Raw genomic sequence first — 922746 nt, forward strand, 5'->3', positions numbered from 1 at the left:
AAAGAAATTCGAGAAGACAACTAGTTTATATACAAAACAGCCGCCCAGCGACCTTACGGTCTCGCTGGGCGGCTTATTTTTTGCGTTTCCACAACAGATATTCTTCGTAGCGGTGCATCTCGTTCTGTTCTTCTTCGGTCAGGCGCTGGCGCTGTTTGCGGGCTTCGTCCGAGGGGTCAATGTCGGTCAGCCCCAGCAGGTAGTCGGCGGAGGTGCCGTAGAGCTTGCAGATGGCAATCAACATTTCATGGCTGGGAGAGCTTTTCTCTTGTTCCCAACAACGAACAGCAGACAACGTTGCATGTAGCTTGTTTGCCATGCCCTGTTGTGTGTCGCCGTTTATTTTTCGCAGTTCGGCCAGTCGCTCTCCAATCATGCTTTTACATCCTACCTTTCTATCACAGTATAGAAAATTTTCCTACTTTTTCCTAAATGCAATAATATTATTAGCACTTTTTAGGGAGAAAAGGGGAAAAGCGGTAGGATTGTTACTAGTAAGAGGCAAAAGTAGTATGAATACTACTACTTCCGCCGCAACGCTAAGGCAAAGCGAGGGAATCCCCGTTGGAACAACTGATCGACTTTCACGCACCGGAAGTGCAGGCGGTGCTGGATACACTTCTAAAAGACCGCTCCACCGGTAAAAACATCATCTGGGCAACCGACCCGCCGAAGGAACTGCAAACGGTAATGTACGAGCCGGTGACGGATAGATCCCAGATCACCACCCAGCAGCTCGGGCTGACCCACTACGAGGTGGTGCTGCCCCGGATGATGAAGCAGACCGACACCCAGCAGCAGCGCACCCGCAAAAAGGGCGAAGTATTCTCGCCCGCATGGGTCTGCAACAAGATGAACAACGCACTGGACGCCGACTGGTTCCGTGGGCTGGGGGCAGAGGAGAACGCCGGGCAGTTCACGGTGGAGCTGCCCCAAGGCTGGCAGACGATGGAAACGCCGGTGCAGTTCCCGGCTTGCGGGGGCAAGACCCCGGCATGGGTGCAGTATGTGCAGAGCCGCCGTTTGGAGGTGACCTGCGGCGAAGCCCCCTTTCTGGCGTCCCGATATGATGCCGCCACCGGCGAGATGATCCCGGTAGCTCGGCGCATTGGCATTCTGGACCGCAAGCTGCGGGTGGTAAGCGAGAACGCCGCCACAGAGGACGAGTGGCGCAAATATGCCACCCATGCGGTGCAGTCCACCTACGGCTATGAGTATCAGGGAGATAATCTTTTGTTGGCACGGGTCAACCTGCTGCTGACTTATGCAGAGCATCTGCAAGCCCGCTGGCAGCGCAAACCCACAAAAGAAGAGTTACAGCCTATCGCTACCATCATCAGCTGGAACCTGTGGCAAATGGACGGCCTGCACCTGTCTGTGCCCGGCGGCAAGCCCCAGCCGGAGGCAGAACAGCTTGACCTCTTTTCCATGTTCGGGGCGGCAGAGCCGCAGCCGCCCACGGTATCCTGTAAAGTGAAAAACTGGCGCAAGGGCAGCCATGGAACCGCCCAGAACTTTGAAACCATTCAGGAAGGGAGTACCAGCATGAAGTTTGATTATGTCATCGGAAACCCGCCGTATCAGATAAGTGATGGCGGTGCCGGCGTAAGTGCAACGCCTATCTATAATCGTTTTATCGAAGCAATCAAAACTACACATCCAGGCGCAATTTGCTTGATTATTCCTGCAAAATGGTACTCCGGCGGTAAAGGACTAGATAAGTTCAGAGAGGAAATGCTAGGAGATAGACATATTTCAACATTGGTTGATTATTCTAATTCGCTAGATGTTTTTCCGAATGTAGATGTTGCAGGTGGCGTTTGCTATTTTGTCTGGAAAGAAGCATATAACGGTAAGTGTAAGTATACAAACTATCGTAATGGAAAAGCTACAACAGCATACAGAGATTTGAATGAGTTTCAAACATTTATTCGCTATCCAGTTGCATCCGAAATAGTCAAAAAAGTAAAAGAAGATGGAGAATTAACACTGGATAAAGTGGTTTCCAGCAGAAAACCATTTGGACTTGCAACAACAGCAAAGCCAATGAAAACCGGTGACATTACACTACGATACAATGGAGGACGTGGCCCATATAAAAGTACCGAGATAAGGGTAGGAACAGAAATGATTGACCAATGGAAAATTATCATTTCTCGTCTTACGGCAGAACACGCAGGACAACCAGCCAAGGATGGAAAGTACCGTGTTCTTTCGACGATGGAGCTTTTGAAGCCGGGTGAAATATGTTCCGAAACGTATCTTGTGGCGGGAGCATTTGATTCAAAAGAAGAAGCAACCAACTATATGGATTACTTAAAGACGCAATTTGTTCGATTTCTTATCCTACAAATTGCAATGACGCAGCAGTTAAGCAAAGCGTCATTCGCATTTGTTCCTTGTCAGGATTTTACAAGAAAATGGACAGACAAACAACTGTTTGAAAGATATGATTTGTCTAGTAAAGAAGTAAACTATATTCAAGGAATGATAAAGGAGATGGCATAATGGCTGGCATAACCCTGCGCACTGCCCGGCAGGTGGTGCCCATGATCTACGCCTATACCACCCCGGAAATTGCCCGGCACAACGGCTGGACGAAGATCGGCTATACCGAGCAGTCGGTAGACAAACGCCTGAAACAGCAGACCCACACCGCCGATGTGCTGTACCATGAGGAGTGGCGGGGCAATGCCGTCTACGATGACGGCAGCGGCGAGGTGTTCACCGACCACGATTTCCACGCTTACCTCCGCAAGCTGAACGTGGAGAACGACCGCAAAAACGAGTGGTTCCATCTGGATGGGCAGCAGTCCCGGCGGTATTTTCAGGATTTCCGCATGAACCGGGGCCGGGTGCAGCTGGATGCCGCCATCGCCTACACCCTGCGGGAAGAACAGGCAAGGGCTGTCCACGACACCAAAATCTATTACCAGAGCCACCCCGGCGGAGAATACCTCTGGAACGCCAAGCCCCGCTTTGGCAAGACCCTTTCCGTCTACGATTTCTGCAAGCAGGTCGATGCACAGACGGTGCTTATCGTCACCAACCGCCCTGCCATCGCCAATAGCTGGTACAGCGACTATGTGCGCTTTCTGGGCAGGGAGTCCGGCTATCTGTTTGTCAGCCATGTGGATGCCCTTGCCGGGCAGCCCCATGTGCTGGACGAGCAGGGCTATCTGGATGCCGCCGCACAGGGCGAGGAGCTGTATAAACGCATTGAGTTCGTCAGCTTGCAGGACATGAAAGGCTCCAAGTATTTCGGCGGCGAGTACGACAAGCTGCAACACCTGACCGAGCTGAACTGGGATGTGCTGGTCATCGACGAAGCCCACGAGGGCGTGGACACCTACAAGACCGACCTTGCCTTTGACCGTATTCGCCGCAAGTTCACGCTGCACCTGTCCGGCACGCCCTTCAAGGCGCTGGCGAACGATAAGTTTGCCGGGGATGCCATCTTCAACTGGACCTACGCCGACGAGCAAGCCGCCAAGCGGAACTGGCAGGGCGCACCGGGGCAGCAGAACCCCTACGCAAACCTCCCCATGCTCAACCTCTACACCTACCAGATGTCCGAGATCATCCGGGACGAAATTCAGCAGGGGGTGGAGATCGACGGCGAAACGCAGGAATTTGCCTTTGATCTGAACGAGTTCTTCAAGGTAAAGCCCAGCGGCAGCTTTGAGCACGACGCCGAGGTGGACCGCTTTCTGGATGCCATGACCACCCAGAACAAATTTCCGTTTTCCACCCCGGAACTGCGTGCCGAACTGAAGCACACCTTCTGGCTGCTGAACCGGGTGGACAGTGCCAGAGCGCTGGCGAAAAAGCTGCAGGCGCACCCGGTATTCCGGGACTATGAGGTGATCCTTGCCGCCGGTGACGGCAAGCTGGACGACACGGACGAGAACCAGAAGAGTTTTGATCGGGTGAAAGCCGCCATCGCCCACCACGAAAAGACCATTACCCTGTCGGTGGGGCAGCTGACTACCGGTGTCACCATCCCGGAGTGGTCAGCGGTGCTGATGCTCTCCAACCTGAAAAGCCCGGCGCTGTATATGCAGGCAGCGTTCCGTGCCCAGAACCCCTGCCTTTTCCACGAAAACGGCACTTTCCGCCGCAAAGAGAACGCCTATGTGTTCGATTTTGACCCTGCCCGCACTCTGCTGATCTACGAGCAGTTCGCCAACGACCTTTCACAGGACACCGCCAGCGGCAAGGGCGACACCGAGGAGCGCAAGGCGCACATTCAGAATCTGCTCAACTTCTTCCCGGTCATTGGTGAGGACGAGGAAGGGGAGATGATCCCGCTGGATGCAGAAAAAGTCCTCAGCATCCCCCGAAAGATCAAGTCCAAGGAAGTGGTGCGGATGGGCTTCCAGAGCAATTTTTTGTTCCAGAACATTTCCAACGTGTTCAGTGCGCCGCAGGAGGTGCTGGACATTCTGCAAAACTTCCAGCCCATCAGCGAGGCAAAGGCAAAGCCCATCCAAATCACCCCGGACACCGGCGCAGACCTCTCCCTGAACGACAAGGGCGAGGTGGATTTGGACGAGGGCTACGTCATCGGCAAGGCGGCAGATGTATTCGGGGCGAAAATTTACGAGAGCACCCCCGCACTGGACACCGCCCTGCAAGACCTGACAGATGCTCCGGCTCCTGCCAAAGAAGAGCATCTGGAACCCCTGAAAAAGAGCATCACCAAAGAGATCATCGCTCCTATGGTGGAGCAGGCAAAGCAGGAGTATGGCCGGGACCTGAAGCTGTCCGACCAGAAGCGGTTTGAGAGCACCGCCAAAGCCAAAATGGACGTGGCGGTGAACAAGGTGGTGGACAACTACCGCATCGACCAGAGCCAGCTAGAGACCCAGCGCACCCAGCAGCTGCAAAGCTGCACCACCGCCCAGCAGCGCCAGCAGGTGAACCGGGAGTTTGATGCAAAGCAGCAGCAGAGCACCGCCGCCCTCATGGAGACGTTGCAATCCACCATCCAGCAGACGGCGCAGGAAATGCAGCAGACCATCGTGCGCACCGTGGAGACCAACCAGAAGGAGCAGGAGAAAAAGGGCTACGAGGACACCGTCTGTGACCATCTCCGGGGCTTTTCCCGCACCATTCCGTCCTTCCTCATGGCCTACGGCGACGAGACCGTGACACTGGCAAACTTTGACCGGATCATCCCGGACAAGGTCTTTCAGGAGGTCACCAGCATCACGCTGGAGCAGTTCCGCTTTTTGCGGGACGGCGGACCGTACATCAACCAGACTACCGGACAGGAGGAGCACTTTGCAGGCCACCTGTTCGATCCGGTGGTGTTTGACGATTCGGTGAAGGAGTTTTTGAACCTGAAGGTCAAGCTGGCAGATTATTTTGACGAGAGCCGCACCGAGGATATCTTCGATTACATCCCGCCCCAGAAAACCAACCAGATCTTCACCCCCAAGTGGGTGGTGAAAAAGATGGTGGACCTGCTGGAACAGGAAAACCCCGGCTGCTTCGATGACCCCGGCAAAACCTTCCTGGACCCCTACATGAAGTCCGGCCTGTACATTACGGAAATCGTTAAGCGCCTTTACCGCAGCGAGAAGATGCGGCAAGCCTTCCCGGACGATAACGCCCGGCTGGAACATATCTTTGCCAAGCAGGTCTATGGGCTTGCGCCCACTGAGATCATCTACCGCATTGCCATCAGCTACATTCTGGGCTTTGCAAAGGGTCACGGCATCACCGCCCACCATATCCGTCAGGTGGATACGCTGGAATTTGCCAAGGCGGGCACCATGGAAAGGGAACTGGATAAGATTTTCAGAGATTGACCAATAGAATACAGCATAAAACCAAAGGCGGCTGTCTGCATGGGTGCAGATGGCCGCCTTTTTGTGCTATGCCTGTTACAAAAATGAAAGCTGTTGAACGTCCGGCAAATCGTTTTCAGGTGTGGAATGATTGGCTTTTTTCATCATGTTTCCAATGGTTTTTTTGATGGTGGACTTGGTTTCGATCCCTTGCTTGCGCATCTTTGTATCATTGGTGTTTTTTTGAACCGAGCAGATACTGGATTTCAAGATACGATTGTAGAAGTCCATTGCCATGATATTCGTCCGCTCATTTATATCAATCGTGGACTTTCCAGCATATCGCTGAGCGATATTCCGTGCGGTATAAAACATTGATGTTTCATAAATTTTAAGTTTGCTGGCGAAATCTTTTCCATTGCACCGTGAATTTAGGCTGTCTTCAAGAGGAATCAAATTCCCAATAATGCCATTTTCAGGGGAATTTGTATCATCCAAGATATGTTCGATCGTGAAGGCAGCACACTGCTTACTGGCACATTTGTATCGTTCAAGGACTTCCAAAACAACTTGCACACGTTCCTTGTTTCGGTCATCGTCGTAATACCCAGCGTGATGTGACCACCCTAAATTGGAGAATGCTTTGAGAAAGACTTCTTTGCTGGGAAGTTTATTCTTTAACTCTGAGATAAAGCATTCCAATGCGGAGTCGGAGTAGTGGTTTTCGAGAATACTGGAATTTTTGTAAATCGCATTTGTTATTTTGTTCGAATTTTCTTGTCCAATAATGGTATAGCAGATGAAAAAATCATAGAGAAACAGAAGGGTCTCCTCGTACTTCTCTTGGCTGAGGTGACCGAGTTCATATTGATGAATTAGACTTAAAAGGATAGGACGAATTTGTTCTTGCCGATGCTTTTTGAAAAAAGCATACACTTTAAATTCAACATTCGAACAGTTTGCAGATTCCTCAGATTGAGAAGGAGAAAGAAGGCGGTTGTAGTAGATGGACTTCTGATAAATATCGTCAAGAAGCGGAACAGTTGGAATGCCTTTGTTGGAATCACGAATGAGTTTATAATCGCTGATACCTTCCTGAACAGAGGTTCTATATTTGTGGGTTGCATAATGTTTTACAAAGCGTTCGATGTTGTTACCTAAAAGCGATTCGATCTCCGACCAAGTGGTTTTCGCAGTGTCGACATCTCCATCGGGTCTAATGCCTCTTAGAATAAAGTTCTTTAATAGTTCATGCCCTTCCAATGCTGAGCCGCGAGCGTTTAAAATCTCAAAAATCGTGTACGCATCTTCCTCGGAAGATGCGGTAATATCAACATATAGCAGATTGTCCGTTATGGCGGTTCGTAAATTGAGTAGGACTTGAATTGGGGAAAGAGTAGATTCTTCAATATGTTTATAGATGCTGTTTATGAAAAACACAAAGGCAGCTGCGAGATTCTTGTTGTTTTGAGAAAACTGCTTTACAAGTGCTGCGGTTTCAAAACGCTTTGCCATATTTGGAGAAATTGAAAAGAGTCCAGTAATAATTCGCTCTAGTGCAATATATTGCTCAGACTTGATGACCATGGCTTCCTGATTTAAATCGTCACGAGTGAACAAATACTGCTTTGTTCCTCGAAATTCGTCGTCAAATTCATAGCAATGAAGGCAAAAGGCTACACTTGCAAGAAAAATTGTTAGGGAAATAATTCGTTGTTGACCATCTACAATTGTAAAATATGAGATGCCGTTTTTGCGGTCGTTCTCTTTGTAAAGAACGATACTTCCGATGAAGTGGGTTGCTTCTTTTCCGGTAGCAACGAGCAAGACATCATCAAATAACTCTTGCCAGTTTCTTTTGTTCCATACATACTGTCGCTGGTTTCGGGGCGTTCCATAACAACGCTTGGTGAAAAGGTCGTAGACGTGTTTGTCATCTGCTTCAAAACTCAATGAAAGTCACCTCTTTTTCAGTGGATGGATTTGACCATTTGCTAATTAAGTTCATTTTAACCCATAAGAGCCAGAAAATCAACATTAACGCTATGATTTGGAAGTTGCGGTTTACCGATGAAAAAACGGAATGGACTGAAAAGCTAATAATATAGAAAAACCAATACTGACTTCTACATAATCGCAAGCGACAGTTATGCGACAGTATGCTAGTGCAGGCTTCATCTAACGGATGCGGTTTACGGGTTTAGGTGTTCCCAATAAACATTCCGCAAAACGAAATGCCGTTTATATGCTGACGAATTGTTGGCTTACGCTACGGAGACTCCTAGGGGGCTTTCCAAATTTCAAAGCCATTTTGTAAACCAGACCGTCAGCTTTCAACTTTGACTTGAAACTGGCGGTTATTTCATAACCTAGATGATTTTCGAGTTCACAACACCATATCAAACAGGATAGGCTACCTTGTTCTCTATCTTTTTGCCAAAGTTCCCCTTACATTTTCTTGCAAGCTGCCGAAAGTATCGTATTTTCAAAACTTTTTGTTGACATGGCTCGATTTTTGTGGTAGTCTATCTCAACAATTTAATATAACATATTTACTTAGAGTTCCAGCTCGGCTCCCGAAGGAGCCGGAGCAAGTTTTTGACTTTCTTATCGCTACATAACGAACCCGAATCAAGGCCATCCCTGAAGGGATGGTCAGGTTCAGGTTGTTGTGTGGCGATTTTTTATTGCCAAATCCAGCACCGCACCTTGAAAACCGCATGACCGTCTGCATGGGATACCCGGCGATGACCCCGCAAGGGAGAGCCGGAAAACGCCGCCGGAAGGGGGCAGGAAATCCATGCAGGGAGAACGGCACACCCAATATCAATTGGTCAAAATGGCCAGTTGATCTGGTGAATGACGCTTTGTGTCATTCACCAGAAAAACCTTATGTGTTACGGCTTACCTCATGTGGACAAATTGTCTACATGAGGTAAATTGGCCGCAGCTTGAATCAATGTAGACAATTTGTCCACATTGACTCCGTTCGTGTTACGTTTGACCTCGACTCGACATTTTGTCAAGCCACGGTGAAATCTGGTAAGTGCTGATTTCCGGTACTTACCAGATTACTGTAACACGATCGTTCTGTGGCGGGTTACGAAAACCGCAACTCACCACTTGGAAGTGGTAAATGGACAAAATGTCCACTTACCACCCAGCCATAACGCACAGATTTTAGTTGGTGATCATTTTGATCACCAACCAGACAATCGTAACGCTTTATTATGTAAAAGTGGTGGTTACCATTTTGGTAATCACCATATACCCGTAACATTTGGGGCAAATAATGCTTTTCATTATCCACCACACACCCGTAACAGCCAAAGGAGGATGCCTATGACAACAGAACAATGGGAACGTGAAAATCAGGACACCCTGATGGAATATTTCATTGATGGCGACCCCAGTGTGCGCAGAATCCAATGTGAATACTGCCGCAAGGTCATCTACACCCAGACCCGGAACCGCAAGTATTGCAGCTTCCAAACCTGCGGTCACAAGATGCTGAATCTGCGGAAAAGCCTTAAAAAGCGCGTTGAGCGAGGAAAGTATACCTGCGCTTGCTGCGGGGAGCAGTTCTTACCGATTCGGGCAGATGCCAGATATTGCAGCAATGCCTGTCGGCAGAAAGACTACCGCCAGCGCAAAGCGAATGCTGCTTCTATCCTGTAAAGTGGTGCTTCCCATTTTGGGAAGTACCACTTTACCGTAACGCCTAATCGCTCACTCCCAAATCCCCAAAGTGGGAATTGGGGCTGTCATCTGAAATCAAATTATCAAAATGGTAACTTGATTTCATCCGTGGCAGAGCCACCGGAGTTCTCATTTTGATAACTTCGGTTTTACCTGTAACACGTCACTCCCACTCGTAAAAATCAGGTGGTCAAGATGACCACCTGATTCCACCTGTAACGCTGCAAGGCCTATTGAAAATCAGGTGCCGCCACCCGGCACTTGATTCTACCCGTAACAGAATCAGTTGGTCATTTTGGCCAACTGAAAAAGCCGGACAAGTTGGTGGACAGGGATTCGCAAATCTTTGACCGCCAGCTTGCCAAAATCAACGGGCCAAAATGGCCCGTTGAAGGGAGTCAAGGGGGAACGCCTTGCCCAGTGATATGATGCTGTGCGTCATATCCTACTGGGTATTATCTGGCGCAAAATGGCGGCAGATCCAGCAGCTTCGCTGCTGCGCTTTCCCCGCCAAGCTGTTGAAACGGAGGGATGTCTATCTGAAATTAACGCGACACAACGGACGAGCCGGAACCCACGGCACCTATAACCCAAAACACAATGACCGCAGTTTCAACCTTGCCAACAGTGAGCACATCGACCCGGAACGAGCCAAGGGCAACATCTACTGGGACTGCTTCCACGGTTTCCGTTCGGCTCTCGACCCACAAGACCCGGATGATCTGGCAGCGACCTTCTCAGATGTAGAACGGCAGTTCTACGAGACCCACTACACGGCCTTTATCGAAAGCCAGAACGAGCGCAATGCCAAGATCCGGCACACGGAGCGCAACCGCTCCATTCCCGACCTGTTGTCCAGCCGCAAGACCTGCCCGGAAGAAACCATCTATCAGCTGGGAACGCTGGATGAACACGCCTCGGCAGAGGACTTGCTGAACATCGTCACCGAGTTCATTGAGGAGTTCAAGGCAAAGTTTGGCGACCACGTTCATGTGCTGGACTGGGCGCTGCATTTGGACGAAAGCACACCCCACATCCACGAGCGTCATGTGTTCGACTGTGAGAACAAATACGGTGAGGTGGCACCCCAGCAGGAAAAGACGTTGGAAGCGTTGGGCTTTGAGTTGCCCGACCCGGATAAGCCCCTCAGCCGCCGAAACAACCGCAAGATCACTTTCGATGCCGCCTGTCGAAAGATGCTATTCGAGATCGCCAAGCGGCATGGGCTGGAATTGGAGGAAGAAGCGGAGTACGGCAACCGCAAGTATTTGGAAAAGCAGGACTTCATCCTTGCAAAGCAGAAGGAGCAGCTTGCCGCCCAGCAGAACAAGCTGGACAAGCTGACCCTGAAAGTTTCGGACATGGAAACACTGATCGACGAGGTATCGGCTGCGGCTTACGACAAGGCGGTGGAGGTCGTGACGGACGTGGTGCGCACCGAGACCCGGAAAGAGGATATGCGGATGATCGAGGACACGAAGAAGTGGTTGCTGTCCCCTGAACGCAATGCTCCGCAGGCCACGAGAGAGTACGCCGCTCACCGTTTGGACACCGTGCTGGACAAGTTCCTCAAGACCATGCAGACCACTGCTACTCGCTTGCAGGAAAAGCTCCCGAGACCGGATGTCCGGCAGAAAGGCAGGGATCAGGTCAAGGAGAAAGCACGGGATTCCGTTCTGCAACTGTTGAGCCGTTTGCAGGCAGAACAGGCGCAGCGGAATCCATCTGCACCGCCTACCGCCGAGAAGTCAAAAAGTCGTTTTCAATAATAGTACGAGGTGATGTTTATTGAGCAAAGAAGTCAATCAAGAAGAACGTGCTCCCCGAACCGTTGCCGATGTGAAAGAAATGCTGACCAAGCACTCCAACGGCGAGATCCAGCGGACGATCCAGAACTGCATCACGATTTTGCAGAACGACCATGTGCTGGCCGATGCCATCCGGCTGAACCTTTTGAGTGAACGCATTGACATTGTAAAGCCTGTGGGCTGGCCCCGCTCCGGCAAGACGCTGAACGACACTGACATGAAGTATATCCTGCGGAGAATGGAGAAGTACGGCATTTCCAGCGAAAAGAAAATCGAATCTGCTATCCGCATCGTTGCCAACGAGAACCGTTATCATCCCATCCGGGACTATCTGAACGGCCTGTAATGGGATGGAATAGAGCGGATAGCCCACGTCCTGCACCACTTCCTCGGTGCTGCGGAGGACGAATACACTTGCGAAGCCATGAAGATTTTCTTGCTGGGAGCCATCAAACGGGTGTTCCAGCCGGGATGCAAATTTGAAACCATGCTCTGTCTGGTGGGCGGGCAAGGGTGCGGGTCGCCAGTGGCGACCTCAAAATGCTGCAGGCATTTTGAAGCACCGACCGAGCCGACAGGCGAGACCCAGGAAAGTCCACTTTCTTCCGGTTGCTGGCAGTCAAGGATGAATGGTTCTCGGATGACCTGCGGCGGCTGGACGACGACAACGTGTACCGCAAGCTGCAAGGTCACTGGATCATTGAAATGTCGGAGATGATTGCCACCGCCAATGCCAAGAGTATCGAGGAGATCAAGAGTTTTCTCAGCAAACAGAAGGAGACCTATAAAGTCCCCTACGAGACTCATCCTGCCGACCGTCTGCGCCAGTGCGTCTTTGCTGGTACGACCAATCGGCAGGATTTTTTGCCCCGTGACCGCACGGGCAACCGCCGCTTCATCCCCATCCCGGTGGATGCGGAACTGGCCGAAGTTTACATTCTGGACAATGAGGAGGAATCTCGCACCTATATCGACCAGCTCTGGGCAGAAGCCATGACGATTTACAACAGCGGTAATTACAAGCTGGCATTCAGCCCCGCCATGCAGGAAACGCTGCAAGTCCATCAGCAGGACTTCATGCAGGAGGACGCGCAGGCTGGCATGATCTATGCCTTTCTGGAGGACTACACGGGTGACCGGGTGTGTTCCAAGCAGCTTTATGCGGAAGCGCTGGGCAACACGAACATCCCGGCAGAGTGGGAGACCCGTGCTATCTGCGAGATCATGAACACCGGAATTTCGCGCGGCGATATTCAAGGCTGGCAGGCTCATAAAACCGCCAAGCGTTACCCGAAGTACGGCGTTCAGAAAGGCTGGGAGCGCGTAACCAGCCCCGAAACCGGGGCTGAAGATTTCTCCGAAATAACGGATGCGGAAGCCAAGCAGCTGGGCTTTCCCTTCTGACGAGCAGCGGTTACACGTCTGGTTACAGGTTCGGTTACACCTCAGTTACGGCGGAAAAACCGCATGACTGCTGTGTTTTTCTCTTTCTGTAACCATGTAACCTTAAAAAGAGAAGAAAAAGTATAAAGCCCACCGGATGCCCTGTGTGCAGAAAAAGAGAGTTTTCCTGCACGGTTACAGGCGTTCGGTTACAAGGAAGTGGAGGTCTGCCTATGAAGGAAGTTCGCGTTTGCGAAGCAATGAAGTCCCCAGTGGGGACTTTAAGCGACGGAACGGTCTTGCATCAGCAAGATGGAGGGACCAAGTCCCGACAAGTTCCGATTTGGGAAAAGAGCAATTTAACGCTGGAGGAAGCTGCGGCTTACTCTGGCATTGGCATCAACAAACTGCGTGAAATTACGAATGAAGATAAATGCAAATTCGTCCTTTGGGTGGGAAACAAGCGTCTGATCAAACGTCGCCTGTTCGATTGCTTTGTCGAGCAAGCATATTCTATTTGAGAGGCTGCCAAAGGCTGCAAATGTGAAACCGTCCTTTTCTCATTCGCTGCGGGTGGAAATCGCATGGTTGATGTGTTATACTGACACTGACCTTATAGATGCGCTTTTCACAGAAAGGAGCTTCTGAATGCCTGAAAAGCGCAAAGATAGCAAGGGCCGTGTTTTGAAGGATGGCGAAAGCCAAAGAGCAAACGGCACCTACGACTATCGTTATACCGATATCCACAAGAAACGGCGTTGTATTTACGCTAAATCCCTGACAGAGCTGCGGAAAAAAGAGGAAGAACTGTGGCGCGATCTGGCAGACGGCATCGACTACGCCGCCGGAGAGATGACGGTGGCTGATCTGGTTGACCGCTATATGAACCTGAAGCGTGGGTTGAAACCCAATTCACTTCGGTCGTACAACACAGCGGTCAAGCGGATTCATGCTGACCCTTTCGGGCAAAAAGCCATCAAAACGGTAAAATTGTCCGATGCGAAAGGCTGGTTCGTGTTTCTGCATGACAGCGGTTTCAAGCAAAACACCATTGGAATTCTGCAAAGTGTTATCAGACCGGCGTTTGAGATGGCGGTAGAGGATGACATTATCCGCAAAAATCCATTTAAGTTCAAGCTGTCGGACGTTGTGCCGAAGGACGCTTATGTGCGCAATGCCCTGACCAGAGAACAGCAGGAGAAATATCTGCAATTCGTTCAAGACTATGGCGGCAACTATTATGATGATATCGTCATTCTTATGGGAACCGGCTTGCGTGTGAGTGAGTTGTATGGCCTGACACGAGCAGATATCGACTTTGAACGGCACTGTATCCATGTCCGGCGGCAGCTTTGCCGGACGGCTGAAAAGCCCTACTTTGTCACACCGCCGAAAACAAAAAGCGGTATCCGCAATGTTCCCATGACAGATACTGTTTGTGCAGCGTTGCGGCGTGTAGTAAAAGCCAGAGCATCCACAAAGGTAGAAGCACTGGTGGATGGCTGCAGCGGATTTCTCTTTCTGGACAAGTCCGGAATGCCGAAGGTGGCAATGCACTTGGAAAACTATATGCGTGGCGTGCAGGGAAAGTTTGAGAAGGCGTACGGCAAACCTGTTCCGCGCGTTACACCTCATGTGCTGCGACACACCTTCTGCACCAATGTTCAGCAAGCCGGGCTGGATGTAAAAAGCCTGCAATACCTGATGGGACACTCCAATGCCAGTGTGACGTTGGATGTCTACACGCACAGCAGCTTTGAATCGGTTGAAAGAGCCTTTGAACAGATCGCCGGCAACCTGTGATTTTCGACGCATGAAGCGGAATTGCTTACGCCGAAACTTACGCCAAAACTTACGCCAATCACCCGGTAAGTGGCGTAGATTTGCGTAGAAAAGCGTGGATCGTGCAAAAACGGAGAATCTGGAAAAATCGGCTTGTGGCCTTGATAATTCTACAAAAGTCTACGTTTCTCGATATTCGTGATACGGCTCCAAAAGTGTGGTTTGGAAGGGCGGCATGTACTAAGCCGCACCGGCTCCCCGTACCAATTCAATACGCCGCAGAAGGCAGAACTTCCCACCCGGGAGGCTCTGCCTTCTTTTTTGTTTATAGGCCCCCTTTCCTGCCCATCCTAAACGGGAGAGGGGGCGTTTTCATGTCCGGCAAACGGGTGCTGGCCCTGTATGGGGCCTTGCTGTTCTGCTTTGCGGCGGTGGTCTGCCGCCTGTACTGGCTCTGCTCCGACACGGCCTACGGGGCCCGTGCGGCGGCGCAGAGCGTGGTCACCCTCCACCTGCCCGCCCGGCGGGGCAATTTTTATGATCACAGGGGTCAGCTCCTCACGGGGCAGACCACCCGCTGGATGGCCCTCTGCGTGCCCGGGGAGGGCAGCTATGCCCGCCTGTTCGCCTACACCGATGCAGCTGGGCAGGCGGCGCTCTACCAGAAGCGGAACGCCGCGTCCCCGTTCTTGCTGGAGGTGGACCGGGATGTTTCCGCGCTGGGCGTTTCCTGCTGGCCAGCGGCACGACGAAGCTCTGCCGCCCCGCTGGCAGTGCAGCTGCTGGGGTATCTCGATGGCGAGGGCCACGGTGCCGCCGGGCTGGAAGCCGCCTTTGATGATCTGCTCACCGGCAGCGGGGCGGGGGATACCCTGCTCTGCACCGTCAACGCCCAGGGAAAGCTGCGGGCCGAGCCCGTCCTCACTCCCGCCGACAGCGGTGCTGTGGGGGTGCAGCTGACCCTTTCCCGGGAGATCCAGCAGACCGCCGAAGCCGTGGCCAACGAGACGATGCAGAGCGGCTGCATCCTGGTGCTGGACACCGCCAACGCCAAGGTGCGGGCCTGCGTCAGCCGCCCCGGCTATGATCCGGAAAACATTTCGGCCAGCCTGAACGCCCCGGACAGCCCCCTGCTGGAACGGGCGTTCCAGTGCTATGCCGTTGGCTCGGTGTTCAAGCCGGTGGTGGCGGCAGCGGCGCTGGAGGCAGGGGAGAGCGGCTTTGTCTACACCTGCCCCGGCTGGTGCGCGGTGGATGGCCGGATCTTCCGCTGTGCGGGCGGCATCCCCCATGGTGAGGTGGATCTGGCCGGCGCGCTGGAAAAGAGCTGCAACGGCTACTTCATCCGGCTGGGGCAGGCGCTGGGGGCCGATGCTGTCCGCGCCATGGCAGAGCAGCTGGGCTTCGGGCAGGCGATCCCGCTCACCGATGCCCTGCACACGGCGGCTGGGGTCCTGCCGGAGCGGGAGGCTCTTGCGTCCAGCGGGGCCTACGCCAATTTTTGCTTTGGACAGGGGGAGCTGCTGGCATCCCCCCTCCAGGTCGCCGCCATGATGAACACCATTGCCTGCGGGGGGATCTGCCGCACCCCGCTGCTGCTGGAGACCACTCTGGACGAGACCACCGGCGCGCCCCTCACGGCGCTTTCCCATGTCCGGAGCAGGCGGGTGCTCACAAAGCGCACCGCCGCCGCCCTGCAGGCCCTGTTGGCGGGTGTAGTGGCCGGGGGCACCGGCCATGAGGCCGCCCTGCCCGGCCAGACCGCGGCGGGCAAGACCGGCACGGCCCAGACCGGCCAGTTTTCCGGCGGTACAGAGCTGAAAAATTACTGGTTTGCGGGCTTTGTCCCGGCAAAGCAGCCCCGCTATACCATCGTGGTGCTGCAGGACACGCAGGCCGAGCCTGCCTTTTCCAGCGCGGCCATCTTTGCCCGGGTGGCGGCAGGGCTGGAAATTCTGGCCCCGTAGCCCACGGTTTTTCTTGCATTTCCCGGGCTTTTGTGCTATCATACACTTGTATTTGTATGCAGTCTCTATGAAACTAAAGATAAAAGGAGCGTTCCATCCATGTCTGTCATTGAAATCGTCGGCGGTGCCATCCTGCTGGTCGTCTCGGCCGTCATCATCCTCCTCACCCTGATGCAGCACACCCACGGTCAGGGTCTGGCCGGTGCCATCAACGGTGGTGTGGGCGGTGCCAACAATGCACGCCTGACCCCTGCGGATCAGATGCTGGCCAAGGTGACCCGCATTGCAGGCATCGTGTTCTTTGTGGTGGCTATCCTGGCCTGTGTGTTCGCCAGCCGTCTGGCCTGAGCACCCGTGTACAGCCCCGTGTAAGGCGGGGCTGTTTTTCTGTCTGCAACCTCTCGCGGGAAAGAAGTTGTCCGGGTTCCGTTGGAGAATGCCGGAAAAGTGTTAAGGAGAAAAATATGTCATTACGCGATAAAATTGAACATGCCATCCAGAATCAGCCCTGCATGGTCAAGGACCTCAAGGCAAAGTTCGGCGGCGACCGTTCCGCTGACCGCAAGGTGATGGAGGCTCTGGACGAGCTGGTGCACGACGCTGTGGTCTGCCAGAAGTCCGGCGTGTTCTTCACTGCCCGCTCCGGCCGTGCCGAAAAGGCCCTGCCCTGCAAGGTGGTCAAGCTGGGCAAGAACTTTGCCTTTGTGATGCTGGAGGATGAATCCGGCGATATCTTCATCCCGGGCCGCTTCACCCGCGGTGCCATGCCCGGCGATTCCGTTCTGGTGGAAAAGTTTGCCCACCCCCGGGTGGAGGGCAGCGATGAGGGCGAGATCCTTGCCGTGCTCGAGCAGAAGAACGACATGGTGGGCACTGCCCGCCGCATCGAGGGCCGCCTGAAGTTCGTGCCCGATGACTGCCCGGCCATCTCCATGACCATCCAGCGCGACTGCGAGGGCGGCGCGAAGGACGGCGACAAGGTGGCTGTGGAGATCCTGCAGCGCGGGACCCGGCAGGAGGACCACCGCGTGGGCGTTTCCATGCGCTTTGGCAGCTGCGAGGAGGCCAAGCGCTGCGCCAAGGCCCTGCTCTATGCCAAGGACATCCACACCCGTTTCCCTGAGAAGGTGCGGGACGAGGCCAAGAAGTTCGAGGACATGACCGTGTCTGAGGAGGACTGCAAGGGCCGCATGGATCTGCGCGCTCTGCCCATCTTCACCATCGACAGCGCCGAGACCAAGGATATCGACGATGCCGTCAGCCTGACCCGGCTCCCTGGGGGCGGCTATGAGCTGGGCGTTCACATTGCCGATGTCTCCCACTACGTCAAGCCCGGCAGTGAGCTGAACGAGGAGGCCTTCAACCGCGCCACCTCGGTCTACTATGCGGATCAGGTCGTGCCCATGCTGCCCAAGAGCCTTTCCAACGGCATCTGCTCCCTGAACGAGAAGGAGCTGCGCCTGGCGTTCTCCTGCCTGATGCGTCTGGATCAGGACGGCAATCTGACCGACTACAAGTTCGTCAAATCCATCATCTGCAGCCGGGTCAAGGGCGTGTATTCTGAGATCAACGCCCTGCTGGCCGGCACTGCCGATGCCGAGACCCAGGCCAAGTATGCCGAGGTGCTGGATCAGCTGCCCGCCATGAAGGAGCTGTACGCCCACCGCGCCCGCCTGCGCAAGGAGCGCGGCTGCATCGATTTCGAGAGCGGGGAAGTCAAGCTCATTCTGGATGAGAACGGCCACTGTATCGATGTGAAAAAGCGTACCTCCGGCGAGAGCGAGGCCATGATCGAGGAGTTCATGCTGCTGGCCAACCAGTGCGCCGCCCACTTTGCCCGGGTCAAGCAGATCCCCTTTGTCTACCGTGTCCACGAGGAGCCCAACGGCGAGAAGCTGGAGCGCCTGCACAGCCTGCTGCAGGCCTGCGGCATCAACGACCACTTTGCCAAGGAAGTGCCCACCCCCAAGGAGCTGAGCGCCATTCTGGAGGGCGTGCGCGGCACCCCGTTTGAGCAGATCGTCAACACCGGAATGCTCCGCTGCATGTCCAAGGCCTGCTATGAGGAAAAGCCCAAGGGCCACTATGGTCTGGTGCTCAAGGATTACGCCCACTTCACCAGCCCCATCCGCCGCTACCCGGATCTGGCCATCCACCGCATGATGACCGACCTGCTCAGCGGCACCGACAAGGAGACCATGATCGTCCGCTACACCGATTTCGCGGAGAAGGCCTCCAAGCAGTCCAGCGAGCGGGAAGTGCTGGCCGTTCAGATCGAGCGCAAGGCCGAGGATTACTACAAGGCCGAGTACGCCCGCCGCCATCTGGGTGAGTGCTACGAGGGCATCATCTCCGGCGTGACCCAGCGCGGCATCTTTGTGGAGCTGGAGAACGGCGTGGAGGGCTTTGTGCCTGCTTCCAGCCTGACCGCCACCGGCACCACCCTCACCGAGGGCATCCGCCTTTCTGACCCCGCCTCCGGCAAGACCTGGAGCCTGGGCGACAGCATGATGATCACCATCGTCCGCGCCGATATCAACCTTGGCAAGGTCGATTTTGAGGTGGCACCTGAAACAAAATAATCCGTGAACGTTCAAAAGCGCCTGTTTCTTCGGAAGCGGGCGCTTTTTCGTGCGGGGTTAAACCCTTCAGGCGCTTCGCGCCAGCTCCCCTGGTAGGGGAGCCCTTGGCATAACAGTACAGTCTGCGCAGAAAGGGGAACTTGCAGAGCCTCATGCAATGCCAAAGGCCCCCCTATTAGCGGGGGCTGTCACCGCAGGTGACTGGGGGGTTATACACAGTTTCGTCATATTTCCGACAATGGTTGTGTTTTGTATAAATTTTATACACTGTTCAGGATTTGTTTGTTGTTTTGAAAAAACCACTGGGGTATACTAGGCACAACGAAAGGGAAGACGACACAGAACCATGAACGCAGTCTTCCCAATACGATTTACAGGAGGTTCCCAGTATGTATTATTCCAGTGGCAACTACGAAGCATTTGCACACCCCAAAAAGCCTGAGGGCGTTGACAATAAATCTGCTTACCTCATCGGCTCCGGTCTGGCGGCCCTGACTGCCGCCTGCTACCTGGTCCGTGACGGCCAGATGCAGGGCGACCACATCCATGTGTTTGAGAAGGACCCGCTGCCCGGCGGTGCCTGCGACGGCTACAAGTACGATATCGGCTATGTCATGCGCGGCGGCCGTGAGATGGACAACCATTTCGAGGTCATGTGGGATCTGCTCCGCTCCATCCCCTCGCTGGAGACCGAGGGTGCCAGCGTGCTGGACGAGTATTACTGGCTGAACAAGGAGGACCCCAACAAGTCCCTCTGCCGTGCCACTGTCAACCGCGGCCAGGATGCCCACACCGATGGCAAGTTCGCCATCTCCGATCAGGGTGCCATGGAGATCATGAAGCTCTTCTTCACCCCGGACGAGCAGCTGCAGGATAAAAAAATCACCGATATCTTTGATGATGAGGTGTTCTCCTCCAACTTCTGGATGTACTGGCGCACCATGTTCGCTTTTGAGAACTGGCACAGCGCGCTGGAGATGAAGCTCTACCTCAAGCGCTATATCCACCACATCGGCGGTCTGCCCGATTTCACCGCCCTGCGCTTTACCCGCTACAACCAGTATGAATCCATCATCCTGCCCATGGTCACCTACCTGAAGGATCATGGCGTTGACTTCCAGTACGAGACCAAGGTCACCGATGTCCAGTTCCGGATCGAGGGCGGCAAAAAGCAGGCCAGCAGCGTGACCGTGGATCACAAGGGTGAGAGCAGGATCATCGACCTCACCGAGAACGATCTGCTCTTCATCACCAACGGCGGCTGCGTGGAGAGCTGCACCATCGGCGCTCAGGACAAGGCCGCAGGCTTTGATCCCACCATCAGGCCGGGCAACGGCTGGGATCTGTGGAAGAAGATCGCCGCGCAGGATCCCTCCTTCGGCCATCCCGAAAAGTTCTGCTCTCAGCCGGAGCTGTCCAACTGGGAAAGCGCCACCATCACCACCCTGGACGACAAGATCCCCCAGTATATCAAGAAGATCTGCAAGCGTGACCCCTTCAGCGGCCACACCGTCACCGGCGGCATCGTCACAGTCAAGGATTCCAGCTGGCTGCTCAGCTGGACCCTGAACCGTCAGCAGCAGTTCCGTGACCAGCCCAAGAACCAGCTCTGCGTCTGGGTCTACGGCCTGTTCAGCGACAAGCCCGGCGATTACGTCAAGAAGCCCATGCGCGACTGCACCGGCCGCGAGATCTGCATGGAGTGGCTGTACCACATCGGTGTGCCCGAGGAGGACATTGCCGGGCTGGCAGAGCACAGCGCCAACACTGTCCCTGTGATGATGCCCTATATCGATGCCTTCTTCATGCCCCGTGCCTTCGGCGACCGCCCCGACATCGTGCCCCAGGGCGCTGTCAACTTCGCCTTCCTGGGCCAGTTTGCCGAGACCGGCCGTGACACCATCTTCACCACCGAGTACTCCATGCGCACCGGCATGGAAGCGGTTTACACCCTGCTCAACATCGACCGCGGCGTGCCCGAGGTCTGGGGCAGCACCTACGATGTCCGCAGCCTGATCGATGCAACGGTCAAACTGCGTGACGGCAAGAAGATCACTGATATGGATCTGCCCTTCATCCAGCGGGTGGCCCTCAAGGAAGTGCTCAAGAAGATCGAGGGCACCGACCTTGAGAAGTTCCTCAAGGAATACCATGCCATCTGACACAGCAAGCGCTGTTTCCTCCGGCCCATTTTGGACCTCCCCCTGAATGCGGCAAAGGGCTGTTGCAAGCCCTCTCCGTCATTGCTGCGCAATGCCACCTCTCCCGAGGGGAGAGGCAATTGCTCTCCCAGATCCAGCTTCTGCTGGCCTTGGAGATGCGTTGGCTCCCCCTTTGGGGGAGCTGGCGAGCGATAGCGAGACTGAGAGGGTGAGTGACAGCCCTTTGCCCTTTTTCTGCCATTTTGCAGGAAATCGCCCAAAACCACACCTCTTTTGTGAAAGAACCTGACGCAGAATTTACAGTTTTCTCTTGCGATAAATGGGGAACTGTGTTAAGCTGTAAATAAGAATGTGCTCACCCCGAGAGCACCCAAGATAAAAAGGAGGTCTTTCCCTGTGAAACAGTTCATTACCCGCCGCAGTTTTATCAAGGCTGCCGGTGCTGCCACGGCACTGACCGCAGTTTCTGTCGGTGCACCCGCCGCCTTTGCGGAGGAGACCAATTGCTTCTTTGGTGACAAAGCGGATGTGACCATCCTCTACACCAACGATGTCCACACCTATATCGACAACAAATCCCCCAAGCCCACCTATGCTGCCATTGCTGCCCTGAAAAAGAGCATTGAGGACACCGGCCGGGATGTGCTGCTGGTGGATGCAGGCGACCATATCCAGGGCACCGCTTACGGCTCCATGGATGACGGCGCTACCATCATCGAGCTGATGAACGAGGCCGGTTACGATCTGGCTACCCCCGGCAACCATGAGTTCGACTACGGCATGGCCCGTGCCAAGGCTGTGATCCAGGAAGCCGACTTCCCCTATGTCTCCTGCAACTGGGTCGATCTGCGCACCGGCTTCAACGTTCTGCCCAGCGTCAAGTTCTTCTTTGTGGGCGGCCGCAAGATCGCCTTTGTGGGCGTGACCACCCCCGAGACCTTCACCAAGTCTACCCCGGCCTACTTTATGAACGATGCCCAGACCAAGTACATCTACGACATTCTGGGCGGCGAGGACGGCCAGAAGCTCTACGATGCCGTTCAGAAGGCCATCGACAAGGCTGAGTTCTGGGGCGCTGACACCATCATCGGTCTGGGCCATCTGGGCGTTGACCCCTCCTCCTCTCCCTGGACCAGTGAGGAAGTCATTGCACACACCCACGGCTTCACCGCCTTCATCGACGGCCACTCCCACACCGTGATGGCCAACAAGCAGGTCACCGATGCTTCCGGCAAGGCAGTCACCCTGACCCAGACCGGTTCTTACTTCAAGAACATCGGCAAGATGACTGTGGGCGCAGACGGCACCATCACCACTGAGCTCATCAACACCTACGAGGGTCTGGATGCTGCCGTGGCCGCCACTGCCTCCAACTGGATCAGCGCAGTGGACGATATGCTGGGCGAGGAGATCGCAGTGGGCGATACCAAATTCTACATCAACGATCCCGCCACCGGCAAGCGCCGCATCCGCTCCGGCGAGACCAACCTCGGCGACTTCGTGGCCGATGGCATCTACACCTACTTCAACGAGATCGAGGAACTCCACTGTGATGTCGCCATTATGAACGGCGGCGGCATCCGCACCGATGTGGAGGCTGGCCCCTGGAGCTTCAAGACCTGCAAGACCGTCAGCCCCTTTGGCAACGTGGCCTGCCTGATGTCCGTGACTGGCCAGCAGATCCAGGACGCTCTGGAGTTTGGTGCCCGCTTTGCCGGTGCTGAGGGCAAGGAGAACGGCGGCTTCCTGCAGGTGGCAGGTGCCAGGTACACGATCCACCCCATGATCCCCAACACCGTTCAGACCGACGACAAGAATGTCTGGACCGGCAGTGCTGCCACCCCGCGTGTCAGCAATGTGGAGATCTACGACAAGACCACCGGTACTTATAAGCCCCTTGACCCGAACGCCACCTACGCTCTGGCCGGCATGAACTACACCCTGCGCAATCTGGGCGATGGCTTTGCCATGTTCGATGGCGCGACCCTCATCAAGGACTATGTCTCTGAGGACTACCTTGTCATGTCCAGCTATGCAGCCATGTTCGGCGGCGTGGATGCCAACGGTCTGCCGCATCTGGCAAGCGCCAACAGCCCGCTGGCCGATTACCCCGGCTACCTGCTCAACTACGAGGATCCGTACGGCGCAGGCCGCATCCAAATGATCTGATCAATTAAGGATACAACCCTCTCCGTCAACGTCGCAGGCTTTGACGGAGGGGGTTATTTTTAAGTAGCATTGTCAGCAGGAAACGAACCCGGTTTGTGGATCAGGATAGGGGAAAGTTGCACAAATCCGGCAGAGCATCCTTGTATACTACGCCAAAGTTTGTAACTTTTTTTATTTGTTTGCTTGCGAACGATCTGCGCTGGAAGTATAATAAACAGGCAAGTAATATATCAGCTGTGCTGTGGCAGGCACAGAAACAAAGGAGAAACATTATGCTGACACGATATACCAGCGCCGACCAGTGGGCAGATGCCAAAGACGGCGTGATCCCTGCACCCTACGCTCTGGAAGAGGGCGAGCAGATCATTGACCAGTATCTTGAGCCGGTCATCTTCCACAACGTCAACGGCCCCGACATCGGTGTGACCACCTGCGGCGTGATCGTCAAGGACGGCCTGTACTTTAAGGATCTGGACAACAGCGGCGAGCTGGCCCCCTACAAGGATTGGCGGCTGAGCCCTGAGCAGCGCGCTGAGGATATGGTCAAGCATCTGCGGCTGGATCAGCAGGCAGGCCTTGTGCTGAACACCCTGTTCAACAGCCCTGTGGTGCCCACCCGTGCCGAGGCCACCAACGCCGAAGGCAAGCTGGAGCTGGGCAAGATCTACAAGCACCACAACCCCGGTGAAAAGCCCATGCCCGGCCCTCTGCCCGGCATGACCGTCAGCATTGATGACAGCCATGTTCTGGAAAAACACATCGCCGCCGGTGTTTACCGCGGTGACATGCGCTGCGAGGCCGGCATGGTGGCCCTGTACCACAACGCCGGCACCCAGATGCTGGAATACGAGGCCTGCAAGGGCGGCGTGGCCATTCCGTACTCTCTCCACACCAACCCCATCAACATCGGTTACCCGGACTCTCTGGGCATCGGCGCGGCTGTCATTGGCGACGGCAACACCGACATGGTCTATGAGATGGCCCAGACCGACCGCAAGATGATGAAGGCCGAGGGCCTGAACATCATGTACGGCCCTCAGGTCGATGTGACCTCTGACCCCCGCTGGCCCCGTACCTCCGGTACTTACGGCGAGCGTCCCGATGTCACCAGCGATATTGCCGAGGCTCTGGTCAAGGGCTATCAGGATGGCGACAACGGCCTGAACGAGGGTTCCGTTGTTCTGACCATCAAGCACTTCCCCGGCGATGCCCCCTCTGAGAATGGCTTTGAGCCCCATGTGCCCATCGGCCAGTGGCGCATCTACCGCACCCCCGGCTCTATGGAAAAGTATCATCTGCCCCCGTTCCAGCGCGCCTTTGACCACAAGGTCTCTTCCATCATGCCGGACTACTCCCGTATTGCCACCGATGGCCGTGCTGTGCCCCAGACCTACCGGGGCGAGGTGACCAGCACCGAGGAAGTGCCCAGCGCTTACAGCAAGGAGCTGATCACCGATCTGGCCCGGAACAAGATGGGCTTTGACGGCTATGTCAACTCCGACTCCGGCATCACCACCGTTCAGATCTACGGCGTGGAGAACCTCACCGAGCCTGAGCGCTACGCCAAGGCCATCTCTGCCGGTACCGATGTCATCGGTGGCAACACCGACCCCGAGAACATCGTCAAGGCTGTGGAGGACGGTCTGCTGCCCAAGGCGGATCTGGACCGTGCCAGCTACAACCGTCTGCTGAGCCTGTTCCGCACCAAGCGGGTGGATAACCCCTACCTCGACCCCGACAAGGCCGATCAGGCCCGCGTGGACAACTTCGATGGTGCCAAGAAGAAGGCTTACGAGGCCAACCAGAAGGCCGTTGTTCTGGTCAAGAACCACGAGAAGCTCCTGCCGCTGGCCAAGAGCCAGAAGGTCTGCATCGTCACCTTCAAGGGTGTGGACTCCGGCTTTGCACAGATGGCACAGGCCATGGGTGCCGGTCTGGGCAACACGGACGAGGATGCCGCTCTGCGCAAGACCCTGACGGAAGCCTTTGAAAAGAAGGGCTACACCGTGGTGGCCACCCCGGAGGAGGCCGATGTGCTCTACCTGCACGTCTGGCCCATCAGCAACGGTCTGGTGTTCAACCAGTACGCAATGCCCGTCATCGAGATGGGTGAGATCGTCACTGACGAGCGCGAGCGCAACAAGAGCCAGAAAAAGACCGGCAACAAGGTCACCGTTGTCACCCTGAAGGACGTGGAAAAGATCAAGGAACTGGCCGATGCCATCCATGCCCGCGGCGGCAAGGTGGTTGGCACCTGCGTGGTCTGCAACCCCTGGCTGCTGGACAAGCTGGAGCCCTACTGCGACGCACTGACCATCCAGTACACCGTCAGCGCCGTTGCCCTGAACAACGCCCTGAACGCTCAGGTCGATGTCATCAGCGGCGACTTTGCCCCCACCGGCAAGCTGAGCCTGACCATGGTCTCTGACCCCGCCGTCATTGCCATCACCGAGCAGGAGATCGACGGTGTGGTGCGCGAGATCTGCGCCTCTCCCAACGACGTGCCCGGCTACGATAAGGATCAGTACATTGATCCCACCATCCTCGCCAACGTCAAGGGCGGCAGCTACGCCTACTGCGATGCCGACGGAAACTACTACCGCAGCGGCTTCGGTCTGAATTACTGATTGCCGTTAACCAAAAAGAGCGATGCAGCGTTTGCTGCATCGCTCTTTTGCTATCTCTATAAACAAAACAGAACAAAAAAAGACATCCGAAATGTTCGGATGTCTTTTGGTTGGGGATGAGAGAATCGAACTCCCACAAGTAGAGTCAGAGTCTACCGCACTACCACTATGCAAATCCCCATCAGTTTGGGTCTGTCTTGCGGGGTGAGCCGCTCAACGTGTGCTATTATACGGAAAAAGCGCCGCTTTGTCAAGCGCTTTTTTGAAATTTTTTGCAGAAATCGAAAAAAAGACGCACTTTCGCAGGAGTTCTTGCGGGCTGCTTGATTCCGTCATCCTTCTCATGCTCTTTGCATATACTGGAAATCAGAAGAAGCAAAGACGCACAAAGAGGAGGAACTGCTATGACCCAGACCACGCAAAAGGAAAAGACCCTGCTTTCGCCCCGCATCCCGCGGGACACCGAACACGAGCGCTACCACCCGGAGCTGGAGGAGGAGCTGAAAGAGTGCCTGTTCTGCCTGCACCGGAACGAGATGATGTTCGACCTTGAGGTGGACACCGACCTCATCGAACAGCACATCTATGAGCGGCAGGCCCTTCTGGCCCGCTACCGGTACTTATTGGGCAAGGCCCGGGAGCTGGGGCTGCATACAATATTGGAAAAGTATCAGCCGGTGGGGTAAGGCTTCGTCTTTGTACAGCTTACAAAATACTGCCCGCAGAAGATGCGACAAAAATCTTGACAGAATCCCTGAACCGTGCTATCCTATATCAAGATAACAATGCGCAGGTGGTTCTGCGTATCAACTATTTGGAGCTAGAGAGGTTTTTCATTATGGAACGTATTAAGACGATCGCTACTCGTGACCTGACCAAGAGCGTTGTGACCGGTGGCTGCGGCGAGTGCCAGACTTCCTGCCAGTCTGCCTGCAAGACTTCCTGCGGCGTGGCTAACCAGAAGTGCGAGAACAGCAACAAGTAATTTCTGCAAATCGGATGCCGCCTTTGCCGGGCGGCATTTTTTTATGTAACAATGGAATGGAGAATAAAATGGTACATCAGTATCAATTGAACGGCTATAACATCGTGCTGGATACCTGCAGCGGCTCGGTGCATGTGGTGGATGAGGTGGCGTATGATGTCATTGCCATGTACCCCGACCACACCGCCGACGAGATCGTTGCCGCCATGATGGCAAAGTACGGCGACCGTGAGGACGTGACCGAGGCCGACCTGCGCCAGTGCATCGATGATGTGGCAAGCCTGAAGGAATCCGGCAAGCTGTGGAGCCCCGATACCTATGAGAACCTTGCGTTCGATTTCAAGAACCGCAACACCGTGGTCAAGGCCCTCTGCCTGCATGTGGCTCACACCTGCAACCTGAACTGCTCCTACTGCTTCGCCTCGCAGGGCCGCTATCAGGGCGAGCGTGCCCTGATGAGCTTTGAGGTGGGCAAGCGGGCAATGGATTTCCTCATCGAGAATTCCGGCAGCCGCCGCAACCTCGAGGTGGACTTCTTCGGCGGCGAGCCTCTGATGAACTTTGATATGGTCAAGAAGCTGGTGGCCTACTGCCGTGAGCAGGAGAAGATCCACAATAAGAACTTCCGCTTCACCATGACCACCAACGGCATGCTCATTGACGATGATGTCATCGACTTCTGCAACAAGGAGTGCCACAACGTGGTCCTGAGCCTGGACGGCCGCAAGGAAGTCCACGACCGCTTCCGCAAGGACTACGCCGGCCATGGCAGCTATGATACCATCGTGCCCAAGTTCCAGGAGTTCGTGAAGAAGCGCGGCGATAAGGGCTACTACATGCGCGGCACCTTTACCCACTACAACACCGACTTCACCAACGATATCTTCCACATGGCAGATCTGGGCTTTACCGAGCTGAGCATGGAGCCCGTGGTCTGCGACCCCAGTGACCCCAGCGCTCTGACCGAGGCAGATCTGCCCATCCTGAAGGAGCAGTATGAGATCCTGGCCAAGGAGATGATCAAGCGGAACCGTGAGGGCCGCGGCTTCACCTTCTACCACTACATGATCGACCTGACCGGCGGCCCCTGCATCTATAAGCGCATTTCGGGCTGCGGCTCCGGCACCGAGTACATGGCTGTGACCCCCTGGGGCGATCTGTATCCCTGCCATCAGTTCGTGGGCGATCCCAAGTACCTGATGGGCGATATCTGGAAGGGTGTCACCAACACGGCAGTCCGGGACGAGTTCAAGCACTGCAACGCCTACGCCCGCAAGGAGTGCCAGGACTGCTGGGCAAAGCTCTACTGCTCCGGCGGCTGTGCAGCCAACTCCTACCACGCAACCGGCAGCATCACCGGCGTGTACGAGTACGGCTGTGAGCTGTTCCGCAAGCGGATGGAGTGCGCCATTATGATCCAGGTGGCACAGAATCAGGAGCTGGCCGCGCAGGGCATCGAAGTGCCCATCCAGCTGGGCTCCACCTGCAATGCCTGCGCCGACGGCGAGGCCTGCGAATAAATGACCACCCCCATCGTCGATTTTGTGCGGCAGTACGCCCAGTCCGGCACCGCCCGGCTCCACATGCCGGGGCATAAGGGGCAAAGCCTGCTGGGCTGTGAGCCGTGGGATATCACCGAGATCCGGGGGGCCGATGAGCTCTACGAGGCCGAGGGCATCATCGCCCGGAGCGAGGCCAACGCCACCCGGCTGTTCGGCACGGCCCACACCTATTACAGCACCGAGGGTTCTTCCCAGTGCATCCGGGCCATGCTCTGCCTTGCTATGCAGGGTGCGCCCCGCACCGGCAAGCGCCCGGTGCTGCTGGCGGCCCGCAATGCCCACAAAGCCCTGCTCTATGCAGCGGCTCTGCTGGACTTCGACATCCGGTGGCTCTGGCCCGCGCCGGAGGATACCGGCGCACTGTGCAGCTGCCCGGTAACGGTGCAGGCCCTTTCTGCCGCCCTTGAGGAGCTGGCAGGGCAGGGGAGAGCACCCTTTGGCGTTTACCTGACCAGCCCGGATTACCTGGGAGGAATGCAGGACATCGCGGCCCTCTCTGCCGTCTGCGATGCTCATGGCGTGCCCCTGCTGGTGGATAACGCCCACGGGGCCTACCTGCGCTTTCTGCCCGGCGGGGGCCGCCACCCCATCGACCTGGGCGCGGCGGCCTGCTGTGACTCCGGCCACAAGACCCTGCCGGTGCTCACCGGGGGAGCCTACCTGCATCTGGGCCCCAAGGCCCCCGTACAGGAGGAAAGTACCGTGCGCAACGCACTGGCGCTGTTCGGCTCCACCAGCCCGTCTTATCTGATCCTGCAGTCTCTCGATGCCTGCAACCGGCTGCTTTCCGCCGATTACCCGGCACGCCTGCAGGAGTGCTGTGACCGGCTGGCTGCTCTGCGTGCCCGCCTGAACGCGCTGACTGCCGGGCAGGGCGCGGCTCTGCCGCTGGCACTGGACGGTTCCGCCCGGGAACCCATGAAGCTGACGCTGGACGCGGCGGCGCTGGGCCTGACCGGGCAGGCACTGGCCGACCATCTGCGGCAAAACAGGATGGAGTGTGAATATGCCGACCCCCGCTACCTTGTGCTGATGTTCACCCCGGAAAACCCGGCGGAGGACATGGCCCGGCTAGAGGCGGCTCTGGCAGAACTCTGTGCGCGGGGCATCCCCCCGGCAGAACCCCCTGCCGAGCACCGGGAGGCGTTTTGTGCGCTGGCCCGGCAGGCGGAGCCCCGCCTGACCGTGCGGCAGGCCGGGTTTGCCCCGCAGGAGACCATCCCGGCAGGGTCTGCGCTGGGCAGGGTCTGCGCTCTGCCCACTGTGTCCTGCCCACCTGCCATTCCCATCGTGGTCAGCGGCGAGGTGATCGGCCCGGCGGCGCTGGAGCTTTTCACAGCCTACGGCGTGGAGACGGTCTCGGTGGTGAAACCGGAAAAATTTTGAATAATCAGGGCGGATCTGCAAGATTCTGCGGCTCTGAAACGTATTAAGGATAGAACAGAGAACATAACCCCTATTCTATGCGGTAATCTGAGGTGTTCCAATGAAAATTCTTCTTGCATCAGATACATGGTCCCCAATGGTCAACGGTGTGGTGCGCTCGGTGGAGCTGCTGTACCACCAGCTGCTGGCACTGGGCCATGACGTGCGGGTGGTGACCCTTGCCCAGAATGGCCATTCCCATGAGGAAAACGGCATCCTGTATGTGGGCAGCATCAGCGCGGAGCGGGTCTACCCGGGCGTGCGGATCAGTGCGGCGGGCGCTCTGCCCATCTCCCACTGGCTGGACGAGCTGGAAGCCTGGGGCCCGGAGGTCATCCATACGCAAAGCGAGTTTTCTACCTTTATGCTGGCACAGCGGGTGGCCCGCCGGTGCCACTGCCCGGTGGTACATACCTACCATACTGTCTACGAGGATTATACCCAGTACCTTTTCTTCAGTGAGCGTCTGGGCCGGATGACCGCCGAAAAGGCCACCCGCATCCTCTCGGGCTATTGCTCCCTCATGCTGGCCCCCACCGAAAAGGTGCGCGCCATGCTCAACCGCTACGGGGTCAGCTGCCCGGTGGTCACAGTGCCCACCGGCATTGACCTGACCGCCTTTGGCCCGGCGCAGGACAACGGCGAGGAAAAGGCCCGGATGCGGGCAGAGCTGGGCATCCCGGAAGGGGATACCGTCCTGCTCTCACTGGGCCGTCTGGCTGCCGAGAAGAACCACGCCCAACTGGTGCGTCTGCTGGCCGCACAGCCGGAGCAGAGCCGCCCGTGGCTGGTGTTCGTGGGCGACGGCCCCGCCCGGCCTGACCTGGAAGCACTGACAAAGGAGCTGAAGTTGACCGACCGTGTCCGCTTTGTGGGCATGGTCAAGCCCGATGAGGTACCCCGGTGGTACCGCGTGGGCGATATCTTCGTCAGCGCCTCCCAGAGCGAGACCCAGGGCCTGACCTACTTCGAGGGCATGGCCTGCGGTCTGCCGGTGCTCTGCCGTGCGGACCCCTGCCTGGATGGCGTGGTGGAAAACGGCTTCAACGGCTGGCAGTGGAAGGACGAAGCTGAGTTTGCATCGGCACTGAACACCATCATCTCAGACCCCGCTCTGCGCGGGCAGCTGCACCAGAACGCTCTGGCCACCGCCGCCCGCTACTCGGCAGAGCATTTCGCCCAGCAGGTGCTGGATGCTTACCAGCAGGCCATTGCGCTGAAGCAGTACGAGTCTGAACACAAAAGCATCCTCAGCTGGGTGTGAGCCCAATCTCCAAAGAATCCAGAAAAAGCAGCAGCGCCCTGTCTCCCGCAATGGGAAACAGGGCGCTGCTTTTTGCGCATCCGTTATTCGATGCCGGTCACCTTGTAATCCTGATCCTCAACAGCCTTCTTCAGGTCTGCGTCGGAAACTTCGGCGTTCAGGGTGACGATGGCGGTACCGGCCTCGTGGCTGACCACGGCCTCGTCCACGGCGGGCAGGGCTTCCAGCGCCTTTTTCACGCGGGCTTCGCAGTGGCCGCACATCATACCTTCAACATGCAGGGTCTTTTTCATGGCATTGTCCTCCTTGACAACGGGAGCCGAAACGGGTTCGGCAGTATTTTCAGCCGCTGCAGGCTGCACGGGGGCAGCGGGCAGGGCGGCAGACTTGGGTTTGCGGTCGTGTTTGGTGCTGTGCAGGTCGAACAGGTTCAGCCGCAGGGCATTGCTCACGACACAGAAGCTGGAAAGGCTCATGGCCGCAGCCCCGAACATGGGGTTCAGGGTCAGGCCGAAGGGGATGAACACACCGGCGGCCAGCGGGATGCCGATGATGTTGTAGATGAACGCCCAGAACAGGTTTTCGTGGATGTTGCGCAGGGTGGCGCGGCTCAGCCGGATGGCGGCGGGTACATCGGAGAGCTGGGAGTTCATCAGGACCACATCGGCTGCGTCAATGGCAACATCAGTGCCGGCACCGATGGCGATGCCGGTGTCCGCGCGGGTCAGGGCGGGGGCATCGTTGATGCCGTCGCCCACCATGGCCACCTTGCCGCTCTTCTGCAGCCTGCGGATCACGGCCTCCTTGCCGTCGGGCAGAACGCCTGCAATGACCTCGTCCACGCCCGCCTGTCGGCCAATGGCATCGGCGGTGCGCTGGTTGTCGCCGGTCAGCATAACCACCCGGATGCCCATGTTCTGCAGCTCCCGGATGGCACGGGGGCTGTCCTCCTTGAGGGTGTCCGCCACAGCGATCACGCCCATCAGGCGGCCTGCACCGCCAAAGAAGAGGGGCGTTTTGCCCTCAGCGGCCAGCCGGGCGGCTTCGGCCTGGAGTTCGGCGGGTACGGATGCCTTGGTGGCGATGAACTCCGCATTGCCGCCGTAGATCTCCATGCCGTCCAGCCGTGCGGAAAGGCCATTGCCGGGCAGGGCGGCAAAATCGGTCACATCGGGGCAGGCGATGGTCTCGGTCTCGGCATAGGCCAGCACTGCCTTGGCCAGCGGGTGCTCACTCTTCTGCTCCAGCGAGGCCGCCAGCGTCAGCAGCTCACTCTCGGAAACGCCCTCCGCGGGCAGGATGTCAGTGACCCGGGGCTCGCCGCTGGTGATGGTGCCGGTCTTGTCCAGCGCCACGATCTGGGTGCGGCCTGCGGCTTCCAGCGAGGCGGCAGTTTTGAACAGGATGCCGTTTCTGGCCCCCAGACCGTTGCCCACCATGATGGCCACAGGCGTTGCCAGACCCAGCGCACAGGGGCAGCTGATGACCAGCACCGAGATGCCCCGGGCCAGCGCATAGCCGAATTCCCGGCCCAGCAGCAGCCAGACAAGGGTGGTCAGCACCGAAATAGAGATGACCGCAGGCACAAAAAAGCCGGAAACGGTATCGGCGATCTTGGCAATGGGGGCCTTGGTGGCGGCGGCATCGCTGACCATCCGGATGATCTGGGCCAGCGTGGTATCCTCGCCCACACGGGTGGCTTCGCACTTCAGGAAACCGGACTGGTTGGTGGTGGCGGCGCTGACCTTGTCTCCCGCAGCCTTGTCCACCGGGATGCTCTCGCCGGTCAGGGCGCTCTCATTCACGGCGCTGGAACCTTCCAGCACAAGGCCATCCACCGGGATGTTCTCACCGGGGCGCACCACAAAGAGGTCGCCTTTTTTCACCTGTGCAATGGGCACAGTCACTTCGGCCCCCTCCCGCAGCAGGGTGGCGGTCTGGGGGGCCAGCTTCATCAGGCTCTTGAGCGCGTCGGTGGTCTTGCCCTTGGAGCGGGCCTCCAGCATCTTGCCCACGGTGATCAGGGTCAGGATCATGGCGGCAGATTCAAAGTAGAGCTCCATCATGTAGTGCATGACGAGCGCGTCGTTGCCGTCTACCTGAGCGCGGGTCATGGCGAACAGGGCGTAGGTGCTCCAGAGAAAGCTGGCCGAGGAACCCAGCGCCACCAGTGTGTCCATGTTGGGGGCACGGTGGAGCAGGCCCTTGAAGCCGCTGATGAAGAACTTCTGGTTGATGACCATCACGATGCCCGCCAGCAGCAGCTGGACCAGACCCATGGCAACGTGGTTGCCGTCGAACCAGTGGGGGAGCGGCCAGCCCCACATCATGTGGCCCATCGAGAAATACATCAGCACCGCCAGAAAGACCAGTGATGCGATGAGCCGTTTCTTCAGTCTGGGTGTTTCGTGGTCGGCCAGGGCATCCAGCTCGGCGCTGGGGGTCTCGGCGGCAGCAGCCTTGGGGCTTGCGCCGTAGCCCGCCTCCTGCACTGCCTTGACGATGGCCGAGGCGCTGGCGGTGCCCTCCACTCCCATGGAGTTGGTCAGCAGGCTCACCGAGCAGCTGGTCACGCCGGGCACAGCTTTTACGGCCTTTTCCACCCGGGCAGAGCAGGCCGCGCAGCTCATGCCCGTAACAGTATACTGTTCCATTGTTTCCCTCCGATAAAAAACGCTGCGTGAATGGGATCAAACGAGCTTGTTCAGGATCCACAAAAACTCCTGCAGCTTCTCCTCACCGCCGTTTTTCAGGTCCTCAGCTACGCAGGTGCTCAGGTGCTGGTCGATCAGCTCCCGGGTAAAGCCGTTCAGGGCGCTTCTGGCGGCGGCGGCCTGCACCAGAATATCCGTGCAGTACACGTCCTTTTCCACCATGCTCCGGATGCCCCGGATCTGGCCCTCGATGCGGTTCAGCCGGGTGATGAGGTGCTTGTACTCCTCCTCGGTGCGCTGCTTGTGGCGGCAGCCGCAGCCGGTGCTTCCCTCAGCCGGGGCACAGCAGGGTGCTTCTGCCGGGGCGGGGGAGCAGTGGGGGCAGCTGCCCTCCGGGATCTTGTTCACATCGCTCATGTCTATTCTCCTTTCATTACCCCTTGGGGGTATCTTGCTCCATAGCTGCATTATAGCACGGCGGTCCTGTTTCTGCAAGTAGGGCTGGGGGGTATTGTTGTGAATTTTTTATGAACAAAGAAGATAAAACAAAAGGCTCTGCGCCCCAAACGGGGAACAGAGCCTTTGAAGCATCCAAAACGATCAGTAGGCGAATCTGCGCATAAAGGCAAGGTCGCTTGCGGCGCGGGCGGGCACAGCTTCCTCCCGCAGCACGGGCAGGGAAGCCTGCGGCATCTGCCGCAGCATCTCAAAGCCGCCGGCGTAGTCCACGCAGGAATCCTCCAGACTGGTGGAATAGAGCGTTCCATCCGGCTGGAAGTTCTGGCCCTTGAAATGGACCGCCGTGATCTTGTCGCCGTACCAGCTGCCCACCTTATCCCAGATGCGGCGCTGTGCATCCACAGACGCGGCCTCCGGGCCCACATAGTTGGCAAAATCGCAGATGACGCGCAGGTTGGGGCTTGCCATGGTGTCCAGCACCATCCGTACCGCCTCGGGGGTATTCATGGCGTGGTAGTAGACGCACTCCACGGCAAAGAGCACTCCCTGCTCCTCGCAGGCGGGCAGGATCTCGCCCAGACTGCGCAGGAGCGCTTCCTGCGCCTCTCTCCGGGTCACACCGGGCTGCTTGGCCATGTTGGTGGTCTCGCTGCCCATGCAGCCTGCCCCCAGCGCCCTGGCAACAGGGATCTGGCTCAGTACCTTTGCCACCTCGGCACGGCGCTTGTTCTCATCGGCATAACTCAGCTCCACATAGGTGCCGTCCACGGCAATGCCCACGCCGGATGCTGCCGCAGCCGCTCTTGCCCGCTCCACCAGCGCAGGGGTCACATCGGCATAGCTCTTTACGCCCTCCACCGCCTTGGTAAAGGCCAGCTGGGTGCAGGCAAAGCCTGCCTGCCCGATGGAGGAAAAGAGGGTCTCTGGGTCATGGCGGCCAAAATCGTGGCCGCGCGCACCAAGAATGAATTCAGGCATCCTGCACCTCCATCAGCCGAACACACGGGCGGCAAAGAGATTCAGCTCTTTGCCCCACCAGTACCAGTCGTGGGAGACATCGCTGCCCCACACTTCCAGATGCACGGGCAGGCCGCAGTCGGTCAGTGCATCGGCCATGGCCTGGGTGTCCACCAGCGCGTCGCCCTCGTAGCTGCCCTGACCGGCACAGAGGAGAAGGGCATTCTCCTCAGCCTTTGCCAGCAGCTTCTTGTCCACAAGGCCGTCCTCTGCCAGACAGGTCAGGGGAGCATTGCGCAGGACCAGGTCATCTGATGCATTGCCCAGGAAACGGCGCACATCGTACAGGCCAGAAAGGCCGATGGCACCCGCGAACACCTCGGGGCGGCGCAGGCGGCAGTTTGCTGCCTGATACGCACCGGTGTCCACGCCCACCGCCCAGAGCAGAGTGTCCTTTTTGGCACCGTTCAGGGCCAGGATGCGGGGAGCCAGCTCGCTTGTCAGGTAATTGAAATACTTTTCCTGCATCTCTGCCCGGCGGCGGGGAGCCGTGTCCCCGGCCAGCAGGCTCTCGGCATCGATGCTGTCGGCGCAGAACAGCTGCACCTTGCCCTCATTCAGCAGCGGGGCAATGGCATCGGGCATCCCGTTGTTTTCCCAGTCGTAAAAGCGGCCGCCCCGCGCGGGCAGAGCCAGCACCGGCGTACCGGCATGGCCGTAGACCTTGAACTCCATGTCGCGGCCCAGCATCCGGCTCCATTCCTTATAATACGTCCCTTGGATCATGGCAGCATCCTCCTGTTGTCACACAAATTGATTGCGCTGGGGGTCATAGGCGTACCCCACAGCGGAAAGCCTGGCACACAGCGCGGCCTTGTCCTCATCCAGATCCTCGCACAGCGCGTCCAGAGTGGGGTAGAAGTCCCGCAGCTTCAGGTTGATCATGCTCAGCAGCATGATCGGGTCATTTGGCAGAGCCATCGTCGATCCCTCCAGAAGATAACAAAAAAGCCGGCCACTCGACAAAGTGACCGGCAGATGCAGCTACTTAGACAGCGCGGGTAACCTTGCCAGCGCGCAGGCAGCGAGAGCATGCGTAGATATACTTGGGAGAGCCTTCCACGACCGCCTTGACACGACGGACATTCGGCTTCCAGGTACGGTTGGAACGGCGATGAGAGTGGGAAACCTTGATACCAAAGGTAACACCCTTGCCGCAGCATTCACACTTAGCCATGGTACTTGCACCTCCTACAGTGAAGTATGGAATTCAAAATAATCAGCTTGACTATTTTACCAGAGATGCGGAGAAAAAGCAAGAGCAAATTTGATTTTTCCGCAACTTTTTTCTTGCAGGGCCAAACCCTTGCCCCAAAAGCGAAAAAATAGTACAATAGGATAAAAACCAACTGAGGGAGAAACGAATGACCGCACAAGGAATGTATTATCTCATCCGGGCACTGGTGACCCTGATCGCCATCCCGTTCCATGAGGCGGGCCACGCGCTGGCCGCCTGGCTGCTGGGCGACCCCACCGCAAAGCGGGAGGGCCGCATCAGCCTGAACCCGTTCCGCCACTTTGACCTCGTGGGCACCCTCTGCATGATCTTTGCCGGGGTGGGCTGGGCAAAGCCTGTTTCCACCGACCCCCGCAATTTCAAAAACCCCAAGTGGGGCATGGCCCTCACCGCGTTGGCAGGTCCGGCGGCCAACCTGCTGCTGGCCTACCTCGGCATGGTGGCGTGGAAGATCCTGTATTATTGGGCCCCTACCACCATGATCACGATTTTCGCAGCCCGCTTCCTCCAATACTTCGTGATGATGGATGTGGGCCTTGCGGTGTTCAACCTCATTCCAATCCCGCCGTTGGACGGCAGCCGCATCCTGCTGGTGGCGCTGCCCCAGCGCATCTACTTCCAGATCATGCGGTACGAGCGCGTCATCTTCGTCATCCTGCTGGCGGCTGTCTGGGCCGGTGTGCTGGATGGCGTGCTGGGCACCTTCAATGATGTGGTCTGGGATCTGCTGGATCTTGGCACCGGCTACATCGACCAGATCGCCTATTCTGCGTACTATGCAGCCATCGGGACGGTGATTTGAGTGGCAGAAGAACTGACCTTCCGTCTGGAGGATTTTGAGGGCCCGCTGGAGCTGCTGCTCACGCTGGTGCAGAAGCACAAGATGGACCTGCACAACATCCCCATTCTGGAGCTCATCGACCAGTACACCCGCGCGGTGGAATCGGCCGAGAGCACCGACCCTGAAATTTCCAGCGCCTTTATCGAGATGGCCGCCCATCTGGTGGAGATGAAGAGCTATTTGCTGCTGCCCCGCAGTGAAGAGGGCGAGCGGATGAAGCAGGAGCTCACCGGCCAGCTCATTGAATATGACCAGTGCCGCCGGATGGCCGCCCGTCTGCGGGAGCGGGGAGAGGAATATACCGTGTTCGTGCGCACCCCGGCCCGGCTGGAATGGGACAACACCTATGATCTCTTCCATTCGCCGCAGGTGCTGGCAGACTGCTGGCAGGCCCTGATGGGGCGCGCCACCGTCCGCAAAGTGCCCACCCAGCAGCAGTTCGAGCCGCTGGTGTCGGCCCCGCAGGTCTCGGTGAGCAGCCGGGTGGTCTACATCCTGCGCCAGCTCATTGCAGGCGGTGCAAAAAAGATGGACCAGCTGTTTTCCCGCCGCCAGACCCGGGGGGCCAACGTGGCCACCTTTCTGGCACTGCTGGAGCTGGTGCGCGGCGGCCGTGTGACGCTTGGCCCGGAGGGCGAGCTGAAGATGCGCCGGGGCCGCATCGACCGCACAAAGGAGGAGCAATGAATCAGAAACAAATTCGTGCCGCAGTGGAGGCAATGCTCTTTGCCTACGCGGAGCCCATCGGGGCCGACAAGCTGGCTCAGGCGCTGCAGCTGCCCGCCGCCAGCGTGGAATCTGCGCTGGAAGCGCTGCACGAGCGCTGCCAGAAAGAGGACAGCGGCCTGTGCCTGCTCCACCTGAACACCCACTGGCAGCTGGCCACCAAAACGGAATTTGCGGAGTGCGTCCGCCGTGTGCTGGACACCCGCCGCTCCATCCCGCTGGGCCCGGCGGCCATGGAGACCCTGACTGTCATTGCCTACAACCAGCCCGTCTCCCGCGCCTTCATTGAGCAGGTGCGCGGCGTGGATTCCTCCTCCAGTGTGTCGGGCCTGCTAGAAAAGGGGCTCATTGAAGAGGCGGGCCGTCTCGATCTGCCCGGCAGACCGGTGGCTTTCCGCACCACGGACGTGTTCCTGCGGTGCTTCGGCCTGTCCAGTCTGGAAGATCTGCCCCCGGTGCGGGGCGCGGAAAGTGAGGCGGCCCAATGAACGTTCTGTGGAGTGTTCTCTCCGTCGTCGGCACGGCGCTGCTGTTCCTCTTAAAAGGAGTGGGCATCCTGCTGCTGGTGGCGCTGGTGTTGGGTCTGCTGCTCATGTTCTGCCCCTTCTGCGCCGATGTGCAGTGGGCGGAGGGCATCTTTCAGGTAAAGGCAGGTGCACTGGGCGTCACCTTCCCGGTGTTCCGGTATCCCGCGCCGGAAAAGCCGGAGAAAAAGAAAAAAGAAAAAAAGAAGAAAGCGTCCGGCGCACAGAAGCCCAAAAAGGAAGCCCCGCCCCGCCAGAAGGCGAAGCTGACCCTGCAGATCGTCTGCACCATCTTAAAAGGGGCGGGAAAGCTCACCCGGGCCATCATCGGCTCCCTGCGCTTCACCCGGATCGATGTTGTCCTCGGTGTCCGGGGCGAAGACCCTGCCGAGGCTGCCCGCAGCTATGGCAGGCTGAACGCCTGGCTCTACCCGACGCTGGGTTTCCTGGACCGGTTCCTCTATCTGGACTTTGAGCAGCTCCGGCTCCTGCCGGATTTCGGCAATGTCGAGCCCACCGTAAAGGATCACGTCTCCTTCCGGGTCACGGCCCGGGCCTATGCCATCGTTTTCACGCTTCTGCGCGTTCTGTATGCGTTCTGGCGCGAAAAGGTACTGGACGTTTTTATCTAGCTCGGGTATAATATTTTTGTATGGTGCGTCCGCGTCCCGGCCCGTTCAGGGCAGGGAAGTGGTTCCGTGGGAGCGGCGTTCCGCTCCCCGATATAGAAGTAAGGAGGCCGAATTTTATGGCTGAGCATCCCATTCAGAACCTGATGAACGTTACGATGGACAAGATCCGTCAGATGGTGGATTCCAACACCATCGTCGGCAAGCCCATCACCACCGATGACGGCACCACCATCCTGCCGGTGTCCAAGGTGAGCTTCGGCTTTGCCTCTGCCGGTACCGATTTCGACGGCAGGAACGCCGCCAACAAGGATCTGTTCGGCGGCGGCTCCGGCGCGGGTGTCAATATCCAGCCCGTGGCATTCCTGGTGGTCAAGGATGGCTGCGTCCGCACCATCCAGCTCTCTGACGGCAACAACACCGTGGACCGCGCCCTGACCATGATCCCCGAACTGGTGGAAAAAGTCAGCGCACTCATTAAAAAGGACGAGCCTGCTGCGCCTAAAAGCGAGCAGTGACGGCCAGCGGGCAGCTTTCCCTCGCAAGTGAATACGGGTTGCGGCTCCCAGCATTTGTTTCGTGCGCCTGCACTCACAAATCGCTGGCCGCGGCCCCAACAACAGCTCCCTGCATCCGCCACTGGCGGCGGTCGCTGTCGTTGCAGGCCATTCCATCGCCCGCCCTACTGCCTGCGGCAGCAGGGTCCCACCCCAGCGGACACTTGCTCAGGAAACTGCCAGCCGTCCTCCAATACACCGCCGTAACTGCAAGAATCCAACTTGCAGTTTTTTCAGCGCATGCTCCGGCGTGCGCTTTTGAGCGCCGGGAGGCGCACAAGGAGTTTTATTATGGCAGAAGAACGTATTCAGAAGATCATGGCCGAGCAGGGCCTGTGCTCCCGCCGCGCGGCCGAGCAGATCATTGCCGAGGGCCGTGTCAAGGTCAACGGCCACCCCGTCAAGGTGGGCGACAAGATGGACCCCAACCGGGATGTGCTGCATGTGGATGACGAGCGCATCTACATCCAGAAGAACCAGCAGCTCTACTATCTGGCCCTGTACAAGCCCCGCGGCTATGTGACCACCGCCAGCGATGAGCTGGGCCGCAAGACCGTTATGGAACTGGTCAGCGATATCCCCGCCCGCCTGTACCCGGTGGGCCGCCTGGACAAGGACAGCGAGGGCCTGCTGCTGATGACCAACGACGGTGCCTTTGCGCAGGCTGTCACCCATCCGTCGGGCGGCATCTCCAAGCTGTACCGTGTCACCGTGCAGCCCCGGGCCGATGAGAGCCAGATCCTGAAGATGAGCTCCGGCGTTGTTCTGGACGATGGCACCAAGACCATGCCCTGCGCCATCAACGTCGTCACCGATGAGCCCGGCCGCACCGTGATGGAGATGACCCTGAAAGAGGGCAAGAACCGCGAGATCCGCCGCATGTGCGAGGCCGTTGGTCTGGAGGTCGTCCGCCTGAAGCGCAACGCCGAGGGCGTGGTCAAGCTGGGAATGCTCAAGCCCGGCACCTATCGTGAACTGACCAAGGCAGAGGTCAACGGTCTGCGTGCCGCCGCCGCCAAGGGCCGCGCCCAGACCCGCAGCGCATCGCTGCAGTCCAAGGCTGCCGCCCGCCGTCCCAAGGGCCCTGTGGGCAGCGGCAATGCCCCCGCAAAACGGAGAAAGTGATCGTTTTTTCGGCTTTCACGGCGCAAAAGTCGTCTGATCCTGGAAAAGATTGTGAAATTTTTCCGCAAAATGGGCCTTTCAGCCCTTGTGAACGCTCTCAAAATAAGGTATAATGATACTAATTTTGAAAGCTCAAAATAAAAAGCTCAAAATAGAAAAGCAGGAGGTCTTACCATGGCTTCAAAGAGTAACAAAGGAGAAATCCTCGCCAAGTTTTTCGATGACGGGGAGTATACCGCACTGTTTGCGGACGGCGCAGTGAGTGCTGCCTGCGGCTATGCGGCTGGTCAGCAGGCTTATGCTGTTTACCAGAACGGCGAGGCTGTCTCTGTCAAGGACGTTGAGAAGAACATCAAGGTCCTGGAGATGGCTGCTCAGACCGGCTGCCCGGTGGTCACGTTCTACAACTCTGTCGGCGCTAAGCTGGCTGAGGGTCTGGACGTTCTGACCGCCAGCGCCAAGCTGAACGCCACCATCGCCAAGGTTTCCGGTGTCATTCCCCAGATCGCAGTCGTCACCGGCGTGTGCGGCGGCACCAGCGCACTGAGCGCTGCCAATGCTGACGTGTGCGTCATGGCTGAGGATGCAGAGCTGTTCTTCACCGCTCCGTTCACCTCCGCCGCCAAGGGCGACAAGGTCCCCGGCGCAGGCACTGCCGAGGCTGCTGCCAAGGCTGGTGTGGCTGCCATCGTGGCTGCCAACGCTGAGGAAGCTGCCGAGAAGGCTGCCCACATCGTGGGTCTGCTGCCTGCCAACAACCTGACCGGCCCCGCCATCTTCGAGTTCGAGCAGCCCACCAGCGTTCTGACCGCCGGTGCTGCTCCCGAGAAGGCTGCCGCTGCCCTGATCGACAAAGACAGCGCTGTGGAGCTGTACGCAGGCTTCGGCAAGCACGTCTACACCGCATTCGCAACCATCGGCGGCAACGCTGTGGGTATTGTGGCCACCGGCGAGACCCTGTGCCACAACTGCGTGGCCAAGGCTTCCCGCTTTGTCCGCCTGTGCGATGCTTTCAGCGTGCCCGTGCTGACCATCGTCAACACCAACGGCTTTGTACCCAGCGCCACCGATGACATCGCAGGCGGCATCCGTGAGGCTGCCCGTCTGGCTGCCACCTATGCCGATGCTACCACCGCCAAGGTGGCTCTGCTGTCCGGCAAGGCTGTGGGCCCTGTCTACACCGCTCTGGCCAACGCTGACCTGAAGATCGCCGTCAACGGCTGCACCGTCAGCGCTCTGGAGCCCAACGCTGCCGTCTCTGTCCTGTACAAGGCCGAGATCGACGCTTCCGACAACATCATTGCCGCCACCAACGCCAAGGCTGCCCAGTACACCGCTGAGGTGTGCAGCGCTGCCAACGCCGTTGCCGCCGGTGCCGCTGATATGACCTGCGACGCTGCCAACGCCCGTGCAAGCGTGGTTGCCGCCTTTGAGCTGCTGAGCACCAAGCGTGCCGCCCGCCTGCCCAAGAAGCACGGCAACATGGCTCTGTAAGCGGTTCCGGAACGTAAACCGTACATCGAATCCATACATTGATTTTGTTCAGGAGGATCCTTCCATGAAGTACTACAATATTACCGTCAATGGCGTTGCTTACAGCGTTTCCGTTGAGGAGACCGCCGCAGGCGCTGCTCCCGTTGCAGCTCCCGCTGCTCCCGCCGCACCCAAGGCTCCGGCTGCTCCCGCTGCCGCTCCCAAGGCTGCTGCTCCCGCCGGTGCTGCCGGTGCCGTCACCGTCAAGGCTCCCATGCCCGGCAACATCCTGGATGTCAAGGTCGCAGCCGGTGCTTCCGTCAAGGCCGGTGACGTGCTGGTCATCCTCGAGGCCATGAAGATGGAGAACGAGATCGTTGCTCCTCAGGATGGCACTGTGGCCTCCGTCAACGTCAACAAGGGCGACACCGTCAACTCCGGTGACGTTCTGGTTTCCATGAACTGAGAACTGAGGAAGAGGTGACAACCATGGCCAAAAAGCCGATCAAGATTACGGAAGTCGTCCTGCGTGATGCTCACCAGTCTCTGCTGGCCACCCGTATGACGATGGATGAGATGCGTCCCATCCTGCCCGAAATGGATAAGATCCCTTACTTCTCTGTCGAGTGCTGGGGCGGCGCTACCTTTGATAGCTGCATCCGCTTCCTCGATGAGGACCCCTGGGAGCGTCTGCGCATCCTGCGCAAGGAGCTGCCCCACCAGAAGCTGCAGATGCTGTTCCGCGGCCAGAACATGCTGGGCTACCGCCCCTACGCCGATGATGCTGTCGAGTACTTTGTGCAGAAGTCTGTTGCAAACGGCATCGATGTCATCCGCATCTTCGACGCACTGAACGATCCCCGCAACCTGCAGACCGCCATCAAGTCTGCCAACAAGGAAGGCGCACATGTTCAGGGCTGCATCAGCTACACCCTGAGCCCCGTGCACAACAACGAGTACTTTGCAGCCTACGCCAAGACCCTGGAGGAGATGGGTGCAAACTCCATCTGCATCAAGGACATGGCTGGCCTGCTGACTCCCTATACCTGCTATGATCTGGTCAAGAAGCTGAAGGAGACCGTCAGCATCCCCGTGGATATCCACAGCCACTACACCGCAGGTCTGGCTTCCATGTCCATCCTCAAGGGCATCGAGGCAGGTGCTGATATCATCGATACTGCCATGAGCCCCCTGAGCCTTGGCACCAGCCACATGCCCACCGAGAGCCTGGTCGCTGCCCTGCAGGGTACCGATTACGACACCGGTCTGGATCTGAAGCAGCTGAACGTTGTCCGCGCTTACTTTGCAAAGCTGCGCGAGAAGTACATCGCCAACGGCCAGATCAGCCCCAAGAGCCTGGGCGTGGATGCAAACACCCTGCTGTATCAGGTGCCCGGCGGCATGTTCTCCAACATGCTCAAGCAGCTGAAGGATGCAGGCAAGGAAGATAAGCTGGACGAAGTGCTGGCCGAGATCCCCCGCGTTCGTGAGGACGCAGGCTATCCTCCGCTGGTCACCCCCACCAGCCAGATCGTTGGCACGCAGGCTGTGTTCAACGTCATCCTGGGCGAGCGCTACAAGATGGTCACCAAGGAGTTCAAGGGCCTGGTCCACGGCGATTACGGCAAGACTCCCGCTCCCATCAGCCCCGAGTTCACCAAGAAGATCCTGGGCGACGAGCAGCCCATCACCTGCCGCTTTGCCGACACCCTGGCTCCCGAGATGGACAAGCTGAAGGCTGAGGCCGCCAAGTGGGCAACGCAGGAAGAGGATGTTCTGACCTACGCAATGTTCCCGCAGGTCGCACCCAAGTTCTTCGAGAAGCGCAATGCCAAGAAGCAGGGCGTGGACGCTGACCACGCTGATTACACCAATCAGTCTCACCCTGTCTAAATCATAATACCAGAAGGGGCTGCTGCACCGTTTGATGCAGCAGCCCCTTCTTTTTGTTATTGTTTTTTGTGTTCCCGCAGGTCTCAGTTGTTCTTGCCATTCTCAGCCTTCATGGCGTTGTAGCCGATCAGCACGGTCCAGACATAGGCGCAGGTCTTGGGGATCATCAGCATACCGATCAGGGGGTTGACATCTGCCCACAGCACCACCGGGATATAGAAGCCGAAGCTCAGCACGATGGTCAGCCACATCCAGCGGAAAGCCTGATCCTTGTGTTCCTTGGCACTGTGGTAGAACAGCACGATGATCAGCAGGCCCAGCAGTGCAAAGGGAATGTTGCGCAAGATGCCCCAGGTCAGCGGGGTGTGGTTGGTCAGCCACTGGTTCTGCGGCATCATGCACAGCACGATGCGCACGGCAGAAAGGGCGTACACGGCAATGGTCAGATCCTTCTGGCCCTCGATCTGGTAGCGCTTGCGCCAGACGTAATACAGCAGTACATAGAACACGGTCATGGTCACGGAGGTGATCCACTTGCCCAGACCCAGAGGCACAGCGTAGTTCTCCAGGCCGGTGGTGCACAGTGCCAGGGCACGGGGCACCAGATGGAAGGAGTCGCCTGCACCCAGCACCACGGCCATCAGGCCGAACAGGCGGAACTGGGTGCCAGCCTTGCTGCCGCGGATCATGCGGATGCCCAAGGTCAGCACGGTGACCAGATAGAAAATGTCGAAAACGGTCTCAATGATTGCTCTCATAAGAATGTTGCTCCTTTACGGTTGGTTTGTTTTGCTGCTCTATCGCGATCCGGTCAGCGATTGCCGGCCGGACTGTATTGTTGTGATGTGCAGGCTGCCGTGGGTGGAATGCTGGGGGAGATGTCCCGCATCACTCAATATGAACGCTGTTCACTTTTGGCCGTAAAAAACTCCCACAAGACTGTGGGATGTTTTTTACACTTCATAAATGGTCCTGCGGATGATCTCCAATACCGCTGTGGGGTCAAAATCCTGCTGCACCACGGCAGAAAGCATGAGGGAGAACAGGATGCCCGCAAATTTCTGGCGGGTGAACTCCTCAGTAAATGCGTCTGGCCGGATCTTTTTGTCCCTGGTCAGCACCATGGTCAGCGCATCCAGGATGTGCTGCCAGGTCTGCCGCATCTGCTGCTTGCCATCGGCGGTATCCTGCCGCACAAAGCCAAGCGCGTGGTGGGTGAAGAAGCCGGGGTATTGCTCAGAGCCGTACTCCATCTGCCGGTACATCCAGCGGATGCAGGACAGGGTATCCTCAAACACCGCCGGGTCGTCCGGGTGGCGAAAGATATCGCTCCAGATACTTTCCACCGCCGCGCTCACCAGTTCGGTCTTGGAACCGAAGTAGTTGTAGATGCACCCCACGGATACCCCGCAGGCTGCTGCCACTGCACGGATGTTGACCGCTTCCCATCCATTCTGCTGGATGAGGACCCGGCTCGTTTTCAGGATCTCCTCCTTGGACGTTGCCATCGGATTCGTGTGACCACCTCCTCAACATGAACGCTGTTCACAATGCGTAGTATAGCGCTGTTCCTGCCCTTTGTCAAGGGGGCAAAAATAGATTTTTTTCGCCGCATTGCTTGCAAAAAAAGGGGCGGCAGAGTAAAATATATAGTATATGTATCGTAACATGGGTCTGTGTGCCCCAAAGCGGATACATATACGAAGAATGTCCGCAGAAAACCCTTTGGAATACGAGGAAAAAAGCATGATTTTGAGCATGACCGGTTTTGGCCGGGGAACTGCTGTGCGCAATGGCCGCGAGATCACGGTGGAGCTGCGCAGCGTCAATTCCCGGTACTTTGAGTATTCTTCCCGGATGCCCCGCACCTGCAGCTATCTGGACAGCCGCCTGAAAAAGCAGCTGAACGAGCGGGTGACCCGCGGCAAGGTAGAACTGAGCCTGACGGTGCAGACCGTGGATGCCGCCGATACCGTGGTGGCTGTGAATCAGGAGCTGGCCAAGAGCTACCAGCAGGCCCTGCGGGACCTGTCTGAGACGCTGGAGGTCAAGAACGATGTGACCGCCGGGATGATCGCCCGCTTTCCCGATGTGCTGACCACCCGCCACGCCGATGTGGATGAGGAACAGCTGTGGGAGGATGTTTCCGCTGTCACCGCCCAGGCACTGGATCGTTTTGTGGAGATGCGCGCCGCTGAGGGTGCCAAGATGAAAGCTGACGTGGAGAACCGACTGCGCTTTCTGGAGGAATGCGTGGGCCGGGTGGAGACCCTGAGCGCCGGCCGGGTGGAGAACTACACCAACCGCCTGTATGAAAAGCTCAAGGTCATTCTGGAGGACCGGAACATCGATGATGCCCGTGTCCTGACCGAGGCCGCCATCTTTGGCGACAAGACCGCCGTGGATGAGGAGACCGTCCGCCTGCGCAGCCACATCGCCCAGTACCGCTCCATTCTGGAGCTGGACGAGCCCGTGGGCCGCAAGCTGGATTTCCTGACCCAGGAGCTGAACCGTGAGACCAATACCATTGGTTCCAAGTGTCAGGATCTGGATATCACCCGCATCGTGGTGGATATGAAGGCGGAGATCGAGAAGATCCGCGAGCAGATCCAGAATCTGGAGTAAACCCTGAGATTCAGATGGTTCGGAGGAAAAGATGAAACTGATCAACATCGGCTTTGGCAATCTGGTCAGCGCGGGCCGGGTGGTGGCTGTGGTCAGCCCCGATTCTGCCCCGGTCAAGCGTTTGGTCAAGGAAGCGCGGGAGCGGGGGATGCTCATTGATGCGTCCTATGGCCGCAGCACCCGCGCCGTCCTCATCATGGACTCCGACCACGTTGTCCTTTCAGCCCTTCAGCCCGAAACGGTGGCCAGCCGTGCCGCCGGTCAGGCCGAGGGCAAAGCAGTGACAGAAGAGGAGCAGTAAGACCATGGAAAATGAAAAATATCTGTTTGTCGTTTCCGGTGCCGCCGGTACCGGAAAGGACAGTGTGGTGAGCGCTTTGCGCAAGGCCCACCCCGAGATCGAAAAAACGGTTTCTGCTACCACCCGTTCCCCCCGCCCCGGGGAGCAGGAAGGGGTAGACTACTACTACCGCACCAAGGAGCAGTTCCAGCAGCTCATCGATCAGGATGAGGTCGTGGAACACAACTTCTTCAACGGCAACTACTACGGCACCCTGAAGGAAGAGGTCAACAAGCGGCTGAACGCGGGCAAGCTGGTGGTCATGGTCATCGATGTGCATGGCGCGGCCAATATCCGCCGCATGTATCCCGGTGCCACCACCATCTTCCTGCTGCCCCCCTCCACCCAGGAGCTGGAGCGCCGCCTGCGCGGCCGCGGCACCGAGACCGAGGAGAGCATCCGGGAGCGCCTGGAGATCGCCCGCAATGAGCTGGCCCAGCAGGACAAATTCACCCTCAAGCTGGTCAACGACGAGGTGGATGCCTGCGCTGCAAGGCTCTATAATGTTATCTGCCAGCGTGCGGGCCTGACCCGCTAAATCGCTTTGAAGGAGCTGCCTGAATGCCAAAAACGGTAGGCGTTGCAGTGAGCAACGCGACCTTTCATTTCGACAAACTCTATACCTATGCCGTCATGCCCGACCAGCAGGATACCGTCCGGCTGGGCAGCATGGTGCTGGTGCCCTTCGGGCGGGGGAGCCGTGCCCGGATGGGCGTGGTTCTGGCCTGCGATGCCGAACCGGAGAGCGCAAAGCTCAAGTTCCTGTTCGATGTTGCCCCGGCCTCTGCCTGCCTCACCCCGGAGCTGCTGCGGCTGGTGCACTTTTTGAAGGAGCGCACCTTCTGCACCTACTACGAGGCCGTCAAGGCGGTCATCCCCTACGGCGCGCAGTACAAGCCCACCGTGGCGGAGGACGGCGTGACCCCGGTGCTTCAAAAGCAGCTCGTCCGCCACACGGAAAATGTCTACAAGCTGGTGGGCACGCTGCCTCCAAAGCCCAGGCCGACCGCCAAGCAGCTGGCCGCAGTGGCCCTGCTGGCCGGGGGTGAGCGCACCCTGTCTGCACTGGAGGAAAAGGGTATCAGCCGGGCAGTGCTGGATAATCTCTGCGCCAAGGGCGTGCTGGAATGCAGCAAGGTGAACAAATCCATCGACCTGTATTCTTCCATCCCGCTGAAGAACGAGCCCATCCTTCTCACGGAGGAGCAGCAGGCCGCCTATGACGCGCTGCTGCCCGGGCTGGAGGATGCAGCCCCGCACTCGGCCTTGCTCTATGGCGTGACCGGCAGCGGCAAAACGCTGGTGTTCCTGAAGCTCATCGAGCACTGCCTGCAGATGGGCCGCCGGGCGCTGGTGCTGGTGCCTGAGATCAGCCTGACCCCTCAGATGATCCTGCGGCTGAAAAGCCAATTTGGCAAGCGGGTGGCCGTGCAGCATTCCGCCCTCAACCACACCGAGCGCCTGCTCCAATGGCAGATGATCCAGGACGGCGGCGCGGATATCGTGGTGGGCACCCGCAGCGCGATCTTTTCCCCGCTGGAAAACATCGGCCTTGTCATCATTGATGAGGAGCAGGAGCACACCTACCGCTCCGAATCTGCGCCCCGCTACTCGGCCCACGAGGTGGCCCGGCAGCGCGCGGCGGAGAACGGGGCCCTGCTCCTGCTGGCCAGCGCCACCCCCAGCACCGAGAGCTATTATGCCGCCCAGCATGGCCGCACCCAGCTGGTGCGCCTGACCAAACGCTATGGCGGCAACCCGCTGCCCAAAGTCCGGATCGTGGATATGCGGGCCGAGCTTGCCTCTGGCAACCCCCGGGAAATCAGCCTTGCCATGGAGGATGCCATCCGGCACAACCTTGAGGCAGGCAAGCAGACCATTCTGCTGCTCAACCGCCGGGGTTACCAGACCGTGGCCCAGTGCGAGGATTGCCGCGAGGTGCTCAAATGCCAGAAATGCAGCGTGCCCATGGTCTACCACAAATCGGCCCACAAGCTGCTCTGCCATTACTGCGGCAGCCAGCTGGACCCGCCCCCTGCCAGATGCCCCGCCTGCGGCGGCAAACTGCAGTACCGGGGTTTTGGCACCCAGAAGGCCGAGGAGGAGCTGGCAAAGCTCTTTCCGGAGGCCCGCATCCTGCGGATGGATCAGGATACCACCGCCGCCAAGGATGCCCATGAAAAGCTGCTGGCAAAGTTTGCCCGGCATGAATATGACATCATGGTGGGCACCCAGATGGTGGCCAAGGGGCTGGATTTCGAGGATGTGACGCTGGTGGGTGTGCTGGGCATCGATTCGCTCCTGTTCGCCCAGGGCTTCCGGGCTTATGAGACCGTGTTCAGCCTCGTCACGCAGGTGGTGGGCCGGAGCGGCCGGGCAAAAGACCCCGGCTTTGCCATCATCCAGACCACCGACCCGGACAACCCGGTGCTCAACCTTGCCGCCGCGCAGGACTACGACGCGTTCTTCGAGCAGGAGATCGCCTACCGGAAGCTGGGGCTTTATCCGCCCTTCTGCGGGCTCTGCGTTGTGGGCTTTGCCGGGCCAAAGGAGAGCGAGGTGGCCCGGGCTTCCGCCCGCTTTGCGGCCCTGCTGGGCCGGCAGGCGGCCAAACAGCCCGACCTGCCCCTGCGGGTGCTTGGCCCCACCCCCGGCAGCATTGAAAAGATCAACGATTCCTACCGCTATAAACTCACCGTCAAGTGCCGCAACGACCGCCGTTTCCGGGACCTCATCCGGGAAACGCTGACCCTCTACGAGCAGGAAAAACTGCCCGGCAAGGCCACCGTTGTGGTCGATCTGCACTCGGACGGGGATATCTGATACAACACAACAAATTTTGGAGGTACCACTATGGCTATCCGTAATATCGTAAAAGAGGGCGACCCCATCCTGAACAAGGTCTGCCGCCCCGTGACCAACTTTGACGACCGCCTTGCCACCCTGCTGGATGACATGCGGGAGACGATGATCGCCGCCGACGGCGTGGGTCTGGCAGGCCCTCAGGTGGGCATGCTGCGCCGCCTGTTCGTGGTGTGGGACACCACCGATGCCCCCGAGGAGATCCCCGAGGATTATGAGTACAAGTTCATCGATTTCGTCAACCCCGAGATCCTGGCTGTTTCTGAGGATGAGGAGACCGCCTACGAGGGCTGCCTGTCCTTCCCCGGCCACAACGGTGCCGTGACCCGTCCCGCTGCCGTCAAGGTGCGTGCACAGGACCGCAACGGCAACTGGTTCGAGCTGGAGGCCGAGGACCTGCTGGCCCGCTGCATTCAGCACGAGAACGACCATCTGGACGGCATTACCATCATGGAGTCCAGCGAATATTTCTACGAGGACACCGAAGAGGGCAAAAAGGCTGCCCGTGAAGCGAAAGGAAACAACTGATGCGCATTCTGTTCATGGGAACCCCGGATATTGCCGCAGAGTGCCTGAAGGCCCTGTATGCCGCCGGTCACGAGATCTGCGGCGTGTATACCCGGCGGGATAAGCCGGTGGGCCGCAAGCAGGTGCTCACCGCGCCCCCGGTCAAGGAAGTTGCTCTGGAGCATGGGACTCCCGTGTTCCAGCCCCGCACCCTGCGGGACGGCAGCGAGGATGCCAACATCCGGGCGCTGGCCCCTGACCTCATCGTGGTGGTGGCCTACGGCTGCATCCTGCCCAAGTCCGTGCTGGAAGCTCCGAAGTATGGCTGCATCAACCTGCATGTGTCCCTGCTGCCCAAGTACCGCGGCAGCGCCCCCGTGCAGTGGGCTGTTCTGAACGGCGACACCGAGACCGGCGTTTCCATCATGCAGATGGACGAGGGGCTGGACACCGGCGATGTGCTGGTCTGCGAGAAGATCGCCATCGGCCCGGAGGAGACCAGCGGCGAGCTGTTCGACCGGGTCACCGCCGTAGGTGCCCGCGTCCTCTGTGAGGCGGTGCCCGCCCTGGAAGCTGGCACCCTCAGGCCCCAGCCCCAGCAGCATGAGAACGCCACCCTGGCCCCCATGCTGGACAAGGAGCTGGCAGAGTTCAGGCTGACCGATACTGCCGCACACATCCACAACTGGGTGCGCGGCATGAACCCCTGGCCCATGGCCTGGTTCGTGACTGCAGGCGGCAAAAAGGTCAAGGTGACCGAGTGCCGCGTGGCTGCCTCCAACGGTGAGGCTCCCGGCACGGTGCTTTCCACAAAGCCCCTGACGGTGGCCTGTGCCGATGGCGCGGTCCAGCTGCTCCATGTGGTGCCTGAGGGGAAAAAGCCGATGGATGGCACCTCCTTTGCAGCCGGTCTGCGCCTCAAAGCGGGGGATACCCTCTGATGGCGGCCAATCCGCGGGCAGCGGCAGTGGCTGCACTGGTCCGGCAGGAGCAGGACGGCTTCTCAAACCTTGTGCTGGATGCCGAACTCCGCCGCCAGAAACTGGAGGGCCGGGATAAGGCCTTTGCCGGTGCCATCTTCTACACCGTGCTGGAACATCAGGGCACGCTGGATTTCATTCTGGAGCAGTTCCTGCCCAAGGGCCTTGCCAGGCTGGACCCGCAGGTGCGCGAGATCCTGCGGGCCGCGCTGGCACAGGCCCGCTATATGCAGGTGCCAGTGTCGGCGGCGGTGAACGAGGCCGTCAAGCTGACCCGCACCTTCAAAAAGGCGAGTGCGTCCGGGCTGGTCAATGCCGTCCTGCGCAAGGCCTGCAATTATGATCTGGAAACTGCCCGTTTCCGGAACGAGACCCAGCGCCTCATGGTGCTGGGCTCTGCGGGGCAGGATGTGGCAGAGTTCCTGCGCACCCATTACCCCGAGGAAGCGCTGGGCATCCTGACCCACACCGCCGACGGCGGCTGCACCAGCCTGCGGGCCAACTGCCTGAAAACGGATGCCGAGTCCCTCTGCAAAAAGCTGCTGGAAAGCGGCGTGAAGAGCGCACAGCCCGGCCTTGTGCCCGGCAGTGTGCTGGCAAAGTTCGAGGGCAGCCCGGCAGAGCACCCGCTCTTCAAGGAGGGCTGTTTCCATGTGGAGGGGCAGGCCAGCCAGCTGGCTGCCCTCTGTGTGGAGGCAAAGCCCGGCGATACCGTGATCGACCTCTGCGCGGCACCCGGCGGCAAAACGCTGCTGCTGGCCGAGGAGATGCAGGGACAGGGCGCACTGTACAGCTGCGATGTGGCAGAGCACCGGGTCGGGCTCATCCGGAGCGCTGTGGAACGGATGGGCTTTGCCCATGTCACCGCTCTCTGCAATGATGCCACCCGCCCCAACCCAAAGCTGCCCGCCGCAGACCGCATTCTGGTGGATGCCCCCTGCAGCGGCCTGGGTATTCTGGCAAAAAAGCCGGATATCCGCTATAAGACGCTGGAAAAAGCACGCCACGATGAATTATTGGCCACCCAGTCGTCCATTCTGGACACAGCAGCTGCTCTGCTGAAAGCGGGCGGGCGGCTGGTCTACTCCACCTGTACCATCGACCCCGCTGAGAACGAGGAGCAGGTGGCGGCGTTCCTTGCCCGCCACCCGGAGTTCCGGGTGGTCCGGCCCGCTGTGGCGTTCCCTGACGGAATGACAGTGGGGGAGCACGGGGCGCTCTCGGTGCCCACCCGCACCGGGATGGACGGCTTTTTCCTCTGCGCCATGCAGAAAACGCAATGAACCCGCCGTCCGGTTCGTATTGATTCATAGGAGAATACCATGGAACAAAAACGCTGTATCTCTTCCCTGACGCTGGCCGAGCTGACCGCTGCACTGAAAGCCATGGGTCAGCCGGGCTTCCGGGCAAAGCAGATCTTCCACTGGGTGCACCAGAAGCTGGTCACCGAGTTTTCTGCCATGACCGACCAGCCCAAGACCCTGCTGGCAAAGCTGGAAGAGCAGTTTTACATTGCTGCCCCCAAGATCGAGCGCCGGCAGGAAGCCAAGGACGGCACCGTGAAATATCTGCTGCGGATGGCCGATGGCAACTGCATCGAGACCGTTGTCATGCGCTACCACTACGGCAACACGGTCTGCGTCTCCACGCAGGTGGGCTGCCGGATGGGCTGCCGCTTCTGCGCCTCCACCCAGGCAGGCCGGGTGCGCAACCTGGAAGCCGGTGAGATCTGCTCTGAGATCTATACCGCCCAGAAGGACATCGGGGAGCGCATCTCCCACATCGTCCTCATGGGCATCGGGGAACCGCTGGATAATTTTGACGAGGTCATGCGCTTCCTTGAGAACATCTCCTCCCCGGAGGGCGTGAACATCGGAATGCGCAACATCAGCCTTTCCACCTGCGGTCTGGTGCCCAAGATCGACCAGCTGGCTGAGAAAAAGCTGCAGCTGACCCTTTCGGTCTCCCTGCACGCCCCCAACAACGAGATCCGCAGCGGCATGATGCCGGTCAATGATGCCTACCCCGTGGAGGTGCTGATGCCCGCCGTCCGCCGCTATCAGGAGACCACGGGCCGCCGGGTCAGCTTTGAGTATTCGATGGTGCGCGGTGTCAATGATTCCGATGCCTGTGCCAGACAGCTGGCCGACCTCATCCGGGGCATGGGTGCTCATGTGAACCTCATTCCCATCAACCCGGTGGACGGAAGTCCCTACTCAGCTACCGATGCCGCCAATGTCCAGCGCTTCCAGAAAAAACTGGAGAGCCTGGGGGTCAACGCCACGGTACGCCGCCGTCTTGGCAGCGAGATCAGCGCCGCCTGCGGCCAGCTGCGCCGGGACGAAATGAATGGTAAGGCGTAAATCGCAAGAGGAGAAGCCTATGAAACTAGCAGGAAAAACGGATGTGGGCCGCGTCCGGCAGGAAAATCAGGATGATTACCGTGCCGGGGAGCTGCCTGGCGGTGCTGTCTGGGCGCTGGTGTGTGATGGCATGGGCGGTGCCAAAGGCGGCCGCGAGGCCTCACAGGGGGCCTGCAATGTCATCGAACAGGTGTTTCAGGAGCAGTACGCCCAGTGCGGAGCAGGGCAGGAGGGAGCTTTTTTGAAAAAGGCCCTCATCAGCGCCAACCGCTATGTGTTCAACAAAGCCGCCCACGAGGAATCGCTGGCCGGTATGGGAACCACGGCGGTCTGCGCACTGGTGCGGGGCGGGGAAGCCACCCTCTGCCACGCGGGCGATTCCCGCGCCTACCTCTGCCGGGGCGGTAAACTGACCCAGCTCACCCACGACCACTCCTATGTGCAGGAGCTGGTGGACTGCGGCACCATCACGGAGGAGGAGGCCGAGCACCATCCCCAGAAGAACATCATCACCAGGGCGCTGGGCGTGGATTACCGGCTGGAGCCGGAGGTCACTTCGGTGCAGCTGCAGGCAAAGGATCTGCTGCTGCTCTGCTCGGACGGCCTGACCAACATGGTACCGGTGGAGCAGATGGAGCAGCTGCTGGCGCAGGGCCCGTTCTACGACCTGCCCGACAGGCTGGTGGATGCCGCCAACGAGAACGGCGGCTCCGACAACATCACCGCCCTGCTGCTGGCTGTGGAACCTACGGAGGTGCACCATGGATAACCTGATCGGCAAAACGCTGGACGGCCTGTACACGGTGCGGGAGCTCATCGGCACCGGCGGCATGGCCAATGTCTACAAGGCCGTTGTAGGGCCGGGCGGCCCGGTGCCGGAGGGCACGGTCGTGGCCGTTAAGGTGCTGCGGCAGGAGCTCATGCACGACCCCGACCTTGTGCGCCGTTTCAAGAACGAGTCCAAGGCCATCTCGCTGCTCAACCACCCCAACATCGTCAAGGTGTATGATGTCTCGGTGAGCGACCATCTGCAGTATATCGTCATGGAATATGTGGACGGCATGACCCTGCGTGAGTATCTGAACGAGCGGGGCGGCAAGCTGACCAGCCGGGAGACCGTCCACTTTATCTCTCAGATCCTGAAAGCACTGGACCATGCCCACCGCAACGGCGTGGTGCACCGGGACATCAAGCCCCAGAACATTATGCTGCTGGACAACGGCCAGCTGCGGATGATGGATTTTGGCATTGCCCGCATCTCCCGGGCCGAGAACCAGCTCTCGGGCGGCAAGGCCATGGGCAGCGTCCACTATATCAGCCCGGAGCAGGCCAAGGGCGATGAGACCGATTTCACCAGCGACCTCTATTCGGTGGGCGTGATGATGTACGAGATGCTCTCGGGGCATCTGCCCTTCGATGCCGATGACGTGGTGGAGGTGGCCATCAAGCAGATCTCGGATCAGCCCAGGAACCTGCGGGAACTGGCTCCCTGGGTGCCGGTGGGGCTGGTGGAGATCACCGAGCGTGCCATGGCAAAGCGGCCCGAAAACCGCTACAAGAGCGCCGCTGAGATGCTGGAAGCCCTCAACGCCTATGTGGAGAACCCGGCCATCGTGTTCAACTACACCTATCTCCCCGATGAAATTCCTGAAAAGGTGGTGGAACCCCCTATGCCCAGAAAAGAATCCCGTCCGGAGCGCGGCAGTGCTCCGGCAAAAGGCAGAAAAAAGAAAAAGCGCACCGTGTTCCTGCCGGTGCTGTTCGGCATCACCGTGGCCTTTGCACTGGCCTGCGCGGCCTTGTGCTGGATGATCCTGAATGATTCCAGCTCCCTGATGGGAGAAAAGGCCGATGTGGTGCTGGCAGATTACAGCGGCATGACCCAGGACGAGGTCAACGCTTCCCAGCAGGTGGCATCCGGCCAGATCGTCATCAACTGGGAGCAGGCCTACAGCAACGATTACGCCGCCGGTTACGTCTACCGGCAGTCCCCGGTGGCGGGCCGTACCGTCCGCGAGGGCCAGAGCGTGACCCTGACCGTCAGCCTGGGCATCCAGTATGTCACCGTGCCGGATGTCTCCAACTATGTGCAGGCAGATGGTGAGCAGCAGCTCAAGGATCTGGGGGTCTCTGTTCTGATCACCCAGGCGGTGGAACCCAGCGTGGCCGCAGGCTCCATCATCCGCACCGAACCTGCTGCGGGCAGTCAGGTGGCCGCAGGTTCCACGGTGGTGGTCTATGTCAGCCGCCCGCAGGTCAACACCACGGCCAAGGTACCTGCCCTGACCGGCCTCAAGAGTGTGGACGATGCCCGCTCCGTGCTGGTGCAGAACAAGCTGGGCCTTGGCAGCACCACCGAGCAGTACAGCGACCAGCCCGCAGGTACCATCATCGGCCAGAGCCCGGCAGCAGGATCTACCGTCAAGGTGAACAGCCGTGTCAGCATTACCGTGAGCGCAGGCCCCGAGCCGGTGCCTGAGACCCCGGCTGAACAGCCGGGCAGCTCCTCCAGCGATTGGTGGAGCGGCCTGATCGGGGGCAGCTCTTCCAGCAGCGGCGATTCTTCCAGCAGTGAGGGCACCGGCCTGGGCGACTGGTGGAGCGCGCTGCTGTCCTGAGGGAGGAACGGATGAAGGGATATATCGTAAAAGGAATTGGCGGATTTTACTACGTCAAGACCGAAGAGGGTGTGATCGAGTGCAAGCCCCGGGGCATCTTCCGCAAACAGAAGATCACCCCCGTGGCGGGCGATGAGGTGACGCTGGAGACCGAGAACGGCGCGGCAGTCATTGCCGAGATCGCACCCCGCAAAAACGTGTTTGTCCGGCCGCCTGTGGCCAATCTGGATGTGCTGTTCCTTGTGGCCAGCACCACCCAGCCTACCCCCAGCACGCTGGTGCTGGACAAGCTCTCGGCCATTGCCGTGGACAAGGGGGTGCAGCCCGTCATCGTCTGCACCAAGGCTGACCTTGGTGAGGTGGAGTTCCTGCGCAGTGCCTATGAAAGATCCACTCTGCCCTTCATTGCCATCCGCTACGACAGCGGGGAAGGGCTGGACGAGGTCAGGCAGTGGATCAGCGGGCGGCTCTGCGCCTTCTGCGGCAACTCCGGTGTAGGCAAATCGACCCTGCTCAACACCCTGCTGCCTCAGGCCGAGCGGGAGACCAGCGCCATCAGCCAGAAGCTGGGGCGCGGCCGCCACACCACCCGCGAGGTGACCATCTTTGAGGCCTTTGGGGGCCGCATTGCGGATACCCCCGGTTTTGCCAGCCTGGAAGCCAACCGCGCCGGGTTCATCCCCAAGGAGAATCTGGAGCACGCCTTCCCGGAGTTTGGGCCATACCTTGGGCAGTGCCAGTTCACGGGCTGCTCCCACCGCACGGAAAAGGGCTGTGCCATCCGTGCCGCTCTGGCCGAGGGAAAACTCTCCCAGACCCGGTACGACAGCTACTGTGCCATGTATGAGGAAGTCAAGGATGTCAAGGACTGGCAGAGGAGGGGAATGTGATGCGCTGCGTGATCCTCTCGGCCTGCCCGGTCTCGCCGGAGCTGAAGCGTCTGCTCCGCCCCGATGACTTCATCATCGCCTGTGATGCTGGCTACCGCAACTGCGCGCCGCTGGGCTGCAAGCCCAATATCATCCTGGGAGACTTCGATACCGCTCCCTGTCCGGTGCAGCAGAACGACGATATCATCGTCCTGCCTCACGTCAAGGACGACACCGACACCGAATATGCCGCCAGGCTTGCCAGTGAGAAGGGCTTTACTGAGGTGCTTCTTCTGGGCGCGCTGGGCGGCAGGCGGATCGAGCATACCCTCTCGAATCTTGCCACCGGCCTTGGGCTGGAAGAACGGGGGGTGCGGGCAACGCTTCAGGATGAGCGCAGCCGCATTACCTTTGTCCGCTCCGGCGAGACCCGTGCCTACCCGAAGGAGGAATTTTTCTATTTCTCCGCTTTCCCCATGGAGGGCAGGGCGGAGGGCGTGTGCGAACGCGGTTCCTACTATGAGCTCACCGATGATGTGCTGGTGGCCGGTTATCCGCTGGGGGTCAGCAATGAGTATGCCGAAGGTTCAGACTGCATCACCATCTCCACCCGCAAGGGGGCGCTGGTGGTCGTGGAAACGGTGCCGGATACACCGATCCTGACCGGGAACAAGGCCTGAGCCGCACACTTTGCCGTCCTGCCGCTTATATTGTGGTATCACACCACGAAAGGCGGGAGAGCGATGCAGGTGGTCGTTATCAAAAGCCCAAAGTGTCTGCGCGGCGTTCTGCGCAGGCTGTTCGGCATCAAAAAGGGATAAGAAAAATACCGGGGCAGGCAGCTGCTCCGGTATTTTTTGTGGCACATCATTCTTTTGTGGTATAGGTCAGATCCAGCACCGGGCCAAAGGGGTCAAAGATGAGGTTCCGGATGCCAGGTGCGATCAGCAGGCGCTTCTGCTGGGCAAACAGAGGGACCGCCACGGCATCGCTGAGCAGCTGGCGCTCACAATCGCCCAGCAGGCGGCAACGGGAGCTTCCGGTGGCCTGGGTGCTGGCCTGCAGCTGGGTGGCATACAGGGAATCTGCATAGCCGGTCAGGCCGCCGCCCGCTGCGGTGAACTGGTTCAGCATGTTGTACACACTGCCGCCCTCGGCGCTGATGGGGGCCAAGGCGATGGTGTAGTCCCCTTCGGCCAGCCGTTTCGCAAAGGTCTCCTCGTCCACTTCCTCTACGGAGAAGAAGAGGGAGAATTCCTTTTGCCACACGCCGTTGATCTCCTCGGCGGCGCTGGTCACGCCGGAACCGGCGGGCACCATCAGGCTGACCTTGTTGAAGTCGGAGGTGGTCAGCGTCTGCCGCGCCGTGAGGTAGAGCGCCCGGGCATCCACCGCGGCGGGAGTCACATCCCCGGCGGTATCCCGGTAGTTCATGCCGTCCACAGTCAGGCCGTCCGGTACCAGACCGTTGGCGGCGGCATAGAGCCCGCCGTCCGGCACCTCGGCTGCACCCCGCGCGGCGGAGGCCAGTGCCTGCCGCAGCTCGGTGGAAGCAAACACGCTGTTGCAGTTGAACAGCAGGCTCCATGTGGTATCGGAGTAGGAGAGGGAAGTCAGGGTGGTGGGCGCGGCGGTGTCGTCCGGGGCGGCAGAGCACTTCTCGTTGGCAATCAGCTCTGCGGCGGACTGCCCGGCGCTGTTGGTGTTCTGCACCAGCCGCAGGCTGTCGATGAGGCTGCCCGAGGGGGCACGCCGCAGGAACAGGCCGCTGGCTGTCCAGTTGTAGATGTAAAAGCTGCCGCTGGAAAGGGTGGACGAAGCATTCAGACCGTAGGTGCCCCGGGTGGAATTGAAAAATTCCTCATCGCAGGGCATGGCACCGGGCAGGGTGAGCTTCTCGAGGAAGTTGTCGTCAGCACTGCTCAGGTGGAACACCAGCGTCAGCGGCCCGGAAGCCGTGACTCCCAGCGCGCTCTCGGGCATCTGCCCGGCCAGCACGGCGGCGCTGTTTTCAAGGGCCGCAAACTCCACCGCGTAGGGGGAGTTGGTCTCCGCCCGGAACAAGCGCCGGAAAGCGAACACAAAATCCTCAGCGGTGATGGCGTAGTCAGTGGCGTTGCCCTTGGCGGCGGTGTAAGTCAGGCCGTCCTTGAGGTAGAAGGTGTAGGTGAGGCCGTCGGAGGACTTCTCCCACCGTTCGCAGAGGGCAGGCTCATATTTGCCGCTGGGATCTTTGCGGACAAGGCCGCTGTACAGGTTCTCGCAGGCGATGACATCCGCAGAAGCCGAGGCTACCTGCGGGTCAAGGTTGGCCGGGATGCTGTCCACGAACCAGGTGAAGCTGTTGGAGCCCGAACCACAGCCGGTCAGGGCAAAAACAAACGCAATGGTCAGTACCACTGCGGAAAAGCGGATCAGGGAATGTTTCAAGAAAATGCGCTCCTTGTAAGATGATACAACTAAAGTATAGCGGAAACGGTCGGAAAAGACAATCGACATTTTGTGAATTCAGATAGGATTTCGGTGCATCCGGGGCCAGAACAAGGTTTGGCGTTGCCAATTGGCTGGAAAAGGTGTAAAATGGAGCAGTGAATCAATTTCAGCCTGAATTTTCATAGAGGAGGTTCTTTCCTTATGCAGAAAGATCAGCAGAAGCTTGCAGAACTCATCCAGGGCAAAAAGGTGGCGTTCATCGGTGCCGGTGTCAGCCACAAGACCCTTATCAAGGAGTTTGTGGAGCTGGGGGCCCATGTGACCCTGTGCGACCAGAAAAAGAGCGTGGAAGAGTTTGGCGATTATGCCGCTACCATCCGGGAACTGGGCATTGACCTGAGCCTGGGCGAACACTATCTGGACGGCTTCAAGGGCCAGGATATCATCATGCGCACCCCCGGTTTTGTGGGTTACTTTGAAAAGCCCCTGCAGGATGCCATGGCGGCGGGCACCATGGTCACCAGCGAGGTCGAGCTTTTCTTCGATTTCTGCCCCTGCGAGATCGTGGCCGTGACCGGCTCTGACGGCAAGACCACCACCACCACCCTCATCTCCAAGTTCTACGAGGCCGCAGGCCGCAAGGTGCATCTGGGCGGCAACATCGGCGCTGCCCTGCTGCCCATGCTGCCCGAGGTCCGGCCGGAGGATGTGGCTGTGGTGGAGCTGTCCAGCTTCCAGCTCATCAGCATGCACCAGAGCCCGAAGATCGCGGTGGTGACCAACGTCACCCCCAACCACCTCGATCACCATAAGGATATGCAGGAGTACATCGACGCAAAACGCAACATCCTGCTCTACCAGAACCCGCCCTGCCGTGCCGTGCTGGGCTACGAGAACGAGATCAGCCGCTCCATGCAGAAGGACTGCAAGGGCAGGCAGGTCTGGTTCACCCGCCTGCACGATACCGACAACGGGGCCTTCCTGCGCAAAGAGGACAACATGCTCTGCATGGCCGAGGACGGCGTGGTAACGCCCTTCCTGGCCCAGAAGGACATCAAGCTGCGGGGCCTGCACAATATCGAGAATCTGCTGGCCGCTGCCGCCGCAGTCTGGGGTGAGGTTCCCGTAGAGGCCATCCAGAAGGTGGGCAGCACCTTTACCGGCGTGGAGCACCGCATTGAGCCGGTGCGCACGCTGGACGGCGTGCTCTACTACAACGATTCCATCGGCACCAGCCCCACCCGCACCATTGCGGGCCTGCGCAGCTTTGACCAGAAGGTCATCCTTATTGCGGGCGGCTACGATAAGCACATCCCCTATGAGCCGCTGGCCCCCGAGATCGTGGCCCATGTCAAGGATCTGGTGCTGATGGGTGCCACCGGCCCCCGCATTGAAAAGGCCCTGCGGGAAGACCCCGGCTTCAACGAGGCCGCACTGCCCATCCAGCATGCGGACAATATGCAGCACGCCGTGGAGCTGGCCCGTGCCGCCGCAAAGCCCGGCGATATCATCATCCTGTCTCCCGCCAGCGCCTCCTTCGACCTCTACCCCAACTTTGAGGTGCGCGGCCGCGAGTTCAAGAACATCGTCAACGCACTGAAATGATCACGCAGGTCAGAACGCCCCGCCAGAGGCAGCGGTTCCGCAGCGCCTGCCGCGGAAAGCTCTGCCTTGGGGTCACGATGCCGCAGGCGCTGGAGCTCTTCGGCAAAAGCCAGCCGGGCCGGTTCTTCGCCGGGCCAACGCTGGCGCTGGATGTGGGCGGCAGCACCGCCTGGCTGGCGGGCCACGCCAACCCGGACGAACTGGCCAGCTTCCTGCATTTCTGCGGCTGTAAGGCGGTCATCCTGGACGAAGCCGAGTGCCCGCCGCCCACCGGCTGGGCCCGTGCAAAGTCCCATTTTGTCTTTGGCCTAACGCCGGGAAAGCAGCTGCCGGAACCCGCTGTGGAAGAAACGCTCTGGGCCTCCCTGCATTTTGACCCGGAGCCCCCGGCGGGCCCCGTTGCACAGATGCTGTTTCCGGACCGCCCCACGCGGCGGGATGACTTTTACTCTGAGCTCTGCTCAAAGCGCGCCCGCGGCAGGGCTGTGGTCTGGGCTCTGGAACAGGGCGGGGAGCTTGCCTGCACCGTGGGCGCTTATGCCATTGGAACAGAGCAGGCTTACATGGCCTGCGGCGAGACTGCGGAGCCATTGCGGGGACGCGGCATCGGCGGGCGGCTCATCGTCTGGCTGGCCAACACCCTCTCGGCGCAGGGCCTGCAGCCCCTTTTCCTCTGCTCCCCGGAACGGGTGCACTTTTACACCCGCCTCGGCTTTGAAAAGCTGGGAGAGTATGCCCGGTACGAAGCCACAGTCTGGCACGTCGGGAGTTTCTCTGAGGACCGTCCGCTGGGGTGGGACCCTGTTGCAGCAGGCAATAGGGCGGGCGATGGAATGGCCCGTTTCGTGTCCGAGGAGAAAGCTGCCGACGGGTCATTATAGCATAAACTTACAAAAATATTAAGGAACCAAAAATGTCAATGTTGAACCACTTTTTTGATTACAAAGCAGAAGTTCTGGCGCTGGACGAAAAAGCCATGGAGCTCTGCCAACCCTATTTCCACCACATGGAGGAGATCCGGGATTACAACCAGCTGAAAATGCTCAAGGCCTTTGCCGATACCCAGATGTCCTCCACCGATATGCTGGGCACCACCGGCTATGGCCTATGGGATACCGGCCGCGCCAAGCTCGAGCAGATCTTTGCCCAGGTGATGGGCGCGGAGGATGCCCTTGTGCGCAGTCAGTTCCAGAGCGGCACCCATACGCTGGCGGTGGCCCTGTTCGGCCTGCTGCGGGCAGGGGATACCCTGCTGGCTGCTACCGGCCGCCCCTACGATACGCTGGAGGGCGTGATCGGTCTGGACGGCAAGGGCAAGGGCACCGGCACCCTGATGGACTACGGCATCCGGTACGACGAAGCCCCCCTCAAGGCCGACTTCACCCCGGATTACGCGCTGATCGCTCAAAAGGCCCCGGGGGCAAAGGTCTGCCATATCCAGCGCAGCCGCGGCTACCTGCAGCGCAATGCCTTTGATCTGGATACCATTCAGAAGATCGCCGACACGGCCCGTGCCGCCAACCCCGAGATCATCATCTTTGTGGACAACTGCTATGGTGAGTTCACCCAGATGAAGGAGCCCTGCCAGGCCGGTGCTGACCTTGTGGTGGGCAGCCTCATCAAGAACCCGGGCGGCGGCATCGCCCCCACCGGCGGCTATATCGCGGGCCGGAAGGATCTGGTGGAGCTGTGTGCCTACCGCCTGAACGCCCCCGGACTGGGCAAGGAGCTGGGCTGCACACTGGAAACGCCTCGTGATATGTACCTTGGCTTCTACTATGCCCCCGGCGTGGTGTGTGAGGCCATCAAGACCGCCATCTATGCCCAGTGCCTGCTGGAGCTGGTGGGCAAAAAGCCCATCCCGCGCTACTGCGAGGACCACAACGATATCGTGACCTGCTTCGATGCCGATACCGCCGATGCCCTCATCGGCTTCTGCCGCGGCATTCAGGCCGCCAGCCCCGTGGACAGCTATGCTGCACCGGAACCCTCTCCGGAGCCGGGCTATACCGATGAGGTCATCATGGCAAGCGGCAGCTTTACTCAGGGCAGTACCATCGAGCTCTCCTGCGACGGCCCCCTGCGTGAGCCTTACACCTGCTACCTGCAGGGCGGCCTGAACTTTGCCGCAAGCCGTGCCGGTGTCCTGCTGGCCGTGCAGAATGCTTATTTCAAGGATTGATCTTTTCAGAAAGAAAGCGTGAATCAAATGAATCGTGTTACTCCCATTGATGCCCGGATGCTGGAACGCTTTGAGCAGGGCTATGCTGCCCGCCCGGAGCTGAATGTGATGTCCAATGCAGTTTCCCGCACGGCTCTGCCGGACGCAGCCTTTGTGCCCGCCGCCGCTGCCATGCTGCGGATGGACTTCTCTGTGCTGGTCAAGACCAATAACATCACCAACCAGAAGCAGAGCGGCCGCTGCTGGATGTTCTCCACCCTGAACGTCCTGCGCCAGCGGGTGATCGCCAAGTGCGATCTGGAGGATTTCTCCTTCTCTCCCACCTATCTGGCGTTCTACGATAAGCTGGAAAAGGCAAATCTCTTCCTTGAGAACATCCTCCACTTTGCGGATCAGGACCTGACCGACCGTGAGACCTACACCCTGCTGGGCAACCCGCTGCCCGACGGCGGCCAGTGGGATATGGCCATCAGCCTGATCAAAAAGTATGGCGTGGTGCCCTCCTGGGTCATGCCGGAGACAGTCCACTCCACCGGCACGGCCAAGTATCTGCCCATCCTGAACCGCAAGCTGCGGGAGGATGCGCTGGAACTGCGGGCCATGGCAAAAGAGGGAAAGGACACGGCCGCCCGCCGCGAGGAGATGCTGGCGGAGATCTACAACGCCCTGTGCATCCTCTACGGCCAGCCCCCCAGGAGCTTTGACTTTGAGTATACCGACAAGGATGAGCACTACCACTGCGAACGGAACCTGACCCCGCACACCTTCCTGGAGAAGTATGTGGGCAATGATCTGGATGATTACGTCGTCATCATCTCCTCGCCCATCCATGCGCTGAACCGCACCTACTGCCAGCCCTTTATGGGTGACGTGGTGGAGGAGAATATGTTCTGGCTCAACCTCTCGCAGGAGGAGCTGGAGGATCTGACCATCCGTCAGCTGCAGGCAGGGGAGGGGGTCATGTTCAGCTGCGACTGCCACCCCGACGGCGACCGCGCCAACGGCTATTGGGACCCCGACTGCTTCCAGTACGGCGAGGTACTGGGCGGCCTGACCTTTGGCATGACCAAGGCCGAGCGGCTGCTCACCCGTGAAAGCACCATGAACCATTGCATGATGTTCTGCGGTGTCAATCTGGACGAGAACGGCAAGGCTGACCGCTGGAAGATCGAGAACAGCTGGGGCGATGCCTCCGGCCAGAAGGGCTATTACATCGGCAGCGAAAAGTGGTTCAAGGCCAATGTCTACCAGATCACTGTCCGCAAGAGCCTGCTGAGCGATGCCCAGCGCGCCCTGCTGGATCAGGAGCCCCTGCCCATGAAGCTGTGGGACCCGCTGGCTTAAACTCAAATAAGATGCTATAAAGAAAATCCCCCGCCTATGGCGGGGGATTTCTCTGTTAAGCGGATAATAGGGGGAGCTTTAACGTGAAGCAGCTACCTTTGCCTACTTCACTTTCCAATAGGATTTCTCCGTGGTGCAGGTGGGCAAGCTCCTGCGCAATGGTCAGTCCCAGACCGGTGGAGTCGTGCTTGGAAGAGGTGGTGGTGTGGAAATACCGGTCAAATACGGCGGTCTGATCCTCCGGCGCAATGCCGCAGCCCGTGTCCCGGACGCTCACCAGAGCAGCACCGGCCTCCACCCGGCTGTTGACGGTGATGTTCCCTCCTGCAGGGGTGTAGTGAATGGCATTTGTCAACAGGTTCTGCAGGATCTGCTGCAGCCGGATCTGGTCGCCCCACACCGGCAGCTCCGGAGCCGGGGGAGCCTGAAGCACCACGCCCTTCTTCTCAGCCTCCTCCCGGCAGCTGTCACAGACCGCAGCCATGACCTCCCCCAGAGATACCCGGTCCTCGTTGAGCATCACCTGTTTCTGCTCCAGCTTTGCAGCCAGAAACAGATCCTCCGTCAGGCGGCGGAGAAAGGCCGTCCGCTGCTGTAAGGCGGGCAGCAGGGCCGGCAGGGCCTCCGGTGCAGCCTCCAGTGTGTCCAGTCCACTGCTGACCGCAAACAGGGGACTGCGCAGGTCGTGGAAAATGTTCAGCATCATGCTTTTCCGGGCCTCGGTCTCCTCCGTCAGGGCCTTTGTCCGCTGAATGACCCGGGCATCCAGCTCCCGGGCCAGCTGCTCCGCCCGATCAAATTGCAGGGCATACCGGCGGCAGACGTAGGCCATGCAGCCCAGAGTAAAAGGAGCATCGTAGATCCGGGCACACCGGAACAGGTAGAAAAACACGCTCTCCTGAAAAAACGGCACGTGCATGCCCGGCAGGACCACCCATACCCGGAAGCCAATGGTGATGGCACAGGGAAACAGCATCAGCAGGGCAGCGTCGGAGCCCCGGGCATACATTGCCATCAGGATGCCCAAACAGTAGCCCATGCCCAAAAGCAGCCCCACCGCTCGTACACGGCTGAGGGGAACCAGCGTCAGAACAAGATACCCCAGCGTCAGAAGCAGGGAATGGAGCCGCTGCCCGTGGGACACCGGCACAGCCCCTGTCAGGGCGGCGCACAGCAGAATACCTGCCAGAACCGTGACGGTAAAGAATCCCCGGCGGAAAAAGACGCTCCAGCCGGAACTTCCCACCGGAGCCAGAATGATCACCAGAGCCCAGAGGGTCAGCACCGTCAGATACAGCAGAAAATACCCCAGTTCCTTCTGCGGCTTGTATCGGTACAGGGCCAGCACCACCGCCCCCAGAGTGCAGAATACTGCAATGGCCATCCACTGCAGCACCGTGCGGAAGGTCAGGGCAGCCACTCCTTTTTCCGGGAACAGGGCAGCCCATGCCATCAATTGGGCTTCGGAGTCCATGCCGGGGACCCCAAAATCCGCCAGCGCCGGCAGCCGCTGGTTGAACCAGATCCCTGCCAACCCAATGGTCAGTGCCAGTGCCCCGGCGGCAGCCGGAAGCAGAAATCGCTTTTTTATCATAAAAAGACCCCCTGCAAAAACTTTGGAGAACCGGTTGAGAACAGCCCGGAAATACGGTATACTAGATAAAGATATTATAGCAAATTCACGCCGAAAAGGGGAGGGCAAACCGCATGATCCGCATTCTTCTGGTGGAAGATGATCCGGTGATCCGGGACACTACCAGCTATTTCTTGAAATGTCAGCAGAATTTTGAGGTGGTCTGCGCTGACACCGGCGGCGAAGCGCTGAGCCACGCCCGGGAAAAGTTCGATGTGATCCTGATGGATATCCTTCTGCCGGATACCAACGGCATGGAACTGTGCCAGCGCCTGCGCAGCTGGTACCACTGCCCCATCATTTTTACTTCCTGTCTGGACGATACAGACACAGTGGTACGGGCACTGGAATTGGGCGGCGATGATTTCCTGACCAAGCCCTACAACCACAAAGTTCTGCTGGCCCGCATCATGGCAAACATCCGCCGTGTCCAGATGGATGCCGCAGAGCCCAGCGTCAGCGGCTACCACTGTGCGGCCTTTACGCTGGATCCCAACAGCCATTGCGTGGAAAAGGATGGCCGGAGCATCCATCTGGCCGACATGGAGTACCGCATCCTGACCCTCTTCATCCGGCATCCCAACACCTTCTTTACCGCAAACGAGCTTTACCGGAAGATCTGGGGGAAGGAGAGCCTGGGGGATGTCCGCACTGTGCAGGTGCACATCCATAACCTCCGCAGTAAGATCGAGCCCGACCCTGCAAAGCCCATCTACCTCAAAAATGTCTGGGGCAAAGGTTATATTTTCCGCCCGGAAGGGGAGACGGAGGCCTGAAATGGTTTTGCTGTCTTAAATATCGTTAACCCTCAAAGCACCCGCTTCTTAAGGAAACTTAAGCCGTGGGTGCTTTTTTCTGCTCTGATTTGACCGTTATTTATCAAACAAAGTGGGAAACGGGAATTTTCCAGTGAAGAAACGGTAAAGATGTTTAAGAATTCTTAAAAGACAACAGGCAGACTTTGTGTTAATTTATTATCGAACGAAGTCTGCGCCGTATTGTGGCGGTGCGTTTCGGATAAGAGGAAAATCGAAGAATAAGAACAGAAAAAGAGAAGAAAGGATCATCCAAGCATGAACAAGATCTCGCGTAAAGGCTTTCTGAAGATCGCCGCTGCCGCTGCCATGTCCGGTGTCACCGCCGGTGCACTGGCTGCCTGCAACGCTGCAAGCTCCTCCACCGCCGCTTCCTCCGGTGCAGCAGGCAGCTACACCCCCGGTACCTATACCGGCACTGCCGAGGGCATTTCCTCTACCGTCAAGGTCACCATGACCTTCTCTGACAGCGCTGTGACCGACGTTGTGGTCGATACCTCCGGCGAGACCGCTTCCTACGGCGCTGCTGCTGCCGAGGAGCTGAAGAACCAGCTGCTGAACGCCGGCTCTGACGAGATCGACGGCGTGTCCGGCTCCACCATCACCTCCGATGCCGTGAAGAAGGCCGCCAAGAGCTGCTTTGCACAGGCAAAGGGAGAGGCAACTGTAACTTCCGTTCAGCTGCCCACCGGTGACGAGACCGATTGGCTGGGCAAGGAGCCTGACATCGACGAGGCTGCCATCACCGAGACCGTGGACACCGACATCCTCATCGTGGGTGCCGGCAACGGCGGTATGTTCGCTGCTGCTTATGCCGCTGCCAAGGGCCTGAACTTCCGTGTCATCGAGCAGAACGGCAATGTGCAGGATACCCGTCACTGGGTGGGTGCCGTGGACGGCTTTGGCGCTCAGGAACAGGGCATCAAGATGGATCGTGCCAAGCTGCTGAGCGAGGTCTCCCGTTACGCCTCCGGCAAGTGCGACCAGCGCGTGGTCAAGACCTGGATCAACGAGTCTGCCGAGATGATCGAATTTGTCCGCTCCATCATGGAGGACAAGTACGGCGTGAAGATGATCTACACCTACGGCGACGAGGCCAAATGGCCTGCAGAAAACGCCGAGCACAACACCGATTATATGTACCCCGAGATCGAGTATACCTATGATCGCTCCAGTGGTGCCGCCCGCAATGAGCTGCTGCTGCAGTACATTCAGGAGCTGGGCTACGATGTGGACTTCAAGACCAGTCTGGCCAAGCTGGAAAAGAACAGCGATGGCCGCATTACCGGCATCATCGCCCAGAGCACCGAGGATGACCACTTCATCCGCTACAACGCCAACAAGGGTGTGCTGCTGGCCTGCGGCGGCTTCCCCGGCAACCCCTACATGATGGAGCAGCTGGACCCGCTGGGCACTTCCGTCACCACCGCATGCTCCTACTCTCCCTCCGATAAGGGCTACGGCATCCGGGCTGCAATGTGGGCAGGTGCCAATCTGGACAAGGAGGCCGCTCCCATGCTGTTTGACCGCGGCATCGTGGCCCCCGGCGTGGATGGCGGCTATGTGGACAGCGACACTGCCTTTGGCGGCAAGGCTTTCCCTGGTACCATCCGTCAGTACAACCCCGGCACCCAGCCCTTCCTGAAGGTGAACCGCAACGGCGAGCGCTTTGCCAACGAGAGCAGCCCCTACAATGACATCGTCTACGCCGCTGCTCACCAGCCGGGCCGTGTTTACGCTCAGATCTGCGATGCCAACATTCTGGAGGACGCAAAGCGCTTCCACACCATCGGCTGCTCTGCCCAGACCCGTAACGGCGGTGAGAAGTACATTCAGGGCAAGATGGACGAGGCGATCGAGGCCGGTGCATTGTTCAAGTGCGATACGCTGGACGAGCTGGCTGACAAGATGGGCTTTACCGGTGCTGCCAAGGACACCTTCCTTGCCACCGTGGAGCGCTACAACGAGCTCTACGACAAGCAGAACGACGAGGACTTCGGCAAGCCCGCTTACCGCCTCAGCGCCATCCGCACCGCTCCCTTCTACGGCTGCTGGCTGGGTGCCTCTCTGCTGACCACTGAGCAGGGCATTGCCATCAACGAAAAGGGTCAGGCTCTGGACAACGATAACAAGCCCATGCCCGGCCTGTATATCACCGGCGATATGTCCGGCAGCTTCTTTGCCAACAACTATCCCTGCCTGATGGCCGGTGTGGCTATGGGCCGCACCTTGACCTTCGCCATGAAGGCCGTCAAGCAGATGGCCGGTCTGGAATGATGTCACTCCCCGGAAAATGAACTGAAAACTGTATAAAAATGCAGCGCCGCTGAAGCCCTGAAAAGCTTCGGCGGCGCTGTTTTACGTTTCCCTCTATACACAAAAATGTCAGGCAGACCTCAGCACACGGCGCGGCGGGGCGCGGCCAGAGGCTCGATCACCGGCGGGTGCATCCCTTCCCGGTAGTCCAGATCCCCCTGATCCATGCCGCGGAGCAGTACCTCGGCGGTGGCAATGTTGGTGGCAATGGGTACGCTGTGCATATCGCACAGGCGGAGCAGGTTCTGCTCATTGGAGCTGCCGCTGTCGGCCCGGAGCGGGTCGCGGAAGAACAGCACCAGATCCACTTCATCGCAGGCAACACGGGCGGTGATCTGCTGAATGCCGCCCAGCTTTCCGGAGAGGTAACAGTGAACTGGCAAGCCGGTGGCCTGGTTCAACATCCGGCCGGTGGTACCGGTGGCGATGACAGTGTTCCGGGACAGGATACCACTGTAGGCGGTGCAGAACTGAAGTGCAAGTTCTTTGCGGGAATCATGTGCAAGAATGGCAATTGTCATAATTCGCTCTCTCCTTTGTACTAGTGTCGTCATGCGGACAGCTGTCTGAAATGGATTGCAGTTGTGAGAAGAACAGTTCCGGGCACATTTCAAAACGCCCCGCTGAATTTGTTCCCACACTTTCCAATATAATTTTACCGCGGCGAAATATGGGTTGTCAAGGGGAAAATGAGAATTTTTGCCCTAATTTCGGCTAAAAGTATGACTTTATTTTTGTACAGAATGGAGAAATGAAAAATACATCGTGATACGAACAGAAAAATAATTTTCAAAATTTTGGGATGAAAGTGTTTCCGTAACAAAAACAGTCCATCCCTGCAAAACAAAAATACAGGCCGCTGTCCTTCCACAGCGGCCTGTAAGAGAAAAACGGAAAATAGCTTTCACATTTGAACGGTTCAACGGATCTGGCCGCTGCCGTGAATGATGTACTTGTAGCTGCACAGCTCTTCCAGCCCCATAGGGCCCCGGGCGTGGAGCTTCTGGGTGGAAATGCCCATCTCGCATCCCAGTCCGAACTCCCCGCCATCGGTAAAGCGGGTGGAGCAGTTGACGTAGACCGCCGCACTGTCCACCGCCGCCGTAAAGAGGGCAGCATGGGCCTCGTCCCGGGTCAGGATGGCTTCGCTGTGGCCGGTGGAGTGCGCGGCGATGTGGCTGACGGCCTCCTCCACGCTGTCCACGATCTTGATGGCCAGAATGTAGTCCAGAAACTCGGTGTCAAAATCCGCAGGGCCTGCAGGGGTGCCGGGGATGATGGCGGCGGCACGCGGGTCCAGCCGCAGCTCCACCGGGTGCAGTCCCTTTGCAGCGCGGTCAGGGCCCAGCCGCCGGGCCAGCTTGGGCAGGAACTCTGCCGCAATGTCACGGTGCACCAGGCACACCTCCTCCGCGTTGCAGACGCTGGGGCGGCTGGCCTTGGCATTCTCAATGATGTCCAGTGCCTGATCCTGCTCGGCAGAAGCATCCACGAAGATGTGGCAGATGCCGGTGCCGGTCTGGATGCAGGGGACCTTTGCGTTTTCCACACAGGCGCGGATGAGCCCGGCCCCGCCGCGCGGGATGAGCAGATCCACATAGCCCACCGCCGTCATCAGGGCGTTGGCCGAGGCGTGGGTGGTGTCCTCGATCAGGCAGACCGCTGTTTCGGGCAGGCCGTTTGCCCGCAGGCCCTCCCGAAGAGCCGTTACAATGGCGTTGGCACTGTGCCATGCCTCCCTGCCGCACCGCAGGATGCAGGCATTGCCGCTCTTGATGGCAAGGGCGGCGGCATCGCTGGTCACGTTGGGGCGGCTCTCGTAGATGATGGCGATCACGCCCATGGGCACGGCGGTCTTTTCGATGACCAGCCCGTTGGGGCGCTCCACCCGGCGCAGGACTTTGCCCACCGGGTCGGGCAGGTCAGCCACTTCCCGGATGCCCTTTGCCATGGCGCTGATGCGCTCCGGTGTCAGGGCCAGCCGGTCCAGCATGACCTCCGAGATGTGTCCTCTGGCTGCTTCCAGATCGGTGGCATTGGCCTCCAGAATGGCCTGCTGGCGGGCAGGGGAGCAGAGCGCCTCTGCCATGCCCAGCAGGGCGGCGCGGCGCACTTCGCCCGAGGAAAGGCCCAGCGCGCTTCTTGCCGCGCGGGCGGCTTCCAGGATCTCCTGTGTCGTCATGGATCAGCCCTCCTTTCTGCCCGCAAAGCGGGTGCCTGCGGGTCTGCCGTCTGCAATGTCGTAGAGCAGCTCCGGGTGGGAACCGTTGGCGATCACCATGTCCGCGCCCTCTGTCGTTACCATCTGGGCGGCACGGAGCTTGGTGGACATGCCGCCAGTGCCCAATGCGGAGCCTGCCCCGTCTGCCAGCGCCAGCACCTCCGGAGTGATGCGCTCTACCAGCGGGATGAGCCTTGCGTCCGGGTGGGTGTGGGGGTTGGCGGTGTACAGGCCGTCGATGTCGCTCAGCAGCACCAGCAGATCCGCATGGATGCAGCAGGTGACGATGGCGGCCAGCGTGTCATTGTCGCCGATAGAGGTGATCTCGTCGGTGGCAACGGTGTCGTTCTCGTTGATGATGGGCAGCGCACCCAGCTCCAGCAGCCGGGTCAGGGTGTTCTGGAAATTCAGCCGCCGTCCCTCGTGTTCCACATCCACACCGGTGAGCAGGATCTGCGCCACGTTGTGGTTGTAGGCGGTGAACAGGCGGTCGTAGGTGTACATCAGCTCACACTGGCCCACAGCGGCGCAGGCCTGCTTGGTGGCCATATCACCGGGGCGGGAGGGTAGGGACAGCTTGCCCACTCCCATGCCGATGGCACCGGACGAGACGAGGATGACCTCGTGCCCTGCGTTTTTCAGGTCGCTCAGTACCTTGACCAGATCCTCTGTGTGGCGGATGTTCAGCCGCCCGGTGGAGTGTGCCAGCGTGGAGGTGCCCACTTTGACGACGATGCGCATAAAATTAACCCTTTCCCATTTCCTTTGTCTTGTCGTAGGCGGCGATCACCGCATCGGTCACCGCGCCGCGGAAGCCGTGCTCTTCCAGCACGCGCACGCCCTGAATGGTGCTGCCGCCAGGGCTGCACACCGCATCCTTGAGCTCGCCGGGGTGTTTTCCGCTCTCCAGCACCAGCTTGGCGCTGCCCAATACCATCTGGGCTGCGTATTCCTGTGCCTTGGCCCGGGGCAGGCCGCAGGCCACGCCGCCATCGGCCAGCGCTTCAATGAACTGATACACCCAGGCCGGGCCGCAGCCGGAAACGCTGCTTGCCGCGTCGATCAGGGCCTCGGGCACAGCGTCCAGCCGCCCGGCAGGTGCCATCAGCTTCAGAAACTCCTGCTCCTCCTCCGCTGTCACATTGGCGGAGCAATACTGGATCATACCTGCCCCCACCGAAGCCGGGGTGTTGGGCATGATGCGGATTACGGGGTAATCTTCCCCCGCCATCTCCTGGATGCGCGCGATGGAAAGCCCTGCCGCCATGCTGCAAAGGATGAAGCGGCTCGGCCGCTCGTTCAGGGTGAACTTAAGCGGAGCCAGCAGAGCCTCCATCATCTGGGGCTTGACCGCCAGAAAGATCAGGTCGGAGCGGCCCGCCACTTCGGCGTTCGTGGTGGTGTTGCAGCCCAGCTCTGCGGCCAGAGCCTCTGCCTTGGCGGCAGTGCGGTTGGCAAGATAAACGTTCTGTGGGTCGGCAGCCTTGCAGACGGCCCGCGCAATGGCACCGCCCATGTTCCCACAGCCTAAAAATCCGATGGTCTTGATCATACTTGCTTTCCCTTCCTTTCTCACTCAGAAAGAAATAAATGGAACGCACATTCGTTCCACTCCATCCATTGTAAGCGCCCGGAGCCAGAAAATCAAGAGGAACCTCCCGGAAACCCGGCAAAAAGGCGGCGGGACAGCTGCAAAATGGAGAAGAACGTGAAAAAAATATCAAAATGAGAGATTTTGAACTTGCAAAACGGGGGGCATTTGCGTTATAGTATAAAGGAAGTATTCTTACTTCTCTGGCCCCATAGGGCGGCCACCACGGTCAGCGGCACAGTGTGTGCCGCTGGGAAAGGATGGATCTCGTGTCGCAAACTACAAAAAGGGCGCTGGAAGCATCGCTGAAAAAGCTGCTGCTTCAAAAACCGCTGAATAAGATCACCATCAATGATATCACCGAGGACTGCGGCGTGAACCGTATGACCTTCTACTACCACTTCAAGGACATCTACGACCTCGTGGATTGGATCATGGTCGAAGATGCCGCCAAGGCGCTGGAGGGCAGACAGAGCTTTGAGAACTGGACAGATGCCTTTCTGGACATCCTGCATCAGGTGCAGGACAACAAGGTTCTGGTGATGAATGTTTACCGCTCCGTGAGCCGTGAGCAGTTGGAACAGTACTTATATAAACTGCTGGACTCCATGCTGCGGGACTTTGTGGACCGCAGTGCGCAGGGCTTTACCGTGCAGGATTCCGACAAGCAGTTCATCATCGACTTTTACAAATACGCGCTGGTGGGCATGGCACTGGAATGGATCCGCAGGGATATGAAGGAGGACCCCGTCCGGATGACCGAGCGGCTGAATGTTCTGCTTCATGGCGAGCTTGAGCGGGCGCTCCGCCGCTTCCGCACCGACCGCAGCCCCGCAGATCTTGACGACTGACAATATTTTATCAATCCGGGCACCGTGATGGGTTTTCCATCACGGTGCTTTTTCTGTTTATGGCTTTCCGTTTGACAAAATGTTACAGTATGATCAGCGCAAAATGAAAGGTGAAAACCTGGAAACCACAGCAAACGGAGGGAATAAAATGTATTATTCCAGCGGGAACTATGAGGCCTTTGCGCGCCCGAAAAAGCCTGCGGGAGTGGATCGGAAATCGGCCTATCTCGTGGGCACCGGTCTGGCGGCGCTGACAGCTGCCTGCTACCTGGTCCGTGACGGTCAGATGAAAGGGGAGCATATCCATCTCTTTGAAAAGGGGTCCATCCCCGGCGGTGCCTGTGATGGCTGCCAGTACCCCGGCATTGGTTATGTGATGCGGGGCGGCCGGGAGATGGATGACCATTTTGAAGTCATGTGGGATCTGTTCCGCTCCATCCCGTCGCTTGAGACCGAGGGCGCAAGCGTGCTGGATGAGTACTACTGGCTGAACAAGGCAGATCCCAACTACTCGCTCTGCCGCGCCACGGAAAACCGGGGGCAGAACGCCCACACCGATGGGAAGTTCGGCCTTTCGGATCAGGGCTGCATGGAACTCATCAAGCTCTTTTTTACCCCGGATGAGCAGCTCTATGATAAGCGCATCACCGATGTCTTTGACGCGGAGGTGTTCTCTTCCAACTTCTGGCTTTACTGGCGCACCATGTTCGCCTTTGAGAACTGGCACAGCGCACTGGAAATGAAGCTCTATCTGAAGCGCTACATCCACCATGTGGGTGGTCTGCCTGATCTGCGGGCGCTGCGCTTTACCCGGTACAACCAGTACGAGAGCATGATCCTGCCCATGATCCGCTATCTGGAGGGGCACGGCGTGCGCTTCCACTACAACACCAAGGTCACCAACATTGAGTTCGAGCTGACCGAGGGCAAAAAGCAGGCCAGGACCATCTGCCTGCTGGTGGACGATGAAGCGGAACGGGTGGACCTGACCGAGAATGATCTGGTGTTCATCACCAACGGCGGCTGCGTGGAAAGCACCTCCATCGGCTCTCAGGATCAGCCTGCAGTGTTCAACCCCACCCTCCGGCCCGGCAACGGCTGGGATCTGTGGAAGAAGATCGCCGCGCAGGATGAGGCCTTTGGCCGCCCGGAAAAGTTCTGCTCCGATCCGGAACAGACCAACTGGATGAGCGCCACGGTCACCACGCTGGACGAACGCATCGTGCCCTACATCCAGAACATCTGCCAGCGTGACCCGTTCAGCGGCAGGACTGTCACAGGCGGCATCGTCACGGCGCGGGATTCCGGCTGGCTGCTCAGCTGGACATTCAACCGTCAGCCCCAGTTCCGGGATCAGCCCAAGGGCCAGCTCGTGGGCTGGATCTACGGCCTGTTCAGCAACACGTCCGGCGACTACATCAAAAAGCCCATGCGGGATTGCACCGGCAAGGAGATCTGCATGGAGTGGCTGTATCATCTGGGAGTCCCCGAAAACCAGATCGAGGATCTGGCGGAGCACAGTGCCAACACCGTGCCTGTGATGATGCCCTATATCACAGCTTTCTTCATGCCCCGCACAGCAGGCGACCGTCCGGCGGTGGTGCCGGAGGGCGCAGTGAACTTTGCCTTCATCGGCCAGTTTGCCGAGACGAAGCGGGATACCATCTTCACCACCGAGTATTCCATGCGCACCGGCATGGAAGCCGTGTACACCCTGCTGGATATCGACCGGGGCGTGCCGGAGGTCTGGGGCAGCACCTACGATGTCCGCGACCTGCTGAACGCCGCTGTTCAGCTGCGGGATGGCAAACCCCTGAGTGATCTGAAAATGAACTGGATCAAAAAATTCGCACTGGGAAAAGCGGTAGAAAAGGTACAGGACACCGACCTGGGCCGTCTGCTGCTGGAGTATAAGATCATCTGAGCGCCGGGAATTCAGCCCGGCAGGCAGGGGAGAGAGCCCTGTAAAATTCTATTGAATCTGGAGGAAATAAAAATGAATACCGCATTTGATTCTCTGACGCACAAAATGCAGCGTGCTGCACTGGGCAAGACTGTGGATCTCGTGCTTTCTCACGCTGAGAAGGACCCCGCCAAGACGGTTGGACAGATCGTAGATCTTTCAAAGCAGTTCTACGGCGATTCCTTCAGCGAGGAGACCTACGCACACGCCAAGCAGACCCTGACCGACCCCAACAGCAAGTGGTCGAAGCTCATCAACTGTATGCTGAACCAGCTGGACCCCAACGTGGCCCGCACCACGGCCCTGAACCTGGGCTATGAGGCCTTCTTCCGCGGTACCAAGACCATCCGCGAGAATCGTGTCAAATATCAGTGCAACATTCCCTGGCTGATCCTGTTTGACCCCACCTCTGCCTGCAATATGCACTGCGTGGGCTGCTGGGCCGGTGAGTACGGCCACAAGAACAACCTGAGCTTCGATGATATGGATAAGATCGTCACCGAGGGCAAGGAGCTGGGCGTTTATCTGTACATGCTCACCGGCGGTGAGCCGCTGGTGCGCAAGGCCGATATCCTCAAGCTGGCCGAGAAGCACAACGATGTGCAGTTTGCCATCTATACCAACTCCACCCTGATCGATGAGCCGTTCTGCAAAGAGGTCGTCCGCCTGGGCAATATTGCGTTTATGCTGTCCATCGAGGGCACCCCGGAAACCAACGATGCCCGCCGCGGCGAGGGCCACTATGCTGCCGTTATGCGCGCGATGGATCTGCTCAAGGAGCACGGCATCCTGTTCGGCACCTCCATCTGCTACACCCGCGACAACATCGAAGCCGTTACCAGCGATGAGTTCATGCGTTTCCTCTGCGATAAGGGTGCACACTTCGGCTTCTACTTCCACTACATGCCCGTGGGCAACGAGGCAGCGCCTGAACTGATGCCCTCTCCCGAGCAGCGCAAGTACATGATCCAGCGCATCCGTTACCTGCGCAGTGAAGCCTGCGATATCCCGTTCTACCCCATGGACTTCCAAAACGATGGCGAGTTCGTGGGCGGCTGCATTGCCGGCGGCCGCAACTACTTCCACATCAACTCGGCCGGTGACGCAGAGCCCTGCGTGTTCATCCACTATTCCAACGCCAACATCCACGACAGCAGTATCCTGGAGATCCTGCAGAGTCCGCTGTTCATGGCCTACCACAACGGCCAGCCCTTCAACAAGAACCATCTGCGCCCCTGCCCCATGCTGGAAAACCCCGAGCTGCTGCGCAAGATGGTTCACGAGACCGGCGCCCACAGCACCGACCTCCAGAGCCCGGAAAGCGTCGATCATCTGTGCGACAAGTGCAAGTCCTATGCCGCCAACTGGCAGCCGACCGCCGACGAGATCTGGTCCCATACCAAGATCCGCGAGAGCCGCTATGAGAACTATAAGGACTGGAAGCCCAATCAGCAGTAATTGCAGGTATTCCCCCTGAAATCTCCCTTTTTGGTTTATCTGCCCTGAAAGGCGAAGCTCCCCCTTCCCCAAGCGCCGAGACAGCGCCGGGAAGGGGGAGCTTTGCGTTTCTCGGCTGCTCTGAGAAAATCATGCGGTAGGAATACAAAAACCGGCCCCGCCTCCCATGCAGGAGACAGAGCCGGTTTTGCGATTCTATTGTGTTTGGGATCACTCGTCGTCGGGGTCACCGAAGGCATCGTGATAGAGGTTTACCATGCCGGATTCGTCGTTGCGATTCAGGCCGTGGAACACCAGCTTTTTGATGACATCATAGATGACAGCAAAAAGCGGAACGCCGATGATCATGCCCACAAAGCCCCACAGGCCGCCGAACAGCAGGATGGCGAACAGCACCCAGAAGCTGGAGAGGCCGGTGGTGTTGCCCAGGATCTTGGGTCCGATGATGTTGCCGTCCACCTGCTGCAGCACCAGCACGAACAGCACGAACCAGAGTGCCTTGATGGGGTTCTGGATCAGGATGAGCAGGGTGGCGGGAATGGCACCGATGAAGGGGCCGAAGAAGGGGATAACATTGGTCACGCCGATGATGACCGACACCAGCAGGGCACTGGGGAACTTGAAGATCAGGCAGGCGATATAGCACAGCACGCCGATGATGGCAGAATCCAGGATCTTGCCGTTGATGAAGCCGCCGAACATCCGGTCAGCGTAACGGACTTCCTCCATGATGAGGTCGGCCCAGCGGGGCTTGACCAAACTATAAAGGATGAGCTTGCCCTGCTGCCCGAACTTCTTCCGGCTGGCCAGCAGATACACCGAAACGATGAGGCCGATGACGAAATTCTTGATCCAGGTCACCACGTTCACCACGCCCACGGCGGCACCGCTGAGGATGTTCTGCATGGAGGGGAGCAGGGTGTTTTTGATCCAGGCATCCAGGTTGGCATCCAGGCTGTCGTAAGAGTTCTCGATGAAGTCCAGCAGCTTTTTGTTGTTGGCAATGAACTCCTGCTTGGAGATCCACTCCACAAAGTCGCCGATGTTGTCCCGCGCCGTGAAGTACAGGGCGGTCACACTGTTGATGAGCTGCGGCACGATCATCATGATCAGAGCGTAGATCAGCAGCAGGCCGAACAGGATGGTCAGAGCAACGGCCAGCATGTTGGCAAAGCGGTGCATCCTTTCCGGGAACAGCTTGTGGAGAAATGCTTCAATCCAGTTGCACACCGGCTTGAGCAGATAGGCAATGACACTGCCGTAGATAAAGGGCATCAGGATGCCGGTCAGGGTTGAAACGGCGTTGCCGAAGCCCTGAAAGCGGTAGATCAGGAAAAAGAAGAGGATGCTCAGGCTGATCGCGCCAAAGCCTGCGAACATTCCGTAGAGATAGGGTTTGATATGCGGTTTTTTGTCCATCATGTCATAGAAACTCCATTCCTGCCGCAGACAGCAGGATTCCCTGCGGCAATGTCAGCGCTTGTTGCTCCTGCGCCAGATGTGCAGCTTTTCGGCTTCGGCGATCAGCTCGTCCCGGAAATCGGGGTGTGCCACACTGATCAGTGCTTCTGCCTTTTCCCAGCTGGTCAGTCCCTTCAGGTTGACACAGCCGTACTCGGTGCACAGGTAGTGCACGTTTGCGCGGGTGTCGGTGACGATGCTGCCGTTTTCCAGGGTAGGACGGATGCGGCTCTCCAGCTTGCCGGTCTTTTTATTCATAAAGGTAGAGGACAGGCAGATGAAGCTCTTGCCGCCATTGGAAAGGTATGCGCCCAGAACAAAGTCCAGCTGACCGCCTGCACCGGAAATGTGCTTGATGCCTGCACTCTCCGCGTTCACCTGACCGAACAGATCAATATCCACCGCATTGTTGATGGAGATGAAGTTGTCGATGGCGGAGATGCTGCGGATGTCATTGGTGTACTCCACGGGAGCGGCCATGCACTCCGGGTTGTTGTTCAGGTAATCGTACATCTTCTGGGTACCTGCACCAAAGGCGTAGACCTGACGGCCCTTGTCCAGATTCTTGTGGCGGCCGGTGATCTTGCCTGCCTTTGCAATATCTACAAAGGCATCCACATACATCTCAGTGTGCACGCCCAGATCCTTCAGGTCGCTCTGCGCGATCAGGTTGCCGATGGCGTTGGGCATACCGCCGATGCCCAGCTGCAGGCAGGCACCGTCGGGGATCTGCGGGACGATGAGATTTGCCACCTTCAGATCGACCTCGGTGGCGGCACCGGCAGCGGCCATCTGGCCGATGGGCGGGTTGCTGCCCTCCACAACACCGGCAACCTGGGAGATGTGCACCCAGTTCTCGGTGCCGCCCAGGCATTTGGGCATGTTCCGGTTGACCTCAACGATGATCTTTTTGGCCTTATCGCAGACGGCACCCAGGTGGGAAGCACAGGGACCAAAGTTGAAATAGCCATGCTCGTCCATGGGAGTCACCTGGAACACCGCCACATCCACGGGGTCAGAGCTGTCGCGGTAGTAGCGGGGCAGTTCAGAGTAGCGGATGGGGGAGTAGAAGGAAAAGCCCTGGGCAATGGCCTTGCGCTCAATGCCGCCCATGTGCCAGCTGTTCCAGGTCATGTGGGCAGCAGGATCTTCGATCTGGAAGATGGCGGGCACCCACATCAGGATGCCGCCGCGGAAGTTGACATCCTCCAGCTCAGGCAGACGCTTTGCAATGGCAGCGTCCACTGCAACGGGGGTGTTCACGGCCCAGCCGTAATCCACCCAGTCGCCGCTTTTGACCAACGCGGCAGCCTGGTCAGCTGTCATTTTCTTCTGCGCATACAATTCCGTAAAATCCATTATAAACCATCCTCTCTTACAATAACATAAAGGAATTGTAAATTCCAACTTAGTTATATCATTAACAAACGGGAGAATCAATACTTTCCTGGCAAAAAACAGGGCTGAATGCAATATAACTAAAAATCTTAGCTTTTTGTAGAGATTCTTTGGTGCACAAAAAATAAATTTTACGCAAAAAATACTTGATAAAATTTTGACGATGTGCTTTACTTATAGCGTAGCAGGATGCATCGTGGCACTGCGGGTGGGATTGTTTAAAAATTAACGATACACCGTAGCAGAAGAAAAGAACATCTTGCACAGCAAACTGGAAAGTGCTATCATGTCAGAACCAATGCGCTTTTCAAAGGCGCGCAAGGAGGACAAAACCGATGGCAACTGCAGTTTACCCCGGGTCGTTCGATCCGGTCACACGAGGTCATCTCGATATCATCAAGCGCGCGGCAAAGATCAACGATCACCTGATCGTGGCCGTGCTCATCAACAGTGCAAAGCACCCATTGTTCACCGTGGAGGAGCGGGTGGCCCTGCTGCAGGAATGCTGCAAGGGTATCCCCAATGTCACGGTGGAGAGCTTCGACGGCCTGACCGTGGAGTTCGCCAAGAAGCGCCACGCTTCGGTCATGGTGCGGGGCCTGCGGGCGGTAACGGATTTTGAAAACGAGATCCAGCTGGCGCAGACCAATCATGCGCTGATGCCCGGCATCGAGACCATGTTCCTTGCAACCAGCATCAAGTGGAGCTATCTTTCCTCTACCATTGTAAAGGAAGCCGCTCGCTACGGCAGCAGCATCTCCAAGTTCGTTACCCCGAATGTGGAAGCCGCCGTGGAGCAGAAGATGGCCGAGCTGCGCAGCAGGGGAGAGAACGTCTGACCCCCATTCCTTATGCAAGAAACGCTTCGGCGTTTTGATAAAACAGTCTTTCTTAAATCACAACATACACAATCAGGAGGCTATTCACATGAAAAAGATCGTTATCGCATCTGCATGCCGTACCGCCATTGGTAAGTTCGGTGGCACCCTTGCCAACGTCCCCGCTGCTGAGCTGGGCTCCATCGTCATCAAGGAGGCTCTGAACCGCGCAAACGTCAAGCCTGAGCAGGTCGATCATGTTTACATGGGCTGCGTGATCCAGGCTGGTCTGGGCCAGAACGTTGCCCGTCAGGCTTCCCTGAAGGCTGGCCTGCCCATCGAGACCCCCGCTGTCACCGTCAACGTGGTCTGCGGTTCCGGTCTGAACTGCGTGAACATGGCTGCTCAGATGATCGAGGCAGGCGATGCTGATATCGTGGTCGCAGGCGGCATGGAGAACATGGACATGGCTCCCTTTGCAATGATGAAGGGCCGTTACGGCTACCGCATGGGCGCTCCCATGGGCAAGAGCGAGCTGGTCGATACCATGGTCAACGATGCTCTGTGGGATGCCACCGGCTTCAACAAGCACATGGGCATGACCGCTGAGAATGTCTGCACCAACGAGACCTTCCAGAAGAAGTACGGCTACAGCCCCATCACCCGCGAGATGCTGGATGAGTTCTCCTACAACAGCCAGGTCAAGGCTGACAAGGCCATCAAGGACGGCGCTTTCAAGGACGAGATCGTTCCTGTTGTCATCAAGGGCAAGAAGGGCGACACCGTGTTCGATACCGATGAAGGCCCCCGTCTGACCCCGGTCGAGAAGCTGGGAACCCTGAAGCCCGCTTTCACCAAGGACGGCATCGTGACCGCAGGCAACTCTTCCGCCATCAACGACGGCGCTGCTGCTCTGGTCATTATGAGTGAGGAGAAGGCCAAGGAGCTGGGCGTTAAGCCTCTGGCAACCTGGGTCGCCGGTGCTCTGGCAGGTGTTGAGCCTGAGGTCATGGGTCTGGGCCCCATCGCAGCAACCAAGAAGGTCATGGCTAAGACCGGCCTGACTGTTGCTGACATGGACCTGATCGAGGCCAACGAGGCATTTGCTGCACAGTCTGTGGCTGTCAGCCAGGCTCTGAACTTCGATATGAGCAAGGTGAACGTCAACGGCGGCGCCATCGCTCTGGGCCACCCGGTCGGCGCTTCCGGCGCTCGTATCCTGGTTACCCTGCTGTACGCTATGAAGCACCGTGGTGCTCACAAGGGTCTGGCTACCCTGTGCATCGGCGGCGGCATGGGCTGCGCTACCATCGTTGAGATGTAAGCTCCCCCTTTGGAATTGAATTGAATGACAGCCCGCGCCCCGGCTCAGACCGGAGACTCTGCCGGGGCGCGGGAGCTGTTTTGAAACACTGAGAATCTGAATTGGAGGTTTTCACAATGGCTTTTGTAAAAACCGAGGTGCAGGGCGCTGTCGAGATCATCACCATCGACCGTCCCAAGGCACTGAATGCCCTGAACCCTGAGGTTCTGGCAGACCTGAAGGCAGCTTTTGAGGCTGTCGATCAGGAGACCATCCGCTGCATCGTCCTGACCGGCGAAGGCGACAAGAGCTTCGTTGCAGGCGCTGATATCGGCTCCATGAGCACCATGACCAAGGCAGAGGGCGAGGCCTTCGGCAAGCTGGGCAATGACGTGTTCCTGATGATCGAGAGCTTCCCCATCCCCGTCATTGCAGCCGTCAACGGCTTTGCACTGGGCGGCGGCAATGAGCTGGCCATGAGCTGCGACATCCGCATCTGCTCTGACAACGCCGTGTTTGGTCAGCCCGAAGTTGGTCTGGGCATCACCCCGGGCTTCGGCGGCACCCAGCGTCTGGCACGTCTGGTCGGCATGGGCATGGCAAAGCAGCTGGTCTACTCTGCCCTGAACATCAAGGCAGACGAGGCATACCGCATTGGTCTGGTCAACGCCGTGTATCCGCAGGCTGAACTGATGGAGAACGTGCTGAAGCTGGCCGGCAAGATCGCCAAGAACGCTCCCATTGCAGTGCGCAACTGCAAGAAGGCCATCAACGGTGGCATCAGCCTGCCCATTGAGAAGGCTGTGGAAGTTGAGGAGAAGCTGTTCGGCGATTGCTTCGAGACCCACGACCAGAAGGAAGGCATGGCCTGCTTCCTGAGCCGTGAGAAACCGAAGCCCAAGGCAGTGTTCACCAACAACTAATCAACTATACAATTTTTGATATTAAAGGAGAGATTTCCTATGAAGATCGGTGTTATCGGCGCTGGCACTATGGGTCAGGGCATCGCTAAGGCATTTGCACAGGTTGAGGGCAACACCGTTGCTCTGTGCGACATCAAGCAGGAGTGGGCTGAGAACGGCCTGGCAAAGATCAAGAAGGGCTACGAGAAGCTGGTTGCTAAGGGCAAGATCCCCCAGGAAAAGGCTGACGCGATCGTTGCAGCCATCACCCCGGGCCTGAAGGAAGATCTGTGCGCAGACTGCGACCTGATCGTTGAGGCTGCTTTTGAGGATATGAAGGTCAAGCAGACCACTTTCGGCGAGCTGGATAAGATCTGCAAGCCCGAGTGCATCTTCGCTTCCAACACTTCTTCTCTGTCCATCACCGAGATCGGCAAGGGCCTGAGCCGTCCTCTGGTCGGTATGCACTTCTTCAACCCTGCTGACCGCATGAAGCTGATCGAGGTCATCGCCGGCTGCAACACCCCCGCTGAGACCGTTGAGAAGATCAAGGAGATCTCCGTTGCCATCGGCAAGAGCCCTGTTCAGGTCAACGAGGCTGCTGGCTTTGTGGTCAACCGCATCCTGATCCCCATGATCAACGAGGCTGCCTTCATCAAGATGGAGGGCGTTTCCGATATCGCAGGCATCGATACCGCTATGAAGCTGGGTGCCAACCACCCCATGGGACCCCTGGAGCTGGGCGACTTCATCGGCCTGGATATCTGCCTGGCTATCATGGATGTCCTGTACCATGAGACCGGCGACAGCAAGTATCGCGCCTGCCCGCTGATCCGCAAGATGGTTCGCGGCGGCAACCTGGGCTGCAAGACCGGCAAGGGCTTCTACGTTTACAACGCAGACCGCACCAAGACCCCTGTTGACCAGCTGTAATTTCTGATAAACATTTCTCCCGGCCGTGGGGAAAGCGGTCGGGAGGAATTTGTTTGCAACCGGGTAGGGGAGAACCCCGACCCCGGGAGATAAAAAACACCCGTTAGGAGGATATAGCGATGGATTTTACTCTGTCCAAGCAGCAGCAGATGGTACAGAAGATGTACCGCGAGTTTGCTGAAAACGAAGTCAAGCCCCTGGCTAAGAAGGTTGATGCAGAAGAGTACTTCCCCAAAGAGACCGTCGAGAAGATGGGCAAGCTGGGCATGATGGGCATTTACTTCCCCACCTCTGTCGGCGGTGCAGGCGGCGATGTGCTGTCCTACGTCATGGCAGTGGAGGAGCTGAGCAAGGTCTGTGGCACCACCGGTGTCATCGTCTCCGCTCACACCAGCCTGTGCGCTGCTCCTATTTATGAGAACGGCACCCCCGAGCAGAAGGCAAAGTACCTGCCCAAGCTGTGCAGCGGCGAGTGGCTGGGCGCTTTCGGCCTGACCGAGCCGGGCGCTGGTACCGATGCACAGGGTCAGCAGACCATTGCCAAGGAAGAGGATGACTGCTGGGTCCTGAATGGCTCCAAGATCTTCATCACCAACGCCGGTTTCGCTGATGTCTTTATCGTCATCGCTGTCACCGACCGCGTTCTGGATAAGAAGGGCCGTCCCACCAAGCTGTGCTCTGCCTTCATCGTTGAGCGCACCGATCCGGGCTTCTCCGTCGGTAAGGCTGAGGATAAGATGGGCATCCGTGGTTCTTCCACCTGCGAGCTGATCTTCGAGGATTGCCGTATCCCGAAGGATCGTATGCTGGGCGTGCGCGGCAAGGGCTTCCAGCTGGCCATGGCTACCCTGGATGGCGGCCGTATCGGCATCGCTTCTCAGGCTCTGGGCATTGCCGAGGGCGCTCTGGAGGAGACCGTTGCCTACGTCAAGGAGCGCAAGCAGTTTGGCCGCAGCATCTCCGCATTCCAGAACACCCAGTTCGAGCTGGCTGAGATGAAGGCTCGCGTTGAGGCTGCCAAGTATCTGGTCTACGCTGCCGCTCTGAAGAAGCAGCAGGCCATGGATGGCGCAAAGGTCCGTTACAGCGTGGAGGCTGCTCAGGCTAAGCTGATCGCAGCCCGCACCGCAAGCGATGTGACCCGCCGCTGCCTGCAGCTGTTCGGCGGTTACGGCTACACCCGTGACTACCCCATCGAGCGCATGATGCGTGATGCCAAGATCACTGAGATCTACGAGGGCACCAGCGAAGTGCAGATGATGGTCATTTCCGGCGCTCTGCTGAAGTAAGGGAGGTAAGATTTACAATGAAAGCAATTGTTTGTGTAAAGCAGGTTCCTGATACCTCCGGCAAAGTCGCCGTCAAGGCAGACGGTACTCTGGATCGTGCCTCTATGGCCACCATCACCAACCCCGATGACCTGAACGCTCTGGAGGCTGCTCTGAAGCTCAAGGACGCTACCGGCTGCGAAGTCGTTGTCATCACCATGGGTCCTCCTCCGGCCGAGGGAATGCTGCGTGAGCTGCTGGCCCGCGGCGCGGACAAGGCTGTTCTGGTCTCCGGCCGTGAGTTCGGCGGTTCCGATACCTTTGCAACCAGCCAGATCCTGGCTGCTGCTGTCAATAAGATCGGCGTTGGCCCCGAAGACGTTGTGTTCTGCGGCCGTCAGGCAATCGATGGCGATACCGCACAGGTCGGCCCCCAGATCGCTGAAAAGCTGCATCTGCCCCAGGTCACCTATGTGGCCGACATCCAGAAGGATGGCAACACTCTGACCGTGAAGCGTATGCTGGAAGACGGCTACATGATGGTCAAGGTGCAGACTCCCTGCCTGCTGACCTGCATCAAGGAGCTGAACCAGCCCCGTTACATGAGCGTCAATGGCATCTTCACCTGCTACGACAAGCCCATGGAAGTGTTCGATTACAACGCTCTGAAGGACGATCCGCTGATCGAGGTCGATACCATCGGTCTGAAGGGTTCTCCGACGAACGTCTTTAAGTCCTTCACTCCTCCGCAGAAGGGCGCAGGCACCATGCTGACTGGCGACGACACCGCCGCACAGCTGGCAGGTATCCTGGCCAAGAAGCACCTGATCTGATGAAAGGAGCATAGGATTACAATGGCTGATTTTAACGAGTACAAGGGCGTTTGGGTCTTTTGTGAGCAGCGCCAGGGCAAACTGATGCCCACCGATTTCGAGCTGGTCAGCGAGGCCCGCAAGCTGGCTGATGAGCTGAACTGCGAAGTCACCGGCCTGCTGCTGGGCGATAACGTGGACGGCATTGCCAAGGAGCTGGGCGGCTATGGCGCTGATAAGGTCATGGTTTGCGACAGCCCCCTGCTGAAGGATTACACCACGGACGCATACGCCAAGGTCGTCTGCGACATGGTCAACGAGTACAAGCCCGAGGTCCTGCTGATCGGAGCCACCAACATTGGCCGCGATCTGGGCCCCCGCTGCGCAGCCCGCCTGCACACCGGCCTGACCGCTGATGCTACCCACCTGGACATCGACACTGCAAAGTACATCGACTTCCTGAAGGAGAGCTCCACCATCGACCTGTCCAAGCAGAAGTTCGATATGGAAGACCGCAACCTGAAGATGACCCGTCCCGCATTCGGCGGCCATCTGATGGCTACCATCATCTGCCCCCGCTTCCGTCCCCAGATGTCCACCGTGCGCCCCGGCGTTATGAAGAAGGCTCCCTTCGATCAGGCCAAGGCTGATGCCTGCCAGATCGTCAAGCCCGCTTTCGAGCTGTCCGCTGCCGACATCAAGACCGAGGTCCTGAGCGTCGAGAAGGCTGCTGAGAAGCTGGTCGATCTGATCGGTGCCGATGTCATCGTCTCCGTTGGCCGCGGCATCAGCAAGGATGTCAACAAGGGCATCGAGCTGGCTGAGCAGCTGGCTGCTGCACTGGGCGGCGGCGTTGTGGGTGCTTCCCGTGCCGTTACCGATGCAGGCTGGATGACCGCTGACCATCAGGTCGGTCAGACCGGTAAGACGGTCCACCCCAAGATCTATGTTGCTCTGGGCATTTCCGGTGCCATCCAGCACACCGCTGGTATGCAGGATTCCGAGTGCATCATCGCTGTCAACAAGAACGAGAGCGCACCCATCTTCGGTGTTGCTGACTACGGCATCGTGGGCGATCTGTTCAAGGTCGTTCCCGAGCTGATCAAGCAGATCGAGGCTGCCAAGGCTGCTGAATAAGCACCTGATTTTCCCCGAACCCTGATTGTGATAAGGCCGCCGCGCAGTGGAAACGCTGTGCGGCGGCTTTTTGCGTCTCCGGAAAGTAGCTTCGTTCTATCCCACCTGTTCCCGGAATAAAATGACACCAAGAGCGGACAGGAAAGGAGCGCGTACCATGGAGTTGAAGATCTTTCGGGATGCCCTGCCGGCGGCGGGGACAAACTGTACCCTTAAGGCAGAGCTGCCGCTGGAAACAGAGATCCTGATCTCTGATTATCTGCCACCGGTGTTCAAGCTGGTCAAGTGCTTTGTCAGGCCGGTGGTGCTGCAAAAGCGGCTGCAGCCCGGCAAGCTGCAATTGGAGGGATATCTGCGCTGTGTGGTCTATTATCAGGGGGAAGATGGGGCGGGCTTGTGCCAGACCGAGCAGAAGCTCCCTTTTACCAAGCTGCTGGATCTGCCGGAGTTCGTCTTCACGGCATGGGCCGTGCAGGTGGAAGGCCAGACCGAATATCTGAACTGCCGCACTGTCAACCCGCGCCGCATCGAGGTGCGGGGGGCGTATGGGCTGGTGGTATCGGTGCATACGCAGGTCAAAACAGATGTCATCACGGCTCTGTCGGATGGCGGGGTGGAGCAGAAACTGGTCACCCTTTCCGGGGTGCGGCGTGCCGCTGTGCTGGAAAAGCTGGTCACGGTCGAGGGCGAGATCCGCTTTCCCACGCCGCCCGCCGCCGTTTTGGACCTCAGCGGCAATGCCTCTGTCGGAGACCTCAAGCTCCTGAACGGAAAAGCCGTTGCCAAGGGCGGGCTGGTCGTTTCCTGCGCTTGGCGTGCCGAGGACGACCCGGCACTGCAAAGCCAGAGCGTGAACCTGAACTTCAATCAGGTGCTGGATGTGGACGGCCTGAGCGAGGACTGCCGCTGCCTCTGTGTGGCCGAGCCGGTGGGCTTTACGCTCACGGAGGGAGAAGGGGAGGAACCCGGCCGCCTGACCGCCAACCTGATGCTGCGCCTGCGGGCGTGGAGGCCCTACCAGCTGCAGTGCGTGGCGGATGCCTTCTCCACGAAATTTGAGACAGAACAGACCCCGCAGACGGTACAGACGGAATCGCTGGCCTGCACCCTGGATGAGACCGTAACCCTGACCGGCTCCGGCCCTCTGCCGGACGCTGGGGCTAAAATTCTGGCCTGCTTTGCCTCCTTTGGCCCGGCCTTGCTGGCATACAGGGAAAACAACTGGGATCTGACCAGCCGGGTGACCGTGACTGCCTTTGGGGAGAACAGCCTTTCGGAGCTGGAAAGCTATGAAAAGGTGTTGGAGCTTGCCCTGCCGCTGGGGCGGGAGCTGCCCTCGGACGCGGAGCTGATCCCGGAGTGCTGGCTCCGTGCCGAGGACCTGCGCTGTGTCTGCGCAAACGGCACACTGGAGGTCAACCTTTCCGTCAAGGCAGAAGGGGCCATCCTACAGCGGAGCGGGAACACCTGCGTTGGCTCCATCGCGCTGGGAGAGCCGTTGACCCCGGCAGACCCGGAGATCAGCCTGCGCATCTATTATGCACAGGCGGGGGAGGAGCTGTTTGCCATCGCCAAGCGGTTCCATGTCTCCCCGGCCCAGATGCTGGCCGCCAACGACCTTGCAGAGGGCACCACGGCCATTGATGCGCCTCAAAGGCTTCTGGTGCCGGGAGCAGGGGGCTGATCCATCCGATTTTGTACTTTGTAGAAGAACAATTTAAAGTTAAAGTATGACTTATGAACTAAAAATGAACAAAAAATATCCCGGACCTCTCCCAATTTGAGAAAGGCTCTGCTATAATAATTTTTGTCGTGTAAAAAAGCCTTTTAGATAAAGGAGAAGTTATGATCAAAAATATCGAGTTGGAGAAGGGTGCATACCAGTTTGATGCCAAGATGCCCCTTCGCCAGGCCATCCCGCTGGGCCTGCAGCATGTATTTGCCATGTTCGTGGGCAACCTGACCCCGCTTCTTATCATCACCAGTGCCTGCGGCCTTGCAGGCGGTGAGTTTGCTGACCTGCAGGTCAGCCTGCTGCAGAACGCCATGTTCGTGGCTGGTGTGGTCACGCTGGTGCAGCTGTTCTCCATCGGCCCTGTGGGCGGTCAGGTTCCCATCATCATGGGCACCAGCTCCGGCTTCCTGGGCGTGTTCAACAGTGTGGCTGCTTCCATGGGCGGCGGTGTGCTGGCCTACGGTGCCATCATGGGCGCTTCCATTCTGGGCGGCCTGTTTGAGACTGTGCTGGGCTTCTTCCTCAAGCCCCTGCGCAAGTTCTTCCCCTCGGTGGTCACCGGTACGGTGGTGCTGTCCATCGGTCTGTCCCTGATCTCCGTGGGTGTCAACTCCTTTGGCGGCGGCAACGCAGCCAAGGACTTCGGTTCCGCGGAAAACCTGCTGCTGGCTGTATTCGTGCTGGTGGTGATCCTGTTCTTCAAGCATTGGACCACGGGCTTCCTGAGTTCTTCCTCCATCCTCATCGGCATTGTGGCGGGCTATCTGGCAGCCTTTATCATGGGCTTTGTCCTGCCCACCACCGGTGTCACTGCCGAGGGTGTGGAGTTCACCAAGGCATGGGTGCTGAACTGGAGCAAGGTGGCACAGGCCGACTGGTTTGCCATCCCCAAGCTGGTCCCTGTCAAGATCATTTTTGATATGCGCGCCATCCTGCCCGTGCTGATCATGTTCATCGTCACCGCTGTGGAGACCGTGGGCGATATCTCCGGCGTGATGGAGGGCGGCATGAGCCGTGAGGCCACCGATAAGGAGCTGTCCGGCGGTGTCATCTGCGACGGCCTGGGCTCTTCCTTTGCCGCCTGCTTCGGCGTTCTGCCCAACACCTCCTTCAGCCAGAACGTGGGCCTGGTTTCCATGACCAAGGTCGTCAACCGCGGTGCACTGGCCACCGGTGCCATCTTCCTGATCCTCTGCGGCCTGATCCCCAAGCTGGGCGCACTGGTCTCCATCATGCCGCAGGCCGTTCTGGGCGGTGCTGCCGTGATGATGTTCTCTTCCATCGTGGTATCCGGCATTCAGCTCATTACCAAGGAAAAGATGACCCCGCGCACCCTGACCATCGTTTCCGTTGCACTGGGCGTGGGCTACGGCATGGGTGCCAATGCCAGCATCCTGGCACACACCCCCCAGTTCTTCCAGTTGATCTGCGGCGAGAGCGGCATCGTGCCCGCAGCCTTTGTGGCCATTGTGCTGAACGTGCTGCTGCCCAAGGACGATAAGGCCGAATAACCCTCTCAGTCACCTTCGGTGACAGCTCCCCTGACAAGGGAGCCAAGAAGTGTCCTTGCCTCTCCTGTCAGGTGACGCACCATTGCGCTGCAATGGCGGAGAGCTCCTCCAGAGCTTCCGGCGTATCTGCATCCAGCAGTTCTTCCCGCCGCTGGGCGTAAACGATCTGTACCTGCTCAGGGTGAGCCTTGAGCACAACACTGCCGCCCTTGCCCTCGGGCAGGGTGCGCAGAGTGGGAAAATATCCGCATCCAAACAGAACGGGACTTCCGACAACGGTGTCCGGGCCATCTGCGGCCCGGGCTCCCAGCCGGAAGATCGCCCGCTCTGTTTCTTTTTGTGTCTGGGCAAAAGCAGTGATCAGCGCTTCCAGCGTCTCCCGCTGCAGCAGGGGCTGATCTCCGGGCAGAAAGATGCAGCCTGCAAGACCGGGGCATTGCTCCAGCAGCGCCTCCAGCCCCAGCCGAACAGTGTCGTTCCGGCCCGGCAGGCTGTGGAGCAGGCAGGGAACGGCTTGTGCGTCACACAGGGCCTTGACCTCGGCAGAGCGGGTCACGACCACCCGGGCAGCAAGGGCGGGGGTGGCGGTGACCTCCAGCGCCCGGCAGAGCAGGGGGCGGCCCCTGAAATCGGCCAGCAGCTTGTTGGAGCCGAACCGCCGGGCCAGCCCCGATGCCATGATGACGCATCCCACCGGAGGGCGGGCGTTCTTTCTGCACAACTCTGCCATAAAATCATTCCTCCTGAATCTGCCGGATCTGCGGCAGTCTTTCCAGTGGCATTATAAGGGATTTTGTGATAAAATAAAAGTAGCAATCGAAAAAAGAGAGGTACTGCGTATGATGACGATCCGGGAATACAAACGGGCCGAAAGCCTCGAGGAAGCCTGGCAGCTCAACCAGAAGCGAAACAATCGGGTCATCGGCGGCATGATCTGGCTCAAGATGGAGAACATCAATGTCGGCACCGCCATCGACCTGTCAGGCCTTGGGCTGGACAAAATTGAGGAAACGGCCGAGGGCTTTTCCATCGGGGCCATGGTGCCCCTGCGGCAGATCGAGCTCCACGAGGGGCTCAATGCCTACACGGACGGCGCTGTGCGGGAATCTGTGCGCCACATTGTGGGTGTGCAGCTGCGCAACCTTGCCACCGTGGGCGGCAGCATTTACAGCCGTTTTGGCTTTTCCGATGTTCTGACCATGTTCCTGGCCCTGAACGCTTCGGTGGAGCTCTACAAGGGCGGTATCGTGCCGCTTTTGGAGTATGCCCAGCGCCCGTACGACAGGGATATCCTGGTGCGGGTCATCGTGCCGAAAGAGCAGGCAGCATTCTGCTACCAGTCGGTGCGCAACAGCCAGACGGATTTCCCGGTGCTGACCTGTGCCGCCGCGAAAACGGCCGGGGGTTTCCGGGTCGCCATTGGTGCCCGGCCCGGCAAGGCAGTGCTGTATACCCTGCAGCCCAATGCCGCCGAAACGCCGGAGCTGACCGCCGCCCGCTTTGCCGCTGAGGTGCGGGCAAACATCCGGACGGAGAGCAACATGCGCGGCAGTGCGGAATACCGCAATCATCTGGCCGGGGTGCTGGTCAAGCGCGCTGTGCTGAAATTGGAAGGGAACAGGTGAGACAAGATGCAGGTGAATATTATTCTGAACGGAACCAAGATCACGGCAGAGGCCGCACCGGACACCCTGCTCATCGATTTTGTCCGCGCACACGGCTGTTACAGTGTCAAGCGCGGCTGTGAGACCTCCAACTGCGGCCTGTGCACCGTCTTTCTGGACGATGTGCCGGTGCTGTCCTGCTCTGTGCTGGCAGCCCGTGCCGACGGCCACAGGGTGACCACGCTGGAGGGCCTGCAGGAGGAGGCTGCTGAGTTCGGTGCTTTTATCGCCGATCAGGGTGCGGAGCAGTGCGGCTTCTGCAACCCGGGCTTTATTATGAACGCTCTCGCCCTCTTCCGGGAAAAGGAATACCCCACTGAGGAGGAGATCAAGGAATATCTCGCGGGCAACCTCTGCCGCTGCTCCGGCTACGAGGGCCAGCTGCGGGGCATCCAGAATTTCCTCGCCTGGAAGAAAGCAAAACAGGAGGGTGCCGAATGAAAAACGTCAACAAAGCATTCCGCAAAAAGGATGCCATGCAGCTTGTGACCGGCAAGCCCGTTTACATGGATGATCTGGCCCCGGCAGACTGCCTGATCGTCAAGCTGTACCGCTCACCCCATGCCAACGCCATGGTGGAGCGCATCGACACGTCCGTGGCCAAAAAGGTGCCCGGCATCGAGGCTATCTTCACCTGGGAGGATGTGGACCAGAACGCCCGCCGCTACACGCAGGCCGGCCAGACCTACCCCGAAGCCAGCCCCTACGACCGCCTGGTCATTGACCGCCACGTCCGCTTTGTGGGGGACGTGGTGGCCATTGTGGTGGGCAAGGATGAGAAGTGTGTCGAGAAAGCCATGAAGCTCATCAAGGTGGAGTATCAGGTGCTGGAGCCGGTGCTGGATTTCCACACTGCGAAGGATAACCCCATCCTTGTCCACCCGGAGGACAACTGGGAGAGCCTGAGCCCCGTGGGTGCCGACAACAAGCGCAATCTCTGTGCCCACGATGCGTGCGGCGACGGCGACATCGATGCCGTGCTGGCAAAGTGCGATGTTGTCATCGACCGTGTCTACCACACCAAGGCCTGCCAGCAGGCCATGATGGAGACCTTCCGCACCTGCTGCTGGATGGACCTGTACGGACGGCTGAACATCCTCAGCTCGACCCAGATCGTGTTCCATACCCGCCGCAATGTGGCAAACGCCCTGCACATCCCCAAATCCATGATCCGCGTCATCAAACCCCGCATCGGCGGCGGCTTTGGTGCCAAGCAGACGGCGGTCTCGGCCATCTATCCGGCCTTTGTTACCTGGAAGACCAAGAAGCCCTGTAAGCTGATCTTCACCCGCGAAGAGAGCCAGACCGCATCTTCGCCCCGCCACGAGATGGAGATGCACGTCCGTCTGGGTGCCACCAAGGACGGCATCGTGAAGGGCATCGACCTCTATACCCTGTCCAACACCGGTGCCTACGGCGAGCACGGCCCCACAACGGTGGGCCTTTCCGGCCACAAGTCCATCCCGCTGTACGGCAAGGCCCAAGCCTTCCGTTTTGTCAGCGACGTGGTCTACACCAACCACATGTCTGCCGGTGCGTACCGCGGCTATGGTGCGACCCAGGGCCTGTTTGCGGTGGAATCTGCTGTCAACGAGCTGGCCGCCAGACTCCACATGGACCCCTTCAAGATCCGTGAAATGAACATCGTCAAAGAGGGCGATGTGATGCCCGCCTATTACGGCGCTGTGAACACCAGCTGCGCGCTGGATCGCTGTCTGAAAAAAGTCCACGAGATGATCGACTGGGACAACAAGTACCCTGTGCGCGACCTTGGCAATGGCAAGGTGCGTGCCGTGGGTATGGGCATGGCCATGCAGGGCTCCGGCATTTCCGGCATGGATGTGGGCAGTGCCACCCTCAAGGTAAACGATGACGGGTTCTACTCCCTCATCATCGGCGCTGCCGATATGGGCACCGGCTGTGACACCACGCTGGCTCAGATCGCCGCCGAGGTGCTGGACTGTGACCTGGACAATATCACCGTCTTTGGCGCGGATACCGATACCTCGCCCTATGACTCCGGCTCCTACGCTTCCTCTACCACCTATGTCACCGGCAAGGCAGTGGAAAAGTGCGCCCTGCGGCTGCGCGGCCAGATCTGCAAGCTGGGCGCGGAGCTGCTCCAGACGACCGAAGATGCTGTGGATTTTGACGGCAAGTTCGTCTCCCTGAACGCAGACCCTGAGAAGAGGGTCTCTCTCTCTGAGGTGGCCTTCGCCTCCCAGTTCGGCCACATGGTGCCGCTGGAGATCACCGAGACCCACACCTCGCCCCTTTCGCCCCCGCCCTACATGGTCGGTGCAGCTGAAATTGAGCTGGATAAGGAGACCGGCGAGGTCAAGGTGGTGGATTATGCCGCCTGCGTGGACTGCGGCACCCCCATCAACCCCAACCTGACCCGTGTGCAGGCCGAGGGCGGCATTCTGCAGGGCATTGGCATGGCCCTGACCGAGAACATCACCTACGATGCCAAGGGTTGGCCGATGGAAAATTCCTTTATGCAGTATAAGATCCCCGCCCGTGTGGACATCGGCCACATCCGGGTGGAGTTTGAGAGCAGCTACGAGCCCAACGGCCCGTTTGGTGCAAAATCCATCGGTGAGGTGGTCATCAATACCCCGCTGCCCGCCATCGCGGATGCCATCTACAATGCCATCGGCACCCGCTTCTACGAGCTGCCCATCACCCCGGAGCAGGTCGCCATGGCGGTGGAAGAAAACCGCTGATGCTTTCGGAAAAACAATTTCCGTTTCTGGCAGAAAAGGGCCATGTGGTCTCGCTGGTGGGCGGCGGCGGAAAAACCACCCTGCTCTATGCCTTTGCCCGGCATTGTGCCGCCAAAGGCTGGCGGGTGCTGGTGAGCACCACCACCCACATCCGGCAGCCGGGGGAGAATTATGCCGCAGATGAAGCCGCTCTTGCGTCCCTCTGGGCGGCAGGGCAATATGCCGTGGCCGGTGTCCCGGCAGAGCAGGGCAAGCTGACCGCCCTGCCGCCGGAGCAGTTGACCTGCTGGATGGCACAGGCGGATATGGTTCTTCTGGAAGCGGACGGTGCAAAACGGATGCCCTGCAAAGTTCCGGCGGCCCATGAACCGGTGCTGCTGCCGGAAAGCGATATCGTGCTGGCCGTGGCAGGATTGTCTGCGCTGGGCAGACCTCTGCGGGAGGTCTGCTTCCGGCTGAAGCAGGCCTGCGCCCTGCTGGGCGCAGCCCCCGAAACGCTTCTGACCCCGGAGCTGCTGGCAAGGCTGCTGGCCAGTGAGCAGGGGGGACGAAAACTGGTAGGGAACCGCCGTTTTTCTGTGGTGCTCAATCAGGCGGATGCCCCCGCCCGCATTGCCGCGGGCGAACAGACCCTCGCGCTCCTGCGCGAAAAATATGAGGTGCAGGGCGTGTTGACTTATTTTGATGAAAGGGAGCGTGCATGAAATGGCAGAACAAGGCCCCATTGTCTTCTGCACCGGCGGCGGATGCACCGCCAAGCTGGGGGCCGGGGTACTGAGCCGCATTCTGGAAAAGCTGCCCCGGGGCGAAAAAGACCCCGACCTTCTGGTTGGCTACGACAGCCGGGACGATGCTGCCGTCTACCGCATCACCGAGGACATTGCTCTGGTGCAGACGGTGGATTTCTTCCCGCCGATGGTCGATGACCCCTATACCTTCGGGCAGATCGCCGCAGCCAATGCCCTGAGCGATGTCTACGCCATGGGCGGTGAGGTCAAAACGGCACTGAATCTTGTCTGCTTCCCCGAGAGCATGGATCTGAATGTGCTGGGAGAGATCCTGCGCGGCGGTGCCGAAAAGGTGGCCGAAGCCGGGGGCACGCTGGCGGGTGGGCACTCCATTGCCGATACCGGCGTGAAGTACGGCCTGTCGGTGACCGGTCTGGTAGACCCGCACCGCCTGACGGCCAACGATACCGGCCGCCCGGGCGACAAACTTCTTCTTACCAAGGCGCTTGGCGTGGGGCTGATCTGCACCGCCAACCGGGTGGGCGAAGCCGCTCCGGAACAGATGGAAGCAGCAGTCCGTTCCATGGCCACCCTGAACAAAACGGCGGCAGAGATCGCACGCAGGTACGAGGTGCACGCCGCCACGGATGTGACCGGGTTCAGCTTCCTGGGCCATCTGCACGAGATGATGGGGGAGAAGCTCTCCTGCGTCATCGATGCCCATGCGGTGCCGGTGCTGCCCGGTGCGTGGGAGGCCGCAGATGCCTGCCTGTACACCGCCGCCGGTCAGCGCAACCGTAATCATACCGGGCCCTTTGTCCGGTTTGAAAAAGTGCCCTTCCCGATGGAAGAGATCCTGTTTGATCCCCAGACCTCCGGCGGCCTGCTGTTTGCCGTGGCCCCGCAGGATGCCGCTGCCCTGGAAGCAGAGCTGCAGGCGGCGGGTCTGCCCGCAAAAATCGTGGGCACCATTGGGGAAAAGCAGACACCGGAGATCACAGTAACATACGAATGATGGAGGAACAACCGATGATCAAGATCGATGCCCGTGGAGATGCCTGTCCGCTGCCCGTGGTCAAGGCCAAAAAGGCCATTGCAGAGCTGCACGGCCCCGGCGAGGTGGAAGTGCTGGTGGACAATGAAATTGCTGTCCAGAACCTGACCAAGATGGCCCAGCAGAAGGGCTATCTGTCCAGCTCCGAAAAACTGGCCGAACAGGAATACCGTGTTCGCTTTACCATCAAGGACACGCCCGCTGCGGAAACCGCTGTGCCGGGCAAGGTGAAACAGCAGGCAGAAGCGGAAACCTGCATCCCGGATGCCCGCACCGATACAGTGGTGGTCATCGCGTCCGACAAGATGGGGGAGGGGGCCGAGGAGCTGGGCAAGACCCTGCTCAAGGCCTTCGTGTTCTCCCTGACCCAGCAGGACAAGCTGCCCAAGACGATCCTTTTCTATAACGGCGGCGCATCCCTGACCTGTGAGGGTTCGCCCATGCTGGAAGACCTGAAGGCACTGGAAGCTGAGGGTGTGGAGATCCTGACCTGCGGCACCTGCCTGAACTACTACGGCATAACGGAGAAGCTGGCCGTGGGCGGCGTGACCAATATGTATGTCATCGCTGAAAAGATGCTGAACGCCGGGAACGTGGTCAAGCCGTGATCTACCTTGATAACGCCGCAACCACTCTGCACAAGCCTCCGGAGGTGGGGCAGGCGATGCTGGATGCTCTGCAGACAGCGGGCAACCCGGGCCGTGGGGCCCATGCGCCCACCCTGCACGCCTCCCGTGTCGTCTACGAGACCCGGGAAGCGCTGGCCCAGCTCTTCCACGCCGAAGGCCCGGCCTGCATCGCCTTTGCATCCAATGCGACCCAGGCGCTGAACACGGCCATCAACGGGCTCTTTGGCCCGGGGGATCATGTCATCACCACGGTCTGCGAGCACAATTCCGTCCTGCGGCCCCTCTACCGCCTCCAAAGGCAGGGGGTTGAGGTGAGCTTTGTGGATGTGGACGCAAACGGTGTGCTCTGCTATGCGCAGTTTGAGCAGCTGCTCCGTCCAAACACCAAGGGAGTGGTTGTGACCGGTGCTTCCAATGTCACCGGAAACCGCACGGACCTGGCGTTCGTGTCCGCTTTTGCAAAAAAGCACGGCCTGTTGTTTCTCGTGGATGCCGCCCAGACAGCGGGTGCCATGTTGGTGGATGTGCAGGCACTGGGGATCGATGTGCTCTGCTTTACCGGGCACAAGGCGCTGCTGGGCCCGCAGGGCACCGGCGGGCTGTATGTCCGGCCCGGGCTGCAGGTTGCCCCCCTTGTGGTGGGCGGCAGCGGAGTCCACAGCTTTGATGAACGCCACCCCGTCGAAATGCCCACTGCTCTGGAAGCCGGAACGTTGAATGTGCCGGGAATCGCCGGGCTGGGGGCCGGGGTGCGCTGGCTCCTGACGCAGGGCGTGGAAGCGTTGGAAACAAAAGAAAATGCGCTTGCACGCCTGTTTTACGAAACTGTCCGGGAAATTCCCGGTGTGCGGCTTTATGGTGACTTCACTGCGCCGCGTGCGCCCATCGTCTCACTGAACCTGGCGGGCGAGGATTCCGCCCGGGTGGCGGATGTGCTCTGGGAAGAGTACGGCATCTGTGTGCGGGCCGGTGCGCACTGTGCCCCGCTGATGCACAGGGCGCTGGGCACCGTGGAGCAGGGCGTGGTGCGGTTCAGCTTCTCCCACACCAACACCCGGGAGGAGACGCTTGCCGCTGCCTGTGCGGTGCGCAGTCTGGCGGAGGAATAAACGATGCGAGCAAAGAGACCCTATATCGTGTTATCCTTCCGCACCACAGTGGAAGCGATGGCATGGGAAAAACACTGCGAAGCGGAACACATCCCCGGGCGGCTCATTCCGCTGCCCCGGGAACTCTCTGCCGGGTGCGGCCTTGCGTGGCGGATGCCGCCCGAGGACTGGCTGCTGTGGCAGAGCCGCATCGACCCCGCTGCCTATGATGCCGCAGCGGTGGTAGAACAATAACAAATAAAGGAGAATTGGATGGGAAACCGTTCTTTTTTCAACGCACTCCATGACCGGGAGGGAAATTTTCTGCTGGCCACGGTGCTGGAAGGCCCGGCGCAGGGGGAACGTGTCCTGCTGCGGAACACAGCACCGGTCTGGCCGGAGGAACTGCCTGCGTTCTGGGGGGAGCATCTGCCTGCCCTGGCCGCTGTGACCTCCAGTGGAATTCTGAAATCAGCCGGACAGCGCTTTTTTGTGGAGCGCTTTGGCGCGGCCCCGCAGCTTGTGGTCTGCGGCGGCGGCCATGTGGGCGCGTCGGTGGTGCGGCTGGCAAAGCTGCTGGGCCTGCCGGTCACAGCGCTGGAGGACCGCCCCGAGTTTGCGGAGGAGCTGCGTCAGGCCGGGGCCGATGCTGTGCTCTGCCTGCCCTTTGCAGAGGGTCTTGCGCAGATCCCCGGCGGGCAGGAGACATACTTTGTGGTCGTGACCCGTGCCCACAGCTGTGATATTGCTTGCCTGCGTTCTATTCTGCAAAAGCCCGCCGCCTATGTGGGCATGATGGGCAGCCGGAAGCGTGCGGCTCTGGTGCACACACAGCTGGCTGAGCTGGGGCTGCCGCAAGAGCGCATTGATGCCCTGCACGCGCCCATTGGGCTTTCCATTGGCGCAAAAACCGCACAGGAGATCGCACTTTCCATTCTTGCGGAGATCGTCTCCGTGAAAAACAGCCGCCAGCAGACCGAGGGCTTTTCCCCGGCGCTGCTGGCCGCGCTGGAACAACAGACCGTCCCGGCGGTGCTGGCGACCATCGTAGGCCGCCATGGCTCTACGCCACGGGAGGAAGGCTCCAAGATGTTGGTCCTGCCCGATGGCTCTGCTGTGGGCAGCGTGGGCGGCGGCATCATGGAGTACCGCACCCAGCAGCTGGCGCGGGAATTGCTGGAGCCAGGGGCTGCCCCATGCAGGCTGGCCGCCTTTACCACAGAGGGGGCCAGCGATGCCGCGGCCATTGCGGCCTGCGGCGGCTCCATGGAAGTCTTTTTGCAGCGTGTGGAACCGGAGGGATGAGCCATGAAGCGTGATGACCTGATCGTTGTTCGGGGCGGGGGAGACCTTGCCACCGGTGTTGTGCATCGGCTTTGGTCGGCAGGGCTGCGGGTGCTGGTGCTGGAAACATCCCATCCTGCCGCCATCCGTCGGCAGGTGTCTCTCTGTGAGGCTGTTTACGAAGGCGAGACCGCTGTGGAAGGAATGCGGGGCATCCGGGTGGAGACGCTGGCGGATGCCGATGCCGTCTGGGCACAGAACGCCGTGCCGATTTTGATAGACCCCACGGGTGCTTGCCTGCCGCAGGCAAGGCCTGCTGTTCTGGTGGATGCCATCATCGCAAAGAAAAATCTGGGCACCACCCGGGAAATGGCTCCGCTGACCATTGCCCTTGGCCCCGGTTTTACGGCGGGGCAGGATGTGGACGTGGTGGTGGAGACCAAGCGCGGCCACAAGCTGGGCCGCATCATCCGGGAAGGATCTGCCGCGCCAAACTCCGGCGTGCCGGGCATCATCGGCGGCTATGGTGCTGAGCGTGTGCTCCATGCGCAGGCCGCGGGCATCTTCCGCAACCTGCATTCTATCGCTGATTTTGTGGAGGCGGGCGAGGCTGTGGCCGAGATCGAAACGCCGGACAGCCAGCGTTTACCGGTGATCACACAGATCTCCGGCATCCTGCGGGGTCTGCTGCGGGATGGCTACCCGGTGACCAAAGGGTTCAAGGTGGCTGATGTGGACCCCCGCCGTGCGGAGCTGGAAAACTGCTTCCTCATCTCGGATAAGGCCCGCTGCATTGCGGGCAGTGTGCTGGAACTGATCACAGCAGCGTGCTGGAACTAAAAGAAACGGGACTGTTTTTGCAACAGCCCCGTTTCTTTGTTACTCTGTCAGTTTGGTGATGAGCATCTGATAGATCTCGTTGCCCTTGAGGATGAACTGCTTCTTGACCAGATCGGCACTCAGCCGGTCAGGCGTGCCGATGTCCAGACAAAACAGCTCCTGATCCAGTGCCTTGATGGTGCAGCGGATGGAGCAGTGGCCGTCCGGCTTTTCGGTGATGCGGGCGCTGTACTCGGCCTCTTTGCGGGCCCAGGTCTGGCTGCGCAGAACCGCCGCCACCGCGCGCTCCCGCACACTGCGGGGCAGGTCATAGGCGAGCTCCTGCGCGACCTTGCGTCCTTTTTCGGTGATGGAATAACGATCTTCCTTCAGCGTGACCAGCTGCTGGCGGGTGATATCATCCAGACAGGAGCCGATCTCAAAATAGTTGACCAGCTGCTCTTCCATCAGCGCGTTCTCGATCTCCGTCCGGGTGATCGGCCCGGCATTTTTCACCAGATAACACAACAGCAACCGGATCTCCGTGCTGTCGGTCAGCCCGCCGGGACGAACACCGGCGGTAAAAGCATCGTTGGCGGCCATCGTTCTGCACATCCCCCTGTCATTTCAAATTGCTGCCCGGCGCTGCCTCGGGGCAGGCCGTAAAGAATCACTTTCTTATAGTATAAAGGGTTTCAGACAGGATTGCAAGCCGCAACCGCAAAATCTGTTTCAATGCGCTTGCGGCTTTCGGGGGTGGAATACAGCCAGTGGTCGATATGCCCCTCGGTGATGAAATAGCGCAGGTCGAACCGGTGGCTCTGGCCCAGGCTGTGGTTGACGATGACCAGCTTGATCTTCATTTTATCGGGCAGGATGTTTTTGATGTAGACGCTCACCGCCTGCCCGGGGTGCAGGTCGGGGCAGGTCTCGGCAAGGCCGGCCAGATTGGGGGCGATCTCCACAAAGGTGCCGTATTCCTCCACGCTCCGCACAATGCCCACCACGGTCTCGCCCACGGTGAACCCGGCGGCGTTCTCCTCCCAGGTGCCCAGCAGCTCCCGGATGCTCAGCACGAACCGCCCCTGCACGTCCCGGTTTTTGATGGCGCACAGGATCTGCTGGCCCACACTCACCCGGTCGGCAGGGGAGGAGATACGGCTGACCGACATGCAGTCGATGGGCAGCAGGGCGCTGATGCCGCACCCAACGTCACAAAAGGCACCAAACGGCTCGATGTGGGTCACAGTGCAGGGCAGGATGTCCCCGGGCTGTAAGGTGTCCAGATACTCTGCCTTGCACATCCGCTGTGCCTCAGCCCGGGAAAGCAGGTAGCAGGGCTGGCCGTTTTCCCCGGTCTCCATCCCTTCGATCACAAAGCAGGTGGGGCGGCCCACCCGCGTCAGCACCGCGATGTCCCGCACGGTGCCGCTCTCAGCCCCATCGGCACACTGGCCAAAGGGCATCACGGCCTTTACCCCGCCCAGGTCGAACCGGAGCTGGCGCTGGGTGTCAAAGGCAAGGGCAGTGCTCTGTAAAATTTCGCGGCTGGCGATGGCGGCGCGCAGTTCTGCGGGGCTGAGCCGGTCTGCGGAACGGTAATTGCCTTCAGTACGAAATGTCTGCATCATGGTTTGTTCCTCTTTCTGTGTTATTTTAGCGTTTTCCGCTGCACGTCGGCACACAAAGCAGGTGTCGGCATTAAATCTCTATGCGCGGACAATTGCATTTTATACGAGTTTGGTTTATACTATATCTGTATGTGCGGCATGGAAACCTGCTGCACAGGGTACTGCCCCACAAAGGGGCGGCAGGAGGAAAAGAAATATGGATATCGCAGTGGGAGATACCATCCAGACCCGCAAAAAACACCCGTGCGGAGCTTCCAGCTTCGAGGTGCTCCGGGTCGGTATGGATTTCAAGATCCGCTGCACGGGCTGCGGCCGTGAGGTCATGCTGCCCCGCGCGAAAATTGAAAAAAACATCAAGAAAGTGCTCAAGCCCGGCGCTGCCGAGTAACCATTGGGTCATGTAAGGAGAACTGCACAGTATGTCAAGACTGCTTTCCCAAATGGAGGCTGTCAGCCACCGGTTTGAAGAACTTTCCATCCGCCTGAACCAGCCGGAAACAGCGGCAGATCCCGCACTGTTCCGCCGCCTGATGCAGGAGTATCACGAGGCGGAACCCGTGGTGCAGGCCTATCAGGCCCTGATCACGGCGCAGGATCATCTTGCTCAGGCCAAAGCCCTGCTCGAGGGCGAGACCCTTGATCCGGACTTCAAGGAAATGGTACAGCAGGAGATCGGCGAAAAAAGTCAGGAAGTGGCGCAGCTGGAAAATAATCTCAAAATTTTGCTGCTGCCCAAGGATGTCAACGATGATAAAAGCGTCATCATGGAGCTGCGCGGCGGTGCGGGCGGCGAAGAGGCCGCGCTGTTTGCCCACAGCCTGATGCGGATGTACACCATGTACGTTCAGAGCAGGGGCTGGGAGCTGGAGGTGCTGAACCTCAACGAGACGGAGCTGGGCGGTATCAAGGAAGCTATCCTTGCTGTGAACGGCGCAGGGGCCTATAACCGGCTCAAGTATGAGAGCGGGGTGCACCGTGTCCAGCGTGTGCCCGAGACCGAAACGCAGGGCCGCATCCACACCTCCACGGCAACCGTGGCGGTGATGCCGCAGGCCGAAGAGGTGGATCTTGTCATCGACCCCAAGGATCTGCGCATTGATACCTTCCGTTCCTCGGGTGCGGGCGGCCAGCACATCAACAAAACGTCCAGCGCCATCCGGGTCACGCACATCCCCACCGGAATGGTGGTGGAGTGCCAGAACGAGCGCAGCCAGTTCCAGAATAAGGATAAGGCGCTGGAGATCCTGCGCAGCCGCCTGCTGGCCCAGAAGCAGAAGGAACAGCAGGATGCCATCAATGCCAACCGCGCGGGGCAGGTGGGAACCGGTGATCGCAGCGAGAAGATCCGGACTTACAACTTCCCGCAGGATCGCTGCACCGACCACCGCATCGGCCTGACGGTCCACAATCTGGATAAGATCATGGACGGAAATCTGGACGAGATCATTGATGCACTGGCAACCCATGAACAGGCCGAAAAACTGCGTCAGCTCAACGCACAGGCCGAATGATACTGCGATGAAAAGAATAACGCACTTGCGTTGATTTAACGGTTGAAAAGTATTTATACTTTACAGATAGAAAGAACGATGAATCGTATGAAAATGAAAACTGAAATTTTACCTGCTGAGGGCGAAGCAATCGCCAAAGCAGCTGATCTGCTGCGCAGAGGGGAGCTGGTGGCCCTGCCCACCGAGACGGTCTACGGCATTGCCGCCGATGCGCGCAACGGCGCGGCAGTCGCAAAGATCTTTGTGGCCAAGGGCCGCCCGCAGGACAACCCCCTGATCGTCCATGTCACCGGCCCAGAGATGCTGCCTGGCCTTGTCAGCGAGGTGCCCGAGCGTGCCCAGTTGCTGATGGCCGCGTTCTGCCCCGGCCCTCTGACCATCATCATGCCCCGCGGCCCGGAGGTGGCCGCGGAGTGCTGTGCCGGTCTGGACACGGTGGGCATCCGGATGCCCAGCCACCCGGTGGCACGGGCTGTCATTGCACAGAGCGGCTGCGCCTTTGCGGCCCCCAGCGCGAACCTTTCCGGCAAGCCCAGCCCCACCAACGCACAGGATGTGTTCACCGATATGGATGGCCGTCTGCCCCTGATCCTGGATGGCGGCGAGTGCGATGTGGGTGTGGAGAGTACCGTGATCTCTGTGGTAGGCGAAAAGCCCACCCTGTTCCGCCCCGGCCATATCACGCTGGAAGATCTGGAGCGCGCTCTGGGTGAGGAGGTCGAGGTCTCCAAGGCCATCCTCGAAAAGCTGCCCGAGGGTGCTGTTGTCCGCAGCCCTGGCATGAAGTATAAGCATTACGCCCCTAAGGCAGATGTCACCCTGCTGGACGGCACCTTTGAGCAGTTCAAAGCCTATGTGGATGCCCATGCCAACCAGAACCCCAGCTGCCTTTGCTTTACCGGTGAGGCCGAAAAGCTTGGCTGGCCCTGCGTGGAGTATGGCAGAGAGGGCGATGGTGCCGATCAGGCAAAGCATATCTTCCGCAGCCTGCGTGCATTGGATGAGCAGGGGGACGGGGTGGTCTATGCCCGCTGCCCGAAAAAGGACGGCCTGTCCATGGCAGTGTACAACCGCCTGATCCGAGCGGCAGCGTTCCGGGTGATCCAGCTATGATCACGCTTGGGATCACCGGCCGCAGCGGCTGCGGCAAATCGACTGTGACGGCGGTGTTTGCCGCCCATGGTGTCCCGCTGGTGGATGCCGACCAGATCTCCCGCGAGATCCTGCTGCCCGGTTCTCCGCTGCTGCCAGTGTTGGCCCAGCAGTTCGGGGCAGATATTCTGTATGCCGACGGCAGCCTGAATCGCCGCCTGCTGGCAGACCGCGCCTTTGCTGCGCCGGAAGGAAAGGCTGCTCTGGATTCCCTCGTGCTTCCAGAGATCATCCGGCGGGTCTGCAGACTGAAGCAGGCCGCCCGGGAAGCCGGAGCACCGCTTTTTGTGATAGACGGAGCCGTGATCGTGGGCACCGATGCGGAAAAAGAGTGCGACCATCTCTGCGTGGTCACTGCGCCCTTTGCCACCAGTGTGGCCCGCATTGCGGCCCGGGACGGCATCGCCCCGGAGATGGCGGCACGGCGGCTCAACGCCCAGACCCCGGAAGAAGTCCTGCTTGCCAGGGCCGATCTTGTCCTGCGCAACGATGCTGACCTTGCTTCTCTGGAAGCGGCGGCAGCGGCGCTCTGTGAGCAGCTGCAGGCTGAGGGTGCACGGAAAGGGGGCGCGGACACTTCGCTTTGAAAAAGTTTTTGAAAACGCTGGTCCTGCTCTTTCTGTTCTGTGTGGTCCTGCTGGCGCTGCCGCCGGTGCGCCGTCAGGTGGAACAGCGGCTCTACCCGCGGAAATACAACGACCTTGTGGAGCAGTACGCCGCCGAGTATGACCTTGACCCGCTGCTGGTCTATTCCTTCATCCGCACCGAGAGCGGCTTTGACCCGGGCGCAACTTCCAGTGTCGATGCGCGCGGCCTGATGCAGATGACGGAGGAGACCTTCCTCTGGCTCCGCAGTAAGCTGGGCCTGGGGGAGGAGGTTTCCTTTGGCGACCTGTACGACCCTGATGTGAGCATCCGCTTTGGATGCTATTACATCCACCTCTGCCTGGTGCGTTACAACGGCGATATCTCCACGGCCGCCGCAGCCTACCACAGCGGGTGGGGCACCGTGGATGCCCTGCTCCAGAAGGAAGAACACTCGGAGGACGGGTTGACCCTGTCGGGCTTCCCCTATAACCAGATGCACCACTATGTGGAAAAGATCACCGCCTGCTATGCCAAGTACACCGAGCTGTACGGAGCCTGAGCAGGCTGTAAACCCGCTTGAACCGGCTTGCGCCGGTTTGAAATATTTAGGAATACCGAAAGAGAAAGGCAGGAGAAATTCTATGGCAGAAAAAACTCCGAACCAGCAGCTGGCTGAAAAGCTGCTCTATAAGCCTGCTTACGTCGCCGATAAGGACGCTGACGTGAAGCAGAAGGCCCACGACTTTGCCGAGGGCTACAAGAAGTTCCTGGATGCAGGCAAGACCGAGCGCGAGGTCGCCGCCGAGAGCGAGCAGATGCTCAAGGATGCAGGCTACCAGCAGTTCGACCCGAAAAAAACCTACAAGCCCGGCGACAAGATCTACTTTGTCCAGTGCAACAAGGCTGTGGTGGCTTCCACCATCGGTACCAAGAGCTTTGAGGATGGCTTCCATCTGGTCATTGCCCACACCGACAGCCCTCGTCTGGACCTGCGTCCCACCCCGCTGTATGAGTCCGACCACCTGAGCTACTTCAAGACCCATTACTACGGTGGTATCCGCAAGTATCAGTGGGGCACTATCCCTCTGTCCATCCACGGCGTGTTCACCCGTGAGGATGGCTCCACCGTCACCGTCCGTGTGGGCGAGGATGAGAACGATCCCGTCTTCTGCATCACCGACCTGCTGCCCCATCTGGGTGCCGAGCAGAACGCCCGTCCCCTGAAGGACGGCATCAAGGCTGAGGAGCTGAACATCCTCATCGGCTCCGACGCTGTTGATGACGAGAACGTCAAGGAAGCTGTCAAGCTGAACACCATGATCCTGCTCAACGAGAAGTACGGCATCACCGAGAAGGAGTTCATGCGTGCTGAGATCGAGATCACCCCGGCTTACAAGAGCCGCGACGTTGGCTTCGACCGCTCCATGGTGGGCGGCTATGGCCACGATGACCGTGTGGACGCTTATCCTGCACTGATGGCCGAGATCGAGACCAAGAACCCCACTTACACCACTGTCTGCGTTCTGACCGATAAGGAAGAGATCGGCTCCGACGGCGTGACCGGTATGCAGAGCATGTACGCCTTCCACTTCATGCAGGAGCTCTGCCGTGCCGCCGGTCAGGATGATATCCTGGCCTTCCGTCACAGTGTCTGCCTGTCCGCTGACGTGACCGCTGCCTACGATCCCACCTGGGCAAGTGCATTCGAGCCTATGAACGGCACTTATGCAGGCCGCGGCATTGCCATCTTCAAGTACACCGGCGGCGGCAGCAAGGGCTCCGCAAGCGATGCCTGCGCTGAGCTGGTCAGTGATATCACCCGGATGCTGGACAACGGCAACGTTGCATGGCAGATCGGTGAGCTGGGCCGTCTGGATCTGGGCGGCGGCGGCACCATCGCCAAGTATGTCGCAAACCGCGGCATTCCCGTGCTGGATATCGGTGTGCCTGTGCTGTCCATGCACTCTCCGTTTGAGGTCATCCATAAGAACGACCTGTACATGGCTTACCGCGCCTTCTCCCTGTTCAACAACGCACAGTAAGCGCAATCCAGAATAAATGCCCCGGCAGGTTTTGCGCCCGCCGGGGCATTTTTGCGCTATTTTCTGAAAAATGCTTGACCTTCAACCGACTTTATGGTGTAGTGTAAGGGCGGAGGTGAAGCAAATGAACATCAAACAGGCTGCGGAACAGAGTGGAGTTTCCAGCCCCAACATCCGCTTCTACGAAAAAGAAGGGCTGATGACCCCTGCCCGTAACCGGGGCAATGCCTACCGGGATTACACCGCCGGGGATATCCGGACTCTGAAACTGATCCGGATGCTTCGGATGCTGGATATGCCGCTGCCCGTAATACAGAGGGTCCTCAACGGGGAACAGCCGCTGAGCGAAGCACTTCAGGCACAGCAGGCGGTACTGGAGCAGCAGGCGGCACAGCTGGCGGGTGCGATCCGCTTTTGCGCAGAGCTGACCCAACAGACTCCTCAGGTGGATCAGCTGGATGTGGACGACTGCCTGAAACGGATGCAGGACCCGCAGGAGCCGGGCAGATTTTTCTCCGGCTGGCTCAGGGATTACCGTACCGTGGCAGAAAACGAACAGAAAAAACGCTTTTTCATCGTATCGGAACAGTCCATCAATACCCCGGAGGATTTTGCAGCCGTGCTGCTGCGCTATGGGGAAGCTCAAGGGAGCCCCGTCTGCATCACAAAAGGGGGAATGTACCCGGAGTTTGAGTGGCACGGTATCCGGTATAAGGCATGGCGCGGGCAGGGACGCTATTGCGATTCTATCTGCTGCGAAGCACTCTTCCCGGAATCTCTCAAAACGGGACTGCCGCTCAGGCGGGAACGCCTGCTGCGCTGGCTACGGCGGCTGCTCCCTGTGGCAGTGGCCGCTATGGTGCTGGGAGCACTTGCTCTACGCGGCAGAATGTGAACCCCTGATCCCGATACCACTGGATGATGTCCGGCAGCGCCTCGGCGGTGGTGCGGGTGGTAGCAGAATCATGCATCAGAACGATGCACTGGGTCTGCTCGCCGGTCTCACGCACCACATTCCGGTAGATGGTCCCGGCACTGGGCTTGCCGCCCACGGCATCCTCAGCGCAGACATTCCAGTCTACATAGGCATATCCCTTCTCGGCACACTGCTGTTTCAGCTCGGCCATCACACCGCGCCCGCCATAGCGGCGGCTGACCGTGTTGGTGCTGCCGCCCGGAAAGCGCAGGTAATGCAAAGCAGTTGTGTTGACATAGGGCGAGATGCGCTCTTTCAACAGCTCAATATCCTGCCAGTAGGCAGCTGCACTCTGGTAGATGCCACTGTATTCATGGGAAGCGGAATGCAGCGCGATCTGGTGGCCTGCCGCCGCTGCATCCGCAATGAGCGGCAGGTACTTTTCATTGTAGCCCGTGGCCACCACAAAAAAGGTAGCCTTGACCCCGGCGGCGTTCAGCGCATCCAGAACCGCCGGGGTCGTTTTGCTGGGGCCGTCATCAAAGGTCAGGCAAACCCATTTCTCCGGCACCGGCTCCTCCTGCGGCAATGAGCTTGCAGGGGCTGCCTCCGGAGCAGGGGAGACAAAGCCGGTATCCGGTACCGGGGTCAGGTCGCTTTCCTGGCAGCCGGGCCCCGCCGGCACAGCAAAGAACAGCCCCAGCCCAAAGCCTGCCGCCGCGCCCGCCAGAAGCAGAGCTGCCCCGCGAAATAAAAACTTCCCGTTTGCTCTCAGCCATGAAACCATCTCCCAAACCTCCTTGACAGATCGCATTGGATCTGCAGTATCTCTTATAGGATATGACCCGCTGAAAATTTGTAGAATACAAAAGCAGGCAGAGGAATTGACATTTCCCGCAAAAATTGATAAACTAAATAAGTTCTCCGTGCAGGAGTGGCGGAATGGCAGACGCGCTGGTTTTAGGCACCAGTTCCCAGTGAGTGAGGGTTCAAGTCCCTTCTCCTGCATACACAAAACGGCAGGCCCTTGGATAGAATCCGGGCCTGCCGTTTTGTTTGCGGCTTTGGTTGGAAAGCATAAGAAAAGCCCACGATCTATCGCTAGACCGTGGGCTTTCTTTTATGCGAGGGAGGGGACTCGAACCCCCAAGGATAAACCACACGCACCTCAAACGTGCGCGTCTGCCAGTTCCGCCACCCTCGCACAACTATAAAATTGTTGCAATCCTGGATTTCTGAGGCTTGAAATCGTTGTTGCGGACTGCTTGAATATACTACCACATTACCCCGGGAAAGTCAAGCGATTTTGATAGAAATTTCCTCGTTTCATATTCGATCGTGTCCCGGTGCATACTAGAACAAATTATCACCGGGGAGGCAGGACCGTGAAACGACGCAACAGAGCATACCGATTGCTGAGACTGACAGCAGTATATCTGCTTCTGCTGCCGTTTCTGCTGCTGGGTTGGCTGTACAGCCGCCTGCCGGATCGTGTTTATCTGGAACCCGGGCAGGCCTTGCTTTTGCCTCGCTTTGGCTGGGTGGAACCTATGGGGCTTCACGGCAGCCAGAATGCGGCCAGTACCCAGGTCGTGGGCAGTTATCAGACCACTCTGTCACTGGGCGGCTGGCTTCCCATCAAGAATATCCGCACGGTGGTCACGGAGCGCACGCAGGTCACGGTCTGCGGTACGCCGTTCGGGGTCAAAATGTTCTCCGAGGGAGCACTGATTGTTGGCTTTTCCGATATCGACAGCCCCGGCGGGAGCACAGTGAACCCGGCAAAGGCAGCGGGACTGCGTCTGGGAGACCGCGTGATCCGCATTGGACAGATCAGGACGGAAAACAATGACGCTGTGAAGGAAGCGCTGGAGGCCGCCCAGGGAAGCGCCGCAGAGGTCATCTATGTCCGCAGCGGGGAACAGCGCAGCACCATCCTGACCCCTGTCTGGGATGCCGCTGCCGCCCAGTGGCGGGCAGGCATGTGGGTGCGGGATTCCTCCGCCGGTGTGGGCACTCTGACCTTTGTGGACCCGGAAAAGGGTGTCTTTGCGGGGCTGGGGCATCCCATCAGCGACGGCGACACCGGCGAAAGCATCGCTCTGCGCAGCGGGGAGATTGTGCCGTGTGAGATCACCGGGTGCAGCATGGGCACTGTAGGCAGCCCAGGGGAGCTGAAGGGGAAGTTCCTGAGCGCCCACGCCATTGGCAGCATCCGGATCAATGGAGAAAACGGTGTTTATGGCACAACACGGACAGGCTTTTCCGGGCAAACCATGCCGGTGGCGTTTGCGCAGGAGGTCGAGACGGGGGATGCACAGATCCTGGCTACCGTCGCCGGGGAAACACCCCGTACCTACCATGTCCGCATCGAGAAGATCAGCGATGCCGATCCGCGCCGCAATATGGTCGTCCGGGTGGTGGACAAAGCCCTGCTTACCCGGACCGGCGGCATTGTGCAGGGGATGAGCGGCAGTCCCATTTTGCAGAATGGGCGGCTGGTCGGCGCAGTGACCCATGTTCTCGTCAACGACCCGACACGAGGCTACGGGATTTTTGCGCAGACCATGTTGGAGCAGGCTGAACAGGTTGCATCGGCGGAAAAATGAGCAGATTTGGTAAATCGAAACAGGAAGATTCGACTGAAGATTCCATAATATGGCAAAAATAACAGTTGAAATCCATGGGAATTTATGGTAAAATCAGAAACGTAAGGAAAACCGCACACATTGGAGGAATGAACGATGGACAAGATCAAATTTTTGATGTCGGATACTGGCGCAGAGATCACGGCAGCCTGTCGTGAAGCTTTGGAGCAGAAGGGTGTAGAGGTGACCGTGGTGGAAAAAGACGGCCTGAAGGTCCTGCAGAAAATGCTTGCAGTGCGGCCCCAGGTGGTGTTGCTGGATGCTTTTATGCCTGGGCTGGATGCGCTTGCCGTGAAACAGAAGTACAATGCAGCCGGTGAGCGCCACACCTCTTTCTTTGTGACGGGGGCGTTCCAGAGCGAGGAAATGGTGCAGGAGCTGTTGGATGAGGGCTTTGCTTACTATTTCGTCAAACCCTTTGACGAAACGGTTCTGGCAAGCCGCGTGCTGAAGGTGGCTGCCGGGCAGGAAAAGCGCATCCTGCACACCAGCGTGGACAGCGATGAACTGACAGTCACTGAGATCCTGCACCAGATCGGCGTTCCCGCCCACATCAAGGGCTATCAGTTCCTGCGGGATGCCATCCTGCTTACCATGAACGAGCCGGAGTACATCAACGCTGTGACCAAGCGTCTCTACCCGGAAATCGCCAAGAAAAACGGTACCACTGCCAGTCGGGTGGAGCGCGCCATCCGCCACGCCATCGAGGTGGCATGGGACCGGGGCGATGTGGATACCCTCAACAGCTACTTCGGCTATACCATCCATAACCTGCGCGGCAAGCCCACCAACAGCGAGTTCATCGCGATGATTGCCGATAAGATGCGGCTGGATAAGCGGCAGAGAGCAGTGTGATGAATGCACATGCCGACGTGATATTTTGTGCGAAAAGCTGGTGATTTTGGAATGGTGAAAAATGTTTATCGCTATGGAATTATAGAATTATGGATTCCATAGCGATAAACAGATTGTTGATAGGGCAATAAATCTCCGGAATTTATTGGGTGTGGAGCCGAATGGATTCCGGAGGTTTTTTGTGGTGGAAAAAGATGTAGAAATGTTTCTGGAGGCGTGCGAGTTAAAGGGACTGAGCATGAAGACGATTGGCAGTTATGAGCAGACGTTGAGGTTGTTCATGCAACATTTGTACAAAATTGGAATTGAGCGCACGGAAAATATTACGCATCTGACGATTCAGGGATACATTCAGGAGATTCGGAGGCGGGGAAAGTATACCGCTGTGACGAATCAGGATGCCAGAAATTATCCGGAAAACCGTCCGGACTACGGAAAACAAGTCTCAGATGTGACGATCAACAACTATCTGCGGAATCTCAGAGTGTTTTTTAACTGGTGCGTCGATGAGGATATTCTTCGGAAATCGCCGATCAAGCGTGGCGACTTTACGAAGACAGATCACAAGCCGCTGGAATTTATCTCAGATGACGACTTCAAACGGCTGTTGAGAGCGCTGGATATTTCCAAATTTAGTGAGTACAGGGACTTTGTGATTGTTCAGCTGCTTCTGGACACCGGTATGAGAATCAGCGAATGTCTGATGATCAAAGTCAATGACCTGAATTTGGTAAAACGGTTCATCTGGCTACCTGCAAAAAACACGAAAGGAAAACGAGGCAGGTCGGTATTCTTTTCAGAGAAGATGGCAGGGCAGATTCGGAAGTGGATCAAGTACAAAGACCGCTACCGTGACAGCGACTTTTTATTTTGTACAAACAAGGGGAAGCCACTACAGGCAAATAATTTTGAAGCCAACGTCCGAAAGTACGCTAAGAGAGTTGGTTTGAAGAACGTTCATCCTCATGTGTTCCGGAACAACTTTGCAAAACGGTTCCTGATGAATGGCGGAGATATTTACACCCTGAGCCGGATTCTGGGGCACAGCAGCGTGACCGTGACAGAACAGGCTTATCTTGACCTGACACAGGAGGATCTGGCAGAGCTGTACCGCAGGCACAGTCCTCTGAAAAACATGAGATAACGCTGAAAAGCTCGGATTTTCCGGGCTTTTTCTTTTATGAATTCTATTCTAGATTAAACGATAGATTTCAAAATGGGCAACGTTTCACCCAGAATAAAATAAAACAGGACGCAGACGACAGTTTTTTCCAGTAGTATTCCTTTGAACTCAGCGTGGGCTGAGAAATAGTGCAAAGGAGTCTACTTTATGAAAAACTGTAACGAAATCATGCGGGGCGAACGGGCGGAGCTATCGAAAAAGAATCCTTATTATATTTCAAAGCATCGGTATTACGAACTGAAACATTTTTGCCGACAATACGACGAATGGAAGCGCGCATTGGTACGTATCGACGGATGGAAAGCGTTTCCGGAAAGCACGGGAGCAATCGTCAATGCAACACTCTCGAACCCGACAGAGCAAATGGCGATGGCACGAGCATTCTATTCGAGTAGGGTCGATCTGCTGGAGCACTGCCTGGGCGAACTGGAACCAGCAATCGCACCTTATATTCTGCGCGGCGTGACAGAAGGACATTCTTATGAAGCCCTCCGGATCAAGGGGTGTCCATGCTGCAAGGATACTTACTACAACAACTATCGCAAATTCTTCTGGATCCTCAGCCGGGAGCGGGCATGACGCGAAAAATTCAGGCTCCTTTATGGACGAAAGTTCACGAAAATTTGATTATGTAAAGGAGATTTTACTATGTTTAAGGCAAAAAAGACTATTATGTACATTGACGTGAAGGGTGTTGACGATATGACTGATCGTCGCGATCTTATGAGAGAAGTCATCCGCAGAAACTGCGATGTTGACAGTCGAATCATTGATTCACTGGTAGACAAGCTGGGAAGCTGTGGTGATAAGGATCATAAGAAATGCGAGTATCAGCTCAGGCTCGAAAACTATGACCTGGGCGGCATTGCACGAGACTTTGAGCTGCTGAAGAAAGCAGGAATCATCGAGCATGTAACCAAACCGACGAACTACATCGTTTTATAAAGGCGAGAGCCGTGGAGAAATCTGCGGCTCTTTCTTTTTATCTGGACGCGAAAAATACAGCTGCCTTTATGAAAGGTGGTATGTTGATATGTTTAACTTGATTATCTGGATCTTGATCGTTGTGATTCTGGTCAGACTGGCAAAGCTGATCGGAGCAAAGACAAACGAGGTGAAAAGCAGAACAAAGAAGAAACACTGATCAAAATGGAGCTTGTGGAAACACAGGCTCTTATTTTTACGCAGACGCGAAAAATGCAACCTCTATTATGGAAGAAAACAATATTTCAAAATGGAGGATTTATTATGTTTGATATTATGATGAATTGCATCGAAATGGCAAAGGAAGAAGTTGTATGGATTCTGGTGTTTATGCAGACCGGAATGGGTCACAACTATGTTTTCGAGAATACAAGCGAAATGGCTGCGTTTGGCAGAGCATGGCTTGATACTCAGAGCATGGTGGACGCATTCTGCAATGCTGCACCGGCATTCATCGGCTGCATGATCCTGATTGCTATGACTGCAATGGCAACAATCAAGCTGACCAGGAAATACGTTTTCAAGGAGGATTGAGCGCAAGCTCTTTCTTTTTTTGCTTTTATTACGCACAGACGCGAAAATTTCACCTTCTATTATGGAAAGAAATAAACAATTTTAGGAGGTATTTACTATGCTGAAGAATATTGTGAAGGGCTTTGAGGAAATGATGAACTCTATTATGGCCGCATTTAACGAGTCGTATAACGACAAGTATGCAGGCTGGAATGAGGGCGAAGAACTCCTCATGCTGAACGATGTTCGGTGTGGTATCCGCTGATGGATTCTGACCGGAAAACGGGCGTATGGAAACATGCGCTCTTTTCTTTTTTCTATTTTAGAATAGGCCGTAACGAAGCAGCGCGAAATTTTCCATGTGCTTTATGGAAGGATGTCTTCCGAAATTTGAAAGGAGATTATTATTTATGAACTATCGAGTAAAGACGAACTTTGACCGGGGCTATGTGAATGCAATGGATAAGGTGCGGGTGTTTATCGAAAGCAACCAGAAAGTGATGTTTGTGAATACAGACGAATACAAGGATGCAAAAAATGCACGCGCGGCTTATGTACATGCAATTACATTGATCCGGGCAGGAGGAATTGTGAGAGCAACTCGAAGCAGAAATGACCTGTTTCTGATTCGCAACGACATCTAAGGCGTAGAGAGCTTACGAGAAATCGTAGGCTCTTTTATTTTTGCATCACGCAGAAGACCGTTTTATCCACTACATTATTAAAAGGAGATTTTCAAAATGCTGTACATCTACTATGCTGTGTTATTCGTTGCCATCGTTCTGGGGCTGCTCTTCGGGATGGCGCTCTACCGCTGGTTCCATTACCGTGATATTTACGAAGTGGGCGAGCTGCTGATCGGCGAGGAAGATTCCCCCGACTGGCCCTACCTGAGCCTGAGCCTGGATGAGGAGGTGAAGAATTTTGAAGGCGACAAGTACATCATGCTGCGGGTGCACAAACTGGACCTGACGCGAGAAAAACATGGTGCTTAATGGAGGAAACTCTAATTACTTTGTAAAGGAGAAAATCAAAATGGAAAACTACGAAAACAAAGAATTGCTGAAGGAAGCGGCAAAGCAATCGCTGGAGAGTCTCAAGGACTTGAAACCGGGTACGGACGAGTACACGAACACGGCGAAGATGGCATTGCAGCTGTACGACATGCAGCTCAAGAGCGACGAGCAGGAGAGCAACCAGAACCTGAAAGAGGATGAGGAACGGCGGAAGGGCCAGGAGGTCATCAACGATCAGGAGAAGGCTGCGAAGGCACGGCGCATTGAGTGGGCGAAGTTTGGCATCAGCTGCCTGACGTTTCTCGGAACGATTGGTACGACGGTATACTGGTCGATCTGCGAGGCTGGCGGTGTAGCGCCGCTTTCCAGAGCAATGAACGATGGTCTCCATGAGATCAAGAGAGGCTTTACGGACAGAAAGTAAAGGAGGAACCGAGAGGGTTCGTGGCGAAAGCTGCGGACTCTCTTTATTTTTTATGAGATATCACGACATACCGCCAAAAGAGTGGACGAGCTACTACGGGAGCGTTTACCGATGCAATCACCCGGTGTACCGTGTCTGCACGCTCTACCGGGAACAGGGGAAAGGCCTGTGTGTGATCCAGCAGCGGTACAACGAGAAAACCAAGGCTACTTACTGGAGCGCCATCGACCCCTGGCTGACCGACAAGATTTATCTGCATGAAGGGTTTCGGCAGTATTTTGACAGCCACGCCAAGAAGAAAAACGCAAAGGGCGAGTATCCGACTGTGACCGTACGGCAGATCATGTGGGCACTGCGCATGAAGCCCCTCAAGAAAGAACGCTGGGAGACCGTGTTTGACCGGAGTTTGATCTGAGCACGTGTAAAGAATCGTAGGCTCTTTTCTTTTGCCCAAACGCGAAAAATTCTCCGTGCTTTATGGGATGAAGGCCCAAGAAAAGGAGAATGTAATATGAACGAATCTATTTTTAAGAAAATTTGGAATTATTCGATTACGGTTGGGCAGATGATCATGACAGCAATTGCAATGGCGATTGTAACCGTTATTGTATGGCTGTTATGTCGGGCATTCCGGCCGTCGAAAGACTGATATTTGACGATAGACCGGCTGAACACAACTTGAGTTGGGCCGTCCCGGAGAAGGGCTGATGCGAAAGCATGGGCTCTTTCTTTTCGGCGCGAAAAATACAGCTTCTATTATGGAGGTAAGAGGGCTTACATTGAAAGGAGAAATTACTATGATGAAAGCTATTAAGAACTTTATGAACAAACCTATTACTTATGGGGCTTATTTCAAATACTGCACCGTATGTGCAAGCATTAGCTTGGCATTGTGCGGATGGGCGTATTATCAGATGAGCAAACTGAACAATTGGGTTGAAACAAAAGACGAAGAGAGCAATCTGGAAGAGGACGAAATCTGAAAGATCACGCCCTCTTATCTTTTTCAGACGCGAAAAATTCATGTTCCCTTATGGAAGAGATAGCTCAAATGGTAGAGCGCCACTTCATTGTGGAGGTGTGGACTCGATCTCCACTCTCTTTTTTCATTTTTATTTTTGGAGGTTGAACGATTATGGAGGACATTATGCTGATCCGGTCGAGTTTTCTGCGCCGCATCATCTCGCAGGTCATCAACAAGATACTGAAAAAGCAGTTACCCGGCACAGAGGTGCAGTTGGGCGAGGTTCAGGCGAACTGGAGCGAAAAAGAGCAGAAGTTGAAGATCCATCTTGTAGTGGATGCAGAGATGACCAAGGCGCAGCTGATGGATATTCTCAAGAAGGCTGATGTGATCTGACGCGAAATTTTCAGTGCGCTTTATGAGATGGTTAGTCTCAGAATTATATTTTGGAGGTACGAAATTATGAAGACATTGGTGAAAGTTGCTTTGGGCGCAGTGGCGTTTTATGGCATTACCGAATTGTTCTGCGTTGACTCCGTTGCTATCATGTGGAGACAACTTATGATGCGCAATGAAGATTTGGCGGCAGATGCGCTCGATAACGCTATGAAGGACCAGAGTCCGGATTGGGAACGGAAGCTGTATGAATTCCTGAGAACGAATCAGGCTGAAAAGTATTTGAAGCGCTAACCAAATCGAGAGCTTACGAGAAATCGTGGGCTCTTTATTTTTTTCAAAATGGAGGTTGAACAATGAAACTGACGAAAACATGCGCGAAATTCCTGCGCAAGCACGGCGGAACTATTCTGGCGGTGGCGGCATCTGTAGGCGTGGTGGCAACGGCCATTGAAACCGGGCGGGCAACCACGAAGGCACAGCACATACTTGAAGTTGACAAGGAGCTGACAAAGTTCAACGAAGACGAGTTCGGCGTGACAGAAGAGCCTCCGACAAAGAAACAAATTGTTCTGATGTGCTGGAAAGCATACGTTCCGGCTGTGATTCTTGGCGGGGGCACCATCGCCTGCATCCTGGGCTCCAACGCGCTGAACAAGAAGCAGATCGCGAGCTTGACCGCAGCGTACATGGCACTGGGAAAGACCTATCAGACCTACCGACAGAAGGTGATTGAGAACATCGGGCTGGAAAAAGAAGCAGAAATTCAGGAGCAGATCAGCGAAGAAAAGCTGCCTGAAGTTCGTGACAAGATGGCAGAGGAAAAACTGCTCTGCTACGAGCCTATCTCAAAAAGATATTTCCATGCAACGGAAACGGAGCTGATGGATGCCTTCTACAACGTGAACCGGAACTTTGCGTTGAATGGAGAAGTCTCGCTGAATGACTTCTTCTCCTTCCTGCCCGGACTGGACTTTACACCGGAAGGAGATATGCTGGGCTGGTGTGCGGAGTATCTGAGCAACGAATGGGAATATTACTGGATCGACTTCAACTATACCCGGCAGACAACGGATGATGGACTGGAAGTGTACTATGTGACGGCATTCCAGGAGCCGATCAAAGAGTATCTGGATTACGACCCGACCAGACGGGAACCATTTTGAATTTTGAAAAGGAGAATGATATTTTATGAAGAAGATCAATTGGTGGAAAGTTGCATCCGTGGCCATGATGGCTGCAAGCGCGATCCTGAGCTTTGGACATGACCTGATCGAGGAGCAGCGCAGCGAAGAGGAAATGCAGGACATGGTGCGGGAGGAAGTTCAGCGCCAACTTGCAGAAAAGAACCTGTAAACGCGAAAAATACAGTCTCCCTTATGGAAGAGATATCCAAACTGACAAACAAAGGAGATTGATATTTATGTACGATCACGACTATTATGCAAAGATGGACAAGGCAATGGTACGCGTACTGAAGGCAGTTGCACGTTCAGTAGGATACGGCTTTACAGGGCTGTATCACTATCTGAAGAAGCAGCCGACCAGACTATACGAGTATATCCGTTACCAGATCCAACTGGAACGCGATGATCAGCGTGAAACAGAAATTCGCTTCGAGAATTTGAAGCAGCACGGACATATCTGAAAGGCGAGAGCTTACGAGAAATCGTAGGCTCTTTCTTTTTATAAATTTTTGGAGGTACGAAGATGAACCTGAAAACATTTGCAAAGGCAGTGCGCAGGAGCGCAGGCAAGAACGCATCCAAGATCCTGGGAGGTCTGGCGATCACGGGAAGCATTACGGCGGTCTATTTCGCTGTGACCGCGACACCCAAGGCTATGATCCTGCTGGACGAGAAAAAGCAGGAGCTGGGCGTGGAAAAGCTGGACGTGAAGACCATTGTCAAGACGGCAGGCCCGGTGTACGTGCCAACTGCGCTGAGCATGGTGCTGTCTGCGGGCTGTGTCATTGGTGCAGTCCATGTGGACGAGCGGCGGAATGCTGCACTGGCCGCGGCGTGCACCCTTTCTGAGAGCGCGCTCAAGACCTATCAGGACAAGGTGCTGGAGGCCATCGGCCCCGAGAAGGAACAGGAGATCCGGGAGACCATTGCACTGGAAAAGATGGCCAAGTGCCCCGAACCGGCAACCATCCAGCCCGCCAAGGGCCTTGCCACGACCGATGTTTCCTACGACCAGCGGGTGAAGTGCTGGGAAAGCCTGACCAACACCTACTTCTGGACGACCAAGGCCATGATCGAAAAGGCCGTCAATGGGGTCAACAAACAGCTGCTCAGTGACTTCCGGGTGAGCGAGAATGATCTGTTCGACTATCTGGGCATCGACCACTGTGTCAACGGTGACCTGCTGGGCTGGGACACGGATTCGGGGCTTAACGTTGATATTTTCTATGCGTCCCGGCTGGACGAGGACGGGATGCCCTGCCTGACGCTGGAGTATCACACGCCTCCGAAGTGGCTGGGCGGCTATTGATATTTGACCAGGCGCGAAAAATTCAGCTTCCTTTATGGAGGTAATACTCCGACATTATAAACTTATATTTAAGAAAGAGGTAACAAAAATGGGCGAAATGATGAACATGAACGAAACTACTATGGAGAACGAGACTTCTGTTGAGGTCGTTCCGGAGGAGAATGTTCAGATGATCGATAACGAGGAAACTTCGAGCAATGGCTCGGGCATTGGTCTCGCTGTTGGTGCTGTGGGTCTGGTTGCAGCCGTGGGATACGGACTGTACCGGAAGCACAAGGCCAAGAAGCAGAACAAGGACGAGGAGAAGCCGAAGACCAAGAAGAAGATCGTCTGGCAGAAGCCCTGGAAGATCGAGAATGTCGATTCTGCACAGGTGGACGTTCCTGATGAGGACGTTGAGGAAACTTCTGAAGAGAAGTAATGTTAGGTAAGGCGAGAGCCGTGGAGAAATCTGCGGCTCTTACTTTTTTGTTTTTTGAAAGGATGACAACATGGCACAAGTAAACATGCCGAAGAGCAGCATCGGACAGCAGCCTGCCGCAGAGCCCCAGAAGAAGTTCCAGAAGGTCGTCAAGGGAAAAGTGACCCTCAAGGAGCAGAACGATATCCAGAAGATCGCCAACGAGTTCCTGGCGGAAGACCTCAAGACTGTGAAGAACCGCATCGTGGTGGACTATCTGCTGCCCATGCTGAAGAACGGTCTGTGGAGCATTTTCAACTCAGCCGTCAGCATTGCACTGTTCGGCGAGGACCGTTCCCGCGGTTCTTCGAGCAACTACTCCGGCTCCCGCACCCAGCGGAACAGCTACGACACCTACTATCAGGGCGGCTCCGGCAACCGGCAGGGAAATCCGAACCGGGCCGTAGGACGCAGCTTGCAGAACCTGGACTTTGAGTTCCGCGGGGATGCAGACGACACGCTTTCCCAGATGTATGATGCGATTCGCCAGTATGGTCAGGTTTCTGTGGGCGACCTGTGGGATCTGATGGGCGTTTCCAACGAGAGCACCGATTACAATTACGGCTGGTACAACCTTGATGGGGCGTTCATCAAGGGTATCCCGGGCGGATATCGCCTGATGCTGCCTCGCCCTGTACCGCTGCGCTGAACAATAAGAAAGGATTGATATTTATGAAGTTCCTGAAAAAGATCGACAAAACCGAAATCGTGGAAACGATGACCCGTACTGCATCCAAGTGCGGCTACAAGCTGAAGAAGGCAAGCCCCACCATTATGATCGTTGGTGCTGCCATCGGTGGTGTGACTGCTACTGTGCTGGCCTGCAAGGCGACCATCAAGGCGCAGGATATTATGACCGAGCACTATGCTCAGGTTGAGAGCATCCACACGGCCAAGAAGCAGATCGAGGATGGCACGGTCCAGCTGAGCGAGGGCGAGACCTACACCGAGAAGGATTACAAGAGCGATATTACGACCACCTACGTCCAGACCGGCCTGAAGCTGGCAAAAGTGTATGCGCCTGCGGTCACTCTGGGTGCGGTATCTCTGGGCTGCATGTTCGGTTCCCACCACATCATGTCCAAGCGCAACGCGAGCCTGACTGCGGCTTATATTGCGCTGGACAAGGCCTTTGAGGAGTACAAGAGCCGTGTATCCGACCGCTTTGGCAGCCGTGTACAGGAGGAGCTGGAGCACAACATCAAGGCTGTGGAGCTCGAGAGCAAGAGCACCAACGAGCAGGGCGTGGAGGAGACCATCAAGGAGTACAAAGACATCGCCATGCAGCACACCAGCCCCTATACCTGCATTTTTGACGAGACTGTCGACACCTGGCAGCCCGACAACATGCTGAACCGCAACTACCTGTTCCTGATGGAGCAGGCGGCAAACAAGCGTCTGCGTATCCAGGGGCACCTGTTCCTGAATGACGTTCTGGCATCTCTGGGCACCCACGGAGGTGTGACCATGAAGACCCCGGAAGGCCAGATCGTGGGCTGGATCTATGACCCGAACGACCCGACCCGACAGAACCACGTGGATTTTGGTGTGACCAACTACGTCGAGGGCGACGAGGCACTGAACAGCTTTATCAACGGCGGGGAGCGCTCGGTGATGCTGCGGTTCAACTGCGACGGGCCCATCATCGACAAGATCTGAGACTGATATTTTGGAGGAATACGCTATGACCAGATTCGCTAAGAGACTGTCTTACCTGTTTGCTGCCATGGCCGGAGTCTGTTTCGTCTCTGGTCTGGCGGTTCTTTCTGAGTGAGGTGGAACGATGGAAACTTTGGAAAGCACTTTCCTGTTTCTGGACTATCTGACCGATACCAAACGCAAGCGCCACATGGTGGGAGGCATTCTGATGAGTGTCTCCCTTTTCTTTGGCGGATTGGCGTTTACCATGATGACGATCAAAGGAGACATCGACAATGAACAAGACCGTGCGTGATATTCTGCTCTTTGCAGCAGGCTTTGGGGCAGGTGCCCTTGTGATGCACACCGTTTTCGAGAAGAAATACGAGACCTATTACGGCAAACGGTACGAGGCCGAGCGTGAGAATCTGCGGCAGAAGGAAGCCGATATGGACAAGACCATCGAAGAAAGGGCGACCCAGAAGAGCTTTGAACAGCTGGCCGGGAAGTACCGTACCGAATCTGACCCGGAAGATGTAGTGGCACATGAAGCCATCGAAGTCATTGAACCGGATCAGTTTGGTGAGCTGGACGACTATGAGACTTCCTTTCTGACTTACTATGCGGACGGAAAGCTGGTGTTCGATACGGAGGATCAGCCCGTGGACGACGATGATATTCCGAAGATCATCGGCAACGAGGCGCTGGACCGCATTGGCGAGTTCGCACCGAGCGCTGTTCATGTCCGCAACCACAACTACCACAAGGATTACGAGATTCTCCGGGTTCGGGAGAACTGGCCCGGCAACCACGACGATGAGGAGGATGAATGAACTTTATGAGGGAGACGGAGCAGTATTATGACTGGCTCTACAAGATCGTCTGCGGCGAATGGGAACCCCGGAACCTCAGCTTTCACCGCTTACTGATGTATCTTTTTAACCGGGATTATATTCCGGCGTGCGAAATGGATGTCTGCCGGGCAACGGACGGCATCAACCTGCGGTACCGCTTTGCATCGGAGAATAATATTCCGTACGGGAAGATCGATGCGGTATTTCAGGGCGTACCCTGCTCTATGCTGGAAATGATGGTGGCGCTGGCAATTCGCATCGAGGAGCACATCATGGAAGACCGCAGCATGGGCAACCGTGTGGGGCAGTGGTTCTGGAGCATGGTCGTCAGTCTGGGCCTGGCTGCCATGGATGACACCCGTTTCAGCGAAAAGCGCGCGGAACCGATCCTGGCCCAGTTTATGGATCGGGACTACCAGCCGAACGGGGCTGGCGGTCTCTTTACGATTACCCGTACGTCCATTGACATGCGTACCATTGATATTTGGTACCAGTTGATGAGCTGGTTGAATGAGAATGAGTTTTGATGACGTATGAATCAAAAATCTGCATCCCTATGGAAGGATTCGTTGAGAAGATACTCGACGAATCCCATGTGATGCTGCGAATTACGGCGTGTCGAGACGAGAACAACATTGGTCGGCTGATTCTGGCTGACCCGAATTACTGGAGGAAAATTGACAATGGAACTGACTGATATTTTGATCGACCTGAGCAACAGCAAGGCTGCACTGGAGGTGGCCAATCACACCATCCGCCGCATGAAGGGCAAGTGCATCCGGAAGAACATTCTCATCGCTGGCCTGCTGTGGTTCGGCTTTGTCTCCTGCAAGATGGTGAACGAGGCGGAAAAGCAGCGCAAGGAAGCCGATGAGCGTGCCCGTGAGGCAGAGGCAGCGCTGGCCCAGATGACCCTCCAGAAAGAGAAAGACGTATAAAAACCTCGGAGAAAGGAGGAAATCAGTTACAAATGATTGATTTCCTGATGATTGCAACGCGGACGGGAAAACGCGGGACAATCGAAATTTATCCCAAATTCATCATCAAGAAGTCGAAAGACCTGATGATCCGGGGTTCTGATTTTTACGCGGTCTGGATGGAAGAGCGGGGGCTTTGGAGCACGGACGAACAGGATGCGCTCCAGATGATCGACCGCGCGCTGGATATTTACGCGGAGGAACACAAGCAGGTCTTCAATGACAGCTACCGTGTTCTGCACATGTGGGACGCGGAGAGCGGGATGATCGACAACTGGCACAAATACTGTCAGCGTCAGATGCGGGACAACTACCACGCCCTTGACGATACATTGATATTTGCGAACACCCCGGTCAAGAAGGAAAGCTATGCGTCGAAGCGGCTGCCGTATCTTCTGGAGGAGGGGAGCATCAGCGCCTACGACGAGCTGATGACTACCTTATATTCTCCCGAGGAGCGAAAGAAGATCGAATGGGCGGTTGGCGCGATCGTGAACGGCGATTCCCGCAAGATCCAGAAGTTCCTCGTGCTCTATGGCCCACCCGGCAGCGGTAAATCGACCGTGCTGAACATCGTCCAGAAACTTTTCGACGGGTACTGGTCGGTGTTTGACTCCAAGGTGCTGGGATCATCATCCAATGCGTTTGCGCTGGAGGCGTTCAAATCGAACCCGCTGATCGCGATCCAGCACGACGGTGACCTTTCCCGCATCGAGGACAACACCCGGCTGAACTCGCTGGTATCCCACGAGACCATGCTGGTGAACGAGAAGTTCCGCAGCCAGTATTCCAGCCAGTTCAAGTGTTTCATGTTTCTGGGCACCAACAAGCCCGTTAAGATTACGGACGCAAAATCGGGCCTGATTCGACGACTGATCGATGTGGAACCTACCGGCGAAAAAATCCCTGCAAAAAAGTACCGTGACCTTGTAGCGAAGGTGGACTTTGAACTGGGTGGCATCGCATGGCACTGCAAGGAGGTATACGAGCAGAACAAACATCTCTACGATGATTATATTCCGACCCGTATGCTGGGTGCATCGAACGACTTTTACAACTTTATGCTGGATTCCTTTTATATTTTTAAGAAGGAGGACGGTGTATCCCTGAAGCGGGCCTGGGCGATGTACAACACCTACAATGACGAGGCAAAGGTAGCGTACCCATACTCGCGCCGTGCATTCCGGGAAGAGCTGATGAACTACTTCGAGGAGTACAAGGAACGCGCGGAGACCGTGAATGGCGAGCGGGTGCGGAGCTACTACAGCGGCTTCAAAGCGGAGAAATTCAAAGAGTTCCTTGACGAACCTGTGAAGGCAGAAGAACCCACTGCCGAGCCGGAAACGTCATGGATCGAGTTCAAGGAGCAGCATTCTCTCTTCAATGATATTTGCAAGGACTGCCCTGCACAGTATGCGACAGACGATGGCATTCCGATGCGAAAATGGGAGAATGTCAAGTCAAAATTGGCCGAACTGGATGCTTCGAGACTGCACTACGTGAAAGTTCCGGAGAATCACATTGTCATCGACTTTGATATTCCCGGGCCAGATGGAAAAAAGAGCTTCGAGCGCAACCTGGAAGCTGCCTCCAAATGGCCCCAGACCTATGCAGAGCTGAGCAAATCTGGTGCGGGCATCCACCTGCATTATATTTACACCGGCGATGCAACGAAGCTGAGCAGGATCTACGACGAGAACATCGAGGTCAAGGTGTTCACGGGGAAGTCCTCTCTGCGGAGAAAACTGTCGAAATGCAATGATATTCCGGTTGCGACCATCAGCAGCGGCCTGCCACTGAAGGGAGAAACGAAAATGGTTGATACAAAGCAGATCCAGGATGAGCGGCACCTGCGTATCCTCATCAAGAAAGCCCTTGCCAAAGAGATCAGCCCCTATACGAAGCCCAGCATTGACTTTATTGCACACATCATGGACGAAGCCTACGAGGGCAATGTCGTTTACAACGTGGACGACATGCGGAATGCAATCCTGGGCTTTGCCGCCAGCAGCACGAACCAGGCGGACACCTGCCTGAAGATCGTGGCGAAGATGCACTTCAAATCGAAGGATGACATCCAGCGGGAGGCCCCTGTGGGGGAGGAAACGCCATTGATATTTTTCGACGTGGAGGTATTCCCGAATCTGCTGCTCGTGAACTGGAAGTTCGCCAAGCAGGAGCCTGTACACCGCATGGTAAATCCTACGCCGGAGGAGATCGAGAGCCTGACAAAGTATCGGCTGGTCGGCTTCAACAACCGCAAGTACGACAACCATATCCTCTGGGCCCGCATGATCGGGATGTCGGTGGAGCAGATCTATGCGTTGTCCAACCGGATCATTAACGAACACACGGGCTTCTTTGGTGAGGCGTACAACCTGTCCTACACTGATATTTACGACTTCTCGTCGAAAAAACAGAGCCTTAAGAAGTTTGAAATCGAGTTAGGGATTCACCATCAGGAGCTGGGACTTCCGTGGGATCAGCCGGTGCCGAAGAGCCTGTGGGACAAGGTGGCCGAGTATTGCGACAACGATGTGATCGCGACCGAGACCTTGTTCTACTCGAAAAAGCGTCAGGCAGACTTTGTGGCACGTGAGATTCTGGCAGACCTTGCCGGGATGACGGTGAACGACACGACAAACTCGCTGACAACACGCATTATTTTCGGCAAGGAAAAGCACCCCCGGCTGGTCTACACCGACCTTGCTACGGGAAAATCCGATGCGATCGTGGAAGTCGAGCCTGATATTTTGACCGACTGCAACATCATCAATGCCTTTCCCGGTTACGAGTGGGTCAAGGGCGAGGACGGCAAGTACCACAACATGTTCCGGGGTACAGACCTGGGCATGGGGGGTTATGTCTACGCTGAGCCCGGGATGTACACGAACGTAGCTTTGCTGGACGTTGCGTCGCTGCATCCGCATTCGGCTGTTGCCATGAACTACTTTGGCGAGTACACCAAGCATTTCAACGACCTGATGGATGTACGAATCTACGTCAAGCACGGCGAGTACGAGAAGGCAAAGGGGCTCTTTGGCGGCAAACTGGCAAAGTACCTCGATGATCCGCAACAGGCAAAGGCTCTGGCACAGGCGCTGAAGATCGCCATCAACTCGGTTTACGGGCTGACCAGTGCAAGCTTCGACAACCCGTTCCGCAACCCCAAGAACGCCAACAACATTGTGGCGCTTCGAGGGGCTTTATTTATGCGCACTTTGCAGGATGAAGTGCAGCAGCGCGGCTTTAAGGTCGCGCATATCAAGACGGATTCGATCAAGATCCCCGATGCGACCCCGGAAATCATTGCGTACTGCATGGATTTTGCAAAAAAGTACGGCTACACGTTCGAGCATGAGGCAACCTACGAGCGGATGTGCCTGGTGAACAATGCCGTTTATATTGCGAAATACATGACCGCAGACCGCTGTGAGGCGCTTTACGGTTATATCCCGGGCGACTGCAAGGACGAAGGCGGCGAATGGACGGCGACGGGCACCCAGTTCCAGGTACCGTATGTGTTCAAGACCCTGTTCTCTAAGGAGAAGATTGAGTTCGCTGACCTCTGCGAGACAAAAACCGTTTCCAAGGGCGCTATCTATCTCGACAAGAACGAGGACCTGCCTGAAGGCGAACACAATTATATTTTTGTGGGACGCGTGGGACAGTTCTGCCCGATCATACCGGGAAAGGGCGGTGCTCTGCTGCTGCGGGAAGCAGGCCTGACGGATACCGGCGAACGGAAATATGCTTCTGTGACCGGAGCAAAGGATTACCGCTGGCTGGAAAGCGAGGCGGTCTATCAGCTCCAGATGCAGGAGGATATCGACAAAAGATATTTCAACCGGGAAGTCGATGAGGCAGTTGAGGAGATCTCCAAGTACGGCGACTTCAACTGGTTCGTTGGTGACGATGGTGTTGCTCCCTGGACAGCGCCGGATCTTCCCTGGAGCGATGCACAGGAAGAAGCAGCAAGAAATTTTGACGTGAGGTGATATTTTATGACGAACAAACTGTACGATTCCAAAGGACAGCTGATTGGCTATATCAGAACCGTTGAGAAGAATCAGCACGACGACCTGGTGAAGGTGATTCTTTCCACTGGTCACGAACTCGTATTTAGCCCGTGTGATCTGACCTCTGATCAAGACGGCAATTGGCGTATCCGTTCTGGTGCGCTCTATCCTCGGTGTGAGGGTAAGAAGACAGCTTCTGCTATGAGCACAGCAGCCATCAAAGATGTTATCTTTGCTCCTCCGGCCACGATCGTTTACTGGTCGGATGGCTCCAAGACCGTTGTGAAGTGCAGCGAGAATGATGCTTTCGACCCGGAGAAGGGGCTGGCCATGGCGATTGCAAAGCGTTGCGGCGGCAACAAGGGCAGCTATTACAAGGAGATCCAGAATTGGGTCGAGAAGAGCGGGAAGAAGTATCCCGGGAAGCCTGCTGCCGGAAAAGCTGTCGATCTGGATGTGCTGAAAAAGTACAGTTCTGAGGCAAATAAGGATTTTGAGAAGTTCCTCAGCGCGGCCATGAGCAACAATCAGTCTGATACACTTCTCCACCTGACAGCACTCGTGGCGGATCTCAAAATTCTGGAAAATGAATTCAACAAGTAAAAAGGAGACTGATATTTATGTACACCAAGCGCCAGAAAGTCAATATCGACGACACCCGTTTCATCTTTACCACCAACTTCAGCGGTGATCCCAGCCGTGACCGCTTTGGCTCGGACAAGCGCCGCGTCAATGTGGTGATCCCGACCATGGATCTGGTGAATCACCTCATGGATCTCGGCGTGAAGGTTCGTCAGACCAATCCGAATCCTGAGCGCACCTACGACGAGCCGTTCGTTCCGACCTACTTCGTGCCGGTGACGATCAACATGGATTCCAAGTGGCCCCCGCATATCTACTGGGTCACCACTTCCGGCAAGCGCCTGCTCTGCAACATGGACACGATCAGTCAGCTGGACTTTATCCGGGTCAAAAACGTCTGTCTCCAGGCAAACCTTGTCGAGAAGCGGAACGCACCCGGCGAATACAGCCTGTATGCGGATGTGATGTATGTTGAGCAGGATGCGGATGCTGATCCGTACGCAGAGCGCTATGCCCGGTTTGCAGCTCCTGAAGCAGACATGGCAGAGCCGAGCGACCACACCGAAATTCCGTTCTGAGGTGAAGCATATGAAGAAACTGTTTATCAGCGTACCGATGAAAGGCCGCACTGAAGCACAGATCCGAGCAACCATGGAGCAGATGCACCATATTGCTGAGGCTGTGTTTGGCGAGGAGCTGGAGGTGATCCAGACTTATATTTCTGATGATCCTCCGGCTGATGCGAATCAGGCAGTCTGGTACCTCGGTGAGAGCATCAAGAAGATGGCGGATGCAGACTACTTTATCGGGATCTACGATGAGGAGAAGGCGTTCCGTGGCTGTGCGATCGAAAACCTGGTTGCACGTTCGTACAATATCCCGAGCTACGTGATCAACTTTGGTTTCGTAGCCCCTGATGTTACGGAAGCTCGTGCAAAAGCCAACCGGAAGTACAACAGCTATTATTGATCATTGATATTTTTCGAGTGCCGGGGTCAGTCCCTGGTCGAATGCCCAGTCGGTGAGTGCCCACGTCGCAAATGGCGGCTCAAAGGAAACAACTCGATTTATATTTTTGATGTGCAATTTGGGAGGTTGACAGTATGAAAGTTCTGAGGGTTCGCCCAAAGCATTACCCTGAAGTGATTGACATTGACTGTTCTCTGGAATCGCTCCAGAAAGAGGTGGAAGGCCCGATTCAGGCTGTTTACCCGTGGGACGATGAGGTGGCATTGATTTGCAACGAAGAAGGAAAGCTGCATGGAGAAACTCAACCGGACGCTCGACGGCCCTTATGGCATCCCCATTGATATTATCGTTGGAACATTCCTGATTGTAGGCCTCACGGAGGATGATTTCGGTGAGCTTTTGCCGGAGTTCGTCGAGAAGTACGAGAAGATGTTCCATCAGCCGAGAAAGTTCGTCACCTACACGGATAGCGAAGGCAAAGCACATCTCGGCGTTGATTATTGTACACCTGAAGAATAAGCACATGAGAGCCCTGGAGAAATCTGGGGCTCTTTTATTTGAGTCATTAGCATGGGCTGTACGGTGGGTTCGATTCCCGCATGACTCGCAACCGGGCCAGAGAGCCTGATAATTGAACAACAGAAGGAGTAAGGATTATGAGCAGAGAAAAAGTAAAAGAGATCGTCGATTACATGGTTTCGGAGGGTACACAGAACACCAACTACGGCTGCTGGGCCTTTGATATTCCGGAACTGTGCGACAAGTTCGGCCTTCCGCTGGAATGGTTCTATGAGCACAACGATGATATTTGCCGCGAACTCGACGAGCATGATGAGGTTGCTGATTACGAGCAGAACTACGACTGGAACAACCATCCGCTGAATTACGACCTGGTTTATTACACGGACTTCTGCCATTTTGAGGAGGTGTGATATTTATGGGCGGACTTCGCAGAGTAGATAAGGCTTGCAAAAAATGCGGCGCTATGATGTATCAGGTTCCGTCAAAAAGATTGTACTGCGATAAATGTCGAGACACCGTACCGCGTAACATGTCAAAGACGGAAGAAAAGCCTAAAAAGCTCACACTATCAGAAATCATGCGCGAAGCAGACAAGGAGGGCTTGCAATATGCGTCCTACTGCAAAAAGCACGGACTTTACTAAGAAAAAAGAGCTCTGGAAGGTGTTCAGAAAGCACCGGAAAGAGCTCTTTGCTTATACCGTCAGAGGGGAGGGCGAAGATGAGGAAGAGGCGACGATCTCGCTTCTGGCCTACGAGAATCACTGCAAGAAAAGTGACATTTATATGACGTTGGAAATGAGGTGAGTGACCTGATGGCAGGTGTAACGCTCTACGACTACCAATTGGATGCGATCAACCGTATGAAAATCGGCTGCATCTTATGCGGAGGCGTAGGAAGCGGAAAATCGAGAACGAGTTTGGCGTTCTATTACAAACTTTACGATGGGGAGGTGAACACAGAAAATTATGTTCGTATGACAGAGCCTCCGGATCTTTACATCATCACGACTGCCCGGAAACGGGACACCGGAGAGTGGGACGAAGAACTGGCCCATTTCTACATGTCTACAGATCCAGAGCATGATATTTACGAGCACAAGGTCGTGGTGGATTCCTGGAACAATATCGGAAAGTACGTTGGCGTAAAGAATGCGTTCTTTATATTTGACGAACAGCGAGTCGTTGGAAAAGGCGCATGGGTGAAATCTTTCTACAAAATTACGCAAAATAACGAGTGGATTCTGCTCAGCGCCACCCCCGGGGACTGCTGGACGGATTATATCCCGGTGTTCATCGCCAATGGGTTCTACCGAAACAGAACGGACTTCAACAACCAGCACGTGGTATACAGCCAATTCTGCACGAAGTACCCGAAGATCGATCGGTATCTGAATACCCAGCGCTTGGTACGGCTGAGGGAACGGATTCTGGTTGACATGGACTTCGAGCGGCCAACGGTATCGCACCATGAGAATGTATTTGTGGAGTACGACAAGGTGAAGTATCTGTCGATCTGCAAGAACCGGTGGAACCTCTGGGAGAACAAGCCAATCGAGACCGCCAGCGAGTTCTGCTATCTGCTGCGGAAGTTGGTGAATGCTGATGCAAGCCGACAAGAAAAAGTGCTGGATATTTGTAAAGGCAGACCTAGGGTCATTATCTTCTATAATTTCGATTATGAGCTCGATATTCTGATGGGTCTGGAATATGGCAAGGATACCGAAGTTGCACAATGGAACGGGCACAAGCATCAGCCACTTCCTGAAGGCGACAGGTGGGTGTATCTGGTGCAGTACAATGCCGGCGCTGAAGGCTGGAACTGCATCAAGACTGACACCATTATATTTTACAGCCAGAACTACTCATATAAGATCATGGAGCAGGCCTCGGGGCGTATCGACCGGCTGAACACACCGTACAAGGATCTGTACTACTACCATCTGAAGAGTAGGAGCGGTATTGATCTGGCGATTTCGAGAGCCCTGAACTCGAAGAAAGCGTTTAATGAGAGGAAATTTTATGGAGCAGATTAACTTTGAAGATGTATTTGCTGACCTGATTCATTCTTTTGAATCTGCGGCAGATAAAATAAAGAAAATCACAGATGAACTGGAGGACGAGGTTTATATGAGAATTGCAAATGACCGGAAAGCTGCCAATGGATTCCGTCCGAGCTATCCGAAATGCAAGATTCCTAAGACCGATATGGCTAACAAAGTTATGCAGGGGCGGATTCATAAACACTACTAAATAGAAAGGATTGATATTTGTGATCAAAGATTCTGGAGATCGCACCGAATTTGAAACTGGTGCAAAGCGTGATATGCACGCCGGGAAGGGGCGGATGGACCTTCTGCCTTGGTATGGCATCATGGAAGTCAGCAAGCACTGCGAAGAGGGCGCACTGAAGTATGGCGAACACAATGTGGACAAGGGTATTCCGCTGCATTCGCTGCTGGACAGCGCTTCTCGGCATCTGGCAAAGTACATGGTCGGAATGGACGACGAGGACCACCTGCGAGCTGCCTGTTGGAACCTGCTCTGGGCACTGAACCAGCGGGAGACGCACCCGGAGCTGGATGATAGGTTCTCCGTTAAGCAGGAGAAGGCTGAGAAAAAACGTCCCTGGATATCTGTCGAGTGCACCAATTGCATGAAGCGCTATCCGATTGCTCCTGAGGTATGGTCATATAATGCAGACGGAGTTTCTATCGATAACAAAATTTTGAGATGCCCATTTTGTAAAGCAAACGAGGTGCACAGATATATCGGCGACCTTGACGGATATGCAGATCCTGACGAAAAGCTCGTTGCTGTTAAATGCGGTGGCTGTAATGCTCATTTTGGGATTCCTGCATCTAACTGGAACAGTATGAAGGCGTGCACAATCCATAACGGTGAGGTTCTGGCACGTTGCCCTCGCTGCGGGAAGGACACTTTTATTTCGGAGGTGAAACCTGATGAGTGACTGGATGCGCGAAGTGGACTATGCGACCTACTGCCCGAAGTGCAAGAGCTTCAAGGTGCTGGAGACGGATGAACCCTGCAACGAGTGCCTGACGGAGTGTGCGCGGGAGGGTACGGTGAAGCCTCTGAAGTTTGAGGAGAAGACGCGAAAATAACAGACTCCTTTATGGAGAAATCCAAATACTGACTATAAAGGAGAAATATTTATGGCAAAGGTTTACACTATGGAAGAACTCGAAAGAGCACGAAAGAAAGCTCAAATTCGGGAGTGGTTCCAGGACAAAAAGGTAAAAGCACAGACTTGGTGTTATGAGCACAAAGAGCAGATTATTACTTATGGTCCGGTTGTTGTGGGCGGAATTGCAGCAGGAGCAAAAATGCTGTCGAAGCACGCGGCACTGACCAAGGAGCAGAATCTGAAGGATTTGTACTGCTACGACAGAAGTTTGGGACATTACTGGAAATTGCGTCGGGAACTGACGAACGAAGAATGGCTGGAAATCGATAAGAGAAAGAAAAACGGTGAAAGACTAAGTGATATTCTCGATGATATGAGGGTGTTGGACTGACTTCATTATGGAGCCGTGGAGAAATCTGCGGCTCTTTATTTTCTGAACTGTAACAAAAAGGAGCGATTCAAATGCACGAGATTCAGGAAAAAGCCACGACCCATAAGGTCTTCATGAAAATCATCCGCCCTTGGCCCGGACGAAGCGGATACTTAGAAAAGTTCTCTGATTTAACCTCGAACGGTATGGCAAGGTTTCGCTTTGAGGGTGATAACTACGATACCATCGCTCATGTGAGCAATATGGAATATAAGGTATATGACTGATTTCAAATCTAAAATTGTAGAGTATCAGGAGGAACGGTGAACGCTAAATGATATTTGCTGAAGAGGATTTGAACTCTTTGAATGCTATTGCTGGACTATTGGCTTCATTCGGGTGTGATAGTCAGGCTGGCTGTGTGCTTTATATTCAGCATAAAATCGCAAAGACCATGGAGGCTGACGAAAGGAAATGCAGAAATGAGAAACATGTCTAAGAAAACCTGGAAACTCCGGGTTTGGAATCACATGACCGAGATGCAGAAGCTGGATATTCTGCTGAAGCATGCTAAGGTTCCGCATACGTATGACCCGAAGTACCTCAGCGATTATACTGAGCAAATTGTCGTGTATAACTCGGAAGGTCAGCGTATGTGGGATGCTATTTGTTTTCATGGAACTTTTAGTCTCCCCGGAAGTTATGGAGCTGAGCAGGGGCTTATCGAGGTGATGGGCGCACAGCTACTTGGCCATGATGATGTCAAGGGCTGGCTCACGGCTCGTCAAGTCACAAAGATGTGGAGGTGTAGAAATGCTGCGCAAAATCGTTGATTTCGTCAAAAAGATATTCTGGACAGAACCTATGGTTTCGACAGTCAACACGCTGAAAGATGCCATGCGGGAGCTTGAGGTGGCCCGGAACCACTTTGAGAACTGTGATCCGGAGTTTATCACGGCCGCTATCTTCGAGCTGAACGCTGCGGAGAGCCGTCTGGATGCTGCGAGGAGGTGCGCGGTATGACAACTTTCTACTGCCCTACATATTTCTGCAATTTCTGTGAGCGAGAGTTTGAAGTGGGTAATCGCTATCATAATGAAGAGGAAGCATTTAATAAAGCAAAAGAATTGATGTACCACAAAGCTGTTCACATCTGTGATAATGGAAATATTGGTGTCGGTGTTTTTACAGGATTTGAAAGGGTGGATATCGGTGACTAATAATACTTGGGAAAAAATCGGCCATATGCTGGGTCATATTCTGGCGGCAACGCTGGTTATTTGCGCATGGCTGATCATTATTGTGTTCACGCTGAAGGTGATCTGGTTCATTTTGTTCCGGATTCTGCTGTGAGGTGCGATATGATTGACTATGAAGAAGTTGTTGAGGCCATATGGAGGTACAACTGTCCTCGAATCGACATTGATGAGGATGTTACGACCCTTTATGCGGATGGCAAAGCCTTTGCGCAAGTTATTCGCAGGGCCGACGGGTCACGCGAGGACTTGTATTTTGAGGATTACGAGCTTCAAAAAGATATCCTGATCAAGCCGAACGCTACATTGCGTGATGTGGTCGAGCTTTGCATGAATGGTGACATTAGCTACGCAGATGCTCGTGAATGGTGCATGGAGAATGATATTTCACTTGGGCAGTTCGACAGGTGGCTATATGGTGCGCTGAGAAAGTCTGATAACCCTGCCCGGGTGGAACCGAAAGAACCGTGGCCATATCGAGTGGTGGCGGGCATAAACCGGGTGCTGGAGATTCTGCTTAACTCGATTTTGGAGGATTTTATATGAGATGTTGTCCGGTATGTTACGCAAAGGCAAAGCCTATTGTGTCTGATACGATAATGACTGACGCGAAACTTGAAATTAAATACGTGACAGTATGTCCACGATGCGGTTTCGGGTGCCATAAAGAAGGCAGTGTTATATTGCAATACGATGAAGCGAAAATGATTCCGGTGGTGGATGACCGTGGCTTACAGAGTCTTATTAGAAAGTGGGATTCAATTTTACGAGATCCTGAAGCAGAAAGGATAGCCAATATATGAAACACACCTCTATATTTTCCTGCACAGACAATGGCGGTGGGCATCAGACCTTTGAGGTCAGAGCAACCGACAAACAGGAGGCCATCCGTAAAGGCATGAAGACCGCGAAGAAGTTCGCTTGCGGAGATATCTGCGGCGACTGGGAGTGTAAATTAAAGCGAGAGGATAGTTTATGAACGAAGACTTTGGAGCGATTACCATTCTTGCTCCAAAATGCCAGAAGTGTCCCAAAGTGAAATCCTGCGACCATAAACAAATGGCTCATCTCGGATACATAGTTCAACAAAGGGGCAACGGAAAGAGCCTCAGTCAGCTCGAAATAGTGGATTCACTGATGAAAAGGAGATTTAATTATGAAAATCGTTGAACCTAAGTACGAAATCCTCACTGATATTTCTGAGGGAGGCATTAAGGAGCTCCAGCAGATCGAGCGGGTGGCCCGGGTCTGCTACAAGAGCGAGGACAAGATCACGCCGGATGGTGAGTCGGCAAAGAAACTGGTGGGCTTTCTGGTGAAGCAGGGGCATGAGGCTATGCTGGAGCATTCGCAGCTGAGTGTGCTGTTTACCTGTGATCGTGGCGTGGCCAATGAACTGATAAGGCACCGTATTGCGAGCTTTGCGCAGGAGAGCACACGGTACTGCAACTACTCGAAGGAGAAGTTTGGCGGAGAACTGAGCTTTATTCGGCCGTATTATATTCCTGACGAGCCTAAGGAAAATACAGTCAAAGCAGCTTTTTCGACGGAAGAATTAAAAAAGCTCGAAACAGACTATCAAATCAATAATGCGTGGTATCGGGCTTGCGACGAGGCCGAAGAAGGTTATAGGGCACTTATCGCCAATGGTATGCGTCCCGAACAGGCCCGTTGTGTGCTGCCGCTGTGCCTGAAGACCGAGATCGTGGTGACGGCCAACTACCGTGAGTGGCGCAACATCTTCAAGCTGCGTACTCCTGTGGCGGCCCATCCTCAGATGCGGGAGCTCATGTGCCCGTTGTTGATGGAACTCCAGAAGAAGATCCCAGTGGTGTTCGATGATATTTACACGTACTGGCCTGCGGATGACCAGACACGGAAAGGAAGTATGGTGAAGTGACCATGAAAGGAATTGATAAGAAATATATTGATGTGCTGCAACAGTTTGGCTTTCATTTATACACGACCGAAACCGGGTATAAACTGTGCTATAACCCGATAGGTGGAACATTCTCTGCAAATTTTAATGATGAGAATTTTGTAGAGAACCTAATCAACTTTGCAGAGACATTTGATCCGAGTGCCTATGCCTCGGTTGAAATCGATGGCCCATGTTCAATCAAAGAGCTTGCCGAGACAGTTAAAAATATGGAAAAAATTCAGCTTCTCCTCCTGAAAGTAGCTCTTGCATTTGTAAAGATCGATAAAGAAAGCATGGTGAACGAGAATGCAGCAAAGAACGTATGATTTTCTCGCTAAGTTGAAGGTTCCCATGCTGACCTTTGGCGGAGAGCTGATGGGCGAAGCGGTGGAGATGGTCGTCGATGACTTGAACTCGCACCGATTTATGTCCATGAGGGATATCGAGGCATCACTGGCAGATAAGTTCAATTGCAGCCCTGGTGTTGCGGATCGCCGGATGCGGTATGCATTGGATATGGCGGAGTATCGCTCTGGTGGGGTTAATATTGAGCTGGAGAATTTGAAGAGTACGTACGATATTAAGGTGCTGTCGCTGAAGAAATTCTTGTATGCGGCGGGGAGAAGTTTGATGACGGAGGTGAGTGTGGGTAATGACCGCAGGTGAATTTAACGAACTGGCCAAGCAGGGGAGAGTATGGGCTAAGATCGTGGCTAATTTTAGTGGTGAATACGGACTGGTTGAGAAAATTTCCGGTTTGACGAACCAGTTTGTGAGGTTTCGGTTCAAAGGTAAGAAGTGCGATACGATCATCTCACCGGAGAATGTGATGTTTGAGATTGAGGATTAAGGTATGAAACTGGATAAAAATGTTATTTGGGTGAGGCCGCCCTGATTTACTTGACTATGGGCAGAGCACATGATATCCTAAATACATGACGAATAGGAGGTGCTTTTATGGCACGGACGGTAAAATGCCCTGGCTGTGGTGCGGATCTTACGGTGAAGGATGACAACCGAGATTTCATGTTCTGTGAGTTCTGCGGGACGAAGGTTCGGCTCGATGACTATCAGGAGACGCATCGGTTTGTGGATGAAGCACGAATCCAAGAGTCCAAGGATGCGAAAGAACTTGAGCTTAAGAAGATGGAGCAGGAGAGATGGCGAACCGAAGACGCTAACAAAACTGCTGCTACTTATTTCAAGTGGCTTGGAATCGTCATTGTGATTTTGGTCATAGCGTATATAATTTGCATGGGCTTAGGTATCGCTTGATGCCCATTTCTGCCCATTTTATTTTTCGCATTTTTTGGGATTTTTCGAGAAAACGTAAAAAAGTGCCATTTTTGTGGCCAAAAACCCACTTTGTGGCCAAAAAATTTTCTAAAAATGGCCACAAAATTTAACGTAAATACGTTAAAAATATGCTATTTGGCCAAAAACCCACTTTTTTCTTTAACTTACTTAAAAAAATGAAAAAATATATATAGTAATAGAGGATAAAAAACGGGTTTTTGGCCACAGCGAGTTTTTACCCATTTCCACCTTGCAAAAGAGCGCCAAATAGTGTATTCTTAAAACACCGTGTACGAACGTAGCACTCCTAACATATATGAGGTGAAAAGTTATGGATAAGTACGGTATTGAACATTGGATCACAACTGACCAATATGGAAATGAAGTTGAATGCTTTGCAAATAAATTTGCAGAGGTTCATACGAAACGTCCGATTTGTGTTTGTGGTGAGCCGATGGTGGAAACTCGTGAACTCGAATGGGACTGCCCTAAATGTGGGGCACACCTCGAAGCGGAAGATGTTTCCAGAAGCATCAACCCGGATGATTACATGACCTCCAACCTTGAGCCGGATGAAGACTACGGAGAGTACAAGTATATGGAAGATGACGATGGTAGTCGAGCATTCCTTGCTGGTGCACCTGGATATGAGATTGATTTCTTTCACCTAATTTAATATAGCCACGGCATTGCCTCTGCACGAAAAATGCAGGGGCTTTTTCTTTTGCTCTGAAAATTCCTAAAAATTCACATTTTTTTCTAAAAACTCACGCGAGAAAAACATCCCCTTTTATGGGGGGAATAGAATGCGTCTCAGGATGCACTATTCCTCTTATTTTGGAGGTTGTATCATGCTCGAAAACAAATTCAAGACAGGATTGATAAGGGAGCTGAAAGAACGCTTTCCCGGCTGCATGGTTGTCCATCTTGACCCAAACGAGATTCAGGGAATCCCCGATCTCTTGGTTCTCTACGGCACAACATGGGGCGCATTGGAGGGCAAGAAGTCAGCGAGTGCATCTCATCGTCCAAATCAGGACTATTACGTTCAGCAGATGGATGAGATGAGTTTTGCGGCCTTTATCTATCCCGAAAACAAGGAGGAAGTTCTTAATGAACTGGCGAGATCATTCGAGGCTCACGGGGAAACATGCCCTTCTCGGAGCAAGTAACTACCATTGGTTGAACTATGACGCAGATAGATTGACCAATGCAGTTCTTAATTACCAGGCGAAAGAACGGGGAACACGGCTGCACGCATTTGCAGCAGAGTGCATTGATCTGAAGCAAAAACTGCCGAAGAACAAGAAAACCCTTAATACCTACGTGAACGATGCCATTGGTTTCCGCATGGATACCGAGCAGGTGCTGTATTACAGCGACAACTGCTATGGAACTGCGGATGCCATTTCGTTCAACGATGGGTTCCTTCGTATCCACGACTTAAAAACCGGAGCTGTTCCTGCACATATGGAGCAGCTCTATATTTATGCCGCTCTGTTCTGTCTGGAGTACGGATACCACCCGAAAGATATTCGGATGGAGCTCCGTATCTACCAGAACGATGAAGTTTGGGTCGAGAACCCCACTGAAGAGGAAATCAGCCCTGTCATCGCTAAAATCAAAGAGTTCGACCCGATCATCACTGATATTTTGTTAGGAGTGGCAGCATGAATCCGATTGAAAAAGACCTCCGTTCTTATTTTGGCATCACTTCCGAAAGCAATATCCTGGAACACTACGGCACCAAGCGGCATTCTGGTCGCTATCCTTGGGGTTCTGGCGACAATCCGTATCAGCATTCCGGCGATTTCCTGTCTCGTGTAGAGGAGCTTAAAAAGAAGGGCCTCTCGGAGAAGGAAATCCTGGAGACCATCAACGACTCTCTCCCTGACGAGTATAAGATGGGCCTGACCGAGTTCCGCACTGCACGTCAGAAAGCAGGCCATGACCGTAAGGCATTGGAGTACGATCAGATTCGTGCGCTGAAGGATGACGGTCTTGGTTGGAAGGAAATTGGCGACAAGCTCGGCATGAGCGAGTCAAGTGTGAGGTCCAAGTATAACAATGCGATTGGCGAAAAAGCCAGCCAGGCTGAGAAGATTGCCGCGACTCTGAAAGAAGAGGTCGATAAGAAGGGCATGATTGATATTTCTGAGGGCGCAAATCAGGTCCTCGGAGTGTCGGAAAGCAAGTTGGACGAGGCTGCTTATATTCTGGAAGCAGAATATGGGTATCAGCGCTATGGCGTTGGCATCAGGCAGCCGACTAATGTCCGTCAGCAGACAAACATCACCGTCCTCGCGAAGCCTGAGTTTGACCAGAAGTATGCTTATCAGCATCAGGATCAGATCGATTCTCTGGGCGATTACCACTCCGATGATGGCGGCGAGACCTTCACGAAGCTTCAGCGCCCCTCTAGTCTGGATTCCAGTCGAGTTGCAATTCGTTATGGCGATGAAGGCGGTCTGGACAAAGACGGTGTTATGGAGATTCGCCGTGGTGTACCCGACCTTGACCTCGGCAAGAGCCATTATGCGCAGGTTCGTATCCTCGTTGACGGCGACCATTATCTGAAGGGCATGGCTGTCTATTCTGATGATCTGCCGGATGGTGTGGACGTTATGTTCAACACCAATAAGCCTTCTGGCACGCCCAAAATGAAGGTCCTCAAGGAAGCAAAAGCGGATCCTGATAACCCGTTTGGCGCAGCTATCAAGGCCAACGGACAGAGCATGTATATTGGCGAAGATGGCAAAGAGCACCTCTCGCCGATCAACAAGCTGAAAGAAGAGGGCGACTGGGATACGATGTCCCGGAACGTCTCTTCTCAGTTCCTTTCCAAGCAGCCCAAGAAGCTGATCGAGAACCAGCTTAACCTTACTGTCGCGGATTACAAAGCCCAATATGATGAAATCATGCGGTACGATAATCCTACGGTCAAAAAGAAGTTGCTCAACGATTTTGCTGATACGGTTGAGGGAACGTCCATGACCCTGAAGGCATCTGCTTTCCCGGGTCAGTCCACGAAGGTTATCCTGCCAATCAATAAGATCAAGGAGACAGAGGCGTATTGCCCCACCTATGAGAACGGCACTCGGCTTGCACTGATCCGTTATCCTCATGCAGGTACCTTTGAGATTCCCATTGTGACTGTCAACAACAAGAATGTCAGCGGTAAGCGGAATCTCGGTGCAATTCAGGATGCAATCGGCATCAATGCAAAGGTTGCAGAGCGCCTGTCTGGTGCGGACTTCGATGGCGACACGGTTATGGCAATCCCTGTTACTGACAAAGTCAACATTAAGTCTACTCGTGCGCTGAAAGCATTGGAAGGATTCGATCCCAAGACCGCTTATGCAGTTCCTGAAGGCAATCCGAACAATGTCAGGCTGATGAAGAAAGAGGAGAAGCAGCGCGAAATGGGCGTGATCTCCAACCTCATCACTGATATGACATTGCGAGGTGCTGATGAGGACGAGCTTGCACGTGCCGTTAAGCACTCCATGGTTGTTATCGATGCAGAAAAGCATAAGCTGGACTATAAGCGCTCTGAGCGCGAAAACGGTATCCCCGAGCTGAAGCAGAAGTGGCAGATTCGTGTGGACGAGGAAGGTGCTACACATTATGGTGGCGCATCCACGCTCCTGTCTCGCCGTAAGCAGACGGTTCGTGTGCCCGAGCGTCGCGGCAGTGTTCGAGTCGATAAGGAAACAGGCGAATACATCTACAAAGAAAGTGGACGTACCTTCACCGACCCCAAGACGGGTAAGGAACGTAAGGCTGAGGATACAGTCAGTCTGATCTCCGAAACGAAGGATGCGCGCACGCTGTCTTCTGGCACCATCCAAGAGAACCTGTACGCGGACTTCTCCAACAAGCTGAAGGCCATGGCCAACCAGGCGCGCAAAGAGGCGGTCAACATGAAGGGCATCCAGCGTAACCCTGAAGCGGCCAAGACCTATGCGCCTGAGGTTGCCTCCCTGAAAGAGAAGTATAACAACATGGTCGCTAACAAGCCTAAGGAGCGCAAAGCGATGCTGATTGCGAACGCCAATATTAAGGCGAAGATTCAGGAACAGGGCTTGGATCCTACGATTGACAAGAAAGAAATCAAGAAGATCTCTTCTGTTGAGATGCAGCGTGCTCGCGATTCTGTTGGCGCAAGCGGACGCAAGTCCAAGATTACCTTCACGGACAGGGAATGGGAAGCTATTCAGGCTGGCGCAATTTCCGACAATATGTTGACGAAATTCCTTAATTCGTCTGATTCCGATGAAATTGTAAAACGTGCAATGCCGAAAAATGTTGCTGTTATGACTTCTGCAAAGATGTCCAAAGCAAACGCAATGCTGAGAAGCGGTTATTCTTATGCTGAAATCGCCAAGGCCTGCGGTGTTCCGGAGTCCACGGTTTACAGTGCGCTCAACAAATAACAATCAATTAAGAAAGAGGCTTTGAATAATGGTTCGATGCTTTCTTACCACCTTTGACAACCCGTACAGTCCGTACGAGGAGTTCGAGAAGTGGTATCAGTATGATATCGAGCACGGCTACAACTCTTCCGGTTTGCTTATGAGGATCGCCGAGACCTCATCTCAGTTCACGGACAACGAAAATGCCTATGAAATTGAGAAGGCAATCGACAAGATCGTTGCTGCTGACCCGATAAACATTTACAAGAAGCTCAAGATCACCGTGCCCGATGAGGACACGCTCGGCCAAACCGCGTAAACCATAGGGAGGGGGTCTCAAAATCGACACCCCCTCTCAAATCGCGCCGGTCTTTGATATTTCCCCGGAGGGAAAATTGATATTTGGGCTTTAAGGCTCCGACAGCGAAAGCTGCCGATTATATTTGTGTAAACTCTCGATACCTGTATCCACAGCAGGTGTTAAGATTTACAGTCATATGGGAAATTGCCGAGGTTCTGGGGTGTAGACCGGGACTTCGGCGGTTTTTGCAAGGGCTCATGGGATTAGTATCCTCCTATATATTTGGGTTCAGGGCTTTCACGATGTTCAACCTCCATTGGGCATGATCTGCTTTTTCTTCTCCTTTCAAATGAGACAGGCTTAACTGGTACTACTGCGACTCCCATGAACCCTTGCAAAAGCAAAATAAGAATGTGAAACGAGGTTATTGCAATGAAACCTAAGAAGTCTGCTCCGGGCGAAATGTCGGCTGCAACTTCGCGGCCTGCAAGAACCCCGGAAGCACAAGAAAACTATATGATCAACCTGGCGATGAAGCTGGTTGAGAAACGACTGCTGGAAGGTACGGCATCCAGCGCTGAGACGACCCATTTTCTGAAGCTGGCGACCTCTAAGAATGAGTTGGAGAAAACAAAGCTGGAAGAGGAAAACAAGCTGCTGAGGGCAAAGACTGAGACACTCCAGAATGCAAAGCACTCCGAGGAGATGTACGAGAAGGCCATTGCTGCCATGAAGAAATACAACGGCTTGGGAGAGGATGACGAGTATGACATTAATTGACGTTGCATTTGCCCTGAGCATGGTTGTGATGATTATTTTCGTACCACTATTCTTTGCCGAGTGGGTCGAGAAGCACACCCAGAGTTATGCGCTTGAGATATTTGCGCATTTCGGAATGCCTGCGCTACTGTGGTGTGTAATGTTGGTGCTGTATGAATTGCTGCGTAAGAATGGGGTAGTTGGGTGAAATGTCAATAACGAATATCCAGATGCTATTGGCTGTACTGTGGTTATGCAGTTTTGCAATCTTCATGGTGGCCGTATACTTGGGGAAGCATCCGGAAAATGCTGTAAGTACGACCATGCTGTATGTTCTCGGGGTGCTGTCTGGGGTTATTGCACTCTGCGAGATACTGGAGCTGTTTACATGAAAAGCTACACGGAGCTATGCACACTGCCGACATACGAGGAGAGGCTGGAGTATTTACAGCTGCACGGGGAAGTGGGGAGAGACACCTTTGGGTTCGACCGATGGCTGAACCAGGACTTCTACCAATCGAGAGAGTGGCGGCAGTTCCGAGACAGGATCATTGCCCGGGACATGGGATGCGACCTGGGATGCAAAGACCACCCGATCACAGACTGGGTGCTGCGGGACGGAAAGCCGATTCGACCGAAGATCTCCATCCACCACATAAACCCCATAACAAAAGATGACATTCTCCAGCACAGCGAAAAGCTGCTTGATCCGGAGAACGCCATTTGTGTTTCGGCGGCAACGCACAAGGTGATCCATTACGGAACAGGAAAGGGCCCGAAGCTGCCGGACGGAGAAAGAAGACCGGGCGACACCTGCCCATGGATAAAAACATGAATAAGTCACAAGAAGAAACTGACAATGGCTAAGGCGACAAAAAGCAAAACGACACCGACTTGGATGTACATTCCGTGATCACCGAGAAGATCAAGAGTTCTTTCGAGAATATGCTTGGCTCTATCGATAAATTCGGTGACCGAAAATTCTGGAATATGGCGATTTACTATTTCTGCATAGGTGCGAAGTTCTTCGTTATCATTGTCCGAATCCGTCTGACGACTGCTTGGCTCATCAGATAAAGAATCATCGGGCTTGAACTGTGATCCGCAATAAGGGCACTCGAGAAATGCACCGTGGTCATCCATTTTTACAGGAGCACCGCAGTTTGGACAGGTGTAAGACTGCATATATTGCCTCCGAAGTATAAGAAATACCGTTTGCGATAAGTATATCAATCCATATGTTGTATGTAAAGAAGAAAGTCTGATATCCAGTGGAGGAAATGAGTATGTACCAGAAAAAAGCATTTAACCGGCGAGAGCAGGACTACGCCATAGGGCTGCGGCGGAAGCTGGAAGAGGCAGAGGCGATGCTCCAGCACCTTGCACCGAGCCGCGCGAGAAGCCTGGCGCTGACCAAGCTGGACGAGGCACTGCTCTGGGCGAACGTGGGCATTGCGGAGGCCGGGCTCCAGCAGGGCTATACGGCTGTACCGCGGAACAGGAGCTTTGACTTTGACGATGCTTTGGCCACGAATGTGGATGGGCAGCAGGTGCGGGCAACACGGGCCGGGGATATTACGCTTGATGGGATGAAGATTGTCCCGCGGAGGGATGAGAATCATGCTGTGACCGCACAAAACGCTGCTCCGAGTGCTGAGGGAGATCTCGTTTTGCTGAAACCTGGTCAAGTGGCGATCGATGCGGGGAGGCTGGCCAAGCTGGTCGAGGAGAGTGCACAGAAAGAAGCGGCCATGGGGAAGGACGGCGCGCCCCACCATCTGGCCGAACTGGAATTTCTGGCGAGGGCTCAGAAGGACTGGTACTACGCCATGATGAGCTACATTATGGGTGGCGACAGCGATGTCGAGGAGGAATCAAAATGAATTCGATCCTGACGAGCGTGAAGAAGCTGCTGGGCATTGCCGAGGAGTGCACCGACTTTGATGCGGACATCATCATGTACATCAACATGGCGCTGTTTGCACTGGTGCAGATGGGCGTGGGGCCCGGCGAGGGGTACGCCATTTCCGGGAAAGAAAACGAATGGACGGAGTTCGTTGCCGACCCGGTGAAGGTGGAAGCGGTGAAGGCTTACGTGGCCGTGAAGGTACGGCTGCTGGGCTTTGACCCGCCACAGAGCAGCACCACCATGGAAGCGCTGAAGAATACCGCCTCCGAGATGGAATGGCGGCTGAACGTGGAGCACGACAACACATGGGACGGACAGTAGCAGCACGATGGGTGGAGCACTGGATGGAAACACCGGAGAAAAAGGACTGGTTTGGGCGGGTAACGCAGGATATCTGCAACGGATGCGCCCGACATGGAACCGGCGAATGCCCGGAGGATATCCGATGCTTTTACACCCTGGACAAGCCCTTTTACCGGCCCAAAACCTGAACGAGTGAAACGGAGCAAGACGAGGAACCAAAATGGCATTATCGAACACGGCCACGCCGATCTACTACGGCCGTTTTCGGGAGGCCGTGATGCGTGGCGAAATACCCGTATGCCGGGAAATTGCCATGGAGATGGAGCGGATCGACGACCTGATCGCCAACCCAGGCATCTACTATGACGACAAGGCGGTGAACGGCTTTATCTCCTTTTGCGAGGATGAGCTGACCCTGACTGACGGCACCGACGTGAAGCTGCTGGACAGTTTCAAGTTATGGGCTGAAGAGATCTTTGGGTGGTATTACTTTGTGGAACGAAGCATCTTTGTGCCGAACGAGCGCGGAGGCGGCGGACACTACGAGACCCGGCGGCTGAAAAAGCGGCTGGTGACAAAGCAATACCTCATCATTACCCGATCGGCCGCGAAAACCATGTATCTGGAGTTTTTGCAGGCGTACTTCCTGACGGCGTACACCACTACGACCCAGCAGCTGACCACCGCCCCGACCATGAAGCAGGCCGAGGAGGTGCTGGCACCCTTCCGCACCGCATTGGCGCGGGCAAAGGGGCCGGTGTTCCAGTTCATGACCGAGGGCAGCCTGCAAAACACCACCGGCTCCAAGGCAGACCGGGTGAAGATGGCTTCCACCAAGAAGGGCATCGAGAACTTTTTGACCAACAGCCTGCTGGAAGTGCGCCCGATGACCATTGAGAAGCTGCAAGGACGGCGCGACACTGTGGCGACCGTGGACGAGTGGCTCTCTTGCGACATCCGGGAAGACCCCATTGGTGCCATTGAGCAGGGTGCAGCCAAGAACGAGAATTACCTCATCGTGGCGGCTTCCTCCGAGGGCACGGTGCGCAACGGCTGCGGCGACGACATCAAAATGGAGTTGATGAGCATCCTGAAAGGGGAGTACGTCAACCCCCATGTGTCCATCTGGTACTACAAGCTGGACTCCATTGAGGAAGTGGGCCAGCCGGAGATGTGGCTGAAGGCCAACCCGAACCTGGGCAAGACCGTGAGCTACGAGACCTACCAGTTGGACGTGGAGCGTGCGGAGAAATCCCCCAGCGCCCGGAACGATATTCTGGCCAAGCGCTTCAACCTGCCTATGGAGGGCTACACCTATTTCTTCCCCTACGAGGAGACCCTGTGCCACAGGAAGAGAAGCTTCTGGCAGATGCCCTGTGCCATGGGCGCGGACCTTTCCATGGGCGACGACTTCTGCGCCTTTACCTTCCTGTTTCCGCTGTCCAACGGATATTTTGGGGTTAAGACGCGGGACTACATCACATCCTACACCCTCAGCCAGCTTCCGGCTTCGAGACGGCAGCAGTATGAGGAATTCATGCGGGAAGGGACCCTGTTCGTGTTTGACGGCACGGTTCTGGACATGATGCAGGTATACGATGACCTGGACAACTTTATCATGGAGAACGAGTACGACGTGCGGGCGTTTGGCTACGACCCCTACAACGCACAGGAGTTCGTGAAGCGCTGGGGCGATGAAAACAGCACCTTTGGCGTTGTGAAAGTGATCCAGGGTGCAAAGACCGAAAGCGTGCCGCTGGGTGAGCTGAAAAAGCTGAGCGAACAGCGGAAGCTGCTGTTTGACGAACAGTTGATGCAATTTGCCATGGGCAACTGCATTACGCTGGTGGACACCAACGGCAACCGGAAGCTCTACAAACAGCGGCAGGATCAGAAGATCGATGCCGTGGCTGCTATGATGGACGCTTACGTGGCATGGAAACAGAACCGGGATGCGTTTGAATAAAACGGAACCGCCAGCGTATTACGGAACGAAAACGCAGTACGCTGGCGGTTTTTGTTTTTTTGCACGGGAAATCCAAATAGATGGTCAGTCATCGTCATCTGCGGAAGCCCAGTCAATATTTTTGGTGTGACAGGATGGGCAGGTCCAATAGCCCTCTTCGTTATCGCCATCTTCCCAGGGCGCTGTGTAAGGTGCATTGCGAAGATCACGGCCACAGTTGATGCAGTAGTTTTCCATAGAGATACTCCCTTCAGGTTTTCTTTACTTGATATGGCTGATCATGCGGATCTCGGAATGTCATATCCGGAGGAAGGTCTTCTCCGGTCTGCTCTTTGAACTTGCCAATCTTCTCTTGAGACGGATGACAACCTTCATGAAGATGAACCATGATCATGCCAAGTGAATGTATGATGGTTTCATAGTCGTCCGGATTACGAGGCGCATATTTCCGGTGATCAGGCTCTGATTCTTCTGGTTCGGAAAAAACCTTTGCAGATATGGAATTATCCTGTTCCGCATCTGCATCTATGGACAGCGAGTGATTCTGGTCTTCAGGCAATTCGTTCGTGGATTCCGTGAGTTGCGGAAGGGCAGCATTGTCATCCTTCAGGTTTAAATAAAATGCTCCTACGGCAAGGGTAACGATACCTGCGATTCCAATTCCCTTAGTGAATCCGGGATGGGCTGTTCTGAAATCGTTCAGTTTTACTTTACTCTTCGCAATGGCATTGTACTTATTGAAGTCAGGATCCTGATCGTAGGGCACGATACTTTTTGTATGACAGTTCTCGCAGGTTACCGTGCGTGGCAGCCATCGCGGGATGGCCAATTCCTTACCACAGTTCGGGCAATGACAAGTAAACATGGGCGGCTCCTTTTGCTTCTATGCCTTGAGTATAGCATAAGTGCAGAAAAAGGCAATAAGAAACATGGAAATTCTGTCGAAAATTATAATAGGAGTATTTATGAACGGCTGTGCTTATAACGAAAAAGTAAAGAGGGCAACGAAGCTGTTGCCCACGCACTGTTGAAAGAATGAGGTGAGCAAAAATGAACGATTATTGGAACTATCTGGCGCATGGCGACCTGGGAAAAGAGCGAAAGGGGCACAAATACTATGCCCGTGTTGCTGTTGGACGGAACAAATTGGGATTTACCCAGTATCGTTATTTCTACGATGCGCGAGAATATGGCGCGTACATGACTCGGCAGAAAAACAACCGGTATTCGCCTAAATTCGAGGGCAAAAAGAACACGACGTACTTTGTAACCGGAAAAGGAACATCGATGGTGGATGGTGGCACTGCTAACAAAGATATTCAGCGAGCAAAAGGACTTGGTGTCTATACCACTCACTATCTCTCTAACGAAAAAGGAACTCCGACCGGAGCCACCGCCACGAGCGAAGCCAAAACCGTGAAAGACCATCCGAATCTGCGGAAAGCGAAGCAACGCATCAAGACCGCTGTCGAAAAAGGCAAGAAGTTTGTGTCGGGGTTGGTTACTCACAACACTAAAATCACAATGCTGCGAGATATGGATGGAAAGAGTACCAGGAAGTATGTTTCCGGAAAAAAGAAGGGCAAGAGCTTCATATCGAGCCTGTTCGGTGATAATCCTAAAATTACGATGCTGAAGGACATGGACGGAAAGAGCGTTAAGAAGTACATTGCCGGAAAGAAATGAGGTGATGAGACAAATATGCAGGTATACAAGGACGAGCTATACCACTGGGGCATCAAGGGCATGAAGTGGGGCGTGCGGCGGTACCAGAACAAGGATGGTACCCTGACGGCCGCAGGCAGGAAACACTATGCCGGAGACGGGAACGCCGGTGAGGATGCACAGAAGCCCAAGACAGAGTATGCGCCCAAGCGAACCGGAAAAAACGCGGAGGACTACTCCGACGAGGAGCTGCGGGCACGGATTAACCGGCTGCAAATGGAAAAGCAGTACCGGGATCTTCAGGGGCAGACCAACATCCGGGCGGACGACCCCAATAAGGAACTGAAAGCCGAGAAAGAGCGGCTCCAGCTCCAGAAGGACGTGAAACAGCTGCGGAAGGACGTATACAGCGGGCAGAGCTTTGTGAAGACCGTAATGACGAACGCTTCCCAGCAGTTTTTGACCAAGGCCGCTTCCGGTGCTATGAGCTACGCAGCAAAACAGTTCATCACGAAGGAACTCAAGAACCCTGATCTGGCGAACGCCATTGTGAGCGGAAGCGCTGGCGGAAACCAGCAGAAGAAAGACGATGACAAGAAAGACGACGACAAGAAAGACAGTTAAGGTCTGGAGGAAATCAAAATGGCATCACAAACCTTTGGCTCCAGACTGAGACACGCCTGGAATGCGTTTTTGAACCGGGATCCCCCCGGAAGAAGCGGCGAAGGATACAGCTACCGGCCTGATCGGGTAAGGCTGAACCGAAGCAATGACCGGACGATCATGACGGCCATCAACACCCGCATTGCAATGGACGCTGCGGCAATTACCATCAATCATGTAAGGCTCGATGAAAACGGACGCTACGACGAAACCGTTGATTCGGGCCTTAATTCTTGCCTGAACCTTTCAGGCAACAAGGACCAGACGGGCCGGGCACTGCGATATGACATGTTCCTTTCCATGCTGGACGAGGGATGCATTGCACTGGTGCCCATTGACGTGGACTACGACGGTAAGACCGGTAAGACCCGGATCGAATCCATGCGGGTGGGAAAGGTGCTGGAATGGTACCCGGACGACGTGCGGCTGGAAGTGTACAACGACCGGACCGGACGGAAAGAGGAGATCACCCTGCCGAAGACACAGGTGGCCCTGGTGGAGAACCCGTTCTATGCCGTGATGAACGAGCCCAACGGCACGGTGCAGCGCTTGATCCGGAAACTGAACCTGATGGACGTGATCGACGAGCAGGTGGGCAGCGGCAAGCTCGACCTGATCATCCAGCTGCCCTACGTTGTGAAGGGCGAGACCCGGAAGAAACAGGCCGAAGAACGGCGGGCACAGATCGAACAGCAGCTCGCCGGTTCCAAATACGGCATTGCCTACACCGATGGCACGGAGCATATCACGCAGCTGAACCGCAGCCTCGAAAACAACCTTCTGAAGACCGTGGAATACCTGACCAACATGGCATACAGCCAGTTGGGTATCACCCCGGAGATCATGAACGGTACTGCTTCTGATGCTGTGATGACCAACTACGAGAACCGCACCATCGAACCCATTGTGGCGGCTGCCGTGGACGAGATCCGGCGGAAGTTCCTGACCGAGGACGACCGGGCGAACCGGGAATCCGTGATGTACTTCCGTGACCCGTTCAAGCTGACCCCTGTTTCCGCCGTTGCCGAAATGGCCGACAAGTTTACCCGCAACGAGATCATGACCTCCAACGAGTTCCGGCAGGCCATTGGCATGAAACCCAGCAAGGACCCCAAGGCAGATGAACTGCGGAATGCAAATATCAGCCAGAGCAGTGAGGAAATTGCGGCGCAGAACAAAACGATCACGGTAGGGCGGGATGCCGTAGAGAGGAGTATTGCAAATCAAAATGGTTAATTTTGACTACGATTGCAGCGGCTGGGCGACGAAAGCGAACGTCCGGTGCTATGACGGGCTGGTGATCGCACAGGATGCCTTTAAGGAGTGCAGCGGCAAGGTTGTGCCCATGGTGTACAACCACGACCACGCCAACGTGGACAACGTGATCGGCCACTGCCTGCTGGAGAACCGGCCCGGTGGCGTGTACTGCTATGCCAAATTCAACGACACCGACACCGGCAAGACCGCAAGACAGTGCGTGGAAAGCGGCGATCTGAGCGCCTTTTCCATTTTTGCCAACGGCCTGAAGAAGGTGGGCAGCACCGTGAAGCACGGCTTTATCCGGGAAGTGAGCTTGGTGCTGGCCGGATGCAACCCGGGTGCCCTGATCGACGAGGTGGTAAAGCACAGCGCCGATGAGGACTACGAGGGCGGCGAGGCCTTTATCTATAATGAGGACGGCCTGAGCCTGATCCACGGCATGGACCCCGAGGGCAACCCGCTGGAAGACCTTACACACAGTGCGGACAGCGGCGATGCCGCGACCGACGATGAAGCAACACAGGAGGAAGCCAAAATGGCGGACGAAAAGAACGAAGGCAAGACGCTCGAACAGGTCTACAACAGCATGACCGACGAGCAGAAAGAGTGCTGCCACGCTCTGGTGGGCCTGGCCCTGGAAGAGCAGGAAGGCGGCGACAACGATGACGGTGAGGAGGACGATACCGTGAAGCAGAATGTTTTCGACAAGGATACCAACGCAACTGTGCTGAAGCACAGCATCGAAGAGATCAACAACGTGGTCAAGACCGCAAAGAGCCACGGCACCATGAAGGCTGCCTTTGAGGATGCCGGCATGGACAGTGACGAGCTGGCCCACAGCATCGATAACATCGACTGGCTGTTCCCTGAGGATCACCTGCTGGACACCACGCCCCGCATCATCGACAAGCCCGACGACTGGGTGAGCGTGGTCATGGGCGCTGTGCACCACATTCCCTTCAGCCGGTTCAAGAGCATGTTTGCTGACCTGACCGAGGAGGATGCCCGCGCCAAGGGTTACATCAAGGGCAACTTCAAGAAGGAAGAGGTCTTTGGCCTGCTGCGCCGCTCCACCAGCCCCACCACCGTATACAAGAAGCAGAAGCTGGACCGCGACGACGTGATCGACATTACCAGCTTTGACGTTGTGGCATGGCTGAAGCAGGAGATGCGCCTGAAGCTGAACCGTGAGCTGGCTCTGGCTTACCTGCTGGGCGACGGCCGTCTGGCTGCCTCTGAGGACAAGATCGATGAGAACTGCATCCGCCCTGTGTTCAACGACAGCGACCTGTTTACCATCAAGGTCCAGTGCAAGACCACCGGCCTGACCACCGTGGAGGACAAGTACAAGGCCCTGATCAAGCAGATCCTGCGCAGCCGCAAGGAGTACCGCGGCTCCGGCACCCCCACCCTGTTCACCACGGAGGACGCTCTGACCGAGATGCTCCTGCTGGAGGACGGCATCGGCCACCCGCTGTATGCTGACGAGGCTGCTCTGGCCCGCAAGCTGCGTGTGAAGAACATTGTGACCATTCCCGAGATGGAGGGCCGCAAGGGTGCCAAGGGTGGTGACCTGGTCTGCCTGATCGTGAACCTGGCCGACTACACCGTGGGCGCAGACAAGGGCGGCGCTGTTTCCATGTTCGACGACTTCGACATCGACTTCAACGCCCAGAAGTACCTGATTGAGACCCGCTGCTCCGGTGCTCTGACCACCCCGTTCAGCGCCATGGCTGTTGAGTGGGCTGCTTAAAGAGAAAGGATATGAATATGCTGAACACCATCTACGAGACCGGTTATGACCTGCACGTGGCAAACTACGTTGCCTACCTGCACACTGACAAGAAGCTGTACGAGGACGAGGCCCACAAGGTTCAGGCCAAGAAGGCTGACGTTGAGAAGGCCTTTAAGCTGGGCCGTCTGATCGTGGTGGCTGCCGACAAGACCTACCTGCCTGTGGCCCTGACGGCTGCCGGTGTGGTTGTGACCGACGGCACCACCCCCACCACCTGCACCATGGCTGCGGACGAGGCCTGATCTTTTCAGGTTTCAAGGTTAGCCACAACAAATCAAAATGGAGTGAGAAGAGATGAGATACTGCGGGAAGCTGGGATTTGCAGATAAGGTGGAGGAGACCGCCCCCAGCGTATTTACCGAGAAGATGACGGAACGCACCTATTACGGGGACGTGCTGGAGTTTGGACGGCAGATGCAGGTGGGAGACAAGGTGAACCCCGACATCACGGTTGGAAACCAGTTGAGCATTCTGGCTGACCCGTTTGCGAACGACCATCTCTACGATCTCCGGTATGCGGTGTTTATGGGACAGAAATGGCAGGTGACCGGCGTGAAGGTACAATACCCGCGCCTGATCCTGACCTTGGGAGGGCTCTGGAATGGAAGCACGGCTGAAGGTTGACACGCTCCTGCGCGAAGTGCTGAAGGAGAACGGAAAGTCGATCCACCTCTATTATCAGCCGAAAGCGGGATTCCAGCTCCAGTATCCCTGCATCGTGTACAGCGAAACCAGGATCCGGAACAACCATGCAAACAACAGGGTCTACATCCAGCATCCGTTCTACACGGTGACCGTGATGGACAAAGACCCTGACAGCAAGATCAAAGCGGCCGTAAGTGTGTTACCAAAATGCACCTACGACCGCTCTTTTGTTTCGGACGGATTATACCACACCGTTTTTACGATCTACATCTAAGGAGGAACTATATGTCCAGACTGATTTGGGACGCTGTCGGCGAAAAGTTTTACGAGATGGGCACCAAGCTGGGTGTCCTGTATCCCATGAACAACACCGGCGCTTACGACAAGGGCGTGGCCTGGAATGGCCTGACCGCCGTGACCGAGAGCCCCTCCGGCGCTGAGGAGACCAAGCTCTACGCCGACGACATCAAGTATGCTTCTCTGCGCTCTGCCGAGGAGTACGGCTACACCATCGAAGCCTACACCTACCCCACCGAGTGGGAGCCCTGCGACGGTTCCGCACAGGTTGCAACGGGTGTTTCCATCGGCCAGCAGAAGCGCCAGGGCTTTGGCTTCAGCTGGGTGACCACCGTGGGCAACGACGTTGATGACGAGGTGGGCCAGAAGATCCACATTGCGTGGAACAGCACCGCTTCCCCCAGCGAGAAGAGCTACGCCACCATCAACGACAACCCCGATGCCATCACCTTCAGCTGGGAGTGCACCACCTCCCCCGTGAGCGTGACCGGCCACCGCCCCACCAGCCACATGGAGATCGACTGCTCCAAGCTGAAGGCTGCCACCGTGAAGGCCATTCAGGATAAGCTCTATGGCACCGAGACTGCCGAGGCGACCCTGCCTTCCCCCGACGAGCTGATCAAGCTGATCACCGACAGCGAGGGCCAGGCGTAAGAAGCCAGGCATCAATGAACACGATAAAGGAGAAGAAAAATGCTGAAAAAGACGATGACCACCGTGGACTTTGGCGGTACTGAGCGGACGGAAGACTACTACTTCAATCTGACCCGTGCCGAGATCATGGAGATGGAGCTGACCACCGAGGGCGGCCTTGTGCAGATGATCAACCGCATCACTGCCGCCCAGAGCCAGCTGGAGCTTGCCAAGCTGTTCAAGCAGATCATCTGCAAGAGCTACGGTGTGCTGAGCCCGGACGGCCGGAAGTTCATCAAGAACGATGCGGTGCTGGCGGACTTTATGTCCACTCAGGCCTACAGCGACCTGTACTACAAGCTGGCCTCCAACGGCGAGGCAGCGGCCGCATTCTTTGAGGGCATCCTGCCGGAGGACATGAAGGAGGAGACCAAGAAGGCCGCCCCTGTGAACGCACAGCCCGGCCTGAAGGTGCTGGAAGCCCCCGTGAAGGGCACTGAGGAGCAGTAACATGCCCCTCTTACCGCTCCGTCCGCCAAAGGGCGGCGCGTCGCGGAGCTCCCCAAAGGGGCGAGCTCTGTTTAGAAGAACATTCAAAATGGAGCGTGCTCTGAGAAGGGCACCTCAATGAACACATACCAGGGAGAGAAAGCAAATGCTGACGCTTACGATACCGGGACAACAGCGGTGGAATGAAAAGACAGAGGAATTTGTCTACACGCCTGCCGTGGTCCTGAAGCTGGAACATTCACTGCTCTCCCTGGCTCATTGGGAAAGCAACTGGAACATCCCGTTCCTGAGCAATCTGGACAAGCTGACCGTGGAGCAGTGGCTGGACTACATCCGCTGCATGACGGTGACCAAGGGGGTAGACCCCGAAGTGTACGCCAGACTGACCCGGGAACAGTACCGTTCCATTAACGAATATATGGAAGCTCCCATGACCGCAACATGGTTCAGCGGGGAGCCGAGACCCAACGAACGAAAGACCGCAGGAAAGCCACGGCCAAAACGACCGCCCCGGAAAAGCGGGACCGAGACCACGGCTGAGGTGCTGTACTGCCAGATGTTCAGCTTTGGCATTCCGAAAGCGTGCGAGAAGTGGCATTTGAACCGGTTATTGACCCTGATCCGGGTATGCCAGGAGAGCCAGGCACCGGCGAAGAAGATGAGCAAGGGTGACCGGATGGCCCAGCAGCGGATGCTGAACGAGCAGAGAAAGGCCCGGCTGAAGACGAGAGGGTAAGATGCCAAAAGTAATTGTCTTTCGCCAGAAGGGCGACTGGAAGAAGAGCCGGAAATTTTTGAAGCGATGCTCGAACCTGAGCCTGGATGAGCTGCTTGACCGATACGGACAGGAGGGCGTGGAGGCCCTTGCGAAGGCGACCCCGAAGGACACGGGAAAGACGGCGGCAAGCTGGAGCTACACGGTGACCAAGGGAAAAGAGAGCATCACCATTACATGGAGAAACTCCAACATCGTGGACGGTGTGCCCATTGCGGTGATCCTGCAATACGGACATGGCACACGAAACGGAGGATACGTAGAGGGCGTGGATTATATCAACCCTGCGATGCGGCCCATTTTTGAGCGGATCGCAGCACGGGCATGGGGCGAGGTGAGGACAGAATGAGCCAGGAAGTAGACAGCCGCGTTGTTGAAATGCGGTTTGACAACGCAAATTTTGAGAAAAATACCAAACAGACCATCTCGACCATTGACCGGCTGATGGAGAAGCTCCAGTTCAAGGGAGCGGAAAAGGGCTTTGAGAAGGTGGACGCAGCCGCGGAGAACGTGGACTTTGCCACCATGCAGACGAGCCTTGACCGGCTGGAATCCAAGTTCTCGAGCCTGAACATCGTGGCCACCACGGCGCTGGTGAACATCACCAACAAATTTGTGGACGCGGGCGAGAAGCTGGTCAAGAGCCTGTCCATCGATCAGGTGGCCAGCGGCTGGGACAAGTACACTGAAAAGACCTCCAACGTTCAGACCATCATGAACGCCACGGGCAAGAGCATCGATCAGGTGAACGGCTACCTGAACAAGCTGATGTGGTACTCCGACGAGACCAGCTACAGCTTCAGCGAGATGACCAGCGCCCTTTCCCAGATGACGGCTGCGGGCGGCAACATCGACAAGATGATCCCCATGATCATGGGCATTGCCAACGCCACCGCAGACGCGGGCAAAACGGGCTTTGCGTTCCAGAGCACCATCCGGAACCTGACCCAGAGCTACAGCGCCGGACATTTGCAGCTTCAGGACTGGAAGAGCCTGAACCTGATGGGCACGGCCACCAAGGCCCTGAAGCAGGAGCTCATTGACACAGCGGTGGAGCTGGGCACCCTGAAAAAGGGCGAGGTGACCATTGGCACCTTTGAGAGCTCCCTTTCCAAAAAGTGGGCCAACACGAAGGTCATGGAAAAAACCTTTGAGAAGTACGCTTCCATGATGGAAGCGGCCTACGAGATGACCCAGAAGAACAAGGGCATGACCAGCTCCGAGGCCCTTGAGAAGCTGAGCGGTCAATACGGCGAGCTGGCAGAACGTGCGGCACTGGCGGCCCAGCAGGCAACCAGTTTTGGGCAGGCCATTGATTCCACCAAGGACGCGGTCAGCTCAAAATGGATGGCCGTATTCGAGACCTTCTTTGGCAACAAGGAAGAGGCCACCGACACATGGACAGAGCTTTCGGATCGGCTGTACGACATTTTCGTGCCCAGCATCGACGGGCTGAACGAACGGCTGAAGGACGGACTGAACAGCGGATGGGCACAGCTGCAAGGAAGGCTGGGGGATCAGGCGGATGCCTACAGCTACACCCTCCAGCAGGTGGCACTGGCCAGCGGTGCTGTGACCGAGGACCAGATCACCGAAGCGGGCAGTTTTACCAAGGCATTGCAGCAGAACGGCGTAAGTGCCCAGCTGCTGAAAGCAAGCCTTGACGAAGCACAGACCAGTGCCGAAAAGCTGCTGACCCTGAGCGACAAGGAGATGGCCGCAAAGCACTATGACCGGGAGACCATCCAGCGGGATGCGGAAGCCTTTGCGAAGCTGAACGCCGAGATTCAAAATGGAACCCTGGACCTGGAGGAGTACGCCCAGAAGATTGGCGAGCTTTCCGGCAGAGAGCATCTGGTGCAGAGCTTCTGGAACATCATGGATGCCATTGGCAAAGTGGTGGCCCCTGTGAAGGAGGCGTTCAGTGAGATCTTCCCGCCCGCAGACGGGGAGCGCATTTACAGCTTTGCCGAACGGCTCGACCTGATGACCCAGAAGCTCATCATCACCGACCAGACCGCAGAGAAGATCAAGAAGACCTTTAAGGGCCTGTTCACGGTGCTGAAAGGCGTTACCACGATCCTGAGCAAGATCGGCGCTGTGGCCAAGGAAGCATTTTCGCTGCTGGCGAACGCTGCGAAGCCTGTGGCACAGGTGATGCTGAGCGTGGGAGCCGGGCTTGGGGATTTCCTTGAGACGATCTATAAAGTTGCCACCGGAAGCGGCACCCTGCGTGAGAAGCTGGGCGGCATCAAGACGGCGCTGACGAAGCTCCTGAGCCCCGTGGATGCACTGGGCAGCATGCTGAAAAGCACGAAGATCGCGCAGTACATCGACACCTTCCTGAAAAAGGGCGAGGAGAGCACCGGCTTACTGGGCACCTTGTACTCCGTGGGCAGACGGGCCTTTGACGGACTGAGCGCTGTGATCCGGACCGCAGCAAGCGGAGGCATTGGCATCCTGGGTGCGCTTGGCATGGCGATCTCGACCCTGCTCTCCAAACTGGGTGGCCTTGGTGAGAACGCGGTGCAGGTACTGGGGCTGACAAAGCCGAATCTGGAGGACTTCCAGCAGAACCTCATCGACATGCCGAAGAACCTGAGCAAATCCATGAGCGAGTTTGCTTCCAGCTTCCAGCGCAGTATGAACAAGATCAACGGCTCGGTGGGTGATGCCTTTGCCCCGGTGAAACAGTTCTTTACCGCTGTGAAAGAGGGCTTTGATGCCATCAGCGGGACGGACGTTTACCGGTTTATGAGCCTGATCGACGTGGGACTGCTGGCGTTCAGCATCGGGCAGATGGCAAAAGCCACCAAGAGCCTGAAAGCAATGCTGGAGACCCCGCTGACCGGAATGCTCAACTCCATCTCCGGCACCTTTAAGCAGCTGGCCAGCGCGATCAAGACCTGGCAGAAGAACGAGAGCACCAAGACCCTGACCGGCATGGCCACCGCGATCCTGATCCTGGCCGGTGCCATGTACGTGATGAGCCGGATCAACCCCGACCGGTTCACGGAGATCGCTAGTACGGTCTTTGGCTTCGTGACCCTGCTGACGATCTCGGCAAAGCTGCTGGAGCCTACAACCAAGCGGTTCACGAAAGCATTTGACAGCCTGAAAGCCAGCGCCCTGAACGCGGCGACCCTGTGGGGCACTGCTGCGGCGCTGATCGGACTGGGCATTGCCATTGGCTCCATTACCAAGGGACTTTCCCGGATCATGGAGGTCCTGCAGAAAGGCGACATTGCAGCAAATGCCGCAGCGCTGGCCGTTGTGACCGTGTCCATCGTTGCCATGATGCTGGCGATGCGTCAGCTCTCTCTGGCGCTGGTGGTGGGCGAGAAGGCCATGAACCACAAAGTGATCCTTTCGACGGCGGTGGAGCTGGTGGCGCTGAGCGGTGCCATCAAGGTGCTTTCCACCGCTCTGAAGCCCCTGAGCGAGATCAAGTTCACCAGCCTGGTAAAAGCCGGTATGGCGGTGGTTTCGCTGGGCGGACTGCTGACCACCATGGCCACGGCTCTGGCTGTGGTAAACAAGGTGATCGGCCCGACCGGATTTCAAAATGGAGCCGCGATCGCAGCCATGGCTGGCGGCATCTGGATTGCAGCGCAGGCGGTGAACAGTCTGGCGAATATTCAGCTTGTCCGGCTGGATGCGGCCATGACCAGCATCAAGACCCTGATGCTCCTGATGACCACCATGTCGGCCTTTTCGTCCAAGACGAAGTTCGGCTCCGGTGCGGCCATCCTGGTGATGTCTACCTCCCTCGTTGTACTGGCAGGAGCCGTGGGGCTGTTTGCCGTGATGGGGGATGCAGCCATCGATGGGCTGATCAAGGTCGCGGCTGGATTGACCGCTCTGACGATCGCATCCAGTATGTCCACCGGTGGCGTGAGTTCCGGCGCAGGAATCCTGCTGACGGCAAGTGCACTGTATGTGCTGGCTGCGGCGGTAGAGAAATTTGCGGCATTGAACATTGGTGAGCTTTTACGGGGCGGGATTTCCGCATTGCTCGGACTGGGAAGTCTGGTTGGCGGGTTAGTCGTATTTACAAAGTTCGGCGTTGCTTCCGCACTGGATGGTCTGGGCTCCGCTATGCTCAAGATGAGCGCGGCGCTGCTGATTCTGGCCCCTGCCATTAAACTGCTGGGCGATGCTGACCCGGAAACTGTCGGACAGGCGTTACAGGTATTTCTGGACGGAATGCTCATCACCATGCTGGGTGGTGCTCTTCTGACAGCAATGCCTCAGCTGGCGGTTGGATTGGAACTGCTGGCAAAAGCATTCTGGAACTTTGCAAAGTCGCTTGGCGTGATCGCGCTGGCGACTGCGGCGATGGGGGTTCTTTCCATGTTTGCAGGACCGATCTGTCAAGCCATCATCAACGCCGCACCGGACATTCAGGAAGCACTGACCACCGTGGTGACGATGCTCTGCGAGGTGATCAAGAACTGCGCCGGGCCTATTGTCGAGGCATTTGACGCGCTGGTCCGTGCCGTGATCCCGGAGTGCTGGCAGCTGGCGAAAGACGGCCTGAGCTTCCTTGGTGTTCCGGAAACATGGGGTGAACTGTTCAGCGGTATCGGAAATGCCATGAAGGATGCGGCGCTGGGCATTTTTGACTGGTTCGGCGAGATCTTTGAGGACGACCGGCCGGTTGGCATGGCGGTCAACGGCATCAAATCGCTGGGCGGAAAGATCGTTGAAGCGTTCAAATCGTTCTTTGGTATTGCTTCACCTTCCAAGGTGATGGCCGAGAACGGCGAATATGTCATGCTGGGCGTTGTGGAAGGCCTGCAAAACCAGAGCATTCTGGAGCGGGCAAAAGCGGCCATGCATAGCGCTGCCGCTGCCATCCGGAACGTCTTCACCACCTTCTGGGGCATCCATTCGCCCAGTGACGTTGCAGCCAGCGACGCGGAGAACATCCTTGAGGGCGCGATCCTGGGCATTGGCGACAAGACGAAACAGGACGAGCTGCGGAGCAGCGCTTACAATGCGGCCCTTGCTGTAAAAGACGGTATGACCACTGCTCTGGATGAGGCGACCATTGCCGTACAGAACAGCATGGTTGGGCTGTACAACGCCATGAAGATGGATTCGCTCCATTTAGGCAACCCCATTTATCAACATGGACTGAAGGGCGCACAGAATGCAGCAAAGCAGGCGGCGCAGGATACTGTACCGATCCCCTCCAACAGCGGCATCAAGAAGCCCGGCAACAAGACCCCCTCTACCGTGGAGGAGATCAAGAATGCTGTGGACAGCACATGGGGCAAGCTGAACCCCTTTGGCGCGCTGACCGACTACTACCAGAACGCCGTGGATGATGCGCTGGACGGAGCGGGCGGAGGCACCACCAAGTCCAAAGCCTCCAAGGCCGGCAAGTCACTGGCAGACACGCTGGCAAGTGCATTCTCCGACAAGCTGAAGGCCAACAAGACCGAGATGTCCAACGCCACCGGCGAATACGCGCTGTGGGAAGTGACGGGCGGCGACACGGCCACGGTGGAAGAGCTTATCACCAAAAAGACCGAGAGTCTGACAAGGGAGATCGAGCTCCAGACCAAACGGGTAGGCATTGCGAAAGATCAATACGACACCCTGCTGGCCAAGGTGGGCGCAAACAACAGCAAGACGAAGGACGCTTACGGTACCCTGCTGAGCGAACAGAAGACCCTTGCGGAGCTTCAGAGGAGCAAGCAGGACAGCATCCTGAAGGTCATTCAGGAGCGGTACGAGACCGATGCCAGGACCGCAGAGGACGAATACGAGCTTTGGAGCGCCCTGTACGAGGACAGCGCCGAGGTGACCGAGAAGTCCAACAAGAAGATCGACTACATCAACCGGAAGATCAAGAACCAGGCGGAGATCCTGCTGGCCACCGAGAAGGACTACATCGCCATCAAAAACGAGTTCGGCGAGGCAAGCCAGAAGACCCAGGCAGCCTACCAGCAGTATCTGGAGGCACAGACCGAACAGCAGAAGCTCATCAACGAGCTGAATCAGGCCCAGCTGGATGCCTATGATCGCAAGGTCTCCTACCTGGAAAAGCAGGAGAAGCTGGTGACCAACCGGCAGAACATGCTGGCCAAGCTATACGGCGACGGCGACCTTGCGGGCCGGGAGGATGCTTACAAGGCTGCGGTGGAACAATACGGAGCCGACAGCGTCCAGGCACGGAAAGCCGCCACCCAGGGCACCATGACCGCCATCATCGGCGTGGGCACGGCACTGGACAGCATGAGCTACAGCCTGAAGAAGGTAACGAACAAGCAGCTGAAGTACGACGAGGCTGTGAAGAAGTTTGGCAAGAACAGCGAGACTGCACTGGACACACTGGCAGACCTGCAAAGCGAACAGTACAGCTTTGTGGGCTTTGCGGAAAATCTGGCGGATGCCTTTGAGCTGGACGACTCCGGCAAGCGGATGATGATGCAGCTGGGCTACTCCATCTCGAAGAACTGGCGGCCCATTCAGGAGGGCTTCAACAGCGTCTGGGCACAGGTGCAGAAGAGCGCCCCGGAAATGGCCTCGAAGCTCAGCAGAGCCTTTGGCGTGGCCACCAAGGACGGCGTGACCGAAGTGATCACCGACCTCTTTGGCACCATTACCGCCCTTGTGAGCGGTGACTGGGGCGGGGCAGTGACCGGCGGCATTACCACCGTGCTGGACTTTATGGGCAGCGAATTTGGCCAGACAATGATGAATCTGGGCAAGACCATGCTGACCTTCAACAAACTGGCCCAGGGCGGCGGTACCCTGAAGGTGATGGGACAGGTGGTCAAGGTGACTGGTGCGACCAAGAACCTTGGCAGCATCCTGGGCAACATGAGCGGCCTGCTGGGCTCTGCCACGGGCGGCACGGGACTGCTGGGAGAAGCACTGGGCGGCCTTGGCAGCATCGGCGAGATGATCACCGGCTCCGGCGGCTTACTGGGCGGTCTGGGAGAACTGGGCGGCACTCTGGTGAGTGTGCTGGGCTCCATTGGCCCCGAAGGCTGGCTCATTGGCGCGGCCATTGCGGGTGGCGGACTGCTGATCGCCAACTGGGACAAGATCGGTGATTTCTTCAGCGGGTTCTTTGACTGGCTGGGGAATGCCTTCTCACACCTGTGGGACTGGATCAGCAACGGCTTCAAAGGTCTGGTGGACGTGGGCGGAAACCTGATCTCCGGCCTGTGGCAGGGCATTACCGGTGCGGCGGGTGCGGTATGGAACGGCATCTGTGACTTCGGCAGCAGCATCGTGAATGGATTCTGCGACTTCTTTGGCATCCATTCCCCCAGCCGCGTGATGGCGGGCATCGGCGAATACCTGAGCCTTGGTTTGGCGCAGGGCATCACCGACGAGACCGGCTCCGTGGTGCAGGGCGTACAGGACGTGAGCGACACTGCCCTTTCCACCATGATGGATCTGGCCCAGCGAGTGGGCGACATTGCCAGCGACGACTTCGAGTATGAACCCAGCATCCAGCCCGTAGTGGACATGAGCGACGTTCAAAATGGAGTGGACTGGCTGAACGACACCCTGTTCCAGAACGGCACGGTCGCCCTGAATGCAGAGCGCACCGCAGGCCTTGCCGCTAACGTGGTACGCAAAGCTGAGGTGACCAAGGCTCAGCAGGAAGAGGCGAACAAGGCTGACCAGAAGGCAAACCCCAACGCCGACATTGTTTCGAGCGTGGAGGCACTGGGAGAGCACATCGACAGCATTGCCCGGGCCGTGGCCAGCATGAAGGTCCAGATGAACGGCCGGAAACTGGTGGGCGAGATCATCAACGACGTGGACGAGGGGCTGGGGAAGATCAACCGGAGGAACAACCGATGATGGGACGGAGCGCAACTGACCCGGCGCTTTCCTCACAGATCCCCACATTTGCGGGGCTTATTTTTAAGGTATATGACAATGCAGGGGCTTCCCGGGAATACAGCACGAGAGACTTTAACCTGGTCCCCCTGAACCCCCTGCATGTCAATGCCTTTGAGGAAAAATACGAGACGATGGACTTTTCTTCCTACCACGGCACGCCGGAAAAGGCTCCGCTGGGAAAGAGGGTGTTCCAGAACTCGACCGGGAGCTGGGACTTTTATTATGTGGCGGACGGCGTACCACATTCCAGCTGGGATGACTACGGACGGCACGCCATGGACGATGTGCGGGAGCGATGCGGCATCCCCGACAAGACCGAACAGAGCATTCAGCTTTATCCCGACTGGTCGAGCCGGGAAGGTGACTGGACAAGCACCTATTTCCGGCTGATGCGGATCATTCAGGGAAGAGAATGCGAGGTGCGGATGGAACTGGGCGGAACCGTGCTCTCCACCGCGCAGACAAGAAGCTACAAAGGGCGCTGCTGGATCAGCAACGTCAAGAACGGCAACGACGGACGGGTGACGCTGACCATCTCCTATGACTTCCAGCCGCCTGCCGACATGCTGAGTTAAGGAGGAGCCATGTACCATTCCATCACCATTGGTGACAAGAACACCTGGGATGACTGGAAGATGATCCCGGTCTCCCGGCCTGTGGTGGCTCCCCCGGTGGAGAAAGTCCTCTCTGTGGACGTGCCCGGACGAGACGGAACCACCTACCTTTCCAAGAGCCTGACGGGTTACCCGGTGTTCAAGGCCCGGGAGGGAAGCTGGGAGTTTTATCTGGATACGGACGAGTGGCGGGGGCAGAACCTTTCGACCCCTGTGGGAACCGGAGCACTGGAGTATCTTTCCAGAGCGCTGGCGAAGAGCAACTCGATCCCGGCACAGACCAGGGTGCGGCTGGAGGATGACCCGGCGTTCTTTTATCTGGGGCGTGTCTGGGTGAACGGGGGCATCAAGCAGAAGAACGGGCACAGCGTCGTGACCTTTGCTTACAGCCTTTACCCGTTCAAGTTCCTGTACGACAACATTCAGGAGGACTGGGTGTGGGATACCTTTGGGTTTGAGACCGATCTGGCCGTGCCCTACTGCAAGGATATCCCCATCAAGGCACTCCAGACCAAGACCTTCCGGATGCCGCCCAGCGAAAAACCGAGCCTGCTGCAAGCAAAATGGACCGGGGGCGGTTTGGTGGGGGTTACACTGGCAAAGAGCCAGACCTACCCTTATGACAAAGCGAAAGAGCTTGGGCTTCCGGCGGTGACAGTTTCGCCCATTATGCCCCAGCTGGACGAGGGCATGGGAAAGGTGGACATCGGCCTGATCGACAACGATCTGCGATACGACGTGTACGAAGTATGGGTGAGCGGCCTGATGGGTGAGGGAATGATCAACCTGTATTACCAGCCAGCGTATCTATAAACCTCTCCGTCAGCTTTACGAAATTTCAAAATGGATGCAGAAAGGAGGGAGGAGCCATCGGATATCAAGTTTATGCGGGAACCATCTCAAAGAAGACGGAGACCTTTAACGGCACGAGCGCTCTGGGGTTCCAGTGGGACACCCGGGAGTGCATCTTTGATTCCCAGGGTGACACGATAGAGGGAAGCGTTTCCAACCGATTCCTCGAAGACCCGGTGCTGAACCTGGCCAAAAACGAGTTCGGCAGCTTTGAGGCGACCATTCCGTATCAGATCAACACGGCGTTTGGCAGCTACAAGAACCCTGTGTACACCACCCTGAAGTACGAGAAAACGTGGCTGGTGGTGGAAGAGGACGGCAAACCGATCTGGCTGGGTTATGTGACCGAGACGGAAAAGCTGTTTGACCTGAGCTACAAGCTGTATGCCGAGGGCGTGCTGGGATATCTCCAGCGATTTGTGCCGAAAGTGAACGGTGGAACCTACTACCTGACCACCGACAACCAGCTGGAGCAGTGGTCGAGCGTGCCCTCCAACAGCATCTTCTACCTTGCAACGCAGGCCCTGAAGGACTACTATCAGGGGCCTTACGGGACCTTTGGCATCGGGAAGGTGAACATCCAGCCCGGGCGCACCATCGACACCTCCAGCAAGGGAACCCTGTTCGAGAGCCAGTGGAGCCTGCTGAACACCTTTTTGCTGGAAGAATACGACGGATACCTGCGGACACGGATCGTGCGGGCAGACAACGGCACTGCGGTATGGCGGGTGTACATCGATTACCTCGTGGAAACGGATGCCACCACGACACAGACCATTGAATATGGCGTGAACCTGCTGGATTTCAGCTATGTGGAGCAGATGTCCAGCGACGTGGTAACCCGTGTGACCGCATACGGCACCCAGACGACCACCAGCGGATGGTGGATCTTCAAGACGACCACCGTGAGCGCGATCTCTGAAACAGTGCGGGACGAGGCGGCAGAAGCAAAGTACGGCATCATTGAGAAGTGCATCCAGGTTGACGGCAACACGAACAACGACAACCTGCGCAAAGAAGCACAGACCGAGCTGAAGGGGTACAAGCAGAACATCGAGCCTGTGATGACCCTGACCGCTTACGACCGGGTGGACAGCGGGGAAAGCAATGACCGACTGGGATTTCTGATCAAGACCCACATCATCTCCAGCCCCCACGAGATCGACAAGTGGCTGGTGTGCACCAAGCTGAAGCTGCCGCTGGATGCGCCCAACGAGAAACAGTTCACCTTTGGTCTGACCCCCGAGAAGCTGACCAAACAGCAGGTGCAGAAGCAGGCCATGGACAGCGTATGGACGATCGCACAGGCGATCATCAGTTTCCTGAACCAGCTGCTGGGCAGCCTGAGCAGTTCGTAAGGGTTCAAAATGGAGGAGGTTGAGAATAGGAATGGATTTTGATGCGATCATTACGGGCATCCGGAAGGCGATCTACGGCCGGGAAGTCCGTGAATACATCGCCAGCTCGATGGAGTGGACCCGGGACTTTGTGAACCAGAGCATCGCCAACATCAAAGAGCTGCTCCGTCAGGCCGAAGCGGCACGGGATGCGGCAAAGGCAAGCCAGGATGCTGCCAAGGTGAGCGAGACTAACGCCAAGGCAAGCGAGAATGCGGCCAGGGCAAGTCAGAACGCTGCGGCATCCTCTGCTTCTGCGGCGGCAGGTTCGGCCAGTGAGGCAAAGACCAGCGAGACCAATGCCAAGGCAAGCGAGAATGCGGCCAAGACATCGGAGACCAACGCGAAGACCAGTGAGGCCAACGCCAAGAGCAGCGAAACGAAAGCTGCCACCAGCGAGGCCAACGCCAAGACCAGTGAGACCAATGCGAAAGCCAGTGCCGACAGCATGGGGACCAGCGTGGCCACCTGCACCGCCAAGGCCAAAGAAGCCGAAGCAAGCGCAGGGAAGGCCGCGGCCAGCGAGGGGAATGCGAAGACCAGCGAAGGAAACGCCAAGGCCAGCGAGGACGAGGCCCGCCAACTGGTGGAAGCGGCCAAGAAGGTGGTGAACACCGACAAGACCCTGACCATTGACGGCGCACCCGCGGACGCAAAGACCGTGGGCGACAAGTTCAAAAGCATCAAGACCGACTGGAATTCCGTGGCGGATAAACCGAGTACGTTTCCACCGAGTGAGCATAACCATAGCGCGGCCAATATCACTTCCGGGATTCTAGGGCTTGCAAGAGGAGGAACTGGGTGCTCGACGGCCCTGGATGCGTGCAAGACCTTGCTCTGGAGAGGAGATATGCAGCGAAATCAAAATTGGAACAATCTGGAAACCGGTGTCTGGATGGTTGTCCCAGAAAGCTTTGGCAGTAATTCTCCATCGGGAATTTACACATATGGCGCGGCGATCGTCTTTAATATTGGCGGTTCATGCACACAGGTCTATGTAGCGCACAACACTGGAGCAATGATGTTTCGTCAGCGTTTCTCCAGCAGTAACGATTTTTCCGGCTGGGCACGAGTAAGCACCGGAGGCACTCTTTCTGCATACCCCGTCGGTGCTATCTACATATCCACCAGTTCCACCAGCCCGGCAAGTTTATTCGGCGGAACGTGGGAGAGCATTGCTTCTGAGCGTGTACTGATGGGCGTTTCCAGTTCCCACGGCGCAGGCAGCACCGTAAGCGCAGGTCTGCCGAATATTAAGGGTGCAGTCTTAAATACATGGCACGGCGGCGACCCGTCTGGTTCAGGTGCGTTAAGCGTAGCAGTAAACGGCAGAAGCGCTGTTCGTAATGGCGATGATGGTACATTTACCTGGGGCAATTTCTACTTTGACGCAGCCTCGTTCAACAGTATTTATGGCAACGCTTCCACCGTACAACCAGCCGCCTACTATGTTTATATGTGGCGGCGCACTGCGTGATCATGCGATTCTTCTCCACATGTAGACGTAATATGCTGCGGGCTGCACGGTCGAGCTGTTGCCGTAGACAGAGGAGCAACGGCTTGCGTAGAAGTTGACGTTCAGACCCAGATTATTGGCGTATCCATCTGGGCCAGGCTGGCTGGATGCAGTTGCAAATGCGCCAGAAGGAGTTACAAATTGCCATGTTGCCATAGCTGTAGTTTCACCTACAATATTCGGCAGACCTGCGCTGAGAAGTGCGAAAACTGCCGAAAGTCCGAAATGAAAAAAATCAAAATGGAAGGAGATGAACCTCTATGGAAGATGATTTCTACTATGGAGAGCTCCCCGAATTACCGCCCCCTGTGGCGAACACCACCCCAGATCTTGTGGACGAGGACGACAACCCCGTGGAGAACCCCGACCTCGAGCTTGGCTGGCTGAAGAACGAGACCAAGACCGTGCACCATGATGCGGTAGAAGGCGTGAAAAAAGTCAGCCATTATGAGGTGAACCTAAAGCCTGATGGAACCCCCGCTATTTACTATGATGCCAATGGCAAGGAGTATGGTCGGGATGTCCATGAGGTGATCGATGTTCCCGGTGTACAGGCTCGGGATGCCTACGACGAAGAAGTGGCGTTCATACGATACATCAAGTACACGGCTGAAGAACTGGCGAAAAAGAAAGCCGAAAAAGAGAAGCAGGAAGAACGTCAGAAAGCCGTGGATACCCTGCCCGAAACACTGGCCGCCCTGCAAAGCGCCCAAACCGACACCGACAGCCTGGTGGTGGATCAGGAGTACCGGTTGACCATGTTGGAGCTGGGGGTTACGCCGGAGGAATAAGAGTCGGGTCAGCCCATTTGTATCGTTTCGCTTATTGGCCCACTGAAAAGGAATGCTGATGAGCGATTTTTTACATTAAGATGGCTCATGCAGAACGTGAGCAGAAAGGACTCAAAATGGAACTCTACAACACCTGTGCACGCCTGATCGAACGCGGCAAGACCAACGGGATGCAGCGGAAGCTGGATATCTTCTTTGCCAACGACCGCCTGACCGAAGAGGAGTACGAGAAGCTGTGCACCCAGCTGGCCGAGAAACTGAAGGAGCAGGGGAATGCTTGATGTCATCGACGTTTCCCGCTGGCAGGGAACCATTGACTGGAAAAAAGTCAAGGCCTGCGGAAAAGTAGGCGGTGTGATGATCCGTGCAGTTTCCACCAAGAGCGGGCAGCTCTACGTCGATCCGTGCTTTGAAGCGAACTATGCCGGGGCCAAATCTGTGGGTTTGCCAGTTGGCGTATATGCTTACACCGTTGCGGTAACGGAAGGCATGGCAAAGAAGGAGCTGAACCTGCTCAAGACCTGCCTGGAAGGAAAGAGCTTTGAGCTGCCCATTGCCATGGACGTGGAGGACCCCCGTCTGAAAAGTCTGCCCGCAGCCGAGTTGACGAAACTTATCAAAATGGAGCTCAGGGAGATCGAAAAGTGGGGACTGTATGCGATCCTGTACACCTACTCGAACTTTGCCGACTACAACCTGAACATGTGGCAGCTGAACGACTTTGACCTATGGCTGGCGGACTACCGGAACAAGCGGCCGACCCGCAAGCACGGTATGTGGCAGTACAGCTCCAAGGGCAAGGTAGCTGGTGTGAGCGGCGTGGTGGACATGAACCATGTCTACAAGGATTACCCGAGTATCATTGCAAAAGCGGGTCTGACAAGCGTGAAGGGAGCGTGAACCCCACGGAAAGCTTTATCATGACCCATTTCAACGAGGTGGTCTCCCTGATCATCGCGGCGGCACTGGGATGGGCGGGGAAGGCGTTCTATGCCACCATCCAGGAGCAGAAGGCACTGAAAAAAGCGGTGAAGGCTCTGCTCCACGACAGACTCTATCAGAGCTGCCGGTACTACATCCAGCAAGGGTATGTTGACTCGGAAGGGCTGACCAACGTGGGGCTTGTATACGAGGCGTACCACGAACTGAAGGGTAACGGCACCGGCACGAACCTGTACGAGCGAATGAAGGCACTGCCGCTGAGGGAAGATCACACAGCCTGAACAGGAGGACTTCAAAATGGAGAAATACTCGAACGCGAGTGCTGCGACCTGGGCGAGAACCATCTGCCTGATCGTGGCACTGCTGAACAGTCTGCTGGCTTCGTTCAACAAGAGCCCGCTGCCCATCGACAACGAGCAGCTCCAGCAACTGGTCAGCACCCTTATCACCGTTGTGGTGGCTATTATCAACTGGTGGAAGAACAACTCCTTCACCAAGGAGGCCATCGAGGCAGACGAACTGTTTGCACGGCTGAGGGCGGAGAACAACGCCAGGAAGTAATCAAAATGGAGGAAAAGTCTATGGAAAAATATGGTGCCGCTGGGCATTGATATTTTCATGGACTTTTCTTTTTTGAGTTGTCGGATTTGAGCGATTTGTCGATGGATATATGCCCCGGCATCTGGTATAATAAGGGCACGATAAACAACTTGCGCCTATACCTGTGAAGAACGGAGAATACCTCACAACAATTAGGTAAATTTCCTATCCTAAAAACGGTACCACTGCCAGTCGGGTGGAGCGCGCCATCCGCCACGCCATCGAGGTGGCATGGGACCGGGGCGATGTGGATACCCTCAACAGCTACTTCGGCTATACCATCCATAACCTGCGCGGCAAGCCCACCAACAGCGAATTCATCGCGATGATTGCCGATAAGATGCGGCTGGATAAGCGGCAGAGAGCAGTGTGATAGATGCACATGCCGACGTGATATTTTGTGCGCACATCTGGCAATTCTGGGAGGCTGAAAAATGTTTATCGCTATGGAATTATAGAATTATGGATTCCGTAGCGATAAACAGAAACCTTCCATAGCAATAAACCTTCTGGATTCATTGAGCGGCAGCGGATGATCCAGGAGGTTATTTTTATGTTGGAACGTGATGCGGAACTGTTCATAGAGCACTGTGAATTGAAGGGGTTGAGCCAAAAGACGATTGGAAGCTACGAACAGACGATGCGATTATTTATTGGATTTTCCAACGAACAGGGGATCGTGCAGACGGAGAAGGTGACGCACATGATGGTACAGAACTATATTAGCGTCAACTAATGTGGTTGAACGAGGGTTGATAAAATGACTGCTCTATGATAATCTAAACAATAGAAACAGGAGGTAAGGGACGTTGCGGGAAACTGAAGCACAGAAGCGTGAACGGCATCATCAGGAAGACCTTCAGCGATTGAGAGGGTTCCGGCCTATCGACGATACGTTTATGCGCGGGATGTTCAAGGATAATATTCCATTGGCAGAACTGGTGCTCCGCATCATTGTGGGTAAACCTGATCTGACACTGACCAAATGTGAAACGCAGGCCGACCTGAAGCACGTGACTGGAGCACGGTCAATTTGTCTGGATGCATATGCCACCGACAGCACGGGCAAGAAATATGATATCGAGATTCAGCGCTCTGACAATGGAGCTGACCCGCACCGGGCAAGATATCATTCCAGCGTGATGGATGTGGAAAATTTGGACAAGGATCAGGATTACCGAGAACTGCCGGATTCCTATGTCATTTTCATTACGGAAAAAGATTACTATAAGGCCGGAAAACCTGTATATGTCATTCAGAACATAAACTTGACACTGGGCTTGCCGTTTGAAGATGGAACTCATATTCTGTATGTGAATGGCGAGTATCGTGATGATTCTGACATTGGAAAACTGATGCACGATTTCAATTGCACCAGTGCAGAGGAGATGAACTTTGACCTGATGGCAGAACGAACGCGCTACTTGAAAGAAAACCCGAAAGGAGTGGGCAGTATGTGCAAGGCTATGGAAGAGCTGAGAGTTGAAAGCTATGCCGAGGGAAAAGCTGAAGGCGTAGAAATCGGTAAAATGGAACAGGCAAAAAAGACTGCCTTGAAACTCAGTCGGAAGGGAAATTCCGTAGAAGAAATCGCAGACCTTCTTGGCTATGATGTTGATACTGTAAGCAGTTGGATCGCCCCGAAAGCATGTTGAGCGAAATGTGCAAGGCTATGGAAGAGCTGAGAGTAGAAAGCCGAAAAGAAATGGCAGTTGAGATGGCACAGAGCCTTTATGAACAGGGTGTATCGATTGAGCAGATTGCAAAAGCAAGCAAGGTCGATGTGGACACTGTAAAAGGATGGCTCACACCGAAGGCTGGGTAACAGCAGAACAATAAGACACCAGCGTATCGTGTTACGAAAACATGGTACGCTGGTGTTTTTGCTTGAAGAAATTGCTATGTTCTCTTATTGCTGGTAAAATAGGGGCGGATGTACGAATAAGAATGAATGTGGGAGCGTGATGGAAAGTGGACATCTCTTTTAAGATGGGCGATGAAAAGTTCAATTACAGAGTGAGTGCAATCATAATTTCTAACGGAAGAATTTTGGCAATGTACCATGAAAAACCGTCAGAATACTACTCTCTGCCCGGGGGTAGAGTGATGATGTGGGAAACAGCTGAACAGGCGATGATGCGTGAAATTCGGGAAGAGCTTGGTGTTTCACTGAAGATTTCCCGGCCATTATGGTTGATTCAATCTTTCTTTACAAAAGATACAGATGGTCTCCGATACCACGAGATATGTATTTATTTTTTGATGGATACCGCAGATGCTGGCCTGCTGGAAAGGCAAAACACATTCACTCGAACAGAGGGAAGCAATACGCATATATTTAAATGGTTAGAGATTGCTCAATTAAAGGAGGAGACTTTTTATCCATTGTTCCTGAAAAAAGAGATTTTCAACCTTCCGGACACGTTCACAATCCGAACGGAATCGAGATGATAAATCTGCGCTCTCGATGTTGACGCTTTTGTTGTACAAAATTGAGGAATTTATCCTAATGGCATTTCTTCTGTTGTGATATAATTGTATCGATCAAAAGGAGGAATGCAAAATGATCCATCTGCTGTTAGCGGTGATCTATGTTTCTTTTATCAGTCTGGGCCTGCCGGATTCTCTGTTGGGGGCGGCGTGGCCTTCGATCTATCAGGGATTTGGGGCTCCTGTCTCCTATTCCGGTGTGATCTTCTGCATTATATCGGTGGGAACGGTGCTCTCCAGCCTGCAAAGTGACCGGATGACCCGTCGGTTTGGAGCAGGCGGTGTTACGGCCATCAGCGTTGCCATGACCGCCGCAGCACTGTTCGGGTTCTCTGTCAGCAGCTCATTCTGGGCCATGTGCCTGTGGGCGATCCCTTATGGACTTGGGGCTGGAAGCGTGGATGCAGCACTCAACAACTATGTAGCGCTCCATTTTGCCAGCCGCCACATGAGCTGGCTCCATTGTATGTGGGGGATCGGAGCCTCGGTCGGGCCCTACATCATGGGCGCGGCGCTTTCTTCCCATGCCGGGTGGCAGACGGGGTATCGGGTCATCAGTGTGATGCAGATGGTGCTGACGATCATTATTCTGCTGAGCCTTCCACTCTGGAGAACGAAACCGGGCGCGAATGCCGAGGAGCGGGAAGCAGCTCCGGCAGAAGCGCTGACCCTGAAACAGATTTTCCGGATCTTGGGCGTAAAAGAGGTTCTGGTTACATTTTTCTGCTATTGTTCTCTGGAGCAGACCACCAGTCTGTGGGCCAGCAGTTATCTGGTGCTGAACAGGGGAATCGCGCCGGAGACCGCCGCCGGCTTTGCCAGTCTTTTCTTTGTCGGCATCACCGTGGGGCGGGCGTTGTGCGGCTTCCTGACCTTAAAATTCGATGATACCCAGATGGTTCGTATGGGGCAGGGGGTCATCGCGATTGGGATAGCGGCGTTTCTTCTGCCGCTTGGGGAAGCAGTGACACTGGCAGGGCTGCTGCTGGTTGGTCTTGGCTGTGCTCCAATCTATCCCAGCATCATTCATGCAACGCCGGGCCGCTTCGGTGCGGACAGGTCGCAGGCGATCATTGGGGTTCAGATGGCCAGCGCCTATATTGGCAACTGCCTGATGCCGCCGTTGTTCGGTGTGATCGCAAACCACACCACGATCGCGATTTTTCCTTATTATCTGCTGGTGATCCTGATTTTGATGGGATATATGCACGAAGCGCTGCAAAAGAAAACGAAAGCGGCGCAATAAAATACCGCTGCTCTTGCATTTGGAAAAATGCACAGGAGCAGCGGTATTTTTTGTATGCATATCAATCCCGCACCTGCACCGGAACCGTCGGCTGCAGCACACCACGATTCTGGATGTGGCACTGGGGTGAAGAATTTATTGCTCAGACGGCCCGGATCGCTGGGGTTCTCTTGCCTGTATGCGTCGGCAGGCATCCTCCTTCACAAGCTCAATGATCACCGCTGTCAGGGGGATAAAGAAGATGATACCGATGATGCCAAAGAGTTTTCCACCGATCATAGCAGCCACAAGGGTGTACAGCGGAGAAAGTCCCACGGATTTTCCCACCACCCGGGGGTAGATGAACTGGTTTTCAATAAACTGTACGGCAAGGTAAACAATGAGGCAGCGGACGGCCAGAACGGGATCCACCAACAGCACGAGGAACACGCTGACTACGCAGGAGATCAGCGCTCCAACGTAGGGGATAATGGCGCAAATAGCAGTCAGCATTCCCACCAGGCTGCCGTAAGGGATCTTGAAAACGGAAAACGCAAGGGCCATGAGAATGCCAAGGATCACGGCCTCGCTGCATTGTCCTGTCAGAAAGTTTGCAAAGGATTGCCGGAACAGCCGGCAGAACTTCAACAGCCAGTCGGCATGGCTGGGCTTCAGGTAGGCACAGACCAATGTGCGGGCGTGGTGGCAGAGACTCTCTGAGCCAACGGACATATAAACGGAGATGATCAGAGCAAAGGATGCGGTCACCACGATATTTACCGTGGCAGATACGGCACCTACCGCATTGACCAGCACGGTATCGATGCTGTCGGTGACCCTGTGAAGCAGCTGCTCCCAGTCGATGCCCTCCAGCCAGCTCATCAGCCACCCCATGTCGGCATCCTGTGCGCTGAGATAGGCGGTCCAGCGGGGGATGTTTGCTTCGATCTGTACATAGAGGCTGTGAAAAGACTGCACCAGCTCCGGGATCAGCAATGTCAGCGCCAACACCAACACCAGCACAACACCCAGCAGCGTGATGAAGAAGCTCAGGAGATGGAGTGCTTTGTCTGAGGGCTGTTTTTTGACCTTGCAGAACAAGCGCTTCAGCCGTTTTTCCAGCCCGGTCATGGGTACGTTGATAAAAAGAGCCAGGATGCCGCCAGCCAGAATGGGCAGTACCAGGTCTACCAGCTGTGCTGCAAAGGTCAGAACGGCAGAAAGCCGCAGCAGCGCAACAAAAAGCGTGACTCCTACAACAGTTATGAGCAGATATTGTTTTGTTTTTGGTTCCATGAAAAAAATCCTTTCCCGGAGCTGATGGCTGAAATATGAAAAGAGAACGTCTGCGAACTCTTTTTTGTATTGTAATCAGAAGCAGCTGGCTTGTCAAGAAGTCGGGAACTGCGGGGTTTTCTTTTTGAGCTGGGCGTGATATAATATGTAGGTCGTAATTCCGTGAAAAAACTCAAAATAAACGGGAATGCGTGGAAAAACAAAGGAATATAACAGAGAGTATCTTTACTGCTTACATAAGGTTGAACGAAAATCAACTTGAGATAAAACTCCATAGTACAGCCTGTATAAAAATGACACGAAAAAAGCTGAAATTTCCTCTTGCTTTTTCTGAGATCTGTGCTATAATATTAAGGCAATCGTTTCCAAGGCCGCTCGCGGGGGTAGCCGATATTGAAGGTTGTGATGGGCACATACATTTATAATATGGCCCCAATAAGTCAGAACCAGAAATGAGGTGAAAAAGAATGAAACAGGGTATCCATCCGAACTACGTTGACTGCACCATCACTTGTGCTTGCGGCAACGTCATTAAGACTCGTTCTACCAAGCCCGAGATCCACGTCGAAGTTTGCTCCAAGTGCCATCCCTTCTACACTGGTAAGCAGAAGCTGGTTGACACCGGCGGACGTGTTGAGCGCTTCAACAAGCGTTTCGGCCGTAAGTAATTACTGGTCTTTTCAGCGCTGTCTCCTTTGGGAGGCGGCGTTTTTTGTTGTTATGCCGCACAAAAGCTCTCTTTCTGTAATTTACACGCCGTTCCCTTATTTTGAACACATTTCCGGACTAAAATAAACCAGTATCTTCAAAAAGCGCTTTGCGCTGCCTTAGAAAGGAGCGTTGTGAACGTGATCGAAGTTTCTCATCTCACCAAACAGTATGGCAATCATCTTGCCGTGGACGATGTCTCGTTTACCGTGGCAGATGGCCAGATCTGTGGTCTGCTGGGGCCCAACGGCGCGGGCAAATCCACCATTATGAACATCATCACCGGCTATCTCTCTGCCACCAGTGGGCAGGTGACGGTGGCAGGGCACCCTCTGCCCGAGGAGGCCGATGCCGCCAAGGCCTGTGTGGGCTATCTGCCCGAACAGCCGCCCCTTTACCCGGAGATGACGGTGCAGGAGTACCTGACCTTTGCCGCCGAGCTGAAGGGTGTGAAAAAGGCGGAACGGAAGGAGCAGGTGTGCAGGGCTGCCCGCCGTACCGGGCTGGAAACCGTTCTGCCCCGGCTCATCCGCAGCCTTTCCAAGGGCTACAAGCAGCGGGTGGGCATTGCACAGGCATTGCTGGGCAGTCCCAGGCTCATCATTCTGGACGAGCCGACGGTCGGCCTGGACCCGGCACAGGTCATCGAGATCCGCAAGCTCATCCGGGAGCTGGGCCGGGCACATACAGTTATCCTGTCCAGCCATATCCTCAGTGAAGTGCAGGCAGTCTGCCAGCAGATCCTGATCCTTTCCAAAGGACACTTGGCGGCAGCAGGCAGTCTGGAGGAGCTGACCGCCGATGGCAAGAGCCTGGAAGAGGTGTTTCTGGAACTGACCGACGGTGAACCGGAAGAAGCAACCGGAGAGGAGGACGCAGAATGACAGCTATTTTTAAGCGGGAATTCCGCAGTTTCTTTCACGGGATGCTGGGGTACGTCCTTACGGCGTTTCTGGTGGCGAGTTCCGGCCTGTATTTTCTGGCCCGGTGCCTGATCTACGGCCTGACCGATTTCAGTTATCACACCCTCTACCAGACCATTTTCATGCTGCTGCTCTATATCCCGGTGCTGGCGATGCGCTCACTGGCCGAGGAGCGCCACAGCCGCACAGATCAGCTGCTGCTCACCAGCCCGGTCTCAGTGTGGGGCATCGTGCTGGGCAAGTTCTTTGCCATGGCGGCTGTGTTCGCTCTGCCCTGCGCTGTGGATGCGGTGATGATCTTCATCCTCTGGGCGCTGGGCGGCACCGTGTCTGCTTTACTCGCAAACCTTGCGGGGCTGCTCTGCTACTTTTTGCTGGGCTGTGCGGCCATTGCATTGTGTGAGTTTCTCTCCGGCCTGACCGAGAACCAGATCATTGCCGCCGTGGCGGGCTTTTCAGCCTTGCTGCTGGCCTACCTGATGCCCAGCCTGCGCAGTATGTTCAATGCGGGCAGCGCTGTGGCACTGGCAGTGTTCACCGGGATCGCAGGCGCAGCATCTCTGGCAGCCGGTCTGCGTACCCGCAGCTTTGTGCTGGGGTGCCTGACCTTTGCGGCGCTCTGCCTGGGCCTGACGGGGCTGTTTCTGCTCCGCAGTGCATGGCTTACCGAGGCTTTCAGCGCCGTGCTGAGTGCCCTGTGCCTGTTTACACCCTTTGAGGATTTTGTCAACAACAGCTTCTCCATCCCTGCCGTGGTCTATTATCTGACCGTGACGGCGGTGTTCCTGTTCCTTACGGCGCAGGACATTGAGAAGCGCCGCTGGAACTGAGAGGAGGGAACACAGATGAAGCTTTTTGCAAAGCAGAGCTCCTCGGGTGACGGGCGGGTGTTCCGCAGCGGGGTGTGGTCGGCAGCCATTGCCGCGGCTGTGATCGTGCTGGCCGTGCTGGTCAATCTCATTGTCCGGGCCATTCCTTCCAGATATACCGAGTTCGATCTCTCCGAGGCGGGGCTCTACACCCTGAGCGAAAGCTCCAGACAGGTGGCCGACGACCTGACGCAGGATTTGACCATTTACTATCTGGCCCAGACCGGCAATGAGGACCAGATCATCTCCAAGCTGCTGGACAAGTACGCCGCCCAGAGCAGACATATCGCCTGGGAGCTGAAAGATCCGGCAGTCTACCCGACCTTTGCGGCCCAGTACGGCGCACAGGACCTGACCTCCGGTGGGCTGATCCTGGTCTGCGGGGAACAGAGCAAGGTGCTGGATGCCGCAGAGCTTTACGACTACGATTACAGCGATTATGCCACCACCGGCGCGGCCAACGTGACCTTTGACGGTGAAAGCAGGATTACCTCTGCCATCTACCAGCTGACCAGCGGAGAGAGCCGCCATGTGTACTACACCACCAACCACGGCGAGCAGGCGCTGACTTCCACCCTGACCGATGCGCTGGAAAGCCAGAACCTGACCGTCTCGGCACTTGACCTGCTCTCCCAGGCCATCCCCGAGGACTGTGACCTGCTTGTCATCAACGATCCGGCGCAGGACTTTTCCGGCGCAGGCAGTCTGGTGGATGAGCTGGGCCAGCTGCGCAGCTATCTGAGCAACGGAGGCCGCGTGCTGCTGCTGACGGATTCCTATTATAGTACCCCCAATCTGGATGCTGTGATGGCCGAGTTCGGCCTGACCCGCACCGAGGGCCTTGTGGTGGAGGGCGACACCAACCACTACCTCAATGGCTACCCGGCCCTTTACCTGCTGCCGGATTATGCCAGTACAGAGGAATCCACCGCGCTGGACGGTGTGAACACCAGCCGCAGAGTTCTGCTGCAGATGGCACAGGGCATCACCCTGACCGAGACAGAGCATGTGGTCTCGGATGCCCTTCTGGTCAGCTCGGACAGTGCTTACAGCAAACCGGAAGGCTACGAGATGACCACCACCGAGAAGGCGGACGGCGACATAGCCGGTCCCTTCACGCTGGCAGCATACGCCCGCAATGAGGACACGGGTGCTCAGGTCATCTGGGTCAACTGCGGCAATATGGACAATGAGGGTATCTATCAGGTCATTCCGGGCAATGTGACCTTCCTGCAGGGGTGTGCGGCTTCGCTGGCCGGGCAGGAGAGCGCTGTCCTCATCGACAGCAAGGCGCTGGAAGCCTCGCCGTTGGAAGTGCCCGGCATTGCCGCCTCCACGCTGGGGCTGCTCTTTGTCATCGTTCTGCCTGCGGCCCTGCTGGCTGTGGGTGCCGTGGTGGTCGTGCTGCGGCGCAGAAAGTGAGGACCTGTCCATGAAAGCAAAACAGCGTACCCTCGGGGTGCTGCTTTTCCTCATCCTGCTGGCAGGCGGCGTGTTTGCCCTGCTGACGCTGCGGAATGCCCGGGAAGAACAGGCTGTCAGTGCGGCCGCAGATGGAACCATTCCGCTGGCGGCAGTTTCTGGCAATGACCTGACGCAGATCGTGCTCCACTATCAGGGCGAGACGAACACCCTGCGCTATACCGCCGACGGCTGGACGCTGGCTGAAGATCCAGCTTACCATCTGGACACCTCTGCCTGCAACACGATGCTCACCGCGCTTTCCTCTTTGAACGCAAAGGGGGAGCTGAGCCCGCAGGCAGGGGAGGACTACGGCTTTGCGGAGCCTGCACTGACCATAGAGGTGATGGCAGCGGGCGAAACGGACACCTATACCTTCGGGGCCAGCAATACCATGACAGGGGATCTCTATGTCCGCAAGAATAACAGCGGTGTCATTTATACGGTATCCGGCACCAAAGCCGCCTGCTTTGAGTTGACCAGGGCGGAGCTGTTTGGTGCCTTCAACCCGGCGGGGCTGACGGCCTCGGAGATCGAAGCCGTCTCCTATACGCTGGCCGATGGCGAGACCGTGACCCTGAAAGCAAACTCGGAGCCCGCAGCAGAGAGTGACAGCAACGCCTACCAGACTGTCTGGCGGCTGGCAGGGGACACCGCCGCAGACCTCGACGAGACAAAGGTGGATGCCATCCTCTCAGCCCTCTGCACCTATGTCTCGGCACAGGCAGCAGATGCCGACCCGGCGGCGTATGGTTTTGAGGCCCCGCTGGTCACAGCAGAGGTCACCACAGCCGATGGCACAATAAATCTGACCTATGCCATGGGGACAGACGGCTGTTACCTGATGGTGGAAGGCGACAGCTCCGTTTATACGGTGGATGCCAGTGTGGTGAGTGCGCTTTTGTACCCCGCGGATCAGCTGAAAGTAGAATAAAACGTTCCTCTCCCGCGCTGTGCGAATTCTTGGTACAGCGCGGGATTTTTTTGCGCCGGATGTAAAGTTTCGGCAAACCTCGACAGAGTGATTGACATTTCAGTTCGGATTGTTTATGATAGGCGATGACAGGGCAGAATAACTGCACAATATTACGGATGTCATGGATGTTGTGCAGGGCTGGGTCGCCCTGGTACGAAGGATGGGGTGGATGCCCTGTCTTTTTTCGTATCTGAGTTTAAGGAGGAAAAGTAAAAAATGGACAACTCGGTGATCGTTTCACTGCGCGATATCGTGGTGGAATTTGACGGTCAGCGCATTCTGGATGGGCTGAACCTGGACATCCATGACAAAGAGTTCGTAACGCTGCTGGGTTCCTCCGGCTGCGGCAAGACCACCACCCTGCGCCTGATCGCAGGCTTCCTGGAACCCAACGCGGGTCAAGTGCTGCTGAAAGGCCAGGATATTACTGGCGTGCCCCCCTATAAGCGTCCGGTGAATACCGTGTTCCAGAAGTACGCGCTGTTCCCGCACCTGAACGTGTTTGAGAATGTGGCCTTTGGCCTGCGCCTGAAGAAGATGGACGAAGAGACCATCCGCCGCAAGGTGCGCGATATGCTGGAGGTGGTTGGCCTGAAAGGCTTTGAGCGCCGCAGCATCGGCCAGATGTCCGGCGGCCAGCAGCAGCGTGTTGCCATTGCCCGCAGTCTGGTCAATGAGCCTGAGATCCTGCTGCTGGACGAGCCTCTGGGTGCACTGGACCTTAAGCTCCGCAAGGAGATGCAGCTGGAGCTCAAGCGCCTGCAGCGTGAGATGAACATCACCTTTATTTATGTCACCCACGATCAGGAAGAGGCCCTGACCATGTCCGATACCGTCGTTGTGATGAACGGCGGCAAGGTGCAGCAGATCGGTACCCCCGAGGATATCTACAACGAGCCTAAAAATGCCTTTGTGGCGGACTTTATCGGCGATTCCAACATTGTGGACGGCGTGATGCACCGCGACTTCCTGGTCTCCTTCTCGGGCGTGCAGTTCCCCTGCGTGGACCGCGGCTTTGCCCGGGAACAGAGCGTACAGGTGGTGGTCCGCCCCGAGGACATTGAAGTGGTCAGCCCAGTGGAGGGTCAGCTGGTGGGCGTGGTCAATGATGTCATCTTCAAGGGCGTTCACTTTGAGATGCACGTTGAGTGCGAGGGCCGTGAGTGGCTGATCCACTCCACCCGCGCCTGCACCCCCGGTGAGACCATTGGTATGCGCATCGGCCCCAACGAGATCCATATTATGGCACGTTCGGAGGGCTGAATGGGAAATGATGAAAATTTACGATAAGAAGCTGGCCTATCCTTATTTTATCTGGATGGTGCTGTTCACGGTGGTTCCGCTGATCATCGTGGTCTATTATGCCCTGACCGATGGCAGCGGCAATTTCACCATTGCCAACCTGACCAGCGTCAGCGGCTACGGTTCCGTGTTTGCCCGCAGCCTGCTGCTGGCCCTTGTGGCTACCGTGATTTGCCTGATCATTGCATTTCCGGTGGGCTATTTCCTGTCCCGCCTGCGGGTGAACAAGCAGCATATCATGCTGATGCTGGTCATGCTGCCCATGTGGATGAACTTCCTGCTCCGCACCTACGCCTGGATGGGCCTGCTGAGCATCAACGGCCCTGTGAACGCGGTGCTGGGCTTTTTGGGCCTGGGCCCCTATACCATGCTGAATACCTCCGGCGCGGTGGTGCTGGGCATGGTGTATAACTATGTGCCCTACATGATCCTGCCCCTCTACACCAGTATGACCAAGATCGATCAGAGCCTGGTGGAAGCGGCACAGGATCTGGGAGCCTCCACCACCCAGACCCTTTTCCGGGTGCTCATCCCCATGAGCGTGCCCGGCATCAGCACCGGCATCACCATGGTGTTCGTTCCGGCGGTGTCTACCTTTGTCATCAGCCGTATGCTGGGCGGCGGCTCCAATCTGATGATCGGCGACCTGATCGAGATGCAGTTCCTGGGCAACAGCTACAACCTGAACGTCGGTTCGGCCATGAGCCTTGTGCTGATGATCATCGTCCTGCTCTGCATGAGCTTCACATCCAGCTTTGATGAAGATGAAATGGAGGGCGTGTCCTGATGAAAACGAAACATCTGCGCCTGATGCAGCGGGCCTACGTCATCCTCTTCTTCTGCTTCATGTACCTGCCCATTGCCTATATGATCGTGTTCAGCTTCAACCAGAGCAAGGGCTACGCACTGTTCACAGGCTTTACCCTCAAGTGGTACACCAGCCTGCTCCATAACTCTGCCATCCTGAGCGCTTTGCGCGTCTCACTGGAGGTGGCCCTCATCTCTGCAGTCATTGCAACGGTTCTGGGCACGGCGGCCTCGCTGGGCATTGCGTCCATGAGCCGCAAGAGCCGCCTGGTGATCACCAACATCACCTATATCCCGGTGGTCAACCCGGAGATCATCACCGGCATCTCCCTGATGCTGCTGTTTGTGGCTTACCAGCGCTTTGCCGAGGGAGTCTCCTGGCTGCCCGATACCATCATGGGAATGCCCACGCTGCTGATCGCGCATATCGCCTTCAATGTGCCCTATGTCATCTTCAACGTGACCCCCAAGCTCAAGCAACTGGACATCAAACTGTATGAGGCAGCTCTGGATCTGGGCTGCGACCCCAGGCAGGCGTTCTTCAAAGTCATCCTGCCTGAGATCAGCCCGGCCATCCTGTCGGCCTTCCTCATCTGCCTGACCTACTCCATCGATGATTTTATGATCTCCTATTTCAACTGCGGCACGGTGGAGACCCTGCCCATTGCCATCTATTCCATGACCCGGAAAAAGGTCAGCCCGGAGATCTACGCTCTGTCCACCATCATGTTTGTGGTGATCCTGACCATCATCCTCATCTCCAATGCCATGGAGAGCCGGGAGTACCGCCGGGATCAGAAGGCGCTGAGAGGGGAGGACGTAAAATGAAACGTTTTGCTGTTCTGCTGCTGACGCTGGCCATGGCGTTCTGCTGTGCTGCGCCCGCCTTTGCCGCCGGAACCATTGAGGTGACTGAGGACGTTTCGGTCTCGGACGATTACGACTGGACCCGCTTTCAGGGCCAGAATCTCACCCTCAACGTTTACAACTGGGGCGAATACATCTCCAACGGCTCCGATGACAGCGTGGATGTGGTGGCCGCCTTCGAGAAGCTTACCGGCATCAAGGTCAACTACACTACCTTTGATTCCAACGAGTCCATGTACGCCAAACTGAAATCCGGTGCGGCCAACTACGATGTGGTCATCCCTTCGGATTACATGGTGGCAAAGATGATCGCCGAGGGAATGCTTGCACCGCTGGATTACAGCAATATCCCCAACTCCCAGAACATCGATGCGGTCTACCGTGATCCGGATTATGACCCCACCAACGCCTATACCGTGCCCTATATGCTCTGTACCACCGGCATCATCTACAACACCACCATGGTGGAGAATGCCCCCACCAAATGGGCTGACCTGTGGGATGAGCAGTACGCGGGTAATATCCTGATGTTCAACAACAGCCGTGATGCTTACGCTATTGCGGCGTTCAAGAACGGTACCGGCATCAACCCCGAGACCCCGGAAGAGGTGGACGAGGTGGTGGAGACCCTGAAAGCGCAAAAACCGCTGGTGCAGGCCTACGTTATGGATGAGATCTTTGATAAGATGATCGGCGGCGAGGCGGCCATCGGCGTGTACTACTCCGGCGATGCCATTACCATGATCGATGATAACCCGGATCTGGCCTGGGTGTTCCCGGAGGAGGGCAGTGTGCTGTCGGTGGACTGCATGGCGGTGCCTGCCACCAGTGAGCACAAGGAAGCTGCGGAGATGTTCATCAACTTCATGTGCGAGCCGGACATCGGAAAAGCCAATGCGGAGTATATCGGCTACACCACCCCGATGCAGAAGGTGTGGGATATCCTGGACGAGGACCTGAAGTACAGCGAGATCGCATACCCCTCTGAGGAAGTGGAAGCCAAGGAAAAGGTGTTCACCGCCCTGAGCGATGAGGTCAACAACGAGCTCGATGTAAAGTGGAGCGAGATGAAAAGCTACAATGAGGGCGGCAGCGGCGTTGTGTTCCTGCTGCTGCTGCTTGCCATGGTAGCGCTGGCCTGCTTCAACATCTGGCGCAAGCTGCGCAAAAAGACCCGGAATCAGTATTGAGAAGAAAGGGCCCTCTCCGTCAAAGCCTCTGGCAATGCGAAGCAATGACGGAGAGGGTCCTCTTTTGGAAAGGAAACGTATGAATCAATATACCTATCATACAACCGTGCTGAACGCAGACGGCGATTTTCGCCGGATGATCAAGCCCAGCGCCCTGTTCCGCTATGTGGAGCAGGCTGCGGCAGACCACGCCCGTGCCTACGGCATGGATGATGCTTTTTTCAAAGCACACCACACGGCGTTTCTGGTGGGCAAGCAGGCGGCGCAGATCACCCGGATGCCCCTGCGCGCCGAAAAGCTGACGTTTCTTACCGCCTGTGAGCCGTGCAAGAAGGGTTCGATGAAGCGGCTGACCCGCATTCTGGACGAAGCAGGGAAGGAGTGTGCTCTGATCGACAGCCGGTGGATCATGGTGGATACCGATCGCGAGTGCATCCTACGCCAGCCCTCCTGGTATACGCCCGGTTACTGGAACGAGAATCTGGACGGGGAGCTGCCCCAGCTGGTGCACAAAGCAAAGGAACTGACCTGTGCGGGCAGCCGGACAGCCAGTTACTCCCTGTGCGACCTGAACGGCCATGTGAATAACGCCTGCTATCTGGACATCGCCTGTGATGCCCTGCCGCTGGAGGTAGTCAAGGGCGGGCCGTTGAAATTCGTCTCCGTCAAGTACCACCGGGAGATCCCGCTGGGCAGTCAGGTCGAGGTGTTTTATGCGCCCTCGGCCGATGGCTGGTATGTGGTGGGCCGCCGCGAAGAACACGCTGCGTTTGAATGCTACCTGGAATTTACAAAATAAATCCAGAAAAATTACAATTATGTTACAAAATCTGCGAAAAAGGTCTTGCAAAACGGGAGCAAAAGAGTTACAATATGGTTACAGAAAGCGATGAGCGCTTTTTGAGACTGAAATCTTTTTCTTCTTGTTGAATAAGAGATATCGGGTGCAGGGCCATCTCCTCCTCCGGCTGTTCTCCTTCACAGCTGTCGGCCACTGTACCGCACAGGCGGTATCTCGCTTCGTGTGCAAAAAAGTCCGTCCGGTTTTCCGGTACGGACTTTTTTGCATTCCAATTTGTGTCAGAAAACCGGCCTGTCAGGCCGAAAAGTATGACCTTGCACGTTTTTGGTGGTCAATTTTACTGTTTTTCCGCAAAGGACAGTTCTAAAGTTTGTTGCCGCTGGGGTTTGTATTCTGACGGGGTTTGTGGTAAAGTATAGTCAATCAATTTATAAGCAGCAAACATGAATTATTTTGATGCTGGTCCGTTGTTGATGCGTTAAGAAAAAAGGAGTTTAGAGTATGGCTTATTTCTATGAAGAACCTTCCCGCACCTTTGGCGAGTACCTGCTGGTTCCGGGTTATTCCTCTGCAGAGAATGTCCCCACGGCAGTCAGCCTGAAGACCCCGCTGGTCAAGTACCGCAAGGGGGAAGAGGCCTGCCCGCTGGAAATGAACATCCCCATGATCAGTGCCATCATGCAGTCGGTCTCCGGCGATAAGCTGGCCATTGCACTGGCACGGGAGGGCGGCGTGTCCTTCATCTACGGCTCCCAGAGCATTGAGAACGAGGCTGCCATGGTGCGCCGCGTCAAGAGCTATAAGGCCGGTTATGTGGTCTCCGATTCCAACCTGGCTCCTACCGCCACCCTGCACGATGTGCTGGAGCTCAAGGCCCGCACCGGCCACTCCACCATTGCTGTCACTGCCGATGGCACTCCTCACGGCAAGCTGATGGGCATTGTGGCCTCCCGTGATTACCGTGTCAACCACACCCCCGATGATGCTTCCGTTACCACTTTTATGACTCCCATCGAGAAGCTGGTCACCGCACCGGAGAATACCTCCCTGCACGACTGCAACAACATCATCTGGGACAACAAGATCAACACGCTGCCGCTGGTGGATGCTGAGGGTAACCTGAAATACTTCGTGTTCCGCAAGGACTACGATTCCCACAAGAAGAACGTCAACGAGTTGCTGGATGCCAACAAGAGCTATGTGGTCGGTGCCGGCATCAACACCCGCGACTATGCCCAGCGTGTGCCCGCACTGGTCGAGGCTGGCGTGGATGTGCTCTGCATCGACTCCTCCGAGGGCTACTCCGAGTGGCAGAGCCGTACCATCGCCTGGATCCGTGAGCACTATGGCGATACCGTGAAGGTGGGTGCAGGCAACGTTGTGGATGCCGAGGGCTTCCGTTTCCTGGCTAAGGCCGGTGCAGACTTCGTCAAGATCGGCATTGGCGGCGGTTCCATCTGCATTACCCGTGAGACCAAGGGCATCGGCCGTGGTCAGGCCACCGCAGTCATCGAGGTCGCAAAGGCCCGTGACGAGTACTACAAGGAGACCGGCATCTATGTGCCCATCTGCTCCGATGGCGGCATCGTCCACGATTATCACATCACTCTGGCTCTGGCCATGGGCGCTGATTTTGTCATGCTGGGCCGCTACTTCGCCCGCTTTGACGAGAGCCCCACGAACAAGGTGCGCATCAATGGCCAGTATATGAAGGAGTACTGGGGCGAGGGCTCCAACCGTGCCCGCAACTGGCAGCGTTACGACCTGGGCGGTTCCACCAAGCTGAGCTTTGAGGAAGGCGTGGACAGCTATGTTCCTTACGCAGGTCCTCTGGCCGATGGTGTCCAGACCACCCTGTACAAGGTCAAGAGCACCATGTGCAACTGCGGCGCACTCTCCATCCCCGAGCTGCAGCAGAAGGCCAAGCTGACTGTGGTTTCCTCCACCTCTATCGTGGAGGGCGGCAGCCATGACGTTGTGCTGAAAAATGCGACCCCCAATATTATAAACGGCTGAGCCTGAACAGGCTTGCAGGGCCGCTCCCGGAGCTTTCGGGGGCGGCCCTTTTGGCAGTACCGAAAAAAGATTTTTCTTTCCGCACGCAGGAAATTTACAAAAGCCCTTGCACCCGGGCGGCAAAGATGCTATCATGGTACAAACGTCCTGTCAAGACAGGGTGCAGGCCCACGCACTGCCGGAACAAAGGCAGGGGGAGAAGGGGCTGTTTTTTCAGCAGCGGCAAGGCTTTTTCGCTGCTGCGAAGTACAAGGAGAGGAAACTTTTCATGGACGAGATCAAAGTTGTTCCGTACATTCCGGACGAAGATTATGATAACCCTGCCATGGTGGTGGATTTCTACGAATTCACGATGGCAAACTGCCTGTTCCTGCACGGCTTTAAGAACACCACCCTTGTGTTCGATATGTTCTTCCGTAAGAACCCGGACAACATGGGTTACTCCATCAGCGCAGGCCAACGCAAGCTGACCCGGTTCCTGCTGAATTATCACTTCAACGAGCAGGATATCCGCTGGCTGCGCACCAAGGGTATGAGCGAGGAATTCTGCGAGTATCTGCGCACCTATAAGTGGAAGGGAGATATGTACGCTCTGCCCGAGGGCACGGTTTGCTACCCCCATGTGCAGATGGTCCGCATTGAGTGCGACCTGGTGGGTGCGATCCTGATCGAGACCTACCTGCTGCAGACGATGAACTTCCACAGCCTGATCACCACCAAGGCGACCCGTGTGACCGGCCTGAACACCCATACGCCCCGCAGCGTCATGGAGTTTGGCACCCGCCGCGCACAGGGCGAGAGCGCAGGCAATGATGGCGCGTATGCCGCTGTTCTGGGCGGCTGCATCGGCACTGCCAACTGCCTGGCTGAGATGAAGTATGGCTCTGAGGTCAAGGCAGTTGGCACCGTGGCACACAGCTTCATCGAGTTCTTCCCGACGGAGTTTGATGCCTTCAAGGCCTTTGCGGATACCTACCCGGATTCCGTCAGCCTGCTGCTGGATACCTACAACATCATGGAGAGCGGCCTGCCCAACCTCATCAAGCTGGACGACTACCTGATCGAGAAGTACCCCAATGACCCCAACCGCCGCGTCAAGAGTGCCCGTATCGATTCCGGCGATCTGGCCCGTGGCTCCAAGCGCCTGCGCAAGGCACTGGATGCAGCAGGCAAGCCCTATATCAAGTTGGTGGCCTCCAATGGCCTGGACGAGCGGAAGATCGCCAACATGGAGCTCTATGAGCACGCTCATTTTGATTCCTACGGCGTGGGCGAAAATCTCATCACCTCCGCTTCTGACCCTGTGTTCGGCGGCGTGTATAAACTGGTGGCGGTCAAGCTGCCGGATGGCACCTATCAGCCCAAGATGAAGTGCTCGGATTCTGCCAGCAAGGCCATCATCCCGGGCAAGAAAATGCCCTGGCGGCTCTACGATGAAAATGGTCAGGCCCAGTGCGATCTGATCGCCATGGATGGCGAGGTCATCGAAGCGGGCAAACCGGTAAAGATGGTCAACCTTGACCCGGATGCCATCGAGCGCACCATTACCATCACCCCCACCAGGGTCAAGCGGCTGCTGGTGCCCCATATCCTGAACGGTGAGCTGTCCATCGAACTGCCCGGGATTGCCGAGAAAAAGGCCTATATCGCAAAGCAGCTGACCGAAGAGACTTGGGAGACCGAGTTGCGCATCGAGATGCCGCATAAGCACTATGTCAATATGACCCCCGCTGTGGCCGAGTGCCGTGCCAAGATGTATTCGGAACTGCATGGCGGAAAGGTGTAACTTGACAAAGCAGGGTTTCTATTGTATTATAATAGCCGTTGTGTGAATCTTACATGTTTTGATACATGTTTGCAACTCCGTAACGACGGACTTGTGATAAATGTTTACCTCATCACCTGTTATTCCCGGCTCTCTGTGAATGTCCAGAGCAGCAGGGCTTTGTAAGCCGGGTTTCTATGCGCCACTGTGGTGAAATTGGCAGACACGAGGGACTTAAAATCCCTTTCTGGAGACAGAGTGCGGGTTCAAGCCCCGCCGGTGGCATGAAAAATCCCCTTCAGCGTAAGCTGAGGGGGATTTTTTACTGTTGGATCGCGTACAAAGCGTGATTCGGCGCAGGCAGAAATGCGGATGCAGCTCAGTGGTTTTCCATAGCATTGAATCGTTCCAGGAAGCTGTGATCCACACCCTCGGATCGATAGCCCGGCATGGTATCAATGGCAACATTGTGGATGCTGCGGAAGATGCTGTTTTCGATATTGGGATTGTCGCGCTTCAGGCGGCGGAGCAGGATCTTGACCTCCTGCCGCTTGGAACCACCGCCGCCGTTGTCGCACATGGTGCAGTTCTCGGTAAAGCGGCAGGCGCACTGGATGAATTCCAGATCATTGTAGCGTTTCCAGGCCAGGATATCTTCTTCCCGGATGCAGTACATGGGGCGGATCAGGGTCATGCCGGGGAAGCTGGTGCTGTGGAGCTTGGGCGGCATGGCCTGCATCTGGGAGCCGTAGAACATGCTCATCACGGTCGTCTCAATCACATCGTTGAAGTGGTGGCCCAGCGCGATCTTATTGCATCCCAGCTCCTTGGCCTTGCTGTACAGGTGGCCGCGCCGCATCCGGGCACAGAGGTAGCAGGGGTTCTTTTCGGTATTGTTGGCAACGGAAAAGATGTTGCTCTCGAAGATGGTCACCGGAATGTGCAGCAGCTCGGCATTGGACTCGATCTTCTGGCGGTTGATCTCATTGTAGCCGGGGTCCATCACCAGAAAGACCAGCTCAAAGGGAACATCGCTGTGCTTCTGCAGTTCCTGCATCAGCTTTGCCATCAGCATGGAGTCTTTGCCGCCCGAGATGCAGACGGCGATCTTATCGCCCTCCTGCACCAGCTCGTAGCGCTTTACCGCCACGATAAAGGGGGTCCACAGCTCCTTGCGGTATTTCTTGATGATACTGCGTTCGATCATCTGATAAGGTTCAAGCTCACGTTTCATGTTGGTTCCTCTTTTTATTTAATGTAGGGCGGTCAGCTCACGGCAGCAGACATCGAACGCCTGCAAAAAGGCTTTGATCTCGTCCTCAGTAGTCAGATGGCTCAGGCTGATGCGCCAGGAGGACAGTGCGTTGCGGCGGTCGCGGCTGACCGCAAATACCGCACGCGAAGGCAGACCATCCGACGAGCAGGCTGACTTGACCGAGACGCAGACCCCTTTGGCATCCAGCTCCCGCTGGAACACGGTGCCCTTGACATTACGGACGCTCAGATTCAGCACATGAGGGATGGCGTGTTCCGGGCTGTTGATGCGCACCAGCGGATATGTGCTGAGGGCGGCGCGGAGCTCTGCATTCAGCTTTGCCACATGGTCAACACGTCCGGGCAGGTCAATGACGGCGAGATCGAGCGCACAGGCCAGCGAGGAGGCCAGCGCCACAGTGGGGGTGCCGCTGCGGTAGATGGTGGTACTCTCGCCGCCATGGATGAGAGGCTCCAGCGCCAGATTCCGCCGCTTGATCAGCAGGCCGATGCCGTTCAGTCCGTAGAATTTGTGGGCCGTCAGGCTCATGGTGTCCACGCCCTCAAAAGAAACGGGGATCTTGCCCACAGCCTGGGTCGCATCCACATGCAGGTGACAGTGAGGGTATGCTTTCAGGATGGCGGCAATCTCCTGTACAGGCTGCACCACGCCCAATTCACTGTCCACCAGCGTAACGGAAACGCAGATGGTATCCGGGCGAAGCAGATCCTTCAGGTGCTCAAGATCTACAGTGCCGTCCTGCTTCACGTCCAGCAGGTCGATCTCATACCCCTGTTCCTGTAATGCCGTCAGGGTGCCGCTGACCGAAGAATGTTCCAGTGGAGTGGAGATGATGTGTCTGCCTGTATGGCGGGAGAGACGGGCCAGCCCCTTTAAAGCAAAGTTGTTGGCCTCGCTGGCACCGGAGGTATAGATGATCTCTGCTGGCTGAACGCCTAGCAGGGAGGCGATTTTGATGGTGGCAGCATCGATCTCTGCCTTGGCGGCAGAGCCTGCCTGGTGGTGAGAGTTGGCGTTGCCGATGCAGCGGCGCTCCACGGCACAGAACTGCTCCAACACCCGCGCATCCACCGGGGTGTTTGCAGAATAATCCAGATAGATCATAACATTCCTCTTGAAATACAAATCAATTCAATAGGTTATATTATAGTGCGGACAGGGGCATATTTCAAGATGTCCGACCAAAAAGCTGAGGGAAACTGCGGCAAACGGATTGCATCCGGGCAGGGTTTCTGGTATACTTTATAAAGTCAGACAGGGAAGGGGAGAGCAAAATGTTTCGTTCGACTTTGCGGAGTGCGTGTTTTGCCTTCCGGTCCCGTTTTTTGAATCTGCTCCAGAAGATTGAGGCACTGCCGTTGCTGCGGCAATGCCTCTTTTTTTGGGCAGCGATGAAAGGAGAACTTCTCTATGAGTGAAAAGATCGATTACTCCAAGGGCATTTACGATGCCCGGCAGCTCGGTACCGGACGGATGCTGATTCTGGGCTTGCAGCACATGTTTGCCATGTTCGGCGCAACTGTGCTGGTGCCCCTGCTCACCGGCCTGAGCGTTTCCACCACTCTGCTCTGTGCCGGTCTGGGCACCCTGCTGTTCCACCTTGTCACCAAGGGCAAGGTCCCGGCCTTCCTTGGCTCCTCGTTTGCTTACCTGGGCGGTTTTTCCATTGTAGCCCCCATGCTGGCTGACGCAGACGGCAACCTGACCGTTGTCAATACCAAAATGCTGCCCTACGCCTGCGCGGGCGTGGCACTGTCCGGCATTCTGTACCTGCTGGTCAGCCTGCTCATCTCCACCTTTGGCATCCGCCGCATTATGAAATTCTTCCCGCCGGTGGTCACAGGCCCCATCATCATCTCCATTGGTCTGATCCTGGCCCCCTCCGCCATCACCAACTGCGAGTCCAACTGGCTGCTGGCTTTTGTGGCCCTGGGCACCGTTATTGTCTGCAACATCTGGGGCAAGGGCATGGTCAAGATCCTGCCCATCCTGATCGGTGTGCTGGTCTCCTATGCTGTGGCTCTGGTCACCGGTGCTGTCAACTTTGAGGCCATTGCTGCAGCCGACTGGTTCGGCATCCCCCTGCACAAGAGTGCCATGGGTCTGTTTGCCATCGACGGCAGCCCTGAGTTCATCAGCGCAATGTTCACCATCATTCCCATTGCACTGGCAACCATGATGGAGCATGTGGGCGATATCGCTGCCATCAGCGCTACGGTCGGCCACAACTATATCAATGATCCCGGCCTGAACCGCACCCTGATGGGCGACGGCCTTGCCACTGCCATGGCCGGTCTGCTGGGCGGCCCCGCTAACACCACCTATGGTGAGAACACCGGCGTTCTGGCTCTGAGCCGCATCTACGATCCGCTGGTCATCCGCATTGCCGCTGTGATGGCTGTGATCCTGAGCTTCAGCCCCAAGTTTGAGGCCGTTATCAACACCATCCCCACCGGCATCATCGGCGGCATCAGCTTTGTGCTGTACGGCATGATCTCCGCAATCGGTGTCCGCAATGTGGTCGAGAACCGTGTGGACTTTACCAACAGCCGCAACCTGATCGTTGCCGCTGTCATCCTGGTCTGCGCACTGGGCTTCAACTCTGTGGGCGGTCTGACCTTCGCTGTGGGCGGTGTCTCCATCAACCTGTCCGGCCTGGCCATTGCTGCTATCGTGGGCATCCTGCTCAACGCCATCCTCCCCGGCAATGATTACGAGTTTGATGCTGCCAACGGTTCCGATGCTCCGAGCAGCGGCAACCTGCAGGTCTGAAAAATAAATAGGAATAATTCTTAAAATTAGCCTTGACTAATCTGGGAATCGTTGCTATAATAGGCTCAGAAGCAAGGCCCCCTGTACCAGAGGAGAGGCCAAGATCATAATGAAAAACAATGGAGGATATTCCTATGAAAAAGTATGTCTGCACCGTCTGTGGTTATATCGCTGAAGGCTCTATCCCTGAGCAGTGCCCCGTCTGCAAGGCTCCTGCATCCGCATTTGTCGAAAAGACCGGCAATACCTATGTGACCGAGCATGTGGTCGGCATCGGCAAGGCTGAGGGTGTGCCTCAGGAGATCGTTGACGGTCTGCGCGCAAACTTTGAGGGTGAGTGCAGCGAAGTCGGTATGTACCTGGCCATGGCCCGTGTGGCAGAGCGCGAGGGCTACCCCGAGATCGCTGAGGCTTACAAGCGCTATGCCTACGAGGAGGCTGACCACGCATCCCGTTTCGCCGAGCTGCTGGGTGAGGTCGTGACCGACAGCACCAAGAAGAACCTGATGATGCGTGCTGAGGCTGAGTGCGGCGCATGCTCCGGCAAGATGGACCTGGCCAAGAAGGCAAAGGCCCTGAACCTGGATGCAATCCACGATACCGTCCACGAGATGGCAAAGGACGAGGCTCGCCATGGCCGCGGCTTTGAGGGCCTGCTGAAGCGCTACTTCAACGTGGAGCTGTAACTCCTGCATTTTTCTGAACCTGTTATCATAAAGCTGCCGTGCGGTTCTAAAGCTGCACGGCAGCTTTTTTTGCTTGACGGGATCCATGGCAGGGCGTACAATGGAAAAAACATTCCGAAAGGGGAAGTCTTATGAAATCAACTTCCACTCGCTGCGCGCTGCTGGACGAGCTGCGCGGGCTGGACCTGATCAGCATGATGCTTTACCATGGCATGTGGGACCTGGTCTATCTGTTTGGTGTGAGTGCACCGTGGTATGGCAGCTGGCAGGGAGAACTGTGGCAGCAATCCATCTGCTGGGTGTTCCTCCTGCTGTCCGGCTTCTGCCTGCCGCTGGGCCGCCACCCGGTCAAACGGGGCGCAATGGTGTTCGGGTGCGGCGCGCTTGTCACGGCGGTCACGCTGATCTTCATGCCTGCGGATGTCGTTTGGTTCGGCGTGCTGACGCTTCTGGGTTCGGCTATGATCATCACGGGTCTGCTGGAAAAGTGGCTGGAAAAGGTGCCGCCGGTGGTAGGCCTTGCAGGGAGCTTTTTTCTGTTTTACTTCACCCGCCATGCAGCCGATGGCTATCTGCAGCTGGGCCATTGGCTCATCACACCGCCGGGCTTTCTCTACGCCAACTACTTCACGGCTTATCTGGGCTTTTACCCCTTTGGTTTCTTCTCTGCCGATTACTTCCCGCTGATCCCGTGGCTGTTTCTGTTCTGGACCGGTTTCTATCTGTACCATCTGGTCGGGAAGGAACGGCTGGAACCGCTTCATCGTTCTGTCTGCCCGCCGCTGGGGTGGCTGGGGCGGAACTCGCTGATGCTATATCTGCTCCACCAGCCGGTGATCTACGGCGTGCTGACGGTGGTGTTCCTGTTGCTGCGCAGGGGTGGAGGAGCGCTCTGAAAAAATCTGCAAAAGGTTCTTGACAAGGAGCCCGCCATGTGGTATTCTTTTGATGGTTAGAAAAGCCTAACCAAATTGCTCTGTCTTATGTCAGGCAGAGCAATTTCTTGAAGATGAAAGTTAGAATATACTAACCATTACTGAAAGAGAGGTTCTTCATTATGAGCAAAGTAGCAGTTGTATTCTGGAGCGCAACCGGCAACACGGAGACCATGGCAAACTGCGTGGCAGAGGGTGCAAACGGCACCATCGTTCCCTGCAGCGAAATGAACGCCGCGAAGCTGGCAGAGTTTGATGCAGTTGCATTTGGCTGCCCCGCAATGGGCGCAGAGCAGCTGGAAGAGAGCGAGTTTGAGCCGATGTTCTCCGATCTGGAGGGCTCTCTGAACGGCAAGAAGATCGCTCTGTTTGGCTCTTATGGCTGGGGCGACGGCCAGTGGATGCGCGACTGGGTCGAGCGTGCACAGGGTGACGGCGCACAGGTGCTCAACGGCGAGGGCTTGATTTGCAACGAGGCACCGGATGAGGATGTTCAGGCTGCCTGCCGCAAGCTGGGTGCAGATCTGGCTGCATGGTAAAGCGGAAACTTGACAAAAGAAGTTTGTTCTGATAGACTAACCGGCAGAGTGTAAGAATTCCGGCTCTCTGCCGGTTTTTTGTTTTGTCAGGAGGAAAAGAATGTCAAAGACCACCCCGAAAGACCTTGCCAAAAAGAGAAACGATGAAAAACTGCTGGTCAGTGAGATGATCGCACTTTACTGCCGCAAACAGCATCATAGCCCGAAGGGAAAACTCTGCCCGGAGTGCCAGCAGCTCCATGATTATGCACTGGCCCGGATCGAGCATTGCCCCTTTATGGAGACGAAAACTTTTTGCTCTGCCTGCAAAGTTCACTGCTACAAACCGGAAATGCGGGAGCGGATCCGTACTGTCATGCGCTGGGCCGGGCCACGGATGCTGCCGGTGCATCCCATCCTTTCCATCCGGCATGTGGTCGTCACCTTGAAATCGAAGCGGGAAGCCCGGGCAGAAAAATAAGCACCCATGTATAATCGCCTGAAGCCGGGGCAACCTAGAGCCAAGGAGGCGATAGAAATGGAAAACACAGGTGTGACCTGCGATGTCTGCGAGTGCCGCCACAATGTGCAGAGCTGCAAGTGTGATCTGCCCCAGATCAAGGTGACAGAGCACTGCTCCTGCACCACCCAGCAGGTGGAGACCCCGCACTACTGCCAGAATTACGAAAAGAAATAATCTGTAATGGCAGAAAACTCCCCGCCCAGCGCCCAAGACAGGGCATTGAGCGGGGAGTTTTTGTGTGCTGTTCAGTGGATGACCACACTGCAGGTAGCAAGGCTGCGCACCAGTGTGCCGACGCTGTCCTTCATCTGGATGCCGGCAAAGCCCAGGCGGAAAGCGGTCTGCACATTCTCCAGCCGGTCGTCAATGAAAACACTTTCCCCGGCCTTGAGCTGGTATTTGTCCAGCAGGGCCTTATAGATGCGCGGGTCAGGCTTGTTGATGTGCACCTCGCAGGAGGCCACGCCGCCGTCGAACAGGCCCTTGAGGTCGCGCTCGGTCAGAAAATCCAGCACATCCTCGGGGATATTGCTCAGGTAGTAGACACAGTAGCCGCGGCTCTTGAGCTTCCGCACCAGCTCCTGCATCCGGCGGCGGGGGCGGAGGATATGCATCCAATCGTCCAGCACGCCCTGCACCTCAAACGCGCGGCCATATTCTTTTGCGCGGGCCAGCATCCGCAGGTTGGCCTCAGAGCGGGTGATAAGCCCTGCATCCAGCAGCTTCCACTCCTCGCTTTCAAAAGTCAGCTGGGAGACCTGTTCCTCTACCTCGGCATTGCAGAAGCGGTCTACCAGGTAGGTCTTGGGGTCGAAATCCACCATGACACCGCCCAGATCAAAGATGATATTTTTATACATCGCTGTTTCCTCAATTCTGTATGGATGTTTCTGCCAGAAAGATTCTGCCCACAGTATAGCACAACTGCCCGCCCTGCATCAAGCACTGTGCCGCCGCATAGGATGAAACAGGCAAACTGCGGGGAGGGGAGCACGATGAAATTCCGGGAGCTGTGCACAAAGGAGATCGTTCAGCTGAGCAACGGGGCCTGCCTTGGCCGCGCCGATGATCTGGAGCTCGATCCGGCAACGGCGCAGGTCAAAAGCCTGCTGCTGCTCGGGCAGCCTCATCTGTTTGGGCTGCTGGGCCGGGACGAGACTCTGGTCATCCCCTGGACGGACATCGAAACACTGGGAGTGGACGCGATCCTGGTCCGCACGGAGTTGCCGGAGCCGGAAGCCAAAAAGCAGGGTTTCTGGCAAAAAATGCGGCACTGGCTGGACGGCTGAAATTTTTCGTGAATTTTTCCAGCATCAGGGTTTGATTTTACAAAAAATCGGATTATAATAGAGAACCGTGAGCGGCAGAGCCTTGCCGCTCCGGCTTGAAATCTGATTTCCGGAAGTGAAAGGAACTTCTCTCTATGAACGAAAAAAAACATACGCCGCTTTCCCTGCATGGGCTGCGGCTGCTCTTCCCTCCACTGGCAACGCTGGGCATCCTGTTCCTGACGGAGTGGATCGCCCGCGGCAGCCTGACAGGGGAGACATTTACCCAATACATTTTCCCCCATGCCGAAGCCTATCTGCTGGCGTGGGCCATGCTGTTTCTCAGCTGGCTGGCAGTGGACTGGCTGACCCGGTTTGCACCGTTGGCGACCCTGCTGGCGGCGGTGCTGGGCTGTGCCCCGGCGGCAGTCAATTTCTACACACTGCAGCTGCGCGGCGAGCCCTTCCTGCCCTGGGACCTGATGCAGGTGTCAGAGGCTGCGGGCGTGGCAGCTGCGGCCGGGATCCACATCCAGACCAGCATGGTGGTATCCATTGTTATTATCGTGCTGCTGGTCGTAGTGTCTTTCTTCCTTTATAGAGGGCGGCAGAAGCTGAACTGGAAGCCCCGGGTGGCAGGCTTTCTTGCCAGTGCGGCAGCTACCTGCGGTCTGCTCTTTGGCGTGTTCCTGCAGCCTGCCGTGACACAGGCCATTGGCATTGTGCCGGATGCCTGGATGCAGGACCGCTATTACCGCTATTATGGTGTCATCACCAGCTTTCTGACCAATCTGACCAATCTGGAGATCTCCAAGCCGGAGGGGTATTCAGAGGAGGCTGTCAACGAGATCCTGGATGATACCGAAGCTGCACAGAAATATTCCACCGCTCCGCTCTACCCGGAATCTTACGGTGCCACCACCTCTGCGGACGAGACTGTGAAAAAGCCCACCATCATCTACGTGATGGACGAGTCCTACTGGGATGTGTCGGAACTGGAGCAGTACGGTTTCCAGTTTGATACCGATGTCTCCGCCAACCTCCACGCCCTGCAGCAGACCAGTGCTTCTGGCCGGGCGTACAGCCCCAGTTTCGGCGGCGGAACCTGCGATGTGGAGTTTGAAGCGCTGACAGGCTATTCGGCTTCCTTTCTGCCCAACGGCAGCAAGCCCTACCAGCAGCATGTGACCAAGCCTATGTTCTCGCTGCCCAATTACCTCAAGCTGACGCAGGGATATCAGACGGCGGCAGTTCATTGCTTCTGGGCCAAGTATTGGAGCCGGGACACGGCATACCCCAACCTGGGCTTTGACACCTTCCTGAGCCTGGAACAGATGACCCATGTCAACAAGGTGCGCAGGCACTACTGGACCAGCGGTCTGGTCACGGATGACTCCATGGCGGACCAGATCATCCAGCAGTATGAGAAGATGAAAGCGTCCTCGGATGCACCGGTTTTCCTGCACGCGGTCACGATGCAGAACCATACCAATTATAATAAAGACAACTACCCGGACGATGTGCGGGTGAAGGTGACAGAGCACCCGGCGGGCCTCAAGGCCAGCACCATCGGCGCGCTGGAAGATTTCGCGACCGGCATCCGGGATGCCGATGCCATGCTGGGCAAGCTGACCCAATACTTCTCGCAGGTGGACGAGCCGGTGATCCTGGTGTTCTGGGGCGACCATTACAACCCCATTGATTCCAATTATGATGTCTTTACCAGCAGCGGCTATGCCAGCGATTCCAGTGCGGACCCACGCCTGCACCAGACCACCCTGCTGATGTGGTCGAACTACACCGACAAGCCCGTGGATCTGGGCACCATTGCCGCTTACGATATCTCGCCGGTGATGATGAACCTCTACGGTCTGGAGCAGCCGCTGTATTTCCAGCTGCTGAACCGCCAGCTGCAGGTGGCCGACCGCGCCAATACCCGGGGCACGGTGATGAATCTGGACGGCACCACCACCCAGACCCCGAGCTCCCTGCAGGAAAGCTGGAGCCAGAAGCACTGGCTGCTGCAATATGACCTGATGTTTGGCAAGGGCTATGCCCTCAGCCGGATGGGCATGGAGAGCCTGAACAGCACTCAGACGGACGAATAAACAAAAAATACGCGATTTTCTTGTAAAAAACAGAGAAAACCCCTTGCATCACACGCCTGTTTGTGCTATTATTACTTAGCATTACACACGCATCACTATGCCCTTTTGTGCTCTTTCGGGAGTGGAGGGCAGTCCAAAGCCATCCGATATGGCCGCGGATCACGGTGTGCGGAGGCAAAACAATATTGGAGGTATTTTTACTATGGCAGTCGTTTCTATGAAGCAGCTTCTCGAGGCAGGTGTGCACTTCGGTCACCAGACCCGCCGCTGGAACCCCAAGATGAAGAAGTATATCTTCACCGAGCGCAACGGCATCTATATCATCGATCTGCAGAAGACCGTGAAGAAGCTGGACGAGGCTTACAACTACGTGAAGGAAGTTGCAGCTGAGGGCGGCGACATCCTGTTCGTCGGCACCAAGAAGCAGGCTCAGGAGTCCATCCGTGACGAGGCTCTGCGCTGCGGCATGCACTATGTCAACGCTCGCTGGCTGGGCGGTATGCTGACCAACTTCCGCACCATCCGTAAGCGCATCGACCGTATGGATCAGCTGGCTAAGATGAAGGAGAACGGCACCTTCGAGCTGCTGCCCAAGAAGGAAGTTGCTAAGCTCGAGCTGGAGATGGAGAAGCTGGACAAGTACCTGGGCGGTGTCAAGAACATGAAGACCCTGCCGAAGGCTATGTTCATCGTTGATCCTCACAAGGAGCGCATCGCTGTTGCTGAGGCCCGCAAGCTGAACATCCCCATCGTGGCTATCGTTGATACCAACTGCAACCCCGACGAGATCGATTACGTCATCCCCGGCAACGACGACGCTATCCGCGCTGTCAAGCTGATCGCTGGCGCTATGGCTGACGCTGTTCTGGAAGGCAAGCAGGGCAACCAGGAGGCTCCCGCTGAGGAAGCTGCCAACGCCTGATTTCTGGCTGTACAGAACAAACCCGTGAAATAACGTGTAAGGGAGACTACAAAAATGGCTATTTCTGCAAAGGACGTTATGGAACTGCGCAAGCAGACCGACTGCGGCATGATGGAGTGCAAGAAGGCTCTGACTGAGGCTGACGGCAACTTCGAGAAGGCTATTGAGATCCTGCGCGAGCGTGGTCTGGCTACTGCTGCCAAGAAGGCAAGCCGCGTTGCTGCCGAGGGTATGGTCTACGCTGACTACTGCCCCAAGTGCAAGGTCGGTGTTGTCATCGAAGTCAACGCTGAGACTGACTTCGTTGCCAAGAACGACAAGTTCGTTGCGTTCGTCAAGGAAGCAACCAAGGTCATCATGCTGCAGAACCCTGCTGATGTTGAGGCTCTGATGGCTTGCAAGACCGAGGCTGGCGAGACCGTTGACGAGGCTCTGAAGAACCTGATCCTGGTCATCAAGGAGAACATCAAGATCCGTCGTTTCGTCCGTTACGAGGGCGTTTGCTCTGCTTACGTCCACGGCGGCGGCACCCACGGCATCCTGGTCAACTTCGAGACCACCAACGACATCGACAGCAAGGACGAGTTCACTGCTTACGGCAAGGACATCGCCATGCAGGTCGCAGCTGCTAACCCCAGCTATGTCGATGAGGCTTCTGTCCCCGCTGAGGTCGTTGCCAAGGAGAAGGAGATCATGCTGGCTCAGATGGCTGGCGATCCCAAGAACGCCAACAAGCCTGATGCTGTGAAGCAGAAGATGATCGAGGGCAAGATCAAGAAGTTCTTCAAGGAGAACTGCCTGGTCGATCAGGAGTTCGTTAAGGACGGCGATCTGTCTGTTGCTCAGTACACCGCTAAGGTCGCTAAGGATCTGGGCGGCGAGATCAAGATCGTCAAGTTCACCCGTTTCGTGAAGGGCGAGGGCCTGGAGAAGCGTGCTGACGACTTCGCTGCTGAAGTTGCAAGCATGGTGAAGTAATTCAGTCTGACTGAATGAATTTAAGAGCTGTGGTACCTGTAACAGGGTGTCACAGCTCTTTTTGTTTGTGTTTGAACGGGAAGTGTGTTATCATAGGAACAATTACAATGAAGAGAAAGCTGGAAGTGAAGAATCTCAACCAGCCGCTGTACCGAAAAAAGGAAGGCGGCATCTGACAGGAGATGTTACGATGAAAACACAGAAACTTGAGATCAGCGGTATTCCTGCTTTGCTGTACGGGAAAGAAAGCCGAAAAGTATATCTCTATGTCCATGGCAAAATGGGATGCAAAGAAGAAGCCCTGCCGTTTGCAGAACTTGCCTGCCCAGCAGGGTATCAGGTTCTTGCTGTTGATTTGCCTGAACATGGAGAGCGCAGGGGCAGCTCCGAGAAGCTGCTGCCGTGGGTGGCGGTTCCAGAGTTGGAAGCGGTTTATTCCTATGCCGCAGAGCGTTGGAAGAATGTTTCGCTGCGGGCTACAAGTATCGGAGCCTGGTTTTCCATGTTGGCCTTACAGGAAAAGCCTTTACGGAGTGCTCTTTTGCTCTCACCAGTGGTAGATATGGAAGATCTTATCACCAATATGATGCAGTGGGCAAATGTGAGTGAGGCCCAGTTGAAAGAAGCAGGGGAGATTTCCACGGATTTCGATGAGACGCTGTCGTGGCAGTATCTCTGCTGGGTGAGGGAGCATCCCTACCGCTGGAAAGTGCCCACGCAAGTGCTCTATGGCGCAAAGGATAACCTGACTTCCAGGGCAGTGCTTGAGCAGTTCAAACAACGGACAGGTGCGCATCTGACCATCATGGAAGAAGGAGAGCACTGGTTCCACACCGAGCTGCAATTGGCTGTTCTGCAGGAATGGGAGCGAGCACATATCTGAAAGAAGAGGAGAGAGGAACATGAAGATCGAACCCAGAACGTTCACACTGCCCAACGGGGAAGTGCTGACGGTGCGCAGCTTATGCGCCGATGATGCGGAGGCATTGAGTGCATTCCGCAATGCAATCTACAGCGAAACACATTTTATGGCCCGATACCCGGAGGAAGGAGCGAGTCTGGAAGCGATGCGGAACTGGCTCGCAGGCTTCGTGGAAAGCCCTGTGAACTTTGAGGTGGGCGCTTTTGCCGGAGAAAAGCTGGTGGGGGAGTTTGGTGTTGCACAGGTGCGGCCGCATATCAAATACCGCCATCGTGCCGTAGTAGGCATTTCCGTACGGAAAGATTACTGGGGCTGCGGTCTGGGCAGTTATCTGATGCAGCTGGCCATTGGCCAGACCCGCGCCAACGGCTTCGAACAGCTGGAACTGGGGGTGTACAGCGATAACGCCCGTGCCATCCATCTCTATGAGAAGTTTGGGTTTGAGCGCTATGGCATCCAGCCCCGGGCCTTTAAACTGAAAGACGGCACCTACCGGGATGAGATCATCATGGTGAAGATGCTGTGACCTGAAAAGGACAAAATAAAATCTCCCACTGACGGGGTTCGATGTCGTCAGTGGGAGATTTTTATCGTTTTACGGTCAAACCGTGAAAACCTCAGATTTTGGCCTCGCTGTTGTGCTCAGCCTTTTTGTAAGCAGAGAAGGAGTGGAACACAATGTTCAGACCCAGAACGATCAGCAGGACAGCCAGGATCAGCTGCAGGCCGTTGGCAATGAACACGGCACCCCAAGTGGTCTCGCCAGCAGGAATGCTGACAGAAGCGGCGGTGCTGATGGCCTTGACCATAGCGATCAGGCGTTGCACCAGAGCGGTGAAGGTGACGCACAGCATGATGATCAGCGGGGGGAACAGCATCTTGTTGCTGCGGCCGGTGACCTTCAGGAAAACGCACAGGGTAGCCAGAACCAGAGCGCTCAGCAGCTGGTTGGCGGAACCGAACAAAGGCCAGATGTTTGCGTAGCCGATCTTGGTCAGCAGGAAGCCGAAGGCCAGAGTGAGGAAGGTGGAGAAGTAGACGTTGCAGAACAGCTTGCGCCAGCCCTCAGCGTGCTCCATGTCGTCCACACTGAACAGCTCCTGGAAGCTCATGCGGCCGATACGGGCCACAGCATCCAGACTGGTCAGGGCCAGAGCGGAAACACACATCGTCATAAAGACCGTTGCTGCATAAGCGGGAACGCCGAACATCTCAAAGAAACCGGCAACACCACGGCTGAAGATCTGGAACGGGGTGCCTGCAGCGGGGGTGCCGTCCGCAGCAGCGGCAGCACCGGCAACGCACAGGGCCAGAACAGCCAGCAGGCTCTCCAGGATCATTGCGCCATAGCCGACCTTCAGCATATCCTTCTCGTTCTCAACAGTCTTGGAGGAAGTACCGGAGGAGACCAGGCTGTGGAAGCCGGAAACAGCACCACAGGCAACGGTGACGAACAGGATGGGGAACATGGTACCCAGCTTCTCGTTGGTGAAGCCGGTGTAAACGGGCAGATTCATGGTGGGGTGTGCAACGACCAGACCAACCACAGCGCCTGCGATCATGGCAACAAACATGAAGGTGGTCATGTGGTCCCGGGGCTGCTTCAGCAGCCACATGGGAAGCACGGCGGCAAAGAAGATATAAACGAAGGTGATATAGCTCCATGCGGCCTTGCCCAGGATGATGGGCAGATTTGCGCCAATGACAAAAGACAGCACGATGAAAACAATGCTGATGACGCTCTCCTTCCAACCGGAGAAGTTGAACTTCTTCTGGATCAGGCCAAAGACCACAGCGAAGACCATGAACATGATGGAGACCATGCCGGCAGCGCCGTTGGTCTGAGCAGCGTCCACCAGAGCGCCGTCCGCGCCATAAGCATTGAAGGTGCCAGCGACCATGTCAGCAAACGCTGCAATAACGATGCCGCAGAACAGCCAGCAGAACAGCAGGAACAGCTTGCGGCCAGTCTTGCCGATATACTTTTCGATCAGCATACCCATGGACTTGCCGTCATTCTTTACAGAAGCATACAGAGCGCCGAAGTCGGTAACAGCACCAAAGAAAATGCCGCCCAGCAGGACCCACAGCAGAACAGGCAGCCAGCCAAAGGCAGCAGCCTGAATGGCACCGGTAACAGGGCCGGCACCTGCAATGGAGCTGAACTGATGTGCAAAAACGGTCCAGCCGTTGGTGGGAACGTAATCCCGGCCGTCCTCATGGACGACCGCAGGGGTCTTGGCGGTGGGGTCGATGCCCCACTTGTTTGCCAGCCAGCGTCCGTAGAGGGTGTAAGCACCAAACAGACACACGGCTGCGATCAAAACGATGACCAGCGTGTTCATTTCTTTTACCTCTTTCCTTTGCTTTTCATGCGGCAAAGAGGTCACGCTGTGGCTCCTTTGCCTGAAAATTGTGTATACTTTATCCCCATTTTCATAATTTGTCAATATTTTTCGGAGCAGTTCAGAGGATGTGCTAATTCGACAGAAAATCCGGCAATAATTTTTAGATGATTTTATTTCACTTGTGAAGAGAAGAAAACTGTGGACACGTTGAATTGAAAACGATTCACGCAAAAGACTTGACTTTCGCACTTTCGTGTGCTAATGTGATAACATGATATAATTCTTTCTGTCAGAAGTTCCGGCGTTTGCCGCAGAGGAGACCGCAATGACTGAGAAAAATTCCAAAAAAAACGAGACCGTAGATGCACTGTTCGATGCCATCCTGAGCCTTGAGAGCCGGGAGGAGTGCTATGCTTTTTTTGAGGATCTGTGCACAGTAAAGGAGATCTCCGATATGGCACAACGGCTGGAAGCGGCAAAGCTGCTGCTTGGCGGCCGCACCTATGACCAGATCGTGAAAGAGGTAGAGATCAGCACGGCGACCATCAGCCGGATCAATCGCTGTATCCAATACGGAACCGGCGGTTACCAGAGCGTAATTGAAAAGATCTCTGCACAGGAGAAAAAGCAGTAACGGCTGCACGGCAGGGGACATAGGATGGAGTACACCTTATATAGAAAGGATGAGTCCCCTATGGCAACGATCAATTGTCCCACTACGCTGGAATGTCCGGCCCTGCCCCGTGTTACCCTGAGTCAGGCTGTGATCGATCTGATGGAAAGTATCGCGCTGCAGGAAAGTGCTCTGAGCCACATCCTCTGCGCCGAGAGCCAGAAGATGAAAACCGCACTCGCCATGAACGAGATCGACCTGTGCAAGCTGCTGGAAGTGAACGATTCGGCCACCAACATGGTGCACGCCGTGGCAAATCTGGAGCTGGTGCTGAAGGAAAAGCTGGAGTTTATCTCCAATAACCTCTATTATCCCTCCGCTGATAACGGCGCTGCAGCCCAATAAGCCTGCATGACCCCCTGCCTGTCCGCATTCTGGCGGGCAGGCATTTTGCGTTTTAAGGCCAGATTGTGACCGATTTGTATAAAAAGAATAAAAACGATTTGTTGGAATTGCTGAAAACGCAATTCTGTGCTATACTATACCGTGTATATGTGTGAAAGAGAGGGAAACGAACTTGCAGCACTATGACGTGATCTTATTTGACGTGGACGGAACCCTGATCGATTCCGCCCCCGGCATCCTGAATACACTGGAAGAAGTTTTTACCAAGATGGGCGTGGATGTCACCCATGTGAACCTGCGGCGCTATCTGGGGCCGCCGCTCCGCAAGAGCTTTGGAGAGCATTTTTCTGACCCTGCAAAAATCGAGGAGGCCACCGAGCTCTATCGGGAAAGTTACCGCGAAAAAGGCAGCCATGAGGGTACGGCCTACCCCGGTGCGGCAGAGATGCTGCGCCGCCTGAAGGAGGCAGGATTTGTGCTCTGCACCGCAACCTCCAAGCCGACTGTGGTCGTGACCCCCATTCTGGAAGAACAGGGACTGGCCCCTTACTTTGATTTCATCGGCGGCGCGTCCATGGATGAGAGCCGGGATACCAAAACGGAAGTGGTGCGCTATGTTCTCACCCAGCCCTGTGTACAGGGCAAGCGGGTGCTGATGGTGGGCGACCGCAACGATGATATGCGCGGTGCTGCTGATTGCGGGCTGGATGCCGCCGGTGCCCTGTATGGCTACGGCAGCAGGGAAGAACTGGAGCCCTTTGGCCCGGTGCTGCTGGCGGAAAGTTGTGAAGAACTGACGGACAAGCTCCTGGCCTGCCGTGCAAACGGTTGAACGATAGGATAAGTGGTGAATATAACATGAATCATAAGAATCAATCGGACAAACAGTCTATGACATCGCTGCAGCGGCAGGCCGTTCTGGTCTGTGTGGTCTGCGCACTGGCGGCTTTGCTGACCGTAGGCATTACCCTGACCTTGCTCAAACGGGGAAAGCCGGAAACGCCCGGCACACCCGCAGACTCCGTGCCGACGGACACCACCGGGGACGGTGAAAGCACAGATCTTGCCAATCACTATCAGATCGATAACACCTCCAGTGCTCTGCTGACTGAAACAGCGGATGCGGGCACGGAATATCTGGACAGCACCCTGTTTCTGGGAGACTCCAACACCGTGCGTCTGTATAACAACGGCCTGATCTCCTTGCAGCAGTTCTGCGCCAAGGAGGGCATTGGCACCCAGGTGGCCCTGAACGAAGGGATCGTCACCTTTAAAAATGACACCACCCACTACACCATCGCACAGGCGGTGGCAAAAATGAAGCCCCGCCGTGTTGTGATGACCTTTGGCACCAACGACACCGGCATGGAGGTGGCTGATTTTATCAGCAACTATACCGCGCTGGTGCAGGCCATTCAGGAAGCTTACCCCTACACTGATATCATCGTGAACACGGTGCCTCCTATCCCGGAGAATCACTCCAATTACCCCCACATGGATCAGGCTAAGATCGATGATTTTAACATGGCGCTGCTCAACATGTGTGAACAGCTGGGGGTCAGATTTCTGAATACGGCTGAGGTTCTCAAGGGAGAAAATGGCTACGGCCAGCTGGATTACTACACGGACGGTGATATCCACCTCAAGAGTGCCGGTCTCAAGGCTGCGCTGAGCTATCTGCGCACCCACGCTTACCAGACCGAGGATCGCCGCCCGGACACCAATAATATCCCCACCCGCACGTTGGAATATGTATCCAACCCCAGCTCGGCGGTGCAGGCCCCCAGCTCGGAAGAACCCGCTTCTTCCAGCGAGAGTGAAAGCGTCAGCAGCTCTGAGACTGCCAACGTTAAGTTTGAGGCCCGTTATCAGGTGGAAAAGAGCGGCGGCGGCACCCTGAGCTGTGGGAACGAGAGCGGTAAGACCAGCCTGACATACGGCATCACAGATGCATCCCAGTCGCTGACTGTCACGGCCACCCCTGCGGAGGGCCATGTTTTCGTCAAGTGGAGCGACGGCGTGACCAGCAAGACCCGTACCGATACCGGCTTCAAGCAGAATCTGGACGTGACAGCCGTGTTTGCAGCTGCTTCCGTTCACATCTCGGAAGGCAAGGCTTCCGCCGGTTCCTATGTCTTTAAGGCTGCGCTGGAGGGCAAATATGCCAAGAGTGAAAACCTGCATTGGTTCGCCAACGGTCAGGAAGTGAAGGAGGCCGCAGGCCATACAACGGTCACCGTGTCTGCTTCGGCCATCACCAGCGGCAGCTATAAGATCTATGCGGTGGTCGTGTACAACGACTGCGCCGTGGCCAGCAATGCGCTGACCATCACGGTCAGCCCGGAGCCCGCCTCCAGCTCAAATTCCGGCAGCTCTTCTACTTCTTCCGGCAGTACATCCGCGTCCTCTTCGGAGAGCGGCAAGTCTGAGAGCTCGAGCAACAGTTCTTCCCACAGCACGGCGGAAAGTGAGAGCAAGAGCGAATCCAAGAGCGAGAGCACCTCTTCTTCTCACAGCAGCTCAGAGAGCAAGGCAGAGAGCACTTCGTCCTCCAGCAGTGCTGCCTCTGAGAGCAAAACGGAATCCAAAGAGCAAACCAACAGTGAATCGGTCTCCGCTTCGGTTGAAAATGATATTGAACCCGCAGAGGAGCCCTCCGCTTCCACCGAAGCAGAAGCCAGCCGGTAAACCTTTTTCTGTCTGCCCGCATAGGCTGGGCAGAAGGGAGGGAGCCGGATGTTCTGTGAAGAGATCAAGATCCCCGGGCTGCCCGGTGAGGGAACTGTGACCGATGGCAGTGTGGACTGGTATGAGATGGACTGGGAGAATGTGGACAACGGCATGACCGAGGAGCAGATGCCCAGAAACGTTGACAAACCCTGCACCGCGCAAAATCCGTGCACGGACAATTCCCCGGTGCAGACCGATGATGAAACTTATGAGATAGTTCAGGAATAACCGGAAGCCAGCTCTGCCGGGGCGGGGCTGGCTTCTCGCTGTTCTTTTGATCTGGGAAAAATTCCCCGGTGATCGGGGACAAGCGTCCCGGAAAATGACACAAGTATGAAAGAGGGGTAATGAACCATGGCAAAATACTACTGTGTTCTGTTTGATGCTGATAATACGCTGCTGGATTTTGATGCAGCGGAAAACAAAGCGCTGGCTGACACCCTGCGGGAGTACGGCATTGAGCCGGATGCCGAGACGGTGCAGACCTACCGCACCATCAACGAGGAGCTCTGGCGGCAGCTGGAAAAGGGTCAGATCCGCCGGGACAAGCTGATGGGGGAGCGGTTCACCCGCTTTCTGAAGGCAGTGAATGCCGCAGGCAACGGTGTGGAGATGAACAAATTCTATCTGGATCAGCTCTCTACCCACCCTGACCTGACATCTCCCAACGTGCTGGACGTGCTCCGGGAGCTTTCCGAAGTGGCAACACTGGCTGTGGTGACCAATGGCTTTGACCGGGTGCAGAGCCGCCGTGTGCGGGAATCCGGCATTCTGGATTTTGTGGAGGATGTGTTCGTTTCTGAAAAAATGGACAGCGAAAAGCCCAACCGCAAGATTTTTGATGCCGCGCTCCGTGCGCTGGGCGTGGAGAACCGTGAGCATGTGCTGATGGTGGGCGACAGCCTGAGCAGTGATGTGCAGGGCGGTGTGAACGCCGGGCTGGATACCTGCTGGTATAACCCCAACCACGCCGAGAATCCCGGCAAGGTCGTGCCTACCTATGAGATCAGCAGCCTGGAAGAGCTTTACCCGCTGGTGATGGAGCCGGAGGAACTGGCCAATGTGGGCCTGAAGAATCGCCGCCACCAGCTGTAATGCTGTGCGGCCTGTGTGAGAGATTGGAAAACGAACAATGCTGATACATTTGGAAAAGCTGGGCAAGAGCTTTGGCGAGAAGATCGTCCTGCATGATGTCACGGCCAGTGTCGAACGGGAGGACCGCATCGGCATCGTGGGCCAGAACGGCGCAGGCAAAACGACCCTGCTGAAGATCCTGACCGGCGAATATACGGACTACGAGGGTGAGTTCAGTGTGACCCATGGTGTAACGCTGGGTTATCTGGAACAGAATGCAAAGCTCGACCCTACGTTGGATATCTACGGCGAGATGCGTTCCTGCTTTGCCCATGTGCTGGATGCCATGGCCCAGATGCAGATCCTGGAGCGCAGAATGGCCGCCAGCCCGGAGGATACCTCTCTGCTGGAACAGCACGATGCCTTGCAGAACATCATTGATGCCGCTGACGGCTACAATATGGATGTCAACATCAAAAAGGTGCTGTCCGGTATGGGGTTTGCGCAGGATACCTGGACGAAGAATATCGCTGTGCTTTCGGGCGGTGAGCTGACGCGCCTTCGTCTGGCAAAGCTGCTGCTGGAAAAGCCGGATGTCCTGATCTTGGACGAGCCCACCAACCACTTGGATTTTGCCACCATGGAATGGCTGGAGAATTACCTCAAGGGCTATTCCGGTGCCGTGCTGGTCGTCAGCCATGACCGCTATTTCCTGGACAATATCTGCACCAGGATCTGGGAGGTCTCCTTCCAGACCATGACCACTTATAAGGGCAACTTCTCAGCCTATCTGCCTCAGAAGGAAGCTGCCGATGTCCTGCGCCAGAAGCAGCACGATGCAGATGTAGCACTGGCTGAAAAGCTGCAGGATTATGTAGACCGCAATCTTGTGCGCGCTTCCACCACCAAGATGGCCCAGAGCCGCCGCAAACAGCTGGAAAAGCTGGAGATCACGGAAGCACCAAAGGATGAAACGAACCAGCTCAAGTTCCGCTTTGAGTATGATGTGGAGCCGTGGAACGAGTTGGTGATGATGAAGAACCTGACCATCAGAATCGGGGAGCGCACCCTGTTGGAACCCTTTACCTATACGGTCTGCCGGGGTCAGCGGCTGGTGATCGCAGGCCCCAACGGTGCGGGCAAATCCACCCTGATGCAGGTGCTGGATGGTAAGCGCCGCCCCTCCGGCGGCATGGTACGGCTGGGTACGGGAGCCCGGCCCAGCATTTTTGCCCAGCAGCAGAACCGTCTGGGACAGGGCCGGGTGATCGATGTCATCTGGAACAAGTATCCCCGGATGACGGAGCTGGAAGTGCGCAGCCATCTGGCAAAGCTGGGTTTCCGGGGTGAGACAGTGTTCAAGCCCTGCGAGGCACTTTCCGGCGGAGAGCTGGCCCGGCTGCGCTTTGCTGAGATCGTGCTGGAGCGGCCCAATCTGCTGTTTCTGGACGAGCCCACCAACCACCTGGACATCTACACCCGCGAGAACCTGACCGAGGCCCTGATGGCATACACTGGGACCCTGCTCATGGTCACCCATGACCGCCATCTGATGAACAGTCTGGGCTGTCCCATCCTCTATCTGGAAGATGGCAAGGCCACCCTGTATCCGAGCTACGATGCCCTGATGGGCCGTGCCGTTTCTGCTGCCGCTCCGGAAAAAGCCGGGGATCAGCCCGCCAAGGCCGGTTACGGCAAGGAGCAGCGCCGCCGCCGCGCGGAGCTGCGGGCCAAGATCAAGGCTTGCGAGGATGAAATGGAAGCCTGCGGGGCAAGGGAAGTGGAGCTTGACAATGAGATCAACTCCCCGGAGGTCTACAATGACCCCGATCTGCTCCGCCAAAAGAGCGATGAGCTCAGTGATCTGCGCTTCCATCAGGAGGAGCTGTTTGCTGCCTGGGAAAAGGCAATGGAAGAGCAGGAGCAGTACGAACAGGCTGCTGGTGAAGAATAATCTGCTGCAAAGGAGAACAATGATGCCTCATAATCGCCGCAATTACAACAAAACGCACAGCATCGCCCTTTCAGGTCTGCTGTTTGCTCTGGCGATGGCGCTTTCCTTCATCGAGGGCACATTGGTCATCCCCGGGCTTTTGCCAGGCATGAAGCTGGGTCTGGCGAATATTGTGGTGATGTATGCCCTGTTCTTCATGGGGCCAAAACAGGCTCTTGTGCTGGATGTGCTGAAGGCGTTCTTCGTCTTTCTGGTCTCCGGCTGGACGGCAGGTTTTCTTTCCCTCTGCGGCGGCCTGCTCTCACTGCTGGTGATGTGGCTGCTCTACTATCACTGCCCGCTGCGGCCTACCTGGTTCATCCTGTCGGTCTGCGGCGCGCTGGCCCACAACATCGGCCAGCTGCTGGGAGCCAGTGTCATCCTTTCCACAGCAGTGTCCCTTTACTATGCACCGGTCATGCTGGTGCTGGGCCTTGTGATGGGAATGCTCACCAGTGTCACCCTGCGGGCCATGCTGCCTGCACTGGGACGGCTGGGTTATAATATCCAGGAAAACCGCAAAGGATGAACTGCCTGGTTGCAACCGGGGCCGGAATCCGATATAATAAATCAAATCTGAATTTTTACCCAACAAAAAAACTGCCCACGGGATAGCGCACTTTGGCGCGGGGCAGCTGGGAGGTATGAGTTTATGTCTGAAAAAGTGACTGTCAAGGTGGAGCGCAATATCCTCCATCTTCCCGCCATTGCCCTGCGTGGGCTGGTGGTGTTCCCCAACAACCTGCTGCATTTTGAGGTGGGTCGTGACAAGAGCATTGCCGCTGTAGAATGGGCCGTGCGGAATAAATCTGAGGTGTTCCTCATTGCGCAGAAGGATATGAAGGCTGAGGACCCCAAGGCAGAGGAGATGTACCAGTACGGCGTTGTGGCCGAGATCAAGCAGGTCATGCGTGTTTCGGATGATCTGGTGCGCATTCTGGTGGAGGGCAAGTTCCGCGCCAAGCGCACCGAGCTGGATACCGAAGGCAGCTTCCTGCTGGCATCGGTGCGGCCGGCTCCTGTGCGTCCCATCAAGGCAGAGGAAGAGACCGAGGCGGAGGCCCTGCTCCGCAACGTGAAAACGAGCTTCGACGCGGTGCTTTCCATGAATCCCCGCATCAGCAAGGACGTGGTGTTTGCTGTTACCTCGAATAACGACCCCGCCTTCCTGTGCGAGTACATCCCTGCCAATCTGCTCTTCCGCTTTGAGGATAAGCAGGCTGTGATGGAGGAAAGCACTCTCATCGGCCGTCTGCGCTTGCTGGTGGAACGCCTGCATCGGGAGCGCCGGATGCTGGAGATCGACAAGGAGATCGCCCAGAAAGTGGACGAGGCCATGGACAAGAACCAGCGTGATTACTACCTGCATGAGCAGATGCACATGATCAGCCAGGAGCTGGGCGAGGACGATGATACCACGGCAGAGGCCGAGGAGTACCGCCGCAGGATCCAGGAGCTGCATCTGGACGAGGAGCGGGAGAAGAAACTGCTCAAGGAAGTGGACCGCCTTGCCAAGATGCAGAGCAGCAATCAGGAGGGAACGGTCATCCGCACCTATCTGGATACCTGCCTGGATCTGCCCTGGAACAGCTGTACTGAGGACGACCTCGATATCGCCAAGGCACAGCGCATCCTTGACCGCGACCACTACGGTCTGAAGAAGGTCAAGGACCGCATTCTTGAGGTGTTGGCTGTCCGCAAGCTGGCTCCGGATGTCAAGGGGCAGATCATCTGCCTGGTCGGCCCTCCGGGTGTCGGCAAGACCAGCATTGCCCGCTCCATTGCCGAGAGCCTGAACCGCAAGTATGTGCGCATCAGTCTGGGCGGTGTGCGGGATGAGGCAGAGATCCGCGGCCACCGCCGCACCTATATCGGGGCCATGCCCGGCAAGATCATCAACGCCATGATCTCCGCCAAGAGCTCCAACCCCCTGATGCTGCTGGACGAGATCGACAAGCTGGCGGGCGATTTCCGGGGTGACCCGGCCGCCGCCCTGCTGGAAGCTCTTGATCCCGAGCAGAACACCACCTTTAATGATCACTTTATCGATATGCCGTTTGATCTGAGCCATGTGCTTTTTATCACCACGGCAAATGATCTGAGCGCCATTCCCGGCCCTCTGCGTGACCGCATGGATGTCATTGAGCTGCCCAGTTATACCCGGGTGGAGAAATACAACATTGCCCGCAAGCATCTGGTACCCAAGCAGCTCAAGGCCTGCGGTCTGGCCGGGAAGGTCACCTTCTCCCAGAGCGCGCTCTACGGCATCATTGACGGCTACACCCGTGAGGCCGGTGTCCGCACCCTGGAGCGTACCATCACCAGTGTCCTGCGCAAGTGCGCCCGCAAGATCGCGTCCGGCGAGGCGGAAACCGTCTCTGTGACCGGCAGCAGCCTGGAAGAGCTGCTGGGCCCCCGCTTCGTCAAGCCCGATTTCCTCAACCGGACCAACGCCATTGGTATTGCCAACGGTCTGGCCTGGACCAGCATCGGCGGCGAGACCCTGCCCATCGAAGTGCAGGTCATGGACAATGGCAGCGGCAAGATCACCGTCACCGGTTCGCTGGGCGACGTGATGAAGGAAAGTGCCCAGCTGGCCATTACCTATGTCCGTGTCCACGCCGAGGAATACGGCATCGACCCTGAGCGGCTGAAGAAATGCGATCTGCACATCCATGCCCCCGAGGGTGCCGTGCCCAAGGACGGCCCCAGCGCCGGTGTTACTCTGACCACGGCTCTGGTGTCCTGTCTGTCCGGCATCCCGGTGCGCGGTGATGTTGCCATGACCGGCGAGATCACTCTGCACGGCAATGTGCTGCCCATCGGCGGCCTGCGCGAAAAGAGCATGGCTGCCTACCGTGAGGGGATGAAAACCGTGCTCATCCCCAAGGATAACGTTCCGGACCTGTACGAGGTGGATGACGAGGTGAAGAAGAATCTGACCTTCCTGCCCATGTCGGACCTCGCACAGGTGCTCAATGCCGCTCTGCTCAAGCCCAAGAGCGTTTCTGCCCGTCATCCGCACCCCGCCAAAAAGGCAAAGCCGGTGGAAGCGGCCATCCCGCCTACACCGGAAAAACCGAAGCCGGGGGCTGTCTGCTAATCAAAGGAGCAAACGATGAACTACAACAAAGCGGATTTTATTGCAAGCTACGGCATTTCCAGCCAGCTGCCCGAAAGTGACCGTCCGGAGCTCAGCTTCTCAGGCCGTTCCAACGTGGGCAAGTCCAGCCTCATCAACAAGCTGTGCAACCGCAAGAACCTTGCCCGTGTGTCCAGTACGCCGGGAAAAACGGCCACCATCAATTTCTATGAGGTAGACAACTGTTATTTTGTGGATCTGCCCGGCTATGGTTATGCCAAGGTCAGCAATGCGGACCGCGAGCGCTGGGATGACCTCATCAACAGCTATTTTGAGGCCCCCCGGCATCATACTCTGCTGGTGCAGCTCATCGACTGTCGCCATGCCCCCAGCGCAGATGACCTGCAGATGCTGAAGTATCTGCACTATCATCAGATCCCCTTTGTTGTGGCATTGACCAAAGCCGATAAGCTCAAAAAGAGCCAGCTGGCCAAGACACAGGAGGATTTTGAAAAGGTCTGCCTGCCCTATGGCTGCCAGAAGGTGGTGCTGACCAGCGGCGAGAGCGGCTACGGCATCCCGGAGCTGCAGGCGGTGCTGAACGAGGCTGTGGCGGCAGAGTTCACCGATGACGAGGAAGCGGAGTAAACCATGGCCTACAATGAATTTGCCTATTTCTATGATGAATTCAACGGCGAAGCCGACTATGATGCCCTCTATGAGCAGATCCGGCAGGAGCTGAATGCCCACGATATCCGGGATGGCATTCTGGCCGATCTGGGCTGTGGAACAGGGGAGCTGACCCTGATGCTGACCCAAGCGGGCTATGATATGATCGGCATCGATCAGTCCGAGGAGATGCTCTGCGTTGTGCGGGATAAGGCGGAACAGCTGGGCCTTTCCGGCAAGCTGCTGCTTTTGCAGCAGGATCTGCTCAAGCTCGACCTCTACGGCACCATCCGGGGCGCGGTGTCTACCTTCGATACCTTCAACCACATCCCGGACCTGGATACCGCCATTGCCAACGCGGCTTTTTTCATGGAAGAGGGCGGGGTGTTCCTCTTTGATATGAACACCCCTTACAAGCACCAGAAGGTGCTGGGGGAGAATGTTTTCACCTTTGAGGAAGAGGATGCTGCCTGTGTCTGGCGCAACCACTATCACCCTGCGGACCGCCGGGTGGAGATCACGGTGGATATCGACTACCGCGAAACCGGCGAACACTTCCATGAACAGTTCTATGAATATACCTACGACCTGGATACCATCCGAGCTGCGTTGGAAAAGCACGGCTTTGTGCTGGAAAAGGTCTGCGACGGTGAGAGCTTCGGCCCCCTGACCGAAGAGAGCGAGCGCTATTTCTTCTGTGCCGTCAAGCAGTATACCCAATTGGAGGAAAAAGAAAATGTCTAATCTGATCCGCGGTATTTCTGAAAACGGCGGTGTTGTGTTCTGCGGTGTGGACTCCACTGAGATCGTCCATACGGCCGAGCAGCTGCACCACACCAGTGCGACCTGCAGCGCAGCCCTGGGCCGCCTGCTCACCGGTGCGTCCCTGATGGGTTCCATGCTCAAGGATGACGGCGATTCCATTACGCTGCGTGTGGCGGGCGGCGGCCCCACCGGAACGGTTGTTGCCTGTACCGATGGTACCGGCAATGTCAAGGGCTGCATCGACCACCCGCTGGTAGAGCTGCCTTTGAAAGCAAACGGCCATCTGGATGTGGGCGGTGCTGTGGGCAAAAACGGCGTGCTGACTGTCATCCGTGATAACCGCCTGCAGAAAGAACCCACTGTGGGTCAGGTGCCGCTGGTCTCCGGCGAGATTGCCGAGGATCTGACCAGCTACTATGCTTACAGTGAGCAGGTGCCTACCGTCTGCGCTCTGGGTGTGCTGGTGGATACTGACCTGACCATTGCCTGCGCGGGCGGCTTCCTGCTGCAGCTGCTGCCCGGTGCCACCGATGCCGAGATCACCCAGCTGGAGCAGAACATCGCCGCAATGCCTTCCGTCACCGAACTGCTTCGGGAAGGCAAGACCCCCGAGGATATGATGAACCTTGCTCTGGCAGGCTTCAACCCCAATGTACTGGATGAGCGCGAGGTGCAGTATAAGTGTGACTGCAGTGAGGAGCGTACCGAGGAGATGCTGCTGAGCCTGGGCCGCAAGGAGCTGGAAAAGCTCCGGGATGAGGATCCTGACTGCGAGGTCGTCTGTCATTTCTGCCACACCAAATATCATTTTGACCTGAATCAGCTGGTGGAGAAGGCTGCTTATAAAAAAGAAGCGGCCGAAGAGCCCGCCGAAAATGCATAAGATGTAACCTGAAAACGGCCTGGAGCGAGAAACTCCGGGCCGTTTTCAGGTGCAGATGTCAGCGATGATGGTGTAGACCACCCGGTAATGCAGCATATCGTTCTCGGTTGTGACATCTACTTTCTGCGCCACAAATTCTGCATCCGGGTAATCGTTCTGCAAGGCCTGTAAGCCATGCAGACGGGCCAGTGCGCTGGCTTCATCCTCTGAGGAATGAATTTCATTTTCTGCCTGTTCGTAATAGGTGGTTTCCTCGATGGAAAGCGGGAGCGTCAGCCCCAGAAGCTCCGGCTGAAGATGCCGTGTGACCGCCGTGGAATCATCCGCAGGAGAGAAAAGGGAAGGCAATGGGAACACCTGCCCGGCAAGGAAAAGCCTTCGCTGAACGACAGCGTTCCCAGTCAGCTGGTATGTGGCAGCTGTCAGCGGAAGCTCTTCCGCAAACTCCCACTCGAACTGCGCCCGAACGCTTCCGGCGGCAGGCTGAAAGATCAGCGTGCCGTCCCGCTCAGCCCGGGCAGTGCCGATGAGTCCCTGGCCTTTTTCCACTGCCTGCCCGGGAACCACCAGCATCGTCCCGCTGACAAGGTTTGTGCTGACCACCGTGCCTGCAGCCTTTGACCGCAGGCCATGGAGCGTTCCGGCGGCGATCTCCGGCACTGGTTTGGCTTCTGCCGCTTCCAGTTCCAGCCGCCCATCCAGAAAATTCAGGCTGACCCACGAGAATTCACCGCTCTGGAGCAGAGCATATTCCCCGGCGGCAAGTTTTTCCTGCGTGACGATACTGCCCGGCATCAAGGAAACGGTTTCCCGCAGCACGGAAGCTGCCCGCGCCTGCTGGCCGGTCGTCAGGCCGGAAGCATCCACAGCCCAGACAAGGCCCTGTGACCAAAGCAAAAGCGGCACAAACAGCAAAAGCCCGGCCCACAGCCCCCGCCGCCGGAGGTAGGGCCGCAGGAGAAAAAACAGCCCTGTCTTTTTGCGGATGCGCAGATGCACCCGCCGCTTGCGGGCAAGTTTTGCCAGCCGGAGGTAGTGCCATGCCGCGCACCGGGCCGTAAAGCCGCCGGGAGCAGGGAAGATGTCGGTGAGATGCAGGCCTGTCCGTGCAGCTTCGGAGAGCAGGCCATCGGTATCACCGTTCCGGGCAGAAAATGCTGCCCCGGCCCAAAGCTGTAAGATGCTGCATCCCTCCCTAATCGCTGGAAAATTCTGTGCGTAAAAACCGCCCCCGCAGAGTAATTCGGTGAGCGGCCAGCGTTTCGATTCTAAGCCCGTCCCCATACACGGTGAACAACCCGCCCGCAAATTCCAGGCAGAGCCTGCCCTCCTCATAGGTGCGCACCCTGCGGAAGTGCTCAATCTCCATCACACCGCCGCTCAGATAGACAGAGGGCTGGCCGTAAAAGCCCCGGGGAGGCTGGCGCAGCATCCGGCCAAACCAGCCGCGCAGGGAGAGCCGCCCGGTTTTCTGCTGTTTCACACCCGCTCCCTCCCCGCCGGGCAAAACTGCGCCCCGTATCACATATATATGGAACCGGAGGGCATGTGTATGAATCAGCTTTTCAGATGGGATCAGATGGGTTTGTTTTTGCTGGCACTGGCGGCAGGGATTCTGCCGTTTGCAGTGCCGGAGGTTTGTGCCGCTGCTCTGCGGGAAGGCCTGACCCTCTGCAGCGGGCCGCTGCTGCTCTCGCTGTTCCCGTTTCTCGTGGTATCGCGCTTACTCATCCAATGCCCGGAAAGCGACCTGCTGGCCCTGCCGTTCCGTCTGGCGGCGTGGGGCATCGGCATCCGCACACCCTGTGCGGCACGGGTGCTCTGCATCGGGTTCCTGGGTGGCTTTGCACCAGCGGCCAGTGCTGCGGCGCAGGCAGTCAGGACCGGTCAGCTTACGGCTGAGGAAGCGGATGCCCTGCTGCCTGCCTGTATCTGTTCCGGTCCATCCTTTGTGGTTCTGACGGTGGGGCAGAGCCTGCTGGGCAGTGCAGAGCTTGGCGTGTTGTTGTTTGCGTCACAGATCACCGCAAATTATCTGACTGCCGCCCTGCTGAACCGGTTTGCAGGAGTGCGTTCGGTCAAACCGGGATCTGCAGCGCCAGCATCCCCTGCACCGCCGCGGCTGGATGAGATCCTGGCCGATGCCGCCATAACGTACTGCAAGCTTTGTGGGTTTATCCTCTTTTTCCGGATGCTGGCCGCCGGGGCAGGGGCACTTTTGCCTGCCGGTGCGGGCACACTCTGTGCCATTCTGCTGGAAGTTTGCTCCGGCTGTGACCTGGCCTCCCGCACCGGACGATGGGGGAGTCTGCTCTGCTGTGCAGCACTGAGCGTGCAGGGTCTTTCCGTGTTGCTGCAGGTGCGCACCATCTGCCCGCCGGAAATGACCCTGCGCCCGCTCTACCGGGCCAGGTTGCTCCATCTGCCGCTTTCACTGGCCCTGTTCTACCTGCTGCTGCCGGGCGGGGAGGCGGATGTGTTCAGCACTCTGCCTGCCCGGGTCCTTTTGATGCGGCGGGTGCCGCCGGATTGTGCCCTGCTCGTTTTTGCAGTGTGTTGTATGGCAGCCTGCACTTTGCGCAGTGGAATCCGTCAAGTTGAACAGAAACAGATGGCAAGAAATGCAGGTGGGTGTTGTATAAATTCCAAAACTTTGCTATAATAAGACGTAAGCATTCAATGACAGGGAAGCTTCCCTGAACAGATGGAAATAAAATAAATGAGCACACGCTTATTTTAGATGGAGGACCATAGAATGGATTTACAGAATATGGATCTTAAGGGCGGGAGCCTGCAAATTTCCACCGAGGTCATCGGCAAGATCGCACGCTGTGCTGCACTGGAAGTGGACGGTGTGTCCGAGGTCTCCTGCGGCAAGCAGAACAAAAAGGTCAAGGAGCTGCTGGCTGCTGCCAGCATCCAGCCCCCTGTTACCGTGGAGATGCGGGACGGCACCGCAGAACTGACCCTGAATCTGGTGGTCAAGTTTGGTGCAAAGATCCCTGCTGTGGCCGAAAAGGTACAGGAGAATGTCAAGTCTGCTGTTCAGAACATGACCAATGTCACGGTAAGCCGTGTGAACCTTGTTATTGCCGGCCTTGCGGCTGAGGAACAGGAATAAAAAGTAGAAGAGGAAGATTATGGAAAATATTTTGCCCCGTCGTGAAGCCCGCGAGAATGCGTTCCTGCTGGCTTTTTCCCAGACCTTTGGTGATGTGCCCCTGCAGGAAGCACTGGATACGAACAACGAGTGTGGGGAAGAGCGTCCTGTGGATGTGTTCGGCCAGCGCCTGCTGAGTGCCTATTACAGCCACTCTGCAGAGGTGGACGACCTCATCCGTGACCATCTGCGCAACTGGACCATGGAGCGCCTGCCCCGTGTCAGCCTGACTGTCCTGCGTCTGGCTCTGGCTGAGATGCTGTATGGCGACGAGCGTAAGCCCGGTGTTGTCATCAATGAGGCTGTGGAGCTGACCAAGAAATACGGCGCAGATGAGGACTATCAGTTCGTGAATGGTCTGCTGGGTGCTGTTGCCCGTGAGCAGGGTCTGGATACGGAGCCGGTGGAGTCGGAAGAACAGTGAGCCACTATACGCTGGGCATCGACACAAGCAACTATGCAACCTCTCTGGCGGTTTTTCACACAGCCGGAGAGGTTGTTTGCGCAAAGAAACGTTTTCTGCCGGTCAAGGAGGGCCAGCTGGGCCTGCGGCAGAGTGATGCGCTCTTCCACCATACCGCGGCTCTGCCCGAGATGTTGGAGGAGCTTAGCCGGGAGTTTGATCTGACCCAAATCTCGGCAGTGGGCGTTTCCCAGAAGCCGCGCCCCGTGGAGGGAAGCTACATGCCCTGCTTCCTGGCGGGTGTCAGCGCGGCCACAGCCTTTGCGCAGGCCCGGGGCATCCCGCTCATCCACACCACCCATCAGCAGGGACACGCGGCGGCAGCGCTGTTTGCAGCAAAAGGGGAAGAGCTCTTCCGCCAGAAAGTGCTGCTCTTCCACATCTCAGGCGGTACAACGGATCTTCTGCTCTGCAATGAGGTTAAGGAGATCACTACACTGGGCACCAGCACTGACCTATACGCTGGGCAGGCAGTGGATCGTGTGGGGGTCAAGCTGGGGTTTGGCTTCCCGGCAGGTGTGGAAGTTTCCCGTCTGGCTGCCTTGTGTGAGGAACCCATTAAGCCCAGATCCAGCGTGAAGGGGATGCAGTGCAGTCTTTCGGGGCTGGAAAATCAGTGCAATGCCCTGCTGAATGAGGGCAAAGCCCCGGAGTATGTCTGCAAATACTGCCTGCTCTGTGTGGCAGACACTGTGGTCAAGATGACAAAAGCCGCCCAGAAGGAATACCCCGGCCTGCCTGTGGTCTGTGCGGGCGGTGTGATGAGCAGTGATATCATCCGCGCCTGGGTGCAGCAGCGCCTTCCGCAGGTGTATTTCGTGCCCGGGCAGTATTCCAGCGACAACGCCATCGGTGTGTCCATTGTTGCCGCACAGGGGGCTGGATTATGGCTGAAGTGATCTCAGTCTCGGCCCTGAACCGGTACGTCAAGAATCTGCTGGACGTGAATGATGTTCTGTTCGATCTGGCCCTGCGGGGCGAGATTGCCAACTTTGTGCAGAACGCCCGGAGCGGGCACTGCTACTTTTCCCTGCGGGACGAAGCCGCCAGCGTCAGGGCTGTGATGTTCCGCTCCGATGCGCGGCGGCTGGGCTTCCAGCCCGAAGAGGGCATGAAGGTGGTGGTACGCTGCCGTGTGACCCTCTACGAGCGGGACGGTGCGTTTCAGGTCTATGTCAACGACATGTTTCCGGACGGCATCGGCGCGACACAGCTGGCCTTTGAACAGCTGAAGGCAAAACTGGACAAAGAGGGGCTTTTTGCACCGGAGCATAAAAAGCCGCTGCCCCGGTTCCCGCAGTGTATCGGCCTTGTCACCAGCAAGACTGGTGCTGCACTGCAGGATATCCGCAATGTCATCGGGCGGCGCTGGCCTGCGGTGCGTCTGCTGCTGGCTCCTGTGAATGTGCAGGGCTTTGAAGCGGCAGAGGAGATCGCCGATGCCATTACCCGGCTGGACAAAAGCGGACGGGTGGACGAGATCATTGTAGCGCGCGGCGGCGGAAGCCGGGAGGACCTGTGGGTATTCAACGCCGAGGTCATTGCCCGGGCGGCCTACCGCTGCAAAACGCCCCTCATCAGCGCCATTGGTCACGAGATCGATTTTACGATCCTGGATTTTGTGGCAGATCAGCGCGCGCCCACGCCCTCAGCGGCGGCAGAGCTTGCTGTGCCCGACCGTGCCGAACAAGGACGGAAATTATGCACTTTGGAAGAAAATATTCACAATTGTATCCAATTTAAGCTGAGTTTATGTTATAATAGGCTGGAACAGACCGAACAGCTGCTTTCCCGTGCCGGTGTACAGGCAGCGCTGGAGGAGCGTGCTGCCCGCCTGGATACTCTGGCCGGGCGGCTGCAAACTGCCGCCAGAGGCAAGCTGCAGGCCGGAGAGCTGCGTCTGAAGCATACGGCAGCACTTGCCGCATCCCTGAACCCCTACGGTGTGCTGGCCCGCGGCTATGCCATGGTGCAGGACAATAGGGGAAGGATCTGCACGCCGGATGCGCTCCGGCCCGGGCAGGCCTGTAAACTCCGGGGCACGGAACACCGCGTGACCTGCACGGTCAACACAGTGGAGGAACTGGATGAGAGCACCCAAAAGCTTTGAGGATGGAATGACCCGGCTGGAAGCTATCCTTGAACAGATGCAGCAGCCGGAAACAACGCTGGCGGAATCGGTCAAACTCTATGCCGAAGCCGCATCCCTGATGGATTATTGTAACGGTACGCTGGAAAAGGCCACGCTGCAGCTGGATGAGATTGACGCGCAGCGGGCCCCCCGGCCGGACGCCGCACATTAAGGAGGAAGTTTCATGGATTACGCGAAGCAGTATCAAGAGTATCTTGCCCGGGCAAATCAGGCACTGGAAAAGGCCTGCGAGACTTTTTTGCCCGAGGAATCTGAGGTCTGCCGGGCTGCCCGTTACAGCCTGCTGGGCGGCGGCAAACGCATCCGCGCAGTGCTGGTTCTGGCCGTGTGCGATATGCTCAACGGCAGCGCTGAAGCAGCTGAGCAGTTTGCTGCGGCGGTCGAGATGCTGCACTGCTATTCTCTGATCCATGATGACCTGCCCTGCATGGACAACGATGACCTGCGTCGGGGCAAGCCCAGCTGCCACAAGGCCTTTGGTGAATCCACGGCTATGCTGGCCGGCGATGTACTGTTGACCGAGGCGTTCAACGTGGTCGCAAATGCACCGGCTTCGCCCATTGTCAGTGTGCAGGCCGCAAGGGCCTTGGGCGCTGGTGCGGGCAGCCATGGCATGGTTTATGGGCAGGAGCTTGACCTGAAATACGAGGCACTGGCTGCCACTGAAGAGCAGCTGCGGCTGATCCACCGGAACAAGACCGGTGCGCTCATCAATGCTGCTGTTCAGATGGGTGCTGCCGCTGCTCAGGCCAATGAGACCCAGTGCAAGGAGCTGGAGGACTATGCCTTCGGCATTGGTCTGGTGTTCCAGATCGTGGACGATGTGCTGGATGTGACCAGCACCGCCGAACAGCTGGGCAAACCCATTGGCAGCGACAGTGAGAACGGCAAGACCACTTTTGTGACCTTGTATGGGGCCGAGGGTGCCATGGAGCTGGCAAAAAAACTGAACAACGAGACCTGTGCCTCCCTGCACGCGGAATTTGGCGAAAAGGCCGCTTTCCTGGAGCAGCTGGCAAAAGAGCTGCTGGTGCGCCGCAGCTGATCCGAAAAAATAAGAAGGTGGAACGACCATGCAATTTATCCATAGCGTCCTGACGTTCAATGAGATCCTTACAGTATCCCTGTTGTCCTGGTTTGTGGCGCAGGTGCTCAAGACCATCATCAACTTTGTCCTGCTGGGCAGGTTCCAGCTGGAGCGGATGTGGGGCGATGGCGGTATGCCCAGTGCCCACAGCGCCACGGTAACGGCCATGGTCATTGCTACGGCACGCAGCGAGGGCATCCATTCGGCTATCTTTGCGGTGGCCGCAGTTGTTGCCATCATCACCATGCACGATGCTATGGGTGTGCGCCGCGAGACCGGCGAGCAGGCCAAGGTGCTGAACAAAATGCTGGAGCAGTGGATCGAAGTGACCGAGAAAAACAATCCCTTCCTGCAGAATATGCACCTGAAAGAGATGGTTGGTCACACTCCGCTGCAGGTTATGGCCGGTTTTGCACTGGGTATACTGGTCGGCTTCCTCTATCCTATGGGCCTCTGAGCGCCCCATTTCAAAACGTGAGAAGGACGTGAATTTATGAATTCGCCTTTGCTGGAGAAAATCTCTCAGCCCAGCGATCTGAAAAAGCTGTCCAGTCAGCAGACCGTGCAGCTTTGCGCAGAAATCCGTGAATTTCTTCTGGATAACGTATCAAAGACCGGCGGCCATCTGGCATCCAATCTGGGTGCTGTGGAGCTGACGGTGGCTCTGCACCGGGTGCTGACCACCCCCACGGATGAGATCGTGTTTGATGTAGGCCATCAGTGCTATACCCACAAGCTGCTGACCGGCCGCCGCGAGGGCTTTGCCAAGCTGCGGCAGCTGGATGGCATTTCCGGTTTCCCGAACCCCAACGAAAGTGAGCATGATGCTTTTATTGCCGGTCACGGCAACACCGCGCTCTCGCTGGCTGTGGGCATTGCCTGGGCCAAAAAGCTGCGGGGCGAGCCGGGACAGGTGGTTGCCCTCATTGGTGATGGTGCCTTTACCGGCGGTATGGTCTACGAGGGGATGAACAATATCGGCGGGCTGGACAATCTGCTGGTCATCCTGAACGACAACAAGATGTCCATTTCCAAGAATGTGGGCGCGTTGTCCCGCTACCTGAGCCATCTGCGCACCACCAGCCGCTATTACGATGCCAAGGAAAATGTGCGTTCCTTTCTGGATGGCGTGCCTGTCATCGGCCCACCGCTGAAATCTGCGATCCAGAACAGCAAGGCCATGGTGCGCAGGGCAATGTACCACTCAACCATGTTCGAGGATATGGGCTTCCACTATTATGGTCCTTTTGATGGTAACAATGAACCGGAGCTTGAAGGAATCCTGCGCGATATCCACAGGCAGCCCGGCCCCCATTTCCTGCATGTCGTGACCAAGAAAGGCAAGGGCTATGCCCCGGCTGAGAGCAACCCCGGTAACTTCCACGGTGTTTCGACCTTTGATCTGGTCAACAGCATCCCAGACCCTGAGGTGGCTCCAAAGGAGTCTTTCTCGACGGTGTTCGGCAATGTCCTGAACAAGGAGGGCGCGGAAAACCAGAAGATCTGTGCCATCACAGCCGCAATGAAGTATGGTACGGGCCTGCAGTTCTTTGCACACACCCACCCCAAGCGTTTCTTTGATGTGGGCATGGCAGAGCAGCATGCTGTGACCTTTGCAGCGGGCCTTGCCAGCCAGGGAATGCTGCCGGTGGTCTGTATCTACTCCACCTTCCTGCAGCGTTCCTATGACCAGATCATCCATGATGTGAACCTGCTGAAGGAGAACGTTGTCCTTGCCGTCGACCGCGCCGGTTTTGTTCCGGCAGACGGCGAGACTCATCAGGGAATCTTTGACCCGGCCTTCCTCAGTCAGGTGGGGATCCCTGTCTATTCGCCCTCCAACTATGCCGAACTGCGGCACTGGCTGCCCATCTTGCTCAGTGATGAGATGCATGGCCCCCGGGCAATCCGGTATCCCCGCGGTGGTGAGAGCGCAGCACTGGCGCAGTTTGGCTGTTCTGGCAGAGAATATGACCGGCTCTATACCGCCCCTGATGCCAAGGCTGTAATGGTCAGTTACGCCGATGAAGTTGAGGACGTGCTGGAAGCAGCAAAGCTGTTGGGCAGGAAAAATGTCCCCTGTGATGTTTATAAGCTTGTAAAGATATATCCCTTTACACCTGAGCTTATTTCTGAAATTTCAAGATATGACGTTGTTTTATTTGCGGAGGAATGCGTAGCCTGCGGCGGCATCGGTGAGCATCTGGAAATGGCTCTGCAGAAAGCAGGCTGGCAGGGTGCTTATATCCACCGTGGTGTGGAGGATGTGCGTCTGCCCCATGCGACGGTTCCGCAGATCAAGCAGAGCACCGGCCTGGATGCAGAACATCTGGCACAGGCCATCCGTACATGGAAAGGAGCAGAATCTTGAAGATTCGTTTGGATCAATATCTGGTTCAGCATGGTCTGATCCAGAGCCGTGAGCGCGCCAAGGCGCTGATCATGTCCGGCGTGGTCTTTGTCAATGAACAGAAGGTAGACAAAGCCGGTGAGATGATCAAAGAGGATGCCAAGGTGGAGGTGCGCGGCCATGATATCGGTTATGTCAGCCGCGGCGGCCTGAAGCTGGAAAAGGCGATGCAGTGTTTTCCGCTGACCCCCAAGGGCAAAGTCTGCATGGACATTGGCGCATCCACCGGCGGCTTTACCGACTGTATGCTGCAAAATGGTGCAGTCAAGGTCTACGCAGTGGATGTGGGCTACGGTCAGCTGGCATGGAGTCTGCGCACCGATGAGCGGGTGGTCAATATGGAGCGCACAAACATCCGCAATGTGACCCTTGACCAGCTGGCAGAGCCGATCGAGTTTTTCAGCGTAGATGTCTCTTTTATCTCGCTGCATCATATCTTCCCGGTGGCGCAGGCCATCACGACCCCGGACGCTATGGGTGTTTGCCTGGTCAAGCCCCAGTTTGAGGCTGGCCGCGAAAAGGTGGGCAAAAACGGCGTTGTCCGTGACCCTGCCACCCACCGCGAGGTGCTGCACAATGCCATGGGCTATGCTGCTGCCAACGGCTTCAAGGTCTGCGGACTGGATTTCAGCCCCGTCAAGGGCCCTGAGGGAAACATTGAATATCTGATGTTCGTTCAGAAGAGCGATGAACCCGGTGCACTGGATGATTCGGTTGCTGAACAGGTGGTGGCATCCAGCCATTCTACGCTGGACCGCTGAACCATAATCCATAAAATCAGGGAGGGCGCGGACGATGACCGTCTACATTTCCCCAAACCCCGGCAAGGCTATGGCCTACGGCATTTCCCAGCGGGCGGCGCAGATCCTGCTGACCCATGGGGCACAGGTGCTGATGCACGATGGCCTGCAGGCCGAGTGCATGACCATGGGCGTGGAGTATCTGACCCAGAAGGAATGTCTGGAGCGGACGGATGTCATCCTAACCATCGGAGGAGATGGCACTATCCTGCACGAGGCGAATCTCTCACTGGTATACCGAAAGCCCATTCTTGGCATCAATCTGGGCCGGTGCGGCTTTCTGGCCACCTGTGAGGTCGATGAAATGGAATCCAAGCTCTCCGCCGTAGCCCGGGGTGAATATTTTCTGGATAACCGGATGCTGCTCTATGTCCGTGTGCTGGGAGATGACAGCTGGGAGGGCCATGCCCTGAATGATGTGGTTATGACCAAGGGCCGCCTGCAGCAGGCGGTGGATTTCAGCATTTATTGTGACGATATCCTGGTGGAGCATTACCGGGGCGATGGTGTCATTGTGGCAACGCCCACCGGCTCCACCGCTTATTCTCTGGCGGCAGGCGGGCCGATCCTTGATTCTCAGACCAAGGGCATCGTTGTCACACCCATCTGCCCCCACAGCCTTGCCAGCCCGGCTATGGTTTTTGCGCAGGAGCGCAAGATCAACCTCTGTGTGGGCCAGGTGGCAGATGAAGAAGTTTTTATCAGCTGTGATGGGGATGCGGGCTATTCCGTAAAAGCCGGAGCCACCGCGGAGGTGCGGCTGTCTGACCAGGTCGTACAGCTCATCACCTTCAGCAAAGCCGACCAGTTCCAGGCCATTGACCAGAAACTGCGCGGCAGACGATGACACAAACACAACGAAGGGAGAAGATCACATGGGACGCACCAGCCGAGGGGATAACAAGAGCAAGCAGAAGCGGCAGCAGGCCATCCTGCGTCTGATCCAGGAGAATCCCATCAGCCGGCAGGAGACTCTGTTGGAGTACCTGAGCAAGGAGGGTTTTGATGCCACACAGGCGACCATTTCCCGCGATATCCGGGAGATGAACCTTGTCAAAGCTGCCACCACCACCGGCTACCGCTATGTTTCCGGCCACAGCGAGGTACTGAACCCCAAGATGCAGGCCCGGTTTGAGACCATCTTCCATGAATCTGTCCTGGGGGTGGACTTTGCGGGACATGTGGTGCTTGTCAAGTGCTATTCCGGCATGGCCAATGCGGCCTGCGAGGTATTTGACGCACTCAAGTGGAAAAATGTGGTCGGCACCCTTTCTGGTGACGATACCTTTCTGATCGTGGCCCGCTCAGAGCGGGACGCAAAGACCATTTGCACCGAGCTTGGGCATTACATCGGGCAGAAATAAAGGCGGGAGAGAACGAACATGTTGAGCAGTCTGCAAATTGAAAATGTTGCAGTCATCCAGAAGGCCAACGTGCATTTTGAGAAGGGCCTGAATGTCCTTACCGGCGAGACCGGTGCGGGCAAATCTATCCTGATCGACTCCATCAATGCCATTCTGGGCAACCGCACCTCCAAGGATCTGGTGCGCACGGGGGCTGCAAAAGCAGTCATCCGGGCTGCATTTGATGATGTTCCGCCTGCAGTGCTGGACAGCCTGGAAAAGGCGGGGTATGAGCGCTCAGAAGCGCTGACCCTGAGCCGTGAGATCACTGCCGAGGGCAAGAGCACCTGCCGCATCAACGGAATGCCTGCCACAGCAGCCATTCTGCGGGAACTGTGCGGTGGGCTCATCAACATCAACGGTCAGCACGATTCCGTAGGCCTGTTGAACCCGGCCCGCCATGAGGGTATCCTGGATGCCTACGCCCAGAACGGGGCGGTGTATCAGGAGTATTATGCTGTTTACCGGGAGCTTATCAAGGTCAAAAAGGAGCTGGATGCCATCATCACCGATGAGGGTGAAAAACAGCGAAAGATCGATCTGCTGAGTTATCAGGTACAGGAGATCGAGGATGCCAGCCTGACCGCAGGCGAAGAGGAGACGCTGGCGGCCCGTCGTAAGGTGCTGGCGAATGCCTCCACCATCCGGGAGCGCATCTCCCAGAGCTATGCGCTGCTCTCGGGCGGAGATGATGCCCCGGGTGCCGTTGATCTGCTGGGGGAAGCATCCAATGCGATCGATGGTGCCGCCCAACTGGACAGCGGCCTTTCTGCTGCTGCGGGACAGCTGCTGGATCTTTATTACACCGCAAAAGACCTTTCTGCTGACCTGATCGGGCGGCTGGAGGGCTACGAGACGAATGATGCAGAGCTGGATGAAATTGAACAGCGGATGGATCTGATCTACAAGCTCAAGCGGAAATACGGTGATACTGTGGAAGATATCATCGCCTTTGGACAGCAGGCAAGGGAAGAGCTGGACCGCATCCAGTTCTCTCAGGAGCGGACAGAGCATCTGCAGGCTGAAAAGCATCGGCTCTATGTACTGGCCCGGGATAAGGCCGAGGTACTGACCCAGACCCGCCTGAAAGCCTTTGAGGAGCTGAACAGGCGCATCTCCGGCACGCTGGATTTTTTGAACATGCCTGGTGTCCGCATGACCCTGCGCCATACCCGCGGCCCGCTGGCCAGCCATGGCCAGGACAGCGTGGAGTTTTATATTTCCACAAACCCCGGTGAGGATCCCAAACCGCTGGCAAAAATCGCTTCCGGTGGTGAGCTGAGCCGTATCACGCTGGCAATCAAAAATGCCATGGCCGATAAGGACGCAGTGCCTACGGTCATCTACGATGAGATCGACAGCGGCGTGTCCGGCAAGGCAGCCAGCCGCATCGGTGAGGTGCTCAAACAGAGTGCAAAGGATCACCAGATCCTCTGCATCACCCACACAGCGCAGATCGCTGCACTGGCCGACTGCCATCTGCTTATCCAGAAAAATATCACGAATGAACGCACCTATACCGAGATCCACCCGCTGGATACCGAGGGCAGAGTGGACGCGCTGGCGCATATCATTTCCGGTGACCATGTCACGGAGCTTTCCCGTGCCAATGCCAGAGAGATGCTGGGACTGGCCGAGCATGAAACCGGTGATTGACAACCCCGCTGAATTGTGCTAAACTGTTTCTTGTTGAAAGACGTTGAAGGGAACAAGTACTTTGTCAGTGTCTGCCCAGAGAGACCCCGGTTGGTGCAAGGGGTGTGCAGAACAGCAGGGGAAATACCTCCCGGAGTTGCAGGCTGAATGCTTTGGCTAGTAGGCTGTGCCGCGTGCGAGCGTTACAAACGCAGGAGTGTATCCCATCTCTGTGGGGCGCACTCGTGAGGCCGTTTCCGTGAGGGGGCGGCAAACAGAGGTGGTACCGCGATTTTCTCGCCCTCTGCCAAATTCATTTTTGGCAGGGGGCGTTTTCTTTTGTCCTCTGCCCGACAAAACAGGAGGATAATCCCATGACCCTTTACGAAGAACTGCAGGCACGCGGTCTGGTGGCCCAGATCACCGACAATGAGATCATTGACCTTATCAACAACGGCAAGGCCACCTTCTATATTGGCTTTGACTGCACCGCGGACAGCCTGACTGCGGGCCACTTTATGGCCCTGACCCTGATGAAGCGCCTGCAGATGGCCGGCAACAAGCCCATTGCCCTGATCGGCGGCGGTACCACCATGATCGGTGACCCCTCTGGCCGTACCGATATGCGCAAGATGCTGACCAAAGAGGATATTGCTCACAATGCAGCCTGCTTCAAGAAGCAGATGGAGAAGTTCATCGATTTCTCTGAGGGCAAGGCTCTGATGCTGAACAATGCCGACTGGCTGCTGAACCTGAATTATGTTGAGCTGCTGCGTGATGTGGGTGCCTGCTTCTCCGTCAACAACATGCTCCGCGCCAAGTGCTATGAGCAGCGCATGGAGAAGGGCCTGTCCTTCCTCGAGTTCAACTACATGATCATGCAGAGCTACGACTTCTACTACATGTTCCAGCACTACGGCTGCAATATGCAGTTCGGCGGCGATGACCAGTGGAGCAACATGCTGGGCGGAACTGAGCTGATCCGCCGCAAGCTGGGCAAGGATGCCTACGCGATGACCATTACTCTGCTGACTGATTCTCAGGGTAAGAAGATGGGCAAGACTGCAGGCAATGCGGTCTGGCTCGACCCCAACAAGACCAGTCCCTTTGAGTTCTACCAGTACTGGCGCAATGTCGGCGATGCTGATGTGATGAAGTGCATCCGGATGCTGACCTTCCTCCCGCTGGAGCAGATCGATGAGATGAGCACCTGGAAGGACCAGCGTCTGAACGAGGCCAAGGAGATCCTGGCTTACGAGCTGACCAAGATGGTCCACGGCGAGGAAGAGGCTGAGAAAGCCCAGAACGCTGCCCGCGCCCTGTTCAGCGGAGCTGCTGACACTGAGCACATGCCCTCCACTCAGCTGACCGAAGCGGATCTGACCGACGGCTCCATCGGCATTCTGACCCTCATGGTCAAGGCCGGTCTGGCCGCTTCCAACGGCGAGGCCCGCCGCCTGGTTGTGCAGGGCGGTGTCTTGGTGGATGGTGAAAAGGTGGGCGCTCCCACTGTCAGCTTTACCGCTGATCAGCTGAAGAACGGTATCGTCATCAAGAAGGGCAAGAAGATCTATCACAAAGTGACCCTGTAATCTTTTAGAACCAACGTATGATAAAAGCCCGACGACATCCAAAAATCGGATGCCGCCGGGCTTTTTACGTTTGTGTAATGTTTATAGAGAAGGGCACTTACAGCTCAAAGGCCTTCTTCAGCACATCGTAAGCGGAGTCCTCGTTCTCACTGCGCACCAGCAGAGAAATATCCAGATCGCTGGTGGTAATGAGCAGAACCTCGATGTCAGCCATGGCCAGTGCGTTCAGGGCCCGGGCAGCTACACCGCAGCTGGTGACCATGTCCTCACCGAAGAGGTTCAGCTTGGAGTAACCAACGCTGATCAGCGGGGAAGCCTTGGCATCCTTGTCGAGATTGGCGGCAGAGATGGCCTTCATCACCAGCGTCAGATCGCTGGCAGATGCGGTAAAGCTGAAATCGATGTTGGTACCGTGAGGGGCGCTCTGACTGATCATATCCACCACAACGCCGGTATCGGCAAAGATCTGCAGGTAGCGGGCCAGGCTGTTGCCCTTGAACTCCACATCCTGCACACTGATCATCATCAGGCTGGGCTCAATGTTGATTTTGGAAACACCATACATAATGAACACTCCAATCTGCCCGATAGGGCTGCAAAGTCAGGCGAACGTCAAAAACGCGCTGTTGATGTTGTTTTGTAATACATTCTGGATGTACTCTATCCCAAAACTGGGGTAGGCGGCCCGGACACCGTGGGCCTGCGCCAGTTCCGGTGTGTAATCCCGGAAGAGATAGGTGCGGACGTTGGATTTGCCGGCATCATAATGGGTCACGGTGGGATGTAATTGCGGGGAAGCGACAGTACAGTGGACACTGCCGTCCGGGTCCGTGGTCTTGTCCAGCTCCAGTGTCAGGATGGCACCGATGAGTTGATCCGGCTTACTCTGGGTGCTGAGGAAATTTCCCAGGGAATAGGCCACAAAGGTCTGCCGGCCCTCCACAGAGGTCTTCCACTCGGCATCCTGCACCACATGAGGGTGCGTACCCAGGATAACATCCGCACCCCAGTCGGAAAGCTGCTGGGCGAGGTCCCGCTGGGTCTGGGTGATCTTGTGGCTGTCCTCCACGCCCCAGTGAACTCCCACCACCACGAAATCGGCCAGCTCACGCGCCCTGCGCACCTGTTGTTCCATCACATCCTGCTGGCTGGTGTAGATGACATTGGCCGTCATGGCACTGCTCTGCGGGATGCCATTGGTGTGGTCGGTGTAGGAGAGGTAGGCAATCGTCACACCGTTTACCGTCTGCAGGGGGATGGTGCCATAATCACTCTCTCCGTACCACAGGCCGGTCGTGACCACATCTTCCGGCATCTCGTCCCAGAACCGCAGCGTTGCTGCAATACCTTTGGCACCTTTATCGTAGGTGTGGTTGTTGGAAAGACTGAACACCCGGATGCCTGCCCGGTAAAGAGCCTCTGCGCATTCACCGGGGGTAGAAAAGCAGGGATAGGTGGAAGGCTCCAGTTCCTTGCTGCAGAGCGTTTCCTGGTTGATCCAGTTTACATCCTCCGCGGCATAAAAATCCAGCAGGTGCTCGTAGCAGTAGTCAAAATTATATCGCTGGCCTTCCGCTGCCCGGCGGGCTGCCTGTTTGTAGATGGGAGCATGGATCAGATTGTCCCCGGTGGCCGAAAAACGCAGTGTGGTTGTAACAGGCTGCGGTTCCGGTTCGGGCGGGGGAACGCTTTCAGCGGTCGAAGGCTCGTCCTCAAAAGGGCCAAGCACGATGCCGGGAGTCTGGAAGCGCCAGAAGCCAAAGCAGGCCAATGCCGCACCAGCCACCAGCAGCACTCCCATCATCCTCAGAAAAACGGGTTTTCGTTTTCGCCGGTTCTGCAGTTCGTGCCGCGAATGTCGTTTCGTGGATGACGCGTGTCTTGCCTGTTCCATTCCGTCAGCCCTCCTGCCGCTCAAAATGGTGGAAGACGCAGAGACCTTACAGCTCTGCGATCATGTTACCCATATTGTACAGGCCCGGCTCCTTTTTTGCAAGATAGACAGCAGCATTTATTGCGCCATTTGCAAAAACACTGCGGGAATATGCGGTATGCTTGAGGGTGATGACCTCGTCCGGACCGCAGAACAGCACCTCGTGGTCGCCCACGATGCTGCCTCCGCGCACGGAGCTGATGCCGATCTCCTTGGGGTCGCGCTTCTGGCGCACAGAGGAACGGTCGTAAACATAATGATATGCGCCGTTGTTCTCTTCGTTGATGGCATCGGCCAGCATCAAGGCAGTGCCGCTGGGGGCATCCAGCTTGTTGTGGTGGTGCTGCTCCACGATCTCCACATCATAGTCTGCACCCAGAATAGCCGATGCACGCTTGCACAGCTCCGACAGCAGGTTGATGCCGATGGACATGTTGGCGCTCTTGAACACGGGCACAATGCGGGACAGCTGCACCACCTTCAGCTGCAGCTCTTCGGAAAGGCCAGTGGTGCAGACCACGATGGGCATCTTGTGTGCTTCGCAATAGGTCAGTGCCTTTTCCACAGCAGCGGGAGCGCTGAAATCGATGATGACATCGCCCTTGCCGTCCAGCTTATCCAGACTGTCGTATACGGGGATGCCGTTCTGCTCACCGTCCTGCTGGTCGATCCCGGCGACCACGCGGCAGTCACTCCGGTTTGCAATCATCTCGCAGAGGGCGTGGCCCATCCGGCCGCCAATGCCCTGAATGATAATATCTGTCATTTTTGTTTCCTCGTTTTCTGTTGTAACGGCAAATGCCCGGGAGAAACCAATTCCACCGGGCATTGTGCGTTGTTTCGTTTATTCCTGAATCAGACCTTCGGCAGCCGCCAATGCCTGCTCGATCTTCTCCTTGTGGGCATCACTGGGCTCGACCAGCGGCAGACGGCAGGGACCGGCCTCCCAGCCCAGCACATTCATGGCGTACTTGACAGGGATGGGATTTACTTCGCAGAAGAGTGCATCCGCCAAGGGCAGGATCTCCAGCTGCAGCTTGCAGGCAGTTTTGGTGTCACCCTCAAACCATGCCTTGCAGCAGTTGTGCACCAGCTCAGGCTTGACATTGGAGACCACACTGATGACACCCTTGCCGCCCAGAGACAGCAGGGGAACCACCTGATCATCGTTGCCAGAGTAGATGTTCAGCTCGTCGCCGCACAGCTGAGCGATCTTGGCCACCTGAGAGATGTTGCCGGAGGCCTCCTTGATGCCGTTGATGAGCGGATTCCGGCTCAGCTCCAGCGCTGTCTCGGGGGTGATGTTCAGGCCGGTACGGGAAGGCACATTATACAGGATAACAGGGATGCCGCCCGCCTCGGCCATAGCGGTAAAGTGAGCCACCAGACCTGCCTGCGTGGTCTTGTTGTAATAGGGGGTCACCAGCAGCAGGGCATCGGCACCGCAGGCAGCGGACTTTGCTGCCAGTGCACAGCCGTGATCGGTATCATTGGAACCAGCACCCGCAATAACAGGCACCCGGTGGTTGACCGTCTCGACCGTAAACTTGATGGCGGCCAGCTGCTCCTCATCGGTCATGGTAGAGCATTCGCCGGTAGTGCCGCAGATCACAATAGCATCGGTGCCCCGTGCGATCTGATCTTCAATGATGCGGCCCAGCTCATCAAAGTTGATGCTGCCATCTTCGTACATGGGGGTGATGATCGCCACCGCCGCGCCGGTAAAGACAGGATTCTTCATAGTATAAAACTCCTTTGTACGCTCCGTCAGGAACGTGTTGTTCAGTCAAAATAGCCCTTTGCTGCCAGCAGCTCAGCCAGCAGCACGGCACCGCCTGCAGCGCCGCGCAGGGTGTTGTGGCTCATGCAGGCGAACTTGTAGTCAAACAGGGTGTCCTCGCGCAGGCGGCCGATGCAGACAGCCATGCCGTTCTCTGTATTGCGATCCAGCTTGGGCTGAGGACGATCGGGCTCAGTGAAGTAGTGCAGGAACTGCTTGGGTGCGCTGGGCAGGTTCAGCTCCTGTGCAGGGCCGCGGAAGTTAGCCCAGGCCTCGAGCATCTGCTCCTGGGTGGGCTTTTTGTCAAAGCTTACAAACACGGCGGCAGTGTGACCGTCAGAAACGGGAACACGGAAGCACTGTGCGGTGATCGTGGGCTTCTCGGCGTTGACGATCTGATCGCCCTCGATGTGGCCCCACAGCTTCAGCGGCTCGCGCTCGCTCTTCTCTTCCTCACCGCCGATGTAGGGGATGACGTTATCTACGATCTCGGGCATCCGGTCAAAGGTCTTGCCTGCACCGGAAATGGCCTGATAGGTGCAGACCAGAGCCTTGTTGACACCAAACTCCTTCATCAGAGGATGCAGGGCAGGCACATAGCTTTGCAGGCTGCAGTTGGACTTGACCGCGATGAAGCCGCGTTTGGTACCCAGACGCTTGCGCTGGGCAGGGATGATCTCAATGTGGTCCGCGTTGATCTCAGGCACGACCATGGGAACATCCGGGGTAAAGCGGTTTGCGCTGTTGTTGGAGACCACAGGGCACTCGGCCTTTGCGTAAGCCTCTTCCAGTGCCTTGATCTCGGCCTTGGGCATATTGACTGCGCAGAAGATGAAATCGACCTGAGAAGCGACCTCTTCCACCTTGGCGGCATCCAGTACGACCATCTTCTTGACGCTCTCGGGCATCGGGGTAGTCATTGCCCAGCGGCTGCCAACGGCATCCTCATAGGTCTTGCCTGCGCTGCGGCCGGATGCGGCCAGCGTGGTCAGCTTGAACCAGGGATGATTCTCAAGCAGGGTCACAAAACGCTGCCCCACCATACCCGTTGCACCAACGATACCAACTTTATACTGTTTTTCCATTTCCAGCACCTTTCCTTTCAATAAAAGCAAATTTACATCGAACACGGCTTGCAAACCAGCCGACCTTGCAATATAATAGATACTGTTTATACAGATTTTATGATAACATTGATACGGCACTCGTGTCAATCATCGGAAAGGCAAATGCAAAGCATGTTAAAAAAAGATTTTTGGTACGATTTACCCAAAGAGCTCATTGCACAGGAGCCTGCGGATCCCAGAGACTCGGCCCGGCTCATGGTTCTGAGCCAGAAGGACGACAGCATCCAGCACCGGATCTTCCGCGATCTGCCGGAATATCTTGAGCCGGGTGACCTGCTGGTGGTCAACAACTCCAAGGTGCTGCCCGCCCGCATCGTGGGTGTCAAACAGCCCACCGGTGCTGTGTGTGAGCTGCTGCTTCTGCGGCAGGTCAAGGGAGATCAGTGGGAGTGCCTGGCAAAGCCCGGCAAGCGGATGCAGCCCGGCACCAAGGTTAGTTTTGGTGACGGCACCCTGACCGCTGTGGTGGACGAAACGCTGGAGGATGGCAACAAGTTTGTTACATTCTATTATGACACCGAGACCCTTTATGAAAAACTGGATGAATTTGGCAAGATGCCGCTGCCACCCTACATCACCAAGCAGTTGGAAGATCAGAGCCAGTATCAGACGGTCTATGCCAAGGAGCTGGGCAGCGCTGCTGCACCCACGGCAGGCCTGCACTTCACCCCGGAGCTGATGGATACCATCCGTTCCAAGGGTGTCGGCATTGCCGAGGTGACCCTGCATGTGGGTCTGGGAACCTTCCGCCCTGTGCAGGAGGACGAGATCACGGATCACAAGATGCACAGCGAGTGGTATTCCATCAGCGAGGAGACTGCTCAGCGCATCCGGGAAACCAAGGCCGCCGGGCACCGCGTGATCGCCGTTGGCACCACCAGCTGCCGCACGCTGGAAGCCGCCGCCGCAAAATATGGCGAGATCAAGGCCTGCAGCGGCAATACCTCTATTTTTCTCTACCCGGGTGTCAAGTTCAACTGCATCGATGGCCTGATCACCAACTTCCACCTGCCGGAAAGCACCCTCATCATGTTGGTCTCTGCCCTCTACGGCTACGAAAAGACCATGGCTGCCTATAAAGTTGCCGTAGAGGAAAAGTACCGCTTCTTTTCCTTCGGCGATGCGATGCTGATTCTGTGATCCCTCAGCACCCGCTCTCCCAAAAGCCCAAAACACTGCCGGATCCGTTTCGGCAGCTCGGTATCCACCACTTCTGAACCTGCCGCCTGCCCGGCGGCACAAGGCTGTACGGCTGTTTTCCGTACACAGAAAGGAAAAAACTTATGCCTTCTTTGACCACTTTCAAGCTGCTCAAGCAGGAACACAACGCCCGGCGGGGTGAGTTCAAGACCGTGCACGGCACGGTGCAGACCCCGGCTTTCCAGAATGTTGCCACCGCCGGTGCCATCAAGGGCGGCCTGTCCGCGCAGGATCTGCAGCAGATCGGCACCCAGGTGATGCTCTGCAACACCTACCACCTGCATCTGCGTCCTGGTGATCAGCTGGTAGCCGATATGGGCGGCCTGCACAAGTTTACCCGCTGGAACGGCCCCATCCTGACCGACAGCGGCGGATTCCAGGTGTTCAGCCTGTCCAAGCTGCGCAAGATCACGGAGGAAGGCGTGACCTTTGCCTCCCATCTGGACGGCCACCGCATCTTTATGGGCCCTGAGGAGAGTATGCAGATCCAGGCAAACCTGGGTTCCACCATTGCAATGGCCTTTGATGAGTGTGTGGAGAATCCTGCCCAGCACGCATACTCCAAAGCCAGCTGTGAGCGCACCACCCGCTGGCTCAAGCGCTGCAAGGCTGAGATGGCCCGCCTGAAGCAGGAGGGCAAGGCCACCAACCCCGACCAGCTGCTTTTCGGCATCAATCAGGGATGCACCTTTGCTGACCTGCGTGTAGAGCACATGAAGCAGATCGCGGAGCTGGAGCTGGACGGCTACGCCATCGGCGGTCTGGCCGTGGGTGAGCCTGCTGAGGTGATGTACGAGATGATCAGTGAGGTGGAGCCTTATATGCCCAAGGATAAGATCCGCTATCTGATGGGTGTCGGTACCCCTGGCAACATGATCGAGGCTGTTTCCCGCGGCGTGGACCTGTTTGACTGCGTCATGCCCAGCCGCAATGCCCGCCATGGCCACCTGAATACCTGGGGCGGCATCATCAACATCAAGAACGCAAAGTATGAGCGTGACGAGCGCCCCATTGACCCCACCTGTGGCTGCCCGGCCTGCCGGAACTACTCCCGTGCCTATATCCGCCACCTGTTCAAGGCAGAGGAACTGCTGGGCATGCGTCTGGCCGTTATGCACAACCTGTGGTTCTACAACCACCTGATGGAGCGCATCCGCGATGAACTGGATGCAGGCACCTTTGCCGCCTTCCATGACCGTTATGTCAAGCTGCTGGATACAAGAATTTGAGCTTTTTCATGCTTTTCCCTTGCAAGAGGGAGCAGAAGCGGTTATAATGAGTTTATCTGAATTTTGAGAGGAGACTTTGTCCCATGCAATTTCTGACTACTACCACTGAAAGCTATATCAGCCTGTTCTTCACCCTGGCACTGATGCTGGTCCTGCTCTACTTTATGATCTATCGTCCCCAGAAGAAGCAGGAGAAGAAGGATGCTGCCATGCGTGCAGCTCTGGAGATCGGTGATCAGGTCGTGACCATCGGCGGTATTGTTGGCCGTGTGGTCGCCATCAAGGAGGACACCTTTGTTCTGGAGACCGGTTCCGACCGTGTGAAGATCCGCTTCACCAAGAATGCGATCAGCTCTGTTGAGAAGCTGAACATGGACAATGCTCCTGCCAACGCAAAGAAGTAATCTCTAAAAGCAAGGTCTTTTTTACCCGCCCCTCTGCATACAGTAGTGCAGGGAGGCGGGTTTTTATGTTGGAACAGAAGAAGTTACCCATCCTGGAAGCACTGGCTGCATTCGGCATTGGTGGAATATTAACCGCCGCCTGCATGGCCGGGCTTGCCTACCTGATGGCTAACCAGAGCCTTGCGCAGAGCACTGCCTGGCCCATGGTCAGTGCCATTGTCTGTGCCGGGAGCTTTTGCAGCGGCTGGCTCATGGCTTTTTTCTATCACAGCAGAGGTCTTATCTGCGGTGCTATACAGGGCGGACTGTTTGTTCTGCTTCTGCTGGGGTTCGGTCTTTCGGAGGGCATTGAACCAACGGAAATGCAGCTGACCCGCTTTGCACTGGTATTCGTTTTTGGCTGTCTGGGCGGGGTGTTCAGCATCCTGCGTACAGAACGGCACCGGCATTGATCATTTACAGCAGAAAAATCAGGAGGACAGGGAAGTATGTGGGTCTATCAGGAAACACCGGAAGCCGCAGCGGGAAAGGCACTGCCCGAAGCGATCCTGCCGACAGCACAGGAAGAGCCGTTAAAACAGAAGAACCGTGGAGTTCTTCCTGAGACAGCGCAGGAAGAAAGACGATCCATCCCGGCGGCGTTCTCTGAGAGGTGCGGAAATACACCGGAGAGAGCCGCTGCACGCCGCAGCAAGCCGAGTGAGGGGATTGCCCTTCTGGCGGCGGCGTACCTTCTGGGGACCTTTCTGGCGGGTGTGGCGGCAGCGCGTTGCGTGGCAGGCGATGCCGAAACGCTTTCTTATTACCTGAACTGCTGGCAGAGCCTGTTTTCTGTGCAGGATGCCGCCGGGGCAGTGCGCCTGTTCCGAACGGAATTTCTCACTGTGGCAGGTGCACTGACGGCAGTGCTGTTCCTGGGGCTTTCCGCCCTGGGGCCGCTGCCCATCTTCCTTTTTGCGATGCTGTATGGGACAGGCTCCGGATTGCTTTCGTCCAGGCTGCTTGTGGATTTGAACCCACGGACAGCATTTGTGCTGCTCTGCGTCTGCGGTATCCCTGCATCCCTTGCGGCCGGAACACTGTGCACGTTCGGTGCATCCGCACTGCAGGTAAGCGGAAGGCTCTGTTCAGCCGCCTTCGGGCGTGGAGGACAGGCCCCCAGCACAGGCGCGCTTTTGGGTCAGTTTGCCCGGATGTTGTTTCTGCTTCTGCCGCTTTGCGGTGCGGCAGTGGGGATGCTGTATCTGGCAGGGCAGGCGAAACTTATATGAGCTGAAAAGAGAAATGTCTGGACAAAAAAACTCCCGAAAACCAGCCTCATAAGCTGATTCTCGGGAGTTTTTATTTTGGAGCTACTGGCCGGACTTGAACCGGCGGCCTGTTCATTACGAGTGAACTGCTCTACCAACTGAGCCACAGTAGCAAATGTTTTGCAACGATAGATAGTTTAGCATAAAAGAAAATAACTGTCAAGATTTCTTTTTGAAAAAACGCTTTCAGTGAAATCAAATTGCTTTTTCCAGAGAATATGGTACAATAAAGCCAATCGTCTTGAGGAAGGAGCTGAACACAGCGCAGAATGTACACAAATCATATCAACCCCGTTGCGCAGAAAAATCAGGATGCATTTTGCACTGCACTGTTTCAGCTTTTACTGAAAAAGCCGCTGGAAAAGATCTCCGTCACAGAGCTGTGTCACATGGCAGACCTTGACCGGACAACCTTTTACCGCAGTTTTGAATCCAAGGATGACGTGCTGGATTATTATCTCGACCGGCAGATGACCCTGCTTGCGGGGCAGCTGCCGGCGTACAGTACCCTGGAAAAAAACCTGACTGCACTGTTCCGCTGGACGTATGCGGAGCGAAAGAACCTTTGTGTCCTGATGGACTGTCATTTGACCAGTTTTTTCAGCGATGCGTTGAGCGAGAAGATCATTCTTGTTCTGATCTCCAATATCGAATTCGGGGACGCAAGACAATTTGTGCCATGGCCCGTTTCATTGCCGGGTGAAAACCGATACTTCCGCAACTCGTTCATCGGGGCATATATGGGATTTTTCAACAGCTGGCGCTATGGAAACTTTGCAGAACGACCAGAGGATCTGGCCAAATGTATGGCTTCGTTCTATCTTCACTGAGGAGGGTGAGACGGGATGGCGGACTTGCGGAAAGCGGAGTTGTTCCCAGCGGATGCATTTGGCTTGTTCTATCTACATCAACCAGCATTACGCGGGGTCAGGCGGCAGATCACTTCATTGTTATATTCATCCACCGGGTGGCCGTCTGCGATCTCTTTCTTGAGGCGTTCGTAAAGAGCTTTGTTCTCTTCCTCGGTCTCATCCGCAGGCAGATACAGGCGGTTCTCCTCCCAGGGGATATCAGCGGAATTGCGCAGGACAGGGGTCTCAGTCTTCGTCTTGGACATGGGTTTGAACTCCTTTGATTGGTCTGAAAACAACTCAAACCTGCCCATGGGGGACAGGCCTTTTCGATTTTTAAAAGTCTGCCACGGCCCTTAAGAATCAAAGGAGCCGATCTCCAAGACCTAATATATCAGTTTGTTCGATGTTTGTCGTGTGTAAATCCTGTGCCGTTTACATTGTAAATCCTGCTGCTCTGTTTTTTGCTGCCAAGAAATCGAAGTCAAAGATGGACATTTTGCACAGTTTTTCTCCCTTTTTCACCCCACAAGATTGGTTTGAGGCACCTTATTTTATGATATGCAACAAAACAACAAATTCTGTTGCACGATGTGCTAAAAAAACCGAAAAAGATTTGTGCGGCATTTTTTTAACAATTGTGATATATTAGTTATAGTAAGGCTTGTATCCTACACAAAAAAGGAGATTTTTATGAAGGATATTTATATTTCCGGCTTTGCCGACGAGATCAGCTCTTCTTTTGATGAGCAGCTCAAGACAGTCCGTGAGCTTGGAATGCAGTACATCAGCCTGCGCAGTGCAGATAAAAAGGGAATCGCTGACTTTACCGTTGAGGAAGTCAAGACCGATCTGCTGCCCCGCCTGCAGGCCGCTGGTGTTGGCGTTTCCAGCCTGGGCAGTCCCATTGGCAAGGTCAAGATCGATGATGAAGAGGGCTTTGAAAAGCAGTGTGCTCAGTTGGAAACGCTGTGCGAGATCGCTAAGGTCCTGAATTGCAAGTACATCCGCATGTTCAGCTTCTTTATGCCGGAAGGCAAGGATCCTGCCGACTATCGTGACGCTGTCATCGAGAAGCTGCGCAAGTTCATTGCCATTGCTGAGAAGCACGACGTGATCCTGATGCACGAAAACGAGAAGGATATCTATGGTGATGTTCTTTCCCGCTGTGTTGACCTGATGCAGACGCTGAACAGCGCACACTTCAAGTCCGCATTCGACTTTGCAAACTTTGTACAGTGCGGCGAGGATACCGCCAAGTGCTGGGATGCTCTCCGTCCGTACATTGTATATATCCACATTAAGGATGCCGTTTCTACCGACAAGGAGAATGTGCTCTGCGGTACCGGCGAGGGAAAGATTCCTGAGCTGCTGCACAAGGCCATTGTGGAAGAGGGCTATACCGGCTTCCTGACCCTGGAGCCGCATCTGGTGCTGTTTGACAGCCTGCAGAGCCTTGAGACCACGGATGCAAAGAACATCATCCGTGAGAACAAGTACAAAAACGGTGCTGAAGGTTACGCCGCACAGTATCACGCACTGTGCGATATTCTGGCAAAATTCTAACGTAACAGAAAAAAGGAGAAGATTCAAATGGAAAAGACTGAAGGAAAGATTCGTTATGGCCTGATCGGTATCGGTGCTCAGGGCGGCAGCTATGCTCGCTTCCTGACCAACGCTCCCGCTCCGTTCCCCGGCATGGTCTGCGCACCGTGCCCGGACAACTGCGCACTGGGCGCTCTGTGTGATATCGACCCCGAGAAGGAGAAGATGTGCAAGGAGCAGTACCCCGATGTGCCCTTCTTCAAGGATTGGAAGGATATGATCGCCAGCGGCACTGTTGATGCCATCATCACCACCGTTCCTCACTACCTGCACCACGAGATCTCCATCTACGCTATGGAGCATGGCATGAACGTTCTGTGCGAGAAGCCCGCCGGTGTCCGCAGCAAGGATGTTCAGAAGATGATCGCCTGCGCTAAGGCTCATCCCGAAGTTTCCTTCGGCATCATGTTCAACCAGCGTACCAACAAGCTGTACCAGAAGATCAAGGAGATCGTTGCCAGCGGTGAGCTGGGCGAGATCCGCCGCTCTCAGTGGATGATCAACTCCTGGTGGCGTCCGGACAGCTACTACCAGCAGAGCGCATGGCGTGCTACCTGGGGCGGCGAAGGCGGCGGTGTCCTGGTCAACCAGGCTCCCCATCAGCTCGACCTGTGGCAGTGGATCTGCGGTATCCCCGTGAAGGTCTTCTCCAAGAACATCAACGGCTGCCATCGTGACATTGGCGTTGAGAACGACGTGACCATGCTGGTCGAGTTCGCTAACGGCGCTACCGGCACCTTCACCACCTGCACCCACGATGCCATCGGCACCGATCGTCTGGAGATCGACCTGGACGGCGGCAAGATCGTTGTTGACAACAGCAAGACCGCTCATGTCTACCACTACATCGATAAGGAAGGCAACCCCTGCACTGAGGATTACCTGAACGAGCACATGAACATGATGGAAGTTGCCATGCTGACCAGCGGCAACGGTGCAGGCTCCAAGCTGTACACCGAAGAGACCTTTGAGAACAACGATGGCTGGGGCTTCCAGCACACCACCGTTATGCAGAACTTTGCTGCTCACATCCTGACCGGCAGCCCGCTGCTGGCTCCCGGCGAGGACGGCATCAACGGTGTCAACCTGGCAAACAGCAGCCAGCTGTCTGCATGGACCGGCCGCGAGGTCTCCAACCCCTGCGATCCCGAGGAGTATGCTGCTGAGCTGAACAAGCTGATCGAGGCTGAGGGCAAGTTCCCCGTCCGCGAGTAATCAGTATCCCTGAAAAAAGCAATGCCTGTTCCAGGCTTACAAGGAGTTGCGTTTCCATGAAAAGAGCTGCGATCATTGGCTGCGGCACCATCTTTCAGGTTCATCTGCCCATCATTGTGGCAAATCCTGAGATCGAACTGTGTGCCGTGTGCGATAACAATCCCGCTGTGCAGGAAAAGCTGCCTGCTGCAGCAAAGGCTGTGCCGTTCTATACGGACTATGAGGAGCTTCTGGAAAAGGAGCATCCCGATGTGGTACATCTCTGCCTGCCGCATTACCTGCATGTGCCCGTGTCGGAGTACTTTGCTTCCCACGGTGTGAATGTCTTCTGCGAGAAGCCGGTGGGTCTGAACACCGCACAGGCCAAGGAGTTCGTGGAATTTGAGGCTGCGCATCCTGAGGTCAAGATCGGCATCTGCCTGCAGAATCGTCTGAACCGCACCACCGTTGAACTGAAAAAGATCATCGATGGCGGCGAATATGGCAAGGTCATCGGCTGCCGCGGCTTTGTACCCTGGTTCCGCGGCAAGGCTTACTATGACGAACAGCCCTGGCGTGGCCAGCTGAAAACTGCTGGCGGCGGCTGCATGATCAACCAGAGTGTCCACACGCTGGATCTGCTGTATTACCTGTGCGGCGACATCGATGCCATCCATGGCTCGGTGAATCAGCTGGCAGATTACGGCATTGAGGTCGAGGATACCGTGGCCGCCCGCCTGCACTTTGCTAATGGTGCAAACGGTGTGTTCTTTGCCACCAACTGTGATTACACCAACGAGAGCGTCCAGATCAAGGTTGCCTGTGAAAAGGCTTCCTTCCTGATCGAGGATGATGCCCTGTTCCGGATCGACGCAGATGGTGTGCGCACCAAGCTGAGTGAGAACGAGAAGCTGCCCGGTGCCAAGTTCTATTTTGGTGCTTCTCATGGCATCCTGATCAACAAATTCTACCGCGCCATTGAGAACAATACAGACGATTACATCCATGTAAGAGATGCGGAAATGAGCATCCGGCTGATCGATGCCATCCATGCAAGCAGCAAGGCTGGCCATCCCGTTGCTCCGTGACCGCAAAACACAGATAGAAGGAGAAATGAACCATGGCAAACAAAGGTTTGATCGGTGTTCAGATGAGCACCATTGCCCCCGCTAAGATGCCTCACTTCGATGCATACGAGAGCATGGGCAAGCTGGCTGATATCGGCTATCACTGCGTTGAGATCTCTCAGGTCCCCATGACCGCTGAGAACGTTGCAGGCTTCCGCAAGGCTATCGATGAGCTGGGCCTGAATGTCTCTTCCTGCACCGCATCCACTTCTCCCATGCTGCCCGGTATGCCCGGCGAGTTCCTGTGCAATCCCGACGACTATAAGAAGATCGTTGAGGACTGCCGTAAGCTGGACTGCGATATGCTGCGCATCGGCATGCTGCCCATGACCTGCATGGGCAACTACCAGAAGGCTGTGGACTTCGCCAAGGAAGCAAATGAGTATGCTCTGAAGCTGAAGGAAGACGGCATTGACCTGTACTACCACAACCATCACGTAGAGTTCGTTCGTTACGACGGCGAGTTCCTGCTGGACATCATCCGCGCAAATGCACCTGCTCTGGGCTTTGAGCTGGACAGCCACTGGATCCACCGCGGCGGCCAGGACCCTGTCAAGTTCATCAAGAAGTATGCCGGCAGCATCCGTCTGGTCCACCTGAAGGATTACCGCATCGGTGAGATGCCCATCCCCGAGGGCGGCGTGGACTTCACCAGCAAGGAAGGCATGATGAAGTTCATGAGCAACTTCACCAACATTGTGCAGTTTGCTGAGGTTGGCGAAGGCACTCTGGATATGTCCGCTATCATCCAGGCTGGCCTGGAGGGCGGCGGCGAGTACTTCCTGGTGGAGCAGGATGACTGCTATGGCCGTGATCCGTTCGATAGCCTGAAGATCAGCCACGACAATCTGGTCAAGATGGGCTTCGGTGACTGGTTCTAATTGAAAAGTTTCTGAGGAGTCGTTTTTTTACGATCCGATAAATGAAATCGATGCTGTTTTGCGGAAATGCAGAGCAGCATCGATTTTTTATGTTTCAGGGTACTGCTTTGTAACACGCTCCAAAATGTTGAAAATATTTTGTGCAAGTTTCACAGTTTTCTATTTGAGCCTTTGGTGGTACAATAGATGTGGAAATTCATAAACCGCTGGAGGAGCTACATGGCCGAAAAAAGTATTGAGTTGGATAGTGTGGAGATCGCCGCTGCCATCTTTGGCAACTGTGACCGCAACATTCGTCTATTGGAAAAGGAGTTCTCTGTCACGGCAGTCTGCCGGGGTACGATGCTTCGCCTCTCTGGCGAGGAGGCCAATGTGGCCGCTGCTGTGCGTGCCGTGGAGGGAATGCTGTTCCTGATCGAAAACCACACGCCGCTGGAGGATCAGACGGTGCGCTACTGCCTGAGCCTTGCTCACGATGGAAAGGAGCAGCGTGTCCGGGAGCTGACTGAGGATTTTGTCACGGTCACAGTCAAGGGCCGCCCCATCCGCCCCAAGACACTGGGCCAAAAGGAATATCTGAATGCTATCCGCAAGAACGCGGTGACCTTTGGCGTGGGTCCCGCCGGTACCGGCAAGACCTATCTGGCCGTTGCAATGGCGGTCAAAGCGTTCAAGGCCAAGGATGTTTCCCGCATTGTGCTGACCCGCCCCGCCGTGGAAGCAGGCGAGAAGCTGGGTTTTCTGCCCGGTGATCTGCAGCAGAAGGTAGACCCTTACCTCCGCCCTCTCTACGATGGCCTGTTCGATATGCTGGGCGCTGAGACCTATGAGCGCCTGGTGGAAAAGCAGATCATTGAGGTTGCTCCGCTGGCATATATGCGCGGACGCACGCTGGATGATTCCTTTATCATCCTGGATGAGGCGCAGAACACTACACCGGAGCAGATGAAGATGTTTCTGACCCGTATGGGTGTAGGTTCCAAGGTGGTTGTGACCGGCGATGTGACCCAGATCGATCTGCCGGACCGTACCCGCAGCGGCCTTGTGGATGCGCTGCACATTCTCAAGAACGTGGATGGCATTGCACAGTGCTATTTTACGGAGAAGGATGTTGTCCGCCATCGTCTGGTGCAGGAGATCATCAAGGCCTACGAAGCGGCTGCGCACCCGGCCAAGCGTTGAAACCGACGCGGAAAGCTGCAATTGCAGCATAAAATGAAGGGAGAGGAATGTTATGTCCAATAAAGTTTTGATCACCAATTCACAGAAAGCCGTAAAAGTGCCTTCGGGCCTGCGGATCCTGATCCGCCGCGCCTGCAATGCTGTGCTGGAATATGAGCACTTCGATGAGCCCGCTGAGATCAGCGTGACTTTTGTGGATAACGCTGCCATTGCAGAGCTGAACAACCAGTACCGCAACAAGCCGATGCCCACCGATGTGTTGAGCTTTCCTCTGGGAGAAAACGGCGTTTACGATGTGGATGAGAACAACGGCTGCAAGATGCTGGGGGATATCGTCATCAGCATGGAACGTGCTCAGGAGCAGGCAACGCTCTACGGCCATCCGTTGCAGCGTGAAGTCGCTTTCCTGACCGTTCACTCCATGCTGCATCTGCTGGGCTACGACCATGAGAACGGTGGTCTGGAAGCTATGCGGATGCGCGAAAAGGAAGAGGCTGTGCTGATCCAGCTCGGCCTGCCCCGCACCGTCAGCTATACGGAATGATCAAAGATATCGGCAAAGGATAGGAGTTCTATTTTGAAAAACGCAGCACCCATGCAGCAGCATTACGATACCTCATCTGTGTTCGTGGCGGTCATCGGCCGCCCGAACGTGGGCAAATCCAGCCTGACCAATCGTCTGGTGGGGGAGAAGGTGGCCATTGTCACCTCCAAACCCCAGACGACCCGTACCCGCATCACCGGTGTTGTGACCCGCGGCCCCCTGCAGTATGTTTTGCTGGACACCCCGGGCGTGCATAAGGCCCACAATAAGCTTGGCAAGCGGATGGACAAGACGGCCAGCGATTCCATCGCGGATGTGGATGTCTCTATGATGCTGTTTGAGCCATACGGTGCCCTGAATGAGCCGGAGATGGTTCTGGTGGACGCTCTGCGCAGCAGCGGCGGCCCGGCCATTGCAGTCATCAATAAGACCGATCTTGTCAAGGAGCCTGCTGATCTGGAAGCCCGCAAGGCTGAGCTCAAGGAGCTGGGTGTGTTTGATGCCATTTACACCGTAAGCGTCCGGGCAGACGACCACTGTGAGGAACTGTTCGATGCCCTGAGCCAGTATGCTGTGGAGGGCCCACACTACTTTGACGATGATGCCTATACCGATATGCCGGAAAAGGAACTGGTGGCGGAGGTCATCCGTGAAAAGGCACTGCTGTATATGCGGGATGAGATCCCGCACGGCATTGCAGTCGTGGTGGAGCGCTTCAAGGAGCGCCCCGGTACAGATCTGGTGGATATCGATGTAAATATCTACTGCGAGCGCGAGAGCCATAAGGGCATGGTCATTGGCAAGGGCGGTGCGATGCTGAAAAAGATCGCCAGCTCTGCCCGTGCGGACTGTGAGGAATTTCTTGGCTGCCGGGTCAACCTGCAGTGCTGGGTCAAGGTCAAAGCAGATTGGCGGGACAATGAGTTTCTGTTGAACAACTTTGGCTTCAAACAGAACCCGAATAATCGTTGATTTTTCTCTTTACATTGCCCGGGACACTGCTCGGGCAGGGAGAATATGCAGATGGATACGATCGTAACACCTGGGCTTGTGTTAAAAGAGACCCGGTACAAGGAATCTGACCGGATTCTGACCATTCTTACACCGGAGCTGGGGGTCATTTCGGCCTCAGCACAGAGCAGCCTGCGGCTGAAGAACAAATTATTCAGCGCCTGCGGGCTTTTTTGCTACTCTGAATTTGTGCTGCTGCCAGGCCGGAATATGTACACCATCCGAGAAGCGGAAGTGCGCAACGTATTTCACGGCATTTCCTCCACCATCGAGGGGATGAGCCTTGCCATGTATCTTGCCGAGATGGCGGCGGCGCTTTCTCCTACGGGGGAGGAAGCTGCCAAGGAACTGCGCCTGCTGCTGAACTGCCTGTATATGATCAGCGAGGGTAAAACCGACCTGCATGTGGTCAAGGCTGTGTTTGAGCTGCGCACCATGAGCGAGTGCGGCTTTCTGCCGCAGCTGGTCTGCTGCAAGATCTGTGAAAAATACGATGGCCCCGCGTTTTATCTTGACCCGCAGGAGGGCATTCTGCTCTGTGAGGACTGTGCGAAAAAGGCGGGCAAAACCTGCAATCTGGACATGGGTGCCTTGTATGCCCTGCGTCATATCTGCCTTGTAGAAGATAAGAAAATATTTGCATTTAAAATCTCGGTCGGCAGTCTGGCAAAGCTGTCTGCGGTGGCAGAGCGCTACGCTTTGACCCACCTGGACAAACCGCTGAAAAGTTACGACTTTTTAAAATCCGTTCTGCCTTGACCGGGATAAACAATTTTGATATAGGGAACAAACATGGAAACAAGCTATTTGAAAACTTTAGAGCTTGATAAGATCATTGCGCGTGCATCCGAGGGCTGCGTGTGCAAGGAAGCTAGAGAGCAGCTGCTGGCTCTGGAGCCTCAGTGCGACCCAGATGAAGTACGTTACGCGCTGGAACAGACCGATGCCATCAACAGTCTGCTCATCAAAAACGGGTCTCCGCGCTTTGGCGGGGTAGAGGGTGTCAGCTCTCTGGTAGCCCGTGCGGTCAAGGGCGGTGTGCTCTCCATGGGGGAACTGCTGATGGTGGCCGGCGCTCTGCGCAACTTTCAGAACCTGACCAGCTGGTATGGCTCCTCGGAACATGATGCTCTGCCTACAGATGATCTGTTCTACGCGCTGGCACCTCAGCCCGGGCTGGAGCAGCAGATCTCCAGCGCCATTCTGGCTCCGGATGCCATGGCAGACACGGCTTCCCACACCCTAAACGAGCTGCGCAAAAAGATCCGCGCTACGGAAAACAGTATCCGCGACCGGCTGGAAAGCATGGTCCGCAATATGGATACCTCCAAGTATTTGCAGGAGAGTGTGGTCTCCATTCGTAATGGACGGTATGTTGTGCCCGTTAAGAGCGAGTATCGCGGCGAGGTGAGCGGCATCATCCACGATGTCTCGTCCACCGGTGCCACCGTCTTTGTGGAGCCGCAGGCGGTCGTGGAAGCAAATGCACGCATTCTGCAGTACCGTGCACAGGAGGCGCAGGAGATCGAACGCATTCTGGTGGCATTTACGGCACAGGTAGCCGCCATTGAGCCTCAGTTCCAGTACAGCTACAAGGCAATGCTGGAAATTGATGTGCTGTTGGCAAAGGCTCGTCTGGCTCTGGATATGAAGGCATTCAAGCCCTCTGTCCGCACCGACAGCTCCTTTTCGCTCATCCGGGCGCGTCATCCGCTCATTGACCCCAAAAAGTGCGTGCCTGTGGACATTGCGTTGGGGAAAGAGTACGATTCGCTCATCATCACCGGCCCGAACACCGGTGGTAAAACCGTCACCCTGAAAACGGCGGGTCTGCTGTGTGCAATGGCACAGTGCGGCTTCCTGATCCCTGCCGATGAACGCAGTGAGATCTGCGTGTTCGATGAGTTTCTTGTGGACATCGGTGATGAGCAGAGCATCGAACAGAGCCTTTCTACTTTCTCCGGCCACATGAAGAAAATTACCGGCATTTTGGAACTCGCCATGCCGCACACGCTGGTGTTATTGGATGAGCTTGGCGCGGGTACTGACCCTGCCGAAGGTGCAGCGCTGGCCGTGGCCATCATCGAGGAACTGCGCCGCCGCGGTGTGCTGCTGATGGCAACCACTCACTACGCCGAACTGAAGGTGTTTGCGCTGGAAACCAAGGGTGTAGTCAATGCCAGCTGCGAGTTTGATCTGGAGACACTGCGCCCGACTTACAAGCTGAGCGTAGGTGTGCCCGGCAAGTCCAACGCCTTTCTCATCAGTGAGAAGCTGGGCATTCCGGAGCGTGTCATTGAGGCAGCCCAACAGCATCTGTCTGCCGAGGATAAGCGCCTGGATGCAGTTTTGGGCCAGCTGGACGACCTGAAGCTGCAGCTGAAAGAGAGCCAGGACGAGGTGGAGGAGCTGAAGAATGAGGCTTCTCACCAACTGGAGGCCGCTCAAAAAAAGCGGGATGAATTGATCCAGCAGGGCGAAAACGAGTTGGAAGCTGCCCGTGCCAAGGCCCGTGCGCTGGCACAGCAGGTGGAAAGCAAGGCATATGCACTGACCGATGAGCTGCGCCAGCTGCAGAAGGACGAGCGCCTGAGCACCCAGCAGAAAGCCCAACGTGCCCGCGAGATCGCAAAGAAAGAGTCTGAAAAGCTCTTTATCGGTACCGAGGTGGTGCATAACCCTGTCAAGGAGTTTGTCCCACTGAAAGAAGTCAAGGTAGGGCAGGAGGTCTGCATTGCAGAGCTCAACCAGCTGGCCACCGTGCTGGCACTGCCGGATAAAAACGGCGATGTTCTGGTGCGTGCCGGCATCATCAAGACCAAGGTCCCGCTCAAGGGCCTGAAGCAGCCGGATAAGCTCATCAAAGAGCCTCAGCCCAAAACCAGGGCACAGCAGCGCTATTCCCGCCTGACGGGCGATGCAAACCGGCCCAACGGCAAGGTAGAGCGTGTGCAGCGTTCGGCCAAAATGGAGCTGAATCTGCTGGGCCTGACTGTGGATGAGGCTCTGCCTGAGGTGGATGCTTATATCGATCGCGCCATTCTGAATGGGCAGACAGTGGTGTACCTGATCCATGGCAACGGTACCGGTGCTCTGCGCACTGCGATCCACAAACATCTGCGCGGAAACCGGATGGTAAAAAGCTTTCGGCTGGGCCGTTATGGTGAGGGCGAGAGCGGTGTGACCGTGGTTGAATTGAAGTAAAAACATACCGGGAGTTTCCCGGCAGCGCCCGTCCGGAAGATCATTCTTTGGGCGGGCGTTTCTTATAAAACGGCAGGGAAGTCATCATGGCAAAACATTCGGTACAGCGCAAAAGAAAGAAAAGGGGCAATGGCTTTTCCTTTGGCAGCGCAGTGGTTCTGGTTCTCTGTTTTATTGGTGTCAGTTTTGGGCTGTATCTGTGGCAGGCGGCTTTCTCCATTGGACAGCCAACACCGACCGTGGACGATGATGATTTTCGTCCGACCATCGGTGAGCCGCCGTACCGTATTGTGATCGATGCAGGACATGGCGGCTCAGATCCGGGTGCAAGGGGAGTGGTGCAGGAAAGCGAGATGACCGCTGCCACAGCGGAGGCTTTGAATGCCTGGCTGGAGCGTGACCCCAATTATATCCCACTGACCACCCGGGAAAGTTACGACAGCACCGCAAAACCCGCTGAGCGCGCCGCTGCTGCCAATGCACAGGACCCGGATTTGTTGCTGTCCATCCATGGTAATTCAGCACCCGAAGGCTCCAGCGCAGCCGGGTTTGAATGTTATCCGGCTGTTCCGGGACGAGCATACCATCAGGAGAGCTATTATTTTGCAAAGCAGCTTGCCGGGGCTATGCAGGCGGCAGGGGCCAGCCTGCGGGGACGCGGGGGAATCCGATATATCTATTACCAAGGGGAAGTAAAACAGCTGGTGGAGAGCAGCCACAAGGAAGTGCGGGTAGAGCGCAGCTTTACGATTCTGGAAGATGTAAATTGTCCAGCCGTGCTGGCGGAGCAGTGTTTTGTGACCAGCGATGCCGATGTAGCCCGGTTCGGCAGTGAGGACGGATGTAAGCGGACGGCGCGTGCATACTATGAAGCGATCTGCGCATACTTTGAAACCACACCATTGCCGGAAGAGTGATGGGTACATATGATCGGTCAGACCCTCTGAGATCTCAGAACCAGCAGCGGGAAGAGAGAGGAGGGTCTGATTTTTTGATTATTATATTTTCGTATAATGCAGGTTATGCGAAACAAAGGGGAGTGGAAAAGCCCTCTTTTCTAGTTTTGGGCGTTTATAAGGCCGCCTCGGCTCGATTTGAGCTCCGGCGGCCTGTTTTACAGTAATTGTGTATTTTGCGTTTTTTACACGCGTTTTTCCTGTTATTGATCCATTACAGCATCCGGTTCATTACAATGACCGTATAATCCTGCGTGTGATCTCTCAATCCGGTATCTGTGAACTGATTCTTTTTCCAGAACGATTCACTTTGCTTGTTGCCATCCACATAACCCAGCCGGATATACTCGTAACCCAGACTGTGCAGATACGTACACAGTTCTGTGATGATCCTGCTTCCAATGCCATGTCCCTGTACAGAACGCTCCATCATAAAGAATCCGATGAAGCAGCTTCGTTCCGTTGGATAATGGTCAATAAAGTCCAACACAGCCACAAGCTGCTCGGCATCATCAAAAAATCCGAGATAATACTTATCCTGAGGTTCGTCCATTTTGCGCTGCGGCAAAACACGCATATCATTTCGGATGCTTTCCTCAGTTACAAATGGCGGACAATGTTCATAAAACTGTGTGTTTTTCTCACAAAGAGCTAAAATCAGCGGAATATCGCGTTCTGTCAACATCCGCACATGATAGCTCTTAGAGAAGTTGATATAGTTCATACAGTTTCCTTATCCCCGGGCATAGAAGAGATATCCACCCGGATGCCATCATTGGCAGCACCCTCAAAAGCTTCCATCGGGCTGGCAGCTTCTTCAACATCCATCGAATCGGCGTTATTTTCCCCTCTGTTCTCCCCTGCTGCCCGTTTTGTTGTATCCAAGCGTGTTTTTTCGGGTGTGACCGTGCCCAGCGGGTTCTGCTCAATAGCGGCACGCACCTGAAATTCTTGCAGATGCGTATAAATTTGCGTTGTACCCACACTGCTGTGACCCAGCAGCTGCTTGAGGGTCAGAATATCCACATTGCCGGTCTGATACATCAGCGTTGCCGCAGTGTGACGCAGCTTATGGGTGGAAAAGCCCTTGAGCCCGGCCGCTTTCATGGCACCGGTGACGAGCTGCTCCACCCTGCGGTTGGAAATGCGTTCCTTCCGGCGGCGGGTCACAAATACGGCCTTTTCCTTTGGATTCAGGCCCTCCATCGTGTTGCGTTTGGCTAAGTAGAGCTGCAGGGCTTCGACACAGGCCTCATTCAGATAGACCATCCGTTCCTTGTGGCCCTTGCCAAAGAGCCTGATTTGCCGCTGTTCCAGGTCGATATCGCCCAGATCCATGCCCACCAACTCAGAAAGCCGCATTCCGCAGTTCAGGAACAGCACCACCATGCAGTAATCCCGCTCCGGAAAATCGCTCTGATATTGCGTGCTCTCCAGCAGATCCATGGACTGTTCCGCTGTCAGGTATTTGGGCAGGACCTTATCCTGCTTGGGCGGCTTGATGGAGGCGGTCGGATTTTCTGTCAGCTTATTGACCTGATTGACCAGATAATCATAAAAGCCGTGCAGGCTGGCCAGCCGCCGGGCGGTCGAGGATTTTTTGTTGCCGCATTCGCGGTTCAGGAAATAGAGATATTCATAGATGTCCTCTTTCCTCACACTGCCCCAGAAGGCTGTATCCAGACCCTTGGGGTCAATATCCTTGATCTCCGTATCTGCCGGAACCAGCCCGCGGCGGCGTTTCATAAAACGAGAAAAACCGCGCAGATCGCAGTAATAACTGAAGGCCGTGTTGGCGCTTTTGCCCGCGATCACCTCCAGGTACCGCACATATTCCACAATATCCGGCGAAGCATCATCAAACGGCGGATGCTTGCCCGGATTTTTTTCATCAAGATAGATTGACATAGTTTCTCCGTAAATTCGTTACAACCGGTCTGATTTCAATGCATGGATCGCATCCGAGATATAAGCCGCACCTATCAGCTTCATGCCCGGATAATCTGCCGGGTTCAGGTGGGCAAGGCTATGTTTTGGCACCACAGCCCGCTCAAAGCCGATGCGCTCGGCTTCCCGCAGGCGTTGTTCAAGGTTGGGCACACTGCGCACCTCACCGCCCAGACCCACTTCTCCAATGGCAATGAGCTTATCGCTCACGGGGCAGTCCAGCAGAGACGACACCATACACAGGCAGACCGCCAGATCGCAGGCAGTATCCCGCAGGGCAATGCCGCCCACTATGTTGATATAGACATCCAGATTGCCAAAGAAATACCCTGCCCGCTTTTCCAGAACGGCAATGAGCAGATTCATGCGGTTATAATCATAGCCGCTGCAGGCACGGCGCGGTGCCGGGAAATTCGTTTTGGTGGCAAGGGCCTGGATCTCGCTTAGAATGGGGCGGCTGCCCTCCATCGTACAGGCGACGCAGTTGCCGGAAACCCCCAGCGGACGGCCTTCCAAAAGCATCTGGGAAGGATTTTCGATCTCCTCCAGCCCCTGCCCTGTCATATCAAACATGCCCAGTTCATTGGTGGAGCCATAGCGGTTCTTGGCAGCCCGCAGAATACGATAAGGCAGCATTTTGTCGCCCTCAAAGTAGAGCACAGTATCCACGATGTGCTCCATGACCTTGGGGCCTGCAATGGCTCCGTCTTTGTTGACATGGCCCACAATGAACATGGGGATCTCCTGCTTTTTGGCTACCGCCAGCAGACGGGCGGCGCTCTCCTTGACCTGACTGACCGTGCCGGCCGAGGAAGAAAGATCCATGCAGCGCATCGTCTGGATAGAGTCGATGACTACAAGTTCAGGCTTTTCCTTTTCGATCAGGCCGCAGATCTCGTCCACATCGTTCTCCGCAGCAAGATAGATGTTCTCCTGCGGCACTTTCAACCGTGCAGCACGCAGTTTGACCTGACGGACAGATTCCTCACCCGTGATATACAGAACAGAATGCTGGTTGGAGATGGCACCGCAGAGCTGCAAAAGCATCGTAGATTTGCCAACACCCGGTTCTCCGCTGAGCAGAACCACGCCGCCCAGCACAATGCCGCCGCCCAGCACCCGGTCAAGTTCCGATATGCCGGTCAGGATGCGGCTTTTCTCTTCCGTAGTGCTGATATCGGCCAACCGCCGGGCCGTCAGCGAGGTAACACCCTCCTGCCGGGCAGGTGCTGCCGCTTTGCTGCTGGAAAGCCCCGCCTTGGGCGCTTCCGCAACAACATCCTCATTCATGGTATTCCAGCTGCCGCAGCTGGGGCAGCGGCCCATCCAGCGCGGGCTGGTTTCGCCGCAGTTGGAGCAGACGTAAACAGTTTTGAGCTTTGGTTCCTTCATGGTGCACTCCCTGCAAAAACGCCGCTGGAAAAGCGGCGCTCAATTTCATTGTTCTTTTTTAGTTTACCACATTCTGTTGTCTGCCGCAACTGCTCCCTTACTTTACCTCAACAACGGTGATATTCTGGGCTGTCACACTGCTCTTGCTCAACACAATGTCACGGATCTGCGCTACCTGTGCGGCCGTTAAGGCATCGCCCGAGGTCATAACAGTCAGATCAGCCCGGCCCGACTGCAGAAAGCAGAGGCAATCCGCAAACCCCTTGGCCTTTACCATTGTCTCGATCTCGTTTTCTGCGTTGAGATCCGCAAGGTTTCCGGTCAGCTGGCTGGTATACTCCTTCTTTTCTTCCGTGGAGAGAGAAGCGGATTTCAGCGCTTTCTGAATGCTGTCCATGGCTTCATCGTGGGCTTTGGTCCGCTTGAGCCGCGCTTCCTCAAAGAACTTGGAGCCGCTGTTGTTTGCAACGCTCACAAGCTGAGCTTCGCCATAATTCTTGTTGGCACTGGAAACTGCCTCGGCTTCGGTCATCAGTTCATCCGTAACGGGAACGGTTTCCTGACTGACGGCAGAAACGTTGACTGCATCCTCTTCCAGCGTCACGCCGGTGCGGGCATACTGCCAGTTCAGATAAACGGCAATGACCAGTGCCGCCGCCAGGGTAATGGCTGTTGCTTTGCGGGTATTCTTCGAGATGGCTCTCATAGCTGTTTCCTCCTTATATTACATGGTGCGTTATCCTTTGCGCTGTTCTACACAAATTCGATTGGCCGAAAGATCCAGCAGTGCCCGGACAAGCTCTGTGATGCGGGCGGCGACCCGGACATCTCCCCCACCATCACAGACAACAGCCACACCGCAGACGGCAGGCAGATAGGTCGTCTCTTCCAGGGCGGAGCCATCCTCCAGCAGAACATGGGTCTCCTGGTTCTGCATCTGGCCGGACTGCGTATCCACAGCATAGATCGTTTCTTCCCCACTTTCCAGTGTCACCATCACAACGGTCTTTCCTGCCCCATCGAGCTGTTCGATCAGCTCTTTCAGCTGTGTTTCCAATTGCTCTCGGTAGGCAGTTTCTGAAACAGCAGCAGAACTGCCCGCACTTGCTGCGGGTTTTGCGGGGGTCGAGAATAATTCTGAGAATAAGATCAGCAGCATTGCCGCCACACCCAGAATGATCGCGAGCTGGGTGCGGTTTTGCTTCTGGAGCAAACCGGCAAAGAGGCTCTGTTCCCTGCTCTTCATCCGGAAAGGTCCCCCTCCTTTGCTTCCTGTCCGCTGCTGCGGGCATCCAGTTCAGCCCGAATGGCATCTTCCAGCGTGCCCATGGATGCGGGCGAAAGATCCGGCACAGAAAAGGACTGAACTTCTGTCCGGAGCTGAGGGATGACCTGTAAAAGCACCACTAAAATATATAGTCCAGCCACGGCTTTTATGCACCGTCGGGCCCAGCTGTTTCCTGTGAGCCGGGCCAGCAGCTCTGCGCAGATACAGGCAGTGCAAAAGACCACAGCTGCGCTTTTCAATGTCTGCATCAAACGCCTCCCAGCATAAAAAGAAGTGCGGTTCCTGTTACGGCCAGCCCGAAAAAGAGTGCGATACAGGCCATCATACACCGGACAGCGGAAGCAAAACAGGTAAGCAGTGCCTGTCCACGGTTGTTTCCGGTCAGGCTGCACAGCGTCCCGCAGAGAACGATACATCCCAGATGTGCAAGCATCCCGAGATACAGTGGCAGAAACTCAGCCAATAAAATCAGGATAGCGGCCATTCCAAGGCCGCTTTTGAGCAATTGGATGCCTGCCAGAACAGCCTCGGAAGCATCGCTCAAACTCTGCCCCACAATGGGAATGGTGCCGGTGAGAAACTGTCCTGTGCGAAGCGCCGTTCGGTCGAGCTGTGCGGCAGAGATGCGCTGGAATCCCAGCAGTGCAGCCAGCAGCTTTCCAGTAAGGGAAAGTCCCTTTTGCAGCAGTGTCCCTGCCGCTTTGCACAGGTTCCCCAGGCAGCTCTGTTCCGTGATGCAGCAAGCCATGCTCAATGCAAGGAAGCATTCCAGAATGGGCGGTACAAAGGCCGTCAGGGCCTGTGCCAGCAGACAAAGCAATGTCAGAAAAAAGCCGCTTGCGGCGGCCCCGGCACTTGTCTCACCGCCCATGATCAGAACACCGGCATAGACAGGAAGAAAACCGGAGAGAAAGCGGTTCCAGCTTTCAATCTGCGCGCACAGCTGCCGGGCAATTTCAAGCAATGGTTCCCACAGAAGGATCCCGCACCCACCGGCGCAGACAAGATCACACCAGCTGTGATCCCCTTCCTCCCCCAGAAACAGACCGACTATGGCAGACAGGAGCAGAAACAACAGCAGTGCGGCATAACCGCGGATGCTTTCCCGCAGTGTCTGGAACAGAGACGAAGTGCAAAAACTTTGCAGAACGCTCCACGGGTCTTCTGCTACCTGCAAAGCATCCACAGGGCTTTGGTCAAGATAAGGCTGCCAGAGCTCTGCTCCCGGCAGCTGTGTGTGCAAACCGGCACTCTCTGCTGCAATAGCTGTCGGGGCGCACAGGCAGAGGCTTGTTCCCACCAGCAGAAAAGCCCACCACTTCCAGTTCTTCATCTTGCAATGCTCCCAATCGTCTGCAGGATCTCTTCCAGCAAGGGCCACGCCGCCGCCAGTACAAGACACCGACCTGCCAGCCCAACACACCACCCTAAAGATTCTGCCCCGGCTTCCTCACACAGGGTGCGGGTATAATCTGTCAGCAGAACGATAGCCGCACTCCGTACAAGGCAGGAAAAAGCCCCGCTGTCAGCTTGTCCAGCCAGGCGAGCTATGCCGGAAAGTACTGCCCGGATGCTTGTCCCTGCCCGCACCAGCAGCACCAGCGCTGCCCCAAGGGAGAGCAGGAGTGCATAGGCGGTGGCCTGCTTTTCCAGAACTGCATAGAGCAGTGCCGCGAGCAGCGCAATGCCGAACACAGCCACGGCTGCACTCATAGTGCAAACAGCGACTTGATGGTAACGAACAGCACACTGATCTGTTTGACCAGGATGGACAGCACGACCACCAAACCTGCCAATGTCGTCATCATTGCCTGATCCTCCCGCCCGGAGCGGATCAGCAGTTGGTTCAGCACGGCAACAATGATGCCAATGGCCGCAATTTTGAAGATAAGGTCAATCTCCATCCGCGTCCTCTCCTTTTGAGCTGATTCATCCCAGCAGAATGGCAGCTGCAAGCCCGGCGGCCAGGCCCAGCTTGTGCGAAAGCATCGACTGCGTTCGGGCCGCAGCTTCACCTTCCTGCAAGGCTGCCTGAAACTGTGCCTGATACAATTCAAGCCGTCTGCACTCCTGCTCCGCTTCCAATCGCCCCAGGCCTGAAAAACATTCTGAAAAGCGGGTGCATTCTTCTAAGGTCAGGGAGGGAAAGGGCTCCAGCGTTTGTAACGAAACCGTTTCTGGTGGAAGCTGCCCATCCTGTATCAACTTCCGGCAGAGAAGATTCAGGTCACTGCGGCGGAAGCTGATTTCCTGATGCAGCGTTTCCAGCAGATCCAGCGTTTTGTGCAGGGCTTCCAGATGCGCCTGCGCCTGCTGATGAAAGCTGTCGCCTGCGCACCAGCCGCAGACGACAAAACAGCAGACACTCAACCAGCGCAGAGGGCTCATAGAAACTGCACCTCCCCGATGCAGCCGGGTGCTTGTCTGCCGGTCAGCCAGACGAGCACCCGCACCGCGCCGCGCTCCATCAGATATTTCACCTGTGGGCGCATGGTCGCCTCTTCAGGTGTGGCAGCATGAAGGGTGGCGATAAAATCCACCCCGCTGAACAGGCCCTGCTCCAGCGCTGTGACCTCATCCAGACCTCCCAGCTCATCCAGCAGGATCACCTGTGGCGAAAGGCTGCGCAATGCCATCTGCACTGCTTGTCCCTTGGGGAGCCCGGCAAGAACATCCAGCGCCTCGCCGGGCGCATTCCCGGCAAAGAGCTCCCGCCGTTCATCAATGACCGAAAGGATCTTCTGCTGCCGGACGAGCTCCCGGGCAATACTGCGCAGCAATGTGGTCTTGCCGCTGCCTGGCTCTCCTACAAGAAGCATCCCGATGAAATGCCCCCGCAATGCTGCGGTCAGTTCCTGTGGAAGCGGAACGGTCTTTTCCCGGGCAATGCGCAGGTTGACAGAGGTGAGCTCCTGCAGAACCGTGCCCTGTTCCGGGTTTTGCAAAAAACGCCCGCCAAGCCCTGCCCGACATCCATTTTCCAGTGTGACATAGCCCTGTGCGATCTCTGTCTGATGGGTATGGACTGAACCGCCGCAGAGGGTGAACAGGATCTCTTCCATCTGCAACGGGGTCAGCTGCATCGTTTGCAGTGCGTTCAGTTCAGGTGCCAGCTGTGTCGGTGTGCAGCTGCACCCCTGCACCGTAAACTGTGGAGCACAGCCCAGCCGGAGCCGCAGCTCATGTACAGTCTCTGCGTCTTCTGATGGGAGCTGCCCCAGCGGCCTTGCCAGCCATTGGGGCAGTGTCTGCACCACCTGATAATACTCGTCCATCTTCTGTTCTCCTTCCGTGTCCTTTGCCATCAATGTATGCACCGGCCCGGAGGTTAGAACCCGCAGGACACAGAAAAGCCCGCACAGCATCCAAACTGTACGGGCTTTTTAGAACAGGTTTTCTGATTATTGCTGGGACTTATCCTCTGCGATCATAGCAAGGAACTCTGCTTCGGTCAGCACAGGCACACCCAGTGCCTGTGCTTTGGTCAGCTTGGAACCTGCGGCGGCACCAGCCACCACATAAGCTGTTTTTTTGGAAACAGAACCGCTGGCTTTGCCGCCATTCTTTACGATGAGCGCCTCCGCTTCACTGCGAGAGAGTGTTTCCAGCGTTCCGGTCACAACCAGCGTTTTCCCGGTGAGCTTATCGCCCTTGGGCTCCCCCTTCCACTGCATGTTCACACCGGCATCGGCCAGACGGTGCACCAGATCGGTAGTGCCATCCTTGGCAAAGAATTCAGTCACGCTCTGGGCCATCACACCGCCAAAGCCATCAATCTCGCCGATCTGCTCCTCGGTTGCTTCCCGGATGGCCTGCAGAGAGCCAAAATGCTCTGCCAGCAATGCGGCGGCTTTATCGCCGATATTGCGGATTCCAAACGCAAACACCAGCTTATCCAGATTGTTCTGCTTGGAAGCTTCGATCGCCAGCAGCAGATTGTTTGCGCTCTTTTCCTTGAACTTTTCCAGTGTGAGCAGCTGCTCTATTGTCAAGTCATAGAGATCTGCCGCAGAGTGTACCAGCCCTTTATCCACCAGCTGCGTGGCGACCATAGTACCCAGACCGTCGATGTCCATGGCATCCCGGGATGCAAAGTGGATGATATTGCGGAGTGCCTGTGCAGGGCATTCCGGGTTGACACAGCGCAATGCGGCTTCATCTTCCAGGTGCACTGCTGGGGCACCGCAGGAGGGGCAGAATTCCGGCATCTGGTAGGGCTGAGCATCCGGTTCGTGGCGGGTCACACCGATGACCTCCGGGATGATATCACCCGCTTTGCGCACCTGAATGGTATCTCCGATACACAGACCCAGTTGACGGATAAAATCTTCATTATGAAGGGTGGCACGGGAAACCGTGGTACCTGCCAGAAACACCGGGTCAAAGCAGGCAGTGGGAGTCAGAACGCCGGTGCGTCCCACGCCGACTTCAATACTGCGCAATGTGGTCTCCTTGACCTCGGGCGGATACTTGAACGCAATGGCCCAGCGCGGGAATTTGTTGGTGGAGCCCAGCAGTTCCCGCTGTGCAAAGTTGTTCACCTTGATCACGGCACCGTCCATATCAAAATCCAGTGCGGCACGGTTCTGGCCGATCTGCTCGATCTCTGCAATGGCATCCTCGATATCATGCACGATATGATAACGCGGGGAGACCGGCAGGCCCAGACTCTTGAGGTAATCGAGGCTTTCGGCATGGCTGGTCAGCTCCCTGCCCCGCACCTGCTGGACGTTGAATACGAAGATGGACAACCCCCGGCTGCCGGTGATCTTGGAATCCTTCTGACGCAGAGACCCTGCAGCAGCATTGCGCGGATTTTTGAATGGTGCCGCCCCCTGTAATTCCTGTTCCGCACAGAGGTGCTGGAAGGCATCGTGCGGCATGTAGACCTCGCCGCGCACTTCCAGATATTCCGGGGCATTTTTCAAAGTCTTTGGAATACGCTTGATGGCCTTGACATTGGCTGTCACATCTTCACCCACCACGCCGTCGCCGCGGGTGGAAGCACGCACAAGTACGCCGTTCTCATATTCCAGGCTGCAGGAAAGGCCGTCGATCTTGATCTCGACGACATATTCCGGCTCGATTCCAGCTTCCCGCACCCGGCGGTCAAAATCGCGCAATTCGTCGTAGGAAAACGCATCCAGCAGGCTTTCCATCTTTACAGCATGCGTCACCTTGGAAAAGCGCCCGCTGGGGGTGCCGCCCACTTTCTGGGTCGGAGAATTCGCAGTGACCAGCTGCGGGAATTCTGCCTCCAGTGCTTTCAGCTCCCGGGTCAAAGCGTCATATTCAAAATCCTCCAGCTCCGGGGCATCCTGATCATAGTATAAACGGTTGTTCCTTTCAATGATCACGCGCAGCTCTTCCGCGCGTTTGCGTGCCTGTTCCAGTTCCACGTTCGTTTACTCTCCTTTTCCCAATACCAATACGATAATTATACCATATTTCAAAAACAAAATACAGCCAAAAGTGCTTCCGGTGACCTGGGAGAGGACGCGCCGAATCCTGACAAGGCAGTCGCTTTATTTTGCCCAGGTGGGTTCCTCCGTGCCATCATAATCGAACAGGCCGTCATTTTTCTCTTCCATGGCCTTGATCATGTGGTAGGTGTATTCGTTATACGGCGTGGGAATCCCAAGCTCCTTTCCCATCCGCATCAGCGCTCCCGAGAACATATCGATCTCTGTATGCCGTCCGGCATCCAGATCCTGCAGAGTGGAATAACGGGCCGTGGCAGGAACAGCGCATCCGTGGCTGACGGCATCTGCAATGCGCAGATCAATGCCCCGTGCAGTTGCAATGGCTTCCAGTTCCCGGCGCAGGCCATCGCTGATGGCTTTCATGTGGACGCTGTCACGGTAGCAGCCCACACCGGCTCCAAGAATCGCCTGCGGCAGATTGTTGCAGACGTTCAGCCGGAACTTGCTCCACATCTCTTCCTGGATATGCTCCGTAACCCGGAAGTTGACCCAGGAATCCGTGAACAGTTCCCGCACCGCCTGGACACGTTCACTCTCATACGGTGCCGACAGCTCACCATAGATCACGCCCAGTGTTGCATCCGGGTCAAAATGGTAACCGTCTGCTTCCTTATGTGATGCAACTTTGATGAAGGAATACAGCAGATGCTCTGCACCTACCTGTGCGGCGATCAGCTCTTCGCTGTCCACACCGTTCATCAGACTCATCACAACGGTATTGCTGCCGACAGCGGTCTTGATGCTTTCCAGAGCTCCGGGCAGTGAGCCATATTTCAGTGCAACGACCAACAGGTCTACGCCCTGCGCTTCCTGCGGGGTCCAGACCTCCGGGCGGTAAACTGCTCCATTGATGGCGCAGCCGCTTTCCTTCAGCCGCTGGGCACGGTCGCCTTCCGCGATCACACCCAGACGGATATTATCCTTTTTAGAAAGCCCCCAGATGATGTAAGAGCCCACCGCTCCAGCGCCCAAAATAGCAACAGATTGTATTTTCATGTTACGTTCCCCCCTCTTTGATTTGTCCGAATCTATTGTAGCACGAATTCGATTTGCTGGGAAGATGGATAAAACTGCGAAACCACTTTTGCACGCGGATGCTGATATGCCGCGGGGCAGCGGATATGCTGGGCGCAACCTTCAAATTGACCGCAGATGGTGCCAAAGTGCTGTAAAGCGGGACACAAAGCCCCCGGAGAACTTTTTACGGCTCTCCGGGGGCTGATTTTACGCGTTATAAAACATAGACACGTCCATCAACGATTAATTCTCAGATAGAAATCGTGTTACAAACATCAATGAGCACGGGGTCCAGCGTCTTGGTCATTTCAAGCGCCTCATCTACGGGGTAATCCACGAGGTGCTCACCCTTCATACCAACGATGCGGTTGTACTTGCCCTGTTCCAGCAGGCAGACAGCGTGATAGCCCATTGCGGAAGCATTCACGCGGTCGCGCAGAGTGGGAGAGCCACCGCGCTGGACATGGCCCAGAATGGTAGCACGGGTATCGATGCCGGTGCGGGCCTGGATCTCGTTGGCGATCTCCTGAGAGTGACCAATGCCCTCGGCAACGATGACAATGAAGTGGCGCTTACCGGTGCGCTGCGTCTCGGTGATCTTATCCAGAATGTCGTGCTGCATATCGAATTCCTTTTCGGGCAGCAGCACAGCCATGGCACCGGAGGCAATGGCAACGTTCAGAGCGATGTAACCCGCATTGCGGCCCATGACCTCGACCACGCTGCAGCGGTCATGGCTCTGGGTGGTATCGCGCAGCTTGTCGATCATTTCCAGGGCGGTGTTCATTGCAGTATCGTAGCCGATGGTGTAATCGGTGCAGGCGATATCATTATCGATGGTACCGGGCAGACCGATCATCGGAATGCCGCGGTGTGCCAGCTCACGGGCACCGCGGTAGGAGCCGTCGCCGCCGATGACCACCAGCGCGTCAATGCCCAGCTCACGGCACTTTGCAGCGCCCTTGTCCTGCCCCTCCTTGGTCTTGAACTCCAGGCAACGGGCCGTATACAGAATGGTGCCACCGGCAGAGATGATATTGGAAACGCTGCGCAGGTTCATTTCAAAGCACTCGCCGTCCAGCAGGCCATTGTAGCCGCGCTGAATGCCGATCATACGGAAGCCCTTGTGCAGGCCTGCACGGACAACGGCGCGAACTGCAGCATTCATACCCGGAGCGTCGCCGCCGCTGGTCAGCACACCAATCGTTTTGATTTGCTTTTCCATGGAAAGATTCCCTCCAATTGTTTCGTCATTTACCTATGGAGCACTAACCCTCTCTCTTTGGGCACCAGCTCCATCGCCTTGCTCAGATCATAACTTGCCTTTAGACATTATAACACAGTTCCCGCTTGAATCCAATACCTTTTTGGCACTTCGTTAAAAGTTTATTAAAATTCACAGGCGTACGTCTTGGTGTTGTTTTTGGCACACGTGCACCCGGTTTGAATCGTTCCTGTGCATGTCATTTTGTTGCAATATTCTTTTCACCCACGATGCGCTGCAGTTCCTCAAAGAAAAGCGGATGACCTGACGTATACAGCCTGCGGGGAGCCGCCAGCTTCTGTTTTGTGTCCTCCAGATAGAAGATCACCGGCATATCACCGTCAAAAATCTCCAGCAGATTGACCACCTTGGCGTACTCCGGGCTGGTGCGGGAGGGCAGCCGGACGTAGAGCCGCCGGGCAGCATCCCGCATCTGATTGGGGCGGTTGGCCTGCGGCCTGACGGGGTTATAGCCCTCAATGGGCGAAATACTCTCGGCGACCAGGCGGGCAGGTTCATCCTCTCGGATAGACAGGCGGCCCTCAATGACCACGACCGCGTTATCGTGCAGCACGTCCCGGAATGTTTCCAGTGTACGCGGGAACACGATGACCTCCATGGTGCCGGTCAGATCCTCTACGCTGGTATAGGCCATCATACTGTTGGTCTTTGTCGTCACCATTTTGCTTTTGACAATGGTGCAGACGATACGGACATGGCTATTGTCCGGCACATTGGCATCCTCACCGGTCAGAGCTTTGATGGTGTGGGTGGCAAACTGAGCCGACTGCTCCCGGTAGGCATCCAGCGGATGACCGGAAAGGTACAGGCCGCTGACCTCTTTCTCCTGTTGGAGTAGCTCGGCGTGGGTATACTCAGGGCAGGGCTTGATCTCATAGCTGTCGGCGGCAGACGTATTGTCCGTGCCGCTCATCATCGAGAAGAGGTCGATCTGACCATCCAGATTCTTCCGGCTGTCACTCTCGATGCTCTTGAGCACGCCCTCAGTTGCTTCGACCAGACTGCGGCGATTGGAGCCGAGATTATCAAAGGCACCGGCCTTGATGAGGCTTTCCACAGTGCGGCGGTTCAGCTCGGCGCCATGCATCCGTTTGCAGAAATCGTACAGGCTGGTATAAGGCTTTTCCTGCCGCTCCTCTACGGAGCGCTCGATCAGCCGGGTGCCGACATTTTTTACAGCGTTCAGACCAAACCGGATCCGGCCACTGTCCTCTGCAGTAAAGCCGCTGCCCGAGATATTGATATCCGGCGGCAGGACCTTGATCCCCAGCCGGGCGCACTCGCCGGAATACTCAATGACCTTGCCGGTGTTGTCCAGGACGCTGGTCAGCAGCGCAGCCATAAACTCGCTGGGGTAATGGCACTTGAGGTAGGCTGTCTGGAATGCCACATAGGCATAACAGGCGGCATGACTCTTGTTGAATGCGTAGGACGCAAAGCTGGACATCTCATCGTAGATTTCGTTTGCAACCTTTTCCGAGATGCCGTTTGCCACACAGCCCGGGCACTCGTTGCCGGGGTCTGTGCAGCCATGGACAAAATGTTCCCGCTCCGCCTCCATCACAGCGTGTTTCTTCTTGCTCATGGCACGGCGGACATTATCTGCCTGCCCGAACGAAAAGCCTGCCAGCTCCCGGAAGATCTGCATGACCTGTTCCTGATAGACGATGCAGCCATTGGTCACATCCAGAATGTGGGCCAGCTGCGGGGTCTTATAGCTGATTTTGTCCGGTTCATGGCGGTTGCGCAGGTAGGTCGGGATGGAATCCATCGGGCCGGGGCGGTACAGGCTGATCAGAGCGATGACATCTTCCAAATTCTGCGGCTGCAGACCCACCAGCACCTGCTTCATACCCGAGGATTCGAGCTGGAACACGCCTTCTGTCTCACCCCGGGAGAGCATTTTGTAGGTCTCGGGGTCGTCATAATCCAGCTTGGCGATGGAAAAATTCGGTTCTTTTTTCCGGATGGCCAGCTCCGCATCCCGGATGACTGTCAGGGTGCGCAGACCGAGGAAGTCCATCTTCAGCAGGCCCAGCTCCTCGATCTCCGTCATGTTGAACTGGGTCACGGGCAAGCCATCGTTGGTGGCAAGGGGCAGATAATAATCCGTTGGTTCCGGGGTAATCACAACACCGGCTGCATGGGTAGAAGCGTGGCGGGGCATTCCCTCCACCTTCATGGCAGTGTCGAGCAGTTCCGTCACCTTCGGGTCCGTTTCATACATCCGCCTGAGCTCCGGTGAGACCTCCAACGCATGTTTGATGGTCATTTTGAGCTCTGCCGGGACCTGCTTTGCTACTACATCCACTTCCTGATACGGCATTCCCATCACACGGCCCACATCGCGGATCGCATTGCGGGCAGCCATGGTGCCAAAGGTAACGATCTGGGCTACATGGTCAGCGCCATACTTGCGGTTGACGTAGTCGATCACTTCCTGGCGGCGCTCGTAGCAGAAGTCCACGTCGAAATCGGGCATACTGACACGTTCCGGGTTCAGGAAGCGCTCAAAGATCAGGTTATAGCGGATGGGGTCAATGTCAGTGATGCCCACGCTGTATGCTGCGATACTGCCCGCACCGGAGCCACGGCCCGGGCCCACCGGGATCCCCTGGCTCTTGGCATAGTTAACGTAATCCCAGACGATGAGGTAATAGTTGGTATAGCCCATCGTCCTGATGACACTGATCTCGTAGTTCAGGCGGTCTTTGTTGGCCTGCGGCACATCGGAACCGTAGCGGCGCTCCAGACCCTCCCAGCAGAGCTTTTCAAAGAACGCCTGGTTGTCCATGCCGCCGGGGGCCTTATAATACGGAATTTTGGTGTTGCCAAACTCAAAATCAAAATTGCACTGGTCGGCAATGATCTGTGTGTTGGCACAGGCCTCCGGCACCATGGCAAACAGATCGTACATCTCATCCGTTGTTTTAACGTAGAATTCGTCGGTCTGGAACTCCATACGGTCGGCATCCTGCATGGTTTTTCCGGTCTGAATGCAGAGCAGGATCGCCTGCATCTTGGCATCCTCCTTGCGCAGGTAGTGGGAGTCGTTGGTGGCTGCCATGGGGATGCCGGTCTCCCGTGCCAGCTTGATGAGCTGAGGCAGCACAATGTTATCCTCTTCCAGCCCGTGATCCTGCAATTCAATGTAGTAATTGCCCTCACCAAAGAGGTCGCGATACCACAAGGCAGATGCCTTAGCGCGCTCGTAATCGCCGGACAGGATCGCCTGCGGGATCTCACCCGCCAGGCAGGCAGACAGGCAGATGAGGCCTTCGTGGTATTGCTCCAGCAGCTGCTTATCCACACGCGGCTTGGAGTAGAAGCCCTCGATAAAGGCGGCAGAGACCAGCTTGGCAAGGTTTTTATAGCCCGTCTCGTTCTTGCACAGCAGGATCAGATGATTGTTGCCATCGATCTTGTTCACCTTATCAAAGCGGGTGCGGGTGGCCACATAGACCTCACAGCCGATGATGGGCTTGATACCTGCCTTTTTGGCCGCCTTGTAAAACTGCACACAGCCGTACATCACACCGTGGTCGGTACAGGCAATGGCAGTCTGACCGCACTCCTTCACCCGATCCATCAGCTGGTCAATGCGGCAGGCACCGTCCAGCAGACTGTATTCTGTATGGATATGGAGGTGGACGAAGTCTCTTCCCTGCTTATTGCCCTCACTGGGTTCGATCATTTCGTTTCCTCCTTTTCCGCGTTTTCTTCCAATCGTCTGCGCAGATCTTCTGCCAGCGCTTCCAGCTTCTTCAGCCGGTGCGAAAGCCCCGATTTGCTCACGGGCGGGTCAAAGCAGGCACACAGAGCTGTCAGGGACAAGTCCGGATTTTCCATTCGCATGGCCGCGGCCTGCTGCAAGACCTCGGGCAGTGTTTCCAGCGCACCCTGCTCCTGCAAAAAACGGATTGCACGGGTGGTCTGGGCATTGGCCCGGGCCGTTTTGCCCAGATTTGCGGTATCACAATTGGTCTGACGGTTGATCTGGTTGCGCAGCTGCTTGACTGCCTTCTGGGCATTCATCCGGGCTGAAGCTTCTGCCGCTCCCATAAACGCAAGGATGCGCTCCACGCTGGCGCTGCTTTTGACGTAAATCAGGTTTACGCCGTTGCGGCGGGTACGGTGGGGCGCAAATTCATGCTCAGCAAGCAGGGCCTCAAAATCCTTTGCAAGGTTGGTGCGTCCGGTCAGAAATTCCAGATTATACTCCTTTTGTGGGTCCGTCACAGTGCCGCCGCACAGAAACGCCGTGCTGATATAGGCACTCACGCAGGTCTGGCACCGGATGAGCCCCGGATCGATCTGCAAGCTCGTCTCGCTGCCAGTGGTGCCGAACAGCTCGTGCATCCGGCGCACCTGCTCCGGTTCCCGGATGCCGAACTCATATACCACACCGCTGGGGCGGGGCTTTTCCAGCACCGTACCCTGCACGCCGCAGCGGGCAAACAGCTGTTCGGCCACACGGGCAGTCAATTCCTGCTCAGTCTGCAGCACAAGGCCCCGTGCATCAAAATATTTGGCAAAGCAGGCGATGCCATAGGCTGCCGCCCGCACACAGCAATCCTTTTGCAGCTGCAAACTGCGCTGTGCGATCTCTTCCCGTGCCTGGGATGCAAAACTCATGTCACTCTCATTTCTGTTCTCACGGGCTCTGCCGGGTCAGCGCGCCGCATCACGGTGCTGAATGCCGGTCTGATAGCCCAGTTGTTTGCAATATTCCGCGATTTTCCGCGCAAAGGTGATCGAGCGGTGCTTGCCGCCCGTGCAGCCCACCGCAATGGTCAGCTGGCTTTTACCCTCCTTGACATAGAGGGGCAGAGCATACTCCAGAAAACCTTCGTACCGGCGCAGCAGTTCCTTTGCCTCCGGGTGACCCATGACAAAATCCACCACTTCCTCATCCAGCCCCGTTTTATGCTTGAGCTCCGGGATATAGAAAGGGTTGGGCAGGCAGCGGACATCCAGCACCAGGTTCGCATCCTCTGGGATGCCGAACTTGAAACCGAAGGACATCACGGTGAGCCGCATTGCTGCCTTTGCCCCGCCATCTGGCGCAAACAGATTACAAATGCGCTCCTTGTTCTGGGCCGTGGAGAGAAACTCCGTGTTGATGGTGTAGTCTGCCCGTTCCCGGAAGGGCTGCAGGATCTGTCGTTCCTTTGCCAGCGCTTCCCGGGTGGAAATGCCCTCGGCAATGCTGATGGGATGGCGGCGGCGGGTCTCACTGTAACGGCGCATCAGCACATCATCCGGGGCATCGATGAATAAGATCTCGTACTCGATGCCCTGCTCATCCAGCTGGTGCAGCGCCTGTTCGATCTGCTCGCTGGTGTGGCAGCCGCGCACATCCATGGAGAGCGCTACCCGCTTGAGCTGGTTATCGCCCGCCTTGGAGAACGCTGTGATGCTGGGCAGAAGCTCTGCCGGAACATTGTCGATACAAAAAAAGCCAATATCCTCCAGTGCGTTCATCGCAACCGATTTTCCCGCACCGGAAAGCCCGCTGACGATCAGAAGATCCATACCATTTTCCCTCTTATGCCTTGACCACTCGAATTTCCTTTTCCAGGTCGTACCCGGTCTTTTCCTTTACGACTGCCCGCACCTCATCGCACAGGGCCAGCACATCGGCGCAGGTCGCGCCGCCCAGATTCACTACAAAGCCGCAGTGCTTCTCGCTGACGGCAGCACCGCCGTGACGATAGCCCCGCAGGCCGCACTGGTCGATGAGGGCAGCCGCAAACGCTCCCACCGGCCGCTTGAAGGTGCTGCCGGCGCTGGGCTTATCCAGTGGCTGTTTATCGATGCGTTTCTGCATCAGCTCATCCATCCGGGCCTTGATGGATGCCGAATCTCCATGCTTCAGGTGGAACTTTGCACTCAGGATGCAGCCGCCGTTTTCCTCAAAGATGCTGTGCCGGTAGGAGAGGTCGAGGTTTGCGGCATCTTCTGTCACGATCTCGCCTTCTCTGGTCAGATACGTCACAGAGACCAGCACATCCTTCATCTCTCCGCCGTAGGCACCGGCATTCATATAAACTGCACCGCCCACTGTGCCGGGGATGCCATAAGCAAATTCCAGGCCGGTCAGGCTGCTGTCCAGCGCCGCCTTACACAGAGCAGAAAGCTTCAAGCCCGCACCTGCGATGACTGCATCGTAGACCGCCCCCGGCTCTGCGCCCGGATGGCTGACGTTTTCCAGAAAACCGATTCCCATTTTCAGAGCCGTGGTATCCACGACTACGCCCCGGTAGCCCGCATCCTCAAACAGGATGTTGCTGCCGTTGCCCAGCAGGTAATATTTCACATCGCACACTTTGCACAGTGTGATCACGCGGCAGAGCTGTTCCTCCGTCTCCGGCCGGGCAAAAACATCCGCCGGGCCGCCAATTTTAAAGGTGCAGTGGGCGGAAAGAGGCTCGTTCTCGACAAAGCGGATCTCCTCCGCCTGCAGCTGTTGTTTCAATCGTTCCATAAAACAGGATTCCTTTATCTGTAATCTTCATTCAACGGTGCCGTCCAGACCCAGACGGATCAGCAGCTCCTTGGCGGCATTATAGCCCATCCGCTTCTGGCGGTTGTTGATGGCGGCGGTTTCCAGCACAACGGCCAGGTTGCGTCCCGGGGAGACCGGGATGCTGGTGCTGGGGATGTTCACACCCAGGATCTCGTAATATTCGCTCTCCAGTCCGGTGCGCTGATAGTTCTTGGTGGGGTCCCATGCTTCCAGCTGGACCACAAGGTCCAGGCTCTCGCTCTCCTTGACCGCACCCACGCCGAACACACGGGCCACATTGACGATGCCGATGCCGCGCAGCTCGATAAAATGGCGGATGTTCTCCGGGGCCGTGCCCATGATCTGGCGGTTAGAGACCTTGCGCAGCTCCACCGCGTCGTCCGCCACCAGACGGTGGCCGCGCTTGACCAGCTCAATGGCCAGCTCACTCTTGCCGATGCCGCTGTCGCCCAGGATCAGGATCCCTTCACCATACACCTCCACCAGCACGCCGTGGCGGGTGATGCGGGGTGCCAGCTCCAGATTCAGCACGCTGATCAGACTGCCCATCAGGGTGCAGGTCATCTCGTTGGAGCGGAGCAGGGCCACCCCGTGCTTCTGAGCCAGTTCCAGCATCTCGGGAAATGGTTCCAGTTCCTCACTGCGGCAGACGATGACAGCCGGAGGCTGCTGGCTGAACAGCTGGTCCAGCCGCTCGTACCGCTTCTCGGCAGAAAGACCGGAAAGGAAGTTCATCTCGGCCAGACCCAGGATCTGCAGCCGGAGCTTGTCAAAGTAATCATAGTATCCGGCAAGGAACAGGCCCGGGCGGTTGACCTCCGCAATCTCGACATTGATCTCTTCCAGCCCTTTCGGGGTGTAGACCACATCCAGACTGACCTTTTCCGTCAGCTTCTTCAGCGAAACATTGAAATTCGCCATCGTTCTTCCTCCTGCACAAATGTTTCCTCTCCCTGCCCGGCAGCACACCGGCTGCGGGGCACGCTTTTTCTTTCCCCTATTATAAACGAGATGGTTTCGGATTACAATGATTCTGCCGGAAAATCTTCATTCCGGAGCCTGCATCCCGTTGCATCCTCCCTCATATCCATTTATAATAGAGATGGTACATCCCTGCACTGGGAAACAGTCATTCACTTTACACGCTTTTTACATTCTCTGGATTTCCGATTTTACATTCAGGCTCTATACTCATAAATAGGAGAACATTCCGTCAAATAAACGTGTCAAACAAAGCGAGGAACCTCAAATGACTGTTTTTAATGTATTTTCCCTGCTGGGCGGCCTGGCCTTGTTCCTGTTCGGTATGGACATCATGGGCAAGGCGCTGGAAAAGCAGGCCGGCGGCCAGCTGCAAAAGATCCTGAGCAAACTGACTGACAACCCGCTCAAGGGCTTTTTCCTGGGTCTGTGCGTCACCGCCGTGATCCAGAGCTCCAGCGCCACCACCGTTATGGTGGTCGGCTTTGTCAACAGCGGCATCATGGAGCTGCATCAGGCCATCGGCGTTATCATGGGCAGCAATGTGGGCACCACGGTCACCAGCTGGATCCTGAGCCTTTCCGGCCTGCAGGGCGACAGCTTCCTGATCAATATGCTCAAACCCACCTCTTTCAGCCCGGTGCTGGCCTTTATCGGCATCCTTCTGTACATGGGTAAAAACGAGAAGCGCAAGGGCATCGGCACCATTCTGATCGGCTTTGCTGTTCTGATGACCGGTATGACCACCATGTCCAATGCTGTGCTTCCCCTGCAGAACGAGGCGTGGTTCACCAGCTTGTTTATCCGCTTCTCCAATCCTCTGCTGGGCGTTCTGGTGGGGGCCGTTGTCACCGGCATCATCCAGAGCTCCAGTGCCAGCGTTGGTATCCTGCAGGCACTGAGTGCCACCGGTGTCATCACCTACGGCAGTGCCATCCCCATCATCATGGGCCAGAACATCGGCACCTGCGTCACCGCGCTGATCTCCTCTGTGGGTGCCAACAAGAATGCCCGCCGCGCCGCCATGGTGCATCTGTACTTCAACATCATCGGTGTTACCCTGTTCCTGGCTATTTTCTATGGTGCAAACCTGCTGCTTGACTTTGCCTTTGTCAATGAGACAGTCACTGCCTGGGGCATTGCCGTGGTTCACTCCATCTTCAACCTGACGGCCACCGCTGTTCTGCTGCCCTTTGCAAATGGGCTGGAAAAGCTGGCCATTCTCACCATTCCGGACGATGCTGAAAAAGAGAGCTTTGCTCTGCTGGATGAGCGCCTGCTGAACACTCCCGCCGTGGCTGTGGAGCGTGCCCGCGCCGCCACTGCCGACATGGCCGAGCTGGCCCGTGTGGGCGTGGTGCAGGCCATGAGCCTGACCCACAAGTGGGACGATTCCCTTGCCCAGAAGGTGCGGGAGGAAGAGGAAAAGGTGGACAAATATGAGGATGCACTGGGCACCTATCTCGTCAAGCTGTCCAGCCGTGAAATGAGCCATGCCGACAGCCAGAGTGTGAACACTCTGCTCCACACCATCAGCGATTTTGAACGCATCAGCGATCACTCTGTAAATGTTCTGAGCTCCGCCGAAGAGATCCACGCCAAAAGCATTGCGTTTTCCAAGGATGCACAGGAGGAGCTGCAGGTGCTGGAGGGGGCCGTGCAGGATGTGCTGAGCCGCACCACCGACGCATTCCGCAAGGGTGACCTGCACATGGCCGGCAAGGTCGAGCCGCTGGAGACCGTTGTGGATGAACTGGTGCGTGCCATCAAGGCCCGCCATGTGGCCCGCCTGCAGACCGGCAGCTGTTCCATTGAGTATGGTTTTGTTCTGGAAGATCTTCTGACCAACTACGAGCGTGTCTGCGACCACTGCAGCAATGTGGCTGTTGCCCAGATCGAGGTGGCACAGGACAGTTTTGATACCCACGCTTATCTGAACGACCTGCGCTACGGCAACGAGACCAAGGAAAGCGAACAGTTCCAGCGCCGTCTGGATCGTTACCGTGAGCGTTATCTCTTCCCTGACAGCGATACTGCACCCGCAGACGCAAAGGAGGAACCCAACAAATGATCTACATTGTAGAAGACGATGCCGCCATCCGCGAGCTGGAGCAATATGCACTGCAATCCAGCGGATACGAGGTACAGAGCTTTGAAACCTCTGAGCCTTTCTGGCAGGCCATGCGCGCCGCAGAGCCTGAGCTGGTCATTCTGGATGTGATGCTGCCCGGTGAGGACGGTTTCTCCATCCTGAAAAAGCTCCGCAATACCCCTGCTCTGCGCCGCCTGCCCATCATCATGGTCACAGCAAAATCCAGCGAGCTGGATACCGTGCGCGGGTTGGACTGCGGTGCAGATGATTACATCACCAAGCCCTTTGGCATCATGGAATTTCTGAGCCGGGTGCGGGCCGCCCTGCGCCGCTCTGCCCCCGAGGAAAAGCAGAATGTTTATGCCTTCCATGAGATCCTGCTGGACAACGCCCGCCACAGCGTGACTGTGAACGGCACCCATATTGATCTGACTTACAAGGAATACAGTCTGCTGCGCCTGCTGCTGGAGAACACGAACCTTGTTGTGACCCGCGAGACCATTCTGCAGGTGGTATGGGGCACCGATATTTCTGTTGAAAGCCGTACCGTGGATATGCACATCCGCACCCTGCGCAAAAAGCTGGGGGACGCGGGCAGATATATCTGCACCGTGCGCAAGGTCGGCTACAAGCTGGCCGACAGTGAGGAGGGCGAGGAAGAATGAAACCGCAGAGCATGGAAGAAAAAATCAGTTACCGGCTGTTTTTCATGGGCTTCGTCGGTCTGGTCTGCACCGCCGTGCTCTGTCTCTTCGTCTTTCACAAAGCGTTCCGGGAACAGGCGTGGACCTCGCTGGAGCATCAGGCTGATCTGGTTTCCGCCGGATACGAGCAGCTTTCCTCTCCGGATCAGCTCTCTGTGTTCGTCAACGGAGACCTGCGCATTACCCTGATCGCAGCAGATGGCAGTGTGGTGTTTGAATCCGCCACTGACCAGCAGATGGAAAACCATCTGTCCCGCCCGGAGATCCAACAGGCCATGCGGGAGGGTGTAGGCCGTAACTGCCGCGATTCCCAGACCATGGGGTACGAGACCTACTATTACGCCATGCTGCTGCCCGGCGGCGATATCCTGCGTGTGGCCCAGGATTCCGAGACCATCTGGTCGATCTACGACGCGGCCCTGCCCGCCATCATCCTGAGCTGCATCCTGATGATGGGTGCCGCAGCGCTGATCGCCGGGCTGCTGACCCGCAGTCTTGTCCAGCCCATTCTGAAAATGACGGATGATCTTGAGCACATTCAGGAAAACGTTCCCTACCGGGAACTTATCCCCTTTGCTGAGAGCATCCACTCTGACCGGCTGCTGCGGGAAAACAACGAGAAGATGCGGCAGGATTTCACGGCAAACGTCAGCCACGAGCTGAAAACGCCGCTGACCAGTATTTCCGGCTATGCGGAACTCATTGAGACCGGCATTGCCAAACCTGCCGATGTGCCCGAATTTGGCCGGAAGATCCATGTAGAAGCCAGCCGGATGATCCAGCTGGTGAACGATATCCTGCAGCTGTCACATCTGGATAGCGTCAGCGAGATCCATGCCCAACCCGACATGGAAACGGTCGATCTGCTGGACGTAGCCAAGGATTGTGTGGAACGTCAGAAACTGAACGCGCAGCGCTCCTTCATCTCCCTGACCTATCTGGGCGAAAGTGCCAGAGTGCTTGGCAACCGGGATCAGCTGGATGAGCTGTGCCAGAACCTGTGCGACAACGCCATCCGCTACAATCGACCCGGCGGCAAGGTCCAGCTCATCACCTCCTGCACCCGGGACGGCCATTGTACCCTGACCGTCAAGGATAACGGCATCGGTATCCCGAAAGACGCGCAGTCCAGCGTATTCGAACGCTTCTACCGGGTGGATAAGAGCCGGAGCAAGGCCACCGGCGGCACCGGTCTGGGGCTGGCTATTGTCAAGCACATTGCCCGCATCCACAACGCCCGCATCAAGTTGGAAAGCGAAGTGAACGTTGGCACCACCATCACCGTCGTTTTTGAGACCGCCCACTAAAACTGCAAAAAGCTCACGTCTGCCTGCACCTGCGGGCAGGCGTTTTTTGTAGTCAGCGCTTCTCGCCCTGTTCCCTGTTTCAGCGCCCGGACTGCACCCAGAGAAAGCAGATCGTACCCGTTTTCCCAGCAGCGCTGAACGGTCTGCACGCAGAGTTGCTCCAGCGCCGCACACTGTGCTGCTGTGGGCAGAGCTGTGCCCGCCCTGCGCTGGCCGGTCAGGGTCACGGCAAAGCCATCTTCTACAGCTTCCACCGATACCACACAGCGCCGGAACGTCCCCTGCCCGCTCCCCAGCGGAAAAGTGTGTTCTCCGCTCTGACCCAGCAGCAATTGTGCCATCTGGCTCTCTGCCGGGGTGAGCCGGGTGTTCCCTGTTTCGGTGAGCAGAAGCATTTCCTCCGCATTCTCAATGGCACCATCCGTCAGGATAAGCACCGGAGCCAAAAGAGCGTTCCGGCGGCTCTCGTATAGGTGCGGAGCCTGCGGTGCGGCTTCCTTCACGGCCTGCAAAAGCTGTTCCGGGAACAGTTCGTTTTCTCCGTCTGCTGCGGCCAGTTCTTCTCCGGAAAGATCCATGCAGAGGACCCGGGCAGATAAGCCCTGCACCGGCTCCTCTTTCAACACAGTCTCTGCCTGTCGAATGGTTCTTAAAGTTGTTCCGGCATTCAAAAGCAGATACTCGCACAGCCGGTAGCTTGCTTTACGGGGCAGGCCACGCTCGGCTTCCGTCAGAGCCGTTTGCAGGGTGTTTCCCCGCCCCGTGCAGAGCTGTACCTTTGCGGCGGCATCAGAAGCATCGGCAGCGGCTTCCGGAAACTGGTAGAGCAGGCTCACCATCCAACTCTGCACCGCCACCGTGGGCGGGGTAAGAATCAAGGCACGCACCATGCTTTTTTCGGTGTTCTCTGCCCGCAAAAATCCCCCGCACCAGAGCACCAGTACCCCTGCCGCCAGCCACCGGAGGGCACGCTGCTGGCCCGTCATGCGTTCTCCTCCGCAGGTGTAGCCCTGCCCCACAGCCGCCCGGCCAATTGACGCACCACCTGCACCAGCACGCAGAACCGGAACATTGCCGCTGCCAACCAGACCAGCAGCACAAGGGCATCAAACCGAGAGATGCTGCCCAGCCTGCCCGCCCGCAAAAGCTCGATGCCGGGCAGGGCATTCCCCGCCCCAAACACCAGTTCCGTGCAGAGCACAAAGCTGCCAGCCAGTATAAAAGCTTTCACCGGAAGCCAGACAGCGCACCGCACCTGCTTTGCCGGGCAGAACAGCGGTAGGGCGAAGTATTCCGGATACAGAGGCAGGATAATCGGTTGAGCATCAGCTTGCATCATCAGACTTTCCCAGTGGAACTGGCCATCCAGCCCCAGCAGGCAGAGCAAACCCGCCAGCGCCGCCGCCCAGCACAGGATCGGCGCACAGCGGACCAGTACCGAAGGTTCCAGCTTCCATCCTGCCCAGAGCAGCAGCGGGAGAAGCCCCAGCATGGCCATGGAAGAAAAATTCTCCCAGCAAAGCTCCTGCGCCTGACGGAAGGTCTCCACAGCCTCCCAGACAAACCAGAGTCCCAGCCCTCCGCAGACTACCCGGGAACGCAAGTCTGTACCCCAAAAACTGTCTGCACGCTGCTCTGCCCCGGCTGTCAGGGCGGTGATCAGAACCAGCGCCAGTGTCATGGGCAGGCCGCGCAGCAGAAAACTGCGGGCTGTTACAGGCGCACCCGTCTGTAACACGCACAGAGCGAACTCTGCTGTGAGCACACTCAGGGTCAGTGTTTTTTCAGAGAAACAGGATCGTTCCAACTTCAACCACCTCGTTTTTGCCAAATGGTAAAGGGCCGCCAGGAAAGTTTTGGGTAGCTGCGCCGGGTCACACCGTCCGGCGAGAGCGGCACCTCGGGAAATACGGCATCCCGCAGGTAGGGCACACCCAGCGCCGAGACCCGGGTCAGCCCAAATAACACGCCCAGTGCGCAGGCGGCAAGTCCCACCGGGCCAGCCACCCCTGCTGCCAGCAGCACCACCAGCCGCAGAACAGTCGCCACCTCGTAAAGCGAGGGCGTGACAAACACCGCAATGGACGCGGCAGCGGCGGTCAGGATGACCGGTGTGCTCATCAGTCCGGCAGCGATGGCGGCATCCCCGATGATGAGGGCAGCGATCAGGCTGACAGAGTGCCCCAGGGTCTGGGGCATCCGCAGGCCAGCCTCCCGAATGATCTCCAGCATCAGGATCACCAGAAGCATTTCCCCAAACAGCGGCAGCGGCGTTGCCTGCTCGGCGGCCTCGATTTTGAACAGCAGCTGGGGCGGCAGGAGTTCTGGCAGGTAGACCGCCCAGCAGACGAACACGCCCGGCAGGAAAATGCTCAGGTAGAACGAGATATATTTCAGCACCCGCAGAAAGGATGCAAAATAGGCCGTTCCCGCATAGTCATCCAGACATTCGAAGTTTTCGCAGAACAGGGTGGGCAGGATCAGCGCTGAGGGACTGCCATTGACCAGAATGACGAATTTCCCCTCCCGAAGCTTTGCCGCTGCCACAATAGGCCGTTCAGTATAGCGCACGGGGGCAAACGTGCGGATCTTACAGGGAAAGAGCCATGGCACAAAGTAGCTGGAATCCAAAAGCAGCTGCGGCCTGGCCCGCTGTAAAGTCTGCCGCACCTTTTGCACCGCTTTTGGGTCTGCCGTATCCCGGCAGTAACAAAGAGCATACTCCGTTTTCATCTCACAATCGGCTTGATCGATCTCAATGACCAGAGCATCATTGCGGAAGCACCGCCGCAGCAGGCTGGTATTCACCCGGAGCAGATCCGCAAAGCCTTCCCGGGAGCCGCGGAGATTTCCCTCCCCTGCCGGTTCATCCACCGAGCGGGCGTTCAGGCTCTGCACCGAAAAGGCGATACCTTTTGCGCATCCGTCCAGCAAAAGCACTGCCATGCCCGCCGTCATCCGCCGGATCAGGGCATCCCAGTCCTCCACAGGGGCAGGCTCTGCAGGCAGTGCGGAGTGCTCAAACAACAGTGCAAACACCTGTTCCCCGGTCAGCTGTTCTGCCGGGCCGGGCGGTGTGCGGCGGCTGGCGGCATCCAGCAGCAGCTGCCACAGCCCTTTCAGGCTGGCCATTCCATCAAACAGAACGATGGCTCCTTTGCAGTGGTAAAGCTCAAGCTCCTTCGCATAAAAATCTGCCGATCGGCCAAACCTAGCGTTGAGCTCCGCAAGGTTTTCCGCCAGATGGCTGGAAAGCTGTTCCATTTTGCCGCCCCCCTTTCTGGTAGCTTGTCCGCCGGGGCGGCGGTTATACGCTGGGAGGTGTTCCGGTTTGAAACTCTTGATCTTCCGTACCATCCTGATCTATCTCTGCGTCCTGTTTGCCATGCGGCTGATGGGCAAACGTCAGCTGGGGGAACTGCAGCCTGAGGAACTGGTATCTACCATCCTCATCTCCAATCTTGCTTCCATCTCCATTGAATCTGAAGAAGTGCCGGTCACAGCCAGCCTGATTCCCCTCTTTCTCATTGCGGCGCTGGAGCTTCTTGGGTCGATCCTCAGCTTCAGGAGCCAGCGCTTTTTCAACCTGATGTCCGGGCGGCCCAAAACCGTCATCCTGAATGGTAAGATCGATCAGAACGCCCTGCGCACCCTGCGACTGACTGCCGCCGATCTGATGGAGGCGCTGCGCGGCAAAGATGTGTTCGACCCCCGGGATGTCTCCTATGCGGTCGTGGAGACCAACGGCAGTCTCTCGGTGGCTCTGCGCCCGGAAAAGGAACCGGCCACCCTCGCCGACCTTGGGGCAAGGGTACAGCGGGCACAGGCCACCATCCCCTTTGTGCTGGACGGGCAGGTGCTTGCCGAAAACCTGACCACCTGCGGCAAGGATGCCGCCTGGCTGGAACGCACCGCACAGGCCAACAGCCTGCTTCTGGAAGAGATCCTGATCCTGGCGGGCAACGATACCGAGGATTATTTTCTGCTGAAAAAGGAGCCTCGTCAAACGGCGGGGCTCCGGCAAGGGGGTGCGGCATGAAACGTATTTACGTCTGCATTGGCATCGTAGCCCTGCTGCTGGCGGCAGCCTTTTACAGCAGCTTCCGGGTACAGCAATTCGCCGAGGATATCTCCGAAGACATCGACACCGCCATGGAGGATATCCGGAACAGCGATCTGACCGGTGCGCGGCAGGCACTGGCCGAAGGAGCCGAGCTCTGCGACACCATGCGGGAAGGCATGAACCACCTGCTCCGCACGCAGGACTTCACGGAGCTGGAAGCCGCCCTGCGCGCCGCCGATGGCCATCTGGAACTGAATGCACCCGAGGAAGCCTTCGGGGAACTGCGCCGGGCGCAGGTTCAGGTAGAGACCCTGGCCTGGCTCTCTCATCGTATTCTTTGAGGGTATTTGTACTGAGCTGAACAGTTGAGGTGAGCACAACAAAAAGCCAGGCTTTCTCGTGAAGTTCACGAAAAAGTCTGGCTTTTAACGCTGGAACCTTAGTTTTTCTCTTTGCGGTCGCCCATCAGTTTTTTCAGCTCCGTGAAAAAGCTCTCGACATCGGCAAACTGCTGGTAAACCGAAGCAAAGCGGACATAGGCCACTTCATCGATCTTTTTCAGCTCCTGCATGGTCAGCTCACCAATGCGTACACTGGATACCTCGCGGTCATAGGAGCTCATCAGGCTTTGCTCAATGCTGCTGACAGCCCGTTCCAGTGCGTCGTAGCTCACCGGGCGCTTGGCGCAGGCCCGCAGCATTGCGTTAAGCAGCTTCTGACGATCAAAAGGCTCACGGGAGTTATCCTTTTTGATGACGATCAGCGGGACGGTCTCCACCACTTCATAGGTCGTAAACCGCATGCGGCAGCGCAGACACTCGCGGCGGCGGCGGATCCGCTCACCGTCTTCGGTCGGGCGGGAATCGATGACCTTGGATTCCTCATCGCCGCAATAGGGACATTTCATAAATCGTTCCTCCTGATGTTGGTTCTTGGCCTGTCGGGCAAAACACGGTCAGGCTTTTTTGGTTTCAGCCTTTTTGCTCTTGCGGTCGTTCCACAGCACCCAGGCGGAGGTGGAAACACAGAGCGAGGTATACACGCCGCTCAGCATACCCATCATCAGCGGGAAGGCAAAGGTAAAGATGCTGTCCAGACCGTACAGCTTGGAGACCACGCACATCACACCCAGTGCCATTACAGTGGTCACCGTAGTGATTATGGTACGGCGGGCAGACTGGTTGACCGAGTGGTTGACCAGCTCCTCGAACGGGGTCTTTTTCCCCATCAGGGCACGGTTCTCGCGGATGCGGTCATAGACCACAACCGTATCGTTGATCGAGTAGCCCAGAATGGTCAGCATGGCGGCAATAAAGTTGCCGTCCAGCGGGGTTCGCAGCAGCACAAAGGTGCCAAACACCACCATCAGGTCGTTCAACAGGGCCAGCACAGCCATCAGGCCACCGGTCAAGCCGCCGATCTTCTTGAAACGGAAGCCGATATACAGCAGGATGAGCAGCAGGGAGAACACCACAGCCACCAGACTCTTCTGCAGGAACTTGGTGCCCATGGCAGCGCTGACATTGCTCAGGGACAGCTGGGCAAAGGCATTGTCCGGGTACTGTTCGTTCAGGGAGGTCAGCAGATTCTCCACCTGATCGGTGGTCACGGTCTCGTTGCCGGGCATGGAAATCTTCAGGGTCTGCTCCCCGGTGGCGACATTCTCGCCGGTCTGCAGGGTCAGGCCGTTGTTTTCCAGTGCGGTGGAGGCGGTCTTCTGAACTTCGGAGGTGCTGATCTCACCCTGATAGCTCAGGGTGATCATGGCACCGCCCGTAAACTCCGTATCCAGCCGGACACCGAACACTGCAGCACACAGGATGATGGCCGCCATCAGGCAGGTGGAGATGGTCAGGAAGCGCTTGCGCAGGCCCACAAAGTCGATGGGCTTCTTTTCCTTGACTTCCTTGCCGGGCTTGACAGCACCATAGAGCCAGGGATTCCGCAGGGCCTTGATGGAGGCTGCACCGCGGATCATCACACGGGTGGCAAACACGCCGAACACAAAGTTCAGCAGAACGCCGGTCAGCAGCGTGTAGCCAAAGGCGTAGATGGTGCCTGCGGTGGAGGGCCCAAAGGCGAAGAACACGAAGTGCAGGGCCTTGGCGAACAGGCCGTCCGAGGGGCCGAAGGCGCCCATCAGCACGATCGCCACAATGACGATGGTCACGTTGCCATCAATGATGGGGGTCAGGCCGCGGGCAAAGCCGCTCTTAAGCGCGCCATCCAGAGATTTGCCGTTGTTCAGCTCCTCCTTGATGCGCTCGGCGGTGATGACATTGGCATCCACGCCCATACCAATGGCCAGGATGATACCCGCGATGCCGGGCAGAGTCAGGGTAAAGCTCTCAAACACCGGGAAATAGCCGGAGACGAAAGCCAGCGTTGCCGCCACCTGACCGGCCAGTGCAATACAGGCCAGGAAGCCAGGCAGACGATACAGCAGCGTCATCAGCACCACGATGAGGGCATAGGCAATGAGACCGGCCAGCACCATGGCGCTCAGGCTGTTCTCGCCCAGGCTGGGGCTGACGGTGGAATAGCTGTCCACAGTCAGGGCAAAAGGCAGTGCACCGGAATTGATCTGGCGGGCCATCTTGACCACGTCCTCCTGCGTGAAGGGATTGGACGCGGAACTGGTGATGATGGCGGCACCATCGGTGATGGCCGCATTGACCGTTGCCGTGCTCACGTTCTGATCATCCAGCCAGATGCTGATGGTTCCACTGCTCTGGTAGAGCTCCGTGGTGGCATCCCCGAAGGCCTTGGCACCCTCGTCGTTGAACTTGAGGGCCACATAATATTCGGATGTACTGCCGCTCACCGGGCCGTACTGAGCAGCGGCGCTCTCGACCATGGAACCGTCCAGGATCAGTTCGCCGTCTGCACTGCTCCCCTTGCGGAAGGTCAGGTAGGCGGTGCTACCGATCTCTTCAATGGCGGCTTCGGGGTCAAAATCGGTCTCACCGGACTGCCACGGAAACTCCAGGATCAGGCGGTCGGAGTCATAATCCACATACAGCTCGTAGTCGGTCACGTTCAGGCCGACCAGACGATTCTCAATGACCAGCTGGGCAGCGTCCAGCTGATCATCGGTGGCATCGTAGTTGTCCGAGGGGGCAAACGTTACGTTGACACCGCCCTTGATATCCACGCCAAAGCGGATATCCTGCGCTCCCTTGATGTAGGTCTTGGTCACATCACCGTACTTGACTGCCACACCAAAGAATGCCGTGTAGACAAACGCGGCGATCAGGAGCACTGTGACAACAAGCTGCCATGCTTTGCCTTTCGTCTTCATAAAAAACAGGAAACCTCCAAAATATAATAAACCTCCGCCGCGCAGAAAAACCTCTGCACGGAGGAGATTTTTTGCAGAATAAAACGATTACTCTGCTTTTTCGGCCAGCAGCTTTTCGATGACTGCCAGCTTTACGCAGACGCAGAGCAGATCAGATGCGGTCTCCACCTCGTCCAGGCTGGGATAGGTGGGTGCAATGCGCAGGTGGGAATCCTGCGGGTCCTTGTGGTAGGGATAGGCGGAACCGGCACCCGTCAGGGTCAGACCGCACTCCTTGCACAGCTGGGCCACACGCTTGGCGCAGCCGGGCATAACGTACAGGCTGATGAAGTAACCGCCCTTGGGGTTCGTCCAGTGAGCGATGTCGCCGCAGGGGGTCAGCTCCTCGGAAAAGGCCGTCTTGACCGCATCAAAGCAGGGGATCAGGCGGCGGCGGTGCTTTGCCATGTGGGCCAGCACACCCTCTTTGTTCTTCAGGAAGCGGACATGGCGCAGCTGGTTCATCTTATCATAGCTGATGATCATCACGGAGAAGCGCTTGCAGATATACTTCATGGAGTCAACGCTGCACGCGATGGCGGAAACACCTGCGCCGGGGAAAGTGATCTTGCTGGTGGAGGTGAACATGAACACACGGTTCTCCGTGCCGTACTTCTTGCTCTCATTCAACAGAACCGGGGTCTCGATGATCTCTTCGGTCAGGTGGTGGACGATGTAAGCTTCATCCCAGAAGATCTTGAAATCAGGAGCAGCGGTCTTCATCTTGGCCATCCGGTCAATGGTCTCATCGCTGTAAGTATAACCATCCGGGTTGGAATACTGGGGCACGCACCAGATGCCCTTGATGGTGTCATCCTCGGCCACCAGCTTCTCCACAATGTCCATATCGGGGCCATTGGGGGTCATGGGCACGCTGATCAGCTCAAAGCCGTACTCCTCAGTGATGGCAAAGTGGCGGTCATAGCCGGGCACCGGGCAGAGGAACTTGCGCTTTTCCACCTGAGACCAGGGGCAGGGAGACTCAGGGAAGCCGAACACATAGCCAATGTTGATGAGGTTGTACATCAGCTGCAGGCTGGAGTTGCCGCCCACGAACACTTCCTCGGGCTTGACACCGAACACATCCGCAAACAGGACGCGAGCCTCGTGCAGGCCCTCAAGATCACCATAGTTGCGGGCATCGGTGCCTGCGTCGGTGGTGTAATCGTTCATCTGCAGCAGACCCATTGCCAGATCCATCTGGTGAGGGCCGGGCTTGCCACGGGCCATGTTCAGCTTCAGGTTCATGGCCAGAAACTTTTTGTACTGCTCATTCAGCTTTGCCTTTTCGGCAGTGAGCTCCTCACGATTCATCTCAAGATAGTTTGCCATTGAAAAACACACTCCTTTATCGTACTTCCAATTTCCCACAGTATCCGATGCCGGGTGTTTCAGGAGTTCCTGCCAGAGAGTTCTCCCACCACAGTCATCCAGACTTTATTATTATACCGCAACTCCGGGCGCGAAACAAGCAAATTGCAAAAAAAGCCCCGCCAAAGCCGAAGCATTTGGCAGGGCATCCCTTCCCTGCTGTCTGCAGAGTGCAGATATCAGCTCAGGGCGGTCTGGTTCTTATACCGTTTGCGCACAGCACCGTATTCCAGATGGGCCTCGCCGCCCTCCACGGTGTCCTTGTCGATGGTGACACGGATGATGGTGGGGTCATTGGGCACATCATACATGACAGGCAGCAGGATGCCTTCCATCACGCTGCGCAGACCGCGGGCACCAGTCTTGCGCTCAATGGTCTTGCGGGCGATCGCGTGGAGGGCCTCGTCGGTGAACTCCAGCTCTACACTGTCCATGCTCAGCAGCTCTTTGTACTGCTTGACCAGGCTGTTGCGGGGCTCCTTGAGCACACGCACCAGTGCGTCCTCGTCCAGATCGTCCAGCACAGTGATGACCGGCAGACGGCCGATCAGCTCGGGGATCAGGCCAAACTTGACCAGATCGTGAGGCTCCACCTTGCGCAGCAGGGCACGCTGGGCATCCTCGGAGTTGTCCTTCAGGCTGCTGCCGAAGCCCAGTGCAGAGCGATCGGTGCGGCGCAGGATGTATTTATCCAGGCCATCAAAGGCACCGCCGCAGATGAACAGGATGTTGGTGGTATCGATCTGGATGAACTCCTGCTGGGGGTGCTTGCGGCCGCCGTTGGGCGGCACGTTGCTCACGGTGCCCTCCAGGATCTTCAGCAGCGCCTGCTGCACACCCTCACCGCCCACGTCACGGGTGATGGAGGGATTCTCGCTCTTGCGGGTGATCTTGTCGATCTCGTCGATGTAGATGATACCCACCTGTGCCTTCTGCACATCAAAATCCGCCGCCTGAAGCAGCTTGAGCAGGATGTTCTCCACATCCTCACCCACATAGCCGGCCTCGGTCAGGGTGGTGGCATCCGCAATGGCGAAGGGCACCCCCAGCATCTTGGCCAGGGTCTGAGCCAGCAGAGTCTTGCCGACACCGGAGGGGCCCAGCAGCAGAACGTTGGACTTCTGCAGTTCCACATCCGCACCTTTGCCGCTCAGGATGCGCTTATAATGGTTGTAAACGGAGACCGCCAGCACACGCTTGGCCTCATCCTGACCAATGACATACTGGTCCAGCCCGTTCTTGATCTCAGCCGGGGTCAGGATATTGATATCCAGACCATCCACAGCCTGCATCCGGGTACGGCTTGCGCCGCGGCCCGGGCGGCCGTTTGCTTCCGGGTGCTCCGGCTGATCCGAGAGCAGATCATGACACAGGCCGATGCACTCACTGCAGATGTTGACACCGGGGCCGATGATCATCCGTTCCACTTCGTCCTGATGCTTGCCGCAGAAGCTGCACACCAGGTCTTTTTCATTTTTGCCGGAATTGTTGTTTGCCATAACTGTTATTCCTTATTCTGGGTCTTTGCGCGCAGGGCTCTCCCCCGCGCCGTTCAGTTTCAGCGGTGGGCGATGACCTCATCGATCAGGCCGTATTCCTTGGCTTCCAGCGCGGTCATATAGTTGTCGCGCTCGGTGTCCAGCTGGATCTTCTCTAGCGGCTGGCCGGTGTATTCGCTGAGCATGTGGTTCATCTTATCGCGGATATACACCATGTGCTCAGCGTGAATCTTGATATCAGTGGTCTGGCCGGAAAGGCCGCCGCCCTGACCGCCGATCAGCGGCTGATGGATCAGGATCTCGGAGTTAGGCAGGGCAAAGCGCTTGCCCTTGGTGCCGCTTGCCAGCAGGAAGGCACCCATGGAAGCGGCCATGCCCATGCAGATGGTGGAGACATCACACTTGATATACTGCATGGTATCGTGAATGGCCATGCCCGCGCTGATGGAGCCGCCGGGGCTGTTGATATACAGGCTGATATCCTTGTCCGGGTCCTGCCCTTCCAGGTACAGCAGCTGCGCCACCACAAGGCTTGCGGAGGTGTCGTTGACATCCTCGCTCAGAACGATGATGCGGTCATTCAGCAGACGGGAGAAGATATCATAGGAACGCTCACCATGTGCCGACTGTTCGACAACGTAAGGAACAAAACTCATAAAGTTCGCCTCCTGATACGAAAAATGATTCTATTTGCAAAATTGACCGATACGGCAAAAGAAACAGGGCCGTATCGGTCAATTTTAACAACCTTTGTTTACAGGGTACGCTTCAAACAGCGTTTCCTGCAAATTGCGGCCTTGGCAGCTGGATTATTCAGCGTCCTCGGTCTTTTCAGCCTCAGCGGCCTTCTCCACGATATTGGCGTGGCTCTTGATGAAGTCGATGGCCTTGTTGATTGCCAGATCCTTCTTCAGGTCGTCAACGTTGACCAGCTCACGGACCTTGTCCTCTTCCATCTTGTACTGGTCAGCGATGCGCTTGATCTCAGCGGAGACATCCTCCTCGGAAGCCTCGATGTTCTCAGCAGCGGCAACAGCCTCCAGAGCCAGGCGGATCTTGACCTGCTTCTCAGCCTGAGGCATGAAGGAAGCACGGAACTGATCCATGGTCTGGCCCATATACTTCAGGTAGTCTTCCAGGCGCAGACCCTGCTGCTCCACACGGAAGGCGAAGTCATTGACCATTTCGTCCATACGGGTATCGTACATAGCCTGGGGGATCTCAGCCTCCATGCTCTCGATGACCTGATCGACCAGAGCGTTCTCAACAGCCAGGTCATCCTGCTTGTCCAGCTGCTCCTGGTTGTTCTTGCGGATGGACTCCTTGAACTCTTCCAGAGTGTCGTACTCGGAGCAGTCCTTAGCCAGCTCGTCATCCAGAGCGGGCAGCTCCTTGTACTTGACCTCGTGCAGCTTGATCTTAAAGACAGCAGCCTTGCCAGCCAGCTCAGCAGCCTGATACTCCTCGGGGAAGGTGACGTTCACGTCGAACTCCTCACCGGCGGAGTGGCCAACGATCTGATCCTCGAAGCCAGGGATGAAGGAGCCGCTGCCCAGGGTCAGGTTGTAGTGCTCAGCCTTGCCGCCCTCAAAAGCGACACCGTCCACAAAGCCCTCGAAGTCGATATCAGCGATATCGCCATTCTCGGCAGCACCCTCGCGGGTCAGCTCACGGGCGTTGCGCTCCTGCACGCGCTTCAGCTCTGCATCGACGGCCTCGTCGGTAACAGTATGGACAGTCTTCTCAACGGTCAGACCGTTGTAGTTGCCAACCTTGACTTCGGGCATCACAGCGACCTTGACGGTCAGGGTCACGCCCTCGGTCTCGCTGGCGGCATCCACAGAAACCTCGGGACGGCCAACAGGCTCGATGCCGGCTTCCTTCACAGCTGCCTCGTAAGCAGCGGGGAACAGCTCATTGATGGCATCATAGGTAAAGACATCAGCGCCGTACATCTTCTCGATCAGAGAACGGGGAGCCTTGCCCTTGCGGAAGCCGGGCACGGAGTACTTCTTGCCCTCCTTCTTGAAGACATCGGCCACTGCGCCCTTAAAGGCCTCAGCGTCGATAGAGAACTGCAGCTCTGCCATGCTCTTCTCGAGCTTTTCGCACTTGATGAAATTCATTTTGTGTATCCTCCACTCAAAAATTCTATTGCGTTGGGGACAGGTTTTCTTCCCTGTCTCCTGCAACCGCGCACCGCGTCCTGTATTTTCTGTTTGCGAAATGCGGGGACGCGCGCGCTCAATTGGGTGCAACAATCGCGTCAAAACTTATTATAGCACGTTCCAGACACAATTGCCAGACCAAATTTTGACTTTTTGTTCTTTTTGCCCACACTTCCCGCCTTTAATTGATGCGGTAGGGGCAGAAACGCAGGCCATCGGCACTGACAAGCTTATACCGGATACCGTCCACATCGCCCTGCACCGCGTACCGGATGGCGTTTCCGTGCAGGTGGCCGTAGTAACAGCGGGTGATGCCGTAGGCCTTCAGGGTGGCCACGATCTCAGGGGCGCTGGTGCCGGTGTAGACCGGCGGGTAATGCAGGAACACCAGCTTCTCCAACCCCGGTTCCGCAGCATCCAGGCTCATTTTCAAGCGCCCGATCTCGCGGTTCATCACTTTTTCATCGTGGGGTTCTCCCACATCGAACAGCCAGCCCCGGGTGCCGCACAGCGCATACCCCTCCACAGAGTAGGAGTTGTTGTGCAGGATGTGCAGGGTGTCAAAGCCCTCAGCCTTGAGGTAAGCGTTCATCTTGTTGGCCGTGGTCCACCAGTAATCGTGGTTTCCCTTCATGATCAGCTTCTGGCCGGGAAGCTCCTGTAAAAACGCAAAATCCCTGCGCGTATCGTTCAGGCGCATGGCCCAGCTGATATCCCCCGCCAGCACGATGGTGTCCTCGGGTTTGATCAGCTTGCGCCAGTTGCGCTCCAGCCGCTCCACATAGCCGTTCCACCCCGGAAAAACATCCATGGGTTTGGAAGCGCCCAGTGAAAGATGAGTATCGCCAAGCACATAAAGTGCCATTCATTTTTCTCCTGTTCTAAGTCCGGCAGGACAAGGTTTATTCCTGATAGCTCAGCGCCACCTGCGCGATCTGCTCCGGGTCGATGACGGTATTGAACCGCTCGGCCTTCTGCCGCAGGGCAGCAAGGCTTGCGGGTGCAGTGCGGCCGGTGGCTTCTTCCAGCTCCTGCATGGCTTCAAAGTCGTTCTGCGGGGCAGTGTGGCCCAGAGCCTCCAGCACGCTGCGGGGGAACTTGTAGGGGGAGGCAGTGGACAGCACCACCATGGGCACACCCTCGCGCTTGTGACGGCCCGCCACATGGAAGGCCACAGCGGTGTGGGTATCGCAGAGATAGCCATCCTGCTCATAGCGGGCACGGATCTCCCCTGCCACCTCTTCCTCGCTGCTCCAGCCGCAGCCAAAGCTTTCCTGAATGGCGGCCAGCGTCTCGGGCCGGACGGTATAGCTGCCGGTTTCAGACAGGCTCTTCATCAGGCCCGCCACCTCGGCATCGCTGCCGGTGACGTGATAGAGCAGGCGCTCCAGATTGGAGGACACCAGAATATCCATGCTGGGAGAAGTGGTCTTGAAGAATTCCCGCTTGGCAGTATAAGTACCGGTGGTCAGGAAATCGGTCAGGACGTTGTTCTCATTGGAAGCGCAGATCAGTCGGCCCACCGGCAGGCCCATCTGCTTTGCATAGTAGCCCGCCAGAATATCGCCAAAATTGCCCGTAGGCACACAGAAGTCCACCTTGTCGCCAAAGCGCACCTTCCCTGCCTTGAGCAGCTGGGCGTAGGCGGCAAAGTAGTAAACGATCTGCGGCACCAGACGGCCCCAGTTGATGGAGTTTGCACTGGACAGGCGGATGTTCCGCTTTGCCAGCTCGGCAGCAATGGCCGGGTCGCCAAAGACCTTCTTCACGCCGGTCTGGGCATCATCGAAGTTACCGCGCACAGCGTAGACCGCCACATTTTCGCCTTCCTGGGTCACCATCTGCAGGCGCTGGATCTCACTGGTGCCGCCCGTGGGGAAGAACACCGCGATCTCCACACCCGGGATATCGTGGTAGCCATCCAGCGCGGCCTTGCCGGTATCGCCGCTGGTCGCCACCAGGATCAATGTTTTCTCGGTGCGGTCAAGATTTTTCTTTGCCTCCACCAGCAGCTTCGGCATCAGCTGCAGGGCGTAATCCTTGAAGGCGCAGGTCGGGCCGTGCCACAGCTCCAGAGCATACACCTCATCCGAAACAGGGGCCAGATAGCCCGCCTTTCCGCCAAAGGCCGCACCATAGGTGGCCTTGGCGGCCTCCTGCAGGAACTCCTGCGAATAATCGGTCAGATACTGCCCCACGATGGCAGCAGCCATCTCGGGGTAATCCAGCGCACAGATCGCCTTGACATCCACCTGCGGGAAGCTCTGCGGAACAAACAGACCGCCCTCATCCGACAGGCCCTGTGCAATGGCCTGAGAGGCACTTACCACGCGGTTATGATCTCTCGTGCTGAAAAACTGCATTGTCGTCGCTCCTTTTTGCCAGCGGGACCCGCATTGGCCCCATGTTTGCGGCAGCGGCAAAAGCCGTTTTCTGCCTTTTCCCACCGATGCACCCCGCATTACGCGGTAAATGCACCCTTTATAATATGTACCATCCAGCGCCCGCTGTCAAGAGGGGTCACCTCGGCAACGTCAAAACGAACCGGTTCATCACTCTGTCCGGTGTGCTGGAGATAATATTCTGCGGTGCGGATGAGCCTGCGCTGCTTGGCAATGGTCACGGCCGCAGCAGGTGCGGCCAGCGGGTCGGGGCTGCGGGTCTTGACCTCACAGAGCACCAGTGTGCCGTCCGGCTCCCGCAGGATGAGGTCGATTTCCCCCATCCGGGTGCAGTAGTTGTGGGCTACCAGCTCACATCCCTGCTTCTGGTAATACCGCGCGGCCACAGCCTCGCCGGTGCGGCCGGTCTCGGCCCGATCCATCACTTGCCCTCCGGCCAATAGCCCTGCTTTTTCAGGAAGCTGCGGCGGTAGAAGGGCTGGATCCCGTACTGCTCGATCAGTTCATAATGGAGCTTGGTCGGGTAACCCTTGTGTTTTGCCAGCTGATACTGCGGGTACTGCTTGTCCAGCTCCATCATATAGCGGTCACGGCTGACCTTTGCCAGGATCGATGCCGCGCCGATGCTGGCGCTGGTGGCATCGCCCTTGACCACCGGCTGGGCGGGGATCTCCATCGCAGCCGGGACACGGTTGCCATCCACCAGCACAAGATTCGGCACAATGTCCAGCCCTTCCGCAGCCTGCTTCATGCCGCTCATGGTGGCATTCAGGATATTATCCCGGTCGATGATCTCCGGGCCTACAAAGACGATCTTATAGGCCAGCGCCTTGTCAAGGATCTCATCAAAGAGGGCTTCCCTTTTTTTCTCGGTCAGCTTCTTGGAGTCGTTGATGCCGTACACCGGCTTCTCCGGGTCAAGGATACAGGCCGCCACAACGACCGGGCCGCACAACGGGCCGCGGCCCGCTTCGTCCACACCGGCAAAAAAGCCGTACTGTGCACGGATAGCCGCATCATATTCGTACAGAGGGGCAGAGATCTCCTCGTCAGAACGCCGTTTCATTCGTCGTCCTCCTCGGCAAAATCCGCCAGATCGTCCCGCTGGGGCGGGCGCTCCAGAGAGATGCGGCCCCACTTGCAGGCACGGAACTCGTCCACCAGCATAATGGCACAGCGCTCGGTGTTCACCTCGCCGCCGCGCACCAGCAGACCGCGCTTGCGGCCGATGGCCTCCAGCAGTTCGTAGGGCGGCAGGGCCAGCGTCTCTGCATCCAGCTTGTAGCGCTGGGCCACGAGGTCGGGGTAATTGCGGCGCACCTCATCCAGCAGATTCATGGCCAGCTCTTCCACATCCAGAATATCATCCTTGATGGAGCCGATGAAGGCCAGATTGGAGGCAATGGTCTTGGAATCAAACTTTTTCCAGAGCACGCCGGGCATATCCAGCAGGTCAAACTTTTCGGTGCTGACCCACTGCTTGCCCTTGGTCACGCCGGGGCGGTCGGCCGCCTTGGCACGGGCAGAACCTGCAAAGGTGTTGATGAAGGTGGATTTGCCCACGTTGGGGATGCCGCAGAGCATCACCTGAGTTTTGGCACCACCCATACCACGGTTCTGGCGGCGCTCCAGCAGCGAGGCCAGCTCCTTTTCAATGGCGGTCTGCACCGCCTTGGCACCGCCCTTCTGCTTGGCGCTGATGGCCACGCAGCCTGCATCGGCGGCGCGGAAGTATCTGATCCACTCCTCTGTCACAGCAGGATCGGCCAGATCTGCCTTGTTCAGCACATAGAGCTTGGGTTTGCGGGCCGTAATGCGCTCCACCTCGGGGTTCAGGCTGGAAAGTGGGATGCGGGCATCCAGCAGCACCAGACTGGCATCCACATGCTGGATCTCCGTCTCCATCATCCGCAGGGTCTTGGTCATGTGGCCGGGGAACCATTGGATGTTATATTGATTTGCAAAGCGGGTATCGTTGTTCATTTTACCACCCCAAAATCCGAAAAGGGCAAAAAGCAGAGTAGCACTTTGCCCAGAATATCGCGTTCATCAATGCAGCCCACATAGGACGAGCGGCTGTCCAGCGAGGCGTTGCGGTTATCGCCCATCACAAACACCGTGCCCTCCGGCACCGTGTACGGGAACGTTACGTCATAGCCAAGATAGGTCGGTTCAGCGATATAGGCTTCCTGCAGCACTTCCCCGTTCACCGAGACCGTGCCCGCCTGATAATCAATGTTCACCACATCGCCGCCCTTGGCAATGACACGCTTGACCAGCGGCTTACCGTAGGCCGTGTAGCTGTCCACGATGACCACATCGCCCCGCTGGGGCTCGTAGCCTGCGCCCCAGACGATCAGCTTATCGCCGTTCTGCAAGGTGGGCACCATGGATTCGCCGTCCACCTGAATGATGCGGAAGAACAGTGAGAATACCAGCACCAGCACCAGCGCGGCGGAGATCAGCGCCTCGTACCACTCAAACACATTCTGTCCGCGCACAGTTTCCTGTGTTGAAGCATGCTTTTCCATTTCCCGATGCACCTCACAATCTTGTCTGGCCCGGAATAAAGAAAAAAGGGACAACAAGTTGTCCCTTTTCTCCCGGTTTTACGCGGGGATCATCAAATATCGCTCTTGACCTTAGCAGCCTTGCCGGTACGACCACGCAGATAGAACAGCTTGGCGCGGCGGACCTTGCCCTTGCGGACAACGGTGACCTTCTCGACGAAGGGGCTGTTGATGGGGAAGACACGCTCAACGCCGACACCGTAGGAAACGCGGCGAACGGTAAAGGTCTCTGCAACGCCGCCGTGCTTCTTAGCAATGACGGTGCCCTCGAAAGCCTGGATACGCTCACGCTCACCTTCCTTGATGCGAACGTCAACGCGGACGGTATCGCCAACGTTGAACTGGGGCTTCTCAGCCTTGATGCTGCCTTCAGAAATAATCTTCAGTGCGTCCATTTTTGAATCCTCCATTTGTTTTTAGACGTTCATGCACGGCACCTTGCCGTCAGAGGACCGCCCGTTTAATGATATTGTCATTAACCCCGCTGTGGTATCAGCGGACACTAACGCCTTAATAGGATAGCACAAAACGCCCGTAAAATCAAGCGATTTGCCCAAAATAATCCCAAAAATTTTCTGTTCTGCCCAAAAGGCATTCTTTGCCCGGGAAATCAGGCAAAGAGCTGCCGATCCGCCGTCAGGAAGCGCTTGCGCAGGATGCCTGCGCTGGCGGCAGGCAGACCAAACTTTTCTTCCAGAAAGCCGGTGAGCAGTGAGGGATTCAGGTTCAGCTCCTGTGCGGCAGGCAGGCAGAGCTCCATGCAGACACGATCCCCTGCGGTGGTATATTCCACCTGCGGGATGTGATCCTTGAGCTCCACGATCTTTTTGCCCTTTTTGCTGTGCTTTTCCACCGGGGCGCTTTCCAGCGCGTTATACTGTTCCAGCACAGCCGCTGCCGCTGCCGGGTAGGTGATCTGGTAGCAGGCAAAGGCGATGAGGTCAGCCTTCATCTGCACCGGGCCCACATGGGTGATGCGGATGCCGGTGGGCATGATGGCATTCAGTTCGGTCTGCCACTGGGCAAAGTCCGGGTTCTCAGCCTCGGTCTTGACATCCACGCATTCGCACTCGCTCTCCTGCCCCAGCGAAAGCGGGCAGGCAAAGGTCATGTAGATGTGGGGGTTGAAGCCCAGCGTGTGCCACACAGGCAGGCCGCTGCGCTTGAGCACCCGCTGCATCACCCGCTGCAGATCCAGCAGGGAGATGTAGGAGGCCTCATTCTTCTTCTCAAACGAGATTCTGACTGTAATCAAAGCAGGGACCTCCTAACAGATGATTGGCACCGCAGCCATGGCAGGCGCGGTTGCAGGGCTGGGTGGTCTGGGCGGCAAGGGCCTTGTTGTACTCCCGCACCAGATATTCATGGGTCACACCGTAGTCCATGTGGCTCCACGGGGTCACCTCGTCCAGCCCAATGGGACGCTGGCAGTAGAACTTGGGATCAATGCCCAGATCCTCAAACACCTGCATCCAGGTATCATACTTGAAGCACTCTTCCCAGCCGTCAAAGTAACAGCCTCGTTTGTAGGCTTCCAGAATAACAGGAGCCAGACGGCGGTCGCCCTTGGCGAATACGCCCTCCAGAAAACTGGTGGTGCTGTCGTGATAGTTCACCTTGATCTTGCGGCTGTGGACGCTTTCCAGCAGGTGCTTCTGCTTGGCCTGCAGGCTTTCCTCCGTGTCCATAGGCACGAACTGGAAAGGCGTATGGGGCTTGGGCACAAAGCAGGCACAGCTGATGGTCACCTGCACGCCCCTGCCCTTGGCGTGCCTGGGGTTGGAGTAATAGAGATCTACCACCTTCTGGGCGGTCTCGGCAATCCCCTCGATGTCCTCCATCGTCTCGGTAGGCAGACCCATCATAAAGTAGAGCTTGACCGAGGAATAGCCGTTGGCAAAGGCCAGCGAGCAGGTCTTTTCGATCTCATCCCAGGTAACATTCTTGTTGATGACATCCCGCAGGCGCTGGGTACCGGCCTCGGCCGCAAAGGTCAGGCCGCTCTTGCGCACCTTTGTGGTCTTTTCGATCAGGCTCTGGGAGAAGTTGTCCATCCGCAGGGAGGGCAGCGAGAGGCTGACGTGCTCCTTGGGGGCCCACTCGTTCAGATCATCCAGCAGTTCTTCCAGCTGGCCGTGGTCGGAGGTGGACAGGCTGGACAGGCTCAGCTCCTCATAGCCGGTGTTGGCACACAGATCCTGTGCTGCCTTATTCAGCAGGCTGGCATCCCGCTGGCGCATGGGGCGGTACAGGAAGCCCGCCTGGCAGAACCGGCAGCCGCGCACACAGCCGCGCAGCACCTCAATGCTGGCACGATCCTGGATGGCCCCCACCATGGGCACAACAAAGTTCGTTGGCGGGGCAAACTCATTCAGATCCTTGATGATGGCCTTGGTGATAACCGCCGGGATGCCCGGCTCGTTGGGGGTAATGGCTTTGACCCGGCCGTCCTCAAAGTAGGTCACATCGTAGAAGGCAGGGATATAGACCCCGGGGATCTTTGCAATGCGGCGCAGCAGCTCCTTTTTGGAGACGCTGCCCTCTTTCTTGGCGCGCTCGATCTCGGCGCAGATGGAAGGCAGCTGGTTCTCACCCTCACCCAGCTGGATGACATCAAAGAAATCCGCAATGGGCTCCGAGTTGCAGGCGCAGGGGCCGCCCGCCACGATCAGGGGCCAGTGCTCGTCGCGGTCCTTTGCGTAGAACGGAATGTGCGCCAGATCGAGCATGGCCAGAATGTTGGTATAGGAAAGCTCGTACTGCAGGGTAAAGCCCACCGCATCAAAATCGGTCAGGGGGTCCTTGCTCTCCATGGTGTACAGGGGCAGGTCCAGCCGCTCCATCTCAGCCTTCATATCCAGCCAGGGCATAAAGGCCCGCTCACACCACCAGTTCTCGTGGCTGTTGAGCAGCTCGTACAGGATCTTCTCACCGAGGAAGGACATTCCCACCTCGTAGGTATCCGGGAAGCAGAATGCAAACCGGACATCCACCTTTTCTTTGTCTTTATACACGCTGCCCGGTTCGCCGCCGGTGTAACGGCCCGGCTTCTGTACCCGGCCCAGCGCTTCTTTCAGCTTGGGATCAAACATCAAGTTCCTCCATTGACAGAACAGTTTTACTTCATTCATTTTATTGTACCCGATTCTGCCGGGAAATGCAATCATTGTTTTGGAGCAGCGACCAGCCGCACGCCGCCAGCTGTGCCCCATCCAGCGGCGGGATGGGCAGGAGGTTGAAGGCCCCGGTCAGGAGGTTGGCCGCCAGAAAGGCACTGGCCCGGATGGTGGCCCGCTGTTCCAGCCGAAGCATCCAGAGCCCGGCCAGCACCAAATTCACCGCAGGGCCTGCCGCGGCAAGGAGAGCGGTCTGCCACAGGGTCATTTCCCTGCCCCGGGTGCGCATACAAAAGCCGGTAAGGGTGACTTCAATGACCGGAAACTGCCCAAACAGGGCAAGATATATCCCGATGTGCCCCCACTCATGCAGGAATGCTGCCAGCAGCCCCAGCCGCAGAAACCCGCTTGCATCGAAATAGAGCAGAACGTACAGCGTCCCGCAGAGCAGCAGTGGGTCCCGGAACACAAGCGGCCCGTACCGGAACCGATGCCGCATCACGGCAGGCTCAGTGCGGCAGAAGGATCATACCGGATGCCGCCTGTCAGAAATTCAAAGTGCAGGTGTGCCCCGGTGGCACGGCCCGTCTGTCCGGCAGTGCCCAGCCGCTGGCCTGCTGCAACCACCTCCCCGGCCCGGACATAGAGATACTGCATGTGGGCATAGAGCGTTTCCTGCCCGTCCCCATGGGTCAGCCGGACATAGTTGCCGTAAGCGGCTCCACGCCGGGCGGCGGTCACCACGCCGTCCAGTGCCGCAAGGACCGGTGTGCCCTCCCCGCAGGCAAGATCCACGCCCCGGTGGAAGGCTTTTTCCCCGGTAAAGGGATCTTTTCGCCAGCCGTAGGGGTCAGAGACCCGCCATGCTGTGGTTTCCAGCGGGAAGCAGAGCGTCTGCCCCGGCTTTGCCTGTTTCAGGCTGGCTCCCACCGGGACATTTTTGCCCGCACAGACTGGGAGCACCCTGCCCGCCAGCAGAATGATCAGCAGCACCGTCAGAGCCAGCACCGCCGCCAGTTGATATCGCTTGTGTTTCCCTGCTCGTCCATGTTTTGCCTGCATCTTTTCGCCCTCCGTTCTGGAAAGTGTATGCAGAAGGAAGATCACTGAGAACCAAAACACCCCCTGGGAGATTTCCCAGAGGGTGCTCGTTCCGTATTTACCGGCGGAGCCAGTCATGGAGCCGCCGGAAGAGGCTGGGGTGGCCGTGCCGTTCCGCGCGATCAACAACGTGCGGAGCGGGTGCGCTCTGCACAGCCGGAGCAGGTGCTGCTTTCACCGTGGCAGGCTGTTTTGCTGGTTCTGCGGGCTGCTCCGCCACCTGAATCGGCTCCGGTCTCGTTTCGGGCTCAGACGGCCGTTCCGGTGCCTTTATTTCAGGCTGCTCCGGTTCTGCCGCAGAAGCGGTATCCCGGGCGAGCCAGTCATCCCGGAGCAGATCGTACATGTCCATCTGGCCGTTGACAAGGGGCTCACCGGGGGCCGCTTTCACCTTCTGATAGCTGCCGTCTGCCCGCATCTCCCGGGCATTGACGTTATCCCGCAGCTGCAGCTGCAGGATATCGCTCAGCTTTTGGATGAGGACAGGATCCTCCACCCGGACACCCACCTCCACGCGGCACTCGGTGTTGCGGGTGAGGAAATCGCCGGAGGCGATATAGATGCGGGTGGTCACGCCATCGTAGAAGCTGTAGATGCGGCCATGCTCAAGGTAGCGGCCCACCAGACTGCGGATATGCAGGTTCTCGGTCTTACCTGGCACCTCGGCGCGGACACAGCAGATGCCGCGCACGATCATATCAATGCGGACCCCCGCACAGCTGGCTTCTTCAAGCTTCAGGATGATATCCCGGTCCGAGATGGAGTTGTTTTTCAGGATCATGGATGCCGGGCGGCCCAGCTTGGCTGCATTGATGACCCGGTCCATCTCGTCCAGCAGCACGCTCTTGAAGCGCAGAGGAGCCACCAGCATCTTCTCGGTGGTCTCCGTCAGTTTCTGCACGGCAAGGTTCTGGAACACGTTGGAGGCTTCCTCACCGATGCCCAGATCTGCCGTGATGAACGAATAATCGGTATAGAGCTCGCTGGTCTTTTCGTTGTAGTTGCCGGTGCCGATCTGGGTGATGTAGCTGTAGCCCTGCGGGCCCTTCTTGGTGATGAGGGTCAGCTTGGAGTGCACCTTGTAATCATCAAAGCCATAGAGAATGGTACAGCCAGCCTCTTCCAGCTGCTTGGACCAGTCGATGTTATTCTGCTCGTCAAAGCGGGCACGCAGCTCCACCAGAGCCACCACTTCCTTGCCGTTTTCGGCGGCTTCGATCAGGGCCTGCACGATCTGGGATTCCCGCGCCATCCGGTAAAGGGTCATCTTAATGGAAATGACCTCCGGATCCCGCGCGGCCTTTTTCAGCATCGCGATGAAGGGACGGATGGACTGATACGGATAACTGAGCAGGACATCGTGCTTTTCCACCTCGGCGGCAAGGTCATAATCCTGGGGCGGCAGCATGGGCCGGGCCGAGGGATAGAATAGCTCCGGGTTGCCCTCGGCCTCCATTTTACCGGTGAGCTTGTAGAAGAAGCTCAGATCCAGTGGGCTCTTCTGGGCGAATACCCGCTTATGACTCAGCTCTAATTTGTCGCAGAGGAGACGCAGGATCTCCTGCGGGGCCGTGGGAGTTACCTGCAGGCGGACAGCGGCCAGCTTGCGGCGGCGCTTGAGCAGGTCGGCCATGATCTCGCGGTAATCGATATCATGGTCCATCATGCCCTCTTTTACATCAATGTCGGCGTTGCGGGTGACGCGGAACAGGCACTTTTCCTGGACGGCATCCTTGCCAAAGATGAGGGACGCATAGTGGAGCACCAGTTCCTCTGTCAGGGCAAACTCGGTCTTGCCCTCCCGGCGCACCAGGATCAGCCGCTCCATCTGGCTGGAAATGGGGATCATGCCAAGGCTCTGGCCCTCTTTTTCCTTGAGCAGAGCACCGAGGTAGATTTCCTTATTGCGCAGGAATGGGAACGGGTGGCGGTTGTCCACGATCTGCGGGCTGAGGATGGGGAACAGCTCGTTCTGGAAGTATTTTTTCCAGAAACGCTCCTGCTCCTTATCCATCCCATCGAAATCCACTTTTTTATAGCCGCAGGCATCCAGATTTTCCAGCGCTTTCTCGTAGTATTTATCGCAGTCCTCCTGCAGATGGGCAACTTTGGGCATGATGGCGTTCAGCTGTTCCTCGGCCGTCATGTTGGTCTTGTTCTCACGCTTGTCCTTATCTTTCTGACTGCGTGCAAGGTTGGCGCGCTCCTGCAGGGAGCCCACACGCACCATGAAAAATTCATCCAGATTGGAGCCATAAATGGCAAGGAATTTCACCTGCTCCGCCAGCGGGACATTCTTATCCTTGCCCAGCACCAGCACACGGCGGTTAAAGTCCAGCCAGCTGAGTTCACGGTTGATGAAGATCGTATCCTCTTTCATAGTAGTTTACTCCCTTTTTCCCTGACCTGCGGCTTTCGCCGCAGCGCTTCAGCTCACATAAGCAAGCCCATCCCACTCTTCCACCACCGCTTCTGTCAGGCCGGGCACGGCGGCGGCCTCTTCCACCGCAGCAAAGTGCCCGTACTGCTCCCTGTATTCGATGATGGCCCGGGCGCGCTGTTCCCCCACCCCCGGCAGGGTGCAGAGAGCGTCCTGCCCGGCGGTGTTCAGATCGACCCGTGCCAGCTGGATGAGCGGTGTTTCACTCCCGGCTGCACGGCCCGGCCCTGTCTGCCGCGGAACGGCAAACCCAAACGCCAGCGCGACGCATACCGCGCAAACAAGGGCCGCTGTCCACAGAAATCTCTGTTCCGTTTTTGTGAGAATGGCTTTCTTCATCCCATTGTACCCGACTTTCTCTGAAAAAGAAAGCCCTCTGCGGAGAATTTGCAGAGAGCTTTACAATGATTTTACGCAGAAGTTTCCGCACGGCGCACCATGCCATACAAAAGCTCTGCCGCTGCACCGGCATCGTGGTCAGTCAGGGTCATCCGGTTGGCGGCAAGACGCAGTTCAGGCGCGGCATCCGCAGGCACAACGCTCTCCCCCGCCAGATGGACAAGGTCGAGCATCTGGGTGCAGCCGGCCAGCACCGTCAGCTGCTCGGCGGCATAGCCGGAGGGAGGGCAGACGGCGTTGAGCATGGCACTGCCTGAGACAAGGCCCGGGGTAAGCACCAGCGTATCCGGTGCAAGGCGCTCCGCATGCAGGAAGGCTGCCGCGTCCCCCAACGCCTTTTGCAGCGTGGGCAGAATGGGCATCTGCTTTTTGTCCTGATAGAACAGGATGCGCAGCACGTCCTCGCCCTTGACATCGGCGGCGTTGCTCAGCACAAAGGGAGTCCACTCCTGCTTGAGGTGGAACACCAGTCCCTCGCTCATCCGCACAGCGCGGGTGGAGCCATCGCGCATCTGCAGGGCAATGCCAACGCCGGACAGGGAGGGCAGTTTCTTCAGGACAGACTCCTCCATCCCCTCAAAGCTGCACAGCGCGGTGCCGGAGCCCTCCGAAAAGTTGTAGGCCAGTGTGCCGCCGCAGACCAGTGCGGGCGCACTGAGCCGCACCCCGCCCAACAGAGAGCGGACCGCCCGGGGCGAGCGCTGAGAGAAAACGGTCAGCCTGCCGCCCCTGCTGGCAAAAAGCTGCAGCACGTCCCGCTGGAGCTGAGGCAGATTGCCTGTAGCATCCAGCAGCAGGCTGTCCAGATCACAGAGGACTAGGGTCTGGTCAATGGTCGTCTCTTTCATAGGGTATTTCCTCCTGTGCGCTGACGGAGCGTTGTCAAGAAGCGGGTGAAGTAATCCGGCAGCTCAGAATCGAACCGCAGGTGTTCCCCCGTGATGGGGTGAACAAACCCCAGCGTTTTTGCATGCAGGCACTGACCATGCAGGCTGGTGATGCAGTTGTGGGGGCCGTACACCGGGTCGCCCGCCACCGGGTGGTGGATGGAAGCCATGTGAACGCGGATCTGGTGGGTACGGCCCGTTTTTAGGCGGCACTCCAGCATCGTGAACTCGCCCAGCCGTTCCAGCACCTTGTAGCCGGTATAGGCGTACTTTGTGTGGGGCTCACTGGCCGGATAGACCGCCATCTTCTTGCGGTCGGTCTTGCTGCGGCCCAGGTTGCTCTCCACAAAGCCCTCATCCTGGGCAAAGCCGCCATAGACGATGGTATTGTAGGCCCGCTCCACGCTGTGCACTGCCATCTGCTGGGAAAGGCCGATGTGGGTTGCATCATCCTTTGCCACCACCAGCAGACCGCTGGTGTCCTTATCGATGCGGTGGACGATGCCGGGCCGGATCTCGCCGCCAATGCCGGAAAGGCTGCCCTTGCAGTGCCAGAGCAGAGCGTTGACCAGGGTGCCGTCCGGGTTGCCGGGAGCCGGGTGGACGACCATCCCTTTGGGCTTGTTGACCACCAGAAGGTGTGCATCCTCATAGATGATGTCCAGCGGGATCTCCTGCGGCACAGCTTCGATGGGCTTTGCGTCGGGGATCTCCAGCAGGATGATATCCCCTGCCTTGAGCTTCAGGCTCTTGGCCGGGGCCTTGCCGTTGCAGAGCACATGGCCCTCCGCCACAAGGCCCTGCAGGGCGCTGCGGGAAAGGCCGGTATCCTCGCCGCTCAGAAAGCGGTCGATGCGCTGGCCTGCGCCCTCGGCTTCTACGATGTATTCACGCTGCTCCATGGCTTACTGCTCCTTCGGGCCCTTTTTCGTATCCTCGTGCAGCTCCTCCAGGAAAATGACCAGCACCCAGAGTGCCACACCAACGCAGACACAGATATCTGCAAAATTGAACACTGCGAACCGCATGAACAGCAGGTTGATGTAATCCACCACCTCGCCGTTCAGCACACGATCGATCAGGTTGCCGATGCCGCCGCCCAGCACCAGGATGAGTGCGGCCTGCTGCAGACGGTTGTTCCGGCTGCGGAAGAACAGCCAATAAGCCACCAACAGCAGCGCTGCGCTGGTTGCAACGATCAAAAACAGCTGCTTACCGCTGAGCAGGCTGAATGCCATGCCCTGATTGAGCACGAACCGCAGCTCCACCACATGGGGGATCAGCGGCATTGCGCCCACCGGCTGCAAAGCGCTGACAGCCCAGAACTTGATGGCCTGATCGAGGCCGACCAGCGCCGCAACGCACAGCAGATTGAAGATCACAAATGCCATAAAAATACTCCCAACGGCGGCATGCTGCCGCCTGTGTTCTGATACCAAAAAGCGGCGCTCCCTGCTCGAAAGGAGCGCCGCAGCGTTTATTTCAGGAAAGCTTATGCTTCCACCACGCTTGCGCAGCGTGCGCAGAGGGTGGGATGTGCGGCGTGGGTACCGATGTCTGCGGAATACTTCCAGCAGCGCTCGCACTTTTCGCCGGTGGCATGTGCAGCAGCAACGCCCAGACCCTCAACAGCGGAGGCGGAACCACCCTCGCCCTTGACCAGCTCCACATGGGAGACGATCATCAGGTCAGCCAGCTCGTCCATGGGAATGCTGTTCAGCAGGTCATAGACGGCATCATTGCAGTACAGGGTAACGGAAGCTTCCAGAGAAGCACCGATGGTCTTTTCTGCACGGGCCTGCTCCAGCACCTTCTTGACCTCGTCACGGACAGCAATGAGCTGTGCCCACTTGGCCTTGAAGGCATCGTCTGCAGCGTACTGGCCTGCCTTGGGCATTGCCTCGAACACAACGTACTTGTTCATGCCTTCGGTCTTGGGCAGGAAGTCCCAGATCTCCTGGCTGGTGAAGCAGAGGATGGGGGCAATGATCTTGTCCAGTGCGACCAGGATCTTGTACATGGTGGTCTGGGCAGCCTTGCGGCCCACACCATTGGTGCAGTACAGGCGGTCCTTGGTCACATCCAGGTAGAAGTTGGACATGGCAACAACGCAGAAGTTGTAGACGGCGTGATAGACCTTGTTGAAGTCATACACATCGTAGCCCGCCTTGGCATTCACGATCAGGTCATCCAAAGCGGCCAGTGCCCAGCGGTCGATCTCCTGCAGCTGGTCATCCGCCACACAATCGGTGTTGGGGTCAAAGCCATCCAGATTGCCCAGAATGAAGCGGGCGGTGTTGCGGATCTTGCGGTAAGCCTCGCTCAGCTGCTTGAAGATATTCTTACCGGCGCGCACATCCACAGTGTAGTCGGAAGAAGCGACCCACAGGCGGATGATATCCGCACCGTAGTCCTTGATGATCTCGCTGGGCTCCACGCCGTTGCCGGCGCTCTTGTGCATCTGCTTGCCCTGCTCGTCCACGACCCAGCCGTGGCACAGAACGGACTTATAAGGTGCGCAGCCCTTGGCAGCCACGCTGGTCAGCAGGCTGGACTGGAACCAGCCGCGGAACTGGTCACCGCCCTCCATATACATGTCGGCCGGGAAGCTCAGCTCCGGGCGCTCCTCCAGCACGGCAGCGTGGGTGGAACCGGAATCGAACCAGACATCCATGATGTCGGTATCCTTGGTCCACTCGGAAGCGCCGCACTTCTCGCAGACTTCACCTGCGGGGATGATCTGCTCTGCCTCATACTTGTACCAGGCATCGGAGCCTTCCTTGCGGAACAGCTCGCTGACAGCCTTGATGGTGGCATCGGTGATGTGGTAAGCGCCGCACTTCTTGCAGTAGAAAGCCGGGATGGGCACACCCCAGGTACGCTGACGGCTGATGCACCAGTCGTTGCGGTCACGGACCATGCCCTTCATGCGGTCGTGGCCCCAGTCAGGCATCCACTTCACGGTGTCGATGGCCTTGTAGACATCGTCACGGAACTTGGCAACAGAGCAGAACCACTGCTCGGTGGCACGGAAGATGATGGGGTTGTGGCAGCGCCAGCAGTGGGGGTACTGATGCTTGATGTGCACCTGACCCATGATGACACCGGCTTCGGTCAGGTCGGCCAGAATGGTCTTGTTGGCAGCCCAAACACGCTGACCTGCGTACTTACCGGCCAGCTCCGTCAGGCAGCCAGCGTCGTCCACAGGAACAGTGATGGGCACGTTGTATTTCTGAGAAACATTGAAGTCGTCCACGCCGTGGCCGCCTGCGGTGTGGACGCAGCCGGAACCGCTTTCCAGCGTGACATGGTCACCCAGGATGACAGTACCCTCCTTGGGCAGGTAGACGTGATGATAGCGCATCAGCTCGAACTCGGCGCCGGAAACAGGCTCGCCCACGATCTCGTAGTTCTCAATATGGCAGGCATCCATCACGCTCTTGACCAGCTCGGTGGCCATGATATGGTACTCCTCGCCGATCTTGACAAAGGAATACTCAAAGGCACCGTTCAGGCAGATGGCCTCGTTGGCGGGCAGGGTCCAGGTGGTGGTGGTCCAGATCACGAAGTAGGTCTTATCCATCGGGATGCCGTGCTTTGCCAGCACACCGTTGGGGTCCTGAGAAACGTGGAAGCGGACGAAGATGGAATCGCAGTCGTCCTCGCCGTACTCGATCTCGGCCTCAGCCAGAGCGGTGCGGCAGTCGGGGCACCAGTACACAGGCTTCAGGCCCTTATAGATGTAGCCCTTCTTGGCCATCTCGCCAAAGATCTCGATCTGGCGGGCCTCGAACTCAGGCTTCAGGGTCAGGTAGGGGTGCTCAAAGTCACCGATAACGCCCAGACGCTTGAACTGGTCGCTCATAATGTCGATATGCTCGGTGGCAAACTTTTCGCAGATCTGGCGCAGCTCCAGCTTGGAGATGTCCTTCTTCTTCTCGCCCAGAGAGGACAGAGCCTTCAGCTCAATGGGCAGGCCGTGGGTATCAAAGCCGGGCACATAGGGAGCCTGGAAGCCCTCCATGTTCTTGTCGCGGATGATGATATCCTTGATGATCTTGTTCAGGGCGGTGCCCATGTGGATGTTGCCGTTTGCATATGGAGGACCGTCGTGCAGGACAAACTTGGGCTTGCCGTCGTTGTGCTTGATCAGATTGTTGTACAGGTCGTTCTTCTCCCAATCCTCCAGCATGACGGGCTCCTTCTTGGGCAGACCGGCACGCATCTCAAACAGAGTCTTGGGCAGATTCAGGGTACTGTCGTACTGAGACTTATTCTTAGCCAATGGTTACACACTCCTCTAATTTACTAAAACGCTTTGGGATCACTCGCTGAACTTCACGCCCTTAAAAGCGGCGTAGTCCGGCGCTGCAGCCTCATCCTCGGCGGCAGGGGCCGGGGGCGGGTCGAGCTTGAGCTGGCTCTCGTCCTGTGCCCAGAACTCCTCGCTGGTCTTTTCATCCGCAGGGGTCTCGTCCTCAGCATCCACATCCGCTGCAGCGGGCTGTGCCTCGGCGATCTCCTCGGTCACAGCGGCGGCAGTGGTCTCGGCAGCTGCCGCCTCATCCTCGGCAGGAACATTCTCAGCGGGCTCCTCCTTCTGGAACTCAGGCAGACGGCTCAGAGACTCAACATGGCTGCGGTACAGGTTCAGCACATCGGACTTGAAGCGGGTCACTTCCAGCCGGACGCGGTCATACTCGCGCTCCTGGGCAAGCTTTTTCTCGTTTGCCTCGTTGATGATCTCATCCGCGCGGTCACTTGCTTTTTGCAGCAGCTCGTTGGCATCACGGATAATATCATCACCGCGCAGATTTGCGCGATGCAGGATCTCTTCCGACTTCTGGTTTGCTTCCCGGATGACATTCTCACCCATCCGCTGGGCATTGATCAGCGCGCTCTTGAGCATATCGCCGTCAGCCTCGTAGCTCTCCATTTCCTTGTGCAGACGCTGATTCTCGGCGGTCAGCTCAGCGATCTGGCGGCGCAGCTCCTCAGCCTGATCTTCATCCTGCTTCAGCTGCTCCTCTACTTTATCCAGGAAACGGTCCACCTCTTCGGTCCGGTAGCCGCGGATGTTCTTTTCAAACTGTGCAGCACGCACATCCTGCGGGGTCAGCATAGTGGTTTCCTCCCTTTTCATTCAATATTGAAAAAACTCGATGATCGATCGGTCTTTTTTGCTTTTTCCGGGCAGGGCCGTCAGGCCAAAGCGCCCCTTGCCGCGCACCGTGAATACATCACCCTCATACACCGGGGCGTGGGCACTTTCGGCAGGCAGATGGTTGATCTCCACCCGGCCCGCCGCGATCCACTCACACGCCTGCCCGCGGCCGCAATGGAGCATGGCCGCAAGCACAGCGTCCAGCCGCAAAGAGGACACGGTGGCTGTCTGCGTTTTGCGCTCTGCCTGTGGGAATTCAGGCACCTCATCCAGCGAAAGCAGCGTGGTGGTGACCTCTGTCCGGCCCACCTGCAGCAGTTCCCGGCAGATAAGCTCCCCCGCCGTTTCCAGCGCAAAGACATAGGCAGTGCCCGGTGTATCGGCCAGGAGCACGATGTCTCCCAGCGCTTCCCGACGCAGCTCCAGCCCCATCAGGCTGCCCAGATAATCCTTGTGGCCCGGCAGTGCCGCCCCGGAAAGGGTGCGGCAGGTCAGCTTCACACAGCACAGCGGGCTTGCAGGGTAGCAGCCCTCCGGCTCCAGGCAGAGCAGCTTCCGCTCTGCCCCGGGCCAGCCGCCCTCAAAATGATGGTCGCTCTCCGGCACATCGGCACGGTTCAGCGCCGCGCGGGCCAGATCCTGTTCCCTGTCGCTCAAAAAGCCGGAGTAGCGGGCAATGCCGCGTCCCTCGGCCGCGCGGGCCAGATCTTCTACATGGCGCATCAAAAAGCGCTCTTCATCGGTGCGGGCGGGCACAAAGCCCCGCACTGCCCTGGGAGCAGGATCAATAGAACGCGCCATTGTTCTCCAGCTCGTCCAGCAGATCGCCCATAATGTCCACGTTGTACGGGGTAATGATGAAAGTGCTGTTGGCAACGCGCTTGATCTGGCCGTTGTTGGCGTAAGCCACACCGGACAGGAAATCCACCAGACGGCGGGAAACTTCCTTGTTGGTAGACTCCAGATTCAGCACGACCGTGCGCTTGTTGTTCAGGTGGTCTGCAATGGTGCTGGCATCCTCAAAGCGCTCGGGCTTTACCAGAACGACCTTGAGCTGGGTGGTGGCGTGGATGTTGACCACCTTGTTCTTCTTCTGGGCACCCTCCACCGGCTCTTCCTCTGCATCGTCCATGCCAACGCCGAGACCGCTGTTGTTGTTCACCATCTGGGGGCCGTCGTCGATGTACTGATCGTCGTAATCGTCCTCACCGCCGAAAAGGCCCTTTTTGAGACTATCCACGAAAGACATAGTATCTGCTCCTTTCATTCAGGCAGCCGCAGCTGCCTGGCGCCTTTTGCAAAAGAGATGCAAATAGCTTTTACTATTATCGGATTTTTTGCCGCAGATGTCAATAACTACAAAAGTTTTCCATCATACAAATTTTGTCCGGAGACAATAATCTCGTCATAAAGCCGAACCTGACTGACAGAACCAGCCGTTCCGCTGGGCAAAACGATGAGGTCTTCACCGTCTGTGATCTGCGGGTGGACATCGTCCACAGGGTCGATGCGGCAGAAGCGGGCCAGGTTGCCGTACTTCACGTACACACCGGGGATGTAGTTCTCACCCTGACCTTCTGCCTCGGAGCCGTCCTCCTTAAGGTAGTGCACCGCGGCAGCAGGCACCCGCAGGCCGGTGTTGCGTCCCACGATGATCTGGGCATCGGCACAGTTCAGCCGGAGCACATCGCCGTTGATGATCTCGCAGGAGAGGACGAAGCGGGCAATGTCGTTCTCGGGATCAATGTTCACCTTGCTGACCTTTGCCTTGAGGGGCGTTTCCGCCTGACCGGGAAAGCGGATCTCAACGCTCTTGGTCAAGGGCTTGCCGTCCCTGCCCAGCAGCTTTTCCGCCTGTTTGGCCGAGCACACCCCGGCATAGTACCAGGTAAAGCCCGAAACGATCTTGCCTGCGCAGCCATCCAGCGCGATTTCCGGGGAGGATTCGACGTAAGCTTTCAGGTTGGCTGCATCCAGCGCAAGGATATCGGCAGAACCTGCGTTCAGCCGCCCGGAACTGGAGCTGCGGATGAAATAGCCCGTCTGCGGGGCCGTGATCTGGGACGGATTGCCCAGCTGGGACTGTACCGTGGCGGCCTGCTGGGTCAGCGCGGTGATCTGGTCAGAGAAGCTGGCCACCTCGCCGGTGATGACCCAGAGCTTGTTCTGGGCCAGAATGTAGTTTTCCTTCTCCGCATCGGTATCCTCGTAGTCCCCCGCATCCAGCGAATCCATCAGGTCGTACAGAGCAGCGGAACGGTTCTTGCGCAGGGATTCCAGCTGCACCGAAGTGGTGTTCTGGGAGCGCTGCAGCAGGTCGATCTGGTCATTGATCTGGGTCAGCTGCTGGCGCAGAGAAGCCTGCGCTGCATCGCTGTAGATCTCAGCCACCGCTGTGCCTGCCGAAACACGTTCGCCGTCTGCCACCAGATACCCCAGCGTGCCGCCGCCCGCAACGTAGCTTTCCTCAAACAGGAGCACGCCTTCGGCATCCACGGTGTCCTCCACCGTAGCCAGCAGGGCGGTCTCGTAGGTATTGGGCGGAAACAGCACCTGCATTGCCTGATAGCCCACATACAATGCCGCCAGCAGCAAAAACACGATAACGACAGCGGCCAGCGTTTTCAGTGCGCCGGAGATGCCCTCGCGGTTTTCTTCCTGCATATCGCTCATCCTTTCGCTAAAAATTCATTTGTGAGACGTGCAGCCTGTTCCCGGACATCCGGGGCCGAGGCATCCAGCCAGCAGATGCCTTCCATGTGGCGGAACCAGGTCAGCTGGCGCTTGGCATAGTTGCGGGAAGCCTGTTTCAGCTTTTCCACGCAAGGGGCAAGCGCACTCTCCCCCGCAAAGTAGGGGAAGAATTCTTTGTATCCGATGGCCTGGGCCGCCGTCTTATAGGTATCCCGGTGTTCCCACACACGTTTTGCCTCGTTCAGCAGATCCTGTTCCATCATCTGATCCACCCGCAGGTCGATGCGGCGGTAGAGCTGGGCGCGCTCCGGGAAATCCAGCCCAAGGATCAGAGAACGGTAGGGCTTTTCGGGCGGGAGTGAGTCCGCTTTCTGCTCACTGAGCTTTTTCCCGGTGGCGCGGTAATGCTCCAGCGCCCGCAGCACCCGGACATGGTTGTTCGGATGGATGGCCGCCGCCGTTTCGGGGTCCACCGCCTGCAGCTCCGCATACATGGCTTCCGGGCCTTTTTCATTCAGTTCTGCGGCCAGTTGTTCCCGCAAACCGTCCGGCGTTTTCTCAGCAGCAAAGCGGACACCATACAAAAAACTCTGGACATAGAGCCCGGTGCCGCCCACGAGGATGGGCAGATGCTCTCTGCTGGAGATCTCATGCTCCAGCGCTTCGGCCAGCGCGGTGTAATCCGCCACGCTGAACGGTTCATCAGGCTGCAGGATATCCACCCCATGGTGCGGAATGCCACGAGTCTCCTCGGGGGTCACCTTGGCGGTGCCCACATCAAGCCCTTTGTAGATCTGCATCGAATCGGCGCTGATAATCTCACCGCCGAACTGCTCGGCCAGTGCAACACCCAGCGCGGTCTTGCCGGAAGCCGTGGGGCCAACCACGGCCAGCACCGGGTGCTTTTTGTTACACGATCCGTCCAAACTGCTTTTCCAGCTCCTTCCGGGTCAATTTAAGGACACAAGGCCGACCATGGGGGCAGAAGGGCGGTACCTCGCCCGAGAGGATCTTTTCGGCCAGTGCCATCAGCTCCTGCGGGGAGGTCTTATCCCCCGCCTTGATGGCCGCGCGGCAGGAGATGGAATGGAGCACCCACTCGGTCTTTTCGCTCAGGGCATCGCGGCTGCCCTTGGAGAGCTTATCCGCCAGCTCCACCAGCAGATCCTCGGCACTGCCCTGTTCCACATCCGCGGGCACAGAGCGCAGGAACACGCTGTTGCCGCCAAAGTCATCAATCTCCAGTCCTGCGCTTTCCAGCAGCTCAAGGTTGGAGAGGAGTGCAGTCTTTTCCTCCGCCGACAGCTCCACCACCAGCGGCTCCAGCAGCAGCTGGGCCGGAACATCTCCATAGTTTGCCGCCAGCTTCTCGAAAAGCTGGCGTTCGTGGGCGGCGTGCTTATCAATGATGCAGATCTCCTCCCCGCGCTCAGCGAGGATATAGGTCTTGAAGATCTCACCCACATAGCGCAGAGGGGCAGGGCCTTCCTGCACGTCAAAGCCCAGCTGTTCCGGCGTATCCTCGGCAGCAGAGGTCTGCTGCGGAGCTGGGGCGGCAGGCATTTCCTCCTTGGGGGCAGGATCCCATGCCGCCATGTGGTCCTGATGTTCGGGCAGATCCACGCCGTCCGGCTCAATGTCCAATGCACCTTCTCCCAGCGCTGCGGCAAAGGCGGGTGCTTCAGGCTCACTCTCCGTGGGAGCTGGTGCCGGGCTGTGCAGGGTGGCATCCTGCCGGATGGGCAGGCCCGATGCAACCGTTGTCCAGCTGTGCTCTGTCGGCTTTTCCTCGGCAGTGCCCGGCACAGGCAGGATATCCGGGTGGCTTGCAGGTGCCGGACGGGACGGCGGTGCTGCTGCCGGTGCCGGAGTGAAGCTCCGGAAGCTCCGCTGGGGCTGAGGGGTATGCTCATGGAGCGTTCCCGGCTCGGCTTGGCCCGGAATGATGGCAGAAAGCCCTGTAAAGTCATTCTTCTTTACATCATTTTCCGTCGCATTATCACTTGTTTCCGATTTGTTGGATTCCTTGTCCTTTTTATCCTCTTCAAAGGCGAAGCGCCGTTCTCCGGTGCCCGGTTGGGCCAGTGCCAGCTTGACAGCGTGATAAACGAGGTCAAAGATATCGTTTTCCCGGGCAAAGCGCACCTCAGTCTTGGCCGGGTGGACATTGACATCCACAAGGTCAGCGGGCATTTCCAGAAGCAAGATTCCTCCAGGGAACTTGCCCTGCATCGTGGTGCCCTTGAACGCTGTTTCCATGGCCGCCATCATGGTGCGGTTGCGGACATAGCGCCCATTGATGTAGAAATACTGCATACTGCGGCTGGCGCGGCAGCTCCTGGGCTGGGTGATGAGGCCCCACACCCGGTAGACCCCTTCCTGATTGTCCAGCTCCATGAGGTCACGGCTGAATTCCCGGCCCAGCACCGCGTAGGCGGCACTGCGCAGCTTACCGTCACCGGGGGTGACATACTGCAGCTTGCCCTCCCGGACAAACTTGAAGCTGACCTCGGGGTGGCTCAGGGCCACATGGGCCACAATATCCGCCACAAAGGTACCCTCGCTGGAATCCTTTTTGAGGAACTTCATCCGGGCCGGGGTGTTGTAGAACAGATCCTGCACCCGGATGGTAGTGCCCACGCCGCGTGCACCGGGCTCCAGCGGATAATCCTCGCCGCCCTCGATGCGGTAGACGGAGGCACACTCGTCGTTCTCAGTACGGGTCAGTACTTCTACCCGCGCCACGCTGGCAATGGAAGCCAGCGCTTCTCCACGGAAGCCCAGGGTGTGGATATGGTTCAGATCATCTTCCGTCCGGATCTTACTGGTGGCGTGGCGGATGAATGCCGTGGGGATATACTCTGCTTCAATGCCCGAACCGTTGTCGCTGATTTCGATCAGCTTCACGCCGCCTGATTCAATGGTCACGGTGATCTGGCTTGCCCCGGCATCAATAGCGTTTTCCAGCAGCTCCTTCACCACGGAAGCAGGCCGCTCCACCACCTCACCGGCTGCAATGAGCTCCGCCGTGTGCTTGTCCAGAACATGGATGACTGCCATATTCGTTCCCTCCCCTGTTTTTTAGGATTTTTCAGGAAATCAGCCGTTCAGGCTGCCCTTCAAGGTCTTTTTCAGCTCGTACAGGAAATTCAGCGCTTCAATGGGGGTCAGCGTTTCCACATCCAGCGCATCCAGTTTTTCCAGCACCTCGCTGGGCACTGCAGGAGAATTATACTCCTGCAGCGCATCAAAGTCCATCTGCTCCACCTTGTTCTTGGGGGCAGTGGCTTCCAGTGCGCGCAGCACCTCGTGGGCGCGGCGGGTCACAGTGCCGGGCAGACCGGCCAGCTTTGCCACCTCAATGCCATAGCTGTCATCGGCAGGGCCGCGGACGATGCGGCGCAGGAAAGTGATATCCTCGCCCCGCTTTTTCACCGCAATGTTGTAATTTTTCACGCCGCTGATGGTGCCCTCAAGGTCCGTCAGCTCGTGGTAATGGGTGGCAAAGAGGGTTTTGCAGCCCAGTCCCTTGGCAGGGTCGCTGATGTGCTCCACCACGGCGCGGGCAATGCTCATGCCGTCAAAGGTGGACGTGCCGCGCCCGATCTCATCCAGCACCACCAGACTGCGGGAGGTAGCGTTCTTCAGGATCTCTGCCACCTCGGTCATCTCCACCATAAAGGTGGACTGACCTGCCGAAAGGTCATCCGACGCGCCGATGCGGGTAAAGATGGCATCCACTACACCCACATGGCATTCTCTGGCCGGAACAAAGGAACCGATCTGTGCCATCAGGGCAATCAGCGCATTCTGGCGCATATAGGTCGATTTGCCTGCCATGTTAGGGCCGGTGATGATGAGGCAGCGATCTTCGCCGCAGTTCAGGGTGGTATCGTTGGGTACGAACAGACTGCCCTTGAGCATCTGCTCCACCACAGGGTGGCGGCCCTCCACGATGGTCAGTTGATCGCTCTCATCCACAGTGGGGCGGCAGTAGTTGTTTTCTGCTGCCACCTGAGCCAGAGCGGCCAGCACGTCCAGCTCTGCCACGGCGTTGGCTGTACGCTGGATGCGGTCGAGCTGGGCACCAATGCTTTCCAGCAGCTCATTGAACAGCCGGTGTTCCAGAGCAATCAGCCGCTCGTGAGCACCCAGGATCTTATTTTCCAGCTCCTTGAGCTCCTGTGTGATGTAGCGTTCGCCGGTGGTCAGGGTCTGCTTGCGGATGTAGCTCTCCGGTACCTGTGCCTTATAAGAGTTGCTGACCTCGATGAAATAGCCAAACACGTGGTTATAGCCGATCTTCAGCTTGGGGATGCCGGTCTCCTGCCGCAGGCGGGTCTCGAGCTGAGCCAGCACGCCCTTGGTGTTATCGCGGATGGAACGCAGCTCGTCCACCTCGGGGTGGTAGCCCTTGGCAATGACACCACCATCCTTCAGGGTAGAGGGTGCGTCAGGGTCCACAGCGGCATAGATCTTGTCCTTGATATCGCTCAGCGGGTCGATCCTGGAGACGATCTCGCTGAGTTCGGCGCAGCCGCAGCTTTCGGCCTGCTGGCGCAGGCTGGGCAGGCGCTCACAGGTCTGCGCCATGGCATAGATCTCTTTGGGCGTGGCCGAGCCGTAGACCGTGCGGGTCATCATACGCTCCAAATCAGCGATGTAATGCAGTTCTTCGATCAGATCGCCGCGCTGTACGGTCTGGTTGACCAGGCTTTCCACAGCATCCAGACGGTGGTTGATGGCATCGCTGGAAAGCAGCGGCTGCTCGATCCAGGTGCGGAGCAGCCGCTTGCCCATGGCAGTGCTGGTCTTGTCCAGCACCCAGAGCAGAGTTCCCCGCTTCTCGCGGCCCCGCAGGGTCTCGGTGAGTTCAAGGTTGGCCCGCGTCACCGGCGAAAGCTGCATATACTGGGCTTCATTGTAGCTGATGACGGTCTTCAGGCGCTCCACACCTTTGATCTGGGTGGTGTGCAGGTATTCCAGAAGTGCGGCCATGGCAAACCGCACCAGACCTTTTTTGTCGATAGAGGTCGTCTCATCCCAATTGCGGCCAAACTGATTTTCCAGCGAAATGGCCACCAGACCCGGGGCGTAGCGCTCCTCTTCCACCAGCTCCACAGAGCAGGTCATGTTCTTTTTGATATAGCCGGTCAGCTCACGGCAGTCCAGCATTCCGGGGTTCATCAGCACCTCGCTGGGATGGTAGCGGCAGAGCTCCGCGATCACGGCAGGCACAATCTTCTCCCGTTTCAGCTCGGTGATGTGGGCCGTGCCAGTGGAAACATCGGCAAAGCAGATGCCCGCCGCGTTCCCTTTCAGAAAAATGCTTGCAATATAGTTGTTTTTGTCATCCTGCAGCATACTGCTCTCGATGACAGTGCCCGGCGTGACCACCCGGATGATATCGCGCTTGACCAGTCCCTTTGCCTTGGACGGGTCCTCCATCTGCTCACAGATCGCCACCTTGTATCCCTTGGCGATCAGGCGGGCCACATAGCCCTCGTAGCTGTGGAAGGGCACGCCGCACATGGGGGCACGCTCTTCCATGCCGCACTGCTTGCCCGTCAGGGTCAGGTCCAGCTCCCGGGAGGCGGTCAGCGCATCGTCAAAGAACATCTCGTAAAAGTCGCCAATGCGGTAAAACAGGATCTCGTCCTTATACTGCTTCTTGATGTCCATATACTGCTGCATCATGGGCGACAGTTCTGCCATAATCGTTCACCTTTCCTGCGGGCTATGCCGCTTTGCTTCTTTCCGTCGGTTTGCAGTAAGTAACTGCGAATGGAAGGAAAACGCGGCCTGCGATTTGCAGCCGCGTTCTCATTTTACCTGTTAGTGGCAGCCTCCGCAGGTGGAGCAGCTGCCGGTGCAGGATTCGCTGGGTTCCTGCACGGTCATGGGGTCGCCGCCGTTCATTGCGGTGTTGATGATGGCATCAATGTAGTTGACCAGGTTCTCGCAGTCGCGCTTTGCCTCGTTGTAAGCAGTCATACCCTCGTCAGCCATGATCTTGCCGTACAGGTCGTTGACCTTGGTGTTCAGCTCGGCGATGCGCTCATCACTGCGCTCGCTCTTGCTGATCTCGTTGTTCAGATCCATGCGGGCCAGATTGAACTCCCCGATGAGATTCTGCAGCTCCTCATCCTTGTCGTTTGCCTTGCGGGCCTGATCCAGAGCCAGGTAACGGGGGTCAGTCTGCAGTGCCATGGCGGCGCGCTTGAACAGATCGATGCAATCCATAATCAAAAATCTCCTTTGATGTGTTTGTTCTTATGGTCAGGTTATCATTGGGGCCGGTGTGCCCCGGGATCACGTTTCCAGTTCGCCCAGCAGGACAGTGGCGCGGGCACCGGTCAGGTGCACCTGTGCGTAGCTGCCCATCAGGGCGGGGTCAGCGGCAAACTCCACGGTCAGGTTGTTGTCCAACCGGCCGGAGAGGGTTCCATCGCTGCGGCCATAGCCTTCCACCAGCACCCGGACAGTCTGGCCCACCTGCTGCCGGACCAGATCCATTGCGATCTCGTCCTGCACCTTGAGCAGACGGGTCATCCGGTCGGTTTTCTCCGCGCGGGGGGTGGGGTCGGGCATTTCGGCAGCCTTGGTGCCGGTGCGCTTGGAGTAGATAAAGGTGAATAGCTGCATGTAGCCGACTTTCTTCACCAGTTCCAGCGTGTCCTGGAAATCCTCCTCCGTTTCCCCGGGGAAGCCCACGATGATATCGCTGGAGAAGGTGATGCCGGGCACCTTTTTGCGGGCGTACTCGATCAGCTCCATGTACTGCCCGATGGTGTAATGGCGGTTCATCTTTTTCAGCAATTCATCCGAGCCGCACTGCACCGGCAAGTGCAGGTGCTTGCACAGGTGGGGCTGGGCCGCAATGGTATCGATCAGCTTGTGGCTGGCATCCTTCGGGTGGCTGGTCATAAAGCGGATCTGGTAATCGCCGGGCACAGTGCAGAGCAGATTGAGCAGATCAGCAAAGTCCACCTGTTCCTCCAGGCCCTTGCCGTAGCTGTTCACGTTCTGGCCCAGCAAGGTAATCTCCTTGTATCCGGCTTCCACCAGCCCCCGGAACTCCGCCAGGATATCGCCGGGCTTGCGGCTCTTCTCACGGCCCCGCACATAAGGTACGATGCAGTAGGTGCAGAAGTTGTCGCAGCCGTACATGATGGGCAGCCAGGCGCGGAACTCACTCTCGCGCCGGATGGGGATGTTCTCCACGATGACCGGGCGCTGGGCAGGCTCCATCAGCACGCGCTTATGCTTCTGCAGCTTCTGAGCAATGAGCTGGGGCAGGGTATCGATGCCATCCACGCCAAAGACCAGATCGACATAGGGATAGCTCTTGCGCAGCTTTTCCACCACATGTTTCTGGTTGGCCATGCAGCCGCACAGGCCGATCATCAGGCCGCGCTTTTTCTCCTTCAGGCCCTTCAGTGCACCCACATTGCCGAACACGCGCTGCTCGGCGTGCTCCCGCACGGCGCAGGTGTTGAAGAGGATGAGGTCTGCATCCTCGGGCTTATCGCACAGGCCGTAGCCGATATCCACCAGCACGCCCTTGATGCGCTCGCCATCGTTGACGTTCTGCTGACAGCCATAGCTGTGAACAAAGGCCAGCGGCGGGGTGTCGTAAGCCGCACGCACCAGCTCCGCAGCCGTTTCGTTGTGTTCAAAGTTAATGTATTCCAATAAAAACCATCCTTATTTTTCAAAAGCTCTTTTTAGTATACCCTCTTTCTGCCATAAGGGCAAGTGGGAAACCGCAAATTTCAGAATCCTTCGGGGTAATTCAGCCTTCTGCCTGCTTTTTGGCGCATGCTTCACACAGGCCGAACAGCACCACAGCGCAGTCCTGCACCACAACATCCTTCTGGCGGCGCACCAGCCTCATCACCTGTTTCTCGTCCACATCGGCATCCACTACGCCACCGCAGGCTGTACAGTAGAGGTGGCTGTGCCAGCACAGGGTGTGATCAAAACGATCCGCCCTGCCCGGAATGGACACCCGGCGCACCATGCCTGCCTCCACCAGACTGTTCAGGTTGCGGTAGACAGTGCCCAGGCTCAGGCCCGGGCACTCCGGGGCCGCCTTATCAAAGATCTCTTCGGCGGTGGGGTGGTCGCAAAGCTGCTCCACGGTGTGCAGCACCAGCTCCCGCTGTTTGGAATAACGCATCTTCCTCTCTCCTTCTCTTCCCTTTATACGTTTTCTTCGCCCTTGATCCGCGCCCAATATGCGCGGGAGGCCTGCTCGTTCTTGTTTTCCCCAAAGGTGTAGTATTTTGTATTCTTGAGCACATCCGGCAGATACTGCTGCTCGACCCAGTGGTTGGGGTAATCGTGGGCATACTTGTAATTCTGGCCCTTTACCAGCGCATCCTCGCCGTCATAGTGCTTGTTCTGCAGCTGGCGGGGAATGGGCCCGGTACGCCCGGCCTGCACATCCGCAATGGCAGCGTTGATGGCATCGTGGGCGCTGTTGGATTTGGGGCTGGTCGCCACCAGCACAACTGCATCCGCCAGGGGGAGCCGCGCTTCGGGCAGGCCCACCGCGTTGGCGATATCCACCGCCGCCTTGACGATGGGGATGATCTGCGGGTAGGCAAGGCCCACATCCTCGCAGGCGCACACCATAAGCCGACGGCAGGCCGAGGGCAGATCTCCGGCTTCCAGCAGCCGGGCCAGATAGTGGAGCGCTGCATCCGGGTCGGAGCCGCGCATGGATTTCTGGTAAGCCGACACGATATCATAGTGGTCATCGCCGTCCCGGTCGTACCGCATGGCAGTGCGGCGGGTGACCTGCTGGATCATATCCAGCGTGATGTGTTTTCCCTCCGGTTCGGGAGCCGCCGCCGTCACTGCAAAATCAAGGCAACCCAGTGCCTTGCGCAGATCGCCGCCCGCGCTCTCGGCAAGATAGGCACAGGCATCGTCCTCCATCCGGATGGGCGTGCCCTCACTCTCCGAAAGCTTTTTCAGGGCGTTCCGCAGCCCCTGCTCCACATCCGCAGCTGTCAGCGATTTGAATTCAAACACGGTGCAGCGGGAAAGCAGTGCATTATAGATGTAAAAATATGGGTTCTCGGTGGTGGAGGCGATCAGGGTCACCGTGCCGTCCTCAATGCACTCCAGCAGGCTTTGCTGCTGCTTCTTGTTCAGATACTGGATCTCATCGAGGTACAGCAGGATGCCCCCCGCCCCGGCCAGTGTGCCGATATCCTTGAGCACTGCCTTGATATCCCCCGTGCCGCAGGAAGTACCGTTGAGCTTGTGCAGCGTCATGCCGCTGTTCTCGGCAATGATGCGGGCCACGGTGGTCTTGCCCGTGCCGGACGGGCCGTAAAAGATCATGTTGGGGATGCGGCCGCTCTCGATGGTGCGGCGGAACACCCGCCCCGGGGCCAGCAGATGCTGCTGGCCGCAGACTTCGGCCAGCGTTTTGGGGCGCATACGCTGCGCCAGCGGTTCATTCATCGGGCGTTCCCTCCTGTACTGCCCTGCTGTTCTGCATGGGCCTTATATAGAAATAGTATACCTCATTTTTACACGAACAGCAAGAGCAATAATGAAAATCATTCTCAGATGGATGCCGCAAACCCCATTTACAAAAAAGTCGAAACATGCTATTATCATAGTACATTTACGGGAAACGAGGGGTTCAGATGAAGAAAGCTGCGGCGGCAGAAGATCTCTCTGCCAAAAAGGAGCTGGCGCTCCAGGTTATCGACCGGCTGAAAACAGAATATCCAGATGCAGCCTGCACGCTGGATTACGACCACGCCTGGCAGCTGCTGGTCAGCGTCCGGCTGGCGGCTCAGTGCACCGATGCCCGGGTAAACATTGTGGTACAGGACTTGTTTGCAAAATACCCCAATGTAGCAGCGTTGGCTGCGGCAGAGCCCGATGAGATCGAAGCCATTGTCAAGCCCTGTGGGCTGGGCCGCAGCAAGGCCCGGGATATCTCGGGCTGTATGCGGGTGCTGCGGGATAAATACAACTGCAAAGTGCCCACCACCTTTGAAGAGCTGCTGGCACTGCCCGGCGTGGGCCGCAAGAGCGCCAACCTGATCATGGGCGATGTGTTCTGCAAGCCTGCCATCGTCACAGATACTCACTGCATCCGGCTTTGCAATAAGATCGGGCTGGTGGACGGCATCAAGGAGCCGCAGAAAGTGGAGATGGCCCTGTGGAAGATCATCCCGCCGGAGGAAGGCAGTGACCTGTGCCACCGCTTTGTGATGCATGGCCGGGCTGTCTGCAATGCCCGCAAACCCGAATGTGAAAAGTGCTGTTTGAACGATATCTGCCGGTACGCGGCAGAAAACACCGTTCTTACAAAAGAAACCAAGGAGGCTTCTGTATGATCACTTTGTCTATCCTGATCGTCCTTGCCCTGATCTGCGCTCTGGTGGGCGTGCTGATGGGCCTGTTCTCTCTGATCGGCCTGCTGGCTTCCCTGCTCGTGGGCGTGCTGGTAGGTGCTCTGGCCGGTCATATTGCCAACCGATTCATGGGCACCCAGACCTCCACCGGCCGCAACATTGTGCTGGGCATTCTGGGCAGCTTTGTGGGCGAGTTCCTGTTCGGTCTCATCGGCATCCATGCCACCGGCAGCATCAGCTCCTTTGTTATCTCGGTGCTGGGTGCCTGCGTCTGCATCTGGGTGGATAACCGACTGTTCCACGATCGTTGACCGGTTTTCTCTGGTTGTTTGTCTTTGCTCTCCCCTCCGGGAGAGCTTTTTTATTTTCCGCCCCTTGACAGTTATATCGAGAAGCGATATAATGCATCCATGATATATCGCATAGCGATACAAAGCGAGGTGATATAATGGAAAATCCGGCACTGACGGAAACCACCTACTACATCCTGCTTTCCCTCTATCATCCGCGGCATGGCTACGGCATCATGCAGGAGACCCAGCAGCTCTCCGGCGGAAGGGTACGGCTGGCTGCCGGAACCCTGTACGGTGCCCTGAATGCCCTGTGCGAAAAGGGGTGGATCTCTCCCCTGCCCATGGAAAGCGGGAGCCGCAAAAAAGAATACCAATTGACCTCCGCCGGGCTGAAGGTGCTCCAACAGGAGCTGGTCCGGCTGGAGGAGCTTGCTGCCAATGGCCGCGCCATTTTACAGGAGGAACAGGTATGAGTGAAACAAAAACGCTGCATCGGAATTTCTGGGTCTGGGAATTTGAAAAAGAAGAACGCTGGCTCAACGAAATGGCGCAGGAGGGCTGGGCCCTGCAGAATGCCGGGTTCTGTACCTACACCTTTGAAAAGACGGAACCCGGCCAGTACATCATCCGGCTTGCCATGCTGGACAGTTCCCCGGATTTTGATAGTTTCATGGAAGAGTTGGAAGCACAGAGCGTTGGGCATTGCTTCAGTTGGGGATATTTCCGCCGCAGCGCCCAGCTAGGTCCCTTTGATATGTTTTCGGATGTGGATTCCCGTATCTCCCACCTGAACAAAATTGGACAGATGGTGAGGCTGCTCTGTCTGGCAAACCTTCTCATAGGCGTTACCAACACCTTCAGCGGTGCATCGCTGGCATGGCTGAACCTGCTTTGCGCCACGTTTTTGGCCTACGGGCTGGGACGTATCAGCAGCAAACGAGAGAGTCTGATGGAAGAACGTCAGCTCCACGAGTGATTTTTTCTCCTTGATGCGCAGGATCTTCAGAGTTTTCAAAAAGTTCATGTTTACCCGCTTGCATTCCGATGCAGGCGGGTATATTATTGTCATCAGCAAATAGTTATCATTTGTTAAGTATTTGTATCTGTCAAGTGATAAGGAGGATTCGTATGCCGCAGAAGAGCGCACCGGAACTGTTCGCCGCGATCCATTATCTGCATCGGCTGAGCACGGAAGGCAAACGCGGTGCCAAAATGGCACTGGAAAGCTGCCCCAAGTGTCATTTCATCATGCTGGAAGGCGTGCTGATGACCATTGAAGAGCATGGCCAGAACGGCTCTATCTATGTTTCTGATCTGGCCGCCGCTGTCAAGCAGCCCCTGCCAGCTGTTTCCCGCGCGCTTCGCCAGCTGGAGCAGGATGGACTCATTGAGCGGATCACAGACCCCAACGACCGCCGCAAAACGCTGGTGCGCCCCACAGAAAAGGGGTTGGATGCCAGCCGCCAGGTCGAGGCCGCCATCAGCCGTTACTTTGAGCGGGTCATCCGCCGCATTCCGGAAGAGCAACGGGAGCAGCTGTTCTCCCTGACCGGTGTACTGCTGGAGGCCGTGGAGGCGGAAAATGCGGAGCAACAAGCAAAATTGAAGGGAGAAAACGAAAATGGGTAAAATTTTCAAGCAGCTGGCCCGCCACTGGGCCGCCTGCCTTGCCGTGGTGGCTCTGCTGTTCGTGCAAGCCTACTGCGACCTTTCCCTGCCGGATTACACGAGCAGGATCGTGGACACCGGCATCCAGCAGGGCGGCATTGAAAGCCCCCTGCCGGAGACTGTGCGCCAAAGCACACTGGATGCCCTCTCGCTTTTGATGAGCGAAGAGGATGCGGATGCACTGCAGAATGCCTACGGATATTATCTTCAGGACAACGGTGTTCTGAAGCTCCGCAGTGACCTGACCGATGCCGAGCGCACCGCTCTGGAGGAGGCCGTTACCACATCGGATATCGTGCTGTATATGGCGGCGGCGCAGAATGCCAACGCCCCTGCCGGGGATGAAGCGGAAGCCATGACCGCTGCTCCCACGGCGGAAGATCTGGATGCCGTCTGTGCCCAGTTCGCAGCCATGGCCCAGATGCCCGGTTTTTCCCGGGAAATGATCCAGCAGCAACTGGCCAGCGCCATGGAACAGGTAGACGAGACCACCCTTTCCAGCATGGCAAGTCAGGCCACCCTGCTGATCAGCCTGGAATATGAGGCACAGGGCGTTTCCCATGATGTGCAGATGGCCTACCTCTTCCGGGTGGGCGGCCAGATGCTGGCCCTGACTCTGCTGATGGTGGTCGTTGCCATTCTGGTGGGCCTGATCGCCTCCCGCGTCTCGGCTTCCATCGGCAGGGAACTGCGCAGAGAGACCTTTTCCTCGGTCATCCACTTTTCCAACGCGGAGATCGAGAATTTCTCCACCGCTTCCCTGATCACCCGCACCACCAACGATATCCAGCAGGTGCAGTTCACCTGTGTCATCCTGCTGCGCATGGTGGCCTACGCTCCCATTCTGGGCATCGGCGGCGTGATGCACGTCACCCAGGGCAATACCGGCCTTGCCTGGATCATTGTGCTGGACGTGGCCGCTCTGCTTCTGCTCATCACGGTTCTGATGAGCATCGCCATGCCCAGGTTCAAGATCATGCAGACGCTGGTGGACAAGCTGAACCTCGTCAGCCGCGAGATCCTGACCGGCGTGATGCCGGTGCGTGCATTCAGCCGCGAATCCTTTGAGGAAAAGCGTTTTGATGCTGCCAGCCGGGAGCTGATGGGCACCCAGCTGTTCACCAACCGCGCCATGGTGGCCATGATGCCCTTTATGACCCTGATCATGAACGGCACCAGCCTGCTCATCGTCTGGTTCGGCGGCAAGGCCATGGATGCCGGAAATATGCAGGTGGGCGAGATGATCGCATTCATCACCTACACCATGCAGATCGTCATGTCTTTCCTGATGCTGGCCATGGTGGCCGTGATGCTTCCCCGTGCCGGTGTGGCTGCTGACCGTATCGACGAGGTCTGCCGCACCAAGGCTTCCATCCATGATCCCGACGCTGCCACCGCAAAGCCCGCCCTTGAAAAGAAGGGCTGGGATGGCGTGGTCCGGTTCGAAGATGTCAGCTTCCGCTTCCCCGGTGCCGACAGCGACGCGCTGGAGCACATCAGCTTTACCGCAAACCCCGGCGAGACCACAGCCATCATCGGCTCCACCGGCTGCGGCAAATCCAGCCTGCTCAACCTCATCCCCCGCTTTTATGATGTCACCGGCGGCCGCGTGACCATCGACGGCATCGATGTGCGGGAGATGCCGCAGGAGCAGCTCCACAGCCTGCTGGGTTATGTGCCCCAGAAGGGCGTTCTGTTCAGCGGCACCATCGAGAGCAACCTGAAATTCGGCGGTGCACAGATCACCGATGCGGGCATGAAGAAGGCGGCTTCCATCGCACAGGCCACCGAGTTCATCGACGCAAAGCCTGAGGGCTATGCAAGCCCCATCGCACAGGGCGGCTCCAACGTGTCCGGCGGTCAGAAGCAGCGGCTCTCCATCGCCCGTGCCATTGCCAAGGAGCCGAAGATCTATCTGTTCGACGACAGCTTCTCTGCCCTTGACTACAAGACGGATGTCACCCTGCGCCGTGCGCTGAAAGAAGAGACCGACAACGCCACTGTGATCATCGTGGCACAGCGCATTTCCACCGTCCTCCACGCCAATCAGATCCTGGTGCTGGACGACGGCAGGCTGGTGGGCAAGGGCACTCACGCGCAGCTCATGGCCACCTGCCCTGAATATCAGGAGATCGCCAGGAGCCAGCTGAGCCAGAAGGAGCTCAACCTGCAAGACCTGAACACCGGAAAGGAGGATGAGTGATATGCCGAGACCCGGAAAACAGACCACCGAGCGCGCCAAGGATTTCAAGGGCACTCTGCGGCAGCTCCTCAGCGCATTGAGCCAGTATAAGCTCTCCCTCATCGTTGTGATGGTCTTTGCCATCCTTTCCACCATCTTCAATATCGCAGGCCCCAAAATTCTGGCCAAGGCCACCACGGCCCTTGCCACCGGCTGGATCGCCAAGCTGCGGGGGATCGGCGGCATCGACTTTGCCTACATCGGCAAGATCCTGCTCATCCTGCTGGCCATGTACCTCTGCTCCGCCGCATTCAGCTTCATTCAGGGCTGGCTGATGACCGGCCTTTCCCAGAAGGTCTGCTATGATTTCCGCCGCCAGATCAGCGAAAAGATCAACCGCCTGCCGCTGGCCTACTTTGAAAAGCGGACAGTCGGCGAGGTGCTCTCCCGCATCACCAACGATGTGGACACCCTGGGCCAGAGCCTGAACCAGAGCGTGACCCAGCTCATCACCAGCATTACCACCATGATCGGCGTGCTGATCATGATGCTGTCCATCAGCCCCAAAATGACCCTGATCGCACTGCTCATCCTGCCCGTCTCTCTGGTGCTGGTGATGCTGGTGGTCAGGTTCAGCCAGAAATACTTCAAGGCCCAGCAGGCCACCCTGGGCGTTGTGAACGGTCAGGTGGAGGAGGTCTACTCCGGCCACAATGTCATCAAGGCCTTCAACCGGGAGGCCGCCGTGCTGGAGGACTTCAACGCCGCCAACGACAAGCTGTTTGAATCCGCCTGGAAGAGCCAGTTCCTCTCCGGCCTGATGCAGCCCATTATGAACTTTGTGGGCAACCTGGGCTATGTGGCTGTTGCCATCGTCGGCAGCATCTTTGCCGCCAACGGCATCATTACCATCGGCGATATCCAGGCTTTTATCCAGTATGTCCGCAATTTCACCCAGCCCATCCAGCAGCTGGCACAGGTGTCCAACATGCTGCAGAGCATGGCCGCCGCTGCCGAGCGCGTGTTCGAGTTCCTGAACGAGCCCGAAGAGGATCAGCTGGCCGACCCTGCCCGCCGGGCAGACCCTGCCTGCATTGATGGTCAGGTCACCTTTGACCATGTCCGGTTCGGTTATGTGCCCGAAAAGACCATCATCCACGATTTCAGCTGTAAGGTGCAGCCCGGCCAGAAGGTCGCCATCGTTGGCCCCACCGGTGCCGGCAAAACCACCATGGTCAAGCTGCTCATGCGGTTCTACGATGTGGATTCCGGCTCCATCACCCTGAACGGCCACGATATCCGCGACTTTGACCGCAGTGCCCTGCGTGAGGGCTTCGGCATGGTGCTGCAGGACACCTGGCTGTTCAAGGGCACCATCATGGAGAACATCCGCTATGGCCGTCTGGATGCCACCGACGAAGAGGTCATTGCCGCCGCCAAAGCCGCCAATGCCGACCACTTCATCCGCACCCTGCCCGGCGGCTACCAGATGGAGCTGAACGAGGACGCTTCCAACGTCAGTCAGGGCCAGAAGCAGCTGCTGACGATTGCCCGCGCCATTCTGGCCGACAACCGCATCCTGATCTTGGACGAGGCCACCAGCAGCGTGGACACCCGCACCGAACAGCGCATCCAGACTGCTATGGACAACCTGATGCGGGGCCGTACCAGCTTCGTCATTGCCCACCGCCTGTCCACCATCAGGGATGCAGACCTCATCCTTGTCATGCGGGACGGCGACATTGTGGAGCAGGGCACCCACGACCAGCTCATTGAGGCCGGCGGTTTCTACGCTGACCTGTACAACAGCCAGTTTGAGGATGTTGTGGATTAAGCCACGCTCCCTTCTTTGAAAAAGGCTCAGGTTTCGATCAAAAACCTGAGCCTTTTTCTTTTGTCAATTCCTACCGGATGTGCTATACTTATTTTTGTGTCTTGAAGTAGGAAAGGAGTAACCACTCATGGAAACCACTCAAAAGCCCTACGCATTCAGCCGCAAGGTATTCTGCGAGGGGATGCGGGATGGTGTGCCCATTGCGCTGGGCTATTTTGCTGTCTCGTTCTCATTGGGCATTGCAGCCCGCAATGCGGGGCTGACCCCCATTCAGGGCTTTTTTGCAAGCCTGTTCAACAATGCTTCTGCCGGTGAGTATGCAGCCTTTTCGCTGATCGCTGCCGGTGCCACCTATCTGGAAGTTGCCATCATCACCCTGATTGCCAACGCGCGCTACCTGCTGATGAGCTGCGCTCTGGCCCAGAAATTTGCCCCCGGCACGCCGTTCTTCCACCGGCTCATCATCGGCTACGATGTCACCGACGAGCTGTTTGGCATCACGATCGCACGGCCCGGCTATCTGAACCCGTTCTACACCTACGGTGCCATTGCGCTGGCGGCCCCCGCCTGGGCAATGGGCACAGCGCTGGGCATCATTGCAGGCAATCTGCTGCCCGTGCGTGTGGTCAGCGCCCTGAGCGTGGCCCTGTACGGCATGTTCCTGGCCATCATCATTCCCCCCGCCCGGAAGAACAGGGTCGTTGCCGTGCTGGTGATGCTGAGCTTTGCCCTGAGCTTCGCCTGCGGCTGCCTGCCCGGCATCGCTTCCCTTTCGGACGGCACCCGCACCATCCTGCTGACGGTGCTGATCTCCTGCGGGGCAGCCATTCTGTTCCCTGTTACACCCGAAGCACCGGAAGCTGCCGGAACTGAGGAGGTGCAGGCATGACCTACAATAATTGGGTCTATATCGCCGTGATGGCCACTGTTTCTTACGCCATCCGTGTACTGCCGCTGACCCTTATCCGCAAACCCATCAAAAACCAGTTCATCCAGTCCTTCCTCTACTATGTGCCCTATGTAACGCTGGCCGTGATGACCTTCCCGGCCATCATCAACGCCACCCAGAGCCCCATTGCCGGTGCAGCCGCGCTGGTAGTGGGCATCGCCGCCGCATGGTTCGGAGCCAGTCTGTTTCAGGTGTCCGTCTCCTGCTGTGCCGTGGTGCTTGTGCTGGAACTGTTTTTGGTGCACTGAGCATGAAGATCTTAATTTCCGGCTCCTCCGGCTTTGTGGGTTCCCGGGTACTGCACCAGTGGCAGGGCCGTGCAGAGCTTTTCACCTTCCCGCGCGGATCTCTGGCCGCTGCCGATGAATCCGCCATTCGCCGTTTTGTGGAAACCGTGCAGCCGGATGTCATCCTGCATCTGGCGGCATTGTCCGATACCGGCTACTGCCAGCAGCACCCGGAGGAATCCCAGCGTGCCAACGTCGAACTGCCTGTCTGGATGGCAAAAGCTGCACGGGACACCGGGGCCAAACTGATCTCATTCAGCTCGGATCAGGTGTACGCAGGTGTGACCCAGCCCGGCCCCCTGCCCGAAACGCTGCCGCTCTCCCCCGCCAATACCTATGGCCGCCACAAACTGGAGGCCGAGGAGCAGGTCCTTGCGCTCTGCCCGGAGGTGGTGCTTCTGCGGGCTCCGTGGATGTACGATCTGCCCGGTGATGGCCTGCCCCTCCGGGGCAATCTGCCGCTGAACCTGCTGCAGGCCGCACAAAACGGTACTCCCGTTCGCTTTTCACCACACGATCACCGGGGTGTCAGCTGGGTGCGGGAGGTGGTGGAACAGCTCTTCCCCGCCTTGCAGTTGCCCGGCGGTGTATACAATTTTGGCAGCGGGAACGATGCCGACATGGTCACAACGGCCCGGCAGTTTGCCGAAGCGCTGGGCGTGCAGGTGCAGATCGAGCCTGCTGATTTCTCCCGCAACCTTGTGATGGACAGCTCAAAGCTGGCCGCACAGGGGATTCGATTCCATGATACATTGAGCAGTTTTGAAGGCTGTTTGAAACGGATCAAACCTCTCAGTCGAGCTGACGCGCGCCAGCTCCCCTAATAGGGGAGCCCTTGGCATAAACAGAAAGCCACCCGGTCACAGATGTAAACGCTGCGGCCGAGTGGCTTTTGTGATGTTACAGCAGAATACAGATCAATCCGGTGCATCCATCGTTGATAACCTGTTCCAGCGTTTCCTGCAGGCGGGTGCGGGCTTCCTGCGGCATGTGGAGGAGCTTATTCTGCAGCCCCTCATTCACCAGTTCATGCAGGCTCTTGCCGAAGATGTTTGATTCCCACAGCCTCTCCGGGTCTGCTTCAAAATCGCCCAGCAAACTCTGCACCAGATCCTCGCTCTGCTTCTCGGTGCCCACAATGGGGCTGATCTCGGTGTGGATGACGGCTTTCATCATATGGATGGAGGGTGCGCTGGCTTCCAGCCGGACACCGTACCGTCCGCCCTGCCGGACGATCTCCGGTTCTTCCAGTGAGAGCTCCTCAATGCTGGGCATCACGATGCCGTAGCCGGTGGCTTCCACCTGTTCCAGTGCACTGCGGATCTTCTCGTACTTCCGCTTTGCCCGGGAAAGCTCAATGATGCAGGGCATCAGGCCTGCTTCGTCGCCAATTTCCAGCCCCGTCTGCTCACTGAGGACGCGGTAGAACACCTCTGGCTTCAGCAGAACGGTCACCCGCACCACGCCGTCGGAAAGGTTCATGCCGCTCAGGGCGGACTCCTGCACCGAATCCCCGGCCAGCGCCCCGGCACTGTTCTGGGCCGGAACATCCTTCATCCGGCTGATCTTCTCTGAAAATTGGAGCGCCGCCGTGTAGATCTCGTTCTGGAGCCAGTGGCCCTTTTCCAGCATCGTCACCCAGCGGGGGATGGCAAAATCCAGCTCCCGTACCGGAAATTCGTAGAGGACACGCTGCAGGATGGACAGCAGGTCATCTTTCTGCAGATCCAGACAGCTCACCGGCAGGACCGTGCGTCCGTATGCCTGTTCCAGCTCTGCAGCCAGAGCCTTTGTCTCCGGAGCATCCGGGCGGGTACTGTTGAGCAGGATGACAAAGGGTTTGCCCAGCGCTTCCAGCTCCTCCACCACCCGCTTTTCGGCGGGCAGGTAGTTTTCCCGGGGGATCTCGCTGATGGAGCCATCGGTGGTGACCACGATGCCGATGGTGGAGTGATCCCGGATGACCTTGCGGGTGCCGGTCTCGGCGGCAAGGTCAAAGGGGATCTCTTCCTCGAACCAGGGGCTTTTGACCATGCGGGGCTTCTCGTCCTCCTCGTGGCCCATGGCTCCCTCCACCATATAGCCCACACAGTCGATGAGCCGGATGCGGCATTCCCCGCCGCCCTCCAGTTGGAGCGGCACGGCCTGCTCCGGGATGAACTTCGGCTCTGTGGTCATGATCGTTCGCCCTGCCGCCGACTGCGGCAGCTCATCCCGGGCCCGGAGCTTTGCGTCCGCCGGGCCGATGGCAGGCAGCACCAGCTGCTCCATAAACTGCTTGATGAGGGTGCTCTTGCCGGTGCGCACCGGCCCCACCACGCCAATCAGGATCTCCCCGCCGGTGCGTGCCCCGATCTCCCGGCAGACAGTGGCTTCCAAACACTCCTGTTTTTCCAAATTGCTCTCTCCTCTCTCCCGTCCGCACCGGGCGGCAAGGCCGCACCTTCTGCGTCTGCTTCTCGGAAACAGTCTATTCGGACAGGCGGCAGGATATGAGCGGCACCTAGCGAAAAAGCGTCGGTTGACGGAAAAGTCCCTCTGCGCTACAATAGAGAAAAATTGAGCAGAAAGGTGGAACGCAGATGGAGTGGAAGGTTTATTTTGAGGACAATCCGGGCTGTCACCGCCCGCATCGGGGCCGCCCCGGGCAGGAAGTGTCCTGCGGGGCACACTCGGTGTGGGGCGGGCAGCATTTCATCATCCCGGCGATTTACCTTTGTGGAAAAGGGCTGGTTGTAGACATCTGCCGCCGGGTGGAGCGTGAGGCGATCGAAGCGCATTACCAGAAGTTGGCCGCTTATGAAGGGATGGATATTGACGAATGCCCGCCGGAAGTTGTCGAACTGGCCGAAGCCGAGGATCCGTTTGGTTCTTTTGACTATCTGCCAAGTGCAGCCATCAACGGCAAAACCGTGGAGTACAGCCGCGGTGCCGGGGAATATTATAACCCCCTCCGCTCCGAAGAGGAGATCGTTTGCAGCGGTGAACAGGCCGCGCGGGACATCGTCAAGCACTACGGGCTTGACCCGGAACAAGGCTGGGATCTCCGGCAGTGGAGCTTTCCCTGGGCGACAAAGCGCAGGCCGGCCCACATCACCAGCCTGACACTGACCCTCACCCAGCGGGAACAGCCTGCCGAAGCGGTACAGTTCACGGCAGCGCCCGGAAAGACCGTGGAGTTTGCCCACCCCGTCACCGGTGTGCCCTGCGTGCTGACGGTCAAAGACCTGAAACCGGCCCGGCTACCGGAGAGTGACCTCCCCCACATGGGGCCGCCCATGGAATGGCCCCGGGAATTTGTGGAAATGACTTACACCCTGACCCCCGCCGTGACCACCGGCTGGGTGCAGGTGAACGACTGCGCCTCTAGTGATAAGCCCATCCGGAAAAGCGACGCACCCACGGAAGATGGAGCCATTGGCATCATCGGCGGGGCAGACGGCCCAACGGCGATCTTTGTGAGCGGAAAGCAGCAGGGTGATACCCGCACCGCCTGTTCCTCGCTCCACTTTGCGCCGGTGGAACCGGAAAATATCCGGTGGAAGGTGACCTACTACCAGAAGCAGTTCCCGGATGAAACTATAGCGCTGTTATAACGAAAAGACAGGCGGCTCCAACCAAAGTTGGATGCCGCCTGTTTTACTGTTCAGATCAGCTTGATGGCCACTGCCTCGCTGGTGCGGTCCTGGGCTTCGTTGGTATGCTCGGGGTCATCCAGCATATAGCGGAGCAGGAGCACCTCGCCCACATAAAGCACCGCCACCTTGATGGGGATGCTGCCGGAATCCAGCGGGCTCTCCTGCGCACCGCACCGCAGCACCACATCCGCCATGGCTGCGCCGGGCGAATCCTCATAATGGGTGAGCAGAATGATCTTTGCGCCGGATGCCTTGGCCGTGCGCAGCGTTTCCAGCATATCGCGGGTCGCGCCGGAATAGGAGATAAAGAGCACCACATCCTCCGGGCCCATCAGGCTGGCCGCCAGGATCTGCAGATGACTGTCCCCTGCGGTGCGGAACTTGTTGGACAGGCTGGAAAAGCGGGCGCAGATATCGTTGGCCAGCAGCATACTGCCGCCCTGACCCAGGCAGAACACCTGCCGTGCGGCACGCATCAGATCCACAGCCTGCTCCACGGCTTCGGGCGAAAGAGAATTTTGGGTGCCGTTAATGGCAGTGAGAAACAGGCCGCTGGCGTGCTCACACAGGCTGGCGGTGGTAGCGCCCGGCTCCGGCTCATGCTGGTTGACCAGCGCACCGGTGGCGTTGGCCTGCGCCAGCGAAATGCGCATCTCATGGTAGCCCTCAAAACCCAATGCCCGGCAGAAGCGGAACACCGTTGCCTCTGCTACCTTGCATTCCCGCGCAAGGGAGGAAATGGAAAGGTACTGTGCCTCGTCGGCATGGTGGACAAGGTAATCTGCCACAGCACGGCCGGATTTTGTCAGTTCATCCTGCCTTTGCTGCAGCAGCTCCCAGAAGTTCGTGGTCGTAGACATGATGGTCTCCTTTTTCCTGCTCCGTTTCCCGCCGGAAGGGCCGGCCGCACACGCCAACACCATTGTCGGGAAGTTTTCCTTTAAGGAAAGTATAAAAGAATCCCAGCCGCTTGGCAAGAGGGGCTTTGACTACAAATTCAGGTTCGTTTCTGTGCAGAGCGCCCAAATTCGCCGCATTAGTATGACTTATTTGTGAAAATCCTTTTCAATTTACCGGATTTTCTGCTCTTTTTTGAGTGAAAACTATTTTCACCAGCAAAAAGCGTGATTTTTCTATAATGGTTACAAAATAGCTACAACTTTCAAAATTTCCGTAAATTCTGCCCAAAAGGCCAGTCTTTTCGCTAAAATTGTGCGACATCCACAAGAAAATCCTTTCATTATTGGGCAGACAGCCGATAGACAAAATGAAAATATTTTTCTATAATAAGGCCAATAGAAGCGGTTCCCACACGAGGGCCGCAGAGCAGAATCGCACTACATCAATGAGTAAGGAGAAGTTTCTTATGAAAAACAGTATCTCTCGTCGCTCTTTCCTGAAGGCCGTGGGTGCCCTGAGTGCAGCCGGTGCACTGGCCGCATGCGGCGGCAGCTCCTCCAGCAGCACTGCTGCATCCTCCACTGCAGCTTCTGCAGCGGCAAGCACCGCAGCTGGCGCAAACATCAAGCTGTGGACATACCCCATCGGCGGCTGGGGCAAGGATGAGACTGTGCAGGAGCTGATCTCCAGCTTCAACGCAAAATATCCCGACATCAAGGTCACCGTTGAGTACCTGGATTACACCAATGGTGATGACCAGGTCAACACCGCCATCGAGGGCGGCAGCGCACCCGACCTGATTATGGAAGGCCCCGAGCGTCTGGTTGCCAACTGGGGCAAGAAGGGCGTTATGGCTCCCCTGAACGACCTGTGGACCGATGATGCCAAGAAGGACATCTACGCTTCCGTTGAGTCTGCCTGCAGGAACGATGCCGGCGACTACTATGAGTATCCCCTGTGCATGACCGCACACTGCATGGCCGTGAACATGACCAAGGTCAAGGAAGTGGGCGCAGACCAGTACATTGATACTGATAAGCACACCTGGAGCACCGACGGCTTCCTCAAGACCGTTGACGCACTGTACAATGGCGGTTATGAGAATGTTGCAGCCATCTACTGCAGCGGCCAGGGCGGCGACCAGGGCACCCGCGCGATCATCAACAACATGTACGGCGGCACCTTCACCGATGCCGAGCACACCAAGTACACCGCTGACTCCCCCGAGAACATCAAGGCCATTCAGGCTCTGTACGATGCCAAGGGCGTGAACTTTGATGCTTCCATCAACGGCGGCGAGGAGATCACCCTGTTCCGCAACGGTACCCTGCAGATGGCATTCTGCTGGAACATTGCACAGCAGCTGAACTCCGACAACAACGATGCCGGCCTGACCAACAGCGGCGACGAGATCTTCCCCATGGCCTTCCCCACCGAGAGCGGCGATCCCAAGCTGTGCGGCGGCATCTGGGGCTTCGGCATCTTCGACAACGGCGACGAGGCCAAGATCGAAGCCGCCAAGACCTTTATCGACTTCATCGCTGCTGACCCCGACCAGGTTGGCGCAAGCGTTCTGGCTTCCACCTACTTCCCCGTTCGCGAGAGCGTTGGCGACATCTACGCCGGCAACGACATTATGAGCGAGTACACCAAGTTCATGGGCTTCCTGGGCGATTACTACCAGATCACCCCGGGCTGGGCAACTGCTCGTACCGAGTGGTGGAACATGCTGCAGCGCGTTGGCACCGGCGAGCCCGTTGAGCAGGCCGTTGCTACCTTTGTTGAGAACGCAAATGCTGCCGCTGCTGCCGAGGCATAAGCGCACCACCTGAGTTTTTCATCGCAACGTTATAAACCTTGCCCCTTCCTCGATAATCCCGGCGAGGGAGGGGCATTCTTTTTGCAAGTTCCGTCGGGAGCCGGTCATTTTACCGGAGCTAAACGAAAGGTTTGGTGATTTTCTTGGCTGCTACCACCGTAAAAGTCAAAGAGCCAAAGCGCAGCCGCGCACTGGTCCGGCAGGAGACCATCGCATCCTACCTCTTCCTTCTGCCCAGCCTGATCTTCTTTCTGGGGTTCGTCATCTATCCCATGATCCTCTGCGTGGTCACGAGCTTCTTTGATTCCACCATGAACCGCGCCGATGTCTTTGTCGGCCTTGCAAACTACAAAGAGCTGTTCGCCGATAAGATCTTCCTGGGCGCTCTGAAGAACACCTTCATCATCGTTATCGTGTCGGTGCCTGTGACCTGCGCCTTCTCGCTGTGGGTCAGCTCCGCCATCGTGGATCTGCCCGAGTGGGCCACCAGCCTTTTCCGCTGCGTGTTCTACCTGCCCGTTGTCACCGGTTCCGTTGCCGTTACCGTTGTCTGGAAGTGGATGTACAACAATTACTACGGCATCTTCAACTATCTGGGCAAGACGCTGGGGCTGATCGACAAGAACATCAACTGGCTGGGCGATGAGCGGTTCGCTCTGGGCTGCATCATCCTCATCCTGCTGACCACCTCTGTGGGCCAGCCCATCGTTCTGTATGTTTCTGCCCTGGGCAACGTGGATCAATCCATCGTAGAAGCTGCTGAAGTGGACGGCGCGACCGATTTCCAGTGCTTCTGGAAGATCAAGTGGCCCGCCATCATGCCCACCACCCTGTACATCCTGGTCATCACCACCATCAACTCCTTCCAGTGCTTTGCGCTGATCCAGCTGCTGACCTCCGGCGGCCCCAACCACAGCACCGATACCATCATGTACTACATCTACTACACCGCGTTCAAGCTGTACCGCTACGGCTACGGCAACGCCATGGGTGTTGTGCTTGCCATCATCATTGCCATCCTGTCTGCTATCCAGTTCAAGGTTGGCAACCAGAATAATTGAGGAGGTGCGTAACAATGAGTGCAACTGCTGCAACCGCAAAAAAGCAAAAGCCCTTGAAGCGTCACCCCAGCAAGCTCAAGCAGGCCAGCGCCTATACCATCCTGACCCTGATCCTGATCAGCATCGTGGCCGTGACCTTTGCGTTCCCGCTGTACTGGATCATCACCGGTTCCTTCAAAACCGGTGCAGCCATCAACTCCACCACCCCCGAGTGGTGGCCCCATGAGTGGGTGCTGACCAACTACCAGAAGCTGTTTGCCGGAAAGAGCGCTCCGCTGTGGCAGCTGGCCATCCCCTTCAGTGCACGCTTCAGTGCCGACGGCGATCCCATCTATTTCTCGGTCGGACCCACCGCTCCTGCTGCCCTGCGCTGGATGATCAACACCGTGTTCATGGCTGTTGTCTCCATGATCCTGACCTGCATCACCGCCGCCATGGCCGGTTATGCACTGGCCAAGAAGCGCTTTGTGGGCCGTCAGCTCCTGTTCACCCTGATCGTGTGCGCAATGGCTCTGCCCAAGCAGGTCATTCTGATTCCCCTGCTGCGTGAGATGAGTGCCCTGAACCTCTACAACACCATCTGGGCCGTCATCTTCCCCATTGTCGGCTGGCCATTCGGTGTGTTCCTGATGAAACAGTTCAGCGAGGGCATCCCCACAGAAATGCTGGAGGCCGCCCGCATTGATGGTGCAAGTGAAGCCAAGACCTTTATCAGCATCGTGCTGCCCATGGTCAAGCCGGGCATCGGTGCTCTGGCCATCTTCACCTTTATCAACAGTTGGAACGATTACTTCATGCAGTTGATCATGCTGTCCAGCACCAGCAACCTGACCATTTCTCTGGGCATTGCAAAGCTGCAGGCGGAAAACAGCACCGACTTCGGTCTGATCATGGCAGGTGCTGCACTGGCTGCTGTGCCTATCATCATCATCTTCCTCATCTTCCAGAAGTACTTCACCAAGGGCATCGCAATGGGTGCCGTTAAGGGCTAAAATTGCGACCGCCGCCTGCGGCGGAAACAGGGAGCAATTTTTGGCGCAGCGGTCTGCAAGACGCGAGACCCGCCCAAGGGTCGAAGCGGATGCAGGGCACCGCAAGAGGGCATTGATGCAGTTGCCCGGAACAGAAAGCGTTGGAGCTTGATGTTCAGGAAGCAATTTTTGGCGCAGCGGTCTGCAAGACGCAAGGCCCGCACCAAGGGCCGAAGCGGATGCAGGGCACCGCAAGAGGGCGCTGATGCAGTGAACAGAACAAATAAGCATATAGGAGCTTAAGGAGACAAACCATGAAAGATATCACTAAGTACCAGGGCGTTATCCCCGCTTTCTACGCATGCTACGACGCAGAGGGCAATATTTCCACTGAGGGTGTCAAGGCCCTCACCCGCCACCTGATCGCCAAGGGCGTTAAGGGCGTGTATGTCGGCGGTTCCTCCGGCGAGTGCATCTACCAGCATGTGGACGAGCGCAAGGCCGTGCTGGAGGCAGTGATGAGCGAAGCCAAAGGCAAGCTGACCGTCATTGCACATGTTGGCTGCAACAACACCGCCGACAGCGTGGAACTGGCCCGCCATGCCGAGAGCGTAGGTGTGGATGCCATCGCCTCCATCCCCCCCATCTACTTCCACCTGCCCGAGTATGCCATTGCCAAGTACTGGAATGACATGTCCGCTGCTGCTCCCAACACCGAGTTCGTGATCTACAACATTCCCCAGCTGGCCGGCACCGGCCTGACCATGAGCCTGCTGAAGGAGATGCTCAAGAACCCCAATGTGGTGGCTGTCAAGAACAGTTCCATGCCCACCCAGGACATCCAGATGTTCAAGGATGCCGGTATCGCTGCCCGCGGCGAAGGCAACTTTGTGGTCTTTAACGGCCCCGATGAGCAGTTCGTCTCCGGCCGCGTCATCGGCGCAGACGGCGGCATCGGCGGCACCTACGCCGTGATGCCTGAGCTGTATCTGGCCATGAACGAGCATATCAACAAGGGCGAGGTCAAGGAGGCTCAGGCCCTCCAGTACGAGGCTGACCGCATCATCTACAAGATGTGTGAGGCCCACGGCAACCTGTACGCCGTGCAGAAAGAGATCCTGCGCCGGATGTACGGTCTGGAGCTGGGCGGCGTGCGTGAGCCCATGCCCAGCCTGGTCCCCGAGGATGAGGCCATCGTGGCCGAAGCACAGGCCATGATCGAAGCCGCCATCGCAAAACTGTAAGCTGAACAAGCGCCCCCTCTCCGTCTCTTTTCAGAGGGGAGGCGGGCGCTTCTTTTTTGGAGGGAAAGCGTATGATCTGCGATACCCTGGATCAACTGCATCTGTACAAGGGGTTCCACAAAAACCTCGACACGGCCATTGAGTTTCTGGCCGCACACCCGCTGGATACCCTGCCGCTGGGCCGTACCGAAGTGGACGGCGACGAGGTGTTCATCAATGTGATGGATGCCGATCTCAAACCCCACACCGGTTCCCACGCCGAATATCACCGGCTCTACGCCGATCTGCAGATCGACCTGACCGGCGGCGAGGGCTGGGGCTACGAGACCGCCCCCGGCACCGAGGTGGAGCCCTACCAGCCGGATATCGGCAAAAAGGACAGCGAGGATGCCGTTTTCGGCGCTCTGGGCGAGGGGCGGTTCGTCCTCTTCTTCCCCGGTGAGCTGCACCGCCCCGGCGTGGAAATGCCCGGCTGCGATCGTGTCCGCAAAGCTGTAGTCAAGATCAAGATGGAGGATAAGTATCATGGATAAGGAAAAACTGTTTGCTCAGATCAAGGGCGGGCTGATCGTCTCCTGCCAGGCATTGGAGCACGAGCCCCTGTACACCAAGGAGGGCGGTGTGATGCCCCTGATGGCCAAGGCTGCCGCCATGAGCGGCGCGGTGGGCATCCGTGCCAACACCGTGCGGGACATCACCCAGATCAAGGAAGTCGTGGACCTGCCCGTGATCGGCATCATCAAAAAGGACTACCCCGGCACCCCCATGTACATCACTGTGACCATGAAAGAAGTAGACGAGCTGGTGGCCTGCGGCGTGGATATTCTGGCGGTGCAGGGCACGGGAGCTCTCCGCCCGGACGGCTCCACCTCCGCTGAGTTCATCCGCACTATCAAGGCAAAGTACCCGGATCAGCTGGTGATGGCCGACTGCGACAACTTTGAGAACGCCATGGCCTGCGCCGAGGCCGGTGCCGACTTTGTGGGCACCACCATGCGCGGCTACACCCCTGAGACCCAGGGCATTGACGACATCGATTTTGATTTCGTCCACAAGCTGGCCACCGAGTGCCCCGCCAAAGTCATTGCCGAGGGCCACATCCACTACCCCGAGCAGGCCGTCAAGGCACTGGAAGCCGGTGCTTTTGCACTGGTGGTGGGCGGTGCCATCACCCGCCCTGCCGAGATCACGGCCCGCTTCACCGGTGCCATCAACGCCATGAACAAGTAAAACGGAGACACCGAGATGAAACAGTATCTTGCGATCGATATCGGCGGCACTGCCGTCAAGCTGGGCATCGTGGATGAAACCGGCGCGGTGTGCTCCAAGGCCGAGGAAAGTGTCAACTTCGACGGCTACCAGACCCCGGTGCTGACCACCGTGCTCAAAGCCGCCAGAGCCTTTGTGGAGACCCAGAACATCGATGTGAACACACTGGAAGGCGTGGGCGTTTCGGCCACCGGCCAGATCGACAGCCGCAAAGGCATCGTGGCCGGTACCTGCGGCAACTTTCCCAACTACATCAACAGCCCCATCCAGGCCGAACTGGAACGTCTCTTCGGCCTGCCCGTCACCGTTGCCAACGATGCCAACTGCATGACACTGGGCGAGGTCTGGGTCGGCGGCGCAAAGGGTTATACCGATGTCATCGGCGTGACCCTGGGCACCGGCGTGGGCGGCGGCATCCTGACCGGCGGCCGCCTTTTGGAGGGTGCCCGCGGACTGGGCGGTGAGCTGGGCCACTACCGCACCCATGCACTGGACGGTGTCCCCTGCACCTGCGGTGCCACTGGCTGCTGGGAGCGCTACGCCGCTACCACGGCTCTGGTACGGGCCGCACAGGAAAAGGACCCGGCCTGGAAAGACGGCCGCACCATTTTTGCTGCCGCAGAGGCTGGCAACGAGACCGTTCTGGCCCTGCTGGATGCCTGGACGGATGAGATCGCACAGGGCCTTGCAGGCATGGTGCACATCTTCAACCCGCAGCTCATTCTCATCGGCGGCGGCGTGAGCGCCCAGCAGAAGCTGCTCATCGAACCCATTGCCGCCAAAGTCAGGGCCTCCGTTATGCCCGCCTTTGCCGAGGGGCTGGAGATCCGCGCCGCCCAGCTGCACAATGATGCCGGTATGGTAGGCGCAGTCTATTACTTCCGCCAGCAGCACGGCGAAGCCTGATCATCTGAACGATCAAAGGAGTGTATTGAGATGAAAACACATATTCTCTGCCTGGGCGATTCCAACACCCACGGTTATTGTGCCGACCCCAAGGACAATGCCGACGGCGGCATCCGCTTCAACGAGGACGAGCGCTGGACCTGCCGCCTGCAGACTGCTCTGGGCGACAAGTATCTGGTAACCGAAGAGGGCCTTTCCGGCCGCACCACCGTTTTTGCAGACCCCATCCACGAGTCCATGGATGCTCTGAGCGTGGCCTATCCCCTGCTCAAGAGCCATGAAGTCATCGACCTGCTCATCATCATGCTGGGCACCAACGATGTGAAAGAGCGCTTCAACGCAAACGCCGCCTGTATTGGCGCTGGCATGGAGCGCCTGATCCAGAAGTGCAAGACCGTGGACTGCTGGGGCGACAAGGAACCCAACATTCTTGTGGTTGCTCCTCCGCGCATCAAGGAGGGCTTCCACGATGAGGTCATGGGCGACGGCTGTGTGGAGAAGTCCAAGGGCGTTGCCGGCTGGTACAAGATCATTGCAGAGCGCAACAACGTCCATTTCCTGGATGCTGAAGGCTGCGAGTTCAACCAGATCGACTTCATGCACCTGACCCGTAAGGGCCACGCACAACTGGCTGAGAAGCTGGCCGAGCTGGTGCCGACGCTGCTCTGAGTCAAAAAGAACAACCCTCTCCGTCAAAGCCTTTTGCTTTGCCTGCTTCCCCCGAAAGGGTGAAGCGGCATTGCGAGGCAATGACGGAGAGGGTTGTTTTCTTTTGTCAGATGTAATCCGAAATATACGGAATCTTATGGAAGAGCACGTCATCCAGCCGTTCCACAGCCTCTTCCCTGCCCTCGATGCGCTCCAGCTCATACAGACGCTCTGCAGTCTTGTAGCCCAGCAGCAGGGTGGTAAATGTGCCGATGCCCATTTTCAGGTGATACTCGGCGGGTTCACGGGTCATGGTGCAGTGCCCATCCGCAAAGCGAACGTTGAACGTCCGGTCGTTCCATGGCAGAAGCGAGTCCTCGATCTCCAGCTCGATACACAGGGTGCCGCCGTCCGGGTCACAGGGGTAATCGGCGAGGAAATCCTCCACGTCGATGATGCGTCCCATGGCATAGGGGCGGATGCTCTCCTTGATGTCGCCATCGTCCATCTCAAAGGCGATGGGTTCGCTGAAATAGGTACTGCCGTGCACCTCATCGATCATGGAATCATGGGCATGGATATACTCCCACAGGCCTTTCTGGGCCTCGCGGTTGAGGTAGACCATCTCCTTGATGTGCATGATGTCGTTTTTGATGAGGTAGACCATGTAGCCGCAGGGCTTATCCTTGACGTTGTAGTAGACCGCAACATTGGTATCGTCCTCATCCCAGCGCCAGTATTCCTCCCAGGCCAGACTGTTGCGGAACAGACAGCCGTGGGTGATGGACGCAAAGTGGGAGTGCAGCTCATGGAACTCGGTGTTATCCCAGCTGACACGCCGGACATAGCCGGGGGCCTTGACCTTGGTGGGGATCTGCCGGTCCTTGATGTTGAACGAGATCTTGTTGGAAACGATCTCCCAGCCCAGGTGATGGTACAGCGGAATGCTGTACGGGTAGAGCAGGGCGAAGGATTTGCCCTCCTCGTGCATCTGGGTCAGACCCTTGATCATCAGGTGCTTCATAATGCCCTGCCCGGTGTACTCCGGGTAGGTGCAGACACTGGTGACAAAGCCCACATGGTAGACCGTATCGTAGATGTTCATTTTCAGCGGATAGACGGCAAACTGGGACACCAGCGTGTCTCCATCAAAGCAGCCCAGAACATCGGCACGTTCCAGCACCGGGAACTTGGACTGCTTGATCTCATCGTCCTTCCAGCCTGTGGCAGTCAGCTCTTCTTCCGTGACCTGAAAGGTGTAGCGGAGCAGTGCATTGTACTGATCCAGATCCTTCGCTTCCAGATAACGGGTCAGATAATGGTCTGCGGCGTTCATACGAACACCCCCGTCCTTACGGGGTCAGACGGTTGGGGCCGCGGAACAGGAACTCCGCGTCCTTGATGCTCTCGCCCACCAGCAGCATGGTCAGGCGGTCGATGCCCAGACCGAAGCCGCCGTGCGGGGGGCAGCCATACTGGAAGAACTCCAGATAGAACTTGACATCCTCAGCCAGACCCTTTTCCTCAGCCTGCTTCTTCAGCACCTCATAGCGGTGCTCGCGCTGGGCACCGGTGGTGATCTCCACACCGCGCCAGATCAGGTCGTAGCCCTGAGGCACGCCGTTCTCGTCGCGCATGTGGTAGAAGGCGCGCTTCTCAGCATCGTAATCCGTGACGAAGAGGAACTCGTGGTTATAGTGCTTCTTCACCCAGTCGTAGCTCAGGCGCTCGGCCTCGGTGGTCAGGTCGCCCTTCTCGGAATCGTCCACCACATAGCCGAAGTCCTCTTCCAGACCTTTGTACAGGTCAGCCAGCTTGACCACGGGGAACGGGGTCTCGGGCACGATGACTTCCTTACCGAACAGTTCCTGGATCTGATCGCCGTATGCGTCCTTCACAGCCTGCAGGCCAGCCTTGAGCAGCTGCTCCTCCATGGCCATGACATCCTTGTAAGAGGTGATGTAGCTGAACTCCAGATCGAAACCGGAGAACTCCGTGGCGTGCTTGTTGGTATAGCTCTTCTCGGCGCGGAACACAGGGCCGGTCTCGAAGATGCGCTCAAAGCCTGCTGCCATTGCCATCTGCTTGTAGAACTGGGGGCTCTGTGCCAGATAGGCATTGCGGTCGAAGTAATCCACCTTGAACACCTCAGAGCCGCTCTCGCTGGCAGCAGCGATCAGCTTGGGGGTGTGGATCTCGATGAAGTTCTGGTCCAGCAGGAACTTGCGCATGGCGTTGACCATGCAGCTCTGGGCCTTGAACATCAGCTGGTTCTCGTCGGTGCGCAGATCGACCCAGCGGTAATCAATGCGCTGGTCGATGCTGGAACGCTCCACCGCCTTTTTCTTCTTGGTGGCGGCAATGGCCTTGCGGGCAATGGGCAGTGCATCCGCAATGCTCTCCACCTCAATGGCCTCGGGGATCATCTCGATGCCGCCCATCTTGACGTAGTCGTTCTCGACCACCTTACCGGTGACAGTGATGACAGAATCAGGGGTCAGCTGATCGATGGTGCCCACCAGATCAGGATGATCCTCTTTTTCAACCGTGATCTGCAGCTTGCCGGTGATATCCTTCAGTACGATAAAGGCCATATACTTGCTGTTGCGCAGGTTTTCAATAAAGCCCTGTACCTTGACCGTATTGCCAATTTCCTTTTGTACCTCGTTGATGTAGGTGCGATTCATGGAAATCCTCCTTTGATGTCTTATACCGTTTTATTATACGCTTTTCAGGGGATAAATCAAGTATTCTGCCCGGGCCAGTCTTACTTCTTGTGGTTTTCCTCTTCGTGCAAAGTGCCGGTGCCGCCCTCGACCACACCGTCGTGGTCGAGCACCGCCCTGATGGTGCCAAAGAAGCACTTTACGTCCATGCCAAAGCTCAGGTGCTCCACATAGTAGCCATCCAGCCGGGCCTTGTCCACGATCTCCAGCTCATCCCGCCCATGGATCTGAGCCCAGCCGGTCAGGCCGGGGCGGACATCGTTGGCACCGTACTTGTCCCGCTCGGCCAGCAGGTCATACTGGTTCCACAGCGCCGGGCGCGGGCCGATGACTGCCATATCGCCCACAAAGATGTTCCAGAGCTGGGGCAGCTCGTCCAGACTGGTCTTGCGCAGGAAGTGCCCCACCCGGGTGATATACTGATCCGGGTCCTTGAGCATATGGGTGGGCATATCGTGGGGGGTGTCGATGCGCATGGTGCGGAACTTGAGGATATTGAAATGCTGTTTGTGGATGCCCACCCGCTTCTGCCTGAAAAAGATCGGTCCCGGAGAATCGATCTTGATGGCAAGGCAGAGGATGAGCAGCAGCGGCGAGAGCACGATCATGCCGCAGAGGGACAGAATGACCGCCAGCAGCCGCTTGATGCCGTTTCGATACATGGAAGATCCTCCCTTTCCAGAGTACCTTTTATTATAGCAAGCCCTTCGACAGTTTGCAATCCATTCCGTGCAGTTTCACGCCCGAGGGGCTCAGGCAGGCGCAGCAGAAGTATTGGCTGTTGCGCAGACAACAAAACGCCTGTTTTGTTGCATTATTTATCCTGTTTTCTCTCTTGTTCCGGAACGATTTCTGCCGTATCATTACAGTAACAACTCTATCTGAAACAGGAGGTCTTTTCTGTGATCCAGCGTTTTTCTTTCGGGCATCCTTTTCCCACCCAGAGCGTTGTGCTGTCTCTTCCCGCGGAAAGCGGCCCCGTTCCCTTTCTGACTCCCGATGGCACCGGCTGGCGGTTCACCCTCAGTGAGCAGGCTGCGGTCTACGGTCTGGGCGAAATGCCCCGCGGCATCAACAAGCGCGGCTGGCACTACATCACCAACAACACCGATGAATCCCGCCACAGCGAGGACAAGCTTTCCTTCTATGGTGCGCACAATTTCCTGCTGGTGCGGGACGGCAGCACCTGCTTTGGCCTGTTCGTGGATTTCCCGGGCAAGGTGTATTACGACATCGGCTATACCCGCCACGATCTTTTCTCTTTCCACACCGAAACCCCCGACTATGATCTGTATCTCCTCTCCGGCGGGAACGAGAATGCGATCTGCAAGGAGTTCCGCACCCTCATCGGCCGCAGCTATATCCCACCCAAGTGGGCATTCGGTCTGGCACAGAGCCGCTGGGGCTATAAGACTGAGGAGGACGTGCGGGAGGTTGCACGCCAGTACAAGGAGCACGACCTGCCGCTGGATATGATCTGCATGGACATCGAGTATATGCAGGACTATGCCGATTTCACCGTAAACAAGGAACGTTTTCCTGACCTTGCAAAGCTCTCCGCAGACCTGAAAGCGCAGGGCATCCGTCTGGTGCCCATCATCGATGCCGGCGTGCGCATCGACCCCAACGACTCTACCTGCACCGAAGGGTTGGAAAAAGGATACTTCTGCAAAAAGGCCGACGGGACCCCCTTTGTGGCGGCAGTCTGGCCCGGCAAGGCCTACTTTGCCGACTTCCTGCGCCCTGAAGTGCGGGAGTGGTTCGGCCACAAATACAAGGCCCTGACCGACTGCGGCATCGAGGGCTTTTGGAACGATATGAATGAGCCCTCCCTCTTCTACTCACCCGAGCGGCTGCGCGCTTTTCTGAACGACATGGCCGCCCTGCGGGAGAAGGACAACATTGAGCAGGAGGAGTTCTTCCTGCGCGTGATAGGCGGTGCCATGGGACTGATGAACAGCCCGGCAGACTACGCCAGCTTCTACCACGAGGTGGACGGCCAGAAGGTGCGCCACGATCAGGTCCACAACCTCTACGGCGGCAGCATGACCCGCGCCGCTGGCGAGGCCTTTGCCGACCTGCGCCCGGGCCAGCGCACTCTGCTTTACAGCCGCTCCAGCTTCATTGGCAGCCACCGCTACGGCGGCATCTGGCTGGGCGACAACAATTCCAGCTGGGCCCAGCTGCTGGCCAACATCCAGATGATGCCCAGTGTCCAGATGTGCGGTTTCCTGTACAGCGGTGCCGACCTCTGCGGCTTCTCCTCCGATACCACGCCGGATCTTGCCCTGCGCTGGCTTGAGTTCGGTCTGCTCACCCCGCTGATGCGCAACCACTCCGCAGTTGGCACCCGGATGCAGGAATACTACCGCTTCCCCGAGGTGCTGCCCGCTGTGCGCAATATGATCCGTCTGCGCTACGCCCTGCTGCCCTACCTGTACAGCGAATTTATGAAAGCCGCGCTGGAAAACACCAGCTACTTCCGGCCGTTGGCCTTCGACTACCCGGATGACCCCGATGCCCGGGAGGTGGAAGATCAGCTTCTGCTGGGCGAGGGCCTGATGGCCGCTCCCGTCTATGTCCAGAATGCCCACGGGCGGCATGTCTACCTGCCCGAATCCATGAAGCTCCTGCGCCTGCGGGCTGTGGACGACTACGATGAAGAGATCCTGCCCGCCGGACACCACTATATCCGCTGTGCGCTGGACGAAGTGCTGTTGTTCCTCCGTCCGGGTCACATCGTTCCCGTGGCACAGCCCGCCAACAGCACCTCTGAGCTGGATGATGCCAGCCTGACCCTGTGGAGCTTCCTGCCCGACGGCGAATCTGCGGAGTACCGGATGTACCGGGATGACGGCGTGACAACAGAATATGAGAAGAAAGAGCACTGGAAAACGCTGCAGATCCATCATTCCTGATCGAAGTGCCCCGAAAAGGCAGGATCTCCCCTGCGCAACATCTTGTATTTTACAGAAAACTGTATTATAATATAGATGTTCTTTACAAATTGCGTTGTGCCGCAAAACGGCACGGCGCATTTTTTACGCTTCAATTTTGGTGCAAGAGTATGAGAGAAGTTTCAAAGGAGGCGGAGCTTTCATGGCACAAATGTCCCAGGCCGGTGATCTGACCAGCGGCCCGATGCTGAAAAAGATCATCCTGTTTTCCCTACCGCTGGCGGCATCCAGCTTTTTGCAGCTGCTGTTCAATGCTGCCGATGTGGTCGTGGTGGGCCGGTTCGTCGGCAGCGCCGCGCTGGCAGCAGTTGGTTCCAACGGTGCGCTCATCAACCTGCTGGTCAACCTGTTTGTCGGCCTTGCGCTGGGTGCAAACGTTGTGGCTGCCCGCTGCTATGGCGCAAAGGATGACCAGGGCGTGCACGAAGCGGTGCAGACCGCTGTTACCCTGAGCCTTGTGGGCGGCGTACTGATGGCTTTTGTGGGCTTTTTTGCAGCCCACGGCCTGCTGGAACTGATGTCCAGCCCCGAGGATGTCATTGACCTTGCCACCCTTTACCTGAAGATCTACTTCATCGGAATGCCGATGACCATGCTGTACAACTTCAACGCCTCCCTGCTGCGTGCCGTGGGCGACACCCGCCGCCCGCTGGTCTGTCTGGCGGTGGCAGGTGTCATCAATGTGGTGCTGAACCTGCTGTTCGTCATCGTGTTCCAGATGAGCGTGGCGGGTGTTGCGCTGGCCACCATCCTCAGCCAGACGGTATCCGCCATTATGGTCACGGTGCTGCTGGTCAAGGAAGAGGGTGCCATGCACCTTGACCTGCGGCATCTGGGCTTCCACAAGAAAGCCCTGCTGCAGATCATCCAGATCGGCCTGCCCGCCGGTCTGCAGAGCACCGTGTTCAGCCTGTCCAACGTGGTGATCCAGTCGGCTATCAATTCCTTTGGCTCCACGGTCGTGGCCGGAAACTCTGCCGCATCCAACCTCGAGGGCTTCATCTACACCGGCATGAATGCCTTTGCGCAGGCGGCCGTGACCTTTACCAGCCAGAACGTGGGTGCCCGCCGGTACGACAACCTCGACCGCGTCATGCGCAACTGTCTGCTCTGCGTCACTGTGGCGGGCCTGTTCCTGGGCTGCGGCGCTTACTTTGGCGGTGAGGTCCTGCTGCACTTCTACTCCACGGATGAAGCCGTGGTGGCTGCCGGCCTGTCCCGGATGCAGATCATCTGCACTGCCTACTTCCTGTGCGGCATAATGGACACTCTGGCCAGCTGCCTGCGCGGCCGCGGCTACTCGGTGATCCCCATGATCGTCAGTCTGGTGGGCAGCTGCCTGCTCCGTCTGGTCTGGATCGCAACTATCTTCCGGATGTTCCGCTCTACCGGCACGCTGTACATCAGCTATCCCCTCAGCTGGGCCCTGACCGCAGGGGTGCATCTCATTTGCCTGCTGGTCGTGCGCAAAAAGATGAACGATCAGCTGAAGGAAGAGAGCCGCCTGGTCGCATAACAAAAAACGCTCTCCTGTGCTCAGCAGGAGAGCGTTTTTGTTTACAGCATCTTCTTTAACAGATATCGGTCATACCCGCCGTACATCTCCCGGCGGTCGGCAATGACAAAACCGCAGGCAAGGGCATTGTTCAGGCTGTATTGATTCTCCGGGCTGACGGTAGCCCCGATGCCCACGATGCTGGGCCGGACAAGGGGCAGCGCCGCTTCCAGCAGCTTCCGCTGCAGGCCGTTGCCCCGCCAGTCCGGGTGGACCACTGCGCTGTCTGCATTGGCCCAGTGCTCCCACTCCTCCCGGGGCACCCCCAGAAAGGCTGCATAGTTGTGCGCGCTCCGGCCGCAGTAGCGCAAGATAAAGTACGCCCCCAGCCGTTCGCCGTCGTATGCCCCGATGCACAGGTCCTCCCTCAGGTAGGCCGTGATATTCTCCAATGTGTCCGGCACAAACTGCTCCGGGTGAGGCATGGCGGCCCGCACTTCGTTCTGCAAAGCAAAGAAAGCGGCGGCATCCGCAGGGCCGCACCGGCGCAGGCGAATGGGAAGCTGTGCAGGCCGGCCACACACTTTTTGCAATATCAGTTCCATTTTGTGAACCCTCCAAAAATAAAATCATACTTTCTGCTGGATTCCAGTATAATTACCATTCAAAATAAAGTCAAATCATGCTATAATGAAAGTAAGAAAATCTGTCCGGCGCAGCTTTTGGGATGCAGGGCAGGTTTTCCCAAGTCCAGGCGGGCACTGCCCCGCCCGCGAACCGGAGGAACAGCCCATGAAAGAATCCAGCTCTTCGTCATCCATCCGCCTGGGCGGTGCGGTCATCAGTGACCGTGTCGTCGCGGCGCTCCTGGAAGAACTGCGCACCGGCCGCTACGCCGATGCTGACCGCCTGCCCGCCGAGGTCGATCTGGCCGCGGAACTCGGTGTCAGCCGTACCGTGATCCGGGACGCGCTGAGCGAGATGGAGCGCGCCGGTTACATCGAGCGTGTGCGCGGCATTGGCACAGTGGTCAACCGCACCGTGCTTGGCCTGCGCAGCCGCCTTGACCAGAAGCTGGAATATTACCCGCTGATCCGCAGCTTTGGCAGCTACCCCCACGCCGATGGCATCCAGATCTATCCCATCCGCGCCGGGGCCGAGCTTGCCCGGGATCTTGCCATTGCCCCGGGGGACGAGGTCATCTGCATCAAAAAACGCATCCTGGCCGACACCACCCCGGTCATCTACTCCATCGATTATCTGCCCCGCGCCCTCTTTGGCAGCCGGGACTACACCCGCATCGACCTGAGCGGCGGCGTGTTCGATATCCTGGAGCAGGAATGCAACCAGCAGATCTCCTCGAATGTGGCCCACCTCAAGGCCAGCTGCGGCGACGAGACCATCCGGGCTGCCATGCGTCTTGCTCCCGGCGAGGCCATGCTGCTGCTGGATGAGATCTGCTTCAACCGTCTGTGCCACCCGGTCATGCGCTCACTGAGTTATTACACAAATTTCTTCGATTTTTCCATTCTTCGAAAATTACTTTGACGGAGGTAAAATTCATGCGCCATCTCATCGATCCCTTGGATTTCAGCCAGGAAGAGATCACCTCTCTGCTGAATCTGGCCGACCGCATCCGCTCCGACCCTGCCGCTTACCAGGACGTTGCGGCTCACAAAAAACTCGCCACTCTGTTCTATGAGCCGTCCACCCGCACCCGCCTCTCCTTTGAGGCGGCCATGCTGAACCTGGGCGGTCATGTGCTGGGCTTCCCGAGCGAGACCGTCTCCAGCGCTTCCAAGGGAGAAAGCGTTGCAGATACCATCCGTGTGGTCTCCTGCTATGCTGATATCGTGGCAATGCGCCATCCCAAAGAGGGTGCGCCGTTCCGCGCTTCCCGCTACTCCCGCATCCCGGTCATCAATGCCGGTGACGGCGGCCACCAGCACCCCACCCAGACCATGACCGATCTGATGACCATCCGCACCCGGATGGGTCGGCTGGATAATCTGACCATCGGCCTGTGCGGCGATCTGAAGTTCGGCCGCACCGTCCATTCTCTCATCAAGACCATGGCACGCTGCAAGAACATCCGCTTTGTGCTCATCAGCCCCGAGGAGCTGCGGGTGCCCGACTATATCATCAAGGACGTGCTGGAAGCCAACGGCATCGAGTACCGTGAGACCCGGAGCCTGGAGGAATCCATGCCCGAGCTGGATATCCTGTACATGACCCGTGTGCAAAAGGAGCGCTTCTTCAACGAGGAGGATTACATCCGCCTGAAGAACAGCTACATCCTGACCAGCGAAAAGATGGCCCTTGCCAAGCCTGAAATGGCAGTGCTGCATCCCCTGCCCCGCGTGAACGAGATCGCACTGGATGTGGACAACGACCCCCGTGCTGCCTACTTTGAGCAGGTGCAGAACGGCGTATACATCCGCATGGCACTGATCATGACGCTGCTGGGTCTTGCCGACCCCAAGGCACCGAAGGAGGGCAACTGATATGCTGAATATTGACGAGATCCAGAACGGCATTGTGATCGACCACATCAAGGCAGGCACCGCTGTGGGCCTGATGGAGCTGCTGGGCATCACCGGCAACAAGACCGCCAACGTGGCACTGATCCAGAATGCGCGCTCCCACAAGGCCGACTGCGGCCGCAAGGACATCATCAAGGTCGAGGGGGATGCCTCCTGGCTGAACCTGGACGTGCTGGCCTACCTTGACCCTGACATCAGCGTGACCGTGATCGAAAACGGCAAGGCTGTGCGCAAGGAAAAGCCGAAGCCCCCCAAGCGTCTGGTGAACATTGTGCGGTGCCGCAATCCCCGCTGCATCTCCTCCATTGAAGAGGAATGCGACCAGATCTTTGAGATGAGCTCCAACGGCAAATACCGCTGCATCTACTGTGAGCAGGAGCTGCAGGTGAAGCCGGAATAATCGGTACAAAAGCAAAAGGCAGTGCGTCCCACGCGGCGCACTGCCTTTTTTGTTTGTTACACGAAATCCTCCCGCATCGGGGTAAAGATATCCAGCAGGATGCCCGCTTCCGTGCAGGTGCAGCCATGCTCCACACCGTCCTCCTTTCGGCCTGATCTCAAACAAAAAAGCCCGACAAAGCTCCCTCTGGCAGCACCGCCCGGCATCTCATTCCCACATACGATGCCGTGCAGGTGCAGTGCATTCAGAAGGTCTCTATCTGCAGCAATCCCCCAAGATCGCCATTCAGAGCTTCGTCAGACTTTTTATTCGTAAAGACGTTCCGGCCCACGCACACACGCCTGCGTTCCCGGATATTCCTTCCTCTGTCGGCCGCAAACCATACAGCGGGGAGGCGCTCCTGCCTTTAACTTGATTTCATTGTAGCAGATTCCGATGAAACTTTCACCCCAAATGTCATATTCTGCAGGGTTTCATGTCATAATTTGCGGAGCGGGATGGTGCAGGTAAAGCGGAACCAGCACCCCCGGCAGCTGATGGTATATTCGCCGCCATATTTTTTCAACACATCCCGCACGTTCCACAGCCCGAAGCCGTGGCCCGCCCCTTTCTGAGAGATGCGGGGCAGCTGGCCGTCCACGAGATTCAGGTCCTTCTCCACCCGGTTGCGGACAGAGAGCACCACCTCGTCCTCGCTCTTCCGCATCCGCACATAGACCTCCGGCGGATCAGCCTGCGCGGCGGCCTCAATGGCATTGTTGAGCAGGTTGGAGAGCACGATCACAAGATCCGTCTGGCCCATGGGCATATCCCTCAAATCGGGCAGATCAAAATAGACCATGACCCCTTTTCGGCTGGCTTCCTCGTACTTTTTGCTGAGCAGGGCATCCAATAAAGGGTTGTGGGTGTTCATAATGGTGGTATTCGCCGCAATGGTCTTTGTGAGCGTGGAAAGGTAGGCCTTTGCGCCCTCGTAATCGCCCTGCTGAAGCAGCAGAGCCAGTGCCTCGGTGTGGTTGGTGAACTCATGGGTCAGCCGCCGCTGAGTCTTGTAGGATTCCAGAAGAGCTTCTGCGCTCTTCTTCTGGCGCACAGCCTCCACCATCAGTGTCTGCTGCAGCAGCATCTGGTCGTTGACCATCTGCACGATCCCCAGATGGATCAGCACTGCTATGGTCAGGCCAAAGGTCAACATCATGTTCATCATGCTGGGCACTTCGCTGCCGCCGGATACCATCAGCACGATGTTCAGCACCACAACGATGCCAGGAAAGAAGGACATGACCAACATCTGCAGCGGGGTCAACGCCTGCTCCCTCCGCCAGCGCCGAATAATGTAGGCTGCAAGCAGGCCAGCCCCCACAACAGCAGCAACCAGCAGGAACAGACAGCTGCGGTAGCGCCAGACCTCCCGGACCGGAATGTGCTTACACCAGGCAAAGGTGTAGCTGACCGTGTTTTCCGTCAGCAGGCACATGATGCCGTTGACAAGGCAGGCCGAGAGCTTCTGGTTCCAGCTTCCGCCGAAAAAGAGCACCGTGACCAACAGGTAGATGATGTTCAATATCACAGATTCGATATTGAAAAAACCAATGTCATGCCGGATCGAAGCCGCCAGAAATACTGCTGCCAGCAGGGCTGCCCACAGGCAGGGGAAGCGGAATCTCCTGCCGCGGCCCAGAAATGCATGGTCCACCATGATAAAGGCCGCCCACTGGCCAATGCAGACCAGATGCCCCATCAGAAGCCAGAGCATTTCCTTAGTCATCCCCAAACTGCCCCTTCCATTCCAGATAGGTGCTGCGGATCTCAGCATAGCCGTTCCGGCTCACGCCCAGCTTGACCCCATTGCGCAGGGTGACCATATAGCTGCTGATCTGCCGGATGTACTTCATATTGACCACCGCGCTCCGCCCCACCCGCAGAAAGCCGTTCTCAAACAGGGCCTGCGGCAGCTCGTTCAGCTTGCCATAGTAAGAGCACAGGGGCTGATGAGCCACATCTCCGTAAACGTTGATCTTGCGCAGGTCGCTTTCGAGGTAGTAGATGCTGTCGTAGGGCAGCTCAGTCTCGGTGCGGTTCTGCCGGATGGTCAGGGTCTTGGGAGTCCGGTGATCCTGCTCGTGCAGAATGGCATCCAGACAGCGGGGCAGCTGGCAGTCCAGATCGCGCTTGAGGATATAGCGGAACGCATTCACGGTGTAGCCCTCCGGGGCAAATTCCAGATAGGCCGACACATACACCAGGCAGATCTCCGGGCTGCACTGGCGCAGCTGCTTTCCCAGTGAGATGCCGTTCATGGTGTCCAGATCCACATCCAGCAGCGCCACCTGATACAGATCAAGGTCCCGCCGGGCCAGTGTCTCCTCCCCGCTGTGGCAGACGGTGCATTCCACCTGCAAGCCCCGCCGCGCAAAGAAATCCCGGACGAGCGTTTCCACACGGGCAGCAAATACCGCATCGTCATCACAGATCAAAATGTGCATTGTGTCCTCCAACAAAAACGCCCTCTCCGTCAGTGCTTCCGCCTCTCCCAAAGGGCGAGGCAATTGCTGTTCTGACTTCAGGCTGTGCAAGTTGCTTCCCCATCAGATGCGTTGCCCCCCTTGGGGAGCTGGCGAGCGAATGCGAGACTGAGAGGGTTTATTTCCTTATGCAAAGAACTTGTCGTAGATGCCAAAGGCGAAGATGAACAGCACGATCACGGGCAGACCGTAGGTCAGGTAACCGCGCATCCAATCGTGGATCTTCAGCCCCTCGCCGGTGTTGACTTCCTTCTTATAGTTGTCCCAGCCCCAGCCATAGCGGGAAACGCAGAACAGCAGGTAGACCAAGCTGCCCAGCGGCAGGAACAGGTTACTGACAAGGAAATCCTCGAAGTCCAGCACTGCACCGCCAAACACGGCAAAGCCATCCCAGGCCCAGAGGTTATACCCCAGCACGCAGGGCATGGACAGCAGGATGATGAGGAACAGGTTGACCAGACTGGACTTTTTACGAGTGCAGCCGGTCAGCTCCATGCCGCAGCAGATGATGTTCTCGAACACCGCCAGCACGGTGGACAGGGCAGCAAATGCCATGAACAGGAAGAACAGGCTGCCCCACAGCCGCCCCAGCGCCATGTTAGCAAAAATATTGGGCAGGGTGATGAAGATCAGGCTGGGGCCTGCGGTCTGATCCACACCAAAGGTAAAGCAGGCCGGGAAGATGATGAGACCGGCCGTGATGGCCACAAAGGTATCCAGCACCACCACACGGACGCTCTCGCCCAGCAGGGAGTGCTCCTTGCCGATGTAGCTGCCAAAAATAGACATAGCACCGATGCCCAGGCTCAGGGTGAAGAAGGCCTGATTCATCGCACCCACCAGGGTGTTGACGATGCCAACCTCCTTCATGCGGCCAAAGTCGGGCACCAGGAAGAAGGAAAGGCCCTCCTTTGCGCCGTCCATGAAGAGGCTGTTCACGGCCAGAATGACCATGATGAGGAGCAGGGCGATCATCATGCCCTTGGTCACACGTTCCAGACCGTTCTGCAGGCCCTTGGCGCAGACCAGAATGCTCAGAACGACCACGAACACCATCCAGAAGGTCATAATGCCGGGGCTTGCCAGCATCTCGGTGAACTTGCCCGCCACCTCGTCGGCGTTCAGGCCGGAGAGCTTTCCGGCGGCAGTCATATAAAAATAGTGCAGCATCCAGCCTGCGACGGTGGTGTAGAACATCATCAGCAGATAACAGCCGATCAGGGTAAAATAGCCGTGGATATGCCACTTCTGGCCCGGCTTTTCCAGCACCTGATAGGCGCGCACCGGGCTTTTGCGGCTGGCACGGCCCACAGCAAATTCCATGGTCATAATGGGCAGCCCCAGAATGACCAGGAACAGCAGGTAAAACAGTACAAAGGCTCCGCCGCCGCCCTGACCTGCCATATAAGGAAATTTCCACACGTTGCCAATGCCGATGGCACAGCCTGCCGACAGCAGGATGAAGCCCAGCCGCGATTTCAGCGTTTCACGTTCCATAATAAATTTGTCCCCTCCAATAATTTCAGCCGCCCGCCTTCTGCACGAAAAACAGGCGAAATCAGTTTATTATATCACAAATTGGAAGAGAATGGAGTGCTTTTTCGTATTTTCCCTTGCAAATTTCTTTCATCTTATATACAATAGACAAGATGAAATGTGTACAACACGGAAAGGAACAACCGGATGGTCTCAGACGAAACAGCCTACCGGAAGTATCTGGCCGGAGACGAAGCTGCCGCTCAGCTGTTGGTAGAGCGGTATGGCGACGCGCTGACCCTTTACATCAACGGCGTGCTGGGCGATATCCACGAGGCAGAGGATCTGATGATCGAGGCCTTTGCCCATATTTTTGCAAGAGAGCGGCCCATTCAGGATGGCTGCTTCAAGGCTTACCTCTATAAAACCGGGCGCAATCTCGCATTGCGCTGCAAGACCCGGCGGCGGTTTTTTCTGCCGCTGGAGGAACTGCCTTTTGAACTGCCGGACGAGGCACTGGCCGAAACCGGGCTGTTTCAGAACGAACAGCACCAGCAGCTGTACGCCGCACTGGGCAAGCTCAAAAAGGAATACCGGGAGACACTTTTTCTGGTCTATTTTGAAGAACTAAGCTACCGGCAGGCCGCACAGGTGCTGGGACGCACCGAGCAGCAGGTAACGAACCTTGTGTACCGGGGCAAGCAGCAGCTGAAACAACTTTTGGAACAGGAGGGATATCAGTATGAAAACTGATGCCGAACGGATGGCGCTGATCCGCCAGCGCACGGCCCAGCTGCAGCGTCAGGCGCGCGCACGGCAGATGCTGCTGATCGATGCAGGCTGTATGGCGGCCTGTCTTGTGCTGGTGGTCTGCCTGGGCCTTGCCATGCCCGGCTGGGCAGGCACATCGGTCGCGCTGCATGTTTCCCCCACCGGCACCGCCGGGATGCTGAGTGAGCGCGGAGCCGACGGTTATATCCTGGTGGGCGTACTCTCGTTCCTGCTGGGCTCCTGCGTGACCATCCTGCTCTACCGCCTGCGCCGCAGCAGTGAAAAGAAGCACACGAGGGACGACGATGAGCTTTGAGATCATTGACAACACCTTTCAGGTGATCGTGCTGGCTGCGATGGCGCTCCTCGCCTTTATCCTCGCCTTCCGGCGCAGCAGCCGCTCCTGCCTGATCCTGGCGTTCGGCTACGCCAGCTTTATGATGGGCACTTTGTACTACCTGCTCCATCTGATCATTCTGGGCCATGGGCCGCAGGTGTTTTATGTGGCCGAATGCTCCTGGATGGCCTCGTATTTCTTTTTTCTCTCGCTGGAGATCCTCTATTGGGAGGGCCTGCGTCCGCCGTTCTCCCCTTTTGCGCTGGCAGCTGGGGTGGTCTTTGCCGGAGTTGTCATGCGGGTGCAGGTGTTTGGCCCTTCGCCGCTGATGTCTGGTGCGCTGGCGCTCACCTTTGGCGCGCTGGCCTATCTCTGTTTTTCGGCCCTGCAAAAGGAAAAACGGCTCCGGCCTTATGAGATCGCACTTTTGTTTGAAATGTCCTTGCAGATTCTTCTGTTCGTTGTCTCCGAGTTCATCCGTGATTACACCCGGTTCAGCCTTTACTATGCTGTGGACATCCTGTTGACCCTCACGCTGGTCAGCTTCCTGCCCCGTATCCTGCAGGAGGAGCCCCATGACCTACATTGAAAACATCTTTTTGTGCCTGGCGCTTCCCATGCTGCTCTCCCTGCTGTTCACATCGGGCAGCCCCCGGCGCTTTACCCTGTTCGTGGTGCTGGGCATGGCCACCTGCCTGCTTTCGGCTTATGTCAGCAGCTTTTTCATGGGGCGGCACCAGTGCAGTGCCGTGACCACCGCCATTGAGATTGCGCCTGTCTGCGAAGAGATCCTGAAGCTGCTGCCTCTGCTGCTCTACTTTTTGATCTTTGAGCCGGATTCCCACAAGCTGACTCCTGCGGCCATTGGCATTGCAGTGGGCTTTGCTACCTTTGAAAATGTCTGCTACCTGACCGAAAACGGTGCAGGAAGTTTTGTTTTCCTGCTCATCCGCGGCATGTCCGCCGGGGCCCTGCATCTGGTCTGCGGCATCCTAACCGGTCTGGCACTGGCCTATGTGTTCCGCCGTCCGTGGCTCACCTGCACCGGCACGGTGGGGATTCTGGGGGTCTGCATGGTGCTGCACGGCATCTACAATCTGCTGATCACCGCCGACGGCTTCTGGCAGATGGTCGGGTACTTCTTTCCTTCTGCCATCATCGTTACCCTGTTTGCGGCAAGGCTGCTCCACAGGGGCAGGCACACTGTTTTTCACTGACCGTTTCCCGCTCTTTTCCGGAGCGGGAAATTTTTTTGAACTTTTTTCAAATTTGGGTGAAAGGAATCGGCGCGAACTGTATTATAGGAGATAGAGAGGACGGAAAGCAGCCGCTCTGATGATCTCTCAAAAGGAGGGACTGTCCATGACCCAGAAGGCGAGTGTTCGTATGGAGGAAATTCGCCGCCGCACACGCAGGCTTCGTCAAAGGCGGGCACATCGAATCAACTGCGCTCTCTCCGCAGTTTGTCTGTTTTTGACAGTCGGCATTGCGTCCCTGCTGTATCAGGAGCATGTTCCGGGTCTTTCCATCGTTCTGGCCGGGTACGGCTCGGTGCTGCTGCACAGCGGTGCTGATGCCTATATCGTGGTCAGCGTCGGCTCCTTTGTCACCGGCGTTGTATTCACGTTGCTCGGCATCCGGTACAGGCAGTACAAAGCATTGCACCGCCCCTTTTCCCCGGATGCTGCAGACAAGGCTTCCTCCCAAAGCCTCTCTGACGACCAGTAGCGCCCTCCATGCTCTTCTCCCACACACTTTTCTCCATACCCCGAAAAGGCTCTGCCGTTTCTCCCGGCAGAGCCTTTTCCCTTTTAACCAAAAACAGCACGCCGAAACCAAACGGTGTGCTGTTTTTTCTGATTCTATGGTTATCTGTCCCACTTGTCGCACAGGGCGTTGATCTGGTCGGCAAACTTGGCAAGATCCTTGTTGGCCCCGCCCTCGTTGTGCTCGATGACGCGGAGCAGCCGTTTGCCGGCGCTGACCAGCCGCTGGAACACCGTTGCGGCGCGGGACGCGCCCTCGCTGGGCTTGTGCTCCAGCCGGACACGGGAGCCTTCCTGCAGGCAGACCGCACCTTCGGCCCCAATGGCCCACTGCTCCCCATTATATGGCGCACAGGCGGTAAAGCCCTGCTCGGTCAGGGTCTGGGCAAAGATGTTCTCCACCTCGTCCTCGCCATGGATGATGAACACCCGCTTGGGCTTGGGGCTGAACGCGTTCACCCAGGCCAGCAGGCCCTCGCGGTCGGCATGGCCCGAAAGGCCCGTCAGCTGACAGATCTCTGCCTGCACGTCGATGGTCTCACCGAACAGCTTGACATTGACGGCACCATCGATCAGGGTGCGGCCCAGCGTTCCCACGGCCTGATAGCCCACAAAAAGGATCGTGCACTCCGGCCGCCACAGATTGTGCTTGAGGTGGTGGCGGATGCGGCCTGCCTCGCACATGCCGCTGGCCGAGATGATGACCTTGGGCACCCGGTCGGCGTTGATCATCCGGGACTCATCGCTGGTCACGCTGACCTGCAGCCCCGGGAACTGGATGGGGTCGATGCCCTGGGCCAGCAGCGCCCGGGTATCCTCGTCAAAGCAGTCGGGGTCGGTATCTTTGAAGATGCGGGTCGCCTCAATGGCAAGGGGGCTGTCGATGTAGACCGGGAAATTGCCATGACCGGTGACCAGACCCTCTTTTTTGATCTCACGGATAAAGTAGAGCAGCTCCTGGGTACGGCCCACCGCAAAGCTGGGGATGACCACATTGCCGCCCCGGTCAAAGGTGCGCTGCAGGATCCTGCTCAGTTCCCCCACATAGTCCGGGCGGGGACCATGGCTGCGGTCGCCATACGTAGACTCCATGAACACATAGTCCGCGTCCCGGATCGTTGTCGGGTCCTTGATGATGGGCTGATGCTGGTTGCCGATATCCCCGGAAAAGACCAGCTTGGTGGTGGTGCCGCTCTCAGTGACCCAGATCTCGATGCTGGAAGAACCCAGCAGATGGCCCACATCGATGAAGCGGATCACAAGGCCCGGGGCCAGTTCGATCTTAGTGTTATACTCCATGCCCCGGAACAGCTGCATGGCCGCCTCGGCATCCTGCACGGTGTACATCGGCTCCACCGGCTCGGCACCGGCACGCTTCGCCTTGCGGTTCTTCCATTCAGCTTCAAATTCCTGAATGTGGGCAGAGTCCCGCAGCATGATGCTGCACAGCTGAGTCGTGGGCTTGGTGGCATAGATCCTGCCCCGGAAGCCGTTGCGCACCAGCAGCGGCAGCTGGCCTGTGTGGTCGATATGCGCATGGGTCACCAGCACGCCGTCAATTTCACCCGGTGCCACAGGGAGGGGCTGGTTTTCGTAGACATTCTTGCCCTGCTCCATACCGCAGTCGATGAGGTAGCGCTGCCCTGCTGCTTCCAGCAGGGTGCAGCTGCCCGTGACCTCGTGGTTGGCTCCCAAAAATGTGAGCTTCATAGATACACCTCCCGGTTCAGTTTTGCACCCTTAGTATAGCACAACTCGCTGCATCCATCTGCCCAAATCGTGTGAAGAGTTATCGGGCAAAGCGCCGAAATTTTGAAAAAGTTTTTATACAATCTTGACAAACCACCCCCAACTGAGATAAACTTTATTCGTATGACGTAACTTCTACAGAGATTCAAAATAGAGAGGTAGTTATTTATGGTTCGTAACGATTTGCGCAACGTCGCCATTATCGCTCACGTTGACCACGGCAAGACCACGCTGGTGGATGCCATGCTGCGTCAGAGCGGCGCTTTCCGCGACAATCAGGTCGTGGCAGAGCGTGTCATGGACAGCGGCGATATCGAGCGTGAGCGCGGTATCACCATTCTGGCCAAGAACTGCTCCTGCACCTACAAGGGTGTCAAGATCAACATCGTTGATACCCCGGGCCACGCCGACTTTGGCGGCGAGGTCGAGCGCGTGCTGAAGATGGTCAACGGCGTACTGCTGCTGGTGGACGCTGCTGAGGGCTGCATGCCCCAGACCCGTTTTGTTCTGCAGAAGGCTCTGCAGCAGAACCTGAGCCTGGTGGTTGCCATCAACAAGATCGACCGCCCCGATGCCCGCATCAAGGAAGTCATCGATGAGGTGCTTTACCTGCTGATGGATCTGGGCGCTTCCGATGAGCAGCTGGAATGCCCCATCCTGTTCTGCTGCGGCCGTCAGGGCACCGCAAGCCTGGACCCCGATGTGCCCGGCACCGACCTGATCCCCCTGTTCGACACCCTGCTGGACACCATCCAGCCTCCTCAGGGCGATCCCGAGGCTCCCTTCCAGATGCTGGTCTCCTCTGTTGACTACAACGAATTCGTTGGCCGCATCGGCATTGGCCGCATCCAGAACGGCGTTGCCAAGGTCGGCGAGGAAGTGGTCGTGTGCGATTGGCACAACCCCGACCTGAAGATGCGCGGCCGCCTGACCAAGCTGTACGATTTCCAGGCCAATGGCCGCCAGCCCTGCGACAACATCACCGCAGGCGATATCGTTGCATTCTCCGGCCTGCCCGATGTCACCATCGGCAACACGCTGTGTGCTCCCTCTCAGGTTGAGCCGCTGCCCTTCGTGAAGATCAACGATCCCACCGTGGAGATGACCTTCTCCGTCAACGACAGCCCCCTGGCCGGCCGTGAGGGCAAGTACGTCACCAGCCGCCAGATTCGTGACCGCCTGCAGAAAGAGCTGCTGAAGGACGTTGCTCTGAAGGTGGAGGATTCTCCCACCACCGATTCCTTCCGCGTTATGGGCCGTGGTGAGATGCACCTGTCCATCCTGATCGAGACCATGCGCCGTGAAGGCTACGAGCTGCAGGTCTCTCCCCCGCACGTTCTGACCAAGGTCATCGACGGCAAGACCTACGAGCCCATGGAGCACGTTGTCATCGATGTTCCCACCCAGTATCAGGGTGCTGTGATGACCGGTCTGGGCCAGCGCAAAGCCGTCCTGCAGCAGATGGAGTCTCTGGGCACTGACCGTGTCCGCCTGGAGTTCCGGATGCCCAGCCGCGGCCTGTTCGGCTACCGCAACCAGTTCCTGACCGATACCCACGGCGAAGGCATCCTCAACCAGATCTTTGATGGCTACGATGTCTGGGCCGGTATGATCGCCAACCGTTCCACCGGTTCTCTGGTCAGCTTTGAGACCGGCGAAGCCGTTACCTACGGCCTGTACAACGCGCAGCAGCGCGGCACCCTGCTGGTGGGCGCTGGCGAAAAGGTCTACGAGGGCATGGTCATCGGCTACACCGCTTCCGGCGAGGATGTGGATGTCAACGTCTGCAAGACCAAGCACCTGACCAATACCCGCGCTTCCGGTTCCGATGACGCTCTGCGCCTGATCCCCGTCAGCAAGCTGAGCCTGGAGGGCTGCCTGGAGTTCCTGGCACAGGATGAGCTGCTGGAGGTCACCCCTGAGAATCTGCGCATCCGCAAGCAGATCCTGAACCACGACCAGCGCATGAAGGCAAAGAGCAAGCTGAAGTAAGCTGCTTCCCTTCCCGATCAACATAAAAAACGGCATCGCAAACCAATCGGTCTGCGATGCCGTTTTGCGTTTCGCTCTTTATTCAGCGCTGTATGCGCTGCCCATAGTCCAGGAGTTGGAAGCCGAATACTTTGCGTGGTTGCGCAGGTAGGTGACCCAGGCACCATAGCCGTTTCCGGCCGAGAAGTGGACTCCATCCGGAGCCGCCAGCATCTCCTTCAGATTCCCGTTCTCATCGGCAAAGGTCTCCCACAGGTCAAGGTAGACACAGCCCTTGTCTGCAGCCAGCTTTGCCAGCTGCTCGTTCACAGAGCGCAGGACATCGGACGCAAGACCGGGCTTTTCCGCAGCGGCCTGGGGCCGCACCGGCGGGATGGACTGGACATAGATGACGCAGCCGGGCAGGGCCTGCCTGAGCTGATCCAGCATCTGGCCATAGTAGGCCAGAAAGCGGTCTGCTGCCCCCAGCGTGGTCAGCGTGTTGGTGCCCAGCAGGATATAGAGCTTTTTCGGCTGGGCCGCTGTCAGCACATCCATTGCCACCTCTGAGCCGCGCACGCTGCTCTTGACCGCGCTGCGGTTCACGATGGCATCGGGGCCCACACCGGTATAGCCGCAGATGAGCGCCCCGCCCAGGTTGATGCTGTAATCGGAAAAGCCCACGGTCAGGCTGTCGCCCAGCAGGGCCGCATCCGAAAAGTAACTCAGATCCACCTGCCCACAGCTGGGCTGGCGGATCACGCTGCTGTCATACGCCTTGACCTGATAGGCCCCCGCTGCCTGCCGGGCGGGTCCGAACTGTTCCAGCGTGACAGCCGCCGCATCGGCGGTTCCACTGCCTTCCCCTGCCGTACCGCCGGCGCTGTCTGCCGTGGAGGCTCCCGTATCTCCCTGCATGGGCAGCGGAGCCAGGATATTGGCCGCTGTGCCCGCCGCCGGGCTTTGCTGGACAGCCTCGCTCTGCTTTTCGCCATTTTCCAGAATGGCCGTGATGGCCAGCGACAGCAGCAGGATCGCTGCAATGACCCCCGCCAGCCGCAGGCCGGTGCCTGCCTTGCTGCGCCGTCTCCGGCCATGGGTGGAATGATATTCGTGTGAGATTCCCATTCTCTTTCCCGCCTTTCCCTGTTTTCTTTTCTCTATCATTACGGTCAGTATCCCCGAAAAATTGCAGAGTTTGCATTCTGCACTCCGACCGACCCTATGTTTTTGTAGGATACGCCAAATATTGTATCATAATTTTTTTGCCCGTGCAACCAATCAGGTCTTGCATACAACAGAGAAATAGTTTACAATAGTATTGTTGCAGGAATTGCACAGTTTTCATTGAATCAGATGCACATCCTGCATTCTTTTTGTACGACTTGCGGCGCGCATCCGCATCCACATTCTCCTTCCCCGGGCAGTGCAGGGCTCTGGGAGGACACAGGGGGACTGACCGCGTGCTTTGCAGGACGTAAAATGTTGTTCTTTTGGATAAGGAGGACGTATGTCAAAGAATGTCATCATCGGCCAGAGCGGCGGCCCTACCGCCGTTATCAATTCCAGCCTGGCAGGCGTATACAAAGCTGCCTGCAGTCTGGGGGCCGATAAGGTCTACGGAATGAAGTACGGTATCGAGGGCCTTTTAAAGGAAGAGATGCTGGAACTGAACGTTCTGCTGGATGACCGCATGAGCATTGAGCTGCTCAAGCGCACCCCGTCCAGCTATCTGGGCAGCTGCCGCTACAAGCTGCCAGACCCGGACGTGGATTCTACCCCGTTCATCAAGCTGTTCACCCTGTTTGACAAGTACGATATCTGTGCGCTGTTCTACATCGGCGGCAATGACTCGATGGACACCATTGCAAAACTCTCCCGTTACGGTGCCCAGGTGGGCAGCAGCGTCCGGTTCATCGGTGTGCCCAAGACCATCGACAACGACCTTTGCCTGACCGACCACACCCCCGGCTACGGTTCTGCCGCCAAGTACATTGCCACCATCCTGAAGGAGGTCATCCGTGACTCCTCCGTTTACAACATCCGCAGCGTGACGGTGGCCGAGATCATGGGCCGCCACGCGGGCTGGCTGGCCGGTGCGGCCTGTCTGGCCGGCGGCGATGACTGCGAAGGCCCCGACCTCATTCTGCTGCCTGAGGTTCCCTTTGACCCGGACAGGTTCCTGACCCGGGTGGACGAGCTGCAGCGGGTCAAACCCAATGTCATCATTGCAGCCAGCGAGGGCGTTAAGACTGCCGACGGCACCTATCTGTGCGATCTGGTCTCCACCGCCGGGCAGCTGGATGCCTTTGGCCACAAGGCCATTCTCAGCGGCACCAGCCGGTATCTTTCTGACCTCATCCACGATAATCTGAACTGCAAGAGCCGTGCCATTGAGTTCTCGACTCTGCAGCGCTGCGCCAGCCATCTGGCCAGCCGCACCGATGTGAACGAGGCCTATGCCGTGGGCGGCGCTGCCGCTTCCGCTGCCTTTGCGGGCGAGACCGGGCGGATGATCTCGCTCAAGCGCATTTCCGATTACCCCTACCAGTGCATCACCGAGTCCGTGGATGTCCAGCAGGTGGCAAACCTGGAGAAAAAGGTGCCGCTGGACTGGATCACCCCGGACGGAATGCAGGTGACGGCGGCATTTGAGGAGTATGCCCGTCCGCTCATCCTGGACGAAGTGACACCGGTCTATGTCAACGGTACCCCGCGCCATATCTGCCTGTAAGTTTCATTTGCGCGTTTCCTCCCCCCTCGTGGTCTGTTTTCGTGCTCCTGCACGATAATATAAAAGCCGAAACAGAAGAAAAGGAGAAATCATCATGGGTAAAAATGCAATCGTTGGTCAGTCTGGCGGCCCTACCTCCGTCATCAATGCAAGTCTGGCAGGCGTATTCGAGAGCTGCAAGAGCCGCGGCGCTGAGATTGTTTACGGCATGTGCAACGGCGTTGCCGGTCTGCTGGAGGAGCGCGTGGTGGATCTTTCCACCGTGCTGACCGACGACCTGGATATCGAGCTGCTCAAGCGCACCCCGTCCAGCTTCCTGGGCAGCTGCCGCTATAAGCTGCCCGATTGGCACGATGACGAGACCGTTTACAAGAAGCTGTTCGCCATCCTGGAAAAGCTGAACATTGGCTACTTCTTCTACATTGGCGGCAACGACTCCATGGATACCATCGGCAAGCTGGCTGAATACGGCAACCGCATCCAGAGCGACATCCGCTTCATGGGCGTTCCAAAGACCATCGATAACGACCTGATGGTGACCGACCACACCCCCGGCTACGGCTCTGCGGCAAAGTACATCGGTGTGGTGATGAAGGAGATCATCCGCGATGCCACCGTTTACGGCACCAATTATGTCACCGTGGTCGAGATCATGGGCCGCAACGCCGGCTGGCTGACCGCTGCTGCCTCTCTGGCCAAGAGTGATGACTGCGAGGGCGTGGATATGATCTGCCTGCCCGAAGTCCCCTTCAACGTGGAGCACTTCATTGAGAAGGTCCGCGCCATGCAGGAGAAGAAGCCCAGCATCGTGATCGCTGTTTCCGAGGGTGTCAAGCTCGAGGACGGTCGTTATGTCTGTGAGCTGGCCGATGATGTGCACGCAGTGGACGCTTTCGGCCACAAGGCACTGACTGGTACCGCACGCTATCTGGCGAATGTGGTCGCCCGCAATCTGGATACCAAGACCCGCTGTATCGAGCTGTCTACCCTGCAGCGCTGCGCTGGTCACCTGACCAGCCGCACCGACATCACCGAGGCTTACCAGGTGGGCGGCGCTGCTGCCAAGGCTGCCTTTGAGGGTGTCACCGGTCAGATGGTCGCCCTGAAGCGCATCTCCAACAGCCCCTATCAGTACATCACCGAGCTGCACCCCATCAGTGAAGTTGCAAACCTCGAGAAGAAGGTTCCCCTGAGCTGGATGAACGAGAATCACACTCAGATGACCGAGGAATTCCTCGAGTATGCCCGCCCGCTGATCCAGGCTGAGCTGACTCCGCTGTACATTGCAGGTCTGCCCCACCACATCTACATGAAAAAGTAATTTCTCCTTTGAATCCTTCTAAGGCATAGCAAAACTCCCGCCCGGCTCCGGGCGGGAGTTTTTGCTGTATGACTTATGATTTACTGTTTGCCCAGCTGCCAGAACGCCACGGCACTGGCGGCGGCAACGTTCAGGGAATCGACCCCGTGGGACATGGGGATCTTGACTGTGTAATCGCAGGATGCGATGGTGGTATGGGAAAGGCCGTCTCCCTCCGTGCCCAGCACAATGGCAAGCTTCGGCTCCCGGGCAAGGGCTTCGTCATCAATGCTGACCGAACGGTCACTCAAGGCCATGGCAGCCGTCTTGAAGCCCAGGGCATTCAGCTGAGCAAGCCCCTTTTCGGGCCAATCAGCAGGCGTTTCACCGATCTGCGCCCAGGGCACCTGAAATACCGTGCCCATACTCACGCGCACGGCCCGGCGGCAGAGCGGGTCACAGCAGGAGGGGTTGATAAGAACAGCGTCCATGTTCAGCGCTGCCGCGCTGCGGAAGATGGCACCCACATTGGTGGAATCCACAATGCCCTCCAGCACGGCCACCCGCCGGGCGTTCCGGCAGAGCTCTTCCACGGTGCGGGGCTTCGGACGTTGAAAGGCGCAGAGCACGCCCCGGGTCAGCTCGTAGCCTGTCAGTGCAGCCAGCAGCTCCCGGTCAGCAGTATAAATGGGTGCATCCCCGCAGCGGGTCAGGATCTCCGCCGCAGGGCCGGTGATCTGCCTGCGCTCCATCAGCAGGGAGACCGGTACAAAGCCTGCATCCAGTGCCCGGGAGATCACCTTGGGGCTCTCGGCAATGAAGATGCCTTTTTCGGGTTCCAGCCGACTGCGCAGCTGGTTCTGCGTCAGGCGGGCGTAGGGGTCCAGCTCCGGCGCGTGAAAATCCGTGATCTCGATGATATTGGGCATGGGGAGATTCTCCTTTTTCTGTATGAATGGTCTTATTGTAGCACAACCCGGATGCAATTGCAAAATACATGGCAGGCATATTCGTTTTACATAGTCAAAACCGCCAAAAATCACCTTTTGTTTTTGACAAATCCGTCAACCCGCGCTATAGTATAGAGGTAAAAAAACAGAGGGGGAATTTGCATGAATTCCAAGAAAAAGCGCCGCGGCCAGATGTCGGAAGCCTTCTGCACGGCAATGTTCCTTTCACTGTCCGGCGGCCTGCAGGACGTATACACCTATCTGTTCCGGGGCAAGGTGTTTGCCAACGCCCAGACCGGCAACATCGTGCTGATGGCTGTCCATGCCTTTGCCGGGGAGTGGGGGCGTGTGCTGCATTATCTTGTGCCCCTGTGCTTCTTTGCGCTGGGCGTGTTCGCGGCAGAGCTGATGCACCAGAAGCTGCAGAATCTGCAGCGGCTCCACTGGCGGCAGCTGGTGGTGCTGTGTGAGATCGTGATGCTGTTCGTGGTGGGCTTTTTCCCGCAGGAGTGGAATCTTATGGCCAATGCGCTGGTCTCGTTTGCCTGTGCGATGCAGGTGCAGACCTTCCGCAAGGTGAACGGTTATGCCTTTGCCAGCACCATGTGCATCGGCAACATGCGCAGCGGCATGGACTCCCTCTGCAGCTGGGTGCTCAACCGCAATCCTGCCGCCCTGAAAAAATCCCTTTATTACTGGGGCATCATCCTCCTGTTTGCGCTGGGCGCGGGCCTGGGCAGCCTGGCGCTGGATCTCTGCGGCGCAAAGGCCATCTGGCTCTCCTGCCTGCTGCTGGCCGTCAGCTTCTGTCTGATGTTCCTGAAAGAAGATGTGGAAGAGATCAAAGAAGATCTCGAAGCGCTGGAAGCAAAACATTAAATCAAGGAGTTTCCCTCAGTTTCACGCTGTTTACCGCCATGCCAAGGGCTCCCCTGGTGGGGGAGCTGGCGAACGCCAGCGAGACTGAGGGTTTATTTTTCCCCCCGAATCTATCCAACACTTCCCCGGTCTCCTTCGTCTTACAGGCAGAACGACGCAATGAAAGGAGGAAGCCCCATGTGGGAGCTGCTGTACGAGACCTTCTGGGACAGGCTGGAACACTTCTGTTTCAATCTCTGCCGGGACGAAGCCCGGGCGGAGGATCTGACCCAGGAAGTCTTTCTGCGGGCACTGCAGAACCGGAGCCTTATCAACAGCTTTACAGAGCGGCAGTGCAAGGCCTGGCTGTTTACCACAGCGCGGAATCTCTACTGCGACCAGCTCCGCCGGACGGCAAAGGAGGAGCAGCTGCTCAGCACCTTTTTCCCGGAAGAGGACAGTGCTGAACCGGATTCCGCACTGGACACAGTGGAAGCCGCCAGTCTGCTGGCTCTGCTCACCCCGGAAGAACGGCGGCTGTTCACCCTGCGCTATACAGCGGGCTACAATGCCAGCGAGATCGGTCAGCTGCTCAGTCTCCCGCCCGGCACGGTCCGCAGCCGCCTTGCCCAGATACGCCATCGCCTCAAAACTGAACTTACGGAGGAATAAATGATGAAAAAGAACCTGAATGTGGACGCTATGATCCTGGACCTGCGCAATGTGCAGGAGGATTTTCTTGACCGCTATGAGCAGATCAAGCTGGACTGCATGATCGCGCTGACCTCACCCCGGGTGCAGACGCTCCTGAGCCAGCACAACATTTCTCTGGATTCGATGCTCTGCAAAAATGTCCCGGAGGAGGTCTCGGTGGGTGTGGTCAATGGCAAGGTCACGCTGAGCTCTGCCAGCCAGACCGCCGCCGGGCAGGTACTGGTGGTCAACGGCAAGCTGATGATTACACCGGATGCTGCGGAGGTTTTACAGAAGTACGCCTGCATTCTGGTCAACGGTATGATCTACTGCCCGCAGTGCCTCTCGGCAGTGGTATCCGCCCGCTGCATCCTGAACGGAAAGCTGGCGGTCTACCCCGATGATGCAGTGCTCCTGCCGGGAAGCTCCATCAAGCTAGACAACACCTTCCTGCTGCGGGCACAAAGCCGCCTGTACTGGAATGAACATCGCTTCCTGGCGGTTGACCCCAGGCTCGACACTGCCGCACTGGCCGCCAAGGGCTGCAGCTTTTCCGCTCCAAAGGCCATCCTGTGCGCAAGCCTTGCGCCCGTTCTGGCCCCGCTCTTCCCGGATTCCACCGAGCTGATCATCGTGCCGGACGGCACCGCCGTGGTGGAGGACGACCTGGAGCTGACCGCCTCTTCCCTGCGCCGGTATGGCACCCGTCTCTATGTGCTGGGTGATGCCGTCATCCCCGCAGAGAGCGCAGACCTGCTGGCTCAGATCGAATTCCTGCATGTTACCGGTGAAGTAGAGCTGCCTGATGCTCTGGAAGCGGCCTTCTTTGCCATCCCTGAGCTGGAATGCGGCAAAGTAGTCCACGAGGACGCTCTGCCCAAACAGACCCGCGCCAAAGCAAAGGATGAGGAGCCCGATCCGGATACCGTGACCCTCAGCGGCATCCAGCTGACCCTGTAATCCGCACTGTTCCTCCCTGCCCCGCTCTTTCCGGCAAAAGCTTTCTGCTGGAAGGAGCGGGACTTTTGTTGATTTTTTATTGCACCCGCTCCTCTGATATGATATACTGCTTTTGTATTGTGTAATTCCCCGGGCACACTTCCGCTGTGGAACCCGCTGCCCGGGCAGGATATGGGAACCGAAATCAGGAAGAGGAGCAACGAATGAAAAAAGGATTTGACAACGACAAATACCTGCAGATGCAGTCGGAGCACATCCGGGAGCGGATCGCGCAGTTCGACAACAAGCTGTATCTGGAATTCGGCGGCAAGCTGTTCGATGACTACCACGCCTCCCGCGTGCTGCCCGGCTTCCAGCCCGATTCCAAACTGCAGATGCTGCTGCAGCTGAAGGATCAGGCCGAGGTCGTTATCGTCATCAACGCTGAGGACATCGTCAGCAGCAAGGTGCGCGGTGACTATGGCATCACTTATGATCTGGACGTTCTGCGTCTCATCGACGCATTCCAGGAGCGCGGCCTGTTTGTGGGCAGCGTATGCGTGACCATGTACACCGCTGCCCCCGAGGTGGAAGCCTTTGAGAAGCGGCTGAACAGCCTGGGCATCCGCACCTTCCGGCACTATAAGATCCCCGGCTACCCCAACGACGTTGCCCGCATCGTGAGCGACGAGGGCTATGGCCGCAACGAGTACATTGAGACCCAGCGCCCGCTGGTGGTTATCACGGCTCCCGGCCCCGGCAGCGGCAAGATGGCCACCTGCCTGTCCCAGCTGTACCACGAATACAAGCGGGGCGTGAAGGCCGGTTATGCCAAGTTTGAGACCTTCCCCATCTGGAACATCCCCCTGAAGCACCCGGTCAACCTGGCTTACGAGGCTGCCACCGCCGACCTGAACGATGTGAACATGATCGACCCGTTCCATCTGGAGGCCTATGGCAAGACCGCGGTCAACTACAACCGCGACATTGAGATCTTCCCCGTGGTCAACGCCATGTTTGAGCTGATTGCAGGCAAGAGCCCCTACCACTCCCCCACCGACATGGGCGTGAACATGGCCGGCAACTGCATCGTGGATGATGCGGCCTGCTGCGAAGCTTCCCGCAACGAGATCGTCCGCCGCTACTTCAAGGCCCTGTGCGACCTCAAGAACGGCGCACAGATCCAGAGCGAGGTCTACAAGCTGGAGCTGCTGATGAATCAGGCCGGACTGACCCAGGGCAGCCGCCCGGTGGAGCAGGCCGCCCATGCAGTCTCTGAAAAGACCGGCGGTGCCCCCGCTGCCGCCATTGAGCTGCCGGACGGTACCGTTGTCACCGGCAAGACCGGCCCCCTGCTGGGTGCCGCTTCCTCCGCTCTGCTCAACGCGCTGAAAAAGCTGGCCGGCATCGACCAGGAGCTCGACCTCGTTTCTGCTGCCGCCATCGAGCCCATCCAGACCCTCAAAACCAACTATCTGGGCAGCAAGAACCCCCGCCTGCACACCGACGAGATCCTGATTGCCCTGTCCAGCTCGGCTGCGCAGAATCCCACTGCTGCAGCCGCCCTCAAGCAGCTCTCCCACCTGAAGGGCTGCGATATGCACTCCACTGTCATCCTGTCCAGCGTGGATATGGATACCGTGAAGAAGCTGGGCATGTATCTGACCTGCGAGCCCACCTATGAGGAAGCAGACCGGATGTACCACAAGAAGTAAAAAATAATGACCCTCTCTGTCATTGCTTTGCACTGCCGTCTTTCCCCAAGGGCTAGGCGGCCGCATCTGCGCGACGGAGAGGGTCATTTTTATTTCCGGGTCTGTTCCCAGTAGGCTCCCATGCTCTGGCCGGGCTGGTCGGTGACATCATCGTTCAGATAGTCTGCAAGGCCAAAGGCTTCCGGCTTCCAGCTGCGGGCAGCATCCACGGTGGGGTATTCCACCTCAGCGTACCAGAACGCAGTGGGCTGGCCCTCATCCACATGGTTCACCTCCAGCACAAGGCCATCGGGCAGGGCATAGCTTCTGCGGATCTTCCCGATCAGGGGCTTACCGATGATCTTTGTTTCCAGTTCATCAAACAGTTTCTCGTCGATGGGGCGCTCGATCTCCTCCCGTGCAAGCCCGCTTCCGGACTTGAAGCAGAGGATATAGGCCGTCTCGCCGCCCTTGAGCGCCTCCTCCCGGATGCGCACGGTGGGCCGCACGCTGATATATCCCTGCCGCATGGCAAACTCTTCCTTGAGCGGCAGAGCCGGGAAGTTTTCGCCCTCCGGCCAGCCGTTCACCATCCATTTGCGTTCGATCTCCATGGTGTTTTCCTCGTTTCTGTGTTTTTGTATTTATTCTAGCATGGTTTTATGATAAAATAAACATCAAGCTAAAATTTCAGCGTCCTCACCCTCTCAGTCTCGCTGCGCTCGCCAGCTCTCCCGAAGGGAGAGCCTTTGGCAAAACATCGAAAAGTTTGCTGAAACCTGAAAGCAGAGCCGCTCTTGGCTCCCCCTTTGGGGGAGCTGGCAATGCCGACAGGCATTGACTGAGAGGGTGAGCCATATTCAATAACAGGAGATCATTCATGAAAACTTCCCGCAACTATCCCGTCTATAAAGTCAACAAACACGCCGAGGGCCTGCTGGTGGGCGGCCACCCCTGGGTGTACGAAAACGACATCCTGGGTTCCCCGGAAGCAGAGCCTGAAAACGGCACGCTGGTCGATGTAGTCAGCACAAAGGGTGCCTATCTTGGCACCGGTTTTCTCTCACTGAAAAGCAAGATCCGGGTGCGGCTCATCTCCCGCAACGCCAACGACACCTTTGATGCCGCTTTCTGGAAGCGCCGTGTCGAATACGCCTGGGCCTACCGCAAGACCGTGCTGGAGCCCGCCGACCTGACCGCCTGCCGTGTCATCTTTGGCGAGGCTGACCAGTTCCCGGGCCTGACTGTGGACCGGTTCAACAATATCCTTGTCACCCAGACCCTGAGCGTGGGCATGGAAAAGCTCAAGCCCATCCTCTTCCCCCTGCTGGCAGAAGTCCTGCGCGCTGACGGCCAGACCATTGAGGGCATCTACGAGCGCAACGACGAGGCTCTGCGGGCCAAGGAGGGCCTGGCACAGAACAAGGGCTGGTTTGACCTGCCCGGCGAGACGCACCCCGACAGCACCCAGACCGAGATCTGCGAGAACGGCGTGTTCTACCATGTCGATTTTGAGAACGGCCAGAAGACCGGCTTTTTCCTCGACCAGAAATACAACCGCCGGGCTGTGGCCCGCATTGCTGCCGGTCACACTGTGCTGGACTGCTTTACCCACACCGGCAGCTTTGCGCTGAACGCTGCCAAGGGCGGAGCTGCCCGGGTCACCGCCGCTGACATCAGCGCCGAGGCCATTGCCATGGCCCAGCGGAACGCCCAGCGCAACAACCTGACCAACATGGATTTTCTCTGCGAGGACACCTTTGACCTGCTGCCCCGGCTGGAAAAGGAGGGCCACCCCTACGACTTTATCATCCTTGACCCGCCGGCCTTTACCAAGGCCCGCCGCACGGTGGAGAACGCCATGCGCGGCTATAAGGAGATCAACTACCGCGCCATGAAGCTGCTGCCCCGGGGCGGCTATCTGGCCACGGCCAGCTGCTCCCACTTTGCCACCGAGGAGCTGTTCATCAAGATGCTGCACGCCGCCGCAAAGGATGCCCACCGGCAGCTGCGGCAGATCGAGGTGCGCCAGCAGGCCCCGGATCACCCCATCCTGTGGGGCGTGCCCGAGACCAATTACCTGAAGTTCTTCCTGTTCCAGGTGATTTAACCCTCTCCGTCTGCTCACTTCGTTCGCATCCACCTCTCCCGAGGGGAGAGGCAACGCATCACAGAGAATAGATGCTGCTACATCTGGGATAGCCTTTGGCTCTCCCTTTGGGAGAGCTGCTGAGCGAGGCGAAGCTGAGAGGGCGAGGATGCCACCCGCAAAAGTCATACCAAGCGGGATATCTCCCAAAAAAACGAGAACGTGTTTGTGCAGAATCGTTAGTTTTGTCAATTGCCTTTTGAGCCGTTCCGGGATATAATCAAACCATAGACAGCAACGGCGCTGTGGGTCACCTCCTGACTCGCAGCGCCATTTTTGTTAAAAAGCTTTTCGCTGTTTCCGGGCCGCAGTTCGGCGGCGGGAGACAGTTTCGGAAGGGACAGACATAAGATCAAGTAAGGAGTAGGATTTATGGCAGCAAATGTTATGGAAATCTACGGCAGCAAGGTCTTTAACGAGCATGTAATGAAGGAGCGCCTGCCGAGCGCTACTTACAAGAGCCTGGAGCGCACCCTGCACAAGGGCGCACCCCTGGATATCGAGGTGGCAAACGTTGTGGCCAGTGTGATGAAGCGCTGGGCCATGGAGCTGGGCGCCACCCACTACACCCACTGGTTCCAGCCGCTGACCGGCATCACCAGTGAGAAGCACGACGGCTTTGTGAGCCCCGTGGGCGACGGCACCGCCATCATGGAGTTCTCCGGCAAGGAGCTGGTGCGCGGCGAGCCCGATGCTTCCTCCTTCCCCTCCGGCGGCCTGCGTGCCACCTGCGAGGCCCGCGGCTACACCGCATGGGACCCCACCAGCTACGCTTTCGTGAAGGATGACGTGCTGTGCATCCCCACCGCTTTCGTCAGCTACACCGGCGAGGCACTGGACAAAAAGACCCCCCTGCTGCGCTCCATGAACGCACTGTCCGGTCAGGCCATCCGCATCCTGAAGCTGTTCGGCAAGGATGTTGATTACGTCTCCACCACCGTCGGCCCCGAGCAGGAGTACTTCCTTGTCAAGAAGGAAGACTACGAGGCACGTCAGGATCTGATTCTCACCGGCCGAACCCTGTTCGGCGCTCCCTCTGCCAAGGGTCAGGAGCTGGAGGAGCATTACTTCGGTGTCATTCGTCCCGAGGTCTCCGAATTTATGAAGGAGCTGGACGAGGAGCTGTGGAAGCTGGGCGTTCCTGCCAAGACCAAGCACAACGAGGTGGCCCCCTGCCAGCATGAGCTGGCCCCCATCTTCGACACCACCAATGTTGCCATTGACCACAACCTGCTGACCATGGAGATGATGAAGAAGATCGCTCCCAAGTACGGTCTGGTCTGCCTGCAGCACGAGAAGCCCTTTGAGGGTGTGAACGGCAGCGGCAAGCACAACAACTGGTCGCTGTCCACCACCGAGGAGAACCTGCTGGACCCGGGCGACACGCCCATGGAGAACCTGCAGTTCCTGGTGTTCCTTGCCGCCGTCATCAAGGCTGTGGACGAGTACGCCGACCTGCTGCGCACCTCTGTAGCCACCCCGGGCAATGATCACCGTCTGGGTGCCAACGAGGCTCCCCCGGCCATCATCTCGATCTTTGTGGGCGAGGAACTGGAAGCTGTTATCGATGCCATTGCATCTGATTCGCCTTATGCCGGCCCCGTGAAGATGAAGATGGATCTGGGCGTGGACGTGCTGCCTAAGTTCAGCAAGGACACCACCGACCGCAACCGCACCTCTCCCTTCGCCTTCACCGGCAACAAGTTCGAGTTCCGTATGCCCGGCTCTGCTCAGAACCTGAGCGACTGCGACACCATCCTGAACACTGCTGTTGCCAAGGAGCTGAAGGGCTACGCTGACGAGCTGGAGGGCGCTGAGGACTTTACCAGCGCTGCCATTGCTCTGGTCAAGCGCACCATCCGTGACCACCGCCGTGTCATCTTCAACGGCAACGGCTACACCGCCGAGTGGGAAGAGGAAGCAGCACGCCGCGGCCTGCCCAACAAGAAGAACACGCCCGCTGCTCTGCCCGCACTGATCGATCCGAAGAACATCCAGCTGATGGAGGATTTCGGTGTTCTGACCAAGGTAGAGATGCACAGCCGTTACGAGGTCGAGATGGAGCACTACTCCAAGATCATCAACATCGAGGCTCTGACCATGCTGGAGATGGCCCGCAAGCAGCTGCTGCCCGCCATCAACTCCTACATGAGCGAGGTTGCCAACACCGCTGCATCCAAGCTGGCCGTCAGCGAGGCCATCAGCGTGCGCAGCGAGACCAAGACCCTCACCCGCCTGTCCACCGATGCCGATGCCATGAGCGATGCCATCGATGCCCTGCAGGCTGCCGTGGATACCGCCGAGGCCATGACCGATGAGAGTGCCAAGGCTGTCTCCTTCCACGATGACGTTCTGCCCAAGATGGATGCTCTGCGCGCCGCTGCCGACGATGCCGAGACCATCTGCGGTGAGGACTACTGGCCTCTGCCCAGCTACAGCAAGATGCTCTACTATGTCTGATCTTTCTGACATAGCTTGATAAGCATCGCTGGGTTGTTGGATTTTTAAGCCATTCCCCTTTTCCTATTTCTTACACCAGCCTAAAGACCTGCTTTGCGCATACGAAGCAGGCCTTTAGGCGTTTTTTAAGAACACAAACCGATTTTTCCAGTTTTGCACTGTTGTGCCATTTGCCGCGCCCTGCGGCTCGGAGGGAACCACTATGAGCTATAATACCCAACAGGACATCCTTGATTTTGTGGAGGACAACAACGTCAAATTCGTCCGCTTTGCCTTCTGCGATATCTTTGGCACCCAGAAAAACATCGCCGTGCTTGCCAGCGACCTGCCCAATGCCATGGAGGATGGTGTCTGCTTTGACGGCAGCTCCATTGCCGGTTTTATGAAGGTGGAGGAGAGCGATCTTGTGCTCCGGCCCGATCTTTCCACCGTGACCATCCTGCCCTGGCGGCCCACCGAGGGCCGGGTGATGCAGTTCTTCTGTGACGTGGAAAAACCGGACGGCGCTGCCTTTGGCGGCAACTGCCGCGGCTTCCTGCGCCAGATGAGCCGCAGCTTCCGCAAACTGGGGCTGACCTGCAACGTGGGGGCAGAGTGCGAGTTCTACCTGTTTGAGAATGACGACCGGGGCCGCCCCACCCGCATCCCCATCGACTTTGGCGGCTACTTTGATGTAGCCCCGCTGGATGCAGGCGAGAACCTGCGCCGGGACATCTGCCTGACCATGGAGCAGATGGGCATGAGCCCCCAGCACAGCCATCACGAGAGCGGCCACGGCCAGAATGAGATCGACTGCCACTACGCCGGCCCCCTGAAAACAGCCGACCATGTGATGATGTTCAAGCAGATCGTGCGGGCTGTTGCCATGCGCAACGGCATCCACGCCAGCTTCCTGCCCAAGCCCCTGCCGGATCAGGCAGGCAGCGGCCTGCACATCAACCTTTCGCTCTGCATGGACGGCCGCAATCTGTTTGAGGGCGACATTGCCCCGGACAGCATTGCAGGCAGCTTTATGGCGGGTGTTCTGGCCCACAGCCGGGAACTGACCGTGTTCACCAATCCCCTGCCCAACAGCTACCAGCGCTTTGGCTGTGACGAGGCTCCCCGCTATGTGAGCTGGAGTCGCCAGAACCGCAGCCAGCTGGTGCGCATCCCGCAGGTCAAGGGCAACAACTGCCGCATGGAGCTGCGCAGCCCTGACCCTGCCTGCAACCCCTATCTGGCCGTGGGTCTGGTGCTGGCTGCCGGTCTGGACGGCATCGAGCACCGGATGGTGCTGCAGGCCCCCATCAACAAGAATCTGTTCGATCCCGCCGAGGCCGCAGGTCTTGGGCTGGAAAGACTGCCTTCCACGCTGGAGGAGGCTGTGCAGGCCGCGCAGGAGAGCGAATTCCTGCGCCGCGTGCTGCCGGAAGAGCTTTCGCATCGGTACTATGAGGAAGAACTGAAGCGCTGTGCCGCCCTGAAAGCTGCCGCCGACCCGGCAGAGTACGAGCGGGTGCACTACTTCAACGCCATCTGAACCGCTTTTGAGGGAAAGTACGAAGGGGCAATGATTCGGCCCCTTGCCTGGATGTAAGAGAAAGGAGCGATTCAAATGGGACGTGCTCTGATCGTGAGCGCCGGAGCAAGCTCCAACGAGTACATCTCCGCGCGGCTGGCAGAGCTGGGATACACCCGGCCTGCGATCATCCCCAGTGGTGCCGAGGCCCGGCGCAGGATGCTGGAATCCGATTTTGAGTTGATCGTGGTCAACGCGCCTCTGCCGGACGAGTTCGGCCACGAGCTGTGTTCCTCTGCCGTAGAAAAAACAGACGCAGGCGTGGTGCTGCTGGCCAAGGCAGCAGCCGCCGAGCAGCTGCTGGCCCCCATGAGTGAGCAGGGGGTGCTGCTGCTGAGCAAGCCGTTCTCCAACACGCTGTTCCTGCAGGCCATCCATTTGGCCGCGGCCAGCAACCACCGCCTGCAGCTGCTCCGGCAGGAAAACGCGCGGATGCAGGAAAAGATCGCACAGGTACGGCTGGTCAGCCATGCAAAATGCTGTCTGGTGGAGCGGGAGCAGATGAGCGAGGATGCCGCCCACCGCTACATTGAAAAGCGCGCCATGGACACCCGGCGCAGCCGTGCAGAAATTGCACAGGAAATCCTTGATTCTTACGAGGATTAGGATTATAATTTGGTGTTGTATGTTTTGTTCCGGATGCGGTCGCATCCGTATTGGGAAAGAATGATCTCTGAAAGATAAATTAGAGGAGGACTGAACAAATGGCAAAATTCATCTTTGTGACCGGCGGTGTTGTCTCCGGTCTGGGCAAGGGCATCACGGCGGCTTCTCTGGGCCGCCTGCTCAAGTGCCGCGGACTGAAGGTCGCCAGCCAGAAGCTGGACCCCTATGTGAACGTGGACCCGGGTACCATGAGCCCCCTGCAGCACGGTGAGGTGTTCGTGACCGATGACGGCACTGAGACCGACCTTGATCTGGGTCACTATGAGCGCTTCATCGACGAAAATCTGAACAAGTATTCCAACCTGACCACCGGAAAGGTGTACTGGAACGTGCTGAACAAGGAGCGCCAGGGCGCTTATCTGGGCCAGACCGTCCAGATCATCCCCCACATCACCAACGAGATCAAGAATTACATCTACAACATGGCATCCTCTACCGATGCCGATGTGGTCATTACCGAGATCGGCGGCACCACCGGCGATATTGAGAGCCAGCCCTTCCTGGAGGCCATCCGTCAGGTGGGCCTGGAGCAGGGCCGCGACAACTGCTGCTACATCCATGTTGTGCTGGTGCCCTATATTTCCGGCTCCGACGAGTACAAGTCCAAGCCGGCCCAGCATTCCGTCAAGGAGCTGCAGGGCATGGGCGTGAACCCCGATATCATCATCCTGCGTGCTGACGGCAGCGTGGGCGGCGATATCCGCCGCAAGATCAGCACCTTCTGTAATGTCAAGCCTGAGTGCGTCATTGAGAACCTGACCATGCCCAGCCTGTACCAGTGCCCGCTGATGCTCCACACCAACGGTCTGGATGATGTGGTGGTGGAAAAGCTCAAGCTGGACGTGCCCCCCGCCGACCTGACCGAGTGGAAGGGTGTGGTCTCCCGCATTGCCACCCGCAGCAAGACCTGCACCATTGCGCTGGTGGGCAAGTACGTCAAGCTGCACGACGCTTATCTTTCCGTGATGGAGAGCCTGTACCACGCCGGTTTTGAGAACGACAGTCAGGTAGACATCAAGTGGGTGGAGAGCGAGGATCTGATCGATCAGGATGCCTGCAAAGAAGTGTTTGCTGACGTGGACGGCATCATTGTGCCCGGCGGCTTCGGCGACCGCGGCATCGAGGGCATGATCCAGGCTGCACAGTATGCCCGTGAGAACCAGATCCCCTACTTTGGCATCTGCCTGGGAATGCAGATCATGGTGATGGAGTTCGCACGCGGCGTGCTGGGCTATGCCGATGCCAATTCCAGCGAGTTCACCCCCGATGGTGCCCACAATGTCATTGCCCTGATGGCCGACCAGCAGGGCAACATCCCCAAGGGCGGCACCATGCGTCTGGGCAAGTATCCCTGCACCGTCAAGCCCGGCACCAAGATGGCCGAGTGCTACGGCGAGGCTGAGATCTGGGAGCGTCACCGCCACCGCTACGAGTTCAACAACGAGTTCCGTCAGGAGATGGAGGATGCCGGACTGGTCATTTCCGGCACCAGCCCTGACGGCCGTCTGGTGGAGACCGTGGAGCTGCCCGGCCGTGACTTCCATCTGGGTGCACAGTTCCACCCCGAATTCAAGAGCCGCCCCAACCGCGCTCATCCCCTGTTCAAGGGCTTTATCGCCGCCGCACTCAAATTCCGCATCCATGCACAGCGCGGCATGATGCACGTCTGACCTTCTCAGGCGTTTCGTTCCAGTTCTCCTCGTAGGAGAGGCCTGTAAGATTGCAATAAAAAAGCAGCTGCACTCCGTGTTTTTACGGAATGCAGCTGCTTTTTGCTTGTATTACTTACTTTTTAGCGGCAGCGGCCTTTTTGCGGGCGGCGCGGCTGGTCTTTTTGGCGGCGGGCTTCTTTGTGGGAGCCTTGGCAGCGGGAGCAGCGGCCTTGACAGGCTCCGCCTTCACCTCTTCGGCCTTAACAGGCTCAGCAGGCTTTTCCTCAGCCTTTGCAGGCTCCTCCACGGGCTTTTCCTCCACAACGGGCTCTTCCTTGACCTCCGGCTTTGCCTCCTCTGCAGGAGCGCTCTCGACCACAGGTGCAGTCTCTACAACGGGCTCCTCTGCCTTCTTGGCAGGGGCACGCTTTGCACGATCCTTCACCTCGGAAATGGTCCACAGCTGGTCATCGCCTGCGGCCTCCTGCCAGATCTGCAGGATAGCACCATCGTTGGCACCCATGCCCACGGTATCGATGCACTTGCCGCTGGCCCAGGAAGAGCGCAGACGGACGGTACCGGCGGGGGTGGGCTCCACGGCCCACATCTGGGAAGTGCCGCCCACATCCTCCCACAGGTGCAGCCAGGTGCCGTTGGCGGTGCCGGTCATCATCAGGTCGATCAGCTTGCCGGATGCGCGGTTGCGGATGCGGTACACGCCGTCACCCTCGCGCACAAAGGCCCACTCCTGCTCGGGCTTGTGCTCGTACTTGCCCAGGCGGATATCGCCGCCGTTGGTGGCCTTCTCCACGGCCTGAATGACACTGCCGCCCTTGGCAGCGATGGTATAGAAGCGATCTGCCTCGATCACGGTCTGCGCTACAGTTTTCATGTAAATCCCTCCAAGTTTGTTTCTTTTGAGCCAATCATTTTCGTTTTACAGGTAAATTATACCACCTGCTGTTATTTTTTACAAGGATTTCGCCATTTCTTTAGCACTATTCACAAAAGGGCCCCGCTTTTCAGCCCGTTTTGCACCGTTTGCGAAAACTTTTCGCCCCGTTTCTCCCCATAAAGCAGCAGCACCCCGCCATTTCTGGTGAGGTGCTGCTGTCGTTTTGGAAAACATCAAGAGGGTTCTGGCAGAGCTCCCTTACTGCTTTGCCTGACTGGGATGCGGCTGCACAGGCATTTTAGTAAACAGCGCTTTCAGGACCAGCGGAGTGGCCACACTGGACACGACGATGAGCAGGATGACGGCGGTGAAGTAAACGGAATCCACCACGCCGATGTCCAGGCCCTTCTGGGCCACGATCAGGGCCACCTCGCCGCGGGTCATCATGCCAACACCCACCTTGAGGGAATCACCCCAGCTGAACCTGCAGACCTTGGCCGCCAGCCCGCAGCCGATGATCTTGGTGATCAGGGCCACCACCACGAAGCACACGCTGAACAGCAGGATCTCCGGGGTCAGGCCGCTGATATCTGTCTTCAGGCCGATGCTGGCGAAGAAGATGGGAGCAAACAGCACATAGTTGCTGATGTCCACCCGGCGCTCCACATAGGGGGCATCCTCCAGAGTGCACAGGACGATGCCCGCGATGTAGGCACCGGTGATGTCTGCAATGCCGAAGTAAGCCTCAGCAATGTAGGCCATGGCAAAGCAGAACGCCATACTGACGATGGTGATGCGCTGGGTGTGAGGGTTGCGCTTGTCCAGCCACTTCATGGCGTAATGGGCAATGAGGCCCACGCCGATGGCGGTGGCGAAAAACAGCACGGTGTTCATCAGCACCTTGCCCAGCCCCGTACCGGTACCGGAGCTTGCTCCCAGCACACAGGTCAGCACCACGATGCCGATGACATCATCGATGACAGCGGCGCTGACGATGGTGGTGCCAAGGAAGCTCTTCAGGTGGCCCAGCTCCTGCAGGGTGGCCACGGTGATGGACACACTGGTGGCGGTCATAATGGTACCGATGAAGAGAGCACGGTAGAACTCCTGGCTGCCCAACGCCGAGAAGCCGTAGAACAGACTATAAAGGAGCGTGCCCCCTGCCAGCGGCACCGCCACGCCCACACAGGCGATCAGTGTTGCGATGGGGCCTGCCTTGATCAGCTCCTTCAGATTGGTGCCAAGGCCCGTGGAGAACATCAGCAGCACCACGCCGATCTCCGCAAAGATAGAAATGGTATCGCTGATATGCACAAGGTTCAGCAGGCAGGGCCCAATGATCAGGCCCGCAATGATCTCGCCCACCACCTGCGGTGCCTTGAACTTGCGGGCCACCAGCCCGAAGAACTTGGCACTGAGGATGATGATGGCAAGGTTCCGAAAAACAGAATACATAAATTTGTCTTCCTCCGTTCTATTTCTTTATACAGGGCGGCCGGCCGCGCCCGCCATCCTATTTCTTTATTATATCGCCGCTCATTGCCAAAATCAAAATGATTCTCAATTTTTCTCGTTAAAAAAACAGACAAAGTTCACCAAAGCTTCAGCACAAATTTTTGTGCGGATTTTTGGCCTGCAGGGCTTGACAAAACAGCAGGGACTTGCTATAATAAATTGCTGTCTGAACAGACACGCCACACACGGCAGGCGATGCCGCATGTCGTGTGTACCCTTGGCCTCATAACCTTGAGGCCCTTAAGTCCAAAAGGAGGTGCTACAAAATGGCAAAGTACGAAACCATGCTGATTACCAGCGCCGCTCTCGACGAGGAGGCTACCGCCGCTCTGGTTGGTAAGTTCAAGACCCTGATCGAGAACAACGGTACGATCGATTCCATCGACGAGTGGGGCAAGCGCCGTCTGGCCTACCCCATCAACGACGAGGAGGAAGGCGTTTACACTGTGATCAACTTCACCAGCGAGCCCAGCTTCCCCGCTGAGCTGGACCGTGTGTACAAGATCACTGAAGGTGTTATGCGCAGCCTGATCGTTGCCCACGAGGAGTAATCTTTTCGTGACAGAAAGGGAGACCGTAAAATGTTGAATGTTGTTGCTATCATGGGCCGTCTTGTGGCGGATCCTGAACTCCGCACCACGCCCCAGGGCACCAATGTGTGCAGCTTCCGCATTGCCTGCGACCGCAATTTTGTGCGTCAGGGTGAGCAGCGTCAGGCTGACTTCATTGATATCGTTGCCTGGCGTTCTCAGGCCGAGTTTGTTTCTAAGTATTTCCAGAAAGGCAGTCTGATCGCCATCGAAGGCTCTCTTCAGACCCGCCAGTATCAGGATAAGAACGGCAACAATCGCACGGCTGTGGAAGTCGTAGCCAACAACATTAGCTTTGCAGGCCCCAAGAGCAGCAATCAGGGCGGTGGAGCAAATTACCAGAATTCTGCTCCCGCCTACCAGAACGCAGCCCCTGCCCGTCCGGCTGCTGTGGAGGCAGCTCCCAGCTATTCCGCCGGCAGTGCAGATGATTTTGCTGTCATTGATGACAGTGATGACCTGCCGTTCTGATTTCGTAACGGTCTGACCGTTCAATTCTTATAGGAGGTAATAAGCAATGGCTTTTGAAAGAACCGAAGGCTCTCGCCCCGCACGCCCCATGCGTCGCGGCCGCAAGAAGGTTTGCAGCTTCTGTGTCGATCGCATCGACACCATCGATTACAAGGACGTGCCCCGTCTGCGTAAGTACGTCTCTGAGCGTGCTAAGATCATTCCCCGCCGTGTGACCGGCACCTGCGCTTATCATCAGCGCGCACTGACCACCGCCATCAAGCGTGCTCGTCACGTTGCTCTGATGCCCTACGTCAGCGACTAATCAGAACTTTATCAACCCATTCAAAATAATCAGCAATCAGCAAAGCGCTTTCACCGATGACAAGGTGAAAGCGCTTTTTTTGTTGTGTCTTTCGTTTGTGCAGTGCTCCCGACACTCAGTAGTCTGCCTGTTTCTTTTTGCTGCATTCTGGGAACATCTTATGGAACCGTTCCCGCAGTTTCCGGGCAGATCTCTCTCATCCATAAAATTGCATCATCCGGTCAAAAAGTTACAAACCGGTACGGTTTTCCCGGCATTTTATGATTTGTTACCGGGAATTCCTGAAATCAGCCGGTGTTTTGATGTGTTGGCAGATCAATCTGCACAAATGCAAGTTGATTCTTTGTACACCTTTTACGAAAGTGTATTCACATGATTGATTTTTTGCACAGAATGTGCCATAATACAGTCACTGGAAACGTTCCCGACACCGTTCCCGAAAATCCAACCGAAAGCGAGGGCACGCGATATGACGATCAAGGACATTGCCCGCATCAGCGGCTGTTCTGTCAGCACCATTTCGCGTGTCATCAATGACCGGCCGGATGTCCGGCCCGAGACCAAGGAGCATGTGCTCAAGGTCATGCGGGAGGCAGGCTTTACCCCCAACACCAACGCGCGGCAGCTGAAGATCCAGCAATCCCGCAGCCTGGTGTTCGTGGTCAAGGGGACCCGGAACATCTTCTTTTCCGACTTCCTCGTTCAGCTGCAGCGGGCCGCTACCCTGTATGGGTACAACGGCATCGTCTCCTACCTGGACGAGAACGCCAACGAGATCGATGCTGCCGAGAAGATCCTGCGGGAGATCAAGCCCAAGGGCATGATCTTTCTGGGCGGCAGTGTCACGAACTTCCAGAACGGCTTTGCTAACATCTCCGTTCCCTCCGTGCTGGCTACGCTGGTCTCCAATGAATTGGACTTCCCCAACCTCTCGATGGTGGGTGTGGATGACCGGGCCGCAGCAAAAGCGGCAGTCTCCCATCTCATCGCACAGGGTCACCGCAAGATCGCGGTGCTGGGCGGCCCGGCCACCAGCTTTCCCAGCCGGATGCGCCGTTTGGGTGCGCAGGATGCCATGGAGGACGCAGGGCTTGTCCTTGACGATAAGCTCTATGGCCTGTCCAACTACGATTTCGAGTCCGCCTACCACGCCATGAACAGTCTGCTGGCCCGCCGGGCCGAATTCACTGCCTTGTTTGCCATGAGCGATGTGATCGCCTTTGGTGCCATCCGGGCGCTGGTAAGCGCAGGGTTGCGGGTGCCGGAGGATGTCTCAGTGATCGGTTTTGATGGCATCACGATGTCCCGCTACTGCGTGCCGGTGATGACCACCATCGTCCAGCCCAGTGAACAGATTGCACTGCAGAGCATCGAGCTGCTGGTGCGGCAGATCGAACACGGAGCCCCGGCCCAGACCGTCACGCTCCAGCCGGAATTGCAGCAGGGCGAAAGCGTTTGCCCCTGCCGCCGGAACTATTCAGTCTAACTTCCGTCCTCATGCTGTGGACGGTGGCAGATATTAACCAAAAGAAGAAGGAGTACTACTATGAAAAAGATGATCTCTCGTCGTAACTTTCTGAAGGTCGCAGGCGCTTCTACCGCTGCTCTGGGCCTGGCTGCCTGTGGTGGTTCGTCCAGCTCCACCGCTTCCTCCACTGCCAGCTCTGCTGCCGGTTCTGAGACCGCTGCAAAGGCTGACGGCAAGGTCTACTACCTGAACTTCAAGCCTGAGCAGGATCAGGCTTGGCAGGACCTGGCTGCTGCGTACACCAAGGAGACCGGCGTGCCTGTGACCGTTGTGACCGCTGCTTCCGGTCAGTATGAGACCACCCTGATGAGCGAGATGGAGAAGAGCGAGGCTCCTACCCTGTTCCAGGTCAACGGCCCTGTGGGTCTGGCCAACTGGAAGGATTACTGCTACGACCTGTCCGGCAGCAAGCTGTACGGCGAACTGACCAGCGACTCCTTCGCCCTGAAGGATGGCGACGCTGTCACCAGCATTGCATACGTCATTGAGACCTACGGCATCATCTACAACAAGGAGCTGCTGACTGCCGCCGGTTACACCCAGGACGACATCAAGGGCTTTGACGATCTGAAGAAGGTCGCCGATGATATCCAGGCACGCAAGGCTGAGCTGGGCGTGGATGGTGCTTTCACTTCCGCCGGCATGGATGCCTCTTCTGACTGGCGTTTCAAGACTCATCTGGCAAACCTGCCCATCTACTACGAGTACAAGGCAGACGGCATCAGCTCCACCGACGCTATCAAGGGCACCTACCTCGACAACTACAAGCAGATCTGGGATCTGTACATCACCGATTCCACCTGCGATCCCACGCTGCTGGCTTCCAAGACCGGCAACGATGCCGTGGCAGAGTTTGTTGGTAAAAAGGCTGTCTTCTATCAGAACGGCACCTGGGCTTACAGCGACGTGAAGGATCTGGGCGACGACAACCTGGGTATGCTGCCCATCTACATCGGCGCTGAGGGCGAGGAGAACCAGGGCCTGTGCACCGGTTCCGAGAACTTCTGGTGCGTGAACAACACCTCTTCTGACGAGGACATTCAGGCCACTCTGGACTTCCTGTACTGGTGTGTCACCTCCGAGACCGGCACCAGCGCAATGGCTGATGATATGGGCTTTGTCATCCCCTTCAAGGCTGCAAAGGATTCCACCAACCCCCTGATCGCCATTGCAAACGACTACGTTGCAGCTGGCAAGACCAGTGTTGACTGGTGCTTCTCCACCATGCCTTCCGAGGAGTGGAAGAACGGCGTTGGTTCCGCTCTGACCGCTTACGCAGCAGGCACCGGCGATTGGAACGCCGTTGTCACTGCCTTCGTTGATGGCTGGGCCAAGGAGTACAAGCTGGCTAACGGCTAAGCGATTCTGACTTTCCCCTTTTATTTGTGTAAACCGTAATGGGAGGCGGGCGAGCTGTTCGCCCGCCTCCCTTTGTTTTGGAGGTATATCATGCAAAAGGCCATCAGCAAATATTGGCCGGTGTTCGTGCTTCCTACGCTGATCGCGTTCATCATCGGCTTTATCTGGCCCTTTATCTGGGGCATCTTCCTTTCCTTCCAGCGCTTCACCACCGTGAGCAAGACCACCTTTGTGGGCATCCAGAACTATATCTCCGTGTTCCAGGATTCCACCTTCCTGCACGCTTTCGGCTTTACGGCAGCGTTCACTGTGGTCTCCACCGTGCTCATCAATGTCTGCGCCTTTGCCATTGCAATCGTGCTGACCCGCGGCATCAAGGGCACCAACATCTTCCGTACCGTCTACTTTATGCCCAACCTGATCGGCGGCATCCTGCTGGGCTACATCTGGCAGATCCTGCTCAACGGCGTGCTGGCAAACCTGCAAAAGCCCCTGCTGGCACTGGATGCCAAGGCCGGTTTCGTCGGTCTGGTCATTCTGATGTGCTGGCAGCAGATCGGTTATATGATGATCATCTACGTTGCCGGTCTGCAGAGCGTGCCCGGTGACCTGATCGAGGCTGCCAAGATCGACGGTGCTTCTGACCGCGAGATCCTGTTCAAGATCAAGCTGCCCATGGTCATGCCCAGCATCACCATCTGCACCTTCCTGACCCTGACCAACAGCTTTAAGCTGTTCGACCAGAACGTTGCCCTGACCGCAGGCGAACCTGCCAACGCCAGTGAAATGCTGGCCCTGAACATCTACAACACCTTCTATGGCCGCTCCGGTGCTCAGTGGAAGGGCATCGGCCAGGCAAAGGCTGTGGTGTTCTTCCTGATCGTTGTGGTCATCTCTCTGGTGCAGCTCCACTTCACCCGTTCTAAGGAGGTCCAGCAGTAATGATTAAACAGAAAAAGTTGTGGGATAACATTCTCACCGGCATCATGGCCCTGCTTTGCCTGCTGTGGATCTACCCCATCGTCCTGATCCTGCTGAACAGCCTGAAAAAAGAGGGTACCTTTACCACCTCTACCGTGTTCCAGCTACCCACCAGTGAGAGCTTTGCAGGCCTTTCCAACTACGTCTACGGCGTGATCAAAATGGGCTTCCTTTCCAGTTTGGGCTACAGCCTTGTCATTACCGTTTCCAGTGTGGCCCTCATCCTGCTGTGCTGCTCCATGACAGGCTGGTACCTGACCCGGGTGAACAACAAGCTCAGCAAGTTTATGAACCTGCTCATCGTGTTCTCGATGGTCGTCCCCTTCCAGATGGTCATGTTCACTCTGTCCAAGACCGCAGATACCCTCAAACTGAACACCCCCTGGAACATCTGCATCATCTACCTGGGCTTTGGTGCCGGTCTGGCCGTGTTCATGTTCACTGGCTTTATGAAGAGCGTTCCCATGGAAATTGAGGAGGCCGCCATGATCGATGGCTGCAACCCCATCCAGATCTTCTTCAAGATCGTATTCCCCATCCTGAAGCCTACCATGATCTCCACCGCCATTCTGGAAACCATGTGGGTCTGGAACGACTACCTGCTGCCCACCCTGGTGCTGGATATCAAGAAATACCGCACCATCCCCATGGCCATCCAGTATTTCCGCGGCGGCTATGGCCGTGTGGAGCTGGCCCCCATGATGGCCTGCATCATCATCGCCATTATCCCCATCATCATCCTGTACATGACCTGCCAGAAATACATCATTGAGGGTGTTGTTGCAGGCGCTGTCAAGGGTTAAGGAGGAGTTCACCATGCGAGCATGCGGCATTCTGATGCCCGTTTTTAGTCTGCCGGGGCCTTTTGGCATCGGCACGCTGGGGGAAGAAGCCTTTGCGTTCGTGGATTTTCTGGCCCGTGCAAAGCAGACCTATTGGCAGATCCTGCCCATTGGCCCCACCGGCTACGGTGACAGCCCCTACCAGAGCTTTTCCGCCTTTGCCGGGAACCCCTACTTTATCGATTTCCGTGTCCTGCACGAGCAGGGCTATCTGACCGCTGATGAGATTCCCGCTGAGGTTCCGGTTGGCCCGGTGGACTACGGCGTGCTCTACCAGCAGCGCCCGGTGGTGCTGCAAAAGGCCGCTGACCGTCTGCTGGCTGCAGCCAGCGTGGAGTACAAAGACTTCTGCACGGCACAGAGCTTCTGGCTGGACGATTACGCCCTGTTCATGGCCGTCAAGGCCGAACAGGGACAGGCAGGCCTGTGTGACTGGCCGGATGACCTGCGCACCCGCCAGCCCGCTGCCGTAGCCGCTGCCAGGGAGCGTCTAGCCGGGCAGGTAGATTATTTCAAGGCGGTGCAGTTCTTCTTCTACACCCAGTGGAACGCCCTGAAAGCCTATGCCAACAGCAAGGGCATCCAGCTGGTGGGAGATATCCCCATCTACGTCAGCCCAGATTCCAGCGATCTGTGGACGCGGCCGGAGCTCTTCCAGACCGACGGCCAGACCCACCTGACGCAGGTGGCAGGCTGTCCCCCGGATGCCTTTGCGGCAGACGGTCAGCTCTGGGGCAACCCGCTCTACGACTGGCCCCGCCACAAGGCCGAGGATTTCGCCTGGTGGAAGCGCCGGATGCAGCACGCTACTTCGATTTATGATGTCGTGCGCATCGACCACTTCCGTGGTTTTGAGAGCTACTACGCCATCCCTGCCGGAAACAAGACAGCGGCAGGCGGCCACTGGGAAAAGGGGCCGGATCGTGCTTTCATCAATGCCATCCACGAGACCCTGGGCCAGGGCGGCATCATTGCGGAGGATCTGGGATACCTGACCCCTGAGGTCAAGACCATGCTGGCTGCCAGCGGCTATCCGGGCATGAAGATCATGCAGTTTGCCTTTGACAGCCGGGAACCGGGCAACTATCTTCCCTACACCTACCCTCACAACAGCGTGGTCTACACCGGCACCCATGACAATGTGACCACCGAAGGCTGGCGGCAGTCTGCCAGCCCCGAGGATGTCCACTATGCCTGCCGTTACCTGCGCTGTCTGCCCGAGGATCTGACAGAGGCCATGATCTGCGCCTGCCTTGCCAGTGTTTCGGATATGGCCATCATCCCCATGGCCGACTGGCTGCATCTGGGCGCGGAGGCCCGCATCAACACCCCCAGCACCCAGGGAGCCAACTGGCAGTGGCGGCTGGATACCCCGCTTACCAGTCTGCTGGCCGAGCACATTGCCGATCTGACAGCACTGTATGACCGGGCTCCGGCTGTGGCAGACCGCTAAAACGTTCCTTCTTCTTTTCTCCCCATACAAAGACGGCAGGCCCTAGCCCCCTCCTTTCCGGAGGAACTGGTGCCCGCCGTCTCTTTTTTGCATTATTTTCAATTTTCACACAACATTTTTTCGCCGCATCCCGCGCAGGACGTTCCACATATTTCCGCGCAGAACCGTTTCTTTTTTACAAAACGGCCACAGTATCTTCACAATTCTTTCGCATTTTGGGTTTCATCGCTCTCTTGTTGTTTTTGGGCAATTATGCTATAATCCAATTAGCTTCATATCCGCCTTTGCGCGGATTTTACGAACGAAAGGAGTTTTCCACCATGGAATTTACCTATCAGAGCACGATGCAGCTGCCCGCGTCCTATGCGGTTCTCTCCGAAGATGAAATGGTCTACACCGTTGGCGGCGCTTTTGAGCTGAATATCAACGCGCAGGATGTCCTGAATTTCACCGTTAATGTCGGTGTCAACCTGGTACGTATGCTGGGTCAGGCTGCCATCAGCAACACCATTGCCGGTATCATTGACATGCGGAACGATGGTCTGACCACGATGGGTGCCATTGAGCATTACTGGGGCCGCCAGACTCCCGTGGGCAAGACCATGACTGTGGTTGCTGCCGGTTTTGCAGGCGTTTATGTCTACTACTGGGCTAGGTCTGCTATTGAAAGCTTCCTGTCCATCTACAACGATATGCGGAATATCTACAACGAGAGCGAAGCCAAAAATCAAGCACAGGCCGCAGGTACAGCAGCTCTGGCCGCCTGAGTAAATCTTTGAAAGGAGCCTTTTATGGAAAACTTGCGTATGCCTGCATCTTATGCAACGCTTCCGGAAGAAGAGCTGCCGGAGATTTTTGGCGGCGGAGAACTGGGAGATGCATTGGACAGCTTTACGGATAACCTCCACCTGGACGATTTCTTCTTTCAGGGGGGGATCCTCTCCATCTCCATCTCGTTTGTGCCTCTGCTCCTGTTCAATGTTGTTGTTTCCGGCTACCGGTTTGTAGAGAACATTTACAAGAATCTGTCCAACTGGTTCGGTTATCACGATGATACCTTCTCTGCCGTTTCTAGTTTCACGGATGAAATGCGCCAGAAACAGCAGCAACGCGGTATCTGAGTCCTTTTCCCTAATGTAAAACGCCGATTGGAAGTCATCTTCCAGTCGGCGTTTGTTGTATAATGAAAAGGGGCTATTTTGCAACAGCCCCCCTTTTTTAGTTTCTATCATTACCCTTCCGCTCCGGAGGCCTACCTTATTGCAGCATTTACCCGGGCAACAAAAATGTAAAAACAAGAATGGGCGAAAAAACATTGACCGCAGCATGGATTACCCAGCCATACAAAATGCTTCCACGGGCTTTTTTTAACGCAAGCCATCCTAAGGCATAGCCTATTCCGCCCGTCAGGGATACGATGAGGAACATGGCGAGGAGGTTCTTGTCTGGCAACGCAGCGATGTGAACCATGCCAAAAATGAGAGCTTGCAGGGCGTTTCCTATGGTTTCTCCCCATTTATTGCACAACCGTTTGCAGAGAAACCCGCGAAAGAGAATTTCTTCCGATAAGGAAGTCTGCACGACAGCCCAGATCAAGATGACAGTAAATGTTTCGATGCTCCACCCGGTTTGTCGAAATGCGTCCACTGTAAATCCTTGATAATTCAAATTGCCAGATTGATAGAGCCACAGATAGGGTAAAAATAGTACCACTAAAAATCCCACAAGGATACAAAACATGATCTTCAAAGGTGGGGTAGGAGCAGTTTTGAGCCCCAGCCATTTGAAAAAACCGGTGGCCTTTTTCTGTGTCAGAAGATACCACCCAAAAGGAATACTTAGAAAAATCAAAAGCTGTAAAACTGCACTTATGATCTGGTTAAGCAAAATCATACCATTCCTCCGTCATTGGGCTTTGTTTCCTCATCCATCCGGAAAATGCAGCCGGGTGGTCAACGCTATTATACTACGACGTCCATGGAAAGTATACACCGGTTCAAAATTGAATAATTAAGCTTCCATCCTGGATGCTTCCCTGAATTTAGAGGGAGGCATCCATTTTGTTTTCGCTTGGGTCCTGCTGTTATTGTAATAGTTGATATAATCAGCCCTTGGGTTGACGGAAACCGTTTAAACGCTTTATTCAGCATATCTTTAATTTGTGCCATGTTCGGGCTGGTGGAGAGATTGTAAGAAACAATCTCATTTGTGTTCATATTTGCGGAGTTCTTGGACGAGCGCAGCTTTTTCGCCTTGAGTTGCGTTGCGCATCGCTCTTCTCTCAAGGCAATCTCTTTTTTTACGACAGCAATCTCCGCTCTCAGACGCTCATTCTCTGCTCTGAGCCGAATCATTTCTTTGCGCTCTGAAGGGGTCAGTTCTGCTGGTACTATTTGCTTCTTCATAGCAGGCTCCTTGGGCGACCGTCCTTTTCGTTGTGCGGCCAATCCCTGATACCCTTTCATTTTGTATTCATAACTGTATCGCATAAAAATACCCCCAACACTGGATGTCCAGTATTGGGGGTACATATCACCGGAGTGTGAAGCTCTTTTTGTTTGGCCGCTTCCAGATGTTCAAATGACCCGCAGGGCCCCCTGCTCCCGCAGACGGAGCAGATAGCAGCTGCCCGCACCGAACACCTTTTCTATCGCGTCGTGATATTTTGCCGCCAGCGCACCGGGCACAAACGCCTGAATGGTCCCTGCAAAGCCGCCGCCCTGCATCCGCCAGGCTCCCCCCTGCCCCTCCAGCAGAGTCTGACTGAGGGCAAGCGCCACCGAGAGTCCCTGATGCCGTACGTCCGTAGAGCAGTAAACGTTCTGGCACAGGGCAAAAGAGGCGTGTCCGCTTTCCAGAATCAGCTGCAGGAAAGCATTGAAATCCCCGCTGACCAGGGCATTCCGCTGGGCCAATGCGCGGGCATTCTCTTCAAAATAGTGGACTGCACGCAGAACAGCACGATCCCCGCAGGCTTTTCGCAGGCGTGGCAGAGCGGTCCAGAACTCCTGCTCCTTGACCTGCCCCAACACCTTACCGCCCAGACAAGCCGCCACCGATTCCATTTCATACCGGATGGCCGCAAACTCACCGGTCAGCTCGCTGTGACTGCCCCGGGTATCGGTCACGCAAAGGGTCATGTCCGCCGGGAGCAGCCCTGCCGTGTGGATTTTTTCTATCCGGGGCTTCTTTGGGTCGGCAAAATCCGCAAAGATGACCCCGCCCACGGCGCTGGTCAGCTGATCCAACAGGCCGCTGGGTTTTCCGAAATATGTATTTTCCGCATACCGGCAGATCTTCGCCAGCTCCGGCGCAGTCAGGCCACAGCCATATTCCCCGTTCAGGATGGCCGCCATCCCCATCTCAAAAGCCGCCGAGCTGGAAAGCCCGCTGCCCCGGAGCACGTCGCTGGCGGTATAGGCATCGAAGCCACCCACCGTCTTTCCCTGTGCCCGGAAGCCTTCCGCAATGCCCCGAATCAGGCTGGCCGAATGGGTGCTCTCGCCCTGCTGAGGCTCGGCCTCGCTCAGATCAATGACATCCAGCTTGTTGAAGCCCCGGGATTTGACCCGGATAAAGCCATCGTCACTGGGGGATGCCACTGCCACCAGATCCAGCGTCACCGCTGCCGCAAGACCATACCCGTGCTGATGATCGGTGTGGTTGCCGCCCAGCTCCGCCCGGCCCGGAGCCGAGTAAACATGCACCTGCCGCCCGGGGCCATAGTAAAGCTCAAACTGTTCCAGCGCAGCGGCATACCGCTGCCGCTGGCGGGCCAGCACCGCCGGTTCTGTGCCATAGAGCGTGCAGAGCGCTTCGTCCCACTGCCCCGCAAGGATCTCCCGTCTGAGTTGTGCACTGGTCGCCATGGCCGTTCCTCCTCCACAAACGTTCTCCGCAAAGTCCGTGCATGAAGGGTCCATGCACTTGGGTTAGCCTTATTGTACTTCATTCCGCCCTCTTTTGCAATTTGAATCCGCAAAAAATCCAATTTCAGCGCGAAAAACAAAGTTTCGGATGTACTTTTGTTGAATTTGCAGATACAGTTATGATATACTGGGAATAAGAATGCGGTCAACTGGAGGAAACGATCATGGCAGATGTCTACAAGCAGTCCTTCAAGCAGAATTACACCAATAATATTGAATTATCCATCTTCAACTGTGGTCTGGAACGCTGTGCCCCGGGCCAGACCTGGGGCCCCGGTATCCGGGATCACTACCTGATCCATCTGGTGGTCTCGGGCAAGGGCACCTTTGAAGTGGGCGGCAAGACCTTTGAGGTCGTGCCGGGGGATCTGTTCTTTGCCCGGCCCAGTCAGCTCATCCGCTACTCTGCCGATGAGCAGCAGCCCTGGGAGTACAGCTGGGTCGGCTTCAACGGTGCCTGCGCTCACAAACTGGCGGCACAGCTGCCCTTTACCGACACTGCTCCTGTGCACCATACGCAGGACCCGGAGGGAATGCGGGCAGCTCTGACCAACATCTATTCTTCCCGCGGGTTAGAGCCTCAGGATGAGGCTGCCATGGTGGGGTACCTCTACCTGTTCATCTCTGCCCTGATGAAGGAAACCAGCGAGACGCGCCCCCACAATGCTTCCTCCTCCAATCAATATGTACTGAATGCCATCAAATACATCCAGTTCAACTATTCGCACGACATCTCCATCGATGATGTCGCTAAGAGCGTAGGCGTTTCCCGCAGTCATCTGTACCGGGTGTTTATGCTCAATGTGGGCAAGAGCCCCATCGATTATCTGACCGAATACCGCATCAACGAAGCCTGCAAGCTACTGAGGGCCGGCAACCTTTCCATTGCAGAGGTTGCCATCTCGGTGGGCTTCTTTGACCAGTTCTATTTTTCCCGGGTCTTCAAGCGGGCCAAGGGGATGCCGCCCAGCAAATACATTGCCGCCCAGAGCGAAAATGCAGATGCCCCCGCTTCGGAAGAAGCCTGACCCAATCCCATTCCAAAGGAGAATTTCCATGCCCTTACAAAAAAATCAGGTGCTGACCCTGACCATTGAGCGCCTGTCCAACGATGGCAGCGGCGTTGCTCACAGCCCGGACGGTGAGGCTGTGTTCATACCCGGCACCGCCCCCGGTGACGTTGCCGCCATCCGCATCGTTAAAGATTGCGGCCGCTACGCTTTCGGTATTCTAGATGCTATTCAGACTCCCTCGCCTGACCGTATCCCGGTAGATTGTGCAGTGGCCGGCCCCTGCGGTGGCTGCAGCCTGCGGCATCTGGATTATGCCGCTGAGCTGCGCGCTAAGGGCGAAAGCGTTACCGATGCTTTCCGCCGCATTGGCGGGCTGGATGTACCCGTGCTGCCGCCCCTCCCCTCCCCCGAGATCGACCGCTACCGCAATAAGGTTCAATTCCCGGTGGGCCGTGATAAGAACGGCAAGCCCTGCATCGGTTTCTACGCCGGACGCACCCACCGCATTGTTCCCTGCCCCGACTGCAAGCTGCAGCCGGATGTGCTGAACAAGATCGGCAATACCCTCTGCGATTTCTTTGCCGCCCACAACATTCAGCCCTACGATGAGCAGACGGGCAATGGGCTGGTGCGTCATGTGTTTCTGCGCCGGGGTGTCCACAGCGGCCAGATCATGGTCTGTCTGGTCTGCACCCGGGCAAAGCTGCCCCACGCAGAGGAGCTTTGCCGCGCACTGACTGCGCAGTTTTCCGATATCGCTACCATCCTGATCAACGTCAACGCCAGAAACACCAATGTGATCCTGGGCAGCGAGACCCACACCCTGTACGGCCCCGGGTTCATCGAGGATACCCTCTGCGGCGTTCCTGTGCAGCTGGGCCCCTTGTCGTTCTATCAGGTTAACACTCTGGCCGCTGAGCAGCTCTATGGCATTGCCGCAGAATATGCTCAGTTGACCCCGGATGACCTGCTGCTGGATCTCTACTGCGGCATGGGCACCATTGGCCTGTCCATGGCAGACCATTGCCGGGAGCTCATCGGCGTGGAGATCGTGCCTGAGGCCATCGAAAGCGCCAAGGCCAATGCAGCCCGCATGGGCGATGCCATAGCCGCAAAGAGCCGCTTCTTCTGCGCTGATGCCGGTAAGGCGGCTTCTCAGCTCGCCGCCGAGGGACTGCACCCGGATGTTGTGATGCTCGACCCGCCCCGCAAAGGCTGTGACGAAGCAACCCTTTCCGCTGTCGTCACCATGTCCCCCCGCCGGGTGGTCTATGTCAGCTGCAACCCCTCCACCGCTGCCCGGGATGCCAAGTGGTTGGAAGAGCATGGGTATCGGGCCGAAAAGGTGCAGCCCGTGGACCTCTTCCCGAGGACGAAGCATGTGGAAGCGGTTCTCCTTTTGACCAAACTTCATGTCGACCGGCACATCGAGGTGGAAGTGAGCATGGATGAACTGGATGTGACTGCTGCGGAAAGCAAGGCAACTTACAATGAGATTCGGGAGCATGTATGGGAACATCATCAGTTGAGGGTTTCCAATCTCTATATCGCACAGGTAAAACAGAAGTGCGGTATCATCGAGCGGGAGAATTACCACAAGGCCAAAAGCGAAAACGCCAAGCAGCCCAAGTGTCCGAAGGAAAAAGAGGATGCGATTGTGGAAGCGTTGAAGCATTTTAAGATGATCTAACAAGCAATCCCCAGTCTGCACCGACCAGAATCGGTGCAGACTGGGGATTTTTCAATCATCCGTTGGATTCATGATTGCATTCAGATTGTCTATCACGAATTCCTGTGCATTTTCATCGTAGACAACGCACGGATATTCTCCACGTACTCCTGTACGGATTTCAGTAGTGATTCCCATCGCAATGCCACTGGCAGTTGGAACCTTGCGACATTTCCCATCTGAAATTTCTTTCTCCTCCATAAGTCCAACTTTTACCAGCCACGTGGTGATGGTTCGATAAGATACCTTCCGCATTTTCTTTTCGCCCAAAATCTCATTTACTTTATAGCTGATTCCACTGGCAGGTATCGGTGTTTTTGACGGTACATATTGCAGCTTTTCTTCTTCCGTAATGTAAAACGGTTTCTTATCCCTCTCGGACACCTTTTTAGGTTCATGACCATCAAGCTGTTTTCTCAGGACATTGGATACAAAAAACAGGCATCGAGAAATCTTTACGTTATTCACGATGTCCTGTTCTGGAACCGGTGTTCCATCCAGTGGATTCAACCCATTGGCAAGGCTGTCAATACAGTCTTTTGCGCGTTGGAGTTTTTCCTGTTCAGTCATCGAGCACACTCTCCTGCACACTTTACATAATATAGGGTTCTATTATCTTATCAGACAATCAAAATCTTCTGAACTGCATACGGCTTTGCATACTTTATGTAAGCGTCACTCACATAAATTGTTCCATCTTCACGTGGTTCTTTCCACATAGCCGGATATACAACAAGTTTTGCTTCTCGTCCTCGGTGCTTCGCTACAATTTCATCATTCGTAACAGAGAGCGTGCATCCTGATACTCGCAAAATCGATTCCAGTGGGAACAGCAGTGCTTTTTGTTCCTCTACCGTCAACGAATCGGCCAACTTCCCATTTACTCCCCAATCGAGGAGTTCTAATGCCGCAAAACGATCAAGCAGACCATGTACATACTGATTTCGATAATGCTTTAAGCACTTGTGACAAGCATTGCCGCAATCGCAGGAAACTAAAAGCTCACGGATTTGAGTCAATAACATTTCAATGTTGTCTGCTACGCTGACTGCATATCCTGCACCGCTGGATAAACTGTCGTATAGATAAACATCCGCAAACGCCCCGGCATTATTGGTTCGGATTCGATATCCTGTAACAAGCTCTGTAAACTCAACGTCCAACTCTTTGCTCGCCGCCAAACGAAATGCTTCTGCCAGCGATTGAGCCGCCCTCGTCAGCCAAGGATTATCCGTCCGATGAATATCCATCTTCTGTTCATCCAGCTTAATTTCCAATACCAGCATATCCGTGATAAAATCATATCCAATATTGACGTTTCTTGCATTTCTATGGTTGCACGGTTTCCGGGCATATTTCGATTTATAGGGTCGTAAAACTCCATCCAATGTCTTTTCATTGTCACCCGGCATTGCTGCACCACAATCCGGGCATACCATAAATCCCTTGTTTCCAAGTCCCTGATTCACCATAATAATTCGCTGGTTTGTGCGAGAAGCCATCCGGATATTCTTGCAGCCGGAAATCGGTTGGATATCCTCCGCATCCGGAAGTGTCGAATATAGCGGCGGTTGAACCGATGAATATTCCTCTTCCAGTTGTGCATCTGGTACCGCCTCTGCATTTTTAGGTGCAAATCCCCACGGCCGGAGCATTTGTCTTCCTTCCTCCAATGCACGATTTCCGCAGAACGGACAGACATCCGGCCGCTCATCTGCAAGACCAAACCAGCCACAATCCGGGCAAGTCAGAATATTCTTCAAATAATTCGCATCATCCATATAAGCCCTTGCGGGTGTCGCTGCTTGACCATATACCCGATCACTTCCGGGACTATACAGTCCTCCTATCTGATAGGTTTGTTTATCCACAACGATTGAGCGTCCCGGCGCATATTCACTGATTGCAACATCTAATCCACGATCCACCTCATAACGAAGGATTCCATTCATATCGGAAATATAGGTACTGACCACATTTTTTGGAAAAGAGTAGGTTGGTATAATTCCTTCTTCATAAAGTGCATCCAGTAACATTTTCTGTTTGTTCACCGAAGTATTCGGTATTGCTTCAAACTGCTCCGGATGCGTGTTTCGCTTTTCTTTCAGGTTCTTTAGGCTTTCAGCAAATTCATTTCTGAAAGCGTCCATATCCAGTACAGCGTTTGCTGGCACGAGTTCAGATTTTCGTGGTATCTTAAAGTCCTGTAAAAAATCCATAAACTCATCCAGCACTTCATCCAGAAACAGCACCGCAGGCAGTTCGTCCAAGCTTGAGTGCTTTGAGGCAAGGAACTCCTGTAATGCAATCATATTCAAATGCCGTTGCAATAACTTTTTGCTCCGAATGTCAATCCATGGTTGTCTTGGATCGCCACGAAACATCGGAACCGGATTATTGAAATATAGCGTATCGTGCGGTCCATCTTCACAGAAGGTTACAATAGTAGAAAGACTTGCGCCTCGCCGACCTGCACGGCCTGCGCGCTGCTGATAATTTTCTCGCATAGGTGGAACATTTCTCAGTCCAACTGCTACCAGAGAGCCGATATCAATACCGACCTCCATCGTGGTTGTACTGCTAAGAATGTCAATCGGTGTTTCCCCTTCCTGAATCAAATCCTGAAATCTCAATTCATAGTGTTCTGTTTGGCTCCATAAATCCATCCTTTGGTCCTTATGGGAAAGCTGCGCAGTATGCTCCTCCGTATCAATCGCATGGATTTTATTGCCTTTCAACGCATCTACAACAGGTTTTCTCCAAAAATCCAGTGATTGATATTCTTTCTCGTTCAATGCATGAGTTCCTGTAAAACCACAACTCGGACACTTTCCTCGCAGGAGATACGGTGTAATTTCAGAGCATTGTTCACACCGATACCATTTATGTTTTGCATCAAATCGGGGCTTCACCCGTTGAAGATCAACATACAGCCTTCCGTTATCCGGTTGTGCCGAATCCAGGAAGTTATTCTTCAAAACTCTCCGCCAGACATTCAAGTCATTGGAATCATCCGTCCACCCCATGATTCCCTGAACAGTCTTTGTGAAATTCCACTCCTTTGCCAATCCGTAGAAATCATAACTGCGACGTACTTCCAAACGCACCTCATCCGGGATCGTATGTCCCAATGCAGTCGCATCGTCACACACTGAAATCATCCACGCATTAAAGAGTTCAAGAAACTCCTCATCTTCTACGGAGATGCCATTTTCTTCAAGTTCATCAATGCTATCAAATAGTGCCTGCTCTGTTGGCTCAATCCAGCTCGTGGCAGAATCGTAGAGCGTATTATAACCGCCAGAAAACAGCCGAAGCAAATCTTTTTGCATCTGTGTCGGCGCATTTGCAATAGAAAACCGAGGTGTATACTCACGATTTCGGCGAGTGCTGCGCTCATAATTGCTCAATGCAATGTTGCAGTCTGCGCCAAATTTTTCACGTTCCGGTTCATGAAAAATCTGTACATGATGTTGTCCTGCTGCAAGGCAAAAATAATCATAAAGATCGTTCATGGAACGCTCTGTTATGGATTGTTCCATATTGTAAATTGCCAATGCAAAAAGCTGTCGTGCCGCCATGATGTCCGAGGAATCCGACATATCACGCGCCAGCTTTGCCGCACGCTGCCGACTATCCGAGAACAAGAGAACCTTTCGTCCTTCATTTGGCAGACGTTCCGGATCATTATCTTTTCCACATACGGCAGGTTGCTGCTCAAATTGTGTTTTTATCAAGTTGTAAAAAGACTGATTGCCCCGTGTACTAAAAGACGTAAGCTGCGAAGACGACAGCAAGTGTCTGCAATGCGGACACGTTGGAAATGTCAAAATCCGTGGGCGGTTTTTCTGTTCAAAGTTGCAGTAATACAGTTTCCGAAATCCTGTCCTTCCTGCATCTGAATCGTCACGGAAATTGATAAATCCATTCTTGATATCCAGATAACAGGGCCGGATCGCGTTCTTTCCCTGCTTTTCAGGAAGTTCATAATCCTCAGGCGGCAAATAAAGATGAACTTCCTTCATCTGCGAATCCAACACCTGACCGGGATAATGCCACAAATATGTTCTCTGGTGCGTTCCGATTGCATCATCCAGAACATAGCCTTTATAGAACAATGCTCCGCAACGCCGGTCATTATATAGTTCATATACAACACTGTGGCAATGTGGGCACGTTAAATGTCCATCTGCCCAAAATATCTCTCCTAACGTAAGTGTTCCATCCGTATGAGAATGCGGGCAGCCTTCATTTGCACAAGCGTAAACGCCTTTCATTCCCTTAAACAGCATATGCATCCGTGCCGGGAACAAAATTGCACCTTTCTGATTTTTCGCAAGTGGAGCAATTGCCAGAAGAATACTGACGTAATTCAGAGCTTGTTCGTCTTCAATATCTGGAAATGCTTCCTCAGCAAGTTCTGCAAGCGATACAGCATTTCCGCGGCACTTTGAGATAAGCACATGAAATGGCTTATAAAAAATCAAATTATCGTACATCCACTGGCATGCTACCGCCAGATTTTGAAATGGCTCACTCGCACCCTCGACTCCGTTCCAAAAACGGTTCAATTCCCTAAGACAGGCTTCCTCATTTTCTTCAAATGCAGACGTATTTGCACACTGAAATTTATCCAGTGGAATCGTTCTGGCGATTGTTGTATCAATCTGCTCTCTTTCGCCTGTCAGATAACAAAACGGAATCGAATCATCTGCTGCCGTCAATTCATGTGCAAACTCATATACAGAATCCTTATCTGCTTGATCTCGATCTGGCATACTGGCAGTCGTTAAGATGAATTGAACTCGCTCTCTCGTAATTCCAAGTTTGTGGAACAACCGCCGAATCAAAAGCGCAACTTCTCCGCCTGACGAGCCACGGTACATATGAGCTTCATCAATCACGAAGAGTAATTTGTTATTCTTATCTGCGTCAAGCCATTCTTTTGTTTTCTGCCAAATTCCAGCCTCTCTTGGACGAAGAAGCATATACTCCAGCATGGAATAGTTTGTAATAAGAATATCCGGGCAAAACTGCTGCATTTCAAATCGAGTGATCAACTCTGCATCTTCCGGATCTGGGATATGTCGTCCATTATGTAATCCCTCCAAAAAAGTGCGCATATTTGCTTTTGCTGGGATTTTTCCTTCATGCTGTAATGCTTCAAAGAAGGCTTTTTCCGATTCTTTTTGAGGGAACGACATTCGAGCCAATGTCTTTTCAAGCTTTCTGTCTTCACTGGTCACTGGATCATTGCCCGGATAAGGAGTGCGCCCCGTATACATTCCAAATTGAGGGCGGCGCGTACTTTCCCCGCAAACGGAACGAAAAACACTTATAAATTTTCTGTCCGGATCGCCAATCAGCCGCCGCAGCCTACTCACCTGATCTGAAACGAGTGCATTCATAGGGTACATAACAACCGCACGAACTCCTCGCATTGACCATGTATCCGGGCTATTTTTTGCTTCTGCTGCCAATTTTGCCATTAGCGGCCACATAAAACATTCTGTCTTACCAGAGCCGGTACCCGTGGAAACGAACAAATCCTGCCCTTGCACAGCTCCTTCAAGTGCTTGAATTTGATGAACAAAAGGATTCGGATATACACCAATTCCCGCATCTGAGAGTTTTGAAAAGTAAGATTTCATCCAATCCGGGATTTGTGCATTTGCAATACCATTTTTTACACTTTTATAAGCCGGTGATGACTCAATAAAAGGTTTTTGATACAGAAGTCCCTCGTCATCCAAATGCTGTTCCACAGCTGATAGCAGAAGTGGTGACTTTCCAAAATACTGTGCCTTGATATAGTCTTCGAGATCATGGCGAAGCTTCTGATGAATCGAATTTGCTCCGTTTGACATTTTATCATTCCTTTACAAATTGGTATCCAATCGGTTCTAACGCTGTCTTTACTGCGTAGAACACATCTTTCGCAAAAATCCGATTAAAATCGTGCGGCAATTCAATGCAGGAGGTCGGCCAACTGTATAACTTTATAAAATTCAATTCTTCTGCGGGCATCAGATATCGAAGTGCAAGTGTAACAATAGGACCATCTTCATGATAAATTGCTACCGGCAAGGAATCTTTTGCCGCCAAAAGAGCATTCGACACCCTACGGTAGTGATGTCCATTCGTCATCCACGTCGGAAGTTGGCTAACAAAAGATTCTCCTTCTTTTTCTTTATAGAGATAGTAAAATCGATTTTCATTTATGCCCATACGGATGAGAGATACTTCGTGACATTTTTCCTTTTGTCGTTGCCAGTATCCATATTTGAATGGCGGTTCCAACCGCAAAAATTCAACAGATTCATTTTGATGAAACAAGTTCCACTTTGCAGTTCTCATCAAGTGTTCCCATGTTTCAATCAATGTTTTTTCTGGAAGTTGAAACATTCTTTGCGGAGAGTTCATGGATTGCTTTTCCTGTGAAAGCAGATATGTTCCCTGCCCACTAACAAATCGTTTTTCTCCGGGAGCCATTCCTCTTGTAAACAAAATTTGCTCTGCACTCGCACAAGAATATTGGGTCGGAGCCAGTCGGTATGACGTATGATAGAGCGTCCCACCATTGAGCTGAATCGTATAAATTTCCTCCAGCAGATTTTCGTAATTATACCCAAAAGATTTATGGAGGTCATTGAATATGTCACAATAGCTTTCAATGAGTTTTTTCATTCGGGATTTAAAATGGACAACTGAAACAGGCTGTTCATTTTCTTCTACATCCCACAGAGATGCGTATGCCATCTGCCCAAGCATACTATAAATCACACGCATTCGCCATTGCTCAACAGGTTCTGTTGTTCCACGTTCAATCCTATATGCTCTTGCAATAATCGGAATCAAATTGTTTTGCAGTGTCATTCCTCGCCACCGAGATATTCATGCATTATCGTACAAATATTCTTTGAAGCCCTACTTTCATCTTTCTCAAGCTGTTCAATCAAAAGGGTTGCTTTTCCCGCAATAATTGCAAAAGGTAAAAGTCCAAACAAATATCTGTATCCAACCGTGTCAGATGTTTCACCTTTCAACATAGATTCCATATTTGCAAAAATGCTCCAAAGATTTTTCTTTGCCAAAGTACTATATCCGAGACTTGTTAAGAAATTCTTGTGAATTGGCCGTACTTTCGGCATAGGAAGTCTATCAAAATCCGGACTGAGCTCGCTACCAACAAATACCGACGATGGTTTTTTATCTACCAAGAACTCCGTCATCAGCGGCAACACATAATTCGATATTCCCATCGGCTCCACCTGCAAATCTTCTGCATACGGTGACAGCAAAAAGAAGAATTTACCAGAATCAAAAACAGCCGTCGGAAGTTGTTGTGTCCACCCAGCACAGAATGGATTCATAATTGCGACCACATTATCCTCAGATTCCTTGCATTCCTTACAAACCTTTTCCGTATAATCTCCCACACACGATAATATTGCAACAGTTCTACTAAACAGCGTCATCGAGAAAGCTTGTGCAATCGCCAAACCATTTGGACCTGCAAGCAACACCGGCGTTCGATATCTGTATGCCGAATAGAGATAAGCTGCTAGTCCTCTGGTATAGCTTTCCTGAACACCTGCTTCCTTCAAATTATCTGCCAGATACTCTATGACATCGTCTGAATTTTTTAGGACAGCAACTCTATCGTCCATTGATTTACCAGAAGTAAACGATGAAAGTACTGTCACTGAAACCGTCTGTTTTTCGCCTACGCGATTGATCTGCGGCAGAAATGCTTGTGCCGCAATAAAATCAGCTGCATCTTTTTGCGCCTTTGCAATTTTTTCTGCTACTTTTCGTTCTACTTCGGCAGCCAGCTGCTCACGTTCTTCCAGCTTTTCATTTGATTCTTTCAGCTTTTGCTCAACTGCTTCATATTTTTCTGTCAGCTGTTCCAACCGTATTCTTTCGTCCTTTGCCGCATTTTTCCGTTGCATCAATTCATTTTCTACTTTTTGAATTTTCTCAGAATTTTCTTTTTCCCATTCGGTTGTCAATAGTTCTTTACACCGTTTCTCTAATTCGGAATTCTGCTGAATAATGCGGCTCAACATATCATCTTCAATATCCGTAGCCGAAAGATAAGAGCTTGCATCCTGTACAAACTTTTGAATCAGCTCATTCGCTTCATCCTCTGTACAATTGCACTGCATCGCAAGTTCCTGCACGAAATCCTTGTTCGGCAACTCTTGCAAATACGCTGTGATTTGCTGATGCGTTGCATTTGTAATCCCCCGCTGTTTGGATGTTGCCCATGTCAGCCGTTTGCGTAGCAATGTCTTCAAAACATCCATAGAATCCTTGACATTTATTACTTTCGTCGGCATTCCAAAATTCAAAGCCGTGCAAACTTGGCAATCTCCAGCCTGATACAGCATTGAAGCAAACACCTCAAAAACAGGAAGTCTGAAAACATCCTGCTTTAATGAAATGCGATCCATTTTAACATCAAGATCTTTGGGATGGCAATAGATGCCTTCATACTTTTTACCATTCCAATAAGCAAAGAGAACACTCTCGCAGTAAATTTTTTCAGACACTCCCGCAGTCAACTTTTTTATAATTTTCTCAACGGAATCGCATTCCTTAAAAATTATAATTTGCGTTGGCTGAGACGAACTATAGCTGGTCTCAATAAAATCCCGGCTCGGATCTTTTTTATTGGGAATCACATGCCAATCCCAAACACCAACATATCCTTCCGGAAAAGCTCCTGACCTCTGATCGCTGAACAAGTCTCTTTGCGTCGGAAATTCTTCCAGATAATCTCCTGTGATTTCATCATGCTGGATATCCGACAGTCTCTTTAGACGCACATAGCCGTCTGCCCAGAAAACCTTACAAATTGACTTGAACGGATATTTTGCATCCGTTGTATCTGTTCTGTGACTAATTGAGTATTTCTCCAATGCACGATATCTAGTAAGTTCTTTCTCCTCCAAATCCAACTTGTTTTTCAGCTCGTCCTTTTCATTGCGTAACTGAGTAGCATCTTCTGCCATTGCTTGCAAACTTGCTTGAGTTTCCTTCAGTAAGTCTTGAACCTGTTGAATCTTGTTCCGCGCATACTCCTTTTGCGCTTCAAGTTCTTCCTTTAACAGTTTTGTTGTCTGGTCCGTTGGAGTGTCCTCTACTGAATCGGGTTTGTAGGCTCTCTTTGCAATACGTATTGCGATTTTTAATGCGCCAATTTCCTCTGAAGAACGGACAGGTTGTTCTAAGCGAAAATATAAATCCAAATTATCAAAAAACGGGCTGTTTGCAAGCGCAAACACACGTGCGTCATCAGACGGTATTCCTTTCGCTATCAAATTTGCCTGCTCGCCAATAATTTTATCCATCAAGGACTGTATTTTTTCATTCAAAAACTTTGAAATAAATCTCATGGATACATTTTGTACCGTAAGAGTAACTGCTTCCTCATCTGAAATCGTATTGGGGCGAAATCCCGGTTTAATGATGCTAAAGCCATTTGAATTCGTCCGAAAATTTTGTTTCAAGTCTCTCGAACCAATCAATTTACAAATTGATTCAACATCAGTTTTCGATAATCTATTGAGATAATCCATATTATTCTCCTCACCGCTTGCTCTTTAACATCACAATAAAATTTTTATAATATGCGAGGGCATCTTCTTCCATATATCCGCTTCGTATTTTTTCAGAAATCCATTTTCGGGTTTTAGGATAATTCTTTAGCAAAATGATCGTTGCCCCTAGCGTATGCGAAACTGGTATCTTTCTCCCATGCGCATGAACTAGATTCTGAAAGTTCACTGTATCGTCCGAACTCAGGACTTCGGAATTTTCTTTCTTATACTCTGCACTCCAAACAATGTCCAATCCCTGTAAAATCAGAACACGGACGCCATATTGAATTGCATCAAGTTCGATGGAAATTTCCGCTTTCAATGAAATTTGTTCGATTACAAATCCATTCTTTTCAAGTCGGATTGTTCCATCAAATGGAGCGATCACTCGTATAATATGATTTTGCGGAATAATATTTTGCAATCCACTTGGTACAGGATTTCCATTGACATCAGAAATCGTCACCCGTGGCTGTTCTGCCCGTTCATTCAGTGGCTTCTTCCAAAGATATGTGTACTCCAGTACCTTTGCTCTGCCCGTAGAAATCAACTGCTGTCGCTCATTACCTTCAATCGAGCAAACTTTACCTCCGTCAGACGGATAGTATAGCATTGTTGCTGCCGGATAAGTCTTTGTCGTCGTTTCACCTTGTCCTTGAATGAGAAGCCATGTTGTTTCCCCAGAGTTTTGAATGACATACGGTGATTGCACATATACCGGCCAAATTGGTTGAATCGAAATCGGCTGACTTGTAAGACGGCAATGATAGGTCAAAAAGAATTTAGCTGCAGATTCCGTAAGGTCCGTTGCAGTAACTTGCGATAAGTACCATGTTGACCAAGAGATATTTCTTTTCAAAAGTTGTCTAATTGAAACGCCGTTATAAATATTGTACGGTCGGACTCTTGAAAGCAAATAATACTCTTTTCCTACTATAACATCAGCGTCATCAAGAAGCAGCTTTCCACTTTCCGCATCAAAAATCGCACCACTCTCTCGTACACCATTTGTGACGTGTGGCCAATATGTTCTTTCAATTTCATCAGATGATATGACAGTGTACTTTTCACTGGGACAATCTCCAATTGGAACATATGTAAGAACGTCCCTATTTGAGCGTTCATACGAATATACAAATGGGGTCATCAATTTGTTAGATGGAACAATTGTAAGCTCCTTGCGCATCTGCTTTTTCAAAAGTTCTCTTGGAACCGCAACCAGTCCCAACTCAAATGAAAAGCCCGTGCTTGTAATATTGACAATTCGGATAGGAAGTTCATGTTCACCAGCCACATAGGTATAGTTTCCTCCCGGACCAAATGTACGCTCCGGACAATTTTTGCTTTCTTCATATGCACTATGACGAAAATGCGGTGTCTGGATATCACCATCAACAAATCGTACATATTGTCCGCACAATTCACACATAAAAAGGCCACTGCGTGCAGATACCGATCCTCCCGGATGGCTACGGGCAACTTCTTCAGGTGTGATATGAGTCCAGCCCTTAGAAGACCACACACATACATGTGTTAGTGATGCCATAATAGTTCTCCTCATACACTTTATCGAACCCAATTATAATAGATTAATATTACCACTAATAGTCCAACAATGAAATAGAAATTCCAAACAGCCGCATTTTATCCAAATCATTCGGTTGAAATTTGTCTGTTTTGACAGTTTTTCGGTACTTCAGCCTGCATCCAGCGGATGCAGTTCACGGGTTTGGGTGTTCCCAACAAGCGTTTTGCAATGCAAATGGTGTTTGTATAGACAGACACATTGCTTGCAGATGCAGACGTTGTATATACATCTGCCCTGCTTGCGTACTCTATGATAGCCTTCAGTCATAGAAAAATTTTGTTGAGCGAACTTCGTTCACGCCAAGTAAAAATCAAAAGAGCTTTCATTATCAAGCCGTCAGTTTCAAAGAAAACTTTGAAGCTGGCGGTTATTTTTGTGCAAGACGAAATGCACGCAGCTAAAGCAAGTTGTATGCAAAAGCGGAGGTCATGCTTCCGCTTTTTGACACCAAAACCGGAAGTACGACCTCCTAAAATTTCAATGGAATTTCTGCTATGATAAAAACGTTCCTACGAAAAACCGGAACGAATGCTTCCGGTTTTTGCCCCTAAAAGCCAAAAAAAGACCTCAAAACCGGAACTAATAGTTCCTGTTCAGCAGCAAAAGGATACGGTATACTTATCTTACGCACCGAGAGCGATGTCCGATTTTCAAGCGAATTCAGGATAAAATCCACGCCAAACCGGACCTGTCAGGTCCTAAAAATTCTTTTGAAAGTGTGATAAGCTACCAGTAAGACACCAATTGAACCTTGAAAACCGCATGACCGTCTGCATGAGATACTCGGCGATGACCTCGCAAGAGCGAGCCGGAAAACGCCGCCGGAAGGGGGCAGGAAAGCCATGCAGGGAGAACGGCGTAAGAACAATGATATTCTATTTCATTTCAGAAAGGATGGTTTGCCTATGACAAAACTAAGCCAACTTAAAATTGACCCGGAGTTCCAGAATCAAATCAACCCTCCGTCGTTTGAGGAAACCCACCAACTGGAAATGAACATCCTCAAGGAAGAGCGTGTGCTGAATCCGATCATCACGTGGAACGGCTATATTGTGGATGGACATACACGCTATCAAATTCTTCGGAAATATCCGTTCATTCCGTTTGAAGTCATCGAAAAAGAATTTTCCAGCCGCTATGAAGCACTCGCATGGATTTGCAAAAATCAACTGGGACGGCGAAACCTGACCCCAGAACAGAAAAAGTTCCTGATCGGAAAGCAGGCAGAAGCGGAAAAGCAAATCAAATCGTTTCATGGCAATCAGTATACTTTGGCATCTGAAAGTGGTCTGGTTCAAAATGAACCAGACCGCACAAAGCACGGTTCACGATCGAAGGTCGCTGCGGAACATGGAACATCCGAAAGTTATGTTTACCGTGCAGAGCAATTTGCAAGAGGTGTGGAAGCAGTACCCGGAGCGCAGGAAGAAATCCTGAGCGGAAAGATCCGGGCAACCGACCGTGAAATTTCCTCGATTGCAAAGGTTCCAAAGGAAAAGCGTCCCGAAGTTGTGGCAGAGCTTCGTAAGCCTAAAGCCAAACGGGATTCCAGTATCACGGATTCGTATTCTTCGCCTTCAAAGGGCAATGAGTTTATAACGACCTTCAAGCAAGACATTCAGGGGCATAAGAAAGGACTCAACAAGGAAGAAAAGCAGAATCTCAAGGATGCCGTCAAGAGCATCTATTCACCTCGCCGCTTGGCAGATGGCGAAGCCATGATGTGCGAGATTCAGGGAGCGCAGGAGGATTTTGTCCGGCGGTGGGAAATGTGCTTTCGTGAATACCCGGATATTCTTACCGAACCGAAGAACAATGAGAAGCTGCGGATTTTCATTGACCGTGCCAGCCGGTATCTTCAGAACGTAAAAGACCGCTTGAACAGCGGTGGAAACCAGCAATCTCAATGCTAACGCTGGATTCTCCGAAGATCACTGCCTGCACATTTATCAGGACAAGATTCGCCCGGAGTAACTCGAAATTCCATTTGGGCTTTTCGTGCCGGGCATCTTGATGGGGATTCTGCTCCCCATACCCTCATGCAGAACCGTCTGTTTCTGCTGATTGGCTCGATGAAATTCATCTCCCAGCCACGATGCTCTGCCTCGTGGGTCTATGTGAATTTTTGAAAATTTCAAAAAATTGTATATGAAACCGCCCTTGCGGATTCCTATTTGTGAGAAAGCAAAAAATCTGTAAAAATTTTGAAAGTACCTTGCGAAACGGGCTTTCTCCAATTCTATGATTGAAAACCCGTGTTCCTTGACAACCGAATAGTCAGCTGCAAGCCACTATGACTTTCCGGGGAAGTGCCGCCATGGCAGGAGCGCACCAAGGAAAGCCAGAACGCCGGATTGAATCGGGCAGGAACAGCTTGCGGAGAGACCGACAGCAAAAAGCCGGACAAGCAAACAGCAGAGATTCGCCAATCTCTGTTGAATGGTTGTTCGGTGCAGGGTGTGGGATGCAGTCCCACACATTCCCGATGATGCCCTGCATCTCGGCTGCTCACCATTTTTATGGGGAGCCAAATCTGAAAATTGCAGATTTTCAGATTTCATCGAGGGACTGGGGAGCGAAATCTCCAGCAAGGTCGCCGTCGGCCAAAATCACGAAAGTGAGTTTTGAGGCGACACGGGCGAATCTTGCGCTTGTAATTCTCGAACCCCTAAAGCACCATGATAGGACGTAAAAATTGGAGGTGAAGATTATTTCAGACTATTTGAAACCCAATATGCCATTGCCGCAGTATCTGCCCTACGCCCGGTTCCTTCTGAATACCGATTTAAGCAACACTGCAAAATTGCTCTACACGCTCCTGCTCGACCGTGCCACTCTCTCGCAGAAAAACAACTGGGTGGACGAGCATGGACGCATTTATGTGATCTATCCGCTTTCCCATCTGGCGAAAGATTTAGACTGCTGCATCTCCAGTGTGACACGCTCTTTTGCTGAACTGGAAAAAGCGGAACTTGCCGAGCGAGTACGCAGTGGCTTTTCCAAGCCCAGCCACATTCTGCTCAGGATTCCCCATACTGCGCAGAATTGCGCAGTCACAGTATGCACCAGTGCGCAGTCCGACTGTGCAGAAATGACCAGCATGATCATGCAAAAATGCACATCTAACCAACGTAATAAGAACAACCTGAATGATAACCACCTGATAAGAACAAACAGCTCTCGTCTTTCATTGGGAGAATACCAGAATGTTTTTCTGACGGAAAAGGAGTACAAACGGCTCAAGGCTGACTTTGCAGGGTTGGATGGCCTGATCGAGCAGTTATCCGCTTATATCCAATCTACTGGAAAGAAGTATGCCGACCATGCCGCAACGCTGCGTATCTGGGCGAAGCGGCAGAATGCGGAGAAAAAGACAGCACCGGGTATCCCGGACTACACCTTTGCGGAAGGAGAAAGCCTATAAAGACGCTTGAGAAGATTTTAGAACAGTCTGTTTCCAGCATTCCCCAAAATGCCACCGATTATTATGATGCAGATGGCCTGCTCTACTGCGGCAAGTGCCGCACTCCAAAAGAAACCTTCTTTGCCAATGGTCTTGTCTTGATGGGAAAGAACATTCATCCGGTAGAATGTGCCTGCCATAAAGCCGAACGGGAGCAGCAGGAAGCAGCTATTAAGGCGCAGAAACACCTCGACCTTGTGCGGCGGCTGAAAGCAGACGGCTTTTCTGATTCCGCTCTGCTGGACTGGACATTTGCAAACGACAACGGACGCAGCCCACAGATGCACCATGCACACCGCTATGTAGAGCAGTGGCAGACCATGCGCTCAGAGAACATTGGGCTTCTGTTCTGGGGCGGTGTCGGCACAGGCAAGAGTTTCCTTGCCGGGTGTATTGCGAACGCTCTAATGGCTCAGGAAGTACCTGTGTGCATGACGAACTTCGCACACATCCTGAACGAGCTGAATAACAGCTTTTCCGGGCGGAATGAGGTGGTGGAAAGGCTGTGCCGCTATCCTTTGCTTATCATTGACGACTTCGGGATGGAGCGTGGCACGGAGTATGCGTTAGAACAGATCTATAACATCGTGGACAGCCGCTATCGCAGTCGGAAGCCACTCATCGTCACCACCAATCTGACGTTGGACGAGATTCGGCATCCGCAGGATACCGCCCACGCCCGCATCTACGACCGCCTGTTGGAAATGTGTGTTCCCATCTCCTGCATCCGGATCAGCTTTCGCAAGGAAACAGCGCAGGAGAAGCTGGAACGGCTAAAAGTGTTGATTGGATAAGTCCGAAAGGAAGTTTGATAAAATCGCTGGCACACACTGTCCAGCTACAAGGAAATGGAGCTGCCTATTGAAAAAATATCCTGCTAGCGAAAAAGATATCTTTCCCGTTTCCGCCTGCACGTCCAACTTTGATGAATGGAGTGCCTTGGCGGGTTTTCTGGCCGATATGATCGAAAAATATGCAGAAATTTTAATCCCAGAAATCGAAACCGGGCAAATTGCCGTTGATGAACTCCTTGCGGCATGATATAATGTTCTTGTAATTGCTGTCCAAACACATGGTGAGATTCTCTTACCATGTTCCATATTTTGAACGAGGTACGAAAATGAATCGCCCTGATGAAAGCCCCAAAAATTCCATCATCATTTATACCACTGAAGATGGCCTGACCAAAATTGATGCCACGTTTGATGGCGATACCGTCTGGTTGTCCATCGACCAGATGGCCGAGCTGTTCCAGCGTGATCGGAGTGTCATCGGAAAACACGTCCGGAACATCTTCAAGGAGGGTGAACTTCAGAAAGAATCAGTGTGGGCAAAATTTGCCTACACTGCCGCAGATGGAAAAGTCTACGATGTGGACTATTACAACCTTGATGTGATTATCTCTGTCGGCTACCGGGTCAAATCCAAGCGCGGCACACAATTTCGCATCTGGGCGACCGGCATCCTGAAGGAATATATGCGCAAAGGCTTTGCTCTGGACGATGAGCGGCTGAAAAATCTGGGCGGCGGCGGATATTTCAAGGAACTGTTGGAGCGCATCCGGGACATCCGCTCTTCCGAAAAGGTGTTTTACCGTCAGGTTCTGGAGATCTACGCCACCAGCATTGACTATGACCCTAAGGCAGAAATTTCGGTTCAGTTCTTCAAAAAAGTACAGAACAAAATTCATTATGCCATCCACGGACAGACTGCTGCAGAAGTCATCTACAACCGTGCCGATGCGGAAAAGGAGTTCATGGGGCTGACCACCTTTGCCGGGAATCAACCTACTTTACAGGAAGCCAAAATCGCCAAAAATTATCTGAACGAGAAAGAGCTTCGCGCCATGGGGCAGCTTGTTTCCGGCTATCTGGACTTTGCGGAACGTCAGGCAGAACGTGAACAGCCCATGACGATGCAGGACTGGGCAAATCATCTTGACCGCATTCTGACAATGAGCGGTGAACAACTGCTTGTCGGAAATGGCACTGTGACACACCAGCAGGCCGTGGACAAAGCCACCACCGAATATCGGAAGTATAAGGCAAGAACGCTCAGCGATGTGGAGCAGGATTATCTGGATTCCATCCAGCTCTTAGAGCAGAAAGTCGACAAGAAATAACGGTACCTGCGAGGATTTCTTATGTCACAGGAAAAGACAAAAGTTTACATTTACACCCGTGTGTCTACCACGATGCAAATCGACGGCTATTCGCTGGATGCACAGAAAGCCCGGATGAAGGCATACGCCGACTTCAACGATTACCAGATCGTTGGCGAGTATGAGGATGCCGGTAAATCGGGCAAATCCATCGAGGGTCGTGCATCTTTTTGCCGGATGATGGAAGACATCAAATCGGGAAAAGATGGCGTTTCCTACGTTCTGGTGTTCAAGCTGTCCCGGTTTGGCCGCAATGCTGCGGATGTGTTGTCTACCTTGCAGGTCATGCAGGACTTTGGCGTGAACCTGATTTGTGTGGAAGATGGTATTGATTCCTCCAAGGATGCAGGTAAGCTGATGATTTCGGTTCTGTCGGCTGTGGCCGAAATCGAGCGCGAAAATATCCGTGTCCAAACCATGGAGGGCCGCATCCAGAAAGCGCGGGAAGGACGCTGGAACGGCGGTTTTGCTCCCTATGGTTATCGTCTGCTCGATGGTGAGCTGCAAATCAACGAAGAGGAAGCCCCTGCCATCCGAACGATTTTCGAGCAGTACGTTAATACCGATACCGGCGCAAATGGGCTTTCCAAATATCTGGAGACCCACGGCTTTCAGAAACTTGCACGGCAGAACGGCACCTCTCCCCTTTTCAGCGCAACATTGATTCGTGCCATCCTGAAGAACCCCGTCTACTGCGGAAAGATTGCCTTTGGTCGCCGCAAACTCGAAAAGATCCACGGCCCCCGGAACGAATATCATCAGGTTCCACAGGAGAATTATTTGCTGGTGGACGGCCTGCACAAGGGCATCGTATCAGAAGAATTGTGGAACGCCGCACAGGTCAAGCTGTTGGCGCAGTCTAAACGATACGAACCAGTCAACCGCAGCAAGACGGAACAGGCGCATTTATTATCCGCCCTTGTCAAGTGCCCCATTTGCGGTGCTGGAATGTACAGCAACAAATGCACCAAACGAAAGAAAGATGGCACACCCTATAAATCTTTCTCTTATTACAGTTGCAAGCATCGCAAGATGCAGCGTGGGCAAAAATGCGATTTCAACAAGCAAATTCAGGAAGAAGTTCTGGACAACGCCGTGGTGGAGGTTATCATCAAATTGGTCAGCAATCCAAAGTTTGCCGCCATGATGCAGGAGAAGATCAACAGCAAAGTAGACACCACTGCCATTGAACAGGAAATTGCTGCCGCTGAAAAGCAGTTGCAGCAGTATTATTCCATCAAGTCCAAAATTATGGAGGAGATCGACACGCTCGACCCGGATGAGCGCCACTATATCATCCGCAAATCCGACCTTGACGAGCGGCTTTACAGGATGTACGATAAAATCGAAGAAGCAGAAAATAACCTGATGGATGCCCGGGCAAAGAAGCAGGCTATCGAAGCGGATAAAATCACGGGCGATAACATTTACAAAGTTCTCATCTGCTTTGAAAAGCTCTACAATGTGATGAACCCCCTTGAACGCAAAAAGCTGATGGAACATCTGATTTCTGAAATTCAGATCTACCCGAAGCGTCAGCCCAACGGTCAGTGGCTCAAATCCATCAAATTCCGACTGCCCATCGTTGAAAGCGATATTGATCTGTGTTTTGACAATGAAAATCATACCGAATGTGTCATTGCACTTTCCAAGGGTGAGATCGACTCCAAAAAAGTCCGTGTAGAGTTCTCTTTGGAGGGCATGGACACTTCAGGATTGCAAAAGGGTGCGACCTATCCTGAAATCAAAGCCCACGTGTTGGAAAAGACTGGGCTGAAAGTATCTTCCCTGTATATCTCGCAGGTCAAGCAAAAGTGTGGTCTGGAGGTACGAGAGAATCACCACAAGGCGAAGTCCGAAAATACAAAGCAGCCTCAGTGTTCGAAGGAAAAAGAGGATGCAATCGTGGAAGCATTGAAGCATTTTCAGATGATTTGATTTACTGTATGCCCGTCTGACTTTCAGGCGGGCATTTTATTTTGCCGGAATATGGTGTTTCTACTTTTATCGTGGTACAATATCTTAAAGACTTTTTGATTTCGAAGGGAGCAACCATGATTGATCTAGCAAAACTGGAGCCTGTTTTGAACGGATACCAGACCTATTTCCCGAAGCATTGGCCACGCGGAGAAGATTTCAAATGGGAAGCCGCACAGCATTTCCACGACCATTGGAATATTGACGCAATAGATTTTGCAGGAATGTTCAAGGAAGCTACTGCAAAAGTCTCTTCGCTTCTGGATACCGGCTATGCCTATCCTCGCGCGATGATCCTGAATTTTGCAGCAGCAGACTGTGAGGCAACACGCGCAATGTTCCGCAGCTTGTTTGATGAATCTACTGAGCTTTCCAAGCGCATTATTGCATTTCAGGCTGCCACCGAAGAAATACATACAAAATACAACGACGGCAGCTGGAACAACCACTACCAGAACACCAGTGCCATCAGCGTCTATCTGTGGCTCCGGTATCCGGATCAATATTATATCTACCGCTATTCCGTTGCCCGTGACATCTCGGATGCGCTGAACTTCGATGCTCCGCCTAAGCGGGATGGCTCTGTAGAGTCGCTGCTAAACAGCTACCGTCTTTATGATGAGCTACGGGCAGCACTGAGCCAAAATATAGCCGTCACTCAAATGATCCGAAGCGCCATAGATGCAGCCCCTGCCGGAAAATACTGGCCCGACACACACTGGAATATTGCCGCCATTGATCTGGGCTTTTATCTGAGCCGTTTCTACCTTGCCGAACAAAAGGCAGCGCAGATGCAGGCCGGATGGTTTCCCGCTAAAAGTGAGTATGATCCGGGCATTACAACCGCACAGTGGAGTGCTTTGCTGCAGGACACCTCGGTTTTTACCCCGGAGGCTTTGCGGGTGATGAAATGTATGCTGGATTACGGCGGGCAGGCCACCTGCAAGCAACTTGCCATTAAATACGGCGGAACCAGCAATTTCTACATCTCTAACACCTACCATCTTGCACAGCGGGTTGCAGAAAAGACAGGCTGCCGCATCATGCCCCGCGACAGCGAAAGTATGCGCTGGTGGCCCATTTTATATGTGGGCAAAAAAGTCGGCACAAAGGCGGACGGCACTTACATCTGGCGTTTGCGGGATGAGCTTTTACAGGCTCTGAAGAAGACTGATCTCTCAAAAATACCGGCTGCCACTGCTGCCTGTGAAGCGCCTTCACGCCACTACTGGTGGCTGACTGCCAATCCTAAGATCTGGAGTTATTCCAGTCTGCGGGTCGGCGAAGAGCAGACGTATACGCTGTACAATGACAACGGAAACAAGCGCAGGATCTTCCAGAATTTTCTCGATGCAAAAGCTGGGGATCTTGTGATCGGCTACGAAGCAAATCCGGTAAAGCGAGTGGTGGCTCTAGCCAAGATCACACAGGAAAACAATGGCAAGGAGATTTATTTTGAAAAAACCGAGAGCCTGACTTCCCCTATTGAGTATGCTGCGCTGAAATCCTTCCCTGAGCTGGAGAAAATGGAGTTTTTTGTACAACAGAATGGAAGCCTGTTCAAGCTTTCGGAAGGGGAATACAACTTTATTCTGGATCTCATCCGGGAAGAAAATCCAGCACCCGTCCGTTCGATAGCATCGAACGCTTATACAAAATCAGATTTTCTGAACAGCGTATTTCTGAGCGAACCGCGCTATGACGTTTTGGTCTCTCTACTGCGCCGCAAAAAGAACGTTATTCTGCAAGGCGCACCCGGCGTTGGAAAGACCTACGCCGCCAAACGGCTAGCGTACTCCATGATGGGGCAAGCTGATTCTTCCCGGGTGGAGTTCGTACAGTTCCACCAGAATTATTCCTACGAGGATTTCATGCTGGGCTACCGACCGGATGGCTCCGGCTTCAAACTGACCGAGGGTGTATTTTACCGCTTCTGCCAGAAGGCTTCCAACGACCCTGACCGGGAGTACTTTTTCCTCATCGATGAGATCAACCGGGGCAACCTGAGCAAGATCTTCGGCGAGCTGATGATGCTGATTGAAAGCGACCACCGGGGTGAAAAGATCACGCTGGCCTATAACGGGATGCCCTTCTATGTCCCGGAAAATCTCTACATCATCGGCATGATGAACACCGCCGACCGCAGTCTCGCCATGATCGACTATGCGCTGCGCAGACGTTTCAGTTTCTTCGAGATGGAACCGGCGTTCACCTCCGAGGGATTCCAGAAATATCAATCCGCGCTCGACAACGAAACGTTCAATGTTCTGGTGGAACAGATCAAGGCATTGAACCGGGAAATTACTACAGATGCCTCCCTTGGTTCCGGCTTCCGCATTGGTCACAGCTACTTCTGTCTGGCCGACCCTGCCGCCTGCACCACCAACCGGTTGCGCTCTGTGGTGGAATTTGATATTCTCCCTACGCTGGCAGAATACTGGTTCGATGCGCCCGACAAGCTGCATCGTTGGGAAGAGAATCTGCGTGGTGTTTTCAATGACGACTGACAAAGGGATTTTTATCCAGAACATCTACTATATGCTCTCCTACGCCTATCAGGTGCTTCAGCAACAGGATTATCAATGCATTGCCTCGGAAAAGTTTGAGCACATCGACGATTTGTTTGCCGCCATCCTTGCAAAGGGCGTTTTTCGGCAGCTGAAGCAGGGGCTTTATCGGGAATATGTTTCCCGAAGCGAGACACGGTCGGTTTTGCGGGGAAAGCTGGATCTTCCGCAGACTATTAAGGTCCGCATCCAGCACAAGCCGCAGGCCGCCTGTACTTTTGACGAGCTTTCCGAGGACAACCTGTATAACCAGATCCTGAAAACCACCCTGCAGGTGTTGCTTCGGGACGAGAACGTTTCCACTGAGCGCAAAGTGGAATTGAAGAAAGCGCTGCTGTTTCTGGACACGGTTTCCGCACTGCTTCCTTCTCAAATCCCATGGAGGCAGTTACATTATCAGCGGAGCAACCAGAATTACGAAATGCTGCTGAATCTCTGCTATTTCGTGCTGCACGATATGCTGCAGACCACCGAGAGCGGCAGCTATAAAATGACAGCATTTTCGGACGAACACATGGCAAAGCTGTACGAACGCTTTATTCTGGAGTATTACCGGCAACACCATCCCTATCTTACTGAAGTCAAGGCTGCACAGGTCAAATGGGATCTTGTGGGAGAGCACAATGCTGCCATGCTGCGGTTTCTCCCCGCCATGCAAACCGATATTTTTCTTCGTTTCCATGAAAAAATCCTGATTTTGGATGCCAAGTATTACAGCCGGACATTTCAGCAGCGTTTCAACAAAGAGACTTTGCATTCTGCCAACCTCTATCAGATCTACACCTACGTCAAAAATCAGGACACCTCCCATACCGGAAATGTTTCCGGGCTGCTGGTCTATGCAAAAACGCAGGAAGCCATCACCCCGGATTGCCTGTTCAACTTGGGCGGCAACCAGATTGGTGCACGCACCTTGGATCTGAATCAGGATTTCCGGCAGATCACCGCACAACTGGATGGAATTGCCCAGCAATTTTTCGGAAAAACCCCGCAGCGCATTGGCACCGGAAGTAGCTATCCCGATGGCTGAACACTGCGAACAAGAAAACCGCCCTGCCGTATAGCTACGACAGAGCGGTTTTCTGCTGTATGGACTCGAAGGGAGTCGAACCCTCGACCTTTCGGATGCGAACCGAACGCTCATCCCAACTGAGCTACGAGCCCTCAACTGTCCTCTGACCACTAGAGCCAGAGGACATCGTTCATTTTGACTTTATTATTTTACTGCTTCTGAAATCATTTGTCAAGAGTTTCTACCTTCCGGCGAAGCAGACTCATGGGGGGCAGCTCCGGGGTGGGGATGGTGTACTTTTCCATAGCGTGGGGGGTGGATTCCACGCTCTCCCCTGCCTCGTTTTTGATCCACTCCGGGTGTAGCGGGATGCTGCGCCCATCCGGGCAGAGCACCTCCAACGTATCCCCAAGGCTCCATTTGCCGCGCTGCTGGCAGGAGGCAACACCATTCTCCCAGCTTTCCACAGTGCCCACAAACTCCCACTCACGGATATAAGTAGCGCTGTCGGTTGCCTGACGGGCCTGCTCGCGGCCAAAGTAGAAGCCCGGGGAGTAGTGCCGGTGGCTGGTACGGGTCAGCTCGGCCAGAACGTCATCGCTCAGCTCAAAGTTATCGCTGAGCGGGTCGCCCAGATACTGATCCAGAGCCTTGCGGTAGGCGGCGGTGACGCTGGCGACATAGTAGAACGTCTTGGCACGGCCCTCGATCTTCAGGCTGTCCACACCTGCCTTGCAGATGAGGTCGATGAAGGGAGCGGTGCACAGATCGTTTGCATTGAGGATATAGCTGCCGTTCTCATTTTCGCCGATCTCATACAGCTGGCCCGGGCGGGTCTCCTCGCTCAGGTAATACTTCCAGCGGCAGGGCTGAGCGCACTGGCCCCGGTTGGCATCCCGGCCTGCCATGTAATTGGAGAGCAGGCACCGGCCCGAGATGCTCATGCACATGGCTCCGTGGACAAACGCCTCGATCTCCAGCTCCGGCGGGGTCTTATCGCGCAGGGTGGCGATATCCTGCAGGCTCATCTCACGGGCCAGCACCACACGCTTTGCACCCATGTTGTAAGCGGCACGCGCAGCGGCCCAGTTGGTGATGCCGGTCTGGGTGGACATGTGGACATCGATCTCCGGGGCGAACTGCTTACAGGCTTCCAGCACGCCCAGATCGGCCACGATAAAGGCATCCACACCGGCGGCAGCAGCAGCCTTGATGGCTTCGGGCAGGCGGTCAGCTTCCTCATTGGTGGGCAGCGTGTTCATGGTCAGATAGACCTTGCGGCCGCGGGCATGGGCATAGATCACACCCTCGGTCAGCTGCTCCGGCGTAAAATTGGCAGGAGCCGACCGCATACCGAACTCCGGCAGGCTGCAATAAACAGCGTCTGCTCCATAGTTGATGGCATAACGCAGGCGCTCCAAGTCGCCTGCCGGGGCCAGCAGTTCCGGGATCTGTAACATAAAATCGTCCTCTCTTTTTAGCACCCTCTCTGTCATCGCTGACGCGATACCGCCTCACCGGATCGGTTTCTGCATACCTGACTCCGGAGCCGCAATTGGCTCGCCCCTTGGGAGAGCTGTCAGCGAAGCCGACTGAGAGAGACTTACTTCTTCAAACTCTGATTAACTTCAGCCGCTTTCCGGCAGTTGGCCTGATGTTCAGCATAGGTCTTGGCGTAATAGTAGTGACCGGAAAGGTCCGTAACAAAGAAATAGCAGTCCCTGACTTCCTCATCACACTGAGGTGCCAGAGCAGCCTGGATCGCGGCAAGGCCCGGGTTCGAGATGGGCCCGGCGGGCAGGCCGGTGCAGGTGTAGGTATCGTAGGCATTCCGGATGTTCTCGGGGATATCCTCCCAGCCGCCATAATACGGAGCCACCCAGTTCCAGAGGTAGTTATTGTCCTCATCGCTCTGGACATAGCTGGAGGTGTTGCTCTGGAGCTTGGGGTAAGGCGAACCCTCGGCCAGACGGTTGCGGAACACCTGCGCCACATTGGAATCCTGATCGTTGCCTGCTTCCTCCTGCACAAAAGAGGCCAGTGTGATGACCTCGGGCAGGGTCAGCTCCTGCTTTTCCAGTTCCTTGTACATCTCGGCCGTGAACTGTTTATCGAAGTGTGCATAGAACGTTGCAACATAATGATGCACGGTATCGTCCGTCAAAAACTCATAGGTGTCCGGAAAGAGGTAGCCCTCACACTTCATAAAGCGGTCGGGGGCATCGTCCGGGACATACTGCCAGAAGGTGTACTCACTGAAATCTCCGGTGTTGGCTTCTTCCAGAAACTCCTCGGCAGTACACAGACCGGCTTCCTCCATTTTCTGGGCAATGGCAATGGCAGTGGTTCCCTCCGGGAAGGTCAGCCGCACCGAATCCGCCTTGGCATACGTGGACAGCTCTGCGATCAGGCCATCATAGGAATATCCGCCGGTTTGCAGCGTAAAATCACCGTACTGCAGTTTTCCGGCGGCACCCTTGTGCCCCACATACCAGCGGAACAGATAGGCCGAACGGATCACTCCCGCCTCCTTCAGCTCCTTTGCAATGGCAGCAACACCGCTGCCCTGGGGGATGCTGACGGTCACCTCTGCACCGGGCTTTCCTCCATTGCCGTTGATCTCGTTATACGCAAACACGCCTGCCGCACCGACTGTCAGTACCAGCAGCAACAGCACGACCAACAGGATCTTCAGCACACTGCCTTTTTTCTTTTTCTGGTGTTTCTCTGCCATATCCACGTTCCTTTCAGTCCATCATCAGGCGCATGTAGCTCTCCGAAACATCAAAAGGTTCTCCTTCAAAGCGGATGAGGCCATACTCCTGCCGGGTTCCCTCGCCCAGGAACAGATTCTGGGCAGCTCCCACTGTGATGACAGCCTTTTCCACAATGACCTCTTTCTCCCGGGCGGCTTCCATCAGCACCTCGGCAGCACGGTCATTTTCCGCCATCATCTCCACAAAGTAAAGGGTATCCTCCCTGCGGAAATAGATGCCGTAGCCCTGCTCACTGGACACGATGGTCGCACCACGGGAATACAGGTCCCGCAGAACTTCCCCCATCTGCTCCGGCGGCAGCTGAACGGTGTCGGGCCAGTATTTTGCCCGCAGCTCGCAGAGTTTTTTTGCCGTCACGGAATCGAATTCCGCCTGGCTCCACAGGTTGCGCTCCACCTCCCGGGGCAGGCAGCGCAGGGCAAAGGCTTTCTGGAAGCCTTTATCCTGCAGCAGCGTTGATTGTTCCGGGCTGGCGGGCACTGCCACCACAAAGCCTGCGCCCCGCAGTTTCTGCTGGGCGCACAGGGTATCCACCAGGCCCGCAAGGAGCAGGCTGCCCTGCCCGCACAGACCGAACAGATAGCTGCCCGGGCGGCCCTGCAGGGTCACCGGCACAGCCAGTGCCACAGCCTCAATGTGGTCGTTTTCCTCCGCGACGTAGACATTCTGCACCCCGGCAAAGCGTTCCACAGCGCCACGGATAAACTCCTCCGTGTCGCCGCGCTGGGCCTGCCACAGGGCTAGCACCTCCGCCCAATCGGACGGCTGCATCAAACGGTACATGATATAGGATGCCTCCTTTTGTTTCAAATAACAGCGAGAGCAAGCGTTCTGACCTCTTCCTGAATATCCTCAATGCTCCGCATCTTCTCCCCTGCCGTGCAGTGGACGGTATCCCAGCCGAGGTGAGCGGCACAGTATTCTGCCGCCCGGCGGCTGCGGGCCAGATATTCGGTGTCCTTTTCATGGACATCCTTCCTGGTCTCGTCGCCATGGTAGCGGGCGGTCATCAGCCGCTGGCTCACTGCCGGGTCAACCTGCAGATAGATCACCTTATCCGGTGCAGGCAGGCCCAGCAGGTGGTATTCATAGTCAAAAAGCCACTGCAGGAATGTGTCCCACTGCTCCGGCGGGAGCTTTGAGCACTGGTGCACGGCATTGGAAGTCGTGTAGCGGTCAGCGATCAGGATGCCGCCTTCCTCGTAGAACCTGCCCCAATCCGACTTATACCCCGCATAGCGGTCCACCGCATAAAAGCTGGATGCCGCGTAAGCGTTGACATCGTCAGGCTTGTCGCCAAACTGCCCGGCCAGATACATCTTGACCAATGCACTGGAATCACTGTCATAATCCGGGAAGGTGATCTCTCTTACCAGATGATCCGTCACCGTCAGGTGCTTTGCCAGCAGCTTTGCCTGCGTGCCCTTGCCGCTGCCGTCCAGCCCTTCCAGAACGATCAGCTTGCCTTTGCTCATACACCAGCCTCCTGCTTGATGGCCTCATACTTTGCGCGGACTTCGGCAGTTCTGCCGCAGCACATCTTGCCCTCGGGGCAGGGGCCGCTGACACAGGCCGGGCCGGCCTTGGCAAAGATATGGGGTGCCACCGGGTAGACCAGCCGGAACATCTCCTCAGCCAGCTGACGGATCTCCCACTGAGCACGGGAGCAGCAGCGCAGATGGAAGAAATTCTGCAGGCTGCGGGCGTTCATGGTCACGACCATCTTCGTCTCGCAGGCGTTGGGCAGCACGAAGCGGGCATCCTCGTTGGCCTGTTTGGAGGCCTTGGCGCGGGCCTGCTTTTCGGGCATCCCCTCCGCCATCAGGCGGGCAGTGTGGCCGTCCTCCAGTTTTTTTGCAAGGTCCAGGTAGCGCTTCGCATCCTCATCCATGCTCTCAAGAAAGGCTGCCTTTGCCTCAGGGATGGCCTCGATCTCCGGCGGGATGACATAGTGGAAGTCGTCCAGCCGGACATACCGCTGGCTCTGGACACTGAAGGATGCGATGCGGTGCCGGGTGATCTGGGCCAGCAGGGTGCGGCTCACACCCTCAATGCCAAAGGTGAAGCTGGCATGTTCAATGGGGCTGGCATGGCCCAAGTCGCTGAGCATGGTCAGGAACTTGGCCGTTTTCTCCTCAGTCAGGCCGTCCAGCAGGTCGGTGATATGGGCATCGGAGTAGCAGAGCTTGGCCGCTGCCGCCACCACCTTTTCCGGTTCCGGGGTATGTGCGATCAATCGAACGGTCATCATAGTTTTCTCATTCCTCCGTAATTTTCGTCAGCGGCGCAAAATTTGCCATGGTTTTCTTCACGCCGACCTTTTCAAAGTTGATCTCCACGATCTGGTCTCCGGCAGCGGCCTTGACCGCCAGCACCCTGCCCCGGCCAAAGACCTTGTGCTCCACAATGTCGCCCACCTCGTAATGCTTTGGGCCAGTGGATGCCGGGCGGGAAGCTGCCGGGCTCCCCGGAAAGCTCACAAGTTTGGACGCTGCCTTGGAGGCCGCGGGGCGGCCATAGCCCACACCAAAACCGGAGGAGCCAGACGTGCGCGGGGCGCTGCTTCCGCTGCCAAACCCGGGAGCACTGCTGCCACGGCCTGCATAACCGGAGCCGAAACCGCCGCGCTCAGAGGCATTGTATTCCCGGTTGAGGTAGCTGCCGCCGGTGCGGCCGCCGAAGCTGCTGGAATTGCGGCCCCAGCCGGACGCGCCGGAGTAGCCCGAGGCCCCGCCGGGAACGGTATCACTGTAACTGGAACCCCAGCCCATGGAAGAACGGCGCTCCAGCGCCGGGCTGCGGGTCTCTTCTATATACTCCGGCTCGATCTCGCGCAGGAAGCGGCTGGGCTCGTTGCGCTGGGTGCGGCCGTAGAGCATCCGGGAGACGCTGTTGGAGATATACAGCTCCTTCTTGGCGCGGGTGATGCCGACATAGGCCAGACGGCGCTCTTCCTCCAGATCTGCCTCGGAGTATTTGCTCATCTCGCTGGGGAACACCCCCTCCTCCATACCAATGAGGAACACATAGGGGAATTCCAGACCCTTTGCGGAGTGGATGGTCATCAGGACCACCTGGTCAGCGCTCTCGTTGTAGCTGTCAATGTCGCTGATGAGGGCGATATCCTCCAGGTAGCCTTCCAGTGAAGCATCCTCGCCGTGCTGGTCGCAGTAGTTTTTGACGTTGTTGACCAGCTGGCCCAGGTTCTGCAGGCGGTCTGCCGCATCCTCGTGGCCCTTGGCCGCATCGGCTTCCAGCATGGCCTTGTAGCCGGTCACCTCAATGACATCCTGGGCAAATTCGTCCAGTGTCCTGGTTTCCAGCGATTCCTGCAGTTTTTCGTAGATCTGCCAGAATTTCAGCAGCGGCATAATGGCACGGCTGAGTTTGGCGTATGCATCCGCGTGGGAGATGACTTCCAGCATACTGATTCCCTGCTGGGCGGCAAGGTCAGCGATCACATCGACGGTGGTATTGCCGATCTTCCGGGCAGGTTCGTTGATGATGCGGCGCAGGCGCACATCATCCCGGGCGTTTGCCACGATGGACATATAGGAGTGGATGTCCTTGACCTCTTTGCGGTCGTTGAAGCGCTGGCCGCCCACGATCTTATGGGGAATGCCCGCGCGGGTAAAGTAGCTTTCGATGGGGGCCGACTGGGCATTCATGCGGTAGAGCACCGCATGGTCCGCCAGATGCCCGCCCTCTTTCAGGTGCTCACCAATGACATCTGCAATGTGCATGGCTTCGTCCTGCTCATTCTCGGCAGTGTAGACCTGCACCTTGTCGCCCTCGTCGTTCCGGGTCCACAGGGTCTTGCCCTTGCGCTCGGTGTTGTGCTGGATGACGCAGTTGGCAGCATTCAGGATATTGGAGGTGGAACGGTAATTCTGCTCCAGACGGATGGTCTTGGTGCCGGGGAAGATGCGCTCAAAGTTCAGAATGTTCTCAATGGTGGCACCGCGAAAACGGTAGATGCTCTGGTCATCGTCACCGACAACGCAGATGTTCTTTTCCGGGCCGGTGAGCAGGCTGACCAGCCGGAACTGGGCCACGCTGGTATCCTGATACTCGTCCACCAGCAGGTAGCGGTACTTGTTCTGGTAGAACTCCCGCACATCCTCGTGCTCCGCCAGCAGCTGAACGGTCTGGTAGATCAGGTCGTCGAAGTCGAAGGCTCCTGCCTCCCTGAGCTTTTTCTCGTAGGCGGCGTAGACTTTGGCGGCAATGGCTCCCTTGGTGTCCCGGGCCGGGGTGCGCAGCGCCTCCTCCGGGCTGACCAGCTGGTCCTTCCAGCGGCTCATCTGGTTGATGGCGCTCTTGATCGGGAAGAACTTATCGTCGATGCTCAGTTCCTTATAGACTGCCTTCATCACGCGCTGGGAGTCATCGGTATCATAGATGGTAAAGCTGCGGGGGTAGCCGATGGATTCTGCCCAGCGGCGCAGGATGCGCACACAGGCCGAGTGGAAGGTGGAGGCAAACACCTCGTCCCCCTCTTCGCCGCCCAGCATATTGCGCAGGCGCTCCTTGAGCTCCCCTGCCGCCTTGTTGGTAAAGGTGATGGCCATCACGTTCCAACTGCGGACAGCGTTCTGCCGCAGCATCCCGTCCAGCCAGGCGGGCGCATCGGTGCCGGTCATAATTGCCATTTTCAGAGCCTTGACATCATCCACGGTCACCTCACGGGTGGTCCAGCTGGAACCGTGGGCCGAGCCAAACCGGATCAGGTTTGCAATGCGGTTGACCAGAACAGTGGTCTTGCCGCTGCCTGCACCGGCCAGAATGAGCAGCGGGCCGTCGGTGGTAAATACCGCCTGCCGCTGCATATCGTTCAGGCGGCCAAACTGCTTTTCAATATAGGTATCGCGCAGAGCGCAGAATTCCTGTTGGAGACTTGCTGCCATTGTTTCACCTGTTCTTCTATAAAATCACTTACTTTATAAGTATATCACAATTCAAGAGGGTTGTACATATTTACTCCCTCAGTCACGCTTCGCGTGCCAGCTCCCTCTAGGAGGGAGCCTGATCCCTTGCGGCAAAGAAAAGGCCCCCTCTCAGAGGGGGCTGTCTGCGTTAGCAGACTGGGGGAGTAACGCAAAAAGCCCGACGGCTTATAAAACCGTCGGGCAAAGCTTTTACGAAAAATCAGCCGAAGATGTTGATCAGGATACCAGCAGCAACTGCGGAACCGATAACGCCAGCGACATTGGGGCCCATGGCGTGCATCAGCAGGAAGTTGGAGGGGTTCTCGCTCTGGCCGACCTTCTGAGAAACACGGGCAGCCATAGGAACAGCGGAAACACCAGCAGAGCCGATCAGGGGGTTGACCTGACCGCCGGTCAGGGCGTACATCACCTTGCCGCACAGAACGCCTGCAGCGGTACCAAAGGAGAAGGCGATCAGACCCAGCACGATGATGAACAGGGTGCGGCTGTTCAGGAAGGTGTTTGCAGAGGTGGTGCAGCCAACAGACAGAGCCAGGAAAATGGTGATGATGTTCATCAGCTCATTGCCGGCAGTCTTCTGGATACGATCCACAACGCCGGACTCTTTCATCAGGTTGCCCAGCATCAGCATACCGACCAGAACGGCAGCATCGGGAACGATCAGAGAAACAATGATGGTGACCATGATGGGGAAGATGATCCTCTCGGTCTTGGACACGGTGCGCAGCTGCTTCATTACGACCGTACGCTCTTTCTTGGTGGTAAGCGCCTTCATAATGGGCGGCTGGATCACGGGCACCAGAGCCATGTAGCTGTACGCCGCAACGGCAATGCTGCCCAGCAGCTCAGGTGCCAGACGGGAGGTAACGAAGATGGCGGTGGGGCCGTCTGCACCACCGATGATGGCGATTGCAGCGGACTGCTTCTGGGTGAAGTCCACAATACCGGTAGCGGCCAGCAGACGAGCGCCCATGTAAGTACCAAAAATACCGAACTGAGCGGCAGCGCCCAGCAGCAGGCTCTTGGGGTTGGAGATCAGGGGGGCAAAGTCGGTCATGGTGCCGATGCCCAGGAAGATCAGCGGGGGGTAAATGCCCAGCTTGACACCCATGTAAAGCATATCGGCCAGACCGCCGTTGTTCAGGATCTCGATCCACATCGGGTGCTCGAGACCATCACCAACGAAGTACTGCATGTGGATGATGCCGCTGCCGGGCAGGTTGGCAAGGATCATGCCAAATGCCATGGGCAGCAGGATCAGGGGCTCAAATTCCTTCACGATGGCCAGGTACAGCAGGAAGCAGCCCACGCAGATCATAATCGCGTAGAGGTAGCCGCCCGGCTCACCGAACCGTGCAAAGCCGGAACTCTGGAAAATACCGACCAGAGTATCGATAAACTGTGTCATGTTTTTCCTCCTGTGTTAAAAAGGTGCGGTGGTGTCGTTGACACCAGCCTTGCTCCAGCCATTTGCAGCACGGCGCACGGCCTTCAGGGTGTACTTGCCATTGCCCATGGCATGGATGGCTGCCATAATCGCGGCAACCACATCGCCGGGGATGCCTTCCTCCACCACAGGGGCGGGAGCAGCCTGCTGCACGGGGGCGGCGGGCTTTGCGGCAGCCTTGGGAGCTGCAGGCTCCTTGTCTGCCTTCTTCTTGGCGGCCATACCGTCGAAGATCTTGCCTTCCAGCGTGATGATGAGCATCAGCAGGATGAGGATGGCAAACACCAGCACGATACCGGTAATGGTGATAACCACATCAGAACCCAGATTCATGGTCTTCCTCCTAATAATAATTTACTCCGCACTCCGGAGCAGACCCCGGCGCGCAAAAAGCGATTTGACAATATTATACAATATTTCCCGACCCGATTCAACAAGTATGAACAAAATTTTGTTGCAACTTTTCCAATTTCTTAACGAGCCGGGTCAGGGCCCCGGTTAACGGCGGCCCATGCGGGGGGTCGCATCCAGGAAGCCGGTCTCCAGCTTATCGTTCAGGCCCAGACTCATGGCAGTGCCCAACGCCACGCAGTTCACGGGATCGGGCGAGACGGTCACATCCACCTTGAGCTCCTGGCTCAGGTATTCGGGCAGGCCGTGCAGCTGTGCGCCGCCGCCGGTCAGCACCACACCATTGCGGAAGATATCGCCTGCCAGCTCGGGCGGGGTCTTTTCCAGCACCTGATGGGCGGCAGTGCCGATCTGCTCACTCAGCATCATCACAGGCTCGTAGAGGTCGCTGGTGGAAACATTCACCTTGATGGGCAGGCCGGTCAGCAGGCTGCGGCCCTTCACCTCCATCGTCTCGTCAAAATCAGCCTTCTGGGGGCAGCAGGCGACGTTCTTTTTCAGCTGCTCTGCGGTACGCTGGCCGATGGCAATGCTGAACTTGTTGCGGACATGCTTCAGGATTTCGTCATCATAGTGGTTGCCCGCCACACGGACACTGGTGGCCTTGACCTTACCGCCCAGAGACAGGACAGCGATATCGGTGGTGCCGCCGCCGATATCAATGATCATCCGGCCATCGGGCTGGGTGATGTCGATGCCGGAACCCAGTGCAGCGGCAATGGGCTCATCGATCAGGTAGACCTGACGGGCACCGGCGGCCATCACGGCCTCCACCACGGCATCACTCTCAATGCCGGTGATGGCAGCGGGCACGCAGACAGCCACCCGGGGCTTGACCATGTGGGAGCTGTACACCTGATTCACAAACCGGCAGATCAGCTCCCGGGTCATGGTGTGGTCGCTGATGACACCGTCCTTCAGCGGGAAAATGGCGGAAATATAGTTGGGGGTGCGGCCTACCATGGCCAGGGCCTTGTCGCCCACCTCCAGCACGGAGTTCTTGCGGGTATCCATTGCCACCACGCTGGGCTGGTTGAGCACGACCCCCTGCCCTGCCTGTGCAATGATAATGGTCGTTGTGCCCAGATCGATGCCGATGTCATTCTGTGCCATAATGAAACGTTCCTTTCTCTGCTCCCCTGTTTTTCTATCGTAAATGCCCGTTCGGGCGGGAAATCAAATCAATTTATATTGTAGCATAAGCCAGTAAAAAAGTATAGACCAAACCTCTCCTAGTAGGAGAGGCAAGTCAGCAGCCTGGCTCCCCTATTAGGGGAGCTGGCGCAAGGCGCCTGAGAGGTTATTCTGCCGCCATCTGTTCCGGCGGCAGATTCTCTTTCAGCAATTCGCACAGGCCGCTGTACCGCAGGTTCTGCCGGACATTGGACATCATCCGGTTCACCACATCCCGCCGCCCGGCCACGATGCACAATTTGCGGGCGCGGGTCACGCCGGTGTAGAAGAGGTTGCGGTAGCAGAGCCTTGGCGGCACCTGTGCCACCGGCAGCACCACCGCCGGGAACTCGCTGCCCTGGCTCTTGTGCACCGTGATGGCGTAGGCGATCTCCAGCTCGTTCAGGTTTTCCGCCGGGTAAAGCAGGCGGCGGTCATCCATCCGCACCACCATGGAGCGGTCGCGCATGTTGATGGATTCCACAATGCCGATATCACCGTTATAGGCTCCCACGCCCTGCTCCCCGCCAATGCGGTTCCAGACGATCTCGTAGTTGTTCCGCACCTGCATCACCTTGTCGCCCACCCGGAACACCCGGGAGGCGCTTTGGAGCTGGGGCTTGCCCTTCTGCTCCGGGTTGAGCAGGTTCTGCAGCTCCACATTCAGTGCCTGGGTGCCGGTGGGTCCCAGCTTGGTGGGGCAGAGCACCTGAATATCCCGGACAGGGTCAAACCCATAGCTCCGGGGCAGACGGGTGGTGACAAGATCGCACACCAGTTTCTGCGCCGCATCGCCGTCCGATTCCAGAAAGAAGAAATCGTCTGTCTTGCCGCCCTTCTGCAGCGGCTCACTGCTGATGATATGGTGGGCGTTCTCCACAATAAGGCTGCGTCTGGCCTGCCGGAAGATCTCGTTCAGGCAGACGGTGGGCACCAGCCCGGAGCGGATGACCTCCCCCAGAATGTTGCCGGGCCCCACGCTGGGCAGCTGGTCGGCATCGCCCACCATAATAATGCGGCAGCTGTACCGCAGGGCTGCAATGAGCGCCTGAAACAGCTTCACATCCACCATACTCATCTCATCCAGAATGACCACATCGCATTTGAGCAGGTTCTTGTCATTGTGGATAAAGCTGACCACGCCGCCGGAGTAGTCCACCTCCAGCAGGCGGTGGATGGTAGAGGCCTTGCGGCCGGTCAGTTCGCTCAGCCGTTTGGCCGCACGGCCCGTGGGAGCACAAAGTGCCACCCGGTCTGCCTGATGCTCCAGCAGCTGCAGGATGGCATTGACTGTGGTGGTCTTACCGGTGCCGGGGCCGCCGGTCAGCACAAGGCAGTTTTCGGTCATGGCCTTGCGGATGGCTTCCCGCTGCAGGGGCGCATAGGCAAACCCCTGGGTCAGCTCCAGCACCTGGATGTTTTTATCAAGGTCCCGCACCGTCTGCTTCTCCCGCTTTGCCAGCAGGGCCAGCCGGTCGGCAATGGCCTGTTCTGCTTCCAGCAGGTCAGGCAGATAGATATACGGCACCGCCTCCAGCATCTTTACGCCCAGCTGCCCGGTCTCAATGCAGTGGTCCAGCGCGCGGGCCAACTTCTCGGGCGGCTGCTGGATGAAGTGGGATGCCGTGTCAAGCAGCTGCGCACGGGGCAGGCAGGTGTGGCCGTTGCCCGCGTTATGGCGCAGGGTGCGCAGAAGCGCTGCTTCCAGCCGCTGGGTGCAGTCCCCTTCCATGTGGTAATACTGTGCAATGCTGTCGGCATGGCGGAAATCCAGCTGCAGGGGTTCCCCACAGAGCAGATAAGGATTCTGGGAGATGGCCTGCATGGCACTGGGGCCAAAGACGCGGAACACCTCCATGGCGCGGCGGGGGCTGATCTCGAACTGCGCCAGATAGGCGATCAGCTCCCGCATTCCGAACATCCGCTTGAACTCCTGCTGGATGCGGTCAGCTTTGTCCGCCGAGATGCCGGGGATCAGGGTGAGCTGGGCGGGATCGTTGGCGATCACTTCCAGCGCCGCCGCGCCGAATTTGTCGATGATCTTATTGGCCGTGCGCGCCCCAATGTAAGGCAGAGAACCGCTGGCAAGAAAGGCGTATACCGCTTCCAGATCCTTCGGCATATCGGTCTCGCATTCCTGGGCGTGGAACTGGCGGCCATAGGTGGCGTGGTTCTCATATTTACCGCGGCAGACCACGCTCTCGCCCGCATGGAGCTCGCCCACGATCCCGCACACCACGGTCACCGTGCCGCCGCCGGAAATTTCAAACACCGTGTAGCCGTTATCCGGGTTCTCGTAGATAATGTCCTCCACCGTTCCCTCGATCTGTTCCAGCTCCATGCTCCTCACCCCCTTGTGACATAATTATTTATAGTATAATCGTTTTGGTGTTATTTGTAAAGGAATCGGGCAGGCCCTACTCTATACAACCTCTCAGCTTTGGCGTTTCGTGAGGCTTTCCCTCTTCGCCAAGGCCTCCCCTACTAGGCAACAAAAGAGCCGCCCTTCTGCGGTTTCGCAAAAGAGCGGCTCAATTTTTACAAGTTTGCGTGCGGTCTTGCTTTTTCCTGTTTCAGCTTCCGGAACACAACGATATACGCCGGGATCAGGAAGAAGCAGGCAAAGAACCATGCCACCGGGTTTGCAATGCAGGCGGCAAAATAGCCCCACAGCGGCACGAACAGGAAACCCACCAGAGCACGGGCGATCATCTCTGCCACACCGGCAAACATGGCCAGGCTGGAATAACCCAGACCCTGAATGGTGTAGCGGTAAATGATAAGGACCGCCAGCGGGATGTAGAACACGCTGTTCCAGAAGATGAAGCTCTGGGCGTTGGCCATGATCTCGGTCTGGCTGCTTTCAAGGAACAGGCCGATCAATGCCTTATCCAGCACGCGCAGGATCAGGAAGGAGGCCACGCTGTACACACAGCCGATGCCCAGGGCGGTGTTCACGCCCTTGTTCACACGGTTCAGGTCGTTGGCACCCATGTTCTGGCTGGCGTAGGTGGTCATGGCCGTGCCAATGCTCTCCAGCGGGACGGACAGGAACTGTGCCGCCTTGCCGCCTGCAGTCTGCGCTGCCACGATGTCGCTGCCCAGGCCATTGACCGCACCCTGCAGCACAACGGAACCGATGGCCGTGATGCTGCACTGCAAACCCATGGGGATGCCCATGCCGCACAGCTTGACACAGTGCTGTCTGCTCAGGCGGCTTTCTTCTTTGTTCCAGCGCAGTTCATTATAATGCTTGAGGATGTACCACAGGCTGCCCAGACCGGCCACTGCCTGACTGAACACGGTGGCGAACGCCGCACCGAACACACCCATCTTGAAGGCGATGATGCAAAGCAGGTCCAGCCCGATGTTCAGAAAGCTTGCCACCAGCAGGAAGTACAGGGGCCGCTTGCTGTCGCCCAGAGCGCGCATCAGGGCGCTGGTCATGTTGTACAGCAGCGTAAACGGGATGCCGATAAAGATGGTGCGGATGTAGATGTCCGCCAGATCAATGATGTTGTCCGGGGTATTGGTCCAGACCAGAATGGAACGGGTCATGGCCACCGTGACCACGGTAAGCACTGCGGCAAAAAAGACACTCAGCCAGACGGCATTGGCGGTGTAGCGGCGCATCTCCACATAGTCTTTCGCCCCGAATGTCCATGAGATGGGGATGGAAAAACCGCAGGCAATGCCATTGACAAAGCCCAGCACCAGATAGTTCAGACCACCCACACTGCCGACCGCCGCCAGGGCTTCCACGCCCACAAAGCGGCCCACGATGATGGTATCTGCCAGATTATAGAACTGCTGGAACAGGCTGCCCAGCATCAGCGGCACCGCAAAGGCAAGGATCAGCTTGAGCGGGCTGCCCTGCGTCATATCTTTCGTCATACGCACGTTCCTCCTTGGGAAAGCATCACAGACCTTATCACACGAATTTTTTCCGACAAAAACGCCCTGCCGCGCAATGGGCAGGACGTTTTTGTTCATGTGGGTATTATATCAGGTTGCGATGAATTTTCAAGAGGTTTTTTCAAATTTTTCAGTGCTTCCCGGCCAGATGCTTCAGCAGCTGGAACAGAATGCTCCAGAACCCCGTTCCGGCATTGCCCGAAGGCGGGGTATCCTCATCCGGAACGCTCAGCGGCGGGTCATTCTGAATAGTGTGCGAGGAACTGTCTGGTACGCTCCTCCCGGGGGTGGTCGATGAGCTGTTTGGCCGGGCCTTCTTCTACGACCACGCCGCCATCCATGAACAGGATGCGGTCGGCCACATCGCGGGCAAAGTGCATCTCATGGGTGACAATGATCATCGTGGTCTTGCGGTCAGCAAGATCACGCAGGACCTTCAGCACCTCGCCGGTCAGCTCCGGGTCAAGGGCGCTGGTGGGCTCATCAAAGCAGAGGATATCCGGGTGAAGCGCCAGCGCGCGGGCAATGGCTACACGCTGCTGCTGGCCGCCGGAGAGCTGATGCGGGTAGTGGCCGGCCCGCTCCGAAAGACCCATCTGCGCCAGCAGTTCTCTCGCCTGCTGTTCCAGCTCCGCGTGGATGGCCTTTTTGTTTGCCTGATATTCCGGACGTTCCTTTGCCAGCAGTTCTCCTGCCAGCATCACGTTCTGTAAGGCCGTGTACTGCGGGAACAGGTTGAAGTTCTGGAACACCAGACCAAAATGGAGCCGCTTTTTGCGAATCTCGCTTTCCTTCTGGGTGGCAGGGTCGGCGGCATCCCACATGGTCTCGCCGTTCACCTTGATCACACCCGTGTCAGGCCGTTCCAGAAAGTTCAGGCAGCGCAGCAGCGTTGTTTTGCCGGAACCGGACGAGCCGATGATCGCCAGCGCTTCCCCCTGCTCCAGATCCAGGGAGATGTCCTTCAACACATGGGTCTCGCCAAAATTTTTCCCGATACCGGAAGCTTCGAGCAACGCCATAATCTATCTGCCTCCTTAGCAGCGGAAATAATCGAGCTTTTTTTCAGCCCAGTTGAACAGGATGGTCAGTGCGCCCACAAACACCAGGAAGAAGAGCGCGGTGGAGAACAGCGGCCAAATCAGGCCCTTTGCGCTGTACTCCTTGGCCATCATAATGATCTCCTTATTGGCAATGGTGTTTGCCAGCGAGGTATCCTTGACCAGCGTGATGATCTCATTGCCCATGGGGGGCAGGATGCGCTTGACGACCTGAAGCAAGGTCACCTTGAAAAAGATCTGTGTTTTGGTCATGCCAAGCACCTGCCCGGCCTCAGTCTGCCCCTTGGGCACTGCCTCAATGCCGCCGCGGTAGATCTCAGAAAAATAGCAGGCATAGTTGATGGCAAAAGCCACCACCGCCGCCACCATCCGTCCGCCGGAGCCGGAGGGCCAGGGGTTGTTCATGCCCAGCAGGCCGGGGCCCAGATAGATCACGATGATCTGCAGCATCAGCGGGGTGCCGCGGATGATCCAGACAAAGGTCTTGACCAGCCCGGCCAGCGGCTTGCAGCGGCTCATGGAGCCAAACGAGACCACCAGCCCCAGCGGCAGTGCAAACAGCAGTGTCAGGGCAAAGAGCTCACAATTGAGCAGGAACGCGCCGGACAGGCGCATAAGAATCACAGACACAAAAACACACCTTTTTTATTCAGAATCCATATTCCCCTTCCATCACAGCCGGTGAAAGTTTCCTCTGCTGGGGAGCCTTTCACGCATCGGCAACAAAAAGCCTCCCTCACCGAGGGAGGGTGCATCGCATAGCGATGACGGAAGGAGCTTTTCAACAAATTCAGTCAGCCAGTGCCAGATCGTACTTATCGGCCAGTGCCTGCATAGTACCATCAGCCTTCAGTGCATCAAAGGCCTCGTCCACAGCGGCGGCAGCATCACTGCCCTTGCGGAACGCCACACCGTACTCCTCAGCGTTCAGCTCGTCCATGATCTTCAGGTCAGCATAATCCGTGCCCTCACCGATCATAGCGTTGGCCAGGGTCAGGTCAAGTACAGCGGCATCGGCAGTGCCTGCGGCAACTTCCATCAGGCAGTCGGTCTGAACGCTCTTGGAAACGTAATCAGCCTGTGCCAGGTTCTCGTCCCCCTCAATGGCGGCCTCACCGGCGGAACCAGCCTCAGCAACCACGGTCTTACCCACCAGATCAGCGGTAGAGGTATAATCGGTGCCATCTTTCACAACGACCACCTGTGCATTCTTTGCATAAGCCTTGGTGGTAGCGGTGTTCTGCATGATGTCATCGGTCAGGGTCATGCCGTTCCAGATGCAGTCGATGCTCTTGGCATCCAGCTCCACGACCTTGGTATCCCAGTTGATCTCCACAAACTCCGGCTCCACGCCCAACTTTTCGCAGACAGCGGTGGCCAGCTCGGTATCAAAACCGGTGAAGTTGCCATCGGCATCGGTGTAGTTCATGGGCTCGTAAACGGTGTAGCCGATGACCAGCTTGCCCTTGCCCTTGATGTAATCCAGGTCGCTGCCTGCGGTCTGGGATGCGGCAGCACTGCCGGAAGCAGAGGCCGAAGCAGATGCGGCAGTGGAAGCGGAAGCGGCACCGCCGCAGGCGGCAAGGCTCAGTGCCATGGCACCGGCCAGGAATGCGGATACAAGACGTTTCATATACGGTTCCTCCCTCAGTGGCAAGCAGCTTCGTTTTATTGCTTTACCATGCTAAATTGCTAAACTGTGGTTATAGAATAGCGCGTTTTCTGCCGTTTGGCAAGGGGGAAAACTGATTTTTCGCAGTTTGCTCAAATCTTTATCGCTTTACCACGGCAAAGCGGTCATTTTGACAAAACAAAAACGCCGCGTCGGCAGCTGCCAGACGCGGCGAGAGGTTTCTCTCTGAAAACACAGCGGAATGCCACCTATCCGGGAGAGCCGGTGCGCGATTGCGAGACCGAAAAGGGCTTCCTCCTCAGCTCAGGGCATCCAGCGCCGCCTTTTGCAGATCGGTGATGTCAATGGTACACAGAGCCTTCAGGTCGGCATCGCCGCCGGAAAGCCCGGCGATCTCGGTGCGGGTCTTGCCCTTGAGGGCATCGCAGAAGCCTTCGCTGTGCTCGTACCACTCCTTACCCAGCGCCGATGCGCCGCGCATCCCGTAGTCCTCACCCAGTTCCAGCTTGGTCTTGACGAGGTCCGGGGCTGTCACACCGCCGTCCGACACCACCGTCAGGGCCGGCTCAGCCATATCCGCAATGGCGCTGGTTACACGGTGATCCGCATCGGTGGTCAGTGCCACAATGCTCACATCCACCTGCGCATTCACATCCTTGTCATCGGTGGCGGTGATGTCCGAAGTCCCGTTCACCGCTTCGATGCCCAGCGCGGCCCTGTCGCCCTTGGCGGCACCCAGTGCCCTGGCATTGGCGCAGGCCCGGGTCACGGCATCCCGGTAACGGTCCACTGCAATGGTGCACCCGCTCAGCAGGTCGGCATCCGTGGGCTTGCCATCCTTATCCACTTTGAGCATGGAGACCTGTTCCGGGGTCATGCCGATCAGGTAACTGGCAAAGGCATCCGCCTGTTCCGCCCATCCCTTTTTCAGGGAAGAGACCTCGGCCAGCGGGTAATCGTCCCCCTTCTGCCGCTTGGTGCGCCAGTCGGTGGGCAGGGTCACATGGCCGGTGCTGTCCGCCGAAACAGACACCTCCAGCTCGTCCAGCAGAACACTCTCCAGTTTCCCCTCGTCATCCAGCAGGACAGCGGCCGCTGCCAGTTCAATTTTCCCTGCCCTGTCCTGATCGGTGGCCTCTGTCACCACACCCAGACCGGTTTTCCATGCCGCTGTCTGGGTCTGTGCGGAGGATGTGCCGCTGCTTCCGCTCATGCTGCCGGAGCTGCCCGACCCGGCGTTCGTTTTGCCACAGGCGGTCAGCAGCAGCGCCGCCGCCATGGCACAGCTCCAAAGAGCCCGATGGTTCTGATTCATAGATACGCTCCCTTTCCACACGGCCCGTTGGGCCTTTGCCCCATAGTATGTCCAGAAGAGCGTAAGATTACGCAGCCGACGGGAGTTTTCCAAAGCAAGTGTCCGCTGGGGTGGGACCCTGTTGCCACAGGCAATAGGGCGGGCGATGGAATGGCCCGTTTCACTTGCGCGGAAAAGTTCCCCGAGTGCTGCGCGCAGCCGCTTACATCAACGGACTCAGCAGCCGCAGCAAGCTGTCCAGTGCTGTGCCCGGCAGATTGGTGCGGCAGTCGGAGCGCATGATTTCCCGGCACTGCGGCAGGGTGCGCTCCACATCCTTCCGCAGAGCGGCGATCTGGCTGTTATGGAAGAGCAGTGTTCCGCACTCAAAATGGAGAAACAGGCTCCGATAATCCATATTGATGCTGCCCACCGCGGCCACACGGTCATCACTGACATAGCACTTGGCGTGGAGGAAACCGGGCGTGAATTCATAAATGCGCACACCCGCCCTGAGCAGGGGCAGATAGTAGGAGCGACTGAGCCGGAACACCAGCTTCTTATCCGGGATCCCGGGCAGGATGAGACGCACGTCCACCCCGCGCTTGGCCGCACTTTTCAGAGCATCCAGCATCTCCTCGCCCACGGCCAGGTAGGGCGTGTAGATATAAACATATCTCTGGGCCTGAGAGAGGATGTCCAGATAGACCGTCTCGGCCAGCGGTTCCTCATCCAGCGGGCTGTCCGCGTAGGGCTGCACCACGCCATCCTGCACTGCGGGCAGGCGGGTGGGCGCAAAGGCGGTGTAATCGGTCTCCTGCGGGCGGAAGGCGTTCCATACATTGAGGAACATCACGGTAAAGTTCCAGACAGCGGCTCCTTCCAACCGGATGGCCGCATCCTTCCAGTAGCCAAAGCGCTGCTCTGCATTGATATACTCATCCGCCAGATTCACGCCGCCGGTGTAGGCCACATTGCCGTCAACCACCACGATCTTGCGGTGGTCGCGGTGGTTCATCACCAGCGAGACCAGCGGCACCACCGGGTTGAAAGGGATGCAGTGGATATGCGCCTTCTCCATGCGGATGACAAAATCACTGGGCAGGCCCAGCAGGCTGCCAAAATCATCGTAAATCAGCCGCACATCCACGCCCTGAGCGGCCTTGCGGCGGAGGATCTGCTCCACACCGTCCCACATTTTGCCAGAACGGAGGATAAAAAATTCCAGAAAGATGAACTTTTCCGCCTTGTCCAGATCCGCCAGCAGCTGGGGATACATCTCCTCCCCGCAGGAAAAGTAGTGAGCAGCGGTATCCCTCCAGGCCGGATACGGCCCGAACTTTGCCACATAGCGGCTCAGGTTCCGGCTGGAGATATCCAGCGCATCGGTCTGGCCCTCGGGCTGGGCAAGCTCAGTCTGATGGGCCTGTTCCACCTTCTGCATCCGCTCCCGCAGATACTTGGCGGGGGCCTTGTTGCCAAAAGCCAGATAAAGCGCGCCGCCCAGCAGGGGCAGAAGGCCGATCAGAACGATCCAGCCGATCTTATAAGCGCTGTTTTCATCCTTGCGCACCAGATACAGCACGATCAGGATGCTCAGCGCCTTCAGGGCACCGTTCAGCCAGACCCGCCCCGCCGTGAAGGACCAGAACGCCCAGAGCAGCCAGAGCACCTGTAAAGCCACCAGCACCACTGTGATCGTGACACGGTTGAAGATACGGTTGAAAAACTTGACGATGGGCAATCTGAACATGTGGTATCCCTCCCCTGCCGCCCACGGCGATTTTTGATGCTGTTAGTATAGCGCAGAGCGGAAGATTTTGCAAACAAAAAAGCGCCCACAACGGCTTTCCCCGCTATGAGCGCCTATTCAATCGTGGCAGAATTTTTTCCGAGGGCCGTTCGCTTATGCTTCCGCGTCCTCATAACCAACCAGCAGGCCGCCCAGCTCTGCATAATAGCTGCACAGACCGCCGCATTCGCTGATGTCCACCTTTGCTCCATCAAACACAGCCTTTACCATGTGCTTCAGGCGCTCGGCGGCGGCGGGATTGCCGCAGTGAGAGATATGGAGCCTGCCGTTGGTATAGCCGTGCTCCTTGAGTTCCAGCACGATGCGCTCCAGCGCACCATGCTCACCACGGGTCTTGCAGAGAACATCCAGCTCTCCGGCCTCACTTGCCTGTCCGATGACCCGGATGCCCAGCATCCGCGCCACAGCAGCAACGGCAGGCTTCACGCGGCCATTGCGGGCCAGATTGGCCAGCGATTCCAGCGAAAAGAGCAGGTGGGTGTGCTTGTGGTAGCGGAGCATCTCTTCACAGATCTCGTCAAACTCCTTGCCCTCAGCCAGCAGATCCCGCAGATGCTCGGCCAGCAGGCGCTGCTCCGGGCCGGTGGAAAGGCTGTCCAGCACGAACACCCGCTTGCCGGGATTCTCCTGCTGGTATTCCTCGGCGGCCAGCTGGGCGGCATTGTAGCTGCCGGACAGAGTGCCCGTGATGGTGATGGCATACACCTCGTCGGCTCCCTCGTAGGCGGCCAGCCAATCGCTGACGTTGGGGCAGGAAGTCGAGGTCTTGCCCTTATAGGTGCGCAGGGTCTGGGCCATGCCCAGGGCATCCATCGTGCCGTTGTCCAGATATTCGGCATCGTCGGTGATGATCTTCAGGGGAACGCATTCAAAATCCACGCCCTGCAAGGTGTACAGGCTGGCGGAGGAATCCACAACGATCTTGGTGTTCATAAGCATTTATCTCCATTCCGGCGGCAGAGGATGCCGCAGTTTTTCCTGTTGTTTGAATCACTATATCAGTTTTTCAAAAACCTGTCAACTGTTTTCTCAAATTATTTCAAAAGTTTTTAATTTCCTGTTGACCACATTTCCAAAACATGGTATACTGTCCGCATGAAATTAGAATCAAACCGCCGCGTTGCGGCCTGCGCCGCAGGGTTTGCCCTGCCCCGGTATGCAGAACTCCCCACCGTAGGGCTTTATCTGGATCAGAGTGTACAGTTTGTCAACGGGTGTTTCCGCACATTTCAGGGGGTGGAGCTCACCGCTTCCATGGTGAGCAACTACGTTAAGAAAGGGATCATCAGCCACCCCATCAAAAAGAAGTATACCCGGGATCAGCTGGCCTGCCTGATCTACATCGTAGTTTCTAAAAATGTCCTGTCCATGGAAAACATCGACAGTCTGTTCAAGATGCAGCGGGCGCATTATACCTCCGCGCAGGCCTATGATACCTTTTGCGATGAGCTGGAGAATTACCTGCCCTATGTGTTCGGCCTGACCAAAAGCTTTTCCGAGCTGGAGCCGGATGTTGATGATGCACGCACGCTCCTGCGCAGCACCATCATCTCGGCTGTAAACAAGATCTATCTGGACTGCGTTTTCACCGACCTGCGGCAGGAGCAGGCCCTCTGGCCCGATATCCTGCCGGATCTGGCATAACAACAAAAATGGCCCTCTCCATCATGCTTTGCAAAGCAATGATGGAGAGGGCCATTTTTTCTTAAAATGTAAGCGCGGGGCTGATCTCATTGCGGCGCTGGGCCTGCACGATGCAGTCCTTTTCCGGCACGACACCCGCCGCACCCAGGGTGTTGAACATGGTCTGCAAAGCAAGCGCCGGGGTGTTGTTCTCCTGCGAGAGATGGCAGAGGGCAAACTTCTTGCATCCCTCCTGGATCAGTTCCAGCAGCTTTGCCGAGCACTCATCGTTGGAGAGGTGGCCTCGGTTGGACTCGATGCGGGAGCGCAGGTAGTAGGGATACCGCCCGCTGCGGAGCATGTGGAGGTCGTAGTTGCTTTCCAGCGCCACCAGGTCACAGCCGCTCAGGGCCTGATGCACCGGCGGAGTCAGGACTCCCAGGTCGGTGGCAATGGTCATGGTCTTGTTGTCCGGGGTGTGGATGCGGTAGCCCACGCAGGGCACGTCGTGGCTGGTGGGGAACATCGTCACGCCGAAATCTCCCACATCCTCTTCCCCGCCGGACAGGGTGCGCAGCTCACAGCTGGCGGGCACAATGCCGTTTGCATCCAGAAAATCCAGCGTATCGTCTGCACCGTATACCGGCAGCGGATTCTTTTTGAGGAAGGTGGCCAGCCCCTTGACGTGGTCAGAGTGCTCATGGGTGACTAGAATGCCTGCACAATCGCTGATGTTCAGGCCCAGCTCCTTGAGCGCCGCCGAGGTGGTGCGCACGCCCTTTCCCATATCGATGATGATGTACTTCTCCCCCGTGCGCACCACGCTGCAGTTGCCGGAGGAGCCAGAGTATAACGAGATGAATTCAGACATTTCAAACCTCAAGAAACGAACCTCTCCGTCGTTGCTTCACAAAAGCTCCCTGTCAGGGAAACTTCTGCAAAACAGACTGAGAGGTTCTGAATGATCACATTGCTGATTCCAGTGCGGCGGGCATCCGCTCCACCTTGCTGATCTCAGCGCCCAGGCCGCGCAGCTTTTCCACGATGTTCTCGTAGCCGCGCTCAATGTGGCCGATCTCCTCGATCTCGCTGGTGCCGTCTGCCATCAGGGCAGCAACGACCATGGCCGCACCGGCACGCAGGTCAGAAGCGCGCAGGGGGGCGGGGTTCAGCTTGTCCACACCCTCAAACACGGCCACCTGACCGTCCACTTGCACCACTGCGCCCATCTTGCGCAGCTCGTCCACATAGCGGAAGCGGTTATCCCACACGCTCTCGGTGATGGTGGAGGTTCCCTTTGCCACGCTGAGCAGCACACCCATCAGGGGCTGCATATCGGTGGGGAAGCCCGGGTGAGGCATGGTGTTGATCTTCAGCGGCAGGATATCGCCCTTGCGGGAGACGCGGACGGAATCATCGAATTCCTCCACATCCACACCGGCACGGCGGAGCTTTGCCGTGATGGGTTCCAGATGCTTGGGGGTGACATTTTTGATCAGAACGTCGCCGCCGGTGGCAGCAGCGGCAACCATATAGCTGCCCGCCTCGATCTGGTCAGGGATGATGCTGTAAGTGCAGCCGTGCATCTTTTCCACGCCGCGCACCTTGATCACATCGGTGCCGGCACCGCGCACATCCGCGCCGCACATATTCAGGAAGTTTGCCAGATCAACAACATGGGGCTCCTTGGCGCAGTTTTCCAGAATGGTCTGGCCCTGTGCCATCACAGCGGAGAGCATACCGTTCATGGTAGCGCCCACGCTGACCTTATCAAAGAAGATATGGGCACCGTTCAGTTCCTTGGCACGCACGGTGATCATGCCGTAGTCCACGCTGTCCTCTGCACCCAGTGCGCTGAACACCTTGAGGTGCTGGTCGATGGGGCGGGGGCCCAGATTGCAGCCGCCGGGCATGGCCACCTGTGCCTTGCCAAAACGGGAGAGCAGTGCACCCAGGAAGTAGTAGCTGGCACGCATCTGGCGGGACAGATCGTCCGGGACGTTGGTGCTGTTCAGGTGGGTGGTGTCGATCTCGTAGGTATTGCGGTTCAGCATCTTGATGCTGGCACCCAGGGTGCTCAGGATCTTCAGGCTGACTGCCACATCACTGATGTCCGGCAGGTTTTCGATCACACAGACATCTGCCGCCAGAATGGTGGCAGGCAGAATGCCCACAGCCGCATTTTTTGCACCGGAAATGGTAACTTCGCCATGCAGGGGCTTGCCACCCGTAATAACAAACTTTTCCAATTTTATAATCTCCTTGTCGCAGGCCCGCCAGCGGCAGGGCCACTCAGGGTTCTTGCTTGATCTCTCCGCGCACCGCTGGGCACACACCCTCACGATACAACTATCTTATTATACACAACTTCGGGCAAAAAGCAAAGCCCCCTTTTTCCCTGCCCGATTATTTTCTGTTTTGCCCAGAATCTGCGGAGATATTCGACATTTTTGTTTCTTATTTCAAATATTTTACAATCAGCGCCCCTTACCAGACGCAATCCTCGCTGCAAGTCTCCTTGATCCAGCCCAGCTGATAGGCCTTGACCAGCTGTTTCAGATCGTGCACCCGCTCCCGCAGGGTCTCTCCCTCGTCCGTCTCTTCCACCAGAATGCGGTGGTTCTCCGTTTCCAGTATGTTCTTCTGCGACACGATGTCGATGTTTTCGTTCACGGCCTTTTCGGCACTGACAAAGGGCTGATGGGTCCGCAGGGACATGGTGCGGCTGGAGTACACCAGCGTATACCCTGCAATGCCGGTCTTTTCATGGTAGGCGCGGCAGAACCCGCCGTCAATGACGACCAGACGGCCCCCGCCCTTGATGGGGCTCTCGCCGCTCTTCTCCCGCACCGGCACATGGCCGTTGACGATGTGGCTGGTGCCGGGCAGGCCGAATTCCGCCAGGATACGGCGGCAGGCGGCCTCTTCATTGTACCATGTATAATAGGGGTCCTTGACTTCCTCGTGGGTGGCGGGGTCGGCAATATACAGCCGCTCAAAGGTGGTCATGGCGCTGCGGCCGAACAACGGCGACAGCTTGCCGCACCACAGATACCACAAAAAATCCTGACCGCTCCGCCGGGCCGCGCTGCCCTCGGGAGCAAAGTAGCCGCAGCGCGCCCGCTCGTCACAGTAGTCCATCAAGCCGCGGCCCGAGTAGTTGTGTCCCTCGAACCGCTCCACGGCAAAGCTGCCGTTTTTGGTCATGGGCACCACGCCGTGGTAGAGCAGGTTGCCGTTCTCGATGTGGTAAACGCTGCCCTTGGCATACAAAAATTCCACATGCTGCTGCAAACGCTCGCTCTGCCGGAAGGATTCCACCAGCTTGCGGAGCACCAGCCGCTCATCATCATTCAGGGCGGCAGGGTCTGCCGGATTCACGGTGGGGAAGCTGGTGTCCCGCAGGGGGTATGCCTGCCCGTTCAGGGTCACTGTTCCCTTTTCCCAATCGATGTGCCGCAGGAAATCCCGACCCTGCATCTTGAAATCCGGGTTGCGGTCGATGACCTTGCACTCCATCTTGAGCATCAGAATGGTCACGGCCTTGTGCATCACGGCACAGCGGTGGAGCATTCCCTCGGTGTAAGGGCCGCGCGCCGCATCGGTGTGGGGCATCCAGAGGGTCAGGTCGTCATTTCCGTAGAACTGCTCGGCCATCCGCTGCAGGTGCCGCAGGTTGATGCCGTAGCAGTCCTCAAGCATGGCATGGTTGTGGTAGGCCAGTGTCGTTTTGAGCACAGTGCAGACGCAGATGGGACTTCCGGCGGCGGCACCCATCCAGACCACGTCATGGTTGCCCCACTGGATATCCACATGGTGGTGGCGCATGAGCCGGTCCAGAATGATATCAGGCCGGGGGCCGCGGTCAAACAGGTCCCCCACGATGTGCAGCTTGTCCACAGCCAGCCGCTTGATGAGCTCACACAGCCGGACAATGAACCGGTCGGCGCAGCCATTTTCGATGATACTGCCCACGATCTGCCCATAATAAAGGTCCTTGTCGTGGTCCTCAAAGTGGGCATGGAGCAGCTCATCCAGAATATACCCGCAGCTGGACGGCAGGCAGGAGCGCACATGCTGCCGGGTATGCTTGGAGGACACCAACCGGCAGATATCAATGAGCTGAAGCAGGGTCTCCGTGTACCAGTGGTCAAGCGCTTCTTCATCCGTGCACTCGGCTTTGAGCCGGGGCAGCTTCTCGTTGGGGTAATAGATGAGCGTTGCCAGCTCGGCACGGGTCTGCTCCGGCACACTGTCCCCCAGCACGATGTCCACCTTTTCCCGGATGACACCCGAAGCCGAGTTCAGGATGTGGACAAAGGCCTCGTTTTCCCCGTGCAGGTCGCTCATAAAATGTTCGGTGCCCTTGGGCAGCTTGAGCAGAGCCTGGGTGCTGATGATCTCACTGGCGGCGGCTGCCTGCGAGGGGTAATCCCGTGCCAGCAGGGAGAGATATTTCAAATGATCCCGGATCTCCTCGTTTTCGGTGCGCATGACATCCTCCGTCTGATATGTAGTATTTTTGCATGATATATAATATTCTATCATAGTATACCACATTCCATGTCATAAATGGTATAATAAACAAGAGTAATTCTGTCAAATCTTTTGCAAAGGACTTGGATATTATGCCCAAAACCATTTCTGTTGCCGTGCCGGAAGCCTGCACTCTCTGCCCCCGGCAGTGCAAAGCCGACCGGGCCGCCGGGCAGACGGGCTTCTGCGGGGCGGGCCGCACCCTGAAAGCGGCCCGCGCTGCCCTGCATTTCTGGGAGGAGCCCTGCATCAGCGGCACCCGGGGCAGCGGCACGGTGTTCTTCTCCGGCTGCACCCTCAAGTGCTGCTTCTGCCAGAACTACCCCATCAGCGCCGAGGGACTGGGCAAGGAGATCACCGTGGAGCACCTGGCCGAGATCTTTCTGGACCTGCAGGCGCAGGGAGCCCACAACATCAACCTTGTCACGCCTGGGCAGTGGCGGCCCTGGATCATCGCCGCCCTCGGCCTGGCCCGGGCGCAGGGGCTGCGTCTGCCCATCGTCTGCAACACCGGCGGCTACGAGACCGTGGAGAGCGTGCACGCCTGGCGCGGCTTCATCGACATCTGGCTGGCCGACCTGAAATATGTTTCCCCTGCCCTTTCGGCAGAGCTTTCCGCTGCGCCGGACTATTTTGCACAGGCCAGGCCCGCCATTGAAGCCATGATGGCTCAGGCCGGGCATCCTGTTTTTGACAGCGAGGGCATCCTGCAGCGGGGCGTGATCCTGCGCCACCTTGCCCTGCCCGGCCATGTGGACGACAGCTTTGCCGTGCTCGATCAGATGGCGGCTTGGAACAAGGCCGACCCCGGGTGCTTCCTGCCCAGCGTGATGAGCCAGTACACCCCCTTCTATCAGGCGGCAGACCACGGCATCGGGCGGCGCATCACCACCTACGAATACCGCCGGGTGGTCAACTACGCCATGGATCTGGGTCTCAGCTCCGGCTATATGCAGCAGAAGAGCAGTGCAAAGGAAGAGTATACGCCCAGCTTTGACCTGACGGGGGTGTGAACCCCACCGTCATCCCTGTGGGATTCTTTCGTCAAAACAACCAAAATTTCTTTTTCTTTTTCTCTCGGCCGAAACAGCATTTGCTTGCTATCCGGTGCGCTGTGCGGTATAATGGATACAACAATGTGTTCTCACATGAAATGGATCCCGGAAACGACTTTTTAGGAGGAGCGTTATGGAACACTACAATCCCATCCTCGGCAGCGAGCCCAACGGCCAGAAATTTATCACCTGCGGCGAGATCATGCTCCGTCTGACCCCGCCGAACTACGAAAAGATCCGTATGGCATCCAGCTTTGAAGCCAGCTACGGCGGCAGCGAGGCCAACATTGCACTGGCCCTGGCCAACCTGGGTGTGGACAGCACCTTCTTCAGCGTAGTGCCCAACAACAGCCTGGGCAAGAGCGCGGTGCGCTGGCTGCGCTCCAACGATGTGCATTGCACCCCCATGATCCTGACCGAGCCCAACGAGACCCCCTCCAACCGGCTGGGTACTTATTATCTGGAGACCGGCTACGGCATCCGCGCTTCCAAGGTCATCTACGACCGCAAGCACAGTGCCATTACCGAGTACGATTTCTCCCAGGTCGATCTGGACGCTCTGCTGGACGGCTACGACTGGCTGCACCTGAGCGGCATTACCCCGGCACTGGGCCCCAACTGCCGCGGCCTCATCATCGATATGCTCAAGGTGGCCAAAAAGAAGGGCCTGACCGTCAGCTTTGACGGCAACTTCCGCTCTACCCTGTGGAGCTGGGAGGAAGCCCGCGATTTCTGCACCGAGTGCCTGCCTTATGTTGACGTTCTGCTGGGCATTGAGCCCTACCACCTGTGGAAGGACGACAACGATCACAGCAAGGGCGACTGGAAGGACGGCGTGCCCCTGCAGCCCAGCTATGAGCAGCAGGACGAGATCTTCCAGCACTTCATTGCCCGCTACCCCAACCTCAAGTGCATTGCCCGCCATGTGCGCTATGCCCACAGCGGCAGCGAGAACAGCCTCAAGGCCTTTATGTGGTACGACGGCCACACCTTTGAGAGCAAGCTCTACACCTTTAATATTCTGGACCGCGTGGGCGGCGGCGATGCCTTTGCCAGCGGCCTGATCTACGCCATGCTGCACAACTATAAGGCTATGGACATGATCAACTTTGCCGTGGCAAGCAGCGCCATCAAGCACACCATCCACGGCGATGCCAACATCACCGATGATGTCAGCTCCATCCGCAACCTGATGAACATGAACTACGACATCAAGCGGTAAGCTTTCCGTACTCAACCCGTTCCCGGATTTTCCCCGGGGACGGGTTCTTTTTTATTGCCCACGATGCTGGAAAAGCCTTTTCTTGTACATTCCTCCAAACTTTTTTGTGAGTTCCTACAATTCCATTGACAGAGAATTCCACGCATGGTATTCTTCAAATTGGTATTATTACCTTTTTTTGCCATACATTCTATGTCGTTTTTCTGCGGCACTCATCCATGAAAGCGAGGAAATCCATGAAAAAACGGTTTGTCAGTCTATTAGTGGCACTCAGCATAACGTTAACATTCCTACCCATGGGAGCAGTAGCAGCGGCTCCGATTAAGTTTACTGATGGGAACCTCATATATACAGTTAACGACGATGGAGAATCGGTTACAGTTTCCGGTAAATCAAGAACCCCTACACACCTTAACATTGAGAGCTCAATTTCAAACAAGGGCAAGAACTATACTGTAACCGAAATTGGAGACCAGGTTTTTTGGGGATGCAACACTCTTACGGAAGTTACATTGCCTAATACGGTGAAGATAATTGGATACCAGGCATTCTGTAAGTGTTCCAATCTAACTAATGTTACAATCCCTGAAGGTGTTAAAAAAATCGGCCAAGCTGCTTTTTATGGTTGTTCTCAGTTAACAAGCATTACGATTCCGAGTACCATCACAAATATGGATACGGCTTTTTCAGGAAATACTGCGCTATCTCATGTCACCTTAACAAATGGCATTTCCAAAATCAGTAGTAACGCTTTTGAGCGTTGTACAGGGTTAACAGAAGTAGAAATACCCGCAAGTGTGGATCAAATCTGCCCATTTGCATTTAATGGATGCACCAATCTTAAGAGAGTACTCCTTGAAAAGAATATTAAAACTATAAATGTCAACGCATTCAAAGATTGTACGAATCTAAGTGATGTAAAATATAATGGATATAAAACAGACTGGGACAGAGTCACAGTTAATACAACAGGCAATGATACACTAACCAGCAAAGTTCAGTATCTGTGTGATATCAACTTTGATTTGAACGGTGGCACTATAAATGGTAGTGGCACTATGGACAAGCAGACTGTTTACAGCAACAAGAAGCTAGGGACTGCAAGCGTCCCCACCACACCCCCACAGCGTACAGGTTATGATTTTGATGGCTGGTATACACAGGCAGAAGGCGGCACAAAATATACATTTACAGAAGCCGTCAGCAGCAACATCATCTTGTATGCCCATTGGAACGCACATAGCCATACTGTAACACTGGAGAACGACGAAAACAAGAAAACGAACTCGTACGACTATGGTTCGTCCGTTTCTGTTCCTACACCCACAAAGAAAACCGGCTATAACTTTAATCATTGGGAAGTTACCGTTCCTGATGGAGAAACCGCCCCATCCTTGAACGGCCCAGATGAGAACGGCAATTATAGTTTCTCCATGCCGGACTATGATATAACCTTGACTGCAAAATGGACACAAAAAGATGTGATCGACCCGGATGTTGACCTCAAGTTTGACGCGGTAACCGGAGAAGTGACATCGAACAATACTCAAGTCAATGCTGATGATATCATCAATAGGAAGTTTTATGATGATAAGGGAAATGAAGTTCCCGGTGAGAAATTGAATGACCGCGGGCTCCCTACGGAACCGGGCGATTATATCGTCAAAGTTGATGTCAAAGAGACCGAAAATACCGCTCCCGCGAATCAAATCACTGGCAATCAGATTAAGTGGAGTTACAATGTTCCCCAGAAAGAAGAAAAGGTCACCTACACTCTATCCCTTCTTGGCGGTATTGCAAAAGTAAACGGCAAGGATGCTACTATCAATGACAATGGTGACATTACCATTGAAAAAGGTGCAACAGTGGAAGTAACCTTTGATAAGAGCATTCTTTCCGATGCTCAGACTTTTGACCAGTGGACAATTAAGCCTGCCAGCGTGCTGAACGCTGTTGAACCCAAGGCTGAAACCATTACCTTTACCATGCCGGGTGAAAATGTTATTATCGAAGCCATGACAAAGGATGCAAGCATTGAGGAAGAGCCCAACATTCTGGGCACTACCCTCATCATTGGTACTGCCGCCGCGGGTACCGCGGTGCTGGCCTACCAGACCTATCAGTTGGGTACTGAGTTCTATCTGATTTGCGCCCTGCCAACCGGTACAGCTATTCCAACAAACCGAGGTGAGCTGGCTGAACTGGTGTGGAACAATGCAGGAAAGCCTGAACCCGCCGCCGTGCTGAACGCCAATGCCACTGAGACTGACAAGGCCATTGCATGGGCCGTGGAGAACGACCTGCTCAAGGCCGCGAAGAGCAACGGCGAAACCTGTGAAGCAACTGATCCTGTAAGCCGCACAGAGGTTATCAAGGCATGGAATCAGGTGCAGGCGTTCAAAAAGTAAATCGTACCGTAACGAGAAGAACAAATAACACCGCAAACCCAATACTCTAATAGAGAACCCCCCTGCCGGTGATCTCCCGGCAGGGGGGTTCTCTATGTTTTAAGAAGCAACTACTTTATTGCCGCTTCATCTTTTTTAAGAAAGGATCATGCGGTCGTTGGCGAACTCGCCGCCGGACGCGATCTGGAACTTGGCCAGCAGGTCGGAGACATGCAGGTTCTTCTTCTCTTCCCCGGAGACATCATAGATGATGTGGCCCTCGTGCATCATGATCAGGCGGTTGCCGTACTTGATGGCATCCTTCATGTTGTGGGTGATCATCATGGTGGTCAGGTGGTTCTCCTCCACGATCTTGGCCGAGAGGGTCAGCACCTTGAGCGCCGTCTTGGGGTCCAGAGCGGCGGTGTGCTCATCCAGCAGCAGGAGCTTGGGCTTGTTCATGGTAGCCATAAGCAGAGTCAGTGCCTGACGCTGACCGCCGGACAACAGGCCCACGCGGGCGGTCAGGCGGTCCTCCAAGCCCAGGTCCAGGCTCTTGAGCAGTTCACGGTAGCGCTCCCGTTCGGCCCTGGTGATGCCGATCCTCAGGCCGCGCCGCTTGCCGCGCCGGGCGGCCAGGGCAAGGTTCTCCTCGATCTGCATGGTGGCGGCGGTGCCGGTCATGGGGTCCTGGAACACGCGGCCGATGTAGGCGGCGCGCTGGTGCTCCCCCAGTTTGGTCACGTCGGTGCCGTCAATGATGATCTTGCCGCTGTCCACAGGCCACACACCAGCCACAGCGTTCAGCATGGTGGATTTGCCCGCACCGTTGCCGCCGATGACGGTGACAAAATCACCTTCGTTCAATTTCAGGTTCAGACCATTCAGGGCCGTTTTCTCGTTGACGGTACCGGCGTTGAAGGTCTTGGAAACATTCTGGATCTCAAGCATTTTTTGCATCCTCCTTCTGTGCCTTCTTTGCCGCAGGCTTTGCGAAGTACTTGCTCTTCCAATAGGGCACGGCCAGGAACACGGCCACCACGGAGGCGCTCAGCAGCTTGAGCAGGTTTGCGTCAAAGCCGAGGGTCAGCACCAGCTGGATGACGATGTAGTAGATGATGGCACCCAGCGAGACGGACACCAGCTTGAGGGCAAAGTTGTGGAAGATGCGGCTGAACAGGGCCTCGCCGATGATGACAGCGGCCAGGCCGATGACGATGGCACCACGGCCCATGCTGACATCAGCAAAGCCCTGATACTGGCTCAGCAGTGCGCCGGACAGGGCCACCAGACCGTTGGAGACCGCCAGACCCAGCACCACATTGAAGCTGGTGTTGATGCCCTGGGCGCGGCTCATAGCGGGGTTGGAACCGGTGGCGCGGATGCCGCAGCCCAGCTCGGTGCCAAAGAACCAATACAGCACACCGATGACCACGGCGCTGACCAGAATGACCATGATGATGGGGTTGTGCAGGGCAAGCTCCTTGACCCAGCGCAGGGAGATCAGCAGGCCGTACTTGTCCACATTGATGGACTGGTTGGCCTTGCCCATGATCTTCAGGTTGATGGAGTAGAGGGCCAGCTGGGTCAGGATGCCAGCCAGAATGGCCGGGATGCCCATAAAGGTGTGGAGCAGGCCGGTGACAAGGCCGGTGGCCAGACCGGCCAGCAGGGCGATGAAGATCGCTGCCCAGACGTTCATGCCGGAGAGCAGGCACATAACGCAGACCGCGCCGCCGGTGCCAAAGGAACCGTCCACGGTCAGGTCAGCCACATCCAGGATGCGGTAGGTCAGGTACACACCAATGGCCATGATGCCCCAGATGAGGCCCTGCGCACAGGCACCGGGCAAAGCACCGGGCAGGTTGGCAAGTCTTGCAAGAATATCCAAAACGTTTTCCTCCTGTAACTACACTTTTTTCTGATACGGGAAAGCGGAGAAAAGCCAAAATTTGCTCTTCTCCGCTGATTTTATTGTAAAGTCTCTTTGTTACTGCAGCGTGAACCCAGCGCCCTTATCAGGGGAGCTTTCTGCAAAACAGACAGAGCGCTTGTTATTCCTCAATGGCCTCGTAACCCTCGGGAACGGTCATGCCCAGGTCATCGCAGATGGTCTTGTTGTACTTCTTGGTCACGTCGGTGTACTCAACGGGCATGGTGGAGATATCGGCCTCACCGGTCAGGACCTTGGCGGCCATCTCACCGGTGGTGTAGCCCAGATCGTAGTAGCTGATGGACAGGGTCGCCACGCCGCAGCCGGAGCAGATGCCCTCCTCACCGGCGAACACGGGCTTCTTGGCCGGGCGGCAGATGCCATCGATGATGCCGGTGTTGGCGGCGCAGGTGTTGTCGGTGGGGACATACACCGCGTCGTTCTCGTCGGCAGCCTTCTGGCAGACAGAAGCCAGATCGTTGGAATCAGAGAAAGCGTACTGGGTGGCGGTAACGCCCTTGGCCTCCAGGTACTTCTGGACCTCGTCTACCTGATACTGGCTGTTTGCCTCGGCAGAGCAGTAGAGCAGGCCCACCTTGGTGGCCTCGGGCAGCCACTCAGTGATCATATCCGCCTGCTGATCCAGCGGAGCCAGATCAGAGGTGCCGGAGACATTGCCGCCCACGGTGCCATCGAAATCGGTCAGACCCAGAGCAACACCGTACTCGGTGACGGAGGTGCCCAGAATGGGGATGCTGTCGGTGGCAGCCTGTGCGGCCTGCAGGGCGGGGGTAGCGTTTGCCATGATCAGGTCAACGCCTGCGGAAACAAAGCCGTTGGCGATGGTGGCGCAGGTTGCGGAATCGTTCTGGGCGTTCTGGAAGTCAAAGGTGACATTCTCGCCGAACTGTGCGGTCAGGGCATCCTCAAAGCCCTGGGTGGCAGCGTCCAGAGCGGCGTGCTCCACCAGCTGGCAGATGCCAACGGTATACTTCTGGCCGTCAGCCGCTGCGGAAGAAGCCGCAGCAGAGGAAGCGGTGGAAGAAGCAGCCGTGGAGCCGGAGGAACCGCCGCAGGCAGTCAGGGCAGCAGCTGCGCCGCAGACAGCGGCGGCAGACAGGAACGAACGACGAGAAATTTTACGCATGATATTACTCCCTCAATTCTACTTTCGCGGCAGCAGGACACCGCATGAAAGTCAGTATTCAAGCGGCCTGTCGCATCGCGCCGCCGCTTTACACTCGTGAAGTATATCACACTTTCCGCTCTAAAACAACCGGGGAACAGCCCGAATTATCAATCAAAGTAATTTTATCTATCACTTTTTTCGATAGTTCTGTGCCGCATCTGCATTCCTTCGAGCTTTTTCAGCTCGCCGTCCAGCCAGAGCAGATTTTCTTCCAGCTGGGGGCGGTACTCTTTTGCAAAGTCGTACCGGTAATACAGCGCCTGCCACAGTTTTTCCTGCATCCGCCGGGCAAACACCGGCTCAAACAGAGCGTCCAGCCGCTCCACGGTATCCTCCAGCTCCATGCACACCTGCGCCCAGCGCACATCGGTGGCCTCCCGGGCGGGCACATCGTAACGGGCCAGATAATCCCCCACCCTTGCCGCAATGACCTGCCCGCCGCACTGGGTGGGCTGCAAAAAGTAGGATACCTGCCCGTCCTTCGTGATCTCCTGCGCCAGCGGGTAAAGGGCGCAGACCAGCGGCTCGGCATCGTGGATGGCGCAGTGGTTCCCGGTGAGGAAGGGGCAGTTGCCGCGCTCCTCCTTCAGCGGGGCCAGCCGCAGCACCGGCAGGCGGCTGACCCGCCCAATGCTTCCCCGGCAGAATGCCCGGGCCACGGTGCGGGGCGGCAGGCGCAGGCGGGCCGCGATGCGCCACAGGTCAAAGCCCGACAGCACGATATCCTCCCGCCCCCGGCAGCAGCCGCCACAGCCCGCGCAGGCAAACGAAAATGCCTCGTCCCGGGCAAGCAGGGGCGCGGTGCGGGTAAAATCGGTGCGGCCGCAGAGATCGACCTGTGAATCCTTGAGCATGATGGTTCTCCTGTTCTGTGAATGGTTTTGTTCCATTGTACCACAAAGCCGGGCACAGAAAAAGGGAGCGTATCCGCTCCCCTGTTCAGGCCCCCCGGCTCACACGGCGGTAGACCGTTACGGCATCCTCGATATGGTAGGGCGCGGTGCTGTGGTTTCCCCCCGCCCCGGCCGTGACCAGAATGTATTCCCTGCCCTTCACCTCAGCCAGACTGGCAAGGCAGAGCCCTGCCTCCCCGGTGTAGCCGGTCTTACCGCCCAGAATCCGGCCGCTGTGCAGCTCTGTGCCGTCCAGCCGGCTCAGCAGGGTGCTGTGCATTGTGAACCCCTGCGGGTGGCAGTTGGTGGCCGGAACGGTATACCGTTCCGTGGTAAACAGCTTGCGGAAGGTCTCGTTCTGCAGGGCTGCTTCTGTCAGCCGGGACATATCCCGCACGGTGGAAACATGTTCTGGGTCGTGCAGGCCCGTGGGGTTGCAGAAATGCGTGGCGGTCATCCCCAGCTCTGCCGCTTTCTGGTTCATCCGGGCCACAAAGGCTTCCTCGCTGCCGCTCACCTCCCGGGCCAGCGTCTCGCAGCATTCGGCCCCCGAGGGCAGCATGGCCCCGTACAGCAGATCCCGCACCGTGGCCGTTTCCCCGGCCTGAAACCCCGCCAGCGAGGCATTCTGGGCCTGCAGAGCCGGAAAGATCTCCTCCGGCAGGGTCACGGGCGTGTCGAGGTCCGGGTTTGCTTCTATGGCCAGCAGCACCGTCATCATCTTGGTCATGGAAGCCGGATAGATCGTGCTGTCGGCATCCTTTTCGGCCAGCACCTCCCCGCTGTCGGCCTGCAGTAAAATGGCATGGGGACTGTTCAGCCCATCCAGCGTGACCCGCCAGGGCCACAGCAGCAGAAGCAGGGTCGCCAGCACCAGCAGCCAGAACAGCCGCCGGAAGGCTCTGCGCCGGTGCTTCCGGCGGCGCGGTGAAGTTTTCATTCTCGTTCTCATCCCTTTTTGCAAAATCAAAAGCGCTTTCATCCCTTAATACGGGACGAGAGCGCCTTTTTCTGCAAAAAGTGGGGCCGCCCCACAAAAAATTGTGCAGTGGCCCCAAGCCAGTTTAATATTTTACCTTTTTACGTCATCTACAAGAACGTGTTCAGTGCTGTGCCTTATGGAACATGCCCTTGCGCTTACGCTCCAGCAGATAACCGGCAGCCAGCAGGACACCGCCTGCACGCACCAGAACATCTGCCATCCAGTTGGTGGTACCGGTCTGGATCAGCTTGACGCTCTCCGAGGCGGGCGTGGTCTTAGCGACTGCCTGCTCCACGGTGGACGTGGTGGGCCGTGCATTCTGCACAGCCTGGGTAGTCGGCGTAGTGGAAGCCGGGGTAGTCGGCGTAGTGGAAGCCGGGGTAGTCGGCGTAGTGGAAGCCGGAGGAGTAGGAGCGGAGTCCTCGGTCGTTTCCGGAGCCGGATTCGTGGGGATCACAGGGTCGGTCACTTCCCGCAGAGCACCGTAAATGGTCACGGTGTACTGTGCGGAGTCGGTGCCGTCGATGGTATCACCGGTGACCTTCACGTTGGAATCCGGGCCAAAGGCATCCAGCACGCCCGCTGCTGCGGTGGTGTTGGGGTTGTTCTGGCTCTCATAGCCCCAGACGATGGTATAGGTCTTGCCCTCATACTCGTACTCGGTGCCATAGACCATATCATAGGCGCTGGGCGCACCTTCTGCCTGCTTTTCGTAGTTGCCCCAGATGAGCTTGGTGTTGCCCTCTGCATCGGTGGTCTTGGTGAAGTTCAGGCTCTTACCGTTCACCACCATATCCCGCAGAATAACGACCTGATCGCCATTCTCAGCGGTCTGGTAGGCAGTGTTGAAATTGTATCCGGCCTGCTTCAGCTCTTCCAGCGCCTTGCCGATGATCTCCGGGTCATGGGAACCGTCCACATCCAGCATATAGTTCAGTGCGGCGGCTGGCACCCGTAAATATATCGAGGCCGGCAAGGATCAGCAGGGCAAGGGCTTCGACCCCCGCAAGCTGCTGGCTCCCGGCGCTCAGGCCATCATCGACAAGTGCAAAGAGAAGATCGAGCTGTTCGGCTGCGCCGGCAAGGGCTAAATCCTCTCGTTCCACCAAAGAACAATAAAGCGGCCCCGCAACGTTGGAACTCCAACGCGGCGGGGCCGCTTTTTATAGTTTCAATTGCGTTTATGGCCAAAGTTTGGCATCCCATAGGATTATACTAGTACCGGTTTCTCCAATTGTAAGCACGGGGTCAATTTTAATAAATTCGGCACCAGTAATATCAACTTCAACATTAACCGTTTTCGTCGTCTTTTGCGTAATTTCCGGTGAAACCTTTACCAATTCATCACCGATATAAATTTTGATTTTTCCATAATCCCAGGAATTTTTTCCTGTGTACTTATATGGGTTTAACTTGAACGTCAATCGCTTGTATTTTTTCGCAACATAATATTCTACCGGTGATTTATCGATCCACCACCGCAACACTGAATAATTAGCTCCTTGTGCATAAATGTTTCCATAGGGGTCTTCCGGGGTAATATTTCCCCACTCGATTTTACCATTCAATGGTTCTAATCTGGAGAGTGGAACCGAACCATCACCAACTACCGCCGATGAACTCTCATCACATCCAGTCAGAGCCGTCATTGTACAGGCCACACCCGCAAAGCCCAGCACTTTCAAAAAGCCGCGTCTATCAATTTTTTTCACAATGGTTCACCTCATTTATATTTTGTTTCTTCCGGGTATCATCTTTAATACCCGCTTCCTGACTTTAGTATAGATAGTTTTTATCTAAAAGTCAATAGACAGATTCCGTCTAATCTATCCTATACTCAGGAGGTTAGACATTATGAAAAATCGACTGAAAGACCTGCGGGAAGACCACGATTTCACACAGCAGATGGTTGCCGACAAAATCGGCATCACCCAGCGCAAATACAGTTATATTGAAACTGGCACACAACAGCTGACTGCTGAAGTTCTCATTCCTCTTGCGCAATTGTATCATGTCAGTATTGACTACCTTTTGTGTCAGACCGACCGCCCGGAGCGTTACTCTGATTAAATTTCAACATCAAAAGGGCCGCCATGGGGCGGCCCTTTCTATTATGACTTTTTCTTGTACTTCAGCGGGGTCTGCACCTCGGCGCGGATGCGGGTCAGATCTTGCCGTGTCTCCTGGGTGCTGCGCAGGATGGCATCCAGCCCCTTTTTCGTCAATAATTCCATACCAATTCTCCTTTCGTTGTGTATTCAGTGTAACAGGAGAATCTGTAGAAAGCATAAGGGAGAGTTCTCTTTTCTGTTCAGATACGTTCTCTCAAGCGTTCATCTTTGCCATACTTCCAAAATTTTATACCATACAACCCCGCACCCAGCAGGAGACTGAAAAGGGCATAGGGCAAAATCGGCAGGCGCAGCAAAACAAAAGCTCCAGCGATCCGTGTAAAAAATGCACCTGTTGCATACAGCACTGCAATATAAAGCACCAGCCAGCCGCAGTATTTCAGACGATGCTTGCTTGGCGGAAACCCCGCCTGCTCCATCATCTTCCGGAACAGCCAGCAAAAAGCAGTTATGCAGACCACAAGCTGCATCAAATACCCAAGTGAGAGTTCAAACACCCAGTCCGGAACCACCGGATACAGCAGCAGACTCTCTATCCCCCAGCCAAAGAAGAAATACAGTGGTGCCACAAACCAGAAATAATCTCCAGTCCTCAAAGTTTTAAGGCTTGGCTTAACCTCCTCAGCAAAGGTTTTTGCATCCTCAATCACGTTGAATAGTTCCTGTCCATTCTCATTGGCCTGCACCGCCATATCGATCAGGTCACTGTATATCAGCTCTACGCCGCACTCATCCCAACTGGTACGCCGCAGATATCGAATAACCTCTCTGATTTGCTCCTGGCTTTTGCTGTTGAGCAGTTTTACGCGCAGACGGTTCGCTCTTCGCAAGGTGAAATAGTTATTCATCTTCTATCCTCCCGAAAAATCTTTTCTACCAAACCGCACAGTCGGTTCCATTCCTGTTGAAAATCCAAAAGAGAATCCGTCCCCTTTTCGGTGATCACATAGTACTTTCGGCTTGGGCCCTTGGGAGAAGGTCGCCACTCCACTGTCACCTTCTCCTGCTGCTCCAGGCGTAAAAGCAGCGGATACAGCGTGCTTTCGCTGATCTCTGCAAAACCGACCTGTTTTAACTGCATCACTATTTCATAGCCATAGGTTGGTTCTTTTTCAATCAGCCGCAACACGCAATATTCCAATACACCCTTTAGCAGCTGTGCATTATTTTCCAATCCGCTTCCTCCTTTCTATCTACTATGCAATGCGTTGTAGCTTATCTATATTGTATTACATAGTAGTCAGTTTGTCAAGCAGTACGCTATGCGCGGTTTGAACAAACTATATCTTCTCATTTCGGTAATACACAACAAAAAAGCCCTGAGACTTTCATCTCAGAGCTTTCACTTAAGTCGGCGACTACCTATTTTCACGTGCCGTTTCCAGCGAACTATCTGCAGAAGCCCGTATCGTAACCGATATACCGCCCAATAAAGTATGCCCCCCTGCTGCATTGTGCATAACCGTGCAGTAGGACCGCTTTTTATTTTGAAATTCGGTAATGACCCACGATGTCAGTTCGTTTTTCCAGAATGTCCTGCTCGTAGGCCATCTGCCATGGATCATTGTGGTGAATGATATAGGGCACTCCATTTTTATTTCGTCGGTCGGACACGATGCCGATATGTCTTTCGAAGATTACAATATCGCCACCCTGCCATGCTTCTATTTCTGAGACATCTGTGGTCAGGGCAACTGCTGTGTGTGAAAAAAATATATTCAGGTTTCGCACCCGCCGGAAGTCTATGTTTGCATCCGGCTCGGCTACCATATAATCTTGTGGGTGTACCCGGATATCCGCGTCCACAAGCACTTGTAGATCATATCCGGCATATTTCAACGCATAAGCCACTACATCAGTGCACACTCCGTAATTATCGTCAGGATAGCCGTTCTCATAGTAGCGGCTTTTGTATTTTGGACGTGTACTCACATAGGCCAGTGCACCGTTCAGAATATCTAACTGGTCATCTACACCGTCATCATCCCGATCCTCGCTACTATGAAGCTGCGGTATCTTGCCCTTATAATCGTCCTCCGGCCTGATTGCCGAGGTATGCTGGTAATGTGTCTGCACATAAAATACAATACTGCAAAATACAAAAAGTACTATTATTATCGCATAATACATTGCTGAATCTTTACGTGTCATGTCCGAACGCATATTCTCACCCCTTTCTGTCCTGAGAATACCAGTTTTTAGTCCAGTCTGCAACCCTCTAACATATATTTTTTCTCGGAAAATGGTAAAAAAGAACCCCCAAGGAATTTCTTCCTCAGGGGTTTTGTTTAAGTCGGCGGACTACATCTATGCCGATTTATTTATGATGGTTTGGTTCACCGGGTTCTGCATGATGACCAGAGTGGTGAGAAGAGGTGGTAGTCTGAACCGAATCATCCGCAGCCTTATCGTTGGTGCTGCAACTGCACAGCACACCCAGCATCAGAACAACCGAAAGCAGTACAAGTATTGCACGTTTCATAATTTAATCCTTTCTGATTTCCTTTCTTCTGTCTAATGTTGAATAAGCGGATCCGAGGTCACTAGATAACACATCATTATAGAATGGGATTGGTCAACCAGCATCCTCAATATCATCATAACACAATGCACAAAAAAATCAAGCAAAAATAGAAGCTTTTGGCAATTTCTTTGCTAGTGAAAGAAAATGCCGCACAAAAACAACAAACCCCCAAGGAATTTCTTCCTCAGGGGCTTCATTTGAGTCGGCGACTACCTATTTTCACGCGCCGTTTCCAGCGAACTATCTTGGGCACGAGTGAGCTTAACTTCTGTGTTCGGAATGGGAACAGGTGGAACCTCACCGTCATCGTCACCGACCAATATGACTGGTTCAGTATAACATTTCTGCTTTACTTTGTCCAGTGTTTTTAGAAGGACGTGCCTTCAAAACTGAATAATCACTGCTGACATTTTATCATTGACTTGAGAATTCAAGCGAATTGTGGTCAAGCCCTCGATCTATTAGTACACACTTGCTGAATGGATCACTCCACTTACACATCGTGCCTATCAACCTCGTAGTCTACAAGGGATCTTACCTGATTGAATCAGTGGGATATCTTATCTTTGGGTCGGCTTCACGCTTAGATGCTTTCAGCGTTTATCCGATCCGTACGTAGTTGCCCAGCTATGCTCCTGGCGGAACAACTGGTGCGCCAGAGGTACGTCCGTCCCGGTCCTCTCGTACTAGGGACAGCTCCCATCAAATATCCTGCGCCCACGACAGATAGGGACCGAACTGTCTCACGACGTTCTGAACCCAGCTCGCGTACCGCTTTAATTGGCGAACAGCCAAACCCTTGGGACCGAATACAGCCCCAGGATGCGATGAGCCGACATCGAGGTGCCAAACCTCCCCGTCGATGTGGACTCTTGGGGGAGATCAGCCTGTTATCCCCAGGGTAACTTTTATCCGTTGAGCGATGGCATTTCCACTCACATACCACCGGATCACTAACTCCAACTTTCGTTACTGCTCGACCCGTCAGTCTCGCAGTTAGGCTCGCTTCTGCGTTTGCACTCTTTTGCTTGATTTCCGTTCAAGCTGAGCGAACCTTTGAACGCCTCCGTTACTCTTTAGGAGGCGACCGCCCCAGTCAAACTGCCCACCTAACAATGTCCCCCGACTCGATTCAGAGCCGCAGGTTAGAATTCCAATATCGCAAGGATGGTATCCCAACGGCCTCTCCGCCAAAGCCAAAGCCTTGGTTTCCCAGAGTCCCATCTATCCTGTGCATGCAACATCGAAACCCAATATTAGGCTACAGTAAAGCTCCATGGGGTCTTTCCGTCTTGTCGCGGGTAACCGGCATCTTCACCGGTACTACAATTTCGCCGGGCGGGCTGTTGAGACAGTGCCCAAATCATTACGCCTTTCATGCGGGTCAGAACTTACCTGACAAGGAATTTCGCTACCTTAGGACCGTTATAGTTACGGCCGCCGTTCACTGGGGCTTCGATTCAATGCTTGCACATCTCCTCTTAACCTTCCAGCACCGGGCAGGCGTCAGCTCGTATACGTCATCTTTCGATTTAGCACAAACCTGTGTTTTTGGTAAACAGTTGCTTGGGCCGATTCTCTGCGGCTCCATCTCTGGAGCACCCCTTCTCCCGAAGTTACGGGGTCAATTTGCCGAGTTCCTTAACAACCCTTCTCCCGTTGGCCTTAGAATCTTCTTCCTACCTACCTGTGTCGGTTTGCGGTACGGGCACCTCAGAAATACACACAGCTTTTCTCGCCATCTTCCATCTCAGACTTCGGTACTAATTTCCCTCGATCTCTACCGGAACCAACACCCGGCTCTGAGACTTCATATGTGTCCCTGTGCTTAACTCTTTTGGTGGTGACGGAATCTCTACCGTCTGTGCATCGGCTACGCCTTCCGGCCTCACCTTAGCTCCCGACTAACCTGGAGCGGACGAACCTTCCTCCAGAAACCTGAGGCTTTCGGCCATGCAGATTCTCACTGCATTCGCGCTACTCATTCCGGCATTCTCACTTCTATACACTCCACAGCCGCTTGCGCTACTGTTTCTCCGCGTATACAACGCTCCCCTACCCAATACATTGCTGTATTGCCTAAGCTTCGGTGTCAGGTTTAGCCCCGTTAAATTCTCCGCGCAAAGACGCTCGACCAGTGAGCTATTACGCACTCTTTGAATGAGTGGCTGCTTCTGAGCCAACATCCTGGTTGTCTGCGTATCTTCACATCGTTTTCCACTTAACCTGACTTTGGGACCTTAGCTGTAGATCTGGGCTGTTTCCCTTTTGACAATGACATTTATCTGACACTGTCTGACTCCCAAGCATCAATACTCTGGCATTCTGAGTTTGATAAGCTTCGCTAACCTCTCGGCCGCTAGGCTATTCAGTGCTTTACCTCCAGGTATCTAACTTGAGGCTAGTCCTAAAACTATTTCGGGGAGAACCAGCTATCTCCGGGTTCGATTGGAATTTCTCCGCTACCCACAGTTCATCCGCCGCCTTTTCAACGGAGGTCGGTTCGGTCCTCCATGGAATTTTACTTCCACTTCAACCTGACCATGGGTAGGTCACCCGGTTTCGGGCCCATTATATGCAACTTAACGCCCTTTTCAAACTCGCTTTCGCTTCGGCTCCAGACCTTAAGTCCTTAACCTTGCTGCATACAATCGCTCGCCGGACCGTTCTACAAAAAGTACCCTATCACACATTGACGTGCTCTAGGTGCTTGTAGGCACAGGGTTTCAGGTTCTTTTTCACTCCCCTCCCGGGGTGCTTTTCACCTTTCCTTCACAGTACTATACGCTATCGGTCACTGGGTAGTATTTAGGGTTGGAGGGTGGTCCCCCCGTATTCCGACCAGGTTTCACGTGTCTGGCCGTACTCTGGATCCTGCGCAGCTCTCTCCGTTTTCACCTACGTGGTTCTCACACTCTCTGACCGGCCTTCCCATGCCGTTCGGTTAACAGATTGAGTCTTAAAAGCAGTCCGTACCCCGAAAGTATTTCTACTCTCGGTTTGCCCTCTTCCGCGTTCGCTCGCCACTACTTACGGAATCTCGTTTGATGTCTCTTCCTCGCCCTACTTAGATGTTTCAGTTCAGGCGGTTCCCTCAATACACCTATTTTAAATTTCAGTGTATTGTACCTGAGTATGAACCCAGGTGAGTTTCCTCATTCAGAAATCTCCGGATCAATGCTTATTTGCAGCTCCCCGAAGCTTATCGCAGCTTATCACGTCTTTCATCGGCTCCCAGTGCCAAGGCATTCGCCCTGCGCCCTTGTTCGCTTGACCTTTCAAACGTTCTTTCAGAACATTTGGTATCCTCTTGATTCTCTCTTATTGCCAACGAAGATTATTGTTACCCTTCCTTTTGAAATTGCAATATTTCTTAAAAGAACTTACTATAATCTTTGTTTCGCAGTTATTATTCAGTTTTCAAGGTACGTCTTTGAGTGTCCTTTTCAGGGCCCTCAAAATCGAACAATATCTACTCTGCTTGTATCTGTCACCTGTTCCAGATGTTGACCATCTTCGATGTTCTTCCATCTGCCTGACTCCTTAGAAAGGAGGTGATCCAGCCGCAGGTTCTCCTACGGCTACCTTGTTACGACTTCACCCCAATCACCAGTTTTACCTTCGGCGGCGTCCTCCTTGCGGTTAGACTACCGACTTCGGGTCCCCCCGGCTCTCATGGTGTGACGGGCGGTGTGTACAAGGCCCGGGAACGTATTCACCGTGGCATGCTGATCCACGATTACTAGCAATTCCGACTTCGTGCAGGCGAGTTGCAGCCTGCAGTCCGAACTGGGACGTTGTTTCTGAGTTTTGCTCCACCTCGCGGTCTTGCTTCTCTTTGTTTAACGCCATTGTAGTACGTGTGTAGCCCAAGTCATAAAGGGCATGATGATTTGACGTCATCCCCACCTTCCTCCGTTTTGTCAACGGCAGTCCTGCCAGAGTCCTCTTGCGTAGTAACTGACAGTAAGGGTTGCGCTCGTTGCGGGACTTAACCCAACATCTCACGACACGAGCTGACGACAACCATGCACCACCTGTCTCTGCGTCCCGAAGGAAAATACTGTTTCCAGCATCGTCGCAGGATGTCAAGACTTGGTAAGGTTCTTCGCGTTGCGTCGAATTAAACCACATACTCCACTGCTTGTGCGGGCCCCCGTCAATTCCTTTGAGTTTCAACCTTGCGGTCGTACTCCCCAGGTGGATTACTTATTGTGTTAACTGCGGCACTGAAGGGGTCAATCCTCCAACACCTAGTAATCATCGTTTACGGTGTGGACTACCAGGGTATCTAATCCTGTTTGCTACCCACACTTTCGAGCCTCAGCGTCAGTTGGTGCCCAGTAGGCCGCCTTCGCCACTGGTGTTCCTCCCGATATCTACGCATTCCACCGCTACACCGGGAATTCCGCCTACCTCTGCACTACTCAAGAAAAACAGTTTTGAAAGCAGTTTATGGGTTGAGCCCATAGATTTCACTTCCAACTTGTCTTCCCGCCTGCGCTCCCTTTACACCCAGTAATTCCGGACAACGCTTGTGACCTACGTTTTACCGCGGCTGCTGGCACGTAGTTAGCCGTCACTTCCTTGTTGAGTACCGTCATTATCTTCCTCAACAACAGGAGTTTACAATCCGAAGACCTTCTTCCTCCACGCGGCGTCGCTGCATCAGGGTTTCCCCCATTGTGCAATATTCCCCACTGCTGCCTCCCGTAGGAGTCTGGGCCGTGTCTCAGTCCCAATGTGGCCGTTCAACCTCTCAGTCCGGCTACCGATCGTCGCCTTGGTGGGCCGTTACCTCACCAACTAGCTAATCGGACGCGAGGCCATCTCAAAGCGGATTGCTCCTTTTCCCTCTGGTCGATGCCGACCCGTGGGCTTATGCGGTATTAGCAGTCGTTTCCAACTGTTGTCCCCCTCTTTGAGGCAGGTTCCTCACGCGTTACTCACCCGTTCGCCACTCGCTTGAGAGAGCAAGCTCTCTCTCGCTCGTTCGACTTGCATGTGTTAGGCGCGCCGCCAGCGTTCGTCCTGAGCCAGGATCAAACTCTTTATAAATGATATTTATCACTTAAAAAGTGTTAAATCTTCTTCGCTCAGCACGCAATCGCTTGCGTCCTGTGTGAATTACTTTGTTTGGAATTGTTTAACGTGTTTTTCCAACACGAAAATAGGTTCCGTTACAAGTTTTTCGATATTGTTCAATTTTCAAGGTCCTGTGCGCCTCAGCCTTAGCGGCTGAATACTTGATTATTTTACCACAGAAGTGATTTTTTGTCAAGCACTTTTTTCAGAAGCTTTTCGATCTTTTCGAACTTGTGGCTCGTTTTTCAACGTATCCATATTGGTTCTTTCGCTTTGCTTCCGCCGCTTTCAGAAGTCATTCTTTCCGGCGGCCCTTGGCGCTCAAGTATAATACCACATCCCCAGCCTTCTGTCAACACTTTTTTGCATCTTTTTTGAGTTTTTTCTATATTTCTTGAATTTGTTTCATTTCCCCGGCCGGGTGTTTCTTTTTTATCCCATAAACAGCGCAAAGCCCCGCGCGCAAACGCAGGGCTTTGAATACAAATGATCACAGTTCTCCCCGGCCAGACAGCGCCCGGTACAGGGTCGTCTCATCGGTATATTCCAGGCTGGCACCCACGGGCAGGCCATAGGCCAGACGGGTGGTCTTGATGCCCAAGGGCTTGATGAGCTTTGCCAGATACATGGCCGTTGCCTCACCTTCAACGGTGGGGTTCATGGCCATGATCACTTCTTTCACTTCACCGTCCCCCAGACGGGCCAGCAGTTCCTTGACCGTCAGCTGCTCAGCACCGATGCCATCCATGGGGCTGATGAGACCGTGGAGCACATGGTACATTCCATGGTACTCCCGGGTGCGCTCAAACGCCTGCACATCACGGGGCGTTTCCACCACACAGATGACAGAGCGGTCCCGCTTGGCACTGGCACAGATGGGGCAGAGCTCGGCTTCGGTATAATTCTGGCAGACACGGCAGCGGTGGAGCTTGGTGTGGGCGTTCTGGATCGCACCCGCCAGTGCGGCGGCATCCTGATCCGACATGCTCAGTACCTGATAGGCCATCCGGGTCGCACCCTTCCGCCCAATGCCCGGAAACTTGCTGAATTCTTCGATCAGCTTTTCCAGCGGGGCTGCATTATAACCCATGGTGCTCCTCCACTTTGATCAAAGACCGGGAATGTTCAGGCCGCCGGTCAGTTTGCCCATTTCGGCCTCGGCAGTCTCATCCACCTGCTTGACGGTTGCATTGACGGCAGCAGCCACCAGGTCTTCCAGCATCTCGATATCATCGGGGTCCACGGCCTCAGGCTTAATGGTGATGCTCAGCACCTCGTGCTTGCCGTTCATCTTTACAGTGACCATCTCACCGGATGCACTGCCGGTGTACTCAGCAGCTTCCAGCTCTGCCTGCTTGGCCTTCATATCTTCCTGCATCTTCTGGGCCTGACGCATCAGGGAGTTCATATCGGGGCGGCCGAAGCCTGCGGGCATTCTTGCTTTCATGGTTGGTTCTCCTTTTATTTATCGTTTTTTGCGTTCACTATCCTCAATCGACACCTCCAGCCCCAGCTGTTCCAGCTTGCGGAGGGATTCCTCGGCGTTGGCCGAAGCGCGATTGACCGTCTTGGATTCATAGGGGCCGATGGGCACCGCCACACCGGACACCTGCGCGATCAGCTTTTTGATGAGCTTCTGGCTTTCCTTGTTGGCGCGGATAAAATCCCGGAAGGTCTTTCCGCCATCGATAAGCACCCGGGTACCATCAAAGTAACCCTTGGATTTTTTCAGGTAGGTGTAGAGCATGGGATCCTGTTCCTGCAGGAGCTTGATGACCTCTGCCCATTGCGGGAAGGGATTGATCCCCTCCGCTGCCACCTTGCGGGGCTTGTTCAGCGCCGGGTCCGCCGTATATTCCGGCTTAGATTCCGGCTGGGGCTGAGCCGCAGGCATTTCCTGCACAGAAGCCGCAGTCTCTTCTCTCTGCGGCGGCGCAGCCGGGGCCGGCTCGTCCCAGGGGGGCGGGGCCTCCGAAGTCACCGGCGGTTCCTCCGGCAGGGGCGGCAGCTCTTCTTCCGCAGAAGCTGCTGCTTCTGCCTTGGGCGGTTCCACGGGCTGAGGTGCCGGTTCCGGCTCAGACTGCTGCATCGGTGCCGGTTCCACAGAAGGTTCCTGCACGGGAGCCGATACAGCCGGTGCACTTACAAAAGGCTTGACCGGTGCCGACGCAAACGGTCTGGGGGCCTCCTGTGCAGGGACCGCAGGCCGGGCGGCGGGCAGAGCCTGTACCGCCACCTGCTGGGGCTGCTCCGAAAGGCTGAACAGGGCCAGTTCCAGCTCTATCCGCTGGTCACTGCCACGGGTCATGTGCTCCAGAGCGTTGCCCAGCGCCCGGATGGCCCGGATTGCCTCCCGCTGCCCCATCCGGGGGCCTTTTTCCAGATAGAGCTTCTCCTCTTCCGGGGATACACCCGAGAGCAGTGCCTGCCCGCCGGGCAGGGCCGCCAGCATCAGCGCACGGTAATGGGCAATGAGCTCCTCGGTCAGCCGCTTCACATCCACCGACTGCTGACGCAGCTGAGCCAGCTGTGCCAGTGCCGCGGCGGCATCCTGCGCTTCCAGCGCATCTGAAATATGGAACAGATAGCTCCGGTCAGTCACACCTGCCATCCGGCGGACAACGTCCGCATCGATCTTTGCCGTGACACCGGCACAGGTATCCAGAATGGACAGCGCGTCTCGCATGGCACCATCGGCAAGGCGGGAGATGAGCTCCGCCCCCTCGCCGGACAACTCCAGTCCCTCCTGCCCGGCGATGTACTCCACACGCTGGGCGATGTCCTCGGGGCCGATGCGGGTAAAATCGTACCGCTGGCACCGGGAAAGGATGGTGGCGGGGACCTTCTGGATCTCCGTGGTCGCCAGAATAAAGATGACATGGGCGGGCGGCTCCTCCAGCGTTTTCAGCAGGGCATTGAACGCTGCCGTGGAGAGCATGTGCACCTCGTCGATGATATATACCTTATAATGACAGGCGCTGGGGGTGTAGGCCGTTTCATCACGCAGATCACGGATATCGTCCACGCCGTTGTTGGAGGCCGCGTCCATCTCCACCACGTCCAGAATGCTGCCGTTGTCGATGCCCCTGCAGATCTCGCACTCACCGCAGGGGTCACCGTTCTGGGGATGCAGGCAGTTGACTGCCTTGGCAAAGATCTTGGCACAGGTGGTCTTGCCGGTGCCGCGCACGCCGGTAAACAGATAAGCGTGGCCCACACGGCCTGTGGCGATCTGGTTGCGCAGTGCGGTCACGATGCCGTGCTGGGCCACCACATCCTCAAACCGCTGGGGCCGCCACTTGCGGTACAGGGCTCGATACATCCGCTTCTCCCCTTTCAACAAAAAAGCCGGGCAGCGCTGACGGGGTTTGACCCCCGCCTTGCGTAACTCGGCATACGGATGCAGGCTGACTGAAACGCACGGGACACACCGCTTAAGGCTGCTTGGTTCCCCACCTGACCTGGTTCACAACGGCCCCATCGTACAGGGCCCGCATCCGTATGCCGAACCACGCAGCAGGCGCTGTCCGGCATGGCACATTTTGTGCTTGATTATTATAGCATGTTTCGGGGGAGAATGCAAGTATTAAACCTTGCCGACATCGCTTAGGAAAAGCCTTTCTCTGTACAACCTCTCAGTCACGGCGCAGCCCGTGACTGAGAGGTTGTACGAAGCTGCACGTTCCCTTATACAGCAAAAGCCCCCTCCGGTGCAAAACCGGAGGGGGCAAAAGCGCTTAATTCACAAATTAAGACTGGCAGGCAGTGATCAGGCTCATCTTGTAGACCTCGTCAGCGTTGCAGCCACGGGACAGGTCGTTGATGGGTGCGTTCAGGCCCTGCAGAATGGGGCCGTAGGCGGCGTAGCCGCCCAGACGCTGAGCGATCTTATAGCCGATGTTGCCGGCCTCGATGCAGGGGAAGATGAAGGTGTTGGCCTGGCCAGCGACCTTGCTGCCCTTGCACTTGACCTGTGCAACTTCGGGAGCAACGGCAGCGTCAAACTGCAGCTCGCCGTCCACAGCCAGCTCGGGGTCCATCTCCTGAGCCTTGATGGTAGCGTCATGGCTCAGAGCAACGGTGCCGCCCTTGCCGGAACCCTTGGTGGAGAAGCTCAGAACTGCGACCTTCGGATCGATGCCGAACAGCTTTGCGGTCTTGGCAGTCTCAACGGCCACCTCAGCCAGCTTTGCGGATGCAGCGATCTTGACCTCGCCGGTAGCCTTATCAACGGTATCGGTGTAATCAATGTTGACAGCGCAGTCGCCCATGGCAATGCGCTTCAGGCCCTCTTCGCCAAAGTCGCGGTCCAGAATGAAGCAGGAGCTCACCAGGTGTGCGCCCTTCTTGGTCTTGACCAGCTGCAGAGCGGGGCGGATGGTATCGGCGGTGGAGTAAGTAGCGCCGCCCAGCAGGCAGTCAGCCTTGCCCATCTTGACCAGCATGGTGCCGAAGTAGTTGGACTTCTTCAGCATTGCGGTACACTCTTCAGCGGTCTGCTTGCCCTTGCGCAGCTCGACCATGGTGTTCACCATCTCGTCGAAACCTGCGTAGTTCTCAGGGTCAATGATCTCAGCAGCGGAAATATCAAAATTGCCTGCGGCAGCAGCGGCCTTGCACTCAGCCTCGTTGCCCACCATGACAACCTTCAGAACGCCCTCGGCCAGCAGCTTGCTGGCTGCCTCCAGGATGCGGGGGTCATTGCCCTCGGTAAAAACGATCGTCTTGGGGTTTGCCTTCAGCTGTGCTACCAGCGGTGCGAACATATCAGCCATTGTTGATTACCTCCGAATTAACTATCCAAAATTCACATCCGGGTGCCTGTTGGACACAAGGATGCCTTTCTCTTTTATTCTAGCACACCCGGCAAAAAGTTCAAGACAAAATTGGCTTTTTGTGCTATTATTTTAGGAGAAAACCATTTTTTATTTGTGAACAAATTATCATTCAGCTGCAAGGAGATCAAACTGCTATGGATTGGGATACATTAAAGGCCGAGTGCCTTGCCTGCCGCAGATGTGAGCTGTGCACTGACCGCACCCATGTGGTGTTCGGGCAGGGTGTCCAGACTGCTGAGGTGCTGTTCGTGGGCGAAGGCCCGGGCCAAAGCGAGGACGAGCAGGGCCTGCCCTTTGTGGGCCGCAGCGGCCAGCTGCTGGACAAATACCTGTTTGCCATCGATCTGGACCGGAGCAAAAACTGCTACATTGCCAACATCGTCAAGTGCCGCCCGCCCCAGAACCGTGACCCGCTGCCCACCGAGAGCGAGGCCTGTATGCCCTGGCTCCGGGAGCAGTTCAAACTGCTGCAGCCAAAGATCGTGGTCTGCCTGGGCCGCATCGCCTCCCAGCGGATGATCCGCACCGATTTCTCCGTGACCAAGGAGCACGGCACCTTTGTGCAAAAGAACGGCGTATGGTTCATGGGCACCTTCCACCCCGCTGCCCTGCTCCGGCAGGCGCAGAACAAACCCGCCGCCTTTGCGGATTTTGTGGCTCTGCGGGAGAAGATCCACGAGGTGTGCGGGCACACATATTAACAAGCTCACCCTCTCCGTCATTGCTGTCGCAATGCCACCTCTCCCGAAGGGAGAGGCCTTGGCAGAAAGATGAAGCTCACAAAAACTGCCAAGGGCTCCCACTTTGGGGGAGCTGGCGAGCGGAGCGAGACTGAGAGGGCAAGGCCGTTTCCAAGTATCATCTCCCTTCATTTTTGCATACCCTAAAGCAAAAGTGAGGTGTTCTGATATGAAAACGATCCAAAGCCGTTCCCCCGATTTCTTTCTGGGGGCCACCACACCGGCGGGCTTCAAGGGTTATTTTGAGCCGCTGCGCCGGGAGCCCGGGATGCAGATGCTTCTCATCAAAAGCGGGCCGGGATGCGGCAAATCCACCCTGATGAAGCATCTGGCCCAGGCCGCCGAGCAGCAGGGCCAGCGCATCGAAAAGATCCACTGTGCCAGCGACCCGGACAGTCTGGACGGGGTCATCTTCCTCGACCAGAAACGCGCCATCATCGATGCCACCGCGCCCCATGTGGTGGAGCCGGACGCGCCCGGGGCTGATGAGCTGGTGGTGAGCCTGTACCACACCATCGATGCCGGAAAGCTGGCTCCCCACCGGGACGAGGTCAAGGCCCTGTTTGCCCGGAATGCCGCCCTGCGGGGCCGGGCAGCCCGGTATATCGCATCGGCGGGCAGCCTGATGCTGGACAGCCGCCGGGCCGAGGCCTGCAGCGCCAACTTTGAAAAGGTGCGCCGCTACGTCAAGCGGCTCTGCACCCGGCTGCTTCCCCGCACCGAGGGCACCGCCAGCGAGGAGCTGCGGCTGCTCTCAGCCATCACCCCCAAGGGGATGGTATTCTACCGGGGCACGGTGGAAGCGCTGGCCGACCGGTATGTGGTATTCCGGGATGATTACGGGGCTGTTTCCCGCCTGCTGCTGGAGCTTATCCGGGCCGAAGCGCTGGCCCGGGGCTACCACATCATCACCTGCCCCTGTGCCATGCACCCTGAAGATCAGATCGACCACATCTTCATCCCGGCCCTGCGGCTGGCTTTTTTGACCGACAACCTCTGGCATCCCATCCAGCTGCCCGGCGTGCAGGCCGTGCGCTGCACCCGCTTTGTGGACCGGGAGAATCTGTCCGGCTTCCGCGCCCGCCTGCGCTTCAACGACCGTGCCGCCTCCGAGCTCATCGACCAGGCTGTCGCCCTGATGGCTCAGGCCAAGAACTGCCATGATGAGCTGGAGACTTATTACCGGGCCGCCGTGGATTTTGACCAGGTGAATGCTGTTGCAGCAAATTGTCAAAAGATCCTGGGTCTCGGGTAGGCCCTGCTCTGTACAACCTGACCGAAGCGCAGAATTTCAAGAGAAAGGAAGTGAACCCCATGCCAGCCATCCGTCTCTCTGTCCGGGAACTGGTGGAGTTCCTGCTCCGCACCGGCAGTATCGACAGCCGCTTTACCGGCTTTGACCGGGCCAACGAGGGCGCACGCATCCACCGCAGGCTCCAGAAGGCGGCGGGTGAAGGCTACTCTGCCGAGGTGTTCCTCACGGCAGAGCGGACGATGGAGGGAATCGGGTTCACCATCGAGGGCCGTGCCGACGGCATTTTTACCGATGAGGACGGCACGGTGGTCATCGACGAGATCAAGACCACCGCCGCGCCCACCGATGCCATCACGGAGGACATGAACCCCTGCCACTGGGCGCAGGGCATGGTCTACGGGGCCATCTGCGCCGAGCAGCGGGAGCTGGAAACACTGGATGTCCGGCTGACCTATTACCAGATCGACACCGATGAGATCATCCGCTATACCCGGCACTTCTCTGCCGCTGAGCTGGATGCGTTTCTCAACGACTTACTGCGGCAGTATCTTCCCTGGGCACGGCGGCAGCTGGACTGGGTGGAAGCCCGGAACCGGAGCCTTGGGGCCCTGCAATTTCCGTTTCCAGCTTACCGTCCCGGACAGCGCGCCCTTGCCGGGGAGATCTATCGCGCCTGTGCTGCGGGCAAGGCCGAGCAGAAGGGCGGTACCCGGCTGTTCTGCCAGGCACCCACCGGCATCGGCAAAACGATGAGCGCCCTCTTCCCTGCCTTGAAAGCCATGGGCGGGGGCAAGGGGGAAAAGATCTTCTACCTGACCGCCCGCAACACGACACAGGCCGCTGCTGAGGATGCACTGGCCCGTCTGCGGGCGGCAGACCCGGCGCTTTCCCTGCGCAGCGTGACCCTTTCGGCCAAGGAGAAGGCCTGCCTGTGCAAGGATGCTGAGGGCCGTCCCGCCTGCCTGCCGGAAGCCTGTCCCTACGCCAACGGCTACTACGAGCGGCTGAAGGATGCGCTGGCCGACCTGCTGGACAGCGCCGTCCCCTATGACCGGGCCGCCCTGACTGAGACTGCCCGGCGGCACAGGGTCTGCCCCTTTGAGCTGGGGCTGGACCTGAGCGAGTGGTGCGATGTGGTCATCGGAGACTACAACTATCTGTTCGACCCCACCGTGCACCTGCGGCGCTTTTTCGATGCGGCGGGCGACTACCTTTTCCTCATCGACGAAGCCCACAACCTGCCGGGCCGGGCCAGAGCCATGTACTCGGCGCGGTTCTGCAAGAGCAGCCTGACCGATGCCAGACGGGCCATCGGCAAAGGAAAAAGCGCACTGAAAACCGCGTTGACAAAGGCAGACAGGGGCTTTCTGGAAGCGCGCCGGGCGGTAACGAAGCTGGCCCCCCGCCGGGGTTCAGCGCCCACCGAATCGCCGGCAGAGGATCTCACCCAACAGACCAGCCTTCTGGACACCGAACCGGCAGAAGCCGCCTTCCCGCTGCCGGAGCCTTTGCTGGCGCGGGATGGCACGGTCTTTTTGCAAGAGCTGCCGAAGGAGCTGCTCCGACTGCTGTTCAGCCTGCAGGCCCCCCTGCAGGACTGGCTGGAGGCTAACCCGGAGGCCGATGCCCACGCCCAGCTGCTGGAGCTCTACTTTGCGGTGCAGGATATCACCCGGGCGGCAGAGCGGTACGACGCGCATTTTGTCACCCAGCTGACAGCCCGGGGCAGCGAGCTGGAATGGGAGCTGCTCTGCCTTGACCCTGCCCCCTTTGTGGATGCCAGCCTTGCCGCCGGGCGGGCCGCGGCACTGTTCAGCGCAACACTCACCCCGCCGGGCTACTACCGCTCCGTGCTGGGCTGTCCCGATGCCCGGGCTGTGGCACTGGAAAGCCCGTTTCCGCCCGAACATCTGGGGCTCTACTGCCTGCCCGGCATCTCCACCCGCTACCGGGACCGGGAGGCCAGCGTGCAGGCCGTCTCGGATGCGCTGGCCGCACTGGCCCGGGCCAAGGTGGGCAACTACCTGGCCTTTTTCCCCAGCTACGCCTATCTGCGGCAGGTGCACGAGGACTTCACCGCCCGTTACCCGGACATCGGGACGCTGGCCCAGGAGAGTGGTCTGGACGACGCGGCCCGGGCGGCCTTTCTGGAACAGTTCGGCCCAATCCCCGCAAAAACACTGCTGGGCTTCGGGGTCATGGGCGGCATCTTCGGCGAGGGCGTGGATCTGGTGGGCGACCGGCTCATCGGGTGTGCCATCGTGGGGGTGGGCCTGCCTCAGGTGAACCCCCGTCAGGAGATCCTGCGCCGCTACTATGACGAGGCGGGCGGCACCGGTTTCGACTACGCTTACCGTTTCCCGGGCATGAACAAGGTGTTGCAGGCGGCGGGCCGGGTCATCCGCACGCAGGAGGACAGGGGCGTGGTGCTTCTGCTGGATGACCGCTTTGCCCGCGCCGAATACACCCGCCTGTTCCCCCGCCACTGGCACCAGCTCCAATACCTGCGCAGCACCACAGAGCTGGAGCAGCAGCTTGCCGCCTTCTGGGCGCTGAACCAATAGAAAAAAGCCTGTCAGCGCAAAAACCGACAGGCTTTTTCTCATGCTCCGGACATTTTCCGGCTCTTACTTCTTTCTGGGCAGGGATCTGCGCAGTTCATCCCAGGCAGCCATCTCCACCAACGTGGTGGCGCGCAGGGCGGCAAACGCTTCATCCAGATACTGCATCTCGCTCACCGCACGCATGGCGTGATCCGAAATGCACCACTTCCCAACGACCGTCTGCGCCATCCAGTAGACCATCCGCTCGGTCTTTTTCCGCTGTTTGGTGCCCTCGCGGTAGCGGTCGGTGTTCTCCGCATCATTCACAGGTACACCTGCCGATTTCAGCATCTCACAGCACTCCCAGGCTGCATCCACGATCATCCTGCGCTGTTCCACTGTGGTGCGGGAAAGTTCCCCATCCACCGCATAGCAGGCATAGGCGCAGGGCAGGATAAAGGCGATGTGGCTCTTGAGCCACTCGTCCATATCGCTGTAATAGGTCAGCTTGTAATGAGTTCCCTCAAAGGCAGCCTGCAGCCGCAGGCGGAACGCGCCGGACAGGGGTGCGGTTGCTCCGCCGACGGTCATTCCCATCCCCATGTGCACACTGACCAGCCGGTCATGCTCCCGGCGGCCTGCATTGTTCTGGAAACCAAAGGCGATCTTATCCACCGGGCGCTGCATGGCCTGCAGCATCTCCTGCGCATAGGGATCATTGCCCACAAAGATGAAGTACTGGCTCCGGTTTGCCTTGAGGATGGGCAGCACATCGGCCAGCTGCCCGGCCTGCACCGTGACAAACACAAGGTCATACACATCCTCGGGGGCCAGCACATCTGTCGTCCGCATCCGATCCACCGTTGTTTTCCGCTGGAGCATGTGGCGGATGGTCAGGCCCTTCTGGTCGATGACCTCCTTCCACTCGCCCCGGGCCAGCAGGGTGACCACATTTTTCTTGTTCTGTGCCAGACTGTGGGCCAGCTGACAGCCCTGAACGCCTGCGCCGTACACCAAGATCCTCATAACGAGATACCTCCTGTTTTGCATGATCAGCCCGGCCAGAAACACCGGGCTGTTACTTTTTCAGGAACGAGAAGAAGCCCTTTTTCTCATAGGGCCTGGTCTGCACGCCTGTCACGGTGTAGCCCGTTTCGGCAATGGCAGCCTTCAGCGCCTCCACATCCACCGGCTCCTCCGAGACGATGACCGTCTCGCCCTTGGTGTGGGAAGAAGTCACCTTGTTCACCCGGGCGGTCTTGCGTACCACATCATTGATGTGGCTCTCGCACATACCGCACATCATGCCATCGACCCTCAGGATCGTTTCTACCATTGTTGTTCCCTCCATACTGTATCTGCGGGCACCCCTGTCAAACTGCACAAGTCCAGCCCGCTGTTTTCGTCATTTTGTTAGTTTTAGCTAACTCATTGCAGAAACAAAAAGGCTCCTGCCCCGCACAGCACTGCTCTGCGGAACTTTGCCGATCTGTTTTCAGTTTTATCATACCATACCGGTGGGCAAATTTCAAGCTGCCCGCAAAACCGGCCGGGGGACTTTATCAAAGGGTCAGTTCATGGAAAACAGCGCTGCTTTCCAGCTCTTTCCATTGCATCGTGTTTTCTTCCAGGGTCATGTAGCTGTGGGGGCTGTCCTCTTTGGGGATGCTCACAGAACCCGGATTCAGGTAAAGATTTCCCTGCCCGAACTCTGTCCAGGCCGGAACATGGGTATGCCCATGCAGCAGTACATCTCCCGGGGCCAGCGGCGGCAGATTTTTCACATGATAGATATGCCCGTGGGTCGCATAAATGAGTCGCTGCCCCACCGGAAGCACCGCGTAATCGGCCAGCACGGGGAATTCCAGCACCATCTGGTCCACCTCGGCATCACAGTTGCCCCGCACGCAGAGCAGCACCTCCTTTTTCCCGTTCAGCAGGGGGATGACCTCCTTGGGAGCGTACTCCCGGGGCAGGTCGTTGCGGGGGCCGTGGTAGAGCAGGTCGCCCAACAGGAACAGCCGGTCGGCTCCCTCCCGCTCAAAGGCCTCCAGCATTTTGCGGCAGTAGTAAGCCGACCCGTGCAGGTCTGACGCGATCATCCATTTCATGGCAGATCCTCCTTTTGTGCGTTCTGTTCTTATTTTACCGCCGCCGCGCCCCTTGTCAAGGGCAAGGACCCGTTGTAAAAAGTCATACTTTTATTTTAAAAAGTCCTTGACAAGTATCCCTGTGATGTGGTATCTTTGAACCAATAAAATATCGTGTGGATTTTTACAGCATTCTGCAACTTTTCGCCACACAATGGTACAAAAGCCATTGTGTGGCTTTTGCTTTGCCTTCAAATCCAAATCTGACCCTCAGGAGCAATGAAAATGAACGATACTTTTATGAAAACCAGACCGGTATTCCCGCTGCTGCTCTCCATGGCCCTGCCCAACGTCATCTCGATGCTGGTGAACAGCCTGTACAACATCGTGGACAGCCTCTTTGTGGCCCAGATCAGCGAGCAGGCCATGACGGCGCTTTCGCTGGTGTTTCCCATCCAGAACTTTGTCAATGCAGTGGCCATCGGCTTCGGCATCGGCATCAATGCCCAGATCGCGCTCTACCTCGGCGCAGGCGACCACGAAAACGCCAACCGGGCCGCCACCCACGGCATGATGTTTTCCCTGCTGCACGGTGTGCTGGGCATGGTCCTCTGCATTGCCATTATGCCCGGCTTCCTGCGCCGCTTCACTACCGATCCCGCTCTGGTGGACATGGGCGTGACCTACTCCACCATCGTGTTCCTGTTCTCGCTGGTCAACATGGCAGACCTCGCCTTTGAGAAGATCTTCCAGTCCGTTGGCCGGATGAACGTTGCCATGGTGGCGCTGATCACCGGCTGCGTGACCAACATCGCCCTCGACCCGGTCCTCATCTTCGGCCTTGGGCCGGTGCCCGCCCTGGGCATTGCAGGTGCGGCCCTTGCCACCGGCATCGGGCAGGCCGTTTCTCTTGTGGTCTACCTCTATGTCTACTGCACCACCGAAGTCGCCGTCCGCTTCTCCCGCCGCTGCCTGCGGTTCGATGCCGCCCTTGACGGCAAGCTCTATGCCATCGGTGTACCGGCCATCCTGAATCTGGCCCTGCCCAGCCTGCTGGTCACCTTCCTGAACGGCCTGCTGGCGGTCTACTCCCAGAGCTATGTGACGGTGCTGGGCATCTACTACAAGCTCCAGACCTTCCTTTACCTGCCGGCCAACGGCATCGTGCAGGGGATGCGCCCGCTGGTGGGCTACAACTACGGTGCCCGGGAGCATGGCCGTGTGTCCAGGCTCTACAACCTGACACTGGGCCTGAGCGCTGGGATCATGGCCATTGGCACCCTGCTCTGCCTGACCATTGCAGGCCCGCTGATGGGTCTGTTCACCTCTAACCCCGAGACCATCGTCATCGGCCAGACCGCCCTGCGGATCATCTGCCTGGGATTCATCGTCTCGGCAGTGTCTACCACCTCCTCCGGCGCACTGGAGGGTCTGGGCAAGGGCGTGCCCTCGCTGGTCATCTCCCTCTGCCGCTACATCATCTTCATCATGCCCATTGCGTGGGTGCTGTGCGGCCGCATGGGCCCTACCGGTGTCTGGCACGCCTTCTGGATCACAGAGGCCCTCTCTGCCGTGATCGCCTATGCGGTATATCACAAGGCAGTCCATCAGAAATAATCCTCTCTAACAAAAATTCCCGCTCGATGGAGCGGGAATTTTTTGTTATCATCTCTTCTTTTGTGGAAGGCTGCTCTCAGATCAGGCCCAGAGTTTTGAGCTCCCTTGCCACGCCGTCCTCCGTCACAGCCGGGCAGATGCGGTCGCAGAGCTTTTTCAGGTTGTCAGAGCCGTTGGCCATGCAAACGCTGATGCCTACCACATCGGTCATCTGCAGGTCATTGTCGCTGTCGCCAAAGCCGATGGTATCGCCCAGCGAACACCCCAGCTCATCACAGATGGCCTTGATGCCGGTGCCCTTGTTGAACTTGCGGTTGATGAGCTCCCCGTTGACGATGGCTGACGGGTTATCCCCCAGCCGGGACTCGCAGAAGATGAACTGATCCTCATACAGCTGCTTCGCCTCGGCAAGGCAGGCCTCGTTGGGGGCGATGAACACCACCTTGTAAACCGGCTCTCCGTGGTATTCCTCAATGGGCCGGATGGTCATGCCATACTCCATCGTTTTGCACCAGCGCTCGGCCTCGCTGTTCAGCTGCCCCGGCTTGCGGGGGAACAAATGGGCGAACCGCTCGATCATCCTGATGCCGCCGTAAGTATCATCCCGGGCTTCCAGTGTACACTCGGCACCGGCACGCCCCAGCACCTCCCGCAGGCCCTCGACCTGCGCGGGCTCCATGGGAAGATCCACGAGAATTTTCCCATCACAGCCTACATAGCCGCCTGCAGAGCAGACAAAGCCATCGAAACCGTAGGCAAGCAGCGGTTTTGTCATGCGCAGGTTACGTCCGGTGCACAGAAACACCTTGTGGCCGTTGGCCCGGGCCTGCCGGATGGCCTCCACGGCACTGGCCGGAACGGTCATCTCACCGGGAGGCAGCAAAGTACCGTCAATATCCAGAAAAATCAGTTTTTGCTTCATAGTTCCTTCACTCTTTCACTGCCAGTTCATGGTAAATCCGCGGATCAGCAGACCCACGGCCAGGATCGCCAGCAGTACCAGCAGAACGGTGCGGTTGGCCTGTTTCTGCTTCTGCCTGGCCCGGGCACGGCTGTTCCGGCTGCCGCCCTGCTTCCGGTTCTGGGATCTGCCGCCGGAGCTGCGGCCGCTCGTGTTCTGCTTTGCGCTGCTGCGGCGGGAAGCGCTGCCGGAAGTTCCCTCTTTTTTCCTGCCCGCAGTGCTCTGGCCGGACTTTGCCGCGCGGGGTGCTTTCTCTTCCGGGGCCGCCGACGCAATGGGCTTTTTGGCCCCGCAGCGGCTCAGATAATCCTCAGCCAGCCGGTAATACTGGCCCAGCTCACTGGTGCGCAGGGGCGCGCCCGCATAACCTTCTTCCAGTGCTTCCACTGCCTCGTTGAAGAGGATCGCCGCCTGCGCAGCCGCCGTGCGGTCAGAAGCATGGGCCGCTTCATTGCGGGCAGTGCGCACCGCGTTGCAGGCCCGGCGGGCAGCAGCGGGGTGCTCCGTATTGCCCAGCAGATCCAGCTGGTGCGCAGCATCCTTTTCAGGGTCCAGCAGCACCCGCATACACAGGGTGGTATCCAGCTGCTGCCAGCTGTTTCGGCCCGCCAGATCGGGCAGACGGTCATAATATTCGGGGCTCTCCTGCTGGCGGGTGCGGATGTGATCCAGCAGGGCTCCCAGGCTGTGCTCCCCGGGCTTGTTCTCCCAGTGCCAGCGCAGTAGCTTGCGGCTAATCTCATCGCAGGTAGTTTTGATCTCAAAAGCGGTTTGCAGTGCTTCGTCGGGCATAACGTTTCTCCTTCGTACAACCAAAAAACGGAGGAAGCGCAGCCTCCTCCGTCATTCATTTACATCATAAACTGATAATAGACGAAGCCCCACAGCGCAATGCCTGCGCAGACGATGGCGGTGATGGGCGGGACCCAGCGGACGAGGGTCTCGGCAATGCCGTCACGGCTCTCTTCCGCATCGTCCTCCTCATCGTACTGCTCCACCTCGGGTTCCGGCTGGCGGGCCGGGGCGGCACGGCGGGCAGCAGCAGGCATCACACGGGTGCCCTCGTCATCCACAGCCGCTGCACCGCTGCCGGGGAACGCCGCGCGGGTGGCGGCATCCAGCACCCGGGTAGGCTCTGCTTCCGGAGCAGGGGTGTGCTCCACCGGCGGTGCAAAGCTGGTCGGAGCGCCGACAGGCTCTGCCGGGCGGGCCGTCTGGACGACCCGGGTGGGTTCTGCCTGCACCGGCGCGCTGGCCACGATGCGGGTCGGCTCTTCCTGCGGAGCGGCGCTCGCCACGCGGGTGGCCTCCGCCGCCGGGGCCTGCTCTGCAGGGGCGGCCTTCTGGCCGGGCTGCAGCAGGGTGTTCAGGGCGTTCTGCAGCAGGATGCGGTCACAGCCGCACTCGGTGCAGTAGACCGTGTCCTCTTCCTTCGGGTGGAAGGAACCGCAGGCACAGTACCAGCCGTTCTCGAACACCTGCGGCATATACTTGAGGCCGGTGCGGTTCATCCGGCTTTCCAGTGCCTTTTCCAGCTCCGGACTCAGGCGGCGCGGGGCCGGCAGGCGGACGCGCTTGATGGCATCCAGATGCACGACCTTTTTGCCGCTGTATACGTTCTTCAGGACCACATCCACGCTGGTGATGGCTTTCTGGGTCACGAACACTGCATCGTCCATGCCAAAGCTCTCACCGGGCTTGACCTCGATCTCGCGGTATTCAAAGGCATCCTCACACAGGATGATACCGTCCACACCCTTGCACTTGAAGTGGATCTCCAGTGCAGTCAGGGTGACCTTGGAGATGTTCTTGAAGGTCAGGCAGACTGCGTTCTCGCCGCTGAGTTCGCCCTTGAGCAGCTCCACACAGACGAACTGCACCGGGCTGCCCGGGGTATAATAGTTGGCCCGGGTGCGTGCGACCGGGTTAAAATTTTCCTCCACGACACTCGCTCCCTTCGATCATTCGTTTTCCTGCAGGGCATCCTGCGCCGGGTCGGGCATTTCCTCGCCCAGCACGGCCTGCTCCGCCTGTTCAGCGGGCTCTGCGCTCTCGGCAGGCTCTGCGGTCTCCACAGGGGCCGCCGGTGCGGCGGGTTCCTGTGCAGGCTCGTCACCGTCACGCGGGGGCAGCTTGCCGCCGGCCATCACGGTGTTGAACTCCTTCTCGTTGAGCTTTTCGCGTTCCATCAGAGCCTGTGCCAGCGCATGGAGCTGGTCGATGTGCTCCGTCAGGGTGCGGCGGCAGGTCTCGTAAGCCTCATCGATGATATCCCGCATCTCGCCGTCGATCTCGGCAGCGGTGCTCTCGCTGTAGCCCTTGCCCTGGGTGAAATCACGGCCCAGGAAGGTCTCCTCCTGCGAGGTGCCGTAGACCACAGGGCCCAGGCGCTCGGAGAAGCCGTACTTGGTGATCATCTGGCGGGCAATGTTGGTTGCCTGCTGCAGGTCGTTGGAGGCACCGGTGGAGATATCCTCCAGGATCAGCTGCTCAGCCACACGGCCGCCCAGGCTGGAAACGATATCCTCGAACATCTCACCCTTGGTCACATAGCTGCGATCCTTTTCAGGCAGATACATGGTGTAGCCGCCAGCCTGGCCGCGGGGAATGATGGTGATCTCATGCACACGGGGGTGGTGCTTGCAATAGAAGCCTGCCACGGCGTGGCCCGCCTCATGGTAAGCGGTCAGCTTCTTTTCCTCGGCAGTCACAACACGGCTCTTCTTCTCAGGGCCTGCCATGACCTTCATGGAAGCTTCCTCGATGTCCTCCATGGTGATGGCCTTGCGGCTGCGGCGGGCAGCCAGCAGAGCGGCCTCATTGACCAGGTTCTCCAGGTCAGCACCCGCAAAACCTGCGGTGCGCTGTGCGATGACCCTGAGGGAGACATCGGGAGCCAGAGGCTTATTCTTGGTGTGGACCTTGAGGATCTCCTCGCGGCCCTTGACATCGGGCAGGCCAACATAGACCTGACGGTCAAAGCGGCCCGGACGGAGCAGTGCCTTATCCAGAATGTCGGCACGGTTGGTGGCTGCCATCACGATGACGCCATCGTTGGCCTCAAAGCCGTCCATCTCGACCAGCAGCTGGTTCAGGGTCTGCTCCCGCTCGTCGTGGCCGCCGCCCAGACCTGCGCCGCGCTGACGGCCCACGGCATCGATCTCATCGATGAAGATGATGCAGGGCATGGTCTTTTTGGCCTTATCAAACAGGTCACGCACACGGGATGCGCCGACACCGACATACATTTCCACGAAGTCGGAGCCGGAAATGGAGTAAAAGGGCACACCTGCCTCACCGGCACAGGCACGGGCCAGCAGGGTCTTACCGGTACCCGGAGGGCCCACCAGCAAAACGCCGTGGGGGATGCGGGCACCCAGCGTGTTGAACTTGTCGGGGCTCTTGAGGAACTCCACGACCTCCTTCAGCTCTTCCTTTTCCTCGTCCTCACCGGCAACGTCGGCAAAGGTCGCGGTCTTTTTGTTCTCGTGCTCGTCCTTCACCTTGGCCTTGCCCACGTTCATAATACCGCCGCCGCCAGCGCCGCCGCGCATCATGGAGAAGAGCAGGAAGCCGGTGCAGCCCAGCATTCCCAGGTAGAACAGGATCTCCATCCAGGGGATGGACTCCTTCAGGGTGGTGTAATCGTACTCCATGGGCGCGGTCGGGTTGGCTGCGTCGTAGGAATCGATATACTGCTGGACGTTCTCGATGAACACATAGGCGTAGGGCAGCTTGTAGCGCACCGTCACCGTGCCGTCATCGTTTCTGGTTGCCCCCACGGAAGAGGTGGAGGAGGAGAACATATTGCTCAGCAAACCGCCGGAGGCCTGTGTGGCAGCGGTGGCACCTGTGGTTTCGGGCAGCTCCTGCTTGCCCTCCTTCAGCGTCAGGGTGATGATGCTGGTGTTGCGGTCCAGCGTAAAGGCTGTGACCTGGTTGTTCTCAAAGTAGTGCACCACAGTTGAGTAGCTCATGGTGGAGCCGCCGGTACTGCTGTCGCTGGTGCCCAGCACCGACCAGATCATCAGGACACCGGCCAGTGCCAGCGCCAGGATCAGGGGATTAAAGCGAGGTCGTTTCGGTTGCAAAAGGGATCAACTCCAGTTCTAATTCGTTTTTATTATGCGTAGATTTCCGGTTTCAGCACACCCACATAGGGCAGGTTGCGGTATTTCTCATCGTAGTCCAGACCATAGCCCACCACAAACTCGTCCGGCACCTGGAAACCCTCGTAATCGGGCTGGATGTCGGCCTTGCGGCGGCTGGGCTTGTCGAGAATGGTGCAGATCTTCACGGAATTCGGGTTGCGCATCTTGAGCATGGGCACCAGCTTGGAAAGGGTGACACCGGTATCCAGAATGTCCTCCACGATCAGCACGTCCTTGCCGGACAGGTCGCCGTCCAGATCCTTGATGATCTTGACCAGACCGCTGGTGGTGGTATTGCTGCCGCCGTAGCTGGACACGACCATAAAATCAATGCTGCAGGGGATGGTCACGGCCCGCATCAGGTCGGCCATAAAGACCACCGAACCCTTGAGGATGGAGACGAGGACAAGGTTTCTGCCCTCGTAATCCCTGCTGATCTGTGCACCCAGTTCGGCAACCTTGGCTTTCAATGCTTCCTCACTGACCAGGATGTTCTTGATATCGTCATTCATGCTCATGGGTTGTTCCTCCATTTTCCAATTCCAACTGCAAGATCTGTACAGTCTCCTCGTCCGGGGCCAGCCCCTCGGCAAAGCCCTCCCCACAGACCCACAGGATCTCACTGCCCGCCGCCAGCAGCGGCAGGCCCTCTCGTATTCCGGCAGGAATGCCTGCCTCATTCATCCATTTGCGCAGGGGCTTGCTCAGTCCCCGCCCCGCAGGCCGGAACCGGTCTCCCGGTTGACGGGTGCGCAGCGTAAGGGCAGAATATAACAAGGTTATTCTAGCATAATCCGCCCGATTTTTTAAGTCTTTTTTATGAACACCCTGTGTTTTTTCTCGAAAACCGCTTACAAACAGCCGTGTTTTCAGGGTTTGGCCCCCGGGCAGGGCAAATTCTGCCCCATCGGCAGGGGCAAACGGCAGCGAAAACGCCGGGGCCGCAGCCGCTTCCGGCCGGCTCTTTTCCTGCCAGAGCATCCCGCTGCCTGCGCAGAAGCGGACCGTATCGGTCAATTGCACCGCCCCGCTCCCCTGCTCCACCAGCTCTGCCAGCAGGCGGATGTACTTTTCCTCGGCATCCCGCACCGGAGCAACAAGGCTGTGGAGCGCTGCTTCCAGAATAAGCGGGTCAGCGCCCTGCAGCGGCTCTAGCCGCCACACTGCCCCGGCTTTCGGGGCCTTGCGGGCAGTCTGGGCTGCATCCAGATGTGCGATGGAAAGCAGCTGTTCTGCCTGCCTGGCAAAGTAGGCATCCGCGCGGGCCGCCTTTTCACAGAAGCGGGCCAGATTTTCCTCTGCCGCAGCGTTGACGCTGCGCAGGGCCGGAACGGCCCCATGGCGCAGGCGGTTGCGGGCGTAAGCATCGGAATCGTTCGTCTCGTCCGTCACCCAGCCCTGCCCGAAGGCGGCGCAGAGCGCTTCGGTCTCGGCCCGGGTCAGGCCCAACAGCGGGCGGCAGTAGCCGGGCCGCCTGGGCCGGATGCCCCCTGCCCCGTGCAGCCCGGTGCCCCGGGCCAGCCGGAACAGCAGGGTCTCGGCCTGGTCAGTAGCAGTATGGGCCGTTGCAATGCAGTCTATCCCGCCTGCCAGCAGTTGGGCAAAGCAGGCATAGCGGAGTCTGCGGGCCCAGTCCTCCCCGGCATGGGGCGGCACAGCCATTCCCACATCTGCCGGGCGGAAAACTGTCAGCGGCACCCCCAGCCGGGCACACTCGGCCCGGACAAAGGCTTCGTCCCGGTCCGCAGTCTCACCCCGCAGGCCGTGGTTGACATGGCAGGCCGTAAGGGGATACCCAAAAGCTTCCTGCAGTTCCAGCAGCACCCACAGCAGCGCCATGCTGTCGGCCCCGCCCGAAACGGCAGCGCACAGGTGCAGAGCCCGGCCCGGCTCCACAGGCGCAAACAGCTGCTCCTGCCGGGCAAAGCGTTCTACTTTTGTGATCAATTTTGATGTTTCGTCGTTCATCAGCGTTTGAAGTCCACATCCATAAAGCGGGTGTGTGCGCCATCCCAGCCCAGCGGCACCGTGCTGGTCTCGCCGTGGCGGTTCTTTGCCACGATGCACTCTGCGGTATCGGCATCCACCTCGGCACCATCGGGGTTCTGGCTGGCGTAGTAGGAATCACGGTAAAGGAAAAGAACGCAGTCGGCATCCTGCTCGATGGAACCGGAGTCACGCAGGTCCGACAGCTGGGGCCGGTGAGAAGAGTTGTTGCCCTGCTTCTCCACCGCACGGGACAGCTGAGAAAGCGCGATAATGGGCACATTCATTTCCTTAGCCATGATCTTCAGGTTTCGGGTGATGGAGCTGATCTCCTGCACACGGTTCTCGCTGCGCTGGCCGGTGGTCATCAGCTGCAGGTAGTCGATGACGATCAGGCCCACATTGGGGCGGGTGGGGTCCTGATTGACCCGGCGGATCTTTGCCTTCATCTCGGTAATGGTGATGCCCGAGGTGTCGTCCATATAGATGGGCGCATCGTGGAGCTTTTCCGTTGCCAGTGCCAGATACTCCCAGTCCTCACTGCGAAGAGCGCCGGTACGGAAAGCCTGGCTGTCGATGCCAGCTTCCGCCGAAAGGATGCGGTTGGTCAGCTGCTCCTTGGTCATTTCCAGGCTGAAAATGGCCACCGGCACCTTTTGCTGCATGGCAACGCGGGTGGCGATGTTCAGCGCAAAACTGGTCTTGCCCATACCGGGGCGGGCGGCCAGAATGATGAGGTCGCCGCGGCCCAGGCCGGTCAGGACGGTATCCAGCAGACGGAAGCCGGTGGGGATGCCCTTGTACTTGTCGGCATCCGGGCCGCTGATCTTCTGCAGGTTGGTCAGCGTCTCCACCATGCTGGAGGAAAGCGGGGTCAACGCGCTGGAATCCCGCCCGGAGCGGATCTCGTAGATGCGCTGCTCCGCGTTTTCCAGCAGCAGGTCAGCGTCCGGCTCATCGCCCGCGTCCTGCAGAATGTCCTTGGCAACGCCCATCAGCTGGCGCACCAGATACTTTTCCTGCACGATCTGGGCGTAAGCCTTCACATTGGAGATGCTGGGCACCGTCTCGGCCAGACCGGTCAGGTAGACCTTTGCCTCGTCCGCACTGGGGAACACGCCATCGGAGATGACGGCATCCAGCAGGGTGACAAAGTCGATGGTCTGGTCCGCTGTGAACAGGCGCAGCATCTCAGAATAGATCTGGGCGTTCTGCCGGGTGTAGAACATTTCCGGCCGGATGATCTCCACCAGATCGGTCAATGTCTCGGGCTTGAGCAGCACAGCGCCCAGCACGCTCTGCTCGGCCTGCATATTGTAGGGCAGATTGATGCCCACACTCTCCAGATTCAGTTCATTGGAATAATGTCGTTGTTCGTTGGGCATGGTTCATCCCCCTCCATACTGGGCCAGTTTCCCAAAACGCCAAAAACGCCCCCTGAAGGCAGGGGGCGCAGATGGCGTTTCAATCAGGCCTGTTCTACTTCCACCATGATCTTGAAGGAAGCCACGACACCGACATGCAGGCGCACCTTTGCGTTGAACACACCGGCATCCTTGATGTCCTTGGTCTCCAGCTCGATCTTCTTTTTATCAATGGGAGAACCGGCCAGCTGGGCCAGAGCCTCGGCAACTTCCTTGCCGGTGACCTTGCCGTGCAGGCGGCCGGATGCGCCGCCCTTGGCCTTGATGGTCACGGTCTTGCCCTCGATCTTTGCAGCCACGGCCTGTGCGGCGGCCACAGTTTCAGCCTCGTGGAAATCCGCAGCGGCCTCCTTGCCGCGTGCGATATTCACCGCAGAAGCATCGGCCACAGCGGCCAGCTTGCGCGGGAACAGAAAGTTGCGGGCGTAGCCGTCGGAGACCTCATGGATCTCATCCTTCTTGCCAATACCCTTTACGTCCTGCTTCAGAATCACTTTCATGGTGTTATCCCTCACTTCTCACCGGGGAACCGGTGGATTTCTATGGCTAGTATACAGCAATTGCGCGTTTCCGTCAACGGTCGGGGGCTGCCGCATCTCCGGGAGCTTTCTCCCGCAAGTGAAACGGGCCATTCCATCGCCCGCCCTATTGCCGCTGCGCGGCAACAGGGTCCCACCCCAGCGGACACTTGCCGGAGAAACTCCCCTCGTGCGGCGATCAGCAGTTCACGTCAACTCTTTCCCCGCCACGTCCAGCGCAGCTTCAATGACCTTATCCATATCGTAGTACTGATACTCTCCCAGGCGGCCGCCGAAAATGACGTTCGGCTCGACATCGGCCAACTGCTTGTAGCGGGCGTACAGGCCACCGTTCTTCTCGTCGTTGACGGGATAATACGGCTCATCGCCCGGCTTCCACTCGGCGCTGTATTCCCGGCTGATCACCGTTTTGGGCTGGGTGCCGAACGCAAAATGCTTGTGCTCGATGATCCGGGTATAGGGCGTTTCCGCATCGGTATAGTTCACCACCGCGTTGCCCTGATAGTTGTCGGTATCCAGCACCTCCGTCTCAAAGCGGACGCTGCGGTACTGCAGGGCCCCCAGCCGGTAGCCGAAGTAGGCATCCACCGGGCCGGTGTAAACCACCTTGTCGGCCAGTGCGTTCAGGTTCTCCCGGTCGGCCAGATAATCCACATTCAGCCGCACCTCGATGCCCTCCAGCATCTTTTCCACCATGGCGGTATAGCCGCCATCGGGGATGCCCTGATACAGCGCGTTGAAGTAGTTGTTGTCGTAGGTAAAGCGGACCGGCAGGCGTTTGATGATGAAAGCCGGCAGTTCGGTGCAGGGGCGGCCCCACTGCTTGCCGGTGTAGCCTTTGATGAGCTTTTCGTAAATGTCCGTACCCACCAGACTGATGGCCTGCTCCTCAAGATTTTTCGGGTCGGTGATGCCCGCTTCCCGCTTCTGCTCCTCGATCTTTGCCCTGGCCTCGGCGGGGGTCACCACACCCCACATCTTATTGAAGGTGTTCATATTGAAGGGCAGATTGTAGATCTCGCCGTGATAATTGGCAACGGGGCTGTTGGTGTAGCGGTTGAATTCCGCGAACTGGTTCACATACTGCCACACTGCCTTGCTGCTGGTGTGGAAGATGTGGGCCCCATAGCGGTGGACCTGTATACCCTCCACTTCCTCGGTGTAGATATTCCCGGCAATGTGGCTGCGCTTATCAATCACAAGGCATGTTTTGCCCGCCTTTTTTGCTTGCTGGGCGAACACCGCACCGTAAAGGCCTGCGCCTACGATGAGATAATCGTAATGGTTCATCCCTGCTTCTCCTTTTTTCTGGATTCAGGTTCATTTTTGGAGAGCGGCTTCTTCTGGCTCTCACGGTACTGGTCGATGGCGGTTTGGATGCGTGCCCGGGCTGCCTCGGGGGTGATATGCTTGAGCTGGGCCGCCGCCATGGTCTGATGGCCGCCGCCGCCCAGACTTTCCATGATGACCTGAACATTGACCGCCCCCAGACTGCGGGCGGAAATATTCACACCGCTCCCCACCTGCACGGCCACAAAGCTGGCCTCCACATTCTGGATGGTCAGCAGGTCATTGGCAGCCTGCGCAATGGCCACACGGGCCTCGGGGGGCACCTCGCCGCTCACCGAGATGGCACAGCTGCGGTACATCTGGGCAGCCTCCACAAGGTCTGCCTTGGCGTTGTACTCCACCATGGTCACATCAAAGAGCTGGCGCACCCGCTCCGTCTCCGCGCCGTAGCGGCGCAGAGCGGCGGCGGCTTCAAACGTGCGCACACCGGTGTGCAGGGTAAAGTCCCGGGTATCCAGCATAATGCCCGAGAGCAGGCCCTCTGCCTCCACCCGGCTGGGCTTGTCGTCCCGGTCGCCCACATACTGCAAAAGCTCCGTGACCAGCTCACTGGCCGAGGAGGAGTAGGGCTCGTGGCAGACAAGGTCTGCATGCTCGATGAAGCCCACGCCCTTGCGGTGGTGGTCGATGACAGCCACCTTGCCGCACCTTTCCAGGATCTCCTTACTTTCCACAAGGCCCAGCTGGTATGTATCCACCACCACGCAGAGCGTTTTCTTGGAGATAATGGGCAAAGCCCCCTTGGGGTCGATGAAATCATCTGCCTGCCCGGCCCGGCACAGGGCATCGATCAGGCTGCCCGCCAGCGTGGCATCCCGCCTGACGGCGATCACCGCCGGGACATCGCAGATCTTGCAGATGCGCAGCACGCCCTCGGCAGCGCCGATGGCATCCAGATCGCTCATCCGGTGGCCCATGATGACCACATGGTCCGCCTCCTTGACAAGCCTGACCAGCTGATCGGCCACGATGCGGCTGCGCACCTTGCTGCGCTTTTCCACGCCGTGGCTCACGCCGCCGTAAAAGGTGAAGCCGTCCGGGGTCATCTCAGCGGCCTGATCGCCGCCGCGGCCCTGCGCCATATCCAGCGCCTGCACGGCCATATCCTGGGCTTCCCGCAGGGTCTTGGCCCCGCGCCCGATGCCAATGGAGATGGACAGGTTCACGCTGGGGTCCAGGGCACGGATCTTATCCAGCACATCGTAGCCGCGCTGGGCATACTGCTCCAGATGGCGCTCTTCCACCACGGCGATATAGCGGCCGCTGGCAACGCGGCGCAGAAAGCCTGTGCCCCGGCCGATCATATCCTCCAGCACCCGGTTGATGCCTTCCAGCAGGCGGGCGCGCTCACTGTCCAGCATATCGCTGAACACATCGTCGTAGCCATCCACCAGGAACACCATGTAGCCCGGGCGGCTGGCCTTATACTCCGTTTCGATCCTGCGCAGGGCGGTCTCCTCATTGAACACGAGCAGCGTCATGCTCTCGCTGCCACCCGGCACGGTACTGCTGTGCACATTCCACACACCATCGGCCAGATTGAGCTGCTGCCCTTCCGGGGTGCGGGCCTGTGCGGTATCCAGGCCGGGCAGCAGCTTCTGTGCCCTGCCTGCAAGCCGGTCCTCGCCGCCCAGCAGCGCCGTGCGGAAGCGGCTGTTATACCACAGCACCGTCTCGCCAGAAAGCAGAGCCGCCGGCTGAGAGAGGGATTCCAGGCTGTATTGGGTCCTGGAATTTTCAAAGCTGCCCCCAGCCACCCACTTGGCGGTCCAGCGCCGCAGCTGATACCGGAAAACGCAGATGCCGATGCCCCACAGCACCGCCAGCACCGCCAGCGCAGGCCAGCCCGCGGGCCGCTGCACCAGAAGCGCCAGTGTCAGCAGTGCACACAGTACTGCCAGCGCGGCGATCAGCATTTCTAACGTCCATCTCGGTTTTTGTTTCATGGGATCTTCTGCCTCCTGGTCTGCCTGCCCCGGCGGGGCGGCTTCCGGCTTATACCTCCATCAGAATGGGGAGGATCATCGGGCTGCGCTTGGTGCGGCGGTAGATATAGCTGCTCAGCGCCTCACGCACCCGGGTCTTGACGCTGTTCCAGTCGCGCACATGCTCTTCCACGCAGCGATCCAGCGCGTTTTCCACAATGCTCTGGGCCCCGTCCATCAGGCTCTCATTCTCGCGCACATAGACAAAGCCGCGGCTCACAAGGTCAGGCCCCGCCAGCACCTTACCGGTCTTGCTGTCCACGGTGGCCACAATGATGACCAGACCGTCCTCAGAGAGATGCTTGCGGTCACGCAGGACCACATTGCCCACATCGCCCACGCCCAGGCCGTCCACCATCACGGCACCGGCGGTAACCGGCTCGCCCAGTTTGATCTCGTCCCGGCTCAGGATAACGTTGGAGCCGTTTTCGGCAATGAGGATGTTGCTGGTGGGAATGCCCAGAGACGCGGCGGTCAGGGCATGCTTTTTCAGCTGCTTGTACTCGCCGTGCACGGGCAGGAAATACTTGGGTCTGGTCAGGGTGAGCATCAGCTTCTGCTCCTCCTGGCAGGCGTGGCCGGAAACATGGACATCATACATGCTCTCGTAGATGACCTCCGCGCCCAGCAGGAGCAGACCGTTGACGATCTTGGTCACGCTCTTCTCGTTGCCGGGAATGGGGTTGGCGGAGATGATGATGAAGTCGCCGGGGCCCACCCGCACCTGGCGGTGGCTGCAGGAGGCCATGCGGGAAAGAGCGCTCAGGGGCTCGCCCTGGCTGCCGGTGGTGATCAGCACCACCTGCTCCGGCGGGTACTGGTTCAGCTCATCCACGCTGATAAGGGTGCCCTCGGGGATGTGCATATAACCCAGCTCCTGCGCCATGGCAGTGTTATTGACCATGCTGCGGCCGCTGAACGCCACCTTGCGGCCATCCTCCACGGCCAGGTCGATAATCTGCTGGACGCGGTAGATGTTGGACGCAAAGGTCGCAATGATGATACGCTTGTTCCGGGCACGGGCAAACAGGTTGCGGACACCGGCGGCCACCTTCTGCTCCGTGGCAGTAAAGCCCGGGCGCTCGGCGTTGGTGGAATCGCTCAGCAGGGCCAGCACACCCTTCTGACCATACTCCGAAAGGGTGGTCAGGTCGGTCACGCCGCAGGCCAACGGGGTGTAATCGATCTTGAAGTCGCCGGTCTGGATGATCGTTCCGGCAGGGCTGTCAATGGCAAAGGCCACGGAATCGGGGATGGAGTGGTTGACATGGATGGGCTCCACGGTAAAGCAGCCCAGCTTGATCTTCTGCTTAGGGGTGATCTCCACGAACTTGGTCTTTCCCGCCAGGCCAAACTCCTCCAGCTTGTTCCGGATGAGGCCGCAGGTCAGCCGGGTGCCGTAGATGGGCAGATCAAATTTCTGCAGCAGGTAGGGAATGCTGCCGATGTGGTCTTCGTGGCCGTGGGTGATGAGCAGGCCCTTGATCTTGTCCTTATTCTGCACCACAAAGGTAAAGTCGGGGATGACCATGTCCACGCCGTACATCTCACTGTCCGGGAACACAAGGCCACAGTCCACAATGATCATATCCCCGTTGCACTCGTACACGGTCATGTTCTTGCCCACTTCACCCAGACCGCCCAGCGGGTAGATGTGGATGGGCACAGCGGCCTCCTTGGGCTGCTGTGCGCGGCGGGGCCGCCGGTTATAATAAGGGCGGCGGGTGCGGGTGCGCTTTTCCCCACCGGATTCACTGTTTCTGTTCGGATTGTTCTGAGCCTGAGCCGGGTTCTGTTCTTTGACCTGTGCCATGCGGTACCTCCAAAATCAATTACAAAACGCAGGCACACCCCTTTGCGAGCGGCCTGTCTGCTGTGAAGGAGCAGCAAACGCACCGCCGCTCCCATCGAAACCATCGTATAGAATTTTTCGCTTCCATGCCTGTTTTCGGCACTGGGATGGCCGGAACGGAGTAATTTCTGCCCTGTCAGTCCATCTGTTCGATGCGACCGCGGCACTGCCCCGTTCCGGCCGGACACACCGCACCGGTGCGCCCCTATACGCATTTTGTTACAAACAGTATAGTATTTCTTGTCCACTTTGTCAATTCAAAGCTTTGCCGGAAAAGCCGGGGATGATACGTTTTCCTCTTGACAGAACCGGAAAAATAGCTCTAAATAGAAGTATCCAAAAATTCAAGTTCCGGGAGAAACAGATGAAACAAGTCGAAGTTTACACCGATGGCGCGTGCAGCGGCAACCCCGGCCCGGGCGGCTGGGGTGCAGTGCTGCGCTACCGCTTCAACGGCAAGGTCTATGAAAAGGAGCTCAGCGGCGGCGATGCTTCCACCACCAACAACCGGATGGAGCTGACCGCCTTTATCGAGGCCCTGCGCCAGCTCAAGGAGCCCTGTGAGGTGCGGCTGTGCTCTGACAGCCAGTACGTCATCAACGGGCTGGAAAAGGGCTGGGCCAAGGGCTGGAAGCGCCGGGGCTGGAAAAAGTCCGACGGCTCCCCTGCCCTGAACCCCGACCTGTGGGAACAGGCATTGGAGCAGGAAGCCCGGCACAAGATCACTTATGTCTGGGTCAAGGGCCATGCAGGCCACCCGGAAAATGAGCGCTGCGACCAGCTGGCCGTGGCACAAAGTCAGGCACACGGAGGGAGACAGGGACGATGAGCGATACATTTCTGCCCGGCAGCGGGTTCGATACTTATGAACAGCAGGACAAGGTGCTGGTGGGCCTGTGCGGCGGCACGGGCTGCAAAGCAGCTGTCCGCATTTTACAGCAGCAGGGCTTTGCGGTGATGGGCGCTGTGGTGCGTCTGTGCACCGATGACCCCGTTGTGGATGCCGCCAAGGAAGCCGCCAAGGCTCTGGGCATCGAGTGCATCACCCTGAATGCCAGCGAACTGGCCAGCCAGCTGGCTGAGGAGACCGCTGCCCCGGCCGACCTGCGCTTCCCCGCCCTGCTGGCGGCGGCTGACCGGCTGGGCATCCAGTACATTGCCACCGGCCACCGCGCCCGGGTAGAGACCGGTGCGGACGGCGTGCACGTCCTCTGCCCTGCCGAAATTGCGGACGAGAGTGCCCGGCTTGCCGCCCTGCCGCAGGAGACGCTGGGCCGGCTCATCCTGCCCCTGGGCGATTTCAGCCCCGAGGATGCAGCCGAGATGGCTGCAGAATAAAAAAAAAAAACAAAAGAGATGCACCCAGCTCCCTGAACCGGTTTCAGGAAGGCGGGGTGCATCTCTTTTTGCTCTGTTCTATTTCATCGTACAACGCTCAATGGAAGTCATCCGCTTACTTTGCGAAGATCTGGATCCAGTTGTGGCCCCACTGAGAATTGGCATCGTAGTTGTAGCCAAGGCACATATACTTGGCGGCGGGGTCCATGATATTGACACGGTGGCCTTCCGAAGCCATCCAGTCTGCAACGACCTTTTCGGGCGTGGTCTCGCCCCAGGCGGCATTCTCGCCGGTGGCGGTATCAGACACACCGTACTCTTTCAGCACGGTGAAGCAGTTGGTGCCATCGGGGCGGGTGTGGGAAGCGACCTTTGCCACTTCCTTTGCGCGCTCATCGGCGGCAGCCTGCAGCTTGGCATCGCCCATGGCCAGAGGTGCCAGATTTTCCTTTGCACGCTCAGCGTTGACCAGCGCCAGCACTTCCTGTGCGAAACCGTTCTCGCTGGTGCCGCGGGCGTAGGTAAAGATCATCACCCAGTAATTGCCGTACTCGCCGCCCTCGTAGTAGCCAACGCCAACGGAGGTGGCATCCTTGTCCAGCATCCGCTCCTTGAAGAAATCGTAGCGATTCCAGGCGGCGACCACGTCCGAAGCATTCTCAGCAGCTGCCCAGTAGTTCTCACCCACGGAAACATCATCCACACCGTACTCCGGCAGGATGGTGAACTCGCGGCTGCCATTGGGGCGGTTGTAGGAGTAATTGACGGTAAGTTCTTCTGCACGAGCCTGTGCGGCAGCATTCAGTGCGCTGCTGCCCATGCTCAGAGGAGCCACACCGGCCTGTGCACGCTCTGCGTTGACGAGCTGCAGCAGCTCATCGGCCTTGGAAGCTGCGTGTGCGGGCATTGCCAGAACAAACATCAGGCAGATGAATGCGGCGCAGCAGACCAGATTCTTCAGGACTTTCATCGAAGCGTTACGCATGGTGTTGAACCTCTTTTGTGTTGCCCCATGAAAAAAGGTGTCGATTGCTGGTATACTCGGCAATCGACACCTGATGCTTCAGATGAAGGTCACTCAACACCCAATCTCCGCTGTGGAGACCCTCAGGTGATGAGAAGCAACTGGCTGCCATTTTACAGGCCCTATAGCTTTGCGTCACAGCCTTTCGACTGCTTTGCCGAGGATATTCAGTTTTGCGTGCCTTTCTTCTTTTGGGAAGAAATTTGAGAACGAAAAAAGGTGTTGTTCTGCAATACACTCAGCAAAACAACACCTAGAAATTCTAAGCAGGTCGCCCAAAGAAAGATTTCTTTGAGAAGCAGCTGGCTGCCATTTTACAGGCCCTGTAGCTTTGCGTCACAGCCTTTCGACTGTTTTGCCGAGAATATTCAATTCACCTTGAGGAGCCGTTTCCATTTCCTCGACATTATCCTATCACATCGGGCAGAACCTGTCAACTGTTTGGAGCAGCTTTCTCAAAAAATCTGCTTTTTTGAAGAGTTTTTCCGTTATGCCTGCACCTCTGCCGCCTTTTTGCGCAGCTGGTCGAGGTCTGCGGCATCCGGGTGGGCCAGCGCCTTGTCAAAATTCTCGATCAGCATTTCGAGATTGGGCGCATGGTTGGGCTGCTGCAGCATCTTTTCGTACTGCTGGCGCACGGTCATGGGCATCTTGCCCTGGCACATATAGGTTCCAATGACCGTGTTGCTCTCATCCAGCGATTTCTGCACCGCCGCCAGGATCTGCTCGAAATATTCCGCACTGCCGCCAAAGCCTGCGGTGCCGAACAAAAAGACCTGCTTCCCCTTCAGGGTCTGCAAAAAGGCGGTGAGGGTGTCATCGGCATGGCCCTTGTCCGTCCAGAAGCCGATGTAAAGGGTCTCAGCCTCCAGTGCCTCCGGGGCCGGTGCTCCGAAGTAGGTGCACTCATTCTGGGGCAAGCTTGCGCGAAGGGTGTCGGCCAGCAGGCGGGTGTTGCCGGTCTTGCTGCTGAAAACGATGGCGTAGCTCATGGTCATTCTCCTTTGTTCTCTTTGATATCAGATGCTGCCCTGTTCTTTTGCGTTCAGGGCATCATAGATACAGCGGGTGCCCTGATGGGCGATCAGGCCGCCCAGGCACTTCTTGTTGCAGCGGACACAGCGGTGGATCTTTGCCGCATTGCCGCTCTGCAGTTTGTTGACCCAGTTGGGGTCGGCCAGCAGCTGGCGGCACATTGCCGCACACTGGATGCGGCCGCTGGCAAGCTGCTGCTCCACAAAATCGGGGTCGTTCAGGCCGCCCACACCGCAGAGCGGCACGCTGGTATACCGGCGCACCTCATCGCAGAACTTGAGGAAGCAGCCGTTCTCCTTGAACTCGGGGTGGCTGGCCGGCGGGATGGTGTTTTCCAGCGCAGAGTGGTTGGCCAGTGTCACATGGAAGCTGGTCACGCCTGCCTGCACCAGCAGGGGCACGAACACGGCCAGTTCCTCCTCCACCACACCGGCGTTGCCGTAATGGGGGTTCTCCTGCCGGACAGCCAGCTTGTAGTCAATGGCCATGCCGGGCACAGCGGCGTGCACTGCCTTGACAGCTTCCACGGCAAAGCGGGCGCGGCGCTCGGCACTGCCGCCGTATTCATCGGTGCGGTGGTTGAAGATGGCGGAAGAGAAGCTGCCGCACATCCGGTCGCCGTGCACCTGCACCATGTCAAAGCCCGCCTGCTTTGCCAGCACAGCAGCCTTGCCAAAGCCCGCGATGATCTGATGGATCTTTTTCTGGGACATCTTGGTGATGTAGGGGCCCACGGCATCGTTCATCCGCTCCCGCAGCTGGTCGGGGGTGATCTTTTTCATCAGCATCCCCGGGATGCACTTGACGATGGACATCATGTCGGTATCGGTCTGGTGGAGTTGGGCGCAGACCTTGCAGCCGTACTTGTGGGCAGTCTCGCAGATCTGCTGATAGAAGGCAAAGCCCTTTTTGTCAAACAGGGACTTCTCAAACCGGCTCTTGGCCACCGGCACATCGCCGATGATGATCATGGCGCAGCCGCCCTTGGCCAGCCGCTCCATCTCCGCCAGATATTCCTCGTCCGAAAGGCCGAAGGTGGTGGGAGCAAAGATGATGCGGTTCTTCAGCTGCATTCCACCGTAATCAATGGGGCTCAGGATGGTGTCGTACATGTTACACACTCTCTTTTCTCGTCCGTGCTGCCTTTTGCAGCAGGCTCAGGAGCTGGTGCTGTTCCTCTTCGGTCAGCCCGCTCAAATTTTGTGCATCCCAATCGAAAAATACCTGGTGGCAGGTCCGGAATGCTCTCTCACCCGCCGGGGTCAGCCCCAAATGATAACTGCGGCCCTGCTTTTCCCGGGTCATAAAGCCATCTTCCACCAGCTTGATCACGCTGCGCTGGCAGTGGCCCCAGTCCAGGTGCAGGTTTTTGGTCATCTCAGCCGGGGTGCAGCCGGGATGTTTGCCCACGTAGATCACAAAATACATCATGCCAAAGCTCAGGCCAAACTCCTGCAGCTGCTGGGTGGTGTAGGCTGCGAACTGCTTGTAAAACTCCATCGCGTAGAAGGATATGGTCGATTGGATCACTCTTTGCATCCCCTTTACTTGACAAGGTCTAGTATAATCGCATTACTTGATAAAGTCAAGTACTTTTTTCAAAAAAATTCTCCCTGCTCCGTATTTCTGTTTCGGGAGCAGGGAGAGAGCGATTTTTTTGCCTCAGACCAGCGGCATGATATTTTCCGGGGCGGCAGCCAGGCAGGCGGGTGCTTTTGGCGGCGGGGCCGCCATTGTCTCCTTGGACACCTTCCACCACAGGCGGGCCTCACCGCCGGGCAGGGTGAAGATCATGTTCCAGTCAAAGGGATTCTCACTGGTGGAGACAGCCTGCACCGGCAGGCTGTTGGGGGTGCCGGGAGCGCAGGGCGCAAAATCATGGGCGCGGATGCCCACGGCACAGCAGCCCTCGGGCACCGGCAGAGCCACGGTCAGCGGCTGTTCCCAGCCCGCCAGATGAACGGTATGCTCCCCCACCCGGGTGCAGGGCAGAATGTTCTTGCAGCCGGTCAGGCGGGCGGCAGCACGGGTGCGGGGGTCGGCAAAGACCTCCTTGGTCGTGCCCGCCCGGAGCACGTCGCCGCTGTCCATTACGATCATCTCCCTGCACAGGCGGTAGGCCTCGTCCCGGTTGTGGGTCACCAGCAGGGCCGTGCCCGCAAACCCGGCCAGCAGGCTGCCCACTTCCCCCTCTACCTCCTCGCGCAGGTAGCTGTCCAGCGCGCTGAATGGCTCGTCCAGCATCAGGATGCGGGGTTTGGCCGCCAGGATGCGGGCCAAGGCGGCACGCTGCTGCTGCCCGCCTGAAAGCGCGCCGGGCAGGCGCTTGGCCAGTTCTTCCAGCCGCATGGCACGCAATGCCTCGGCACAGGCGGCCCTGCGGGCGGCAGGGTCCTTTTCCTTTTTCAGTGCGCTGAGGATGTTCTGTTCCACGGTCATGTTGGGGAACAGGGCGTAGTTCTGGAACAGCAGACCCACATTGCGCTGCTGGGGCGGCAGGTCGATGCCCTGAGCGCTGTCGAACAGCACCCGGCCATCCAGCACGATGCGCCCCTCGTCTGGCCGGACGATGCCTGCAATGCAGCGCAGGGTCATGCTTTTGCCGCAGCCGGACGCACCCAGAAGGGCGGTAGCAGTGTCCCCTGCCGTGAACGCAGCGTGGAGAGTAAAGCCATCAAACCGCTTGGTCACATTTACTTCCAGGCTCATGTGCGCTTTCCTCCCTGCTTCTGCCTGCGTTCCAGCAGGTTCACTGCCAGCAGCACCACCGCCGAGATAACGATATCCACCAGCACCCACTGCATGGCCCCGGCTTCATCGTTGGTGCGCCAGAGCTGGTAGACCGTGGTTGCAATGGTGGCCGTCTTGCCCGGCGTGTAGCCTGCGATCATGCTGGTGGCACCATATTCGCCCAGCGCACGGGCAAAGGCTAGCACCGTACCGGCCAGAATGCCCTGACGGCAGCAGGGCATCCGCACCCGCCAGAAGATCCAGGTGTTGGAAAGTCCCAGCGTCTGTGCCGACCAGGCCAGCGTTTCGTCAAAACTCTCAAAGGCGCCGCGGGCCGTGCGGTACATCAGCGGAAAGGCCACCACGATGGAAGCAAAGATGGCGCTGTACCAGTTCATCACCAGCTTCACACCGAAATGTTCCATGAAAAAGATGCCCAGCGGCCTTTTTGCGCCGAACAGCAGCAGCAGGAAATATCCCACGACCGTGGGCGGCAGCACCATGGGCAGGGTGAGCACCACATCCAGCACGCCTTTGAGCACGCGCGGGAGCTTTGCAATGTAGTAGGCCGCAAAGATGCCTAAAAAGAACACCGCCGCGCAGCTGATCAGCGCAATGCGCAGGCTGTTCCATAAGGGATACCAGTCCATATCATCCCCCCAGCGGATGCTTACAGTGCGGTGAAACCGACGCTCTCGAACACGGTCGCAGCCTTGTCGGTGCGCAGGTAAGCCAGGAACTCCTTGGCAGCCTCGGCATGGAGGGCGTTCTTCATCACAGCGGCGGGGTAGATGACCTGGCCGCACATTTCCTTGGCGGCCTCGTCCACGGGGGTCAGACCGGCGCTGTACGCATCGGTGCAGTAAACGACACCGGCATCCACGCTGGCCTCGCTGACCTGGGTGGTGACTTCCTTGACGTTGGAACCGTAGGTGATGACACCGGCAGCAGCCAGAGCTGCCTCATCCAGATCATAGTAAGCCAGGATCTTCTGGGTGTACTGACCCACGGGCACATCGCTGTTGCCCATGCAGAACAGGATATCCTCTGCCTTCAGGTGCTCAGCCAGGCTGTCGAAGCTGTCGATCCCCTTGTCGCTGCCCTCGGGTACACAGAGCACGACCTTGTTCTCCAGCAGATCCACACGGCTTTCGGCATCCACAAAGTCCAGGCCCTCGGTGTTCCCCTCAGCGGAAGCGGTGCTGTCCAGCTGGTTCATCTGCTTCTGACCGGCAGAGATGAACAGGTCGCAGTCCGCACCCTCCTGGATCTGGGTCTTGAGGGTTCCGGAAGAGTCAAAGTTGAAGCTGAAGGTCACGCCGGGGTTCTCTGCGGAGTAGGTCTCGGCAATGGCGTTCAGGGTCTCGGTCAGGGAGGCGGCAGCAAAAACGATCAGCTCCATGCTCTCGCCGGAGGCAGCCTCAGAGGAGGCGGCAGCGGAGGATGCGGTGGCAGATGCAGTGCTGCTGGAGGAGCCGCCGCAGGCGGTCAGAACAGCAGATGCGGATGCGATGCCGGCAGCGCACAGGAAGCCGCGGCGGGAGATCATAGTTTTCATAGTCTTGCTCCTTACAGTGGGTATGCTTTTGTTGTACTTTTATTTTTACGCCCGGCACCAAAAGCAGCGCCGCGGCGGTGAAACAGACTTATTTGCGGGCGCACTCTCCGTCCAGCCTGGCGGCAATGCGTACCCCGTGCTCCAGGCTGGGCAGGATGTACTCCAGATTCTCCTTCACGGCCTTGGGGCTGCCGGGCAGGTTGACGATGAGGGTCTTGCCCCGCAGCACACTGGCGGCGCGGCTGAGCATCCCGCGCGGGGTGATGCTCAGGCTGTGGTAACGCATAGCCTCAGCAATGCCGGGGGCGTTGCGGTCCGCTACGGCATAGGTGGCTTCCGGGGTGATATCCCGGGGGGCAAAGCCGGTGCCGCCGGTGGTCAGGATCAGGTTGACCTGACGGCCATCGGCCAGCCGGATGAGCTGTGCCTTCAGGGCCTTTGCCTCATCAGGCAGGATCATGGTCTCCTCCACCTGATAGCCTGCAGCGGTGAGCATCTCCACGATCAGGGGGCCGCTCTTGTCCTCCCGCTCACCCCGGCTGCCCTTGTCGGAAAGGGTGATGACGGCAGCGCGCAGGGGCGGATTCTCCGGCGGGGGCAGCAGGGTCACCTCATCCCCCACATGGATCTCGCCGCCCTGCAGCACCCGGGCAAACACGCCCTCCCGGGGCATGATGCACTCGCCGGTCTTCTGCTTGATGACGCAGTCGTTGTGGCACTCTTTGCCGATCTGGGTCATTTCCAGCACCACGTCCCCGATGGCAAAGCGGCTGGTCACGGGCAGATTGCGGAAATCGTAGCCCTCCACCACTAGATTCTCGCCAAAGGCACCGTAGTCCACCCAGATCTTTTTGCGGAAGTTCTCGATCTTTTCGGCACTCAGCAGGCTGACCTGACGGTGCCAGTTCCCGCCGTGGGCATCGGTCTCAATGCCCCATTCCGGGGTCAGGCGTGCACTTTCCACTTCAGTCTTGACCGTGCCCCGCTGGGGGCTGGTGCAGATCGCCAGAAGTTTTCCCATAGATTTATCCTCCAATTCGGTACATGCCCCTGGTCGCGGGGATGTCCTGTTTCAATTCAAAATGATGTTCCTGGGGCTTTTTCCAGATGGTGGTACGGATGGCAGTCAGCAGCTCTTCGTCAGACGTGCCACTGCGCAGCAGGGCTTTCAGGTCACATCCGGCCTCACTGGCAAGGCAGGGGCGCAGAAAGCCCTGACTGGTCAACCGCACCCGGTTGCAGGAGGCACAGAACTTGCCGTGGACAGCGGCGATGAAGCCGATGTCCCCTTTCCAGCCCGGCACAGTGTAATAGACCGCCGGGCCATCGCCCAGCGCGGCACACGCTGCCCCGGGCAGCGGGGCCAGCTCCGGCCAGCGCCTGCGGAAGCGGGCCAGCAGTTCCGGACCGGAGATACAGGGCATGGCTGCCCCGTATCCGATGGGCATCATCTCGATGAACCGCACCTGCAGGGGCTTGTCCTCTGCCAGAGCGGCCAGCGCTTCCAGCTCACCTTCGTTCACGCCCACCTGGGGCACGCAGTTCAGCTTGACCGGAATGCCGCTTTCCAGCGCGGCATGGATGCCCGCCTGCACGGCGGCAAATTCATCCCGGGCCGTGATCTTTGCAAACAGGGCGGGGTCCAGCGTATCCAGACTGATGTTCACGCTGTCCAGCCCGGCCTCCAGCAGGGCGGGCAGCTGCTGTTCCAACAGGACGGCATTGGTGGTCATGGTGACCTTCCGGATGCCGGGAATGGCTTTCAGCCCTTTGACCAACTGCTCCACGCCCTTGCGCACCAGCGGTTCGCCGCCGGTGACCCGCACGGTATCCACCCCGCACCGGGCAAACAGGGCGGCAAGGCGCAGGAATTCTTCGTAGGTCAGGATATCCTCCCGTTCCAGCTTGTCCACGCCGTCCGGCATACAGTAGCGGCAGCGCAGGTTGCACAGGTCGGTCACGGAAAGGCGGAGATAATGGATATTGCGGCCCTTGGAATCAAACATAGCCGCCCTCCGCCCGGATATAATGTCCGCTCTTGCCGCCGGTCTTTTCCACCAGATGGATCTCGCCCAGCTCCATGCCCTTATCCACGGCCTTGCACATGTCATAGATGGTGAGCAGGGCGGTGGAAACGCCGGTCAGGGCCTCCATCTCCACGCCGGTCACGCCGCTGGTCTTGACCGTGCAGCGCGCTTCCACAGCCCGGCGCTCGGGCAGCAGGTCAAACTCGATCTGCACCTTGGTCAACGGCAGCGGGTGGCACAGGGGGATCAGCTCGCTGGTGCGCTTGGTGGCCATGATGCCGGCTACCCGGGCCACGCCCAGCACATCGCCCTTTTTCACGGTGCCGCTCTGCACGGCGGCAAAGGCATCCGCATTCATGGTAATGATGCCGTGGGCCGTGGCCTCCCGGGCCGTGACGGGCTTTTCGCTCACGTCCACCATCACGGCGTTTCCGGCGGCATCAAAATGTGTCAGATTATTTTCACTCATATTTTTTCACCTTAGTTAAGCTCCCCCTTCGGGGGAGCTGGCAAAGCCGAAAGGCTTTGGCTGAGAGGGTTTCAGCAGTGTCCGAAGCCGCAATTGGGCCAGTGGCACTCGGCGCAGCCCAGGCAGAGGCCGCCCTCGCCCAGACGGGCGATATCCTCGGCGGTAATGGGGTCATCGGCCAGCAGGCGGGGCAGCAGCAGGTCAAAAATGGTGCGCTTGGCGTACATCACACAGCCGGGCAGGCCGCAGACCGGCACACCGTCCAGATAGCTGACCAGGAACATGGCACCGGGCAGCACCGGCGCACCGTAGGTAATAATTTCAGCCCCGGTGTTCCTGATGGCCAGCGGGGTGCGGTCGTCCGGGTCCACGCTCATGCCGCCGGTGGTAAAGATCAGCTCACAGCCTGCGGCCTTTGCTTCCAGAATGGCGGCCGTGATGCCCGCCGGGTCATCATCGCAGACCTTGTGAAAGGCCATCTCACAGCCATACACCGCCAGCTTTTGCTCGAGGATGGGAGTAAACTTGTCCTCAATGCGGCCCTTGAACACCTCGCTGCCGGTGGTGATAACGGCAAACTTCTTCTGGTGGAAGGGCAGCACGTTCAGGATGGGCTTCGGCCCGGCAGCAGCCTGCATGGCCTCCATCTTCTCCTGCTCAATGACCAGCGGGATGATGCGGGTACCAGCCAGCTTGGCTCCCTTTTTCACAGGCAGATCGCCGTGGATCGTGGCGATCATCATCTGGGGGGTGCTGTTCACTGCCAGCAGGGCCCTGCGGTCGATCTTGAGCAGACCGTCGCAGTCGGCGATCAGTTCGATCTTGCCCTCCCGGGGCTCAGTGCCGTGGATGTTCTGACCGGCGGCGGCCTTGTAGAGCAGGGCGGCAGCTTCGTCCTCGTGGAGGATGCCGGGCTTTTTCTCCCAGACATAGAGGTTTTCCTTGCCGATGCTCAGCAGCACCGGAATATCCTCGGGCTGAATGATGTGGCCCTTTTTGAAGCGGGCCCCCTTGAATTCACCCGGGATGATCTGGGTGATATCGTGGCAGAGCACCTGCCCTGCCGCGTCTTCGGTACGGATCAGTTTCATGGTTTATTCCTCCCCCTGTTACAATGCAGGCATCTGTGCAGCGATCCAGTCGGCCAGCGCTGCGGGCTCGTCCAGCGCAAAATCCGCGCCCGGAACATCCCCCACGATGGCCAGCGGCTCAAAGGAAACAGGCTCCTCCGAGACAGCCTTGCGCACCACCTCGATCTTGGGCCAGCCGCTCTCCTTGAAGCCCTCCATCAGCACCAGATCATAGCCGTGGCGCTCAAACAGGGCCAGCAGATCCTGCTCGTTCAGGCGGAATTCCTCCGTCAGCAGGTAGCGGCTGCCCGAAAAGACCGCCACGCCCTCGGCCCCGGCCTCCCGCAGGCGGAAGCTGTCGGTGCCCGGCACGTCGGGGGTGAAATCGTGGCCGTCATGCTTGATGACACCCACCTTCAGGCCCCGTGCCCGCAGCAGGGGGATGAGTTTTTCCAATAACGTCGTTTTGCCGCTGTTGTGCGCACCGCTCACGGCCAGCACAGCCGGGCGTTTCAGGCTCAGCTCGGCAGCAAGCGCCTGTTTCTTTTCACTGTACAAAGTTCAGTACCTCCACTTCTTCGCCCGGAGCCACCGGGCCGCTGCCCGCAGGCAGCTCCACCAGGCAGTTGCAGCCCATCATGGCCGACAGACTGCCCGAGGAATGCGCCTCCGCGTTGCCCTCGCCGGGGATCTCCACCAGGCCGCCCAGCGCTCTGGCCCGCAAGAAGCGGGTTCCCTTGCTGGGCTTGGAAAAGCCGGTGGTCAGCCTGCCCCGGGTGTGCACCGGGATGCAGCCCTCTTCCCGCCGCCCTGCGGCCCGCAGCAGGGCCGGAACGGCATACTGCTCCAGCGTGGCAGCAGCGGCAAAGGGATTGCCGGACAGGCAGAACACCAGCTTTTCTCCCACCTGCGCGGCGATCATGGGGCTGCCGGGCTTCTGGGCCACCCCGGCAAAAACAGGCTCCGCGTGCAGCATTTCCAGCACTGTGGGCAGGTAATCCTTCTGCCCCACCGAAACACCACCGCTGGTGATCACCGCATCACACCGGGTAAGCAGATCCTGCATCCGGGCGGCGATCTCCTCCGGGTCATCCGAGCAGTGGGTGCGCTCCACGGCAAAGCCCAGCTGCCGCAGGCGGGCGGCATTCTGGATCCCGTTGGCATCGTAGATCTTGCCGGGAGCCCAGGCCTCACCCGCTTCCAGCAGCTCACTGCCGGTAGCAAGCACGCCCACGGTCAGGGGGCGAAAAACCTCGGCATCCGGGATGCCCTGACCGGCCAGCACACCGATGTGCGCCGGGGTCAGCACAGTTCCGGCAGCGGCAATGGGGGCACCGGCGGCGATGTCCTCACCCCGGAACACCACATTGGCGTTGGGCTGGAGCCGGGCGTAAATGCGCACCTGCTCCTCCCCGCTGTCGGTCAGTTCCTGCATCAGAACGCAGTCCGCGCCCGGGGGCAGGGGTGCGCCGGTCATAATGCGGGCAGCACACCCGGCAGGCAGGACAGCGGCGGGGGCATCCCCGGCGTAGAGCTTCATCACCACCGGCAGGGTGACAGGGGTCTTCTCCCCCGCCCCGGCCGTGTCGGCACTGTGAAGGGCATAGCCATCTAGAGGGCTCCGGTCAAAAGGGGGCTGATCCATCCGGGCACACAGGTCCCGGGCTGCGATCCGCCCACAGGCATCATCCAGCGGCACCCGCTCCGCGGCAGGCACCGGGAGAGCCGCAGCAGCATCCAGCACCCGGCGCAGGGCCTGGGCTGGCGTGCAAAAAGGCTGTTTCATTGCAAAAATCCTCCATCGCTCCCCGGGGCACAGTTTGCCCGCTATGGCCCGGACAAACTCCCGGGGAGATCTCTTTTCGATCGGCAGGTGAAAAAAAAAAGCGGAGACGTTCTGACCGAAAATCAAAACGCCCCCGCAAAAAACCGAACATGGCCCGGAGCGGCAGCCTGCAGGCCGCCACGCCGAGGGAGCCGCTTCCTTTTCCGCTGTTGCAGCAACGGGAGGGAGGCAACGCTCCGGAACGGTGGATGGGAGGAGTTCTTTTTTTCAAATTGCAGCGTTTCTTCTGCGGGAAGGCGGCCGGGTTTCCCCTGCCACCCTTGAATGCCGGCGTTGGCCCTTAGCATTGCGGCGCGGTGTCCTGCCCCCTGCGGGGTTTAGACAGCCTTGCTCAAAGAAGCTCTTGTACCCTATTCAATTGTGTATGATCTTTTAGTCGCAGAAATCATCCACGTCGCTGATAGCTTTTGCATAGCGGCGGGTGAGGTGCTGGGTGGAGAAGAGGAACCGCTCGTTCTGATTGTTGGTCAGCTCCTCGATGTCGGCAAACTCCGGCCTGCCCTGCATGGTCTTCCAGGTCTGCTCGATCTCCTCCGGCGCAAGACCGTAGGGGGAGCGCTGGAAGTACTTCAGCGGGGTAGCACTGGGGTAGACCCGTGCGTTGAAGCGCACCATCTCAGCAAACATGACACAGAGGTCTTTGTCCTCAATGAGCTGGGCGATCATGGCGTAGTTGTCGCTCATGTTGGCGTTGGAGTAATAGTAGTTATCCTTTGCGCCTGCACGGACAACGATATCCTTGCACTGGGGGTCCTGCGGCATCTGAGCCAGCAGCTCGTCGGCGTTCTCCACCTCACTGACCAGCAGTGCGTGGGGCGTGACAAGCGCGGCGGCGCTGCGGGAACGGATGTAACCGGCCAGCTCCTGCGCGGGGGTCAGCTCCGGCGGCTCCGGCGCGGTCTGGGTGGGCTGATCCGCAAAGGGATCGTTTTCAGCCTCCGGCTCACCGGCCAGAAAATCCAGCAGCTGAGGCTTTGCGGCCTCTTCCTGCACAGTTTCGGCGGCTTCGGGTGCGGCCCCGGCAGCCTGCATTGCTGCAAGCTCTGCGGTCTCCCGCTCCACGGCGGCGATCACATCCTCGCCGGTCTTGGCGGCGCTGCCGTCAAAGCTGCTGCCCGTTTCCTTCAGGCGGCGGGCCGTCTCGCTGGCGGCATCGATGTCGAACACCTCTGCCTTGGGCTTTTTCTTGGCGGCCAGCTCTGCCTTCTGCAGGTCCAGAACGGCCTGTTCCGGGTCCACGCTGCTGTCCACAGTGGTGGTGTAGCCGGGTTTACGTCTGCCAAACAACATGACGATCGTTCCTCTTTCTATGGGATTTATTCAGCTGCTGCGGTGTTCTGGGCGTAGATGCCGCGCTTTTCCAGATCATCGGCCATGTCAGCCAGATCATACTTCTCCAGCGTCTCGCGGGTGGGCACACCGGTGGTGCGGTCCCAGCCGAAGATGTCGTAGAACAGATCCTTTGCCTTCTCCATGTCGGTGCGGTCCAGCTTGGTGGTGCCTTCCTCGAATGCCTTGAAGTCGGGGTCCTTATCGAACACCCAATCGCAGATGGCATCGTGCTCCTGACGCAGGTTTGCGCTGCCGCAGTTCTGCTGGAAGCTGATGGCGGTCATCGCGCGCAGCATCTGGGTGATGCGGGCACCGTCCTCCTGCAGATCGGCCTGGGTATAGGTCTCGCCGGTAACAGCAGTCATAAAGTCTGCCTGCAGATCCAGGTCGCCGTGGTACTCGCGCTCCTTGGAGGGAGACTGGGTCATGGGCCACATCCAGTTACACAGGGTGGCAGAGTCGTGGAAGTTCTTGTCGTTGACGCAGTATGCAGCCAGCTTTGCCTTGTTCTCGTTGATGGGAGTGTAGGCCTTGGCCTTATCGTAGCAGCCCTCGCCGAAGAAGTCCTCCATGACCTTCTTGGTCACATCATAGGGAGCGCCGGAGCCGGTCTCGCAGACGATCTCGTGGATCATGCAGTCGCGGTTGTAGACGAGGTTGTACAGCATACCCACCTGCCATGCCTCAGCAGGGCCGTGGTGGTTGGGGAAGCCGTTGTAGATCAGGTTGGAGTTGGTGGCACCATCGTCGCGGTCCAGCCAGCTCTTGGGCAGGCCGAACTTCTCCATCATAGCCAGGGTGCCCTTGGCGATCACGGACAGGTCGCCCTCACCGTAAGCCATGCGGCGGATCAGCTCAACCTCCCAGCGGGGATCGCCGGCCTTCTCCCACTCCCAGGGCAGAGAGTCGTACTCAGCCTCGCTGATGTACTTGGTGGCCTCTTCGCGGGGCATCCGCAGGATCCACAGCAGGTCGCGGTTCAGGTTGCCGTAGTTGTCCCACAGGCCCATATCATCCACAGCATGAGACCATGCCAGGTTGATGACCATGGTGCCGTCGCCCTCGTACTTGAAATCGTGCACGCCGTCCGGATAGACGCGGGTGCCGTACAGCACGGGCATACAGGTGTTGGAGTTGTGGGTGGGCAGGTCGTAATCGGCCAGCGGATCCACATCGTACTCAGTGTAGCAGCGGATGGGGCAGGAGGAGCAGCCGCCGTTCTTCACGGTGTACTCGGCAGCCGGAGCGCCGAAGTCGAAGTAGCCCTTGAAGCAGCGCAGAGCCACCTTGTTGATATCGTTGTAGGGCTGCTCGCCGGTATCCACGGGGCCGCCGGGAGCCTTCTTCCACATACGGCCGGGAGCGCCGGACCAGCGGTTCTTGCCGGAGGTGGCGCTGTACTCTGCCCAGCTCTGGGGCTGTGCGGGCACGTTGTGGTTGTTGTTGCCGCCGATCAGGTTGCCCATCATGTAGTTGGAGAGCTCCAGCACCTTCTTGGGGTCAGCCACCTTGACGCTGCCGGTGCCGCGGATGGCCAGGCCCTTCAGCTTCTTGTTGCCCATGGCAGCGCCCAGACCGGCACCGCCGGAGTTGCCGAAGCTGGTGTTCAGGGTGGAGTAATCCACCAGGTTCTCACCGGCGGGGCCGATGGAAGCAGTCTCGAACTCACGGCCGTTCTGCTCCACCATCCACTTGTTGGCAGCAAAGGTACCCTTGCCCCAGATCTCGCTTGCGTCCTCCAGAGAGACTTCGCCGTCCTCGATGCGCAGGTAGACGGGCTTTTCGGAGATGCCGCTGACAACGATGCCGTCATAACCGGCATACTTCAGCATGGAGCCGATGTGGCCACCCATGTGTGCATCGATGATGGAGTGGCCCTTGGACCAGGTAGAACGGAAGGTCACGTTCATACGGCCGGAGCAGGGCACGCCGGCACCGGTCAGGGGGCCGACACCAAAGATGACCAGAGCCTTCTCGTCATAGGGGTCCAGCTCCATGGGAGCTTCCTCGTACATGATGCGGTAGGCCATGCCCATACCGCCGATATATTTATGGTATTTTGCGTCGTCCTGGGTGGTGATCTCACCGGTGGTCAGGTTGACGCGCAGGATCTTGCCTGCCCAGCCATAGGTTTCAGCCATTGTTGTTCCTCCTTACAGATCCTTGTAAGCAGCCTGTGCTGCGCTGGTAACGGCATCCCAGTCCACGATGGACAGAGCGCCGGACGGGCAGCCCGCCACGCAGGCACCGCAGGCGATGCACTTGGAGGACTTGCCGGTCTCGGGGTTGACGGTGGGCATGTGCCAGGGGCAGGCCTCCACGCAGGCACCGCAGCCGATGCACTTGTCGGTATCGACCACGCGGATGCCCTGCTCATTGGTGACAATGGCCTTCTGGGGGCATGCATTGCCGCAGGCGGGATCCTCACACTGGCGGCAGGTATCCGGGAAGTAGACAAAGCAGTTGTCGGTGCCGGACAGCAGACCGTTGCCGTCGCCGTCCAGATTCAGGCGGCGCTGGATCTTGACGCGGCTGATGTAGGAAGAGCACACGCCATCGTTGGTCAGGGTGCAGTTGATCTCGCACCGCTGGCAGCCGGTGCACAGATCAGCATTGACCACCAGCAGACCCTGGGGCAGTGCCCAGGTCGCCACAGCACCGGCGTCCACCTGCTTCTGAGAGCAGCCGAAGAGGGACAGCATAGATGCGGAAAGGGTGAGTCCTGCAAGGCTCTTGCCCGAGATCTTCATAAATTGACGGCGGGTCATGTCAGCCGTCAGGAAATCAGTTTTTGCCATAGGTTTCCATTCCTCCGTGAGGTCACTCTGCGCAGAGCACCTCGGTTACATAGAAATAAGAATTGTTGACGATGTCCGTGACCGCCGTAGACGTAATGGTCGCACCGGAAAGCGCATCCACCTGGGTCATGTCAGCGCTGACCGTGTCGGCCGCACTGCCCTGGGTGGTCAGATCAGCGGCCTGCAGCTTGTACTCGGCCTGCTTTTCAGCGGACCAGTCTGCATAAGGCACTGCCTGTTTCTCGCCGTCCTGCGCGCTCTTGCTCAGACACGCCGCGTACAGCTTGCGCCGTGCCACAGCCTCAGCACTGTTGTCCATCGGGGGGATGAGCGCGTCGTCCATCGGCTGGCCGTTCAGAGCCGAGAGGGTCAGCCCGGCTTCATACATCTTCCGGGTAGCCTCGGCCTCCGGGGAGGTATCGCCCGCACGCCATGCGGCGGGGTCGAAGGCCTCAGCGGGGGCAGCGTCGGTCTCGGCGCTGCCTGCGGCAGCAAAAGCCGTGCCGGTGGCCGGGTCGGTCACAGTGTAGCGCTTGCCTGCCAGCGTGAAGGGAGCTGCGCCCTGGTACTGGGCCGTGAACTCCGGGTTCACACACTGAGCACCCAGGCTGTCGGTCTCGGCCTGTGCCAGGATCTTCACATCCAGCACATTGCCGTCGCGGTCCAGCGTCACACCGGCCTGCACCTCGCTCTGGAAGCCCTGCTTGCTGCCCACCACATAATACGTGGTGTCATCCAGCTGGTACACCGCGCTCACACCATAGGTGGCAGCGTCGGCATCTGCCAGCGGCAGGGCCGTTCCGGCCACCGTGGTGCGGCTGTGCATCAGCCCGCCAAGGCCAAGCGCCATGGCAAGCGTTGCCGCACCCATGGCCGCATAGCCGGGCAGCCGCCTGCGCCACAAGGACTGCGGCGCATGATTTGCCTGCTTCAATTGTATCACCTGCCTGTTTGATTCAGCTGTGCCCGGAACTCCCGGGCACGAAAACAGCCGTTCCACCTGCTGCAACAGTGCGGAACGGTTTCTTCGTTATAAGAATAACATCTTTTCCACCGGTTAGTCAACGTATACGCACAAATAAAGCCCTACAATTTCTCTCAAAAGCTCTTGCCTCTTGGTGAAATCATTTCTTTTGCCGGATAAACAGTTTCAATCCATATTCCTCTGCCAGCTCCAGCGACTGTACCGTGGGCATACTCTTGCTCACCAGCGCGGGTACACCGGCCCGGATGGCCTTGCGCACCATATCCACCGGCACCCGGCCGCTGGTAAAGAGCACACACTCCGCCAGCGGCACACCCTCTGTCAGGGCGCAGCCCACGGCCTTGTCCAGCGCGTTGTGGCGGCCCAGATCCTCGCAGCGGTACAAGATCTTGCCTGCACGCAGCAGCAGACAGCTGTGCACGGCATGGGTGGCACGGTAGAGCGGAAGGCCCTGCCCCATGGCATCGGCCAGCGCATCCACCCATGCGGCGGGGATCTTCCGCTGGGGCACCGGGACCAGCGGCGGCAGCCGCACCGGGCTGGCCAGCGTCAGGTTATCAGTGCAGCAGCTGGGCACCTCCTGCCCGGCCTGTTCCGCTGCCGCCAGCGGGTGGCGCAGCTGAACGCTTATCTTGAGCCCCTGCGCGCAGACGGCCACCCGCTCCACCTCGTCAGCGGCGGTGATCCAGCCCTCGGTCAGCAGGCGGCCCAGCGCCAGCTGCGGCAGCAGCTCCGGCGTGCAGACCACCCGGAAGGCTGGCTGTTCGTTGACCAGAATGGCCGCAGCGTGCTCTGCCGCCAGTGTCCGCTCGGTGCCATCGGGCATCCGGACGCTCTCTGCCCCCGGTGCTGCACCGAATTGATCCATGATCTGCATTGGGTGTTCCTCCCCTGTCTGTTTTACTCTGCTCCTATTGTAACACGCTTTTGCTCCGCTGAAAAGCGCCTGTGCCCTCTGGAACAAACTGTCGATCCGTGTCGTTTCCATTTTTCCCGGCTTTGTGATATACTACTGTAAAATGACAGAACCATATCCCAGTACCGAGGTGGAATCCAAATTGAAGCATCTCTTCCGCTCCCTCACGCGGGCACACCGGGCCTACAAGGACAACCGGAACCATGCCCTGACCCTGCTGCACCGGGCCTCCGCTGCCGTTCTGACAGCCGTGCTGGTGTACAAAGCCCTGACCTATCTTTTGTTTCTGCCCGCCATGAATGGCATCTGGTCGCTGACACTGCGCTGTTCGCCGGTGAACTATCTGACCAACAACAATGCGCATCAGATCTTTACTTCACCGACCATTTTAGGCGGGATCGCGTTCATCGTCCTTCTGGCGGCGTTCTGGAACCTGTACGGCTTTTCCATCCTCCTGCACGGGTTTGCGCTGGCCCGCCGGGGTGAAACACTGCGTCCTGTTTCCCTGTTCGTCCGGTCGCTGGGGGATATCCGCCACGTCCTGCTCCCCAAGAACTGGCCCATCCTGCTTTACTGCGCCCTGCTCATCCCCTTTACAGATGTATTCGTGACCTACAACTATATCTCTCAGCTGGCCGTGCCGGAGTACATCCTTGGGCTTGTCCGGGCAAAGCCGCTCTATCTGGTGCTTTTTCTTCTCATTCTGGGCGCGGCGTTCCTGTTCACCCTGTTCTGGGTCCTGGTGCTCCCCCTCTTTACGCTGGAACGCAAAAGCCTGTGGGAAGCCGTTCAGGAGAGCGTTTCCCATGTCAGGGCACAGCTGCCCCGGCTGGCCGGTGTGCTGCTGCGGTGGAACCTCAGTGCGCTGGTCCGGTCTGTTCTGGTCTTTTTCGGAGCCTCCCTGCTGGTTTACAGCGTGGCAGCGCTGATCGGCCTGCGGAGCACCCGCGCCATGCTGCTGCTCGCCCGTGCGCTGTATCTGTTGGAGATCCCCTTCTTCGGCTTTTTGCTGGACTGCAAGGTCACCACGGCCCAGTGCACCATCATCGCATTCCTCTACGATCGCTGCCGTGACTGCCCGCCGGAAGAGCTGCCGGAGGGCAAACCGCACCGCTTTGGCGGCTGGCCCCTGCTCACCGCTGCGGTGGCCGGGGTCACGCTGGTCACCGGGCTGATGGCAGTCTACCTCTACGCTCTGCCTCAGGACGATGCCCTGCTCACCGCCGTGGGCGGCGTGACCCCGCTGGTCACCTTCCACCGGGGCGACTGCACCGTGGCCCCGGAAAACACCCTTCCCGCCTTCCGGTCGGCCATTCTCAAGGGCGGTGACCGCATCGAGCTGGATGTGCAGATGACCAGCGACGGCGTGGTCGTGGTGACCCACGATTCAAACCTGAAACGCTGTACCGGCAAAAACGCAAAAGTCTATGATCTGACCTACGCCGAGGTGGCACAGCTGGACGCGGGCCGCTGGTTCAGCAGCCGCTTTGCCGACACCCGGATTCCCACCCTGGAACAGGTGCTGCAGCTCTGCCGGGGCCGCATCGGCCTGAACGTGGAGATCAAGCCCAGCGCCGCCACCCCTGCTCTGGAGGCTGAGACCGTACGCCTGCTGCGGGAATACGGCTTCGACAGCTCCAACTGCGTCATCACTTCCCAGAGCTACGAGACCCTGCACAAGGTCAAGGAGCTGGCCCCTGAGTACCCCACCGGCTACATTCTGGCTCTGGGCGTAGGCAACTACTACGACCTGCCCGATGCCGACTTTTTCAGCGTGGAGACCACCTTTATCACCTCCGGCATGGTCAACGCCGTCCATCTGCGGGGCAAGACCGTCTCTGCCTGGACCATCGACCGCGAAAAGGTCGCCACCCACATGCTGGAGCTGGGCGTGGATGACCTCATCACCGACAAGCCCGACATGGTGCAGGACCTGCTGGCCCGGAATCAGCAGGTGGACGACAGCCTGATCGACTTCCGTGACCTGCTCAACGCCCTGCTCCACCCGGAGCAGCCTGCCGACTCCTCCGATGACGCGGAGGAGACCATCACCGATGCCGTGGAAGACCCGGAGGAGTTCGTGGACGCGGCGTAACACAGCCCCCTCTTTCTTGCGGCATCATTGAACCAACGGTCTGTAAAAGCAAAACATCCCCGCACGGCCTGCCGAAACAGGAAGTGCGGGGATGCCTTTTTGTTTAGAGGAATGGGTTATAGAACCTTCCAAAGCGGATGGTCACGGTCAGGCTGATGAGCAGCAGGGCCGCACCCACGCCCAGGGCAATGAAGTCCCGCCGGGCAAAGGGGCGCTGGGTATACCAGGTGCGCTTGCTGTTCTTGCCGAAGCCGCGCAGCTCCATCGCGTTGGAGATGGTGTCGATGCGGTTCAGACTGGTCAGGATGAGCGGGAGCAGGATGTTGACAGAGTTCTTCATCCGCTTGAAGAAAGGTTCCTTTTTGCCTAGCTCCACGCCGCGGGCCTGCTGGGCCTGGCTGATGCTGTGGTAGTCGCGCTGGATATCGGGGATGTAGCGCAGGGCAATGGCCACCGAATATCCGACCTTATACGAGATGCCGATGCTGTTCAGGCTGGCAGCAAACTCGCTGGGGTCGGTGGCAGAGATGAAGAGGATGGCCACCGGCAGGGCCACAAAATATTTCAGGCTGATGTTGATCATATAGAACAGCTGTTCCGCTGTCAGGTCATACCGCCAGAACAGGTGGCAGAGCACCGTGCGGGTGCCGTACAGGGTGGTACCCTGATTGGGATCGAACAGGAAGATGAACAGATTGTTCAGCAGCAGGAACACCAGCATGAAGGTCATCATAAACCGGACTTCCCGGAATTTGATCCGGCTCAGCCTGAAGGCCAGCAGGCTGACCACCAACAGGCCCAGCAGCACCCAGGTGTTGTAGGTGATCATGCTGGCAAAAGTAAACAGCAGGAAGAACGCCAGCTTGGTGGTGCCGGTCATCTTGTGGATGATGCTCTCCCGGGGGAGATAATTCAAAACAGTCTTAGCGGCCACCCTCTCTCACCTCCCGGTCCTGCTCAATAAAGCGTTCTACAAATTCCTGTGCGGGCGCAATGCCGCAGCGGTTGGCCAGCGTGTACAGGCTGGTCTCCTTCAGGGCCGCCTGTTCCACCAGCGCGGGGTCACACAGAACGGCGGCCGCGGTGCGGTCGGCAATGAGCCGTCCGTCACAGAACACCAGCGCGCGGCGGGTGTATTCCAGCATCAGGTGCATGTCGTGGGTGATCATCACCACCGTCACACCCCGGGCATTCAGGCCCCGCAGGAACTCCATAATGTCGGTATAGTGCCGGAAATCCTGCCCGGCGGTGGGCTCATCCAGAAGGATGAGCTCCGGGTCAAGCACCAGCACGCTGGCAATGGTCACCCGCTTTTTCTGGCCGAAGCTCAGTGCCGAGATTGGCCAGTTCCGGAAGGGATACAGGCCGCAGACCCTGAGGGTCGCCTCCACCTTTTCCCGGATCTGCTCCTCGGTCAGGCCGGAGCGCTGCAGACCCAGAGCCACCTCATCGTAGATCATGGTCTTGGAGATCATCTGGTTGGGGTTCTGCATCACATAGCCGATGTGCTGGGCGCGGCGGCGGATGTTCTCCTCAGCCAGCGGCTTGCCGTTCAGGAAGATCTCGCCCGCATCCGGGGTCTCGAAGCCGCAGATGAGCTTGGAGAGGGTGGATTTGCCTGCGCCGTTCCGGCCCACGATGCTCACCATCTCCCCCTTGCCGATCGAGAAGCTGACATCCCGCAGGGTCTGCTGGCCCTTCTGATAACCAAAGCTCAGGCCCTTTACCTCCAGCAGCGGCTCCCGTTCCGGCTGCGCGGCGGGCCGGGGCCGGGCCGTGAACCAGTCCCGGAGCTTCTGGGTGTCGGTATCGTCCAGCACAAGGCTGTCCACATGGGCGGGGTGCTTGTCCGGAGTGATATCCACCCCGGCATAGCGCAGAGCCGTGACATACAGCGGCTCCCGGATGCCGTTTTCCGCCAGCAGGCTGCCCGAGAGCAGCTCGTCCGGGCGCAGGTCTGCCAGAATGGTGCCGTCGTTCACCAGCACGATGCGGTCCACGTTCCGCCAGAGCACATCCTCCAGCCGATGCTCGATGATGAGCACCGTGGTATCCGTCTTTTTCTGGATCTCGTCGATCAGCTCAATGGCCTGCTTGCCGGTGGCGGGGTCGAGGTTGGCCAGCGGCTCATCGAAGAGCAGGATCTTGACCTGATCCACCATCACGCCCGCCAGGCTCACCCGCTGCTTCTGCCCGCCCGAAAGCTCGTGCGGTGCATAGCCGAGATGGTTCTCGATGCCCACCAGCTCGGCGGCATGGCGGGTGATGGCGTGCATCTCATCCTGCGGGGTGCAGCTGTTTTCCAGTGCAAAGGCAATGTCCTCGCCCACGGTCAGCCCGATGAACTGGCCATCCGGGTCCTGCAGCACCGTGCCCACATGGGCCGAAAGCTCAAAGAGGCTGCTGTGGGGCGCATCCACACCGTCTACGGTCAGGGTGCCGGTGCACGCGCCGGGGTTGGAAAACGGGTTCAGCCCGTTGATGCACCCCGCCAGCGTACTCTTGCCGCTGCCGGAGGGGCCCGCAATGAGCACCCGCTCCCCCGGGTAGATCTCCAGATTGATATCGGTCAGGGTGGGGCGCTTCTGGGCGCGGTACTGGAAGGAAAAGTTGCGGAATGAGATGATGGGTTTACGTTCTGCCATGGGTATGGTACCTCAGCTGTTCATCAAAAAAGCCTTTCCAACGGGCCGGACGGCGCAGATGGAAAGGCCGGGTTTCATGCGGGGATCACTCCTGATCCAGAGAGCCCTTCTTGGCGATGGTTCTGGTGTAAGCCAGCACCAGCAGGCCGCCCACCACCACAGCGGTGATACTGTTGGACACGGCGGCAAATGCACCCTGTGCAAACACCTTCTTGACGGGCTCGGCGTAGATGGCAATATCCAGCACGGGGGCCACCAGGATCCAGGCCAGCAGATGGGCCACGATATTGGCCAGCGCAAAGAAAGCCACCTGCTTCTTGCTGAACTCGCCTTCCTGCAGGTTCAGCTTCTTGGAGAACAGGCCCACCACAACGCCCACAAAGGCGGAGGCGATGACCCAGCTCCACCAGGGGCTGCCGCCCCAGGACAGGTCGATGAGGGTGTGGCCGATGAAGCCGATCAGGCCGCCGACCACGGGGCCGTACATGGCAGCCAGCAGGGCCAGAACAGCGTACTGCAGGCTGATGTTGGTGTTGGGCACCGGGCTGGGAATGGCCACAAAACGTCCCAGAACAAAGAACAATGCCGCGCCGATACCGACAGCGACAACGGGCTTGATGCTGCTGTTGTTATTTTTCATATTCTCTCTCCTCTTTTATTCCGCGGATGCGGGGTTTCTTGCAAGGCATCGTTAGTATACGACACCCTCTTGAGCCTTGTCAATGGACAATCCGCCCGCTTTGCAGAAAAAAGGCTGCTTTCCTGCATTTGGGGGCGAATGCCTTCCCGCCCTGTGCAGCAAAAAAGAGCACCCGCGCCTACCGGAGCGGATGCCCTGTGAATGCTGATTCGGTTTTGGCCCAAACCTTAGTTCTTAGCGGTCAGGCTGAAGGTGCTCAGGGTCTGGAAGGTGGTCACGATAACATTGATGTTGTTGACGATGGAGCTGCCTGCGGAGAACACGCGGGCGATGTAGTTGAACAGCTTGCCAACATTCAGGAACACGTCCCAAGCGGTAGCCTCGGTGGTTGCGCCACCCTGCAGGTACACCATTTCGTTCTCATCGATCGCAGCAAAGTTAGCGGGCATTTTGATCTCATTGTTCATCATATCGGGGATTCCTCTCTTTCAAATCAATCTATACTTACCGTCTGCACCAAGCCAAGTGCACCGGCACCAGAACCAGACCGTGGTTCCTCCGACAGGAACGGGCAGGGGCACGAGTTCCGCATTCCCTCCGGAATTGTTCCCATATATAGGTTATACGATAAATATTCGGATTTGTCAATCGAATTTCCGGAATTTTTACCATTCTGAGCCAAAAGTGGATACCCACAACGCGGACCACCTGCCATTTCGACAGCTTTCCACAAAATATCCGCTACCGCACGATCCCCGGGCACGAAAAACGCCTTCGTCCGCACGGCAGCACACAGATCCGTTCCGCCCTGCGGCATTTCCCGGGCAAAAATTTGGCAAAAAATGCCCCCGCGCCCCCTACACAAACCGGAGCGGTTGTGCTATGATAAGGCTGAAAAATCGGTTTGGCAAAGCCAACCGCAAGGAGATGTCTTGGATGTCTGATCTGATGGAAACATTACGGCAGGAGGGCATCAGCCCCGACCTGCTGCGCGCTGTGGAAGAATACCGCGCCGCCCACGCTCTGCCCGAGGCCCTGCGCCCCCGTATCCCCGTTTCCGGCTTTACCTATTATGGCCGGGAGGTCTGGGAGCAGGCACTGGCGGCCCTGCTCTGCGGCGAAAACCTGCTGCTGGCCGGCGGCAAGGCCACCGGCAAAAATGTGCTGGCTGAAAATCTGGCCGCCGCCTTTGGCCGCCCCGCATGGGACATCTCGTTCCATGTGAACATGGATGCAGCCTCCCTCATCGGCATGGACACCTTTGTGGATGGGGCGGTCACCTTCCGGCCCGGGCCGGTCTACCGCTGTGCCCAGTGCGGCGGCTTCGGCGTGCTGGACGAGATCAACATGGCCAAAAACGAGGCCCTGGCCGTCCTCCATGCCGTGCTGGACTTCCGCCGCGCCATTGATGTGCCCGGCTACGAGCGCATCCCGCTGGCCGAAGAGACCCGCTTCATCGCCACCATGAACTATGGCTACGCGGGCACCCGGGAGCTGAACGAGGCCCTGACCTCCCGCTTTGCAGTCATCCAGATGCCCACCATCACGGAGGAAAACCTTGAAAAGCTGCTGCGGGCCCAGTTTGCCGACCTGACGGACAAATATGTGCACCAGTTTGCTCTGCTCTTCCTCGACCTGCAAAAGAAATGCGACAGCGCCGAGATTTCCACCAAAGCGCTGGATCTGCGCGGAATGCTGGACGCTCTGCGCCTGATGCGCCGGGGCGTTGCTGCGGGGCCTGCGCTGGACATGGGCATTACCAACAAGGCCTTTGATTCCTACGAGCAGGGGTTGATCCGGGACGTGATCGCCGCCCGCATCCCGGCCAGCCTGACGGCTGAAAAGCTGTTCCGCTGATGGATGCCCGGAGTTATACCGCCGAGGAGCGGCGGGCCGCCAATCAGGTGTGGGCGGCGGCGGGAGCCTACGGCTTTGAGCCGCTTTTCCTGGCCCGCAACACCGACGGCACGATCGATTTTTATATGAACTGTGTCGTGGGGCTGGTGCACAAATACTATGGCGACGACCTGCTCCGCGACCTTTTTGCCACATGGGACGGCGATCTCCGGGAGAGCCAGCTGGACGATCTGACATGGCTCTACCTCGAAAGTGCGGTCTATCTGCTGGAACTGCCCCGCCGCCCGGTCCTTTCCGAGCTGCGCCGGGCCCACGCGGACTATTTCTTCGGCATCCAGTACAAGCTTTCGCGGCAGGAGTGGATGGCAAAAAATCAGCTGGTCTACACCATGCAGGCCGACCGCTGGCGCACCGTACAGGGCAGGCATCCGCCTGTGATGACCCCCTACGAGAGCCGGCTGGCAGAGGCACTTTCTCCCTCCCAACCGCCCCAGCCCGGCCAGCTCAAGGGTGAGCTGCTGGGCCTGTTTGCAAGGTTTGCCCTGTTTGACGGCAGGATCCGGCACAAAGTGGGGCTTCATCTGCATCTGGAGGGGCTGCTGGCCTCTCTTGCCACCAAAACGCTGCCCACCCAGATGATCAAGACTGACCGGCTGACCGTGGAGCACTCCGGTTCTGTGGAAGCGGGCGGCTCCGGCCCCACGGCAGACAAGCGGCTGGCCCACATCACCCTGCGGCAGAATGCCGCCGAGGACCGCGCCTACATTGAAAGCTGCTTTGGCCGTTCCCTCTACCCGCCCGAGCGCCTGCGCAAGGCCGAGCAGGCGCTCTGCACCGGGGCGCACCTCGGGTGCCGCCTCTGGTTTGCCTCCGGCGTGCCCAGCCCGGAACAGGCTCCCACACCGGAGGCAAAGCACCTGGCCGAACAGGCTCAGCTGCAGGCCGACCGCAACCGCGCCTACTACGCCAAAAACCGGGCGCTTCACCGCAGCGTGGTGCTCCGGCTCACCGAGCAGATCCGCAACTGCATTCTGGTCCACCAGCAGCCCAATGCCCGGATCGCCCGCAGCGGTGCTCTGGACCCGGAGCGGGTCTGGCGCGCTCCCCTTCTGAACGACAGCCGGGTGTTCCGCTGTGCCGAGGAGGAGAATCAGCCCTCCTTCACCGTGGACCTGCTACTGGACGCTTCGGCTTCCCGGCTCCACTGTCAGGAGGTCATTGCGGCGCAGGGCACGATCCTGGCCCAGAGCCTTGCCGCCTGCGGCATCCCGGTGCGGGTCAGCAGCTTCTGCAGCCTGCGGGGCTATACGGTTCTGCGGGTGCTCAAGGGCTTTGCGGACAAAAGCCTGCAGGGGATCGACCAGTATTTTGCATCGGGCTGGAACCGCGACGGCCTTGCCCTGCGGGCGGCAGGCGATCTGGTCAGCTTTGACCCCGGCCCCGCGCCCCGGCATCTGCTCATCCTGCTGACAGATGCTTCCCCCAACGACAGCCGCCGCGTACCGCCCAGCCCGGAGCAACCGCTGGGTTGTGATTACGGCGGCTCCTACGGTGTGGACGATGCCGCCGCCGAGGTGCGCACCCTGCGGCGCAATGGTCTGCGTGTCTCTGCCGTGTTCATGGGCGAGGACAGCTCCAGCCACGATGCAGAACGCATCTACGGCAAAAATCTCGCCCGCATCCGGGGCATGGATCAGCTGGCACGCGCCGCTGGGCGGCTCATCCAGAATGAGATCCGGGAGCTGGGCGATTGAATCCTGCCACCACAAAAGGCTTCTCCGACGGGAGAAGCCTTTTCCATTTACAACCAATCCGTTTGTCCGCATCCCCGAATTTCCAAAATATTTTGGTTTTTGTCAAACTTATAGTTGTATTTTGTTGTCGTCTATGCTATAATGCAGGCAGAGAACAACCGATGGATGGTTTCCGACACATCATCCAAAACCAGAGAGGAGACCCGCTATGGATGCCAGCCGCTATTTTGAAGAGATGCACCGTGCCATGTCCGCACAAAAAAACAATTCTTCCCTGCTCCTGACCGTCAAGGTACAGGACCTGGGCGGCGCTGATGCCTATCTGGAGCTGCGGCAGTCTCCCAATGGCCGCGCCCGGGTGTTTTACTCCACCATGGGCCGCCGCAACCTGAACTTCCAGCTGTTCCGCAAGGGCTGGCAGCTCTGCCATAACGCATCCGGCGAGATGACAGGGCAATTTCCCACCCGGGCCGAAAACCTGCTGGACAGCGCGGACTTTTCCGCCTGCATCCGGGACGATGCCCTGAATGCGGGACGTACCGAGATCATTCTGCGGGAGCTGCGCCGCGCGGCAGGCACCTCCCGCTCCTGCCTGCCTCAGTCTGCCCGGGAAGGTGCCATGATCACCGTGGAGAGCTTTGTGGGCCGGGGTGGCGAGTGGAACTACTGGTCCACCCGTGCCGCCGACTGCCTGCCCATTGCGGCCATTCTCTGCTGGCTGGGCGATTTTCTGGCCGGAACGGAGCGCCGCACCCTGCAATCCAGCCCTGAAGCCATGGCACTGGCCGCCCGCTGGCAGGCCGAACTCGCCTCCCCCTTTGCGCAGCCGGCTGACTGCGTCCAGCGTCCTGCCCGCACGGTTTCACCTTCCGCGCCCCGCCGTGCCGCGCAGCAGGTGCAGAACCCCCGCTGGCAGAGCATCCTTGCCGTGCTTGCAACCGTATGATAAGAACAACAGGCGGTGCCGGAAACTTCCGGCACCGCCTGTTGTTCTTGCTTTACTGTGCGGATGCGGCATCCACCACATGGCCCACCAACACAGAGGTGGTCACTGTGCCCACACCGCCGGGCACCGGGGTGACAGCCTCCACGATGGGTTCTGCCTCATCAAAGCGGACATCGCCGCAGAGCTTGCCCTCTTCATTGACGTGGATGCCCACATCCACCACGACCTGACCTTCCCGCAGGCAATCGGCCCCGATGGCACCCCGCCTGCCCATGGCGACCACCAGCACATCGGCCTGACGGCAGAGGGCGGGCAGGTCCTGGGTGCGGGAATTGCAGAGGGTCACGGTGGCGTTCTCCCGGTCCAGCATCATGGCAGCGGGCTTGCCCACCACCAGGCTGCGGCCCACGACCACGGCCCGTTTGCCGGACAGCGGCACGTTGTAGTATTTCAGGATCTCAAGGCAGGCCTGCGCCGTGCAGGGCGGATAACCGATGGGCATGTTGGTAAACACACCGGCCATCGAGCCGTCCGTGATGCCATCCACATCCTTTTCCGGGGCAAGCGCCTCCTGGACCCTGCGGTCATCGAACCGCTTTGGCAGGGGCCGGAAGATCAGGCACCCGTGAACCGATGCATCCCCATTGATCTGCCGGATCACATCCAGCAGTTCCTCCTGCGTAACATCTTCCGCCAGATGGAACTGCCGCACCTCCACGCCAACCTTACCGCACCGGGTGACGATCCCTTTTTCATAAGAAATGTCATCCTCCCGCGCGCCGACCCGTACCACAGCCAGTGTGGGCACGATACCCTTTTCCTTCAGCGCGGCACAGCGCGCGGCGTTTGCTTCGTTCATGGCGGCCACCACGGGCGCACCCTTCAAGATCTGAGCCATTTTCTTCTCCCCTCACTCATTTGATACAGTCTGATAGACCCTGTCAGCCTGCGGCACAAACTCGGCCAGCAGCTGTTCCGCTCTGGTCTCCAGCGCATCCGCATGGGCCTTGTCTGCCATCAGGCGGGTGTTAACCTTCACGTTCAGCCCCGCCGCCTGCATGGCTGCCTTGCAGAACAGCGCCGCGCATCCGGCATCGGAACGGGCCAGCACGCTGCCCTTTTCGGCGTACTCTGCGGCCAGTGCGATGCCCTCACCGCAGGCAGTCATCACCTCCAGCGGCACGGCGCAGGCTCTGTCCAGTGCCTTTTCCAGCACCGCGGCCTTGTGGGCCTGCTGTTCCGGGGTCTCCTTCGGCAGCTTGTAGGCCGCCGCCACAGGCAGAAAGGCCTCCGCGTCGGCCTGCACCAGCGCTTCCAGCTGCTTGCGCAGGGCCTCGGCCCGGACATTCAGGGCAATGATGTCCGCTTCCACGGCAGCATATTTCTTTTTGCCCACGGTCAGGCTGCCCACCATGCTGCCCAGCGCCACACCGGCCGCGCCCACCAGCGCCGAAGCGCCGCCGCCGCCCGGAGCCGCCGCCTTGCTGGCCAGCTCCTCCAGAAAACCTTCACAGCTCAAATTCATCAGTTCCACGATATACTTTCCTCTCTGTTACAAATCCATCCAGCTGCCGGTCCTGTTCCTCTGCAGCCGCTTCCGGCACCCGCTGGGCCTCAAAGGCCACGCCCAGCGCCACGGCGTTCCGGCACCTGGGCAGGTAGCGGTCATAGTAGCCCTTGCCCATGCCCACCCTGCGGCAGGCCGCATCAAAGGCAGTGCAGGGCACCAGCACCAGATCAAGCGCCTCCGGCCGGATGAGCGCCGCCCGTTCCAGAACCGGTGTGCGGATGTCGTAAGCCCCCACCTCCCAGCCGTCCGGCCCCGGTACGGCAGCGGTCAGGGTAAAGTTTTCCCCACAGACCGGATAGGCCACCGTTTTGCCCAGCCGGGCCGCCTGCTCTGCCAGCACAGCAAGATCCACCTCCCCGCCAAAAGCGGCGTAGAGCAGCAGATTCTCTGCCTTCTGGAAGCAGGGCATGGCCAGAAGGCGGGCACAGATGGCTGCATTGGCCGCCGCCCGCTCTGCCTGCGGCAGACCCCTGCGGGCCATGATGCCCGCCCGACGCTGCGCTGCTTTCCGGTCCCGGATCTCCATTGACACTTCTCTCCCCTGAAATTTCATACCCACTCAATATATCTGAAATGCGGAAGAATTGCAAGAGCATGGCTGGAAAATAACCGCAAAATAGGCTATAATGGTGCAGAACAAACCAAAAAGGAGAACGATTATGCTCATTTATCTGCTGCGTCACGGCCAGACGGAGTACAACGCGCAAAAACGATATCAGGGCCAGCGGGACATCCCCCTTTCCGCCGCGGGCATCGCCCAGCTGCGGCAGGCAGATTTTGCACCGGAGGTGGTCTATGTCACCCCGCTGCAGCGCACCGCCCAGACGGCGCGGGTGTTCTTTCCCGGGGCAAAGCTCATTCCGGTGGACGGGCTGAAGGAGATGAACTTCGGCCGGTTCGAGGGCCAGACCTTCGTACAGGTGGAGCAGGACCCGGAATATCTGGCATGGGTGCAGGAAAACGAGCACGCCGCCCACCCGGATGGGGAGCGCAGGAGCGATTTCTGCAACAGGGTGTGCAAAACGCTGGCCGACCTCATTGACAAGGCCCTTGCCGAAGGGCAGGAACGGCTGGTCATCGTGGCCCATGGCGGCACCCAGATGGCTGCACTGGAGCGGTTCGGCGTGCCCCGCCGCAGCTTTCACGACTGGTGCGGCCCCAACGCGGGCGGCTATGTGCTGGATGCCCGGGACTGGCCGGAGCAGCATATCCTGCACCTGGTGGAGACCGTGCAGTACACAAAGGAGAACGGATGATGGAACAGGGCCTGCTGCATCTCTACTGGGGCGACGGCAAGGGGAAGACCACCGCCGCCATGGGCCTTGCCCTCCGCGCACTGGGCAGCGGCAAACGGGTGGTCATCGTGCAGTTCCTCAAGGGCGGGCAGAGCGGCGAGATCCCTCTGCTGGCCCAGCTGGGGGCAAAAATTTTCCGGGGCAAGGGCGGGCAGAAGTTCGTGTTCCAGATGAACGAAGCGGAAAAGGCCGCTGCCCGGGCCGTGCAGAACGAAAACCTGACCGCCGCACTGGCCGAGCCTGCCGACCTGCTTATTTTAGATGAAGCCGGTTCGGCCTGGGAGCTGGACATGGTGGACAAAGACCTGCTCCGGCGGGCCGTTCTGGAGCGTCCCGCCGCGCAGGAATGCGTACTGACCGCCCACAAGGCCCCACAGTGGATGCTGGATGCCGCCGACTACTCCACCGAGATGAAATGCCGCCGCCACCCCTACCAGAAGGGCATCAAGGCGCGCAAAGGCATCGAATACTAAAAATGCCCGGAGAACCGCAGCTTTCAGCGGCCCTCCGGGCGTTTTTGTGTTTACTGTTTTGCGATGATATCACGGCTGGCCGCCAGCAGGCCAAGGGCCAGCGCAGCGCTCAGGATGTCGGCCACAGCCTGAGCCATCAGCACGCCCTGATACTGGAACAGATGTACGCAGACCACCAGTGCCAACAGAAACACCACGCCCTGACGGCTGATGGAGAGCAGGAAGGACGGTATGATTTTACCAGTTGCCTGGAACAGCACCGTGAGCAGGAGCACCACGCCGCCAAAGGCTGCGGTGTAGACCTGCCAGCGGAGCATCTGCGCACCAGTGGCGATCATCCCGGCATCCTGCACGAAGAGCCGCATCAGCGCACCGGAATTCAGGCAGAGGATGAGGGACAGCACCACGGCGATGGAGACGAGGAAGGTCAGACAGAAACGGATGAGCTTGCGCATCACGTCCCGCTTTTTTGCGCCGTACAGGTAACCGAACAGTGGGATACCGCCGAACGAGAAGCCCACCAGCACCAGCTGGGCGATCATGCTCACCTTGCTGGCAATGCCCATGGCGGCAATTTTGTCGTTGCCGTAGGGCAAGAGGAACTGGTTCATCACAATGACAGTCAGGCTCTGCATCAGGTTGCTCAGCGCGGCAGTAACACCCACGCCCAAAATCTGCTGCAGCTCCCTGCCCGTGACGTGGCACTGGGACAGCTTGACAGACAGGCAGCGGCTCTTTTTGTGGAGCAGCCACAGGAAGTACAGGTCGCTGCACAGGTAGCCCACAATGGTGGCAATGGCCGCACCCCCTGCGCCCCAGCCCACTGTGGTGATGAGGATGGGATCGAGGATGATGTTGATGACCGTGCCGCCGATGCTGCCGATCATGGACTGGGTGGCCATGCCCTCACAGCGGACAAGGTTGGAATGGATAAAGTTCAGCACCGTGGCCGGGGCACCAATGGCCAGCACGGTATAATAGGCCTGTGCGTGCGGCATCGTCTCAGCAGTCGCACCCAGAATGCCCAGCAGCGGGGCGCGGAACAGCATCATCAGGGCTGCCAACACCACGCCCGTGGTCAGGGCCACATAGAAGCAGAACGAGCTGACCCGGCCGGTGCCCTCACGGTCGTCCTGTCCCAGCAGGCGGGAAATGAGTGAGCTGCCGCCCTGGCCGTAGATGTTGCCGAAGGCCATGAGGGCTGTGAACACCGGCGCGCAGAGCGAAACACCCGCAATCAGCGCCGTATCGTTGGACTGCGCAATGAAAAAGGTATCGGCAAGGTTATACACCACGCTCACCATCAGGCCGAACACCGAGGGCAGCGCCATCTTGAAATAGGTGCGGTACAGATGATCGAGATCAAAAATAGAATCCATTGGTTTTTCCTCCACTTTCGTCCCTATTATAAAGGTTTTGCTTGCATTTGTTTGTGACACATGGCACAATGAAATAAAAGAAATGAGGTGAACTCATGCAGGAAATTCGTGACCCAGCCTGTCTGGAAACGCTGTACCGGAAGCTGGAACCTTCCTCCCGGACCAGAACAGCAAAACGCCCGCGCAGGAGCTTTCCTGTGCGGGCGCTGCATTTCCTTTTGTGTTTTACCGCACCAACAGCAGCAGCCAGGCGGATGCCACAGCCTGCAGGATGAGCCAGCGGGCCACGACCTGCTCATCACTCCAGCCCAGACGCTTGCGCACATGGTCGTGCAGCGGGGTCAGGGTGTTCTTGAGGATGGAGATGTGCAAAAACCGCTTGAAGCTGATCTTCAGGATGCCCAGGCTGCCGTCCACGATGAACACCAGCGCGGCCAGCAGGAAGGCGAAGGGATGGCTGCTCTTGAGGGCCAGAACGGCCAGGAAGAAGCCCATGGCGCGGCTGCCCGCGTCACCCATCAGCAGGGTGGAAGGCTTGGCGTTCTGCCACAGGTAGGCCAGCAGGGCACCAATGAACACGATGCCTGCGGTGGCGTAATCGCCCAGCTCCTCCCAGTAGGCCAGCAGGAAGGTGCCGATGCTGACCACGGCAAGGCTGGCGGAAAGGCCGTCCACGCCATCGGTGCAGTTGACCACATTGATGCTGGCCCAGATCAGGACGATGATCAGGATGAGGTAGACGGCATAGGGCAGGCTGAAGCTCCAGCTCAGGAAGTTGACCTCCGTGCCGTTGAAGTTCAGGTAGGTCACGCCCGCCACAACGGCAATGACCAGATCGATCAGGCCCTTTTTGTACTCGTTCCAGGCAGTCTCGGCGGCATCGTCAAAATAGCCGGAGAGCATGGACGCAATGAGCAGGACGGTGTAGATGACGTACTCTGCCTTAAAAGGCACCACGGCCAGCGTGACCAGTGCGATGCAGAGTACAAAAATGAGGCCGGAACCCCGGGCCTTGCCCTTGGAGAGTTCGCCGTTCACGGCAAACGCGCGGCCATGGTCGTGGGGGAGCTTATCGTGGAACACCGAGTCCATCAGCGCGGTCAGCGCAAATGCAAGCAGAAAGCCCAGCGCATCCACGGTGCGCGGGTTGCCAGAAAGCAGTTGAAGCATAGTTTTTTTCCTCTTTCCCGGAGCGGCAGAGGCCGTTCCTGTTCTTTCACGGCTGGATACAAATGAAGTGTATCACGCCCGGGCCAAAAAATCAATCTCCGGGGCAATGGCTCCCCCATGGGCTGATGGGTTGACATTTTTCGCCCCCCTGTCTATAATGAATGGACAAACGCCCTTTCGAGGGTATTTTTTTGTCTCACAGGAAAATCGGAGAAAAAGGAGAAGACATGAAACTTTCACTTGAACAGCTTTCGGCCCGGATGCGGCAGGGTGAGACCATCCCCTCCCGCCAGACGGCCCAGGTGGCTCTGGCGCTGAGCATCCCCTCCATTCTGGAGCAGCTGGTGGTCACTGCCATGGGATACATCGATGCTGCCATGGTGGGCCACATCGGTGCAGAAGCTACTGCTTCCATCGGCATCGTCAGCTCCAGCACCTGGCTGCTCCACGGTGTTCTGGTGGGCCTGTACACTGCCCTCTCCATCCAGATCGCCCAGTATCTGGGGGCCGACCGGCAGGATGATGCCCGCAGCGTACTGCGGCAGGCCATGCTATTCAATGTGATCCTGGGCGTTGGAGCCGCTCTCTTCGGCCTGGGCATCAGCCCCTTTCTGCCGGGGTGGCTGGGAGCTGACCCCTCCCTGCGGGCAAACGCCACAGCCTACTTTGCCATCTGGTCAACGGCGCTGCCCTTCACCATGGCCATGGGCATGTACACCTCCATCCTCCGGGCGGCAGGCTACGCCCTGACCGCCAGCCTCATCAGCGTGCTGGTCTGCGTGCTGGATGCCATCTTCAACTTCTTCCTCATCAACCCCACCCGGACGCTGTGGGGCATCACCGTCTGGGGTGCCGGGCTGGGTGTGCCCGGCGCAGCCCTGGGCACCGCCCTGGCCACTGTGGTGGGCGGCCTGCTGGCTTTGGCCATCCTGCTGCTGCGGGCAGGCCCCCTCTGCATCCGGAAGCCTGCCCCCTGGAAGATCACCCGCTCCTGCCTGCGGAACCTGCTGTGGGTGGGCGTACCTCTGGCGGGAGAGCGCGCCGCCATCTCTCTGGCGCAGGTGGTGTTAGTGCGCATCGTGGCCGGCCTGGGTACCGTGGCCATTGCCGCCAACAGCCTGGCTGTTAACGCCGAGGGCCTGTGCTACATGGCGGGCTACGGCATCCAGAGCGCAGCTGTCACCCTCATCGGCCAGGCCGTGGGTGCCAACCGGAAGGATATGGCCAAGCGGTTTGCCTGGCTGTGCACCGGCCTTGGCATGGGGGTCATGGCCCTTTCCGGCGTTGGCCTGTGGATCTTTGCCCCCACCCTGATGAGCCTTTTCACCACCGATGCGGCTGTCATCGCACTGGGTGCTCAGGTTTTGCGCATCGAAGCCTGGGCCGAACCCATGTTCGGTGCCTCCATCGTGGCCAGCGGTGCCATGCAGGGTGCGGGCGACAGCACCTCCTGTTTTGTGCTGAACATATTCAGCATGTGGTGCATCCGGCTGACGCTGGCGTTCCTGCTGGCTCCCCGGCTGGGCCTGATGGGTGTTTGGGGTGCCATGTGCTGCGAACTGAGCATCCGGGGCCTGCTGTTCCTTATCCGCCTTGCCCGGGGCAAGTGGCTGGAGAAAGGCGCGCTGTCTTAAATCAAATCGATAAAAGCAAAAAAGAAAGGACGCTCTCGCGTCCTTTCTTTTTTACTCCGTCACTCACTTCCGGCCATGCAGGATGGGAGAGAGCGGCTTATAGATCAACATGCAGAGCAGGGCATCCAGCAGGCCCTTGACCAGAGTGAAGGGCATATTGAAGATGACCAGGCACTTGATGAGGCTGTTGGCAGAGGGCAGGATAGCCTGATACATGCCCAGGATGGCTTCCAGCGGCATGTGGTAGAACTTGACGTAGGCCGGGTAGGTGATGAAGTAGTTGGACGGCACACTGAACAGGGCCATGGCCACGGCACCGGCCACGGCACCGATGATGGCGTTCTTGCGGCTCTTGTGGTGCTTGTAGAGGTAACCGGCCAGTGCGGAGAACACCGCACCCAGCATGAAGTTGCACAGCTCACCCACCAGCGCGGTAGAGGTGCCCTTGATGACCACATGGAGCAGGTTCTTCATAAAGCTGATGATCACGCCGTACACCGGGCCAAGGGCAAAGGCACCCAGCAGAGCGGGCAGGTCGGAGAAGTCCATCTTGACGAAGGACGGGATGAGCATCGGGAGCGGGAACTCGATGAACATCAGGATAAAGGCCACTGCGCTGAGCATGGCGGCAACGGTCAGGTTGCGGGTCGTGTTTTTCTTCATGGTAATATCCTCCCGGGGCGTTCTGCCCCAAATCATAGATTGGAAAGCCCCTTTCGCGTGGTTCGGAACCGGGAAGACAATCAAAAACGCGCCCTGCCGCAGCAAACACTGCAACAGGGCGCGTAGACAAATCGTATTGCCTGCCGTTTCTTGCATCCGGACTATACCGTTGGCCCCGGAGTCTCACCGGGTCAGCACCCTTGCGGGTGGTCGCGGGCTGTACCGCCAGTGGGGAATCTCACCCCGCCCTGAAACGAACTTTCTGGCCAAGAGTATAACGCGGCTGCTCCGCCTTGTCAACCCCCTTTTTTATTTGCCCTGCACGGGCCGGATATGGTATACTGTGGGACAGGATGTTACAATTTCTGATACAAGGAGCTTTTTGCCATGATTTTTACCGTTCGTGACCTCGGGTTCGAGATCGGGCCTTTTTTGCTGGAGGGCTGGTGGGCGCTGGCTGCCCGGGCTGTCTGCGCCGCTGTCATCGTTTTTGCGGGGCTTCTGCTCGGCTGGCTGCTGCGCCGGAAGATCTTTCCCGCTCTGCTGGCCCGCAGCTGGCACTTTGCCGCCACGCCCATCCTCCTGCGCAGCTTACAGAGCCCTTTGGCGCGGATGGCCTTTTACAGCGGCCTGTATCTGGCCCTGACCAGCCTGCCGTGGGCTATTCCGGGCCTGACAAAGTTTCTGTTCACGGCCTATAAGATCGCAACGACCCTCCTGCTCTGCCAGGGCCTGTACAACGCTTCTGAGGTAGCCGACCTGCTGCTGGCCTCCTTCAGCCCGGAGATCCGGAGCAACAAGACCCTGCGCTCCCTGCTGGACACCACCTACAAAGTGCTGGTCATCATTCTGGGTGTTGCCACCTGCGCGCAGATCGTCGGCTTCCCCATCGGCAGCATCGTAGCCGGTGCCGGTCTTGTGGGCCTGACCATCTCGCTGGCCGCGCAGGAAAGCGCCAGCAACCTGTTCAGCGGCATCGTCATCCTGCTGGACAAACCCTTTTCCATCGGCGATTGGATCACCGTGGGTAATGTGGAGGGCGAAGTCATCGACATCAACTTCCGCTCCACCCGCATCCGCTCCATGGACCACAGCGTGGTCATTATCACCAACAGCCAGATCTGCGCCTCCACTGTCCAGAACACAGCCCTGCGCACCATGCGGCCCTATAAGTTCACGCTGGGTGTCACCTACGGCACCACCCGTGCCCAGCTGGAAAAACTGATGGCTGACCTGCAGGCCATGTTGGACAACAGCCCTTACACCAACAAGGGCACCAACATCGTCCGGCTGACCAGCTTTGGCGATTCCAGCATCAACATCCTCATCTCGGCCTACCTGACCACCAACGTCTATGCCACCTTCCTGCAGCAGCAGAATGATCTGAATCTGAACATCATGGACGTGATGCAGGCAGACGGCGTGGACTTCGCCTTCCCCTCCACCAGCGTCTACATCGAAAAGAATTGAGCATACCAGAACGCCCCCTGTTTGCCTGCTGCGGCGCACAGGGGGCGTTTTTGTCATACGTCATTCCCGGGTCCTGATCTCAATCGTTCTGCCGCCAAGATTTTCATAGACGCGGTGGGAGACAGAGAGCACCGTGCGGCCCGCGGAGGCACGGCGCAGAGCCTCCAGCACGCGGGCCTCCGTTTCGGCATCCAGATTGGCGGTGATCTCATCCAGCAGCAGCACGGCGGGGTCTGCGGCGGCGGCACGGGCAATGGACAGCAGCTGCCACTCGCCCTGTGAGAAGATGCCCTCGGTGCAGACAGTGTCATAGCCCTCCGGCAGAGCCCGGATGGCAGCATCGATCCCGGCCAGCGCGGCGGCATCCCTTGCCATTTCCCCGGTGATCTGCGGGTCTCCCAGCGTGATCTGCTCCAGCACGGTGCCCGGCACGCGGGAGAAATGCTGTTCCACACAGCCGATGCAGGTGCGGCGCTCCCGGTCGGTGATGTCCCCCACCTTCACGCCGCCGATGGTCACCGTACCGGTCTCCGGCTGATACAGGCCCAACAGGAGCTTGAACACAGTGCTCTTGCCCGCACCGGTGCGGCCAACCAGCGTGACCTGCTCCCCCTGTTTCACGGTCATGGAAAAATCCTCCAGAATGTGCCGTTCCCCATAGCCGAAGGTGACATGTGCAAATTCCACATCGCCCCGGGCAGCCTCCCTGCGCGCGGGCGGGATCGTGCGCTCCGGCTGGTCGAGAAAGGCATCGATGCGCCTGACACCCGCCATGGCCGACTGGATGGTCTGGATCTCCATGCCCAGGCTCTCGATGGGGGTGAAGATGCGGGAGATGTAGTTGATGACAGCCACCGAGGTGCCCACCGACATGCCGAACAGGGTCAGAAGCTGTGCGTTCCCCGAAGCGGAGAGCAGCATCACGATGCCGACCACAGCAGCATTCAACAGCAGCACCACCGGCGAATAGACGGCATCATAAAAATTGGTGCGCTCCATGGCGGCATAGCTGTCACCGATGCACCGGTCATACCGGCGCTCCATGTAATCCTCCAGACCCAGCGCCCGGATGGTGCGGATGTTGTGCAGAGTCTCGGGCACCTGCCCGGAGACTGCGGCGACCGCGCGGCGGTTGTCCAGCTGCGCGGCCAGCATCCGCTTCTGGACATAACGGGTGAACACGGCAAACAGCGGCAGCACCAGCAGCAGGATCAGCGCAAGGCCGGTGTTTTTCACCGCAATGACCCCCATGATGGAGACGATGCGGCAGGCATCTGCTGCCATGCTGATGATGCCGGAAGTGAACAGGGCTTCCACTGTGTCCACATCGCCCGAAAAGCGGGCGGCCACCTCGCCGGGGTTCTGCTCTGCCAGTGTGCCGGCGGGCAGACGGCTCAGCTTCCGGGACATTTCCGAGCGCAAGGCATGGGTCATCCTCTGGCCAAAGAGCACCAGCAGGCTTTCCTGCGCCGAGGTGAGCACACCTTCCAGTGCAAGGCTGCCGAAGTAGAGCAGCACGGCCAGAAAGGACAGCGGGAGGCCCGCGGTCAGACGGTCGATGACCCGGGCCAGCAGCAGGGGCGGCAGCAGGGATGCCGCCACCGAAGCTGCCACACACAGCACCGTGCCCACCGTGAGAAGGCGGTGCGAAGCCGCTGCCATCCGGACGGCAGCAAACACGCCGTGATCATTTTTCTTTTTCATGCGCCCTCTCCCCTTTTCCGGCCGGTCTGGCTTTCATACAGCTGGTGGTAGACCGGAACCGCTGCCATCAGCTCCTCGTGGGTGCCAACGGTGGTCCTGCCGCCCTCCATAAAGATGATCTGCTGCATCTGCGGGAAATGGTACAGCCGGTGGGAGATCAGGAACACCACCTTATCCCTGGCATACGCCTGCAGCTCGGCAAAGATCGCATCCTCGGTGCTGCGGTCCAGTGCCGAGAATGGGTCATCCAGCACCAGCACCGGGCGGGGATGGGCCAGCGTCCGGGCCAATGCCAGACGCTGTGCCTGCCCGCCGGAAAGGCGGGTGCCGCCGCTGCCGATGACCGTCTCCGTACCCTTTTCCATGGCCAGCACTTCCTCCTTCAGGGCAGCGGCTGCAAGCCACGGCATGACATCCTGTTCGCTGCCGCAGAGGACATTATTCTGCACGGTGTCGGCGCTCAGTTCCGGGTCATGGCCCAGATACCCGACCGTGGCGGCGATCTGGCGCGGGGTCAGGGTGGAAAGCTCCCTGCCACCAAAGCAGACCGAGCCTTGATAGGGCGCTTCGCAGAGGAATACGCGGCCAAGGGTGGATTTTCCGCAGGCGACCGGGCCGGTGATGCCGATGATATCGCCGGGGTGGGCCGTCAGGCTCAGGCCGGAAAAGACAGGCTCTTCCCCATAGGAGAAGGCGAGTTCTTTCAGCGTCACATCCTGTGCCGCCGGGATCTGCAGGGCATCCAGCTGCTCGGGCGTTTTCATCAGGGGTCTGATGCGTTTCCAGGAGACCTCTGCCTTTTGCACCGCGTTGAAGAGCTTGGCCACCTTGGAGGATTTGACCACCAGCTTGGTGAAACAGGAAAGGAAGGTGGTGAAGGCGGCGATATCCCAGCTGCTCCAGCCGGTGCCCAGCACATTTTTTGCGCCGAACCACAGGATGAAGAGGGTCCCTGCCTCGGATGCCGCCAGATAAAGCGGCGGCAGCGCGGACTGCCACACGTTGTTCCGCACGGCAGTCTTTTCGTAAAGGCTCAGGGCCTCCTCGTATTTTTCCATCCGGGCCTCCTCGCAGCCGTAGATGCGGTAGGTCACAGCATTCCGGGCACGGTCCAGCGTGGCACTGCTCAGGGCACCGGCGGCCTTTTTATAGGCCGCACCGGCACGTTGCACCGGCTTTTTCATTCCTGCCGCGCAGACATAGGACACGGGAGTAAAAAGCAGGCCCAAAATCGCCAGCCGCCAGTCGTACACCAGCAGCATGACCGCATAGCCCGCCAGCGCCACACCGGTGTCGAACACCTCCGTGGTGAACTTGCGCATTCCCTCCACGCAGTCGTCCACATCGGCGATGGCCTTGGTCATCAGTTCACCGGCCCCCTCTTTTTCCAGCGCGGCCCGGCTCTGCCGCACCAGATTGGCGTACAGGATGCCCTTCATCCGGCGGTTGATGTTGTTGGCAAATCGGCGCACATAAAAACGTTTGATGAAGCGCGCCGCCTGCACCAGCAGTGTGACCGCAATGTAGGCCAGCACCAGCAGCGCCATTTGGGCAGCAGTCTCACTGCCGCCCAGGATATCCGCCAGGCACTGGGCCAATCGGCCCTCGAACCACGGCGCGGCCAGCAGACCGATGTTATAGACAAGGCCCGAAAGGGTCACAAGGAGCAGCGGGAACCACTCCACCCTGAAATAGGAGAGGACCCGGTCCGGGCGGAACGATCTATCTTTTTTCATGGGGCATTTTACCTCCTGCGGGTGTTCCATTCAGTATACCACGGTACAAAAAGTATCTGGACAGCTTTGTTCAGAAAAAAGCCATGACAGCAGGAACAAAATGCAAGATCATTGCAATGGTCACCGCTGTCATGGCGATCGGTTTTCTTTGTATGAAAAATGCTCCCATCGGCAGGATCTGCATTGCAATAGATCCCCCCGGGATACCATCAGATTGCAGGCATCCATGGCCCGCAGGGATACAGTTGCGTTCTTATCGGTTCACGAAATTCAGCGCCAGCACGAGCAGCAGCATGTGTACCGGGTAAAAGGCATAGCAGGCATACTGGAACGGTTTGCTGTGGCAGCCCTGCCGCCCGCGATACAGCCAGATGGGCACCAGCGCCAGCAGCGCCAAGCCCTGCTGGCAAAACTCAAATTCCATGCCGAACAGCTGGATGGGGTACACAAGTCCGCCCAGCAGCGCCACGTTGACCCAATACAGCGCCGCCAGCTGCCCCAGCAGGCACCACCACTTGCGTCCATGGAAAAAGTAGAAGATGAACACGGTCAGCACACCGGCACCGTAGTAATCCACCATGCCCAGCGTGCCCAGCACCGCGCCCGCCACCATCACAAGAGCGGATACCAGCAGGTACAGCCCTGTTTTCTGCTTTTTGCGCACCGTTTCCATCAGGTGGATGCCCAGAAGCCCCAGCAGCAGCGTCCAGATCACGTTCTGATGCACCGGGTAGAACCATGTCCCGCCATACATCAGATCAAAGGGCACTTCCGAAAGCAGTGCAAACAACAGCAGCCGCAGGACATAACGCTTCAGATTCCGGGTATGAAAGTAGCCTTCCACTGTCATAAATGCAAAGATAGGGAACGCCAGCCGCCCGGCGCAGGTCAGCCACTCCTGCGCCGGCAGAAGGGTCGCCCACAGGTGATCCATCAGCATCAGCGCCATGGCAATGAGATGAAGTGCTGCTGCACTCAGGTCAAAGCAATTTGCGGCAGTGGGACTGATCGATTTGTTTGACATGATCATACCTCGTCTTTGTCTAAATTCAGTTGCTTTGTCTGGAATACGAACGACTCCCTCCAAGAATTGCAGCCCCGGCGGTAAAAAAACTGCCGGGGCTGCAATTCTTCATCGCTTATCCCTCCGGTTTTGCACCGGCCATTTTGGATACGGCAAGCATCCAGGGCAGCTTCTGCCATTTGCTCTGCCTGCAAAATGGGGGATGCAGTGCACCCGCCCCGCAGGCGGAAAAATGCTCCCGCAGCAGTCTGCGGGGCAAATTCAGAAAGGGTGGCTTGCCTGCCTGCCCATGGAGACGTAAGCACAAAAGCAGGAATGCGGGAAAGGGCAAGGGACGGTTTCGGCGAAGAAACGTCTGGCGGTGGCGGAAAAGCCGAACGCAAGATTTTTTCAATTATGCTGGCTCGTAAGGTGAACCGGACCGAAACTTCCTTGCGGAACTGTGCAGCGTTATCGTTCATCTGCACCTGAACCGGCAGCCGCGCACCTGGCGCTTGCCGCACCCAAAATAGCCGGTAGAGCGTGGTTTAACGATTGGCGCTTTCCAGATACGTCTCAAACGCCTCGGCAAAGCTGGCATTCACATCAAAGGGAACGGTGTAGTCCACCTTGGAGGTGACAAGGCAGAGGTCCAGCCGGTTGGAGGTCTCGTCTGCCTGCCGGTTCAGCTTGCTCAGCGCAGCGTGGATGACCTTGCGGTCGTAGTTGATGGTGGTCACCCGCTTTACATCGCAGCAATAGGAGATCTGGTTGCCCTCGGCGTTAAAGCGGTAGCCGGTACCGCCGCCGGAAAGCAGCTGCTCGGAACTGCGCAGGTCGTTCATTCGCTTGAAGGTGCGCGCCACGCTCTGCCGCGCAGCGTTCAGACTGACCTCGCTGTCCATATCCATGTCCAGCGCATCCTTTGCCTTGCGGATGGCAGCGAACAGGCGGCCCTTCTCCTCCAGCAGATAGAGCATGAACCGGGCAATATCGGTGATCTGCTGAGCATATTCGGTCTGGGGCAGGTCCAGGATCGTCTCGTCCTCAGCCTCTGCCATGACCTTGTGGCGCAGATAGGTGTTGGCCACATTCGTCACGTTGGAATCGCAGTCCAGAATGCCCTGGGCCTCGTCCAAAAGGGCCTGCAGCTTGTTCTGATAGCGGAATGCTTCTTTCAGATTCATTGTGTCCACCTCGTTTTTTCTTAGTCGCTGTGCGTTCCCGTCTGTTTTCCTCTATTGAACCATATTTTCCGGCAAAACACAAGCCGCCCGCCCAAAAGTGCATTAAAATGCAAAGCGCCCCAACATGTTCTTTACTACACGTTGGAGCGCTATTTTCTGGAGCAGGATACGGGACTCGAACCCGCCGCCTACTGCTTGGGAAGCAGTCGCTCTACCGGATGAGCTAACCCTGCAGGACTGCTCCATTAGTGTAGCAAAGTGCGGCGGTTTTGTCAACAGTTTTTTCTGTCGGAACGCGGCAGGCGGAAAAAACTTGCTTTTTGCGCCAGTTGCTTTATAATGAAAGATAGATTATCACAATGGAAGGAATTCTACATGATCTTTGTGCCCATGCTGCACTACCTGCAGAACAAGAACTCATTCAGCGGCAACGAGGACGGGATGCGCTACCTCATCACCCCGGGCAAGCGCTCTGTCCCCGACCCGGACGGCGGCGAGGAGGCAAAAAAAGAAGAAGCCATCCTCACGGTGGATCTCTGGCCCGAGCCGTGGACGCTGGACAAGACCGACCCGGCCCTGCGGCGGCGGGAGATCTTCCCGATGACCGAGGAGGGCCGCACCGCAGTCGCCCAATATCTGAACGATGCCTACAACGCCGAACCGGAACGCTGGAGTGCCCACCCGTCCATCCTGGACTGCGAGCCATGGACACCGCCCGCACCGGAACCGGATGCCGAAATACAACACTGAGGTGCACCATGATCTACCGACTGAAAGAATTCAAGGGTGACACCATCCCGGTGCCGCAGCTGGTCTTTTCCAAGCTGGGCATTGCGGAGGAATATAACGTCCGGGTGGCTCTGTATGTGCTGGCCACCGGCATCACTGACCCGGAGAAGCTCTGCGCCGACTTAAAGCTCCGCAGCAAGATGACCGCCGAGAGTGCCCTGTCCTTCTGGGCCGGTGCAGGTCTGCTGGAACGGTACGAGGAGAACGCCGCCCCGGGCGAGGAGCCCACAGCCCCTGCCCCCATGACCTGGAGCGAGATCGCAGCGGCCAGCCGCACCGACCCCATGATCTCCTCCCTCATCGACTGCGCCCAGACCAGCTTTGCCCGTCCGCTGACCCACCCCGAAATGGAAAAACTGGTGAATTTCTATGTGCAGGAGGCCTTTGCACCCGAGACTGTCATGCTCTGCGTGGCCTACGTGGCCAGCCGGGGCAAGCGGACGATGGGTGCCGTCAGCCACGAATTGAAGGTCTGGCGGGCCGAGGGTGTGGAGACCGGCGAACAGGCCGACGCACACCTCCAGCTGCTGGCCCTGCGCGCCCAGCGGGAGCAGTACGTCAGCGGCCTGCTGGGCATTGCCGACACCGAGCTGACCCTTGGCGGGCGCAAGGCCATTGCCCGCTGGTACGAGGTCTACGGCTACGATGATGCCATGGTGCAGGAAGCCGCCGTACAGGCCGGGCCCAAGCGGGATCTCTGGTACTGGAACAGCATCCTCAAGACCTGGAATGCCAAGGGCCTGCGCACCGTCCACGATGTGCGGGGCCCGGTGGCCGGGATGGGTGCCAGCCGGAACCTCCGGGTGGACCGCGCCGAACCCAGCGGAAACGATTTTCTCAAGAACGCTGCCCGCCGCCGTCCGCTCCGCAAAAAGACGGACACGCCTGCAGAATAAGGAGCTTTTATGCGTACCAAACAGGAACTGTATCAAGCCGCCCTGCGCACGGTGGCTCTGCGGCGGCAGACCGCCCGCGCCAATGCCGAGGATGCCCGGCTGGAGGCGGAGGCCGCCATCCCGGCCCTGCGCCACGCTGAGGACGAGGTGCGGGTGCGGGGCATCCGCTGCGCGCTGGCAGGCGCTGCCGGAAAAGACCGCACCGAAGCCGCCGCCGCACTGAGCAAAGCCCGGCAGGAGCTCACCGCCCTGCTGGCCGCCAGCGGCCGCCCTGCGGATGCGCTGGAGCCCAAATTCACCTGCAAGCTGTGCCAGGATACCGGCAGCGTGCAGGGCCGCACCTGCACCTGCGTTCACAAGCTGATGCAGGGTCTGCGGCGGGAGGAGATCGAGGCGCTGTCCAGCCTGTCCATTTCCAGTTTTGACACCATGGAGCTGCGGTACTACCCCAACACCGTGGACGAGAAGCTGGGTGAGCCTGTCCGCACCTACATGGGCGGCCTGCTGGAGGATCTGCGCAGCTACGCTGAGGAATTCGACCACAACAGCGAGAGCCTGATGCTTTTCGGCAACGCGGGGCTGGGCAAGACCCACGCCGCCCTTGCCATTGCGGGCATCGTGCTGCAAAAGGATTTTGACGTGATCTACGTTTCCAGCCCAGACTTCTTCGGCAAACTGGAAAACGCCCGCTTCGACTCCTCCGAGGATGCCGAGACCCTGCTGCGCACCGCCTCTGCCGCCGACCTGCTGATCCTGGATGATCTGGGCACCGAGTTCGTCACCCCCTACTTCATCACCACTTTTTACAGCCTGCTGAACAACCGCCTGGGAGCCGGTCTGCCCACCATCGTCACCACCAACATTGCGGATGGCTCCCTGCTGGAAAAGCGATACACCGAAAAGATTTCCAGCCGCCTTTCCTCCTTTGTCCCCTGCCTGTTTGCGGGCGAGGACATCCGGGGCCTGAAAGCGGCGGAGTAAGACAAGGAGGTTTTCCCCATGAGCTTTGAGCGCACTACGTCCTGCGGCGTGATCTCCGGCACGGCTTGCCAGTGGCCGGGCGTTGCCGCTTACAAGGGCATCCGCTACGCCACCGCCGGGCGGTGGGAGTTCCCTGTCCCCGTCACCCACTGGGACGGTGTCTACGATGCCACCCGGTACGGTGCCTGCTGCTACCAGCCCCGAGCCTTCTATGATGAAGCCGCCGCACCCGGAAAAGCCTTCTACTACAACGAGTTCCGCAAGGGCGAAACATACACCTACAGCGAGGACTGCCTGTTCCTGAACATCTGGACCCCTGCTGACGCAGCTCCCGAGGACAGTCTGCCGGTCATCTTCTACATTCACGGCGGCGGTTTTACCGGCGGCTGCGGCCACGAGAAGCACTTCGACGGCCCCGTCTGGCCCACCAAAGGCTGCGTGGCTGTGACCATCAACTACCGGCTCGGCCCCATGGGCTTTGTCTGCCTGCCCGCGCTGGCTGAGGAGGCCGGGTCCACCGGCAACTACGCCCTTCTGGACCAGCTGGCGGCCCTGCAGTGGGTGCGCGCCAACATCGCTGCCTTTGGCGGCGATGCCAACAACATCACCATCATGGGCCAGAGCGCCGGTGCCATGAGCGTCCAGCAGCTTGTCCTCTCCCCCATCACCAGGGGGCTGTTCTCCAAGGCCGTGATGAGCAGCGGCGGCGGCGTGAGCCAGATGCTGACGGCCAAGCCCGCCGAAGCCCATTACCCGTTCTGGAAGCAGGTCATGGAGACCGCCGGGTGCAGCACGCTGGCCGAGTTCCGTGCCCTCGCCCCCGCCAGACTGTTTGCAGCCTGGGATGCCGTCCGCACCCAGCCCCAGTTCAAGGGTATGGGCTGTGAGCCCGTGGTGGATGGCCGTTTCCAGGTCAAGACCGGCCCTGAGATGCTGGCTGCCGACGAACAGCACCATATTTCTTACCTCATTGGCTTCACCAGCGAGGATATCGTTCCGCCCTACCTCTACCAGATGGCCCAGGACTGGTGCGCCCGGAACGCCGACAGCTACGGCTGGTTCTTCGACCGCCAGCTCCCCGGTGATGACCGTGGTGCCTGGCATTCCAGCGACCTGTGGTACTGGTTCGGCACACTGGCTCACTGCTGGCGGCCCTTCACTGAGAAGGACACCGCCCTCAGCGCCCAGATGGTGGATTACCTGACCAACTTTGCCAGGACAGGCGACCCCAACGGCGCAGACCTGCCCCAGTGGCAGACTGTTACCGCCCAGCAGACCGATTTCCTCCGTCTGGGTGAGGAGCCCACCCACATGGGCAGCGTGGATGTCCAGAAGCTCCTCTGGACGATGCAAAACGTCCCCGCCGTAGGGGAATAAGCCCCCGCTCGAATCACCTCAAACCCCAGAAAAAACAATATCCCCCGCTGCAGACGTGCCAGAACACGCTTTGCAGCGGGGGATATTTCCTTATTTGAGTTATGCGCCGTGGGCGTTTACGCTCCGGGGCGGGTTGACACGCCGGAACTTCAATGCACGTTCCGGGGTCGTTTCCGGGCAGTCCTCATCAAAAGTAATGGGCATTTTCCTGGCCCGTTCCAGCTCTGCCAGCTCTTCTTTTGTGAAAGCCAGCTCTTTCTGCATCTCTGCGGACAATTTATTCACATTTACCATAATAGAGCCCCCTCTCAAAATTCGTTGCCAGTCTTGCCGAGATCAGCCGGGTCACATCCGTTTTTTCTCCGTTTTCTTCTACACGGATGCGCTCTGTATACACCACAAACAAGATTTCGTTCACCTTGCCGATCAGTGTATTTCCCTCCGTACAGTAAACTTTACCTGCGGAAGTATCACCGATCGTATCATAACGCGGCTCCTCATCGCTGTGTGTGTCATCATAAAACTCAATGCGGTCATAGTCAAAAAACACACGAGCCGCACTTTTAAAGGAAAGACCGTGCTTGCGGATATTGATCTGGTTCTTTTGTTCGTCATACTCAAAGGCCATTCCACCCATCGTAAAACTCACCAGTCGGTTCTCCAATATCGTGCACACTCTCTTTCCATGGTGTTCTTTTCTTTATCTTACCATAGCTTCGTCATTTTTGCAAGCACTCTTCTTCAAATAATACCCAATGCCGATGGCATCTGCCAGTGCCCAGCCGATGGGCACACTGAGCCAGATGCCGGTAACGCCCAGCGGCGTGGCAGAAAGCAGGTAGGCCAGCGCCACACGGGTGCCAAGGGAAGCAATGGTCAGGAGGACCGACATCCCCGGCTGGTTGATTGCCCGGTAATAGCCGTAGAGCAGGAAGAGCACGCCAATGCCGATGTAGCACGCGCCCTCGATGCGGAGGTATTGCACGCCCGCCGCGATGATCCCGGTCTGAGCCGGGTCGATGAAAATCCCCATGAGCGGGGCGGCAAAGGCGCAGACCAACACGCTGATGACGATGCAGAACACCGCGCTTGTCAGCCCGGCACTGCGGATCCCTTTTTTGATGCGGTCCGGCTGGTTGGCTCCATAGTTCTGGGCCACATAGGTCGAGAAGGCGTTGCCAAAATCCTGCACCGGCATATAGGCAAAGGAATCGATCTTCACCGCTGCCGCAAAGGCCGCCATGATGACCGTGCCGAAGCTGTTGACCAGACCCTGCACCATCAGGATGCCAAAATTCATAATGGACTGCTGAACGCTGGTCATCACCGAAAGATTCAGGATATTGGCAAGGTTCTTCCGGTCCCACCTGCAGTCTGTCCGTTTCGGGCAGAGCTGCGGGAACTTTTTCAGGGTGTACAAGCCGATGCCCACCCCGGACACATACTGGGAAAAGACAGTTGCCCCGGCTGCCCCCTTCACACCCCAGTCAAGCACAAGGACACAGACCAGATCCAGGATCACGTTCAGGATGGCTGACACAGCCAGAAACGCCAGCGGCACCACGGAATTGCCGATGGCCCGCAGGAGGTTTGCGAAATAGTTATACAAAAAGGTGGCCGCAATGCCCAGAAAGATGATGAGCAGGTAGTCCTTCATCAGCGGACAAAGCTCTGCGGGCACCCGCAGCACCCACAGGATGCCGTCCAGACCCAGATAGACCAGCAGGTTGAGCACCAGGGCGATGCCCGCAATGAGCAGGAAGGACTGGAACACGCTCTGCCGCATCTTCCCGGTCTCGCCGCTGCCATACTGCATGGACACAGCCGCACCGCTGCCCATGCACAGACCCAGCAGGATCGAGGTCAGGAAGGTCATCAGGGTGTAGGAGGAACCCACCGCCGCCAGCGCATCCGCGCCGAGGAAGCGGCCCACCACCCAGGTGTCGGCAATGTTGTACATCTGCTGCAGCAGGTTGCCGAACATCAGCGGCAGGGCAAACAGCAGGATATTCTTTGTAATGGGGCCTTGGGTCAGACTGTGCTGCATGGAGATCATTTCCTCCGATTCCTATCTCAGACATTTCAGCAGAATTTTGCGCGGTATTCCTTGGGTGTGCAGTGCTTGATCTCCCGGAAGGTCTTGATGAAGTAGCTGCCATCTGCAAAGCCGCACTCCATCCCGATCTCGCCCGTCTTGAGCCGGGTGGAGCGGAGCAGCTCGGCGGCCTTTTCCACCCGGAACTGCTTGACATACTGGATGGGCGTGATGCCCAGCATCTGCCGGAAGCTGCGCAGGCAGGCGCTCTCGCTCAGTGCCACACTGGCCGCGATGCGTTCCACGGTCAGCTCCTCGGCGTAGTGCTCCTCCACAAAGCGGAGCATCTGCTTCATCCGCTCGGCGGCGATCTGCTCCTGCTGGGAGACCTTGGTCTTGCCGCCCACGCACTGGGTGCTCAGCAGCCGCAATGCCGCAGAGAGATAATAACGCACCCGGTTCTCGTAATCAAAGGGCTCCACGGCAACCGCCTGCCAGGCTTCCCGCAGGCAGGCAAGCACCTGCGCCTGCCAGGGCACTGCCCCATCCAGCAGAAAAAACGCGGGAGCATCCGGCTGGAGCATGGGTCGGATGAGCTTCTGCCAGAAGATGGTGTCCATTCCGCCCACCAGCCGGGGGTGGAACACGCCCGAGTGGAGCAGAGCCTCCCCTTTTTCCGCCTGCTCCACCGCGTGGAGGATGCCGGAGTTCAGGAACACGCCCTGATTCGTCTGCAGGGTCACCCGGGTCTTGTTCACGTCCACCGTCAGGGGGCCCTTCATGGCCAGTATGTACTCAAACTCCTCGTGCCAGTGCCAGGCCACCGAATAGCTTTTCAGGTTCTCCGCGTAGCAGGCAATGGGAAACAGGGCGCTGCCATGCTGGACCAGTTCCCGCCCCTCGGCATCGGCCATAACATCCTGCTGGAAGGTCAGCCCGGTAACGATATTGGCAGCAGAGACACAGCTTGTCTGAAACGCCATATTGAACAATTCCTTTCCGCAATACTTTGAATATTTTTTGTCAAAGCCGATTTTGTTGTACAAATCGGGTGTTTTTATTCTATCTATCGTGCCAGTTTCGTGGTATTATTTCATCAGAACCAGCAAGCACAGTATAACACCGCAGGGGGCGGAAAACAACCCCCGGCACTGCTTGATCCGGTTCCCGAGAAGCGTTCCCCACGGGCAGCCTGGCCCGAGGGACTCTTCCAGAATAAAACATTTCTTTGTGGGAGGTATTTTTATGCTTCGCATCCAGTATCTTGATAAAGACCGTTTCATGCAGCAGGTAGCCGCCAGCCGCGGCAGTGTGCTCCTGCACCTGGCCAATGGCGAGACCTGTGACCTGAAAAAGGACAACGCCGCCACCGAGCTGTTCCAGATGATGGACGCTCCCTCCAAGGGCTTTGACATCTCTGTCACCGACCCTGCTGATGTCACCGGCTTCCTGCACTACATGCTCGAGGCCGGCCGCAGAGATCGCGTCGCCTGCTGACCCTTCGACATTCTCCTTTTTTCGCATATTACAGCAATGTAAAACGCCCGCTCCGGGGTCAGAAGCCGGAACGGGCGTTTTACGTTTGTTCTGTTACAGGATGCACCGGCTGATGGCCCGTGCCACCGCCAGCAGCTCATCCTGCCCGATGAAGCCGAACTTCGCCTCGTGCTCATCCGCAAAGCAGACCGTCAGCTCTGAGGTCTGCAGCGGGTCACCAAAGCCTGCCGTCTTGATGCCGTAATGCAGGATCTTGCGGTAGGGCAGCACAAAGATCTCCTGCCGGGTGCCGGTCATCCCCTGCATATCCACCATAAAAATGCGGTGGGTGGTGAACACGGCCTGATCGCGCACGGTCTTGTAAGCCCCCACGATCTGCTCACCGTCCAGCAGCAGCTCCTGCACATTTTTGCAGATCTCCTTTTCCTTGATGCGGATGAGGTTCTGCATCGGCTTGTCCCGAAATTCCATAACACACTCCCCTTTCGGCTTGTCCGGATGTTTGGTCAGCCCCATTGTAGCATCTCAGGCGGCGGTTGACAAGCCTTTGCGCTCCCTCTCGCCTTTTTGTTCCGGATGTGCTATACTGGGCAGGAACATCACAATCACCCGGGAAATGAGGTTTTGACCCATGGAGATCATCATCCATCAGGCAATTTTGCATGTGCTGGACACCACGCTGGACGCGCCGGTGCTCAGCGGCGGCGGCATGGAGCTGACTGCCGAAAAGACCGCCTACCTACAGAATCATATCGAAAAGCTGCTGGCCAGCGATGAGATCCGCCAGTGCCGCCCCCTGCCGGACTCGGCTTTCCGGAACGAGCTGGAGCACAATCAGGATTTCATTGATCTGTCCTGCCGCATTGCGGGGGTACTGTTCGATTACATGCACGCCCACACCACCATCCCCGGGGCGGACCTGGCCGTGGTGGATTTCACCCGGGACGGCGCACCCTGGCTGGGCATCCTCAAGCTGAACTATAAAAACGGCTACACCCACTACACCGAGACCGTGGAGGGTGCCCCGGTCAACTCCATCATCCAGCAGCGGGCCTGCCTGCCCACCCAGAGCGGCAAGGTGGAGGAGGGTGCGCTCGTCAACCTGACAGACTACTCCATGCGCCTGCTGGAAAAGAAATACGACATCGACGGCCACAAGGAGTTCTACCTCTCCTCTGTTGTGTTCCAGTATACCCAGGCCGAGCCCGAGAAAAAGAAGCTGCAGGCCATTCAGGAGGCCGCCGCACAGGCTGTGAAGGATGCCTATGAGGACGAGCCCCATGCCGACGCGCAGGTGGCCATGCTCATTGCCAACCAGGCTGCCGACAACGACAATCAGGTATCGGTGGAGCAGGTGCGCCAGCAGCTGGCCGAGGAATACCCGCTGGCCGCTGTGCCCTTTGATGACTATGTGGAGAAGAGTGAGGTGCTGGAAGAGGCCGCTGCTCCTGTCACCGTGACCCCTGCCCGCATCCGCCGGATGGAGAGCCGGAGCATCCGCACCGCCAACGGCATCGAGGTCAAGATCCCCACCGAGCTGCTGAACTCCGATTCCGAGCTGGAGTTCCTCCATGATCCGGACGGCAGCGTTTCCCTGCTCATCAAAAATGTGATCCTGTAAGCCGCCGCAGATGGAGCTTGCACGGATCTGTGCGCAGCAGGTAGCTGTGCTTTTTTGCTGATTGGAGCCGGTGCGCTGGGAGTAAAGATGGGCTGGCTCAAGGCCGAGGGGCGGCAGATGCTCTGCGCGCTGGTGCTCACCGCCCTGATGTAACAAATCACCAAAAAAGCCTCAGCCCTTTGAGATCGGGCTGAGGCTGTTTTTCATCCATATTTTCAGCGGTTTTTGCGCTTGTTCCGGTACATATCCCGGTCGGCAGCATGGTAGACTGCGATATAATCAAAGGGGCCTTCTGTCACAGTGTGGTATCCAAAGGCAACATCCAGCTTGAGGCGGTCGTCGCTCTGGCGGGCCAGCTCCCCATGCAGCCTCTCGATCAGCTGTTCGGCCTCTTCTGCAGAGAAGTGGTTGCAGGCAATGAGGAATTCATCGCCGCCCATCCGCAGGGCCACGCTCTCGGGCGGCAGGTTTTCCCGGATCACCCGGCCCACCCGCTTGAGCAGCAGGTCGCCGTACTCGTGGCCGTAGGCATCATTCACACGCTTCAGGTAGTTACAGTCGCCCATAATGATCGTGATGGGCATGATGGCTCCCTTCAGCTGCTCTGCACCCTTTACCTTCAGGTAGTTGCGGTTATACAGACCGGTCAGTTCATCGTGGACGGCCCAGTTCTCGGCCTGTTTTTCCAGCCGCACCCGTTCGGTGATATCACCAATAAGCCCCACGATGCCGATGATCTTTCCCTCCAGCACAACGGGGTTCTTTTTGATTTGATAGTATGCCGTCCCATCCTTCCGGGGCACCTCGGTAATATAGCCGGTTCCCTTGCCGGTGGCAAGCACCTTCTGGTCCTGCTCATAATAAAAGCGGGCCTGTTCCTCGCTGCTCCAGATCTCCAGATCTGTCTTGCCCAGCACATCCTCTTCCTGCCCTTCTCCGTAGGGGAAGAAAGTCCTAACGTCCGAAATAAAAAGATAACGGCATTCCGTATCCTTGAAAAAGAGGTTCGCCGGTGTACTGCGCAGAAAAGTCATCACTTCTTCGTAGCCGATCGCATCGATCCACTGCATCCTGTGGCCCCTCCTTTCCATTTCTCTTTTTTATTATTTTACCACATTCTATTATACGAGCGATGCACCTGTTTTGCAAGTGTTAATTGCGTTCCCTCAACGATCCGGAAGCGGACGACTCCACCCCCGGTGCAGACAGAAAGGCCGCTGACCCATCTCAGGTCAGCGGCCTTTCTGTCTGTGCTTATTCGGCTGCGTTCAGCTGTGCCTTGTGGTATTGCAGGGTGTACAGCTGGTAGTAGCGGCCATGCCGGGCCAGCAGCTGCTGGTGGGTGCCCTGCTCCAGAATTTTACCGTGGGACAGCACGATGATGTTGTCCGCATGCTGGATGGTGGACAGCCGGTGGGCCACAATGAGCATGGTGCCCACGGTGCGCATCTTTTCCAGCGAATCCTGAATGAGCAGCTCGGTCTCGGTGTCGATGTTGGCGGTAGCTTCATCCAGGATCATCACGCTGGGCTTATGGATGATGGTGCGGGCAAAGCTGAGCAGCTGCCGCTGTCCGGCGGAGAAGTTGTTGCCGCGCTCACGCACCTCTTCGTCCAGCCCGTGGTCCAGCTTGTTGATGAACTTGTCGGCGTTGACGTAGCGGCAGACCTCCATGATCTCGCTGTCGGGGATGCCCTCTTCCCGCAGAACGATGTTGGAGCGGATGGTGCCCGAGAACAGGAACACATCCTGCAGCATCTGGCCGAAGTGCCTGCGCAGGGAGGAGATCTTGATCTTGCGGATGTCGATGCCGTCGATCAGGATCTGGCCCTTCTGGAACTCGTAGTTCCGGCAGATCAGGGAGAGAATGGTGCTCTTGCCGGAGCCGGTGGAGCCCACAAAGGCCACCGTCTGGCGGGCATCCACATGGAAGGAAACGCCCTGCAGCACCCACTCGCCGGGAACGTAGCTGAACCACACGTCCCGGAACTCGATCTCGCCCTTCACCTCGTCCAGCTCAATGGCATCGGGGGCATCCTGCATCCTGGGCTGGATGTCCATGATGGAGAACACCTTTTCTGCCGATGCCAGCGCCGACTGCAGCCAGTTGAACTGCTCGGCCAGGTTCTGGATGGGAGTGAAGAACTTGGAGATGTACATATAAAAGGTGACGATGGTGCCGCTGGAAATGGTCTGCCCCAGAAAGCTGACATTGTTCAGGTGACCCATGCCGCCCAGATAGAACAGGCACAGGATCGAGCTGACATAGAGCATATACACCAGCGGACGGAACACGCTGAACACGAAGATCTGCTCCTGATTGGCCCGGGCCAGCTTCTGGCTCTTCTGGCGGAAGTCCTCCATCTTCTCGTCCTCCCGGCCAAAGATCTGGGTGACCTTGATGCCGGACAGGTTTTCGGACAGATAGGTATTGATATCGGTGGTCGCGTTCTTGAGCTTGCGGTTGGCGCGGCGGGAGAACTTGCGGAAGATGACCGTGAAGATCACGATGAAGGGCACAAAGCAGAGCACCATCAACGTCAGCTCGTAGTTCAGGCAGAGCATGGCCACCAGAATGCCCAGAATGACAAAGCTGTTCTTGGTCAGCTGAACCAGGAGGTTGGTGAACATCATGGAGATGGCGTTGGTATCGTTGGTCACTCGGGTGACCAGCTTGCCCACCGGGATCTCGTTGAGCTGCTCGTGTGCCAAAGATTCAATGTGGCTGAACAGATCCTCGCGCAAATCGGAGATGATGCGCTGGCCCACCCGCTGCAGGATCACGGCCTGCAGGTAAGTGCTGCCCATAGAGAACACCAGCACGCCTGCATACACTGACACGCCCAGGAAGAGGGCGCGGAGTTCAAACGCCCCGGCCACCAGCTCCTCGATGCGGCCCACGATGAGGGGTGAAATGATATCGTAGGCAATGGAGAAGAGCATCAGCAGGCCCACAATGAGGAATTTGCTCAGGTAGGGCCGGGCATAGCGGGCAAGGCGGCGCATGATCTCGCCGTCCTCCATGTTGCGCTCAAAGCCCATGGCGGTCTTTTTGTCCTTGACTGCGGCATAGGCTGCCACCAGCAGGGCGGTGATCACGCCGATGACAGCGCCCACCAGAACCAACGGATTCAGATGCATCATGCGTTTTCGCCTCCCTTCGTCTCATCCTCCAGCCGCTGCAGATCGACCATCCGGCGGTACTCCGGGCAGGAAGCATACAGCTGGTCGTGGGGGCCGACGGCTTCCACCCGGCCCTCGTTGAGGAAGATGATCTTATCCAGCCGCTCCACCGTGGAAATGCGGTGGGCAATGAGCAGGGTGGTCTTGCCTGCCCGGCTGTTCTTGAGATTGTCCAGAATGATCTTCTCGGTGCTGGTATCCACCGCCGAGACAGAGTCATCCAGGATCAGGATGGGTGCGTCCTTGAGCAGGGCGCGGGCGATGGAGATGCGCTGCTTCTGACCACCGGACACCGTCACGCCGCGTTCGCCCAGAACGGTCTCGTAGCCGTCCTTGAAATCCACGATATTATCCCGCACATCAGCCATGCTTGCCGCACGCTCGATGTCCTCCGGGGTGGCATCATCCACACCAAAGGCAATGTTGTGGGCGATGGTGTCCGAGAACAGGAAATTATCCTGCGGAACGTAGGCACAGGCATTGCGCACCGAGTGGATGGAAAGGCTGTTCACATCCCTGCCGTCCACGAACAGGGTTCCGTCCGGCACATTATAGGTGCGCAGCAGCAGGTCCACCAGGGCGGTCTTGCCCGCACCGGTCTTGCCCACGATGCCCACGCTCTCGCCGGGCGCAATGGTAAAGGAGATATCCCGCAGCACATCGTACTCGCCGTCCGGGTAGCGGAAGTTCAGGTGGCGGAACTCGATGCCGCCTTTGGGGTCGGTCAGGTCGGCCACGCCGGGGCGGTCGGCCACATCGATGGGGGCATCCAGCAGCTCAGTGATGCGGTTCAGGGAAGCCCTGCCGCGGCTGGTCTTTTCGATCAGCATGGACACAGCCATGATGGGCCAGACAATGGCCTCAAAGTAGCCGATGTACTCCACCAGCTGGCCGGCGTTGAACCGGCCCTGATAGACCAGATAACCGCCGTAACCCAGAATGATGCAGATCACGGACTCCACGAACAGGGTCACCAGCACCTCCAGCAGGGTGGCGATCTTCGTGTAGGTCACGTTGATCTCCTCGTTTTCCTTGTTCAGCTTCCGGAAGGCCTGCAGTTCCTTGTACTCCTTGACAAAGGCCTTGATGACCGCAATGCCAGAAAAGTTCTCCTGCGCAAAATCGGAAAGGCCGGAGAAGGCCTCCTGCCGCTCCTCCCAGCGCCGGGTCATCACCTTGCTCATCTGGGTGCCGATGGCAAACATGATAAGCGCCGGGATCAGGGCCAGCAGGGTCAGCCGCACGTCCATGGTCCACATCTTATAAAGGGCCAGCAGACCCAGGGTCAGCGCGTCGAAGAACATCAGCACGCCGTCACCAAAGCACTCCTGAATGGTGTCCAGGTCGTTGGTGTACAGGCTCATCAGGTTGCCGACCTTGTTCACCTGATAGTACTGCTGGGACAGCCTGCGGCTGTGGTCGAACATCCGCTCCCGCAGGTCTGCTGCGACCCGCACCGCCGAGCCGAAGAAACAGATGCGCCACAAAAAGCGCCCAATGACCATCAACACCACGATCCAGATCATGGGCAGACAGATGTGCTGCAGCAGCACCTCTTTGGTAAAGAGCAGCGTCTCACCGTTCACCACCACCTGGCCAAGGTTCACCCCGTTGATGACCAGCCGGTAGAGCTGCGGGATCAAAAGCTGGATGTAATCCACCGTCAGCAGGGCGGCAAGGCCCAGCAGCAGTACGGGAGCATGCTTGAGGTAATACCGGTTGATGTACTTGCCGAATATCACTGCGTTTTTCCCTCCTTTTCCAATTCCAAAAAAGCTTTCAACGTACAAAAAAGCCGCTGCATCACACGACGAATCATGTTTTGCAGTGGCTTGTTTGTCTGGAGCGGCCGACGAGGCTCGAACTCGCTACCTCCACCTTGGCAAGGTGGCGCTCTACCAGATGAGCTACGGCCGCATATAAAGTGCCTCCGATCGGAATCGAACCAATGACACGGGGATTTTCAGTCCCCTGCTCTACCGACTGAGCTACAGAGGCATATAAGCTGCTTCCAGAGAAGCAGCAACGACCCGGATCGGGCTCGAACCGACGACCCCCAGCGTGACAGGCTGGTGCTCTAACCAACTGAGCTACCGGGCCACATGGTGGAAGTTAACGGGCTCGAACCGCTGACCCTCTGCTTGTAAGGCAGATGCTCTCCCAGCTGAGCTAAACTTCCACAAAATGGAGCGGCCGACGAGGCTCGAACTCGCTACCTCCACCTTGGCAAGGTGGCGCTCTACCAGATGAGCTACGGCCGCACATTTCATGTGGTCTGCCGGGGTTTCGCTCCCGGCGACGTTGGCTATTATAGCGTAAAACGCAGGCTTTGTCAACAACAAATTTCCAAAAAATCAGACTTTTTGCAAAACACGCCTGTCTGCGCCTGTTTTTCAAAAACAAAGCCGAAACCGGAATGAAACCGAAATGTTTCAGCTTTGCGGCGGCAGACACAAAGAAAATTCGGTTGCTTTCCCTTCTTAAAGAGGTTATAATAAACTTGTCAAAAAGTTGCACAAAAACACGTCTGCTGTGCCGCGCGGGCGGGCAGACGTGTTTTTGTGCCGAGATTTTGCCAGAAAAAAGGAGCAACCGCAATGTACAAGATCACTGAAAAGGTCGCGCTGAACCCCACCGTGACAAAGATGGTCATTGAAGCCCCGCTCATTGCCAAAAAGGCAAAGCCGGGCCAGTTTATCATTGTGCGCCCGTTTGAGGACAGCGAGCGCATCCCCCTGACCGTGGCCGGTTACGACCGCGAAAAGGGCACTGTGGATATCATCTTCCAGATCGTGGGCGGCACCACCATGGAGCTGAACAGCCTGAACGCAGGCGACAGCGTCCATGACTTTGTGGGCCCCCTGGGCCGCGCCACCGAGACCGAGGGCCTGAAAAAGGTCTGTGTTGTGGGCGGCGGCGTGGGCTGCGCCATCGCCCTGCCCATTGCCAAGGAGCTGCATGACCAGGGCTGCACCGTCCACAGCGTCATCGGCTTCCGCAATAAGGATCTGCTCATCCTCGAGGACGAGTTCAACGCCTGCAGTGACGAGCTGCGCATTATGACCGATGACGGCAGCTACGGCACCAAGGGTGTGGTCACTGCCGCTCTGGACGAGCTGGTGGCCGCCGGCAACCAGTATGATCTGGTCATCACCATCGGCCCGCTGATTATGATGAAATTCGTTGTCAAGACCTGCCAGAAGCACGGCCTGAAGAGCATCGTCTCCATGAACCCCATTATGATCGACGGCACCGGCATGTGCGGCGGCTGCCGCCTGACCGTGGGCGGCGAGACCAAGTTTGCCTGCGTGGACGGCCCCGACTTTGACGGTGATCTCGTCGATTTCGACGAAGCCATGGCCCGCGGCACCATGTACCGCCCCTTTGAGGCAAAGGCCCGCGAGAAGGCCTGCAATCTGTTCAAGACTGAGGAGGCAAAGTAAGATGGCTTTCAATATGGATCCCAAAAAGTGCCCCATGCCCACCCAGGACCCCAACGTCCGCAACAAGAACTTTGAGGAAGTTGCACTGGGCTATACCGAAGAGATGGCCGTGAACGAGGCAAAGCGCTGCATCCACTGCAAGAACAAGCCCTGCCAGACCGGCTGCCCCGTTGGCATCGATATCCCCGAGTTCATCGGTCATGTGGCCGAGGGCGACTTTGAAGCCGCCTATCAGGTCATTGCCCGCTCCTCCTCCCTGCCCGCCGTCTGCGGCCGTGTCTGCCCCCAGGAGAGCCAGTGCGAGGGCAAGTGCACCCGCGGCATCAAGAACGAGCCCGTGGGCATCGGCCGCCTGGAGCGCTTTGTGGCCGACTGGCACCGTGAAAACGTCCACACCGCCCCCATCGTGCCCGCATGGAACGGCCACAAGGTTGCCATCATCGGTGCAGGCCCTGCCGGTCTGACCGCCGCAGGCGATCTGGCCAAGCTGGGCTATAAGGTCACCGTCTACGAGGCCCTGCATGTGGCCGGCGGCGTGCTGATGTACGGCATCCCCGAGTTCCGTCTGCCCAAGGCCATCGTGCAGCAGGAGATCGACGGCCTGAAGAAGATGGGCGTGGATTTTGAGTGCAACATGGTCATCGGCAAGGTGCTGACCATCGACGAGCTGATGGACGAGTACGGCTACGAGGCCGTGTTCGTTGGCTCCGGTGCCGGTCTGCCCCGCTTCATGGGCATCCCCGGCGAGAGCCTGAAGGGTGTGTACTCCGCCAACGAGTTCCTGACCCGCTCCAACCTGATGAAGGCCTACCTGCCCACCAGCAAGACCCCCATCCGCACTGGCAAAAAGGTGGCCGTTGTGGGCGGCGGCAACGTGGCCATGGATGCTGCCCGCAGCGCCCTGCGTCTGGGTGCTGAGACTGTGTACATCGTCTACCGCCGCGGCATGGCCGAGCTGCCTGCCCGTAAGGAGGAGGTGGAGCACGCCGAGGAAGAGGGCATCATCTTCAAGACCCTGTGCAACCCCGTGGAGATCCACGCCAACGACGAGGGCTTCGTCAAGTCCATCACCTGCATTGAGATGGAGCTGGGTGAGCCCGATGCTTCCGGCCGCCGCCGTCCCATTGAAAAGAAGGGCAGCGAGTTTGAGCTGGATGTGGATACCGTGATCATGAGCCTGGGCACCAGCCCCAACCCCCTGATCCGCTCCACCACTCCCGGCCTGGAGACCAACAAGCACGGCTGCATCGTCACCGAGGGTGACGAGGGCAAGACCAGCCGTGAGGGCGTGTACGCCGGCGGCGATGCCGTGACCGGTGCCGCCACCGTCATCAAGGCTATGGGCGCCGGTAAGGCAGCCGCCAAGGCCATGGACGAGTACATCCAGAATAAGTAAGGAACACTTCCCTTCTCCATAAAAAAACAGGTGCACCTGAACGGTGCACCTGTTTTTTGTGCATCACTATATTTTTAAGTCGTTATGAGGCCCTGTTCCAGACAGTACCAATAGATGCCATCCTCCATCACGGTACGGCAGTGTGCGGCAGCAGCCGCCTTCAACTTCTCAGAGGCATTGCCCATAGCCACACCGGTGCCCACAGCCCCAAACATCTCCAAATCGTTGTTGCCATCTCCGAACGCCATGCTATCGGCTTTGGAGATGCCATAGAACTCCAACACCTTTTCCACGGCAATCCCCTTGCCGCCGCTGGCCGGAATGATGTCCACAGCCCGATTCCACCACGCCGCGATCTTTGCATGGGGTACATCCTTCAAAATAGCTGGGTACTCCTCTTCCCGGCCACCCATGAGCACCTGGAAAATTTCTCCCTTTGCCATCTCCTCAAAATCCTCAGCGATCTTCAACTCAACGCCGCCGATGGCAAAATACTCTTCCAGATCCGGTTCGGAGCCGTTGGCCGCCAGCCGGGTCGTGTTGGCCAGGGCAACGGGCCGTCCCAACGCCGCTGCGTTCCGGATGAGGGTAGCAACCTCCTCCGTAGGGATGGTGTTCTTGAAAATATCCTGCTCTGGAGTGAAGCAGTAGGAGCCGTTGTAGGTCAGGAAAGCATCAAAGGACACCCCCTCAAACTTCGGCACCTCCATAGGAGCCCGCCCGGTGGCGATGCAGAGACGGATGCCGTTCTGGTGCAGCCGCCGCAAGGCTTCCAGCGTGCGGGGCCGGGCAGCACCTTTCAGCGGCACCAGTGTTCCATCCACATCAAAAAAGATGATCTTCGGTTTATTCATATGCCTTCCCTCCGGTTGCCGGACAGCCAGGGCTTATCCTATGGATTCCCAGCTGTTTTATGGGAAAATTATAGCACGAAGGGGGCGTTTTTTCAAATGTATCCCACTCTTTATGCATCCTGCCCAAAAAACAGAGCAATATTTTGTCGCTCAAACTTGGCGGAACCTGATTGATTTTGACTGAGATTTTGCTATAATAAGGGGGCAAGGCGGTCATAAACCACCAATGTCAATCAAAATCAATCATATAAATCGAACAAGGGGGAATGTTCCCGATGCTGGCAGAAGAACGATTCAGCCTGATTCTGGATCTGCTGGCGCGGCAGCGCACCGCCACCGTACAGGAGTTGTGCGAGGCGTTGAACGCAAGCGAATCCACCATCCGGCGCGACCTGAACGAGCTGGACAAGCAGGGCAAACTGAACAAGGTGCACGGCGGGGCCACCCTGCCGGACAGCCCCTTCCGCACCGACGAGCCCACCATGGCCGCCAAGGAAGAGCTGGCCGTCAGTCAGAAGCAGAGCATCGCCCAGGCGGCGGCAGAACTGATCCTGCCGGAAGATTTCATCTATCTGGATGCAGGCTCCAGCACGCTGGCTCTGGCACGAGCGCTGAGCGGCCCGGCCCTGAACGCCAGCTATGTGACCAACGGCGTGGCCCACGCCCGCCTGCTGGCCCAGAAAGGCTGCCGGGTGTTCCTGCCCGGCGGGCTGCTGCGGCCCCAGACCGAGGCCATCATCGGGGCGGCTGCGCTGACTGCCATCCAACAGTACAATTTCACCAAAGCCTTCATGGGGGCCAACGGCGTGGCGCTGGATTCCGGCTTCACTACCCCAGACCCCGAGGAGGCCGCCGTCAAGGCTGCGGTCATCCGCCGGGCGCGGGAGACGTGGTTCCTGGTGGACGACACCAAATTCGCGCAGGTCTACCCCGCCGTCATCTGTGATCTGCACAGCGGTGCCATCCTGACGAACCGGTGCCCCAACCCCAAATACCGGCAATACACTCTGATAAAGGAGACCGAGGTATGATCTACACTGTAACGTTCAATCCTGCCATTGATTATGTGGTCCGTCTCGACAGGCCCCTTGAGGTGGGCGAGGTGAATCGCGCCGCCGGGGAGGACTGCGTGCTGGGCGGCAAGGGCATCAATGTTTCCGGCGTGCTCCGGGAGCTGGGCTGTGAGAGCGTGGCTCTGGGCTTTGTGGCCGGTGAGACCGGTGCCTGGCTGGAGCGTGGTCTGGCCGCGCAGGGGCTCCGGACCGATTTCATCCATCTGGCCGAGGGCATGACCCGCATCAACGTCAAGATCAAGGCGGGCACCGAGACCGAGCTGAACGGCGCAGGCCCCAGCATCCCGGAAAGTGCCATGCAGCAGCTGGAAGCCCAGCTGGACACCCTGCAGCCTGACGACATCCTCATTCTGGCAGGCAGCATCCCCAAGAGCCTTTCCCAGAGCACCTACGAGCGGCTGCTGGCAGGGCTGGAGGGCCACGGCGTGCGGGCCGTAGTGGATGCCACCCAGGATCTGCTGGTCAACGTCCTCCCCTATCACCCCTTCCTGATCAAGCCCAACAATCACGAGCTGGGCGAGATCGTGGGCCGGGAGCTGAAAACGGACGAAGAGATCACCGCCGCTGCCCGCGCCCTGCAGGAAAAGGGTGCCCGGAACGTGCTGGTGAGCATGGCCGGGAACGGCGCTCTGCTGGTGGATGAGCACGGCGAGGTGCACCGCATCGGCTGCCCCAAGGGCAAGGTCGTGAACAGCGTAGGCGCAGGCGACAGCATGGTGGCCGGTTTTGTGGCAGGCTATCTGCAAAGCGGCAGCTATGAGCAGGCCCTCCGGCTGGGCACCGCCTGCGGCAGTGCCACCGCGTTCAGCCTTGGGCTGGCAACGAAAGAAAAGATTGCCGAACTGATGCAGGAAATTTGAAGTAGAGCCCTCTTTGCGGTCTGCGGCGCAGACCGCAGCTGAGAGGGCTGCACAGAGAGAGAAAGGAGAACCCTTATGCGCATTACGGAATTATTCACCGCAAAGTCCATCGAGCTGGATTCCGCGGCCTCCAACCGGGACGAGATCCTCTCCCGGCTGGTAGAGCTGCAGGCCACCCACGGCAATATCACCGACACAGAAGCCTACAAGAAAGCGCTCTACGCCCGGGAGGATGAGGCCTCCACTTATGTGGACAACGGCATCACCGTCCCCCACGCCAAGACGAATGTGGTCACCCGGCCCAGCCTGGCCGCCCTGCGTCTGAGCACCCCGGTGCAGTACAACACCGAAGATGACGGCAAGACCGACCTGCTCTTTGCCATTGCAGCCCCCGAAAACGGCAGCCTGCATGTGGATATGCTGGCCCGCATGATGCAGATGCTGATGAACGAGGACTTTGTGGAAAAGCTGAAAGCCGCCAGGACCCCCGCCGAATTCCTTGCCCTCATCGATGCACAGGAGGAGGCCCAGTTCGGTGAGGAGAGCTTCACCCAGCAGGCCATCCCCCAGAGCGGCTACCGCATTCTGGCCGTGACCGCCTGCCCCAACGGCATTGCCCACACCTACATGGCCGCCGAGGCGCTGGCCAAGGCCGGTGACAAGCTGGGCCTGCCCACAAAGGTGGAGACCAACGGCTCCGATGGTGCCAAGAACGTGCTGACCCGCGCTGAGATTGCAGCCTGTGACGGCATCATCGTGGCTGCAGACAAGAATGTGGAGACCGCCCACTTTGACGGCAAGCCCGTGCTGTTTGCCCGGGTGGATGACGGCATCCACAAGCCCGAAGAGCTGCTGAAAAAGGTAGCCCACGGTGAAGTTCCTGTTTACCACGCCAAGGGCGGTGCCGCCGCTGCCGAAGAGGAGATCTCCGGCGACAGCTTTGGCCGCAAGGTGTACAAGGACCTGATGAACGGCGTGTCTCACATGCTGCCCTTTGTGGTGGGCGGCGGTATTATGATCGCGCTGGCCTTCCTGCTGGACGACTACACCATCGACCCCTCCAACTTCGGCATGAACACCCCCATCGCCGCCTTCTTCAAGACGGTGGGCAGCGCCGCCTTCGGCTACATGCTTCCCATTCTGGCAGGCTTCATCGCCATGTCCATCGCCGACCGTCCCGGTCTGGCCGTGGGCTTTGCGGGCGGCGTGCTGGCCATGAACGGCACCAACTTTGCAGGCCTTGCCAACGGTGAGACCACCGGCATCTCCGGCGGCTTCCTGGCCGCTCTGCTGGCCGGTTTCGCGGCCGGTTATGTGGTCGAGTTCCTGAAAAAGATCACCGAAAAGCTCCCCGCCAGCCTGAACGGCATCCGCCCCATGCTGATCTACCCGCTGGGCGGCATCCTTATCATCGGTGCCGTGATGTGCGGCATCAACCCTGTCATGGGCATGATCAACACCGCCATGACCAACTGCCTCAACGCCATGGGCGGCACCTCCAAAGTCCTGCTGGGTGCCATCGTTGCCGGTATGATGAGCATTGACATGGGCGGCCCCTTCAACAAGGCAGCCTACGTCTTTGGCACTGCCGCGCTGGCCTCCGGCAACTACGAGGTCATGGCTGCTGTCATGGTGGGCGGCATGGTTCCTCCCATCGCGATTGCCCTCTCCACCACCTTCTGCCCCAAGAAGTGGACCCCTGACGAGCGCCGCAACGGCATCGTGAACTACGTCATGGGCCTGTGCTTCGTCACCGAGGGTGCCATCCCCTACGCCGCCGCCGACCCGCTGCGCGTCCTGCCCAGCTGTGTGGCCGGTGCCGCGCTGGCCGGTGCCCTCTCCATGACCTTTGGCTGCGCCCTGCGCGCTCCCCACGGCGGCATCTTCGTGTTCCCCGTGGTCGATCATGCCCTGCTCTACTGCGTGGCTCTGGCCGCTGGCAGCGTGGTGGGTGCCGTGATCCTGAGCCTGCTCAAGAAGGACCGCACCGACGCAGCCTGATCTGCCATTTTCCTTCTTCCTTTACCATATAAAAAGGGTCCGTCTGCTCGCGCCAAAATGCGGCAGGCGGGCCCTTTCGTGCTTATCCCTTGATGATCCGGAGCAGGGTCTTGTCCAGCTGGATGGTGCGGTTCCAGGGGTTCAGGATAATGCCCTGGATCTCCGGCACCTGCAGTGCGGCATCCAACAGCTTTTCAAGCTCCACCAGAAAGGTGGACTGCACCGCTTCCGCGCCCTTCATCTCCTCTTCAAAGCTGGTAAAGGCATACCACCAGCTGGCCCCATCGGCCGTGCGGAGGGCCCGCAGCTGCATCTGCTCACTGGCCGGGTTCGGCTCCACCGCCACCACGACCTGTCCGTTTTCCCGCATCCGCCGCCGGATCACGGTCAGGGTATGCGCCAGTTGCTCCTGTGTAGGCTCCTGCTGTAACTGGTAAACCGCCTGTTCGATCTTTTCGTTGCCGTTCAGGCCCTCGTCCTTCTTCTGCGCCATAAGCTCTCCCATTCTTTTCATTGTATTTTATGCTTGTATTATATCTGGACTTTACGAAAAATGGAAGCGCTGGCCAGAGATTCTTTCTTTTTTCGTCTGCTTTCGGGTGTTTTTTCAAAAATCAGTAGCCCCCGCCCCGAAAAAGTGTTACAATATTTTCGTCTGGTATCATTTCAGAAACGACAGGACGCGCCGTTTTTCCGTGAGCCGTTTTGTCGGAATGGGAGAGATAAGGTAATGAAACGAATCCTTCGTTCTGCCGTCAGTCTGCTGCTGTGCGCCGCCGTGGCGCTGGGCGGCACTGCCTGCGGCCGAAGCAAACTGCCCACCACCATCACGATCTGGACCTATTACAACGGCGATCAGCTGGAATGCTTCAACCAGCTGGTGGAGCAGTTCAACTCCACCGTGGGCAAAGAGAAGAACATCCGGGTCGAAAGCTCCAGTCAGGGCAGCGTGAACGACCTGGAGACCAGCGTGCTGGCCGCCGCCGAGGGCAAGGTGGGTGCCGAGAAGCTCCCCAACATCGTCTCCTCCTACGCGGACACCGCCTTTACGCTGGATCAGATGGGCCTTGCCGTTGACCTGAGCCCCTACCTGACCGAAAAAGAGAAGTCTGCCTATATCGCCGGTTTTCTCGAAGAGGGCGACCTGATGAACAACGGGGAGCTCAAGGTCTTTCCCATAGCAAAATCCACTGAGCTGCTCTACCTGAACACCACCGACTTTGCCCCCTTTGCCGAGGCCACGGGCGTGACCTATGCGGATCTTTCCACTGTGGAGGGGCTGAACGAGGCCGCACACAAATACTACGACTGGACCGATGCCCAGACGGCTGCGCCCAACGACGGCAAGGCCCTGTATGGCCGCGACGCGCTGACCAATTACCTGCTCTGCGGCGCACAGGAACTGGGTACGACCATCTTTGATGCCGAGAACGGCGTGATGACCCTGCACTTTGACAAGCCGACCCTCCGCAGGCTGTGGGATAACTACTATGTCCCCTACCTCAAGGGCTGGTGCAGTGCCAGCGGCAAGTTCCGCAGCGACGATATCAAGATCGGCAGCCTGCTGGCCTATGTCGGTTCCTCCTCCAGCGCTTCCTTCTTCCCCACCCAGGTGCTGACCAGCGACACCGAGAGCCACGGCATCCAGATGGCCGCGCTGCCCTGCCCCAGCTTTGCAGGCTGTGAGCCGGTGGCCGTCCAGCAGGGGGCCGGCATGGTAGTCATCCCGGGCACCGAGGACGAGATCAGCGCCTGCGTTGCCTTCCTGAAATGGTTCACCCAGCCGGAAAACAACCTGCAGTTCTCGGTGCAGTCCGGCTATATGCCCGTGACCTATGCCGCCAACAGCATGTCCGCCCTTGAGAACAGCGGCCTGACGGTCTCTGAGCGCATCCACAAGGTGCTGAGCCTGTCCATTGATGCCATCGATCGCAGCAAGCTCTACACCACCCATGCCTTCCCGGATGCCCTGCGCGCCCGCAATACCCTGCAGTACGCGCTGGAGGACCGTGTCACTGCCGACCGTGCCACGGTGATGGAGCGGCTGGCTGCCGGGCAGACCCCCGAGAAAGCCGAAGCCGAGTTTCTGACCGATGCCTATTTTGATGCCTGGTACGACCAGACTCTGGCCGCTCTCAGCGCCTTTGCGGGCTGAGATGCCCTTGGAACAACCACAAAAGGAGAGCCCTTCAGATGCAGAACCGCAAGCCGCACAGACAAAAGGCCCCTCAGACGGGCCATTCTATCTTCGGCACCATCCTTTTCTCCCTGCTGGCTGTGCTGGCGGTGGAGATCCTGCTGCTGACCTTTGCCGCCCACGCCACCCGGCTTGGCCCCCAGCTGAACCAGAACGCCGAGGATATCCTTGCCATGCAGGTGGACAACCGCAGCCGGTATCTTCAGTCCATCTTCCACGATGCACAGGAGCTGACCAGCCTTTCCGATACCATCAATGGCCTGACCCAGCAGCTTCTGGACGAGGGAGAGATCAGCCTGAGCACGCTGGACAGCAGCAGCGACGCGGCCTATCCCCTGCTGGAAGCCGCCGCGCCGGAGCTCATCAGCACCCTGCGCATCAAGTCGGTGACCGGCGTGTTTCTTATCCTGAACACCCATGATCTGGATAAGCGGAAGCAGGACAGTCGGCTGCCCGCCATCTACCTGCGGGATCTTGACCCGGATGCCGCTCCCTCCCAGCGCAACGCCGACCTGACCTTTGTGCGGGCACCGGCCCAGCTGGTGCAGTCCCTCTCCATTGCCACGGACAACAGCTGGTCCCCCACCATCCGCTACCGGGCACTGGGAAACCGTGGCTTCCTTTATCCCCCTTTTCAGGCCGCCTATAAAGACGGAGCCAGCCCCTGATCCTGCCAGACGGCACCGTTTACGGCGTGATCGGCGTGGAGCTGCTGGCCGACTATCTGTGGGAGAATCTGCCCTGCTCTGAGCTGCAGAACAACGGCACCTATTTCCTTGCCGTGACCGGTACGGAGGAGCTCTCTGCCTCTGAACTGCAGCTGCGTCCGGTGCTCCGTTCCCACTGCGACGGGCAGCCGGGTTCTGCGGACGAAAGCCTTACGCTGCGCCTCCACAGTGCCCAGACCCGCCGCTACCTCTTCAGCGATGCCCTCTACATTGCCTCGGTCTCCCCCTTGAACCTCTACAGCCGGAACGCTCCTTTCTCGGGCGAGCACTGGCTTCTCGTGGGCTCTGTTCCCGCGGTGCAGCTCTTTGCTTTCGCCCAGCGGCTGCAGCAGCTGCTCTCCTTCATCATTCTGATCACGCTGGCCGTTGGCTTTGTTTGCAGCTGGCTGATCAGCAGGCGGCTGGCCCGGCCCGTAGCCAAGCTCTCGGCTGAGGTAGCCGCTGCCGAAGCGGATTCCTCCGCCATCCCGCATCTTTCCACCACCGGCATCAGGGAGCTGGATCAGTTTTCCTCTGCCTTTACCCAGCTGAGCAAAGACGTGCTGGACTCCTCCACCCGCTTTTTGCGCATTATGAAATTGGCCAGTGCGGAGCTGGGCGGCTATGAGCTGCGCGATGACAGCGTTTATGTGACTGACAACTTCTTCTCCATGCTGGGCCTTGCACAGGAGCAGCCAGATCCGCTCACGCCAAAAGCTTTCCGCGCCCTGATGGGCACACTGGAGCAGCGGTGGTTCTACCGCCTGTCCCCGGCCAACAACAAGGTCTTTGCCATCCCCCAGCCCGACGGCAGCACCCACTACATCACCCTGCGTGTCACCCATATCCTGGGCGAAAGCGCCTCCGAGGTGGGTCTGGCTGAGGATATGACCACCACGGTGCTGGAGCAGCAGCGCATTGAGCACGAGCGCGATTACGATACCCTGACCGGTCTGTACCGCCGCCGTGCCTTTGACCGCGCCTGTGAAGCGCTGTTCCAGCAGCCCGAAAAGCTGGGCTGTGCCGCCCTGCTGATGATGGATCTGGACAACCTCAAGCAGATCAACGACACCTACGGCCACGACTGGGGCGACCAGTACATCCGCCAGACCGGCCAGTGCTTTGCGGCCAACACGCCCGCCAACACCATCTGCTCCCGCCTTTCGGGCGATGAGTTCCTGATCTTCTTCTATGGCTACCAGGATCAGGCACAGCTCCGCGCCCAGCTGGAGCTGCTGAGTGCCGCCCTGCAGCGCAGCGTGTCCATCCTGCCCAACGGCAAGCAGCTGCACATCAGCATCTCGGGCGGCATCGCCTGGTACCCCACGGACGGCCACGACCTGCTCACCCTGAAAAAATATGCCGACTTTGCCATGTATCAGGTCAAGCATTCCCACAAGGGCCGCATGTGTGATTTTGATATCGGCAGCTACCATCAGGAGGCATACGCCGCCCAGACCCAGCAGGACTTTGAGCGCCTGCTGCAGGAAGAGCTGGTGTCCTACCACTTCCAGCCCATCTGCTCTGCCCGCAGCGGCCGGGTCGCAGCCTACGAGGCCCTCATGCGGGTCGATCTGCCCACCCTGCACTCCCCCGCTCAGGTCATGCAGCTGGCCCATGAGACGGGCCGCCTGTATGAGATCGAACGGATCACTGTGTTCCATTCCAGCGCGCTCTTCCAGCGTATGCAGGCACAGGGCCTGTTCCAAAGCGATGCCCTGCTCTTCATCAACTCCATCGCCAATGTCAGCCTGACGAATGAGGATGTGGAGGAATATGCTCAGCGCTACCCCGAGCTGCTTAAGCGGCTGGTGGTGGAGATCACCGAACAGGAGGATCTGGACCGCGCATGTCTGGAGCGGAAGCGGAACGTTCCGGGCTTCTCCGGCTCCTTTGCGCTGGATGACTACGGCAGCGGCTACAGCAACGAGCTGAACCTGCTGGAGCTCTCGCCCCGGTATATCAAGATCGACATTTCCATTGTGCGCGGGATCGACACCGACCGTGATAAGCAGCAGATCGTCTCCAACATTGTGGCTTACGCCCACGCCCGCAGTATGCAGCTCATCGCCGAGGGCATTGAGACCGAGGCCCAGCTGCGCACCGTCATCGGTCTGGGTGTGGATCTGCTGCAGGGCTACTACCTCAGCCGCCCCGCCGCAGTACCCGCCCCCATTGCACCGGAAGCGCAGGCGGTGATCGACCAGCTCGAACACCAGCGGTTTGATCCCCTCGGTTTATGATCTTTCCGGCTCCCCTGCGGGGGAGCCTTTTGTGACCCCATTCAGAGAAAGGAGACACGATGAACCACGAATCCAGTTCCGCTCTCCCCGCCGCCATCCGGGTGCGGGGCGCGCGGGTGCACAACCTGAAGAACATCGACGTAGATGTGCCGCTCCACAAGATCGTCGGCATTGCGGGCGTGTCCGGTTCCGGCAAGTCCTCGCTTGCGCTGGGTGTTCTCTACGCCGAGGGCTCCCGCCGCTATCTGGAGGCCCTTTCCACCTATACCCGCCGCCGGATGACCCAGGCCGAAAAGGCACAGGTGGACGAGATCCGCTATGTTCCCGCCGCACTGGCCCTCCACCAGCGGCCCGGCGTGCCCGGGATGCGCTCCACCTTTGGCACCATGACCGAGCTTTTGAACAGCCTGCGCCTGATGTTCTCCCGGCTCTCCCACTACCCCTGCCCCAGCTGCGGCTGCATGGTGCCGCCCAGCCTGAACATTGCGGCCGAGATCCCGCTCTACTGCCCCCGGTGCGGCGCGCAGGTGCCGGTGCTGGGCGCGGAGCAGTTCGCCTTTAACAGCACCGGAGCCTGCCCAGACTGCGAGGGCACCGGCATCGTGCGGGTGGTGGACGAATCCACTCTGGTGCCGGACGAGAGCCTTTCCATCAACGAGGGCGCGGTGCTGCCCTGGCAGACCCTGATGTGGTCGCTGATGAAGGAGATCGCCGAAAAGATGGGCGTGCGCACCAACGTACCTTTCCGGGAGCTGACCCCGGAAGAGCGCGACATGGTGTTCCACGGCCCCGCCAAAAAAGTGCACCTGCTCTACCAGAACAGCAAGACCGGCGCGGCGGGTGAAATGGATTTCACCTACTTCAACGCCGTTTATACCGTGGAGAACGCCCTTGCCAAGGTAACGGACGAAAAGGGCATGAAGCGGGTGGAGCGGTTCCTGAAACAGGGCCCCTGCCCCGCCTGCGGCGGCTCCCGCCTGAACGCCGCGGCCCGGGCTCCCCGGCTGCGGGGCATCGGGCTGGCCGATGCCTGCCGCATGACGCTGGACACGCTGGTACATTGGGTGGAGGGGGTGCCCGCCTCCCTGCCCGTGGAGATGCGCCCCATGGCTGAGAGCATCTGCGAGTCCTTTCAGGCCACCGCCGCCCGCCTGCTGGATCTGGGGCTGGGCTACCTCTCCCTTGACCGGGAGGCCGCCACCCTTTCCACAGGGGAGCGCCAGCGGGTGCAGCTGGCCCGCTCGGTGCGCAACCGCACCACCGGCGTGCTCTATGTGCTGGACGAGCCCTCCATCGGCCTGCACCCCTCCAACATCGAGGGCCTGCGGGGCGTGATGCATGACCTGATCGCGGACGGCAACTCCATCGTGCTGGTGGATCACGACACTGAGATCCTGCGGGATGCCGACTGGCTCATTGAGATGGGCCCCGGTGCCGGTGAAAACGGCGGCACCATCCTGACACAGGGCACTGTGGAGCAGGTGGCCCAAAGCCCGGCCTCCCGCATCGGGCCCTTCCTTGCCGACCTGCACACCCTCTCAGCCCGCACCCGCACCCCGGAAGCGGAGCTCTTTGCGCTGGGCACCATCACCCTGCGCACCCGGGCCATCCACACCGTCAAGCCGCTGGAAGTCCGGCTGCCCAAGGGGCGGCTCATTGCGGTGACCGGCGTGTCCGGTTCCGGCAAGACCACGCTGGTGCTGGAAAGCCTGATCCCCGCGCTGGAGGCCGCCGCCAAGGGCGAAGCTCTGCCCGCCCATGTGGAAAGCATCACTGCACCGGGCATTGCGCAGGTCAAGCTCATTGACGCAACGCCCATCGGCATCAATGTTCGGTCCACGGTGGCCACCTACGCCAATGTCCACGATGAGCTGCGCAAGATCTACGCCCGCTCCCCCCTTGCCAGGGAGAAGGGCTACAAGGCGGGCGATTTTTCCTACAACACGGGTCGCCTGCGCTGCCCCGGCTGCGACGGCACCGGCACCATCAGCCTGGACATCCAGTTCCTGCCGGATGTGGAGATCACCTGCCCGGACTGCGGCGGCTCCCGCTACCAGAAGGATGCCGCCGCCCTCTACCGCACCCGGAAGGACGGCACCCAGGCCGAGAGCCTGCCCCGCCTGATGGAGATGAGCGTGGACGAAGCCCTTGCCGCCTGTGCCGACCTCAAGCTGGTGGCCAGCCGGCTGCAGACCCTTTCCAGCCTGGGGCTGGGCTACCTGACTCTGGGCGAGGCCACCCCCAGCCTTTCGGGCGGGGAGGCCCAGCGGCTCAAGCTCGCCAGCGAGATGGGCAAAGGGCAGGCTGACACCGTGTTTGTATTCGACGAGCCCACCATCGGCCTGCACCCGCTGGACGTGCGCACCCTGCTGGGCGTGTTCCAGCGTCTCATCGACAGCGGGGCCACTGTGGTGGTCATTGAGCACGATCTGGATGTGATCCGCAACGCCGATTATCTCGTAGACCTCGGCCCCGGCGGCGGCGAGAGCGGCGGACGCATCGTGGCCTGCGGCACACCGGAGCAGGTGGCCGCCGATCCCGCCAGCATCACCGGAAAATATCTGCACCTGTAATTAAAAGAGGGACCCCGCCCAACGGCGAGGTCCCTCTGACATTTTATGATAAATTTTAGGTATCCTGCAGTTCCCCGCGGCTGGCAGCCTTGAGGTAGGCAAAGATGAAGCCGTCCAAATCACCATCCATCACGGCATCGACATTGCCGGTCTCGTAGTTGGTACGGTGATCCTTGACCATGGTGTAGGGCATGAACACATAGCTGCGGATCTGGTGGCCCCAGGCGATCTCATTCTGCACGCCCTTGATGTCGTCGATCTTGTCCATGTGCTGCTGCTTTGCGATCTGATACAGCTTTGCCTTCAGCATTTCCATGGCGTAGTCACGGTTCTGGAACTGGCTGCGCTGGGTCTGGCAGCTGACCACGACGCCGGTGGGCTTGTGGATCAGACGGACAGCGGAAGAGGTCTTGTTGATGTGCTGGCCGCCGGCACCGGAGGAGCGGAACACCTGCATCTCGATGTCCTCAGGGCGGATGTCCACCTGAATGGTGTTGTCCAGCTCAGGCATCACTTCCAGAGAGGCAAAGCTGGTCTGGCGGCGGGCGTTGGCATCAAAAGGAGACACGCGGACCAGACGGTGCACGCCGTTCTCGCTTTTCAGCAGGCCGTAGGCGTTGGCACCCTTGACCATCATGGAAGCGCTCTTCATGCCGGCTTCGTCGCCGTCCTGATAATCCAGCACCTCTACGGTCATGCCGTGTGCCTGTGCCCACTTATTGTACATACGGTAGAGCATCTCGGCCCAGTCCTGCGCCTCGGTGCCGCCGGTACCGGCGTGGAAGGTCAGGATCGCGTTGCTGTGGTCGTACTCACCGTTCAGCATGGTCATCAGCTGCAGCTCATCCACAGCCTTGCCCACAGCGTTCACAGCTTCCTCTGCCTCGGGTACCATGTCGGGGTCGTACTCCTCGTCCAGCATCACCAGCATGGTCTCGGCATCATCGTACAGGCCCTGCAGTTTTTCAAAGCGGTTCAGCTTGCCCTTCAGGTCGCCCACTTCATCAAAGACCTTCTTGCTCAGCTCAGCGTCATCGTAAAAGCCGGGGCGGCTCATGGTGTGCTCCAGCTCCTGCACGCGCTTGCGGGAAGCGTCGATGGCCAGCGCTTCCTCCAGGTCCTTCACAGCGGTACCGTAATCGGCCAGCTGCACTTTCAGTTCGTCAGTAGTAATCATATTTTAAGAATCCCTCAAAAGATACAGTTTATACACAGATACTTCATTAGTATACCCAGAATCCATGATAAAGTAAAGAGGAAAAATACTCAACCTACTGGAATTTTGAAGATTTTTGCCTTTTCTTTTCTCTTTTAAGGGAGTATAATAAGTTCAACTAGCATACCGGGAGGATCTTATGCCCAAATATTATGGCTGCCCCTGTGAGGGCTGCGGCAAGCCGCTGACACTGCAGGACGACATCGTTGTCTGCCCCGACTGCGGCGCGCCTTATCACCGCGATTGTTATGAAAAGCTCGGCCGCTGCATCCATGCCCCGGCCCACGCCGCCGGATACGAGTGGAAGTTCCCTTATCAGGAAAGTGAGCTGTGCACCTGCCCTGCCTGCGGCGAGCGCACCCTGCGCAGTGAATCTGTCTGCCGCTGCTGCGGTGCGGCCCTGCCTCCGGAGGGGGCACAGGAGCCCGCAGACCGTGCCGATTCGGACGAGCACAGCGAGGAGTTTGATTACTCCACCTTTTACCGCCAGTTCCAGGAGACCGGAGCCCCGCAGGTAGACCCGCTGCGTCAGACCTATCAGGCCGCTTTTGGCAAGGAAGAGGTCATGGACGGCATCCCCTGCAAGGACTGGGCGGATTTCATCGGTCCGGCTTCCCCTGCCTACCTGAGCGCCTACTGCCGGATGCAGCTGTCCCACACCAAGACCTCCATGAGCTTTTCGGCCATGCTGTTCGGCCCGTTCTATTTCTTCTACCGCAAGGCGTGGAAGCCCGCGTTCGCCTTTCTGGCCGCCGAGCTGGTGCTGGCCCTGCCCACCTTCATTGACCTTTTGCAGATCACGGACAGCAGCCTGGCCCCGGGGCTTTCCACCTCCACCCTGCTCACCCTTTCCCGGGTCTGCTCAGTGCTCAGCTTCCTGCTGATGATCGTGCGCGGACTGTATGGCAAGTGGTTCTACCGCCAGAGTGCCGCCGAAAAGATCCGCCGCATCCGCGCGGAGTTCCCGGACGCGGCACAGCGCAAAGCCGTGCTCTGCGCGCAGGGCGGCACAAGCTGGGCCGCCGTGCTCGGCTGTCTGGTCCTGCTCATGGTCATCGGCAGCGCGTTCACCCTGCTGCTTGGCCCCAATGTGGATGCCCTGATCCATCTGGTCTACGGCTGAGCGTTCAGCCTGAAATGATATGATGAAGGAGTTCCGAACCATGAAAAAAGTTACGAAGGCTGTCATCCCTGCCGCCGGTCTGGGCACCCGTGTGCTGCCCGCCACCAAGGCCATGCCCAAGGGGATGCTCCCCATCGTGGATAAGCCCGCCATCCAGTATCTGGTGGAGGAAGCCGTCAAGTCCGGCATCACGGACATTCTGATCATTCTGGGCCGCAACCAGAGCATCATCGAGGATCACTTTGATCGCAGCCCCGAGCTGGAAGAAAAGCTGGCCGCCCCCGGCAAGGAAAAGATGCTGGAGGAGTGCCTGGGCATCTCGAACCTTGCCAACATCTTCTTTGTGCGCCAGAAGCAGACGCTGGGCCTAGGCCACGCCGTAAGCATGGCAAAGGCCTTTACCGGTGACGATCCGTTCGTGGTCATCTACGGCGACGACGTGATCTGGGGCGAGGACCCTGTCTGCGCCCAGCTCATCCGCGCCTATGAGGAGTTCGGCCGCCCGGCTGCCGGTGTCTCCGCTGTGCCCTGGGCCGATGTGAGCCGTTACTGCAGCCTGAAGACCACCCCCATCCACAACAACTATTTCTTTGTGGATGACATGATCGAGAAGCCCAAAAAGGGCCAGGAGTTCAGCAACTACTCCATTCTGGGCCGTGTGCTGCTGACCCCTGAGATCTACGATATCCTCGCCCACACCAAACCCGGTGCAGGCGGCGAGATCCAGCTGACCGATGCCATGGCCGAGTATGCCCGCAACTGCGGCGGCATGACCGCTGTGGAGTTCACCGGCACCCACTACGACATGGGCAACAAGCTCCGCGTGGTGGAGGCTCAGGTGGAGCTGGCATTGCAGCACCCCGAGATCGGCGAGGCTTTCCGTGCCTACCTGAAGGAGTTCTGCAAGACCCTGTAACTGTCATTTTCCTTTCCATGACCCAAGACCGCTCTGCCGCCGGGCAGGGCGGTCTTTTGCTGCAATAACCCCGGCAAGGAATTGGTTGATACAAAACAGTTCCTGCGGTATACTGGGTGTGAATGTTTTTTATGTAAAGATCGTATCAAAGAAAAGAGAAAGCGAGGTTTTTTCATGGCAAATGCCGACCGCAGCGCGGAGCAGTTCCGCAAAATGACGGAGACCCCCATCCCGAAATTGATCCTGAGTCTGGCGGCTCCCACGATATTGAGCATGCTCATCACCAGCATCTACAATCTGGCCGACACCTTTTTTGTGGGCCAGATCTCCACCAGCGCATCCGGTGCGGTGGGCATCGTTTCCAGCCTGATGGCCATTCTCCAGGCGCTGGGCTTCATGCTGGGCCACGGCTCCGGCAGCATCATCAGCCGCAGCCTGGGCAGCCAGAACACCGATGCCGCCACCCGGTTTGCTTCCACCAGCTTCTTCACAGCGCTGGTGTTCGGCGGCATCATCACAGCGGCAGGCCTGCTCACCCTGCCCGATTTTATGATGCTGCTGGGCAGCACCGAGACCATCCTGCCCCATGCCTGTGCCTACGCGCGGTACATCCTGCTGGCCGCTCCCATTATGATGTCCAGTCTGGTGATGAACAACATCCTGCGCTATGAGGGCAAGGCCAGCTTTGCCATGATCGGCCTGGTCACCGGCGGCCTGCTGAACATTGCGCTGGACCCGCTGCTCATCTTTGGGCTGGGCATGGGCACCGCCGGTGCGGGCCTTGCCACGGCCCTGAGCCAGACCATCAGCTTCTGCATCCTGCTGTCCATGTTCCTGCGGGGCAAAACGGTCAGCCAGTTCCGGATCACGGCAGTCACCCACAGCCCGGCGGAGTTCGGCACCATCCTGATGACCGGCATGCCCAGCTTCGGCCGTCAGGGCCTGAACAGCATTGGCGGAATGCTGCTGAACATCGCCGCCCGCGGCTATGGCGACGCTGCCGTGGCCGGTATGAGCATCGTTTCCCGCATCTTCATGTTCATCATCTCGGTGGCCATCGGCACCGGTCAGGGCTTTCAGCCGGTGGCAGGCTTCAACTATGGTGCCAAAAAGCACCACCGGGTGCAGCAGGCCTGCCTGTTCACCATGGCAGCCAGCTTCTGCTTTCTCTCTGTCATTCTTACCGTCTGCTGGTTCAATGCCGAGACCCTCATCCGCCTCTTCCGCGATGATCCCGAAGTCACCGCCGTGGCCCTGCCTGCCTTCCGCTACCAGTGCTTTGCCATGCTGCTGCAGCCCGTGATCGTGGCGGGCAACATGCTGTTCCAGTCCATCGGCAAATCGGGCCGGGCCACCTTTCTGGCCTGCTGCCGTCAGGGCGTGTTCTTCATCCCGCTCATCCTCACCCTGCCCCGGGCCTTTGGGCTGCTGGGTGTTGAGATCTGCCAGCCCATCGCCGATGTGCTGACCTTCTTTGTCACCGTGCCCTTCCTCTTCCCCTTCCTGCGTCAGCTGGTGCGGATGGACGAAGCTGAGGCTGCCGAGGTCTGAGCGAACCCTGTAACAAAACTGTAACCATAACCGGACGTTCGATTGCAATTGAACGTCCGGTTTATTCGTATTATAATCAGAATAGGAAAGTTAAATTCTACCAAACCTGTGAGGTACGCTTATGAAACGTTCTGTTCTCCGCATCGGCTGTGCAGTGCTCAGCCTGTCTGCCGCGGCAGGGCTGCTGGCCTCCTGCTCCCTGCTGCCTCCGGCCTCGCCCCTGCCCGATTCCAAGCCCGCGCAGGCTGAGGAAGCGCCCGGCCCCGCTGCAGCTCCACTGGACGACGGCAAACTGCGCATCTTGTACAGCAACGGCTCCAACGGCGGCAATACCGTGCTCTGCGGCAATACCGTGTTGTATCAGGCTGCCAGCAGCGAGACCGTGTATCTGGTGCCGGATACCCTGACCGGCACCGTGCGGTACTATCTGCGGCAGTGGTCAGACCCCAGTACCCCCACCGGGCGGGCAACCGCCCTGTGCGACCGCAGCGGCAAGGAGATCCTGACCTTTGACCGTGCCTACGATGCCGTCCTGACCGGCAGCCTGCTGGTCCTGACCGCACCGGAACAGATGGCCTATGCCCCCTGCAACAACCACGCCGCAGGCGATTGCCGGGTGATCGACCTTGCCACGGGCGACGAGCTGGCTGTGCCCGAAAACGCTTACGGATGCAGCATAGCAGGCAGCTATCTGGCCTTTGAAGTCTGCAATGTCCCGGCAGACTATGTGCAGGAAAACGAATGGGGCGATGATCTGACCGCCTACTGCGCCGTACAGGTGCAGGATCGGCAGGGTGAGGTGGTCTATCAGGCAGAGCTGTCCGGCCTTTCCAACTTCTACGCCAGCAGCAGCGACAGCTCCGCCCCCACCGACTGGCTGGTGGTGAGCCACTACAACGAGGATGGCACGACGGGTGCCGACAGCCTGTACAACCCCACCACCGGCGAGGAGCTGACCGGTTACCAGCAGTACACCGGTGCAGGCACGGTCAGCCTGTATCACGATGGCAGATATCAGCTAGTGGATCTGGTCAGCACGGAGCAAAGCGCTGTGCTCTGCGAATACGACCAGCCTGTGCGGTATTATGCGCCCGGCGCAGCAGTCACGGAGCCAGATGCCTCCACCCCCGAAATGGCGGGGCGGTATCTGTTCCACGACCTGCTCACCGGCGAGGAGAAAGACCTCTACGATGCCAATACGGATGATGCCACGTTGGCCATCTATGCCGTAGACGGCACCGTGCGGGTGTTCGACCTGCAGACCGGTGTTCTGCTGACCGATACCACCATCGACCCGGTGGAAAATCAGGTGCGTACCCATATTTACCCCGAGGGGAACGGCTGGGCCTGGGTCCAGCAGGATGACAATGACAGCTACGACGCAACGGCCATCCACATCTGCGGGCCGGATGGCATCCACAAGACCCTCGACCCGGCCAAGCTGGATGAGACCTACAACTACTACTCGCCCCTGCTCTCCACTGAGGACGGTATCTACTTCTACGGCTGCTACAATGGCCCCGGCAGCAGCTGGCTCTACGATGTTCTGGACAGCGACGGCAATGTGGTGGTCAGCGGCCTGCGCACTTGTGCCGGGTACTACGCCAACAGCGTCAACGGCCTGCCCGAGGGCGTGTTCGCTGCCGTCAAGGGCTTTGAGAGCGGCTGGATGGACCTGACCGGCCAGTGGCTCTACGCCGAGAGCATCTTCGCTTCCAGCAACGACGAAATGGACAACGGTTTCTTCTAAGGAGGTTTTTCCATGCGTACTGTCAAAATTTCCCGCCGCGCGTTCCTGACCGGTCTGGGTCTGGCATCCACCGCCGCCCTGCTCTCTGCCTGCAATACCGTGCCTGCCTCCTCTCATTCGGGGGCGGCCCCGTCTCAGCCTGATTCTGAGGCACCCTCCTCTTCTGCCGCCAGTGAAGTTCCCGCACAGCCCATCCTGAGCGTGGATGAATTCCCCATTACGGATGGCAGCACGGCCTGCATCCCGCTGATTGCACAGATCATGGCCGACACCACCGGGCTGGATCTGGAGACCGCCCGGAGCGCCGTGACCACCAACACCACGGCCCAGGCCTGGCGCAACTTGGGCCTGTACGGCAACAATTACGGCGATTCGGTCAAGCTCATCATCGCCTACGAGGCCCCGGAATCCGTCAAGGAGGAGCTGAAGGCTGACGGTGACCCGCTGGAGCAGAAGGCCATTGGCCGGGACGCTCTGGTGTTCATCGTCAACGAGGACAACCCCGTGCAGAGCCTGACCCTGCAGCAGCTCAAGGACATCTACGCCGGAACGATCACCAACTGGAAGGATGTGGGCGGCAAGGATCAGGAGATCATTGCCTTCCAGCGGCGGGCGGACTCCGGCAGCCAGACCCTGTTCCAGAAACTGCTGATCCAGGGCGGCCCGCTGATGGAGGCCCCCACCGAGCTGGCCCCCACCGCCATGGGTGAGCTGGTGGACAGCATTGCAGAGTATAACAACTCCGCCAACGCCATCGGTTTCTCGGTCTACTACTACATCGACCAGATGTATTCCAAGCCCGGTCTGCGGCTGCTGGCCGTGGATGGCGTGACCCCTTCCAACGAGACGATCGCCGACCAGAGCTACCCGCTGTGCAACGAATTCTATGCCGCCATCCTGCAGGATTCCGCTGCCGACAGCCCGGAGCGCAGGATCTACGAGTGGCTCTCCACCGATGCAGGCCGTTCCTGCATTGAGCACTCCGGCTATGTAGCCGTCCAGTAATTCCCAGAAAATTCGGCACATTTCATTGACTTTGCTCAAATCCTTTGCTAGACTTAAGAAAAGTTTGTCAGCTTTTTTCGTTTCACGATCTTGAGCAAAGGAGATGCCGCATCATGTCCCATCCTTCCGACACCCCGCACTCCGCCCATGTTGAGAGCCGCAGCCGCAAGGCACTGCGCAGCTGCATCATTCAGGCCGCCACCCTGCTGGAGATCGTGCTGTCCGGGCTGGTGCTCATCGGCCTGCTGCTCAGCTTCATTCCCCTGCTCAAATGGATGCCGGGCCTGCTGTTTGATGGCAACGATGTAGAGATTCGCGGCTTCCTTGAGCGGGCGCTGGACATTGTCATCGGCGTGGAGTTCATCAAGATGCTGGCCAAGCACAGCCCCGGCAGCAGCCTGGAAGTGCTGCTCTACGCCATTGCCCGCCACATGGTGGTCGGCCACGAATCGGCTTTGGACAACCTCATCAGCGTGGGTGCCATTGCGTTGATCTTTGTCGTGCGCAAGTTCTTCTTTGTGCCGGCCTTTGGTGCCCACCTGCCTGACGGCAAGCCCGCTCCGGACCTGACCCCCAACCAGAGCGGCATCCCCGCCGAGGAGTTCCGCACCCGCCTGCGCCAGCGCATCCATGCAGAAGCTCTCGCCGACGAGGAGGACGACGAGGACGATGAGACTGAGAAAGTGTAAGATTTCCGAACGCACAAAAACCCGAGGACAGCTGTGATGCTGTCCCCGGGTTTCTTATTGTTTTGGTATTCTAGTCAATCGCTTGGAGCACCTTCATGGTGTTCCGCATTAAAGAATGCTCCATTCCACTCCTTATTGCACCCCGAAAGCAATTCGTCCCAACTTCCAGCATACCAGACATCCGATAAATTCGAACATCCATCAAATGCCCCCGCTCGAATTTCCTTCGTTGCCTTACCAAGTATGACTGTTCGCAAAGAATAACAACTTGCAAATGTTTGCTTTTCTATGGTCTCCTGTCCCTCAAGATATACACTGATAAGTTTCTTGCAATCTGCAAATACTCCACCATTCATCATCCGAATATTTGACGGGATAAAAACCTTCAACAGCCCTGAATTTTCAAATGCTGACTGGTAAAGTTCCAGTCTACTGTTTTCAGGGAAAGTAATCTCTTCCAGTGATACACAATCTAAAAATGCAGACTGTTCAATCTTCACCAGAGATTTTGGCAGCTGCACAGATTTCAGATTATAACACCCTGAAAATGCGGCAAAGCCAATCTCCGTAACGCCTTCCGGGATACTCACCGATTCCATGGTGGTATTATTTTTGAAGCATCCTGAATCAATTTTGGTAAACTTCCCGCTGGGCAGAACAACATCCTTTTGCTTGCCGGTATCGTAGCTTTTCAGCACGCCATTCACGATCAATGGATTCTCTTTTTCCGGCACGCTGGATGCTGGCGGCTCCGGTTCACTGGAAGAAGCCGATTCCGAGGGGGCGGGCACTTCCTCCGGCTGAGAGGGAGCCGATACCTCACTGGAAGCGGGCGGTTCCGCAGGCGCGGGCATCTCTCCCCCGCCGCAGGCAGAAAGCAGCACGGTACCGCACAAAAGCAGTGCTGTGCACAGAACGGTCCTCCATTTCATAGCGAGCCTCCTATTCTGCCCCGCAGGGGCTATCTTCTTTTTTTCAGAACACCTTGCGGCACTCCACCACAAGACCGACCACCCGCACCTGCACCCGTTTCAGATCATAGATCTGGGGCTGGTGCACGGGGTTGAAGCTTTTGGGGGTCAGGACCACAAGGCTCCCCTCCTGACGGAAATATTTCACGGTGGCTTCATCGCCGTTGACCATCACCACGGCAAGCTGGCCGTTTTCCACCTCCGGCTGCTCCCGCACCAGGATCTCATCGTTTTCCGAAATGCCCACGGCGTTCATGCTGTCGCCCCGGACACGGAGCCAAAAGTACCGTGCCCCGTCTTTCCGGGTGATGGGGATGTAGCCCTCAATGTTTTCTTCCGCATACATGGGCAGGCCTGCACGCACCGTGCCCAGCAGCGGAGCCGTGAGAGCGGGATCGAACGGGACAGCTCCTTCGGGCAGCTTCCGCTCCTCCTGCACCGACGGGACGGCTTCGCCCAGCAGCTCCCCCACCGGCACGCCAAAATAGGCGGATACTCTGGCCAGCGTCTCGCCCGAGGGGGTCGCCCCGGTGTTTTTCCATTTGGTCACTGTGGAGTTGCTCAAGCCCATCTCCTGCGCTGCCCGGCTGCGGCTGATGCCTCTGGCCTGACACAGGGCCGTGTAGCAGTCATAAAACACAAATTTTGCACTCCTTCTTGTGCAGGACGCCGGTTTTCTAACCGGATTCAGATTTTCCCTTGACTTTCTGAATTTAATCAGATATTATAGCCTCACAAGCTGATTTTGGTTAGATTTTATCCACCAAACCATCTGCGGTCTTTTCACAATCTTACCGGAAACTCTAACCAAAGTCAAGCTTTTGAACGCGAAAACCACGACAAAAGGAGTGAAACTGTATGATCGAACGTCAGATCCATTTATCCTCGGGCGGCGGGGCTGCTTTGCAGGGGTACGATGGCCTGCTCCGCTTCGGCTACACCAGAAACCGGGGCATCTACGCCCTGCGGGTGGAAGCCGACGGCGAGTGGCAGGGCATGACCCTGCGGGCCTTCTGGCACCTGCCGGATGGGAACGCTGCCCCCTCCACGCTGGTGGTGGACGGCCTTGTGGAGGTGCCCGCCCTCATCACGGCTGTGCCCGGGGAGGGGCGCATCACCTTTGAGGGCACCGATGGCACCCGCACCCTGACCAGCGCGGACGTGTGCTACTGCGTGGCCGAAAATTCCGGCACTGAGGACAGCACCCTGCCCCAGCCCGGCACGCCCGCCTGGCAGGCCCTGCTGGAACGGCTGAAAGCAGCTGTGGAAAGCGGTGCATTCCGGGGCGAAAAGGGGGAACCCGGACCGCAAGGAGAACCCGGTGCTGCAGGACCCACCGGCCCCAAAGGAGAGCCCGGACCGCAAGGCCCGCAGGGAGAACCCGGCCCCCAGGGCCCAAAGGGTGACCCCAGCGATCCCGGCCAGTGGGAGCTGCTGGAAAAGGTGTCCCTGAACGCCGCCGCTGCCAGCTTTGAGCGCACCTTTCCCACCGAACTGCAGGCGCTGAAGGTGCTGTTTCAGGCAGGCAGCAGCCAATCCAAGGGCACGCTGCACTGGGTTTGCAGCACCAGCGATGGTACCCAGCTGCTCAGTGCTTCTGCCCCCTGTGCTGCCAGCAGCTCGATGTCCAGCCCGCCCACCCGCACCTTTGCCAGCTTTCAGGCACTTCCCTGCTTCGGCCAGTATCTCTGTTTTGCCGCATCCGGCACCACGGGTGCACCGCCTGCGGTCGTTTTGCCTGCCGGAAGAGGCGGCCAGAATGTGGATGCCAGCCAGAAGCTCGGCAGGCTGACCCTGACCGTGGACACCAACGTCCGGCTTGCCGCCGGTGCCACGATCGAGCTGTGGGGCGTTCCGGCCTGAGCGGGAGCACCGAAACCGTTCCCGACAGAACTTTCGGTAAAATTTCTTTCACTTTCCATGAAATTTTTGTGTTTTGCCTTGATGCATCTTCCATATTTTGTTATACTGGTTAAAAAGCGGAAAGTGGGGAGTCGGCCATGGATGTCCCTGTTCGGTTTATCGATTCGATCATCAACAATCCCCTGCTGATGCAGTTTCTTGTGCATCGGTGTTTTTTTCTGTTGGAATATGACCCCCGTCTGGATCAGCTGCGGGTCTACGATACCCGGAGCCGCACGCTGGAAACGCTGGATGCCTACCTTGGCTCCGAGAAGCCGGAGCACGCCACGATCTTCGCGGAGGACCGCTGGAAGATGCACGCCCTGCTCACCGGTGAGCTGTACGGCCCGCTGGAGATGCGCTTTGTCTCGCCGGAGGGGGTGTATTATTCCCGGGAGGTGGATGCCCGCCCGGTCGAGGACCCCGCCCGCGGCACGCTCTATGTAGGCTACGCAAAGGACATCACCGACCAGAAGAATCAGACCCAGGAGCTGCTGGAGCAGGCCCGCCACGATTCCCTGACCCAGCTGTATAACAACCGCACCGGCAAGGAGCTTATCGACCGCTATCTGCAGGCCAAAGATCCCTATGCCTCCTGCGGAATGCTGGTCATCGACCTTGATTTTTTCAAGAACGTCAACGACCGCTACGGGCATCTATTCGGCGACAAGGTCCTGCAGGAGTTTGCCCGGATGCTGCGCACCCTGTTCCGCTCCAGCGACATTCTGGTGCGGTTCGGCGGCGATGAATTTGTGGTGTTTTTGAAGGATATCCCCAACACCACCCTGCTTCAGAAGACCCGCCAGCTGTCAGAATCCGTGCAGCAGATGAAGTTCTGGGAAAACGATTACCGGATGACCTGCAGCATCGGTGCCTGCTTCCTGCCTGAAAACACAGCGGGCTATTCCTTTGACCAGCTGTTCGAAAACGCGGACTGGGCCCTGTATCAGGCCAAGCAGAATGGCCGCAACCAGTATGTGTTCTGCGACAATCTGCGGCGCTATGCCCAGGCGGTTCCTGCCGCCCCGGAAACGGCCGATATCGATGCACGCTACCTGCACAACGATCTGATCTCCACCGCCTTTGAACTGTTTGAGAAGAACAACAGCTTTGAGACGGCTATCCCCCTCTTCCTGAAGATCGTCGGCATCCGGCTGCAGCTGGACCGCATCACCATTGTGGACACCCGCATCCGGGAACGCAGCGTCTCCCGGCAGTTCCAGTGGACCTCTCCCCACGCGGAGCCGGTGCCTCTGAACGGTAACTCCTTTACCAAGGAGGACTTCCTGACCCTGTTCCACAGCTACGATGAATACGGTACCACCGTGCTGCAGGCCGACAACATGGGGATGTACTCGCCGCAGGGGCGCGCGTTGCTGATGCAGGGCGGGGCCCAGACAGTGGTCTACGCTGCCATGTACGGCGAGGGCGAATATCAGGGTGCCATTGCCTATGTGGTGTGCGGCAGCAAACGGTACTGGACTCCCCAGAACCGCCGGGAGCTGGGCGAGATCACAAAGATCATCAACGCCTACCTGAGCAAGCATCTGGCCGTGAACGATGTAAGCCGCGGCATGACTTCTGCTCCTGAGTTTGACCGGCTGACCGGTCTGCTGGCCTTTACCCGTTTCAAGGAGGAGGTCTCCCACAAGATCATCGGCGGCTATGCCGAGGGCTACCAAATCTTCTACTGCGACTTCGAGAACTTCAAATATTTCAACGAGAAATACAGCTATGCCACCGGTGATCAGCTGCTGAAGGAATTCAGCGATTTCCTCATCGAGGCAGCCCGTCACTGGGGCGAGTGCTACCTGTGCCGGGTGGTGGGCGACCAGTTCGTGCTCTACCTCTCCTGCCGTGACGAGAAAGGCCCGCTCCATTATGCAGACACGCTCTGCCGCCGGTTTGAGCAGTATCAGGCGCAGCATTACCCGGAGGTACGCCTGCGGGTGCGGATGGGTGTGTACGCCATTGAGCCCGGCTGCCTGAGCGCCTCGGCCGCCATCGACAAGGCAAACTTTGCCCGCAAGCAGGTGCACAGCAACACCCGCGTGTCTGCCATCCAGTTTGACAAAAAGCTGGAGTTCAAGCAGACCCTGACCGGTGAGCTGCTGAGCGGCCTGCCGCAGGCGCTTGAGAACGGCGAATTCAAACTGTACCTCCAGCCCAAATTCTCGCCCAAGGATCTCTCGGTCATCGGGGCCGAGGCGCTGACCCGCTGGATCAAGCCGGACGGCACCGTGGTCTACCCCGACCAGTTCATTCCCATTCTGGAATCCACGGGCCACATCGTGGAGTTGGATCTGTACATCTTCGAGCAGGTGGCCCGGTTCCTGCAGCGCAATGCACAGGCCGGGCATCGGCTGCTGCCCATTGCGGTGAACGCCTCGGCGGCGCTTGCCCGGGAGGATGCCCCCACCCAGGAGTACAGCGAAATTCTGGAAAAGCACAACATCAGCGCCCGGATGCTGGAGATCGAACTGACCGAGACAGCGGTGGTCTCGGAGTACGACCGGGTGAAGCGCCTGCTTTCCTCCTTCCAGAGCGATGGAATGCAGACCTCGCTGGACGATTTCGGCGCGGGCGGTTCCCTGCTGAACAACATGGTGGATATCCCGGTGAACACCATCAAGCTGGACAAGCTCTTCCTGACCCGGTGCAGTTCCAACGCGCGTGGCACCGATTTCCTGCGGGAGATCGTGCATCTGGTCAAACGGCTGGGCTACAGCGTCATCTGCGAGGGCATCGAGACCGAGGAGCAGGTGCAGCTCCTCCGCTCGCTGGACTGCGACGGCGCGCAGGGTTTCTGGTTCTCCAAGGCCATCCCGGCTGAGGAGTTCGAGCGGCGGTATCTCTGCGACTGAGACAAAAAAACACTCCCCTTCGGGCGGAGCCGTGCGGCACACGGTCCTGCCCGAAGGGGAGTGTTGCTGTTTAGAAAGAATTATACTGTGGTCTCGACCCGGGGAGCCCCACCGGCAATTTCTTCTGCCGTCATGGGGGCAGCCTGCGCCGGGGCGTTCAGGCGCTCCTTAGCGACTGCCAGCATCAGCTTGATGCGGTTTTCCTGGTTGACCCGGGTGGCGCTGGGGTCGTAATCGATGGGGGTGATATTGGCGCTGGGATACAGGGCGCGGATCTTGTTCACCATGCCCTTGCCCACGATATGGTTGGGCAGGCAGCCGAAGGGCTGGGCACAGACGATGTTGCCGTAGCCGCCCTGCACCAGCTCGATCATCTCGGCGGTCAGCAGCCAGCCCTCGCCCATCTTGGCCCCCAGCGAAATGATACCGTGGGGCTTTTCCACCAGCTCCTTGAAGGGCCCGGGGGCGTAGAACCCGGCATCGGCTGTGGCCTTGAGCATGGCACGCTCCACGCTGTCCAGCCAGTTGAGCAATTGATCCGTGCCCATCTTGACGGCCAGCTTGCCGCCGTAGAGGACATGATCCTCGCCCATATTGAAGATGCAGTACTGCACAAAGCCCATCAGGCCCGGGAAATTCACCTCACAGTCCTGGCTCTCCAGGAACTTCTGCAGGTCGTTGTTGCCCAGTGGGCTGTATTTGACGTAGATCTCGCCGACCACGCCCACCTTGACCTTGGGCACCCGGGTCACGGGAATGGCCGCAAAATCCTTTGCAATGAGCGGGAAGGTATGCTTCATTTCCCGGGCAGTAAAGCCCCTGCCGGCCAGCAGAACGCGGCCCAGACGCTCGACCCACAGATCGACCATCCGGTCAGCGGCACCCTTTTCGTTCTCGTAGGGAGCCACCTGATTGCGCAGGGCGCAGAGCATATCGCCGTAGAACACGCAGGCGATGGCGCGGCGGGCCAGCGGCAGGGTCATCTGGAAACCGCTGTCTTTTTCCAGACCGGAGAAGTTCAGGCTGGCAACGGGGATCTGGGGATAGCCCGCCTTGACCAGAGCCTTGCGGAGCAGGTGGATGTAGTTGGAAGCACGGCAGCCGCCGCCGGTCTGGGTGATGAGCAGGGCCGTGTGATCCAGGTCATACTTGCCGCTGTTCAGGGCATCCAGAAACTGGCCGATGACCAGCAGGGCCGGATAGCAGGTGTCGTTGTGGACGTATTTCAGGCCCAGCTGTGCCACGGCGCTGCCGCAGTTGCCCAGGATCTCACACTTGTAGCCGTCGTAGCGCAGGGCGTATTCCAGCAGCCGGAACTGAGTAATGGCCATGTTGGGGATGAGGATGGTGTGGGTCTGCTTCATCTCCGGGGTAAATTTGGGATAATTGTATTCCATAGGTTCCTCCTATGTATCAGGCTTCTGCCTTGGGGGCGGCCTTTTCCTCTGCCGCCTCGTCGCGCTCTTCCAGAGCGGCGAACAGGCTGCGCAGACGGATGTTGACCGCACCCAGATTGGTGATCTCGTCGATCTTGAGCTGGGTGTAGAGCTTACCGCCTGCCTGCAGGATCTCGCGGGTCTCATCGGTGGTAATGGCATCCACGCCGCAGCCAAAGGAGACCAGCTGCACCAGATCCATATCCTTCTGGGTGGTGCAGTACTTGGCCGCCGCATACAGGCGGCTGTGGTAGGTCCACTGGTTCAGCACGCTGGTGGGGAACTTTTCCACCCGGTTGGAGATGCTGTCCTCGGTGACAACAGCCGCGCCGTGGCGGGTGATGAGGTGGTCGATGCCATGGTTGATCTCAGGGTCAACGTGGTAGGGGCGGCCAGCCAGCACGATGATGCGCTTGCCCTGACGGCGTGCCTCATCAATGATCTCGCTGCCCTTGACCCGGATCTGGGCCATGTGGGCCTCGTGCTCGGCGTAGGCAGCATCGGCAGCGGCCTGCACTTCCTGTTCGGAAATGCCGCCGAAGTATTTGGGCAGGACTTCCTTTGCCATCTTGCGGACAAAGTCCTTGGGGCGGTGGATGCCCACATAGTCATAGATAAACTTCTGGCCCTCCAGCTCGGGGCAGTTGCCTGCCAGAACTTCAGGGTAATAGGCCACCACAGGGCAGTTATAATGGTTGTCGCCCAGTCCTTCGTCAAAGTTGTAGGTCAGGCAGGGGTAGAAGATGGCATCCAGGTGCATCTGGCTCAGGGCCTTGATGTGGCCGTGGCTCAGCTTGGCCGGGAAGCAGGCGGTATCGCTGGGGATGGTGGCCTGACCGGCCAGATACAGCCCCCGGCTGGACACCGGGCTGGTGTGCACGGCAAAGCCCAGCCTGGTCCAGAAGGTGTACCAGAAGGGCAGCAGCTCGTACATATTCAGGCAGAGCGGGATGCCAATGGAGCCGCGCTTGCCGGGCACAGGCTTGTAACCGGCAAGTAGCTGCTGCTTGTAGGCGTACAGATTCAGGCTGTTGTCCTCGCTCTTGCCGGTCACGGGCTTATCGCAGCGGTTGCCGGAGATGAACTTGCGGCCATCGGCAAAAGTGTTGATGGTGAGCTGGCAGTGGTTGCCGCAGCCGCCGCACTTGACGCTGACTACCTTCTGGTCAAAGGCTTCCAGCTCGGCCAGACTCATCATGGCGGAGGTCTCCTGGTGGTTCTTATGGCTCTGGCGCAGGCCGAACAGGGCCGCACCGTAGGCACCCATCAGGCCCGCGATGTCGGGGCGGATGACCTCCACGCCCATCTCTTTTTCAAAGGCGCGGAGAACAGCTTCATTGTAGAAAGTACCGCCCTGCACCACGATCCTGCGGCCCAGCTCCTCAGGGCTGGATGCGCGGATGACCTTGTACAGCGCGTTCTTGACCACACTGATGGACAGACCGGCGGAAATGTTCTCGATGGAAGCACCGTCCTTCTGGGCCTGCTTGACCGAGCTGTTCATAAACACGGTGCAGCGGCTGCCCAGATCCACGGGGCGGTCTGCGAACAGGCCGAGAGCGGCGAACTCCTTGACATCATAGCCCAATGCCTGAGCAAAGGTCTGCAAAAAGCTGCCGCAGCCGGAGGAGCAGGCCTCGTTCAGGAAGATGTTGCTGATGGCACCATCCTCGATCTTGAAGCACTTCATGTCCTGACCGCCGATATCGATGATGAAATCCACATCGGGCATAAAGTATTTGGCAGCGGTGAAATGAGCCACCGTTTCCACCAGACCATAATCACAGCGGAAGGCGTTCTTGACCAGTTCCTCGCCATAGCCGGTGGTGGTCACGCTGGCCACCTGCAGGCCGGGGTGCTCCTGGTAGATCTTGATCAGCTGTTCCCGGATCAGGGGCAGCGGGTTGCCAAGGTTGGGCTGGTAATTGGTGTACAGGATCTGACTCTTCTCGTCCACCACCACCAGCTTGACGGTGGTGGAGCCGGAGTCGATGCCGATATGCACCGGGCCGCACTGGGCGCTGAAGGGCACATGGGGCACGCTGTGGGACATGTGCCGGGCATGGAATTCCTCGTACTCCTGCTTGTTGGCAAAGAGCGGAGGCTCACTGGCATAAGTAGCGGTGGCGGCGTACTGGTCCAGCGCGTTGGCCACTGCGGAGAGGTCGAATTCCTTATCCGCATAGAGGGCGGCACCCAGTGCCACATAGAGCAGGCTGTTCTCGGGGCAGGTTCCGGTGACCCCCAGCGCCTCATCAAAGCTCTTGCGCAGCACGCTGCTGAAGGTCAGCGGCCCGCCCAGATACAGGATATTGCCCTTGATGGGGCGGCCCTGTGCCAGACCGGCAATGGTCTGGTTGACCACAGCCTTGTAGATGCTGGCGGCGATATCTTCCGTGCGTGCGCCCTGATTGATGAGGGGCTGCACGTCGCTTTTGGCAAACACGCCGCAGCGGGACGCGATGGTATAGGTGCGCTCGGCCTTTTCCGCGGCCTTGTTCATCTCGTCGGCACTCATCTTCAGCAGGGTGGCCATCTGGTCAATAAAGGCACCGGTGCCGCCGGCACAACTGCCGTTCATGCGGACCTCGGTGCCATTGGTCAGGAACAGGATCTTTGCATCCTCGCCGCCCAGCTCGATCACGCAGTCGGTGGCGGGCACAAACCGCTTGACTGCCACACGGGTGGAGAACACCTCCTGCACAAAGGGCACGCCGCAGCTGTCGGCCAGACCCATGCCGGCAGAACCGGAGATGCTCAGCAGAGCCTTGTTTCCGTGCAGGTGCTCTGCATCGATACGGCGCAGCAACTCCTGCGCCTTTTCCAGAATATGGCTGTAATGACGCTCGTATGTTGAATAAATCAGCGCATCATGTTCGTCCAGCACCGCGCACTTGATGGTGGTGCTTCCGATGTCAAGACCTACTCTCACTTGCTTTTCCTCCTGAGGAACAATATAAAAATACAGTTGTATTATACTCAAAAATCGGGATACAATCAATCCAGTCACCATATTTTACACGCAAAAAATAGTATTTTCCGCTCAGAAAGTTAAACATTTTGTTAAATTCACGAATACAGCCCCCCCTGTTTTTCTACATTCCGGTTAAGATTCTTTACTCAGAGTGATTTTTACACAAAAACGCCCTGCCCCGGAAAAGCCCGGAGCAGGGCGCTGAACATCGTATCATTCCATTTTATCGGACAACAGAGCAAGCTCCCGCAGGATCTGCCAGCGCAGGCCATCAGCTGTGGTGAGTGCCGGATGGATGGTGTGCAGTTCCACACTGCCCTCAATGGGAAACATCGTTCCGGCCAGCGGGATGCGCACCTCTGCCCGGGTACCGCTTCCGGCATCGCGCGGCGTGAGGGAAAGCACCCACCCCATGTGGGCGCAGTAACGGCGGCAGAGCAGCAGCCCTGCCTGCACACCGCCCAGGAAGCGGCGGCGGTTCTCCATCCAGTTTTCACCGGTGGGCAGGCCGCAGCCGTCGTCCTCCACGATCAGGTACAGATCCTCGTCGTCCCGGGTGAGCCGGATCTTGATCTGCCCGCCGGGGCTTACGGCCCGCAGGGCGTTGGAAAGCAGATGAAACAGCAGCTGCTCGGCCTCCTGGGCATCCGCCTTGACATAGCAGCGCCGGAACGGGCTGTGATCCACAGTCAGCCGGATGCCCAGCTGCTTCTCGATCTCCGGGGCTATCTGGGCGGCCTCCATCAGGATCCAGCACAGGTCTACCGGCTTCATGGACGGCTTGTCGTTCATCTCCACTTCCAGCAGGCCCATCATCTCCCGCAGGGTGCGCTCCAGGCGGATGCTCTCCTGCCCCATATCCTCCAGCGCCTGCCGGGTCCTTTCGTCTCCGGTCCGGGCCAGATGCATCTGCAGGTATTCCCGGTTCTGGTCCATGATGCGCAGGGAGTGCAGCAGCACGCTCTCAAATTGTTTGCGGGGGAAATCCCCCATCCCGCTCTCTTTTGCCATTCCGTTCTCTCTCTTTTTTCTCATCGTCCGGCCTTCCGTCCCTGCGTTCCGCTGTCGATCAATTTCTGGCGGCCCGCATAGATCAACTTGCCCAGGGTAACGCTATGCCCCATCAGGCCGTAATCCTGCTTGAATTTCTGCCAGGCTTCGGTGTTGTATTTTTCCACCCCGTCGATCAGGCGGCGCATCCCGCAGTCCACGGCGGCCACCGTGGTGTGGTGTTCCTCGGCCACAGTCTGCAGGATCTCCTTGCGCACGGCCAGCTTCCGCTCCGTGCCGCAGACGACCTGCAGCGCAGTGGTCAGATATTCACAGTTTACATCCGGCTGCTGGATGCCCCACTCCGCATAAAGCTGCTTGCAGAACGGCAGCACCCAGAAGATGCCAATGTCCGTGGAGCTGCGCAGATCCAGCAGCAGATCCAGCAGGCTGCTGCGCTCCGGCAGGTACTGCCTGCCGTCCGGCCGCAGGAACGATGCCGTGGCATCGCTGTACCAGTCATCCCCCTGCAACAGCAGCAGCGGGCGGTTATGCAGGCTGTTGAGCCGCTTGAGGAACTCATACCCGTCCATATCCTCCAGCTGGCTCGAAAGCACCACGATATCCACACTGCGCTGCTGGCGCAGCTCCCGCAGCAGCTCCTCGCCGCTGTGGAAGCAGACACAGCAGATCGCAGGATTCTGCTCCTCCAGATAATTTTTCCGGACGCGGATCTCCCGCTCGTCGTAGCTCAAAAGCGCGACATGCAGCTTTGAAACGAGTCGTTCCGTCAATCCAACCTTCCCCTTTGCCTTAAAATTGCCGCACTTTTCTTCCGTGCGTACTGTATGATACTATTTTATAAGGCCCTGTGGAAAGATTCAATCCCCGAAAAAACGTCACTATGCGTCGAACCGTGCAGGAACGGAGGCTTTTTGCGTCTTAATTTCTTGTAATTTACGTCATAAAGTGTCGATTTTTGTTTCTTTCACCTTCTTCAGCATAACACCATCTTTCCCGAAAAGCAATGGTTTGTTCACATTCATCTGATACTATATCTACGTTATTTTGTTTTTTGCCCGGCATTTCCCACACGCCGCCGGGCACGCATAAGAAAGGCCTGCCTATGCTACAACTGAAAAAGATCCGCAAGGAATACAAAACCGGTGACCTTGTACAGACCGCACTGAATGATGTCAGCCTGAACCTGCGCGACAGCGAATTCGTCGCCATCCTGGGCCCCTCCGGCTCCGGCAAGACCACCCTGCTGAACATCATCGGCGGCCTGGATCGGTACGACAGCGGTGACCTTGTCATCAACGGGATCTCCACCAAAAAGTACACCGACCGCGATTGGGACTCCTACCGCAACCACACCATCGGCTTTGTGTTCCAGAGCTACAACCTGATCCCTCATCAGACCGTTCTGGCCAACGTGGAGCTGGCCCTGACCATTTCCGGCATCTCGGGCGCAGAGCGCAAGCGCCGCGCCACCGAGGCACTGCAGAAGGTGGGGCTGGGCAATCAGCTGCACAAGCACCCCAGCGAAATGTCCGGCGGCCAGATGCAGCGCGTTGCCATTGCCCGTGCGCTGGTCAACAATCCGGATATCCTGCTGGCAGACGAGCCCACCGGCGCGCTGGACAGCGAGACCAGCATCCAGGTCATGGAGCTGCTCAAGGAGGTGGCAAAGGACCGGCTGGTGGTCATGGTCACCCACAACCCGGAGCTGGCCCAGCAGTACGCCACCCGCATCGTGAACCTGAAGGATGGTGTCATCCGCTCCGACACCGCCCCCTACAAACCTGACACCGCTCAGCTTGCCCCTGCCGTTCACAAGAACATGGGCCACTCCTCCATGTCGTGGTGGACCTCGCTGACCCTGAGCTTCAACAACCTCTGGACCAAAAAGACCCGCACCCTGCTCACGGCCTTTGCAGGCTCTATCGGCATCATCGGCATTGCGCTGATCATTTCCCTGTCCACCGGTGTCAACCAGTATATCGCTGATATGGAGCGGGACACCCTTTCCGAGTACCCGGTGCAGATCCTGCGCAGCGGCATGGATCTGACCAGCCTGCTGTCCGCCGACCTGCCCGGCCAGCCCGCCGCCCCCGACCTCGGCGAAGGGATGGTGCCGGTGCGCCAGCTCGTGACCCAGATGGTTTCCGGCATCACCTCCAACGACCTGAAGAGCCTGAAAACCTACCTCGAGAGCGATGCCTGCAGCATCGGGGAGAGCGTTTCCTCGGTGGAGTATTCCTATAATGTCCAGCCTCAGATCTACCGCCAGGACCCGGACGGCAGCATCCGGCAGGTGAACCCGGATTCCTCCCTTTCCGCTCTGGGCATCAGCTCCACCAGCTCGACCAACAACATGATGGCCAGCATGATGAACACCAGCGTGTTCTACCAGCTGCCCGCCAGCGATGCCCTGTATCATTCCCAGTACGAGGTCAAGGCAGGCCGCTGGCCCGAAAACTACAACGAGTGCGTTGCCGTGCTGGGTGCGGATGGTTCCATCACCGATTATGCCCTCTACGCGCTGGGCCTGCGGGACAACGCCGAGCTGGACAAGATGATCCAGCAGTTCGCCCAGAACCAGAATGTGGATGTGCCCGAGGATTTCAAGCCCTACCGGTACAGCGATTTTCTGGGCCGCACCTTCAAGCTGGTCAACGCGGCCGACCGCTACCAGTACGACGATGCCCACAGCACCTGGGTGGATAAATCGGACGACAAGGCCTTCCTGCAGGAGCTTGTGGCCAACAGCGAGACCATGACCATCGTGGGCGTGGTGCAGCCCAGGGAGAACGCCTCCGCCGCCATGCTGTCCTCCGGCATCGCCTATCCCGCCTCCCTGACCCGGCATGTCATGGACACCGCCGCCCAGAGCAGGCTGGTGCAGGACCAGCTCGCCGACCCGCAGACCAATGTGCTGAACGGTGAGCCCTTCGGCACCGAGCGAACCGCTGCCGTGGACATGGCCTCCCTCTTCTCCATTGACACCGACCAGCTCGAGAGCGCCTTCCAGTTCGACCCCGGCAAGCTGGATCTTGACCTGAGCGGCGCGTTCGACCTGAGTGATGGTTCCGTAGATTTTTCCTCCCTCATTGACCCGGACAGCTTCCAATTTGATCTGACCGAAACGCCCGACATCGACATGAGCGCCCTGACGGACGTGTTCGCCAACATGGACATTTCCATTCCCGCCGACAAAATGCAGCAGCTGGCCCAGAAGGTGATGACCGGCTACAAGGATTACATCATCGGCAACGGCATTCTGGGGCTGGACAAGATCGGTTTTGACCAGTATCTTGCCAGTGACCAGTTCCAGCAGCTGATGAAGGATTCCATGGGCAGCCTCATCGATACCGCTGCCCTGCAGGAGCAGTTTACTGCCGCCATGCAGCAGGTCATGGGCAGCGTGATGGCAAACTTCTCGGAACAGATCGCCGCCGAATTGCAGGCCCAGCTGGGCGCTGCCATGGAGCAAGCCATGGGCCAGATCAGCACGAACCTGCAGAGCCAGATGACCGAGCGCTTCTCCTCTCTGGGCAGCCAGATGGAAAGCGCGCTGAAGATCGACGCAGATGCGTTCCGGAATGCCATCCGGTTCAACATGACCGAGGACGATCTGGCGGAGCTGATGAAGTCGAACATGATGTCCACCAGCGCCACCTATGAAAGCAACCTGCAGTCCCTTGGCTATGCCAGCGAGGACGACCCCAGCCAGATCAACATCTATCCGCTGGACTTCGAGCAGAAGGCTGAGGTCCTCAACGTGCTGGACAGCTACAATGCCGCCATGCGTGAGCAGGGCGCGGAAGACAAGGTGATCCAGTACACTGATGTGGTGGGCACCCTGATGACCTCCGTGACCAGGATCATCAACATGATCTCCAACATGCTGGTGGCCTTTGTCTCCATCTCGCTGGTGGTCTCCTCCATTATGATCGGCATCATCACCTATATCAGCGTGCTGGAGCGCCGCAAGGAGATCGGCATCCTGCGTGCCATCGGTGCTTCCAAGCGGAACATCTCCGAGGTGTTCAACGCCGAGACCTTCATCATCGGCCTGTGCTCGGGCCTCATGGGCATCGGCCTCAGCAGGCTGCTGCTCATTCCGGGCAACATGCTCATCCAGAAGATCGCCGTCGGCACCAGCGTAGTGGCCGTTCTGCCCTGGAAGGCCGCTGTGGTGCTGGTTGCGCTGGCAACTGTGCTGACCATTCTGGGCGGCTTCATCCCCGCCAAAACCGCTTCCCGCTCTGACCCTGTCAAGGCTCTGAGAGCAGAATAAGATCACTTTTCCAAAGAGACTGTTGCACAAGCCCCAGCAAAAAAGACCAGAGTTGTTTCGCCAAACGGCGTTACAACTCTGGTCTTTTGCTTTCTTTCATGTGAACAGTGCGGCGGCTTCTTTACCACTCTTCTTCGTCAGCGCCCACCCTTGTGCGGCGGAACATGCTCTCCACAATGGCGCAGTATTTATCCGCCAGACAGACGATGACCGCCTCGCGGCAGGTCGGGATATGGCGGAAGGTCAGGGGCCACATGTGGCTTGCAATGACGTTCTGCTCCTTTTTGGTAATGCCGAACACCCGCTGCGCGTTCACACAGGCAGACCCCGGGTGGGAAAAGCCGTGCATCTCAAACAGATGCCGCAGGCCGTGGAAAGAGCCCTGCTTGTGCCAGTCATAGAGATAGAAATCGTGGAGGAAGGCCCCCACGGCCAGCGTGGTCTCATCGGCTCCCAGATGGAAGCGGTGGTTGATCCAGCAGCTGACCACGACCACATTCTTGCAGTGCTGGTAGGTGGTCACATCACCGTGCTGGATAAACTCACGCATTTCCTGCACCTTGGGGTGATGGTCGTACTGTTCCAGAATAGCGGACAGGCGCTCCCGTTCCGTTTGTGAAAGCTGCATGGAAAATTCCCTTTCTTTTTGTCAGAAACGCCGGGCTCAGCTCCGCAGCTGAACCGGGTTGGAGCTGCCGAAGTTCTCAGCGGCCGAAGGATTTTCGCGGGTCAGGCTCAGGTCCACCAGATACTGCTTGCCGTCGCCCAGCGCCTCCAGCTCGGCCAGCTTGGCCTCGGCAGAAGCCTTGTCCGGGTACCACTGGATGAGGAAGAAGTTTTCCTCCTCCACGCCGTAATACAGCCACTGGCCGTCTGCCCGCAGCAGGTCGTCCAGATGATCCACCTCATCGCCATCGGTCAGGCCCAGGCCCTCCTCGGCGTAGACATTTTCAGGTTCCACCTGCAGCACCTCAATGACCTGAATGGCGCTCTGTAAGTATTCATCCTGCGAAATGCTCTTGTCCGAGCGTTCCCAGCCCGTCAGGAATGCCTGCATCAGCAGGTTCTTCACGGAGATCTCCGGCTTCATTGCCATAACATATTCCTCTTTCCTCGTTTGTTTCCGCTGACCAGTATACGCTAAAAATTGTGAAAGGTCAACTATTTCTTTATGAATTTTTTGTAGCAACGCACAAAAGGCATTTTGTTCCAGTTCATTTCTGAACTTTTTATGAAACCCCTTGATTTTTGACCCGCATCGGTGTATATTAGCACTCGAAAGATATGAGTGCTAAGAAGATACAGCATCGGCTGCTTCTTCTGCATTGCCGCTCCTTTTGCGAGGGGCCGGATCTGAATACTGTACAAAAGAGGTTTTGTATTATGGCGAAGAAAGAATTTCAGGCTGAAAGCAAAAAACTGATGGACATGATGATCAACTCCATCTACACCAACAAGGAGATCTTCCTCCGTGAGCTGATCTCCAACGCTTCGGATGCCATCGACAAACTTTATTATAAGAGCCTGACCGATCCTTCCGTGGGCATGAACAAGGGCGATTTCCGCATCCTGCTCACCCGCGACAAGGACAATCGCCTGCTGACTGTCTCCGATAACGGCATCGGCATGACCAAAGAAGAGCTGGAGCAGAACCTGGGCACCATTGCCCACTCCGGTTCTCTGGACTTTAAGAAGGACAACAAGGACGAGAACATCGACATCATCGGTCAGTTCGGCGTGGGCTTCTACTCCGCCTTCATGGTCGCCGACAAGGTCACCGTCATCTCCAAGGCATACGGTGCGGATGAGGCCTGGCAGTGGGAGTCCAGCGGTGCTGACGGCTACGAGCTGACCCCCGCTGAGAAGGAAACCGCCGGTACTGACATCATCCTGCACATCAAAGACAGCACCGATACCGACAATTACGAGAACTTCCTCGATGAATACGGCATTGTGGCCATCGTCAAAAAGTACAGCGACTATGTGCGCTATCCCATCCAGATGGAGCGGGAGAAGAGCCGCCAGAAACCCGAACCCGATCCCAAGCCCGAGGACTACAAGCCGGAGTGGGAGACCTACACCGAGCTTGAGACCCTGAACAGCATGGTACCCATCTGGAAGAAGCAGAAGAGCGAGGTCACCGATGAGGAATACGCCAGCTTCTACAAGGATAAGTTCAACGATTACTCTGACCCTGCCCGTGTCATCGTGAGCCGCACCGAGGGCACAGCCAACTATAACGCCCTGCTGTTCGTGCCCAGCCACCGCCCCTATGATTTCTACACCAAGGAGTATGAGAAGGGTCTGGCCCTGTACGCATCCGGCGTGCTCATTATGGAAAAGTGCGCCGACCTGCTGCCCGATTACTTCAGCTTCGTCAAGGGCATTGTGGACAGCCAGGATCTGAGCCTGAACATCAGCCGTGAGATGCTGCAGAAGGACAACCAGCTCAAGCTGATCCACAACGCACTGGAAAAGAAGATCAAGAACGAGCTGCACTCCATGCTGGTCAACGACCGCGAAAAGTACGAGGCATTCTGGAAGGAGTTCGGCCGCCAGATCAAGTTCGGCGCTTACTCTGATTACGGGATGCACGCTGAGCTGCTGCGCGACCTGCTGCTGTTCTGGTCTGCCAAGGAGCAGAAGATGGTCACCCTGCAGGAGTATGTGGACAAGATGCCTGCCGAGCAGAAGTTCATCTACTTTGCCGCCGGTGATTCCACCGATCGTCTGGCAAAGCTCCCCGCCGCCGAGCTGGTTCTGGACAAGGGCTATGATGTCCTGCTGCTGACCGAGGACGTGGATGAGTTCTGCCTGCAGATCATGCGCAGCTACCCCCGCAAGGATGCCGAGGGCAAGGACGGCACCGTGGAGTTCAAGAACGTCAACAGCGGCGATCTGGGCCTTGAGACCGAGGACGAGAAAAAAGCCGCTGAAGATGCCACCGCCGAGAACAAGCCCCTGTTCGATGCCATGAAGGACGCTCTGGACGGCAAGGTCAAGGAGGTCAAGGTCTCCACCCGCCTGAAGGATCACCCCGTCTGCCTGAGCGCCGACGGCCCCCTGTCCATCGAGATGGAGAAGGTGCTCTCCAAGCAGCCCGGCAGCGAGGGCGTGAAGAGCGACAAGGTGCTGGAGCTGAACATCAACCACCCCGTGTTCGCCGTGCTGAAGGCCGCACAGGAGGCCGGTGATACCGACAAGGTCAAGAAATACAGCAGCCTGCTCTATGCACAGGCACAGCTGATCGAGGGCCTGCCTGTGGATGATCCCGCCGCTTACGCCGAGGCCGTTTGCAGCCTGATGAAGTAATTCCCTTTCCCACAAATAAATTACCCCCTTAACAAAAGGGCCGTGCTCCGCTATAATAAAGTGGAACACGGCTTTTTTATTTTAGGAGGATTCTGCCCCATGGAGCCCAGACGCAGCAAACATTTTCTTGCCCACATTCCCACCATTGCCCTGCTGGTAGTATTCGCCATGTCGCCCTGGCTGGGCATCCTGTTCTTCATCCTGCGTGCCATCGACCGGGATGCCGAGAAAAAGGAGCAGGAGAACGCGGAATATTCCAGCGATTTCCGTTCCCAGGACACCGGTGCCGGTCAGCCGGCCCGGGACACTGAGCCGGTCTACGGCCACGATGTACCCACTGCCGAGCAGCAGAACGCCAAAAAGCGGCACAAGACCCTGACCAGCCTCTGCACGGTGTTCGGCGGCATCTTTCTGGTGGTGGGCCTTGCAGGCCTTGCCGATATCATTGACATGTGGGGCTACTGGTTCGACTTGGGCGAGTTTCTGACCGCGCTGGCCCAGACCATTGGCGGCGGCGCTGCGCTGGCCATGGGCCTGCGGATGAAGCAGGCCCGCAAGCTGGAGCGCCAGCTGGACAAGATCGTTGGGACCCGGGATAATATCCCGCTGGACGAACTCTTTGCAGCCGCGGGCATTGATGCCGACAGGGGCCGCGCCGCCGTGGAGCGCGCCATCGACCACGGCTATTTCGGGGCCGATGCCTATATCGACAACCGCACCGGCACGCTGGTGGTGCGGGGCGCTGCGCCCCAGCCGCCCAGACCCGCCGAGCCCGCACCCGCACCGGCTCCCGAGGATCAGTATGCCGCCCTGCAGCGCCAGCTCCGGCAGGCCAACGATGCCATCCCCGACCCGGTGATGACGGCCAAGATCTCCCGGCTGGAGGATGTCAGCGCCCGCATCTTCGCACTGGCAAAAAAGGACCCGGACAAAAAAGCCCAGCTGCAGAAATTTATGGATTACTACCTGCCCACCGCGCTGAAGCTGCTGAATACCTACGCCCAGCTTTCGGCACAGGATGTGCAGGGCACCAACATCACTGAGGCAAAGCAGAGCATTGAGCGGAGCATGGATCTGCTCATCACCGCCTTTGAAAACCAGCTGGACAAGCTGTTTGCCTCCGATGTGCTGGATGTTTCCACCGACATTGCCGCGCTGGAAGGGATGCTGAACCTCGACGGGCTCACCGGCGGCGATTTTGCGCCCCGGAGCTAACCGCCGGAACTGCGTTGACCTTTCATCCAGATGCAACAATAATACATGGTCTTTTCTCGACAGAACCGATATTATAGAATCAGAAGAACGGGCCCTGGCCCTTTGAAGAATCATTCACCTATACAAGGAGGAACGCGCCATGATGAAGCCTATTTCTGTCTGGAAGCAGGAGCTGGCGGGCGGCACCCATACCGCCCGGCTGGCCTCCCTCTACTGCTGTTCGCCGGAGCAGACCGCTGCCCACGCCGCACGCTATGCGGCAGTGCTGGACGGGCTGGAAGCTACCTTTGGTGCCCACACCGAGGCCGGACTGTACAGCGCCCCGGGCCGCACCGAGATCGGCGGCAACCACACCGACCACCAGCATGGCCGGGTGCTGGCCGGCAGCGTGAACATTGACATGATCGCTGCCGCTGCCCCCAACGGCCTGAACCAGCTGCGTGTGCAGAGCGAGGGCTATGACCTCTGCGTCATCGACCTTGGCGACCTTGCTGCCCGCAAGGAGGAAGAGAACACCACCATGGCCCTGCTGCGGGGCGAGTGCGAGGCCTTCAAGGAGCGGGGTGCTGCCCTCTCCGGCCTGGATGTGTATATCTCCTCCAATGTGCCCAAGGGCAGCGGCGTTTCGTCCTCTGCCGCCTTTGAGGTGCTGATCGGTGTCATCCTGAATGACCGCTTCATGGCCGAAAAGGTCTCCCCCATTGCCATTGCGCAGATCGGCCAGTGGGCAGAGAACGTCTACTTTGGCAAGCCCTGCGGCCTGATGGATCAGATGGCCTCCAGCGTGGGCAACATTATCACCATCGACTTTGCCGATCCTGCCCACCCCGATGTGGAGCCGGTGCAGGTGGATTTCTCTCAGGCCGGCCTTGCCCTCTGCATCCTGGATTCCGGTGCAGACCACGCCGACCTGACCGATGAGTACGCCGCCATTCCCAACGAGTGCCGCGCCGTAGCCGCTGTCTGCGGCGGCGAAGTCCTGCGGGATGTGCCCTTTGAGACCTTTATTGCAAATCTGCCCGCATGCCGCAAACAGTGCGGCGACCGTGCCGTGCTCCGGGCTTTCCACATCTACGCCGACAACCAGCGCGTTGCCCGGCAGGTAAACGCCCTGCGCGCCGGTGATTTTGAGACCTTCCTGCAGCTGGTCAACGAATCCGGCACCAGCAGCTGGGAATACCTGCAGAACGTCATCCCTGCCGGGTACAAGGAGCATCAGGAAGTGGCTGTGACCATTGCCGCCGCAAAGCATTTCCTGAACGGCGCGGGCGCTGTCCGCGTTCACGGCGGCGGCTTTGCCGGCACCGTGCAGGCCTTTGTACCGCTGGAGAAGCTGGATGCCTTCAAGGCTGAGATGGAGGCCATTCTGGGCGCAGGCAAGTGCCACATCCTCTCCATCCGTCCGGAAGGAGGTGCCGTGCTGTGATCTCTACTGCCATTCAACAGCTCGTCAACTATGGGCTGGACACCGGGCTCATCCTGCCCGATGACGAGATCTACATCCGCAATCAGCTGCTGATGACCATGCAGCTGAACAGCTTTGCCGAGCCTGAGGGGGATATCTGCTACACCGACCTCGAGAGCATCCTGAAAACGCTGGTGGACGATGCCGTGGCCCGGGGCGTGTGTGAGGACAATTCCACCGCCCGCGACCTGTTTGACACCAAACTGATGGGCGTGCTGACCCCGCGCCCCTCCATTGTCCGCGCCAACTTTGAGGAGCGGTACGAGGAAGAGGGCCCCCAGGCCGCCACCGACTGGTTCTATGAATTCAGCCAGGACACCGATTACATCCGCCGCTACCGCATCAAGCGGGACGTGAAGTGGGTCACCAAGACCCCCTACGGCGATCTGGATATCACCATCAACCTCTCGAAGCCGGAAAAAGACCCCAAGGCCATTGCCGCCGCCAAGCTGGCCCCCCAGAGCGCCTACCCCAAGTGCCAGCTCTGCGTGGAGAACGAGGGCTATGCAGGCCGGATGAACCATCCCGCCCGCGAAAACCACCGCATCATCCCGCTGACCATCAACGGCAGCGCATGGAATCTGCAGTACAGCCCCTATGTCTACTACAACGAGCACTGCATCGTGTTCAACAGCCAGCACACCCCCATGAAGATCGAGCGGGCCACCTTCCGCAAGCTGCTGGACTTCGTGGGCCTGTTCCCCCACTATTTCGTGGGCAGCAATGCAGACCTGCCCATTGTGGGCGGCAGCATCCTGAGCCACGACCACTTCCAGGGCGGCCACTACGAGTTCGCCATGGCCAAAGCCCCCATCGAGAAGAGCTGGGTATTCCCCGGCTTTGAGGATGTGGAAGCCGGCATCGTCCACTGGCCCATGAGCTGCATCCGCCTGACCTGTGCGGATGACGAGCGTCTGGTGGAGCTGGCCGACAAGATCCTGACCGCATGGCGCGGCTATACCGATGAGGCAAGCTTCATCTTTGCCGAGACGGACGGCGAGCCCCACAACACCATCACCCCCATTGCCCGGGTGCGGGATGGCAGATATCAGCTGGATCTGGTCCTGCGCAACAACATCACCACCCCGGAGCACCCGCTGGGGGTCTACCATCCCCACGCAAAGCTCCACCACATCAAAAAGGAGAACATCGGCCTGATCGAGGTCATGGGTCTGGCAGTCCTTCCCAGCCGCCTGAAGCAGGAGCTGTTCGATCTGGCAGATATGCTGGTGGCCCGGGTGCCTGCCGAGCAGTACCCCGAAGCCCTGCAGAAGCACGCCGCATGGGCACAGGAGATCCTGGCCCGCCATCCTGAGCTGAACAGCGACAGCGTCCACCTGATCCTGCAGGATGAGGTAGGCCAGGTGTTCGCGCAGGTGCTGGCAGATGCCGGTGTCTACAAGCTGGATGAAGCCGGCCGCGCAGGTTTCGTGCGGTTCCTCGAAAGTGTAAAGTAACCACCACAGGCCGGCGGTGATTCCCCACGCAAGTGAGTACGGGTTGCGGCTCCCAGCGTCTGCTTCGTGCAATTGCACTCGCATCCTGCTGGCCGCGGCCCCAACAACAGCTTCCTACATCCGCCACTGGCGGCGGTCGCTGTTGTTGCAGTCCATTTCATCGCCCGCTGGCCTGCTTCCCGGGAGGTTTTTATGCCCTATACTTTAGAAGTTTGTGTAGACAGTGTCGCAAGCGCCCTTGCGGCAAAGCGGGGCGGGGCCGACCGGCTGGAGCTGTGCGCCGACCTGATCATCGGCGGCACCACGCCCAGCCTTGCGCTGGTGCGGCAGGTCAAGGCCGAGACCGGCCTGCCGGTGCGTGCCCTGCTGCGGCCCCGGTTCGGTGATTTCTGCTACGACCGCTATGAGCTTGCCCAGATGGCCGAGACCGCCGCTGAGCTGGTTCAGGCGGGTGCAGACGGCATTGTGACCGGTGTGCTGACCCCGGAGGGGGAACTGGACGTGGACGCACTGCGCCCCATCTACGCAGCCGCCCGGGCCGCGGCAAAGGCCGCTGGCCGTCCGATCGTCTGCACCCTGCATCGCGCCTTTGATGTCTGCAAAGACCCCTTTGCGGCGCTGGAAGTGGCCAAAGCGCTGAACCTTGGCACCATCCTGACCAGCGGGCAGGCCGCCAGCGCCCCGGCAGGCGCTTCCCTGCTCCGTCGGCTGGTGGAAGCCGCCGGACCTGACCTTGAGATCCTGGTGGGGGCGGGCGTGACCCCGGCCAATCTTCCTGCTCTGGCAGCTGAGGCAGGCGCGCACGCCTTCCACATGTCCGGCAAGCAGGTACTGGACAGCCGGATGACCTTCCGGCGGGAAGGTGTTCCCATGGGTCTGCCCGGCTTCTCCGAGTTTGAGGTCTGGCAGACCAGCGAGGAGACCATCCGTGCCGCGCGGCGGGTCCTGAACGAATTATAACCCATAAAACGACCCCGGAAAGCTGCTGTCACGCTTTCCGGGGTCGTTTGTTGATCATCGCTTTTTTCTGGCAGCCGGTCTCCTGCGTTTCCGGGGCAGCACGGCATACACATACCCAAAGGCTGTGCCGCACACACCGCCCACGATGTGCATGAAGTTCGCCACATTATCGTGGGCAAAGATGATATCATACACCTGCTGGCCCAGATACAGTGCCGCCACCAGCAGCATGGTCACCGGGATGCCGCCGGAGAAGCCCGACAGCGATGCCAGCATGATGAGCATGAACACGATGCCCGAGGCCCCCAGCAGGGCGGTATGGGGGAAGAGCACACACTGCAGAACACCCGAGATGAGCGCCGTGAGCAGGATGCCCTTGAGCAGGGGGCCGCTGCCATATTTTTCTTCCATCGGCGGGCCGATGACCAGCAGCAGGAGCATATTGTTCAGGAAATGATCCCAGCTGGCATGGCCCAGCACATGGCCGAAGAGCCGGATGTAAAACAGCGGGTCTTTCAGAGAACCGCGATAGACGCAGAACAAGTGCTTTGTGGTCCAGCCGCCTGTCCACTGCCCCAGGAACAAAGCCCCCAGGGAAAGCAGAAAAAAGGTCAGGATCACCGGCGAATTGTATTGCAGCTGCAATGTTAGCTTGGGACGTTTCGTAAGCGTTTCATCCTTTCAGCGCCCGCTCTGGCACGGACGGAATTTAAGGATATTATAGCATTTATGCCAGATACGGGTCAAGCAGGGCATCCACCGTTTTGTTCCGCTTGGGAGCGGGCTTGTGCACGGCACGGCCGCGGCAGACCACCAGCTCCAGCTGGCGCAGGGCAGTCAGGTCGTCCAGCGGGTTCTTCCGGGTCACGATGAAATCAGCGCTCTTCCCCGCTTCAATGGAGCCGGTCACATCCCCTACACCGGCCAGCCGGGCATTGCGCAGGGTAGCCGTGTGGAGGGCAAACTGGCTGCTCACGCCGCAGTATTTGTGGAAGTAGCACAGCTCCCGCCAGAAATCATACTGGGTGATATAGGGGCAGCCCACGTCATTGCCCAGCCCCACCGGAATGCCGTTGGCAAGGGCCGTTCTGGCACTCTCCACCACGCCGTCAAAGACGATCCTGCCATTGTACTGGTCCTTCTCGGAAGCGCCGGAAATGGCCGGGTCAAACAGTGCATAAGGCAGCGCCGGGGAGATGGTGGTGCAGACGAAAGCACCCCGCTCCTTGTAGAGCCGGATGGTCTCCTCATCCATCTTTGCGCCATGTTCGATGGAGTCCACGCCGTTTTCCAGCGCCACCTTCACGCCCTCGGGCGATTCAGTGTGGGCAGCCACGGGATAGCCCAGCCTGTGGGCTTCATCACAGACGGCCCGGACCATCTCAGGCTTCATCTTCAGCTCGCCGGGGGTGCCCTTTTGGGTGGCATCCAGCACACCGCCCGTGATCATCAGCTTGACCAGGTCTATCCCCTGTTCATCGGCCCTGCGGAGCTGGGCCAGCGCTTCGGCATTGTTGTGGGCCGCCACTGCCACCGAGCCTGCCATGTGCCCGCCGGGCACCGAAATGCCCTCGTTGGCGGCAAGGATGCGGGGAGCCAGGATCTTCCCCTTTGCCGCGTCGTCCCGGCAGCGGGTATCGAAATCTGCCAGACCGCCCACGGTGCGGATAGTGGTCACGCCGCCCAGCAGTTCCAGCTTGGCGTAACTACACACCAGCCGGTAGGCCACCGCCCGGGTCAGGCCATTGCTCAGGATCCTGCGCACCAGTGCGGCGTTATCCCGGGGCTTTGCGCTGGGCTTGCCGTTGCCCGCCAGATGGACATGCAGGTTGATGAGGCCCGGCATCAGGTAACCGCCCTTAAGGTCCACCTTCTCATACCCCTCACAGGGGGCGGTATTCTCCACGATGGCGGTGATCTTCTCCCCGTCCACCAGCACCATCTTGTGCGCCACCGGCTCCATCTGTTCGGTGCCGTCCAGCAGGATGCAGTTGTAATAGGCTCGTTTCATCCGTATTCTTCCCTTTCCGTTCCGGCGCAGGCCGTTTTCTTTCAGTATATCACGTTTGCGGAAGCGATAAAAGACATCTGTCGTGTTTTTTCTTCTGCCTCCTGCATTGACATTTCCCGCCCCGGTGGGTACACTTATAAGGTATTCTTTTCTGAAAGGGGGCCCCGCCATGGCAACGGAAGCCAAACTGCGTCAGCTGGCAGACCGCGGCTGTCCGGTCTACTATTTCTATTCCAGCGAGCGGTATCTTGTCCGGCAGGCAGTGTCTGCCGCCGTCCGGATTCTGAGCGCTGACACGGATGAGGAGACCACCGTGCTGGACGGTGCCGCACCCGAGATCGAGCAGCTCATCATGGCGGCGGGCACCATCTCCTTCTTTGGCACCCGGCGCGTGGTGGTGCTGCCCGAGCTTGACCCCGCCGCCTACGGCGACAAGGATCTGGAGGAACTGTGCAGCACCCTTGCCAGCCTGGAAAATGCCGTGGTGGTGCTGGGCAGTGTGTTCGAGCTGGAGCGCAGCAAGCTCAAGACCGGCAAGCGGGCACAAAAGCTGATTGCTGAATGCAAGAAGCTGGGCTTTGTCGAGGAGCTCTCCAAACCCAAGCCCTACGAGCTGAAGATGATGCTGATTGAGCGGGCCAAGGCGCAGGATACCACCCTGCCTGAGGGCGCTGCCGCAGCTCTGCTGGAGCGCTGCGGCGAGGATCCCTTTCTGCTGGAAAATGAGGTAGACAAGCTCTGTGCCCTTTCCGGCTACCAGACCGTTACCGCCGCCATGGTGGCTGAGATGGGCACCGTGAGCCTTGAAGCGGATGTGTTTGAGATGATCCGGATGATCAACGCCAAGAACGCCACCGGTGCCTGCAAAAAGCTGCAGACCCTGCTGCGCTTACAGCAGGAGCCCATTGCCATCACCGGCGCAATGATTGGCAGTTATGTAGACCTGTACCGGGTCAAGCTGGGTGCTTCCAAACGGAAGAGCTACGCCGCCGTGTTCAAGGATTTTGGCTACAAGGGCAGCGATTACCGGCTCAAGCGCTCCGCCGAAACGGCATCGCATTACACGCTGGGCCAGCTGGAGACCTGCCTGCAGGTGCTGCTGGACCTCGATAAAAGTTTGAAGAGCCAGCCCGTGGATGTGCAGACCCTGCTGGAAGCAGCGCTCTGCCGCCTTGCGCTGGCGGGGAGCGGACGATGAGCGAACGAGAACTGCTGCACACCGACCGGGTGCTGGTGGTGGAGGGCAAATACGATGCCGCCCGCCTTTCCCACCTGACCGATGCCATGATCCTGCTGACAGACGGCTTTGGCATCTACAAGGACAAAAAACGCCAGCAGCTGCTGAAAGCCCTGGCGAAAAAAAACGGCCTGATCCTCTTCACCGATTCCGATGCCGCCGGGTTCCGCATCCGCACCTACATCACCAATCTGGTGGGGGCAGAAAACGTGGTGCAGGCCTATGTGCCCGCCATCCATGGCAAGGAAAAGCGGAAGCCACAGCCTGGCAAGGAAGGCCTGCTGGGCGTGGAAGGCGTGGACGATGCCATCGTCCTGCAATGCCTGCGGGATGCACTGGGCGCAGAAGCCGGGGCCGCGCCTGTCCGCCCGGAGGGTCGGCAGATCACCTACACCGACCTGTACAACTGGGGGCTTTCCGGCACCCCGGGCAGTGCCGAGCGGAAATACCAGCTGCTCAACGCGCTGGGCCTGCCGCCCCGGCTCTCCAAAAAGGAGCTGATAGAAGCGCTGAACCGGCTGTACAGCTTTGAGCAGCTGGATACCCTGCAGGCTGAAATACAACAAGCGCACTGACAGACAAAAAGGAGACCGCACCGCGCGGTCTCCTTTTTACGTTACAGGGCAACATCCAGCGCCATCATCAGGGCAAACCCTGCCACCACGCTGATGACTCCCGCCGGTTCGTCTGCCTCCACGGCTTCCGGGATCATCTCCTGTGCCGTCACACAGACCATACACCCGGCGGCAAGGCTCATCAGCCAGGGCAGGGCTGCACTGACCCACCCGGCCAGTGCAAGGGCCAGCAGGCCCCCCAACGGCTCCACAAGCCCGGAGGCAGCCCCCGCCGCAAAGGCGCGGCGCTTAGACCTGCCCTCCTGCGCCAGCGGCAGACTGACCGCAGCTCCCTCGGGAATATTCTGCAGCCCAATGCCCAGCGCAAGGGCCAGCGCCCCGCTGATGGCATCCGATTCTCCCCGCAGGGCCAGTGCGGCAGCAAGGCCCACCACCATGCCCTCGGGCAGGTTGTGCAGGGTGACTGCCAGCACCATCCGCCCACTGCGGCCCGGCCCGGCGTTCAACAGGCGGCCCGCCAGCGTTTCCAGCCGCAAAAGTCCCACCGCTCCCAGCAGCAGGCCCACAGCAGGCGGGACCCATGCAGGCAGCGGCCCCTGCTCTGCCCGCTCAATGGCCGGCAAAAGCAGGCTCCATACACTGGCTGCCAGCATAATACCCGCCGCCATGCCGCAGAGCATCCGCCGGGTGGCAGGCTCCCCGGTCTTCCGCAGCAGGAACACCCCCGCCGCACCGGCTGTGGTACAGAGCATCGGCAGCAGCAATACCGCCGCCGTCAGGAAAATCTGTTCCAAATCGCACTCCCCCTTTTCCCGGTCTATGCCGGGGCGGCAGGAGGTGTGCAGAGAGCGACCCTAAACAGGATCTTCAAAACGATTTCTGCAAAATTTCCTTGATCTGCTCCAGATCCTCTACAAAATAGATCCCCTGCTGGCGTTCCGGGGAGGAGAGCCCCTTTTCGATCATCCGGGCAAGCAGGGCTTTCAGGCCATCGTAGTAACCGTTCAGGTTATAGAGGATGCAGGGCGCATCCAGATGCCTGAGCGACACCTTGGACATCACCTCGGCGATCTCCTCCAGTGTGCCGGTGCCGCCGGGAAATGCAATAAACGCGTCCCCCAGCGCGATCATCTTCGTTTTGCGCTCAGTCATATCCTTTGTCACGATCAGCTCCGTCAGCCCCTCGTGCTGCAGCTCTCCCTGCACGAAAAACTCCGGCTCCACGCCGGTCACTTTGCCCCCGGCGTTCAGGGTGCTTTCGGCGATCTCTCCCATCAGGCCGCAGCGGGAGCCGCCGTACACCAGCGCGTTCCCGCTCTCCCCGATCCACCTTCCCAGCTCCTGCACCGCCTGCTTCAGGGCCGGATCATTGCCCTCGTTTGCGCCCAAATATACCGTGATGTTCATTGTATTCTCCCCCAGTTTCGTTTTTGCCTTATTTTATCACGCTTTTCTCCGGCAGAAAAGAGGGCGGGCCGGTTTTCCTTGCAAATGCCGCCGGACTGTGCTATGCTGAGAGGAAAAAGGGGGATTTTCCTTATGAAAACAGCATTGACCATTGCCGGAAGCGACTCCAGCGGCGGCGCAGGCATTCAGGCCGACATCAAGACCATGACCGCCAACGGCGTGTTTGCTCTGAGCGCCATCACTGCTCTGACGGCCCAGAACACCACCGGCGTGACCGGCATCTTTGAGACCACACCCGAATTTCTGGCCCAGCAGCTGGATGCGGTGTTCACCGATATCTACCCGGATGCCGTCAAGATCGGCATGGTATCGTCGTCTGCGCTCATTGAGACCATTGTCGAAAAGCTGCGCCAGTACGATGCAAAACACATCGTGGTCGATCCCGTGATGGTGGCCACCTCCGGCTCCAAGCTGCTGCAGGACAGCGCCATCCAGATCCTGACCGGGCAGCTTCTGCCCATGGCCGAGGTGGTCACGCCCAACATTCCGGAGGCTGAAATCTTGTCCGGCATGACCATCACCGATGCCACTGGGATGGAGGCCGCTGCAAAGTGCATCAGCGAAAAATACGGCTGTGCCGTGCTCTGCAAGGGCGGCCACAAGGTGAACGATGCCGACGATCTGCTCTGGCGCAACGGCAGCGGCAAATGGTTCCACGGTGAGCGCATCGCCAACCCCAACACCCACGGCACCGGCTGCACCCTGTCCAGCGCCATTGCCTCCAATCTGGCAAAGGGCTATCCCCTGGATGCCGCCGTTGAGCGGGCCAAGGCATATATTTCAGGCTGCCTGTCCGCCATGCTCGATTTGGGCAAAGGCTCCGGCCCTATGGACCACATGTTCGCCCTACGCGGCGAATTCGTGGAGCACTGAGCCACAAAAAAAGGGCGATGATCTCTCATACGCCCCAGAACAGGATTCCCAGTCCCGCCGCCAGCAGGATCATTCCGATGGGCGACGGGGCTTTTTGCGTCCGCTTCTTCCAGACAAAATGCACCGCCCATAAAACAGCAAACACAAGGATCGATCTCACGTCCGGTGCAAATCCATCCGCCAGCGTCTTGATGCCGCCCAGTGTGGAGAGCATCATATTCAGCGCGGTCGCCAGGATCATGGCCACCACACAGGGCCGCACACCGGAAAGAAAGGCTTCCACGCCCGCATACTTCATCAGGTTTTTCAGCACCGCCGCGATCAGCAGGATGATGAAGAACGAGGGCAGCACCACCCCCAGCGTAGCGATCAGCGCCCCCGGAAAGCCGCCCTGCGATGAACCGATAAAGGTTGCCATATTGATTGCCAGCGGGCCCGGGGTGGACTCGGAAACGGCGACAAAACTCAGGAATTCTGCTTCGGTCAGCCAGCTATAACGCAGCACGGTCTCCCGCACCAGCGAGATCATCCCGTAGCCGCCGCCAAAGGAGAGCGCTCCGATCATCAGAAAATTGAGGAACAGCTGGAGATAGATCATGCCTTCTCCTCCTTCCGCAGCTTTTTTAACAGGTAGAGCAGCACCCCTGCCGCCCCGCAGAGCAGGATGTAGTAGAGGGACGAGAAGGACACCGCCGCCAACGAGCAGCCCACCATGGCCGCCACGACACCGGCAACGATGATCCTGTTGAAAGCCGTACCGGACAGGCTTTTCAGCATCTTCAGTCCCGCCGAAAGGATCAGATAGATGACGCAGACCTGAATGCCCCGGAACGCGCTTGCCACTGCCGACAGCTGCAAGAACCGGTCAAACACCAGTGAGATCAGGTAGATGACCACAAACGAGGGCAGGCAGACCGCCAGTGTGGATGCTGCGGCCCCTTCTGCCCCTTCGATCTTATACCCCACATAGGTGGCGCTGTTCACCGCCACAGGGCCCGGTGTGGACTCCGCAATGGCGACCATATCGAGAAATTCCTCCCGGCTCAGCCACTGCTTGTCCTCCACAAATTCCCGTTCCAGCAGGGCCACCATTGCGTAGCCGCCGCCAAATGTGAACGCACCGATCTTCAAAAAAGTCCAGAACAGATCTCTTGTTTTTTTCATACACTTCACCTCGCTGCCTGCCTATTATAGCATAAAGTCTCCCATCAGGAAACCCATTCACAAGACCTTCGATCATCCTATCTCTTCCGGCACAAATGAGTCTTTCTCACAAACAAGGTAGATGTCCTTCTTCATTTTCTTCTCAAAGTATTGCTTCAATCTCATATTGGAATCCCACTTGTCTTGCGGATAAAAGCCATACCGTTTCTTTACATCGTTCATTCTATCTTCTATATCCAGAACCCCTTCCGCTCCTGCCAGACTATCACACAATTGAATCAACCGGTCATAATCATCGTATACTGTCCTGGCCAATTCAGTCTTAATCATTTTCATTTCTTCATCTGAAACATCAAATTTTCCAATGTATTCATTTATCGTGTGATTGTTAAAAGAATGCGTCAAACAGATTTTTGCCGCCTCATCATATCCAAGGCACATCATATATGCGTACCCATCGGAAACATGGCCAAGATGTCTTACGCCAAATTTTCTTCCTATATCATGCAGTAGGCCTAAAACATAGGCCTTCTCCGCATCCATATCTCCACATGCCGCTGCTATTTTTTCTGCACAATGCGCTGCTGTTAAACAATGTTTTCCCCAAGGCCCCGGATTATTTGATAGACCATCCCGAAGCAATGCCATCGCTTCTTTTCTTGTCGGCAGCATAACCTATCCCTTCTTTCCCTTTCCTTATGCATTGATAAAAACAAATGCCGAAAACCCGCATGAATACAGGCTTTCGGCATTTTGATCCATTACTCGAGCTCGGTATGTCTTAATTGTTACTAAGCAAATTTGTTTAGTGTATCTATCTTTGGATGTTCACTTTTCCATGAGATTGCTGTGGTAGATGTGGCTTGCTGTTTTTTTTATATCAGGATAGTATCACGCAACCAGTGGAATCTCTGTGTGTATTATAACGTATTTACGTTCAGGATGCAACTGTCTTTTAAGGATTACTTCTTGCTTGCATCTGCCAGATAGTTTTCTCCCCATTTACACATCGCATCCAAAATAGGAATGATGCTTCTCCCAAAGTCGCTGAGCGAATATTCTACCTTTGGCGGCACAACAGGATAAACTTTCCGAATAACTAAGTTATCATTTTCAAGCTCCCGGAGCTGCTGTGTCAGCATTTTAGGCGTAGCCTTGGGAATCAACTTTCCTATCTCATTAAAGCGCAAGGTATTATCAATCAAATGCCACAGAATAAGTGCTTTATATTTCCCACCAATCAAATCGAGGGTTGCTTCAACCGGGCAGTTAAAGGTACTTGGACATTTCATTTTTCTCTTCCCTACACTATCTTTTTGGGTAGTATATAACAAAAAAGTGCGTTCTTGCTTTTTTGAAAACGACTGATAAAATCATAGCATAGGCCGATTGAATTATCAAGACCCTACACAAATTTACACTTCCAGAAAGGACCATCACATTATGGATTTTTTGACACTTGCAAAGAAACGGTATAGTGTACGCGCTTACACAAAGCAGAAGGTTGAGAAGGAAAAGCTGGATGCCATCTTAGAGGCAGCTCACGTTGCACCCACGGGTGGTAATTGCCAGCCTCAACACCTGATTGTAGTGCAGAGTGATGAGGGCCTTCGTAAAATTGGAAAGACCACAAATATCTATGGTGCGCCGCTGGCAATTATCGTTTGCAGCGATACAAATAAGGTCTGGACACGTCCCTTTGATGGTAAAAAGCTGACCGATATTGATGCAAGCATCATTACCGACCACATGATGATGGAAGCCACCTACTTAGGTTTAGGAAGCGTATGGGTATGCTATTTCAAGCCGGACATCCTGAAGGCTGAATTTAAGATTCCCGACAACCTTGAACCGGTCAACATCCTTGTCCTCGGCTACGCCGACACCTCTCGTGAAAAGGCTCTGTCCGCAGATCGCCATGCAAAAATGAGAAATGCTCTTTCTGCCATGGTATCTTTCGAGAAGCTTTAACTTAAAATTATATCTTTGTATCATTCTATTTTCTCTGGCACGTCCAACCATTAAGTTTTTCTTAATAGTTCCAACTGCTAAACTCGAACCATCCGGAAATCCCGGATAGTTGATAGACCACCCAAGTTATTAAGCATTCCTTAACAACTGCTCCGAACTCTTCGGAATTTCCGAAGAGTTGCCCCTATATACGCAGAACCCCCGTCAGCGCACACTGACAGGGGTTCTGCTCGTTTTTGATGGGATTAAGTAGAGCTTACTCGAGCTCGATGGTGGCAGGCGGCTTACCGGTGCAATCGTAGAACACACGGTTGACGTGCTTGACCTCATTGACGATGCGGCTGGTCACGGTGCCCAGAACATCCCAAGGCACATTGTAGCTCTCAGCCGTCATAAAGTCGGTGGTGGTCACAGCACGCAGGGCCACAGCGTAGTCATAGGTACGCTCGTCACCCATCACGCCGACGCTGCGCATATTGGTCAGAGCGGCGTAATACTGGTTGATCTCCTTATCCAGACCCGCCTTGGCGATCTCCTCACGCCAGATTGCGTCTGCATCCTGCACGATGGCAACCTTTTCGGGGGTCACCTCACCGATGATGCGGATGCCCAGACCGGGGCCGGGGAACGGCTGACGGCTGACCAGATACTCAGGCAGGCCCAGCTCACGGCCAACCTGACGCACCTCATCCTTAAACAGGTTGCGCAGGGGCTCCACCAGCTCCTTAAAGTCCACGGTATCGGGCAGGCCGCCGACATTGTGGTGGCTCTTGATGACAGTGGATTCGCCGCCCAGGCCGCTCTCCACAACGTCAGGATAGATGGTGCCCTGTGCCAGGAAATCCACCTTGCCGATCTGCTTTGCCTGCTCCTCAAAGACGCGGATGAACTCCTCGCCAATGATCTTACGCTTGCGCTCGGGCTCGGTAACACCGGCCAGCTTGCTGAAATAGCGGTCGCGGGCATCCACGCAGATGAAGTTGATATCAAAGCCGTTGGCATTGCCCGGGCCAAAGACAGAGCAGACCTCTTCCTTTTCGTTCTTGCGGAGCAGGCCGTGATCCACAAACACGCAGGTCAGCTGCTTTCCGATGGCCTTTGCCAGCATCGCAGCCAGCACAGAGGAGTCCACGCCGCCGGACAGGGCGCACAGCACCTTGCCGTCGCCAATGCGCTCCCGCAGAGCCTTGACATTGTTCTCCACGAAAGAGTCCATCTTCCAGTCGCCGGAGCAGCCACAGACGTTGTACACGAAGTTGCGGAGCATCTTCTTGCCCTCAGCGGTGTGGAGCACTTCCGGGTGGAACTGAACAGCGTACAGGCCCTTCTCGGCGTTCTCTGCAGCAGCCACAGGGCAGTTCACAGTGTGTGCGGTGATCTTGAAGCCGGGGGCTGCCTGCTCGATGTAGTCGTTGTGGCTCATCCAGCAGATGGTGGAGGGCTGAACATCCTCGAACATCTTACTGCTGTTGTCCACAAAGACCTCGGTCTTGCCGTACTCACGCTCAGGGGCGCGGCAGACACGACCGCCCAGCAGATGCATCATCAGCTGGCTGCCGTAGCAGATTCCCAGCACAGGGATGCCCCAGTTGAAGATCTCGGGGTCAATGGTGGGCGAATCTTCCAGATAGACGCTGTTGGGGCCGCCGGTGAAGATGATACCCTTGGGATTCTTCGCCTTGATGACCGACAGGTCAGTTTTGTAGGAATAGATTTCACAGTAGACATTGTTCTCGCGGACACGGCGCGCGATCAGCTGATTGTACTGGCCGCCAAAGTCCAGCACGATGACAGTTTCATGCTGCATGATGTTCTCCTCCCTTTTCTATCCAATGGAATTTTACAGATAGATATAGTATAGCACATCTCACAACGAAAATCGACAGTCTTTGTGAACTTTCCCGATTTTATTTTACGCGAACAGGATGCCGCAGTACTGTTTTCAGTTTTTCCGGTGCTGTCCGACGCGGATCGCTGAGGTAAATTTCGTGGTGGCGACGGTGCCCGGTGAAATCAGTCTCATAGCCCTGTTCCCGCGCAAAAACATCCATCTGCTCCAGCGTCTCCGGTTCAGTATCATAAGAGCCAACATGCATACACTGCACACAAAGTCCCTCAACATAGTGGAAGAACTGCACTTTGGAAAAATCCTTCTTCTTTTTTGCAGTCGCTTCCTGAACGGCCCAATCGAACACTTCCCGGGTCACAAAATCCGGCAGGCGGATCATACTTGTCCACTCAAAGCATTCTTTGTGGGCGTAGTCCACACCGTCCACCCCCTCCTGATGCCACAAACCCTCCAACGGTGGGACAACATATTCAAAGTAACCGTCGATCTTATGGCTTCCCTTGTAGCTCATCTTGATGGTAAAGGCAATGCCATACAGCAACTCCATTACCGCCTGATATTCCCCACCTGGTTCATTGGGGTCTCCCCTGCCCTGTACAGACACAAAATTCATCGGCGGAACAGTCACAATACCCGGCTTCCTGGGTGGAAGATAAAACTCCTTGTACTCCTTTTTATAGTCAAACGCCATAGTGCCGTCCTCCATTCTCTGACATCTTTTATCGTTAATGTCAGCATATCATAACAACCTTTATTTGTAAAGCACTTTTTGGCAAAAACAAAAATCCCCTGCCATCTCGGGCAGAGGATCTGATAGCGCAAAAAGAGCCTTCCCACTCTCCGGAATGGGAAGGCTCTTTGTAAGTTTAACCTTTTGCCTTAGAACAGGCGCGAAGGGTCAAAATCACTCAATGATCTTGCCAACAACGCCGGAACCAACGGTACGGCCACCCTCACGGATAGCGAAACGCAGGCCCTCTTCCATAGCAACGGGGGTCAGCAGCTCAACGTGCATCTGAACGTTATCGCCGGGCATGCACATCTCGGTGCCTTCGGGCAGGGTGATGATGCCGGTCACGTCAGTGGTACGGAAGTAGAACTGAGGACGATAGTTAGAGAAGAAGGGGGTGTGACGGCCGCCTTCGTCCTTGGTCAGAACGTAGACCTGAGACTCGAAGACCTTGTGGGGATGGACAGTGCCGGGCTTAGCCAGAACCTGGCCACGCTCGATCTGGGTACGGTCAACACCACGCAGCAGAGCGCCGATGTTATCGCCAGCCTCAGCGAAGTCCAGAGACTTACGGAACATCTCCAGGCCAGTGATGGTGGTGCTCAGACGATCGGGCTTAATGCCAACGATCTCCATTGCATCGCCAACCTTAGCAATGCCACGCTCAACACGACCGGTAGCAACAGTACCACGGCCGGAAATGGTCATGACATCCTCGATGGGCATCAGGAAGGGCTTGTCTTCCTCACGATCGGGGTTGGGGATATAGCTGTCAACAGCGTCCATCAGCTCCTTGATGCAAGCATACTCGGGTGCATCAGGATCCTTGGAGGTGGACTCCAGAGCCTTCAGAGCGGAGCCACGGATGATGGGGGTGTCGTCGCCGGGGAAGTCATACTCGCTCAGCAGCTCACGGATCTCCATCTCGACCAGATCCAGCAGCTCCTCGTCGTCGACCATATCGCACTTGTTCATAAAGACAACGATATAGGGCACGCCGACCTGACGAGCCAGCAGGATGTGCTCACGGGTCTGGGGCATGGGACCATCGGTAGCAGCAACGACCAGGATAGCGCCGTCCATCTGAGCAGCACCGGTGATCATGTTCTTAACGTAGTCAGCATGGCCCGGGCAGTCAACGTGAGCGTAGTGACGAGCATCGGTCTGGTACTCGACGTGAGCGGAGTTGATCGTAATACCACGAGCGCGCTCCTCGGGAGCCTTATCGATGTTGGCATAGTCCATGAAGTCTGCGTCGCCCTTCAGTGCCAAATACTTGGTGATAGCGGCGGTCAGAGTGGTCTTGCCGTGGTCAACGTGACCGATGGTGCCGATGTTAACATGCGGCTTAGAACGGTCAAATTTTGCCTTTTCAGCCATTGGAATATCCTCCCTTAAACGGATTGAATTTGGTTACAACAGTCCTGCAAACACAGAATTGCATTGCAAAACTATTCTACTAAATTTGTCCTGTAAAATCAAGTGCTTTTACAGGAAATTTTGCCGGAGCTACACTACCCCGGCAAAATTTTACTTTGTTTCAGGCAATCAAGCCTTGGTGCGGCCAGCAATGATCTGGTCGGCAATGTTCTTGGGAACCGGCTCGTAGTGAGAAGGCTCCATGACATACTGGCCACGGCCCTGGGTCTTGGAACGCAGGTCGGTGGCGTAGCCGAACATCTGAGCCAGAGGAACGAAAGCATTGACACGCTGAGTGCCTGCCATTGCCTCCATGCCCTGGATCTGGCCACGGCGAGAGTTCAGGTCGCCGATGACATCGCCCAGATACTCATCAGGAACGATAACAGCAACCTTCATGATGGGCTCGGTGATGATGGGGTCAGCCTTGCGCATAGCATCCTTGAATGCCATAGAACCTGCAATGGAGAAGGCCATTTCAGAGGAGTCGACCTCGTGATAAGAACCGTCCCACAGGGTGACCTTAACATCAACGACAGGATAGCCAGCCAGAACGCCGGACTTCATAGCACCCTGGATACCATTGTCGATAGCCGGGATGTATTCCTTCGGGATGGCACCGCCAACGATGGCGTTGACGAACTCGTAACCCTTGCCGGGCTCGTTGGGCTCGATCTTGATCTTAACATGACCGTACTGGCCCTTACCACCAGACTGACGTGCGTACTTGGTCTCCTGATTGGCCTCCTTGCGGATGGTCTCACGGTAAGCGACCTGAGGTGCGCCAACGTTAGCCTCGACCTTGAACTCACGCAGCAGACGGTCAACGATGATCTCCAGATGGAGCTCACCCATACCAGCAATGATGGTCTGACCGGTCTCTTCGTCAGTGTAGGTCTTGAAGGTGGGATCCTCTTCGGCCAGCTTTGCCAGCGCGATGCCCATCTTCTCGTTGCCGGCCTTGGTCTTAGGCTCGATGGCAACGCGGATAACGGGCTCGGGGAACTTCATGGACTCCAGAATGATGGGATGATTCTCATCACACAGAGTATCACCAGTGGTGGTGTTCTTCAGACCGACAACAGCAGCGATATCACCTGCATAGCAGCAGTCGATATCCTTGCGGTGGTTGGAGTGCATCTGCAGGATGCGGCCCATACGCTCTCTAGCGTCCTTCACGGAGTTGTAGACAGTAGTACCAGCCTCGACCTTACCGGAGTAGACACGGAAGTAGGCCAGCTTACCAACGAACGGATCGGTTGCGATCTTGAAGGCCAGAGCTGCGAAAGGAGCGTCGTCGGAAGACGGACGGGTCTCCTGCTCTTCGGTCTCAGGGTTCACACCCTTGATGTCCTCAACGTCGGTAGGAGCGGGCATATAATCCACGATAGCGTCCAGCAGCTTCTGGACACCACGGTTCTTGTAGGAAGAACCACAGACCACGGGCACCAGAGTGTTGGCAATGGTCTCCTTGCGGATGGCAGCCTTCAGCTCCTCGCGGGTGATCTCCTCACCCTCGAGATACTTCTCCATCAGGACTTCGTCGTTCTCGGCAACAGCCTCGATCAGGATGTTGCGGTACTCCTCAGCCTGCTCGACCATATCCTCAGGGATGGGCTCAGTGCGCATATCGTTGCCCATGTCGTCATAGTAGACCTCAGCATTCATATCGACCAGGTCAACGATACCACGGAAGGTATCCTCCTGGCCGATGGGCAGCTGGATCGCCACGCCGTTAGCGTGCAGACGATCATGCAGCATCTTGATGCAGCGGAAGAAGTCGGCACCCATGGTATCCATCTTGTTGACGTACACCATGCGGGGGACTTTGTACTCATCAGCCTGACGCCAAACGGTCTCAGACTGAGGCTCGACACCGCCCTTAGCAGCCAGAACGGTCACAGAACCGTCCAGGACGCGCAGGGAACGCTGGACCTCAACAGTAAAGTCCACGTGGCCCGGAGTGTCGATGATGTTGATGCGATGACGGTTCTTCTTGAACGCAACCGGATCCTTCTGGGTCTCAGAATGAGACCAGTAGCAGGTGGTTGCTGCGGAGGTGATGGTAATACCACGCTCCTGCTCCTGAACCATCCAGTCCATGGTAGCGCCGCCATCATGGACTTCGCCGATCTTGTGGTTGATGCCGGTGTAGTACAGAATACGCTCGGTAGTCGTAGTCTTACCAGCATCAATGTGGGCCATAATGCCGATATTTCTCGTCATCTGAAGAGAAACTTCTCTGGGTGTAGCCATGAAATTAACCTCCTACAGAACAGATCAATAACGGAAATGAGCGAAAGCCTTGTTGGCCTCGGCCATCTTGTGGGTATCCTCGCGCTTCTTCACGGCGTTACCAGTGTTGTTGGCAGCATCCATGATCTCGGCGGCCAGACGCTGGGCCATGGTCTTCTCACCACGGCTGCGGCTGTAAGCGGTCAGCCAGCGCAGACCCAGGGTCTCGCGGCGGGCAGGGCTGACTTCCAGAGGAACCTGGTAGTTAGCGCCACCAACACGGCGGGTCTTGCACTCGAGGCTGGGCATGATGTTCTCCATCGCCTTCTCGAAAGTTTCCAGAGGATCGTTGCCGGTCTTTTCCTGAATCATGGAGAAAGCCTCGTAAACGATCTTCTGAGCGACGCCCTTCTTGCCATCCAGCATCACGCTGTTGACCAGACGGGTGACCATCTTGGAATTGTAAATAGGATCAGCTAAGACATCGCGCTTAGCAATGTTACCTCTTCTAGGCATCTTTCTTCCCTCCTTCACAGAATGATATCATCGGTACTCGAAAGTAATAAAACTCCCGTTGTGTCACAAAGAGCTGACCTTACATAAACCGTTACCCTCCGCACAATGCGGACTTGTTATTTATATAATGGAAAGCCGTTTATGGCGGTTGTCCTCAATTACTTCTTTGCAGCACCGGCCTTAGGACGCTTTGCGCCGTACTTGGAGCGGGCCTGATTACGGCCTGCCACACCCTGAGTATCCAGGGTACCACGGATGATGTGGTAACGCACACCGGGCAGGTCCTTAACACGGCCGCCACGGATCAGCACGACGGAGTGCTCCTGCAGGTTATGGCCGATACCGGGAATGTAAGAGGTGACCTCGATACCATTCGTGAGGCGGACACGAGCAACCTTACGCAGAGCAGAGTTAGGCTTCTTGGGAGTCATGGTACGAACTGCAGTGCAGACACCACGCTTCTGGGGGCTGCTCAGATCAGAGTACTGCTTCTTCTGAGAGTTATAAGTCTTCTGCAGGGCGGGAGCGGTGCTCTTGGTAACCAGGACCTCACGGCCTTTGCGTACAAGCTGGTTAAAAGTAGGCATTTTGTTTCTCCTTTCTTAATAGTGAACATCGGATATTTTCCGACTTTTTAGCCGCACTTCCCCTATGGGGACGCGCAACAGTTATATAATACTCGTTTTGATTAGGAATGTCAACAGTTTTTCCAATATTTTTTTGTTTTATTCGCCGAAGGACTCAGCCGCTGATTTTTCCTTTACTCCTTCAGTCTGCTGCGCAGACAGCTCCCTCTCAGAGGGGGCCTTTCCCCTGCTTCGGGCCAGGCAGGCCTCCCTCCCAGAGGGAGGTGGCATTGCGAAGCAATGACGGAGGGAGTTTCAAATCAAAAAAGCCGCCCTCCCCTGCGTTCAGGGAAAGGCGGCTCATGGATCGATTCAGTTCCGGGCAGACAGAGTTTTACTGCTGGTTTGCTGCAGCCAGCTCAGCGGCAACAGCCTCGTCGCGCTCCTGCTCACGGCGCTTCAGATCCTCACGCACCTCCGGCAGACCGGTACCAGCGGGGATCAGCTTACCGATGATGACATTCTCCTTCAGGCCGGCCAGCGGGTCAACCTTGCCCTTGATGGCGGCTTCGGTCAGGACACGGGTGGTCTCTTGGAAGGATGCGGCAGACAGGAAGGACTCGTTTGCCAGGGCAGCCTTGGTGATGCCCAGCAGCACCTGCTGATACTCGACCAGCTTGATGCCCTCTTCACCGTCATCAATGCGCTTCTGCAGCTCGGCGTTGATGTTCTCAACTTCCAGACGGTTTGCCAGTGCACCACCGATCAGGTCGGAGGAGCCGGAGTCGGTCACGCGGACCTTGCGGCACATCTGACGGACGATGACCTCGATATGCTTATCGTTGATTTCAACGCCCTGCAGACGGTAGACCTTCTGGACCTCGCTGATCAGGTAGTTCTGCACATCGCTCAGACCCTTGATGGCCAGGATATCCTGGGGATACAGAACACCTTCGCGGGTGATGATGTCGCCCTTCTCCACACGATCGCCGGGCATGACGCGTGCATGCTGGGTGAAGGGGATGGAGTAGCTCTTCACCACCTCGGCACCGTTCTCGTCCTTGCCGGTGACCTTGATGACGACGTTCTTCTTGGTGTCATCCTGAGAGACAACACCGGAGATCTCGCTCATAATGGCCATGCTCTTGGGGCGGCGGCTCTCGAACAGCTCCTCAACACGGGGAAGACCCTGGGTAATATCCTCAGCAGATGCAATACCGCCGGTATGGAAGGTACGCATGGTCAGCTGGGTACCGGGCTCGCCGATGGACTCTGCTGCGATGACACCGATGGACTCGCCCAGCTGGACGGGCTCACCGTTTGCCATATCGCTGCCGTAGCAGTGTGCGCAGACACCCACCTTGGCGCGGCAGGTCAGCAGGCTACGGATCTTCAGCTTGGTGATGCCTGCAGCCTCGATGTCGTTGGCATCGTACAGGTCGATCATCTTGCCCTCAGGTACGATGACCTCGCCGGTGACGGGGTTGATCACATCGCCCACGGCGTAACGACCGATGATACGCTCACGGAAGCTCTCGATCTTCTCCTTGCCCTCGTGGATCTCAGAGACCCACAGGCCGTCGGTGGTGCCGCAGTCGATCTCACGGACAATGACTTCCTGAGAGACATCGACCATGCGGCGGGTCAGGTAGCCGGAGTCAGCGGTACGCAGAGCGGTATCGGCCAGACCCTTACGAGCGCCACGGGCAGAAACGAAATATTCCAGAATGTTCAGACCTTCGCGGTAGTTTGCACGAATGGGCATCTCGATGGTCTTACCTGCGGTGTTAGCCAGCAGGCCGCGCATGCCGGCCAGCTGCTTGATCTGGTTCATAGAACCACGCGCACCGGAATCAGCCATCATAAAGATCTCGTTGTCCTTGGGCAGGTTGGCTGCCAGAGCCTTGGAGACCTTATCGGTGGTTGCCTGCCAGATGTTGATGGTCTGGGTGTAACGCTCGTTCTCAGAGATCAAGCCGCGGTTGAACAGCTTGTTGACCTGAGAGACCTGCTTATCCGCGTCAGCGATCAGCTCGTCCTTCTGCGGAGGAATGACAGCGTCACACACAGCAACAGAGATTGCAGACAGGGTGGAGTACTTATAGCCCTGAGCCTTGATGGAGTCCAGCATCTTTGCGCAGGCACGGGTGCCATTGCGGGTCATGCAGCGGGAAATGATGTCGGGCAGGGTCTTTTTGGTCACGCGGAAGCTGACCTCATACTCCAGCCAGTGCTCCGGGTCGGTGCGGTCGATATAACCCAGGTTCTGAGGAACGGGGTTATTGAAGATGATCCGGCCGACGGTGGCATCCACCAGACCGGTGCGCTCCACACCATCAATGACCATGGTGCGGCGGACCTTGATGGGAGCGTGCAGGGTCACAACGTGCTCTGCATAGGCCATCAGGGCCTCGTTCTCATCACGGAAGATCTTGCCTGCACCCTCTTCGTTCTCACGAACGGTGGTCAGGTAGTAGCTGCCCAGGATCATATCCTGAGTAGGAACGGTAACAGGTGCGCCGTCAGAGGGCTTCAGCAGGTTGCCGGAAGCCAGCATCAGCATCTTGGCCTCGCGGCAGGCATCCTCGCCCAGGGGCAGATGAACTGCCATCTGGTCACCGTCGAAGTCGGCGTTGAATGCGGTACATGCCAGGGGGTGCAGCTTGATGGCACGGCCCTCGACCAGCACGGGGTTGAATGCCTGAATGCCCAGACGGTGCAGGGTAGGTGCACGGTTCAGCAGGACCGGGTGGCCCTTGATGACGGTCTCCAGGCTGTCCCAGACCTCGGGCTTTGCACGCTCGACCATCTTACGGGCAGACTTGATGTTGTTGGCAACACCCTTCTCGACCAGATCCTTCATCACGAAGGGCTTGAACAGCTCCAGAGCCATCTCCTTGGGCAGACCGCACTGATCCATCTTCAGCTCAGGGCCGACGACGATAACGGAACGGCCGGAGTAGTCAACACGCTTGCCCAGCAGGTTCTGGCGGAAGCGGCCCTGTTTGCCCTTCAGCAGATCGGACAAGCTCTTCAGGGCACGGTTGTTGGGGCCGGTGACCGGGCGGCCGCGGCGGCCGTTGTCGATCAGGCTGTCAACTGCTTCCTGCAGCATCCGCTTCTCGTTGCGCACGATGATGTCGGGAGCACCCAGCTCCAGCAGGCGGCGCAGACGGTTGTTGCGGTTGATCACGCGGCGGTACAGGTCGTTCAGGTCGGAGGTGGCAAAACGGCCGCCGTCCAGCTGGACCATGGGGCGCAGATCGGGGGGCAGCACGGGCAGCACATCCATGACCATCCACTCGGGGCGGTTGCCGGAAATGCGGAATGCCTCAACGACCTCCAGACGCTTCAGGATGCGGACCTTCTTCTGGCCGGAGGACTTTTCCACCTCAGCGGTCAGCTCAGCGCTCAGCTGATCCAGATCGATCTCCTTCAGCAGCTCCTGGATGGCCTCAGCACCCATGGATGCCTCAAACTCATCGCCGTAGCGCTCACGCATCTCGCGGTATTCCTTCTCGGTCAGCAGCTGCTTCTTTTCCAGCGGGGTCAGACCAGGATTGGTAACGATATAGCTTGCAAAGTACAGGACCTTCTCCAGCAGGCGGGGGCTGATGTCCAGCATCAGGCCAATGCGGCTGGGGATGCCCTTGAAGTACCAGATGTGGCTGACGGGCGCGGCCAGCTCAATGTGGCCCATGCGCTCACGGCGAACCTTTGCCTTGGTGACCTCGACACCGCAGCGATCGCAGATCTTGCCCTTGTAGCGGATGCGCTTGTACTTGCCGCAGTGGCACTCCCAGTCCTTGGTAGGTCCAAAAATGCGCTCGCAGTACAGGCCGTCGCGCTCCGGCTTCAGGGTGCGGTAGTTGATGGTCTCAGGCTTCTTGACCTCGCCGTAGCTCCAGTTGCGGATCTGCTCCGGAGAAGCCAGGCCGATTTTAATGGAATCGAAAACGTTGTTTTCCATGAAACGAACCCTTTCTTAATCTCTAGTTAAAAATCCACTTCGTCGGAAGCGGGAGCCGCACTGCCGGAGTTGTCATCTTCCAGCACAGAAGGATCATCGAAGCCTGCGTCAGCATCCTTGATGGTGTAATCGTTCAGCAGCTCATTCTCGTTGGTAACAGTCTCGGAACCTGCAACATCACGCATATCAAAGCCGGTCTCTTCGTCGTCGAAGTTCTGGCGCATATCGATCTCGTTGCCGTCCTTGTCCTGGACCACAACGTCCATACCCAGAGACTGCAGCTCCTTCAGCATAACGCGGAAGGACTCGGGGATGCCGGGCTGCGGGATGGGTTCGCCCTTGACAATGGCCTCGTAGGTCTTGACACGGCCCTCAACGTCATCGGACTTGACGGTCAGGATCTCCTGCAGGGTGTAAGCGGCACCGTAAGCTTCCAGAGCCCAGACTTCCATCTCGCCGAAGCGCTGACCGCCGAACTGAGCCTTGCCGCCCAGAGGCTGCTGGGTGACCAGAGAGTAGGGGCCGGTGGAACGGGCATGGATCTTATCATCGACCAGGTGATGCAGCTTGAGGTAGTACATATAACCAACGGTAACGCGGTTATCGAACTTCTCGCCGGTACGGCCATCGTAAACGGTGGTCTTGCCATCACGGTCCAGCTCGATCTTGGAGAAGTCGATGATGTGGCCCTTCTCACCCATGATCTTGGGCAGCTTGGTGGGATATGCGGGAGCATTCTCACCATGCCACAGCTCACGGGCGGTATCGAAGGTATCACCGATGTCGTTCTCACGCGCGGAATCGAACACGGGGGTCATAACCTTGATGCCGCATGCCTTGGCAGCGTAGCCCAGGTTGACTTCCAGCACCTGACCGATGTTCATACGGGAAGGAACGCCCAGGGGGTTCAGCACGATGTCCAGCGGGGTGCCGTCGGGCAGGTAAGGCATATCCTCCTGCGGCAGGATGCGGGAAACGACACCCTTGTTGCCGTGACGGCCTGCCATCTTATCGCCGACGCTGATCTTACGCTTCTGAGCAATGTAGCAGCGGACGACCTCGCGGACACCGGGCTGCAGCTCATCGCTGTTTTCAGGAGTAAAGACCTTGACATCCACGATGATGCCGTACTCGCCGTGGGGCACGCGCAGAGAGGTATCACGGACTTCGCGGGCCTTCTCGCCAAAGATGGCGCGGAGCAGGCGCTCCTCAGCGGTCAGCTCGGTCTCACCCTTCGGGGTGACCTTGCCGACCAGGATGTCGCCGCTCTTGACCTCGGCACCGATGCGGATGATGCCGCGCTCGTCCAGATCCTTCAGGGCATCCTCGGAGACGTTGGGGATATCACGGGTGATCTCCTCAGGTCCGAGCTTGGTGTCACGGGACTCGGTCTCGTACTCTTCAATATGGATCGAGGTGTACACATCCTCGCGGACGATCTTCTCGTTCAGCAGGACAGCGTCCTCGTAGTTGTAGCCCTCCCAGGTCATAAAGCCAATCAGGGCGTTCTTACCCAGAGAGATCTCACCGTTGCGCATTGCGGGGCCGTCGGCCAGCACCTGACCAGCCTTAACGCTCTCGCCCACTTCAACGATGGGACGCTGGTTGATGCAGGTGCCTGCGTTGGAGCGGGCAAACTTGACCAGCGGGTAGTTGTCCACGCCGCCCTGTGCATTGCGGACGGTGACGTGGTCGGCATCCATCTTCTCAACGATACCGTCGTTCTTTGCCAGAACAGCGGTGCCGGAGTCGGTGGCAGCCTTGTATTCCATACCGGTAGCCACGATGGGCTGCTGGGTGACCATCAGAGGCACTGCCTGACGCTGCATGTTGGAGCCCATCAGAGCACGGTTACAGTCATCGTTCTCCAGGAAGGGGATGCAGGCGGTCGCAACAGAGACCATCATTCGGGGCGAAACGTCCATATAATCGACCTTATCGGCATCGATTTCCAGGATGTCATCGCGGCGGCGGGCAGAAACGCGGGGACGGATGAAGTGCTTGGTCTCATCCAGAGGCTCGTTGGCCTGAGCAACAACGTACTCGTCCTCAACGTCAGCGGTCATATACTCCACTTCATCGGTAACGACCTGATCGATCAGCTTGCCGTTTTCGTCGTAAGTCTTTTTGACCTTGCGGTAGGGAGCCTCAACGAAGCCGTACTCGTTGATCTTGGCGTAGGATGCCAGATAGGAGATCAGGCCGATGTTGGGGCCTTCAGGGGTCTCAATGGGGCACATACGGCCATAATGGCTGTAGTGAACGTCACGGACCTCGAAACCTGCGCGGTCACGGCTCAGACCGCCGGGGCCCAGAGCAGACAGACGGCGCTTGTGGGTCAGCTCGGCCAGAGGGTTGTTCTGGTCCATGAACTGAGACAGCGGAGAGGAGCCGAAGAACTCCTTGATGGCGGCGACCACAGGACGGATATTGATCAGAGCCTGCGGGGTGATAACGCTCTGATCCTGGCTCTGCAGAGTCATGCGCTCACGGATGACGCGCTCCATGCGGGAGAAGCCGATGCGGAACTGGTTCTGCAACAGCTCACCAACGCTGCGGATGCGGCGGTTGCCCAGATGGTCGATATCATCGGTGGTGCCAACGCCGTGGCCCAGACCGTTCAGGTAGTTGATGGAGGACAGGATGTCCTTCACGGTGACGGTGCGGCCGATCAGCTGGTCATGGTTGCGGCGGAGCATTTCCTTCTGCTCCTCCACATCAGAGGTGGTGTCGAGGATCTTCTTGATCTCATCAAAGGAGCAGCGCTCGTTGATGCCGCACTCCTTGACATCAAAGGAGAAGAAGCCCTGTGCGTCCACACAGCCGTTGGTGATGACCTTGACCTTCTTGCCCTCGATGCTCAGAATAACGGTATCCACACCGGCGGCATCTGCCTTCTCGGCCAGCTCACGGGTGATCTTGCCCTTGGCCTCAACGATGATCTCGCCGGTCAGGGGAGCAACGATGTTCTCAGCGGCAACAAAGCCGGTGATGCGGCGGGCCAGAGACAGCTTCTTGTTCATCTTGTAGCGGCCGAAACGAGACAGGTCGTAGCGGCGCGGATCGAAGAACAGCATGTTGATCTGGTTGGTAGCGGACTCCACCGTGGGGGGCTCGCCGGGACGCAGCTTGCGGTAGACCTCCAGCAGGCCCTCGTCCTGGTTCTTGGTGGTGTCCTTCTCCAGAGTGGCCAGGATGCGCTCATCCTCGCCGAAGAAGTTCAGGATCTCCTCATCAGAGGAAAGGCCCAGCGCACGGCACAGCACGGTGACGGGCAGCTTACGGTTCTTATCGATACGGACATAGAACACGTTGGCGGCATCGGTCTCGTACTCCAGCCATGCACCGCGGTTGGGGTTCATGGTTGCGCTGTACAGGTCGTTGCCCACCTTATCTTTGGCATCTCCGTAGAATACGCCGGGAGAACGGACCAGCTGGCTGACAATGGCACGCTCGGCACCGTTGATCACAAAGGTGCCCGCATCGGTCATCAGCGGGAAGTCGCCCATGAAAATTTCCTGGTCCTTGACCTCGCCGGTCTCCTTGTTCAGCAGACGGGCAGTCACGCGCAGGGGGGCAGCGTAGGTCACGTCGCGCTCCTTGCACTCCTTGATGCTGTACTTGGGCTCCTTATCCAGACGGAAGTCCACGAAGCTCAGCGCCAGGTTACCGGTGTAGTCCTCAATGGTGCCGATGTCGTGGAAGACCTCTTTCAGGCCCTCGTCCAGGAACCACTGGTAAGAGTTCTTCTGGACCTCGATCAGGTTCGGCATACTGATGACTTCGTCGATGTGGGAGAAGCTCATGCGCTCGGTTTTGCCGAGCTTTACGGGCTTGACTTTCATCATAAAATCAACCACTCCTTACTTTTATACTCTACGGATATTGCGTTATACGGGTCAGATTTGAGCACACACACATAAATCGACCCGTATCCTCCAAGGAAGTTCGTCGCTTTTCACAAACTTTTCGGTCAACACCGTCCAGCTGCTTCCAGTGCAGCTCCCTTTTTGGCGCACTAGGCCATTATGTGATACTAATGCAGTATACACCTCAAAAGCCTTGCTGTCAAGCCATTTTTCGCATTTTGGCCCAATATTTTTGTCAAGCCCGCGATTTCATGGTACGCACGGGCGCGTGTAAGCTTTGCGTATTTTGGCTCTTGATTTTTGAGTTTTGCACGTTCTCACCAAAAACACCCTTGTGCATTTTGTACACCTTGGCTCTTGATGCGCACTCTCCCCTGCCCATGCAAAAAGCACCGCAGCTGCCTGCGGTGCCCTTACATACTCATTCTTCCAGATAATCCCGCAGTCGCTTTGCGCGGCTGGGATGGCGGAGCTTGCGCAGAGCCTTGGCCTCGATCTGCCGGATGCGTTCCCGGGTCACGTTGAACTCCTTTCCCAGCTCTTCCAGAGTACGGGCCTGCCCGTCCTCCAGCCCGAAGCGCAGGGTCAGCACCCGCTCCTCCCGGGGTGTCAGGCTCTTGAGGACATTTGCCAGCTCCCGCCGCAGCAGTTCCCGCCCGGCCTCGTCCACCGGAACGCCTGCTTCCTCATCCTGAATAAAATCCTCCAGGTGGGCATCCTCTTCCTCACCCACCGGTGTTTCCAGGCTGATGGGGTCCTGCGCCAGCTGCAGCAGCTCCCGCACCCGGTCAGGCTCCATGTCCAGCCGGACGGCGATCTCTTCGGCTGTGGGTTCCCTGCCGTTTTTGCGCAAAAGCTCCCCTGCCGTCTTTTTCACCCGGTTGATGCTCTCCACCAGATGCACCGGGATGCGGATGACCCGCCCCTGATCGGCAATGGCCCGGGTGATGGACTGCCGGATCCACCATGTCGCGTAGGTCGAGAACCGGAACCCCCGGTCTGGTTCAAACTTCTCCGCCGCCTTCATCAGGCCGAGGTTCCCTTCCTGAATGAGGTCAAGGAAGGGCAGCCCCCGCCCGGCATAGCGCTTGGCCACCGAGACCACCAGCCGCAGGTTGGCTTCGCTCAGCTTCCGCCGGGCATCCGCATCCCCGGCCTGCGCGGCCCGGGCAAGCGCCAGCTCCTGTTCCATTGTCAGCAGCGGCACCCGGCCGATCTCCTTCAGATATGCCTTCACCGGGTCATCCAGCGCTACGCCCTCGGCTGAGAGCTCGTGCTCCAGTTCCCCGATCTGTGTTTCATCCAGCATGGGCATGTCCGCTTCTTCTTCGGTTACACGGATGCCCCGGGCTTCCAGCGCCGCATACAGCGCATCCAGCCCGGATACATCGTATTCCTGCTCATCCATGGCCCGGCTGATCTGCTCGGGTGTCAGGGTATGGCGGCGGGCCCGGCCTGCCAGGATCTTTACCAGTTCTTCCGTCTGCGACAATTTCCGCATGATTCTTTCTCCTTCCAGCTCCAGCCGGAGGAGAGGAACGGTCAGTCGTCCGCAGGGTCTGTGCCCTGCTTCTTTTCTCGCATCGACTGGAGATACCGTATCAAATCATCATTGGACATTTCGGCCGCCTTGCCTGCCACGGGGGTGCCCCGGGCAATGCGGTCCAGATAGAGCCGGATATCGTCCGGCGTACAGTTCACATCGCTGTATTGTGCCGCAAGGCGGCTCAGCTCATTCAGCGCCTCTTCGCTCACAAAGGGGCGCAGAGTGGAAAGGCTGATTTCGATTCCCTGCTCCTGGCACTGCAGAAACGCTTCGTACAGCTCCTTCTGCTGAGGCAGAACGAACTTTTCCGGGCTGAGCTGGGCCCGCACCTGCGGGATATAGCTGGGCTCCCGGAGCATGGCGGCCAGCAGCCGCTGTTCTGCAGAGGCAACCCCCAGCGCCTGAGAGCCGCCCGCACTGTAAGGCACGCTGATCTGGTGCATCTCACCGGACTGCAGCCGTGCCTGATTCTGCGCCCACCGGCGTTTGCTGTTGGAGCGCTTTACTGCATCGGCAAGCTGGGTCATAATGGCGTTCTTTGAGATGTTCGTCTCCTCAGCCAGCCGCCCGGCGTAGACCTCCTGCTCGGTGGGGTTGGAGCGCTCCGCCAGCATATTCACGGCTTCCTTGACGTATTCCAGCCGCTGGGCATCCTGCTTCAGGTCGTATTTGTTCTTGAGCCGCCCCAGCCGGAAGTCCAGCGCGTTTCCCACACCGTCCAGCAGTGCCTTGAACCGCTCGGAGCCATACTTTTTGATGTACTCATCCGGATCCTTTGCACCCGGGATCTGCAGCACGCCCACCTTGACCGGGCTGTTGCGGAACAGTTCCAGCGAGCGCAGAGTGGCCTTCTGGCCGGCCTCATCCGAGTCGTAGCTCAGGATGACTTCCTCCGCGTACTGACTGATGAGCTTTACCTGATCCGGAGTCAGGGCCGTGCCGCAGGCGCAGACCGCCGTGTCGATCCCCGCCTGATGCATGGAAATAACGTCCATGTAACCCTCGCAGAGAACGAACCGCCGGGAAGCACTCTTCTTGGCGATCTGCAGAGCGAACACGGTATCCGACTTGTGGTAGACCAGTGTCTCGGGGCTGTTGACATACTTGGGTTTGGAATCGTCCAGCACACGCCCGCCAAAGGCAATGATGTTCCCCCGCAGGTCAAAGATGGGGGTCATCACCCGCTTCCAGAACAGGCAGTAGATCCGGCCCGACTGGCTGCGCTTGAACAGGCCGCTGGCATCCAGCTCCTGCTGGTTGTACCCCTTATCGCGCAGATACTGGTACAGCCCCTGCCCGTCATCCGGTGCATAGCCCAGCCCGAACCGGACGATGGTCTTGTCGTCCAGACCGCGCCGCCGCCAGTAGGCCCGGGCCTGCCGGGCTTCCTCGACCGTGGAGTTCAGGCAGGCGTGGAAATACCGCGCGGCTTCCTTGTTCATGGAAAGGATGCGGCTGCGCAGGCGGCCCGTCTTGTCGTCCTCCTGCGGCTCCGGCATTCCCGCGCGGGCAGCCAGCATCTTGACCGCCTCGGTGTAGTCGATGCTGTTGATGCGGCGGACGAAGTGGATGACATCGCCGCCCACACCGCAGCCAAAGCAGTAAAAGCTCTGGGTATCCGGGTAGACGTAGAACGAGGGGGTCTTTTCGCTGTGGAAGGGGCACAGGCCGCCATACAGCCGCCCCTTCCGCTTGAGCTGGACATAGTTGCCCACCACATCCACGATATCGGTACGGCGGGTCAGTTCCTCAATATATTCGTGTGGGATCATTTTGGTATTCCGATGCTCCTTTTATAACACATGCCACTTGCGGGGCACAAAGACATCCTCAAAGGTACGGATGGCAAATTCATCGCTCATGCCGCTGATATAGTCCGTCACTGCGCGGTCGCGTCCTTCCTGATAGGCCAGCTGCAGATAGAAGTTGGACATCTGTTCGATGTGGGTCAGGTAATACTCGTACAGCTCGGTGAGCACCTTTTCCACCTTCTGTTCTTCCTTTTTGGCGCTGCGATCCACATAGACGGTGCGGTACATGAAATCCTTGAGCGCCAGGAAGGCTTCGTTCTCCTCTGCGCCCACCTGCACATCCCCCTCGCTGCTGCGCAGGATGCTGTTGATCATGGTGGTGATGCGCTGAGACTTCGTCTCCCCCAGCACGGCGGTGCATTCTCTGGGCAGGGTGGCCGGGTCCAGCACACCGGCACGCACGGCATCCTCGATATCGTGGTTCACAAAGGCGATCTGATCCGCCATGCGGACGATGCGTCCCTCCGGGGTGGCCGCCCAGGTGCCCTTGGTATGGGTCACGATGCCGTTGCGCACCTCCCAGGTCAGGTTCAGGCCCCTGCCGTCCTTTTCCAGCTTGTCCACCACACGCAGGCTCTGCATATAATGCCGGAATCCCTCCGGGCAGAGCTTGTCCAGTGCGCTCTCCCCTGCGTGGCCAAAGGGCGTGTGCCCCAGGTCATGGGCCAGGCTGATGGCCTCGGTCAGATCCTCGTTGAGGCGCAGGGCGCGGGCAATGGTGCGGGCGATCTGCGCCACCTCCAGCGTGTGGGTGAGCCGGGTGCGGTAGAGGTCGCCCTCCGGTGAGAGAAATACCTGCGTTTTCTGCTTGAGCCGCCGGAACGCTTTGCAGTGGATGATCCGGTCACGGTCCCGCTGGAACACCGGACGGATAGGGTCCTGCTCTTCGGGCCTCACCCTGCCCCGGCTGGCATCGCTGAATGTTGCCCAGGGGGCCAAGGTCAGCCGCTCGATCTCTTCGGTGCGCTGTCGTACATCCATCAGGAACCCTCACTTTCTGTTTTCTCCCCCTCCTCTCGCACGGCGCAGCCGATCCCCATGCCGCGTCTGCGGCAAGTATAGCACACCCGCCCTGTCGAAGGGGGAAAGTATTTGTCTTAGAACGAATAAAACTTCTTGATTTTACTGCCGCTCCCCAGCCTTCCCCGCAGGGAAGTCTGTGTCATAACGGCAGGCAGTCAGTTTGCAGGTCAGAATGGAGCGTAGAACGGCTGTGACACACTTACCTGTGCACCGCCCCGGGTCAACTCCCGGAGCTGCTCCAGCAAGGGCGGCTCCGCACCCTCAGGCATCTGCCAGCGCAGGGTGACACGGTCGGTGAACTGGGGGTCTGCAAGCTTTGCCCCCGCCGCCTGGATGAGCAGCGCCGCCCGCTCATAGAGCGAGTAGTCCACCGTTACCTCCAACTCCACCACACTGCGCACCGTGACCACCTCGGCGGCTTCCAACGCGCGGGCGGTGGCGGTGGTATAGGCCCGCACCAGGCCGCCGGTGCCCAGCAGCACACCGCCAAAGTATCGGGTGATGACCACGACAAGGTCAGTCAATCCGCTGTGCTGCAGCACTTCCAGTGCCGGGGTTCCCGCCGTCTTGGCCGGTTCACCGTCATCGGAGTAGCGCTCCCGGTTGCCCTCCCGCAGGCGGTAGGCATAGACATTGTGCCGGGCCGTGCGGTTGGCTGCCCGCACCTGCTCCAAAAAGGCCACCGCCTTTTCCTCGCTGTCCGCAAAGGAGAGCTGCGCAATAAAGCGGCTCTTCTTTTCCTCATATTCGCCGGTGGCCGTGCCCCGGATGGTGCGGTAATCCTCCACGCTGGTTCCTCCTGCCCATTGATTTGATTTATTTAATAAGTATAGCATAAATCCCGGCAAAGAAAAAGCCTGCAGCTGCAAAGCTGAAGCGAACACAACCTGGTGTTCTGTTGATCGTTGCCGTTAGCCTGCGGTAATGACGGAGTTTCGTTGTCTTCCAGAAAAACCTCTTGACAATGGGAACTTTTTTGATTATAGTGTAGCTAACGAGCATTAGTTAGCAAATGGTGATGAACAATGGAAGATACCAAACAGCGCATTCTGGAAAAATCTCTGGAACTGTTTTCGACCAAGGGATACGATGCGGTCAGCGTGGGTGAAATTGCAAAAGCGGTCGGCATCAAGGCTCCCTCGCTGTACAACCACTTCCCCAGCAAGCAGGCGATTTTTGATGCGATTTTGGAAACAACTTCGGCGCACTACCAGAAAGACACCGCTGAGATCTCGGTCCATGTACAGGATTCCCAAAAGGATATCCCGGTTTTCTCCCACATCTCAGAGGAGCTGCTGGTTGAAAAAGTCCGACAGATCTTCCTTTATTCGCTGCACGATAAAACTATCAGCCAGTTCCGCCGGATGATGACGCTGGAGCAGTTCCGTTCCCCCAAGTTTGCCGAACTGCTTTCCAAACGCTATGTGGATTGGATGATCTCCTACCATGCAGGCATCTTCCGTGCGCTGGTTGCAAACGGCGAACTGCGAAACGAAGACCCGGATACCCTGGCGTGGATGTATGTTTCCCCGATCATCGTCCTGCTGAGCATCTGCGACCGCCAGCCGGAACGGGAAGCTGAAAGCCTTGAAAAGCTGGATGCCCATGTAAAGCTGTTCTTCCGGACCTTTAACATTGTGGGAGGTGAAAAATAAAGGAATTTTTGAGTTTTAGTTGAAGCAGAAAAAAGTCATAAATGCTATAATCAAAGGAGAGCTTTTTGAAACATACTACATTTGCACTGGGACTTGTGGCCTGACCGGGAGGTCTGGCAGAACCACAAGCCACTCCTCCCGAAAACGAGTAATGAACAAGTTTCAGGAGGATATTACCATGAACCGTGAAAACAAACGCAAGACCTTTGAAAAAGGTTACTATAAGACCCACGCCTGCAACGATGCCTTTACCTGCAAAGTCTGCGGACGGGTCTGCACCCCGCAAAATGCAGGGAGCGACCACCGCAACCATTGCCCCAACTGCCTGTCCAGCCTTCATGTGGACGAGGAACCCGGCGACCGTGCCTCCGACTGCGGCGGCATCATGGAGCCGTTGGCAGTCTGGGTACGCAAGGGCGGCGAATGGGCCATCATCCACCGCTGCAAACGCTGCGGAAAACTCAGCTCCAACCGGGTGGCGGCAGACGACAATCCCATGAAGCTCATGAGCATTGCCATGAAGCCCCTGTGCGCTCCGCCGTTCCCGCTGGACTATATTGAGGAAATGACCGCCTTGATGGGCGGCGATGGACGGATGCGGTAAGCCGCAGCCAAAAACAAAAAGGCCGCTGTGTCGGAGAAGCGCTCTGCGGCACAGCGGCTTTTTTGCAACTTAGGAGGGATCGCAAGATGGACTATATCAGAGTTACCAGAGAAAACATCGACAAGGAACATATCTGTTGTGCCATGTCCGGCAAACAGAGTCTTGCCAAGAAGGAATGGCTCAAGCAGCGCTTTGAGGAGGGGCTTGTTTTTTACCGCAGCGCAGAGCGCGGCAAATGCTTTATCGAGTACATCCCGGCAGAAAACGCATGGGTGCCCATTGATGCGGCAGGCTGGCTTTATATCAACTGCCTGTGGGTCTCCGGCTCCATGAAGGGTCACGGCTATTCCAGCGAACTGCTGGAAAAATGCCTTCGGGATGCCAAGGCGCAGGGCAAAAACGGTGTTTGCATTCTGTGTGCAGAGGGGCGCAAACGGGAGTTTCTCGCCGACCCCAAGTTTTTGACCCATAAGGGCTTCAAGGTTTCGGACATCTCCGATTGCGGCATCAACCTCATGTACCTGCCCCTTGCAGAGAGTGCCCAGCCGCCAAAATTCAAGGCCTGCGCCAAGCATCCCAAGGTGGAGGAGAATGGCTTTGTCCTCTACTATACCGACCAGTGCCCTTACACCTATTATTGGGTGCCAAAGGTGCAGGAGGCTGCAAAGGAACATGGAATCCCGTTCAAAGCCATCCACATCACAGAGAAAGAGACGGCACAAAATGTGCCCGCACCGGTCACAACATACGCATTGTTCCGGGATGGGAAGTTTGTGACCCAGAGCATCCAGTCGGACAAGAAATTTTTGAAATTGGCAGGCGCAGCGGATTGAACCATACGACAGAAGTCATTGATTTTCTTTGTTTATCTGTGATACCATTCGTTACGAGACCAACGGCGTTGCTCTCTTCGCCTATGGTTGAGACTCCGGCACTCAAAGAAACTTTCCGAAAAACACAACGAGGTGACCATTTTTGAAACGTCGAACTTTTCTTGTCTGCACCGCTGCACTTTTTTGCGGTGCGCTTCTGGCAGGGGGCTGCACTCAAAAAGTTTCTCAGCCCGTCCTTCAGCAAATCGAATACTCCAATTTAGCAGATTCGGATACAAAAGCTCTTCTTTCCAAACTTTTGCAGGATGCCGGCGTATCCGACCTGCGGATACAGACCTTCTTTGATCATGTGCAAAAGTTCAACAATGTTGTGGACCCGGCATGGCTCACCACAGGTTTTGAAAACGCCAAGCCTTCGGATCTGAAATACGATCCTTACTCCATGCAGGACGCATGGACAGAAAAATACGATACCTTCCCCGGCTGGAACTGTCGAATCACCGCCTGTGGGCTGTTCGGTGATTTTATCACTGTCACAGGCAAGGCAGACCTTGACTCAGCCGAGGACACCCTGTTTATGGACTATGAAACACTGGGCTCTGACCCGGAATCCCTTTGCGGCGACGAACGGCAAAAATTTGATGCGCTGTTCGCCCCAGTTAAAACCACTAATACGACCGATATTCCTACCCATTTGAAAACGATTCAACAAGAATGGAAGAAACGCGGTCTCTCCTTCGTAGAAGATGATAAGATTCGTCTTGTCTCCGTGGTCCTGCACGATCAGTTCTCTGAAACGGACAATTCTCTTATGATCGGTCATGTCGGCGTTATGCTTCCCACATCGGATGCAGTATATTTCGTCGAAAAGGTCGCTTTTCAGGAGCCGTATCGCTTGTTGAAGTTCAAAAATCGAACCGAGTTGAGCGATTATCTGATGCTGAAATACGACAACTCGTGGGGACAGGACACCGCCCACACCTTTATTATGGAAAATTCAGACTTGATGGACGGCTGGCGCATTCTTGACGAACAGGAAAACGCAAGCTGAAAGTATATTATTCGTTGGAAGCCGTTTATGCTCCCCGATGTAGATATGGGTATCATCCACGCAGGTCAGCCCGAAGTTGGCGAGGGTAAGGGCGCAGCCCGTCTGACCCTGCGCCGCAGTGAACTGGAAGTGTTCTCCGAAAAAATCCCGCTGAACGGCGGCTCTGCTCTGTTCAGCCATGCGGTGGAGAACCCCCACCTGTGGAGTGCAGAGGACCCGGCTCTGTATGAACTGGAGATCGAGCTGCTGGACGATGCAGGCCATCTGGTAGAGGTGACCGGGCAGAAAGTCGGTTTCCGCAAGTTCGAGTTGAAGAACAATCGGATGCTGCTCAACGGCAAGCGCATCGTGTTCAAGGGTGCCAACCGTCATGAGTTCAGCTCCATTACGGGTCGTGCTGTGGGCGTACACACCCATGAGGAACTGCTTCGGGATATCATCACCATGAAGCAGAACAACATCAATGCCATCCGTACCAGCCATTACCAGAATCAGGATGCACTGTACGACCTGTGCGACGAGTATGGTCTGTATCTGATCGCAGAGAACAATCTGGAATCCCATGGCACATGGGACATCCATCAGGCGGGCATTCGCGGCATCGAGGGCGTTTTGCCCAATGATAAGCCGGAGTGGAAAGCTGTCTTGTTTGACCGCATGAATTCCACTTACCAGCGTGACAAAAACCATCCTGCTGTTCTGATCTGGTCTCTGGGCAACGAATCGTTTGGCGGTGAGACCCTGCTCCAGATGGCCGAGATGGTCCGCCGCTTTGATGACACCCGTCTGGTGCATTACGAAGGTGTGGTCAATGATCCCCGCTTCCTCGAAACCACCGATATCGAGAGCCATATGTACAGCACTGTGAAGGACATTAAAGAGTATCTGGCACAGGGCGATAAGCGGCCTTATATCGAGTGCGAATATTCTCATGCTATGGGCAACTCCAACGGTGCTTTGCACAAGTACACGGAACTTGCCGACCAGAAGGACTGCGGCTATCAGGGCGGCTTCATCTGGGATTACATCGACCAGTCCATCTGGAAAAAAGACCGCTACGGCAAGTGTTTCCAAGCCTACGGCGGCGACTTCGGTGAGCGTCCTACCGACTATAATTTCAGCGGAAACGGCATTGCCTACGGTGGTGATCGTGCTCCTTCTCCCAAGATGCAGGAGGTCAAGTTCTGCTATCAGAACATCGCCGTTTCCATCGACAACTCTGGCTTTGAAGTCTGGAACAAGAACCTGTTCACCTCTACGGATGCTTTCGACTGCGTTGCTCTGCTGCATCGCGATGGAAAGCTGTATCAGCAACAGAAACTGACCAATATTGATGTTGCTCCCGAAGAGCGTTCCAGCTTCCCGCTGCCGTTTATGGTTCCTGCGCTCCCCGGTGAATATGCAGTGACCATCAGCTTCCGTTTGAAGGAGGACACCAGCTGGGCAAAGAAGGGTCACGAAGTCGCCTTTGGACAGGGTGTGATCGCTGTGGTTCGTTCCATTCCCAGCAAGAAGGTCACGCCGTTTACCGTTACGCACGGTACACACAACATCGGTGTCCGGGGTGAGAATTTCGATGTTTTGTTCTCCGATCTGAACGGCGGTCTGACTTCCTACCGCTATGCCGGCAAGGAGATGATTTAGGAGATTCCCCGGCCCAACTTCTGGCGCGCTCCCACCGACAACGACTGCGGCAACAACATGGGCGGCGTTCGCGGTTAGTGGAAGCTGGCAAGCCTGTACGCTACCGCCAAGGGCATCGGCAAGGAGATTCCGTCTGTTCATGGCGGCACCATCCTCCAGAACCCCACCTGCGAGGTGGAAGCCGACAGCGTGGTCGTGACCTATCTCTATAACCTCCAGACCAGCCCCGCAGCAGAGTGCAGCCTGCAGTACCGTGTGTTCGGTGATGGCCGCATCCAGACCACCCTGCACTATGACCCGGTGGAAGGACTTGCAGCAATGCCGGAGTTCGGCGTACTGTTCAAGATCGACGCTGACTACGATACGGTGGAGTGGTACGGAAACGGCCCTGCGGAGACCTACTGGGATCGTCAGCATGGTGCAAAGCTGGGCATTTACCAGAACAAGGTCGCAGACAACATGGCACAGTACCTCGTGCCGCAGGAGTGTGGCGCAAAGACCGCTGTGCGCTGGGCAAAGGTAGTGGACCGCAAGGGTCGCGGGCTGCTGTTTACCGCAGATGCCGCAAAGCCCATGTTCTTCTCTGCGCTGCCCTACACTCCCCATGAAATGGAGAGTGCCAAGCATCCCTACGAGCTGCCCCCGGTCCATTACACGGTGATTCGTGCCATGGGTGAGCAGATGGGCGTTGGCGGCGATGACAGCTGGGGTGCCAATGTCCACCCGGAGTATATTCCCGATGTGACCAAGCCTGTGGAGTTCACCTTTACGTTCCGTGGCATCTGACCCTCGTTATTAAGACACCTTCGCGTTGAGATAAGGACATCCCTGCATGAGATTCCTATCAAAAGCGAGGGTGTCTTTTGGGGTATCACAAAATCTCAATTCCTGACACCACTATTTATAAGTAGTGCTTCGCTCTATACAAGTAGCGTTGCTATGTCAAAATAACCGTATTCCGTTTTTGTTCAGAGCATTTCTTTGAATGGTTCTTCAAACTTTCTTTATGGCATTGTGGTCAAAATTGTGGTCAAAACCAAATAAGGCTAACCTATAAACAAAAAAATCCAACGATTTCTAACGTGAAATCGTTGGATTTATGGTCCACCTGACACATTCTCACTCGAACAATTTTTCCCTTTACGCCACCCCCAATTCTTTCTACATACTTCTTTCAAATCTTACTTTTTCTCGTACATAGTATCCGCTGCATTATACAGCATCTCCAAAAACTGTCCCGCCGTTGGCCGATGATCCAGCGGGTGTCCCGCCAACACCTGCACTTTCTCCGGGTCAGTTTTCCATGCCAGCTTTGCCGTCCTGCGAACAGCGCTCTCCACAGCCCTCCAAGCATGACCAGAAGCTTCCGCCACAGGCAGATAAACTTCCTTCTGCAAGGCTCGCAACCGGTCAGGCCTGGTGCAAATCAGCGTCATACACTGCCGGAGAGTATAATAATCATTCTTTGTGCGAATGATACCCAGAGGGCGCAGCAAGTGGTCAAATTGTGTATCAGTCATTCTAACACATCCTTTCGCCCATCATGCTACGCCTTTTGTCGAAAGAAGTCGAAAACACAAACTCAGCCCCGAGGAACCGTCAGGCTCCCCGGGGCCGTTGTCAGCTGCCGTTCTTTTCTTCCGCCCGCTGCTTCAGCACGTCCACAGCACGAGTCAGCGCCGCCGGGATGGGCACACCCATCAGTCCGGCATTCTCCACGATACTGATAGTCTCATTGCATACAAACGCAATGACAACGGTGTCCCGAATAAAGTTCGACCCGATGACAGCATCCAGCCTGCAGGCCACCAGTACCACCAGCAGGCTCACACCCTTGCGGCACAGGCCCTTCCAGCCTGCCCGGCTCTCAAGGGTGCCAGTTTTGGTCTTGGGACTGGTGTGGAACACCCCCGCCACGATCAGGCCGGTGATGTAGTCGATTGCCATAAAGATGATAAGCGTCTGCAGCGCCGTGTCCCAGCCGCCCAGCAGGCTGGCAATGGCCCCACCCACAATGCCGATGGCCGCACAAATCTCATTTTTCATTGTCATTCTCCTTTCACTTTGCCCAGCCCCTTGCGCTGGATGATGCCTGCGTAGTCCTTATACGCATGGCTCAGGTCTATCGGGCCGCTCACGCCTGGGATCTTGCCGCTGCTGGTGTACTGCCACATGCCGTGCTTGCGGGCGGGGCGCTTGCCGCGGTAGTCCGCGATCCACAGATCATAAGCAGCGAGGGCGGCCATGTCGAGGGCGGTGTCCGCGAAATTGGTGTAGGTGTACACCATTGCATACAGCCCCCACGCTTCGAGTTGGGCAGCGGCTTCGGCCACCAGGGCCGAAAGCTTTGCGGGGGCCAGGGAGCGCAGGCGGGGGTCCTCCACATCGATGGCAAGGGGCAGCTGGAACGTTTTGCCCCGGAGAGCTGTTTTGAGGGCGGCCAGCTCCTCCTCCGTCTGCCGCTGCGTGACCGCACAGGTGTAGTAATAGCCGCCCACGGGCAGGCCCAGCCGGGCACACTCGGCGTAGTTGCGGGCGAAATAGGGGTCGAGGTAGGGCTTGCCGCCCTTGCTGCCCAGCACCCGCAGCATCACGCCGTCGATTTTGCCGCTGCGCTTCACCGCGTCCCAGTCGATGCTGCCCTGCCAGCGGGAAACGTCAAGAATTGTTCTGGGCATTGATCTGCGCCTCCTTACTGTGTGATTTCCTCAAAGCCGCTCTTGATAAGAATTGCCTTGACCTTCTCCTTCAGCAAGCGGGGGCAGCGCTCATACAGAGCTTTTGCCTCCTCCACGGTCTCAGCGGACATAATTTCCTGTGCCCATAACATAGCCATCATAAATACCATCCTTTCGATTTTTTGTGTGATTTTACGCATAGACAGTCTCGCTCATTTCCAGCAAGCACTGCTTCAGCATTTCGTTTTCGTTTTTCAGCGCTTCCAGCGTCTCCGGCAACTTGTCCAGTACCTCCTGCCGCTGCTGGGCTTCCCTATGGGCCTTTTCCTGCGCAGCCAGCTCTTCGGCGGTCGGCGGCTGTGGCACTTTCCCGTATTCGTACACCTCATACTCCGCCCCGCACAGCCGGATGCCCCAGTAAGCTTCCCCGGGCTGTGCATTTTGGTTGTGTGCGTTCACCGCAGCCTCGATCGCGCTGTAATCTGCCGGGGTGCCGTCGGTCTCGGTCGGTACCGTGTACCCGGGGCGGATCGTTGCTTCTTCCATTTTGAACTCTCCTTTCCGGGTGCTCAGAAAATATAGTTAATCTCCCCGAATAACTTAATCGTTGTCACCAGCGTATTCAGCGGCAGCACAATGCAGGGGCGCAGACCGTACGAGTCCTCTCTGTGGCGGCCTGCACTGGAGAAACTTCCATCCGCATAAAACGTGTACATATAGTTGCCGTTGTAGCTTCGCTTGGAGCGTGTCCAGTATTCAGTGTCTGCTTTTCGTTTGTCGGTGGCAGCAGTCGTGTAGTCGAAGTAGTCCAGCTTTGCACCCTCCTGCGCCATCAGACCATCTATGCCCTGCCAGGTGTAAACGCCCATCTCGACCGCGGAAAGCAGAAAGCACTTCCTCGAAAGGCCGTTTGAGCCGGAGGAAACCTTGGCCGAGCTGTAATCCGCCCGCTTCACGTAGGGCAGATGCACGGTCATCAGGCGGTTTGCTACACTGGGTGTGATATTTCCGCCCGGGTAGTTGACACACCAGTTGTCCAGTGCCCACCCTTCGTAACCGTAGATGTAGTTACTGCTATCGATCGCTGTTGAGCCTGCAACGTTCGTCCTCCAGAGCCATGCACCGTTGGCCGTGCTGTCGTACAACCCGCCGCCCGGAACGCCCTTGTGCACCAGCTTATACCAGTAAGTATTGTTGCCGCTCGGGTCAGCAATGCCAAATTCTGTCCCCAATGCAAAAGAGCTGATGGGATTGCCGCCGTCATAGAACTTCTTGGCTACGCCGTCCACGCCGATATAGCCCTTGTGCACCTGCCTTGCGGTACCGCCCACGCCGATGTAGATCTTGGAGACCGATTTGGCACTTCCGCCGATTCCGGTATAAATTGCCATGTTCCGTCCTCCTTATGCGTACACCAGCAGGATAGAGCCGGTTGCAAGGCTGCTTCCCGCACCGGGGTCACTGGTTTGGGATGTAATGGTGGTCACACCCAGCCAACTCTGCATAACCGACTTGTTGACATCCTTGATTTTCGTACCGTTGTCCGTATAGCCTGCAATGTGCGTCAGATTCGACGTGTTAAGGCCGTCGCCCGCATAGCCGACTTGGATTGTTCTGGATGCGTCCTTATAGTCGGTTACGCCGGTTGCTTTTGTGGCGGTGGTTGCATTACCATCCAGCGAACCAATGAATTTGTTGGCCCTGACATTTGCAAAAGAGCCGCTTCCTCGACCGTCATTAAACCGATACTCATCAATGGTGTTGTCTCGATATCCCAAGTAGACTGTGTTGTTTTCTGGGATGCCAACAAAATTCACTTCATTCTTGTTCTCGAACTCCAATTTCGAGTGGTTATGCGCACTCGGTGGAAACGTACTCGGCTTATCTGTCACGGAATTCCAGTCCGTCTTGATGCTCTTGAACTTGTCGCCCACAGTCTTTGCATCCGCCGGTGCATCGGGCACGGACAGGGTCTTGTCCGTGCCGGCCCGTGTTCCGGCAAGCGCTGCGGCATCCTCTGCGGCTTTCTGAGCCTTTTCTGCTGCCTGACGGCTTGTAGCTGCCGCTCCCGCACTGGTGGATGCCTCCCCGGCCTTGGTGGCGGCGGTGGAAGCGCTCCCCGCAGCGTCGGTGGCCTGCTGGGTGGCAGTGTTTGCCGCAGCGGTGGCCGTCTTGGTGGAGGCCGCCACGTCGTTCAGGGCCGCGGTGCGGGCCTGTGCGATGTTCTGCAAGGCGGCGGTGTGCTCCGTCTCCGTGTCCTGCAGGGCCCGCTTGGCGGCGGTCTCGCTAGCCTTGGCTGCGGTCTCGCTGGCGGCGGACTTGGTCTCGCTGCTCTTGGCTGCATCCGCGCTGGCTTTGGCGTTTGTCTCACTCGTCTTTGCCGCATTCTCACTGGCCTTGGCATTGGTCTCCGACGTTTTTGCGTTGGTCTCGCTGGTCTTGGCTCTTACCGCACTCGCTTCGGCCTCCTTGGCCTTTGTGGTGCAAGTGGCCACACTTGTATCCATGCTGTCGGCACTGGCCTTCGCCTTATCCGCGCTGGCTTTCGCGTTGGTTTCGGATGTTTTTGCGTTGGTCTCACTGGTCTTGGCCGCGTTCATGCTCTCCAGCGCCTGCTTGGCGTACTTCGTCACCTCGGCCACGAACTGTTCATAGATGCTCGGCGTAATGTTCTCGGTGGTCGTGTCGGTGTCGATGGTGTCATAGCAGGTGTACTTGCCGGGCTTGGTCATGGCAATGTAGCCGCTGTCGTTGATGGCCAGCAGCATCCAGGTGCCCTCTTTTTCCAGCGTCCAGCGGCGGTCCACCAGCACGCTGTTGTTCTCGTCCAGGATCTGCGGGTCCGGCTTTGTGCCGCTCAGGCGCTGCACATGCAGGGTCACGGTGCAGTTCTTCCACTCTTCCGGCAGCTCAAAGCGGAGCTCGTCCACCTTGGCGCTCCGCACACCGCCCAGATACAGCGTCTCAATGTTTGCCCGAAACGTCGAACCATTGTCCTGCAGCTTTCTGATCTTGATATCCAGTTGGCTCACAGTTTCACTCCCTTCCTGCCCCTATCCTATCACGCCCCGCCGGGTGCAACTACCCCGGACATACAAAAGGGAGACCGTTCTGGGTGAACGGTCTCCCTTTCTTCTAAGCAGGGCTCCCCTACTAGGGGAGCTGTCACGCAAAGCGTGACTGAGAGGTTCACCTCACCCCTGCCCACTCATCCTTGCTGTTTTTTTCCTGTTCCTCCTTTTTTGCCGCGTCCTTCACCCACTGGGCAAAGTTCTTCTCCTCATACATGGCCGTCCCGTCCTCTTTAGTCAGGCTCGTCAGCAGCTTCTCCAGCTTCTCCCGGTCGTGGTCGTTGCCCGCCAGATACTCTTCCTTCACCGCCGCCGTGATCTTCGTCTTGATGCTGCCGTCCTCCTTGCCTGCCGTCCGCAGCCGCTTCACCTCGTCCTGCACGTCGTCGGCCCGGCCGGTGTCCACGGCCTCGGTCAAAGCATCGTAGACGCTGCCGCCAGTGCCGCCCCTGTACAGCTCCTCGGCCTTGCTTTCAATGGCTTCTATCACAAGGTCGATCACCCACGCCCGTTTTTTCGCGTCAGCTTTCACACCCTCCCGGATGCCCAGGGTCTCGTACATTTCCCGCACAAGCTGCTTTGTCAGCTCCTGGCGCTGGCTGTCTTTGCCCTCGTTCCGGGCCCTGGCCGCCTGCTCTACTTCCGGGCTGTATTTCTTCAGCCGGTTCTTCAGCTGGCTGGCAATGGTCTTTTCGTCCTTGCCCATGGCTTCCAGCTTCGCCATAGCACCGCTGGCGTTGTCCGTGTCCCCCTCGGCAATGGCGTTGTACAGCCGATCATACTGCCCGGTGGCGCTGGCGGGCAGGGAATTCAGGCTCAGCTTCTCGCCGTACTTTCCGCCCGTCACCGCATAGGCTGCATTTCCGCTCCATTTCCATGCCGCTTCCAGCAGCTTTTCCGCATTCCCGGCCGGCAGCCCCTTCAGTTCCATTCCGTCCTCCATAAAGGTCAGGGCCGCTTTCCGCAGCTTCTCGTGGTATGCTTCCAGCTCTTCCTCGTCCATCTCGCCGGTGTCGGTGGCCAGCAGCTTGTACAGCCGCATCGCCTCAGTTCCCAGGTCATTGATAGCACTCAGGTTCGGGGCACTGACCACATCATAGTCCTTGCCCCCGGCCACGTTGCCCACAAAGCTGTACAGCTCGCTGCCGTACAGAAACGTGCCTGCTGCGCTTCCCACATACAGGTCGGCGTACCGCTTCAGTAAACTCCATGCGGTAATGTCGCCGTTCTCGTCCTGTTCCCGGTCCCACCGGTGCAGCAGGAAGTCCGCGCCGATCTTCATGGCCGCAAACACTGCCGTCTGCACGATCTGGCTGGTCACCGCTCGGTTCAGGTTCTTCCCGGCCCGTTTCAGCTCTGCCCGGTTCTCCTCGGTGGGGTCTGCATGGCTGCGCTCCCACTTGGCATTGTAGGCCAGCACCGCATCTGCCAGAATGCCGTAGTTCTGGAACCGCTGGGTCGTGAACATGGTCAGGGTCCTCACCAGTTCGTTGTCGCTGCGCTGGATCCCCGCCCGCTGCATGGTGGTGTAGTTTGGCTGGGTCTCCTCAATGACCCGCTGATACATCTTGTTCACGGCTTCCCAGTAGGCTTCGCTGCCTTTCGTGGCTGCACCCTCTGCAAACTCATTGGTATGGTGCTCCACATACCGCTTGGAGCCTTCCCACAGTGCCGCCACCGTAATCTCGTCCATGCTGTTGATCCAGCCGGTCACCCACTTGGGCAGCTTGTCCATGGCTTTTTCCGCCATGCCCTGGCTCACGCCAATGCTGGCAAGTTCACCCCGCTGGCTGCCCCGCAGTCGGTATCGCAGCAGCACATCCCCGTGCTGGGCGATCTCCGCCTCCAGCGCTGCCCGCTGCTTGCCGGAGAGGTTCTTCACAAACGGCACCACCGCCGCCATGGTATCCGCACCCAGTACCGCGCCCGCCGTGGGCAGAGATGCCGCCTGCGCAATGGCCACACCAGGGTTCAGCGTCAGGATCGCGCCCGCATAGTTGCCGCGCAACCTGTCCAGCACTTTGGTCATTGTGGTCGAGCGCTTTCTTTGCGTGGTCTGCAGGTCGGTCAGCAGATCATCGATGTAGTTCGTCGCGCTCTGGCCCCACTGCTCTTTCAGGATACCATTTTTCAGCATCTTGATGCCGTCCTCGGTCTCAATGCCACTGTTCAGCACCTTCTGCACATCCCGGATGGGTGCCGCCAGTCCGGCATAGGCTGCCGTGTCCCGCAAACTCCGCTGCACCACGCTGCTGCACTCCTCCAGCAGGATGGGCATCTGGCTCTTGACACGGTTCTTCAGAAAGCCCCGGCCCTCAATGGTGGCATCCAGCTTCACGCCCTCGATCTGGGTCGCCAGCGCCGTCTTGTCCACTGCAATGGGGTAGTAGCTTTTCACGGTGGCCCGCTGGTAGCCCAGCAGCTTCATGCTCGTCTCGTTGATCAGGTTCGTGGTGTAGCTGCCGAAGAATTGCTTCATGTCCTCGCACCAGGCCCGGTCGTAGTCGGTCATGGCCTTCTCCACGGCCTGGATCACGGTGTCGGCCATGGGTTTGCCCTCGCTGTCGGTCAGCATCCCGATCCGCACGGTCTGGCCCTTCTGGTAAGCCTTCTCAATGTCGCCCCTGTTGTACTCCTCCGCATCCGGGATCGTCAGGCCACCGTTCAGCAGGTGCTCCCGGCTGTCGGCGTTCTGCAGGTGCATGTACAGGCTGCACAGCTGGGCGTGGGTCAACGGTGCAGCCCGACCCTTGCTGTCCTTCAGGCCAATGTCCACCAGCTCCGCGCCCGGACCGGCGAATTTTTCCATCTGTCTCAGGTTCGCCTTGCCCGTCACATTGTCAAAGAGCTTCGTTCCCTCCACAGTGATCCGGGTCTGTTCCCGCTGGCCGTCATTCAGCATGGTGCCCAGCTTCTCCATCTGGCTGTTCTTTGCGTAGCCGCCCAGCATCCGGAACACGCGGGCAGCTCCCAACATGTCCAGGTTGTATCTGGTCAGGGCGCTCCGCAGCTTTCCATCGTTGCCCTTGCTCTGGCGCACCTCTGCAGCCGCCTCGTTGGCGATCTTGTCCACCGCCTCGGCCTGCTGCAGGCTCAGGGTCTTGTTTGCCGTCCGGATCACATGCAGGGTGCTGGTCGTAATGGCTTTCAGCATCCGCATCTGGTCCACCGTCATGGGCAGATAGGTGCGGTTCTCGGTCTCCCGGATCCGCTTTCTCAGCCGGTCACGCAGCATCTCGGCCTTTTCGCTGTCCGGCAGTGCCTCGGCCTCTGTCAGCTGCTGGTTCAGCCGGTCAAGCTGGGCCTGCTTGCTGGCATTCAGGTCAGCCTTCAGGGCATCGATCAGGTTGGCAATGCCGCTCTGTTCCCAGTCATTGCTCATCTCCGTCACCACCGGGTGGTCTGCATCCCCGTATTCGGCCCGGATGCTGTTTGCAAGCGCATCCAGCCGGTTCACGGCATTCTGGTTCAGCAATGTCATGTCCGCCAGCTTTGCCACTTCCAGCGCCCGCAGGATCAGCCGGGGCTGCACATATTTGTCCTTTGCAGGCCGCAGCACCATCTGGTTCAGCTGGGTGGCATTGTTCCGGATGGCCCGTTTCAGCTCGTCCTTCTGCCGACCGTCCCGGGCTTTCTGTACCCGCTTCTCAGCCAGCTTCTTGGCAATGGCAATGTCCTCGTCCCGCTGCTGCTGAGCTGCAGTGATGGCGATTGCGTTTCGTTCCGCCTGCTTTTCCTGCCACTCCTGAGCTTTGCGCTGGTTTTCCTGCTCCCATTCCAGCAGTTCGTTTTCCTGATGGATCAGCTGCCACTCAGCTCGGTCAGCCCGGCGCTGTTCTCCTGCCACCTGGTGCGAAAGGTTCCAGTTCTCCCGCTTCAGCTGTTTGTTTTCCAGCCGGATCTCGTCCAGCATCTGCTGGCGTTCTTCCTTCAGCCGCTTCTTTTCGGCCTTCCACTCCCGTTCGTAGGCTTCCTTCAGCACGTCCAGCTTTTCGGCCATGTCGCCGTAGTTGGTGATGTCCAGCCCCAGCGTATCCAGATTCTGATCCAGCAGCTTTTCTGCTTTTTCATTCCGCTTCTGCTGTTCTGTCCACTGCCGCAGTGCTTCATCCCGGCTTCCGTTCCGGCTGTTCTCATACATCCTCCGGTTGAACTCCCGGTTCTGCTCCTTCTGCACCTTCCGCAGGTCCTTCAGCGCCTGCTCCGCGTTCTCCTCGCCCACGGCAGCAGCCACAGCCTGGCGCTGCCAGCGCTGGAGCCCGTCAAAGATGGCCTGTGCATCGGTCATCTCCGGCACGCTCAGGATATCACCCAGCATCCGGTCGGCCAGCTCCACTTTGGCATCCTCGTACTCGGCAGCATCCGCAAAGCGGCTCATCATCCTGGGCTTGATGGCATCGTGCACGTTCATCAGCACATCCAGCCACTCGGTGCTCTCCATGCTGGCCGCGCCGTCCACGCCCGCTGCCTTGGCCGCGCCCCGGAACAATTCCGCTGCGCCCTGCTTTGTGCCGCCCATGGCCCGGGTGTCGTTGACGATGGCTTCATACACTTCCGCCGGGTTGCCGTCCCGCACACCCTCTGCCTGCCGCAGCTTCACACCGTGCCGCCGGGCCTCCGCCACCGCTTCGCTCCACGTCCCGTACCGCTTCACCAGCTCCGCCTTGGCCGGGCCGTCCTTGTTCACCGTGTAGCTCAGGTCGTGGTATTCCGGGTACTCGTCCCACAGCTCGGTGTTCCGGTAGGTCGCCCCGCTCAGTATTTCATCTGCAATGGTCTCAGACAGCGCGCTGGCCTTGCTCATGCTGGCCCCGTCCGCCGTCATGTACTCCACCAGCGCCCGGGTCTCTCCGGCAATCTTTGTCCGGTCGGCCCTGCTGCCGTTGGCCTTTGTCCACCGCACCGCCAGCCCGTCAATGGAATCCTGGCTGATCCTCACACCGTGGGTCACACCCATCATCTGGGCCAGCGTTTCCATCGCCGCGCTGTTGTCCGCAATGGCCCGGCTTGCCTGCCGCTGGGTGTTCTTTCGCGCGTCCCGTTCCGCCTGTTCGGCCAGCTGGAAACGGACGTTCGGCACCTTGTTCAGCAGGGCCGTACGCTGGGCATCGTCCCCGGCTTTGTAGAGCTTCACGTCAATGCCGGTCTCTTTCAGGCTGTCGATCAGGGTGCTGCTGGTGTTGTCGGGCAGGATCGCCGCCCGCACCTCATCAAAGCCCACGGCCCGCTGGGGCTTTGCTTCAAAGTACCCGGTTGGAATAGCAGCCACGTTCTTGTACAGGTTCAGGATCATCTGGGCCGTGTCCTTGCCAATGGTATACCCCTCTTTTGCAAAGGTCTTTCCAATGGCTGCCGCCGTCTGTTTTCCCTGTGCGGCCTGCATCAGGATGCCGCCCAGGATTTCCCGCTCTTCAAAGCTGTTGTCTGCATGGGGTGTAGTCTCTCTCCGCAGCTTGTCAAGGATATCGCTGATCTGGTCATCTGCCTTTTCCAGCAGCGCCTTGTACTCTTCTTCCGGCATCTGCTGCAAGCGGCCCTTGTCCGCCCGCACTTCGTCCAGGTTCTGGTACTCCGCCGTGGCCGTGCTCATCAGGGTGCTGGCCGAAAGGCCCCATGTACCCTGCCCTCGTGCATTCTGAGCATTCATAGCAGCCACAAGGTTTTCCAGCGTGTAGCTGTTGTGCAGCTGGGCAAAACTGCGCCGGTTGCCGTTCCGGGTGTAAACTTCTTTTCCGTTGTAGATTCCCTTCTCACCCAGAATCTTCTCCACCTTCGGCAGGATCCATTCCTCCACATCCTGATCTGGTGCTTTCTCTTGCACTTTCTTCAGCATGGCATCGGTATCTCGCACCAGTTTTCCGCCTTTGTCCTCTGTCACCATGTAATCATAAGCATTATTCAGCAGTATCAGCAACTTCGGGGGGATTACTCTCTCGGCCTTTTTCTGAGCCTTTTCTTCGCTCCACCCGAACTCTTCCATCGCCCAATCCTTTTCTGCTTCCCGCACCTTTTCCAGCACGGTATGGGCCAGATCATGGTTATCATTGGCCCGGTCGGTCTCAATGATGTTCCGCAGCGCTTCTTCACCGCCCACTGCTTCAATGGTCTTTTCGCTTCTCCGCACCTGTGAAGCAGTAAACCGTTCCTCCTGCTTCATGGCAACATCCACTGTCTCCCCGATGTCAGCCAGATATGCGGCCTTCACGCTGGGATTCTGGGCCAGCTTCTCTGCCAGCTGTTTCGGGCTCTTATCGGATGCTTCCATGTCCATGATTCCGGTGATGGCATTGCTCCGCGCAAACTCGCCGCCTGCCGTTTTCCGGCTCAGTTCGGCCAGTTCAGTGTTCAGTGCTCTGGCCTTATCCGGTTTCACCTTGTACTCCACATTGGGCCGGGTGGGTGTCCAGGCATCCGAACCATAGATACGGTTTGCCCGGTTCACCATGGGGTCAATGGTATCGGAGTTGAACACCAGCGAGATGGGGCCATACTTGGTGTGACCTTCCTGGGCTTTCACCACCGCAATAGACGGCGAGGGCATCCCGCCCAGCTCCAGCGCTTCCTGCAGGTTTTCGGCGGTCAGGTTGTGCACGGCCACAAGGTCTTTGTTCTGGTCCACCTCCACCGGAGCACTCAGCTGGAACCGCACCGATTTCTTCACAGGTTCGCTGTTTTTCTTGCTTTCGGCATTTTCTTGTGCTATACTGTTTTTAGCAGGAAAGCTCGGGCGTTCACCGCCCTCCTCGGTTTTGAGTACCGTGTCAGCGCTTTCCTGATAAATAGAACCCTCCGACCCTCTGCTCCCCGAATCTTCGGATTCCATGTGGGCTTTGCCGAAGGGTTCTATTTTTGTAAACGGCACACCTTCCATCTTGACGTTTTGCCCATGATAGGATATACTACCCATAGAACCATAGCGTTGCAGTTCGCTAGGCATTTGGAAGCCTAGTGTCCTAAGTAACGCTGTGGTTCTTTTTTTGTTTTCAGAGGTATACAGCACTTCGCTGTTCCGCACAAATCTCACAGGGTCGTTATCCTTGGTATAAGCACTGGTCGCCTTCTGCATATCCTGGATCACGATTCGGTTTTCTACTGGCTGAAGATCCAGCACGCACAGTACGGGTCTGCCATCCTGCGCTTTCACGCTTCCAAACAAAACCAGTCTGGTATTCTGTGAACCGGCACGCCCCTTATTCTGGCTGGAAAGCACCAGAATGGGGTCATCCAAAATTTCCGGAATGCGTTTGATCTCGTTCAACGTCATTTCCGGGTGTTGTTCCAGAATCAAGCTGATTTTATCGCCTTTCATGTAGATGTCATTTTCTCGTGCGCCCAGTCCCTGCAAAGCTTCCGCCGTGCTGCCCAGCACAAAGATTTCCCGGCTGTTTCGTCCGTCACGGTTCCACTCGTCAATGTCCTGTGCATAGCTCGGGTTAATGGAATATCTCACGCCCTGTCCTTCCGCCGCGCTCTCTGTCTTGGGGGCAGCGGCGTTTTCTTTTGCACTGCGCAGGTTGTCCATAGCCTTTTCAGCGTGGGCAAAGTATTCGTCCTGCAAAATTCTGCGCTCGTTCTCGGCCAGGCGCTGGGCCTTCAGGGCAGCCCGGTTGTCGGGGTCAAGGGTCAGCACTTCCTTGGCCCGGCTGATGATGCCGCCCAGCATCTCCTTCACCCGGTTCATCACGGTGCGGATGGTTCCGGCCCTGCCGCTGTTCTTCTCGGCCTGCCCGCGCTGGAACTCTACCCAGCGCTTGAAATCGGATTCATTGGAGAAGATGCCCCGCCAGGCATCGCCCACCAGCTCCTCGGCAGCTTCCTCATAGGTCAGATTCTGCTGGGCATAGTCGGTCATCTTCTCCCGGATCATCTCGTCCACGGTCTCAAAGCCGCTGCTCCTGGCCAGATACAGCAGCGCGTGATCCTGCAAGGCCTTGGCTCCCTCGCTGTCCAGAGCGTTATACCAATGGTAGTCCTCATGCAGCACCGTTCCAAACACGTCATTTGCACTGTCACCAAAGAAAATGCGTCCCGTTTCTGTGTCCACATACGCCCGCACCCGGCTGTCTGCCTGTCCCGCACCGTTCTGCAGCACGTTTTTCAGAACAGCCGTGGTGCCGGTTGCCGCCGCGTTCAGCTCGATCACCTGGCTGCCAGCGTCGTTCGCGTTGCGCAGGGTTCCCTTGTAGATGGTCTCACCCCTGCCCGTCAGGCTCTGTTCCGTCAGAGTGCCGCCCAGCTGGCTCTTGGCCCACCGGGTATCTGCCGCATCCCTGCCGTAGGTGTAGGCGATCTCCAGCGCGTTCCGGCCCTTGAGATTGCCCAGCACATAGTTCACGTTGGCCGCCATGCCGCTGCCGGTGCCCGCCAGCTCCAGCGCCTGGTCAAATGTCTTCACGTCCTCCATCTGGCCCAGCCGGTACAGAGTGGATGCTGCCGCCGCATAGCGGTCACTGTCCACGCCTTCCGGCTGTTTCCGGCTGATCTCCTGCGCCGCCTTTTCGCCCACCTTCCAGCTCCGCAGCACCTGCTCCGTCCGGGCCTGCTTCTGGCCCTCCGTCCTCGGTGCTTCCATGCCGTAGGTCTCCCGCATCGGGCTGTTGCTGTTGTCCATCCCGTCAAGGGTGCTTTCTTCCACAGGGACCGACTGCATCACAGCCTGCCGGTCAGCTCCATTCTGCGCTGTCAGACCAGTGTTTTCCGCACTGCCAAGGGCTAACGGGTTGCGGCTGTCAGCGCTTATGCGATGACTGAGGGGTTCTGCGCCGTCCGCCGCTGTTTCCGTGGGGCTTTCCACACTTTCCCCAGCGTTCTCAACAGCATTCTGCTGGCTGCGCTGTGCCGCCACTTCCCGCAGCATCCGCCGGGTAGCCGCAGCCGTGCTCGGCAACTTCACCCCATAGGCTTCCTCAAAAGCCGCGCGGTTTGCCTCGTTTCCGGCCTCCGGGGTGAACAGCCTGATGGTCTTGCCTGTCAGGCTGTCACCGGCCGCCGCTTCTGCAAACGTCTGCACAGCCAAGTTGTCCGATATGGCAGCAGTTTCCGCACTGTTGCCCTCAGCCGCTTGGTTCGCAGCTGTTTCCGTCTGTGCCTGCAACGTGAGCTTGGCTAACGGGTTGCGGCTCCCAGCGTCTACTTCACTTCGCTCGTATCCTGCTGGCCGCTGCCCCAACAACTCCTCCCTGTTTCCGCCACTGGCGGCGGTCGTCGTCGTTGCCCTATTAGGGGGGCTGTCAGCGCTCACGCGCTGACTGAGGGGTTCCGGTTCCCGCGCCAGCTCCTCCCGGCGCTGGTGTTCCTTCAGCGCCTGCTCGTATTCGTCCTGAGCGGCATACCGCTCCACGTTGCCCCGCAGGCTGGAATCTCCCGCGTTCATCCTGGAAAGCCCTGTGCCCACAGCGCCGCCCAGTGCACCGGACGCGCCGCCGGAAAGGCCCGCTTCCAGCGCCTGAACCAGCGTGTCCGTGGTAAACATGGTCTGGGCAGCTTCGCTGTCTCCCAGGGCCGCATCAATGGCCTTGTCGGCGTAGGTCTCCACAAAGGCCTGCACGGCGTTGTCAATGCCGCCGGAAATGGCGTTGGCAACTGCCGGATGTGCCGCCGCAAAGGCCGAATCCCCAGCCAGCGCCCGGATCTTGTCTGCCACAGCTCCCGCCACGGAATTTCTGGCGTAGTCCGCGCCCATGGTTCTTGCCAGATCAGCCGCACCCACGCTGTTGATGGCCCATCCTGCGCCAAACTTGGCCACACCGCCCGCCAGCGCCTTGCCTGCGCTTTCGCCCTTGGCCGCGCTCTTGCCCATGGCATCCGCAGCGCCCTGGGCACTCAGCACCGGCAGCACCGCCGCCGGGTTGATGGCAGCCACTGCAAGGTTCTCTGCCGCGCTGGTCGCCACGCCCTGCACGGTCCGCTGCACATCGGTCAGGCCGCTCTGGGCCGCGCCCGTCAACTGCTGGCCCCGGTTGTACAGCTGGTAGCCCACGCTCTTCTCCGTGTCGATGCCACCCTTTGCTTCCGTTCCGGCAATGCGGCTGCGCATGTCCTCGATCTCCTGCCGGGTAAATCCCTGCTGCAACAGGTCGCCGGTGCTGTACTTGGGCTGGTAGTCCATGTCAGTTTCCATCAGCTGGTCATACAGGTTCTTCTCGCGGGGGTTCCGGGCAAGCTCTGCTTCCAGTGCTTTCCGGTTCTCGCTGCTCTGCCGGATGTTCTTTCCGGCCTGCACCAGGTACTCCGCACCCATCAGCGGGGCAGCGGCCACGGTGTCCGCAACGCTGCCCACGGTGTTTGCCGTCCGCCGGGCCAGCTGCTTCCACTCCGGGATTTCTTCCATGGTGTCCAGATACTCCCTGGCCTGCCGGATCTCCGTGTCCGTGTACCCCAGCTTTTTCAGGTCCGCCGTGCTGTAGGTGTTGCCCACCTTCCCCTTGATTCCCGTGGTGCGGAATGGGTCGATGCTACCATCCCCGGCGCTGGCCCCGTTTCTGCTGGTGCCGGTCTCGGCATAGCTGGTATAATTGCTCTTCTTTTCCAGCAGCTTGTTCACAAGCTCCTGATTCCGAGGCTGGTCAAACCACTGGTTGGCCTGGTCAAAGGCCTCCGGCTGGCTGTACTCCGCATAGCTGTTCTTCAGCTTCTGGGCCTGCTGGCCGTACCACGTTCCCAGAGTATTCCCCGCCGGGCTCACTGTCACCTTCTGCCGGTTCAGCTCGTCGCTCCGGCTGTCCATGGCATCCGCAAAGCCCAGGTTGTTCCTTGTCCGGTAATCCTCCAGCGCCGTGGAATACAGGTCGGTGCCCGTCTGTCGGCTCGTTGCTTCCTGCTGTTTTTGTGCACGCAGGGCAGCAGCACTGCCCTTTGCCCAGCTTTTTCCCGTACTGCCAAGGTCTAACGGGTTGCGACTGTCAGCGCTCTTGCGCTGACTGAGGGGTTCTGCCCCGCCCGCTGCTGTTGCCATCACAGTCTTTTCCTGCCGCTCTTTTTCATTGCGGTTCCGCAGCGCAGCAGCACTTCCCGATTTCCATGCCATCCTGTTTCCTCCTTAAAATCCAGCGTTCTGCATTGCCCTGTCGATCACATCGTCCGATGCACCCAGATTCATCAGCCGACTGGCGATGGTATTTGCATCCATTCCCTGTTCCTTCCACCCCTTTGCATAGCTCAGGGCGTTGCTGTACGGCATTCCGGTACTCTTACCCGTGCTCCCTCCCGTGGTTCCCCCGGGCAGGGCCCACTTGTTCGGATTCGCCAGCGGGGCGATCAGCCCGCTGCCAGTTCCGGTCGCTGCTGTTGTGCCCGTGTCACCGTCCGGCAGCATTCCGGCGCTGGCCAGAATGTTCGCATAGACGTTCTTGGTCGGGTCATCATCCTTCAGGCTCTGATACTTACCCAGCGCCGTCAGCAGTTGGCTGTTTGTCCACCCGCTTCCGCTCTTGCTGGAGCCGCCGGAACTTCTCGAACTTCCTCTGCTCTTCGTAGCTGCCGCCTTTGCCAGCTGGGTCGCCAGCTGACGTTTTGCAATGGTGCCATAGGAACCGGCTGCATTGCTGTCCAGCCCGTACATCTTCAGCAGGTTGGCCGCTGCTTCCTGATTTCCGCTTGCCACCAGAGAAGCCGCGGTGCTCAGAACACCAGCCTGATCGTCCCGGGTCACCGGTGCGCCGTTGTAGTTGGCAAAAGCGTTTGCGTTCAGGCCGTACCGGTTCAGCACGTCGCTGGCCGCATCCCCGGCTCCCTGGGTGTACAGGTTGAACGCCTGCTGGTAAGCACTCAGGGCATCGCTCTGGTCGGTGCGGTTCTTGTTGTACTCCCACTGTTCCCGGGCAAAGTCATTTTCCCACTGCTGCTGGGTGTACCCTTTGTACCCATCGTAGGCTGTCAGGGCCGCCGAGCCGATGTTCTTTACCGTGTTCCAGAGGTTGTTCCAGTAGTTGTCGTTCTCGTTCCGGGCCTGTTCGCTCTGGTTGGCAAGGAAATTCTGCCACGCCGTGTAGTTGGCAAAGTTGCTGCCGTAGGCACTGCGGTCCAGCGCCTCGGTGTTGGCCATGCCGGAAAGGGCACTCAGCAGGTCGTTCTGCTGGTTCTGGTATTCGCTCAGTGCCTGGCCTCTCAGGCCGGGTACCGCATTGTCAATGCCGCTCAGCGCCTGCTGCTGGCCCTGCTTTGCCACGCTGTCGGCGTAGCTGCTGCCATACCCGCCCGCCAGCATCGCCGCGTTGGCCTGGGCGTTCTCCGCACTGGCGGCAGCATTGGCCTGGGCCTGGGCGCGGTACTGCTGGTAGGCTTTGCTGCCGGTGTCCCAGTCGAACCCGCTGCCGATCTGCCCGGTCAGGCTGTCCATTGCGTCCTTGTTCCGGCTCACATAGTCCGCCGGGCGGTTGGCATTCCATTCCCGCTCTTCCTGTTCCGCCTGGTTCTTTCTCCGTAAGGTATCAAATAACATGTCGTTCTCCTTTTCTTCTGCCACACACCGGTCTTCAGATCACGGCAAACGCTTTCAGCACCCACGGCAGCAGCTGTGCGCCGACCTGCAAAACGTTCCCCCAGAAGTTGGTGTTGTTCGCCTCCTTCTGCTGGGCTGCTGCCACCGCGTTGGCATATTCGGTCTGGGCATTGTTCAGCTGGCCATGGAAATTGTTCAGCTTGGTGTTGTAATCGCTGATTGCCAGCTGCTTCTGCTGATTCAGGGAACTCAGCCGGTTGCCCAGGTCACTCTTCCTGGTGGTATATTCGTTGTAGGCCTGGTTGTATAAGCTGTCTGCCACGTCCGAAAGCCCGTTCATGGTGCTCTGGTAGGCCGTCTGCCCGCTGGAAGTGCCCCAGCTGTTGCCGTAGCCGCCGCTGCGGGCCGAAGCGTTGGCGGCAGCGTTCTCGCTGGCCAGCTCCGCACCCCGGGTGTACTGGTTCTTGTACTGCTGGTAAGCCGCGTCCTTGGTGTAATCGTAGGAAAAGCCATCCCGGTTCATCTTGTCCAGCTGGCTCTGCGTGCCGCTGATCTGGCTGTCATACTGGCCCGTCTTGTCCTCCGGCTGCTGTCCCTTCCAGTAATCCAGATTGTTCTTTGCCGTGGTCACCCGGTCATTGCTCTGGGCGTACTGGTAGCTGTTGGAATCGTTCTTTCTGGTTCCAAACACGCCGGTGCCCGCATTCTTTTCGCTGTTGCCGGTAATGCTGTCATACACATCACCTACCATCAGCCCCACATTGTGGCCCGGAATCAGGTACTCCCACCATTTTCCTCTTGCCATCTTCTCACTGTCTCCTTTCGTTTACTCCACCTTCAGCCCCATGGCCACCAGCTTGTCCCGCATGGTGTCGCTGAAGTTCGTCTCGTCCAGGTTCTGCATCATGTACATCATCTGGTCCCGCAGCTGCATCAGGTAGTTGTTGATGCTCCGCCTGTCCTCCGGGGCCATGTTGTCACTCAGTTTCGGCATGGCGATCTCGCCAAGCCTCGTAATATCTGCCATATAAAATCTCCTTCCTCTAAGCAGGGCTATCGTTTCGGTTCCCCTCCGGCCACCCGGTTGCCCCGGCTCTCTGCCATGCTGAACGCAATGCTCCGCACCGCGATCTGCCCGGTGCCCTTGATCCGCAGCCGCATGGTGTCGTGCCGCTCCGGCACAAAGGGCAGGTTGACCCGGGTGTATTTGTTCAGAACGGCTGCCTGGCCCAGCGTCTCCCAGGCCCCGCCCTCATAGCTGGCCTGCAGCTCCACAACGCTGTACGTCAGGGCATCCACCCGCAGAAACACCCGGTTGATGTACTTGTCCGCCGGGATGTTCAACCCAATGTCGCCGCTCACAGCCTCAAAGCCCACCTTCTGTTCCAAATTCGCCTTTGCCGTGTCGGTGTCCCGGTCGGCCTCCCGTTCCGGTTCGGTGGCCCACAGGTTCACGCCGTCCCACTGGTAGAGCTGCCGCCCCGTGGAGCACATCGCCCAGCCGGAAGCATTCTCTTCTGCCGCCGTGTCCTCCTCGTGCCAGAGCCGCCGTTCGGTGTCGTAGACCAGCAGCCGGGTCTCGTTCCGGCCCGGCACCCGCAGATGCAGGTAATACCGGGTGTCCAGCACACCGCCCACCGCCCCGCGCACGTTCATCAGCCAGGTGTTGTCCAGTCCGCCGCTGATCTTCACCGGCAGGCTGCCGTCCCAGGCCATCACGCCGTCAGGGGAAAGGTAGTACAACACTTCCGCCAGCACGCACATGCTCTTGCTGGCCTGCTTGGCCACGCCCCGGCACTGTACGCTCACCAGCTGATAGTCCGCCGGGCGGCTGCCGTAGAGCTTGTGCAGGCAGTTCTCCTTGAAGAACAGCACATAGCCCATGCAGGTGGCCGCACCGGTAAAGGGGCCGTCACTGCCCACGTTCACGGCGTAACTGTCCGAAGCAATGCCCCGGTAGCTGTACCAGTTGGTGGGGTCGCCCAGCTTGCAGCTGTAGATCACGTTCTCCTCGCTGTTGCAGCCCCATACCCGGTTTGCGTTCTCGGTCACATATTCCAGCCGGGGCACCCGCCGCCGTGCGGTAATGGCTGCACCGCCCGCTGTGGCGCTCTCGCTGCCGTTCATGCTCTTCCAGGTGGTACCGCCCGCCGTCACGGTAAAGCTGCCGTAATAGCGGGCGCTCTCGGTCTTTGGGCTGCCGGTCAGCACAATGCTGTCCCCGTCCATCTGCTCAATGGTCACCTCGCCGTTCACGCCCTCGGCCAGATACTCTTCCACCAGCCCGGGCACCTGCTCCACCGTAATGGTGTCCCCCTTCTTGAAGCCCGCAGCGGCCAGCCCGGGCAGGGTCATCTTCACGCTGTTCAAAAGGATCTCCGCCCACTTGCCGCTCTTGGCATCGTACTGTTCCAGCACGTTCACATAGGCCCACTTGCTGGAAGAGGAGTTCTGTTTCAGAAACAGCGTCCCGTCCGCCGGGCCAGAAGGTTCCGTGGTGCCCACGCTGCTCACGGTGTAGGTCTTGCCGCCCGCGTCGCAGGGGGCAATGGTCACCGTGCCGGTCTGGCTCCATGCAGCGCTCAGAGCTTCCAGCTTTCCGGTGGCCGTGTCAAAGCTCTTGGCATCCGGCCAGATCAGGATCTTCGTGCCCATGCCGATCATAATTTTCTCGCTGTCCGTCACGGCGTTTTCCAGCACGATCTCCCCGCCCGCAGCCGCGGTGGCCACGTCGTCCTCGCTGTCCTCGGTGTAGCGCAGGGTGGTACCCTCGCACAGCAGCAGGCCGTTCAGGTGATACATCCCGTTGCAGCGGCCCATAGCCCGCATGGTGCGCCGGGGTGTCCGGGTCTGCAGTGCGGGGTATCCCCGGCTGGAAAAGTTCTTCATCTCGGTAAATTCTGCCTCGGCGCAGGCATAGCTTTCGTTCAGGCCGCCAAAGGCCGTCTGGCTGCTCTTCCCCGTCGAGATGCTGTATAAACTCGGCAGTGCCATCTCAGTACCTCCACTTCGTGGCCATCCTGGGCAGGTAGGTGTGCCTGCACCAGGCTGCAAACTCCTGCTGGTTCTCGTTGGCCAGCTGCATCTCGTTGGCATAGCGGTCGGTCTCGCCCAGGGCCGCGTCCATCTGGGCCGCCAGATAGTGGGCATAGTAGCTGTCGTAGGGCTCCGGCAGCAGCAGCTCCGCGTCCTGCCGCAAAAGTTCCTGCTCCCGGTCGTATAAAATATCCGCACCCACGGCATCAAAATCGGTGGTGTCGCTCTTGTCCACCACGCTCTTTCTCAGCCCCGCATCCGCCTGCCGCAGCCATAAGATCTTCAGCTCGCGGTCAAACCCGTTGTTGGGCCGCAGCTTGTCAGCGGTTTCGATTGCTTTTCCTACTGTCACGCTTATCCCATCCTTTCACATCTGCAACCCGGGTTGCGGCTCCCAGCGTCCACTTCGCACAAAGCTTTGTGCTCGTGTTCTGCTGGCCGCGGCCCCAACAACTCCTCCCTGTTTCCGCCACTGGCGGCGGTCGTCGTCGTTGCAATTGCCTTTCCTACTGTCATAAAAGACCTCCAAACAAATAACCCCCGGCACAGCGTGTGCCGCCGGGCCGGGGGGATACATCTAAGCAGCTCCGGACATGCCGGACTGCGCACTGAGAGGGTTAAAATTACGCCTTATTCGCCAGCTCTTCCATGCGGGCAGCGGTCTGGTCGTCCTGTTCCTGGCTGTGGCGGATGACCTCCGCCACCTCCGGGGGCACCTCAATGTTCTTGCCGCGCTGCAACTGGTAGTTCACACCGTTCACGCTCACGAACAGGTCGCCCTTGTACTTCCCGCCGTCCGAAAACAGCCGGATCGTCTCAGTCTTTTTCTTTGCTTCTGCCATTTTATCGGCTCCTTTCTATTTCCTCTAAGCAGGGCTCCCCCTTCGGGGGAGCTCCTCGACATGCCGCCATAGGCGGATGGAGTGGTGAGAGGGTTAGTTCGCCTCAGCCGTTGCGCTGTACCGTGCGCTGCAGCTCTCAATGCGCACCATGTACTGCTCCACCAGGCGCTCAGCGGTCTTGTGTGCCTTCCAGCCCACAGACGCACGCTGGTTCAGGGGGTCGTCACCATAGCCCAGCTGCTTCACGATGTGCTCCAGGCCGCCGCCCTCGATCTCGGTGGAACCGTAGGCGTGGGCACCCAGGATCAGGGTGCTGAACACGGCCAGACCCGCCGGGCAGCCGGTGCCCTTCCAGATCTTTGCCTCGCTGGTCTCCACAAAGCGCACACCGTGCAGCGTGCCGATCTCGCCGTTGTAGATCTCGTCCGGCTGGGCGTACTTGTGCACATCGATCCAGTCCGGGTCGCGGCGCAGTTCATAGGCCACATAAGGGTGGATGATGCCCACAAAGCTGGTGCCGATGGGGTCAGCGTTCATGGCTTTCAGCTGGGTGGCCGCACGGGCGATCAGGTCGCTGGTCAGCTGGCAGGTCGCGTCCAGGGTGGCGCGGCTGGTCACAGCGGTCTCCGCGCCGCCCTCGCCGATCTTGGGCGCATAGATCACATTGGTGCCGCCCGCCAGCACATCACGCACGATGGTGTCCAGGGTGCGGCCCGCCTGGCTGGCAATGATCTTAGTCGCCTGCACGATGTTGTTGTCAATTGCAGTCAGCTGCAGCGTGTCGGTAATGGGTACCCAGCCGCCGTACTGCTTGACTTCAGCGGTAACGGTGGAAACGTTCATGGTCTGGCCGTCCGGGGTCACACCCTCGGTCAGCGGAGTGGTGGCCTTGGGCAGGCTGTCATACTTGCGGAACTCAATGTTCTTGCCGCCGTTGGCCGGAATGGGATACGGGTCACCGAACTGGTCATGCACCAGGGCAGGCTCTGCCTGGTCGATTAGGCGCTTCTCGTAAAAGGTTTTCATCTCGGCACTCATGCCGGATGCGCCGGTGGTGTTCTGGTTCTGGGTGCTGGCCGTTGCAAACATCTGCAGATCCAGCTTCAGGTTCTCGGTTCTGTTGTTCATAGCTTCCTCCTAAAATTTATTTTCCTCTACTCACGGCTCCCCTACTAGGGGAGCTCCGGCATCTGCGCCTCCGTAGGCGGACAGTGCCGGTGAGAGGTTTACAGTGTAATCACTTCACCCCGCATGACCCGCTTCTCCATCTCTTCCATTTCCTTGCGGCTCATGTGGGATACGTCGATCTTGGTCTGCACCGCGCCGCCGGGGCGGGTGCCATTCTCGCCGGGCCGGGCGTTGCGCTGCTGCAGCCTGTTCACCACACCCTGCTCCACCTGCCGGGCCGTGGCGGCCTGCTGCTGTTTCAGGATGTGATCAAAGTAGGCGCTGCGGTAGGCGTTCGTCATAGAAACGCCCGACCGCATCATCTTCTCCACTTCCGGGTTCGCCAGCACCTCAGCCATGTTGAAGTCGGGATACTGGGCTTTCAGCTGCTCCGCTTCCCGGTCCCATCCAGCCTGCAGCTCAGCAATGCGGGCCTGCTGGGCACGCTGACGTTCCATCTGCTGGATCATCTGCTGCTGTTCGGTCAAGTGCTTGTTCTGGCTTTCCAGCTTGTCCAGCTCCCGGGCCGTCCTGGTGGAAACGCCCTTCTCCATGGCCAGCTTCTCGTAGTAGGCATCGTCTTTCACCGCGCCGTTCCGCACAGCCTCTGTCAGGGCCACCAGGTCGTTGGCATCCGTGCCGTACTTTTCCTGCAGCGCCTGCATCAGACCCTTCATGGCCGGGCTTGCTTCCAGCCGCCGGGCCGCTTCGGTCACGGCGTTCTGCATCAGCTCCTCGGTCAGGTCGGCATACTCTCCGCGCAGCAGCTCACCAAAGGCTTTCCGCCGCTCCTCCGGGCTCTTGGTCTTGCCTTCGCCTTTCTCCTCGCCGTCCTTGCCCTCGAGTTCGTTCTGGTTCTCTGCCGCTTCCTCGTCCAGCTCAGACTTTTCCTCACTGCCAAGGGCTCCCCCCTCGGGGGAGCTGGCGGCGCTCTGCGCCGACTGAGAGGGTGAGCCCTCTTCCCGACTGCTCCGCTTCAGCACCCCGCTCCGCCGGGCCAGCCGCTCTTCTGCCGGCCGCAGGGCAGGCAGCTCAATGGCATTGCCTTCCCCATTCGCTGCCCCTGCAGATGCGTTGGCTCTCCCGTTGGGAGAGCTGTCCGCGCCAGCGGACTGAGAGGTTCCGTCCCCGTTGGCACCTGTTCCCCCGTCTGCAAAGAGCTGCAAATCAATCGCATCCGCCTTGTCTGCGTGCAGGTTGATGTACCGCACATGCTCCGGGTAGGCATCCGCCAGCAGGATCAGACCGTCTGTCACCAGCTCAAATTTTGCCAGGCTGTCAGTGCCCTGCTTTGCCTGTACCACCATCAGGTTCCTGTCATCGGCACAGGTCACGGTCCCGCTGTCCAGACTGTAGGCCAGCGTCTGCATCAGCGCGCTCACGGCAGCACATACAATGTCCTGCCCCTTGGGTGCAAACTCCGCGTGCCCCTCGGCCCGCAGGAACATCATGTCTCCCATCTCGTTGTAAGTGATCTGGATCATTCTATCGCTCCTTCCAAAATTTCCTCTAAGCAGAGCTATCGGGTTGCGGCTCCCAGCATCCACTTCGCACAAAGTATTGTGCTTGTGTCTTGCTGGCCGCGGCCCCAACAGCTCCTCCCTCAATCCGCCACTGGCGGCGGTCGTCGCCGTTGCTCTTCGGGGGAGCTGCAAGCAACTGCGTCGTCAGACGCATTGCGCGTTGAGAGGGTCATTTATTCGGATTATTCACGTTCATGGCCCGCTTTGCCGCCTGGGTGGCCAGGCTGTTGCCTCCGCCGCCCACCACAGCCCCCAGGCCGTTGGTCGCCGTCTTTGCGGTGGTCTGTCCGCCGCTGCCGCCCGTGGTTCCGGCCGCCTGTGCAGCGGCCCCGGCCATGGCGCTCATGTTGGTGCCGTTCTGCTGGTCAATGATGGCGCTCAGCTTCTGCAGCTGCTCCATGGCCTGCTGCAGCTGGGTGTACAGGGTACCGTTCTGCTGCACCCGTTCCCGCACCTTTTCGATGCCCTCAAAGTCCATCATGTCCAGCACCGCCAGCGCCGCGTCAGCGTTGGCCGGGGCAAACAGCCCCATCTGGTAGCACTCCTTTGCCGTCTCGTTCTGGGAAAGGCGGCTGAAGGTGCTCTTCTTGGCAGCCGATACCGTGATGTCAAACACCGGCTCGTGGCTGCCCAGCTCCACCCCGCCGATCATGCCACCCGGCTGGGGCTGCAGCATTGCCCCGGAGAACTGTACATACTCCGGCTGGCCGCTGTCGCCGGTAATGCGGTAGACCCGGCTTTCGTCGTAGAACTGCCGCATCAGGTCGATGATGAAATAGCACTCCTTTGCAAAGGCCCGGTAAGCGCTTTTCAGCATATCACGGGAGAGCTTCGAGCCAGCCTCCTGCAGCGCCGCAATGGCAGAAGCCGCGGTCAGGCCGCTGGTGGTGCCGCCCTGGGAAACATCCCGGTTGCCGCTGATCTCCTTCAGCTCCGCCACTCTCGCGTCCCGGTAGGTGATCAGGTTGCCCGCCAGCCCCGCTGTCTGTAAGGGCCGCAGGGTCTCGTCCGTCACCCGCCCCGCCGCGTGGACGATGTCCTTGCCGAAATCGGCCAGCTCCTTCTCGTTGATGCCCGCACCGTCCTGGATGATGTACCGCGCCTTGGCCGAAAGCTTCACGTTCTCGTCCATGGCTGCGTTCATTTCGTCAATGGCGGTCTGGGTGTCCTTCATCACGTCGATGTACCCAAAGCCCGCCGGGCTGTCCTCTTCTACGAACAGGGTATCGAACACAAAGGGGTACTTGCCGTGGTCGTAGAATCCCCGGTCAGCAAGGGCCGGGTCGTTCTCGCTGGCGTAGAGCACCACGCCGTTGCAGAACTTGCAGTAGTGCAGCAGAGGCGGGCCGTTCTCCCGGGCCTTTTTGTAGTACCAGTCCACCACCACGCTCTTGTCCGAGGTGTCAATGCTCTGGTCGTGGATGTACTTTGCCACTTCCAGCGTGCTGCCGGTGTGGCCTTCCAGCTGGGGGTACTGGGCCTTCAGCTGTTCGTTGTCGGCCACCGCCAGGCTGAACAGGTGGGGGCTGTCCTGGATGTCCATCACGCCGGGCTCCCAGTACATCATCAGCAGATCCATGCTCTTGATGGAAATGTCTCCCACGCCGTTCCGTAACCCCGGGTCCCAGAAGATGCCCTTCACGCCGGTGCCCTGCTTGAGCTTGCGCCACCAGGTGTCGCTGTACACCTGCTCGTATTCTGCCTGTTCCAGCAGCACCGGCAGGATCTTGGAAAGCACCTTGGCGGTCTGCTCGTCGTCCGCTGCCCGGGGCAGCACGTTGGGTTCCGGGTAGTTGTCCATGGCATCCGCGTGCTTGTTGGCAATGCTGTTGAACAGCCACCCGCTGGAAGGTTTGGGCTTGCCCTCCATCATCTCGTTTTTGTAGTTGGCCCAGTGCTGCATCCGGAACCACAGCTCGTTATCCACGATCCGCTTGTCCAGCGCCGCCTTGCCGGTCTTGTATCTCTGTAACAGCGCCGTGGCCTTCGCCACCTGCTCTGTGCCGATCACGTCGGTCATACTCTAAAAAACCTCGCTTTCTTCCCCAGCTCCAGCGGGTCATCCGGCATGGGCTGCACCGGCTCTGTCCGGGGCGGGCTGAGGGGATTCTCCATCAGCACATACCGGCACTCGTCGTAGATGTGATCCTCCTGGTCGGTGTCAATGTCCTCCACGTTGCTCTCGCTGTATACCAGGTTCGGGATGGTGCGGATAAAGTGCTTGCAGGTGTTGAACACCTGCAGCATGGGCCGCCCGTCCGCCTGGAATGCCAGCCGGTAGTGGAACTGCATCTTGCCCGCCAGCCGGGTGTGGTCGCCGGGAGCCCAGTGCAGAAAGTTCGGGCTCTTTTCCTGCATGGCAGCAATGCTCTCGCCCTGGCTCTCGTTGAAGATGGCCGGGTCGGCCACGCCCAGAATGGTGCGACCCCGGAGCATGGGGTCGTTCTCTTCTGCTTCCCGGATCATCCTCGCCTGCTTCACAGGGTCAGCCTTAATGCCCTCGTTGGGGGTCCCGGTGCAGCCGTACAGCTCCCGGATGCGGTAAAGCCTGCCCTCTTCGTCCGCCGCATACCATCCCACGGAAAAGGGCTTCGAGTAGCCGAAATCGTACCCCCGCCAGATCTTCCAGTGTCCCGGGATGCGGAACGGGCGGATCACATGTGTCCACCGCTGGTCGTCGTAGTGGGCCGGGTCGTTCTTCCACTCGGTGAACACCTGCCCTGTAAAGCTGTCCCAGTCGCCGTAGAGCAGGGCTTTCTTCTCCGCTTCCGGCAATGCAGCCAGCGTGCCCAGGTAGCCCGGGTCATTTTCCAGCAGGGCCGCGTTGTCAAACACGGTGCTGGGGATAAAGATGCGGGTCCGCCGCTGCACGATCTCCCGTCCGTCCGGGGCCCTGGCCTTTACCATCTGCACCATCCGGGTGCCGGGCGGGGCCGGGCTGACGAACCTTGCCTTCACCCATCCGTGGCCGATGCCGCCGGGGTTGGCCGTGGCCCGGGTGTAGACCCGGGTATCGGGGCCGTTGGGTCGGTTTCGGCTCAGCAGGTAGCTGTACTCTTCCCAGGTGAAATGGGTCAGCTCGTCAAAGCCGATAAAGTCGTAGGCCTGGCCCTGGTAGTTGTACTTGTCCTGGGCATGGTTCAGGCTGCCAAAATAGATCTTTGCCCCGCTGGGGAAGGTCCAGCAGTGTGTGCTGCTGTTGTACCGAGCTTTTGGGAAAACCGGCTTGTAATACCGCATGGTCTTGTCAATGAGCTCCCGCAGCTGGGGAAACGTCTTTCGGATGATGAGCCCCCGGTAGTGTGGGATCTCCACCTGCCGCAGGGCCTCGATCACCAGCGCGTCGCTCTTTCCGCCGCCTGCGGCCCCGCCATACAGCACTTCGTTCTCGGTACGCTGCATGAACCGTGCCTGGGCAGGCTGTGGCGACCAGATCACCGGTCTGCCGTCACGCATCCTCTGTGCCGCCATCCACTTCCACCTCCTGCTGGCCGTCCGCGTCGCTGGCTGCCACGATCTCTACCATCGGCGGACCGCTCTCGCTGTCGGTGTTCTCCGCCGGGGCCATAGCAGCAGCCTTTTCGGCCACTTCCATCAGCACCTTGGCCACACCGGCCGCGTTCTTGTCGCTCATCACCCGGCCCTCGTACCGTTCCAGCTCGGCATTTAACAGGTTCCGCTCGTCCTCGTAGAGCCGCAAGTTCCGGGTTCCGGCCCTTCCATACACCACAAGGCCGGTCTCGGTGGCATCCGCCAGCTCCTCCGGGTCATCCTTCAGCAGGGTACCCACGGCAAAGGCCCTGGCCCGGGTGTCCTCGTCCAAACGCCGGTGCAGCCTCTCCGTGATCTGCGCCGCCCGCTGGCTCTCAGCGGCCCGGCCCTGCAAAAAGGTCACCTGTGCCCGTACCCCCAGGCTTGCCCGGATGGCGATCTCCCGCGCGGCTTCCTGCCGGGCCTTTGCAAAGGCATCACTGCGGCCTGCCTCCTCGCTCATCCAGCTGCGGATGGTCGATTCCGGCACGCCGTACCGTTTCGCCACAGCGCAGATGGAGTTGGAGCCCAGCATTGCCATTACCACCTCTGCCCGGAACGCCGCCGGGTATTTTTTTCCCCGCTGCTTCCCGGCCACCGTGTTCTTGCAGTACGCCCGCTTCTTCGCCAACTCTCTCACCTGCCTTTGCAAATATCCTATCACGCCCCGCCGGGTGCAACTACCCCGGACATTTGCCCGCCGGGCAGCAGCCCTGCATCCGCTGCACACACTGCCACGGTGCTCAGGGCTTCCAGCTCTTTGGTGTAGTAGGTCGTTCGCCCCACATACAGCCGGGCGATCACCTTTTCCTCGGGCAGACCTTGCAGGTAGCGCAGCCGCAGCAGCTGGGCGCATACCGGGTCATTGCGGTCGTACCAGGCCAGCACCGCCCCGATCACCTGCGCCCAGGCAGCACAAACAGACCCCTCGCCATATCGGCGCAGAGCCTGCCGGGTCGCTTTCTTCTGCTCTTTTGTCACCGCCCCACCTTCTTTTCGCATGGGTATAACGCGCAAAATACCGGTGTTTTATCTGTCAGGTGCGAACTTTCGCAAAGGCATGTCCCACCTTCTGCTTCACCATCACCACATAGCACCGCAGGTCATCCGCATCCCAGCCCTCTTTCTCGCATCCGGGGCTCTCCGGTTCCGGTACCACGCAGCGCACGAATTTCCAGCCCGGGTATTTCTGCTCCCACCAATAGGCACTGTCCTTGCAGTCCGTGCAGCCTTTGCGTAGCTGCTTCCGGCTCCATCTGGTGTCATTGGGTACCAGCTCCACCGGCTGGATCAGGCTTCTGCTCTCGTACCAGCGCAGCTGCCCGTGCTTCTCGAAGTAGGTGATCAGGTCATCCAGCCGGTTCTGCAGGTTCAGCCGATCAGCGTTAGCTGTACCCAAAAGCTCATAGCTGCCGTCCGGTTGGCGTGCGGACCATTTGTCCTCGAGCAGCTGCCGAAAGTCTGCATTCTGTCGCATAGTCAGCCCTGGGCACTCGATCAGCAGGTGATGATGGTAGCGTTCGCTTTTTCGTCCGCAGCCGGTCAGCCCCATGTATCGCAGGGCAAAGCCCGGGCCAAAGGCAGCTAAAATTGCCGTTTTTAGTCGGCGTATGTAGTTCCGCAGGTCTTTTTCGGCTTGTTCCATGCTTTCCGGCAGGTATTCTTCCGCATAGGTCAGGGTCAGGTAGAACCCCAGCACCGTGAAATTGGCGTTTGCTTTCTGCACCCTCCGCCGGTGGGCGTGCTGGGCATTCCGCCGCTTCTGCCGTTCACTGCTGGGCCTGCACTTCTTCCTGCGCTTGGCCTGGTGTTCCTCCGGGGTAATGGCATACAGGTCTACCTCCATGTAGCTCTCCCCACACAGGGTTCTCTTCTCTCTGGTGTAGGTATTCCGCATCCCGGTGCCCTCCTGCTGGCTTTCACTTTCTGCTGATATTCTCTTTCCCGTGACACATCCGTCACAGAAATAACGGGTATACTAGCTCCCCAAAGAGGGACCTTCCCCCTCTTTCTTTATAAAGGTATTATGAAACGTAACGGATACGGTGGCGTGTCAGGTCCATCGTATCCGTTGCTCTTCATAATAAGATTAAGGTGTTTAAGGTGTGGCGGGCTTTCCTTTTTCCGCCCAGTATCCGTAGGTCAGTTCCGGCTTTCCAATTTTCCTGGCCTTCTCGTTGTAGATCATCAGGTCATGCACGTCATAGGCCAGGGCGCTGGGGTCGATCACGCCGCCAATGGGCTTGCGCTTCACCTTTGCTGGCTGATCCGGCAGCTTCATGGGGTGCCGGATCCGTTTCTGGCACAGCTCCATCTCCATCCGCGTAACGCCGCCGGGCTTGTACACGCCGCCCCGCTTGCGGTAGCACTCGTGCACTGTGCCCTCGCTGCCAAACAATCCCTTGTCCTTCAGCTCTGCCGCCGTGCCCTTGCCCAGCAGGGTGCCGTCCGCACCGTAGCAGCTGTACACCCGCACCATCCGGGTCTCGGCCCGCTCGTCCGCGCTCAGGCCCTCTGCCCGGGCCCTCTCCACCCGGTCGTCCTTGGTGCTCTTCCGCTCCATCTTCCACCGGTAGTTCTTCGGGCTGGGGTTCTTGCACTTTTCCAGATTATTCCAAACGCTGCTCAGCTTGTTCACATCGGGAAAATATCCCTGCTCCACCAGCTCCACGCTGGTGCCCTTGGCCACCACCTCGCCGGTGTCCCAGTCCATCAGGGTGTATACCCATCTGCATCCACTCTGCATCTTATCGTCCTCCTTGATCCTTGGCTCCCATATCAGGGGAGCTCTGCAAGGCGCTGGCATAGCCAGACCGCAGCGGTGAGAGGTTGCTTCCGGTAGCCGCTGCCATGGCAGCAGCACATTTCTGCCGAACACTCTCTTCGTTCAGCACATTCAGGCTCTGGCGGCAGGCCTTGCGGCCCGCTGCCATCATCACGGCCCGCTTCAGAAACTCCACTTCCTGCTCCTTGTAGCTTCGGCTCAGGGTCTGCACTGTCTTTTCGTCGTCCACGTTCTCCACCACGATGTCCTCAGTCTGCAAGGCATCGCAGGCGCAGCGCCGCAGCTTTTCCATGGCCACGTCCAGCCCGTCCGTCTTGCCCCACTCATTCAGCTGCTCGTAGTTGTGGCGCATCTCTGCATACAGCCGGTTCAGCCGGTCTGCTCCAAACCCCAGCTCCTGCACACAGGCCAGCGCCATCAACTGCCAGGCCATGGTCGCTGCCCGGTCGCCCACCATTTTCAGCTGCTGCTCCCGCCGGGTGCGGGGTGTCCGCAACGCAGGCACCCGGAATTCCGTCGGCACGCCCTTGGGGATCGCCTCCGCCCGCATCCGCCGGGCCTTCTCCGTCTGGGGCATCCCGTTCTTGTCCGGCTGCATCACCACAGCCAGGCTCTGGCTGCCCAGCAGCTCCTTCCGTCTGGTGATCCGGTCAAGCCGGGTGCGGCCCAGCCCCCACAGCTCATGTAAGGCGATCTGCCCGCACCAGCAGGTCAGCTGCACCACGCTGTCCTGGGTCAGGTCCATCTCCGCCGAAAGGCTCATCTTTGTTTTCATGGTAACTTCTCCGTTCTTCATATTCCCCGCACGCCCGGTTCCGGCCCCCACAACTCAGGCACCGGCTCCGGGTGATCTCAAACACATGTACACACTGGGTGCCGTCCATCTCACGGCTCCCCGGTCTCTGCCATCATGGCGGTCAGGTCGCCCAGCATCCCGCTCACCGTGCGGGAAAGAACGTTGATCGCATCCTCCTGCAGGTCGCCGGGCAGGGCCCTCACCGCAAAGCCCGCGTTCACCATCTCGTCCTTCAACCGGGTGTTGATCCGGCTCACCTCGGCCCAAAGCTTTGCCTCGTCCTGGGTCATCTTCCGCCGCCCGGGCCGCACAACGCCCTTGATCATGGCCGTCAGCTCGTGGAACTCCTCGTCGGTCAGGCTCCTGTCGTTCCCGGCCTCGGCAATGGCCCGCGCCCGATCACTTGGTGTCCCGGTAATCAAAATGTTCTTGTACTCTTCCAGCGTCATTTCTGCTTGGCCTCCATCGCCCGTTTCATCAGCTCTTCCATAAAAGCAGCTTCTTTATCCTCAAAGCGGCCTGTCACCGGGTTACGGCTCAGTGCCAACCGCATTTCCAGTTCAGCGGCCTTTGCAAAGTTCCGAACAATCTCCTCTTTCTGGGTGTTGTTCAGGTCACTGGGCACGCTGCTGACAACAAAACTTACTGCCGACTGCATTATCACCCGTGTAACATCCGCTTCACTCTCACCATCCTCAATGCTCAGACCGCCATCGTTTCCATTTCTGTAAATCGTGATTTTCATCCTTACCCCACCTTTCTGCCGCAGACGGCTTTCTTCACCGTGTTCTCCGGCACCTTGTGGATTTTCTGCGGCTCCTTCCGCTGCTCTGCCACCAGGCCCAGCCCGGCCAGCGCCAGGGCTGCACAGCCCAGCACGATGGCCAGCAGCGTGTAGCCCAGCATTTCCCAGCCGTTGGCCGCGTTCTCAATGGCCCCGCCGCACCCTGCGGCAGCCAGTCCCAGCACAATGGCACCGGCGCTCAGCACGCTGCCCGTGATCTTCTTTTTCATTTGCAAATCCTCCCACTCTGTGTTAAACTTCTGGTGATGGGCAGTCAAAAACCATCACCCTGGTTGGCTCGTCGGTGTTCCCGCACCGGCGGGCCTTTTTGCTTTTCTCGCATCTCTGGCCGCCTTCCATTCCTGAAATGCAGCCTCATTCTCCGGTTTTGAGTAAAAATCCTGTGCGATGTGCAGCAATTCAATAATTTGCCAGTGCTCAAAAGGCAGCTCCTGCTTTTTCCTTCGGCCCATGGCAGCACCTCACAGCCACTCGGCGCAGATGGTCTCCACCACAGGCTTTGCAAAGCCAATCAGCTCATCGCCGCGCTTTGCGGCCACAACTGCCGGGCCCACCAGCTCTGCCGCCGTCATCTCACTGGCGCGCTGGTTCGTCAGGGGGCGCTCCTTCATCAGCCCTTCCTCGTTCACCAGCAGCAGAATGCCGTCCACGTCCTTCTCCCGCGCCCACTCGGCGCTCAGCAAGGCGGGCACCGGCTCGATCGGCCCGCCCACCAGCTTCTGCAGGGTCTCCAGCTTCATGCTGTCACCATCATCACACTTCATGTTGAACGCCCGGTTCTTCGCCGGGATCACGATCATATAACGGTCCATCGTTCGTTGCTCCTTTCATGTGCTCTTGTCCGGTTCTCCCCCTGGTGGTACAATCCAACCAGAAAGGATGTGTTTTACATGACATTCGTTGAAAGACTTACCCTTATTTCCTCACTTGCTGCTCTCGTTTCTGCCCTTGCTGCGCTTTTCACTGCAATTGCTCAGGTGATCATAGCTAAAGCTACAAATTTATCTGCCTACAAGCTGGAATCCGAAAAAATGTTCTTCCATGCTCAGGTAGAAGCCTACGAATCTTTCTTTGAAGCCGCTCAATCCTTTATGAGCCGCTCTCCAGATGCCGACGCTGGCAGGCTTACTGCCTGCTGCGCCCGTGCCATTTTGTTTTCCAGCCGGGATACCTGTGCAAAATTAAGCGGTTTTTCTTCGCAGTTGATGGAATTTCAATCAAATCCGACACCTGAATCACAAAAAGCATTCAATGCTTCTGCCTATGAAGCGTTTGAAGCTATGCGTCAGGAACTATTACAGATGCACCACCCACTCGTAGAGCGTAAGCACCGCACATAAGTAACTCAGCATAATGGAAAAAAGAATGTAGCCCTGAATCTCGCCGCCCAACCATCGCTTCGCAATCCATACTGTCGCTAAATCAATTAGCCATGCAGCAATCACCAGCTGCACACTCACCTCTTCACCCTCCTTTCATCTCTCTGTCCCCGGCTCCCCGCCGGGGCTTTTTCATGCGCTCTTTTTCGGGTCGGTGGGGTCAAGCCGCCGGTCCATTAGAATCTTTTTGAGATACCAATGAAGCAAAAAATATCTCGTTCACTTCCTCGGCGGTCAAACCGTAATGCTCCTGAATGGCTGCAATCTCATTCTGCCGAAACTGCGCTCCACGGTATTCATTGATTTTGGCATTCAACCGTGAGAGGCTCATTTCGAGGAAATCCGCCAGATTTTGTTGCGATTCCCCATGCAACTGCATAACAGCATTGAGTTTTCTCTTATTCACCCTTTTTCACCTCCGTTCATCCATCCCCTTAAATATTGTTCTATATTTAAGTATCTTTTTAGGATACTTAAATATTAGCATGTTGTATGAATCTTGTCAAGATATTTTTTCTTGCTTTTTAGATTATCTGTGTTATTATTAAGATACAACGTATGAAAGGGTGATGTCCTATGACCACCGGCGAACGGATACGCCAGCTTCGCATTGAGCATCAGATGACGCAGGAAGAACTCGGTGCCAAAGTTGGTGTGCAAAAAGCGGCCATCTACAAATACGAAAACGGCCTTGTTGTCAACCTGAAACGTTCTATTCTTGAAAAACTTGCATTGGTATTAGATACCACTCCCACTTATTTAATGGGAATGGAAGATGCCGAACCAGCACAGGCCTCCCTCACCAAGGCCCAGACCTCTTTGCTCTCGGTTTTCGATAAACTGAATGAAGAAGGTCAGGCTAAGGTCATTGAGTATGCAGAGGACTTGCATCGTACAGGATACTATAAAAAACCTGCTGCGGATGGATTGGTTACGAAAGAAGCGTAAGTAAGGGAGGAATTATGGTGGCTGATCCAAAATCACATAAATATCGCTTTTTATTTCTTATCACTATTCTAATGATTGTTTTTCTTCTTGTTGGCTTGTACTTCGGTATCCGTATTGGTGCCGGATATTATGATTTCTATCGTCCTGATTCTCCGTATTATCAAAATGCCGTTTCTCAGATGTCCCATGATAGCTATAATAATGGTTGGGACGATGGATTCGATGATGGCTATGCTCAGAATCAGGAAGCATCATATAACAAAGGCTATAAGGCGGGATACGAAGCTTGCCGGGTGGAAAACGAAAGTATTCGCAATGAATATGATGCTGGCTATTCGGTAGGTTATGATGAAGGCTGGGATCATGGTTATGACGCTGGTTACCCGGACGGCGCAGCAGATAATTATCAAGAAGCCTATGCCGAAGGCTATGAACATGGCTATGATGACTGTTTTGACGCTGTAAACTAAGTTTTCATTGCAGAAAGGATATACCCATTATGATTCACCGTACAACTTGCAATAATTGTGGTTCACTTTTGGAGTATGATAGCACATCTACTCATGAAGGACTTCGGGATCTTGAAGATATTTTATGCCCGGTTTGCGGGAAAAAAGTTGCTACCGTTTTTACAAATCTTATTCCTATCGCAACGTTAGTTAAGGCGGAGGACATTAAATGAAAAGAACACTTATTTCCCTTGCACTAATTGTTCTGCTAATGGTTTCTATCCCTGTTTCTGCATTTGCATCTGCTGAATTTAATCGCAGCATTTTTAATGGGAGAGATGATCTCAGCCTTACTGCAGATGATATGACTGGAATAACCTATGTTCGTTCCTCAGGATGGGCAGATGGTAAAACTATTGTCACATCCTCCGCAAGTGCTGTTATCTTAGTCAGCCCCTTTATCAGTCTAACAGATCCCGCCGATTTTTACGTTTTGGAATTTGATTATCATGGATACCATTGGGCAGACCTCAACTCGATTCTCATTAAAATCGGTGATAACCGCTACATATTCTCTAACTGTAATCATTCCTATTCGCTCGGAAGCGATGGGACCGTCTTTGAAAACATCAGTTTTGATTTGACAAATCAAATGCTTTCTTTCATGGATGATTTGATTCAGCATCAAAATGATGAGATTAAAATAAGGCTCCAGGGAACAACGCAAAGCTTCGACTTTACTCTCACTGATGAAATGAAAAACGAAATTCTCACTTTGTACGATGTTTATGTCAATGGTGGCGGTATACGCAAATCCAACCTTGACGGCATAAGCCTTGTTGAAAAAACAGTTGTTACCAAAAACGGCTATCCGCTCAAATGAACTGTTTTCATTTTGGAATCAGTCCCACAAACAAAAATAACCCCGCCAGTGCGACAACACCAGCAGGGCAAAACAACACCCCCGCCGGGCTGGCCGGTGGGGTATTATGAATAAAGTTTGTATTTCAGATACTTGTCAATAGGTTTTTTAAACTTTTTTTGTGATGTTCGCAACAGTTCACAAAAATTTTGTGTACAACAGGCCTCCAGAGGCGTATAATAATGGCAACGGAACCCGCTAAGCCTCTGGATGCGAAAGCATTCATGCGTATCATGGCGGGTCTTTTTTTATACCTTTATTTCGAGGACAAACAATATGGCAGAACCAAAACCATTTTCTCCGTATGAAGAGCAGCTTTCTATCCTTCGTGGGCGAGGTCTAGCAATTCCAGATGAAGAGCTTGCCTTACAGTGGCTTCGGGAGAAAAATTATTACCGATTAAGTGCGTACTCTTTAACGCTTCGCCAGCGTGACACTGCCACTGGTAATGACAAATTTTTCGATGGAGCATCTTTCTCAGACATTATAGATTTATACGAGTTCGATGATCAGTTTCGAGCTGCCATATTTCATGCTGCATCTGTTGTGGAGACAAATCTTAAATCTTATGTTGCTTATTATCATGCGCGGCAGTACGGTCCTATCGGATATCTCGATGGAAAGAACTTCGAAGATCCCTGGCGACATGCCAAATTCTTGAATGCTCTTTCAAAGTCTCTTAATCTGCGAAAGGATGAACCTTTTGTTCTACATCATCACAACGACCTGAACGGTATTTATCCGTTGTGGGTAGTGGTTGAAGTCCTATCATTCGATCAGATTTCTATGATGTACCGTAATCTCTCAAAATCTGACCGTGCCGCAATCGCGCGAGAATTTTATAGCATCCCTTCCCGCGAATATATTGAGAACTGGATACATTGTTCTGTTGTTGCGCGAAATATTGCTGCACATGGAGCACGATTCTATCACAGAAAGCGCGTAAACCCTCCTGCTAAGCTTCCCAAGGAGATCAACGAATATGGAACAAAGCCTTTTGGATACGTCTATGCGCTTTATCAGCTCTTGCCTCAGAACGAGAGATTCACTTTCGCCAGCTGTATTCAAGTCTGCTTTGCTGAACACCCTTCTGCCAAGCCCTCTGAACTTGGTTTTCCCTCTAACTGGCATGAGCTTATCAAATAATCATCATCTATAAAGAATCCCCGGCAGCTCTGTACGATAGAGCCGCCGGGGCCAGATGGGGAATCTGTCTGTCGGAGAATAATCATAGGATAAGAAAACACGCCTGCTGAGCAATTTCATTGTACCATGATCCTGCTCAGCGCACAAGGAGCAATCATGGCAAGAAAAAAGAAAGTATCTCCCGGGAACCGTCTGGTTGCCTACTACCGTTACAGCGGCGGTTCCCAGCAGACCGAGCAGAGCATCGAGGGCCAGCGCCGGGACTGCGAAGCCTACGCCCGGCAGCATGGCTTGACTATCGTGCATGAATACATTGACCGGCACATTTCGGGCCGTGGTGTTGAATCCAGGCTGGCTTTTCAGCAGATGATCGCAGATAGCAGCAAGCATCTGTTCGATCTCGTGATTTGCTGGAAAACCGACCGCTTCGCCCGCAATCGCTATGATAGCGCGGTCTACAAAAAGAAACTGCGGGATAACGGAGTTCGCATTCTTTATGCAGCCGAAAGCTCTGTGGAAGGGCCCGAGGGCATTATTCTGGAAGGTCTGATGGAATCCCTGGCCGAATACTATTCCGCTGAGCTGGCTCAAAAGATGCGGCGTGGTATGCGGGAATCCGCATTGAAAGGAAGAGCCATCAATCCCAGCCGCCCCCTGGGGCTTACTACGGATGAACACAAGCGATTTATTATCGACGAGAAAAACGCCCCGACCATTCGATTCATCTTTGAGCACTATGCGGCCGGAGAAAGCAGCGCTTCCATCGTGGAGCAGCTGAACGCTGCCGGGCTCCGTACCAGTAAGGGCAACGCCTTTAACAAATGCAGCATTCCTCGTATCATCCAGAATGAAGCCTATCATGGTGTCTATATCTGCAAGGCCTACGATGTCCGCATTGATGGTGCAATTCCCGCCATCATCGACGATGATCTATGGAAGAGGGCTCAGAAAATGCTCACGCTCAATAAACAGCACCGTGCACCACATAGTTCCCATGCTGATTACTTGCTCTCTGGCAAGCTTTTCTGCGGTTGCTGCCACAGTCTGATGCGGGGCATCTCCGGCCACAACTGCCGCAACGATGTTTACTATTACTATGCTTGCGGGAATAAAGCTGATGGCGGTACCTGCAAAAAGAAAAACATCCCAAAAGATGTTGCCGAGAATCTTGTGGTCAATGCCATCTGTGAAAATATCCTTCGTCCAGACACTCTTGAAGATCTGGCCGACGCTATTGCCGCTGCACAGCAGGCAGATGTCAATCAGCCCGATCCAGAGCGTGCAATGTTAGAGCAAAACCTGGCTGATGTGCACCGAAAAATCAACAATATCATTGAATCCATTGAAAACGGTACTGCCAGCTCTCGTCTGTCCGCCCGCCTTGCTGACTTGGAGCAGCAGGAAAGCACCCTCAACTATCAATTAGAATCCCTGAAAGAAGTTCATCCACCCGTTCTGGATCGTGAGCGCATCCTCTTCCTATTGGAGCAGTTCCTTATCTCTCCCAATGAACGTACCGAGGATTATAACCGCAGGATCATTGATACCTTTGTAAATCGCATCGATATCACAGACACGGAAATGCTTATTTATTTTAATCTTTCCGAAGCGTCTGCTTCCGAAAAACAAAAAAATTCCCAGTCGAACAGTTGTTCGACTGGGAATCATCTGGTCCGAGTGGCGAGAATCGAACTCACGGCCTCTTGAACCCCATTCAAGCGCGCTACCAAAACTGCGCTACACCCGGATATCGTCCTCTGCCTCCCTACCGAAGCATTGGCGACAAAAGATATTATACGCATCTTTCCGGGTTTTGTCAACACTTTTCTGCATCTTTTTCTGATTTTTTCAAGAAAAGTATGATTTTCATCGTATGAGCGCCGCTTTACTTTTTTGCTTTTACGCCAGTTTCCGCATCTGCGGTCCGCAGCTGTCTGTCCTTTTCCAGCAGGGGCTTGAGGTACTGGCCGGTAAAGCTGCCGGGCACCTCGGCCACCTGCTCGGGCGTACCCTCGGCAATCACCAGGCCGCCGGCGCTGCCGCCTTCAGGGCCAAGGTCAATGATGTGGTCCGCACACTTGATGAGATCCAGATTATGCTCGATGACAATGACTGTGTTGCCCGCATCCACCAGCTTCTGCAGTACCTCGATCAGGCGATGCACGTCCGCAATGTGCAGGCCTGTGGTGGGCTCATCGAGGATATACACCGTCTTGCCGGTGCTGCGGCGGGCCAGCTCATTGGCCAGCTTCACACGCTGGGCTTCGCCGCCGGACAGGGTGGTGGCACTCTGGCCAAGGGTCACATAGCCAAGGCCCACATCCAGCAGGGTCTGCAGCTTGCGGGCGATCTTGGGCTGGTTTGCAAAGAACACCACCGCCTCCTCCACGGTCATGTTCAGCACGTCGGAGATGGTCTTTTCCTTATACTTTACCTCCAGCGTCTCGCGGTTATAGCGCGCGCCCTTGCATACCTCACAGGGCACATAAACATCCGGCAGAAAGTGCATCTCGATCTGCAGGATGCCATTGCCTTCGCAGGCCTCACAGCGGCCGCCCTTGACATTGAAACTGAACCTTCCCGGGCCGTAGCCGCGCATCTTTGCATCCTGGGTCTCGGCAAAGACGGCGCGGATATCGTTGAACACGCCGGTATAGGTGGCCGGGTTGGAGCGGGGCGTGCGGCCGATGGGCTGCTGGTCGATGCCAATGACCTTATCCACAAACTCCAGACCCTCCACCCCGTCGCACTTGCCCGCACGGCTGCGGGCACCGTTCAGCTCACAGGCCAGCGTCTTGTACAGGATCTCGTTGATCAGGCTGGACTTGCCGGAGCCGGAGATGCCGGTCACACAAACGAACTCGCCCAGCGGGAACCGGACATCAATGTTGCGCAGGTTGTTTTCCCGGGCCCCCCTCACGGTCAGAAAGTTCCCATTGCCTGTGCGGCGGGTCTGGGGCACGGCAATGCGCTTGCGGCCGGAAAGGTAATCGCCGGTGATGCTCCGCTTGGCCTTACAGATATCCTTCACGGAACCCGCCGCCACGATCTCGCCGCCGTGAACGCCCGCGCCGGGGCCCACATCCACGATATAGTCCGCGCTGCGCATGGTATCCTCGTCGTGCTCGACCACGATGACGGTATTGCCGAGATCCCGCAGGTTCTTCAGGGTCGCAATGAGCTTGTCGTTGTCACGCTGGTGCAGGCCAATGCTGGGCTCGTCCAGCACATAGAGCACGCCGGACAGCGCACTGCCGATCTGGGTGGTGAGGCGGATGCGCTGGCTCTCGCCGCCGGACAGGGTGCCAGCCGCGCGGGCCAGGGTCAGGTAGTCCAGACCCACGCTCTGCAAAAACTGCAGGCGGTTCCGGATCTCCTTCATGATCTGACCGCCGATCTGCCTCTGCTTCTCGGTCAGGTTCGGCTCATTTTCGGCAATGAATTTCAGCTCATCCCGGATGGACATTTCGCAGAACTCGCTGATGTTCTTATCCCCAACGGTCACTGCCAGCACCACCGGCTTCAGGCGCTTGCCGTGGCAGTCCGGGCACTCCACGCCGGACATGAAGCTGCCGATCTCTTCCTTCATCCACTCGCTGTTGGTCTCCCGGAAGCGGCGCTCCAGGTTCTCCACGATGCCCTCAAACGTATTATAGTAGACACCGCTGCCGAACTCATTGGTTCGGTGCATCTCGATCTTTTCGCCGTTGGTGCCGTAGAGCAGGGCGTTCACTGCCTCGGTGCTCATATCCTTGATGGGCGTGTCCAGCGTAAAGCCGTATTTTTTACCCAGACCAAGGTAGTACATTTCGCTGACAGAGCCCTCGGCGTAGTACCAGCCGCTGGCCTTGATGGCCCCCTGCCGGATGGACAGGTTCTTATTGGGCAGGATGCGCTCCTCGTCCACCCGCATAAACGTACCAAGGCCCGTGCACTTCTCACAGGCACCCTGGGGGTTGTTGAAGGAGAAGAGCCGGGGCGACAGATCCCCGATGGAGATGCCGTGCTCCGGGCAGGCAAAGTTCTGGCTGAAGGTCATGCACTCCCCACCGATGACATCGATCTCAGCGATGCCTCCGGTCAGAGCCAGCGCAGTTTCCAGCGAATCCGCCAGACGACCCCGGATGCCCTTGCGCATGGCAAGGCGGTCCACCACGATCTCCACTGTGTGCTTGATGTTCTTTTCCAGCGTGATCTCTTCGTCCAGATCATACAGATTGCCGTCGATCCTCACACGGGAGTAGCCGCCCCGCCGGGCGGCATCCAGCTCCTTCTGCTGCGTGCCCTTGCGCTGGCGTACCACAGGAGCCAGCACCTGGAATTTGGTGCCGTCCTCCAGCTTGAGCACGGCATCCACCATCTCATCCACGGTCTGCTGGCTGATGACGCGGCCGCACACCGGGCAGTGGGGCACGCCCACGCGGGCATACAACAGACGCAGGTAATCGTAGATCTCGGTCACGGTGCCCACGGTAGAGCGGGGGTTGTGGCTGGTGGTCTTCTGGTCAATGGAAATAGCCGGCGACAGGCCGGTGATCTCATCCACATCGGGCTTGTCCATCCGACCCAGGAACATCCGGGCGTAGCTGGAAAGGCTCTCCACATAGCGACGCTGGCCATCGGCATAAATGGTATCGAAGGCAAGGCTCGACTTGCCGGAACCGGACAGGCCGGTCATAACAATGAATTTTTCGCGCGGGAGGGTCAGATCAATATTCTTCAGGTTGTGCTCCCGTGCGCCTTTGATGACGATCTTATCGTTTGCCAAGGTACTTTCTCCCTCTTCTCTGTGTCTGTGCATGGTTCTGCCTGCGCTCGGTCTCGGCATCCGAGTCCACGGTGGGGTTCTCGCCCCGGCGCAGGCGGTCGATCTGGTCACGCAGGAAGGCCGCATGCTCAAATTCCAGCAGCTTGGCAGCCTCCTTCATCTCCCGGGTCAGGCGCTCGATGGCAGCTTCCCGCTCCAGTTTGCCCATGCGGCGGGTATTCCGCTTTGCGTTCTCCGCCTTATCGCTGATCTCAATGCTGTCCGCAATGGCCTTGACGATGGTCTTAGGCACGATGCCGTGTTCTTCATTGTAGGCCATCTGGATGGCACGGCGGCGCTCGGTCTCGGTGATGGCGCGTTCCATGCTGTCCGTCACCTCATCGGCGTACATAATGACCAGACCCTCGGCGTTGCGGGCCGCGCGGCCAATGGTCTGGATGAGGCTGGTCTCACTGCGCAGGAAGCCTTCCTTGTCGGCATCCAGGATCGCCACAAGGCTGACCTCGGGCAGATCCAGACCCTCACGCAGAAGGTTGATGCCCACCACCACATCGATAGAGCCCAGGCGCAGATCCTTGATGATCTCCATCCGTTCAAAGGTGTCCACCTCGTGGTGCATATATTTGACCTTGATGCCCTGCTCGGTCAAGAAGTCGGTCAGGTCCTCGGCCATCTTCTTGGTCAGGGTAGTCACAAGAACACGCTCATTCTTCGCCGTGCGGGCGTTGATCTCGCCCAGCAGGTCAGTCACCTGCCCCTCCACAGGCCGCACCGAGATCAGCGGGTCCAGCAGGCCGGTGGGCCGGATGACCTGCTGCGCGATCCGGGTGCTGTTCCGGCGCTCGTACTCGCCCGGCGTGGCCGAGACGAACACCATTTGGTTCAGCTTGCTTTCCACCTCCTCAAACTTGAGGGGGCGGTTGTCAAAGGCCGACGGCAGACGGAAGCCGTACTCCACCAGCGTCTTTTTGCGGGCGTAGTCGCCGCCGTACATAGCGCGCACCTGCGGCAGGGTCACATGGCTCTCATCCACAAAAAGCAGAAAATCCTCCGGGAAATAATCCAGCAGAGTGGTGGGCATACTGCCCGGCGCACGGCCCGACAGCACCGCCGAATAGTTCTCGATGCCCTTGCAGATTCCCACCTCGGTCAGCATCTCGATGTCGTAGTTCGTTCGCTGCTGAATGCGCTGGGCTTCAATGAGCTTGCCCTCTGCGGTAAACTTCTTCACCTGCTCGTCGCACTCGGCGCGGATCTTTTCAATGGCCGCTGCCTTTTTATCGGCGCTGACGATGTAGTGGCTGGCCGGGAAGATGGCCACATGCTTCACCACGTTCTGCCGGGTGCCGGTAACGGGGTTGAACTCCGTGATGCGGTCGATCTCATCCCCGAAGAACTCCACCCGGATGGCAAGGTCGCTCATGTAGGCCAGATAGATATCCACCGTGTCGCCGTGAACGCGGAACTTATTGCGGATAAAATTGATGTCGTTCCGCTCGTATTGCAGGGTGACCAGCTTTTTGCACAGGTCGTCACGCTCCATCTGCATCCCGGGCCGCAGGCTGATGACCATGCTGCGGTAATCGATGGGGTCGCCCAGAGAGTAGATACAGGACACCGATGCCACAATGATGACATCCCGCCGCTCCGAAAGCGCCGCCGTGGCCGAATGGCGCAGGCGGTCGATCTCATCGTTGATGGCGCTGTCCTTTTCAATGTAGGTATCGGTGCTGGGGATGTAGGCTTCGGGCTGGTAGTAATCATAGTAGGAAACAAAATACTCCACCGCATTGTCCGGGAAGAACGAGCGGAACTCGGTGCAGAGCTGGGCCGCCAGCGTCTTATTATGGGCCAGCACCAGCGTGGGGCGATTGCACCGGGCGATCACGTTGGCCATGGTAAAGGTCTTGCCGCTGCCAGTCACACCCAGCAGGGTCTGGCAGCGGTCGCCCCGCTCAACGCCCTCTACCAGCTGCTCAATGGCCTGGGGCTGGTCACCCGTGGGGGCATAGTTGGAGACGAGATGGAACTGTTCATCGGCCATGTCTCGGTTCTCCTTTCTGTTCTCAGATAGAACTACAAATAGTTGTGCTTTTTATGTTGATTATAACACAATTATTTTATAATATCAATACGGCCTGAGCATCTCCCCGGTCTGGAAATCGTAGAACGGCAGGCGGTTGGCCTCCCGCATGGAGAAATATTCGCTCTCGGTCAGGATGATGTGATCCCGCAGATGCACCTTGACCAGCCCCAGCGCCCGGACGATATTCTCGGTGGCCATCAGATCCTCCCGTGAGGGCAGGGCCACGCCGTTGGGGTGGTTATGGCAGAGCACCACACTGTCGGTACCGCCCTTGAGGGCTGCCGCCACCACATCCTTGATCTCCAGACTCACCCGGTCGCTGGTGCCGTCCCGCAGCCAGAACAGCCCCTTGATGCGGCTGCGGCCATCCAGCGCAGTCAGCAGGGCGCGTTCCTGCACAGTCCCGGCAAACTGTGCCATCAGGTATTCGACCAGCTGGTCGGTGGTCGTCATGCATTTTTTTCCGTTGACCGCACACTGGGTATAGTATCTGCCGACCTGCGGCAAAAGATGCAGCATCCGGGCGGTGGAGGGGCCTACGCCCTCCACCGTCAGCAGATCCTCCTCGGAGGCATCCAGCACCCCGGCAAAGTCTCCGAACCGGTCCATGAGGACATGGGCAAGGCCGTTGGTGTCCTTGCGGGTGTTGGTGATGTAAAGGACATATTCCAGCGCTTCGTGGGGTTCCAGACTTTCCAGTCCGTACTGCTCTACCCGGGCGCGCATCCGCTGGCGGTGCCCCTTATGCTGGCTGCTTTCCTTCGCCATGGTCGTTCTCCTTTTGCGTTATTACCTTAATAGTACCGTTTTTTCAGCAAAACACAAGGGGGCACAGGAAATATTCTGCGTTGACTTCAAAGAAAGGGTGGTTTATTATAGAGAAAAGGCTTTTTATGAATCAATATGCCCTCTCAGTCAAAGCCTACGGCTTTGCCAGCTCTCCCAAAGGGAGAGCCCCTTGTGGCTCTCGGTCAGCATGTACTGAACCCGGGAGATGCATTGCCTCTCCCTTTGGGAGAGGTGGATTTGCGAAGCAAAGACGGAGAGGGCTTGTCTTTCATCCAACAAAAGGAACGATCTTATGAAACAATTTACTGCCACCGCAAACGACGAGGGCGTGCGGCTTTCCCGCTTTGTCCAGAGCGTGACGCGCGATCTCCCCACCAGCCTGCTGTACAAGAGCTTCCGCAACAAGCGGGTCAAGGTCAACGGCAAAAAGGGCGCACCCGAGGATCGGCTCAAGGCGGGCGACCTCATTGAGCTGTACATCAACGATGAATTCTTCCCGCCCGAGGGCGCAAAGCCTGCGGCCCGCAAGCCCGCCCCCAAAAAGCAGCAGAACCAGCCCAAGGTGACCGTCATCTATGAGGACGAGAACATTGCCGTGCTGTACAAGCCCACCCACCTGCTCTGCCACAGCGATCGCACCGGCGATGCCAACCTTGTGGACGCATTCACCCAGTATCTGGCCCAGAAGGGCGAGTACGATGCGGGCGGCGAGAATCGCTTCAAGCCCGGCATCTGCAACCGGCTGGACCGTGGCACCGAGGGCCTTGTCATCGCTGCCAAGAGCTACGCCGCCCTGCGGGACATGAACGAGATCATCCGCACCGATCTGCTCAAAAAGGAATACTATACCATCACCGTGGGCATCCCCCAGAGTGGGCGATTCACGGCCTGGTGGGAGCACGACGAGAAGAACAACAAGGTCAGCATCCACGCCCACCAATCTCAGGATGAGCGCCGCAAGCAGATCATCACCGATGTGGACGTGCTGCGCACCGCCGGGCCCTTTGCGCTGTGCAAGATCGGCCTGGTCACGGGCCGCACCCACCAGATCCGCGCGCATCTGGCCTATCTGGGCAAGCCGGTGCTGGGAGATATCAAATACGGCAACCGCAAGATGAACGAGCGCACCGGCACCCGGACGCAGGCTCTCTGCGCCGTCCGCATCAGCTTCCTGGATATCCCGGAGGAGAACACCCTGCACTACCTCACCGGCAAGGTCATCAAGCTGAAGGACCCCCAGATCGTCAAACAGTTCGACGCACTGGATAAGAATAAAGAAGGAGCAACATCATGGCAGACCTGCGGGACGAGGACGGTACCCTGATCGGCTACTACGAGAAGCATGATTCCCGAAAAGCTGAAACTATGAAGCAGTACGATTTGTTCTGACAAAGAAAGGCGAACTCCACACAAAAAAGACTTTGCCGCCTACCCCCCGTGCGAAGATGCTACTCTGCTATACCTCCCGCATAGACAAAACGAACGCCTGCCGGGCTTTTCTCACACGGCAGGCGTTCGTTCGTTTTTATGGGGTCGATTCGTTACTTTGCCAGCAGCTCATCAGCCAGCACATCCATCTGTGCCTCAGCGGCAGCATTGGCGGCAGAGCGGATGGTCACAACGGCATCACAGACGGTGATGTTCTTCATGCCGTCCAGCTCGGCACGCATCAGCTTTGCAGCCATGGGGGCCCAGGTGCCGTTCTCCATCAGGCCAACGGTGCGGCCCTGGAAGTTCTTGGTCTTGAGGTGTGCCAGCAGATTCTCCATCGGCGGGAAGAGGAAGCCATCGTAGGTGGCACAGGCCAGCACGATCCGGCCACAGCGGAAGGCCTCAGTGACGGCATAGGAGACATCGGTGCGGGTCAGATCCATCTCCACCACCTTGGCACCCTTGGCGCGCAGCTTCTCAGCCATGGTGTGGGCGGCGGCTTTGGTGTGGCCGTGGATGGAAGCGCTGGCCACCAGGATCTTCTCCGGCTCCTCAGCCTTGTAGCTGGACCACAGGTCATAGTAGTTCAGGTACTTGCTCAGATCGCCGGTCAGCACGGGGCCGTGCAGGGGGCAGATGGTGGCGATATCCAGCGCGGCGGCCTTTTTCAGCAGAGCCTGCACCTGCGGGCCGTACTTGCCCACGATGTTCAGGTAGTAGCGGCGGGCCTCGCTGGCCCAGTCGGCGTTTTCGTCAAACCTGGCCACTGCACCAAACCGGCCAAAGCCGTCTGCAGAGAAGAGCACCTTTTCACTGCTCTCATAGCTCACCATGACCTCAGGCCAATGCACCATGGGGGCAAGCACAAAGGTCAGGGTGTGGGTGCCCAGGCTCAGGCTCTCGCCGTCCTTCACCACCACGCGGCGCTCCTTGGCAACGGCATCCGCCCCAAAGAACTGATCCATATACAGGAAAGTTTTGGCGTTGCCCACCACCTGCATTTCCGGGTAGAGGGCGGCCAGTCTGGCGATGTTGGCACCGTGGTCAGGCTCCATGTGGCTGACCACCAGATAATCCGGCTTGCGTCCGGCCAGTGCCTCGGTCAGGTTGGCAAGCCAGGGCTCCGTGGCACGGTTGTCCACCGTATCCAGAATGGCGGTCTTTTCGTCCAGAATGACATAGGAATTGTAGCTCACGCCGGTGGGCACCGGGTACTGGCTCTCGAACAGGTCAATGGTGGTATCGTCCACACCCACGCCCAGAATGGCTTCGCTGATCTTTTTCACGCTCATAACAGACATCCTCTCTATCCATATTGCTGTGCCGGAAAAGTGGCAGCATAATACTAATAGCGGTTCCTAGTATAGCACATTGTTAAAGATTATTCAAGCTCCTCCGGCAGTCTTGCTGCCACCGGCCGGCCGGGCTCGTTGTCCAGCTCCAGCAGGGCTGCTGCGCTGGCATCATCCAGGCTCTGGACACTGCGGAGCTTGCGGCTGATGGCCCGGCTGCGGACACCAATGAGGTTGTCCAGCTCTTCATCGGTCTGGCGCAGACGCTGCTGCATCTTGGAGAGCCCCTGCCCGAACTTGTCGAACTCCGTCTTAACGGCACCCAGCAGCTGCCAGACCTCGCCGGAGCGCTTCTGGATGGCAAGGGTCTTGAAGCCCATCTGCAGGCTGTTGAGCAGAGCCGCCATGGTGCTGGGGCCTGCAATGTTCACCTGATAATCCCGCTGCAGCACCTCCAGCAGACCGGCGTTCACCACCTCGGCGTACAACCCTTCAAAAGGCAGGAAGAGGATGCCAAAGGTCGTGGTGTAGGGCGGCTCCACATACTTTTCCCGGATATCCTTTGCCTCGCTCCGCAGCACCAGCTCCAGCGCATGGCGGGCATTCTCCACCGCCTGCGCATCGCCGGAGGCCTGGGCATCCTGCAAGTGCGCATAGGTGTCGCCGGGGAATTTGGAGTCGATGGGCAGCCAGACCGTGCCGCCGTCCGCGCCCGGCATCTTGATGGCATATTCCACCCGCTGGGTGCTGCCCGGAATGGTGGCCACATTGGTCTCGTACTGCTCCGGAGCCAGGATCTCTTCCAGAATGGCCCCCAGCTGGATCTCGCCCAGAATGCCGCGAGTCTTAACGCCCGAGAGCACCTGCTTCAGCCCGCCCACATCGGCGGCAAGGTTCTGCATCTCGCCCAGCCCCTTGTACACCTGTTCCAGCTGGTCATTCACAGCCTTGAAGCTCTCGGTCACCCGCTTCTGCAGGGCATCCTGCAGTTGCTCGTCCACAGTGTGGCGGATCTCATCCAGCTTTTTGGCGTTCTCGGCCTGCAGGGCGGTCATGTTTTCCGCAAGGGTCTTGCGCAGCTCTTCCAGCTTCTGGGTGTTGGCGGCCTCCAGACTCTGGAGCCGCTGGGTCAGGATCTGCTGCTGGCCGCTCTGGCCCTGTGCCAGCGTGGTGCTCATGCTCTGCACTGAGGTCTGCAGCGTCTCACTGACACTGCGGATGGCGGTGTAATTCTGCTCCGCCATTGCCGCCTGTCTGGCTGCAAAGTCTTTTGCCTGTGCATCGAGCTGCTGCTGCATCCAGCGCTTGAGCTCCTCGTAGTCTCCCCCGTTCCGGGGCTTGTTCAGTTTCCAGAGCACCACTGCCAGCAGCAGGCAGATGATGACCAGCAGCAGGGTGTACAATCCAGCTAAAAATTCCATTGATTATAAGTCCTCGAAATCGACCAATTCTTTCCGGGTATCCAGCGCATCGCCATAAAGGCCCACGCCGTCCACCTCGCACTCGCCCGACTGGTTATCATAGGGGTCGGAGCGGAACCCGCACATCGGCGGGTCAAAGGGTGCTTCAAAGGCGCGGTTTGCCACCATGCGCCCGGTGTCCAGGCTGCCGAAGTAGTGGCGGCGCAGCTCTTCCTCGCCCTGCCGTGCCATGGAGGCACCAAACGAGCAGTCGGCATACATCCAGCCCTTGGGGGCAATGTAGAACATGGCCCAGTCGTGGCAGCCCACACCGGTGGGCGACACCGACAGGCCGCTCTGCCAGCGGGCCGGAATGCCCACCAGACGGCAGAGGGTGATGAAGGTCAGGGCCATAATGCCGCAGTCACCGCGCCGGTTCCGTGCGCAGCGGTCGGGCAGGCAGTCCTGCACAAAGTAGGCGGGCTGATAGTGATACCGCACGTTCAGGGTAACGTAATCATAGATGCGCTTTGCCTTTTCCGCCGGGTCAGTGATCCCTTCGGTCAGCTGTGCGGCCAGCGCCCGCAGATAGGGCGTGAACACGATATGCGGGGCCTGCTCCTCCGTATCAAAGGTCGGCTGTTCCGGCGCGGGCACAAAGTCCAGCGGGTCAGCATAGACTGCCGTTGTCTTGTAACGGTACTGCACCCCGAAGCGGCGGTTTTCGGTCAGGTCAGCCTCCCAGCAGACGGTGCGCTGGGGAGCGTTTGCATCGGCGATGCGGCCCGGCTGCTCGGTAAAGCTCTGCAGCTCGATCTCGCTCTGGGCCAGGCATTCCGCCGGGATGGGCAGCCAGGCGCGGACGTGCACGCTCTCCCGGCCCTCTGCCTTTGCCTTGGCCAGAGCAGCGGCAAAGGCCTCATCCGACATCCCAACGCTGGTCTTCAGCGTGATGCGGGCACTGGCCTGCCCTTCCCGCTCCATCTGGTCATGGATGCGGCGGCGGCGCTCCCGTGCCAGCGTAGCCGGAGCGGGCGGGTCAATCTGACGGGCGGCAAGGTCGGCGTGGGTGGCGATCAGCGTCTCGGCAAAGCGGTCAAGGTAGTGCTTCTCCCCTTCCACAAACCGCCAGTCCACCCGGCCCTCATGCACCAGCTGGCGGAACTCCTCCACCGTGAAATCCCGCACAAGGCCCTGCATCCGGGCCACGGCCTGTGCCTCGTTCCAGCAGTATTCCTGCGGCAGGCGGCGCATGATCTCCTTCTGCACCAGCAGGGCATCCCGCAGCGCGTCCACGCCGTGGGGCACCGGGTTGGCGGGCTGCTCGTACTCCGGCATTTCCAACCCCTGACTGCGGGGGCTGTTCTGGATCTCCGTCCAGTCCTCGGCCAGATATTCATCGATCCGTGCCACGGCTTCTTTGTAATAGCCTGCGGCCTTCAGCCGCTCCACATCATCGGGCAGACCGACGTTCAGATGCACAAATGCTTCGTTCAGATCTTTCATCCTGTTTCATCCTTTCTCTCAGGCGCACTGCTCTTCCCAGAAAGCAGTGGCTTCCACCAGCCAGTTCTCGGCATCTGTTCCGGTGCCGATGCCGCAGACGTGAGGCGCATTGTTGAACACCCGGTAAACATGCTTGACGTGATTGGCCTGCAGGGCAGCTTCCAGCTGCGGTCCCTGCCGCCAATAGACCAGCTCCTTCAGCAGCGTGTCGTTCACACCGTGCCAGTGGTAGGTGGCGGGGTAGTCCGGCGTGATCTCATCCGAAAGATTCCGGGTATAGTATTTGGGGCCGTATGCGCCGATATCCTGAATGACATGGTAGATGGGCTTGATATAGGTCATATCGTTGATGGGGTAGCCCAGCAGCAGGGCAGCGGGCTTGGGCACATTGTAATGCTTATACCCCACCGATTCCGTGCCGAACAGACCCGTCAGGTGGCCGCCCATGGAATATCCCACGATGGCGTACTGCTCCGGCTGGATGCCAAACTCCGCAGCGTGTTCCTCAATGTACTGCATGGCCCGGCCGATGTCCTCCAGCGGAGCGTCATCGGAAGCATCCGTCCAGACGCGATACCGCAGAATAAAGGCGGCATAGCCCAGCTCATGCAGCTGCCAGGCCGTGCAGGCCCCCTCCTCCAGCTCGGCGCTCTCATTGGCACCGCTGCCAGCCAGGATCAGCGCAAACCTGGCATTTTCGGTCTTGGCCGGGAAATAGAACAGGCCGGTGTTGTTTTTGGTGCGGTCTGCCGCCTTTTCCGCATCCGTGTAGAACGAGTGGGTGACCTTAACGCCATTGTTGTAGTTCTCAATGACCAGATTCAGCCCCTTGGCGCAGCCTTCGGCCACATACTCGTTGGTGTAGCCCTCCACAGTGGTCATCTCCCACAGGGCCTGACCCGGCGGGCAGTCCTTATCCTGCGAGTAGGTGTAGAAGCCGGAGTTCTTGATGCCCGGGTTGCTGCGCACTTCCTTCATGGTGGTCTGAGCCGTGATGTTGGGCTCTCCCTTTTCCATCACGGCACCGGCGGGCAGGGCCAGCAGTGCCAACAGACACAGCACCATCGCAACGATTCGTTTTGCCTGTTTCATGTTCCGTTCCTTCCCCCGGCACCGCCCTGATTGCATTTTCCCGTACAGAGGACTATAATATGAGGCTGCACAGGCGACACCGGTTGGTTTTTGTTCTATTGTATCACACCCACCGGTATTGTCAAAACAAATCTGTCCGCAAAATCCATGCGTTGTGATCTCCACGCTTCCGGGGGGCCGGGTATTCAGATTCCGGACACTCTGCCCGGCCTGAGGTGAACAGGTTTCCATTGTGATTTGCGGCAGATTCTGCTATACTGAAAAAAGATATTGCACACGCAATGAGGGGAAACCGGAGCATTGCGGCTCCGGTCAGGATAGGAATATGAGTGAGATCACAGTCCGGCCCATGATGCCGGAGGATTGGACTGCCGTGTCCAAAATATATCTGGAGGGCATTGCCACCGAGCACGCCACTTTCCAGACCAACTGCCCGCCCTACACTGCCTGGGACGCATCCCATACCCGGGAATGCCGCCTGGTGGTGCTGGACGATGGGGTCGTAGCCGGCTGGGCAGCCCTGCATCGGGTAGACCCCCGCTGGTGCTACCGCGGCGTGGCCGAGGTGAGCATCTATGTCGGGGAGAAATTCCGGGGCAAGGGACTGGGCTTTCACCTGCTCACAGCGCTCTGCCGTGAGGCCGAACAGGCCGGGTACTGGACGCTGCAGTCCACGGTGCTGCAGGACAACGCCCCCTCCCGGGGCCTGCACCTGAAATGCGGCTTCCGCGTGGTGGGCCGCCGGGAGCGCATTGCCCGGGACTGCCACGGCCGCTGGCTGGACACCTACCTGATGGAGCGGCGGTGTACAGCGGACGAACCGTCGGGCTATAAAAAGCTGTAAGGCGCTTTTTGCGGGAAAGATTTACAGTTTCTTCAAAAAGTGACCTTGAAAATCCACAAAAATATGATATACTAACGTAACGATACCAAAGCGAGAGAAAGGAGGCGCGCGGAATGGCACCGACCAAAGAGCGTCCGGCAACCAAGACGATTGCCACAAACCGGGAAGCGCGCCACGAGTATTTCGTTCTGGAAGCGCTGGAGACCGGCGTTGAGCTGAAAGGCACCGAGGTCAAGAGCCTGCGTGCCGGCGGCGTGAACCTGAAAGACAGCTGGGTCGATATTGAGGACGGCGAGCTGCTGGTCAAGGGAATGCACATCACTCCCTACGACCACGGCAACATCTTCAATCAGGACCCCATGCGGGTGCGGCGGCTGCTAGCCCACAAGAACGAGATCCGGCGGCTGCACCAGCAGTGCAAGCTGCAGGGCTACACCCTTGTGCCGCTTTCGCTCTACTTCAAGCATGGCCGCGTCAAAATGGAGCTGGGCCTGTGCAAGGGCAAAAAGCTCTATGATAAGCGCGCAGATGCCGCCAAGCGCGATGCCAAGCGCTCCATCGACCGGGCCGTTAAATCCAACGGCGTTTACTATTGATTTCAGGCAGCATTCCTGCCCGGAAACTTCAAAGCTCACCCACACCGCAAGGTGTGTTTTATGGGGGCGTAAAGGTTTCGACGGGGGGAGCGAGGCCTGGGCAGCGGGTAGCAGTGGGGGACCTGCTCTAAACTCCTCCAAAAAATTAACTGACAACAATAATTATCAGTTGCTCGCAGCCTGAGTGCTGCGCGTTCCGCCCACTCTTGTGTCGTGTGGGGCCGGGGCGTCCTTTAGACACAGCACCTGAACGGACCTAAGCTTTGCGGACCGGCAGGAACTCATGAAGCTACCAATGCGTTAGCCTGGCGACCGGCGTGACGCGGAGGGAATGTTGTTGATCGCCTGCACCCGGAGACACCTACGCTGAACTCTTTTCGGACATGGGTTCGACTCCCATCGCCTCCACCACACAAGAAAAATCCGAACCTCTTCCCATCGGGAAAAGGTTCGGATTTTTTCGTTTGCCGTATTTCTTACCGCGTCATTTTCATTTCCAGTCTCAGCAGCGCGGCTTTTTTATCGATGCCGCCTGCATATCCGGTCAGGCTGCCGTTTGTTCCGACAACGCGGTGGCAGGGAATGATGATAGAGATCACATTGTGTCCGACAGCCCCGCCCACAGCCTGCGCAGACATCCGGGAAAGGCCGCGCTCTGCAGCCAGCTGCCTTGCCAGTGCACCATAGGTCGTGGTCTGGCCGTAGGGGATGCGGCGCAGCAGCGCCCACACCTCCTGCTGAAAGGCAGAGCCAGCGGGATGGAGCGGCGGGGTAAAGTCCGGCTCCTGCCCGCCGAAATAAACATCCAGCCAGCGTCTGGCCTCGGAGAGCACAGCGGTCTCCTGCTCCTGATGCACCGCATCCAGGGTGCGGGCAAAGTATTTCTGCCCTTCGAACCAGAGGCCGGTCAGGCCGGTGTCATCAGCGGCCAGCAGGATGCCGCCCAGAGGAGACTCATAGTGCTGTGTATAGATCACCGTTTATCGGATCTCAATGCCCAGCTTGAACTTCAGGTTGCCCAGCACCTTCTTAACGGTGCGCTCGACCTGATCAGCGGAGATCTCCGCACTGGGGTCAGACAGGGTCAGGGAGAAGGCCATGCTCTTCTTGCCCTCGCCCAGGTTTGCGCCGCGGTAGATATCGAACAGCTTGACCTCGGTGATGAGGGAGCTTGCCTTCTTGATGGTGTCCTCGATCTCGCCGCAGGTGACCTTTTCCTCGCAGACAAGGGCCAGGTCACGCTTGACGGCAGCGTAGGGGCTCAGCGGCTTATAGCGCAGCTCACCGTCCACACAGGACATCAGAGCCTCATAGTCCAGCTCACCCAGATAGATGTTCTGGCTGTCCTTCTGGTCCTTTGCGATCTCCAGCTCGCCGTTGATCTCGTTGGAGAGCTTGCCGAACACGCCCAGACGCTTGCCGTTGCAGTAGACAGCGGCGCTGATGCCGGGGTGGAGCCACGGGGTGGTCTCGCGCTCGTAGGTGAAGGTCAGGTCAAAGCCTGCGGCCAGCGCCTCCATTGCACCCTTGACGGTGAAGAAGTCCTCCTCGGGGCCAAAGGCACCAATGCAGAGGGTCTGACGCTCATGGGGATGCTCGCTGATGGGCAGCTCCTTGGCCAGATAGACGGGAGCCATCTCGAACAGGCGGCCCTCGGCATTGCCCTTCTTGAGGTTGTCCACGATGACGTTCAGCATGGACGGGGTCAGCAGGGTGCGCATGATGGACAGGTTCTCGCTGATGGGGTTCAGGATGCGGATGGCCATGCGGGCGGCATCGTCTGAAGGGATGTGCAGCATATCCAGCTCCGCGTTGGAGTAGAAGGCCAGGGTGGAGGCCTCATAGAAGCCCTGTGCAGCCAGCAGGCGCTTGGTCTTGAGCTGCTGCTTCTGTGCGTAGTTCAGGCCGCCGTTGGTGACAGAGGCGGTGTTCAGGAAGGTGGGGTTGATGTGGTCATAGCCGTACTCACGGATGACCTCCTCCGCCAGATCGGGGAAGCTCTCCACATCCTCACGGTAGAGAGGAGCAGACACATCCCAGCTGCCATCGGCCTGCACATCCACGGTGAACTCCAGGCGCTGCAGGATATCGATCATGGTCTGCTCGGGCACAGTGATGCCCAGCACACCGCAGATCTTGGCAGGGGTAGTCACGATGTGCTTGCGCTCCAGCGGACGGCCATCGGTCAGGTCATACTCGAGGGTGGTGATATCGCCGCAGTCCAGCTCCTGGATCAGGTGCAAGGCACGGGCCAGGCCCAGCTCGGGAGAGTTGCGGTCCACACCCTTTTCATAGCGGGCAGAGGAATCACTGTTCTGGCCCAGGGCACGGCTGGTCTTGCGGACGCAGTCACGGGCGAAGGTGGCGCACTCGAACAGCAGGCTGGTGGTGTTCTCATCCATGCCGGAGTTGGCACCGCCCATGATGCCGGCCAGAGCCACAGGCTTCTCGGCATCGCAGATGACCAGATTGTTGGGGTTCAGGGTGAACTCCTTTTCATCGAGGGTCACGATCTTCTCACCCTCGTGGGCACGGCGCACATCAATGGTGCGGCCGACGACCTTGTTCAGGTCAAAGGCGTGCATGGGCTGGCCCATTTCCAGCAGGGTGTGGTTGGTGATATCCACCACGTTGCTGATGGAGCGCAGGCCGCACAGGGCCAGATGACGCTTCATCCAGCGGGGAGATTCGCCCATGCGGATGTTGCGGACGTAGTGTGCCATATAACGGGGGCACAGGTCGGGGGCCTCCACCTGGACGGTAATGGGAGCATCCGGCTCACAGACAGCCTTGTAATCCATGGCGGGCATGTGCAGGGGCTTGCCCAGAATGGCAGCGACCTCGCGGGCAATGCCCAGCACGGACTGGCAGTCAGGGCGGTTTGCGGTGATGGAGATATCGAAGATATAGTCATCCAGGCCGACAACGGGTGCAATGTCGGTGCCGGGAACGGAATCCTCGGGCAGGATGAGCAGGCCATAGACCTCAGAGCCCGGGAACAGGTCATCGTTCAGGCCCAGCTCCTCGCCGGAGCAGAGCATACCGTTGGACTCCACGCCCTGCATCTTGCGGGCCTTGATCTTGATGCCGCCGGGCAGGGTGGAGCCATCCAGAGCGGCGGGCACACAGTCGCCCAGCTTCATATTGGCGGCACCGGTGCTGATGCGGATATCGTGGCCGTAGTCACCGCAGTCCACCACACACTTGGTCAGGTGGGTGCCCTCCTGCTTTTCCATCTCCACGATCTTGCCAACGACCACCTTGCTGATGCCTGCATCCAGCGGGATCAGCTCTTCCACCTCAAAGCCGCAGGAGAACAGCTTCTCCTCCAGCTCCTGAGCGGTAACGTCGATATCAACGAATTCTTTTAACCAACTGAAAGGTACTTTCATTGTCTGTTCTCTCCCCTCTTATTCATGGAACTGCTTGAGGAACTGCAGGTTGTTCTCGAACATCAGGCCGATGTTGTTGATGCCGTACTTCAGCATGGCGATGCGCTCGATGCCAATGCCGAAGGCGAAACCGGAATACTCATCCGGGTCAATGTTGCAGTTCTCCAGCACCTTGCGGTTGACAACACCGCCGCCCAGAACTTCGATCCAGCCGGTGTGCTTGCACAGGGGGCAGCCCTTGCCGCCGCACTCAAAGCAGCTGACATCGACCTCCACACTGGGCTCGGTGAAGGGGAAGTAAGAGGGACGCAGGCGGGTGCGGGTGTCCTTGCCGAACAGCTTCTGCACAAAGGTGTTCAGTGCGCCCTGCAGGTCGCCCAGGGTGATGCCCTTATCCACGACCAGGCCTTCCATCTGGTGGAACATGGGGCTGTGGGTGGCATCGGAATCGGAACGGAACACACGGCCGGGGATCAGCACCTTGATGGGCGGCTTCTGGCTGTCCATGGTGCGGATCTGGCCGCCGGAGGTCTGGGTGCGGAGCAGGAATTCGTCGGACAGGTAGAAGGTATCCTGCATATCGCGGGCGGGGTGATCCTTGGGCACGTTCAGGCGGGTGAAGTTGTGGTCGTCGTCCTCGATCTCAGGTGCGTCGGCCACGGCAAAGCCCATGCCGGAGAACACGTCGATGATCTGGTTGGTGACCAGCGTCAGGGGGTGCAGACCACCCACCGTGCGGGTCTTGGCGGGCAGGGTGATGTCCACGGTCTCAGCGGCGTTGCGGGCGGCCAGCTCGGCCTCCTTCACCTTGGCAGCGGCGGCATCGTAGTCTGCCTGCACCTTCTGCTTGAGCTCGTTGATGATCTTGCCCATGGCGGGGCGCTCTTCGGGCGCGACAGAGCGCAGATTCTTCATCAGCGCGGGGATCTTGCCGTTTTTGCTCAGATATTCCTGCCAGAACGAGGCCAGCGTCTCCTTGGAAGAGACCTGACCGAGGCTCTCTGCGGCCTGTTTGGCCAGCTCGTCGATCATTGCTTGCATGGAAATTCTCTCCTTCTCAGTTCGTGTTTTCAAAGCGGGGCAGCAAAAAAAGGCCCCGTCCCCTGCCGGGCCATTTCTGGCCGGACAAAAGGGACGAAGCCTTTGCAAATCCAATGCTCCGCGGTACCACCCGGTTTCCGCCCTGCACAAAGAAGGGCGGCTCTCAAACGCCGTAACGGGGCGCGCCGTCCTGCCCTAATAGAAACCGTTCGGGCAGGCCGCTCAGGAGCGAACTTCGGCACACACCCACGCGGAAGCCCTTTCAGCCGGTGAAGCTTCTCTCTTTGCTGTGGAACTGCATGCGTACTCTCTCCGTCGCTGCGTTTTCAAGATATTCAGGTTTCATAACCGGATATCATCTTACCACACTTTGGGCCTGTTTGCAAGCCGGGGCGGCACTTTTTCCCTGAATTTTACGGTTTTGCTTGTATTTTGGCCGAAAGTATGGTATTGTAAGCGTAACGTTTTACTGAAAGGAGGGTACACCCAGATGGGTTGGAATGGCTGCATCTTTTTCAAAAAAGGTCAGATTTAATACTTTCCGGCTCGAAGTGTACCCTTTTGTCTCTTTCAGCAAAGCGTGGAGCATGATTTTCAGCGCCGCGCAGCTTTGCTGTGGGGCGCTTTTGTTTTGGGTACACTTTCTATTTTGAATCATTCACTATAAATAGAAAGGGTGTTTCCAATGGATCATAAACTCAATTTAAAAAAGCAGCTCGCCTGCATTTATACTTCTGATCTCTTCTCCGGCCTGCGCATCACGGATGCGGTATGGGTGGCCCTGCTGGCGGCCCGGGGCTTCTCCCTGTGGGAGATTGGCCTGGCCGAGAGCGTGTTCCATGTTGTCAGCCTGCTGTGTGAGGTGCCCAGCGGCATGGCGGCAGACCTGCTGGGCCGGAAAAAGACCCTCGTGTCCGGCGGCGTGTGCATGGTCCTGCAAAGCCTGCTGATGGCCTTTGCGTCAGACCTATTCACCATCTGCCTTGCCATGGGGCTGAACGCGCTGGCTATGACCATGTTTTCCGGCACCTCCACGGCGCTGCTCTACGACAGCCTGAAACAGGAGGGCTGCGAAGAGGAATACATTCAGGTCTCTGCCAACGGCTCCCAGATCTCCATGCTGGCCAACGCCATAGGCTCCATGGCCAGCATCCTGAACCGGTTTCTCGGCTACGCGGGCTTTTATCTGCTGAACGCCGCCTTTGAGGGTGCTTCTGCCCTTGCCAATATGCTACTTGCGGAGCCCATCGTCACTGAGTCGCAGGCCAGCCGGGAAAAGCACCCGCTGCACGCTCTGCCCGAACAGTTCCGCCAGCTGGTGCAGGACAGCCTGCATGTCCTGCGCACCTGCCCAATGGCGGTGAAGCTTATCGCATCCAGCGCCCTCATCAGCGTGCCCAGTTACCTGACCAAGATGTTTTTGCAGCAGCGGCTCGTTGAGCTGGGCTGGCCCACAGAGCTGCTCTTCCTTCCCCTGCTGCTGGGCGGTCTGGCCTGCGTTGCGGGCACTGAGATCGGCCGCAGGGTGAGATGCCGTTCCATGCGGCGGCTCTACACAGCCTGTGCCCTGCTCTGCGGTGTGGGCACTCTGCTGGTGGGTGCTGCGCCTGCCTGGGGCGGCATCCTGGGCATGATGCTGGTGCAGGGTGTGTTGGAGGTCTATCTGCTCCACGAGAGCCAGAAGCTGAACGATGCCATCCCCAGTGACCAGCGGGCCACCCTCATCAGCGTGGACGGCATGGCATACAGCCTGCTGATGATTCCCGCAAGTCCTCTGGTGGGTGCTGTCGGCGATGCCTTCGGGCAGGCTGGTGCGGGCCTTGCCCTGCTGGGCGGGGTCATCGTGCTGAGCGGCGTGGCGCTCTTGGGGAAAAAGCCGCAGGAATCCTGATACAGCAAAAAGCGGATGCGTTCCGGTGGGAGCGCATCCGCTTTGTTATTTTGCTCAGAACCGCCGCCAGGTGTCCGGCATAAAGAACACCAGCATGGGGAAGATCTCCAGACGGCCCGCCAGCATGTCAAAGATCATAACCAGCTTGGCGGGGTTGGAGTAGCTGCCAAAGTTCATCATGGGGCCCACCTGGGCAAGGCCCGGGCCGATGTTGTTCAACGTGGCGGCAATGGCGGTGAAGTTGGTCACCATGTCAAAGCCATCCAGACTGATGAGGAAGAAGGATGCCGCAAAGATGAAGATGTAGGCGGCCACATAGACATTGGTGGCACGGATGGTCTCATGGTTGACCACCTTGCCGTCCATCCGGACAGGGGCCACCACCTGCGGGTGAAGGGCCTGCTTGAGCTCCTTGCCCACAGTCTTGCCCATCAGCAGGAGGCGGCTGACCTTCATGCCGCCGCCGGTGCTGCCTGCGCAGGCACCCACAAACATCAGCATGACAAGGATCTCCTTGGAGAGGGTGGGCCACAGGTCAAAATCACAGCTGGAAAATCCTGTGGTGGTAATGATGGAACCCACCTGGAAGGCGGCGTGGCGCAGGGCCTCGCCCAAGCCGTTGTACATGCTGTAAATGTTGGCCGTGATGATGACCACAGCCACACCGATGATCACAAAGTAGGCGCGCACCTCCTCGCTAGCGGCAGCGCGGCGGAAGCGGCGCATCAGCAGCAGGAAATAGGCGTTGAAGTTCACGCCAAACAGGATCATAAAGATGGTCACGACCCACTGGACATAGGGCGACATGCTGGCAAAACTGTCATTGCGGAAGCCGAAGCCGCCGGTGCCCGCTGTACCAAAGGAGGTAAGCAGAGCTTCAAACACCGGCATCCCGCCAAACAACAGGAACACGAACTCGATGACAGTCAGGCCAAAATAAATGCCATAGAGGATCTTTGCCGTGGACTGCACCTTGGGCACCAGCTTATCCACCTGCGGGCCGGGGCTTTCGGCTTTCATCAGGTTGACATGGGAGCCGCCGGTCAGGGGCAGCAGGGAGAGCAGGAACACCAGAACGCCCATGCCGCCGATCCAGTGGGTGAAGCTGCGCCAGAACAGGATGCCCCTGGGCAGGTCCTCCACGGCGGGCAGGATGCTGGCACCGGTGGTGGTGAAGCCGGAAACGGTCTCAAACATGGCATCCACCGGGTTGGGAATGCTGCCCGTGAGCACAAAGGGCACCGCGCCCACCACACTGATGAGCAGCCAGCAGAGCGCCGTGGTGGCAAAGCCCTCCCGCATATAGAAGATCTGGCTCTTGGGCTTGATGCGGTGGAGCAGAGCGCCCGCCACCGCAGAAAGCGCTGCCGTGAGCAGGAACACGCCCAGCACCATCCACTCACCGTAGATCAGGCTGGCCATGGCGGGCAGCAGGAGCAGCGCGGCTTCGCAATAGAGGATGTAGCTCAGCAGCCGCAGAACGATCGCATAATTCATGCCGCGCCTCCGTTAATCTTCCACGATGTCCCGCAGGTCATGCAGGCCGTGCTCCAGCGTGACCACGATAACGTTGTCGCCCACCTGGATCTCATCGCCGCCGCGCGGGATCTTGATCTCGTTGCCGCGGGTGATGCAGCAGAGCAGCAGGTTCTTTTTCAGGTGGAGCTGGCTCAGGGGCACACCGGTGGCGCGGCTCTTCTCATGGACCGTAAATTCCAGCGCCTCCACACGGTCGTCCAGAATGCGGTACAGGGTCTTGATGTTGCTGCCTGCCTCGTTCTGCAAAGCGCGCACATACTGCACGATGTAATCGCAGGTCATGTACTTGGGGTAGACGATGCTGCCCAGATCAAGCCCGGCCAGGATATCATCAAATTCCAGGCGGTTGATCTTGGTGACCAGCTTGCCATTGGAATGCTTCTTGGCAAACAGGGTCAGCAGGACATTTTCCTCGTCGATGTTGGTCAGGGCCACAAAGGCCTCGGTGGAGGTCAGGCCCTCGGAGAGCAGGAACTCGCGGTTGGAGCCGTCCTCACACAGGATCTGTGCCTCGGGCAGGGCCTGGGCCAGCACATCGCAGCGGGCAGGGTCCCGCTCCACGATCCGCACCCGGACATGGTTTTCCAGCAGCTCCTGGCTCAGGTAGAAGGCAATGGCACCGCCGCCCACGATGAGGGCATTGCGCACCGGACGCACGGCCAGATGGATGCGCTGGAAGAACTCGTGGGCCTTTTCCTGCGTTGCAAGAAAGGTGACCTGATCGCCGGTCTGGAGCACAAAATTACCGTTGGGGATGATGACCCCGCCGTTGCGCTCCACGGCACAGACCAGGATATCGCTCTTGAGCCGGGTGGGGATTTCCCGGATGGCCACACCGTCCAGTGCCTGCGCCTCGGTCAGGGTGAACTTGATCAGCCGCACCCGGCCTTCCGCAAAGGTATCGATCTTGCTGGCACCGGGGAAGCGCAGCAGGTGGGAGATCTCCCGCGCCGCCGCCATCTCCGGGTTGATGATGGCCGAAATGCCGATCTGCTTTTTGATGAAGTCCAGCTCATGGCTGTAGGAGGGGTTGCGCACACGGGCAATGGCGTGGCAGTGGCCCGCCTTTTTGGCAAACATGCAGCAGAGCAGGTTCAGCTCGTCCGAGCCGGTGACCGCAATGAACACGTCCGTTTCCTCGATCCCTGCCTCGGACAGCGTTGTGATGGAGGAGCCGTTGCCGGTAATGCCCATCACGTCATAGGATTCGCTGATATGCTCCACACGGGCCTTGTTGGTATCGATGACCGTGACATTGTGGCCTTCCTCGCTGAGCTGTCGTGCCAGCGCTGTGCCGACCTTGCCGCAGCCCACCAGAATGATCTTCATAGAAAATGTCCTTTCCGTCCCTCCCGCCTTGCGGGAAGAATGCTTTCTCAGTAGCGCTCCACGCCGTCCTTGGTGACAAGGGCGTAGACCAGCGGGGCCTCCTCGGGCTTTTCCGCACCATAGACCAGACCGCTGCGGTACTCCGCAGCAGCGGCTTCAAACTTATCTGCCGCACCATAGAAGGTAGCCAGGCTTTCGCCCTTGTGCACATAGTCGCCGCGCTTTTTGTGCAGGGTGATGCCGGCCGCAAAGTCCAGCGGGTCTCCCTTCTTCTGGCGGCCAGCGCCCAGCAGCACACTGGCAGAGCCGATTTTCTCGGCATCGTTGGCCACGATGTAGCCATCCTGCTCGGCCAGCAGCTCAAAGCTGGCCGCGGGCTGCTCAAACAGGCTGTAATCGTCCAGCACACGGGTGTCGCCGCCCTGGGCCGCAAACATCTCCTTGCACTTGGCAAAGGCAGATCCGTCCGCGATCACAGCCTCGGCCATGGCACGGCACGCGTCACGGCTGCCCTTGCCTGCCAGCACCAGCATATTGGCGGCCAGCTGCAGGCAGACCTCGGTCAGGTCGGCAGGGCCCTTGCCCTTGAGCACGTCCATGCTCTCCATGACCTCAAGGCTGTTGCCGATGTTGCGGCCCAGCGGGGTATCCATATCCGTGATCATGGCGGCCACCCGGCGGCCATGGTGGGTGCCGATGGCAACCATCAGCTCAGCCAGCTCAATGCTCTGGTCCACGGTCTTCATAAAGGCACCGGTGCCGGTGGTCACATCCAGCAGGATGGCATCGGAGCCGGAGGCCAGCTTCTTGGACATGATGGAAGAGGCGATCAGCGGGATGCAGCTGACCGTGGCGGTCACATCCCGCAGGGCGTACATCTTCTTATCCGCCACGGCAATGCCCTCGCTCTGGCCAATGACCGACAGCCCGATCTTGTTCACCTGGGCAAAGAACTCCTCCTGCGAAAGGGCAGTTCTGGTGCCGGGCACGCTCTCCATCTTGTCAATGGTGCCGCCGGTATGGCCCAGGCCGCGGCCGCTCATCTTGGCGATCTTTACACCGCAGGCCGCCACCACAGGGGCGATCACAAGGGTGGTCTTATCGCCCACGCCGCCGGTGGAGTGCTTATCCACCTTGATGCCGGGGATGGGGGAAAGATCGACCATCACGCCGCTGTGGGCCATCACGTCCGTCAGCTCGGCTGTTTCTTCGTTGGTCATGCCGCGCAGGTAGACCGCCATCATCCAGGCAGCCATCTGGTAATCGGCCACTTCCCCACTGACAAAGCCGTTGACAATGGCCTCCAGCTCTTCCCGGGTGTGGGTACCGCCATCGCGCTTTTTCGCAATCAGATCATAAATACGCATCGCAATTCTCCTGTCTGACAGTATGACTTTCAATAAATTCCATTATAACAGACTTTTTGACAAAGGCAATCCACATTCCGTCTCCTTTGTCGGGTTTTGAACACCAAGGGCGCAGCTGCCCGGAAAAGCAGCTGCGCCCTTGGAACAAACCTCGCTCAGCGGGAACCCTTGTCGTAAGGGATACCCTCAGCCTTGGGGGCCATGCTGTTTTTGGAGGTAAAGGCCAGAATGATCATGGATGCGATGAACGGCATCATGTTATAGATGTTGCTGGACCAGTGGAGCTGCGCCAGGAAGGTGGAGTCCGCAATGTTTGCCAGGCTCTTGAACACGGCAAAGAACATGGCGGCGGCACAGATGTTGAAAGGCTTCCACTGGCCAAAGATCATAACAGCCAGTGCAAGGAAACCCGCGCCAGCCACGCCGACCTCAAAGTTCCAGGTCTGGACAGGGGGCACGATGTAGGCCAGACCGCCGATAGCGCCCAGCGCACCGGAAAGCAGCACACCCGCGTAGCGCATCTTGTAGACGTTGATGCCCACAGAATCGGCTGCCTGAGGATGTTCGCCGCAGGCGCGCAGGCGCAGGCCGAAGCGGGTCTTGTACAGCACCACATAGCTGATAATGAGCAGCACGATGCCCAGCGGGACAAAGATGCTCAGCTCCAGGCCGCCGATGCTGAACAGGAACGGCTTGTTGGAATAGTTCAGCTTGGCGCTGCCGCTGTCGCTGAAATACTTTGCAATGACCACGGCTATGGCGGTGGCCAGCAGGTTCAGGGCTGTGCCGCCGATGGTCTGGTCCGCTTTCAGGTTGATGGAGGCAAAGGCCAGCAGCAGGCTGTACACCATGCCGGCCAGCGCAGCCACCAGGACCGAGATCAGCACCACCAGGAACGGCGACATGTCGGCCGGAAGCAAGGTCAGGGTCAGAACACCCGCCACACCGCCGATGACCATGATGCCTTCCAGCGCGATGTTGATGATGCCGGAGTGCTCACTGAACATACCGCCCAGTGCCACCAGCATCAGGACGATGCCATACAGCAGGGTATATTTGATCAAAAGCAGCATCTTACTTGCCCTCCTTCTTCGCGTTGGCCTTTTCCGCCGGGGCAGGCTCTGCGTTCACATTGGTCTTGTCCGCATTCTTGAACAGCAGCTTCTGGATCTTGCCGCGGAACAGCATGGAGAATGCACACAGGTAGATGATGATGCCGCTGATCAGGTCGGCGATCTCCGTGGGGTAATACTTGGTGGAAAGGAAGGTGCCGCCCACCGAGATGTGGGAGATGAACAGGGCCGAGAAGATGGTGCCAATGGGGTTGGAGCTTGCCAGCAGGGCAACGGAGATGCCGTTGAAGCCCATGGCGGGCAGGCTGGTGGAGTTCAGGGGGTTCCACTGGCCCACGTTGGACAGGTAGAACAGGCCCGCGCCAAAGCCTGCCAGCGCACCGGCAATGGCCATGGAGAGGATGATGTTCTTTTTTTCGTTGATACCGGCGTAGCGGGCAGCGCTCTTGTTCAGGCCGACCGCCTTCAGCTCATAGCCAAAGGTGGTCTTGTTCAGCACCACCCAGATCAGGATGGCCACCACAGCGGCCAGGAAGATGGCGATGGTGGTGCTGTTGGTCTGGAACAGCTTGTTCAGGCCGAAGTCCGGGATAACGGACTGGGCGAAATCTGCGTTCTTGCCCAGGTTCAGGGTGCGTGTGTTGCGCACATCGTACATGGGGCCGGTGCCGTTCTGGTAGACCAGCTCATTGACGAGGTACAGGCCGATCCAGTTGAACATAATGGAGGTAATGACCTCGTTGATGTTGAAGTAGGCCTTGAAGAAACCGGGGATGGCGCCCCACAGACCGCCCAGAATGGCCGCAGCCAGCAGGCAGACGAACCAGGGCAGCTTGAGCATGATGGCACAGTAGAGGGCACCGTAAGCGCCCAGCGTGTACTGACCGGCGGCACCGATGTTGAACAGGCCGGTCTTGAAGGCAAAGCCCACGGAAAGGCCGGTCATGATCAGGGGCGCGGCGTTGGCCAGCTCCTTGCCGACACCATAGGGGGCATCATGGAAGCCGCCCTTGAGGATGCGGACAAAACCGTCTGCCCATGCGTGGGCCGGGTTGATGGCCAGCAGCACGAGGAAGCCCACAAACAGACCGATCAGGATACACAGCAGGGCAGCCATCACGCTGGTGACAGAACCCTGCAGCCCGTTGTGGGAAAGTTTTTTGTTTTTCATTTCTGCTTACTCCTTTCCCTGCTTGCGGGCACCGGCCATGTACAGGCCCAGCTCCTGAACCGTGGTGGTCTTGGGGTCAAACTCGCCCACGATCTCACCCTCGTACATCACAAGGATCCGGTCAGAGAGGTTCATCACCTCGTCCAGCTCCAGACTGACCAGCAGCACAGCCTTGCCCTTGTCGCGCTCATTCACAATCTGCTTGTGGATATACTCAATGGCACCGACATCCAGGCCGCGGGTGGGCTGCACTGCCACCAGCAGCTTGGGATCTTTGTCGATCTCACGGGCAATGATCGCCTTCTGCTGGTTGCCGCCGGACATGCTGCGCACGATGGTGGCGCTGCCCTGGCCGCTGCGCACGTCATACTGGGCGATCAGCTTATCAGAGTACTCCCGCACCTTTTCACTGCGGATAAAGCCGTTGTGCTGGAACTCGGGCTGCCAGTAGCGCTGGAGCACCATATTGTTTTCCAGGCTGTAATCCAGCACCAGACCATGCTTGTGGCGGTCCTCAGGGATATGGCTCATGCCGTCCTTGGAGCGCTGGCGGATGCTCTCGTTGGTGATCTCCTTGCCGTCCAGCAGCACCTTGCCGCTGTTGAACTTTTCCAGACCAGTCAGGCCGTAGACAAACTCGGTCTGGCCGTTGCCCTCGATTCCCGCCAGACAGACGATCTCACCGCCACGTACCTGGAAGGAGACGTTCTTGACGTCATCCTTTTTGTGCTGGGCGTTGTGCATGGTAACGTTCTGCACGTCCAGCACCACCTCACCGGGGGCGGCGGGCTTTTTGTCCACCTGCAGCTGAACATCGCGGCCGACCATCATGCGGGAAAGCTCTTCCTTGGTGGTGTCCTTGATGTCCACAGTGCCCATATACTTGCCCTTGCGCAGAACCGTGCAGCGGTCTGCCACTGCCATGATCTCGTTGAGCTTGTGGGTAATGAAGAGGATGGATTTGCCTTCCTTCTTGAACCCGCGCATGATCTCCATCAGCTCGTCGATCTCCTGCGGGGTCAGAACAGCGGTGGGCTCATCAAAGATCAGGATCTCGTTGTCGCGGTAGAGCATCTTCAGGATCTCAACACGCTGCTGCATACCAACAGAGATATCACTGATGAGTGCATCGGGGTCCACACGCAGGCCGTACTTCTCGCTCAGGGCCATGACCTTCTTGCGGGCCTCAGCCTTCTGCAAAAAGCCCAGCTTATTGGGCTCCACGCCCAGAATGATGTTATCCAGCACGCTGAAGCATTCCACCAGCTTGAAGTGCTGGTGCACCATGCCGATGCCCAGCGCATTTGCATCGTTGGGGTTGCGGACAGCGACCTCCTTGCCGTTCTTGAAGATCTTACCGGCTTCCGGCTGGTACAAGCCGAACAGCACGCTCATCAGCGTACTTTTGCCAGCGCCGTTTTCGCCCAGCAGGGCATGTACCTCGCCCTTACGCAGCTGCAGGGTGATATCATCGTTTGCCTTGATTCCAGGGAACTCCTTGGTAATGTGGAGCATCTCGATCACAAAATCCTCTGCCAATCTGCTCACTCTCCTTTCGTGTCAAATCGACACCTATACTATTCTGTGTACCATTATACCGTATTTTTGCGGTTTTGCACACTTCTTTTTGATTTTTTGGCGGGATGTACTCATATAAGTATTACTTTTGTGCAAGCTGCACGATTTTTCGCGAGACAAAAACGACCCTCTCCGTCAAAGCCTGGCGGCAATGACGGAGAGGGTCGTTCCCTGCAGCCCTTGCGGACTGTTCAAATTTTACTGGATGTAGGTGACGTTGGTGAACTCGCTGACGGTAGGCTTGGTAGCGTCGTCAGAGCTGTTGTCAACAACGATCTCGCCGGAAGCGATCTTCTGCTTCAGCTCCTCGTACTCCTCAACCGTGAAGGTCTCGAAGTTCCAGCTGTCCTCATCGGTGGGCAGGCCGATGTAATCGCCGTCCTCCAGACCAAAGTTGCCGTTGGTTGCTGCGATGGTGCTCCACTCGCCTGCCTCGATGTCGGACAGAGAAGTAGAAACAGCCTCAGACAGGCCCTTCATAGCGGAGGTGATGAACGGGTTGTAAGCATAGGTGCCATCAGCAACGCCGTTTGCGCCGATGTAGTTCTGGTCAACGTCAACGCCGATGACGTAGCCGTTGTTCTTCAGGGCAGCCTCAACAGCGGAGGTGTAGATACCGCCGCCGCAGGCAAAGACGACCTGAGTGCCGTTGGAGTACCAGCCCTCCATACGGGAGGTGATGTTGGCATCGCCGTAGAACTGACCGCCGTAGAAGTAGTTGATGTCGATGTTCTGGCCCAGCTCCTGAGCAGCAGCATCAGCGCCCTGCACAAAGCCGTAGCCGTAACGGATGACAGCGGGAACAGCCATGCCGCCCAGGAAGCCCAGCTTGGTCTTGCCGTCCTTGGCAATGGCGTAACCTGCCAGATAGCCTGCCTGCTCCTCCTTGAAGGTGATGCAGTAGCAGTTGGAGGGGATCTCATCGGTGCCGATATCGCCCTGGGTGACATCGATAGCGACGAACTTGACATCGGGGTACTGCTCAGCAGCCCATGCCAGAGAAGCACCATACAGGTAGCCAACGCAGACAATGACCTCAGCGCCGTCGTTGACAGCCTGACGGATCATGGTCTCACGATCCTCATCGGAAGCGTCAGCCTCGGGGATGTAGTACTGGCAGTCATCGCCCATGTAGCTGGAAACAGCGCTCCAGCAAGCCTGGTTGAAGCTCTCGTCATCGATCGTGCCGGTATCGCAGGTCAGAGCGACCTTTGTGATCTTGCTGGCAGCCTCGGAGCCAGCCTCAGAAGCTGCAGAGGAAGCAGTGGAGGAAGCGGTGCTGGTGGAAGAGGAAGAACCACCGCAGGCGGTCAGAGCAGCGGCAGCAGCTGCAGCGCCAGCCACAGCCAGGAAGTTACGACGAGAAATCATCATAAGAAAACTCTCCTTTTTATACATTAAAAATTGCGCTTTACTATGGGAATGCGCACACTTGCACACTTACTGACCCAAGTATAGCCGGGTCATGTGAGGAAAGCAAGACATTTCCGATTACAAAATCTTTACAGATTTTTTGTAAAATTCGCGTAAAAGTCGTACTTTTTCGCCAATTTTGGCAAAATCTCCGCTTCCCGCCTCACTCTTCCACGGCTTTGTTGCCCGCCACGTTGGAGGGGCCAAAGCCGAAGGGCAGCAGCTCGTCCATGCTGCGCTCGATGAAATCATCGGGGGTCTTTGCCATGATGACGTTCAGCTCCGGCCCGCCGAACTCAAACAGCGCCTGACGGCAGACCCCGCAGGGTGAGGTGATCTGCTTGTTCACCTCGCCGCGGCGGGAGCCCACCACGGCAATATCAGTGAAGCGGGTCACGCCCTCACTCACCGCCTTGAACAGGGCCGTACGCTCAGCACAGCTGGTGGGGGTGAAAGCAGCGTTTTCCACATTGCAGCCGGTGAAGATGCGGCCATCTTCGGCCCGCAGGGCAGCACCCACCATAAAGTCGGAGTAGGGCACATAGGCCTGCTCCCGGGCTTCCAGTGCCATCCGGATCAGGGCTTTCTTTTCGTCTAAAGTCAGATTGGTCATAGGGGCCTCCTTTTCATTCTAAAGTATAAACAAACGTTTCTGCGTCTTTCTGAACAAATCCTATACTTTCAAACATTTTGCGGGACTGCTTGTTGAAGGAATAAATTTCTGCATAGCATTGCGGATATTTCTTCTCTTTTGCCAGTGCAAGAATCTTCCCAATCACTGTTCTCCCAATGTGCCGATTCTGATACTCTTTGCAGACCACAATCGAAATTTCTCCGCTTGTCTGCAAGCATACATCTCCGCACAGAATGCCCTTATATCCAATGTAGAACAAATCACCATGACTATCCAGATACTGGTACATATTTTTCAGGATAGGCAGGTCATAAATGCGATTCTGATTATCTACATGATGGCACAGTTCTGCGTCCTGATACCACGGAAGGGCAATTTCATAGGCTGGGTAATAAGGTACAAGGCAGATATCCTGATTTGGTTGAAAGTCGTTCATCTTTCATCCCCTCTTTTGCACTTCAATTATACGGCGTGTTCTCAAATTCTTCAAGAGATTTCTCGTTGTTCATTTATTATGTAATGAAAGTTCTTGCATTTTTCATTACAGACGTATATAATAGAATCAAGAAAGAGGTGTATTAGAATGGCAAATGCAGTCAATGTGAACTTCCGGATGGACCCAGACCTGAAACGCAGCATGGAAGAGGTTTGCGCCGAGATGGGACTTTCTATGACAACGGCATTCACGATTTTCGCCAAAAAAGTTTCCCGGGAGCACCGCATTCCCTTTGAGGTTTCCGCCGACCCGTTCTACTCGGAAAGCAACATCAATCATCTCCGCCAGATCGTCCACGACATCGATACCGGAAAAGCCAAGCTCACTGAGCACGATTTGATCGAGGTAGATTAAATGAGATTGCTTTGGGAAGAGGAAGCATGGGAGGACTACTGCCTTTGGCAGACGCGAGACAAAAAGCTGCTGAAGCGTATCAACACACTTCTGAAAGACATCCAGCGGAACTCCTACGAGGGCATTGGAAAACCCGAGCCCTTAAAAGGTGATTTGAGTGGATGGTGGAGCCGCCGCATCGACGATACGCACCGCATTGTTTATAAAGAGCAGGACGGCAATATCATTATCGCATCCTGTTTCGGTCATTATAGTGACACTTAAAACATAAAAGGGTTGTTGTCGTGTGACAACAACCCTTTTTGTGAATGCAAATCAGTACTCCGCGCCCAGTGCGACCTTCATCATGTTGGTGAAGCTGGTCTGGCGCTGCTCGGCGGTGGTGATCTCCGGGGAGACAAAGCTGTCGGAGATGGTCAGCAGGCAGGCGGCGTTCTTGCCCAGGACCTGAGCGTTGGCGAAGAGGGCAAAGCTCTCCATCTCCACACACAGGCAGCCGCGCTCATCCCGCAGCTTTTCCCAGTAGGTGGGCTTTTCATCGGAGGGCTGGCGATAGAACACATCGGAGGAATGGATGTTGCCCTCGATCAGGGGGATGCCCTGCTTTGCGGCGGAAGCGCGCAGCTTGTCGTTCAGGGTCTGGCTGGGCAGGGTGAGGTCTCCCTCAAAGCCGCTCTGGACCCGGGCATAATTGCTCTCGCTCACGGCACCGGCGGCCAGCACCACATCGAACAGCTTGGCTTTGTCGGTGTAGCTGCCGGCAGAGCCGATGCGGATGATGTTGTCCACATCGTAGAACTTGTACAGCTCGTAGGAGTAGATGCCGATGGAGGGCATTCCCATGCCGCTGCCCATCACACTGATGGGGCGGCCCTCATAGGTGCCGGTAAAGCCCAGCATTCCACGGACACCGGTGACCTGGCGGACATCCTCGAGGAAGGTATCCGCGATGAACTTTGCCCGCAGCGGATCGCCGGGCATCAGGACGGTCTTTGCGAAATCGCCTTTTTCAGCGCTGATGTGGGGTGTTGCCATAATCATTCTCCTTTTTGTTTGTAAAATAAACCTCTCAGGCGCTTCATGCCAGCATACGAGTTGCGGCTCCCAGCGTCCACTTCGTGCAAAGTATTGCACTCGTGTCCTGCTGGCCGCTGCCCCAACAACGCCCCCCTTCATCCGCCACTGGCGGCGGTCGTCGTTGTTGCCTGATAGGGGAGCCAAGTTTATGCTTCGCATTGACGGAGAGGTTCTGTTCTGATTTATCGCTTCCCGGAGAACACGCTCTGCGGTGCGATGTACGAGCCATTGCGGCGGATCTCGAAGTGGCAGTGGTTGCCGGAAGAGCGGCCCGTGCTGCCCACATAGCCGATGAGCTGGCCCTGCCGCACGGTCTGGCCCGCACTGACCGCCAGAGACAGGCAGTGGGCATAGACCGTGGTATAACCGCCGGAGTGGCTGATGATCACAGAATAACCATAGCCCGTACCGGCACCGGCCTTGTTATAACCCGCCTTGGTCACGGTGCCGCCCGCCGATGCATAGATGGGCGTACCGGCAGAGGCACAGATATCCACGCCCTTGTGGCCGCTGCCATACCAGCGCGAGCAGTTGCGGTACCCCGGCACAGGCCAGATGAACTGACCGCTGCCGCCGATGTATGCCGCCGCACCGTTCTTCGTGACCTTCTTGGTGCCAACGACCACCTTTTTGTTCACCGGCTCCCGGATGGTCTCAGTGGAAAGGATGGTCTGCTCCAGCAGCACGCCGTTGGTATCGTAGACGTTCTGCATGGTGACGCGGCGCAGGCCGTTCTCGCCCTCCTGCAGGGTCTTGGTGGTTCCCTTGGTGTACTCGTTGGACTGGGTGGTCTCGGTGCTGAAGGGGATCTCCTCCTCCCGCGTCTCCACCTTGGTGATGCGGACTTCCAGCAGAGCCTCCTGCTTGGTCACGATCAGCTGATCGCCCTCCTGGATATTGGAGTCCTCGGCCAGGGGAGCACCCTTGAAATTCGTATTCAGGGCACACAGCTCCCGGAAGGTCAGGTCGTTCTTCTGGGCAATGGCCCACAGGGTATCGCCCGCCTTGACCGTGTAGATCTTCTCCTGCTGCTGCACGCCGGTCAGCATATTCTCAATGGAATTGTCATCCTCAAAGCTGTCGTTGAAATAGACTCCATCTTCCAGCGTCACATTTTTGCTAAAGCCCACGCTGACATTCTCGTCTGCCTGATCCTCGTAGGGGGCCAGCAGGCTCTCCAGATAGCCGCGCAGGGTGTCACCATCGGAGCAGACTGCCGTCAGCTCCCCATCCAGATACAGAGCGGTGCCCTCACTGATCTGGTCACTGGCGCTCTGCAGAATGGCGTTTGCCGTCTCGCTCTCATCCATGGTCTTGTGGGTCACGGAGATGGTATAGGTCGGCTCGATGGTCAGCTCGGTCTTGTCCGAACCGGCGTAGTTGATGCGCTGCATCACATCCTCTTTTGCGAGGTTGAACACTTCCTCATTGGCCACATAGCCAACGGTCTGGCCGTTCACCTGCACAGCCAGCGCATAGGGCTGGGCCATCGTCCTGTTCCAGACCGTGACGAACACGGCCAGCATACACAGGGGCAGGATGTACATTGCTGTCCGGGGCAGCAGGCTCAGGTTGCGCTTGAGCCCGCCCACAAAATAGCGCCCGGCCGCTTTTACGGAAGCACCAAAGCCCCGCTCCCGGCGCACATCGTTGGCGTGGGCCGCCACAGCGCCGAGGCCCTTGAAAAACAGGTAAAGCGGTGCCAGCAGATCCTTGAACATCTGCGCCGCACCGGGAAAGGCTGTTGCAATGATGGTATGCAGGGCATTCCTGCACCAGCGGGCCAGTTTGCGGGCCACAGCAGCAATACCGCGCCCCGTGCGCACCACCATGTACTCTGCCGCAAAGCCCAGTGCATAGAGTGCCTCGCCAACTGCCAGCACCACGGCACTGGCCCGCAGCTTTTTGGTCACATCATTCATGTGCCGCTGCGTTTTGCGGCGGAAACGGTGCCGCCGCAGCAGGCCGGAGATCTGGACCTTTGCCCAGAAGCTTCGCAGTTTTTCTCTGCCCTTCACCGGCGCTGCAGGAGCCTGGCTCTGCGGCTCCTTTGTTTTTTCTTCGATCAAAAGGGGTTGCTCCTTCCTGACGTTTTGGGTCGAAAGTTACAAATTCATATCAATTATACACCCTGCCCGGGCTGATACAAGGTTTGTCACAGAATTTGGGCAGAGCTTTCACAGAGGTTTCACTTTATTTTCATATTTCAGCGTCCAGCAATGCCCGCATATCCTCGGGCAGGGGGCTCTCCACTGCAACGGTGCGGGCGTGTTCCTCCACCGGCATTTCCAGCCGGATGCCGCCGGGCACCTCGGTGTAAGCCGGCACCCGGAAACTCTGCCGGGCACAATGGAGCGCCTGCCGGGCAATGCGGTCTCGATGCCCGCCGTAAAGGTCGTCTCCGGCCAGCGGGTGGCCTATGGATGCAAAGTGCACCCGGATCTGATGGGTGCGGCCCGTCACGGGAACACAGGCGGCAAGGCTCAGGCCCTGCGCTGCCTTTAATATGGTATACTCGGTGCGGCTGGGCTTGCCCTCGGGGGTCACACACCGCCCGATGATGCTGTCCCCTCTCCGGCCAATGGGGGCATCGATGACTCCGGGACCAAGGGGCAGTTCGCCCTCTACAATGGCGTAATAGAGCTTTTCCACGCCCTCGGCCAGCAGGGGTGCGGCATAGCCGTTCTTTGCGGCCAGCACCAGCCCGCTGGTGTCTTTATCGATCCGGTTCACCGGGCGGAACACCGGGCTTTCGCCGTGGGCAGCCGCCCAGGCGGCATAGCCGTTTGCCAGGGTATCCCGGGGGTAGTTCAGGGTGGGGTGGACCGCCAGATGGGGCGGCTTTTCCAGCACCACGGCAAAGGCATCCTCGTAAACGACCCTGACCGGGATCTCAGGCTGGGGCTCCACACCGGGGCCGTCGGCGGGCAGCGAAAAGCGGATCACCTGCCCCGCCTGCACGCGGCGGTTGGCCAGAATGGGCACATCGTCCGCAAAAAAGCCGCTGCCATGGAATTTGACCGCCCGGGCCAGCTCCGTGGAGACGGCACACCGGCGCAGAAAGCCGCGCAGCAGCACGCCATCGGCTTCGGGCGGGACATTGAAAAGCAGCTGCATCCTTTGTTCCTCCCAAAAATTTCACGCCATATTTAGATTTATTATACCAAATTTCATCGTCACTTGCAAATCTTGTTTTTTTATGGTATCATGGGGAACGGAAAACGAGTGGAACATACGGCGGCGGGGCGGCTTTGACCGCTCTGAGGAAAGTCCGGGCCTCACAGAGCACGGTAACTGCTAACGGCAGCCGAGGGTGACCTCAGGGAAAGTGCAACAGAAAGGAAACCGCCGCAGCAATGCGGTAAGGATGAAAGGGCGAGGTAAGAGCTCACCAGCGCATGGGTGACTATGCGGCTTTGTAAACCCTACCGGAAGCAACGCCTATATGGGACGTACAGCGCTGCTCGCGTGTCCCGAAGGCGGCACGAGCCTGTCAGCAATGGCAGGCCTAGACAGATCGTCGTTTAATACAGAACCCGGCTTACGGTCCATCTCGTTTTCCATTTGGTGTATCCACAGGGGGTTGTTAGAACCCTTCTTTGCCCCACCGTCAGGCGCAGGGACAGAGAAGGTTGATAACAGCCCTCTTTTCGTTTTGGCCAGAGTGTGGTATACTATCCTCACCACGGGAGCACAGTTGTTCGCCGTGGGCAAACAAGAGAGACAGGATGTGAAATCCTCCGATGAAAGATGGTTTTTTGAAAGCAGCAGCCCTCTCGCCCGCGCTTCGGGTGGCGGACTGCGCCTACAACACCCGGCAGATCCTCACGGAGCTGCGTGCCGCCGCCGCCCGCGGCGTAAAGCTGGCCGTGTTCCCCGAGTTCTGCCTGACTGGCTATACCTGCGGCGACCTGTTTTTGCAGCGCACCCTGCAGCAGGGAGCCCTGACCGGCCTGCAGGAGCTGCTGGATGCCAGCCGGGAGCTGGACACCGTGGCCCTTGTGGGCCTGCCCCTGATGGTACGGGGCAAGCTGTACAACTGCGCTGCCGTGTTCTGCCGCGGGCAGCTACTGGGTCTGGTTCCCAAAACGTACCTGCCCAACTACGGCGAGTTCTATGAAAAGCGGCAGTTCACCCCCGGTTCCACCGAGGTGGAGTGGGTGAATGTCTGCGGGCAGGATGTCCCCTTTGGCACCTCCCTGCTCTTCCGCTGCCGCCAGATGCCCAGCTTTGTGCTGGGCGTGGAGCTCTGCGAGGATCTGTGGAGCGCGCTGCCGCCCTCCACCTTCCACGCACTGGCAGGCGCTACCGTCATCGCCAACCTTTCGGCCAGCGATGAAACGGTAGGCAAGGCTGAGTACCGCCGGGCACTGGTGGAAAACCAGTCTGCCCGCCTGCTCTGCGGCTACCTGTACGCCTCGGCAGGCCACGGCGAGAGCACCCAGGACATGGTGTTCGCAGGCCACGACCTGATCGCCGAGAACGGCACCCTGCTGGCCGAGGTGAAGCCCTTTGCAGGCGGCCTTGCCGAGACAGAGCTGGACTGCCAGCGGATGGAATCGGAGCGAGCACGCAACACCAGCTTTGAGCCCAGCACCGAGGGCTACCAGACCGTGGAGTTCGACCTGGCCCTGTCCGACACCGTGCTGACCCGCTGGGTAGACCCCACCCCCTTTATCCCCCACAACGAACAGCTGCGTGCCGAGCGCTGTGAGCTGATTTTGAAGATGCAGGCCGATGGCCTGGCCAAGCGTCTTGAGCACGCCCGCGCCAAAACAGCCGTCATCGGCATTTCGGGCGGTCTGGACAGCTGCCTTGCCCTGCTGGTGGCTGTCCGCGCCATGAAACAGCTGGGCCGCCCCACCACCGATGTGCTGGCCGTGACCATGCCCTGCTTTGGCACCACCAAGCGCACCCGCAGCAATGCGGAGATCCTCTGTGACGAGCTGCACGTCAGCTTTACCGAGATCGACATTGCCGCCACAGTGCACAGCCACTTCCGGGACATCGGCCAGGACGAGAGCGTGCTGGACGTGACCTATGAAAACGGTCAGGCCCGCGTGCGCACCCTGGAACTGATGGACACTGCCAACCGCACCGGCGGCCTGGTGGTGGGCACCGGCGACCTTTCCGAGCTGGCCCTGGGCTGGGCCACCTACAACGGCGACCACATGAGCATGTACGGCGTGAACGCAGGCGTACCCAAAACGCTGGTGCGCCACCTTGTCCGGTACGAAGCCGACATTGCCGCCACCCCGGCCCTGAAAGAAGTGCTGCTGGACATCCTCGACACCCCTGTGTCCCCCGAGCTGCTGCCCGCCAAGGACAACGGCGAGATCGCACAGCGCACCGAGGATCTGGTGGGCCCCTATGAACTGCACGACTTCTACCTTTATTATGTGCTCCGCTTCGGCTTTGGCCCGGCAAAGATCTTCCGGCTGGCCAGGGCAGCCTTTGCAGGCCGGGAGGAATACCCGGACGCGGTGCTTTACAAGTGGCTGCGCAACTTCTACTGGCGGTTCTTTGCCCAGCAGTTCAAACGCAGCTGCCTGCCCGACGGCCCCAAGATCGGCAGCGTGACCCTCTCGCCGCGCGGGGACTGGCGGATGCCCAGCGATGCCTGCGCCGCCCTGTGGCTGGCCGAGCTGGAACAGCTGTTCCCCCAGAAGGATGCCTGAGCCATGAAACAGAAAAAAAATCTCTGGGTCAATTTACTGTTCGCCGCTGTTGTTCTGGTGATCGCGGGGGTGCTTTTTTACCTCCGCAGTGCCGGGCAGAGCGGCAGCACCCTGGGCGCGGAGCTGATCTACGGCGACGCGAACACGGTGCAGAAGATCTCTCTGGACAAGGATGCCGTCTATGACATCGACACCGGCTATCTGACGGTGCACATCGAGGTCAAAGACGGCGCGGCACGGTTCATTGATTCCCCCTGCCCTGACCACATCTGCGAAAGCTTTGGCTGGATCTCGCAGGAGGATCAGACGGCCACCTGCCTGCCGGCACGGGCCGTTCTTACCATCGTGCCCCTTGCCTGAGGACATGTCAAAAAGGAGAATTCCTATGTTTGATGAAACTTCCCGTTCCCATATGGACGATGACAGCACCCGGCATATCCACCGGGGCCACCGCCCACCGGAAGAAAAAACCGTGGAGGTGGACAGCGCGGCCTTTTTTGCGCCGGAAACTGCCGCCCCCACCCCGCCGCCTGCACCGCCCAAGCCGCCGAAGCATACCGGCGGGCCTGCCCCGGAGTCAAAGCCCCCCCGCCGCAAGCCGGATGCGGATACCGGCGCGGCCAACCCGAAACGAGGTACTGTTTTGCTGATCGTACAAGCCATTCTGAGCATTGCGGCCTTCTTCCAGCTCTGGCGCACCCAGATGCTGCCCGCGCTGTATCTGGTCATCATTGTGGCGCTGCTGGTGCTGTTCTGGCTGCTGGTCAAGCGCTGCCAGGAGTACAGCGCCCCCCGCAAGGTATCCCGGGTGTTCTCGGTGTTCCTGTGCGCCTTTCTGGCGCTGGGCTGTGTCTGGGCGCAGCAGGGCCTGAGTGCACTGGACAACGTGACCTCCGGCCTTGTCACCGGCACCGAGGCCAACAAGATCACCAAGGAGCCCTTTGTGGTCTATCTGAGCGGCGTGGACAACCGCGGCGAACTGACTGAAAAGGCCCGCAGCGATGTGAACATTCTCGCCGTGGTCAACCCCTCCACCAAACAGGTGGCGCTCATCAACACCCCCCGCGATTACTACGTTGATCTGGCGGGCACCAACAGCAAGGACAAGCTGACTCATGCCGGTCTGTACGGCGTGGAGACCAGCATGGCAACCCTGGGCAACCTGTACGGGGTCAATGTGGACCAATACCTCCGCATCAACTTTGCGGGCTTCATCAGCATCATCGATGCCGTGGGCGGCGTGGATGTCTACTCCGATCAGGCGTTCACCTCGGTGGGCAGCCCCGGCTATTATGATCCCACCACCTTTGCCGAGGGCTGGAACCATCTGGACGGCAAGAGCGCTCTGGCCTTTGCCCGTGAGCGTCACGCCTTTGCCTCCGGCGATATCCAGCGCGGCATCAACCAGATGAAAGTCATCGATGCCATGATGAATAAGATCAAATCCCCCACCGTGCTGATGAGCTTCTCCAAGCTGATGGATGCTGTGTCCGACTGCTTTGTGACCAGCCTTTCTCAGGAGCAGATCTCCGCACTGGTGCGGATGCAGCTGGCAAGCCTGTCTGACTGGGACATCCAGAGCTATACCGTGACCGGCACCGGCGGCAAGAGCTCCCAGTGCTACTCCGCAAAGGGTCAGAGCCTCTATGTGATGAAGCCGGATGAGAACTCCGTCAGCCAGGCCAAGGAACTGATTGCATCCGTTCTGGGCGGCGAGGGCACCGTGAGCGATACCCAGCAGACCCCTGAAAAGACCGAGGTATACACCCCCACGGCTGACCCCAACGCGGGCACCTCTGTGGAGGAATCGCCCGACAGCGTCATTGTGGAGGAACCTGCCGAGAGCGTGCCTGCGGAACAGCCTGCCGATGAGCAGCCCGCAGAACCCACCCCCGAAGCGCCTGCCGAGAGCGAGGCTTCCACCGAAGCACCTGCTGAGAGTGAAGCCAGCAGTGAATCCACCGGCGGAGCAGAAGCACCTTCTATCTCTCTGCCCACGCAGGAGCAGGTGGAATCTGCTGCCAACTCCCTGCATCAGGCCGCTTCCACCGTGCTGGATGCCCTGTTCGGCTCCAGCAGCAGCGGAGAATAAAACAGGATAAAACAGCACAAGCCCCGGGCCTTGCAAAAGGTCCGGGGCTTGTTGTCTGCTGATTTTACAGGGAAGCGCGATTACTCAGCGTCGCCCAGCTCAAAGGTCTTGACAGAGACAGTGCCGTTGCGGCCAGCCTTGTCGGTGCGCAGATACTGGCGGGTGGTCTCGCCGTTGCTGGTCACGTCAGCAACATAGATCTGCTCGGCCTCGGCCTCGATGGGGAACTCCTCGGCCATGCCCTTCATGGGCAGAGCGCTCAGGTCTGCGTAAGCGTCCTTCACCTTCCACAGCTTCATGGTGTCGCCGTTGGACAGGGTGAACTCGCCGTAGCAGTCAGCGGAGTAGGTGGTGCCGTTCACGTCCAGATCCTCGGTGCTGACAACGCTGGCGGCAGCGGCCTCGCTCTCGGCAGCTTCGCTGGAAGCGGCCACAGAGGAAGCAGCCTCGCTGGAAGCAGCGGAGGATGCGGTGGAAGATGCACTATTGGAGCAGCCAGTCATGGCAACAGCCAGCACAGCAGCGGTCAGTGCCAGCCCCAGAGTACGATTGATTCTCATGTGATAGTCTCCTTCTATTCTGAAACCATATCAATTCCTGCGCCCGGCGTAAACCTTGTACGCACCGGGCGTGCATGTGCTAGTCTACCACAACTGACTATATTGTTCAAGACTTTGCACAAAAAATAACCCTCTCCGTCACGCGGGCGCGTGACGGAGAGGGCCGATATTACTTCAGGATCTCCTGCAGCACGCTGTGGCCGTCCAGGCTGGAAGCATCCACGCCCAGATATTCACACACGGTCTGTGCAATGGTGCCAAAGCAGAGCCGGGTGCCCAAATCCACACCGGGCTTCACGCCCTTGCCGCAGACCAGATACGGCACATACTCGCGGGTATGGTCGGTGGTCTTGGTGTAGGAGGGGTCGCAGCCGTGGTCGGCGGTGATCATCAGCAGGTCGCCCTCCCGCATCCCGGGGATGAAGTCGGCCAGGAAGCGGTCAAATTCGGTGGCGGCGGCGGCATAGCCGGGCACGTCGCGGCGGTGGCCGTAGAGCATATCAAAATCCACCAGATTCACAAAGGCCAGACCCTCGAAATCCCGGGTCTGCAATGCCTTGGTGAAGGCGATGCCATTGGTGTTGCCGGTGGTCTTGATCTTTTCGGTCACGCCCTGCCCGTCAAAGATATCAAAGATCTTGCCCACGGCGATGACATCCCTGCCGGCCTCCTTCAGCAGGTCGAGCATGGTGGCACGGGGCGGCTTCAGGCTCAGGTCGTGGCGGTTGGTGGTGCGGTAGAAGGTCTCGGCGCTGCTGCCCAGGAAGGGCCGGGCGATGACACGGCCCACGCCGTACGCGCCCTTCAGCATCTCGCGGGCGATCTCGCAGTAGCGGTAAAGCTCGTGCACGGGCACCAGCTCCTCGTGGGCAGCCACCTGGAACACGCTGTCGGCGCTGGTGTAGACGATGAGAGCATTTTCCTTCATGGCCTGCTCGCCGTAGTCCTTCAGCACCTCGGTGCCGGAATAGGGCAGATTGCAGAGGACTTTGTGGCCGGTTTTTGCCTCAAACTCCTGAATGAGCTCCTCCGGGAAGCCGTTGGGGAAGGTGGGCAGCGGGTTCGGGCTGACCACACCGGCGATCTCCCAGTGGCCGATGGTGGTATCCTTGCCCATGCTCTGCTCCTGCAGGCGGGCAAAGGCACCGGCGGGCGCGTCGGTCTTTTCGCCCGCAGTCACACCGTCAATGTTGAACAGGCCCAGCTTTTTCAGGTTGGGGCAGTTGAAATTGGGATGCCCTGCAATGGCCCCCAGCGTGTTGGTGCCCTCGTCGCCAAAGGCGGCTGCATCCGGCTCCGCGCCGATGCCAAAGCTGTCCAGTACGATCAAAAATACACGCTTTTCCATATGTTTTCACTCCATTTTCCTCCGGGCTGCCCCGGAACAGTCGCACTTTTGCTTACCCTCATTATAAGCAAATCCCGCCGGTTATGCAAGCGCTTTGTGGTGGAAAGTTTTTTGTTCAAACCTGATGAAATCTTAGCAGTTTCTTTGCAAAGATTTTTCTTGCGCTATTGTATCCAAGAGCTTATAATGTATAGTGGTATGGTTTGTTGAAACAGCCATATTGGCGTATACTGCCGCCGCGGGCGCAAAGCAATCACTGCCCGCCAGAGAGCAGCCAGCTTGGGCTGCTGCGTCAAGATATATAGCGTGAACGTTGGAGGTATTTTATGAGAAAAACGAAGATCATCTGCACCCTGGGCCCTTCTACCGATAAGGGCGATGTCCTGCGCGACCTGATCGCAAACGGCATGAACGTGGCCCGTTTCAACTTCTCCCACGGTTCCTACGAGGAGCACGGCGGCCGTCTGGCAAAGCTGAAAGCTCTGCGTGAGGAGCTGGGCAAGCCCGTTGCCGCCCTGCTGGACACCAAGGGCCCCGAGATCCGCCTGAAGGAGTTCAAGAACGGTGTGGAGATGCTGGAAGCCGGCCAGACCTTTACCCTGACCACCCGCGAGGTGGAGGGCACCAAGGAGATCTGCTCCGTCACTTACAAGGATCTGCCCCAGGACGTGCAGCCCGGCGGCACCATCATGCTGGACGACGGCCTGATCATGCTGCACATTGAGCAGGTCACCGACACCGACATCATCTGCACCGTGCTGAACAGCGGCAAGATCAAGACCAAAAAGGGTGTCAATGTGCCCGGCGTGCATCTGTCCATGCCCTACCTGAGCCAGAAGGACCGTGAGGACATCATCTTTGGCGTGCAGAACGGCTTTGACTTCATCGCCGCTTCCTTTGTGCGCACCGCACAGGATGTGTACGACATCCGCAACCTGCTGAATGAGTACGATTCCAACATCCGCATCATTGCCAAAATCGAGAACCGCGAGGGTGTGAACAACATCGACAGCATCCTCTCCGCAGCCGATGCCGTCATGGTGGCCCGTGGTGACCTGGGCGTTGAGATCGACTTCACCGAGCTGCCCGGCATCCAGAAGGACATCATCGACCGCTCCTTCTCCTTCGGCAAGCCCATCGTCACCGCCACCCAGATGCTGGACAGCATGATGGTCAACCCCCGCCCCACCCGTGCTGAGATCTCCGACGTGGCAAATGCCATCTACGATGGCACCTCCGCCATCATGCTGTCTGGTGAGACCGCTGCCGGTGACTACCCCGTGGAGGCCCTCAAGACCATGTCCGCCATTGCAGAGCGCACCGAGAACGAGGAGCACTACCGCCCCCAGCGCCACGCCGAGATCCAGATCAGCGTCAGCGATGCAACCGCTCATGCTGCCTGCCTGACCGCCAAGGACGTGAACGCTGCCGCCATCGTCACCGTGTCCGAATCCGGCAACACCGCCCGCCTGCTGAGCAAGTACCGCCCCAAACAGCCCATCATTGCCTGCGTCATGGACGAGCAGGTGCAGCGTCAGCTCTCCCTGAGCTGGGGCATCACTTCCCTGCTGATGGGCCCCGCCCACAGCACCGATGAGCTGATCGAGATGTCCACCGCTCTGGCCGAGAAGAACGGCTACCTGCACAACGGCGAGCTGGCCGTTGTGACCGCAGGCGTGCCCGTGGGCGTTTCCGGTACCACCAACATGATCAAGATCCACATGGTGGGCAACTGCCTGGCCACCGGTGTAGGTGTGGGCCGCGGCAAGACCGATCTGGTCTCCGCCAGCGGCAAGGCCTGCGTCTGCCGCACTCTGGAGGAGGTCAAGGCAAAGTTCCGCCCCGGCATGGTGCTGGTCGTTCCCTCCACCACCAACGAGATGCTGGGCTATGTCCGCGATGCCGCCGCTCTGGTGGTCGAGGAGCCCGGCCTGAACAGCCACGCTGCCATCGTGGGCAACTCCCTGCTCAAGCCCACCATCGTGGGTGCTGCAGGTGCCTGCAGCCACATCCGCGATGGCCTGGATATCGCTGTGGATTGTGCCCACGGCAGTGTCCAGCGCCTGCAGGCCTGATCCTGAAGGAGAACATCATGGAACGCATTGCAAGCTTCTGTGTCGATCACACCAAACTGGACCGGGGCATGTACCTGAGCCGCCAGGACGGTGATGTGCTGACCTGGGACATCCGGATGAAGAAGCCCAACCAGGGCGATTACCTGACCACCGGTGCCGCCCACACGCTGGAGCACCTGTTTGCCACCTACGCCCGCAACAGCGCGGTGAAGGACGGCGTGATCTACGTTGGCCCCATGGGCTGCCGCACCGGCTTCTACCTGCTCACCCGCGGGCTGACTCCGGCACAGGCATTGGCGCTGACCGTGGATTCCTTCCGCTTCATGGCCGCCTTTGAGGGGGATATCCCCGGTGCCAGCGAGGTGGAATGCGGCAACTACCGCGATATGGATCTGCCCGCCGCCAAGGCCGAGGCAGCTGCCATGCTGCCGGTGCTGAAAGCACTGACCGCTGACCAGCTGCACTACTAAGCGATACAGCAAAAGACCTCCCCATGCAGGCAGCACCTGCACGGGGAGGTCTTTTTGCGTTTCAGGAAAGCGATTTGCGGAGTGCTTACTCCACGATGATGCTCTTGCCGGTCATCTCAGCGGGGACAGGCAGGCCGATATAGGGCAGCATGGTGGGGGCGATATCTGCCAGGCAGCCGCCCTCGCGCAGCTTCACATCGCCGCAGCCAACGGCCACAAAAGGCACCACGTTGGTGGTGTGGGCGGTGAAGGGAGTGCCGTCCGGGTTCATCATCTTCTCGGCATTGCCGTGGTCAGCCGTGATAAAGGCGCAGCCGCCTGCGTTCAGCACAGCGGTGACCACCTGATCCACAGCGGTATCCACAGCCTCAACGGCCTTGACAGCGGCATCGAACACGCCGGTGTGGCCGACCATGTCGCAGTTGGCAAAGTTCAGGATGACCACATCGTACTTGCCGCTCTCGATGCGCTTGACGCACTCAGCAGCCACCTCAGGGGCGCTCATCTCAGGCTGCAGGTCGTAGGTAGCAACCTTCGGGCTGGGGATGACGCAGCGGTCCTCACCCTCGTAGGGAGCCTCCACACCGCCGTTGAAGAAGAAGGTGACGTGAGCGTACTTCTCGGTCTCGGCAATGCGCAGCTGGGTCTTGCCGTTCTCAGACAGGTACTGGCCCAGAACGTTCTTCAGCTCCACGGGAGGATAGGCGACCTCGCAGTTGGGCATGGTGGCATCGTACTCGGCCATGCAGACATAGTTGACCTGCTTGCGGCCGCCGCGGCGCTCAAAGCCCTTGAAGTCGTCATCGCAGAAGATGCGGGTCATCTGGCGGGCACGGTCGGGGCGGAAGTTCATAAAGATGACGGTATCGCCATCCTGCACGCGGCCGCCCTCACAGGTGACGCAGGGCAGAACGAACTCGTCGGTCTTATCGGCAGCATAGGATGCCTCAATGGCCTCGGCAGCGTTGGCAGCGTGGTTGCCCTCACCGTAGACGAATGCGGCATAAGCCTTCTCCTCGCGGTCCCAGTTGTTGTCGCGGTCCATGGCGTAGTAACGGCCGGAAACGCTGGCGATCTTGCCAACGCCCAGCTCGTCCAGCTTGGCCTGCAGGTCAGCCAGGAAGCCCTTGCCGGCGTGGGGGTCGGTATCACGACCATCGGTGATGCAGTGCAGGTAGACTTCCTTTGCGCCCATGTGCTTTGCCATTTCCAGCACGCCGAACCAGTGGTCAGCGTGGCTGTGGACACCGCCGGTGCCCACCAGGCCCATCAGGTGGATGGCCTTGCCTGCCTCAATGGCAGCCTTCATGTTCTTGACCAGCACGGGGTTCTTGAACATCTCACCATCCCGGATGGACTTGGTGATGAGGGTCAGCTGCTGGTAAACGATGCGGCCAGCGCCCATGTTGGTGTGGCCCACCTCAGAGTTGCCCATCTGACCATCGGGCAGGCCGACAGCCATGCCGGAGGCCTCGATGGTGGTCATGGGATATTTTTCCATCAGGGCATCCAGATGGGGGGTCTTTGCGGCGACCACGGCATTGCCGTAGGTCTCGTTGGGCACCCAGCCAAAGCCATCCATGATGCACAGAAGTACAGGTTTCTTGGACATAACGTTGAATCTCCTTTGATTTAGAACAAATAGCGCCCGGCACAGCGCTGGAAAAACGGCGCAGCCGGGCGCTGGGAAAACAGGTCAGAGGGCTTTCTCAGCCGTTGGAAGCGGCATTGACGATAACAGCAAAATCAGGAGCCTTCAGAGATGCGCCGCCGATCAGGCCGCCGTCCACATCCTTCTTGCTCAGCAGCTCCTCGCAGTTCTTGGCGTTCATGCTGCCGCCGTACTGGACCGTGACAGCCTCGGCCACAGCCTCGCCGTACACTTCGCCAATGACCTTGCGGATCTGAGCGCAGACCTCCTCGGCCTGGTCAGCGGTCGCGGTCTTGCCGGTGCCGATGGCCCAGATGGGCTCGTAGGCAATGACCACATTTGCCATCTGCTCGGCGGTCACGTCGCGCAGGGCGATCTTGGTCTGCATCCGCACCAGCTCCTCGGTCACGCCCTCCTCGCGCTGCTGCAGGCTCTCGCCCACGCAGATGATGACCTTCAGGCCCGCATTCAGGGCAGCCAGAGCGCGCTTGTTCACGGTCTGGTCGGTCTCTGCAAAGTACTGGCGGCGCTCGGAGTGGCCGACGATGACGTACTCCACACCCAGATCCACCAGCATATCGGCGCTGATCTCGCCGGTGAACGCACCGGACTTCTCAAAGTGGACATTCTCAGCACCCACATGGATGTTGGTGCCCTTGGTCTTTTCCACAGCGGTGACCAGATCGGTGTAGGGGGTGCAGATAACGACCTCACAGGAAGCATCCTTGACGGCGGGGATCAGCTCGTCCACCAGCTTGGCTGCCTCAGTGGCGGTCTTGTTCATCTTCCAGTTGCCTGCAATGATTGCCTTACGCTTTGCCTTATCCATTCTAACGATCTCCTTATCACAAAATACCTCCCCGCTGCCTTCGGTGCCGCCTCTCCCGGCAGGAGAGGCAGGATAAACGACATCTCCTGCCTCCCGGATGGGAGCTGGCGAGCGTCGGCAAGCCTGAGAGATCTTATTACCCAAAATAAAAAGTGCGGCGGCGTATATGCCGCCGCACCTCAGTGATGCTGGTTCAGATGCTTATGCGTTCTGGATCACAGCGATACCAGGCAGCTCCTTGCCCTCCAGATACTCCAGAGAAGCGCCGCCGCCGGTAGAGATGTGGGTCATCTTGTCGCCCAGGCCCATCTGCTGCACAGCTGCTGCGCTGTCGCCGCCGCCGATCACGGTGGTAGCATCGCTCTCAGCCATAGCCTTGGCAACAGCCAGAGTGCCGGCTGCCAGGGTGGGGTTCTCGAACACGCCCATGGGGCCGTTCCACACCACGGTCTTGGATGCCTTGACAGCATCGGCAAACAGCTTCATGGTCTCGGGGCCGATGTCGCAGCCCTCCATGTCAGCAGGGATGGCAGTGACAGGCACCACAGTGACATCCACGGGAGCGTCGATGGGATCGGGGAAGTCCTTGATGCAGGCTGCATCCACGGGCAGCAGCAGCTTCACGCCCTTCTCCTTGGCCTTGGCCATCATTTCCTTGCAGTAATCCAGCTTGGTATCGTCGCACAGGCTCTTGCCGACCTCGTAGCCCTGTGCCTTGACGAAGGTGTAAGCCATGCCGCCGCCGATGATCAGGGTATCGACCTTCTCCAGCAGATTGGAGATGACGTTCAGCTTATCGGCGACCTTAGCGCCGCCCAGGATGGCGGTGAAGGGACGGACGGGATCGTTGACTGCGTTGCCCAGGTACTTGATCTCCTTCTCCATCAGGTAACCGACAGCGGTATCCTTGATGTAGTCGGTGACACCTGCGGTGGAGCAGTGTGCACGGTGGCAGCTGCCGAATGCATCATCAACGTATGCATCTGCCAGAGAAGCCAGCTCCTGGCTGAACTCAGGCATGTTCTTGGTCTCTTCCTTGCGGAAACGGGTGTTCTGCAGCAGAACGACATCGCCGTTGTTCATTGCGGCAACAGCAGCCTTTGCGTTCTCGCCCACAACGTTATCGTCATCAGCGAACACAACGGTCTTGCCCAGCTTTGCGCTCAGAGCCACAGCAACGGGTGCCAGGCTGAACTTTGCCTCGGGGCCGTTCTTGGGTTTGCCCAGGTGGCTGCACAGGATGACCTTAGCACCATCGTTGACCAGCTTCTGGATGGTGGGCAGAGCCGCATTGATGCGGTTCTCGTTGGTGATCACGCCGTCCTTCATCGGGACATTGAAATCGCAGCGGACAAGGACCTTCTTGCCGCAGTAATTCTGATCGTCGATCGTTTTCTTACCTAAACCCATGGTAACAAACTCCTCTCAAATTCTTTTCGTTCGGAATCGAATTTTGCTCTTCATCGGGGGCCGCGCACTGCGAACTTCCCCGTACATCCTTATTATAAACAAAAAGCGTGTGTATTGCAAGGATGGGGGATGGATAATTTATTAACAAACATTTGTTGCAGAAGCAAAGAAATGTGGTGATTTTGCCGGAACGCACCAAAAAGCGCCGTTTTTTCGGAAAAAGACCCGCCGCAGAGAGTGTTCGCCCCCGCAGCGGGTCCTGTCCATTCAGGATATTTTCCGGAACTTCTGCTTCGCTTTTTCCAGATATTCCAGCACCAGCGGATTTTTCATGCCCAGCAGGATGACCGCGTATGCTGCCACTGAGCCCAGCACTGCCGCCAGAATGCAGATGAGATTGGGCAGAGCCAGTGCCTTGACCCCGGTACAGACAAGAACGATACCCGCACAGCCGCAGAGCACCGAGCCAACGGTGCGCCGGTCAGCTGAGACCGTGACCAGGCCCCTGGAGCAGCGGATACAGAGCATCATGGAGCACAGCTCTGCCAGCAGGGTGGTAAAGGCTGCCGCATTCTCCCGGAACCGCGGGATGAGCAGGATGTTCAGCCCCACGTTCAGCAGACCGCTGACCAGCGTGATCCAGAACAGTTCCTTTTCTCTTCCGCAGGGCAGAAGCGCGCAGGAATTGTACAGCCAGCCAAACAGACAGACGATCAGGGCAAGGCTCAGGATCTGCAGGGGCATCACCGCGTCCAGATAGCTTTCCCCGGAAATAAAGAGGACAACCTCCCGGCTGAGGGCAAACAGTCCCACCACAGCCGGAGCCACCACCACGATGAGCGCGTTGAAGATATTGTTGAACAGCTTGTTGAAGTTTGCCTTGTCCCCCACGCCCGCATAATGGGACAGCCGCGGGATAGACACCACCAGCACCGCCGAAAGCAGGTTCTTTACAATGCCATAGATCTTACCCGCCACCGAGTAAATACCTACATTGTAATCTGTTCCCAGAATGCCCAGAATCGTGGTATCCGAGCTGACATAAAGGGTCGTTGCCAGCGTGGATGCAAAGATGATGAGGATGGGCTTGAGGTGCTTTTTCCAGTCGATCTTTCTTGTCAGCCGGATGGTGCAGTACCGCCGGGCCCGGAAAAAATTGAGCACATTGGCACCTACCGCCGCAAATACCGTGATGCCCGCATAGATGCAGTAGTCATCCCGGGTCTTGACGAAGGCAAACAGCATGAAAATGGACAGCACCTGAAACAGCAGACCCCGGATGGTGATATAGGTATACTCCTCAAAGATCGTGAACACCCATTCGGTGCCGATGGTCGTAAAGAAGATTTGTAAACTCAGCACCAGCATCAGGTCGGTATAGGCATGGAGCTTTGTCCAGAAAAGCATCGTCACCGCCAATGCCGCATAGGTCAGGGCCGTGGAGATCATGTTGATGGAGAACATCTCCGAGGCAAAAGCCGACAGTTTTTCCCGGTCATTCACATAGCGGGAACCCTCACGCACCGCATAGGAGGAGATGCCAAGGCCTGCAAACAGCAGAAAATACCCGCAGACGGAGCTTGCAAAGTTCACCTTGCCCAGGTTTTCCACCTGAAGAACATTGGAAGCGTAGGGGAATGTGATGAGCGGGAAGATAATATTCATCAGTGTCTTGAACGCACTCATTGCTGCATTCAGACTGAGGGATTTTTTCATTCAGATCTCCACTTCGTAAGTTTTTCTGGCCTGTTTCTTTTTCAGCCAGCTGTTCCAGAGCAGATACGAATACAACGTTTTTATAAAATACCGATACTGCCCTGCACGAAGCCAGCCTAGCAGAAGGGGGCCGGCATTTCTCTTAAACTCCCGTTCCGCTTCGGCACACGCCTGCTCCATAAAAGCATCATCCTTGCAGTATTTCACCACAATTTCTCTGCACCGGAGCGCATATCCGGCCCGTGCAGACCGATACACGAACGGTTCATCTGCAAACACTTCACAGATACGCCGCCATGCCTTCAGCTCTGTCAGTTTTCCTGCCGAATAATGCCCGCTCGTCACCGAGTCATCATTGACATAGTAATAGTAAAGCGCCTTGTCGATGCAGGCAATTTTTTCTGCCTTTCGGATACATTTTGCAAGAAACAGCGTATCCTCACCAATTTTTAAGTCAGTATCGAACACAACATCTTGTGTGACCGCACGGCGGTAAAGCGCACCCCAGCACACTGTATGTGCCTTCCGGCTGTTCCAGTCATATCCTCTGACCGGCATAACACTGACTCTCTCCGTCTCATCGCTCTTCGTCTGCGTTCGCCCGGTCGTGCCCAGAAGATCCAGACCGTAGCAATAAGCAATCTCCGCACCGGTCTCATCCAGCACTCTTTTGAGCCGTTCTATGCACTCGGCGTGGAGTGAATCATCCGGATCAGCAAAAGAAATCAGCGTGCCTGTACTTTTTTCCAATCCCAGATTTCGCGCAGAGGAAACACCTCCGTTTGGCTTGTGGTATATCTTGATCCGCAGATCTTTTTCCGCGTAACGCTGGCAGATGGCAAGGGAGTTGTCTGTTGACCCATCATCCACCAGAATGATCTCCAGATCCCGATAGGTCTGACCAAGGATGCTGTCCAGACATTTTTCCAGATACTTTTCCTTGTTATAAATCGGCACAATGATACTGACGGTATCGTTCAGCACAAATTATCCTCCCTTATTTTGCCGCCGGGCCGTTTTTCAGCAGGAACAGTTTTGCATACAGCCTCCGGCTGCATCTGAGCAGCTGATACTTCCGCTGGCTGCTGGTGCAGAGCAGCTTTGCTGCCGCCGGGTCACACTCCTGCAGAAAGGCCTCCATCTTTGCGCGGCGCACCGTGTCCTGCATCAGATACGGATAGCAGTGCTCCACCACGCTCAACATGGCGGCATCATTTTCTGACATTCCCGGGTACGCTTCCTTGATGGCCCGATATTTCTGATAGCCCATATCCAGCTTATCCTCGTAGAACTTCATGTTCCTGCGGTGAAGGATGCTGTCCGGGCGCTGATAGTAATAATACAGCGGCACCGGGCGGTACGCGACCTTGCTGCACTGCCGAAAAATGCGATATGTCGTGCCCTGATCTTCCATCATCCGCCCCAGCGGATAGCGCACCTCCCGGAACAGCTCCCGCTTGTAGAGCTTGTTCCAGGCAAAATCCCCCAGCTCATCCGAGACAAGGGTGCTGCGGATGGCCTCCCGGCCTGTCATACACTGCACCGGTACGGTGAGTTCAGCTGGGGCAAGCTCTTCCTCCCGTTCAAACGTTCGGAAGCCCACCACAGCCACGTCCGCATCCTGTTCCTGCAGGTCACGGCAAAGCGTTTCCAGCATCCGGCTGTCCAGAAAGTCATCACTGTCCACAAAGCAGAGATATGTTCCCTGTGCCAGTTCGAGCCCTGTGTTGCGTGCTGCAGAGAGTCCCCCGTTTTTCTGGTGGACTGCCGTTACACGTTCTTCCTGTGCAGCATATTCGTCGCAGATGGCTCCGCTGGCATCGGTGGAACCATCATCCACCAGCAGGACCTCAAGATTCCGATAGGTCTGGTGCAGGATGCTGTCCACGCAGCGGCGGAGATATCGCTCCACATTGTAGACTGGAACAATGACACTGATCAGCTCTGTCTCCATGTTCAGTTCCCTCAGAAGAATGTTTCTCTGCCGATGTGGAGGATCTCCGAGGTGTACGGGCAAATGGCATTGTTGCCCTGAATATACGCCTGATAGATCCAGATGATGACCAGCATTCCCCACATGGCAGCCTTCAGCAGCTTGCGCAGACGCTCATCCTCCACGCACTTGACCACACGGCCAATGGCGAGATAACGGAAGAACGCAAAATACAGGCAGATGCGGTAGAGCGGCACATTGATGTTGCGCAGCTGGGCCGTTGCCATCTCGATCAGGATCATCACGATCCAGAAATCGGCATCCGAGCGGGTAAAGCGGCGATGGCCCGTCCCTTCTTCTTTGGCGTACCAGCGGTACAGCACAATGGGCAGGATCAGGAAGGGCAGACGCACAATGATGGGATTCAGCGTGAAGCCGCCCGCATTGGCATCATAATAATATCCGTAAAGTCGATCAATGAAATCAACATTCAGGGCCAGCCTGACCACAGCCTTGCTGAAGAAGGCAAGGTAAACCGAAAATGCCGCCAGGCCACCCTTGACCCACCAGTTGTCGAAATGCTGAAGCAGGATATAGATCAGCAGCGCACCAAACGAGATAAAGGTGGCATTGTGGAACAGGCAGGAAACCGCCAGCAGTAGGACCGCCCAGTGATACTTTTTCTTCCACGCAAAGCTGAACGCCAAAAATGCCACACCCAGCGCCACAGACTGCCGCTCGGCATTATAAGTATCGCCATAATACAGGCAGAGGTAAGCCAGCCAGCCATAGGGCACGGAGACATACTCCTTATACTGCACCAGCCCGATCATAAACAGGCCGCAGGCCAGCAGGTCCACCATAAAGTAGAGCCAATGGACATCACCAAAAACATGTGCCGCCAGATAGACCAGCGTCATAAACAGCGGCTCTGTTTTGTGCCGCTGCCGGATGCAGGCCAGCAAACCATCCTGCAGCTTTGCATCCGCCACCCATCCCTCATACACCACGCTGTCCGTGCCAATGGACGGGTCCCGCAAGCCTGCCAATACCGCCATCACCAGCACCGCCAGCGCCAGGCAGAGATAAAAGCCCTTCTCGTTGTTTTTCTTCGTCCGCAGGTGCTCGCCATAGGCGGCAATGCCCACAGAAACCGCAAAAGCCCCCAGATAAATCAGCATAACTTCTCCATTTTATTTTTCGACTGTGTGTTTATTTTTCCATTCTCCCAGCCCATAAACGGCATAAAACAGCCGCTTGCTGATCAAAAGTGTTTCCACCTTGATCCGGTCTGCTCTTTTGGCCCAGGGCCGCCGGGCAAGCGCCCGGTGTTCCTGCACAAAGCGGCAGATCCGTGCCTGAGCCTCCGGATAGCTGGCAAAATCGCCATCCAGAATGCCCTTCAGTGTCTTCAGGTATGTAACCAGCTGCAGATATTCCGCTTCTGCTTTCAGCATTGGAACCGTTTCTGCAATAAAATGGGTCACATCCTCGCCCACATCCAGAATGACCAAATTCTTCTCGGCAATGCCGCTCTTCATGGTCGAACCGGTATGGATGCGGTAATCGTACATCGGTTCCGGAAACACTTCCACTTTTGCACAGCGGGCAATGGCCCGGTACATCACCGCATAGTCCTCGTACAGAATGCCCACAGGAAACTGCAGATCTCCCCAAACCTCCCGCCGGAAGAAAACGCCGCCTGCCCCATGCCCGATGCCCTGGTGCAGCAGCATCCGGCGCATGGTCTCTTCCCGGTTCAGCAGCTCTGGGATCTGGTGCGGATTTTCCGTCCGCCCCTCCGGCTGCTCTGTCGAGAACATCTCCAGCGGGGTAAGGGCCGCGTCAGCACCATCTGCCTCACAATGCTCCACGAACTGGGCAAGGGCCGTGGAGCGGATCAGGTCATCGCTGTCCAGCAGGTAAAAATATTTTCCCTGCGTCTGTTGCAACCCAACGTTCCGGGCATCAGACTGCCCCCCATTGGGCTTATGGAACACCCGGATGCGGCCATCCTCCACAGCCAGTTCATCACAAAGCTCTCCGCTGCCATCGGTGGAGCCGTCATCTACCAAAAGCAGCTCCCAGTTCTGGTAACTCTGCGCCTGCACGCTCTGCACACAGTCCCGCAGATACGGATAAACATTATAGACCGGCACAATGACCGATACAAGCGGTTTTCTTTCCTCCAACCGGATCCCTCCACTTTACTTTTTTCCACGCCACTGCGTTTTTTCATAAACCCGTCGGGTCATGGCATAGCCGCTGTAGGAAAGCACCGCCGCCAGCCGGGCCTTTTTGCGGGCCTGCGGATCCAGCAGAACGTTCCGGCGGTATTTTTTCACTTCCTGCCAGAGAGCCTTCTCTATTTTTTCATGCTGCCTGTCCCGGATCTGGAACAGAATATTGCAGACATTGCTCAGATAGCGGCATTCTGCCGCACGGCTCAACTGGGGGAAATCACGCTTCACATTTTCCATCAGCGCGTGGCAGTGCCGCACACTATCCAGCTTTCTGGGGTTGAAGGCCATATTCTGGATGCTGCTGCCCCGCTGGAAATAATAGTAATCCCGGTTTGCGATATGTGCCGCCTTATGGGCACGCTTTGTCACCTCGTAGGCGACCGGAATATCCTCATAGAGCTTGCCCACCGGGTAGCGCACGCCCTCAAACAGTGCACGCTTATAGAGCTTGGTGGGGGTGGTCACCTCCATGCCCTCCTGATACAGGATGCGGCGCAGGCATTCCTCCCGACTCAGGATCTCGAATGCTTCCAGACGCTCTGTGGGCACGGACTGCACCGGCTGGCCCTCGAACACCTCTTCAAAACAGCTGGCTGAAAAATCCGCTCCCGCCTGCTCCAGTGCCCGGTACAGGTTCTCGATGTAATAAGGTGACACCCAGTCATCGCCATCCACAAAAGAGAGATATTCCCCCTTTGCTGCGTCCACACCAGCGTTGCGGGCATCGGACAGACCACCATTTTTCTTGTGGAGCACCCGCACCCGGGCATCCTGTGCAGCATATTCATCACAGAGGGTCTCGCTGCCATCGGTGGAGCCGTCGTCCACCAGCAGCAGCTCCATGTTCTGATAGCTCTGCCCCAGCAAGCTGTTCACACAGCGGTTCAGATATGGCTTTACATTATAAACAGGAACGATGATGCTTACCAAAGAGTCCATCTTATCTCCTCATTTCAGCAGGTCGAAGTAAAACTCTTCCAGCTTCTTCGCTTCGGTGACGATATCAAAGCCGCCTGCCCGCATCTCGGCAGAGGTATCCCGCCGCCGGCCATTTTCTGCAGCCCGGATCGCCGCATCCGCCCAGACTGCCGGGCTTTCCTGCAAGCTCAGGTACTGCATCTCGGGCAGGACCTGAGCCTCCTGCGGCACCTCTGTGGAACAGATGATCGGCAGTGCCGCCGCCTGTGCTTCGATCAGCACGATTCCAAGCCCCTCATACCGCGAGGGCAGAACAAAGGCATCCATGGCCTGATAAAACTTTGCGGGATCGCTCTGTCGGCCCAGAAAGCGGACATTCCTTTGCAGCCCCAGCGCCTCCGCTTTCCGGCGGGCAGTGGCCTCGTTTTCCCCTTCTCCGATCAGCAGTAAAACGGCATCCGGCCGTTGCTTGCAGACCTCTGCCATTACATCCAGCAGAAATTCGTGATTTTTGGCATAGCAGAACCGCCCGACATGGCCCAGCACCAGTTCATCCTCCAGGCCAAGCTCCTGCCGGACGGCTTTCCGTTTGGCGGCATCATAAGTAAAGCGGTCGAGCTCAATGGCATTGTTGAACACACGGAAAGGCTTTTCACCATAAAGCCAGCTGCCTGCCGTTCTGGAGCAGGCACAGAGCCGGGTGGGATACACTGTGGCAAAGGGACGGAGCAGGTACTTCATCACATTTTTTGCCCCTTCTCCCCTGCCCACCGTAGAATGGTTATGCGCGATCCGGTTGGGCACCCCTGCACGCTTTGCCCCCCAGAGGGAAAGCACGCTCAGGGTGTTCATGTGGGAGTGAACGATCTGGTACCCGTTCTGACGGAACAGCCGCCCGATTTCCCGTTCATACTGCGGCAGGTGGGTATATTTTGGCACCACATACACCCGGCCCCCCAGCCGTTCGATCTCTTCCCGCTGGGGCAGGGTCGAGCCTTCCAGCGCGAAAAAATCAAACTGAACTCTGGAACGGTCCATGTGGCGGTAGTAGTTCATCACCACCATCTCCACACCGCCGTAGTTCATATCCGTCATCATCTGGGCCACACGGATGGGCTGTGCATTCTGCTCCATGGTCATACCAGCTCCTTGCGGTCACAATCCTCGAACCAATCCCGGAAGCTCTCCTCCAGCGTATAGTGGAACTTGTAATCGGTGGCGGCCAGCTTCCTGCCGCAGACATTGGTGGATACCATCAGTTTCCGGACACGGGCGGGATGGATGCCCACCTTTTTGCCCCCGATGGGTCCCAGAATGCCCGCCGCAAACAGCAGCAGTCCGGCGGGCACCAACGGCACATGGCGGTGCAGGCCGGTCGCCTTCTGCATTGCATCGCAGATCTCTTCAATGGTATAGGCCGGCTCGTAGGTACAGTTATAGATCTCTGCTCCGGGGAAGGAATGATCCAGCATCCGGTACTTGAAGAAGCGCACCAGCTCCTTGACGTAGATGCACGCCTTGATGGTGTCCTTCCGGCCGGCATAAAAAAAGTAGCCCTTCTTCTGCCCCCTGTACAGGCGGGTCATGTTGCCGTGCTCCCCTTTGCCATAAACGATGCCTGGCCGCACGATAGTCAGCTCCCGGGCCGGATCACGGGCCTGCCAGATCTGGTGGATCTTTTCTGCCACCAGCTTGCTGATTCCATACGGCGTGTTGGGAGTTGGCAGAGTCTCCTCCGTCTTAAGGTCCTCAGACGCGCCATAGGGTGCAATGGAGCTGGTGAACAGGATCTTCCGGATGCCGTATTTTTCCGCAAATGCGGTCACATTTTCCGCGCCCCGGATATTTGTTTCAAAATAAGCTTCTTCCGGGTGGCCGGGGGTGCGGTGGACCGCTGCCAGATCAAAGATCACATCCTCCGGAGTCGGAACGAACTCAAAATCGATAGGCTTGCGCACATCCAGCCGGATATACTGCACCCCATCGTTCTTTTCCACAACGCCCGGCACCACGCCCTCTTCCCCGGGCATCACAAGATCCAGGTCGTAGATCACGTCGCCGGGTCTGACGCATTCCCTCAGCAGCAAATGAATGAGATGGGTGCCGATAAAACCGGACCCACCAAAAAGAATATAATTCATTTTGCCCCTTTCCGGTCAAACACAACGCCCACCGTCCTGAACAGCAGGTAGATATCCATCCAGATGGACCAGTTGTCGATGTACTGGACATCCAGCTTGACCACTTCTTCAAAATCATCAATATCGCTGCGGCCGCTTACCTGCCACAGGCCGGTAATTCCCGGCTTCATGGAAAGGCGGCGCTTGTGATGGCTCTCGTACTGCCGGTACTCATCCAGCGTGGGCGGGCGGGTACCCACCAGGCTCATGGAGCCCCGCACAACGTCAAAAAACTGCGGCAGCTCATCGATGCTGGTGCGCCGGATGAAGCGGCCCACCCGGGTGATCCGGGGGTCATCTTCCATCTTGAACATCAGGCCGTTCATTTCGTTCTGGGCCATCAGCTCCTTTTTGCGTGCCTCCGCGTCCACATACATGCTGCGCAGCTTGTGGATGTAGAACACACGTCCATTCCGGCCCACCCGGCGCTGCTTGAAGATCAGCGGGCCGGGGCTTTCCAGCTTGAGCGGAATGGCCACCAACGCAATGATGGGGATGCTGATGATACACCCCACGATGCCACCTACGATATCCATGGTCCGTTTCAGCACCTGATCCCGCAGCTTGAGTTCCACCGTGCCCATCGTCACAACATTGCCGCCCGCACAGCGGCTCAGTTCCCGGCTGATGCGCACCGCACTGGTCTCATCGCAGCAGGCTTTTTCGATCCGGTCCAGCACCGGCAGGCGGAAATGGACCGTCAGACCCATGCTCTCCATCTCCTCGAGGTAGGGCAGCATATTTTCCTCGCTCTCCTGCGCAATATCCAGATACACTTCATCCAGCGCTGCCTGCCGCAGCCAGTCCATGAAATTATCGAAGTTGGCCTCGATCTTCACCCCATCGATCTCAGTGTAAAGCTGCTCCGGGGCAGCTTCCAGAATGGCAAGGCCGGTCACACGCTTGGACCAGTCCTTTTTCAGTTCTTCCAGAATAGGGCTTGCGTTTTCCTGCGTGGTCACCACCCCCACAAGACTCTGGATTCCCTTGGTATAGCGGGAGCGCACCAGCATCTTTTTGAGGACAGCATGAGCGCCCGTCATCACAAAGACATCGATGACGGGCACAAACACCAGAAAATAGCGGGAGTGCAGCATGGGAGCCTTGGTCAGCGCCAGACAGGCCGCATCAATGAGGGTCAGCAAAAAATTGAACCGCACCGCAATCTCAACTTCACGGATCGGAGTGCGGTTCACGATATTCTCGCTCTGATCAAATGTAAAAAAGGTCAGAATATAGGCCAGCAGCAACAAGAAACAGGCCTCTACCAGATCGTCCAGCTGGAAGTCCCCCATCTTGTGCAGGACACCTGCGGTCAGCCCCCACGCCAGCCCAATGCTGAGAACCAGAGAGAGCAGATCAATCAGAAACAGGTATCCATACTGCAGTTTTTCACGTTTCGTAATCATACTGTTTCGTTGTCTCCATTTATTTTTACCATTTTATCATATCGGGAGAAGGGTTGCAATAGATGGAGGTCGAATGCAGCACTGCTTTTGTCGGATCACTGCGAATGGATCATGCCATTTTACGAAAGCGCCTTATCGCACCCAAAATGGTCAGCAAAAAGCGCCCTTTCTCTCGCATCACACAAGAGAAAGGGCGCAGTCAAGCTTTATTCAGCCCGGGAAGAACTTCAATCAGCAGTTCTCAGCGAAGTACTTAATGGTACGGACCATCTGAGAGGTGTAGGAGTTCTCGTTGTCGTACCAGGACACGACCTGAACCTGATAGGTGTCGTCGCAGCTGCGCTGAATTTTTGCACTTTTCCAAGTAGTTCTTCACAGTTTTGTAACAACAGTTACAGTACCAGAACATACCGTTGTCGTACCAAAAGCGGTTTGTTCGCACCAAAATTATATCACGTTTCAGCGTCATTTGCAAGGATTTGATTTGTTTCACTTCTGGCCTGCATTTTTCAAATTCTAACGTATATTTTTACAACATTCCACGGTTCGAGCGCCTGAGGCCTACGGCTTCCGCCGGGGCAGCAGCTCTCCCAAGCACTCTCCTCAGAAGCTCTATGACAGCTAGATTGCCAACATGTTCCTGCTGATTAACTGAAATTTCTCCGGACGTGATTTTGAGCCATGGTGTGGGAAATGTAGCCGTTTATGTTTGATATAGAACAATTCTATTCATTCCGAGTCACATCAATTACCATTTATATAAGAAAACCGCGTGAACTGCCAGAACTTTAGCTCTACGCTCCGACTGATTCACACGGCTCTAAAATATTTATTTCAGCTTTGCGAGGATCTCATCTGCCGTCATACCGGATGCCAGCAGTTTCTTCAGCACATCCTCAGCTTCAACCTTCTTAGCAGCTTCGGCAGCTTTGGTTTCGGCTTTGACCTTTTTAGCTTCAATTCTGGCGATTTCTTTGTCGATAGTTTTCAGCTCGGCTTTCTTGGTTTTCAGGTCTGCTTTCAGAGTGTCAATATTCGCAGCGATCGATGCAATTTCGGCGGCAGCAGCCTCCTTTGCGGACTGCTTTTCAGCAATCTGCGCAGCAAAGTCAACGGTTGTTTTTACGGTCTTGGGCTTGTTCTTGCTACCTTTGGGACGGGGCATATGGGACACCTCCAATGTTTTTTGATGGCTTCAGTATAACACTCGTTTTTTATGTTCGCAAGAGGTGCATTTGGTGGAATAAAAATATAATTTGATTCAAGCAATGTGAAGGGGGTGCTCAACTGCACCCGGCAACAAATAATATTTGTTTATATCTTCTACTTCTGCTTTTGACGCGCTTTAGTAGGTTTGCCGCGTAGATATCTCTGTCAACTATTGCGTTAGAAATTTTCAAGTCGCTTCAGCTTTGCAAGGATCTCGTCCGCGCTCACGCCGCTTGCCGACATTTTCTCAGTTTCCCTTTCACAGGGATAACGATCTTATCTTATACAACAGATCCACTGAACGAATTTTGAACATTTATTAAACCAATCTGAGGCTGGAGACTCAACTCTTTTATAATTGATATTTCTCTTTTCCTGTTTAGTTCATCGTTTCCCTTTGCCGTCAAAATATGTCCCGATATTCCTACATCCGGCTCCACTTTTTTATATATCCCGCACTTTCGAGTTCTTCTATGTATGCATTAAACTTTTCTTTGGATATGCCTAATATATGCTCATCAATAAACCGTTCTCTCTGAATTGTTCGCAAGAGTGCCCTGTAATAATCCAAACTGCCGTCGATACGTTTGCGCGGAATATAAGGCTTTTCAATATCGGGTAACAGCAGCGTCTCGCCATCTACACACATGCCAGTAATATATCTTTTATAAACATAAGACAAAACCGTATTTTTGCTGCAGCTCCACTTCTTTGCCGCCTCATCAATAGTAATCATCTGAAGCCCTCTAGTATCAATTCAAATCTAATAATTTCAACTTATATTCTAGCCACAGAATCTCACTGTGTTGTCTTTTATGCCTTGATTCCCTGATACTCCTGTTGAACCTGCTGATAGCTTTCCAGATTGCCAATGTCATACCGCTTGCCCGGCATCTCCATAGCATGCACATCCGTTACTGTGCACAACCATGTAATAAAGCTGCCCGGAGCATCGGTACCGCACTTCTTCTGTGCAATTGCATCTTTGACCTTTCTGGCATCTGCCCGAGTGTACACATAGAAGGGAGGGCAGCACCAGTGGCTCTTGGGCTGGGCAGGCTTTTCTTCCATGGAAAGGATCTTGTCCTGATCGTCGAGTTCCACCACACCGCACTTTATGAGCTTCTTTTCCTCTGGTTCATAATAGCGCATTATACAGGAGGTTTTCTTCTGTTGGGAATAAGCCACAAATTTGGAAAGAGAGAAATCCAGCACATTGTCGCCGGCGATCACCAGCAGGTCATCATCCAGCCCCAGCTGGTCAATGGCAAATTGCACGTCACACACAGCACCAAGCCGGGTCTCATTGCTGCTGGTTCCATCGTCCACCACCTGAATATTTTGCTTCTTAGTAGCCGCCCAGTCCTCAAAATGATGGGCATACTTGTGATTGCTGATGACCACATAAGTATTCACCAGACCAGCGGTGTCAATGTCATCCACCAGCCAGTCCAATATGGTCTTATCCCCTACCTTCAGCAAGGGTTTGGGAAAGTTTTCGGTCAATGGATACAGGCGGGTTGCGTATCCCGCGGCCAAAATCAAGCACTTCATATTAGTCCTCCGTCTTATGCCCTACGCCGTCCGCACTCTCGCACAGATGGAAACTGTACTTACCACACATCTCCGGGAATGCAGTGAGATACTTTCGTTCCACTTCTTCCCGGATGTCATCTGCCTTATTGGGATCGATCAACGCCATACAGCACCCCTTAAAGCCAGCACCACTGAAGCGCCCACCGTAAATGCCAGCGGTCTCCCTCATAATCTCGTAGAGTTTGATCTGCTCCGGCGCACCGGACTCCCAGTTGTGGATGCTGCTCCAGCCAGATTCAAAGGACAGGCGTCCATACTCCTCCAAATCGCCTCGCCGCCATGCTTCCGCACCAGCTTCCACACGCTTGAACTCGGTATACCAATGTTCACAACGTTTTGCCCATTGCACCGGCAGCTTATCTTTATAGGTCTGGTAGATCTCATACGAAACATCCCGGGCGTTAGCTTCATTGAACTTTCCGTAGTCAAGACCCGCAAAAGCCTGCAAGGCGTAAATGCCTGAACGCAACTCATCCACTCGCATATTGTATTTAGAGCTAGCCAAGCTGTGCTCCAAACCGCTGAAAAATACCGCAATCTTGTAAGGTTTCATGTTGGGATTCGTGGGAATCAGCTCGTAGCTGTTATCCTTACAGTCCAGATATAGCAAGTGGTCTTTTTTGCTCAGAACCTCACAGCTCTGATCCAGGGTTCCTACATTAACACCCACATATTTTTTTTCTGCCTCGAACGCAATGCTGATCAGCGCTGAAGAACTCAGCTTGATTCCATTGACCTGGCATAGCGCCTCCAAAAAAGACAGGATCACAGCCGCAGAGGAAGAAAGCCCTCCGATAGGCAAAGAACCCTCTATCACTCCACAGAGACCAACTGTCAGCGGAAACCGATTGCTCAACGCCCAAGTCGCTCCTCGCAGGTAGTCCGCCCAGTCACCAGTTTTTTCGCCAATCTCCCGGATATGCCACTGGGCACGTTTCGGGAATTGAAGACTGCACATTTCAATAACACCATTCATCTTGGGCTTGTATGCAATATGGATTCCTTTATCAATCGCAAGTCCTGTGATCTTTCCTAAGTTGTGATCACTATGGGCACCAATAGGGCAAATCCGATAGGGGCAAAAGCTGATGCCCATGGGATCTTTTCCATATATTTCGTAGAATCTTTCCTCGCAGCGCATATAATTCCTCCCACCGCTTTATTCCATATAGAACTTTTTATACCACTCAGCAAACTTCCGCAGGCCATCGCGCAGCGGAGTATGAGGCTTAAAGCCAAAATCACGCTCCAGCGGCTCAGTGTCAGCAAAGGTCACAGGCACGTCACCGGGCTGCATGGGAACCAGCTCCTTGTGAGCCTCAAAATTATAGTCCGCAGGCAACACACCAGCACGCACCAGTTCCTCGGACAGAATCTGCACAAAATCCAGCAAGTTTTCCGGATTAGAGTTGCCGATGTTGTAGACTGCATAGGGCGGAATGGGCAAGCCATCCTCGCCGTTCTTCTTTTCCGGAGCCTTTGCCATCACACGGACAACGCCTTCTACGATATCGTCCACATAGGTAAAGTCCCGCTTGCAGTTTCCGTAGTTGAAAATCTTGATGGTTTCTCCATTCACCAGCTTGTTTGTAAAACCAAAATAAGCCATATCTGGCCGACCGGCTGGGCCATACACTGTGAAGAAGCGCAGTCCCGTGGACGGAATGTTGTAGAGCTTGCTGTAAGCATGGGCCATCAGTTCGTTGGACTTTTTGGTCGCTGCGTACAGAGAAACCGGGTTGTCCACTTTATCATCCGTGCTGTACGGCACCTTTTTGTTGCTGCCATAGACGGAGCTGGAAGATGCATACACCAGATGCTCCACCGGATAATGACGGCAGGCTTCCAGAATGTTGTAAAAGCCAATCATGTTGCTCTCGATGTAGGCATCCGGGTTGGTGATGGAGTAGCGCACACCAGCCTGGGCACCCAGATTGACCACAATATCCGGGTGATGCTGCTCAAAAATGCTATCGATCATTGCCTTGTCCGCAAGATTGCCCTTGATAAAGGTGTAGTTCTCGAACTTCTGAAGCTCTGCGAGACGAGCTTCCTTGATACGAACGTCATAATAATCGTTCATGTTGTCCAGACCGATGACCTTGGTATCCGGCTCGGTAGTCAGGATACGTTTTGCCAAGTTGGAACCGATGAAACCGGAGGAACCGGTAATGAAAACAACATTACTCTGCATATAAACAACTCCTTTTAAACTTTTGGATTGACCATTGGCAGTGATATAAGCTCTCTTACACACCCATTTATCAAGCCAGCCTTTGATTTTTTTCTTTTATATTTCTTAACACTGATTTAATCACATGAACCATTGGGCGCAATGCTGCCTTTATCTTATTTTCATAGAAAATATACATTTTTTCATCCATATATTCCACAAACGGAATTCCAGTCTTTTGTTTTGCATATTCTTTAAAATCTACAATTTCCTCAGAATATTCTTCGCATAAAGTTTTCAGCTGATCATAGCAATCTTTCTTATCTGGTCGTTTCCATTCATGCGCGTGAAATACCGCCGTATAACATCCATATTTTCTAATTCGAGGGCACCCACCTGATCGACACGGAATACATATAATTCCTTCACGAACAAATGGCTTACTGCTTTTTCCGTCTGAAACGTATTTAAAGCCATTTGCGGATAGTGCTCTTAAAGTATTTTCATCATAGGAATGTGCTGGCGCAAAGAAAATATCTGTTTGAATTCCATGAGAAGCCAGTATTTCTTTCCCCTTCCGGATTTTTTCATACTGTTCCTCATAACTGTGTCCAGCAAACTCTGAAAGGGATGTACCATTTACAATTCCCTGCGCATTCGTGTCATACAAATGAAGATATCCGTGCATCGCAATTGCAAAGCCATCAGCCTGTAACGCCTTAAGATAATCCCAAAAATCCCTCCGCGGTAGATCAATTAATAAATCTGGATCCTGGCAGTCCGGAATTACACCTATCAGCGGTTTCACGTGATACAGCTTCAAAATTTTCATCGCACGATTCCACTGATTCCAATCCATCGTTGGGCAAATATCATCAAATCGAACTAAAATTTTTCTCATGTTAAAATATCATTTCCGCATAAATCATGCTATCACATCATCAGTCGCTCTATCATTTGCAATAGTGTATTCTTTCGATTATACATCGCAGCAAAACTGTCATTCTTGCTTTCTGTGTTTCGGTCCAATATTTGTGCTACTGCGTCTTGAAACCACTTCTCGCCTTTCTGCCGCACCACCGAGCACAAGCTTTGCATAAACTATCATGACACCATGCACAACAGAGTGTTTTCGGTTATATGCACTATTCTTAGAAATCAGTAAATATCTCGTATTTTGAGTGCAAATAGCACTCTCTTTATAATTGCCTTTACACGATCTTTTGTTGTATAGAGAAAATACTTTTTTGCACAATACTCGAATCCATATTTTCCATAGTCATCCCAAAAGTCAGCCCTATGCTGGTTTGCCGTACTTGGTGCAAACGCATTTGCCTGTTTTTGTATAGCCTCATCTAGGGTTACTTTTTCGCTTGTAAGCCACTCAACCTCAGACATTGTGGATTGCGCCTTCTTCGTTCTTGCAATCACTACGGAGCATCCTTTTCCATCATCAAATTCGGGATGAAATTTCTCAATTCCCCAAAAATCGCCCATAGTAAAGTCGGCAGGCTTGTTAATCGTTGCGTAGGGACAGCTATGACAGTAGTTTCGGATGCATAAATTAGAAAAGAAAACTGTACGCCACATTCTAGATGCCCAAGACACATTATCTTGATGAGCCACCTGAATAGTATTTTTATAAGTAATACTATTCAGGTAGCTCGAGCCTCTGCTCGAGCTACCCCATCCATATCGCTTGCTTCGGAAGCGATATGCAATTGGCTTTCGATGTTTCTTCTCCTCGTAAAAACGCAAATAGTCTCTCCATATTTTCGGAGAAGGAACGCCGTGGCAAAAGAAATCGATTGTCAGCAAACGTTCCGTGCTAATTTTTTTACAATCCAAGAATGAATACAACCCGGAAACTTGGCAAGAAGTCCCAGTAAAAAGAATTGTTTGACCTGTTTTAAGCAGCTCTTCAATTTTCTTGTAGCAACTTTTCATATCACTCTGAACATACTTGGAGTCTTGCATACGTTGGACATCAGCCCACGTATTGCTGACAATATGTTCTGGCATCAGAGTGTCTTCTCTCAATACGCAACCACATACCCATCCGTTTTTTGTTTCAAGCACATATTTTGCAACAGCCGGGAAAAATGCACCTGATGCAGAACTGACTCGTGCCACATCTTGCCACTTTACCGCATATGCCTGCATAGGCACCTCTATCTGTTTAGTATGCATGGTCGGCTTTGCGGCAGTGGGACAAACTTTGACACACATGCCGCACTCCACACAAATATCGTGAGATACCTGTGGACAGAGAAATCCCTCAGAGTCGCTTTGCATCTTTATAGCTTGTGTTGGACAGATGGCCATACAAGCTGTGCAGCCACAACATTTCTGTGAATTTGTTTCAACGTGCATTACTTTTTGTCTCCCCCAACTCTTTTTGCAGAAACTTTATCGATGCAGTTCTCTTTTTCCATATTTTTTTATTACATATTTCATAATTGATCGTATACTGAAAAAGTGGATCTTCTTCGATATAGCATTTTTCAATTTCCAGTTCTTTCAGCAACATTGCCAGTCTATTGTTTTTATTATTTGTCCACACGGGCCGATTAAAGTAAAGCGAAAAAAGAAGACCGTGGTAAGAATCAGTAAAAACGGCATCGGCGTATTTGATATAGGACATCCATTCCTGCGGAGAATAAATTGTTTTATAGTCATTCGATTTCCATGGATATGTCGTTCCTAAAATAATAAGTTTTTTCCCTTCCTTTTTTGCATATTTTCTTGCTGCTGTGAGAATTTCATCATACGGAAAATATACGAGCACGTAGTTATTTTCCGGAACCGAAAAAGTAAACTTGGACCATTCAGAAGCCTCGAGAAGCATTGTCGGATCGCAAACCACTTCGCAGGGAAGACCAAACTGGTTCCTAATTTTTTCACAGGTATCAGATTCTCTTACGCTGATCCATTGATAATGTTTCAAAGCCTCTTCAATTTTAGAGCATTGTTCTTCACTCCACACATCGCCAACAGAGGATGCAAAGGATAAACGCTTATGGGGCGCATCCACAAAATCAAGGAAGTAAGACATATCCCCACCATTTACATCAAGATTCCAGATCATGTCCGAACCTGAAATAAAGACATCATATTGACGATCAGCCTCCCCAATCGTGTCCTTTGTATAATGCTGTCTGCTATAGAATTTTTGCAGAAAGTCAACACATTCCTTAGTTTTTCTTTTTTGGTGCGGCCAAATAAAGCATTGATACGCTGCCCGTTTGATAGGATTTGAATATTGCGGAATCGACAGTTCGCGTTTTACAATATTCTCGCACTGGTAATCGATAATTTCACAATCATACCCAAGTTTCCTTATCGCCGCACACAAAGCATATGCTTGTAAGACAGCCCCATAGTTTGGAATCTGGTGATATGTTAATATACCGTATCTCATATCAATTTTTCCTCTTGATTCTGTAAACAATGTGACCTACAATGTTCAGATAATATTTAAACTCTTCACAATGTGAAAATGTCAGAAAGTGTAAAAGTGCATAGATAATAGAAATTGTCAATCCACGCAGAATAAAGCCTGTGAATCCGGAGATTGTGATCAACGCCACGATTTTTGTCATAACAAAACCGCAACCGGCCAAAAAGACAATCCATTTAAGGATCAGATATAGATAATTCCAGACCGAGCGGTTTAACTGTTGATGATACACAACCCATGCATCTGTAAAATAAGTAATACTCCGGCAGATAATGGTTGCGATATAAAGCCCTGCAATTCCCATTGGCCGGACAAGGACATAATCCAGCGCAATATTCAGGACTGCAGCTACGGCAAACACCACTTTATACTCAGAAAAGCATCCCATAGCACTTCTGGTCATATATAATGGATAGTGGATGCTACGAAGAAACAGCTCGAACAGGATGAGCATAATAACGACTTGTGGCAAATCATATTCAGAATCCAGCCAAATCTGTGTCACAAATTCCCGCAGTAAAATTAGCATTCCGAGACATAGATATCCATATAGCGAAGTGTTCAGAAAAAATAGTTTTTTTAGAACACTTTCCGCCCTGCTTTTTTCATCGGTTACTACAAGATTGCCAATGGATGCTGTTATGGCATCAAAGATCTGATTTAATACGCTGTTTACAATACTGCTTAATACCGTATAATTTGACAGTATTCCTACATATCTAATACCAATAAAAGTAGAAATGAAGATGTTATCAGTTCCACTAAATGCTGTGCTTGCAATTTTAGTGAGCAGAAGTCCTTTAACATCTTTGAAAAGGTTTTTGATTTCCTCCGAACTCAATTTTAGGTTAGAGGCTTTCCTCAGATATGGATACTGCTTATCAGCATAGTACGAGCATACAATGTTGTTTGCAAGATTAAAAACAATGTTCAGGATGCAATATATGACAAAATTATGTGTAACAACGAGAAAAACACACTGCGCTATGTTCATTCCGAGGTTAAACATCTGCGTACAGATGTTTACGATATAGCTTTTTTGATCGGCAATAAGAATAGACTTTTTGTAAACAAATACGTAAGTCACTAATGTCTGTGCTAAATATAAAATATAAAGGAGGGTCACATTTTCTTTTACATTTGGCGCAATGATAATGGATGGAATAAACGGAACAAATGCCAAACCAGCCAAAAGGATTACGAACGTGATTATACGATAGATTTGTTTATAAAGCTGTATGTATTCGCGCAGCTTCTCTTGATCATTTGTAGCCAATGGCTTATACATGCGATAAACCAATGCACTCCCGATTCCCAGTTCGGCAAAGCTCAGAATCGTAAGAATATTGGAAAAAAGTCCACTAATTCCAAGATATTCAGCACCTAAGTTTTTAGTAAAAATTGTCCGACATACAAAGCTAACAACAAGATAAACAATTTGACACGATAACGTAACAGCAGAGTTCAAAATCACTTTTTGGGTTCTATTTTCTGCCATTTAATCTTCTCCCTCATACATTTTTTCTAGCTGCTTCACATTATGCCGAATATCCCATTCCTCGATGCCTGAATATTGAATCGGTGTTGTATCCTCGCACATTTCAAGCAATTTTCTCGCCCATTCCCTCGCACTCAACTCAAGACTCAAGAACTGTAATTTATTCGAGATGCAAGCATTATCTGGCACGCCCGTAGATGCAACACATGGTAAGCCTGCTGCCTGCATTTCAATTACTGCAATGCCTAGACCTTCTGAAAATGATGGAAATACAGCTGCATCGCTTGCTTGTAAAATCTCTGCAATATCCGTCCGATCATGGAGAATTTTATAGGAATCATCAAGCCCTTCGGCCTTTATTTTTTTCTCAACCCGCTGTTCCGTTTCTCCTTTTCCAATCATAAGAAGAAACGCCTCGGCTCTTTGTTCTTTTATCTGTTTGAAAACATCTATAAGAAATTCATGATTCTTGACAGAATTAAATCTTCCAACATGAACAACCAAAAAAGCATTCTGTGGGATATTCAAATCCATACGTTTCTTGTCACGGTCATATTGTCTACTGTATTTAGACAAATCCACTCCATTGTTTAATATCTTTGTATTATCTGTCTGGAGTATCTTGTTCATACTATCACACATCGAAGCATTCAATGCTATCGGCTGAACCTGATAATGCTTCATTAACCATTTTAGATTTTGAATATCACTCGCGTTTTCTGATTTCCAAACCTCTGCGCTGAAATGTTGTGTATAAAATAGCTTTACACTCTTTTTGAGTCCTGAAAATCTAACGTAATCACTTAATGACAAATGAAAATGAACAATATCTGGATCCAACTGCTGCAATTCCCGACGAACCAACCAATACCGTTGAAAACGATTTACTAGTTTCGCAATCAAGCCCGTTTTTTCATAAAAAGGCATTTCATCGCAAAGATAGACAACAGGAATATTGTTCTGCTGCAGAATCGTTTCATAAGGGGAGTCACAACGTGTATAGCATAGAACAGTCACATTAAATTTTGACTTGTCCAGCAGAAGTGCATAGTTTTTTACTAATGTCTCTGCACCTCCCATATTCAGGCCGTGAATGAAATGTACTACCCTTATCATAGCGTTTCCTTCTCCATTGTTGGTAAAGTTATCATTTGACCAAGTTTATAATTCCATTCATCCGGCGATACAGGTCCAAACCCACCATTATGGTAAAATGTCATTTCACCAACATATATCCTTCCTAAAATGTCATATAAATCAATTCGAACATGAGGGATTCCTTTTGAAAGAATTGTCGCAATCTCCTTCATTTTTTCAAATTCTTGTGGTTTAGAGGGAGGAACATCTGCATTTGGATCCTTCATATGTATATTCAAGTGATTAAAATCCATATCGAAGAAATCCGTTCTAGCATCTACAGCATTATCTTTTGAAATATAAACTATTTCCGGTTTTCCATTAAAACAGAAAAATTTATAATCTGTAAGACATTCATCATCTACATCTTTCAAAAATTTTTCCGCTATAATTTTTCTCGGAATATTTTTATATGGCCACTCTCGATTTTGAATATAGTAATTTTCCTTTAGACCTTTATCTAGTTCTTTTTTTACTGCCACGATATTCATTTTGCTTTTATCTACACAGATATACATCCCTGTTCCAGAATTGTGATTGCATTTCAACACAAACTGGTCCGGCAGCGTATTAAAATCAATATCCTCCGGGTTATCCCATACACCTATTAATGGAACAACGTACTCATCACCAATTTTGGAAGCAACATACTTTTTAGCTAAATATTTATCTGCCATTACGGTATATTCAGGCTTGCGGTCGTGCAACTTGAGCCATTGGAGTTTTTCGTTGAACGTCTTTGGATTTTCCAAATCAAGATCTCTGCCGAATACATTTTTATATTTTAACTTCAAATACTGCTCATCTGACAGGCCGTTGAAAACACCCAATTTTGTTAGATAGGAAAACCTTATCTTACGGTCTGTTATTGCTTGGTATAAAGCTTTACTGATTTTCATTAATATATTTACCTCCCATATTTTATGCTATAAACCATAAAGCGTAAAATTTCAATCATTAGGTTTCACCCACAATATTATTCGTTGAATCTTTCAGCCACTCGATTCCGCCAAAAAGAAAAATATATCCCCAAATTGATATGATAGCATACGGCCTTTGATACAAGGATACAAAGAAGAGCATTACGTAGATCAAACACATTTTATCTTGTTTGCTACATTTTAATGCTGCAAACAGCCAACTGCCCAACAACCAACTTGTTCCTACAATTCCAAATGGAACCATGAAACAACTTTTATAGCTTGCTACGCCGGAAGCCAATACCGCTCCGCTTCCCATTCCAAACCAATAATAGATGGAATTTGAAAATTCTGCATATTCTGCATCAAATACACTGTTCGTTCGATTGTCCCCTGCCAATCCAGACTTTGTGATGGCAAATCTACCCACAAGCTCATTTATCGCATTATTATGAAAATCTATGTTTGGCAACACGAGAAAAACCATCAAAATAATACCTATAATATAAATAATATTGGAAGGCTTTTTTTGACAAAGATAAACAGCCACGAATCCTAAAATCAGCAGTGCAAAAGCAAATGAAACGGTGAGCACTCCTGCCGTAAGAAGAAGAAGTTTTTCCCACCATTTGGTTTTGCTAAATGTACAGATAAAAAGTAAAGCGCATGCAGTTCCCAACGCACCAGGTTCATTGAATATTCCGCACAACCGATAAGTGTGATCACCATAGGTATAAATTGCAAATATGCCAAATTTGTAGTAATATGCTGTTTCCAAACCATTTTGAGCATAAAAAAGAACTCTTTGAAATCCGGCACGATTAAATAGAAAAAAATCAATCCATAAAATAATAGATATGATATTATTAAGCTGGATAATTTGATAGACACATTGAAATATTTGTTTCTTTACTCTTGTTGGTAAAAGAACAAATATTACGGACGTGAGGAAGGTAAGTTCTCCACCGTCCTGATAGCTGCCGTAAGTGTGTACCATTTGCATCAACCAGTATGATAAAGGCAGTATCACCAATGCCAAATCATATTGCTTTACTTTTCGTTCACACAATAAAAACAGACATCCAAGCGGCACACATAGTCTTGCAATGCTTAGCGAAAGAAACGCATATATTGGCGAGTAACTGTCTTTATCGAATGCCAGATAAAGGCTCCTGCATGTATACATCGAAAAAAACAAAATCAGAACTGTTCCGACAATTTTTTTTAAGCCAGTTCTTTTATTTTCCATTATCATTTCCTCGTAACGATTTTTTCACATTGTAGCCCTCTTGATCTCATCTAGATAAACAAATTATATTGTGGACATAATCTTTCCACATTTGATTAACCCTGTCTGGCTTAAATGTTTCGGCATGCCTTTTTTCCGTCATGCCATCTTTAGTGGTTTCTAGAACTTTACAAATCGCTTCCGCCAGTTGCGCAGAATCATTGCACGGAACCAGTTTATCGGAAGCATCCTCTCCAAATAGCTCCCTTGGTCCTCCACAAGGACAATCCGTAGAGATACACGGTACGCCAGCCGCCATCGCCTCCATCAGTGCATTGGGCATTCCCTCATAATCAGAAGAAAGCACAAACAAATCTGCCGTTTGGAGCGCTTTTGCTACATCATTGGTGGCTCCCATCAGAAAAACTTTTTCATTAAGATTCAGTGACTCGATCTGATTCTGGAGCTTTTCCCGAAGTACGCCTTCTCCATAAATTTTTAGTGTTGCAAAGGGATAGATTTTCTGCACCTCCGCAAATGCGTCTATCAGCAACTTATGATTTTTCTGCTCCGTCAGGCGACCGCAGGTAACAATCTCACCTCGTACTGGTGTGCGCTCCACTTGGTAAAACTCTTCCTTAACGGCGTTATAGATGATTCGTGATTTTTTCTGTAAGCGCTCCGGAAACCACTTTTGTGCATCGCTTGTCTGGAACACACAGCCATCCGCCATCGGAAGCAACACTTTGCCTACAAACTGCCCTATTTTTCCTGCATATTCCTTGTTAGGATCATTCCGAACAGAAACCAGTGTTTTTACAGGCAATCCTCTTGTCGCTAATATTGTACGAAAATTCGGCTCTTCCATAAAAGAAACAAGTATGTCGGGCTTCTCAGATTTGCATAAATCTCTCAATTTCTTGATTCTGCTAAAATTTCTTTTTATTCTGGATTGCTTGATCTCCACTTCTTCCAGCGTAAGCCGTCTTACAGTCGCCGCAAGCGGATACTCCCATGTATCCCGGAAAGACGTGACCAAAGTAGTGTCGTATCCATTTTCAGAAAAATATTTTGCCAAGTTCACCATGACACGCTCTGCGCCGCCGCCATTTATAGCATTTACATAAAATACAATCTTACTCATGTCTATTCTCTCTTGTGAATATTCGTATATTTTTTACAATCAAACTGTTAAATATGTCTCTTTATTTGATTCTCGATTTCGACAAAAAAAGGTCCAATATCCTTTGAATTGAAAATAGAATGCGAATCAGCTTTAGCAAAATCAGCAAACCACTCCAAGGTCTTTTTTTGTGACAGTGCGACCTTTAAGTCATTAAAATCCGGAATAAATCGAATTGAGTTGCTAAAAGTCATTGGCAACTTCGGTAGTTGTCCAAACACCGAATAGTAGCACCATATAAACGGAAGGTTTACGCCAGCACTCTTTACACAGTAGGCGTTTCCATCGTTGCGCATATTAATTTCAAGAAAATAATCCTTATTATTTTCATCACGAATGAACTCAACACTAAATAAGCCGCTATAACCTATCTTTCTTATGAATTCATGAACTGCTTCTGAATCATAATCAAGACCTTCAATCGGCGAATACTCTAGATAACCCGTGTTTGTATTGCGTGGCTGCCGCAAAATCCTCGTGTACCCGGGGATAATAATCGTCTCTCCACCATCTAGGGAGCATCCAATCAACTGGAATTCCATTTTCTTTAAAATGAACTCCTGAATTTGAACTTCTTTGGCTTCAATTTTCCCAAGTATGGATTCCAATTCACTATAAGAAGACGCAATGCAAATATCGCATTTCCCCGCACCAATAACGCTTTTTAAGGGCTTTGTTATACACGGAAACCGATTCCATCTAAAATCGTTTCCCTGTGTAATAACGGTGCTTTGAGGAACATGAAGTCCACAACTTATTGCAACTGCATCTTGCACATTTTTTTCCATTAACTGACTAATGTCAATTTTACTCGATGGTAAATAAAAGTTGTCCGATAGCTCTTGCTTATTTGATATTACTACCTCAGAGGCTCCATCAGAGCAGCACACAACCACCCTTTTTTTCCCATCCTCCGCCAGTTTTCTTAACCACATGACTATTTTTTCGCAAGACTCATTGTGACTGACATTCCGTGCTAACACGTATTTACTGGTAGAAATAATGTTTCTATTTGTAATATGGTCTCCGATTAGGAGCACATGTATATTTTCTTTTTTGATACCCTGCTCACCTAAAGATCGAATCACGCCGAGTGTATTATGATGAGCCCCTCCAATCACGGCAACGTGTATGCAATCTATTTTGTTTTTGTCCATATCCATAATAAGCTCCATCTGACAAGCTATGTGTCATCTTCTCAGGAAATACAGTTCCCGTAAAGCCCTGTCCAACAGATTCCGCCCTCTTTTTTTGCCTACAGTAATCGATATTCTAAAACTCTCGGCGTTTTTTTTGAGAAACCGTTCAAGAACATCAAAATCATCATCTTTCATCATATTGGGATGATAGCAAAACGTCACCATTTTAAACGGTAGCTTTCTTACCCGCCCAGACTGTTGCGGAATAAAATAGAAGTTGTTTTCAAAATACACATCATTTGCAATAGTATCGCTGATGATTCGAATATCGGATTCTTCCTTCAAAGCCACCAGTGTATTTTCATCAAATGTATGTGAAGGAGCAAAAAACACTTTCGGCTCAATATCATGGCCTTTCAAAACATCAACACCGTGCCGAATCATTTCTTTCTGCTTGTCCAGTGGGACACCTGCAAATTCACTTCTTTGGTTTACCGGGTTGATGCCACCTTCCTTGGTCGTGTACTTGTGATAGCAACCATGAAGTGCCAGCTCCCAGCCTTTTTCTTTCCAGCGTGCAGTCTTATCCCAGAATTCAGGGTCTTGTTCATACGTATCGGTAAGAGATGAATCCAGATTGTCCGGAATAACTCCGACCAACGGCTTAATTCCATACTGGTCTAAAAGTTCCTCCATCCGCTGCCACTTTTTAACATCCATATAATCGGAGGCATCGTCCAGGCGCAATATATATTGACTCATTTTCTTGCCCTTTCATCCTGTTCCAGATAAAAACCTTGAAGTTGCTTTGCAACCACTGTTGCATCAAACGATTGTAGCTTCGCCATATTCTCTGCTGTGGCAGCAATTCGATGTTTTCTCTGAAGATTCGCAACCTCACAAAGCCATACCTTTTTATTAGCCAATGCAAGATACTTCACTTGGTCTGTCAAGTCAACATCGTGCGTTATCACATCAGAAAGGAGGCAGTGAAGACCGTTTGCCTGAGCCTCTACTACAGAAACCGGAAGTCCCTCCCACAAGGATGGAAACACAAATACGTCCATGACTTGGTAATAATCCTCGGTGTTGGTTTTACTGCCGACCATAATAACCGAATCGCTGATTCCAAGCTGCGTGCATTGCTGCTGCACCGTTTCGAACAACTCGCCATCACCTACCAAGAGCAATTTGCTATTGGGGTTCTCTTCGTGGTACTCTGCGAACAACTCCATCAAGAATTGATGATTCTTGGGAACTGTGAACCGCCCGATGTGTCCCAGAACAAAAGTATCTTCGGCAATTCCAAGATCCTGACGCATCTGCTGCCGCTTTTCCTCACAAAACGCAAAGCGCCTCAAATCTACGCCATTTGGAATCATCCGGTAATTCGGCTGTTCCGTAGCCTTTTCTCCATACAACCATTTGCCTGCTTTGTCGGAGCAAGCAAACAAATAATCCGCTGTATGCCGAATTGGAAGTCGCAACATATCCTTCACGATAGCAGAAATGCCACTTCCGTTTGAGGTGCTATGGCTGTGTGCAATTGTTACCAGTCCATGCTTTTTTGCAATTTTCAGATAGATAGATGCCGTACTCCGCACATGTCCATGAATCACATGATATTCCGGATGTTCCGTAAAGAAATCATCCCACCACTTACAGTATGCAAAATGGTTTTTCCCAGTATACTTTGGGCAGACAAAAATTCGTCCTCCCATTTGTTCCACCTGACTGTATAAATCTTTCCTTTCCTCTGGCGTAACAACAAAATCAAATTGAACCTTTTCTCGGTCAATGTTGTTATAAATATTCATCACAAATGCCTGTGACCCGCCAAAGTGAAGACTTGCGATATTATGTAATACTCTGATTGATTCCATTATGCTGCTGCCGAACCTCCGTTGTCCGTTTTTGAATAATCACGCTGTTTGCCGGGAAGTCCCCTTTGACGACTGTTCCTCCCCCGACGACAGTATTATCCCCAATCGTTGTTCCCCGGAGAATCAAGGCATTGGCACCGATCCAGACATTGTTACCAATCGTAATCGGTGCAGTTTTGAATTTCATAGCTGAAACGCCTCCCTCAGCCTGATAATCATGATCTTGATCATAAATCAGAACATTGGGACCAAGCATCACATTGTCACCGATTTTAATATGGTCGTAGGCAGTAACAACACAGCCATTGCTCATTCCAAAGTTTTTGCCAATTTCCAGTTTTCCGCCTTTGCGAACGCGGATCTTTGCGCCATTATGCATTTTCAACTTTTTCGCAATGCGCAGTTCGGATTTTCCATCTACGGTGACTTCAGTCATCGGCGACATAATTGCCGGAAAGGCAGCATGGAACCGTCCACCATTCTCAATCTTCAGGATGGCATACTTGATTCCTGCAAGCGGGGCACAAAACACCGCCTTGATGTATTTATTCATCGTTCCCCTCCAACGCTTGAATCTCTTCCAAGTAAGCTTTTACCACGATTTTTCGGTCGAACTCCCGTTCCATCTTTACACGACCGGCCAGCCCCATGGCTTTCCGCTGCTCCGGTGTCATCTGCATAAACCGTTCCAGCGCATGGACTAGAGCTTCCTCATCCTGAATGGGAATCAGGAATCCGGTCACTCCATCTTCCACTGTTTCCCGGCAGCCTGCACGGTCTGTGGCAATGATGGGTCGGGCACTGGCCGCACCCTCCAAGAGCACGTTGCTCATTCCCTCTGGATAGTAGGACGGATGCACGATGCAGCTCGCCTGTTTCAGGAATGGAATCATATCCTTCTGCTGGCCATGATAGACCACATCTCCAGCTTTCTGTGCCTGCTTCAAGATCTCTTCATAGGCAGGATCGTCACAACCGCCGCAGATATGGAACACTGTGTTGGGGTACTCCGCATGGATTCGTTTGGCCGCAGCAAGATACAGGTCGATTCCCTTTTCCTTCAAGATTCGGGATGTAAACTGGAAATGCACCGTCTCGCCTTCCGGATACGGGAACGCCGGATGGCTCTCCAGATCTACGCCGGAACCCGGCAGCAACCGGATCTTCGCATGCTTCGGCATCATCTTGTGTGTTTCAAAGAAGCGCTGATTTTCGCTGTTCTGGAAAAAAATACAGCTTGCACCAGCCACGCCCATCTTGTAAAGCCGGGTCGTCAGTGCCTGCAAAGGACCGGGATTTTCCACCGGAGTACCAAGACCGGTTACATTCGGAAGATACGGAATCTTTAACTGCTGGCACGCCATACCACCGTACACATTCGGCTTGATATTATATGTAAGAACAACATCAGGCTTTTCAGCTTTCAGAATTTTCTTGTAGGCATGCATCAACTGCAGATCCGAGATAGGATTGGTGCCATGACGGCCAGTTTCAACGCCAATCAACTTGGCACCCATTGCCTTTAGTCTATCCTGATGCTTCAACAGCTGACCGACAATTACCACTTCAAAATCTTCATCAACCAACTTCTCGATAACAGCACCACGCAAATTAAATGCATAGGTCGTATCGTTGATCAACATGACTGCTTTTTTCATTTGCTGCTCTCCTCACACTTTTTCTGCCCCATCGCCGTAGTCGCACCCTCTGCCACGCCTTCCGTGCTCTCCGGCATAAACAAAATCTTCACCGTTGCCAGCATGATCTTCAGATCCTCAATCAAACTGGGATGCGCAATGTACATCAGATCCATCTGCAGCTTATCATACGGTGTCGTATTGTATTTTCCGTATACCTGTGCATAACCGGTCAGACCAGCCTTAGCCTGCAAGCGCAGCGCAAACTCCGGCATCTCCTCACAATACTGGGCGGCGATCTCCGGGCGCTCCGGACGAGGGCCTACAATAGACAAATCACCCTTCAAGATATTGAGAAGCTGGGGCAGCTCGTCCAGACGGCAGGCACGAATGACGTGGCCCACCTTCGTGATGCGGTCATCTTTATCACCGGTGGAAAGGCGTGCTACACCATCCTTTTCAGCATCCACTCGCATAGAACGGAACTTCAGGATCTCGAACGGTTTGCCGTCTTTGGTAAGGCGAACCTGCTTGTAAAAAGCCGGACCACCATCGGACTTGACGGCAATAGCCGTAATCAGAAACAACGGACTCAGGATAACCAGTGCTGCCAGTGAGATCACAATGTCCATTGCCCGTTTCACAAAGAGAAATTCCGGGCTTGCCATATAGCGACCCACACGCAGCATGGGCAGATGGAACATATGCATCGGCTGAGCACCGCTCATAATCACATCACCCACACGAGGGATCACAAACACATTGATGCCCTGTCCCACACAGTATTTCAGGATGATATTGCGCTCATGGCTGTGGACACCGCTGATGAACACGCTCTGCATTCCATCCAGCAGGCTCAGGTCGTTCAGGCATTCCTCAACGTTCAAGGTCATCTTGACATCGTATTTTTTTGAAAGACCGTACTCATTGATGAGCTTTTCCAATCCATGACGAACATCATAAACGACTGCAGTCGGCTGGGCCTGGAATGTATTAAAGTACCATCCATGCGCCAACTTCGCCCAGATTGAGGCCATCAGGATCTGTCCGGCAATCGCTGCGATGCCCGGCAGAAGATTGCAGAGCCGCCGGGCCATCAGGCAGATGACAATGTACAGAATGCCATCGGTTGCCATGGCTGCCAGTACTTGTCCGTAGATCAGCTCTGAAATGCGCTGCAAAGACATCCAGAACGCATCATAGACTTTACCTAACAGAAAGAACAACACCGCAAACAGACCGATCATGGCCCAGTTGCCCTTCCAACCAAACTTTGCATAGACCTGATACGAATAATACAGCTCCCAACAAAGTGCAAACGGAATTGTGATCATTACCAAATCGATGATTTTTACGATCTTCAACATCACATCATGCTGAAATTTTGACATAATACCCCAATAACTCCTTTAGCTTTTTCTTTTGTTCTTCGCTCAACTTTTCAGGCTCGCCTTGCAGCAACCGCTTCTGGTTGTATATCCACCGGCCAAGCCAGATGCCATCCGCAGTCTTATATTTCGCCGGAATCTCCAGATTTCCATATTGCTTTTTATATTCCTGCGCCAGTTCGTACCGGTGCTGCCACGAGTCCGGTTTCTCCCACTGCATTCCGATGGCATCCAGCAACTCAATGCGCTCTTGTGATAAGATTGCATTGCTTTTCTCTGGTTTTCGATACGCATACTGCTGCCGCCGCACCCATTTTCCAAGAGCATAGCCCTCCGGTGAAACATAGGCCACCGGGACATCAAGGTTTCCATTTGCCTCAAAATAACGCTTGGCGGCACCATAGACCTCGTTCCACTGGCGATCATTACGGTTTCCCCAATAGATTCCTATTTCTTCCAGACGACCGATTTGGTCTTGGGAAAGCATTTCTTTTGTATATGCTGCCCTCTGGTTCAAAATCCACGCACCCAGCTTTTCGCCCTCTTCAGTCGTGTAATTGACAGGAACATTCAAGTTGCCGTGTTCGGCGGCATAACTCATAGCAAGTGCATATCCCTGTTCCCATTTGGCATCAAATACGCTCCATGTCATTCCCAACTGATCCAGTTGTCGAATGCGTTCTTCCGTCAGCTTTCCATCGCTTCGGCGTTTCCGCGCATTGTTGATCCACTTTCCCAGAGGATAGTCATTTTTCGTTTTGTATTTCGCCGGGACCTGCAAATTCCCAAACTGTTCCCGAAATTTTCGCGCTTCTTCCAGGCCGTGCTCCCATGCGGCATCGTTGCGGTTGCCCCACTCCATCCCGATACTGTCCAGCCGTGCAACCTGTTGCTCGGTCAGGTTCCCCGGAATCTGTCCCGCACGAACACGGCGCTGGGTCGTCAGCCACTCGCCAAGGCTCAATCCCGCCGGTGTGGTATAACGTTTTGGAATATTCAGGTCGCCGTGCTCCACATAGTAGATGCTTGCTTCGGAGAAGTAGTGCTCCCAACTGGACGAAAGACTTGCCTGCAGCTGCTCGAACAGCACCCGGCAGTCGTGTACCTGCTCGATGACCTCGAACCGCTCGGTGATGATCCTATCGCCCTCACCGTTGGCATTCAGGCGGTAGATTGCCTCCTGCATCTCGCCCTGTAACCCAGCAATGCTGCACAGACCCTCGAAGTTGTTGACCACATCGAGGATAAGCGGTGTAGAATTTTCCCCAGCGGTCAAAGCGCGTCCAATCTGCTGCTTGTAGATGATGGGTGAAATGGTGGGCCGGAACAGGATGACACCTGAAATGCCTTCTACATGAACTCCCTCGTTGAGCATGTCGATGCAAAATAGCAGCTTCAGGCGGTCACTTTCATCGGCCTTGAAGTCGGCAAAAGCCTTGTCTGTACCGGGGTCATCCGAGTAGGCTTCGTAGACCGCCACTTCCGCATTCACCTTTGCAAACCACTCCGGCACATGGGACACCATCTCGTCCATGTGCTCCTTGTTGGCGCAGAACACGATGTACTTTCCAGACTTGTTCGTGATATGATGTTCAAAAACCTTGTCTAATCCATCTGCTTGTTCCAAGGCGCGGCGCAGGGCATCCAGATATTTTTGATTCACATCCTGAATGCCGGGAGAACGCAGATTATCCACTCTTGTCTGATAGCGTGCCAAGTCTTTCTGGTACTGATAGACGGTGGTCACATAGTTCGGAGCAGGCAAAATACCCCTGACGATTGCTTCGCCAAGGGTCATGTCGCTCGCAACACGGCCATCAAAAAGCTCTTCGGCCATATCACGGTTATTATCCAGATACCGGATGTTTGTCGCTGTTAAGCCCAGCAGTTTTGCCTCCGGGCATAACTTTAACAAAGCCACCGTGCTTTCGCCCCAGCATTCCGCGCCGGCACGGTGGAATTCGTCCAATATGATATAAGATGGCTGAAGTCCTGCGATTTCTGCAAGCTGGCTTTCGGTACAGCACATCAGCTTCGCATAGGTGTAAAAATGGACGTTCGCCAACGGTGGAATTCGTCCAATATGATATAAGATGGCTGAAGTCCTGCGATTTCTGCAAGCTGGCTTTCGGTACAGCACATCAGCTTCGCATAGGTGTAAAAATGGACGTTCGCCAGCGGAAAATCCGGGTCGTTCCTTTTCAGGCTCTCCAGCTGTGTCTTGAAGATATATTCACTGGGCGAAAGCCAGATCACGACCTTCTCCGGGTTGTCCTCGATCAGCTTGAACGCAATGTAGCTCTTTCCGGTGCCGGTGGGGTGGACAATGGCGGCCTTGCCATACTGCTCCATCATCCGGACAGCCGCATGATATGCTTTCTCGTTGTGCTCAAACAGACGCAATGCCACCTTGTTCACCCCTTTCCGCAATTCAGGGGTATCCTTCACATGGAAAATGGAGGATACCGTTCCTTTGACATCGTTGTCTATAATCTCATCTTATTTTATCATGGTTATATCTGGGATTCAATAGAAATCATCATAAATGTATCACATTTGACCCTGAAAAACATCGCGAAGGCCGGACTGTTTTTGTGTCATGCCCAGTTCTGTATAATAATTCCAGCTGTAAACGAGGATTGAGAAAATAAGGGGTCAGATGAGAGTCTAAACAGCAGGAGGAAACAGCGATGGCGCGACGGGGAGAAAACATTCGCAAGCGTAAGGACGGTCGGTGGGAAGGCAGGTACATCAAGGCGCGCACACCGGAGGGGAAGATCCAGTGGGGTTACGTTTACGGAACGGCCTATGCGGAGGTCAAACGGGTACTAATCCAGAGAAAAGCGGAGGCGGGGTTCTACAACCTGAATCAAACCGACCTGACCTTTGAAGTACTGTCCGAGGTGTGGCTGTGCTCCCTGAAAAACGCTATAAAAGAATCCACCTATGCGCATTATTCATACACGCTGCACAAATATCTTCTTCCGGTTTTGAGCAAGGTGCCCGTTGCATCCCTTGAGGAAAGCTTTCTGGAACAGGCCATGCAGCAAATCATCACGCCCACAGATGCGGCACACAAGCCACTGGGAAACTCCTCTGCCCGGGAATGCCTCTCGATGCTGCGACGTATCTGCAAATATGCCGCTCATTTACGTTTGATTCGTCCAATGGAGCTGGAAGTTGCGCTGCCAAAAGCCATCGACAAAATTTCTGCGCCTCTCTCCCCGGCGGAACAGCAGCGACTTCATCAATATGTACAGGCGAACCCCACGCCTCGCAAAATCGGCTTACTACTGGGGCTGGAATTGGGGCTTCGAATTGGTGAGATCTGCGGCCTGCAATGGGGCGATTTTGACCTGAAACTCGGCACGCTGAACATCAATCGGACGGTCTGCAGAATTTCCTGTGGAAACGGCCATACAAAGGTGGTCATCCAGACCCCCAAAACCCGCACCTCCCGCCGGGAAATTCCACTTCCAAAGCAACTGCTTATTTTGCTGAAAAAGCTGCGCGGAAGCGCCAGCAATGCTGCATGGTTCCTGTCCGGCAGCGAGTCCAAGCCAACCGAACCTCGCTGCTATCGGAAAAGCATCAAAGCGTATCTGAAGCAGGCGACTGTCCGTCAAGTGCGCCCGCACGCACTGCGCCACACCTTTGCAACGACCTGCCTGCAGGCGAGGTGCGATGTAAAGACCCTCAGCGAATTGTTGGGACACGCCAACGCCAACATCACCTTGCAGCGCTATGTGCACTCTGACCTGACCCGGAAGCGCCGGGAGATGAATCGGATATTTTCCCATCAGGTGTCAATGAGGGGTAGGAAAACGCCAAGTCTAATGGAATAACGTTATATTTCGCTCATGGCCCTCCATTTTCCATGTGGAGGATACTTTTTGCTAAATATATTCTTTGTCGTTACGCAGCCATGTATTCTCTACAGCATAAAATACTTTCGTGATATACGCAGCTGCGCACGCAAAACTGCACGAACTTCTGTACCATCCTATTGAGGTGAACTTCATCATGACTGTAAAAGATGCCGTTGCCAAACGCTTTGAACAACTCTGCGACCAGCGTAGGATACGCCCCAACGAGTTAGCGACCCGTGCCAGTGTAACACCATCTACGGTATACAGTATGCTCGACCAATCCCGTCAGCGTGTGTCCATCGCCACCATTAAAAAGCTCTGTGATGGTCTTGATATCACGCTTGGTCAGTTCTTTTCCTGTGCGCTGTTCGATGAACTGGAGCAAGAGATCCAATAGCTCACCGAACGATCTGCTCGGCTTTCCCTGCAACGCGTACTCTCTTTTCTAAGTGAATTTTAGAATTTCATATCCATTGTCAGCCTGATTTGTGCTCTTTTGCATGGGTCAGGCTTTTTTTTTTTACGCTAAAAGGCCCCTGTCCATCACATTTCTGTGAAAGGCAGAGGCCTTTTGCTGCTAGATTCTAATTCGGTCTGGGGAGATGGAACAACTATCTCATTCTACCGGGTCAGTGTCCCTTACCAGCTTTTTAACTCCTCCCCGGATGCTGGTGATCCGCACCACCGGGGTTTTGCTTCATGAATCATGTGGTTCATACGGTTGTGGTCGCAGGAATCTCACGTTGTCAGTAAAAAATCAACCAGAGGAACGACCGAGATTGCAACACCGTCTACCTCAATGTCAGAATCTTCCTCGTAGGTCACGATGATATGGTGGTGCGGTTCGGTCACGGTTGCAGCAATTTTCTTCAGCAGATCGTTGTTTGTAGTAGTTTCTCCCACTGCTCATTTTGTCTATCATATAAGACATTATAGCATATTCTATGTTCTATATATAAGACAAGCAAAATAATTTCTTGCGTCATTGCTTGACCAGAATATAGTCCGGTTTGATGTCTTCCGGCTCCATCAGGATCATCTCATTACAGCGCATCCCGGTGTCGAACAGTAACATAATACAGAAATTCATCGCGGAGATCTTTCAAACACATAAAAAACACCCTTCCTCTCACGGAAACCCGCAAAAGGAAGGGTGTTGAACTCATTATCCTGTTGTCGTACCAATCACAGCATGTTCGTACCAGAAAGGTTAAAACATGCTGTTACTCAGCACAACACCTCAAGCACTTTTGAGCGTAGAGCTGTGATTAGCAGTTCTCAGCGAAGTACTTAATGGTACGAACCATCTGAGAGGTGTAGGAGTTCTCGTTGTCGTACCAGGACACGACCTGAACCTGATAGGTGTCGTCGTCGATCTTAGCGACCATGGTCTGGGTAGCGTCGAACAGAGAGCCGTAACGCATGCCGATGACATCGGAAGAAACGATCGGATCCTCGTTGTAACCGAAGGACTCAGAGGTAGCAGCCTTCATAGCAGCATTGATGGACTCCTTGGTGACATCCTTGCCCTTGACAACGGCAACCAGGATGGTGGTAGAACCGGTGGGAACGGGCACACGCTGAGCAGAGCCGATCAGCTTGCCGTTCAGCTCGGGGATGACCAGGCCGATAGCCTTAGCAGCGCCGGTGCTGTTGGGAACGATGTTCTGTGCGCCAGCACGAGCACGGCGCAGGTCGCCCTTGCGCTGAGGACCATCCAGGATCATCTGGTCGCCGGTGTAAGCATGAACAGTGGTCATGATGCCGGAAACGATGGGGTAGGTCTTGTTCAGGGTATCAGCCATGGGAGCCAGGCAGTTGGTGGTGCAGGAAGCAGCAGAGATGACCTGATCCTCAGCGGTCAGGGTCTTCTCGTTGACGGAGAAGACGATGGTCTTCAGGTCGTTGCCTGCGGGAGCAGAGATAACGACCTTCTTTGCGCCAGCCTGGATGTGAGCCATGCTCTTCTCCTTGCTGGTGTAGAAGCCGGTGCACTCCAGAACGACATCAACGTTCAGTTCGCCCCAAGGAGCATCCTTTGCGTCCTTAACAGCATAGATCTTGATCTCCTTGCCGTCGACGATGATGGAATCCTCGGTAGCCTCGACAGTGTGCTTGCCTTCGCCGATCTTGCCGCAGAAGGAACCCTGAGCGGTATCGTACTTCAGCAGGTGAGCCAGCATCTTGGGGCTGGTCAGATCGTTGATTGCAACGACCTCGTAACCCTCAGCATCAAACATCTGACGGAAAGCCAGACGGCCAATACGACCAAAACCATTGATAGCAACTCTAACAGCCATGTTAATAGTACCTCCTAAATGTTCTTACCCTTTTATCGGATAATAATCACGGTAGCTTTATTATAGACCAAATCGCGGAAACCTTCAAGTGTCCGCCAAAAAATTAACAAGGTAATTTCACACTTTTTTGTTTTTGAACGATTTTCACAGCTTTTCTGGGAATCTTTTCAGCAATTCAACCAACGGCGTGTCGGGGTATTGCAGGCCTTTCGTCACTTCCTGCCACCCGCGCCACAGTGAACAGGCCCAGCGCGCCGATGCAGCACATGCCAAAGCCAAACAGCACCTCGGGCAGGTCAGCCGCCGTGATGCCGTGAAACAGCAGCACCAGCACCCGGGGCAGTTCCCAGCAGAAGCAGAGCAGGAACGTGCAGATCCCGGCCTCGCACAGCTGGCAGCCGTTGGACGTTTCCGGCAGCCAGAGGGCGCGGACCATCGCCGAAAGAAACACCAGCGCGGCCAGCATCTGCCAGACCATGGCAGTCGGCTCCACCCGGTGCCAGCTGGAGCTGTTCTCCATAAAGCGGCTCAGCACCCCCCAGTAGAACACCGCCGTGCCAAGCACCGCCGGGGTCATGCTCCGGCCGGGCAGACGGTATTCTCCCTTATGCGTCCAGCTGCGGCCCAGCCGGATCAGCCAGACAGCGCACACCAGCTCCAGCACGGCACGCACCAGCGCGCCAACGCCGGTCATGCCCACCGCCAGACGCACCGCACCGGCCAGGCCGACACACACGCCGCCCAGCACCGATGTAACTCCCACCGGTTTGCAGGCACTGCGCAGAACAAGGGGCTGGCGGGCCAGCTTCCGGGCGGCAATGATGCCAACGACCAGTGCCGCCCACAGGCCGCCGTACCGCAGCCAGACAGAGCCCGCCGTACACAGGCCGGTGTTCCAGTCCGTCCACAGGGCAAGATCAAGCCCGCGCCCAATGGCAAGGGCACCACCACAGGTGAAAATCAGCACAAATAAAGCGTTCATCAGCGTTCCTCGATCGGTTTATATTTCTGGCGCACGCCCAGATACTTATAGGCGGGCCGGATGATCCGGTTGGCAAAAATGACTTCCTCCACCCGGTGTGCGCACCAACCTGGCACACGGGCAATGGCGAACAGCGGGGTGTAGATATCCTCAGAGATGCCCAGCATGTTGTAGATCAGGCCGCTGAACAGGTCCACATTGGCGCACACCGGCTTGCTGCTGCCCTTCTCCTCGGCAAAGATATCGGGAGCCAGCCGCTCGATGCTGCACAGCATGTTGTACTCTTCCTCAAAGCCCTTCTCGTAGGCCAGGTGCTTGGCGCGCTCCTTCAGGATGACCTCACGGGGGTCGCTCATGGTATAGACCGCATGGCCCATACCGTAGATCAGGCCGGAGCCGTCGCCCGCCTGCTTGCGCAAGATGCGGCGTAGATACTCGCGCACCTCGTCGTCGTCCTCCGGATGCTCCACATGCTTGAGGATATCCTGCAGCTGACGGTTGACCATCAGGTTGGCACCGCCGTGCTTGGGGCCCTTCAGCGCGCCAATGGCGGCTGCAATGGCCGAGTAGGTATCGGTGCCCGAGGAGGACAGCACACGGGCGGTGAAGGTGGAGCAGTTGCCGCCGCCGTGGTCGGCGTGGACCAGCAGGCACATATCCAGCAGCTTGGCTTCCTCGTGGGTGAACTTCTGGTCCGGGCGGTAGGTGCTCAGGATGTGCTCCGCGGTGCTCTGGCCGGGCTTGGGCATGTGGAAGAACATACTCTGCTTGTCATAATAGCGGCGCTTCATCTGGTAAGCGTTCACCATCATGGTGGGCATACTGGCGATCAGGTTGATGCTCTGGTTCAGGATATTCTCCAGCGTCAGATCCTCGGCATGCTCGTCATAGGAATACAGGCCCAGCACACACCGCTGCATCTTGTTCATAATATTGGGCGAAGGAGCATTCATGGTATCCATAAAGCCATCGGGCAGGGCGCGGTGCTCTGCCAGCAGCTCACAGAAATCGTCCAGCTGCTCCTGGGTGGGCAGGCTGCCGAACAGCAGCAGCCAGATGACCTCTTCAAACACAAAGCGGTCATTGCGGTAAGCCTCGTTCACGATCTCGTTGATGTCCACACCGCGATAGATCAGACGGCCCGGAATGGGAATGACATGCCCTTCCTGATCCTTTTTGTAGCCCACAACGTCACAGACATTGGTCAGGCCTGCCAGCACACCGGTGCCATCCGGGTTGCGCAGGCCGCGCTTGACACCGAGACGTTCGCTCGTCTCCGGGTCGATGTAGTTGTTTGCCAGATACTCTTCACACAGCGTCCGCATGGTCTGCGGATCCAGCGACGCTACTTCTGCATGGGTATAGTTCATGCGCGAATTTCCCCTTTCTCTTATTTCTCTCTTATATACTTTCCGGCCATCCACCATGATGGCACACCCTTATGATAGCGCTTTTGTGAAGTAAATTCAAGTCTTGGATGAAATGTGCGCTTTTTCACCCTGCCGGGCTGGTACACTGGGCCCAGAAAAATGCCTGTCCGGGAGGGAAAACTACGATGAAAAAGACATTCTTTCTCCTCTGCGCCCTGCTGCTGGTGCTGGGCACACTCCTGCCGATCGCCGGTTACCGGCTGACACTGGCGGTGTTCGGCCCGGCACAGGGGGCTTCTTCCGATCCCCTGCCGGACACTGCAGCTTCGGAAGCCGCCCCGGACAGCGCCGTCGTGCCGCCCTCCGATCAGGACAGCGAGAGCTTTCTGCTGGCCGACCAGAGCGCCGGGGCCGTGGTCTCGGTGCCTCGGCGGGAATATCTGATCGGAGCTGTGGCGGCGGAAATGCCCATCAGCTGGCCGGACGAGGCGCTCAAGGCGCAGGCCATCGCGGCCCACAGCTATGCCCTCTACTGCCGCGACCATGCCGCCGAACCGGCTTCCGGCTGGCTGAGCGTGGACCCCGTCCGGCGGCAGGGATACTTAACGGATGCAGTTCTCCGCAGCTACTGGGGCACCGCCTATGAAGAAAACTATGCCCGCCTCTCGGCGCTGGTGGACAGCGCGCTGACCGATGTGCTCTACTACGACAACGCCCCCGCCGGGACAAGCTACTTTGCCATCTCCAACGGCATGACCGAGGCCAGCGAAAACGTCTGGGGCACTGCTCTTCCCTATCTTGTGGCCGTGGACAGCTCCGCCGACCTCAATGCGGACAACTATCTTTATACCGTCCAATTCACCACCGAACAGATGCAGCAGGCTCTCGCCGGGCTGGGCCTTCTCCCTGACCCTGCCGCACCTGCCAGCTGGTTCGGAGAGGCCGCGCTTACCCCTTCGGGCTATGTAGCCTCCCTGCCCGTCTGTGGGCAAAGCGTCACCGGCCCGGCCCTGCGCAAAGCGCTGGGCCTGCGGAGCGCCTGCTTCACGGTGCAGTATCAGGAGGGCAGCTTTCTCCTCACCACCAAGGGCTATGGCCACGGTGTGGGTCTGAGCCAGTGGGGTGCCAAGGCGCTGGCCGAGCAGGGACAGAGCGCGGAGGAAATTCTGGCGCACTATTTCCCGGGGACAGAGCTGCGGAGGTGAACGGGCTCACCCTCTCCGTCATCGCTTACGCGATGCCACCTCCCCCAAAGTGGGAGGCCTTGGCAGTAAATGCAAGGTTTGCGGTTTTGTCAAGAGCTCTCCCTTTGGGAGAGCTGGACGCGAAGCGGCCTGAGAGGGTGAGGATGCTAATAAAAAAGGCAGCTGACCCAACGGCCAGCCGCCCAGAAGATCAATATTCAGCCAAACAGGCTCGTCCACCAATCCTGACTGCTGCTTTCCTCGCCAGCAGCGACTTCAGTCTCTGCCGCAGTCTCAGTTTCCGCGGCGGCTTCCTCCGCCTGCACAGCCTCTTCCAGAAGCTCCAGACCATCGTCATTGCCATCCTCGGTGATGTACCAGTAGCAGGACGCGCCGCCAATGGAGATGCTGGCGGCAGACAGCGGCACACGGCCGGAGGCAACGCCGTTGGAAGGATCGGAACAGTAGAACACGCCGTCGGTGTAGTCCGTCAGGAGCACGGCATGGGGTCTGGTGCGGTCGTACAGCACAATGCCTTCCGGATGCTCTGCCAGAATGGAGACCAGCGCTCCCGTCTTGGCCGCCTTGCCCGAGGGCAGGGTCGCATAACCCACATGCATATCGTTGTATGTAAAGCTGTGGGAGAGCCCGCCCGACCAGGCCGTGCTCTTGATGCCGTTTTCGGTCACATCCACCCAGCTGTCCATCCCATCCAGATAGGCCCGGCGGCGAAGCATCATTGCGGCAGAGGCCAGGGTGCAGGTGCCGCCCCGGCTCTGTTTGAAGTAGAACCCAACATCAACGTTCAGGTCCACGGCCAGTGCCCCGGGGAGCAGCACGGCCATCAGGGCCATCGTTGCAAGCAGGGCAGCGAGAGTTTTCCGAAGTTTGCTTCCAAAGTGCTTGGCTGTTTCCACGTCAGTATCCTTTCTTCACAAAAGAGCGTTTCATTCACTGGTGTAAAGTATATCATTCTGTTACTCTTTTGTAAACAGTTTTGCAGCCATTTTCTCAATATTTACACGCTTTGGTCACAATTCAAGGGCAGATTGCACAATCGTACAGTGAAGTGGTTGGATATTTGCTACAAAAGTCCGGAAAAGTTTTTCATCGTGCTTCCCACGCCTTCTCTCAACTGCCGGTTTCTTTTTCAACGCAATTATGGTATAATCTGCCCTGAAGTTGAATTTTCAGGAGCATTTATATCAGGAGCATTTATATATGAAAGCAACCATCGTCATCCCCAACATCAACGGCAAAGGCTGGCTCAAGGACTCCATCGAGTCGGTCTATGCCCAGACAGAGCAGGATTTTGAGCTCATCATCGTGGACAACGGTTCCACCGATGAAAGTCTGGAGCAGGCCCGCAGCTACTGCGGCCGCCCCAACTTCACCCTGATCGAAAACGGCACCAACACCGGCTTCTCCCACGCCGTGAATCAGGGCATTGCCCGGGCCAGGGGCGAGTATGTGGTCATGTTCAACAACGATGCCTTTGCCGAGCCCGACTGGCTGGCCGAGCTCATCCGCACCGCCGAGACCGATCCCAAGATCTTTGCCGTGCAGAGCCTGATGCTCCGCCACTTTGAACGGGAACTGGCCGACGATGCCGGTGATTACGTCACCTGGATGGGCTTTGCCTGCAAGACCGGCGACGGCCGCCGGGCCAGCCGCTACACCAGGCAGAAGCGCATCTTCTCGGCCTGCGGCGGCGCGGCGCTCTACCGCAAGAGCATTCTGGAGGAGATCGGCACCTTTGACGAGAACTTCTTCGCCTACTTTGAGGATGTGGACCTGAGCTGGCGTGCCAACAACGCAGGCTACAAGTGTGTCCTCTGCCCCACCGCAAAATGCTACCACATCTGCGGTGCCAGCACCGGCGCGGTGAAGTACAACGCCTTCAAGAGCCAGCAGAGCGGCCGGAACAGCATCCTGCTCCCCCTCAAGAACGAGCCGCTGCTCATGCTCATCCTGAACTTTCTTCCGCTGGCGCTGGGCTATCTGCTCAAGTGCTACAAGTTCCACAAGCAGGGCTTTGGCGAAGCTTGGGACAAGGGAATGCACGAAGCCTTTGCCCTGCTCAAAGAGGGACGGCTCGGCAAGCGCCCCTTCCGCCTGAAGGATCTGCCCAACTACATCCTCATGGAGCTGTGGATGATCTGGAACATGGTGCCCTACCTGTGGTATCGTCTGGTCGTGGTCAGGTTTGATCTGAAGTAATCTGGAAACAAAAACACCCCTGCGTGGAATGCTTCACACATTCCGTGCAGGGGTGTTCTGTCTGATTCCGGTTTTCGCTTTATGCCGCCGGGCTCTCGGAGGAAGCCTCGGTGCTCTCCGCCGCAGTGCTCTCCGCCGCCCCTTCCACCGGGGCAGCCTCCTCAGCAACGGCGCTGGCGGCGGCAGAATCGCCTGCGGTTGCAAGGATGGCATCGTTGACCTCGCTCTCAGCCAGCGGGGCGGGCTCCGCAGCAGAGGTTGCGCTGTCGGCAGATTCGGGCTTGGTCTCGCTGTCGGTCAGGCCGGTCAGGTACCAGCTGCCGCTCTGGCGGCTGAACAGGTAGTCCATATACTTGGTGGGCGTGTCGGACAAGTTGTTCAGGATGCTGTCATCGCTGCTCTGGGTGGGGATATAGCCCACGGTAACGTGGAGCAGGCCATCCTTCTTGAACAGTCTGGTGACGGTAGCGCGGAAGATGCCCACGCTGCCGGTGACGGGGATCTTATAGCACTGGGTCGTCTCGTCAAACTCGATGGTCATATCGTCCATCTCAAAGCTCCTGTGGGTCAGCTTGAAGCTGGGGCCCACCAGCTTTGCCAGATAGGCATCCACATCCACCGAGGGCAGCAGCAGCTGTTCGGTGTCGGGGTCCGTATTGTAGTTGTCAAAGCCTCCCTGGGTCTCCTGGATGCTGTACACGCAGCCCCAGACAGCGGCTTCGCGCAGGGTCAGGTCATCGATGTTCTCAATGCCGTCAAAGGGCAGCGGGTCGAACAGGACCAAACCTTCCAGCCGGTCCTCATATTCCGCTTTCTGCTGGGTGTCGTCAAACAGGGTGGCCACACCCTTCACACCGGCCCGCACGACCGTTACAATGCCCACCAGCGCCAGCACGGCGATCAGCAGGCCAAGGGCCTGCCGGGCGCGGCGGCGGTGGAGCCGGGCGTGTTCTTCCGGGGTCATATAGGTCTTCATATCGTTATCGTCTCCTAAATCAGGTCATCTTTTGGGGAAATACCAGCTTTCAGTATACCACAAACTGCCCGCCGGTGCAAAACCCGGGGCGTGGATTTTTTGTGAAAGCGCGATTTATTCCCACGTTTTCCAGATCTCGGGCTGGTAGCCCACGGTGGCCTTTTTGCCGTTGCGCACAATGGGCGTTTTGAAGAGCTGCTGATTCTCGAACAGCTTGTCCTCCTTCTGCCAATCCACCAGTGCATCCAGCAGAGCCAGCGTCTGCTTATCCTTTGCCGCCGGGTTTACCAGCTGTTCCCAGCCGCCCAGCGCGCGGGCCACGTTCTCAAACTCGCCCCGGCTCATCTCTTTTTCCTTCAGGTCGATCATCTGGAACCTGATGCCCCGCTCCTTGAAATAGCGCTGGGCCTTTTTGGTATCAAAGCACTTGCTGGTGCCAAAGATCTGAATGTTCATCGTTTTTCCTCCTGGATCCTGTGTGCTCTATTGTATCATATCTGCCGGAAAAAACCTAGGGATAATTCATCTTCTTTCCGTCCATACTTGCTTTATCACAAGCCGACCCTGAGATTGAACGAAGGGCGGGCCATTTCAGAAAGAGAGGAACTTTCCATGAAAGCATTCGTTGACCCCGATCTCTGCATCGGCTGCACCCAGTGCACCGGGATCTGCCCCGAGGTGTTCCAGATGACAGGCATCCTGGCCGTCGCTGTGCCGGGCGAGCTGCCACCCGACACCGTACCCACCGCCGTGGAAGCCGCACAGGCCTGCCCGGTGAGTGCCATCACCATCTCGGAGTAACACCTTCACCTGCCTTCCCAACACGGGAGGGCATTTTTGTTTTTTCTGCAAAAATCCCCCGCTGGCCCCCATTTTGTGTTATACTATAAATTGAGTTATAATGCAATGGAGGAGACTGACTATGCGTTTACTGGTCATTGACGGCAACAGCATTGCCAACCGTGCCTTTTACGGCATCAAGCTGCTGACCACCAAGGACGGCCGCTATACCAATGCCATCTTCGGCTTTTTGAATATTATGAATTCCCTGCTCCGGGAGTGTGAGCCCGACGAGGTGGCCGTTGCTTTCGATCTGAAGCACCCCACCTTCCGCCACGAAATGTATGACGGCTACAAGGGCACCCGCCACGCCATGCCGGACGAGCTGGCCCAGCAGATGCCCATCCTGAAAGAACTGCTCACCGACTTGGGCTACCGTCAGGTATCAGCAAAGGGCTGGGAGGCCGACGACATTCTGGGCACGCTGGCCGCTGCCTGCGAGGCCCGCAGGGACGACTGCTTTCTGGCCACGGGAGACCGCGACAGCCTGCAGCTGGTGAGCGAGACCACCACCGTGCTGCTGGCCACCAGCGCCATGGGCCGCAGCAAAACGGAGACCATGGATCTGGATGCCATCCACGAAAAGTACGGCATTGAGCCCAAGCAGCTCATCGAGGTGAAGAGCCTGATGGGCGATACCTCCGACAACATTCCGGGCGTGAAGGGCATCGGCGAAAAGACCGCCATGACCCTGGTCAAGAACTTCGGCACTCTGGATAACGTGTACGACCATCTGGACAGCCCGATCATCAAGCCCCGTCAGCGGGAAAACCTGCTGGCCTGCCGGGAGGATGCCTACCTCAGCCGCACGCTGGGCACCATCCGCACCGATGCCCCCATCGACACAGCGGAAGGGGCCTACAAGGTGACCGAGGGCAACAAGCCCGCTGCTGTCCGTCTGATGCAGGAGCTGGAGATCCAGACCCTCATCACCCGGTTCGGGCTGGACGGCATCGTTCCGGAACAGGACCCCGACACCCTGCCGGAGGTAGACGCAGCCATTGCGTCCCTGCCCGCAGAGCCCTCCGGCCACTATCTGGTGGCCGCGCGTCCCGCTGTTCTGGGCAAAAAGAGCGCGATCGTGCAGCCGGAGGCCTGGTACGCCGTGCAGGACACCACCGTGTATCCCCTCTCCGAGGAGGAGCTGGTCTCCCTGCTGGACGACCCCAAGGTGACGCTGGATGTATTCGATTCCGCTCCCCTCTACGCCAGAGCCATGGCCGCAGGCAGCTGGGGCAGCAGCATCGTCTGGGACGGCAAGCTGGCCGCCTACCTGCTGGACGCTTCCGCTTCCCACTATCTGCTCACCACCCTTGCCACCAGCTACCATGCAAGGTCGGCGTTCTCCTGTGAGGAGTACCCCGATGCCGGTTTCCTGGCAGACCTGTTCGCCAGAATGAAGGCGGAGATCACTGAAAATGGAGAGGACGACCTCTACAACAACATTGAGTTCCCGCTGGCACAGGTGCTGGCCGATATGACCCGCACCGGCATCCTTGTAGACCGTGAGGGCATCGAAGCCTTCGGCGTGCAGCTGCGGCAGGAGCTGGATCAGGTGCTGACCCGCATCGAGATGGAGGCAGGCACCTCCGATTTCAACCCCAACAGCCCCAAACAGCTGGGCACCCTGCTCTTTGATACCATGGGTCTGCCCCACGGCAAAAAGACAAAGAACGGCTGGTCCACCGATGCCGAGACACTGGAAAAGCTGCGGGACATCCCGCTGGTGGAGGACATTCTCCAGTACCGTGCCTGCCAGAAGCTGAACTCCACCTATGTGGAGGGTCTGCTCAAGGTCATTGGCGAGGATGGCCGCATCCACACCCGTTTCAATCAGACCGAGGCCCGCACCGGGCGGCTCTCCTCTGACAATCCCAACCTGCAGAACATCCCCATCCGCACCGAGATGGGCAGCAAGCTCCGCGCCTACTTTGTGGCAAAGCCCGGCTGCGTGCTGGTGGATGCCGACTACAGCCAGATCGAACTGCGCATCCTGGCCCATGTCACCGGCGATGCGCACATGCAGGAGGCGTTCCTCTCCGGTGCCGACATCCACCGCAGCACCGCAGCCAAGATCTACAACATCCGGCCTGAGGATGTCACGCCCCGCCTGCGCTCCAGCGCCAAGGCCATCAACTTTGGCATCATGTACGGCAAGGGCGCTTACAGCCTTTCCAAGGACATCGGCGTGAGTGTCAAGGAAGCAGAGGCCTTCCTGCAGACCTATCTGGCCACCTTCCCCAATATCGACGGTTATATGGAAAAGACCATTGCGGATGCCCGCCAGTGCGGCTACGTTTCCACCCTGTTCGGCCGCCGCCGCGCCCTGCCGGAGCTGAACAGCAACAACCACAACATCCGGGCCAGCGGCGAGCGGATGGCCCGCAACACCCCCATTCAGGGCACGGCCGCTGATGTTATCAAGCTGGCCATGGTGCGTGTCTGGCGGCGGCTGCGGAACGAGAAAATGGAAAGCCGCCTGATCCTGACGGTCCACGATGAACTGATCGTGGAAGCCCCGGAAGCTGAGGCCGAAAAGGCCGCGCAGATCCTGCGGGAGGAAATGGAAGGCTGCGTGCACTACGCGGTGCCCCTGAGCACCGATGTGCATACTGGCAAAAACTGGCTGGAGGCCCACTGAACTATGATCGTTTTAGGAATCGAATCCACCTGCGACGAGACCGCCGCATCCCTTGTGGAGGATGGCCGCCGCCTGCTGAGCAACGTCATCTCCACCAGCGTCAAGGAGCAGGCTCTTTATGGCGGCGTGGTCCCTGAGATCGCCAGCCGCCGCCACTGCGAGTTCATCAGCGCCACGGTCAAAAAGGCTCTGCTGGACGCAGGCAAGACCATGGACGATGTGGACGCGGTGGCTGTCACCTTTGCGCCGGGCCTGATCGGCGCGGTGCTGGTGGGCGTGAACTTTGCCAAGGGGCTGGCCTATTCTGCCAACAAGCCGCTGGTTCCGGTGCATCATCTGCGGGGCCACATTGCGGCCCTTTACCTGACCCATCCGGAGCTCAAACCTCCCTTCCTCTGTCTGGTGGCATCCGGCGGCCACAGCCATATCGTGGAGGTACAGGACTACACCCACTACCACATTCTGGGCCACACCGTGGACGATGCCGCCGGTGAAGCCTTTGACAAGGTCGCCCGCACCCTGGGTCTGCCCTATCCCGGCGGCCCCAGCGTGGCAAATGCCGCCAAAACAGGCGACCCCAAGGCCTATCGCCTGCCGGTGCCTCATGTGGACGGCAAGTACAACGTCAGCTTCTCCGGCCTGAAAACCGCCGTGCTGAACGAGGTAAACAAGGCGCAGATGAAGAACGAGGAGATCAACGTGCCTGATCTGGCGGCAAGCTTTCAGGAGCGCATTGCGGGCATTCTGGCCGAAAAGCTGCTACTGGCCGCTGCCGACACCGGGGCAAAGCAGGTCTGTCTGGCGGGCGGCGTGGCCGCCAACGGCCGTCTGCGTCAGCTGGTGAACGATGGTGCCCAGAAGCTTGGGGCCAAGGTCTATCTGCCGGAGCTGAAATTCTGCGGCGACAACGGCGCAATGATCGCGGCGCAGGGCTACTACCAGTACATGGCGGGCCACACGGCAGGCCTTGATCTGAACGGTCTGCCCACCCTGCCCATCGACTACGAATAAACGAAGCAAAACCAAAGCTCCCGGAGCGGTGCGGCATTCAGTGCCACCGCTCCGGGAGCTTTTTGCCCTGCTGCGGGCGCACAACCAAAAAGGCACCCTCGCCTTTCAGCGAGAGTGCCTTTTGTTTCAAGAATAAGAATTCAAGAAAGAACGTTCAGAAGGGATCAAATTACTTGATCTCGACCTTAGCGCCAGCCTCTTCCAGCTTCTTCTTGATGTCCTCAGCCTCAGCCTTGGAGGCCTTCTCCTTGACAGCCTTGGGAGCGCCGTCAACGATAGCCTTTGCTTCCTTCAGGCCCAGACCGGTGATCTCCTTGACCAGCTTGATGACCTGCATCTTGGTAGCGCCAGCCTCAGCCAGGATAACGTCGAACTCGGTCTTCTCTTCCTCAGCGGCAGCAGCAGCGCCAGCAGCAGCGGGAGCAGCAGCAGCAACAGCAGAAACACCGAACTCCTCGCAGTAAGCGTCGATCAGCTCTTTCAGCTCCAGAACGGTCAGGCCCTTGACGGACTCGATGATGGCAGTAATCTTCTCAGAAGCCATGGTAATAACCCTCCAATATCAATGGTTTTTGTTTGTTTCAGTTTTGTGTTAAGCAGCGGTCACGCAGCCATCAGGCAGCGGGCTCCTCCTGCTTGTCGGCGTAGGCCTGCATAGCAACAGCCAGACCGGACAGAGTGCTGGTAAGAGCACCTGCGAACATGGACAGCATACCCTCGCGGTTGGGCAGCTTTGCGATGGCGTTGGTCTCGGCAGCGTCCATGACCTTGCCTTCCATGAAGCCAGCCTTCACGACGAACTTCTTGGACTTATCGCCATCCTGGTACTTGCACAGGATGCGGGCAGCGGACATGGGGTCTTCTTCGTGAGCAAAGGCAACAGCAGTGTCACCCTTGAAGTTCTCAGCCAGGCCCTCCAGGGAGGTACCCTTGACAGCCAGACGCAGCATGGTGTTCTTCACGACCATGTAATCAACGCCTGCCTCACGCAGCTCCTTACGGAGCTTGGTGTCGTTCTCGACGTTGATACCGCCGTAAGCGACGACGCAGCCGGAAACCGCACTCTCAAACTTTGCCTTCAGATCAGCGACATAAGCCTGCTTTTCAGAAAGAATCTTTGCACTGGGCATTCGGTTTCACCTCATTTCAAAAACTTGTATCGAAAGCCGGAGCAACGAAAAAGCCTCTTTCCCGCACTGTGTCGAGAAAGAGGCATAAAACAACTTTACGCGCGTTTCTCGGCAGGCGGTTTACACCTTACGCTGAACTCCAGCACCTGCTGTCTCAAAAACAGCATCATTATTTTACCGCAAACGCGCGGTGTTGTCAAGCGCTTTTTTGAATTTTTAAAGATTTTTTCTGTCATCCGTCAGGATGACAGAAAAAACTTCAAAGCTTCAAATTAGACACCGTACTTCAGGGTGTTCAGACGGATGCCAGGGCCCATGGTGGTGGCGATGGTAGCGCTCTTGAAGTAGGTACCCTTTGCAGCAGCGGGCTTTGCCTTTGCAATAGCGCTCATCACGGTATCCAGGTTGGTGTACAGCTTCTCAGCGCCAAAGGATGCCTTGCCCACGGGAACGTGGATGATGTTCTGCTTGTCCAGACGGTACTCGATCTTACCAGCCTTAGCCTCGGTAACAGCCTTGCCCAGGTCGGGAGCAACGGTACCGGCCTTGGGGTTGGGCATCAGGCCGCGGGGGCCCAGAACCTTACCAAGACGGCCAACGCGGCCCATCATGTCGGGGGTGGTGACAACAACGTCGAAGTCCATGAAACCGCCGGCGATGCGTGCGATCAGCTCGTCATCACCCACGATGTCAGCGCCGGCTGCCTCAGCAGCAGCGGCAGCAGCGCCCTTAGCAATGGCGCAGACGCGGACAGTCTTGCCGGTGCCGTTGGGCAGAACAACAGCGCCGCGGACCTGCTGGTCAGCGTGGCGGCCGTCAACGCCCAGGCGGACGTGCAGCTCAACGGTCTCATCGAACTTGGCGGAAGCGGTCTTGCAAGCCAGCTCCAGAGCCTCGTTCATATCATACAGCTTAGAAAAATCGACCTGCTTAGCAGCATCGACATAGTGCTTGCCATGTTTCATTGTATATCCTCCTATGTGGTCATGCGGGCAGTGTTATGCCCTCCCACTGTTTGTGTCTCAGCCCTCGACGGTAACGCCCATGGAGCGGCAGGTGCCACGGACCATGCTGCATGCAGCTTCCAGAGAAGCAGCGTTCAGGTCGGGCATCTTGGTCTTGGCGATCTCTTCCACCTGAGCGGCGGTCAGAGTTGCAACCTTTTCCTTGTTGGGCTTGCCGGAAGCGGTGTTGATGCCAGCAGCCTTCTTGATCAGAACGGCAGCCGGAGGAGTCTTGGTAATGAAGCTGAAGGAGCGGTCAGCGTAAACGGTGATGACGACGGGGATAACATAACCCATCTGGTTCTTGGTACGCTCGTTGAACTCCTTGGTGAAGGCCATGATGTTAACGCCCTTCTGACCCAGAGCAGGGCCAACAGGGGGAGCCGGAGTCGCCTTGCCGGCCTCGATCTGCAGCTTAATGTAGCCAGTAACTTTCTGTGCCATAGTAAATGCACCTCCAAAAATCTGTGGTGAGTTGCGGCGTGGTCTCCCCACGCCTCCCACGAGCGCGTACACGATGCACACGCTCTATAAGAACCGCACTGCGGTCTTACCTTGGTAAACGGATGCCGGTTGGTTACGGCAGCTCGACCTGCGCGATATCCACTTCTGCGGGTGTCTCGCGGCCAAACATGTTGACCTTGAGCTTGACTTTGAAGCTCTCGGTATCGATGCCCTCCACAAGGCCCATAAAGCCTTCCAGCGGGCCGGCGGTGATCTGCACGGTATCGCCGACATTGAAATCGACGGTCAGCGGAGCCGCCTTTTCAACGCCCATCTTCTCCACTTCCTCAGCAGAGAGGGGAACGGGCTTGGATGCGGGACCGACGAAACCGGTGCAGCCGCGCGTGTTGCGCACCACATACCAGGTATCGTCGTTCATGACCATCTTGACCAGAACGTAGCCGGGGAACAGCTTATGCTCCACCATACGTTCCTTGCCGTCCTTGATCTCAGGCACCATCTCGGTAGGAACCTTGATGTCACAGATCAGGTCCTGCAGATGGCGGTTTTCCACCATGGTCTGTAGGTCGTTCGCAACCTTGTTCTCGTAACCGGAATAGGTGTGGACTACATACCAAAGGGCCTCATTGGTCTGTTCTTCCATTTTGGTTAAGCCTCCGTTTCAAGATGAATCATGCGCCGATGATCAGGCCCAGGATGCCGCCGAAAATGGCATCCAGCGCGATCATCACGACGGCTGCGATCGCCACGGTCACGAGCACGACGATGGTGTTGGTCTTAACGTCCGCCTTAGACGGCCACACGACCTTCTTCAGTTCGCTCTTCGTGTCGCGGAAGAACTTGGCGATGTTTGCGCCAAAGCCCTTCATTCTGGCTACAAAGCCCGGCTTTTTCTCGGTTTTGTCTGCCATGATGCGTCCGCCTTTCTTACTTCGTCTCGCGGTGAACCGTGTGCTTCTTGCAGAAACGGCAGTACTTCTTCATCTCAAGACGATCGGGGTTGTTCTTCTTGTTCTTCGTGGTGTTGTAGTTGCGCTGCTTGCACTCGGTGCAGGCCAGAGTGATTTTAACGGTCATTTGTTGACACCTCCATTATAACGGTTGTTTTGAACCTCCCTCGGCTTGCGGTGCACGCCCTAAAAACAGGGCGCACTTAATAACCCCGCAAAAGAGGTAATATCATTGTATCACGCGTTTTGCCATTCGTCAAGCGGATTTTTTGCGTTTTTGAGACTTTTTTGAATTTTTTCTCTCCTGCCTGTTTTGGCCTACGCCTTGAATCCGCCGCATAGATATAGTATAATAAAGTGTCTATAACTGCTTATAGAAAATCCGGCCCCGGGCAAAGCGCCCCTTCCGGCCATAAGATCAGGAGAGATCATGATGCAATCTGAAGATAAACTCTGTGTCGTCGTGCTGTTTGGCGGCATGTCCAGCGAGCACGAGGTCAGCCGCGTGTCCGCCGGTACCTTTGTGGACAACCTGGACCGCGCCCGCTACGAGGTGCTGACCGTGGGCATCACCCGGGAGGGCCGCTGGCTGTGCACCGAGGCCACCAGTGCCCAGATGGCCGACGGCAGCTGGGAAGAGCTGCCCGGCAACATGCCCTGCGTCATCAGCCCCGACCGCGCCGACCACGGCATGATCCTGTTCACCCCGTCCGGTCAGGTGGAAAAGCTGCACGTGGATGTGGTCATCCCCGCGCTCCACGGCCTGTGGGGCGAGGACGGCACCGTGCAGGGCCTGCTGGAGCTGGCCGGCATCCCCTACGTGGGCTGCGGCGTGCTGGCAAGCGCTGTCTGCATGGACAAGGCCGTGGCCAACGCTCTGTTTGATGCAGCCGGTATTCCCCACACCAAGTGGCTGAGCGCCTGCCGCTGGGAGATTGAGAGCGACCTGGACGGCGTGTGTGACGGAGCCATTGCCAAGCTGGGCTGGCCCATCTTCGTCAAGCCTGCCAACGCCGGTTCCAGCGTGGGCATCACCAAGGCCCACGACCGGGATGAGCTCAAGCAGGCCATTGCACTGGCCCTTGAAAACGACCACAAGGTGGTGTTCGAGGCCTTTGTGGACGGCCACGAGGTCGAGTGCGCCGTCATCGGCTCTGACCCTGCCGTGGCCACCCGCCCGGGTGAGATCCTGGCCGGTGCCGAGTTCTATACCTACGACGACAAGTACAAGAACGGTGTAAGCCAGGTGGTCATCCCGGCCAGACTCAGCGAGGAAAAGCTGGACGAGGTCAAGACCTACGCCGCCATGGCCTACACCGCCCTGAACTGCGAGGGCCTGGCCCGCTGCGATTTCTTTGTGGAGCACGGCACCAACCGGGTGATGATCAACGAGATCAATACCTTCCCCGGCTTCACCCCCATCAGCATGTACCCCAAGCTCATGGAGCACGAGGGCACTCCCGTGCCCGCCCTGATCGATCACCTGATCGAACTTGCGCTGGAAAGGACGGAAAAGCAGCATGGATAACCGCCCCATCGGCGTATTTGACAGCGGCCTGGGCGGCCTGACCGGTGTGCGGGAACTGCGCAGGCGGCTGCCCCACGAGAACATCGTCTACTTTGGCGACACCGGCCGGGTGCCCTACGGCAGCCGCAGCCCGGAGACTATCCTGCAATATGCCCGGCAGGACATCGCGTTCCTGCTCTCCAAGGATGTCAAGTGCATCATGGCGGCCTGCGGCACGGTATCCAGCACCTATCCCGCCGCTGAGGCCGAAAAGCTCCCGGTGCCCTATCTGGGCGTGGTGGATGCCGCCGCCCGGGAGGCCGCCTTTTCCACCCGGAACCGGCGCATCGGTGTCATCGGCACTGCAGCCACCATCCGCTCCCGCAGCTATGAGGCACTCCTGCGCAGGCTGGTGCCCGGTGTGGAGATCACCGCCCGTCCCTGCCCGCTCTTTGTGCCGCTGGTGGAAGCAGGCTATGTGGATCACAGCGCCCCGGACAAGCAGGAGATCACCAAGCTGGTCATTGCCCAGTACCTGACGGAGATCCGGGATGCCGGGGTGGACACCCTGATCCTGGGCTGCACCCACTATCCCCTGATCAAGACCATGATCGGTGAGTTCATGGGCCGGAACGTGGTGCTGGTGGACCCGGCCAAGACTGCCGCCCACCATCTGGAGCGCATCCTGAGCGAGCGGGGGCTCAAGGCTGACCACCCCGCCGGGCAGGCCCATTTCTATGTCAGTGACGCGCCGGACGGGTTCGTGCAGACAGCCGACCTGTTCCTGGGCGAGTACAAGGGCGGCGAGGTGGAGCAGATCGCCATTGACAAATATTAAAGTGAAGGAACACAAAACTGTGAGCACTGCACACAACGAAGATTACCGCATCCTGATTCGAAGCGTCTCGGAGCAGTTCGAGCACACGGAGCCCCTCCCCGCCGAGGAGACAGACAAGATCGAGCTGATGACCTATGGCAGCTTCCTGAAAAAAGCCGGTTCCTATTATATTAGCTATAAGGAGACGGAGACCATCGGCTTTGCGGGCTGCACCACCACCATCAAGATCGCCGAGGACGGCAGCCGGGTGGCCCTGCTCCGCTTTGGCAAGGTCAACACCCAGCTGGTCATCCAGCGGGATTACCGGAACATCTGCTACTACGAGACCGAGGTCGGCCCCATTACGCTGGGCGTGACCGGCGACGGCATCGCGTGCGACCTCTCGGAGCCTGCGGGCGGCACGGCAAAGTTCAGCTATCTGCTGGATGCCGATGACCCCACGGCGCTCATCAATCGGACAACGCTTGAGATCCAGGTCGAGCACATCAACTGAACATCCTCACCCTCTCCGTCATCGCTTGCGCGATGCCACCTCCCCCAAAGTGGGAGGTCTTGACAGAAATTATAGAGTTTGTGGTTTTGTCAAAAGCTCGCCCTTTGGGAGAGCTGGACGCGAAGCGGCCTGAGAGGGTGAGCCCGTGAAAGGATAAAAATTATGACAGACTTTGAAAAGACCTATCAGAACTACAACCCCCGGGCAGCGGCACTGGCTGAGGCCCGCGCTCTGCTGACCGAGGCTGCCAAGGCCGCTATGGCCGACGGTACTCTGCCCGAGGCCGAGCTGCCCGCTTTTATCGTGGAGATCCCTGCCGACACCAAGAACGGTGACATCGCTTCCAATCTGGCCATGGCCGGTGCCCGCACCTGGCGCAAGGCCCCCAAGATGATTGCCGATGCCCTTCTGGCCCACCTGCCTTCCATCGAGCATAGCGTGTTTGCCAAGGTGGAAGTGGCCGGCCCCGGCTTCATCAACCTGTTCCTCGCCCCCTCCTTCTGGGCCAGCGTGGTGCTGGGTGCCTGCTCCAACAAGGAGTACGGCCGCACCGACCACGGCAAGGGTGCCAAGTACAACGTGGAGTTCGTTTCTGCCAACCCCACCGGCCCCATGCACATGGGCAACGCCCGCGGCGGCGCTCTGGGCGACTGCCTGGCCGCTGTGCTGGACTGGTCCGGCTATGATGTGACCCGCGAGTTCTACATCAACGATGCAGGCAACCAGATCCAGAAGTTCGGCAAGAGCCTGGCCGTCCGCTATCTGCAGCAGTTCTGCGGCGAGGAAGCCTATCCCCTGCCCGCTGAGTGCTATCAGGGCGGCGACATCAAGGTGCTGGCCAGTGAGTTTGCCGAGATCAACGGCGACAAGTACGTTGCAGCCTGCTCTGGGCTGGACGAAGAGGCCCTTTTTGCCAGCGAAGCCTTTGAGACCCTGAAGAACGCCCTGGTGGATTACGCCCTGCCCAAGAACATTGCCGCCCTCAAGCGCGACCTGGGCAAGTACCGCATCGATTACGATGTCTGGTTCCACGAGAGCACCCTGCACGAATCCGGCGCTGTCCTGGATGTTGTGAACAAACTGCTGGAGCTGGGTGCCTGCTACAAGGCCGTGGATGGTGCCATCATGTACCGCAGCGCCCAGTATGCTGCCAAGTACGGCACCGTCAACAAGAAAAAGACCGAGGACGGCACCGAGGAGGAAGCCAAGGACGAAGTCCTCGTCCGCGCAAACGGCATCCCCACCTACTTCGCCGCCGACATTGCCTACCACTACAACAAGCTGGCCACCCGCGGCTTTGCCAAGGCCATTGATGTCTGGGGTGCCGACCACCACGGTCACGTTGCCCGCATGAAGGGTGCCATGGATGCCATCGGCCTGAACGGCAACGATCTGGATGTTGTGCTGATGCAGATGGTCAACCTGATGCGTGACGGTCAGCCTGTCCGGATGTCCAAGCGCACCGGCAATGCCATCACCCTGACCGACCTGCTGGAGGAAGTGCCCATCGACAGCGCACGCTTCCTGTTCAACATGCACGACGCAGGCAGCGGCATCGACTTTGACCTGGATCAGGCCGTCAAGACCGACAACGACAACCCCGTGTACTATGTCCAGTACGCACACGCCCGTATCTGCTCCATCCTCAAGAAGATGGAGAGCGAGGGCGTGGCCTTTGCCGGTGCCGAGCAGGTGGATGCCACCCTGCTGACCGACCCCAGCGAGATGGACCTGATCCGGATGCTGGCCGCCTTCCCGCAGGAGATCGTTATGGCTGCCGAGAAGTATGACCCCAGCCGCATCAACCGCTTTGTCATTGATCTGGCAAGCGCCTTCCACCGCTTCTACGGCAACTGCCGCATCCAGGGTGCAGATCCCGCCGTGCAGCAGGCCCGCCTGGCCCTGTGCATCGGTGTGAAGAACGTTATCTTCAATGTGCTGACCATGTTCAAGATCAATGTTCCTGAGAAGATGTAAAAGATAATGAGAAAGGGCTGTTGCAAAACAGTGCCAACGAAAAGATGAGATAGACTTCCCCGAAAGGGGGTGTCTATCTCATTTTTTTATTGTATGCTGAGCCTTCAATGAACCTGCTGCAACAGGCTCCAGGAAAACTCTGCACGTACCAATCACTCCCCCAAAGCCCGTGAATCCCTGATTGGGAAGTGCGCAAAAGCCCATATATATCACAGGACTCGGTTCTTTTTGTATCTTCCGTATAAAAAAATTCTCAGTTTTTGTGTTCTCTCACAAAGCATGTCCCATTATATTGACTTTGTATTTTCATCTACTGTAAAATATTTTGCGTAAAGCGTCATATTCATTCGCATTATGACGCACATCGGACAAGTCTTTTACGAAATACAAAGGAGGATTTTCTTATGAAAAAGCGTCTACTCAGCTTATTTCTGACATTCAGTATGCTGCTGACCTTTTTCCCTGTGAGCACTGTCACTGTTTTTGCAAGCGATTCCCCTATGGCATATACAGATGGTTCTTATCAGTTTATCCTCAATGCTGACAATACTGCAACAATAACAAAGTATACGGGCAATGAATATAGGATCACGATCCCTGTTCAGGTAGCACAAGGTACTCAAACATATCCTGTATCAAAAATCGGAGACCGGGTATTCTGCAATTACAAGTACTTCCTGACAAGTGTCCAGATCCCCGACACTGTAACAGAAATTGGCAGCAATGCTTTTTATAATTGCACCTCACTGAAAAGCGTTACTATCCAGGACAATAAAACATCCTGCGTGAAAAAGATCGGCCGCCAGGCCTTTATGTTTTGCAGCGTATTATCAGATATTTCCATTCTTGATTCTGTAACAGAGATCGGCTCTGAGGCTTTTCATCAATGCGAAAAATTAGATACTGTCACCATTCCAGAGGGTGTAACATCCGTTGCAGACGGCATGTTCAGTTATTGTTACAGCTTGCACACCGTTACTCTTCCAGACAGCGTAACTGCCATTGAAGAGCGGGCTTTTACCGGAACTGCATTGACTCAAATTCATATTCCTGCCAATGTGGCACGGATCGAAACTGATGCATTTTCCGAATGTTTCGCTCTCTCAACGATCACATCAGACAGCGAAAGCTATCCGGCAACAGACAATGTGTTGTACGAAAAAGCAGCAAATGGGGATTACACCTTAGTTCGTTATCCTTCTCGAAGAGCGTATCCTGCTTTCAAGATACCCAATGGTGTGGCACGAATTGAAACTCACGCTTTTGACTGTTGTTCGTATCTGGCATCTGTTAAAATCCCAGACTCTGTGATTTCTATTGGAACCGGTGCCTTTATGAATTGTCAAAAGCTACAAGACATTGAATTTTCATGCAGGATCACAGAACTTTCGGAATCAGTTTTTGCAGGTTGCATCAGTTTAAAGAGCGTCGATATTCCAGAGGGTATCACACAGATCCTCGATGATGCTTTTGCTGGCTGCGAGCAGCTCGAACGGATTGCAATTCCCAGCAGTGTAACCAAAATTCCCGCGTCGGCATTTTCCTCTTGTGAAAATTTGAAAACTGTGGAGTATTCAGGCTCTCGTTCTCAATGGAACGCTATTTCCACGAATTCTGGCCTACAAAATGTCCCTGTAGCACCTGGTTCTATTGATGTTACGGTAACCAGCGACATCCGTACCGTTACTGCCAAGGTTGATGGCAGCAGCGTTCCCATCAACGATGGCAAATTCATTGTCACGATTGGTAAAACAGTGGAATTGACCGTCAGCGATCCCCAATACAGAGATCGTTATACCTGGGCAGGGGGCAGCGGCACTGTGAGTGCAGACAACACCACCTATACTTTTGTTGCAGGTCAGGATGATACAGCCGTAACTCTGACCACTGTCGAACACACAAATTATGACACCGGTGATTTCACCATCAGCGGTCTAGCGGACTATTCCTATGGGGACAATATCGATATCAGGATCGAGCCCAAGGATACACGCATCACAGATTACATTGTAAGATATGTCAGGAACGCAGGCACCTCAAACGAAGAAGAATTCAATGAGCTTCCAAAAGATGCCGGAACATACACCCTGCGAATCATTCAGGGTGATACCGTCCGAATCGACATTCCGGAAAAGATCACGATCCACCCCGTTACCATCACCAATGATACTTTCCAGAACGAACTCACTGTCACCCTTCCAGCGGATGCTGTGGAAGAGGAAGGCAATGATCATACGGCCACAGTGACTGTCCGGGCGGACAGCAGGCTGAATGCTCTTTTGCAATCTGACGAGATCAAACTTGAGATTGTCTATCTCAACGATATGGGAGAAGAAGTCGTTGCCCCCACAAAAGCAGGCAGGTATACCGTAAAGGTAAAGATCCATTCCAATAGTCCCAATCTGATCTCTGCCATCGTGGACGGAGGCACGTTTGAAATTCGTCAAAAAGCTGCTCCCATTGTTCCCACTGCAGATCTTTATCCCCTGACCATTAAGAATGCTGCCGTTCTCATTGAGCATGATGGCGAAGAGATTCATGCTGAGAGAAACGAGATTGGTGATCTGGTTGCAAAGGTGCCTGAAAACGCCAGTGTAACTGTCACCTACATCAGCCAGAGCGATGCCATTGCGTTCGATCAATGGTTGGTCAGCGGTTTGGACGATTCGATCGATGTCAAGCAAAATCCATTGCGCTTTCAAATGCCCGCAGGTGAAAAGGGTGTAACAATGGAAGCCATGACAAAAGATGCTTCCATCGAAGATGGTGGTTCTGGCATTCTGGGCACCGTTATGGTCATTGGTGCTGCCGCCGTGCTGACATGGCAGGGCTGCCGAATCGGCACAGAGCTTTATCTGAAGCGTATTCTCCCCGATGGCGCAGCGATCCCCGCCAATGCCACCGAACTTGCCGAACTGGTGTGGGATGATGCCGGCAAACCTGCTCCCGCTGCTGCGTTGGACACGGATGCCACCAATGCACAGAAGGCTCTCACCTGGGCCTCTGAGAACCAGCTGCTTCCTTCCAATAAAACTGCAGATGCTTCTGTAAGTTACTGGGAAGTGATCCAGATCTGGCGCAAGGCGCAGACACTCAAGAACTAACCCCTGGCAGGCAGAAAGCCCCCTGACGATTACACTGTCAAGGGGGCTTCCTGCTGTTTATTGGTGAACCCAATAGAGTGTTCACGATCTTCTTCGTCTTTTTATGATGTACACCACCGGCCTGAAAGTCATGGGCACCTTCTCTTTTTACCGCTTCGCGTGGCGCTCGCCCATGGGGATGACATCACAAAAGACGCACCGGCTCTTGGTGGAAAGGGCCACATCCTTGTGGTAGCAGCCAAAGAACCACTTTTCGTAGGTCAGCTTCAGCAGGACCTTATCAAGAAACAGGTGCAGGCGGTTGGATTCGCCCACCGCGAGGGAAGTAAAATCAAGGAATCTGCTTGGGGCATCGTGGGTCAGCACATAATCTACCTGCCAGCCGTTTGCTTCGAGATTGGCCTCACAGGCGGCGTATTCCTCATCGCTGGGCATCTCCTGCGGCCACCAGTTGTATCCGGCCTCCCGCTCTTCCTTGTCGGGGCTCTCGGTGCCGCCGAAGCAGAGATATTTCTTTCCCTCCAGCTCCAGCACGCTGCCACGGCAGACATGGTACACATTGCCGCCCAAAGCCTGGACCCTGCCGCCAAACCGCTCCTCGACGGGGTACTGGGCCAGCAGGTCGTAATTCTCGTGGGCACCATCAAGGAAAAGCAGGGTATAGGAGCGCTTGCGCAGCCAGTCGAGCTTTTTCTGTTCCTCCTTGCTGCCATCCCACACAAAGCCGAAATCGCCCAGCACCACCACAATGTCCCGTTTGCCCAGCCAGCGGAGCCTGCCGTGCTTGAAGCGGTCAAGCTCGCCGTGGGTGTCGCCTGTCAGATATACCATAGTCCCCTCCTGCCGCTTTGTGAAACCGTGGCAAAACCCTTGTCTCTGCGCGGCAAACCTGTTATTATTAAAGGAGCGAATCTTTGTTCGCCATTCTTTGTCATTTCCGGGCGCAGCGCCCGTATTTTATATATTATCGCTTTTTGAAGGAATTGTCCACATGAAACGTATTTTTGCACTGCTTTTATCCCTTGCCGTCCTGTTCAGCTGCCTTGCCGTGACGGCCGGAGCCATGTTCGACCCCAGCACGGTCTACGATGTCAAGGCCCAGAGCGCCTATATCGTGAACACCGACACCAACATCATCGTCTATGAAAAAGACAGCGAGAAGCAGGTGTCCGCCGGGGGCCTGACGAAATATATGACCATTGCGCTGGTGCTGACCAACTATGCCGACCAGCTGGACAGCACGTTCACGATGCCCTTTGCCATCTCGGACTATGTCCACAACTCCGACAATGCCGACATGCGCTCGGGCGAGACCTTTACCTACCGGGAAGCCCTTTACGCCATGGTGACGCGTAACGCCAATGAGGCCGCCATGGGTCTGGCCTACGAGCTCTCGGGCGGCGACCTGGCGGGTTGGGTGAGCCAGATGAACACCCTCTCCCAGCGCATCGGCACCACCAACAGCACCTGGACAGATGCCTGCGGGCTGGACAGCGGCAACACCACCACCGCCGTGGACATGTACCTGATCCTGCGCTACCTGATGAGCTTTGATGCCTTCAAGGAGATCTCCGCCGCCCCCACCTTCACGATGCCGGCCAAGGAAAAGCACGCCAAGAGCTTTGTGCTGCTGAGCCAGAACGTGGCCCTGAACAAGACCAGCGGCGGCAGGTTCTACCGCAGCGCCATGCAGGGCGGCATGTGCGACGTGATGGCCTACAAGAACGACAGCGGCGATCAGAGCTATGTCTCGTGGGCCAACAAGGACGGGGCCACCTACATCTTCTGCATCATGCAAAGCCCCGACACCTGCGATGATTACGGCTATTCCAACCGCCGCCCGGCGCTGTACGAGACCACCAAGCTCATCGACTGGGTGTTCGAGAGCTTTTCCATCCAGGCCGCGCTGGACACCGACCAGGCGCTGGCGGAGATCCCGGTCAAATACTCCTCCGATACCGACACCCTGCAGCTCTACCCCGCTGACAGCATGATGACCCTGCTGCCCTCCACGGGGGATGGCTCGGTGACGCAGAAATATTTTCACCTGCCCGATTACGCCACGGCCCCCATCCAGCAGGGCGACGTGGTGGGCACTGTGGAGCTCAAGCTGGCAGGCGAGACCATCGGCGTGGTGAACCTCATTGCCGGGCAGGATGTCCACCAGAACGCATTGCTTTTCACGGTCTCCAAGGTACAGGCCTTCTTCCACAGCCTGTATCTCAAGGTGGTCATCGTCCTCTCCCTGCTCACTCTGGCAGTCTACGGCCTGTGGGTGTTCATCAACCTGTGGAACGGGCGCAGACCGAACCGAAAGATCCATAGAAGATAAACCCCACCGTCATCCCTACGGGATGCCACCGCCCCTGGTAGGGGCGGCCTTGGCAAAACTGGACAGCTTTACGCCATGCCAAGGGCCCCACTATTAGGGGGGCTGTCACGCGAAGCGTGACTGAGGGGTTTCGCCACCGATTGCAAAGAAGCTCCACCTTCACGGCGGAGCTTCTTTCTATTTCTTAGTCGATCGTCGTTTTTGTTCTGCCAATGCCGATCACTGCTGTTGTGATCTTTTTCCAGCTGCTGCAGCCGCACACACCGTCCACCGTCAGGCTGGTGCGGCGCTGGTAGCCCCTCAGGGCTTCCTCGGTGCGGGTGCCGAACAGGCCGTCGATGCGGCTGCCGGTCTGGTAGCCCAGTGTGGAAAGTGCGTCCTGCAGGATCATCACATAGCAGCCCCGGCTCCCCCGCCGCAGGGTGGGGTATCCGGCTGTGGTGCCGCTGCAGGCCGGGGTGCCGTAGCGGCGGTCAAAGTGCACCCAGGTGGGGGTCTGGCTCAGGGGCTCCACATAGCCCCAGGCTCCGGTGGACCGGGCAGCCCTATAGATGGCCGTGCGCTGGCTCTGGGTCAGGCTCTGGCCCACATCAAAGGCCACGCCGGCGTAATGCTGGCTGCGGGTGCCGTGACCGCCCTCCCAGATGCGGCGGAAGGCATACCCCACCGGGATGCCCTTGCCGTACTTGCGGCGGGTCAGGTTCCAGGCCTCCATGGCGGCGATGGTCGTCCAGAGCACCGGGCTCCCCGATTTTCCCCGGAACTCCCGCAATGTCAGGGTGCGCTCAGTGCTGTAAGGCATCGGGTCGTTTTCGTTCAGGCTGTTGTAGGTGTACACCTTGTTCTCATAGGCATCATAGATCAGCAGCCGTGCCATCCGTCATCCCTCCTCGCATTCGCAGCTCTGGGCACGGAGCGCGGCCCAGGTCTCCTCGTTCACCGTGCCCGTCACCAGCAGGTCCGCCCGCTCCTGTGCAGCCCGGACCCCTTCTGTCTCCTTCGGGCCGAAGCGGAAGTTCTCGGTCACATAGTCCTCGCCGCAGTTCCGCATACAGCGTCCATTGAGCCACTGTTCGATCTGCCCCACATCCGGGCCAACGCTCCCCTCTTTCATGGCGCGGCCCGGGTAAGCATCGGCCTGCCCGGCATCCCGGTCAGGGTTGGGGGAAACGGCGGCCAGCTGCAGGCTCAGGGCCTCCACCGCCGTCCAGGTCTCTGCATCCGCGACCCCGGTCTCAGGCAGATCCAGCAGGGCCTGCGCACTGCGGGTAGAGGCTGCCGTCTCGTCGGTATACCGGTCAGACAGGGGCGGGCTTTCCACGCTGTCGAAATAGTAGGCAATGCGCTGCAAAAGGAGGTTGTAGTAGAGCACCGCGTCCCCCGTGGCCCCCACTGCCAGCGGTGTGCCCGGGTAAGGCAGGCGCTTCAGCGTGACCACCGGGCCGGACACCCGCAGGGTGCTTGCTTTGCCGTAGAGCGAATTCCAGGTCGCCCGCCCTACTACACCGTCCACCGTCAGCTTCGCAAAGCGCTGGTAGGCCCGCACGGCGTTCTCGGTCGCCGCACCGAAGCTGCCGTCGATGGAAACAGCGGGGATGCTGCTCTCGTAAGCGCTCATCAGGTAGAGGTAGAACTGCAGCTCCCGCACTGCCGTTCCGGTGCTGCCCCGGCGCAGAATGCCCGGATACTCGCCGGGGCGCAGGCTGGCTGTGAGCAGCCGATTGGCGATATCGTTGTAGACCTCATACAGCTTGTTCCAGGTCGTGCGGCCCACCACGCCGTCGCTGGTCAGGCCGAAGTAGCTTTGGAATCTCCGCACTGCCGCCGCCGTGCCTGCGCCGAATTTTCCGTCCACGGTCAGGGTGTTCAGACTGGGATACACCGTGCGGGCGATCTTGAGCCAGAACTGCACCAGCCGGACGTTCTGCCCGCTGCTGCCTTGCCGCAGGGCTGTGCCCGGGTAAGCGTTGGGCCTGCCATTGTCGGACTGGATGCTGCGGAACTGATTGTAGAGTTCTGTCCAGGTGGCGCGGCCCACCACGCCGTCCACAGACAGGCCGTATCTTCGCTGGAAGGCCCGGACCGCACTGGCGGTGCCGCTGCCATACACGCCATCCACTGTCACGGAGGGGATGCTGCTCTCGTACTGGGCCAGAGTGTTCAGCCAGAACTGCAGCTGCTCCACAGCGCTGCCGGAAGAGCCGACGCGCAGGACGGTGTCGCCCCAGGTGCCGTCCGAGAGGGTGCCTGCGGCCGTTTCTCCCTCGCTGGTCAGCTCTGCAAGGTCTTTCACCGAGACATAGATATAGCTGATCTTATACCAGGTCTGCCGCCCCACCACGCCGTCAGCGGTCAGGTTGAACTGCTTCTGGAATCTCTTCACGGTCTCGGTCATCCTGCTGCCAAAGATCCCGTCCACGGTCAGCAGGCCAAGGAAGGGGTAATCCTTGGTGATGCGGTTCAGCTGCCGCTGCAGGGTGAACACCGCCGTGCCCCGGTCTCCCTGCCGGAGGGGGGAACCCGGATAGCTTCTGGGGATGGACTGGATGTTGCTGGTGCGGACGATCTCGATATCGCTGCCGTAGTAGTACTTGAGGATGCTCAGGGCATTGCGGCCCTGATTTGCCAGCGTGACCGTGCCCCACTGCTTGAGCCCCGGGCAGGTAACGGACTTTCCGTCACAGTATTCGGAGTAGTAGGGATTCACGGTGCCGGTCTTGCGGATGTAGGTGTTGAAGATGTCATCCGTCAGCTTTACCATCACATCGAACACAGTGCGGCCATGGACGTAATACTGGTCGTAGCTGGTGGAGTTGGTGATATTGAAGGTGTAGCCCTTGCTGGGATACCACTCGGTGTAAATACGGTTGAGCGCCAGCGAGATCTGGCAGTGGATGTTCGCTTTCAACGCTTCAATGGGCCAAGTGGGGTAGACCTCGCTGGAAGCCACATTGGCGATATAATCCCGGAAAGACACCGTCACGTTCCGGGCCGAGGCGGCGGGCCTGCCCAGATGGACCGTAATATTTTTGGGCACGATGACACGGTCCAGCACCCGGCTGCCGGTGCATGGATTGGTGGGAGCCGGGCCGCTGCCGCCGTTCCCCGCAAACAGAGCGTGGGTGGGGATGATCACAGGCGGGTCGACAATGTCTTTTCCCTCCTCGGTATCCGGGATCATCTCAGGCCGGGCCAGCGTGACCTGCCCAGCAAAGATCTGAATGCCCTGGATGCGGACGGTGCGGTAGCCCGGCTTTCTGGCCGTCAGGCTGCACACGGCATAGGGCAGGGTCGTGGTGTTGTTCTCGTCCAGCGAGAGGGCGCAGGCCGGGGCACAGATGGCCACATCCTCGGCATTGCCCTCGGCATCGGTGATGCGGTGAGCCGTGAAGCCGCTGCCGGTGATCACAACAGTCACTCCCTCCACCGGAGCCGACTGCCGGGGCCGATAGGTCTGGATACGCAGGATGCCATTCATCATATAAAAAAACTCCTTTGCCGATAAGCTGATTCTCTTACAGCTTATTCCGCAAAGGAGCAGAGGGTGCATTTTTCAGTTGATGTAGCAGCGGTCCTGACCCACCAGCCAGTCCTCGCACAGGCGCTCGGCTTCTTCCACGCTGCGGCTCACACAGCGGAACAGCGCCCCGTTCAGCGAACAATAGGAGTAGCGGACTTTGGGCACACCGTTCGCATCCTTAAATTGTTCACAGCGTTCCTGCCCGGGCATCAGATAAAATGGTTCCATTTTCCACGCGCTCTCCTTATTTTTGTCATGTTATGGCATTCTGCGGCACCGCCGCGCAACACCTTGCCTATTGTATCACCATCCGGCGGCAAAGGCTATTCGCCGATTGGACAAAAAGAACCGTGATTCTTCGGCCATGATTGCCATTGACAAGGTGTTTTTCGCATTTTGCCGCGGGCGTAGCGGTCGGTCCCACCCTTACACGACCATGCACCACAGCGGTGTGGTGATGAGGGAGAGCACCGTGGAGACCGCAACGCACTTGCTGGCAAAGGCGGAATCCCCGCCGTACTTTTCCGCCAGAACGGCGGTCACGCCGCCCATGGGCATGGCTGCCAATACCACGGAAACACCGGTCACAAGGCTCTCCGCGCCGCAGAGCCTGCAGCCCAGCAGCACCGCCGCCGGGATGAGCCCCAGCCGGATGAGGCAGTAGAGGAAGCAGTCCTTATCCCAGAGTTTGCCCATCCGGCTGCTGCCGATGATGGCACCGATCAGGATCATGGAAACACCCATGTTGCAATTGCTCAGGCTCTTGACGGTGCGGCCCAAAAAGCCGGGCAGCGGCAGCTGAGAGGCCATCAGCACCATGCCCACCACGACCGCCAGGATGCAGGGGTGGGTGAATGTTTTCCGCAGCACGGCCCTGCGGTCTGCCCGCATCTCTTCTTTGGAAGCGGGCTTTTCGTCCTGCAGAAAGTAGCTCACGCCCACCGACCACATTGCCACACGCTGGGGGATGAGGTAGATGGAGCTGAGCAGCAGGCCACTGCTGCCCCAGATGCCGTCCACCAGTGCGCTGCCCAGAAACGCACCGTTGGAGCAGACCGTGCCATACTGGTAAACACTCCGCTTTGCAAAGGGCAGCCAGTTGTAGCCCAGGGCACACAGCACCACACAGCCGATCTGCAGCGCCAGCGAGATCACAAGGATCGACGCGCTGCTCTTCAGCACATCCCAGCTGAACTCCACCAGAAACGACTGGATGATGTTCGCGGGCAGGATGACATTGATGAGCAGGTCGGTCAGGCACTTTCGTCCCTGCGCATTGATGATGCCCTTGCGGGCCAGAAAAAAGCCAATGAGGGTCAGCAGCGCAAGCTGGCCCTGCAATGTCAGCAGACTTGAAATTTCAGCCATGATTCCTCCTGTGTTTTGCACCAAAAAAGACTTCTTTGTTCAAAGTATAAGAAATCCGGCCGGGAAAAGCAAGGATTCCGATAACTTTTCAGCCCAGCGGCAGGTACACCACCGCTTTGGCACCGTGGGGGGTGTTCTGCCCGAACACTGCCGTGCCGCCATGGGCGGCGGCGATCTGCTGCACTACATATAAGCCAAGGATATGGGGCGCATTTTCGGCAGGCTCCGCAGCGTTCAGTGCCGCCAGAACGGCAGCCGGATAGCCGATGCCGTCATCTGCCACGGTCAGGCAGAAGCGCTCCCCTGCCCGCCGGGTGTGCACGGTAATGTTCACCGGCTTTGAGTTATGCCGGACGCTGTTGTTCATCAGGTTTTCCAGCAGCCGTGCCAGCAGCGCCTCATCCACCGAAAGCACTGTCTGCTCTGCCGGTTCTTCCTGTTCCAGCGTGATCCCGCAGCGCTCTGCCAGCGGGCTTTCGCAGAACTGCGCCACCAGCTGCCGGAACAGCGGCCCTGCCCGGAGGTCTTTCCGGCGCAGGGGTTGGGCACCGTATTCCAGCTTACTGGTCAGGTTCAGGTCATCAATGAGGGTGCGGAGCTTTTCGCACTGGATGCGGATGCCGGCCGCTTTCTGCCGGGAGCTGTCCGGCAAAAGTGCATCCTGTTCCAGCTGCTCCGCCCAGCCTAAGATCAGCGCCAGCGGGGTGCGCACGTCATGGCTGACTCCTGCGATCCACTGGGTGCGGGCGTTGTCCCGCCGAGAAAGCATCTCGTTTTTGGCTTGCAGCTGCGCCCCGGTCTGGTTCAGCTTTTCTGCCAGTTCCCCGGCAAAACCGTCGGTAGGCAGCTGGACGGTCTGCCCCTGCGCCAGTGCATCCAGACCGTCTGCCACGGTCTCCAGCCGCTTTGCCCCCCGCCAGCTCAGCCAGAAGCAGAGCACCAGCCCCAGCAGCAGCATTCCCAGTGCTGCCGCCGGGAGCACCCGCACCATGCTCAGAGCAAAGTCCGGTGAGCTGTAAATGCTGTACTTCCACAGGCTCCCCTTTGGCAGCCCGATGACAAACAGCCCGTAGGGTTCTGTCCAGCAGAACACCGGGTAATCCGCCAGATACCAGCGGGAAAATTTGGCGATATCGCCGGGAGTGTAGGCATGGTTCAGCTCCTGCGGCAGGCCGTAGCTCCAGCAGATGTTTCCCACATCGTCCAGCACCATCGCCCACGCGTAGCCGTTCATCCACTCCTGCGGGGTGCGTTCTGCCCCAAAGGCAAGCCCTTCGGCGGTCTCCACCATGGAATCCGCGATCTCGCTGGAGGAATACTCCCGCTGCGGCAGGCGGCAGCTTTCCTGCCAGCCCAACCAGCCCAGCACTGCAACACCGGAAAACAGCAGCAGCAGAACAATGCCCACCGCCGCCAGCACATACCGCCGGATCAGGCGCACAAAGGTTTTCATGCTTTGTCCCCCTTTGTCAGCTTATAGCCAATGCCCCGCACCGTCCGCAGAAACTGCGGCACACCGGGTTCGGCTTCCAGCTTCTCCCGCAGATGCCGGATATGTACCCCCAGACTGTTCTCGCAGCCATAATAATCTGCGCCCCAGACCGCCGCACAAAGGGCATCGTAGGTAACGATGTGTCCCCGGTTCTCTGCCAATTTCCGCAGCAGCGCCAGCTCGGTAGCGGTCAGCGTCAGTGTTTTGCCCTCTGGCAGGGTAACAATGGCATCATTCAGGTCTACGCACCGCTCCCCCAGCTGCAAAGGTGCCGGTTTTGTACGGGACAGCTCTGCCCGGTACGCCCGCTGCAAAATATGCTGCACCCGCAGCAGCAGTTCCTGCATCAGAAAAGGCTTGGTCAGGTAGTCGTCTGCGCCAAGACCCAGCCCAAACAGACGGTCGGCATCCGCATCCCGTGCAGAGAGAAATAGCGCCGGAACGTCCGCTTTTGCCCGCAGCGCCCGGAACAGCGAAAATCCATCCCCATCCGGCAGGTTGATATCCAGGATCATCAGCTCCGGCTGTTCTGCCGCAAAGCAGATGCGGGCAGCGGCGCAGCTTTGGGCGGTTCTGATATGGCCATATCCTGCGCCCCGCAGCTGCTCACACAGCAGTTCCAGCAGTTCGGCGTTGTCGTCCACAAGCAGGAGCTTTGCATCATAAATGGTATCCATAAGGGCAGTTCTCCTTTCCCGCCTTTACTATACCACACTTTTTGCGCCGCAGCGGAAAACGCCTGCAAATTTAAGGGAAATTTAAGCTGCGCTTCCGGCCAGCTTAAGGCAGCAGGTGTATTCTGGTATCGTTCCGAAATCCATGAATGCGAAAGGAGACCATTTATGAAACCTGTGATCGAGACCCATGCCCTTTGCAAAAGCTACCATGGCCGTCCGGTGGTGGATCATTTGAACCTGGCTGTCCCGGAGGGCTGTGTTTACGGCTTTTTAGGCCCCAACGGTGCGGGCAAATCCACCACCATGAAGATGCTGCTGGGGCTTGTACACCCCACCGGCGGCAGTGTGGAACTGCTGGGGCACACCCTGAACGAAGCAAACCGCATTGCCCTGCTGCGGCAGACCGGCAGCCTGATCGAATCCCCCTCCGGTTACCTGCACCTGACTGCCCGGGAAAACCTTTCCATCGTGGCTGACTTGAAAGACGTGGACCGGAAGGACATCCCCCGGGTGCTGGAGATCGTGCACCTGACCAAGGACGCTGACCGGAAGGTAGGGCAGTATTCCCTTGGCATGAAGCAGCGGCTGGGCATTGCCATGGCGCTGCTGGGCAGCCCCAAACTGCTGATTTTAGATGAACCCACCAACGGTCTGGATCCGGCAGGCATTCAGGAAATGCGCAGTCTGATCGCCTCCATGCCCCAGACCACCGGAGCCACCGTGCTGATCTCCAGCCACCTGCTGGGCGAGATTGAGCAGATGGTGGATCAGGTGGGCATCCTGAACCACGGCAGGCTGCTGTTCGAGGGTTCTCTGCAGCAACTGCAAAAGCACAGCCGGGGCGGCATTCTGCTGCGGGTGCTGGATGCACCCAAAGCCGCAGCCGTCCTGCAGCAGCAGGGAGTAAAAGCCGCTGCACCGGCAGATCAGCCGGACACCCTGCAGCTGCCCCCGCTGCCGGACGAAGCGCTGGCGGCACTGGTCTGCACCCTTGCCGAAAGCGGCGTGGGCGTGGTTGGCCTGACTGCACAGACAAAGAGCCTTGAGGACATCTTCCTCAGCCTGACACAGACCAACGGGGAGGTGGCGTAAGATGGCAGCTTTCCGTGCAGAACTGCAAAAAGCCCACCGTCGGCACGACCTTGCCCTCTGCCTGCTCATCCCCGGCATTGTCGTGCTGTGGGTGGGCGGCCTTGCCCCGGCAGACCCGGAGGAACTTGCCAACGGTTACAGCGCCCTGCTTTACAGCCTGCCCGTCATTGAAGCCATTCTGATGCCGGTGATGATGGCAGTGCTGGCCTCCCGGCTGTGGGATATGGAGATCAAAGGCAACACCGCCAAGCTGCTCTACACCCTGCAGAGCCGCCGCAGCCTGTTTGCAGGCAAAGCGGTCTTTGGAGTGCTGGAGGTGCTGTTGGTCACGGTGCTGGAGCTGGCCTGCGTTCCGGTGCTGGGGCGCATTCATGGTTATACCGAAGCCTTTCCCACCGGGCAGCTGGTCTATCTGTTCGTCTGCACGCTGGCTGTGGACGCAATGCTCTTCTTTGGCGAATTTCTGCTGATGTTGTGGGTGGGCAACCCCCTGCCTGCGCTCTGCGTGGGCATCGTAGGGGCACTGGTGGGGCTGTTCTCTGCTTTTATGCCGCCGCTTGTCAGTTATTTTGTGCCCTTTGGGTACTACATCCCGCTGAGCGCCTACGAAGTGGCGAACTGGGACAAGGCCACCCACACCGTCACCTACGGCACCCGCCCCTTCAACTGGGGGCTGCTGGCCTTCACCCTTGCGCTGGGCGCTGTGCTGTTTGCCCTTGCGTGGCGCAAGGTACAGGACGAGGAGGTATAAAACCATGCTGAAACGCTGTATTCTTGCGGAGAACCGCAAACTCCACGCATCCCCCATCTGGGCAATGTTCTTTGTGCTGCCCATTCTTTCCGCCACCTACGGCACTTTCAATTATCTGCAAAATCTTGAGATCCTCACCGACGGCTGGTATAGCCTGTGGACCCAGCACACCCTGTTTTATTCCATGCTCTTCTTCCCTGCCATGGTCGCCGCCTATGCTGCCTACTTGTGGCGGCTGGAACATCTGGGGCACAACTGGAACCTGATCATGGCAAGCCCCGTACCGCCGCTGGACCTGTTTGCAGCAAAGTTTGCGGTGGTGACAAAGCTGGCGCTTCTGACCCACGGTTTTGTGTTCGCGCTGTTCGTGTTCTGCGGCAAGGTATTTGCCCATCTGCCCGGGCTGCCGCCGGTCACCTTACCTCTGTTTTTACTGCGGGGACTGCTGGGTGCGTTGGCTGTCATTGCCGCACAGCTGGTGCTGGCCATGGTCATCCGCAGCTTTGCCGTGCCCATTTTTCTGGGGTTGCTGGGCGGCATTACCGGCATCTTTATCAGCTCCAAAGGCTTTGGAATCCTGTGGCCCTATTCCCTGATGCAGCTGGGTATGAACTCCAACAAAAGTGCGGATGCTCTGGCTGGCAGCTACGGGCTGTTTGCCTTCAGCTGCATCTTCTGGCTGGGGACAATGTTCCTTCTGGCATGGCTCCTGCTGAAAAAACGGGATGTCCGGGCATAGCACAAAGGGGAGAGCACCTTCACGGTTGCCCTCCCCTTTTTTCAGCTGTTCAACTGCTGCATGATCTTCCTGACCTCGCTGCTGGAGTATCCCTCCTTGAGCAGCTGGGTGCGGATGGCCGTATCACTGCGGCCCTGACTGCGCATCCTCGCCGCGCTGTACGGCACGGTGCCGCCGCTGGAAACGCCGCTTTTGCCCACCTTCAGGCCAGTGTCACCCGTCAGGCTGCCGCGCTTCGCCGCTGCATCGGCGCTGGCTTTTTCGGCAGTCCGGCTGGCCTTTTCCTGCTTGGCTTCCCACTGGCTCTTGCTCAGATCCAGCCGCTCTGCCGCAAGGGCATTGCTGACCTGCTGCTGGCGGAGTTTGTCCTGATATTCCTGCTGCGCCTGCTCGTTTTTGTACTGCTGCTGTGCCAGCTCATCCTGCCGCAGCTGCTCCTGCATTTTCTGCTTCCACGCCGTGTCGGCCCGTTCGGCTTCATAGGCGCGGTTGCCCGCATAGATGTTGTACCCGGTGTTCAGCAGGCTGCCTGCCATGCTGCCCAGACCCGTGGTACCGGTAATGGCCAGCTGGGCCGCGTCACCCAGAAGGCCCAGCACGGTCATCACATTGTTGAAGCCCTGCTGGCGGCGGGCCGCCTCCTGCTGTTCCTGTGCCGCGTAGTAACCATACAGGCTGTCCAGCTGGCCCAGATAATCCTGATAGCGCCCGTAATCCTGGGTGTAAGCCGTGTTGTAGGCATTGCCCTTTTGTTCCAGCTGGGTGTAGTAATCCGCCAGCTCCCGCTCATACTTCTGCTGGGCATTCTGCTCCTGCCCGTTCAGCTGGTCGATCTGCTCCACCAAGGCATCGCCGCCGCTCTGGTAGGTATCCAGCGCCAGCCGGTACAGCGTGGGGATGGCCTCGCTCAGTGCACCGATCTGCTGCTGGTATGCCTGCCGGGCCGCACTGGCCGCGTAGCTGGAACCATAGCCGCCGGTCAGGGCAGCGGCCTGCGCCGCCGCATCAGCACTGGCGTTCTGAGCATTCTGGGTGTACAGCTGGGCGTACTGGCGGTACAGTGGGTCGGCACCATAGCTGTAACTGAATTCCTTCCGGTCCAGCAGATCCTCCATCAGGCCGTCAATGCGGCCCTGATAGGCGCTCTCGTAATCGCCGGGGCGGTTGGCCTGCCACTGCTTCAGGTCGCTGGCCGCGTCCGTCACCTCCTGCGAGGGCCGGTACTCTGCCGAAGCCAGCGCGTTTTCCACATCCTGCCGGTTTTTCAGCCCGCCTGTGGTGTACTCCTGCTTCTTTTTCTCGCTCATGTCTCCTCCTTTCCCAAACTGCCGGAAAGCCTGCCCCGCAGCTCCTCCGAGAAATTCTCCGTGTCCAGATTGCAGAGCACATACTGCAATTGCTCCTGCATCTGGTACAGATAATTCCGCAGGGCCCGGGCATCCTCCGGATCCATATTCTCACTCAGCCTGGGCAGGCCGATCTTGCCCAGACCCGCAATGCTTGCCATGGTTCATCCCTCCAGTTCCATCTGGTTTCCCTTTGCCCCGCTGAAGGTCTTGGCCAGGCTCCGCAGGGTGATCTGCCCATAGCCCCACAGCCGCAGCCGGAGCGAGGCGCACCGCCGGGGCACAAGGTGCAGATCACAATTGCGGCGCGGCCCCTCCACTGTCAGGGCAGCGGCGTTCTCCCAGGGGCCGCCGTCATAGCTCACTTCCACAGTCACCCGGCTCCTGCAGGCGGCATCCAGCCGCAGCGTCAGCCGGGAGAGGTAACGCTCCTCGGGGCTGTCCAGCCCCAGATCTCCGGTGGTCAGGGCAAACTCCACGCCCTGTTCCGTTTCCTCGCTTCTCTGCCCTGCCGTTTCCCGGCTGGGATCAGCGGCCCAGAGCGCCCGGCCATCCCAGAGATAGAGCTGCCCGCCGGTGCTGGCCATCTCAAAGGAGCAGACATCCTCCTCGTGCCAGAGGCCCCGCTCGGTATCATAGACCAGCAGACGCACCTCGTTTTCCCGGCTGACATGCAGATAATACCGGCCATCCAGCGCGCCGCCCACGGCCTGCTTCACATTGGCAAGCCGCCCGGCATCCAGCGCCGCCGACACCTTGGCCGGGATGCTGCCGTCCCACGCCATCACGCCGTCGGGCGAGAGATAGTACAGCGTCTCGTTCAGCACGCAGAGACTGCGGGCCGCGTTTCTGGCCACGCCCCGGCAGCGCAGGGAGCTGAGCTGGAAATCCGAGGGCTTGGAGCCGTAGAGCTTGTGCAGGGTGTTTTCCTTGAAGAACAGCGCATAGCCCATGCAGGTAGCTGCGCCGGTAAAGGGACCGTCGCTGCCCACGGTCACGGCATAGCTGTCTGCCGCGATGCCCCGGTAGGAGAACCAGTTGGTGGGGTCGCCCAGCTTGCAGGCGTAGATGACATTCTCGCTGCTGGAACAGCCCCACACCCGGTTGTCGCACTCGGTCAGGTACTCAAGGTCGGGCACCCGGCGCTCCACCTTCACACCCTCCGCCGGGAAATACTCTTCCCGCTGTGTGCCGTCCATGCTCACCCAGACAGCACTGCTGCCATTGTGGACAAGCCTGCCGTAAAAGTGTTCGCCGCCCGGGTCAGCCCGCAGGCGCAGGGTGGTTTCGGTCACACCGTACACGATGCGGTCGCCGTCCAGCCCGGCCCACTGGCCTGCCTGTTCAGCCCCCGTACCGGTCAGGGTCACGGTGTCCCACACCCGGAACTCCGTCCCGATGCCCTCAGCGGTCACAAGGCAGTAGTCCAGCGGGATCACCGTCCAGTTGCCCGAAGCCTCGCTGTACACCTCCAGCGTGTTCTCTGCGGAATAGGGCTTGTCCGACTCGTTCAGCTTCAGAAACAGCTGGCCGTCCTGCGGGTGTTCCGGCTCCTTTGTGCCCTTGTCCTTCACCTCGTAGGTATTCCCCGAAGCATCACAGGGCGCAAAGCTCACGCTCAGGCTTCCCGCCTCCCAGGCAGCACCCAGCGGGGCCGCACTGCCGTCGGCCGTATCGAACGCCACCTTGTCCGGAAAGATCAGGATCTTTGTTCCGATGCCCACCATCGTCTTGCGGCTGTCTGCCACGGCATTTTTCACGGTGACGGGCTGGGCCGGGGCCTCGTCCGGGGTATAAACCAGGTCCTGCCCGCAGACGGTCAGCAGACCGTTCAGGTGATACATCCCGTTCAGCCCGGCCAGCTCCTGCAGCCTGCGGCGGGGCAGCCGGGTGCTCAGGGCCGGGAAATCCCGGGCCGAAAAATTCATTCCCCCGCTGTACTCAGCCTCGGTGCAGCCGTAGGTCTCGTTCAGGCCGCCAAAGGCCCGCAGCAGATCCCGGGTATTCTTCACACCGGTCCGATTTGTCAGAAGCATCCACTTTCCTCCCTTTCACCACCGCCACTGCGCACCGCGCTTCGGCTTTGCCCGCCGCCGCAGCCAGGCGCTCAGCTCGGCCAGAATGCTGTTATACCGGGCCTGCTCCCCGGCGTAACGTTCCGTCTCACCCAGGGCAGCATCCAGCTTTGCGCAGAGGTAATGCGGGTAGAGTGCATCAAAGGGCACGGGTACCAGCAGTTCTACGGCATCGTCCAGACCGCCCTCCGCAGGCCAGGCAAGGTCTGCTCCCACTCCGGCCCGCAGCCCGCAGCCGGAGAACAGCAGGGCCCGCAGCATCCCGTCCTCCTCACAGAGCCAGCGCTGCCGGGTGCAGCTGTCCACCTTGCAGCCCGGCCGCAGTTCCTCGGCCCGTTCCAGAGCCTGTCCCACTGTCATGCTCTCACCCCGCGATCTTCTCGGCGGCGGCAATGCGGGCAGCGGTGCGCTCATCCTGCACCTGGCTGTGCTCCAGCACCTCTGCCACCTCGGGCGGCACTTCCACCTCCACGCCCCGGCGGATCTTATAGCTCACGCCGTTCACACTCACAAACAGGTCGCCCTTGTACCGGCTGTTGTCCTTGAACAGCCGGATTCTTACGTTTTTCTTGTCCATTTTTCATCCTTTCTGCCCTCTGTCGCAGGGGCACTGCCTTTTACGCCTCGCCTGGTTTCGTCATCCAGCAGGGCTTGCCCGGTTTGCCAAGGGCTCCCCTACTAGGGGAGCTGGCGCGAAGCGCCTGAGAGGTTCAGTTGGCACTCGCATTCTCCGAATAACTGGATACGCTCTCAATGCGCACCATGTACTGCTCCACCAGACGCTCGGCGGCGCGCATCCCCTTCCAGCCCACGGAAGCGCGCTGGTTCAGCGGGTCGTCGCCATAACCCAGCTGCTTGACGATGTGTTCCAGGCCGCCGCCCTCCAGCTCGGTCACACCGTAGGCATGGGCACCCAGCACCAGCGTACCGAACACGGCCAGACCGCTGGGGCAGGTGGTGTCCTTCCAGATCTTGGCCTCGCTGGTCTCCACAAAGCGGATGTTGCCCAGCTTGCCGATCTCGCCGCGGTACATGGTCTCAGGGTCGGCATACTTGTGTGCCTCAATGAATTCCCTGCAGGTCTTCAGGTCGTAGGCGGCATAGGGGTGGATGATGGCAATGTAGCTGTCGCCGATGGGGTCCGCGTTCATGGCACCCAGCTGCGCCGCCGCCCGGAAGAACAGCTTCGGGGTCAGGGTGCAGGTCTTGTCCAGCTCCTTGCGGCTCTTCACCTCCGTTTCGGTGCCGTCTGCATTCTGCTTGGGAGCATACAGCACATTGGTGCCGCCCGCCAGCACATCACGGGTGATGCTGTCCATGGTGCGGCCCGCCTGGCTTGCCAGCACACGGGTGGCCTGCACCACGTTGTTGTCGATGGCGGTCATCTGCAGCACGTCAGTCAGCGGGGTCCAGCCGCCATACTGGTGCAGGTCGCTGGTGATGGTGGTCACGTTCAGGGCCTGACCGTCCGGGGTCACGCCCTCGGTCAGCGGAGTGGAAGCCTTGGGCAGGCTGTCGTACTTGCGGAACTCGATGGTCTTGCCGCCGTTCTGGGGCACAGGATAGTAATCCGCAAACTGGTCATGCACCAGCCGGGGCTCTGCCTGGTCGATGAGGCGCTTCTCGTAGAAGGTCTTCATCTCCGGGGTCATGGTGGTGGTGGAGTTCAGGGGAGTTTCGGCAAACAGCTGAATGTTGAAGTTGTTCATAGTCATTATCCTTTCTTTCATTGATTTCAAGCTCCCCCTTCGGGGGAGCTCCGCAAGGCGCTGGCAAAGCCAGACCGAAGCGGTGAGAGGGTTTCCCTCAAAAACTGATCTTTGCGCCATGGAGCGCCTGACGTTCCAGTGCTTCCCGCTGGCTGCGGGTCATCCGGTTCACATCCGCACCGGTCACGGCGGCGCTGCCGGGGTGGGTGCCGTTTTCAGCAGGGCGTGCCCCGCGCTGGCGGATGCGCTCCACCACGCCCTGCTCCACGGTGCGGGCAGTCTGGCGCATGGCATCCCCGTAATGGGCCAGCCGGTAGGCATCCAGCATCCGCATCCCGGGCAGCTGCATCAGACGGCGCATCTCGGGGTCTGCCAGCTCCTTTTGCAGGGAAAACTCCGGCACCGCCCGGCGCATTATGGCCTCCTCGGCAGCCCAGCGCCGGTGCAGGGCATCCACAGCCTGGCTTCCCGGGAAACGTTTTGGCAGCGCAGGGCGGGGTGGTTCCTGTTCCTGCCCTTCTTCCGCCTTGACCGGTTCGGTCTCTTTCACCTCCTTCTCCCCCTCCGGGGCGGTCGTCTCCTGCCTTGCGTCCGCTTTTTCACCGGGCTTCATGGTACCCGATGCCACAGCCTGCTGTTCCTGGGCCGCGCTCAGGGCAGGGGCAGCCGCTTCGCCGCCGTCAGCAAACAGCTGCAGGTCCATCATCTCCTGCTTGCCCCGGGCACTCCGGTCGGCAAAGCGTACATTGTCCGGGTAGCGCTCGGCCAGCAGGGCAAAGCCCGCCTTGGCCAGCTCAAAGGCCCCCTCGACCCATGCGGTACAGGGCCGGGCAGCAGTCACCGTCAGGCGGGGGCCATCGGGCTCGTCAAAAGCATCGCTGTGGGCGTTCTCCTCACCCGCCAGCAGGCTGACCAGTGCCTGCATCAGGGTGCTGACACCGGCGCACACGATATCCTGCCCTGCCGGGGCATAGCCTGCATGGCCCGCTGCTTCCAGACGCATGGCCGGGCCGTAAGGGCCGTCCAATTCCGTATAATTCACTTTGATCATTTCTGCCTCCTTCTCATGTAAAACCTCTCCGTCACCTGCGGTGACACCTCCCCTAATAGGGGAGGCAAGCCAGCAGCAGCGTGAACCTGGCTCTCCTGTCAGGAGAGCTGGCGCAAAGCGCCGGAGAGGTTCTTCGCCAATGCTCTTGTGCTCAGATTTTCCTCCGCGCCGCTCAATTTCTCGTTGAACCGCGCGATCTGCATCTGGGCCGCCGTCAGCTTCTGTGCCAGCGTGCCGTTCTGCCGCACCCTCTGGCGCACTTTTTCGATGCCCTCAAAATCCATCATCTCCAGTGCCGCCAGGGCCGCGTCGGCATTCTGGGGTGCAAAGAAACCCAGTTGGTAGCACTCCTTCGCCGTTTCATTCTGGGAAAGGCGGCTGAAGGTGGATTTCTTCTCGGCGCTCACCACAATATCAAACACCGGTTCCCGGCTTCCCAGCTCCACGCCGCCCATCAGCCCCATGGGGCGGGCACGCAGCGCTGCCCCGGAAAAGGGCACGAACTCTCTGCCTCCGGCAGGCCCGATGACACGGAACACCCGCTCCTCATCGTAAAACTGCCGCATCAGGTCAATGATGAGGTAGCACTCCCTTGCAAAGGCCCGGTAGGCACTTTTGAGCATATCGCGGGAGAGCTTGCTGCCCGCCTCCTGCAGGGCCGCAATGGCACTTGCCGCCGTCACGCCGCCTGCGGTGCCGCCCTGGGTCATATCCCGGTTTCCGCTGATCTCCTTCAGCTCCTCAATGCGGCTGTTGCGGTAGCTCAGGCTGTTCCCCTGCAAACCGGCGGTCTGCAACGGGCGGAAACTCTCGTCTCCCAGCCGCCCGGCCACATGGACGATGTCCCGGCTGAGATCCGCCAGTTCCTCCTCGTTCACGCCCGCCGTGTCGCTGAGCACATACCGCTGCTTGGATGCCAGCAGGACATTTTCATCCATGGCATGGTTCATCCTGTCGATGGCGGTCTGGCATTCCTTCATCACATCGATATAGCCAAAGCCCGCCGGGCTGTCCTCTTCCATAAACAGCGGGTCGAACACGAAGGGATATTTCCCGTGGTCGTAGAAGCCCCGCCCGGCAAGGGCCGGGTCGTTCTCGCTGGCATAGAGCACCACGCCGTTGCAGAACTTGCAGTAGTGGAGCAGGGTGCGTCCGGCCTCGTCCGGCTTTTTGTAGTACCAGTCCACCACCACGCTTTTTTCGGTGGTGTCCAGCCCGCCGTCGTGGAGAAAACGGGGCACATCCAGCACACTGGCGCTGTGGCCCTTCAGCTGGGGCCAGCGGTTTTCCAGCTGTTTGGTGTTCTCCATGCTCAGGGAGAAAAAGTGGGGCGAGGCCTGGATATCTGCCACGCCCGGCTCCCAGTAGAGCATGAGCAGGTTCATGGGCCGGATGGCGATCTCTCCCACGCCGCCCCGGGCCTCCGGGTCCCAGAACACGCCCTTGACCCCGGTGCCCTGCTTGAGCTTGCGCCACCAGGTGTCGCTGTACACCTGTTCATAGTCTGCCTGCTCCAGCACCACCGGCAGGATGCTGGAAAGCACCTGTGCGGTCTGCGCATCGTCTGCCGCCCGGGGCAGAACATTGGGGGCCGGGTAATTGTCCATGGCATCGGCGTGCTTGTTGGCAATGCTGTTGAACAGCCACCCGCTGGCAGGCTGGGGCTTGCCCTCCATCATGGGGTTCTGGTAGTTCTTCCAGTGTCCCATCCGGAACCACAGCTCGTTGTCCACAATGCGTTTGTCCAGCGCGGCTTTTCCGGCCTTGTATTTCTGTAAAATGGCAGTGGCTTCGGCCACTTCTTCTGCCCCGATGGGGGGCTTTTCATCGATCATTGCTTACTCCTTTCTTGTTAGCTTCCTCACCCTCTCAGTCTCGCTCCGCTCGCCCACAGCCGGGTTGCGGCTCCCAGCGTCTGCTTCACTCTGTTCGCATCCTTGCTGGCCGCTGCCCCAACAACTCCTCCCTCAATCCGCCGCTGGCGGCGGTCGTCGTCGTTGCTCCCAAAGTGGGAGCTTCTGACGAAACTGCAAACTTTGCAATAACTGCCAAGGCCTCGCCCTTCGGGAGAGGTGGCAGCGCGCCAGCGCTGACGGAGAGGGTGAGCCGCCTATACCCTGTAAAATCTCGCCCTCCTATGCAGTTCCAGCGGGTCGTCCCCCACCGGAGGCTGCACGGTCTGCCGGGGCGGGGAGATGGGATTTTCCATCAGCACATAGCGGCACTCGTCATAGATATGGTCCTCCTGCCGGGTGTCGATGTCCTCCACATTGCTCTCGTCATAGACCAGGTTCGGAAGGGTGCGGATGAAGTGCCTGCAGGTGCTGAACACCTGAAACATGGGCCGCCCCTCCCCATCGAACGCCAGCCGGTAGTGGAACTGCATCTTTCCCGCCAGGCGGGTGTGGTCACCGGGGATCCAGTGGAGGAAATGAGGGCCCCGCTCCATCATGGCAGCAATGCTCTCGCCCCGGCTCTCATCAAAGATGGCGGGGTCGGCCACCCCCAGAATGGTGCGGCCCCTGAGCATCGGGTCGTTCTGCTCTGCCTTCCGGATCCGCCTTGCCTGTTCCACCGGATCGATGCGCAGGCCCTCGTTGGGGCGGCCCGTGCAGCCGTACAGCTCCTTGATGCGGTAAAGCCTGCCCTCCTCATCCGCCGCGTACCACCCCACTGAGAACGGCTTTGAGAAACCGAAATCGTACCCCCGGTAGATCTTCCAGTGTCTGGGGATGGCAAAGGGCGCAATGACATGGGTCCAGCGCTGGTCCTGATAATGCCCCGGGTCGTTCCGCCACTCGGTGAACACCTGCCCCGAAAAGCTGTCCCAGCTGCCATAGAGCAGGGCCTGCTTTTCCGCCTCGGGCAGGCTTGCCAGACTGGCAAGGTAGTCCGGGTCATTTTCCAGCAGGGCGGGGTTGTCGAACACGCTGGACGGGATAAACACCCTTGCCCGCTCCAGCACCTTCTCGGTTCCGTCCGGCATCCGCACCGGGAACTGTTCCACAATGGGGGTGCCGGGCGGGGCAGGCGTGATGAACCGGGCTTTCACCCAGCCGTGCCCCACACCGCCGGGATTGGTGGTGGCCCGCAGGTAGACCCGGGTGCCCGGGCCGGTAGGGCGGTTGCGGCTCATCATATAGCTGTACTCTTCCCACTCGAAATGGGTCAGCTCATCGAACCCGATGAAGTCGAAGGCCTTGCCCTGATAATTTGTGCGGTCCTTGGTGTACTGCATGGAGCCAAAGTAGATCTTTGCCCCGCTGGGGAACACCCACACATGGCTGGTGGCGTTGTACTGCGCCGTAGGAAAAGCCCGCTTGTAGTAGGCCATGCTCTTGTCCACCAGATCACTGAGCTGGGGGTAGGTCTTGCGCAGGATGAGCCCCCGATAGTGGGGGATGTGCACCTGCCGCAGGGCCTCGATCACCAGCGCGTCACTCTTGCCGCCGCCTGCCGCGCCCCCGTACAGGGCTTCCGGTTCCGGGCGGCGCATGAACTCCGCCTGCCGGGGCTGGGGCCGCCATACGATCTCTGCATTCATACGTCCTCCACGGCTGGCAGAAGCACCACGCCGCACGCCCGGGCCTCGGCATCCGCGCCCTGATCGTTCAGGGTCTTGGCCACCGCGGCCAGATCCTTCAGCACCGCCGTGGCCTCCTTGAGCCCCTTCATCAGGGCCGGGTCAGAGCCATCGGCTCGCTGGGCCTTCTGCCGGGCGTTCAGCTCCTTGACCTCCTGCGCCAGCATGGTGCTCAGGGTGTCGGTGGCCTTGTGCAGGCTGGCAAGGCTCTTGTCCCTGCCCGGCTGTTTTGCTTGCGCCATCCTGTGTTCTCACATCCTTTCTGTTTGGCTTGGCACAAGGATACCAGCTTTTCGTCCCCTGCAACAGTGCGCACTTTTGCAGGGCCGTTTTGTACTTTTAGCGTCATAGAATCCCATTCGTATAAAATAATCTTCCATTTTTCATCGCTGTATCGCACCGTACAGAAATCTCCGTTTTTCTCCCGGATTTTTCACGCACAGACACATCAGGTGCGTGAAGCGCCTTTTGCGCAAAAAAGCAGGCACTTCGCCCGCCCCGTCCGGGGCAAAGGCAAAGTGCCTGCTTTCGTTACAGATTCAGTTTCGGTTCTGCTTACAGGGTCTCGATGCGGTCAAACAGCTGCTTGCCTGCTTCCACAGCGTCCTTGCTGCCAAAGGCCACACGGGTAGCGTTTGCCATCCGGTCTGCAAGGTCTGCGGCCTGTGCCCGGATCGTTTCAGCTGTCACGCTGCACATGGCCTTGCGGTCCGCGGCCAGCATGGCATCGGTGATGCCGCAGAAGTACCGGCGGTCCAGCTCCTTGGCCTCAGCGTTGGGCTTTTTGGGCGAATCCATCTCGGACACCGCGCCCACGATGAACTCGGTCAGGTCTTTTTCGGTGTACTCCCGGCCTGCCAGCACCTCGGGGGCCTTGGCAAAGGTCTCGTAGCTCTCGGTCAGGTGGGGATCACGGTAGGTGTACAGTCCCTCGGTCTGGGCACGGGTCAGCATTCCGGTGCCGTAAGCGCCGCCCACCTCACGGATGTTGTGCCACAGGTATTCGTAGCTCATAATGCGGGCCAGCACCCGGCGGTCGGCCTGCCGCTCCATGGGCCAGGTCAGGATATCATAGTTCACGCCGCCGTCAATGATAAAGGCCTCGTTCATGGGGGCGGTCAGCACCTCTGTGTAGGGCTTGGCAGCGGTGCGGCCCTGGGCAGCAAAGGCACTGCCGGGCAGCAGGGCACGCAGCTTTGCCAGCGCTTCCTCGCTGCCATGCAGGCTGACGGTCAGGGCTGCATGGTTCAGCACCTTTTCCCGCACCGCCTCCAGCTTTTTGCCCATGGCGGCCCAGTCGGCCCGTTCCAGCAGGTTACACAGGAAGTGGTATCCGGTCACGCCGCTGCACCGCTCGCTCAGGGCATACTCCACTGAGTAGTGGGCGGCGGCACGCACGGCAGCGTACTGGTTGCCCTGCTGGATGAACTGCTGTTCCATGCTCAGCTTCTGCTGGCTCAGCACCCGGGCAAAGGCTTCCTCGGCCTTGGGGCCGGTCAGGCAGGTCTTGTAGAGGTACTCACTGCCCAGCGCAATGGCCTTGTCCAGATTCCGCTCCAACAGGCTCATGTTCCAGGTGAGCTTTGCGTGGCAGGGGCTGCCCTCCTGCCGCCCGGTCCAGAAGCTGATGCAGGCCATGCTGTTGCCCAGCCAGGTGGCGCGCTGGGTCTGCAGCTCCCGGGCAGTGTGCTCGGGGGTATCCAGCTCGTCCAGAATATCAGTCAGCAGGTCGAGATACTGCACCTCTTCCGGGGTGCACTCGCCCAGGTCGTAGTAGAAATTCAGATACAGGCTGCCCTTGGAGGGGTGGTGCAGCAGCTCCGCACCGGCCAGCGGTTCCACTGTACCGGCAGCGCTCCTGTCACCGTCGCCCAGGTCGGCCACGGTCAGCGGATGGTCCAGCACCAGCTTGCCGTCGTTGCGGGCAGGGGCAGCATCCTCTTCGTCCTTCTTGGGCAGGGCCGGGGTCTGGATCACCTGCACCGGCTCGGCCAGCAGCAGATCCTTCAGCAGGTCGTTAAACCAGCCGGTGGAGAGCTTCTCCCGCAGGGAAGCAAACAGTTTGTCGGTGTGGAGCAGCAGAGCCGGGTCGCCGGTGTGGAGCCAGCCGGTGGCGGCATAGATGGCATCCAGCACACCGTCGGGCAGGCTGCCCGGGCGCTCCAGGGAGGCAAACTCCATGGCGTTCAGGCTGGCCAGCAGCAGCTCCTCGGGGATGCCCCCTGCCAGCAGGTCGGTCACAGCCTGTTTCACGCCAGCTGCAAATTTGGGGGCAGTCTCTGCGGTGGCCCCCCGCAGCACCAGCTCCAGCGTGGGCTGCAGGGTGCTGTCGTCAAAGCCAATGTCGATATCCGCGCCCAGCTTCTGCTCCAGCAGAGCTGCCTTCAGCGGGGACTGGTTGGTGCCCAGCAGGGCATCCAGCAGGATCTCCACGCCCAGCTGGCGCTCCCGGTCTGCAAACGCGCCGGTGTACCAGGCCAGCGCACACTGCACCTGATCCGGCTCGGGGTTTTCGGTGTAGTACGGGATACACACACGCACACCGTTCTGCTGGTCCTGCACCGTCAGCCGGGGGCGGCTGGTGCCCTTGGGCATCCTGCTCAGATAGTGCTCATCCAGAAAAGCCAGCTTCTCGGCCATATCCATCTTGCCGTACAGGGTGATGCAGCAGTTGTCGGCACTGTAATGGCGGCGGTACACCCGCTGGTATTTTTCATAGGTCAGGGCCGGGATGGAGGCCGGGTCGCCGCCGGACACAAAGCCGTAGGCCGTATCCGGGAACATGGCCCGCTCCAGCGCGTTCTGCAGCTGCGCGTCCGGGGAGGCCAGCGCACCCTGCATCTCATTGTAGACCACACCGCTCACCGTGCCGTCCGCGTCCCGGTGCCAGCCCTCCTGCTCGAACACGGCCTTGTCCACCATGGCCAGCGGGCAGAACACAGCGTTCAGGTACACGTCCATCAGGTTCCTGAAGTCGGTCTCGTTGGGGGTGGCAAAGGGATACACCGTCTTGTCCGGGAAGGTCATGGCGTTCAGGAAAGAGGCCATACTGCTCTTGAGCAGCTGCAAAAAAGGCGAGGTCACGGGGTACTTCTCGCTGCCCGCCAGCACCGAGTGCTCCAGAATGTGGAACACACCGGTGTCGTCGGAGGGGAAGGTGCCGAAGCCGATGCCGAACGCCTTGTTGGTGTCCTCGTTCTCCACCAGCAGGACAGTGGCCCCGCTCACATCGTGGTTCAGAACCGTCAGCACACCGTGCTGCTCCGGGCAGTCCTCGCGGCGCACCAGCGTATAACCGGGATAGTTCATGTTGTTTCTCCTTTGGGTCATATTTTTTCAAAGTGTTTGGCCCTATTGTACCACGCCTTCCGGTAAGACGCAACGAACAAAAAAAGGCCCTCCCAAAGGGAAGGCTCTTGCGGTTAAACCCCACCGTCATCCCTGCGGGATGCCACCGCCCCTGGTAGGGGCGGCCTTGGCAAAGAGGTGATGCTTTACGTTATGCCAAGGGCCCCACTACTAGGGGGGCTGTCACCGCAGGTGACTGGGGGGTTGTTTTTACTTCCGATCCGACACCCGGAACAGTACGAATCCCACAATGAACAGCACGATCAGGCTGCCCACGCCCACATTGGCGCTGCCGGTCAGCTGGCTGCCCACACTGACGATCATGGTGCCCAGAAAGGATGCGCCCTTGCCGCAGATATCGAACAAGCCGAAGTACTCGCCCGATTTTTCCGGCGGGATGATCTTGGCAAAATGGCTCCGGCTCAGCGCCTGGATGCCGCCCTGGAACATGCCCACCACAACGGCCAGCACCCAGAACTGCCACTGGTGCTTCAGGAAAAAGGCAAACAGCGCAATGCCCGCGTAGGCTGCGATGCAGACCGGGATGAGGGTGCCCGAGGGGTATTGCCCGCTCAACCGCCCGAACACCAGTGCCGAGGGGAAGGCCACGATCTGGGTGACCAGCAGCGCCAGCAGCAGGCCGGTGGTGTCCAGCCCCAGGGCCGTGCCGTAGGCCGTGGCCATATCGATGATGGTGTACACACCATCGATGTAGCAGAAAAAGGCCAGCAGGAACCAGAACACCTGCCTGTCCTCTTTCAGGTGGCGGAGGGTGTGACCGATGCGGGCAAAGCTCTGCCGGATGGCATGTTCCTGCACCTCCACAAAGTGCACCTGTTTATACTGGCGCAGCAGGGGCAGGGTGGTCACCAGCCACCAGGCGGCGGTGATAAAGAGGGCAAGGTTCAGCGCTGTCATCTGGGAGATACCGATGCTCCCGGCCCCCAGCACCAGCGCCAGACAGACCACAAAGGGCACACAGCTGCCAATGTAACCCCAGGCATAGCCTTTGGAGGAGACCTCATCCATCCGGTCCGGCACAGTCACATCGCTGAGCATGGAGTCATAGAACACCAGACTGCCCGAAAAGCCCACCTTGGCAAAGATGAAGATGAGCAGAAACGGCAGCCAGGTGTTTGCCATCCCCATGGCGCAGCAGCCGATCACGCCCACTGCCACGCAGAAGGTGAAGATGGGCTTTTTGAAGTTGCGGGTATCGGCCAGTGTGCCAAGGATCGGGCTGAGCACCGCCGTGATGACTGTGACCGCCGAGGCTGCATAGCCCCAGTAGGCCAGATACTCCACCGCGCTCAGGCCGCCCCCCTCAGCCAGTGCGTTGAAGAAGATGGGGATCAGCGTTGCCACCAGCAGCACAAACGCCGAGTTGCCCACATCGTATAAGATCCACGCCCGTTCCAGGCTGGTCAGGCGAAATTTTTGCTTTGCTTCGTTCATTTGCATTCCTCTCAAAATTCTCCGAAGGTGTGGTCATAGGCCTTGTCCAGCGGTGCGCCGTTGGAGAGCCCCTCCACATATTCCGTGATGAGCCGCACTGCCAGCGGGAGAGCCTGCTGATACAGCGCTTCCAGCTCTTTGTCGCTGGCCTCGCACCGGGGATTGGGCTGAAGGTTCGCCACCAGCCCGTGCATGACATCATAGGTACCTGCCGCTTTCAGGGCCGTCAACACCACCCAGCGCTTGACCGGGCTGGTAGCCTGCAGCAGATGGTGCACCCGCACCATGCCCCGCATGGCTCCGTAGGTCTCGTCTGCCGTGACATTTTCGTAGAACGGCGCAATGATCTTTGCAAACTCCCGGTTGGGGCGGATATGCCCCGCCGTGAAAAAGTGCATCGGGTCAAGCCCGTCCTCCCGCATCAGCTGGTTGTCAAACTCCGTCTCGATCTCGCAGTGGCTCACACCGCTTTCCCGGGTGTAGCGCTCCACATAGGGGTGGCAGGTGCTGTCCAGTGCAAAGTGGCAGACGAACCCCAGCGCATAGGCCAACGCAGCATTCTTGTTGCGGGCCGTGTTCACCACGCCCCGGGCCCGGGTAAAGAACACTCGGCCCGGCTGCTCGTGCATGGCGTTGCCCAGCCGGTTCACGGGGTTGGACTGCAATGCCCGGTAGTAGAACATCAGGTCAGGCCCGTGCAGGCCCATATCATACAGCGGCCGGTACGGGGTGATCTTTTCCCGCAGCTCCCTGGGCAGCTGCACCAGAACATCCGCACCAAAGCGGCGGTGTGCATACGTAGATGGCATATCCTCTCTCCTCCTTTTCGTACCAGAATCAGTATAGCAGAATCCCACCCCCGCCGCCACCCTTCCGGGTCTGATTTGTGTAAAATTTTTGAGATATTTTTCATCACGCCCATCCCATAGCGCAAAAACGCCCCGCCGGTCTCCCGGCAGGGCGCTTTCGCAGGGTGGTATTGCAGACCGGTTCGGTCCGTGAAACGTCCGGCAGCCAAAAGCCGCCGGGCGTTTTTGACCCAGCGGCTTTCAGCTATTCCAAACGATCAGTCTTTCTTCACCATCATCTTGCTGGCCTTATAGATATCGCCGCAGCCCAGAGTGATGACCAGATCGCCCTCCCGGGCGTTCTGTTTGACCCAGTCAGCGGCAGCCTCCAGGCTGTCCACCAGCACAGAGTTGGGGATCTGCGCCGCCAGCTTTGCGCTGGTAATGGTGGGGTCGTTGGGCTCGCGGCTGCCCATGATGGGGGTGATCACCGTGATATCAGGGATCTTGAACACATCCACAAAGTCGTTGAACAGCATCTTGGTCCGGCTGTATGTAAACGGCTGATGGACTGCGATGACACGATTGTAGCCCAGCTCTTTGGCGGTGTTCAGGGTCGCGCGGATCTCGGTGGGATGGTGGGCGTAGTCGTCCACGACCACCGCGCCGTTGCACTCGCCGTAGACCTCAAAACGGCGGCCTGCCCCCTTGAAGTTCAGGGCAGCGTTGGCGCACTGCTCCACGGTCAGGCCCACAGAGCGGCAGACAGCACACATGGCCAGTGCATTGTAAATGTTGTGGCGGCCCGGCACTGCCAGACGGATGTGGCCCAGCTCATTGGTATCCCACTCCTTCAGATCAAATTCAAAGAAGCCGGGCTTGTACTCCTGCACGTTGACAGCACGGTAATCGGCCGCATTGTCAATGGCAAAGGTGCGCACGCGGCGGTCCAGGGTGTACATGACATCCATGGTGTTCTTATCATCCGCATTGGCAAAGATCATAAAATGGGTCATCAGGGCAAAGCGCTTGAAGGCAAACTTCAGCTCGCCCATGCTGCCGTAATAGTCCAGATGGTCGTTATCGATGTTCAGCACCACGGACATATAGGGGGTCAGCTTGAGGAAGGTCTCGGAGAACTCGCAGGCCTCGATGACGATATCATCGCCCTTGCCGGCCTTGCCGTAGCCGCCGATGAGGGGCAGCTTGCCGCCGATGACTGCAGAGGGATCACGGCCTGCCAGCTCCAGCGCGGTGGTGATCATGGAAGTCGTGGTGGTCTTGCCGTGGGTGCCGGAAACGCAGATGCTGTCCTTGTACAGGCGGCTCACATAGCCCAGCAGAACGCTGCGCTCCACAGTGGGGATGCCATAGGAAGCGGCGGCGTTCAGCTCCACGTTGTCCTTGGCAATGGCGGCAGAGTAGACCACCAGGTCAACGCCGATCACGTTGTCCGCAGCATGACCCAGGCTGACCTTCACGCCCATCTCCCGCTCCGAGCGGATGATGCTGCCGTCCAGCACATCGCTGCCGGAGATATCATATCCCTTGGCAGAGAGGATCTGGATCAGCGGATACATACCGCTGCCGCCGCAGCCGATGAAGTGGATCTTTTTTACATTATCCAGCAGATGCATGGTATAATCAGTAACGAACATAAGCAGGCAAACCTCCAATAAACGAACGGCCGCAAGGCAGACCGAATCCATCTTAATTCTTGTGTACTACTTATTATATAATTTTTGGCCGACAAAATAAACAGTTCCGAGCGAATTTTCGGAAAGAACCAGAAACTCCGGCACATTTTTGTTACAACTGTACAGATATCCCATGGATTTTCGCCCCTTTTGCACACTTCATAAAAGATTTACATTTTTTATCGGCTTGATAGCTAACAATTTTGAAGTATTTGTGGTATGATAGTTGCAAATTTCGAACTATCACACTGCCGCCGGACGCGCGGCTGGAAAAGAGGAATCTCATTTTGAACATCAAGATCACTGCGGACAGCACCTGCGATCTGTCCGAAGCGCTGCTCCGGCAGTGGAACATCAGCCTGATCCCCATGCACATCCTCATGGGGGAGGAAAGCTATCTGGACGGCGTTACCATCCACCCCGCCGATGTATTCGCCCATGCCCAGAACGGCGGCAAAATGCCCAAATCCGCCGCCCCCAATCTGGTGGAGTACACCGACTTCCTCGCCCCCTTTGCCAGAGACTACGATGCCGTCATCCACATCAATGTCGGCTCCAAATTCTCCTCCTGCTTCCAGAACGCCCGGCTGGCGGCGCAGGAGTTCGGCAACGTCTATGTTGTGGACAGCGAGAATATCTGCACCGGGCAGGGCTATCTCGTCCTGCAGGCAGCCAAGTGGGCCGCTGACGGCCTGCCGCCCAAGAACATTTCCATGCGCTTACAGGGCCTTGCCAAGCGGGTCGAGTTGAGCTTTGTGCTCAACCAGCTGGACTACATGGCCAAAAGCGGCCGCTGCTCCGGCGTGCTGGCCTTCGGGGCCAACATTCTGGGCATCAAGCCCAGCCTGGCCGTCATCGATGGTGAACTGAAAGTCGTGCGGAAGTACCGGGGCAGTCTGCCCATCTGCGTGGGCAAGTACATCACCGACCAGCTGGCGAACCGGGAGGACATCGACCGCAGCATGGTGTTCATCTCTTCCACCCAGGCGAAGCCCGGCTGCATGGAGGCCATCAAGGCCGGACTGCGGCAGTACGGCAATTTTGAGAATGTCTACGAGACCGACATCGGCACCACCATCGGCGGCTATTCCGGCCCCGGTACCATCGGCATCGTGTTTGCACGCAAGCAGTAAATTTCTCCCTGCACACAAAAAAGACGCGCTCATCACAGAGCGCGTCTTTTTTGCATGATATCCGGTTTTCTCAGCTCAGCCGTCCGCTTTCTACCGAGAAGCTCAAGTCGGCCACGGCCATGGTGGATCTGCGATGGGAAACCAGCAGGACGGTCTTTTCCCTGCACTCATCCCGCACGGCCTTGAGGATGATCCCTTCGTTCAGGCTGTCCAGATTGGAGGTAGGCTCGTCCAGCAGGAGAAAGGGTGCATCGTGCAGGAAGGCACGGGCCACACCGATACGCTGGCGCTCACCGCCGGAGAGTGCACCGCCCAGCTCGCCCACAGGGGTATCATATCCCTTGGGCAGGCTGTTGATAAAGCCATCCAGCGCGGCCTTTCTGCAGGCAGCCTCCACCTCGGCACGGGTGGCATCGCGACGGGCGATCCGGATGTTGTTTTCTATGGTATCGTCAAACAGCTCCGTTTCCTGGGTCACAAGACTTTCCTGGGCGCGCAGGGCGGCAGTGTTCACGGCGCGGATGTCACGTTCACCAAACCGGATGGTGCCGCTGCTCACATCCCAGAAGCGCATGAGCAGCCGCAGAAAGGTGGATTTGCCGCTGCCGGAGCGGCCCGTAATGCCCACGATCTTCTTTTCCGGGATGGTCAGGCTCAGGTCGTGGAGCACCTCTTCCTTGGCGTAGGCAAAGCTGACATGCTCAGCCTGTGCACCGGTAAAGGTGGTATCCGCGCCGTCGGTCACATCGGCAGTCACGGGGTCCTCGTCCAGCAGGTCAAGGACACGGTCGGCACTGGCGAACACCTGGGTCAGGCTGGCACCGAGGTTGGCCAGCGCCACCACCGGGCCAAAGGAGCTCAGGGCCGACAGGGTGCAGATCAGCACCCCCTCCGCGCCCAGCTGGCCGTTCTGATACAGCCGGATGCTCACCCCCAGCACAGCCAGCGCCGTCAGCACGATGAGGGTGTTGGCGGCACCCACGGTCACGCCCTCACGGTACTTCATGGCCTTCTGCTTCTCCCCCAGCGTCTCGCTGTGGGCCGTGATGCCCTCGGCACGCGCGGCGGTGTTCTGGTACTGCAGAATATCCCGCAGGCCGCGCAGGCTTTCCAGCAGATAGCTGTTGGTGTCGGCCAGAGCCTGCCGGTACTCGCGGGCGGCTTTGTCGCCCCGTCTGGCAGACCACACCGGCAGAGCAATGCCCACCAGCAGATAGCCTGCCAGCAGCACCAGTGCGGGCAGAATATGGTAACTGGCCGTAAAGCAGGTCATGCCGGTCACACAGAGGATTGCGATACAGACCGGCGAAATGGTGTGGGCATAGAACACCTCCAGCTGCTCGATGTCGGCGGTGATCAGGGAGATCAGGTCGCCCCGGTCACGGCCCTCCAGCTTGGCGGGGGTCAGGCGGCGGAGCGCGCCGAACACCTTATCCCGGATGAGGGCCAGCAGCTTGAAGGCGATATAGTGGTTGGAGGCCTGCTCTGCGTAGCGCAGCACGCCGCGCAGCAGGGCAAAGACAAGGATGCAGGCAAAGGCCGTGCCCACGCCTGCCAGCGGGCTGGGCAGGCCTGCCGCCGTGAGCAGGGCAAAGCCGCCGAAGATCGTGATAAAGGTGGCGCAGAAATGGCCGATGACACCCATGACAATGGCTGCCAGCATGATGGGCAGCATGGGCCGGACCAGCACGATCAGCTGTGCGGCAATGGCAAACGGACTGCGGTGTTTTGTGTTGTTCATGCGCTCACCTCCCCAAGGTCTTCCAGCTGTTTCTGGGCGTTGTACAGGCGGCTGTACACCCCCTGTGCCGCCAGCAGGTCGTTGTGCGTTCCCTGCTCGGCGATGCGGCCTGCCTCCAGCACATAGATGCAGTCGCTGTCCACCACATTGGCCAGACGGTGGGAGATCAGGATCACTGTTTTCTTTCCCGCCAGGCTGTGGATGGCTTTCATGATATCGTTCTCGCTCTCGGCATCCACATTGGAGGTCGCCTCGTCGAACACATAGATGGGTGAATCATGCAGCAGGGCACGGGCCATGGCAAGGCGCTGGCGCTGCCCGCCGGACAGGTTGGAGCCGCCCTCGTGGAGCGCCGTTGCAAGGCCGCTCTGGCTGCGGCAGAAGTCTGCAAGGTTCACCTGCTCCAGGGCCGCCCAGAGCTCGACTTCGGCTGCATCGGGCCGGGCCATCCGGAGGTTGGCTTCCACCGTGCCCTTGAAGATGGCCGCATTGTGGGGCACCAGTGTCAGCAGGCGCAGGCGGTCGGCCTGCTTCCATTCGCTGACCGGGATGCCGCCCAGCGTGACCTCTCCCTCCGTCGCTGTGCGGGCACCGGACAGGATGGCCGCTATGGTGCTCTTGCCGCAGCCGCTTTCGCCCACCAGCGAGACAAAACTGCCCTGCGGGATGGTCAGGGACACATCGTGCAGGATGGTGCGCTCCTTCTCGTAACCAAAAGTGACATGCTCCAGCGCAAGGGTGCTGTCGGCCGGGTCGGCGGTCTTTTCGCCATCTTCAGGCTCCTGGGCAGAGAGCAGCCTGAAGATCTTCTCAGCCGAAGCCGCACCATTCATGGCAATGTGGAAGTAGCTGCCCAGCAGGCGCAGGGGCAGGAAGAAATCCGCCGCCAGCAGGAGGATGGTCAGGGCGCTGGTCAGGCTGAGCTGACCCTTGGCAAAGGCCGATGCCGCACTGATGATGCCAAGACCCGCACCGCCATAGGCCATCAGGTCCATCAGGGTCACGCTGTTCAGCTGCATGGTCAGCACCTTCATCGTGATCTTGCGGAACCGCTCGGCCTGGGCATTCATCTCCTCGTGCTTCCAGCCGTCCGCCTGATAGATCTTCAGGGTGGTCAGGCCCTGGATATTCTCCAGAAAGCTGTCGCCCAGGGTGGTGTACTCGCCCCAGTAGTTCGCCAGCAGCTTCTTGGCAAACTTCTGCACCGCCACAATGGACAGGGGGATGAGCGGCACACAGCACAGCAGAAGGATGGCCGAGCGCGCGTGCACACCCACCAGCAGCACAAACAGGGTCACCGGGGCCAGCAGGCTGTAAAACAGCTGGGGCAGATACTTTGCAAAGTAGGTGTCGATCTGCTCCACACCCTCGCTGGCCAGCATCACGGCTTCACTGGTGGCCACCGTCTCGCTGTAACCGGCCCCCAGCCGGGTGAGCTTTGCATAGATGCTGCTGCGCAGGGTGCGCTTGACATCCTTGGAAGCCCGGTCGCTCATATCGGAGGCGCAGAGGGTAAGGCCATAGCGCACCGGCACAGTCAGCAGGCAGAGCAGCATCCCCTGCCAGAGGGCATTGCCGGTCAGGCTGCCCGCAAACACGCCGCCGATGAGGCGGGATACCGTCATCACCAGCACCACATTGCACAGCATCCCCAGCCACTGGAACAGCACGTTCAGCCCCACATAGTGCAGGGCCTTCCGATCGAAGGAAAGCAGTTTTTTGTTGATCACGAAGCGTTCTCCTTTTCGGATTCATCCGGGCCGAACAGGCGGTCATATTCGCCGGTAAAAGCCCGTTCGGGCAGGGCCGAAGTCAGGGCCAAAGCGGCATTATAGCGTTCCTCCTCGGTCATGTCGATGCGCACAGGCGGAAAATGCGTCAGCACCGTTTCCAGTTGAGCCCTGACCGCCTTTGCCACAAAGATGCCCCGATCGGTCAGATAGATTTTGCCATAGTGTTCCTTCACGATCATGCCCCGATCCATCAGCAGGTTCATAATGCGCACCACGCTGGGCTTAGTCACGTTCAGCTTTTCGGCAATGCTGCGGGAGCAGATATCCAGATGCGTCTGGGAGACCTCATAGATGGCCAGCAGATACCGCAGATGGGCTGCTGTCAGTTCCATAGTATCACTCTCTTCTATAATAATGTAAGCTGCTTCCAGTGTTATCCAAAGCTAACTTTTTTCATTCTAAAAAAGGGCGCGGGCCGATTGGATGTTCGACCCGCGCCCAGCGGTTTTTACCGATCAGTGGCAGCCGCTGCAGCCGCCGCAATTGCCATTGCAGCCGCCTTCGCCGCAGCCCCCACAGCCGCCATGCTTGTGGGAGTGCCATGTGGCCCAGCCCACACCGCCAAACACGATAGCACCTACAATGATGGTAGGCAGATTAAAGTTCGTGGCCAGGAATTCCATCATACAGAACACACCCTTTCAAACTGGACAGATGATTTTACTTGATCTTGGAAACGTCGATCTTGACCTCGTTGTCGCCAACGTACTTGTTGGGGCGGAACATCAGGTACAGGAACGCGGCAAAAATCACGATTGCCACGATGGTGAAGAAGTTGAAGCCAACCTCACCGGTGATCAGACCACCGATCTGGTACACGACCAGAGCCGCGCAGTAAGCCAGAGCGCACATATAACCGATGGCGATGGCAGTCCACTTGCCGTTGTTCATCTCACGCTTGATCGCGCCCATAGCAGCGAAGCAGGGAGCGCACAGCAGGTTGAAGATCATAAATGCGTAAGCGGACAGAGCGGTGTAATCCTGCGCAACTGCTGCCCAGATCTCATCACCGTTCTCAGACAGCTCGCCGCCGAAGTGATACAGAACACCGAAGGTGCCAACCACGTTCTCCTTTGCGATCAGACCAGAGACGGAAGCAACGGTTGCACGCCAGTTACCGAAGCCCAGAGGAGCGAAGATCCAGGCGATCTTGGTAGCGATAGCGGCCAGGACGGAGTTGTCCTGATCCTCGACCATGCCGAAGGCACCATTCTCGAAACCGAAGCCCTGCAGGAACCACAGCACAACGGTAGCTGCCAGAATGACGGAACCGGCACGCTTGATGAAGGACCAGCCGCGCTCCCAGGTGGCACGGAAAACGTTGCCCCATGCAGGCACATGGTAAGCGGGCAGCTCCATAACGAAGGGTGCGGGGTCGCCAGCGAAGAGCTTGGTCTTCTTCAGAATAACACCGGAGCAAATGATGGCAGCCATGCCGATGAAGTAAGCGGAAACAGCAACCAGAGAGGAACCACCGAACATTGCACCTGCGATCAGGCCGATGATGGGCATCTTAGCGCCGCAGGGGATGAAGCAGGTGGTCATAATGGTCATACGGCGGTCACGCTCGTTCTCGATGGTACGGGAAGCCATGACACCGGGCACGCCGCAGCCGGTACCGACCAGCACGGGGATGAAGCTCTTGCCGGACAGGCCGAAACGGCGGAAGATACGGTCCATGATGAAGGCGACACGGGACATATAGCCCACATCCTCCAGGATGGACAGCAGGAAGAACAGAACCAGCATCTGGGGAACGAAGCCCAGCACCGCGCCGACACCGGCCACGATACCGTCCATGATCAGACCGTACAGCCAGCCTGCCACACCGATGCTCTCCAGGAAGCCGCCCAGCGCGCCCGGCACGATCTCACCAAACAGGACATCGTTGGTCCAGTCGGTGGCAAAGGTGCCGATAGCCCAGCCGCCATCTGCAATGGAGGTGCCCATGGACAGGGAGTACATCAGGTACATGACCAGCGCAAAGATGGGCAGAGCCAGCACACGGTTGGTCACGATCTGGTCGATCTTGTCAGAAGCAGTCAGGTGCTCCACACGGGCCTTTTTCTTGACGGCCTTGTCAACGACACCGTTGATGTAGGAGTAGCGCTGGTTGGTGATGATGCTCTCCGCATCATCGTCCATCTCCTTCTCGCAGTCTTTGATGTGCTCATCAATGTGGTCAGCCAGAGCCTTGTCGAGCTTCAGCTCTTCCACGACCTTCTCATCCCGCTCGAACAGCTTGACCGCATACCAGCGCAGGAAGCGGTCATCGACCTTGCCCTGGATGGACTCCTCGATGTGTGCAATGGCGTGCTCCACACTTCCGGTAAAGACGTGGGGCAGCTCACCGGCCTTCTGCTTCTGGGCAGCGGCAACCGCAGCCTTGGCAGCAGCCTCGGTGCCCTCGCCCTTCAGTGCGCTGATCTCAACTGCCTGGCAGCCCAGCTCGCCGCTCAGCTTCTTCAGGTCGATCTTATCGCCGTTCTTGCGGACCAGATCGATCATGTTGACCGCCATAACAACGGGGATGCCCAGCTCGATCAGCTGAGTGGTCAGGTAGAGGTTGCGCTCAATATTGGTGCCATCGATGATGTTCAGGATGGCATCGGGCTTCTCCTTGACCAGGTAAGTACGGGAGACGACCTCCTCCAGCGTGTAGGGAGACAGGGAGTAGATACCGGGCAGGTCCTGGATGATGACATCCTTATCGCCCTTCAGCTTGCCTTCCTTCTTTTCCACGGTAACGCCGGGCCAGTTGCCAACGTACTGGTTGGAGCCGGTCAGGTTATTGAACAGGGTAGTCTTGCCGCAGTTCGGGTTACCGGCCAGTGCAATTTTAATACTCATTGCGTGTCCTTTCCTCTCTTTGGAATCAAACCACTTCGATCATTTCAGCGTCGGCCTTGCGCACACTCAGTTCGTAGTTGCGCACGGTCAGCTCCATGGGGTCGCCCAGAGGTGCCACCTTACGGACATAGATCTCAACACCCTTGGTGATGCCCATGTCCATGATGCGGCGCTTGACCGGGCCTTCGCCATGCAGGCGAGCCACGGTGCAGGTCTCGCCGACCTTCACGTCCTTCAGAGTTTTCATGCAAATTTCCTCCTCTACTTGTCTTTATTCAGAGACCATTCCAGTGTCGGAGCAGGTCCCAAACAGCGCGCTGCGCTGTTCAGCCGATCATAATGCGATTTGCCATCGTCCTGTCGAGTGCCAGGCGGCTTTCCTTAACCTGTACGATCAGGTTGCCTGCGATCTCGTTGACCACGGTCACTTCGCTGTCCACCACAAAACCAAGCTCTGCCAGATGCAGGCGGACTTCATCTTTGCCGGTGATCTTCTTGATGGTGACGGTCTCGCCCGCCTTTGCCATTGTCAGAGGCATCATAACATTCCACTCCCTTTTTCGTACTGTTTGTGGGCTGCTGATGCACCGGAAGGGTTAGTCAGTCGGAACTATCAGCATGGATAGTTTACGCTTACTAACCTTCGTTGTCAACAGTTTTTTCATTATTAAAAGTTAGTTTATATGAACAAACAGTTTTTCTGCCCAAATATCCCAGTTTTTTTATCACAATCAACAACAACTAACTCAAATTCCTGAGCAAAAGTTAGCCGTTGTTTACATTTTACCGTCATTTTTTCTATCCATGAAATGACACAGCCGCCCGGTGCAGCGGTCAAAGCTGCAGCGGACGGCCGCGTGTCAAAAGGAGGATTTCTTCCCGCCGGAGCGTGGTTTGTTCCGGTGGGTGCCAGGATAAAAAGAGAGTATTGGTAGAGAATGACTTGTCAAGCCGCCACAGCAAGGCGGAAAATGGGGGTACCCTCATGGAACAGGCGCAGATATACTCTGGTGCACTTGTTCAACTGGGCAAAATGACGTGCGGCGGCATCGGGGTCGCCGTAAGCCTTCCAGCAGCCGCAGCAGGTGAAGTTGCGGCCCTGATTTTCGATAAAGCCCACCACATCGGTGAGCGGATAGCCAAGAAACACGCCGATTTCATGGGGAAAATCGGCTTCGCAGCACAGCCGCCGGGACAGTTGCCGCAGCATACCGTCACAATCGGAAGCATCTTCCGGCAGGGCATAGCCCTCGCGTTGCAGGAACTCCCGCACCGCCTCATCGGCCAACACCTGACGCAGGCGGCTCTCGCGGTAAACATAAATGAGATACCGGTGGGTGTGAGCACAACCCTTGAGGACCCGAACCTTCAGCCCCTTCTCCCCCAGCTGGTCATTCCAGCGGCGCACCCGGGCAGCCAGGTCGGCGCAGTCCCGGGTCTCATAGCGGAACAGCCCGGCAGGCTTCAGCCCTGCCAGCACCGGCGCGCACTGTTCGATCATCACGGTCTCAAAATTACGCTCCATGGCTGCTTTCCCTCCGCTTTTATCCATTTGAGGAACAGCGTTCCCCGCTGCACCGCATTCTATGCAGGTGCAGCAGTTAGATATTTCTAACCTCAAACTCTAAAAGAATGCGGCACAGACCATTTGTCTGCTGACCGCTTTGTGGTTAGTTATTTCTAACGTGGCATTATCTTACCACAGCTCTGGGGTGGTGTCAAGGGGTTTTGACAAGTTTTCTGCATCAAACTTTTTGCGCGTGTTGCGGCGTGTCGAAATTCATGGTATAGTAAAATCGCCACCTCGGCTAAGGTGACGTTTTTTCAATTGAAAACTTCACATTGAAAGAGGCCAACCGCTTGTTGCAGTGCCTTTTTCTTTTGCAGAATAGTCAATTTTTAACGATTTGTCAAGGATGTGTTCCCTATGCTTTCAACCACCCTTTCCCCTCTCGTGGAAAAGCTCTCCACTTTGCTCTCTGCCCATCCTGCCGCCCCGGTGTTGGTGGCGCTGGACGGCCGGTGCGGCAGCGGCAAAACCATGCTGGCGGCACAGCTGGCCCGGCAGTTCCCCCAGAGCATCACGGTGCATACCGATGACTTCTATCTTCCCCCAGCCAGCCGTGTGGCAAACTGGGAGCAGATCCCTTGCGCCAACATGGACTTGGAGCGTCTGCGTACCCAGGTGCTCACCCCCGCCCGGGCCGGGCAGGCAATCCCCTACCGTGCCTACTCCTGCCGGGCGGGTGCCTACCTGCCGGAACAATGCTTTGCGCCCCAGCCGCTGGTCATCGTGGAGGGCAGTTACAGCTGCCACCCCACCCTTGCGGACTGTTATGATCTGAAGGTTTTCGTCACCTGCTCCAAGGAAGAGCAGGCCCGCCGCCTGCTGGCGCGGGAGGGAGAACGCTATTCCGGCTTCACCGCCCGGTGGATCCCGCTGGAAGAGGGGTATTTCGCAAAATTCCAGATCGAGCAGACCGTTGACTTCATCCTTGATACGACCTGTTAACTTTTTGCAAATTCCAGCGCTCTGCCCCTGCAAACCTGCTGCAAAATATGTTATAGTTAGGATGGAACAATAATTTTTTCAAGGCAAGGAGCAGCATATGGAACATTTTGTGCAGTTTGAGGATGTTTCCAAATATTATCAGACCGGCAGTGTCCGCATTGCGGCGGCCGATCACCTGAATTTTTATGTAGACAAGGGCGAGTTTTGCATCATTGTGGGTCCCTCGGGTGCAGGCAAGACCACCCTGCTGAACATTCTGGGCGGCATGGACACCTGCGATGAGGGCCATGTCTGGCTGGACGGGCAGGATGTGAGCCATTTTTCCGAAAAAGAGCTCACCACCTACCGCCGGTACGACGTAGGCTTCGTCTTCCAGTTCTACAATCTGGTGCAGAATCTGACTGCACTGGAAAATGTGGAGCTGGCCAGCGAGATCTGCCGTGATCCGCTGGACCCCGCCGCCACGCTGGAAAGCGTGGGTCTGGGCGAGCGGCTCAACAACTTCCCTGCCCAGCTTTCGGGCGGCGAGCAGCAGCGCGTTTCCATTGCCCGGGCGCTGGCCAAGAACCCCAAGCTCCTGCTCTGCGATGAGCCCACCGGTGCGCTGGACTACAAGACCGGCAAGCAGGTGCTGGCCCTGCTCCAGCGCACCTGCCGCGAAACAGGGCGCACCGTCATCGTCATTACCCACAACACGGCCCTGACGGCCATGGCGGACCGGATCATCCAGGTCAAGAGCGGACAGATCCTGTCCAACAAGGTCAACGAGCACCCGGTGCCGGTGGAACAGATCGAGTGGTGACCGCTATGCAGAAAAGCTATCGTAAAAATATCCGGCGTGACTTCCGGAGCAACCTGAACCGGTTCCTTTCCCTGTTCGGCATCGTGGCGCTGGGCGTGATGATGCTGACAGGTCTGGTCAGCTTTGCCCCCAGTATGCGCACCGCCGGGCAGAAGTACTATGTCCAGCAAAATGTGTTCGACCTGCGGGTGCTCTCCACGCTGGGCCTTTCGGAATCAGATCTCTCCGCCATTGCCGCCACGGAGGGCGTGAGCGCCGTGATGCCCGTGAAGTATCTGGACACCGAGGGCCGCTGGTCAAGCTCTACCGACGGAGCCGTGCTGCGGGTGCAGCAGCTTCCCGCCGACCCGGCTGCAGATACCGAGGCCAATATGAACCGCCTGACCCTGCTGGAGGGTCGGATGCCCGAAACCGCCAACGAGTGTGTGGTGCAGGTGCTGGGCCACGCGGACCCCATCCCGCTGGGCACCGTGGTCACCCTGCCCGAGGATACCGAGGACATCCGCCGCACCGAATATACCGTGGTGGGCCAGGTGCAGGACCCTCAATATTTTTCTGCCAATCAGGAGACCAGTACCGTCGGCGACGGCATCCTGGATGCTCTTGTGTTCGTGCAGGACGGTGAATTGACCGCAGATTATTATACCGTCTGTTATCTCAAAGTAGCAGATGCCGCCCAGTATGACAATTACAGCGAGGAATACCAGACCGCTGTGGATACTGTGGCTGACCGGCTGGATGCCATCAGCAAGGAGCACTGTGTGGCCCGCCGGGCCCAGCTTATCGAGGATGCCACTACCCAGCTGGACGATGCCAGGCAGACTTACAGCGAGCAGAAGGCAGAGGCCGAGCGCCAGTTTGCACAAGCCGAGCAGAAGCTGACCGACGCGCAGCGGGAGCTGGATGCCGCCAAGGCCCAGCTGGACACAGGCGAAGCCGAGCTTGCCGCCCAGAAGGCGGCCCTGCCCGATACCATGCAGAGCGGTGCCGCTACGCTGGTGAGCAGCGAAGAGCAGGTGCTGGAATTTGAGGATCAGCTTCAGCAGATCGAACTTCTGGTCAATCTGAAACAGGTGGCTGACCCCCTGCTGGGCTATGCCGAAACTGCCCTGAACAATGCCCAAAAGGCGCTGGATGAGGCCGAGCCCGAGGACGAGGAATACACCGAGCTGCGGGACGCGCTTGCCAAGGCACAGGCCGCCTACGATAACATCAAGGGCCAGCTGGACGGTTATCAGGCCCAGCTGGATGCCGGCAAGCAGCAGATGTACGCCAAAGGGCTCATCTCCTCGCCCAACCTCTCCAACACCGACCTTGTCACCGAGGCCAAAGCCGCCCTGCGCAAAATGAAGGTACAGCTGCTGCAGGGCCAGCTCCAGCTGAGCACCGGTACTGCCACAGCCTACACCCAGTTTGAGTCCGCCCGCGCCCAGCTGGACGAGGGCTGGGCACAGTACCGGTCCGGGCAGGAGCAGCTGGACGCTTCCCGCACCGAATACGAGACCCAGAAGGCCGATGCGGAGCAGAAGCTCGCCGAAGGCCAGCAGCAGATCAACGATGCAGAAGAGAAGATCGCGGACATCCAGAACGGCGAGTGGTATGTGCTGGACCGCGGCAGCACCCTGAGCATTGTCACGCTGGAACAGTACGCCGACCGGATGGCTGCCATTGCCCGGGTGTTCCCGGTGTTCTTCTTCCTGGTGGCGGCGCTGGTGGCTTCCACCACCATGACCCGCATGGTGGACGAGAACCGCCTGCAGATGGGCACCCTCAAGGCGCTGGGATACTCCAACGTCAGTATCGCAGGCAAGTACTTACTGTACGGCATTGCCGCCAGCATTCTGGGCAGCATCGTGGGCATTGCCGTAGGCTTTGTGGTGTTCCCCACCATCTTCTGGTACGCCTACCGCACCATGATGTTCTCCATTCCCACCTTTACGCTGCACTTCTACCCGGGCCTGGCATTGGGCAGCATGGCCCTCAGCGCGGCGGTCATCGGCCTTGCCACCCTGCAGGCCTGCCGCGCCAGCCTCAAGGAAAAATCTGCCGCCCTGCTGCTGCCCCGTGCGCCTGTAGCGGGCAAGCGCATCCTCCTTGAATATCTCACCCCGCTGTGGAAGCGGATGAGCTTCTCCCAGAAAACCACCGCCCGCAACCTGTTCCGCTATAAAAAGCGCTTCTTTATGACCGTTCTGGGCGTGGCGGGCTGCACAGCTCTGCTCCTCATCGGCTTCGGCATTCAGGATTCCCTGCTGCCCATGCTGACCAAGCAGACCACCGAGCTGACCCACGCCGACCTGACCATCTCCCTGAGCGACGAAAAGGCGCTGACCATGGAGAACGGTCTGGCCGACCTGCTGGATTCCAGCAGCGGCATCACCAGCTGGGGCCGCTATTACACCAAGAGCGTCACCCTTTACAACGCCGAGGGTGAAAAAGAGACCGTCAGCCTGGTTGCCGCCGCAGACGAAAGCCAGATGACCGAATACTTCACCTTCCGCACCCGGCAGGGCCACAAGGCCATTGCCTTTGACGATTCCAGCGTCATCCTGACCGAAAAGACTGCCGAAAAGCTGGGGCTTTCCGTGGGCGACAGCTTTGAGGTGGAGACCGCTGACGGCGGGCGCAGGTCCCTGACCCTGACCGGCGTCACCGAGAACTATGCTTTTGCCCGGCTGTACCTCTCGCAGGCGCAGCTCAAAACGCTGAACGGCGGTGCTCTGCCCGCCTGGAACGCCGTTTACGGCCAGACCGACTGCCCCACTGATGCAGCCCGCGCCTCCCTCTCCTCCGCCATTCTGGCCTGCAACTATGTCAGCTCCGTCTCCTTCATCGAGGACACCACCCAGATGTTCGATGGCCTGATCGGCTGCCTGAACTATGTGGTCATGCTGGTCATCGTCTGCGCTGCCGCATTGGCCGCCGTGGTGCTCTACAACCTCATCAGCGTCAACCTGGGCGAGCGCAAAAAGGAGCTTGCCACCATCAAAGTTCTGGGCTTCTATGACAAGGAGGTCTACCGCTACATCTTCCGGGAGATCGATCTGCTCTCTCTCATCGGCTCCCTGGTGGGTCTGGTGGTGGGCATTCCCCTGCACCAGTTCATCATCCGCACTGTGGAAATGGATCAGATGATGTTCATCCGTTCCATCGCCCCCCGCAGCTTTGTGTTCAGCGTGGCGCTCACCATGCTCTTCAACTTTGCCGTCTGCCTGCTCATGCGCCGCCATGTCCGCCAGATCAGCATGGTGGAAAGCATGAAAGCGCCGGAATAATTCCCTTACAGACAGAACAACGCCCGCCGGGTGTGGTACTTCTCGTACCGCCCGGCGGGCGTATTGTTTTTGCGTTCTACAGCCGCGGTCTCAGCCGCCCAGATAAGCGTTGCGGACGCGCTCATTGGTCAGTAGCTCTGCACCTGTGCCATCCATGACCACATGGCCTGTCTCAAGAACATAGGCGCGGTCGGCCACGGAAAGGGCCATCTGTGCGTTCTGCTCCACCAGCAGGATGGTCATGCCTGCCTTGTGGATATCGCGGATGATATCAAAGATCTCCTGCACCAGCAGCGGGGAAAGGCCCATGGAAGGCTCGTCCAGCATCAGCATGGAGGCGTTGCTCATCAGGGCACGGCCCATGGCCAGCATCTGCTGCTCGCCGCCGGACATGGTGCCCGCCAGCTGCCTGCGGCGCTCCTTCAGGCGGGGGAAGAGGGTGAACACCTTTTCCTTGTTGGCCGCAATGGTGGAAGCGGGCTGGGTGTAGGCCCCCATATCCAGGTTTTCCTCCACGGTCATGTGCAGGAACACATGGCGGCCCTCCGGCACCTGTGCCAGACCGGCCTCCACGATCTTATGGGCGCGCACGCCCTTGATGCTCTTGCCCTTGTACAGGATGTCGCCCGTTTTGGGGTGGAGCAGGCCGGAGATGGTTTTCAGGGTGGTGGACTTACCGGCACCGTTGGCACCGATCAGGGTCACGATCTCGCCCTCGTTCACCTCAAACGAAACATCCTTGACAGCGTGGATGTTGCCGTAATAAACGTTGATGTTATCAACTTTCAGCATCGTTTCTGCCATCGGTTCAGCCCTCCTTCTTGCCCAGGTAGGCCTCGATGACCTGGGGATTGTTGCGGATCTCATCCGGGGTGCCCTTGGCGATGATGCGGCCAAAGTTCAGCACCGCAATGCCCTCACAGATGCCCATGACCAGGCTCATGTCATGCTCGATCAGCAGCACGGCAATGTTGAACTCATCACGGATGCGGCGGATGGTCTCGGTCAGCTCAGCGGTCTCCGAGGGGTTCATACCGGCGGCAGGCTCATCCAGCAGCAGCAGCTTGGGGCTGGTGGCCAGCGCACGCATGATCTCCAAACGGCGCTGTGCGCCATAGGGCAGGCTGCCGGCCTGCGTATAGGCCATATCTGCCATGTGGAAGATGTCCAGCAGCTCAAAAGCACGCTCGGTGCAGTGCTTTTCCTCTTTCCAGTAGTTGGGCAGACGGATCAGCGAAGAGGCAAGGTCGTACTTCATGGACTCATGCAGGCCGACCTTGATGTTGTCGATGACGCTCATCTCCTTGAACAGACGGATGTTCTGGAAGGTGCGGGCCACGCCCATCCGGTTGACCTGGTAGGTCTTTTTGCCCGCCGTGGGCATTCCATCGATCAGGATGGAGCCGCGGGTAGGCTGGTAAACATTGGTCAGCAGGTTGAACACCGTGGTCTTACCGGCACCGTTGGGGCCGATCAGGCCGGTGATCTCGTTGCGGCCGATCATCAGGTTGAAGCCATCCACGGCGGTCAGGCCGCCGAAATCGATGCCCAGCTCACGGACATCCAGAATGGGCTTTTTGTCCTTATCGCGGTCCGTCAGGAAGCCGCCGGAGGGGACACTGTTCAGTCTGGTCTGGAACTCACTCATGGTCTGCACCCTCCTTCTTTTTCTTGCCAAACAGGACACGCTCCACAAGGCGGCTCATGGAGAAATCGTAGCTGCCCAGCAGTCCGCCCGGGCGGAAGATCATCATCAGGATCAGCACCAGCGAGTAGATGACCATGCGGTAACTGTCGAAGCTGCGGGTCGCCTCAGGCAGGATGGTCAGGACCGTTGCGGAGAGGATGGAGCCCAGCATGGAGCCCATGCCGCCCAGAACCACCATGACCAGGATCTCGATGGACTTCATAAAGCCGAAGGTGGAGGGGTTCAGCACGCCGATGTAGCAGGCATACAGGCCACCTGCCAGACCCGCAAAGGCAGCGGAAAAGGCAAAGGCCATGACCTTGTAGTAGGTGGTCTGGATGCCGCAGCTCTCGGCGGCAATCTCGTTGTCGCGGATGGCCAGCACGGCACGGCCGTGGCGGCTCTTCATCATGGCGTGGATCAAAAAGCAGGTGATGACCACGCAGAGGAACACGTTGGTGAAGTTGGAGTACTTGGGGATGTTCTTCAGGCCCTTGGAGCCATAGAACAGCTTGAAGCCCAGCACATCATCGATATTGTTCAGGGTAATGCGGATGATCTCACCAAAGCCCAGCGTCAGGATGGCCAGATAGTCGCCGGTCAGGCGCAGGGCCGGGATGCCGATGAGCACACCGAACAGACCAGCCACGATGCAGGCCAGCACCAGACCGATGGCAAAGGAGACACCGTCCGGCAGCGGGCAGAACTTGGTGAACAGGGCGCAGGTGTAGGCACCCACAGCCATGAAACCGGCATGACCCAGCGGCAGCTGCCCCAGATAGCCGGTGGCAACGTTCAGGGAGACCGCCAGGATGATATTGATGCCCACCGTCATCAGCACCTTGTTCTGGTAGGTAGACAGGATATTCCGGGTCAGGTAGGAAAGCGCCACGAACAGCAGAGCCACCAGCACCGCGTTCATCAGGTAGCGCACGGGCATTTTGATCGTTTTACGGTTCTTATTCATCTTCCTGCCCTCCTTACACCTTTTCCTGCACCTTGCGGCCGAGGAAGCCGGTGGGCTTGAACAGCAGCACGATGATCAGGATGGCAAACGTAACGGCATCCTTCCAGGCGGAAAGGCCGATGGCGGAGACAAAGCACTCGCACAGGCCGATGGCAATGCCGCCGATCATTGCGCCCGGGATGGAGCCGATGCCGCCCAGAACGGCGGCAACAAAGGCTTTCAGGCCCAGCATGGAGCCCATGGTGGGGGTAGCCTGCGGGTAGGAGCAGCAGTACAGCACCGAGCCGATACCGGCCAGCGCGGAGCCCACCGCAAAGGTAAAGGAGATGGTGCTGTTGACATTGATGCCCATCAGGCGGGCAGCGTCCATATCCTCAGAGACAGCGCGCATGGCCTTGCCCAGCTTGGTCTTCTGCACCAGAAAGGTCAGCACCAGCATGGACAGCACGGTGACCACCAGTGTGATCACGGAGGTCAGGCCCAGGGGCACACTGCCGATCATAAAGGTCTTGTTGCCGTAGTAGGAAGGGATGACCTTTGCGCCGGAACCCATCACCAGCTCAGCGGTGTACTCCAGGAAGAAGGAGACACCAATGGCTGTGATCAGCAGGGAGATGCGGGGCGCGTTGCGCAGCGGGGTGTAGGCGACCTTTTCGATCACCACACCCAGCAGGGTGCAGGTAATAATGATGGCGCACACGGCCGTCACCGGGCCAAGGCCCAGCTGGTTCATAACGAACCAGGACATGTATGCACCCACCATGATGACATCGCCGTGGGCAAAGTTCAGCAGCAGGATGATGCCGTACACCATGCTGTAACCCAGTGCGATCAGTGCATAGATGCTGCCAAGGGACAAGCCGTTGATCAGCTGGCTAAAGAACACTGTCATTGGATGGACACTTCCTTTCTTTCTACCAAAAAAGCGGAGACAACCTGTTCCGGCGGCCTCCGCAAGGGTACATCATTCTCTGGTTCCGGCATTCAGGCCGCACACCGGTGTGCGGCGCAGAAGCGGGATCAGAACATTTCCTTCAGTTCGGGCTTGCCGTCCACATAGGTCAGGATCGCAGTCTTCTTGACGGGATCGTGGTGCTCATCAAAGGTAAAGGTGCCGGTGATGCCCTCGATGGTGCCGGAGGCAATGGCATCGTTGACAGCCTGCTTGTACTCATCGGTACCGGCCTCCAGGCCGGCATCCTCAGCAGCCTGCACGCCGTAAACCACGGTCTTGGCGGCATCGTAGCCCAGAGGAGCAAAGCCGTTGGGGTAATCCTCGCCGTACTCTGCCTTGTAGGCATCCTCGAACTCGGGGCTGGAGCCCTTTGCGTAGTTTGCGCAGAAGTAGCTGTCCTTCAGCTGATCGGCAGTGGCATAGCCCTCCAGGCCATCCCAGCCGTCGCCGCCCAGGAAGGGAACATTCAGGCCAACGCTCTCAGCCTGAGACAGGATCTGGCCCACTTCCTCGTAGTAGTTGGGGCAGAACACGGTCTCGGGGCCCTTGCCCATGATGCTGGTCAGCTGGGTCTTGAAGTCCACGTCGCCATCGGAGTAGCTCTCCTGATCGACGATGGTACCGCCCAGGCTCTCAAACTCGTTGACGAAGTTCTCAGCCAGACCCTCGTTGTAGTCAGCGCCCTTTTTGAAGATGACGGCTGCCTTGGTGTAGCCCAGCTTCTGGTAAGCATAATCGGCCATCTTGATGCCCTGGAACGGGTCGGTGAAGGTGGCACGGAAGACATTCTCGTTCACGGTGTCGGTCTCGGCATCATAGGTAACGGCCTCAGCGGTAGCGGAAGCAGTTACCATGGGCATGTTGTAATCTGCGCTCTCGGCAGCAACTGCCAGAGTGGGGGTGGTGGTGACATCGCCGACCAGAGCGGTGATGCCCTCGTCCACCATCTTGGTGAAGCAGTTGACAGCCTGCGTAGCATCGCCCTGCTCATCCTCGGTCAGGATCTCGATCTGCTTGCCATTGATGCCGCCGTTGGCGTTGACCTGCTTCAGGTACAGGGCAGCGCCGTTGACAACGGCCTGGCCGTAAACGGAAACGTTGCCGGTCAGGGGGCCCATCACACCGATCTTAATGGTGTCACCGGAAGCAGCGGATGCGGCAGTGGAAGAAGCGGCAGTGCTGGAGGAGGAGCCGCCGCAGGCGGTCAGAACACCGGCAGCAGCCACGACACCGGCAGCGGTCAGAAAGTTGCGGCGAGAGATCATCTTTTTCATAATACAATATCCTCCTGTTGGAAGTTTTTCGTGTGATAGATGCACAAAGCAGGGCGCTTCCTTCAAAGCCGCCCTGCTTTGTGCGTGTATTCATTATAGTCTCGCCGGGCGGGTTGTGCAATTCACAAACCGTCCATACTTTTCCGGGCATTTTCCGGCATTTTATGTGAAAGCAACCAAAAAAACCGTGTTATTTTTGGTTATTTTTTCATTTTGTTCACTTTGTTTCATCGTGACATGAAGAGCTTTCACGCATGTCAAAAAGGTTACAGCGTCGTTTTTTCTTCTGCCTGCCGGTAAATAGAGGTACGATAAAACACCATGGAGAGCACGGTGCCCACAAACCAGCCCACAGGCCAGGACAGCCAGATGCCGTTCACGCCCAGCCAGCTGGAAAACAGGATGGCCAGCACCACGCGCAGGAACAGGTCGGAAAGGGTGGTTGCCATAAAGCGGCCCATCATGCCGCAGCCGCGCATCAGGCCGTCCGAAGTCAGCTTGAAGGCCAGCAGCAGGTAGAAGGGTGCGATCGTCTGCAGGAAGGTCAGGCCGGTGTTGATGGCCTCGCCCGTGGGGCTGTTCATAAAGAGCATGAGCAGCTGGCGGCCTGCCAGCAGGTACAGGGCCGTGAAGCAGAGGCAGATACTGCCCAGCAGCTTGACACCGGCCCCGAAGCCCGCCCTGACGCGCTCGTTTTTCCCTGCGCCCAGATTCTGGGAAGCGTAGTTGGAAATGCCGCTGCCCAGCGTGGTCAGGGAGGAAATGAGCACATTGTTCAGCTTGGTGGCCGCGGCAAAGCCCGCGATCACGCTGGCACCGAAGGAGTTGACCACGCTCTGGATGATGATATTGCCCACTGAGACAAAGCTCTGCTGCAAAATGCTGGGAATGGCCACCACTGCGATCTGGCCCAGCATCTTCCAGGAGAACCAGACCCGCTCCCCCTCACTCGGGACAGCACGCACCCGCCGGGCCACCACCCACAGGGAGAGCACGCAGCTCACGCCCTGGCACAGAAAAGTCGCCCAGGCCACACCGGCAACCCCCATATCAAAGGCAGCCACAAACAACACGTCCACCGCGATGTTTGCCGTGGAGGAAACCGCCAGAAACAGGAACGGGGTGCGGCTGTCGCCCAGCGCCGTAAAAATGCCCGTTGCCACATTGTAAAGGAACAGGAAGGGCAGGCCCAGGGTGTAGATATCCAGATACTCTGCCGAGTCGGCCATCAGCTCCGCCGGGGTGCGGATGAGCATCAGCAGGCTCCGGCAGCCCAGCAGGCCCACCGCCATCAGGGCACCGCAGAGCACCACCGTGCCGATGAGCGCCGTGGTGACAGCGGTTTTCATGGTGTTGTAGTCCTTTGCGCCAAAGTACCGGGAAACGATGACAGAGCCGCCGATGTTGCAGCCGAATGAGAACGCCAGAAAGATCAGGGTGATCTCGTAGCTGTTGCCCACAGCGGCCAGAGCGTTTTCACCGATCAGCTTGCCCGCCACAAGACTGTCGGCAATGTTGTAGAGTTGCTGGAACAGGATGCTGCCGAACATGGGCAGGCAGAACTGCCACAGCACCTTGGATGGGGAGCCCACGGTCAGGTCTTTGTTCATGTAAAAAAAATCCTCCTCAATCTTTGGTTCTCTCTTGTCCATCTATCATTTTACCGTCCCCTCTTTGGAATGTAAACCCACAAATCCACACACTCCCCCATCCTTTTCCCGCTTTCTGCCGGATACGCACCCGCCCCGGCGGGCATCCTATCAATGTTTACAGCGGCAAACATCCGCAGACCCTCTTGCGCAAGGGTGCAGGACGTGGTAGGATAAAGGCAGTTAGTTAGTTTTGACTATCTGTATAATATCTCATCGAAGATCGGGAGGTTACTGTGATGAACTATCTGGAAATTGAATCTGTGATCGGCCGCGAGATCCTGGACTCCCGCGGAAATCCCACCGTTGAGGCCGAGATCACTCTGGCCGACGGCACGGTTGCCCGCGGCTGTGCCCCCTCCGGCGCTTCCACCGGCGAGTTCGAGGCTCTGGAGCTGCGCGACGGCGACAAGGGCCGCTATCTGGGCAAAGGCGTGACCAAGGCTGTGGAGAACATCAACACCGTCATCGCCGACGCGGTGGTGGGCATGGATGCCTCCGACATCTACGCCATAGATGCCGCCATGCTCCGGGCCGACGGCACCCAGGACAAATCCAATCTGGGCGCAAACGCCATTCTGGCGGTCTCCATTGCCGCCTGCCGCGCTGCCGCCGCTTCTCTGGAAATGCCCCTGTACCGCTTTCTGGGCGGCGTGAATGGCAACCGTCTGCCCGTGCCCATGATGAACATCCTGAACGGCGGCGCACACGCCACCAACACCGTGGACACGCAGGAGTTTATGATCATGCCCGTGGGTGCGCCCAGCTTCAAGGAGGCCCTGCGCTGGTGCGCCGAGGTGTTCCACGCTCTGGCTTCCATCCTGAAGTCCAGGGGCCTGGCCACCTCCGTGGGCGACGAGGGCGGCTTTGCCCCCAACCTGTCCAGCGACGAGGAGACCATCGAGACCATTCTGGCCGCCATCGAGAAGGCCGGTTATCAGCCCGGCAGGGACTTCATGCTGGCCATGGATGCCGCTTCCTCCGAGTGGAAGAGCCCCAAGGGCAAGGGCTTTTACAAGCTGCCCAAGGCCGGCACCGAGTACACTTCCAGCGAGCTGATCGCACACTGGAAGAGCCTGGTGGAAAAGTATCCCATCATCTCCATTGAAGATGGCTTGGATGAAGAGGACTGGGAAGGCTGGCAGGAGATGACCCGGGAACTGGGCGGTAAGGTCCAGCTGGTGGGCGACGACCTGTTCGTTACCAACACCGAGCGTCTGGCCAAGGGCATCCAGCTGGGTGCAGGCAACGCCATCCTGATCAAGCTGAACCAGATCGGTTCCGTTTCCGAGACGCTGGAGGCCATCAAGATGGCCCACAAGGCCGGCTACACCGCCATCAGCTCTCACCGCTCCGGCGAGACCGAGGACACCACCATTGCTGATCTGGCCGTTGCCCTGAACACCTGCCAGATCAAGACCGGTGCCCCCAGCCGCACCGAGCGCGTTGCCAAGTACAACCAGCTGCTCCGCATTGAGGAGGATCTGGGTGCAAGTGCCGTTTACCCCGGCATGGCCGCCTTCAACGTAAAGCGCTGATCTCCGCAGCTGCATATTGCTTTCTTTCCTGTTTCCGCAAAAGAGGGTCGCTGCACATTGCTCCGTGCAGCGGCCCTCTTTCTGTTTTGATGGCTCACCCTCTCAGTCTCGCTGACGCTCGCCAGCTCCCCCAAAGGGGGAGCCAAGGGCAATCCCAGATATTGCAGCATCTGTCCTCTGTGATGTCTTGCCTCTCCCTTCGGGAGAGGTGGCATTGCGCAAGCAATGACGGAGAGGGTGAGGATGCTTTCCTTTTCAATTCACTCTCAGCTGCCGTTTGGCTGTCTGCAGGGCTTTCCGCAGGGGGCGGTAGAGCAGCAGCATGATGACAAAATTTCCCACGCCGTGCATGGCATCGTAGGAAAGGCCGCTGAGCCACCAGCTCAGGGCAAAGGCCGGAGTTTTTGCCACCAGATACACCGCCGCACACAGGCCGCCGAAGCACAGGCCGTAGATGCCGCTGAACACCGCCCAGCCAAGGGCATTGTCCATCCGGCGCAGCAGCCATGCCAGCAGGGCCAGCAGATACCAGACATACAGATACATGGCCCACCACAGCCCAAAGCTGTACAGCACGCCCTGCAGCAGGATGAACACCGTAACAGCCCCCGGCGTTTCCCGGGGCAGCTCCAGTGCAAACAGGATGACAAGCAGCGTCACCGGTTCAATGTTGGGCAGGCCGCTCATGGCCTGCTTGCTCACCACCAGCAGCGCACCCATCAGGCCGCTGAGCACCAGCCGCAGCACCCGGATGTGCACAGGCTCCTTACTTCGTGTAGACAAAGGCATAGCTGTCGCCATCGTGCAGCGCAATGTCTGCCACGCCCACGGTGGTCATCTCGCCGGTGGCATCGGTCAGACACCACCATGCCTGATCCTTATCCCAGTCGGCGGTCTCGCCGTTGACGGTGGTCACAAAGCCTGCAGCAGCCTCCTCTTCGCTGATGAGACCGGCTTTCACCAGAGCATCGCTCAGCTTCTCGCCATCGGTCACTTCCAGCGTAAAGGTCTGGCTCTCGCCATCCGCGCCGGTCACGGTAAACTCTGCCTTGACCTTGGCATCCTCGGCCTGCCCGGAAGCAGCCTCAGAGGAAGCGGCTTCACTGGAAGCTGCCACAGAGGACACGGCCTCAGAAGAGGCGGCGCTGGATGCCGTGCTGGAAGCTGCACCGCAGCCTGCCAGCAGCCCGGCAGCCAGAGCGGCACTGATCACAACGGCCAGAAATTTATGCATGGTTTTCATAGAAAAAGAACTCCTTTGTTTGTTTTCCGCGCGCCCTGCGCGCAGGGTCTATCATATCATGGGTGCGCACAAAAATCAAGGCACAGCGCAGTTACGATGATGCACCAGCGCTGTGCCGTTGTTTGATCGTTACTTTTCCAAAAACGCCTTCTGGTAGCTTGCAAAGGCACCGATCTGGTTGGCCTCACTCAGGAACCGGCAGGGCACGATCTCCGGGCGGGGCAGGGTATGTGCCGCCGCCCCGAAGGGATGGCCCCGCAGGATGTACTCCTCATACACCTCGTTCAGGGTCTCCACAAGGATGGGCTGCTTACTGATGCCGCCGCCGATGGCCACCTTTTCCAGATCCAGCAGGACGTTCAGGTTGTAGATCTGCACGGCAACGGCCCGGCAGAAGCTGCGCAGGGCCTCGTTGGCCTCGGTCTCCCCGGCGTGGACCGCCTCAAAGAAGATGCGTCCATCCATGGGTGCATCGGCGGGCAGGCCCTTGCGGGCGCGGTAACCGCTCAACAGGCCGCTGGTACTGCACTGGCAGGCAACGCTCTTTGCGGGGTCGCTCCAGGCATCGGCGTTGGTGTTCATAAAGCTGTACTCCCCTGCCGTGCAGTCCCGGCCGCGCACCAGCTTCCCATCAATGATCAGGCCGCCGCCCACACCGGTACCGATGATGAACACTGCTGCGTTCCTGCAGCCCTTCAGCGCGCCCCGCTCCAGCTCCGCAATGGCAGCCGCTTTACCGTCATTCTCGATCCAGACCCGGCAGCCGCAGGCCTCGGCCAGCCGGGGGCCGACAGGCGTGCCCACATTGTATGCCAGCGAGAGTGCCCCGCCGCCCTTGACCACGCCCTGTTCGGCATCAATGAAGCCGGGCAGGCTCAGAGCAATGCCGTCCACCTCGTCCTTGTGGGGCAGGTAGATCTCCCGCAGGGTGTTCAGGAAGTGTTCCTGCGAATCCGCCGGGGTGGGCGTGCTGCCCGTATCGGTCCGGTTCAGCTGCTCATCCATCACGGAATACTTGATCCCGGTGCCGCCCACATCAAAAACCATTACTTTCATGTACAGACCCTCCTGCGCTTTTTTTCTATTATTGCAAATCGCTCTCCAAATGTAAAGAGCCATGCCGGAAAACAAAAAAATCCCGCACTGCGGCAAAGCAAAACGCAGCGCGGGAACGAAGATAGCTTAATTCAGGATCGTGTCAGCGCTCAGCGGGCGACAACATACTTGTGCAGGGTCTTGCGGACTGCGCCGTTGCCAGCGTACAGCTCCTTGACCATGCCCTCAATCTGCTCACCCAGGCCGACCTCGTACAGGTCAACACCGAACACATCGGCACGGCTGTACAGGTTCTTCAGGCAGCTGAAGTCCTGCTCGCCTTCCTTGACCTCCAGAGGAGCCACGATGGCCTGCAGCTCAGCCAGCATCGGATCGGGAGAGATCTCAAAGGCCTTGCCGTTGTCATCAATGCCCTTCAGGTAGCGGGCATAACCTGCCAGCACCAGGGGGATCAGCACCAGGTTGGACTTGTCCAGACCGCGTGCCTGATATGCCTTGATGGTCTCGCCGAAGCGGATGGCCAGCTTCTGAGAGGTATCGGTAGCGATACGCTGGGGAGCATCGGGCATGAAGGGGTTGGGCAGGCGGCGGTTGATGACAGCACCGATGAACTCATAGGGGTTCAGGACACCGGGATCAACGACCACGGGCATTGCCTCGATATAACCGATCTTCTGGATGAAGGAACGCAGATCCTCGTCGGCCATCTCGGCGCTGATGAGGGTGTAACCCAGCATGCAGCCGTAGATGGACATTGCGGTGTGCAGGGGGTTCAGGCAGGTGCACACCTTCATCTTCTCGATCTTGTCAACGGTCTCGCGGTCGCAGTACAGCACACCGCCCAGCTCCAGCGGGGGACGGCCGTTGGTGTAGTGATCCTCGATGCACAGGTACTGGGTCTCCTCTGCGTTGACAAAGGGAGCAGTAAAGGTGTGCTTCTCGGTCACGATGGTGTAGTTGTCCTCAAAGCCGTCCTTGGCCAGCATATCCTGGACCTTTGCGTCGGGACGGGGGGTGATCTTGTCGATCATGCTCCAGGGGAAGGTGATCTTGGTCTCGTCCTGAACGTATGCCAGGAATTCAGCGGGAACCAGACCCTGCTCGACCCACTTGGAAGCATAGGCGTGGACAGCGCTCTTGACCTTGTCGCCGTTGTGAGAGCAGTTATCCATGCTCTGAACGGTCAGGGGCAGCTTGCCGGCCTTGAAGCGCTCGTACAGCAGAGCGGTGACCTTGCCCATGGCCAGAACGGGGGTCAGGCCGCGCTCCAGGTCAGCAGGAGCAACGCCGTAGCCCTTCTCGGTGATGGTGAAGGAGATCATCTGCAGGCTGGGGTTCTGGAAGATCTCGACCAGACGAGCCCAATCCTCGCCGAAGGAGTAATCAGCCTTCAGGCTCTCAGTCACAGAAGCGATGACCTTCTTCTCGATGTCGCCGGTGGACTTCAGGCAGACCAGCAGGCTCAGGTTGTCGTAGGGCTGGTAAGCCTTGTCGATGATCTCGTAGTCAAAGCTCTCAGCAACAATGACACCGCGGTCATACTTGCCGCTGTTCAGGGCCTCGTTCAGGATGGCAGCGGGGAAGGCACGGAAGATGTTGCCTGCGCCGAAGTGCACCCAGGTGGGCTCTGCGTGGGTCTTGGCCTTGACAGCCTCCACGTCAAACTTGGGCAGCTCGTAGCCCTTTTCTGCCCACTCGGCGGACAGATTGCCGTTCTTGATATCAGACAGCTTCATAATAGTACTCAGCCTTTCTTTTTCTCTTCATCCAGACGATCCAGCAGGTCCCAGACACCCAGCATGTACTGGATACCCAGAGCACGGTCATACTTGCCGTAACCGGGGCGGCAGTTGCCGGGGCCTTCCTCCCACAGCTGACGGCCGTGGTCGGGGCGGATATAGCCCTCGTAGCCGCCGTCATGGTAGGCGCGCAGGATCTCGATGATGCCGGTCTCGCCGCAGCAGTCGCGGTGAGCAGCCTCGGAGAAGTCGCCATTGGGGAAGTGGTGGATGTTGCGGATGTGAGCAAATGCAATGCGGTCGCAGTGCTTGCGGACGATCTCGGCAACATTGTTGTTGGGGTTTGCGTTCAGGCTGCCGGAGCACAGGGTCAGGCAGTTGTACTCGTCGTCCACCATGCTCAGGAAGCGGTCGATGCTCTCAGCATCCACCAGCAGGCGGGGCAGGCCGAAGATATCCCAAGGGGGATCGTCCATGTGGATGGCCATCTTGATGTCGCACTCGCGGCAGGTGGGCATCAGAGCTTCCAGGAAGTACTTCAGGTTCTCCCACAGCTTTTCCTTGGTGACAGGAGCATAGGCCTTGAACAGCTCGTCCAGCTTTGCCATACGCTCAGGCTCCCAGCCGGGGAAGGTCATGTTGTACTTCTCGGTGAAGCCCAGGATGTAGTCGGCCATGGCCTTGTAATCGTCCTGGATCATGTCCTTCTGGTAGAACAGAGCGGTGGAGCCGTCGCCGACGGGGTGGAACAGGTCGGTACGGGTCCAGTCAAAGATGGGCATGAAATTGTAGCAGATGACCTTGACACCGAACTTGGACAGGTTGCGGATGCACTGCTTATAGTTCTCGATGTACTTGTCGCGGGTGGGCAGGCCGATCTTGATGTCATCGTGGACATTGACAGACTCGACCACGTCCATGTCGAAGCCGTAGGCGTGGATCTGATCGGCGACCTTCTGAATCTCGTCGATCTCCCAGATCTCACCGGGCATCTTGTTGTGCAGTGCCCAGACGATGCTGGTCACGCCGGGAATCTGCTTGATGTCGTTGAGGGTGATGGGATCGTTGCCCTCACCGTACCAACGCCAACCCATTTTCATAGGCATAGTGGGTTCCTCCTTGTTTGTTGCTTTGCTTCTTAAATGCCGCGGCGGGTGCCGTGGCACATTCTTGCTTATATTCTAATATATCAGTTTCAAATTGGCAATTGACGTTTTGACAAGTTTTGATGTTTTTTCTTGTATACTTTACACAAAGAAACGGCCACACATGGGATTTTGCCCCCATCCGGCCGCAAAATACACGCCTTTGGCAGTTTGACGAAAGAAATTTTTACCAGGTATCACCGTTGCCGATAAAATAATCCGGGTGGGCGGCACGGGCCTGATCCACACTGAGCTTATACCGGTGCAGATGTTCACTCAGTGCCCGGCTCACATCCTCCTCCGTGCCGTGGAGCACAGCCTCCAGGATGCGGGTGTGGGCACCACAGACCGATTTGTTCTCATCCGTCTGCAGGCTGAACTTGCGCAGCCGCTCGATGTGCTGAAAGGTGGAAAGCATGTGGTCAAAGTGTCCCTCCATGCCGCAGAGCTCAAAGGCGCGGCGGTGGAAGGCGTTGTCCAGATCCAGCATCCGGGTCTCGCGGTTCTCGGCCTCCGGGTGGCTTTCCAGCACACGGTACTGCTCGATCAGCAGCCGGTAGGCTCTCTCCTGCTCGCCGGTCAGGCGGCCCCGGATCCGGTTCAGAAGCTCTTTTTCCAGCGTGAAGCGCGCAAACTGCTCCATCTCCATCAGCTCCAGATCAATGGGAGCCACATAGGTGCCGCTCTGGGGCTTGATGGTCACCATGTGGGCAATGTTGAGCATGATCAATGCCTCCCGCATGGGGGTGCGGCTGATGCCCAGTTCCTGGGCCAGCTCGTGGTCGTTCAGTTCATCCCCGGGTTTGAGCTCCATGGTGATGATCCTGCTGCGGATGGTTTCGTAGGCTGCCTCGCGGGCGCTCCGAACTGCCATACTGTCTTCGCTCCTTTTGTGCTTCTGCACGCCTGTTATCTTTGTGTTTTACTAATATATCAGTTTCATTTTTATTGTACTCCACACACTTTGTCCGCGTCAATTGGGAAACTGCCAAAATTGAGAACTTTTTCTTGTCAATCCTGCCGCTTTTTCCACGGGCCATAAAGGATCACGCCCCACACAGCCGCCAGCGCCAGACCGCAGACCACATCAATGATGGAATGCTGCTTGGTGAACACGGTGGAGGCGCAGATGAGCGCTGCCCACACCCAGGCCGCTGCTTTGAGCCAGGGGCGCTGCTTTGTCAGCGTGCTGCCCGAAAAGGCAATGGCCATGCAGGCCGTGCTCTGGCAGTGGATAGAGGGGCAGACATTGACCGAGGCATCCGCTTTCCAGATGAGCTGCATCAAAGTCATGGCAAAATTCTCCCGGCCGATGGCTTCTGGCGTGGGACGGATGTCAAGGCCGTTGGGCAGTACCATATAAATAATGAGGCAGAACGTCATACCCGAAAACATCATCAGGCAGAGCTTGTCATAACTGGCAGTGTCGAACCACCACAGCAGGACCGTGACCGCCGCCAGCAGCACGAACCAGCTGCAATACGGAAAAATGAACCACTCGTTGAAGGGAATGAGGTCATCCACCGGGGAGTGGATGATGTATTTGGGGTCAGTGATGGTCAGATCCAGCCAGAAGAACCAGATGAGGTAGATCACCCAGTAAGCCTGATACCACAGGTGGGGCTTGAGCCGCATGCGCAGAGTCTTTGCGTTCATATTCTTTTCTCCTATAAAATCACTCGCCGCATAGCGATTATTTTAACACAGAACCAGCGCTTGCGCAAATATTATTTATGGGATAAAATAAGGGTATCAGTCTCTCCGTCACCTATCGCGGCAGCTCCCCTGGCAGGGGAGCCATGTTTACGCTGCCGCCGGAGAGGTTCTTAAATCAAAGGAGAAACTATGTCACCTTCTACCCCGATCCGCCTTGTCGCCCTTGATCTGGACGGCACCCTGCTCAATTCCCAGAGCCAGATCTCCCCCCGCACCCGGCAGGCCATTGCCGATGCCGTCGGGCGCGGGGTCATCGTGCTGCCCTGCACCGGGCGGCCCCTTGCCAGCCTGCCGCCGTTGGTGGCGCAGCTGCCCGGCATCCGATACGCCATCACCTCCAACGGTGCCGCTGTCTGGGATATGGGCACAGACCCGCTGGGTGCCGTGTACAGCCGTTACTCCGATGCCCCCCAGCGTCCGACCCATGAACCGGTTCTGCTGGAGCGTCATTATTTGCCCCCGGAAACCGCCCGGGAAGTGTTTGCCCTCTACCGGGAATATCATGGCCCACTGAGCATTTTTTCGGACGGGCGCTCTTATTTGGACGGTACCGGTATGACCCTGTTTCAGGACCGTCATATCCAGCGCCATTCCACCGAGGCCAGACAGCCGGACGATGGCCGTACCCATGTTGTGCGGGATCTGGACGAATGGATGAGCCGCCACGCCCACGAAGTGGAAAAATTCTGTATGTTCTTCGACAGCATCGAGATCGCGCAGGCCGCTCTCGTCCGTTTCCGGGCGTTTCCCGGCATCGAGGCCGTACAGGGTGCCCCGGACAATGTAGAGGTCACCGCCGCAGGGGTGGACAAGGGTACCGCCCTGCTGGCCCTGGCAGACCGGCTCGGCATCCCCCGGGAGGCCACCCTTGCCATCGGCGACAGCGACAACGACCGCGCCATGCTGGCCCGGGCCGGTGTGGCCGCCGTGATGGCCAACGCTCTGCCCGAGATCCGGGCACTGGGGGATATCGTCAGCACCTGCGACAATGACCACGATGGCGTTGCAGAGCTCTTTGAGCGGCTCGGACTGTGACCGTTGGGCATTTTTGTGCAATGTATACAAGCTCTTATGCAAAACATTGTGCTTGTTGAGCATTACCAAAAGTGGCCGGGTCGTTTATACTAATACTGTGAACGTATGGTGGGGAGAGTGTGCCCATCCGGCCCTGCCCCGCCCTGAGTGTCAAATAAAAAGGAGAAATGCGTTATGAATCCCATCGTTGAAAAGGTCTATCAGATCGGCATTATCCCTGTTATCGCCTTCAACAGCGTGGACGAGGCCCTGCCCCTGTGCAAGGCTCTGGCCGAGGGCGGTCTGCCCGCAGCCGAGGTCACCTTCCGCACTGCATGTGCTGAGGAGTGCATCCGCAAGATCCACGAAGAGATGCCCGAGATGCTGCTGGGTGCAGGCACTGTCCTGACCTGTGAGCAGGCTGACCGTGCAATGGCAGCTGGTGCTTCCTTCATTGTTGCTCCCGGCTTCGACCCCGAGGTCTGCAAGCACGTGATCAACAAGGGCGGCATTATGATGCCCGGTACCGCTTCTGCCGGCGAGATGCAGCAGGCCATGAACATGGGCTGCGAGGCCCTGAAGTTCTTCCCCGCTGAGGCAAACGGCGGTGTCGGTATGCTGAAGAACATCGGCGCTGCCCTGAAGGGTGCACGCTGGATGTGCACCGGCGGTGTCAACGCAAAGAACGTCAACGATTACCTGGGCTACGACCAGATCTTCGCTGTCGGCGGCACCTGGATGTGCAAGAGCGATGTCATCAAGGCTGGCGACTGGGCAAAGATCACCGCTCAGAGCAAGGAAGCCGTTGACACCATGCTGGGCCTGCGCCTGCATCATGTCGGCATCAACACCGGCAATGAGGAAGAGGCCATGAAGGTCGCCACCCTGCTGGGCGGTCTGCTGAACATGAAGGTCGCTCCCGGCAACTCCAGCATCTTTGTGGGCAACAAGGAATTCGAGATCATGAAGAAGCCCGGCCGCGGCACCAATGGCCACGTTGCCATCGCCTGCAACAACGTTGACCGTGCCATCTATCACCTGTCTCAGCGCGGCGTGAAGTTCGATCTGGACAGCAAGAATGTCAAGAACGGCAAGACCATCGCCTGCTACTTTGCTGACGAGATCGCCGGCTTTGCAATGCACCTGGTCCAGGCCTGAGTTCCTGCGCATTTCCACGGCGATTCCCGCCGCACCGGTCCACCCTGCGGCGGGTGATATAAAACACATCTGATTATAAAGGAGTACACCACAATGAAAGTCGTTACTTTTGGCGAACTGATGGTCCGTCTGCAGCCGTTCAACTATGAGCGCTTTGTCCAGGCTAACAGTCTGGAGTTCACCTTCGGCGGCGGCGAGGCCAACGTTGCTGTTTCTCTGGCCAACTACGGCCTGGACGCAGCTTTCGTCACCAAGCTGCCCGCACACGCCATCGGTCAGGCCGCTGTCAACAGCCTGCGCCGCTACGGCGTTGACACCAGCATGATCACCCGTGGCGGTGACCGCGTTGGTATCTACTACAACGAGAAGGGCGCTTCTCAGCGTGGTTCTGTCTGCATCTACGACCGTGCCAACAGCGCCATCCAGCTGGCACAGCCTTCCGATTTCGATTGGGAGAAGATCTTCGAGGGCGTGGATTGGTTCCACTTCACCGGCATCACCCCGGCTCTGGGCGAGAACGTTGTCGAGATCTGCCGCGAGGCCTGCAAGGCTGCTAAGGCTCACGGCGTGAAGATCAGCTGCGACCTGAACTACCGCGGCAAGCTGTGGACCCGTGAGCAGGCTCGTGCTGCCATGACCGATCTGTGCCAGTACGTTGATGTCTGCATCTCCAACGAGGAGGACGCAAAGGACGTGTTCGGCATCGAGGCCGAGGCTACCGATATCTACGGCGGCAAGCTGAATGCTGAGGGCTACAAGAGCGTTGCCAAGCAGCTGGCTGACAAGTTCCACTTCGAGAAGGTCGCTATCACCCTGCGTGAGAGCCACAGCGCTTTCGACAACGGCTGGAGCGCTATGCTGTACGATGTTGCTTCCAACGAGTACTGCTTCTCCAAGAAGTACGACCTGCACATCATCGACCGCGTTGGCGGCGGTGACTCCTTCGGCGGCGGCCTGATCTACAGCCTGCTGACCGGCAAGAGCACTCAGGAAGCTGTTGAGTTCGCTGTTGCTGCTTCTGCTCTGAAGCACTCCATCGAGGGCGACTACAACATGATGACCGTGTCCGAGGTCGAGAAGCTGGCTGGCGGCGACGGTTCCGGCCGTATCCAGCGCTAAGCAAGCGTTACAGGAGGTCGTCCGCAATGGATATCCGTTATTCCTGCAACCAGAAAGATTTCAAGCGCTACACCACCGAGGAAATGCGGGACGAGATGCTCATCACCGGCCTGTACAAGGCGGATGAAGTTGTTGCCGTTTACAGCCATGTGGACCGCATGGTCACGCTGGGCTGTATGCCGGTGCACGAGACCGTGTCCATCGACAAGGGCATCGATATCTGGGCAAACTTCGGCACCCACTATTTCCTGGAGCGCCGCGAGATCGGTATGTTCAACATCGGCAAGGATTCCACCGGTATCGTGGTGGCTGACGGCGTGAAGTACGAGCTGGGCTACAAGGACTGCCTGTACATTACCCAGGGCACCAAGGAAGTGACCTTTGCTTCCGCCGATCCCGAGCATCCTGCCAAGTTCTATATGGTGTCTGCTCCGGCACACTGCGCTTATGAGACCCGCCTGATCAAGATGGCCGATGCAAACCATCGTCCTCTGGGCAGCGTGGAAACCTGCAACAAACGCACCATCAATCAGTTCATCCACCCGGACGTGCTGAAGACCTGCCAGCTGAGCATGGGCATGACCGAGCTGGACCCCGGTTCCAACTGGAACACGATGCCCAGCCACACCCATGAGCGGCGGATGGAGATCTACACCTACTTTGAATTGCCCGAGGGGCAGGTGGTGTTTCACATGTGCGGTGAGCCTACCCAGACCCGCCATATCGTGATGCACAACGAGGATGCTGTCATCAGCCCTTCCTGGAGCATCCACAGCGGTGTCGGCACCTCGAACTATACGTTCATCTGGGCTATGGGCGGCGAAAACATGGAGTTTGACGACATGGATAACATCGCTACCACCGACCTGCGCTAAACACAAATAAGACCCCGCACCGGCGATCCGGCGCGGGGTTTTTCAGTAAAGGAGTTCTACTTATGGATCTTACTGCATTTGACCTGAAGGGCAAGGTTGCCCTGGTCACCGGCGGCGCACACGGCATCGGCTTCTCCATTGCCGAGGGCATGGCAAAGTGCGGCGCTACCGTCTGCTTCAACTGCTCCAACGAGGGCAGCCTGGAAAAGGGCCTGGCCGCCTACAAGGCTGCCGGCATCGACGCACACGGCTATGTGGCCGATGTCACCGATGAGGCTGCCGTGAACGCCATGATCGCCCAGATCAAGGCTGAGGTGGGCCCCGTGGACATTCTGGTGAACAACGCCGGTCTGATGAAGCGTGTGCCCATGATCGAGATGAGCCACACCGATTTCCTGCGCGTCATCGACGTGCACGTTGGCGGTGCTTTCAACTGCTCCAAGGCGGTTCTGCCTGATATGATCGCCAAGCGCGAGGGCAAGATCATCAATATCTGCTCCATGATGAGTGAGCTGGGCCGCGAGACTGTCTCCGCCTACGCTGCCGCCAAGGGCGCACTGAAGATGCTGACCCGCAACATCGCCTCCGAGTACGGCGAGTACAACATCCAGTGCAACGGCATGGGCCCCGGCTACATTGCCACCGCCCAGACCGCTCCCCTGCGCGAGATCCAGCCCGATGGCAGCCGCCATCCCTTCGATACCTTCATCTGCGCCAAGACCCCCGCAGGCCGCTGGGGCACCCCCGAGGACATGGTCGGCCCCTGCGTGTTCCTGGCTTCCCACGCTTCCGACTTTGTCAACGGCCAGATCCTGTACGCTGATGGCGGCATCCTGGCTTACATCGGCAAGCAGCCCAAGTAAGTAAAGCACCTCGAAATAGAAAAGACCCTCTCCGTCATTGCTTCGCAATGCCGCCCCTCCCTTTTGGAGGTGCTGGCGGGCATCAGCAGGACGGAGAGGGTCTTTGTATTACTTTTCACACTTTTGTAAAGGATTTGTTATTGTATTCTTCGACACATCCTTGTATAATAGTTGCTTGTGGGTAGCCTTTCACGAGAGCTGCCCACGAGAAAAGATTTTCGTCACGAACAAGGAGAGATTACACAATGAAACTCAAGAATGTTGCTGTTGTTGCCGCTGCTCTGGCACTGGCTGTTGGTATGACCGCTTGCGGCGGTTCTGCTTCTTCCACCACCGCTTCTTCCGTTGCTTCTTCCGCTGCCGCTTCCTCTGAGGCTGCAAGCTCTGAGGCAGCTTCCAGCGAGGCCGAGGTCGAGTCCGCCGAGTACACTGTCTACAACACCACCGGCGAGAATGTCACCGACCTGTACCTGTACGCTGCTGGCTCTGAGGACAAGGGCGAGAACCTGGCTGCTGACGGCCTGGCTGACGGCGACAGCGTTGTGCTGACCCTGCCCGAGGATGCTGACAAGAGCGCTGAGTATGTCCTGGAGTTCACCACCGAGGGCGGCGACACCCAGAGCTTCGACACCCTGGGCTATGAGGTTGCTCCCATCTCCCTGCTGAGCGTTGACGCTGCTGCAGGTGCTACCCCCATCAGCTTCACCGCTCCGGAGCAGTAAAAAAACGCAGGCCTGAGCCTGTAACATAAAAACTCCCCTGCACTCCATTTTACCGGAATGCAGGGGAGTTTTTTGCGTATCAAAGGTTCCGCAGCGGGCAGTGCGTTCGTGCTGACAGAGAGAGTTGTAGCCTGGCTGATAATCAAAAAATCAGTTGATAATTATTTTATTATTTGTGCAGTTTTGCCCTTTCCAACCGGGTTATAATGTGGTAAGATAAAAGCACAAAAAGCAGAGACGCTTAGGAGCTTTCCAAAGCGTCTCTGCTTTTTTTATCCGTTTTTTTCAGGCCTGCGTTTTGTTCAGATAACGATAAATCGTAGGAACTGACACTGAAAGCTGATCTGCGATCTCCGCAACCGCGCCTTTCATCATCAGGATACCGTCTGCATCCAGCTTATGTACTACGCGGATCTTTTCCTGCATGGACATGTGGGCCGGGGCAGTGCCTTCCCTGCTGATGATTTCCGCAATGCGAGAGTGCATCACACTCTCCAGCGGACTGCTCAGATCCTCAGAAGGCGAATCTTCCGGCGGAGCCGAGAGATTGAACCGGTCCAGCAGCGCACGCAGAGCAAGATGCAGCTCCTGTGCAGCAGCAAGTTCCTTGTTGATGCAGAGCATCCCGATGAGCCGTCCCTCGTTCTTGATGAAGTACGTCGAGGACAGGAATTCCCCGCTCTTGGTCTTTCCTTTGTAGTTCAACAGGGATTCAGTATCAGCGTAAGTCCCTTTTTCCTGCAATTCCCGTGCAAGGTCGGTCATGGGGTCACCCAGCTCACGGCCAGAAATTCCGTTTCCAATGGCGATAATAGACTGTTCCGGGTTGGTCACATCATGGATGACGATCTCACACCCCGGTCCGCACACAGCCGCCAGAAACGGAACGAAATCCGTGTAGCACTTCAGCAATTCCTGATCTGTCACATCGTTGTCCTCCTGTTTCTCACCGTAATTATTCTATTATTATTTATTATATAGAATTTTGCGGCAGAGCGCAAGTTAGCAATCTGCACAATTTAGAGTGATAAAATTTTACTCACGATGATAAAAATATTTGTAAAAAAGTATTTACATTTGTGATGTGGTATTGTATAATCGCATCAACAAGTGATAAATAAATTATCACAGTGATTTCGGCATTCTTAAATTCAAAGGAGTTGTTTCTATCATGGCAAAGAATCAGGTATCTACCCCCGCAGCACCCGCAGCCATTGGTCCCTACTCTCAGGGCATCACCGCCACCGGCACAGCCGTCTATGTTTCCGGTCAGCTGCCCATCGACCCCGCTACCGGCGCTTTCCCCGGTGAGGACATCACCAGCCAAACTCGTCAGTCCATTGAGAACATCAAGGCTGTGCTGGCCGCTGCCGGTTACGAGCTGTCCGATGTGGTCAAGACCACCGTCCTACTCAAGGACATCGCAGATTTCGGCGCAATGAACGAAGTCTATGCTTCCTATTTTACCGGTGTGTGCCCGGCCCGCAGTGCCTTCCAGGTGGTTGCACTGCCCAAGGGTGCCCGGGTCGAGATCGAGGCTGTCGCAGTCAAGTAACATTCTGCACTCCCTGCCGATTTTCTCACTTTTCCCACAGGTCACAACGGGCACCTCAATAAAAACGCTACCAAGAAAAGAGAGGTATTATATTATGGAAGAAAAAGGCAAAAAATTAGGCCTCTGGAACATTATTGGTCTGGGCCTTGGCGGTGCCATCGGCACCGGTATCTTCGTGCTGCTGGGCTATGGCATTGCCTACACCGGCCGCTCCATTTCTCTGGTCGTCGCCATTGGCTGCTTCTTCATGCTGCTGGCTTACTGGTATAACCTGGCAATGCCCGCCATGTTCGTGATGAAGGGCGGCGATTACAGCATGAAGGCCATGCTGTTCAACCCGTTTATGAGCGGTGTCAGCGCCTGGATGATTCTGGTCAACGGCCTGGCAATGTCCAGCTACTCGGTAGCTCTGGCACAGTATCTGGCCATCGCCATTCCCAGCTTGCAAAATCATCAGACGCTCGTTGCATTTATTGCAATGACCCTGTTCTTCCTTTCCACCATCAAGGGTTCCCGCTTCATTACCATTCTGGAAAACATCATCACACTGGTTCTGGTAGCTTCTCTGGTCATCTTCGTTGTCTTTGGTCTGCCCAAAGTCGATTTTGCCAACACCTTCTCCAGCGCTGACGGCGGCTTCTTCCACGGCGGCTTCACCGGTTTCGTCTCCGCATTGGCCGTTATGGGCTGGGCCTGCCAGGGCACCACGATGGCTCCCGTCTCCATGGCAGCCGTTACCAAGAACCCCAAGCGCACCATTCCTCTGGGCATTATCATCATCACCCTGCTGCTGGCTGTGATCTACGGTACCATGGGCATTGTCGCCGGTGGTGTCCTACCCTATGTTGAGACTGCCGGTCAGAACATCAGTGTGACCGCTGAGGCAATCCTTCCCCGTGCACTGTACATCTTCTTCGTGGTCGGCGGCGGCATCGGTGCCATCGCAAGCTCCGCTCTGGGCGGTCTGGGCATGTTCCGTTATCCCCTGCTGCAGGTCGCAAGCGACGGCTGGCTGCCTTCCGTCTTTAAAAAGACTGATAAGAACGGTTATCCCTACGTCATTTACCTGCTGTTCTATGTCATCAGCATCATCCCCATCCTCACCGGCCGTAGCCTGGATGCCATCGTCTCTCAGGTGATGATTCCCACCATGCTCATCAACATCTACATGAATCTGGCCTGCCTGACCCTGCCCAAGAAGTACCCCGAACAGTGGGCACAGCGCAGCATCAAGATGCCCCTATGGTTCTACAACATCTGCTGCGTGCTGGGTGCCTTCTGCGCCGGCGTGGTTGCCTTTAACCTGTTCAAGGATCTGACCTTCAACGATGCCGTGTTCGCTGTTGTCATCGTTGTTGTGATGTGCGTGCTGAGCATCCTGCGCCTGAAACAGGGTGCTGTCAAGGCCGAGGATTTGGCCGCCAAGAAAGAGGAGATCGTCCGTCAGGCCATTACAGATACCACTGCTGACGAGGCAGAAGCCGCCTGATTTTTCTGATGTTTCAATGAAAGATTCAATCCCATACACACTGTAAGAAATCGGCATTTGCCGGAAAAGGAGAATTTACTATGAAGTATGATTTCACCTCCATCATGGACCGCCATGGCAAGGACGCAACCGCCATCGATGGTCTGGGCTCAATGCCCGGCTTCACTCCCGACCTGCCCAAGGAAGGCTATGATGCCATTCCCATGTGGGTGGCTGACATGAACTTTCCCACCGTCCCCACCATCCCGGAAGCCATCATCGAGCGTGCAAAGCATCCCGCCTACGGTTACTTCCAGCCCACTGATGAATACTTTGACTCCATCATCAAGTGGCACGAGACCCGCAACGATGTCAAGGGTCTGACCAAAGAGTGCATCGGCTACGAGAATGGCGTTTTGGGCGGTGTCGTCTCTGCACTGACCTGCTATGCCGCCCCCGGTGATGCCGTGCTGCTGCACAGCCCCACCTACATCGGCTTCACCATGTGCATTGAGAACAACGGCTATAAAATCGTCCACAGCCCGCTGGTCAAGGATGAAAACGGTATCTGGCGGATGGACTACGAGGATATGGATGCCAAGATCAAGGCAAACCACATCCACGTTGCCGTGTTCTGCAGCCCTCACAATCCCTGCGGCCGTGTCTGGGAACGCTGGGAGATCGAGAAGGCCATGGAAGTCTACAAGGCAAACGACTGTATCGTGATCTCGGATGAGATCTGGTCTGATATCATTCTGGAAGGCCACAAGCACATTCCCACCCAGTCCGTCAGCGAGGATGCACGGATGCGCACTGTCGCTGTCTATGCTCCCTCCAAGACCTTCAACCTGGCCGGTCTGGTGGGCAGCTACCATATCATCTATAACCCCACCATCCGTGACCGCGTGGTTGCCAAGAGCAGCAAGCCCCACTATAACGATATGAACGTGCTGTCCATGCACGCCCTGATCGGTGCCTACAAGCCCGAGGGCTACGAGTGGGTCGATGAGCTGCGTCAGACCATTACCGGCAATGTGGATTACGCCTGCGATTACATCACAAAGCACTTTGAGGGTGTGACCGTCTCCAAGCCTGAAGGTACTTACATGCTGTTCGTGGACTGCACCGAATGGTGCGAGAAGCACGGCAAGACCATTCAGGAACTGGAAAAGGCCTGCTGGAACATTGGCGTTGCGATCCAGGATGGCCGGATGTTCCACGGCCCCTGCTCCATCCGCATGAACCTTGCACTGCCCCTGTCCCGCGTGAAGGAAGCCTTTGACCGTCTGGACAAGCACGTGTTCAACGGAGAGTGGGTGTGAGTTATGGCTGCTGAAACTGCTGCCCGCCTGACGGTGGGCGAGGTGATGCCCAACTTCACCTATGACACACCTTTTGCAACTGCTCTAACTCTATCCGATACGGTGCAGAAGACCTCGAAGACCGCACTCCTCTTCCTACGTTACTACGGCTGCACCCTCTGCCAGTACGACATCCATCAGCTGACTGAGAACTACCATCAGATCACCGATGTAGGCGGTCAAGTCATCGTTGTCCTGCAATCCGACCCCGCCGGGCTGGCGCAGGAGCTGCAGCCTGATACCTTCCCCTTCTCCATCCTGTGTGACCCAAAAGCTGCTCTGTATGAGCGCTTTGGCATCCAGCCCGCGGCCTCTATGGCCAAGATGGCTGATGCCGGGACGATGTTGAAGATTGCCAAAGCAACTGCCGCAGGCTACAAGCACGGTGCCTACGAGGGCAACGAGCTGCAGCTGCCCGCCTGCTTTGTGGTGGACAAGGAGCGGAAGATCCTCTACGCACACTACGGCAAGAGCGCCGGAGACATCCCCGATGCCCGCACCCTGGCCAGCCTCCTCAAATGACATTTCTCCTTTTTTACCAGCATAACCTCTGAGACCCTCTTCTATCAGCAAGACAAACGCCGCATGGCTTCCTCCCCGGAGCACATGCGGCGTTTGTCTTTTCTGTTATCTCAAAAAGAAAGGGACTTCAAGCTTAGACCTTCTCAATGGTGATGGTCCACTCGCTGGTCATGGCCTCATCGGGCTCCAGCACCTCGTGCTTGCCCTCTTCGTTCACGCTGTTGGCCCAGCCGTTCCATGGCTCCATGCAGACGAAGTTTTCGGCATCCTGCTGCCACAGCACACCGTTGGTAAAGCTCTCGTCAGCATCCACGGTGACCTTGTGGCCGTTGCCCTTATCCGTAAAGGTCATGGGGAACTCCACGCCGGTCATCAGGCGGATGGAGTTGTCAGAACCTTCCTTGCGGGTCAGGGTGATCTTCTCGGGTGCGGCAGGCTGCTCGCCCTTGGCATCCTCGGAGCAGGTGGCACACTTGATGTCAAAGTCCACATTCTCCAGAGCAGAGGCCACAAAGTAGGGATGATAGCCAAAGCTGAAGGGCATCGGAACATCGCCCTCATTGATTACAGTCATGCTCAGGGAAGCGGTGTTGCCCTGCAGGTTGTAGTTCATCAGGACAGTAAAATCGAAGGGGTAGAGGAACTTGGTCAGGGGGCTGGACTCCAGGATCAGGGTCACGCCGTCGGGGCCGACGCTCTCCACTTCCCAGGGGCACAGGTCAGCCATGCCGTGGATCTCCATGGGGTAGGCCTGACCGTTGAAGATGTGCACGCCGTTGTCGGGCTTGCCGCAGTTGGGGAACAGCACAGGGATGCCGAAGCGGGGGCGGTTGCACTCGCTGAAGTTGGGGCGGCGGGTCCAGATGTACTCGTCGCCGTCCAGGGTAAAGCCGGTGACCATGCCGCCGCGCTCGGGGGTGATGGTCAGGGCAGTTTTTGCCACGGGGTCGGTGATGACATACTGCTCAAAGCATGCGCCGCCCTCGGTGACGTACTGGGTGGTGATCTGGTTCATAAGTTGTACCTCCATATCATTTGATACAAAAAGGCCGCCGTACGCGCAAAAAGCACGCACAGCAGCCATTTTTCAATTAAAGAACAACGCCATCCTTGAAGATGGAGATCTCGCGGAAGCCGTGCTTCTCGGCCTTGGTCTGCTCACCGCCTGCAACGCGGATGACCAGATCCAGCAGGTCGTGGGCGGCCTCATCGATGGTCTTTTCACCATCCGCGATGACACCGGTGTTGAAGTCGATCCAGCCGGACTTCTTCTCGGCCAGCGGGGTGTTGGTGGAGATTTTCAGGGTGGGGGCCGGGGCAGAGAACGGGGTGCCGCGGCCGGTGGAGAAGAGGATCAGGTGAGCGCCTGCAGCGGTCATGGCCGTTGCGGACACCAGATCGTTGCCGGGGCCGTAGAGCATGTTCAGGCCCTTGGTCACCACGGGGTCACCGTAGCCGATGACATCCATGATGGGGGCGGTGCCGCCCTTCTGGACACAGCCGCAGCTCTTGTCCTCCAGGGTGGTGATGCCGCCCTGCTTGTTGCCCGGAGAGGGGTTGTCGTAAACCACCTCGTTGTGGCTGATGAAGTATTCCTTGAAGCCGTTGATCATGTGCTCGGCCTTGACGAATACCTCCTTGTTGATGCAGCGGTCCATCAGGAAGCCCTCGGCACCGAACATCTCGGGCACCTCGGTCAGGACGGTGGAGCCGCCGCGCTGGCCCATCATGTCGGAGAAGCGGCCAATGGTGGGGTTGGCGGTGATGCCGGACAGGCCGTCCGAGCCGCCGCACTTCATGCCGACCACCAGCTCGCTCACAGGGATAGGCTCACGCTTGAACTGACCGGCGTAAGCAGCCAGCTCCTTCAGGATCTCACGGGCGGCGGTGAACTCGTCGTCCACATCCTGACAGGTCAGGAACTTGACCCGGTCGTGGTCATACTCGCCCAGCTCTTCCACGAACTGATCGTGCTGCAGGTTTTCGCAGCCCAGATGCAGCACCAGAACAGCGGCGGCATTGGGGTGGCGGACCAGCGCGGCCAGCAGCTTGCGGGTCTGGGCATGGTCGTGGCCGGTCTGGCTGCAGCCAAACGGATGGGTAAAGGTGTACAGGCCCTCAATGGAGCCGGTGACCAGATCCTGGTTGTCGTTCACCATCTTCTTGGCGATGTCGTTGACACAGCCGACCGTGGGAATGATCCAGATCTCGTTGCGGATGGCGGCACGGCCATCCTTGCGGCGGAAGCCCATAAAGGTCTCAGGCTCCACCTTGGGCAGGGGGGCCAGGTCGGGGGCGGGGTGATAGCTGTACTCCACCTCACCGGACAGGTTGGTGTGGACATTGTGGGTGTGCATCCAAGTGCCCGGCTCGGCATCGGCGGTGGCATGACCGATGGGGAAACCGTACTTGATGACATTTTCACCGTTCTTGATGGGCTTTACTGCCATCTTGTGGCCCTGAGGGATATCCTCCAGCGCGGTCACGGCAAGGCCGTCCACCTCCACCAGAGTACCCTTGGCAATGGGGTGCAGTGCAACCACCACGTTGTCAATGGGGCTGATATGAATCGCCTGCGGCATAGTTATTCTCCTTAATGACATTTACAAAGCACAAGGAGGCCGCTGCCCAAAGCAGCAGCCCCTTGTTGTGCAGGTGATATTCCAGCTTACAGGCAGCTCTTGTAGGCAGCTTCGGCACCCTGGGTGCGGATCAGCTCCAGATCAGCCAGAACAGCGGCCTCCAGGCCCTCGATCTTGGTCAGATCCTGATCCCACATCTGGGTGTTGGTCAGAACGGCGTGCACCAGCTGAGCGTCGGTGTCGTCCTTGTGTGCATAGTAGAAGTCCAATGCCCATGCGTCATCCTGGATCTTGTAGGTGTTGCCTGCGGGGCGCTTGCAGATCAGGCCGTCGGCAGTGCGCTCCTGGATATCATTGGAGTAGAAGGCAATGTAAGCGGCCAGAGACATGGTCAGGCACTTGGGCAGCTGCTTCTGCTCCTCAATGTAAGCCAGGAAGGAAGGCATGTTGCGGGCCTTCCACTTGGAGGTGGAGTTCAGGGAGATGCTCATCAGCTCGTGGTTGACGAAGGGGTTGTTGAAGCGGTCCTCAACGGCGGAAGCGAACTCTTCCAGATCCTTCTTGTCCAGAGGCAGGGTGGGGATGATCTCCTCATGCAGCATCTTGTTCATAAAGCCGCGGACAGTATCGTTGTGCATGCAGTCACGGACGATGTCGAAGCCAGCCAGATATGCGCCCAGAACAAAGCCGGTGTGTGCACCATTCAGGATGCGGACCTTGCGCTTCTTGTAGGGGGTAACATCAGGCACGACCATGACGTTGACACCGGCCTTCTTGAACGGCAGCTTGTCCTCCAGACCTGCAGGGCCCTCGATGACCCACACGCCGAAGACTTCGCCGACATCCAGCACCTGATCGTGGTAGCCGTTGGCCTCTTCCATGGCAGCCAGCTCCTTGGGGTCACGGATGCGGCCCGGAACGATGCGGTCCACCAGAGTGGAGCAGAAGGTATTGGCGTTGTTCATCCAGTCGATGAACTCAGCTTCCAGATTCCAGTCCTTGGCGTAGTTGTTGCAGCACTTCTTCAGCTCTTTGCCGTTGTTGTCGATCAGCTCGCAGCTCAGGATGACCAGACCCTTATCCGCAGCACCGTTGAATGCCTTGTAGCGCTCGTACAGCACGCGGGTCAGCTTTGCGGGGAAGCTGTTGGGAGGAACCTGATCGAACGCGCTGTCGCCCTGGGTGTAAGCGATACCAGCCTCGGTGGTGTTGGATACAACCGTTTCCAGATCCTCAGAGCGGGCCAGAGCCAGCACTTCATCCCACTTGCCATCGATGTAGGGGCAGACACAGTCAGACACGCAGGAGATCACGCGCTTTGCATCCACCTTCTGGCCCTTCTCGCTGCCGCGCAGGTACAGGGTGTACAGGCCCTCCTGCTCGTTGATCCAGTCAGCCATCTGGGGGAAGTTGCCGATGGGCTGCACCAGCTTGACCTTGCCGTTGTAGCCGGCCTTCTCGTTGGCAATATCATAGAAATAGTCCACGAATGCGCGCAGGAAGTTCCCCTCGCCAAACTGCATGACCTTGACAGGGGCATCCTTGAGGATGTAGCCGTTGTAGCCGGTCTCAGACAGAACCTTGTAATTCAAAGTTTCCATATCACGTGTTCTCCTTTTTGCTTGCTTTGCTTCTCTCTGGGGCACCCCTTTGTGCCCCACATTCTGTCTCTATTGTATGCTGTTGTATACAAAGAAGTCAAGTGTTTTTTGCTAGATTTTTGGCCCAAAACAGGCCATTTTTATAAATTCCAGCGTTTTTTACAAGGAAAAGTCTGAAAATTTGTCAGTTTTTCAGTTGTATACATTATCGTTTTCCGCTATACTAAAGATAGGCTTAACACGCCCTGCGCGGGCGCTGTTAAAGGTACCCCATAGTGATATATTAGTACATTAGAATGAAAAGGAGTTTTCGACCCATGAAAGCATTTATGGACAAGGAATTCATGCTCCAGTCTCCTGTGGCTCAGCATCTGTATCACACCTACGCTGCTGATATGCCCATCTGCGACTATCACTGCCATATCTCCCCGAAGGAGATCTACGAGAACCGCCGCTTTGAGAACATCGCTCAGGTGTGGCTGGGCGGCCGCCAGCCCGACGGCTCTCTGGCAGGCGACCACTACAAGTGGCGCGTGATGCGTTCCAACGGCGTGCCTGAGGAGTACATCACCGGCACCAAGCCCGACCGCGAGCGTTTCCAGAAGTTTGCTGAGGCTCTGCCCATGTGTGTTGGCAACCCCATGTACCACTGGTGCCACCTGGAGCTGCGCAAGTACTTCGGCTATCAGGGTGTGCTGAACGGCGACACCGCTGAGGAAGTCTGGAACCTGTGCAACGACAAGCTGCAGCACGACGACAGCATGACTGTCCGCGGCCTGATCGAGCAGTCCAATGTTGCTTTCATCGGCACCACCGACGACCCCATCGATGATCTGGCATGGCACAAGAAGATCAAGGAAGATCCTTCCATCAAGTTCACCGTTGCTCCCTCCTTCCGCCCCGACAAGGCCCTCAACATCCAGAAGCCCGGCTTCGTGGAGTACATGGGCAAGCTGGCTCAGGCCGTTGGCAAGGAAAAGCTGGAGTGCATCAACTGCGTCACCGACGCTCTGACCCAGCGCATCGAGTTCTTTGCCGAGATGGGCTGCCGCGCATCTGACCACGGCCTGGACTATGTGCCCTACCGTGAGGCCACCAAGGAAGAGGTCAACGCCATCTACCAGAAGGCTATGGCCGGTGAGGCTGTGACCGCTGAAGAGACTGAGAAGTACCAGACCTACATCCTGATCCACCTGGGCAAGCAGTATCACCGCCTGAACATCGCCATGCAGATGCACTACAACTGCCTGCGCGGTGTCAACCGTAAGATGAACGCCCTGCTGGGACCCGATACCGGTTTCGACATGATCAACACTGCCAAGTGCGGCGGCGAGATCGCTGCTCTGCTGAGCGCCCTGAACGACACCGATGAGTGCCCCAAGACCATCATCTACAGCCTGAACCCCGCTGACAACGAGCAGATCGGCACCATTCTGGGCTGCTTCCAGAATGATGAGATCCCCGGCAAGATCCAGCACGGCTCTGGCTGGTGGTTCAACGATCAGAAGATCGGCATGGAGAACCAGATGAAGAGCCTGGCAAACCTGGGCCTGCTGGGTAACTTTGTTGGTATGCTGACCGACAGCCGCAGCTTCCTGAGCTACACCCGCCACGACTACTTCCGCCGCATCCTGTGCAACCTGATCGGCCAGTGGGTCGAGGATGGCGAGTATCCCAACGATGAGAAGGCTCTGGAGAAGATCATCAAGGGCATCTGCTTCGACAACGCAAAGCGTTACTTCGCTCTGTAAGCAGCGTCTCTGCATCCCCTTTCCATAACTCGTAAAAGCGCCCTGCCGGTTCGCCCCGGCAGGGCGCTTTTTTCTTGTGCAGCCGTATTCACAAAAATGTAACTTGCATTCTGCCGTCAAATCGGGTAGGATAACGTTGAATCAAAACCGAAGGGGAACGTGAAGATGCTGAAACGTTTTGTAAAGCGGCTGCTCAGCTGCCTGCTGCTGGCGGCGCTGTTTGTATTGGTGGTCATTGGCGGAACACTGGGTGTGCAGGGCTGGCGGCTCTACCGCGCCACAGCGGCGCAAAAGCCCATTGCCGGCCTCTATGATGAGATCAGCTCCCGGCCCGGCTTTGCCAGCTGTGACCAGCTGCCCCAGACCTATATCGACGCGGTCATTTCCGTGGAGGACAGCCGGTTTGAAAGGCACCACGGCATCGACCCGGCAGCCATTGTCCGGGCGCTCTGGGCCGACCTGCGCACCCGCTCTCTGGCCGAGGGCGGCAGCACCCTGACCCAGCAGCTGGCCAAGAACGAGCTGTTCACCCAGGAAAAGCAGATGGCCCGCAAGGCAGCGGAGATGTTTGCCGCCAGGGACATCGAGGATTACTACTCCAAGCAGCAGATCTTTGAGATGTACGCCGGCAGCTGCTACTTCGGCAACCAGTGGTCCGGCGTGGCGCAGGCTGCGCAGGGCTACTTTGGCAAACCCACCCGGGAGCTGACCCGCGCCGAGTGTGTGGTACTGGCCGGCCTGCCCAACGCGCCCTCGGTCTACGCCGCCAACGGGGATCTGGCCCGCAGGCGCGCACTTGTGGTAGTGGAGCGGATGGAGCGCGCCAAAAAGCTGACCCACACCCAGGCACTGGAGCTCCGGGATGAAGTCAGTTCCCTGCCCCTTTGGTGAGAAAAACCAGAATTTATCCGGGTTTTCCATAAAATAATGCTAACACCGGGAGCGGATGCCATGATATCCTTAGTGGCAGATCAAACCCGGAGGGAGCATGTAAAACTTATGGAAAAAACCAAAAAGGGTTCCGGCACCACCGACCTCACGGTGGGCAGGCCGCTGCCCCAGATCCTGAAATTTGCCCTGCCGCTGGTGCTGGGCACCCTGTTCCAGCAGCTGTACAGCTTTGTGGACACCGTCATTGTGGGGCGCTGTCTGGGCACCGATGCACTGGGCGCGGTGGGCACCACCTACTCTCTGAATTTTCTCATTTTAGGCTTTGTGCTGGGTTCCTGCACGGGCTTTGGCATCCCGGTGGCCCAGAGCTTTGGTGCAAGGGACAGCGAGGATATGCACAAGTATCTGTTCAACGGCGCGGTCCTCTGCGTGGTCCTGAGCGTGGTGTTCACCATCGTCACCACCCTCACTGCTGCCCCGCTGCTGCAGCTCATCCACACCCCGGCCGAGCTGTTCCCGGACGCGGTGGCCTACATCCGCATCATCTTCCTCGGCATTCCGGCCACGATGCTGTTCAACTACACCTCCACCGTCCTGCACAGTCTGGGCGATTCCCAGCACCCATTCTATTTCCTGCTAATCTCCAGTTTCCTGAACATCGGGCTGGACTGGCTGTTCATCGTACCGCTGGGTATGGGCGTGGAGGGCGCAGCCATCGCCACCGTTGTCAGCCAGCTGTTCAGCGGCCTGCTTTGCACCTGGTGGTTCTTCACCCGGGTGGAGGGCATCCATTTCACCCGGGAAAACTGTGTCCTCTCGGCGGGGCACTGCGGGCGGCTGGCCTATATCGGCCTTCCGATGGGCTTTGAGTATTCCGTTTCTGCCATCGGTGCCTTCATCATGCAGGATGCCATCAACCTGCTGGGCAGCACCGCCGTGGCCGCCCAGACCGCCGGTGAGAAGATTCGCCAGATGTTCACCGTGCCCATGGCAAGCGTGGGCACGGCTATGGCAACTTATGTCGGCCAGAACCACGGTGCCCACCGCACTGACCGCGTCAGGCAGGGCATCCGGGATGGCTGCATCCTCCAGCTGTGCTACTGCGCGGCTGCCTGGGTGGTGCTCTTCTTCGTCAAGGGCTGGGCCGTGGGCCTTGTTCTGGGCGATGCCGACCCTGCCGTGACTTCCGGTGCTGTGGAATACCTGACCGTGATCAGCGTGCTGTTCTGCATCAACGGCCTGCTGATGGTCTTCCGCAACACCCTGCAGGGTCTGGGATACAGTGTGCAGGCCGTTATCTCCGGTGTGGGCGAGCTCATCGGCCGCGCGCTCTGCGGCTGGCTGGCCGTTCATAGTCTGGGCTACTTCGGCATCTGCATTGCCAACCCCATTGCCTGGGGTCTGGCACTGCTCTACTGTGTGTTCATGGTGACCAGAGTTCTGAAAAAAGAGAACGCATAAAAATACCCCTCTCCGTCCGTGCGGCCGCACAGCGGAGAGGGGTGTTTTTATGCGATCAATCAATAAGGCTTACGAACACCGGGCAGAGCACTGCGGTCAGCACACCGGCCACAGCGATGGACAGGCCGCTCATGGCACCTTCCACCTCGCCCATCTGCAGAGCCTTGCTGGTACCCACGGCATGGGCCGAGGTGCCAATGCCCACACCTTTGGCAATGGGGTCGGTGATGTGAAACGCCTTGCAGACCGTCTCGGCCAGCAGGTTGCCCACAATGCCCGTCAGGATGACGATGGCACCGGTCAGAGCTGCAATGCCGCCCAGCTCTGCAGCTACATCCATGCTGATGGCGGTGGTCACGGATTTTGGCAGCAGGGTGGCGTACTGCTCCTGGGTCAGGTGCAGCGCCAGTGCCAGTGCCAGCGCACTGCCCAGGCTGACCAGCGTGCCCACCGAGATGCCCGCAATGATGGCGGCGGCGTTTGCCTTGAGCAGGTCGAGCTTTTCATACAGCGGGATGGCCAGCGCCACGGTAGCGGGCAGCAGCAGGTAGTTCACCGGGGCGGCGCTGACCTTGTAATCGGCATAGGGGATGCCGCATACCGACAGGAAAACGATCACAAAGATCGCACCCAGCAGCAGCGGGTTAAAAAATGCCTTTCCGGTCACTCTGTTCACAAGGGCTCCCAGTGCAAAGGCGGCCAGTGTCAGCAGCACACCCCAGGCAACAGAGCCCGAAAGGAACTCATTCAGCAATTCCATCATTGACAGCAGCCTCCTTGCTCTTTTTGCGGTTGCTCAAAGCCTGGGTGGTCTTTCCGGCGGTCACCATGACCAGAACCGTGACCGGGATGATGGCGATGATGATGGGCAGCAGCATCTCCCCCATCTCCGCCCAAAGCTCCATCACGCCTGCGGCGGCGGGCACAAAGAGCAGCGGGAAGATACCAGTGAGAAACACGCCCACCTCTTTTACATCCTCCAGCCGGATCAGCCGGAAGTTCAGGGCCAGCAGCAGCAGCACAAGCCCGTACACACTGGCCGGAACCGGCAGCGGCAGCACAGCATGACATACTTCCCCCAGAAAGCAAAACGCAAGGATACGCGCAAATTGAAACAGATAATTCGTAAAAAAATCCCCCTTGTCTAACAGCTAAGTCAAAATTATAGCCCAAAACCTCCGGGGGCGCAACAGCAATATCTGACAAGGATTGTTATATTTTGCCGGAAAAACTGTGGAAAAGAAAAGGGCCCGGCAGAAAGCGCACACCCATGTGCCGCGATCTGCCGGGCCGATGCACCGCAAAGCGGTGTTTTTCTGTGTTTCCCGCACGCTCCCTCAGTTCCGCAAAACAGCTTCGATCCGTTCCTTGTCCAGCCCTTCGCCGATGACGATGAGCACCTCCTGCCCTGCCGGAATGGGAGCCGCGGTCAGGCCGTCTGCGGTGGCATTCAGCTCCACCCAGCCGGCGGCATCCTGCACAAAACCCTTGACCCGCAGCACCCGGCCGCAGGCAGCATCCGTGAACAGGCTGGGAATGCGCGCTTCCAGCTGCTGCCGGGGCAGGCCCAGCTCGAGGAAATACGCCGAACCGAATGCATCGTGCGCATCAAAGCAGAGCTTTTCGCAGTCGGTATGCTGATAGCCGCAGGCATCCAGCGCCGCAAGATCTGCATCCTCCAGGTCGGCCCAGTCCTTGATCAGAAAATCTTCTTCCGTCAGGGTGCGGCTGCACTTGCAGGCCGCAAGGGCACGCTTCAGGTGGTCGATGGCGCTCTCCCGCTGGGTCTGGGTGGCCAGCTGACTGCGGGAGAGCAGGATGCGTCCGGCGCTGGCGGCTTCCGATGCCAGAATGTACTCTGCCTGCGGGGAAAGCGTCTCGGGCAGCAGGGCATCCACAACGGCAAACACATTGCCCAGTGTATACCACCGATCCAGCGGCTCATCCCGCAGGACATCAAAAAACTCGTCCACATCAAAAATGCCGCTGGGCTCCACCACCACCCGGTCGAACCCGCGCATGGCCATTGAGATGAGCTTGGTGCGCATCCGGCGCTGATGGGTATCACAATCACACCCGCCGCTGATGGTCTCGATCTCGCAGCGTTCCCCCAGCAGATCCTGCACCAGCATGGCATCCACGTTCACAGCGCCAAAGTCATTTTCCAGAATGCAGACATGATGCCCCTGTGCGGTCAGATACGCAACATATCTGCGCAGGAACGTTGTCTTGCCCGCACCCAGAAAACCGGTGATGAGATCAACCTGTACCATACGTTCCTCCTTATGCGTGGTTGAAGCCCTTGCCGAACACCTCAGTGGTGCTCAGCATGGACATGAAGGCGTTCAGGTGCTGCTTGTGGATAAAATCCTGCAGCTGGTCGGCCTCGCGGCGGGTCAGGGTGGTGTAGATGATGTAGTGGGGCTTGTCGGTATATGCGCCGAAGCAGGGCGTATAGGTTGCGCCGCGCATCAGCTTGCGCATGACAAAATCACAGATGGGTTTCCTGTCGTCGCAGACGATGAGGATGGCCTTGCACATCTTGATCTTTTCCAGCACGGCATCAATGACCAGCGATTTCACGGTCAGACCCACGAAGGAATAGAGGGCGGTGTACAGGTCGAACACGAAGCAGGCCGCAATGACCATGAACAGGTCGGTCAGGAACAGCGCCACTGCCACGTTGTGGATGTGGGTATACTTTTCCACGATGAGGGCAATGACATCCGTGCCGCCGGAGGAAGCGCCCACATTGAACAGCAGAGCCGACGCAATGGCCGGCAGGGCAATGGCAAACAGCAGGTCGAGCATGGGCTGGTTGCTCAAGGGGCCGCGCAGGGGGCAGATCTTTTCCAGCGCCATCAGCTCCAGCGACATGACCACAGTGGCATAGCCGGTGGTCATGGCAAACTTTTTGCCCAGAAAGATCAGGCCCACACCCAGCAGGATCATGTTGGCCGCCGAGGAAAAGGCCGAAGCCGACAGCGGGGTGAGCTTGGCCGCCAGCGCCGCCATACCGGTCACGCCGCCAAAGACAAAGTTGTTGGGGAATTTGAAAAAGTACACACCCACCGACATGATGGAAATGCTCAGCGTGATCAATGCATACTGCTTGACATATTCAACGATCTTGTTCCGCATGGAAGATTCCGCGTTCGTATCCATAAAATTTACCGTTCAATACTCCTTTTTTGTGTTCCGCAGCCCAAACAGACAGGCTGCACCGGAAATATTGTAACACGGAACGCCCCGGGGTCAAGGGCAAATTCCACACACGCCGTCTTTTGCGGGTGAAAACTGTCAACTCCACCAAAATTCTTTCTCAAATTTCAGCGGTTCTCCCATCGGAAACGGTTCCTTCTTTTCTTGACGCACCTCCCATCGTCCATTACAATAAAATCAGAATGGAATGGTATTTTCCTCCAAAACCGAAAGAGAGTGCAATGGCTCTTATTCCGCATTGTTCGTTTCCATGAAAGGAGGGAACGGTATGAAAAGCTGCTCTCACATCTTTGCTCTTTTGACCGCCTGCATGGTTCTGCTGTGCGGCTGTTCTGACTACCTTTCGCTTTCCAAAGCATCCACCATTTCCAACCCTCAAACGGAATATGATACCGCTCTGAAAGAATATCTTGCTTCGCTGGAAACACCGCTTTTCACCATAGAAGTCAAACACAGTGAGGACGCTCCCATTGTCTGGGAGGATGCCGGAACAGAGGCCGCTGTCCGGCTCCTGTTGAACCGCCCGGAGGGCACCATCAGCCGCAGCGATGTCTGGGGCCTTAACACGCTCACCATCACCGAACGAACCATGTTTGAGGGCGATTCGGGCACGATCACCATCGTTACCGTGACCGCCCAGCAGGGAGATGCCACACTGGAACAGGAGATATCGGCTGTCGGAAAAGAAAGTCCGCTTCCTGCGCTGGTCTCTCTGCACGATCTTCAGTATTTCGACAGCCTGCAAACCTTTTCCTATTCCACCTCGCCGACGGCCAATCAGGCGTTCACGGACTTTTCCGGCGTTGAAGAGCTGTCCCATCTCGAACGCTTCAGCATGAACGGGGCACGGCCCGAAACGTTGGAGCCGCTTTCTCACCTGTCCCAGCTGAAACAACTCTCCCTGACCGAATGCGGCACCCTCGACCTGACACCTCTGGAAGGTCTGGAACAGTTGGAATCGCTGACCCTCTCTTCAAACGACAGGATCGTTTCACTGGAACCGGTCACCAAACTCCCGGCACTGCGTTATCTCTCCCTCAGTTCCGGCACAGCAGTTCCCAGTCTGGAGCCGCTGGCTCAGACCAATCTTGCCGTTCTTGATCTCGGCCTCGGGGTCGGGCAAAGCGGGCTTTACAAAGAAATTGATTATTCGCCCCTGTCCCAGCTGCCCGATCTGGTCTGTCTGAACCTGACAAATCACACCAGGGTCACCACAAAGCTCTGCAAACAGATCCTTGCCCATTCTCCTGACCTGCGTTTTCTGAACATTCAGAACACCCCTGCTTCGGAGGGTAGTGCGCTGGATGTGGAATACCTGCGGGCTTACACGGAAGCAGATCTGCTGAAACGGCTTGCCAACAAGCTGCGCAATACCTTTGGCTGACACACAAAAGCGGCCCCGGAGAGTTTTTCCTTCTCTCCGGGGCCGCGTTTTGTTCCGGCTCAGCCGAACAGCTTTTTGGTATTATGGGTATAGACCGAGAGCACCAGGCCCACACAGATGTACAGCATCAGCACCGAGCTGCCGCCCGCCGAATAGAACGGCAGGGTGACACCGATCACGGGCAGGACGCGCAAGTTCATGCCCACGTTCACGGCGATCTGGGCCAGCAGAGCGCCGCCGATGCCCGCGCAGATGAAGGTGCCCAGCAGATCCTCGCTGCGGGCACCGGTGAGGAAGGTCTTGATGACCAGTGCAAACAGCACGCCCAGCACCACGCAGCAGCCCACAAAGCCCGCCGCGTTGCCGATCCAGCTCAGGATGAAATCGTTGTGGGCGTTGGGCACGCTGTAATAACTGCCGCCAAACAGCCCGTTGCCAAAGATGCCTCCCGAACCAAGCGCGATCTCGCCGCGCTGCTGCTGGTAGATGATGTTCTTCCAGATGGTCTCGCTGGGGGCCCAGCCGGTCTTGTTATCGGGATCGATGACGGCAAGGATGCGGTACCACTGGTATCCCTTGCCGATCTTATCGCTGAAAAAGGCGAACGCCGTCGCCATAGCCACTGCCGCCGCCGAGACCGCCCCCAGGATATACTTCCAGCTCAGGCCCGCCGCAAACATCATGCAGCAGCCGATGATGGCATAGATGATGGCGGTGCCGTCGTCGCCCTGAACATGGATGATAAGGATGGGCACTGCCAGATGCAGCAGCAGCTTGCCCAGCTCCTTTGGCTCGTTGAGCCGGGTGCGCACATTGTTCAGGTGCATGGCAAAAGTCAGGATAAAGCTGATCTTGGCCAGCTCTGTGGGCTGCAGGGTAAAGCCCCCCAGCTTGTACCAGGAATAGTTGTCGGTATCACCCGCGTTATAGCCGATGGTCAGCGGGCCGATGCTCACATTGCGCAGCACCAGCGTGGGCAGCACCATGCCCCAGGTCAGGGCCACGTGCACCGGCCACACCTTCACCAGGCTGCGGTAATCGATGTTGGACAGCAGCACCGCAATGACCAGCCCGATGAGGGCTGCACCCGCCTGCACCGCCGCCCGGCGGTAATCGCCCAGACCGGTGATCTGGCCGGTGATCTCATCCACGGCAAAGCCATTGCCCTGCTTGGCTGCCCAGCTCGAAAGTGCTGTCACAGCCATTACGCTGCTGAAGATGCACAGCAGCAGGTAAGTTTTATCGGTGCGCTTGAAGTAGCGCCGAATGTTTTCCAAACGAAAACACCTCTTTCTTTCATTGGATCGCCCGCTCAGGTCTGCTTCGCTCGTCCGCAATGCCGGAGAGGGCGTATACTGCTCCATTATGTTATATAAGTATACCGCACCACCCATTTTTGCGCAAGATTGCGGAAGTTTTTTCCACAGATCTTTTCATCCTGTGACAACTCTGCAAAATATTTGCCGCAGCCTTGACAAAGCCCCCTCCACCTTCTAAAATGGAAGCTGGAGACCTGCTTTTTCGGCAGGATTTTTCCGGAGGAACTTCCAAGATGAAAACAAACTCTCATCGCTTTCTGTGCGCGCTCTGCGCACTGACTGTTTTTATTTCCGCGCTCTTCCCTGCTTCTGCCTTTGCCGCACAGGCAGCCGACACCGTGGCCCAGACTACGCTGACCACTGCCGATGCCCGGGAGATGCAGCAGGCCGACAGCGTCGTGACCGCCCTGACCGGCAGCGACGCTTACGCTGAGATGACCCGTGCCCAGCGGCTGGATGCCGCCGTGGCACAGCTGCAGCAGCTGGCCGAGGAAGGGCTTGTTTCGGCGCGCTCTCTCCATGTGGACGAAGAAAACGGCATGGTCAGCTTTGCCTACAGCTGCGGCGCGCTGGGCGGCGTTTTGGTGGAGGACCCGGACGAGGAAAACACACCCTTCGCCCTTTCCGAACTGCCCGCTGTGGATCTGCACGAAATGTCCAACGCCCCGCAGGGGGATCTGGGCAGCGCCATGATCTACTACGCCTTTGACAACACCGTGAACAGCTCCCGCTACCCGTACTACTCCTATATGAAGGGCTTCTGGACCGCGATGGGCCTGCACACCCGAATCGATAGCACGGTCACCGTCTCTGACCTGAAACGGATGAACGATTACGGGCTGTGCATCCTCAGCGCCCACGGCTCCTACTACACCTACACCTCCGGTTTTCTGTTCAAACAGACCCGTACCGAGCCGGTCATCCTGCTGACGGAGGAATCGGATTTCTACAAGGACCTCTACTACGGCATCGATCTGCTGACCCACCGGGTCATCAAGATCAACGGCCTGTACTGCATCACGCCCAGCTTTTTCCGGGCGGCATACCGGGGCGGCCAGCTTAAGGACACCGTAGTGCTCTCCGAGACCTGTGAGTTCCTTGGCGTGAGCGGCAGTCTGGATACCTCCATGGCCGATGCCCTGCTGGCCGGTGGTGCCAAAGCAGTGGCAGGCTATGTGAACAACGTCTACACCGTGTATTCCCGCAGTATGCTGTGGGATACCGTCAACCACCTGATCCTGGGCCAGACCCTGCAGGAATCCGTTCAGCACTCCATGGATACCTATGGTGCGGATGATCTGGTCTGGTACAACGCGCAGGGCGGCAAGCGCCCCCATGCGGCGGCAGCTTACCCGCTGCTGTTCGGTGATGTTGGGGTCCGGCTGATCGAACCGAACGCGGCACCTGCCCCGCAGGTAGTACAGCAGGCCGCTTGAGCGTTGCACTTTTGCTCGATTTATATTATACTGGGGGATGGCAGAAGCTTCTGTCATCCCTTTTGTATTACGATTAAACCTCTCAGTCGCCTGCGGCGACAGCTCCCCTAATAGGGGAGCCCTTGGCAAAACGGTTTCGTTTCTGCTGAACTCCTGAAGTTTGATCAAATAATCGAGGTATCCTATGAGCGAATATATTACACACTCCAGAGAAGAAACGGTGGCGCTTGGCCGGAAGCTGGCGGCAGTGCTGCCGGACGGGGCACTGATCGCCTTCACCGGCGGTCTGGGCGCGGGCAAGACCGCCTTTTGTGAGGGCCTGGCCGAGGGGCTGGGCTGCACCGACCCGGTCAGCAGCCCCACCTTTGCCATCGTCAACTATTACCGCGGTCCCCGCCCGCTGGCCCACTTCGACCTCTACCGCATCTCCACCGAGAACGACCTGTGTGCCGCCGGTTTTTACGATTATCTGGATCAGGGTGCCATTGTGGCCGCTGAGTGGAGCGAAAACTTCGCCGACCTGCTGGCCCCGGAAAACCCGATCCACATCAACATTGACCGGGTGGATGACACCACCCGCCGCATCACCATCGAGGGGGTCAGCGTATGAATATCTTAGCCGTAGACACCGCCGGTAAAACGCTGGGCGTGGCCCTGCTGCAGGACGACCGCCTGAAGTACGAGTGCTATCTGGACGGCGGCATGACCCATAGCGAAACCCTGATGCCGCTGGTGGATCACTGCCTGAAGCTGTGCGGCCTGACCTGTGCAGACATCGACCTGTTCGGTGTGAACGCAGGCCCCGGCAGCTTTACCGGCCTGCGCATCGGGCTGGCCGCCGTCAAGGGGCTGGCTTTCCCCCGCGAGACCCTATGTGCCCCGGTCTCCACGCTGGAAGCGCTGGCCGCTGCCCACACCGGCGAGGGCACCGTGCTCTGCGCGCTGGATGCCCGCCGTGCCCAGGTGTACAGCGCCGCTTTTGACCTGGCCACCCACACCCGCCTGCTGGATGATGATGCCCGGGCTGTGGCTGACCTTGCCCAATTTGTAGAAAATTGCAAAAAGCCCCTGTTTTTTGTTGGTGATGGCGCATCTCTGTGCTATAATAAATACAGCAATGTTCCGGGCGTGCTCACTGTTCCGCCGGAGCTGCGGGGCGGCCGGGCCGCTGCCGTGGCCCTGGTGGCCAAGCAGATGGCCCAGCGAGGCGAAGCCGTTCTGCCTGAGGCCCTGCTGCCGGATTATCACCGCCTGAGCCAGGCCGAGCGGGAACGCGCCGAGCGCCTTGCTGCCGAGGCCGCTGCCCGGAACAACGATACGGAAAACGGAAAGGATTGAAATTTCTCATGGCAAAACCCATTGCGCTTGCCGCCGACCATGGCGGTTTTGAACTGAAGGAAGCCGTCAAGGCTCATCTGGACGAGCTGGGGCTGGAGTATATCGACTTTGGCACCCACAGCACTGCCAGCGTGGATTACCCCGACATGGCACTGCCTGCCTGTGACGCTGTGGTCAGCGGCCAGTGCGACAAAGCCCTGCTGTTCTGCGGCACCGGTGTCGGCATCAGCATGGCCGCCAACAAGGTCAAGGGCATCCGCGCCTGCTGCTGCTCCGACAGCTTCAGCTGCGAGTACACCCGCCGCCACAACGATGCCAACGCCCTGTGCATGGGCGGCCGCGTTGTCGGCCCCGGCCTTGCCTGCCAGCTGGTGGATCTGTTCCTGAACACCCCGTTTGAGGGCGGCCGCCACGAAAAGCGCATTGCAAAACTGATGGCAATCGAAACCCGATAAACATAAAAAGGAGCGTGTATTTATGACCCCTATGATCGTTGAGCATCCCCTGCTGCAGCACAAGCTGAGCATCCTGCGCAACAAGCAGACCGGTACCAAGGAGTTCCGTGATCTGGTCGGCGAGATCGCAACCCTGCTGTGCTACGAGGCCACCCGTGACCTGCCCATGGAGGAGGTCGAGATCGAGACCCCCATCACCATGGCAAAGACCAAGGTGCTGGCAGGCCGCAAGCTGGCTCTGGTACCCATCCTGCGTGCAGGCATGGGTATGCTGGATGGTATGCTGACCCTGCTGCCCGCTGCAAAGGTCGGCTTCATCGGCCTGTACCGCAACGAGGAGACCCTGCAGCCCGTGGAATACTTCTGCAAGCTGCCCCAGGATATCGCCGAGCGTGACGTTCTGGTTCTGGACCCCATGCTGGCAACCGGCGGCAGCGCCATTGATGCCATCACCCAGATCAAGAAGCACGGCGCAAAGCGCATCAAGTTCATCGGTCTGATCGCTGCTCCGGAAGGCATTGAGGCCCTGCACAAGGCTCACCCCGATGTTGACATCTACCTGGGCGCTAAGGACGACCACCTGAACGAGAACGGCTACATCGTTCCCGGTCTGGGCGATGCCGGCGACCGCATCTACGGCACGAAGTAAATCTGAATCAACAAAAAGTGGGCGGTTCGTGTGAACCGTCCACTTTTTGTTTACTCAGATATTACCGCCCGCGGCCACCGCCGCCGCCATGGAAGGAGCCGCCGCCTGCGTGGAAGCTGCCGCCCCCGCCAAAGCTGCCGCCGGAGCGTCCGCCGCCCATGCCGCCAAAGGAACCACCGCCAAAGCCGCCGCCCCCACGGGGAGGACGCGGCCCGCCGCCGCGGGGCGGTCTAGGCCCGCGCGGGCCACGGGGGCCGCCGGGGCCCCAATCATCATACGGAGGTCTGCGCCGCCGTCTGCTGCCCAGGCCGTAGCCCAGCCCGAAACCGAAGAAGGGGCCAAACCCGCCGCCGCCAAAGCCGCGCCGGATGCCGCCGAAGATGGAGGTCAGGGCAAACACCACGATCACCACTGCCAGAAGGGTGAGGAAGGGCGATTGATAGGATGCTGCCGGGGCCTCATAGTAATCATTCCCGTTGTTATAACCATCCGTATTGCCATTGCTGACCGTGCCGGTGGTTCCACTCAGGGTCACACCGTAGAGATCGGCAATGGTGCTGGCCACATTGTTGGCGCAGGTGGTCACAGCCGCGTCATAATCGCCCGCCGCGAAGGAATCCTCCATGGTCTGGGCAATGGCGCTGGCCTGCTTTTCCAGCGTGGTATTGCGGAAGCCGTCGCCGGTGGCAAGGTAATAGTCGCCATCGGCGTACTGCTGGGACTGCATGACCAGCAGGATCAGCACACCGTTGTTTTTGCTGGAGCTGCCCAGCCCCCAGGTGTTGGCGGCCTGCACGGCGTAATCCTCCGTGGATAAACTTCCCGTATAATCCACAGTCAATACGCCGATCTGTGCACCCTCGCACTGCTGGGTGAGCTGTGCATTCAGGTTCTCAATGGCCGTTTTTGTGCTGCTGCTCAGGATGTTGGCATCATCCACCACGCACTGACTGCTGGGCAGATCGGGCAGCTGGGCCTTAGTGGCCGCAAAGGCGGCGGGCACCAAAGCCGTCAGGCTGACGGTCAGCACCACGAACAGGGCGCAGATGCGGGCGGCAAATCGTTTCATCGTTTTCATGCGAAGGGTTCCACCTCCTGTACGCCGAACAGCCTGCCCAGCATACTGGCCGGGAAGCCGCCGACATCGTTCTGATACTCATACACTGCATCATTGTACTGCAGATTACCAATGATGGTGCCGGCGCTGTTGAACTGGCCGTACTGGCCCTGCACTGCCCCCATCTTCATAGGGTCAGCGGCCTGCTCCTGCATTTTTGCGTAGAGCTGGTCGATCACAGTGCCCAAAGCCTCATTGGCCTGATAGAGGGCGTGCATGGCACTGCCCTGATAATAGGGCAGCGAGGTCAGGGACTGCTTTTTGCTGCCGTTCTGCACTGCTTCCAGGCAGGCAGAAAAATCATCCAGCGCTGCCTGTGCGGCCTGCACCTCGGCGCTGTCGGCCCCCAGCGTGTTTGCGCCGGTGGTGATGATATTTGCTGCCGTGTTGGCACGGGTGGTCAGCTCCTCGCTCAGGGCATAACCGTTGTCGGCCGAAATGCCGGTGGTGAACCACTGGCGGGCCTCGTTATACTTCCCCCTGACCTTGGCACCGCCAAAGCCCGCGAACGCCGCCAGCATCACCACCACGCTCAGCACAAGGGCTGTGCCCTGCTTTGCCAGTTCGGCGGGCAGCGCCTTTTCCAGCCCGGCCAGCTTCTGCTGCAAGGGGGTCAGGCGCACTGCCTCGGTGTCCGGGCGCTTTGCCTCGCGGTAGCTGCCGCTGTCAAAGCCGCCGGGCGTTTGATTCTGTTCTCTGGAAAAATCAGCGTTTGCCATTTCAGCTCCGGATCTCCATCATCTTTTGTTTCAGCTCGTCCTCGATGCGGGTCAGCTCCTGCTCGGCAGCCACACGCTTTGCGCGGCCCTCGGTCTGGATCTTGTTCAGCTCGTCCAGGGTCTCGATCAGGCTCTTGTTGGTCTGCTGCAGGGTCTCGATATCCACCACGCCGCGCTGGCTCTCCTTGGCGGTCTCGATGGTGCCCATCTTGAGGGCATCGGCATTCTTCTTGAGCAGGTCGTTGGTCATGTCGGTCACAGCACGCTCGGCCTGCATGGCCTTCTGAGTGTGGGCCAGACCCAGCGCCAGCACCATCTGGTTCTTCCACAGCGGGATGGTGTTGACGATGGTGGACTGGATCTTTTCAGCCATCATGGTGTTGTTGTTCTGCAGCAGGCGGATCTGGGGGCCCATCTGCAGGCTGATGTTCCGGGTCAGCTCCAGATCGTACAGCTTTTTCTCAAAGCGCTCGCACTGGTCCGCCAGATCACGGGCGGCCTGAGCATCCTCGGGCAGGCCGGACTGCTTGGCCTTGTCCATGGCCTGCTGCAGCTCGTTTGCACGGACCTCTGCCAGCTTTTTCTTGCCGGCCAGGATATACATGCTCAGCTCCTTGAAGTAGGCCATGTTCAGCTCATACATCTTATCCAGCATGGCGATGTCTTTCAGCAGCTGGACCTGATGGCCCTCCAGCATGGACTGGATGTTCTCCACGTTGGTCTCGGCCTTGTTGTACTTGGTCTTCAGGTTATCCAGCTCATTGCTCTTCTTTTTGAAGAAGCCCAGAATGCCCTTCTGCTGCTCCTCATTGGCATCAAAGCTCTTCAGCTCCCCGATGAGGTTGGTGATCATATCACCCACCTCGCCCAGATCCTTGGTGGACACCTTGGCCAGAGCAGCCTCGGAGAAATCGCCGATCTTCTTCTGGCAGGCGGAGCCATACTGCAGCACCTGCTGGCTGTTGGTGATATCGATCTTTTCCGCAAAGGAATCCACCATTGCCTGCTCCTCAGGGGTCAGCTGCACCTCCGGCTGCTGGGCCGCAGGGGCGGGCTCGGGCTTTTTCTCCTCAGCTGCCTCCGGGGTGGGGTCCAGCGTCAGGGTGGGCACTGCAGGAGCATCGAGGTCGAAGTTCAAAGTGTTGTTGTCAGCCATTGTTGATTCCATCCTTTCCAATTACGACAGCGCCTGCCGCCTATCGGCGTGCGCTATTTTCTAACCGGTTTGCCAAGGGCTCCCCCTTCGGGGGAGCTGGCAAAGCCGTCAGGCTTTGACTGAGAGGGTTGTTACAATCCCTGCCCTTTCAGCATATTCTGCAAAACGGTCAGGTCTGCCGAGAGGTCCATGCTCTCGGCAGCATACAGGGCATCCAGCTGATTTTCAAATGCCGTGGCAATGGAGGCTGCATTGCGCTCCACCTCCGCGCGGATGGAGGCGGCATTCTCGCCCCGCACCCCCTGCTTTGCCAGCTTGGCATACTGCTGCAGCACGTTCACGGCATCGGGCAGATAGTAATTGGCGAACCGCCGCACCTGCTTTGCCTTGGCGGGGGTGGCTTCCACCGTTTCCACAATGGAGCGGCCCGCCTTTTCCATCCGGGCCATGGCGGCGGAGAGCTGCGGGTCCGGCAGGGCTTCGTTCAGGGCATGGAGGGTGTCCAGCTGCTGCTGCATCTCGGTCAGCATGGCATCCACATCGTCCACACCGGTATGGAAGGGCACTTCCGTTTCCACCACCCGGGGCGGGCAGATCTTTTTGGCCCCGGCAAAGGCCAGCACAGCCGCGCCCAGCGCCGCCAGCAGTGCCCACAGCCGATAGACCGGAAGCACAGCGCACAGCACCACAAATGCCAGCGCCGCCGCATAGTACGGCAGGACACTGGGCTTCCGGGTGCGAATGATCTTGCTCATGGGTTCCTCCTTTTCCGGGAGCTGCGCCCCCTGTATCTTCCATAATAAATCCTTTTCCAGCGGGGCGCAAGCGTTTCACGAATTATTTACAGGTTTGAAATCGAAATGTCAAACCTCTCAGGCGCTTGCGCGCCAGCTCCCCTCATAGGGGAGCCCCTGGCAGATCGGGTAAGTCCGCGCGGCATTCAAGGCAGAATCCAGTTCGCCAATTCTTTCTGCCAGATCTCCCGTAATTTTTCCGGCCTGCAGGCGGCATTGGCGGGGCTGGTGCTGGGCAGCCTGACCGCCGGGATGCCGCTGACCGGCTCGAGATACTTTGTATAGATCTTATATGCCGTGGCCCCGTTGCAAAAAACAGCCTCAATGGGCGCTTTTGCCAGCAGACCGGCAATATCATTGGGCACCACGTCCCGGATGGACGCATCCGACGCGCCGGTGATGGTACAGCTTTCCAGCGTATCCCACAGGGCCAGCCCGTGACGCAGGATGATCTGCTTTTTTGCTTCGATGTCCTCCCGGGCAGGCACAGGTTCCCCGGTCAGGGCCGCCAGCATGGGCCAGAAGCGGTTTTGCGGGTGGCCGTAGTAGAAGGACATTTCCCGGCTCCTGGGGCTGGGCCAGGTGCCCAGGATCAGCGCCCGGCTGTGCTCGTTGTAGACCGGTGCAAAGCTCACTGCTTTTCCTCCGCGGCTTCCATCTGGCCCCAGGGGGAGCCAAGTTCATGGCCCGAGGGCTCCGCACGGGGGCCGTTGAACCACAGCTCCTCAATGAGGGCGGCAAGGCCGTCCTCCCGCACATCCCCGATGATGCGGTCTGCGGCTTCCTTGGCATCGTCTGAACCGTTGGCCATGCAGCAGCCCAGTCCCGCCGCCTTCAGCATTCCCACATCATTGGCGGAATCGCCCACCGAAACAGCATCGGCCAGCGTCAGACCCACGGTTTCACACAGGTCAGCCAGACCCACCCCCTTATCAATGCCCTCCCGGACGATATCATAGCAGTGCCAGCTGCCCTCACGCACAGCACCCACCATCATAAAGCGGAGGTTCAGGTGGCCGTACTTCCGGTTGAACGCCTCCAGCGCCTCATCGGGCAGGCAGGCAAAGGCGGCATGGGGCATATCGATGAGATGGCGGTCCTGATCCTCGCCGTCCTTGCAGATCAGGCCGCTGCCGCCCAGCTGGGCGTAGAAATCCCGGAGGCTCTCGTATTCGCAGTAGGCATAGTATCCATCCCGGAAATTGAACTGCAGGGGGTAGTTGTAATCCTCGCAGAAATCCACCAGTGCGTACATTTCCTCATTGGTCATCGGGTGCTCGGCGATGATCGCGCCGTCCCTGTCCACCACGCAGGCTCCGTTGTTGGTGATGGCGTAGTCGAACCGGATGCCGCCCAGCTGCTGCTTGTTGATCACGCAGTAGCCGCGGCCGGTGCTCAGCACAAATTTGCCGCCTGCGGCCTGCATCTTTTTCACGGCCTTGACCACCGCCGGGCGGGGGCAGGGCTCACCAAAGGGAACAAGGGTATTGTCGAAATCGCTTGCCAGAAGTTTATATTGCATCGTTGCTCCTATTTCAGCATCCTCACCCTCTCAGGCCGCTTCGCGTCCAGCTCTCCCAAAGGGAGAGCTTTTGACATAATCGGAAACTTCCCAATGACTGTCAAGACCTCCCACTTTGGGGGAGGTGGCATCGCGCAAGCGATGACGGAGAGGGTGAGCCAGTTTATCGTTTTGATACTGTCTAGTATAACACAAAACGCCGCTCCGGGATATCCCGAAACGGCGTTTTGACTGAATATTTTACTTTAACCGAAAATGGCTACCACGATCTGGATCCCAACACCCACAGCCGCACCGGCGGCCCAGGTCAGGCCGGTGATGAAGAGGTTCTGTTTCCAGGAGGGGTTCGCCCGCCAGAGAACAGCCAGGCCCACGCCTGCGCCGGTGCACAGCCCCGCCACCAGACTGGAAAAGCGGAGGGCTCCCTCCACATAGAGCTGGGTCAGCAGGACGCTGGCGGCACAGTTGGGGATCAGCCCCACCAGTGCGGCCACCACCGGCTGGAAGAAACCCATCCGGCCCAGAGCGTCGGCAAAGACATCCTCGCCCACGCCCTCCACAATGAGGCCGAACACCAGACTGAACGCAAAGATGAACACGAAGATCTCCAGCGTGTGGCGAAGGGCGGCTTTCCAGATGGGGGCGGGCTTGCCCTCCTCATCGCTGTGCTCCTCGTGGCAGTCGATCTCATCGGCGCTGCCGGTATAGCCGCCCCGCAGGCTCCTGGGCAGAACGCCCCGCAGGACAAAATCCAGCACCAGGCCCACCGCAATGGCGTACACCACCTTGATGACCATGAGCAGCACCAGCTTATCCCAGTAGGCAGGCATGGAGACCAGCAGCGGAACCGCTTCATCACTGGTGGCGAGGAACACGGCCATCAGCGTGCCCAGGCTGATGACCCGGGACGCATAGAAATTGGACGCAATGGCAGAGAAACCGCACTGGGGCACACAGCCCAGCAGTGCCGCCGGAACAGAGCCCCAGCGCCCACCCCCCGCCAGAATGGCTTCGATGCGCTCGCCGTGGCGGTTCTCCACATATTCAATGAACAGATAGGCCAAAAACAGGAAGGGCAGCATCTTGGCGGTGTCCACCAGAGATTCGCCCAGAACATCCAGAAACAATTCCATTTGATACTCCAAAAACAACTGTAATGTGCTTTATTGCAGTAAATTGCAATCAATTTGCATTTTCGTGCAAGGGAGATTATACACGCTTCGGATGCAAATTGCAAGAGGAATTTGCAAAAAGTTTGCATTTTTGTTTTTGGGAGAACGAAAATGCCCTCTCAGTCAAGGCCGCAGGCCTTGCCAGCTCCCCCTTCGGGAGAGGTGGCAGCGCGTTCACGCTGACAGAGAGGGCTATTCATTTCAGATCAGATCTCGGCCAGGATCGCATCACCCATGGCGGTGCAGCCCAGGCAGGTGCAGCCTTCGCTCATGTTGTCTGCCGTGCGCAGACCCTTGTTCAGCACCTTGTTCACAGCATTCTCAATGGCATCGGCTTCCTCAGTCATGCCAAAGGAGTAGCTCAGCATCATGGCGGCAGAGAGGATGCAGGCGGTGGGGTTGACGATATCCCTGCCCGCAATGTCGGGGGCCGAGCCGTGAATGGGCTCGTACAGGCCCCGGGTGCCATCACCCAAAGAGGAGGACGGGATCATGCCGATGGAGCCGGTGATCATGGAAGCCTCATCGGAGAGGATATCGCCGAACATATTCTCGGTGACGATGACATCGAACTGCGCGGGGTTCTTTACGATCTGCATGGCGCAGTTGTCCACGAACATCTCGCTGTACTCCACGTCCGGGTACTCGGCCTGCAGGCGGTGCATCACACTGCGCCACAGGCGGCTGGTATCCAGCACGTTGGCCTTATCCACACAGCAGAGCTTCTTGCGGCGTTTCTGGGCGGTCTCGAAGCCGATGCGGCCGATGCGCTCGATCTCGTGCTCGGAGTAGGGCATGGAGTCGATGGCCTGCTTTTCGCCGTTCTCCAGGGTGTGGGTCTCGTGCTTGCCGAAATACACGCCTCCGATCAGCTCCCGCACGATGATGAAGTCAATGCCCTGTGCCACGATCTCAGGCTTCAGGGGGCTGGCCGGGGCCAGCTGGGGCCAGATCTTAGCGGGGCGGTTGTTTGAGTACAGGCCCATGCCCGCGCGCAGGCGCAGCAGACCCTTTTCCGGGCGCTGCTCACCGGGCAGGCCCTCCCACTTGGGGCCGCCCACGGCACCCAGCAGGACGCTGTCCGCAGCAAGGCACTTGTCCAGCTCGTGCTGAGGCAGCGGGTCGCCGTACTTGTCAATGGCTTCGCCGCCCATGGCGGCATCGGTATAGTGGAAGGTGTGGCCATACTTTTCAGCCACCTTATCAAGCACCCGGATGGTCTGTTTCACGATCTCGGGGCTGGAGCAGTCGCCCCAGATGACAGCAATGTTTTTTTCCATGGGAAAGCTCCTTACTTCTTATTTTTGATGGACTTCATCAGGCCACCGTCGGCAATGATCTTCTGGATAAACGGCGGGAAGGGTTCCGCCTGGAAGGTCTTGCCGGTGGTCTCATCGGTGATGAGGCCGGTAGTAAAATCCACGCTGACGGTATCCCCTGCGCTGATGGAATCCACAGCCTCGGGGCACTCCATGATGGGCAGACCGATGTTGATGCTGTTGCGGTAGAAGATACGGGCAAAGCTCTTGGCAATGACCACCGAGATGCCTGCGGCCTTGATGGCCACGGGGGCGTGCTCACGGGAGGAGCCGCAGCCGAAGTTCCAGCCGCCCACCATAACATCGCCATCCCTGACGTTCCGGACAAAGTCCTTGTCGATGTCCTCCATGCAGTGGCTGGCCAGCTCCTTGGGGTCCTGGGTGTTCAGGTGGCGGGCCGGAATGATGACATCGGTGTCCACGTTATCCGGGTATTTGAAAACAGAACCTTTTGCGTTCATCGTTGTTTCTCCTTTTCGATCAGACCGTGCGGGGGTCGGTGATATAGCCGGTCAGGGCGCTGGCAGCGGCAGTGGCCGGGCTTGCCAGATAGACTTCACTCTTGACATGGCCCATGCGGCCCACAAAGTTGCGGTTGGTGGTGGAGACACAGCGCTCCCCCTCGGCCAGGATGCCCATGTAGCCGCCCAGGCAGGGGCCGCAGGTGGGGGTGGACACGATGCAGCCCGCATCAATAAAGGCTTCGGTCCAGCCGCGCAGGATGCACTCCTTATAAACCGCCATGGTGGCCGGGATGATGATGCCCCGCACGCCCTTGGCAATGTGTCTGCCCTTGAGGATGTTGTAAGCGGCCTCCATATCCTCCAAACGGCCATTGGTGCAGCTGCCGATGACCACCTGATCGATCCGGATGTCCTTTCCCTCGCTGGCGGGGTGGGTGTTCTCCGGCAGATGGGGGTAGCTGACCGTGGGCTCCAGCTTGTCCAGATCGATCTCGATGGTCTTTTCGTATTCGGCATCCGGGTCAGCCTCGTAGTAGACCGGGGTGCGCTGGCTGCGGCCGTTCAGATACGCTCTGGTGACCTCGTCCACAGGGAAGATGCCGTTCTTGGCACCGGCCTCAATGGCCATGTTGCAGACGCAGAGGCGATCCTCCATGGTCAGGGAAGCCACGCCCGGGCCGGTGAATTCCATGGACTTGTACAGTGCGCCGTCCACACCGATCATGCCGATGATGTGCAGGATCAGATCCTTGCCGGATACGCGGGGGCTGAACTTGCCCTTGAGCACAAACTTGATGGCAGAGGGCACCTTGAACCATGCCATGCCGGTGGCCATACCGGCGGCCATATCGGTGGAGCCCACCCCCGTGGAGAATGCGCCCAGTGCACCGTAGGTGCAGGTGTGGCTGTCGGCACCGATGATGCAGTCACCAGCGGTCACGATGCCTTTTTCGGGCAGGAGGGCATGTTCAACACCCATCTGGCCCACATCGTAGAAGTTGAGGATATCATATTTGTTGGCAAACTCGCGGCACTGCTTGGACTGGGTTGCGCTCTTGATATCCTTATTGGGGACGAAGTGATCCAGCACGATGGCAATGTGCTCCTTGTCGAACACGCCGTCAAAGCCTGCCTTCTCAAACTCGTTGATGGCGACCGGGGTGGTGATATCGTTGCCCAGCACGATATCGAGCTTGGCATTGATGAGCTGGCCTGCCTTGACCTCCGGCAAACCCGCATGTGCGGCCAGAATTTTCTGCGTCAGAGTCATTCCCATGGTGATACTCTCCTTTTATACTGTTGACAAACTCCTTCCGTCATCGCCTGCGGCGATGCCACCTCCCTCAAGGAGGGAGGCTTTAAGGCTCCCTCTCCGAGGGAGCTGTCACGGCTGCGCCGTGACTGAGGGAGTTACTTATTATTGATCGCGCTCACCAGCGCCTTGATGCCGGCAACGATGATATCCGTGTCGGTGCCGGCACCCCAGGTCATGCTGCCATCGCCCCAGGCAAGGCCCACATAAGAAGCCGCGCGGGAGGTACTGCCCTCGTCCAGGCTGTGCTCCGAGTAGCTTTCCAGATGGAAGTCCATCCCGGTGGCGCTCTGGATGGCGTTGGCCACAGCATCCAGACGACCATTGCCCACCGAGGTGACCACCTTGCGCTGGCCGTTCAGGTCCAGGGTGACCGTGGCGGTAATGCCGTTGACCTGTGCAAAGTGGGCCTCCACCACACGGAGGGGCTTTTCGCGGTTGAGGAAGCTCTCCTCGAAGATGCGGAGCACCTCGCCTGCACTCAGCTCCTTGTGGCTGTGGTCGGACACGCTCTTGACCTTGTAGCCCAGCACCTCGCGCATCTTGGGGGGCAGATTATAGCCGTAGTTCTGTTCCAGCACAAAGCCGATGCCGCCCTTGCCGCTCTGGCTGTTGATGCGGATGACATCGGCATCATAGGTGCGGCCGATATCGTGGGGATCGATGGGGATGTAGGGGCAGGTCCAGCGGTGCTCGCCCCGCTCCTTGCGGTAGGCCATGCCCTTTGCAATGGCATCCTGATGGCTACCCGAGAAGGCTGCAAACACCAGCTGACCGGCGTAGGGGGTGCGCTCGTAGATGTGCATCCGGGTCACGCGCTCGTAGGTAGCGCAGATCCCGGGCATATCAGAAAAGTCCAGCCTGGGGTCTACGCCGTGGCTGTACAGATTCATGGCCAGAGTCACGGCATCCACGTTGCCGGTACGCTCACCGTTGCCGAACAGGCAGCACTCCACGCGCTGGGCTCCGGCCAGAACGGCCATTTCGGCGCAGGCAACACCGGTGCCGCGGTCGTTGTGGGGATGGGTGGAGATGATCACACTGTCGCGGTACTTGAGGTGCTTGTCGCAGTACTCGATCTGGTTGGCGTAGACATGGGGCATACTCATCTCCACGGTCACCGGCAGGTTGATGATCATGGGGCGGTCAGAGGTGGGCTGCATGATATCCAGCACTGCGTTGCAGACCTCCACAGCATAGTCCACCTCGGTGCCGGTAAAGCTCTCGGGGCTGTACTCAAACAGGAAGTTGCCCTCGTATTCCTGGCTCAGCTGTTTGACCAGCTTTGCGCCGTCGGTGGCGATCTTCTTGATCTCTTCCCTGCTCTTGTGGAACACCTGCTCGCGCTGGGCCACAGAGGTGGAATTATAGAAGTGGATCACCGCGCGGGGGGCACCCTTGACAGCCTCAAAGGTCTTGCGGATGATGTGGTCGCGGCACTGGGTCAGCACCTGCACGGTCACGTCCTCCGGGATCATGTTTTTCTCGATCAGGGTGCGCAGGAACTCGTACTCGGTATCGCTGGCGGCGGGGAACCCCACCTCGATCTCCTTGAACCCGATCTTTACCAGCATCTGGAAGAACTCCAGCTTTTCCTCCAGGCTCATGGGCACGATCAGGGCCTGATTGCCGTCGCGCAGATCCACACTGCACCAGGCCGGGGCCTTTTCAATGTGATCCTTCTTCACCCAGCTGTCATAACCGGCAGGGACAGGGTAATATCCCGGTGCGTACTTGGTTGCGTCCATCATTCTCGTTTCCTCCAGATCCTACACTTATTTAAAATTAAAGTAAAAGGCCCTCGTCTCCAAGGCGATAAGCCTTGAGAGACGAGGGCCTGTCATTTTTTCTAACAGAGCACCCGTGGTACCACTCTCTTTGCTGGAAAACCAGCCACTCACACGATCAGCTTTTGGCGGCGAATCGCTGCCCCGGTAACGGTGGGCATCCGTCAGAGCCTACTCTCCGTTCAGCTCTGCCGCTCAGGGGCCAGTAGCCGAAACCCTCCGCACTGCCTTGCACCGCCCGGCAGCTCTCTGAAGCAGAAGAAGATCGTTTTTTCCCCGTCAACGCATTTGGTCTTTGTGTTTCAAAGTGAGCTTATTGTACCAAACGCCGGATTTGCTGTCAAGAAGTTTGGCTCATATCAAAAATGAAACAAATTCACATCAGGAGCGGCACAATTTTCCAAATTTTGCGCTTTCTGTATCGAATCGCAAAGCGCTGGGGAAGCGGGGGGATGCCCACGCAAGTGAAATCGGGTTGCGGCTCCCAGCATTCGCATCGCTTACGCTTGCGTCTTGCTGGCCGCGGCCCCAACAACAGTTCCCTGCATCCGCCACTGGCGGCGGTCGCTGTCGTTGCAGGCCATTCCATCGCCCGCCCTATTGCCTGCGGCAACAGGGTCCCACCCCAGCGGACACTTGCTTAGGGCATTCCCCCGCTTCCCTCCCGCCAGGCTTCGGGGTTTGTTAAGAATCTGGGAAGTTTTTGGAAACAAGCCCTCAAAAGGCTGGTTTCTTAAAATCAGTCGTGCTATGCTTTGGGGTAGAGACAAAGCCTACTAAGGAGGAAATCCTATGAAAGAAGTCAAGACACCGCGCAAGCCGTTGGCGATCTACTACGCCATCGTGTTGCTGATGCTGCTGCTCCTCAACCTTGTGCTGCTGCCGTGGATGGAGGAGCGCCAGATCAAAGAGGTGGACTACGGCACCTTTATGACCATGACCGAGGAGAAGAACATCGGCCGGGTAGACATTGAATCCAACCAGATCATCTTTACCGATAAGGACGAGACGCAGGTCTACAAGACCGGCCTGATGAACGACACCGGCCTGACCGAGCGGCTGTACGATGCCGGAGCCACCTTCTCCAGTGAGATCGTGGAACAGTCCTCGCCGGTGCTGAGCTTTTTGATCTGGTTTGTCCTGCCCATCATCCTGTTCTCGGCCATCGGCAACCAGATGAACAAAAAGCTGATGGAAAAGGCCGGCGGCGGCCCGGGCTCCATGATGTTTGGCGGCATGGGCAAATCCAACGCCAAGGTCTATGTGCAGTCCACGGCAGGCATCCGCTTTGCGGATGTGGCCGGTGAAGACGAGGCCAAGGAAAACTTACAAGAAGTTGTCAACTATCTGCACGACCCCAGCAAGTATGAGAGCATTGGTGCCAAGATGCCCAAGGGCATCCTGCTGGTGGGCCCTCCGGGCACCGGCAAGACCATGCTGGCCAAGGCTGTGGCCGGTGAGTCCAACGTGCCCTTCTTCTCCATCTCCGGCTCCGAGTTTGTGGAGATGTTCGTGGGCATGGGTGCCTCCAAGGTGCGCGACCTGTTCAAGCAGGCCAAGGAGAAAGCGCCCTGCATCGTGTTTATTGATGAGATCGATGCCATTGGCCAAAAGCGCAGCGGCGGCCAGTACGGCGGCAATGATGAGCGCGAGCAGACCCTGAACCAGCTGCTGACCGAGATGGATGGCTTTGAGGGCAACACCGGTGTCATCATTCTGGCCGCCACCAACCGTCCCGAATCCCTTGACCCTGCTCTGACCCGCCCCGGCCGCTTTGACCGCAGGGTGCCCGTGGAGCTGCCCGACCTCAAGGGCCGCGAGGAGATCCTGAAGGTCCACGCCAAAAAGGTCGCGCTGGCCCCGGGCATCGACTTTACCACCGTGGCCCGGATGGCCTCCGGCGCGTCCGGTGCCGAGCTGGCCAACATTGTCAACGAGGCCGCGCTGCGGGCCGTCCGCGCGGGCCGCAAGAGCGTGACCCAGTCTGACCTGGAGGAGAGCATTGAGGTGGTCATTGCAGGCTACCAGAAAAAGAACTCCATCCTGACCGACCACGAAAAGTGCATCGTAGCCTACCATGAGATCGGCCACGCTCTGGTCGCCGCCAAGCAGACCCACTCCGCCCCCGTGCAGAAGATCACCATCATCCCCCGCACCTCGGGTGCTCTGGGTTACACCATGCAGGTGGACGAGGGCAACCACTACCTGATGAACAAGGAGGAGCTGGAAAACAAGATCGCCACCCTCACCGGCGGGCGTGCCGCCGAAGAAGTGGTGTTCCACTCCATCACCACCGGCGCTTCCAATGATATCGAGCAGGCCACCAAGCTGGCCCGCGCCATGCTGACCCGCTACGGCATGAGCGATGAGTTTGACATGGTGGCACTGGAGACCGTCAACAACCAGTATCTGGGCGGCGACACTTCCCTTGCCTGCTCTGCCCAGACCCAGTGTGAGATCGACCAGAAGGTGGTGGAGCTGGTCAAGGCCCAGCACGCCAAGGCTGTGCAGATCCTGACCGACAACCGCGCAAAGCTGGATGAGCTGGCCCAGTATCTGTACCAGAAGGAGACCATCACCGGCGACGAATTCATGGAGATCCTGAACCGGGAGGAATAATTTTTACCCCCCTGCAATAAACAAGCCGCCCGTTCCGTATTCATTACAGAACGGGCGGTTTTTCGTCCATAGTACAGGAGGTATATTTCTTATGAAGATTCTGAATACCATGCTGGGCCGTCAGGCCATTGCCGCAGCCCTGGTGCTGTCCCTTGCCATCCCCATGAGTGTCGGCGCATTTGCCGAAGAGCCTGCCGCTGCAGCTGCCGCCGATGACACCGTTGTTGCAGGCTACCTGCCCCCGCAGGACGAAAGCGTGATGCTTCAGGGCGAGATCGCGCTGCACAGCGGCGACGTTGCCGTGGGCGAGACCGACCCCGCCTACGGCGGCTACGGCGCACCGGAGGGTGACCCCATTCAGGGCGACATCATGCTGATCTCCGCTGACGAGGCAAAGACTACCGAAGCCCGGTACACCGTCAAGGGCCTGCTGGGCCGTCAGGTCCTTTACACCGCCCGGCAGGAGGGCCGGGTCCTGACGCTGGACGTGCCGGACTGTGCCGCCACCTTCCGCACCACCATTCAGGACATGAAGGCCCTGATGAATCAGGGCGTGTCCACGCTGGTGCTCACCACCGAGAAGGGCTCCACCACCCTGAACCTTTCCCTGCTGTGCGAGGGCCAGACCGACACCCAGCGGGTAGTGCTGCGGCAGCTGGGCAACAGCGCTTTCCTGACGGTCGGCCTGCGCTGCCGCCGCGACCTCATCGTGGGCCGCTGAGTGGGGTGTGTTCCCCTTTCCTGAAGCTTAACAGAAACACAGCAGGAGCGCTCTGCCGGTATGACCCGGTGGGGCGCTCCTGCTGTGTTTGGGAAATATCAGAGGATGTCAAATTTTACTGCGCGTTCTGCTTGAGGTCCTGTGCCTTCTTCCAAGCACGCAACACGCTGATCTTGGTAACCATGTTGTCCGGATAGAACTTCACCTGTTCAGGGGGCAGCTCTGCATCCTGATCGTTCAGGTCAGGCATGAGGTCGTGCTCCATGGCCCAGCGGGCAGCATGCTGCAGATCCATATCCTGTTCTTCCTGGCCAACATCGGGGTAAAGGATCTCAGATTCCGGCATAGGCTTGCCTGCATCCTCCCACAGCATCATCGCAAGAGCACTGCGGTTGCTGGGGAAGTAAGGCAGACCCCACATCTGGCCCACAAGATCGGTGCCCAGCGTGTAGCCAACCAGTGCGCCGCCAGCCACAACAGCCGTACCAACAATGATGGGGCCAACAACATCAGAACCATCCTCAATGTCAGCGCTGCGGTACTGTGCGGCCACATCCACATCATCATTCATGGTAAAGGTGATGGACTCAGCCTTGTAATCCTGATCCTGCGGCAGGTCAAAATTGCCGGTAGACCAGAGATCAAACACCATACCATCGGGAACCTTCGTCTGGTCCAGCGTCACGGTGACTTCTGCACCATCCGGCACAAGGCAGGTCTGCTTGCCGCTGGCCTCGTCGGTGCTGGTTTCCAGTGTATCGGTCACATCAATGTCGCCGTTTTTCACAGCAAAGGTGCCGCCGGTCACGGTCAGGGTATGATTGACGACAGGCTCATCCTTCTTCCAGTATGCCGTAAACACTTCATCACCCGTCAGGACAAGCTCACTCCCGGCGTTATAGAGCTTACCTTTAAGGCTCAGCCATCCAGCAAACTGGTAGCCTTCTCGTGTGGGAGCTGCTGCAAGCGTCACGTTCTCTTTTTCATGGGAAAAAGCATCTTTGTAGGCAGTTTCGTCGCCAGTGCCTCCATTCAGGTTGTACTGGAGGCGGTACACACTGGCAGTTTCCTGATGTTTTTCCAACTCCCGGTGGCAGTAATCGCAGGTCTTCGTTACATCCCGCCACTCATTTCGCTCGTCGATCTTTTTCCACTCCGAATAGGTGTAGGTAAAGGCTTTGTCATGCTCACCATCGGTATAGGAGTGTGTCTGCATCTTGCCTTCTTTCCAGACCGGCTCCGCACTATTGTTCCAGTATACCTCTGTCCGGCCAGTGTTGCATGCAGAGCTACCGTCAAAGCCGAACACCTTCGAGCAGGTCATTGTATCCAGGGCTGCATCAATGGTCTGGGGATTGTTGATGTAGATGGTAAACTTATGGCTGTCCATGTTGCTGTCGTCGATCTTCAACGCAGTTTTATTGTGCATTGATCCGGAATCCATGGTGCAGCTGTTAAAGTAAACCGTAATGTCCTGTTTTGTTCCATCCGTGTGAACATAGATTGCTTTTCCCTTTGTTGCTTTAAAGTTGCAGTTATCAAATTCCATGGTCGGGGAGCTATACGTCCAGAGCATATATTGTCCACTTGGAGGAGCATTGAAGGTCGTATTGATAAACTTTGCACTTTGATAACCCCAGTAGAAGGTCCTGCCGTTGATGACGCAGTTTTCTACCACTGTATTGTCAATACGGATGAAGCCCAGATAATCTTTATCACCGGAGCGAAGCGTCATATTTTTGAAGGTGACTGTTCCGGCACCATCAAAGCTGTAATCGCCGTTATACTCTGTGCCATAATACTCCGGGTTCGGCACCTCAGCACCGATATTCCAGGCCGTTTTGTCAGGCCCCTGACCCACAAAGGTCAGGTTTTTTCCCTTGGTCATACCCTCGCTGGAGATCTTGTACAGTGTATAATTGCCCTCGCCAAGGATGATGGTATCACCGCTCGATGCCGCTCTCACAGCATCTACCAAGGATGTATAGCCCTGATCTCCGATCCATGCTTTATACGTTTCTCCGGTGCCGGATGCGTCATCCGCAAATGCCAGCATGGGAAGCATCTGAAGCATCATTGCCACTGCCAGCAGGGCAGCCAAAAACCGGTTTTGACTTTTCTGTTTCAACTTTCTTCATTCCTTTCATCACTATTTGCATTTTTGCAACGGATTCCCCGCAAGGAACCCTCCAGATTCCTACCGCACTGTCACCTCCCCTGTAGGTTCCATTTTCCGCATTGCAGGTCTCAGCCAGGTTGCTGAGTGCTTTGTTCTCAAAGGAATTTTCTGTCATTTCATTATACCCCCCCCCCCTAAATTAAAATCAAGTATTTTAAAAACTTTTGTTGATATTCACAAATCAGGTATCCTCTTTTGGTCATTTTCACGAAACTGCCTTTGACAAAGAAAAAAGCGGCCTGCCAGTGACTGACAAGCCGCCCAAAATATTGCCATATTCCAAATGAAAAGTTGCTGACAGCATGAGGCCCAGCTTTTTTGCCGCAAACAACAGAAGCCCCCCGCCGGTTCTCCCGGCGGGGGGCTTCTGTTGTGGCAGCTTATGGTAAACAGAGAGTGGATATCAATTGAGAATGGGATTCAGGATCTCGACCAGTGCATGATACTGGGTGGCGTAAGCTTCTGCGCCGTCCTTGGGGCGGCCCGGCTCGGCCATCTCGGACTTCATCTTCTCGACGATCGGGTTATTCCCAAATTGGAGCTTCTGGCTCTTACCGCCTTTGGCTCCTGGTGCAAAGAAATCAAACATTGCCAGGTGGGGCTCCAGCGTCAGGAAGCCGTGGTAGCCCTCCTCGCAGAAAGCCCGGCGAAGCAGCTCAGGGATCTTGCCAAGGCCGGTGCCTGCGGGCACATTCAGCAGGTAGCCGGGCAGAGCATCCTTGATGTGGATATAAGCGATCTGGTCATGGAGCAGTTCCCAGCACTCCGCGGTGTCCTGCTCACACTGGACAAAGTTGGCAAAATCGAACGCCGCCTTGAAGTGGGGGCAGGCCAGCCGGTCGAACAGCAATTTGCAGCGGGCACCGGTGTCTCCGTAGATGCCCTTCTCATTTTCATGGAGCAGGACAATGTCATGCTTTTCCGCGATCCGGATAAACTGACGCAGCTTATCCAGCACCACATCGGTATAGCTGTCTGCATCGGCATCCTTGGGGATGAGGAAGCTGAACATCCGGATGAAGGAGCAGTCCAGCAGCTTGGCCGTTTCGCAGAGTGTTTCCAGCTGCTCCAGCTGCTTGGCAAAGCCCTCTTCATCGTCCACCTCCACCTTGCCGATGGCCGTACCCAGGCTGGAAACGCCCACGCCTGCGGCCCGCAGCTTTGGCAGAAGAACGGTGCGCACTTCCTCGGGGGTGTAATCGGCAATGCCCTTGTGCTCGGCGCTGCGGATGCAGATATACTTCATCCCCAGATCCGTCACAGTTTTGAGCTGCTGGTCAAAGTCCTGGCTGATCTCATCCGCAAACCCGGAAATTTTTTCGTAAACGCTCATAAGACACACCTCATTCAACGATCTTTGTTTTCCGAACTTAACGGTACTGTTTCTGGCTTGTAGTATACCACTCTTCCGGGAGCTGTGTTATAATAAATCGAAGGAAAATATCAAAATTCAAAGAACGTTCATAAATTCAACGCAACCACCAAACAAGGAGGCATGTTCTTGTGCAATTCAACGAGAAAGAAAAAGTTCTCCAACTTTTTTCGGAGAGTGGGCGAGAAAACGCGGAGGGCTATTTGGAAGCCTGTTCAAGCAGCAGGAGGGGCTGACACCCCGCCAATACCGCTTGCAGCAGCGGCAGCTGGGAAAATAACAGCAGAAGCCCCCCGCCGGGAGAACCGGCGGGGGGCTTCTCTGTATGCGAATGAGGAATTACTTCTTTGCCAGGTACTTACGGATATCGATGGCCACAGCCACGATGATGACAAGGCCCTGGACGATATAGGTGTAAGAGGAGTTGACGTTCATAAACTGCAGAGCGACCTTCATCAGCTCAAAGACCAGAACGCCGACCAGAATGCCGGGCACGGTGCCGACACCGCCGGTGGTAGAAACGCCGCCGATGGTAGAAGCCGCAATGGCATCCAGCTCATAGCCCATTGCAGTGTTGACGGATGCGCCGCCGGACTTTGCAGCCAGCAGGCAGCCTGCCAGACCAAACATGCAGGAAGCCAGGATGTAGATGCGGATCTTGGTGGCGTTGACGTTGACACCGGCCACCTCAGCAGCAGCCTCGTTGCCGCCGATGGCGTACATGTACTTGCCGTGACGGGTCTTGTTGTACAGGAACCAAAAGCACACAGCTACGACCAGGGCGATCCAGATCAGCACGGGGACCTTCAGGATGGTGTTGGAGGCCAGAGAGGTAAAGTTCTTGTTCAGGGAGCCGATGGGGGTACCGCCGGTGTAGACCAGGCAGATACCGTAGACGACCTGCTGCATACCCAAGGTAGCGATAAAGGGCTGGACCTTCAGGTAAGAAACGACCAGACCGTTGCACAGACCCACGATGGCGCAGATGGCAATGACCAGAATGAACACCACAGGGGTGGGCAGGCTGGGCATGTTGGGGTAGAACTTACCGGCAGCGCCCTCGGTCTGCGCAAAGATGCAGGCCAGGCAGGCAGCAAAACCAGCCAGACGGCCTGCGGACAGGTCGTTGCCGGTGGTGATCAGACAGCCGGAGATGCCCAGCGCGATGATGTAGCGGATGGACACATTCTTGAACAGGTTGATCAGGTTTGCAGGTGCAAAAAAGTTCGGATGGATGATGCCGACGAACAGAGAGACGAGCAGCATCAGAACGATAATGGCGTTGTTGCCCAGCCATTTCTTTACGGATTTACCCGTTAATTTCTTGGTAGCTTCCACAATAGACAGCCTCCTTGTTTACTGATTGGCCGCTGCCGTTTCGGGCGCGGTCTCAAACTGGGTAGCCAGCTCCATGATGTTCTCCTGGGTCGCGTCCTTGCCGTCGATGAAGCCGGTGACGCGGCCATCGCACATGACCATGACGCGGTTGGACATACCAATGATCTCGCTCATTTCAGAGGAGATCATAATGATGCTCTTGCCCTGCTTGGCCAGATCGGCAATGATGCAGTAGATCTCGTACTTTGCACCAACGTCGATGCCGCGGGTGGGCTCGTCCAGGATCAGGACATCGGGGTTATTTGCCAGCCAGCGGGCGATCAGCACCTTCTGCTGGTTGCCGCCGGACAGGCTCTTGATCTGGGTCTTGGGGCTGGGCACCTTGATGGCCATCTTTTCCTTATTGGTCGCCACCAGATCCAAAATCTTCTTGTCATCCAGCATGATGGGGCCCTTGCGCAGAGCGTCCAGCGATGCAATGGAGATGTTGTCGGCCACGCTCAGCACACCCATGATGCCGGTTGCGCGGCGGTCCTCGGTCAGCAGAGCCACGCTCTTCCGGATGGCATCGCGGGGCTGCTTGATGTGGACCTCTTCGCCCTTGATCCACACCCTGCCGGAGGTGTGTGCACGCAGACCAAAGATGCCTTCCATCAGCTCGGTGCGCTGTGCGCCCACCAGACCAGCCACGCCCAGGATCTCGCCCTTTTTCAGCTCAAAGCTGCAGTGGCGGAAGGAGCGCGGATGGATGGAGGTGAAGTCCTCCACCTTCATCATCACTTCTTCGGAGGGGTGGTTCTCCAGCGGCGGGAACAGATTGGACAGCTCACGGCCGACCATCTTGGCGATGATCTGCTCCTTGGTCATGTTGGCAACGTCCCACTTGCCGATGTAATGGCCGTCACGCATGATGGTCACTTCGTCAGCAATAACCTTGATCTCGTCCATCTTGTGGCTGATGTAGACCAGTGCAACGCCCTGCTCCTTCAGCTCGCGCATGATGCGGAACAGCGATTCCACTTCGTTGGCGGTCAGGGACGAGGTGGGCTCGTCCAGGATCAGCACCTTGCAGTTTGCGGAAACAGCCTTTGCAATTTCCACCATCTGCATCTGGGCAATGCTCAGGCTGCCCAGCTTTGCGTGGGAATTGATCTGCAGCTTCAGCTTCTTCAGCAGTGCATCGGTATCGGCATACATTTTGCTGTGGTCCACAATGGTGATGGGGCCAATCTTTTTGGTAGGGTAGCGGCCCAGCCAGATATTCTCAGCCACGGTACGGGCCGGGATGGGCTGCAGCTCCTGATGCACCATGGCAATGCCGCGGCCCAGTGCATCCAACGGGTTCGCAATAACGACCTTTTCTCCCTCGTATTCGATCTCGCCCTCGTCCATCTTGTAAATGCCGAACATGCACTTCATCAGGGTGGACTTACCGGCACCGTTTTCGCCCATCAGGGCCATAACTTTACCGGGGCGGAGCTCCAACTGCGCGTGGTCCAGCGCTTTTACGCCGGGGAAGGTCTTGACCACGCCTTTCATTACCAGACGGTATTCTGACATTCCGCAGAGCCTCCTTATCTTGCAATTTGCAGGCCGCGCGGTGCGTCCTTTCTTTCCAAAAGAAGGCGCGTGCGCCCGAGAGAAATCTCGCACGCACGCGCTTTTAAGCTTTTACCAAGCCATAGGACTCACTGCGTACCTTGCAAACGTGAGTTTTGTGCTACAGGAATTAGAGGTACTGTGCTGCGTTCTCGGTAGTGACCTTGACGTAGTCGACCCAGTAGTACTCCTCAACGTCCTTGCCCTCAACAAACAGCTGAGTAGCGTCGGCAGCAGCGGTAGCCTGGCCCACGTCGTCGTTCAGAACGGTACCGGTCATCTTGCCGTCAACAACGTTCTGGACAGCCTCTTTCAGTGCGTCAACACCGACCAGGTAGATGTCCTTGCCAACGGTACGGCCAGCCTGCTCGATGGACTGCAGAGCGCCCAGAGCCATTGCGTCGTTGTTGCAGAACACAACTTCGATCTTATCGCCGTACTGTGCCAGAGCGTTTGCAACGTCCTGCTGTGCGGTGGTCTGATCCCAGTTGTCCAGGTACTCGTACAGGCACTCCACTTCCTTGCCGGCATCGGTCAGAGCCTTGATGGAGTACTCGGTGCGGTACTGAGCATCGATGTTCTCGGGGTCGCCCTTGCACATAATGTAGGTGATCTTGCCGTCGCCGTTGATATCGCCCTGGGTCTCGGTCTCCAGGATCAGCTCGCCCTGGTAAGTACCGGACTGACGTGCGTCAGCGCCAACGTAGCAGCACTTGCCTGCGTAGGAATCCAGAACAGCCTTTTCGGGCTCACGGTTGATGAAGACGATGGGAGTCTCGGAGGGCTTGATGGTATCAACGATGGTCTGTGCAGAGGTGGTCTGAACAGGGTTGATGATCAGAACGTCAACGCCCTGCTGCAGGAAGGTGTTGATCTGCTCGGTCTGGGTGTTCTGGTCGTTCTTGCCGTCAACGATGGTCACGGAGTAGCCCTTATCCTTCAGGTACTCTTCCAGGTCGGTGCGGTACAGGGTCATAAAGTTATCAGCAAACTGATAGATGCAGACACCGACGTTTGCGCTGCCGGTTGCAGCCTCAGAAGAAGCAGCTGCAGAGGAAGCGGCGGTAGAGGAAGCAGCAGTGGAGCTGGAGGAGCCGCCGCAGGCGGTCAGAACGCCGGCAGCACCCACAACAGCAGAAGCCTTCATAAAGTCACGACGGGAAATCATTTTCATAATCTTGTTCTCCTTCATTCGCATATCACAGCATCTCATGGAATATACTTACATGTATGTTCCATGGTTTCTGTTTGTATTATAACCGTCTGGAAAATCATTCGCAATGGGACAAGTTCACAAGATTCCGGTCATTTCTTTGTGCATTCTTCACAGTTGATATTGTTGTGTACAACATTCTTTTTGCTATCAAGTACAAAATCAGTCGAAAATGCAACATACATCCAAATTCCATGCCAAAAATCCATAAATCCTTTCAAAATGGTTACAGCATCGTTCTGTTCATGCAACAAATTTCTCTGTACAGAAAATGCCCGTTTTTTCCCGGGAGTTTTGCACAAAACGTACATTTCCGGGAAAAACCGGGCATTTTTTTCATTTTTCACTTTTCTTTGTGCTCGCGGCGGTAGCGGGTGGGGGTGACTCCCAGCGTCTTTTTGAAGATCTTTGTAAAATAATTCACGTCCAGAATGCCCACTTCCTCGGCCACGGCGGCAATGGTGTGGTTGTTCTGCACCAGCAGCTGGGCCGCGCGGTTGACGCGCTGGGTGTTGATATAATCGATCAGGGTGCTGCCGGTCTCCTGCTTGAACAATGCCGACAGGTACGATGGGCTGATGAAGCACATGGCGGCCAGACTTTTCAGCGTCAGCGGCTCGGCCACGTTCAGGTTGACGTAGTTCATCACCTTCTGCACCGCGGGCGAATACTCCTTCAGCGAGTAGCGGCGGACATAGGCACAGTAATCCCGCGTCATCTGCCACATCATCTCGTTGGGCACCTCGTTGGCTTCCTCAATGATGCGGCTGTACTTGCTGGAAATGGCATCAATATAATAGGGATGCACCTTGCTGGGCTCAATGGCCTTGCGCAGCAGGGTGTTCAGCACGATCATCTTGTTCTTCTGCTGGTAGAGCGTCCCCTCGAACCGGCCGCCATAGGTAAAGCGGGAGTGCTGGTGCATGGCCTCGATGGCGGCTTCCTCATCGCCCCGGGCCACCGCGTCCAGAATGCGGTTCTCCGATTCATACCGCTGCTCCAGCATGGTGACCGGGATCTCCTTCTGGAACTCCGGCTCGTGGAAATAGCGGGTATCCGGGTGGAACTGGAAGGGCAGGAATTCCTTCAGCTCCTGCACCGGGACAGTGCAGCCGAACATCGTATCCACCACAACCCGCAAGGCTCCATAGAAATCGCTGGCCTCCAGGATCTTCACGCCGTTGTAGTACTCCTGCACAGCGGCCTCTCCGGCTTCCCCCAGATAGCGCCTGACCCATTTGCGGGCGCTCTGGGTGCGGGGGCCCACCGTCCAGGGTCCAATGAGAAAGACCGTGTTTTTTTCATCGGGGATGCGGAACAGGGCAAAGTGCAGCTCAAAGGTGCCCTCCACCAGCAGCAGGGTTTTTTCAGGGGTGCTGTCCAGCAGCAGCTGGCCGAACTCCTGCCAGTCGAACTGGGGGTCCAGCGATCGCCGCAGGCCGTAGTCAAACTCTTCCAACCCCTCAAAGGGCGGGGTGACCCGCCGGGTCGGGATATTCTGCACCGCTGCCAGCTTTGTAAGGATCTGCAAGGGATCCACCCGCATCGTACACCGCTCCTTTTTCCTGTTGTTCCGCTCGTGCCGTTGTATCATTCCTGATATATTAGTATTAGTATACATCAATTTTGAAGCAGAAACAAGCCGCCCACAGGAATTTCCCGTGGGCGGCTTGATCCGTTTCCTTACTTATTATGGCGCTGTGCCAGTGCGGCCACGTTCTCTTCCACCTTCTGTTTGGTCAGGGGGTAGATGAAGAACAGGCTCAGGGCCACGGCCACGAAGCCGATGGCGGGGGCAATGCAGGAGATGTTGAAGATGCCCATGGTGACCTCCGGGTCAAAGGCAGTGGCGGCGCTGTAACCGATCATGGTCAGCAGGCCGCCGGTCAGGCCGGAAGAGAACGCCTGACCCAGCTTGCGGGCAAAGGAGTAGACCGCATAGATGGTGCCGTCCTCACGGATGCCGTTGCGGACCTCGGAATCATCGATGACATCGGTGATCATTGCCCAGATGATGGTGTTGAAGAAGCCCAGGCAGATGAAGGCGGCACAGTAGAAGCCGACATAGACCCAGACATTGGCGGGCTTGAGAACAAAGCAGATGATCTCCAGCACCGTGGCCACGATGCAGGATACGGTGGCCAGCTCTTTTTTACCGAACCGGCTGGCCAGCTTGGAGGCAAAGGGTGCACAGACGAGCAGGATCAGCACGCTGCTCAGCAGAGAAGCGGTAGACTGGGCGGCGGCGCTGCCGTAGAAGTTGGGGAACACATAGCCTGCCATGCCCTGCATGGTCAGCATGGCCAGCAGCAGGAAGAGGGCGGCAGCAATGATACCCAGCAGGGCACGGTTGGTGAACACGCTCTTGAGCATCTTGCCAATGTCCATCTTGCTGTTGTTGGCGGGCACATCCACACGCTCACGCACCAGGTTAAAGCAGAGCAGGTAGCAGAGGATGGCGCAGACAGAGAAAACGCCTGCAATGATGGTCATGCGGCTGCCGGAGAGGACCGTCTGACCATTGACGGTGACGTAAGCCACCATGGGGGTGCCAACGCCGATCACAAGGCCGGCCAGGGTGCTGCCGATGGTACGCCAGGTGGACAGCTCTGCGCGGTCCTTGGGGTCAGCAGAGATGGCGGAGGCCATGGAGCCGTAAGGGATGTTGACGGAGGTGTAGAAGATGGAGCCCCACAGGATATAGGTCACAAAGAGCCATGCCACCTTGAAGCCGTAGGACATCCCGGCCAGACCGGACTGGAAGATGAGGAAGGATGCGATGGCCACAGGGCCGCACATCCGCTTGAGCCAGGGGCGGAACTTGCCGTCCCTGGTGGGCTTGGAGCGGTCCACGATCTGGCCCATGGTCACATCGGTAAAGGCATCCACAAAGCGGGCGATCATCATGATCATGCCCACAACACCGGCGCTCACGCCCATCACGTCGGTATAGAACTTCATCAGGAAGCTGGACGACAGGATAAAAGTAAAATCGTTGGCGAAATCGCCGAACATATAGCCGACCTTGTCCCGCATCCCAAACGGGGTGGTCTTTTGCATTTCATTTGCCATTGTATTCTCCTTCGGTGGTCAATTCAAACGGTACAGTGTCCCTTCTGCTGTATCCAAGTTTGTACTCCAATATTATGACAAACTTTTATCAAAAAATGTTAGAATATTTTTTAGGTGAATTCGTACAATTTTAAGGTATTGTTTTTGTATATTTTCACAGTTCGTTCACATTCCGTTTTTTCCTCTTTTTCCCAGCATTCACTTTTTGTGGCACTCTTTACGGAAGTTTTTAAACCCGGACGGAGATAATAGGTATTCTGCCCAGAGCAGCGCCTGTTTTCCTGAAAAAAGTCTGGATTTATTCAAAAATCTTTCTATCCCTTTTATAAAATTTCTGTCATACTGGGTATAAAGACAATAAATGCCCCTGTGGCACGCAAAATGCCGCCGGGCTGATGAATGTGAGGTCATCCTGATGAACCGCTCCCTGCTGTATCCCCGCGCTACCACCACCCGCCGTCTCATCGGCCTGGACGGGATGTGGCGTTTCAGCTTCGACCCCGAGAGCAAGGGTGTGGAGGCCGGATGGGCGCTGGACCTGCCCTCCTCTCTTTCCATGCCGGTGCCTGCCTCCTTCTGCGACCTGTTCACCGACAAGGCCTCCCGCGAGTACTGCGGTGATTTCTGGTACGAGACCAGCTTTTTTGTCCCTGCGGAATGGAGCGGCTGGGACATCGTTCTCCGGTTTGGCTCGGTCACCCACCGGGCCCGGGTCTTCGTCAATGGCGTAGAGGTGGCCCAGCACGAGGGCGGCTTCCTGCCCTTTGATGCCACCGTGACCAACATCGTGCGCTACAACCAGTTCAACAAGCTCAGTGTTCTGGCGAACAACGAGCTCAGCGAGACGATGCTGCCCGCAGGCACCACACGCACCCTTGCGGATGGCAGAAAGATCGCCGCCCCCTACTTTGATTTTTACAACTACGCCGGCATCCACCGGCCCGTCTGGCTGATGGCCCTGCCCAAGGAGCGGGTGCTGGACTATTCCACACGATACCGTCTGACCGAGACCGGGGCCGAGATCGACTATACCGTGTCCACCAACGGCCCCCACCCCGTGACTGTGGAGCTTTACGACGGCACCACCCGGGTGGCCGAAAGCTCCGGCACCACCGGTACGCTGGTGGTCAAAAACGCCAAGCTGTGGAACGTCCACGCCGCCTATCTCTACGATCTGGTCATCCGCATCCACGAGGGCAGCGCGGTGGTGGACGAGTATCTGGACCGGATCGGCATCCGCACCTTTGAGATCCGGCACGGGCGTTTCCTGCTCAACGGCAGCCCGGTCTATCTGCGGGGCTTCGGCCGACACGAGGATGCCGACATCCGGGGCCGTGGGCTCGACCTGCCCACCGTCAAGCGGGATTTTGAGCTGATGAAGTGGATCGGCGCAAACTGCTTCCGCACCAGCCACTACCCCTACGCTGAGGAGATCTATCAGATGGCCGATGAGGAGGGCTTCCTTATCATTGACGAAGTCCCCGCCGTGGGCTTTATGCAGAGCACGGCCAACTTCCTGGCCGCCAATCAGGGCAACGGCAGGCAGCAGGGCTTTTTTGAGAAGGAGACCACGCCTGCGCTGCTCAAGAACCACAAGGCAGCCCTGACCGATATGATCGACCGGGACAAAAACCATCCCTCGGTCATCGCATGGAGCCTGCTCAACGAGCCTCAGTGCACCAGCGCGGGCACTGAGGAATACTTCAAGCCCCTGTTCGAGCTGGCCCGCCGCCTCGACCCCCAGAAGCGCCCCCGTACTTATACGGTCCTGATGACCAGCCTGCCCGACACCAGCAAGGGCCAGCGCTTTGCCGATTTCGTCAGCCTGAACCGCTACTACGGCTGGTATGTACTGGGCGGGGCCGGGCTGGCAGATGCTGAAGCCGCCTTCCACCATGAGATGGAAGGCTGGGCAAAAGTCCTGCATGGCCGCCCGCTCATCTTCACTGAGTACGGCACCGACAACCTGAGCGGTGCGCACAAGCTCCCCAGCGTGATGTGGAGCGCCGAGTACCAGAATGAATATCTGGAGATGACCCACGCCGTGTTCGACCACTACGATTTCGTGCAGGGTGAGCTGGTGTGGAATTTTGCCGATTTCCAGACCACCGAGGGCATCCTGCGGGTGGACGGCAACAAAAAAGGCATCTTCACCCGCCAGCGTCAGCCCAAGGATGCGGCGTACCTCTTCCGGAAGCGGTGGACAACTCTGCCGATTGATTTCAAGAAGCGGAAAAAATGAATCCAGAAAACAGCAGCGCCCTGCCGGTTTGCCCCGGCAGGGCGCTGCTTGTCTGATATGCGTTTACTTGATGCAGCTCGAGCACGGGCTGTACCCTGCCGCAATGGCTTCCTCGTAGCTGGAGAAGAGGATCTGGTTCTTCTCCGCAGGGAGATTGGCACAGCTGGGCAGGTGGAACTTTTTGCTGTTCACGTTGCCGATATACCCCTGCTGCGCGGTGGACGATGCCGCCGGGTCGGTGGGGTTAAGCTCGGCATCGGTGGCCGTTTTCTCGGTGCGGATGGTATAGTTCTGTCCATCGGAACCGATCACGATGGCCCCCAGCAGGTCCGTGCGGTAAACATTCACGCCCGCATCCCGCAGGATGCTCAGGGTCTCCTCGTGGGGATGGCCGTACTTGTTGTTCACACCGCAGGAGATGATGCCCATCTCGGGCAGGACGGCGTTCAGGAAGATGTAGCTCGTGCTGGTGCTGGAACCGTGGTGGCCCACCTGCAGAACATCTGCCTTCAGGTTGGCCCCGCTGTTCACAAGGTCGCGCTCCGCATCCGATTCCATATCGCCGGTGAGCAGAAAGCTGGTGGAGCCGTAATCCACCCGCAGAACGATGGAGGTATCGTTGGTGTTGTCATACTGCGCCACAGGGCCCAGCATGGTCACCGTGGCACTGCCCAGCGGCCAGACCGTGCCCACGGTGGGCACCTCCACCTGCAGGCCCTGCTGCTGGGTGTACTTGACGAAATCCTGAAAGCACTTGGTGGAGGCTTCCGTCACGGGGCTGTACACATGGTCTGCCGGGAAATAGGCCAGCGCAGCGGACAGGCCGCCCACATGATCCTCGTGGGCGTGGGAGCAGAACACATACTGCAGCTCCTCCACGCCGAGATTCTGCAGGTAAGAGACGACATAGCTGCCATCGTCCACGTTGCCGCCGTCGTAGAGCATATACTGGCCGTCACATTCCACCAGCACGCTCAGAGCCTGCCCCACATCCAGGAAGTGCATCTCAAAGTTGGCGGTCTGGTCGTCTCCGGCAGGCTGGGCAGTGCTGACCGTAGGGGTGCTGCTGCCCGGCACCACCGCCGAGGCATCACAGGTGGCAAGGCCAAGGGCCAGCGCCGCCGCAAGGGCCAGAGCAGTGATGCGCCGCCAGAGGCTTACTTTTTCTTTTTTGAAGTTTTCCACGCTGTATTCTCTTTCTGTTGATCATTCTTCGGCTTACGGGGTGCCGTGCCGTTGGGCGCAAAGCGTGCGCCTGGGCTGGGCTGGCGGCCGCCTGCGGTGCGGGCCGGGGCGGTTCCGCGGCTCTGATTCCTGCCTCCCCTGCCCTTGTTGGGGCGGACAGTATAAGTGCCGTCGTTGTGGATGGTCACCTCGGCAGGCTCGGCCCGGCGGGCAGAGCGCTGGACCGCGCGGCGGCCCTCGGCGGGCACCAGCAGCGGGATCAGGTCCTCCCGGTGGGTCATTTTCAGCGCCTTGATGACCTTTTCGGCATTGCGGGGCTCGTAATACTGGAGCAGGGCGCGCTGGAGCGCTTTTCCCTCCGCAGTCTTTTCCACGAACACAGGCTTGAGGGTGTAGGGGTCAAGGCCGGTGTAGAACATACAGGTGCTCACCGTGCCGGGGGTGGGATAGAAATCCTGCACCTGCTCGGGGCGCATGTGGTTTTTGTAGAGATACTCGGCCAGATAGACGGCATCGCTCAGGGTGCTGCCCGGGTGGCTGGACATCAGGTAGGGCACGAGGTACTGCTTTTTGCCCGCCTTCTTGCTCAGCTCGTAGAACTTATCCTTGAACTTGTTGAAGGTCTGGATGGGCGGCTTGCCCATGTAGGCCAGTGTATTGGGGGCGCAGTGCTCCGGGGCCACCTTCAGCTGGCCGGAGACGTGATACTCCACCAGCTCCTTGAAGAAGGTGTCGTCCGGGTCAGCCATCAGGTAATCGAACCGGATGCCGCTGCGGATGAACACCTTTTTCACGCCGGGCAGTTCCCGGACACGGCGCAGGATCTTCAGGTAATCGCTGTGGTCCACGATCATGTGGGAGCAGGTGGTGGGGGCCAGGCAGTGCTTGCCGCCATTGCACATGCCCCGCAGCATCTGCTCCCGGCAGGACGGGAACCGGAAGTTGGCGGTGGGGCCGCCGATATCGTGGATGTAGCCCTTGAAATCAGGCTCGTGGGTCATCCGCTCGGCCTCGGCCACAATGCTGTCGGCACTGCGGCTGGTGACCCGGCGGCCCTGATGCAGCTGGATGGCGCAGAAGTTGCAGCCGCCGAAACAGCCGCGGTTCTGGATGATGGAGAACTGCACCTCCCGGATGGCAGGCACGCCGCCCATGCTCTCGTAGATGGGGTGGTAGCGGCGGGTGTAGGGCAGTGCATACACCTTGTCCAGCTCCCAGCGCACCAGCGGCTTTGCCGGGATGTTCTGCACAAGGTACTTTTCACTCTGCTTCTGGACAATGATCTGGCCGCTGACCACATCCTGATTGTCCATCTGGATGCGGCAGGCTTTGGCGTAGGCCACCTTATCGGAGGCCACTTTCCGGAAACCGGCGCACTCCACATACTTTTCAGGCAGGTGGTCGAAGTCGGTCAGGTAGCAGGTGCCGTCCACATCGGTGATGGACTCCACCGGCTCCCCTGCCGCCAGCCGCCGGGCGATCTCCACGGTCTGGTGCTCGCCCATGCCAAAGCTGATGAGATCGGCTCCGGAGTCCTCCGCAATGCTGGGCAGAACGGTGTCCAGCCAGTAATCGTAGTGGGCAAACCGGCGCAGAGAAGCCTCCAGACCGCCCAGGATCACAGGCAGGTCGGGGTAGGCCTCCTTGGCCAGCCTGGTGTAAACGGTGGCGCTGCGGTCAGGCCGCGCGCCGCCGATGCCGCCGGGAGAGTATTCGTCCTCGGCACGCGGAATTTTTGCCACGGAGTAGTGGCTCACCATGCTGTCCACGTTGCCGCCGCCGATGAAAAAGCCGTACTTCGGCCTGCCGAACCGCTTGAAGTCCTCGCAGTCGGAATAGCGGGGCTGGGCCAGCACGCCGACCTTATAGCCCTCGGCCTCCAGCAGGCGGCTGATGATGGCGGTGCCAAAGCTGGGGTGGTCAACGTAGGCATCGCCGCCCACCACCACAAAGTCCAGCTGATCCCACCCCCGGGCTTCCATGTCCGCCCGGCTGATGGGAAGAAATTCGGTGTAGATCGGGGAAGAGTTGTCCATAGTGTTCCTCACTGGTTAAACCTCTCTGTCTGCTCCCCTGACAGGGAGCCAAGAAAAGTGTTGCTTGTGTTCTTATTCCTCCGGCTGATTCATCTGCATTTCCAGCCACTGCTGGCGGCTGATGAGGACAGCGCGGGGCTTGGCACCCTCATAGGGGCCGATGATGCCCTTCTGCTCCATCTCATCCATGATGCGGGCGGCGCGGGCATAACCCAGCTTACAGCGGCGCTGCAGCAGGCTGGTGGATGCCTGCCCGGCATCGATGACCACCTCAACGGCCTGCTTGAGCATCGGGTCGCTGCCGGTCTCTTCATCCGCATCTGCAGAGGATGCGCCCTTCTTGCCATCCTGAATGGCGTGCTTTTCCATGGCTTCGATCATGGCCTCGTCGTATTGGACGGTGGCGCTCTGCTTGATGAAGTCCAGCACGCGGCTGATCTCCTCATCCCGCACAAAGGTGCCCTGGATACGCACCGGCTTGGGCGCGCCCACAGGCATAAAGAGCATATCACCCTGGCCCAGCAGCTTTTCGGCACCGGCACCATCCAGAATGGTGCGGCTGTCCACCTGGCTGGACACGGCAAACGCAATGCGGCTGGGGATGTTGGCCTTGATCAGGCCGGTAATGACATCCACGCTGGGGCGCTGGGTGGCGACAATGAGGTGCATTCCGGCGGCACGAGCCTTCTGGGCAATCCGGCAGATGGAATCCTCCACGTCCTTGCCCACGACCATCATCAGATCGGCCAGCTCGTCGATGATGATGGCGATATAGGGCATCTTTTCCAGCATGGGGTCGGTGGCCGCCAGCTTGTTGAAGGATTTGATGTCACGGACATTGTTTTCCGCAAACAGGTGGTAGCGGCGCTCCATCTCCTGCACCGCGCTGCTCAGAGCACCCGCTGCCTTTTTCGGCTCGGTGATGACAGGCATCAGCAGGTGGGGGATGCCGTTGTATTCAGCCAGCTCCACCACCTTGGGGTCAATGAGCATGAGCTTCACGTCCTCGGGACTGGAGCGGAACAGAATGCTGATGATGATGCTGTTCACACAGACAGATTTACCGCTGCCGGTGCTGCCCGCGATGAGCAGATGAGGCATCTTGCACAGGTCGGCCACCTGGGCCACACCGGCGATGTCCTTGCCCAGCGCCACACCCAGAGGCGAGGTCATCCGCAGGAAGGCCTGGCTTTCAAAGACACTGCGGATAAAAACGGGGGTCTTTTTGTGGTTGGGCACCTCGATGCCCACGGCAGGCTTGCCGGGGATGGGTGCTTCCATGCGGACATCGGCCACAGCAAGGTTCAGGGCGATATCATCGGCCAGCGAGGTGATGCGGCTGATCTTCACGCCCGCCATGGGCTGGACCTCGTACCGGGTAACGGAGGGTCCCCGCGAGATATCCAGCACCCGGGTGCGCACGCCGAAGCTTTCCAGCGTATCCACCAGCTTCTGGGCGTTGGCCTTCAGCTCGTCCTGGGCACCGGGGTCACCCTCCTCGGCAGACTTTTCAAACAGCTCGATGCTGGGATACTGATACTGGAAGGTCTCCACCACCTCCGGCTCCTCGGCTGGGGCGGTGGCGGCGGCCTGCTCGCCTGCGGCGGGCTTTTCCATGGCGGCCGCCACCAGCGTGTTCAGGTCTTTTTCCTCCACCGGTTCGCTGGTGATGCTGATCCAGCCGTCCTCGTCCGGCTCACTGCGCATGGCCACCGCGTTTTCCGCGCTGACCCGCACCGGCACCACCGGCTCGTCCGTAGTGGGCAGGGTGGGGGTCTGGAACACCTGCATCTCAGGCTGCACGGGCTCTGCCGGTGCAGCCGCAGGGGCTTCCGGGGCCGCAGGCGGCACGGTGGGGTTCACCACCGGGGCCGGAGCAGGCAATCCGGCGGGCGCGAAGAAATCCTCGGCGGCAGTCTCCACGGCATCCGGCACCACCGGTTTGACGATGGCCCGGGGCGGGGCCTTTTGGAGCGGGTCCTGCCCAAAGGTGCCGCCCGGCCCGATGATGATGGGCTCAATAGGCTCGCTTCCGCCTTCGGAAACAGAGGTATCCGGCCCAAGATCGATATCAAACGCCGCGCGGGGATGGTTGGAGGTCACCTTGACCGGCTCAAAGGCCGGAGCAGGCCGGGCGGGAGCCGGTTCCGGCTCCACCGGCGCAGGCGGCTCGTAGCCCAGAGAATCGTCCACGGGAGCAGGTTCTGCTTCGCCTTCCATCTCCTTGGTCACCTTGTGGCCCCAGCTGAACACGCCGGACAGCCACCCGGGCACCGGAATGCCGCCGGGCGCATCTTCCTCATCGAAATTATCATCGTAGTCGTCCGCAGGTTCCTCGGCGCGGTCCTCCTCTTCCGCCTGCCGGGCCGCAAGGCGTTCGGCACGGCGGGCGGCGTTCTGTTCATAGACCGCCACGCCTTTTTCGTGCACACCGCCGCCCACATTGCAGAGCCACTGCCAGCACTCGGCAGGGGTGATATCAAAAATATACAGGCTGGCGCACAGGGCCAGCACCGCCATGACCAGATTGGCCGCAGGCCGCCCGCAGAGCAGGAGCAGGTTGCCGCCCAGCAGAGTACCCAGCACGCCGCCGCCCAGCCAGGCGTTCGCGCCGTTCTGGTAGCAGGCAGCGATCATCTGGGCAGCGGTCAGATCGGCTGGGATATCCGAAAACACGATGACCGTGCCGCTGGCAAAGATCAGCCCCAGCAGCAGCTTGAACACCTGCATCAGCAGGTCCTGCCCCCGGGTGTAGAGAATGGCCAGATAGCACACCGCCGCACCCAGCACAAAGCTGCCGCAGCCGAACAGCCCGAATAAAATCTGATGGGCGCTCTTCCAGACGGAGTCCCCCTCCACGAACGCCAGCACGATGAGCAGCAGCCCCACAAACAGGGTGCCCAGCCCCGCCGGCATCCGCTCCTCGGCCCGGCTTTTTCTGCGTGCAGACGCGCGCTTTGCAGTTGTTTTTCGCTTTCGTTTTGCCATTTTCTGTTCTGACCCCTGTCCTTTGTTCCCATAGTATTCGATTCTTTCATTATACCACGGGTTGGGTCAAGTGGCAATTACAGAATGCAGACCGGTTTGAGCCTTGAATGCCGCGTGCGGCATCCATTCCGCACAGATAAGGCAGCAAGCAAAAACGCAGTACCTTCCATGCGAGAAAGCGCAGAGAAGGTACTGCATTTTCCGTCTGCTTGCGCTGGTTCAAGAACCAGTTGACCGCTGGGGTCTTGCCATAGCCCATGGGAGCCACCACCGCCGTCAGTGCGCTGACTGAAACAGGGCGCAGGGTCTCCTGCACCCGCTCCGAAATATAGATCGCATTCAGGTCCAGTTTCCGCATCGTTTTTGCTCCTTTTCCCCATCCGGAGGATCCTGTGATCCGCTGTGTCAAGTATAGCATAAATGCGGAAAAGCTGCACGCTGTTTTTATCTGCTATGAACTCTGCCAGAGATCTCGTCAGGCTGTTGCGGATATAGAAAATGCAATGAAGATCATCATAGCAGAACAGGCATCCTGCCCGATACCGCCAAACGGTAATGCAGGATGCCTGTTCTGCTTTCTGTTTCCCGGAATTCCCGCGTATTGAACGGCGCTTTTTAATGCTGGATCTGTCCGCCTGCCCGGGTCGCTTTTTTCATCCGTAAATCTGTGAAGGGTGCCAATGCTTCGATCAGTGCGTGATCGTGGTTCTGCACCAGACGGCTTTGGGGACCGAAAAGCATGGTCTGTTCCACATCCTCCGTACTGGCAGCCCAGCCCGGCGCACCGGTACGGGCAAACTGCATCACAGCGCCAAAAATTTCCGCTTCCAGCTGCTTTGCTCCCTCAAAGGCACACACTGGCACAAGCTCTGTGTTGTGGAACACAAATGGGATATCCGCACAGTGCCACGGGGTACTTTTTCCCATCAGAGGGAAGTCCTGATCAAACAGATAACTGTACACCTTTCCGCCCGCCTTGGCACGCTCCCGGACATATTTGATCGTGGGGGCGCGGAAGCTGGTATCTGCCAGCAGCAGGTCTTCCTCCGGGCGGTGCGGGTAGGCAGTGCGGAACTGCTTCCGCAGGGTCTCTGCGGCAGACAGGCCCACTGCTTCCTCCGGGCCGACTCCTTTCAGACCATCAAAGAAACCGTAGAACTCCGAATAAACCGTACCGATCAGCACCGGAACGTCTGCAGTCTCGGGCCGAAACCCACTGCCGTTTTGGAGCGGATCTCCAAGATAGAAGCGGTTCGGGTGGGGACTTTGGCCCACGTTCGCGCCTTTTGCTTTCAGAGCCGGGCTGACGTTCCGGTAAGCCTGCGCCAGCTGGTGGTAGGGCACAGTTTCCAGCTGCTGTGCTGTCTGCACGCCAAGCTCCTGCATCAGCGCCTGCACACAGTCCCTGCCGCTGCCGACACTGTCGTTCAGCAAACCTTCCAGCACACCACTCATTATCATCGCCCTGTGGTACAGGCCATCTGCTGCCGGGGTCTGCAGCAGCGTTGTCACTTTGGCACCGCCGCCGGACTGGCCGAATACCGTCACGCAGCCGGGATCGCCGCCAAACGCTGCAATATTGTCCCGCACCCACTGCAGTGCCAGGATGATATCATCCCCACCCGCATTGCCGGAGTTTGCGTACTCCTCCCCAAAATCGGAGAGATCCAAGTAGCCCAGGATGTTCAGCCGGTGGTTCAGTGACACCACCACGCAGTCCCCTTCCCGCGCCATGTTTCCGCCCTCGTAGGCCACCTGCTCAATGGACGAGCCGGCAAAAAATCCGCCGCCATGGAGCCAGACCATCACCGGCCGCTTTTGGGCATCGCAGGCCGGGGTCCAGATGTTCAGGTTCAGGCAGTCCTCATCCTGCACCCAGTAGCGGTGGGGCACACGCAGTTCGCCGCCGGGCTTGTCGATGCTCAGCAGAGGGCAGACGCAGCCGTAACTGGAAGCATCCAGCGGCTCTGCCCAAGGCTGGGGCGGCTGGGGTGCATGGAAGCGCACCGCCCGCCCATACGGAATGCCCTTGAAGCTGCTGATCTCCCGGAAGCGATATCCCCGCACCGGACCGTAATTTGTCTGAACCACCGGGAAATCCGGCGCACAGCAAAATGCCTTTTCCATAAATGACCTCCTTCTTTCAAAAAGACAGACCCCCGGTACTGCAAACATGGCACCCGGAGGTCTGTTTTTGTTATCCTAAGTCTTCGCCGTTGGTGGCAATGACCTTCTGATACCAGTAGAAGCTGTCCTTCTTTTCGCGGCTCAGATCACCCGTGCCGTCGTCAAACTTATTGACGTAGATGAAGCCGTAGCGCTTTGCCATCTCACCGGTGGAGGCACTCACCAGATCGATGCAGCCCCAGGGGGTGTAACCCATCAGGTCTACGCCGTCCTTTACAGCCTCAGCCATCTGCTCGATGTGGGCACGCAGGTAGTCGATGCGGTAGCTGTCGTGGATCTTTCCGTCAGCATCCTTCTTGTCGTAAGCGCCCAGGCCGTTTTCCACCACCATCAGGGGAATGCGGTAGCGGTCGTAGATCTCGTTGAGGGTGTAGCGCAGACCAATGGGATCGATCTGCCAGCCCCAGTCAGAGGCTTTCAGGTAAGGATTCTTCTTACCAGCAATGATGTTGCCGCCCACATCATCGGCATCTTTGTGGGTGGTGATGCAGTTGGACATATAGTAGCTGAAGGTGTAGAAATCGACAGTACCGGCCTTCAGGATGGCAGCATCCTCCGGCTCCTGCCGGATGGTGATGTTATTCTCGGCAAAATAGCGCTTCATGTAAGAAGGATACTCGCCGCGGACATGCATATCAGAGCAGAACCAGTTGCTGATCTGCATGGCCTTCTGGTTGGCGATCTCGTCGGCCGGGTCGCAGGTCAGTGCGTAGCTGGTGATAAAGCAGATCATGCAGCCCATCTTGAACTGAGGGTAGTTGTCGTGGGCATACCGGACAGCCTCTGCACTGGCCACAAACTGGTGATGCAGCGCCTGAAAGCGCTCCTGCTTGTTGTCCGGCACCTTGTCGGTAGGGCCCTCAAAGCCCCGGATGGTGCCTGTTTCCAGGATCGCGCCCATGGGCATGGTGCCGCAGTTGATCTCGTTGAAGGTCAGCCAGTACTTGACCTTATCCTTGTACCGCTCAAAAATAGCCTTGCAGTAGTTCATATAGAACTCGATGAGTTCCCGGCTGGCCCAGCCGTTGTATTTTTCCACCAGCGCATAGGGCAGCTCGTAGTGACTGATGGTGACCAACGGCTCGATGCCGTGCTTCTTGCAGCAGTCAAAGACCTTGTCATAGAATTCAAGGCCCTTCTCGTTTGGCTCGGTCTCCATACCGGTGGGGAAGATACGGGTCCAGTTGATGGAGGTGCGGAAGGTCTTGAAGCCCATCTCGGCGAAGAGAGCAATGTCCTCCTCGTAGTGGTGGTAGAAGTCGATGGCCTCATGGCTGGGATACAGCCGGTCGGGGCGGACAGCAGTTGTCACCCATTTCGGGCTGGTGTGAGAGCCATTGGTGCACAGGTCAGGGATACTGGGGCCTTTGCCATCCACGTCCCATGCGCCCTCGAACTGGTTGGCTGCACAGGCACCGCCCCACAGGAAATCATCACGGAAAACGCTCATAAGTTTCTACTCCTATTCTATTTTGTTCTGGTTCAGGCGGGGTTCTGCTCAAAAAACAGCTTCAGGGCACCAATCATGTTGGCATCGTTGCCATAGTGGCAGCGCACCAGCTCCGGCTTGACCGCCGGCATGACTGTGCAGCGCTCAAACAGCCAATCCAACTCGGCCTGAATCGCAGGCAGCAGAGCCTCCGCTGCGCTGATACCGCCGCCGATGGCCACCGAGCTGGCGGACCGGCTGCACATTCCGGTGGTGAACACCATGATGGCCAAGGGCATCATCCCCATGGACGACAAATACAGCCTGTGGACCATCGGCATCCCCCAGAAAGACTATGTGAACCAGCTGTTCGACCGGGCCGACCTGGTCATTGCCATCGGCTACGACATCGTGGAATGTGCCCCCGCCAAGTGGGGCGCACGGCCGGATATGACCATCCTGCACATCGACAATGCCCCGGCAGATGTCAACAAGCGGTATCAGCCCGCCGTGGAAGTGGTGGGCGATATCTCAGAGAGCATCTACGAGATCCTGCGCTGCGCCCACCGGGACAGCGAACCGGAATTCGCACTCCGGCTGCGCGAGACCATGGTGGCCGAGCACGCCGCCATGGCAGACGATGACAGCTGCCCCATGAAGCCTGCCCGCATCCTTGCCGATGTGCGCAAGGTCATGGGCCGGGAAGATATCCTTGTGAGCGATGTGGGTGCCCACAAAATGTGGATCGCACGCCACTACGACTGCTACGCCCCCAACACCTGCCTGATCTCCAACGGCTTTGCCAGCATGGGCTTTTCCATTCCGGGTGCCTTTGCGGCTAAGCTGCTGAACCCGGACAAAAAGGTGCTGGCCGTCTGCGGTGACGGCGGTTTTATGATGAACAGTCAGGAGCTGGAGACCGCCGTGCGCGAGAAGGTGCCCTTCGTCACCCTGATCTGGGAGGACTCCAGCTACGGCCTCATCAAATGGAAGGAACAGGAGCAGTTCGGCGGCGAGCACTGCTACGTAGACTTCACGAACCCCGACTTCAAGCGGCTGGCCGAGGCCATGCACTGCAAGGGCTACCGGGTGGAAAAGGCTTCCGACCTCATCCCCACCCTCGAGGAAGCCTTCCGGCAGACGGTGCCCAGCGTCATTGTGGTGCCGGTGGATTACAGCGAAAACATGAAGCTTTCTGCGCATCTGAAAGAGGTGTATCAGCAGAGCGGCGATTGAGTATGCATCTTGAAATTTCCATGAGCCGCCCAAACGCGATTTCAACCTTTCGTCTATGCCGCTGCGCAAACGCAAATTTTCCTATGGCAGGCAGAACAGGCTCATCATGCAGTTGAAGTCAAAAGGGGCTGTTGCACAAGGGTAGAAACCAGCGCAGCAGCCTCTTTGGTCTTTATCAATTATCCATTCTACTTTTGGATGGAGAACGAGAACGTCATGCCCTTTTCCACCGCAAAGCAGGCAGCTTCATGGGGCGTTGCGCCCCAGCTGTTGTCGCCGCCAACGCCGCGCTGGAAGGCAGCACAGCGGACGACCGTCTTATTGTCATCCCGAGGCAGCTCGTAGAGGTGGCGGGCGTTTTCCAGTTCATGGGGCGTGTAGGGCAGGGCCGAGAAGGTCATACCGTCATCGCTGGCAAAGCGGATGCCGGGCACCTCAGTATCCCGGCCGGTGAGCGCTGCGCTGTACACGCCGGTGCGGCTGCCGCATTCCTGCGGGTAGACCGGAGTGTTCCGGGCAAAGTCCTGCCGGACGTTGTAGCTCCATGCGCCCATCTTGCCGCCTGTGGTGCGGTCGGCAGTGGTCTCCCGGGGGCCAAGACCCAGATAGGATACCTCCGTCAGTTCCCGGCGCAGCGGGAAGAGCAAGCCGAGCTCCGGTACTTCTGCCCTTTCACCCTGCCATGTCATCGTAATGTCGCAGCGGCCTGCGCCGTCGATGGCAAAATCAATGGGCACCGTCTGCCCGTCCGGCAGGGTGTAGACGGCACGAACTGTGACAAATTCTCCCCTGGTTTCGGCGGTCAGGTGATCACAGCGGGCATAGAGACCGGCAGTTTTCCAGAAGGCAAACGCGAAAGGCTCTGCGCAGCCCTCGTCGTTGTTGGTGGGGGCCCGCCAGAAGTTGGGGCGCACGGTATCATCCAGCAGCTGCACACCGTTATAGCGAATGGACACAAGCCCCTTGCCGCGGCCGAAAATGTACTCGAAGCCCTCGCCCTTTACGCCGATGTTGTAGTCCATCTCTACCAGCTGCGGGGCGGGCAGAGTCAGCCGGGCGGCGGCGTGGTTGTGCCATACCTGTCCCAAAGCAGCTTCATAGCCCTCCGGGATACCGGGCAGTGCAGCCCGCTGCACTGCGGCAACAGTCATGCAGGCAAGCCCTGCCTCCGGCAGGGCAAATGGGAACGGGATGTGCACCGTCCCGCCCGGCTTGCAGTCTGCCCGCAGCACCGCACGGCGCTCCGGCTGGCCGTTGACCGAGGACGCAAACACAAGATCGTAGGCGTTCAGGTCGGTAAAGAGGTTCCGGTTTTCCACCACGGCTTCGGTATCGGTGAGGGTAATTTTCAGGGGCGCGTAGGCCGCCTTGACTGCGTCAATCTTTGGGGTGTTGCGGCGGTCGGGCAGCACAAGACCGTCCACGCAGAATTCCCGGTCGGTGGGGCGGTCGCCGAAGTCGCCGCCGTAGGCAAAGCCGGGCTTACCGTCCGGGTCAGTCACTGCAATGCCGTGGTCCATGTACTCCCAGATAAAGCCGCCCTGATACAGCGGCTCTTCATAGGCATACTCGGTATAATCGGTGATGCCGCCGCAGCTGTTGCCCATGGCGTGGCTGTACTCACACATGATAAAGGGCTTTTCCGGGTGCTCTGCCAGAAACTTTTTGATGTCTGCCACCGGGGTATACATCTGGCTTTCCATATCAGAGGTGGCGGGGTATTCCCGGTTCCAGAAAATGCCCTCGTAGTGCACAAGGCGGCTGGGGTCAGTGCGGCGGAAGTATTCGCTCATCTCCCACAGGGTCTTGCCGCCGTAGCTTTCGTTGCCGCAAGACCAGATCAGGATAGCAGGGTGATTTTTGTCCCGCTCCAGCATGGCTTCGGCGCGGGCAAGCACATTCTCCCGCCACTCCGGGCGGGCACCGGGCAGCGTCCATTCATCCGAGCCGTCTGCGCCCAGCTTCTGCCATGTGCCGTGGCTTTCCAGATTCGTCTCCCCGATGACATACAGGCCGTATTCATCGCAGAGCTGCAAAAAATACGGGTCGTCCGGGTAGTGGCTGGTGCGCACGGCGTTCACGTTGTGGGCTTTCAGGTTTTTCACGTCCCACAGCATCTCTTCCCGGCTAACGGTGCGGCCGGTGCGGCAGCTCCACTCGTGGCGGTTGACGCCCTTGAACACGATGCGCTTGCCGTTCAAAAGCATCTGGCGGTCCTTCAGTTCAAATTTGCGCAGACCGACTTTCAGGCCGGTGCGCTCTGCCAAATCACCCTCGCGCAGCAGGGCAATTTCTGCCTCGTACAGGTTCGGCTGCTCGGCGCTCCACAGAGCGGGATGCTCCACCGTAAAGGTGAAGGAGACATCCTGCACGTCCTCTTCCACGTCCGGGTCAGCCTCGCCCTCGCCGAACACCACGCCGCTGTCGTACTCGGCAGGCTCGCCCACCTCAGCAGACTGCTGCTGCCCGTCAAACACCACCGAGATGGTGCCCGCGCCGCTGACCCTGCAATCAAAGGTGACAGTAGCGCTGGAAAAGTCCGGGGCAAACTCCTGCTTCACAAAGGCATCTTCCAGATGCAGTTCAGGCTTCGTAAACAGCTCCACTGAGCGGAATAAGCCGCTCATGCGCCAGAAATCCTGATCTTCCAGCCAACTGCCGGAGGAAAAGCGGTACACCTGCACGGTCAGGGTATTTTCGCCGGAGTGGACGGCGGCGGTCATATCAAATTCCGCGGGGGTAAAGGTGTCCTCGGTATAGCCGATGTAAACGCCGTTGCACCAGACGGCGGCGGCGCTGTCGGCACCGTTCAGGCGCAGGTAGCAGCTTGCCCAGTTTTCCGGCAGGGTAAAGCTGCGCTGATACTCCCCGATGGGGTTATAATCCTGCGGAATCTCGCCGGGGTGCAGCTTTTCGTGGCCGTCCCACGGGTACTGGGTATTGACGTAATGGGGCGTGCCGTAAGGCCGGCCGGGCTTTTGCAGGCTCTGCATCTGGATAAAGCCCGGCACTGTCATGGTATCCCAGTCCGTAAAGGGCGCAGTCAGGTTCTCCGCATAGCGGAAGCTCCACTCGCCGTCCAAGCTGACGGTCAAGGGCAGTTCAGGGCTTGTCTGGTCGGCAAAGTGGGCGTGGAAAGGCAGACGGTTCTGCTGGAAAATTTCCGGGTCGGCCAGAAGGGCCGGGGTAATGGGATGATTCAAAGGCATAAATGTCACCTCGCAGTATTTTCTGCTTTTATTATAACACAGGATATCATAACCCCGCGTGAAAACGCGGGGTTTGCAGAACGGCCCCATAGGGGCCATAATACCAGCCGCGCCTAAAGGCGCACAATGAGCGATGTCAACCGCACACTGACGTCGCTTTTACTTTCTCATACTATCTGCAGGCACTTCTGGCGAATCGTCGTCATCGAAGTCAGCTACATTCTTGAATGGATCTTCGTATTCCTTGAAGCTCAACTGGTCGCACATCTGATCGTTGAACTCTTGTTCCTGAATGTATTTGCGGATCTTGGTTTCATTTCCACCTACTGTATTTACGTAATATCCTTTCGCCCAGAACACTCTCCTTCCGTATTTGTATTTTAGGTTTGCAATTCCAGCTCGTATGTGATAAACTTTTCTCGTCCATATGGATGAACCTCCTTTTGCTTTAGTATGCGGTTGGCGTTACCCGCTTCTAATTATAGCAAAAGGAGGTTCTTTTTCTACCGTTTCAACGCTACGGCTCTATTCTTCCACAAGCATAGCTTGTGGTTTTCTATATGAAGAAAACAGCCTAAAATCTTCCGATTCTAAGCTGCTTTTCAATGCCGGTGGTGGGGGTCGAACCCACACGTGTTATTAGCACAAGGGATTTTGAGTTTTTATCCTCATCTTCCATCTGGTGTCATTCAGTGATATCTAGTGATATCTGGTTCCCACTGTGCAAAGGCAAAATTCACGCCTCAACGAACAAAAATTTGAAATATTCACGATTTTTCGATGCGTTTTCCCTCTACTCTGTTTTTTCGTTTTGGACCGCCCAAATGGAAATTGGAGGGATGTTCAGGAGGGATGCAGGGCAAAACGCTCCTCTGCTTAGGCACAAAACGAAAGGAAAGTCAAGGATGATGAACAAATTTCAAGCCAGAAAATTTTACAGGAAAATGTTTGCAAACTATCCCGATGTTCTTACCGTGGAGGATGCAACAAATCTCTTGGGCTTCAAAAGCCAGACCGGCGTGATACGGCGCATCCATCAGAACCGTATCCGGTACCTGAAGGTCGGCAGAAATTTTATGATCCCCAAAGAATATCTCATAGATTATCTTTTAAGCGATTGATTCCATATCGACTATATTATATTACATAGCGCACTGCTTTTTCAATGTCAAGGAGCTGTGCGCTTTTATTTTTTTAGATGGGAGGTCAAGTTTTGCACAGCAATAAGAACAGAAAGTTGAAAAAGCCACATGACCCTTGACTACTTCTACGGACAAGCCGGAGAGCTGTTCTCCTTCTACCGCATTCCAAAGGCTCTGTTTCAGGAGCCACGGTTCCAGAGCCTGTCAACCGATGCCAAGACCCTGTACGGTATCCTGCTGGACCGCATGAGCCTGTCCGTGAAAAACGGCTGGCTGGACGAGCAGAACCGGGTGTTCATTATCTTCTCGATAGAGGATGTCAAGAGGGCGTTGTGTTGCGCAGACAACAAAGCGACCAAGCTGCTCCGGGAACTCGAAAAGTTTGGTCTGATTGAACGAAAACGCAGAGGTCTGGGAAAGCCAAGTTTGGTATATGTGAAGAACTTTTCGGCAGAATCGTCAAAATCAATATTCCAGAATCGTGATTTTCACGATTCTGGAGGCTTCAAAAACGCAAGTCAAGACCCTTCAAAATCACGATGTAATAAGACTAAAGAGAATGATACTGAAATGAGTGAGACTGATCCATTCTATTCTGAAGAAGCGGATGGGATGAGCAAACGCACCCAACTGGAAGAATATTTTTCTCAGTCTTTGGAGATAGACCTTCTGCTCCGGCTCTGCCCGGATGATGAGGACACCATCTATCAGATCGTAGATTTGTTGGTGGACACCTGCGCTACCAACCGCAAGCTGCTGCGCATTGCCGGGGACGATAAGCCCGCCGAGGTGGTACGCAGCCGGTTTATGAAGCTGAACGCCGACCATATCCGTTTTGTGCTGATGTGCCTTGCAGAGAACAGCAGCCCAATCCGAAACATGAAACAATATCTGCTCGCTTCTCTGTACAACGCACCCACCACGATGCAGCTTTCCTACCAGAACCAAACCAACCACGACTTAGCGATGCGGAGGTGATAAAAATTTCAAAGAAAGCAACCACAATTGCCATCGTCAACCAGAAAGGCGGCACCGGTAAGACCACCACCTGTGAAAATTTGGGCATTGGGCTGGCGATGGAGGGCAAGAAAGTCCTGCTGGTGGACGCTGACCCGCAGGGCAGCTTGACCATCAGCATGGGCTGGCAGCAGCCCGATGAACTGCCCACTACCCTTTCCACCCTGATGGCAAAAGCCATGAACGACCAGAGCATTCCACCCGGCGAAGGTATCCTGCACCACGCAGAAGGCGTTGACCTGATTCCGGCAAACATTGAACTGGCAGGGCTGGAAGTTTCCCTTGTCAACTGCATGAACCGGGAAAAGATGCTCAAGCAGGTGTTGGACGGTGCAAAACGAGAATACGACTTTATCCTGTTGGATTGCACCCCTTCCCTTGGGATGCTGACCGTCAATGCCTTGGCGGCGGCAGACACCACCCTGATTCCGGTGCAAGCGCAGTACCTTTCCGCAAAGGGTCTGGAACAGCTTTTGCAGACTGTGCAGAAGGTCCGGCGGCAGATCAACCCGAAATTGAAAATCGAGGGCATCCTGCTGACCATGACCGACAGCCGCACCAACTACGGACAGCAAATCGACAACCTGATTCGAGGTGCCTACGGCAGCAAGATCAAAGTGTTCGACCAGACCATTCCCCGGTCTGTCCGTGCTGCGGAGATCAGTGCTGTGGGTAAGAGCATTTTCCAGCACGACCCCAAAGGCAAGGTGGCAGAAGCCTATAAATCTCTGACAAGGGAGGTGATGGCGAATGCCGAAAAACAGCTTAAACGTGTCGCTGAAAGGGGCAGATGACATTTTCTCCACCGAGGAATCCCGACAGGAGCAGCAGCGGGAACAGGTGCAACAGATTCCTATTGGAGAGCTGTTTCCTTTCAAAAACCACCCCTTTAAGGTTTTGGATGATGAGTCCATGCAGCGCACGGTGGAAAGCGTGGAACAGTACGGTGTGCTATCTCCACTGATTGCCCGTCCTCGCCCGGAAGGTGGCTACGAGATCATCTCCGGGCACCGCCGTCAGTACGCTGCACAGCTTGCTGGGCTGGATGCGCTGCCGGTCATTGTCCGCAACATGGACGATGATGCCGCCGTTTTGCTCATGGTGGACAGCAATCTCCAGCGAGAGAACATTCTGCCCAGTGAAAGGGCTTTCGCCTACAAAATGAAGCTGGAAGCAATAAAAAATCAAGGTGCTAGGTCAGATTTGACTTCTGGACAAATTGTCCAGAAGTCGAAGCTGTCCATTGAACGGGTTGCGGAAGATGCTGGCGAGGGATATAAAACCGTCCAGCGGTTCATCCGCCTGACCAACCTTATCCCCGAACTGCTGGACATGGTAGACGAAAAGAAAATTGCCTTCAATCCCGCTGTGGAGTTGTCCTATCTGGACGAAAGCCAACAGCGGGATTTTTTAGAGGCGATGAACGACACCCAAAATGCACCGTCCCTTTCCCAAGCGCAACGGCTCAAAAAGCTGGCGCAGGAAGGGCACTTCTCGTATGACGTTGCTTTTGCTGTCATGGGAGAAGAGAAAAAGGACGAGCTGGACAAGGTGGTTATCAAAAATGACACTCTGCGGAAATACTTTCCCCGCAGCTACACCCCGAAACAGATGGAGGACACCATCATCAAGCTGCTGGAACAGTGGCAGCGCAAACAGCAGCGGCAGAATGAACGCTGACTTATACCGTAACGAAAGACCCGATGGGGTCTTTTTCTTTTGCAAACAAAAGGAGAAAACGCCTATGAAAAACAACGTTACCCGCACCATCCGCTCCGAGGAGATCACCATTGACGTGCGTATCTGCGCTGCACTGGCGGCAAACCGAGGCGGCGAGGTCTACCTTGCAGCCATTGCCCCGGATATGGAGTTGACCGTCATCACGCTGGACGAGGCTCCCGACATCCTGCCCTGCTTTGAGGAGGACGATGCCTGCCTGAACCTTCCCAACACCTCGCTGCTGCTCTGCTACAACCCGGCACAGGTGCTGAAGATGGGCGGCAAGCACTACCTGACCGGTCCGGTGATTCTGGTCCGCACCAACATGGACGGCGAGGTCATCTCGCTGACCATTGATGAGGTCTACCTGTTCCAGAAGTATCTGGAAAGCCACAGCATCACCTTGATGGCAGACGACCAGAAGCTGCCCTGCATCTGCATGGAGTGAGGTGTGCCATGCTGAACTTTTTTATCGGTATCGCATTTTTTGAGGCTGGTGCCTTTTTCGGTTTCTTCGTGGCGGCTCTGATGCAGGCGGCACGAAGCGGCGAAATTGGGCTGAACGGAAAGGAGGATTCACATGGAAGAGAACACCCTGTCGGTGCTGAAAATTGCACCGGGACAGTATCCGCAGCAGGTCGAGATCGATAACGACCTGAAAGCCTTGCAGCAGGCGGTGGGCGGCTCCATCGGCGCAAGCTATCCGTTTGAAGACCCGGTTGCCATCGTTTATAACGATGACGGCAAGCTCATGGGTCTGCCCTTGAACCGTGCCCTGCGGGATAAAAACGGGCAGATGTACGATGCCGTTGCCGGAGACTTTCTGGTGGTGGGTCTGGGCGAGGAGGATTTCGCATCCCTGACCCCGGAACTGGCGCAGAAGTACGAGCAGCTTTTCCATCAGCCGGAAGCCTTTCTGAAACTGGGCAACCGTCTGTTGGTACTGCCGGTGCCCGATGAACCCCCTGCAGAAAAGCCCCGCACCAAGCCCCCGGCAGAGCATGACCGCTAAAATCACCCTGCTGCACGGGAGGTGATGGCAGTGCAGGAAGAAATCGAACAGAAGTCATTCAACATTATGATCTCCACCACAAAGCTGTCCGCCCGGACTGTCCTCCGGGCGGTAAAGGCGGCGTTTCGGCTGTACCAGTCCAAAACATCCCAAGGTAAGCAAAGTGTCCGCACCCTGTTGCGGCAAAACCGGGGCGTGTCCAGCGTGGAGATCAGCAAGACCGGCATTCGTGGTCTGGAACGCTATGCCAAAAAGTACGGCATCGACTATGCCATCCGCAAGGACACCTCCGAGGTGCCGCCCCGGTATCTGGTCTTTTTCAAGGCCCCGGACGCAGAAGCCTTTCACTCGGCGTTCAAGGAGTATTCGGCATCCCTGCTGAACAAGGACAAACGCCCCTCAGTGCTGGCAAAACTGCATGAACTGGTGCAGGCGGCGGCAGAACTCCCCGGCAAAGTCCGGCACAAGGAACAGGAGCGCGGACTGTGACCACGAAAAAGCTGACAAAACTGCTGGCGCTGTATCTGCCCTATATTTTGCTGGGGCTTGTGGCAACGAACTTCGGTGAAGCATGGCGGCTTGCGGAGGGCAAAGAACTGGGCGATAAGATCATGTCCATGATGGGCACTGTCCCGCTGGCATTTTCCAATCCTCTGCCCAGCTTGCATCCTCTGGATCTGCTGGTGGGCCTGTGCTGCGGCGCAGGGCTACGGTTGGCGGTCTATCTGCGTGGCAAGAACGCCAAGAAGTACCGCCACGGCATGGAGTATGGCTCTGCCCGATGGGGGACGCCCAAGGACATTGAGCCGTTCATGGCTCCGAAGTTTGAGGACAATATCATTCTGACCAAAACAGAGCGCCTGATGATGTCCAACCGTCCGCCTGACCCTAAGAATGCCCGAAATAAAAACGTGCTGGTGGTGGGTGGTTCCGGCAGCGGCAAGACCCGGTTTTGGCTCAAGCCCAACCTTTTACAATGTCACAGTTCCTATGTGGTTACTGACCCGAAAGGTAGTATCGTGGTCGAGTGCGGGAACGCACTTCTGAAAAACGGTTACAAGCTGAAAATCCTGAACACCATCAACTTCAAAAAGTCCATGCACTATAACCCCTTCGCCTATGTCCACAGCGAAAAGGACATTCTCAAACTGGTCACAACCCTGATGACCAACACCAAAGGCGAAGGGTCCGGTGGGGACCCATTTTGGGAGAAAAGCGAACGTCTTTTGCTCACTGCCCTGATCGCCTATCTGCATTATGAAGCCCCGGTGGAGGAGCAAAATTTCGCCACCCTGCTGGAAATGCTCAACACCATGCAGGTGCTGGAGGATGACGAGGAATATCAGAACCCGGTGGATCTGCTGTTTGAAGAACTGGCGAAAAAGAAGCCCAATTCCTTTGCCGGGCGGCAGTACAAACTTTACAAGCTGGCTGCCGGTGATATATGCTCTAAGTGACTTCTTAATCATGATTTTGTCATGGTTAGTGAAGCAATCACTTAGAGCATTTTTGTTTCAGGAGGTACAGCTATGAGAAACGAAAAAATCACCCCACTGTACGAGCGCCTGAGCCGGGACGATGAGTTACAGGGCGAGAGCAATTCCATATCCAACCAAAAACAGATGTTGGAGGATTTTGCTCGCCGGAACGGGCTGCCAAATCCTACGCATTTTACAGATGACGGTATCTCAGGCACCCGGTTTGACCGCCCCGGATTTTTGGCGATGATGGAGGAAGTGGAGGCAGGGCGTGTAGAGGCAATCGTCATCAAGGACATGAGCCGGTTAGGACGCGACTATCTGAAGGTCGGTCAGGTTATGGAGGTTTTGCGGCAGCGTGGTGTTCGTCTGATTGCCATCAACGACGGTGTAGACAGTCTGAAAGGTGATGACGATTTTACCCCGTTCCGCAACATCATGAATGAATTTTACGCCCGTGATACCAGCCGGAAAATCCGCTCTGTGTTTAAGTCAAAAGGCATGAGTGGTAAGCACCTGACAGGCACCGTGATTTACGGCTACTTATGGGACGAAAAGCGGGAGCATTGGCTGGTAGATGAAGAAGCCGCCGAAGTGGTACGCCGTATCTTTTCCCTCACGCTGGAGGGATATGGGCCTTATCAGATTGCTTGCAAACTATCCACAGACCGGATTGAAATTCCTGTCGTACACCTTGCCCGCTTCAACGAGGGTGTGAACCGTTCAAAGCCGGTCAAAGACCCCTATGGATGGGGATCATCTACCATCGTGAACATTTTGAAAAAACGAGAGTATTTAGGGCATACCATCAATTTCAAGACCCGCAAACACTTTAAGGACAAGAAAAGCCACTATGTTTCTGAGGACGAATGGACGATCTTTGAGAATACCCATGAAGCCATTATCGACCAGCAGACCTTTGATATGGTGCAGAAAATCCGCAGCAATGTACGGCGTTATCCAAACGGCTGGGGCGAAGCGGCTCCCCTCACAGGTTTGCTCTATTGTGCCGATTGTGGCGGCAAGATGTATGTCCACCGCACCAACAATGGCAAGCGGATTTCTCAATATACCTGTTCCAATTATACCAAAGTTCCGTGTGGGACACTATGCCCTACACAACACCGTATCAATGAGAGTGCTATCCTGACATTGGTTTCTGACACGCTCCGGGCTATCGCTGAATATTCCAAAAATGACCGGACGGAATTTATTCACGCCGTTCAGGAAACGCAGGTTGCCCAACAGAGTGCCGATATAGCGAAAAAGCGCAGGCGTCTGGCCGCTGCTCAAAAGAGATCCGGAGAACTGGAAAAACTGATTTGCAAAATCTATGAGGACAACGCCCTCGGCAAGCTGCCGGATGCACGATATAGGGCACTTGATGCACAGTATGCCAAAGAGCAGGACGCACTTGAGATTGAAATTGCGGAGCTGGAAAAGGCTGTTACCGGCTACGAGCAAAGCCAGAAATCAGCGGAGAAATTTATAGCCTTGATTGATAAGTACGAGAATTTTGACACTCTGACAAACACCATGCTCAACGAGTTTGTAGAGAAAATCCTTGTCCACGAACGCGCCCGAAAAGGCACCCAGGACACCACGCAGGAAATTGAAATCCACTTCAATTTTTTAGGACGCTATATCCCGCCATCCTTACAGCCGGTTCCTTTAACTCCAGAGGAACAGGAAGAATTGCGGAAAAAAGAAGAACGCAAGGACAGGCTCCATCAGAACTATTTGAAGCGGAAAGCCAGCGGTGCACAGAAACGGTATGAGGACAAAATCAAGGCGAAGAAAAAAGCGGAAATGGACGCTAAGAAAGCCCTGATCCGGGCTGAGGATATGAAAAAAGGTGTTTTTTCTACTATCGGTCAGCTACCAAAAGAAGAACCGCGCAAAGGCAGCATAGCAGCCAGCGCAGCAGTCTAATCATCACGAAGCAAAGGAGAATGAATATGAGTAAGTTGACTTACATTCGTTGTGGAGATTATGATATACCCAACCTAAAACTTTCTGAACAGCCGGAAACTTCTATCGGCAAGTACGGCAGAATGCGAAAATCCTACCTAAAGGAACATCGCCCCATTCTCTACAACCATCTGCTGATGAGCGAGAAGCTGTATCCACACCTGTTAGAGATTGAGCGGACAGCACAGGGGCGTGTGGAAACCATGTTGCCTCACATGATGGAGACTGCGGGTGTCACGGAAGAACTGAAAGCCTGTGACCCTATGCGTTGGGTGGGGTTGATGAACACATTAACGGCACAGATTGAGGAAATTTTAATCAGGGAACTGATTTGCAGCTGAATGGGAGGTGCGGGAAATGCTGACCTTTGAAAAGATTTTGAAAGTGTTTCAGGCATATCTGGATGATGATCCACTGTATGAGGTGGTTCAGACCAGCCACGGTTATACATTGATGGCATGGGAACCCCACCGGAATGACTGGTACAGCGCTGAAATACAGAAAACCCCGGAGGATTTACGGAACGCTTTGTTGGGTACATACGCCAACTTTCTGGAAGATAAGATTACTGGAAATGACCGTGACCTAACTGTGACAGAAACTGGAGAAATTCAGCAGAGATGCCGGGAACTTTTGGAAAAATGCTGGGAAACTTGATATAGAAACGCCAGAAGGAGGCCGCGATTATGCGTCCTCCTTCTGCTTCGCAGTCTGTTCCATTTTGAGCGCCCCGTCTATGGCACCTTCAATAATCGTCAGGTATTGTTCAGGACAGAGCTTCAGCTTGTGGCTGACCCGCTGCCGCTGATCGCTTTCTTCCCGCATGATCTCCGGGTTAAAATATCGCTCTACGGGAAGTCCGCAGACCTTAATCAACTGGATCATCACAGGCAAGCTCGGAATCGCACCTTGATTCTCAATGTTGGCAAGATACCGCCATTCAATCCCAACCATTTCTGCCAATGTTTTTCGTGCAAGACGCTTTGCCTCTCGTGCGGCTTTGACATCTGCACCAAAGGTTTCAAAACCGGGACAATCTTCAACTTTCGCCATATAACATCACCCAGTTACATTGTATAATTCATACTTTGCCCGTGGAATGTTGCTATATGCAGGTTGGTTGAAGTTTATAATTCATATATTACATCTTATATTTTTCAAGAACAGGAATTACAATAGAATGGAAATAAAAAAAGTAAAAGAAATAATTCTAAAGTTAAATCCTTTTGGGTTATTCAGTTGTATATTAAGTGTAAGGCGTTTTACACATGGAAGGCGGTGACAAGGTATCGAAGATTTCATACTAATAAAAAAAATCCAGTCGGGTGACACAGATGCATTTGAGATAATTGTCCGAAAATATTATCAGTCAATTTATCTATTTTGTTGTCGGCGATTGAACGGCGATCCAGATACCGCCGTAGATATTACACAAGATGTTTTCTTGAAATTGTTGGAGAATATTCAATCAGTACGAAAGATAGGGAAATTTCAAAACTACCTGCTAACGATTGCTGTTAATACCTGTAACAATTATACTAAGAAAGCAAAACCCCTGTATATGGATTTAGAAACTCTTGAAGATATAGAAGATACTGATAATGCCTTTGAAAAAATTGAGCTTAACGAACTTAAAGCGCAAGTTCAATATGCAATCAACACATTACCGGACTATCAAAAAGAGGTCATCATTTTACGATTTTATTATGATTTGAAAATCCGAGAGATTGCAACCATTACAAAAGCGAGTGTTTCTACTGTAAAATCTAGGCTCCAACAGGGGATTAAAAAACTGGAACGATATTTGGCTGATTTTAGAGGAGGCGATAATGTATGACCCAAAAACAAAATGGTGTATTAGAATGGTTGCAGAGTTGTGAAACGCCTGCTCCATCTGAACCTAAAATTGAAGCAGTAATCGTAGCTGGAAAAAGTTACATGAATAGTTCTGAATTCAATAAAAATTCAATGCGAGATATTATATTGAACCAACTTCAATTTCTGCCGCTTTCTTTCTGGATTATTCAAATAATACTCACTATATGTGCAGTATTATTAGCATGTATCCTGGGCCAATGGAGGGTTCCATTTTATTATCCATTGACAATCCTTGCAGTTATGGTTCCATTCCTTGCGTTATTAGGTGCAATAGAAATATCTAAAAGCAACATCTATGGTATGTGGGAAATTGAACAGTCTAGTAGAACAACGCTGGTAAAAATTATAGCAGGTCGTATGCTGATTATTGGAGTAATCAACCTTTTCCTAATAACAGTCATTTTAATTTCAATGGCATATATTTACCAGAAATCAATGATTGAAATGGTGTTGTATGGTTTGATTCCGTTTAATATTTCTTGCACTTGTTATCTTTTTATATGTGCGAAAAGCAGGACAAACGATAGCTTGTATCATTTAATTGCTTGTATGATTTTTCTTTCTGGAACATTTTCTCTTGTACTTCATCAGCGATTTATTTTTGAAGCGTCTATGTTCTGGGGATGGATTGGATTTTATGTGTTATCCATTATCCTATTAGGGAAAACACTTCAACTGTACTTGAAAAAAGAAAAAATGATTGGAGAATTGATATGGAACTTACAATAAATGATCTTTCAAAAGAATATGGAAGAAAAAAAGCTGTAAATCATTTCAGCGCAAAATTAACAAATGGTGTTTATGGTCTACTCGGGGCAAATGGTGCGGGCAAGACAACTTTGATGCGAATGATTTGCGATGTCCAAACTGAAACGAAAGGAGCAATTTTTTTTAACGGGAAAAACATTCATGATTTGGGCGAGAAATATCGTAATATCTTAGGCTACCTGCCACAAAATTTTGGCTATTATCCTAACTTTACAGCGTATAAATTTTTGATGTATATCTCTGCAATAAAGGGGCTGCCGCCTAAAAAAGCCCATAATCGCACAATGGAGCTGTTGCAGGTTGTTGATCTGCTCACACAGAAAAACGAAAAAATCAAAACTTTTTCCGGCGGTATGAAACAACGCTTGGGAATTGCTCAAGCATTACTAAACGATCCCCGTATTTTGATTTTGGATGAACCTACAGCTGGACTTGACCCGAAAGAGCGGGTGCGGTTTAGGAATCTGATTAGTTCTTTGGCAGAAAATAAAATTGTAATTTTGTCCACTCACATTGTTTCTGATGTTGAATATATCGCAAATGAGATTCTGATTATGAAAAATGGCGAGTTAATTCAACATGGTTCTCCAGAAGAAATTTTGAAGCCGATTGAAAAATGTGTTTGGGAATGTGATGTATCTCGAAAAGAGGCCGAAGAATTAGAATTGAACTATGTAACAGCAAATCTGAAACATAATAATGGTGCAGAACGGCTGAGGATTATTTCTCAAGAAGCACCATGCAGAACCGCTTGGAATGTTGATCCAACATTGGAAGATTTGTATTTATACTATTTTGCGGAGGTATCCGAGCATGAATGAAATGATAAAAGCAGAACGAAATAAAATATGTTCGAGAAAGCAAACACGAATGTTGTTTTTAGCTGGTGTGGTTCTTATCGTTGCCTATTTTTTCTTTTTTCAATTTAATTATCAAAATGTTTTCTATGATTATGACCTTGAAAAAATGGCATTAGCAAGCGGTTTTACAGCCATTGAACAACGGAAGGAAGTAGCAGAAATATTTGAAGGAAAACTCTCTCAAAATACATTACTTACTATGCAAGAAAAAATCGACCAAGCAAAACAAGCAACTGTTGGACAAGATGAAAATTCTGCTTTTTCTGCTGTTCATGTTTATCGTGACCAAGCGGCGATTCTGGAATATTTGACAAATTCTGATGGTAGTTTTAAGTCACTCGAAACAGCATATCCAAATAGTCCAACTGTGACTTTAGGATATTGCGATGGCTGGGATAAGCTATTATCTGGAATGGGGAGCATCTTGTCCATAATGATATGTTTAATTGTTGTAATCACTCTATCTCCTGTTTTCTCAGAAGAGTATGCACTTCATACAGATAGCATTATTTATTCGGCTCGGTATGGCCGAACCAAACTCACAACTTCAAAAATTATAGCGGCCTTGGAAGTTGTAATTGGCACATACCTCTTGTATTTACTGCTAAATTTAGTTCTGTATGGCTGTACCTATGGGTTACAGGGGTGGAATGTAAGCATTCAATCTTCATTACATTATGCTTCTTCAATATATAATTTGACCTTTTTGCAAATGTTCTTTATCTCTGTAATATTGAATATTTTGGGGATTGTAGCCTTGACAACTATTACATTGTTTTTAAGTGCTCAAATGAGTTCTCCTGTTACAGCGCTTATTACTTCTTGCGTCATCTGCTTCTTGCCAGTTGTGTTTGATTTTAATGATAGCCTTCCTGTTTTACAAAAAATGCAGGAAATTTGCCCGATTTTTATGCTTCATGCAAACGGTATATTTTCTGATATGAAAACATATTTCGGTATGAGCCAGCCGGTCTTTATGATCATCCTTAATATTGGATTGATATTCGTATTTTATAGACTAACAAAAAATATATCAAAGAAACATCAAGTTACGGGGTAATTTTGATGAAAGAGACAAGTTGGGTTAGTTGTCCTATATGCCATAATAAAACCCGAATAAAAATACGAATTGACACGGAATTAAGGAATTTCCCCTTGTTCTGTCCAAAATGTAAACAGGAAACGCTCATTCATGTAAAGCAACTGAATATATCCGTTATTAGAGAGCCAGACGCATAGACGCAGAGCCGATAACACGCAGGCTAACATGACTGCTGTTATCGGCTTTTCATATTCTTTTAAACCTGCCCCGCCTAATGGGGAAAGAAAAAAACCGTAGCTGGGCAGGTTGATTTTGTGCGCTTACTCTAGATACCCTGGCGGCGGTTTTGAGAAATCAGAGCCGCCGTTTCTTTTCGTCTACCCTAAACCAACGACGACCTAACACCGTGTAAATCCACGGCGGCACATAGGAGGATTGCCGCCGTGTCTATTTTTGCCTTTTTTCACAGTCCCCATGACCTGCACCAGCTAAAAAAAGCCTGTTCCCAGCAGCGGAGCAATGCGGTCAGAAGTATGCACTATACCATGTAACTAAACAGCAAAATATACTCTATTACGCTCGTATGGCTTTATGCCGTCCGGGCGCTTTTTTGTCCCTGTGGAGCCGTAACATCGGGCCAGCATGGCCCGAACTTTATCCCCGGTGCCGTTCTCCGCTGCCCCATTCAGATTTTCCCGAAAAAATCTGAATGGAGGAAAGGCAGATGGAAGTTACCATCAATTATAACGGACAAGCTGTGGCCGTGGAGGTCACGCTGGAAGTCTATGAATTTCTTGACCGGGCCGATCACAAAACGGAGAACCTGTTCCATGAACAGCGGCGGCATTGGGATGGCCGGGAGTTTGACGAGTACATCATTACCACCGAAGGCGTAGGAGCCTACGGAGAAACGCCGGAAGAATATCTTTGCCACATGGAAACGCTGCATGAGCTGATGGCTGTTCTGGACACCTGTACTGAGGCCCAGCGCCGCCGGTTCCTGCTCTATGCGCTTGAGGGACTGAGCCTTGCAGAGATTGGTGTGCTGTGCGGCTGCTCCAAAGTGGCTGTGTATCAAAGTGTGGAGGCGGTCAGAAAAAAATTTATAAATTTCTTTGAGAACAGGCTTAACGAATGACCTGTTTTCTGGCTACCAAGTGAAAGGGATCATTTCCCTTATCTCAGCGAGGGGCGGACAGCGGACGAGCTGTCATCCTCTCCGATTTTCAGGAGGTAAGCCTATGAAAACAATCAATCTGCGGTGGATGTATCCCCACTACCGGCATGACGAGTTTGTGGATGTTAC

845 protein-coding genes, 13 tRNA genes, 3 rRNA genes, 3 other RNA genes, 7 pseudogenes, 3 riboswitches and 3 other annotated features (2 of these 877 cut by a window edge) are annotated in these 922746 nt (G+C 57.0%); of the genes and pseudogenes, 436 read left to right on the top strand and 435 right to left on the bottom strand.

Annotation, left to right across the window (positions count from 1 at the left end; translation table 11 throughout):
- Positions 1-24 carry the 3' portion of a P-loop NTPase fold protein gene (locus tag ACKXGA_RS01115; RefSeq protein ID WP_129873121.1) on the top strand. 1638 nt of this gene lie to the left of the window's left edge, so only the last 24 of its 1662 coding nucleotides appear in the window; its start codon lies beyond the left edge, outside the window; the stop codon is at positions 22-24.
- Positions 25-73: 49 nt separating this feature from the next.
- On the opposite strand, the gene ACKXGA_RS01120 is transcribed toward ACKXGA_RS01115, so the two are convergent.
- Positions 74-376, bottom strand: coding sequence for a helix-turn-helix domain-containing protein (locus ACKXGA_RS01120; protein ID WP_117948492.1), 303 nt, complete (start codon positions 374-376; stop codon positions 74-76).
- Between the two features lie 188 nt (positions 377-564).
- Between ACKXGA_RS01120 and ACKXGA_RS01125 the strand changes: the two genes are divergently transcribed.
- Together ACKXGA_RS01125 and ACKXGA_RS01130 are read left to right on the top strand one after the other, a co-directional pair.
- Entirely contained in the window at positions 565-2508 is a 1944-nt protein-coding gene (locus ACKXGA_RS01125; protein WP_417945259.1) for an Eco57I restriction-modification methylase domain-containing protein, read from the top strand.
- Complete coding sequence (locus ACKXGA_RS01130) at positions 2508-5816, top strand: DEAD/DEAH box helicase family protein (RefSeq protein WP_423729886.1); 3309 nt, start codon at positions 2508-2510, stop codon at positions 5814-5816. The genes ACKXGA_RS01125 and ACKXGA_RS01130 overlap by 1 nt, the downstream gene beginning before the upstream one ends.
- Positions 5817-5891: 75 nt before the next feature.
- Here ACKXGA_RS01130 and ACKXGA_RS01135 read toward each other — a convergent pair whose 3' ends face one another.
- Positions 5892-7748 (bottom strand): DUF262 domain-containing protein, encoded by a 1857-nt coding sequence (locus tag ACKXGA_RS01135; protein WP_097783629.1) that lies wholly within the window; start codon positions 7746-7748, stop codon positions 5892-5894.
- A gap of 1389 nt (positions 7749-9137) precedes the next feature.
- On the opposite strand from ACKXGA_RS01135, the gene ACKXGA_RS01140 reads away from it, so the two are divergent.
- From ACKXGA_RS01140 to ACKXGA_RS01190, 11 genes and pseudogenes are all read left to right on the top strand, one after another.
- Positions 9138-9473 carry a CGNR zinc finger gene (locus tag ACKXGA_RS01140; RefSeq protein WP_015538065.1) on the top strand — a complete coding sequence of 112 codons (336 nt, stop codon included), beginning with the start codon at positions 9138-9140 and terminating at the stop codon, positions 9471-9473.
- A 446-nt stretch (positions 9474-9919) separates the two neighbouring features.
- Positions 9920-11263, top strand: a complete 1344-nt coding sequence (locus tag ACKXGA_RS01145) for a hypothetical protein (protein WP_423730379.1) — start codon at positions 9920-9922, stop codon at positions 11261-11263.
- A 79-nt stretch (positions 11264-11342) separates the two neighbouring features.
- Positions 11343-12706, top strand: a pseudogene (locus ACKXGA_RS01150) (VapE domain-containing protein).
- A gap of 212 nt (positions 12707-12918) precedes the next feature.
- Complete coding sequence (locus tag ACKXGA_RS01155; RefSeq protein ID WP_015538067.1) at positions 12919-13206, top strand: excisionase; 288 nt, start codon at positions 12919-12921, stop codon at positions 13204-13206.
- Positions 13207-13333: 127 nt separating this feature from the next.
- Entirely contained in the window at positions 13334-14488 is a 1155-nt protein-coding gene (locus tag ACKXGA_RS01160) for a site-specific integrase (RefSeq protein WP_097783630.1), read from the top strand.
- A 353-nt stretch (positions 14489-14841) separates the two neighbouring features.
- Entirely contained in the window at positions 14842-16434 is a 1593-nt protein-coding gene (locus ACKXGA_RS01165) for a peptidoglycan D,D-transpeptidase FtsI family protein (protein ID WP_423729887.1), read from the top strand.
- 99 nt (positions 16435-16533) lie between these two features.
- Positions 16534-16782 carry a preprotein translocase subunit SecG gene (gene secG, locus ACKXGA_RS01170; protein ID WP_005932601.1) on the top strand — a complete coding sequence of 83 codons (249 nt, stop codon included), beginning with the start codon at positions 16534-16536 and terminating at the stop codon, positions 16780-16782.
- 116 nt (positions 16783-16898) lie between these two features.
- Positions 16899-19016 (top strand): ribonuclease R, encoded by a 2118-nt coding sequence (rnr, locus tag ACKXGA_RS01175; RefSeq protein WP_117503916.1) that lies wholly within the window; start codon positions 16899-16901, stop codon positions 19014-19016.
- Positions 19017-19405: 389 nt separating this feature from the next.
- Positions 19406-21178, top strand: a complete 1773-nt coding sequence (locus tag ACKXGA_RS01180; RefSeq protein ID WP_423729888.1) for an oleate hydratase — start codon at positions 19406-19408, stop codon at positions 21176-21178.
- Between the two features lie 396 nt (positions 21179-21574).
- A complete protein-coding gene (locus ACKXGA_RS01185; protein WP_423729889.1) occupies positions 21575-23347 on the top strand; it encodes a bifunctional metallophosphatase/5'-nucleotidase in 1773 nt (590 codons plus the stop codon).
- Positions 23348-23619: 272 nt separating this feature from the next.
- Complete coding sequence (locus ACKXGA_RS01190; protein WP_423729890.1) at positions 23620-25974, top strand: glycoside hydrolase family 3 protein; 2355 nt, start codon at positions 23620-23622, stop codon at positions 25972-25974.
- 107 nt (positions 25975-26081) lie between these two features.
- Here ACKXGA_RS01190 and ACKXGA_RS01195 read toward each other — a convergent pair.
- Positions 26082-26155 (bottom strand) — tRNA-Gln (locus ACKXGA_RS01195).
- Positions 26156-26378: 223 nt separating this feature from the next.
- Between ACKXGA_RS01195 and ACKXGA_RS01200 the strand changes: the two genes are divergently transcribed.
- The 5 genes from ACKXGA_RS01200 to ACKXGA_RS01220 all read left to right on the top strand — a co-directional run bounded on the left by ACKXGA_RS01200 (position 26379) and on the right by ACKXGA_RS01220 (position 31210).
- The gene (locus ACKXGA_RS01200; RefSeq protein ID WP_005932624.1) at positions 26379-26660 is read left to right on the top strand and encodes a DUF2508 family protein; all 282 of its coding nucleotides are present in this window, start codon (positions 26379-26381) and stop codon (positions 26658-26660) included.
- 152 nt (positions 26661-26812) lie between these two features.
- On the top strand, positions 26813-26959 hold the full coding sequence (gene scfA / locus ACKXGA_RS01205) for a six-cysteine ranthipeptide SCIFF (protein WP_015563834.1): 147 nt from the start codon (positions 26813-26815) through the stop codon (positions 26957-26959).
- A gap of 68 nt (positions 26960-27027) precedes the next feature.
- Positions 27028-28479 (top strand): thioether cross-link-forming SCIFF peptide maturase, encoded by a 1452-nt coding sequence (gene scfB, locus ACKXGA_RS01210; protein ID WP_181966812.1) that lies wholly within the window; start codon positions 27028-27030, stop codon positions 28477-28479.
- Positions 28480-29907, top strand: a complete 1428-nt coding sequence (locus ACKXGA_RS01215) for an amino acid decarboxylase (RefSeq protein WP_423729891.1) — start codon at positions 28480-28482, stop codon at positions 29905-29907. It abuts the gene before it with no gap.
- Positions 29908-30007: 100 nt separating this feature from the next.
- A complete protein-coding gene (locus tag ACKXGA_RS01220) occupies positions 30008-31210 on the top strand; it encodes a glycosyltransferase family 4 protein (protein WP_423729892.1) in 1203 nt (400 codons plus the stop codon).
- An 83-nt stretch (positions 31211-31293) separates the two neighbouring features.
- Here ACKXGA_RS01220 and ACKXGA_RS01225 read toward each other — a convergent pair whose 3' ends face one another.
- The 6 genes from ACKXGA_RS01225 to rpmB form a co-directional block, all read right to left on the bottom strand.
- A complete protein-coding gene (locus ACKXGA_RS01225) occupies positions 31294-33864 on the bottom strand; it encodes a heavy metal translocating P-type ATPase (RefSeq protein ID WP_423729893.1) in 2571 nt (856 codons plus the stop codon).
- Between the two features lie 36 nt (positions 33865-33900).
- The gene (locus ACKXGA_RS01230; protein ID WP_097770768.1) at positions 33901-34281 is read right to left on the bottom strand and encodes a metal-sensing transcriptional repressor; all 381 of its coding nucleotides are present in this window, start codon (positions 34279-34281) and stop codon (positions 33901-33903) included.
- A gap of 183 nt (positions 34282-34464) precedes the next feature.
- A complete protein-coding gene (locus tag ACKXGA_RS01235) occupies positions 34465-35301 on the bottom strand; it encodes a sugar phosphate isomerase/epimerase family protein (protein ID WP_423729894.1) in 837 nt (278 codons plus the stop codon).
- Between the two features lie 12 nt (positions 35302-35313).
- The gene (locus ACKXGA_RS01240; protein ID WP_423729895.1) at positions 35314-36066 is read right to left on the bottom strand and encodes an esterase family protein; all 753 of its coding nucleotides are present in this window, start codon (positions 36064-36066) and stop codon (positions 35314-35316) included.
- Between the two features lie 18 nt (positions 36067-36084).
- Positions 36085-36261, bottom strand: a complete 177-nt coding sequence (locus tag ACKXGA_RS01245; RefSeq protein WP_005932644.1) for a DUF4250 domain-containing protein — start codon at positions 36259-36261, stop codon at positions 36085-36087.
- Between the two features lie 67 nt (positions 36262-36328).
- A complete protein-coding gene (gene rpmB / locus ACKXGA_RS01250) occupies positions 36329-36517 on the bottom strand; it encodes a 50S ribosomal protein L28 (protein WP_005932647.1) in 189 nt (62 codons plus the stop codon).
- Between the two features lie 187 nt (positions 36518-36704).
- Here rpmB and ACKXGA_RS01255 point away from each other — a divergent pair, with 187 nt between their 5' ends.
- From ACKXGA_RS01255 to ytfJ, 5 genes are all read left to right on the top strand, one after another.
- Positions 36705-37379 carry a site-2 protease family protein gene (locus ACKXGA_RS01255; RefSeq protein WP_423729896.1) on the top strand — a complete coding sequence of 225 codons (675 nt, stop codon included), beginning with the start codon at positions 36705-36707 and terminating at the stop codon, positions 37377-37379.
- Complete coding sequence (locus ACKXGA_RS01260) at positions 37380-38105, top strand: segregation and condensation protein A (protein WP_423729897.1); 726 nt, start codon at positions 37380-37382, stop codon at positions 38103-38105.
- Positions 38102-38632 (top strand): SMC-Scp complex subunit ScpB, encoded by a 531-nt coding sequence (scpB, locus tag ACKXGA_RS01265; protein ID WP_423729898.1) that lies wholly within the window; start codon positions 38102-38104, stop codon positions 38630-38632. The genes ACKXGA_RS01260 and scpB overlap by 4 nt, the downstream gene beginning before the upstream one ends.
- The gene (locus tag ACKXGA_RS01270) at positions 38629-39300 is read left to right on the top strand and encodes a DUF2953 domain-containing protein (RefSeq protein WP_423729899.1); all 672 of its coding nucleotides are present in this window, start codon (positions 38629-38631) and stop codon (positions 39298-39300) included. Before scpB ends, ACKXGA_RS01270 begins: the two co-directional genes overlap by 4 nt.
- Before the next feature lie 116 nt (positions 39301-39416).
- Entirely contained in the window at positions 39417-39815 is a 399-nt protein-coding gene (gene ytfJ, locus ACKXGA_RS01275) for a GerW family sporulation protein (protein WP_423729900.1), read from the top strand.
- A gap of 73 nt (positions 39816-39888) precedes the next feature.
- Here the strand turns inward: ytfJ and ACKXGA_RS01280 are convergent, their stop codons facing one another.
- The gene (locus tag ACKXGA_RS01280; protein ID WP_423729901.1) at positions 39889-40053 is read right to left on the bottom strand and encodes a hypothetical protein; all 165 of its coding nucleotides are present in this window, start codon (positions 40051-40053) and stop codon (positions 39889-39891) included.
- A gap of 92 nt (positions 40054-40145) precedes the next feature.
- On the opposite strand from ACKXGA_RS01280, the gene ACKXGA_RS01285 reads away from it, so the two are divergent.
- The 4 genes from ACKXGA_RS01285 to ACKXGA_RS01300 all read left to right on the top strand — a co-directional run bounded on the left by ACKXGA_RS01285 (position 40146) and on the right by ACKXGA_RS01300 (position 44345).
- Complete coding sequence (locus ACKXGA_RS01285; protein ID WP_097770775.1) at positions 40146-40979, top strand: pseudouridine synthase; 834 nt, start codon at positions 40146-40148, stop codon at positions 40977-40979.
- A gap of 174 nt (positions 40980-41153) precedes the next feature.
- Positions 41154-42473, top strand: coding sequence for a carboxyl transferase domain-containing protein (locus tag ACKXGA_RS01290; protein WP_423729902.1), 1320 nt, complete (start codon positions 41154-41156; stop codon positions 42471-42473).
- Between the two features lie 64 nt (positions 42474-42537).
- Positions 42538-42918 carry a biotin/lipoyl-containing protein gene (locus ACKXGA_RS01295; RefSeq protein WP_005932671.1) on the top strand — a complete coding sequence of 127 codons (381 nt, stop codon included), beginning with the start codon at positions 42538-42540 and terminating at the stop codon, positions 42916-42918.
- A gap of 23 nt (positions 42919-42941) precedes the next feature.
- Positions 42942-44345: an oxaloacetate decarboxylase subunit alpha gene (locus tag ACKXGA_RS01300; protein ID WP_097770778.1), complete on the top strand. Its 1404-nt coding sequence runs from the start codon at positions 42942-42944 to the stop codon at positions 44343-44345.
- 83 nt (positions 44346-44428) lie between these two features.
- Here the strand turns inward: ACKXGA_RS01300 and ACKXGA_RS01305 are convergent, their stop codons facing one another.
- Together ACKXGA_RS01305 and ACKXGA_RS01310 are read right to left on the bottom strand one after the other, a co-directional pair.
- A complete protein-coding gene (locus ACKXGA_RS01305; protein ID WP_207684690.1) occupies positions 44429-45103 on the bottom strand; it encodes a hypothetical protein in 675 nt (224 codons plus the stop codon).
- Positions 45104-45298: 195 nt separating this feature from the next.
- On the bottom strand, positions 45299-45853 hold the full coding sequence (locus ACKXGA_RS01310) for a TetR/AcrR family transcriptional regulator (RefSeq protein ID WP_156071827.1): 555 nt from the start codon (positions 45851-45853) through the stop codon (positions 45299-45301).
- Positions 45854-46091: 238 nt separating this feature from the next.
- Between ACKXGA_RS01310 and ACKXGA_RS01315 the strand changes: the two genes are divergently transcribed.
- Genes ACKXGA_RS01315 through ACKXGA_RS01370 form a run of 12 tightly spaced genes read left to right on the top strand, consistent with a single transcriptional unit; the run spans position 46092 to position 58189 of the window.
- On the top strand, positions 46092-46970 hold the full coding sequence (locus ACKXGA_RS01315; protein ID WP_098925172.1) for a YicC/YloC family endoribonuclease: 879 nt from the start codon (positions 46092-46094) through the stop codon (positions 46968-46970).
- Between the two features lie 31 nt (positions 46971-47001).
- On the top strand, positions 47002-47271 hold the full coding sequence (locus tag ACKXGA_RS01320) for a DUF370 domain-containing protein (RefSeq protein ID WP_097770781.1): 270 nt from the start codon (positions 47002-47004) through the stop codon (positions 47269-47271).
- A gap of 4 nt (positions 47272-47275) precedes the next feature.
- Positions 47276-47848: a guanylate kinase gene (gene gmk / locus ACKXGA_RS01325; RefSeq protein ID WP_423729903.1), complete on the top strand. Its 573-nt coding sequence runs from the start codon at positions 47276-47278 to the stop codon at positions 47846-47848.
- A 23-nt stretch (positions 47849-47871) separates the two neighbouring features.
- Complete coding sequence (priA, locus tag ACKXGA_RS01330) at positions 47872-50133, top strand: replication restart helicase PriA (protein ID WP_423729904.1); 2262 nt, start codon at positions 47872-47874, stop codon at positions 50131-50133.
- Between the two features lie 30 nt (positions 50134-50163).
- Positions 50164-50700, top strand: coding sequence for a peptide deformylase (def, locus tag ACKXGA_RS01335; protein ID WP_373098080.1), 537 nt, complete (start codon positions 50164-50166; stop codon positions 50698-50700).
- The gene (gene fmt, locus ACKXGA_RS01340) at positions 50700-51620 is read left to right on the top strand and encodes a methionyl-tRNA formyltransferase (RefSeq protein WP_117476820.1); all 921 of its coding nucleotides are present in this window, start codon (positions 50700-50702) and stop codon (positions 51618-51620) included. The genes def and fmt overlap by 1 nt, the downstream gene beginning before the upstream one ends.
- On the top strand, positions 51620-52942 hold the full coding sequence (gene rsmB, locus ACKXGA_RS01345) for a 16S rRNA (cytosine(967)-C(5))-methyltransferase RsmB (RefSeq protein WP_423729905.1): 1323 nt from the start codon (positions 51620-51622) through the stop codon (positions 52940-52942). Before fmt ends, rsmB begins: the two co-directional genes overlap by 1 nt.
- A gap of 39 nt (positions 52943-52981) precedes the next feature.
- Complete coding sequence (gene rlmN / locus ACKXGA_RS01350) at positions 52982-54022, top strand: 23S rRNA (adenine(2503)-C(2))-methyltransferase RlmN (protein WP_005932700.1); 1041 nt, start codon at positions 52982-52984, stop codon at positions 54020-54022.
- 19 nt (positions 54023-54041) lie between these two features.
- A complete protein-coding gene (locus ACKXGA_RS01355; RefSeq protein ID WP_097770787.1) occupies positions 54042-54791 on the top strand; it encodes a Stp1/IreP family PP2C-type Ser/Thr phosphatase in 750 nt (249 codons plus the stop codon).
- Positions 54784-56640: a Stk1 family PASTA domain-containing Ser/Thr kinase gene (pknB, locus tag ACKXGA_RS01360; RefSeq protein ID WP_242885651.1), complete on the top strand. Its 1857-nt coding sequence runs from the start codon at positions 54784-54786 to the stop codon at positions 56638-56640. The genes ACKXGA_RS01355 and pknB overlap by 8 nt, the downstream gene beginning before the upstream one ends.
- Before the next feature lie 11 nt (positions 56641-56651).
- Positions 56652-57530, top strand: a complete 879-nt coding sequence (rsgA, locus tag ACKXGA_RS01365) for a ribosome small subunit-dependent GTPase A (protein ID WP_035394041.1) — start codon at positions 56652-56654, stop codon at positions 57528-57530.
- Entirely contained in the window at positions 57530-58189 is a 660-nt protein-coding gene (locus tag ACKXGA_RS01370) for a thiamine diphosphokinase (protein WP_423729906.1), read from the top strand. Before rsgA ends, ACKXGA_RS01370 begins: the two co-directional genes overlap by 1 nt.
- 187 nt (positions 58190-58376) lie before the next feature.
- On the opposite strand, the gene ACKXGA_RS01375 is transcribed toward ACKXGA_RS01370, so the two are convergent.
- Positions 58377-59939: an ABC transporter substrate-binding protein gene (locus tag ACKXGA_RS01375; protein WP_423729907.1), complete on the bottom strand. Its 1563-nt coding sequence runs from the start codon at positions 59937-59939 to the stop codon at positions 58377-58379.
- Positions 59940-60143: 204 nt separating this feature from the next.
- On the opposite strand from ACKXGA_RS01375, the gene murD reads away from it, so the two are divergent.
- From murD to ACKXGA_RS01395, 4 genes are read left to right on the top strand one after another with little or no spacing between them, the layout of a single operon-like run.
- Complete coding sequence (murD, locus tag ACKXGA_RS01380) at positions 60144-61547, top strand: UDP-N-acetylmuramoyl-L-alanine--D-glutamate ligase (protein ID WP_156070134.1); 1404 nt, start codon at positions 60144-60146, stop codon at positions 61545-61547.
- Positions 61544-62428, top strand: a complete 885-nt coding sequence (locus tag ACKXGA_RS01385) for a GNAT family N-acetyltransferase (protein ID WP_423729908.1) — start codon at positions 61544-61546, stop codon at positions 62426-62428. Before murD ends, ACKXGA_RS01385 begins: the two co-directional genes overlap by 4 nt.
- 38 nt (positions 62429-62466) lie before the next feature.
- Complete coding sequence (locus ACKXGA_RS01390; RefSeq protein ID WP_423730380.1) at positions 62467-63729, top strand: aminotransferase class I/II-fold pyridoxal phosphate-dependent enzyme; 1263 nt, start codon at positions 62467-62469, stop codon at positions 63727-63729.
- 27 nt (positions 63730-63756) lie between these two features.
- Positions 63757-65073, top strand: a complete 1317-nt coding sequence (locus ACKXGA_RS01395; protein ID WP_423729909.1) for an aminopeptidase C — start codon at positions 63757-63759, stop codon at positions 65071-65073.
- A 55-nt stretch (positions 65074-65128) separates the two neighbouring features.
- Here ACKXGA_RS01395 and ACKXGA_RS01400 read toward each other — a convergent pair whose 3' ends face one another.
- On the bottom strand, positions 65129-66667 hold the full coding sequence (locus tag ACKXGA_RS01400; RefSeq protein ID WP_423729910.1) for a sensor histidine kinase: 1539 nt from the start codon (positions 66665-66667) through the stop codon (positions 65129-65131).
- Positions 66668-66780: 113 nt separating this feature from the next.
- Here ACKXGA_RS01400 and ACKXGA_RS01405 point away from each other — a divergent pair, with 113 nt between their 5' ends.
- Together ACKXGA_RS01405 and ACKXGA_RS01410 are read left to right on the top strand one after the other, a co-directional pair.
- On the top strand, positions 66781-67482 hold the full coding sequence (locus ACKXGA_RS01405; protein ID WP_227612327.1) for a response regulator transcription factor: 702 nt from the start codon (positions 66781-66783) through the stop codon (positions 67480-67482).
- A 297-nt stretch (positions 67483-67779) separates the two neighbouring features.
- Positions 67780-69798, top strand: a complete 2019-nt coding sequence (locus ACKXGA_RS01410; RefSeq protein WP_117476809.1) for an FAD-binding protein — start codon at positions 67780-67782, stop codon at positions 69796-69798.
- Positions 69799-69917: 119 nt separating this feature from the next.
- Here the strand turns inward: ACKXGA_RS01410 and ACKXGA_RS01415 are convergent, their stop codons facing one another.
- The 4 genes from ACKXGA_RS01415 to proC all read right to left on the bottom strand — a co-directional run bounded on the left by ACKXGA_RS01415 (position 69918) and on the right by proC (position 73610).
- Positions 69918-70358: a methylglyoxal synthase gene (locus ACKXGA_RS01415; protein WP_005932722.1), complete on the bottom strand. Its 441-nt coding sequence runs from the start codon at positions 70356-70358 to the stop codon at positions 69918-69920.
- 398 nt (positions 70359-70756) lie between these two features.
- The gene (locus ACKXGA_RS01420) at positions 70757-72019 is read right to left on the bottom strand and encodes a glutamate-5-semialdehyde dehydrogenase (protein WP_423729911.1); all 1263 of its coding nucleotides are present in this window, start codon (positions 72017-72019) and stop codon (positions 70757-70759) included.
- A 3-nt stretch (positions 72020-72022) separates the two neighbouring features.
- Positions 72023-72799, bottom strand: a complete 777-nt coding sequence (gene proB / locus ACKXGA_RS01425; protein ID WP_423729912.1) for a glutamate 5-kinase — start codon at positions 72797-72799, stop codon at positions 72023-72025.
- 4 nt (positions 72800-72803) lie between these two features.
- Positions 72804-73610, bottom strand: a complete 807-nt coding sequence (gene proC, locus ACKXGA_RS01430) for a pyrroline-5-carboxylate reductase (protein WP_097772215.1) — start codon at positions 73608-73610, stop codon at positions 72804-72806.
- Positions 73611-73909: 299 nt separating this feature from the next.
- On the opposite strand from proC, the gene ACKXGA_RS01435 reads away from it, so the two are divergent.
- The 3 genes from ACKXGA_RS01435 (at position 73910) to ACKXGA_RS01445 (ending at position 77921) form a co-directional block, all read left to right on the top strand.
- On the top strand, positions 73910-74500 hold the full coding sequence (locus ACKXGA_RS01435) for a TetR-like C-terminal domain-containing protein (protein WP_242700784.1): 591 nt from the start codon (positions 73910-73912) through the stop codon (positions 74498-74500).
- A 148-nt stretch (positions 74501-74648) separates the two neighbouring features.
- Positions 74649-76424 carry an oleate hydratase gene (locus ACKXGA_RS01440; RefSeq protein ID WP_423729913.1) on the top strand — a complete coding sequence of 592 codons (1776 nt, stop codon included), beginning with the start codon at positions 74649-74651 and terminating at the stop codon, positions 76422-76424.
- 72 nt (positions 76425-76496) lie between these two features.
- The gene (locus ACKXGA_RS01445) at positions 76497-77921 is read left to right on the top strand and encodes a radical SAM protein (RefSeq protein WP_156069745.1); all 1425 of its coding nucleotides are present in this window, start codon (positions 76497-76499) and stop codon (positions 77919-77921) included.
- A 210-nt stretch (positions 77922-78131) separates the two neighbouring features.
- Here ACKXGA_RS01445 and ACKXGA_RS01450 read toward each other — a convergent pair whose 3' ends face one another.
- Together ACKXGA_RS01450 and ACKXGA_RS01455 are read right to left on the bottom strand one after the other, a co-directional pair.
- On the bottom strand, positions 78132-79343 hold the full coding sequence (locus ACKXGA_RS01450; RefSeq protein ID WP_156057923.1) for an AI-2E family transporter: 1212 nt from the start codon (positions 79341-79343) through the stop codon (positions 78132-78134).
- A gap of 51 nt (positions 79344-79394) precedes the next feature.
- Positions 79395-80741 (bottom strand): butyryl-CoA:acetate CoA-transferase, encoded by a 1347-nt coding sequence (locus tag ACKXGA_RS01455; RefSeq protein WP_154276266.1) that lies wholly within the window; start codon positions 80739-80741, stop codon positions 79395-79397.
- A gap of 374 nt (positions 80742-81115) precedes the next feature.
- Between ACKXGA_RS01455 and coaD the strand changes: the two genes are divergently transcribed.
- From coaD to ACKXGA_RS01500, 9 genes are all read left to right on the top strand, one after another.
- A complete protein-coding gene (gene coaD / locus ACKXGA_RS01460) occupies positions 81116-81619 on the top strand; it encodes a pantetheine-phosphate adenylyltransferase (RefSeq protein ID WP_005932740.1) in 504 nt (167 codons plus the stop codon).
- An 88-nt stretch (positions 81620-81707) separates the two neighbouring features.
- Positions 81708-82922 carry an acetyl-CoA C-acetyltransferase gene (locus ACKXGA_RS01465; protein ID WP_249258232.1) on the top strand — a complete coding sequence of 405 codons (1215 nt, stop codon included), beginning with the start codon at positions 81708-81710 and terminating at the stop codon, positions 82920-82922.
- A 116-nt stretch (positions 82923-83038) separates the two neighbouring features.
- Positions 83039-83824, top strand: coding sequence for an enoyl-CoA hydratase-related protein (locus ACKXGA_RS01470; protein WP_112143651.1), 786 nt, complete (start codon positions 83039-83041; stop codon positions 83822-83824).
- Between the two features lie 39 nt (positions 83825-83863).
- Positions 83864-84736: a 3-hydroxyacyl-CoA dehydrogenase family protein gene (locus ACKXGA_RS01475; RefSeq protein WP_423729914.1), complete on the top strand. Its 873-nt coding sequence runs from the start codon at positions 83864-83866 to the stop codon at positions 84734-84736.
- A 119-nt stretch (positions 84737-84855) separates the two neighbouring features.
- Positions 84856-86025 carry an acyl-CoA dehydrogenase gene (locus ACKXGA_RS01480; protein ID WP_005932748.1) on the top strand — a complete coding sequence of 390 codons (1170 nt, stop codon included), beginning with the start codon at positions 84856-84858 and terminating at the stop codon, positions 86023-86025.
- A 17-nt stretch (positions 86026-86042) separates the two neighbouring features.
- On the top strand, positions 86043-86837 hold the full coding sequence (gene acrB / locus ACKXGA_RS01485) for an acryloyl-CoA reductase electron transfer subunit gamma (protein WP_005932750.1): 795 nt from the start codon (positions 86043-86045) through the stop codon (positions 86835-86837).
- A gap of 21 nt (positions 86838-86858) precedes the next feature.
- Positions 86859-87953 (top strand): acryloyl-CoA reductase electron transfer subunit beta, encoded by a 1095-nt coding sequence (acrA, locus tag ACKXGA_RS01490; RefSeq protein ID WP_005932752.1) that lies wholly within the window; start codon positions 86859-86861, stop codon positions 87951-87953.
- Between the two features lie 157 nt (positions 87954-88110).
- Positions 88111-89637 (top strand): DUF3794 and LysM peptidoglycan-binding domain-containing protein, encoded by a 1527-nt coding sequence (locus tag ACKXGA_RS01495; RefSeq protein WP_423729915.1) that lies wholly within the window; start codon positions 88111-88113, stop codon positions 89635-89637.
- A 161-nt stretch (positions 89638-89798) separates the two neighbouring features.
- Complete coding sequence (locus tag ACKXGA_RS01500) at positions 89799-91199, top strand: uracil-xanthine permease family protein (protein ID WP_117476801.1); 1401 nt, start codon at positions 89799-89801, stop codon at positions 91197-91199.
- Between the two features lie 67 nt (positions 91200-91266).
- Here the strand turns inward: ACKXGA_RS01500 and ACKXGA_RS01505 are convergent, their stop codons facing one another.
- Positions 91267-91929: a nucleotidyltransferase family protein gene (locus tag ACKXGA_RS01505; RefSeq protein ID WP_423729916.1), complete on the bottom strand. Its 663-nt coding sequence runs from the start codon at positions 91927-91929 to the stop codon at positions 91267-91269.
- A gap of 109 nt (positions 91930-92038) precedes the next feature.
- On the opposite strand from ACKXGA_RS01505, the gene ACKXGA_RS01510 reads away from it, so the two are divergent.
- Genes ACKXGA_RS01510 through yqeB form a run of 10 tightly spaced genes read left to right on the top strand, consistent with a single transcriptional unit; the run spans position 92039 to position 101212 of the window.
- On the top strand, positions 92039-92824 hold the full coding sequence (locus ACKXGA_RS01510; RefSeq protein ID WP_156057935.1) for an FAD binding domain-containing protein: 786 nt from the start codon (positions 92039-92041) through the stop codon (positions 92822-92824).
- 6 nt (positions 92825-92830) lie between these two features.
- Complete coding sequence (locus ACKXGA_RS01515) at positions 92831-93304, top strand: (2Fe-2S)-binding protein (RefSeq protein ID WP_097771056.1); 474 nt, start codon at positions 92831-92833, stop codon at positions 93302-93304.
- Complete coding sequence (locus ACKXGA_RS01520; protein WP_249260034.1) at positions 93301-95589, top strand: xanthine dehydrogenase family protein molybdopterin-binding subunit; 2289 nt, start codon at positions 93301-93303, stop codon at positions 95587-95589. Before ACKXGA_RS01515 ends, ACKXGA_RS01520 begins: the two co-directional genes overlap by 4 nt.
- Entirely contained in the window at positions 95589-96293 is a 705-nt protein-coding gene (yqeC, locus tag ACKXGA_RS01525; protein WP_249260035.1) for a selenium cofactor biosynthesis protein YqeC, read from the top strand. Before ACKXGA_RS01520 ends, yqeC begins: the two co-directional genes overlap by 1 nt.
- Before the next feature lies 1 nt (position 96294).
- Complete coding sequence (gene selD / locus ACKXGA_RS01530; RefSeq protein WP_249260036.1) at positions 96295-97332, top strand: selenide, water dikinase SelD; 1038 nt, start codon at positions 96295-96297, stop codon at positions 97330-97332.
- A 14-nt stretch (positions 97333-97346) separates the two neighbouring features.
- Complete coding sequence (yedF, locus tag ACKXGA_RS01535; protein ID WP_035394061.1) at positions 97347-97979, top strand: sulfurtransferase-like selenium metabolism protein YedF; 633 nt, start codon at positions 97347-97349, stop codon at positions 97977-97979.
- The gene (locus ACKXGA_RS01540; RefSeq protein WP_207696900.1) at positions 97976-99109 is read left to right on the top strand and encodes an aminotransferase class V-fold PLP-dependent enzyme; all 1134 of its coding nucleotides are present in this window, start codon (positions 97976-97978) and stop codon (positions 99107-99109) included. The genes yedF and ACKXGA_RS01540 overlap by 4 nt, the downstream gene beginning before the upstream one ends.
- A 3-nt stretch (positions 99110-99112) precedes the next feature.
- On the top strand, positions 99113-99343 hold the full coding sequence (locus ACKXGA_RS01545; RefSeq protein WP_156061249.1) for a DUF3343 domain-containing protein: 231 nt from the start codon (positions 99113-99115) through the stop codon (positions 99341-99343).
- 18 nt (positions 99344-99361) lie between these two features.
- Positions 99362-100393: an XdhC/CoxI family protein gene (locus ACKXGA_RS01550; RefSeq protein WP_242699249.1), complete on the top strand. Its 1032-nt coding sequence runs from the start codon at positions 99362-99364 to the stop codon at positions 100391-100393.
- Positions 100394-100396: 3 nt separating this feature from the next.
- Positions 100397-101212 carry a selenium-dependent molybdenum cofactor biosynthesis protein YqeB gene (gene yqeB, locus ACKXGA_RS01555; protein ID WP_207696899.1) on the top strand — a complete coding sequence of 272 codons (816 nt, stop codon included), beginning with the start codon at positions 100397-100399 and terminating at the stop codon, positions 101210-101212.
- 39 nt (positions 101213-101251) lie between these two features.
- Here the strand turns inward: yqeB and ACKXGA_RS01560 are convergent, their stop codons facing one another.
- Positions 101252-101794: a DUF4364 family protein gene (locus ACKXGA_RS01560; RefSeq protein ID WP_097771065.1), complete on the bottom strand. Its 543-nt coding sequence runs from the start codon at positions 101792-101794 to the stop codon at positions 101252-101254.
- Between the two features lie 92 nt (positions 101795-101886).
- A complete protein-coding gene (locus ACKXGA_RS01565; RefSeq protein ID WP_117476792.1) occupies positions 101887-102822 on the bottom strand; it encodes a S1 RNA-binding domain-containing protein in 936 nt (311 codons plus the stop codon).
- Positions 102823-103018: 196 nt separating this feature from the next.
- On the opposite strand from ACKXGA_RS01565, the gene ACKXGA_RS01570 reads away from it, so the two are divergent.
- The 7 genes from ACKXGA_RS01570 to ACKXGA_RS01600 all read left to right on the top strand — a co-directional run bounded on the left by ACKXGA_RS01570 (position 103019) and on the right by ACKXGA_RS01600 (position 109010).
- Positions 103019-103210 carry a DUF951 domain-containing protein gene (locus ACKXGA_RS01570; RefSeq protein ID WP_005932779.1) on the top strand — a complete coding sequence of 64 codons (192 nt, stop codon included), beginning with the start codon at positions 103019-103021 and terminating at the stop codon, positions 103208-103210.
- Positions 103211-103241: 31 nt separating this feature from the next.
- Positions 103242-104333 carry a peptide chain release factor 1 gene (gene prfA / locus ACKXGA_RS01575; protein ID WP_423729917.1) on the top strand — a complete coding sequence of 364 codons (1092 nt, stop codon included), beginning with the start codon at positions 103242-103244 and terminating at the stop codon, positions 104331-104333.
- An 87-nt stretch (positions 104334-104420) separates the two neighbouring features.
- Positions 104421-105446 carry an L-threonylcarbamoyladenylate synthase gene (locus ACKXGA_RS01580; RefSeq protein ID WP_423729918.1) on the top strand — a complete coding sequence of 342 codons (1026 nt, stop codon included), beginning with the start codon at positions 104421-104423 and terminating at the stop codon, positions 105444-105446.
- Positions 105443-106072, top strand: a complete 630-nt coding sequence (gene coaE / locus ACKXGA_RS01585; protein ID WP_423729919.1) for a dephospho-CoA kinase — start codon at positions 105443-105445, stop codon at positions 106070-106072. The genes ACKXGA_RS01580 and coaE overlap by 4 nt, the downstream gene beginning before the upstream one ends.
- Positions 106069-106632: a lytic transglycosylase domain-containing protein gene (locus tag ACKXGA_RS01590; protein WP_423729920.1), complete on the top strand. Its 564-nt coding sequence runs from the start codon at positions 106069-106071 to the stop codon at positions 106630-106632. Before coaE ends, ACKXGA_RS01590 begins: the two co-directional genes overlap by 4 nt.
- 82 nt (positions 106633-106714) lie before the next feature.
- Positions 106715-108115 carry an aminopeptidase gene (locus tag ACKXGA_RS01595; protein WP_423729921.1) on the top strand — a complete coding sequence of 467 codons (1401 nt, stop codon included), beginning with the start codon at positions 106715-106717 and terminating at the stop codon, positions 108113-108115.
- Positions 108116-108239: 124 nt separating this feature from the next.
- The gene (locus ACKXGA_RS01600) at positions 108240-109010 is read left to right on the top strand and encodes a MerR family transcriptional regulator (RefSeq protein WP_227622011.1); all 771 of its coding nucleotides are present in this window, start codon (positions 108240-108242) and stop codon (positions 109008-109010) included.
- Here the strand turns inward: ACKXGA_RS01600 and ACKXGA_RS01605 are convergent.
- Complete coding sequence (locus ACKXGA_RS01605) at positions 108970-109818, bottom strand: polysaccharide deacetylase family protein (protein WP_423729922.1); 849 nt, start codon at positions 109816-109818, stop codon at positions 108970-108972. The genes ACKXGA_RS01600 and ACKXGA_RS01605 overlap by 41 nt on opposite strands.
- A gap of 141 nt (positions 109819-109959) precedes the next feature.
- Here ACKXGA_RS01605 and ACKXGA_RS01610 point away from each other — a divergent pair.
- Positions 109960-110039, top strand: a tRNA-Leu gene (locus tag ACKXGA_RS01610).
- Between the two features lie 115 nt (positions 110040-110154).
- On the opposite strand, the gene ACKXGA_RS01615 is transcribed toward ACKXGA_RS01610, so the two are convergent.
- Positions 110155-110235 (bottom strand) — tRNA-Leu (locus tag ACKXGA_RS01615).
- Between the two features lie 181 nt (positions 110236-110416).
- Between ACKXGA_RS01615 and spoIVB the strand changes: the two genes are divergently transcribed.
- The 56 genes and pseudogenes from spoIVB to ACKXGA_RS01895 all read left to right on the top strand — a co-directional run bounded on the left by spoIVB (position 110417) and on the right by ACKXGA_RS01895 (position 144831).
- A complete protein-coding gene (gene spoIVB, locus ACKXGA_RS01620; RefSeq protein WP_423729923.1) occupies positions 110417-111640 on the top strand; it encodes a SpoIVB peptidase in 1224 nt (407 codons plus the stop codon).
- Positions 111641-111775: 135 nt separating this feature from the next.
- Positions 111776-112534, top strand: a complete 759-nt coding sequence (spo0A, locus tag ACKXGA_RS01625) for a sporulation transcription factor Spo0A (RefSeq protein ID WP_117476226.1) — start codon at positions 111776-111778, stop codon at positions 112532-112534.
- Between the two features lie 184 nt (positions 112535-112718).
- The gene (locus tag ACKXGA_RS01630) at positions 112719-113678 is read left to right on the top strand and encodes a tyrosine-type recombinase/integrase (RefSeq protein ID WP_423729924.1); all 960 of its coding nucleotides are present in this window, start codon (positions 112719-112721) and stop codon (positions 113676-113678) included.
- A gap of 186 nt (positions 113679-113864) precedes the next feature.
- Positions 113865-114296, top strand: a complete 432-nt coding sequence (locus ACKXGA_RS01635; protein WP_423729925.1) for a hypothetical protein — start codon at positions 113865-113867, stop codon at positions 114294-114296.
- Between the two features lie 69 nt (positions 114297-114365).
- A complete protein-coding gene (locus tag ACKXGA_RS01640) occupies positions 114366-114662 on the top strand; it encodes a hypothetical protein (RefSeq protein ID WP_117535315.1) in 297 nt (98 codons plus the stop codon).
- A 303-nt stretch (positions 114663-114965) separates the two neighbouring features.
- Positions 114966-115235, top strand: coding sequence for a hypothetical protein (locus ACKXGA_RS01645; protein WP_423729926.1), 270 nt, complete (start codon positions 114966-114968; stop codon positions 115233-115235).
- A gap of 97 nt (positions 115236-115332) precedes the next feature.
- Positions 115333-115479, top strand: a complete 147-nt coding sequence (locus tag ACKXGA_RS01650) for a hypothetical protein (protein ID WP_423729927.1) — start codon at positions 115333-115335, stop codon at positions 115477-115479.
- Positions 115480-115624: 145 nt separating this feature from the next.
- Positions 115625-115858, top strand: coding sequence for a hypothetical protein (locus tag ACKXGA_RS01655; RefSeq protein ID WP_423729928.1), 234 nt, complete (start codon positions 115625-115627; stop codon positions 115856-115858).
- 96 nt (positions 115859-115954) lie between these two features.
- Positions 115955-116209, top strand: a complete 255-nt coding sequence (locus ACKXGA_RS01660; RefSeq protein WP_215696004.1) for a hypothetical protein — start codon at positions 115955-115957, stop codon at positions 116207-116209.
- Between the two features lie 40 nt (positions 116210-116249).
- Complete coding sequence (locus tag ACKXGA_RS01665) at positions 116250-116654, top strand: hypothetical protein (RefSeq protein ID WP_423729929.1); 405 nt, start codon at positions 116250-116252, stop codon at positions 116652-116654.
- Positions 116655-116706: 52 nt separating this feature from the next.
- A complete protein-coding gene (locus ACKXGA_RS01670) occupies positions 116707-117069 on the top strand; it encodes a hypothetical protein (RefSeq protein ID WP_215665777.1) in 363 nt (120 codons plus the stop codon).
- 96 nt (positions 117070-117165) lie between these two features.
- Positions 117166-117303 (top strand): hypothetical protein, encoded by a 138-nt coding sequence (locus tag ACKXGA_RS01675; RefSeq protein ID WP_181567047.1) that lies wholly within the window; start codon positions 117166-117168, stop codon positions 117301-117303.
- Positions 117304-117451: 148 nt separating this feature from the next.
- On the top strand, positions 117452-117637 hold the full coding sequence (locus tag ACKXGA_RS01680; protein ID WP_423729930.1) for a hypothetical protein: 186 nt from the start codon (positions 117452-117454) through the stop codon (positions 117635-117637).
- Between the two features lie 152 nt (positions 117638-117789).
- Positions 117790-118014, top strand: coding sequence for a hypothetical protein (locus ACKXGA_RS01685; protein ID WP_423729931.1), 225 nt, complete (start codon positions 117790-117792; stop codon positions 118012-118014).
- Positions 118015-118080: 66 nt separating this feature from the next.
- Complete coding sequence (locus ACKXGA_RS01690) at positions 118081-118308, top strand: hypothetical protein (protein WP_423729932.1); 228 nt, start codon at positions 118081-118083, stop codon at positions 118306-118308.
- A gap of 62 nt (positions 118309-118370) precedes the next feature.
- Positions 118371-119180, top strand: coding sequence for a DUF6353 family protein (locus ACKXGA_RS01695; protein ID WP_423729933.1), 810 nt, complete (start codon positions 118371-118373; stop codon positions 119178-119180).
- A 25-nt stretch (positions 119181-119205) separates the two neighbouring features.
- On the top strand, positions 119206-119370 hold the full coding sequence (locus ACKXGA_RS01700; protein ID WP_423729934.1) for a hypothetical protein: 165 nt from the start codon (positions 119206-119208) through the stop codon (positions 119368-119370).
- 67 nt (positions 119371-119437) lie between these two features.
- Positions 119438-119662, top strand: a complete 225-nt coding sequence (locus tag ACKXGA_RS01705) for a hypothetical protein (protein ID WP_215665769.1) — start codon at positions 119438-119440, stop codon at positions 119660-119662.
- 62 nt (positions 119663-119724) lie between these two features.
- Complete coding sequence (locus ACKXGA_RS01710) at positions 119725-120510, top strand: DUF6353 family protein (RefSeq protein WP_423729935.1); 786 nt, start codon at positions 119725-119727, stop codon at positions 120508-120510.
- Positions 120511-120598: 88 nt separating this feature from the next.
- Positions 120599-120931 carry a hypothetical protein gene (locus tag ACKXGA_RS01715; RefSeq protein WP_423729936.1) on the top strand — a complete coding sequence of 111 codons (333 nt, stop codon included), beginning with the start codon at positions 120599-120601 and terminating at the stop codon, positions 120929-120931.
- 70 nt (positions 120932-121001) lie between these two features.
- Positions 121002-121619: a hypothetical protein gene (locus ACKXGA_RS01720; protein ID WP_317393819.1), complete on the top strand. Its 618-nt coding sequence runs from the start codon at positions 121002-121004 to the stop codon at positions 121617-121619.
- 23 nt (positions 121620-121642) lie between these two features.
- Complete coding sequence (locus ACKXGA_RS01725) at positions 121643-122629, top strand: DUF6353 family protein (RefSeq protein ID WP_423729937.1); 987 nt, start codon at positions 121643-121645, stop codon at positions 122627-122629.
- Between the two features lie 124 nt (positions 122630-122753).
- Positions 122754-122924, top strand: a complete 171-nt coding sequence (locus ACKXGA_RS01730; RefSeq protein WP_117535330.1) for a histidine kinase — start codon at positions 122754-122756, stop codon at positions 122922-122924.
- Positions 122905-123441 (top strand): hypothetical protein, encoded by a 537-nt coding sequence (locus ACKXGA_RS01735; protein ID WP_423729938.1) that lies wholly within the window; start codon positions 122905-122907, stop codon positions 123439-123441. Before ACKXGA_RS01730 ends, ACKXGA_RS01735 begins: the two co-directional genes overlap by 20 nt.
- Positions 123438-123989: a hypothetical protein gene (locus ACKXGA_RS01740; protein WP_423729939.1), complete on the top strand. Its 552-nt coding sequence runs from the start codon at positions 123438-123440 to the stop codon at positions 123987-123989. Before ACKXGA_RS01735 ends, ACKXGA_RS01740 begins: the two co-directional genes overlap by 4 nt.
- A 156-nt stretch (positions 123990-124145) precedes the next feature.
- Positions 124146-124400 (top strand): hypothetical protein, encoded by a 255-nt coding sequence (locus tag ACKXGA_RS01745; protein WP_117535333.1) that lies wholly within the window; start codon positions 124146-124148, stop codon positions 124398-124400.
- A 32-nt stretch (positions 124401-124432) separates the two neighbouring features.
- Complete coding sequence (locus ACKXGA_RS01750) at positions 124433-128437, top strand: DUF5906 domain-containing protein (RefSeq protein ID WP_423729940.1); 4005 nt, start codon at positions 124433-124435, stop codon at positions 128435-128437.
- 6 nt (positions 128438-128443) lie between these two features.
- Entirely contained in the window at positions 128444-129061 is a 618-nt protein-coding gene (locus ACKXGA_RS01755; protein ID WP_423729941.1) for a hypothetical protein, read from the top strand.
- Positions 129062-129078: 17 nt separating this feature from the next.
- A complete protein-coding gene (locus ACKXGA_RS01760; protein ID WP_423729942.1) occupies positions 129079-129618 on the top strand; it encodes a hypothetical protein in 540 nt (179 codons plus the stop codon).
- 10 nt (positions 129619-129628) lie between these two features.
- Positions 129629-130009, top strand: coding sequence for a hypothetical protein (locus tag ACKXGA_RS01765; protein ID WP_215665758.1), 381 nt, complete (start codon positions 129629-129631; stop codon positions 130007-130009).
- 134 nt (positions 130010-130143) lie between these two features.
- Positions 130144-130528: pseudogene (locus ACKXGA_RS01770) on the top strand (DUF3846 domain-containing protein).
- A gap of 137 nt (positions 130529-130665) precedes the next feature.
- Positions 130666-130941 carry a hypothetical protein gene (locus ACKXGA_RS01775; RefSeq protein ID WP_423729943.1) on the top strand — a complete coding sequence of 92 codons (276 nt, stop codon included), beginning with the start codon at positions 130666-130668 and terminating at the stop codon, positions 130939-130941.
- A 198-nt stretch (positions 130942-131139) separates the two neighbouring features.
- Entirely contained in the window at positions 131140-131337 is a 198-nt protein-coding gene (locus tag ACKXGA_RS01780; protein ID WP_423729944.1) for a hypothetical protein, read from the top strand.
- Between the two features lie 8 nt (positions 131338-131345).
- Positions 131346-132566 (top strand): hypothetical protein, encoded by a 1221-nt coding sequence (locus tag ACKXGA_RS01785; RefSeq protein ID WP_423729945.1) that lies wholly within the window; start codon positions 131346-131348, stop codon positions 132564-132566.
- Positions 132553-132783 carry a hypothetical protein gene (locus ACKXGA_RS01790; protein ID WP_423729946.1) on the top strand — a complete coding sequence of 77 codons (231 nt, stop codon included), beginning with the start codon at positions 132553-132555 and terminating at the stop codon, positions 132781-132783. Before ACKXGA_RS01785 ends, ACKXGA_RS01790 begins: the two co-directional genes overlap by 14 nt.
- 19 nt (positions 132784-132802) lie before the next feature.
- Positions 132803-133501: a dATP/dGTP diphosphohydrolase domain-containing protein gene (locus ACKXGA_RS01795; RefSeq protein WP_423729947.1), complete on the top strand. Its 699-nt coding sequence runs from the start codon at positions 132803-132805 to the stop codon at positions 133499-133501.
- Positions 133494-133655, top strand: coding sequence for a hypothetical protein (locus ACKXGA_RS01800; protein ID WP_423729948.1), 162 nt, complete (start codon positions 133494-133496; stop codon positions 133653-133655). The genes ACKXGA_RS01795 and ACKXGA_RS01800 overlap by 8 nt, the downstream gene beginning before the upstream one ends.
- 51 nt (positions 133656-133706) lie before the next feature.
- A complete protein-coding gene (locus ACKXGA_RS01805; protein WP_317393804.1) occupies positions 133707-134069 on the top strand; it encodes a hypothetical protein in 363 nt (120 codons plus the stop codon).
- Between the two features lie 71 nt (positions 134070-134140).
- Positions 134141-134335 (top strand): hypothetical protein, encoded by a 195-nt coding sequence (locus tag ACKXGA_RS01810; RefSeq protein WP_317393803.1) that lies wholly within the window; start codon positions 134141-134143, stop codon positions 134333-134335.
- A gap of 195 nt (positions 134336-134530) precedes the next feature.
- Entirely contained in the window at positions 134531-134881 is a 351-nt protein-coding gene (locus ACKXGA_RS01815; protein ID WP_423729949.1) for a hypothetical protein, read from the top strand.
- 31 nt (positions 134882-134912) lie between these two features.
- Entirely contained in the window at positions 134913-135071 is a 159-nt protein-coding gene (locus ACKXGA_RS01820; protein ID WP_423729950.1) for a hypothetical protein, read from the top strand.
- Positions 135068-135268 carry a hypothetical protein gene (locus ACKXGA_RS01825; protein ID WP_215665747.1) on the top strand — a complete coding sequence of 67 codons (201 nt, stop codon included), beginning with the start codon at positions 135068-135070 and terminating at the stop codon, positions 135266-135268. Before ACKXGA_RS01820 ends, ACKXGA_RS01825 begins: the two co-directional genes overlap by 4 nt.
- Positions 135269-135409: 141 nt before the next feature.
- The gene (locus tag ACKXGA_RS01830; RefSeq protein WP_423729951.1) at positions 135410-135850 is read left to right on the top strand and encodes a hypothetical protein; all 441 of its coding nucleotides are present in this window, start codon (positions 135410-135412) and stop codon (positions 135848-135850) included.
- 610 nt (positions 135851-136460) lie between these two features.
- Entirely contained in the window at positions 136461-137204 is a 744-nt protein-coding gene (thyX, locus tag ACKXGA_RS01835) for an FAD-dependent thymidylate synthase (RefSeq protein WP_423729952.1), read from the top strand.
- Entirely contained in the window at positions 137201-137551 is a 351-nt protein-coding gene (locus ACKXGA_RS01840) for a hypothetical protein (RefSeq protein ID WP_423729953.1), read from the top strand. Before thyX (ACKXGA_RS01835) ends, ACKXGA_RS01840 begins: the two co-directional genes overlap by 4 nt.
- The gene (locus ACKXGA_RS01845) at positions 137532-137891 is read left to right on the top strand and encodes a hypothetical protein (protein ID WP_423729954.1); all 360 of its coding nucleotides are present in this window, start codon (positions 137532-137534) and stop codon (positions 137889-137891) included. The genes ACKXGA_RS01840 and ACKXGA_RS01845 overlap by 20 nt, the downstream gene beginning before the upstream one ends.
- Positions 137878-138075 carry a hypothetical protein gene (locus tag ACKXGA_RS01850; protein ID WP_117535352.1) on the top strand — a complete coding sequence of 66 codons (198 nt, stop codon included), beginning with the start codon at positions 137878-137880 and terminating at the stop codon, positions 138073-138075. Before ACKXGA_RS01845 ends, ACKXGA_RS01850 begins: the two co-directional genes overlap by 14 nt.
- 107 nt (positions 138076-138182) lie before the next feature.
- Positions 138183-138500: a hypothetical protein gene (locus ACKXGA_RS01855; RefSeq protein WP_117504120.1), complete on the top strand. Its 318-nt coding sequence runs from the start codon at positions 138183-138185 to the stop codon at positions 138498-138500.
- A gap of 352 nt (positions 138501-138852) precedes the next feature.
- Entirely contained in the window at positions 138853-139197 is a 345-nt protein-coding gene (locus tag ACKXGA_RS01860; protein WP_423729955.1) for a hypothetical protein, read from the top strand.
- Positions 139198-139372: 175 nt separating this feature from the next.
- The gene (locus tag ACKXGA_RS01865) at positions 139373-139693 is read left to right on the top strand and encodes a hypothetical protein (RefSeq protein WP_423729956.1); all 321 of its coding nucleotides are present in this window, start codon (positions 139373-139375) and stop codon (positions 139691-139693) included.
- Positions 139635-140195, top strand: a complete 561-nt coding sequence (locus tag ACKXGA_RS01870; RefSeq protein ID WP_215665744.1) for a DUF2800 domain-containing protein — start codon at positions 139635-139637, stop codon at positions 140193-140195. The genes ACKXGA_RS01865 and ACKXGA_RS01870 overlap by 59 nt, the downstream gene beginning before the upstream one ends.
- Positions 140192-142957: a helix-turn-helix domain-containing protein gene (locus tag ACKXGA_RS01875; RefSeq protein ID WP_423729957.1), complete on the top strand. Its 2766-nt coding sequence runs from the start codon at positions 140192-140194 to the stop codon at positions 142955-142957. Before ACKXGA_RS01870 ends, ACKXGA_RS01875 begins: the two co-directional genes overlap by 4 nt.
- 28 nt (positions 142958-142985) lie before the next feature.
- Positions 142986-143255 (top strand): hypothetical protein, encoded by a 270-nt coding sequence (locus ACKXGA_RS01880; protein ID WP_252249546.1) that lies wholly within the window; start codon positions 142986-142988, stop codon positions 143253-143255.
- 414 nt (positions 143256-143669) lie between these two features.
- Positions 143670-144017 carry a hypothetical protein gene (locus ACKXGA_RS01885; protein WP_423729958.1) on the top strand — a complete coding sequence of 116 codons (348 nt, stop codon included), beginning with the start codon at positions 143670-143672 and terminating at the stop codon, positions 144015-144017.
- Positions 144004-144204: a hypothetical protein gene (locus ACKXGA_RS01890; RefSeq protein WP_317393788.1), complete on the top strand. Its 201-nt coding sequence runs from the start codon at positions 144004-144006 to the stop codon at positions 144202-144204. The genes ACKXGA_RS01885 and ACKXGA_RS01890 overlap by 14 nt, the downstream gene beginning before the upstream one ends.
- Before the next feature lie 180 nt (positions 144205-144384).
- Positions 144385-144831 carry a hypothetical protein gene (locus ACKXGA_RS01895; RefSeq protein ID WP_423729959.1) on the top strand — a complete coding sequence of 149 codons (447 nt, stop codon included), beginning with the start codon at positions 144385-144387 and terminating at the stop codon, positions 144829-144831.
- Positions 144832-144836: 5 nt separating this feature from the next.
- On the opposite strand, the gene ACKXGA_RS01900 is transcribed toward ACKXGA_RS01895, so the two are convergent.
- Positions 144837-145181, bottom strand: a complete 345-nt coding sequence (locus ACKXGA_RS01900) for a hypothetical protein (protein WP_423729960.1) — start codon at positions 145179-145181, stop codon at positions 144837-144839.
- A 95-nt stretch (positions 145182-145276) separates the two neighbouring features.
- Between ACKXGA_RS01900 and ACKXGA_RS01905 the strand changes: the two genes are divergently transcribed.
- The 3 genes from ACKXGA_RS01905 to ACKXGA_RS01915 all read left to right on the top strand — a co-directional run bounded on the left by ACKXGA_RS01905 (position 145277) and on the right by ACKXGA_RS01915 (position 148174).
- Positions 145277-145879, top strand: a complete 603-nt coding sequence (locus tag ACKXGA_RS01905; RefSeq protein ID WP_423729961.1) for a DUF7681 family protein — start codon at positions 145277-145279, stop codon at positions 145877-145879.
- Entirely contained in the window at positions 145876-146226 is a 351-nt protein-coding gene (locus ACKXGA_RS01910) for a phage head-tail connector protein (RefSeq protein WP_117535363.1), read from the top strand. Before ACKXGA_RS01905 ends, ACKXGA_RS01910 begins: the two co-directional genes overlap by 4 nt.
- Positions 146227-146428: 202 nt before the next feature.
- On the top strand, positions 146429-148174 hold the full coding sequence (locus ACKXGA_RS01915) for a terminase TerL endonuclease subunit (RefSeq protein ID WP_423729962.1): 1746 nt from the start codon (positions 146429-146431) through the stop codon (positions 148172-148174).
- An 84-nt stretch (positions 148175-148258) separates the two neighbouring features.
- On the opposite strand, the gene ACKXGA_RS01920 is transcribed toward ACKXGA_RS01915, so the two are convergent.
- A complete protein-coding gene (locus ACKXGA_RS01920; RefSeq protein WP_215665738.1) occupies positions 148259-148411 on the bottom strand; it encodes a hypothetical protein in 153 nt (50 codons plus the stop codon).
- Positions 148412-148424: 13 nt separating this feature from the next.
- The gene (locus ACKXGA_RS01925) at positions 148425-149039 is read right to left on the bottom strand and encodes a hypothetical protein (protein ID WP_423729963.1); all 615 of its coding nucleotides are present in this window, start codon (positions 149037-149039) and stop codon (positions 148425-148427) included.
- Between the two features lie 185 nt (positions 149040-149224).
- Here ACKXGA_RS01925 and ACKXGA_RS01930 point away from each other — a divergent pair, with 185 nt between their 5' ends.
- The 16 genes from ACKXGA_RS01930 (at position 149225) to ACKXGA_RS02005 (ending at position 168632) form a co-directional block, all read left to right on the top strand.
- Positions 149225-149860: a hypothetical protein gene (locus tag ACKXGA_RS01930; RefSeq protein ID WP_423729964.1), complete on the top strand. Its 636-nt coding sequence runs from the start codon at positions 149225-149227 to the stop codon at positions 149858-149860.
- A gap of 15 nt (positions 149861-149875) precedes the next feature.
- On the top strand, positions 149876-150463 hold the full coding sequence (locus ACKXGA_RS01935) for a DUF7211 domain-containing protein (RefSeq protein ID WP_423729965.1): 588 nt from the start codon (positions 149876-149878) through the stop codon (positions 150461-150463).
- A gap of 18 nt (positions 150464-150481) precedes the next feature.
- Positions 150482-151738: a phage portal protein gene (locus tag ACKXGA_RS01940; RefSeq protein WP_423729966.1), complete on the top strand. Its 1257-nt coding sequence runs from the start codon at positions 150482-150484 to the stop codon at positions 151736-151738.
- Positions 151731-153515, top strand: coding sequence for a phage major capsid protein (locus tag ACKXGA_RS01945; RefSeq protein WP_423729967.1), 1785 nt, complete (start codon positions 151731-151733; stop codon positions 153513-153515). The genes ACKXGA_RS01940 and ACKXGA_RS01945 overlap by 8 nt, the downstream gene beginning before the upstream one ends.
- Positions 153516-153526: 11 nt before the next feature.
- Positions 153527-153799, top strand: coding sequence for a hypothetical protein (locus ACKXGA_RS01950; protein ID WP_423729968.1), 273 nt, complete (start codon positions 153527-153529; stop codon positions 153797-153799).
- A 52-nt stretch (positions 153800-153851) separates the two neighbouring features.
- Positions 153852-154181 (top strand): DUF7253 family protein, encoded by a 330-nt coding sequence (locus ACKXGA_RS01955; RefSeq protein WP_423729969.1) that lies wholly within the window; start codon positions 153852-153854, stop codon positions 154179-154181.
- Positions 154159-154476, top strand: a complete 318-nt coding sequence (locus tag ACKXGA_RS01960) for a hypothetical protein (protein WP_215665731.1) — start codon at positions 154159-154161, stop codon at positions 154474-154476. The genes ACKXGA_RS01955 and ACKXGA_RS01960 overlap by 23 nt, the downstream gene beginning before the upstream one ends.
- Before the next feature lie 11 nt (positions 154477-154487).
- Positions 154488-155153, top strand: a complete 666-nt coding sequence (locus ACKXGA_RS01965) for a hypothetical protein (protein ID WP_423729970.1) — start codon at positions 154488-154490, stop codon at positions 155151-155153.
- 39 nt (positions 155154-155192) lie between these two features.
- A complete protein-coding gene (locus tag ACKXGA_RS01970; RefSeq protein ID WP_181967546.1) occupies positions 155193-155642 on the top strand; it encodes a hypothetical protein in 450 nt (149 codons plus the stop codon).
- Positions 155643-155787: 145 nt separating this feature from the next.
- Complete coding sequence (locus ACKXGA_RS01975; protein WP_423729971.1) at positions 155788-156378, top strand: hypothetical protein; 591 nt, start codon at positions 155788-155790, stop codon at positions 156376-156378.
- Position 156379: 1 nt separating this feature from the next.
- Positions 156380-156766, top strand: a complete 387-nt coding sequence (locus ACKXGA_RS01980) for an HK97 gp10 family phage protein (RefSeq protein WP_252249543.1) — start codon at positions 156380-156382, stop codon at positions 156764-156766.
- Positions 156763-164250 (top strand): hypothetical protein, encoded by a 7488-nt coding sequence (locus tag ACKXGA_RS01985; RefSeq protein ID WP_423729972.1) that lies wholly within the window; start codon positions 156763-156765, stop codon positions 164248-164250. The genes ACKXGA_RS01980 and ACKXGA_RS01985 overlap by 4 nt, the downstream gene beginning before the upstream one ends.
- Positions 164247-164867: a hypothetical protein gene (locus ACKXGA_RS01990; RefSeq protein WP_423729973.1), complete on the top strand. Its 621-nt coding sequence runs from the start codon at positions 164247-164249 to the stop codon at positions 164865-164867. The genes ACKXGA_RS01985 and ACKXGA_RS01990 overlap by 4 nt, the downstream gene beginning before the upstream one ends.
- Positions 164868-164876: 9 nt before the next feature.
- The gene (locus tag ACKXGA_RS01995; RefSeq protein ID WP_423729974.1) at positions 164877-165719 is read left to right on the top strand and encodes a hypothetical protein; all 843 of its coding nucleotides are present in this window, start codon (positions 164877-164879) and stop codon (positions 165717-165719) included.
- A 215-nt stretch (positions 165720-165934) separates the two neighbouring features.
- A complete protein-coding gene (locus tag ACKXGA_RS02000; RefSeq protein ID WP_423729975.1) occupies positions 165935-167116 on the top strand; it encodes a hypothetical protein in 1182 nt (393 codons plus the stop codon).
- Positions 167117-167147: 31 nt separating this feature from the next.
- The gene (locus tag ACKXGA_RS02005; protein ID WP_423729976.1) at positions 167148-168632 is read left to right on the top strand and encodes a phage baseplate protein; all 1485 of its coding nucleotides are present in this window, start codon (positions 167148-167150) and stop codon (positions 168630-168632) included.
- Here ACKXGA_RS02005 and ACKXGA_RS02010 read toward each other — a convergent pair whose 3' ends face one another.
- Positions 168633-168827: a hypothetical protein gene (locus ACKXGA_RS02010; protein ID WP_423729977.1), complete on the bottom strand. Its 195-nt coding sequence runs from the start codon at positions 168825-168827 to the stop codon at positions 168633-168635.
- A 104-nt stretch (positions 168828-168931) separates the two neighbouring features.
- Here ACKXGA_RS02010 and ACKXGA_RS02015 point away from each other — a divergent pair, with 104 nt between their 5' ends.
- The 11 genes and pseudogenes from ACKXGA_RS02015 to ACKXGA_RS02065 all read left to right on the top strand — a co-directional run bounded on the left by ACKXGA_RS02015 (position 168932) and on the right by ACKXGA_RS02065 (position 174740).
- Entirely contained in the window at positions 168932-169462 is a 531-nt protein-coding gene (locus tag ACKXGA_RS02015) for a hypothetical protein (protein ID WP_423729978.1), read from the top strand.
- A 116-nt stretch (positions 169463-169578) separates the two neighbouring features.
- Complete coding sequence (locus ACKXGA_RS02020) at positions 169579-169743, top strand: hypothetical protein (RefSeq protein WP_215696128.1); 165 nt, start codon at positions 169579-169581, stop codon at positions 169741-169743.
- Positions 169736-170362 (top strand): GH25 family lysozyme, encoded by a 627-nt coding sequence (locus ACKXGA_RS02025; protein ID WP_423729979.1) that lies wholly within the window; start codon positions 169736-169738, stop codon positions 170360-170362. Before ACKXGA_RS02020 ends, ACKXGA_RS02025 begins: the two co-directional genes overlap by 8 nt.
- A gap of 20 nt (positions 170363-170382) precedes the next feature.
- The gene (locus ACKXGA_RS02030) at positions 170383-170685 is read left to right on the top strand and encodes a hypothetical protein (protein WP_423729980.1); all 303 of its coding nucleotides are present in this window, start codon (positions 170383-170385) and stop codon (positions 170683-170685) included.
- 16 nt (positions 170686-170701) lie between these two features.
- Complete coding sequence (locus tag ACKXGA_RS02035) at positions 170702-170965, top strand: phage holin (RefSeq protein ID WP_227612402.1); 264 nt, start codon at positions 170702-170704, stop codon at positions 170963-170965.
- Between the two features lie 211 nt (positions 170966-171176).
- Positions 171177-171377, top strand: a pseudogene (locus ACKXGA_RS02040) (sporulation initiation factor Spo0A C-terminal domain-containing protein); the annotation flags it as partial.
- Positions 171378-171557: 180 nt separating this feature from the next.
- Positions 171558-171740 (top strand): site-specific integrase, encoded by a 183-nt coding sequence (locus ACKXGA_RS02045; RefSeq protein WP_181966817.1) that lies wholly within the window; start codon positions 171558-171560, stop codon positions 171738-171740.
- A 73-nt stretch (positions 171741-171813) separates the two neighbouring features.
- Positions 171814-172659, top strand: a complete 846-nt coding sequence (locus tag ACKXGA_RS02050) for a PD-(D/E)XK nuclease family transposase (RefSeq protein ID WP_423729981.1) — start codon at positions 171814-171816, stop codon at positions 172657-172659.
- 17 nt (positions 172660-172676) lie between these two features.
- Positions 172677-172829, top strand: coding sequence for a hypothetical protein (locus tag ACKXGA_RS02055; RefSeq protein ID WP_156061224.1), 153 nt, complete (start codon positions 172677-172679; stop codon positions 172827-172829).
- Between the two features lie 164 nt (positions 172830-172993).
- Positions 172994-173455 (top strand): NUDIX hydrolase, encoded by a 462-nt coding sequence (locus ACKXGA_RS02060; protein ID WP_117476235.1) that lies wholly within the window; start codon positions 172994-172996, stop codon positions 173453-173455.
- Positions 173456-173567: 112 nt separating this feature from the next.
- The gene (locus ACKXGA_RS02065) at positions 173568-174740 is read left to right on the top strand and encodes an MFS transporter (RefSeq protein ID WP_423729982.1); all 1173 of its coding nucleotides are present in this window, start codon (positions 173568-173570) and stop codon (positions 174738-174740) included.
- Positions 174741-174875: 135 nt separating this feature from the next.
- Here the strand turns inward: ACKXGA_RS02065 and ACKXGA_RS02070 are convergent, their stop codons facing one another.
- Positions 174876-176015, bottom strand: a complete 1140-nt coding sequence (locus ACKXGA_RS02070) for an AI-2E family transporter (protein WP_423729983.1) — start codon at positions 176013-176015, stop codon at positions 174876-174878.
- Positions 176016-176482: 467 nt separating this feature from the next.
- On the opposite strand from ACKXGA_RS02070, the gene rpmE reads away from it, so the two are divergent.
- The 13 genes and pseudogenes from rpmE (at position 176483) to ACKXGA_RS02135 (ending at position 189986) form a co-directional block, all read left to right on the top strand.
- Positions 176483-176683, top strand: coding sequence for a 50S ribosomal protein L31 (gene rpmE / locus ACKXGA_RS02075; RefSeq protein WP_005926533.1), 201 nt, complete (start codon positions 176483-176485; stop codon positions 176681-176683).
- Positions 176684-176863: 180 nt separating this feature from the next.
- Positions 176864-177517, top strand: a pseudogene (locus ACKXGA_RS02080) (ABC transporter ATP-binding protein); the annotation flags it as partial.
- A gap of 86 nt (positions 177518-177603) precedes the next feature.
- A complete protein-coding gene (locus ACKXGA_RS02085) occupies positions 177604-178476 on the top strand; it encodes an ABC transporter permease (RefSeq protein WP_423729984.1) in 873 nt (290 codons plus the stop codon).
- 15 nt (positions 178477-178491) lie between these two features.
- Positions 178492-179937, top strand: a complete 1446-nt coding sequence (locus ACKXGA_RS02090) for a Gldg family protein (RefSeq protein ID WP_423729985.1) — start codon at positions 178492-178494, stop codon at positions 179935-179937.
- Between the two features lie 10 nt (positions 179938-179947).
- The gene (locus ACKXGA_RS02095) at positions 179948-180910 is read left to right on the top strand and encodes a DUF4340 domain-containing protein (RefSeq protein ID WP_423729986.1); all 963 of its coding nucleotides are present in this window, start codon (positions 179948-179950) and stop codon (positions 180908-180910) included.
- 258 nt (positions 180911-181168) lie between these two features.
- On the top strand, positions 181169-182215 hold the full coding sequence (potA, locus tag ACKXGA_RS02100; RefSeq protein WP_097771994.1) for a spermidine/putrescine ABC transporter ATP-binding protein: 1047 nt from the start codon (positions 181169-181171) through the stop codon (positions 182213-182215).
- Positions 182216-182225: 10 nt separating this feature from the next.
- Positions 182226-183041, top strand: coding sequence for an ABC transporter permease (locus ACKXGA_RS02105; RefSeq protein ID WP_156064848.1), 816 nt, complete (start codon positions 182226-182228; stop codon positions 183039-183041).
- Entirely contained in the window at positions 183041-183889 is an 849-nt protein-coding gene (locus ACKXGA_RS02110) for an ABC transporter permease (RefSeq protein WP_097771081.1), read from the top strand. The genes ACKXGA_RS02105 and ACKXGA_RS02110 overlap by 1 nt, the downstream gene beginning before the upstream one ends.
- Complete coding sequence (locus ACKXGA_RS02115) at positions 183886-185118, top strand: ABC transporter substrate-binding protein (protein ID WP_423729987.1); 1233 nt, start codon at positions 183886-183888, stop codon at positions 185116-185118. The genes ACKXGA_RS02110 and ACKXGA_RS02115 overlap by 4 nt, the downstream gene beginning before the upstream one ends.
- Positions 185119-185197: 79 nt before the next feature.
- Positions 185198-185917 carry an acyl-[acyl-carrier-protein] thioesterase gene (locus ACKXGA_RS02120; RefSeq protein WP_242985133.1) on the top strand — a complete coding sequence of 240 codons (720 nt, stop codon included), beginning with the start codon at positions 185198-185200 and terminating at the stop codon, positions 185915-185917.
- A 504-nt stretch (positions 185918-186421) separates the two neighbouring features.
- Complete coding sequence (locus ACKXGA_RS02125; protein ID WP_098922427.1) at positions 186422-187936, top strand: IMP dehydrogenase; 1515 nt, start codon at positions 186422-186424, stop codon at positions 187934-187936.
- Between the two features lie 268 nt (positions 187937-188204).
- Positions 188205-189722, top strand: a complete 1518-nt coding sequence (locus ACKXGA_RS02130; RefSeq protein ID WP_117535409.1) for a nicotinate phosphoribosyltransferase — start codon at positions 188205-188207, stop codon at positions 189720-189722.
- 180 nt (positions 189723-189902) lie between these two features.
- A tRNA-Leu gene (locus tag ACKXGA_RS02135) sits at positions 189903-189986 on the top strand.
- Positions 189987-190080: 94 nt separating this feature from the next.
- Here ACKXGA_RS02135 and ACKXGA_RS02140 read toward each other — a convergent pair.
- Entirely contained in the window at positions 190081-190935 is an 855-nt protein-coding gene (locus ACKXGA_RS02140) for a tRNA 2-thiocytidine biosynthesis TtcA family protein (RefSeq protein WP_423729988.1), read from the bottom strand.
- A gap of 18 nt (positions 190936-190953) precedes the next feature.
- Complete coding sequence (locus tag ACKXGA_RS02145; protein WP_423729989.1) at positions 190954-192081, bottom strand: cysteine desulfurase family protein; 1128 nt, start codon at positions 192079-192081, stop codon at positions 190954-190956.
- A gap of 306 nt (positions 192082-192387) precedes the next feature.
- Here ACKXGA_RS02145 and ACKXGA_RS02150 point away from each other — a divergent pair, with 306 nt between their 5' ends.
- The 6 genes from ACKXGA_RS02150 to ACKXGA_RS02175 all read left to right on the top strand — a co-directional run bounded on the left by ACKXGA_RS02150 (position 192388) and on the right by ACKXGA_RS02175 (position 196585).
- Positions 192388-193749, top strand: a complete 1362-nt coding sequence (locus tag ACKXGA_RS02150; protein ID WP_098922418.1) for a uracil-xanthine permease family protein — start codon at positions 192388-192390, stop codon at positions 193747-193749.
- Between the two features lie 134 nt (positions 193750-193883).
- Complete coding sequence (locus ACKXGA_RS02155) at positions 193884-194435, top strand: ferritin family protein (protein WP_035394078.1); 552 nt, start codon at positions 193884-193886, stop codon at positions 194433-194435.
- A 131-nt stretch (positions 194436-194566) separates the two neighbouring features.
- The gene (locus ACKXGA_RS02160; protein WP_117476214.1) at positions 194567-195331 is read left to right on the top strand and encodes a heparan-alpha-glucosaminide N-acetyltransferase domain-containing protein; all 765 of its coding nucleotides are present in this window, start codon (positions 194567-194569) and stop codon (positions 195329-195331) included.
- A gap of 161 nt (positions 195332-195492) precedes the next feature.
- Positions 195493-195909 carry a flavodoxin gene (locus ACKXGA_RS02165; RefSeq protein WP_117504041.1) on the top strand — a complete coding sequence of 139 codons (417 nt, stop codon included), beginning with the start codon at positions 195493-195495 and terminating at the stop codon, positions 195907-195909.
- A 100-nt stretch (positions 195910-196009) separates the two neighbouring features.
- Entirely contained in the window at positions 196010-196369 is a 360-nt protein-coding gene (locus ACKXGA_RS02170) for a nitrous oxide-stimulated promoter family protein (protein WP_117504043.1), read from the top strand.
- A 57-nt stretch (positions 196370-196426) separates the two neighbouring features.
- Complete coding sequence (locus tag ACKXGA_RS02175; protein ID WP_117504045.1) at positions 196427-196585, top strand: DUF1540 domain-containing protein; 159 nt, start codon at positions 196427-196429, stop codon at positions 196583-196585.
- A 71-nt stretch (positions 196586-196656) separates the two neighbouring features.
- Here ACKXGA_RS02175 and ACKXGA_RS02180 read toward each other — a convergent pair whose 3' ends face one another.
- Positions 196657-197271, bottom strand: a complete 615-nt coding sequence (locus tag ACKXGA_RS02180; protein WP_117504047.1) for an HAD family hydrolase — start codon at positions 197269-197271, stop codon at positions 196657-196659.
- 135 nt (positions 197272-197406) lie between these two features.
- Here ACKXGA_RS02180 and ACKXGA_RS02185 point away from each other — a divergent pair, with 135 nt between their 5' ends.
- The 6 genes from ACKXGA_RS02185 to ACKXGA_RS02210 all read left to right on the top strand — a co-directional run bounded on the left by ACKXGA_RS02185 (position 197407) and on the right by ACKXGA_RS02210 (position 203135).
- Positions 197407-197700, top strand: a complete 294-nt coding sequence (locus ACKXGA_RS02185) for a PRC-barrel domain-containing protein (protein WP_156068266.1) — start codon at positions 197407-197409, stop codon at positions 197698-197700.
- A 134-nt stretch (positions 197701-197834) separates the two neighbouring features.
- Complete coding sequence (locus ACKXGA_RS02190) at positions 197835-199787, top strand: LTA synthase family protein (RefSeq protein ID WP_423729990.1); 1953 nt, start codon at positions 197835-197837, stop codon at positions 199785-199787.
- A 202-nt stretch (positions 199788-199989) separates the two neighbouring features.
- On the top strand, positions 199990-200709 hold the full coding sequence (gene rpsB / locus ACKXGA_RS02195; RefSeq protein ID WP_035394088.1) for a 30S ribosomal protein S2: 720 nt from the start codon (positions 199990-199992) through the stop codon (positions 200707-200709).
- Between the two features lie 54 nt (positions 200710-200763).
- Positions 200764-201687: a translation elongation factor Ts gene (gene tsf, locus ACKXGA_RS02200; RefSeq protein ID WP_097771096.1), complete on the top strand. Its 924-nt coding sequence runs from the start codon at positions 200764-200766 to the stop codon at positions 201685-201687.
- Between the two features lie 190 nt (positions 201688-201877).
- Positions 201878-202570 (top strand): alpha/beta hydrolase, encoded by a 693-nt coding sequence (locus ACKXGA_RS02205; protein WP_117476213.1) that lies wholly within the window; start codon positions 201878-201880, stop codon positions 202568-202570.
- A 19-nt stretch (positions 202571-202589) separates the two neighbouring features.
- Positions 202590-203135, top strand: coding sequence for a GNAT family N-acetyltransferase (locus ACKXGA_RS02210; protein ID WP_117476212.1), 546 nt, complete (start codon positions 202590-202592; stop codon positions 203133-203135).
- A 91-nt stretch (positions 203136-203226) separates the two neighbouring features.
- Here ACKXGA_RS02210 and ACKXGA_RS02215 read toward each other — a convergent pair whose 3' ends face one another.
- Complete coding sequence (locus ACKXGA_RS02215; protein ID WP_005932856.1) at positions 203227-204954, bottom strand: carbon starvation CstA family protein; 1728 nt, start codon at positions 204952-204954, stop codon at positions 203227-203229.
- A gap of 328 nt (positions 204955-205282) precedes the next feature.
- Between ACKXGA_RS02215 and ACKXGA_RS02220 the strand changes: the two genes are divergently transcribed.
- From ACKXGA_RS02220 to hslO, 12 genes are all read left to right on the top strand, one after another.
- Entirely contained in the window at positions 205283-205591 is a 309-nt protein-coding gene (locus ACKXGA_RS02220) for a YerC/YecD family TrpR-related protein (RefSeq protein ID WP_117476211.1), read from the top strand.
- Positions 205592-205651: 60 nt separating this feature from the next.
- Positions 205652-205975 carry a hypothetical protein gene (locus ACKXGA_RS02225; RefSeq protein WP_035394090.1) on the top strand — a complete coding sequence of 108 codons (324 nt, stop codon included), beginning with the start codon at positions 205652-205654 and terminating at the stop codon, positions 205973-205975.
- A gap of 172 nt (positions 205976-206147) precedes the next feature.
- Entirely contained in the window at positions 206148-206807 is a 660-nt protein-coding gene (locus tag ACKXGA_RS02230; protein ID WP_035394092.1) for an HAD hydrolase-like protein, read from the top strand.
- A gap of 59 nt (positions 206808-206866) precedes the next feature.
- On the top strand, positions 206867-208663 hold the full coding sequence (locus ACKXGA_RS02235; protein WP_423729991.1) for an SGNH/GDSL hydrolase family protein: 1797 nt from the start codon (positions 206867-206869) through the stop codon (positions 208661-208663).
- A 48-nt stretch (positions 208664-208711) separates the two neighbouring features.
- A complete protein-coding gene (locus ACKXGA_RS02240) occupies positions 208712-208933 on the top strand; it encodes a hypothetical protein (RefSeq protein ID WP_423729992.1) in 222 nt (73 codons plus the stop codon).
- Between the two features lie 126 nt (positions 208934-209059).
- A complete protein-coding gene (locus ACKXGA_RS02245; RefSeq protein ID WP_097771976.1) occupies positions 209060-209800 on the top strand; it encodes a YjjG family noncanonical pyrimidine nucleotidase in 741 nt (246 codons plus the stop codon).
- A gap of 37 nt (positions 209801-209837) precedes the next feature.
- The gene (locus tag ACKXGA_RS02250) at positions 209838-211733 is read left to right on the top strand and encodes an ABC-F family ATP-binding cassette domain-containing protein (RefSeq protein ID WP_423729993.1); all 1896 of its coding nucleotides are present in this window, start codon (positions 209838-209840) and stop codon (positions 211731-211733) included.
- 19 nt (positions 211734-211752) lie between these two features.
- Complete coding sequence (locus tag ACKXGA_RS02255; RefSeq protein ID WP_242957903.1) at positions 211753-212301, top strand: Gx transporter family protein; 549 nt, start codon at positions 211753-211755, stop codon at positions 212299-212301.
- 123 nt (positions 212302-212424) lie between these two features.
- On the top strand, positions 212425-214875 hold the full coding sequence (lon, locus tag ACKXGA_RS02260; protein ID WP_423729994.1) for an endopeptidase La: 2451 nt from the start codon (positions 212425-212427) through the stop codon (positions 214873-214875).
- 15 nt (positions 214876-214890) lie between these two features.
- The gene (gene yihA / locus ACKXGA_RS02265) at positions 214891-215502 is read left to right on the top strand and encodes a ribosome biogenesis GTP-binding protein YihA/YsxC (RefSeq protein ID WP_223454140.1); all 612 of its coding nucleotides are present in this window, start codon (positions 214891-214893) and stop codon (positions 215500-215502) included.
- A gap of 3 nt (positions 215503-215505) precedes the next feature.
- A complete protein-coding gene (locus ACKXGA_RS02270) occupies positions 215506-216267 on the top strand; it encodes a class I SAM-dependent DNA methyltransferase (RefSeq protein WP_098922388.1) in 762 nt (253 codons plus the stop codon).
- Positions 216260-217171 carry an Hsp33 family molecular chaperone HslO gene (hslO, locus tag ACKXGA_RS02275; protein WP_423729995.1) on the top strand — a complete coding sequence of 304 codons (912 nt, stop codon included), beginning with the start codon at positions 216260-216262 and terminating at the stop codon, positions 217169-217171. Before ACKXGA_RS02270 ends, hslO begins: the two co-directional genes overlap by 8 nt.
- Positions 217172-217216: 45 nt before the next feature.
- Here the strand turns inward: hslO and ACKXGA_RS02280 are convergent, their stop codons facing one another.
- Together ACKXGA_RS02280 and ACKXGA_RS02285 are read right to left on the bottom strand one after the other, a co-directional pair.
- Positions 217217-218455, bottom strand: a complete 1239-nt coding sequence (locus ACKXGA_RS02280; protein ID WP_423729996.1) for a sporulation protein YqfD — start codon at positions 218453-218455, stop codon at positions 217217-217219.
- On the bottom strand, positions 218367-218654 hold the full coding sequence (locus tag ACKXGA_RS02285) for a sporulation protein (protein ID WP_307862843.1): 288 nt from the start codon (positions 218652-218654) through the stop codon (positions 218367-218369). Before ACKXGA_RS02285 ends, ACKXGA_RS02280 begins: the two co-directional genes overlap by 89 nt.
- Before the next feature lie 69 nt (positions 218655-218723).
- Between ACKXGA_RS02285 and ACKXGA_RS02290 the strand changes: the two genes are divergently transcribed.
- From ACKXGA_RS02290 to tyrS, 14 genes are all read left to right on the top strand, one after another.
- Complete coding sequence (locus tag ACKXGA_RS02290; RefSeq protein WP_423729997.1) at positions 218724-219833, top strand: hypothetical protein; 1110 nt, start codon at positions 218724-218726, stop codon at positions 219831-219833.
- 78 nt (positions 219834-219911) lie between these two features.
- A complete protein-coding gene (locus tag ACKXGA_RS02295) occupies positions 219912-220292 on the top strand; it encodes an Asp23/Gls24 family envelope stress response protein (RefSeq protein ID WP_005933700.1) in 381 nt (126 codons plus the stop codon).
- Between the two features lie 19 nt (positions 220293-220311).
- Positions 220312-220755, top strand: coding sequence for a transcription antitermination factor NusB (gene nusB, locus ACKXGA_RS02300; RefSeq protein WP_005933702.1), 444 nt, complete (start codon positions 220312-220314; stop codon positions 220753-220755).
- Positions 220752-221693, top strand: a complete 942-nt coding sequence (locus ACKXGA_RS02305; protein ID WP_423729998.1) for a glycoprotease — start codon at positions 220752-220754, stop codon at positions 221691-221693. The genes nusB and ACKXGA_RS02305 overlap by 4 nt, the downstream gene beginning before the upstream one ends.
- Positions 221681-222904, top strand: a complete 1224-nt coding sequence (gene xseA, locus ACKXGA_RS02310; RefSeq protein ID WP_423729999.1) for an exodeoxyribonuclease VII large subunit — start codon at positions 221681-221683, stop codon at positions 222902-222904. Before ACKXGA_RS02305 ends, xseA begins: the two co-directional genes overlap by 13 nt.
- A complete protein-coding gene (xseB, locus tag ACKXGA_RS02315) occupies positions 222882-223097 on the top strand; it encodes an exodeoxyribonuclease VII small subunit (RefSeq protein ID WP_223383781.1) in 216 nt (71 codons plus the stop codon). Before xseA ends, xseB begins: the two co-directional genes overlap by 23 nt.
- A 12-nt stretch (positions 223098-223109) precedes the next feature.
- Positions 223110-223991, top strand: coding sequence for a polyprenyl synthetase family protein (locus ACKXGA_RS02320; protein ID WP_207696863.1), 882 nt, complete (start codon positions 223110-223112; stop codon positions 223989-223991).
- Between the two features lie 28 nt (positions 223992-224019).
- Entirely contained in the window at positions 224020-224490 is a 471-nt protein-coding gene (locus ACKXGA_RS02325) for a divergent PAP2 family protein (protein WP_005934165.1), read from the top strand.
- 36 nt (positions 224491-224526) lie between these two features.
- Positions 224527-226404 (top strand): 1-deoxy-D-xylulose-5-phosphate synthase, encoded by a 1878-nt coding sequence (gene dxs / locus ACKXGA_RS02330; protein ID WP_423730000.1) that lies wholly within the window; start codon positions 224527-224529, stop codon positions 226402-226404.
- A complete protein-coding gene (locus tag ACKXGA_RS02335) occupies positions 226401-227204 on the top strand; it encodes a TlyA family RNA methyltransferase (protein WP_098922372.1) in 804 nt (267 codons plus the stop codon). Before dxs ends, ACKXGA_RS02335 begins: the two co-directional genes overlap by 4 nt.
- Before the next feature lie 34 nt (positions 227205-227238).
- Positions 227239-228090, top strand: coding sequence for an NAD(+)/NADH kinase (locus tag ACKXGA_RS02340; protein WP_423730001.1), 852 nt, complete (start codon positions 227239-227241; stop codon positions 228088-228090).
- Between the two features lie 28 nt (positions 228091-228118).
- Complete coding sequence (locus ACKXGA_RS02345) at positions 228119-228607, top strand: arginine repressor (RefSeq protein ID WP_097771116.1); 489 nt, start codon at positions 228119-228121, stop codon at positions 228605-228607.
- An 18-nt stretch (positions 228608-228625) separates the two neighbouring features.
- Entirely contained in the window at positions 228626-230302 is a 1677-nt protein-coding gene (recN, locus tag ACKXGA_RS02350) for a DNA repair protein RecN (RefSeq protein WP_117533150.1), read from the top strand.
- 34 nt (positions 230303-230336) lie between these two features.
- Positions 230337-230589, top strand: a binding site (T-box leader).
- Positions 230590-230655: 66 nt separating this feature from the next.
- On the top strand, positions 230656-231873 hold the full coding sequence (gene tyrS / locus ACKXGA_RS02355) for a tyrosine--tRNA ligase (protein ID WP_097771967.1): 1218 nt from the start codon (positions 230656-230658) through the stop codon (positions 231871-231873).
- Positions 231874-231970: 97 nt separating this feature from the next.
- Here the strand turns inward: tyrS and ACKXGA_RS02360 are convergent, their stop codons facing one another.
- The 5 genes from ACKXGA_RS02360 to asd form a co-directional block, all read right to left on the bottom strand.
- Positions 231971-232438 (bottom strand): ACT domain-containing protein, encoded by a 468-nt coding sequence (locus ACKXGA_RS02360; RefSeq protein WP_097771119.1) that lies wholly within the window; start codon positions 232436-232438, stop codon positions 231971-231973.
- Between the two features lie 36 nt (positions 232439-232474).
- Positions 232475-233767, bottom strand: a complete 1293-nt coding sequence (locus tag ACKXGA_RS02365) for a CapA family protein (RefSeq protein WP_423730002.1) — start codon at positions 233765-233767, stop codon at positions 232475-232477.
- Between the two features lie 46 nt (positions 233768-233813).
- Positions 233814-234572, bottom strand: a complete 759-nt coding sequence (dapB, locus tag ACKXGA_RS02370) for a 4-hydroxy-tetrahydrodipicolinate reductase (RefSeq protein WP_098922361.1) — start codon at positions 234570-234572, stop codon at positions 233814-233816.
- A gap of 78 nt (positions 234573-234650) precedes the next feature.
- Positions 234651-235547 carry a 4-hydroxy-tetrahydrodipicolinate synthase gene (dapA, locus tag ACKXGA_RS02375; protein WP_423730003.1) on the bottom strand — a complete coding sequence of 299 codons (897 nt, stop codon included), beginning with the start codon at positions 235545-235547 and terminating at the stop codon, positions 234651-234653.
- A 41-nt stretch (positions 235548-235588) separates the two neighbouring features.
- The gene (gene asd / locus ACKXGA_RS02380) at positions 235589-236671 is read right to left on the bottom strand and encodes an aspartate-semialdehyde dehydrogenase (protein ID WP_035394444.1); all 1083 of its coding nucleotides are present in this window, start codon (positions 236669-236671) and stop codon (positions 235589-235591) included.
- 153 nt (positions 236672-236824) lie between these two features.
- Here asd and queA point away from each other — a divergent pair, with 153 nt between their 5' ends.
- The 5 genes from queA to ACKXGA_RS02405 all read left to right on the top strand — a co-directional run bounded on the left by queA (position 236825) and on the right by ACKXGA_RS02405 (position 240817).
- Positions 236825-237853 carry a tRNA preQ1(34) S-adenosylmethionine ribosyltransferase-isomerase QueA gene (gene queA / locus ACKXGA_RS02385; RefSeq protein WP_097771258.1) on the top strand — a complete coding sequence of 343 codons (1029 nt, stop codon included), beginning with the start codon at positions 236825-236827 and terminating at the stop codon, positions 237851-237853.
- Between the two features lie 143 nt (positions 237854-237996).
- On the top strand, positions 237997-239142 hold the full coding sequence (tgt, locus tag ACKXGA_RS02390) for a tRNA guanosine(34) transglycosylase Tgt (protein WP_423730004.1): 1146 nt from the start codon (positions 237997-237999) through the stop codon (positions 239140-239142).
- A gap of 83 nt (positions 239143-239225) precedes the next feature.
- The gene (gene yajC, locus ACKXGA_RS02395; protein WP_097771124.1) at positions 239226-239546 is read left to right on the top strand and encodes a preprotein translocase subunit YajC; all 321 of its coding nucleotides are present in this window, start codon (positions 239226-239228) and stop codon (positions 239544-239546) included.
- A gap of 65 nt (positions 239547-239611) precedes the next feature.
- The gene (locus ACKXGA_RS02400) at positions 239612-239998 is read left to right on the top strand and encodes a TIGR04086 family membrane protein (RefSeq protein ID WP_156064676.1); all 387 of its coding nucleotides are present in this window, start codon (positions 239612-239614) and stop codon (positions 239996-239998) included.
- 36 nt (positions 239999-240034) lie between these two features.
- On the top strand, positions 240035-240817 hold the full coding sequence (locus tag ACKXGA_RS02405) for a hypothetical protein (RefSeq protein ID WP_423730005.1): 783 nt from the start codon (positions 240035-240037) through the stop codon (positions 240815-240817).
- Positions 240818-240893: 76 nt separating this feature from the next.
- Here ACKXGA_RS02405 and ACKXGA_RS02410 read toward each other — a convergent pair.
- Positions 240894-240969, bottom strand: a tRNA-Thr gene (locus ACKXGA_RS02410).
- 276 nt (positions 240970-241245) lie between these two features.
- Between ACKXGA_RS02410 and ACKXGA_RS02415 the strand changes: the two genes are divergently transcribed.
- Entirely contained in the window at positions 241246-241686 is a 441-nt protein-coding gene (locus tag ACKXGA_RS02415; RefSeq protein WP_423730006.1) for a hypothetical protein, read from the top strand.
- A 77-nt stretch (positions 241687-241763) separates the two neighbouring features.
- On the opposite strand, the gene ACKXGA_RS02420 is transcribed toward ACKXGA_RS02415, so the two are convergent.
- Positions 241764-241973 (bottom strand): hypothetical protein, encoded by a 210-nt coding sequence (locus ACKXGA_RS02420; RefSeq protein ID WP_423730007.1) that lies wholly within the window; start codon positions 241971-241973, stop codon positions 241764-241766.
- 427 nt (positions 241974-242400) lie between these two features.
- Between ACKXGA_RS02420 and ACKXGA_RS02425 the strand changes: the two genes are divergently transcribed.
- From ACKXGA_RS02425 to ACKXGA_RS02470, 10 genes are all read left to right on the top strand, one after another.
- Entirely contained in the window at positions 242401-243273 is an 873-nt protein-coding gene (locus ACKXGA_RS02425) for a sugar phosphate isomerase/epimerase family protein (RefSeq protein ID WP_005934239.1), read from the top strand.
- Between the two features lie 27 nt (positions 243274-243300).
- On the top strand, positions 243301-244527 hold the full coding sequence (locus ACKXGA_RS02430) for a Gfo/Idh/MocA family protein (RefSeq protein ID WP_117476187.1): 1227 nt from the start codon (positions 243301-243303) through the stop codon (positions 244525-244527).
- A 56-nt stretch (positions 244528-244583) separates the two neighbouring features.
- Entirely contained in the window at positions 244584-245594 is a 1011-nt protein-coding gene (locus tag ACKXGA_RS02435) for a Gfo/Idh/MocA family protein (RefSeq protein ID WP_423730008.1), read from the top strand.
- Between the two features lie 32 nt (positions 245595-245626).
- Entirely contained in the window at positions 245627-246514 is an 888-nt protein-coding gene (locus ACKXGA_RS02440; protein WP_423730009.1) for a sugar phosphate isomerase/epimerase family protein, read from the top strand.
- A 219-nt stretch (positions 246515-246733) separates the two neighbouring features.
- The gene (locus ACKXGA_RS02445) at positions 246734-247696 is read left to right on the top strand and encodes a PhoH family protein (protein ID WP_423730010.1); all 963 of its coding nucleotides are present in this window, start codon (positions 246734-246736) and stop codon (positions 247694-247696) included.
- A 52-nt stretch (positions 247697-247748) separates the two neighbouring features.
- The gene (ybeY, locus tag ACKXGA_RS02450) at positions 247749-248240 is read left to right on the top strand and encodes an rRNA maturation RNase YbeY (protein WP_423730011.1); all 492 of its coding nucleotides are present in this window, start codon (positions 247749-247751) and stop codon (positions 248238-248240) included.
- A gap of 51 nt (positions 248241-248291) precedes the next feature.
- Complete coding sequence (gene era, locus ACKXGA_RS02455; protein ID WP_005934257.1) at positions 248292-249212, top strand: GTPase Era; 921 nt, start codon at positions 248292-248294, stop codon at positions 249210-249212.
- Positions 249213-249263: 51 nt separating this feature from the next.
- Positions 249264-250010: a DNA repair protein RecO gene (gene recO, locus ACKXGA_RS02460; protein WP_098922348.1), complete on the top strand. Its 747-nt coding sequence runs from the start codon at positions 249264-249266 to the stop codon at positions 250008-250010.
- 33 nt (positions 250011-250043) lie between these two features.
- Positions 250044-252455: an endonuclease MutS2 gene (locus tag ACKXGA_RS02465; protein WP_117476185.1), complete on the top strand. Its 2412-nt coding sequence runs from the start codon at positions 250044-250046 to the stop codon at positions 252453-252455.
- An 86-nt stretch (positions 252456-252541) separates the two neighbouring features.
- Positions 252542-253372, top strand: coding sequence for an N-acetylmuramoyl-L-alanine amidase (locus tag ACKXGA_RS02470; RefSeq protein WP_423730012.1), 831 nt, complete (start codon positions 252542-252544; stop codon positions 253370-253372).
- Between the two features lie 253 nt (positions 253373-253625).
- Here the strand turns inward: ACKXGA_RS02470 and ACKXGA_RS02475 are convergent, their stop codons facing one another.
- The 19 genes from ACKXGA_RS02475 to hprK form a co-directional block, all read right to left on the bottom strand.
- Entirely contained in the window at positions 253626-254135 is a 510-nt protein-coding gene (locus ACKXGA_RS02475) for a GNAT family N-acetyltransferase (RefSeq protein WP_423730013.1), read from the bottom strand.
- A complete protein-coding gene (locus ACKXGA_RS02480) occupies positions 254132-255319 on the bottom strand; it encodes a tyrosine-type recombinase/integrase (protein ID WP_423730014.1) in 1188 nt (395 codons plus the stop codon). Before ACKXGA_RS02480 ends, ACKXGA_RS02475 begins: the two co-directional genes overlap by 4 nt.
- Positions 255320-255337: 18 nt before the next feature.
- Positions 255338-256750 (bottom strand): DNA repair protein RadA, encoded by a 1413-nt coding sequence (radA, locus tag ACKXGA_RS02485; protein WP_082210792.1) that lies wholly within the window; start codon positions 256748-256750, stop codon positions 255338-255340.
- Positions 256751-256847: 97 nt separating this feature from the next.
- On the bottom strand, positions 256848-257456 hold the full coding sequence (locus ACKXGA_RS02490; RefSeq protein WP_117535391.1) for a SpoIIIAH-like family protein: 609 nt from the start codon (positions 257454-257456) through the stop codon (positions 256848-256850).
- Between the two features lie 30 nt (positions 257457-257486).
- Positions 257487-257996: a stage III sporulation protein AG gene (locus ACKXGA_RS02495; RefSeq protein ID WP_117535390.1), complete on the bottom strand. Its 510-nt coding sequence runs from the start codon at positions 257994-257996 to the stop codon at positions 257487-257489.
- Positions 257993-258286 (bottom strand): hypothetical protein, encoded by a 294-nt coding sequence (locus ACKXGA_RS02500; RefSeq protein ID WP_097771138.1) that lies wholly within the window; start codon positions 258284-258286, stop codon positions 257993-257995. Before ACKXGA_RS02500 ends, ACKXGA_RS02495 begins: the two co-directional genes overlap by 4 nt.
- Positions 258286-259371 carry a stage III sporulation protein AE gene (locus ACKXGA_RS02505; RefSeq protein WP_117535389.1) on the bottom strand — a complete coding sequence of 362 codons (1086 nt, stop codon included), beginning with the start codon at positions 259369-259371 and terminating at the stop codon, positions 258286-258288. The genes ACKXGA_RS02500 and ACKXGA_RS02505 overlap by 1 nt, the downstream gene beginning before the upstream one ends.
- A complete protein-coding gene (locus tag ACKXGA_RS02510; protein ID WP_117535388.1) occupies positions 259368-259751 on the bottom strand; it encodes a SpoIIIAC/SpoIIIAD family protein in 384 nt (127 codons plus the stop codon). The genes ACKXGA_RS02505 and ACKXGA_RS02510 overlap by 4 nt, the downstream gene beginning before the upstream one ends.
- A complete protein-coding gene (gene spoIIIAC / locus ACKXGA_RS02515; protein WP_005934292.1) occupies positions 259748-259942 on the bottom strand; it encodes a stage III sporulation protein AC in 195 nt (64 codons plus the stop codon). The genes ACKXGA_RS02510 and spoIIIAC overlap by 4 nt, the downstream gene beginning before the upstream one ends.
- 25 nt (positions 259943-259967) lie before the next feature.
- Positions 259968-260426: a hypothetical protein gene (locus ACKXGA_RS02520; protein WP_117535387.1), complete on the bottom strand. Its 459-nt coding sequence runs from the start codon at positions 260424-260426 to the stop codon at positions 259968-259970.
- Entirely contained in the window at positions 260423-261343 is a 921-nt protein-coding gene (locus ACKXGA_RS02525; RefSeq protein WP_242990299.1) for an ATPase, T2SS/T4P/T4SS family, read from the bottom strand. Before ACKXGA_RS02525 ends, ACKXGA_RS02520 begins: the two co-directional genes overlap by 4 nt.
- Before the next feature lie 96 nt (positions 261344-261439).
- A complete protein-coding gene (ligA, locus tag ACKXGA_RS02530; protein ID WP_117476177.1) occupies positions 261440-263437 on the bottom strand; it encodes an NAD-dependent DNA ligase LigA in 1998 nt (665 codons plus the stop codon).
- Between the two features lie 126 nt (positions 263438-263563).
- A complete protein-coding gene (locus tag ACKXGA_RS02535) occupies positions 263564-264517 on the bottom strand; it encodes a ketopantoate reductase family protein (RefSeq protein WP_117476176.1) in 954 nt (317 codons plus the stop codon).
- Between the two features lie 271 nt (positions 264518-264788).
- Entirely contained in the window at positions 264789-265763 is a 975-nt protein-coding gene (pfkA, locus tag ACKXGA_RS02540) for a 6-phosphofructokinase (protein WP_097771144.1), read from the bottom strand.
- A gap of 238 nt (positions 265764-266001) precedes the next feature.
- Complete coding sequence (locus tag ACKXGA_RS02545) at positions 266002-269517, bottom strand: DNA polymerase III subunit alpha (RefSeq protein WP_423730015.1); 3516 nt, start codon at positions 269515-269517, stop codon at positions 266002-266004.
- Positions 269514-270458, bottom strand: coding sequence for a DNA-binding protein WhiA (whiA, locus tag ACKXGA_RS02550; RefSeq protein ID WP_423730016.1), 945 nt, complete (start codon positions 270456-270458; stop codon positions 269514-269516). The genes ACKXGA_RS02545 and whiA overlap by 4 nt, the downstream gene beginning before the upstream one ends.
- Positions 270459-270494: 36 nt before the next feature.
- Positions 270495-271358, bottom strand: coding sequence for an RNase adapter RapZ (gene rapZ, locus ACKXGA_RS02555; RefSeq protein ID WP_097771147.1), 864 nt, complete (start codon positions 271356-271358; stop codon positions 270495-270497).
- Between the two features lie 13 nt (positions 271359-271371).
- Entirely contained in the window at positions 271372-272310 is a 939-nt protein-coding gene (gene murB, locus ACKXGA_RS02560) for a UDP-N-acetylmuramate dehydrogenase (RefSeq protein WP_423730017.1), read from the bottom strand.
- A gap of 27 nt (positions 272311-272337) precedes the next feature.
- Positions 272338-273273, bottom strand: coding sequence for an HPr(Ser) kinase/phosphatase (hprK, locus tag ACKXGA_RS02565; RefSeq protein WP_097771149.1), 936 nt, complete (start codon positions 273271-273273; stop codon positions 272338-272340).
- 328 nt (positions 273274-273601) lie between these two features.
- Between hprK and ACKXGA_RS02570 the strand changes: the two genes are divergently transcribed.
- The 3 genes from ACKXGA_RS02570 to ACKXGA_RS02580 are packed head-to-tail and all read left to right on the top strand — an operon-like array spanning position 273602 to position 277436.
- A complete protein-coding gene (locus ACKXGA_RS02570; protein WP_423730018.1) occupies positions 273602-275404 on the top strand; it encodes a Na/Pi cotransporter family protein in 1803 nt (600 codons plus the stop codon).
- Positions 275401-276090, top strand: a complete 690-nt coding sequence (locus ACKXGA_RS02575) for a response regulator transcription factor (RefSeq protein ID WP_117535309.1) — start codon at positions 275401-275403, stop codon at positions 276088-276090. Before ACKXGA_RS02570 ends, ACKXGA_RS02575 begins: the two co-directional genes overlap by 4 nt.
- Positions 276087-277436, top strand: a complete 1350-nt coding sequence (locus ACKXGA_RS02580; protein ID WP_423730019.1) for a sensor histidine kinase — start codon at positions 276087-276089, stop codon at positions 277434-277436. Before ACKXGA_RS02575 ends, ACKXGA_RS02580 begins: the two co-directional genes overlap by 4 nt.
- Here the strand turns inward: ACKXGA_RS02580 and ACKXGA_RS02585 are convergent.
- Genes ACKXGA_RS02585 through ACKXGA_RS02595 form a run of 3 tightly spaced genes read right to left on the bottom strand, consistent with a single transcriptional unit; the run spans position 277433 to position 280700 of the window.
- Positions 277433-278422, bottom strand: a complete 990-nt coding sequence (locus ACKXGA_RS02585; protein WP_117504127.1) for a hypothetical protein — start codon at positions 278420-278422, stop codon at positions 277433-277435. The two genes, ACKXGA_RS02580 and ACKXGA_RS02585, sit on opposite strands and share 4 nt — an antisense overlap.
- Positions 278419-279243, bottom strand: a complete 825-nt coding sequence (locus ACKXGA_RS02590) for a hypothetical protein (RefSeq protein ID WP_117504128.1) — start codon at positions 279241-279243, stop codon at positions 278419-278421. Before ACKXGA_RS02590 ends, ACKXGA_RS02585 begins: the two co-directional genes overlap by 4 nt.
- A 2-nt stretch (positions 279244-279245) precedes the next feature.
- A complete protein-coding gene (locus ACKXGA_RS02595; protein ID WP_423730020.1) occupies positions 279246-280700 on the bottom strand; it encodes a spore germination protein in 1455 nt (484 codons plus the stop codon).
- A gap of 67 nt (positions 280701-280767) precedes the next feature.
- Here ACKXGA_RS02595 and ACKXGA_RS02600 point away from each other — a divergent pair, with 67 nt between their 5' ends.
- On the top strand, positions 280768-281475 hold the full coding sequence (locus ACKXGA_RS02600; RefSeq protein WP_097771156.1) for a DUF421 domain-containing protein: 708 nt from the start codon (positions 280768-280770) through the stop codon (positions 281473-281475).
- Positions 281472-281840, top strand: coding sequence for a DUF4363 family protein (locus ACKXGA_RS02605; RefSeq protein WP_117476166.1), 369 nt, complete (start codon positions 281472-281474; stop codon positions 281838-281840). The genes ACKXGA_RS02600 and ACKXGA_RS02605 overlap by 4 nt, the downstream gene beginning before the upstream one ends.
- 98 nt (positions 281841-281938) lie before the next feature.
- Here the strand turns inward: ACKXGA_RS02605 and nrdR are convergent, their stop codons facing one another.
- From nrdR to ACKXGA_RS02775, 34 genes are all read right to left on the bottom strand, one after another.
- Positions 281939-282406, bottom strand: coding sequence for a transcriptional regulator NrdR (gene nrdR / locus ACKXGA_RS02610; RefSeq protein ID WP_005934334.1), 468 nt, complete (start codon positions 282404-282406; stop codon positions 281939-281941).
- A 48-nt stretch (positions 282407-282454) separates the two neighbouring features.
- Positions 282455-284800 carry a protein translocase subunit SecF gene (secF, locus tag ACKXGA_RS02615; RefSeq protein WP_097771947.1) on the bottom strand — a complete coding sequence of 782 codons (2346 nt, stop codon included), beginning with the start codon at positions 284798-284800 and terminating at the stop codon, positions 282455-282457.
- An 87-nt stretch (positions 284801-284887) separates the two neighbouring features.
- Positions 284888-286171 (bottom strand): aminotransferase class I/II-fold pyridoxal phosphate-dependent enzyme, encoded by a 1284-nt coding sequence (locus ACKXGA_RS02620; protein WP_005934338.1) that lies wholly within the window; start codon positions 286169-286171, stop codon positions 284888-284890.
- Positions 286172-286389: 218 nt separating this feature from the next.
- Positions 286390-287709, bottom strand: coding sequence for an ATP-dependent Clp protease ATP-binding subunit ClpX (gene clpX / locus ACKXGA_RS02625; RefSeq protein ID WP_097771158.1), 1320 nt, complete (start codon positions 287707-287709; stop codon positions 286390-286392).
- Positions 287710-287768: 59 nt separating this feature from the next.
- The gene (gene clpP, locus ACKXGA_RS02630) at positions 287769-288365 is read right to left on the bottom strand and encodes an ATP-dependent Clp endopeptidase proteolytic subunit ClpP (RefSeq protein WP_098922298.1); all 597 of its coding nucleotides are present in this window, start codon (positions 288363-288365) and stop codon (positions 287769-287771) included.
- Between the two features lie 153 nt (positions 288366-288518).
- Positions 288519-289835: a trigger factor gene (gene tig / locus ACKXGA_RS02635; protein WP_005934342.1), complete on the bottom strand. Its 1317-nt coding sequence runs from the start codon at positions 289833-289835 to the stop codon at positions 288519-288521.
- A 223-nt stretch (positions 289836-290058) separates the two neighbouring features.
- Positions 290059-290742, bottom strand: coding sequence for a metallophosphoesterase (locus tag ACKXGA_RS02640; protein ID WP_097771161.1), 684 nt, complete (start codon positions 290740-290742; stop codon positions 290059-290061).
- A gap of 37 nt (positions 290743-290779) precedes the next feature.
- Positions 290780-292240, bottom strand: a complete 1461-nt coding sequence (gene thrC / locus ACKXGA_RS02645; RefSeq protein WP_423730021.1) for a threonine synthase — start codon at positions 292238-292240, stop codon at positions 290780-290782.
- A 98-nt stretch (positions 292241-292338) separates the two neighbouring features.
- On the bottom strand, positions 292339-292701 hold the full coding sequence (locus tag ACKXGA_RS02650; protein WP_117476163.1) for a YraN family protein: 363 nt from the start codon (positions 292699-292701) through the stop codon (positions 292339-292341).
- Positions 292701-293345 carry a ribonuclease HII gene (gene rnhB / locus ACKXGA_RS02655; RefSeq protein WP_117476162.1) on the bottom strand — a complete coding sequence of 215 codons (645 nt, stop codon included), beginning with the start codon at positions 293343-293345 and terminating at the stop codon, positions 292701-292703. Before rnhB ends, ACKXGA_RS02650 begins: the two co-directional genes overlap by 1 nt.
- Positions 293342-294262, bottom strand: coding sequence for a ribosome biogenesis GTPase YlqF (gene ylqF / locus ACKXGA_RS02660; RefSeq protein WP_154276099.1), 921 nt, complete (start codon positions 294260-294262; stop codon positions 293342-293344). Before ylqF ends, rnhB begins: the two co-directional genes overlap by 4 nt.
- Positions 294259-294810, bottom strand: a complete 552-nt coding sequence (lepB, locus tag ACKXGA_RS02665) for a signal peptidase I (RefSeq protein ID WP_097771940.1) — start codon at positions 294808-294810, stop codon at positions 294259-294261. The genes ylqF and lepB overlap by 4 nt, the downstream gene beginning before the upstream one ends.
- A gap of 92 nt (positions 294811-294902) precedes the next feature.
- Complete coding sequence (gene rplS / locus ACKXGA_RS02670) at positions 294903-295244, bottom strand: 50S ribosomal protein L19 (protein ID WP_035394456.1); 342 nt, start codon at positions 295242-295244, stop codon at positions 294903-294905.
- 215 nt (positions 295245-295459) lie between these two features.
- Positions 295460-296104, bottom strand: a complete 645-nt coding sequence (locus ACKXGA_RS02675) for a TIGR03936 family radical SAM-associated protein (RefSeq protein ID WP_097771166.1) — start codon at positions 296102-296104, stop codon at positions 295460-295462.
- Positions 296079-297941 carry a TIGR03960 family B12-binding radical SAM protein gene (locus tag ACKXGA_RS02680; RefSeq protein WP_097771167.1) on the bottom strand — a complete coding sequence of 621 codons (1863 nt, stop codon included), beginning with the start codon at positions 297939-297941 and terminating at the stop codon, positions 296079-296081. Before ACKXGA_RS02680 ends, ACKXGA_RS02675 begins: the two co-directional genes overlap by 26 nt.
- Before the next feature lie 40 nt (positions 297942-297981).
- On the bottom strand, positions 297982-298464 hold the full coding sequence (locus ACKXGA_RS02685) for a peptidase (RefSeq protein ID WP_423730022.1): 483 nt from the start codon (positions 298462-298464) through the stop codon (positions 297982-297984).
- Positions 298464-299027, bottom strand: a complete 564-nt coding sequence (locus ACKXGA_RS02690; protein WP_423730023.1) for a M23 family metallopeptidase — start codon at positions 299025-299027, stop codon at positions 298464-298466. The genes ACKXGA_RS02685 and ACKXGA_RS02690 overlap by 1 nt, the downstream gene beginning before the upstream one ends.
- Before the next feature lie 97 nt (positions 299028-299124).
- Entirely contained in the window at positions 299125-301446 is a 2322-nt protein-coding gene (ppk1, locus tag ACKXGA_RS02695) for a polyphosphate kinase 1 (RefSeq protein WP_423730024.1), read from the bottom strand.
- Positions 301447-301494: 48 nt separating this feature from the next.
- Positions 301495-301845, bottom strand: a complete 351-nt coding sequence (locus ACKXGA_RS02700) for a ComEA family DNA-binding protein (RefSeq protein WP_423730025.1) — start codon at positions 301843-301845, stop codon at positions 301495-301497.
- Between the two features lie 71 nt (positions 301846-301916).
- Positions 301917-302753 (bottom strand): HAD hydrolase family protein, encoded by an 837-nt coding sequence (locus ACKXGA_RS02705; RefSeq protein ID WP_423730026.1) that lies wholly within the window; start codon positions 302751-302753, stop codon positions 301917-301919.
- A complete protein-coding gene (locus ACKXGA_RS02710; protein ID WP_097771932.1) occupies positions 302750-303694 on the bottom strand; it encodes an RluA family pseudouridine synthase in 945 nt (314 codons plus the stop codon). Before ACKXGA_RS02710 ends, ACKXGA_RS02705 begins: the two co-directional genes overlap by 4 nt.
- Positions 303695-303697: 3 nt before the next feature.
- Positions 303698-304183 carry a signal peptidase II gene (lspA, locus tag ACKXGA_RS02715; protein ID WP_097771174.1) on the bottom strand — a complete coding sequence of 162 codons (486 nt, stop codon included), beginning with the start codon at positions 304181-304183 and terminating at the stop codon, positions 303698-303700.
- A 101-nt stretch (positions 304184-304284) separates the two neighbouring features.
- Complete coding sequence (ileS, locus tag ACKXGA_RS02720) at positions 304285-307077, bottom strand: isoleucine--tRNA ligase (protein ID WP_423730027.1); 2793 nt, start codon at positions 307075-307077, stop codon at positions 304285-304287.
- A gap of 39 nt (positions 307078-307116) precedes the next feature.
- Positions 307117-307914: a DivIVA domain-containing protein gene (locus tag ACKXGA_RS02725; protein ID WP_423730028.1), complete on the bottom strand. Its 798-nt coding sequence runs from the start codon at positions 307912-307914 to the stop codon at positions 307117-307119.
- A 21-nt stretch (positions 307915-307935) separates the two neighbouring features.
- Positions 307936-308757: an RNA-binding protein gene (locus tag ACKXGA_RS02730; RefSeq protein WP_423730029.1), complete on the bottom strand. Its 822-nt coding sequence runs from the start codon at positions 308755-308757 to the stop codon at positions 307936-307938.
- On the bottom strand, positions 308741-309205 hold the full coding sequence (locus ACKXGA_RS02735) for a cell division protein SepF (RefSeq protein ID WP_035394461.1): 465 nt from the start codon (positions 309203-309205) through the stop codon (positions 308741-308743). Before ACKXGA_RS02735 ends, ACKXGA_RS02730 begins: the two co-directional genes overlap by 17 nt.
- 107 nt (positions 309206-309312) lie before the next feature.
- The gene (locus tag ACKXGA_RS02740) at positions 309313-310620 is read right to left on the bottom strand and encodes an HlyD family efflux transporter periplasmic adaptor subunit (RefSeq protein WP_423730030.1); all 1308 of its coding nucleotides are present in this window, start codon (positions 310618-310620) and stop codon (positions 309313-309315) included.
- Positions 310621-310625: 5 nt separating this feature from the next.
- Entirely contained in the window at positions 310626-311546 is a 921-nt protein-coding gene (gene miaA, locus ACKXGA_RS02745; RefSeq protein WP_423730381.1) for a tRNA (adenosine(37)-N6)-dimethylallyltransferase MiaA, read from the bottom strand.
- 13 nt (positions 311547-311559) lie between these two features.
- Entirely contained in the window at positions 311560-313710 is a 2151-nt protein-coding gene (gene mutL, locus ACKXGA_RS02750; RefSeq protein WP_423730031.1) for a DNA mismatch repair endonuclease MutL, read from the bottom strand.
- A 39-nt stretch (positions 313711-313749) separates the two neighbouring features.
- Positions 313750-316365, bottom strand: a complete 2616-nt coding sequence (mutS, locus tag ACKXGA_RS02755; RefSeq protein ID WP_097771180.1) for a DNA mismatch repair protein MutS — start codon at positions 316363-316365, stop codon at positions 313750-313752.
- A 120-nt stretch (positions 316366-316485) separates the two neighbouring features.
- Positions 316486-316893, bottom strand: coding sequence for a YlbF family regulator (locus ACKXGA_RS02760; protein WP_005934385.1), 408 nt, complete (start codon positions 316891-316893; stop codon positions 316486-316488).
- Between the two features lie 69 nt (positions 316894-316962).
- A complete protein-coding gene (gene miaB, locus ACKXGA_RS02765) occupies positions 316963-318345 on the bottom strand; it encodes a tRNA (N6-isopentenyl adenosine(37)-C2)-methylthiotransferase MiaB (RefSeq protein ID WP_423730032.1) in 1383 nt (460 codons plus the stop codon).
- A gap of 100 nt (positions 318346-318445) precedes the next feature.
- Positions 318446-318832: a Fur family transcriptional regulator gene (locus tag ACKXGA_RS02770; protein WP_097771183.1), complete on the bottom strand. Its 387-nt coding sequence runs from the start codon at positions 318830-318832 to the stop codon at positions 318446-318448.
- 23 nt (positions 318833-318855) lie between these two features.
- Positions 318856-320130 (bottom strand): replication-associated recombination protein A, encoded by a 1275-nt coding sequence (locus ACKXGA_RS02775; protein WP_097771924.1) that lies wholly within the window; start codon positions 320128-320130, stop codon positions 318856-318858.
- Between the two features lie 188 nt (positions 320131-320318).
- Here ACKXGA_RS02775 and ACKXGA_RS02780 point away from each other — a divergent pair, with 188 nt between their 5' ends.
- The 10 genes from ACKXGA_RS02780 (at position 320319) to ACKXGA_RS02825 (ending at position 329075) form a co-directional block, all read left to right on the top strand.
- Positions 320319-321020: an endonuclease III domain-containing protein gene (locus tag ACKXGA_RS02780; protein ID WP_423730033.1), complete on the top strand. Its 702-nt coding sequence runs from the start codon at positions 320319-320321 to the stop codon at positions 321018-321020.
- Positions 321017-321349, top strand: coding sequence for a GlsB/YeaQ/YmgE family stress response membrane protein (locus ACKXGA_RS02785; RefSeq protein WP_005934393.1), 333 nt, complete (start codon positions 321017-321019; stop codon positions 321347-321349). The genes ACKXGA_RS02780 and ACKXGA_RS02785 overlap by 4 nt, the downstream gene beginning before the upstream one ends.
- A 137-nt stretch (positions 321350-321486) precedes the next feature.
- Positions 321487-321804 carry a PadR family transcriptional regulator gene (locus ACKXGA_RS02790; protein ID WP_423730034.1) on the top strand — a complete coding sequence of 106 codons (318 nt, stop codon included), beginning with the start codon at positions 321487-321489 and terminating at the stop codon, positions 321802-321804.
- Entirely contained in the window at positions 321801-322307 is a 507-nt protein-coding gene (locus ACKXGA_RS02795; RefSeq protein ID WP_423730035.1) for a DUF2812 domain-containing protein, read from the top strand. Before ACKXGA_RS02790 ends, ACKXGA_RS02795 begins: the two co-directional genes overlap by 4 nt.
- A 152-nt stretch (positions 322308-322459) precedes the next feature.
- A complete protein-coding gene (locus ACKXGA_RS02800) occupies positions 322460-322960 on the top strand; it encodes a MarR family winged helix-turn-helix transcriptional regulator (protein ID WP_117504178.1) in 501 nt (166 codons plus the stop codon).
- A complete protein-coding gene (locus ACKXGA_RS02805; RefSeq protein WP_423730036.1) occupies positions 322953-325202 on the top strand; it encodes an ABC transporter ATP-binding protein in 2250 nt (749 codons plus the stop codon). The genes ACKXGA_RS02800 and ACKXGA_RS02805 overlap by 8 nt, the downstream gene beginning before the upstream one ends.
- A 1-nt stretch (position 325203) precedes the next feature.
- A complete protein-coding gene (locus ACKXGA_RS02810; protein ID WP_156065783.1) occupies positions 325204-327015 on the top strand; it encodes an ABC transporter ATP-binding protein in 1812 nt (603 codons plus the stop codon).
- A gap of 127 nt (positions 327016-327142) precedes the next feature.
- Positions 327143-327904 carry an AzlC family ABC transporter permease gene (locus ACKXGA_RS02815; protein WP_117534144.1) on the top strand — a complete coding sequence of 254 codons (762 nt, stop codon included), beginning with the start codon at positions 327143-327145 and terminating at the stop codon, positions 327902-327904.
- Positions 327901-328212: an AzlD domain-containing protein gene (locus tag ACKXGA_RS02820; protein ID WP_249259093.1), complete on the top strand. Its 312-nt coding sequence runs from the start codon at positions 327901-327903 to the stop codon at positions 328210-328212. Before ACKXGA_RS02815 ends, ACKXGA_RS02820 begins: the two co-directional genes overlap by 4 nt.
- A gap of 2 nt (positions 328213-328214) precedes the next feature.
- Positions 328215-329075, top strand: coding sequence for an SDR family oxidoreductase (locus tag ACKXGA_RS02825; RefSeq protein ID WP_423730037.1), 861 nt, complete (start codon positions 328215-328217; stop codon positions 329073-329075).
- 76 nt (positions 329076-329151) lie between these two features.
- Here the strand turns inward: ACKXGA_RS02825 and spoIVA are convergent, their stop codons facing one another.
- The gene (gene spoIVA / locus ACKXGA_RS02830; RefSeq protein WP_423730038.1) at positions 329152-330648 is read right to left on the bottom strand and encodes a stage IV sporulation protein A; all 1497 of its coding nucleotides are present in this window, start codon (positions 330646-330648) and stop codon (positions 329152-329154) included.
- A gap of 185 nt (positions 330649-330833) precedes the next feature.
- Here spoIVA and ACKXGA_RS02835 point away from each other — a divergent pair, with 185 nt between their 5' ends.
- The gene (locus ACKXGA_RS02835) at positions 330834-331847 is read left to right on the top strand and encodes a hypothetical protein (protein WP_423730039.1); all 1014 of its coding nucleotides are present in this window, start codon (positions 330834-330836) and stop codon (positions 331845-331847) included.
- A 50-nt stretch (positions 331848-331897) separates the two neighbouring features.
- On the opposite strand, the gene ACKXGA_RS02840 is transcribed toward ACKXGA_RS02835, so the two are convergent.
- Positions 331898-332749, bottom strand: a complete 852-nt coding sequence (locus ACKXGA_RS02840; protein ID WP_005934417.1) for a MurR/RpiR family transcriptional regulator — start codon at positions 332747-332749, stop codon at positions 331898-331900.
- 506 nt (positions 332750-333255) lie between these two features.
- Here ACKXGA_RS02840 and ACKXGA_RS02845 point away from each other — a divergent pair.
- The 8 genes from ACKXGA_RS02845 (at position 333256) to ACKXGA_RS02880 (ending at position 340728) form a co-directional block, all read left to right on the top strand.
- Positions 333256-334608: an ABC transporter substrate-binding protein gene (locus tag ACKXGA_RS02845; RefSeq protein WP_117476134.1), complete on the top strand. Its 1353-nt coding sequence runs from the start codon at positions 333256-333258 to the stop codon at positions 334606-334608.
- A gap of 134 nt (positions 334609-334742) precedes the next feature.
- Entirely contained in the window at positions 334743-335669 is a 927-nt protein-coding gene (locus ACKXGA_RS02850; protein ID WP_097771261.1) for a carbohydrate ABC transporter permease, read from the top strand.
- A gap of 14 nt (positions 335670-335683) precedes the next feature.
- Positions 335684-336661, top strand: a complete 978-nt coding sequence (locus tag ACKXGA_RS02855) for a carbohydrate ABC transporter permease (RefSeq protein WP_005934426.1) — start codon at positions 335684-335686, stop codon at positions 336659-336661.
- 293 nt (positions 336662-336954) lie between these two features.
- Positions 336955-337884 (top strand): dihydrodipicolinate synthase family protein, encoded by a 930-nt coding sequence (locus tag ACKXGA_RS02860; RefSeq protein ID WP_207683894.1) that lies wholly within the window; start codon positions 336955-336957, stop codon positions 337882-337884.
- 71 nt (positions 337885-337955) lie between these two features.
- Positions 337956-338417 carry a YhcH/YjgK/YiaL family protein gene (locus ACKXGA_RS02865; protein ID WP_117534139.1) on the top strand — a complete coding sequence of 154 codons (462 nt, stop codon included), beginning with the start codon at positions 337956-337958 and terminating at the stop codon, positions 338415-338417.
- Positions 338410-339114, top strand: a complete 705-nt coding sequence (locus ACKXGA_RS02870; RefSeq protein ID WP_097771907.1) for an N-acetylmannosamine-6-phosphate 2-epimerase — start codon at positions 338410-338412, stop codon at positions 339112-339114. The genes ACKXGA_RS02865 and ACKXGA_RS02870 overlap by 8 nt, the downstream gene beginning before the upstream one ends.
- Before the next feature lie 15 nt (positions 339115-339129).
- Positions 339130-340059: an ROK family protein gene (locus ACKXGA_RS02875; RefSeq protein ID WP_423730040.1), complete on the top strand. Its 930-nt coding sequence runs from the start codon at positions 339130-339132 to the stop codon at positions 340057-340059.
- A gap of 30 nt (positions 340060-340089) precedes the next feature.
- Entirely contained in the window at positions 340090-340728 is a 639-nt protein-coding gene (locus tag ACKXGA_RS02880) for a GDSL-type esterase/lipase family protein (RefSeq protein WP_423730041.1), read from the top strand.
- Positions 340729-340834: 106 nt separating this feature from the next.
- Here the strand turns inward: ACKXGA_RS02880 and ACKXGA_RS02885 are convergent, their stop codons facing one another.
- From ACKXGA_RS02885 to ACKXGA_RS02895, 3 genes are all read right to left on the bottom strand, one after another.
- Positions 340835-342043 (bottom strand): GNAT family N-acetyltransferase, encoded by a 1209-nt coding sequence (locus ACKXGA_RS02885; protein ID WP_097771202.1) that lies wholly within the window; start codon positions 342041-342043, stop codon positions 340835-340837.
- Between the two features lie 16 nt (positions 342044-342059).
- Positions 342060-343394: an aspartate--tRNA(Asn) ligase gene (aspS, locus tag ACKXGA_RS02890; RefSeq protein WP_099357176.1), complete on the bottom strand. Its 1335-nt coding sequence runs from the start codon at positions 343392-343394 to the stop codon at positions 342060-342062.
- A gap of 80 nt (positions 343395-343474) precedes the next feature.
- The gene (locus ACKXGA_RS02895) at positions 343475-344095 is read right to left on the bottom strand and encodes a sugar transferase (protein WP_097771204.1); all 621 of its coding nucleotides are present in this window, start codon (positions 344093-344095) and stop codon (positions 343475-343477) included.
- Between the two features lie 240 nt (positions 344096-344335).
- Between ACKXGA_RS02895 and ACKXGA_RS02900 the strand changes: the two genes are divergently transcribed.
- Both ACKXGA_RS02900 and ACKXGA_RS02905 read left to right on the top strand, forming a co-directional pair.
- Positions 344336-346351, top strand: a complete 2016-nt coding sequence (locus ACKXGA_RS02900) for a TIM-barrel domain-containing protein (RefSeq protein WP_423730042.1) — start codon at positions 344336-344338, stop codon at positions 346349-346351.
- A 181-nt stretch (positions 346352-346532) separates the two neighbouring features.
- A complete protein-coding gene (locus ACKXGA_RS02905; RefSeq protein ID WP_154276070.1) occupies positions 346533-347906 on the top strand; it encodes an MATE family efflux transporter in 1374 nt (457 codons plus the stop codon).
- A 41-nt stretch (positions 347907-347947) separates the two neighbouring features.
- On the opposite strand, the gene ACKXGA_RS02910 is transcribed toward ACKXGA_RS02905, so the two are convergent.
- The gene (locus ACKXGA_RS02910) at positions 347948-348490 is read right to left on the bottom strand and encodes a GNAT family N-acetyltransferase (RefSeq protein ID WP_349174983.1); all 543 of its coding nucleotides are present in this window, start codon (positions 348488-348490) and stop codon (positions 347948-347950) included.
- Between the two features lie 187 nt (positions 348491-348677).
- On the opposite strand from ACKXGA_RS02910, the gene ACKXGA_RS02915 reads away from it, so the two are divergent.
- Genes ACKXGA_RS02915 through ACKXGA_RS02925 form a run of 3 tightly spaced genes read left to right on the top strand, consistent with a single transcriptional unit; the run spans position 348678 to position 350828 of the window.
- On the top strand, positions 348678-349433 hold the full coding sequence (locus ACKXGA_RS02915) for a GntR family transcriptional regulator (protein WP_275252662.1): 756 nt from the start codon (positions 348678-348680) through the stop codon (positions 349431-349433).
- Positions 349434-349447: 14 nt separating this feature from the next.
- Positions 349448-350389 (top strand): aspartate carbamoyltransferase, encoded by a 942-nt coding sequence (gene pyrB, locus ACKXGA_RS02920; RefSeq protein WP_317330310.1) that lies wholly within the window; start codon positions 349448-349450, stop codon positions 350387-350389.
- Position 350390: 1 nt separating this feature from the next.
- Complete coding sequence (locus ACKXGA_RS02925; RefSeq protein WP_005934452.1) at positions 350391-350828, top strand: aspartate carbamoyltransferase regulatory subunit; 438 nt, start codon at positions 350391-350393, stop codon at positions 350826-350828.
- Between the two features lie 478 nt (positions 350829-351306).
- Here ACKXGA_RS02925 and ACKXGA_RS02930 read toward each other — a convergent pair whose 3' ends face one another.
- The 3 genes from ACKXGA_RS02930 to ACKXGA_RS02940 all read right to left on the bottom strand — a co-directional run bounded on the left by ACKXGA_RS02930 (position 351307) and on the right by ACKXGA_RS02940 (position 354850).
- Positions 351307-352596: a sensor histidine kinase gene (locus ACKXGA_RS02930; protein ID WP_423730043.1), complete on the bottom strand. Its 1290-nt coding sequence runs from the start codon at positions 352594-352596 to the stop codon at positions 351307-351309.
- Complete coding sequence (locus ACKXGA_RS02935) at positions 352589-353314, bottom strand: LytR/AlgR family response regulator transcription factor (RefSeq protein ID WP_207697559.1); 726 nt, start codon at positions 353312-353314, stop codon at positions 352589-352591. The genes ACKXGA_RS02930 and ACKXGA_RS02935 overlap by 8 nt, the downstream gene beginning before the upstream one ends.
- A 165-nt stretch (positions 353315-353479) precedes the next feature.
- The gene (locus ACKXGA_RS02940) at positions 353480-354850 is read right to left on the bottom strand and encodes a sodium-dependent transporter (RefSeq protein ID WP_005934460.1); all 1371 of its coding nucleotides are present in this window, start codon (positions 354848-354850) and stop codon (positions 353480-353482) included.
- 186 nt (positions 354851-355036) lie between these two features.
- Here ACKXGA_RS02940 and ACKXGA_RS02945 point away from each other — a divergent pair, with 186 nt between their 5' ends.
- The 5 genes from ACKXGA_RS02945 to ACKXGA_RS02965 all read left to right on the top strand — a co-directional run bounded on the left by ACKXGA_RS02945 (position 355037) and on the right by ACKXGA_RS02965 (position 357665).
- Positions 355037-355582 (top strand): RNA polymerase sigma factor, encoded by a 546-nt coding sequence (locus ACKXGA_RS02945; RefSeq protein WP_005934461.1) that lies wholly within the window; start codon positions 355037-355039, stop codon positions 355580-355582.
- Positions 355572-355916, top strand: a complete 345-nt coding sequence (locus tag ACKXGA_RS02950) for a hypothetical protein (protein ID WP_117534128.1) — start codon at positions 355572-355574, stop codon at positions 355914-355916. The genes ACKXGA_RS02945 and ACKXGA_RS02950 overlap by 11 nt, the downstream gene beginning before the upstream one ends.
- Entirely contained in the window at positions 355906-356526 is a 621-nt protein-coding gene (locus tag ACKXGA_RS02955) for a hypothetical protein (protein WP_423730044.1), read from the top strand. The genes ACKXGA_RS02950 and ACKXGA_RS02955 overlap by 11 nt, the downstream gene beginning before the upstream one ends.
- Positions 356513-357154, top strand: a complete 642-nt coding sequence (locus tag ACKXGA_RS02960; protein ID WP_005934466.1) for a PrsW family glutamic-type intramembrane protease — start codon at positions 356513-356515, stop codon at positions 357152-357154. The genes ACKXGA_RS02955 and ACKXGA_RS02960 overlap by 14 nt, the downstream gene beginning before the upstream one ends.
- 145 nt (positions 357155-357299) lie before the next feature.
- The gene (locus tag ACKXGA_RS02965; protein WP_143405654.1) at positions 357300-357665 is read left to right on the top strand and encodes a hypothetical protein; all 366 of its coding nucleotides are present in this window, start codon (positions 357300-357302) and stop codon (positions 357663-357665) included.
- 140 nt (positions 357666-357805) lie between these two features.
- Here the strand turns inward: ACKXGA_RS02965 and ACKXGA_RS02970 are convergent, their stop codons facing one another.
- Positions 357806-359413, bottom strand: coding sequence for an MBL fold metallo-hydrolase RNA specificity domain-containing protein (locus ACKXGA_RS02970; RefSeq protein WP_097771216.1), 1608 nt, complete (start codon positions 359411-359413; stop codon positions 357806-357808).
- A gap of 207 nt (positions 359414-359620) precedes the next feature.
- On the opposite strand from ACKXGA_RS02970, the gene typA reads away from it, so the two are divergent.
- A complete protein-coding gene (gene typA / locus ACKXGA_RS02975) occupies positions 359621-361444 on the top strand; it encodes a translational GTPase TypA (RefSeq protein ID WP_097771217.1) in 1824 nt (607 codons plus the stop codon).
- Positions 361445-361522: 78 nt separating this feature from the next.
- Here typA and ACKXGA_RS02980 read toward each other — a convergent pair whose 3' ends face one another.
- Positions 361523-362551 carry a GDSL-type esterase/lipase family protein gene (locus ACKXGA_RS02980; RefSeq protein WP_423730045.1) on the bottom strand — a complete coding sequence of 343 codons (1029 nt, stop codon included), beginning with the start codon at positions 362549-362551 and terminating at the stop codon, positions 361523-361525.
- Between the two features lie 382 nt (positions 362552-362933).
- Here ACKXGA_RS02980 and ACKXGA_RS02985 point away from each other — a divergent pair, with 382 nt between their 5' ends.
- Positions 362934-364157: a 6-phosphofructokinase gene (locus tag ACKXGA_RS02985; protein ID WP_005934476.1), complete on the top strand. Its 1224-nt coding sequence runs from the start codon at positions 362934-362936 to the stop codon at positions 364155-364157.
- A gap of 94 nt (positions 364158-364251) precedes the next feature.
- Positions 364252-365478, top strand: coding sequence for a 6-phosphofructokinase (locus ACKXGA_RS02990; RefSeq protein ID WP_097771220.1), 1227 nt, complete (start codon positions 364252-364254; stop codon positions 365476-365478).
- Between the two features lie 80 nt (positions 365479-365558).
- On the opposite strand, the gene ACKXGA_RS02995 is transcribed toward ACKXGA_RS02990, so the two are convergent.
- Positions 365559-366386, bottom strand: coding sequence for a TrmH family RNA methyltransferase (locus ACKXGA_RS02995; RefSeq protein WP_156075753.1), 828 nt, complete (start codon positions 366384-366386; stop codon positions 365559-365561).
- 183 nt (positions 366387-366569) lie between these two features.
- Here ACKXGA_RS02995 and ACKXGA_RS03000 point away from each other — a divergent pair, with 183 nt between their 5' ends.
- The 4 genes from ACKXGA_RS03000 (at position 366570) to ACKXGA_RS03015 (ending at position 370612) form a co-directional block, all read left to right on the top strand.
- Positions 366570-367286 carry a YoaK family protein gene (locus tag ACKXGA_RS03000; protein ID WP_097771222.1) on the top strand — a complete coding sequence of 239 codons (717 nt, stop codon included), beginning with the start codon at positions 366570-366572 and terminating at the stop codon, positions 367284-367286.
- A gap of 177 nt (positions 367287-367463) precedes the next feature.
- On the top strand, positions 367464-367937 hold the full coding sequence (locus tag ACKXGA_RS03005; protein WP_423730046.1) for an RNA polymerase sigma factor: 474 nt from the start codon (positions 367464-367466) through the stop codon (positions 367935-367937).
- Entirely contained in the window at positions 367938-368918 is a 981-nt protein-coding gene (locus ACKXGA_RS03010) for a hypothetical protein (protein ID WP_097771888.1), read from the top strand.
- A gap of 203 nt (positions 368919-369121) precedes the next feature.
- Positions 369122-370612, top strand: a complete 1491-nt coding sequence (locus ACKXGA_RS03015; protein ID WP_117476115.1) for a DUF1846 domain-containing protein — start codon at positions 369122-369124, stop codon at positions 370610-370612.
- Positions 370613-370701: 89 nt separating this feature from the next.
- Here the strand turns inward: ACKXGA_RS03015 and ACKXGA_RS03020 are convergent, their stop codons facing one another.
- On the bottom strand, positions 370702-371205 hold the full coding sequence (locus ACKXGA_RS03020) for a CYTH domain-containing protein (protein WP_117476114.1): 504 nt from the start codon (positions 371203-371205) through the stop codon (positions 370702-370704).
- A 266-nt stretch (positions 371206-371471) separates the two neighbouring features.
- Here ACKXGA_RS03020 and ACKXGA_RS03025 point away from each other — a divergent pair, with 266 nt between their 5' ends.
- The 5 genes from ACKXGA_RS03025 to ACKXGA_RS03045 all read left to right on the top strand — a co-directional run bounded on the left by ACKXGA_RS03025 (position 371472) and on the right by ACKXGA_RS03045 (position 379097).
- Positions 371472-372701 (top strand): class I SAM-dependent rRNA methyltransferase, encoded by a 1230-nt coding sequence (locus tag ACKXGA_RS03025; RefSeq protein ID WP_423730047.1) that lies wholly within the window; start codon positions 371472-371474, stop codon positions 372699-372701.
- Positions 372702-373112: 411 nt separating this feature from the next.
- Positions 373113-375200 carry a glutamine synthetase III gene (locus ACKXGA_RS03030; protein WP_117476112.1) on the top strand — a complete coding sequence of 696 codons (2088 nt, stop codon included), beginning with the start codon at positions 373113-373115 and terminating at the stop codon, positions 375198-375200.
- A 202-nt stretch (positions 375201-375402) separates the two neighbouring features.
- Complete coding sequence (locus ACKXGA_RS03035) at positions 375403-376722, top strand: glutamine synthetase family protein (protein ID WP_423730048.1); 1320 nt, start codon at positions 375403-375405, stop codon at positions 376720-376722.
- A gap of 75 nt (positions 376723-376797) precedes the next feature.
- Positions 376798-377367, top strand: a complete 570-nt coding sequence (locus ACKXGA_RS03040; RefSeq protein ID WP_423730049.1) for an ANTAR domain-containing response regulator — start codon at positions 376798-376800, stop codon at positions 377365-377367.
- Between the two features lie 98 nt (positions 377368-377465).
- Entirely contained in the window at positions 377466-379097 is a 1632-nt protein-coding gene (locus ACKXGA_RS03045; protein ID WP_097771883.1) for a CTP synthase, read from the top strand.
- A 115-nt stretch (positions 379098-379212) separates the two neighbouring features.
- Here the strand turns inward: ACKXGA_RS03045 and ACKXGA_RS03050 are convergent, their stop codons facing one another.
- Together ACKXGA_RS03050 and ACKXGA_RS03055 are read right to left on the bottom strand one after the other, a co-directional pair.
- Positions 379213-379971: an RICIN domain-containing protein gene (locus ACKXGA_RS03050; RefSeq protein WP_423730050.1), complete on the bottom strand. Its 759-nt coding sequence runs from the start codon at positions 379969-379971 to the stop codon at positions 379213-379215.
- Between the two features lie 261 nt (positions 379972-380232).
- Positions 380233-381429, bottom strand: coding sequence for a cation:proton antiporter (locus ACKXGA_RS03055; RefSeq protein WP_423730051.1), 1197 nt, complete (start codon positions 381427-381429; stop codon positions 380233-380235).
- Between the two features lie 326 nt (positions 381430-381755).
- On the opposite strand from ACKXGA_RS03055, the gene rpsF reads away from it, so the two are divergent.
- The 11 genes from rpsF (at position 381756) to ACKXGA_RS03110 (ending at position 390138) form a co-directional block, all read left to right on the top strand.
- On the top strand, positions 381756-382040 hold the full coding sequence (gene rpsF, locus ACKXGA_RS03060) for a 30S ribosomal protein S6 (protein WP_005933510.1): 285 nt from the start codon (positions 381756-381758) through the stop codon (positions 382038-382040).
- 30 nt (positions 382041-382070) lie between these two features.
- Positions 382071-382550 (top strand): single-stranded DNA-binding protein, encoded by a 480-nt coding sequence (locus ACKXGA_RS03065; RefSeq protein WP_005933513.1) that lies wholly within the window; start codon positions 382071-382073, stop codon positions 382548-382550.
- 46 nt (positions 382551-382596) lie between these two features.
- A complete protein-coding gene (gene rpsR / locus ACKXGA_RS03070) occupies positions 382597-382854 on the top strand; it encodes a 30S ribosomal protein S18 (RefSeq protein ID WP_050762800.1) in 258 nt (85 codons plus the stop codon).
- A 160-nt stretch (positions 382855-383014) separates the two neighbouring features.
- Positions 383015-383230, top strand: a complete 216-nt coding sequence (locus ACKXGA_RS03075; protein WP_423730052.1) for a hypothetical protein — start codon at positions 383015-383017, stop codon at positions 383228-383230.
- 93 nt (positions 383231-383323) lie between these two features.
- Positions 383324-384340, top strand: a complete 1017-nt coding sequence (locus ACKXGA_RS03080; protein ID WP_117476108.1) for a LacI family DNA-binding transcriptional regulator — start codon at positions 383324-383326, stop codon at positions 384338-384340.
- Between the two features lie 60 nt (positions 384341-384400).
- Positions 384401-385741, top strand: coding sequence for an extracellular solute-binding protein (locus tag ACKXGA_RS03085; protein ID WP_117476107.1), 1341 nt, complete (start codon positions 384401-384403; stop codon positions 385739-385741).
- Positions 385742-385831: 90 nt separating this feature from the next.
- Entirely contained in the window at positions 385832-386683 is an 852-nt protein-coding gene (locus ACKXGA_RS03090) for a carbohydrate ABC transporter permease (RefSeq protein ID WP_117476106.1), read from the top strand.
- Positions 386683-387525 carry a carbohydrate ABC transporter permease gene (locus ACKXGA_RS03095; RefSeq protein WP_423730053.1) on the top strand — a complete coding sequence of 281 codons (843 nt, stop codon included), beginning with the start codon at positions 386683-386685 and terminating at the stop codon, positions 387523-387525. Before ACKXGA_RS03090 ends, ACKXGA_RS03095 begins: the two co-directional genes overlap by 1 nt.
- 13 nt (positions 387526-387538) lie before the next feature.
- Positions 387539-389017: a 4-alpha-glucanotransferase gene (gene malQ, locus ACKXGA_RS03100; RefSeq protein ID WP_423730054.1), complete on the top strand. Its 1479-nt coding sequence runs from the start codon at positions 387539-387541 to the stop codon at positions 389015-389017.
- 320 nt (positions 389018-389337) lie between these two features.
- Complete coding sequence (locus tag ACKXGA_RS03105) at positions 389338-389784, top strand: hypothetical protein (protein WP_005933531.1); 447 nt, start codon at positions 389338-389340, stop codon at positions 389782-389784.
- Between the two features lie 24 nt (positions 389785-389808).
- Positions 389809-390138 carry a hypothetical protein gene (locus ACKXGA_RS03110; protein WP_097771250.1) on the top strand — a complete coding sequence of 110 codons (330 nt, stop codon included), beginning with the start codon at positions 389809-389811 and terminating at the stop codon, positions 390136-390138.
- A 148-nt stretch (positions 390139-390286) separates the two neighbouring features.
- On the opposite strand, the gene ACKXGA_RS03115 is transcribed toward ACKXGA_RS03110, so the two are convergent.
- From ACKXGA_RS03115 to ACKXGA_RS03125, 3 genes are all read right to left on the bottom strand, one after another.
- Positions 390287-390910 carry a CPBP family intramembrane glutamic endopeptidase gene (locus ACKXGA_RS03115; RefSeq protein WP_423730055.1) on the bottom strand — a complete coding sequence of 208 codons (624 nt, stop codon included), beginning with the start codon at positions 390908-390910 and terminating at the stop codon, positions 390287-390289.
- 68 nt (positions 390911-390978) lie between these two features.
- Positions 390979-391506, bottom strand: coding sequence for a hypothetical protein (locus ACKXGA_RS03120; protein WP_423730056.1), 528 nt, complete (start codon positions 391504-391506; stop codon positions 390979-390981).
- Between the two features lie 87 nt (positions 391507-391593).
- A complete protein-coding gene (locus tag ACKXGA_RS03125; protein ID WP_423730057.1) occupies positions 391594-392886 on the bottom strand; it encodes a galactokinase in 1293 nt (430 codons plus the stop codon).
- Between the two features lie 224 nt (positions 392887-393110).
- Here ACKXGA_RS03125 and ACKXGA_RS03130 point away from each other — a divergent pair, with 224 nt between their 5' ends.
- Both ACKXGA_RS03130 and rlmD read left to right on the top strand, forming a co-directional pair.
- A complete protein-coding gene (locus ACKXGA_RS03130; RefSeq protein WP_035394341.1) occupies positions 393111-393974 on the top strand; it encodes an AraC family transcriptional regulator in 864 nt (287 codons plus the stop codon).
- A gap of 28 nt (positions 393975-394002) precedes the next feature.
- Positions 394003-395649 (top strand): 23S rRNA (uracil(1939)-C(5))-methyltransferase RlmD, encoded by a 1647-nt coding sequence (gene rlmD / locus ACKXGA_RS03135; RefSeq protein ID WP_423730058.1) that lies wholly within the window; start codon positions 394003-394005, stop codon positions 395647-395649.
- Between the two features lie 51 nt (positions 395650-395700).
- On the opposite strand, the gene ACKXGA_RS03140 is transcribed toward rlmD, so the two are convergent.
- The 5 genes from ACKXGA_RS03140 to ACKXGA_RS03160 are packed head-to-tail and all read right to left on the bottom strand — an operon-like array spanning position 395701 to position 406842.
- Positions 395701-396258 carry a hypothetical protein gene (locus tag ACKXGA_RS03140; RefSeq protein WP_117476100.1) on the bottom strand — a complete coding sequence of 186 codons (558 nt, stop codon included), beginning with the start codon at positions 396256-396258 and terminating at the stop codon, positions 395701-395703.
- A gap of 50 nt (positions 396259-396308) precedes the next feature.
- Complete coding sequence (locus ACKXGA_RS03145) at positions 396309-401555, bottom strand: DEAD/DEAH box helicase (protein WP_117476099.1); 5247 nt, start codon at positions 401553-401555, stop codon at positions 396309-396311.
- 4 nt (positions 401556-401559) lie between these two features.
- Positions 401560-402564, bottom strand: a complete 1005-nt coding sequence (locus tag ACKXGA_RS03150; RefSeq protein ID WP_147322099.1) for a hypothetical protein — start codon at positions 402562-402564, stop codon at positions 401560-401562.
- Entirely contained in the window at positions 402561-405275 is a 2715-nt protein-coding gene (locus ACKXGA_RS03155) for a hypothetical protein (RefSeq protein WP_423730059.1), read from the bottom strand. The genes ACKXGA_RS03150 and ACKXGA_RS03155 overlap by 4 nt, the downstream gene beginning before the upstream one ends.
- A 10-nt stretch (positions 405276-405285) precedes the next feature.
- Complete coding sequence (locus ACKXGA_RS03160) at positions 405286-406842, bottom strand: hypothetical protein (RefSeq protein ID WP_423730060.1); 1557 nt, start codon at positions 406840-406842, stop codon at positions 405286-405288.
- 884 nt (positions 406843-407726) lie between these two features.
- On the opposite strand from ACKXGA_RS03160, the gene ACKXGA_RS03165 reads away from it, so the two are divergent.
- The 8 genes from ACKXGA_RS03165 to mcrC all read left to right on the top strand — a co-directional run bounded on the left by ACKXGA_RS03165 (position 407727) and on the right by mcrC (position 418082).
- Entirely contained in the window at positions 407727-408797 is a 1071-nt protein-coding gene (locus ACKXGA_RS03165; RefSeq protein WP_117476094.1) for a hypothetical protein, read from the top strand.
- 788 nt (positions 408798-409585) lie between these two features.
- Complete coding sequence (locus ACKXGA_RS03170; RefSeq protein WP_242990311.1) at positions 409586-410308, top strand: replication initiator protein A; 723 nt, start codon at positions 409586-409588, stop codon at positions 410306-410308.
- Positions 410305-411141 carry an ATP-binding protein gene (locus ACKXGA_RS03175; protein WP_117476092.1) on the top strand — a complete coding sequence of 279 codons (837 nt, stop codon included), beginning with the start codon at positions 410305-410307 and terminating at the stop codon, positions 411139-411141. Before ACKXGA_RS03170 ends, ACKXGA_RS03175 begins: the two co-directional genes overlap by 4 nt.
- A 67-nt stretch (positions 411142-411208) precedes the next feature.
- Complete coding sequence (locus ACKXGA_RS03180) at positions 411209-411388, top strand: hypothetical protein (RefSeq protein ID WP_117535265.1); 180 nt, start codon at positions 411209-411211, stop codon at positions 411386-411388.
- A gap of 79 nt (positions 411389-411467) precedes the next feature.
- Positions 411468-412469: a virulence RhuM family protein gene (gene rhuM / locus ACKXGA_RS03185; protein ID WP_117476090.1), complete on the top strand. Its 1002-nt coding sequence runs from the start codon at positions 411468-411470 to the stop codon at positions 412467-412469.
- Between the two features lie 21 nt (positions 412470-412490).
- A complete protein-coding gene (locus ACKXGA_RS03190; protein ID WP_117535264.1) occupies positions 412491-414446 on the top strand; it encodes a recombinase family protein in 1956 nt (651 codons plus the stop codon).
- A gap of 41 nt (positions 414447-414487) precedes the next feature.
- Positions 414488-416992 carry an AAA family ATPase gene (locus ACKXGA_RS03195; RefSeq protein WP_347475179.1) on the top strand — a complete coding sequence of 835 codons (2505 nt, stop codon included), beginning with the start codon at positions 414488-414490 and terminating at the stop codon, positions 416990-416992.
- A complete protein-coding gene (gene mcrC / locus ACKXGA_RS03200) occupies positions 416982-418082 on the top strand; it encodes a 5-methylcytosine-specific restriction endonuclease system specificity protein McrC (RefSeq protein WP_117477440.1) in 1101 nt (366 codons plus the stop codon). The genes ACKXGA_RS03195 and mcrC overlap by 11 nt, the downstream gene beginning before the upstream one ends.
- Positions 418083-418142: 60 nt before the next feature.
- On the opposite strand, the gene ACKXGA_RS03205 is transcribed toward mcrC, so the two are convergent.
- From ACKXGA_RS03205 to ACKXGA_RS03290, 18 genes are all read right to left on the bottom strand, one after another.
- Positions 418143-418216 (bottom strand) — tRNA-Ala (locus ACKXGA_RS03205).
- A gap of 72 nt (positions 418217-418288) precedes the next feature.
- A complete protein-coding gene (locus ACKXGA_RS03210; RefSeq protein WP_423730061.1) occupies positions 418289-419524 on the bottom strand; it encodes a peptidase U32 family protein in 1236 nt (411 codons plus the stop codon).
- 143 nt (positions 419525-419667) lie between these two features.
- The gene (gene mltG / locus ACKXGA_RS03215) at positions 419668-420798 is read right to left on the bottom strand and encodes an endolytic transglycosylase MltG (protein WP_423730062.1); all 1131 of its coding nucleotides are present in this window, start codon (positions 420796-420798) and stop codon (positions 419668-419670) included.
- A 13-nt stretch (positions 420799-420811) separates the two neighbouring features.
- Positions 420812-421624, bottom strand: coding sequence for a hypothetical protein (locus ACKXGA_RS03220; RefSeq protein WP_423730063.1), 813 nt, complete (start codon positions 421622-421624; stop codon positions 420812-420814).
- Between the two features lie 23 nt (positions 421625-421647).
- Positions 421648-422316, bottom strand: a complete 669-nt coding sequence (locus ACKXGA_RS03225; RefSeq protein WP_423730064.1) for a dTMP kinase — start codon at positions 422314-422316, stop codon at positions 421648-421650.
- Positions 422313-423092 (bottom strand): FAD-dependent thymidylate synthase, encoded by a 780-nt coding sequence (gene thyX / locus ACKXGA_RS03230; protein ID WP_005936154.1) that lies wholly within the window; start codon positions 423090-423092, stop codon positions 422313-422315. Before thyX (ACKXGA_RS03230) ends, ACKXGA_RS03225 begins: the two co-directional genes overlap by 4 nt.
- Before the next feature lie 7 nt (positions 423093-423099).
- Complete coding sequence (locus ACKXGA_RS03235; RefSeq protein WP_423730065.1) at positions 423100-425748, bottom strand: UvrD-helicase domain-containing protein; 2649 nt, start codon at positions 425746-425748, stop codon at positions 423100-423102.
- Between the two features lie 241 nt (positions 425749-425989).
- Positions 425990-427198, bottom strand: coding sequence for a sodium ion-translocating decarboxylase subunit beta (locus tag ACKXGA_RS03240; RefSeq protein ID WP_156072207.1), 1209 nt, complete (start codon positions 427196-427198; stop codon positions 425990-425992).
- Between the two features lie 15 nt (positions 427199-427213).
- Complete coding sequence (locus ACKXGA_RS03245) at positions 427214-427570, bottom strand: OadG family transporter subunit (RefSeq protein ID WP_423730066.1); 357 nt, start codon at positions 427568-427570, stop codon at positions 427214-427216.
- A gap of 165 nt (positions 427571-427735) precedes the next feature.
- The gene (locus ACKXGA_RS03250; protein ID WP_005936170.1) at positions 427736-428761 is read right to left on the bottom strand and encodes a rod shape-determining protein; all 1026 of its coding nucleotides are present in this window, start codon (positions 428759-428761) and stop codon (positions 427736-427738) included.
- 187 nt (positions 428762-428948) lie between these two features.
- Entirely contained in the window at positions 428949-431162 is a 2214-nt protein-coding gene (locus ACKXGA_RS03255; RefSeq protein ID WP_097773770.1) for an ATP-dependent RecD-like DNA helicase, read from the bottom strand.
- 197 nt (positions 431163-431359) lie between these two features.
- Entirely contained in the window at positions 431360-432715 is a 1356-nt protein-coding gene (locus ACKXGA_RS03260) for an MATE family efflux transporter (RefSeq protein WP_423730067.1), read from the bottom strand.
- 260 nt (positions 432716-432975) lie between these two features.
- The gene (locus ACKXGA_RS03265; RefSeq protein ID WP_097773767.1) at positions 432976-433758 is read right to left on the bottom strand and encodes an amino acid ABC transporter ATP-binding protein; all 783 of its coding nucleotides are present in this window, start codon (positions 433756-433758) and stop codon (positions 432976-432978) included.
- Positions 433759-433773: 15 nt separating this feature from the next.
- Positions 433774-434412 (bottom strand): amino acid ABC transporter permease, encoded by a 639-nt coding sequence (locus tag ACKXGA_RS03270; RefSeq protein ID WP_005936193.1) that lies wholly within the window; start codon positions 434410-434412, stop codon positions 433774-433776.
- Between the two features lie 175 nt (positions 434413-434587).
- Complete coding sequence (locus ACKXGA_RS03275; RefSeq protein WP_423730068.1) at positions 434588-435430, bottom strand: transporter substrate-binding domain-containing protein; 843 nt, start codon at positions 435428-435430, stop codon at positions 434588-434590.
- Between the two features lie 298 nt (positions 435431-435728).
- Entirely contained in the window at positions 435729-436745 is a 1017-nt protein-coding gene (locus tag ACKXGA_RS03280) for a hypothetical protein (protein WP_423730069.1), read from the bottom strand.
- Positions 436746-436947: 202 nt separating this feature from the next.
- A complete protein-coding gene (gene cls / locus ACKXGA_RS03285; RefSeq protein WP_423730070.1) occupies positions 436948-438477 on the bottom strand; it encodes a cardiolipin synthase in 1530 nt (509 codons plus the stop codon).
- Positions 438478-438630: 153 nt separating this feature from the next.
- Positions 438631-439470, bottom strand: coding sequence for a DegV family protein (locus tag ACKXGA_RS03290; RefSeq protein WP_242699397.1), 840 nt, complete (start codon positions 439468-439470; stop codon positions 438631-438633).
- A gap of 162 nt (positions 439471-439632) precedes the next feature.
- Between ACKXGA_RS03290 and ACKXGA_RS03295 the strand changes: the two genes are divergently transcribed.
- Positions 439633-440181: a DUF1836 domain-containing protein gene (locus ACKXGA_RS03295; RefSeq protein WP_005936372.1), complete on the top strand. Its 549-nt coding sequence runs from the start codon at positions 439633-439635 to the stop codon at positions 440179-440181.
- Between the two features lie 61 nt (positions 440182-440242).
- Here ACKXGA_RS03295 and ACKXGA_RS03300 read toward each other — a convergent pair whose 3' ends face one another.
- The 3 genes from ACKXGA_RS03300 to ACKXGA_RS03310 all read right to left on the bottom strand — a co-directional run bounded on the left by ACKXGA_RS03300 (position 440243) and on the right by ACKXGA_RS03310 (position 444654).
- The gene (locus tag ACKXGA_RS03300) at positions 440243-441031 is read right to left on the bottom strand and encodes an MBL fold metallo-hydrolase (RefSeq protein WP_097771776.1); all 789 of its coding nucleotides are present in this window, start codon (positions 441029-441031) and stop codon (positions 440243-440245) included.
- Between the two features lie 94 nt (positions 441032-441125).
- Positions 441126-442409, bottom strand: a complete 1284-nt coding sequence (locus ACKXGA_RS03305; RefSeq protein WP_097773760.1) for a UDP-N-acetylglucosamine 1-carboxyvinyltransferase — start codon at positions 442407-442409, stop codon at positions 441126-441128.
- Positions 442410-442647: 238 nt separating this feature from the next.
- Complete coding sequence (locus ACKXGA_RS03310) at positions 442648-444654, bottom strand: fructose-1,6-bisphosphatase (protein ID WP_423730071.1); 2007 nt, start codon at positions 444652-444654, stop codon at positions 442648-442650.
- 134 nt (positions 444655-444788) lie between these two features.
- Between ACKXGA_RS03310 and ACKXGA_RS03315 the strand changes: the two genes are divergently transcribed.
- From ACKXGA_RS03315 to ACKXGA_RS03325, 3 genes are all read left to right on the top strand, one after another.
- Positions 444789-445709, top strand: a complete 921-nt coding sequence (locus ACKXGA_RS03315) for a radical SAM protein (RefSeq protein ID WP_423730072.1) — start codon at positions 444789-444791, stop codon at positions 445707-445709.
- Between the two features lie 175 nt (positions 445710-445884).
- Entirely contained in the window at positions 445885-446973 is a 1089-nt protein-coding gene (locus ACKXGA_RS03320; protein ID WP_117477422.1) for a sugar kinase, read from the top strand.
- 236 nt (positions 446974-447209) lie between these two features.
- Positions 447210-449381 (top strand): leucine-rich repeat protein, encoded by a 2172-nt coding sequence (locus ACKXGA_RS03325; RefSeq protein ID WP_423730073.1) that lies wholly within the window; start codon positions 447210-447212, stop codon positions 449379-449381.
- A 135-nt stretch (positions 449382-449516) separates the two neighbouring features.
- Here ACKXGA_RS03325 and ACKXGA_RS03330 read toward each other — a convergent pair whose 3' ends face one another.
- The 6 genes from ACKXGA_RS03330 to ACKXGA_RS03355 form a co-directional block, all read right to left on the bottom strand.
- A complete protein-coding gene (locus tag ACKXGA_RS03330; protein ID WP_197039554.1) occupies positions 449517-450311 on the bottom strand; it encodes an ABC transporter ATP-binding protein in 795 nt (264 codons plus the stop codon).
- Positions 450304-451251, bottom strand: a complete 948-nt coding sequence (locus ACKXGA_RS03335) for an ABC transporter permease (protein ID WP_423730074.1) — start codon at positions 451249-451251, stop codon at positions 450304-450306. The genes ACKXGA_RS03330 and ACKXGA_RS03335 overlap by 8 nt, the downstream gene beginning before the upstream one ends.
- Positions 451252-451414: 163 nt before the next feature.
- Positions 451415-452440: an ABC transporter substrate-binding protein gene (locus tag ACKXGA_RS03340; RefSeq protein ID WP_423730075.1), complete on the bottom strand. Its 1026-nt coding sequence runs from the start codon at positions 452438-452440 to the stop codon at positions 451415-451417.
- 164 nt (positions 452441-452604) lie between these two features.
- Positions 452605-453336, bottom strand: coding sequence for a YkgJ family cysteine cluster protein (locus ACKXGA_RS03345; protein WP_238077947.1), 732 nt, complete (start codon positions 453334-453336; stop codon positions 452605-452607).
- 85 nt (positions 453337-453421) lie between these two features.
- Positions 453422-454315: a D-alanyl-D-alanine carboxypeptidase family protein gene (locus tag ACKXGA_RS03350; protein ID WP_423730076.1), complete on the bottom strand. Its 894-nt coding sequence runs from the start codon at positions 454313-454315 to the stop codon at positions 453422-453424.
- Between the two features lie 163 nt (positions 454316-454478).
- A complete protein-coding gene (locus ACKXGA_RS03355) occupies positions 454479-455309 on the bottom strand; it encodes a hypothetical protein (RefSeq protein WP_423730077.1) in 831 nt (276 codons plus the stop codon).
- Between ACKXGA_RS03355 and ACKXGA_RS03360 the strand changes: the two are divergent.
- Positions 455293-455448: pseudogene (locus ACKXGA_RS03360) on the top strand (fructose-bisphosphate aldolase); the annotation flags it as partial. The gene ACKXGA_RS03355 and the pseudogene ACKXGA_RS03360 overlap by 17 nt on opposite strands.
- Before the next feature lie 90 nt (positions 455449-455538).
- Here ACKXGA_RS03360 and ACKXGA_RS03365 read toward each other — a convergent pair.
- The gene (locus ACKXGA_RS03365; RefSeq protein WP_147322124.1) at positions 455539-456069 is read right to left on the bottom strand and encodes a hypothetical protein; all 531 of its coding nucleotides are present in this window, start codon (positions 456067-456069) and stop codon (positions 455539-455541) included.
- A 142-nt stretch (positions 456070-456211) separates the two neighbouring features.
- On the opposite strand from ACKXGA_RS03365, the gene ACKXGA_RS03370 reads away from it, so the two are divergent.
- Positions 456212-456427, top strand: a complete 216-nt coding sequence (locus ACKXGA_RS03370; RefSeq protein ID WP_117477414.1) for a helix-turn-helix transcriptional regulator — start codon at positions 456212-456214, stop codon at positions 456425-456427.
- Between the two features lie 41 nt (positions 456428-456468).
- Here the strand turns inward: ACKXGA_RS03370 and ACKXGA_RS03375 are convergent, their stop codons facing one another.
- From ACKXGA_RS03375 to pta, 13 genes are all read right to left on the bottom strand, one after another.
- Positions 456469-456591: a hypothetical protein gene (locus ACKXGA_RS03375; protein ID WP_278320828.1), complete on the bottom strand. Its 123-nt coding sequence runs from the start codon at positions 456589-456591 to the stop codon at positions 456469-456471.
- A gap of 77 nt (positions 456592-456668) precedes the next feature.
- On the bottom strand, positions 456669-457337 hold the full coding sequence (locus ACKXGA_RS03380; protein ID WP_423730078.1) for a hypothetical protein: 669 nt from the start codon (positions 457335-457337) through the stop codon (positions 456669-456671).
- Positions 457334-457663 (bottom strand): PadR family transcriptional regulator, encoded by a 330-nt coding sequence (locus ACKXGA_RS03385; protein WP_423730079.1) that lies wholly within the window; start codon positions 457661-457663, stop codon positions 457334-457336. The genes ACKXGA_RS03380 and ACKXGA_RS03385 overlap by 4 nt, the downstream gene beginning before the upstream one ends.
- Before the next feature lie 308 nt (positions 457664-457971).
- A complete protein-coding gene (locus ACKXGA_RS03390) occupies positions 457972-458652 on the bottom strand; it encodes a DUF1287 domain-containing protein (protein ID WP_156182620.1) in 681 nt (226 codons plus the stop codon).
- Between the two features lie 561 nt (positions 458653-459213).
- A 5S ribosomal RNA gene (gene rrf / locus ACKXGA_RS03395) occupies positions 459214-459330 on the bottom strand.
- 124 nt (positions 459331-459454) lie between these two features.
- Positions 459455-462289, bottom strand: a 23S ribosomal RNA gene (locus ACKXGA_RS03400).
- Positions 462290-462560: 271 nt separating this feature from the next.
- Positions 462561-464071: ribosomal RNA gene (locus tag ACKXGA_RS03405) — 16S ribosomal RNA — on the bottom strand.
- The 16S, 23S and 5S rRNA genes sit together here, the layout of an rRNA operon.
- A gap of 272 nt (positions 464072-464343) precedes the next feature.
- A complete protein-coding gene (locus ACKXGA_RS03410; RefSeq protein ID WP_423730080.1) occupies positions 464344-464592 on the bottom strand; it encodes a hypothetical protein in 249 nt (82 codons plus the stop codon).
- Entirely contained in the window at positions 464589-465188 is a 600-nt protein-coding gene (recR, locus tag ACKXGA_RS03415) for a recombination mediator RecR (protein ID WP_005931596.1), read from the bottom strand. The genes ACKXGA_RS03410 and recR overlap by 4 nt, the downstream gene beginning before the upstream one ends.
- A gap of 18 nt (positions 465189-465206) precedes the next feature.
- Positions 465207-465545, bottom strand: a complete 339-nt coding sequence (locus tag ACKXGA_RS03420; RefSeq protein WP_005931599.1) for a YbaB/EbfC family nucleoid-associated protein — start codon at positions 465543-465545, stop codon at positions 465207-465209.
- A gap of 18 nt (positions 465546-465563) precedes the next feature.
- Positions 465564-467420 carry a DNA polymerase III subunit gamma/tau gene (gene dnaX / locus ACKXGA_RS03425; protein ID WP_423730081.1) on the bottom strand — a complete coding sequence of 619 codons (1857 nt, stop codon included), beginning with the start codon at positions 467418-467420 and terminating at the stop codon, positions 465564-465566.
- Positions 467421-467495: 75 nt separating this feature from the next.
- Positions 467496-467595: signal recognition particle sRNA small type (ffs, locus tag ACKXGA_RS03430), an RNA gene on the bottom strand.
- Between the two features lie 252 nt (positions 467596-467847).
- The gene (gene pta / locus ACKXGA_RS03435) at positions 467848-468873 is read right to left on the bottom strand and encodes a phosphate acetyltransferase (RefSeq protein WP_005931805.1); all 1026 of its coding nucleotides are present in this window, start codon (positions 468871-468873) and stop codon (positions 467848-467850) included.
- 197 nt (positions 468874-469070) lie between these two features.
- On the opposite strand from pta, the gene ACKXGA_RS03440 reads away from it, so the two are divergent.
- From ACKXGA_RS03440 to ACKXGA_RS03450, 3 genes are all read left to right on the top strand, one after another.
- Complete coding sequence (locus ACKXGA_RS03440; RefSeq protein ID WP_005931809.1) at positions 469071-469637, top strand: uracil-DNA glycosylase; 567 nt, start codon at positions 469071-469073, stop codon at positions 469635-469637.
- 208 nt (positions 469638-469845) lie between these two features.
- A complete protein-coding gene (locus ACKXGA_RS03445) occupies positions 469846-470931 on the top strand; it encodes a hypothetical protein (RefSeq protein WP_098925150.1) in 1086 nt (361 codons plus the stop codon).
- A 59-nt stretch (positions 470932-470990) separates the two neighbouring features.
- On the top strand, positions 470991-473495 hold the full coding sequence (locus ACKXGA_RS03450) for a helicase C-terminal domain-containing protein (RefSeq protein WP_423730082.1): 2505 nt from the start codon (positions 470991-470993) through the stop codon (positions 473493-473495).
- A gap of 63 nt (positions 473496-473558) precedes the next feature.
- Here the strand turns inward: ACKXGA_RS03450 and ACKXGA_RS03455 are convergent, their stop codons facing one another.
- The 3 genes from ACKXGA_RS03455 to yfcE all read right to left on the bottom strand — a co-directional run bounded on the left by ACKXGA_RS03455 (position 473559) and on the right by yfcE (position 475585).
- Positions 473559-474500 (bottom strand): ketopantoate reductase family protein, encoded by a 942-nt coding sequence (locus ACKXGA_RS03455; protein ID WP_423730083.1) that lies wholly within the window; start codon positions 474498-474500, stop codon positions 473559-473561.
- Between the two features lie 52 nt (positions 474501-474552).
- Positions 474553-474810 (bottom strand): heavy-metal-associated domain-containing protein, encoded by a 258-nt coding sequence (locus tag ACKXGA_RS03460; protein WP_227623016.1) that lies wholly within the window; start codon positions 474808-474810, stop codon positions 474553-474555.
- 226 nt (positions 474811-475036) lie between these two features.
- On the bottom strand, positions 475037-475585 hold the full coding sequence (gene yfcE / locus ACKXGA_RS03465) for a phosphodiesterase (RefSeq protein WP_227623015.1): 549 nt from the start codon (positions 475583-475585) through the stop codon (positions 475037-475039).
- Between the two features lie 264 nt (positions 475586-475849).
- On the opposite strand from yfcE, the gene ACKXGA_RS03470 reads away from it, so the two are divergent.
- Entirely contained in the window at positions 475850-477181 is a 1332-nt protein-coding gene (locus tag ACKXGA_RS03470; RefSeq protein ID WP_207697673.1) for an MATE family efflux transporter, read from the top strand.
- Positions 477182-477257: 76 nt separating this feature from the next.
- On the opposite strand, the gene ACKXGA_RS03475 is transcribed toward ACKXGA_RS03470, so the two are convergent.
- The 11 genes from ACKXGA_RS03475 to ACKXGA_RS03525 all read right to left on the bottom strand — a co-directional run bounded on the left by ACKXGA_RS03475 (position 477258) and on the right by ACKXGA_RS03525 (position 491390).
- Positions 477258-478103 carry an HAD family hydrolase gene (locus ACKXGA_RS03475; protein WP_423730084.1) on the bottom strand — a complete coding sequence of 282 codons (846 nt, stop codon included), beginning with the start codon at positions 478101-478103 and terminating at the stop codon, positions 477258-477260.
- 15 nt (positions 478104-478118) lie between these two features.
- Positions 478119-478934 carry a hypothetical protein gene (locus ACKXGA_RS03480; RefSeq protein ID WP_423730085.1) on the bottom strand — a complete coding sequence of 272 codons (816 nt, stop codon included), beginning with the start codon at positions 478932-478934 and terminating at the stop codon, positions 478119-478121.
- A gap of 59 nt (positions 478935-478993) precedes the next feature.
- Complete coding sequence (locus ACKXGA_RS03485; protein WP_207697675.1) at positions 478994-480085, bottom strand: hypothetical protein; 1092 nt, start codon at positions 480083-480085, stop codon at positions 478994-478996.
- An 18-nt stretch (positions 480086-480103) separates the two neighbouring features.
- Positions 480104-482170 carry an ATP-dependent zinc metalloprotease FtsH gene (ftsH, locus tag ACKXGA_RS03490; protein ID WP_223455461.1) on the bottom strand — a complete coding sequence of 689 codons (2067 nt, stop codon included), beginning with the start codon at positions 482168-482170 and terminating at the stop codon, positions 480104-480106.
- A gap of 95 nt (positions 482171-482265) precedes the next feature.
- Positions 482266-482811, bottom strand: a complete 546-nt coding sequence (gene hpt, locus ACKXGA_RS03495) for a hypoxanthine phosphoribosyltransferase (RefSeq protein WP_097770522.1) — start codon at positions 482809-482811, stop codon at positions 482266-482268.
- Entirely contained in the window at positions 482798-484240 is a 1443-nt protein-coding gene (gene tilS, locus ACKXGA_RS03500; protein WP_242984962.1) for a tRNA lysidine(34) synthetase TilS, read from the bottom strand. The genes hpt and tilS overlap by 14 nt, the downstream gene beginning before the upstream one ends.
- A 20-nt stretch (positions 484241-484260) precedes the next feature.
- Positions 484261-485664 carry a replicative DNA helicase gene (gene dnaB / locus ACKXGA_RS03505; protein WP_005931854.1) on the bottom strand — a complete coding sequence of 468 codons (1404 nt, stop codon included), beginning with the start codon at positions 485662-485664 and terminating at the stop codon, positions 484261-484263.
- An 83-nt stretch (positions 485665-485747) separates the two neighbouring features.
- Positions 485748-486203, bottom strand: coding sequence for a 50S ribosomal protein L9 (gene rplI / locus ACKXGA_RS03510; protein ID WP_097770524.1), 456 nt, complete (start codon positions 486201-486203; stop codon positions 485748-485750).
- Positions 486204-486428: 225 nt separating this feature from the next.
- Positions 486429-487532 (bottom strand): UDP-galactopyranose mutase, encoded by a 1104-nt coding sequence (glf, locus tag ACKXGA_RS03515; RefSeq protein WP_423730086.1) that lies wholly within the window; start codon positions 487530-487532, stop codon positions 486429-486431.
- Entirely contained in the window at positions 487529-489538 is a 2010-nt protein-coding gene (locus ACKXGA_RS03520; RefSeq protein WP_223383918.1) for a DHH family phosphoesterase, read from the bottom strand. Before ACKXGA_RS03520 ends, glf begins: the two co-directional genes overlap by 4 nt.
- A 49-nt stretch (positions 489539-489587) precedes the next feature.
- Positions 489588-491390, bottom strand: coding sequence for a ribonuclease J (locus ACKXGA_RS03525; protein WP_005931869.1), 1803 nt, complete (start codon positions 491388-491390; stop codon positions 489588-489590).
- A gap of 403 nt (positions 491391-491793) precedes the next feature.
- Here ACKXGA_RS03525 and rnhA point away from each other — a divergent pair, with 403 nt between their 5' ends.
- Both rnhA and ACKXGA_RS03535 read left to right on the top strand, forming a co-directional pair.
- Positions 491794-492258: a ribonuclease HI gene (gene rnhA / locus ACKXGA_RS03530; protein WP_097792600.1), complete on the top strand. Its 465-nt coding sequence runs from the start codon at positions 491794-491796 to the stop codon at positions 492256-492258.
- Positions 492255-492767, top strand: a complete 513-nt coding sequence (locus ACKXGA_RS03535; protein WP_227613148.1) for a hypothetical protein — start codon at positions 492255-492257, stop codon at positions 492765-492767. Before rnhA ends, ACKXGA_RS03535 begins: the two co-directional genes overlap by 4 nt.
- Positions 492768-492882: 115 nt before the next feature.
- Here the strand turns inward: ACKXGA_RS03535 and ACKXGA_RS03540 are convergent, their stop codons facing one another.
- The 18 genes from ACKXGA_RS03540 to ACKXGA_RS03625 form a co-directional block, all read right to left on the bottom strand.
- Positions 492883-493752 (bottom strand): CAP domain-containing protein, encoded by an 870-nt coding sequence (locus ACKXGA_RS03540; protein WP_373098739.1) that lies wholly within the window; start codon positions 493750-493752, stop codon positions 492883-492885.
- 132 nt (positions 493753-493884) lie between these two features.
- Positions 493885-493960: riboswitch (cyclic di-GMP riboswitch) on the bottom strand.
- A gap of 125 nt (positions 493961-494085) precedes the next feature.
- A riboswitch (cyclic di-GMP riboswitch) is annotated at positions 494086-494161 on the bottom strand.
- Between the two features lie 118 nt (positions 494162-494279).
- Positions 494280-494783, bottom strand: coding sequence for a flavodoxin family protein BilS (bilS, locus tag ACKXGA_RS03545; RefSeq protein ID WP_117476952.1), 504 nt, complete (start codon positions 494781-494783; stop codon positions 494280-494282).
- A gap of 27 nt (positions 494784-494810) precedes the next feature.
- Entirely contained in the window at positions 494811-495938 is a 1128-nt protein-coding gene (gene bilR / locus ACKXGA_RS03550) for a bilirubin reductase (protein ID WP_423730087.1), read from the bottom strand.
- Position 495939: 1 nt separating this feature from the next.
- On the bottom strand, positions 495940-496365 hold the full coding sequence (bilQ, locus tag ACKXGA_RS03555) for a bilirubin utilization transcriptional regulator BilQ (RefSeq protein ID WP_117504907.1): 426 nt from the start codon (positions 496363-496365) through the stop codon (positions 495940-495942).
- A gap of 123 nt (positions 496366-496488) precedes the next feature.
- Positions 496489-497535, bottom strand: coding sequence for a sulfate/molybdate ABC transporter ATP-binding protein (locus tag ACKXGA_RS03560; protein ID WP_423730088.1), 1047 nt, complete (start codon positions 497533-497535; stop codon positions 496489-496491).
- Positions 497532-498206: a molybdate ABC transporter permease subunit gene (modB, locus tag ACKXGA_RS03565; protein WP_097770533.1), complete on the bottom strand. Its 675-nt coding sequence runs from the start codon at positions 498204-498206 to the stop codon at positions 497532-497534. The genes ACKXGA_RS03560 and modB overlap by 4 nt, the downstream gene beginning before the upstream one ends.
- Before the next feature lie 20 nt (positions 498207-498226).
- Positions 498227-499114, bottom strand: a complete 888-nt coding sequence (gene modA, locus ACKXGA_RS03570) for a molybdate ABC transporter substrate-binding protein (protein ID WP_423730089.1) — start codon at positions 499112-499114, stop codon at positions 498227-498229.
- Positions 499115-499202: 88 nt separating this feature from the next.
- Positions 499203-500135, bottom strand: a complete 933-nt coding sequence (locus ACKXGA_RS03575; protein ID WP_423730090.1) for a molybdopterin-binding protein — start codon at positions 500133-500135, stop codon at positions 499203-499205.
- A gap of 4 nt (positions 500136-500139) precedes the next feature.
- Entirely contained in the window at positions 500140-501120 is a 981-nt protein-coding gene (gene moaA / locus ACKXGA_RS03580) for a GTP 3',8-cyclase MoaA (RefSeq protein WP_423730091.1), read from the bottom strand.
- Entirely contained in the window at positions 501113-501610 is a 498-nt protein-coding gene (gene moaC / locus ACKXGA_RS03585; RefSeq protein WP_186851375.1) for a cyclic pyranopterin monophosphate synthase MoaC, read from the bottom strand. The genes moaA and moaC overlap by 8 nt, the downstream gene beginning before the upstream one ends.
- A 71-nt stretch (positions 501611-501681) precedes the next feature.
- A complete protein-coding gene (locus tag ACKXGA_RS03590; protein WP_005931904.1) occupies positions 501682-502701 on the bottom strand; it encodes a molybdopterin-binding protein in 1020 nt (339 codons plus the stop codon).
- Positions 502702-502719: 18 nt separating this feature from the next.
- The gene (gene mobB, locus ACKXGA_RS03595) at positions 502720-503238 is read right to left on the bottom strand and encodes a molybdopterin-guanine dinucleotide biosynthesis protein B (RefSeq protein ID WP_005931907.1); all 519 of its coding nucleotides are present in this window, start codon (positions 503236-503238) and stop codon (positions 502720-502722) included.
- Positions 503228-504466, bottom strand: coding sequence for a gephyrin-like molybdotransferase Glp (glp, locus tag ACKXGA_RS03600; protein ID WP_423730092.1), 1239 nt, complete (start codon positions 504464-504466; stop codon positions 503228-503230). The genes mobB and glp overlap by 11 nt, the downstream gene beginning before the upstream one ends.
- A gap of 432 nt (positions 504467-504898) precedes the next feature.
- Positions 504899-505816 (bottom strand): hypothetical protein, encoded by a 918-nt coding sequence (locus ACKXGA_RS03605; RefSeq protein WP_423730093.1) that lies wholly within the window; start codon positions 505814-505816, stop codon positions 504899-504901.
- A gap of 26 nt (positions 505817-505842) precedes the next feature.
- Positions 505843-507999, bottom strand: a complete 2157-nt coding sequence (locus tag ACKXGA_RS03610) for an aldehyde ferredoxin oxidoreductase N-terminal domain-containing protein (RefSeq protein ID WP_423730094.1) — start codon at positions 507997-507999, stop codon at positions 505843-505845.
- Positions 508000-508011: 12 nt separating this feature from the next.
- Entirely contained in the window at positions 508012-508656 is a 645-nt protein-coding gene (locus ACKXGA_RS03615) for a ferredoxin-like protein (protein WP_005931925.1), read from the bottom strand.
- A 22-nt stretch (positions 508657-508678) separates the two neighbouring features.
- Entirely contained in the window at positions 508679-509590 is a 912-nt protein-coding gene (locus tag ACKXGA_RS03620) for an FMN-binding protein (RefSeq protein WP_423730095.1), read from the bottom strand.
- Positions 509591-509780: 190 nt separating this feature from the next.
- On the bottom strand, positions 509781-510518 hold the full coding sequence (locus ACKXGA_RS03625) for a formate dehydrogenase accessory sulfurtransferase FdhD (RefSeq protein WP_423730096.1): 738 nt from the start codon (positions 510516-510518) through the stop codon (positions 509781-509783).
- 181 nt (positions 510519-510699) lie between these two features.
- Here ACKXGA_RS03625 and ACKXGA_RS03630 point away from each other — a divergent pair, with 181 nt between their 5' ends.
- Complete coding sequence (locus ACKXGA_RS03630; protein WP_423730097.1) at positions 510700-512652, top strand: glycerophosphodiester phosphodiesterase family protein; 1953 nt, start codon at positions 510700-510702, stop codon at positions 512650-512652.
- A 103-nt stretch (positions 512653-512755) separates the two neighbouring features.
- On the opposite strand, the gene ACKXGA_RS03635 is transcribed toward ACKXGA_RS03630, so the two are convergent.
- From ACKXGA_RS03635 to ACKXGA_RS03650, 4 genes are all read right to left on the bottom strand, one after another.
- Positions 512756-513586, bottom strand: coding sequence for an energy-coupling factor transporter transmembrane component T family protein (locus ACKXGA_RS03635; RefSeq protein WP_423730098.1), 831 nt, complete (start codon positions 513584-513586; stop codon positions 512756-512758).
- Positions 513576-515297, bottom strand: a complete 1722-nt coding sequence (locus tag ACKXGA_RS03640) for an ABC transporter ATP-binding protein (protein ID WP_423730099.1) — start codon at positions 515295-515297, stop codon at positions 513576-513578. Before ACKXGA_RS03640 ends, ACKXGA_RS03635 begins: the two co-directional genes overlap by 11 nt.
- 85 nt (positions 515298-515382) lie before the next feature.
- Positions 515383-515937 (bottom strand): ECF-type riboflavin transporter substrate-binding protein, encoded by a 555-nt coding sequence (locus tag ACKXGA_RS03645; protein WP_097773722.1) that lies wholly within the window; start codon positions 515935-515937, stop codon positions 515383-515385.
- 227 nt (positions 515938-516164) lie between these two features.
- Positions 516165-516407 carry a hypothetical protein gene (locus ACKXGA_RS03650; RefSeq protein WP_005931949.1) on the bottom strand — a complete coding sequence of 81 codons (243 nt, stop codon included), beginning with the start codon at positions 516405-516407 and terminating at the stop codon, positions 516165-516167.
- A gap of 466 nt (positions 516408-516873) precedes the next feature.
- Between ACKXGA_RS03650 and ACKXGA_RS03655 the strand changes: the two genes are divergently transcribed.
- The 3 genes from ACKXGA_RS03655 (at position 516874) to ACKXGA_RS03665 (ending at position 520494) form a co-directional block, all read left to right on the top strand.
- Positions 516874-517794 carry an AAA family ATPase gene (locus ACKXGA_RS03655; protein WP_098925095.1) on the top strand — a complete coding sequence of 307 codons (921 nt, stop codon included), beginning with the start codon at positions 516874-516876 and terminating at the stop codon, positions 517792-517794.
- On the top strand, positions 517794-519548 hold the full coding sequence (locus tag ACKXGA_RS03660) for a hypothetical protein (protein WP_423730100.1): 1755 nt from the start codon (positions 517794-517796) through the stop codon (positions 519546-519548). Before ACKXGA_RS03655 ends, ACKXGA_RS03660 begins: the two co-directional genes overlap by 1 nt.
- A 208-nt stretch (positions 519549-519756) precedes the next feature.
- Positions 519757-520494 (top strand): hypothetical protein, encoded by a 738-nt coding sequence (locus ACKXGA_RS03665; RefSeq protein ID WP_423730101.1) that lies wholly within the window; start codon positions 519757-519759, stop codon positions 520492-520494.
- Between the two features lie 52 nt (positions 520495-520546).
- Here ACKXGA_RS03665 and ACKXGA_RS03670 read toward each other — a convergent pair whose 3' ends face one another.
- From ACKXGA_RS03670 to ACKXGA_RS03680, 3 genes are read right to left on the bottom strand one after another with little or no spacing between them, the layout of a single operon-like run.
- Entirely contained in the window at positions 520547-521392 is an 846-nt protein-coding gene (locus ACKXGA_RS03670) for a bifunctional 5,10-methylenetetrahydrofolate dehydrogenase/5,10-methenyltetrahydrofolate cyclohydrolase (protein WP_423730102.1), read from the bottom strand.
- A 12-nt stretch (positions 521393-521404) separates the two neighbouring features.
- Positions 521405-522019 carry a cyclodeaminase/cyclohydrolase family protein gene (locus ACKXGA_RS03675; protein ID WP_423730382.1) on the bottom strand — a complete coding sequence of 205 codons (615 nt, stop codon included), beginning with the start codon at positions 522017-522019 and terminating at the stop codon, positions 521405-521407.
- Positions 522003-522590, bottom strand: a complete 588-nt coding sequence (locus tag ACKXGA_RS03680) for a 5-formyltetrahydrofolate cyclo-ligase (RefSeq protein ID WP_423730103.1) — start codon at positions 522588-522590, stop codon at positions 522003-522005. The genes ACKXGA_RS03675 and ACKXGA_RS03680 overlap by 17 nt, the downstream gene beginning before the upstream one ends.
- 133 nt (positions 522591-522723) lie before the next feature.
- Between ACKXGA_RS03680 and ACKXGA_RS03685 the strand changes: the two genes are divergently transcribed.
- Both ACKXGA_RS03685 and ACKXGA_RS03690 read left to right on the top strand, forming a co-directional pair.
- Positions 522724-523320, top strand: coding sequence for a histidine phosphatase family protein (locus ACKXGA_RS03685; RefSeq protein ID WP_035393775.1), 597 nt, complete (start codon positions 522724-522726; stop codon positions 523318-523320).
- Positions 523317-523832, top strand: coding sequence for a cob(I)yrinic acid a,c-diamide adenosyltransferase (locus ACKXGA_RS03690; protein ID WP_097773716.1), 516 nt, complete (start codon positions 523317-523319; stop codon positions 523830-523832). Before ACKXGA_RS03685 ends, ACKXGA_RS03690 begins: the two co-directional genes overlap by 4 nt.
- 50 nt (positions 523833-523882) lie before the next feature.
- Here the strand turns inward: ACKXGA_RS03690 and ACKXGA_RS03695 are convergent, their stop codons facing one another.
- Together ACKXGA_RS03695 and ACKXGA_RS03700 are read right to left on the bottom strand one after the other, a co-directional pair.
- The gene (locus ACKXGA_RS03695) at positions 523883-525211 is read right to left on the bottom strand and encodes an MATE family efflux transporter (protein WP_423730104.1); all 1329 of its coding nucleotides are present in this window, start codon (positions 525209-525211) and stop codon (positions 523883-523885) included.
- Positions 525212-525436: 225 nt separating this feature from the next.
- On the bottom strand, positions 525437-526381 hold the full coding sequence (locus ACKXGA_RS03700; RefSeq protein ID WP_005931988.1) for a phospho-N-acetylmuramoyl-pentapeptide-transferase: 945 nt from the start codon (positions 526379-526381) through the stop codon (positions 525437-525439).
- A gap of 227 nt (positions 526382-526608) precedes the next feature.
- Here ACKXGA_RS03700 and ACKXGA_RS03705 point away from each other — a divergent pair, with 227 nt between their 5' ends.
- Positions 526609-528015, top strand: coding sequence for an MATE family efflux transporter (locus tag ACKXGA_RS03705; RefSeq protein ID WP_423730105.1), 1407 nt, complete (start codon positions 526609-526611; stop codon positions 528013-528015).
- A gap of 63 nt (positions 528016-528078) precedes the next feature.
- Here ACKXGA_RS03705 and ACKXGA_RS03710 read toward each other — a convergent pair whose 3' ends face one another.
- Positions 528079-528678 carry an ECF transporter S component gene (locus ACKXGA_RS03710; RefSeq protein ID WP_156059873.1) on the bottom strand — a complete coding sequence of 200 codons (600 nt, stop codon included), beginning with the start codon at positions 528676-528678 and terminating at the stop codon, positions 528079-528081.
- 140 nt (positions 528679-528818) lie between these two features.
- Positions 528819-528938, bottom strand: a riboswitch (FMN riboswitch).
- 127 nt (positions 528939-529065) lie between these two features.
- Here ACKXGA_RS03710 and ACKXGA_RS03715 point away from each other — a divergent pair.
- Positions 529066-530148 carry a mechanosensitive ion channel family protein gene (locus tag ACKXGA_RS03715; RefSeq protein WP_423730106.1) on the top strand — a complete coding sequence of 361 codons (1083 nt, stop codon included), beginning with the start codon at positions 529066-529068 and terminating at the stop codon, positions 530146-530148.
- 60 nt (positions 530149-530208) lie between these two features.
- On the opposite strand, the gene ACKXGA_RS03720 is transcribed toward ACKXGA_RS03715, so the two are convergent.
- From ACKXGA_RS03720 to ACKXGA_RS03745, 6 genes are all read right to left on the bottom strand, one after another.
- Entirely contained in the window at positions 530209-531852 is a 1644-nt protein-coding gene (locus ACKXGA_RS03720; protein ID WP_423730107.1) for an ABC transporter ATP-binding protein, read from the bottom strand.
- Positions 531849-533588 (bottom strand): ABC transporter ATP-binding protein, encoded by a 1740-nt coding sequence (locus ACKXGA_RS03725; RefSeq protein WP_423730108.1) that lies wholly within the window; start codon positions 533586-533588, stop codon positions 531849-531851. The genes ACKXGA_RS03720 and ACKXGA_RS03725 overlap by 4 nt, the downstream gene beginning before the upstream one ends.
- Before the next feature lie 253 nt (positions 533589-533841).
- Positions 533842-534612: a TraX family protein gene (locus ACKXGA_RS03730; RefSeq protein WP_423730109.1), complete on the bottom strand. Its 771-nt coding sequence runs from the start codon at positions 534610-534612 to the stop codon at positions 533842-533844.
- Positions 534613-534614: 2 nt separating this feature from the next.
- Positions 534615-535073, bottom strand: coding sequence for a hypothetical protein (locus ACKXGA_RS03735; RefSeq protein ID WP_423730110.1), 459 nt, complete (start codon positions 535071-535073; stop codon positions 534615-534617).
- Between the two features lie 66 nt (positions 535074-535139).
- Positions 535140-535778, bottom strand: coding sequence for a hypothetical protein (locus ACKXGA_RS03740; protein ID WP_097770563.1), 639 nt, complete (start codon positions 535776-535778; stop codon positions 535140-535142).
- Between the two features lie 157 nt (positions 535779-535935).
- Positions 535936-536011, bottom strand: a tRNA-Gly gene (locus ACKXGA_RS03745).
- Positions 536012-536153: 142 nt separating this feature from the next.
- Between ACKXGA_RS03745 and ACKXGA_RS03750 the strand changes: the two genes are divergently transcribed.
- The 4 genes from ACKXGA_RS03750 to ACKXGA_RS03765 are packed head-to-tail and all read left to right on the top strand — an operon-like array spanning position 536154 to position 539821.
- Positions 536154-536528: a hypothetical protein gene (locus ACKXGA_RS03750; protein ID WP_117535792.1), complete on the top strand. Its 375-nt coding sequence runs from the start codon at positions 536154-536156 to the stop codon at positions 536526-536528.
- 8 nt (positions 536529-536536) lie between these two features.
- Complete coding sequence (locus ACKXGA_RS03755; protein ID WP_097770565.1) at positions 536537-537463, top strand: DnaD domain-containing protein; 927 nt, start codon at positions 536537-536539, stop codon at positions 537461-537463.
- A 9-nt stretch (positions 537464-537472) separates the two neighbouring features.
- Positions 537473-538444 carry an ATP-binding protein gene (locus ACKXGA_RS03760; RefSeq protein WP_117476927.1) on the top strand — a complete coding sequence of 324 codons (972 nt, stop codon included), beginning with the start codon at positions 537473-537475 and terminating at the stop codon, positions 538442-538444.
- 18 nt (positions 538445-538462) lie between these two features.
- Complete coding sequence (locus ACKXGA_RS03765) at positions 538463-539821, top strand: carboxylesterase/lipase family protein (RefSeq protein WP_423730111.1); 1359 nt, start codon at positions 538463-538465, stop codon at positions 539819-539821.
- 99 nt (positions 539822-539920) lie between these two features.
- Here ACKXGA_RS03765 and ACKXGA_RS03770 read toward each other — a convergent pair whose 3' ends face one another.
- Genes ACKXGA_RS03770 through ACKXGA_RS03785 form a run of 4 tightly spaced genes read right to left on the bottom strand, consistent with a single transcriptional unit; the run spans position 539921 to position 542839 of the window.
- Positions 539921-540115: a hypothetical protein gene (locus ACKXGA_RS03770; RefSeq protein ID WP_117476925.1), complete on the bottom strand. Its 195-nt coding sequence runs from the start codon at positions 540113-540115 to the stop codon at positions 539921-539923.
- The gene (locus ACKXGA_RS03775; protein WP_317393588.1) at positions 540099-540470 is read right to left on the bottom strand and encodes a BrnT family toxin; all 372 of its coding nucleotides are present in this window, start codon (positions 540468-540470) and stop codon (positions 540099-540101) included. Before ACKXGA_RS03775 ends, ACKXGA_RS03770 begins: the two co-directional genes overlap by 17 nt.
- A 51-nt stretch (positions 540471-540521) precedes the next feature.
- The gene (locus tag ACKXGA_RS03780) at positions 540522-541868 is read right to left on the bottom strand and encodes an MATE family efflux transporter (protein WP_117476966.1); all 1347 of its coding nucleotides are present in this window, start codon (positions 541866-541868) and stop codon (positions 540522-540524) included.
- Positions 541869-541903: 35 nt separating this feature from the next.
- Positions 541904-542839 (bottom strand): helix-turn-helix domain-containing protein, encoded by a 936-nt coding sequence (locus ACKXGA_RS03785; protein WP_097770570.1) that lies wholly within the window; start codon positions 542837-542839, stop codon positions 541904-541906.
- Positions 542840-543101: 262 nt separating this feature from the next.
- On the opposite strand from ACKXGA_RS03785, the gene ACKXGA_RS03790 reads away from it, so the two are divergent.
- Positions 543102-543353: a hypothetical protein gene (locus ACKXGA_RS03790; RefSeq protein WP_117533276.1), complete on the top strand. Its 252-nt coding sequence runs from the start codon at positions 543102-543104 to the stop codon at positions 543351-543353.
- A 93-nt stretch (positions 543354-543446) separates the two neighbouring features.
- Here ACKXGA_RS03790 and ACKXGA_RS03795 read toward each other — a convergent pair whose 3' ends face one another.
- Positions 543447-543824 (bottom strand): PH domain-containing protein, encoded by a 378-nt coding sequence (locus tag ACKXGA_RS03795; protein ID WP_035393789.1) that lies wholly within the window; start codon positions 543822-543824, stop codon positions 543447-543449.
- 160 nt (positions 543825-543984) lie between these two features.
- Between ACKXGA_RS03795 and ACKXGA_RS03800 the strand changes: the two genes are divergently transcribed.
- Positions 543985-544974, top strand: coding sequence for a nucleoid-associated protein (locus ACKXGA_RS03800; protein ID WP_005932044.1), 990 nt, complete (start codon positions 543985-543987; stop codon positions 544972-544974).
- A 215-nt stretch (positions 544975-545189) separates the two neighbouring features.
- On the opposite strand, the gene ACKXGA_RS03805 is transcribed toward ACKXGA_RS03800, so the two are convergent.
- From ACKXGA_RS03805 to ACKXGA_RS03840, 8 genes are all read right to left on the bottom strand, one after another.
- The gene (locus tag ACKXGA_RS03805) at positions 545190-546044 is read right to left on the bottom strand and encodes a sensor domain-containing diguanylate cyclase (RefSeq protein WP_242957869.1); all 855 of its coding nucleotides are present in this window, start codon (positions 546042-546044) and stop codon (positions 545190-545192) included.
- A gap of 184 nt (positions 546045-546228) precedes the next feature.
- The gene (locus tag ACKXGA_RS03810) at positions 546229-548118 is read right to left on the bottom strand and encodes an ABC transporter ATP-binding protein (RefSeq protein ID WP_117535793.1); all 1890 of its coding nucleotides are present in this window, start codon (positions 548116-548118) and stop codon (positions 546229-546231) included.
- Complete coding sequence (locus ACKXGA_RS03815) at positions 548115-549899, bottom strand: ABC transporter ATP-binding protein (protein ID WP_181966841.1); 1785 nt, start codon at positions 549897-549899, stop codon at positions 548115-548117. The genes ACKXGA_RS03810 and ACKXGA_RS03815 overlap by 4 nt, the downstream gene beginning before the upstream one ends.
- Positions 549900-549998: 99 nt before the next feature.
- A tRNA-Gly gene (locus tag ACKXGA_RS03820) sits at positions 549999-550074 on the bottom strand.
- Positions 550075-550082: 8 nt separating this feature from the next.
- A tRNA-Phe gene (locus tag ACKXGA_RS03825) sits at positions 550083-550155 on the bottom strand.
- A 28-nt stretch (positions 550156-550183) separates the two neighbouring features.
- Positions 550184-550257 (bottom strand) — tRNA-Asp (locus ACKXGA_RS03830).
- Positions 550258-550260: 3 nt separating this feature from the next.
- Positions 550261-550336, bottom strand: a tRNA-Val gene (locus tag ACKXGA_RS03835).
- Positions 550337-550342: 6 nt separating this feature from the next.
- Positions 550343-550418, bottom strand: a tRNA-Gly gene (locus ACKXGA_RS03840).
- A 336-nt stretch (positions 550419-550754) separates the two neighbouring features.
- Between ACKXGA_RS03840 and ACKXGA_RS03845 the strand changes: the two genes are divergently transcribed.
- Together ACKXGA_RS03845 and gltA are read left to right on the top strand one after the other, a co-directional pair.
- The gene (locus ACKXGA_RS03845; RefSeq protein ID WP_035393563.1) at positions 550755-551600 is read left to right on the top strand and encodes a sulfide/dihydroorotate dehydrogenase-like FAD/NAD-binding protein; all 846 of its coding nucleotides are present in this window, start codon (positions 550755-550757) and stop codon (positions 551598-551600) included.
- Position 551601: 1 nt separating this feature from the next.
- Positions 551602-552996: an NADPH-dependent glutamate synthase gene (gltA, locus tag ACKXGA_RS03850; RefSeq protein WP_098925046.1), complete on the top strand. Its 1395-nt coding sequence runs from the start codon at positions 551602-551604 to the stop codon at positions 552994-552996.
- A 74-nt stretch (positions 552997-553070) separates the two neighbouring features.
- Here the strand turns inward: gltA and ACKXGA_RS03855 are convergent, their stop codons facing one another.
- The gene (locus ACKXGA_RS03855) at positions 553071-553850 is read right to left on the bottom strand and encodes a Cof-type HAD-IIB family hydrolase (RefSeq protein WP_117476921.1); all 780 of its coding nucleotides are present in this window, start codon (positions 553848-553850) and stop codon (positions 553071-553073) included.
- A gap of 275 nt (positions 553851-554125) precedes the next feature.
- Between ACKXGA_RS03855 and ACKXGA_RS03860 the strand changes: the two genes are divergently transcribed.
- The 3 genes from ACKXGA_RS03860 to ACKXGA_RS03870 all read left to right on the top strand — a co-directional run bounded on the left by ACKXGA_RS03860 (position 554126) and on the right by ACKXGA_RS03870 (position 557784).
- A complete protein-coding gene (locus ACKXGA_RS03860; protein ID WP_186851405.1) occupies positions 554126-554881 on the top strand; it encodes a DeoR/GlpR family DNA-binding transcription regulator in 756 nt (251 codons plus the stop codon).
- Positions 554878-555783: a 1-phosphofructokinase gene (pfkB, locus tag ACKXGA_RS03865; protein WP_097770251.1), complete on the top strand. Its 906-nt coding sequence runs from the start codon at positions 554878-554880 to the stop codon at positions 555781-555783. Before ACKXGA_RS03860 ends, pfkB begins: the two co-directional genes overlap by 4 nt.
- A gap of 75 nt (positions 555784-555858) precedes the next feature.
- Positions 555859-557784, top strand: coding sequence for a PTS fructose transporter subunit IIABC (locus ACKXGA_RS03870; RefSeq protein WP_423730112.1), 1926 nt, complete (start codon positions 555859-555861; stop codon positions 557782-557784).
- Between the two features lie 82 nt (positions 557785-557866).
- Here the strand turns inward: ACKXGA_RS03870 and ACKXGA_RS03875 are convergent, their stop codons facing one another.
- Positions 557867-558277 carry an SseB family protein gene (locus ACKXGA_RS03875; protein ID WP_156070646.1) on the bottom strand — a complete coding sequence of 137 codons (411 nt, stop codon included), beginning with the start codon at positions 558275-558277 and terminating at the stop codon, positions 557867-557869.
- 237 nt (positions 558278-558514) lie between these two features.
- On the opposite strand from ACKXGA_RS03875, the gene ACKXGA_RS03880 reads away from it, so the two are divergent.
- Genes ACKXGA_RS03880 through ACKXGA_RS03895 form a run of 4 tightly spaced genes read left to right on the top strand, consistent with a single transcriptional unit; the run spans position 558515 to position 565504 of the window.
- Positions 558515-559939: an extracellular solute-binding protein gene (locus tag ACKXGA_RS03880; protein WP_423730113.1), complete on the top strand. Its 1425-nt coding sequence runs from the start codon at positions 558515-558517 to the stop codon at positions 559937-559939.
- A 38-nt stretch (positions 559940-559977) separates the two neighbouring features.
- The gene (locus ACKXGA_RS03885; protein ID WP_423730114.1) at positions 559978-560649 is read left to right on the top strand and encodes a hypothetical protein; all 672 of its coding nucleotides are present in this window, start codon (positions 559978-559980) and stop codon (positions 560647-560649) included.
- Positions 560650-560675: 26 nt separating this feature from the next.
- Positions 560676-562931 (top strand): putative bifunctional diguanylate cyclase/phosphodiesterase, encoded by a 2256-nt coding sequence (locus ACKXGA_RS03890; RefSeq protein WP_423730115.1) that lies wholly within the window; start codon positions 560676-560678, stop codon positions 562929-562931.
- Positions 562932-562990: 59 nt separating this feature from the next.
- Positions 562991-565504, top strand: a complete 2514-nt coding sequence (locus ACKXGA_RS03895) for an excinuclease ABC subunit UvrA (protein ID WP_423730116.1) — start codon at positions 562991-562993, stop codon at positions 565502-565504.
- 55 nt (positions 565505-565559) lie between these two features.
- Here the strand turns inward: ACKXGA_RS03895 and prfB are convergent, their stop codons facing one another.
- A complete protein-coding gene (gene prfB, locus ACKXGA_RS03900; protein ID WP_005930411.1) occupies positions 565560-566681 on the bottom strand; it encodes a peptide chain release factor 2 in 1122 nt (373 codons plus the stop codon).
- Positions 566682-566859: 178 nt separating this feature from the next.
- On the opposite strand from prfB, the gene ACKXGA_RS03905 reads away from it, so the two are divergent.
- The 6 genes from ACKXGA_RS03905 to ACKXGA_RS03930 all read left to right on the top strand — a co-directional run bounded on the left by ACKXGA_RS03905 (position 566860) and on the right by ACKXGA_RS03930 (position 573754).
- On the top strand, positions 566860-567843 hold the full coding sequence (locus ACKXGA_RS03905; protein WP_423730117.1) for an RING finger protein: 984 nt from the start codon (positions 566860-566862) through the stop codon (positions 567841-567843).
- Positions 567844-567883: 40 nt separating this feature from the next.
- Entirely contained in the window at positions 567884-568759 is an 876-nt protein-coding gene (locus tag ACKXGA_RS03910) for a UTP--glucose-1-phosphate uridylyltransferase (RefSeq protein WP_423730118.1), read from the top strand.
- A 174-nt stretch (positions 568760-568933) separates the two neighbouring features.
- On the top strand, positions 568934-570310 hold the full coding sequence (locus tag ACKXGA_RS03915; protein WP_423730119.1) for an MATE family efflux transporter: 1377 nt from the start codon (positions 568934-568936) through the stop codon (positions 570308-570310).
- A gap of 121 nt (positions 570311-570431) precedes the next feature.
- Positions 570432-572060 carry a DUF5046 domain-containing protein gene (locus ACKXGA_RS03920; RefSeq protein WP_423730120.1) on the top strand — a complete coding sequence of 543 codons (1629 nt, stop codon included), beginning with the start codon at positions 570432-570434 and terminating at the stop codon, positions 572058-572060.
- 12 nt (positions 572061-572072) lie between these two features.
- The gene (locus tag ACKXGA_RS03925) at positions 572073-573065 is read left to right on the top strand and encodes a PstS family phosphate ABC transporter substrate-binding protein (protein ID WP_423730121.1); all 993 of its coding nucleotides are present in this window, start codon (positions 572073-572075) and stop codon (positions 573063-573065) included.
- 113 nt (positions 573066-573178) lie between these two features.
- Positions 573179-573754 (top strand): transporter, encoded by a 576-nt coding sequence (locus ACKXGA_RS03930; protein ID WP_423730122.1) that lies wholly within the window; start codon positions 573179-573181, stop codon positions 573752-573754.
- Positions 573755-573828: 74 nt separating this feature from the next.
- Here ACKXGA_RS03930 and ACKXGA_RS03935 read toward each other — a convergent pair whose 3' ends face one another.
- Together ACKXGA_RS03935 and ACKXGA_RS03940 are read right to left on the bottom strand one after the other, a co-directional pair.
- Complete coding sequence (locus ACKXGA_RS03935) at positions 573829-574686, bottom strand: leucine-rich repeat domain-containing protein (protein ID WP_423730123.1); 858 nt, start codon at positions 574684-574686, stop codon at positions 573829-573831.
- Between the two features lie 43 nt (positions 574687-574729).
- Positions 574730-575365 carry a LexA family protein gene (locus ACKXGA_RS03940; RefSeq protein ID WP_005930458.1) on the bottom strand — a complete coding sequence of 212 codons (636 nt, stop codon included), beginning with the start codon at positions 575363-575365 and terminating at the stop codon, positions 574730-574732.
- A 218-nt stretch (positions 575366-575583) separates the two neighbouring features.
- On the opposite strand from ACKXGA_RS03940, the gene ACKXGA_RS03945 reads away from it, so the two are divergent.
- Positions 575584-576588, top strand: coding sequence for a collagen-like triple helix repeat-containing protein (locus ACKXGA_RS03945; protein ID WP_423730124.1), 1005 nt, complete (start codon positions 575584-575586; stop codon positions 576586-576588).
- A gap of 137 nt (positions 576589-576725) precedes the next feature.
- Positions 576726-579491, top strand: a complete 2766-nt coding sequence (locus tag ACKXGA_RS03950) for an EAL domain-containing protein (RefSeq protein ID WP_423730125.1) — start codon at positions 576726-576728, stop codon at positions 579489-579491.
- 80 nt (positions 579492-579571) lie between these two features.
- On the opposite strand, the gene ACKXGA_RS03955 is transcribed toward ACKXGA_RS03950, so the two are convergent.
- The 4 genes from ACKXGA_RS03955 to ACKXGA_RS03970 all read right to left on the bottom strand — a co-directional run bounded on the left by ACKXGA_RS03955 (position 579572) and on the right by ACKXGA_RS03970 (position 585685).
- Positions 579572-580888, bottom strand: coding sequence for a 2-hydroxyglutaryl-CoA dehydratase (locus tag ACKXGA_RS03955; protein ID WP_423730126.1), 1317 nt, complete (start codon positions 580886-580888; stop codon positions 579572-579574).
- 16 nt (positions 580889-580904) lie between these two features.
- Complete coding sequence (locus ACKXGA_RS03960) at positions 580905-583859, bottom strand: acyl-CoA dehydratase activase (protein ID WP_423730127.1); 2955 nt, start codon at positions 583857-583859, stop codon at positions 580905-580907.
- A 255-nt stretch (positions 583860-584114) separates the two neighbouring features.
- A complete protein-coding gene (locus ACKXGA_RS03965; protein ID WP_117535802.1) occupies positions 584115-584912 on the bottom strand; it encodes a sensor histidine kinase in 798 nt (265 codons plus the stop codon).
- 20 nt (positions 584913-584932) lie between these two features.
- Positions 584933-585685, bottom strand: a complete 753-nt coding sequence (locus ACKXGA_RS03970; RefSeq protein WP_005930473.1) for a response regulator — start codon at positions 585683-585685, stop codon at positions 584933-584935.
- A 332-nt stretch (positions 585686-586017) separates the two neighbouring features.
- Here ACKXGA_RS03970 and ACKXGA_RS03975 point away from each other — a divergent pair, with 332 nt between their 5' ends.
- Positions 586018-589194: an ATP-binding cassette domain-containing protein gene (locus ACKXGA_RS03975; protein WP_423730128.1), complete on the top strand. Its 3177-nt coding sequence runs from the start codon at positions 586018-586020 to the stop codon at positions 589192-589194.
- 121 nt (positions 589195-589315) lie between these two features.
- On the opposite strand, the gene ACKXGA_RS03980 is transcribed toward ACKXGA_RS03975, so the two are convergent.
- Positions 589316-589822, bottom strand: coding sequence for an HD domain-containing protein (locus ACKXGA_RS03980; protein ID WP_005930482.1), 507 nt, complete (start codon positions 589820-589822; stop codon positions 589316-589318).
- 36 nt (positions 589823-589858) lie between these two features.
- Entirely contained in the window at positions 589859-590290 is a 432-nt protein-coding gene (locus tag ACKXGA_RS03985) for a hypothetical protein (RefSeq protein WP_223383978.1), read from the bottom strand.
- Between the two features lie 287 nt (positions 590291-590577).
- Between ACKXGA_RS03985 and htpG the strand changes: the two genes are divergently transcribed.
- The 5 genes from htpG to ACKXGA_RS04010 all read left to right on the top strand — a co-directional run bounded on the left by htpG (position 590578) and on the right by ACKXGA_RS04010 (position 597603).
- Positions 590578-592506, top strand: a complete 1929-nt coding sequence (htpG, locus tag ACKXGA_RS03990; RefSeq protein WP_097773669.1) for a molecular chaperone HtpG — start codon at positions 590578-590580, stop codon at positions 592504-592506.
- Positions 592507-592605: 99 nt separating this feature from the next.
- On the top strand, positions 592606-593721 hold the full coding sequence (locus ACKXGA_RS03995; RefSeq protein WP_423730129.1) for a 5-bromo-4-chloroindolyl phosphate hydrolysis family protein: 1116 nt from the start codon (positions 592606-592608) through the stop codon (positions 593719-593721).
- A gap of 139 nt (positions 593722-593860) precedes the next feature.
- The gene (locus ACKXGA_RS04000; RefSeq protein ID WP_156058302.1) at positions 593861-595147 is read left to right on the top strand and encodes a galactokinase; all 1287 of its coding nucleotides are present in this window, start codon (positions 593861-593863) and stop codon (positions 595145-595147) included.
- The gene (gene galT / locus ACKXGA_RS04005) at positions 595144-596643 is read left to right on the top strand and encodes a UDP-glucose--hexose-1-phosphate uridylyltransferase (RefSeq protein ID WP_423730130.1); all 1500 of its coding nucleotides are present in this window, start codon (positions 595144-595146) and stop codon (positions 596641-596643) included. The genes ACKXGA_RS04000 and galT overlap by 4 nt, the downstream gene beginning before the upstream one ends.
- Positions 596644-596835: 192 nt before the next feature.
- The gene (locus ACKXGA_RS04010) at positions 596836-597603 is read left to right on the top strand and encodes a copper homeostasis protein CutC (protein WP_423730131.1); all 768 of its coding nucleotides are present in this window, start codon (positions 596836-596838) and stop codon (positions 597601-597603) included.
- Positions 597604-597657: 54 nt separating this feature from the next.
- Here ACKXGA_RS04010 and ACKXGA_RS04015 read toward each other — a convergent pair whose 3' ends face one another.
- Together ACKXGA_RS04015 and ACKXGA_RS04020 are read right to left on the bottom strand one after the other, a co-directional pair.
- Complete coding sequence (locus tag ACKXGA_RS04015) at positions 597658-598248, bottom strand: rhomboid family intramembrane serine protease (protein ID WP_423730132.1); 591 nt, start codon at positions 598246-598248, stop codon at positions 597658-597660.
- 82 nt (positions 598249-598330) lie between these two features.
- A complete protein-coding gene (locus tag ACKXGA_RS04020) occupies positions 598331-599614 on the bottom strand; it encodes an amidohydrolase family protein (RefSeq protein WP_423730133.1) in 1284 nt (427 codons plus the stop codon).
- Positions 599615-599783: 169 nt separating this feature from the next.
- Between ACKXGA_RS04020 and holA the strand changes: the two genes are divergently transcribed.
- Together holA and ACKXGA_RS04030 are read left to right on the top strand one after the other, a co-directional pair.
- Positions 599784-600812: a DNA polymerase III subunit delta gene (gene holA / locus ACKXGA_RS04025; protein WP_423730134.1), complete on the top strand. Its 1029-nt coding sequence runs from the start codon at positions 599784-599786 to the stop codon at positions 600810-600812.
- Complete coding sequence (locus tag ACKXGA_RS04030; protein WP_423730135.1) at positions 600809-601426, top strand: toprim domain-containing protein; 618 nt, start codon at positions 600809-600811, stop codon at positions 601424-601426. The genes holA and ACKXGA_RS04030 overlap by 4 nt, the downstream gene beginning before the upstream one ends.
- A gap of 41 nt (positions 601427-601467) precedes the next feature.
- On the opposite strand, the gene ACKXGA_RS04035 is transcribed toward ACKXGA_RS04030, so the two are convergent.
- Together ACKXGA_RS04035 and ACKXGA_RS04040 are read right to left on the bottom strand one after the other, a co-directional pair.
- Positions 601468-602220: a ZIP family metal transporter gene (locus ACKXGA_RS04035; protein ID WP_423730136.1), complete on the bottom strand. Its 753-nt coding sequence runs from the start codon at positions 602218-602220 to the stop codon at positions 601468-601470.
- 73 nt (positions 602221-602293) lie between these two features.
- Positions 602294-602833, bottom strand: a complete 540-nt coding sequence (locus tag ACKXGA_RS04040) for a TIGR00730 family Rossman fold protein (RefSeq protein ID WP_223383991.1) — start codon at positions 602831-602833, stop codon at positions 602294-602296.
- 132 nt (positions 602834-602965) lie between these two features.
- Between ACKXGA_RS04040 and thiD the strand changes: the two genes are divergently transcribed.
- The gene (thiD, locus tag ACKXGA_RS04045) at positions 602966-603766 is read left to right on the top strand and encodes a bifunctional hydroxymethylpyrimidine kinase/phosphomethylpyrimidine kinase (RefSeq protein ID WP_223383992.1); all 801 of its coding nucleotides are present in this window, start codon (positions 602966-602968) and stop codon (positions 603764-603766) included.
- Positions 603767-603791: 25 nt separating this feature from the next.
- On the opposite strand, the gene ACKXGA_RS04050 is transcribed toward thiD, so the two are convergent.
- The 4 genes from ACKXGA_RS04050 to ACKXGA_RS04065 form a co-directional block, all read right to left on the bottom strand.
- Positions 603792-604364 carry a chromate transporter gene (locus tag ACKXGA_RS04050; protein WP_423730137.1) on the bottom strand — a complete coding sequence of 191 codons (573 nt, stop codon included), beginning with the start codon at positions 604362-604364 and terminating at the stop codon, positions 603792-603794.
- Positions 604361-604930 carry a chromate transporter gene (locus tag ACKXGA_RS04055; protein ID WP_156064230.1) on the bottom strand — a complete coding sequence of 190 codons (570 nt, stop codon included), beginning with the start codon at positions 604928-604930 and terminating at the stop codon, positions 604361-604363. Before ACKXGA_RS04055 ends, ACKXGA_RS04050 begins: the two co-directional genes overlap by 4 nt.
- 72 nt (positions 604931-605002) lie before the next feature.
- The gene (locus ACKXGA_RS04060) at positions 605003-605602 is read right to left on the bottom strand and encodes an HD domain-containing protein (RefSeq protein ID WP_117533312.1); all 600 of its coding nucleotides are present in this window, start codon (positions 605600-605602) and stop codon (positions 605003-605005) included.
- 290 nt (positions 605603-605892) lie between these two features.
- Positions 605893-606222, bottom strand: coding sequence for a winged helix-turn-helix transcriptional regulator (locus ACKXGA_RS04065; protein WP_117476890.1), 330 nt, complete (start codon positions 606220-606222; stop codon positions 605893-605895).
- A 151-nt stretch (positions 606223-606373) separates the two neighbouring features.
- Here ACKXGA_RS04065 and ACKXGA_RS04070 point away from each other — a divergent pair, with 151 nt between their 5' ends.
- The gene (locus ACKXGA_RS04070) at positions 606374-606901 is read left to right on the top strand and encodes a nitroreductase family protein (protein ID WP_117476889.1); all 528 of its coding nucleotides are present in this window, start codon (positions 606374-606376) and stop codon (positions 606899-606901) included.
- Positions 606902-607157: 256 nt separating this feature from the next.
- Here ACKXGA_RS04070 and guaA read toward each other — a convergent pair whose 3' ends face one another.
- The 12 genes from guaA to ACKXGA_RS04130 form a co-directional block, all read right to left on the bottom strand.
- Positions 607158-608708 (bottom strand): glutamine-hydrolyzing GMP synthase, encoded by a 1551-nt coding sequence (guaA, locus tag ACKXGA_RS04075; RefSeq protein ID WP_156058318.1) that lies wholly within the window; start codon positions 608706-608708, stop codon positions 607158-607160.
- Positions 608709-608808: 100 nt separating this feature from the next.
- Complete coding sequence (locus ACKXGA_RS04080; RefSeq protein WP_423730138.1) at positions 608809-609441, bottom strand: GyrI-like domain-containing protein; 633 nt, start codon at positions 609439-609441, stop codon at positions 608809-608811.
- Positions 609442-609654: 213 nt separating this feature from the next.
- Positions 609655-610860, bottom strand: coding sequence for an elongation factor Tu (tuf, locus tag ACKXGA_RS04085; RefSeq protein ID WP_005930548.1), 1206 nt, complete (start codon positions 610858-610860; stop codon positions 609655-609657).
- A 168-nt stretch (positions 610861-611028) separates the two neighbouring features.
- Entirely contained in the window at positions 611029-613155 is a 2127-nt protein-coding gene (fusA, locus tag ACKXGA_RS04090) for an elongation factor G (protein WP_097773654.1), read from the bottom strand.
- Between the two features lie 24 nt (positions 613156-613179).
- Entirely contained in the window at positions 613180-613650 is a 471-nt protein-coding gene (gene rpsG / locus ACKXGA_RS04095; RefSeq protein ID WP_005930552.1) for a 30S ribosomal protein S7, read from the bottom strand.
- A 158-nt stretch (positions 613651-613808) separates the two neighbouring features.
- Complete coding sequence (rpsL, locus tag ACKXGA_RS04100; protein ID WP_005930554.1) at positions 613809-614237, bottom strand: 30S ribosomal protein S12; 429 nt, start codon at positions 614235-614237, stop codon at positions 613809-613811.
- A 373-nt stretch (positions 614238-614610) separates the two neighbouring features.
- Positions 614611-618186: a DNA-directed RNA polymerase subunit beta' gene (rpoC, locus tag ACKXGA_RS04105; protein WP_005930560.1), complete on the bottom strand. Its 3576-nt coding sequence runs from the start codon at positions 618184-618186 to the stop codon at positions 614611-614613.
- A 26-nt stretch (positions 618187-618212) separates the two neighbouring features.
- Positions 618213-622034 (bottom strand): DNA-directed RNA polymerase subunit beta, encoded by a 3822-nt coding sequence (locus ACKXGA_RS04110; RefSeq protein ID WP_097770298.1) that lies wholly within the window; start codon positions 622032-622034, stop codon positions 618213-618215.
- A 442-nt stretch (positions 622035-622476) separates the two neighbouring features.
- Positions 622477-623556 (bottom strand): RNA polymerase sigma factor RpoD, encoded by a 1080-nt coding sequence (rpoD, locus tag ACKXGA_RS04115; protein ID WP_423730139.1) that lies wholly within the window; start codon positions 623554-623556, stop codon positions 622477-622479.
- A gap of 41 nt (positions 623557-623597) precedes the next feature.
- Positions 623598-625373, bottom strand: a complete 1776-nt coding sequence (dnaG, locus tag ACKXGA_RS04120; RefSeq protein WP_005930570.1) for a DNA primase — start codon at positions 625371-625373, stop codon at positions 623598-623600.
- A gap of 21 nt (positions 625374-625394) precedes the next feature.
- Positions 625395-626393 (bottom strand): deoxyguanosinetriphosphate triphosphohydrolase, encoded by a 999-nt coding sequence (locus ACKXGA_RS04125; RefSeq protein ID WP_097770300.1) that lies wholly within the window; start codon positions 626391-626393, stop codon positions 625395-625397.
- Positions 626394-626602: 209 nt separating this feature from the next.
- The gene (locus tag ACKXGA_RS04130) at positions 626603-627223 is read right to left on the bottom strand and encodes an IMPACT family protein (protein WP_097770301.1); all 621 of its coding nucleotides are present in this window, start codon (positions 627221-627223) and stop codon (positions 626603-626605) included.
- Positions 627224-627460: 237 nt separating this feature from the next.
- Here ACKXGA_RS04130 and ACKXGA_RS04135 point away from each other — a divergent pair, with 237 nt between their 5' ends.
- The 6 genes from ACKXGA_RS04135 (at position 627461) to ACKXGA_RS04160 (ending at position 633008) form a co-directional block, all read left to right on the top strand.
- Positions 627461-628090, top strand: a complete 630-nt coding sequence (locus tag ACKXGA_RS04135; protein WP_156070704.1) for a TetR/AcrR family transcriptional regulator — start codon at positions 627461-627463, stop codon at positions 628088-628090.
- A gap of 178 nt (positions 628091-628268) precedes the next feature.
- On the top strand, positions 628269-628694 hold the full coding sequence (locus ACKXGA_RS04140) for an RNHCP domain-containing protein (protein ID WP_423730140.1): 426 nt from the start codon (positions 628269-628271) through the stop codon (positions 628692-628694).
- An 86-nt stretch (positions 628695-628780) separates the two neighbouring features.
- Positions 628781-629527, top strand: a complete 747-nt coding sequence (locus tag ACKXGA_RS04145) for a GNAT family N-acetyltransferase (RefSeq protein WP_423730141.1) — start codon at positions 628781-628783, stop codon at positions 629525-629527.
- A gap of 142 nt (positions 629528-629669) precedes the next feature.
- Positions 629670-630578 carry a DUF4300 family protein gene (locus tag ACKXGA_RS04150; protein WP_423730142.1) on the top strand — a complete coding sequence of 303 codons (909 nt, stop codon included), beginning with the start codon at positions 629670-629672 and terminating at the stop codon, positions 630576-630578.
- A gap of 27 nt (positions 630579-630605) precedes the next feature.
- A complete protein-coding gene (locus ACKXGA_RS04155) occupies positions 630606-632222 on the top strand; it encodes a glycoside hydrolase family 2 TIM barrel-domain containing protein (RefSeq protein ID WP_423730143.1) in 1617 nt (538 codons plus the stop codon).
- A 174-nt stretch (positions 632223-632396) separates the two neighbouring features.
- Positions 632397-633008, top strand: coding sequence for a beta-galactosidase small subunit (locus tag ACKXGA_RS04160; RefSeq protein WP_423730144.1), 612 nt, complete (start codon positions 632397-632399; stop codon positions 633006-633008).
- A gap of 395 nt (positions 633009-633403) precedes the next feature.
- Here the strand turns inward: ACKXGA_RS04160 and ACKXGA_RS04165 are convergent, their stop codons facing one another.
- The 28 genes from ACKXGA_RS04165 to ACKXGA_RS04300 all read right to left on the bottom strand — a co-directional run bounded on the left by ACKXGA_RS04165 (position 633404) and on the right by ACKXGA_RS04300 (position 665707).
- Complete coding sequence (locus tag ACKXGA_RS04165) at positions 633404-633742, bottom strand: sporulation initiation factor Spo0A C-terminal domain-containing protein (RefSeq protein ID WP_423730145.1); 339 nt, start codon at positions 633740-633742, stop codon at positions 633404-633406.
- Between the two features lie 100 nt (positions 633743-633842).
- A complete protein-coding gene (locus ACKXGA_RS04170) occupies positions 633843-634268 on the bottom strand; it encodes a phage holin family protein (RefSeq protein WP_098923349.1) in 426 nt (141 codons plus the stop codon).
- A gap of 2 nt (positions 634269-634270) precedes the next feature.
- Positions 634271-634900 carry a GH25 family lysozyme gene (locus ACKXGA_RS04175; protein WP_423730146.1) on the bottom strand — a complete coding sequence of 210 codons (630 nt, stop codon included), beginning with the start codon at positions 634898-634900 and terminating at the stop codon, positions 634271-634273.
- Between the two features lie 14 nt (positions 634901-634914).
- On the bottom strand, positions 634915-635061 hold the full coding sequence (locus ACKXGA_RS04180; protein WP_242957950.1) for a hypothetical protein: 147 nt from the start codon (positions 635059-635061) through the stop codon (positions 634915-634917).
- Between the two features lie 31 nt (positions 635062-635092).
- Entirely contained in the window at positions 635093-635446 is a 354-nt protein-coding gene (locus tag ACKXGA_RS04185) for a hypothetical protein (RefSeq protein WP_423730147.1), read from the bottom strand.
- Positions 635447-635469: 23 nt separating this feature from the next.
- The gene (locus ACKXGA_RS04190) at positions 635470-636291 is read right to left on the bottom strand and encodes a DUF6273 domain-containing protein (RefSeq protein WP_423730148.1); all 822 of its coding nucleotides are present in this window, start codon (positions 636289-636291) and stop codon (positions 635470-635472) included.
- Positions 636292-636303: 12 nt separating this feature from the next.
- Entirely contained in the window at positions 636304-637932 is a 1629-nt protein-coding gene (locus tag ACKXGA_RS04195) for a hypothetical protein (RefSeq protein WP_423730149.1), read from the bottom strand.
- A 157-nt stretch (positions 637933-638089) separates the two neighbouring features.
- Positions 638090-648997, bottom strand: a complete 10908-nt coding sequence (locus ACKXGA_RS04200) for a hypothetical protein (RefSeq protein WP_423730150.1) — start codon at positions 648995-648997, stop codon at positions 638090-638092.
- A 12-nt stretch (positions 648998-649009) separates the two neighbouring features.
- Positions 649010-650410 carry a hypothetical protein gene (locus ACKXGA_RS04205; protein WP_423730151.1) on the bottom strand — a complete coding sequence of 467 codons (1401 nt, stop codon included), beginning with the start codon at positions 650408-650410 and terminating at the stop codon, positions 649010-649012.
- 34 nt (positions 650411-650444) lie between these two features.
- Positions 650445-651215, bottom strand: coding sequence for a hypothetical protein (locus ACKXGA_RS04210; protein ID WP_423730152.1), 771 nt, complete (start codon positions 651213-651215; stop codon positions 650445-650447).
- Between the two features lie 21 nt (positions 651216-651236).
- Positions 651237-651437, bottom strand: coding sequence for a hypothetical protein (locus tag ACKXGA_RS04215; protein ID WP_154277012.1), 201 nt, complete (start codon positions 651435-651437; stop codon positions 651237-651239).
- Positions 651438-651463: 26 nt separating this feature from the next.
- On the bottom strand, positions 651464-653404 hold the full coding sequence (locus ACKXGA_RS04220; RefSeq protein ID WP_423730153.1) for a hypothetical protein: 1941 nt from the start codon (positions 653402-653404) through the stop codon (positions 651464-651466).
- Between the two features lies 1 nt (position 653405).
- Positions 653406-653798 (bottom strand): hypothetical protein, encoded by a 393-nt coding sequence (locus ACKXGA_RS04225; RefSeq protein ID WP_156076035.1) that lies wholly within the window; start codon positions 653796-653798, stop codon positions 653406-653408.
- A 271-nt stretch (positions 653799-654069) separates the two neighbouring features.
- The gene (locus ACKXGA_RS04230) at positions 654070-654288 is read right to left on the bottom strand and encodes a hypothetical protein (RefSeq protein WP_154277010.1); all 219 of its coding nucleotides are present in this window, start codon (positions 654286-654288) and stop codon (positions 654070-654072) included.
- 93 nt (positions 654289-654381) lie between these two features.
- Positions 654382-655416, bottom strand: coding sequence for a N4-gp56 family major capsid protein (locus ACKXGA_RS04235; protein ID WP_423730154.1), 1035 nt, complete (start codon positions 655414-655416; stop codon positions 654382-654384).
- A 98-nt stretch (positions 655417-655514) separates the two neighbouring features.
- Positions 655515-656939, bottom strand: a complete 1425-nt coding sequence (locus tag ACKXGA_RS04240) for a ribosomal-processing cysteine protease Prp (RefSeq protein ID WP_423730155.1) — start codon at positions 656937-656939, stop codon at positions 655515-655517.
- A 208-nt stretch (positions 656940-657147) separates the two neighbouring features.
- The gene (locus ACKXGA_RS04245) at positions 657148-658998 is read right to left on the bottom strand and encodes a portal protein (RefSeq protein ID WP_423730156.1); all 1851 of its coding nucleotides are present in this window, start codon (positions 658996-658998) and stop codon (positions 657148-657150) included.
- Positions 658995-660449 carry a terminase large subunit domain-containing protein gene (locus tag ACKXGA_RS04250; RefSeq protein WP_317332815.1) on the bottom strand — a complete coding sequence of 485 codons (1455 nt, stop codon included), beginning with the start codon at positions 660447-660449 and terminating at the stop codon, positions 658995-658997. The genes ACKXGA_RS04245 and ACKXGA_RS04250 overlap by 4 nt, the downstream gene beginning before the upstream one ends.
- Positions 660427-661140: a transposase gene (locus ACKXGA_RS04255; protein ID WP_423730157.1), complete on the bottom strand. Its 714-nt coding sequence runs from the start codon at positions 661138-661140 to the stop codon at positions 660427-660429. Before ACKXGA_RS04255 ends, ACKXGA_RS04250 begins: the two co-directional genes overlap by 23 nt.
- A 29-nt stretch (positions 661141-661169) precedes the next feature.
- Positions 661170-661490: a SqdX protein gene (locus ACKXGA_RS04260; RefSeq protein ID WP_423730158.1), complete on the bottom strand. Its 321-nt coding sequence runs from the start codon at positions 661488-661490 to the stop codon at positions 661170-661172.
- A 55-nt stretch (positions 661491-661545) separates the two neighbouring features.
- Positions 661546-662406, bottom strand: a complete 861-nt coding sequence (locus tag ACKXGA_RS04265; protein ID WP_249259275.1) for a rolling circle replication-associated protein — start codon at positions 662404-662406, stop codon at positions 661546-661548.
- 201 nt (positions 662407-662607) lie between these two features.
- Positions 662608-663255 carry a hypothetical protein gene (locus tag ACKXGA_RS04270; RefSeq protein ID WP_317332821.1) on the bottom strand — a complete coding sequence of 216 codons (648 nt, stop codon included), beginning with the start codon at positions 663253-663255 and terminating at the stop codon, positions 662608-662610.
- 1 nt (position 663256) lies between these two features.
- Complete coding sequence (locus ACKXGA_RS04275) at positions 663257-664069, bottom strand: hypothetical protein (protein WP_423730159.1); 813 nt, start codon at positions 664067-664069, stop codon at positions 663257-663259.
- 110 nt (positions 664070-664179) lie between these two features.
- The gene (locus tag ACKXGA_RS04280; protein WP_423730160.1) at positions 664180-664539 is read right to left on the bottom strand and encodes a hypothetical protein; all 360 of its coding nucleotides are present in this window, start codon (positions 664537-664539) and stop codon (positions 664180-664182) included.
- Positions 664536-664835 carry a hypothetical protein gene (locus ACKXGA_RS04285; protein WP_423730161.1) on the bottom strand — a complete coding sequence of 100 codons (300 nt, stop codon included), beginning with the start codon at positions 664833-664835 and terminating at the stop codon, positions 664536-664538. The genes ACKXGA_RS04280 and ACKXGA_RS04285 overlap by 4 nt, the downstream gene beginning before the upstream one ends.
- Positions 664836-664837: 2 nt before the next feature.
- Positions 664838-665104 (bottom strand): hypothetical protein, encoded by a 267-nt coding sequence (locus ACKXGA_RS04290; protein ID WP_423730162.1) that lies wholly within the window; start codon positions 665102-665104, stop codon positions 664838-664840.
- A gap of 54 nt (positions 665105-665158) precedes the next feature.
- Positions 665159-665347, bottom strand: a complete 189-nt coding sequence (locus ACKXGA_RS04295) for a hypothetical protein (protein ID WP_154276997.1) — start codon at positions 665345-665347, stop codon at positions 665159-665161.
- A 9-nt stretch (positions 665348-665356) separates the two neighbouring features.
- Positions 665357-665707 carry a DUF3846 domain-containing protein gene (locus ACKXGA_RS04300; protein WP_423730163.1) on the bottom strand — a complete coding sequence of 117 codons (351 nt, stop codon included), beginning with the start codon at positions 665705-665707 and terminating at the stop codon, positions 665357-665359.
- 78 nt (positions 665708-665785) lie between these two features.
- Here ACKXGA_RS04300 and ACKXGA_RS04305 point away from each other — a divergent pair, with 78 nt between their 5' ends.
- Entirely contained in the window at positions 665786-666235 is a 450-nt protein-coding gene (locus tag ACKXGA_RS04305) for a hypothetical protein (RefSeq protein ID WP_154276995.1), read from the top strand.
- Between the two features lie 199 nt (positions 666236-666434).
- Here the strand turns inward: ACKXGA_RS04305 and ACKXGA_RS04310 are convergent, their stop codons facing one another.
- On the bottom strand, positions 666435-666680 hold the full coding sequence (locus ACKXGA_RS04310; protein ID WP_423730164.1) for a transcriptional regulator: 246 nt from the start codon (positions 666678-666680) through the stop codon (positions 666435-666437).
- A 170-nt stretch (positions 666681-666850) separates the two neighbouring features.
- Here ACKXGA_RS04310 and ACKXGA_RS04315 point away from each other — a divergent pair, with 170 nt between their 5' ends.
- The 5 genes from ACKXGA_RS04315 (at position 666851) to ACKXGA_RS04335 (ending at position 671446) form a co-directional block, all read left to right on the top strand.
- Complete coding sequence (locus ACKXGA_RS04315; protein WP_317332841.1) at positions 666851-667222, top strand: helix-turn-helix domain-containing protein; 372 nt, start codon at positions 666851-666853, stop codon at positions 667220-667222.
- A gap of 14 nt (positions 667223-667236) precedes the next feature.
- Positions 667237-667692: a hypothetical protein gene (locus tag ACKXGA_RS04320; RefSeq protein WP_423730165.1), complete on the top strand. Its 456-nt coding sequence runs from the start codon at positions 667237-667239 to the stop codon at positions 667690-667692.
- Positions 667693-667900: 208 nt separating this feature from the next.
- Positions 667901-668554: a hypothetical protein gene (locus ACKXGA_RS04325; RefSeq protein ID WP_317332848.1), complete on the top strand. Its 654-nt coding sequence runs from the start codon at positions 667901-667903 to the stop codon at positions 668552-668554.
- Positions 668555-668869: 315 nt separating this feature from the next.
- Entirely contained in the window at positions 668870-669739 is an 870-nt protein-coding gene (locus ACKXGA_RS04330) for an Abi family protein (RefSeq protein WP_197041774.1), read from the top strand.
- Between the two features lie 156 nt (positions 669740-669895).
- A complete protein-coding gene (locus ACKXGA_RS04335) occupies positions 669896-671446 on the top strand; it encodes a recombinase family protein (protein ID WP_423730166.1) in 1551 nt (516 codons plus the stop codon).
- On the opposite strand, the gene ACKXGA_RS04340 is transcribed toward ACKXGA_RS04335, so the two are convergent.
- From ACKXGA_RS04340 to ACKXGA_RS04355, 4 genes are all read right to left on the bottom strand, one after another.
- Positions 671409-671486 (bottom strand) — tRNA-Pro (locus ACKXGA_RS04340). The genes ACKXGA_RS04335 and ACKXGA_RS04340 overlap by 38 nt on opposite strands.
- Before the next feature lie 138 nt (positions 671487-671624).
- Positions 671625-674507, bottom strand: a complete 2883-nt coding sequence (gene uvrA / locus ACKXGA_RS04345) for an excinuclease ABC subunit UvrA (protein WP_423730167.1) — start codon at positions 674505-674507, stop codon at positions 671625-671627.
- Complete coding sequence (uvrB, locus tag ACKXGA_RS04350) at positions 674494-676551, bottom strand: excinuclease ABC subunit UvrB (RefSeq protein WP_005930935.1); 2058 nt, start codon at positions 676549-676551, stop codon at positions 674494-674496. Before uvrB ends, uvrA begins: the two co-directional genes overlap by 14 nt.
- An 84-nt stretch (positions 676552-676635) precedes the next feature.
- Positions 676636-677361, bottom strand: coding sequence for a JAB domain-containing protein (locus ACKXGA_RS04355; RefSeq protein ID WP_423730168.1), 726 nt, complete (start codon positions 677359-677361; stop codon positions 676636-676638).
- A gap of 313 nt (positions 677362-677674) precedes the next feature.
- Here ACKXGA_RS04355 and ACKXGA_RS04360 point away from each other — a divergent pair, with 313 nt between their 5' ends.
- Positions 677675-678706 carry an RluA family pseudouridine synthase gene (locus ACKXGA_RS04360; protein WP_423730169.1) on the top strand — a complete coding sequence of 344 codons (1032 nt, stop codon included), beginning with the start codon at positions 677675-677677 and terminating at the stop codon, positions 678704-678706.
- 217 nt (positions 678707-678923) lie between these two features.
- Here the strand turns inward: ACKXGA_RS04360 and ACKXGA_RS04365 are convergent, their stop codons facing one another.
- The 4 genes from ACKXGA_RS04365 to ACKXGA_RS04380 form a co-directional block, all read right to left on the bottom strand.
- The gene (locus tag ACKXGA_RS04365) at positions 678924-680105 is read right to left on the bottom strand and encodes an FprA family A-type flavoprotein (RefSeq protein ID WP_117504750.1); all 1182 of its coding nucleotides are present in this window, start codon (positions 680103-680105) and stop codon (positions 678924-678926) included.
- A gap of 89 nt (positions 680106-680194) precedes the next feature.
- Positions 680195-681526, bottom strand: a complete 1332-nt coding sequence (gene rmuC / locus ACKXGA_RS04370) for a DNA recombination protein RmuC (RefSeq protein ID WP_207685119.1) — start codon at positions 681524-681526, stop codon at positions 680195-680197.
- 3 nt (positions 681527-681529) lie between these two features.
- Positions 681530-683011: a transglutaminase-like domain-containing protein gene (locus ACKXGA_RS04375; RefSeq protein WP_423730170.1), complete on the bottom strand. Its 1482-nt coding sequence runs from the start codon at positions 683009-683011 to the stop codon at positions 681530-681532.
- 18 nt (positions 683012-683029) lie between these two features.
- Positions 683030-684103 carry an alpha/beta hydrolase gene (locus ACKXGA_RS04380; protein ID WP_423730171.1) on the bottom strand — a complete coding sequence of 358 codons (1074 nt, stop codon included), beginning with the start codon at positions 684101-684103 and terminating at the stop codon, positions 683030-683032.
- A 325-nt stretch (positions 684104-684428) separates the two neighbouring features.
- Between ACKXGA_RS04380 and ACKXGA_RS04385 the strand changes: the two genes are divergently transcribed.
- The 3 genes from ACKXGA_RS04385 (at position 684429) to ssrA (ending at position 685954) form a co-directional block, all read left to right on the top strand.
- Complete coding sequence (locus ACKXGA_RS04385; protein ID WP_423730172.1) at positions 684429-684947, top strand: GNAT family N-acetyltransferase; 519 nt, start codon at positions 684429-684431, stop codon at positions 684945-684947.
- Between the two features lie 113 nt (positions 684948-685060).
- Positions 685061-685543, top strand: coding sequence for an SsrA-binding protein SmpB (gene smpB / locus ACKXGA_RS04390; protein ID WP_005930963.1), 483 nt, complete (start codon positions 685061-685063; stop codon positions 685541-685543).
- A 62-nt stretch (positions 685544-685605) separates the two neighbouring features.
- Positions 685606-685954: a transfer-messenger RNA gene (gene ssrA, locus ACKXGA_RS04395) on the top strand.
- Between the two features lie 65 nt (positions 685955-686019).
- Here the strand turns inward: ssrA and ACKXGA_RS04400 are convergent.
- Genes ACKXGA_RS04400 through pheS form a run of 3 tightly spaced genes read right to left on the bottom strand, consistent with a single transcriptional unit; the run spans position 686020 to position 689976 of the window.
- A complete protein-coding gene (locus ACKXGA_RS04400; RefSeq protein ID WP_423730173.1) occupies positions 686020-686520 on the bottom strand; it encodes a methylated-DNA--[protein]-cysteine S-methyltransferase in 501 nt (166 codons plus the stop codon).
- Between the two features lie 3 nt (positions 686521-686523).
- Complete coding sequence (pheT, locus tag ACKXGA_RS04405) at positions 686524-688935, bottom strand: phenylalanine--tRNA ligase subunit beta (protein WP_423730174.1); 2412 nt, start codon at positions 688933-688935, stop codon at positions 686524-686526.
- 18 nt (positions 688936-688953) lie between these two features.
- The gene (gene pheS / locus ACKXGA_RS04410) at positions 688954-689976 is read right to left on the bottom strand and encodes a phenylalanine--tRNA ligase subunit alpha (protein WP_005930972.1); all 1023 of its coding nucleotides are present in this window, start codon (positions 689974-689976) and stop codon (positions 688954-688956) included.
- Positions 689977-690062: 86 nt separating this feature from the next.
- Positions 690063-690304, bottom strand: a binding site (T-box leader).
- Positions 690305-690661: 357 nt separating this feature from the next.
- On the opposite strand from pheS, the gene ACKXGA_RS04415 reads away from it, so the two are divergent.
- Positions 690662-691867 carry an MFS transporter gene (locus tag ACKXGA_RS04415; protein ID WP_423730175.1) on the top strand — a complete coding sequence of 402 codons (1206 nt, stop codon included), beginning with the start codon at positions 690662-690664 and terminating at the stop codon, positions 691865-691867.
- A 54-nt stretch (positions 691868-691921) separates the two neighbouring features.
- Here ACKXGA_RS04415 and ACKXGA_RS04420 read toward each other — a convergent pair whose 3' ends face one another.
- The 9 genes from ACKXGA_RS04420 to ACKXGA_RS04460 all read right to left on the bottom strand — a co-directional run bounded on the left by ACKXGA_RS04420 (position 691922) and on the right by ACKXGA_RS04460 (position 702407).
- Positions 691922-693364, bottom strand: coding sequence for a TrkH family potassium uptake protein (locus ACKXGA_RS04420; RefSeq protein ID WP_005930985.1), 1443 nt, complete (start codon positions 693362-693364; stop codon positions 691922-691924).
- Between the two features lie 12 nt (positions 693365-693376).
- Positions 693377-694735, bottom strand: a complete 1359-nt coding sequence (gene trkA / locus ACKXGA_RS04425; RefSeq protein WP_423730176.1) for a Trk system potassium transporter TrkA — start codon at positions 694733-694735, stop codon at positions 693377-693379.
- A gap of 47 nt (positions 694736-694782) precedes the next feature.
- The gene (locus tag ACKXGA_RS04430) at positions 694783-696102 is read right to left on the bottom strand and encodes a thymidine phosphorylase (RefSeq protein WP_423730177.1); all 1320 of its coding nucleotides are present in this window, start codon (positions 696100-696102) and stop codon (positions 694783-694785) included.
- A 155-nt stretch (positions 696103-696257) separates the two neighbouring features.
- Positions 696258-697175, bottom strand: coding sequence for an ABC transporter permease (locus tag ACKXGA_RS04435; RefSeq protein WP_423730178.1), 918 nt, complete (start codon positions 697173-697175; stop codon positions 696258-696260).
- Position 697176: 1 nt separating this feature from the next.
- The gene (locus ACKXGA_RS04440; RefSeq protein ID WP_156069987.1) at positions 697177-698346 is read right to left on the bottom strand and encodes an ABC transporter permease; all 1170 of its coding nucleotides are present in this window, start codon (positions 698344-698346) and stop codon (positions 697177-697179) included.
- Between the two features lie 6 nt (positions 698347-698352).
- Positions 698353-699861 carry an ABC transporter ATP-binding protein gene (locus ACKXGA_RS04445; protein ID WP_423730383.1) on the bottom strand — a complete coding sequence of 503 codons (1509 nt, stop codon included), beginning with the start codon at positions 699859-699861 and terminating at the stop codon, positions 698353-698355.
- Positions 699862-700122: 261 nt separating this feature from the next.
- Positions 700123-701298: a BMP family lipoprotein gene (locus ACKXGA_RS04450; RefSeq protein WP_035393669.1), complete on the bottom strand. Its 1176-nt coding sequence runs from the start codon at positions 701296-701298 to the stop codon at positions 700123-700125.
- A 202-nt stretch (positions 701299-701500) separates the two neighbouring features.
- Complete coding sequence (locus ACKXGA_RS04455) at positions 701501-701950, bottom strand: cytidine deaminase (RefSeq protein WP_005931014.1); 450 nt, start codon at positions 701948-701950, stop codon at positions 701501-701503.
- 13 nt (positions 701951-701963) lie between these two features.
- Complete coding sequence (locus ACKXGA_RS04460; protein WP_215666093.1) at positions 701964-702407, bottom strand: GNAT family N-acetyltransferase; 444 nt, start codon at positions 702405-702407, stop codon at positions 701964-701966.
- Positions 702408-702554: 147 nt separating this feature from the next.
- Here ACKXGA_RS04460 and ACKXGA_RS04465 point away from each other — a divergent pair, with 147 nt between their 5' ends.
- Together ACKXGA_RS04465 and ACKXGA_RS04470 are read left to right on the top strand one after the other, a co-directional pair.
- The gene (locus ACKXGA_RS04465; protein ID WP_005931018.1) at positions 702555-702821 is read left to right on the top strand and encodes a type II toxin-antitoxin system RelB/DinJ family antitoxin; all 267 of its coding nucleotides are present in this window, start codon (positions 702555-702557) and stop codon (positions 702819-702821) included.
- Positions 702822-703085: a Txe/YoeB family addiction module toxin gene (locus tag ACKXGA_RS04470; RefSeq protein WP_097773600.1), complete on the top strand. Its 264-nt coding sequence runs from the start codon at positions 702822-702824 to the stop codon at positions 703083-703085.
- Between the two features lie 51 nt (positions 703086-703136).
- On the opposite strand, the gene deoD is transcribed toward ACKXGA_RS04470, so the two are convergent.
- From deoD to ACKXGA_RS04485, 3 genes are all read right to left on the bottom strand, one after another.
- Entirely contained in the window at positions 703137-703856 is a 720-nt protein-coding gene (deoD, locus tag ACKXGA_RS04475; RefSeq protein ID WP_223384058.1) for a purine-nucleoside phosphorylase, read from the bottom strand.
- A gap of 224 nt (positions 703857-704080) precedes the next feature.
- The gene (locus ACKXGA_RS04480) at positions 704081-705967 is read right to left on the bottom strand and encodes a peptidoglycan DD-metalloendopeptidase family protein (RefSeq protein ID WP_423730179.1); all 1887 of its coding nucleotides are present in this window, start codon (positions 705965-705967) and stop codon (positions 704081-704083) included.
- A 130-nt stretch (positions 705968-706097) separates the two neighbouring features.
- A complete protein-coding gene (locus tag ACKXGA_RS04485; protein ID WP_423730180.1) occupies positions 706098-707015 on the bottom strand; it encodes an RluA family pseudouridine synthase in 918 nt (305 codons plus the stop codon).
- A 105-nt stretch (positions 707016-707120) separates the two neighbouring features.
- Between ACKXGA_RS04485 and rnpB the strand changes: the two genes are divergently transcribed.
- The 4 genes from rnpB to ACKXGA_RS04505 all read left to right on the top strand — a co-directional run bounded on the left by rnpB (position 707121) and on the right by ACKXGA_RS04505 (position 711668).
- Positions 707121-707458, top strand: an RNA gene (gene rnpB / locus ACKXGA_RS04490) — RNase P RNA component class A.
- 183 nt (positions 707459-707641) lie between these two features.
- Positions 707642-709576: an NAD(+) synthase gene (locus ACKXGA_RS04495; RefSeq protein ID WP_423730181.1), complete on the top strand. Its 1935-nt coding sequence runs from the start codon at positions 707642-707644 to the stop codon at positions 709574-709576.
- A 3-nt stretch (positions 709577-709579) separates the two neighbouring features.
- Positions 709580-709936: a NusG domain II-containing protein gene (locus ACKXGA_RS04500; protein WP_117504707.1), complete on the top strand. Its 357-nt coding sequence runs from the start codon at positions 709580-709582 to the stop codon at positions 709934-709936.
- 25 nt (positions 709937-709961) lie between these two features.
- A complete protein-coding gene (locus tag ACKXGA_RS04505; protein WP_423730182.1) occupies positions 709962-711668 on the top strand; it encodes an LCP family protein in 1707 nt (568 codons plus the stop codon).
- An 80-nt stretch (positions 711669-711748) separates the two neighbouring features.
- Here the strand turns inward: ACKXGA_RS04505 and ACKXGA_RS04510 are convergent, their stop codons facing one another.
- Both ACKXGA_RS04510 and ACKXGA_RS04515 read right to left on the bottom strand, forming a co-directional pair.
- The gene (locus ACKXGA_RS04510) at positions 711749-712228 is read right to left on the bottom strand and encodes a hypothetical protein (RefSeq protein ID WP_179859179.1); all 480 of its coding nucleotides are present in this window, start codon (positions 712226-712228) and stop codon (positions 711749-711751) included.
- 169 nt (positions 712229-712397) lie between these two features.
- Positions 712398-713576, bottom strand: coding sequence for a phosphopentomutase (locus ACKXGA_RS04515; RefSeq protein WP_005931044.1), 1179 nt, complete (start codon positions 713574-713576; stop codon positions 712398-712400).
- Positions 713577-713902: 326 nt separating this feature from the next.
- Here ACKXGA_RS04515 and pyk point away from each other — a divergent pair, with 326 nt between their 5' ends.
- Entirely contained in the window at positions 713903-715651 is a 1749-nt protein-coding gene (gene pyk / locus ACKXGA_RS04520; protein ID WP_097770350.1) for a pyruvate kinase, read from the top strand.
- A gap of 17 nt (positions 715652-715668) precedes the next feature.
- Positions 715669-716121: an S-ribosylhomocysteine lyase gene (locus ACKXGA_RS04525; RefSeq protein WP_423730183.1), complete on the top strand. Its 453-nt coding sequence runs from the start codon at positions 715669-715671 to the stop codon at positions 716119-716121.
- Between the two features lie 85 nt (positions 716122-716206).
- Here the strand turns inward: ACKXGA_RS04525 and gpmI are convergent, their stop codons facing one another.
- From gpmI to ACKXGA_RS04690, 33 genes are all read right to left on the bottom strand, one after another.
- On the bottom strand, positions 716207-717733 hold the full coding sequence (gene gpmI / locus ACKXGA_RS04530) for a 2,3-bisphosphoglycerate-independent phosphoglycerate mutase (RefSeq protein WP_423730184.1): 1527 nt from the start codon (positions 717731-717733) through the stop codon (positions 716207-716209).
- Between the two features lie 97 nt (positions 717734-717830).
- Positions 717831-718601 (bottom strand): triose-phosphate isomerase, encoded by a 771-nt coding sequence (gene tpiA / locus ACKXGA_RS04535; protein WP_005931061.1) that lies wholly within the window; start codon positions 718599-718601, stop codon positions 717831-717833.
- Between the two features lie 201 nt (positions 718602-718802).
- Positions 718803-720011 carry a phosphoglycerate kinase gene (locus ACKXGA_RS04540; protein ID WP_097773591.1) on the bottom strand — a complete coding sequence of 403 codons (1209 nt, stop codon included), beginning with the start codon at positions 720009-720011 and terminating at the stop codon, positions 718803-718805.
- A 267-nt stretch (positions 720012-720278) separates the two neighbouring features.
- The gene (locus tag ACKXGA_RS04545; RefSeq protein WP_373098636.1) at positions 720279-721727 is read right to left on the bottom strand and encodes a flippase; all 1449 of its coding nucleotides are present in this window, start codon (positions 721725-721727) and stop codon (positions 720279-720281) included.
- The gene (locus ACKXGA_RS04550; RefSeq protein WP_423730185.1) at positions 721728-722711 is read right to left on the bottom strand and encodes a glycosyltransferase family 2 protein; all 984 of its coding nucleotides are present in this window, start codon (positions 722709-722711) and stop codon (positions 721728-721730) included.
- Positions 722712-722724: 13 nt separating this feature from the next.
- The gene (locus ACKXGA_RS04555; RefSeq protein WP_423730186.1) at positions 722725-723681 is read right to left on the bottom strand and encodes a glycosyltransferase family 2 protein; all 957 of its coding nucleotides are present in this window, start codon (positions 723679-723681) and stop codon (positions 722725-722727) included.
- 11 nt (positions 723682-723692) lie between these two features.
- A complete protein-coding gene (locus ACKXGA_RS04560; RefSeq protein ID WP_423730187.1) occupies positions 723693-724841 on the bottom strand; it encodes an EpsG family protein in 1149 nt (382 codons plus the stop codon).
- Positions 724842-724853: 12 nt separating this feature from the next.
- Positions 724854-725852 carry a glycosyltransferase family 2 protein gene (locus ACKXGA_RS04565; protein ID WP_423730188.1) on the bottom strand — a complete coding sequence of 333 codons (999 nt, stop codon included), beginning with the start codon at positions 725850-725852 and terminating at the stop codon, positions 724854-724856.
- A 15-nt stretch (positions 725853-725867) separates the two neighbouring features.
- A complete protein-coding gene (locus ACKXGA_RS04570; RefSeq protein ID WP_423730189.1) occupies positions 725868-726842 on the bottom strand; it encodes a glycosyltransferase family 2 protein in 975 nt (324 codons plus the stop codon).
- Between the two features lie 9 nt (positions 726843-726851).
- Entirely contained in the window at positions 726852-727955 is a 1104-nt protein-coding gene (locus ACKXGA_RS04575; protein WP_181967100.1) for a glycosyltransferase family 1 protein, read from the bottom strand.
- A 2-nt stretch (positions 727956-727957) separates the two neighbouring features.
- Positions 727958-728962: an NAD-dependent epimerase/dehydratase family protein gene (locus ACKXGA_RS04580; protein ID WP_117476035.1), complete on the bottom strand. Its 1005-nt coding sequence runs from the start codon at positions 728960-728962 to the stop codon at positions 727958-727960.
- A complete protein-coding gene (locus ACKXGA_RS04585) occupies positions 728959-730410 on the bottom strand; it encodes a sugar transferase (protein ID WP_117476034.1) in 1452 nt (483 codons plus the stop codon). Before ACKXGA_RS04585 ends, ACKXGA_RS04580 begins: the two co-directional genes overlap by 4 nt.
- A gap of 829 nt (positions 730411-731239) precedes the next feature.
- Positions 731240-731575 (bottom strand): hypothetical protein, encoded by a 336-nt coding sequence (locus ACKXGA_RS04590; protein WP_117476033.1) that lies wholly within the window; start codon positions 731573-731575, stop codon positions 731240-731242.
- A 468-nt stretch (positions 731576-732043) separates the two neighbouring features.
- Entirely contained in the window at positions 732044-732355 is a 312-nt protein-coding gene (locus ACKXGA_RS04595; protein ID WP_117476032.1) for a hypothetical protein, read from the bottom strand.
- Between the two features lie 77 nt (positions 732356-732432).
- Positions 732433-733173: a sugar phosphate nucleotidyltransferase gene (locus ACKXGA_RS04600; RefSeq protein ID WP_117476031.1), complete on the bottom strand. Its 741-nt coding sequence runs from the start codon at positions 733171-733173 to the stop codon at positions 732433-732435.
- Between the two features lies 1 nt (position 733174).
- Complete coding sequence (locus tag ACKXGA_RS04605) at positions 733175-734356, bottom strand: galactokinase family protein (protein ID WP_117476030.1); 1182 nt, start codon at positions 734354-734356, stop codon at positions 733175-733177.
- Positions 734357-734374: 18 nt separating this feature from the next.
- On the bottom strand, positions 734375-735409 hold the full coding sequence (locus ACKXGA_RS04610) for an NAD-dependent epimerase/dehydratase family protein (RefSeq protein ID WP_117476029.1): 1035 nt from the start codon (positions 735407-735409) through the stop codon (positions 734375-734377).
- 70 nt (positions 735410-735479) lie between these two features.
- The gene (locus ACKXGA_RS04615; protein WP_117476028.1) at positions 735480-736289 is read right to left on the bottom strand and encodes a DUF2334 domain-containing protein; all 810 of its coding nucleotides are present in this window, start codon (positions 736287-736289) and stop codon (positions 735480-735482) included.
- Between the two features lie 257 nt (positions 736290-736546).
- Complete coding sequence (locus ACKXGA_RS04620) at positions 736547-737761, bottom strand: Coenzyme F420 hydrogenase/dehydrogenase, beta subunit C-terminal domain (protein ID WP_117476027.1); 1215 nt, start codon at positions 737759-737761, stop codon at positions 736547-736549.
- Entirely contained in the window at positions 737751-738809 is a 1059-nt protein-coding gene (locus tag ACKXGA_RS04625) for a polysaccharide pyruvyl transferase family protein (RefSeq protein ID WP_117476026.1), read from the bottom strand. The genes ACKXGA_RS04620 and ACKXGA_RS04625 overlap by 11 nt, the downstream gene beginning before the upstream one ends.
- A gap of 1 nt (position 738810) precedes the next feature.
- Positions 738811-740346: a lipopolysaccharide biosynthesis protein gene (locus tag ACKXGA_RS04630; protein WP_117476025.1), complete on the bottom strand. Its 1536-nt coding sequence runs from the start codon at positions 740344-740346 to the stop codon at positions 738811-738813.
- Positions 740347-741462: a glycosyltransferase gene (locus ACKXGA_RS04635; RefSeq protein ID WP_117476024.1), complete on the bottom strand. Its 1116-nt coding sequence runs from the start codon at positions 741460-741462 to the stop codon at positions 740347-740349.
- On the bottom strand, positions 741459-742382 hold the full coding sequence (locus ACKXGA_RS04640; protein ID WP_117476023.1) for an ATP-grasp fold amidoligase family protein: 924 nt from the start codon (positions 742380-742382) through the stop codon (positions 741459-741461). The genes ACKXGA_RS04635 and ACKXGA_RS04640 overlap by 4 nt, the downstream gene beginning before the upstream one ends.
- 58 nt (positions 742383-742440) lie before the next feature.
- A complete protein-coding gene (locus tag ACKXGA_RS04645) occupies positions 742441-743652 on the bottom strand; it encodes a hypothetical protein (RefSeq protein WP_117476022.1) in 1212 nt (403 codons plus the stop codon).
- A gap of 46 nt (positions 743653-743698) precedes the next feature.
- Positions 743699-744775, bottom strand: coding sequence for a glycosyltransferase (locus tag ACKXGA_RS04650; protein WP_117476021.1), 1077 nt, complete (start codon positions 744773-744775; stop codon positions 743699-743701).
- 47 nt (positions 744776-744822) lie between these two features.
- Positions 744823-745977, bottom strand: a complete 1155-nt coding sequence (locus tag ACKXGA_RS04655) for a hypothetical protein (RefSeq protein ID WP_423730190.1) — start codon at positions 745975-745977, stop codon at positions 744823-744825.
- 27 nt (positions 745978-746004) lie between these two features.
- Entirely contained in the window at positions 746005-746715 is a 711-nt protein-coding gene (locus tag ACKXGA_RS04660) for a DUF2334 domain-containing protein (RefSeq protein ID WP_117476019.1), read from the bottom strand.
- Positions 746712-747836 (bottom strand): glycosyltransferase family 1 protein, encoded by a 1125-nt coding sequence (locus tag ACKXGA_RS04665; protein ID WP_423730191.1) that lies wholly within the window; start codon positions 747834-747836, stop codon positions 746712-746714. The genes ACKXGA_RS04660 and ACKXGA_RS04665 overlap by 4 nt, the downstream gene beginning before the upstream one ends.
- Positions 747811-748389: an acyltransferase gene (locus tag ACKXGA_RS04670; RefSeq protein ID WP_423730192.1), complete on the bottom strand. Its 579-nt coding sequence runs from the start codon at positions 748387-748389 to the stop codon at positions 747811-747813. The genes ACKXGA_RS04665 and ACKXGA_RS04670 overlap by 26 nt, the downstream gene beginning before the upstream one ends.
- Complete coding sequence (locus ACKXGA_RS04675) at positions 748382-749494, bottom strand: glycosyltransferase family 4 protein (RefSeq protein ID WP_423730193.1); 1113 nt, start codon at positions 749492-749494, stop codon at positions 748382-748384. The genes ACKXGA_RS04670 and ACKXGA_RS04675 overlap by 8 nt, the downstream gene beginning before the upstream one ends.
- Positions 749491-750864, bottom strand: a complete 1374-nt coding sequence (locus ACKXGA_RS04680) for a sugar transferase (RefSeq protein ID WP_423730194.1) — start codon at positions 750862-750864, stop codon at positions 749491-749493. Before ACKXGA_RS04680 ends, ACKXGA_RS04675 begins: the two co-directional genes overlap by 4 nt.
- Positions 750845-752926, bottom strand: a complete 2082-nt coding sequence (locus tag ACKXGA_RS04685) for a Helicase associated domain protein (RefSeq protein WP_423730195.1) — start codon at positions 752924-752926, stop codon at positions 750845-750847. Before ACKXGA_RS04685 ends, ACKXGA_RS04680 begins: the two co-directional genes overlap by 20 nt.
- Positions 752890-753270 carry a DEAD/DEAH box helicase family protein gene (locus ACKXGA_RS04690; RefSeq protein ID WP_423730196.1) on the bottom strand — a complete coding sequence of 127 codons (381 nt, stop codon included), beginning with the start codon at positions 753268-753270 and terminating at the stop codon, positions 752890-752892. The genes ACKXGA_RS04685 and ACKXGA_RS04690 overlap by 37 nt, the downstream gene beginning before the upstream one ends.
- A 281-nt stretch (positions 753271-753551) precedes the next feature.
- Between ACKXGA_RS04690 and ACKXGA_RS04695 the strand changes: the two genes are divergently transcribed.
- Positions 753552-754706, top strand: coding sequence for a tyrosine-type recombinase/integrase (locus ACKXGA_RS04695; protein ID WP_423730197.1), 1155 nt, complete (start codon positions 753552-753554; stop codon positions 754704-754706).
- A 178-nt stretch (positions 754707-754884) separates the two neighbouring features.
- Positions 754885-755127 (top strand): helix-turn-helix domain-containing protein, encoded by a 243-nt coding sequence (locus tag ACKXGA_RS04700; protein WP_156073141.1) that lies wholly within the window; start codon positions 754885-754887, stop codon positions 755125-755127.
- A gap of 871 nt (positions 755128-755998) precedes the next feature.
- Here ACKXGA_RS04700 and gap read toward each other — a convergent pair.
- From gap to ACKXGA_RS04715, 3 genes are all read right to left on the bottom strand, one after another.
- Positions 755999-757030: a type I glyceraldehyde-3-phosphate dehydrogenase gene (gene gap / locus ACKXGA_RS04705; RefSeq protein ID WP_005931138.1), complete on the bottom strand. Its 1032-nt coding sequence runs from the start codon at positions 757028-757030 to the stop codon at positions 755999-756001.
- Between the two features lie 175 nt (positions 757031-757205).
- Positions 757206-758012 carry a hypothetical protein gene (locus ACKXGA_RS04710; RefSeq protein ID WP_423730198.1) on the bottom strand — a complete coding sequence of 269 codons (807 nt, stop codon included), beginning with the start codon at positions 758010-758012 and terminating at the stop codon, positions 757206-757208.
- Entirely contained in the window at positions 758012-759382 is a 1371-nt protein-coding gene (locus tag ACKXGA_RS04715) for a citrate synthase (RefSeq protein ID WP_005931146.1), read from the bottom strand. The genes ACKXGA_RS04710 and ACKXGA_RS04715 overlap by 1 nt, the downstream gene beginning before the upstream one ends.
- A 185-nt stretch (positions 759383-759567) precedes the next feature.
- Here ACKXGA_RS04715 and ACKXGA_RS04720 point away from each other — a divergent pair, with 185 nt between their 5' ends.
- A complete protein-coding gene (locus tag ACKXGA_RS04720; protein ID WP_423730199.1) occupies positions 759568-760587 on the top strand; it encodes a SpoIID/LytB domain-containing protein in 1020 nt (339 codons plus the stop codon).
- Between the two features lie 197 nt (positions 760588-760784).
- Here the strand turns inward: ACKXGA_RS04720 and ACKXGA_RS04725 are convergent, their stop codons facing one another.
- Positions 760785-761483, bottom strand: a complete 699-nt coding sequence (locus tag ACKXGA_RS04725; protein ID WP_179860358.1) for a hypothetical protein — start codon at positions 761481-761483, stop codon at positions 760785-760787.
- Positions 761484-761787: 304 nt separating this feature from the next.
- Here ACKXGA_RS04725 and ACKXGA_RS04730 point away from each other — a divergent pair, with 304 nt between their 5' ends.
- Positions 761788-762786, top strand: coding sequence for a glycosyltransferase family 2 protein (locus ACKXGA_RS04730; RefSeq protein WP_423730200.1), 999 nt, complete (start codon positions 761788-761790; stop codon positions 762784-762786).
- Between the two features lie 79 nt (positions 762787-762865).
- Here the strand turns inward: ACKXGA_RS04730 and ACKXGA_RS04735 are convergent, their stop codons facing one another.
- Together ACKXGA_RS04735 and ACKXGA_RS04740 are read right to left on the bottom strand one after the other, a co-directional pair.
- The gene (locus ACKXGA_RS04735; RefSeq protein ID WP_423730201.1) at positions 762866-763762 is read right to left on the bottom strand and encodes an Ice-structuring protein; all 897 of its coding nucleotides are present in this window, start codon (positions 763760-763762) and stop codon (positions 762866-762868) included.
- 114 nt (positions 763763-763876) lie between these two features.
- Complete coding sequence (locus ACKXGA_RS04740; RefSeq protein ID WP_097770382.1) at positions 763877-764218, bottom strand: arsenate reductase family protein; 342 nt, start codon at positions 764216-764218, stop codon at positions 763877-763879.
- 156 nt (positions 764219-764374) lie between these two features.
- On the opposite strand from ACKXGA_RS04740, the gene ACKXGA_RS04745 reads away from it, so the two are divergent.
- From ACKXGA_RS04745 to tsaD, 3 genes are all read left to right on the top strand, one after another.
- Positions 764375-764563, top strand: a complete 189-nt coding sequence (locus ACKXGA_RS04745; protein WP_005931159.1) for a ferredoxin — start codon at positions 764375-764377, stop codon at positions 764561-764563.
- A 121-nt stretch (positions 764564-764684) separates the two neighbouring features.
- Positions 764685-767243, top strand: coding sequence for a DNA polymerase I (polA, locus tag ACKXGA_RS04750; protein ID WP_423730202.1), 2559 nt, complete (start codon positions 764685-764687; stop codon positions 767241-767243).
- Positions 767244-767246: 3 nt separating this feature from the next.
- Positions 767247-768254: a tRNA (adenosine(37)-N6)-threonylcarbamoyltransferase complex transferase subunit TsaD gene (gene tsaD / locus ACKXGA_RS04755; protein WP_005931163.1), complete on the top strand. Its 1008-nt coding sequence runs from the start codon at positions 767247-767249 to the stop codon at positions 768252-768254.
- Positions 768255-768423: 169 nt separating this feature from the next.
- Here tsaD and rplL read toward each other — a convergent pair whose 3' ends face one another.
- The 7 genes from rplL to rpmG form a co-directional block, all read right to left on the bottom strand.
- A complete protein-coding gene (gene rplL / locus ACKXGA_RS04760; protein WP_005931165.1) occupies positions 768424-768798 on the bottom strand; it encodes a 50S ribosomal protein L7/L12 in 375 nt (124 codons plus the stop codon).
- Between the two features lie 70 nt (positions 768799-768868).
- Positions 768869-769384: a 50S ribosomal protein L10 gene (rplJ, locus tag ACKXGA_RS04765; protein WP_005931168.1), complete on the bottom strand. Its 516-nt coding sequence runs from the start codon at positions 769382-769384 to the stop codon at positions 768869-768871.
- A 272-nt stretch (positions 769385-769656) separates the two neighbouring features.
- A complete protein-coding gene (gene rplA / locus ACKXGA_RS04770; protein WP_005931176.1) occupies positions 769657-770349 on the bottom strand; it encodes a 50S ribosomal protein L1 in 693 nt (230 codons plus the stop codon).
- Positions 770350-770406: 57 nt separating this feature from the next.
- Complete coding sequence (rplK, locus tag ACKXGA_RS04775) at positions 770407-770832, bottom strand: 50S ribosomal protein L11 (RefSeq protein WP_005931181.1); 426 nt, start codon at positions 770830-770832, stop codon at positions 770407-770409.
- A gap of 133 nt (positions 770833-770965) precedes the next feature.
- Complete coding sequence (nusG, locus tag ACKXGA_RS04780; RefSeq protein WP_005931184.1) at positions 770966-771496, bottom strand: transcription termination/antitermination protein NusG; 531 nt, start codon at positions 771494-771496, stop codon at positions 770966-770968.
- A gap of 28 nt (positions 771497-771524) precedes the next feature.
- Positions 771525-771764, bottom strand: coding sequence for a preprotein translocase subunit SecE (secE, locus tag ACKXGA_RS04785; protein ID WP_005931188.1), 240 nt, complete (start codon positions 771762-771764; stop codon positions 771525-771527).
- Positions 771765-771780: 16 nt separating this feature from the next.
- The gene (rpmG, locus tag ACKXGA_RS04790; RefSeq protein WP_005920501.1) at positions 771781-771930 is read right to left on the bottom strand and encodes a 50S ribosomal protein L33; all 150 of its coding nucleotides are present in this window, start codon (positions 771928-771930) and stop codon (positions 771781-771783) included.
- Positions 771931-772236: 306 nt separating this feature from the next.
- Between rpmG and ACKXGA_RS04795 the strand changes: the two genes are divergently transcribed.
- The 5 genes from ACKXGA_RS04795 (at position 772237) to ACKXGA_RS04815 (ending at position 779722) form a co-directional block, all read left to right on the top strand.
- Entirely contained in the window at positions 772237-773331 is a 1095-nt protein-coding gene (locus ACKXGA_RS04795; protein ID WP_097773558.1) for a D-alanine--D-alanine ligase family protein, read from the top strand.
- Positions 773324-774148: a glutamate racemase gene (gene murI / locus ACKXGA_RS04800; protein ID WP_005931199.1), complete on the top strand. Its 825-nt coding sequence runs from the start codon at positions 773324-773326 to the stop codon at positions 774146-774148. Before ACKXGA_RS04795 ends, murI begins: the two co-directional genes overlap by 8 nt.
- Positions 774149-774167: 19 nt before the next feature.
- On the top strand, positions 774168-774641 hold the full coding sequence (locus tag ACKXGA_RS04805; RefSeq protein ID WP_227611447.1) for a DUF1934 domain-containing protein: 474 nt from the start codon (positions 774168-774170) through the stop codon (positions 774639-774641).
- A gap of 162 nt (positions 774642-774803) precedes the next feature.
- The gene (argS, locus tag ACKXGA_RS04810) at positions 774804-776618 is read left to right on the top strand and encodes an arginine--tRNA ligase (RefSeq protein WP_423730203.1); all 1815 of its coding nucleotides are present in this window, start codon (positions 774804-774806) and stop codon (positions 776616-776618) included.
- Between the two features lie 404 nt (positions 776619-777022).
- Positions 777023-779722 carry a leucine-rich repeat domain-containing protein gene (locus ACKXGA_RS04815; RefSeq protein ID WP_423730204.1) on the top strand — a complete coding sequence of 900 codons (2700 nt, stop codon included), beginning with the start codon at positions 777023-777025 and terminating at the stop codon, positions 779720-779722.
- Between the two features lie 147 nt (positions 779723-779869).
- On the opposite strand, the gene ACKXGA_RS04820 is transcribed toward ACKXGA_RS04815, so the two are convergent.
- On the bottom strand, positions 779870-780553 hold the full coding sequence (locus ACKXGA_RS04820; RefSeq protein ID WP_117476004.1) for a metallophosphoesterase: 684 nt from the start codon (positions 780551-780553) through the stop codon (positions 779870-779872).
- A 160-nt stretch (positions 780554-780713) separates the two neighbouring features.
- On the opposite strand from ACKXGA_RS04820, the gene ACKXGA_RS04825 reads away from it, so the two are divergent.
- Entirely contained in the window at positions 780714-782054 is a 1341-nt protein-coding gene (locus tag ACKXGA_RS04825) for a D-alanyl-D-alanine carboxypeptidase family protein (protein WP_156058437.1), read from the top strand.
- Between the two features lie 184 nt (positions 782055-782238).
- Here the strand turns inward: ACKXGA_RS04825 and ACKXGA_RS04830 are convergent, their stop codons facing one another.
- The 6 genes from ACKXGA_RS04830 to ACKXGA_RS04855 all read right to left on the bottom strand — a co-directional run bounded on the left by ACKXGA_RS04830 (position 782239) and on the right by ACKXGA_RS04855 (position 789111).
- Positions 782239-782931 carry a peptidoglycan-binding domain-containing protein gene (locus tag ACKXGA_RS04830; protein ID WP_098924677.1) on the bottom strand — a complete coding sequence of 231 codons (693 nt, stop codon included), beginning with the start codon at positions 782929-782931 and terminating at the stop codon, positions 782239-782241.
- A 3-nt stretch (positions 782932-782934) separates the two neighbouring features.
- Positions 782935-785535, bottom strand: a complete 2601-nt coding sequence (locus ACKXGA_RS04835) for a peptidoglycan-binding protein (RefSeq protein ID WP_423730205.1) — start codon at positions 785533-785535, stop codon at positions 782935-782937.
- 72 nt (positions 785536-785607) lie between these two features.
- Complete coding sequence (locus tag ACKXGA_RS04840) at positions 785608-785802, bottom strand: DUF3873 family protein (RefSeq protein ID WP_005931230.1); 195 nt, start codon at positions 785800-785802, stop codon at positions 785608-785610.
- A 198-nt stretch (positions 785803-786000) separates the two neighbouring features.
- Complete coding sequence (locus tag ACKXGA_RS04845) at positions 786001-786942, bottom strand: AEC family transporter (RefSeq protein WP_117476000.1); 942 nt, start codon at positions 786940-786942, stop codon at positions 786001-786003.
- A gap of 88 nt (positions 786943-787030) precedes the next feature.
- Positions 787031-788395: a sensor histidine kinase gene (locus tag ACKXGA_RS04850; RefSeq protein WP_423730206.1), complete on the bottom strand. Its 1365-nt coding sequence runs from the start codon at positions 788393-788395 to the stop codon at positions 787031-787033.
- Complete coding sequence (locus ACKXGA_RS04855) at positions 788392-789111, bottom strand: response regulator transcription factor (protein WP_423730207.1); 720 nt, start codon at positions 789109-789111, stop codon at positions 788392-788394. Before ACKXGA_RS04855 ends, ACKXGA_RS04850 begins: the two co-directional genes overlap by 4 nt.
- Before the next feature lie 165 nt (positions 789112-789276).
- Between ACKXGA_RS04855 and ACKXGA_RS04860 the strand changes: the two genes are divergently transcribed.
- From ACKXGA_RS04860 to ACKXGA_RS04870, 3 genes are read left to right on the top strand one after another with little or no spacing between them, the layout of a single operon-like run.
- Positions 789277-790203 (top strand): ABC transporter ATP-binding protein, encoded by a 927-nt coding sequence (locus tag ACKXGA_RS04860; RefSeq protein ID WP_423730208.1) that lies wholly within the window; start codon positions 789277-789279, stop codon positions 790201-790203.
- A gap of 1 nt (position 790204) precedes the next feature.
- Entirely contained in the window at positions 790205-790954 is a 750-nt protein-coding gene (locus tag ACKXGA_RS04865) for an ABC transporter permease (protein ID WP_423730209.1), read from the top strand.
- 4 nt (positions 790955-790958) lie between these two features.
- Complete coding sequence (locus ACKXGA_RS04870; RefSeq protein ID WP_423730210.1) at positions 790959-791693, top strand: ABC transporter permease; 735 nt, start codon at positions 790959-790961, stop codon at positions 791691-791693.
- A 41-nt stretch (positions 791694-791734) separates the two neighbouring features.
- On the opposite strand, the gene ACKXGA_RS04875 is transcribed toward ACKXGA_RS04870, so the two are convergent.
- The 14 genes from ACKXGA_RS04875 to murC all read right to left on the bottom strand — a co-directional run bounded on the left by ACKXGA_RS04875 (position 791735) and on the right by murC (position 808706).
- Positions 791735-793000: a cell envelope biogenesis protein TolA gene (locus ACKXGA_RS04875; protein WP_117535734.1), complete on the bottom strand. Its 1266-nt coding sequence runs from the start codon at positions 792998-793000 to the stop codon at positions 791735-791737.
- Positions 792997-793200 carry a hypothetical protein gene (locus ACKXGA_RS04880; RefSeq protein WP_005931258.1) on the bottom strand — a complete coding sequence of 68 codons (204 nt, stop codon included), beginning with the start codon at positions 793198-793200 and terminating at the stop codon, positions 792997-792999. Before ACKXGA_RS04880 ends, ACKXGA_RS04875 begins: the two co-directional genes overlap by 4 nt.
- Before the next feature lie 3 nt (positions 793201-793203).
- Entirely contained in the window at positions 793204-795075 is a 1872-nt protein-coding gene (locus ACKXGA_RS04885) for a hypothetical protein (protein ID WP_423730211.1), read from the bottom strand.
- 15 nt (positions 795076-795090) lie between these two features.
- Positions 795091-795474, bottom strand: coding sequence for a hypothetical protein (locus ACKXGA_RS04890; RefSeq protein ID WP_117535737.1), 384 nt, complete (start codon positions 795472-795474; stop codon positions 795091-795093).
- 4 nt (positions 795475-795478) lie between these two features.
- Positions 795479-795691 (bottom strand): hypothetical protein, encoded by a 213-nt coding sequence (locus tag ACKXGA_RS04895; protein ID WP_097770405.1) that lies wholly within the window; start codon positions 795689-795691, stop codon positions 795479-795481.
- Positions 795692-795824: 133 nt separating this feature from the next.
- A complete protein-coding gene (locus tag ACKXGA_RS04900) occupies positions 795825-796823 on the bottom strand; it encodes a N4-gp56 family major capsid protein (protein ID WP_082210765.1) in 999 nt (332 codons plus the stop codon).
- A 97-nt stretch (positions 796824-796920) separates the two neighbouring features.
- Positions 796921-797874, bottom strand: a complete 954-nt coding sequence (locus ACKXGA_RS04905) for a ribosomal-processing cysteine protease Prp (protein WP_423730212.1) — start codon at positions 797872-797874, stop codon at positions 796921-796923.
- A 98-nt stretch (positions 797875-797972) separates the two neighbouring features.
- Positions 797973-799709: a portal protein gene (locus tag ACKXGA_RS04910; protein WP_423730213.1), complete on the bottom strand. Its 1737-nt coding sequence runs from the start codon at positions 799707-799709 to the stop codon at positions 797973-797975.
- 275 nt (positions 799710-799984) lie between these two features.
- Positions 799985-801418: a phage terminase large subunit gene (locus ACKXGA_RS04915; RefSeq protein ID WP_423730214.1), complete on the bottom strand. Its 1434-nt coding sequence runs from the start codon at positions 801416-801418 to the stop codon at positions 799985-799987.
- A complete protein-coding gene (locus ACKXGA_RS04920) occupies positions 801415-801699 on the bottom strand; it encodes a chemotaxis protein (protein ID WP_117475989.1) in 285 nt (94 codons plus the stop codon). The genes ACKXGA_RS04915 and ACKXGA_RS04920 overlap by 4 nt, the downstream gene beginning before the upstream one ends.
- Before the next feature lie 313 nt (positions 801700-802012).
- Positions 802013-804766: an insulinase family protein gene (locus ACKXGA_RS04925; protein WP_423730215.1), complete on the bottom strand. Its 2754-nt coding sequence runs from the start codon at positions 804764-804766 to the stop codon at positions 802013-802015.
- A 249-nt stretch (positions 804767-805015) separates the two neighbouring features.
- On the bottom strand, positions 805016-806266 hold the full coding sequence (locus ACKXGA_RS04930; protein ID WP_423730216.1) for an MFS transporter: 1251 nt from the start codon (positions 806264-806266) through the stop codon (positions 805016-805018).
- A gap of 5 nt (positions 806267-806271) precedes the next feature.
- A complete protein-coding gene (locus ACKXGA_RS04935; protein WP_005931300.1) occupies positions 806272-807069 on the bottom strand; it encodes a zinc dependent phospholipase C family protein in 798 nt (265 codons plus the stop codon).
- A 257-nt stretch (positions 807070-807326) separates the two neighbouring features.
- Entirely contained in the window at positions 807327-808706 is a 1380-nt protein-coding gene (murC, locus tag ACKXGA_RS04940) for a UDP-N-acetylmuramate--L-alanine ligase (protein ID WP_223384108.1), read from the bottom strand.
- Positions 808707-809032: 326 nt separating this feature from the next.
- Here murC and ACKXGA_RS04945 point away from each other — a divergent pair, with 326 nt between their 5' ends.
- On the top strand, positions 809033-809878 hold the full coding sequence (locus tag ACKXGA_RS04945) for a DegV family protein (RefSeq protein ID WP_097770415.1): 846 nt from the start codon (positions 809033-809035) through the stop codon (positions 809876-809878).
- 70 nt (positions 809879-809948) lie between these two features.
- On the opposite strand, the gene ACKXGA_RS04950 is transcribed toward ACKXGA_RS04945, so the two are convergent.
- The 8 genes from ACKXGA_RS04950 to ACKXGA_RS04985 form a co-directional block, all read right to left on the bottom strand.
- Positions 809949-811619 carry an amino acid ABC transporter ATP-binding/permease protein gene (locus tag ACKXGA_RS04950; protein ID WP_423730217.1) on the bottom strand — a complete coding sequence of 557 codons (1671 nt, stop codon included), beginning with the start codon at positions 811617-811619 and terminating at the stop codon, positions 809949-809951.
- Positions 811616-813349, bottom strand: coding sequence for an ABC transporter ATP-binding protein/permease (locus ACKXGA_RS04955; RefSeq protein ID WP_423730218.1), 1734 nt, complete (start codon positions 813347-813349; stop codon positions 811616-811618). Before ACKXGA_RS04955 ends, ACKXGA_RS04950 begins: the two co-directional genes overlap by 4 nt.
- On the bottom strand, positions 813346-813744 hold the full coding sequence (locus tag ACKXGA_RS04960; RefSeq protein WP_005931315.1) for a metal-dependent transcriptional regulator: 399 nt from the start codon (positions 813742-813744) through the stop codon (positions 813346-813348). The genes ACKXGA_RS04955 and ACKXGA_RS04960 overlap by 4 nt, the downstream gene beginning before the upstream one ends.
- A gap of 123 nt (positions 813745-813867) precedes the next feature.
- Entirely contained in the window at positions 813868-814038 is a 171-nt protein-coding gene (locus ACKXGA_RS04965) for a FeoB-associated Cys-rich membrane protein (RefSeq protein ID WP_005931317.1), read from the bottom strand.
- A 34-nt stretch (positions 814039-814072) separates the two neighbouring features.
- Complete coding sequence (feoB, locus tag ACKXGA_RS04970) at positions 814073-816262, bottom strand: ferrous iron transport protein B (RefSeq protein WP_423730219.1); 2190 nt, start codon at positions 816260-816262, stop codon at positions 814073-814075.
- Positions 816263-816287: 25 nt separating this feature from the next.
- Positions 816288-816509, bottom strand: a complete 222-nt coding sequence (locus tag ACKXGA_RS04975) for a FeoA family protein (protein WP_005931321.1) — start codon at positions 816507-816509, stop codon at positions 816288-816290.
- A gap of 79 nt (positions 816510-816588) precedes the next feature.
- Positions 816589-816804: a FeoA family protein gene (locus tag ACKXGA_RS04980; RefSeq protein WP_005931323.1), complete on the bottom strand. Its 216-nt coding sequence runs from the start codon at positions 816802-816804 to the stop codon at positions 816589-816591.
- A gap of 404 nt (positions 816805-817208) precedes the next feature.
- Positions 817209-817787, bottom strand: coding sequence for a DUF3793 family protein (locus ACKXGA_RS04985; RefSeq protein ID WP_117504580.1), 579 nt, complete (start codon positions 817785-817787; stop codon positions 817209-817211).
- A gap of 402 nt (positions 817788-818189) precedes the next feature.
- Here ACKXGA_RS04985 and ACKXGA_RS04990 point away from each other — a divergent pair, with 402 nt between their 5' ends.
- The 3 genes from ACKXGA_RS04990 (at position 818190) to ACKXGA_RS05000 (ending at position 822851) form a co-directional block, all read left to right on the top strand.
- A complete protein-coding gene (locus ACKXGA_RS04990; protein ID WP_423730220.1) occupies positions 818190-818774 on the top strand; it encodes a uridine kinase family protein in 585 nt (194 codons plus the stop codon).
- Between the two features lie 97 nt (positions 818775-818871).
- On the top strand, positions 818872-819576 hold the full coding sequence (locus tag ACKXGA_RS04995) for an ABC transporter ATP-binding protein (RefSeq protein ID WP_005931348.1): 705 nt from the start codon (positions 818872-818874) through the stop codon (positions 819574-819576).
- Between the two features lie 5 nt (positions 819577-819581).
- Positions 819582-822851: an FtsX-like permease family protein gene (locus ACKXGA_RS05000; protein ID WP_423730221.1), complete on the top strand. Its 3270-nt coding sequence runs from the start codon at positions 819582-819584 to the stop codon at positions 822849-822851.
- Positions 822852-822941: 90 nt separating this feature from the next.
- Here ACKXGA_RS05000 and ACKXGA_RS05005 read toward each other — a convergent pair whose 3' ends face one another.
- The 6 genes from ACKXGA_RS05005 to ACKXGA_RS05030 all read right to left on the bottom strand — a co-directional run bounded on the left by ACKXGA_RS05005 (position 822942) and on the right by ACKXGA_RS05030 (position 829344).
- Positions 822942-823643 carry an ABC transporter ATP-binding protein gene (locus ACKXGA_RS05005; protein ID WP_097770478.1) on the bottom strand — a complete coding sequence of 234 codons (702 nt, stop codon included), beginning with the start codon at positions 823641-823643 and terminating at the stop codon, positions 822942-822944.
- 16 nt (positions 823644-823659) lie between these two features.
- Positions 823660-824499, bottom strand: a complete 840-nt coding sequence (locus ACKXGA_RS05010) for an ABC transporter ATP-binding protein (protein WP_097770421.1) — start codon at positions 824497-824499, stop codon at positions 823660-823662.
- On the bottom strand, positions 824492-825505 hold the full coding sequence (locus ACKXGA_RS05015; protein ID WP_005931359.1) for a branched-chain amino acid ABC transporter permease: 1014 nt from the start codon (positions 825503-825505) through the stop codon (positions 824492-824494). Before ACKXGA_RS05015 ends, ACKXGA_RS05010 begins: the two co-directional genes overlap by 8 nt.
- Positions 825506-825518: 13 nt before the next feature.
- Complete coding sequence (locus ACKXGA_RS05020) at positions 825519-826397, bottom strand: branched-chain amino acid ABC transporter permease (RefSeq protein ID WP_423730222.1); 879 nt, start codon at positions 826395-826397, stop codon at positions 825519-825521.
- Positions 826398-826525: 128 nt separating this feature from the next.
- Complete coding sequence (locus ACKXGA_RS05025) at positions 826526-827734, bottom strand: ABC transporter substrate-binding protein (RefSeq protein WP_223384122.1); 1209 nt, start codon at positions 827732-827734, stop codon at positions 826526-826528.
- 266 nt (positions 827735-828000) lie between these two features.
- Positions 828001-829344 (bottom strand): MATE family efflux transporter, encoded by a 1344-nt coding sequence (locus ACKXGA_RS05030; protein WP_423730223.1) that lies wholly within the window; start codon positions 829342-829344, stop codon positions 828001-828003.
- Positions 829345-829622: 278 nt separating this feature from the next.
- Here ACKXGA_RS05030 and eno point away from each other — a divergent pair, with 278 nt between their 5' ends.
- The gene (eno, locus tag ACKXGA_RS05035) at positions 829623-830921 is read left to right on the top strand and encodes a phosphopyruvate hydratase (RefSeq protein ID WP_423730224.1); all 1299 of its coding nucleotides are present in this window, start codon (positions 829623-829625) and stop codon (positions 830919-830921) included.
- 255 nt (positions 830922-831176) lie between these two features.
- Here eno and ACKXGA_RS05040 read toward each other — a convergent pair whose 3' ends face one another.
- The 7 genes from ACKXGA_RS05040 to ACKXGA_RS05070 form a co-directional block, all read right to left on the bottom strand.
- On the bottom strand, positions 831177-831704 hold the full coding sequence (locus tag ACKXGA_RS05040) for a hypothetical protein (RefSeq protein ID WP_423730225.1): 528 nt from the start codon (positions 831702-831704) through the stop codon (positions 831177-831179).
- On the bottom strand, positions 831688-832164 hold the full coding sequence (locus tag ACKXGA_RS05045; protein ID WP_423730226.1) for a DUF4430 domain-containing protein: 477 nt from the start codon (positions 832162-832164) through the stop codon (positions 831688-831690). The genes ACKXGA_RS05040 and ACKXGA_RS05045 overlap by 17 nt, the downstream gene beginning before the upstream one ends.
- Before the next feature lie 129 nt (positions 832165-832293).
- On the bottom strand, positions 832294-833220 hold the full coding sequence (locus ACKXGA_RS05050) for an ROK family protein (protein WP_223454904.1): 927 nt from the start codon (positions 833218-833220) through the stop codon (positions 832294-832296).
- Between the two features lie 149 nt (positions 833221-833369).
- Positions 833370-834956 (bottom strand): mannitol dehydrogenase family protein, encoded by a 1587-nt coding sequence (locus ACKXGA_RS05055; RefSeq protein WP_117533413.1) that lies wholly within the window; start codon positions 834954-834956, stop codon positions 833370-833372.
- Between the two features lie 8 nt (positions 834957-834964).
- The gene (uxuA, locus tag ACKXGA_RS05060; protein ID WP_156058461.1) at positions 834965-836065 is read right to left on the bottom strand and encodes a mannonate dehydratase; all 1101 of its coding nucleotides are present in this window, start codon (positions 836063-836065) and stop codon (positions 834965-834967) included.
- A gap of 226 nt (positions 836066-836291) precedes the next feature.
- Positions 836292-836978 (bottom strand): GntR family transcriptional regulator, encoded by a 687-nt coding sequence (locus tag ACKXGA_RS05065; protein ID WP_097770429.1) that lies wholly within the window; start codon positions 836976-836978, stop codon positions 836292-836294.
- Between the two features lie 137 nt (positions 836979-837115).
- Positions 837116-837760 carry a phosphatase PAP2 family protein gene (locus tag ACKXGA_RS05070; RefSeq protein ID WP_117475969.1) on the bottom strand — a complete coding sequence of 215 codons (645 nt, stop codon included), beginning with the start codon at positions 837758-837760 and terminating at the stop codon, positions 837116-837118.
- 189 nt (positions 837761-837949) lie between these two features.
- Here ACKXGA_RS05070 and ACKXGA_RS05075 point away from each other — a divergent pair, with 189 nt between their 5' ends.
- The 6 genes from ACKXGA_RS05075 (at position 837950) to ACKXGA_RS05100 (ending at position 843571) form a co-directional block, all read left to right on the top strand.
- Positions 837950-838855, top strand: coding sequence for a Cof-type HAD-IIB family hydrolase (locus ACKXGA_RS05075; protein ID WP_117475968.1), 906 nt, complete (start codon positions 837950-837952; stop codon positions 838853-838855).
- Between the two features lie 174 nt (positions 838856-839029).
- On the top strand, positions 839030-839992 hold the full coding sequence (eda, locus tag ACKXGA_RS05080; protein ID WP_117535753.1) for a bifunctional 4-hydroxy-2-oxoglutarate aldolase/2-dehydro-3-deoxy-phosphogluconate aldolase: 963 nt from the start codon (positions 839030-839032) through the stop codon (positions 839990-839992).
- 93 nt (positions 839993-840085) lie between these two features.
- On the top strand, positions 840086-841111 hold the full coding sequence (locus tag ACKXGA_RS05085; RefSeq protein WP_005931436.1) for a sugar kinase: 1026 nt from the start codon (positions 840086-840088) through the stop codon (positions 841109-841111).
- Between the two features lie 26 nt (positions 841112-841137).
- On the top strand, positions 841138-841986 hold the full coding sequence (gene kduI / locus ACKXGA_RS05090; protein ID WP_005931438.1) for a 5-dehydro-4-deoxy-D-glucuronate isomerase: 849 nt from the start codon (positions 841138-841140) through the stop codon (positions 841984-841986).
- 62 nt (positions 841987-842048) lie between these two features.
- Positions 842049-842849, top strand: a complete 801-nt coding sequence (locus ACKXGA_RS05095; RefSeq protein ID WP_005931440.1) for a gluconate 5-dehydrogenase — start codon at positions 842049-842051, stop codon at positions 842847-842849.
- 245 nt (positions 842850-843094) lie between these two features.
- Positions 843095-843571 carry a cytochrome C gene (locus ACKXGA_RS05100; RefSeq protein WP_373098570.1) on the top strand — a complete coding sequence of 159 codons (477 nt, stop codon included), beginning with the start codon at positions 843095-843097 and terminating at the stop codon, positions 843569-843571.
- 285 nt (positions 843572-843856) lie between these two features.
- Here ACKXGA_RS05100 and ACKXGA_RS05105 read toward each other — a convergent pair whose 3' ends face one another.
- Entirely contained in the window at positions 843857-844498 is a 642-nt protein-coding gene (locus ACKXGA_RS05105; protein WP_117535754.1) for a helix-turn-helix transcriptional regulator, read from the bottom strand.
- Positions 844499-844742: 244 nt separating this feature from the next.
- Here ACKXGA_RS05105 and ACKXGA_RS05110 point away from each other — a divergent pair, with 244 nt between their 5' ends.
- The 4 genes from ACKXGA_RS05110 (at position 844743) to ACKXGA_RS05125 (ending at position 848477) form a co-directional block, all read left to right on the top strand.
- Complete coding sequence (locus tag ACKXGA_RS05110; protein WP_117475964.1) at positions 844743-845126, top strand: RidA family protein; 384 nt, start codon at positions 844743-844745, stop codon at positions 845124-845126.
- 94 nt (positions 845127-845220) lie between these two features.
- Positions 845221-846615 (top strand): APC family permease, encoded by a 1395-nt coding sequence (locus ACKXGA_RS05115; protein ID WP_423730227.1) that lies wholly within the window; start codon positions 845221-845223, stop codon positions 846613-846615.
- Between the two features lie 80 nt (positions 846616-846695).
- A complete protein-coding gene (locus ACKXGA_RS05120) occupies positions 846696-847916 on the top strand; it encodes a MalY/PatB family protein (protein ID WP_117535755.1) in 1221 nt (406 codons plus the stop codon).
- Between the two features lie 3 nt (positions 847917-847919).
- Positions 847920-848477 carry a redoxin domain-containing protein gene (locus tag ACKXGA_RS05125; protein ID WP_097770438.1) on the top strand — a complete coding sequence of 186 codons (558 nt, stop codon included), beginning with the start codon at positions 847920-847922 and terminating at the stop codon, positions 848475-848477.
- 133 nt (positions 848478-848610) lie between these two features.
- Here ACKXGA_RS05125 and ACKXGA_RS05130 read toward each other — a convergent pair whose 3' ends face one another.
- The 3 genes from ACKXGA_RS05130 to ACKXGA_RS05140 form a co-directional block, all read right to left on the bottom strand.
- Positions 848611-849492, bottom strand: a complete 882-nt coding sequence (locus ACKXGA_RS05130) for an aldose epimerase (protein WP_117475961.1) — start codon at positions 849490-849492, stop codon at positions 848611-848613.
- Positions 849493-849568: 76 nt separating this feature from the next.
- Positions 849569-851059: a UxaA family hydrolase gene (locus tag ACKXGA_RS05135; protein ID WP_097770440.1), complete on the bottom strand. Its 1491-nt coding sequence runs from the start codon at positions 851057-851059 to the stop codon at positions 849569-849571.
- 86 nt (positions 851060-851145) lie between these two features.
- Positions 851146-852660, bottom strand: a complete 1515-nt coding sequence (locus tag ACKXGA_RS05140) for a tagaturonate reductase (protein ID WP_097770441.1) — start codon at positions 852658-852660, stop codon at positions 851146-851148.
- A gap of 317 nt (positions 852661-852977) precedes the next feature.
- On the opposite strand from ACKXGA_RS05140, the gene uxaC reads away from it, so the two are divergent.
- From uxaC to ACKXGA_RS05155, 3 genes are all read left to right on the top strand, one after another.
- Positions 852978-854411, top strand: coding sequence for a glucuronate isomerase (gene uxaC, locus ACKXGA_RS05145; RefSeq protein WP_223454916.1), 1434 nt, complete (start codon positions 852978-852980; stop codon positions 854409-854411).
- Positions 854412-854576: 165 nt separating this feature from the next.
- Positions 854577-855302 (top strand): transglycosylase domain-containing protein, encoded by a 726-nt coding sequence (locus ACKXGA_RS05150; protein ID WP_423730228.1) that lies wholly within the window; start codon positions 854577-854579, stop codon positions 855300-855302.
- 108 nt (positions 855303-855410) lie between these two features.
- On the top strand, positions 855411-856763 hold the full coding sequence (locus tag ACKXGA_RS05155) for an MATE family efflux transporter (protein ID WP_097770444.1): 1353 nt from the start codon (positions 855411-855413) through the stop codon (positions 856761-856763).
- 55 nt (positions 856764-856818) lie between these two features.
- Here ACKXGA_RS05155 and ACKXGA_RS05160 read toward each other — a convergent pair whose 3' ends face one another.
- The 4 genes from ACKXGA_RS05160 to ACKXGA_RS05175 form a co-directional block, all read right to left on the bottom strand.
- Positions 856819-857526, bottom strand: a complete 708-nt coding sequence (locus ACKXGA_RS05160) for an LrgB family protein (RefSeq protein ID WP_186850867.1) — start codon at positions 857524-857526, stop codon at positions 856819-856821.
- Positions 857507-857824: a CidA/LrgA family protein gene (locus ACKXGA_RS05165; RefSeq protein WP_423730229.1), complete on the bottom strand. Its 318-nt coding sequence runs from the start codon at positions 857822-857824 to the stop codon at positions 857507-857509. The genes ACKXGA_RS05160 and ACKXGA_RS05165 overlap by 20 nt, the downstream gene beginning before the upstream one ends.
- Positions 857825-858100: 276 nt before the next feature.
- Positions 858101-859036 carry a GTP-binding protein gene (locus ACKXGA_RS05170; protein ID WP_423730230.1) on the bottom strand — a complete coding sequence of 312 codons (936 nt, stop codon included), beginning with the start codon at positions 859034-859036 and terminating at the stop codon, positions 858101-858103.
- Between the two features lie 10 nt (positions 859037-859046).
- Positions 859047-859928, bottom strand: a complete 882-nt coding sequence (locus ACKXGA_RS05175; RefSeq protein WP_154276738.1) for a YitT family protein — start codon at positions 859926-859928, stop codon at positions 859047-859049.
- A 325-nt stretch (positions 859929-860253) separates the two neighbouring features.
- Here ACKXGA_RS05175 and ACKXGA_RS05180 point away from each other — a divergent pair, with 325 nt between their 5' ends.
- A complete protein-coding gene (locus tag ACKXGA_RS05180; RefSeq protein WP_097770449.1) occupies positions 860254-861369 on the top strand; it encodes a leucine-rich repeat domain-containing protein in 1116 nt (371 codons plus the stop codon).
- Positions 861370-861428: 59 nt separating this feature from the next.
- On the opposite strand, the gene ACKXGA_RS05185 is transcribed toward ACKXGA_RS05180, so the two are convergent.
- Complete coding sequence (locus ACKXGA_RS05185; RefSeq protein ID WP_223384138.1) at positions 861429-862646, bottom strand: FtsW/RodA/SpoVE family cell cycle protein; 1218 nt, start codon at positions 862644-862646, stop codon at positions 861429-861431.
- Between the two features lie 275 nt (positions 862647-862921).
- On the opposite strand from ACKXGA_RS05185, the gene ACKXGA_RS05190 reads away from it, so the two are divergent.
- The 5 genes from ACKXGA_RS05190 to upp all read left to right on the top strand — a co-directional run bounded on the left by ACKXGA_RS05190 (position 862922) and on the right by upp (position 866566).
- On the top strand, positions 862922-864124 hold the full coding sequence (locus tag ACKXGA_RS05190; RefSeq protein ID WP_423730231.1) for a hypothetical protein: 1203 nt from the start codon (positions 862922-862924) through the stop codon (positions 864122-864124).
- Positions 864125-864308: 184 nt separating this feature from the next.
- Positions 864309-864734, top strand: a complete 426-nt coding sequence (gene tsaE / locus ACKXGA_RS05195) for a tRNA (adenosine(37)-N6)-threonylcarbamoyltransferase complex ATPase subunit type 1 TsaE (protein WP_423730232.1) — start codon at positions 864309-864311, stop codon at positions 864732-864734.
- Positions 864731-865462 carry a tRNA (adenosine(37)-N6)-threonylcarbamoyltransferase complex dimerization subunit type 1 TsaB gene (gene tsaB / locus ACKXGA_RS05200; RefSeq protein WP_005931509.1) on the top strand — a complete coding sequence of 244 codons (732 nt, stop codon included), beginning with the start codon at positions 864731-864733 and terminating at the stop codon, positions 865460-865462. Before tsaE ends, tsaB begins: the two co-directional genes overlap by 4 nt.
- An 8-nt stretch (positions 865463-865470) precedes the next feature.
- Entirely contained in the window at positions 865471-865917 is a 447-nt protein-coding gene (gene rpiB / locus ACKXGA_RS05205; protein WP_005931511.1) for a ribose 5-phosphate isomerase B, read from the top strand.
- Between the two features lie 22 nt (positions 865918-865939).
- Positions 865940-866566 (top strand): uracil phosphoribosyltransferase, encoded by a 627-nt coding sequence (gene upp / locus ACKXGA_RS05210; protein ID WP_035393712.1) that lies wholly within the window; start codon positions 865940-865942, stop codon positions 866564-866566.
- A 61-nt stretch (positions 866567-866627) separates the two neighbouring features.
- Here upp and ACKXGA_RS05215 read toward each other — a convergent pair whose 3' ends face one another.
- From ACKXGA_RS05215 to ACKXGA_RS05265, 11 genes are all read right to left on the bottom strand, one after another.
- Entirely contained in the window at positions 866628-867644 is a 1017-nt protein-coding gene (locus tag ACKXGA_RS05215; RefSeq protein WP_154276742.1) for a TPM domain-containing protein, read from the bottom strand.
- Complete coding sequence (locus ACKXGA_RS05220; RefSeq protein ID WP_423730233.1) at positions 867641-868402, bottom strand: LemA; 762 nt, start codon at positions 868400-868402, stop codon at positions 867641-867643. The genes ACKXGA_RS05215 and ACKXGA_RS05220 overlap by 4 nt, the downstream gene beginning before the upstream one ends.
- 1 nt (position 868403) lies before the next feature.
- Entirely contained in the window at positions 868404-869558 is a 1155-nt protein-coding gene (locus tag ACKXGA_RS05225) for a toxic anion resistance protein (protein WP_242885986.1), read from the bottom strand.
- A gap of 131 nt (positions 869559-869689) precedes the next feature.
- The gene (locus ACKXGA_RS05230; RefSeq protein ID WP_097773504.1) at positions 869690-870313 is read right to left on the bottom strand and encodes a 5-bromo-4-chloroindolyl phosphate hydrolysis family protein; all 624 of its coding nucleotides are present in this window, start codon (positions 870311-870313) and stop codon (positions 869690-869692) included.
- Between the two features lie 185 nt (positions 870314-870498).
- Complete coding sequence (locus ACKXGA_RS05235) at positions 870499-870987, bottom strand: DNA-deoxyinosine glycosylase (RefSeq protein ID WP_423730234.1); 489 nt, start codon at positions 870985-870987, stop codon at positions 870499-870501.
- Entirely contained in the window at positions 870984-871874 is an 891-nt protein-coding gene (locus ACKXGA_RS05240) for a Cof-type HAD-IIB family hydrolase (RefSeq protein WP_423730235.1), read from the bottom strand. The genes ACKXGA_RS05235 and ACKXGA_RS05240 overlap by 4 nt, the downstream gene beginning before the upstream one ends.
- Before the next feature lie 245 nt (positions 871875-872119).
- Positions 872120-873007, bottom strand: a complete 888-nt coding sequence (locus tag ACKXGA_RS05245) for a putative manganese transporter (RefSeq protein ID WP_423730236.1) — start codon at positions 873005-873007, stop codon at positions 872120-872122.
- Positions 873008-873252: 245 nt separating this feature from the next.
- Positions 873253-874326 (bottom strand): 3-isopropylmalate dehydrogenase, encoded by a 1074-nt coding sequence (gene leuB / locus ACKXGA_RS05250; protein ID WP_423730237.1) that lies wholly within the window; start codon positions 874324-874326, stop codon positions 873253-873255.
- A gap of 11 nt (positions 874327-874337) precedes the next feature.
- Complete coding sequence (gene leuD / locus ACKXGA_RS05255; RefSeq protein ID WP_223454931.1) at positions 874338-874826, bottom strand: 3-isopropylmalate dehydratase small subunit; 489 nt, start codon at positions 874824-874826, stop codon at positions 874338-874340.
- 19 nt (positions 874827-874845) lie between these two features.
- Positions 874846-876105 (bottom strand): 3-isopropylmalate dehydratase large subunit, encoded by a 1260-nt coding sequence (gene leuC / locus ACKXGA_RS05260; protein ID WP_156065633.1) that lies wholly within the window; start codon positions 876103-876105, stop codon positions 874846-874848.
- A 134-nt stretch (positions 876106-876239) separates the two neighbouring features.
- The gene (locus tag ACKXGA_RS05265) at positions 876240-877892 is read right to left on the bottom strand and encodes a 2-isopropylmalate synthase (protein WP_423730238.1); all 1653 of its coding nucleotides are present in this window, start codon (positions 877890-877892) and stop codon (positions 876240-876242) included.
- 71 nt (positions 877893-877963) lie between these two features.
- Positions 877964-878220, bottom strand: a binding site (T-box leader).
- Between the two features lie 500 nt (positions 878221-878720).
- Between ACKXGA_RS05265 and ftsH (ACKXGA_RS05270) the strand changes: the two genes are divergently transcribed.
- Positions 878721-880547 carry an ATP-dependent zinc metalloprotease FtsH gene (ftsH, locus tag ACKXGA_RS05270; RefSeq protein ID WP_423730239.1) on the top strand — a complete coding sequence of 609 codons (1827 nt, stop codon included), beginning with the start codon at positions 878721-878723 and terminating at the stop codon, positions 880545-880547.
- A 91-nt stretch (positions 880548-880638) separates the two neighbouring features.
- Positions 880639-881268: a transcriptional regulator, IclR family protein gene (locus ACKXGA_RS05275; RefSeq protein ID WP_423730240.1), complete on the top strand. Its 630-nt coding sequence runs from the start codon at positions 880639-880641 to the stop codon at positions 881266-881268.
- Positions 881269-881383: 115 nt separating this feature from the next.
- Here ACKXGA_RS05275 and ACKXGA_RS05280 read toward each other — a convergent pair whose 3' ends face one another.
- From ACKXGA_RS05280 to ACKXGA_RS05315, 8 genes are all read right to left on the bottom strand, one after another.
- Positions 881384-883396, bottom strand: coding sequence for an InlB B-repeat-containing protein (locus tag ACKXGA_RS05280; RefSeq protein ID WP_423730241.1), 2013 nt, complete (start codon positions 883394-883396; stop codon positions 881384-881386).
- Between the two features lie 454 nt (positions 883397-883850).
- Positions 883851-884780, bottom strand: coding sequence for a sugar phosphate isomerase/epimerase family protein (locus ACKXGA_RS05285; RefSeq protein ID WP_423730242.1), 930 nt, complete (start codon positions 884778-884780; stop codon positions 883851-883853).
- Between the two features lie 378 nt (positions 884781-885158).
- The gene (locus ACKXGA_RS05290) at positions 885159-886157 is read right to left on the bottom strand and encodes an ABC transporter permease subunit (protein WP_156069534.1); all 999 of its coding nucleotides are present in this window, start codon (positions 886155-886157) and stop codon (positions 885159-885161) included.
- An 18-nt stretch (positions 886158-886175) separates the two neighbouring features.
- Positions 886176-887717 (bottom strand): sugar ABC transporter ATP-binding protein, encoded by a 1542-nt coding sequence (locus ACKXGA_RS05295; RefSeq protein ID WP_317331780.1) that lies wholly within the window; start codon positions 887715-887717, stop codon positions 886176-886178.
- Between the two features lie 169 nt (positions 887718-887886).
- The gene (locus ACKXGA_RS05300; RefSeq protein WP_423730243.1) at positions 887887-888930 is read right to left on the bottom strand and encodes a substrate-binding domain-containing protein; all 1044 of its coding nucleotides are present in this window, start codon (positions 888928-888930) and stop codon (positions 887887-887889) included.
- A 131-nt stretch (positions 888931-889061) separates the two neighbouring features.
- Entirely contained in the window at positions 889062-889316 is a 255-nt protein-coding gene (locus tag ACKXGA_RS05305; protein ID WP_423730244.1) for a hypothetical protein, read from the bottom strand.
- Entirely contained in the window at positions 889313-890515 is a 1203-nt protein-coding gene (locus ACKXGA_RS05310) for an AraC family transcriptional regulator (protein ID WP_242957822.1), read from the bottom strand. The genes ACKXGA_RS05305 and ACKXGA_RS05310 overlap by 4 nt, the downstream gene beginning before the upstream one ends.
- Before the next feature lie 137 nt (positions 890516-890652).
- A complete protein-coding gene (locus tag ACKXGA_RS05315; protein ID WP_423730245.1) occupies positions 890653-892041 on the bottom strand; it encodes an MFS transporter in 1389 nt (462 codons plus the stop codon).
- 361 nt (positions 892042-892402) lie between these two features.
- Between ACKXGA_RS05315 and uidA the strand changes: the two genes are divergently transcribed.
- Positions 892403-894283, top strand: a complete 1881-nt coding sequence (uidA, locus tag ACKXGA_RS05320; RefSeq protein ID WP_423730246.1) for a beta-glucuronidase — start codon at positions 892403-892405, stop codon at positions 894281-894283.
- 63 nt (positions 894284-894346) lie between these two features.
- Here uidA and ACKXGA_RS05325 read toward each other — a convergent pair whose 3' ends face one another.
- The 7 genes from ACKXGA_RS05325 to ACKXGA_RS05355 form a co-directional block, all read right to left on the bottom strand.
- The gene (locus tag ACKXGA_RS05325) at positions 894347-895468 is read right to left on the bottom strand and encodes an MBL fold metallo-hydrolase (RefSeq protein WP_423730247.1); all 1122 of its coding nucleotides are present in this window, start codon (positions 895466-895468) and stop codon (positions 894347-894349) included.
- Complete coding sequence (locus tag ACKXGA_RS05330; protein ID WP_186850883.1) at positions 895441-897504, bottom strand: YgiQ family radical SAM protein; 2064 nt, start codon at positions 897502-897504, stop codon at positions 895441-895443. Before ACKXGA_RS05330 ends, ACKXGA_RS05325 begins: the two co-directional genes overlap by 28 nt.
- Positions 897505-897576: 72 nt before the next feature.
- Positions 897577-900492 (bottom strand): DNA translocase FtsK, encoded by a 2916-nt coding sequence (locus tag ACKXGA_RS05335; protein ID WP_423730248.1) that lies wholly within the window; start codon positions 900490-900492, stop codon positions 897577-897579.
- 49 nt (positions 900493-900541) lie between these two features.
- Positions 900542-900850: a hypothetical protein gene (locus ACKXGA_RS05340; RefSeq protein WP_423730249.1), complete on the bottom strand. Its 309-nt coding sequence runs from the start codon at positions 900848-900850 to the stop codon at positions 900542-900544.
- Positions 900851-901107: 257 nt separating this feature from the next.
- Entirely contained in the window at positions 901108-902619 is a 1512-nt protein-coding gene (locus ACKXGA_RS05345; RefSeq protein WP_423730250.1) for a carboxylesterase/lipase family protein, read from the bottom strand.
- A 70-nt stretch (positions 902620-902689) separates the two neighbouring features.
- Positions 902690-904129, bottom strand: coding sequence for a glycoside hydrolase family 1 protein (locus ACKXGA_RS05350; protein ID WP_423730251.1), 1440 nt, complete (start codon positions 904127-904129; stop codon positions 902690-902692).
- Positions 904130-904161: 32 nt separating this feature from the next.
- Positions 904162-904401 carry a hypothetical protein gene (locus ACKXGA_RS05355; RefSeq protein WP_423730417.1) on the bottom strand — a complete coding sequence of 80 codons (240 nt, stop codon included), beginning with the start codon at positions 904399-904401 and terminating at the stop codon, positions 904162-904164.
- Between ACKXGA_RS05355 and ACKXGA_RS05360 the strand changes: the two are divergent.
- Positions 904349-905344, top strand: a pseudogene (locus tag ACKXGA_RS05360) (thiamine pyrophosphate-dependent enzyme); the annotation flags it as partial. The gene ACKXGA_RS05355 and the pseudogene ACKXGA_RS05360 sit on opposite strands and share 53 nt — an antisense overlap.
- 188 nt (positions 905345-905532) lie before the next feature.
- On the opposite strand, the gene ACKXGA_RS05365 reads toward ACKXGA_RS05360, so the two are convergent.
- Together ACKXGA_RS05365 and ACKXGA_RS05370 are read right to left on the bottom strand one after the other, a co-directional pair.
- Positions 905533-908553, bottom strand: a complete 3021-nt coding sequence (locus ACKXGA_RS05365; protein WP_117475935.1) for a glycoside hydrolase family 2 TIM barrel-domain containing protein — start codon at positions 908551-908553, stop codon at positions 905533-905535.
- A gap of 159 nt (positions 908554-908712) precedes the next feature.
- Entirely contained in the window at positions 908713-908982 is a 270-nt protein-coding gene (locus tag ACKXGA_RS05370; protein WP_263286040.1) for a transposase, read from the bottom strand.
- 395 nt (positions 908983-909377) lie between these two features.
- Between ACKXGA_RS05370 and ACKXGA_RS05375 the strand changes: the two genes are divergently transcribed.
- The 11 genes and pseudogenes from ACKXGA_RS05375 (at position 909378) to ACKXGA_RS05425 (ending at position 917549) form a co-directional block, all read left to right on the top strand.
- Complete coding sequence (locus ACKXGA_RS05375; protein WP_197036425.1) at positions 909378-909674, top strand: helix-turn-helix domain-containing protein; 297 nt, start codon at positions 909378-909380, stop codon at positions 909672-909674.
- A 129-nt stretch (positions 909675-909803) separates the two neighbouring features.
- A complete protein-coding gene (locus ACKXGA_RS05380) occupies positions 909804-910673 on the top strand; it encodes a DUF6017 domain-containing protein (RefSeq protein ID WP_423730252.1) in 870 nt (289 codons plus the stop codon).
- Positions 910673-911506 (top strand): ParA family protein, encoded by an 834-nt coding sequence (locus tag ACKXGA_RS05385; protein ID WP_423730384.1) that lies wholly within the window; start codon positions 910673-910675, stop codon positions 911504-911506. Before ACKXGA_RS05380 ends, ACKXGA_RS05385 begins: the two co-directional genes overlap by 1 nt.
- Entirely contained in the window at positions 911463-912392 is a 930-nt protein-coding gene (locus ACKXGA_RS05390) for a ParB/RepB/Spo0J family partition protein (RefSeq protein WP_423730253.1), read from the top strand. Before ACKXGA_RS05385 ends, ACKXGA_RS05390 begins: the two co-directional genes overlap by 44 nt.
- 64 nt (positions 912393-912456) lie before the next feature.
- The gene (locus ACKXGA_RS05395) at positions 912457-912879 is read left to right on the top strand and encodes a hypothetical protein (protein ID WP_270565494.1); all 423 of its coding nucleotides are present in this window, start codon (positions 912457-912459) and stop codon (positions 912877-912879) included.
- A gap of 126 nt (positions 912880-913005) precedes the next feature.
- On the top strand, positions 913006-913443 hold the full coding sequence (locus ACKXGA_RS05400) for a DUF3846 domain-containing protein (RefSeq protein WP_423730385.1): 438 nt from the start codon (positions 913006-913008) through the stop codon (positions 913441-913443).
- Between the two features lie 24 nt (positions 913444-913467).
- Entirely contained in the window at positions 913468-913932 is a 465-nt protein-coding gene (locus tag ACKXGA_RS05405) for a PcfB family protein (protein WP_423730254.1), read from the top strand.
- Positions 913929-914882: pseudogene (locus ACKXGA_RS05410) on the top strand (type IV secretory system conjugative DNA transfer family protein); the annotation flags it as partial. The gene ACKXGA_RS05405 and the pseudogene ACKXGA_RS05410, both read left to right, overlap by 4 nt.
- 90 nt (positions 914883-914972) lie before the next feature.
- Positions 914973-916853 (top strand): recombinase family protein, encoded by a 1881-nt coding sequence (locus ACKXGA_RS05415; protein WP_112091025.1) that lies wholly within the window; start codon positions 914973-914975, stop codon positions 916851-916853.
- 26 nt (positions 916854-916879) lie between these two features.
- A complete protein-coding gene (locus ACKXGA_RS05420; protein WP_112091024.1) occupies positions 916880-917233 on the top strand; it encodes a TnpV protein in 354 nt (117 codons plus the stop codon).
- 16 nt (positions 917234-917249) lie between these two features.
- A complete protein-coding gene (locus ACKXGA_RS05425; protein ID WP_112091023.1) occupies positions 917250-917549 on the top strand; it encodes a hypothetical protein in 300 nt (99 codons plus the stop codon).
- 27 nt (positions 917550-917576) lie between these two features.
- Here the strand turns inward: ACKXGA_RS05425 and ACKXGA_RS05430 are convergent, their stop codons facing one another.
- On the bottom strand, positions 917577-917945 hold the full coding sequence (locus ACKXGA_RS05430; RefSeq protein ID WP_112091022.1) for a helix-turn-helix transcriptional regulator: 369 nt from the start codon (positions 917943-917945) through the stop codon (positions 917577-917579).
- 292 nt (positions 917946-918237) lie between these two features.
- Between ACKXGA_RS05430 and ACKXGA_RS05435 the strand changes: the two genes are divergently transcribed.
- The 7 genes from ACKXGA_RS05435 to ACKXGA_RS05465 all read left to right on the top strand — a co-directional run.
- The gene (locus ACKXGA_RS05435) at positions 918238-918729 is read left to right on the top strand and encodes an RNA polymerase sigma factor (protein WP_278320366.1); all 492 of its coding nucleotides are present in this window, start codon (positions 918238-918240) and stop codon (positions 918727-918729) included.
- Positions 918726-919499 (top strand): hypothetical protein, encoded by a 774-nt coding sequence (locus tag ACKXGA_RS05440; RefSeq protein ID WP_112091019.1) that lies wholly within the window; start codon positions 918726-918728, stop codon positions 919497-919499. Before ACKXGA_RS05435 ends, ACKXGA_RS05440 begins: the two co-directional genes overlap by 4 nt.
- Positions 919484-920359, top strand: a complete 876-nt coding sequence (locus tag ACKXGA_RS05445; RefSeq protein WP_112091018.1) for an ABC transporter ATP-binding protein — start codon at positions 919484-919486, stop codon at positions 920357-920359. The genes ACKXGA_RS05440 and ACKXGA_RS05445 overlap by 16 nt, the downstream gene beginning before the upstream one ends.
- The gene (locus ACKXGA_RS05450; protein ID WP_423730255.1) at positions 920352-921458 is read left to right on the top strand and encodes a hypothetical protein; all 1107 of its coding nucleotides are present in this window, start codon (positions 920352-920354) and stop codon (positions 921456-921458) included. Before ACKXGA_RS05445 ends, ACKXGA_RS05450 begins: the two co-directional genes overlap by 8 nt.
- A 5-nt stretch (positions 921459-921463) precedes the next feature.
- Entirely contained in the window at positions 921464-921637 is a 174-nt protein-coding gene (locus tag ACKXGA_RS05455; RefSeq protein ID WP_081026450.1) for a cysteine-rich KTR domain-containing protein, read from the top strand.
- Between the two features lie 527 nt (positions 921638-922164).
- Positions 922165-922578: an RNA polymerase sigma factor gene (locus ACKXGA_RS05460; protein WP_112091016.1), complete on the top strand. Its 414-nt coding sequence runs from the start codon at positions 922165-922167 to the stop codon at positions 922576-922578.
- A gap of 103 nt (positions 922579-922681) precedes the next feature.
- A protein-coding gene (locus tag ACKXGA_RS05465; RefSeq protein WP_112091015.1) for an RNA polymerase subunit sigma-24 crosses the window boundary here: on the top strand, positions 922682-922746 show its beginning. 388 nt of this gene lie beyond the right edge of the window; only the first 65 of its 453 coding nucleotides appear in the window; it begins with the start codon at positions 922682-922684; its stop codon lies beyond the right edge, outside the window.

It is taken from the genome of Faecalibacterium hominis (ex Afrizal et al. 2022), assembly GCF_049545105.1.
GTDB lineage: Bacteria > Bacillota > Clostridia > Oscillospirales > Ruminococcaceae > Faecalibacterium > Faecalibacterium duncaniae.

Bases quoted from the DNA above. Each gene is read 5' to 3' on its own strand.
- ACKXGA_RS01120 (WP_117948492.1), bottom strand. From the start codon at position 376: ATGATTGGAGAGCGACTGGCCGAACTGCGAAAAATAAACGGCGACACA.
- ACKXGA_RS01130 (WP_423729886.1), top strand. From the start codon at position 2,508: ATGGCTGGCATAACCCTGCGCACTGCCCGGCAGGTGGTGCCCATGATC.
- ACKXGA_RS01140 (WP_015538065.1), top strand. From the start codon at position 9,138: ATGACAACAGAACAATGGGAACGTGAAAATCAGGACACCCTGATGGAA.
- ACKXGA_RS01145 (WP_423730379.1), top strand. From the start codon at position 9,920: ATGATGCTGTGCGTCATATCCTACTGGGTATTATCTGGCGCAAAATGG.
- ACKXGA_RS01155 (WP_015538067.1), top strand. From the start codon at position 12,919: ATGAAGGAAGTTCGCGTTTGCGAAGCAATGAAGTCCCCAGTGGGGACT.
- ACKXGA_RS01160 (WP_097783630.1), top strand. From the start codon at position 13,334: ATGCCTGAAAAGCGCAAAGATAGCAAGGGCCGTGTTTTGAAGGATGGC.
- ACKXGA_RS01165 (WP_423729887.1), top strand. From the start codon at position 14,842: ATGTCCGGCAAACGGGTGCTGGCCCTGTATGGGGCCTTGCTGTTCTGC.
- secG (WP_005932601.1), top strand. From the start codon at position 16,534: ATGTCTGTCATTGAAATCGTCGGCGGTGCCATCCTGCTGGTCGTCTCG.
- rnr (WP_117503916.1), top strand. From the start codon at position 16,899: ATGTCATTACGCGATAAAATTGAACATGCCATCCAGAATCAGCCCTGC.
- ACKXGA_RS01180 (WP_423729888.1), top strand. From the start codon at position 19,406: ATGTATTATTCCAGTGGCAACTACGAAGCATTTGCACACCCCAAAAAG.
- ACKXGA_RS01190 (WP_423729890.1), top strand. From the start codon at position 23,620: ATGCTGACACGATATACCAGCGCCGACCAGTGGGCAGATGCCAAAGAC.
- ACKXGA_RS01200 (WP_005932624.1), top strand. From the start codon at position 26,379: ATGACCCAGACCACGCAAAAGGAAAAGACCCTGCTTTCGCCCCGCATC.
- scfA (WP_015563834.1), top strand. From the start codon at position 26,813: ATGGAACGTATTAAGACGATCGCTACTCGTGACCTGACCAAGAGCGTT.
- scfB (WP_181966812.1), top strand. From the start codon at position 27,028: ATGGTACATCAGTATCAATTGAACGGCTATAACATCGTGCTGGATACC.
- ACKXGA_RS01215 (WP_423729891.1), top strand. From the start codon at position 28,480: ATGACCACCCCCATCGTCGATTTTGTGCGGCAGTACGCCCAGTCCGGC.
- ACKXGA_RS01220 (WP_423729892.1), top strand. From the start codon at position 30,008: ATGAAAATTCTTCTTGCATCAGATACATGGTCCCCAATGGTCAACGGT.
- ACKXGA_RS01225 (WP_423729893.1), bottom strand. From the start codon at position 33,864: ATGGAACAGTATACTGTTACGGGCATGAGCTGCGCGGCCTGCTCTGCC.
- ACKXGA_RS01230 (WP_097770768.1), bottom strand. From the start codon at position 34,281: ATGAGCGATGTGAACAAGATCCCGGAGGGCAGCTGCCCCCACTGCTCC.
- ACKXGA_RS01235 (WP_423729894.1), bottom strand. From the start codon at position 35,301: ATGCCTGAATTCATTCTTGGTGCGCGCGGCCACGATTTTGGCCGCCAT.
- ACKXGA_RS01240 (WP_423729895.1), bottom strand. From the start codon at position 36,066: ATGATCCAAGGGACGTATTATAAGGAATGGAGCCGGATGCTGGGCCGC.
- ACKXGA_RS01245 (WP_005932644.1), bottom strand. From the start codon at position 36,261: ATGGCTCTGCCAAATGACCCGATCATGCTGCTGAGCATGATCAACCTG.
- rpmB (WP_005932647.1), bottom strand. From the start codon at position 36,517: ATGGCTAAGTGTGAATGCTGCGGCAAGGGTGTTACCTTTGGTATCAAG.
- ACKXGA_RS01255 (WP_423729896.1), top strand. From the start codon at position 36,705: ATGACCGCACAAGGAATGTATTATCTCATCCGGGCACTGGTGACCCTG.
- scpB (WP_423729898.1), top strand. From the start codon at position 38,102: ATGAATCAGAAACAAATTCGTGCCGCAGTGGAGGCAATGCTCTTTGCC.
- ACKXGA_RS01270 (WP_423729899.1), top strand. From the start codon at position 38,629: ATGAACGTTCTGTGGAGTGTTCTCTCCGTCGTCGGCACGGCGCTGCTG.
- ytfJ (WP_423729900.1), top strand. From the start codon at position 39,417: ATGGCTGAGCATCCCATTCAGAACCTGATGAACGTTACGATGGACAAG.
- ACKXGA_RS01285 (WP_097770775.1), top strand. From the start codon at position 40,146: ATGGCAGAAGAACGTATTCAGAAGATCATGGCCGAGCAGGGCCTGTGC.
- ACKXGA_RS01290 (WP_423729902.1), top strand. From the start codon at position 41,154: ATGGCTTCAAAGAGTAACAAAGGAGAAATCCTCGCCAAGTTTTTCGAT.
- ACKXGA_RS01295 (WP_005932671.1), top strand. From the start codon at position 42,538: ATGAAGTACTACAATATTACCGTCAATGGCGTTGCTTACAGCGTTTCC.
- ACKXGA_RS01300 (WP_097770778.1), top strand. From the start codon at position 42,942: ATGGCCAAAAAGCCGATCAAGATTACGGAAGTCGTCCTGCGTGATGCT.
- ACKXGA_RS01305 (WP_207684690.1), bottom strand. From the start codon at position 45,103: ATGAGAGCAATCATTGAGACCGTTTTCGACATTTTCTATCTGGTCACC.
- ACKXGA_RS01310 (WP_156071827.1), bottom strand. From the start codon at position 45,853: ATGGCAACGTCCAAGGAGGAGATCCTGAAAACGAGCCGGGTCCTCATC.
- ACKXGA_RS01315 (WP_098925172.1), top strand. From the start codon at position 46,092: ATGATTTTGAGCATGACCGGTTTTGGCCGGGGAACTGCTGTGCGCAAT.
- ACKXGA_RS01320 (WP_097770781.1), top strand. From the start codon at position 47,002: ATGAAACTGATCAACATCGGCTTTGGCAATCTGGTCAGCGCGGGCCGG.
- gmk (WP_423729903.1), top strand. From the start codon at position 47,276: ATGGAAAATGAAAAATATCTGTTTGTCGTTTCCGGTGCCGCCGGTACC.
- priA (WP_423729904.1), top strand. From the start codon at position 47,872: ATGCCAAAAACGGTAGGCGTTGCAGTGAGCAACGCGACCTTTCATTTC.
- def (WP_373098080.1), top strand. From the start codon at position 50,164: ATGGCTATCCGTAATATCGTAAAAGAGGGCGACCCCATCCTGAACAAG.
- fmt (WP_117476820.1), top strand. From the start codon at position 50,700: ATGCGCATTCTGTTCATGGGAACCCCGGATATTGCCGCAGAGTGCCTG.
- rsmB (WP_423729905.1), top strand. From the start codon at position 51,620: ATGGCGGCCAATCCGCGGGCAGCGGCAGTGGCTGCACTGGTCCGGCAG.
- rlmN (WP_005932700.1), top strand. From the start codon at position 52,982: ATGGAACAAAAACGCTGTATCTCTTCCCTGACGCTGGCCGAGCTGACC.
- ACKXGA_RS01355 (WP_097770787.1), top strand. From the start codon at position 54,042: ATGAAACTAGCAGGAAAAACGGATGTGGGCCGCGTCCGGCAGGAAAAT.
- pknB (WP_242885651.1), top strand. From the start codon at position 54,784: ATGGATAACCTGATCGGCAAAACGCTGGACGGCCTGTACACGGTGCGG.
- rsgA (WP_035394041.1), top strand. From the start codon at position 56,652: ATGAAGGGATATATCGTAAAAGGAATTGGCGGATTTTACTACGTCAAG.
- ACKXGA_RS01370 (WP_423729906.1), top strand. From the start codon at position 57,530: ATGCGCTGCGTGATCCTCTCGGCCTGCCCGGTCTCGCCGGAGCTGAAG.
- murD (WP_156070134.1), top strand. From the start codon at position 60,144: ATGCAGAAAGATCAGCAGAAGCTTGCAGAACTCATCCAGGGCAAAAAG.
- ACKXGA_RS01385 (WP_423729908.1), top strand. From the start codon at position 61,544: ATGATCACGCAGGTCAGAACGCCCCGCCAGAGGCAGCGGTTCCGCAGC.
- ACKXGA_RS01390 (WP_423730380.1), top strand. From the start codon at position 62,467: ATGTTGAACCACTTTTTTGATTACAAAGCAGAAGTTCTGGCGCTGGAC.
- ACKXGA_RS01395 (WP_423729909.1), top strand. From the start codon at position 63,757: ATGAATCGTGTTACTCCCATTGATGCCCGGATGCTGGAACGCTTTGAG.
- ACKXGA_RS01400 (WP_423729910.1), bottom strand. From the start codon at position 66,667: ATGATAAAAAAGCGATTTCTGCTTCCGGCTGCCGCCGGGGCACTGGCA.
- ACKXGA_RS01405 (WP_227612327.1), top strand. From the start codon at position 66,781: ATGATCCGCATTCTTCTGGTGGAAGATGATCCGGTGATCCGGGACACT.
- ACKXGA_RS01410 (WP_117476809.1), top strand. From the start codon at position 67,780: ATGAACAAGATCTCGCGTAAAGGCTTTCTGAAGATCGCCGCTGCCGCT.
- ACKXGA_RS01415 (WP_005932722.1), bottom strand. From the start codon at position 70,358: ATGACAATTGCCATTCTTGCACATGATTCCCGCAAAGAACTTGCACTT.
- ACKXGA_RS01420 (WP_423729911.1), bottom strand. From the start codon at position 72,019: ATGACGACACAGGAGATCCTGGAAGCCGCCCGCGCGGCAAGAAGCGCG.
- proB (WP_423729912.1), bottom strand. From the start codon at position 72,799: ATGCGCATCGTCGTCAAAGTGGGCACCTCCACGCTGGCACACTCCACC.
- proC (WP_097772215.1), bottom strand. From the start codon at position 73,610: ATGATCAAGACCATCGGATTTTTAGGCTGTGGGAACATGGGCGGTGCC.
- ACKXGA_RS01435 (WP_242700784.1), top strand. From the start codon at position 73,910: ATGGATCTCGTGTCGCAAACTACAAAAAGGGCGCTGGAAGCATCGCTG.
- ACKXGA_RS01440 (WP_423729913.1), top strand. From the start codon at position 74,649: ATGTATTATTCCAGCGGGAACTATGAGGCCTTTGCGCGCCCGAAAAAG.
- ACKXGA_RS01445 (WP_156069745.1), top strand. From the start codon at position 76,497: ATGAATACCGCATTTGATTCTCTGACGCACAAAATGCAGCGTGCTGCA.
- ACKXGA_RS01450 (WP_156057923.1), bottom strand. From the start codon at position 79,343: ATGATGGACAAAAAACCGCATATCAAACCCTATCTCTACGGAATGTTC.
- ACKXGA_RS01455 (WP_154276266.1), bottom strand. From the start codon at position 80,741: ATGGATTTTACGGAATTGTATGCGCAGAAGAAAATGACAGCTGACCAG.
- coaD (WP_005932740.1), top strand. From the start codon at position 81,116: ATGGCAACTGCAGTTTACCCCGGGTCGTTCGATCCGGTCACACGAGGT.
- ACKXGA_RS01465 (WP_249258232.1), top strand. From the start codon at position 81,708: ATGAAAAAGATCGTTATCGCATCTGCATGCCGTACCGCCATTGGTAAG.
- ACKXGA_RS01470 (WP_112143651.1), top strand. From the start codon at position 83,039: ATGGCTTTTGTAAAAACCGAGGTGCAGGGCGCTGTCGAGATCATCACC.
- ACKXGA_RS01475 (WP_423729914.1), top strand. From the start codon at position 83,864: ATGAAGATCGGTGTTATCGGCGCTGGCACTATGGGTCAGGGCATCGCT.
- ACKXGA_RS01480 (WP_005932748.1), top strand. From the start codon at position 84,856: ATGGATTTTACTCTGTCCAAGCAGCAGCAGATGGTACAGAAGATGTAC.
- acrB (WP_005932750.1), top strand. From the start codon at position 86,043: ATGAAAGCAATTGTTTGTGTAAAGCAGGTTCCTGATACCTCCGGCAAA.
- acrA (WP_005932752.1), top strand. From the start codon at position 86,859: ATGGCTGATTTTAACGAGTACAAGGGCGTTTGGGTCTTTTGTGAGCAG.
- ACKXGA_RS01495 (WP_423729915.1), top strand. From the start codon at position 88,111: ATGGAGTTGAAGATCTTTCGGGATGCCCTGCCGGCGGCGGGGACAAAC.
- ACKXGA_RS01500 (WP_117476801.1), top strand. From the start codon at position 89,799: ATGATCAAAAATATCGAGTTGGAGAAGGGTGCATACCAGTTTGATGCC.
- ACKXGA_RS01505 (WP_423729916.1), bottom strand. From the start codon at position 91,929: ATGGCAGAGTTGTGCAGAAAGAACGCCCGCCCTCCGGTGGGATGCGTC.
- ACKXGA_RS01510 (WP_156057935.1), top strand. From the start codon at position 92,039: ATGATGACGATCCGGGAATACAAACGGGCCGAAAGCCTCGAGGAAGCC.
- ACKXGA_RS01515 (WP_097771056.1), top strand. From the start codon at position 92,831: ATGCAGGTGAATATTATTCTGAACGGAACCAAGATCACGGCAGAGGCC.
- ACKXGA_RS01520 (WP_249260034.1), top strand. From the start codon at position 93,301: ATGAAAAACGTCAACAAAGCATTCCGCAAAAAGGATGCCATGCAGCTT.
- yqeC (WP_249260035.1), top strand. From the start codon at position 95,589: ATGCTTTCGGAAAAACAATTTCCGTTTCTGGCAGAAAAGGGCCATGTG.
- selD (WP_249260036.1), top strand. From the start codon at position 96,295: ATGGCAGAACAAGGCCCCATTGTCTTCTGCACCGGCGGCGGATGCACC.
- yedF (WP_035394061.1), top strand. From the start codon at position 97,347: ATGATCAAGATCGATGCCCGTGGAGATGCCTGTCCGCTGCCCGTGGTC.
- ACKXGA_RS01545 (WP_156061249.1), top strand. From the start codon at position 99,113: ATGCGAGCAAAGAGACCCTATATCGTGTTATCCTTCCGCACCACAGTG.
- ACKXGA_RS01550 (WP_242699249.1), top strand. From the start codon at position 99,362: ATGGGAAACCGTTCTTTTTTCAACGCACTCCATGACCGGGAGGGAAAT.
- yqeB (WP_207696899.1), top strand. From the start codon at position 100,397: ATGAAGCGTGATGACCTGATCGTTGTTCGGGGCGGGGGAGACCTTGCC.
- ACKXGA_RS01560 (WP_097771065.1), bottom strand. From the start codon at position 101,794: ATGGCCGCCAACGATGCTTTTACCGCCGGTGTTCGTCCCGGCGGGCTG.
- ACKXGA_RS01565 (WP_117476792.1), bottom strand. From the start codon at position 102,822: ATGATGCAGACATTTCGTACTGAAGGCAATTACCGTTCCGCAGACCGG.
- ACKXGA_RS01570 (WP_005932779.1), top strand. From the start codon at position 103,019: ATGGATATCGCAGTGGGAGATACCATCCAGACCCGCAAAAAACACCCG.
- prfA (WP_423729917.1), top strand. From the start codon at position 103,242: ATGTCAAGACTGCTTTCCCAAATGGAGGCTGTCAGCCACCGGTTTGAA.
- ACKXGA_RS01580 (WP_423729918.1), top strand. From the start codon at position 104,421: ATGAAAATGAAAACTGAAATTTTACCTGCTGAGGGCGAAGCAATCGCC.
- coaE (WP_423729919.1), top strand. From the start codon at position 105,443: ATGATCACGCTTGGGATCACCGGCCGCAGCGGCTGCGGCAAATCGACT.
- ACKXGA_RS01595 (WP_423729921.1), top strand. From the start codon at position 106,715: ATGGCAGAAAAAACTCCGAACCAGCAGCTGGCTGAAAAGCTGCTCTAT.
- ACKXGA_RS01600 (WP_227622011.1), top strand. From the start codon at position 108,240: ATGAACATCAAACAGGCTGCGGAACAGAGTGGAGTTTCCAGCCCCAAC.
- ACKXGA_RS01605 (WP_423729922.1), bottom strand. From the start codon at position 109,818: ATGGTTTCATGGCTGAGAGCAAACGGGAAGTTTTTATTTCGCGGGGCA.
- spo0A (WP_117476226.1), top strand. From the start codon at position 111,776: ATGGACAAGATCAAATTTTTGATGTCGGATACTGGCGCAGAGATCACG.
- ACKXGA_RS01635 (WP_423729925.1), top strand. From the start codon at position 113,865: ATGAAAAACTGTAACGAAATCATGCGGGGCGAACGGGCGGAGCTATCG.
- ACKXGA_RS01640 (WP_117535315.1), top strand. From the start codon at position 114,366: ATGTTTAAGGCAAAAAAGACTATTATGTACATTGACGTGAAGGGTGTT.
- ACKXGA_RS01645 (WP_423729926.1), top strand. From the start codon at position 114,966: ATGTTTGATATTATGATGAATTGCATCGAAATGGCAAAGGAAGAAGTT.
- ACKXGA_RS01650 (WP_423729927.1), top strand. From the start codon at position 115,333: ATGCTGAAGAATATTGTGAAGGGCTTTGAGGAAATGATGAACTCTATT.
- ACKXGA_RS01655 (WP_423729928.1), top strand. From the start codon at position 115,625: ATGAACTATCGAGTAAAGACGAACTTTGACCGGGGCTATGTGAATGCA.
- ACKXGA_RS01660 (WP_215696004.1), top strand. From the start codon at position 115,955: ATGCTGTACATCTACTATGCTGTGTTATTCGTTGCCATCGTTCTGGGG.
- ACKXGA_RS01665 (WP_423729929.1), top strand. From the start codon at position 116,250: ATGGAAAACTACGAAAACAAAGAATTGCTGAAGGAAGCGGCAAAGCAA.
- ACKXGA_RS01670 (WP_215665777.1), top strand. From the start codon at position 116,707: ATGAGATATCACGACATACCGCCAAAAGAGTGGACGAGCTACTACGGG.
- ACKXGA_RS01675 (WP_181567047.1), top strand. From the start codon at position 117,166: ATGAACGAATCTATTTTTAAGAAAATTTGGAATTATTCGATTACGGTT.
- ACKXGA_RS01680 (WP_423729930.1), top strand. From the start codon at position 117,452: ATGATGAAAGCTATTAAGAACTTTATGAACAAACCTATTACTTATGGG.
- ACKXGA_RS01685 (WP_423729931.1), top strand. From the start codon at position 117,790: ATGGAGGACATTATGCTGATCCGGTCGAGTTTTCTGCGCCGCATCATC.
- ACKXGA_RS01690 (WP_423729932.1), top strand. From the start codon at position 118,081: ATGAAGACATTGGTGAAAGTTGCTTTGGGCGCAGTGGCGTTTTATGGC.
- ACKXGA_RS01695 (WP_423729933.1), top strand. From the start codon at position 118,371: ATGAAACTGACGAAAACATGCGCGAAATTCCTGCGCAAGCACGGCGGA.
- ACKXGA_RS01700 (WP_423729934.1), top strand. From the start codon at position 119,206: ATGAAGAAGATCAATTGGTGGAAAGTTGCATCCGTGGCCATGATGGCT.
- ACKXGA_RS01705 (WP_215665769.1), top strand. From the start codon at position 119,438: ATGTACGATCACGACTATTATGCAAAGATGGACAAGGCAATGGTACGC.
- ACKXGA_RS01710 (WP_423729935.1), top strand. From the start codon at position 119,725: ATGAACCTGAAAACATTTGCAAAGGCAGTGCGCAGGAGCGCAGGCAAG.
- ACKXGA_RS01715 (WP_423729936.1), top strand. From the start codon at position 120,599: ATGGGCGAAATGATGAACATGAACGAAACTACTATGGAGAACGAGACT.
- ACKXGA_RS01720 (WP_317393819.1), top strand. From the start codon at position 121,002: ATGGCACAAGTAAACATGCCGAAGAGCAGCATCGGACAGCAGCCTGCC.
- ACKXGA_RS01725 (WP_423729937.1), top strand. From the start codon at position 121,643: ATGAAGTTCCTGAAAAAGATCGACAAAACCGAAATCGTGGAAACGATG.
- ACKXGA_RS01730 (WP_117535330.1), top strand. From the start codon at position 122,754: ATGGAAACTTTGGAAAGCACTTTCCTGTTTCTGGACTATCTGACCGAT.
- ACKXGA_RS01735 (WP_423729938.1), top strand. From the start codon at position 122,905: ATGAACAAGACCGTGCGTGATATTCTGCTCTTTGCAGCAGGCTTTGGG.
- ACKXGA_RS01740 (WP_423729939.1), top strand. From the start codon at position 123,438: ATGAACTTTATGAGGGAGACGGAGCAGTATTATGACTGGCTCTACAAG.
- ACKXGA_RS01745 (WP_117535333.1), top strand. From the start codon at position 124,146: ATGGAACTGACTGATATTTTGATCGACCTGAGCAACAGCAAGGCTGCA.
- ACKXGA_RS01750 (WP_423729940.1), top strand. From the start codon at position 124,433: ATGATTGATTTCCTGATGATTGCAACGCGGACGGGAAAACGCGGGACA.
- ACKXGA_RS01755 (WP_423729941.1), top strand. From the start codon at position 128,444: ATGACGAACAAACTGTACGATTCCAAAGGACAGCTGATTGGCTATATC.
- ACKXGA_RS01760 (WP_423729942.1), top strand. From the start codon at position 129,079: ATGTACACCAAGCGCCAGAAAGTCAATATCGACGACACCCGTTTCATC.
- ACKXGA_RS01765 (WP_215665758.1), top strand. From the start codon at position 129,629: ATGAAGAAACTGTTTATCAGCGTACCGATGAAAGGCCGCACTGAAGCA.
- ACKXGA_RS01775 (WP_423729943.1), top strand. From the start codon at position 130,666: ATGAGCAGAGAAAAAGTAAAAGAGATCGTCGATTACATGGTTTCGGAG.
- ACKXGA_RS01780 (WP_423729944.1), top strand. From the start codon at position 131,140: ATGCGTCCTACTGCAAAAAGCACGGACTTTACTAAGAAAAAAGAGCTC.
- ACKXGA_RS01785 (WP_423729945.1), top strand. From the start codon at position 131,346: ATGGCAGGTGTAACGCTCTACGACTACCAATTGGATGCGATCAACCGT.
- ACKXGA_RS01790 (WP_423729946.1), top strand. From the start codon at position 132,553: ATGGAGCAGATTAACTTTGAAGATGTATTTGCTGACCTGATTCATTCT.
- ACKXGA_RS01800 (WP_423729948.1), top strand. From the start codon at position 133,494: ATGAGTGACTGGATGCGCGAAGTGGACTATGCGACCTACTGCCCGAAG.
- ACKXGA_RS01805 (WP_317393804.1), top strand. From the start codon at position 133,707: ATGGCAAAGGTTTACACTATGGAAGAACTCGAAAGAGCACGAAAGAAA.
- ACKXGA_RS01810 (WP_317393803.1), top strand. From the start codon at position 134,141: ATGCACGAGATTCAGGAAAAAGCCACGACCCATAAGGTCTTCATGAAA.
- ACKXGA_RS01815 (WP_423729949.1), top strand. From the start codon at position 134,531: ATGAGAAACATGTCTAAGAAAACCTGGAAACTCCGGGTTTGGAATCAC.
- ACKXGA_RS01820 (WP_423729950.1), top strand. From the start codon at position 134,913: ATGGTTTCGACAGTCAACACGCTGAAAGATGCCATGCGGGAGCTTGAG.
- ACKXGA_RS01825 (WP_215665747.1), top strand. From the start codon at position 135,068: ATGACAACTTTCTACTGCCCTACATATTTCTGCAATTTCTGTGAGCGA.
- ACKXGA_RS01830 (WP_423729951.1), top strand. From the start codon at position 135,410: ATGATTGACTATGAAGAAGTTGTTGAGGCCATATGGAGGTACAACTGT.
- thyX (WP_423729952.1), top strand. From the start codon at position 136,461: ATGAAAATCGTTGAACCTAAGTACGAAATCCTCACTGATATTTCTGAG.
- ACKXGA_RS01845 (WP_423729954.1), top strand. From the start codon at position 137,532: ATGCAGCAAAGAACGTATGATTTTCTCGCTAAGTTGAAGGTTCCCATG.
- ACKXGA_RS01850 (WP_117535352.1), top strand. From the start codon at position 137,878: ATGACCGCAGGTGAATTTAACGAACTGGCCAAGCAGGGGAGAGTATGG.
- ACKXGA_RS01855 (WP_117504120.1), top strand. From the start codon at position 138,183: ATGGCACGGACGGTAAAATGCCCTGGCTGTGGTGCGGATCTTACGGTG.
- ACKXGA_RS01860 (WP_423729955.1), top strand. From the start codon at position 138,853: ATGGATAAGTACGGTATTGAACATTGGATCACAACTGACCAATATGGA.
- ACKXGA_RS01865 (WP_423729956.1), top strand. From the start codon at position 139,373: ATGCTCGAAAACAAATTCAAGACAGGATTGATAAGGGAGCTGAAAGAA.
- ACKXGA_RS01870 (WP_215665744.1), top strand. From the start codon at position 139,635: ATGAACTGGCGAGATCATTCGAGGCTCACGGGGAAACATGCCCTTCTC.
- ACKXGA_RS01875 (WP_423729957.1), top strand. From the start codon at position 140,192: ATGAATCCGATTGAAAAAGACCTCCGTTCTTATTTTGGCATCACTTCC.
- ACKXGA_RS01880 (WP_252249546.1), top strand. From the start codon at position 142,986: ATGGTTCGATGCTTTCTTACCACCTTTGACAACCCGTACAGTCCGTAC.
- ACKXGA_RS01885 (WP_423729958.1), top strand. From the start codon at position 143,670: ATGAAACCTAAGAAGTCTGCTCCGGGCGAAATGTCGGCTGCAACTTCG.
- ACKXGA_RS01890 (WP_317393788.1), top strand. From the start codon at position 144,004: ATGACATTAATTGACGTTGCATTTGCCCTGAGCATGGTTGTGATGATT.
- ACKXGA_RS01895 (WP_423729959.1), top strand. From the start codon at position 144,385: ATGAAAAGCTACACGGAGCTATGCACACTGCCGACATACGAGGAGAGG.
- ACKXGA_RS01900 (WP_423729960.1), bottom strand. From the start codon at position 145,181: ATGCAGTCTTACACCTGTCCAAACTGCGGTGCTCCTGTAAAAATGGAT.
- ACKXGA_RS01905 (WP_423729961.1), top strand. From the start codon at position 145,277: ATGAGTATGTACCAGAAAAAAGCATTTAACCGGCGAGAGCAGGACTAC.
- ACKXGA_RS01910 (WP_117535363.1), top strand. From the start codon at position 145,876: ATGAATTCGATCCTGACGAGCGTGAAGAAGCTGCTGGGCATTGCCGAG.
- ACKXGA_RS01915 (WP_423729962.1), top strand. From the start codon at position 146,429: ATGGCATTATCGAACACGGCCACGCCGATCTACTACGGCCGTTTTCGG.
- ACKXGA_RS01920 (WP_215665738.1), bottom strand. From the start codon at position 148,411: ATGGAAAACTACTGCATCAACTGTGGCCGTGATCTTCGCAATGCACCT.
- ACKXGA_RS01925 (WP_423729963.1), bottom strand. From the start codon at position 149,039: ATGTTTACTTGTCATTGCCCGAACTGTGGTAAGGAATTGGCCATCCCG.
- ACKXGA_RS01930 (WP_423729964.1), top strand. From the start codon at position 149,225: ATGAACGATTATTGGAACTATCTGGCGCATGGCGACCTGGGAAAAGAG.
- ACKXGA_RS01935 (WP_423729965.1), top strand. From the start codon at position 149,876: ATGCAGGTATACAAGGACGAGCTATACCACTGGGGCATCAAGGGCATG.
- ACKXGA_RS01940 (WP_423729966.1), top strand. From the start codon at position 150,482: ATGGCATCACAAACCTTTGGCTCCAGACTGAGACACGCCTGGAATGCG.
- ACKXGA_RS01945 (WP_423729967.1), top strand. From the start codon at position 151,731: ATGGTTAATTTTGACTACGATTGCAGCGGCTGGGCGACGAAAGCGAAC.
- ACKXGA_RS01950 (WP_423729968.1), top strand. From the start codon at position 153,527: ATGAATATGCTGAACACCATCTACGAGACCGGTTATGACCTGCACGTG.
- ACKXGA_RS01955 (WP_423729969.1), top strand. From the start codon at position 153,852: ATGAGATACTGCGGGAAGCTGGGATTTGCAGATAAGGTGGAGGAGACC.
- ACKXGA_RS01960 (WP_215665731.1), top strand. From the start codon at position 154,159: ATGGAAGCACGGCTGAAGGTTGACACGCTCCTGCGCGAAGTGCTGAAG.
- ACKXGA_RS01965 (WP_423729970.1), top strand. From the start codon at position 154,488: ATGTCCAGACTGATTTGGGACGCTGTCGGCGAAAAGTTTTACGAGATG.
- ACKXGA_RS01970 (WP_181967546.1), top strand. From the start codon at position 155,193: ATGCTGAAAAAGACGATGACCACCGTGGACTTTGGCGGTACTGAGCGG.
- ACKXGA_RS01975 (WP_423729971.1), top strand. From the start codon at position 155,788: ATGCTGACGCTTACGATACCGGGACAACAGCGGTGGAATGAAAAGACA.
- ACKXGA_RS01980 (WP_252249543.1), top strand. From the start codon at position 156,380: ATGCCAAAAGTAATTGTCTTTCGCCAGAAGGGCGACTGGAAGAAGAGC.
- ACKXGA_RS01985 (WP_423729972.1), top strand. From the start codon at position 156,763: ATGAGCCAGGAAGTAGACAGCCGCGTTGTTGAAATGCGGTTTGACAAC.
- ACKXGA_RS01990 (WP_423729973.1), top strand. From the start codon at position 164,247: ATGATGGGACGGAGCGCAACTGACCCGGCGCTTTCCTCACAGATCCCC.
- ACKXGA_RS01995 (WP_423729974.1), top strand. From the start codon at position 164,877: ATGTACCATTCCATCACCATTGGTGACAAGAACACCTGGGATGACTGG.
- ACKXGA_RS02005 (WP_423729976.1), top strand. From the start codon at position 167,148: ATGGATTTTGATGCGATCATTACGGGCATCCGGAAGGCGATCTACGGC.
- ACKXGA_RS02010 (WP_423729977.1), bottom strand. From the start codon at position 168,827: ATGGCAACATGGCAATTTGTAACTCCTTCTGGCGCATTTGCAACTGCA.
- ACKXGA_RS02015 (WP_423729978.1), top strand. From the start codon at position 168,932: ATGGAAGATGATTTCTACTATGGAGAGCTCCCCGAATTACCGCCCCCT.
- ACKXGA_RS02020 (WP_215696128.1), top strand. From the start codon at position 169,579: ATGGAACTCTACAACACCTGTGCACGCCTGATCGAACGCGGCAAGACC.
- ACKXGA_RS02025 (WP_423729979.1), top strand. From the start codon at position 169,736: ATGCTTGATGTCATCGACGTTTCCCGCTGGCAGGGAACCATTGACTGG.
- ACKXGA_RS02030 (WP_423729980.1), top strand. From the start codon at position 170,383: ATGACCCATTTCAACGAGGTGGTCTCCCTGATCATCGCGGCGGCACTG.
- ACKXGA_RS02035 (WP_227612402.1), top strand. From the start codon at position 170,702: ATGGAGAAATACTCGAACGCGAGTGCTGCGACCTGGGCGAGAACCATC.
- ACKXGA_RS02045 (WP_181966817.1), top strand. From the start codon at position 171,558: ATGTTGGAACGTGATGCGGAACTGTTCATAGAGCACTGTGAATTGAAG.
- ACKXGA_RS02055 (WP_156061224.1), top strand. From the start codon at position 172,677: ATGGAAGAGCTGAGAGTAGAAAGCCGAAAAGAAATGGCAGTTGAGATG.
- ACKXGA_RS02060 (WP_117476235.1), top strand. From the start codon at position 172,994: ATGGGCGATGAAAAGTTCAATTACAGAGTGAGTGCAATCATAATTTCT.
- ACKXGA_RS02065 (WP_423729982.1), top strand. From the start codon at position 173,568: ATGATCCATCTGCTGTTAGCGGTGATCTATGTTTCTTTTATCAGTCTG.
- ACKXGA_RS02070 (WP_423729983.1), bottom strand. From the start codon at position 176,015: ATGGAACCAAAAACAAAACAATATCTGCTCATAACTGTTGTAGGAGTC.
- rpmE (WP_005926533.1), top strand. From the start codon at position 176,483: ATGAAACAGGGTATCCATCCGAACTACGTTGACTGCACCATCACTTGT.
- ACKXGA_RS02085 (WP_423729984.1), top strand. From the start codon at position 177,604: ATGACAGCTATTTTTAAGCGGGAATTCCGCAGTTTCTTTCACGGGATG.
- ACKXGA_RS02090 (WP_423729985.1), top strand. From the start codon at position 178,492: ATGAAGCTTTTTGCAAAGCAGAGCTCCTCGGGTGACGGGCGGGTGTTC.
- ACKXGA_RS02095 (WP_423729986.1), top strand. From the start codon at position 179,948: ATGAAAGCAAAACAGCGTACCCTCGGGGTGCTGCTTTTCCTCATCCTG.
- potA (WP_097771994.1), top strand. From the start codon at position 181,169: ATGGACAACTCGGTGATCGTTTCACTGCGCGATATCGTGGTGGAATTT.
- ACKXGA_RS02105 (WP_156064848.1), top strand. From the start codon at position 182,226: ATGAAAATTTACGATAAGAAGCTGGCCTATCCTTATTTTATCTGGATG.
- ACKXGA_RS02110 (WP_097771081.1), top strand. From the start codon at position 183,041: ATGAAAACGAAACATCTGCGCCTGATGCAGCGGGCCTACGTCATCCTC.
- ACKXGA_RS02115 (WP_423729987.1), top strand. From the start codon at position 183,886: ATGAAACGTTTTGCTGTTCTGCTGCTGACGCTGGCCATGGCGTTCTGC.
- ACKXGA_RS02120 (WP_242985133.1), top strand. From the start codon at position 185,198: ATGAATCAATATACCTATCATACAACCGTGCTGAACGCAGACGGCGAT.
- ACKXGA_RS02125 (WP_098922427.1), top strand. From the start codon at position 186,422: ATGGCTTATTTCTATGAAGAACCTTCCCGCACCTTTGGCGAGTACCTG.
- ACKXGA_RS02130 (WP_117535409.1), top strand. From the start codon at position 188,205: ATGGACGAGATCAAAGTTGTTCCGTACATTCCGGACGAAGATTATGAT.
- ACKXGA_RS02140 (WP_423729988.1), bottom strand. From the start codon at position 190,935: ATGAAACGTGAGCTTGAACCTTATCAGATGATCGAACGCAGTATCATC.
- ACKXGA_RS02145 (WP_423729989.1), bottom strand. From the start codon at position 192,081: ATGATCTATCTGGATTATTCTGCAAACACCCCGGTGGATGCGCGGGTG.
- ACKXGA_RS02150 (WP_098922418.1), top strand. From the start codon at position 192,388: ATGAGTGAAAAGATCGATTACTCCAAGGGCATTTACGATGCCCGGCAG.
- ACKXGA_RS02155 (WP_035394078.1), top strand. From the start codon at position 193,884: ATGAAAAAGTATGTCTGCACCGTCTGTGGTTATATCGCTGAAGGCTCT.
- ACKXGA_RS02160 (WP_117476214.1), top strand. From the start codon at position 194,567: ATGAAATCAACTTCCACTCGCTGCGCGCTGCTGGACGAGCTGCGCGGG.
- ACKXGA_RS02165 (WP_117504041.1), top strand. From the start codon at position 195,493: ATGAGCAAAGTAGCAGTTGTATTCTGGAGCGCAACCGGCAACACGGAG.
- ACKXGA_RS02170 (WP_117504043.1), top strand. From the start codon at position 196,010: ATGTCAAAGACCACCCCGAAAGACCTTGCCAAAAAGAGAAACGATGAA.
- ACKXGA_RS02175 (WP_117504045.1), top strand. From the start codon at position 196,427: ATGGAAAACACAGGTGTGACCTGCGATGTCTGCGAGTGCCGCCACAAT.
- ACKXGA_RS02180 (WP_117504047.1), bottom strand. From the start codon at position 197,271: ATGTATAAAAATATCATCTTTGATCTGGGCGGTGTCATGGTGGATTTC.
- ACKXGA_RS02185 (WP_156068266.1), top strand. From the start codon at position 197,407: ATGAAATTCCGGGAGCTGTGCACAAAGGAGATCGTTCAGCTGAGCAAC.
- ACKXGA_RS02190 (WP_423729990.1), top strand. From the start codon at position 197,835: ATGAACGAAAAAAAACATACGCCGCTTTCCCTGCATGGGCTGCGGCTG.
- rpsB (WP_035394088.1), top strand. From the start codon at position 199,990: ATGGCAGTCGTTTCTATGAAGCAGCTTCTCGAGGCAGGTGTGCACTTC.
- tsf (WP_097771096.1), top strand. From the start codon at position 200,764: ATGGCTATTTCTGCAAAGGACGTTATGGAACTGCGCAAGCAGACCGAC.
- ACKXGA_RS02205 (WP_117476213.1), top strand. From the start codon at position 201,878: ATGAAAACACAGAAACTTGAGATCAGCGGTATTCCTGCTTTGCTGTAC.
- ACKXGA_RS02210 (WP_117476212.1), top strand. From the start codon at position 202,590: ATGAAGATCGAACCCAGAACGTTCACACTGCCCAACGGGGAAGTGCTG.
- ACKXGA_RS02215 (WP_005932856.1), bottom strand. From the start codon at position 204,954: ATGAACACGCTGGTCATCGTTTTGATCGCAGCCGTGTGTCTGTTTGGT.
- ACKXGA_RS02220 (WP_117476211.1), top strand. From the start codon at position 205,283: ATGACTGAGAAAAATTCCAAAAAAAACGAGACCGTAGATGCACTGTTC.
- ACKXGA_RS02225 (WP_035394090.1), top strand. From the start codon at position 205,652: ATGGCAACGATCAATTGTCCCACTACGCTGGAATGTCCGGCCCTGCCC.
- ACKXGA_RS02235 (WP_423729991.1), top strand. From the start codon at position 206,867: ATGACATCGCTGCAGCGGCAGGCCGTTCTGGTCTGTGTGGTCTGCGCA.
- ACKXGA_RS02240 (WP_423729992.1), top strand. From the start codon at position 208,712: ATGTTCTGTGAAGAGATCAAGATCCCCGGGCTGCCCGGTGAGGGAACT.
- ACKXGA_RS02245 (WP_097771976.1), top strand. From the start codon at position 209,060: ATGGCAAAATACTACTGTGTTCTGTTTGATGCTGATAATACGCTGCTG.
- ACKXGA_RS02250 (WP_423729993.1), top strand. From the start codon at position 209,838: ATGCTGATACATTTGGAAAAGCTGGGCAAGAGCTTTGGCGAGAAGATC.
- ACKXGA_RS02255 (WP_242957903.1), top strand. From the start codon at position 211,753: ATGATGCCTCATAATCGCCGCAATTACAACAAAACGCACAGCATCGCC.
- lon (WP_423729994.1), top strand. From the start codon at position 212,425: ATGTCTGAAAAAGTGACTGTCAAGGTGGAGCGCAATATCCTCCATCTT.
- yihA (WP_223454140.1), top strand. From the start codon at position 214,891: ATGAACTACAACAAAGCGGATTTTATTGCAAGCTACGGCATTTCCAGC.
- ACKXGA_RS02270 (WP_098922388.1), top strand. From the start codon at position 215,506: ATGGCCTACAATGAATTTGCCTATTTCTATGATGAATTCAACGGCGAA.
- hslO (WP_423729995.1), top strand. From the start codon at position 216,260: ATGTCTAATCTGATCCGCGGTATTTCTGAAAACGGCGGTGTTGTGTTC.
- ACKXGA_RS02280 (WP_423729996.1), bottom strand. From the start codon at position 218,455: ATGGGGACGGGCTTAGAATCGAAACGCTGGCCGCTCACCGAATTACTC.
- ACKXGA_RS02290 (WP_423729997.1), top strand. From the start codon at position 218,724: ATGAATCAGCTTTTCAGATGGGATCAGATGGGTTTGTTTTTGCTGGCA.
- ACKXGA_RS02295 (WP_005933700.1), top strand. From the start codon at position 219,912: ATGGAGGACCATAGAATGGATTTACAGAATATGGATCTTAAGGGCGGG.
- nusB (WP_005933702.1), top strand. From the start codon at position 220,312: ATGGAAAATATTTTGCCCCGTCGTGAAGCCCGCGAGAATGCGTTCCTG.
- xseA (WP_423729999.1), top strand. From the start codon at position 221,681: ATGGCTGAAGTGATCTCAGTCTCGGCCCTGAACCGGTACGTCAAGAAT.
- xseB (WP_223383781.1), top strand. From the start codon at position 222,882: ATGAGAGCACCCAAAAGCTTTGAGGATGGAATGACCCGGCTGGAAGCT.
- ACKXGA_RS02320 (WP_207696863.1), top strand. From the start codon at position 223,110: ATGGATTACGCGAAGCAGTATCAAGAGTATCTTGCCCGGGCAAATCAG.
- ACKXGA_RS02325 (WP_005934165.1), top strand. From the start codon at position 224,020: ATGCAATTTATCCATAGCGTCCTGACGTTCAATGAGATCCTTACAGTA.
- dxs (WP_423730000.1), top strand. From the start codon at position 224,527: ATGAATTCGCCTTTGCTGGAGAAAATCTCTCAGCCCAGCGATCTGAAA.
- ACKXGA_RS02340 (WP_423730001.1), top strand. From the start codon at position 227,239: ATGACCGTCTACATTTCCCCAAACCCCGGCAAGGCTATGGCCTACGGC.
- ACKXGA_RS02345 (WP_097771116.1), top strand. From the start codon at position 228,119: ATGGGACGCACCAGCCGAGGGGATAACAAGAGCAAGCAGAAGCGGCAG.
- recN (WP_117533150.1), top strand. From the start codon at position 228,626: ATGTTGAGCAGTCTGCAAATTGAAAATGTTGCAGTCATCCAGAAGGCC.
- tyrS (WP_097771967.1), top strand. From the start codon at position 230,656: ATGACCCTTTACGAAGAACTGCAGGCACGCGGTCTGGTGGCCCAGATC.
- ACKXGA_RS02360 (WP_097771119.1), bottom strand. From the start codon at position 232,438: ATGTATGGTGTTTCCAAAATCAACATTGAGCCCAGCCTGATGATGATC.
- ACKXGA_RS02365 (WP_423730002.1), bottom strand. From the start codon at position 233,767: ATGGAACAGGCAAGACACGCGTCATCCACGAAACGACATTCGCGGCAC.
- dapB (WP_098922361.1), bottom strand. From the start codon at position 234,572: ATGACAGATATTATCATTCAGGGCATTGGCGGCCGGATGGGCCACGCC.
- dapA (WP_423730003.1), bottom strand. From the start codon at position 235,547: ATGAAGAATCCTGTCTTTACCGGCGCGGCGGTGGCGATCATCACCCCC.
- asd (WP_035394444.1), bottom strand. From the start codon at position 236,671: ATGGAAAAACAGTATAAAGTTGGTATCGTTGGTGCAACGGGTATGGTG.
- queA (WP_097771258.1), top strand. From the start codon at position 236,825: ATGTTAAAAAAAGATTTTTGGTACGATTTACCCAAAGAGCTCATTGCA.
- tgt (WP_423730004.1), top strand. From the start codon at position 237,997: ATGCCTTCTTTGACCACTTTCAAGCTGCTCAAGCAGGAACACAACGCC.
- yajC (WP_097771124.1), top strand. From the start codon at position 239,226: ATGCAATTTCTGACTACTACCACTGAAAGCTATATCAGCCTGTTCTTC.
- ACKXGA_RS02400 (WP_156064676.1), top strand. From the start codon at position 239,612: ATGTTGGAACAGAAGAAGTTACCCATCCTGGAAGCACTGGCTGCATTC.
- ACKXGA_RS02405 (WP_423730005.1), top strand. From the start codon at position 240,035: ATGTGGGTCTATCAGGAAACACCGGAAGCCGCAGCGGGAAAGGCACTG.
- ACKXGA_RS02415 (WP_423730006.1), top strand. From the start codon at position 241,246: ATGGCAGACCTTGACCGGACAACCTTTTACCGCAGTTTTGAATCCAAG.
- ACKXGA_RS02420 (WP_423730007.1), bottom strand. From the start codon at position 241,973: ATGTCCAAGACGAAGACTGAGACCCCTGTCCTGCGCAATTCCGCTGAT.
- ACKXGA_RS02425 (WP_005934239.1), top strand. From the start codon at position 242,401: ATGAAGGATATTTATATTTCCGGCTTTGCCGACGAGATCAGCTCTTCT.
- ACKXGA_RS02430 (WP_117476187.1), top strand. From the start codon at position 243,301: ATGGAAAAGACTGAAGGAAAGATTCGTTATGGCCTGATCGGTATCGGT.
- ACKXGA_RS02435 (WP_423730008.1), top strand. From the start codon at position 244,584: ATGAAAAGAGCTGCGATCATTGGCTGCGGCACCATCTTTCAGGTTCAT.
- ACKXGA_RS02440 (WP_423730009.1), top strand. From the start codon at position 245,627: ATGGCAAACAAAGGTTTGATCGGTGTTCAGATGAGCACCATTGCCCCC.
- ACKXGA_RS02445 (WP_423730010.1), top strand. From the start codon at position 246,734: ATGGCCGAAAAAAGTATTGAGTTGGATAGTGTGGAGATCGCCGCTGCC.
- ybeY (WP_423730011.1), top strand. From the start codon at position 247,749: ATGTCCAATAAAGTTTTGATCACCAATTCACAGAAAGCCGTAAAAGTG.
- era (WP_005934257.1), top strand. From the start codon at position 248,292: ATGCAGCAGCATTACGATACCTCATCTGTGTTCGTGGCGGTCATCGGC.
- recO (WP_098922348.1), top strand. From the start codon at position 249,264: ATGGATACGATCGTAACACCTGGGCTTGTGTTAAAAGAGACCCGGTAC.
- ACKXGA_RS02465 (WP_117476185.1), top strand. From the start codon at position 250,044: ATGGAAACAAGCTATTTGAAAACTTTAGAGCTTGATAAGATCATTGCG.
- ACKXGA_RS02470 (WP_423730012.1), top strand. From the start codon at position 252,542: ATGGCAAAACATTCGGTACAGCGCAAAAGAAAGAAAAGGGGCAATGGC.
- ACKXGA_RS02475 (WP_423730013.1), bottom strand. From the start codon at position 254,135: ATGAACTATATCAACTTCTCTAAGAGCTATCATGTGCGGATGTTGACA.
- ACKXGA_RS02480 (WP_423730014.1), bottom strand. From the start codon at position 255,319: ATGTCAATCTATCTTGATGAAAAAAATCCGGGCAAGCATCCGCCGTTT.
- radA (WP_082210792.1), bottom strand. From the start codon at position 256,750: ATGAAGGAACCAAAGCTCAAAACTGTTTACGTCTGCTCCAACTGCGGC.
- ACKXGA_RS02490 (WP_117535391.1), bottom strand. From the start codon at position 257,456: ATGAGAGCCATCTCGAAGAATACCCGCAAAGCAACAGCCATTACCCTG.
- ACKXGA_RS02495 (WP_117535390.1), bottom strand. From the start codon at position 257,996: ATGAAGAGCAGGGAACAGAGCCTCTTTGCCGGTTTGCTCCAGAAGCAA.
- ACKXGA_RS02500 (WP_097771138.1), bottom strand. From the start codon at position 258,286: ATGCAGACATTGAAAAGCGCAGCTGTGGTCTTTTGCACTGCCTGTATC.
- ACKXGA_RS02505 (WP_117535389.1), bottom strand. From the start codon at position 259,371: ATGAAGAACTGGAAGTGGTGGGCTTTTCTGCTGGTGGGAACAAGCCTC.
- ACKXGA_RS02510 (WP_117535388.1), bottom strand. From the start codon at position 259,751: ATGAGTGCAGCCGTGGCTGTGTTCGGCATTGCGCTGCTCGCGGCACTG.
- spoIIIAC (WP_005934292.1), bottom strand. From the start codon at position 259,942: ATGGAGATTGACCTTATCTTCAAAATTGCGGCCATTGGCATCATTGTT.
- ACKXGA_RS02520 (WP_117535387.1), bottom strand. From the start codon at position 260,426: ATGAGCCCTCTGCGCTGGTTGAGTGTCTGCTGTTTTGTCGTCTGCGGC.
- ACKXGA_RS02525 (WP_242990299.1), bottom strand. From the start codon at position 261,343: ATGGCAAAGGACACGGAAGGAGAACAGAAGATGGACGAGTATTATCAG.
- ACKXGA_RS02535 (WP_117476176.1), bottom strand. From the start codon at position 264,517: ATGAAAATACAATCTGTTGCTATTTTGGGCGCTGGAGCGGTGGGCTCT.
- pfkA (WP_097771144.1), bottom strand. From the start codon at position 265,763: ATGGAAAAGCAAATCAAAACGATTGGTGTGCTGACCAGCGGCGGCGAC.
- ACKXGA_RS02545 (WP_423730015.1), bottom strand. From the start codon at position 269,517: ATGATCGAACCCAGTGAGGGCAATAAGCAGGGAAGAGACTTCGTCCAC.
- whiA (WP_423730016.1), bottom strand. From the start codon at position 270,458: ATGAGTTTTGCATCCCAGGCACGGGAAGAGATCGCACAGCGCAGTTTG.
- rapZ (WP_097771147.1), bottom strand. From the start codon at position 271,358: ATGGATCTTCTGATCGTCAGCGGGCTTTCCGGTGCGGGAAAATCGGTT.
- murB (WP_423730017.1), bottom strand. From the start codon at position 272,310: ATGGAACGATTGAAACAACAGCTGCAGGCGGAGGAGATCCGCTTTGTC.
- hprK (WP_097771149.1), bottom strand. From the start codon at position 273,273: ATGGCGAATTTCAATGTTTCGCTGAAGAAGCTGACGGAAAAGGTCAGT.
- ACKXGA_RS02570 (WP_423730018.1), top strand. From the start codon at position 273,602: ATGACTGTTTTTAATGTATTTTCCCTGCTGGGCGGCCTGGCCTTGTTC.
- ACKXGA_RS02575 (WP_117535309.1), top strand. From the start codon at position 275,401: ATGATCTACATTGTAGAAGACGATGCCGCCATCCGCGAGCTGGAGCAA.
- ACKXGA_RS02580 (WP_423730019.1), top strand. From the start codon at position 276,087: ATGAAACCGCAGAGCATGGAAGAAAAAATCAGTTACCGGCTGTTTTTC.
- ACKXGA_RS02585 (WP_117504127.1), bottom strand. From the start codon at position 278,422: ATGACGGGCCAGCAGCGTGCCCTCCGGTGGCTGGCGGCAGGGGTACTG.
- ACKXGA_RS02595 (WP_423730020.1), bottom strand. From the start codon at position 280,700: ATGGAACAGCTTTCCAGCCATCTGGCGGAAAACCTTGCGGAGCTCAAC.
- ACKXGA_RS02605 (WP_117476166.1), top strand. From the start codon at position 281,472: ATGAAACGTATTTACGTCTGCATTGGCATCGTAGCCCTGCTGCTGGCG.
- nrdR (WP_005934334.1), bottom strand. From the start codon at position 282,406: ATGAAATGTCCCTATTGCGGCGATGAGGAATCCAAGGTCATCGATTCC.
- secF (WP_097771947.1), bottom strand. From the start codon at position 284,800: ATGAAGACGAAAGGCAAAGCATGGCAGCTTGTTGTCACAGTGCTCCTG.
- ACKXGA_RS02620 (WP_005934338.1), bottom strand. From the start codon at position 286,171: ATGGCAAACTATCTTGAGATGAATCGTGAGGAGCTCACTGCCGAAAAG.
- clpX (WP_097771158.1), bottom strand. From the start codon at position 287,709: ATGGCAAACAACAATTCCGGCAAAAATGAAAAAGACCTGGTGTGCAGC.
- clpP (WP_098922298.1), bottom strand. From the start codon at position 288,365: ATGAGTTTTGTTCCTTACGTTGTCGAACAGTCGGCACATGGTGAGCGT.
- tig (WP_005934342.1), bottom strand. From the start codon at position 289,835: ATGAATTTCATCAAGTGCGAAAAGCTCGAGAAGAGCATGGCAGAGCTG.
- ACKXGA_RS02640 (WP_097771161.1), bottom strand. From the start codon at position 290,742: ATGGCACTTTATGTGCTTGGCGATACTCATCTTTCACTGGGCGCTTCC.
- thrC (WP_423730021.1), bottom strand. From the start codon at position 292,240: ATGCAGTTTTTCAGCACGAGAGATCATAACCGCGTGGTAAGTGCCTCT.
- ACKXGA_RS02650 (WP_117476163.1), bottom strand. From the start codon at position 292,701: ATGGATCGGGCCGAGACCGGCCGCACCGGCGAGGCTGTGGCCGCGCGG.
- rnhB (WP_117476162.1), bottom strand. From the start codon at position 293,345: ATGAAACGGCGTTCTGACGAGGAGATCTCTGCCCCTCTGTACGAATAT.
- ylqF (WP_154276099.1), bottom strand. From the start codon at position 294,262: ATGAACAACGATACCCGCTTTGCAAATCAATATAACATCCAATGGTTC.
- lepB (WP_097771940.1), bottom strand. From the start codon at position 294,810: ATGGAAAAGCATGCTTCAACACAGGAAACTGTGCGCGGACAGAATGTG.
- rplS (WP_035394456.1), bottom strand. From the start codon at position 295,244: ATGGACGCACTGAAGATTATTTCTGAAGGCAGCATCAAGGCTGAGAAG.
- ACKXGA_RS02680 (WP_097771167.1), bottom strand. From the start codon at position 297,941: ATGTTTGATCCCAAGCTGAAAGAAGCGCTGGGCCGGGTACAGAAGCCG.
- ACKXGA_RS02685 (WP_423730022.1), bottom strand. From the start codon at position 298,464: ATGCGGCATCGGTTCCGGTACGGGCCGCTTGTGTTCCGGGACCCACTG.
- ACKXGA_RS02690 (WP_423730023.1), bottom strand. From the start codon at position 299,027: ATGCAGGCAAAACATGGACGAGCAGGGAAACACAAGCGATATCAACTG.
- ppk1 (WP_423730024.1), bottom strand. From the start codon at position 301,446: ATGAAAGAGGATACGATCTTCATCAACCGTGAACTCAGCTGGCTGGAC.
- ACKXGA_RS02700 (WP_423730025.1), bottom strand. From the start codon at position 301,845: ATGAAGAAAGCCATTCTCACAAAAACGGAACAGAGATTTCTGTGGACA.
- ACKXGA_RS02705 (WP_423730026.1), bottom strand. From the start codon at position 302,753: ATGAAAGAGACGACCATTGACCAGACCCTAGTCCTCTGTGATCTGGAC.
- ACKXGA_RS02710 (WP_097771932.1), bottom strand. From the start codon at position 303,694: ATGGAGCAGCGTGAATACATCGTAGAAGCCGAGGGCGCAGGCCAGCGC.
- lspA (WP_097771174.1), bottom strand. From the start codon at position 304,183: ATGGCATTTGTGATCTTCAATCTGCTGTGCGTTGCGGCGCTGGTCGGC.
- ACKXGA_RS02725 (WP_423730028.1), bottom strand. From the start codon at position 307,914: ATGCTGACCCCGCAGGATGTGCGTGCTGCACAGTTTGAAAAGAACATC.
- ACKXGA_RS02730 (WP_423730029.1), bottom strand. From the start codon at position 308,757: ATGGCGCGTTCTATTGATCCTGCTCCCAGGGCAGTGCGGGGCTTTGTG.
- ACKXGA_RS02735 (WP_035394461.1), bottom strand. From the start codon at position 309,205: ATGTCTTTCGTGGATAGTCTCAAAAAGGGCCTTTTCGGCGGTGAGGAC.
- ACKXGA_RS02740 (WP_423730030.1), bottom strand. From the start codon at position 310,620: ATGCAGGAAGAAAACCGCGAGGGCATCTCCGGCGCACTGAAAACGCTG.
- mutL (WP_423730031.1), bottom strand. From the start codon at position 313,710: ATGGCAGTCATCCATGTTCTGGACAAGCACACGGCGGAGCTCATTGCA.
- mutS (WP_097771180.1), bottom strand. From the start codon at position 316,365: ATGGCAGAACTGTCGCCCATGATGCAGCAGTATATGGACATCAAGAAG.
- ACKXGA_RS02760 (WP_005934385.1), bottom strand. From the start codon at position 316,893: ATGGATTGCATCGATCTGTTCAAGCGCGCCGCCATGGCACTGCAGACT.
- ACKXGA_RS02770 (WP_097771183.1), bottom strand. From the start codon at position 318,832: ATGCGTTATTCCAAACAGCGGGAGCTGGTGCTGCACACCGTGGAGCAG.
- ACKXGA_RS02775 (WP_097771924.1), bottom strand. From the start codon at position 320,130: ATGAATGAACCGCTGGCGCAGCGTATGCGCCCCAAAACGCTGGCCGAA.
- ACKXGA_RS02780 (WP_423730033.1), top strand. From the start codon at position 320,319: ATGAAGAAAGCTGCGGCGGCAGAAGATCTCTCTGCCAAAAAGGAGCTG.
- ACKXGA_RS02785 (WP_005934393.1), top strand. From the start codon at position 321,017: ATGATCACTTTGTCTATCCTGATCGTCCTTGCCCTGATCTGCGCTCTG.
- ACKXGA_RS02790 (WP_423730034.1), top strand. From the start codon at position 321,487: ATGGAAAATCCGGCACTGACGGAAACCACCTACTACATCCTGCTTTCC.
- ACKXGA_RS02795 (WP_423730035.1), top strand. From the start codon at position 321,801: ATGAGTGAAACAAAAACGCTGCATCGGAATTTCTGGGTCTGGGAATTT.
- ACKXGA_RS02800 (WP_117504178.1), top strand. From the start codon at position 322,460: ATGCCGCAGAAGAGCGCACCGGAACTGTTCGCCGCGATCCATTATCTG.
- ACKXGA_RS02805 (WP_423730036.1), top strand. From the start codon at position 322,953: ATGGGTAAAATTTTCAAGCAGCTGGCCCGCCACTGGGCCGCCTGCCTT.
- ACKXGA_RS02810 (WP_156065783.1), top strand. From the start codon at position 325,204: ATGCCGAGACCCGGAAAACAGACCACCGAGCGCGCCAAGGATTTCAAG.
- ACKXGA_RS02815 (WP_117534144.1), top strand. From the start codon at position 327,143: ATGGAAACCACTCAAAAGCCCTACGCATTCAGCCGCAAGGTATTCTGC.
- ACKXGA_RS02820 (WP_249259093.1), top strand. From the start codon at position 327,901: ATGACCTACAATAATTGGGTCTATATCGCCGTGATGGCCACTGTTTCT.
- ACKXGA_RS02825 (WP_423730037.1), top strand. From the start codon at position 328,215: ATGAAGATCTTAATTTCCGGCTCCTCCGGCTTTGTGGGTTCCCGGGTA.
- ACKXGA_RS02835 (WP_423730039.1), top strand. From the start codon at position 330,834: ATGGAGTGGAAGGTTTATTTTGAGGACAATCCGGGCTGTCACCGCCCG.
- ACKXGA_RS02840 (WP_005934417.1), bottom strand. From the start codon at position 332,749: ATGTCTACGACCACGAACTTCTGGGAGCTGCTGCAGCAAAGGCAGGAT.
- ACKXGA_RS02845 (WP_117476134.1), top strand. From the start codon at position 333,256: ATGAAAAACAGTATCTCTCGTCGCTCTTTCCTGAAGGCCGTGGGTGCC.
- ACKXGA_RS02855 (WP_005934426.1), top strand. From the start codon at position 335,684: ATGAGTGCAACTGCTGCAACCGCAAAAAAGCAAAAGCCCTTGAAGCGT.
- ACKXGA_RS02860 (WP_207683894.1), top strand. From the start codon at position 336,955: ATGAAAGATATCACTAAGTACCAGGGCGTTATCCCCGCTTTCTACGCA.
- ACKXGA_RS02865 (WP_117534139.1), top strand. From the start codon at position 337,956: ATGATCTGCGATACCCTGGATCAACTGCATCTGTACAAGGGGTTCCAC.
- ACKXGA_RS02870 (WP_097771907.1), top strand. From the start codon at position 338,410: ATGGATAAGGAAAAACTGTTTGCTCAGATCAAGGGCGGGCTGATCGTC.
- ACKXGA_RS02875 (WP_423730040.1), top strand. From the start codon at position 339,130: ATGAAACAGTATCTTGCGATCGATATCGGCGGCACTGCCGTCAAGCTG.
- ACKXGA_RS02880 (WP_423730041.1), top strand. From the start codon at position 340,090: ATGAAAACACATATTCTCTGCCTGGGCGATTCCAACACCCACGGTTAT.
- ACKXGA_RS02885 (WP_097771202.1), bottom strand. From the start codon at position 342,043: ATGAACGCCGCAGACCATTATCTGACCCGTTATCTGGAAGCGAAGGAT.
- aspS (WP_099357176.1), bottom strand. From the start codon at position 343,394: ATGAATCGCACCTACATCAACGAGGTACAAAAGGAAATTGGCAATACG.
- ACKXGA_RS02895 (WP_097771204.1), bottom strand. From the start codon at position 344,095: ATGTATCGAAACGGCATCAAGCGGCTGCTGGCGGTCATTCTGTCCCTC.
- ACKXGA_RS02905 (WP_154276070.1), top strand. From the start codon at position 346,533: ATGGCACAAATGTCCCAGGCCGGTGATCTGACCAGCGGCCCGATGCTG.
- ACKXGA_RS02910 (WP_349174983.1), bottom strand. From the start codon at position 348,490: ATGGAACTGATATTGCAAAAAGTGTGTGGCCGGCCTGCACAGCTTCCC.
- ACKXGA_RS02915 (WP_275252662.1), top strand. From the start codon at position 348,678: ATGAAAGAATCCAGCTCTTCGTCATCCATCCGCCTGGGCGGTGCGGTC.
- pyrB (WP_317330310.1), top strand. From the start codon at position 349,448: ATGCGCCATCTCATCGATCCCTTGGATTTCAGCCAGGAAGAGATCACC.
- ACKXGA_RS02925 (WP_005934452.1), top strand. From the start codon at position 350,391: ATGCTGAATATTGACGAGATCCAGAACGGCATTGTGATCGACCACATC.
- ACKXGA_RS02930 (WP_423730043.1), bottom strand. From the start codon at position 352,596: ATGACTAAGGAAATGCTCTGGCTTCTGATGGGGCATCTGGTCTGCATT.
- ACKXGA_RS02935 (WP_207697559.1), bottom strand. From the start codon at position 353,314: ATGCACATTTTGATCTGTGATGACGATGCGGTATTTGCTGCCCGTGTG.
- ACKXGA_RS02940 (WP_005934460.1), bottom strand. From the start codon at position 354,850: ATGGAACGTGAAACGCTGAAATCGCGGCTGGGCTTCATCCTGCTGTCG.
- ACKXGA_RS02945 (WP_005934461.1), top strand. From the start codon at position 355,037: ATGGTCTCAGACGAAACAGCCTACCGGAAGTATCTGGCCGGAGACGAA.
- ACKXGA_RS02950 (WP_117534128.1), top strand. From the start codon at position 355,572: ATGAAAACTGATGCCGAACGGATGGCGCTGATCCGCCAGCGCACGGCC.
- ACKXGA_RS02955 (WP_423730044.1), top strand. From the start codon at position 355,906: ATGAGCTTTGAGATCATTGACAACACCTTTCAGGTGATCGTGCTGGCT.
- ACKXGA_RS02960 (WP_005934466.1), top strand. From the start codon at position 356,513: ATGACCTACATTGAAAACATCTTTTTGTGCCTGGCGCTTCCCATGCTG.
- ACKXGA_RS02965 (WP_143405654.1), top strand. From the start codon at position 357,300: ATGACCCAGAAGGCGAGTGTTCGTATGGAGGAAATTCGCCGCCGCACA.
- ACKXGA_RS02970 (WP_097771216.1), bottom strand. From the start codon at position 359,413: ATGAAGCTCACATTTTTGGGAGCCAACCACGAGGTCACGGGCAGCTGC.
- typA (WP_097771217.1), top strand. From the start codon at position 359,621: ATGGTTCGTAACGATTTGCGCAACGTCGCCATTATCGCTCACGTTGAC.
- ACKXGA_RS02980 (WP_423730045.1), bottom strand. From the start codon at position 362,551: ATGGGAATCTCACACGAATATCATTCCACCCATGGCCGGAGACGGCGC.
- ACKXGA_RS02985 (WP_005934476.1), top strand. From the start codon at position 362,934: ATGTCAAAGAATGTCATCATCGGCCAGAGCGGCGGCCCTACCGCCGTT.
- ACKXGA_RS02990 (WP_097771220.1), top strand. From the start codon at position 364,252: ATGGGTAAAAATGCAATCGTTGGTCAGTCTGGCGGCCCTACCTCCGTC.
- ACKXGA_RS02995 (WP_156075753.1), bottom strand. From the start codon at position 366,386: ATGCCCAATATCATCGAGATCACGGATTTTCACGCGCCGGAGCTGGAC.
- ACKXGA_RS03000 (WP_097771222.1), top strand. From the start codon at position 366,570: ATGAATTCCAAGAAAAAGCGCCGCGGCCAGATGTCGGAAGCCTTCTGC.
- ACKXGA_RS03005 (WP_423730046.1), top strand. From the start codon at position 367,464: ATGTGGGAGCTGCTGTACGAGACCTTCTGGGACAGGCTGGAACACTTC.
- ACKXGA_RS03010 (WP_097771888.1), top strand. From the start codon at position 367,938: ATGATGAAAAAGAACCTGAATGTGGACGCTATGATCCTGGACCTGCGC.
- ACKXGA_RS03015 (WP_117476115.1), top strand. From the start codon at position 369,122: ATGAAAAAAGGATTTGACAACGACAAATACCTGCAGATGCAGTCGGAG.
- ACKXGA_RS03020 (WP_117476114.1), bottom strand. From the start codon at position 371,205: ATGGAGATCGAACGCAAATGGATGGTGAACGGCTGGCCGGAGGGCGAA.
- ACKXGA_RS03025 (WP_423730047.1), top strand. From the start codon at position 371,472: ATGAAAACTTCCCGCAACTATCCCGTCTATAAAGTCAACAAACACGCC.
- ACKXGA_RS03030 (WP_117476112.1), top strand. From the start codon at position 373,113: ATGGCAGCAAATGTTATGGAAATCTACGGCAGCAAGGTCTTTAACGAG.
- ACKXGA_RS03035 (WP_423730048.1), top strand. From the start codon at position 375,403: ATGAGCTATAATACCCAACAGGACATCCTTGATTTTGTGGAGGACAAC.
- ACKXGA_RS03040 (WP_423730049.1), top strand. From the start codon at position 376,798: ATGGGACGTGCTCTGATCGTGAGCGCCGGAGCAAGCTCCAACGAGTAC.
- ACKXGA_RS03045 (WP_097771883.1), top strand. From the start codon at position 377,466: ATGGCAAAATTCATCTTTGTGACCGGCGGTGTTGTCTCCGGTCTGGGC.
- ACKXGA_RS03050 (WP_423730050.1), bottom strand. From the start codon at position 379,971: ATGAAAACTGTAGCGCAGACCGTGATCGAGGCAGATCGCTTCTATACC.
- ACKXGA_RS03055 (WP_423730051.1), bottom strand. From the start codon at position 381,429: ATGTATTCTGTTTTTCGGAACCTTGCCATCATCATCCTCAGTGCCAAG.
- rpsF (WP_005933510.1), top strand. From the start codon at position 381,756: ATGGCAAAGTACGAAACCATGCTGATTACCAGCGCCGCTCTCGACGAG.
- ACKXGA_RS03065 (WP_005933513.1), top strand. From the start codon at position 382,071: ATGTTGAATGTTGTTGCTATCATGGGCCGTCTTGTGGCGGATCCTGAA.
- rpsR (WP_050762800.1), top strand. From the start codon at position 382,597: ATGGCTTTTGAAAGAACCGAAGGCTCTCGCCCCGCACGCCCCATGCGT.
- ACKXGA_RS03075 (WP_423730052.1), top strand. From the start codon at position 383,015: ATGGAACCGTTCCCGCAGTTTCCGGGCAGATCTCTCTCATCCATAAAA.
- ACKXGA_RS03080 (WP_117476108.1), top strand. From the start codon at position 383,324: ATGACGATCAAGGACATTGCCCGCATCAGCGGCTGTTCTGTCAGCACC.
- ACKXGA_RS03085 (WP_117476107.1), top strand. From the start codon at position 384,401: ATGAAAAAGATGATCTCTCGTCGTAACTTTCTGAAGGTCGCAGGCGCT.
- ACKXGA_RS03090 (WP_117476106.1), top strand. From the start codon at position 385,832: ATGCAAAAGGCCATCAGCAAATATTGGCCGGTGTTCGTGCTTCCTACG.
- ACKXGA_RS03095 (WP_423730053.1), top strand. From the start codon at position 386,683: ATGATTAAACAGAAAAAGTTGTGGGATAACATTCTCACCGGCATCATG.
- malQ (WP_423730054.1), top strand. From the start codon at position 387,539: ATGCGAGCATGCGGCATTCTGATGCCCGTTTTTAGTCTGCCGGGGCCT.
- ACKXGA_RS03105 (WP_005933531.1), top strand. From the start codon at position 389,338: ATGGAATTTACCTATCAGAGCACGATGCAGCTGCCCGCGTCCTATGCG.
- ACKXGA_RS03110 (WP_097771250.1), top strand. From the start codon at position 389,809: ATGGAAAACTTGCGTATGCCTGCATCTTATGCAACGCTTCCGGAAGAA.
- ACKXGA_RS03115 (WP_423730055.1), bottom strand. From the start codon at position 390,910: ATGATTTTGCTTAACCAGATCATAAGTGCAGTTTTACAGCTTTTGATT.
- ACKXGA_RS03120 (WP_423730056.1), bottom strand. From the start codon at position 391,506: ATGCGATACAGTTATGAATACAAAATGAAAGGGTATCAGGGATTGGCC.
- ACKXGA_RS03125 (WP_423730057.1), bottom strand. From the start codon at position 392,886: ATGGCGACCAGTGCACAACTCAGACGGGAGATCCTTGCGGGGCAGTGG.
- ACKXGA_RS03130 (WP_035394341.1), top strand. From the start codon at position 393,111: ATGGCAGATGTCTACAAGCAGTCCTTCAAGCAGAATTACACCAATAAT.
- rlmD (WP_423730058.1), top strand. From the start codon at position 394,003: ATGCCCTTACAAAAAAATCAGGTGCTGACCCTGACCATTGAGCGCCTG.
- ACKXGA_RS03140 (WP_117476100.1), bottom strand. From the start codon at position 396,258: ATGACTGAACAGGAAAAACTCCAACGCGCAAAAGACTGTATTGACAGC.
- ACKXGA_RS03145 (WP_117476099.1), bottom strand. From the start codon at position 401,555: ATGTCAAACGGAGCAAATTCGATTCATCAGAAGCTTCGCCATGATCTC.
- ACKXGA_RS03150 (WP_147322099.1), bottom strand. From the start codon at position 402,564: ATGACACTGCAAAACAATTTGATTCCGATTATTGCAAGAGCATATAGG.
- ACKXGA_RS03155 (WP_423730059.1), bottom strand. From the start codon at position 405,275: ATGGATTATCTCAATAGATTATCGAAAACTGATGTTGAATCAATTTGT.
- ACKXGA_RS03160 (WP_423730060.1), bottom strand. From the start codon at position 406,842: ATGGCATCACTAACACATGTATGTGTGTGGTCTTCTAAGGGCTGGACT.
- ACKXGA_RS03165 (WP_117476094.1), top strand. From the start codon at position 407,727: ATGCAGGGAGAACGGCGTAAGAACAATGATATTCTATTTCATTTCAGA.
- rhuM (WP_117476090.1), top strand. From the start codon at position 411,468: ATGAATCGCCCTGATGAAAGCCCCAAAAATTCCATCATCATTTATACC.
- ACKXGA_RS03190 (WP_117535264.1), top strand. From the start codon at position 412,491: ATGTCACAGGAAAAGACAAAAGTTTACATTTACACCCGTGTGTCTACC.
- mcrC (WP_117477440.1), top strand. From the start codon at position 416,982: ATGACGACTGACAAAGGGATTTTTATCCAGAACATCTACTATATGCTC.
- ACKXGA_RS03210 (WP_423730061.1), bottom strand. From the start codon at position 419,524: ATGTTACAGATCCCGGAACTGCTGGCCCCGGCAGGCGACTTGGAGCGC.
- mltG (WP_423730062.1), bottom strand. From the start codon at position 420,798: ATGGCAGAGAAACACCAGAAAAAGAAAAAAGGCAGTGTGCTGAAGATC.
- ACKXGA_RS03220 (WP_423730063.1), bottom strand. From the start codon at position 421,624: ATGTACCGTTTGATGCAGCCGTCCGATTGGGCGGAGGTGCTAGCCCTG.
- ACKXGA_RS03225 (WP_423730064.1), bottom strand. From the start codon at position 422,316: ATGAGCAAAGGCAAGCTGATCGTTCTGGAAGGGCTGGACGGCAGCGGC.
- thyX (WP_005936154.1), bottom strand. From the start codon at position 423,092: ATGATGACCGTTCGATTGATCGCACATACCCCGGAACCGGAAAAGGTG.
- ACKXGA_RS03235 (WP_423730065.1), bottom strand. From the start codon at position 425,748: ATGGCAGCAAGTCTCCAACAGGAATTCTGCGCTCTGCGCGATACCTAT.
- ACKXGA_RS03240 (WP_156072207.1), bottom strand. From the start codon at position 427,198: ATGACACAGTTTATCGATACTCTGGTCGGTATTTTCCAGAGTTCCGGC.
- ACKXGA_RS03245 (WP_423730066.1), bottom strand. From the start codon at position 427,570: ATGAATCTGGGTTCTGATGTGGTTATCACCATTACCGGTATCGTGCTG.
- ACKXGA_RS03250 (WP_005936170.1), bottom strand. From the start codon at position 428,761: ATGGCACAGAATGACATCGGCATCGATCTGGGCACAACGACCATTATC.
- ACKXGA_RS03255 (WP_097773770.1), bottom strand. From the start codon at position 431,162: ATGGAGCTGGAACAGATCGAGGGAACGGTGGAGGACATTATCTACGAG.
- ACKXGA_RS03260 (WP_423730067.1), bottom strand. From the start codon at position 432,715: ATGACGAAAGATATGACGCAGGGCAGCCCGCTCAAGCTGATCCTTGCC.
- ACKXGA_RS03265 (WP_097773767.1), bottom strand. From the start codon at position 433,758: ATGGCGTTGCTCGAAGCTTCCGGTATCGGGAAAAATTTTGGCGAGACC.
- ACKXGA_RS03270 (WP_005936193.1), bottom strand. From the start codon at position 434,412: ATGCGCCTGTCCGGCGCGTTCCTGCTCAATTGTGAGCTCTTTGCCCTG.
- ACKXGA_RS03275 (WP_423730068.1), bottom strand. From the start codon at position 435,430: ATGAAACGTCTTGTATCCGCATTCCTGGCCGGTGCCATGGCACTGAGC.
- ACKXGA_RS03280 (WP_423730069.1), bottom strand. From the start codon at position 436,745: ATGAATCAGAACCATCGGGCTCTTTGGAGCTGTGCCATGGCGGCGGCG.
- cls (WP_423730070.1), bottom strand. From the start codon at position 438,477: ATGTTCAGATTGCCCATCGTCAAGTTTTTCAACCGTATCTTCAACCGT.
- ACKXGA_RS03290 (WP_242699397.1), bottom strand. From the start codon at position 439,470: ATGAACACCAAGATCGTTGTGGATTCCTCCGCCAGCCTGTACACCTTG.
- ACKXGA_RS03295 (WP_005936372.1), top strand. From the start codon at position 439,633: ATGAAATTAGAATCAAACCGCCGCGTTGCGGCCTGCGCCGCAGGGTTT.
- ACKXGA_RS03300 (WP_097771776.1), bottom strand. From the start codon at position 441,031: ATGTCTGAATTCATCTCGTTATACTCTGGCTCCTCCGGCAACTGCAGC.
- ACKXGA_RS03310 (WP_423730071.1), bottom strand. From the start codon at position 444,654: ATGCGCACCGAAAACGAGGAGATCCGGGATCATTTGAAATATCTCTCC.
- ACKXGA_RS03315 (WP_423730072.1), top strand. From the start codon at position 444,789: ATGCCCAAAACCATTTCTGTTGCCGTGCCGGAAGCCTGCACTCTCTGC.
- ACKXGA_RS03320 (WP_117477422.1), top strand. From the start codon at position 445,885: ATGGAACACTACAATCCCATCCTCGGCAGCGAGCCCAACGGCCAGAAA.
- ACKXGA_RS03325 (WP_423730073.1), top strand. From the start codon at position 447,210: ATGAAAAAACGGTTTGTCAGTCTATTAGTGGCACTCAGCATAACGTTA.
- ACKXGA_RS03330 (WP_197039554.1), bottom strand. From the start codon at position 450,311: ATGCTTGAGATCCAGAATGTTTCCAAGACCTTCAACGCCGGTACCGTC.
- ACKXGA_RS03340 (WP_423730075.1), bottom strand. From the start codon at position 452,440: ATGCGTAAAATTTCTCGTCGTTCGTTCCTGTCTGCCGCCGCTGTCTGC.
- ACKXGA_RS03345 (WP_238077947.1), bottom strand. From the start codon at position 453,336: ATGCTCAAGGATTCACAGGTCGATCTCTGCGGCCGCACCGATTTTACC.
- ACKXGA_RS03350 (WP_423730076.1), bottom strand. From the start codon at position 454,315: ATGAAAACTTCACCGCGCCGCCGGAAGCACCGGCGCAGAGCCTTCCGG.
- ACKXGA_RS03370 (WP_117477414.1), top strand. From the start codon at position 456,212: ATGAAAAATCGACTGAAAGACCTGCGGGAAGACCACGATTTCACACAG.
- ACKXGA_RS03375 (WP_278320828.1), bottom strand. From the start codon at position 456,591: ATGGAATTATTGACGAAAAAGGGGCTGGATGCCATCCTGCGCAGCACC.
- ACKXGA_RS03380 (WP_423730078.1), bottom strand. From the start codon at position 457,337: ATGAATAACTATTTCACCTTGCGAAGAGCGAACCGTCTGCGCGTAAAA.
- ACKXGA_RS03390 (WP_156182620.1), bottom strand. From the start codon at position 458,652: ATGCGTTCGGACATGACACGTAAAGATTCAGCAATGTATTATGCGATA.
- recR (WP_005931596.1), bottom strand. From the start codon at position 465,188: ATGGGTTATAATGCAGCCCCGCTGGAAAAGCTGATCGAAGAATTCAGC.
- ACKXGA_RS03420 (WP_005931599.1), bottom strand. From the start codon at position 465,545: ATGAAAGCAAGAATGCCCGCAGGCTTCGGCCGCCCCGATATGAACTCC.
- dnaX (WP_423730081.1), bottom strand. From the start codon at position 467,420: ATGTATCGAGCCCTGTACCGCAAGTGGCGGCCCCAGCGGTTTGAGGAT.
- pta (WP_005931805.1), bottom strand. From the start codon at position 468,873: ATGGCTGATATGTTCGCACCGCTGGTAGCACAGCTGAAGGCAAACCCC.
- ACKXGA_RS03440 (WP_005931809.1), top strand. From the start codon at position 469,071: ATGGATTGGGATACATTAAAGGCCGAGTGCCTTGCCTGCCGCAGATGT.
- ACKXGA_RS03445 (WP_098925150.1), top strand. From the start codon at position 469,846: ATGAAAACGATCCAAAGCCGTTCCCCCGATTTCTTTCTGGGGGCCACC.
- ACKXGA_RS03450 (WP_423730082.1), top strand. From the start codon at position 470,991: ATGCCAGCCATCCGTCTCTCTGTCCGGGAACTGGTGGAGTTCCTGCTC.
- ACKXGA_RS03455 (WP_423730083.1), bottom strand. From the start codon at position 474,500: ATGAGGATCTTGGTGTACGGCGCAGGCGTTCAGGGCTGTCAGCTGGCC.
- ACKXGA_RS03460 (WP_227623016.1), bottom strand. From the start codon at position 474,810: ATGGTAGAAACGATCCTGAGGGTCGATGGCATGATGTGCGGTATGTGC.
- yfcE (WP_227623015.1), bottom strand. From the start codon at position 475,585: ATGAAATGGATGATCGCGTCAGACCTGCACGGGTCGGCTTACTACTGC.
- ACKXGA_RS03470 (WP_207697673.1), top strand. From the start codon at position 475,850: ATGAACGATACTTTTATGAAAACCAGACCGGTATTCCCGCTGCTGCTC.
- ACKXGA_RS03475 (WP_423730084.1), bottom strand. From the start codon at position 478,103: ATGAAGCAAAAACTGATTTTTCTGGATATTGACGGTACTTTGCTGCCT.
- ACKXGA_RS03480 (WP_423730085.1), bottom strand. From the start codon at position 478,934: ATGCCCGACGAAGCACTGCAAACCGCTTTTGAGATCAAAACTACCTGC.
- ftsH (WP_223455461.1), bottom strand. From the start codon at position 482,170: ATGATCTGGTCGGTGCTGGGCACCAGCGACAGCAGTACCGGCGGCTCC.
- hpt (WP_097770522.1), bottom strand. From the start codon at position 482,811: ATGAGCATGAATGACGATATCAAGAACATCCTGGTCAGTGAGGAAGCA.
- dnaB (WP_005931854.1), bottom strand. From the start codon at position 485,664: ATGCCCAACGAACAACGACATTATTCCAATGAACTGAATCTGGAGAGT.
- rplI (WP_097770524.1), bottom strand. From the start codon at position 486,203: ATGAAAGTGATTCTGAAGCAGGACGTAAAGGGTATTGGCAAGAAGGAT.
- glf (WP_423730086.1), bottom strand. From the start codon at position 487,532: ATGAACCATTACGATTATCTCATCGTAGGCGCAGGCCTTTACGGTGCG.
- ACKXGA_RS03520 (WP_223383918.1), bottom strand. From the start codon at position 489,538: ATGAAACAAAAACCGAGATGGACGTTAGAAATGCTGATCGCCGCGCTG.
- ACKXGA_RS03525 (WP_005931869.1), bottom strand. From the start codon at position 491,390: ATGGCACAGGTCAAAGAACAGAACCCGGCTCAGGCTCAGAACAATCCG.
- rnhA (WP_097792600.1), top strand. From the start codon at position 491,794: ATGAAACAAGTCGAAGTTTACACCGATGGCGCGTGCAGCGGCAACCCC.
- ACKXGA_RS03535 (WP_227613148.1), top strand. From the start codon at position 492,255: ATGAGCGATACATTTCTGCCCGGCAGCGGGTTCGATACTTATGAACAG.
- ACKXGA_RS03540 (WP_373098739.1), bottom strand. From the start codon at position 493,752: ATGCGTAACGCTTCGATGAAAGTCCTGAAGAATCTGGTCTGCTGCGCC.
- bilS (WP_117476952.1), bottom strand. From the start codon at position 494,783: ATGAGCTACGCCATCGTTTTCAGCAGCAAGACCGGCAACACCCGCCTG.
- bilR (WP_423730087.1), bottom strand. From the start codon at position 495,938: ATGTACGACACCATCCTGAGCCCCATTGATTACGGTGGAATGCAGCTG.
- bilQ (WP_117504907.1), bottom strand. From the start codon at position 496,365: ATGCAAAGAGTGATCCAATCGACCATATCCTTCTACGCGATGGAGTTT.
- ACKXGA_RS03560 (WP_423730088.1), bottom strand. From the start codon at position 497,535: ATGAGCCTGGAAGTAAATGTGACCAAGCGGTTTGATGGCTTTACTCTC.
- modB (WP_097770533.1), bottom strand. From the start codon at position 498,206: ATGGACTGGTATCCCTTATGGAACAGCCTGCGCATTGCGCTGATCAGC.
- modA (WP_423730089.1), bottom strand. From the start codon at position 499,114: ATGAAAACTATGATCTCCCGCCGCGGCTTCCTGTGCGCTGCCGGCATC.
- ACKXGA_RS03575 (WP_423730090.1), bottom strand. From the start codon at position 500,135: ATGGGAAAACTTCTGGCGATCTGCACCAGCCCCCAGCGGGGCACGGTC.
- moaA (WP_423730091.1), bottom strand. From the start codon at position 501,120: ATGTTTGATTCCAAGGGCCGCAATATCCATTATCTCCGCCTTTCCGTG.
- moaC (WP_186851375.1), bottom strand. From the start codon at position 501,610: ATGAGTGAAAATAATCTGACACATTTTGATGCCGCCGGAAACGCCGTG.
- ACKXGA_RS03590 (WP_005931904.1), bottom strand. From the start codon at position 502,701: ATGAAACTGATCCGTACCGAAGACGCGGCAGGGCAGGTGCTCTGCCAC.
- glp (WP_423730092.1), bottom strand. From the start codon at position 504,466: ATGAAACAGCCTTTTTGCACGCCAGCCCAGGCCCTGCGCCGGGTGCTG.
- ACKXGA_RS03605 (WP_423730093.1), bottom strand. From the start codon at position 505,816: ATGTTGTTTGGCAGACGTAAACCCGGCTACACCACCACTGTGGACAGC.
- ACKXGA_RS03610 (WP_423730094.1), bottom strand. From the start codon at position 507,999: ATGGCTGAAACCTATGGCTGGGCAGGCAAGATCCTGCGCGTCAACCTG.
- ACKXGA_RS03615 (WP_005931925.1), bottom strand. From the start codon at position 508,656: ATGGCAAAAACTGATTTCCTGACGGCTGACATGACCCGCCGTCAATTT.
- ACKXGA_RS03625 (WP_423730096.1), bottom strand. From the start codon at position 510,518: ATGCAGATCATGGATCAATTCGGTGCAGCACCGGGGGCAGAGAGCGTC.
- ACKXGA_RS03640 (WP_423730099.1), bottom strand. From the start codon at position 515,297: ATGGCAGAACGTAAACCCATCATCTCATTCCGCAACTTTTCCTTCCAG.
- ACKXGA_RS03645 (WP_097773722.1), bottom strand. From the start codon at position 515,937: ATGAAAAATAACAACAGCAGCATCAAGCCCGTTGTCGCTGTCGGTATC.
- ACKXGA_RS03650 (WP_005931949.1), bottom strand. From the start codon at position 516,407: ATGATGAACAATGAGATCAAAATGCCCGCTAACTTTGCTGCGATCGAT.
- ACKXGA_RS03655 (WP_098925095.1), top strand. From the start codon at position 516,874: ATGTCTGATCTGATGGAAACATTACGGCAGGAGGGCATCAGCCCCGAC.
- ACKXGA_RS03660 (WP_423730100.1), top strand. From the start codon at position 517,794: ATGGATGCCCGGAGTTATACCGCCGAGGAGCGGCGGGCCGCCAATCAG.
- ACKXGA_RS03665 (WP_423730101.1), top strand. From the start codon at position 519,757: ATGGATGCCAGCCGCTATTTTGAAGAGATGCACCGTGCCATGTCCGCA.
- ACKXGA_RS03670 (WP_423730102.1), bottom strand. From the start codon at position 521,392: ATGGCTCAGATCTTGAAGGGTGCGCCCGTGGTGGCCGCCATGAACGAA.
- ACKXGA_RS03675 (WP_423730382.1), bottom strand. From the start codon at position 522,019: ATGAATTTGAGCTGTGAAGGTTTTCTGGAGGAGCTGGCCAGCAAGGCG.
- ACKXGA_RS03680 (WP_423730103.1), bottom strand. From the start codon at position 522,590: ATGGAGATCCGGGACCGGAAAGCAGCGCAGCGTCGGGCGGGCATCATG.
- ACKXGA_RS03685 (WP_035393775.1), top strand. From the start codon at position 522,724: ATGCTCATTTATCTGCTGCGTCACGGCCAGACGGAGTACAACGCGCAA.
- ACKXGA_RS03690 (WP_097773716.1), top strand. From the start codon at position 523,317: ATGATGGAACAGGGCCTGCTGCATCTCTACTGGGGCGACGGCAAGGGG.
- ACKXGA_RS03695 (WP_423730104.1), bottom strand. From the start codon at position 525,211: ATGGATTCTATTTTTGATCTCGATCATCTGTACCGCACCTATTTCAAG.
- ACKXGA_RS03700 (WP_005931988.1), bottom strand. From the start codon at position 526,381: ATGCTTCAACTGCTTTCTGGCAACCCGCGCACCGTGGATGCGCTGGGC.
- ACKXGA_RS03705 (WP_423730105.1), top strand. From the start codon at position 526,609: ATGAAACTTTCACTTGAACAGCTTTCGGCCCGGATGCGGCAGGGTGAG.
- ACKXGA_RS03710 (WP_156059873.1), bottom strand. From the start codon at position 528,678: ATGAAGAAAAACACGACCCGCAACCTGACCGTTGCCGCCATGCTCAGC.
- ACKXGA_RS03715 (WP_423730106.1), top strand. From the start codon at position 529,066: ATGATTTTTACCGTTCGTGACCTCGGGTTCGAGATCGGGCCTTTTTTG.
- ACKXGA_RS03720 (WP_423730107.1), bottom strand. From the start codon at position 531,852: ATGAAAAAGAAAAATGATCACGGCGTGTTTGCTGCCGTCCGGATGGCA.
- ACKXGA_RS03725 (WP_423730108.1), bottom strand. From the start codon at position 533,588: ATGAAAAAAGATAGATCGTTCCGCCCGGACCGGGTCCTCTCCTATTTC.
- ACKXGA_RS03730 (WP_423730109.1), bottom strand. From the start codon at position 534,612: ATGTCAAACAAATCGATCAGTCCCACTGCCGCAAATTGCTTTGACCTG.
- ACKXGA_RS03735 (WP_423730110.1), bottom strand. From the start codon at position 535,073: ATGAACGATAACGCTGCACAGTTCCGCAAGGAAGTTTCGGTCCGGTTC.
- ACKXGA_RS03740 (WP_097770563.1), bottom strand. From the start codon at position 535,778: ATGAATCTGAAAGAAGCATTCCGCTATCAGAACAAGCTGCAGGCCCTT.
- ACKXGA_RS03750 (WP_117535792.1), top strand. From the start codon at position 536,154: ATGATCTTTGTGCCCATGCTGCACTACCTGCAGAACAAGAACTCATTC.
- ACKXGA_RS03755 (WP_097770565.1), top strand. From the start codon at position 536,537: ATGATCTACCGACTGAAAGAATTCAAGGGTGACACCATCCCGGTGCCG.
- ACKXGA_RS03760 (WP_117476927.1), top strand. From the start codon at position 537,473: ATGCGTACCAAACAGGAACTGTATCAAGCCGCCCTGCGCACGGTGGCT.
- ACKXGA_RS03765 (WP_423730111.1), top strand. From the start codon at position 538,463: ATGAGCTTTGAGCGCACTACGTCCTGCGGCGTGATCTCCGGCACGGCT.
- ACKXGA_RS03770 (WP_117476925.1), bottom strand. From the start codon at position 540,115: ATGGTAAATGTGAATAAATTGTCCGCAGAGATGCAGAAAGAGCTGGCT.
- ACKXGA_RS03780 (WP_117476966.1), bottom strand. From the start codon at position 541,868: ATGCAGCACAGTCTGACCCAAGGCCCCATTACAAAGAATATCCTGCTG.
- ACKXGA_RS03785 (WP_097770570.1), bottom strand. From the start codon at position 542,839: ATGGCGTTTCAGACAAGCTGTGTCTCTGCTGCCAATATCGTTACCGGG.
- ACKXGA_RS03790 (WP_117533276.1), top strand. From the start codon at position 543,102: ATGCTTCGCATCCAGTATCTTGATAAAGACCGTTTCATGCAGCAGGTA.
- ACKXGA_RS03795 (WP_035393789.1), bottom strand. From the start codon at position 543,824: ATGGAATTTCGGGACAAGCCGATGCAGAACCTCATCCGCATCAAGGAA.
- ACKXGA_RS03800 (WP_005932044.1), top strand. From the start codon at position 543,985: ATGGAGATCATCATCCATCAGGCAATTTTGCATGTGCTGGACACCACG.
- ACKXGA_RS03805 (WP_242957869.1), bottom strand. From the start codon at position 546,044: ATGCAGTGGATCGATGCGATCGGCTACGAAGAAGTGATGACTTTTCTG.
- ACKXGA_RS03810 (WP_117535793.1), bottom strand. From the start codon at position 548,118: ATGATGCATCTGAATCCGTTGGTTCTGGTGGGCGCTGTCATCGGCGTG.
- ACKXGA_RS03845 (WP_035393563.1), top strand. From the start codon at position 550,755: ATGTACAAGATCACTGAAAAGGTCGCGCTGAACCCCACCGTGACAAAG.
- gltA (WP_098925046.1), top strand. From the start codon at position 551,602: ATGGCTTTCAATATGGATCCCAAAAAGTGCCCCATGCCCACCCAGGAC.
- ACKXGA_RS03855 (WP_117476921.1), bottom strand. From the start codon at position 553,850: ATGAATAAACCGAAGATCATCTTTTTTGATGTGGATGGAACACTGGTG.
- ACKXGA_RS03860 (WP_186851405.1), top strand. From the start codon at position 554,126: ATGCTGGCAGAAGAACGATTCAGCCTGATTCTGGATCTGCTGGCGCGG.
- pfkB (WP_097770251.1), top strand. From the start codon at position 554,878: ATGATCTACACTGTAACGTTCAATCCTGCCATTGATTATGTGGTCCGT.
- ACKXGA_RS03870 (WP_423730112.1), top strand. From the start codon at position 555,859: ATGCGCATTACGGAATTATTCACCGCAAAGTCCATCGAGCTGGATTCC.
- ACKXGA_RS03875 (WP_156070646.1), bottom strand. From the start codon at position 558,277: ATGGCGCAGAAGAAGGACGAGGGCCTGAACGGCAACGAAAAGATCGAA.
- ACKXGA_RS03880 (WP_423730113.1), top strand. From the start codon at position 558,515: ATGAAACGAATCCTTCGTTCTGCCGTCAGTCTGCTGCTGTGCGCCGCC.
- ACKXGA_RS03885 (WP_423730114.1), top strand. From the start codon at position 559,978: ATGCAGAACCGCAAGCCGCACAGACAAAAGGCCCCTCAGACGGGCCAT.
- ACKXGA_RS03895 (WP_423730116.1), top strand. From the start codon at position 562,991: ATGAACCACGAATCCAGTTCCGCTCTCCCCGCCGCCATCCGGGTGCGG.
- prfB (WP_005930411.1), bottom strand. From the start codon at position 566,681: ATGATTACTACTGACGAACTGAAAGTGCAGCTGGCCGATTACGGTACC.
- ACKXGA_RS03905 (WP_423730117.1), top strand. From the start codon at position 566,860: ATGCCCAAATATTATGGCTGCCCCTGTGAGGGCTGCGGCAAGCCGCTG.
- ACKXGA_RS03910 (WP_423730118.1), top strand. From the start codon at position 567,884: ATGAAAAAAGTTACGAAGGCTGTCATCCCTGCCGCCGGTCTGGGCACC.
- ACKXGA_RS03915 (WP_423730119.1), top strand. From the start codon at position 568,934: ATGGCAAATGCCGACCGCAGCGCGGAGCAGTTCCGCAAAATGACGGAG.
- ACKXGA_RS03920 (WP_423730120.1), top strand. From the start codon at position 570,432: ATGAAACGTTCTGTTCTCCGCATCGGCTGTGCAGTGCTCAGCCTGTCT.
- ACKXGA_RS03925 (WP_423730121.1), top strand. From the start codon at position 572,073: ATGCGTACTGTCAAAATTTCCCGCCGCGCGTTCCTGACCGGTCTGGGT.
- ACKXGA_RS03930 (WP_423730122.1), top strand. From the start codon at position 573,179: ATGTCCCATCCTTCCGACACCCCGCACTCCGCCCATGTTGAGAGCCGC.
- ACKXGA_RS03935 (WP_423730123.1), bottom strand. From the start codon at position 574,686: ATGAAATGGAGGACCGTTCTGTGCACAGCACTGCTTTTGTGCGGTACC.
- ACKXGA_RS03945 (WP_423730124.1), top strand. From the start codon at position 575,584: ATGATCGAACGTCAGATCCATTTATCCTCGGGCGGCGGGGCTGCTTTG.
- ACKXGA_RS03950 (WP_423730125.1), top strand. From the start codon at position 576,726: ATGGATGTCCCTGTTCGGTTTATCGATTCGATCATCAACAATCCCCTG.
- ACKXGA_RS03955 (WP_423730126.1), bottom strand. From the start codon at position 580,888: ATGGAATACAATTATCCCAAATTTACCCCGGAGATGAAGCAGACCCAC.
- ACKXGA_RS03965 (WP_117535802.1), bottom strand. From the start codon at position 584,912: ATGGCAAAAGAGAGCGGGATGGGGGATTTCCCCCGCAAACAATTTGAG.
- ACKXGA_RS03975 (WP_423730128.1), top strand. From the start codon at position 586,018: ATGCTACAACTGAAAAAGATCCGCAAGGAATACAAAACCGGTGACCTT.
- ACKXGA_RS03980 (WP_005930482.1), bottom strand. From the start codon at position 589,822: ATGCAGCTTTCACAAACGGAACGGGAGCGCCTGTCCGCTATTCTGGAA.
- ACKXGA_RS03985 (WP_223383978.1), bottom strand. From the start codon at position 590,290: ATGGCAATGAAGCCGGAGATCTCCGTGAAGAACCTGCTGATGCAGGCA.
- htpG (WP_097773669.1), top strand. From the start codon at position 590,578: ATGGCGAAGAAAGAATTTCAGGCTGAAAGCAAAAAACTGATGGACATG.
- ACKXGA_RS03995 (WP_423730129.1), top strand. From the start codon at position 592,606: ATGGAGCCCAGACGCAGCAAACATTTTCTTGCCCACATTCCCACCATT.
- ACKXGA_RS04000 (WP_156058302.1), top strand. From the start codon at position 593,861: ATGATGAAGCCTATTTCTGTCTGGAAGCAGGAGCTGGCGGGCGGCACC.
- ACKXGA_RS04010 (WP_423730131.1), top strand. From the start codon at position 596,836: ATGCCCTATACTTTAGAAGTTTGTGTAGACAGTGTCGCAAGCGCCCTT.
- ACKXGA_RS04020 (WP_423730133.1), bottom strand. From the start codon at position 599,614: ATGAAACGAGCCTATTACAACTGCATCCTGCTGGACGGCACCGAACAG.
- holA (WP_423730134.1), top strand. From the start codon at position 599,784: ATGGCAACGGAAGCCAAACTGCGTCAGCTGGCAGACCGCGGCTGTCCG.
- ACKXGA_RS04030 (WP_423730135.1), top strand. From the start codon at position 600,809: ATGAGCGAACGAGAACTGCTGCACACCGACCGGGTGCTGGTGGTGGAG.
- ACKXGA_RS04040 (WP_223383991.1), bottom strand. From the start codon at position 602,833: ATGAACATCACGGTATATTTGGGCGCAAACGAGGGCAATGATCCGGCC.
- thiD (WP_223383992.1), top strand. From the start codon at position 602,966: ATGAAAACAGCATTGACCATTGCCGGAAGCGACTCCAGCGGCGGCGCA.
- ACKXGA_RS04050 (WP_423730137.1), bottom strand. From the start codon at position 604,364: ATGATCTATCTCCAGCTGTTCCTCAATTTTCTGATGATCGGAGCGCTC.
- ACKXGA_RS04055 (WP_156064230.1), bottom strand. From the start codon at position 604,930: ATGAAAAAAACAAGAGATCTGTTCTGGACTTTTTTGAAGATCGGTGCG.
- ACKXGA_RS04060 (WP_117533312.1), bottom strand. From the start codon at position 605,602: ATGCTGCCGACAAGAAAAGAAGCGATGGCATTGCTTCGGGATGGTCTA.
- ACKXGA_RS04065 (WP_117476890.1), bottom strand. From the start codon at position 606,222: ATGAAATGTCCAAGTACCTTTAACTGCCCGGTTGAAGCAACCCTCGAT.
- ACKXGA_RS04070 (WP_117476889.1), top strand. From the start codon at position 606,374: ATGGATTTTTTGACACTTGCAAAGAAACGGTATAGTGTACGCGCTTAC.
- guaA (WP_156058318.1), bottom strand. From the start codon at position 608,708: ATGCAGCATGAAACTGTCATCGTGCTGGACTTTGGCGGCCAGTACAAT.
- ACKXGA_RS04080 (WP_423730138.1), bottom strand. From the start codon at position 609,441: ATGGCGTTTGACTATAAAAAGGAGTACAAGGAGTTTTATCTTCCACCC.
- tuf (WP_005930548.1), bottom strand. From the start codon at position 610,860: ATGGCTGAAAAGGCAAAATTTGACCGTTCTAAGCCGCATGTTAACATC.
- fusA (WP_097773654.1), bottom strand. From the start codon at position 613,155: ATGGCTACACCCAGAGAAGTTTCTCTTCAGATGACGAGAAATATCGGC.
- rpsG (WP_005930552.1), bottom strand. From the start codon at position 613,650: ATGCCTAGAAGAGGTAACATTGCTAAGCGCGATGTCTTAGCTGATCCT.
- rpsL (WP_005930554.1), bottom strand. From the start codon at position 614,237: ATGCCTACTTTTAACCAGCTTGTACGCAAAGGCCGTGAGGTCCTGGTT.
- rpoC (WP_005930560.1), bottom strand. From the start codon at position 618,186: ATGGAAAACAACGTTTTCGATTCCATTAAAATCGGCCTGGCTTCTCCG.
- ACKXGA_RS04110 (WP_097770298.1), bottom strand. From the start codon at position 622,034: ATGATGAAAGTCAAGCCCGTAAAGCTCGGCAAAACCGAGCGCATGAGC.
- rpoD (WP_423730139.1), bottom strand. From the start codon at position 623,556: ATGCGGAAATTGTCGCAGACGGAAGAACTGGTAAAGATCCTGGCAGGC.
- dnaG (WP_005930570.1), bottom strand. From the start codon at position 625,373: ATGATCCCACACGAATATATTGAGGAACTGACCCGCCGTACCGATATC.
- ACKXGA_RS04125 (WP_097770300.1), bottom strand. From the start codon at position 626,393: ATGGATGTACGACAGCGCACCGAAGAGATCGAGCGGCTGACCTTGGCC.
- ACKXGA_RS04135 (WP_156070704.1), top strand. From the start codon at position 627,461: ATGGAAGATACCAAACAGCGCATTCTGGAAAAATCTCTGGAACTGTTT.
- ACKXGA_RS04140 (WP_423730140.1), top strand. From the start codon at position 628,269: ATGAACCGTGAAAACAAACGCAAGACCTTTGAAAAAGGTTACTATAAG.
- ACKXGA_RS04145 (WP_423730141.1), top strand. From the start codon at position 628,781: ATGGACTATATCAGAGTTACCAGAGAAAACATCGACAAGGAACATATC.
- ACKXGA_RS04155 (WP_423730143.1), top strand. From the start codon at position 630,606: ATGCTCCCCGATGTAGATATGGGTATCATCCACGCAGGTCAGCCCGAA.
- ACKXGA_RS04165 (WP_423730145.1), bottom strand. From the start codon at position 633,742: ATGACTGATACACAATTTGACCACTTGCTGCGCCCTCTGGGTATCATT.
- ACKXGA_RS04170 (WP_098923349.1), bottom strand. From the start codon at position 634,268: ATGAAAAATGAGATTTGTGCGGCCATCGGCATTGTGGGTGGGGCCATT.
- ACKXGA_RS04175 (WP_423730146.1), bottom strand. From the start codon at position 634,900: ATGCCCAGAACAATTCTTGACGTTTCCCGCTGGCAGGGCAGCATCGAC.
- ACKXGA_RS04180 (WP_242957950.1), bottom strand. From the start codon at position 635,061: ATGATGGCTATGTTATGGGCACAGGAAATTATGTCCGCTGAGACCGTG.
- ACKXGA_RS04185 (WP_423730147.1), bottom strand. From the start codon at position 635,446: ATGGAAGAAGCAACGATCCGCCCCGGGTACACGGTACCGACCGAGACC.
- ACKXGA_RS04190 (WP_423730148.1), bottom strand. From the start codon at position 636,291: ATGGCAATTTATACCGGAATCGGCGGAAGTGCCAAATCGGTCTCCAAG.
- ACKXGA_RS04200 (WP_423730150.1), bottom strand. From the start codon at position 648,997: ATGGCATGGAAATCGGGAAGTGCTGCTGCGCTGCGGAACCGCAATGAA.
- ACKXGA_RS04205 (WP_423730151.1), bottom strand. From the start codon at position 650,410: ATGTTATTTGATACCTTACGGAGAAAGAACCAGGCGGAACAGGAAGAG.
- ACKXGA_RS04210 (WP_423730152.1), bottom strand. From the start codon at position 651,215: ATGGCAAGAGGAAAATGGTGGGAGTACCTGATTCCGGGCCACAATGTG.
- ACKXGA_RS04215 (WP_154277012.1), bottom strand. From the start codon at position 651,437: ATGGCAGATATTACGAGGCTTGGCGAGATCGCCATGCCGAAACTGAGT.
- ACKXGA_RS04220 (WP_423730153.1), bottom strand. From the start codon at position 653,404: ATGGCACTGCCGAGTTTATACAGCATCTCGACGGGGAAGAGCAGCCAG.
- ACKXGA_RS04230 (WP_154277010.1), bottom strand. From the start codon at position 654,288: ATGGCAGAAGCAAAGAAAAAGACTGAGACGATCCGGCTGTTTTCGGAC.
- ACKXGA_RS04235 (WP_423730154.1), bottom strand. From the start codon at position 655,416: ATGAACAACAGAACCGAGAACCTGAAGCTGGATCTGCAGATGTTTGCA.
- ACKXGA_RS04240 (WP_423730155.1), bottom strand. From the start codon at position 656,939: ATGATCCAGATCACTTACAACGAGATGGGAGACATGATGTTCCTGCGG.
- ACKXGA_RS04245 (WP_423730156.1), bottom strand. From the start codon at position 658,998: ATGACCGACGTGATCGGCACAGAGCAGGTGGCGAAGGCCACGGCGCTG.
- ACKXGA_RS04250 (WP_317332815.1), bottom strand. From the start codon at position 660,449: ATGGCGGCACAGAGGATGCGTGACGGCAGACCGGTGATCTGGTCGCCA.
- ACKXGA_RS04265 (WP_249259275.1), bottom strand. From the start codon at position 662,406: ATGCGGAATACCTACACCAGAGAGAAGAGAACCCTGTGTGGGGAGAGC.
- ACKXGA_RS04270 (WP_317332821.1), bottom strand. From the start codon at position 663,255: ATGCAGAGTGGATGCAGATGGGTATACACCCTGATGGACTGGGACACC.
- ACKXGA_RS04275 (WP_423730159.1), bottom strand. From the start codon at position 664,069: ATGAAAACAAAGATGAGCCTTTCGGCGGAGATGGACCTGACCCAGGAC.
- ACKXGA_RS04280 (WP_423730160.1), bottom strand. From the start codon at position 664,539: ATGACGCTGGAAGAGTACAAGAACATTTTGATTACCGGGACACCAAGT.
- ACKXGA_RS04285 (WP_423730161.1), bottom strand. From the start codon at position 664,835: ATGAAAATCACGATTTACAGAAATGGAAACGATGGCGGTCTGAGCATT.
- ACKXGA_RS04290 (WP_423730162.1), bottom strand. From the start codon at position 665,104: ATGAAAAAGAAGATCACGGGCAGCGTGCTGAGCGCCGGTGCCATTGTG.
- ACKXGA_RS04295 (WP_154276997.1), bottom strand. From the start codon at position 665,347: ATGGGCCGAAGGAAAAAGCAGGAGCTGCCTTTTGAGCACTGGCAAATT.
- ACKXGA_RS04300 (WP_423730163.1), bottom strand. From the start codon at position 665,707: ATGGACCGTTATATGATCGTGATCCCGGCGAAGAACCGGGCGTTCAAC.
- ACKXGA_RS04305 (WP_154276995.1), top strand. From the start codon at position 665,786: ATGACATTCGTTGAAAGACTTACCCTTATTTCCTCACTTGCTGCTCTC.
- ACKXGA_RS04315 (WP_317332841.1), top strand. From the start codon at position 666,851: ATGACCACCGGCGAACGGATACGCCAGCTTCGCATTGAGCATCAGATG.
- ACKXGA_RS04320 (WP_423730165.1), top strand. From the start codon at position 667,237: ATGGTGGCTGATCCAAAATCACATAAATATCGCTTTTTATTTCTTATC.
- ACKXGA_RS04325 (WP_317332848.1), top strand. From the start codon at position 667,901: ATGAAAAGAACACTTATTTCCCTTGCACTAATTGTTCTGCTAATGGTT.
- ACKXGA_RS04330 (WP_197041774.1), top strand. From the start codon at position 668,870: ATGGCAGAACCAAAACCATTTTCTCCGTATGAAGAGCAGCTTTCTATC.
- ACKXGA_RS04335 (WP_423730166.1), top strand. From the start codon at position 669,896: ATGGCAAGAAAAAAGAAAGTATCTCCCGGGAACCGTCTGGTTGCCTAC.
- uvrB (WP_005930935.1), bottom strand. From the start codon at position 676,551: ATGGCCGATGAACAGTTCCATCTCGTCTCCAACTATGCCCCCACGGGT.
- ACKXGA_RS04355 (WP_423730168.1), bottom strand. From the start codon at position 677,361: ATGGCGAAGGAAAGCAGCCAGCATAAGGGGCACCGCCAGCGGATGCGC.
- ACKXGA_RS04360 (WP_423730169.1), top strand. From the start codon at position 677,675: ATGAAACAATTTACTGCCACCGCAAACGACGAGGGCGTGCGGCTTTCC.
- ACKXGA_RS04365 (WP_117504750.1), bottom strand. From the start codon at position 680,105: ATGAGCGTGAAAAAGATCAGCGAAGCCATTCTGGGCGTGGGTGTGGAC.
- rmuC (WP_207685119.1), bottom strand. From the start codon at position 681,526: ATGGAATTTTTAGCTGGATTGTACACCCTGCTGCTGGTCATCATCTGC.
- ACKXGA_RS04375 (WP_423730170.1), bottom strand. From the start codon at position 683,011: ATGAAAGATCTGAACGAAGCATTTGTGCATCTGAACGTCGGTCTGCCC.
- ACKXGA_RS04380 (WP_423730171.1), bottom strand. From the start codon at position 684,103: ATGAAACAGGCAAAACGAATCGTTGCGATGGTGCTGTGTCTGTTGGCA.
- ACKXGA_RS04385 (WP_423730172.1), top strand. From the start codon at position 684,429: ATGAGTGAGATCACAGTCCGGCCCATGATGCCGGAGGATTGGACTGCC.
- smpB (WP_005930963.1), top strand. From the start codon at position 685,061: ATGGCACCGACCAAAGAGCGTCCGGCAACCAAGACGATTGCCACAAAC.
- pheT (WP_423730174.1), bottom strand. From the start codon at position 688,935: ATGAAAGTACCTTTCAGTTGGTTAAAAGAATTCGTTGATATCGACGTT.
- pheS (WP_005930972.1), bottom strand. From the start codon at position 689,976: ATGCAAGCAATGATCGACGAGCTGGCCAAACAGGCCGCAGAGAGCCTC.
- ACKXGA_RS04415 (WP_423730175.1), top strand. From the start codon at position 690,662: ATGGATCATAAACTCAATTTAAAAAAGCAGCTCGCCTGCATTTATACT.
- ACKXGA_RS04420 (WP_005930985.1), bottom strand. From the start codon at position 693,364: ATGAATTATGCGATCGTTCTGCGGCTGCTGAGCTACATCCTCTATTGC.
- trkA (WP_423730176.1), bottom strand. From the start codon at position 694,735: ATGAAGATCATTCTGGTGGGCTGCGGCAAGGTCGGCACAGCGCTGGCA.
- ACKXGA_RS04430 (WP_423730177.1), bottom strand. From the start codon at position 696,102: ATGCGTATTTATGATCTGATTGCGAAAAAGCGCGATGGCGGTACCCAC.
- ACKXGA_RS04435 (WP_423730178.1), bottom strand. From the start codon at position 697,175: ATGCTGCTTTTGATCAAATATACCCTGCTGTATGGCATCGTCCTGATG.
- ACKXGA_RS04440 (WP_156069987.1), bottom strand. From the start codon at position 698,346: ATGAAAAACAAAAAACTTTCCCACAACGGGCTGCAGGGTTCTGTCACC.
- ACKXGA_RS04445 (WP_423730383.1), bottom strand. From the start codon at position 699,861: ATGCTCCACATTACCAAGGAGTTCCCTGGAATCAAGGCAAACGATGAT.
- ACKXGA_RS04450 (WP_035393669.1), bottom strand. From the start codon at position 701,298: ATGATGATTTCTCGTCGTAACTTCCTGGCTGTGGCTGGCGCTGCAGCT.
- ACKXGA_RS04455 (WP_005931014.1), bottom strand. From the start codon at position 701,950: ATGACCAATCTGACTTTAGACGAAAAGAAAGCCCTGATCCGGATGGCA.
- ACKXGA_RS04460 (WP_215666093.1), bottom strand. From the start codon at position 702,407: ATGAACGACTTTCAACCAAATCAGGATATCTGCCTTGTACCTTATTAC.
- ACKXGA_RS04465 (WP_005931018.1), top strand. From the start codon at position 702,555: ATGGCAAATGCAGTCAATGTGAACTTCCGGATGGACCCAGACCTGAAA.
- ACKXGA_RS04470 (WP_097773600.1), top strand. From the start codon at position 702,822: ATGAGATTGCTTTGGGAAGAGGAAGCATGGGAGGACTACTGCCTTTGG.
- deoD (WP_223384058.1), bottom strand. From the start codon at position 703,856: ATGGCAACACCCCACATCAGCGCTGAAAAAGGCGATTTCGCAAAGACC.
- ACKXGA_RS04485 (WP_423730180.1), bottom strand. From the start codon at position 707,015: ATGCAGCTGCTTTTCAATGTCCCGCCCGAAGCCGATGGCGTGCTGCTG.
- ACKXGA_RS04495 (WP_423730181.1), top strand. From the start codon at position 707,642: ATGAAAGATGGTTTTTTGAAAGCAGCAGCCCTCTCGCCCGCGCTTCGG.
- ACKXGA_RS04500 (WP_117504707.1), top strand. From the start codon at position 709,580: ATGAAACAGAAAAAAAATCTCTGGGTCAATTTACTGTTCGCCGCTGTT.
- ACKXGA_RS04505 (WP_423730182.1), top strand. From the start codon at position 709,962: ATGTTTGATGAAACTTCCCGTTCCCATATGGACGATGACAGCACCCGG.
- ACKXGA_RS04510 (WP_179859179.1), bottom strand. From the start codon at position 712,228: ATGAGAATCAATCGTACTCTGGGGCTGGCACTGACCGCTGCTGTGCTG.
- ACKXGA_RS04515 (WP_005931044.1), bottom strand. From the start codon at position 713,576: ATGGAAAAGCGTGTATTTTTGATCGTACTGGACAGCTTTGGCATCGGC.
- pyk (WP_097770350.1), top strand. From the start codon at position 713,903: ATGAGAAAAACGAAGATCATCTGCACCCTGGGCCCTTCTACCGATAAG.
- ACKXGA_RS04525 (WP_423730183.1), top strand. From the start codon at position 715,669: ATGGAACGCATTGCAAGCTTCTGTGTCGATCACACCAAACTGGACCGG.
- gpmI (WP_423730184.1), bottom strand. From the start codon at position 717,733: ATGTCCAAGAAACCTGTACTTCTGTGCATCATGGATGGCTTTGGCTGG.
- tpiA (WP_005931061.1), bottom strand. From the start codon at position 718,601: ATGGATAAGGCAAAGCGTAAGGCAATCATTGCAGGCAACTGGAAGATG.
- ACKXGA_RS04540 (WP_097773591.1), bottom strand. From the start codon at position 720,011: ATGGGTTTAGGTAAGAAAACGATCGACGATCAGAATTACTGCGGCAAG.
- ACKXGA_RS04545 (WP_373098636.1), bottom strand. From the start codon at position 721,727: ATGAAAAAATCCCTCAGTCTGAATGCAGCAATGAGTGCGTTCAAGACA.
- ACKXGA_RS04555 (WP_423730186.1), bottom strand. From the start codon at position 723,681: ATGGAGACAGAGCTGATCAGTGTCATTGTTCCAGTCTACAATGTGGAG.
- ACKXGA_RS04560 (WP_423730187.1), bottom strand. From the start codon at position 724,841: ATGCTGATTTATCTGGGGGCTTTTGCGGTTTCTGTGGGCATTGCCGCC.
- ACKXGA_RS04570 (WP_423730189.1), bottom strand. From the start codon at position 726,842: ATGGACTCTTTGGTAAGCATCATCGTTCCTGTTTATAATGTAAAGCCA.
- ACKXGA_RS04575 (WP_181967100.1), bottom strand. From the start codon at position 727,955: ATGGAGCAGAATGCACAGCCCATCCGTGTGGCCCAGATGATGACGGAT.
- ACKXGA_RS04580 (WP_117476035.1), bottom strand. From the start codon at position 728,962: ATGAATTATATTCTTTTTGGTGGGTCCGGTTTTATCGGCACCCATCTC.
- ACKXGA_RS04585 (WP_117476034.1), bottom strand. From the start codon at position 730,410: ATGATTACGAAACGTGAAAAACTGCAGTATGGATACCTGTTTCTGATT.
- ACKXGA_RS04590 (WP_117476033.1), bottom strand. From the start codon at position 731,575: ATGCCCCGTCCCAAAGGTAGCAAGAACAAGCCCAAGACCGTAAAAACA.
- ACKXGA_RS04595 (WP_117476032.1), bottom strand. From the start codon at position 732,355: ATGATTACTATTGATGAGGCGGCAAAGAAGTGGAGCTGCAGCAAAAAT.
- ACKXGA_RS04600 (WP_117476031.1), bottom strand. From the start codon at position 733,173: ATGAAGTGCTTGATTTTGGCCGCGGGATACGCAACCCGCCTGTATCCA.
- ACKXGA_RS04605 (WP_117476030.1), bottom strand. From the start codon at position 734,356: ATGCGCTGCGAGGAAAGATTCTACGAAATATATGGAAAAGATCCCATG.
- ACKXGA_RS04610 (WP_117476029.1), bottom strand. From the start codon at position 735,409: ATGCAGAGTAATGTTGTTTTCATTACCGGTTCCTCCGGTTTCATCGGT.
- ACKXGA_RS04615 (WP_117476028.1), bottom strand. From the start codon at position 736,289: ATGAGAAAAATTTTAGTTCGATTTGATGATATTTGCCCAACGATGGAT.
- ACKXGA_RS04620 (WP_117476027.1), bottom strand. From the start codon at position 737,761: ATGCACGTTGAAACAAATTCACAGAAATGTTGTGGCTGCACAGCTTGT.
- ACKXGA_RS04625 (WP_117476026.1), bottom strand. From the start codon at position 738,809: ATGAGATACGGTATATTAACATATCACCAGATTCCAAACTATGGGGCT.
- ACKXGA_RS04630 (WP_117476025.1), bottom strand. From the start codon at position 740,346: ATGGCAGAAAATAGAACCCAAAAAGTGATTTTGAACTCTGCTGTTACG.
- ACKXGA_RS04635 (WP_117476024.1), bottom strand. From the start codon at position 741,462: ATGATAAGGGTAGTACATTTCATTCACGGCCTGAATATGGGAGGTGCA.
- ACKXGA_RS04640 (WP_117476023.1), bottom strand. From the start codon at position 742,382: ATGAAAATCAGTAAAGCTTTATACCAAGCAATAACAGACCGTAAGATA.
- ACKXGA_RS04645 (WP_117476022.1), bottom strand. From the start codon at position 743,652: ATGGAAAATAAAAGAACTGGCTTAAAAAAAATTGTCGGAACAGTTCTG.
- ACKXGA_RS04650 (WP_117476021.1), bottom strand. From the start codon at position 744,775: ATGAGTAAGATTGTATTTTATGTAAATGCTATAAATGGCGGCGGCGCA.
- ACKXGA_RS04655 (WP_423730190.1), bottom strand. From the start codon at position 745,977: ATGGATATGGACAAAAACAAAATAGATTGCATACACGTTGCCGTGATT.
- ACKXGA_RS04660 (WP_117476019.1), bottom strand. From the start codon at position 746,715: ATGAGTCAATATATATTGCGCCTGGACGATGCCTCCGATTATATGGAT.
- ACKXGA_RS04665 (WP_423730191.1), bottom strand. From the start codon at position 747,836: ATGGAATCAATCAGAGTATTACATAATATCGCAAGTCTTCACTTTGGC.
- ACKXGA_RS04670 (WP_423730192.1), bottom strand. From the start codon at position 748,389: ATGAATAAATACATCAAGGCGGTGTTTTGTGCCCCGCTTGCAGGAATC.
- ACKXGA_RS04675 (WP_423730193.1), bottom strand. From the start codon at position 749,494: ATGAAAAAAGCAGTCATGTTGATCAACGATACGACCTATGCATTTAAT.
- ACKXGA_RS04680 (WP_423730194.1), bottom strand. From the start codon at position 750,864: ATGTCAAAATTTCAGCATGATGTGATGTTGAAGATCGTAAAAATCATC.
- ACKXGA_RS04695 (WP_423730197.1), top strand. From the start codon at position 753,552: ATGGCGCGACGGGGAGAAAACATTCGCAAGCGTAAGGACGGTCGGTGG.
- ACKXGA_RS04700 (WP_156073141.1), top strand. From the start codon at position 754,885: ATGACTGTAAAAGATGCCGTTGCCAAACGCTTTGAACAACTCTGCGAC.
- gap (WP_005931138.1), bottom strand. From the start codon at position 757,030: ATGGCTGTTAGAGTTGCTATCAATGGTTTTGGTCGTATTGGCCGTCTG.
- ACKXGA_RS04710 (WP_423730198.1), bottom strand. From the start codon at position 758,012: ATGAACGCTTTATTTGTGCTGATTTTCACCTGTGGTGGTGCCCTTGCC.
- ACKXGA_RS04715 (WP_005931146.1), bottom strand. From the start codon at position 759,382: ATGAACTATACCCATGCAGAAGTAGCGTCGCTGGATCCGCAGACCATG.
- ACKXGA_RS04720 (WP_423730199.1), top strand. From the start codon at position 759,568: ATGAAAAAGACATTCTTTCTCCTCTGCGCCCTGCTGCTGGTGCTGGGC.
- ACKXGA_RS04730 (WP_423730200.1), top strand. From the start codon at position 761,788: ATGAAAGCAACCATCGTCATCCCCAACATCAACGGCAAAGGCTGGCTC.
- ACKXGA_RS04735 (WP_423730201.1), bottom strand. From the start codon at position 763,762: ATGAAGACCTATATGACCCCGGAAGAACACGCCCGGCTCCACCGCCGC.
- ACKXGA_RS04740 (WP_097770382.1), bottom strand. From the start codon at position 764,218: ATGAACATTCAGATCTTTGGCACCAGCAAGTGCTTTGATACCAAAAAG.
- ACKXGA_RS04745 (WP_005931159.1), top strand. From the start codon at position 764,375: ATGAAAGCATTCGTTGACCCCGATCTCTGCATCGGCTGCACCCAGTGC.
- polA (WP_423730202.1), top strand. From the start codon at position 764,685: ATGCGTTTACTGGTCATTGACGGCAACAGCATTGCCAACCGTGCCTTT.
- tsaD (WP_005931163.1), top strand. From the start codon at position 767,247: ATGATCGTTTTAGGAATCGAATCCACCTGCGACGAGACCGCCGCATCC.
- rplL (WP_005931165.1), bottom strand. From the start codon at position 768,798: ATGGCTTCTGAGAAGATTACTGCCATCATCGAGTCCGTCAAGGGCCTG.
- rplJ (WP_005931168.1), bottom strand. From the start codon at position 769,384: ATGCCCAGTGCAAAGATTCTTTCTGAAAAGCAGGCTTATGTCGCTGAT.
- rplA (WP_005931176.1), bottom strand. From the start codon at position 770,349: ATGAAACATGGCAAGCACTATGTCGATGCTGCTAAGCAGGTCGATTTT.
- rplK (WP_005931181.1), bottom strand. From the start codon at position 770,832: ATGGCACAGAAAGTTACTGGCTACATTAAGCTGCAGATCGAGGCCGGC.
- nusG (WP_005931184.1), bottom strand. From the start codon at position 771,496: ATGGAAGAACAGACCAATGAGGCCCTTTGGTATGTAGTCCACACCTAT.
- secE (WP_005931188.1), bottom strand. From the start codon at position 771,764: ATGGCAGACAAAACCGAGAAAAAGCCGGGCTTTGTAGCCAGAATGAAG.
- rpmG (WP_005920501.1), bottom strand. From the start codon at position 771,930: ATGACCGTTAAAATCACTCTGGCCTGCACCGAGTGCAAGCAGCGCAAC.
- ACKXGA_RS04795 (WP_097773558.1), top strand. From the start codon at position 772,237: ATGCAATCTGAAGATAAACTCTGTGTCGTCGTGCTGTTTGGCGGCATG.
- murI (WP_005931199.1), top strand. From the start codon at position 773,324: ATGGATAACCGCCCCATCGGCGTATTTGACAGCGGCCTGGGCGGCCTG.
- argS (WP_423730203.1), top strand. From the start codon at position 774,804: ATGACAGACTTTGAAAAGACCTATCAGAACTACAACCCCCGGGCAGCG.
- ACKXGA_RS04815 (WP_423730204.1), top strand. From the start codon at position 777,023: ATGAAAAAGCGTCTACTCAGCTTATTTCTGACATTCAGTATGCTGCTG.
- ACKXGA_RS04820 (WP_117476004.1), bottom strand. From the start codon at position 780,553: ATGGTATATCTGACAGGCGACACCCACGGCGAGCTTGACCGCTTCAAG.
- ACKXGA_RS04825 (WP_156058437.1), top strand. From the start codon at position 780,714: ATGAAACGTATTTTTGCACTGCTTTTATCCCTTGCCGTCCTGTTCAGC.
- ACKXGA_RS04830 (WP_098924677.1), bottom strand. From the start codon at position 782,931: ATGGCACGGCTGCTGATCTATGATGCCTATGAGAACAAGGTGTACACC.
- ACKXGA_RS04835 (WP_423730205.1), bottom strand. From the start codon at position 785,535: ATGATGAATGGCATCCTGCGTATCCAGACCTATCGGCCCCGGCAGTCG.
- ACKXGA_RS04840 (WP_005931230.1), bottom strand. From the start codon at position 785,802: ATGGAACCATTTTATCTGATGCCCGGGCAGGAACGCTGTGAACAATTT.
- ACKXGA_RS04845 (WP_117476000.1), bottom strand. From the start codon at position 786,942: ATGGCTGAAATTTCAAGTCTGCTGACATTGCAGGGCCAGCTTGCGCTG.
- ACKXGA_RS04850 (WP_423730206.1), bottom strand. From the start codon at position 788,395: ATGAAAACCTTTGTGCGCCTGATCCGGCGGTATGTGCTGGCGGCGGTG.
- ACKXGA_RS04855 (WP_423730207.1), bottom strand. From the start codon at position 789,111: ATGGATACCATTTATGATGCAAAGCTCCTGCTTGTGGACGACAACGCC.
- ACKXGA_RS04860 (WP_423730208.1), top strand. From the start codon at position 789,277: ATGAAACCTGTGATCGAGACCCATGCCCTTTGCAAAAGCTACCATGGC.
- ACKXGA_RS04865 (WP_423730209.1), top strand. From the start codon at position 790,205: ATGGCAGCTTTCCGTGCAGAACTGCAAAAAGCCCACCGTCGGCACGAC.
- ACKXGA_RS04870 (WP_423730210.1), top strand. From the start codon at position 790,959: ATGCTGAAACGCTGTATTCTTGCGGAGAACCGCAAACTCCACGCATCC.
- ACKXGA_RS04875 (WP_117535734.1), bottom strand. From the start codon at position 793,000: ATGAGCGAGAAAAAGAAGCAGGAGTACACCACAGGCGGGCTGAAAAAC.
- ACKXGA_RS04880 (WP_005931258.1), bottom strand. From the start codon at position 793,200: ATGGCAAGCATTGCGGGTCTGGGCAAGATCGGCCTGCCCAGGCTGAGT.
- ACKXGA_RS04885 (WP_423730211.1), bottom strand. From the start codon at position 795,075: ATGCTTCTGACAAATCGGACCGGTGTGAAGAATACCCGGGATCTGCTG.
- ACKXGA_RS04890 (WP_117535737.1), bottom strand. From the start codon at position 795,474: ATGACAGTGGGACAGGCTCTGGAACGGGCCGAGGAACTGCGGCCGGGC.
- ACKXGA_RS04895 (WP_097770405.1), bottom strand. From the start codon at position 795,691: ATGGACAAGAAAAACGTAAGAATCCGGCTGTTCAAGGACAACAGCCGG.
- ACKXGA_RS04900 (WP_082210765.1), bottom strand. From the start codon at position 796,823: ATGAACAACTTCAACATTCAGCTGTTTGCCGAAACTCCCCTGAACTCC.
- ACKXGA_RS04905 (WP_423730212.1), bottom strand. From the start codon at position 797,874: ATGATCAAAGTGAATTATACGGAATTGGACGGCCCTTACGGCCCGGCC.
- ACKXGA_RS04910 (WP_423730213.1), bottom strand. From the start codon at position 799,709: ATGATCGATGAAAAGCCCCCCATCGGGGCAGAAGAAGTGGCCGAAGCC.
- ACKXGA_RS04915 (WP_423730214.1), bottom strand. From the start codon at position 801,418: ATGAATGCAGAGATCGTATGGCGGCCCCAGCCCCGGCAGGCGGAGTTC.
- ACKXGA_RS04920 (WP_117475989.1), bottom strand. From the start codon at position 801,699: ATGGCGCAAGCAAAACAGCCGGGCAGGGACAAGAGCCTTGCCAGCCTG.
- ACKXGA_RS04925 (WP_423730215.1), bottom strand. From the start codon at position 804,766: ATGAACTATCCCGGTTATACGCTGGTGCGCCGCGAGGACTGCCCGGAG.
- ACKXGA_RS04930 (WP_423730216.1), bottom strand. From the start codon at position 806,266: ATGCAAATGAACGAAGCAAAGCAAAAATTTCGCCTGACCAGCCTGGAA.
- ACKXGA_RS04935 (WP_005931300.1), bottom strand. From the start codon at position 807,069: ATGCCATCTACGTATGCACACCGCCGCTTTGGTGCGGATGTTCTGGTG.
- murC (WP_223384108.1), bottom strand. From the start codon at position 808,706: ATGTTCGTTACTGATTATACCATGCATCTGCTGGATAATGTAAAAAAG.
- ACKXGA_RS04950 (WP_423730217.1), bottom strand. From the start codon at position 811,619: ATGAACAACACAAAACACCGCAGTCCGTTTGCCATTGCCGCACAGCTG.
- ACKXGA_RS04960 (WP_005931315.1), bottom strand. From the start codon at position 813,744: ATGGAACTGACAGCAGCCCATCTGCGGTATCTGCTGGCCATCTATGAG.
- ACKXGA_RS04965 (WP_005931317.1), bottom strand. From the start codon at position 814,038: ATGATGGAATTCCTGGCCACGAACTTTAATCTGCCTACCATCATTGTA.
- feoB (WP_423730219.1), bottom strand. From the start codon at position 816,262: ATGAGTATTAAAATTGCACTGGCCGGTAACCCGAACTGCGGCAAGACT.
- ACKXGA_RS04975 (WP_005931321.1), bottom strand. From the start codon at position 816,509: ATGAAAACTCTGAAGGACGTGAAGGTCGGCGAGACCTGCACCGTGGCT.
- ACKXGA_RS04980 (WP_005931323.1), bottom strand. From the start codon at position 816,804: ATGATGCCTCTGACAATGGCAAAGGCGGGCGAGACCGTCACCATCAAG.
- ACKXGA_RS04985 (WP_117504580.1), bottom strand. From the start codon at position 817,787: ATGGAGCGTAATTTTGAGACCGTGATGATCGAACAGTGCGCGCCGGTG.
- ACKXGA_RS04990 (WP_423730220.1), top strand. From the start codon at position 818,190: ATGCTTTCAACCACCCTTTCCCCTCTCGTGGAAAAGCTCTCCACTTTG.
- ACKXGA_RS04995 (WP_005931348.1), top strand. From the start codon at position 818,872: ATGGAACATTTTGTGCAGTTTGAGGATGTTTCCAAATATTATCAGACC.
- ACKXGA_RS05000 (WP_423730221.1), top strand. From the start codon at position 819,582: ATGCAGAAAAGCTATCGTAAAAATATCCGGCGTGACTTCCGGAGCAAC.
- ACKXGA_RS05005 (WP_097770478.1), bottom strand. From the start codon at position 823,643: ATGCTGAAAGTTGATAACATCAACGTTTATTACGGCAACATCCACGCT.
- ACKXGA_RS05010 (WP_097770421.1), bottom strand. From the start codon at position 824,499: ATGAGTGAGTTCCAGACCAGACTGAACAGTGTCCCCTCCGGCGGCTTC.
- ACKXGA_RS05015 (WP_005931359.1), bottom strand. From the start codon at position 825,505: ATGAATAAGAACCGTAAAACGATCAAAATGCCCGTGCGCTACCTGATG.
- ACKXGA_RS05020 (WP_423730222.1), bottom strand. From the start codon at position 826,397: ATGACAGTGTTCTTTAGCCAGCTGATCAACGGCTTGTCCCTTGGCAGC.
- ACKXGA_RS05025 (WP_223384122.1), bottom strand. From the start codon at position 827,734: ATGAAAAAGATGATCTCTCGCCGCAACTTTCTGACCGCTGCCGGTGTC.
- ACKXGA_RS05030 (WP_423730223.1), bottom strand. From the start codon at position 829,344: ATGAACAAAGACCTGACCGTGGGCTCCCCATCCAAGGTGCTGTGGCAG.
- eno (WP_423730224.1), top strand. From the start codon at position 829,623: ATGAACTATCTGGAAATTGAATCTGTGATCGGCCGCGAGATCCTGGAC.
- ACKXGA_RS05045 (WP_423730226.1), bottom strand. From the start codon at position 832,164: ATGAAAACCATGCATAAATTTCTGGCCGTTGTGATCAGTGCCGCTCTG.
- ACKXGA_RS05050 (WP_223454904.1), bottom strand. From the start codon at position 833,220: ATGAAAGTAATGGTTTTTGATGTGGGCGGCACCGGGATCAAGTATTCC.
- ACKXGA_RS05055 (WP_117533413.1), bottom strand. From the start codon at position 834,956: ATGAAGCTGTCTGATATCAAGAACGGCAATCTGTCCGCCGAGTGGGCA.
- uxuA (WP_156058461.1), bottom strand. From the start codon at position 836,065: ATGCCTATGAAAATGGGTTGGCGTTGGTACGGTGAGGGCAACGATCCC.
- ACKXGA_RS05065 (WP_097770429.1), bottom strand. From the start codon at position 836,978: ATGGCAGTTCGGAGCGCCCGCGAGGCAGCCTACGAAACCATCCGCAGC.
- ACKXGA_RS05070 (WP_117475969.1), bottom strand. From the start codon at position 837,760: ATGAACGCAAAGACTCTGCGCATGCGGCTCAAGCCCCACCTGTGGTAT.
- ACKXGA_RS05075 (WP_117475968.1), top strand. From the start codon at position 837,950: ATGTCACCTTCTACCCCGATCCGCCTTGTCGCCCTTGATCTGGACGGC.
- eda (WP_117535753.1), top strand. From the start codon at position 839,030: ATGAATCCCATCGTTGAAAAGGTCTATCAGATCGGCATTATCCCTGTT.
- ACKXGA_RS05085 (WP_005931436.1), top strand. From the start codon at position 840,086: ATGAAAGTCGTTACTTTTGGCGAACTGATGGTCCGTCTGCAGCCGTTC.
- kduI (WP_005931438.1), top strand. From the start codon at position 841,138: ATGGATATCCGTTATTCCTGCAACCAGAAAGATTTCAAGCGCTACACC.
- ACKXGA_RS05095 (WP_005931440.1), top strand. From the start codon at position 842,049: ATGGATCTTACTGCATTTGACCTGAAGGGCAAGGTTGCCCTGGTCACC.
- ACKXGA_RS05100 (WP_373098570.1), top strand. From the start codon at position 843,095: ATGAAACTCAAGAATGTTGCTGTTGTTGCCGCTGCTCTGGCACTGGCT.
- ACKXGA_RS05110 (WP_117475964.1), top strand. From the start codon at position 844,743: ATGGCAAAGAATCAGGTATCTACCCCCGCAGCACCCGCAGCCATTGGT.
- ACKXGA_RS05115 (WP_423730227.1), top strand. From the start codon at position 845,221: ATGGAAGAAAAAGGCAAAAAATTAGGCCTCTGGAACATTATTGGTCTG.
- ACKXGA_RS05120 (WP_117535755.1), top strand. From the start codon at position 846,696: ATGAAGTATGATTTCACCTCCATCATGGACCGCCATGGCAAGGACGCA.
- ACKXGA_RS05125 (WP_097770438.1), top strand. From the start codon at position 847,920: ATGGCTGCTGAAACTGCTGCCCGCCTGACGGTGGGCGAGGTGATGCCC.
- ACKXGA_RS05130 (WP_117475961.1), bottom strand. From the start codon at position 849,492: ATGAACCAGATCACCACCCAGTACGTCACCGAGGGCGGCGCATGCTTT.
- ACKXGA_RS05135 (WP_097770440.1), bottom strand. From the start codon at position 851,059: ATGCCGCAGGCGATTCATATCAGCCCCATTGACAACGTGGTGGTTGCA.
- ACKXGA_RS05140 (WP_097770441.1), bottom strand. From the start codon at position 852,660: ATGGAAACTTTGAATTACAAGGTTCTGTCTGAGACCGGCTACAACGGC.
- uxaC (WP_223454916.1), top strand. From the start codon at position 852,978: ATGAAAGCATTTATGGACAAGGAATTCATGCTCCAGTCTCCTGTGGCT.
- ACKXGA_RS05150 (WP_423730228.1), top strand. From the start codon at position 854,577: ATGCTGAAACGTTTTGTAAAGCGGCTGCTCAGCTGCCTGCTGCTGGCG.
- ACKXGA_RS05155 (WP_097770444.1), top strand. From the start codon at position 855,411: ATGGAAAAAACCAAAAAGGGTTCCGGCACCACCGACCTCACGGTGGGC.
- ACKXGA_RS05160 (WP_186850867.1), bottom strand. From the start codon at position 857,526: ATGATGGAATTGCTGAATGAGTTCCTTTCGGGCTCTGTTGCCTGGGGT.
- ACKXGA_RS05170 (WP_423730230.1), bottom strand. From the start codon at position 859,036: ATGGTACAGGTTGATCTCATCACCGGTTTTCTGGGTGCGGGCAAGACA.
- ACKXGA_RS05175 (WP_154276738.1), bottom strand. From the start codon at position 859,928: ATGGATACGAACGCGGAATCTTCCATGCGGAACAAGATCGTTGAATAT.
- ACKXGA_RS05180 (WP_097770449.1), top strand. From the start codon at position 860,254: ATGAAAAGCTGCTCTCACATCTTTGCTCTTTTGACCGCCTGCATGGTT.
- ACKXGA_RS05190 (WP_423730231.1), top strand. From the start codon at position 862,922: ATGAAAACAAACTCTCATCGCTTTCTGTGCGCGCTCTGCGCACTGACT.
- tsaE (WP_423730232.1), top strand. From the start codon at position 864,309: ATGAGCGAATATATTACACACTCCAGAGAAGAAACGGTGGCGCTTGGC.
- tsaB (WP_005931509.1), top strand. From the start codon at position 864,731: ATGAATATCTTAGCCGTAGACACCGCCGGTAAAACGCTGGGCGTGGCC.
- rpiB (WP_005931511.1), top strand. From the start codon at position 865,471: ATGGCAAAACCCATTGCGCTTGCCGCCGACCATGGCGGTTTTGAACTG.
- upp (WP_035393712.1), top strand. From the start codon at position 865,940: ATGACCCCTATGATCGTTGAGCATCCCCTGCTGCAGCACAAGCTGAGC.
- ACKXGA_RS05215 (WP_154276742.1), bottom strand. From the start codon at position 867,644: ATGAAAACGATGAAACGATTTGCCGCCCGCATCTGCGCCCTGTTCGTG.
- ACKXGA_RS05220 (WP_423730233.1), bottom strand. From the start codon at position 868,402: ATGGCAAACGCTGATTTTTCCAGAGAACAGAATCAAACGCCCGGCGGC.
- ACKXGA_RS05225 (WP_242885986.1), bottom strand. From the start codon at position 869,558: ATGGCTGACAACAACACTTTGAACTTCGACCTCGATGCTCCTGCAGTG.
- ACKXGA_RS05230 (WP_097773504.1), bottom strand. From the start codon at position 870,313: ATGAGCAAGATCATTCGCACCCGGAAGCCCAGTGTCCTGCCGTACTAT.
- ACKXGA_RS05240 (WP_423730235.1), bottom strand. From the start codon at position 871,874: ATGCAATATAAACTTCTGGCAAGCGATTTCGACAATACCCTTGTTCCC.
- ACKXGA_RS05245 (WP_423730236.1), bottom strand. From the start codon at position 873,007: ATGGAATTGTTTCTGGATGTTCTGGGCGAATCTCTGGTGGACACCGCC.
- leuB (WP_423730237.1), bottom strand. From the start codon at position 874,326: ATGGAAAAAAACATTGCTGTCATCTGGGGCGACTGCTCCAGCCCCGAG.
- leuD (WP_223454931.1), bottom strand. From the start codon at position 874,826: ATGAACGCAAAAGGTTCTGTTTTCAAATACCCGGATAACGTGGACACC.
- leuC (WP_156065633.1), bottom strand. From the start codon at position 876,105: ATGGGAATGACTCTGACGCAGAAAATTCTGGCCGCACATGCGGGTTTG.
- ACKXGA_RS05265 (WP_423730238.1), bottom strand. From the start codon at position 877,892: ATGATGGACGCAACCAAGTACGCACCGGGATATTACCCTGTCCCTGCC.
- ftsH (WP_423730239.1), top strand. From the start codon at position 878,721: ATGAAAGAAGTCAAGACACCGCGCAAGCCGTTGGCGATCTACTACGCC.
- ACKXGA_RS05275 (WP_423730240.1), top strand. From the start codon at position 880,639: ATGAAGATTCTGAATACCATGCTGGGCCGTCAGGCCATTGCCGCAGCC.
- ACKXGA_RS05285 (WP_423730242.1), bottom strand. From the start codon at position 884,780: ATGAGCGTTTACGAAAAAATTTCCGGGTTTGCGGATGAGATCAGCCAG.
- ACKXGA_RS05295 (WP_317331780.1), bottom strand. From the start codon at position 887,717: ATGTCAGAATACCGTCTGGTAATGAAAGGCGTGGTCAAGACCTTCCCC.
- ACKXGA_RS05300 (WP_423730243.1), bottom strand. From the start codon at position 888,930: ATGAAAATGATTTCCCGTCGTGACTTTATGAAGGCTTCTGCTGTTGTG.
- ACKXGA_RS05310 (WP_242957822.1), bottom strand. From the start codon at position 890,515: ATGCGGGTGGATCCCTTGCAGATCCTTACAAAGCTGGCAGCGGTGCAG.
- ACKXGA_RS05315 (WP_423730245.1), bottom strand. From the start codon at position 892,041: ATGGCAAATGAAATGCAAAAGACCACCCCGTTTGGGATGCGGGACAAG.
- uidA (WP_423730246.1), top strand. From the start codon at position 892,403: ATGCCCCTGTGGCACGCAAAATGCCGCCGGGCTGATGAATGTGAGGTC.
- ACKXGA_RS05330 (WP_186850883.1), bottom strand. From the start codon at position 897,504: ATGGACAACTCTTCCCCGATCTACACCGAATTTCTTCCCATCAGCCGG.
- ACKXGA_RS05335 (WP_423730248.1), bottom strand. From the start codon at position 900,492: ATGGCAAAACGAAAGCGAAAAACAACTGCAAAGCGCGCGTCTGCACGC.
- ACKXGA_RS05340 (WP_423730249.1), bottom strand. From the start codon at position 900,850: ATGCGGAAACTGGACCTGAATGCGATCTATATTTCGGAGCGGGTGCAG.
- ACKXGA_RS05345 (WP_423730250.1), bottom strand. From the start codon at position 902,619: ATGGAAAAGGCATTTTGCTGTGCGCCGGATTTCCCGGTGGTTCAGACA.
- ACKXGA_RS05350 (WP_423730251.1), bottom strand. From the start codon at position 904,129: ATGAGCGTTTTCCGTGATGATTTCCTGTGGGGCGGTGCCTGTGCAGCC.
- ACKXGA_RS05365 (WP_117475935.1), bottom strand. From the start codon at position 908,553: ATGCCTTTGAATCATCCCATTACCCCGGCCCTTCTGGCCGACCCGGAA.
- ACKXGA_RS05375 (WP_197036425.1), top strand. From the start codon at position 909,378: ATGGAAATTGGAGGGATGTTCAGGAGGGATGCAGGGCAAAACGCTCCT.
- ACKXGA_RS05380 (WP_423730252.1), top strand. From the start codon at position 909,804: ATGACCCTTGACTACTTCTACGGACAAGCCGGAGAGCTGTTCTCCTTC.
- ACKXGA_RS05390 (WP_423730253.1), top strand. From the start codon at position 911,463: ATGCCGAAAAACAGCTTAAACGTGTCGCTGAAAGGGGCAGATGACATT.
- ACKXGA_RS05395 (WP_270565494.1), top strand. From the start codon at position 912,457: ATGAAAAACAACGTTACCCGCACCATCCGCTCCGAGGAGATCACCATT.
- ACKXGA_RS05405 (WP_423730254.1), top strand. From the start codon at position 913,468: ATGGCAGTGCAGGAAGAAATCGAACAGAAGTCATTCAACATTATGATC.
- ACKXGA_RS05415 (WP_112091025.1), top strand. From the start codon at position 914,973: ATGAGAAACGAAAAAATCACCCCACTGTACGAGCGCCTGAGCCGGGAC.
- ACKXGA_RS05420 (WP_112091024.1), top strand. From the start codon at position 916,880: ATGAGTAAGTTGACTTACATTCGTTGTGGAGATTATGATATACCCAAC.
- ACKXGA_RS05425 (WP_112091023.1), top strand. From the start codon at position 917,250: ATGCTGACCTTTGAAAAGATTTTGAAAGTGTTTCAGGCATATCTGGAT.
- ACKXGA_RS05430 (WP_112091022.1), bottom strand. From the start codon at position 917,945: ATGGCGAAAGTTGAAGATTGTCCCGGTTTTGAAACCTTTGGTGCAGAT.
- ACKXGA_RS05440 (WP_112091019.1), top strand. From the start codon at position 918,726: ATGACCCAAAAACAAAATGGTGTATTAGAATGGTTGCAGAGTTGTGAA.
- ACKXGA_RS05445 (WP_112091018.1), top strand. From the start codon at position 919,484: ATGGAACTTACAATAAATGATCTTTCAAAAGAATATGGAAGAAAAAAA.
- ACKXGA_RS05450 (WP_423730255.1), top strand. From the start codon at position 920,352: ATGAATGAAATGATAAAAGCAGAACGAAATAAAATATGTTCGAGAAAG.
- ACKXGA_RS05455 (WP_081026450.1), top strand. From the start codon at position 921,464: ATGAAAGAGACAAGTTGGGTTAGTTGTCCTATATGCCATAATAAAACC.
- ACKXGA_RS05460 (WP_112091016.1), top strand. From the start codon at position 922,165: ATGGAAGTTACCATCAATTATAACGGACAAGCTGTGGCCGTGGAGGTC.